This is a genomic window from Streptacidiphilus albus JL83 (assembly GCF_000744705.1).
Classification (GTDB): domain Bacteria; phylum Actinomycetota; class Actinomycetes; order Streptomycetales; family Streptomycetaceae; genus Streptacidiphilus; species Streptacidiphilus albus.
The window spans coordinates 624,804-1,547,549 of record NZ_JQML01000001.1; the positions used below are offsets into that span (position 1 = coordinate 624,804).

At 72.0% G+C, this 922,746-nt stretch carries 770 protein-coding genes, 4 tRNA genes, 6 rRNA genes, 35 pseudogenes and 3 riboswitches (1 of these 818 cut by a window edge); of the genes and pseudogenes, 391 read left to right on the plus strand and 424 right to left on the minus strand.

Going from position 1 to position 922,746, the window contains the following annotated elements; genetic code table 11:
- Positions 1-238, plus strand: the final stretch of a protein-coding gene (locus BS75_RS02910; protein WP_197091887.1) for a TetR/AcrR family transcriptional regulator. It extends 365 nt beyond the left edge of the window; 238 of the gene's 603 nt are visible here — the last part of the coding sequence; its start codon lies beyond the left edge, outside the window; it ends in the stop codon at positions 236-238.
- A gap of 61 nt (positions 239-299) precedes the next feature.
- Here BS75_RS02910 and BS75_RS02915 read toward each other — a convergent pair whose 3' ends face one another.
- The gene (locus BS75_RS02915) at positions 300-1,238 is read right to left on the minus strand and encodes a LysR family transcriptional regulator (protein WP_331281397.1); all 939 of its coding nucleotides are present in this window, start codon (positions 1,236-1,238) and stop codon (positions 300-302) included.
- Positions 1,239-1,364: 126 nt separating this feature from the next.
- Here BS75_RS02915 and BS75_RS02920 point away from each other — a divergent pair, with 126 nt between their 5' ends.
- Entirely contained in the window at positions 1,365-2,609 is a 1,245-nt protein-coding gene (locus tag BS75_RS02920) for an MFS transporter (RefSeq protein ID WP_034087079.1), read from the plus strand.
- 94 nt (positions 2,610-2,703) lie between these two features.
- Here the strand turns inward: BS75_RS02920 and BS75_RS51845 are convergent, their stop codons facing one another.
- The 3 genes from BS75_RS51845 to eno form a co-directional block, all read right to left on the minus strand.
- A complete protein-coding gene (locus BS75_RS51845) occupies positions 2,704-2,979 on the minus strand; it encodes a CGNR zinc finger domain-containing protein (protein WP_081983189.1) in 276 nt (91 codons plus the stop codon).
- A 39-nt stretch (positions 2,980-3,018) separates the two neighbouring features.
- Complete coding sequence (locus tag BS75_RS51295) at positions 3,019-5,259, minus strand: glycosyltransferase family 39 protein (protein WP_267970533.1); 2,241 nt, start codon at positions 5,257-5,259, stop codon at positions 3,019-3,021.
- Between the two features lie 337 nt (positions 5,260-5,596).
- Positions 5,597-6,904: a phosphopyruvate hydratase gene (eno, locus tag BS75_RS02930; RefSeq protein WP_034087080.1), complete on the minus strand. Its 1,308-nt coding sequence runs from the start codon at positions 6,902-6,904 to the stop codon at positions 5,597-5,599.
- A gap of 189 nt (positions 6,905-7,093) precedes the next feature.
- Here eno and BS75_RS02935 point away from each other — a divergent pair, with 189 nt between their 5' ends.
- Entirely contained in the window at positions 7,094-7,516 is a 423-nt protein-coding gene (locus BS75_RS02935; protein ID WP_034087081.1) for a MarR family winged helix-turn-helix transcriptional regulator, read from the plus strand.
- An 83-nt stretch (positions 7,517-7,599) separates the two neighbouring features.
- On the opposite strand, the gene BS75_RS02940 is transcribed toward BS75_RS02935, so the two are convergent.
- Genes BS75_RS02940 through BS75_RS45920 form a run of 3 tightly spaced genes read right to left on the minus strand, consistent with a single transcriptional unit; the run spans position 7,600 to position 10,219 of the window.
- Positions 7,600-8,730, minus strand: a complete 1,131-nt coding sequence (locus BS75_RS02940; RefSeq protein WP_034087082.1) for an RICIN domain-containing protein — start codon at positions 8,728-8,730, stop codon at positions 7,600-7,602.
- Positions 8,731-8,775: 45 nt separating this feature from the next.
- A complete protein-coding gene (locus BS75_RS02945; RefSeq protein ID WP_042439871.1) occupies positions 8,776-10,005 on the minus strand; it encodes an alpha/beta hydrolase in 1,230 nt (409 codons plus the stop codon).
- Between the two features lie 37 nt (positions 10,006-10,042).
- On the minus strand, positions 10,043-10,219 hold the full coding sequence (locus BS75_RS45920; RefSeq protein ID WP_231607660.1) for a hypothetical protein: 177 nt from the start codon (positions 10,217-10,219) through the stop codon (positions 10,043-10,045).
- Between the two features lie 217 nt (positions 10,220-10,436).
- On the opposite strand from BS75_RS45920, the gene BS75_RS02950 reads away from it, so the two are divergent.
- Together BS75_RS02950 and BS75_RS02955 are read left to right on the plus strand one after the other, a co-directional pair.
- The gene (locus BS75_RS02950; protein ID WP_042439870.1) at positions 10,437-12,905 is read left to right on the plus strand and encodes a helix-turn-helix domain-containing protein; all 2,469 of its coding nucleotides are present in this window, start codon (positions 10,437-10,439) and stop codon (positions 12,903-12,905) included.
- A gap of 89 nt (positions 12,906-12,994) precedes the next feature.
- A complete protein-coding gene (locus tag BS75_RS02955) occupies positions 12,995-13,966 on the plus strand; it encodes an aldo/keto reductase (RefSeq protein WP_034087083.1) in 972 nt (323 codons plus the stop codon).
- Positions 13,967-14,008: 42 nt separating this feature from the next.
- On the opposite strand, the gene BS75_RS02960 is transcribed toward BS75_RS02955, so the two are convergent.
- On the minus strand, positions 14,009-14,959 hold the full coding sequence (locus tag BS75_RS02960; protein ID WP_034087084.1) for an N-acetylglucosamine kinase: 951 nt from the start codon (positions 14,957-14,959) through the stop codon (positions 14,009-14,011).
- 169 nt (positions 14,960-15,128) lie between these two features.
- On the opposite strand from BS75_RS02960, the gene BS75_RS02965 reads away from it, so the two are divergent.
- On the plus strand, positions 15,129-16,070 hold the full coding sequence (locus BS75_RS02965) for an N-acetylmuramic acid 6-phosphate etherase (protein ID WP_231607661.1): 942 nt from the start codon (positions 15,129-15,131) through the stop codon (positions 16,068-16,070).
- Between the two features lie 49 nt (positions 16,071-16,119).
- Here the strand turns inward: BS75_RS02965 and BS75_RS02970 are convergent, their stop codons facing one another.
- Positions 16,120-17,175: a serine hydrolase domain-containing protein gene (locus BS75_RS02970; RefSeq protein WP_034087085.1), complete on the minus strand. Its 1,056-nt coding sequence runs from the start codon at positions 17,173-17,175 to the stop codon at positions 16,120-16,122.
- Positions 17,176-17,268: 93 nt separating this feature from the next.
- Between BS75_RS02970 and BS75_RS02975 the strand changes: the two genes are divergently transcribed.
- Entirely contained in the window at positions 17,269-18,789 is a 1,521-nt protein-coding gene (locus BS75_RS02975; protein ID WP_034087086.1) for a glycoside hydrolase family 3 N-terminal domain-containing protein, read from the plus strand.
- On the opposite strand, the gene BS75_RS02980 is transcribed toward BS75_RS02975, so the two are convergent.
- Both BS75_RS02980 and BS75_RS02985 read right to left on the minus strand, forming a co-directional pair.
- Positions 18,779-19,852, minus strand: a complete 1,074-nt coding sequence (locus BS75_RS02980) for a phosphotriesterase family protein (protein ID WP_042439865.1) — start codon at positions 19,850-19,852, stop codon at positions 18,779-18,781. The genes BS75_RS02975 and BS75_RS02980 overlap by 11 nt on opposite strands.
- A 51-nt stretch (positions 19,853-19,903) precedes the next feature.
- On the minus strand, positions 19,904-20,872 hold the full coding sequence (locus BS75_RS02985) for an Lrp/AsnC family transcriptional regulator (protein ID WP_052069129.1): 969 nt from the start codon (positions 20,870-20,872) through the stop codon (positions 19,904-19,906).
- A 118-nt stretch (positions 20,873-20,990) separates the two neighbouring features.
- Here BS75_RS02985 and BS75_RS02990 point away from each other — a divergent pair, with 118 nt between their 5' ends.
- From BS75_RS02990 to BS75_RS03000, 3 genes are all read left to right on the plus strand, one after another.
- A complete protein-coding gene (locus BS75_RS02990) occupies positions 20,991-22,430 on the plus strand; it encodes a UbiD family decarboxylase (RefSeq protein ID WP_034087087.1) in 1,440 nt (479 codons plus the stop codon).
- Between the two features lie 95 nt (positions 22,431-22,525).
- Positions 22,526-23,155 (plus strand): UbiX family flavin prenyltransferase, encoded by a 630-nt coding sequence (locus BS75_RS02995; protein WP_034092290.1) that lies wholly within the window; start codon positions 22,526-22,528, stop codon positions 23,153-23,155.
- Positions 23,156-23,158: 3 nt separating this feature from the next.
- Positions 23,159-24,106 (plus strand): amidohydrolase family protein, encoded by a 948-nt coding sequence (locus BS75_RS03000; RefSeq protein WP_034087088.1) that lies wholly within the window; start codon positions 23,159-23,161, stop codon positions 24,104-24,106.
- A gap of 77 nt (positions 24,107-24,183) precedes the next feature.
- On the opposite strand, the gene BS75_RS03005 is transcribed toward BS75_RS03000, so the two are convergent.
- Positions 24,184-25,200, minus strand: coding sequence for a zeta toxin family protein (locus BS75_RS03005; RefSeq protein WP_034087089.1), 1,017 nt, complete (start codon positions 25,198-25,200; stop codon positions 24,184-24,186).
- Positions 25,201-25,310: 110 nt separating this feature from the next.
- A complete protein-coding gene (locus BS75_RS49065; protein WP_034092291.1) occupies positions 25,311-25,553 on the minus strand; it encodes a hypothetical protein in 243 nt (80 codons plus the stop codon).
- A gap of 161 nt (positions 25,554-25,714) precedes the next feature.
- Between BS75_RS49065 and BS75_RS03015 the strand changes: the two genes are divergently transcribed.
- The 5 genes from BS75_RS03015 to BS75_RS03035 all read left to right on the plus strand — a co-directional run bounded on the left by BS75_RS03015 (position 25,715) and on the right by BS75_RS03035 (position 29,247).
- Positions 25,715-26,020 carry a hypothetical protein gene (locus tag BS75_RS03015; RefSeq protein ID WP_034087090.1) on the plus strand — a complete coding sequence of 102 codons (306 nt, stop codon included), beginning with the start codon at positions 25,715-25,717 and terminating at the stop codon, positions 26,018-26,020.
- Positions 26,017-26,376 (plus strand): hypothetical protein, encoded by a 360-nt coding sequence (locus BS75_RS47725; protein WP_042439863.1) that lies wholly within the window; start codon positions 26,017-26,019, stop codon positions 26,374-26,376. The genes BS75_RS03015 and BS75_RS47725 overlap by 4 nt, the downstream gene beginning before the upstream one ends.
- Positions 26,373-26,624 (plus strand): hypothetical protein, encoded by a 252-nt coding sequence (locus BS75_RS03025; protein ID WP_034087091.1) that lies wholly within the window; start codon positions 26,373-26,375, stop codon positions 26,622-26,624. The genes BS75_RS47725 and BS75_RS03025 overlap by 4 nt, the downstream gene beginning before the upstream one ends.
- A gap of 186 nt (positions 26,625-26,810) precedes the next feature.
- Entirely contained in the window at positions 26,811-27,305 is a 495-nt protein-coding gene (locus BS75_RS03030) for a hypothetical protein (RefSeq protein ID WP_152646119.1), read from the plus strand.
- Between the two features lie 205 nt (positions 27,306-27,510).
- On the plus strand, positions 27,511-29,247 hold the full coding sequence (locus BS75_RS03035) for a hypothetical protein (RefSeq protein WP_034087093.1): 1,737 nt from the start codon (positions 27,511-27,513) through the stop codon (positions 29,245-29,247).
- Between the two features lie 154 nt (positions 29,248-29,401).
- Here BS75_RS03035 and BS75_RS03040 read toward each other — a convergent pair whose 3' ends face one another.
- Positions 29,402-30,619, minus strand: a complete 1,218-nt coding sequence (locus BS75_RS03040; RefSeq protein WP_034087094.1) for a helix-turn-helix domain-containing protein — start codon at positions 30,617-30,619, stop codon at positions 29,402-29,404.
- Between the two features lie 136 nt (positions 30,620-30,755).
- Between BS75_RS03040 and BS75_RS03045 the strand changes: the two genes are divergently transcribed.
- From BS75_RS03045 to BS75_RS03090, 10 genes are all read left to right on the plus strand, one after another.
- Complete coding sequence (locus BS75_RS03045; RefSeq protein WP_152646118.1) at positions 30,756-32,255, plus strand: flavin-containing monooxygenase; 1,500 nt, start codon at positions 30,756-30,758, stop codon at positions 32,253-32,255.
- A complete protein-coding gene (locus BS75_RS03050; protein WP_034087095.1) occupies positions 32,248-33,252 on the plus strand; it encodes an alpha/beta hydrolase in 1,005 nt (334 codons plus the stop codon). The genes BS75_RS03045 and BS75_RS03050 overlap by 8 nt, the downstream gene beginning before the upstream one ends.
- A gap of 157 nt (positions 33,253-33,409) precedes the next feature.
- A complete protein-coding gene (locus BS75_RS03055; protein WP_034087096.1) occupies positions 33,410-33,628 on the plus strand; it encodes a hypothetical protein in 219 nt (72 codons plus the stop codon).
- A gap of 193 nt (positions 33,629-33,821) precedes the next feature.
- Positions 33,822-34,787 carry a metal ABC transporter solute-binding protein, Zn/Mn family gene (locus tag BS75_RS03060; RefSeq protein ID WP_042439862.1) on the plus strand — a complete coding sequence of 322 codons (966 nt, stop codon included), beginning with the start codon at positions 33,822-33,824 and terminating at the stop codon, positions 34,785-34,787.
- The gene (locus BS75_RS03065) at positions 34,787-35,650 is read left to right on the plus strand and encodes a metal ABC transporter ATP-binding protein (protein ID WP_063771567.1); all 864 of its coding nucleotides are present in this window, start codon (positions 34,787-34,789) and stop codon (positions 35,648-35,650) included. The genes BS75_RS03060 and BS75_RS03065 overlap by 1 nt, the downstream gene beginning before the upstream one ends.
- Positions 35,650-36,582 carry a metal ABC transporter permease gene (locus tag BS75_RS03070; protein ID WP_042439861.1) on the plus strand — a complete coding sequence of 311 codons (933 nt, stop codon included), beginning with the start codon at positions 35,650-35,652 and terminating at the stop codon, positions 36,580-36,582. The genes BS75_RS03065 and BS75_RS03070 overlap by 1 nt, the downstream gene beginning before the upstream one ends.
- A 2-nt stretch (positions 36,583-36,584) precedes the next feature.
- A complete protein-coding gene (locus BS75_RS03075; RefSeq protein WP_042439859.1) occupies positions 36,585-37,403 on the plus strand; it encodes a metal ABC transporter permease in 819 nt (272 codons plus the stop codon).
- The gene (locus BS75_RS49860) at positions 37,400-37,609 is read left to right on the plus strand and encodes a hypothetical protein (protein ID WP_034087097.1); all 210 of its coding nucleotides are present in this window, start codon (positions 37,400-37,402) and stop codon (positions 37,607-37,609) included. Before BS75_RS03075 ends, BS75_RS49860 begins: the two co-directional genes overlap by 4 nt.
- Positions 37,610-37,820: 211 nt before the next feature.
- Positions 37,821-38,357 (plus strand): SigE family RNA polymerase sigma factor, encoded by a 537-nt coding sequence (locus BS75_RS03085; protein ID WP_034087098.1) that lies wholly within the window; start codon positions 37,821-37,823, stop codon positions 38,355-38,357.
- Positions 38,358-38,418: 61 nt separating this feature from the next.
- Positions 38,419-39,264, plus strand: coding sequence for a hypothetical protein (locus tag BS75_RS03090; RefSeq protein WP_034087099.1), 846 nt, complete (start codon positions 38,419-38,421; stop codon positions 39,262-39,264).
- A 256-nt stretch (positions 39,265-39,520) separates the two neighbouring features.
- On the opposite strand, the gene rpsR is transcribed toward BS75_RS03090, so the two are convergent.
- A complete protein-coding gene (gene rpsR / locus BS75_RS52050) occupies positions 39,521-39,799 on the minus strand; it encodes a 30S ribosomal protein S18 (RefSeq protein ID WP_408022583.1) in 279 nt (92 codons plus the stop codon).
- Between the two features lie 193 nt (positions 39,800-39,992).
- Entirely contained in the window at positions 39,993-40,550 is a 558-nt protein-coding gene (locus tag BS75_RS49075) for a hypothetical protein (protein ID WP_197092099.1), read from the minus strand.
- 358 nt (positions 40,551-40,908) lie between these two features.
- Between BS75_RS49075 and rpmG the strand changes: the two genes are divergently transcribed.
- On the plus strand, positions 40,909-41,073 hold the full coding sequence (gene rpmG, locus BS75_RS03095) for a 50S ribosomal protein L33 (protein WP_034087100.1): 165 nt from the start codon (positions 40,909-40,911) through the stop codon (positions 41,071-41,073).
- Positions 41,074-41,149: 76 nt separating this feature from the next.
- Positions 41,150-41,410: a type B 50S ribosomal protein L31 gene (locus BS75_RS03100; protein WP_034087101.1), complete on the plus strand. Its 261-nt coding sequence runs from the start codon at positions 41,150-41,152 to the stop codon at positions 41,408-41,410.
- A 132-nt stretch (positions 41,411-41,542) separates the two neighbouring features.
- Here the strand turns inward: BS75_RS03100 and BS75_RS03105 are convergent, their stop codons facing one another.
- Positions 41,543-41,935 (minus strand): SCO5389 family protein, encoded by a 393-nt coding sequence (locus BS75_RS03105; protein ID WP_034087102.1) that lies wholly within the window; start codon positions 41,933-41,935, stop codon positions 41,543-41,545.
- Between the two features lie 315 nt (positions 41,936-42,250).
- Between BS75_RS03105 and BS75_RS03110 the strand changes: the two genes are divergently transcribed.
- On the plus strand, positions 42,251-42,742 hold the full coding sequence (locus tag BS75_RS03110; protein ID WP_052069131.1) for a universal stress protein: 492 nt from the start codon (positions 42,251-42,253) through the stop codon (positions 42,740-42,742).
- A 52-nt stretch (positions 42,743-42,794) separates the two neighbouring features.
- Here BS75_RS03110 and BS75_RS03115 read toward each other — a convergent pair whose 3' ends face one another.
- Positions 42,795-44,513, minus strand: a complete 1,719-nt coding sequence (locus BS75_RS03115) for a SulP family inorganic anion transporter (RefSeq protein WP_231607662.1) — start codon at positions 44,511-44,513, stop codon at positions 42,795-42,797.
- An 86-nt stretch (positions 44,514-44,599) separates the two neighbouring features.
- On the minus strand, positions 44,600-46,426 hold the full coding sequence (locus BS75_RS03120; protein ID WP_034087103.1) for an alkyl/aryl-sulfatase: 1,827 nt from the start codon (positions 46,424-46,426) through the stop codon (positions 44,600-44,602).
- Positions 46,427-46,704: 278 nt separating this feature from the next.
- On the opposite strand from BS75_RS03120, the gene BS75_RS51300 reads away from it, so the two are divergent.
- Positions 46,705-47,118 carry a YidH family protein gene (locus BS75_RS51300; protein WP_034087104.1) on the plus strand — a complete coding sequence of 138 codons (414 nt, stop codon included), beginning with the start codon at positions 46,705-46,707 and terminating at the stop codon, positions 47,116-47,118.
- Between the two features lie 82 nt (positions 47,119-47,200).
- Positions 47,201-49,759 carry a bifunctional serine/threonine protein kinase/MFS transporter gene (locus BS75_RS45935; RefSeq protein ID WP_081982070.1) on the plus strand — a complete coding sequence of 853 codons (2,559 nt, stop codon included), beginning with the start codon at positions 47,201-47,203 and terminating at the stop codon, positions 49,757-49,759.
- Positions 49,760-49,766: 7 nt separating this feature from the next.
- Here BS75_RS45935 and BS75_RS03135 read toward each other — a convergent pair whose 3' ends face one another.
- A complete protein-coding gene (locus BS75_RS03135; RefSeq protein WP_042439858.1) occupies positions 49,767-50,936 on the minus strand; it encodes a cobalt-precorrin-5B (C(1))-methyltransferase in 1,170 nt (389 codons plus the stop codon).
- A 36-nt stretch (positions 50,937-50,972) separates the two neighbouring features.
- Between BS75_RS03135 and BS75_RS03140 the strand changes: the two genes are divergently transcribed.
- A complete protein-coding gene (locus tag BS75_RS03140) occupies positions 50,973-51,737 on the plus strand; it encodes a cobalt-precorrin-6A reductase (RefSeq protein WP_034087105.1) in 765 nt (254 codons plus the stop codon).
- A 60-nt stretch (positions 51,738-51,797) separates the two neighbouring features.
- Here BS75_RS03140 and BS75_RS03145 read toward each other — a convergent pair whose 3' ends face one another.
- Positions 51,798-52,409, minus strand: a complete 612-nt coding sequence (locus BS75_RS03145) for a superoxide dismutase (RefSeq protein ID WP_034087106.1) — start codon at positions 52,407-52,409, stop codon at positions 51,798-51,800.
- A gap of 485 nt (positions 52,410-52,894) precedes the next feature.
- Between BS75_RS03145 and BS75_RS03150 the strand changes: the two genes are divergently transcribed.
- The 5 genes from BS75_RS03150 (at position 52,895) to BS75_RS03170 (ending at position 59,530) form a co-directional block, all read left to right on the plus strand.
- Positions 52,895-53,368 (plus strand): carboxymuconolactone decarboxylase family protein, encoded by a 474-nt coding sequence (locus tag BS75_RS03150; RefSeq protein ID WP_034087107.1) that lies wholly within the window; start codon positions 52,895-52,897, stop codon positions 53,366-53,368.
- A gap of 557 nt (positions 53,369-53,925) precedes the next feature.
- Positions 53,926-55,170 carry a sensor histidine kinase gene (locus BS75_RS03155; protein WP_034087108.1) on the plus strand — a complete coding sequence of 415 codons (1,245 nt, stop codon included), beginning with the start codon at positions 53,926-53,928 and terminating at the stop codon, positions 55,168-55,170.
- The gene (locus BS75_RS03160; RefSeq protein ID WP_034087109.1) at positions 55,158-55,808 is read left to right on the plus strand and encodes a response regulator; all 651 of its coding nucleotides are present in this window, start codon (positions 55,158-55,160) and stop codon (positions 55,806-55,808) included. Before BS75_RS03155 ends, BS75_RS03160 begins: the two co-directional genes overlap by 13 nt.
- A gap of 144 nt (positions 55,809-55,952) precedes the next feature.
- Positions 55,953-58,256, plus strand: a complete 2,304-nt coding sequence (locus BS75_RS03165; protein WP_152646116.1) for a hypothetical protein — start codon at positions 55,953-55,955, stop codon at positions 58,254-58,256.
- Positions 58,257-58,258: 2 nt separating this feature from the next.
- Positions 58,259-59,530: a S53 family peptidase gene (locus BS75_RS03170; RefSeq protein ID WP_034087111.1), complete on the plus strand. Its 1,272-nt coding sequence runs from the start codon at positions 58,259-58,261 to the stop codon at positions 59,528-59,530.
- A gap of 134 nt (positions 59,531-59,664) precedes the next feature.
- Here the strand turns inward: BS75_RS03170 and BS75_RS03175 are convergent, their stop codons facing one another.
- On the minus strand, positions 59,665-60,042 hold the full coding sequence (locus BS75_RS03175; protein WP_034087112.1) for a MerR family transcriptional regulator: 378 nt from the start codon (positions 60,040-60,042) through the stop codon (positions 59,665-59,667).
- A gap of 135 nt (positions 60,043-60,177) precedes the next feature.
- Here BS75_RS03175 and BS75_RS03180 point away from each other — a divergent pair, with 135 nt between their 5' ends.
- The gene (locus tag BS75_RS03180) at positions 60,178-61,248 is read left to right on the plus strand and encodes an alkene reductase (protein ID WP_034087113.1); all 1,071 of its coding nucleotides are present in this window, start codon (positions 60,178-60,180) and stop codon (positions 61,246-61,248) included.
- Positions 61,249-61,372: 124 nt separating this feature from the next.
- The gene (locus tag BS75_RS03185) at positions 61,373-62,821 is read left to right on the plus strand and encodes a carboxypeptidase regulatory-like domain-containing protein (protein ID WP_063771566.1); all 1,449 of its coding nucleotides are present in this window, start codon (positions 61,373-61,375) and stop codon (positions 62,819-62,821) included.
- Here BS75_RS03185 and BS75_RS47745 read toward each other — a convergent pair.
- From BS75_RS47745 to BS75_RS03200, 5 genes and pseudogenes are all read right to left on the minus strand, one after another.
- Positions 62,818-62,973, minus strand: a complete 156-nt coding sequence (locus BS75_RS47745; protein ID WP_156164201.1) for a hypothetical protein — start codon at positions 62,971-62,973, stop codon at positions 62,818-62,820. The genes BS75_RS03185 and BS75_RS47745 overlap by 4 nt on opposite strands.
- The gene (locus tag BS75_RS43120; protein WP_052069132.1) at positions 62,967-63,494 is read right to left on the minus strand and encodes an MgtC/SapB family protein; all 528 of its coding nucleotides are present in this window, start codon (positions 63,492-63,494) and stop codon (positions 62,967-62,969) included. The genes BS75_RS47745 and BS75_RS43120 overlap by 7 nt, the downstream gene beginning before the upstream one ends.
- Before the next feature lie 80 nt (positions 63,495-63,574).
- Positions 63,575-63,868: an NADPH-dependent FMN reductase gene (locus BS75_RS49880; protein WP_231607663.1), complete on the minus strand. Its 294-nt coding sequence runs from the start codon at positions 63,866-63,868 to the stop codon at positions 63,575-63,577.
- A 13-nt stretch (positions 63,869-63,881) separates the two neighbouring features.
- A pseudogene (locus BS75_RS52055) lies at positions 63,882-64,178 on the minus strand (NADPH-dependent FMN reductase); the annotation flags it as partial.
- Positions 64,179-64,237: 59 nt separating this feature from the next.
- Complete coding sequence (locus BS75_RS03200; RefSeq protein WP_034087114.1) at positions 64,238-64,726, minus strand: MarR family winged helix-turn-helix transcriptional regulator; 489 nt, start codon at positions 64,724-64,726, stop codon at positions 64,238-64,240.
- A 140-nt stretch (positions 64,727-64,866) separates the two neighbouring features.
- Between BS75_RS03200 and BS75_RS03205 the strand changes: the two genes are divergently transcribed.
- A complete protein-coding gene (locus tag BS75_RS03205) occupies positions 64,867-65,166 on the plus strand; it encodes a hypothetical protein (protein ID WP_034087115.1) in 300 nt (99 codons plus the stop codon).
- Positions 65,167-65,478: 312 nt separating this feature from the next.
- Complete coding sequence (locus BS75_RS49080) at positions 65,479-65,649, plus strand: hypothetical protein (protein ID WP_169790801.1); 171 nt, start codon at positions 65,479-65,481, stop codon at positions 65,647-65,649.
- Between the two features lie 162 nt (positions 65,650-65,811).
- Here the strand turns inward: BS75_RS49080 and BS75_RS03210 are convergent, their stop codons facing one another.
- Positions 65,812-66,390 carry a TetR/AcrR family transcriptional regulator gene (locus BS75_RS03210; RefSeq protein WP_034087116.1) on the minus strand — a complete coding sequence of 193 codons (579 nt, stop codon included), beginning with the start codon at positions 66,388-66,390 and terminating at the stop codon, positions 65,812-65,814.
- 185 nt (positions 66,391-66,575) lie between these two features.
- On the opposite strand from BS75_RS03210, the gene BS75_RS03215 reads away from it, so the two are divergent.
- The 4 genes from BS75_RS03215 to BS75_RS03230 all read left to right on the plus strand — a co-directional run bounded on the left by BS75_RS03215 (position 66,576) and on the right by BS75_RS03230 (position 72,520).
- Positions 66,576-67,457 carry an NAD(P)-dependent oxidoreductase gene (locus BS75_RS03215; protein WP_034087117.1) on the plus strand — a complete coding sequence of 294 codons (882 nt, stop codon included), beginning with the start codon at positions 66,576-66,578 and terminating at the stop codon, positions 67,455-67,457.
- 115 nt (positions 67,458-67,572) lie between these two features.
- Positions 67,573-69,231, plus strand: coding sequence for an IS1634 family transposase (locus BS75_RS03220; RefSeq protein ID WP_197091885.1), 1,659 nt, complete (start codon positions 67,573-67,575; stop codon positions 69,229-69,231).
- Between the two features lie 240 nt (positions 69,232-69,471).
- Complete coding sequence (locus tag BS75_RS03225) at positions 69,472-71,286, plus strand: APC family permease (protein WP_034087118.1); 1,815 nt, start codon at positions 69,472-69,474, stop codon at positions 71,284-71,286.
- Between the two features lie 76 nt (positions 71,287-71,362).
- Positions 71,363-72,520 carry a N(5)-(carboxyethyl)ornithine synthase gene (locus BS75_RS03230; RefSeq protein ID WP_034087119.1) on the plus strand — a complete coding sequence of 386 codons (1,158 nt, stop codon included), beginning with the start codon at positions 71,363-71,365 and terminating at the stop codon, positions 72,518-72,520.
- Positions 72,521-72,546: 26 nt separating this feature from the next.
- On the opposite strand, the gene BS75_RS03235 is transcribed toward BS75_RS03230, so the two are convergent.
- On the minus strand, positions 72,547-72,798 hold the full coding sequence (locus BS75_RS03235) for a Smr/MutS family protein (protein ID WP_034087120.1): 252 nt from the start codon (positions 72,796-72,798) through the stop codon (positions 72,547-72,549).
- Positions 72,799-73,217: 419 nt separating this feature from the next.
- Positions 73,218-74,138 carry a slipin family protein gene (locus BS75_RS03240; protein WP_042440738.1) on the minus strand — a complete coding sequence of 307 codons (921 nt, stop codon included), beginning with the start codon at positions 74,136-74,138 and terminating at the stop codon, positions 73,218-73,220.
- 255 nt (positions 74,139-74,393) lie between these two features.
- Between BS75_RS03240 and BS75_RS03245 the strand changes: the two genes are divergently transcribed.
- A complete protein-coding gene (locus BS75_RS03245) occupies positions 74,394-75,053 on the plus strand; it encodes a hypothetical protein (protein ID WP_052069133.1) in 660 nt (219 codons plus the stop codon).
- A gap of 26 nt (positions 75,054-75,079) precedes the next feature.
- Here BS75_RS03245 and BS75_RS03250 read toward each other — a convergent pair whose 3' ends face one another.
- Both BS75_RS03250 and BS75_RS03255 read right to left on the minus strand, forming a co-directional pair.
- Entirely contained in the window at positions 75,080-76,015 is a 936-nt protein-coding gene (locus BS75_RS03250) for a universal stress protein (RefSeq protein WP_034087121.1), read from the minus strand.
- Positions 76,016-76,066: 51 nt separating this feature from the next.
- Positions 76,067-77,008 carry a universal stress protein gene (locus tag BS75_RS03255; RefSeq protein ID WP_052069134.1) on the minus strand — a complete coding sequence of 314 codons (942 nt, stop codon included), beginning with the start codon at positions 77,006-77,008 and terminating at the stop codon, positions 76,067-76,069.
- 245 nt (positions 77,009-77,253) lie between these two features.
- Between BS75_RS03255 and BS75_RS03260 the strand changes: the two genes are divergently transcribed.
- Positions 77,254-79,032 (plus strand): sensor histidine kinase, encoded by a 1,779-nt coding sequence (locus tag BS75_RS03260; RefSeq protein WP_042440740.1) that lies wholly within the window; start codon positions 77,254-77,256, stop codon positions 79,030-79,032.
- On the opposite strand, the gene BS75_RS03265 is transcribed toward BS75_RS03260, so the two are convergent.
- On the minus strand, positions 78,962-79,720 hold the full coding sequence (locus tag BS75_RS03265) for a response regulator (RefSeq protein WP_081982071.1): 759 nt from the start codon (positions 79,718-79,720) through the stop codon (positions 78,962-78,964). The two genes, BS75_RS03260 and BS75_RS03265, sit on opposite strands and share 71 nt — an antisense overlap.
- Before the next feature lie 196 nt (positions 79,721-79,916).
- Here BS75_RS03265 and BS75_RS03270 point away from each other — a divergent pair, with 196 nt between their 5' ends.
- The 4 genes and pseudogenes from BS75_RS03270 (at position 79,917) to BS75_RS03280 (ending at position 81,966) form a co-directional block, all read left to right on the plus strand.
- On the plus strand, positions 79,917-80,627 hold the full coding sequence (locus BS75_RS03270) for a CBS domain-containing protein (RefSeq protein ID WP_034087122.1): 711 nt from the start codon (positions 79,917-79,919) through the stop codon (positions 80,625-80,627).
- 105 nt (positions 80,628-80,732) lie between these two features.
- Positions 80,733-81,326, plus strand: a complete 594-nt coding sequence (locus tag BS75_RS03275; protein WP_052069135.1) for a DUF5994 family protein — start codon at positions 80,733-80,735, stop codon at positions 81,324-81,326.
- A gap of 114 nt (positions 81,327-81,440) precedes the next feature.
- Positions 81,441-81,635, plus strand: a pseudogene (locus tag BS75_RS52060) (DUF5994 family protein); the annotation flags it as partial.
- Between the two features lie 136 nt (positions 81,636-81,771).
- Positions 81,772-81,966 (plus strand): hypothetical protein, encoded by a 195-nt coding sequence (locus tag BS75_RS03280; protein ID WP_034087123.1) that lies wholly within the window; start codon positions 81,772-81,774, stop codon positions 81,964-81,966.
- 41 nt (positions 81,967-82,007) lie between these two features.
- On the opposite strand, the gene BS75_RS03285 is transcribed toward BS75_RS03280, so the two are convergent.
- On the minus strand, positions 82,008-82,571 hold the full coding sequence (locus BS75_RS03285) for a PadR family transcriptional regulator (RefSeq protein WP_034087124.1): 564 nt from the start codon (positions 82,569-82,571) through the stop codon (positions 82,008-82,010).
- A gap of 54 nt (positions 82,572-82,625) precedes the next feature.
- On the opposite strand from BS75_RS03285, the gene BS75_RS03290 reads away from it, so the two are divergent.
- The 3 genes from BS75_RS03290 (at position 82,626) to BS75_RS49085 (ending at position 83,631) form a co-directional block, all read left to right on the plus strand.
- On the plus strand, positions 82,626-83,021 hold the full coding sequence (locus tag BS75_RS03290; RefSeq protein ID WP_034087125.1) for a nuclear transport factor 2 family protein: 396 nt from the start codon (positions 82,626-82,628) through the stop codon (positions 83,019-83,021).
- 243 nt (positions 83,022-83,264) lie between these two features.
- A complete protein-coding gene (locus BS75_RS47750) occupies positions 83,265-83,438 on the plus strand; it encodes a CsbD family protein (RefSeq protein WP_152646332.1) in 174 nt (57 codons plus the stop codon).
- A 37-nt stretch (positions 83,439-83,475) separates the two neighbouring features.
- Positions 83,476-83,631: a DUF6131 family protein gene (locus BS75_RS49085; RefSeq protein WP_169790813.1), complete on the plus strand. Its 156-nt coding sequence runs from the start codon at positions 83,476-83,478 to the stop codon at positions 83,629-83,631.
- Positions 83,632-83,727: 96 nt separating this feature from the next.
- Here BS75_RS49085 and BS75_RS03295 read toward each other — a convergent pair whose 3' ends face one another.
- A complete protein-coding gene (locus tag BS75_RS03295) occupies positions 83,728-84,756 on the minus strand; it encodes an acyl-CoA desaturase (RefSeq protein ID WP_231607664.1) in 1,029 nt (342 codons plus the stop codon).
- A gap of 352 nt (positions 84,757-85,108) precedes the next feature.
- Between BS75_RS03295 and BS75_RS03300 the strand changes: the two genes are divergently transcribed.
- The 8 genes from BS75_RS03300 (at position 85,109) to BS75_RS03335 (ending at position 92,377) form a co-directional block, all read left to right on the plus strand.
- Positions 85,109-85,459: a hypothetical protein gene (locus BS75_RS03300; RefSeq protein WP_034087126.1), complete on the plus strand. Its 351-nt coding sequence runs from the start codon at positions 85,109-85,111 to the stop codon at positions 85,457-85,459.
- 96 nt (positions 85,460-85,555) lie between these two features.
- A complete protein-coding gene (locus BS75_RS49090) occupies positions 85,556-85,921 on the plus strand; it encodes a hypothetical protein (protein ID WP_052069136.1) in 366 nt (121 codons plus the stop codon).
- 139 nt (positions 85,922-86,060) lie between these two features.
- Positions 86,061-86,927, plus strand: coding sequence for an STAS domain-containing protein (locus BS75_RS03310; protein WP_034087127.1), 867 nt, complete (start codon positions 86,061-86,063; stop codon positions 86,925-86,927).
- Complete coding sequence (locus BS75_RS03315; RefSeq protein WP_034087128.1) at positions 86,924-87,304, plus strand: STAS domain-containing protein; 381 nt, start codon at positions 86,924-86,926, stop codon at positions 87,302-87,304. Before BS75_RS03310 ends, BS75_RS03315 begins: the two co-directional genes overlap by 4 nt.
- Before the next feature lies 1 nt (position 87,305).
- A complete protein-coding gene (locus tag BS75_RS03320) occupies positions 87,306-87,716 on the plus strand; it encodes an ATP-binding protein (protein ID WP_034087129.1) in 411 nt (136 codons plus the stop codon).
- The gene (locus BS75_RS03325) at positions 87,713-88,903 is read left to right on the plus strand and encodes an ATP-binding SpoIIE family protein phosphatase (RefSeq protein WP_034092311.1); all 1,191 of its coding nucleotides are present in this window, start codon (positions 87,713-87,715) and stop codon (positions 88,901-88,903) included. The genes BS75_RS03320 and BS75_RS03325 overlap by 4 nt, the downstream gene beginning before the upstream one ends.
- On the plus strand, positions 88,900-90,693 hold the full coding sequence (locus BS75_RS03330) for an ATP-binding response regulator (protein ID WP_231607665.1): 1,794 nt from the start codon (positions 88,900-88,902) through the stop codon (positions 90,691-90,693). Before BS75_RS03325 ends, BS75_RS03330 begins: the two co-directional genes overlap by 4 nt.
- Positions 90,680-92,377, plus strand: coding sequence for a fused response regulator/phosphatase (locus BS75_RS03335; RefSeq protein ID WP_063771623.1), 1,698 nt, complete (start codon positions 90,680-90,682; stop codon positions 92,375-92,377). Before BS75_RS03330 ends, BS75_RS03335 begins: the two co-directional genes overlap by 14 nt.
- Here BS75_RS03335 and BS75_RS03340 read toward each other — a convergent pair.
- From BS75_RS03340 to BS75_RS03350, 3 genes are read right to left on the minus strand one after another with little or no spacing between them, the layout of a single operon-like run.
- Complete coding sequence (locus tag BS75_RS03340) at positions 92,370-92,888, minus strand: ATP-binding protein (protein ID WP_408022514.1); 519 nt, start codon at positions 92,886-92,888, stop codon at positions 92,370-92,372. The two genes, BS75_RS03335 and BS75_RS03340, sit on opposite strands and share 8 nt — an antisense overlap.
- Positions 92,885-93,253: an STAS domain-containing protein gene (locus tag BS75_RS03345; protein WP_034087130.1), complete on the minus strand. Its 369-nt coding sequence runs from the start codon at positions 93,251-93,253 to the stop codon at positions 92,885-92,887. Before BS75_RS03345 ends, BS75_RS03340 begins: the two co-directional genes overlap by 4 nt.
- A gap of 1 nt (position 93,254) precedes the next feature.
- Positions 93,255-94,154: an RNA polymerase sigma factor SigF gene (locus BS75_RS03350; protein WP_042440745.1), complete on the minus strand. Its 900-nt coding sequence runs from the start codon at positions 94,152-94,154 to the stop codon at positions 93,255-93,257.
- A 218-nt stretch (positions 94,155-94,372) separates the two neighbouring features.
- Between BS75_RS03350 and BS75_RS03355 the strand changes: the two genes are divergently transcribed.
- From BS75_RS03355 to BS75_RS49885, 4 genes are all read left to right on the plus strand, one after another.
- Positions 94,373-94,783: an STAS domain-containing protein gene (locus tag BS75_RS03355; protein ID WP_267970549.1), complete on the plus strand. Its 411-nt coding sequence runs from the start codon at positions 94,373-94,375 to the stop codon at positions 94,781-94,783.
- Entirely contained in the window at positions 94,780-95,205 is a 426-nt protein-coding gene (locus BS75_RS03360; RefSeq protein WP_042440747.1) for an ATP-binding protein, read from the plus strand. The genes BS75_RS03355 and BS75_RS03360 overlap by 4 nt, the downstream gene beginning before the upstream one ends.
- A gap of 183 nt (positions 95,206-95,388) precedes the next feature.
- Positions 95,389-95,877, plus strand: a complete 489-nt coding sequence (locus BS75_RS03365) for an ATP-binding protein (RefSeq protein WP_042440748.1) — start codon at positions 95,389-95,391, stop codon at positions 95,875-95,877.
- A gap of 52 nt (positions 95,878-95,929) precedes the next feature.
- Positions 95,930-96,088, plus strand: a complete 159-nt coding sequence (locus tag BS75_RS49885) for a hydrophobic protein (protein WP_152646334.1) — start codon at positions 95,930-95,932, stop codon at positions 96,086-96,088.
- Between the two features lie 30 nt (positions 96,089-96,118).
- Here BS75_RS49885 and BS75_RS52065 read toward each other — a convergent pair.
- The 3 genes and pseudogenes from BS75_RS52065 to BS75_RS03380 all read right to left on the minus strand — a co-directional run.
- Positions 96,119-96,421, minus strand: a pseudogene (locus BS75_RS52065) (ANTAR domain-containing protein); the annotation flags it as partial.
- A gap of 10 nt (positions 96,422-96,431) precedes the next feature.
- A pseudogene (locus BS75_RS43130) lies at positions 96,432-101,053 on the minus strand (HAMP domain-containing protein).
- A 226-nt stretch (positions 101,054-101,279) separates the two neighbouring features.
- Positions 101,280-101,846, minus strand: a complete 567-nt coding sequence (locus BS75_RS03380; RefSeq protein WP_034087132.1) for a hypothetical protein — start codon at positions 101,844-101,846, stop codon at positions 101,280-101,282.
- A 422-nt stretch (positions 101,847-102,268) separates the two neighbouring features.
- Between BS75_RS03380 and BS75_RS03385 the strand changes: the two genes are divergently transcribed.
- Positions 102,269-103,039, plus strand: a complete 771-nt coding sequence (locus tag BS75_RS03385) for an ANTAR domain-containing protein (protein WP_042440326.1) — start codon at positions 102,269-102,271, stop codon at positions 103,037-103,039.
- Between the two features lie 80 nt (positions 103,040-103,119).
- Positions 103,120-103,836, plus strand: coding sequence for a GAF and ANTAR domain-containing protein (locus BS75_RS03390; RefSeq protein WP_034087133.1), 717 nt, complete (start codon positions 103,120-103,122; stop codon positions 103,834-103,836).
- A 15-nt stretch (positions 103,837-103,851) separates the two neighbouring features.
- Here the strand turns inward: BS75_RS03390 and BS75_RS03395 are convergent, their stop codons facing one another.
- The 4 genes from BS75_RS03395 to BS75_RS03410 all read right to left on the minus strand — a co-directional run bounded on the left by BS75_RS03395 (position 103,852) and on the right by BS75_RS03410 (position 107,208).
- Positions 103,852-104,568: an SDR family oxidoreductase gene (locus BS75_RS03395; RefSeq protein WP_034087134.1), complete on the minus strand. Its 717-nt coding sequence runs from the start codon at positions 104,566-104,568 to the stop codon at positions 103,852-103,854.
- A gap of 49 nt (positions 104,569-104,617) precedes the next feature.
- Positions 104,618-105,847: a beta-ketoacyl-[acyl-carrier-protein] synthase family protein gene (locus BS75_RS03400; RefSeq protein ID WP_034087135.1), complete on the minus strand. Its 1,230-nt coding sequence runs from the start codon at positions 105,845-105,847 to the stop codon at positions 104,618-104,620.
- Positions 105,847-106,086 carry an acyl carrier protein gene (locus tag BS75_RS03405; RefSeq protein WP_034087136.1) on the minus strand — a complete coding sequence of 80 codons (240 nt, stop codon included), beginning with the start codon at positions 106,084-106,086 and terminating at the stop codon, positions 105,847-105,849. Before BS75_RS03405 ends, BS75_RS03400 begins: the two co-directional genes overlap by 1 nt.
- A 120-nt stretch (positions 106,087-106,206) precedes the next feature.
- Positions 106,207-107,208 carry a beta-ketoacyl-ACP synthase III gene (locus BS75_RS03410; RefSeq protein WP_034087137.1) on the minus strand — a complete coding sequence of 334 codons (1,002 nt, stop codon included), beginning with the start codon at positions 107,206-107,208 and terminating at the stop codon, positions 106,207-106,209.
- A gap of 273 nt (positions 107,209-107,481) precedes the next feature.
- Here BS75_RS03410 and BS75_RS03415 point away from each other — a divergent pair, with 273 nt between their 5' ends.
- The 9 genes from BS75_RS03415 to BS75_RS03455 all read left to right on the plus strand — a co-directional run bounded on the left by BS75_RS03415 (position 107,482) and on the right by BS75_RS03455 (position 117,297).
- Complete coding sequence (locus BS75_RS03415; protein WP_231607667.1) at positions 107,482-108,504, plus strand: ScbA/BarX family gamma-butyrolactone biosynthesis protein; 1,023 nt, start codon at positions 107,482-107,484, stop codon at positions 108,502-108,504.
- The gene (locus BS75_RS03420) at positions 108,501-109,658 is read left to right on the plus strand and encodes a 3-oxoacyl-[acyl-carrier-protein] synthase III C-terminal domain-containing protein (protein ID WP_063776564.1); all 1,158 of its coding nucleotides are present in this window, start codon (positions 108,501-108,503) and stop codon (positions 109,656-109,658) included. Before BS75_RS03415 ends, BS75_RS03420 begins: the two co-directional genes overlap by 4 nt.
- A complete protein-coding gene (locus BS75_RS03425; protein WP_052069138.1) occupies positions 109,648-111,249 on the plus strand; it encodes an FAD-dependent monooxygenase in 1,602 nt (533 codons plus the stop codon). The genes BS75_RS03420 and BS75_RS03425 overlap by 11 nt, the downstream gene beginning before the upstream one ends.
- Complete coding sequence (locus tag BS75_RS03430; protein ID WP_034087138.1) at positions 111,246-111,923, plus strand: HAD family hydrolase; 678 nt, start codon at positions 111,246-111,248, stop codon at positions 111,921-111,923. The genes BS75_RS03425 and BS75_RS03430 overlap by 4 nt, the downstream gene beginning before the upstream one ends.
- A gap of 48 nt (positions 111,924-111,971) precedes the next feature.
- On the plus strand, positions 111,972-112,865 hold the full coding sequence (locus BS75_RS03435; RefSeq protein ID WP_052069139.1) for an SDR family oxidoreductase: 894 nt from the start codon (positions 111,972-111,974) through the stop codon (positions 112,863-112,865).
- Positions 112,866-112,953: 88 nt separating this feature from the next.
- Positions 112,954-114,414, plus strand: coding sequence for an MFS transporter (locus tag BS75_RS03440; RefSeq protein ID WP_152646224.1), 1,461 nt, complete (start codon positions 112,954-112,956; stop codon positions 114,412-114,414).
- 130 nt (positions 114,415-114,544) lie between these two features.
- Complete coding sequence (locus BS75_RS03445; protein WP_034087139.1) at positions 114,545-115,375, plus strand: AfsR/SARP family transcriptional regulator; 831 nt, start codon at positions 114,545-114,547, stop codon at positions 115,373-115,375.
- A gap of 42 nt (positions 115,376-115,417) precedes the next feature.
- A complete protein-coding gene (locus tag BS75_RS03450; protein ID WP_034087140.1) occupies positions 115,418-117,022 on the plus strand; it encodes an acyl-CoA carboxylase subunit beta in 1,605 nt (534 codons plus the stop codon).
- Positions 117,019-117,297, plus strand: coding sequence for an acyl-CoA carboxylase epsilon subunit (locus tag BS75_RS03455; protein ID WP_034087141.1), 279 nt, complete (start codon positions 117,019-117,021; stop codon positions 117,295-117,297). The genes BS75_RS03450 and BS75_RS03455 overlap by 4 nt, the downstream gene beginning before the upstream one ends.
- 35 nt (positions 117,298-117,332) lie before the next feature.
- Here the strand turns inward: BS75_RS03455 and BS75_RS03460 are convergent, their stop codons facing one another.
- Positions 117,333-118,058 carry a response regulator transcription factor gene (locus BS75_RS03460; protein ID WP_063771593.1) on the minus strand — a complete coding sequence of 242 codons (726 nt, stop codon included), beginning with the start codon at positions 118,056-118,058 and terminating at the stop codon, positions 117,333-117,335.
- Between the two features lie 284 nt (positions 118,059-118,342).
- Here BS75_RS03460 and BS75_RS03465 point away from each other — a divergent pair, with 284 nt between their 5' ends.
- Positions 118,343-119,020: a response regulator transcription factor gene (locus BS75_RS03465; protein ID WP_052069141.1), complete on the plus strand. Its 678-nt coding sequence runs from the start codon at positions 118,343-118,345 to the stop codon at positions 119,018-119,020.
- 27 nt (positions 119,021-119,047) lie between these two features.
- Here the strand turns inward: BS75_RS03465 and BS75_RS03470 are convergent, their stop codons facing one another.
- Positions 119,048-119,347, minus strand: coding sequence for a hypothetical protein (locus tag BS75_RS03470; protein ID WP_052069142.1), 300 nt, complete (start codon positions 119,345-119,347; stop codon positions 119,048-119,050).
- 76 nt (positions 119,348-119,423) lie between these two features.
- The gene (locus tag BS75_RS03475; RefSeq protein WP_034087142.1) at positions 119,424-119,975 is read right to left on the minus strand and encodes a GNAT family N-acetyltransferase; all 552 of its coding nucleotides are present in this window, start codon (positions 119,973-119,975) and stop codon (positions 119,424-119,426) included.
- A gap of 69 nt (positions 119,976-120,044) precedes the next feature.
- Here BS75_RS03475 and BS75_RS03480 point away from each other — a divergent pair, with 69 nt between their 5' ends.
- The 9 genes and pseudogenes from BS75_RS03480 (at position 120,045) to BS75_RS43140 (ending at position 130,633) form a co-directional block, all read left to right on the plus strand.
- Positions 120,045-121,016 (plus strand): Dyp-type peroxidase, encoded by a 972-nt coding sequence (locus BS75_RS03480; RefSeq protein ID WP_034087143.1) that lies wholly within the window; start codon positions 120,045-120,047, stop codon positions 121,014-121,016.
- A gap of 45 nt (positions 121,017-121,061) precedes the next feature.
- Positions 121,062-121,871 (plus strand): family 1 encapsulin nanocompartment shell protein, encoded by an 810-nt coding sequence (locus BS75_RS03485; RefSeq protein WP_034087144.1) that lies wholly within the window; start codon positions 121,062-121,064, stop codon positions 121,869-121,871.
- Between the two features lie 176 nt (positions 121,872-122,047).
- Positions 122,048-123,943 carry a molecular chaperone DnaK gene (gene dnaK / locus BS75_RS03490; protein WP_034087145.1) on the plus strand — a complete coding sequence of 632 codons (1,896 nt, stop codon included), beginning with the start codon at positions 122,048-122,050 and terminating at the stop codon, positions 123,941-123,943.
- A gap of 9 nt (positions 123,944-123,952) precedes the next feature.
- Entirely contained in the window at positions 123,953-124,480 is a 528-nt protein-coding gene (locus BS75_RS03495) for a nucleotide exchange factor GrpE (protein ID WP_081982072.1), read from the plus strand.
- A gap of 8 nt (positions 124,481-124,488) precedes the next feature.
- Positions 124,489-125,454, plus strand: a complete 966-nt coding sequence (locus tag BS75_RS03500) for a DnaJ C-terminal domain-containing protein (protein WP_034087146.1) — start codon at positions 124,489-124,491, stop codon at positions 125,452-125,454.
- A pseudogene (locus BS75_RS43135) lies at positions 125,451-125,803 on the plus strand (chaperone modulator CbpM). Before BS75_RS03500 ends, BS75_RS43135 begins: the two are co-directional and overlap by 4 nt.
- A complete protein-coding gene (gene clpB / locus BS75_RS03510; RefSeq protein WP_034087147.1) occupies positions 125,794-128,421 on the plus strand; it encodes an ATP-dependent chaperone ClpB in 2,628 nt (875 codons plus the stop codon). The pseudogene BS75_RS43135 and the gene clpB overlap by 10 nt, the downstream one beginning before the upstream one ends.
- Positions 128,418-128,888: a thioredoxin gene (gene trxA, locus BS75_RS03515; protein WP_034087148.1), complete on the plus strand. Its 471-nt coding sequence runs from the start codon at positions 128,418-128,420 to the stop codon at positions 128,886-128,888. The genes clpB and trxA overlap by 4 nt, the downstream gene beginning before the upstream one ends.
- Positions 128,889-128,930: 42 nt before the next feature.
- A pseudogene (locus tag BS75_RS43140) lies at positions 128,931-130,633 on the plus strand (FUSC family protein).
- A 4-nt stretch (positions 130,634-130,637) separates the two neighbouring features.
- On the opposite strand, the gene BS75_RS03525 reads toward BS75_RS43140, so the two are convergent.
- Positions 130,638-132,953: an FdhF/YdeP family oxidoreductase gene (locus BS75_RS03525; protein WP_034092329.1), complete on the minus strand. Its 2,316-nt coding sequence runs from the start codon at positions 132,951-132,953 to the stop codon at positions 130,638-130,640.
- A 57-nt stretch (positions 132,954-133,010) separates the two neighbouring features.
- On the opposite strand from BS75_RS03525, the gene BS75_RS47765 reads away from it, so the two are divergent.
- On the plus strand, positions 133,011-133,163 hold the full coding sequence (locus BS75_RS47765) for a hypothetical protein (protein WP_156164202.1): 153 nt from the start codon (positions 133,011-133,013) through the stop codon (positions 133,161-133,163).
- Here BS75_RS47765 and BS75_RS03530 read toward each other — a convergent pair.
- Together BS75_RS03530 and BS75_RS03535 are read right to left on the minus strand one after the other, a co-directional pair.
- A complete protein-coding gene (locus BS75_RS03530; protein ID WP_052069143.1) occupies positions 133,157-134,443 on the minus strand; it encodes an HNH endonuclease signature motif containing protein in 1,287 nt (428 codons plus the stop codon). The genes BS75_RS47765 and BS75_RS03530 overlap by 7 nt on opposite strands.
- A 298-nt stretch (positions 134,444-134,741) precedes the next feature.
- Positions 134,742-135,449 carry a peptidyl-tRNA hydrolase gene (locus BS75_RS03535; RefSeq protein WP_034087149.1) on the minus strand — a complete coding sequence of 236 codons (708 nt, stop codon included), beginning with the start codon at positions 135,447-135,449 and terminating at the stop codon, positions 134,742-134,744.
- Between the two features lie 75 nt (positions 135,450-135,524).
- Here BS75_RS03535 and BS75_RS03540 point away from each other — a divergent pair, with 75 nt between their 5' ends.
- The gene (locus BS75_RS03540) at positions 135,525-136,115 is read left to right on the plus strand and encodes a GNAT family N-acetyltransferase (protein WP_042440304.1); all 591 of its coding nucleotides are present in this window, start codon (positions 135,525-135,527) and stop codon (positions 136,113-136,115) included.
- Positions 136,116-136,415: 300 nt separating this feature from the next.
- Here the strand turns inward: BS75_RS03540 and BS75_RS45945 are convergent, their stop codons facing one another.
- Positions 136,416-136,865, minus strand: a complete 450-nt coding sequence (locus tag BS75_RS45945) for a GntR family transcriptional regulator (RefSeq protein ID WP_331281398.1) — start codon at positions 136,863-136,865, stop codon at positions 136,416-136,418.
- A gap of 99 nt (positions 136,866-136,964) precedes the next feature.
- Here BS75_RS45945 and BS75_RS03550 point away from each other — a divergent pair, with 99 nt between their 5' ends.
- Positions 136,965-137,738 (plus strand): metallophosphoesterase, encoded by a 774-nt coding sequence (locus BS75_RS03550; RefSeq protein ID WP_034087150.1) that lies wholly within the window; start codon positions 136,965-136,967, stop codon positions 137,736-137,738.
- A gap of 30 nt (positions 137,739-137,768) precedes the next feature.
- Here the strand turns inward: BS75_RS03550 and BS75_RS45950 are convergent.
- Positions 137,769-138,506: pseudogene (locus BS75_RS45950) on the minus strand (helical backbone metal receptor); the annotation flags it as partial.
- 160 nt (positions 138,507-138,666) lie between these two features.
- Here BS75_RS45950 and BS75_RS03555 point away from each other — a divergent pair.
- On the plus strand, positions 138,667-138,957 hold the full coding sequence (locus BS75_RS03555; protein ID WP_034092332.1) for a DUF1905 domain-containing protein: 291 nt from the start codon (positions 138,667-138,669) through the stop codon (positions 138,955-138,957).
- A gap of 103 nt (positions 138,958-139,060) precedes the next feature.
- Here the strand turns inward: BS75_RS03555 and BS75_RS03560 are convergent, their stop codons facing one another.
- The 3 genes from BS75_RS03560 to BS75_RS03570 all read right to left on the minus strand — a co-directional run bounded on the left by BS75_RS03560 (position 139,061) and on the right by BS75_RS03570 (position 141,537).
- Positions 139,061-139,579 (minus strand): vitamin K epoxide reductase family protein, encoded by a 519-nt coding sequence (locus BS75_RS03560; RefSeq protein WP_197091890.1) that lies wholly within the window; start codon positions 139,577-139,579, stop codon positions 139,061-139,063.
- A complete protein-coding gene (locus tag BS75_RS43885; protein ID WP_052069145.1) occupies positions 139,576-140,514 on the minus strand; it encodes a DUF929 family protein in 939 nt (312 codons plus the stop codon). The genes BS75_RS03560 and BS75_RS43885 overlap by 4 nt, the downstream gene beginning before the upstream one ends.
- A 645-nt stretch (positions 140,515-141,159) precedes the next feature.
- A complete protein-coding gene (locus tag BS75_RS03570) occupies positions 141,160-141,537 on the minus strand; it encodes a hypothetical protein (RefSeq protein ID WP_034087151.1) in 378 nt (125 codons plus the stop codon).
- A 142-nt stretch (positions 141,538-141,679) separates the two neighbouring features.
- Here BS75_RS03570 and BS75_RS03575 point away from each other — a divergent pair.
- From BS75_RS03575 to BS75_RS03585, 3 genes and pseudogenes are all read left to right on the plus strand, one after another.
- Positions 141,680-142,162, plus strand: a pseudogene (locus tag BS75_RS03575) (macro domain-containing protein); the annotation flags it as partial.
- Positions 142,163-142,305: 143 nt separating this feature from the next.
- On the plus strand, positions 142,306-142,980 hold the full coding sequence (locus tag BS75_RS03580) for a pyridoxamine 5'-phosphate oxidase family protein (RefSeq protein WP_034087152.1): 675 nt from the start codon (positions 142,306-142,308) through the stop codon (positions 142,978-142,980).
- A gap of 133 nt (positions 142,981-143,113) precedes the next feature.
- A complete protein-coding gene (locus BS75_RS03585) occupies positions 143,114-144,187 on the plus strand; it encodes a TIGR03617 family F420-dependent LLM class oxidoreductase (RefSeq protein ID WP_042440301.1) in 1,074 nt (357 codons plus the stop codon).
- A 24-nt stretch (positions 144,188-144,211) separates the two neighbouring features.
- Here BS75_RS03585 and BS75_RS03590 read toward each other — a convergent pair whose 3' ends face one another.
- On the minus strand, positions 144,212-145,468 hold the full coding sequence (locus BS75_RS03590) for an alpha/beta hydrolase (protein ID WP_034087153.1): 1,257 nt from the start codon (positions 145,466-145,468) through the stop codon (positions 144,212-144,214).
- Between the two features lie 183 nt (positions 145,469-145,651).
- Here BS75_RS03590 and BS75_RS03595 point away from each other — a divergent pair, with 183 nt between their 5' ends.
- The 8 genes from BS75_RS03595 (at position 145,652) to BS75_RS03635 (ending at position 156,651) form a co-directional block, all read left to right on the plus strand.
- Positions 145,652-146,110 (plus strand): MarR family winged helix-turn-helix transcriptional regulator, encoded by a 459-nt coding sequence (locus BS75_RS03595; protein ID WP_034087154.1) that lies wholly within the window; start codon positions 145,652-145,654, stop codon positions 146,108-146,110.
- A 505-nt stretch (positions 146,111-146,615) separates the two neighbouring features.
- Positions 146,616-147,452, plus strand: a complete 837-nt coding sequence (locus BS75_RS03600) for an SDR family NAD(P)-dependent oxidoreductase (RefSeq protein ID WP_034087155.1) — start codon at positions 146,616-146,618, stop codon at positions 147,450-147,452.
- A 392-nt stretch (positions 147,453-147,844) separates the two neighbouring features.
- Positions 147,845-147,934 carry a K(+)-transporting ATPase subunit F gene (kdpF, locus tag BS75_RS45495; protein WP_034087156.1) on the plus strand — a complete coding sequence of 30 codons (90 nt, stop codon included), beginning with the start codon at positions 147,845-147,847 and terminating at the stop codon, positions 147,932-147,934.
- Entirely contained in the window at positions 147,934-149,598 is a 1,665-nt protein-coding gene (gene kdpA, locus BS75_RS03610; protein ID WP_034087157.1) for a potassium-transporting ATPase subunit KdpA, read from the plus strand. Before kdpF (BS75_RS45495) ends, kdpA (BS75_RS03610) begins: the two co-directional genes overlap by 1 nt.
- Positions 149,595-151,712: a potassium-transporting ATPase subunit KdpB gene (kdpB, locus tag BS75_RS03615; RefSeq protein WP_034087158.1), complete on the plus strand. Its 2,118-nt coding sequence runs from the start codon at positions 149,595-149,597 to the stop codon at positions 151,710-151,712. The genes kdpA (BS75_RS03610) and kdpB (BS75_RS03615) overlap by 4 nt, the downstream gene beginning before the upstream one ends.
- Before the next feature lie 55 nt (positions 151,713-151,767).
- A complete protein-coding gene (gene kdpC, locus BS75_RS03620) occupies positions 151,768-152,394 on the plus strand; it encodes a potassium-transporting ATPase subunit KdpC (protein WP_042440297.1) in 627 nt (208 codons plus the stop codon).
- Positions 152,395-152,420: 26 nt separating this feature from the next.
- Positions 152,421-154,976: a sensor histidine kinase gene (locus BS75_RS03625; protein ID WP_231607668.1), complete on the plus strand. Its 2,556-nt coding sequence runs from the start codon at positions 152,421-152,423 to the stop codon at positions 154,974-154,976.
- Between the two features lie 454 nt (positions 154,977-155,430).
- Complete coding sequence (locus BS75_RS03635) at positions 155,431-156,651, plus strand: IS256 family transposase (RefSeq protein ID WP_034087159.1); 1,221 nt, start codon at positions 155,431-155,433, stop codon at positions 156,649-156,651.
- A 17-nt stretch (positions 156,652-156,668) separates the two neighbouring features.
- Here the strand turns inward: BS75_RS03635 and BS75_RS03640 are convergent, their stop codons facing one another.
- The 3 genes from BS75_RS03640 to BS75_RS03650 form a co-directional block, all read right to left on the minus strand.
- Positions 156,669-157,307, minus strand: a complete 639-nt coding sequence (locus tag BS75_RS03640) for a hypothetical protein (RefSeq protein ID WP_034087160.1) — start codon at positions 157,305-157,307, stop codon at positions 156,669-156,671.
- A gap of 113 nt (positions 157,308-157,420) precedes the next feature.
- Complete coding sequence (locus BS75_RS03645) at positions 157,421-158,599, minus strand: alpha/beta hydrolase (RefSeq protein WP_231607669.1); 1,179 nt, start codon at positions 158,597-158,599, stop codon at positions 157,421-157,423.
- 155 nt (positions 158,600-158,754) lie between these two features.
- Positions 158,755-159,171: a subtilase-type protease inhibitor gene (locus BS75_RS03650; protein ID WP_034087161.1), complete on the minus strand. Its 417-nt coding sequence runs from the start codon at positions 159,169-159,171 to the stop codon at positions 158,755-158,757.
- Between the two features lie 399 nt (positions 159,172-159,570).
- Between BS75_RS03650 and BS75_RS52075 the strand changes: the two are divergent.
- Together BS75_RS52075 and BS75_RS49890 are read left to right on the plus strand one after the other, a co-directional pair.
- Positions 159,571-159,792 (plus strand): annotated as a pseudogene (locus BS75_RS52075) (helix-turn-helix domain-containing protein); the annotation flags it as partial.
- Between the two features lie 146 nt (positions 159,793-159,938).
- Positions 159,939-160,382, plus strand: a complete 444-nt coding sequence (locus tag BS75_RS49890; RefSeq protein ID WP_034087162.1) for a hypothetical protein — start codon at positions 159,939-159,941, stop codon at positions 160,380-160,382.
- 34 nt (positions 160,383-160,416) lie between these two features.
- Here BS75_RS49890 and BS75_RS03660 read toward each other — a convergent pair whose 3' ends face one another.
- Positions 160,417-161,031, minus strand: a complete 615-nt coding sequence (locus tag BS75_RS03660; RefSeq protein WP_034087163.1) for a TetR/AcrR family transcriptional regulator — start codon at positions 161,029-161,031, stop codon at positions 160,417-160,419.
- Between the two features lie 103 nt (positions 161,032-161,134).
- Here BS75_RS03660 and BS75_RS03665 point away from each other — a divergent pair, with 103 nt between their 5' ends.
- On the plus strand, positions 161,135-161,713 hold the full coding sequence (locus BS75_RS03665; RefSeq protein ID WP_034087164.1) for a nuclear transport factor 2 family protein: 579 nt from the start codon (positions 161,135-161,137) through the stop codon (positions 161,711-161,713).
- Between the two features lie 62 nt (positions 161,714-161,775).
- Here BS75_RS03665 and BS75_RS03670 read toward each other — a convergent pair whose 3' ends face one another.
- From BS75_RS03670 to BS75_RS03685, 4 genes are all read right to left on the minus strand, one after another.
- Positions 161,776-162,831 (minus strand): TauD/TfdA family dioxygenase, encoded by a 1,056-nt coding sequence (locus tag BS75_RS03670; protein WP_042438072.1) that lies wholly within the window; start codon positions 162,829-162,831, stop codon positions 161,776-161,778.
- Positions 162,828-168,413: a non-ribosomal peptide synthetase/MFS transporter gene (locus tag BS75_RS03675; RefSeq protein ID WP_034087165.1), complete on the minus strand. Its 5,586-nt coding sequence runs from the start codon at positions 168,411-168,413 to the stop codon at positions 162,828-162,830. The genes BS75_RS03670 and BS75_RS03675 overlap by 4 nt, the downstream gene beginning before the upstream one ends.
- Positions 168,410-179,920, minus strand: a complete 11,511-nt coding sequence (locus BS75_RS03680) for a non-ribosomal peptide synthetase (protein ID WP_052069146.1) — start codon at positions 179,918-179,920, stop codon at positions 168,410-168,412. The genes BS75_RS03675 and BS75_RS03680 overlap by 4 nt, the downstream gene beginning before the upstream one ends.
- An 82-nt stretch (positions 179,921-180,002) precedes the next feature.
- Positions 180,003-180,215 (minus strand): MbtH family protein, encoded by a 213-nt coding sequence (locus tag BS75_RS03685; protein WP_034092343.1) that lies wholly within the window; start codon positions 180,213-180,215, stop codon positions 180,003-180,005.
- A gap of 516 nt (positions 180,216-180,731) precedes the next feature.
- Between BS75_RS03685 and BS75_RS03690 the strand changes: the two are divergent.
- Positions 180,732-182,852 (plus strand): annotated as a pseudogene (locus BS75_RS03690) (tetratricopeptide repeat protein); the annotation flags it as partial.
- Here the strand turns inward: BS75_RS03690 and BS75_RS49900 are convergent.
- Complete coding sequence (locus BS75_RS49900) at positions 182,809-183,876, minus strand: MFS transporter (RefSeq protein WP_081982078.1); 1,068 nt, start codon at positions 183,874-183,876, stop codon at positions 182,809-182,811. The pseudogene BS75_RS03690 and the gene BS75_RS49900 sit on opposite strands and share 44 nt — an antisense overlap.
- A 236-nt stretch (positions 183,877-184,112) precedes the next feature.
- Here BS75_RS49900 and BS75_RS49100 point away from each other — a divergent pair, with 236 nt between their 5' ends.
- From BS75_RS49100 to BS75_RS03700, 4 genes are all read left to right on the plus strand, one after another.
- Positions 184,113-184,238, plus strand: coding sequence for an ALQxL family class IV lanthipeptide (locus BS75_RS49100; protein WP_197091893.1), 126 nt, complete (start codon positions 184,113-184,115; stop codon positions 184,236-184,238).
- Positions 184,239-184,309: 71 nt separating this feature from the next.
- Positions 184,310-184,441, plus strand: a complete 132-nt coding sequence (locus BS75_RS49105) for an ALQxL family class IV lanthipeptide (protein WP_197091894.1) — start codon at positions 184,310-184,312, stop codon at positions 184,439-184,441.
- 91 nt (positions 184,442-184,532) lie between these two features.
- Positions 184,533-186,314, plus strand: a complete 1,782-nt coding sequence (locus BS75_RS03695; protein ID WP_052069148.1) for an ATP-binding cassette domain-containing protein — start codon at positions 184,533-184,535, stop codon at positions 186,312-186,314.
- Positions 186,281-188,068: an ATP-binding cassette domain-containing protein gene (locus BS75_RS03700; RefSeq protein ID WP_052069149.1), complete on the plus strand. Its 1,788-nt coding sequence runs from the start codon at positions 186,281-186,283 to the stop codon at positions 188,066-188,068. Before BS75_RS03695 ends, BS75_RS03700 begins: the two co-directional genes overlap by 34 nt.
- Positions 188,069-189,256: 1,188 nt before the next feature.
- On the opposite strand, the gene BS75_RS03710 is transcribed toward BS75_RS03700, so the two are convergent.
- Complete coding sequence (locus BS75_RS03710) at positions 189,257-189,580, minus strand: hypothetical protein (protein ID WP_034087167.1); 324 nt, start codon at positions 189,578-189,580, stop codon at positions 189,257-189,259.
- Between the two features lie 109 nt (positions 189,581-189,689).
- On the opposite strand from BS75_RS03710, the gene BS75_RS03715 reads away from it, so the two are divergent.
- Positions 189,690-190,253, plus strand: a complete 564-nt coding sequence (locus BS75_RS03715) for an RICIN domain-containing protein (RefSeq protein ID WP_034087168.1) — start codon at positions 189,690-189,692, stop codon at positions 190,251-190,253.
- A 267-nt stretch (positions 190,254-190,520) separates the two neighbouring features.
- On the opposite strand, the gene BS75_RS47775 is transcribed toward BS75_RS03715, so the two are convergent.
- The 5 genes from BS75_RS47775 to BS75_RS03735 form a co-directional block, all read right to left on the minus strand.
- Positions 190,521-190,676, minus strand: a complete 156-nt coding sequence (locus BS75_RS47775) for a hypothetical protein (RefSeq protein ID WP_156164203.1) — start codon at positions 190,674-190,676, stop codon at positions 190,521-190,523.
- Between the two features lie 183 nt (positions 190,677-190,859).
- Positions 190,860-191,171: an RICIN domain-containing protein gene (locus tag BS75_RS03720; RefSeq protein WP_034087169.1), complete on the minus strand. Its 312-nt coding sequence runs from the start codon at positions 191,169-191,171 to the stop codon at positions 190,860-190,862.
- Between the two features lie 84 nt (positions 191,172-191,255).
- Positions 191,256-191,966 (minus strand): hemerythrin domain-containing protein, encoded by a 711-nt coding sequence (locus BS75_RS03725; RefSeq protein WP_034087170.1) that lies wholly within the window; start codon positions 191,964-191,966, stop codon positions 191,256-191,258.
- Positions 191,967-192,138: 172 nt separating this feature from the next.
- Positions 192,139-192,849, minus strand: a complete 711-nt coding sequence (locus tag BS75_RS03730) for a hypothetical protein (protein ID WP_034087171.1) — start codon at positions 192,847-192,849, stop codon at positions 192,139-192,141.
- Between the two features lie 211 nt (positions 192,850-193,060).
- Entirely contained in the window at positions 193,061-194,032 is a 972-nt protein-coding gene (locus BS75_RS03735; RefSeq protein WP_052069150.1) for a helix-turn-helix domain-containing protein, read from the minus strand.
- Positions 194,033-194,142: 110 nt separating this feature from the next.
- On the opposite strand from BS75_RS03735, the gene BS75_RS03740 reads away from it, so the two are divergent.
- A complete protein-coding gene (locus BS75_RS03740; RefSeq protein WP_034087172.1) occupies positions 194,143-194,523 on the plus strand; it encodes a YybH family protein in 381 nt (126 codons plus the stop codon).
- A 95-nt stretch (positions 194,524-194,618) separates the two neighbouring features.
- On the opposite strand, the gene katG is transcribed toward BS75_RS03740, so the two are convergent.
- On the minus strand, positions 194,619-196,850 hold the full coding sequence (gene katG / locus BS75_RS03745) for a catalase/peroxidase HPI (RefSeq protein ID WP_034087173.1): 2,232 nt from the start codon (positions 196,848-196,850) through the stop codon (positions 194,619-194,621).
- A 444-nt stretch (positions 196,851-197,294) separates the two neighbouring features.
- Here katG and BS75_RS03750 point away from each other — a divergent pair, with 444 nt between their 5' ends.
- From BS75_RS03750 to BS75_RS03770, 4 genes are all read left to right on the plus strand, one after another.
- The gene (locus BS75_RS03750; protein ID WP_034087174.1) at positions 197,295-197,732 is read left to right on the plus strand and encodes a Fur family transcriptional regulator; all 438 of its coding nucleotides are present in this window, start codon (positions 197,295-197,297) and stop codon (positions 197,730-197,732) included.
- 127 nt (positions 197,733-197,859) lie between these two features.
- A complete protein-coding gene (locus BS75_RS03755) occupies positions 197,860-198,624 on the plus strand; it encodes a crotonase/enoyl-CoA hydratase family protein (RefSeq protein WP_034087175.1) in 765 nt (254 codons plus the stop codon).
- Positions 198,621-200,678, plus strand: coding sequence for an SDR family NAD(P)-dependent oxidoreductase (locus BS75_RS51855; protein ID WP_197091895.1), 2,058 nt, complete (start codon positions 198,621-198,623; stop codon positions 200,676-200,678). Before BS75_RS03755 ends, BS75_RS51855 begins: the two co-directional genes overlap by 4 nt.
- 561 nt (positions 200,679-201,239) lie before the next feature.
- Positions 201,240-202,142: an AfsR/SARP family transcriptional regulator gene (locus tag BS75_RS03770; protein WP_052069151.1), complete on the plus strand. Its 903-nt coding sequence runs from the start codon at positions 201,240-201,242 to the stop codon at positions 202,140-202,142.
- 38 nt (positions 202,143-202,180) lie between these two features.
- On the opposite strand, the gene BS75_RS03775 is transcribed toward BS75_RS03770, so the two are convergent.
- The 3 genes from BS75_RS03775 to BS75_RS03785 form a co-directional block, all read right to left on the minus strand.
- Complete coding sequence (locus BS75_RS03775) at positions 202,181-202,723, minus strand: flavin reductase family protein (RefSeq protein ID WP_152645880.1); 543 nt, start codon at positions 202,721-202,723, stop codon at positions 202,181-202,183.
- Between the two features lie 10 nt (positions 202,724-202,733).
- Positions 202,734-204,866 carry a tetratricopeptide repeat protein gene (locus BS75_RS03780; protein WP_034087177.1) on the minus strand — a complete coding sequence of 711 codons (2,133 nt, stop codon included), beginning with the start codon at positions 204,864-204,866 and terminating at the stop codon, positions 202,734-202,736.
- Between the two features lie 143 nt (positions 204,867-205,009).
- A complete protein-coding gene (locus tag BS75_RS03785; RefSeq protein ID WP_034087178.1) occupies positions 205,010-206,230 on the minus strand; it encodes a hypothetical protein in 1,221 nt (406 codons plus the stop codon).
- 602 nt (positions 206,231-206,832) lie between these two features.
- Here BS75_RS03785 and BS75_RS03790 point away from each other — a divergent pair.
- Entirely contained in the window at positions 206,833-208,584 is a 1,752-nt protein-coding gene (locus BS75_RS03790) for a glycoside hydrolase family 35 protein (RefSeq protein WP_034087179.1), read from the plus strand.
- Here the strand turns inward: BS75_RS03790 and BS75_RS03795 are convergent.
- Positions 208,581-209,153 (minus strand): TetR/AcrR family transcriptional regulator, encoded by a 573-nt coding sequence (locus tag BS75_RS03795; RefSeq protein WP_034087180.1) that lies wholly within the window; start codon positions 209,151-209,153, stop codon positions 208,581-208,583. The two genes, BS75_RS03790 and BS75_RS03795, sit on opposite strands and share 4 nt — an antisense overlap.
- Before the next feature lie 85 nt (positions 209,154-209,238).
- Between BS75_RS03795 and BS75_RS03800 the strand changes: the two genes are divergently transcribed.
- On the plus strand, positions 209,239-209,730 hold the full coding sequence (locus BS75_RS03800; protein ID WP_034087181.1) for an FBP domain-containing protein: 492 nt from the start codon (positions 209,239-209,241) through the stop codon (positions 209,728-209,730).
- A gap of 6 nt (positions 209,731-209,736) precedes the next feature.
- Here BS75_RS03800 and kynU read toward each other — a convergent pair whose 3' ends face one another.
- The 9 genes from kynU to paaA (BS75_RS03845) form a co-directional block, all read right to left on the minus strand.
- Positions 209,737-210,978, minus strand: coding sequence for a kynureninase (kynU, locus tag BS75_RS03805; RefSeq protein WP_034092350.1), 1,242 nt, complete (start codon positions 210,976-210,978; stop codon positions 209,737-209,739).
- A gap of 66 nt (positions 210,979-211,044) precedes the next feature.
- The gene (locus BS75_RS03810; RefSeq protein ID WP_231607670.1) at positions 211,045-211,899 is read right to left on the minus strand and encodes an alpha/beta hydrolase family protein; all 855 of its coding nucleotides are present in this window, start codon (positions 211,897-211,899) and stop codon (positions 211,045-211,047) included.
- A complete protein-coding gene (locus BS75_RS03815; RefSeq protein ID WP_042438084.1) occupies positions 211,892-212,749 on the minus strand; it encodes a tryptophan 2,3-dioxygenase in 858 nt (285 codons plus the stop codon). The genes BS75_RS03810 and BS75_RS03815 overlap by 8 nt, the downstream gene beginning before the upstream one ends.
- Before the next feature lie 84 nt (positions 212,750-212,833).
- Entirely contained in the window at positions 212,834-213,616 is a 783-nt protein-coding gene (locus BS75_RS03820; protein ID WP_034087182.1) for an SDR family oxidoreductase, read from the minus strand.
- Between the two features lie 78 nt (positions 213,617-213,694).
- The gene (locus BS75_RS03825; protein WP_034087183.1) at positions 213,695-214,837 is read right to left on the minus strand and encodes a 2Fe-2S iron-sulfur cluster-binding protein; all 1,143 of its coding nucleotides are present in this window, start codon (positions 214,835-214,837) and stop codon (positions 213,695-213,697) included.
- A 9-nt stretch (positions 214,838-214,846) separates the two neighbouring features.
- Positions 214,847-215,362: a 1,2-phenylacetyl-CoA epoxidase subunit PaaD gene (paaD, locus tag BS75_RS03830; RefSeq protein WP_197091896.1), complete on the minus strand. Its 516-nt coding sequence runs from the start codon at positions 215,360-215,362 to the stop codon at positions 214,847-214,849.
- Complete coding sequence (gene paaC / locus BS75_RS03835; protein WP_174515054.1) at positions 215,359-216,165, minus strand: 1,2-phenylacetyl-CoA epoxidase subunit PaaC; 807 nt, start codon at positions 216,163-216,165, stop codon at positions 215,359-215,361. The genes paaD (BS75_RS03830) and paaC (BS75_RS03835) overlap by 4 nt, the downstream gene beginning before the upstream one ends.
- On the minus strand, positions 216,155-216,520 hold the full coding sequence (gene paaB / locus BS75_RS03840; protein ID WP_042438087.1) for a 1,2-phenylacetyl-CoA epoxidase subunit PaaB: 366 nt from the start codon (positions 216,518-216,520) through the stop codon (positions 216,155-216,157). The genes paaC (BS75_RS03835) and paaB (BS75_RS03840) overlap by 11 nt, the downstream gene beginning before the upstream one ends.
- Positions 216,517-217,632 (minus strand): 1,2-phenylacetyl-CoA epoxidase subunit PaaA, encoded by a 1,116-nt coding sequence (gene paaA, locus BS75_RS03845; protein WP_081982081.1) that lies wholly within the window; start codon positions 217,630-217,632, stop codon positions 216,517-216,519. Before paaA (BS75_RS03845) ends, paaB (BS75_RS03840) begins: the two co-directional genes overlap by 4 nt.
- Positions 217,633-217,986: 354 nt before the next feature.
- On the opposite strand from paaA (BS75_RS03845), the gene BS75_RS03850 reads away from it, so the two are divergent.
- From BS75_RS03850 to BS75_RS03865, 4 genes are all read left to right on the plus strand, one after another.
- Entirely contained in the window at positions 217,987-218,235 is a 249-nt protein-coding gene (locus tag BS75_RS03850) for an acyl carrier protein (protein WP_034087184.1), read from the plus strand.
- Positions 218,235-219,773: a class I adenylate-forming enzyme family protein gene (locus tag BS75_RS03855; protein WP_034087185.1), complete on the plus strand. Its 1,539-nt coding sequence runs from the start codon at positions 218,235-218,237 to the stop codon at positions 219,771-219,773. The genes BS75_RS03850 and BS75_RS03855 overlap by 1 nt, the downstream gene beginning before the upstream one ends.
- Positions 219,766-220,485, plus strand: a complete 720-nt coding sequence (locus BS75_RS03860; protein ID WP_052069152.1) for a 4'-phosphopantetheinyl transferase family protein — start codon at positions 219,766-219,768, stop codon at positions 220,483-220,485. Before BS75_RS03855 ends, BS75_RS03860 begins: the two co-directional genes overlap by 8 nt.
- 202 nt (positions 220,486-220,687) lie before the next feature.
- Positions 220,688-221,584: an oxidoreductase gene (locus tag BS75_RS03865; protein ID WP_034087186.1), complete on the plus strand. Its 897-nt coding sequence runs from the start codon at positions 220,688-220,690 to the stop codon at positions 221,582-221,584.
- A 24-nt stretch (positions 221,585-221,608) separates the two neighbouring features.
- Here the strand turns inward: BS75_RS03865 and BS75_RS03870 are convergent, their stop codons facing one another.
- The 7 genes and pseudogenes from BS75_RS03870 to BS75_RS52095 all read right to left on the minus strand — a co-directional run.
- Complete coding sequence (locus BS75_RS03870) at positions 221,609-222,217, minus strand: hypothetical protein (RefSeq protein ID WP_034087187.1); 609 nt, start codon at positions 222,215-222,217, stop codon at positions 221,609-221,611.
- A gap of 125 nt (positions 222,218-222,342) precedes the next feature.
- Positions 222,343-223,563: a crotonyl-CoA carboxylase/reductase gene (gene ccrA / locus BS75_RS03875; RefSeq protein ID WP_081983198.1), complete on the minus strand. Its 1,221-nt coding sequence runs from the start codon at positions 223,561-223,563 to the stop codon at positions 222,343-222,345.
- A gap of 119 nt (positions 223,564-223,682) precedes the next feature.
- Positions 223,683-227,621 (minus strand): type I polyketide synthase, encoded by a 3,939-nt coding sequence (locus BS75_RS03880; RefSeq protein WP_034092359.1) that lies wholly within the window; start codon positions 227,619-227,621, stop codon positions 223,683-223,685.
- Positions 227,614-229,452, minus strand: a complete 1,839-nt coding sequence (locus BS75_RS52080; RefSeq protein ID WP_369405867.1) for a KR domain-containing protein — start codon at positions 229,450-229,452, stop codon at positions 227,614-227,616. The genes BS75_RS03880 and BS75_RS52080 overlap by 8 nt, the downstream gene beginning before the upstream one ends.
- Before the next feature lie 798 nt (positions 229,453-230,250).
- A pseudogene (locus tag BS75_RS52085) lies at positions 230,251-235,215 on the minus strand (amino acid adenylation domain-containing protein); the annotation flags it as partial.
- Positions 235,121-235,438 (minus strand): annotated as a pseudogene (locus BS75_RS52090) (hypothetical protein); the annotation flags it as partial. The pseudogenes BS75_RS52085 and BS75_RS52090, both read right to left, overlap by 95 nt.
- Positions 235,348-236,640, minus strand: a pseudogene (locus BS75_RS52095) (condensation domain-containing protein); the annotation flags it as partial. The pseudogenes BS75_RS52090 and BS75_RS52095, both read right to left, overlap by 91 nt.
- Before the next feature lie 763 nt (positions 236,641-237,403).
- On the opposite strand from BS75_RS52095, the gene BS75_RS03890 reads away from it, so the two are divergent.
- Both BS75_RS03890 and BS75_RS03895 read left to right on the plus strand, forming a co-directional pair.
- Positions 237,404-238,708, plus strand: coding sequence for a phthiocerol/phthiodiolone dimycocerosyl transferase family protein (locus BS75_RS03890; RefSeq protein WP_034087189.1), 1,305 nt, complete (start codon positions 237,404-237,406; stop codon positions 238,706-238,708).
- Positions 238,709-238,758: 50 nt separating this feature from the next.
- Complete coding sequence (locus BS75_RS03895; RefSeq protein WP_152645887.1) at positions 238,759-239,286, plus strand: RNA polymerase sigma factor; 528 nt, start codon at positions 238,759-238,761, stop codon at positions 239,284-239,286.
- A 22-nt stretch (positions 239,287-239,308) separates the two neighbouring features.
- On the opposite strand, the gene BS75_RS03900 is transcribed toward BS75_RS03895, so the two are convergent.
- Entirely contained in the window at positions 239,309-239,866 is a 558-nt protein-coding gene (locus tag BS75_RS03900; protein WP_034087191.1) for an AAA family ATPase, read from the minus strand.
- Here BS75_RS03900 and BS75_RS52100 point away from each other — a divergent pair.
- The 3 genes from BS75_RS52100 to BS75_RS03910 all read left to right on the plus strand — a co-directional run bounded on the left by BS75_RS52100 (position 239,801) and on the right by BS75_RS03910 (position 241,678).
- Positions 239,801-240,052, plus strand: coding sequence for a putative leader peptide (locus BS75_RS52100; protein WP_369405866.1), 252 nt, complete (start codon positions 239,801-239,803; stop codon positions 240,050-240,052). The two genes, BS75_RS03900 and BS75_RS52100, sit on opposite strands and share 66 nt — an antisense overlap.
- 73 nt (positions 240,053-240,125) lie before the next feature.
- A complete protein-coding gene (locus tag BS75_RS03905) occupies positions 240,126-241,262 on the plus strand; it encodes an LLM class flavin-dependent oxidoreductase (RefSeq protein WP_034087192.1) in 1,137 nt (378 codons plus the stop codon).
- Between the two features lie 68 nt (positions 241,263-241,330).
- A complete protein-coding gene (locus BS75_RS03910; protein WP_034087193.1) occupies positions 241,331-241,678 on the plus strand; it encodes an iron chaperone in 348 nt (115 codons plus the stop codon).
- Between the two features lie 49 nt (positions 241,679-241,727).
- On the opposite strand, the gene BS75_RS03915 is transcribed toward BS75_RS03910, so the two are convergent.
- From BS75_RS03915 to BS75_RS03925, 3 genes are all read right to left on the minus strand, one after another.
- Positions 241,728-242,120, minus strand: a complete 393-nt coding sequence (locus BS75_RS03915) for a YciI family protein (RefSeq protein WP_169790786.1) — start codon at positions 242,118-242,120, stop codon at positions 241,728-241,730.
- Positions 242,121-242,257: 137 nt separating this feature from the next.
- The gene (gene msrA / locus BS75_RS03920; protein WP_034087195.1) at positions 242,258-242,761 is read right to left on the minus strand and encodes a peptide-methionine (S)-S-oxide reductase MsrA; all 504 of its coding nucleotides are present in this window, start codon (positions 242,759-242,761) and stop codon (positions 242,258-242,260) included.
- A gap of 80 nt (positions 242,762-242,841) precedes the next feature.
- Entirely contained in the window at positions 242,842-243,408 is a 567-nt protein-coding gene (locus tag BS75_RS03925) for a TetR/AcrR family transcriptional regulator (RefSeq protein WP_034087196.1), read from the minus strand.
- Between the two features lie 96 nt (positions 243,409-243,504).
- Between BS75_RS03925 and BS75_RS03930 the strand changes: the two genes are divergently transcribed.
- Positions 243,505-244,440, plus strand: coding sequence for an SDR family oxidoreductase (locus BS75_RS03930; RefSeq protein WP_034087197.1), 936 nt, complete (start codon positions 243,505-243,507; stop codon positions 244,438-244,440).
- Here the strand turns inward: BS75_RS03930 and BS75_RS03935 are convergent.
- The 8 genes from BS75_RS03935 to BS75_RS03970 form a co-directional block, all read right to left on the minus strand.
- The gene (locus tag BS75_RS03935) at positions 244,416-245,039 is read right to left on the minus strand and encodes a TetR/AcrR family transcriptional regulator (RefSeq protein WP_042438098.1); all 624 of its coding nucleotides are present in this window, start codon (positions 245,037-245,039) and stop codon (positions 244,416-244,418) included. The two genes, BS75_RS03930 and BS75_RS03935, sit on opposite strands and share 25 nt — an antisense overlap.
- A 110-nt stretch (positions 245,040-245,149) precedes the next feature.
- Entirely contained in the window at positions 245,150-245,731 is a 582-nt protein-coding gene (locus BS75_RS03940; protein ID WP_034092361.1) for a CGNR zinc finger domain-containing protein, read from the minus strand.
- A gap of 5 nt (positions 245,732-245,736) precedes the next feature.
- Entirely contained in the window at positions 245,737-247,029 is a 1,293-nt protein-coding gene (locus BS75_RS03945) for an MFS transporter (protein WP_197091897.1), read from the minus strand.
- A gap of 179 nt (positions 247,030-247,208) precedes the next feature.
- Complete coding sequence (locus BS75_RS03950) at positions 247,209-247,598, minus strand: cupin domain-containing protein (protein ID WP_052069154.1); 390 nt, start codon at positions 247,596-247,598, stop codon at positions 247,209-247,211.
- Positions 247,588-249,294: an acyl-CoA synthetase gene (locus BS75_RS03955; RefSeq protein WP_063771493.1), complete on the minus strand. Its 1,707-nt coding sequence runs from the start codon at positions 249,292-249,294 to the stop codon at positions 247,588-247,590. Before BS75_RS03955 ends, BS75_RS03950 begins: the two co-directional genes overlap by 11 nt.
- A complete protein-coding gene (locus BS75_RS45970) occupies positions 249,291-252,467 on the minus strand; it encodes an FAD/NAD(P)-binding protein (RefSeq protein WP_231607671.1) in 3,177 nt (1,058 codons plus the stop codon). Before BS75_RS45970 ends, BS75_RS03955 begins: the two co-directional genes overlap by 4 nt.
- Positions 252,464-252,931: a cobalamin B12-binding domain-containing protein gene (locus tag BS75_RS03965; RefSeq protein ID WP_042438100.1), complete on the minus strand. Its 468-nt coding sequence runs from the start codon at positions 252,929-252,931 to the stop codon at positions 252,464-252,466. The genes BS75_RS45970 and BS75_RS03965 overlap by 4 nt, the downstream gene beginning before the upstream one ends.
- 231 nt (positions 252,932-253,162) lie before the next feature.
- A complete protein-coding gene (locus BS75_RS03970; protein WP_034087198.1) occupies positions 253,163-254,101 on the minus strand; it encodes a LysR family transcriptional regulator in 939 nt (312 codons plus the stop codon).
- A 235-nt stretch (positions 254,102-254,336) separates the two neighbouring features.
- Here BS75_RS03970 and BS75_RS03975 point away from each other — a divergent pair, with 235 nt between their 5' ends.
- The 3 genes from BS75_RS03975 (at position 254,337) to BS75_RS03985 (ending at position 260,630) form a co-directional block, all read left to right on the plus strand.
- Positions 254,337-258,230 (plus strand): type I polyketide synthase, encoded by a 3,894-nt coding sequence (locus BS75_RS03975; RefSeq protein WP_052069155.1) that lies wholly within the window; start codon positions 254,337-254,339, stop codon positions 258,228-258,230.
- Positions 258,231-258,350: 120 nt separating this feature from the next.
- On the plus strand, positions 258,351-258,983 hold the full coding sequence (locus tag BS75_RS03980; RefSeq protein ID WP_052069156.1) for a TetR/AcrR family transcriptional regulator: 633 nt from the start codon (positions 258,351-258,353) through the stop codon (positions 258,981-258,983).
- A gap of 144 nt (positions 258,984-259,127) precedes the next feature.
- The gene (locus tag BS75_RS03985) at positions 259,128-260,630 is read left to right on the plus strand and encodes an MFS transporter (RefSeq protein ID WP_034087199.1); all 1,503 of its coding nucleotides are present in this window, start codon (positions 259,128-259,130) and stop codon (positions 260,628-260,630) included.
- Here the strand turns inward: BS75_RS03985 and BS75_RS03990 are convergent.
- From BS75_RS03990 to BS75_RS04000, 3 genes are all read right to left on the minus strand, one after another.
- On the minus strand, positions 260,557-261,213 hold the full coding sequence (locus BS75_RS03990; protein ID WP_034087200.1) for a DedA family protein: 657 nt from the start codon (positions 261,211-261,213) through the stop codon (positions 260,557-260,559). The genes BS75_RS03985 and BS75_RS03990 overlap by 74 nt on opposite strands.
- Positions 261,214-261,308: 95 nt before the next feature.
- Positions 261,309-262,046 carry a DUF2470 domain-containing protein gene (locus BS75_RS47785; protein WP_034087201.1) on the minus strand — a complete coding sequence of 246 codons (738 nt, stop codon included), beginning with the start codon at positions 262,044-262,046 and terminating at the stop codon, positions 261,309-261,311.
- Positions 262,047-262,163: 117 nt separating this feature from the next.
- Positions 262,164-262,880 (minus strand): class I SAM-dependent methyltransferase, encoded by a 717-nt coding sequence (locus BS75_RS04000; protein WP_052069157.1) that lies wholly within the window; start codon positions 262,878-262,880, stop codon positions 262,164-262,166.
- A 107-nt stretch (positions 262,881-262,987) separates the two neighbouring features.
- Between BS75_RS04000 and BS75_RS04005 the strand changes: the two genes are divergently transcribed.
- Positions 262,988-264,268 (plus strand): phenylacetate--CoA ligase family protein, encoded by a 1,281-nt coding sequence (locus tag BS75_RS04005; RefSeq protein ID WP_034087202.1) that lies wholly within the window; start codon positions 262,988-262,990, stop codon positions 264,266-264,268.
- On the opposite strand, the gene BS75_RS04010 is transcribed toward BS75_RS04005, so the two are convergent.
- The 7 genes from BS75_RS04010 to BS75_RS04040 all read right to left on the minus strand — a co-directional run bounded on the left by BS75_RS04010 (position 264,258) and on the right by BS75_RS04040 (position 271,942).
- Positions 264,258-265,889: an asparagine synthetase B family protein gene (locus BS75_RS04010; RefSeq protein WP_034087203.1), complete on the minus strand. Its 1,632-nt coding sequence runs from the start codon at positions 265,887-265,889 to the stop codon at positions 264,258-264,260. The two genes, BS75_RS04005 and BS75_RS04010, sit on opposite strands and share 11 nt — an antisense overlap.
- On the minus strand, positions 265,889-267,388 hold the full coding sequence (locus tag BS75_RS04015) for a hypothetical protein (RefSeq protein WP_034087204.1): 1,500 nt from the start codon (positions 267,386-267,388) through the stop codon (positions 265,889-265,891). The genes BS75_RS04010 and BS75_RS04015 overlap by 1 nt, the downstream gene beginning before the upstream one ends.
- Positions 267,385-268,200, minus strand: a complete 816-nt coding sequence (locus BS75_RS43890) for a methyltransferase (protein ID WP_052069158.1) — start codon at positions 268,198-268,200, stop codon at positions 267,385-267,387. Before BS75_RS43890 ends, BS75_RS04015 begins: the two co-directional genes overlap by 4 nt.
- Before the next feature lie 205 nt (positions 268,201-268,405).
- Positions 268,406-269,296: a phytanoyl-CoA dioxygenase family protein gene (locus BS75_RS04025; RefSeq protein ID WP_152645883.1), complete on the minus strand. Its 891-nt coding sequence runs from the start codon at positions 269,294-269,296 to the stop codon at positions 268,406-268,408.
- 17 nt (positions 269,297-269,313) lie between these two features.
- Positions 269,314-270,177 (minus strand): hypothetical protein, encoded by an 864-nt coding sequence (locus tag BS75_RS04030; RefSeq protein ID WP_034087205.1) that lies wholly within the window; start codon positions 270,175-270,177, stop codon positions 269,314-269,316.
- Between the two features lie 79 nt (positions 270,178-270,256).
- Entirely contained in the window at positions 270,257-270,517 is a 261-nt protein-coding gene (locus BS75_RS04035) for a hypothetical protein (RefSeq protein ID WP_034087206.1), read from the minus strand.
- A 282-nt stretch (positions 270,518-270,799) separates the two neighbouring features.
- Positions 270,800-271,942, minus strand: a complete 1,143-nt coding sequence (locus BS75_RS04040; RefSeq protein ID WP_034087207.1) for a C40 family peptidase — start codon at positions 271,940-271,942, stop codon at positions 270,800-270,802.
- 329 nt (positions 271,943-272,271) lie between these two features.
- Here BS75_RS04040 and BS75_RS04045 point away from each other — a divergent pair, with 329 nt between their 5' ends.
- Positions 272,272-273,636, plus strand: coding sequence for an FAD-dependent oxidoreductase (locus BS75_RS04045; protein WP_034087208.1), 1,365 nt, complete (start codon positions 272,272-272,274; stop codon positions 273,634-273,636).
- A gap of 40 nt (positions 273,637-273,676) precedes the next feature.
- Here the strand turns inward: BS75_RS04045 and BS75_RS04050 are convergent, their stop codons facing one another.
- Positions 273,677-274,261 (minus strand): TetR/AcrR family transcriptional regulator, encoded by a 585-nt coding sequence (locus BS75_RS04050; protein WP_034087209.1) that lies wholly within the window; start codon positions 274,259-274,261, stop codon positions 273,677-273,679.
- Between the two features lie 116 nt (positions 274,262-274,377).
- Positions 274,378-275,196: an alpha/beta fold hydrolase gene (locus tag BS75_RS04055; protein ID WP_081982087.1), complete on the minus strand. Its 819-nt coding sequence runs from the start codon at positions 275,194-275,196 to the stop codon at positions 274,378-274,380.
- Positions 275,197-275,357: 161 nt separating this feature from the next.
- Between BS75_RS04055 and BS75_RS04060 the strand changes: the two genes are divergently transcribed.
- Both BS75_RS04060 and BS75_RS04065 read left to right on the plus strand, forming a co-directional pair.
- A complete protein-coding gene (locus BS75_RS04060; protein ID WP_034087210.1) occupies positions 275,358-277,457 on the plus strand; it encodes an ATP-binding SpoIIE family protein phosphatase in 2,100 nt (699 codons plus the stop codon).
- Positions 277,458-277,557: 100 nt separating this feature from the next.
- Positions 277,558-278,601 carry a methyltransferase domain-containing protein gene (locus tag BS75_RS04065; RefSeq protein WP_034087211.1) on the plus strand — a complete coding sequence of 348 codons (1,044 nt, stop codon included), beginning with the start codon at positions 277,558-277,560 and terminating at the stop codon, positions 278,599-278,601.
- A 28-nt stretch (positions 278,602-278,629) separates the two neighbouring features.
- On the opposite strand, the gene BS75_RS04070 is transcribed toward BS75_RS04065, so the two are convergent.
- Entirely contained in the window at positions 278,630-279,208 is a 579-nt protein-coding gene (locus tag BS75_RS04070; RefSeq protein WP_034087212.1) for a helix-turn-helix domain-containing protein, read from the minus strand.
- Between the two features lie 47 nt (positions 279,209-279,255).
- On the opposite strand from BS75_RS04070, the gene BS75_RS04075 reads away from it, so the two are divergent.
- On the plus strand, positions 279,256-280,146 hold the full coding sequence (locus BS75_RS04075) for a class I SAM-dependent methyltransferase (protein WP_034087213.1): 891 nt from the start codon (positions 279,256-279,258) through the stop codon (positions 280,144-280,146).
- A gap of 52 nt (positions 280,147-280,198) precedes the next feature.
- Here the strand turns inward: BS75_RS04075 and BS75_RS04080 are convergent, their stop codons facing one another.
- The 3 genes from BS75_RS04080 to BS75_RS04090 form a co-directional block, all read right to left on the minus strand.
- Positions 280,199-280,543: a VOC family protein gene (locus BS75_RS04080; RefSeq protein WP_034087214.1), complete on the minus strand. Its 345-nt coding sequence runs from the start codon at positions 280,541-280,543 to the stop codon at positions 280,199-280,201.
- 70 nt (positions 280,544-280,613) lie between these two features.
- Positions 280,614-280,826 carry a hypothetical protein gene (locus BS75_RS04085; protein ID WP_231607672.1) on the minus strand — a complete coding sequence of 71 codons (213 nt, stop codon included), beginning with the start codon at positions 280,824-280,826 and terminating at the stop codon, positions 280,614-280,616.
- Between the two features lie 184 nt (positions 280,827-281,010).
- Positions 281,011-282,183 carry an AI-2E family transporter gene (locus BS75_RS04090; protein ID WP_231607673.1) on the minus strand — a complete coding sequence of 391 codons (1,173 nt, stop codon included), beginning with the start codon at positions 282,181-282,183 and terminating at the stop codon, positions 281,011-281,013.
- Between the two features lie 400 nt (positions 282,184-282,583).
- On the opposite strand from BS75_RS04090, the gene BS75_RS49115 reads away from it, so the two are divergent.
- The gene (locus BS75_RS49115) at positions 282,584-282,853 is read left to right on the plus strand and encodes a DUF5133 domain-containing protein (protein ID WP_034087215.1); all 270 of its coding nucleotides are present in this window, start codon (positions 282,584-282,586) and stop codon (positions 282,851-282,853) included.
- A 23-nt stretch (positions 282,854-282,876) separates the two neighbouring features.
- Here BS75_RS49115 and BS75_RS45990 read toward each other — a convergent pair whose 3' ends face one another.
- Positions 282,877-286,578 (minus strand): SpoIIE family protein phosphatase, encoded by a 3,702-nt coding sequence (locus tag BS75_RS45990; RefSeq protein WP_052069160.1) that lies wholly within the window; start codon positions 286,576-286,578, stop codon positions 282,877-282,879.
- A 165-nt stretch (positions 286,579-286,743) separates the two neighbouring features.
- Here BS75_RS45990 and BS75_RS04105 point away from each other — a divergent pair, with 165 nt between their 5' ends.
- The 3 genes from BS75_RS04105 to BS75_RS04115 all read left to right on the plus strand — a co-directional run bounded on the left by BS75_RS04105 (position 286,744) and on the right by BS75_RS04115 (position 287,764).
- On the plus strand, positions 286,744-287,019 hold the full coding sequence (locus BS75_RS04105; RefSeq protein WP_156164205.1) for a hypothetical protein: 276 nt from the start codon (positions 286,744-286,746) through the stop codon (positions 287,017-287,019).
- Entirely contained in the window at positions 287,016-287,366 is a 351-nt protein-coding gene (locus BS75_RS04110) for a UBP-type zinc finger domain-containing protein (RefSeq protein WP_034087217.1), read from the plus strand. Before BS75_RS04105 ends, BS75_RS04110 begins: the two co-directional genes overlap by 4 nt.
- Positions 287,367-287,524: 158 nt before the next feature.
- The gene (locus BS75_RS04115) at positions 287,525-287,764 is read left to right on the plus strand and encodes a DUF2630 family protein (RefSeq protein ID WP_034087218.1); all 240 of its coding nucleotides are present in this window, start codon (positions 287,525-287,527) and stop codon (positions 287,762-287,764) included.
- A 77-nt stretch (positions 287,765-287,841) separates the two neighbouring features.
- Here the strand turns inward: BS75_RS04115 and BS75_RS04120 are convergent, their stop codons facing one another.
- Positions 287,842-288,591, minus strand: a complete 750-nt coding sequence (locus BS75_RS04120) for a TetR family transcriptional regulator (RefSeq protein ID WP_034087219.1) — start codon at positions 288,589-288,591, stop codon at positions 287,842-287,844.
- Between the two features lie 81 nt (positions 288,592-288,672).
- Positions 288,673-289,635, minus strand: coding sequence for an amidohydrolase family protein (locus BS75_RS04125; protein WP_034087220.1), 963 nt, complete (start codon positions 289,633-289,635; stop codon positions 288,673-288,675).
- A 394-nt stretch (positions 289,636-290,029) separates the two neighbouring features.
- Between BS75_RS04125 and BS75_RS04130 the strand changes: the two genes are divergently transcribed.
- Positions 290,030-292,945 (plus strand): AfsR/SARP family transcriptional regulator, encoded by a 2,916-nt coding sequence (locus tag BS75_RS04130; RefSeq protein WP_052069161.1) that lies wholly within the window; start codon positions 290,030-290,032, stop codon positions 292,943-292,945.
- On the opposite strand, the gene BS75_RS04135 is transcribed toward BS75_RS04130, so the two are convergent.
- A complete protein-coding gene (locus BS75_RS04135; RefSeq protein WP_034087221.1) occupies positions 292,891-293,127 on the minus strand; it encodes a hypothetical protein in 237 nt (78 codons plus the stop codon). The two genes, BS75_RS04130 and BS75_RS04135, sit on opposite strands and share 55 nt — an antisense overlap.
- Before the next feature lie 145 nt (positions 293,128-293,272).
- Between BS75_RS04135 and BS75_RS04140 the strand changes: the two genes are divergently transcribed.
- The 4 genes from BS75_RS04140 (at position 293,273) to BS75_RS04155 (ending at position 296,808) form a co-directional block, all read left to right on the plus strand.
- Positions 293,273-293,554, plus strand: a complete 282-nt coding sequence (locus tag BS75_RS04140; RefSeq protein ID WP_052069162.1) for a hypothetical protein — start codon at positions 293,273-293,275, stop codon at positions 293,552-293,554.
- 169 nt (positions 293,555-293,723) lie between these two features.
- Positions 293,724-294,194, plus strand: coding sequence for a WXG100 family type VII secretion target (locus BS75_RS04145; protein WP_152645885.1), 471 nt, complete (start codon positions 293,724-293,726; stop codon positions 294,192-294,194).
- Positions 294,194-296,041, plus strand: coding sequence for a WXG100-like domain-containing protein (locus tag BS75_RS04150; RefSeq protein ID WP_034087223.1), 1,848 nt, complete (start codon positions 294,194-294,196; stop codon positions 296,039-296,041). Before BS75_RS04145 ends, BS75_RS04150 begins: the two co-directional genes overlap by 1 nt.
- 110 nt (positions 296,042-296,151) lie before the next feature.
- Positions 296,152-296,808 (plus strand): DUF1707 SHOCT-like domain-containing protein, encoded by a 657-nt coding sequence (locus tag BS75_RS04155; RefSeq protein ID WP_042438102.1) that lies wholly within the window; start codon positions 296,152-296,154, stop codon positions 296,806-296,808.
- A gap of 21 nt (positions 296,809-296,829) precedes the next feature.
- Here the strand turns inward: BS75_RS04155 and BS75_RS04160 are convergent, their stop codons facing one another.
- A complete protein-coding gene (locus BS75_RS04160) occupies positions 296,830-297,048 on the minus strand; it encodes a hypothetical protein (protein ID WP_034087224.1) in 219 nt (72 codons plus the stop codon).
- Positions 297,045-297,656, minus strand: coding sequence for a DUF3887 domain-containing protein (locus BS75_RS04165; RefSeq protein ID WP_034087225.1), 612 nt, complete (start codon positions 297,654-297,656; stop codon positions 297,045-297,047). Before BS75_RS04165 ends, BS75_RS04160 begins: the two co-directional genes overlap by 4 nt.
- Positions 297,657-297,888: 232 nt before the next feature.
- Between BS75_RS04165 and BS75_RS04170 the strand changes: the two genes are divergently transcribed.
- Positions 297,889-298,347: an HAD family hydrolase gene (locus BS75_RS04170; RefSeq protein ID WP_034087226.1), complete on the plus strand. Its 459-nt coding sequence runs from the start codon at positions 297,889-297,891 to the stop codon at positions 298,345-298,347.
- A 74-nt stretch (positions 298,348-298,421) separates the two neighbouring features.
- On the opposite strand, the gene BS75_RS04175 is transcribed toward BS75_RS04170, so the two are convergent.
- From BS75_RS04175 to eccD, 19 genes are all read right to left on the minus strand, one after another.
- Positions 298,422-301,334 (minus strand): type 2 lanthipeptide synthetase LanM family protein, encoded by a 2,913-nt coding sequence (locus BS75_RS04175; protein WP_042438103.1) that lies wholly within the window; start codon positions 301,332-301,334, stop codon positions 298,422-298,424.
- Positions 301,335-301,340: 6 nt separating this feature from the next.
- On the minus strand, positions 301,341-301,532 hold the full coding sequence (locus BS75_RS04180) for a DUF6229 family protein (protein WP_034087227.1): 192 nt from the start codon (positions 301,530-301,532) through the stop codon (positions 301,341-301,343).
- Positions 301,533-301,694: 162 nt separating this feature from the next.
- Positions 301,695-302,303, minus strand: coding sequence for a sigma-70 family RNA polymerase sigma factor (locus BS75_RS04185; RefSeq protein WP_152645886.1), 609 nt, complete (start codon positions 302,301-302,303; stop codon positions 301,695-301,697).
- Positions 302,304-302,510: 207 nt separating this feature from the next.
- Positions 302,511-303,038: a hypothetical protein gene (locus BS75_RS04190; protein ID WP_034087228.1), complete on the minus strand. Its 528-nt coding sequence runs from the start codon at positions 303,036-303,038 to the stop codon at positions 302,511-302,513.
- Positions 303,029-304,258: a S8 family serine peptidase gene (locus BS75_RS04195; protein WP_034087229.1), complete on the minus strand. Its 1,230-nt coding sequence runs from the start codon at positions 304,256-304,258 to the stop codon at positions 303,029-303,031. The genes BS75_RS04190 and BS75_RS04195 overlap by 10 nt, the downstream gene beginning before the upstream one ends.
- Positions 304,255-307,614: a right-handed parallel beta-helix repeat-containing protein gene (locus tag BS75_RS04200; protein ID WP_034087230.1), complete on the minus strand. Its 3,360-nt coding sequence runs from the start codon at positions 307,612-307,614 to the stop codon at positions 304,255-304,257. The genes BS75_RS04195 and BS75_RS04200 overlap by 4 nt, the downstream gene beginning before the upstream one ends.
- A gap of 74 nt (positions 307,615-307,688) precedes the next feature.
- Positions 307,689-309,272 (minus strand): hypothetical protein, encoded by a 1,584-nt coding sequence (locus BS75_RS04205; protein WP_052069163.1) that lies wholly within the window; start codon positions 309,270-309,272, stop codon positions 307,689-307,691.
- 144 nt (positions 309,273-309,416) lie between these two features.
- Positions 309,417-310,259, minus strand: coding sequence for an ammonia-dependent NAD(+) synthetase (gene nadE / locus BS75_RS04215; protein ID WP_034092381.1), 843 nt, complete (start codon positions 310,257-310,259; stop codon positions 309,417-309,419).
- A 71-nt stretch (positions 310,260-310,330) separates the two neighbouring features.
- A complete protein-coding gene (locus tag BS75_RS04220; protein ID WP_042439992.1) occupies positions 310,331-310,771 on the minus strand; it encodes a hypothetical protein in 441 nt (146 codons plus the stop codon).
- A gap of 64 nt (positions 310,772-310,835) precedes the next feature.
- Entirely contained in the window at positions 310,836-311,273 is a 438-nt protein-coding gene (locus BS75_RS04225) for a hypothetical protein (protein WP_152646175.1), read from the minus strand.
- Positions 311,270-352,060, minus strand: a complete 40,791-nt coding sequence (locus BS75_RS04230; RefSeq protein ID WP_034087234.1) for an EndoU domain-containing protein — start codon at positions 352,058-352,060, stop codon at positions 311,270-311,272. Before BS75_RS04230 ends, BS75_RS04225 begins: the two co-directional genes overlap by 4 nt.
- A 68-nt stretch (positions 352,061-352,128) precedes the next feature.
- Positions 352,129-352,437 carry a hypothetical protein gene (locus BS75_RS04235; protein WP_034087235.1) on the minus strand — a complete coding sequence of 103 codons (309 nt, stop codon included), beginning with the start codon at positions 352,435-352,437 and terminating at the stop codon, positions 352,129-352,131.
- The gene (locus tag BS75_RS43900) at positions 352,430-352,897 is read right to left on the minus strand and encodes a YbaB/EbfC family nucleoid-associated protein (protein ID WP_052069164.1); all 468 of its coding nucleotides are present in this window, start codon (positions 352,895-352,897) and stop codon (positions 352,430-352,432) included. The genes BS75_RS04235 and BS75_RS43900 overlap by 8 nt, the downstream gene beginning before the upstream one ends.
- Before the next feature lie 152 nt (positions 352,898-353,049).
- A complete protein-coding gene (locus BS75_RS04245) occupies positions 353,050-355,125 on the minus strand; it encodes a hypothetical protein (RefSeq protein WP_152646174.1) in 2,076 nt (691 codons plus the stop codon).
- Positions 355,126-355,229: 104 nt separating this feature from the next.
- A complete protein-coding gene (locus tag BS75_RS04250) occupies positions 355,230-355,673 on the minus strand; it encodes a hypothetical protein (RefSeq protein ID WP_034087237.1) in 444 nt (147 codons plus the stop codon).
- Between the two features lie 31 nt (positions 355,674-355,704).
- Positions 355,705-355,986 (minus strand): WXG100 family type VII secretion target, encoded by a 282-nt coding sequence (locus BS75_RS49120; protein ID WP_034087238.1) that lies wholly within the window; start codon positions 355,984-355,986, stop codon positions 355,705-355,707.
- Positions 355,987-356,057: 71 nt separating this feature from the next.
- Positions 356,058-356,396, minus strand: coding sequence for a hypothetical protein (locus BS75_RS49125; RefSeq protein ID WP_160312301.1), 339 nt, complete (start codon positions 356,394-356,396; stop codon positions 356,058-356,060).
- A gap of 159 nt (positions 356,397-356,555) precedes the next feature.
- Positions 356,556-357,989, minus strand: a complete 1,434-nt coding sequence (eccB, locus tag BS75_RS04265; RefSeq protein WP_042439991.1) for a type VII secretion protein EccB — start codon at positions 357,987-357,989, stop codon at positions 356,556-356,558.
- Positions 357,990-358,042: 53 nt separating this feature from the next.
- Positions 358,043-359,431 carry a type VII secretion integral membrane protein EccD gene (gene eccD, locus BS75_RS04270; RefSeq protein WP_231607674.1) on the minus strand — a complete coding sequence of 463 codons (1,389 nt, stop codon included), beginning with the start codon at positions 359,429-359,431 and terminating at the stop codon, positions 358,043-358,045.
- A gap of 210 nt (positions 359,432-359,641) precedes the next feature.
- Between eccD and eccCa the strand changes: the two genes are divergently transcribed.
- From eccCa to BS75_RS04285, 3 genes are all read left to right on the plus strand, one after another.
- On the plus strand, positions 359,642-363,619 hold the full coding sequence (eccCa, locus tag BS75_RS04275) for a type VII secretion protein EccCa (protein WP_408022515.1): 3,978 nt from the start codon (positions 359,642-359,644) through the stop codon (positions 363,617-363,619).
- A gap of 70 nt (positions 363,620-363,689) precedes the next feature.
- Positions 363,690-366,536, plus strand: a complete 2,847-nt coding sequence (locus BS75_RS47790; RefSeq protein ID WP_052069165.1) for a hypothetical protein — start codon at positions 363,690-363,692, stop codon at positions 366,534-366,536.
- 143 nt (positions 366,537-366,679) lie between these two features.
- On the plus strand, positions 366,680-367,693 hold the full coding sequence (locus BS75_RS04285; RefSeq protein WP_160312300.1) for a trypsin-like serine peptidase: 1,014 nt from the start codon (positions 366,680-366,682) through the stop codon (positions 367,691-367,693).
- An 83-nt stretch (positions 367,694-367,776) separates the two neighbouring features.
- Here the strand turns inward: BS75_RS04285 and glnII are convergent, their stop codons facing one another.
- The 4 genes from glnII to BS75_RS04305 all read right to left on the minus strand — a co-directional run bounded on the left by glnII (position 367,777) and on the right by BS75_RS04305 (position 371,752).
- Positions 367,777-368,799 (minus strand): glutamine synthetase, encoded by a 1,023-nt coding sequence (gene glnII / locus BS75_RS04290; protein ID WP_034087241.1) that lies wholly within the window; start codon positions 368,797-368,799, stop codon positions 367,777-367,779.
- Positions 368,800-369,127: 328 nt separating this feature from the next.
- Positions 369,128-370,348, minus strand: coding sequence for a beta-ketoacyl-[acyl-carrier-protein] synthase family protein (locus tag BS75_RS04295; protein WP_034087242.1), 1,221 nt, complete (start codon positions 370,346-370,348; stop codon positions 369,128-369,130).
- Between the two features lie 111 nt (positions 370,349-370,459).
- Positions 370,460-371,116, minus strand: a complete 657-nt coding sequence (locus BS75_RS04300) for a YigZ family protein (protein ID WP_042439988.1) — start codon at positions 371,114-371,116, stop codon at positions 370,460-370,462.
- Positions 371,117-371,122: 6 nt separating this feature from the next.
- Entirely contained in the window at positions 371,123-371,752 is a 630-nt protein-coding gene (locus BS75_RS04305; RefSeq protein WP_042439987.1) for a TetR/AcrR family transcriptional regulator, read from the minus strand.
- 135 nt (positions 371,753-371,887) lie between these two features.
- Between BS75_RS04305 and BS75_RS04310 the strand changes: the two genes are divergently transcribed.
- Together BS75_RS04310 and BS75_RS04315 are read left to right on the plus strand one after the other, a co-directional pair.
- Entirely contained in the window at positions 371,888-372,319 is a 432-nt protein-coding gene (locus BS75_RS04310; RefSeq protein ID WP_052069167.1) for a nuclear transport factor 2 family protein, read from the plus strand.
- A 49-nt stretch (positions 372,320-372,368) separates the two neighbouring features.
- Positions 372,369-372,734, plus strand: a complete 366-nt coding sequence (locus BS75_RS04315) for a nuclear transport factor 2 family protein (RefSeq protein WP_034087243.1) — start codon at positions 372,369-372,371, stop codon at positions 372,732-372,734.
- Positions 372,735-372,816: 82 nt separating this feature from the next.
- Here BS75_RS04315 and rrf (BS75_RS04320) read toward each other — a convergent pair.
- The 3 genes from rrf (BS75_RS04320) to BS75_RS04330 form a co-directional block, all read right to left on the minus strand.
- Positions 372,817-372,933: ribosomal RNA gene (gene rrf, locus BS75_RS04320) — 5S ribosomal RNA — on the minus strand.
- Positions 372,934-373,012: 79 nt separating this feature from the next.
- Positions 373,013-376,135 (minus strand): 23S ribosomal RNA (locus tag BS75_RS04325).
- Positions 376,136-376,442: 307 nt separating this feature from the next.
- Positions 376,443-377,961: ribosomal RNA gene (locus tag BS75_RS04330) — 16S ribosomal RNA — on the minus strand.
- Together the 16S, 23S and 5S rRNA genes form the textbook arrangement of a ribosomal RNA operon.
- A 613-nt stretch (positions 377,962-378,574) precedes the next feature.
- Here BS75_RS04330 and BS75_RS04335 point away from each other — a divergent pair.
- Both BS75_RS04335 and BS75_RS43155 read left to right on the plus strand, forming a co-directional pair.
- On the plus strand, positions 378,575-379,024 hold the full coding sequence (locus BS75_RS04335; RefSeq protein WP_034087244.1) for a PTS sugar transporter subunit IIA: 450 nt from the start codon (positions 378,575-378,577) through the stop codon (positions 379,022-379,024).
- 58 nt (positions 379,025-379,082) lie between these two features.
- Positions 379,083-380,830 (plus strand): annotated as a pseudogene (locus BS75_RS43155) (phosphoenolpyruvate--protein phosphotransferase).
- Positions 380,831-380,930: 100 nt separating this feature from the next.
- Here BS75_RS43155 and BS75_RS04345 read toward each other — a convergent pair.
- The gene (locus BS75_RS04345; protein ID WP_034087245.1) at positions 380,931-382,934 is read right to left on the minus strand and encodes an acetoacetate--CoA ligase; all 2,004 of its coding nucleotides are present in this window, start codon (positions 382,932-382,934) and stop codon (positions 380,931-380,933) included.
- Between the two features lie 121 nt (positions 382,935-383,055).
- Positions 383,056-383,888, minus strand: a pseudogene (locus BS75_RS43160) (NUDIX hydrolase).
- 279 nt (positions 383,889-384,167) lie between these two features.
- Here BS75_RS43160 and BS75_RS04355 point away from each other — a divergent pair.
- The 5 genes from BS75_RS04355 (at position 384,168) to BS75_RS04375 (ending at position 389,665) form a co-directional block, all read left to right on the plus strand.
- Positions 384,168-384,932, plus strand: a complete 765-nt coding sequence (locus BS75_RS04355) for an IclR family transcriptional regulator (protein ID WP_034087246.1) — start codon at positions 384,168-384,170, stop codon at positions 384,930-384,932.
- Positions 384,933-385,177: 245 nt separating this feature from the next.
- Entirely contained in the window at positions 385,178-385,888 is a 711-nt protein-coding gene (locus tag BS75_RS04360) for an MIP/aquaporin family protein (RefSeq protein ID WP_034087247.1), read from the plus strand.
- Positions 385,889-385,985: 97 nt separating this feature from the next.
- The gene (gene glpK, locus BS75_RS04365) at positions 385,986-387,527 is read left to right on the plus strand and encodes a glycerol kinase GlpK (protein WP_231607675.1); all 1,542 of its coding nucleotides are present in this window, start codon (positions 385,986-385,988) and stop codon (positions 387,525-387,527) included.
- Between the two features lie 99 nt (positions 387,528-387,626).
- Positions 387,627-389,225 carry a glycerol-3-phosphate dehydrogenase/oxidase gene (locus BS75_RS04370; RefSeq protein ID WP_034087249.1) on the plus strand — a complete coding sequence of 533 codons (1,599 nt, stop codon included), beginning with the start codon at positions 387,627-387,629 and terminating at the stop codon, positions 389,223-389,225.
- A 104-nt stretch (positions 389,226-389,329) separates the two neighbouring features.
- Positions 389,330-389,665 carry a hypothetical protein gene (locus BS75_RS04375; protein ID WP_156164206.1) on the plus strand — a complete coding sequence of 112 codons (336 nt, stop codon included), beginning with the start codon at positions 389,330-389,332 and terminating at the stop codon, positions 389,663-389,665.
- Here the strand turns inward: BS75_RS04375 and BS75_RS04380 are convergent.
- From BS75_RS04380 to BS75_RS04390, 3 genes are all read right to left on the minus strand, one after another.
- Positions 389,644-394,263 carry a hypothetical protein gene (locus BS75_RS04380; protein WP_034087251.1) on the minus strand — a complete coding sequence of 1,540 codons (4,620 nt, stop codon included), beginning with the start codon at positions 394,261-394,263 and terminating at the stop codon, positions 389,644-389,646. The two genes, BS75_RS04375 and BS75_RS04380, sit on opposite strands and share 22 nt — an antisense overlap.
- A 49-nt stretch (positions 394,264-394,312) precedes the next feature.
- A complete protein-coding gene (locus tag BS75_RS04385) occupies positions 394,313-395,263 on the minus strand; it encodes a hypothetical protein (RefSeq protein WP_042440989.1) in 951 nt (316 codons plus the stop codon).
- 127 nt (positions 395,264-395,390) lie between these two features.
- Positions 395,391-396,908 carry a hypothetical protein gene (locus BS75_RS04390; RefSeq protein ID WP_231607676.1) on the minus strand — a complete coding sequence of 506 codons (1,518 nt, stop codon included), beginning with the start codon at positions 396,906-396,908 and terminating at the stop codon, positions 395,391-395,393.
- Positions 396,909-397,169: 261 nt separating this feature from the next.
- Here BS75_RS04390 and BS75_RS04395 point away from each other — a divergent pair, with 261 nt between their 5' ends.
- The 3 genes and pseudogenes from BS75_RS04395 to BS75_RS04405 all read left to right on the plus strand — a co-directional run bounded on the left by BS75_RS04395 (position 397,170) and on the right by BS75_RS04405 (position 400,174).
- Positions 397,170-397,961: a PspA/IM30 family protein gene (locus BS75_RS04395; RefSeq protein ID WP_034087252.1), complete on the plus strand. Its 792-nt coding sequence runs from the start codon at positions 397,170-397,172 to the stop codon at positions 397,959-397,961.
- 82 nt (positions 397,962-398,043) lie between these two features.
- Positions 398,044-398,943: pseudogene (htpX, locus tag BS75_RS04400) on the plus strand (zinc metalloprotease HtpX); the annotation flags it as partial.
- Positions 398,944-399,196: 253 nt separating this feature from the next.
- Positions 399,197-400,174: an FUSC family protein gene (locus BS75_RS04405; protein WP_034087254.1), complete on the plus strand. Its 978-nt coding sequence runs from the start codon at positions 399,197-399,199 to the stop codon at positions 400,172-400,174.
- Positions 400,175-400,235: 61 nt separating this feature from the next.
- On the opposite strand, the gene BS75_RS04410 is transcribed toward BS75_RS04405, so the two are convergent.
- Positions 400,236-401,891 (minus strand): S53 family peptidase, encoded by a 1,656-nt coding sequence (locus BS75_RS04410; protein ID WP_052069169.1) that lies wholly within the window; start codon positions 401,889-401,891, stop codon positions 400,236-400,238.
- 605 nt (positions 401,892-402,496) lie between these two features.
- Here BS75_RS04410 and BS75_RS43165 point away from each other — a divergent pair.
- From BS75_RS43165 to BS75_RS46025, 13 genes and pseudogenes are all read left to right on the plus strand, one after another.
- Positions 402,497-402,991 (plus strand): transposase, encoded by a 495-nt coding sequence (locus tag BS75_RS43165; protein WP_152646389.1) that lies wholly within the window; start codon positions 402,497-402,499, stop codon positions 402,989-402,991.
- Positions 402,946-403,116: a hypothetical protein gene (locus tag BS75_RS51305; RefSeq protein ID WP_331281399.1), complete on the plus strand. Its 171-nt coding sequence runs from the start codon at positions 402,946-402,948 to the stop codon at positions 403,114-403,116. The genes BS75_RS43165 and BS75_RS51305 overlap by 46 nt, the downstream gene beginning before the upstream one ends.
- Positions 403,117-403,156: 40 nt before the next feature.
- The gene (locus BS75_RS52105; protein ID WP_369405925.1) at positions 403,157-403,228 is read left to right on the plus strand and encodes a hypothetical protein; all 72 of its coding nucleotides are present in this window, start codon (positions 403,157-403,159) and stop codon (positions 403,226-403,228) included.
- A gap of 284 nt (positions 403,229-403,512) precedes the next feature.
- Positions 403,513-403,740: pseudogene (locus tag BS75_RS47795) on the plus strand (transposase); the annotation flags it as partial.
- 328 nt (positions 403,741-404,068) lie between these two features.
- On the plus strand, positions 404,069-404,356 hold the full coding sequence (locus tag BS75_RS46010) for a transposase (RefSeq protein ID WP_081982091.1): 288 nt from the start codon (positions 404,069-404,071) through the stop codon (positions 404,354-404,356).
- A 582-nt stretch (positions 404,357-404,938) separates the two neighbouring features.
- Complete coding sequence (gene ltrA, locus BS75_RS04420; RefSeq protein WP_034087255.1) at positions 404,939-406,192, plus strand: group II intron reverse transcriptase/maturase; 1,254 nt, start codon at positions 404,939-404,941, stop codon at positions 406,190-406,192.
- A 192-nt stretch (positions 406,193-406,384) separates the two neighbouring features.
- Positions 406,385-407,242, plus strand: coding sequence for an IS3 family transposase (locus BS75_RS04425; RefSeq protein WP_034092394.1), 858 nt, complete (start codon positions 406,385-406,387; stop codon positions 407,240-407,242).
- Positions 407,243-407,247: 5 nt separating this feature from the next.
- Positions 407,248-408,067: pseudogene (locus BS75_RS47800) on the plus strand (IS5 family transposase).
- 65 nt (positions 408,068-408,132) lie between these two features.
- On the plus strand, positions 408,133-408,669 hold the full coding sequence (locus tag BS75_RS47805; RefSeq protein ID WP_152646408.1) for a hypothetical protein: 537 nt from the start codon (positions 408,133-408,135) through the stop codon (positions 408,667-408,669).
- Positions 408,670-409,230: 561 nt separating this feature from the next.
- A pseudogene (locus BS75_RS52110) lies at positions 409,231-409,353 on the plus strand (helix-turn-helix domain-containing protein); the annotation flags it as partial.
- A complete protein-coding gene (locus tag BS75_RS51310; protein ID WP_267970555.1) occupies positions 409,329-409,664 on the plus strand; it encodes a helix-turn-helix domain-containing protein in 336 nt (111 codons plus the stop codon). The pseudogene BS75_RS52110 and the gene BS75_RS51310, both read left to right, overlap by 25 nt.
- Positions 409,661-410,299 carry an IS630 family transposase gene (locus tag BS75_RS04440; RefSeq protein ID WP_052069171.1) on the plus strand — a complete coding sequence of 213 codons (639 nt, stop codon included), beginning with the start codon at positions 409,661-409,663 and terminating at the stop codon, positions 410,297-410,299. Before BS75_RS51310 ends, BS75_RS04440 begins: the two co-directional genes overlap by 4 nt.
- Positions 410,227-410,502, plus strand: a complete 276-nt coding sequence (locus BS75_RS46025) for a tyrosine-type recombinase/integrase (protein ID WP_231607677.1) — start codon at positions 410,227-410,229, stop codon at positions 410,500-410,502. Before BS75_RS04440 ends, BS75_RS46025 begins: the two co-directional genes overlap by 73 nt.
- Positions 410,503-411,166: 664 nt before the next feature.
- Here BS75_RS46025 and BS75_RS47810 read toward each other — a convergent pair.
- Both BS75_RS47810 and BS75_RS51315 read right to left on the minus strand, forming a co-directional pair.
- A complete protein-coding gene (locus BS75_RS47810) occupies positions 411,167-411,583 on the minus strand; it encodes a hypothetical protein (RefSeq protein ID WP_152646409.1) in 417 nt (138 codons plus the stop codon).
- Positions 411,584-411,689: 106 nt separating this feature from the next.
- A complete protein-coding gene (locus BS75_RS51315; RefSeq protein ID WP_034087258.1) occupies positions 411,690-415,631 on the minus strand; it encodes an RHS repeat domain-containing protein in 3,942 nt (1,313 codons plus the stop codon).
- A 158-nt stretch (positions 415,632-415,789) separates the two neighbouring features.
- Here BS75_RS51315 and BS75_RS46030 point away from each other — a divergent pair, with 158 nt between their 5' ends.
- The 9 genes and pseudogenes from BS75_RS46030 (at position 415,790) to BS75_RS04495 (ending at position 422,786) form a co-directional block, all read left to right on the plus strand.
- Positions 415,790-416,080: a transposase gene (locus tag BS75_RS46030; RefSeq protein WP_081982048.1), complete on the plus strand. Its 291-nt coding sequence runs from the start codon at positions 415,790-415,792 to the stop codon at positions 416,078-416,080.
- Complete coding sequence (locus BS75_RS04455; RefSeq protein ID WP_081982160.1) at positions 416,056-416,988, plus strand: IS3 family transposase; 933 nt, start codon at positions 416,056-416,058, stop codon at positions 416,986-416,988. Before BS75_RS46030 ends, BS75_RS04455 begins: the two co-directional genes overlap by 25 nt.
- Before the next feature lie 228 nt (positions 416,989-417,216).
- On the plus strand, positions 417,217-418,569 hold the full coding sequence (locus tag BS75_RS51320; protein WP_034087259.1) for a LamG-like jellyroll fold domain-containing protein: 1,353 nt from the start codon (positions 417,217-417,219) through the stop codon (positions 418,567-418,569).
- 101 nt (positions 418,570-418,670) lie between these two features.
- Positions 418,671-419,336, plus strand: a complete 666-nt coding sequence (locus BS75_RS04465; protein ID WP_152646089.1) for a hypothetical protein — start codon at positions 418,671-418,673, stop codon at positions 419,334-419,336.
- Positions 419,337-419,417: 81 nt separating this feature from the next.
- Complete coding sequence (locus tag BS75_RS04470) at positions 419,418-419,930, plus strand: winged helix-turn-helix domain-containing protein (protein WP_231607678.1); 513 nt, start codon at positions 419,418-419,420, stop codon at positions 419,928-419,930.
- An 8-nt stretch (positions 419,931-419,938) separates the two neighbouring features.
- Complete coding sequence (locus tag BS75_RS04475) at positions 419,939-420,451, plus strand: transposase (protein ID WP_231608096.1); 513 nt, start codon at positions 419,939-419,941, stop codon at positions 420,449-420,451.
- 476 nt (positions 420,452-420,927) lie between these two features.
- Positions 420,928-421,347 (plus strand): annotated as a pseudogene (locus BS75_RS43175) (ISAzo13-like element transposase-related protein); the annotation flags it as partial.
- A gap of 25 nt (positions 421,348-421,372) precedes the next feature.
- Positions 421,373-422,026: a hypothetical protein gene (locus tag BS75_RS04490; protein ID WP_052069174.1), complete on the plus strand. Its 654-nt coding sequence runs from the start codon at positions 421,373-421,375 to the stop codon at positions 422,024-422,026.
- 403 nt (positions 422,027-422,429) lie between these two features.
- Positions 422,430-422,786 (plus strand): DUF6204 family protein, encoded by a 357-nt coding sequence (locus BS75_RS04495; protein WP_034087263.1) that lies wholly within the window; start codon positions 422,430-422,432, stop codon positions 422,784-422,786.
- Positions 422,787-422,801: 15 nt separating this feature from the next.
- On the opposite strand, the gene BS75_RS04500 is transcribed toward BS75_RS04495, so the two are convergent.
- Positions 422,802-425,717 carry an AAA family ATPase gene (locus BS75_RS04500; protein ID WP_052069175.1) on the minus strand — a complete coding sequence of 972 codons (2,916 nt, stop codon included), beginning with the start codon at positions 425,715-425,717 and terminating at the stop codon, positions 422,802-422,804.
- A 236-nt stretch (positions 425,718-425,953) separates the two neighbouring features.
- On the opposite strand from BS75_RS04500, the gene BS75_RS04505 reads away from it, so the two are divergent.
- The 5 genes from BS75_RS04505 to BS75_RS04525 all read left to right on the plus strand — a co-directional run bounded on the left by BS75_RS04505 (position 425,954) and on the right by BS75_RS04525 (position 430,466).
- Positions 425,954-426,730 carry a LamB/YcsF family protein gene (locus tag BS75_RS04505; RefSeq protein WP_042439679.1) on the plus strand — a complete coding sequence of 259 codons (777 nt, stop codon included), beginning with the start codon at positions 425,954-425,956 and terminating at the stop codon, positions 426,728-426,730.
- A complete protein-coding gene (locus BS75_RS04510; RefSeq protein ID WP_152646090.1) occupies positions 426,727-427,377 on the plus strand; it encodes a 5-oxoprolinase subunit B family protein in 651 nt (216 codons plus the stop codon). Before BS75_RS04505 ends, BS75_RS04510 begins: the two co-directional genes overlap by 4 nt.
- Positions 427,374-428,267, plus strand: a complete 894-nt coding sequence (locus BS75_RS04515; RefSeq protein ID WP_034092400.1) for a 5-oxoprolinase subunit C family protein — start codon at positions 427,374-427,376, stop codon at positions 428,265-428,267. The genes BS75_RS04510 and BS75_RS04515 overlap by 4 nt, the downstream gene beginning before the upstream one ends.
- 179 nt (positions 428,268-428,446) lie before the next feature.
- Complete coding sequence (locus BS75_RS04520; RefSeq protein ID WP_034092401.1) at positions 428,447-429,544, plus strand: WD40/YVTN/BNR-like repeat-containing protein; 1,098 nt, start codon at positions 428,447-428,449, stop codon at positions 429,542-429,544.
- A 73-nt stretch (positions 429,545-429,617) separates the two neighbouring features.
- Positions 429,618-430,466, plus strand: coding sequence for a hypothetical protein (locus BS75_RS04525; RefSeq protein ID WP_034087265.1), 849 nt, complete (start codon positions 429,618-429,620; stop codon positions 430,464-430,466).
- 223 nt (positions 430,467-430,689) lie between these two features.
- Here BS75_RS04525 and BS75_RS04530 read toward each other — a convergent pair whose 3' ends face one another.
- The 5 genes from BS75_RS04530 to BS75_RS04550 all read right to left on the minus strand — a co-directional run bounded on the left by BS75_RS04530 (position 430,690) and on the right by BS75_RS04550 (position 437,438).
- Positions 430,690-431,613 (minus strand): SGNH/GDSL hydrolase family protein, encoded by a 924-nt coding sequence (locus BS75_RS04530; protein WP_034087266.1) that lies wholly within the window; start codon positions 431,611-431,613, stop codon positions 430,690-430,692.
- Complete coding sequence (locus tag BS75_RS04535; protein WP_042439682.1) at positions 431,610-432,809, minus strand: glycosyltransferase; 1,200 nt, start codon at positions 432,807-432,809, stop codon at positions 431,610-431,612. Before BS75_RS04535 ends, BS75_RS04530 begins: the two co-directional genes overlap by 4 nt.
- Positions 432,806-433,981: a glycosyltransferase family 4 protein gene (locus BS75_RS04540; protein ID WP_042439685.1), complete on the minus strand. Its 1,176-nt coding sequence runs from the start codon at positions 433,979-433,981 to the stop codon at positions 432,806-432,808. Before BS75_RS04540 ends, BS75_RS04535 begins: the two co-directional genes overlap by 4 nt.
- A gap of 315 nt (positions 433,982-434,296) precedes the next feature.
- Positions 434,297-435,709, minus strand: coding sequence for a hypothetical protein (locus BS75_RS04545; protein ID WP_034087267.1), 1,413 nt, complete (start codon positions 435,707-435,709; stop codon positions 434,297-434,299).
- Between the two features lie 250 nt (positions 435,710-435,959).
- Positions 435,960-437,438: a DNA-binding protein NsdB gene (locus tag BS75_RS04550; protein ID WP_034087268.1), complete on the minus strand. Its 1,479-nt coding sequence runs from the start codon at positions 437,436-437,438 to the stop codon at positions 435,960-435,962.
- Positions 437,439-438,048: 610 nt separating this feature from the next.
- On the opposite strand from BS75_RS04550, the gene BS75_RS04555 reads away from it, so the two are divergent.
- On the plus strand, positions 438,049-439,017 hold the full coding sequence (locus tag BS75_RS04555; RefSeq protein ID WP_081982098.1) for a phosphotransferase: 969 nt from the start codon (positions 438,049-438,051) through the stop codon (positions 439,015-439,017).
- A gap of 188 nt (positions 439,018-439,205) precedes the next feature.
- On the opposite strand, the gene BS75_RS04560 is transcribed toward BS75_RS04555, so the two are convergent.
- From BS75_RS04560 to BS75_RS04570, 4 genes are all read right to left on the minus strand, one after another.
- On the minus strand, positions 439,206-439,700 hold the full coding sequence (locus BS75_RS04560) for a hypothetical protein (RefSeq protein WP_034087269.1): 495 nt from the start codon (positions 439,698-439,700) through the stop codon (positions 439,206-439,208).
- Positions 439,701-440,193: 493 nt separating this feature from the next.
- Positions 440,194-440,448, minus strand: coding sequence for a hypothetical protein (locus BS75_RS47815; protein WP_152646091.1), 255 nt, complete (start codon positions 440,446-440,448; stop codon positions 440,194-440,196).
- 44 nt (positions 440,449-440,492) lie between these two features.
- Complete coding sequence (locus BS75_RS04565) at positions 440,493-441,632, minus strand: Fic family protein (RefSeq protein ID WP_034087270.1); 1,140 nt, start codon at positions 441,630-441,632, stop codon at positions 440,493-440,495.
- A gap of 92 nt (positions 441,633-441,724) precedes the next feature.
- Positions 441,725-442,507: an SDR family oxidoreductase gene (locus BS75_RS04570; protein WP_034087271.1), complete on the minus strand. Its 783-nt coding sequence runs from the start codon at positions 442,505-442,507 to the stop codon at positions 441,725-441,727.
- Positions 442,508-442,675: 168 nt separating this feature from the next.
- Between BS75_RS04570 and BS75_RS04575 the strand changes: the two genes are divergently transcribed.
- Positions 442,676-443,128, plus strand: coding sequence for a GNAT family N-acetyltransferase (locus BS75_RS04575; RefSeq protein ID WP_034087272.1), 453 nt, complete (start codon positions 442,676-442,678; stop codon positions 443,126-443,128).
- A gap of 12 nt (positions 443,129-443,140) precedes the next feature.
- On the opposite strand, the gene BS75_RS04580 is transcribed toward BS75_RS04575, so the two are convergent.
- Positions 443,141-443,857, minus strand: coding sequence for a VOC family protein (locus BS75_RS04580; protein ID WP_034087273.1), 717 nt, complete (start codon positions 443,855-443,857; stop codon positions 443,141-443,143).
- A gap of 406 nt (positions 443,858-444,263) precedes the next feature.
- On the opposite strand from BS75_RS04580, the gene BS75_RS04585 reads away from it, so the two are divergent.
- A complete protein-coding gene (locus tag BS75_RS04585) occupies positions 444,264-444,809 on the plus strand; it encodes an HAD domain-containing protein (RefSeq protein WP_034087274.1) in 546 nt (181 codons plus the stop codon).
- Between the two features lie 80 nt (positions 444,810-444,889).
- Here BS75_RS04585 and BS75_RS04590 read toward each other — a convergent pair whose 3' ends face one another.
- The 6 genes from BS75_RS04590 to BS75_RS04610 form a co-directional block, all read right to left on the minus strand.
- Positions 444,890-445,132: a DUF397 domain-containing protein gene (locus BS75_RS04590; protein WP_042439688.1), complete on the minus strand. Its 243-nt coding sequence runs from the start codon at positions 445,130-445,132 to the stop codon at positions 444,890-444,892.
- Between the two features lie 154 nt (positions 445,133-445,286).
- Positions 445,287-446,462 (minus strand): thiolase domain-containing protein, encoded by a 1,176-nt coding sequence (locus tag BS75_RS04595; RefSeq protein ID WP_034087275.1) that lies wholly within the window; start codon positions 446,460-446,462, stop codon positions 445,287-445,289.
- Positions 446,459-447,556, minus strand: coding sequence for a thiolase domain-containing protein (locus BS75_RS04600; protein WP_034087276.1), 1,098 nt, complete (start codon positions 447,554-447,556; stop codon positions 446,459-446,461). Before BS75_RS04600 ends, BS75_RS04595 begins: the two co-directional genes overlap by 4 nt.
- A complete protein-coding gene (locus tag BS75_RS52115; RefSeq protein ID WP_169790798.1) occupies positions 447,553-448,110 on the minus strand; it encodes a Zn-ribbon domain-containing OB-fold protein in 558 nt (185 codons plus the stop codon). The genes BS75_RS04600 and BS75_RS52115 overlap by 4 nt, the downstream gene beginning before the upstream one ends.
- On the minus strand, positions 448,107-448,670 hold the full coding sequence (locus BS75_RS52120; protein ID WP_408022516.1) for a Zn-ribbon domain-containing OB-fold protein: 564 nt from the start codon (positions 448,668-448,670) through the stop codon (positions 448,107-448,109). The genes BS75_RS52115 and BS75_RS52120 overlap by 4 nt, the downstream gene beginning before the upstream one ends.
- 55 nt (positions 448,671-448,725) lie before the next feature.
- Positions 448,726-449,535, minus strand: coding sequence for a crotonase/enoyl-CoA hydratase family protein (locus BS75_RS04610; RefSeq protein ID WP_034087277.1), 810 nt, complete (start codon positions 449,533-449,535; stop codon positions 448,726-448,728).
- Positions 449,536-449,688: 153 nt separating this feature from the next.
- On the opposite strand from BS75_RS04610, the gene BS75_RS04615 reads away from it, so the two are divergent.
- From BS75_RS04615 to BS75_RS04625, 3 genes are all read left to right on the plus strand, one after another.
- Complete coding sequence (locus BS75_RS04615; protein ID WP_034092406.1) at positions 449,689-451,335, plus strand: acyl-CoA synthetase; 1,647 nt, start codon at positions 449,689-449,691, stop codon at positions 451,333-451,335.
- 120 nt (positions 451,336-451,455) lie between these two features.
- Positions 451,456-453,171, plus strand: coding sequence for an ABC transporter transmembrane domain-containing protein (locus BS75_RS04620; protein ID WP_034087278.1), 1,716 nt, complete (start codon positions 451,456-451,458; stop codon positions 453,169-453,171).
- Positions 453,168-454,913 (plus strand): ABC transporter ATP-binding protein, encoded by a 1,746-nt coding sequence (locus tag BS75_RS04625; RefSeq protein WP_034087279.1) that lies wholly within the window; start codon positions 453,168-453,170, stop codon positions 454,911-454,913. Before BS75_RS04620 ends, BS75_RS04625 begins: the two co-directional genes overlap by 4 nt.
- A 68-nt stretch (positions 454,914-454,981) precedes the next feature.
- On the opposite strand, the gene BS75_RS04630 is transcribed toward BS75_RS04625, so the two are convergent.
- Both BS75_RS04630 and BS75_RS04635 read right to left on the minus strand, forming a co-directional pair.
- Positions 454,982-456,205 carry an SLC13 family permease gene (locus BS75_RS04630; RefSeq protein WP_267970530.1) on the minus strand — a complete coding sequence of 408 codons (1,224 nt, stop codon included), beginning with the start codon at positions 456,203-456,205 and terminating at the stop codon, positions 454,982-454,984.
- Between the two features lie 130 nt (positions 456,206-456,335).
- A complete protein-coding gene (locus BS75_RS04635) occupies positions 456,336-457,439 on the minus strand; it encodes a DUF2332 domain-containing protein (RefSeq protein WP_052069176.1) in 1,104 nt (367 codons plus the stop codon).
- Between the two features lie 201 nt (positions 457,440-457,640).
- Between BS75_RS04635 and BS75_RS43185 the strand changes: the two genes are divergently transcribed.
- The 3 genes from BS75_RS43185 (at position 457,641) to BS75_RS04650 (ending at position 459,836) form a co-directional block, all read left to right on the plus strand.
- A complete protein-coding gene (locus tag BS75_RS43185; RefSeq protein WP_269330730.1) occupies positions 457,641-458,522 on the plus strand; it encodes a transglutaminase-like domain-containing protein in 882 nt (293 codons plus the stop codon).
- Between the two features lie 125 nt (positions 458,523-458,647).
- Positions 458,648-458,980 (plus strand): hypothetical protein, encoded by a 333-nt coding sequence (locus BS75_RS04645; protein ID WP_034087281.1) that lies wholly within the window; start codon positions 458,648-458,650, stop codon positions 458,978-458,980.
- 115 nt (positions 458,981-459,095) lie between these two features.
- A complete protein-coding gene (locus tag BS75_RS04650) occupies positions 459,096-459,836 on the plus strand; it encodes a DUF899 domain-containing protein (RefSeq protein ID WP_034087282.1) in 741 nt (246 codons plus the stop codon).
- 9 nt (positions 459,837-459,845) lie between these two features.
- On the opposite strand, the gene BS75_RS04655 is transcribed toward BS75_RS04650, so the two are convergent.
- Positions 459,846-460,853 carry a ketopantoate reductase family protein gene (locus tag BS75_RS04655; protein ID WP_034087283.1) on the minus strand — a complete coding sequence of 336 codons (1,008 nt, stop codon included), beginning with the start codon at positions 460,851-460,853 and terminating at the stop codon, positions 459,846-459,848.
- 154 nt (positions 460,854-461,007) lie between these two features.
- Here BS75_RS04655 and BS75_RS04660 point away from each other — a divergent pair, with 154 nt between their 5' ends.
- Entirely contained in the window at positions 461,008-461,337 is a 330-nt protein-coding gene (locus BS75_RS04660; protein WP_034087284.1) for an STAS domain-containing protein, read from the plus strand.
- Positions 461,338-461,436: 99 nt separating this feature from the next.
- On the opposite strand, the gene BS75_RS04665 is transcribed toward BS75_RS04660, so the two are convergent.
- The 5 genes from BS75_RS04665 to BS75_RS04685 form a co-directional block, all read right to left on the minus strand.
- Positions 461,437-462,096, minus strand: coding sequence for a GTP-binding protein (locus BS75_RS04665; RefSeq protein ID WP_081982101.1), 660 nt, complete (start codon positions 462,094-462,096; stop codon positions 461,437-461,439).
- A complete protein-coding gene (locus BS75_RS04670) occupies positions 462,080-462,448 on the minus strand; it encodes a DUF742 domain-containing protein (protein WP_034087285.1) in 369 nt (122 codons plus the stop codon). Before BS75_RS04670 ends, BS75_RS04665 begins: the two co-directional genes overlap by 17 nt.
- Positions 462,445-462,879 carry a roadblock/LC7 domain-containing protein gene (locus tag BS75_RS04675; RefSeq protein WP_034087286.1) on the minus strand — a complete coding sequence of 145 codons (435 nt, stop codon included), beginning with the start codon at positions 462,877-462,879 and terminating at the stop codon, positions 462,445-462,447. The genes BS75_RS04670 and BS75_RS04675 overlap by 4 nt, the downstream gene beginning before the upstream one ends.
- The gene (locus tag BS75_RS04680; protein WP_052069177.1) at positions 462,876-465,320 is read right to left on the minus strand and encodes a sensor histidine kinase; all 2,445 of its coding nucleotides are present in this window, start codon (positions 465,318-465,320) and stop codon (positions 462,876-462,878) included. The genes BS75_RS04675 and BS75_RS04680 overlap by 4 nt, the downstream gene beginning before the upstream one ends.
- Positions 465,321-465,754: 434 nt before the next feature.
- Positions 465,755-466,168 (minus strand): organic hydroperoxide resistance protein, encoded by a 414-nt coding sequence (locus BS75_RS04685; RefSeq protein WP_034087287.1) that lies wholly within the window; start codon positions 466,166-466,168, stop codon positions 465,755-465,757.
- Between the two features lie 99 nt (positions 466,169-466,267).
- Between BS75_RS04685 and BS75_RS04690 the strand changes: the two genes are divergently transcribed.
- Positions 466,268-466,798, plus strand: coding sequence for a MarR family winged helix-turn-helix transcriptional regulator (locus tag BS75_RS04690; RefSeq protein WP_081982102.1), 531 nt, complete (start codon positions 466,268-466,270; stop codon positions 466,796-466,798).
- A 63-nt stretch (positions 466,799-466,861) separates the two neighbouring features.
- A complete protein-coding gene (locus BS75_RS04695; RefSeq protein ID WP_034087288.1) occupies positions 466,862-467,089 on the plus strand; it encodes a DUF5302 domain-containing protein in 228 nt (75 codons plus the stop codon).
- A gap of 52 nt (positions 467,090-467,141) precedes the next feature.
- On the opposite strand, the gene paaE is transcribed toward BS75_RS04695, so the two are convergent.
- From paaE to BS75_RS43190, 6 genes and pseudogenes are all read right to left on the minus strand, one after another.
- The gene (gene paaE / locus BS75_RS04700) at positions 467,142-468,269 is read right to left on the minus strand and encodes a 1,2-phenylacetyl-CoA epoxidase subunit PaaE (RefSeq protein WP_034087289.1); all 1,128 of its coding nucleotides are present in this window, start codon (positions 468,267-468,269) and stop codon (positions 467,142-467,144) included.
- Complete coding sequence (paaD, locus tag BS75_RS04705) at positions 468,269-468,715, minus strand: 1,2-phenylacetyl-CoA epoxidase subunit PaaD (protein WP_081983204.1); 447 nt, start codon at positions 468,713-468,715, stop codon at positions 468,269-468,271. Before paaD (BS75_RS04705) ends, paaE begins: the two co-directional genes overlap by 1 nt.
- 56 nt (positions 468,716-468,771) lie before the next feature.
- Positions 468,772-469,629, minus strand: coding sequence for a 1,2-phenylacetyl-CoA epoxidase subunit PaaC (gene paaC, locus BS75_RS04710; RefSeq protein ID WP_034087291.1), 858 nt, complete (start codon positions 469,627-469,629; stop codon positions 468,772-468,774).
- Positions 469,630-469,642: 13 nt separating this feature from the next.
- On the minus strand, positions 469,643-469,933 hold the full coding sequence (gene paaB, locus BS75_RS04715; protein ID WP_034087292.1) for a 1,2-phenylacetyl-CoA epoxidase subunit PaaB: 291 nt from the start codon (positions 469,931-469,933) through the stop codon (positions 469,643-469,645).
- The gene (gene paaA / locus BS75_RS04720) at positions 469,930-470,946 is read right to left on the minus strand and encodes a 1,2-phenylacetyl-CoA epoxidase subunit PaaA (RefSeq protein ID WP_034087293.1); all 1,017 of its coding nucleotides are present in this window, start codon (positions 470,944-470,946) and stop codon (positions 469,930-469,932) included. The genes paaB (BS75_RS04715) and paaA (BS75_RS04720) overlap by 4 nt, the downstream gene beginning before the upstream one ends.
- A gap of 84 nt (positions 470,947-471,030) precedes the next feature.
- Positions 471,031-472,385: pseudogene (locus BS75_RS43190) on the minus strand (aminotransferase class I/II-fold pyridoxal phosphate-dependent enzyme).
- A 68-nt stretch (positions 472,386-472,453) separates the two neighbouring features.
- On the opposite strand from BS75_RS43190, the gene BS75_RS04730 reads away from it, so the two are divergent.
- The 3 genes from BS75_RS04730 (at position 472,454) to BS75_RS04740 (ending at position 475,059) form a co-directional block, all read left to right on the plus strand.
- On the plus strand, positions 472,454-473,092 hold the full coding sequence (locus tag BS75_RS04730; protein WP_034087294.1) for an FMN-binding negative transcriptional regulator: 639 nt from the start codon (positions 472,454-472,456) through the stop codon (positions 473,090-473,092).
- A 170-nt stretch (positions 473,093-473,262) separates the two neighbouring features.
- Positions 473,263-474,720 (plus strand): sugar porter family MFS transporter, encoded by a 1,458-nt coding sequence (locus BS75_RS04735; RefSeq protein ID WP_408022517.1) that lies wholly within the window; start codon positions 473,263-473,265, stop codon positions 474,718-474,720.
- A gap of 120 nt (positions 474,721-474,840) precedes the next feature.
- Complete coding sequence (locus BS75_RS04740) at positions 474,841-475,059, plus strand: hypothetical protein (RefSeq protein ID WP_034087295.1); 219 nt, start codon at positions 474,841-474,843, stop codon at positions 475,057-475,059.
- 14 nt (positions 475,060-475,073) lie between these two features.
- On the opposite strand, the gene BS75_RS04745 is transcribed toward BS75_RS04740, so the two are convergent.
- The 3 genes from BS75_RS04745 to BS75_RS46045 all read right to left on the minus strand — a co-directional run bounded on the left by BS75_RS04745 (position 475,074) and on the right by BS75_RS46045 (position 477,031).
- Entirely contained in the window at positions 475,074-475,316 is a 243-nt protein-coding gene (locus BS75_RS04745; protein WP_152646092.1) for a hypothetical protein, read from the minus strand.
- Positions 475,317-475,447: 131 nt separating this feature from the next.
- Positions 475,448-476,008: a Clp protease N-terminal domain-containing protein gene (locus BS75_RS04750; RefSeq protein WP_052069178.1), complete on the minus strand. Its 561-nt coding sequence runs from the start codon at positions 476,006-476,008 to the stop codon at positions 475,448-475,450.
- Between the two features lie 348 nt (positions 476,009-476,356).
- A complete protein-coding gene (locus tag BS75_RS46045; RefSeq protein ID WP_081982103.1) occupies positions 476,357-477,031 on the minus strand; it encodes a PadR family transcriptional regulator in 675 nt (224 codons plus the stop codon).
- A gap of 300 nt (positions 477,032-477,331) precedes the next feature.
- On the opposite strand from BS75_RS46045, the gene BS75_RS04760 reads away from it, so the two are divergent.
- The 7 genes from BS75_RS04760 (at position 477,332) to BS75_RS04790 (ending at position 485,494) form a co-directional block, all read left to right on the plus strand.
- Positions 477,332-478,090 carry a TnsA-like heteromeric transposase endonuclease subunit gene (locus BS75_RS04760; protein ID WP_063771557.1) on the plus strand — a complete coding sequence of 253 codons (759 nt, stop codon included), beginning with the start codon at positions 477,332-477,334 and terminating at the stop codon, positions 478,088-478,090.
- An 83-nt stretch (positions 478,091-478,173) separates the two neighbouring features.
- Positions 478,174-479,148 (plus strand): helix-turn-helix domain-containing protein, encoded by a 975-nt coding sequence (locus tag BS75_RS04765; RefSeq protein WP_174515076.1) that lies wholly within the window; start codon positions 478,174-478,176, stop codon positions 479,146-479,148.
- On the plus strand, positions 479,037-479,480 hold the full coding sequence (locus BS75_RS04770; RefSeq protein ID WP_034092415.1) for a DUF4259 domain-containing protein: 444 nt from the start codon (positions 479,037-479,039) through the stop codon (positions 479,478-479,480). Before BS75_RS04765 ends, BS75_RS04770 begins: the two co-directional genes overlap by 112 nt.
- Positions 479,481-479,512: 32 nt before the next feature.
- Positions 479,513-481,030 (plus strand): site-specific integrase, encoded by a 1,518-nt coding sequence (locus BS75_RS04775; protein ID WP_231607679.1) that lies wholly within the window; start codon positions 479,513-479,515, stop codon positions 481,028-481,030.
- Positions 481,027-483,000: a hypothetical protein gene (locus BS75_RS04780; protein ID WP_034087298.1), complete on the plus strand. Its 1,974-nt coding sequence runs from the start codon at positions 481,027-481,029 to the stop codon at positions 482,998-483,000. Before BS75_RS04775 ends, BS75_RS04780 begins: the two co-directional genes overlap by 4 nt.
- Complete coding sequence (locus BS75_RS04785; RefSeq protein WP_034087299.1) at positions 482,997-485,081, plus strand: hypothetical protein; 2,085 nt, start codon at positions 482,997-482,999, stop codon at positions 485,079-485,081. The genes BS75_RS04780 and BS75_RS04785 overlap by 4 nt, the downstream gene beginning before the upstream one ends.
- On the plus strand, positions 485,078-485,494 hold the full coding sequence (locus BS75_RS04790; protein WP_034087300.1) for a hypothetical protein: 417 nt from the start codon (positions 485,078-485,080) through the stop codon (positions 485,492-485,494). Before BS75_RS04785 ends, BS75_RS04790 begins: the two co-directional genes overlap by 4 nt.
- A 40-nt stretch (positions 485,495-485,534) precedes the next feature.
- On the opposite strand, the gene BS75_RS04795 is transcribed toward BS75_RS04790, so the two are convergent.
- Positions 485,535-485,861 carry a hypothetical protein gene (locus BS75_RS04795; RefSeq protein ID WP_152646093.1) on the minus strand — a complete coding sequence of 109 codons (327 nt, stop codon included), beginning with the start codon at positions 485,859-485,861 and terminating at the stop codon, positions 485,535-485,537.
- A 242-nt stretch (positions 485,862-486,103) separates the two neighbouring features.
- Here BS75_RS04795 and BS75_RS04800 point away from each other — a divergent pair, with 242 nt between their 5' ends.
- Positions 486,104-487,282 carry an integrase gene (locus tag BS75_RS04800; RefSeq protein WP_331281400.1) on the plus strand — a complete coding sequence of 393 codons (1,179 nt, stop codon included), beginning with the start codon at positions 486,104-486,106 and terminating at the stop codon, positions 487,280-487,282.
- The gene (locus tag BS75_RS04805) at positions 487,276-488,289 is read left to right on the plus strand and encodes a TniB family NTP-binding protein (RefSeq protein ID WP_081982104.1); all 1,014 of its coding nucleotides are present in this window, start codon (positions 487,276-487,278) and stop codon (positions 488,287-488,289) included. Before BS75_RS04800 ends, BS75_RS04805 begins: the two co-directional genes overlap by 7 nt.
- Before the next feature lie 537 nt (positions 488,290-488,826).
- Here the strand turns inward: BS75_RS04805 and BS75_RS04810 are convergent.
- Positions 488,827-489,165 carry a hypothetical protein gene (locus tag BS75_RS04810; protein ID WP_034087301.1) on the minus strand — a complete coding sequence of 113 codons (339 nt, stop codon included), beginning with the start codon at positions 489,163-489,165 and terminating at the stop codon, positions 488,827-488,829.
- A 79-nt stretch (positions 489,166-489,244) separates the two neighbouring features.
- Between BS75_RS04810 and BS75_RS04815 the strand changes: the two genes are divergently transcribed.
- A complete protein-coding gene (locus BS75_RS04815; protein ID WP_081982105.1) occupies positions 489,245-490,255 on the plus strand; it encodes a TniQ family protein in 1,011 nt (336 codons plus the stop codon).
- A gap of 31 nt (positions 490,256-490,286) precedes the next feature.
- Here BS75_RS04815 and BS75_RS51325 read toward each other — a convergent pair whose 3' ends face one another.
- Positions 490,287-490,418 (minus strand): hypothetical protein, encoded by a 132-nt coding sequence (locus BS75_RS51325; RefSeq protein ID WP_267970531.1) that lies wholly within the window; start codon positions 490,416-490,418, stop codon positions 490,287-490,289.
- Positions 490,419-490,631: 213 nt separating this feature from the next.
- On the opposite strand from BS75_RS51325, the pseudogene BS75_RS52125 reads away from it, so the two are divergent.
- Positions 490,632-491,144, plus strand: a pseudogene (locus tag BS75_RS52125) (TnsA-like heteromeric transposase endonuclease subunit); the annotation flags it as partial.
- Positions 491,145-491,600: 456 nt separating this feature from the next.
- Here BS75_RS52125 and BS75_RS04820 read toward each other — a convergent pair.
- Together BS75_RS04820 and BS75_RS04825 are read right to left on the minus strand one after the other, a co-directional pair.
- Positions 491,601-492,395, minus strand: coding sequence for a hypothetical protein (locus BS75_RS04820; protein ID WP_152646094.1), 795 nt, complete (start codon positions 492,393-492,395; stop codon positions 491,601-491,603).
- Positions 492,396-493,391: 996 nt separating this feature from the next.
- On the minus strand, positions 493,392-493,973 hold the full coding sequence (locus BS75_RS04825) for a GrpB family protein (RefSeq protein WP_034087303.1): 582 nt from the start codon (positions 493,971-493,973) through the stop codon (positions 493,392-493,394).
- Positions 493,974-494,327: 354 nt separating this feature from the next.
- Between BS75_RS04825 and BS75_RS04830 the strand changes: the two genes are divergently transcribed.
- Positions 494,328-494,858 (plus strand): hypothetical protein, encoded by a 531-nt coding sequence (locus tag BS75_RS04830; RefSeq protein WP_034087304.1) that lies wholly within the window; start codon positions 494,328-494,330, stop codon positions 494,856-494,858.
- Here the strand turns inward: BS75_RS04830 and BS75_RS04835 are convergent, their stop codons facing one another.
- From BS75_RS04835 to BS75_RS04850, 4 genes are read right to left on the minus strand one after another with little or no spacing between them, the layout of a single operon-like run.
- Positions 494,859-495,728, minus strand: a complete 870-nt coding sequence (locus tag BS75_RS04835) for a TniQ family protein (RefSeq protein ID WP_034087305.1) — start codon at positions 495,726-495,728, stop codon at positions 494,859-494,861. It abuts the gene before it with no gap.
- Positions 495,712-496,782 carry an ATP-binding protein gene (locus BS75_RS04840; protein WP_034087306.1) on the minus strand — a complete coding sequence of 357 codons (1,071 nt, stop codon included), beginning with the start codon at positions 496,780-496,782 and terminating at the stop codon, positions 495,712-495,714. Before BS75_RS04840 ends, BS75_RS04835 begins: the two co-directional genes overlap by 17 nt.
- A complete protein-coding gene (locus tag BS75_RS04845) occupies positions 496,776-498,848 on the minus strand; it encodes a Mu transposase C-terminal domain-containing protein (RefSeq protein ID WP_152646095.1) in 2,073 nt (690 codons plus the stop codon). The genes BS75_RS04840 and BS75_RS04845 overlap by 7 nt, the downstream gene beginning before the upstream one ends.
- Positions 498,841-499,569, minus strand: a complete 729-nt coding sequence (locus BS75_RS04850; protein ID WP_034087307.1) for a TnsA-like heteromeric transposase endonuclease subunit — start codon at positions 499,567-499,569, stop codon at positions 498,841-498,843. The genes BS75_RS04845 and BS75_RS04850 overlap by 8 nt, the downstream gene beginning before the upstream one ends.
- A 751-nt stretch (positions 499,570-500,320) precedes the next feature.
- Here BS75_RS04850 and BS75_RS04855 point away from each other — a divergent pair.
- The gene (locus BS75_RS04855) at positions 500,321-500,605 is read left to right on the plus strand and encodes a glycoside hydrolase family 25 domain-containing protein (protein WP_034087308.1); all 285 of its coding nucleotides are present in this window, start codon (positions 500,321-500,323) and stop codon (positions 500,603-500,605) included.
- 114 nt (positions 500,606-500,719) lie between these two features.
- Here BS75_RS04855 and BS75_RS04860 read toward each other — a convergent pair whose 3' ends face one another.
- From BS75_RS04860 to BS75_RS04875, 4 genes are all read right to left on the minus strand, one after another.
- Positions 500,720-501,532 carry an ExeA family protein gene (locus tag BS75_RS04860; protein WP_034087041.1) on the minus strand — a complete coding sequence of 271 codons (813 nt, stop codon included), beginning with the start codon at positions 501,530-501,532 and terminating at the stop codon, positions 500,720-500,722.
- Positions 501,529-501,735: a hypothetical protein gene (locus tag BS75_RS04865; RefSeq protein ID WP_034087040.1), complete on the minus strand. Its 207-nt coding sequence runs from the start codon at positions 501,733-501,735 to the stop codon at positions 501,529-501,531. Before BS75_RS04865 ends, BS75_RS04860 begins: the two co-directional genes overlap by 4 nt.
- Positions 501,725-503,164: a DDE-type integrase/transposase/recombinase gene (locus BS75_RS04870; protein WP_231607680.1), complete on the minus strand. Its 1,440-nt coding sequence runs from the start codon at positions 503,162-503,164 to the stop codon at positions 501,725-501,727. Before BS75_RS04870 ends, BS75_RS04865 begins: the two co-directional genes overlap by 11 nt.
- Positions 503,165-503,260: 96 nt before the next feature.
- Positions 503,261-503,677 carry a hypothetical protein gene (locus tag BS75_RS04875; protein WP_197091886.1) on the minus strand — a complete coding sequence of 139 codons (417 nt, stop codon included), beginning with the start codon at positions 503,675-503,677 and terminating at the stop codon, positions 503,261-503,263.
- Between the two features lie 260 nt (positions 503,678-503,937).
- Here BS75_RS04875 and BS75_RS04880 point away from each other — a divergent pair, with 260 nt between their 5' ends.
- The 4 genes from BS75_RS04880 to BS75_RS04895 all read left to right on the plus strand — a co-directional run bounded on the left by BS75_RS04880 (position 503,938) and on the right by BS75_RS04895 (position 507,584).
- Positions 503,938-504,381 carry a glycoside hydrolase family 25 domain-containing protein gene (locus BS75_RS04880; RefSeq protein WP_034087309.1) on the plus strand — a complete coding sequence of 148 codons (444 nt, stop codon included), beginning with the start codon at positions 503,938-503,940 and terminating at the stop codon, positions 504,379-504,381.
- A 276-nt stretch (positions 504,382-504,657) separates the two neighbouring features.
- A complete protein-coding gene (locus BS75_RS04885; RefSeq protein WP_034087310.1) occupies positions 504,658-504,921 on the plus strand; it encodes an EF-hand domain-containing protein in 264 nt (87 codons plus the stop codon).
- A gap of 645 nt (positions 504,922-505,566) precedes the next feature.
- Entirely contained in the window at positions 505,567-505,956 is a 390-nt protein-coding gene (locus BS75_RS04890) for a TIGR03618 family F420-dependent PPOX class oxidoreductase (protein WP_034087311.1), read from the plus strand.
- Between the two features lie 236 nt (positions 505,957-506,192).
- Positions 506,193-507,584 (plus strand): type III PLP-dependent enzyme domain-containing protein, encoded by a 1,392-nt coding sequence (locus BS75_RS04895; protein ID WP_034087312.1) that lies wholly within the window; start codon positions 506,193-506,195, stop codon positions 507,582-507,584.
- A gap of 67 nt (positions 507,585-507,651) precedes the next feature.
- Here the strand turns inward: BS75_RS04895 and BS75_RS04900 are convergent, their stop codons facing one another.
- Together BS75_RS04900 and BS75_RS04905 are read right to left on the minus strand one after the other, a co-directional pair.
- A complete protein-coding gene (locus BS75_RS04900; protein WP_034087313.1) occupies positions 507,652-508,032 on the minus strand; it encodes a hypothetical protein in 381 nt (126 codons plus the stop codon).
- On the minus strand, positions 508,029-508,721 hold the full coding sequence (locus BS75_RS04905) for a DUF6232 family protein (protein ID WP_052069186.1): 693 nt from the start codon (positions 508,719-508,721) through the stop codon (positions 508,029-508,031). The genes BS75_RS04900 and BS75_RS04905 overlap by 4 nt, the downstream gene beginning before the upstream one ends.
- A gap of 202 nt (positions 508,722-508,923) precedes the next feature.
- Here BS75_RS04905 and BS75_RS04910 point away from each other — a divergent pair, with 202 nt between their 5' ends.
- Positions 508,924-509,793: a PhzF family phenazine biosynthesis protein gene (locus tag BS75_RS04910; RefSeq protein ID WP_034087314.1), complete on the plus strand. Its 870-nt coding sequence runs from the start codon at positions 508,924-508,926 to the stop codon at positions 509,791-509,793.
- On the opposite strand, the gene BS75_RS04915 is transcribed toward BS75_RS04910, so the two are convergent.
- Positions 509,774-510,559 (minus strand): CPBP family intramembrane glutamic endopeptidase, encoded by a 786-nt coding sequence (locus tag BS75_RS04915; RefSeq protein ID WP_042440804.1) that lies wholly within the window; start codon positions 510,557-510,559, stop codon positions 509,774-509,776. The genes BS75_RS04910 and BS75_RS04915 overlap by 20 nt on opposite strands.
- 168 nt (positions 510,560-510,727) lie before the next feature.
- Entirely contained in the window at positions 510,728-512,254 is a 1,527-nt protein-coding gene (locus BS75_RS04920; RefSeq protein WP_034087315.1) for a glutamate--cysteine ligase family protein, read from the minus strand.
- 390 nt (positions 512,255-512,644) lie between these two features.
- On the opposite strand from BS75_RS04920, the gene BS75_RS04925 reads away from it, so the two are divergent.
- Both BS75_RS04925 and BS75_RS04930 read left to right on the plus strand, forming a co-directional pair.
- Positions 512,645-513,223 carry a hypothetical protein gene (locus BS75_RS04925; RefSeq protein ID WP_034087316.1) on the plus strand — a complete coding sequence of 193 codons (579 nt, stop codon included), beginning with the start codon at positions 512,645-512,647 and terminating at the stop codon, positions 513,221-513,223.
- Between the two features lie 334 nt (positions 513,224-513,557).
- On the plus strand, positions 513,558-513,749 hold the full coding sequence (locus tag BS75_RS04930) for a DUF5999 family protein (protein WP_034087317.1): 192 nt from the start codon (positions 513,558-513,560) through the stop codon (positions 513,747-513,749).
- A 74-nt stretch (positions 513,750-513,823) separates the two neighbouring features.
- Here the strand turns inward: BS75_RS04930 and gcvP are convergent, their stop codons facing one another.
- Positions 513,824-516,730, minus strand: coding sequence for an aminomethyl-transferring glycine dehydrogenase (gcvP, locus tag BS75_RS04935; protein WP_408022518.1), 2,907 nt, complete (start codon positions 516,728-516,730; stop codon positions 513,824-513,826).
- A gap of 56 nt (positions 516,731-516,786) precedes the next feature.
- A riboswitch (glycine riboswitch) is annotated at positions 516,787-516,898 on the minus strand.
- 1 nt (position 516,899) lies between these two features.
- A riboswitch (glycine riboswitch) is annotated at positions 516,900-516,990 on the minus strand.
- 199 nt (positions 516,991-517,189) lie between these two features.
- Here gcvP and BS75_RS45515 point away from each other — a divergent pair.
- Positions 517,190-518,566: a PRC and DUF2382 domain-containing protein gene (locus BS75_RS45515; RefSeq protein WP_063771628.1), complete on the plus strand. Its 1,377-nt coding sequence runs from the start codon at positions 517,190-517,192 to the stop codon at positions 518,564-518,566.
- 31 nt (positions 518,567-518,597) lie between these two features.
- Here the strand turns inward: BS75_RS45515 and BS75_RS43195 are convergent.
- The 13 genes and pseudogenes from BS75_RS43195 to BS75_RS05005 form a co-directional block, all read right to left on the minus strand.
- Positions 518,598-520,081 (minus strand): annotated as a pseudogene (locus tag BS75_RS43195) (DNA polymerase IV).
- A gap of 42 nt (positions 520,082-520,123) precedes the next feature.
- Positions 520,124-520,864, minus strand: a complete 741-nt coding sequence (locus BS75_RS04950; protein WP_152646344.1) for a SanA/YdcF family protein — start codon at positions 520,862-520,864, stop codon at positions 520,124-520,126.
- Between the two features lie 46 nt (positions 520,865-520,910).
- Positions 520,911-521,621, minus strand: coding sequence for a MerR family transcriptional regulator (locus tag BS75_RS04955; RefSeq protein ID WP_034087318.1), 711 nt, complete (start codon positions 521,619-521,621; stop codon positions 520,911-520,913).
- A gap of 224 nt (positions 521,622-521,845) precedes the next feature.
- Entirely contained in the window at positions 521,846-522,319 is a 474-nt protein-coding gene (locus tag BS75_RS04960) for a bifunctional nuclease family protein (protein WP_034087319.1), read from the minus strand.
- Between the two features lie 70 nt (positions 522,320-522,389).
- A complete protein-coding gene (gene ftsR, locus BS75_RS04965) occupies positions 522,390-523,178 on the minus strand; it encodes a transcriptional regulator FtsR (RefSeq protein ID WP_034087320.1) in 789 nt (262 codons plus the stop codon).
- Between the two features lie 27 nt (positions 523,179-523,205).
- Positions 523,206-523,730, minus strand: coding sequence for an FHA domain-containing protein (locus tag BS75_RS51860; RefSeq protein WP_034087321.1), 525 nt, complete (start codon positions 523,728-523,730; stop codon positions 523,206-523,208).
- An 890-nt stretch (positions 523,731-524,620) separates the two neighbouring features.
- Positions 524,621-527,119, minus strand: coding sequence for a mannose-1-phosphate guanyltransferase (locus tag BS75_RS04975; protein ID WP_034087322.1), 2,499 nt, complete (start codon positions 527,117-527,119; stop codon positions 524,621-524,623).
- 43 nt (positions 527,120-527,162) lie between these two features.
- Positions 527,163-527,777 carry a CDP-diacylglycerol--glycerol-3-phosphate 3-phosphatidyltransferase gene (pgsA, locus tag BS75_RS04980; protein WP_034087323.1) on the minus strand — a complete coding sequence of 205 codons (615 nt, stop codon included), beginning with the start codon at positions 527,775-527,777 and terminating at the stop codon, positions 527,163-527,165.
- A 40-nt stretch (positions 527,778-527,817) separates the two neighbouring features.
- Positions 527,818-528,855: an adenosine deaminase gene (gene add / locus BS75_RS04985; protein ID WP_042440808.1), complete on the minus strand. Its 1,038-nt coding sequence runs from the start codon at positions 528,853-528,855 to the stop codon at positions 527,818-527,820.
- Between the two features lie 98 nt (positions 528,856-528,953).
- Positions 528,954-529,070 (minus strand): 5S ribosomal RNA (rrf, locus tag BS75_RS04990).
- An 80-nt stretch (positions 529,071-529,150) separates the two neighbouring features.
- Positions 529,151-532,274, minus strand: a 23S ribosomal RNA gene (locus tag BS75_RS04995).
- 307 nt (positions 532,275-532,581) lie between these two features.
- A 16S ribosomal RNA gene (locus BS75_RS05000) occupies positions 532,582-534,100 on the minus strand.
- Between the two features lie 511 nt (positions 534,101-534,611).
- Complete coding sequence (locus BS75_RS05005; protein WP_042437505.1) at positions 534,612-535,220, minus strand: TetR/AcrR family transcriptional regulator; 609 nt, start codon at positions 535,218-535,220, stop codon at positions 534,612-534,614.
- A gap of 119 nt (positions 535,221-535,339) precedes the next feature.
- Between BS75_RS05005 and BS75_RS05010 the strand changes: the two genes are divergently transcribed.
- A complete protein-coding gene (locus BS75_RS05010) occupies positions 535,340-536,662 on the plus strand; it encodes an MFS transporter (RefSeq protein ID WP_063771455.1) in 1,323 nt (440 codons plus the stop codon).
- Here the strand turns inward: BS75_RS05010 and BS75_RS05015 are convergent.
- Positions 536,560-537,885, minus strand: coding sequence for a DUF6986 family protein (locus tag BS75_RS05015; protein WP_152645763.1), 1,326 nt, complete (start codon positions 537,883-537,885; stop codon positions 536,560-536,562). The genes BS75_RS05010 and BS75_RS05015 overlap by 103 nt on opposite strands.
- A 157-nt stretch (positions 537,886-538,042) precedes the next feature.
- On the opposite strand from BS75_RS05015, the gene BS75_RS05020 reads away from it, so the two are divergent.
- Positions 538,043-539,347, plus strand: a complete 1,305-nt coding sequence (locus tag BS75_RS05020) for an MFS transporter (protein WP_042437506.1) — start codon at positions 538,043-538,045, stop codon at positions 539,345-539,347.
- Positions 539,348-539,437: 90 nt separating this feature from the next.
- On the opposite strand, the gene BS75_RS05025 is transcribed toward BS75_RS05020, so the two are convergent.
- Positions 539,438-540,190, minus strand: coding sequence for an SIR2 family NAD-dependent protein deacylase (locus BS75_RS05025; protein ID WP_034087324.1), 753 nt, complete (start codon positions 540,188-540,190; stop codon positions 539,438-539,440).
- A gap of 197 nt (positions 540,191-540,387) precedes the next feature.
- Between BS75_RS05025 and BS75_RS05030 the strand changes: the two genes are divergently transcribed.
- The 3 genes from BS75_RS05030 to BS75_RS43915 all read left to right on the plus strand — a co-directional run bounded on the left by BS75_RS05030 (position 540,388) and on the right by BS75_RS43915 (position 543,052).
- Complete coding sequence (locus BS75_RS05030) at positions 540,388-541,422, plus strand: cation diffusion facilitator family transporter (protein WP_034087325.1); 1,035 nt, start codon at positions 540,388-540,390, stop codon at positions 541,420-541,422.
- Between the two features lie 206 nt (positions 541,423-541,628).
- A complete protein-coding gene (locus tag BS75_RS05035) occupies positions 541,629-542,363 on the plus strand; it encodes a hypothetical protein (RefSeq protein ID WP_034087326.1) in 735 nt (244 codons plus the stop codon).
- 35 nt (positions 542,364-542,398) lie between these two features.
- Positions 542,399-543,052 carry a copper chaperone PCu(A)C gene (locus BS75_RS43915; RefSeq protein WP_052069190.1) on the plus strand — a complete coding sequence of 218 codons (654 nt, stop codon included), beginning with the start codon at positions 542,399-542,401 and terminating at the stop codon, positions 543,050-543,052.
- Between the two features lie 198 nt (positions 543,053-543,250).
- On the opposite strand, the gene BS75_RS05045 is transcribed toward BS75_RS43915, so the two are convergent.
- Positions 543,251-543,487 (minus strand): hypothetical protein, encoded by a 237-nt coding sequence (locus BS75_RS05045; protein WP_034087327.1) that lies wholly within the window; start codon positions 543,485-543,487, stop codon positions 543,251-543,253.
- 174 nt (positions 543,488-543,661) lie between these two features.
- Here BS75_RS05045 and BS75_RS05050 point away from each other — a divergent pair, with 174 nt between their 5' ends.
- Both BS75_RS05050 and BS75_RS05055 read left to right on the plus strand, forming a co-directional pair.
- Positions 543,662-545,470: an ABC transporter ATP-binding protein gene (locus tag BS75_RS05050; protein ID WP_034087328.1), complete on the plus strand. Its 1,809-nt coding sequence runs from the start codon at positions 543,662-543,664 to the stop codon at positions 545,468-545,470.
- A gap of 141 nt (positions 545,471-545,611) precedes the next feature.
- Positions 545,612-546,592 (plus strand): serine hydrolase, encoded by a 981-nt coding sequence (locus tag BS75_RS05055; RefSeq protein WP_081982109.1) that lies wholly within the window; start codon positions 545,612-545,614, stop codon positions 546,590-546,592.
- 60 nt (positions 546,593-546,652) lie between these two features.
- On the opposite strand, the gene kdpC (BS75_RS05060) is transcribed toward BS75_RS05055, so the two are convergent.
- From kdpC (BS75_RS05060) to kdpF (BS75_RS45520), 4 genes are read right to left on the minus strand one after another with little or no spacing between them, the layout of a single operon-like run.
- Positions 546,653-547,288 carry a potassium-transporting ATPase subunit KdpC gene (kdpC, locus tag BS75_RS05060; RefSeq protein ID WP_042437507.1) on the minus strand — a complete coding sequence of 212 codons (636 nt, stop codon included), beginning with the start codon at positions 547,286-547,288 and terminating at the stop codon, positions 546,653-546,655.
- 20 nt (positions 547,289-547,308) lie between these two features.
- A complete protein-coding gene (kdpB, locus tag BS75_RS05065) occupies positions 547,309-549,444 on the minus strand; it encodes a potassium-transporting ATPase subunit KdpB (protein WP_034087330.1) in 2,136 nt (711 codons plus the stop codon).
- The gene (gene kdpA / locus BS75_RS05070) at positions 549,444-551,108 is read right to left on the minus strand and encodes a potassium-transporting ATPase subunit KdpA (protein WP_034087331.1); all 1,665 of its coding nucleotides are present in this window, start codon (positions 551,106-551,108) and stop codon (positions 549,444-549,446) included. The genes kdpB (BS75_RS05065) and kdpA (BS75_RS05070) overlap by 1 nt, the downstream gene beginning before the upstream one ends.
- A complete protein-coding gene (gene kdpF / locus BS75_RS45520; RefSeq protein WP_034087332.1) occupies positions 551,108-551,197 on the minus strand; it encodes a K(+)-transporting ATPase subunit F in 90 nt (29 codons plus the stop codon). The genes kdpA (BS75_RS05070) and kdpF (BS75_RS45520) overlap by 1 nt, the downstream gene beginning before the upstream one ends.
- A gap of 436 nt (positions 551,198-551,633) precedes the next feature.
- Between kdpF (BS75_RS45520) and BS75_RS05080 the strand changes: the two genes are divergently transcribed.
- The 4 genes from BS75_RS05080 to BS75_RS05095 all read left to right on the plus strand — a co-directional run bounded on the left by BS75_RS05080 (position 551,634) and on the right by BS75_RS05095 (position 556,038).
- Positions 551,634-553,199, plus strand: coding sequence for a Na+/H+ antiporter (locus BS75_RS05080; RefSeq protein ID WP_034087333.1), 1,566 nt, complete (start codon positions 551,634-551,636; stop codon positions 553,197-553,199).
- 154 nt (positions 553,200-553,353) lie between these two features.
- Positions 553,354-554,235 carry an SIS domain-containing protein gene (locus tag BS75_RS05085; protein WP_034087334.1) on the plus strand — a complete coding sequence of 294 codons (882 nt, stop codon included), beginning with the start codon at positions 553,354-553,356 and terminating at the stop codon, positions 554,233-554,235.
- Positions 554,232-555,188 carry a 1-phosphofructokinase family hexose kinase gene (locus tag BS75_RS05090; protein ID WP_042437509.1) on the plus strand — a complete coding sequence of 319 codons (957 nt, stop codon included), beginning with the start codon at positions 554,232-554,234 and terminating at the stop codon, positions 555,186-555,188. Before BS75_RS05085 ends, BS75_RS05090 begins: the two co-directional genes overlap by 4 nt.
- Positions 555,189-555,192: 4 nt before the next feature.
- Positions 555,193-556,038, plus strand: coding sequence for a class II fructose-bisphosphate aldolase (locus BS75_RS05095; protein WP_034087335.1), 846 nt, complete (start codon positions 555,193-555,195; stop codon positions 556,036-556,038).
- Positions 556,039-556,143: 105 nt separating this feature from the next.
- On the opposite strand, the gene mltG is transcribed toward BS75_RS05095, so the two are convergent.
- The 3 genes from mltG to BS75_RS05110 all read right to left on the minus strand — a co-directional run bounded on the left by mltG (position 556,144) and on the right by BS75_RS05110 (position 560,595).
- Complete coding sequence (gene mltG, locus BS75_RS05100; protein ID WP_152645764.1) at positions 556,144-557,748, minus strand: endolytic transglycosylase MltG; 1,605 nt, start codon at positions 557,746-557,748, stop codon at positions 556,144-556,146.
- A 404-nt stretch (positions 557,749-558,152) separates the two neighbouring features.
- The gene (locus BS75_RS05105; protein ID WP_034087336.1) at positions 558,153-559,217 is read right to left on the minus strand and encodes a UDP-N-acetylmuramate dehydrogenase; all 1,065 of its coding nucleotides are present in this window, start codon (positions 559,215-559,217) and stop codon (positions 558,153-558,155) included.
- A gap of 31 nt (positions 559,218-559,248) precedes the next feature.
- Positions 559,249-560,595, minus strand: coding sequence for a hypothetical protein (locus BS75_RS05110; protein ID WP_034087337.1), 1,347 nt, complete (start codon positions 560,593-560,595; stop codon positions 559,249-559,251).
- Positions 560,596-560,939: 344 nt separating this feature from the next.
- On the opposite strand from BS75_RS05110, the gene BS75_RS05115 reads away from it, so the two are divergent.
- Positions 560,940-561,392 (plus strand): NUDIX hydrolase, encoded by a 453-nt coding sequence (locus tag BS75_RS05115; protein WP_034087338.1) that lies wholly within the window; start codon positions 560,940-560,942, stop codon positions 561,390-561,392.
- Positions 561,393-561,989: 597 nt separating this feature from the next.
- A complete protein-coding gene (locus tag BS75_RS05120) occupies positions 561,990-562,583 on the plus strand; it encodes a DinB family protein (RefSeq protein ID WP_034087339.1) in 594 nt (197 codons plus the stop codon).
- Positions 562,584-562,603: 20 nt separating this feature from the next.
- On the opposite strand, the gene BS75_RS05125 is transcribed toward BS75_RS05120, so the two are convergent.
- The 4 genes from BS75_RS05125 to BS75_RS05140 form a co-directional block, all read right to left on the minus strand.
- Positions 562,604-563,245: a hypothetical protein gene (locus BS75_RS05125; RefSeq protein WP_197091901.1), complete on the minus strand. Its 642-nt coding sequence runs from the start codon at positions 563,243-563,245 to the stop codon at positions 562,604-562,606.
- A gap of 86 nt (positions 563,246-563,331) precedes the next feature.
- Positions 563,332-564,195, minus strand: a complete 864-nt coding sequence (locus tag BS75_RS05130; protein ID WP_034087341.1) for a PhzF family phenazine biosynthesis isomerase — start codon at positions 564,193-564,195, stop codon at positions 563,332-563,334.
- A gap of 145 nt (positions 564,196-564,340) precedes the next feature.
- On the minus strand, positions 564,341-565,966 hold the full coding sequence (locus BS75_RS05135) for an MFS transporter (RefSeq protein ID WP_042437510.1): 1,626 nt from the start codon (positions 565,964-565,966) through the stop codon (positions 564,341-564,343).
- A 167-nt stretch (positions 565,967-566,133) separates the two neighbouring features.
- Positions 566,134-569,349, minus strand: a complete 3,216-nt coding sequence (locus BS75_RS05140) for a BTAD domain-containing putative transcriptional regulator (RefSeq protein ID WP_231607681.1) — start codon at positions 569,347-569,349, stop codon at positions 566,134-566,136.
- A gap of 156 nt (positions 569,350-569,505) precedes the next feature.
- Here BS75_RS05140 and BS75_RS05145 point away from each other — a divergent pair, with 156 nt between their 5' ends.
- Positions 569,506-570,678 (plus strand): nitric oxide synthase oxygenase, encoded by a 1,173-nt coding sequence (locus BS75_RS05145; RefSeq protein WP_231607682.1) that lies wholly within the window; start codon positions 569,506-569,508, stop codon positions 570,676-570,678.
- Between the two features lie 23 nt (positions 570,679-570,701).
- On the opposite strand, the gene BS75_RS05150 is transcribed toward BS75_RS05145, so the two are convergent.
- The 4 genes from BS75_RS05150 to BS75_RS05165 all read right to left on the minus strand — a co-directional run bounded on the left by BS75_RS05150 (position 570,702) and on the right by BS75_RS05165 (position 574,913).
- The gene (locus BS75_RS05150; RefSeq protein WP_034087342.1) at positions 570,702-571,619 is read right to left on the minus strand and encodes a carbohydrate ABC transporter permease; all 918 of its coding nucleotides are present in this window, start codon (positions 571,617-571,619) and stop codon (positions 570,702-570,704) included.
- Positions 571,616-572,557, minus strand: a complete 942-nt coding sequence (locus BS75_RS05155) for a carbohydrate ABC transporter permease (protein ID WP_042437511.1) — start codon at positions 572,555-572,557, stop codon at positions 571,616-571,618. The genes BS75_RS05150 and BS75_RS05155 overlap by 4 nt, the downstream gene beginning before the upstream one ends.
- 114 nt (positions 572,558-572,671) lie before the next feature.
- Positions 572,672-574,030: an ABC transporter substrate-binding protein gene (locus BS75_RS05160; RefSeq protein WP_042437513.1), complete on the minus strand. Its 1,359-nt coding sequence runs from the start codon at positions 574,028-574,030 to the stop codon at positions 572,672-572,674.
- Positions 574,031-574,262: 232 nt separating this feature from the next.
- Positions 574,263-574,913 carry a TetR/AcrR family transcriptional regulator gene (locus BS75_RS05165; RefSeq protein WP_034092442.1) on the minus strand — a complete coding sequence of 217 codons (651 nt, stop codon included), beginning with the start codon at positions 574,911-574,913 and terminating at the stop codon, positions 574,263-574,265.
- A gap of 194 nt (positions 574,914-575,107) precedes the next feature.
- Here BS75_RS05165 and BS75_RS05170 point away from each other — a divergent pair, with 194 nt between their 5' ends.
- Both BS75_RS05170 and BS75_RS05175 read left to right on the plus strand, forming a co-directional pair.
- Positions 575,108-576,283 carry an acyl-CoA dehydrogenase family protein gene (locus BS75_RS05170; protein ID WP_034087343.1) on the plus strand — a complete coding sequence of 392 codons (1,176 nt, stop codon included), beginning with the start codon at positions 575,108-575,110 and terminating at the stop codon, positions 576,281-576,283.
- Between the two features lie 88 nt (positions 576,284-576,371).
- Positions 576,372-577,559: an acetyl-CoA C-acyltransferase gene (locus BS75_RS05175; RefSeq protein WP_034087344.1), complete on the plus strand. Its 1,188-nt coding sequence runs from the start codon at positions 576,372-576,374 to the stop codon at positions 577,557-577,559.
- Between the two features lie 94 nt (positions 577,560-577,653).
- On the opposite strand, the gene BS75_RS05180 is transcribed toward BS75_RS05175, so the two are convergent.
- The gene (locus tag BS75_RS05180) at positions 577,654-578,676 is read right to left on the minus strand and encodes an NAD-dependent epimerase/dehydratase family protein (RefSeq protein WP_034087345.1); all 1,023 of its coding nucleotides are present in this window, start codon (positions 578,674-578,676) and stop codon (positions 577,654-577,656) included.
- Positions 578,677-578,686: 10 nt separating this feature from the next.
- On the minus strand, positions 578,687-578,947 hold the full coding sequence (locus tag BS75_RS05185) for a hypothetical protein (RefSeq protein WP_034087346.1): 261 nt from the start codon (positions 578,945-578,947) through the stop codon (positions 578,687-578,689).
- A gap of 86 nt (positions 578,948-579,033) precedes the next feature.
- Between BS75_RS05185 and BS75_RS05190 the strand changes: the two genes are divergently transcribed.
- A complete protein-coding gene (locus BS75_RS05190; protein ID WP_034087347.1) occupies positions 579,034-579,984 on the plus strand; it encodes a helix-turn-helix domain-containing protein in 951 nt (316 codons plus the stop codon).
- A gap of 57 nt (positions 579,985-580,041) precedes the next feature.
- Here the strand turns inward: BS75_RS05190 and BS75_RS05195 are convergent, their stop codons facing one another.
- A complete protein-coding gene (locus BS75_RS05195) occupies positions 580,042-580,308 on the minus strand; it encodes a hypothetical protein (RefSeq protein ID WP_052069194.1) in 267 nt (88 codons plus the stop codon).
- A gap of 170 nt (positions 580,309-580,478) precedes the next feature.
- Between BS75_RS05195 and BS75_RS05200 the strand changes: the two genes are divergently transcribed.
- From BS75_RS05200 to BS75_RS05220, 5 genes are all read left to right on the plus strand, one after another.
- A complete protein-coding gene (locus BS75_RS05200) occupies positions 580,479-581,972 on the plus strand; it encodes an SDR family NAD(P)-dependent oxidoreductase (RefSeq protein WP_034087348.1) in 1,494 nt (497 codons plus the stop codon).
- Complete coding sequence (locus BS75_RS05205; RefSeq protein ID WP_034087349.1) at positions 581,966-582,253, plus strand: hypothetical protein; 288 nt, start codon at positions 581,966-581,968, stop codon at positions 582,251-582,253. Before BS75_RS05200 ends, BS75_RS05205 begins: the two co-directional genes overlap by 7 nt.
- Before the next feature lie 79 nt (positions 582,254-582,332).
- Positions 582,333-582,785, plus strand: coding sequence for a MaoC family dehydratase (locus BS75_RS05210; RefSeq protein ID WP_034087350.1), 453 nt, complete (start codon positions 582,333-582,335; stop codon positions 582,783-582,785).
- A 152-nt stretch (positions 582,786-582,937) separates the two neighbouring features.
- Complete coding sequence (locus BS75_RS05215; RefSeq protein WP_174515046.1) at positions 582,938-584,083, plus strand: MBL fold metallo-hydrolase; 1,146 nt, start codon at positions 582,938-582,940, stop codon at positions 584,081-584,083.
- A 76-nt stretch (positions 584,084-584,159) separates the two neighbouring features.
- A complete protein-coding gene (locus BS75_RS05220; RefSeq protein WP_034087351.1) occupies positions 584,160-584,654 on the plus strand; it encodes a tetratricopeptide repeat protein in 495 nt (164 codons plus the stop codon).
- Between the two features lie 329 nt (positions 584,655-584,983).
- On the opposite strand, the gene BS75_RS52130 is transcribed toward BS75_RS05220, so the two are convergent.
- The 4 genes from BS75_RS52130 to BS75_RS05240 form a co-directional block, all read right to left on the minus strand.
- Positions 584,984-585,199: a hypothetical protein gene (locus tag BS75_RS52130; protein WP_052069198.1), complete on the minus strand. Its 216-nt coding sequence runs from the start codon at positions 585,197-585,199 to the stop codon at positions 584,984-584,986.
- Positions 585,200-585,420: 221 nt separating this feature from the next.
- Positions 585,421-585,493: transfer RNA gene (locus tag BS75_RS05230), tRNA-Leu, on the minus strand.
- Positions 585,494-585,496: 3 nt separating this feature from the next.
- Positions 585,497-585,569 (minus strand) — tRNA-His (locus BS75_RS05235).
- Positions 585,570-585,650: 81 nt separating this feature from the next.
- A tRNA-Met gene (locus BS75_RS05240) sits at positions 585,651-585,725 on the minus strand.
- 179 nt (positions 585,726-585,904) lie between these two features.
- Between BS75_RS05240 and BS75_RS05245 the strand changes: the two genes are divergently transcribed.
- Positions 585,905-586,381, plus strand: a complete 477-nt coding sequence (locus BS75_RS05245; RefSeq protein ID WP_034087352.1) for a hypothetical protein — start codon at positions 585,905-585,907, stop codon at positions 586,379-586,381.
- A 156-nt stretch (positions 586,382-586,537) separates the two neighbouring features.
- Here BS75_RS05245 and BS75_RS47820 read toward each other — a convergent pair whose 3' ends face one another.
- The 5 genes from BS75_RS47820 to BS75_RS05270 all read right to left on the minus strand — a co-directional run bounded on the left by BS75_RS47820 (position 586,538) and on the right by BS75_RS05270 (position 590,035).
- Positions 586,538-586,687: a hypothetical protein gene (locus BS75_RS47820; protein WP_156164209.1), complete on the minus strand. Its 150-nt coding sequence runs from the start codon at positions 586,685-586,687 to the stop codon at positions 586,538-586,540.
- 108 nt (positions 586,688-586,795) lie between these two features.
- Positions 586,796-587,323: a DUF6879 family protein gene (locus BS75_RS05255; RefSeq protein ID WP_034087354.1), complete on the minus strand. Its 528-nt coding sequence runs from the start codon at positions 587,321-587,323 to the stop codon at positions 586,796-586,798.
- Positions 587,301-587,555 (minus strand): hypothetical protein, encoded by a 255-nt coding sequence (locus tag BS75_RS05260; RefSeq protein ID WP_034087355.1) that lies wholly within the window; start codon positions 587,553-587,555, stop codon positions 587,301-587,303. The genes BS75_RS05255 and BS75_RS05260 overlap by 23 nt, the downstream gene beginning before the upstream one ends.
- Before the next feature lie 64 nt (positions 587,556-587,619).
- Positions 587,620-587,844: a hypothetical protein gene (locus BS75_RS05265; protein ID WP_152645766.1), complete on the minus strand. Its 225-nt coding sequence runs from the start codon at positions 587,842-587,844 to the stop codon at positions 587,620-587,622.
- A gap of 931 nt (positions 587,845-588,775) precedes the next feature.
- Positions 588,776-590,035, minus strand: a complete 1,260-nt coding sequence (locus tag BS75_RS05270; RefSeq protein WP_034087357.1) for an acyl-CoA dehydrogenase family protein — start codon at positions 590,033-590,035, stop codon at positions 588,776-588,778.
- 305 nt (positions 590,036-590,340) lie between these two features.
- On the opposite strand from BS75_RS05270, the gene BS75_RS43925 reads away from it, so the two are divergent.
- Complete coding sequence (locus tag BS75_RS43925) at positions 590,341-591,630, plus strand: helix-turn-helix domain-containing protein (RefSeq protein WP_152645767.1); 1,290 nt, start codon at positions 590,341-590,343, stop codon at positions 591,628-591,630.
- A 131-nt stretch (positions 591,631-591,761) separates the two neighbouring features.
- On the opposite strand, the gene BS75_RS05280 is transcribed toward BS75_RS43925, so the two are convergent.
- A complete protein-coding gene (locus BS75_RS05280; RefSeq protein ID WP_152645768.1) occupies positions 591,762-592,004 on the minus strand; it encodes a hypothetical protein in 243 nt (80 codons plus the stop codon).
- 151 nt (positions 592,005-592,155) lie between these two features.
- Here BS75_RS05280 and BS75_RS05285 point away from each other — a divergent pair, with 151 nt between their 5' ends.
- On the plus strand, positions 592,156-592,860 hold the full coding sequence (locus tag BS75_RS05285) for a TetR family transcriptional regulator (protein ID WP_063771456.1): 705 nt from the start codon (positions 592,156-592,158) through the stop codon (positions 592,858-592,860).
- Positions 592,861-592,940: 80 nt separating this feature from the next.
- Here the strand turns inward: BS75_RS05285 and def are convergent, their stop codons facing one another.
- Positions 592,941-593,489, minus strand: a complete 549-nt coding sequence (gene def, locus BS75_RS05290) for a peptide deformylase (RefSeq protein ID WP_034087359.1) — start codon at positions 593,487-593,489, stop codon at positions 592,941-592,943.
- A 139-nt stretch (positions 593,490-593,628) separates the two neighbouring features.
- On the opposite strand from def, the gene BS75_RS05295 reads away from it, so the two are divergent.
- The 5 genes from BS75_RS05295 to BS75_RS05315 all read left to right on the plus strand — a co-directional run bounded on the left by BS75_RS05295 (position 593,629) and on the right by BS75_RS05315 (position 599,210).
- Positions 593,629-594,885, plus strand: coding sequence for a MurT ligase domain-containing protein (locus BS75_RS05295; protein WP_034087360.1), 1,257 nt, complete (start codon positions 593,629-593,631; stop codon positions 594,883-594,885).
- Between the two features lie 30 nt (positions 594,886-594,915).
- Positions 594,916-595,644 (plus strand): type 1 glutamine amidotransferase, encoded by a 729-nt coding sequence (locus BS75_RS05300; protein WP_034087361.1) that lies wholly within the window; start codon positions 594,916-594,918, stop codon positions 595,642-595,644.
- A 317-nt stretch (positions 595,645-595,961) separates the two neighbouring features.
- Positions 595,962-596,987, plus strand: a complete 1,026-nt coding sequence (locus tag BS75_RS05305) for a 6-phosphofructokinase (RefSeq protein WP_034087362.1) — start codon at positions 595,962-595,964, stop codon at positions 596,985-596,987.
- A gap of 94 nt (positions 596,988-597,081) precedes the next feature.
- The gene (locus tag BS75_RS05310) at positions 597,082-598,077 is read left to right on the plus strand and encodes a 2-hydroxyacid dehydrogenase (RefSeq protein ID WP_034092447.1); all 996 of its coding nucleotides are present in this window, start codon (positions 597,082-597,084) and stop codon (positions 598,075-598,077) included.
- 173 nt (positions 598,078-598,250) lie between these two features.
- Positions 598,251-599,210 carry a cytochrome c oxidase assembly protein gene (locus BS75_RS05315; RefSeq protein ID WP_034092448.1) on the plus strand — a complete coding sequence of 320 codons (960 nt, stop codon included), beginning with the start codon at positions 598,251-598,253 and terminating at the stop codon, positions 599,208-599,210.
- Positions 599,211-599,264: 54 nt separating this feature from the next.
- Here BS75_RS05315 and BS75_RS05320 read toward each other — a convergent pair whose 3' ends face one another.
- Together BS75_RS05320 and BS75_RS05325 are read right to left on the minus strand one after the other, a co-directional pair.
- Positions 599,265-600,251, minus strand: a complete 987-nt coding sequence (locus BS75_RS05320; RefSeq protein WP_034087363.1) for a zinc-binding dehydrogenase — start codon at positions 600,249-600,251, stop codon at positions 599,265-599,267.
- A gap of 153 nt (positions 600,252-600,404) precedes the next feature.
- Positions 600,405-600,899: an NUDIX domain-containing protein gene (locus tag BS75_RS05325; RefSeq protein ID WP_034087364.1), complete on the minus strand. Its 495-nt coding sequence runs from the start codon at positions 600,897-600,899 to the stop codon at positions 600,405-600,407.
- A gap of 587 nt (positions 600,900-601,486) precedes the next feature.
- Positions 601,487-601,606, plus strand: a riboswitch (cyclic di-AMP (ydaO/yuaA leader).
- A 2-nt stretch (positions 601,607-601,608) separates the two neighbouring features.
- Between BS75_RS05325 and BS75_RS05330 the strand changes: the two genes are divergently transcribed.
- Positions 601,609-602,100, plus strand: a complete 492-nt coding sequence (locus BS75_RS05330; RefSeq protein ID WP_034087365.1) for a C40 family peptidase — start codon at positions 601,609-601,611, stop codon at positions 602,098-602,100.
- A 4-nt stretch (positions 602,101-602,104) separates the two neighbouring features.
- On the opposite strand, the gene BS75_RS05335 is transcribed toward BS75_RS05330, so the two are convergent.
- From BS75_RS05335 to BS75_RS05345, 4 genes are all read right to left on the minus strand, one after another.
- Positions 602,105-603,097 carry a Gfo/Idh/MocA family protein gene (locus BS75_RS05335; protein ID WP_034087366.1) on the minus strand — a complete coding sequence of 331 codons (993 nt, stop codon included), beginning with the start codon at positions 603,095-603,097 and terminating at the stop codon, positions 602,105-602,107.
- 108 nt (positions 603,098-603,205) lie between these two features.
- Positions 603,206-604,372, minus strand: coding sequence for an 8-amino-7-oxononanoate synthase (locus tag BS75_RS05340; RefSeq protein WP_034087367.1), 1,167 nt, complete (start codon positions 604,370-604,372; stop codon positions 603,206-603,208).
- Complete coding sequence (locus BS75_RS49145; protein WP_169790771.1) at positions 604,369-604,530, minus strand: hypothetical protein; 162 nt, start codon at positions 604,528-604,530, stop codon at positions 604,369-604,371. The genes BS75_RS05340 and BS75_RS49145 overlap by 4 nt, the downstream gene beginning before the upstream one ends.
- Before the next feature lie 47 nt (positions 604,531-604,577).
- Entirely contained in the window at positions 604,578-605,366 is a 789-nt protein-coding gene (locus tag BS75_RS05345; protein ID WP_034087368.1) for a hypothetical protein, read from the minus strand.
- 201 nt (positions 605,367-605,567) lie between these two features.
- Here BS75_RS05345 and bioB point away from each other — a divergent pair, with 201 nt between their 5' ends.
- From bioB to bioD, 3 genes are all read left to right on the plus strand, one after another.
- A complete protein-coding gene (gene bioB / locus BS75_RS05350; RefSeq protein ID WP_081982111.1) occupies positions 605,568-606,629 on the plus strand; it encodes a biotin synthase BioB in 1,062 nt (353 codons plus the stop codon).
- Between the two features lie 80 nt (positions 606,630-606,709).
- Entirely contained in the window at positions 606,710-607,933 is a 1,224-nt protein-coding gene (locus BS75_RS05355) for an adenosylmethionine--8-amino-7-oxononanoate transaminase (RefSeq protein ID WP_408022584.1), read from the plus strand.
- 14 nt (positions 607,934-607,947) lie between these two features.
- Positions 607,948-608,697 (plus strand): dethiobiotin synthase, encoded by a 750-nt coding sequence (gene bioD, locus BS75_RS05360; RefSeq protein WP_052069203.1) that lies wholly within the window; start codon positions 607,948-607,950, stop codon positions 608,695-608,697.
- On the opposite strand, the gene BS75_RS05365 is transcribed toward bioD, so the two are convergent.
- Entirely contained in the window at positions 608,670-609,650 is a 981-nt protein-coding gene (locus BS75_RS05365) for a glycoside hydrolase family 18 protein (protein ID WP_052069207.1), read from the minus strand. The genes bioD and BS75_RS05365 overlap by 28 nt on opposite strands.
- Before the next feature lie 349 nt (positions 609,651-609,999).
- Between BS75_RS05365 and BS75_RS05370 the strand changes: the two genes are divergently transcribed.
- Together BS75_RS05370 and BS75_RS05375 are read left to right on the plus strand one after the other, a co-directional pair.
- Positions 610,000-610,794, plus strand: a complete 795-nt coding sequence (locus BS75_RS05370; RefSeq protein WP_034087370.1) for an ABC transporter ATP-binding protein — start codon at positions 610,000-610,002, stop codon at positions 610,792-610,794.
- A gap of 21 nt (positions 610,795-610,815) precedes the next feature.
- Entirely contained in the window at positions 610,816-613,383 is a 2,568-nt protein-coding gene (locus tag BS75_RS05375; RefSeq protein WP_034087371.1) for an ABC transporter permease, read from the plus strand.
- A 62-nt stretch (positions 613,384-613,445) separates the two neighbouring features.
- Here BS75_RS05375 and BS75_RS05380 read toward each other — a convergent pair whose 3' ends face one another.
- On the minus strand, positions 613,446-613,877 hold the full coding sequence (locus tag BS75_RS05380; RefSeq protein WP_034087372.1) for a GNAT family N-acetyltransferase: 432 nt from the start codon (positions 613,875-613,877) through the stop codon (positions 613,446-613,448).
- Positions 613,878-613,989: 112 nt separating this feature from the next.
- On the opposite strand from BS75_RS05380, the gene BS75_RS05385 reads away from it, so the two are divergent.
- Both BS75_RS05385 and BS75_RS05390 read left to right on the plus strand, forming a co-directional pair.
- The gene (locus BS75_RS05385; protein WP_331281402.1) at positions 613,990-615,285 is read left to right on the plus strand and encodes a type ISP restriction/modification enzyme; all 1,296 of its coding nucleotides are present in this window, start codon (positions 613,990-613,992) and stop codon (positions 615,283-615,285) included.
- Between the two features lie 291 nt (positions 615,286-615,576).
- Complete coding sequence (locus tag BS75_RS05390) at positions 615,577-616,755, plus strand: ROK family protein (RefSeq protein ID WP_034087374.1); 1,179 nt, start codon at positions 615,577-615,579, stop codon at positions 616,753-616,755.
- A gap of 69 nt (positions 616,756-616,824) precedes the next feature.
- Here the strand turns inward: BS75_RS05390 and BS75_RS05395 are convergent, their stop codons facing one another.
- The 3 genes from BS75_RS05395 to BS75_RS05405 form a co-directional block, all read right to left on the minus strand.
- A complete protein-coding gene (locus tag BS75_RS05395; protein ID WP_042437520.1) occupies positions 616,825-617,616 on the minus strand; it encodes a GntR family transcriptional regulator in 792 nt (263 codons plus the stop codon).
- A gap of 66 nt (positions 617,617-617,682) precedes the next feature.
- Positions 617,683-618,210 carry an SRPBCC family protein gene (locus BS75_RS05400; protein ID WP_042437521.1) on the minus strand — a complete coding sequence of 176 codons (528 nt, stop codon included), beginning with the start codon at positions 618,208-618,210 and terminating at the stop codon, positions 617,683-617,685.
- Between the two features lie 97 nt (positions 618,211-618,307).
- Positions 618,308-619,120, minus strand: coding sequence for a phytanoyl-CoA dioxygenase family protein (locus tag BS75_RS05405; RefSeq protein ID WP_042437522.1), 813 nt, complete (start codon positions 619,118-619,120; stop codon positions 618,308-618,310).
- Positions 619,121-619,149: 29 nt separating this feature from the next.
- Between BS75_RS05405 and BS75_RS05410 the strand changes: the two genes are divergently transcribed.
- Positions 619,150-619,674 carry a gamma carbonic anhydrase family protein gene (locus BS75_RS05410; RefSeq protein WP_034087375.1) on the plus strand — a complete coding sequence of 175 codons (525 nt, stop codon included), beginning with the start codon at positions 619,150-619,152 and terminating at the stop codon, positions 619,672-619,674.
- Here the strand turns inward: BS75_RS05410 and BS75_RS05415 are convergent.
- On the minus strand, positions 619,643-620,845 hold the full coding sequence (locus BS75_RS05415; protein ID WP_042437523.1) for a cation:proton antiporter: 1,203 nt from the start codon (positions 620,843-620,845) through the stop codon (positions 619,643-619,645). The two genes, BS75_RS05410 and BS75_RS05415, sit on opposite strands and share 32 nt — an antisense overlap.
- 152 nt (positions 620,846-620,997) lie before the next feature.
- Here BS75_RS05415 and BS75_RS05420 point away from each other — a divergent pair, with 152 nt between their 5' ends.
- Positions 620,998-623,217, plus strand: a complete 2,220-nt coding sequence (locus tag BS75_RS05420; RefSeq protein WP_034087376.1) for an NADP-dependent isocitrate dehydrogenase — start codon at positions 620,998-621,000, stop codon at positions 623,215-623,217.
- Here the strand turns inward: BS75_RS05420 and BS75_RS05425 are convergent.
- Positions 623,168-624,202, minus strand: a complete 1,035-nt coding sequence (locus BS75_RS05425; RefSeq protein WP_063771457.1) for a sigma-70 family RNA polymerase sigma factor — start codon at positions 624,200-624,202, stop codon at positions 623,168-623,170. The genes BS75_RS05420 and BS75_RS05425 overlap by 50 nt on opposite strands.
- Before the next feature lie 129 nt (positions 624,203-624,331).
- On the opposite strand from BS75_RS05425, the gene BS75_RS05430 reads away from it, so the two are divergent.
- Together BS75_RS05430 and BS75_RS43205 are read left to right on the plus strand one after the other, a co-directional pair.
- Positions 624,332-625,468 carry an alkene reductase gene (locus tag BS75_RS05430; RefSeq protein WP_034087377.1) on the plus strand — a complete coding sequence of 379 codons (1,137 nt, stop codon included), beginning with the start codon at positions 624,332-624,334 and terminating at the stop codon, positions 625,466-625,468.
- Between the two features lie 116 nt (positions 625,469-625,584).
- A complete protein-coding gene (locus BS75_RS43205) occupies positions 625,585-627,771 on the plus strand; it encodes a transglycosylase domain-containing protein (RefSeq protein ID WP_052069208.1) in 2,187 nt (728 codons plus the stop codon).
- A 55-nt stretch (positions 627,772-627,826) separates the two neighbouring features.
- Here the strand turns inward: BS75_RS43205 and BS75_RS05440 are convergent, their stop codons facing one another.
- Positions 627,827-628,636 (minus strand): SAM-dependent methyltransferase, encoded by an 810-nt coding sequence (locus tag BS75_RS05440; protein ID WP_034092457.1) that lies wholly within the window; start codon positions 628,634-628,636, stop codon positions 627,827-627,829.
- Positions 628,637-628,967: 331 nt separating this feature from the next.
- On the opposite strand from BS75_RS05440, the gene BS75_RS05445 reads away from it, so the two are divergent.
- The gene (locus BS75_RS05445; RefSeq protein ID WP_042437524.1) at positions 628,968-629,558 is read left to right on the plus strand and encodes an RNA polymerase sigma factor; all 591 of its coding nucleotides are present in this window, start codon (positions 628,968-628,970) and stop codon (positions 629,556-629,558) included.
- Positions 629,559-630,264: 706 nt separating this feature from the next.
- Here the strand turns inward: BS75_RS05445 and BS75_RS05455 are convergent.
- The gene (locus BS75_RS05455; RefSeq protein ID WP_052069209.1) at positions 630,265-632,934 is read right to left on the minus strand and encodes a SpoIIE family protein phosphatase; all 2,670 of its coding nucleotides are present in this window, start codon (positions 632,932-632,934) and stop codon (positions 630,265-630,267) included.
- A gap of 128 nt (positions 632,935-633,062) precedes the next feature.
- The gene (locus BS75_RS05460; protein WP_034087379.1) at positions 633,063-633,533 is read right to left on the minus strand and encodes a MarR family winged helix-turn-helix transcriptional regulator; all 471 of its coding nucleotides are present in this window, start codon (positions 633,531-633,533) and stop codon (positions 633,063-633,065) included.
- A 102-nt stretch (positions 633,534-633,635) separates the two neighbouring features.
- On the opposite strand from BS75_RS05460, the gene BS75_RS05465 reads away from it, so the two are divergent.
- Positions 633,636-634,304 (plus strand): GTP cyclohydrolase II, encoded by a 669-nt coding sequence (locus tag BS75_RS05465; RefSeq protein ID WP_042437525.1) that lies wholly within the window; start codon positions 633,636-633,638, stop codon positions 634,302-634,304.
- A gap of 79 nt (positions 634,305-634,383) precedes the next feature.
- Here the strand turns inward: BS75_RS05465 and BS75_RS05470 are convergent, their stop codons facing one another.
- Positions 634,384-634,566 (minus strand): hypothetical protein, encoded by a 183-nt coding sequence (locus BS75_RS05470; protein WP_034087380.1) that lies wholly within the window; start codon positions 634,564-634,566, stop codon positions 634,384-634,386.
- Positions 634,567-634,656: 90 nt separating this feature from the next.
- On the opposite strand from BS75_RS05470, the gene BS75_RS05475 reads away from it, so the two are divergent.
- The gene (locus BS75_RS05475; RefSeq protein WP_034087381.1) at positions 634,657-635,448 is read left to right on the plus strand and encodes an SGNH/GDSL hydrolase family protein; all 792 of its coding nucleotides are present in this window, start codon (positions 634,657-634,659) and stop codon (positions 635,446-635,448) included.
- 176 nt (positions 635,449-635,624) lie between these two features.
- A complete protein-coding gene (locus BS75_RS05480; RefSeq protein WP_034087382.1) occupies positions 635,625-636,998 on the plus strand; it encodes a GNAT family N-acetyltransferase in 1,374 nt (457 codons plus the stop codon).
- Positions 636,999-637,098: 100 nt separating this feature from the next.
- On the opposite strand, the gene glmS is transcribed toward BS75_RS05480, so the two are convergent.
- The 3 genes from glmS to lnt form a co-directional block, all read right to left on the minus strand.
- Complete coding sequence (gene glmS, locus BS75_RS05485) at positions 637,099-638,955, minus strand: glutamine--fructose-6-phosphate transaminase (isomerizing) (protein WP_034087383.1); 1,857 nt, start codon at positions 638,953-638,955, stop codon at positions 637,099-637,101.
- 128 nt (positions 638,956-639,083) lie between these two features.
- The gene (locus BS75_RS05490) at positions 639,084-639,353 is read right to left on the minus strand and encodes a hypothetical protein (RefSeq protein ID WP_034092461.1); all 270 of its coding nucleotides are present in this window, start codon (positions 639,351-639,353) and stop codon (positions 639,084-639,086) included.
- A gap of 158 nt (positions 639,354-639,511) precedes the next feature.
- Complete coding sequence (lnt, locus tag BS75_RS05495) at positions 639,512-641,125, minus strand: apolipoprotein N-acyltransferase (RefSeq protein WP_052069210.1); 1,614 nt, start codon at positions 641,123-641,125, stop codon at positions 639,512-639,514.
- A 151-nt stretch (positions 641,126-641,276) separates the two neighbouring features.
- Here lnt and BS75_RS05500 point away from each other — a divergent pair, with 151 nt between their 5' ends.
- Together BS75_RS05500 and BS75_RS05505 are read left to right on the plus strand one after the other, a co-directional pair.
- A complete protein-coding gene (locus tag BS75_RS05500; protein ID WP_152645769.1) occupies positions 641,277-641,675 on the plus strand; it encodes a hypothetical protein in 399 nt (132 codons plus the stop codon).
- Between the two features lie 74 nt (positions 641,676-641,749).
- Positions 641,750-643,183: a pyridoxal phosphate-dependent decarboxylase family protein gene (locus BS75_RS05505; RefSeq protein WP_034087385.1), complete on the plus strand. Its 1,434-nt coding sequence runs from the start codon at positions 641,750-641,752 to the stop codon at positions 643,181-643,183.
- Between the two features lie 10 nt (positions 643,184-643,193).
- Here the strand turns inward: BS75_RS05505 and BS75_RS43930 are convergent, their stop codons facing one another.
- Complete coding sequence (locus BS75_RS43930; RefSeq protein WP_052069211.1) at positions 643,194-643,502, minus strand: cupredoxin domain-containing protein; 309 nt, start codon at positions 643,500-643,502, stop codon at positions 643,194-643,196.
- A 459-nt stretch (positions 643,503-643,961) separates the two neighbouring features.
- Here BS75_RS43930 and BS75_RS05515 point away from each other — a divergent pair, with 459 nt between their 5' ends.
- From BS75_RS05515 to BS75_RS05530, 4 genes are all read left to right on the plus strand, one after another.
- Entirely contained in the window at positions 643,962-644,435 is a 474-nt protein-coding gene (locus BS75_RS05515) for a pyridoxamine 5'-phosphate oxidase family protein (protein ID WP_034087386.1), read from the plus strand.
- Positions 644,436-644,527: 92 nt separating this feature from the next.
- On the plus strand, positions 644,528-645,424 hold the full coding sequence (locus tag BS75_RS05520; protein ID WP_042437527.1) for an acyl-CoA thioesterase: 897 nt from the start codon (positions 644,528-644,530) through the stop codon (positions 645,422-645,424).
- A 160-nt stretch (positions 645,425-645,584) separates the two neighbouring features.
- Complete coding sequence (locus BS75_RS05525; protein WP_034087387.1) at positions 645,585-646,202, plus strand: TetR/AcrR family transcriptional regulator; 618 nt, start codon at positions 645,585-645,587, stop codon at positions 646,200-646,202.
- A gap of 81 nt (positions 646,203-646,283) precedes the next feature.
- Complete coding sequence (locus BS75_RS05530; RefSeq protein ID WP_034087388.1) at positions 646,284-646,457, plus strand: hypothetical protein; 174 nt, start codon at positions 646,284-646,286, stop codon at positions 646,455-646,457.
- 15 nt (positions 646,458-646,472) lie between these two features.
- Here the strand turns inward: BS75_RS05530 and BS75_RS05535 are convergent, their stop codons facing one another.
- The 3 genes from BS75_RS05535 to BS75_RS05545 form a co-directional block, all read right to left on the minus strand.
- On the minus strand, positions 646,473-647,483 hold the full coding sequence (locus BS75_RS05535) for a TIGR03842 family LLM class F420-dependent oxidoreductase (RefSeq protein ID WP_034087389.1): 1,011 nt from the start codon (positions 647,481-647,483) through the stop codon (positions 646,473-646,475).
- A 40-nt stretch (positions 647,484-647,523) separates the two neighbouring features.
- Positions 647,524-648,924 (minus strand): dihydropyrimidinase, encoded by a 1,401-nt coding sequence (gene hydA, locus BS75_RS05540; protein WP_034087390.1) that lies wholly within the window; start codon positions 648,922-648,924, stop codon positions 647,524-647,526.
- A 157-nt stretch (positions 648,925-649,081) separates the two neighbouring features.
- Positions 649,082-650,218, minus strand: coding sequence for a methyltransferase domain-containing protein (locus BS75_RS05545; RefSeq protein ID WP_231607683.1), 1,137 nt, complete (start codon positions 650,216-650,218; stop codon positions 649,082-649,084).
- A 679-nt stretch (positions 650,219-650,897) separates the two neighbouring features.
- Here BS75_RS05545 and BS75_RS05550 point away from each other — a divergent pair.
- Positions 650,898-652,013, plus strand: coding sequence for a helix-turn-helix domain-containing protein (locus tag BS75_RS05550; RefSeq protein WP_034087392.1), 1,116 nt, complete (start codon positions 650,898-650,900; stop codon positions 652,011-652,013).
- 76 nt (positions 652,014-652,089) lie between these two features.
- On the opposite strand, the gene BS75_RS47825 is transcribed toward BS75_RS05550, so the two are convergent.
- Positions 652,090-652,374 carry a hypothetical protein gene (locus BS75_RS47825; RefSeq protein ID WP_152645770.1) on the minus strand — a complete coding sequence of 95 codons (285 nt, stop codon included), beginning with the start codon at positions 652,372-652,374 and terminating at the stop codon, positions 652,090-652,092.
- A gap of 340 nt (positions 652,375-652,714) precedes the next feature.
- Here BS75_RS47825 and BS75_RS46065 point away from each other — a divergent pair, with 340 nt between their 5' ends.
- The 5 genes from BS75_RS46065 to BS75_RS05575 all read left to right on the plus strand — a co-directional run bounded on the left by BS75_RS46065 (position 652,715) and on the right by BS75_RS05575 (position 658,109).
- The gene (locus BS75_RS46065) at positions 652,715-653,656 is read left to right on the plus strand and encodes a carbohydrate ABC transporter permease (RefSeq protein ID WP_052069213.1); all 942 of its coding nucleotides are present in this window, start codon (positions 652,715-652,717) and stop codon (positions 653,654-653,656) included.
- A gap of 99 nt (positions 653,657-653,755) precedes the next feature.
- Positions 653,756-655,066: an extracellular solute-binding protein gene (locus BS75_RS05560; protein WP_034087393.1), complete on the plus strand. Its 1,311-nt coding sequence runs from the start codon at positions 653,756-653,758 to the stop codon at positions 655,064-655,066.
- 113 nt (positions 655,067-655,179) lie between these two features.
- The gene (locus BS75_RS05565) at positions 655,180-656,007 is read left to right on the plus strand and encodes a carbohydrate ABC transporter permease (RefSeq protein ID WP_197091902.1); all 828 of its coding nucleotides are present in this window, start codon (positions 655,180-655,182) and stop codon (positions 656,005-656,007) included.
- On the plus strand, positions 656,000-656,767 hold the full coding sequence (locus tag BS75_RS05570; RefSeq protein WP_034087394.1) for an HAD family hydrolase: 768 nt from the start codon (positions 656,000-656,002) through the stop codon (positions 656,765-656,767). Before BS75_RS05565 ends, BS75_RS05570 begins: the two co-directional genes overlap by 8 nt.
- 313 nt (positions 656,768-657,080) lie before the next feature.
- Complete coding sequence (locus BS75_RS05575; RefSeq protein ID WP_231608098.1) at positions 657,081-658,109, plus strand: MBL fold metallo-hydrolase; 1,029 nt, start codon at positions 657,081-657,083, stop codon at positions 658,107-658,109.
- Positions 658,110-658,154: 45 nt separating this feature from the next.
- On the opposite strand, the gene BS75_RS05580 is transcribed toward BS75_RS05575, so the two are convergent.
- The 3 genes from BS75_RS05580 to BS75_RS05590 form a co-directional block, all read right to left on the minus strand.
- Positions 658,155-659,459, minus strand: a complete 1,305-nt coding sequence (locus BS75_RS05580; RefSeq protein ID WP_034087396.1) for an aspartate aminotransferase family protein — start codon at positions 659,457-659,459, stop codon at positions 658,155-658,157.
- 100 nt (positions 659,460-659,559) lie between these two features.
- A complete protein-coding gene (locus tag BS75_RS05585; RefSeq protein WP_034087397.1) occupies positions 659,560-660,432 on the minus strand; it encodes a nitrilase-related carbon-nitrogen hydrolase in 873 nt (290 codons plus the stop codon).
- 168 nt (positions 660,433-660,600) lie between these two features.
- A complete protein-coding gene (locus tag BS75_RS05590) occupies positions 660,601-661,290 on the minus strand; it encodes a TetR/AcrR family transcriptional regulator (protein ID WP_042437530.1) in 690 nt (229 codons plus the stop codon).
- A 112-nt stretch (positions 661,291-661,402) separates the two neighbouring features.
- Between BS75_RS05590 and BS75_RS05595 the strand changes: the two genes are divergently transcribed.
- From BS75_RS05595 to BS75_RS05625, 7 genes and pseudogenes are all read left to right on the plus strand, one after another.
- On the plus strand, positions 661,403-662,227 hold the full coding sequence (locus tag BS75_RS05595) for an acetoacetate decarboxylase family protein (RefSeq protein ID WP_034087398.1): 825 nt from the start codon (positions 661,403-661,405) through the stop codon (positions 662,225-662,227).
- Positions 662,227-663,117, plus strand: coding sequence for an SDR family NAD(P)-dependent oxidoreductase (locus BS75_RS05600; RefSeq protein WP_034087399.1), 891 nt, complete (start codon positions 662,227-662,229; stop codon positions 663,115-663,117). The genes BS75_RS05595 and BS75_RS05600 overlap by 1 nt, the downstream gene beginning before the upstream one ends.
- Positions 663,117-664,454, plus strand: coding sequence for an amidohydrolase family protein (locus BS75_RS05605; RefSeq protein WP_034087400.1), 1,338 nt, complete (start codon positions 663,117-663,119; stop codon positions 664,452-664,454). The genes BS75_RS05600 and BS75_RS05605 overlap by 1 nt, the downstream gene beginning before the upstream one ends.
- A 68-nt stretch (positions 664,455-664,522) precedes the next feature.
- Entirely contained in the window at positions 664,523-665,761 is a 1,239-nt protein-coding gene (locus BS75_RS05610) for an amidohydrolase family protein (RefSeq protein ID WP_034087401.1), read from the plus strand.
- 132 nt (positions 665,762-665,893) lie between these two features.
- Positions 665,894-666,771 (plus strand): annotated as a pseudogene (locus BS75_RS43215) (sterol desaturase family protein).
- Entirely contained in the window at positions 666,768-667,475 is a 708-nt protein-coding gene (locus BS75_RS05620; RefSeq protein WP_063771458.1) for a lysoplasmalogenase, read from the plus strand. Before BS75_RS43215 ends, BS75_RS05620 begins: the two are co-directional and overlap by 4 nt.
- Before the next feature lie 43 nt (positions 667,476-667,518).
- The gene (locus BS75_RS05625; RefSeq protein WP_034087402.1) at positions 667,519-668,094 is read left to right on the plus strand and encodes a Uma2 family endonuclease; all 576 of its coding nucleotides are present in this window, start codon (positions 667,519-667,521) and stop codon (positions 668,092-668,094) included.
- A 45-nt stretch (positions 668,095-668,139) separates the two neighbouring features.
- Here the strand turns inward: BS75_RS05625 and BS75_RS05630 are convergent, their stop codons facing one another.
- Entirely contained in the window at positions 668,140-668,967 is an 828-nt protein-coding gene (locus tag BS75_RS05630) for an exodeoxyribonuclease III (RefSeq protein WP_034087403.1), read from the minus strand.
- A 198-nt stretch (positions 668,968-669,165) separates the two neighbouring features.
- On the opposite strand from BS75_RS05630, the gene BS75_RS43935 reads away from it, so the two are divergent.
- Positions 669,166-670,275 carry a cytochrome c oxidase assembly protein gene (locus BS75_RS43935; protein ID WP_152645771.1) on the plus strand — a complete coding sequence of 370 codons (1,110 nt, stop codon included), beginning with the start codon at positions 669,166-669,168 and terminating at the stop codon, positions 670,273-670,275.
- Between the two features lie 22 nt (positions 670,276-670,297).
- Here BS75_RS43935 and BS75_RS05640 read toward each other — a convergent pair whose 3' ends face one another.
- The 5 genes from BS75_RS05640 to BS75_RS05660 form a co-directional block, all read right to left on the minus strand.
- Complete coding sequence (locus BS75_RS05640) at positions 670,298-671,239, minus strand: ABC transporter permease (RefSeq protein ID WP_081983210.1); 942 nt, start codon at positions 671,237-671,239, stop codon at positions 670,298-670,300.
- A gap of 113 nt (positions 671,240-671,352) precedes the next feature.
- Entirely contained in the window at positions 671,353-672,225 is an 873-nt protein-coding gene (locus BS75_RS05645; protein WP_034092470.1) for a glycosyltransferase family 2 protein, read from the minus strand.
- Between the two features lie 17 nt (positions 672,226-672,242).
- Positions 672,243-672,974 carry a CDP-alcohol phosphatidyltransferase family protein gene (locus tag BS75_RS05650; protein ID WP_231608099.1) on the minus strand — a complete coding sequence of 244 codons (732 nt, stop codon included), beginning with the start codon at positions 672,972-672,974 and terminating at the stop codon, positions 672,243-672,245.
- 103 nt (positions 672,975-673,077) lie between these two features.
- Complete coding sequence (locus BS75_RS05655) at positions 673,078-674,145, minus strand: iron-containing alcohol dehydrogenase family protein (RefSeq protein WP_034087405.1); 1,068 nt, start codon at positions 674,143-674,145, stop codon at positions 673,078-673,080.
- A complete protein-coding gene (locus tag BS75_RS05660) occupies positions 674,133-674,888 on the minus strand; it encodes a phosphocholine cytidylyltransferase family protein (RefSeq protein ID WP_034087406.1) in 756 nt (251 codons plus the stop codon). The genes BS75_RS05655 and BS75_RS05660 overlap by 13 nt, the downstream gene beginning before the upstream one ends.
- A 218-nt stretch (positions 674,889-675,106) precedes the next feature.
- Between BS75_RS05660 and idi the strand changes: the two genes are divergently transcribed.
- A complete protein-coding gene (gene idi, locus BS75_RS05665) occupies positions 675,107-675,679 on the plus strand; it encodes an isopentenyl-diphosphate Delta-isomerase (protein ID WP_034087407.1) in 573 nt (190 codons plus the stop codon).
- Positions 675,680-676,022: 343 nt separating this feature from the next.
- Positions 676,023-676,817, plus strand: a complete 795-nt coding sequence (locus BS75_RS05670) for a trypsin-like serine peptidase (protein ID WP_052069215.1) — start codon at positions 676,023-676,025, stop codon at positions 676,815-676,817.
- A gap of 140 nt (positions 676,818-676,957) precedes the next feature.
- Here BS75_RS05670 and BS75_RS05675 read toward each other — a convergent pair.
- Together BS75_RS05675 and BS75_RS05680 are read right to left on the minus strand one after the other, a co-directional pair.
- Positions 676,958-677,845: pseudogene (locus tag BS75_RS05675) on the minus strand (DMT family transporter); the annotation flags it as partial.
- A gap of 190 nt (positions 677,846-678,035) precedes the next feature.
- Positions 678,036-678,611: a helix-turn-helix domain-containing protein gene (locus BS75_RS05680; protein ID WP_034087409.1), complete on the minus strand. Its 576-nt coding sequence runs from the start codon at positions 678,609-678,611 to the stop codon at positions 678,036-678,038.
- Between the two features lie 115 nt (positions 678,612-678,726).
- Between BS75_RS05680 and BS75_RS05685 the strand changes: the two genes are divergently transcribed.
- A complete protein-coding gene (locus tag BS75_RS05685) occupies positions 678,727-679,599 on the plus strand; it encodes an EamA family transporter (protein WP_034087410.1) in 873 nt (290 codons plus the stop codon).
- A 64-nt stretch (positions 679,600-679,663) separates the two neighbouring features.
- Here the strand turns inward: BS75_RS05685 and lgt are convergent, their stop codons facing one another.
- On the minus strand, positions 679,664-680,533 hold the full coding sequence (gene lgt, locus BS75_RS43220) for a prolipoprotein diacylglyceryl transferase (RefSeq protein WP_042437537.1): 870 nt from the start codon (positions 680,531-680,533) through the stop codon (positions 679,664-679,666).
- A 155-nt stretch (positions 680,534-680,688) separates the two neighbouring features.
- Between lgt and BS75_RS05695 the strand changes: the two genes are divergently transcribed.
- From BS75_RS05695 to BS75_RS05710, 4 genes are all read left to right on the plus strand, one after another.
- Positions 680,689-681,033 carry an ArsR/SmtB family transcription factor gene (locus BS75_RS05695; RefSeq protein ID WP_034087411.1) on the plus strand — a complete coding sequence of 115 codons (345 nt, stop codon included), beginning with the start codon at positions 680,689-680,691 and terminating at the stop codon, positions 681,031-681,033.
- A complete protein-coding gene (locus tag BS75_RS05700) occupies positions 681,030-681,467 on the plus strand; it encodes an SRPBCC family protein (protein ID WP_034087412.1) in 438 nt (145 codons plus the stop codon). Before BS75_RS05695 ends, BS75_RS05700 begins: the two co-directional genes overlap by 4 nt.
- Positions 681,468-681,480: 13 nt before the next feature.
- Positions 681,481-682,002: a GNAT family N-acetyltransferase gene (locus tag BS75_RS05705; protein ID WP_034087413.1), complete on the plus strand. Its 522-nt coding sequence runs from the start codon at positions 681,481-681,483 to the stop codon at positions 682,000-682,002.
- A 66-nt stretch (positions 682,003-682,068) separates the two neighbouring features.
- A complete protein-coding gene (locus BS75_RS05710) occupies positions 682,069-682,587 on the plus strand; it encodes a DinB family protein (RefSeq protein ID WP_034087414.1) in 519 nt (172 codons plus the stop codon).
- An 81-nt stretch (positions 682,588-682,668) separates the two neighbouring features.
- On the opposite strand, the gene BS75_RS05715 is transcribed toward BS75_RS05710, so the two are convergent.
- A complete protein-coding gene (locus BS75_RS05715; protein WP_034087415.1) occupies positions 682,669-683,103 on the minus strand; it encodes a MarR family winged helix-turn-helix transcriptional regulator in 435 nt (144 codons plus the stop codon).
- Positions 683,104-683,260: 157 nt separating this feature from the next.
- On the opposite strand from BS75_RS05715, the gene BS75_RS05720 reads away from it, so the two are divergent.
- The gene (locus tag BS75_RS05720) at positions 683,261-684,805 is read left to right on the plus strand and encodes a DHA2 family efflux MFS transporter permease subunit (protein WP_231607684.1); all 1,545 of its coding nucleotides are present in this window, start codon (positions 683,261-683,263) and stop codon (positions 684,803-684,805) included.
- A gap of 20 nt (positions 684,806-684,825) precedes the next feature.
- Here the strand turns inward: BS75_RS05720 and BS75_RS05725 are convergent, their stop codons facing one another.
- Positions 684,826-685,380 carry a YceI family protein gene (locus BS75_RS05725; protein WP_034087416.1) on the minus strand — a complete coding sequence of 185 codons (555 nt, stop codon included), beginning with the start codon at positions 685,378-685,380 and terminating at the stop codon, positions 684,826-684,828.
- 92 nt (positions 685,381-685,472) lie between these two features.
- Between BS75_RS05725 and BS75_RS05730 the strand changes: the two genes are divergently transcribed.
- A complete protein-coding gene (locus BS75_RS05730; protein WP_034087417.1) occupies positions 685,473-685,946 on the plus strand; it encodes a MarR family winged helix-turn-helix transcriptional regulator in 474 nt (157 codons plus the stop codon).
- Between the two features lie 39 nt (positions 685,947-685,985).
- On the opposite strand, the gene BS75_RS05735 is transcribed toward BS75_RS05730, so the two are convergent.
- Together BS75_RS05735 and BS75_RS05740 are read right to left on the minus strand one after the other, a co-directional pair.
- Entirely contained in the window at positions 685,986-686,627 is a 642-nt protein-coding gene (locus BS75_RS05735) for an MBL fold metallo-hydrolase (RefSeq protein ID WP_034087418.1), read from the minus strand.
- Entirely contained in the window at positions 686,627-687,712 is a 1,086-nt protein-coding gene (locus tag BS75_RS05740) for an S-(hydroxymethyl)mycothiol dehydrogenase (protein WP_034087419.1), read from the minus strand. The genes BS75_RS05735 and BS75_RS05740 overlap by 1 nt, the downstream gene beginning before the upstream one ends.
- 238 nt (positions 687,713-687,950) lie before the next feature.
- On the opposite strand from BS75_RS05740, the gene BS75_RS05745 reads away from it, so the two are divergent.
- Together BS75_RS05745 and BS75_RS05750 are read left to right on the plus strand one after the other, a co-directional pair.
- A complete protein-coding gene (locus tag BS75_RS05745; protein WP_034087420.1) occupies positions 687,951-688,421 on the plus strand; it encodes an NUDIX hydrolase in 471 nt (156 codons plus the stop codon).
- A gap of 147 nt (positions 688,422-688,568) precedes the next feature.
- Positions 688,569-689,561: an LLM class flavin-dependent oxidoreductase gene (locus BS75_RS05750; protein ID WP_034087421.1), complete on the plus strand. Its 993-nt coding sequence runs from the start codon at positions 688,569-688,571 to the stop codon at positions 689,559-689,561.
- A gap of 40 nt (positions 689,562-689,601) precedes the next feature.
- Here the strand turns inward: BS75_RS05750 and BS75_RS05755 are convergent, their stop codons facing one another.
- The 4 genes from BS75_RS05755 to BS75_RS05770 all read right to left on the minus strand — a co-directional run bounded on the left by BS75_RS05755 (position 689,602) and on the right by BS75_RS05770 (position 693,390).
- A complete protein-coding gene (locus BS75_RS05755; RefSeq protein ID WP_034087422.1) occupies positions 689,602-690,468 on the minus strand; it encodes an ABC transporter permease in 867 nt (288 codons plus the stop codon).
- Entirely contained in the window at positions 690,428-691,339 is a 912-nt protein-coding gene (locus BS75_RS05760; RefSeq protein WP_081982116.1) for an ABC transporter ATP-binding protein, read from the minus strand. The genes BS75_RS05755 and BS75_RS05760 overlap by 41 nt, the downstream gene beginning before the upstream one ends.
- A complete protein-coding gene (locus BS75_RS05765; protein ID WP_034087423.1) occupies positions 691,336-691,791 on the minus strand; it encodes a MarR family winged helix-turn-helix transcriptional regulator in 456 nt (151 codons plus the stop codon). The genes BS75_RS05760 and BS75_RS05765 overlap by 4 nt, the downstream gene beginning before the upstream one ends.
- 249 nt (positions 691,792-692,040) lie before the next feature.
- Positions 692,041-693,390, minus strand: a complete 1,350-nt coding sequence (locus BS75_RS05770; protein ID WP_052069217.1) for a glycoside hydrolase family 18 protein — start codon at positions 693,388-693,390, stop codon at positions 692,041-692,043.
- A gap of 225 nt (positions 693,391-693,615) precedes the next feature.
- Between BS75_RS05770 and BS75_RS43940 the strand changes: the two genes are divergently transcribed.
- Positions 693,616-694,368, plus strand: a complete 753-nt coding sequence (locus tag BS75_RS43940; RefSeq protein ID WP_152645773.1) for a hypothetical protein — start codon at positions 693,616-693,618, stop codon at positions 694,366-694,368.
- On the opposite strand, the gene BS75_RS05780 is transcribed toward BS75_RS43940, so the two are convergent.
- Positions 694,341-696,143 (minus strand): adenylyl cyclase, encoded by a 1,803-nt coding sequence (locus BS75_RS05780; RefSeq protein ID WP_169790772.1) that lies wholly within the window; start codon positions 696,141-696,143, stop codon positions 694,341-694,343. The genes BS75_RS43940 and BS75_RS05780 overlap by 28 nt on opposite strands.
- 245 nt (positions 696,144-696,388) lie before the next feature.
- Between BS75_RS05780 and BS75_RS05785 the strand changes: the two genes are divergently transcribed.
- The 4 genes from BS75_RS05785 (at position 696,389) to BS75_RS05800 (ending at position 703,240) form a co-directional block, all read left to right on the plus strand.
- Positions 696,389-699,541: a glycoside hydrolase family 38 N-terminal domain-containing protein gene (locus tag BS75_RS05785; RefSeq protein ID WP_034087424.1), complete on the plus strand. Its 3,153-nt coding sequence runs from the start codon at positions 696,389-696,391 to the stop codon at positions 699,539-699,541.
- A gap of 69 nt (positions 699,542-699,610) precedes the next feature.
- On the plus strand, positions 699,611-700,783 hold the full coding sequence (locus BS75_RS05790) for a UDP-N-acetylglucosamine--N-acetylmuramyl-(pentapeptide) pyrophosphoryl-undecaprenol N-acetylglucosamine transferase (protein WP_034087425.1): 1,173 nt from the start codon (positions 699,611-699,613) through the stop codon (positions 700,781-700,783).
- Positions 700,784-700,912: 129 nt separating this feature from the next.
- Positions 700,913-701,932, plus strand: coding sequence for an ADP-ribosylglycohydrolase family protein (locus tag BS75_RS05795; RefSeq protein WP_034087426.1), 1,020 nt, complete (start codon positions 700,913-700,915; stop codon positions 701,930-701,932).
- A 426-nt stretch (positions 701,933-702,358) separates the two neighbouring features.
- Entirely contained in the window at positions 702,359-703,240 is an 882-nt protein-coding gene (locus BS75_RS05800) for a sugar phosphate isomerase/epimerase family protein (protein WP_052069219.1), read from the plus strand.
- 196 nt (positions 703,241-703,436) lie between these two features.
- Here BS75_RS05800 and BS75_RS05805 read toward each other — a convergent pair whose 3' ends face one another.
- The 7 genes from BS75_RS05805 to BS75_RS05835 form a co-directional block, all read right to left on the minus strand.
- On the minus strand, positions 703,437-705,035 hold the full coding sequence (locus BS75_RS05805; protein WP_081982117.1) for an APC family permease: 1,599 nt from the start codon (positions 705,033-705,035) through the stop codon (positions 703,437-703,439).
- Positions 705,036-705,272: 237 nt separating this feature from the next.
- The gene (locus BS75_RS05810; protein WP_042437541.1) at positions 705,273-705,695 is read right to left on the minus strand and encodes a DUF779 domain-containing protein; all 423 of its coding nucleotides are present in this window, start codon (positions 705,693-705,695) and stop codon (positions 705,273-705,275) included.
- A 114-nt stretch (positions 705,696-705,809) separates the two neighbouring features.
- Positions 705,810-707,333: an acetaldehyde dehydrogenase ExaC gene (gene exaC, locus BS75_RS05815; protein WP_034087427.1), complete on the minus strand. Its 1,524-nt coding sequence runs from the start codon at positions 707,331-707,333 to the stop codon at positions 705,810-705,812.
- A 149-nt stretch (positions 707,334-707,482) separates the two neighbouring features.
- The gene (locus BS75_RS05820; protein ID WP_034087428.1) at positions 707,483-708,757 is read right to left on the minus strand and encodes a helix-turn-helix domain-containing protein; all 1,275 of its coding nucleotides are present in this window, start codon (positions 708,755-708,757) and stop codon (positions 707,483-707,485) included.
- Between the two features lie 103 nt (positions 708,758-708,860).
- The gene (locus tag BS75_RS05825) at positions 708,861-709,070 is read right to left on the minus strand and encodes a hypothetical protein (protein WP_034087429.1); all 210 of its coding nucleotides are present in this window, start codon (positions 709,068-709,070) and stop codon (positions 708,861-708,863) included.
- A gap of 211 nt (positions 709,071-709,281) precedes the next feature.
- On the minus strand, positions 709,282-710,466 hold the full coding sequence (locus tag BS75_RS05830; RefSeq protein WP_034087430.1) for a helix-turn-helix domain-containing protein: 1,185 nt from the start codon (positions 710,464-710,466) through the stop codon (positions 709,282-709,284).
- Positions 710,467-710,583: 117 nt separating this feature from the next.
- Positions 710,584-711,225: an HAD family hydrolase gene (locus BS75_RS05835; RefSeq protein WP_034092480.1), complete on the minus strand. Its 642-nt coding sequence runs from the start codon at positions 711,223-711,225 to the stop codon at positions 710,584-710,586.
- 215 nt (positions 711,226-711,440) lie between these two features.
- Between BS75_RS05835 and BS75_RS05840 the strand changes: the two genes are divergently transcribed.
- The 5 genes from BS75_RS05840 (at position 711,441) to BS75_RS05860 (ending at position 718,075) form a co-directional block, all read left to right on the plus strand.
- Positions 711,441-712,835, plus strand: a complete 1,395-nt coding sequence (locus BS75_RS05840) for a serine hydrolase domain-containing protein (protein WP_034087431.1) — start codon at positions 711,441-711,443, stop codon at positions 712,833-712,835.
- A 177-nt stretch (positions 712,836-713,012) separates the two neighbouring features.
- Positions 713,013-713,561 (plus strand): hypothetical protein, encoded by a 549-nt coding sequence (locus BS75_RS05845; protein ID WP_034087432.1) that lies wholly within the window; start codon positions 713,013-713,015, stop codon positions 713,559-713,561.
- A gap of 643 nt (positions 713,562-714,204) precedes the next feature.
- Positions 714,205-714,885: an NADPH-dependent F420 reductase gene (locus BS75_RS05850; protein ID WP_034087433.1), complete on the plus strand. Its 681-nt coding sequence runs from the start codon at positions 714,205-714,207 to the stop codon at positions 714,883-714,885.
- A gap of 259 nt (positions 714,886-715,144) precedes the next feature.
- A complete protein-coding gene (locus BS75_RS05855) occupies positions 715,145-716,530 on the plus strand; it encodes a purine-cytosine permease family protein (protein ID WP_034087434.1) in 1,386 nt (461 codons plus the stop codon).
- A gap of 252 nt (positions 716,531-716,782) precedes the next feature.
- On the plus strand, positions 716,783-718,075 hold the full coding sequence (locus BS75_RS05860; RefSeq protein ID WP_034087435.1) for an SAM-dependent methyltransferase: 1,293 nt from the start codon (positions 716,783-716,785) through the stop codon (positions 718,073-718,075).
- A gap of 61 nt (positions 718,076-718,136) precedes the next feature.
- Here BS75_RS05860 and BS75_RS05865 read toward each other — a convergent pair whose 3' ends face one another.
- Both BS75_RS05865 and BS75_RS05870 read right to left on the minus strand, forming a co-directional pair.
- The gene (locus BS75_RS05865) at positions 718,137-718,781 is read right to left on the minus strand and encodes an FMN reductase (protein ID WP_034087436.1); all 645 of its coding nucleotides are present in this window, start codon (positions 718,779-718,781) and stop codon (positions 718,137-718,139) included.
- Positions 718,782-718,837: 56 nt separating this feature from the next.
- Positions 718,838-719,971: an LLM class flavin-dependent oxidoreductase gene (locus BS75_RS05870; protein WP_034092481.1), complete on the minus strand. Its 1,134-nt coding sequence runs from the start codon at positions 719,969-719,971 to the stop codon at positions 718,838-718,840.
- A 208-nt stretch (positions 719,972-720,179) separates the two neighbouring features.
- On the opposite strand from BS75_RS05870, the gene BS75_RS05875 reads away from it, so the two are divergent.
- Positions 720,180-722,060 carry a hypothetical protein gene (locus tag BS75_RS05875; RefSeq protein ID WP_042437542.1) on the plus strand — a complete coding sequence of 627 codons (1,881 nt, stop codon included), beginning with the start codon at positions 720,180-720,182 and terminating at the stop codon, positions 722,058-722,060.
- Positions 722,061-722,078: 18 nt separating this feature from the next.
- Here BS75_RS05875 and BS75_RS05880 read toward each other — a convergent pair whose 3' ends face one another.
- The 18 genes from BS75_RS05880 to BS75_RS05965 form a co-directional block, all read right to left on the minus strand.
- A complete protein-coding gene (locus BS75_RS05880; RefSeq protein ID WP_034087437.1) occupies positions 722,079-723,164 on the minus strand; it encodes a hypothetical protein in 1,086 nt (361 codons plus the stop codon).
- Positions 723,165-723,221: 57 nt separating this feature from the next.
- A complete protein-coding gene (locus BS75_RS43945) occupies positions 723,222-724,337 on the minus strand; it encodes a LysM peptidoglycan-binding domain-containing protein (RefSeq protein WP_052069220.1) in 1,116 nt (371 codons plus the stop codon).
- 130 nt (positions 724,338-724,467) lie between these two features.
- Positions 724,468-726,849, minus strand: a complete 2,382-nt coding sequence (locus BS75_RS05890) for an AfsR/SARP family transcriptional regulator (protein ID WP_156164211.1) — start codon at positions 726,847-726,849, stop codon at positions 724,468-724,470.
- Entirely contained in the window at positions 726,747-728,474 is a 1,728-nt protein-coding gene (locus BS75_RS49955; protein WP_034087439.1) for a LysM peptidoglycan-binding domain-containing protein, read from the minus strand. The genes BS75_RS05890 and BS75_RS49955 overlap by 103 nt, the downstream gene beginning before the upstream one ends.
- Positions 728,471-728,986, minus strand: a complete 516-nt coding sequence (locus tag BS75_RS05900) for a TadE/TadG family type IV pilus assembly protein (protein ID WP_042437544.1) — start codon at positions 728,984-728,986, stop codon at positions 728,471-728,473. Before BS75_RS05900 ends, BS75_RS49955 begins: the two co-directional genes overlap by 4 nt.
- Before the next feature lie 46 nt (positions 728,987-729,032).
- Entirely contained in the window at positions 729,033-729,467 is a 435-nt protein-coding gene (locus BS75_RS05905; RefSeq protein ID WP_052069221.1) for a TadE family protein, read from the minus strand.
- Positions 729,448-729,930: a TadE/TadG family type IV pilus assembly protein gene (locus tag BS75_RS05910; RefSeq protein WP_152645774.1), complete on the minus strand. Its 483-nt coding sequence runs from the start codon at positions 729,928-729,930 to the stop codon at positions 729,448-729,450. Before BS75_RS05910 ends, BS75_RS05905 begins: the two co-directional genes overlap by 20 nt.
- Positions 729,927-730,220, minus strand: coding sequence for a hypothetical protein (locus BS75_RS05915; protein ID WP_152645775.1), 294 nt, complete (start codon positions 730,218-730,220; stop codon positions 729,927-729,929). The genes BS75_RS05910 and BS75_RS05915 overlap by 4 nt, the downstream gene beginning before the upstream one ends.
- Before the next feature lie 90 nt (positions 730,221-730,310).
- Entirely contained in the window at positions 730,311-731,186 is an 876-nt protein-coding gene (locus tag BS75_RS05920; RefSeq protein ID WP_034087442.1) for a type II secretion system F family protein, read from the minus strand.
- Between the two features lie 5 nt (positions 731,187-731,191).
- On the minus strand, positions 731,192-732,157 hold the full coding sequence (locus BS75_RS05925; protein WP_052069222.1) for a type II secretion system F family protein: 966 nt from the start codon (positions 732,155-732,157) through the stop codon (positions 731,192-731,194).
- Positions 732,154-733,878, minus strand: coding sequence for a CpaF family protein (locus BS75_RS05930; protein ID WP_052069223.1), 1,725 nt, complete (start codon positions 733,876-733,878; stop codon positions 732,154-732,156). Before BS75_RS05930 ends, BS75_RS05925 begins: the two co-directional genes overlap by 4 nt.
- Entirely contained in the window at positions 733,868-735,025 is a 1,158-nt protein-coding gene (locus BS75_RS05935) for a hypothetical protein (RefSeq protein ID WP_063771459.1), read from the minus strand. Before BS75_RS05935 ends, BS75_RS05930 begins: the two co-directional genes overlap by 11 nt.
- Before the next feature lies 1 nt (position 735,026).
- Positions 735,027-735,755: a flagella basal body P-ring formation protein FlgA gene (locus BS75_RS05940; protein ID WP_042437547.1), complete on the minus strand. Its 729-nt coding sequence runs from the start codon at positions 735,753-735,755 to the stop codon at positions 735,027-735,029.
- 21 nt (positions 735,756-735,776) lie between these two features.
- Positions 735,777-736,724 (minus strand): hypothetical protein, encoded by a 948-nt coding sequence (locus tag BS75_RS43950; RefSeq protein WP_052069225.1) that lies wholly within the window; start codon positions 736,722-736,724, stop codon positions 735,777-735,779.
- On the minus strand, positions 736,718-737,296 hold the full coding sequence (locus tag BS75_RS05950; protein ID WP_034087443.1) for a hypothetical protein: 579 nt from the start codon (positions 737,294-737,296) through the stop codon (positions 736,718-736,720). The genes BS75_RS43950 and BS75_RS05950 overlap by 7 nt, the downstream gene beginning before the upstream one ends.
- Positions 737,293-738,222: a hypothetical protein gene (locus tag BS75_RS05955; protein ID WP_034087444.1), complete on the minus strand. Its 930-nt coding sequence runs from the start codon at positions 738,220-738,222 to the stop codon at positions 737,293-737,295. Before BS75_RS05955 ends, BS75_RS05950 begins: the two co-directional genes overlap by 4 nt.
- Positions 738,223-738,319: 97 nt before the next feature.
- On the minus strand, positions 738,320-738,730 hold the full coding sequence (locus BS75_RS05960) for a roadblock/LC7 domain-containing protein (RefSeq protein WP_034087445.1): 411 nt from the start codon (positions 738,728-738,730) through the stop codon (positions 738,320-738,322).
- Positions 738,727-739,281: a hypothetical protein gene (locus BS75_RS05965; RefSeq protein WP_042437548.1), complete on the minus strand. Its 555-nt coding sequence runs from the start codon at positions 739,279-739,281 to the stop codon at positions 738,727-738,729. The genes BS75_RS05960 and BS75_RS05965 overlap by 4 nt, the downstream gene beginning before the upstream one ends.
- Before the next feature lie 348 nt (positions 739,282-739,629).
- On the opposite strand from BS75_RS05965, the gene BS75_RS05970 reads away from it, so the two are divergent.
- The 5 genes from BS75_RS05970 to BS75_RS05990 all read left to right on the plus strand — a co-directional run bounded on the left by BS75_RS05970 (position 739,630) and on the right by BS75_RS05990 (position 743,871).
- Complete coding sequence (locus BS75_RS05970; RefSeq protein ID WP_152645776.1) at positions 739,630-741,045, plus strand: hypothetical protein; 1,416 nt, start codon at positions 739,630-739,632, stop codon at positions 741,043-741,045.
- Positions 741,046-741,224: 179 nt separating this feature from the next.
- Positions 741,225-741,650: a transcriptional regulator gene (locus BS75_RS05975; protein ID WP_042437577.1), complete on the plus strand. Its 426-nt coding sequence runs from the start codon at positions 741,225-741,227 to the stop codon at positions 741,648-741,650.
- 623 nt (positions 741,651-742,273) lie between these two features.
- Positions 742,274-742,417 (plus strand): hypothetical protein, encoded by a 144-nt coding sequence (locus BS75_RS47835; protein ID WP_197091903.1) that lies wholly within the window; start codon positions 742,274-742,276, stop codon positions 742,415-742,417.
- A gap of 209 nt (positions 742,418-742,626) precedes the next feature.
- Positions 742,627-743,010, plus strand: a complete 384-nt coding sequence (locus tag BS75_RS05985; RefSeq protein WP_034087449.1) for a nuclear transport factor 2 family protein — start codon at positions 742,627-742,629, stop codon at positions 743,008-743,010.
- 60 nt (positions 743,011-743,070) lie between these two features.
- Complete coding sequence (locus tag BS75_RS05990) at positions 743,071-743,871, plus strand: helix-turn-helix domain-containing protein (protein WP_034087450.1); 801 nt, start codon at positions 743,071-743,073, stop codon at positions 743,869-743,871.
- A gap of 17 nt (positions 743,872-743,888) precedes the next feature.
- Here the strand turns inward: BS75_RS05990 and ssuE are convergent, their stop codons facing one another.
- The 3 genes from ssuE to BS75_RS06000 all read right to left on the minus strand — a co-directional run bounded on the left by ssuE (position 743,889) and on the right by BS75_RS06000 (position 745,625).
- Entirely contained in the window at positions 743,889-744,449 is a 561-nt protein-coding gene (gene ssuE, locus BS75_RS05995) for an NADPH-dependent FMN reductase (protein WP_034087451.1), read from the minus strand.
- 215 nt (positions 744,450-744,664) lie between these two features.
- Positions 744,665-744,748 (minus strand): putative leader peptide, encoded by an 84-nt coding sequence (locus BS75_RS52135; RefSeq protein WP_369405854.1) that lies wholly within the window; start codon positions 744,746-744,748, stop codon positions 744,665-744,667.
- 148 nt (positions 744,749-744,896) lie between these two features.
- A complete protein-coding gene (locus tag BS75_RS06000) occupies positions 744,897-745,625 on the minus strand; it encodes a dienelactone hydrolase family protein (RefSeq protein ID WP_034087452.1) in 729 nt (242 codons plus the stop codon).
- A 465-nt stretch (positions 745,626-746,090) separates the two neighbouring features.
- Between BS75_RS06000 and BS75_RS06005 the strand changes: the two genes are divergently transcribed.
- Complete coding sequence (locus tag BS75_RS06005; protein WP_063776568.1) at positions 746,091-748,403, plus strand: putative Ig domain-containing protein; 2,313 nt, start codon at positions 746,091-746,093, stop codon at positions 748,401-748,403.
- A 54-nt stretch (positions 748,404-748,457) separates the two neighbouring features.
- Here the strand turns inward: BS75_RS06005 and BS75_RS06010 are convergent, their stop codons facing one another.
- The 3 genes from BS75_RS06010 to BS75_RS06020 all read right to left on the minus strand — a co-directional run bounded on the left by BS75_RS06010 (position 748,458) and on the right by BS75_RS06020 (position 751,336).
- Positions 748,458-749,501, minus strand: coding sequence for a S66 family peptidase (locus tag BS75_RS06010; RefSeq protein WP_034087453.1), 1,044 nt, complete (start codon positions 749,499-749,501; stop codon positions 748,458-748,460).
- Positions 749,502-749,581: 80 nt separating this feature from the next.
- Positions 749,582-750,193, minus strand: a complete 612-nt coding sequence (locus BS75_RS06015) for a type 1 glutamine amidotransferase family protein (RefSeq protein ID WP_034087454.1) — start codon at positions 750,191-750,193, stop codon at positions 749,582-749,584.
- A gap of 171 nt (positions 750,194-750,364) precedes the next feature.
- Positions 750,365-751,336, minus strand: a complete 972-nt coding sequence (locus BS75_RS06020; RefSeq protein WP_034087455.1) for a quinone oxidoreductase family protein — start codon at positions 751,334-751,336, stop codon at positions 750,365-750,367.
- 144 nt (positions 751,337-751,480) lie between these two features.
- Between BS75_RS06020 and BS75_RS06025 the strand changes: the two genes are divergently transcribed.
- The 3 genes from BS75_RS06025 (at position 751,481) to BS75_RS51335 (ending at position 753,373) form a co-directional block, all read left to right on the plus strand.
- A complete protein-coding gene (locus tag BS75_RS06025; protein WP_034087456.1) occupies positions 751,481-752,059 on the plus strand; it encodes a TetR/AcrR family transcriptional regulator in 579 nt (192 codons plus the stop codon).
- A gap of 185 nt (positions 752,060-752,244) precedes the next feature.
- Positions 752,245-753,081, plus strand: coding sequence for a siderophore-interacting protein (locus tag BS75_RS06030; protein WP_034087457.1), 837 nt, complete (start codon positions 752,245-752,247; stop codon positions 753,079-753,081).
- A gap of 70 nt (positions 753,082-753,151) precedes the next feature.
- Positions 753,152-753,373, plus strand: a complete 222-nt coding sequence (locus BS75_RS51335; protein WP_034087458.1) for a hypothetical protein — start codon at positions 753,152-753,154, stop codon at positions 753,371-753,373.
- Positions 753,374-753,572: 199 nt separating this feature from the next.
- Here the strand turns inward: BS75_RS51335 and BS75_RS46085 are convergent, their stop codons facing one another.
- The 3 genes from BS75_RS46085 to BS75_RS51340 all read right to left on the minus strand — a co-directional run bounded on the left by BS75_RS46085 (position 753,573) and on the right by BS75_RS51340 (position 755,501).
- Positions 753,573-754,103 carry a GNAT family N-acetyltransferase gene (locus BS75_RS46085; RefSeq protein WP_081983213.1) on the minus strand — a complete coding sequence of 177 codons (531 nt, stop codon included), beginning with the start codon at positions 754,101-754,103 and terminating at the stop codon, positions 753,573-753,575.
- Between the two features lie 14 nt (positions 754,104-754,117).
- Positions 754,118-754,891: a GntR family transcriptional regulator gene (locus BS75_RS06040; protein ID WP_034087459.1), complete on the minus strand. Its 774-nt coding sequence runs from the start codon at positions 754,889-754,891 to the stop codon at positions 754,118-754,120.
- A gap of 487 nt (positions 754,892-755,378) precedes the next feature.
- Positions 755,379-755,501 carry a hypothetical protein gene (locus tag BS75_RS51340; RefSeq protein WP_267970550.1) on the minus strand — a complete coding sequence of 41 codons (123 nt, stop codon included), beginning with the start codon at positions 755,499-755,501 and terminating at the stop codon, positions 755,379-755,381.
- Positions 755,502-757,290: 1,789 nt separating this feature from the next.
- Here BS75_RS51340 and BS75_RS06050 point away from each other — a divergent pair.
- From BS75_RS06050 to BS75_RS06070, 5 genes are all read left to right on the plus strand, one after another.
- Positions 757,291-758,112 (plus strand): SAM-dependent methyltransferase, encoded by an 822-nt coding sequence (locus BS75_RS06050; RefSeq protein WP_034087461.1) that lies wholly within the window; start codon positions 757,291-757,293, stop codon positions 758,110-758,112.
- Between the two features lie 102 nt (positions 758,113-758,214).
- Positions 758,215-758,673, plus strand: coding sequence for a hypothetical protein (locus tag BS75_RS06055; protein WP_034087462.1), 459 nt, complete (start codon positions 758,215-758,217; stop codon positions 758,671-758,673).
- Between the two features lie 55 nt (positions 758,674-758,728).
- Complete coding sequence (locus BS75_RS06060; protein WP_034087463.1) at positions 758,729-759,652, plus strand: LLM class F420-dependent oxidoreductase; 924 nt, start codon at positions 758,729-758,731, stop codon at positions 759,650-759,652.
- 115 nt (positions 759,653-759,767) lie between these two features.
- Positions 759,768-760,895, plus strand: a complete 1,128-nt coding sequence (locus BS75_RS06065) for a calcium:proton antiporter (protein ID WP_034087464.1) — start codon at positions 759,768-759,770, stop codon at positions 760,893-760,895.
- A 144-nt stretch (positions 760,896-761,039) separates the two neighbouring features.
- Positions 761,040-762,620 (plus strand): aspartate-alanine antiporter-like transporter, encoded by a 1,581-nt coding sequence (locus tag BS75_RS06070; protein WP_034087465.1) that lies wholly within the window; start codon positions 761,040-761,042, stop codon positions 762,618-762,620.
- 78 nt (positions 762,621-762,698) lie between these two features.
- On the opposite strand, the gene BS75_RS06075 is transcribed toward BS75_RS06070, so the two are convergent.
- Both BS75_RS06075 and BS75_RS06080 read right to left on the minus strand, forming a co-directional pair.
- Complete coding sequence (locus BS75_RS06075; RefSeq protein ID WP_152646362.1) at positions 762,699-763,472, minus strand: cache domain-containing protein; 774 nt, start codon at positions 763,470-763,472, stop codon at positions 762,699-762,701.
- Positions 763,454-764,206 carry a FadR/GntR family transcriptional regulator gene (locus tag BS75_RS06080; RefSeq protein ID WP_034087466.1) on the minus strand — a complete coding sequence of 251 codons (753 nt, stop codon included), beginning with the start codon at positions 764,204-764,206 and terminating at the stop codon, positions 763,454-763,456. Before BS75_RS06080 ends, BS75_RS06075 begins: the two co-directional genes overlap by 19 nt.
- A gap of 188 nt (positions 764,207-764,394) precedes the next feature.
- Here BS75_RS06080 and BS75_RS06085 point away from each other — a divergent pair, with 188 nt between their 5' ends.
- The 5 genes and pseudogenes from BS75_RS06085 to BS75_RS43955 all read left to right on the plus strand — a co-directional run bounded on the left by BS75_RS06085 (position 764,395) and on the right by BS75_RS43955 (position 770,317).
- Positions 764,395-765,882, plus strand: a complete 1,488-nt coding sequence (locus BS75_RS06085; RefSeq protein ID WP_034087467.1) for an amino acid permease — start codon at positions 764,395-764,397, stop codon at positions 765,880-765,882.
- A gap of 434 nt (positions 765,883-766,316) precedes the next feature.
- Positions 766,317-768,389: a phosphocholine-specific phospholipase C gene (locus BS75_RS06090; RefSeq protein ID WP_034087468.1), complete on the plus strand. Its 2,073-nt coding sequence runs from the start codon at positions 766,317-766,319 to the stop codon at positions 768,387-768,389.
- A gap of 88 nt (positions 768,390-768,477) precedes the next feature.
- Positions 768,478-769,291 (plus strand): annotated as a pseudogene (locus BS75_RS43230) (IS701 family transposase); the annotation flags it as partial.
- A gap of 27 nt (positions 769,292-769,318) precedes the next feature.
- Positions 769,319-769,570 (plus strand): transposase, encoded by a 252-nt coding sequence (locus tag BS75_RS46095; RefSeq protein ID WP_081982122.1) that lies wholly within the window; start codon positions 769,319-769,321, stop codon positions 769,568-769,570.
- A 72-nt stretch (positions 769,571-769,642) separates the two neighbouring features.
- On the plus strand, positions 769,643-770,317 hold the full coding sequence (locus tag BS75_RS43955; protein WP_081982123.1) for a hypothetical protein: 675 nt from the start codon (positions 769,643-769,645) through the stop codon (positions 770,315-770,317).
- Here BS75_RS43955 and BS75_RS46100 read toward each other — a convergent pair.
- A complete protein-coding gene (locus BS75_RS46100) occupies positions 770,226-770,846 on the minus strand; it encodes an IS5 family transposase (protein WP_231608100.1) in 621 nt (206 codons plus the stop codon). The genes BS75_RS43955 and BS75_RS46100 overlap by 92 nt on opposite strands.
- Before the next feature lie 146 nt (positions 770,847-770,992).
- Between BS75_RS46100 and BS75_RS47845 the strand changes: the two genes are divergently transcribed.
- From BS75_RS47845 to BS75_RS06115, 3 genes are all read left to right on the plus strand, one after another.
- Complete coding sequence (locus BS75_RS47845) at positions 770,993-771,151, plus strand: hypothetical protein (protein ID WP_156164212.1); 159 nt, start codon at positions 770,993-770,995, stop codon at positions 771,149-771,151.
- A gap of 85 nt (positions 771,152-771,236) precedes the next feature.
- Positions 771,237-771,524, plus strand: coding sequence for a transposase (locus BS75_RS06110; RefSeq protein ID WP_034087470.1), 288 nt, complete (start codon positions 771,237-771,239; stop codon positions 771,522-771,524).
- 5 nt (positions 771,525-771,529) lie between these two features.
- Positions 771,530-772,441, plus strand: coding sequence for an IS3 family transposase (locus BS75_RS06115; RefSeq protein WP_034087471.1), 912 nt, complete (start codon positions 771,530-771,532; stop codon positions 772,439-772,441).
- Here BS75_RS06115 and BS75_RS06120 read toward each other — a convergent pair.
- Entirely contained in the window at positions 772,350-773,984 is a 1,635-nt protein-coding gene (locus BS75_RS06120) for an IS1182 family transposase (RefSeq protein WP_408022519.1), read from the minus strand. The two genes, BS75_RS06115 and BS75_RS06120, sit on opposite strands and share 92 nt — an antisense overlap.
- On the opposite strand from BS75_RS06120, the gene BS75_RS06125 reads away from it, so the two are divergent.
- Positions 773,978-775,546 carry an IS1380 family transposase gene (locus BS75_RS06125; protein WP_156164214.1) on the plus strand — a complete coding sequence of 523 codons (1,569 nt, stop codon included), beginning with the start codon at positions 773,978-773,980 and terminating at the stop codon, positions 775,544-775,546. The two genes, BS75_RS06120 and BS75_RS06125, sit on opposite strands and share 7 nt — an antisense overlap.
- A 523-nt stretch (positions 775,547-776,069) precedes the next feature.
- On the opposite strand, the gene BS75_RS06130 is transcribed toward BS75_RS06125, so the two are convergent.
- From BS75_RS06130 to BS75_RS43960, 3 genes are all read right to left on the minus strand, one after another.
- On the minus strand, positions 776,070-777,293 hold the full coding sequence (locus BS75_RS06130; protein WP_081982125.1) for an IS701 family transposase: 1,224 nt from the start codon (positions 777,291-777,293) through the stop codon (positions 776,070-776,072).
- 171 nt (positions 777,294-777,464) lie between these two features.
- Entirely contained in the window at positions 777,465-778,181 is a 717-nt protein-coding gene (locus BS75_RS47850; RefSeq protein ID WP_152646407.1) for a hypothetical protein, read from the minus strand.
- An 86-nt stretch (positions 778,182-778,267) separates the two neighbouring features.
- Entirely contained in the window at positions 778,268-785,584 is a 7,317-nt protein-coding gene (locus BS75_RS43960; protein WP_052069229.1) for a polymorphic toxin-type HINT domain-containing protein, read from the minus strand.
- 25 nt (positions 785,585-785,609) lie between these two features.
- Here BS75_RS43960 and BS75_RS46105 point away from each other — a divergent pair, with 25 nt between their 5' ends.
- Both BS75_RS46105 and BS75_RS06140 read left to right on the plus strand, forming a co-directional pair.
- Entirely contained in the window at positions 785,610-785,900 is a 291-nt protein-coding gene (locus BS75_RS46105) for a transposase (protein ID WP_081982048.1), read from the plus strand.
- Positions 785,876-786,808, plus strand: coding sequence for an IS3 family transposase (locus BS75_RS06140; protein ID WP_081982160.1), 933 nt, complete (start codon positions 785,876-785,878; stop codon positions 786,806-786,808). Before BS75_RS46105 ends, BS75_RS06140 begins: the two co-directional genes overlap by 25 nt.
- Here the strand turns inward: BS75_RS06140 and BS75_RS06145 are convergent.
- Entirely contained in the window at positions 786,797-787,048 is a 252-nt protein-coding gene (locus tag BS75_RS06145) for a hypothetical protein (protein ID WP_034087473.1), read from the minus strand. The genes BS75_RS06140 and BS75_RS06145 overlap by 12 nt on opposite strands.
- A gap of 250 nt (positions 787,049-787,298) precedes the next feature.
- On the opposite strand from BS75_RS06145, the gene BS75_RS51345 reads away from it, so the two are divergent.
- A complete protein-coding gene (locus BS75_RS51345; protein ID WP_052069230.1) occupies positions 787,299-788,288 on the plus strand; it encodes a ricin-type beta-trefoil lectin domain protein in 990 nt (329 codons plus the stop codon).
- A 236-nt stretch (positions 788,289-788,524) separates the two neighbouring features.
- Positions 788,525-789,361: a LamG domain-containing protein gene (locus BS75_RS43970; protein WP_042440975.1), complete on the plus strand. Its 837-nt coding sequence runs from the start codon at positions 788,525-788,527 to the stop codon at positions 789,359-789,361.
- Positions 789,362-789,935: 574 nt separating this feature from the next.
- Here BS75_RS43970 and BS75_RS06155 read toward each other — a convergent pair.
- A complete protein-coding gene (locus tag BS75_RS06155; RefSeq protein ID WP_034087474.1) occupies positions 789,936-790,733 on the minus strand; it encodes a hypothetical protein in 798 nt (265 codons plus the stop codon).
- Between the two features lie 244 nt (positions 790,734-790,977).
- Complete coding sequence (locus BS75_RS06160; RefSeq protein WP_034087475.1) at positions 790,978-791,928, minus strand: LysR family transcriptional regulator; 951 nt, start codon at positions 791,926-791,928, stop codon at positions 790,978-790,980.
- 95 nt (positions 791,929-792,023) lie between these two features.
- Between BS75_RS06160 and BS75_RS06165 the strand changes: the two genes are divergently transcribed.
- Positions 792,024-793,280 carry a TDT family transporter gene (locus BS75_RS06165; protein ID WP_063771632.1) on the plus strand — a complete coding sequence of 419 codons (1,257 nt, stop codon included), beginning with the start codon at positions 792,024-792,026 and terminating at the stop codon, positions 793,278-793,280.
- A gap of 46 nt (positions 793,281-793,326) precedes the next feature.
- Here BS75_RS06165 and BS75_RS06170 read toward each other — a convergent pair whose 3' ends face one another.
- Positions 793,327-793,848 (minus strand): putative immunity protein, encoded by a 522-nt coding sequence (locus BS75_RS06170; protein WP_034087476.1) that lies wholly within the window; start codon positions 793,846-793,848, stop codon positions 793,327-793,329.
- Positions 793,849-793,977: 129 nt separating this feature from the next.
- Positions 793,978-796,206: an MMPL family transporter gene (locus BS75_RS06175; protein ID WP_042440974.1), complete on the minus strand. Its 2,229-nt coding sequence runs from the start codon at positions 796,204-796,206 to the stop codon at positions 793,978-793,980.
- A gap of 101 nt (positions 796,207-796,307) precedes the next feature.
- Here BS75_RS06175 and BS75_RS06180 point away from each other — a divergent pair, with 101 nt between their 5' ends.
- Both BS75_RS06180 and BS75_RS06185 read left to right on the plus strand, forming a co-directional pair.
- Positions 796,308-796,886 (plus strand): TetR/AcrR family transcriptional regulator, encoded by a 579-nt coding sequence (locus BS75_RS06180; protein WP_034087477.1) that lies wholly within the window; start codon positions 796,308-796,310, stop codon positions 796,884-796,886.
- A gap of 587 nt (positions 796,887-797,473) precedes the next feature.
- Entirely contained in the window at positions 797,474-798,715 is a 1,242-nt protein-coding gene (locus BS75_RS06185) for a glycoside hydrolase family 3 N-terminal domain-containing protein (RefSeq protein WP_034087478.1), read from the plus strand.
- 112 nt (positions 798,716-798,827) lie between these two features.
- Here BS75_RS06185 and BS75_RS43975 read toward each other — a convergent pair whose 3' ends face one another.
- Positions 798,828-800,606 (minus strand): carbohydrate-binding protein, encoded by a 1,779-nt coding sequence (locus tag BS75_RS43975; RefSeq protein ID WP_231607685.1) that lies wholly within the window; start codon positions 800,604-800,606, stop codon positions 798,828-798,830.
- Positions 800,607-801,904: 1,298 nt separating this feature from the next.
- Between BS75_RS43975 and BS75_RS06195 the strand changes: the two genes are divergently transcribed.
- Positions 801,905-804,646, plus strand: a complete 2,742-nt coding sequence (locus tag BS75_RS06195; protein WP_197091905.1) for a carbohydrate-binding protein — start codon at positions 801,905-801,907, stop codon at positions 804,644-804,646.
- 140 nt (positions 804,647-804,786) lie between these two features.
- Here BS75_RS06195 and BS75_RS06200 read toward each other — a convergent pair.
- A tRNA-Leu gene (locus tag BS75_RS06200) sits at positions 804,787-804,869 on the minus strand.
- A gap of 321 nt (positions 804,870-805,190) precedes the next feature.
- Here BS75_RS06200 and BS75_RS06205 point away from each other — a divergent pair.
- The gene (locus BS75_RS06205; protein WP_081982129.1) at positions 805,191-805,787 is read left to right on the plus strand and encodes an ATP-binding protein; all 597 of its coding nucleotides are present in this window, start codon (positions 805,191-805,193) and stop codon (positions 805,785-805,787) included.
- 61 nt (positions 805,788-805,848) lie between these two features.
- Here the strand turns inward: BS75_RS06205 and BS75_RS06210 are convergent, their stop codons facing one another.
- Complete coding sequence (locus BS75_RS06210) at positions 805,849-806,976, minus strand: MBL fold metallo-hydrolase (RefSeq protein WP_052069233.1); 1,128 nt, start codon at positions 806,974-806,976, stop codon at positions 805,849-805,851.
- Positions 806,977-807,038: 62 nt separating this feature from the next.
- On the minus strand, positions 807,039-808,409 hold the full coding sequence (locus BS75_RS06215) for a M20/M25/M40 family metallo-hydrolase (RefSeq protein WP_034087479.1): 1,371 nt from the start codon (positions 808,407-808,409) through the stop codon (positions 807,039-807,041).
- A 123-nt stretch (positions 808,410-808,532) separates the two neighbouring features.
- Between BS75_RS06215 and BS75_RS06220 the strand changes: the two genes are divergently transcribed.
- Positions 808,533-810,170, plus strand: coding sequence for an ABC-F family ATP-binding cassette domain-containing protein (locus tag BS75_RS06220; RefSeq protein ID WP_034087480.1), 1,638 nt, complete (start codon positions 808,533-808,535; stop codon positions 810,168-810,170).
- Positions 810,171-810,232: 62 nt separating this feature from the next.
- Here BS75_RS06220 and BS75_RS06225 read toward each other — a convergent pair whose 3' ends face one another.
- Both BS75_RS06225 and BS75_RS06230 read right to left on the minus strand, forming a co-directional pair.
- The gene (locus BS75_RS06225) at positions 810,233-810,814 is read right to left on the minus strand and encodes a winged helix-turn-helix domain-containing protein (protein ID WP_081982130.1); all 582 of its coding nucleotides are present in this window, start codon (positions 810,812-810,814) and stop codon (positions 810,233-810,235) included.
- A 272-nt stretch (positions 810,815-811,086) separates the two neighbouring features.
- Positions 811,087-812,160: an acyl-CoA desaturase gene (locus tag BS75_RS06230; protein ID WP_034087481.1), complete on the minus strand. Its 1,074-nt coding sequence runs from the start codon at positions 812,158-812,160 to the stop codon at positions 811,087-811,089.
- 262 nt (positions 812,161-812,422) lie between these two features.
- On the opposite strand from BS75_RS06230, the gene BS75_RS06235 reads away from it, so the two are divergent.
- Positions 812,423-814,063 (plus strand): MFS transporter, encoded by a 1,641-nt coding sequence (locus BS75_RS06235; RefSeq protein WP_034087482.1) that lies wholly within the window; start codon positions 812,423-812,425, stop codon positions 814,061-814,063.
- A gap of 127 nt (positions 814,064-814,190) precedes the next feature.
- On the opposite strand, the gene BS75_RS06240 is transcribed toward BS75_RS06235, so the two are convergent.
- Positions 814,191-814,496, minus strand: coding sequence for an isoamylase early set domain-containing protein (locus BS75_RS06240; RefSeq protein ID WP_231607686.1), 306 nt, complete (start codon positions 814,494-814,496; stop codon positions 814,191-814,193).
- Between the two features lie 102 nt (positions 814,497-814,598).
- On the opposite strand from BS75_RS06240, the gene BS75_RS06245 reads away from it, so the two are divergent.
- From BS75_RS06245 to BS75_RS06255, 3 genes are all read left to right on the plus strand, one after another.
- On the plus strand, positions 814,599-815,387 hold the full coding sequence (locus BS75_RS06245) for a thioesterase family protein (protein ID WP_034087483.1): 789 nt from the start codon (positions 814,599-814,601) through the stop codon (positions 815,385-815,387).
- Positions 815,384-816,004: a GNAT family N-acetyltransferase gene (locus tag BS75_RS06250; protein WP_231607687.1), complete on the plus strand. Its 621-nt coding sequence runs from the start codon at positions 815,384-815,386 to the stop codon at positions 816,002-816,004. Before BS75_RS06245 ends, BS75_RS06250 begins: the two co-directional genes overlap by 4 nt.
- 152 nt (positions 816,005-816,156) lie before the next feature.
- Complete coding sequence (locus tag BS75_RS06255; protein ID WP_034087484.1) at positions 816,157-816,573, plus strand: hypothetical protein; 417 nt, start codon at positions 816,157-816,159, stop codon at positions 816,571-816,573.
- Positions 816,574-816,592: 19 nt separating this feature from the next.
- On the opposite strand, the pseudogene BS75_RS49970 reads toward BS75_RS06255, so the two are convergent.
- Positions 816,593-816,842, minus strand: a pseudogene (locus BS75_RS49970) (hypothetical protein); the annotation flags it as partial.
- Positions 816,843-817,010: 168 nt separating this feature from the next.
- On the opposite strand from BS75_RS49970, the gene BS75_RS06260 reads away from it, so the two are divergent.
- The 3 genes from BS75_RS06260 to BS75_RS06270 all read left to right on the plus strand — a co-directional run bounded on the left by BS75_RS06260 (position 817,011) and on the right by BS75_RS06270 (position 819,685).
- The gene (locus tag BS75_RS06260) at positions 817,011-817,277 is read left to right on the plus strand and encodes a hypothetical protein (RefSeq protein WP_034087485.1); all 267 of its coding nucleotides are present in this window, start codon (positions 817,011-817,013) and stop codon (positions 817,275-817,277) included.
- A gap of 330 nt (positions 817,278-817,607) precedes the next feature.
- Positions 817,608-818,060 carry a hypothetical protein gene (locus BS75_RS47855; RefSeq protein ID WP_042439010.1) on the plus strand — a complete coding sequence of 151 codons (453 nt, stop codon included), beginning with the start codon at positions 817,608-817,610 and terminating at the stop codon, positions 818,058-818,060.
- A gap of 812 nt (positions 818,061-818,872) precedes the next feature.
- Entirely contained in the window at positions 818,873-819,685 is an 813-nt protein-coding gene (locus tag BS75_RS06270) for an exodeoxyribonuclease III (protein WP_034087487.1), read from the plus strand.
- Between the two features lie 286 nt (positions 819,686-819,971).
- Here the strand turns inward: BS75_RS06270 and BS75_RS46115 are convergent.
- From BS75_RS46115 to BS75_RS06280, 3 genes and pseudogenes are all read right to left on the minus strand, one after another.
- Positions 819,972-820,130: pseudogene (locus BS75_RS46115) on the minus strand (DUF255 domain-containing protein); the annotation flags it as partial.
- Positions 820,131-820,387: 257 nt separating this feature from the next.
- Positions 820,388-821,749, minus strand: coding sequence for a DUF1254 domain-containing protein (locus BS75_RS06275; RefSeq protein ID WP_052069234.1), 1,362 nt, complete (start codon positions 821,747-821,749; stop codon positions 820,388-820,390).
- Between the two features lie 40 nt (positions 821,750-821,789).
- Positions 821,790-822,074, minus strand: a pseudogene (locus BS75_RS06280) (DUF1214 domain-containing protein); the annotation flags it as partial.
- Between the two features lie 41 nt (positions 822,075-822,115).
- Here BS75_RS06280 and BS75_RS06285 point away from each other — a divergent pair.
- Complete coding sequence (locus BS75_RS06285) at positions 822,116-822,424, plus strand: hypothetical protein (RefSeq protein WP_034087489.1); 309 nt, start codon at positions 822,116-822,118, stop codon at positions 822,422-822,424.
- Between the two features lie 69 nt (positions 822,425-822,493).
- On the opposite strand, the gene BS75_RS06290 is transcribed toward BS75_RS06285, so the two are convergent.
- The 11 genes and pseudogenes from BS75_RS06290 to BS75_RS06335 form a co-directional block, all read right to left on the minus strand.
- Entirely contained in the window at positions 822,494-822,745 is a 252-nt protein-coding gene (locus BS75_RS06290) for a hypothetical protein (RefSeq protein ID WP_034087490.1), read from the minus strand.
- A complete protein-coding gene (locus BS75_RS06295; protein WP_034087491.1) occupies positions 822,742-823,095 on the minus strand; it encodes a hypothetical protein in 354 nt (117 codons plus the stop codon). Before BS75_RS06295 ends, BS75_RS06290 begins: the two co-directional genes overlap by 4 nt.
- 519 nt (positions 823,096-823,614) lie before the next feature.
- A complete protein-coding gene (locus tag BS75_RS06300) occupies positions 823,615-823,989 on the minus strand; it encodes a DNA-binding protein (RefSeq protein ID WP_231608101.1) in 375 nt (124 codons plus the stop codon).
- Between the two features lie 59 nt (positions 823,990-824,048).
- Positions 824,049-824,321, minus strand: coding sequence for a hypothetical protein (locus BS75_RS06305; RefSeq protein WP_034087492.1), 273 nt, complete (start codon positions 824,319-824,321; stop codon positions 824,049-824,051).
- Positions 824,322-825,159: 838 nt separating this feature from the next.
- On the minus strand, positions 825,160-826,302 hold the full coding sequence (gene nicT / locus BS75_RS06310) for a Nickel transporter NicT (protein WP_197092040.1): 1,143 nt from the start codon (positions 826,300-826,302) through the stop codon (positions 825,160-825,162).
- A gap of 212 nt (positions 826,303-826,514) precedes the next feature.
- A complete protein-coding gene (locus tag BS75_RS49975) occupies positions 826,515-826,937 on the minus strand; it encodes a copper chaperone PCu(A)C (RefSeq protein WP_231608102.1) in 423 nt (140 codons plus the stop codon).
- A gap of 321 nt (positions 826,938-827,258) precedes the next feature.
- Positions 827,259-829,547 (minus strand): annotated as a pseudogene (locus tag BS75_RS06315) (heavy metal translocating P-type ATPase); the annotation flags it as partial.
- Positions 829,544-829,819, minus strand: coding sequence for a hypothetical protein (locus tag BS75_RS06320; protein ID WP_152646030.1), 276 nt, complete (start codon positions 829,817-829,819; stop codon positions 829,544-829,546). The pseudogene BS75_RS06315 and the gene BS75_RS06320, both read right to left, overlap by 4 nt.
- A 161-nt stretch (positions 829,820-829,980) precedes the next feature.
- Positions 829,981-830,778 carry a DUF5134 domain-containing protein gene (locus BS75_RS47860; protein WP_034087494.1) on the minus strand — a complete coding sequence of 266 codons (798 nt, stop codon included), beginning with the start codon at positions 830,776-830,778 and terminating at the stop codon, positions 829,981-829,983.
- Positions 830,775-831,785 carry a hypothetical protein gene (locus BS75_RS06330; protein WP_152646029.1) on the minus strand — a complete coding sequence of 337 codons (1,011 nt, stop codon included), beginning with the start codon at positions 831,783-831,785 and terminating at the stop codon, positions 830,775-830,777. The genes BS75_RS47860 and BS75_RS06330 overlap by 4 nt, the downstream gene beginning before the upstream one ends.
- A 473-nt stretch (positions 831,786-832,258) precedes the next feature.
- The gene (locus tag BS75_RS06335) at positions 832,259-832,960 is read right to left on the minus strand and encodes a hypothetical protein (RefSeq protein ID WP_160312286.1); all 702 of its coding nucleotides are present in this window, start codon (positions 832,958-832,960) and stop codon (positions 832,259-832,261) included.
- A 170-nt stretch (positions 832,961-833,130) separates the two neighbouring features.
- Between BS75_RS06335 and BS75_RS52140 the strand changes: the two are divergent.
- A pseudogene (locus tag BS75_RS52140) lies at positions 833,131-833,184 on the plus strand (hypothetical protein); the annotation flags it as partial.
- Complete coding sequence (locus tag BS75_RS06340; protein ID WP_034087497.1) at positions 833,184-833,522, plus strand: transposase; 339 nt, start codon at positions 833,184-833,186, stop codon at positions 833,520-833,522. The pseudogene BS75_RS52140 and the gene BS75_RS06340, both read left to right, overlap by 1 nt.
- A 154-nt stretch (positions 833,523-833,676) precedes the next feature.
- On the opposite strand, the gene BS75_RS06345 is transcribed toward BS75_RS06340, so the two are convergent.
- Complete coding sequence (locus BS75_RS06345; protein ID WP_231607689.1) at positions 833,677-834,654, minus strand: Lrp/AsnC family transcriptional regulator; 978 nt, start codon at positions 834,652-834,654, stop codon at positions 833,677-833,679.
- 97 nt (positions 834,655-834,751) lie between these two features.
- On the opposite strand from BS75_RS06345, the gene BS75_RS06350 reads away from it, so the two are divergent.
- Positions 834,752-835,540 (plus strand): inositol monophosphatase family protein, encoded by a 789-nt coding sequence (locus BS75_RS06350; RefSeq protein ID WP_034087499.1) that lies wholly within the window; start codon positions 834,752-834,754, stop codon positions 835,538-835,540.
- A 364-nt stretch (positions 835,541-835,904) separates the two neighbouring features.
- Here BS75_RS06350 and BS75_RS06355 read toward each other — a convergent pair whose 3' ends face one another.
- A complete protein-coding gene (locus tag BS75_RS06355; protein WP_034087500.1) occupies positions 835,905-836,123 on the minus strand; it encodes an MmyB family transcriptional regulator in 219 nt (72 codons plus the stop codon).
- 280 nt (positions 836,124-836,403) lie between these two features.
- Here BS75_RS06355 and BS75_RS06360 point away from each other — a divergent pair.
- A pseudogene (locus BS75_RS06360) lies at positions 836,404-836,898 on the plus strand (NAD-dependent epimerase/dehydratase family protein); the annotation flags it as partial.
- 111 nt (positions 836,899-837,009) lie between these two features.
- On the opposite strand, the gene BS75_RS06365 reads toward BS75_RS06360, so the two are convergent.
- Positions 837,010-838,566, minus strand: coding sequence for a Na+/H+ antiporter (locus BS75_RS06365; protein WP_034087501.1), 1,557 nt, complete (start codon positions 838,564-838,566; stop codon positions 837,010-837,012).
- A gap of 145 nt (positions 838,567-838,711) precedes the next feature.
- Positions 838,712-839,218 (minus strand): MarR family winged helix-turn-helix transcriptional regulator, encoded by a 507-nt coding sequence (locus tag BS75_RS06370; RefSeq protein WP_042439005.1) that lies wholly within the window; start codon positions 839,216-839,218, stop codon positions 838,712-838,714.
- 215 nt (positions 839,219-839,433) lie between these two features.
- Between BS75_RS06370 and BS75_RS06375 the strand changes: the two genes are divergently transcribed.
- Positions 839,434-841,143 carry a chloride channel protein gene (locus BS75_RS06375; protein WP_034092512.1) on the plus strand — a complete coding sequence of 570 codons (1,710 nt, stop codon included), beginning with the start codon at positions 839,434-839,436 and terminating at the stop codon, positions 841,141-841,143.
- 280 nt (positions 841,144-841,423) lie between these two features.
- Here the strand turns inward: BS75_RS06375 and BS75_RS06380 are convergent, their stop codons facing one another.
- Complete coding sequence (locus BS75_RS06380) at positions 841,424-841,609, minus strand: hypothetical protein (RefSeq protein ID WP_034087502.1); 186 nt, start codon at positions 841,607-841,609, stop codon at positions 841,424-841,426.
- Positions 841,610-842,254: 645 nt separating this feature from the next.
- On the opposite strand from BS75_RS06380, the gene BS75_RS06385 reads away from it, so the two are divergent.
- From BS75_RS06385 to BS75_RS06400, 4 genes are all read left to right on the plus strand, one after another.
- The gene (locus BS75_RS06385) at positions 842,255-842,749 is read left to right on the plus strand and encodes an Asp23/Gls24 family envelope stress response protein (RefSeq protein WP_034087503.1); all 495 of its coding nucleotides are present in this window, start codon (positions 842,255-842,257) and stop codon (positions 842,747-842,749) included.
- The gene (locus tag BS75_RS43980; protein ID WP_052069236.1) at positions 842,746-843,009 is read left to right on the plus strand and encodes a DUF2273 domain-containing protein; all 264 of its coding nucleotides are present in this window, start codon (positions 842,746-842,748) and stop codon (positions 843,007-843,009) included. The genes BS75_RS06385 and BS75_RS43980 overlap by 4 nt, the downstream gene beginning before the upstream one ends.
- A 197-nt stretch (positions 843,010-843,206) precedes the next feature.
- Complete coding sequence (locus BS75_RS06395; RefSeq protein ID WP_052069237.1) at positions 843,207-844,010, plus strand: DUF6286 domain-containing protein; 804 nt, start codon at positions 843,207-843,209, stop codon at positions 844,008-844,010.
- 104 nt (positions 844,011-844,114) lie between these two features.
- Entirely contained in the window at positions 844,115-844,672 is a 558-nt protein-coding gene (locus BS75_RS06400; RefSeq protein WP_156164215.1) for an alkaline shock response membrane anchor protein AmaP, read from the plus strand.
- 176 nt (positions 844,673-844,848) lie between these two features.
- Here the strand turns inward: BS75_RS06400 and BS75_RS06405 are convergent, their stop codons facing one another.
- Positions 844,849-845,952 carry a DUF11 domain-containing protein gene (locus BS75_RS06405; protein ID WP_034087505.1) on the minus strand — a complete coding sequence of 368 codons (1,104 nt, stop codon included), beginning with the start codon at positions 845,950-845,952 and terminating at the stop codon, positions 844,849-844,851.
- Between the two features lie 3 nt (positions 845,953-845,955).
- On the opposite strand from BS75_RS06405, the pseudogene BS75_RS49980 reads away from it, so the two are divergent.
- Positions 845,956-846,060: pseudogene (locus tag BS75_RS49980) on the plus strand (Uma2 family endonuclease); the annotation flags it as partial.
- 110 nt (positions 846,061-846,170) lie between these two features.
- Positions 846,171-847,061, plus strand: a complete 891-nt coding sequence (locus BS75_RS06410) for an alpha/beta fold hydrolase (protein WP_052069239.1) — start codon at positions 846,171-846,173, stop codon at positions 847,059-847,061.
- 89 nt (positions 847,062-847,150) lie between these two features.
- On the opposite strand, the gene BS75_RS06415 is transcribed toward BS75_RS06410, so the two are convergent.
- From BS75_RS06415 to BS75_RS06425, 3 genes are all read right to left on the minus strand, one after another.
- Entirely contained in the window at positions 847,151-847,792 is a 642-nt protein-coding gene (locus BS75_RS06415; protein ID WP_034087506.1) for a histidine phosphatase family protein, read from the minus strand.
- Between the two features lie 491 nt (positions 847,793-848,283).
- Positions 848,284-848,640 carry a nuclear transport factor 2 family protein gene (locus BS75_RS06420; RefSeq protein ID WP_034087507.1) on the minus strand — a complete coding sequence of 119 codons (357 nt, stop codon included), beginning with the start codon at positions 848,638-848,640 and terminating at the stop codon, positions 848,284-848,286.
- A 43-nt stretch (positions 848,641-848,683) separates the two neighbouring features.
- Positions 848,684-849,427 carry an SDR family oxidoreductase gene (locus tag BS75_RS06425; protein ID WP_034092516.1) on the minus strand — a complete coding sequence of 248 codons (744 nt, stop codon included), beginning with the start codon at positions 849,425-849,427 and terminating at the stop codon, positions 848,684-848,686.
- Between the two features lie 145 nt (positions 849,428-849,572).
- Here BS75_RS06425 and BS75_RS06430 point away from each other — a divergent pair, with 145 nt between their 5' ends.
- Positions 849,573-850,382, plus strand: a complete 810-nt coding sequence (locus tag BS75_RS06430) for a helix-turn-helix domain-containing protein (RefSeq protein ID WP_034087508.1) — start codon at positions 849,573-849,575, stop codon at positions 850,380-850,382.
- Positions 850,383-850,647: 265 nt separating this feature from the next.
- Here BS75_RS06430 and BS75_RS06435 read toward each other — a convergent pair whose 3' ends face one another.
- Positions 850,648-851,178: a GNAT family N-acetyltransferase gene (locus BS75_RS06435; protein ID WP_034087509.1), complete on the minus strand. Its 531-nt coding sequence runs from the start codon at positions 851,176-851,178 to the stop codon at positions 850,648-850,650.
- 98 nt (positions 851,179-851,276) lie between these two features.
- Positions 851,277-851,477, minus strand: a pseudogene (locus BS75_RS51865) (NF041680 family putative transposase); the annotation flags it as partial.
- On the opposite strand from BS75_RS51865, the pseudogene BS75_RS46140 reads away from it, so the two are divergent.
- Positions 851,452-851,601, plus strand: a pseudogene (locus BS75_RS46140) (IS3 family transposase); the annotation flags it as partial. The pseudogenes BS75_RS51865 and BS75_RS46140 sit on opposite strands and share 26 nt — an antisense overlap.
- Before the next feature lie 250 nt (positions 851,602-851,851).
- On the opposite strand, the gene BS75_RS06440 reads toward BS75_RS46140, so the two are convergent.
- A complete protein-coding gene (locus BS75_RS06440) occupies positions 851,852-852,511 on the minus strand; it encodes a nuclear transport factor 2 family protein (RefSeq protein ID WP_034087510.1) in 660 nt (219 codons plus the stop codon).
- A gap of 294 nt (positions 852,512-852,805) precedes the next feature.
- On the opposite strand from BS75_RS06440, the gene BS75_RS06445 reads away from it, so the two are divergent.
- Positions 852,806-853,438, plus strand: coding sequence for a TetR/AcrR family transcriptional regulator (locus BS75_RS06445; protein WP_081982137.1), 633 nt, complete (start codon positions 852,806-852,808; stop codon positions 853,436-853,438).
- A 60-nt stretch (positions 853,439-853,498) separates the two neighbouring features.
- Here BS75_RS06445 and BS75_RS06450 read toward each other — a convergent pair whose 3' ends face one another.
- A complete protein-coding gene (locus tag BS75_RS06450) occupies positions 853,499-854,632 on the minus strand; it encodes an FAD-dependent oxidoreductase (RefSeq protein WP_034087511.1) in 1,134 nt (377 codons plus the stop codon).
- A gap of 110 nt (positions 854,633-854,742) precedes the next feature.
- On the opposite strand from BS75_RS06450, the gene BS75_RS06455 reads away from it, so the two are divergent.
- Positions 854,743-855,468 (plus strand): TetR/AcrR family transcriptional regulator, encoded by a 726-nt coding sequence (locus BS75_RS06455; protein WP_042439002.1) that lies wholly within the window; start codon positions 854,743-854,745, stop codon positions 855,466-855,468.
- A 31-nt stretch (positions 855,469-855,499) separates the two neighbouring features.
- Here the strand turns inward: BS75_RS06455 and BS75_RS06460 are convergent, their stop codons facing one another.
- Positions 855,500-856,138 (minus strand): TetR/AcrR family transcriptional regulator, encoded by a 639-nt coding sequence (locus BS75_RS06460; protein WP_034087512.1) that lies wholly within the window; start codon positions 856,136-856,138, stop codon positions 855,500-855,502.
- Between the two features lie 79 nt (positions 856,139-856,217).
- Here BS75_RS06460 and BS75_RS06465 point away from each other — a divergent pair, with 79 nt between their 5' ends.
- The 5 genes from BS75_RS06465 to BS75_RS43985 all read left to right on the plus strand — a co-directional run bounded on the left by BS75_RS06465 (position 856,218) and on the right by BS75_RS43985 (position 861,614).
- Entirely contained in the window at positions 856,218-857,609 is a 1,392-nt protein-coding gene (locus BS75_RS06465; protein ID WP_042438999.1) for a GH1 family beta-glucosidase, read from the plus strand.
- A gap of 57 nt (positions 857,610-857,666) precedes the next feature.
- Positions 857,667-858,959, plus strand: a complete 1,293-nt coding sequence (locus tag BS75_RS06470; protein WP_081982138.1) for an MFS transporter — start codon at positions 857,667-857,669, stop codon at positions 858,957-858,959.
- 174 nt (positions 858,960-859,133) lie between these two features.
- Entirely contained in the window at positions 859,134-860,123 is a 990-nt protein-coding gene (locus BS75_RS06475; protein WP_231607690.1) for a phosphotransferase family protein, read from the plus strand.
- Between the two features lie 135 nt (positions 860,124-860,258).
- Positions 860,259-860,846, plus strand: a complete 588-nt coding sequence (locus tag BS75_RS06480) for an AAA family ATPase (RefSeq protein ID WP_042438997.1) — start codon at positions 860,259-860,261, stop codon at positions 860,844-860,846.
- A 102-nt stretch (positions 860,847-860,948) separates the two neighbouring features.
- The gene (locus BS75_RS43985) at positions 860,949-861,614 is read left to right on the plus strand and encodes a PRC-barrel domain-containing protein (RefSeq protein ID WP_081983215.1); all 666 of its coding nucleotides are present in this window, start codon (positions 860,949-860,951) and stop codon (positions 861,612-861,614) included.
- A gap of 32 nt (positions 861,615-861,646) precedes the next feature.
- Here the strand turns inward: BS75_RS43985 and BS75_RS47865 are convergent, their stop codons facing one another.
- Positions 861,647-862,525, minus strand: a complete 879-nt coding sequence (locus tag BS75_RS47865; RefSeq protein ID WP_231607691.1) for an RNA polymerase sigma factor SigF — start codon at positions 862,523-862,525, stop codon at positions 861,647-861,649.
- A gap of 329 nt (positions 862,526-862,854) precedes the next feature.
- On the opposite strand from BS75_RS47865, the gene glgA reads away from it, so the two are divergent.
- The 6 genes from glgA (at position 862,855) to BS75_RS06530 (ending at position 870,319) form a co-directional block, all read left to right on the plus strand.
- Positions 862,855-864,045, plus strand: coding sequence for a glycogen synthase (gene glgA, locus BS75_RS06500; RefSeq protein ID WP_034087514.1), 1,191 nt, complete (start codon positions 862,855-862,857; stop codon positions 864,043-864,045).
- Positions 864,046-864,126: 81 nt separating this feature from the next.
- A complete protein-coding gene (locus BS75_RS06505) occupies positions 864,127-864,654 on the plus strand; it encodes a hypothetical protein (protein WP_034087515.1) in 528 nt (175 codons plus the stop codon).
- Positions 864,655-864,936: 282 nt separating this feature from the next.
- Positions 864,937-866,775, plus strand: a complete 1,839-nt coding sequence (locus BS75_RS45525) for a CDGSH iron-sulfur domain-containing protein (RefSeq protein ID WP_081983216.1) — start codon at positions 864,937-864,939, stop codon at positions 866,773-866,775.
- 28 nt (positions 866,776-866,803) lie between these two features.
- On the plus strand, positions 866,804-867,544 hold the full coding sequence (locus BS75_RS06520) for a TMEM175 family protein (RefSeq protein WP_052069242.1): 741 nt from the start codon (positions 866,804-866,806) through the stop codon (positions 867,542-867,544).
- Positions 867,545-867,786: 242 nt separating this feature from the next.
- Positions 867,787-869,031, plus strand: coding sequence for an IS701 family transposase (locus tag BS75_RS46145; protein ID WP_160312285.1), 1,245 nt, complete (start codon positions 867,787-867,789; stop codon positions 869,029-869,031).
- A 142-nt stretch (positions 869,032-869,173) separates the two neighbouring features.
- On the plus strand, positions 869,174-870,319 hold the full coding sequence (locus tag BS75_RS06530) for an XdhC family protein (protein ID WP_034087516.1): 1,146 nt from the start codon (positions 869,174-869,176) through the stop codon (positions 870,317-870,319).
- A 15-nt stretch (positions 870,320-870,334) separates the two neighbouring features.
- Here the strand turns inward: BS75_RS06530 and BS75_RS06535 are convergent, their stop codons facing one another.
- The 24 genes from BS75_RS06535 to BS75_RS06650 form a co-directional block, all read right to left on the minus strand.
- Entirely contained in the window at positions 870,335-870,964 is a 630-nt protein-coding gene (locus tag BS75_RS06535) for a TMEM175 family protein (RefSeq protein WP_231607692.1), read from the minus strand.
- Positions 870,965-871,071: 107 nt separating this feature from the next.
- Positions 871,072-872,850 carry an ATP-binding protein gene (locus tag BS75_RS06540; protein WP_034087518.1) on the minus strand — a complete coding sequence of 593 codons (1,779 nt, stop codon included), beginning with the start codon at positions 872,848-872,850 and terminating at the stop codon, positions 871,072-871,074.
- The gene (gene glgB, locus BS75_RS06545) at positions 872,847-874,766 is read right to left on the minus strand and encodes a 1,4-alpha-glucan branching protein GlgB (RefSeq protein ID WP_052069244.1); all 1,920 of its coding nucleotides are present in this window, start codon (positions 874,764-874,766) and stop codon (positions 872,847-872,849) included. The genes BS75_RS06540 and glgB overlap by 4 nt, the downstream gene beginning before the upstream one ends.
- The gene (locus tag BS75_RS51870; protein WP_042438995.1) at positions 874,763-876,835 is read right to left on the minus strand and encodes an alpha-1,4-glucan--maltose-1-phosphate maltosyltransferase; all 2,073 of its coding nucleotides are present in this window, start codon (positions 876,833-876,835) and stop codon (positions 874,763-874,765) included. Before BS75_RS51870 ends, glgB begins: the two co-directional genes overlap by 4 nt.
- Positions 876,836-876,928: 93 nt before the next feature.
- A complete protein-coding gene (locus BS75_RS06555) occupies positions 876,929-877,789 on the minus strand; it encodes an FAD binding domain-containing protein (RefSeq protein ID WP_052069245.1) in 861 nt (286 codons plus the stop codon).
- Positions 877,786-880,179 carry a xanthine dehydrogenase family protein molybdopterin-binding subunit gene (locus BS75_RS06560; RefSeq protein ID WP_034087519.1) on the minus strand — a complete coding sequence of 798 codons (2,394 nt, stop codon included), beginning with the start codon at positions 880,177-880,179 and terminating at the stop codon, positions 877,786-877,788. Before BS75_RS06560 ends, BS75_RS06555 begins: the two co-directional genes overlap by 4 nt.
- Positions 880,180-880,211: 32 nt before the next feature.
- Positions 880,212-880,679 carry a (2Fe-2S)-binding protein gene (locus BS75_RS06565; RefSeq protein WP_034087520.1) on the minus strand — a complete coding sequence of 156 codons (468 nt, stop codon included), beginning with the start codon at positions 880,677-880,679 and terminating at the stop codon, positions 880,212-880,214.
- 50 nt (positions 880,680-880,729) lie between these two features.
- Positions 880,730-881,470 carry a type 1 glutamine amidotransferase domain-containing protein gene (locus tag BS75_RS06570; RefSeq protein WP_034087521.1) on the minus strand — a complete coding sequence of 247 codons (741 nt, stop codon included), beginning with the start codon at positions 881,468-881,470 and terminating at the stop codon, positions 880,730-880,732.
- Between the two features lie 214 nt (positions 881,471-881,684).
- On the minus strand, positions 881,685-883,016 hold the full coding sequence (locus BS75_RS06575; protein ID WP_034087522.1) for a sugar phosphate nucleotidyltransferase: 1,332 nt from the start codon (positions 883,014-883,016) through the stop codon (positions 881,685-881,687).
- A gap of 24 nt (positions 883,017-883,040) precedes the next feature.
- Positions 883,041-883,763, minus strand: coding sequence for a MinD/ParA family ATP-binding protein (locus BS75_RS06580; RefSeq protein ID WP_034087523.1), 723 nt, complete (start codon positions 883,761-883,763; stop codon positions 883,041-883,043).
- A complete protein-coding gene (locus tag BS75_RS06585) occupies positions 883,764-884,984 on the minus strand; it encodes a PP2C family protein-serine/threonine phosphatase (protein WP_081982142.1) in 1,221 nt (406 codons plus the stop codon).
- A gap of 25 nt (positions 884,985-885,009) precedes the next feature.
- Complete coding sequence (locus tag BS75_RS06590) at positions 885,010-885,426, minus strand: ATP-binding protein (RefSeq protein WP_034087524.1); 417 nt, start codon at positions 885,424-885,426, stop codon at positions 885,010-885,012.
- Positions 885,427-885,436: 10 nt separating this feature from the next.
- Entirely contained in the window at positions 885,437-885,748 is a 312-nt protein-coding gene (locus BS75_RS06595; RefSeq protein WP_034087525.1) for an STAS domain-containing protein, read from the minus strand.
- Between the two features lie 45 nt (positions 885,749-885,793).
- On the minus strand, positions 885,794-887,920 hold the full coding sequence (gene glgX / locus BS75_RS06600; RefSeq protein ID WP_231607693.1) for a glycogen debranching protein GlgX: 2,127 nt from the start codon (positions 887,918-887,920) through the stop codon (positions 885,794-885,796).
- Positions 887,917-888,252 carry an STAS domain-containing protein gene (locus BS75_RS06605; RefSeq protein ID WP_034087526.1) on the minus strand — a complete coding sequence of 112 codons (336 nt, stop codon included), beginning with the start codon at positions 888,250-888,252 and terminating at the stop codon, positions 887,917-887,919. Before BS75_RS06605 ends, glgX begins: the two co-directional genes overlap by 4 nt.
- Complete coding sequence (locus tag BS75_RS06610) at positions 888,249-890,087, minus strand: AGE family epimerase/isomerase (protein ID WP_034087527.1); 1,839 nt, start codon at positions 890,085-890,087, stop codon at positions 888,249-888,251. The genes BS75_RS06605 and BS75_RS06610 overlap by 4 nt, the downstream gene beginning before the upstream one ends.
- Positions 890,084-890,551, minus strand: coding sequence for a VOC family protein (locus BS75_RS06615; protein ID WP_042438993.1), 468 nt, complete (start codon positions 890,549-890,551; stop codon positions 890,084-890,086). The genes BS75_RS06610 and BS75_RS06615 overlap by 4 nt, the downstream gene beginning before the upstream one ends.
- A complete protein-coding gene (locus BS75_RS06620) occupies positions 890,551-891,108 on the minus strand; it encodes a DJ-1/PfpI family protein (protein ID WP_034092535.1) in 558 nt (185 codons plus the stop codon). The genes BS75_RS06615 and BS75_RS06620 overlap by 1 nt, the downstream gene beginning before the upstream one ends.
- Before the next feature lie 49 nt (positions 891,109-891,157).
- A complete protein-coding gene (locus BS75_RS06625; protein ID WP_034087528.1) occupies positions 891,158-892,756 on the minus strand; it encodes a GMC family oxidoreductase in 1,599 nt (532 codons plus the stop codon).
- 29 nt (positions 892,757-892,785) lie between these two features.
- Positions 892,786-893,157 carry a nuclear transport factor 2 family protein gene (locus BS75_RS06630; protein WP_034087529.1) on the minus strand — a complete coding sequence of 124 codons (372 nt, stop codon included), beginning with the start codon at positions 893,155-893,157 and terminating at the stop codon, positions 892,786-892,788.
- A gap of 33 nt (positions 893,158-893,190) precedes the next feature.
- On the minus strand, positions 893,191-893,646 hold the full coding sequence (locus BS75_RS06635; protein ID WP_034087530.1) for a nuclear transport factor 2 family protein: 456 nt from the start codon (positions 893,644-893,646) through the stop codon (positions 893,191-893,193).
- 38 nt (positions 893,647-893,684) lie between these two features.
- Entirely contained in the window at positions 893,685-894,119 is a 435-nt protein-coding gene (locus BS75_RS06640; protein ID WP_034087531.1) for a nuclear transport factor 2 family protein, read from the minus strand.
- A gap of 75 nt (positions 894,120-894,194) precedes the next feature.
- Entirely contained in the window at positions 894,195-895,835 is a 1,641-nt protein-coding gene (locus BS75_RS06645; protein ID WP_034087532.1) for a thiamine pyrophosphate-binding protein, read from the minus strand.
- A 4-nt stretch (positions 895,836-895,839) separates the two neighbouring features.
- Positions 895,840-896,664, minus strand: coding sequence for a type 1 glutamine amidotransferase domain-containing protein (locus BS75_RS06650; RefSeq protein ID WP_034087533.1), 825 nt, complete (start codon positions 896,662-896,664; stop codon positions 895,840-895,842).
- Between the two features lie 315 nt (positions 896,665-896,979).
- Between BS75_RS06650 and BS75_RS06655 the strand changes: the two genes are divergently transcribed.
- From BS75_RS06655 to BS75_RS06680, 6 genes are all read left to right on the plus strand, one after another.
- Positions 896,980-898,563: an FAD-dependent oxidoreductase gene (locus BS75_RS06655; protein WP_042438990.1), complete on the plus strand. Its 1,584-nt coding sequence runs from the start codon at positions 896,980-896,982 to the stop codon at positions 898,561-898,563.
- Positions 898,564-898,720: 157 nt separating this feature from the next.
- Positions 898,721-899,050 (plus strand): putative quinol monooxygenase, encoded by a 330-nt coding sequence (locus BS75_RS51875; RefSeq protein ID WP_034087535.1) that lies wholly within the window; start codon positions 898,721-898,723, stop codon positions 899,048-899,050.
- 2 nt (positions 899,051-899,052) lie between these two features.
- Positions 899,053-899,517 carry a group II truncated hemoglobin gene (locus tag BS75_RS51880; RefSeq protein WP_034087536.1) on the plus strand — a complete coding sequence of 155 codons (465 nt, stop codon included), beginning with the start codon at positions 899,053-899,055 and terminating at the stop codon, positions 899,515-899,517.
- Between the two features lie 63 nt (positions 899,518-899,580).
- Positions 899,581-900,681, plus strand: a complete 1,101-nt coding sequence (gene ribA / locus BS75_RS51355; RefSeq protein WP_160312284.1) for a GTP cyclohydrolase II — start codon at positions 899,581-899,583, stop codon at positions 900,679-900,681.
- A 79-nt stretch (positions 900,682-900,760) separates the two neighbouring features.
- Positions 900,761-901,750: a GTP 3',8-cyclase MoaA gene (moaA, locus tag BS75_RS06675; RefSeq protein ID WP_034087537.1), complete on the plus strand. Its 990-nt coding sequence runs from the start codon at positions 900,761-900,763 to the stop codon at positions 901,748-901,750.
- Between the two features lie 58 nt (positions 901,751-901,808).
- A complete protein-coding gene (locus BS75_RS06680; protein ID WP_034087538.1) occupies positions 901,809-902,600 on the plus strand; it encodes an alpha/beta hydrolase family protein in 792 nt (263 codons plus the stop codon).
- Positions 902,601-902,606: 6 nt separating this feature from the next.
- On the opposite strand, the gene BS75_RS06685 is transcribed toward BS75_RS06680, so the two are convergent.
- Together BS75_RS06685 and BS75_RS06690 are read right to left on the minus strand one after the other, a co-directional pair.
- Entirely contained in the window at positions 902,607-903,056 is a 450-nt protein-coding gene (locus BS75_RS06685; protein WP_231608104.1) for a molybdenum cofactor biosynthesis protein MoaE, read from the minus strand.
- 113 nt (positions 903,057-903,169) lie between these two features.
- Positions 903,170-904,111, minus strand: a complete 942-nt coding sequence (locus tag BS75_RS06690) for a LysR family transcriptional regulator (protein ID WP_034087540.1) — start codon at positions 904,109-904,111, stop codon at positions 903,170-903,172.
- Between the two features lie 94 nt (positions 904,112-904,205).
- Between BS75_RS06690 and BS75_RS06695 the strand changes: the two genes are divergently transcribed.
- From BS75_RS06695 to BS75_RS06705, 3 genes are read left to right on the plus strand one after another with little or no spacing between them, the layout of a single operon-like run.
- Positions 904,206-904,910 carry a succinate dehydrogenase cytochrome b subunit gene (locus tag BS75_RS06695; RefSeq protein ID WP_081983219.1) on the plus strand — a complete coding sequence of 235 codons (705 nt, stop codon included), beginning with the start codon at positions 904,206-904,208 and terminating at the stop codon, positions 904,908-904,910.
- Positions 904,910-906,877: a fumarate reductase/succinate dehydrogenase flavoprotein subunit gene (locus BS75_RS06700; RefSeq protein ID WP_034087542.1), complete on the plus strand. Its 1,968-nt coding sequence runs from the start codon at positions 904,910-904,912 to the stop codon at positions 906,875-906,877. Before BS75_RS06695 ends, BS75_RS06700 begins: the two co-directional genes overlap by 1 nt.
- The gene (locus BS75_RS06705; RefSeq protein ID WP_034087543.1) at positions 906,874-907,638 is read left to right on the plus strand and encodes a succinate dehydrogenase/fumarate reductase iron-sulfur subunit; all 765 of its coding nucleotides are present in this window, start codon (positions 906,874-906,876) and stop codon (positions 907,636-907,638) included. The genes BS75_RS06700 and BS75_RS06705 overlap by 4 nt, the downstream gene beginning before the upstream one ends.
- Positions 907,639-907,674: 36 nt before the next feature.
- Here the strand turns inward: BS75_RS06705 and BS75_RS06710 are convergent, their stop codons facing one another.
- Positions 907,675-909,153: an MFS transporter gene (locus BS75_RS06710; RefSeq protein ID WP_231607695.1), complete on the minus strand. Its 1,479-nt coding sequence runs from the start codon at positions 909,151-909,153 to the stop codon at positions 907,675-907,677.
- 219 nt (positions 909,154-909,372) lie between these two features.
- On the opposite strand from BS75_RS06710, the gene BS75_RS06715 reads away from it, so the two are divergent.
- Positions 909,373-909,921 carry a GNAT family N-acetyltransferase gene (locus tag BS75_RS06715; protein ID WP_034087545.1) on the plus strand — a complete coding sequence of 183 codons (549 nt, stop codon included), beginning with the start codon at positions 909,373-909,375 and terminating at the stop codon, positions 909,919-909,921.
- Positions 909,922-909,955: 34 nt separating this feature from the next.
- On the opposite strand, the gene BS75_RS06720 is transcribed toward BS75_RS06715, so the two are convergent.
- The 8 genes from BS75_RS06720 to BS75_RS06755 form a co-directional block, all read right to left on the minus strand.
- Positions 909,956-911,407: a cytochrome P450 gene (locus BS75_RS06720; protein WP_408022520.1), complete on the minus strand. Its 1,452-nt coding sequence runs from the start codon at positions 911,405-911,407 to the stop codon at positions 909,956-909,958.
- Positions 911,404-912,096, minus strand: coding sequence for a GTP-binding protein (locus BS75_RS06725; RefSeq protein WP_081982146.1), 693 nt, complete (start codon positions 912,094-912,096; stop codon positions 911,404-911,406). The genes BS75_RS06720 and BS75_RS06725 overlap by 4 nt, the downstream gene beginning before the upstream one ends.
- Complete coding sequence (locus BS75_RS06730; RefSeq protein ID WP_034087547.1) at positions 912,077-912,436, minus strand: DUF742 domain-containing protein; 360 nt, start codon at positions 912,434-912,436, stop codon at positions 912,077-912,079. The genes BS75_RS06725 and BS75_RS06730 overlap by 20 nt, the downstream gene beginning before the upstream one ends.
- Positions 912,433-912,819, minus strand: coding sequence for a roadblock/LC7 domain-containing protein (locus BS75_RS06735; protein WP_174515068.1), 387 nt, complete (start codon positions 912,817-912,819; stop codon positions 912,433-912,435). The genes BS75_RS06730 and BS75_RS06735 overlap by 4 nt, the downstream gene beginning before the upstream one ends.
- Positions 912,820-912,842: 23 nt before the next feature.
- Positions 912,843-914,444, minus strand: coding sequence for an ATP-binding protein (locus BS75_RS06740; protein ID WP_231607696.1), 1,602 nt, complete (start codon positions 914,442-914,444; stop codon positions 912,843-912,845).
- Between the two features lie 232 nt (positions 914,445-914,676).
- The gene (locus BS75_RS06745; RefSeq protein ID WP_034087549.1) at positions 914,677-916,074 is read right to left on the minus strand and encodes an NADP-dependent succinic semialdehyde dehydrogenase; all 1,398 of its coding nucleotides are present in this window, start codon (positions 916,072-916,074) and stop codon (positions 914,677-914,679) included.
- Between the two features lie 152 nt (positions 916,075-916,226).
- On the minus strand, positions 916,227-916,547 hold the full coding sequence (locus BS75_RS06750) for a hypothetical protein (RefSeq protein ID WP_152646223.1): 321 nt from the start codon (positions 916,545-916,547) through the stop codon (positions 916,227-916,229).
- 75 nt (positions 916,548-916,622) lie between these two features.
- Complete coding sequence (locus BS75_RS06755; RefSeq protein WP_034087551.1) at positions 916,623-916,805, minus strand: hypothetical protein; 183 nt, start codon at positions 916,803-916,805, stop codon at positions 916,623-916,625.
- Positions 916,806-917,012: 207 nt separating this feature from the next.
- Between BS75_RS06755 and BS75_RS06760 the strand changes: the two genes are divergently transcribed.
- From BS75_RS06760 to BS75_RS06770, 3 genes are all read left to right on the plus strand, one after another.
- A complete protein-coding gene (locus tag BS75_RS06760; protein ID WP_052069248.1) occupies positions 917,013-917,696 on the plus strand; it encodes a potassium channel family protein in 684 nt (227 codons plus the stop codon).
- Between the two features lie 666 nt (positions 917,697-918,362).
- On the plus strand, positions 918,363-921,980 hold the full coding sequence (locus tag BS75_RS06765) for a discoidin domain-containing protein (RefSeq protein ID WP_034087552.1): 3,618 nt from the start codon (positions 918,363-918,365) through the stop codon (positions 921,978-921,980).
- A gap of 118 nt (positions 921,981-922,098) precedes the next feature.
- The gene (locus BS75_RS06770; protein WP_034087553.1) at positions 922,099-922,689 is read left to right on the plus strand and encodes a hypothetical protein; all 591 of its coding nucleotides are present in this window, start codon (positions 922,099-922,101) and stop codon (positions 922,687-922,689) included.
- Positions 922,690-922,746: the final 57 nt, after the last annotated feature.

Consider the following 922,746-nt stretch of genomic DNA (forward strand, 5'->3'; position numbering starts at 1 on the left):
GGCGGCCGAGGTCTACGAACGGAACACCCGTGCGGCGGCGGACCGGGTGCAGCAGCTGATCAACGAGGGCGTGGCGGCGGGCGGCTTCCGCAAGGTGCACGTCGCCTTCGCGGCGGACGTCATCACCTCGGTGATGGTGCGGATCCAGCAGCGCCAGGTGGCGGCGACCACCGGCCTGGCCGACGCCGAGGCCTACGAGCACCTCGCCGAGCTGCTGCTGCACGGCCTGGCCCACTGAGACCGGGGCCGCGCGCCTCCCTGGTCCCGCGTCGGGGACCGGGGCCGCGCGCCGGGTCGGCTCAGCGCGCCCAGTCGGGGACCCAGACGTCGTCGCCGGCCGTCGCCCGGTACCCGGCCCGGAGGAAGTCGAGGAAGTCGGCGAGGACGGGGTGCGGGTTGTCCGCCCGCCAGACCACGGAGAGCGGGTAGACCGGGGTCGGGTCGACGACGGGGATCCGGCGGAGGTCGTAGCGCTCCGGCCACAGGTAGCGCGAGCCCTCGCCGACGAAGGTGGCGAGCCGGGCCGAGCCGGCGATCTCCTCGAGCAGCGCCTCGGCGCCGAAGCTCGGCCCGATCGTGTCGATGGTGAGTCCGAACGCCTCGGCCAGGTCGCGGTAGTAGCCGAGCGGCTCCGCGGGCATGCCGGGCATCCAGATGGGGTGGTCGGCGAGCTCGGCCGGCGACACGGACTTGGCGTTGGCCAACGGGTGCTGCGATCCGACCAGCACCTCGTGCCGGTCGTCGATGACCCGCGCCGCCCGAAGCCCGCTCGGGACCTCCCGGGCCGTGTCCCGGAGCGACCGAAAGGTGGCGTCGATGGTGCCGGCGGCGACCTCGGCCAGCGCCGACTCCGCCTCGGCGTAGGTCAGGGTGACGACGTCGAGCTCGATCTCCGGGCGTTGCTGGTAGAAGGCGTGGAGCAGGTTGGAGGGCGCGATCCTGCGGCTGACGACGTCGATCCGCAGGGCTCTGCGTCCCGGAGTCACGGCAGCCCTGGCGCGTTCGGCGGCGCGGAGGAGTTCGCGGGCGTGCGGCAGCAGCGCCTGCCCGTCGATGGTGAGCCGGACGCCCCTGGCGGTCCGGGTGAACAGGCGCACGCCGAGCTCCCGCTCCAGGGTGGCCACCCGCTTCGAGACGGCCTGCTGGGTCACCCCCAGATCGTCGGCGGCGGCCTGGAACTGACCGCCCTCGGCAACGGCGACGAAGGTGCCCACGGCATCGAGATCCACGTCGCCCATCCTAGTCACACAACCAGTGGTTGTATTTTCTCGGCGCGGCGGTTGTTTGCTCCGCCGGTCAGGTCCTTGCTTTGCTGTCGTCGGTCGGCGTGCGGTGGTGCAGGGCGAGAGGGCGGGGCAGGCGACATGATGGGTCGACGGTCGTTGGGGCGGCAGTTCGGCTGGCTCTGGACGGCGTACGCGGTCAGCTCGTACGGCACCTGGCTCGCCTTCGACGCGTTCTCACTGGTCGCGATCCTGGTACTGCATGCCGGGGCGATCGAGGTGTCGGTGCTGTCGGCCGCCGGGCTGGCGGTGGGCGCGGTGGTGGCGGTGCCGCTCGGGCCCTGGGTGGAGTTCCGCCGGAAGCGGCCGGTGATGGTCGCCATGGACCTGGTCCGGTTCGTGGCACTGATGAGCGTCCCGGCGGCGTTCGTCCTCGGCCGGCTCAGCTTCGCCCAACTCCTGGTGGTATCGGTCCTCGTCGCCGCCGCCGACATCACCTTCACCGCAGCCAGTGGCGCGTGCCTCAAATCGCTGGTGCGCCCGGAGGACATGCTCGTCGCGAGCGGCCGGTTCGAGTCCACCACCTGGAGCGCCGCGATGGTCGGGCCGCCGCTCGGCGGCATCGCGGTCGGGGTCTTCGGCCCGGTGGTCACGGTGACGGCCGACGCGGTCAGCTACCTGTTCTCGGCGCTCGGCATCCGCGCGATCGGCGGCAGCGAGCCGCAGCCCGAGCGTTCCGACAGGCCACGGCTGCGGGCCGGCGACCTGTTCGAAGGGTGGCGGTACATCCTGTCCCACTCCTCGCTGCGCCCGCTGTTCTTCAACGTGATCCTGGTCAACGGCCTGATCATGGCGACCGCGCCCCTGCTCGCCGTCCTGATGCTCGGCCGCCTCGGCTTCGCCCCCTGGCAGTACGGCCTCGCCTTCGCGGTCCCCTGCGTCGGCGGTCTGATCGGCTCACGGCTGGCCCCTCGCCTCGTCACCCGGTACGGACGGCAGAAGGTGCTGTTCACCAGCGGAGGCCTGCGCGGCTGCTGGTCGCTCGGGCTGGCCTTCGTCGGCCCCGGCGCCGCCGGGCTGGTGCTGGTCATGGCCGTCGAGCTCGGGCTCATCGCCTGCTGCAGCGTGTTCAACCCGGTGCTCGCCGCCTACCGGCTCAACCAGCTCCCGGCCGACCGGATCACCCGCGCCCTGTCCGCGTGGTCGGTCACCACCAAGGCCGGCACGGCGGCGATGACCGCCCTGTGGGGCCTGCTGGCCGGCCTCACCGGCCCCCGGACCGCGATCGCGATCGCCGGCCTGCTCATCCTGGCCACCCCGGTGCTGCTCCCCCGCCGCGACCGGGCAGCCGCGCCCGAGCCGGAACCGGCCCTGAACCGGGCGTGAGCCGCCAGGGCGGTCGCGGTCACCGTCGGTCCTCCGCCGATGGATGAGTCCGCCCTCCACCGGTAGACAAGTAGACAAATATCCAGGCGGGCGGTCAGCCGGTGGCGTGGTGGGCCCGGTGGGCGGCGACGCGGACGCGGGTGGCGCAGCGTGGGGTGCAGAAGCGCTGCGGGCTGCGGCGGCCGGTGTCGACGAAGAAGTGGTCGCAGTCCGCAGCGGCGCAGCGGCCCCAGGCGCAGAGCGGGCCGCCATGGCGCTGCAGCAGCGCCTGGAGGACGGCAGCACCGGCCTCCGGGTCGTCCTGGACGGTGTTCGCCAGTTCGACGTCCTGCGGCGGGTCCGCTCCGCCCAGCGTGGGCGGCCCGCCGATGCGTGATCGATGGGCCGCCCTCGGGGACTGCGGCGGGGATCAGCCGGTGGCACCGCACTGGTAGAGCTGCTGCGCGCCTGCTGCCGCACCGGCCGTCGTGCCGGTGCCCGCGCTGTAGGCGGAGGCCGGAACGGCGGTGCAGGCGGAGCGGACCCAGTCGGTGACCTTGGCCGACGGGGCGGACGAGCCGCCCGCGCCGCCGAAGCCGGCGAAGCCGCCGAACCCGGAGGAGCCGGCGGTCCTGCCACCGGTGCTGCCGCTGAGCAGCACGTAGTGCAACTGGCCGGCGGCGACGTCCCGCTGGACCTGGGCCAGGGTGGGCGACGGCACCTCGCCGGTGAAGCCGCCCATCGGCAGCACGTCCGCGCCCTCCGCCATGATGTACGGCGAGGCCGTGCTCCAACTGGTGGTCGCGAAGACGTACTTCGCGCCGTCACGGTGTGTCTCGGTGTAGCTGAGCAGGGCCTTCTGCTGAGCCGTCAGCGTCGATCCGCCGCCACCGAACATGGCGCCCATCCCGGCGCCCATCCCGGCGCCGCCCGCGCCGCCGAACCCGGCTGCGCCGCCCGCGCTCCCGCCGACTCGATGCGCGGCCCCCGCGACCGCAGTGGCACCCCGGCCGCCGCCGAGGCTGGAGGCCGGACCCACCGTGCCCATGGCGTTGTGCCCGTACTGCGACTCGAAGGCGGACGAGGCCCATGCGGCAGGTGCGATCAGCATCGCCGCGAGCCCGGCGACCAGCCCCGCCAGCGCCACCCGACGTCCGGTGGCGCGTCCGCCCGGTCGGCTCAGCGCCAGCAGCACCAGGGCGACCACGCCGAGGCCCAGCACCACCGGGCCCAGCCAGGACAGGAAGGTCGGGTAGTCCCAGGCGATCACCGCGCCCCAGCCGGCCGTCGCGGCGACGGCTGCGGGCAGCGCCCAGGCACGGCGTCCGCCGGCGCGGAAGGCCCGCCAGAACTGGGTGACCCCGGCTCCCGTCAGCGCGGCGAGCGGGACCGCGACCACGCCCATGTAGTAGGTGTGACCGGCGACGCTGCCCGCGCTGAAGACCAGGAAGTACATGGCCAGCCAGACACTCCAGAGCAGGTAGCCGGCCCGCACCGGATCGGTGCGGGGTCGGCGCCGCCGCCAGATCAGGCCGAGGACGGCGGCGATGGCGGCGATCGGATAGAGCCAGCCGACCTGCGAGGCAAGGGTGGAGCCGAACATCTTGCCCCAGCCGTTCTGGCCGCTCATGCCGCCGCCGGCACCGCCCCTGGCGCCTGTGGCATGACCACCGGCCCAGCCACCGCCCCCACCGGAGCCGCGCCCGCCGAAGGCACCGCCCGCGCCCGCGCCCGCTCCGGTGCCGGTGCCGGTGCCGGTGCCGGTGCCGGTGCCGGTGCCGGTGCCGGTGCCGGTGCCGGAGGCTGCGCCGTAACCCCCGCTGTGGTCTCCGAAACCGCCGCTGTGGCCGCCGCTGTGGCCGCCGCCGTGCGCGGCGCCGCCCCCGGTGGTCGTCGTCACGCTGCCGGTGTCGGCCGCGCTGATCCCGAGCGAGGAGAAGCGGTTCAGGAAGTTGTAGCCCACGACCATGCTGAAGGCCGAGTTGTTGGTGGTGCCGTCGACGTACGGCCGGTCCTTGGCCGGGGTGAGGGTGACCACCAGCATCCAGGAGGCGGAGACCGCCACCGCGACCGCTCCGGCGACCGTGAGGTGGATCAGTCGGCGGCGCAGCGCGGTGGGCGCGGAGACCAGGTAGACCAGGCCCAGCGCGGGCAGCACCGCCCACGCCTCCAGCATCTTGGTCTGGAAGGCCAGCCCGACCCAGACACCGGCCATCACCAGCGGGCGCAGCCGCGCGTTCTGCGCGGCCCGCTGGGTCGCGTCCGCCGCCAGCAGGAGCAGCAGCGTGAACGCCGCGTCCTCGACCGCGCTGCGGAACAGCCCGGCCACGACCGGGGTGGCGGTGAAGGCCGCCGCCGCGATCAGTGCCGCATTGGCGCCGGCCCAGCGGCGCACCACCCGGTAGAGCACCAGGACGCTGAGCACGCCCTCGATCACCTGCGGCAGCGTCAGCGCCCAGGCGTGGAAGCCGAAGAGTCTCGCGGAGAGCGCCTGCGGCCACAGGAAGCCGGGGATCTTGTCCAGGGTGATGCTGTTGGCGGGGTCGAAGGAGCCGAAGAGGAACGCCTTCCAGCTCATCGACATGCTGCGGACGGCGTCGGAGTAGAAGGAGTGGTACTGGCTCTGGCCGATCCCCCAGGTGAAGAGCGCTGCGGCGGCCGCCGCGATCACCAGCAGGACAGGCCGGGCGTATCCAGGTTGGTCCGCCGGAGAACGCCACGGTGCCCGGCGGGTCCCGGCAGGGGTGGCGGTCGGGGGTGCCGATGCCGCAGGAGGTGCTGTCGTAGCCATGGGTACAAGCCTTAGCGACCCGGGCGGCGCGACAGGCCCCAGATCGGCCGAATCCGCCTAATTCTCAGGGAACAACAGATACTTTCTCAGACAACTCGGACCTCCTGTTCTTCCAGGTTTTACATTGGCCACGGGCTCTCCACGGGACTGCCACAAGCACACACAGAACGATAAGTCACCTTTGTCCTGACATAAGGGATGTATCGTGATCAGCCGCTCACCCCCGACGCAGTGCGGCACGACCGGCATAGCGTGCCGAGTCGCCCAGCTCCTCTTCGATCCGGATGAGCTGGTTGTACTTTGCAGTGCGGTCGGAACGGGAGAGCGAGCCGGTCTTGATCTGACCGCAGCCGGTCGCCACCGCCAGATCCGCGATGGTGGTGTCCTCCGTCTCGCCCGAGCGGTGCGACATGACGGCCGTCCATCCCGCCCGGTGGGCCGTGGCCACTGCGGCCAGCGCCTCGGTCAGGGTCCCGATCTGGTTAACCTTGACCAGGACCGAGTTGCCGACACCGGTGCGGATGCCCTCTCGCAGCAGCGTCTCGTTGGTGCAGAACACGTCGTCGCCGGTGAGCTGGCAGCGGTCGCCCACCCGGGCGGTCAGCTCGCGCCAGCCGTCCGGGTCGTTCTCCGCCATCGGGTCCTCGATGGAGACGATCGGGTAGGCGTCGATCAGCCCGGCGAGGTAGTCGACGTTCTCGGAGGGAGTACGGCGCACCCCCTCGCCCGCGTAGTCGTACACCCCGTCGCGGAAGAACTCCGACGACGCCGGGTCCATGATCAGGCCGATGTCCGTGCCGGGGCGGTAGCCGGTGCGCTCGACGGCGTTCATCACGAAGTCGAGCGCCTCCTCCGCAGTACGCAGCGCGGGCGCGAAGCCGCCCTCGTCGCCGACGCCGGTGGAGTGCCCGGCGGCCAGCAGATCGCGGCGCAGGGTGTGGAAGACCTCGCTGCCCATGCGGACGGCGTCGGCGAAGCTGTCCGCGCCCACCGGCGCGATCATGAACTCCTGGAAGTCCAGCGGGTTGTCGGCGTGGGCGCCGCCGTTGATGATGTTCATCATCGGCAGCGGCAGGAGGCGGGCGTCGGCGCCGCCGAGGTAGCGGTAGAGGGGCTGACGGTGGGCCGCCGCAGCGGCCTTGGCGGCGGCGAGGGAGACGCCGAGGATCGCGTTGGCACCGAGCCGGGACTTGGCGGCGGTGCCGTCGAGGGCGACCAGCACGGCGTCGAGGCCCGCCTGGTCCACCGCGTCCCGGCCGCGCACGGACGCCGCGATCTCCCCGTTGACGTGGGCCACCGCCCGGTCGACGCCCTTGCCGTGCCAGCGCGCGGGGTCCCCGTCGCGCAGTTCCACGGCCTCCCGGGCACCGGTGGAGGCGCCGGAGGGGACCGCCGCGCGCCCCAGGGACCCGTCTGCCAGGACCACGTCGACCTCGACTGTGGGGTTGCCCCGGCTGTCGATGATCCGGCGGGCGGTGACGGATTCGATGGCACTGATGACGGTTCCGGCTGCCTTGACGGGCATGGGAGTTCCTTCCTGCTGTCGTATGCCGCGGCCCCGGCTGCGACGACGCTGGCGCTGGGCCCGACAACGCCAGACAATACAGCAATGCTGCTCAGTTCTGCTGTGCAGTTCTGCTGTACAGTTCTGCTGCTCAGTTCTGCTGTGCAGGTCAAGTGCACAGCAATGCTGGCCAACGGGGTAAAGTGCCCTATGCCCACTCCGGAAGCCGCCGTCATCGCCGCCGAACTGCGCACCGCGATGGGCAGGCTCACCCGACGCGTCAAGGACGAGGACAGCATTCCGCTGGGCCAGGCCGCCGTACTCGGCGCGCTCGACCGCAGCGGCGCCATGACCACCAGCGACCTCGCGGCCGATCAGCGCGTGCGCCCCCAGTCGATGGCCCGGGCGGTGGGGCTGCTCATGGAGCAGAACCTGATCACCCGGCGGGCGCATCCCACCGACGGCCGCAAGTCGCTGGTCGAGTTGTCGGACGCGGGCCGGGACGCGCTCGAAGCGGAGCGCGGCCGCAGGGCCGGTTGGCTCGCGCAGGCCATCGAGGCCGAACTCACGGACGAGGAGCGGGCATTGCTGGCACGGACCGCAACCCTGCTGGAGCGGCTCGCCACCCGCTGAGACAGCGGCGCCGCAGCCGTGTCGATCGGCTGCGGCGCCGCTGTCGGTCGTCGGATCTCAGGTGCTCCGAACGCGTACCGGGATCAGCCGGTGCAGGACCCGAAGCTCAGGTTGGTCTCGGCGACGTAGATGCTGGTGCCGCCGGCGGTGTCGGTGGTGAGCGGCACGGTGACCGTGTCGGGAGCGGTCCACGGGAAGCCGCCGACGTCGAAGGTCCAGTTGCCGGTGACCTGGGTCGCCAGTTCCGACAGCGCGACCCATCCGTACTGGCCGACCGGGATCGGCATGGTCACCGTGTTGCCCAGCGTCTGGCTGACGCTGTTGGTGAAAGAGCCGGAGACAGAGGTGGTGATCTTGCCTTCGAGGGTGAGGGTGTTCTGGAAGCTGGGCGCGGGAGCGGCGCCGCCGCTGACCCCGACCTGTGAGGCGTTGGTGTCGTCGAACTCCGTGCCCAGGGTGCCGCCGATGGTGTCCGACCAGCCGGTGGTGTTGTTGAGCTGGAAGGCGTAGGTCACCGGCGCCGAGGTGTTGTTGTACCAGACCGGCGAGACGCACTGCAGCGGCAGTGGAGCGGCCGGGCTCTGGCTTCCGGTGGTCCACGAGCAGGTCGACGCGGTGCTCACGCAGACGGAGGCGGCATGGTCGAGGGCCAGGCTCGTCGCCGCCTGGTCGGCACTGGCGGGAAGCGTCCACTGCTGGGCCGCGCTGCCGTTGCAGCCGTAGCTGTCGGTCCAGGCGTCGGGGTACCAGGCGCCCAGCAGCAGGTCCAGGCAGTTGTCCGTGCCCTCCTGGCGGATCATGAAGGCCGTCGACGATCCGCTGACCGGCTGGAAGTACCAGCTCTCGGTCGAGCGCCCGTCACAGGACTGCTGACGCAGCGGCAGGCCGGCGTCGATGCACAGCCCGGTGCCGTCGTTGACGAGGGGGAAGGATCCGTCGGTGGCCAGGGTGCCGACGGTCCACGACTCGTCGTAGCCGGGCGTCGGATTGGTGACGATGATGGAGCCGGCCGACGTGGTGCCGTTCTGGTCGTCCAGGCTGTAGCCGTTGCTGACCGAGGTGATGCCCACTCCGCTGAGGGCGGTGATGCCGCCGGACGGCGTGGCCGCGACGGCGGGACCGGCGGTGAACCCGACCGCGATGCAGCACGCGGCCACGATCGCGACCAGGATCCTCCTGAAGAACACCGCGGGACTCGCAGTGGTGGTTGCCATGAGTGCGTTCCTTTCGGTACGGATGGTGCGAACTGCCGCTCTGCGTCAGGCCTTGGTGGCCTGTCCCGTGCCGTCGCTCTTGGCGAAGGCCTGCTGCAGCCGCGGCAGCAGGTTGGCCAGGTCCTGGTCCCAGCACCCGGCGTCATGACCGCCGTCGCAGCCCCAGGTGGAACCGTTGCCGTAGTCCTCGAAGTACGGCGTGTTGCCGGCCGCGACCAGGGCGGAGTCGAGGTGCTGGGCCGCGCTCTCCAGCCAGAACTCCGCACTGGTGGGATTGCCGCCGCCGTTGCCGGTGTAGATGGAGACGTTCGTTCCGGCGAGAGCGGCAGCGTTCTCGACCGGGTCGGCCGCGTTCCAGAGGGAGTCGTTGTACGGCGGGGTCCAGGAGATGGGGTACGGCGAGCCGAAGATCGCGTCGCTGGTGACCGCCGGTGTGTAGGCGTCGCCCGGCGCGCGACAGGCGCTCCAGTAGGTGCTGCCGGCGGGGTTCGAGCCGCTGGCGGCGCTCGCGTCGTCGATGACCCCGGTCGCGTCGGTGAGCGAGGCGACGACGGCCAGGCGCAGGTCCATGGCGTCCTCGCCCATGTCGACGTCGCCGGAGAGGCTCGCCACCTGGCTGAAGGTGCCCGGGTAGTCCTGGGCCAGGTGCAGGGCGCCGAAGCCGCCCATGGAGATGCCGGCGATGGCGCGGTCGGCCTTGTCCGGGAGGGTGCGCAGGTTGGCGTCGATGAAGGGGACCACCTGGTCGACCTCGAAGCTCGCCCAGTCCTGGGCGCCGGCCGCGGTGGTCTGGTTCGCCCAGTTGGAGTACCAGCCGCGCGCGCCGCCGTCCGGCATGACGATGATCATCCCCGAGTCGTGCGCCAGCGCGTTGAGCTTCGGGAAGTAGGCGGGCGCGAAGTAGTCGCAGGGGTCGCCCGGGGAGCCGTTCAGCAGGTACAGGACCGGATAGTGCGCGGTCGGGTCGCTGTAGTAGCCGGAGGGCAGGACGATCCGGATGTGGTGTCCGACCGTGCCGGTGTCGTTGGCGACGTCGGGCGTCGTCACGGTGACGGTGAAGTCGGTGGCGGTGGCGGCCGGTATGTACGGATTGTTCTGCAGCGACGGGTCGTTGACCTGAGTCAGCCCGAAGCCGTTGGTCAGCGTCGGCGGGCCGGACGGGTCCGACGCGTCCGCGTGGGCGGCCGGTGCGGCGATCGCCATCGCGGCGATCATTCCGACGGTGGCTACGACCGCTTTCGCTCGGGAGCGCCAGGCGGTCAGCGTTGGTTTCATCGTGAGTCCTCAGTCCTTGGTCGGTGGGAGGTGTCCGCTAGTGGGACGCGGCGGCGATGAAGAGGAGCAGGAGCAGGGTCGCCATGATCAGCAGGCAACCGATGACCTCGCGGCGACGTGCTCGGCGGAACCCCGCGCCGCCGAGACCGGGAACGCCGGGATGACACGCGGCGTAGTGCTCGGCGAGCCGTTCGGCACCCTCGGCTGCTGACACACCACGCGGCCGATATGCGCACTCGCCGCACCGGTACCTACGGCTCGCCGCCATGCATTCCTGCCTCTCGCGTTCGACATGTCCGTCATCGTGCCGTCCGCACCGGCCATCGGCCCAGGTCAGAAGGGTGCCGGGAACCGGCCATATATGGCCGACCGAGCTTGGATACAGTGGCCGAGCATTTGATAATGAGCATGACCGAAGCGGAGGCATCGACGTGGCGAGCCAGTTCGGCACGCTGCTGCGCGATCTGCGCGGCGAGGCCGGGATGACGCAGGAGCAGCTGGCCGAGGCGGCCGGGCTGGGCGTGCGCACCATCCACCGGCTGGAGACCGGGACACCGAACGACACCCGGACGGGCACGGTGAAGCTGGCCGCCCATGCGCTCGCCGACGCGTTGGGGCGCGACCGTGACGCCGTCTGGCAGGAGCTCCTCTCCGCACGCACCGGTGCCGCCGTCATCGCGGAGAGCGCCGGGGCCGTGGTCGAGCCGGGTGCCGCGCCCCTCGCGTCGGCTCCCGGGCCGGCGAAGCGCGTGGCGATGCCCTACCGGGGCGTGCTGACCGAGGTCGCGGAGACCCTGGCCCACAACGAGCACGGCCGGTGGACCCTGGAGGAGGAGCGGCGCCGGGTCCACGATCCCCGCCCGCTACCGGTGAAGTGGGGCTCGGCGCGGGCGAACTGGGTCGACCATCCGGACAATGTCCACGGCGCCGGGTCGGCCTCGGCTCCGCCCTCCCTGTCGGGTGGTCTGTCGGAGATCGCGGACGCGTACCGGCGCATCGGCTCCGGGCGGCTGGTGGTGCTCGGCCGCGCCGGATCCGGCAAGACGGTGCTGACGCTGCGATTCGTCCTGGACTATCTGCGCACCCGCGTCGACGGCGAGCCCGTGCCGGTGGTGTTCAGCCTGGGGTCGTGGGAACCGACCGCCGTCGGACTGCGCGAGTGGCTCGTCGGGCGCCTGCTGCGGGACAACCCGGACCTGGACGCCCGCGCGCCCGACGGCTCGACCCTGGCCGCGGCGCTGCTGGCGGCCGGCTGGATCCTGCCGGTCCTCGACGGCTTCGACGAGATAGCCGCCGGTCTGCACGGCGCCGCGCTGGACGCCCTCAACGCGAGCACGCTGCCGTTCCTGCTGACCAGCCGTACCGGGGAGTTCGCCGACGCGGTCACCGCGACCGACGTGCTCACCAGGGCCGCCGGCGTCGAGCTGACCGACCTGACCACCGCCGACCTGGCCGAATACCTGCCGCTCACCGCCCGGCCGACCGCGTCGGCCGAACCGGGCGAACCGGCCGAACCGGGCGAGAGATCGCCGACGGTGTGGGACCCGGTCGTGGACCGGCTGGTCCGGCAGCCGGACAGCCCGGCCTGCCGGCATCTCACCGCCGTCCTCAGTACCCCGTTGATGGTCGTCCTGGCCAGGACCGTCTACAGCAACGTTCCCGGCCGTGATCCGGCCGTCCTGCTGGACACCGACAGGTTTCCGACGCCCGAAGCTCTCGAAGAGCACTTGCTGGCCGGCTTCGTGCCGACCGTCTACCGGCCCCAGCCGCAGACCGCGCACGGGCCCGCCACCCGCTCCCGGCGGCAGCGCACCTGGGACCCGGACCGGGCACTGCGGTACGCGGGCCACCTCGCCGCCCACCTCGACCGCGACCAGGAGCACGGTCATCAGGACCTGGCCTGGTGGCAGTTGGCGGGGGCGGTCCGCCCGTCCGTCCGGATCCTGGCCGTCACCATGGCTTCCGCGATGCTCACCGCGTTGGCGGACTGGCTCGTCTTCTGGCCCCTGGACCTGTTCGGCGTGGGCAGGACGCCGGTCGAACCGGAGGCGAGCGTGCTCGACGCCCTCCTGTACGGACCCGCGGTCGGCCTGACCTTCGGGCTGATCTACGGGTTGGTGACCGTGTTCGACAGGGCCACCTTCGAGCCCTCGCGCACGCAGTTGCGGCTGGTCGGCCTGCGGCACGGAGCCGAGGGGCCGCCGAGGTGGAGACGCTTCCTCTCCTGGTTCGGCATCGGATGCGTCGGCGGTATGGCGGTCGGAGTCGCGTACGGCCCCGCGCTCATCCTGGAAGCGCGGATCCTGTTCGGGCACACCGCCTACGGCGGTGATGCGGTCAAGTCGACGCTGATCAACATGCTGGGGTTCGGCATCGTCTTCGGGCTGGCCGCCGGGTGCGTCCTCGGCAGCGTGGTGGCCTTGGAGACGCCGGTCGACGTCGGCTCGGCCGCCACCCCGACCAGCCTGCTGCTGAGCAACCGCACCACGGTGCTCCGCCAGGTCGCGGTCGTCGCGCCGGCCCTCGCCGTGGCCATCGCCGTCATCGGGTGGACGACGGTGGAACTCCTGCGCGGGCACCTCGGAAACGTGAACTGGCCGATCGCCAACGGATTCGTCATCGGGGCGATCGGCGGGATCGGCGGGGCCGCGTCCTACGCGCTGGCCTTCACCGCCTGGGGGCAATGGGTGCTGTTCACCCGCATCTGCCTGCCGCTGACCGGGCGGCTGCCGTGGCGGGTGGTCGCCTACCTGGACGACGCCCATCGGCGCGGGGTGCTGCGGCAGGCCGGTGCCGTCTACCAGTTCCGGCACGCACGGCTGCAGCAGCACCTGAGCCAGACCTATCTCGACGTGGGGGAAGCGGCTGCTGACGGAACCCCGGGTTCCGCCCCGCGCTGACGGCAGGCCCGACTTGACTTCGAGCGCACTCGAAGAGGGAAGCTGGGGCACACAGACCGAGACGACGTCCCGCAGAGGAGTGCAACCAGATGCGTACCACCAGCCTGGGCAACGAGGGTCCGCAGGTCGGCGTGATCGGACTGGGGTGCATGGGGATGACCCATGCCTACGACCCCAACGGGCGCGACGACGAGGCTTCGGTCGCGGTGCTCCGGCAGGCCGTCGACCTCGGGGTGACGCTGATCGACACGGCGAACGTCTACGGCCCCTACACCAATGAGTCGCTGGTCGGCCGGGCGCTCGGCGGCGGCCTGCGGGACCAGGTGGTGCTGGCGACCAAGGTGGGGCTGACCCAGGAGGGCGGTGACAGCCTGGCCCACGGCGCCCAACTGGTGCGCAACGGGCGGCCGGAGCACGTCCGGGCCTCGATCGACGACAGCCTCCGCCGCCTCGGGACCGACCACGTCGACCTCTACCAGCTGCACCGGGTCGACCCCGAGGTCCCGATCGAGGAGACCTGGGGCGCCCTGGCCGAGGTGGTCGCGGCCGGAAAGGCACTGCGGATCGGCCTGTCCGAGGTCTCGGTGGAGGAGATCCGCCGGGCCCGGGCGGTCCACCCGGTCGCCTCCGTCCAGTCGGAGCTGTCGCTGTGGACCCGGGACGTGCTGGCGGAGGTGCTGCCTTACTGCGAGCGCGAGGGCATCGCGTTCCTGCCCTTCTCCCCGCTCGGGCGCGGCTTCCTGGCCGGACGCTTCAGCAGCGTCGCGGACCTCCCGGCCGAGGACTGGCGCAGCACCCTGCCGCGCTTCCAGGCGGAGGCGCTGGCCGCCAACCAGGCGCTGGTGGAGACGGTGCGGGCGGTCGCCGAGCGGCACGGGGCCACCCCCGCGCAGGTCGCCCTGGCCTGGGTGGTCGCCCAGGGCAACCGGGTGGTGCCGATCCCGGGCACCAAGACCCCGAAGTACCTGCTGGACAACGTCGCGGCGGCCGACCTCGACCTGACCGCCGCCGACCTGGCGGAGCTGGACGCCCTCCCGGCGCCCACCGGCGACCGCTACTGACTGCTCGTCCGGCTCACTGCCGGCCGAGGTGGGGCTCGCGCCTCAGCGGCGCAGCCGGGTGATCAGCGGTTCGTGCGGTCCCTCGGCCGGCAGGGCGAGCAGCCGGGCCCCGCCGAGCGGGTCGCCGAGCGGCGGCTGCGGCCGCAGCGCCGGAGCGAGCTCGGCCAGCGCGGCGTACAGCGGCGTCAGCAGCGGTGCGCCCAGGTTCACCAGGCCCCCGGTGAGCACGACCGGGGCCGGATCCGGGCCGCAGCTGCGCCGGGCGGCAGCGGCCACCGCCCCGCTCAGCGCGGTGGCGGCCGAGTGGAGGATCCCGACCGCCGCGCGGTCCCCCTCGGCGGCGGCCCGCGCGACCGCGGGCGCGAACGAGGCGGCGCGGCGGGCCGGATTGCCGCCCTCGTCGAGCACCGTCGGCAGCCGGGACAGGGCGCCGAACTCCGCGACGGCGGCCTCCAGCAGAGCCGTGGGTTCGCCGCGCCCGTCGTGCGCGCGCAGGGCGGCCCGCAGCCCGGCCGTCCCGATCCAGGCGCCGCCGCCCTCGTCGCCGAGCCACGGGCCCCAGCCGTCGACCACCGCGAAGGTTCCGCCGGTGCCCACCCCGACGGCGACCGCCCCGGTCCCGGCGGCGAGCACCACTCCGGTGGCCCGGCCCAGCGCACCGGCGTGGGCGGTCACCGCGTCGCTGGTGACTGCGGTCTCCTCGGCCGGAAGCCCCGCCAGCACGGCCCCGGCCAGCGCCCGGGCGGCCTCGGGCGCGGCCAGGGCGCCGGCCGCACCGACACAGACCGCGTCCACCCGCCGGATCCCAACCGCTCGGAGCAGCTCCCGCGCGACCGCGAGCACCACCGTTCCGGCCTCGGCGGCCCCGCCGGGGGCGGCGAGGCCGGGCGTCCCCGGGACCTCCCGGGTCGCCCGGGGCTCTTCACCGCGACCCGTCCACACCCCGGCCCGGCAGCCGGTCCGGCCGAGATCCACCGCCAGCACCACCGCCACTGCATCCGCTCCGTCCGAGTCGGTGTTGGTCCGGGTCCGTGTTCGTCCGGGTCCGTGTTCGACCGCCTCGCCACGGTAGCTGACCTGCCGTTCGCCCCGTCGCCGACGTACCGGGCGGTGCTGCCGGGACGATTGGTGCCGAATCCACCGCTGCGGCTACGCCGTGATCGTGATCGTGACCGAGAGGACCTCCGCGATGACTCCGCACCACTCCGTCCGCGTCGAATCGCCCACCGAGCGACGCAATCCCCGCACGCTCGACATCGACCGGCTCCCCACCGTCGAGGTGCTCCGCCTGCTCAACGCGGAGGACCGGACCGCCGCCGACGCGGTCGCCGCCGTCCTGCCCGGGCTGGCCCTGGTGGTCGACCGGACGGTCCGTCAACTCGGCTCGGGGGGACGGCTTCACTACTTCGGGGCCGGCAGCTCGGGCCGGCTGGCGGTGATGGACGCGGCCGAGCTCATCCCCACCTTCGGCGTCCGCCCAGGGCTGGTCGTGGCGCACCACGCGGGCGGGTCGGCCGCGCTCACCCTGCCCACCGAGGGCGCCGAGGACCGGGCCGAGGACGGGGCCGCGGACGCCGCCGACGTGGGGCCGCTGGACGTGGCCGTGGGCATCACCGCCAGCGGGCGCACCCCCTACGTCGGCGGAGCGCTGCAGGCGGCCCGCGCCGCCGGGGCCTTCACGGTACTGGTCAGCGCCAACCCGCAGGCCGAGCTGGCCCCGCTGGCCGAGGTCCACCTGGGCGTCGACACCGGTCCCGAGGCGATCACCGGCTCGACCCGGCTGAAGGCCGCCACCGCGCACAAGCTGCTGCTGAACAGCCTGTCCACGGCGACGATGGTGGCGATGGGCCACACCTACTCGAACCTGATGGTCGACGTGGCGGCCGGCAACGACAAGCTGCGCGGTCGGCTGTCGGCCATCCTGGAGGAGGCCACCGGACGCTCCCCCGCCGCCTGCGCCGAGGCGCTGGCGGCGGCCGGCGGGGAGCTCAAGACCGCGCTGGTCGGCCTGCTGGCCGACTGCGGTCCCGAGCGCGCCCGCAGCGCCCTGGCCGCCAACGGCGGACGGGTGCGCCCGGCGCTGGCGACCGCAGCGGAAGGCTGAGCGCGAGGCGGGGCGGGGCTGAGCGCGGCGGGGCTGAGCGCGGTGGGGTTCAGCGCGCGGTGGCCAGTGCGGCGTGCACCGTCCGGCGCAGCGCCACGGCGCGGCGATCGCGCCCGAAGTGGACCGCATTGGTGAGCAGCACCGCCCAGAGACCGCCGACCGGGTCGAGGGCGAGGCTGGTTCCGGTGAATCCGGTGTGCCCCGCGCCGGTCTCCGGCCAGGCCTCCGACATGTGGTCCCAGCGGTCACCGCGCAGCGTCCAGCCCAGTCCGCGCACCCCTCCCAGTCCGGCGGTCTGGTTGCGCAGCGCCTCGGCGCGCAGGGCCGGGGCGAGCAGCGGGCCCTGCTCCGCCAGCCAGCCGGTCCGCAGACAGCGGGCCAGGTCGGGGGCGGTGCCGAAGAGCCCCGCGTGCCCGGCGACGCCGCCGAGCGCCTCGGCGTTCTCGTCGTGGACCACGCCGACCTTGGGCGGGCGGCCGGGGGGCGCCTCGGTGGCGGCGGTCCGCCCGCGCCAGTCGGCCGGCGGCAGGTAGCGCGTCGAGGTCAGGCCGAGCGGCTCCAGCACCAGGGCGTCGACCGCGCGGTCCAGCGGCTGGGCCGCCACCGCCGCCACCAGCTCGCCCAGCACGATGAACCCGAGGTCGGAGTAGCGCACCTCGGTGCCGGGCGCGGTCTCCAGCGGCTCCGCGAGTACGGCGGCCAGCCGGTCGGCGGAGCTCACCGGCAGCGTCCAGAAGTGCCGGTGGGCCGACAGGCCCGAGCTGTGGGTCAGCAGTTGGCGTACCGTCACCCGTTCGTGCCCACCGCCGGAGAAGCGCGGCAGCCAGTGCGCGACCGGTCGGTCGAGGCTCAGCCCGCCCTGCTCGACCAGGCGCAGCACCGCGGGCATGGTGGCCACCACCTTGGTCAGCGAGGCGAGGTCGAAGACGGTGTCCACGGTCACCGGGCGGGCGTCGGGGCCGGAGTCGGTGCGGCCGAAGGCGTGGGCGGCGACCGGGCCCTCCGCGCCGCGCCCGGCGAGCAGCACGGCCCCGGGGACGACGCCGTCCGCCACGGCCGTCCGGACCAGGGACGCGGCGGCGTCGGCCGCCTCGGGGAAACCCATCCGTTCCTCCGGTCGCAGGGCCGCTGACAGCTCGGCACCCTGGTAAATTTCCACCGTCGCACGGCTGAAATGTGTCATCAGTTTACCGATGGGGTGACCGAAATACCGCCCTCCCTTCCCGAACTGCTGTCCCTGGCGGACCGCGTGCTCCAGCCCGGCTTCGTCGGCGCCACCCCGCCCGACTGGATCCGCCGCCGGCTGTCGGAGGGCCTCGCCTCGGTCCTGCTGTTCGCCCCCAACGTCCGCGACCGGCAACAGACTGCCGCCCTGACCGCGGCCCTGCGGGCCGAGAACCCGGAGGTGATCGTCGCCGTCGACGAGGAGAGCGGCGACATCACCCGGCTGGAGGCGGCCACCGGCTCCTCCTACCCCGGCGCCCTGGCCCTCGGCGCCGTCGACGACGAGCGGCTGAGCGAGGCGGTGGCCCGCTCGGTCGGCGCGGAGCTGCGCGCGCTCTCCGTCGACCTCGACTTCGCGCCGGACGCCGACGTCAACAGCAATCCCGACAACCCGGTCATCGGCACCCGCTCCTTCGGTGCGGACCCGGAGCTGGTGGCCCGTCATGTCGCGGCCTGGGTGCGCGGCCTGCACTCGGCCGGGGTCGGCGCCTGCGTCAAGCACTTCCCCGGGCACGGCGAGACCGCCGTCGACTCGCACCTCGACCTGCCCGTGGTCCCCTTCGACCGCGAGCAGCTGGCTGCGGTGGCGCTGCCCCCGTTCCGGGCCGCGATCGGCGCCGGGGTCCGCGCGGTGATGACCGGTCACCTGCTGCTGCCCACGCTCGACCCGGACCGCCCGGCCACCGTCAGCCCGCGTCTGGTCACCGAACTCCTGCGGGAGGAGCTGGGATTCGAGGGCATGGTGGTGAGCGACGCGGTCGAGATGCAGGCGGTCCGGGCCCGCTACGGCCTCGCCGGGGCGACGGTCCGGGCGCTGGCCGCCGGCGTGGACCTGGTCTGCCTCGGCAACCGCTCGGGCGAGCGCGAGGTGCTGGCGCTGCGCGAGGCGGTCGCCGATGCGGTCACCCAGGGCGTGCTCGGCCAGGAACGGCTGGAGCAGGCCGCCGCGCGGGTCGCCGAGTTCGGCGCCTGGCGCCGCGCCCTCGCCGCCGCACACCCTGCCGTGCCCGCCTCCCCCGGCCTGGGGCTGGCGGCGGCGCGCCGGGCCGTCCGGGTCCGACTGACCGGCGAGGCGGTGCTGCCGCTGGCGGCGGCCCCGCACCTGGTCGAGTTCGGCGTCCCGGGCACCGTGGTCAGCGGCGAGGGCGTGCCCTGGGGGTTGCGCCCCGCGCTGGCCGCGCTGCTGCCCGGCACCACCCACACCACCCTCGCGGCCGGCGCGCCGCTCGACCGGGAGACCCTCGCCGCCGTCCTCGCCGCGGCCGCCTCCCGGCCGCTGGTACTCGCGGTCCGCGACGCCCACCGCCGTCCCACGGTGCGACAGTGGATCGCCGCGCTGCTGGCGCAGCGCCCGGACGCCGTCGTCGTCGAGCTCGGCGTCCCGCACGGCGACCCCGGCGGCTCCGTGTTCGTCGCCACCCACGGCGCCGCCCGCGTCTGCGGCCAGGCCGCCGCCGAGACCCTGGCCGGCCGCCGACTGGCGGTCACACCGTGAGCAGCCGGACCGGGTTGCTGTGCATCATCGTCTCGACCTGCTCCTCGTTGACACCGCGTTCGAGGAGCATCGGGAGGAAGACCGCGCTCAGGTAGGCGTAGCCCCACTGACCGTGGGTGGCCGGGTTCTGCTGCACCTGGGGGCCGGTGAGGTCCTGCGACAGCAGAATGCGCTCGGCGTGGCCCTCGGCGACCAGCAGCGCCAGCCGGTCCGCGCGGGTGACGTCGGACTGCCGCAGGGACTGCCGAGTGTGGGGCCCGTCGGGCTGCGGGTCGGTCGCCGGCGGCAGCCGCAGGTCCCAGTTCTGCTTCCCGACCGAGTCGAAGGCGATGTTCACCCCCCGGTCCAGCACCCGGCGGAGATAGTCGAGTTCGGGGTGGTTGTCCAGGTGACCGATGACCACCCGGCCGGGGTCGACCTGTTCCTCCTCCAGCAGGTCGATCTGCTCCAGCGCCATGGTCCCGTGGGTGGTGTGGGTACTGATGGCGAGTCCGGTGAGGTGGTGCGCACGGGCGGCCGCGCGCAGCCCCTTGCGCTCGTGCCCCGTGACCTCCCCCAGCCCCGTGGGCACCTCGCCCAGGATGCCCGCGCGCACCCCGCTCCCGCCGATCCCCACCTGCGCGTCCTCGACGAACCGCCGGGTGATCTCCTCGACGCCGGCCGCCCGCACCCAGGCCGGGCTGAACGCCTCGCGGTAGGTGGCCGTCCCGGCGACGATCCACACCCCGCTGCGCCGGGAGATCTCCCGTAGCAGCGCGGTGTTCCTGCCCCACGCGTCACGCCCCGCATCGCCGTACGGGCTGAGGTCGACGACGGTGTCCACCCCGTGGGCCGCCAGCCCGCCGAGGGCCGCGACGGCGAGCTCGACCTGCTCGCGGTCGAACGCCGCCGCCGACTCCTCCGCCCCGTCGGCTCCGCCCCGCCGGCCGCCGGAGAGCCAGGGGCCCGGCGTCAGCGCCAGCAGGTGCTCGTGCGAGAGCACCCGGCCCAGCTCGGCGGGATCGACGGGTCCGGTCACCGTCTGCACCCGGGGCACCGGGGCGTTCTCGTTCTGCTGTTCCATCACCCGAGCCTAGGTCGACGACACTTCGGCCCCGCCCGAACTGTCGGCGCCCTAGCGCCGGGCGCGGCCGACCGTGCCGACGCGTTTGAGGGTGCGGACGATCGGGGCGGTCTCGACCGCGTCCACCCCCGGGAGGGCGCCGAGGCGGTCGGTGAGGTAGCCGAAGAGGTACTCGTCGTCGGGGCAGAGGACGCTGGCGAGCAGGTTGGTCGTTCCGGTGGTGGCGCCGGCGTAGGCGACCTCGTGGTGTTCCGCCAGCGCCGCGCCGACGGCGGCGAGGTGCGCGGGCCGCACCGACATCCGGATGGCGGTGGCCCCCGGACTGCCCAACAGCCGCTCGTCGATGTCCAGGGCGAAGAACAGCGCTCCGGCGGTCCGCAGTTGGGCGATCCGGCGGCGCACCGTCGACTCGTGGCAGCGGGCCTCGGCGGCCAGCGCGGCATAGGTCGCCCGGCCGTCGCGGGTCAGCGCGGCCAGCAGGACGTGGTCGAGGTCGGTGAGTTCCAGCGGCGCCGACCAGGCGTCCGGGGGCGGGAAGTCAGGGGCCAGGGCCGCCTGCTGCTCCCGGTCCAGGGCGGAGGTGAGCGCGCCCCAGGTGGTCGGGCCGCCCTTGAACAGCCGCAGCACCCGCTGCGCGGTGACCGAGGTGGCCCCGGGCAGCCGGTCGAGCAGCCGCACCGGCGCGTCCTGGGCGCTGTCCCGCTGCGCCACCAGATGGCAGATGATCTCGGTGCCGCCGGAGGCGAGCTGGACCCAGCGGGTGTCCTCCCGCGCGGCCAGGCTCCGGGCCAGGCCGAGCGCGGCGCTGGGGACGGACTGCAGCCGCAGCGCCCACACCGTCTGCCCGACCGGCCGGGGGTTGAGTCGGCCGACCACGCGCAGTCCGGCCGTCTCGCACAGCATGGCGTAGCGGCGGGCGACCGCCTGCTCGGAGACGCCCAGCACCGAGGCGATCCGGCGCAGCGGGACGCGCCCGTCGATCTGCAGGGCGTGGACCAGCTGGAGATTGAGGGTTTCCACGCATCCCGACTCTATCCCGGGCGGTATCCGGCGCGCGCGTCCGGACTCGTTGCCGCCGTTCGCGGCCGATTCGCATGATCGCTGTCGAGAAGAGGACAACGGGGAAGAGGAGCAGCAGATGAGCAATTTCCGTGACCTTCGGGACTACATCGACCGGATGACCGCAGCGCTCGGCGCGGACGAGGTCCTCCGTATCGACGGCGCCGACCGGGACCGGGACATCGGCGGGATCACCGAGCTGCTGGCCGAGCAGGAGGGCCCGGCGCTGCTGTTCGACAACATTCCGGGGTTCCCGGCGGGGTACCGGGTGTTCACCAACTTCATGGGCACCGCCGCCCGCACCGCGGTGGCGCTCGGGCTGCCGCCCGACACCGACAAGCTCGACATCGTCCGGGCCTGGAAGGACCTGAGCAAGCGGATCGAGCCGATCCCCCCGGTCGAGGTCAGCACCGGCCCGATCCTGGAGAACGTCCTGACCGGCGCGGACGTCGACCTGGAGATCTTCCCCGCGCCTCGCTGGCACGACGGGGACGGCGGCCGCTACATCGGCACCGCCTGCATGGTGATCACCCGTGACCCCGACAGCGGCTGGGTCAACGTCGGCACCTACCGGGCCTGCGTCCAGGGCCGGGACCGGCTGTCGCTGTGGATGCTCGGCAACCGGCACGCCAAGGCGATCGCCGAGAAGTACTGGGCGCGCGGCGAGAACTGCCCGATCGCGGTGGTGGTGGGCCAGGACCCGATCCTGTCCACCGCCGCCGCCATCGCCGCCCCGTCCGGGATGTCGGAGTACGACCTGGCGGGCGGGCTCCGCGGGGAGGGCGTCGAGGTCCTCCACGCTCCCGGCAGCGAGCTGCCGATACCGGCGTACGCGGAGATCGTGATCGAGGGCGAGCTGCCGCCGGTCGAGGAGGAGTCCGTGCTGGAGGGGCCCTTCGGCGAGTGGACCGGCTACTACACCCACTCGGGCCAGGAGACCGTGGTCCGGGTCACCCGGATCCTGCACCGCGACGACCCGATCATCCTCGGCGCCCCGCCGATGCTGCCGACCATCCCGGCGGGCGACCAGGCCGTGCCGCTGTACTCGGCGTCGGTGACCTGGGACCACCTGGAGGCCTCCGGCGTGCAGAACGTCAGGGGCGTGTGGGCCTACGCCCGGCAGCTGCTGATGGTGGTCTCGATCGAGCAGAGCGGCGCCGGGGACGCCATGCACGCGCTGCTGGCAGCGGCCGGACGCAAGCGCACCGGCGGCATGGAGCGGTACTTCGTCGTGGTCGACGAGGACATCGACATCACCGACATCAACCATGTCCTGTGGGCGATGTTCACCCGGGTCGACCCGTCCCAGTCGATCCAGGTGGTGCGCGCGCCCACCACCGCCATCGACCCCCGGCTGGCACCCGACCGGCGCGCCGCCGGCGACCTGTCGATGGGCATCGTGCTGATCGACGCCTGCAAGCCGTTCGCGTGGAAGGACCGGTATCCGGCCGCCAACCGGGTCGACCGGGCGACCCGCGCGGAGCTGCGCGAGCGCTGGGCGGGCGTCCTGCCGCTGTAGCCGCTGTAGCCGCCGGGGCAGGGGGAGCACGGTACGCCCGCTCCCCCGCCCTCCCCCTTCCGCACCAGGAGCACACCGTGACCGACGCACCCCCCATCCGCCTCGTCGTCGGCGTCACCGGCGCCACCGGGGCCCCGATCGCCGTCCGCCTGCTGCAGGTCCTGCGCACGGTGCCGGAGGTGGAGACCCATCTGGTGCTGAGCACCTGGGCCCGCTCCACCATCGAGACGGAGACCCCGTACAGCGCCCGGGACTTCGCCGAACTCGCCGATGTGACTCACAAGTTCGGCGACCTGGGCGCCACCGTCTCCTCCGGTTCCTATCCGGTCGCGGGCATGGCCGTCGTACCGTGCAGCATGAAGACGCTCGCGGCGATACGACACGGCCTGGCCGACAACCTCATCGCCCGCGCCGCCGACGTCACCCTCAAGGAGCGGCGCCCGCTGGTCCTGGTGCCCCGGGAGACCCCGCTCAACGAGATCCACCTCGCCAACATGCTCGCCCTCTCCCGGATGGGCGTGCGCATCGTTCCGCCGATGCCGGCCTTCTACGACATCCCGAACGGCATCGGCGACCTGGTGGACCACATCGTCATGCGGATCCTCGACCAGTTCGACCTCCCCCTCGGCACCGCGGACATCGCGGAGCGCTGGCAGGGGCTGGCCGGGACCCGCCGCCGACGCACCCGCTCCTCCCGTCCCTTCGAGACCTCTGAAACGAGCTGAACCATGCGACTGATCGCTGTCGAAGAGCACTTCCTGCCGTCCGAGCACGCGCCGGAGGTGATGGGCGGCCACGGGTTGCCGCCCGGGGTGGCGGGCCCGTTGGCGGACCTCGGCGCCGGACGGATCGCGGTGATGGACGCGGCCGGCATCGACGTCCAGGTGCTGTCCGTGGTCGCCCCGGCCGCCCAGGAGGTGCCGCCCGCCCGCGCGGTCGACCTGGCGCGGGCTCTCAACGACCAGGCGGCCGAAGCGGTCCGGCAGCACCCGACCCGGTTCCGGGCGCTGGCGAGCCTGCCCATGCCCGACCCCGAGTCCGCCGCGGCCGAGGCCGTCCGGGCCGTGCGCGAGCTGGGCTTCAGCGGGCTGATCATCAACGGTCACACGGCCGGCCGGTTCCTCGACGACGCCGAGTTCGACCCGGTACTGGCGGCGGCGGAGGAGCTCGGCGTCCCGGTGTACCTGCACCCCACCTATCCGCCGGCCGCCGTCGCCGAGGCCTACGGCTCGGGTCTCGACCCGGCGGCCGGGGCGCTGCTGATGACGGCGGGGTGGGGCTGGCACGTGGAGACCGGCATGCACATCCTGCGGATGGTGCTGGGCGGGGTGTTCGACCGGCACCCGGGGCTGCAGGTCGTCGTCGGGCACATGGGTGAGAACCTGCCGTTCTCCCTGCTGCGCGCCGATGCGGTGCTCAGCCGGTTCCGGCCGGGGCAGGAGTCCGTCGCCGACACCGTGCGCTCCCACGTCCACCTGACCATCAGCGGCTACACCACCGTCGCTCCGCTGCAGTGCGCGCTGACGGTGTTCGGCGCCGACCGGCTGATGTTCGCCACGGACTACCCGTTCGGCAGCCCGGCCGAGCACGCCGCCTTCCTGGAGACCGCGCCGCTCGCCCCCGAGGACCGCGAGAAGATCGCACATGGCAACGCCGAACGGCTGTTCGCCGTCTGAGCCGGCGCGGCATTCGCGCGCGTGTGTGTCCGCTGTCTGTTCAGCAGCCGTGAGTCCGGGGTTCGGATGCGTACGGGTTACCGTGCGCCGGCCTGGATGGCGAGGACGCGGGTTCCGAGGGCCGCCAGCTGCGTGGTTCCGGCCAATATGTCGGCGATGCCCTTGCCGGCCTCAGTAGCGTTCATCTTCGCGACGCCGTCGTAGCACAGTGAGGTACCGGTGGTGTAGTCGGCGAGGGTCTTCGCCCAGTGCAACTGTGCCTGCGGGTCGGGAATAGGGCCGTAGTCCACAGCACTGGTCGTGGCGCTGGCGAGGATGGCGCAGTCGCCGCCCACGGCCGAGACGTTCTCGGCGCTGGCGTCCGAGCGGAGCCGAGTGAAGTCGGTTCCCAGAGTGCTGATGTCGGCCTTGCCGCCACCGTTGAACCAGGCGGCGACCTTCTGCGCCATGGAGTCGCCGGTGCTGCTGTCGGGCGTGGCCGACGCCGCGGTGACTGCAGGCCCGGTGGCGGTTGCCGTGGCGATCGGCTTGGCGGTACCACTGCTGCAGGCGCCCACTCCCAATGTCACGACGCTGAGCAGTACTGCCGCACCCAGTGCCCTGGACGTGGTATTCATGTTGCCGTTCCCCCAGTGATCTGCGAGGGCGGCGCAGGCGTCGTGGTTGCCCCAGGAGACGTAGCGGGCCCGGCCCTCCTGCGCCAGGCGCACGTAGCGCTCCAGGATGCCGAGCTGGCTGAGCGCCTCGTGCACGGCCAGGGCCACGATCTCGATGCCGTAGCCCGACCGCCGGTACGCGGCCACCTCCGCCAGGAACTCCCGCAGGTCGGCCAGCGCCGCCTCGGCCAACGCGTCGTACCGGCCCGCCCGCACCCGGGACTCCACCTCGGCCTGCCACCGGTAGGTGTCCGCCCGCACCCGCACGCCGGCCGTGCGCACATCCTCGCCCAGGTAGCCGGGGTAGCCGGGGTGGACGTCCTTGTAGGCGTCGCGGTCCACGCGCACTGCACCGCCCCTGGCGGCGAGCGCCACGTGCACCAGGTCCACAACCAGGGTCTTGCCGCTGCCCGCCTGCCCGAGAACGAACACCGTCACCGGCCGTTACTGCGCCACCGCACCGCCCAGCACCACAGGCAGGATCCGGCCCGCGACAATCCGCTCGCCCTGGTCGGGGCCCCGTCCGCCGGGCCCGGCTATGCCCGAGGTCACGGCAGCTCCCGGGGCTCGTGCACGGCCCCGGTCGCCTTGGGCGGCCGACCGATCCGGTTCGGCGGCGGCCAGTGCTCCTCCAGGCCGGCGAGGAACCCGGGCGGGTCGGCGACCAGCGCGGCACAGCAGGCGAGCACGAAGCCGCGCAGCTCCCGGTCGCCCAGGGCCTGCTGGGTCGCAGTCTTCAGCGCGCCCGGGACACGGACGCCCAACGATGGATCACGGTGCTGGCTACTCACGGAGGAGATCATGTCATAAGTGGCCAGCCACTTATGACATGGGAGGACAAGTCCTTTCGTCGCCCGCCGGACCGGCGGCGGGACCGCTTCGGCCCGGTGGCTGCCGGGGTGGGCGGGGCGACGGTAGGGTGGGTGTGCCCGAGCAGCAGACGAGGTGCCCGATGTCCGTGCAGCCGATCCACAGCGCCCACCACGCGCCGATCGCGCGCACCCGGAACGCGGTCGCCTCCGCCCTACCAGCCGGACAGAGGATGGACTTCTACCTCGAAATGGGCGAGGCCTCCCCCGAACAGATCGGCCAGGTACTGACCCGCTGGCGGCTCCTGCTCCAGGTCGCGGCCGACCCAGCCACCGCCGCCACCGCGGTCACTGTGAAGGCCGGCACCGCATCCGGCCGCGGTGCCACCGCCGTCCTGCGCGAGCTGCACCACAGCGGCACCAGCCAGGCCCCTGGGAGGACACTGTGAGCACCCACCCCGAGCGCCCCGAGGACGCGGAACTGATCCCGGCCCCCGCGCACTCCCCGGAGGCGCTGCGCGCCGCCTTGGCCAAGGTCGCGCCGCACCGCCTGCCCGAGATGGAGCAGCAGAAGAACGAGGTGTTCGCGCTCGCCGTCGAGTCCGGCTCGATCGCCCCGCTGCGCACCTTCATCCTGACGTGGGCCGCCCACATCGAGATCGCCCGGAACCTGGAGTCCGCCGCCCGGCTGAGGGCGGCGGAGCACCTCATGCAGGTCCTGGACCCCGGCACCGGGCAGTGGCGGGAAGCGGCCCGCGAGTGCACCGCCCTCTTCGACCACGCCTACGCGAAGGTCAGCGCGTGACCTGGTCCTGGGAGTACGACCCCAGCGAGGAGTACCTGACCGAGGGCGCGCCCGAAGCGTTCATCGCCGAAGTCGAGACCAAGGCCGACGAACTGGTCCGTGCTGCCCATGCCCTCTACCTCGACGGCGCCACGTACCAGGGCGCCGGTGAGCCCATGAAGACCGCGATCGTCCCGAGCGGCTTCTTCCTCTACACCGTGGTGCCGCGCAGCGAGTGCGTCTACATCCTGCGCCTGCACGCCCTCTGACCGCCGCAACCCGGCCCGCTCGGCCACTGCCGAGTCCGGCTGGCCCGGTGAGGGCGTGGCGGCCGTAGTTGGTGAGTGCCCCTCGAAGACCTGGCTGCGGTAGACCGCCAAAGGGCACGAACCGCCCATGACATGCGGGGACACGATCATCTCGCGGTCGAGTCGCCACTCGCCGCACTGCGGGGCGTGACCGCCCTGGAGCGCGCCGCGGCAGCCACCGGAATGACCGCCACCTACGCCGTCCACTCGGACGTCGATGCGGAGGAGCTGACCTGGGACGCGACGGCAGTGTCCCTGGGCATCCCCGAGAAGGATGCCACGAGCCTGATGTACCGCTTCCTGCGGCGAAGGGCCCGCCGGCTTCGTGATGACGGACGCCCGGGCTTCACGGCCACTGTCTCCTATCGCTCGGGCGAGGCGGCCGCAACGTGGGAACTGAGTGTGGATCAGGCCTCTGGCCTGGTTCGTCACTTGAAAGGCTTCCCGACCGCGAACGGCACGGCCGAGGAGGCGAGGCTCGACTCGGTCGACTACACCCCCGCGTTCACCGACCGCGACTTCGAAGCCGTGGTCCAGCCCACGGCCAAGGTCTTCGACCCTGATCTACCGCACCTCCAGACACAATCGGGCGCCGGACACCCGCAAACACCGACGGTGCTCCTGCCGCAGGCATCGCACTGACCGCCTCCGTCCCTGGCCCGCAGACAGAGTCGTCGACCTGTCGGCCGACACTGCAGCCCGGTACACCACCAAGACGTGACTCGACCTTCCCTGCCTGCGCCTTCGGCTCGACAACCAGTCCCACGGGGCCACCGAGATGGGCGCCAGCGGCCAACAAGTCGGACCCAGTACTCTCAACCCAACGCCCCTGCCACGGAGATCACCTATGCCGCCCCTTCGCTCGACGAAGGCACTCGCCCCCCTCCTCGGGGCCTCGCTGCTCAGCTGCGCCGTCACCGCGTCCCCGGCCCTCGCCGACGCGCCCGCCCAGGCCGGCGTCTCGTTCGGGAACATCACCGCCGGCCAGACCCTGACCGGCGACACCCAGGTCACCCTGAACGTCCAGAACTCGGCCACCGACCCGATGACCTTCGTCCAGCTCACCGCTGCCCAGTTCATCGGGACGACGCCTCCCGTCCGGCTGCGCCGGCAGATACCGCTGCCCGCCGACTGCACCACCAGTTGCACCGTGACCGCCGACCTGGACACCACAGCCCTGACCCAGGGCGGCAGCGGCTCACCGGCACTCCCGGTACTGGACGACGGAGCCATCCGCCTCATCGCGCAGGCGTACAACGCAAATACCGAGACCGCCGAGGACATGGTCGACGCGCTGGTCGACAACCACCGCCCGAACAATGTCGTGCCCGGCTCCACCACGCGATCGAGCCCGACGGCCCCGGTGGGCCTGGCCGGTGACAGCTCCTTCACCGTGCAGGCGACCGCGACGCCCGGGGCCAGCGCACCCGCCGGCACCACCGTCACCACCGTGCAGCTCCTGGTCCCGGGCCAAGCCGCCTGGCCCACGCTGCAGCTGACTCCCTCTGCGGACGGCACGAGCTGGAGCACCACGCTCGACACCCGGGCCATCCCCTCCGGCGCCTACCCCGCCGAGGTCGTCGCCATCGACAGCAACGGCACCGTCGGCGACCCCACCCCGCTCACCCTGGTCGTCGACCACGCACCCACCCTGAGCCTGAACTCCGGCACCGTGGAACCGAACGCCCTGGAAGACACCGTCGTGTACTACAAGTACGGTGCCAGCACACTGGGCTGCGGAAGCGGCGCGCAGTACGTCGCGCCCCAGCAGATCTCCGTCTCCGTGGACGGCACCCTGTGGAACACCGCCCCGGCCTCCGCCATCGGCCTCCCGCCGGACTGCTTCCTCCACCTCGGCGGCACCGGCGAGATCACCCGCCCACTCCCTTACGGACACCACCAACTCACCGTCGCCATCACCGACAACCGAGGCCGCACCACCACAGCGACCTCGGCGATAACCGTCGCCCTGCCGCTGAACGTGCAGTGGACGGGAGTCGCCAGCACGCTGATCGTCGGACTTGACACCGACATCAACCTGCGCACCACCATCACCGCCCCCGACGGCTACAGCAAACTCGCCAACTGGTCCATCATCGACCGCTCCGGCTCGGGCACCAGCTCCAGCAGCGGCACCTACCCCAGCACACCCTCCTGGCCCGACTGGTACTCGATCGCCACCGGCACCGACGAAGTCGAACTGGCGGTCGGATCCGACAACGGCCTGACCACCGACAGCGTCCTGAACATCGACGTCGTCCCCACCACGGCCACCGCCCTCCGCCTCTCCACCACCCGGGCCCGCCGCAACACCGTGGTCACCTTCTCCGGGCACCTCGACCAGTGCACCAGCCTGAGCACCCTGGCCCGTCCCGCACTCCGCAACGCCTGGGCCCTGCTCCAGTTCCGCCCCGCCGGCAGCACCACCTGGACCACCAAGGCCGAGGCCGTCACCAACGTCTACGGGAACGTCTTCTTCCAACAGAAGGCCACCGCCACCGGCGCCTGGCGGATCACCACCGCCACCACCACGGGCTGGACGGGATCCACCAGCACTACCAACACCCTGACGGTCACCGCGTAAGCGCAGCCTCAGGCACCGGTCAACCACGGCGCACCCTGCGGCCCTGCCCCGAACCCCGGGGCAGGGCCGCAGTCGACCCCGAGGACCGCCTGCGGATTCGGCTCTGACGCCGACTGGTCCGAGTCGGGGCACGCCCTGCCGCGCGCCAGCCGGCTCACGCGCTGCCGCGCCAGCGCAGCACCTCCAGCGCGGCGCCGACGTTGACGATGTTCTCCGCGAGCGGGCGGGGCAGCAGCTGGTCGGCGCGGGCCAGCCGGCGCAGCAGGGTGTTGCGGTGCGCCGGCAGCCGGGCCGCGGCGTGCGAGGCGTTGCATTCGGCGGCGATGAACACCCGCACCGCCTCGACCACCTCGGGACCGGCCGTCTCCAACTCCCCGAGGGTCCGCTTGACGAAGTGCTCGGCCCGTTCCGGGTCCGCGGTGAGCAGCGCGACCAGCTCCACCTCCTCGTGGGTGGCCAGCCGTTGCGGCGACGAGAGCCGCGCCAGCATCCGCTGCACGGTGAGCGCGTCGAGATGGCTGCGCCGGAAGCCGTCGACGCCCACGGCGGTGGAGCCGAGGGCGACCCGCACGTCGGGTCCGACGGTGTCGGCGTGCAGCCGGGCCGGGTCGGGGCGGCCGTGCATCCAGATCCACCGGGTGGTGGCGCCGGCGAGCACCGTGAGCGGGCGCTGCTCGGCGTCGGCGGCCGCGGCGACCCGGTCGGCGGTGCGGTCCAGCACGCCCAGATCGACGTCGGGGTCCTCGCTCCAGATGATCGCCGCGGTGTGCCGGCCGCTGAGCCGGTAGCCCAGCTGCTGTTCGGCGCGTGGCCGCGGGATCGGCGCGCCGTCCAGCAGCAGGCTGACCACCTCCCGGCGCTCGGCGTGGGTGCCCCGGGTCAGTGCCTCGCGCTCGAGCGACATCTGCTCGGAGATGGCGGCGACCGTGTCGTCGACGAACGCCGAGATCGAGCGGCAGGAGACGTCGAGCAGCTGGCGCAGTTGCTCGGGGTCGGCGGTGAGGGTGCAGGCGATCTGCGTCCAGAAGCGCAGCGCGATGCCCTGCCCGACCCGGTACGCGTCCAGCGCCGACTCGTTCAGCCCGCGCCGGACCAGGTCGCGGGCGACCGCCAGCGGCTCGTCGCCCACGTTGGCCGGCACCCGCCGACCGGGGGCGCGGACATTGGCGGCGGCCCAGAACAGCAGGTTGGACCGGTTGGTGCGGCGGGTCGCCGCCGCGAACACCGGGTCGTCCGCCAGCTTCTGCCGGTTCACCCCGGACAGCGTCGCCCGGTCCAGCTCCGCCAGCCAGTCGGCCGGCGGGTTCAGCGCCAGCTGCGCCCCGCTCCGGATCAGCTCACGTACCTGCGGCGACGGCAGCTCCCAGTCCATGGGCCCAGCCTACGGCCAGTGGTGTGTTCTGCCTCACTCCGGGGCCTGATCGGTGCACTTTGTGCTGGTTCTGCGGCGCGGCGGCGGCCAGGATGGAGGCTGTTCGGTACCGGTGTCCGCTTCGGAAGTAGGCCGTATGCCTCTGACTGCCCCTCAGCCGTCCTCGGTCGACGTCCTGATCGTGGGTGCCGGGATCTCCGGCATCGGTGCCGCGTACTACCTGCAGCGCGAGCACCCGCAGCGCAGCTACGCCGTCCTGGAGGCGCGCGCGGCCTCCGGCGGCACCTGGGACCTGTTCCGCTACCCGGGCATCCGCTCGGACTCGGACCTGCACACCTTCGGCTACGAGTTCAAGCCGTGGCGCGACGAGCACTCGATCGCCGACGGCGACCGGATCCTCGCCTATGTGCGCGAGGCGGCGGCCGAGCACGGCATCGACCGGAAGATCCGCTTCAACACGAAGGTGCTGAGCGCGTCCTGGTCCTCGTCCGACGCGCGCTGGAGCGTGGAGGTCGAGTCCGCCGAGACCGGCGAGCGCACGACGCTCAGCTGCAACTGGATCTTCTGCGCCGGCGGCTACTACCGCTACGACGAGGGCTTCACCCCGCGCTTCGAGGGCCGGGAGGAGTTCCGCGGGCAGGTGGTGCACCCGCAGCACTGGCCGCAGGACCTGGACAGCACCGGCAAGCGGGTGCTGGTGATCGGCAGCGGGGCCACCGCGGTCACCCTGGTCCCGGCCCTGGCCGGGACCGCCGCACACGTCACCATGCTGCAGCGCACCCCGAGTTACGTGATGCCGGTGCCCGCGAAGGACCGGCTCGCCAACCAGCTGCGCAGCCTGCTCGGCGAGGAGCGCGGGTACGCGGTCGCGCGCCGCAAGAACATCCTCCAGCAGCAGGCGGTCTGGCGGTTCTGCCAGAAGTACCCGAAGGCGGCCCGGCGGCTGATCCGGCGCTACAACCGGAAGCTGCTGCCCGCCGGCTACCCCGTCGACGAGCACTTCAACCCGCCCTACGACCCCTGGGACCAGCGGCTGTGCGCCGTGCCCAACGGCGACCTGTTCCGCGCCATCCGCGAGGGCCGGGCGTCGGTGGCCACCGACCGCATCGCGAGGTTCACCGCGACCGGCGTGCTGCTGGAGTCGGGCCGCACCCTGGAGGCGGACCTCATCGTCACCGCCACCGGCCTGAACGTACAGGCCATGGGCGGGATCGAGCTGACCGTCGACGGCGAGCCGGTCCGGCTGGCCGACACGGTCGCCTACAAGGGGATGATGCTCTCCGGGGTGCCGAACTTCGCCTACGCGATCGGCTACACCAACTCCTCCTGGACCCTGAAGGTCGGCCTGCTCTGCGAGCACTTCTGCCGACTGCTGACCCGGATGGACGCCCGGGGCGTCGACATCGCGCGCCCGGTGCTCGCCGATCCGGCCATGCCGACCCGGCCGTTCCTCGACTTCGGCGCCGGGTACATTCAACGCGTGATCGACCTGCTCCCGCGCCAGGGCGACCGCGCGCCGTGGCGGACCTCGCTGAACTACAGCGGCGACGTCAAGCTCCTGCGCCACCTGCCCGTTGACGACCCCGACCTGCACTTCGACCGCAGCACCCGCACCCCGGAGGCCGTCCATGGTTGACCCCGACTGGCAGCCGGACCTCCTCGGCGAGGGCTACCACCGGCACGAGCTCGAACTCGGCGCCGACCCGGACGGCGAGGGCTCGATCGCCGCCGTGCTGGTCCGGCGCGAGCCCCGGCCGGACGAGGCCGTGCACGGCGCGGTGCTGTACGTGCACGGCTTCACCGACTACTTCTTCCAGACCGGGCTGGCCGATGCCTTCGCCCGGCACGGCCTGGCCTTCTACGGCCTCGACCTGCGCAAGTGCGGTCGGGGCCTGCGACCGGGGCAGACCGCGCACTACGTCTCGGACCTCGCCCGGTACGACGAGGAGCTCGAACGCTCGCTCGCGATCGTCACCGCCGCCCATCCCGGGCTGCCGGTGGTCGTCGCCGCGCACTCCACCGGCGGGCTGGTCACCTCGCTCTGGCTGGACCGCCGACGCGCGGCCGGGCGGGTCGCCCCGGTCACCGGTCTGGTGCTCAACAGTCCCTGGTTCGACCTGCAGGGCAGTGCGGTGCAGCGCGGCCCGGTCACCCAGGCCCTGCGCGTCCTGGCGAAGGTCCGTCCCTACCAGGTGCTGAAGCTGCCCACGAGCGTGTACGGGGACACCCTGCACATCAGCCGCACCGGGGAGTGGGACTTCGACCTCGCCATCAAGCCGCTGGCCGGGTTCCCGGTCACCCTGGGCTGGCTGAACGCGGTGCGGCGCGGGCACGCCCGGCTCCACCGCGGCCTGGACGTCGGTGTCCCCTCGCTGGTCCTGCGCTCCGACCGCACCCACTTCTCGTCCCGGTACTCGCCGCTGAGCGACCGGGCCGACACCGTGCTCGACGTCGCGCAGATCGCCCGGTGGGCCGGCTGCCTCGGCGGCGAGACGACGGTCGTTCCGATCCCGGGCGCCCGCCACGACGTGTTCCTGTCGCTGGCCGAGCCGCGCGAGCAGGCCTACGCGGCGCTGGACGCCTGGCTCGACCGGCAGGGCGCCGGCCGACCGGCTGACGAGCCGACCGACTGACGGGCCGACCGACTGACCGGCCCCGGCGGGGCGCTTTCCGGCCAGACTGCGCCCCGCGGCGACGCCGCCCGTGCAGCAGGGCGACAGAGCGGGTAGAAGCCCGCAAACGGGGCGCGCGGATCCGCCGGCGCCCCGGCCGGATCTGGTGAGGTGGACCGTGTCCGAGCTCAACCCTGTTGCGGTAGCGACGTTCTGCGGCAACTGCAACTGCGGCTGCCCGCAGTTGTTCGTCGACCCCGACGCGCCCGAGGAGCGCCGGGTCCGGATCACCGACGACTTCGGCCAGCAGATCCAGATGAGCGCCGACCAGTTCCTCGACCTGGTCGAGCAGGCCAAGTCCGGCGCCCTGGACGGCAGCGCGCTCGCCCTGCACTGACCGCCCGCACCACCGCCTGCCCGTCGTACCGGATTCGCCGCTCGCGGCACCGGTGCGGCGGGCAGGCGGCTTTTCCGGTACCCCCGCGCACCGCCACGGCCTCCCCTCGACATCCTTATTGAAAACGATTATCTTTTCACTGCGGCGGCGCGGATGCGCCCGCACCACCATGTGATCGAGGGGAAGTCCCGTTATGGGCATACGCGTTCTGTCCTACCGCCTCCGGGGAGCAACGGCGGCAGGGGTCACCGCGCTGGCGCTGCTGATGACCGGCTGCTCCAGTGCGGCGAAGAGCGAGACCGCAGCCGCCGACGCGTCGCAGGGGTCGGTGAAGAAGATCGTCGCCGTGGGCGCGGAGAACGAGTACGCCGACGTGATCGGCCAGATCGGCGGCCGGTACGTCTCGGTGACCGGGATCATGAGCAATCCCAACACCGACCCCCACACCTTCGAGGCGGACCCCAAGGTCGCCCAGGTGGTGAGCGCGGCGCAGCTGGTCGTGCAGAACGGGGTCGGCTACGACGACTTCATGACCAAGATCGAGCAGGCGTCCGGCGGTTCCGGCCGCCAGGTGATCGATGTGCAGAAGCTGCTCGGGCTGCCGGACTCCACGGCCAACCCGCACCTCTGGTACCAGCCGTCGACCATGCCCGCGGTCGCCCGGGCCATCGCCGCCGACCTGTCCACGCTCGACCCCGCGCACAAGGCCTACTACACGGCCAACCTCGCCACCTTCGACACGTCGGTGCAGGCGTACACCTCGGCGGTGGCCGCGCTGAAGGCGCGGTACGCCGGGACGGCGGTGGCCACCACCGAGCCGGTGGCGGACTACCTGCTGGACGCCGCCGGGATCGACAACCTGACGCCCTGGTCCTTCCAGGCCGACGTGATGAACGGGGTCGACCCCTCGCCGCAGGACGTCTCGCTGGAGAAGAGCCTGTTCACCGAGCACAAGGTGAAGGCCTTCGTCTACAACCAGCAGGTCACCGACTCGCTGACGGACTCGCTGCTGCAACTGGCGCACCAGAACCACATCCCGGTGGTCGGGGTCTACGAGACCATGCCCACCCCCGGCTACAGCTACCAGACCTGGATGGTGGCCGAGGCCTCGGCGCTGACCGACGCGTTCGCGCACGGCGCCTCGGCCCCGGTGCTGTGATGCCCGCCCCCGTGCTGGAACTGGAGGGGATCGGGGTGCGGCTGGGCGGCCGGGCGGTCCTGGACGGGGTCGGATTCACCGTCGCCCCGGGCGAGTTCACCGGGCTGATCGGCTCCAACGGGGCCGGCAAGACCACCGTCCTGCGGATCGTGATGGGCCTGCAGGCGCCCGACACGGGCCGGGTGCTGGTCGACGGCCTGCCGCTGGGACGGCGGAAGCGGTCCCTCGGCTACGTCCCGCAGAAGGTCGTGGTCGACCCCGACGCCCCGCTGCGCGCCCGCGACCTGGTCGCGCTCGGCCTGGACGGCGAGCGCATCGGCCCGCGCCTGCCGTCCCGGCGCGACCGGCAGCGGGTCGAGGAGATGCTCGACGCCGTGGACGCCGGCCGCTTCGCCGACGCCCGGGTGGGCACCCTCTCCGGCGGCGAGCAGCAACGGGTGCTGATCGCCCATGCGCTGATCAGCCGTCCTCGGCTACTGCTGATGGACGAGCCGCTGGCCAACCTGGACATCCGCAGCGGGCAGGAGATCGTGGACCGGCTCGCCCGGATCGCCAGGGAGCAGGGCGTGGCGGTACTGATGTCGGCGCACGACATGAACCCGCTGCTGCCGGTGCTGGACCGGATCGTCTACGTGGCCGGGGGACGGGTGGCCGTGGGCACCACGGACGAGGTGGTCCGCACCGAGGTCCTCAGCCGGTTGTACGGGCACCGGGTGAGCGTGCTGCGGGTGGACGGACGGATCCTGGTCGTCTCCGGCCAGGCGTCCCTGCCCGCGCCGGACGCCCCGGCCGCTGTGACCAGCGTGACCGTCGAGGCCGCCGTGACCACTGTGACCGCCGGCGCGACCGCAGAGAGGCTGTGATGGGGACCGTCGTCGACACCGTCTTCGGGCCGGGCTTCTTCGCCAGCGATCCGGTCCGGTCGGCACTGGTCACCGGGCTGGTGGTGGCACTGGTCTCCGGCGCGCTGGGCGTGTTCACCGTGCTGCGCGGGCAGTCCTTCGCCGGACACGCGCTCAGCGACCTCGGCACCCTGGGCGGCTCCAGCGCCGCCCTGGCCGGCGTCGGCCCGCTGTGGGGCTTCGTCGGCGTCGGGGTGGTGGTCGCCGGGGTGATGGAGCTGTTCGGCACCGGGCAGCGGCGCGGCCGCGACGTCGCCACCGGACTGGTCCTCAGCGCGGCGCTGGGCCTGTCGGCGCTGTTCCTCTACCTCGACACCACCTATGACAGCACCACCGGAGTGACCATCACCATCCTCTTCGGTTCACTGTTCACGGTCGGCAGCGGCACCGTCCCGCTGCTGGTCCTGCTCGGGCTGGCCGTGCTCGCCGTGCTGACCCTGCTCCACCGGCCGCTGCTGCTCAGCTCGGTCCACGCGGACCTGGCCGCCGCCCGCGGCATCCCGGTCCGGCTGCTGGGCCTGGGCTTCCTGGTGCTGCTGGCGCTGGCCACCGCGCTGTCGTCGATGAGCGTGGGCACCATCCTCAGTCCCGCGCTGCTGGTCGGCCCGGCGGCCACGGCCCTGCGGCTGACCCGCCGTCCGGTCGCGGCGATGGCCCTGGCCGGACTCATCGGCACGGCCGCGACCTGGATCGGGATCGTCCTGGCCTACGACAGCTACCGGTGGCCCCCCGGCGGACACGGCTGGCCGGTCAGCTTCTTCGTGGTCACGCTGGTCTTCACGCTGTACCTGCTCGCCGACCTCATCGCCCGGGCCACCACGACCCGCGCCCACCGGCGCGGCACCGGCCGGCGTCCCGCCGCCACCGCACCGGCCCCGGCGGAGGTGAGCTGACCGTGTTCGCCTCCTTCATGCTCAACGCCTGGGTGGTGGCCAGTGTCGTCGCCGTGGTCGCCGCCGTCGTCGGCTTCTTCGTGGTGCTGCGCGGGTCGACCTTCGTCGCCCACGCGGTGCCGCAGTCGGCCTTCGCCGGGGCCGCCGGGGCCGCCCTGCTGGGCGTCAGCACCCTGCTGGGGCTCGGCGTGTTCTCGCTGGGCGCCGCGCTGGGCATCGGCCGGCTCGGGCGGCGGGGCCGTCACGACGTGGTCACCGCGCTGGCGGTGGCCATGCTGCTCGGCACCGGTTCGCTGTTCCTCAGCTGGAGCACCGAGTACTCCCCCGAGATCTACGCCCTGCTGTTCGGCGAGGTCCTCGGGGTGAGCAGCGGCGAGATCGGCGTCACCGCGCTGCTCGGCGCGCTGTGCCTGCTGGCGGTGGCGGCGCTCTACCGGCCGCTGCTGCTGGCCTCGGTGCTGCCGGAGGTCGCGGCGGCGCGCGGGGTGCGGGTGCACCGGATGGAGACGGCCTTCCTGGTGGTGGTCGCCCTGGCCACCACCACCGCCGTGCCGGTGGTGGGCGCGCTGCTGATGTTCAGCCTGATGGTCGGCCCCTCGGCGGCCGCCCGCTGCCTGACCTCGCACCCGCTGCGGGCCATGGCCCTGGCCGTCGTCATCGCCCTGGGCTGCGTCTGGGGCGCGATCGCCGCCGCCTACCGCACCGACTGGCCGATCGGCTTCTACGTCACCGCCTTCGCCGGCGGCAGTTACCTCCTGGCCCAACTGCTGCGCTGGGCGCGGACGTCGCTCGCCCGGACCGGGGCCCCCGCGCTGCCATGACCGAGCCGAACGGGTCGGCCGACGCCGGCACGGCCAGGAACCGGTCACGCCCCGGCGGCATCGAGCTGCTGGGGCGTCCGACCGTGCAGCGCGCGGAGGTGCTGCAGGCCCTGATCGACCACGAGGGCTTCGTCGGCGCCCAGACCCTCCACGCGGCCCTGGTCGCGGCCGGCTCCGCGGTCGGTCTGAGCACCGCCACTTCCTGATCTGCCGGGGGTGCGGTCTCAGCCATCCGCTGGACGCCGCCGCGGTCGAGCTCTGGACCGAGCAGGTCGCCCGCGTCCACGGCTTCGCCGCCGTCCGGCACACCATCGAGCTCAGCGGCGTCTGCGCCGCCTGCGCCGGATCTGAGTGCACGTCAGAAAGTTCATCGGGCGGGAGTGTGACATTCGGGCAGGTCCATGGCGTCCAGGGAGTATGACGGCAACGGAACATGATGAGGAGTCGCGCGGTGAACCCGTGGACTTCCTGGACTTCACTGCGGCGCGGGGGCCGCATCTGTACCGAACTGCCTTCCTGCTGACCGGTGGCGACACCCACCAGTCACAGGACCTGGTCCAGGAGACGCTGGCGCGGCTGTACGCGCGCTGGGGCAAGTACGCGCGGCTGGACCACCCCGGGGCCTATGCCCGGACGGTCCTCACCAGCGTGTTCCTGACCCAGCGGCGCAGGCGCATCAGCACCGAGCGCCCCGCCGGCATCATCCCCGAGTCCGCCGAGCGGGGGGAGACGGGCGATCCCGACCTTCGGGTGACCCTGCTCAACGCCCTGCGGACGCTGCCCGAACGTGACCGAGCAGTCCTGGTCCTGCGCTTCTGGGAGGACCGCAGCGTCGAGGAGACGAGCAGCATGCTCTCCATGTCATCGGGTGCGGTGCGTACGCGCACCGGACGCGCGCGGGAGCGTCTGCGCCATGTCCTGGGCGACAGCTTCGCCGAGAGCGCCGGGTTCTGACCGGCCACTGCCCCGTTCCACCCCTTCCTGTCTTTCCCATCTCTCTGAAGGATCTCGTTCCATGGACCCTGAGCTGAACGATGAGCAGTTCACCAACGAGCTCGGCGCAGCCGTCGAGCTGGCCGTGCCCCCGCCCGCGCTCGTCCTGCACGCCGCGGCCCTCCGCCGCGGCACCCAGTTGCGTCGCCGCCGGGTCGTCCGGAACGCCGTGGCCGGAACCGCGCTGACGGCCGTCGTGGCCGCAGCCGTCGTGTACGGCGCGTCCGCCGGCGGTCCGCGGACCGTGACCGTGAGCGCGGCCGCCGCCCCGGCAGCAGCCTCCGCCCACAGCTCCGCGCCGGCCTCCCCGAGCGCGGTGGCGACCCCCTCGCCCGCCGACGGCGGCACCCCGCAGCCGCTGGCCCAGAAGGCGGCCGACATCGCGGCCTCCCTGCTGCCGACCGGCGACGCCGCGCATCTCGCCGGTGCCGCGACCGGCCTCCCGGCCCTGAGCACCGGCACCACCGGCGTGTCGGCGGCCTTCAAGGTCACCACCCCCCAGGGGCAGCGCCGCCTCCTGGTCAACGTCTCCCGCCTGGACACGCCCGCCAGCTGCACTGCGGACAACGTCGGTGGCCAGACCTGCCAGACCCGTCCGCTCGACGGCGGCACCCTGGTGGTCGTCTCCGACTCCGGGAACGCCCAGGCGGGCAAGGTCCCGGTGGTGAGCTACACCTGGAACGCGCCCGGCAATGTGCTGGTCTCCGCCCAGGAGTGGAGTGACACCGGTTCCGCCGCCAACTGGCTGACCGGCGCGCAGGTCGACGCGCTGCTCACCTCCTCGCAGTGGCAGCAGGTGGTCAGCAAGCTGGCCGCCCCCGCTGCCGGTTCCTCGAACTCCGGCAACTACTGCACCACCTCCTGCTGAGGGGGTTCCGCCGAGACTGAGGTTCCGCCGAGACTGAGGTTCCGCCGAGACTGAGGTTCCGCCGAGACTGAGGTTTCACCGAGCTTGAGGGTCCCGCCGAGCCGCCCGGCCGGTCCTCACGGGGTGATCAGACCCGCTCGTAGGCGCGCACCAGCCGCTGGGACACAGTCGCCTTCCGCTGGGCCCGGCGGTGGCGGGTGTTGCTGGGACGTCCTGCGCTTGACGGACGGGGCGGGGCGACGGACGGGCGGGCGGTTCAGCGACCCGCCTTCCCGAAGCGATAGGGCAGCAGGGCCATCTCCCGAGCGTTCTTGATCGCACGGGCGACGGTGCACTGCTGCTGGACGGTGAGCCGGGTGACCCGGCGGCTGCGGATCTTTCCCCGGTCCGAGATGAACGGGCGCAGCAGAGTGGCGCGGCCTGCGGGCCGCGCGGGGCGGGGCGGTCCTCGCCATGGATGGTGTCGCTTCCTCTCGGATGCTGGGTTCGATCGGCGATCGGTCGATCGGGTCGGGAGTCGAGCAGGTCGACGAATCCGTCAACGTCCAACCCCACGGCGGTGAAGGTGAGTTGCTGCACCAGGTCGCCGTAGGGGCCGTCCCGCGTCCAGGGCGGCGGCACGGCGGACGGCGGGTGGAGCTCCCAGGCGGCGGCATCGGGGAGCGACGCCGGCCAGGGGCCGCACTCCTCGACGGCGCGGTTCGCGCCGGCCGCCTCCCGGCCGAGCATCAGCTCGGGGCGGTTGGCCGGCCAGAAGCGCTCCCGGCTGCGCCGGGCGGCCGGGACCAGCTGGTCCAGCGCCTCGTACAGCCTGGCCGGGTGCAGCGGGCGGCGGCGCTCCCGGAGCAGGGTGGCGACGCCGTCGTGGTCGCAGGTCTGCGGCAGCAGGGCCGGCGCCGGATCGACCCGGTCCCGGGCCGCTGTGACGTCGGAGCCCGCCAGGGCGGCGCGGCGCAGCGGCCCGGGACCCAGTCGTACGGTGCGGGCGGTGGGACGGAGCCCGCGCAGCATCGCCGGCCCGGCCCGCAGCCCCGGCGAGCCCGCCGCCTCGGGCAGTTGCGGGCCGCCGGCGTCCCGGCGTACTCGACCTGGCGGGCCAGGGCCTCGGCCACGGTGCGCTCGTCCTCGGCGCTGGCCTGCAGGCCGTGCTCGGTCAGCAGGTCGCTGTACGAGAGCTCGGGGACCAGCCGGAGCGGGGCGACGGCGGTGACCACGCCCACCAGGTCGACGAGCTCGTGGAGACAGCGCCCGTCGACCTCGCCGACGGCGAGCATCTCCACCCCCACGGCTCGACCACCGCCAGGCGGTGACGGCCGGCTTCGGCGATCCGCGCCAGTTCCGGCAGCAGGTCCTCGCGCAGTGCGCAGCAGGGGCAGTCGTTGGTCAGCGGCAGGAACGCCTCGCCCTGCGGACCGGTGCGGTCCCGGGCGCGGCGGTGGACCCTGCCCCGGGGCGGCGGACAGGTCGTGGTGCAGGGCGGCCGGTGAGCCGGCAGTGCGTGGACATGGGACTCCGATCCGGACCGGCCCGGCGGCAGCGCGGAATACCGCAGCCGTTGCGGGCGTTGGAGAGAGCAGCACGCTAATGGCAATGAAAACCATTACAGTATGGTGGGACGTCAGCCCCCCATGGAGGAGGAACCCAGTGGCCCGCAACGAGCTGCGCCCGATCATCAAGCTCCGGTCGACCGCCGGAACCGGCTACACCTACGTCACCCGCAAGAACCGCCGCAACGACCCCGACCGGCTGACCCTGCGCAAGTACGACCCGCGCGCCGGCCGCCACCTCGACTTCCGCGAAGAGCGCTGACCGCGCCGCAGCCCGCAGCAGCGCAGCCCGCCCCACCGCGACCGGCACCACCGCGACCCGCAGAAGGAGCCAGACCATGAAGCCCGGAATCCACCCCGAGTACCGCCCCGTCGTCTTCCGCGACAAGGTCGGCGAGCTCACCTTCCTGACCCGCTCGACCGCCACCAGCGCCCGGACGATCGAGTGGGAGGACGGCAACACCTATCCGCTGATCGACGTGGAGATCTCCTCGGCCAGCCACCCCTTCTACACCGGCAACGCGCGCGTCATGGACACCGCCGGCCGGGTGGAGCGCTTCCAACGCCGCTACGGCCTCACCGCCGCGCGAGCCGAGTAGACCGGGGCGGCCGAGCAGACCAGGGCAGCCGGGCAGACCGGCGCGGCCGGCAGCAAGGCCCCGATGCGGACACCGTTCGCCGAGGTGCTGGCGGGGGTGGCCATCGGGGCCTTGCCTGGAGGTCGATACTGCTCAGCAGTCGCGGAACTCGGGCGACTGGTTCAGCAGTTGGGAGCGGATCGAGGTGAACTTGCGGTAGGGCTCGTCCTGTTCGCTGCCCGGGCGGAAGACCGCGACCCGGTGGCAGTTCATGAACGCCAGCCGCACCCCGAAGTGCCGCTCCAGCGACCCCCGGATGGCATCGCTGGACAGCGCGCGCAGCAGCTGGCCGCGCTCGGTCTCGGACGGCGGCGGGGTGGTGTTGTCGGCGAACGGGCGCGGCGTGGTGGCCAGTTCGGCGGCCAGGTCGGAGATCATCCGGTAGGCGTAGGGCAGGGAGGTGCGGACGGTGTCGACGAACTCGGCCTCGTCGACCTCGTCGCGCTCGGCCTTGGCGAGGAGCTGGGGGGAGACGTCAAGGGACATGGTGCGTCCTTACGGGGCATGAGGAAGTCGGGGGCGCCTGGGGCGCCCCCTTGATGAACATGAATGTCATTTCCTTCGCTACTCTGTCGCCGCTCCCCCACGCTGTCAAGCTCCCCCGCCGACGGGACACTTCGGCGAACGGGCGCTCGGCCGGGGCCCGGGCCGCCCGTCGGGTCGCGCCGTCAAACCCGCGTCAATCCGTCCGGTTCCGGCGTAGGCAGTACGTCAACGAACACTCCCGGGGTCGATGTCCGGGGATCCAATCGGAACAGGAGCCGCGAAGCCGGTCCTGAACCCGTGAGGAAGCTGAGCACCATGAACGAGAACGCGCGCGTCATTGTCGGTGTCGACGGATCGCCCAGCAGCCCCGCTGTCGTGCTGCGGGCGGCGCAGGAAGCGCGGAAGCGCGACGCCCTGCTGATCCCGGTGATCGCCTGGACCGCCTGGGACGGCGTCGGCCCGCGTCCGCTCCCGGGGCCCGAGCAGGCCGCGCGCAACAGGCTGGACACCGTCCTCGAACTGGCCTTCGACGGCTTCCCCGAGGGCATCCGGATCCGTCCGCTGGTGCTGCGGGCCGAGCCCGGCGGGGCGCTGGTGGCCACCGCCGACCTGCGCGGCGACCTGCTCGTGGTGGGCAGCGGCCGGCACACCGGGCAGCCGCTGAGCGTGCCCGGCTCGGTGACCGGCTACTGCTGGGCCCACGCGGTCTGCGAGGTGCTGATCGTGGCGCCGTCCGCCGGGCCGGGCCGACCGGAGCCGGTCGGCACCGGCGGGCACTGTCACGCCGGTCTCGGCTACCTCGACTGACGGACGAGCCTCTCCGGGCGTCCGGCGGCCGGCCGCCGGACGTGGGCGGCGGTCATCTCTCCGCTCCCGTACGTGCGGTGATCCAGGCCCGGGCGTCGTCGGCGGCACGGTCGAGCGGGGCGAGCAGGGCGGGTTCCGCGGGGACGACGCCGCCGTCGCCGAGCTGCGCGGTGATGCCGGTGCGGTCGAGCAGGGCCTCCAGGGACGGGTGGACCCCGGCCAGGATCAGGCGTCCGCCCTGGGCGTGCAGGGTGGTGGCGTAGCGGCGGATGAGTTTGAGGATCGCGGAGGACGGTACGTCGGGGGCGGTGCGCATGACCAGGACCAGGACCGCGTTGCGGGCGCCCTCGGTCCGGGGCAGGTGGGCCTCCAGCCGCGGCAGTTCGGCGAAGAGGCTGGTGCCCTCGTAGGTCAGGACGGTGATGCGGCCGGGGGGCAGGACCGCCGGTGGCGGCCGGTCGGTGGTCGTCCAGGTGCCGTCCGGGTCGCGTTGCAGCGGGACCAACTCGGACTGCCGGGCGGCCTGGACGCAGTACAGCAGCAGCGAGAGCACGGCGCCGATGACGATCGCCTGCTGGAGCGGGAGCTGGGTGGTGGCGGCGAAGGTGGCGAGCATGGCGGCGGTGGAGAGCTTGGAGGTGCGCCCGACCAGGGCGATGTCCGCGCGCTTGCCCCAGATCAGTTCGCCGCCGATGACCAGGATCAGACCGCCGATCACCGGCATCGGGATCCGCTCGGCGAGCTTGCCGGCCACCAGCACGACCAGGGCGAGGAAGACGCCGGAGACCACTCCGGCCCAGCGGGTCCCCGCTCCGGCGCTGACCGCGACTCCGGTGCGGGAGAGCGAGCCGCCCGAGGGCAGCGCCTGGAAGAGGCCCCCGCCCAGATTGGCCAGCCCCTGGGAGGCGAAGTCGCCGTTGACGCTGGACCGGCTGCCGTCCGGGTTCGGCATGGACGGCGACACACCGGCCGCCTGGGCGAGCGCGACCAGCGCGACCGAGAACGCACCGCCGACCAGGTGCGGCATCGCACCGAACGACGGGGCGGAGAAGCCGGGCAGCGCCGCCGGGATGCGGGCGATGCCGCGCACCAGCTCCACATCGGTGCCCAGGACCGCCACCACGACACTGACCAGCACCATGGCGATCAGCAGCGCCACCGCCTCCAGCCTGCGGACGGCGTGGGCGAGCGCCCACACGGCGATGGTGGCGACCGCGACCAGGGTGGGGGCGAGTTGCCAGTGGCCGATCCCGACCAGCCAGTTCCACAGCTGCAGCAGCTTGTTGTGGCCGGAGGGCGGGTAGCCGGTGGCGTCCTTGAGGACTCCGGTGATGATCTGCAGCGCGATGCCGGTGGAGAAGCCGGTCATCACCGCGTTGGAGACGAAGCTCAGCACCACCCCGAGCCGCAGCAGTCCCATGAGCAGCATCACCGCACCGACCATGACGGTCAGTGCGGCGACGTTCCCGGCCGCGTGCGGATCCAGACCCGCATCGGCCAGCACGCTCTGTCCGGTCAGTGCGATCGCGCTGGTCAGGGTGGTGACCATGAGTACCGTGGGCGCAGTCAGCGAGCCCAGGACCGGCGGCAGCACCCCCGCGTACAGACCGGCCACCGGGTTGAAGCCGGCGATGGAGGCGTAGGCCATGCCCTCGGGGATGCTGAACAGCCCGGTCACCATCCCGGCCGTGACATCCGCGCCGGTGGGCCGGCCCAGCCGTGTCAGCAGCCGCGCCCGCAGCCCGGCCGGGTGGGTCGCCGCAGGCCTCACCCGGGCCCGCCCGACGCCCTGGCATCGTCCGCCCCGGTCACCCGGACCGCTTCCGCTCCCGTCACCACCGCCATCCGCCGGCCGGATCAGGGGGTGACGACGGAGAAGGACTTGTCGGGATCGGTGACGTAGGAGAACAGTCGGGCCAGCACGGCCGGATCCCCGTCGTGGTCGATCCCGTCCAGGCCCTTGCCGGCCAGGACACCGAGGAGTTGGGGCTTGGTGAGGGTGAGCGTGCACTGCGCCGGGGTCTTCGGTGCGGTGCCCAGCGGGACGGTGCGATGGGTCAGGGCGCCGTTCTGCAGGGTGAGCCGGTGGCGGTTGCCCTCGTCGGTGAGGGCCAGGTCGACGGTGAGGGAATCGTCCCAGGCCCGGGGGCCGTCGACGCGCACCGCGATGGAGTCGATCAGCATCTCGGTCGTCAGCGCCATCACCATCCCCTGGTTGGCGGCGTCCAGCAGGATGGTCCCCGGTCCCTCTCGCAGCTCCACCGCGGCCATCAGGTAGAAGTTGCGCCAGGTGCCGTTCTCCGCGCCGTGGCCGAGCGTCTCGTACACCCCGGCCAGGGCCTCCTTGGCCGCCGTGTCGTCCGGGTCGGCGAAGACCAGGTGGTTCAGCACGGTGGCGGCGAAGCGCAGATCGCCGTCGGCGACGAAGCCGCGCGCCTTGGCCAGCGCGGCTTCCGGACCGCCCGCCAGTTCGACGTAGCGCTTGGCCAGTTCCACCGGCGGGTGCTCCCAGAGGTGCGCCGGGTTGCCGTCGAACCAGCCCAGGTACCGCTGGTAGATCGCCTTGGTGTTGTGGTTCAGCGAGCCGTAGTAGCCGCGCGCGTGCCAGGCCCGCTCCAGCGCGGGCGGCAGCTGCATCTCCTCCGCCAGCTCCGGACCGGTCAGACCGGAGTTGAGCATCCGCAGCGTCTGGTCGTGCAGGTAGGCGTACAGGTCGCGCTGCTGCGACAGCAGCTCGACCACCTTGTCCTCGCCCCAGGTCGGCCAGTGGTGCGAGGCGAACGCCACGTCGTAGGCGCCGTCGAAGAACTCCATCGCCTCGTCCAGGTACCGCGACCAGATCCGCGCGTCGCGGACGACCGCTCCGCGCAGGGTCAGGATGTTGTGCATGTTGTGCGTGGCGTTCTCCGCCAGGCACAGCGCGCGGCGCTGCGGGAAGAGGAAGTTCATCTCGGACGGGGCCTCGGTGCCCGGGGTGAGCTGGAAGACGATCCGCACGCCGTCGACCGTCTCCTCCTGGCCCGTACGGGTGATGTCCACGGTCGGCGGGATCAGCGTGATGGTCCCGGTGGAGGTGGTCATCCCCAGCCCTGCGCCGACCTGCCCCTCGGGCGTCTTGGGCAGCCGGTCGCCGTACATGAACATGGCCCGCCGCGTCATCGCGTTGCCGGCGTAGACGTTCTCGCTGACCGCGTGCTCCAGGAAGCCGGACGGCGCGATCACCGGCACCCCCGCCTCGCTGCCCTCGGGCAGCACGCCGCGGGCGCCGCCGAAGTGGTCGCCGTGGGAGTGGGTGTAGATCAGCCCGGTCGCCGGGCGCTCGCCCCGGTGCTGCCGGTACAGCGCCAGCGCGGCCGCGGCGCACTCGGTCGAGATCAGCGGGTCGATCACGATCACCCCGCGGTCGCCCTCGACCAGCGTCATGTTCGACAGGTCCAGCCCCCGCACCTGGTAGATGCCCTCAGCGACCTCGAACAGGCCTTGCTTCGCGCACAGTTGCGCCTGTCGCCACAGGCTCGGGTTGACCGTGTCGGGGCACTCGCCCTTGAGGAAGTCGTAGGCGTCGTTGTCCCAGACCACCCGCCCGTCGGCGGCCCTGACGACCGCCGGCACCATGGCTCCGAGAAAACCCCGGTCGGCGTTGTCGAAGTCGGTGGTGTCCTCGAACGAGGGCAGGTGGTTCACGCGATGCTCCGATCAGCAGCGGTCAGGAATCCCAGCAGTGGCTCGAACCGTCTCCGGCCAGTCTGGTACAGCTGTCTGTATTGCGCATATTGTTAGCTTCTGCGGTGCTGCGTCCCGGACGGGCCGTCCGAGTGGCCCGCGCCGACACGGTCGGCGAAGTCGCCCGGGATCCTCCGGAACTGGGGGTCGACCAGCTACAAAGGTGTCAGGTCGGGCATCGGGCCGTCCTGTCGCCGTCGCTGATCGCACCGGTCGAGGGAAGAGGCAGGGGCTCCTGGATGCCGACGGACGACAGCCGCACCCCCTTCGGCGACCGCTCCCCCGTTGATGGGGACGACAGGCCCGGGCCGTGGTGGGAGCAGGGCGAGGAGCCCGACTACCGCGCCACCCTGGCCAACGAGCGGACCTTCCTGGCCTGGACCCGCACCGCGCTGGCCCTGCTGGTCTGCGCCCTCGGCGGCCTCCAGCTGATCAGGGTCGCCCCCTACCCGCTGCGCCTGGCCCTGGCGTGCTACCTGATCGCCCTGTCCGTCGCCGTCACCGCCACCGGGTACTTCCAGTGGCGCGCCCGGCAGGAGCGGATGCGCCTCCGCCGACCGCTGGGCCACTCCGTCGCCCCGCAGCTCATCGCCCTGGCCTTCCTGGTACTCGCCGGCCTGGTGAGCGCCACCGCCGCCGTCAGCGTCCACTGACCGGCTGCCGCCGCTCCTCGGCGGGCGACATGATTCGTCCGTAGGCCAGACCTCCGCTGGGCAGTTGGTCTATCTTTCTCCCGTGGAACAGCTGATCAACGAGGACCCGACGCATATAGGCCCCTACCGCCTGATCGCCCGACTGGGGGCCGGCGGCATGGGCCTGGTCTATCTGGGCCGTTCCGACCTCGGGCGCACCGTGGCCGTGAAGGTCGTCCAGCCCGAGTACGCCGAGCACCCCGAGTTCCGCAGGCGCTTCGCCCGCGAGGTGGCCGCGGCGCGGCTGGTGGGCGGGCACTGGACGGCGGCGGTGCTGGACGCCGACCCGGAGGCCGCCGTCCCCTGGGTGGCGACCCAGTACATCCCGGGGCCCGACCTGCAGACCGTGGTCGGCACGGACTTCGGGCCGCTGCCCGAGCACTCGGTCCACACCCTCGCCAACCGCCTGGCCGCCGCCCTGCAGGCCATCCACGGGGCGGGACTGATCCACCGTGACCTCAAGCCGTCCAATGTCCTGGTCACCGTCGACGGCCCGCGCGTCATCGACTTCGGCATCGCCCGGGCGATGGACAGCCTGGCCGGGGACAGCCTCCACACCCACACCGGCATGCTGATCGGCTCCCCCGGCTTCATGTCGCCGGAACAGGTCCGCGGCCTGGAGCTCACCCCCGCCAGCGACGTCTTCTGCCTGGGCGCCGTCCTCGTCCACGCCGCCACCGGACGGTTCCTCTTCGGCGCCAGGGACACCGGGCTGAACGCCCATCTCTTCCGGATCGCGGAGGAGGAAGCCGACCTGACCGGCGTCCCGGAGAGCCTGGTCGACCTCGTCGCCGCCTGCCTCCACAAGGACCCGGCCCGGCGGCCCACCCCCGAGCAGGTGGCCGCCCGCACGGCCACCGACCGGACCACGGAGTGGCTGCCCGGCCCGGTGCTGGCACAGCTCGGCCGCCATGCGGCGGAGCTGCTGGACTTCGCGCCGGCGGTGGAGTCCGTCGCCCCGGTGGTGCTCACCGCAGCACCGGTGGCCGACGCCGTCGCGCCCGCGCTGCCCCCGATGCCCGCGTACGCCCCGTCGGCCCCTGTGTCTCCGGGGCAGTTCGGCCCGCCGCCGCCGGGCTTCGGACCGCCCCCGGCGGCCTTCACCGGCTACCGGCCCGGTCCCCTGCCGCCGACCACCGCCGAGGACCCCGCCTCCTTCGCCGACTACCAGGACCCGGCGCCCGCGCACCCCCGGCGCTGGTGGGGCCTGGCCGTGGTCGCCCTGGCGCAGCTGCTGGTGCTGCTGCAGGCGGGGTCGTTCACCATCGCGTTCCCGGCCATGGAGCGTGACCTGCACCTGACCTCCGACAGCCTGAGCGCGATGACCAACGCCTATCCGCTGGCCTTCCTCGGACTGCTGCTGCTCGGCGGACACCTCGCCGACCTCCTGGGGCGCAAGCAGCTGCTGATCGTCGGCCTGGTCGGCTTCGCGGCGGCCTCGGTGCTCGCCGGCACCGCCGGCGATGCCACCACGCTGGACTGGGCCCGCGCCCTGCAGGGGGTCTCCGCCGCGCTGCTGGCTCCGGCCGCGCTGTCGCTGGTGGCCGGCAACTTCACCGACCCGAGGGAACGGCGCCGGGCCCTCGGGGTCTACACCGCGATCGTCGGCGGCGGCTCGCTGCTCGGGCTGTACACCGGCGGCTGGCTGGTCGAGAACCTGGACTGGCAGTGGGCGCTGATGGCGGACGTCCCCGTCGCCGCCGTGGTCCTGGTCGGCGCGCTCACCCTGCTGCACGACCGTCCGGCCCGGACCGGCACCCACGTCGACGTGCTCGGCGTGCTGCTCGGCTGCGGCGGCCTGGCCGTCCTCGGCTACGGCCTCACCTACGGCGTGCCGCACGGCTGGACCAGCCTCGCGGCGCTGCTCCCGCTCGCGGCGGGCGTCCTCCTGCTGGTCGCCTTCCTGTGGTGGCAGACCGTGACGTCGACGCCGCTCCTCGCGCGCTACGTCTTCATGGACCGGGGCCGGGCCGGCAGTCTGCTCGCCATGCTGCCGGCGGCCGTCGGCGTCATCGGCCCCTTCACCGCCCTGGTCTACGTCCTGCAGCTCGTCCTCGGCTACTCCCCGGCCGGGACCGGGCTGGCCCTCCTCCCCGTGGTCGCCGCGCTCTTCGTCGGCTCCACCCAGGTCTCGCCCCGGCTGCTGCACCGGGTCGGCGCCCGGGTGCTGGTCGCGGCCGGCCTGGGGACCGCTGCCGTCGGACTGCTGCTGCTCACCGGCCTGACCATCGACAGCGGGTACGAGAGCGGGCTGCTGCCCGGCCTGGTCCTCGTCGGCCTCGGGACCGGCGTGGCCTTCATGCCCCTCTTCGCCACCGCGACCGGCGCCGCCAACCCCCGGTGCTCCGGCGCCGCCTCGGCCGCGGTCGTCGCGGCCCAGCAGCTGGGCGTGGCGCTCGGCGCGGCGCTGCTCACCCGCGTCTTCAACGCCCACTCGCACCTGGCCGCCGACACAGCCGTGGCGGTCGAAACGACGGCGCTGCACGGCTGCAGCGCCACCCTCTGGTGGGCCTTCGGCGCCACCCTGCTCGCGGGGCTGGTCGGCGGGCTGGTGATCAGCGGCAGGGCGTCGAAGCAGGACCGCGTCCCGGCGGCCCGCTGACGCGGGCTCAGGCCGGAGCACCGCCGCCGGGCCGGCCGCCCGTGCGGGGCGGCGGACCCAGCGGCGGGGCCTGTCCGACGACGGCCCCGGCCCGGTCGATGCACAGCACGTCGACCGTGACCGGCGCCCCGAGCAGCACGCCGAGGGCCTGGTCGCGGGCCCTGGCCGCGACCAGGTCGCCCAGCAGCACCCCGGCGGCGCGGCACAGCTGGACGGCCTCCAGCCCGGTGTTGGCCCCGGCCACGGCGGCCGCCAGCTGCTCGTCGGCGCCGGCCTCCCGGGCCAGCCCGGCCAGGAAGCCCTTGTCCACGTGCGAGCGGGAGGAGTGCAGGTCGAGATGGCCCGCCGCGAGCTTGGAGAGTTTGGCGAAGCCGCCGGCGACGGTAAGCCGGGGAACGGGGTGCCGCCGCAGGTACTTGAGCACCGCTCCGGCGAAGTCGCCCATGTCCAGCAGGGCGTCCTCGGGCAGGCCGTGGACCGCGACCGCGACCTTCTCCGAGGTCGAGCCGGTGCAGCCGGCGACATGGGTGCGCCCGGCGGCGCGCGCGACGTCGACCCCGCGCCGGATACTGTCGATCCATGCCGAGCAGGAGTAGGGGACGACGATGCCGGTGGTGCCCAGGATCGACAGACCGCCCAAGATGCCCAGCCGCGGGTTCCAGGTGCTGCGGGCGATCTCCTCGCCGTTGTCCACCGACAGCTCCACCACCACGTCCCCGGTCCCGCCGTACCGCTTCGCCACGTCGGCGACCGCCTCGCGCATCAGCTGCCGGGGCACGGGGTTGACCGCGGGCTCGCCGACCGGCACCGGCAGCCCGGCCTTGGTGACGGTGCCGACGCCGGGGCCGGCCCGGAAGACCACGCCGCTGCCGGGCGGGCCCGGGGTGACCGTGGCCCTGACCAGCGCGCCGTGGGTGACGTCCGGGTCGTCCCCGGCGTCCTTGACCACGCCCGCCATGGCCCGCCCGGGAGCCAGCTCCTCGACGGCCAGCGCGAAGGCGGGCTGCTGGCCCTTGGGCAGCGTGATCGTGACCGGGTCGGGGAACCGCCCGGTGAGCAGCGCGGTGTAGGCGGCCCTGGTCGCCGCCGTCGCGCAGGCGCCGGTCGTCCAGCCCGACCGCAGCCCGCTGCTCCGCAACTGCGCGGCCCGGCCGCCCTCGGCCCCTGGCTCAACCATGTCGTCCCACTTCCACCCGCTTGCAAAGGATTCTCCATGGCCGTGCGGCACGTCCTGATCCTGGGGGGTACCACCGAGGCCCGGCAACTGGCGGCCGACCTGGCCGGCGACCCGGCCCTGCGGGTGACCAGTTCCCTCGCGGGGCGGGTCGCCGAGCCCCGGCTGCCCGCAGGACCGGTTCGCATCGGCGGCTTCGGCGGGGCGCCGGGACTCGCCGGGTGGCTGCGCGAGCACCGGGCGGACGTCCTCGTCGACGCGACCCATCCCTACGCGGACACCATCAGCCGGCATGCGGCGCGGGCGGCGGCCGACACGGCCGTCCCGCTGCTGGTGCTGCGCCGGCCCGGGTGGACCGCCGTCCCGGGTGACCGCTGGGTCCCGGCCGACTCGCCGGAGCAGGCGGCCGCGCTGCTGCCCGGCCTCGGCCGCCGGGTCTTCCTGACCACCGGCCGCCAGGAGCTCACCGCCTTCGCCGACCCGGCGGGCCCGGCGGACCTCTTCTTCCTGCTCCGCTCGGTCGACGCGCCCGAGCCGCCGCTGCCCCGGCACACCGAGGTGCTGCTGGCGCGGGGCCCGTTCACCCTGGAGGGCGAGCGCGCGCTGCTGCGCGAGCACCGGATCGAGGTCCTGGTCACCAAGGACAGCGGGGGTGCGGCCACCGCCGCCAAGCTGACGGCCGCGCGGGAGCTGGGGCTGCCGGTGGTGATGGTCCGCCGCCCGCCGACGCCGACCGACGTGCCGGTGGCGCCGACCGTGCCCGACGCGCTCGCCTGGATCCGTGCCGCCTGCGGGGACGGCTAGTGCGCAGCGGGCGGCGGCCCGCAGCCGGTGACGCCTGCGGGCCGTCGGATCCGCTCGGGTTCAGGCCTGGGCCACGGCCTTGCTGTAGCGTGCCGCGACATCCGTCCAGTTGACGACGTCCCAGAGCTTGGTGACGTAGTCGGGGCGGACGTTCCGGTACTGCAGGTAGTAGGCGTGCTCCCAGGCGTCGAAGGCCAGCAGCGGCGTCGTGCCCTGGCCGACGTTGCCGTGATGGTCGTAGACCTGCTCGACGAGCAGCCGGCGGCCCAGCGGCTCCCAGCAGAGGACCCCCCAACCGCTGCCCTGGACCGCCGTGGTGGCGGTGGTGAGCTGCTTCCTGAAGGCCTCGAAGGAGCCGAAGTTCTCGGTGATCGCGTCCGCGAGGACGCCGTCGGGGCGGTCACCGCCGTCCGGGGACAGGTTGTTCCAGAACAGCGAGTGGAGGACGTGGCCGGACAGGTTGAACGCCAGCGTCTTCTCCAGTCCGACCAGGCCGGCCGGGGTGAGCAGGTCCTTGTCCCGGGCCTCGGCAAGCTGCTCCAGGGTGTCGTTGGCCCCCTTCACGTAGGCGGCATGGTGCTTCGAGTGGTGCAGCTCCAGGATCTCGCCGGTCATGGCGCGCTCCAGGGCGGAGTAGTCGTAGGGCAGGTCGGGAAGCGTGTACTGGCCCATCGGGTGACACCCTTTCATCCAGTTCGATCGGGTTTCGTGCGGGCGGTCGGCACGGTCGCCCGCCCGGCAACACTATTGCGAATAGGTTGCAACAACTTCAACCTTGCAGAAAGATATACCCGGGGCGGGGTCGGCCGCTCAGCCTCCCCACCGGCCCCGGCCCGGTAACGGACCGGGCTCCGTTGGCGTGCCTGCTGACCGTCTTCCCAACCGGCACCAGCCGGGACAGACGGCAGGCCCCGTCCCTCCGTCGGCCGGGTCCGACACCGTTGCGGCAGGTGCGGCGCCACAGCCTCGGCCGGGCCTGTGCCCGGCGCGCCGGTGAGCTGACCGGCTTCGTCAATGTGGCCTGGGGCGGTACCTGCGGCGGCCGCCCACGTGGCCGCCCCCGGGGAGACCCAGGTCACACCCGCCCATGTCACAACCGATGGAGCTGTCCCGTCCAAGAGGGTGTACCCAGCGGAACGACGACACAGGAGTGCACCGTGGAAGCCCGTCTGAACATCATGGCCAGCCCGGTCGCCGCCAAGGCCATCAAGCACCTCATCGCCGCGAGCCAGGCGCTCGCGGAGTCGACGGTGCCGGCCGCGACGCGCGAGCTGGTCAACCTCCGCGCCAGCCAGATCAACGGCTGCGCCGGCTGCATCGACATGCACACCAAGGAGGCCACCGCGGCCGGGGAGACCGCGGTGCGGCTGCACCTGGTCGCGGCCTGGCGCGAGGCCAAGGTCTTCACCGAAGCCGAGCGCGCCGCGCTGGAGCTGGCCGAGGAGGGCACCCGGATCGCGGACGCGGCCGGCGGCGTCACCGACGAGGTCTGGGCCAACGCGGCCAAGTACTACGACGAGGACCAGCTCGCCGCCCTGGTGACCCAGATCGCCGTCATCAACGCCTTCAACCGCGGCAACGTCATCACCCAGCAGCCCGCCGGCGACTACCAGGTCGGCCGGCACCACTGACGGTGGGTCAGTCCCGGTCGAAGACGAAGTGCGCGGCGGCCTCGGCCGGCGTGGTCGCCCGGCCGCGGCCGGGGACCTCGTGGACGGCGGTCGCGCCCTCGGCCCGCAGCCGGTCGGCGCCGCCCTGCCCGAGGCCGGCGGACCGACCAGGACGACGAGCCCGGTCGGCACCCGAATCGGGCCGGCTCCCGCTGCGGGCAGGCCGTCCGCCATGCCGACGACTCGAACAGGTGCACGTCCGCGTGGCCGCCAGGGATGCCGAGGCTTCCGGGTTCGGTGGTCACCACGAGCAGGCCCGGTTGGCGCGGGAGCCGTACGCCTCGTCCGCACGGACCCTGTCCGGCTTGGTGCGCGGCCGACCCGGACCCGTGCGGGGCACCCGGATACCCTCCAGGGCCGGCTGGAACTGCGGCACGATCTTGATCGACCTTCACAACAGGCCCTACTGGCGCCTCTCCTGTCCGACTGCGGAAGCAGCAACGGTGGTACTGGTGCCACCGTGGATTTGGGTGCCAGGCTCATGGCCGACCCCCGTCGAGGTGTCCTAGTGTCGGATCATGATGATTCCACCCGCGCTGAGGCGCTCGGCGCTTCGGGTGCGGCGGGACACCGGCTTCCTGGCCACCGGTGTCATGCCGCACCTGGCCCTGGTGCCCGTGTGGTCCTGGGGCGCGACGACCGCCGCCGAGACGGGGAACCGGGCTTTGGCGCTCACCGCGCCGGTCGTCCTGATCCTGCTCGGTGTCCCGGTGCTGACGGCCGTTCAGCGGTACCGCCACCGGGCACTCCTCGGAGTGGACATCCCTCGGCCGACGCCGACGCCGGAGCGGTGGTCGTGGGCGGCCGTCGCCCGACGGCTTTCCTCGACGCGGATCTGGCGCCAGCTCGGATACCACCTGCTCCTGGGCCCGCTGCTGGCCGCGTTGGAGCTGTCGGTGCTCGCGATGGCGGCTGCGGGCCTGGCGGGCGCCCTCGCCTACGGCTGGGTGTGGGTGCTGCCGGTGGGGGTCCGCCAGGACTGGTTCGGCTACGCGACGTGGGCGCCGTGCTGCACGGCGGCCGGCATCGCCCTCCTGTGGGCCGTGCCCTGGACGGCGGGAGCGGTGGCCCGGACGGAGTCGCGCCTCGCGTTGGCGCTGCTCGGGCCCAGCCGGGCCCAGCGGCTCCAGGAGCGGGTCGAGTACCTGGCCGGGAGTCGCACCGACCTGATCGAGGCAGTCGACGCCGAGCGCCGCCGGATCGAGCGCGACCTGCACGACGGCACCCAGCAGCGGCTGGTCTCCCTCGCGGTCAACCTGGGCCTGGCCATGGCCACGCGCCCCGACCTGCTGGGTGAGGCCCGCGAGGTGATCGCGGAGGCGCACCTTGAGGCGAAGGAGGCGATCGCCGAACTCAACGATCTGGTACGCGGGTTGCACCCAGCCGTACTCGAAGACCGAGGGCTGGACGCGGCCCTGTCCGGGTTGGCCGCCCGGGCACCGTTGCCGGTGCGCCTGCGGGTCGATCTTGAGGAGCGGGTGGTGCCCGCCGTGGAGTCGGTCGCGTACTTCGTGATCTCCGAGGCGCTGGCCAACGTGACCAAGCACGCTCGCGCGACACGTGCCGAGGTGACCGTCAGGCGGGTCGGGAAGGTGTTGCGGGTGAATGTCACCGACGACGGACTGGGTGGTGCCGACGCCTCCGCCGGTACCGGGCTGAGCGGGCTGGCCAAGCGGATCGGCTCCGTCGACGGGACCTTCCGCGTCAGCAGCCCCGTCGGGGGACCGACGACCGTCGCGGCGGAGCTGCCGTGCGAGCGGTGATCGCCGAGGACTCGGTGCTGTTGCGGATCGGTCTGGTCAAGGTGCTGGAGATGGGTGGTTTCCAGGTCGCCGCGGCAGTCGGCGACGGGGAAGCGCTGCTGGCGGCAGTGGAGGAGCACCGGCCCGAACTCGCCCTGGTGGACGTCCGGATGCCGCCCGGCTTCACCGACGAGGGCTTGCGCGCCGCGATGGTGATCCGTCGGCGGTGGCCGCGGACGGCGGTGGTGCTGCTCTCGCAGTACGTGGAGGAGCGGTACGTGGCCGACCTGCTGGCGACCAGCACCAGCGGCGTGGGCTACCTGCTCAAGCAACGCGTCGCCGATGTGGGGGAGTTCGTGGAGGCGGTGCAGCGGGTCGCGGGCGGGGGCACGGCGCTGGATCCGCAGGTCGTCGCCCAGCTGCTGCTGCGACGGGACAGCGACCCGCTGGACCGGCTGACCCCTCGTGAACGGGACGTACTGGGCCTCATGGCCGAGGGGCGCTCCAACGCCGGCATCGCCGAGGCGCTGACGGTCGGCGAGAGTGCGGTGGCCAAGCACATCAACAACATCTTCGCCAAGCTCGACCTGCCGGTGATCGACACGGACCACCGCCGCGTGCTCGCCGTTCTGCGCTTCCTCGGAGCGTCCCGGTCCTGACCGGCCGCTGGCGTCGGCACGGGCGGACAGGCACCCGAATACCCACCAGCCCCAGCAGTCTGCTTTCACATCTGCTGCAACATAACGCTCCTCCCAACGCGTTCATTTATCTGATAGTCGTTCACAACGTGTGGGGAGAAAGCTTTGCAGCAGACCACAGCGGGTAGCAGTGCCCGTCAGGGGCGCCTACACCGACTCGGACGGGTACCCACCGTGCTGGTGGCGGCGCTGGGGCTGATCGGGGCCGCCGCGGCCCCGGCGACCGCGGCCCTGACCGCCGGCACGACGTCAGCGGCACCGGCAGCAGCGTCCAGCACGGGCAGCAGCGCCGGTGCGACCACCCGGACCGTCACCCTGGTGACCGGTGACCGAGTGATCGTCACCACCGTGGCGGGGCACACCCGGTACGCGATCGACGCGGCGGTCCCCGGCGACGGGGCCTTCCGGAGCTACACGGACGCGCAGGGCGACTACCACGTCGTCCCCGCCCTGGCCGAGCCCTTCCTCAGCACCGCGCTCGACCCCTCGCTCTTCGATGTCACGGCGCAACTGCGCGCCAACGCCACGACCGACGCCCGGACCGACGCCACGACCGACGCCAAGGCCACGTCCGGCGTCGTCACCGAGGTCAGCCCGGCGACGTCCGCCCAGCTGGTGGCGGCGCTGCGCCAGGCCGTCGGCGCCGACGTCCGGGCCGGCCGGCAGCCCGGCACCACCGTGCCGCACCTGGCCGGCGTCCCGGCCGCGCCCCGCGCCACCACGGACCTGGCGAAGGCCGCGGCGGGATATCCGCTGCGGATCCTGCAGGTGGACGTGACGGACCGCTCCGGCCACCCCGCCGCCGGCGAGGCGGATCTGATCGACACCGACGACAGCGGCAAGTTCCTCGGTGTGCTCCCGATCACCGGCGGAGTGGACCGGGTCGCCATCCCGGCCGGTCACTACAGCATCGACTTCGGCGACCAGACCTTCGACGACAACGGCAACCTCACCTCCGCCTACACGGTCACCAAGACCGACTTCACCGTCCCGGCCACCGGGACCGTGCCGGACGTGGTCCTCGACGGCCGCACCGCCGTGCCGGTCCGCGTCGCCACCCCGCTGCCCAGCACCACGCAGGCCGTCAATGTGGGCTGGTACCGCACCGACGCGGCCCCGCTGGTGAACGGGATCTCCCCGGACAACGCCACCGGCTTCGACTACACGGTGACCGGGAGCATCCCCTTCGCCATGAACGCCCAGCCTGCCGCCAAGGTCGGCCACCTCACCACCGAGGTGCAGTGGATCGGCGGTGACGCCAAGGGCACCTACCGCTACGACACCGCCTTCTCCGGCACGTCCGTGCCCAACCCCTCGGGCTACAAGGTGGCCGCGGCGCAGCTGGCGACGGTGCACGACCACTACTACGCGGACCCGGCCGCCCCCAAGGTGGGCGGGGTGTTCGAGATGCCGATCGACTTCGCGGAGCCGGGGCCGATGGGCCCGTCCCCGATCCTCCCGCAGTCCATGCCGGCGGACGTCACCGAGTACCTCAACAGCGTCCCCAACACCTACTGGAACCAGCAGGTGTTCGAGGGATCCGGCGTGGAGTTCACGGCCGATCCGGCCGCGCTCAAGCCCGGGACCACGACCTCGGTCGACTGGGGCCGGGGGCCGCTGGCCCCCGGGGTCGGCCAGCACACCATCCAGCCCAACGCCGTGGGCGCCAACACCTGCCAGGCATGTGTCGCCGGAACCGACGTCTCGCTGGCCCTCAACGACTTCGACGACAGCACGCCCGGCCAGCAGGGCACCCCCGGCTACCTGGACGACGGGAATCCGCTGCAGGTGAGCTCGTCGCTGAGCGCCTACCAGAACGGTCAGCCGCTCACCACGACGCCGGGCAGTTCGCTGCTCTCGATCAGCGACGCGCCCGCCGCCGGGGCCCAGTACAAGCTGGTGTACACCACCAGCGCCGCCGGGCCGCAGATCAGCCAGTCCACCTCCTCCGACACCACCTGGGCCTTCTCCACCACGCCCGCCGCGGAGTCCGGAGCGGCGCTCACCCCGCAGGCCAACTGCGTCGGACAGAGCGCGACCACCCCGTGCTCGGTGCTGCCGCTGCTGAACATCAGCACCCAGCTCGCGGTGAGCGAGAGCAACACGGCCGCCCCGGGCGCCGAGACCATGGGGCTGACCCTCGGTCACGTGTCCTACAACGGCACCGGCTCGCACGCGGCCATCACCGCCGCCACCGTCCAGGTCTCCTTCGACGGCGGCAAGACCTGGCAGGCCGCGCAGCTCACCCGCACCGGAGCGGCCTCGGCCGGGACCTACACCGCCAGTTGGACCAACCCCGCCGCGGACACCGGGACCTACCCGTCGATCCGGATCACCGCCACCGACGCCGCGGGCGGCTCGATCGACCAGACCGTGAACAACGCCTACGAGATCGTCAAGGGGGCCTGAGCATGCGGCTGTCACCCACTTCTTCCAAGGCTGTCCGGACCGCCGCCGGATTCGGCGCGCTGGTCGTCGCCCTGATGGTGCCCTTCAGCGGCACCGCGCAGGCCGGCCCGACGACCACTGCGGCCACCGCCGCGGCCACGACGCACGACGCCTGCGGTGCCGTGTCGCCGGGCGAGGCGCGCTGCCTCGCGGTGGTCCGCGACAGCGGACACAGCGGCTTCGGCGTCCGCGGCCCCGCGGCCGCCGCCCAGGCCGGCCGGAACGCGGCCGCCGCGACCCTGCCGACCGGCTACGGACCGGCGGACCTGCAATCGGCCTACCGGCTGCCGGCCACCGGCGGCAAGGGCCAGACCATCGCCCTGATCGAGGCGTTCGGCGACCCGACGGCCGCCTCCGACCTGGCCGTCTACCGCACCACCTACGGGCTGCCGGCCTGCACCGTCGCCGGCGGCTGCCTCCGCGTGGTCAACCAGAAGGGCAAGTCCTCGCCGCTGCCGGCGGCCGGGACGACGAAGGTCACCGCCGGCTGGCAGACCGAGACCTCGCTGGACCTGGACATGGCCTCGGCGATCTGTCCGGACTGCCACATCCTGCTGGTCCAGGCCGACGACCAGACCGACGCCGACCTGGGCGCCGCTGCGGCAGTCGCGCCCTCGCTCGGTGCGACCGAGGTGTCCAACAGCTACGGCATCCAGGAGTCCAACGGGGTCTCCGGCTATGCGAAGGACTACCAGCACGCCGGCGTGGCCTACGTGGCCTCCTCGGGTGACTACGGCTACACGGTGCCGTCGGAGCCCGCGGTCTTCCCCGGGGTGATCGCGGTCGGCGGCACCTCGCTGACCAAGTCGACCGACGCCCGCGGCTGGACCGAGACCGCCTGGGACCTGGCCGGCAGCGGCTGCTCGGCGTGGGAGGCCAAGCCGGCCTGGCAGCACGACACCGACTGCCCCGGACGCATGGTCTCCGACGTCTCCGCCGAGGCCGACCCGACCATCGGCGTGGCCGTCTACTCGACCGTCGACGGCGGTTGGCTGCCGGTCGGCGGCACCAGCGCGTCGGCGCCGATCATCGCGGGCGTCATCGCGCTGGCCGGCAACCCCGGCAAGCTGCCCAACGCCTCCTACCTCTACGCCCGCACCAAGGACCTCTACGACGTCACCAGCGGTACCAACGTCAACGGGATCACCTGCGGCGGCAGCTACCTCTGCACCGCCGGCAAGGGCTACGACGGCCCCACCGGCAACGGCACCCCGGACGGGGTCGGAGCCTTCTGACCCGGCTCTCCGAAATCCGGCTCCCCTGAGATCCGGCTTCCCTGAGATCCGGCTTCCCTGAGATCCGGTAGTTGACGGCCCGCCAGTCATGGACTGGCGGGCCGTCAGTCCATGACTGGCGGCCCGTCAGTCCGTCAGCACCGCGCCGTCGTCGGCAGGCCGTCCCGGTACTCCCGGGCCGTGCCCATGACCTGGTCGAGCGCGTCCCGGGTGCGGGCGAGATCGGCGATGTGCCGGGAGATCCGCTCGCGCTCGCGCGCCATCCGCTCCAGCGCGGCGTCGGCGTTCTCCTCGCTCGGGGCGTCGACGCACGGCAGCAGTTCGGCTATGGTGCGGCTGGACAGCCCCGCGGCGTACAGTCGCTGGACGAACATCACCCGCTCGACCGCCTGCTCGACGTACTGCCGCTGCCCACTGGCGCTGCGGATGCTGACCAGCAGCCCCTGCTCCTCGTAGTAGCGCACCGACCGGACGCTCACCCCGGCCCGTGACGCGAGTTCCCCGATACGCATTCCGGTCCCACCCTCTCCCGTGTGACTCGCGACACAGAGCCTGGCTCTGAGCTTGCCTCTGACGTCAATGTCAGGTTTTAGCGTAGCTGCTGAGCCCGAAACCCCGGGCACCGCGAGCCACGAAGGAGCCCCACGGTGACGAACCTCCTCCACCCCCATCGCCTCGGCGAACTGACCCTGCCGAACCGGGTGGTGCTGGCCCCGATGACCCGGGCCCGCGCCGCCGCCGGCGGCCTGGCCACGCCGTCGATGGCGACGTACTACGCCCAGCGGGCGACGGCCGGACTGATCGTCACCGAGGGGGTGCAGCCCAGCCTGCTCGGCCAGTCCAGCCCGGGGACACCGGGGCTGCACACCGCCGAGCAGACCGACTCCTGGCGCCAGGTGACCGCTGCCGTCCACGCCAACGGCGGCCGGATCTTCGCCCAGCTCATGCACAGCGGGCGGGTCTCGCACCAGGACACCACCGGCCTCCAGCCGGTCGCGCCCTCGGCCGTCCCGGCCAGCGAGGTGTTCACCCCGTCCGGCCCCAGGCCCGCACCGGTCCCGCGCGCCCTGGACACCGCCGAGGTGCCCGGACAGGCCCGGTCCTTCGCCGAGGCCGCCCGCCGCGCCGTCGAGGCCGGCTTCGACGGCGTCGAACTGCACGGCGCCAACGGCTACCTGATATCCCAGTTCCTCTCCTCCAACGCCAACCTGCGCACGGACGGCTACGGCGGCTCGGTCGCCAACCGGATCCGCTTCGCCGTCGAGGCGACCGCCGCCACCGTCGAGGCCGTCGGCAAGGACCGGACCGGCATCCGGCTCTCCCCCGGCGGGACGTTCTGGGGCGTCGAGGAGCGCGACGTCCCCGAGCTCTACGCCGCGCTGCTGACCGAGCTGGCGCGGCTGGAGGTCGCCTACGTCCATCTGGAGGCCACCTCCGAGGAGGCGGTGCTGACCGGGCTGCGCCGAGCCTGGCCGGGCACCCTGATCATGAACCCGACGCTCCCGATGGGCCCGAAGCAGACCGGCCGGGCCGAGGCCGACCACTGGCTCGGCCTGGGCGCCGACCTCATCAGCTTCGGCCGCGCCTTCGTCGCCAACCCCGACCTGGTCGAGCGGCTGCGGCAGGGGCTGCCGATCGCCCCCTACGACGAGGCCACGCTCTACCAGGGCGGCGACGCGGGCTACCTCACCTACTCGGCCTACCAGCACACCGACTGACGCCGCTCCCGCCGCTGCGCCGAACGCGGTAGTCGCCGTGTCGGCGGCCTCCCGGCCGGGGATACCTGCACCTCGGACGGTATCCGGGAGACCGCCGCAGCGGCGGCACGAGGGAGCGCGGGCGATGGCCGCAACGGAGCAGGGCGGGGCGAGCGCGGTCTCGGGCGAGCCCCGGCCCCGCTGGACGGAGACGGCGAAGGCCCTGGCGAGCAGCCTCTGGTTCCCGGCGCTGTTCTTCTTCGGCTTCCTCTTCTGCTACCTGCTGGCCTTCCACGACCCGACACCGCACGACATCAGGGTGGCCGCCCCGGCACCGGCCGCAGCCGGACTGCAGCAGGGGCTGGACCGGGCGCTGCCGGGCTGGTACCGGATCGTGCCGGTGCCGGGCGGCACCGCCGGACTGCGGCAGGCCGTGCTCGACCGGCACGCCAGCGGGGCCTACCTCCCCGACCCGGTCCGGCCGACCCTCTACACCGCCAAGGCCGGCGGCTTCGAGATCGTCGCCGAGCTGCAGGCGGCCTTCACCCCGATCGCCGAGGCCGCGCCGGGGGTCCGGCTCACCCAGGTCGAACTGGCGCCCACCGCCCCGCACGACGGGATGGGCACCAGCCTCTTCTACCTCTGCCTCGGGATGACCATCCCCTCCTACATCATGGTGATGATGATGCTGCGGGCCACCGGCCTGAGCCGGAAGAAGAAGGTGGCCGCCTTCGTCGCCTCCGGCGCGGTGATGGCCGTCGTCGGGTTCTACATCGCGCTCGCGATGGACTGCATCGTGGACCGGCCGCTGTGCATCCTCTTCGCCTTCCTACTGACCCAGGCCGTCGCGCTGACCTCCTACGGGCTGGTGCCGTTCGCCCGGCAGTTCTTCCCCGGCGTGGCGATCGTGGTCTTCGTGCTGCTGTCCATGCCGGCCAGCGGCGGGGCGATCCCGATCCAGATGGTCCCGCCCTTCTTCCGCGCGCTCCACCCGTACCTGCCGCTGGGCAACCTGGTCGACGCGATGCGCGGCGAGATGTACTTCCGGGGCACCGGGCTGTTCCGGCCGCTGCTGGCCCTGTCGGTGTGGGTGGCCTCCGGCATCGTGCTGATCTGCCTCGGCTACTTCTGGGAGCAGCACCGGATCGCGACCGCCCGCTCCGCCGGGGACCGGGAACTGACCCCGGGGCAGTTGGAGTCCATGGTCCAGGACCCGGCCCTGGAGATGCCGGAGCCGATGCCGGTGACCGCGCACCTGCACTACATCGGCGCCTCGCAGCCGATGCTCAGCGGCCGGATCCAGGACGCCCACTCCCAGCCGCTGCGCGGCGTGCTGGTCACCGTCACCAGCACGGACAACAAGCGGCGGCTGACCCGGGCCAGGACCGACGAGCACGGGGAGTACCGGGTCACCGGCCTGCCCGAGGGCTACGTCAACGTGATCGCGGGCGGCCGGCGCATGGTTCCGTCGATCGAGCAGGTCCTGGTCCGGTCGGGCCACCTCACCCACCAGGACTTCGTTCTGCGCCCGCATCACCCCGAGGACCCGCACCATCCCGAGGAGGAGAGCGGGCCACCGGCACCGGCCGGCTAGTCCGCCACCTCGTCCTGGCTGGTGCCGACATGGTGCACCCCGTCCAGCTCGGACAGGACCACCGCCCGGTGGGCGAGGTCGGGACCGTCCCCGAGCTGGTCGGTCGACAGTTCGGGGACCGAGACGCCCATGCCGGTGCAGCGGGTCAGCACCGCCCGCAGGTGCCCCGGCCGGTCACGTAGTCCACCCGCAGCCGTGACGGCGCCCGGGTGGAGCCGGGGATGCGGACCGCCGGCGGCGCGAAGCGCCGTACGGCCAGGAGGTGACCTGCCGTCACCACCGGAGCCAGCACCGGCAGGCCCGCGCCAGCGGCCATCCCCACCGCGGCGGTGAGCCAGACCACCGCGGCCGTGGTCAGCCCGCGCACGGCGTCCTGCCGGACGAAGATCAGACCGCCGCCGATGAAGCAGATCCCGGAGACGATCTGCGCGGCCATCCGCGAGGGGTCCAGCACGACGTGGCTCCCCCGCACGTCGCTGAAGCCGTACTTGGAGACCAGCACGATCAGCGCGGCGCCGAAGCCGACCAGCGTATGCGTGCGCAGGCCCGCGCTCTTCTGCCGGACCTCGCGCTCCGGAGCGATGGCCGCCGACAGCACGAAGGCCGGCCCGAGCTCGCCCAGCTGCACCCGTCCCTGCCCGGTCGGCTGACCCCACGCTGCCAGCTCCATCATCGGCCCAGGCTACCGGGCGGCCCCGGAGCGGAGGCGGAGGCTGTCGGCGCGTCAGGCGCAGCGGTTGCCGACCCTGCGCATCAGCCGTCAGCCCGGTCGGAACCCTTGAGCGCTTCGAGCAGCTGGGCGTCGATGGCCCGGGTCTGCTCGCGGTAGGGCCCCATCACCGCGTCGAGGTCCTTCAGCTGCCACTCCTCGTCCAGGTCGGCCTTGGTGATGACGAGTTCGAGGCGGTCCTGCAGGGTGTGCAGGTGGAGGCCGGTGAGGACCTCGCGGAACTGGTCGGCGGCCCGGGCGCCGCCCCTGGTGCCGTAGGTGACGGAGGTCGCGGGCTTGCCGCTCCACTCGCGGTAGAGGAAGTCCAGGGCGTTCATTCAGCGGGGCCGGGTAGCCCCAGTTGTACTGCGGGAAGACGAACACGAAGCCGCCGTAGGAGCTGACGGTGCGGCTCCAGGCGCGGGTGTGCTCGTGCTCGTACTGTCCGAGCGCGGCCATCCGCGGCTCGTCCAGGAAGGGCAGTCCGACGGCGGCGAGATCGAGCAGCTCGTACTGCAGCGGGCTGCCCTCCTGCGCCGCGTCCAGCACCCACTGGGCGATGCCGGTGCAGATCCGCTGGGGGCGGGTGCTGCCGATGACGACCGCGATCCGCTCGTTGGTCGCGGTCGGGTCGGGGACGGTTCCCATAGCGGGCTCCTTCGGGTCACGGGAGTGGGGGCGCGGACGGGGACGGGGACGGGGGTGGTTCAGGAGTTGCCCGGATCTAGGCCGAGCCCGGCGGCTTCGTGCCGCACGACCCGGCTGGCCAGCAGCGACAGCCGCTTGCGCCCGGTGTCGGTGAGTTCGCTCACCGCCTGATTGAGCTGCCGGTCGACCTCGGCGGCGATCTCCCCGGCGATCCGCCGGCCCGTGTCGGTCAGGGCGACGGTCGCCGCGCGGCGGTCCCCCGGCACCGCGTTGCGGGTCACCAGCCCGCGACGCGCGGCCCGGTCGATCAGGCCGGTCGCACTGGACTTGTCCAGGCCCAGCAGGCGCGCCAGCTGGGACATCCCCGGCTCACGGTCGCGCAGCACGCCGAGCAGCCGGATCTGGACGATGGTCAGGTCGTAGCCGTCCGCAGCCCGGCCGAGGATGCCCTGGACCAGGAACGACAGCTGGACCAGCCCGTCCACGATGCCGAGGTCCTCGGTGGGCCGGGGGCTGCGCGGTCCCCGGACGGGGTCGGTCGTCGTCATGCGGCCAGCATACCTGCGATTGTATGTTCTACAAACTAAAAAGTATGTGCCACCAACAAAACCCGGCGAGTTCCTCGCCCCGTCCGCACCCCCGGAGGGGCAGACTGAGGGAAAACCGGGGGGAACCGAGAGAGGTCAATATGTCCGCACCCGCCCACCCCCTGCACAGCGACCACGCCCACCGTCACGGCGCCGGCTGCGGCCATGTCGCCGTGCCGCACGACGGCCATGTCGACTACGTCCACGACGGACACCTGCACCGGGTGCACGAGGACCACGCCGACGAGTGCGAACCGGCGACCCACGCCGTCCACGAGAGCCACCCGCACCAGCACGGCCCGAACTGCGGGCACGTGGCCGTGCCGCACGGCGAGCACGTCGACTTCGTGCACGACGGCCACCGCCACGCCGCGCACGAGGGCCACTGGGACGACCACTGACCCGAGCGCCGACACGCCGGTGCCCGCCCTTCCGCTGCGGAAGGGCGGGCACCGGTGGTCAGGACTGGCTGACGGTACTCAGGTCGAGGGACGGTGGCCGTGGTTGGCCCCGTGCTTGCGACGCGCCTTCTTCTTCCGACGCCGTTTCGACGACATGGCCGCTCCTCTCACTCCGGGGTGCTCGGTCTGCGGGTGTATCGGCCCTGCTCACCACCGTGCCACAGCATCGGCGGCACCGCTCGTCCCGCCGCCCTCCCCTCCCCCGGGCGACCCGGAGTGGCGGGGACCGCAAGAAGGGCGTGGGCTGGAGTCATGAGCGACGACGACACCAGCACCATCTCGGCCTGGACCGAGCGACTTCTCGCCCAGGCCCCCGGACTGTCGGCCGACCAGGCCAGCCAGTTCGTCCACGACCTGTACTTCGCCGCGCAGCGGACCCTGGACCGCGAGCAGTCCGAGGCGGACTTCGCCCGCGACGAGTAGGCCCCCGGGCCGGCCCCTACCGGGCCTTCCGCCGATGACGCGTGACGACGCAGTGACGAAGCAGCGACGACCCAGCGACGACCCAGCAATGACGCAGCGAGGTGCCGGGGATGCCGGAACACGCCGACCACAGCGACCGCTCGGGCGGCCACTGAACCGGATTCACAACCGCGGCACCGGGGCCGGGTCGCCGGCCGCCGCGTCGAGCAGCGGGGCGAGCTCACCGGCGACGGCGGACAGGGCGCGGATGTCCTGCTCGGAGCGCGCGAGCAGGATCGCCCCCTCCAGCGCGCTGACCATCAGCGTGGCCAGCGACCCGGCCCGGGGCTCCGGCACGCCCATCCCGACCAGCGCCCCCGCCACCGGGCCGGTCCAGGCGGCGAAGGCCTCGGCGGCGGCGCCCCTGGTCGAGTCGGCGGAGCCGGCGCAGTCCACCACCGCCGCCGCGACCGGGCAGCCGCCCGCGAAACCGCGCTCCAGGTACTCGTCGGTCCACTGCCGGACCATCGCGGCGAACAGCCCGCTCGGCGAGGGCTCGGACATCGCGGCGACGAAGCCGGCCACCCGGCCGCCGGCCCACTCCCCGGCCCAGGCCACCGCCTCGTTGACCAACTGCTCCTTGCCGCCCGGGAAGTAGTGCTGCAGCGACCCGCGCGGCGCCTTCGCCCGCGCCGCGACCTCGCGCATCCCGGTCGCGCCGACGCCCTCGCGGCGGATGAGCTGGGCCGCCGTGTAGACCATCCGCTCGCGCGGCCCGGCCCCAGGACCAGCAGGGCTCGTAGGGCTCGTAGGGCTCGTAGGGCTCGTAGGGCTCGCCATCATCGACCTCCGACGTCGCTCAAGGGTCAACCATGTCATGGACCTCGACTGCCGCTATTATGACAGCTGTCATAGAAAGCCAGCTCAGCGGCGGTTATGGGGTTGCCATGGAGGCAGGATTCATCGGTCTCGGCGTGATGGGGCAGCCAATGGCCCTGAACCTGGCCCGTTCGGGCGCCGAACTCGTCGTCTGGAACCGCACCGCCGCCGCCTGCGAGCCGCTGCGGGCGGTGGGTGCGGCCGTGGCGGCCGAGCCGGCCGAGGTCTTCCGCCGGGCCCGCACGGTGATCCTGATGCTGGCCGACGGCGCGGCGGTCGACGCCGTCCTCGGCCGGGGCACGGCGGACTTCGCCGCCAACGTCGCCGGGCACACCGTCGTCCACATGGGCACCACCTCGCCCGAGTACTCGCGCGCTCTGGAGGCCGACGTCCGGTCGGCCGGAGGCCGCTACGTCGAGGCCCCCGTCTCCGGCTCCCGGGGACCGGCCCAGGCCGGACAGCTGGTGGCGATGCTGGCCGGGGATGACGCCGCGGTGCGCGAGGTGCGCCCCCTGCTCGCGCCGATGTGCGGCGACAGCTACCTCTGCGGCGCGGTCCCGGACGCCCTGCTGATGAAGCTCTCGGTCAACCTGTTCCTGATCACCATGGTCACCGGCCTCACCGAGGCGTTCCACTTCGCCGACCGGCACGGACTGGACCGGGAGCGCTTCCTGGCCGTGCTCGACGCCGGCCCGATGGCCAGCACCGTCTCCCGCGCCAAGGCCGCCAAGCTCGCCGAGCGCGACTTCGCGGTCCAGGCCGCGATCTCGGACGTGCTGAAGAACAACCGGCTGATCGCCGACGAGGCCCGGCAGTCCGGACTGGCCTCGCCGCTGCTCGACGCCTGCCACGCCCTCTACGCCGAGGCCGAGGCGCTGGGCCACGGACGCGAAGACATGGCAGCCGTGCTGCAGGCGATCGAGGCCCGCACCGACGGCCGGACCCGCTAGCCCTGTCCTTCGCACATGACTCTTTGTGGCGATTCCTAGTCCTCGGCGGTGTCGTCGCCGGGATGTGCGCGTTGATGGTGGCGTGCCTGTCTTCGTCGGTCGCGACCGTTCCCGTGTGCAGCGTCCCCGAGCCGAGCTTCTGATCACCGCAGTGGTGGAGAAGCGGCTGGGGGCGCTGCCGGCCTGTGCGCATTTCCTGCGCCGGCTGGACATCGCCGGCATCATCGACGGACTGTGCCCGGTGCGCGATGTCGCCCACCTCACCCACGGACAGGTCGTCGAGGCGTTGATCGCCAACCGGCTGTCCTCGCCGACGCCCCTGTTCAAGGTGGCCCGCTGGGCCGAGCAATGGGCCGTGGAGGACGTCTTCGGCATCCACGCCGACTTCCTCAACGACGACCGCATCGCCCGCGCGCTGGACGCCGTCGCCCCGCACCTGGACGAACTCGTCGGCTCCATCGGGGCCAAGGCGATCACCGAGTTCGGCATCGACGCCTCACGCTGCCACTGGGACATGACCAGCGTCTCCCTCTACGGCGCCTACGAGAACCCCGACAGTGACTACCCAGTGGTCAAGTTCGGGCACCCCAAGGACCGGCGCACCGACCTGAAGCAGATCCAGGCCGGACTGGCGGTCACCGGCGACGGCGGCATCCCCGTCACCCACCGCGCCTTCAGCGGCGGAGCCGCCGAGGTCTCCCAGGTCGTGGACGCGATGACCGCCCTGCGGCAGATCGCGAAGCGCCCGGACCTGCTGCTGGTAGGCGACAGCAAACTGCTGACCTACGACAACGTGTCCGCGATGACGGCCGAAGGCGTCCACTTCCTGGCTCCGGCTGCCGCCGCCAGCGTCGACAGCGCCGTCTACGCCGCTCTGGACCTGCAGTCGGCCGAACCCGTGGAGTACACCGCCGAACGCGACGCCGACAAGCCAGCTGACCAGCGCGCCCTCTACCGAGTCATGGAGGACCGGTTCACCTGGAAGGGCCGGCGCAGGAAGGACCCCGCGCTGACGATGCGCCGGATCCTGGTCCACTCCAGCTCCAACGCGACCGGACAGCTCAAGGCCCGCACCAAGAAGCTGGCCCGGGCCCGCGAGGACCTGGAGAAGATCCAGCGCAACCTGGGCACCCGCCACTACCCCGACGCCAGGAAGGTCGCCGACACGGTCGCGGTGATCGCCAAGAAGCGCCGCGTCACCGCCTACCTGCACACTGATGTCAGCACCAGCCCGGACGGGAAACCCACCCTGACCTGGTCATTCGACCAGGACGCCGTCGACGCCGAAGCGGCCGTCGACGGCTGGTACACGCTGCTGACCAACCTGCCCGCCGACCAGGCCACCGCAGCCCAGGTGCTCCTGCACTACAAGGGCCAGGGCACCGTCGAACGCCGCTACAGCCACGTCAAGGGCCCCTTCGCGATCGCGCCGATGTTCCTGCAGAACAACCGCCGCATCGCCGCCCTGATCACCGTGATCTGCCTGGCCCTGCTGGTCTTCTCCCTGATCGAGCGCCAGGTCCGCCAGGCCCTGGGCGACCAGCGCACCATGCACGGCCTCCAGCCCGGCAGCAACCAGGCCCTGCGGCCGACCGGCGAACTGATCCTGACCGCACTGTCCGACCTGCGTATGCGCAGCGGCACCGCCACCAGCCCACCAGTCGTCCTAGTCAGCGAAGGCATCCAGGCCCGACTCCTAGACATACTCGAAGTCGACCCAACCCACCCCCGCTGGCTCGACACACGTTTCCCTATGTGCGAAGGACACAGCTAGCGGGCAGCAGGTCCTCGGATCCACCGGGCGCGGCTCCGTACGGCAGGGTGGGGCACGATTCGCGGCGCCGATCGGACCGCTTCCGGTTTGGCGGCGCCGAATGCGGCAAGACGCTTGCCCCGACGGTCGGTCCCTGTCCCGGCGGCGCCACACGCCCACCGCAGCGGTGGTCCGGCGCGGGAACGGTCCACGAACGGACAATGCGAAGCCGGGCCGGAAGCGCGTACGGGAGGAAGAGCCATGGGTTGGGGAACGTCGAAGACGGGGCGACCACGGGTGCCGCTGCGGCACGGGGAGGGCGACCGGGACCATCTGACCAGCTTCGGCGGCCTGGCCGCGCTGTCCCTGGACGCCCTCAGCTCGGTGGCCTACGGGCCGGAGGCCATCGTGCTCGTCCTGGTCGCGGCCGGGTCCTCGGCGCTGCGGCTGACGCTGCCGATCACGATCGCGATCACCGGGCTGCTCACGGTCCTGGTGGTCTCCTACTGCCAGGTCATCGCCGTCCACCCGGACGGCGGCGGCGCCTACGCGGTGGGCAAGAAGGACCTGGGCGCCACGGTCAGCCTGCTGGCCGCCGCCAGCCTGGTGGTGGACTACGTGCTGACCGTCGCGGTCAGCCTGGCCGCCGGCGCCGCGAGCCTGGCCTCGGCCTTCCCCTCGCTGGCGCCGCACCTGCTGGCGATGTGCCTGACCGGCCTGGTGCTGATCACCGCCGTCAACCTGTGGGGCATCGCGGAGAGCGCCCGCGCGCTGATGCTGCCGATGGTCCTGTTCCTGATCGCGATCTTCGGTGTGATCGCGGTCGGCCTGGTCCGGTCCCACCCGGCCGCGCTGGTCGGCACCGCGCAGCCGATCCACATCAGCGAGGCGCTGGGGGTGGTGCTGATCCTGAAGGCCTTCGCGGCCGGCTGCTCGGCGCTGACCGGGATCGAGGCCATCGCCAACGGCGTCCCCACCTTCCGCGAACCGCGGGCCCGGCGGGCGCAACGGACCGAGCTGATGCTCGGCGCGCTGCTGGGTGCGATGCTGGTCGGCCTCTCGGTGCTGATCCGCCGCGAGCACGTGGAGCCGCGCGGCGGGGTGACCGTGCTGGCGCAGCTGACGGCCGGCTCCTTCGGGACCGGCTGGGCCTACTACGCCTCGAACATCGCGGTCACCCTGGTCCTCGCGCTGGCGGCCAACACCAGCTTCGGCGGGCTGCCGGTGCTGATGAGCCTGCTCTCGAAGGACAACCGGCTGCCGCACCTGTTCGGCCTGCGCAGCGAACGGCCGGTGCACCGCTACGGCGTGGTCGCGCTGGCGCTCCTCGCAGCGGGGCTGCTGGTGGCGGTCGACGCCGTCACCGACCGGTTGATCCCGCTGTACGCGATCGGGGTGTTCATCGGCTTCACCATCAGCCAGACCGGGCTGGTGCGGCACTGGTACACCCAGCGGCCCCCGCGCTGGCTGCCTCGGGCCGCCCTGAACGGGACGGGCGCGGTGCTGACCGCGATCGCCGCCCTGGTCTTCGTCGCCAGCAAGTTCGCCGAGGGCGCCTGGGTCGTGGTGCTGACCGTACCGGCGCTGATGCTGCTGTTCGCCAGGATCGAGAGCTACTACCGGGCCGTCGGCCTGGAACTGGAACTCGGCCGGCTCCCGGAGCGGCCCCTCGCCGCCCGGAGCCTGGTGATCGTCCCGGTCAACAGCATCAGCAGGCTCACCGAGCACGCCCTGCACGCGGCGCTGTCCCTGAGCGACGACGTCGTCGCGGTCAGCGTCCATCCCGATCCGGAGCAGGGGGCGGACTTCCGCGCCCAGTGGGAGCAGTGGAATCCCGGCGTCCGGCTGGAGAGTCTGGAGAGCCCGCACCGGTCACTGGTCCATCCGATCGTCGGCTACGTCGAGCGGGCGCAGCAGGGCGACCGGCAGATCGCCGTGCTCATCCCCGAGGTGCAGCCGCGCCACTGGCGCTACCGCATCCTGCAGAACCAGCGCGGGCTGCTGCTGGCCACCGTGCTGCGGGCCAGTACGGATGCCGTCATCTGCACCATCCCCTACCGCCTGACCAGCCGCTGAACCGGGTCCGCGAGCAGTCGCCGCAGGTCGGCGATTAGGCGGCGTGTGCTAGACAGGGAGTAATCAAAGGGGTATTTTGCACCAGCTCACGCTCGGCATCATCGCGAAGTCGCACAAGGAGAACGAGCAGAGGCTGCCGGTTCACCCGGCACACCTGGAGCGGATCGACGCGGACCTGCGCGACCGCATCCACCTCGAAGAGGGCTACGGAGCCGGCTTCGGCTACTCCGACGCGCAGCTCGCCCCCCTGGTGGCCGGCCTGCTGCCGAAGGCGGAGCTGATCGCGCGCTCCGACGTCGTCCTGCTCGCCAAGCCGATGCTGGAGGACGTGGCCGAGCTCCGCGAGGGCCAGGTGCTCTGGGGCTGGCCGCACTGCGTCCAGGACGACAAGATCACCCAGATTGCCATCGACCGGCGGCTGACCGTGATCGCCTTCGAGGCGATGAACCACTGGACCAGCGACGGCTCGTTCAACCTGCATGTCTTCCACAAGAACAACGAACTGGCCGGGTACTCCTCGGTGCTGCACGCCATGCAGCTGCGCGGCTCGACCGGCGACTACGGGCGCCGGCTGCGCGCCGTGGTGATCGGTTTCGGCGCGACCGCCCGGGGCGCCGTGACCGCGCTGAACTCCCTCGGCGTGCACGATGTCGACGTGCTCACCGCGCGCGGCGTCACCGCCGTGGGATCGCCGATCCACTCCGCCCGCATCGTCCAGTTCGACCACGACGAGGCGGACGACACCACCGACCCGCGCCGCAGCCACGCCCTGACCGAAACGGGACGGCAGCCGCTGGCCGAGTTCCTCGCCGGTCACGACATCATCGTCAACTGCGTCCTCCAGGACACCGCCGCACCGCTGACCTTCCTGATCGAGGAGGACCTGGCGACGCTGGCCCCGGGCACCCTGGTCATCGACGTCTCCTGCGACGAGGGCATGGGATTCAGCTGGGCCCGGCCGACCACCTTCACCGAGCCGATGTTCACCGTGGGCGACAACGTGCACTACTACGGCGTCGACCACAGCCCGTCCTACCTGTGGTCCTCCGCCACCTGGGAGAACAGCGAGGCGCTGATCCCCTACCTGCGCTCGGTGCTCGACGGTCCCGAGGGCTGGCTGGCCGACCAGACCATCCGCCGGGCGATGGAGATCCACGACGGCGTCGTCCGGAACCCGGCGGTCCTCGCCTTCCAGCACCGGGCGGCCGAGTTCCCGCACCGGCGGCAGCAGTAGCCGCTGCCCCCGGCCCCGGGCCCGGCTCACGCCTCGCGGAAGTGAACCAGGATGCGGCCCTCGTTGCCCGGGGCCGACTCGTGGCGGAGGTAGAGCTTCCTGATGTGCTTCTGGTCCAGGAAGGCGAGCACCCGCCGCTTCAGTTGGCCGGAGCCCTTGCCGGGGATGATCTCGACAACGGCCTCGCCGGAGCGCGTGGCCGTGAACAGGAACTGGCGCAGGGCCAGTTCGATGTCGCGGTTGTTCCGGTAGATCGGGTGCAGATCCAGGCTCAGCATCCGGGGCCGCCTCGCGACGCCGCCGCCGACCGGTGGTCAGTGATCACCGTCGTACCCTAGCCCCGGCCCGTCGGCCGGCACCAGCAGCCTGCTCCGGTACCGACCGTGTCCGGCCCCTGTCCCTGAGGCCGTTCGGCTCCTATGCTGAGACTGCTGCCCCGGACCCCGGCCGTGCGTGCACCGTCCGCCGACCGTGTGAACCCTGAGGGGAAGCCTGTGGCAGCCTTCGCACCTCCCACGACGCCCTCCCGCTCACCCCGCCCGGCGGCGGCCCCGCGCACACCCTGAGGACTGCGCTGCCCCGGTGCCGAATGGGTTCTCCACCGGAAGCAGCGCGCCGCCGACAGGTCTTGGGGGACACGTCGGCAGATGGTCCGCACCGCTGCGGCATCGGTGCGGACCATCCTCATGTCCCCGGCCTAGCCGACAGCGAGGATCGAGTCACCGTTGACGGGGGCGACGGGGACCCGGTCCGTCCTCGGCGCCGGGCTCGTGGGCTGCGGCGCAGCACCGGCGCCGGGGACGGCGCCGGGGACGGCAGCGGGGACGGCAGCGGGGACGGGGACGGCGGCGGCGGCCTCGCGGGCGAGGAAGGAGCCGAGTTCGCCGATGGTGCTCATCAGCGGCGCGGGGAAGACGACGGTGGTGTTCTTGTCGACGCCGATCTCCACCAGGCTCTGCAGGTTCCGCAGTTGGAGGGCGAGCGGGTGGGCCATCATGATGTCGGAGGCGTCACCGAGCGCGGCGGCGGCCATGGACTCGCCCTCGGCATTGATGATCTTCGCCCGCTTCTCCCGCTCGGCCTCGGCCTGACGGGCCATCGCCCGCTTCATGCTGTCGGGCAGTTGGATGTCCTTGAGCTCGACCAGGGTGACCTGCACGCCCCATTCGACGGTGGTGACGTCGAGGATCTCGCGGATGTCCCGGTTGATGGCGTCGGTCTCGGACAGGGTCTCGTCCAGGGTGTGCTGTCCGACCACCTTGCGCAGGGTGGTCTGCGCGATCTGGTCGATCGCGGTGCGGACGCTCTCGATGGCGACGACGGACTTCACCGGGTCCACGACCCGGAAGTAGGCGACGGCCGAGACGTCGACGCTGACATTGTCGCGGGTGATGATGCCCTGCGACTGGATCGGCATGGTGACGATCCGCAGCGACACCCGGTGCAGGACGTCGACGAAGGGGACGATCAGGCGGAGCCCCGGCCTGCGCTCCCCCAGGACCCGTCCCAGCCGGAACAGCACCCCCTGCTCGTACTGTTTGACGATCTTCAGTGCCATCGCCGTCACCACCAGGAGCAGCAGGGCGACGACAACGACGACGGTGACGACAACGGCCATGGATGGTCCTCGGTTCGGGATGCGGGGCGCCCCGGTGAACGGGATGTTCGCCCGTGGGGTCGCGGCAGTGAACTGCCGCCGCTGTCCCCCATCCTGGTTCCGGGCGTCGGCTCCGGGCAGGAGCCGCCCGGGGCGGGGAACGGGACCGGTCGGCCCTGTCCGGGGCACCGGTCGGAGCCGCAGGCTTGGACCGACCGGTAGCCTCCCGCGACCGCACCCCCAGGGCCCGACGCAGGGCCGGGAACGAGGCAGCACATGCCCGCACCGACCACAGACCCGCGCACGACCACCGCTGCCGACCCCAGGTCCGTGCGGCCGATCGTGCTGCGCCGGCTCAACCGGTGGCAGGCCGAGAAGCAGCGCGAGGACCTCGCGGACCTCTATCTGGAGTGCCGACCGGCCGTGCCGGGAACGGAGTTCGAGGACCGCGCCGGCTTCCTCCGGCACCTGGTGGCGGACGCCCGGCACGCCGGCTTCGACCTGGTGCTCGCGGAGGCGAAGACCCTGGTGGGCTTCGCCTTCGGGGTGCCGGTCGACCGCGACGGCCACTGGTGGCAGGGGTTCGTCGGGGAACTCCCCGCCCGGATCGAGCAACTCACCGCCTCCGGGCATGTGTTCGCGGTCACCGAGCTGGCGGTGCATCCCTATGTGACCGAGCCCGGCGTCGCCGGCCACCTGGTCGAGCGGCTCCTCTCCGACAACCGGTCCTCCCTGGGCGCCGTGCTGCTGCGGGAGGACGACCGCTGGGCCGGCGCCTGCTTCCGCTCCCTGGGCTGGGAGGAGATCGGCGTGGTCCAGCCGTCGCCGGGCGCGGCGCCGTACCGCGCCCTGGTCGTGGAGGTCGGCGAGCGGAGCCCGGTGACCCCCGGGGGCCTGACCCACGACCCCCGGACCCAGCGCCCGGCGGTGACCTGAGCCGGCGTCACCCGATCCGCCGGGGGTCAGTCCTCCGGCAGGACGGCGACCGGGCAGCGGGTCTGGTGGACGACGGTCTGGCTGACCGAGCCCAGGCGTCCGACCGGGCCGTCCGGCCGGCCCCGGCGGCCGACCACCAGCAGTTGCTGGTTCGCCGACACCTCGACCAGGTGCCTGGCCGCCCCCGAGCGGACGACGTCCTCGGTGACCCGCACCTCGGGGAACTTCTGCCGCCAGCCCGCCAGTACCTCGGCCAGCAGCCTGGTCGCCTCGGCGCCGACCTGCCCCGCCTCGTAGACCGGGGGGAAGGCGTGGCCCGGGCCGACGGCCAGCGGGTAGCTCCAGGTGTGCACCACCCGGAGCGGCAGCCCGCGCCGCTGGGCCGTCTCGAAGGCGAAGGCCAGCGGCCCGTCCGACGGCCCGGCGCCGTCGATGCCGACCGCCACGCCGTCGAGCGACCGGCCCTCGGCGTCGTAGCCGTCATAGCCGTCGTAGCCGTCGTAGCCGTCGGCGCGGGTGGCCGGGGCTGCGGCTGCGGGCCGCTCACCGGTTCCCGGCACCACCACGACCGGGCAGGCCGCGTGGGCGGCGACATGCAGACTGGTGGAGCCGATGAGCAGTTCGGGCAGGCCCCCGCTGCCCTGCGAGCCCAGGACCAGGAGTTCGGCCCCCTCGCTGGCCGCGACCAGCGCGATCCGGGCGGTCCCGCCGGCCAGGCAGGTGGAGACCTTCAACCCGCGATGGCGGCCGACGGCCCGGGCGGCGAGCCCGCGCAGCCCCCGCTCGTCCGCGCGCCGGATCGACTGCGCGGCGTCGTCGTCCGGCGGATGGCGGGGGTTCCACGCGGGTGCGTGGACCAACTGCAGCGGCAGGCTGCGCTGCTGGGCCTCGTCGGTGGCCCAGTCGAGGGCGGCGCTGGCAGCCAGCGGGTCGTCGACTCCGACGACAACGGGGTTCGGCATGGTGCGGCTCCTCTGTGTGGGCGGCGCTGTGTGGGCGGCGGCTTCGGGCCGTCAGTGGTGGGGGACGACCGCAACCGGGCAGTGGGCGTGGTGCAGCACCCGCTGGGTGACCCGGCCGAGCGGCAGGGTGAACCGGCGCTGGTGGCGCTCGGCGCCGACGACGACCAGCCGGGCGCCGGCGGAGGCGTCGACCAGGGCGGCCGCCGCCTCGTCCAGGCTCACCTCGGTCAGCACCCGCACCTCCGGGTGCGCCTTGCGGGCCGCCGCCAGGACCTCGGTCAGGTCCGCGGTCTCCTCGCCGGTGCGGTCGTTCTCCTCGATCGGCGGCAGCGCCACGATCCCGGGGTACACCGCCGGGTAGGCCCAGGTGCGGACCACCCGGAGCGGAGCGCCCAGCAGGGCCGCCTCGGCGAAGGCGAAGCCGACCACGGCCGCCGGCTCACCGGGCCCGGCCCCCAGCACCACAGCGGCCTCGGAGCCGCCGTCGGGCCGGCCCTCCGCCCCCCTGACGACGATCACCGGGCATCGGCCGTGGGCGGCCAGTCCCTGGCTGACCGAACCGAGCAGGGTCGAGGCCAGCCGGTTGCGTCCGCGGGCGCCGACCACCAGCATCACGGCCTGCCCGGCCGCGGCCACCAGCCCCGGCACCGCCCGGTCGGACAGCAGCTCGCTGTCGACCCGCAGACCGGGCCGGGCGGCGCGGGCGCGCTCCTCGGCCCGGCGGACCAGCTGCTGCGCCGCCCGCAGCTGCTCCTCGGCGAGGTCTCCGCGCTCACCCGGGGGCACCTGGTAGGGCGCCAGGCTCCAGGAGTGGGCGATGTGCAGCGCCACGCCCCGGCGGGCGGCCTCGTGGGCGGCCCAGTCCAGGGCGGGTTCGCTGTCCGGGGAGGTGTCGATGCCCACGACCACGCCGTGGACGGGCGCCGTCGTCGCGGGGTGTGCGGATTCGGAGGTGTCGGCCGCGCGGTCTTCCGCGCTCGTGAACGCGCTCATGGAGGGGGCTCCTCGGGGATCGGATCGGGGCGGCTGCGGGGACAGGTGTCCGTCCCTCCGAGCCTCGCCCCGGGCGCAGCCCTCCGGCAGGGGCCGACCGGGGGCGGGGGTGGGCCGGTCGGCCCCTGTCGAACGCAGGTGGCGCTTCCGCGTGCGGCCTCCGACTGCGGGTAGGAGCCCGAGCGGCCCCACCCCCGGCCCGTCGGCCTTCCGACGGTCGGCCAGGGGCCCACTAGGAGGCCCGGATGACCGGCGAGGCAGCGAACGGCCGAACGAACCGGGACCCGCGAGCGGTGGACCCGGTGCTGGACGAGCTCCGGGCGCGGCTGGACCTGGCGAAGGACGCCACGGACCGGGTGCACGGCCTGCTGGAGGCGGTGCTCGCGGTCGGCCGCGAGCTGGAGCTCGAACAGGTGCTGCGGCACATCGTGGAGTCCGCGGTGGTGCTGGTCGACGCCCGTTACGGGGCGTTGGGGGTGATCGGCCGGGGCGAGCGGCTGTCCCAGTTCATCACGGTCGGACTGGACGACCGGCAGGTGGCGGCGATCGGACCGCTGCCGGAGGGCCACGGCATCCTGGGCGAACTGATTCGCCGTCCGACGGCGCTGCGGCTGCCGGAGCTGGCCGCGCATCCGGCCTCGCTCGGCTTTCCGCCGGGCCACCCGCCGATGCACTCGTTCCTCGGGGTGCCGATCCGGGTGCGCGGCGCGGTCTTCGGCAACATCTACCTCACCGAGAAGCACGGCGGCGGCGACTTCGACGACCAGGACGAGTCGGTACTGTCGGCGCTCGCGGTGGCGGCCGGCGTGGCGATCGACAACGCCGGGCTCTACCTGGCCGTCCGGACCCGAGAGCGCTGGCTGACGGCGAGTGCCGAGGTCACCAACGGCCTGCTGTCCGGCAGTCCGCAGGCCGAGGTGCTGGACCTGCTGGTGGACCGGGCGATGCGGATCGCCGAGGCGGACCTGGCAGTGATCGCCCTGCCCCTGGGCGACGCGAGCGAGCTGGTGGTGGAGCTCGCAGTCGGCGAGGGCGCGGACGCGCACCGCGCACTGGTGCTCCCGGCCGAGGGCTCCTTCGTCGGCGCGGCCCTGAGCTCCGACACCCCGGTGATCAGCGCGGACGTGAACAAGGACGCCCGGATCACGGCCGGCTCCGCACGGTGGGAGGGCATCGGCCCCGCCGTCGCGGTACGGATGGGCACGGTCGCGGGCGGGGTGCGCGGGGTGCTGATGCTGGCCAGGGCCGAGGGCGGGGCCGAGTTCACCCGCGCGGACTCCGGCCCCCTGCTCGGCTTCGCCGGCCAGGCCGCGCTGGCGCTGGAACTGGCCGAGCGGCGCCGGGACACCGAGCAGATCACCCTGTTGGAGGACCGCGACCGGATCGCCCGGGACCTGCACGACCTGGCGATCCAGCGGCTCTTCGCCACCGGGATGACCCTGCAGAGCGCCGAGCGCTTCATCGACCACCCCGAGGCGGTGGAGCGGGTCCGCCGCGCGGTGGACGACCTGGACGCCACCGTCAAGATCATCCGTTCGACCATCTTCGGGCTGCGCGCCCGCGACCCGGGCCCGGTCGGCCACGGGCTGCGGGCCCGGGTGGTCGAGACGGTCGAGCGCGCCGTTCCCGGCCTGGGCTGCACCCCGGGGCTGCGGATGGAGGGGCTGCTGGACACCGAGGTGGACGCGGACTGCGTGGAGAACCTGCTCGCGGTGCTGGGCGAGGCGCTCAGCAACACCGCCCGCCATGCCCGGGCCCGGGCGGTCGAGGTGACCGTGTCGGCGTCCGGGCAGGAGTTGACGCTGCAGGTGGCCGACGACGGCGTCGGCCTGCCGACCGGAACCGCTGACGAGCCCGACGTGGCCGGGGAGGCCGGTGCGGGGTCGCCGGCCGGGGCGGCCCGCAGCGGCCTGGCCAATCTGGCGGCACGGGCGGAGCAGCTCGGCGGGGCCTTCAGCGTCGGGAGCGCGGGACCCCGGGGTGGGACCCGGCTGGTGTGGCGGGTGCCGCTGCGGCGGGGCTGAGCCCCGCCGGTGCGCCCCGGCCGACCAGCACCGCGGCCTGGATCCGCCGCTCGACCCCGAGCTTGGACAGGATCCGGGAGATGTGGTTCTTGACGGTCTTCTCCGACAGGAAGAGCGTCGCCCCGATCTGCCGGTTGGTCATCCCCTCGCCGATCAGCTCCAGGATGCCGGACTCCCGTTCGGTGAGCCCGGACAGGGCGGGGTCGCCGCTGGGCGGCGGGTCCTGCGGCCGGCGGAGCCGGTCGAGCAGGTGCGCGGTGGTCTCCGGGTCCAGGGTGGAGCCGCCCGCGGCGACCGTCCGGACGGCGGCGACCAGGTCCGAGCCCTTGATCTGCTTCAGCACGTAGCCGGCCGCCCCGGCCATGATCGAGTCCAGCAGGGCGTCGTCGTCGTCGAAGGAGGTCAGCATCAGGCAGGCCAGGTCCGGCATCCGGGAGCGCAGTTCGCGGCAGACGCCGACGCCGTCGCCGTCCGGGAGCCGCATGTCCAGCACCGCGACCCGGGGGCGCAGCGCGGGTATCCGGACCAGGGCCCGGGCACAGGTCGCGGCCTCGCCGACGACCGTGATGTCGTCCTCGGACTCCAGCAGGTCGCGCACCCCGCGCCGGACCACCTCGTGGTCGTCCAGCAGGAACACCTCGATCCTCGGGGCCGGTCGGTGCGTCCGCGGGGCAGTGGCCGGGTCCATGGGGTTCCTGTCGGTGGGTTCCGGGCTCGCCGCACGGGCCCGGTGCCCACCAGCTTGGCCCCGCCCGTACGGCGGTGAACAGGGCCGTTCGGCCCTGTTCCGGCGTCGGCCGCCGGAGCCACAGTGGAGCCCGGCGCGGAGCATCCGCGCATCCGTGCCGGGTCCGCGCAGGACTCGTACCGAGGAGTGAACGACCATGCAACACAGGACCGTTCAGGATCTGATGACCCAGCAGGTGGTGACCGTCCGCCGGGAGGCCCCGTTCAAGCGGGTCGCCGAGCTGCTCGCCGGCCACGACGTCACCGCCGTACCGGTGGTCGACGGCGGGTTCCGGCCGATCGGGATCGTCTCCGAGTCGGACCTGCTCCGCAAGGAGGTCGTCCGGCCCGAGCCCGACGGCCGCTCGCCCATCCCCTGGCTGCATCCGCGGGACCGGGACCGGGCCGAGGCGGAGACCGCCGCGGGACTGATGACCACCCTGCTGGTCACCGCCCGTCCGGACTGGAGTGTCGTCGAGGCCGCCCGCACCATGGAGCGCCACCACGTCAAGCGCCTGCCGGTGGTCGACGACACCGGCGTGCTGGTCGGCGTCGTGAGCCGGGGCGACCTGCTGCGGGTCTTCCTGCGCCACGACACCGCCGTCCGCGAGGAGATCGTCCACGACGTCCTGCGGCTGGCCCTGTTCATCGCCCCCGGCGCGGTCCAGGTCCATGTCCTCGACGGGGTGGTCACCCTGACCGGACAGCTCGAACGGCGCAGTCTGCTGCCGGTCGCGCTGCGGCTGTGCCGCACCGTGGACGGCGTCGTCGCCGTCCACGACCAGCTCACCTACGCCTTCGACGACCGCCGGGACGAGGACCGGTCGCGTCCGTCCGCCGAGGGTCCGGTCGCGTCGCGGGCGGAGTAGGGTGGAGGGACCGAGGGTTCTCTGCACACTGGCTGCTCTGCCGCTGTCGTTCTCGGCGAACGCCGACGCCGTGCCCGTCCTTGGGCCCGGGGACAGGTTCGCGCCATGGCGGTCACCTCGCTTCTTCCCCCCGTCTCGGATCCGGCCCCGCGGGCCGCCGCCGGGACGCCCCGACTGCGCCTGGCCGTCAAGCCGCTCGGCACCCCCACCGGTCTGCTGGACGGCGCCTGGTGGCCCCGCACCGACGACCTGCAGCAGGAACTCCCGGCCCTCCTCTCCGCGTTGGAGGGGTCCTGGGGCCGGATCAGCAGGATCACCGTCGACCCGATGCACTGGCACCCGCTGCTCGGCCGGGTGCGGATCGCCGGCCATCCGGTCACCGTGGGCTGGTTCAGACCCGGCCAGGACCCGCACAAACTGCTGCTGCTCGCCGCCAACGTCGGCCGCTGGGACCTGCTGGTCGTCCCGCCCGTGACCGACGAGGCCGCCGCCGCCCGGCTGATGGCCGCCGCCACCGATCCGAGGGGCACCTCCACCGCGGGCGCCCTGATCGCCGCCGAGGGCCGAGCGGCGCCGGTACCGGCGCTGCCGCCGACCGGCCCCCTGGCCGAGGCTCCGCTGCTGGCCAACGCCGCCCGGACGCGCGTCGCGCACTGGCCCGCGCCGACCGGCCCCGACTCCCCACTCATCCGGCTCTGATCCGGTCCCACCCGGTTCCGGTCCGAGCCGACCCCGCCCCGCGGCTGCTGCCGTGCTCCCGGGGAACTCCCCACCAGGTGGGCGACCACCCGGAGACAGGTCCGCAAGATGACCATGAACACCGTCCTCCCGCCCCCCGTGGGCCCGCGGGCCGACGCCCGGCTGCGGCTGGCGCTGACCCCCGCCGGGCCCTGGTCCCGGCTCAACGGCGCCTGGTGGCCCCGCTCGCACGACCTGTCCGCCGAACTGCCGTCCCTGATCGCCGAACTGGACCGCGCCTGGGGCCGGATCACCCGGGCCGCCGTGCACGGCCCCGCCTGGTCCGGGCTGCACCACGACTCGCCGGCCGGCTCCCACTGCGTCCACGTCAGCTGGTTACGACAACACCCAGGACCCCCACGCCATCAGCCTCTTCTCCTACCGCATCGGCAGCTGGGAGCTGCTCGTGGTGCCGCCCGCGACCGACCCCCGGCGCGCGGCCCTGCTGATGGCCGCCGCAGCTCGCCCCGGCAACCACCAGGCGGCCGAGACCCTGCTCGCCGACGGACCCGAGCGGGCGGACGTCCCGCACCGGGGCCGCATCCGGGTCCGCACCTGGCACGGCCGGGGCGCAGCGGACCCGACCCCGCCCATGGGGTAGGGCCGCCGGGGCAGGCCCGCCGACCCGCCCGGTCAGTCCGGTCAGTCCTGGGACACGGCGCGCCGTTCCAGGACCGCCAGGGCCTGTTCGGCCCAGCGCAGGTTCTCGCGCTCGAAGGCCAGCCCGCGCAGCAGCGTCAGGTAGGGGCCGACCCGCTCCGCCCGGGCCAGGTACTCCTCCTCGCTCCGGCCGGCCAGCAGCCGCTCGCGCAGCCGCTCGTAGCGCGCCAGCTTCGCCTCCGCCCACTGGCCGCGCTCCCGGATCGAGGCCAGCACCGCGCCGGTGTCGCCGACGTCGACCGCCTGCACCTTGACCAGCAGCTCGTCCCGGATCGCGGTGGGCCTGGGCGGTTCGGCGGTGAACGCGTGCAGCGCCCGCCGGCCGGCCTCGGTGAGCGAGAAGACGCGCTTGTTGGGCCTGCGCTCCTGCTCCACCAGGCGCGCCCGGATCAGCCCCTCGCCCTCCATCCGCTCCAGCTCCCGGTAGAGCTGCTGCGGGGTGGACATCCAGAAGTTGGCCATGGACGCGTCGAACTCCTTGGCCAGGTCGTACCCGGATGCTTCGCCTTCGAGGAGTGCGGCCATCACCGCATTGCGCAATGCCATGGAGCCACCCTATTGTCGAATGCGTCTAGTCAACTAGTTGAGTAAGGACCGGGGATGCATCCTTTCCGCAGTGCCGTGGAGGCCCGCGACGCCCAGGCCGTCGAGGCGTTGCTGGCCGAGGACGTGGTGTTCTTCAGCCCGGTCGTCCACAAGCCCTACCGGGGCCGGCCGATCACCGCAGCCATCCTGCGGGGCGTGCTGCGGGTCTTCGAGGACTTCCGCTACGTCCGCGAGATCGGCGACCCCGAGGGCCGCGACCACGCCCTGGTCTTCACCGCGACGGTGAACGGCCGCGAGGTCCACGGCTGCGACTTCCTGCACACCGACGAGGACGGCAGGATCGACGAGTTCACCGTCATGGTCCGGCCGCTGTCCGGGGCCCACGCCCTGTCCGAGGCGATGGGCGCGCAGTTCGAGCAGATCGCGCAGGAGGCGGCGGCGGGCTCCTGAGCCGCGACCGCCGGGCCCCCGTGGCACCACTGATGAGCTCCCAACTCGCCTGAGTTCCACGAACGTTGACTTCACCGTCGGTCGGGCGTTGACTGGGAGGCGTCGCGTGAGGCAGTGCCGCCCCGAAGGATCGGGGCCCGCGCCCCCACCGTTTCGCCCGGACCCCGCGGAAGACAGCGATTCCCTCCGTGCCCGAGCGGAGGCCCGCGGGAGTCGACCCAGGCGCCGACGAGAGGGACCGGAATGAGCCTCATCGAGAAGATCAACGACCGGCGGCAGGTGCTGCACGGGTGGATCAAGCAGGGCTTCGGCCGGACCAGCGGGAACGCCCGGCCGCGGACCGGGGGCAGGGCGGGGCGGGTCTCCGGGAACCTGAAGCTGGCCCGCGAGCGGGCCAGGGACGCCTTCAAGCACTGAGCCCGCGCCGAACCCCGCCACGAGATCGGACACCACCGTGATCACCCTCGGCATCATCCTGCTCGTCATCGGCTTCGTCGCCAAGATCGCCCTGCTGTGGGGCATCGGGGTCGTCCTGCTCGTCATCGGGCTGGCCCTGTTCCTGCTGGGTTCGCTCGGACACGCCGTCAGGGGGCGTCGCCACTACTGGTAGGACCGGAGCGCCCCGTCGCACCGGAGGCGCCCCCGCCGGCGCGGCCGTTCACCGGCCGTGCGCAGGGGGCGCCGTGGTGACGGGCCGTCCGATCGCTCAGCGGCGGCGGGCGGTGAGGCGGTCGGCGCTGGGCCAGCGCACGTCGGTGGCCCAGCCCGCGCGCTCCAGCAGTCGGATCACAGCCGCGCTCGGATCGAGCTGCCCACGGTCCACGCCGTGGCGGGCGCAGGTGGGTTCGGCGTGGTGCAGGTTGTGCCAGCTCTCGCCGAACGACAGCAGCGCCAGCGGCCACAGGTTGGTGGCACGGTCGTGGCCGCGGGTGCGGAAGGGACGCAGGCCGATCATGTGGCAGAGCGAGTTCACGCTCCAGGTCACGTGCTGCAGCAGGGCGACCCGGACCAGCCCGGCCCACAGCAGGGCCGCGAGGGCGTCCCGCAGCGTGCCGCCGATCGCCCAGCCGAGGGCGAACGGCACGGCGAGCGAGAACAGGCACAGCGCCGGGAAGGCGCGCGAGACCACCCGCAGGTTCCGGTCGGCCAGCAGGTCGGGGGCGTAGCGTTCGGCCGAGGTGGCCTCGGCGGTGAACAGCCAGCCGACATGGGCGTGGGCCAGTCCGCGCAGTTGGCCGCGGAGCGTGGTGCCGTAGCGGAAGGGCGAGTGCGGGTCGCCCGGACGGTCGGTGAAGGCGTGGTGCCGCCGGTGGGTGGCGACCCAGCCGATGACGTCGCCCTGGAAGCTCAACGACCCGGCCAGCGCCAGCGCCACCCGCAGCGCCGGGGCGGGCGTGAAGCTGTGGTGGGTCAGGCAGCGGTGGAAGCCCACGGTCACGCCGAGGCCGGTGAGGCAGTAGAGGGCCACCGCGAGCAGGATGTCGGTCGGGCCGATCAGCCGGCCCCACAGCATCCAGCCCGCCAGCGCCACCGCCAGGAAGGGGAAGGCCACGATCACGGCGGTCGCCCCGATCTGCAGGCCGCCGGGGGCCGGTCCGCCGAAGGACCCGCCGGCCGGGAAGGGTTCGTGCCCGTCGTAGGGGACCTGGTCGGCGCCGGGTGCCGGGGCGGGAGCCCCGGCGGCCGGCTGGTCCACGACCTGGGTCTGTGCCGAGGTGGTGCTGTCCGTGGTCACGCGGAGCTCCTGAGCCGTCTCGTCTTCGGCGCGGCCGGGGTCCGGGGCAGCTGGTACTCGGCGGAGCCCGCCGCGACGCGGCCAGGACGGCACCGGAGGGGACAGGGGTGCCTGCGCCCGGCGCGAAAGCGGATTCCGTACCTACAGCCTAGCCCGGACGGCCCGCGAAAGCGCCGCGCTCCCGGCCACCGCGACGGGGGTCAGAGCTGTCCGTCCCGGGAGGCGGACCGGGCCCGCGGCCCGGCTCCCCGGTGTGTGGACCACACGATCGCGGGCAGTCGACCGACGAGCGGACACACCCGCGAATTTCCGGCGGCCCCTCCCTGGGCCGCCCATGACGGAAGGTGCATTCATGACGGACAGCGTGTGGGGCTACACGACGACATCGGGCTACCAGGTCGGGTCGGACCTGACCGGCTTCACCGTCGAGGCGACCGACGGCAGCATCGGCAAGGTCGACCGGCACTCAGAGGAGGTCGGGTCCGCGTTCATCGTGGTCGACACCGGCATGTGGATCTTCGGGAAGCACGTCCTGCTGCCCGCCGGCACGATCACCTCGATCGACATTCCCGGGAGCACCATCCACGTCGGCCGCACCCGGGCGGAGATCAAGGACTCCCCGGAGTTCGACAAGGACAAGCACGTCGGCGACGAGAGCTACCACCAGGAAGTCGGCGGCTACTACGGGGACGCACGCAGCTGACCGCTCCGTACCGGCAGCACGACACCGCGGCCCGGGGCCGCACCGCCCGACAAGCAATGTTGTCGAATCCGAGGGCGGGGGCCTACGCTGACGGACATGCCTGGGACTCACTTCGCCCTGGCGCTCTCCGAAGCGGAGATCGCCGGCATCGCCGACGCCGCTGTCGCGGACCTCGCCCGACGGCTGGCCCACCGTGCCTTCCGTCCGCTCGGCGATACGGACGCCCCGCCGACCACTCCGGTCGAGAGCAACCCGCTGGCCTGCCTCCATGCCCTGATGCACCTGCAACGGGCGGTCGAGCGGCAGGTGAACCACCAGGCGGAGCTCGCGGCGCAGGCCGGGGCCGGCTACCCGCAGCTGGGCCACGCCTACAACATGAGCCGCCAGGGCGCCCGGCAGCGCTGGCCCGGACTGGTCGCGCACCGCCCCCCGCCGCACGACGACGGCCCCGACCCCGGTTGACCACACCCGACGCTGCCACCGTCCGGTCACGGGGCACGGGTCCGCGGTCGATCGGGGTCGCACCGATGGCCTACGCTGCCCTCGACCGTTAAGGAAACGTCAATTCCCGCTGCTGAGCGGGACGTCGGAGGAGCGCGTCATGACTGATGGCAACGAGTTCGGAAGGCTCGCGGAACTGCTCTCGGCAGAGGGCGAGGACCTGGCCGCAGGCTGGATCACTGCGGTCTCCGCCTCGCTGCGCGGCCGGGTGAGCCGCGCCGAGATCGAGCGGGAGCTGCGGGAGCTGTACGACGCACTGGTGCTCGCCCTGACCCAGGACCAGTACCGGGGCCGGATCGACGCGCACGGCGAGCAGTTCGCCGAGGTGCGCGCGCTGCTGTCGGAGCTCTCGCGTACCCGGGCCCGGCAGGGCTTCACCCCCACCGAGACCGCGATCAGCGTCTTCGCGCTCAAGGGCGCGCTGGAACCGCTGCTCGGCAAGGACCTGGACGCCGCCGAGGTCCGCGCCTACCTGCAGCTGTCCGGGCTGCTGGACGAGCTGGGGCTGTTCACCGTGGAGACCTACGCCCGCGCGCGGGAGGAGCTGATCAGCGCACAGGCCGAGCAGCTGCTCGAACTGTCCACGCCGGTGGTGAAGCTCTGGGACGGGGTGATCGCGGTGCCGCTGGTCGGCACCCTGGACTCGGCCCGCACCATGGTGGTGATGGAGAAGATGCTGCAGGCGCTCATCGACACCGGCTCCGAGCAGGCCATCATCGACATCACCGGGGTGCCGGCCGTCGACACCCAGGTCGCCCAGCACCTGCTGAAGACGGTGGTCGCGGCCCGGCTCATGGGCGCGGAGTGCTCGATCTCCGGAATCCGTCCGCAGATCGCGCAGACGATCGTGGCACTCGGCATCGACTTCGGGGACATCGTCACCAAGGCGACGCTCGCGGACGCGCTGCGCCATGCACTCAAGCGCTCCGGCGTGGAGCTCAACGGCCGTGACGGTCGACGCGGATGAGCGAGCGCATGCCGGTCCTGCAGATCGGCGACGTCCTCCTGGTCTCCATCCAGACCGACCTGGACGACCGGGCGGTGGTGCACCTGCAGGACGACCTGGCCGCACGCGTGGTCGCCACCGAGGCCCGCGGCGTGGTCATCGACATCACCGCGGTGGAGATCGTCGACTCCTTCGTGGGGCGGATGCTGGCGACCATCGCCTCCATCTCCCGCATGCTGGACGCCGAGACGGTGGTGGTGGGCATGCGCCCGGCCGTGGCGATCACCCTGGTGGAACTGGGCCTGTCCCTGGGCGGGGTGCGCACGGCGCTGACCCTGGAGAAGGGTCTGCGGGCGCTGGAGCGCTCCGGCCGTCCGAGCACGGATCCGACGGCCTGAGATGAGCGCCGAAGCGGAACCGGTGGTGCTGGCCATCACCGCCAACGAGGACGTGGTGCGCGCCCGGCAGCTGGTGCGCACCCTGGCCCAGCAGTGCCGGCTGTCGCTGGTGGAGCAGACCAAACTGGTCACCGCCGCCAGCGAACTGGCCCGCAACACCCTGGTCTACGGCGGCGGCGGGACCATGGCAGGGCAGCTGATCGACGGCCTGGGGCGGCGCGGTGTGCGGGTGGTCTTCGACGACTCGGGACCGGGCATCGCGGACCTGGAACTCGCCCTGACCGACGGCTGGACCTCGGGCAGCGGCCTGGGCCTGGGCCTGAGCGGATCACGCCGACTGGTCGACGAGTTCGCGATCGACAGCGCACCGGGACGCGGCACGACCGTGACCGTCACCAAGTGGGCGAGATGAGCCCCCTCCTGCTGCTGGACAGCGAGGACGTGGCCTGGTTCCGCGACGAACTCACCGCGGCCCGGGGCGCGGCCGCCGCCCTGGCGCGACGGGTGGGCCTGGACGAACAGCGCGCGGCCGAGGTGGCCCTGTGCGTCTCCGAGGCCACCGGCAACCTGACCAAGCACGCCGTGGACGGTTCGGTGCTGCTGCGGGTGGTGCGCACCGCCCAGGTCGCCGGGGTGGAGGTGCTGACGATCGACTCGGGGCCGGGCATGGCCGACGTCGCCCGGTCCCTGCGGGACGGTTCCTCCTCGACCGGCACCCTCGGCATCGGCCTGGGCGCCCTGGCCAGGCTCGCCGACACCCTGGACATCCACTCGCTGCCCGGGCGCGGTACCGTCATGGCCGCCCGCTTCTGGAACCGCGGCACCGCCCGCGGCTTCGCGACGGCCGAACCGGCGGTGGCGGGACTGACCCGCGCCATCAACGGCGAACAGGTGTGCGGCGACGCCTGGGCCGCGCGGCTGGACCCCGGGGGCGACGGCGATCCGTCCGGCACGCCCCCGCCGTTCCGAACGGTCCGGTCGTCGGCGGGCGCCGAGCCCGGACCGGCGCCCTCCGGTGTCAGCTGGTCCGCCCTCACCGCCGCGGCCGGGCGCAGGTCCACCGCCGCGGCGCCCGCGCCCGCGCCGCCCGGCGGCGGCGCCGCGGTCATGGTGATGCTCTGCGACGGCCTGGGCCACGGCCCCATGGCCGCCCTGGCCGGCGCGGCCGCCGTCCAGGCCTTCCGCGGCAGCGGTGCCCGGATGCCCGAGGAGGCCGTCCAGGAGATCCACCGTGCGCTGCGCGGGACCCGCGGCGCCGCCGTCGCCGTCGCCCGGGTCGAACCCTCGACGGGCCGCCTGCTGTACTGCGGCGTCGGCAATATCGCCGGGGTGCTGCTGGGGGCGGAATCGCGCACCGGCCTGGTTTCCCTCCCGGGCATCGTCGGGCATCAGCTGCGCGGCCTGCGCACCTTCGAACAAACCCTGCCGCCCGGGGGTGCCCTGGTCATGCACTCCGACGGTCTGACCGATCGGTGGAGCACCGATATCCTGCCCGGCCTGCTGCACCACTCGCCGCTGGTGGCGGCCGGCCAGTTGTTGCGCACCGCCGGGATCCGGCACGACGACGCCGGCGTCGTGGTCGCCAAGGGCCTGTGGTGAACGGCCGCGAGCGGCTGCTCCAACTCACGGTCGCCTCCGAGCTGGACGTCTTCGCGCTGCGCCGCTACGCCAAGACCGCCGCCGCGGCGGCCGGGCTGGAGAGTCAGGACCAGGTCCGGCTCGCGACCTCGCTGAGCGAGCTCGGCCGGGACCTGCTGCGCGCGGGCGACCCGATGTGGGCGATCTTCACCCTGGAGCTGGGCGAACCCGCGCAGCTGAGCGTGGAGTTGGCCTGGACCGACGGGCGGGTGCCGGGCCGTGAGTCGATACTGGCCGTGTCCCGGCTGCTGCCGCAGGTCGGCCTGCGGCCGGAGGCCGACCGGATCGTGCTCGAATGCGCCCTGCCCCGGACCGTGGACGGCGGGGGCGAACTGGCGGCCCGGGTCCGCGCCGCCCTGCGGCCGGGCATGGGGGTGAGCCTGACCGAGGACCTGCGAGCCCAGACCAGCGACCTGATGGCGGCCCTGGAGGAGTCCCGCAAGCAGCACGAGGAGCTGCAGCGGCTGAACACCGAACTGGAGGAGACCAACCAGGGTGTGCTGGCGCTCTACACCGAACTCTCCCAGGAACTGGAGGAGACCAACCGCGGGGTCGTCGCCCTCTACGCGGACCTGGACGAGAAGAGCCGGCTGCTGCAGGAGGCCAGCGAGTCCAAGACCCGCTTCTGGTTCAATGTCAGCCACGAGCTGCGCACCCCGGTCAACTCGGTGGTCGGACTGACCCGGCTGCTGCTCGACCCGGGCTCCGATCCGCTCACCGACGATCAGCAGCGCCAGGTGGGACTGGTCGGCGCGGCCGGACACCTGCTGCTGGCCCTGGTCGACGAACTGCTCGACGTCGCCAAGGCGGAAGCGGGGCGGTTGGAGCCGCACCCGGGTCCGGTGGACCTGCGGGGCATGCTCGCCCAGTTGCGCGGGATCCTGCTCGCCGCCCCGCAGCCCGGGGTGGCCCTGCGGTTCCCCGACACCGACCGCGCGTTGTTCGACACCACCCCCGTGCTGGTCACCGACGAGGTCATGCTGGCCCGGATCCTGCGCAACCTGCTGTCCAACAGTCTGAAGTTCACCGGTCGCGGCGAGGTGCGTCTCGACGTCGCACGCGAATCGCCGGACTCGGACTGGATGCTGTTCACCGTCACCGACACCGGGGTCGGCATCCCGCAGGACCAGCAGGGGAAGGTCTTCGAGGAGTTCTACCAAGTGGCCGGCCCGCACCAGCGCAACCACTCGGGCACCGGGCTCGGCCTGCCCTACGCACGGCGGCTGGCCGAGCTCCTGGGCGGCACCCTGGTCCTCGACAGCCGGCCCGGCGAGGGAACCGCGGTGGTGCTCCGGCTGCCGATGCGCGGACCGGCACCGCTGCCCCGCCCCCCGCAGCTCCACGCCCTTCAGCCGGCGGCCCGGCTGGGCACCGTGCTCTGCGCGGACGACGACGGCGGCTTCCGGGAGTCCTTCCGACCGGTGCTGGAGCGGCTCGCCGAGCGGGTGGTCGAGGTCGACGAGGGCCACCTGGTGGTGGACGCGATCCGACGTGAGCGCCCCGACGCCGTCCTGCTCGACCTCTCCATGCCGGGCGCCGACGGCTTCGCGGTACTGGACCGCCTGGCCGCCGAACCGCAGCTGCGCGACATCCCGGTGGTCGTGGTCACCTCCGCCGACCCCGCCACCGTGCCCCGCCACCGGCTGTCCCATGCCCGTGCCGTGCTGGGCAAACGCACCCTGACCCTCCATCAGCTCCAGGACCTGCTGGCCGTCGAGACCGGGAAGAGAAGCAGCCATGAGCACCCCTGAGACCGCCGACGACACCCCGGCCGTACTGCTGGTCGTCGAGGACAACGCCACCAACCGCTACATTCTCAGCAGCTGGCTGCAACGGGCCGGGCACACCGTGGTCGAGGCCGTCGACGGCACCCAGGGGCTGGCCCTCCTGGCCGCCGCACCGGCCGACGAACTGCCCGAGCTCGCCATCGTGGACGTCCGGCTCCCCGACATGAGCGGCTTCGAGGTGTGCGAGCAGATCAAGTCCGCCCCGCACACCGCCGGCGTCCCGGTCATCCATGTCTCCGCCGTGGCCATCGCCACCGACGACCGCACCCAGGGCCTGGACCGCGGCGCGGACGCCTACCTCACCGAGCCGATCGCCCCCACCGAGCTGCTCGCCACCGTGGCCGCCGCCCTCCGCTACGCCAGGGCCCGCGCCCGCGCCGAGCGCCTCGCCCAGCGGCTGACCGCGCTGAACGAGGCCACCCTGGCGGTCTACGCCGCCGAGGACACCGATGCCTTCACCGTCGCCGCCGCGCGCGGCGCCCACGCCCTGACCGGCTCCCCCGCGCTGGTGCTGGCGCAGCCGCCGCAGAGCGAGGAGATCCAGGTCACCCTCTGCGCGGGCGAGGAGGCTCCGGCCTCCCTCCCCGCGACCCGGCAGCTGCTCGACCAGCTGACCGGGGTCACCCTCGGCAACCGCCTCGGGGCCGAGGTCGCGCTGCTCCCGGCCCCGGACTGGAGCGAGTACCTCGGCGGCCCCCCGGGCGGGAGCGGTGCCGCCGCTCCGCCCGTCGGCGACGTGGCCGTGGTGACCGCCCGCACCAAGCGGGGACGCCCGGCGGTGTGCCTGGTCCTGGACGCGGCGGCGGCCCGCAACGAGGAGGACCGCAAGCTGCTCGCCCAGTTCGGCCAGGCCTGCGCCCTGGCGCTGGAGGCGCTGCGCAGCTACAGCGAGGAGCACTCGCTGACGCTGCTGCTGCAACGCGCCCTCCTCCCCGGACGGCTGCCCGTCACTCCCGGGGTGGACCTGGCCGTCCGCTACCTGCCCGCGATCACCCGGAGCGAGGTCGGCGGGGACTTCTACGAGGCCGTGGAGACCGAGCGCGGCCTGCTGCTGGCCGTGGGGGACGTCGTCGGGCACTCGCTGCAGGCGGCCATCGTCATGGGCGAGCTGAGGCACGCGCTCCGCGCCTACGCCATCGACGGATACGGCCCGCAGGCGCTCCTCGAACGGCTGGACACCCTGCTGCTGCGCGAGTGGCCCCGCTGGACGGCCACCGTCTGCCTGGTCCTGATCGCCCCCGGCGGAGGGCGGCTGGAGATCGCGAACGCCGGACACCTGCCTCCGCTGCTGATCGCCCCGGACGGCAGTGCCCGGTACGCGGTCGACCACGGCACGCTGCTCGGCGTGGGACGCCCCCAACCGGGCTCCACCACCCACGACATTGCCGCCGGAACCCGGATCGTGCTGGTCACCGACGGCCTCATCGAGACCCCCGGCACCGACCTCGCCCTCCGGCTGGAGAGGCTGCGGGCCGTCGCCATGGCTGCCCCCACCGCGCCCGAGGCGCTGTGCGACGCCCTGCTCGAAGCCTTCGGCCGGGCCCAGGACGACGACATCGTCCTGTTCGCCGCCCGCATCCGCGCCCCGCGCCCGGAGACGGACCGGGCGCAGGTCTCCGACGGGGGGAACTCACTCACCGTCAGCTGAGCGGAGCCCGTCCACCGGGCGGGCGCGGCGCGGCGACCTCCAGCCAGACGGTCTTGCCTCCGGGGCGGGGCTCGGTGCCCCACCGGCTGGTGAGCCGGTCGACGAGGTGCAGGCCGTGGCCACCGGGGCGGGCCGCCGAGTGCGGAGTGCGCGGCACCGGCGGCTGTTCGCTGCGGTCGCTGACGGCGACCCGCAGCCGCCCGGCCGTGCCGTGCAGCGCCAGCTCGGTGGGCCCGCCCGCGTGCAGGCAGGCGTTGGTCACCAGCTCCGACACCAGCAGCAGCACGTCCTCTGCGACCTCCCGCTGCTCCGCGTCCTCGCCCGGCAGCCACCCCCAGTCCTCCAGCGCCTCACGCGCGAAGCCCCGGCAACGACGCACCGCGCCCCGGGTGCCGGCCGGCGCCAGCCGGCGGACCTGACCACCCGCCGGCAGGCCCGACCCCCACGGCGGCGCCGGCGCCGGGGCCGGCGCCGGAACGGCGGAGGAGGGCCGGCTCATGAGGTCGCTCACCGGGCCCCCAGGGCTTCTTCGCGGCCCGGGTAGATCTCGAAGACGGTGTCCGCACCGGTGATCTCGAACAGCCTCGCCACCATCCGCGGCAGGCCGGCCAGCCGCAGCCCGACGTCCTGCGCCCGAGCGTCCGCACGGCCCATGAGCAGGGTGTTGAGACCGGTGGAGTCGCAGAAGGTGAGCTGCGCGCAGTCGACCGCCACCAGGTCCACGTCTGCGCCGCCGAGCGCCGCCCGGAGGGCTTCGCTCAGCAGCGGGGCCGAGGTGTGGTCGAGCTCCCCCGTCAGGACCAGCACGGCCGCCGCGCCCGCCCGGTGGCTCTCCACCGCGAAGGCGGCGTCGGTACCTCGTGGATCCGGTGTCATGTCAGTCCTCGACCAGCAGGTGGGTGCGCAGGCAGCCGAGGGCCCGGCTCAGCAGGCGGGACACGTGCATCTGCGAGATCCCCAGTTCCGCCCCTATCTGGGACTGGGTCATCTCGGCCCCGAAGCGCAACGAGATGATCGTGCGCTCGCGCTCGGACAGCCGGGCCATCAGCGGCTTGAGCGATTCGAGGTTCTCGACGCCCTCGATGCCCGGGTCGAGCTCACCGGTGCGCGCGGCGAGGGAGGCCCCGTTGTCGGTGTCCTCCTCGCCCGGATTCGCGTCCAGGGAGCTCACCGAGTAGCCGTTCGCCGCGATCAGGCCCTCGCCGACCTCCTCGACGGTCAGGTCCAGGTGCGCGGCGAGTTCGGCGGTGGTGGGGGCCCGGTCGAGGCGCTGGGAGAGCTCATCCGTCGCCCGGGCCAGTTGTATCCGCAACTCCTGCAGCCGGCGCGGGACGTGGACGGCCCAGCTGGTGTCCCGGAAGAAGCGCTTGATCTCGCCGAGGATGGTGGGCAGCGCGAAGGTGGGGAACTCGATCTCCCGGTCCGGGTCGAACCGGTCGATGGCCTTGATCAGACCGATGGTGCCGACCTGGACGATGTCCTCCATCGGCTCGCTGCGGGTGCGGAAGCGCCCGGCGGCGAACCGCACCAGGGCCAGATTCAGTTCGATCAGGGTGTTGCGCACGTACTGGTACTCGTGAGTGCCCTCTTCCAGCTCCGCCAGCCGGACGAAGAGCACCTTCGACATGGCCCGGGCGTCGCCGGCCGAAGCCCTGCCCGGGTCCGAGAGGTCGAGTTCGGGAAAGAACTGCTCGCCCCGCGCAGGGGCCTGCGACACGGCCGCCGGCGCATGCTGGATCTGACCGTCCCGGGTCAGGACTCGGACACTGCCGTCCATGAGGGGTTCCTCCCGCAGTGGGTTTCCCGGTACTGGGTCCATACCGGGGATCATGCTTGCATCCGCGGCCGCCTACCCCCGATCGGGAACCCCATGCACCGCGAACGCGCCGGGCTTTTCCGGCGCAGGACGGACTCCGTCGGCCCGGCACCGGTAAGATCGAGCCCGTGGCCGGACTTGTGCCGACGACTGCTCGGAGCGAAGGGGCGGGGTGCCGAGTGACGGATCCAGGCGACGCGGGGGGAGCGGGGTCCGCGACCGGGCCGTCCCGACAGCTGGGCCGGCTGACGGGCCGGCTGACGGTCGAGGGCCGAGTGCGTGTCGTGGCACTGTCCGGGGAGCTGGACTTCGACAGCGCGCCGTTGCTCCGTTCGCTCTTCCAGGAGGCCCTGGACATCGACGGGGCCCGGGTGGTCCTCGACGCCTCCCGGCTGACGTTCTGCGACTCCACCGGGTTGAACGCCCTGGTCGTCGCCAGGCGTGCGGCGACGGAGCGCGGGTCCGTGGTCAGCGTGGCGGCGCCCACCCCGGCGATGGCGCGGGTGCTGGCGATGTCCGGTGTGGACACCGTCATCGCGGTCCATCCCACCCGTGCCGAGGCTGTGGAACAGGCGCGGGAGGTCGGATGAGCGCAGCTGACGCGGACACCGCACCTGACGGGGGAACACTCCGTCTGGTGCTGACGTCCGGCGCGGGGGCGGTGGGCGCGGCCCGCGATTTCTCCCGACAGGCGCTGACCGGCTTCGGCTGGCTTCCGGCGCGGGACCAGGTCGCCCAGGACGCCGCCGACGACCTGCTGCTGCTGGTGTCCGAACTGGTGACCAACGCCTGCCGGCACGGCGCCGCCCCCTACCGGCTCACGCTGGAGCCCATCGGGGCCGACCTCCGCGTGGAGGTGACCGACAGCGGCCCGGAACTCCCCACCATGGGACCGGACCGGCCCGAGGTGCCGGGGGGCTTCGGGATGCGCCTGGTCGCGCAGCTCGCCTCCGCCTGGGGGGTGCGGGCCGATCAGGGCGGGAAGACCGTCTGGCTGGAAATGGCCCGTTGACCGCAGGGCGGGCGGAGCGCACGCGCGGTGTTCCACGGGCGTTCGTGGGCACACGCATCGGTGACGACACATCGAGCCACCGGTCGTTGCTTCCTCGTACTGGCGAGCCCCTCGCTCGGCGCTGTCCCCCGGCGCGCTGGTCCCGGTAGCAGCGGGAGCGGGCGGAAGCGAGGACGATCACCCATGCACGACCCCCATTCACCTGCCACGGGCACGCCCGGCGGGTCCGACCGGACCCGTACCCTGCCGCTGCCGGAGGGGTACGGCGCCGTCTCCGACAGCCGGCGCTTCACCTCGCAGGCCCTGACCGAGTTCAGCTGGCTGCCCCCGGCGGATCCCGTCGCACGGACGGCGGCCGAGGACGTGGTCCTGCTGGTGTCGGAACTGGTGACCAACGCCTGCCGGCACGGCGCCGCCCCCTACCGGCTGACGTTGCGCACCCACGACGGGCCTCCGACGCACTTGGCGTTGCGGATCGAGGTGAGTGACGCCGACCCCACTCCCCCGGTGCTCTGCGGTCAGCACCGGTTGGACCTGCCCGGCGGCCACGGCATGCGACTCGTCGGCCTGCTCGCCCGTGAATGGGGCGTGCAGCAGCACCGGGACGGATCGGGGAAGACCGTCTGGCTGGAGATCACCCGCGGCCGGAGCGGCTCCGCGGGAACGCCGTAGGCATGGGTCGGCGGGACGCGGGCACACGCTGCTTCGAAGAAGGAGGATGACGATGGGTGCTCTTCTGCTGGTGCTCCTGCTGGCCCTGATTCTGGGCGGTATCGGCTTCGCGGTACATGTGCTGTGGTGGGTGGCGATCTTCGTCCTGGTGGTCTGGGCGCTGGGTTTCGCGTTCCGCGGATCCTCCGGCGGCCGCTGGTACCGATGGTGACCGGTCACGGCCGGTAGTCCGACCGGACTCGGCGGCGTCGGCGCCGATCGACCGCACGGCGAGCGCGGTCGCGCCCAGCGGAGCGAGCGCGTAGCGGAGCAGCGAGTCGGCGACCGCCTGGGTGTCGGCGGCGGCCAGCAGCCGGGTGAGCAGGCTGAGGTCGTCCTGGGCGGCCTGGTCGACGATCTCGGCGGCGAGCTCCAGCGGGTTCGTCCCCGCCTCGGCGGCGAGGGCGTCCAACTGCCGGGCCGCGTCGCGCGGGCCGCAGTGGAGGCGTTCCACCAGGACGCCGGTCGCCATCTCGATCAGCGCCCGGCCGCCGGCGGCCGCCCTGTCGCCGCCACTACGCGACCCGGAGCCAGCGCTGGATGGCGGCGATCAGGGCGTTGGCGTCGACGGGCTTGGTCACGTAGTCGCTGGAGCCCGAGGCCAGGCTCTTCTCCCGGTCCCCGTGCATGGCCTTGGCGGTGACCGCGATGATGGGCAGGTCCGCGTACTGCGGCATGGCGCGGATCGCGGCCGTGGCCGTGTAGCCGTCCATCTCCGGCATCATCACGTCCATCAGGACCAGGTCGACGTCCGTGTGCTGCGTGAGCGCCTCGATCCCGGCCCGGCCGTTCTCGGCGTGCAGGACCCGCATCCCGTGGAGTTCCAGGATGCCGGTGAGGGCGAAGACGTTGCGCGGGTCGTCGTCGACGACCAGCACCCGGCGTCCGGCCAGGCTGCCGTCGACCTCCTTGAGCACCGGCCGGCGGCCGCCGTCGGGGCGGACCAGCGGGAGCACGTCGCCGGGCTGCTCGGCACTGAGGTGAAGCGCGATGCGCTCGCGCAGCTCGTCCAGGCTGGACAGCAGCTCCAGCGGGCGGTGGTCGGCCCTGGCGTGCAGCTGCTGCTCCTGGGCGACGCCCAGGCGACGGCTGTTGTGGGCCAGCACCGGGACGCTGCGCAGCGCCGGATCGCCGTCCAGCGCCTCCAGGAAGGCGAACGCCGCGCCCTCGGGCATGTCCAGCTCCAGCACCACGCAGTGGCAGGTCTCGTCCGCCAGGGCGGCGGCGGCCTCGGCGGCGCCGACCACGGACACCACCTCGACCCGGTTGGGCAGCCCGCCCGGTTCCCGGCTCTCGGCCAGGTCCGCGACGGCGCTCTCGGCGACCAGGGACAGCAGTCCGCGCGGGCGCTCCTCGATCACCAGCAGCCGGCGCTGCTGCGCGGCGACCGCCGGCGTCACCGCCGGACGCGGGGCCGGGACGCCCTCGGCGTCCGCCGCCGGCTCCGGGGCGGGTTCACCGGAACCGGCCTGTTCCTGGTACTCGGGCCTGGCCAGCGGCAGGAACAGGGTGAAGGTGCTGCCTTCGCCCAGGGTGCTCTCGGCGGCGATGGAGCCGCCGAGCAGTTGGGCGATCTCGCGGCTGATGGACAGGCCGAGCCCGGTGCCGCCGTACTTGCGGCTGGTGGTGCCGTCCGCCTGCTGGAACGCCCCGAAGATGGTCTCCAGCTGCTGCTCGGCGATGCCGATCCCGGTGTCGCGCACCCGCAGGGACAGCGCGGGGCCGTGGCGGCGCACCTGTTCCGGGAGCCGTTCCTGGTCGGCCGGCTCGATGTGCAGTTCGACGGTGCCGGTCTCGGTGAACTTCACCGCGTTGGACAGCAGGTTGCGCAGCACCTGGCGCAGCCGGGAGTCGTCGGTCAGCAGCTCGGTGGCGGTGCCGGGGGCGGTGGTGACCCGGAAGTCGAGGTTCTTCTCGGTGGTCAGCGGGCGGAAGGTGGCCTCGACGTAGTCCAGCAGTTGCCGCAGCGGGACCCGCTCGGGGGTGACCTCCATCTTGCCGGCCTCGACCTTGGACAGGTCCAGGATGTCGTTGATCAGCTGCAGCAGGTCGGATCCGGCCGAGTGGATCACTCCGGCGTACTCCACCTGCTTGGGCGTCAGGTTCCGGGTCGGGTTCTGCGCCAGCAGCTGGGCCAGGATCAGCAGGCTGTTGAGCGGCGTCCGCAGCTCGTGGCTCATATTGGCCAGGAACTCGGACTTGTACTTCGAGGCGAGGGAGAGCTGCTGGGCGCGCGTCTCCAGCTCCTGCCGGGCCTGCTCGATCTCCAGGTTCTTGGCCTCGATGTCGCGGTTCTGACTGGCCAGCAGGGTGGCCTTCTCCTCCAGTTCGTCGTTGGAGCGCTGCAACTCCTCCTGCTGGTTCTGCAGTTCCTCGGAGCGGGCCTGCAGTTCGGCGGCCAGGCGCTGGGACTCGCCCAGCAGTTCGTCGGTGCGCGAGTTGGCGATGATGGTGCTGACGTTGACCCCGATGGTCTCCATCAGCTGTTCCAGGAAGTCGCGGTGGACCGGGGTGAAGCGGTTCACCGACGCCAGCTCGATCACGCCCAGGACCTGCTCCTCGACCACGATCGGCAGCAGGACCAGACTGGTCGGCGCGGTGCGCCCGAGCCCGGAACCGATGGTGACGTAGTCGGGGGGCAGGTCGTCGACGGCGATCGTGCGGCGGCTGCGCGCGGCCTGGCCTACCAGCGACTGGCCCAGGCGGAAGTGCCGGGGCCGCCCGTCGCCGCCCACCCCGCCGGGGTGGCCGTAGGAGCCGAGGAGGTGCAGTTCGACGCGGTCGGCGGCTTCGTCGGCCTCGGCCAGGTAGAAGGCCCCGTACTGGGCCGTGACCAGTGGTGCGAGTTCGTCCATGATGAGCTCGGCGACCACGGCCAGGTCGCGGCGGCCCTGCATCAGGCCGGAGATCCGGGCCAGGTTGGACTTGAGCCAGTCCTGGTCGTGGTTGGCGCGGGTGGTCTCGCGCAGCGACTCCACCATGGAGTTGATGTTGTCCTTGAGGTCGGCGACCTCGCCGGAGGCGTCGACGGTGATCGAGCGGGTCAGGTCGCCCTCGGCCACCGCGCTGGTGACCTCGGCGATCGCCCGGACCTGCCGGGTGAGGTTCCCGGCCAGCTCGTTGACGTTCTCGGTCAGCCGCTTCCAGGTGCCCGACACGCCCTCGACCTCGGCCTGCCCCCGAGCCGGCCCTCGCTGCCCACCTCGCGCGCCACCCGGGTCACCTCGGCCGCGAACGAGGACAGCTGGTCCACCATGGTGTTGATGGTCGTCTTCAGCTCCAGGATCTCGCCCCGGGCGTCGACGTCGATCTTGCGGGTCAGGTCGCCCTGCGCGACGGCCGTGGTCACCTGGGCGATGTTGCGGACCTGGTTGGTCAGGTTGTTCGCCATCGAGTTGACGTTGTCGGTCAGGTCCTTCCAGGTCCCGGCGACGTTCGGCACCCGGGCCTGGCCGCCGAGCATGCCCTCGGTGCCCACCTCCCGCGCCACCCGGGTCACCTCGTCCGCGAAGGCCGACAGGGTGTCGACCATGGTGTTGATCACCCCCGCCAGCGCCGCGACCTCCCCCTTCGCCTCCACCGTGATCTTCTGCGACAGGTCCCCCCGGGCCACCGCCGTGGCGACCTGCGCGATCGACCGCACCTGCCCCGTCAGGTTGGACGCCATCACATTCACGTTGTCGGTCAGGTCCTTCCACGTCCCCGACACCCCGCGAACCGTCGCCTGACCACCGAGATTGCCCTCGGTACCGACCTCCCGCGCCACCCGGGTCACCTCGTCCGCGAACGCGGACAACTGGTCGACCATGGTGTTGATGGTCTCCTTCAGCTCCAGGATCTCCCCCCGCGCATCCACCCGGATCTTCTGCGACAGATCTCCCTTGGCCACCGCCGTGGTGACCTGGGCGATGGAGCGGACCTGCGCGGTGAGGTTGTCGCCCATGACATTGACCGACTCGGTCAGGTCCTTCCAGGTGCCCGACACCCCCTTGACGTCGGCCTGCCCGCCGAGCCGACCCTCGGTGCCGACCTCGCGGGCCACCCGGGTCACCTCGTCCGCGAACGCGGACAGCTGGTCGACCATGGTGTTGATGGTGTTCTTCAGCTCCAGGATCTCCCCGCGCGCATCCACCGTGATCTTCTGCGACAGATCGCCCTTGGCCACCGCCGTGGCGACCTGGGCGATGGAGCGGACCTGCGCGGTGAGGTTCCCGGCCATGAAGTTCACCGAGTCGGTGAGGTCCCGCCAGGTGCCGCCGACGCCGGGCACCTGCGCCTGGCCGCCGAGGCGGCCCTCGGTGCCGACCTCGCGCGCCATCCTGGTGACCTCGTCGGCGAACGAGGACAGCTGGTCGACCATGGTGTTGATGGTGTTCTTGAGCTCCAGGATCTCCCCGCGCGCGTCCACCGTGATCTTCTGCGACAGATCGCCCTTGGCCACCGCCGTGGTCACCTGGGCGATGTTGCGGACCTGGTCGGTGAGGTTCCCGGCCATGAAGTTCACCGAGTCGGTCAGGTCCCGCCACACCCCGCCCACACCGGGCACCTGCGCCTGACCGCCCAGTCGGCCCTCGCTGCCGACCTCGCGCGCGACCCGCGTCACCTCCGCCCCGAAGGAGGACAGCTGGTCGACCATCGTGTTGACGGTCTCCTTCAGCTCCAGGATCTCGCCGCGCGCGTCCACGTCGATCTTCTGCGACAGGTCGCCCTTGGCCACCGCCGTCGCCACCTGGGCGATGTCGCGGACCTGGGTGGTGAGGTTCCCCGCCATGGCGTTCACCGAGTCGGTCAGGTCGGCCCAGGTCCCGGACACCCCCGGCACCTCGGCCTGCCCGCCCAGCCGCCCCTCGGTGCCCACCTCGCGGGCCACCCGGGTCACCTCCGAGGTGAACAGCGACAACTGGTCCACCATGCCGTTGAAGACCGTCGCGATCTCCCCCAGCAGCCCCTCGCCGTCACCGGGCAGCCGGGTGCCGAAGTCGCCGTCGCGCACCGCGGTCAACCCCGCCAGCAGCTGCCGGAGTTCGGGCTCCCCGACCCCGGCCTCCCCCCGCGCCACCGCCGCACGCGCGCCCGGCACTCCGCGCTTGACAGCACGTCCGCTGTTGCCGGCCATGTCACCCATGCCTGCCCTCATCTCGTCCCGCGCCCGGATCCGGTCCGCAGCTCGACAACAACTGTTGTCGGATCTCCAGCAGACCTTACCCGCAGCGCAGGCCGCCGAGGCAACGGAATCCGAGACCGCCGCGCTGTTCGCGCCGTACGGACGACTCCCTTCCGCATCCGGAGCGCTCGACGCCCCGAAGAGCGGCACGGGGTTCGAGACGGCAGGGCCGTTGCAGAGCTCGGCGGCTGACGGTTGGTCACGGACCGGCGGGCCCACGGAGTTCCCGCCGTTTCCGGGCAAGCGGCCGGATCAGCTCGGCGATCTGACGTCCCAGTCCGATGGTGGGTCCCCCGACGAGTTCCCATGCGCGCGAGATCCCGACCAGGAAGCAGACGACGAGGAGCGCGGCGATGGTGCGTACCGCACCGGTTCCGCCCGGGTCGGCGAGCACCTGGATCCCGGAGACCAGTTGGGTGCCGAAGGTCGCGGCGAGGACGAACAGGAACGACAGGTCCGGCAGGGCCCGCCAGTCGAGGCCCTGCTCAAGGGCCAGCGAGAGCACGCAGACCACGACGACGCCGAGCCCGAGGATGCCGTCGACGAGTGCCGCCCAGCCGAGCTTCTCGCCGGGGATGAGTGCCATCAGCGACACGGTCAGGGCGTTGACGAACGCCGTGAGGGTCGCGGCTGTCTGCGCGCGGTGGAGCTGGGTCTCCTCCTGCTCCGCCAGTCGCTCTCGCAGCATCGAGACGGCGACGAACAGCAGTCCGATCAACGCGCCGGCCACACCCGCGGCCGTGGCGAAGAACCCTTCGAGACTCATTCGCTCTCTTCTCCCTCATCCGCTGCGCCGGTGCCGCGCTCGTGCGCACCCCCACAGTGCCCCAGCAAGCGCCGGGCGAACATCGGCCGAACTGCCGGGGCTCCCCCGTCAAATGACGTGGTCGCCCGCGCCCCGGTCACCGTCCGGACGGTTCCGGACCACGGGTTTCGCCGCCGGGCACCCGGGACGCGTCTATGCTGAGGGCACACCACCCCGGACCCAGGTGGTCGCAGGCGGCGTCCGCGCCGTCGCTCCGTGTCGGCACCCCCGCCGCCCCGCCGGCGCCCGGGGGCACGCGTCGGCCGAGGGTGGTGACCCAGTGGTGATCCAGCGGACGGACGACCGCAGTTCCGCGGTCGAACCCTGGATCGGGCGCGCCGGCGGCGCCGTCCGGACAGCCCTGCGACCCACGCGGATGCGCGATGTTCGGTAACCGGGCGGCACGGATCGCGGTGCTGGTGGCCGAGCGGGCGGCGCGGCACGGCGGGCCGGTCGGCGTGGCCGACGTGTGCGCCGCCGCCGTGGAGTCCCTGCCGGTCGGCGGCGCCGGGATCTCGGCCATGTCGCCCACGGTGGCCGGCTACCCGCTGTGCAGCACCGACAGCATCAGCGAACAGCTGGAGGAACTGCAGCTCACGCTCGGGGAGGGCCCCTGTGTGGACGCCTTCGCGCTGGGAGCCGCGGTGTGGACGCCGGACCTGCGCGCCGAGGACTCGCTGAGCCGCTGGCCGGTGTTCGCCCCGGCCGCGGTCGACGCCGGAGCCGCTGCCGTCTTCGCGTTCCCGCTGCGGATCGGGGCGATCAGCCCCGGTGTGCTGGACCTCTACTCCCGCCTCCCGCTCCTGCTGGGCCCGCAGGAACTGGCCGAGGCGACCGCCTTCGCCGACTTCGCCACGCTGGTCCTGCTCAACACCAGGGCCGCCGAACGCGGTGGCGTCGCCGCCGGATACGAGCCGGAGCCGGTCGGCTCCGGCTACCGCGCCGAGATCGACCAGGCCACCGGCATGCTGACCGGGCAGATCGGCGTCGGCATCGAGGAGGCGTTCATCCGGCTGCGGGCCCACGCCTACGCCCACAACCGTCGGATCTCCGAGGTCGCGGCCGACGTGGTCGGCCGCCGGCTGCGCTTCCCGCCCGATCCCGAGCCCGACCCGCCGCTGGGCGGAGTGGGCGAGGTGGACGATGGACCATGACCACGTGACAGGCCGCCAGGAACGACCGCACGCATTCCCGCTCGTGGCGAGCGGGACCAGTCTCGAACAAGGTGACCGCCATGGATGAACAACTGCTCGCCAAGACCTTCGTCGAACTGGCGGACAATCTCGTCGCCGACTTCGACCTCATCGACTTCCTGCGCCTGCTGGCCGACCGCTGTGTGGGCGTGCTCGGCGTGGGCGCGGCCGGGGTGCTGCTCGCCGATCTCAACGGCGAGCTCCGGGTGATGGCCGCCTCCAGCGAGCAGGCCCGGCTGGTGGAGCTCTTCCAGATCCAGAACGACGAGGGCCCGTGCCTGGAGTGCTTCCGCACCGGTGCCCCGGTGACCGTGCCCGACCTGGCCGCCGAGGCGCTGCGCTGGCCGCAGTTCGTCGCCCAGGCCCAGCTGCGGGGGTTCACCGGCGTCCAGGCCCTGCCGATGCGGCTGCGCGACGACGTCGTCGGGGCGCTCAACCTGTTCAGCTCCGGCCCGAACCGGTTCGACCCGGCCGCGGTCCCGCTGGGCCAGGCCCTGGCCGACGTCGCCACCATCAGCCTGCTGCAGCAGCGCTCCACCCGGGCCAACAGCCTGCTGAACGAACAGCTGCAGACCGCGCTGAACAGCCGCGTACTGATCGAACAGGCCAAGGGAAAGCTCGCCGAGCGCCTCGACATCGACATGGAGCAGGCGTTCACCGCCCTCCGCAGCTACGCCCGCGCCCACCAGCGGCGGCTGTCCGACCTCGCCCTGGCCTTCGTCAACGGCACCGAACCCCTCACCGACCTGGTCGTCTGAGCCTGCCGGCGCCGGCTACATGCCCATACCGATGCCACCGCTCACCGGCAGCACCGCTCCGGTGATGTAACCCGCGCTCTCCCCTGCCAGGAACCGGACGGCCGCCACCACCTCGTCGACCGAACCGGGGCGGCCCAGCGGGGTCATCCGCATCAGCTCCTCCATCCGCCTGGCCGACAGCGCCGCCGTCATCCCGGTGTCGATGATCCCGGGAGCCACGACGTTGACCGTGATGCCCCGGTCGCCGATCTCCCACACCAGCGATCGGGCGAGTCCGAGCAGCCCGGTCTTCGAGGCCGCGTAGTTGGTCTGCCCCGGCGAGCCCAGGAACCCCAGGGCCGAGGAGAGCAGCACGACCCGCCCGCGCCGCTCCGCGAGCATGCTCCGCACGGCGGCCCGCACGGTCACGAACGTGCCGGTGAGATTGGTCCTGATCACCTCGTCGAACGCCTCGTCGGACATCCGCAGCATCGGGCCGTCCCGGGTGATGCCGGCGTTGGCCACCACCACCTCCACCGGGCCGTGGGCGGTCTCCGCCTGCTTCAGCGCGTGTTCGACCTCGCCCGGCACGGCGACATCCGCCCGGATGCCCAGCAGCGCCTCGGGCAGCCCCTCGGGTCGTCCCTCCCCCCGGTGGGTGACCGCCACCCGGTCGCCGTCCGCGGCGAACGCCTTGGCCACGGCCAGGCCGATGCCGCGGTTGCCTCCGGTGATGAAGACCGATCGGCTCATGGTGCGTCCTTCCCTGTTCGACGGTTCACTCGGCGGCTCGCTCGGCGGCTCAGGCCGCGGTGAGCAGCAGGACGGCGTTGTGGCCGCCGAAGCCGAGCGAGGTGCTGACCGCCACCTCGATGCGGCCGCTGCGCGGCTCGCCGCTGACGATGTCCAGGTCGATCTCGGGGTCCTGGTTCTTGAGGTTGGCCGTCGGCGGCACCAGGCCGCGCTCGATGGCCAGGACGGTGTAGGCGGCCTCGATCGCCCCCGCCGCGGCGAGGGTGTGGCCGGTCACGCCCTTGGTCGAGGTCACCACCGGCCGGTCGCCGAGCACCCGGCGCAGCATCCGGCCCTCGATCACGTCGTTCATCGGGGTGGCGGTGCCGTGCGCGTTCACATGGTCGACGTCCGAGGCGGCGACGCCGGCGTCGGCCAGGGCGGTGCGCAGCGCCTGTTCGATGCCCTCCCCGTCGGGCCTGGGCGCGGTGGGGTGGTGGGCGTCGGAGGCGGCGCCGTAGCCGCGCACCACGGCGCGGACCGAGGCGCCCCTGGCCCGGGCGTCGGCGGCGCGTTCGAGGACCAGCACCCCGGCCGCCTCGCCCGCCACGAAGCCGTCCCGTTCGATGTCGAACGGACGGCCGGCGCTCTCCGGGCTCTCCCGCCGCCGGGACAGGGCGCCCATCTTGGCCAGACCCGCCATCGCGGTGGGGGTGAGCGCGGACTCGCTGCCCCCGGCCAGGACGATGTCGCACTCCCCGTTGCGGAGCATGCTCCGGGCCACGCCGAGGGCGGTGGTCCCGGACGCGCAGGCGGTGGCGGTCACCAGGCTGGGCCCGCGGGCGCCGCAGTCGATGGCGACGTAGCCGGCGACCATGTTGGGCAGGTACTTGGGCACCGTCAGCGGCGAGACCTTGGTGGGTCCGTCCTCGCGCAGGGTGCGGCACTGCTCCTCGAAGGTGGCGGTGCCGCCCAGGGAGTTGCCGAGCACCACGCCGACCCGGCCGCCGTCCCAGGCGCCCGGCTCCCAGCCGGCGTCCGCGATCGCCTGCCGGGCGGCCACGATGGCGAGTTGGACGAACCGTTCGAGCTGCCAGGAGGAGAAGCCGCCGAGGAGGGCCTCCGGGTCGAAACCCGGCACCCGGCAGTCGAAGTCGACCTGGAGCCCGCTGAGCGCCGCGTCCGTCGTGGCGCAGGAAACCCCCGAGGTGACGCGCTCCCAGTTGCTCTCGACGCCGATGCCGGCCGGCGTCACCAGCCCCAGTCCGGTGACCACGACCTCCGTGTCGTCGCGCGGCATCAGCCGGCCACTCCCTTGGTCCGGAGCAGCTCGGCGAGGGCGGCCACGGTCATCTCCTCGGTGAGCTCCCCGTCCTCCATCAGGACGTCGAACTCCTTGTCCAGCACCAGACCGAACTCGATCAGGACGAGGGAGTCGAAGGAGAGGTTCCCCAGGGTCACCTCGGGGCCGATGGCGGCGCTCTTGACCTTGAACCGCTCGGTGAGCAGCGCGGAGATGCGTTCTTCGGTCGCGTTCATGGCAGGACTCCTTGACGGTGTGTCCGTGCGGTCGCACGGTTCGGAGGGCGGCCGGGCGATGGGGCGGGCGATGGCCGGGCATCGGGGCGGGCGGTGGGCGGGTGGCCCGGAGGGGGCGGCTCAGGCCGCGACCACGTCCGGCCAGACCAGTCCGACCGAGCCCCAGGTCAGCCCGCCGCCGAAGCCGCCCAGGACGACGCGCTGCCCGGCGAGCAGTTCGCCGCGGCGCACTCCGTCGGCCAGGGCGAGCGGGATCGACGCGGCGACCGTGTTGCCGACGCGCTCGATATTGCGGACGAAGCGGTCCGCCGGCAGGCCGATGCGCTCGGCGACCGCCACCAGGATGCGGGAGTTGGCCTGGTGCAGCACCACCCGGTCGAGGTCGTCCAGCCGCCAGTCCAGCAGCCGCGCGGTGGTCTCGACCGACGCGGCCATGTGCCGGACCGCCTCGGCGAACACGGCCCGGCCCTCCATGGTGAAGAACTCGGCGTCCGGCTCGGCCGGCCGGCCGGTCGAGCGCTGCCGGGATCCGCCGGCCGCCACCTCCAGCAGGCGGCTGCGGGTGCCGTCGCTGCCCAGGTGGAGTCCCTTGAGCGCGCCGGGTTCCGCCGGGGCGCCGGCCCGCAGCAGCACCGCTCCGGCGCCGTCGCCGAAGATCGCCCGGGTGGTCCGGTCCGCGGGGTTGAGGATGGTCGAGAACGTGTCCGCCCCGATGACCAGCACCGTCCCGGCGGTTCCGGACTCGACCAGGGCGGCCGAGACGCCCAGCGCGTAGACGAAGCCGGTGCAGACCGCGGCGATGTCGAAGGCCGCGGCCCCGCCGAGGCCCAGTCGGGCGGCGACCTCGGGAGCGGTGGCGGGGCAGCTGCGGTCCGGGGTGCTCGTCGCCAGGACGACCATGTCGGCCCGCTCGGTCCCGGCCGACTTCAGCGCCCGTCCCCCGGCCTCGACCGCGAGGTCCCCGGTGGACTCGCCAGGGGCGACGATGTGTCGTTGCTCTATCCCGGTGCGGGTGCTGATCCACTCCGCCGAGGTGTCCAACCGGGCGGCCAGGTCGTCATTGGTCACCACCGTCTCCGGCACCCAGGCGCCCAGACCGGCCACCACCGCCGCCCGGTTCATCCGGGGCCGCAGCGGCCGCTGCGGCCACTGGGTCCGCAGGGGAATTCGGTCACCGTCTCGCTCCCTTCGTCGCTTTCGCCTGCTCCCATCCTGTCCGCCCCCGCTCCTCCGCCGCTCCGCCCCCGCTCAGCCCCCGCTCACCGGGCGCTCAGCCCCGGCCCACCGCCGCCGTGGGCGGGGGCTGAGGGAGGGAGTGGCGCGGGCGGCCAGGGTGGAGGGAGTCCCTGTCCCTGGCACCAACCGGTACGAGCCCCACGGGAAGCGAGGATCAGCGTGGCAGTCACCTCCGAGTGGGAGAAGACCCGCTCCAAGATGTCCGAGCTCGAATTCGTCCGCACCGTCGACCGCGACCTGGTGCACCGCAGCGCCCTGTCCGAACTCTTCCTGACCGACAGCAGGCGGGTCGACCAGGACGGCTTCGTCTCCGCCGCCCAGTTGCCCTCCTCCCACGCCTACTACAGCGACCACACGGGTCCCTCGCCGATCGATCCGCTGCTCCTGCTCGAATGCTGCCGCCAGGCCGAGACCCACGCGGTGCACGCGCACTTCGGGGCGCCGGAGAGCCAGAAGTTCGTGCTGGCCTCCTGGTCGATGGAGCTGCCGGGGCTCGCGTCGGTGCGGCTCGAACCGGGTCCGCTGGAGCTGGCGATGACCGTCGCCACCCACGACGGCCAGTGGCGGGACGGGGTGCTGCGCGCCCTCGGCTACACCATCCAGCTGTACGTCTCCGAGCAGCACGTCGGCGAGACCCGGATCCAGGCCGGCTACCTGCCGACCGAGGTCTACGAGGCGATGCGCGAGCGGTACCGCACCAGTCGGCTGCCCTCCTCCGAAGCGTTCCGCGCCGATCCTGCGGGCGAGCCGGTGGAGCCGGGCCGGGTCGGGCGCAACCAGCCGGACAACGTGGTCCTGCTGGACCCGGTCCACGAGCCGGACTCGGTCCGGGCGCGGCTGCGGGTCGCGGGTGCGCACCCCAGCCTCTTCGACCACGCCCAGGACCACCATCCGGGGATGGTGCTGATGGAGGCCGGCCGCCAACTGAGCGTGCTGGCAGCCGAGGAGTTCGGCATAGCGGCGGCGGACCGCTGCGTCGTGACCGGGCTGGACGCCTCGTTCACCAGCTACGCGGAGCTGGACAGCCCGCTCACGGTGAGCGCCCGCCGTCCGACCGCCGAGGAACGGCAGGACGAGGGCACCCGGCTGCACACCGTGTTCGCGCAGGACGGCAGGACCATCGCCGAGGCCTCGTTCACGGTCACCGACGGACTCGTGCCCCGCGCCGGGGCCGCGCAGTGAGACTGACCCGGCCGCTCCGGATCGTCGCCGCGCGCACCGTCGTCCCCGACACGGTGGAGACCGTGACCGAGGCCGTGGCCCGCGGGGCGCTGGCGGCCGAGGACGTGTCGGCCACCGGCTACCGGCAGCTCCCGGTCTCCGAGACCGAGGCGGCGCCCGAGCTGGCCGTGCGCGCGGCCGCGGCCTGTCTGGCCGCGGCGGGCCTCGACGCCGGGGCCGTCGATCTGCTGGTCCACGCCTGGACCTACCACCAGGGCCACGACTTCTGGTCCCCGGCCCACTACGTCGCCCACGGTCTGGGCGCGCTCCGGGCCACGGCGCTGGGGATCCAGCAGATGTGCAACGGCGGCGCCGCCGCCCTGGAGACCGCCGCCGCCTGGCTGCAGGCCGATCCGCGGCTGCACACCGCCGTGGTCACCACCGCGGACCGGTTCTGCGCCCCGGGATTCGACCGCTGGCGCGGTGACTACGGCCTCTGGTACGGCGACGGGGCCACGGCGGCGCTGCTCCGGTCCACCCTCCCGGGCGAGGCGGGACGGGCGGACTGGACCGACGAGGGCTCGCTGGACCTGCTGGCCCTCCGCTCGACCACGGCGGCCGAGCTGGAGACCATGCACCGGGGCCGGGACGGGTTCAGCCGGGCCCCGCACGCCCACGGCGGCACGGTCGACGTCCGCCGGACCAAGAAGGCGTTCCTGGAGGCCAACGGCAAGGAGTCGTTCGCGCGGACCGTGCGGCTGCGGGTCCCCGAACTGATCCGGTCGAGCACGGCCGAGGCCGGTATCGCCGCCGACGACCCGGGCCTGCGCTGCGTGGTGCTGCCGCGGATCGGACGGACGGCACTGGAGTCCGCGTACGTGCCGGCGGTGGCCCTGGCGACCGGCGCGCCCGCCCTGGACCTGGGTGGGCTCACCGGGCACCTGGGGGCGGGCGACATGCTGGCCGGCTTCGCCGCCCTGGTCGACCAGAAGCTGATCGCTCCCGGCGAGACGGCCCTGGTCCTCAGCGCCGGGGGCGGGTTCACCTGGTCCTGCGCCGTCGTCCGGCGCCCGGCCCCGGCGAGCCCGGCCCCGGCAGGCACGGCCCGGCAGGCACGGCCCCGGCAGGCACGGCCCCCGCAAGCACGGACAGAGAGGCAAGCCTGTGAACACTGAACCGAGCGACCGTACCCGGACCGCTCCGGTCCTGGTCGTCGGCGCCGGCCCGGTCGGCCTGGTCGTGGCCTGCGACCTGATGCGGCAGCACATCCCGGTCCGGATCATCGACGAGTCCCCGAGCGCCACCGTCCACTCGCGGGCGGTCATCATGTGGCCGCGCAGCCTGGAACTGCTGCGTCGCATCGGCGTCGCGCACCAACTGGCGCAGACCGGCAAGCACATCGACGCGGTCTCCTTCTACTCGGGCGAACGCCGGCTCGGCGCCATCGAGATGAGCCGGCTGGACGACACCCCGTACCCCTACGGCCTGTGCACCCCGCAGTGGCAGACCGAGGACGTCATCCGCAAGCGCCTGGTCGAGCTGGGCGGCCAGGTGGAGACCGAGGTCTCGCTGGTCGGCCTGGACAACTCGGGCGAACGCCCGGCGGCGACCCTCCGGCACGCCGACGGATCGACGGAGCAGGTCGAGGCCGAGTGGGTGGTCGGCGCGGACGGCGCGCACAGCGCGGTACGGGAGCTGCTGGGCATCGAGTTCCAGGGCCGGGGGGCCGACGTCCTGTTCGCCATCGGCGACGGCCCGCTCGACGGACCGCTGCCGCCCGACGAGATGGTCTACTGCTACACCGGGGGCGGGGCGATGGGCCTGGCGCCCTTCGGCGACGGCACCTACCGGGTGGCGTGCAGCGTCCCGGTGTGGAACGACGAGGACGCGCCCCCGCGCGAGCTGTTCCAGGAGAGCCTGGACCGCGTGGTGCCGTTCACCGCCCGGCTCGGCGAGCTGAAGTGGACCACGGTCTACCGCGCCCGCCGCAGGACCGCCGCCACCTTCCGGGCCGGCCGCTGCTTCCTGGTGGGCGACGCGGCGCACATCTTCAGCGCCGCCGGATCCCAGGGGATGAACACCGGCATCCAGGACGCGGTGAACCTCGCCTGGAAGCTGGGCGGCGTGATCCACGGCACCGTCGACGCCGGCGTGCTGGACTCCTACGACCCGGAGCGCCGGCACTCGGCCGAGCGGATCTCCCTGGTGACGGCGAAGCAGACGACCTGGGGACTGATCGACACGCCGGTGCGGGTCGCGTTCCGCGATGCCGTGGTGCGCGGCGCCCGGCGCACCGGCGTGCTGCAGCGCCTGGTGACACCGCTGATGAGCCAGCTCAGCGTCGACTACGCGGCGGACCGGGCGGACGCGAAGGTCGACGTCCGCTGGCGCGACCGCCCGTTGCGGGTGGGCGAGCGGCTGCCGGTGTTCGTCGCCGACCAGGGCGCGGGCCCGGACGGGAACGACCCGTGGCCGACCGTGGCCGCCGACGGGTTCAGCCTGCTGCTGTGGTCGGGCGGCCGCCGCGGCGCCCGGTGGCAGAGCGGTGTCGAGGCGGTGCGCTCGGCCCTCGGGTCCCGGTGCGCGGTGCTGGACGTGTCGGCGTGGTCGGTGCTGCGGGGCTCGCTGGGCGCCCGTCCCCGGGCCGTGGTCCTCCGGCCCGACGGGCACATCGCCGCGCTGGAGTCGTCGGTGGAACCCGAGCTCCTGGGGCGCACGCTCGACCGGGTCGGCGCGCTGACCCCCGCTCAGGAGGCCCGCGGGTGACCGGCGGGGCGGCGTTCTTCGACGTCGACGAGACCCTGGTCACCTGCAAGAGCATGCTGTCGTTCCTCGACCACTACTACCGGGAGTCCGGGCGTCCGGACGGGGCCGCGACGGAAGCCACCGGCTCGCTCCGGGAGATCACCGACCGGGGCGGCACCCGCGAGCAGTCCAACCGGGCCTACTACCGCCTGTTCACCGGGCAGCGGACCGCCGAGGTCGCCGAGGCCGGGCGGCGGTGGTTCGCCGACCGGATGCGCGCCGGCGGACTGTTCCACCCCCCGGTCCTGGACGCGCTGAGGGTCCATCAGCAGGCCGGGCTGCTGGTCGTGCTGGTGTCGGGCTCGTTCTCGGCCTGCCTGGATCCCATCGCCGCCCGGGTCGGTGCGGACCTGGCGCTCGGCACCCTCCCCGCGGTCGCCGACGGCCGCTACACCGGTGAGGTCCTGCGCACCCGGATCGGCGCCGGCAAGGCCGAGACCGCCGCCGAGGTGCTGCGGGAGCGCTCGCTCCACCCGGCGGAGTCCTACGCCTACGGCGACCACGCCTCGGACCTGGCCCTGCTGGGGCAGGTCGGACACCCCGTGGTCGTCGGCGACGACCCGGTCCTCCTCGACCGGGCCCACACCGGCCGCTGGGCCCGGCTGCCCGGAATCCACGCACCGGCCACCCACTGACACCCCGTCACGACACAGCCGCGACAACCCCTCAGGAGACGAGGCCCGATGACCACCGAAACCACGGCCACCGACACCCCGGCCACCTACACCCCGGCCACCTACACCATGCCCGCCGACACGCCCGGCGCCACCGCCCTCCCTCGACCGCTGCTCGGACGGGTGGCGCTGGTGACCGGCGCGGACCGGGGCGTCGGCCGGGCGCAGGCCGTCCGGCTCGCGGCCGACGGCGCCGACGTCGCCCTGCTCACCCTGGACGGCCGGGCCGAGGAGACCCTCCACGCGGTCGAGCGGCACGGCCGCCGGGCCAGCGTCCACCGCGCCGACCAGCGCGATCTCGACGCCGTGCAGACGGCCGTCGACGCCGCCGCCGAGCTGCACGGCCGACTGGACGTCGTCTGCGCCACCGCCGGACTCAACGGCGGCAACGCCCCGCTGTGGGAGCTGGAGCCCGAGACCTTCCGCGCGGTGATCGAGACCAATGTCCTCGGCACCTGGCACGTCCTGCGGGCCGCCGTCCCCCATCTGCTGCGCCGGGGAGCCGGCGGATCGGTGGTCGTGATGGGCTCGACCACGCAGGCGCGTGGTGTGGCGACCGCGGCGCACTACAGTGCAAGCAAGCACGCGGTCCTGGGACTGATGCGTTCCCTCGCCGCCGAACTGGGCCCACACGGCATCCGTGTCAACGGGATCGTCCCGACCAACATCGACACTGGCATGTTCCACAATCCGGAGACCTACGCCCTGCTGGCGCCGGGCGGGGACGGCGACCGGGAACAGGTCGGCAAGGCGGCCCAGGCATGGCACGAACTCCCGATCGGCTGGGTCGCCCCGGAGGACGTGGCGGCGGCCACCGCCTTCCTGGTCTCCGACGACGCCCGGTACATCACCGGGACCTCCCTGCGGGTCGACGGCGGCCTGCTCAGCAAGTGGCCCGGCTGACCCCGCCGCCGGTACGGCCGCCGCGCGGCCCCGGCACAGACGGCAGGACGACAGCAGGACCGGACGACAGCAGGACGAGGAGAAGCACGTGGCGACAGAAGCCCACCCAGGCCAGGCAGGACCGGAGCCGGCGGAGCGGGTGCGTCCCGGTCTGACGCTCGCCGTCATCTGCATCGGCTACGCGATGGTCGTGGTGGACACCACCATCGTCAACGTCGCCCTGCCGGCCATCGGCCGCGACCTGCACACCGGTCTGGACGCGCTGCAGTGGGTGGTGGACGGCTACGTGCTGGTGCTGGCCTGCCTGCTGCTCTCGGGCGGCACCCTGGTCGACCGCTGGGGCACCCTCCGGGTCTTCCGGATGGGCGTCGTGCTGTTCACCCTGGCCTCCGCGCTCTGCGGCGTCGCCCCGGACATCTCGGTCCTGGTCGGCGCCCGGCTGCTGCAGGGAGTGGCCGCGGCCATGCTGATGCCCGCCTCCATGGCGCTGCTCGCCCAGACCTTCCCGGACCGGGCGCGGCGCGCGCGGGCCGTGGCGCTGTTCACCACCGCGGCCGGCAGCCCGCAGGCCTTCGGCCCGGTCCTGGGCGGCCTGCTGGTGAGCACCGTCGGCTGGCGCTCCATCTTCTTCATCAATCTGCCCATCGGAGCGCTCACCCTGCTGCTGGCCTCCGCCGGGGGGCTGCCGCGCAACCGGCCGGACCGGGCCCGCGCCCTCGACCTTCCCGGCCAGTTCGCGGTCGTGGTGACCATGGCGGCCTTCACCGCCGCCCTGATCCAGGGCCACGCCCAGGGCTGGACGGCGCCGCTGCCGCTGGCGGCCGACCTGGTGGCGGTGGTCGGCGCGGTGCTGTTCGTGCTGCGCCAGCGCCGGGCCGCCGCACCCATGCTGCCCGCGTCGCTGCTGCGGGCCCCGCGGCTGTTCTCGCACGTCAACACCGGGCTGCTGCTGTTCGCCGCCTACTACGGCCTGGTGTTCGCGCTGAGCCTGTACCTGCAGCAGGTCCGGCATCTCAGCGCCCTCGACACCGGGCTCCAGTTCCTCCCCTCGGCGCTGCCGATCTTCCTGCTGCCGGTGCTCACCGGACGCCTGACCACCCGTTGGGGCGCACGCCCCGTGGTCGTCGCCGGACTCTGCCTGGCGGCGGCCGGGGCGCTGACGCTGCTGGCCGTCGGGCCCGGCACCGGTGTGCTGACGCTGTCCGTGGCGCTGGCGCTGCTGGGCTGCGGTGTCGGTCTGACGGTCGGCCCGCAGATCACCCTGGTCATCGGCGGTGTGCCCGGCGAGCAGGCCGGCATCGCCAGCGGTCTGCTCAATGCCGGCCGGCAGACGGGCTACGTGCTCGGCGTCGCCGTCCTCGGCAGCATCGCCAACTCCCCGATCGGACTCGGCGCCCTGCACACCACCGCGCTGGTGGCCGCGGCCCTGGTCCTGGTCGCGCTGGTGACCGTGCGCCCCACCCGCCCCGCTCCCCCGGAGCGGAGTCCGGAGCAGGGTCCGGAGGAAGCCCGGCCCGAGCAGCCGCTGAGAATCCCTGACACGACCTGACCTCCGCTTGACACGGAATCCGTTGACCGGCCAACCCGGTCCCGACAGGCTGAACACTGGCTCCCACGATTCACCGAAGCCGATGACATTCCCGCGCAATCCGGAAACATCCTCTTCGCAGGGAGAACCAGTGATCGCCAAGGTACTCGGCCCGTTGCGCGCCAGCCTGGACGACGTCTCGATCGTGCCGACCGCGCCCATGGCCCGCAGAGTGCTGGCCCTGCTCGTCCTGGACCAGGGCCGGGTCGTCCGCATCGGCACCATCGAACGCGAGCTCTGGGGCGCGAACCCGCCCAGGAGCGCGGCCACCAGCGTGCAGAACCAGGTGATGCGGATCCGCCGGGCGATGGACGGCTCCGCGCCCACCGGCACGACCCGACCCACGGTCGCCAGGGACCTGTTGGCCACCGAACCGACGGGGTACCGGCTGGACGCCCCGGACGGACAGTTCGACATCGAACACTACCGGCTCCTCGTCGGGCAGGCGGAGCAGGCCGAGGGCGTCGGACAGCTGACCCGGGCGTCGGCGGTGCTGAAGTCCGCGCTCGCGCTGTGGCGCGACACCCCGCTCTCCGACCTGGCCACCGGCTCCGTGCTGCAGGCCCACGTGCTGCGGCTGGAGGAGGAGAAGCGGTCGGGGCTGCTGCACAGAATCTCGCTCGACCTGCGGATGCGCCGCCACAGCGAGATCATCGGCGAGCTCCGCGAGCTGACCGGCCTCGACCCGTACGACGAACTGCTGCACGAGTACCTGATGTTCGCCCTGTACTTCTCGGGCCGCAGGAACGACGCGCTGTCGAGCTACCAGGGCTTCCGCACCGCCCTCGCCGAGGGTGTCGGCCTGGAGCCCTCGCCACGGCTGCGGGAGCTGCAGCAGGCGATCCTGATGGCGGACGACAGCCTGGGGGACGCCTTCCTGGACCCGGCGCCGCTCGACGCCGGCTCCGCAGCGGCCCGGTGACCTGCCCGCCCGCCCTACCGATCAGAGGAGAGCGAACCCCTGATGACCATCCCGGAGAAACCCCCGACCGCCCGCGACGACGGGCAGCGCACGGCCTGGACGTCGCGCGAGCGACTGACGGAGCTCAATGAGATCCAGCAGGAGGCGCGGGCCGGAACCGATCCGGACGCCACCGAACGCCAGCACTCCAAAGGCAAACTGACGGTCCATGAGCGGATCGACCTGCTGATGGACGAGGGGTCGTTCACCGAGATCGAACGGCTGCGGCGACACCGGGCCACCGGCTTCGGACTGGAGAACCGCCGCCCCTACAACGACGGCGTGGTGACCGGCTGGGGCAAGGTCCACGGCCGGACCGTGTTCCTCTACGCGCACGACTTCCGGGTCTTCGGCGGCGCGCTCGGCGAGGCCCACGCCCAGAAGATCCACAAGATCATGGACCTCGCGCTGGCGGCCGGAGCGCCGCTGGTGTCGTTGAACGACGGCGCCGGCGCCCGCATCCAGGAGGGCGTCTCGGCCCTGGCCGGATACGGCGGGATCTTCCAGCGCAACACCCGGGCCTCGGGGATCATCCCGCAGATCAGCGTGATGCTCGGCCCGTGCGCCGGAGGGGCCGCCTACTCCCCCGCGCTGACCGACTTCGTGTTCATGGTCAGGGAGACCTCGCAGATGTTCATCACCGGGCCCGACGTGGTGAAGGCGGTGACCGGGGAGGACATCAGCCAGAACGGCCTCGGCGGCGCCGACGTGCACGCGGAGGTGTCGGGGGTGTCCCACTTCGCCTACGACGACGAGGAGACCTGTCTGGAGGAGGTGCGCTTCCTGCTCTCCCTGCTGTCCCCCAACAACCGCGAGCTGCCCCCGTCCGTCGTCAACGACGACCCGGGCGACCGGCGCAACGACACGCTGCTCGACCTGGTCCCGGACGATCCCAACCGCTCCTACGACATCCGGGGCGTCATCGAGGAGGTCGTCGACCGCGGCGAGTACTTCGAGATCCACCCCGGCTGGGCGACCAACGTGGTCTGCGCCCTGGCCAGGCTCGACGGCGAGGTGGCGGCCTTCGTCGCCAACCAGCCGGCCTCCTACGCCGGTGTCCTGGACATCCACGCCAGCCAGAAGGCCGCGCGCTTCGTCCAGTTCTGCGACGCGTTCAACATCCCGCTGGTCACCCTGGTCGACGTGCCCGGCTTCCTGCCCGGCGTGGACCAGGAGCACGACGGCATCATCCGGCACGGAGCCAAGCTGCTGTACGCGTACTGCAACGCCACCGTGCCCCGTGTCTCGCTGGTGCTGCGCAAGGCCTACGGCGGCGCCTACATCGTGATGGACTCGCGCTCCATCGGAGCGGACCTGGCCTTCGCCTGGCCCGGCAACGAGATCGCGGTCATGGGCGCCGAAGGCGCCGCCAACGTCATCTTCCGCAAGCAGATCGCGGCGGCCGACGATCCGGAGGCCACCCGCCGGCAGCGGGTCAAGGAGTACCAGGCCGAGCTCATGCACCCCTACTACGCGGCGGAGCGCGGCCTGGTGGACGACGTCATCGATCCGCGCGACACCCGGAGGATCCTCGTCGAGTCCCTGGCCGTGCTCCGCTCCAAGCACTCCGGCCAGCCGTCGCGCAAGCACGGCAACCCGCCCCAGTGACCCGGTCGCCGGAGGACCCGGGCCAGGAGATCCTGGTCACCAGGGGCCAGGTCGACCCCGAGGAACTGGCCGCCGTCGTCGTGGTCCTGCTGGCCCAGACGGCGGACGAGGAGGACGCCGCGGCCACCGACGCCCGCGACCGGCAGGCCCGCTCCGACCGCTGGCGCCACCGGGACGACGGCGCCGGGTACCTCGACCCCCGGAGCTGGTACCGCGGCGACACCCCGGCCGAGCCGGCCGGGGACGGAGCCGAGGGCGACATCACCGGCGACTGACCGGCGACCGACGACAACTGACCGCCGGGGACGGCCTACCGCCCGAAGCCGATCACGTCCGTCCGGCCCGTCCGCCCCGTCCGTCCCGGAGCGGGCTCCGCCGGCGCCCGGTCGAACCGCAGTCCCACCCCGCGCACCGTGGTGATCCAGCTGTCCGGCCCCAACTTCCGCCGCAGACTGCTGACATGGGTGTCGACCGTACGACTCCGGCTGTTCCAGGTATCGCCCCAGACCCTGGCCATGATCTCCTGCCGGAAGACCACGCTCCCCGGCTGCGAGGCGAGCAGCTGCAGCAGGTCGAACTCCTTCACGGTCAGCTCGACCGCCCGGTCGGCCACGCTGACCTCGCGACGGGCCCGGTCGATCCGCAGCGGACCGCAGTCGATCCGCTCGCGGCGGCCCGCCCGCCGCCGCGCCCGGCGCATCACGGCCTCGATCCGGGCCAGCAGCTCGCGGAACCCCAGGGGCTTCTCCATGCAGTCGTCCGAGCCCGCCCGCAGCGCCAGCACCCGCCCCTGCTCCGTGCGGCGGCCGGTGATCGCGATCATGGGCGTGTCGCCCGCCGCCCGGATCTCCCGGCACAAGGCGAGGCCGTTCAGGTCCGGCGGGTCGAGGTCGAGAATGACCAGGTCGGCCGAGCGGTAAGCCCCCAGGGCTGCCTGCCCCGTGCTCACATGGTCGACGCCGTGGCCCTGGCGCCGCAGCCCGACGGCCAGCTCCCCGGCCGACTCGGCATCGCTCTCCTCCAACAGGATGTGCACCACACAACTCCAGAACGGTTCCTCGACGCCCTCCACCCGGGTGGGCGGCCGCAGTCACCACCCCCTTCCGGCTACCCCCTCGGATACCCCGCCCCCGACAGCCAAACAACCCGGCGTCGGGGCGGTCGCAGCGGCAGTGAAACCCCATTGGCGGAAGGAGACTTGACCCGTCCCGTGGTTTCGGCGGAAGGGTCCGGTGGTAGGGGCGCAGCGTACGGGCCGCGCCGAGGCCGACCCGTCGAGGGACCCCCTGAACTCGGGAAGAACGCTCCGGAGGAGTAGTCGTGCGGGTTCTGCTGGTGGCCGAGGGATCGGACACCGCCCACTCCACCGCACTGGTCGACCGACTCCGGGCGAGCGGCCACACCACCTCCCTGGTCCACACCCGGCAGGCGGCCCTGGCCGGCGCGGCGGGGGCCGATCTGGTGCTGCTCGACCTCGAACTGACGGACCGTGACGCGCTGGAGCTCTGCCGGGACCTGAGCCGCGCCGACGAGGTCGCCGTCATCTGCTACACCCGGCAGCCGGGCGAACTGGACCGGGTGCTGGCGCTGCAGGCGGGTTCGGACGACTGCCTGGTCCGGCCGTTCGGCCTGAACGAGCTGACGGCCCGGATCGAGGCGGTCACCCGCCGGGTGCACCCGCGGCACGCCCCCGGATCGGCGGCGGTGCTGCGCGGCGCGCTGCGACTGGACCGGCGCTCACGGCAGGTCCTGCTCTCCGGCCGTCCGATCGCGGTGACCCGCGCCGAGTTCGACCTGCTGCTCCTGCTGGCCGCGGAGCCGGACGGAACCGTGCCGCGCGGAACCGCCCTGGAGCGGATCCGGAGTGGCGGATCCGCCCGCCCGGGGCGGACCCTGGACACGCATGTCAGCAGCCTCCGGAGGAAGCTGGGGGCGAAGAGCTGGATCGTCACCGTCCACGGCGTCGGCCTCCGCCTGGGCCACGGGCCCGAGGACTGAGGCCGACGCGGCAGAGGACGCGCGTCCTCACCGCCGGCCCGTGACGACGTCCTGCCGGTGCCAGGTGCGGGCGTCGCCGCCGAGCCACTCGATGCTGCCGGGCAGGGCCAGATCGAGGTCGGGGAGCCCCGCCCGGCGGCAGATCTCACCCAGCTCGGCGAACGACCGCGCGCTGCCGACCGGGCGCCCCAGCACCTCCACCCGCCGCCCGGGCTCGGCCTCCGCCGGGTCGAGCGGGTGGACCACCACGTGCGCGCAGTGGTGGGCATGGCCGTCGTGCGGTGGGACTTCGTGGAAGCGCAGGCATCCGTCGCTGGTCTCGGTCATGCCCGACGCCTGCCCCCGAAAGCACTTCCCACACCCCCGTCCGGTCGGGAACCGGAGGCGCCGACGCGGAGGCGCGTCACCGGCCCGCCCCCGGGGGCCGGAGCCCGATCCAGTAGCGCCGCTCGGCACCGTGCCCGACGTCGCGGACGGCTTCGAGGACGCCGCCGCAGCGCTCGACCGTCCTGGCCGAGGCGGTGTTCCCGGCCTCGCAGACGATCAGCACCCGGTCCAGCCCGGCCGCCCCCGCCTCGTCGAGGATCCGGCCCAGCGCCCAGCCGGCCAGCCCGCGCCGGCGCGCGGACGGCCGGATGCCGTAGCCGATGTGGCCGTACTGCAGCACCTGGTCGCTGCGGCCGAGCCGCAGCGCGATCCCGCCGAGCAGCCGGTCGCCCTCGACGATCCACCGGTAGCGGACCGGCTCGGCCGACCCCGGCTCCGCCCCGGCCCCCGGCTGCGCCGCCGTTCCTCGCGTCAGCCGGGCCACCCAGGCCGCGAACCCGACCGGCGAGTCGACGTCGTCGGAGGGCAGCAGCCCGAAGCCGTCCTCGTGCAGCCCGGGACCCCACTCCCGGTGCGCCTCGGTCCAGGCGGCCTGCAGGCGGACGGTGGGTGCGATCAGTTCAGGCATGGCGAGACCCTAGCGACTCGCCCGGCGGCCGGCTCACCTGTTCCGGGCACCCGTGCGACGATGCTGACTATGCCGACGCCACAAGCTGTGCTCAGTCCGCTGACCACCTCCTCGCTGTTCCTGGTGCTGACCGTCGACCCCGGCGGCGAGCCCGTGGTGCGCGAACTGCTCGCGGACCTGTCCGGCATCGAGCGGTCCATCGGCTTCAACCATCCCGAGGGGGAGCTCAGCGTCGTGGTCGGGATCGGCTCCGAGGTCTGGGAGCGGCTGCTGGACGGTCCCCGCCCGGCCGAACTGCATCCCTTCCCGGAGCTGCGGGGCAGTCGGCACCGAGCCCCGTCCACCCCGGGCGACCTGCTGTTCCACATCCGCGCCACCCGGCAGGACCTCTGCTTCTCCCTCGGCTCCGAGGTCATGGCCCGGCTGCGCGGCTCGGTCACGGTGGTCGACGAGGTGTCCGGCTTCGGCTACCTGGACCGGCGCGACCTGCTCGGCTTCGTCGACGGCACCGAGAACCCGGGCGGGCAGACCGCGGTCGACGCGGTGGTGATCGGCGCCGAGGACCCGGACTTCGCCGGCGGCTCCTACGTGATCGTGCAGAAGTACCTGCACGACCTCGACGCCTGGGAGCGGCTCCCGGTCGAGCAGCAGGAGCAGATCATCGGCCGCCGCAAGCTCAGCAACGTCGAGATCGACACGCCGGGCTCCCACGTCGTCCTCAACACCATCACCGACCCGGACGGCACCGAGCGGAAGATCCTCCGCGACAACATGCCCTTCGGCAGCCCCGGCCGCGGCGAGTTCGGCACCTACTTCATCGGCTACGCGCGCACCCCCGCGGTCACCGAGGAGATGCTGCGCCACATGTTCCTCGGCGACGGGCCGGTCAGCCACGACCGGATCCTGGACTTCTCCACCGCGGTCACCGGAACCCTGTTCTTCGTTCCCACCGCCGACCTCCTGGACGACCTGGGCGACGAACCGCCGGCCACCGCCGACGAGCGGGGCTCGCTCGGGATCGGCGACCTGAAGACCCGCTAGCACCGAAGCACCGGACCGAAGCACCGGATGGATGGAGAGAGCACCATGGACAATCTGCACCGCGCACTCGCCCCGATCTCCGCAGCCGCCTGGGCCGAAATGGAGCAGGAGGCCCGGCGCACCTTCACCCGCCATGTGGCGGCCCGCCGCATCGTGGACGTGCCGGAGGCGGGCGGGCCCGAGCTGGCCGCCGTCAACACCGGCCACCTGGACGAGGTGGAGGCCCCGGCGCCGGGCGTCCGGGCCCGGCTGCGGCGGGCCCAGCCGCTGGTGGAGCTGCGGGTTCCGTTCACCGTGGCCCGGGAGCAGGTGGACAACGTGGTCCGGGGCGCGCAGGACGCGGACTGGGGCCCGGTGAAGGAGGCCGCCAAGCGGATCGCCTTCGCCGAGGACCGGGCCGTGTTCGAGGGCAGCCCGGGCGCGGGCATCACCGGTCTGCGGGCCGCCTCCAGCAACACCGCGCTGACCCTGCCGGCCGACCCCCGGGAGTACCCCAACGTGATCAGCCAGGCCGTGACCGAGCTGCGGCTGGCCGGGGTCGGCGGCCCCTACACGCTGGCGCTCAGCGCGGACGCGTACACCGCGGTCAGCGAGACCTCCGACCACGGCTACCCGATCCACGAGCACCTGCGCCGGCTGCTGGACGGCGAGATCGTCTGGGCCCCGGCGATCGACGGCGCCTTCCTGCTGTCGGTCCGCGGCGGCGACTTCACCCTGCAGCTGGGCCAGGACCTCTCGATCGGCTACCTCTCGCACGACGCGGAGAGCGTCCAGCTCTACTTCCAGGAGTCGCTGACCTTCCTGGCGTACACCAGCGAGGCCGTCGTCCCGATCGGCCCCGCGACCGCCGGGTAGCGGCGCCTGCTTCCGGTAGCAGGCCCTTCCAGCGGCGGAGCCACGGTCGGCCCAGCGACGCCGGGCGGGGCACCGGGTCCGGTGCCAAGCTGGTCGGGCGGGTGATTCGCCGGCTGGGTGCGCGTCGCGGTCGTCCGCGTGGACGGTAACCGCGTCACGACGAAGGAGTCTCCCCCATGGCGAAGGCAGTCGGTATCGACCTCGGCACGACCAATTCGGTGATCGCAGCCTGGGAGGGGGGCGAGCCCGTGGTCATACCCAACGCCGAGGGGGCCAGGACGACGCCGTCCGTGGTCGCCTTCACCGAGAGCGGGGAGCGGCTGGTGGGCCAGCTGGCCCGTCGGCAGGCGATCCTCAACCCGAAGGGGACCATCACCTCGGCGAAGCGCTTCATCGGCCGCCGCTTCGACGAGGTGAGCGAGGAGGCGAAGGCGGTCTCCTTCGACGTGGTGGACGGCCCGGGCGGAGTGGCCCGGTTCGAGGTCCACGGCAAGCAGTACGCACCGGAGGAGATCAGCGCCCAGGTGCTGCGGAAGCTGGTCGAGGACGCCGGCAAGGCGCTCGGCGAACGGGTCACCGAGGCCGTGATCACCGTGCCGGCCTACTTCAACGACGCCCAGCGGCAGGCGACCAAGGACGCCGGCAAGATCGCCGGCCTTGAGGTGCTCCGGATCATCAACGAGCCGACCGCGGCGGCCCTGGCCTACGGGCTGGACAAGAAGGGCCACGAGACCGTCCTGGTCTTCGACCTCGGTGGCGGCACCTTCGACGTGAGCATCCTGGACGTCGGCGACGGGGTGGTCGAGGTGCGGGCCACGGCCGGCGACTCCCACCTGGGCGGCGACGACTTCGACCGGCGGCTGGTGGACTACCTGGCGGACGGCTTCCAGCAGGCCGAGGGCATCGACCTGCGCAAGGACCCGCAGGCGCTGCAGCGGCTGTTCGAGGCGGCCGAGAAGGCCAAGACCGAGCTGAGCTCGGTCACCCAGACCCAGGTCAGCCTGCCGTTCGTGACCGCGGACGCCGCCGGGCCGAAGCACCTGACCGAGACGATCCGCCGCGCCACCTTCGACGAGATCACCGCCGACCTGGTCGAGCGCTGCCTGGGCCCGGTGAGGCAGGCGATGGCCGACGCCAAGGTCACCGAGAGCGACATCGACGAGGTGATCCTGGTCGGCGGCTCCACCCGGATCCCGGCCGTCCAGGCCCTGGTCCGGCGGCTGACCGGCGGCAAGGACCCGAACATGACGGTGAACCCGGACGAGGTGGTCGCGCTCGGCGCCGCCATCCAGGCCGGGGTGCTCAAGGGCGAGGTGAAGGACGTCCTGCTGCTTGACGTCACCCCGCTGTCGCTGGGCGTGGAGACCGCCGGCGGCGTGATGACCAAGATCATCGACCGGAACACCACCATTCCCGCCCGCCGCTCCGAGACCTTCTCCACGGCCGCCGACAACCAGCCCGCCGTGGACGTGGTGGTGCTCCAGGGCGAGCGCGAACTCGCCGCCGACAACCGGGTGCTGGGCCGGTTCCGGCTGGAGAACATCAGGCCGGCGCGGCGCGGCGAGGCGCAGATCGACGTCACCTTCGACATCGACGCCAACGGCATCCTCAAGGTCAGCGCCAAGGACAAGGACACCTCGGCCGAGCAGTCGATCACCATCAGCGAGGGCTCCAACCTGGACCCGGGCGAGGTGGAGCGGATGATCTCCGAGGCGGAGCGCAACCGCGACTCCGACCAGGCGCTGCGCGAGGTGGTCGACGCCCGCAACGAGCTGGACGCCGCCGCCTACCAGGTCGAGCGCCGGCTCGGCGAGCTGGGGGACGCCGCGCCGCAGCACGAGCGCGCCCGCGCCGAGCTGCTGGTCGAGGAGGCCCGGACGGCGGTCAAGGAGGAGGCGCCGCTGGACAGGTCCCGCAGCCTCACCTCCGAGCTGCAGCAGGTCTTCGCCGCGCTGGCCGCCCACTCCGCCGGCTCCGCCGGTCCGGCCGCGCCCACCGGGGAGGCCCCGTCCTCCGCCCCGTCGGGCGGTGGCGACGACGACGTCATCGACGCCGACTTCGACCGAAGCTGAGGCGGCGCCATGTCGGACCAGGACATGTCGAACCAGGACAGGCCGCAGCAGGACAGGCCGCAGCAGCAGACCGGCACGCCCGAGGAGTCCGCGCCCCCGCCGGAGGCGACCGGCATCATCGCCGAGCTGGAGGACAAGTGGCGGCGCGCCCTCGCCGACCTGGACAACCTGCGCAAGCGCCACGCCCGCGAGCGGCCCGGTGAACTGGCGGCCGAGCGGGTCCGGGTGGCCCGCGCCTGGCTGCCGGTGCTCGACAACCTGGAGCTGGCGCTCGCCCACGCGGACCCCGACGACCCGATCGCCCAGGGCGTGAAGGCGGTCCGCGACCAGGCGGTGGAGGTGCTGCGCGGCCTCGGCTATCCGCGCAACGACGAGACCGGGGTGCCCTTCGACCCGGCCCTGCACGAGGTGGTCACCATGGTCGACGCCCCGGACACCGCGCCCAACACCGTGGTCCAGGTGATCCGCCCCGGCTACGGCGAGCCCGACCGACAGCTGCGGCCGGCCGCCGTCGCGGTCAGCCGGAAGCAGGAGTGAGCCGCCCCATGGCCCGCGACTACTACGAGGTGCTCGGGGTCCCCCGGACGGCCGACGCGTCCGAGATCCAGCAGGCCTTCCGCACCCTGGCGCGGAAGTTCCACCCGGACGTGAACCGCGACCCGGGGGCTGAGGACAGCTTCAAGGAGCTGAACGAGGCCTACAGCGTGCTCTCCGACCCCGACACCCGGAAGCGCTACGACCGCTTCGGCCCGGACTTCCGGCAGATCCCGGAGGACTACGACGAGCGCGTCGGCGCGGGCCGGGGTCACGGCGGCCGGGGCTACGCCGGCCAGGGTCACGGCGGCCAGAGCTACGGCGGCGGTTTCGGCGGCGCGGACTTCGGCGGCGGCTTCGACGGCTCCGGCATCGACTTCGAGGACCTGTTCGGCGGCATGTTCGGCGGCCGGGTGGGCCGCAGCGGCGGCGCGCCGGTCCCGGGGGCGGACCAGGAGGCGGAGCTGACCCTCAGCCTGGAGGAGGCCTACCGGGGCGGCCGACGGAAGATCACCCTCGGCGGCCCCGGCGGCGAGCGCGGCTACGACGTCACCATCCCGGCCGGGGTGGTCGACGGGCAGCGGATCCGGCTGGCCGGGGAGGGCGGCCGGGGCCGGGCCAAGGGCTCGGCCGGCGACCTCTACCTGGTGGTCCGGATCGCCCCGCACCCGCAGTTCCGGCTCTCCGGCCGCGACGTCCACGTCGACCTGCCGGTCACCCCCTGGGAGGCCGCGCTCGGCGCCCCGGTGCCGGTCACCGGGCCCGGCGGCACCGCCAAGGTCCAGGTGCCGCCGGGCACCTCCACCGGCCGCCGGCTGCGGCTGCGCGGCGAGGGGATGCCCAACCCCAAGGGATCCCCGGGCGACCTCTACGCCGAGATCCGGGTGATGGTGCCGCCCTCGCCGAGCCCGCGCGAACGCGAGCTGTTCGAGCAGCTGGCCGCCGACTCGACCTTCGACCCGAGGCAGCAGACATGACCACACCCCCGCCCCCCGGTACCAGCTATCCGCTGGTGCTCGTCCGCCGCGCCGAGCCCTACCGGTTGAGCCTGGAGAGCACGGCCCGGCTCTCCGGCCTGCCGCCCGAGCTGGTCCGCCGCTTCGTCGCCCTCGGCCTGGTCGACGCCGGCCGGGACGACCGGGGACGGCTGTGGTTCCGCGCCGGGGCCCCGCGGCCCTCGCCCGGGCGCAGCGGCTGCGGGCCGGGCTGTCCCTCAACTACGCGGCGGTCGGGCTGGTACAGGACCTGCTCGACCGCATCGACCTGCTGGAGCGAGCACTGCGCCGCAGTGAGCGAGCTGCCAAGGAGCGAGCCCGATGGACATGAACCGCCTGACTGAGAAGTCCCAGGAAGCCCTGCAGGAGGCGCAGAGCATCGCCGTGAACCTCGGCCAGAGCGAGGTCGACGGCGAGCACCTGCTGCTGGCCCTGCTCGACCAGCAGGACGGCCTGACCGGTCGGCTGCTCGAACAGGCCGGCGCGGACCCGGCGGCGCTGCGCAGCGCGGTCGAGACCGATCTCGCCGGACGCTCGCGCAGCACCGGCCCCGGGGCCGCGCCCGGTCAGGTGCGGGTCACCCAGCGGCTGTCCCGGGTGCTCAACACGGCCGAGCAGGAGGCCAGGCGGCTCAAGGACGAGTACGTCTCCACCGAGCACCTGGTGCTGGCCCTGGTCGACGAGGGCTCCACCACGGCGGCCGGCCGCCGACTGGCCGCCGCGGGCGTCACCAAGGACTCCTTCCTCTCCGCGCTCGCCCGGGTGCGCGGCAACCAGCGGGTCACCTCGGCCAATCCGGAGGCCTCCTACGAGGCGTTGGAGAAGTACGGCCGCGACCTGGTGGTGGAGGCCCGCACCGGCAGGCTCGACCCGGTGATCGGCCGGGACGCCGAGATCCGCCGGGTGATCCAGATCCTCAGCCGGAAGACCAAGAACAACCCGGTGCTGATCGGCGAGCCGGGCGTCGGCAAGACCGCCATCGTCGAGGGCCTGGCGCAGCGGATCGTCCGCGGCGACGTCCCCGAGGGGCTGCGCGACAAGACCGTGTTCTCGCTGGACATGGGCTCGCTGGTGGCCGGCGCCAAGTACCGGGGCGAGTTCGAGGAGCGGCTGAAGGCGGTGCTCGGTGAGGTGAAGGGGGCCGAGGGCGCGATCCTGCTCTTCGTCGACGAGCTGCACACCGTCGTCGGCGCCGGCGCCGCCGAGGGCGCCATGGACGCGGGGCAGCTGCTGAAGCCGATGCTGGCGCGCGGCGAGCTGCACATGATCGGCGCCACCACGCTGGACGAGTACCGCAAGTACATCGAGTCCGACGCCGCACTGGAACGCCGGTTCCAGACGGTGCTGGTGGACGAGCCCACGGTGGAGGACACCATCTCCATCCTGCGCGGCATCCGCGAGCGGCTGGAGATCTTCCACGGCGTCAAGATCCAGGACGGCGCGCTGGTCGCCGCCGCCACCCTCAGCCACCGCTACATCACCGACCGGTTCCTCCCGGACAAGGCCATCGACCTGGTCGACGAGGCCTGCGCCCGGCTGCGCACCGAGATCGACTCCATGCCCGCCGAGCTCGACGAGCTCAGCCGCCGGGCCACCCGGCTGTCGATCGAGGAGGCCGCGCTGGCCCAGGAGACCGACCCGGCCAGCGCCGCCCGGCTGGAGGACCTGCGCCGCGAACTGGCGGACCTGCGCGGCGAGGTGGACGCCAAGCACGCCCAGTGGGAGGCCGAGCGCCAGGCCATCCGCAAGGTCCAGGAGCTGCGCAAGGACCTGGAGCAGGCCCGGCAGGACGCCGAGGAGGCGGAGCGCGCCTACGACCTCAACCGCGCCGCCCAGCTGCGCTACGGCACCGTCAGCGACCTGGAGCGCCGGCTCGCCGCCGAGGAGGAGCGGCTGGCCGTCAAGCAGGGCGAGACCCGGCTGCTGCGCGAGGTGGTCACCGCCGAGGAGATCGCCGACATCGTCTCCGCCTGGACCGGCATCCCGGTCACCCGGCTGCAGGAGGGCGAGCGGCAGAAGCTGCTGCACCTGGACGACATCCTGCGCGAGCGGGTGATCGGCCAGGACGAGGCGGTGCAGGTGGTCGCCGACGCGGTGATCCGGGCCCGCTCGGGCGTCCGCGACCCGAAGCGGCCGATCGGCTCGTTCATCTTCCTCGGCCCGACCGGCGTCGGGAAGACCGAGCTGGCCAAGACCCTGGCCGCGGCGCTCTTCGACAGCGAGCACAACATGATCCGGCTGGACATGAGCGAGTACCAGGAGAAGCACACCGTCAGCCGGCTGGTCGGCGCGCCCCCCGGGTACGTGGGCTACGAGGAGGGCGGCCAGCTCACCGAGGCGGTCCGGCGCAAGCCCTACTCGGTCATCCTCTTCGACGAGATCGAGAAGGCGCACCCGGACGTCTTCAACACCCTGCTGCAGGTGCTGGACGACGGCCGGATCACCGACTCCCAGGGCCGCACCGTCGACTTCCGCAACACCGTCATCATCATGACCTCCAACCTGGGCTCCGCCTACCTGCTCGACGACGCCACCGCCAACGGCGAGATCAAGCCCGAGGCGCGCGAGCTGGTCATGGGCGAGCTCAACAGCCACTTCCGCCCCGAGTTCCTCAACCGGGTCGACGACATCGTGCTGTTCCACCCGCTCGGGCTGGCCCAGATCGAGCGGATCGTCGACCTGCTGCTCGAAGAGCTGCGCCGCCGCCTCGCCGAGCAGCGGATCGACCTGCGGCTCACCGAGGAGGCCCGCCGGCTGATCGCCGCCGAGGGCTACGACCCGGTCTACGGGGCCCGGCCGCTGCGCCGCTTCATCTCGCACGAGGTGGAGACGAAGATCGGTCGGGCACTGCTCGGCGGCGAAGTGGGCGCCGGCGGTACCATCCTGGTCGAGGTCCGGGACGGCGAACTGGCCGTCACCTTCCAGGGCGCGCCGGAGGATTCCCCTTGAGCAGTCCCGAGAGCAGTCCCGAGAGCAGCAGCCGCGTCGTCCGCTGCACCGAGTGCGGCAAGTCCAACCGGGTCCCGGCAGCCGCGGCCGGGAAACCGCGGTGCGGCAGCTGCAAGGCCCCGCTGCCGTGGATCGCCGACGCCGGGGACGCAGACTTCGCCCTGGTCGCGGAGCAGGCGGGGCTGCCGGTGCTGGTCGACCTGTGGGCGACCTGGTGCGGCCCCTGCCGGATGGTCAGCCCGGCGCTGGAGCAGGTCGCCGCCGAGCTGGCCGGCCGGATCAAGCTGGTCAAGGTCGACATCGACCGGTCGCCGAGCCTGGCCCGGCGCTTCGAGGTGCAGGCCGTGCCCACGCTGCTGCTGCTCGACCGGGGCCGGATCATCGCCCGCCAGGCCGGGGCCGCCTCCGCCCCGGTGCTGCGCCGCTGGGTGGAGACGGCTCTGGCCGACCGCGCCGCCCAGCCGTAATCCGGTCCTGACCAGGTGATATCCAGGTGATATACACCTGGTATGCCCAGTTCCCCGCCCGCTGACCGCCTGGTGTCCGCCCTCGCCCGGGTGCTCTCGCCGCGCGGGGCGCTCACCCTGCACCGGGTGGACGGGAACCTGATCTTCGCGCTGCGCGCCGCGCTGGCAGTGGCGCTGCCCTCGCTGCCGCTGGTGCTGACCGGCCGCAGCGGCCTCGCGGTCTACGTCATCCTCGGCGCCTTCACCACCACCTTCGGCCGCAACCTGCCGTATCCGCGGCGCGCCCGGGCGCTGGCGCTGGTCGCCGTGGCGATGACCGGCTGCGTGGGCTGCGGCTCGCTGCTCGCGGTGGGGGCCGACCCGCAGGCGGGCGGGGCGGGGCGGTCGCGGTGGTGGCCGCGACCGCCGTGGTGGCCGGGCTGGCCAAGCTGGTCTGCGACGCGACGCGGTTGGGCGGCCTCGGCGCGGTGCTGCTGCTCTTCTCCTTCGCCGTGGCGGCCAACGGCTCCCCCACCCTCGCCGAGGTCCCCCAGCACACGGCCCTGGCCGCCGCCGGAGCGGCCGTGGCCTGGCTGCTGGCCATGGCGGGCCGGCTCTGGCACCCGGACCGTCCGCAGCGGCTGGCGGTGGCGGCGGCGCTGCGGGAGCTGGCGGAGCTGCTGGACGCCGCCGGACCCCCGGTCGGCGGACGCGCCCGCCACCGGGCCACCGGCGCCGTGCTGCAGGCCTACCGCAGCCTGGATCTCGCGCCCCCGACAGCGGCGGGCGGCTCCGCCCGCGGCGGGGTGTGCGTGCGGCTGACCGACCTCTCCTGGTCGCTGCTGATCAGCTCCGCCCGCCGTTGGCCGGACGAGCCGGCCGTCCTGGCGGGGCAGCTGCGCCGCCAGGTACGGCTGCTGGTGGACCGGCGCAGCCGACTCCCGCTGCTGCTGCCCGAGCTGTCGCTGCCCGGGTTGTCGCTGCCGTCCACGGCGACCGGGTTCGGCCCGCTCCCCGCCGACCGGGCCGCCGAGCTGGTCGCCGGTGGCCGCCGCCGGGCCGCGGCGCTGCTGGTCCCGGCGCTGCGGATGGCGCTCGGCACCGCCGTCGCGGGCGGACTGGCCCTCGCCCTGCACCTCGGCCACGGCTACTGGGCGGCCATCTCGGCCGCCGCCGTGCTCCACTCGGTCAACGTCCGGACGACGGCGCAGCGCGCCGTCCAGCGGACGCTGGGGACCTTCGTCGGGCTGCTGGTCGCGGTCGGCGTGATCGCACTGCACCCGGGCCCGGCGGCCCTGGTCGGCGTGATCATCCTGCTGGAGTTCCTGCTGGAGTACGTCGTCGCCCGCAACTACGGCCTGGGCATCGTCTTCCTCACGCCGATGGCGCTGCTGCTGAGCGAACTCGTCGTCCCCACCCCCGCCGGGCTGCTGGTCCGGGAGCGGGCGCTGGCCAGCGTCCTGGGGATCGCCGTCGGGCTGCTCTGCGCGCTGCTGGTGGTCCACGACCACGCCGCGGTCCGGGCCGAGCGCGCGCTGACCGGGTGCACCGACGCCGCCGGGGAGGCGGAGCGCGCGCTCGGCGGCGGGCCCGGCCCCTCGGTCGCCGTCGTCCAGCTGCGGCTGGCGGCGGCAGTGGTGGAGCTGCACGACGCCGACGACGCGGCGGCCGGCGAGCTGTGGCCGGCCGGGGTCGACCCGGCCGAGCTCGCCGCCGCCGAGCAGCGCGCCTACCTGCTGCTCGAACGCCTCGTCCCGGGGGACTGACGGCTCATCCGGCCCGTTCGACGGTGACCTTGAGGTGCTTCATGATCGGCTGGTCGCTCTGGGTGCTGTAGTCGCCGATGGCGCACAGGACGTTCATCTCCGGCATGTAGCCGGCCGCGCAGCCGCGCGGGATGTCGTAGGGGACGGCGAGGTAGCCGTGGAGCGAGCGGGTGCTCCCGTCCCTGGCGGTGCTGGTGACGTCGACCGGGTCGAACTCGCCGATCCCGCGCTCGCGCATGTCCTCCCGGTTCAGGAAGACCAGGGTGCGCAGGTTCTTGATGCCCCGGTAGCGGTCGTTGTCGGAGTAGATGGTGGTGTTCCACTGGTCGTGCGAGCGCATGGTCCCCAGCGCCAGTGTGCCGGGGGCGGGGACCACGTCGGGCAGCGGGGCGCAGGAGAACTCCGCCCGCCCGGACGGGGTCAGGAAGACCAGCTCCCGGGCGGGCTGCCTGATCCGGAAGCCCAGTGGCAGCCGCACCCGCCGGTTGAAGTCCTCGAAGCCGTCCAGCACCTCGGCCATGGTGTCGCGGATCCGGTCGTAGTCCTCCACGTACCACTCCCACGGGGTGGCGCTGTCCGGCAGCGCGGCCCGCGCCATCCCGGCGATGATCGCCGGCTCGGAGAGCAGCTGCGGCGAGCCGGGGCGCTTCATCCCGCGCGAGAGGTGGACCATGCTCATCGAGTCCTCGACGGAGGTGTTCTGCAGCCCGCCGCGCTGCTGGTCCTTCTCGGTGCGGCCCAGGCACGGCAGGATCAGCGCCTGTCGGCCGTGCACGATGTGGCTGCGGTTCAGCTTGGTGCTGACGTGGACGGTGAGCTCGCAGGAGCGCAGCCCCGCGTAGGTGTAGGGGGTGTCCGGCGCGGCCAGGGCGAAGTTGCCGCCCATGCCGATGAAGACCTTGATGCTGCCGTCGTGCATCGCCTTGATGGTGTTGACGGTGTCCTTGCCGTGCTCGCGCGGCGGATCGATCCTGCAGACCTCGGCGAGCCGGTCCAGGAAGGCCGCGCCCGGCCGGTGGTCGATGCCGCAGGAGCGGTTGCCCTGGACGTTGCTGTGCCCGCGCACCGGCGAGGGGCCCGCGCCCTCCCGGCCCAGGTTTCCGCGCAGCAGCAGCAGGTTGACGATCTCCCGGACGGTGTCGACCCCGTGCTCGTGCTGGGTGACGCCCAGGCACCAGCTGATGATGGAGCGGTCGGCCTCGCGGTAGACCCGGGCCGCCCGGAGGATGTCCCTGCGGCTCAGCCCGGACTGCCGCTCGATCTCCTCCCAGGAGTCCGCCTCGCAGACGGCGCGGTACTTCTCGAAGCCGGTGGTGTGGCGCTCGATGAACTGCAGGTCCAGCGCCTTGGGATCGGCCGGGGCCTGCTCCAGCAGCGCCTTCGCCATCCCGCGGAGCAGCGCCATGTCGCCGCCGATCCGCACCTGGAGGTTGAGGGTGCTGGTCCGCGTCGCCTTGAACAGGGCCATGTCGACCAACTCGTGCGGCACGATGGTGCGGGTGGCGGCCGCCTCCACCAGCGGGTTGACGTGCACGATCTGCGCGCCCCGGCGGTAGGCCTCGGCCAGCGCGGTGAGCATCCTGGGGGCGTTGGAGGCGGCGTTGACGCCCATGATGAACAGCGCGTCGGTGGCCTCCCAGTCCTTCAGGTCGGCCGTCCCCTTTCCGGTGCCGATCGAGGCCGTGAGCGCGCGTCCGCTGGCCTCGTGGCACATGTTGGAGCAGTCCGGCAGGTTGTTGGTGCCCAGCTCACGGGCCATCAGTTGGTAGAGGAAGGTGGCCTCGTTCCCGAGCCGGCCGGAGGTGTAGTAGGCGGCCTGGTTCGGGTCGTCCAGTTCCCGCAGCGTCCGGCCGACCAGGGCGAAGGCGTCCGGCCAGCTGATCGGGACGTAGTGGTCGGTCGCGGCGTCGTAGACCATCGGCTCGGTGAGCCGGCCCTGGTCCTCCAGCGCGAAGTCGCTCCACTCCATCAGCTCGGTCACCGTGTGCGCGGCGAAGAACGCGCGGTCGACCCGCTTGCGGGTCATCTCCCAGGTGACGTGCTTGATGCCGTTCTCGCAGATGTCCAGGTGCAGGCCCTTGAGGTCGTCCGGCCAGGCGCACCCGGGACAGTCGAAGCCGCCGTTCTCGTGGTTCATCCGGAGGATCGCCCGCGGACCGTCCAGCAGTTCGCGCTCGCCCACCAGGACCTTGGTCACGCTCGCGGCCGCGCCCCAGCCGGCGGCCGGGTGGTGGTACGGGCTGAACTGCGGAGGCTGCTCCGGGGCGGCCCCGATGCCGGGCTCGACCGGGTCCTGCTGGGCGTCATCGGAGGCGTTCACCACGGGCACCTTCCGCCGTTCGGGCATGGGCCGACACTCGGTCTCCGCACTCAGGCTATGCCGGTTGATCTACCACCGCCCAGCGTCGGCGGCCCGCCGAAGCTCGTCGCCGCGATCTGGTTCGACAAGCGGGTGCTGCTCGGCATCCCGGCCGGCACCGGTCTCACCCCGGAGGCGTTCCGCCCCGGCGACGCGGTTGCCGGTCAGTGACCTGCGGCGGAGAGGCTGCTGGTGTAGTGGTGTCGGGTGGGGCTGGTCCAGTGGACGTCGTGGGTGGCGGGGTCGTGGCGGACGCGCCAGCGGGCGCGGTGCTTGAGCAGATGGTGCCGCCGACAGAGAGCGATGAGATTGTCCGGGGTGGTGGGCCCTCCGGCCCGGGGGTCGTCGTGGTTGAAGGGGACGACGTGGTCCAGGTCGCATTGGTCGGCGGCGCGGGTGCAGCCGGGGAAGCGGCAGGTCGCGTCGCGGGCGGTGACGTGGCGGGCGACCTCGGCGGTGGGCCGGTAGGAGGTGGGGTCGGTCCTGACGAGACGTCCGGTGGCGGGTTCGACCAGGAGCCGTCGCCAGATGCTGCCGGGCGCAGTCGCCAGCGCGCGGGCCTGGGCTGCGGTGACCGGCCCGTAGCCCTTGAGGTCGGCCGGGTCCTGGCCGGTGCCGATCAGGGTGTCGTACGGGACGGTGACCGACACCGTCGTCACCGGGGAAGTTGTCCCGGATTCGTGGACAAGTTCGCCGGGCCGCGTGACGAGGTCGACCAGGGCATCGGCACGACGCTGGCGCAGTGTGCGGCCGTCGTCGCTGCGGCGGGCGTGGGTGTCGACGGCGGCGTCGACGCGCAGGGCGTCGACGGCCGTCAGCAGCGCGCCGTACCAGGCCATGCCGTCCGGACGGGGCTGCAGGGCGGTGTGCCGGTCCTCGCCGGCCCGCCGGTGGCGCTCCTCGGCGCCGACGGGGTCGGCCTTGATCACAGCGCGGGCGATGGCCTTGCGGGCCGCACCGACGGTCTGCTGCGGGAACCGGTCGACGGTCAGCTCCTCCACCCTCGTCGCGACCGGGTCGTCGAGGTTGGCGGTGAGCTCGGACAGGACCTTGGCGTGCATGAGCTGGATCCGCCCCTGCGCCAGCAGCGCGACCGTGCGCGGGAACCGGCTCACGATCGCCCGCGCCTCCACCAACCGGCCCCGCGCCGTGTCCGGCGACACCCTCAGGGCGCACGCGACCTGCTCCCCGGTCTCCAGGAAGTCCACCAACGCGTCCGGCTGCCCCGGAATGCACTCCAGCGGCTGTGCCTCCAGCCCGGCCAGCAGTTCCAACTCGATGGCCTGCAGCCAGCGAAGGTGTCGCTCCACCGCCACCAGGGCGTCGACCCGGCCCGCCGCCGACAGCACCGCGCCCGCCAGCCCTGCCAGCCCTGCCAGCCGCGCCGCGCTGTCCGCACCGGGCACGCACCGCGCCAACTCCGCCACCACCACGTCATCCACGACCAACACCCCCAGACTGTTCCGTACACCCCTCATCCTCACTGCCGCCACTGACAATTCCGGCCCCCGAAGAGGGGTCCGACCGGAATTCAGCGACGCGAACGGTAGTGCAGCCACCTCCCGTGCGCCCCCATGATCCGCCCCCTCCCCTATTTCGAACCTGTCCTGATTTCCGGGACAGATCCCGGCCCGTCGCGAGGCCGGTCGACACGTCGGTCGGCACGTCGGTCGGCGGGCCGAGGTCCATGATCGCGGCGAGGAGGAGGACGGTCGGGACCGGCCAGGACCGACCTCGGGCGCCGGGGGGTCAGTTGGAGCGCAGCGCGGGGTGGTCGGCGACGACCGTGCAGGAGCCGGGGGCGATCTCGGTGAAGCCGGCGTCGCGGACCGTGGGCAGGCCGGAGCCGGTCAGCACGGACCAGCGCTCGGGGCTGGCAGTGCGCACGGCGAGGGCGAAGCCGGAGTCGCGCCACGCCGCGCGGTCCGCGTCGGACAGGGCCCACCAGGCCAGTTGCGCGCCGTGACCGGCCTGGGCCATGGACTTGCCGGTCGACATCGGGACGTCCGGGTTGAACCAGAGCACCGGCAGCAGCGCGTCCGCGGCGGTCGGCGGCTCCGGGTCGTCCAGCTCGGTGCCCGAGACCTGGAGCTTGACCAGCTCCTTGGGCCAGCCGTCCAGTGGCACCGGTGGGAACACCCGGACCTCGGCCGACTTGCCGGTGAGCGTCAGCCCAGGCAGCTCGGAGGCCCGCCGCCACTCGGAGCCGCGGGCCCGCCGCACGACCTTCCGGATCCTGGCGTCCTGCCAGGCGTGCACGCGCTCGGCCCACTCGCCGTCCGGCTCGGTGGCGCGGGGGTCGGAGAGCAGCGTGAGCACGGCTCGGGCCGCGGTCTCCAACGCGTCGGTGTGCGCGGGCGGATCGTCACGCTCGATCCGGACGACGAGCGGGAGCACGTACTGGGGCGCGGCGTCGCGGTCGTCGGACTGGTCGGCGAAGGGGCTGCTGCTGGTCATCGGGCCAGTCTCGCAGCCCGCCCGGGGGTGTTCGCTACCCTGGTACCCATCGCCGCACGTCAGGAGCTCGTCACCATGGTCACCACCGCAATCGCCCAGCCCGTTTTCCGCACCGCCGGGGCCGAGGATGTGCCTGCGCTGGTGGCACTGATCGAGTCGGCGTACCGCGGTGACTCCAGCCGCGCGGGGTGGACCACCGAGGCGCACCTGCTGGACGGGCGGCGCACGGATCCCGAGGGCGTCAGCGCGGTGATCGGCGCCGAGCACAGCCGGATGCTCGTGGCCGAGGCGGACGGCGAGATCCTCGGCTGCTGCCAGCTGGAGAGCCGCGACGGCCACGCCTACTTCGGCATGTTCGCCGTGCGTCCCACTCTCCAGGGCGGCGGTCTGGGCCGACAGGTCCTGGCCGAGGCCGAGCGTCTGGCGCGCGAGGAGTGGGGCGCGGACGAGCTGCACCTGACCGTGATCACGGCCCGGGAGGACCTGATCGCCTGGTACCTGCGCCGCGGCTTCGCCCGCACCGGGCGCAGGAGCGCGTTCCCCTACGGCGAGGAGCGCTTCGGCCGGCCCAAGCGCGACGACCTGGAGTTCGAGCTGCTGGTGAAGGAACTGCCCCAGGGCGCCTCCGCCAGGACCGAGGACAGGGCGTCGAGGGCGGACGGGTAGTCGAGGTCGGACGGGGCGGCGAAGCCGATCAGCTTGGAGTTCGCCGAGACCGCGGACGGACGGGCCGTGACGGGTGCAGTCCGACATCGACTCCGCTTCGCCGGGGCCGTCCGCAGGCAGGGTGACCAGGGCGTGCAGACCGGCCGGGACGCCGTGGGCGGTGAGGGCCGGTGCCGTCGGCGCGCAGCACGTCGCTGAGCAGACCGACGGACTGGTAGTAGCCCGAGGTGATCACGATGCGGTGCGGGGTGGTGAGCACCCACGGGTGCGCCCGAGGTAGTCGGCGAGCGCCGTGCGCAGCTAGATCCGGCCCTGCGGGTCTCCGGCGCCGAAGTCCTCGGGGCGGGCGCGGGTGAGCACCCGCCGGGTGGCTGCGAGCCAGGCGCGGGTGGGAAAGGCGCTGACGTCGGGGAGTCCGGGCCGCAGGTCGTGGACCGGCCGTGCCGCTGCCGGTCCGGGGGGCGCGGGAGCCGGGGCGAGCGGCGGCGCCTCGGCGACGGAGGTGCCCGATCCGGGACGTGCGGTCAGGTGGCCCTCCTCGACGAGTTGGTCGTAGGCGGCGGTGACGGTGCCCCGCGAGAGCCCGAGCTCCTGGGCGAGGCCGCGGGTGGACGGCAGGAGCGTTCCGGCGGCCAGGCGTCCGTCCCTGATCGCCGCACGCAGCGCGGACTCCAGGCCGGCCCGCCGCCCGCTCGCCGCGGTCAGGTCGACATGGAGGTCCAACCGGGAACTGGACCAATGATTCGACATGGGACTGGATCTTATTCCGTGGTCCGGATGCCGCCTAGGTTGATGGCCAGGGCCTCGGCCCGACAACGAAGGAGACCCGGCGGAGAAGGAGACCCAGCGGTGATCGTGATCGCCCACCTCAGCGACATCCACATCGGCGACGGCCACGGCGACCACGCGCAGCGCAGCGTCGAGCGCACCCGGGCGGTCATGGACTACCTGGAGGACCTCCCGTTCGATCTGGACACGGTCCTGGTGACCGGGGACATCGCCGACCACGGCCGGCCGGCCGAGTACCAGCAGGCCCGCGAACTGCTGGCCTCCCGGCACCCGGTACTGGTCTGCCCGGGCAACCACGACGAACGCGCCGCGTTCCGGGAGGGCCTGCTCGGGCAACCGGGATCGGCGGCGCCGGTTAATCAGGTGCACCGAGCCCCCGGCGTCGTCGTCGCGCTCTGCGACTCCTCGGTACCGGGCAAGGACGAGGGCTACCTTCAGGACGAGACGTTGGCCTGGCTGGACGGCGTGCTCGACGGCACGCCGGACGGGGTGCCCGTCCTGGTCGGCTTCCACCACCCGCCGGCCCTGCTGCACAGCCCGTTCATCGACGGCATCCGGCAGTTCGGCGCACAGCGGCTCGCCGAACTGGCCGGCCGCCGTCCCGGCATCGTCGCCTTCCTGTGCGGGCACGCCCACACTCCGGCGGCGACCACCTTCGCCGGCCGGCCGCTACTGGTCGCCCCCGGGGTCGTCTCCACGCTCCGGCTCCCCTGGGAGCACCGTGCCCACCCGGAGGACCACGTCCACCTCGGTCCTCCGCCCGCGCTCGCCTTCCACGTCCTGGACGACGAGCGTCGGTTGACGACCCACTACCGGTGGGTCGACACCAGCTGAGCCACCCGCAGCGGGCTGCCGACCGGGTCGGCGCAGCTGGGCGGCCAGGACCGTGCGGGCCTCGGCCATGGAGGGGCCGTACCAGGTGAGATGGCGACCGCTGAGCAGGGCGGCGGGCAGCCCCGGGAAGGCTTCGGGGCCGTCGGTGGCGGTGAAGCGGTAGGGCTCGTCGGGCAGGACGACGAGGTCGGCTCCGGCGTCGCGCAACCGCTCCAGCGGGATGGCCGGGTAGCGGTCGGCGTGGTCGGCGTAGACGTTCCGGACGCCGAGCCGACGCAGCACGTCACCGGCGAAGGTGTCGCGTCCGAGGACCATCCAGGGCCGCCGCCAGATGGGGACGACGGCCGCCGCGGTCGCGGGACCGGGCCCCGCCCAGGGGGCGTCGCTGTCGCTCCAGGCGGCCTCCGCCCGGTCGAGCCAGTCGGGACGCGGGAGGCCGCAGGCCGTGACCAGCATCCGGTCCAGGGAGCGCAGCGCCTGGTCGACGGTGCGGACCTCGGTCACCCAGACCGCCGCTCCCGCAGCCCGCAGGGCCTCGATGTCGGGGGCCCGGTTCTCCTCCTCGTTGGCGAGGACCAGGTCGGGGGCGAGCCCGAGGATCCGGGCGACGTCGGGGTTCTTGGTGCCGCCGACGCGCGTGACGTCCAGGTCGGCGGGGTGGCTGCACCAGTCGGTGGCGCCCACCAGCAGCCCGGGCGCGGAGCAGGCCAGCGCCTCGGTCAACGACGGAACCAGCGAGACCACCCGCCGGACCGGCCCCAGGCGCACCGGCGTGCCCCGGTCGTCGGGCTCGGTGCGGGTCCGGCGGGCGGGCGCGGGCTGCGGCGGATTCATGCCGTCGACGCTACCGCCCGCCGGGGCGGCGGCGGCGCCGGTGAGTACCCTGGTCGGGTCACCGTCCCGAGCCGACACACCTTCCGGGGGCATCGTGGAGTTCGAGTTCACCAGCGAGATCCATCACTGGCGCGGCCCCGCGCCGCACCACTTCGTGACCGTCCCGCCGGAGCGGTCCGCGGACATCCAGGCGCTCGCCGCCGCCGTCACCTACGGCTGGGGCATGATCCCGGTGGGCGTGCGCATCGGCGGCACCGACTGGACCACCTCCTTGTTCGCCAAGGACGGCGGCTACGTGCTGCCGGTCAAGAGCGCCGTCCGCAAGGCCGAGTCGCTCGACCTCGGCGACACCGTCACCGTCCGGCTGACGGTCCACGGCCGCTGAGCCGCCGGGACGCGAGCCGGGCGAGCCTTGCCTTCAATGCTCCATATCCGAGTGTCCGTCGGGTGACGCGCAAGAACCCTTGGAACCCTTGTTCCTGCCCGGCTCAGCCGGGGCTGACGGAGGGACGGGAGGTGACGGCGGTGCCGAAGAGCGTCAGGATGAACAGCGCCACCGACAGCACGTGCACGGCGGTGCAGTACAGGCAGATGGCGTTGATGTCGAAGAGCTCCGCGTAGACGAGGTAGAGCGCGGTGCCGATCCCGGCGACCGACAGCAGCAGCCGCCCCGTCCGCAGCAGCCGGTTCGGGCTGCGCCACGCGACCGGCACATTGGCGGCGGTCATCGCGAGGAAGTAGGCGACGCCCAGCCAGACCACCGGGATGCCCAGCAGCACCGACTCCGGGCTGGTGGTGACCTTGCGGCAGTTGATGACGGCGTTCTCCGGGCAGGCGAGCAGCGTCGGGCTGGTGTAGTGCTCGACGGTCAGGTAGGCCGCGACGGCGAGACCCGCCAGCGCCAGCACCATGCCGAGCAGCGGCAGCGCCCTGGGCACGGCGGTCGGCCCGAGCTGCGCCGAGGCCCGCGACGGGGAGGTCTGCAGGGAGTCGGAACGGCCGCTCATCCCAGCTTCCCCTCGTAGGCCGCGACCGCGCTGGAGCTGCAGACGGTGGCGGGCTGGTTGCCGGTGAGCTTGCACAGGGCGGCGGTCAGCGCGTTGGCGGTGCCGTCCACGGCCTGGGCGATGGGGTTGCCGGGGGTGTCGAGGACGGCGGCCACCTGCTGCTGGGTCTTGCCGGCGAGCAGTCCGGGGTCGTAGGAGGCGCCGGAGACGACGAACCGGTTGCCCAGGTCGGCGAAGGGGATGGCGCCGGTACTCGCGGAGGCGACGTAGGGCGGGGCGTCGTAGGTGGAGAGGAGCTGCTGCTGGGCAGCGGTCGGGGTGTCCAGGGTGCCGTAGCCGTTGCCGGAGGCGGCGGGCTGGTTGGTGTTGGTCTCCACGCCGCTGAAGGCCAGGTAGGCGCTGGTGTAGGTGGCGCCGTGGAAGGAGAAGGTGGGCGTGTTGGGGTCCACGTCCGAGGAGGAGGAGTGGGTGAGCTGGAGGTTCTGGAAGGTCCCGAAGCGGGACAGCGCGATGATCATCGGCCAGCGTTCCGCCGCGCAGTACGGGCAGTACTCGGCCCCGACGTAGACGACCTCGGGCTTGCCGCCGCTGGTCAGCGCCGCAGCTCCGGAGACGGTGCCGGGCAGGGTGCTCACCTTCCCGGCCCCCACCTGGTCCAGGACCTGCGGGGACACCCCGGTCACCTGGGCGACCAGGGCGGCCGGGGCCGCTCCGGCCATGGCCTGGACGGCCGCGGGGGCCTTGGCCGCAGCGGCGGCGGGGGACGTGCCGTGGTCGGCGAGCTTGACGCCGACCAGGGTGGCGACGGCCAGGACGACCGCCGTGGTCGCGGCCACGGCGCCGGTGATCATCCGACGGCGGTGCAGCTCGGCGGCGCGGAGCGCGGCTATGCGCTCCCGGGCCAGTCGGCGGTCGTCCTTCGGCTGGACTGACATGAGCGGTACTCCTCGGTCTGGTGCGACTCGGTCTGGTACGACGGTGGGTGACGGTTCATCGGTTCCGGACGGGTACCTCCGCGGAGCGGAGGGGGTGACCGTGCTCCGACAATATGGATTCTCCTGGACGGTGCCGCCCGCGCGGTAGGCGGTCCCGGTCCTCCCCGGTGCGGCCGAAGGCCGGCAGGGCGCGGCTCGCTGTGGGCCGTCGCCGCACACGGCGGGCGAGTTGGAGCGTGGTCCGGACAACTCCGGTGCAGGGCAACGATCTCCGCCACAGCATCCGTGGCGGTCGGGCGCCGGGTCCGGGACCGGCGGAGGTACGGATCACACCATCATGACCAGCAGAAAGGCCATGGCGACGCTCATCGCCGGGTCGCAACGGTTCGCCCCGCGGGGCACGAAGAGCCCACCGGCCGCCCCCGCCGACAGCGACCGAGGACAAGGGGTGGCGTCGCGTGGCGTGGCGAGCGAGAGCGTGTTCCGGGCAGTCAACACGTTGACAGGGCGCCGGGCGGACACGTTCGCATCTGCCCAGGGGACGGTCTGCACCGCAGCCGGAGTCTGACCGTTGCCGACGCTACTGGCCGACGGCGCGGCGACGGCCGTCGCCGCGGCGCGCGCCGTCGCCGGAGGCCGGTGGGTTCACGGCGCGGGGCGGGATTCGGGGCGGAACTCGTGGGTGACCTCGATGGGTCCGACGATGTGCGCGTTGAACTCCGCCAGCTCCTCGGCCGGCACCCACAGCTCCAGAATGGTTCGCCCGCCGGCCTGTTGGACGGGGTAGCGCGCGACGAAGTCCGCGTCGACCTCGAAGCGGGTGACGTAGCCGACGCCCGAGGCGGGCACGTTCCAGTCCCGGGCGATGCGGATCGCGTAGTCCTCGTTGAGCACCGGATAGAAGATCGGCTGCTCGGGCAGACGCGGCGGCCACGCGCGCCAACCCGAGGCATCGACCAGCGCGAGCTCGTCCGGGCCGACGGGACGCCACAGCGTCATCGTGCTCACGGGCTCGCTCGTCATCGCGCACTCCTACTGCTTCTGCTGCTTCTACTACTTCCAGGTCTTCGGTCCGCTGTCGACCGTAGTGCTTCGGACGAGCCGAGTGCGAGCGGATATCCGCAGCTGGCGGGCGGTGTCAGCGCCGCCGGTTACCGTCGGGACCATGGCGACGACTACGGGGATCGAGTACGTAAGGGGCGACGCGACCACACCGTTGGGCAAGGGCCCGAAGGTGATCGCGCACGTCTGCAACGACCTGGGCGGCTGGGGGAAGGGCTTCGTCCTGGCCGTATCGCGGCGCTGGCCGGAGCCGGAGAAGGAGTTCCGGCGCTGGCACCGGGCGCGGGCCGGAAACGACTTCGGGCTCGGCGCGGTGCAGTTGGTGCAGGTCGGCCCCCGCCTGTGGGTGGCGAACATGGTCGGCCAGCACGGCATCCGCACCGGCAGCAAGGGGGTGCCCGTGCGCTACGAGGCCATCGACACGGCGCTGGCGACGGTCGCGGTCGAGGCCGCCGAGCGCGGTGCCTCGGTGCACATGCCCCGCATCGGCTGCGGCCTGGCCGGTGGCCACTGGGAGCGCGTCGAACCGCTCATCACCGAGCGGTTGGTGACGCCCGGGATCGCCGTCACCGTCTACGACCACGGGCACGACCACAACCACAACCACAACCACGACCACGACCACGACCACGACCACGGGCAGCCTCGCCCCTTGCCCCGATCTTCGCGTTCTTCCTATGATTGATTCTAATGCAATAACTCTTATGTACTAGTTCAAAGGACGATCCCATGGCGAGCACGGACTACCAGGCGACCGAGCGCACGATCCCGACCCGCTCGCGGGAGCGGGCCTCCTACGACCGCGAACTGGTGCACTCGATCCTCGACCAGGGCTACCTCTGCCATCTCGGCTTCGTCCGCGAGGGCGCTCCCGTGGTCCTGCCGACGCTCTACGCCCGCGTCGGGGAGCACCTCTACCTCCACGGCTCGACCGGCTCGCGTCCGCTGCGCGGGGCCGCGGACCCGGGGTTGCCGGTCTGTGCGACCGTGACCCATGTCGACGGGCTCGTGCTGGCGCGCTCCGCCTTCCACCACTCCATCAACTACCGCTCGGTGGTGGTGCACGGGACGGCCCACCAGGTCACCGATCCGGCCGAGCGGGCGCTCGCCCTGGACGCCATCGTCGAGCAGGTCGTCCCGGGTCGCAGCGCCGACTCACGGCGGGCCAACGCCCGCGAGCTGGCGGCGACCGCCGTGATCCGGCTGGACCTGGACGAGGTCTCGGCCAAGCTCCGCACCGGCGGGCCGGCCGACGACCCCGAGGACCTGGAACTCCCTTACTGGAGCGGCGTGCTGCCGGTCGGCAGGGCCTACGGCTCCCCCGAACCCGCGGGCGACCTCGACCCTGCGGTGGCGCTGCCCGCCTACCTGTCGACCGGGTCGGACCAGTTCCGGGTGAGGTAGTGCCGGCGCAGCACCCGGCCCGGACTGCAGGCGGAGCCGCCGAGCAGGTTCGCCGGCCCGCGCCGGAGGGTTGGCTAGCATGCACTGACCTCACCGCGACCCTGCACCGCCGCACGAGCAAGGAGAACGACCGATGACCGAGGCCGTCGACAGTACCGGCCCCAGTACCGGCCCCCGGCTCCGACTGGACGCCAGTGTCTCGGCCGACCCCGGTACGATCCTGGCTTCGGCCCGCGCGGCCGAGAGCCGCGGCGTCGAGCGCCTGGTCGTGGCCGAGACCGCGCACAATCCGTTCGTCCAACTGGCCCGCGCCGCCGACGCCACCCGTTCCATCGAGCTCGCGACCGGCGTGGCCATCGCCTTCGCCCGGACCCCGATGACCCTCGCCTACGAGGCCTGGGGGCTGCACGAGGCCTCCGGCGGGCGGGCGGTCGTCGGCCTCGGCTCCCAGGTCAAGCCGCACATCGTCCGGCGCTTCGGGATGCCCTGGGACCGGCCGGCCGCGCGGATGCGGGAGTACGTCCACGCGGTGCGGGCCATCTGGAACAGCTGGCAGACCGGCGACCGGCTCGCCTTCCGGGGCGATTTCTACACCCATACCCTGATGACGCCGACCTTCGCCCCGCCCCGGATCGAGGCCGGGATGCCGCGGATCCTGCTGGCCGGCGTCGGCCCGTTGATGACGGCCGCCGCCGGAGCCGTCGCCGACGGCTTCATCAGCCACCCGTTCACCTCGCTCGACTACCTCACCACCCAGGTGCTCCCGAGGGTGCGCGAGGCACGGGCCAAGGCCGAGGCCGAGGGCGCGGAGTGGACCGCCCGCCCCTTCGAGGTGGTCGGCAACGTGCTGACCGCTACCGGCCGCACCGAGGAGGAGCTGCGGGCCAACCTGGTCGACGTGCGGGAGCGGTTGGCCTTCTACGCCTCCACCCCCGCCTACCGCCCGGTGCTGGAGCAGCACGGCTGGGGGGCGCTGCACGAGGAGCTGCACACCCTCTCCGTCCGCGGACGCTGGCGCGAGATGGGCGAGCTGATCGACGATCAGGTGTACGACGCCTTCGCCGTGGCCGGCTCCCCGGACGAGGTCGCCCGGGAGATCCACCGCCGCTACGCCGGGGTGGTCACCCGGCTGGCGGTGAGCTCCGCGACCGGCGCCGACCCGGAGCTCACCGCGGACGTGCTCACCGCGATCCGCGCCCTCGGCTGAACCGGGCGCCGTGCCTGCTGGGCCTCATGCCTGCCGGGCGTCGCTGATCTCGCTGGGGACGGTGCCGAGCCACCAGCTGGGGTTGGCGGTGCCGTCGGTGGTGCGGCCGTCGTGGTGGACGTAGTGGCGCCGGTCGCGGCCGGGCTCGCGGAACTCGCCGTTCAGGGCGCGCTCGACCCATTCGGCACCGAAGCGGAAGACCTCGGCGGCGGTGCCGCCCAGCGGGTGGAACTCGTTCTCGTAGACGCGCATCTCCTTGGGCGCGCGGATCCGCTCGTAGTTGGCCAGGGCCTGCTCCAGCTGGGTGAGTTCGTCGAACTCACCGATGCCGTAGAGGACCGGGCAGGTGATCTGCCGGACCAGGTCGCCCAGCGGCATGGCGCCGGCCAGCTCCCGGTCGAAGGCTTCCTCGTCGTCGTAGCCGGCCATGAACATGTAGTTGTTCTTGAAGGTGGGCTGGGCCCGCTCGAAGATGGTCCGGAAGTCGCCGGTGACGGCCTCGAAGGCGGCCAGTGCGGCGAGGCGGGGGTCGGTGGCGGCGGCGCGGGTGCCCCAGTAGCCGCTCATGCTGATGCCGAACATGCCGATGCGGTCGGGGTCGACCTGCGGCAGCGAGGCGAGGTGGTCGATGTAGCGGCTGATGGCGCGCTCGTAGTTGGTCAGGTCGACGGTGACGCCGTTGGCCCGGGTCTCGCCCTGGCCGGGGCCCTCGATGGAGAGGGCGACGATGCCGCGTGAGGTGTAGTAGCGCTCGGCCGCGTAGATGTAGTCCTCCTTGATCATGTCCATCCCCGGGCCGAGGATGACCGCCGGAGCGCCGGTGACCTCTCCGGCGGGCAGGTGCAGCAGGGCGAAGATCTGACCGCCCTCGAAGTCCAGGACCACCCGGCGCACCCGGCCGTCGCGCAGTGCGCCGATGCGCTCGACGCAGTGGTTGGTGTGCTCACGGAAGGCGAGCTTGCGCGGGTCGGCGGTGTCGAAGATCGAGTACTGGGCGCGGCCCCACATGACGGCGGCGCGGACGTAGAGGTCGGCGGCGGTCTGCGCGAAGCCGCCGCGCTCGTGGTGGGCGGCGCGCTCCTCGGCCTGCCCGGCCACCGTGGCCCACGCCTTGGGCAGCATCGCCCCGCTCTGGACCAGGGCGAAGACCTTGTCGAAGTCGGTGTGGTCGTGGCCGAACTGCTCCAGGGTGCCCTTGGCCTGGGGGTGCAGGGCGTCGAAGCCGCCCTGGGCGAGGGCGATGTCCAGGGCCCAGTTCTGGCCGGTCGAACGAACAGTCATGACAGATGTCCTCTCTGGGTGGGCACTCGGCTCGCGCTGCGCTCCGAAGTGCCTAAGTACTTAGCTATTAAGTACTTAGACTAAGCTGGATGTCAACCGGCCCCCGGTCCACCACCAGCCAGCCGGTCCACCACCAGCCCGCCCACCAGCCCGCCCACCACCCCGCCCGGAAGGTCCGCCCCCATGCCCGAGCCCACCCGCGACCAGGCCCGCAACCAGGCCCTCGACCAGCTGGCCCGCGCCGCCTACAGCCTCAGCGCCGCCGACTCCCGCCTGCGCGGACGCGCCACCCGGACGCCCGGCGCCCTCTCCCTCACCCACGCGCGGGCGCTGCGCGCCCTGGCCGATGCCGGCCCGCTGCCGATCGGTCGGCTGGCCGCCGCCACCGAGACCACCGGCGCCGCCACCACCCAGCTGGTCAACGGCCTGGCCACGGCCGGCTACGTCACCCGCGAACGCCCCGCCGACGACAAGAGATCGGTCCTGGTCGCCCTCACCGACGCCGGCCGCCGCCGCCACCAGGAACGCCAGGCCGCGCTGGCCCAGGCACTCGACACCGCGCTCGCGCACCACGACACCACCGCCCTGGACGGCGCGACCGACGTCCTGCGGCAACTCGCCGCCATCTACGACCAGCTCTGAAGCCACCGGCACCCGGCCGCGCGGACATGCGCGCGGACATGCGCGCGGACATGCGCGCGGACAGCCTCGCGGACATGCGCGCGGACACAAGGGAGCGTCAGGATCTTCGCTCCGCCGTCAGCACGGCGTCAGGAAACCGCGCGTCGGCTTGTCCGGGGCGTCCGGGGACGCTTCGATCGTCCCCATGGGCCTTTTCCTCCGCAGCCTGAGCTGCGCCGTGACGGCGCCGTGCTGCGCGGCCCCGCTGGTGCCGCCGGACCGGAGCCACGACGACCGTCCGCCTCATCCGGCGACGAGTCGCGGCGTGTTCGTGCGCCTGCCCCGGCGCTGAAACGCGCCCACTTCCTCTCCACCGCACTCCCCTGCCCGGCCCCGCCCCATCGGCTCGGCCTGCCGTGGCCTGCCCCGGCACGCCCCGGGCTGCCCCGCGCGCCCCGGGCCCCATCGTTCCTCGCCGAACTTCACCCGTTCCTCACCGAACTTCACCGAACGGACGGTCTCCACCGTGTCCACCGACCTCTCCTTCTCCGACCGCACCGCACTGGTCACCGGCGCCACCGAGGGCATCGGCCTGCAGACCGCGCTCCGCCTGGCCACCGGCGGGGCCAGCGTGATCGTGCACGGCCCCACCGCCGACAGCGCCGCCGCCGCGGTACGGCAGCTGGTGTCGGCCGGCGCGCCCGCGGCGAGCCTGGAACCGGCCGAAGCCGACTTCACCGATCTGGGCCAGGTCGACCGGCTGGCCGAGGAGCTGGCCGACCGGCATCCGCGGCTGGATCTGCTGGTCCACAACGCGGGCATCGCCGCGCCGGAGCGGCGCACCCTGACCGGGGCGGGCAACGAGATCTGCTTCCAGGTCAACTACCTGGCCCCGTACCTGCTCACCCGGCTGCTGGAACGGTCGCTGACCCGCAGCGCCGACAGCCGGATCGTCGCCCTCGGCTCCAGCCTGCACCGCACCGCCAACATCGACTGGACCGACGTCACCCGCGCCAAGCGCTACTCCCGGATCGCCGCCTACGGCCAGTCGAAGCTCGCCCTGACCACCTTCGTCTCGGCGCTCGCCCAGTGGCTCCCGGCCGGCCACACCGCGCTCAGCGTGCACCCGGGCATCGCCGAGACCGCGATCCGGCCGCTGTACGGGACGTCCGGCCGTCCCGCCGCCGAGGTCGCCGAGACCGTGGTCGCCCTGTGCCGGCCCAGCACCGAGGTCGTCAACGGCGCGTACTACGAGGGGCTGACCCCGGCCGCAGCCGGCGCCCAGGTCACCGAGAAGCGCTCGGTCGACCGGCTGCTCAAGCTCAGCGAGCGGCTGACCGACCTCGTCGCGACGAGGGCCTGAGCCGCCGCCCCGGAGCTGAGCATGCGTCATCTCCCCTTCCACCGAACGCCTACCCCGACGATGAGGAACCCGTGTCCAAGCGCGCCCGCAAGAAGCACGACCGCCGCAAGAAGGGCGGCAACCACGGCCGGAGGCCCAATGCCTGACCGTCCGTGAGCAGCCCCCTCAGCAGTGCCCCGTTCGGCCTCCGGTCCGACCGGGGCACTCCCGCGTTCGGGCGAGTCGGCGACCGTTCAGGTTTCCTGCGGCGCGGCCCTGGTGATCCCTCCGGACGGATCTGACCCGCAGACCGCAACCGGAGTGGAGCTACGCATGCCCGACGTGGCCTTCGTCGCCGTCACGATCGTCGTGTTCGGCCTGCTCGCGCTGATCGCGCGGGGGGTGGAGCGGCTGTGAGTGCGGACAACATCATCGGACTGGTGGTGGCGGTCGCGCTGGTCGGCTACCTGATCGCGGCGCTGATCCTGCCGGAGCGGTTCTAGTGGGCCCGACGTCGGCGGGTCTGCTCCAGGCGCTCGCCCTGGCGGCCGCACTCGCCCTCTCCCACCGGCCGCTCGGCGACTACATGGCGCACCTGCTCAGCAGCGACCGGCACCTGCGGGTGGAACGCCTGCTGCACCGGGTGATCGGGGTGGACGGCGACGCCGACCAGACCTGGTCGTACTACCTGCGCAGCCTGCTGGCCTTCTCGGCGGTCTCGGTGCTCTTCCTCTACGCGTTCCAGCGGGTGCAGAACCACCTCTGGCTCGCCCTCGGCTTCCCGGCCGTGCCGGCGGCCACCGCCTGGAACACCGCCACCTCCTTCGTCACCAACACCAACTGGCAGGCGTACTCGGGCGAGTCGACCATGGGCCACCTGGTGCAGATGGCCGGACTGGCGGTGCAGAACTTCCTCTCGGCCGCCGTCGGGATCGCCGTCGCCGCCGCGCTGATCCGCGGCTTCACCCGCAACCGCACCGACCGGGTCGGCAACTTCTGGACGGACGTCACCCGGATCGTGGTCCGGTTGCTGCTGCCGGTCTCGATCGTCTTCGCCGTCGTCCTGATCGCCGCCGGCCTGGTGCAGAACCTGCACGCGGCCCACGTCTACACCACGATCGCCGGCGGCAGCCAGTCGATCCCGGGCGGACCGGTGGCCTCACAGGAGGTCATCAAGGAGCTGGGCACCAACGGCGGCGGCTTCTACAACGCCAACTCCGCGCACCCCTTCGAGAACCCCAACCCGTTCACCAACTGGCTGGAGATCTACCTGCTGCTGGTGATCTCCTTCTCGCTGCCGCGCACCTTCGGCCGGATGATCGGCGACCGGCGGCAGGGCTACGCGATCGTGGCCGTGATGACGGTCTTCTGGGTGGCCTCCGGCGCCCTGCTGACCTTCTTCGAGTACCAGCACCACGGCACCGCGCCCCAGGCCGCCCACGCCGCGATGGAGGGGAAGGAGGTCCGCTTCGGCATCGCCGCCACGGCGCTGTTCGCCTCGGGGACCACCCTCACCTCGACCGGTGCGGTCAACAGCGCGCACGACTCGCTGACGGCGCTCGGCGGCGGGGTCGCGCTCTTCGACATGATGCTCGGTGAGATCGCCCCCGGCGGCACCGGTTCCGGCCTGTACGGGCTGCTGGTGCTGGCGGTGATCACGGTCTTCGTGGCCGGTCTCATGGTCGGCCGCACCCCGGAGTACCTGGGCAAGAAGCTCAGCGCCCGGGAGATGAAGTTCGCCTCTCTCTACATCCTCACCACTCCGGCGATCGTCCTGGTCGGCACCGGCGTGGCGATGTCCTTCAAGGGTGAGCGCGCCGCGATGCTGAACCACGGCGCCCACGGCTTCACCGAGGTGCTCTACGCCTTCACCTCGGCCGCCAACAACAACGGCTCCGCCTTCGCCGGCCTCTCCGCCACCACCACCTGGTGGAACACCGCGCTGGGGCTGGTGATGCTGTTCGGGCGGTTCCTGCCGATGGTCTTCGTGATGGCGCTGGCCGGCTCGCTGGCGCGGCAGCACCCGGTCCCGGCCGGGACCGGAACGCTGCCCACCCACAACGCGCTCTTCGTCGGCATGCTCTCCGGGGTGGTCCTGATCGTCGTCGGTCTCACCTACTTCCCCGCCCTGGCACTGGGGCCGCTCGCGGAGGGCCTGCACCGATGACCACCGACACCCCCCAACTGCAGCCGGACGCCCACCCGGACACGCACCGGGTCTCCGGCGGGCTGCTGGACCCGCAGCAACTGCTCGCCTCGCTGCCCGACGCCGTGCGCAAGGTCGACCCCCGGGTGATGGTGAAGAACCCGGTGATGTTCGTGGTCGAGGTCGGCTCGCTGCTGACCACGCTCTCGGCGATCCAGAAGCCCAGCACCTTCGCCTGGGTGATCACCGTCTGGCTGTGGCTCACCGTCGTCTTCGCCAACCTGGCCGAGGCCGTCGCCGAGGGCCGCGGCAAGGCGCAGGCCGACACCCTGCGCCGGACCAAGACCGACACCGTGGCCCGCCGCGTCGTCGGCGGCTGGACGCCGGGGGCGACCGGGGTGGCCGAGGAGGAGGTCGCGGCGACCGAGCTGCGCCTCGGCGACCATGTACTGGTCGAGGCCGGACAGGTGATCCCCGGTGACGGCGACGTGGTCGAGGGCGTCGCGTCCGTGGACGAGTCGGCCATCACCGGCGAGTCGGCCCCGGTCATCCGCGAGTCCGGCGGCGACCGCTCGGCGGTCACCGGCGGCACCAAGGTCCTCTCCGACCGGATCGTCGTGAAGATCACCTCGGAGCCCGGCAAGACCTTCATCGACCGCATGATCGCCCTGGTCGAGGGCGCCTCCCGGCAGAAGACGCCGAACGAGATCGCGCTGAACATCCTGCTCGCCTCGCTCACCATCGTCTTCCTGCTGGCCGTGGTCACCCTCCAGCCGATGGCCACCTTCGCCGGGGCCGAGCAGACCATCGTGGTGCTGGTGGCACTGCTGGTGGCACTGATCCCGACCACCATCGGGGCGCTGCTCTCGGCGATCGGCATCGCCGGCATGGACCGGCTGGTCCAGCGCAACGTGCTGGCGATGTCGGGCCGCGCGGTCGAGGCCGCCGGCGACGTCTCCACCCTGCTGCTCGACAAGACCGGCACCATCACCTTCGGCAACCGCCAGGCCGCCGAGTTCCTCACCGTCGGCGACGTCGACATCGCCCGGCTGGCCGACGCCGCCCAGCTCTCCTCGCTGGCCGACGAGACCCCCGAGGGCCGCTCCATCGTCGTCCTGGCCAAGGAGAAGTACGGGCTCCGGGCCCGGACCCAGGGCGAGCTCGGCCACGCCAGCTGGATCGAGTTCACCGCCCAGACCCGGATGTCCGGCGTCGACCTCGACGAGCCGTCGGGCGTCCACGCCACCCGCAAGGGCGCGGCCGGATCGGTGGCCGCCTGGGTCCGCGACCACGGCGGCCAGGCCGGCCAGGAGCTGGACCTCGCCGTCGAGCGGATCTCGCACCTGGGCGGCACGCCGCTGGTCGTCGCCGAGCAGCAGGGCGCCGACCCGGCGCAGGTGCTGGGCGTGATCTACCTCAAGGACGTGGTCAAGCAGGGCATCAAGGAGCGCTTCGAGGACCTGCGGCGGATGGGCATCAAGACCGTCATGATCACGGGTGACAACCCGCTGACGGCCGCGGCCATCGCCGAGGAGGCGGGGGTCGACGACTTCCTCGCCGAAGCGACGCCCGAGGACAAGATGGCGCTGATCCGCCAGGAGCAGGCGGGCGGGAAGCTGGTCGCGATGACCGGCGACGGCACCAACGACGCCCCCGCGCTCGCCCAGGCCGACGTCGGCGTGGCCATGAACACCGGTACCTCGGCCGCCAAGGAGGCCGGGAACATGGTGGACCTGGACTCCAACCCGACCAAGCTGATCGAGATCGTCGAGATCGGCAAGCAGCTCCTGATCACCCGCGGCGCACTGACCACCTTCTCCATCGCCAACGACGTCGCCAAGTACTTCGCGATCATCCCGGCCATGTTCGCCAGCGTCTATCCGGGGCTCGGCCGGCTCAACATCATGCACCTGCACAGCCCCACCTCCGCGATCACCTCGGCGATCGTCTTCAACGCACTGATCATCATCGGGCTGATCCCGCTCGCCCTGCGCGGGGTGCGCTACCGGCCGTCCTCGGCGGGCGCCTTGCTGCGCCGCAACCTCGGGGTCTACGGGCTCGGCGGGCTGGTGCTGCCCTTCGTCGGCATCAAGATCATCGATCTGGTCGTCCAGTTCATCCCCGGCCTGCGGTAGAACTCCGACTTCCGAGAGCTTCTGAGAGCTTCTGAGAGAGAGCGTGGGAAGACCCGTGGCCAAGCCCTTGCCGGCGCTGATCCGGCTCCATCTGACGGGACTGCGGATCCTGCTGGTGTTCACCGTCCTCTGCGGCGTCGCCTACCCGCTGCTGATCACCGGCATCGCCGAACTCGCCCTCCCCGGGCAGGCCAACGGCTCGCTGGTGCGGCTCGACGGCCGGGTGGTCGGCTCCAGCCTGCTCGGCCAGAACTTCGACCTGCCGACCCGCGCCGTCCGGACCCCGGCCCTGCCCGACCCCCGCTGGTTCCAACCGCGCCCGTCGGCGGCCGGCGCCGGCTACGACCCGACCGCGTCCGGCGCCTCCAACCTCGGCCCCAACGACCCCGGCCTGACCCGAACCATCCAGCTGCGCCGACTGGCCGTCGCGCTCTTCGACGGCGTCCGGCCGTCCTCCGTCCCGCCGGACGCGGTCACTGCCAGCGCGTCGGGCCTCGACCCCGACATCTCCGCCGCCTACGCTTATGAGCAGGTCAACCGCGTTGCCCGGCACCGTCGGCTGGCCCCGGCGGTGGTCCGGCAGCTCGTCGCGGCGCACACCCAGGGCCGCAGCCTCGGCTTCCTCGGACAGTCGCGGGTCGACGTCGTCACGCTCAACCTGGCGCTGGCGCGGCTCGGCTGACCCCCGGCCAGGGGAAGGGATCACACGTGACCCAGCTGTCCGCCTCCGGCGCGAGCCGGCACGTCCCGACCACGCCGGGCCGGCTCAAGGTGTACCTGGGCGCCGCCCCCGGCGTCGGCAAGACCTACCGGATGCTCGACGAGGGCCGGCGCCGGCTGGACCGGGGCACCGACGTGGTGGTCGGCTACGTCGAGTGCCACAACCGGCACCGGACCGAGGACCGGCTGACCGGGCTCGAAGTCCTGCCCCGGCTGGAACGCGACTACCGGGGCTCCCGGTTCACCGAGATGGACGTGGACGCGCTGATCGCCCGGCGTCCCGAGGTCGCCCTGGTCGACGAGCTCGCCCACACCAACATCCCCGGTGGCCGCAACGAGAAGCGCTACCAGGACGTGCAGGAACTCCTCGACGCCGGCATCGACGTGCTGACCACCGTCAACATCCAGCACCTGGAGTCGCTCAACGACGTGGTGCAGAAGATCACCGGAGTGCCGCAGCGGGAGACCGTCGCCGACGACATCGTCCGCCGCGCCGACCAGATCGAGCTGGTGGACATGCCGCCCGAGGGCCTGCGCCGCCGGATGGTGCACGGCAATGTCTACGGTCCGGAGAAGGTCGACGCGGCCCTGTCGAACTACTTCCGGGTCGGCAACCTCATCGCCCTGCGCGAGCTGGCCCTGCTCTGGCTGGCCGGACGGGTCGACGAGGGGCTGCAGCGCTACCGCAGCGAGCACGGCATCGGCAAGGTCTGGGAGACCCGCGAACGGGTGGTGGTCGCGCTCACCGGCGGGCCCGAGGGCGAGACCCTGATCCGCCGGGCCGCCCGGATCGCCGACCGCGCCTCCGGCGGCGACCTGCTGGCCGTCCACGTCGCCCGCAGCGACGGGCTGGCCGAGGCCGACCCGGCCGCCCTCGCCACCCAGCGCCGACTGGTGGAGAAGATCGGCGGCAGCTACCACTCCGTGGTCGGCGACCACGTCCCCACCGCACTGCTCGACTTCGCCCGCGCCGAGAACGCCACCCAGCTCGTGCTCGGCACCAGCCGGCGCGGCCGGATCGCCCGCTCGCTGACCGGTCCGGGCATCGGCGAGACCACCACCGAGCTCTCCGGCGACATCGACGTCCACCGGGTCACCCACGAGGCCTCCGGACGCGGACGCCACCTGCCCGCGCCCACCGCTCCGCACCCGACCCTGCGCCGCGTCGTCGCCACCGGGGCCGCCCTGCTGGTCCCGGTCCTGCTCACGCTGGTCCTCACCGGGACCCGTTCCTCGCTCAACCTGACCAGCGACGCGCTGCTGTACCTGCTGGCCGTGGTCGGCGTCGCCTGCCTGGGCGGCGTCCTGCCCTCGCTGCTCGCCGCGGTGACCGCCTCGCTGCTGCTCAACTACTACTTCATCCCGCCGATCCACCGCTTCACCGTCGACCGGCCCAACAACGTGCTGGCCCTGGTCGTCTTCGCGCTGGTGGCGCTGACCGTGGCGACCGTCGTCGACCGGGCCACCACCGGCTCGCACCGCGCCGCCCGCGCCACCGCCGAGGCCGAGACGCTCTCGGCGCTGGCGCACACCATCCTCGGCGGCGAGCAGGCGGTCCCGGCGCTGCTGGCCCGGCTGCGGGAGACCTTCGGCATGGACCGCGTCGCCCTGGTCCGCCGCGACGGCGCCGGCGGCGACCAGCTGCTGGCCACGGTCGGGGAGGAGGTCGAGGACCACCGGCACGGCACCGCGACCGAGGAGGTCTCCGTCGGCGGCGACGCGCTGCTGCTCCTGAACGGCCGTCCACTGCCGGCCGCCGACCGGCGCGTGCTCACCGCCTTCGCGGCGCACGTCGGCGCGGCCCTGGAGCGGGAGCGGATGGCCCTGGCGGTGGCCGGGGCGGAACCGATCGGCGCCGCCAACCAGGCGCGCGCGGCGCTGCTCGAAGCCGTCAGCCACGACCTCCACGACCCGCTCTCGGTGGCCGTCGCCGCGGTCACCTCGCTGGACAGCCACGACATCGTCCTCCCGGAACAGGACCGGCAGGAGCTCTTCGGCGACGCCCGGGCGGCCCTCGACAGCCTCACCCGGCTCACCGACGACCTGTCCGACCTCGGGCGGCTGCACACCGGCAGCCTCACTCCCGAGCTGCGGGCGGTGTCGGTCGCGGAGTGCTTCACCGGGGCCCGGGAGTCCCTGGGCGAGGCCCGGGTCGCCGTCGGCAGCAGCGGACTGGACGAGGTCCCCGCCGTGCTGGCCGATCCGGGCCTGCTGCAGCGGATCCTCGCCAACCTGCTGGAGAACGCCCTGCTCCGCACCGCCGACGGGGCGGAGATCCAGGTCTCCGCCGGGCCGGTGCACGACCGGGTCGAGATCCGGGTCGCCGACCGGGGACCGTGGTCCCCGGCCACCGACCGCGACGGCGTCTTCGACCCCTTCCCGCCCCGGAGCGCCGACGGCGGCGGCGCCCGGCGCAGCATCCGGCTGCCACTGGCCCTGTCGCTGGGCTTCGCCGAGAGCATGGGCGGCACCCTGCTTCCGGAGGACACCCCCGGCGGCGGCCTGACCATGGCCCTCACCCTGCCCGCGGCGCCGGCCGGCTGACGCCTCACCGCTGCGCGTGGCCCCCCCTGTTGGCCCGCCCCTGTTGGCCCGCCCGGGCAGGACTCCCCCTCACGGGGTCGCCTTCCACGCCAGCGTGCACGTGCGCGTCAGTGTGGAGAAGCCGAGGGAGCCGTAGAGACGCCGGGGAACCGGGTACGCGTCGTCGCCGCGCGGACCGACGACGGCCTGCGTGGCTCCCGACTCCCGTGCCCTCGTCATCACCGAGACGCAGACGGCCCGGGCCAGCCCCCGCCGGGCATGCTCGGGGACGGTGCCGACCGGCTCGAAGAGGACGCTTCGGGAGCGCTCGTCGTACCAGCCCAGCGCGAGGGCCGCCGGGCCGCCGATGGCGTCCCGCCGAGTGGTGTAGCAGGGATCTTGGAATGACCCCTGGTCATGGGGCAGCCATCGCGCAACTCTCCGAGTAGCGAAGCTCGTTGATGAGAGGTGTGCGATGGCCTTGTCCCAGTCTGACCTGTTGCGGCTCTCGGAGTCACTGCGTACGGCCGACGGAGTTGAGTTGATCAGGGTCCTGGCCCAGCGGATCCTGCAGGAGCTGATCGAGGCGGAGGCCACCGCACGGATCGGTGCCGAGCCCGGCGAGCACACCGATGCCCGCACCACCTGGCGCAACGGCCACCGCGAGCGGGTGCTGACCACGCAGGCCGGCGACCTGGACCTGGCCATCCCCAAGGTCCGCACCGGCAGCTTCTTCCCCGTACTGCTGGAACGGCGCCGGCGGATCGACCAGGCGCTCTACGCGGTCATCATGGAGGCCTACGTCCTGGGTGTGTCCACCCGCTCGGTCGACGACCTGGCCAAAGCCCTCGGCGCGGACAGCGGCATCTCCAAGAGCGAGGTCTCCCGCATCTGCGCCGGCCTGGACGAACAGCTCGTCGCGTTCCGCACCCGGCCGCTGGACCACACCCGCTTCCCCTACGTCTACCTCGACGCCACGTACTGCAAGGCGCGGGTGAACCACCAGATCGTCTCCCGGGCCGTGGTCGTGGCCACCGGCATCACCGAGGACGGCGGCCGCGAGGTCCTGGGCGTGATGATCGGAGACAGCGAGACCGAGGCGTTCTGGGCCGAGTTCCTGCGCTCCCTGCGCGAACGCGGCCTGGCCGGGGTCCGCCTGGTCCTCTCCGACAGCCACTCCGGCCTGGTCAAGGCGATCCGCAAGGTCATGCTCGGCGCGGCCTGGCAGAGATGCCGCGTCCATTTCCTGAGAAATGTCTTCGCCGTGATCCCGAAGGAGGCGGCGGAGATGGTCGCCGCGACCATCCGCACGGTCTTCGCCCAGCCGAACCAGGACGCCGTCCGCGCTCAGCTCGACACCGTCGCCGACATGCTCGGCAAGCAGTTCCCCAAGGTCAGGCAGATGCTCATCGAGGCCAAGGACGACCTGACCGCCTTCGCGGCGTTCCCGGAGCGACATTGGAAGAAGATCCAGTCGACCAACCCCCTGGAGCGGATCAACCGCGAGATCAAGCGCCGGACCGACGTCGTCCAGGTCTTCCCCAACGACGACGCGCTCCTACGACTGGTCACCGCCGTGCTCTTCGAGATGCACGATGAATGGATTGCCTTCCCGCGCCGCTACCTGCCCGAAGGCAGCATGGACAAGATCTACCCCGACTCGCACACCCCCGACGAACTACCGCCCACCGCCTAACCGTTGGCATGCGACCGTTACACCACTCCAAGGGACACGACCGGGCCGCCGTCCGGAGCCAGCACCACGAGGTCGAGTTCGGGCCGATAGGCCACGACCCCCTTCAGCGCCCGGAACGCGTCGAGGGTGAAGTTGCTGCCCGGCTCGTTGCCGGTGATGGTCAGGCCCAGCAGCTCCTTGATCCGGGCCGGAGCCCAGGCTCGGCGGTGGGCCTCGACTCGTGCGGCCTCGCCGGCCTCCTCGGCCGTCACGATGCTGTACCCGGGGGCCAGGGGCACCCGCGGCAGTCGGCCGAGCCCTCGGTGCTGGAGCAGGAAGAAGGGGCCACCCCGCTCATGCGCGCCGGCCTCGCGAAAGGTGTCCGCCATCGGCGTTCCGGTCACCAGGCCGATGGAGCCCCGGGGCGCCTGCGCAAAGATCCTCCCGACTGCGAGACGCCGTTCGTCCCGCGACAGCCCGGGCGAGAAGTGACCCTCGACCTCCGTCTCCTCACCCGCGTGCCAGACCTCGGCGAACCAGCCGTTGCCGTCGAGGACGGCATCAGGTGCCGGGGCCCCGTCGCAGCCGGAGCCGTGCCAAGCCACGTTGCCGGGGTGCGACTGCTGCGAGGGGGTCCAGCTGCGGGCCACGAGATCGATCCGGTCGTTGAGATCCATGGGCGCAGCCAAGCAGCAGAGCCGTCATCGGCGCACCTGATTTCCCGGGGCGGAGCTGCCGGGCCCCGTCGGAGGGCCGAGCGACATCGCTTCTCGCGGCTGTCGACCGAGGATCACGCCGAGGGGGTCGGCCCTTCCAACTGGTCGCTGATCCACTGCAGCGGACCGGTGCCCATCGCCGGGACGTAGGTGTAGGCGTTGTGACGGCCACCGGGGATCAGGTTGAGGGTGGTGTGGACCGGCCCGCGGTTGCCGTAGGAGGCGATGAAGTTCTTGATCGCGCTGATCGTCGTCCGGCCCTCCGCGGTGCCGACCTGGAAGGCGAGGTAGACGTCCGGTCCCTTGCGGGCGATCAGCTGGCCGGCCAGCACCTGCGGGTTGTTCTGCTGCTGCTCCTTCTCGTGGCCCTTCCAGAAGGGCGAGTCGGGCACGATGTCCGGGCCGGAGGCGAGCACCGCCTTGAAGCGGTCCGGGTACTGCAGCACCGTCTTGAGTCCGGCGAAGCCGCCGCTGGAGGAGCCCATGAAGGCCCAGCCGTCGCGTGACTTGAGCGTCCGGAAGTTCTGCTTCATCAGATCGGGGATGTCATCGGCCAACCAGGTGCCCATTTTGGGCTGGCCGGGGATGTCGCTGCCGTCCCAGTAGTGGTCGTGGTCGTCGGGCCCGGGGTTGAGCACCGGCATGGCCAGCAGGAACGGCTTGCTCTTGCCCGACCGGTACCAGGAGCTGATGCTCTGCTCCAGCTTGAGGCCGGGGTCGGCCCAGTAGTTGTCGTTGAAGCCGGGCCCGCCCGGCAGGGCGATCAGCACCGGAAAGCCGCTGTGCGCGTACTTCGGGTCGCCGTACTCCTTGGGTGCCCACACCCACACCTTGCCGGTGTAGCCGGACTTCTTGCCGGTGATGGTGGCCACGGCAATGTGCGTGCCGTCGTCCAGGGTGTGCGCGATCCGCCACGGAGTCTCCGGGCCGGTCGGCAGGACGGTGTCGGCAGCGGCCTTCACCGCCGTACCGCCGCCCCCGCCCGGACCGGTGGCCACGGTCGTGCCGAAGTTGATCGGCTCGCCCTTCTGGCTGAACGGCGGGATCTCGTAGTGCTTCATCATCGGGATGCCCACACCGACGACACCGCCCAGGCAGACCGTGGCTGCGATCAGCAGCGCCGTTCGGCGCCGGCGCCGCCCACGGGAGCGCAGCTTGCGGGCCGCAGCCCGGTTCCCGCCGGAAACGGAGAGGCCGCCACCGGACTGCCCGGGTATCACGGGCTGGTCGGGCACGGTGCGCTGGTCGGGCAAGGTGGACTCCGTCGGTGCTTGTGGCCGTACTGGCCTGCTCTTACCTGCAGGACGGAAACTCACACCGCACGGTTCCTGTCTGCACGAACCTTTCTCCGATGAGCCGGTGCCGGGGCCCGGTCCGGCGGGACCGGGCCCCGCTTCGAGGAGGAGGCTCAGAGGTTGAAGACTTCACCGGTGGCCCGCAGCATGACGCACTGGTTGGCGAAGGTCTGCTGGTAGGACAGGTGCCTGCCGTTCCAGACGCCGACCGCGGTGGCCGTGACCGGGAGGTAGATCATCGGGCACAGCGTGCCGGCGGCCGGGAGCAGGGCGATGTCGCCCTGGACGCTGATGATGCTGTCGCAGGCGGCCGCCGCGTCGGGGTGGGTGCCCTCGGCGGTCGGGGTGCAGCTGAGCGTGACCGCCTGCTCGACACCGGCCTGGCGCTGCGGGCCGGCGCCGGCCACGCTGAGGACCAGGTCGTCGGGTCCCTGGTTGATGGGGATCGCGGAGGCCGGCGTCGGGCTCAGGGCGAGGAGGCCGGCCGCGGTGGCCGCGACCGCTGCTGCGAGAACATTCCGAGTGCGCATTTCAATCTCCTGTCGGACGAACGGACATCGCAGCGCAGTCTTGCCTGCAGCCTTGGCATGCGCACACCCGATCATGCCCGTGCGTCACAATGTGACCACATACTGCGACCGAACTATGGCCTGGAATCCCCCTGTCGCCGCGCGTCGTCGCAGCCTCGGACCGAGGGGCGCCCGGCGCGCCGCCGGCGGCAAGTATTGCCTGGTCAGCTGGGGCGCCGGCGGGCTCAGGGCACCCCGGACGGAGGTGTCACCGCTCCCGGCATATCCGGACTTGCGCCGCAACCCCCGGCCGTCGGCCGCGTGCACATGGCCGATTGGGTGCCCTTTTTGGACCCGCCAGGGGCGTGCAGACACCGGCGGCACTGCCTCCGGGCCATGACCGAGTGATATGTGTAGAACATGACAAGTACCTCCTTTTCGCTTGTGGACCCTCTGCTCGCCCTGGGGCTGACCTTGTACGAGGCGCGCGTGTACATCGCCCTGGCGAACCGCAGCGGAATGTCTGCGGCGCAGGTCGCGACCGCCGCACGGATCCCACGGCAGCGTGTCTACGACGTCCTGGAGAGCCTGGAGGACAAGAGCCTCGTGGTCCGGCACGACCTGCGCCCGGCCCGCTTCGACGCCATCGACCCCCAGCGCGGCATCACCCGCCTGATCGACACGGGCAGGCAGCTGGCCGTCGACGTCGTCGCGCAGCTGCGCCCCGCCTGGCTCGCGGCGCGGGCGGGACAGTCCGGCCCCGGTCGGCCTGCGGTCCCCGGGGCCGGGTGGTCCTGGCCGAGTCCGGCCAGTGGTGCCAAGCCGCCCAGCACTCGGTCCTGGCCACCGCCTGCCCGCCGTTCGAGGGCATCGGGGACGCGTCGTGGATCGAGCGCGTGGACCAGCTCACCGCCGCCGGCGGCACCGTCCGCTGCATCTACCACAGCGACATCCTCCAGGACCCGGCCCTCCTGGCCAGCGCACGCGACTTCGCACAGGCCGGCGAGGTCTCGCGGGTCACTCGTGATGTGCCCACCCGGATGATCCTCACCGACGGCAGCAGGGCCCTGCTGCCGGTGCTGCACTCCAGGCAGAGCCCGGCCGCCACTCCCATGCTGCTGATCGACGACCCGAAGGTGATCACCGGACTGGAGGAGTCGTTCGAATCACTCTGGGCCCATGCCGCACCCCTCTACGAGGAAGCCGGAGCCAGGCCCCGCCCCCGGAGATGAGCCGGAACCGGGGCCGGCAGCGTGACCTGCCCCGCTACGGCGCCAGCAGCGGGAGCAGCACCTCGTCGACCACGGCCCTGACCTCCTCGTCGGGGACGGGGCCGCGGTCGATGGACTCCGCCACGATCAGTCGCGGGCCGATGGCCGCGGTGCGGGCGGTGGCGCGCTCGGGGGCGGCCTGGCCACGCCCGACCGCAGTGAGCATGCAGTCGAGCAGGACGCTGCGGTGCGGCAGGATGACCTGGTCCATGACCTGGGCGAAGAGCTCGGGATGGCGGGGGCGCTGGGTCAGCAGGGGCCGCAGGGCGCGTCCGCGCGGTTCCTCCAGCAGCCGGGCGAACTTGGTGAGCAGGAACAGCAGGTCACCCCGCAGGGTCCCGGTGTCCGGCGCGGTGAGTCGGCCCAGCCCGGCGTCCTCGTCCTTGAGCGCGGCCAGGACGAGCTCGGCGGTGGTGCTCCAGCGCCGGTACAGCACCGACTTGCCGGTGCCGGCCCTGGGAGCGATCCTCTCGAAGCTCAGTTCCTCGAAGCTGGTCGCGGCCAGTTCCTCCAGCGTCGCCCGGTAGATCGCCTGGGTCAGCTCCACCCCCCGGCGGCGGGTAACGGGGGCGTGGAGCTGCGGGGATGGCGTCGCAGCAGAGGCAGTCACCCTTCCCGTTATAGCCGTCGGCAGCCGTTCGCGTCGAACGGTCCACCGAGGTACGGTGGATTTAAGAAACAACCTCGTCCTCTATCTACGGGAGCCCTGCACCATGGACGCACGCCTTGAGGACCGCGCCGCGATCGCCGATCTGATGACCGGTTGGATGCACCGCGACCTGGGCGAGTGGGACCGGCTGCGCGGCCTGTTCCACCCCGGCGCGACCATCGCCATCACCTGGTTCGACGGCCTGGCCAGCGACTTCGTCGACGGATCGGCCCGGATGGGCGCCTCCGGCCTACGGAGCAAGCACCTCATCACCCACCCGCAGATCACCTTCAACGGGGACCGCGCCCTGGTGCAGACCAACGCGATGATCATCGCCGAGAACCCGGTCCTGGAGCTCGGCGCAACCGCCCACAACCGCTTCCTGGACCAGGTCGAGAAGCGTGACGGCGGCTGGCGCATCAGCCGCCGCGACAGCAGCTACGACATGAGCTACTTCAACTTCCTGACCGAGGGCCGGCAAGCCGACGAGCAGGAGGTCCGCCGCTTCCCGCGCGAGTACGCCGCCCTGGCCTACCTGCTGGAGAAGTCCGGCTTCCCCGTCGTGCGCGAGTTCCCCACCCGCGACAGCGCCCTGGAAGCCGAGATCAAGGCCGCCGGCGCCGCCTGGCTCAGCAAGGCCTGACCCACTTCCCCGACCACCCCGCACCACTCCCCAGACGGGCCTTCGGCCCACGGGCGCCCCGTTCAGGAACCCCGGCGCCACCTCGACGTGCGTCGGCGCTTGACGCCTGCTGCGAAGCCGGCGAGCGCGGCGGCGCTCGGGGCACAGTCGTCGAGCGAAACCGGATCGCCCATGGCCACGACGATCTTCCGGGAGCCCCGGTACGGCTCGCGGCCGTGGGCCGTCAGGATGTTGTCGACGATCATCACGTCGCCCGGCCGCCAGCTCTCCCGGACCGTCGCGTCGCGGTACGCCGCGTCGATCGTCGCGATGTCCTCGCGCGTGACGGGAGTACCGTCGCCGCACGAGGTGCCGAACGGCAGGTTCTCCGCGCCGAAGTCCTCGGCCAGGACTTCGCGGACGTCGGGGTCGAGGGACCATTCGTTCCAGAAGACCATGTGGTTGAACCAGACCTCCGCTCCCGTGCGCGGGTGCCGGATCGTCGCGGTCCGGCGCTGGACGGTCCGGAGGTGTCCGTCGGCGCACCACTCGTGCGCGGTCAGGTTCCTGCGGCAGTACTCCGCGACGGCCGCCCGGTCCTCGGTGCCGAACGCCGTCTGCCACGACAGGCCGAGATGCTCGCCGTAGTTGCGCACCAGCCCCCAGCCGTGCTCGCGGAAGCGGTCGGCCAGCGGGGCGGGGATGTTCCTCAGGACCTTGCGGACATCGGTGACCGGCGTGGCCCCGCCCTCGTCCGGCGCAATCAGGCACCCGAACACCAGGAGACCCGGGAACTCCAGGGCGTAGCTGTTCTCGTTGTGCGGCCGGATGGACTGCTGTGGCGGGAGATCGGTCGAGGAGAAGACATCGGAGCCGAAGTGGCTGCGGGGCGTCGCCTTCTCCTTGTAGGACGCGGCCTCGGTCACGACCGTGTCGCGGACGGCGGCGAAGTCCTCGACGCTGCGGACCGGCAGTCCGCGCAGATACAGCGCTCCGTGCTCGTCCAGGCCCCGGCGGATCTCGTCACGATGGTCCACGAGCCATGCGCGGGCCTGCCCCAGGCACATCTCAGGGACATGCGCGGTGACGGGCTTTCCGGGGGTGGCGATCCACTGCGGTGCCGTCGATGTCGTGCTCATGAGTTCCTCTCCGATCCGAGTCGTGCTCCACGCCCGAGGGCTGCGAGGCCGACGACGTCGTCAGGCAACGCGTCCGGCAGGTCGTCGTCGAAGCGGGCGACCGCCCGGAACCGGCCGGCCAGGCCGACGATCACCAGCGAGATCAGTCCGCAGACCATGTACAGCAGGCCGAGCCCTCGGCCGGGGCCGGTCCCGATCACCGCGCCGACGCTTGCGGCGAGTACCCCGTGCGGGGCCACCAACGGATCCAGCAGCCTCGTCCCCAGGGGGACGAGCAGTCCGAGGCCGATCGGCAGGGTGGCGTTGGCGGCCATGGTGTTGACCGCGAAGACCCGGCCCTGGAAGCGCTGCGGGACCTTGGTCTGGACGATGGTGGTGATGATCCCGTTGACGAGTACCAGGCAGAACAGGAGCCCGAAAGCGCCGACAGCGACCTCGGCGGCGTTCGGCCGGAGCCCCGCGACCAGCGCCGACAGGCCCATCAGCACGGTCAGGACCCTGATCCCGACCATCCGGCGCCGGCGCGGGCCGCCCCACACGGCCATGGCCAGGCCGCCGCCGACCGCGCCCGCGCCGCCCGCGACGAGGACGGCGGCGGTCGCCGGCAGCGACGAGAAGGACAGGACGAGCGGGCCGACCATCACGGTCAGCGGGATGAGGAACATCCCGACCGCCGCGAGCAGGATCAGCAGGCCGCGGAAGGCACTCCGCCCCAGGACGAACCGGAAGCCCTCGGCGATCTCCGCGGCCATCGACTCCCGGCGGTGGCCACCCATCGTCGCCGGGAACCGCACCGCGGCGATCACCGCGACGGCCACGAGATAGCTCGCGACGTCGAACACCAGGATCCCGCGCAGACCGATCCCGACCAGCAGTCCGGCGGCCACCATCGGCACGAGGAACTGGGCCGTCCCGTTGGAGAGCTGGACCATGCCGTTCGCGTGCCCGAGATAGCGCTTGGGCGCCAGTTGCGGAATCGCCGCGTCATAGGCGATGCGCTGGAACGTCAACGCTGTCGACAACGCGCAGATCAGGACGTAGACGTGCCACATCCGCAGTGATCCGGACCAGACCAGCGCCAGCAGTACCGCTTGGATCCCACCGCAGGCGAGATCGCCCGCCATCATGACCCGGCGACGGTCCAGGCGGTCGACGACCGCCCCGGCCAGCGGCGCGACGAGGATGCCGGGGGCCAGCGCGAACAGGGCGATCAGGCTGAACTTCGTCACCGAACCGGTGGTGCGGAAGATCCAGATCGGGAGGGCGAACTCGGTCAGCGCGGAGCCGGTGATCGAGACCAGCTGTCCGAGGGCGACGGCCGCGAACCGTCCCAGGCTGGGCCGGGGACCATCGGACGACGCGGCGGACTTCGAGGGAGTCGCAGTGTCGGCGGCCGTCGGCTCGGGCTGCCGCGCAGCCCCGGCCCCGTCGTGCAGCGACCAGTCGGCACCGCGCCCGGCGCAGGTCAGCTCCGCGCGATCGCCGGAAGCGATGGCGGGATGGACCGTGGTGATGATCTGGGCGAGCTCCTCGGCACGGTACTTGGGGAAGAAGTGCCCCGCTTCCCTGATCGTCACCAGCTCGGTGGTGTCGCCGAGGAAGCCCCACTCCCGGAATCGCTCCTGATGGAACTCGGTCGCGGGATCGAGTTCGCCGACCACGGAGATGACGGGCGCCCCGATCCGCACGGGGCTCCCCCGGAACAGCTCCGTGAAGTAGTCGAAGCTCAGCTGGCCGTCCCGGCGCATCGCCTGGACGACCGCCAGGAGCTCTTCCTCTTCGAGCCCTGAGACATCCGCCCCGAGCCCCTGCAGCCCGACGGCTTCGGCGCGATCGCCGCCGATCCGCTCCAGGAAGTCAAAGATCCGGTTGAACCCGGACATCCGCCCCGGCAGCCGCGCCGCGGGGAAGACACCGCCGAGGTACAGAGCCGACAGGTCACGGCCGGCGGTGGTCAGCCGCTGGGCGATGGCCACGGCCAGCGCGCCGCCGGGTCCGCAGTGCCCGTACAGGACCAGCGGCCCCCGCACCGCAGCGAGGATCTCGGCCACGCACAGGTCGGCGAGTTCGCCGATGGGCAGCTGCTCCTCGATCACCCCGGCCTCGTGTCCGGGTACTGCCACCGAGTAGAGGCTGTAGCCGGGCGGAAGGGCATCGGCGAGCGGCTGGTACACGACCGCGTTCGCACCGCCGTGCGGCAGGCACACGAAGGTGGCCTGCCGCTGCTCGTCCGCAATCACCGCCGTGAGCTCCTGGAGCAGCCGACGACGCGCCGCACCACCGCTCCCGTCTCCCCCGCCGCCCCCGTCCGCGAGGAGTGCGGCGATCTTGGCCACCGTCGGGTGCTTGAAGACGTCGACCACCCGGATCCGGCCGCCGATCTCCGGGAACGCGCGGCGGATCCGGGCCACCACCTGCGTGGCCAGCAAGGAGTGCCCGCCCAGGGCGAAGAAGTCGTCCTCGGCGCCGACCCGGTCGAGCTCCAGCACCTCGCACCAGACGGTCGCGACGGCCCGCTCGGTGTCCGTCGCCGGCTCCCGGAACCCGGTCTCCTGCTCGGGCCGCTCCGCGTCCGGATCGGGCAGGGCCCGGCGGTCGACCTTTCCGTGCGCCTGGAGCGGGAACGCCTCCATCCAGACGAACCTCGCGGGCACCATGTATTCCGGCAGACTGCCGAGAAGGTGGCTGCGCAGATCGGCGGCGGCCACGTCGGCGCGGCCCTCCGTCCGTTCCAGGTAGGCGACCAGTCGCTCGTTCCCCGCGTGGCCGCGCAGCTCGACGACGGCCTGCCCGACCTCGGCGAGCTCGGCCAACGCGAGCTCGATCTCCGCCAGTTCGACGCGGTACCCGCGAATCTTCACCTGGTGGTCACGGCGGCCCCGGAACTCCAGTACCCCGTCGGGCAGCCAGCGCACCAGGTCTCCGGTGCGGTAGAGGCGGCCTCCCGTCGGGCCGAAGGGGTCGGCGACGAAGCGTTCCGAGGTCAGGCCCGGTCTGCCCAGGTAGCCACGGGCCAGCGTGTCCCCGCCTATGTAGAGCTCTCCCACGATCCCTGGAGGAACCGGCCGCAGCCGGTCGTCCAGGACCCGCACCCGGACGTCGGGCAGCGGCTTCCCGATCGGCACCGTCACACTGCTGTCGGCGCCGTCCGGAACGACCTCGTGCACCGTGACGGCCACGACCGTCTCGGTCGGGCCGTAACTGTTGAACACCGCGCACCGGCCCTCGGCCGCCAGTCCCCGCGCCCACTGCGCGGGTGATGCCTCGCCGGCGAGGATCAGCGCACGGCGCGGCAGCAGGCTCCGCGGGTCCACCTCGACGCCGAGCGAGGTCAGGTGGGACGGCGTCATCTTCAGGTAGTCCAGGCCGATGCGTTCCACGGCCTCGGCCAGTTCGGTTCCGGATGACCGGCGCGGGAGCAGGTGCAGGCAGCCGCCCGTGGTCAGCGGCAGGTAGAACATCAGCATGCTGAAGTCGAAGGACAGTGACTGCAGGAGGCCGTAACGCCCTCCCGGTTCGATCCGCAGCACCTCCTTGATCTCATCGAGGTAGGCCACGATCCGGCGGTGTTCGACGGCGACGCCCTTGGGCCGGCCCGTCGTTCCCGAGGTGTAGATGACGTACGCCAGGTCACCCGCGGACGCGACCGGCGCCAGCTCCGCGTCGCGCTCCTCGGCCACGGACTCGCGCTCGACGTCGATCGCGAGGACCGTCCCGGCGAAGCCGGGGACCTTCGAGCGGTTCGCGGAGTCGGTGACCAGCACCGCGGTGCCGGAGTCGGAGAGCACGTACTCAAGGCGGTCCCGCGGCTGCTCCAGGTCCAGCGGCAGGTACGCGCCTCCTGCCTTGAGTACGCCCAGGACCGCGACCGCCAGTTCCAAGGACTGCTCCAGGCCGATCGCCACCAGGGTGTCGGGGCCGACTCCGAGCGCGCGCAGCCGCCGGGCCATCCCGGTGGCCCGGCGGTCCAGCTCTCCATGGGTCAACGACTCGGTTCCGAGGACGAGCGCGGGGTCGTCCGGCGCGATCGCCGCACGGGCCCGGATGAGTCGGTCCAGCGTCGCGTGGGTCGGCTTCCCGACGGACTGCCCGGACCACGGGCCGAGGATCAGGTCGGCGTCCGCGGGCGCCAACATCGGCAGCTCGGACAGCCTCAGGTCGGGCTCGGCCACTGCGGCGCGCATCATGGCTTCCCAGGCCATCGCGAGACGCTCGACCGTCGAGGCGGCGAACAGGTCGGTGCGATAGGTGATGAAACCGGTCAGGCCGTCCGGCGTCCGACTCATGTAGGCCGCGAGATCGAACTGGGTACTCTCGCCGCCGACCTCGAAGGGCTCGATGGCGAGCTCCCGCACCGATCGCACGGTGCCCGCGCTGGCGGATCCGGAGAGGTTGTCCAGGGCGAACGTCGTCTGGAACACCGCGGAACGGCTCGCGTCGCGTGCGCCGCCGAGTTCGGCGACGACCCGGTCGAACGGGAGGTTCTGGTGCGCGAACGCGTCCAGCGCGGTCTCCTGCGTCCGGGACAGCAGGGCGCCGAAACTCGGGTCGTCAGCGACCCGGGCCCGCAGGGCCAGCATGTTGACGAAGGAACCGACGACTCCTTCGAGCTCGCGGTACGGCCGACCGGCGACGGGCGACCCGACGGCGAAGTCGTCCTGGCCGCAGACCCGGGCGAGCAGGGCCTGGAACCCGGCCATCAGGGTCGTGTAGAGCGTCGCGCCGTGAGTACGGCCGAGTTCGTCCAGCGCCTCGGCCAGCCCGCGGTCCCAGGAGAAGAGGTGGGCTGCGCCGTCGAAGCGCTGCTCGGCGGGACGCGGACGGTCGCACGGGAGATCGAGGTTGGGCACGCCGGCCAGTTGGGCGCGCCAGTACCCGATGTCGGGACCTGCGGCCGCACCGGCCAGCCGGTCCCGCTCCCAGATCGCGAAGTCCCCGAATTGGACCGGAAGCGCCGTCAGGTCCGCCGGGGTGCCGCTGCGCGCGGCGTCGAGCAGGGCGCGGAGTTCGTCCTGGATGATCAGCAGCGTCTGGCCGTCGCCGATGATGTGGTGCATGGCGAACACCAGCACGTGGTCGTCGTGGTCGAGGCGGGCCAGCGCGGATCGGAACAGCGGTCCGGTGTCGAGGTCGAAGCCACGATCCGTGACCTCGGCCAGCACGCGGCGCGCCTCCGCCATCCGCTCCTCGGTCGGTCCGGCGCCGTCGGCCAGGTCCACGAGCCGCAGCCGAGCCGGGGAGACGTCGTCGATCACGAGCTCCGGACGGCCGTCGGCCGTCGCCGGGAACCTCATCCGGAGGCTCTCGTGCCGCGTCGCGAGCCCGGTCAAGGCCGACTCCACGGACGATGCGTCGAGGTTGCCCTTGATCCGCCAGGCGAATGCAAGCACGTAGGCAGCGGTTCCCGGGGTGAGTTGCTCCGTGAACCACATGCGCTCCTGTCCGCTCGACAGGGGGACGACGCCATCCGCCGGGCGCGCGACGACGGACCTCGCGGGTACCGCGCGCCCCCGGAGCCGTTGCGCCAGGACGGCTCGCTTGTCGTCGGACAGGGTCGCTGTCCGACTCGACAGGTCAGTCATCGCTCTTCGTGCCTTCCATGAGTCGGGATTCCGGACGGGTCTGCCGCGGGAAGGTCCTCGACCAGTCCGCGGGCCTCCTCGTCGGTGAGGCCGTCGACCTCGGCGATCAGCAGCACCTCGACTGCGTCGGCGAGGGCGGCCACGGTGCGGTGGGCGAACACCGTGCGGACCGGAACGTCCAGGTCCAGGTATTCGCGCAGTCCTGCGACGAGCCTCGCGGCGAGGAGGGAGTTGCCCCCGCACGCGAAGAAGTCGTCGAAGACGCCGACCCGGTCGGTGCCGAGCACCTCGCCCCAGACCCGCGCGACCAGGTCCTCGGCCTCCGATCTGGGCGGGACGTGGACCCCGGCGTCCGCCGCACGGCCGGGCACCGGCAGCGCCCGCCTGTCGGTCTTCCCGTTCGGGGTCAGCGGAAGGGCGTCGAGGACCACGAACGCGGAGGGCACCATGTAGTCCGGCAGCAACGCCGTGAGATCGGCCCGGACCTGCCGCACGTCCACGCCGGCCACGCCGTCCTCGGCGGAGACCAGGTAGGCGACCAGTCGGCGGACTCCGGGGCTGTCCTCACGCACGACGACCGCGGACCGGGCGATATCGGATCGGGCGTCGAGCGCGGCCTCGATCTCGCCGGGCTCGACGCGGAACCCGCGGATCTTGATCTGCTCGTCGGCCCGTCCGGCGAAGTCCAGCTGCCCGTCCGGGCGCCATCGGGCCAGGTCTCCGGTGCGGTACATGCGCTCACCCGGCTCGCCGAACGGACACGCCACGAACCGTTCGGCGGTCATCCCTGGTTCGCCGAGGTATCCCCGGGCCAGTCCGGGGCCGGCCAGATACAGCTCCCCGGCCACCCCCGGCGGCACCGGCCGGAGTCGGGAGTCGAGGACGAACCCACGGGTGTCGGCGACGAACCTGCCGATCGGCGGGGCCTTGCCGTCAGCGATCAGGGCACCGCTCATGGTCGCGCAGACCGTCGACTCGGTCGGGCCGTAGGCGTTGACCATGATCCGTCCAACCGACCAGCGCTCCACGACGTCCGGTGGGCAGGCCTCACCCGCGACCAGCAGTGTGCTGACAGCGGGCAGGGATCCGTCGGGGAGGACCGCCAGCGCCGCCGACGGCAGGGTCACCTGGGTCACCCCGAACTCCGCCGCGGTCGCGACCAGTTCCGGTCCCACGGCCAGACGCTCGGCCGGGACCACGACCAGCGCCGCCCCCGCGCACAGGGAGATCCAGGTCTCGCAGACCGATGAGTCGAAACTCGGCGAGGCGAACAGCAGCACCCGCGAACCGGGACCGCACCCGAGCCGCTCGGCATGGGTGGCCGCCAGCGCGGCGACACCGGTGTGCGTCACCGCCACCCCCTTGGGACGCCCGGTCGACCCCGAGGTGTAGATGACGTACGCCCGGCCGTCGGCGGACGGCCCCGGCCCTTCGGGCACCTCCCGAGCGGAGGTCGGCGGTGGGGTGGGAGGCGCGTCGTCGAGCGCGTCCAGGAGCAGCACCGGAACGCCGGCGTCCGCCATGGCGCCCGGGACCGGGCTCCCGCTCACCAGCAGCACCGGGGCCGCGTCGGTGAGCATGAAGGCGATCCGTTCCGCCGGATAGGACGGGTCGACCGGCAGGTACGCCGCACCGGCCTTGAGCACGGCCAGCTCCGCGACCACCAGCTCGATCGAGCGCGGAAGCGCGAGCGCGACGATGTCCTCGTGCCCGACACCGTGCTCGCCCAGGACCCTCGCCAGCGCGTCGGCGCGGGCGTCGAGTTCGGCGAAACCGACCTCCACCCCGCCGGATACGAGCGCCGTCGCATCCGGACGGAGTGCCACCTGCACGGCGAACAGTTCGGGAATGGTGGCGCGTGCCACCGCCGGTGCTGAATCGCCCCGCGCCCCGAGCATCAGCGCTCGTTCCCCGTCCGTGAGCACGTCGATCAGCGAGACCGGGGTCCCCTGCTCCGAGGCGGCCGCCCGGAGGACGCGGGCCAGCCGGTCCGCGAGGCACCCGGCCGTTCCGGAGTCGAACACGTCCGTGGCGAACTCCAGGACGCCGTCCAGACCGGCCGGACGCCCCGACTCGTACCGCTCCGTCAGCGAGAAGGTGAGGTCGAACTTGGCCCGCTGGAGCGCGACCGGAACCGGTTCGACCTCCAGGCCCGTCAGGTCCGGGACCTGCCGCGTGGCGTCGTCCAGGGTGAGTGAGACCTGGAAGAGCGGGGACCTGGACAGCGACCGGTCCGTGGCGACTTCGTCGACGATCCGGTCGAAGGGGATGTCCTGGTGGGCATAGGCGTCCAAGGCGGTTTCCCGCGCCCTGGCGAGAAGCTGGGTGAAGGTGGGGTCGCCGGACACGTCGGTCCGCAGGACCAGAGTGTTGACGAAGAAGCCGACGCTGTCGTCGAGGGCCTCGTCCATGCGGCCCGCCACTGCGGTCCCCAGCGGAATGTCCTCTCCGCAGCCCGATTTGGACAGCACCACGGCGAGCGCCGCCTGGACCACCATGAAGAGGGTCGCGTCGTTGTTCCGCGCCGTGCGCCGGAGGTCCGCGTGGAGTTCCGCGTCCAGCCGGAACGGCTGCTGTCCGCCCCGGTGGCTCGCGATGTCCGGACGGCCCCGGTCGTAGGGCAGCGCCAGTTCCGGAGGCAGTGCTTCGAGTGTTTCGCGCCAGTGGGCGAGTTGGCGGTGGGCCAGGCTTTCCGGGTCGCCTGCGTCGCCGAGGAGTTCCTGCTGCCACAGCGTGTAGTCGGCGTACTGTCCCGGGAGCTCCTGCCAGTCCGGTGCGTCTCCGGACCGTCGTGCGCCGTAGGCCTGCGACAGGTCGCGGAGCAATGGTTCCATCGACCAGCCGTCGCCGGCGATGTGATGGATCAGCAGGAGCAGCACGTGCTCCTCGGCGCCGAGGCTGAACAGCCAGGCCCGGACCGGTGGCTCGGACGCGAGGTCGAACGGGTACCCGGCGGCGGCTTCCAGGACGGTGGGCAGGGTCCCCTCGTCCGTGCGGGCGAAGGTGATCGGCGCCCCGGCCCGGTCGGGGCGGAGGATCAGCTGGACGGGTTCGCCGTCGACCTCCGGGAACACCGTGCGCAGGCTCTCGTGCCGGGTGACCACGTCGGTGAGGGCAGCCTGTAGCGCGGTCGCGTCGACGGCGCCGGTCAAGCGGAACGCCGTGGGGATGTTGTAGGTGGGGCCGGGCCCCTCCAGCTTGTCCAGGAACCAGAGCCTCCGCTGTCCTGCGGAGAGCGGCACTCGTTCGGGACGCTCAACGGGGCGCATCGCCGACCGCGTCGCGCCGCACATGTCATCGACGGCCTCGACGAGCCCGGCCACGGTGGGCCTGCTGAACAGGTCGCGGATGCCGACCTCGACGCCCAGAACCGTGCGGATCCGGCTGACCAGCCTGGTGGCCAGCAGCGAGTGTCCACCCAGTGCGAAGAAATCGTCCTCGACGCCGACCTGCTCCAAGCCGAGTACCCGCGCGAACAGTCCGCACAGGATCTCCTCACGGGCCGAACGCCGTCCGCGCCCCGACCCGGCCTCCGCATTGAGATCCGGATCCGGCAGCGCCTTCCTGTCGATCTTCCCGTTCGCGGTGAGCGGCAGGGCGTCCAGGAGCACGAACGCCGACGGCACCATGTAGGCGGGCAGCCGGTCGGCCGCGAAGTCGCGGATCACCGGCTTCCGCAGCGGAGCGGCTCCTCCGCCGGCCACCGGAACGACATACGCCACCAGACGCTTTTCGCCGACGGCGTCCTCGCGGACGTCCACCGTGGCCCGGTCGACCCCGGGACAACCCGCGAGCACCGACTCGATCTCCGCCGGTTCGATCCGGAAACCCCGGATCTTCACCTGCGCGTCGACGCGTCCGAGGAATTCGAGTTCCCCCGGCGCAGTCCACCGCACCAGGTCTCCGGTGCGGTACATCCGCCCGCCGGCGTCGCCGAAGGGGCACGCGACGAACCGCTCCGCCGTCAGGGCGGGCTGCCCCGCATATCCTCGGGCCACGCCCGCACCGGCGACGTGGAGCTCGCCGGGCACCCCGATCGGTACCGGCCGCATCGCGTCGTCGAGGACGTACGCCCGCGCACCGGCGATCGGAGTGCCGATGGGCACCGATCGTGACGCGGCATCACCCCGCCACACCGTGGCGTCGATCGTGGTCTCGGTCGGCCCGTAGGTGTTGAACAGCACCCGGTCCGGCCCCGCCCATGCGCGGACCAGGTCCGGCGGGCACACCTCGCCGCCCACTTCGATCACCACGTCGGACGACACCGACGCGGGGTCCAGTCCCGCCAACACCACCGGCGGCAGCGAGGCGTGGGTCACCCGCTGCTCGGCCAGGAAACCCGAGAGCGCGGCTCCGAGCCGGCGCTCCGACGGCACCACGGTCAACGTCGCACCGTAGGCGAACGCCAGGGCCCACTCCAGACAGAAGTTGTCGAACCCCACCGACGCGAACTGCGCGACTCGTGAAGCGGGCCCGACGCCGAACCGGCTCAGCGCTCCCACGGTGTTCGCGAACGCCGCGTGGGTCACCACGACGCCTTTCGGTCGGCCCGTCGACCCCGAGGTGAACACCACGTACGCCGCATTGGCCGGCGACAGCGGACGCCGCCGCTCCGTGTCCGACACCGGCGAGCCGTCCGCGTCCGCCCACTGTGCTGCGGCGTCCGGTCCGTCGAGGACCACCGTCGGCACTCCGGCCGAGCGGGCCGACGGCTCGTGCGCCGCCGACGTGACGACGCACTGCGGCGGGGCGTCCGCCAGCATCGAAGCGATCCGCTCGGCGGGCAGGTCGACGTCGACGGCCAGAAACGCGCCGCCCGCCTTGTGGACGCCCAGGAGCCCGACGAGCACGTCGGCCCCGCGGGGCAGCATCAGCGCCACCACCGACTCGGGACCGACACCCGCTGCGATGAGCACCCGAGCGAGCTGGTTGGCCCGCGCGTCGAGGTCCCGGTAACTGAGCTCCACGTCGTCGGCGACCAGGGCCACCGCGTCGGGTGTCCGGGCGGCGTGGGCCGCGAACGACTCCGGCACCGTCGGAACGGAGTCCGGTGCGGGCGGCTCACCCCAGGCGTGCAGCAGGTCCCGTTCGGGCCCGAGCAGAACGTCGATCCCCCCGACAGCCGTGTGGGGATCGTCTGCAGCGGCTTCGAGCACCAGGATCAAGCGGGCCACGAGCGTCTCGGCCGTGGACCGGTCGAACAGCTCGGTGGCGTATTCGAGCTCCCCCGCCAGGCCCGCCGGGAGGCCGGCGCCGGTGCGCTGCTCCGCGAAGCTGAACGTCAGGTCCAGTTTCGCGGTCCCGGTCCGCAGGTCGAGGGAGTGGCTCTCGATGCCGTCCAGGTCGAGTCCGCCGTTCGCATCGCTTTCGAGGGCGAGCATCACCTGGAACAACGGGCTGCGTGACAGCGATCGGTTCGGGGACAGTTCCTCGACGACGAGGTCGAAGGGGATGTCCTGGTGCGCGTACCCGCTCAGCGCGGACTCACGGACCCGGTCCAGTAGCTGGGCGAACGTGGGGTCGCCGGACACGTCGGTCCGCAGGACCAGGGTATTGACGAAGAGACCGACGACGTCGTCGAGTGCTTCGTCCACGCGGCCCGCCACCGGAACCCCCAGCGGGATGTCCGTTCCGGCCCCGACCCGGCTCAGCAGGCCACCGAGCGCGGCCTGGAGCACCATGAAGAGCGTCATGTCCCGGTCACTGGCGAGCCGTGACAGCCTTCGGTGAAGGTCGGCGCTCACCTGCACGGGCACGGTGTCACCGCGGTGGCCGGCTTCGACGGGTCGGGCCCGGTCCGTGGGGAGCGCGAGCTCTTCGGGGAGCCCGGCAAGTGCTTCGTGCCAGTACGCGAGCTGGCGGCGGCCCGCACTGTCCGGGTCATCGGTGTCACCGAGGAGTTCACGCTGCCACAGCGCGTAGTCGGCGTACTGCAGGTGCTGCGGTCGGCCACCAGCGGATCCACCGGCCCGCCGCGCGTTGTAGGCCTGGGAGAGATCGCGCAGCAGCACGCCCCGCGACCAGCCGTCGCCGGCGATGTGGTGCAGCAACAGGACCACCGTGTGCTCTTTGGAACCCGTGCTCACCAGCCACCCGCGGATCGGCAACTCGGAAGCAAGGTCGAAGCAGTGGCCGACGGCATCCTCCAGGAGGGACGGGAGGGTTCGCGCATCCGTCGCCGACTCGGCGAGTGACAGGACGGACCGCGCTTCGTCGGCCGGCACGATCCGCTGCACGGGCTCACCGTCGACCTCCGTGAACACTGTGCGCAGGCTCTCGTGCCGGGCAACGACATCGCCGAGTGCGGCACGGAGCACACCGCCGTCCACCGCGCCGGACAGGCGGAAGGCAATCGGGATGTTGTAGGTCGGGCTCGGGCCCTGGAGCCGGTCCAGGAACCAGAGCCGCCGCTGCGCCGGCGACAGCGGCAGGCGATCGGGACGCGCTCGCGGGACGAGCGCGGGTCGCGCGCTTCCGTTCTGCTCCAGGGTTGCGGCCAGCCCGGCGACGGTGGGGTGCGCGAACAGGTCGCGGATGCCGACCTCGACGCCGAGCGCGCTGCGGATCCGGCTGGTGAGCCGGGTCGCGAGCAGGGAATGGCCGCCGCACTCGAAGAAGCCGTCGTCGATGCCGACGGACTCGATGCCGAGCACCCCCGCGAACACCCCGCACAGCACCTCTTCGCGAGGCGAGCGCGGACCGCGCCGCGCCGCGGCTTGCGGGTCGATGCCCGGGACCGGCAGCGCCGTCCTGTCAAGCTTTCCGTTCGCGGTCAGGGGCAGGGCGCTCAGGAGCACGAAGGCAGCGGGCACCATGTAGCCGGGCAGCGCGGCGGCGGCACGGGCGCGGAGGCCGCGAACGAAGGGCCGGCCGTCCGGAACGGGAACCACGTAGGCGACGAGGCGCGGGTCACCCGGATGGTCCTCACGGACGATGACGACGGCCCGGGCCACGTCGGGGTCGTCGGCAAGGACCGCCTCGATCTCGCCGGGTTCGATGCGGAAGCCGCGGATCTTGACCTGTTCGTCGGCGCGGCCGAGGTACTCGAGTTGCCCGTCGGGCCGCCAGCGCACCAGGTCGCCGGTGCGGTACATCCGTTCCCCGGGCTCACCGAACGGGCAGGCCACGAACCGGCTCGCGGTCAGGTCCGGGCGCCGGTGGTAACCGCGGGCCAGACCGGCGCCCGCGAGGTGGAGTTCGCCCACGACGCCCGGCGGCACCGGGTTCAGATCCGGGTCCAGCACATGGACCCGCGTGTTCGCGATCGGGCGGCCGATCGGCGGTGCGGCCGGTCCGGTGGTGCCGGAACCCGCTCCCGGCTGCAGGTCGGCGATGACGGCGCAGACGGTCGTCTCGGTGGGGCCGTAGGCGTTGACCAGGCGCCGACCCGGTGACCAGGCGGCGACGGTCTCGGCCGGACAGGCTTCCCCGCCGAGTATGAAGGTGGCCCCGGGTCCGGCGTCCGGCGTCATCGACGACAGTGCGGACGGCGGCAGGCAGATATGGGTGATCCCCTGTTCGGCGGCGAGCTCGACCAGCGGCGGTCCCGGGAGCAGGCGCTCGAACGGCGCGAGGACGAGCGTCGCGCCGGAGAGCAGGGACACGCAGAACTCCGAGATGACGACGTCGAAGCTCGGCGAGGCGAACTGGAGCACGCGGCTGCCCGGACCGGTGCCGAAGGCAGCGATCTGGGACACCGCGAGACTCGCGAGTCCGGTGTTCGGGACCAGCACGCCCTTGGGCCGTCCCGTCGAGCCCGAGGTGTAGACGATGTAGGCCGTGTTCCCCACGCCCGACGCACGGACCGGGGCAGCGTCCGGCTGCCCGTCGATCTCGGCGGCGGTGTCGCCGTCGTCGAGGACGACCAGTCGCTCGACCGTGACTGGCAGCGCCGCGACCAGGGTGGACGTGGTGACGACGAGGACCGGGTCGGTGTCGGACAGGAGGAAGGCGACGCGGTCGGCAGGGTAGCCGGTATCCACCGAGAGGAAGGCCGCACCGGTCTTGGCGACGGCCAACTGCGCCACGACCTGGTCGATCGACCGGGGGACGGCGATGGCGACGTTCCGCTCCGGCATCGCGCCACGGGCCGCCAGATGGCGGGCGAGCCGGTTGGCGGATCGGTCGAGTGCCGCGTACGTCAGGGTCCTGTCTCCGCAGGCGAGCGCTACCGCGTCGGGCGTCCTGCGTGCCTGGGCTTCGAACAGATCGGCGAGCGTCCCTCGGGGAACGTCGCGGCCGGTGTCGTTCCAGGTGTCCAGGACCAACGCCCGCTCCGCGGCGGACAGGACGTCCAAGCCGCCGACGGCCGCGTCGGGATTGTCGGCCAGGGCTGCGAGCACCCGGACCAGACGGTCCGCCAGCGCCTCGGCGGTCGGACGGTCGAACAGATCGGTGGCGTACTCAAGGACGCCCAGCACTCCCGCCGGAGCGCCGTCCGGGGTCGCCTCCTCCGCCAGGTCGAAGGTCAGGTCGCACTTCGCGGTGCCGGTCCGAAGCTCTCGGTGGGTGCCTCGCAGGCCGTCCACGACGAATTCGGTGTCCGAGGGGATCTGCAGCGCGAGCATGACCTGGAACAGCGGGTTGGTGGCGAGGGAACGGTCGGGCGCGAGTGCCTCGACGACTCCGTCGAAGGGGATGTCCTGGTGCGCGTACCCGTCGAGGGCGGTCTCCCGCACGCGGTCCAGGAGCTGGGCGAACGTGGGACGGCCGGACATGTCGGTTCGGAGGACCAGGGTGTTGACGAAGAAACCCACGAGATCGTCGAGGCCTTCGTGCGTGCGTCCGGCCACCGGGACACCCAGTGGGATGTCCTCCCCGGCGCCGACCTTGTTCAGCAGGACGCAGACGGCCACCTGGAACACCATGAAGAGCGTCACGCCCCGGTCGCGCGCGACTTCGGTGAGCCTTCGATGCAGATCGGCACCCACGCGCACCGGGACGTCGGCACCGCGGTGGCTGGCCACGGCCGGCCGCGCGCGATCGGTCGGCAGCGGGAGTTCGCCCGGCAGGCCGGCGAGGGCGCCGCGCCAGTACGCGAGCTGGCGGTGCGCGAGACTGTCCGGATCGCCGGGGTCGCCGAGCAGTTCGTGCTGCCAGAGCGTGTAGTCGGCGTACTGGACCGGCGGCGAGGGCCGACTCGGCGCCTCGCCCGCGACGCGTGCGGCACAGGCCCGGGACAGGTCGCGCAGCAGCGTGTCCATCGACCAGCCGTCGCCGGCGATGTGGTGCATCAGCAGGAGGAGGACGTGCTCACGGTCTGAAATGCTGAGCAGCAGAGCCCGGATCGGCGACTCGGCGGCCAGCACGAAGGTGTGCCCCGCGGCCTCCGCCAGCGCCGCCGGCACCTGCTCGGCGGACACCGTCCGTGTCGTGAACGGAACCGGCAACGCGTCAGCGGCCACGATGTGTTGGAACGGCTCGCCGTTGACCTCCGGATACACCGTGCGCAGGATCTCGTGTCGAGCCACGACATCGCCGAGGGCCGCCGCCAGGTGCCCGGCGTCCACGGTCCCGGTGAGCTGAACGACCAGCGGCAGGTTGTAGGCCGCGTTGGTTCCCGCCAGCCGATGCAGCAGCCACATCCGCCGCTGCGCCGGGGAGAGCGGCAGGCGTTCGGCACGCCCACCAGGGCGCAACACCGGTCTCGTCGTGCCGCCGGCGCCGTCGACCAGCATCGCCAGCTCGGCCGCCGTCCGTCGGGCGAACAGGTCGCGCAGGGTGATCTCGGTACCGAGGACGGTGCGCAGGCGGCTGAGCAGGCGGGTCGCGAGCAGCGAGTGGCCGCCGAGCTCGAAGAAGTCGTCATCGACGCCCACCCGTTCGAGCCCCAGGACCTCGGCGAACAGGCCGCAGAGGATCTCCTCACGCGCCGTGCGCGGACTGCGCCCCGGCTCGGCTCGTGCGGAGGGGTCCGGGATCGGCAGCGCGCGCTTGTCGGTCTTCCCGTTCAGGGTGAGCGGCAGGGAGTCCATCATCACGAAGGCCGAGGGCACCATGTAGTCCGGCAGGGCGGCGGCGGTCGCGGAACGCAGTCGGCGGACATCCGGCGCCACGCCGGCTGCGGGTACGACGTAGGCCACCAGCCGACGATCGCCGGGCCGGTCCTCCCGGGCGATCACCACGGCCCGGGCCACGTCGGGATCACGCGACAGCACTGCTTCGATCTCGCCCGGCTCGATCCGGAAGCCGCGGATCTTCACCTGGTCGTCGGACCGCCCGAGGTACTCCAACTGTCCGTCAGGTAGCCACCGGACCAGGTCCCCGGTGCGGTACATCCGCTCGCCCGGAGCTCCGAACGGACAGGCCACGAACCGCTCACTGGTGAGAGCGGGACCGTTCACGTACCCCCGGGCCAATCCGGCCCCGGCCAGATACAACTCGCCGACCGCTCCCGGCGCCACCGGGGTCAGGCTGGTGTCCGCCACGAAGACCCGGATGTCCGTGATGGGACGGCCGATCGGCGCGGAGCCCGGCCACCGGTCCACGTCCGCGGGGAGAGTGCACGCGGTGACCACGTGGGTCTCCGTCGGCCCGTAGTGGTTGTGGAGGCTGCGACCCGGGCGGTCCCGGATGAACGCGGCCAGCGCGGCCGACAGGGCCAGGGGCTCCCCGGCCTGCGCCAGTACCTTGAGGTGGGGGAGTTCGAGCCGTGCCTGTCGCGCTGCCTCGCATACCGCGTCCAGTACCAGGTTCGGCGCGAACAGCTCCGCCACGCGGTGCTTCTCCAGCCAGAGCGCGAACTGCTCGGGATCGCGTCTGGTCTGCTCGTCCGGGATCACCAGAGTGCCGCCCACGACGAGGGTGCAGAGGATCTCCTGCGCCGAGACGTCGAATCCAAGAGCCGTGAACTGCGCCGTGCGAACCCCGGCCCCGCCCGGAAGTGCGGAGACGTGCCAGGCGACCAGATTGGCCAGCGCTCCGCCGGTCATCATCACGCCCTTCGGGCGGCCGGTCGAACCCGACGTGTACATCACATAGGCCGGATGTTGCGGTAGCAGGAGTCCGTGACGGTCCGTCTCCGCCGGCGGTGCCGAGTCCTGCGCGGCCAGGTCCGCCGCCACCTCCGGCGAGTCCAGGACGAGCACGGGGACGTCCGAGAGGTCCGGGTCGACGTCCATCGAGCCCGCGTCCGTCAGGACGAGCGCGGGACGGGCGTCGCGCACCATGAACGAGATCCGATCAGCGGGAAGGGCGGGATCGAGAGGCAGGTACGCGGCCCCGGCCTTCAGGGTCCCCACCAGTGCCACCACCACGTCCGCCCCGCGTGGCAGAAGCACCGCGACCAGTGTTTCCGGGCCCACGCCGGCAGCACGCAGGTACCGCGCCAGGCGGTTCGAACGGACTTCCAGCTCCGCGTACGTGTACTCGGAACCCTCCGATATCAGGGCCACGGCATCCGGTGTCCTGGCCGCCTGCGCAGAGATGAGGCCCGGCAGGGTCATGGAGGCGTCGATTCCGTCGCGGGACTGGTCGAGCCGCGCGGCGGGATCAGGGGTGGATGCCATGGCGGATTGCTCCTCGGTACATCTGCTGTGGTGGAGGCGTTGTCGCGAAAGCCGTGCTGAAGCGGGGGTGGGGGCCTCCCGCCTACACGTCGCTCATCGCCCGAACGAGGCTCAGCGGCCGCATGTCGGTCCACGCCTCCTCGATGAACGCGAGGCACTCGGCGCGGGTCGACTCCTCGACCGCCACCGTCCACCCGGCGGGGACGGCGATGGCTGCCGGCCACAGCGAGTACTGGCCCTCGTCGTTGACGAGAGCGACATATCGGGCGTCGGGGTCCTCGAAGGGGTTGGCCATGATGAGCCCTTTCGTCGGGTGCGCTGTTGCGGACAGGTCGGCGGTGCCGGTGATGTGGTTGCAGATGGTGAAGCGGACGGTCAGTTCGAGGCCGTGTTCGCCGACGGCCGGCAGGTGTCGGCGTGGTCGGGCGTGGGGTGGGATGCCGCGGAACGCCGACGGGAACCGCCGGGCCGCGCCAACGGAGCCGAAGCCCTTCATCGCGCGTTCCCGCCGCCTCGTCGGTCGGCGGGAGTTCTCGGCGCGGTTGTTCCAGACCCTGGTGGCACGTTCTCCCCATCGCAACGGCGTCGGGCCACAACGGCCCGCAAGTGCGCGGTACATGGCCCGACGATCTTGTGGGTTGATCGAGTCCGCGCGGACCCAGCCTCCTATGCGGTCGCCCCTCGCTCCATGGCGTTGATATGGCGTTCGTATGGCGTTACGGATCAGCTGACCCTTAGGGTCGGCCCAGGTCGTGCCGGAACCACGCGGCGGAACGCTCCGCGACGCGGCACGACAGACGGGGGTCGGAGCATGAACTTCAGCGAACTGCTGCGCAGCCATCGGTTGCGGGCCGGCTGGACCCAGGAGGAGCTGGCTGACAAGTCAGGGGTTTCCACTCACGCGATCAATGCCTTGGAGCGGGGACGACGCCTGCCGCGCTTGTCGTCGGCGGCGCGTCTGGCAGCGGCGCTGGGGCTCACTCCTGCGCAACGGGCGAAGTTCATCGCTCGGGCGGGGCAGGTGGACGATCCCGATGCCGCCCGAGTCGCTGCCGTCCCCGGAAGAGCGGTCTTCCAGCTGCCGGCCGACCTCCCGGACTTCACCGGCCGGAGCGACCACGTGGCCGCGCTCAGCTCCGCTCTGCTCCCGCCGAGTGGTGAGCAGAGCGCGGTGGCGGTGGTGCTCTCAGCCGTGACCGGCGCCGGCGGGATCGGCAAGACGAGTCTGGCGGTGCACGCGGCACACTTGATGCGGGCTCACTACCCTGACGGCCAGCTCTACGCACACCTGCGCGGTGCCAGCCAGGTCCCGGCAGAACCTGCGGACATCCTGGGCCAATTCCTCGTCGCTCTGGGAGCCGACCCCGGGACCGTTCCGAACGATGGAGAAGCGCGGGCGGCGGCCTACCGCAGCCTGCTCGCCGATCGTCGGATCCTGGTCGTCCTGGACGATGCCAGCGGGGTCTCGCAAGTCAGGCCGCTGATACCCGGCACCGCGGGCTCCGCGGTCGTCGTGACAAGCCGGGACCGGCTCGCCGGGCTGGACGGCGCCCACCGCATCACCCTCGACACCCTGAGCTCCGCCGACGCCCGCTCCCTCTTCGAGCGCATCGCCGGAGCATCGGCTGCCGCCGCCGAACCTGAGGCGACGGCCGAGGTCCTGGCTGCCTGCTGCGGATTCCCGCTGGCGATCCGCATCGCCGCGGCGCGCCTGATCACCGAGCCGACCTGGACGATCCGCACCCTGGCGGATCGTCTGACGGACCGCAGCCGCCTGCTCGACGAGCTCCAGCTCGAAGACCGGGGAGTGCGCAATACCCTTGCGGTCAGCCTCGGTGCGCTCGGCTCCCGTGAGCGGGAGGCGTTCGTACTCCTGGGTCTGTGGACCGGCGCGGACATCAGCACCCCTGCGGCAGCCGCGCTCTTCGCGGTCCACCCGGGCGAGGCGCAGCAACTGCTCGACCGTCTCGCCGACGCCCATCTGCTCGAATGCACAGGCCCGCGCCGCTACGCCGCGCATGACCTGGTGCACCTGCTCGCGGCCGAACTCGCCACCGAGGACCTGCCGCCCCGTCGGCGGCGGGAAGCGGTGGGTCGGCTGGTGACGTGGTTCCTCCACTCCGCCGACCGGGCGGTGTCGGTCACCCAGCTCCAGGCCGTCCCCATCGACCTGGGCCCGAGGGCCAGTGATGCACCGCTACCCGTGTTCGAGGACTCGGACCGGGCCAAGACCTGGTGCGAGGCCGAGCTGGCGAACCTCACCGCGGCGACGCTGCTCGCCGCCGAACACGGTCTGGACGTCGTGGCGTGGCAGCTGCCCAAGGTCCTTCGCCCCTTCTACGGACTGGTCACCCAGTGGGGCGCCTGGGAGGCCACGCACAACGCCGGCCTGGTCAGCGCACGTCGTCTGGACGACCAGCTCGCGGAGGCTCACATGACCAACGGGCTCGGGAGTCTGGCGTGGCAGAAGCGGGACCTCAACCCGGCCCTGGACCTCCACAGGCACGCGCTGGCTCTCTTCCGCCAGGCCGAGGACCGGCAGGGAGAGCTGTCCGCGCTCAACAACCTGGGCATCGACTACGCCGTCCTCGGGGACTTCGAACACGCGAGACCCATTTTCCAGGAATGCGTCGATCTCGCCCGCGCGATCGGTGATCCCTTCCCCGCAATCGTCGCCGTTCAGAACCTGGCCGAATGCGACGTCAAGCTCGGCAATCACCACGAGGCCACACGCACCTACGCCCGGTCACTCGAACTGGCCCGACAGCACGGCATTCCGACGGGCGAGGCACGGGCGCTGGCAGCCCTCGGCGAGATCCACCACCAGCTGCAGGACCTCGACGCGGCCGAGCGCTCCCTCAACGCCTCCGCAGATCTTTGGCGGGAGATCAAACACCCCTACCGCGTCGCCGACACGCTGCTGAAACTCGGGCGTGTACACCGTGACGCCGACGACCACCAAGCGGCCCGCCGAGCCTGGGAGGAAGCCCACACCGGCTTCGCCGCACTACAACTCCCAGAAGCCACTCAGGTCCTGGACCTGCTCCGCGAACTGCCGTAGGCCCTGGTCCCGTCGAAGTCGCCCTCCTGATCACGGTCACCGATCCCGGGCCGGTGGCCGAACCGATCGAGGGGGCAGCAACCTCGACAGCGGGCCGACCGGACCTTCCCACCATCCGCACCGTGGTCGGGCTGGCCTGCGCACCGTCGTGAGCCCCGGGGCACCGACCCCGCGTCAGGGCGACGAACATCAGGGCGCTGAACGCGGCGTTCATGCCCAGGCCGAAGACGAGCAGGACTGTACGCAGGTAGGGGCGACCCCACAGGAAGGAGAGCCCGGCGGCGAACTCCGCCCGGGAGAACGCCGAACGGGCGCCCGGCTCCGGTGCGGAGCGGGTCCGGACGAAGGCCAGGCAGGTGGTGGACGACAGCAGGCACACGGTCTCGCCCACGAACGGCAGCGCCGGGTGCACGGCGTACAGCATCCCGCCCGCCATCGGGCCGACCAGCCGGGCCGCGGCGCCCCTGGCCTGCATGCGCGACGACGCGGCGCCGAGCAGTTCGCCGGGTACGACCGCGCGCAGCAGCCCGAGGGCGGCGGGCCCGTACACGCCGTTGATCGCCGCGCCGACCGCGGCGGCCAACAGGATCAGGGCCAGCGGCGGCCGACCGGCGAGGACGCAGACCGCCAACCCGCCCACGACCAGGGTGCTGCCGGCGTCGCAGACGCGCATGAGCCGCCTCCGCTCGACCGTGTCGGCCAGGGCGCCCCCGGGCAGCATGGTGAACAGGAGCGCGCCGACCGAGACGCTCCCCACCACGCCGGCCTGGACGGCGGAACCGGTCTGCCGCAGCACCAGCAGGGGCAGTGCGATCGCCGACATCTGCGCCCCCAGGCCCGCCAGCAGGCCGCTGATCCAGAGCACGCGGAAGTCTCTGATGTCACCGAGCCGCATGGGAGGGGTTCCTTCCAGGTTCCGAAACAGCTCGACCGGACGGGTGGGGCGGTTCCGGCGCTCAGGCACCGGAACCGCCCCACCACTGGGCCTCGGTCAGCCCTTGCCGCCGCCGCCACCGCTGGTCTCGATGGAGCTGACGAGGCTGATGCAGGCGCTCTCCGGTGACCGGATTCCTCACCGCCGCCCGCACTCCCGCGGGCCGGCCCCACCACCCCGAGAGGAGGTGATCACCCGTGGAACTCGACCTCGACGCACTCCAGGAACTCCCCGCCGAAGAGGAACTGGCCTGCTCCTTCACGTGCACCAGGACCTGCAGCGAGTCCTGCCAGTCCAGCTGCCTGGACACCGGCGCCGCGTAGCGGCCCGGAACGGCGCGGACCCGACGGTCCGTCATTCGACCGACCAGCGACCGAGAAGGAGGTGATCGATCATGGAACTCGACCTCGACGCACTCCAGGAACTCCCCGCCGAGCACGAGTCCGCCCAGGGCTGCGTGGCGACGTGCACGCGCAGTTGCGGCGGCTCCTGCCAGTCCACCTGCCTGGACACCGGCGACATGTAGCACGCCGGTGGAACGCCGGTGTCCCGGGGCCGCGGACGGTTTCCGACCGCGGCCCCGGTCATCCCCGCCCCTCCCTCCCACGGAGGCACTCATGCCCGCCACCACCGGCGGACGGCTGCTGGCAGCTACCGCGTTGCACGCTCGCCGACGCCTGGCCCTGCTCACAGCAGCACTCGCCGTACGAGCCGCCGCCGGACTGGCGGTCCCGGTGCTCACGGCCTCGGCCGTCGACGCGGTGGTCCGGCACGGCGACCTCCGCGGCCCGGTCGCGGCGCTGGCGGCCGCGCTGACGGTCGGCGCGGCAGGCGAGGTCGTCGGGTCGCTGCTGTCGGTCTCCGTCGCCGCCGAGGCCTCCGCCTGGCTGCGCATGCGCACAGTGCGCCACCTGTTGGCGCTCGGCCCGCGCACCTCGTTGCCCGTGGGCGAGGCCGTAACCCAGATGGTCCAGGCCGCCCCCCAGGCGGCCGCTTTCCCGGCGCAGGCCGCCGGGACCGCCGTGTCGGCGCTCGGCTCCGCCGGCGCGCTCGCCGCACTGTGGCTGACCGACTGGCGCGCGGGACTGGTCTTCGCCCTCCTGTCACCGCTCTCCGCGCTGGTAGCCCGCCGGTTCGTCACCGCTGCCGGTGACGCCGACGCACGCTATCTGGCTGCCCGGATCGGGGTGGTCACCGCGCTGGTGAGCGCACTGGCCGGGGCACGCACGATCCGCGCAGCCGGCACCCTCGACGTCGAGACGCGACGCGTCCTCACCCCGCTGCCCGAACTGTCCGCGGCCGGGCACGCGATCTGGCGGATCCAGCGGGGCGCGGTCTGGAAGATCGGGCTGCTGCTGGCCCTGACCGACATCGCCGTCCTCGCCGCCGCGGGAGCGGACGTGACGGCCGGACGGCTCGCCCCCGGCGGCCTGCTCGCCGTCTACGGCTACCTGGCCCTCGCCTCCGGCCTGCTCGACCAGATCGACACGGTACTGAACCTCGCCCAGGCCCGCGCGGGCGCGGCCCGGTTGGGCGCGGTCCTGGACCTTCCGCTCCCCGTGAGCGGCCCGCGCCTTGCCCGGCCCCCAAGCGGCGCGGTCTCACTGCACGGCGTCACCGTGCGCCGGGCCGGCCGACGCGTTCTGGACCGGCTCGACCTGGAGATCCCCGACGGGGCTTCCGTGGCCCTGGTCGGCGTGACCGGATCGGGCAAGACCCTGCTCGCCGCGCTGCTGGGCCGGCTGGCCGACCCGGACGAGGGAGAGGTCCGCATCGGCGGCGTCCCCGTGCGCGAACTCGACCTGACCACACTGCACCGCACCGTCGTCTACGCCTTCGAACGCCCGGCCCTGACCGGGCGCACCCTGCACGAGGCGATCCTGTTCGGCCGCACCGACCTCCCGGACCCGGCGGCCGAGGACGCTGCCCGCGCCGCCCGGGCAGACGGCTTCATCCGCTGCCTGCCCGGGGGGTACCGGACCCCGCCCGCGCTCGCCCCGATGTCGGGCGGACAGCTCCAACGCGTCGGACTCGCCCGAGCGCTGGCCCGCCCGGCCCTCGTGCACGTCCTCGACGATGCGACCTCAGGCCTCGACACCGTCACTGAGAACCTCGTCAGCCGGGCCGTCACCGAACGGCTCGGTGACCGCACCCGACTGGTCGTCACCCACCGCCCCACCACAGCCGCCTGCTGCGATCTGGTGGCCTGGTTGCACCGCGGACGCATCCGCGCCCTCGCTCCCCACGCCGCCCTGTGGGCCGACCCCGGCTACCGGGCCGTCTTCGCCGACGCCGCCGACGCCGCCGACGCCGACCCCGCCGACGCCCACCGTACCGACGCCACCGACCTGGACACGGAGCAGCCATGCGCAGCCGACGGCCTGCGACACACCAGCTGACGACGAAGGCGGCCGCACACGGCGCCCTGGCCACACACCTCGGGCTGAGCCCGACCGCGGTCGCTCTGCTGGCGGACTCGCTGCGCGACGGCCGTCGGCCGCTGCGGCGCATCGCCGCCCTGTCCGTCGCGGAGTCGGCACCCGCCCTCGCCTCCGGCTGGGTGACCGCCGTCGCTCTCAATGACGGCTTCCTCCGAGGCCGGCCCGGCATCGGCCTCGCCTGGCTGGGTGTGCTCGCCGTCTTGTACGTGGTCCGCGCCGTCGCCGAACGCGCCGTTCTCACCTCGCTCGCCGCCGTGATCGAGCCGATGCGCGACCGTCTCACCCACCACGTCGTCCACAACACCCTGCTGCAGGCGACGACCTCCGACCAGAGCCCGGACACCGCCGGCGTGTCCCGGCTCAGCAGCCAGATCGACTCGGTGCGGGACCTGACCGGGGCGTTGCTGCGCACCGCCCGGCCGCTGGCCGTGACCCTGATCGCGGCGTCGGCCGGGCTCGCCGCACTCGATCGTCTCCTCGCCCTCCTGGTGATCGTCCCCCTGGGGGCGGCAGTCGCGGTGTTCGGCTGGTCGATGCGCCGGCTGACCGGCCTGCGCCGCGCCACGGTGCTCGCGGCGGAGGAGGTCGCCGGGCAGAGCGGTGAGGCGTTGACCTGCGCACGTGACATCACCTCACTCGGCGCTGAGGAGCAGGCGGCAGCACTCGTGGCCGAGCGGGTCGACACGGCCCGCCGCTCACTGGTCCGGGTCGGGCAGGCCTCCGCGCTGCGCACACCCGTCGTGCTCGTCGGCGGGTACGTCCCGCTGCTCGGCCTGCTGCTCGTCGGCGGGCACCTGACGGACGTCCACGCCGTCACCACCGGCGCCCTGATCGGCGCGGTCACCTACGTCTCGGGATCCGTCATCCCGGCCCTGCAGCTCATGACCGGCACAGTCAGCGGCTACTGGAGCCAGTTCGGCGTCCTGCTCAACCGGTTGGCCGAGGCCGCACCCGTGCCCACGCCGGACACGCTTCCCGGCGCACCGACCCCGAGATCAACTCCGAGATCAATTCCGAGATCAACCCCGAGGCCGACGCAGACCTCCGGGCCCTGCATCACCCCGGACATCTCCGTCGAGTCACTGACCTTCGCCTACGGCCCCGGCGCGGAGCCGGTGCTGCGCGACCTGGACCTCACCATCCCCCACGGCGACCACCTTGCGATCGTCGGCGCCAGCGGCATCGGCAAGTCCACACTCGCCCAACTCCTCGCCGGGACACGGGCGCCGACCTCCGGCGCGGTCCGGGTCGCGGGCCGCCGGATCATCGACCTCCCCGAGGAGCTCCGGCCGGGGCTGGTCGCCCTGGTCCCGCAGGAGGCGTACGTCTTTCCCGGCACGGTCCGGGACAACCTCGGCTACCTGGCCCCCCAGCTCACGGATCCCGAGCTCCTCGGCGCCGCCGAGGCCCTCGGGATGTTGCCTCTCCTGGTCCGGCTCGGCGGCCTCGACGCCTGGCTGCCCGATCCGGTCGGGACGCTCTCCAGCGGGGAGCGGCAACTCATCGCCCTCGGCCGCACCTACCTCTCCCCCGCGTCCGTGGTCGTGCTCGACGAGGCGACCTCACACCTCGACCGCGCCGCCGAGGGACGCGCGGAAGCCGCGTTCCAGCAACGCCACGGCACCCTCGTCGTCATCGCCCACCGCTCCTCCTCGGCCGCCCGCGCCCGTCGCGTCCTCCATCTCGACGGCGACCGCGCCACCCTCACCTGACCGCCGGGAACGCGTATCAACGGGCACTTCGTACGCCCCCGTGCACAGCAGGTGGTCCCCACCTGGTCCCCGGGGTCCGGGTCGGGTCTGTCCAGCGAGCGGTGGGAAGTCGATTGATGGCGTCCAGCGGGTCCGCGGTGGCGATGAACAGCGCGTGGTCGACCGTCGACCCGGCGCCGGATTTCCCCACCGGATGGATCAGTGATCCGGCACCCACCGTTGCTGCGGCAGCGGGCGGCTTCGGAAGCCGCCCGGGGTTTCGCCCACTTCGAAGGCGAAGAACTTGCCGTTGTCACGAGTCTGACGGTCAGTATCGCGGGTGCATGGGTTCAGCTCCTGTGCGGCCAGTCGACGACCGGGCGGCATCCTCCACCGAGCAGCACCGTGCCCGGATCGGAGGCGGCGTGCCGCCCCTGCATCCGTTCTCGATTCGGCAACTGGGCCCTGGCAACCATCGCTCTCCTCCGCCGCCTTGTTCTTCGTGGCCTTGGACGCGGCCTTCTTCCGTGTCGCCCTGCCCTTCACGCCGGGCGGCGAGGCGGAAACTGCGGCGGCATGGAAGGCCGTACCCGACTGTGCCGACTTCTCCACCCGTCCGGCCCCCAAGAGCGTGGCGAGGGCGCTACGAATGGCTTGTACGGCGTCCGAGGTGGAACAAGGACGCTCCCGCCAGTGCGAATTGAGCCCGGTTCGACCGCTGGGAGCCACGTTGCGGTGGTTTGGCCACCGACTCCGCCGAAGCCGAGCAGCGGACCCGCCGGCGGCAGGCCCGCTGTTGGAGCATGGTCAGCTATCCTCCGGACGAACCCAGGTCCCCCTTGGTGGTCCAGGTCCCGCCTACGCACACTGGCGGGCCGTACGTGTAGGTCTTCCCGGACGGCGTCGTCGCGATGTACTCGATGTCATCGTGGCATCCACTGGAAATACCGAGGTTGATAGCCCACGGGTTCCTCGCCCCCGGGAGCACAACGCCGGGGTTCTCGCTGACGGCCGTTGCTCCGGGCCTTCCGACAGCTAGATGACTGATCTGGACCTGCTCCTCCAGTTCGTTGTGGATGGTGAGTTGGGAACTGGGCTCGCAGGCCGTGAGCCCGAGGACCGCCAGGGCACACGCGGCCAGGGCCACCCCGGTCGACCGTGTCCACCCCCGACCGCCGACGGCGGTGGTTGTGGTGTGTTGGGGAAGCATTACGGTCCACGCACCTCGGCTTCATTGGTCTTGGTCCAAGCGGTGCCCCCGTCCACCTCGATCTTCACGTAGCGACCGGTCGCTACGAGATTGATCGCCCGGTACGTCTTGGACTGGAGGTCGGCGCTGATGGCCGGCTTGTGTATGACGTACACCAGGTGGTAGTTCACCCCGTCAGTGGACACGGAGTACCTTACCTCCGGCGGCAGGAAGACATCGTCCGGAAGGACTTGGAACCAGTTGCTGTCGATCTCGGTGACGGTGCGCTGGGTACCGAGGTCGATCAGCCTCGTCCCGTGGGCCCTGGTCCACGACGTCCGCAAGGCCGAACTCGCTCGGTGCGGACCACCCGGAAAGCCGTCCGGCACACGCTGCTACAGTCCCGGTGCACATTGATCAAGGCAGACAAGTGAAGCTGAGGTAGTAAAGAAAATGAACGCGAAGCGTATAGCCCTGATCGTCGGCGCCTTCTTCTCCGTGGCCACCCTGTCCCTGGCGAACGCCTCCTTCGCCTCCGCCGACACTGCCTCGGGCCACCTCTGGAATGCCAGCCCGTCCAGCAACGAGTGCCTGGCAGCGGCCGGTAACAAGCACGACTCCGACGTCATCATGTGGACCTGCGACGGCGAGGCCGGCCAGCAGTGGTACGCCGCCCCGCACAACAACGGCAATGCGGCCAACGACATCACCATCAAGAACGGCAACGGAGACTGTCTGGGAGTGATGGACGACTCCGAGACCGAGGGTGCTCAGGTCGTGGCCTGGAGCTGCGACCAGAACAGCGACCAGGACTGGTCGGTCCAGAGCAACACTGGTAGCACCATGGTGCTGGTCAACGAGCGGAACCCCCTCAACTGCCTGAGCGTGTCCGGGGGCTCCACCGCGAACGGTGCCAATGCGATCACCTGGAACTGCTACGACTACACGGCAGACCAGCAGTGGTCCAGCGCGGTCGGCGACAACGCCTTCGCCGACGAGCAGAGTCTTCAGAACTGACGAACGCGGACTTCTGCGAAGCCGATCGGCGTGCGTGTCCGGCGGCATCCGGCCGGTCCCGACGTTGCCCCACCGGCCGATCGAACGGAAGGTGGGGCCGCCGTCCCCCGCCATGGCCCGGGGACAGAGCCCTCGACCAGGATGAGCACCCCCGGATGGGGGTGATCACCAACAGCATTCCGGCTACGGAACAGAGCCGCTCACTGGTACAGACCGCTGCGCGGAGAGCACCGCGCGGCCCACGTAGGCGACCTGGAACAGGCCGGTTCACCTCCGCTTGCGCGGGGGTAACAGCCGGTAGCCGACGGAGTGCTCGCGCGGTTTGACGGCTATCGGTGGCGCGGCCGCCGTGGTGTCGGCCGCCCCCAGGGCCGGGGTACTGCCGGCGGCGGCACCGGGCGGCAGGACTCGGACGGTGCGCACGACGCCGTCACCGGTGTGGCGGCTGATCCGGGTGATCAGCGAGGCGGAAGTCAGGCGCAGCTGCTTCGTCGACGCGGGGAGCAGGTCCAGTCGTCCCGATTCCGGGTCGTGGGCGACCGCTTCGGCGTGCGCGACCAGGTCCGGGGCGATGGTGAATGGCGTGGGCCGGTGGACTCTGGTCAGTTAGAGATCCCACTGCTGGGTTGCGGAGCCGTTGTTGGTCCACAGGTCGACACTGGCGCCGTTGGCGGTACTGCTGCCGCGAACCTCCAGGACCAGGCCGTTGGCGTTGGTGATCCAGCCTGGATTGCTGCTGCTAAAGGTCCAGTCCATGTTCGAGCCGGCACCGCAGGTCCACTGGTCGACGGTGGCGCCGTTCCCGGACTCGTAGCCGTGGTCCTCCAGGCATTCGCCGGTGTACATGTTGATGACGTTGTAAGAGTTGGCGGTGACCGGCACGAATTCCCACAGCTGGTTCTGCCCGCCGTCACACACCTGGCTGCGGCGGCACGCGCCGCCGCGGCCGCAACGGCGGCGCCCCTCGGTCGCGTGCGGGTGAGCTGAGCCCCGCCGCTGCGTTCACCAGCCGACGGGCCGCAGGCCCCGATCGTCCCTCCCGCGGATGTGGCGCACGTGGGAGCGGTACCGGTGCTGCCCCACCAGCCACCACACCAGCCGGGCCGGGCCGGGGAGCCTGCCGAGGAAGTCCTGCCGCTCCTCCTCGGAGGCGTCCTCCAGGATCGCTCCCAGCGCCAGCAGTCTCTTGCTGCGGGGCGTCGCGGCCAGACCACGCGCTCCGACCTCCCACCACTCCGCCGCACCGATATGACGCTCGACCAACGGCATGACCACGCTCTCCTCCTCGTCCAGATGGGCGCAGAGGGTCCGGTGGTGCTCGACGAGAGCCTGGACCACCTCCCCCCGTCCTGCCACGGAGGCCGTCGACAGCCAGTCGACCAGCAGGACCTCCACCCGCTCCAACCCGAGGCCGAGTGCCTGGTGCTGTTCCACCATCCGCTGTACCCGCGCCGCGTCCGGCTCCATCCGGGTCAGCAGCTTCGGCCAGAGCAGCTCGTCCTCGTGGGAGTGGTGCAGATGCAACCCCAGCTGGTAGCTGCGCCAGGCCTCGGCCAGCACGGCGGCGCGCCGGACATCCCCCTCCGCGACCGCCGCGACCAGCTTCGGCATCAGTGCGGACTCACGCCGGAAGATCCGGTGGATCATCTTCATCTCTCGCGTGAACGGATGGGTGTCGGTCGGGGCAGCGTTCGGCTGTGCGTGGAATGACATGCAGGCCAGTGTGCGAACGCCACTGGCAGACGACTTGGAACCGCTTGGCACCGGCTTGGAGCGGCCGCCCGCTGCCCGACAACTGGGGCGGGTCCCCTGGACCTCACCGACCCGTTGCTGGGCTCCGAAGACAGTAGATCAAGTCTGGTCGGAGACGTCGGCGAAACGGCGGTCAATCGGCCGGACGCCGCCTCCGGGATTCACGGATGCGTACTCGGCGTTGACCGGCGACGGTCCTCGACGGGACAACGCTCCGAGACACACGCCTCCGGGCGTCTCTCACGAGTGAGTGGCCAGTGGAGGGTGAAGGGGATTCCGACGACTTGGGATGCAGCTTCTCCAGTTCGGCGGCCAAGAGGGGGCCGGCTTTCTGGAGGAGGCCGTCGATGTCCTTCTTGGTCGGCACATTGACGCTGAGTCGAAGCACGGTGGCGAAGACCTGCATGACGATCGCGACAGCAATGCCGTACACCGTCATGGCCGCGAGCAGTCCACTCGGCTTGTGGCTTGTGGTCGCCAGCCACATCAAGATCCCGATCTGGGACACGGCCAGGACCAGGAGGGTGACCGCCCAGACGAGACCGACGACCAGGTAGGCCTTCGCCCGCAGGTTCCCGACAAGAGTCTTGAGGGCCAACTTCGGTGTCAGCACCGCAGCATGCGCAGCCTGAAGCCGCCGCTTCTTCTCCTCCTCGTCCATCTCCGGTTCGAGCCGGGCGCGCTCCAAGATGTCGGCGGCCACCTTCGCTGAGACCGTCAGGTCCCCCACCAACCTGAGGTCGCGCGTCTTCTGCTCGAACTCACGGGCTTCGGTAATTGCCGCCAGCAGGATGACCGGGATCACCACGCCTGCCGTCAACGCGAAGTTGTCGGTTATGACCATTGCCGCAGTCTGCCACCGCCCGGTCCGTCAGGGCGACTTGCTTGCACGCTCCGTCTCGGGGGCGAGTCAACAGCCGGCGGAGGGCTTGTGTCGAAGTCGGAGACACTGACCGAGGCGAAGGAACACGCCTGAAGGCGCGAATCCCACCTGCAGTCACAGTCGCCTCGAACACGGCGAAGCACACGGGCCACACCCTCAGCCGCCGCCGGACTCAAACCTGCCGCCACCCGCGAGGGACATCGACGCGACCACTCTCATCCGGCACCCACGGCTGGTGCGGCAGCTGGCGGCTTCGGAAGCCGCCCGGGGTATCGCCCACTTCGCGGGCGAAGAACTTGCCGAAGTTGGTGGCCTCGGTGAAGCCGAGCGAGCGGCCGATCGCGGCCACCGGCAGGTCGGTGTGGGCGAGCAGCCGCTGCGCCTGCAGGGCGACCCGGGCGTCGGCGAGCTGCTTGGCGCTGCGGCCGGTGGCCGCCAGGCACGCCCGGGTCAGGGTCCGGGCCGAGTAGCCGAGCCGCGCCGCGTAGTCCTCGACGGAGCGGGTGCTGGCGAAGGTGCGCTCCAGCTCGCGCCGGAAGGCGAGGTGGAGCTCCGCCCCGGGCGCGGCGGGGACCGGGCTGCCGGCCGGGTCGCCGAGGCGCGCCATCCGGACCAGCAGCGCACCGAGCAGCTGGCGCAGCAGCACACCGGTCAACTCGGCGTCGGCGTCCCGGGTCCGGCCGTCCCGCAACACCGCGTACTCCGCCGCCAGCTCCAGCGCCGCGCGTTCGAAGGCCTCGCACTCCCCCGGCGGCAGCGACCATGCCACCGGCCCGAACCCGTCGAGCACCTCGCGGGTCACCGGCAGCGGCGGCGGGAAGTCGGCGGTGAACAGCAGCAGGACGGCGTCGAGCTCGGCCGGCCGGCCGGCCGCGGCGGAGGGCAGCCGCTGCACCTGACCGGGCCGCAGGTGCAGCAGCGTGCCCCGGGTGCACGGATGGTCGACGAAATCGACCATCGCGGTTCCCTCGCCACCGCGCACCAGCATGATCTGGTGGAAGTCCAGTCGGCTCGGCCGTCGGGCCACCGAACTCTTCAGTCGCAGCTTCAACGCGTCGAAGGTCAGCACCTCGACGCCGGTGTGCCACCGGTCGGGGTTCTCATAGGCGATGTCGATGACGTCGCGCTGTCCACTTTCGACCATCTCAGGTCAGGACTCTACCTCGTCCGGAGGGCAGCCCCGGAGGCATCGTGGAGTCACGGCGGAACCGCCGTCACCACCGTCTCCCCGTTCCGAAGTGAGGACCCATCACCATGTCCCCTGCTGTCACCGACCCCGCCGCCCTGCCGGTCCTGTTCCAGAACGCCCTGAACGCCGGCGACGTCGACGGCGTGCTGGCCCTGTTCGCCCCAGGCGCGGGCATGCGCACGGTGTCCGGCGAGCAGATCGCCGGCGCCGAGGAGCTTCGTACGGAGATCGCCGGAACCGTCGCCGCCCACGGCCGGTTGACCAATGCCTCCCGGCACACCCTCGTCGGCGCGGAGACCGCGCTCCTGGTCACCGACTGGACCATGGAGATCGACGGCCCCGGCGGCGAACGCATCGCCCCGACCGGCACCACCGCCAACATCGCTCACCGCGACGCGGCGGGCTCCTGGCGCTTCACCCTGCTCAACCCCCTCGGCACCGCCTGATCCCGGGCCCTGAGGTTCCGTCAGCAGCGTCCAGGCCGGCCCGTTGCGGGCCGGCCTGGACGGGGTGACCCGGTGAATCAGGCCGTGGCGGTGGATCAGGCCAGGTCGTACCGGTCCAGCTCCATCACCTTGGACCAGGCCTCGGCGAAGCTGTTCACGAACTTCTCCTTGGCGTCGTCGCTCGCGTAGACCTCCGCGAGCGCGCGGAGCTCGGAGTTGGAGCCGAAGACCAGGTCGACCCGGCTGGCGGTCCACTTGACCTCGCCGGTGGCGGCGTCGCGGCCCTCGAAGGTGCCGGCGTCCTCGGACGTCGGCTCCCAGGTCGTGCCCATGTCGAGCAGGTTGACGAAGAAGTCGTTGGTCAGCGCACCGGGGGTGGCGGTGAGCACGCCCAGCGGCGACTGCTGGCTGTTGGCGCCCAGCACCCGCAGGCCGCCGACCAGCACCGTGGTCTCCGGGGCGCTCAGGTTCAGCAGGTTGGCCTTGTCGATCAGCAGGTACTCGGCCGAGAGCCGGTTGCCCTTGCCGAGGTAGTTGCGGAACCCGTCGGCGGTCGGCTCCAGCGCGGAGAAGGACTCCACGTCGGTCTGCTCCTGCGTCGCGTCGCCGCGGCCCGGCGTGAAGCGGACCTCGACCTCGACACCGGCGTCCTTCGCGGCCTTCTCGACCGCAGCGCCGCCGGCCAGCACGATCAGGTCGGCCAGCGAGACGGCCTTGCCACCGCTCTGGGCGGCGTTGAACGCCGTCTGGATGCCCTCCAGCGTGCGCAGCACCGTCGCCAGCTGGTCGGGGTCGTTGGCCTCCCAGCCGCGCTGCGGCTCCAGCCGGATGCGCGCGCCGTTGGCGCCGCCGCGCTTGTCGCTGCCGCGGAAGGAGGAGGCCGCCCCCCAGGCGGTGGAGACGAGCTGGGACACCGTCAGACCCGAGGCGAGGACCTGGGCCTTGAGCGCGGCGACGTCCGCGGCGTCGACGAGCTCGTGGGTGACCGCGGGGATCGGGTCCTGCCAGATCAGCGCCTCGGCCGGGACCTCCGGGCCGAGGTAGCGGGCGATCGGGCCCATGTCGCGGTGGGTCAGCTTGTACCAGGCGCGGGCGAAGGCGTCGGCGAACTCGGCGGGGTTCTCGTGGAAGCGCCGGGAGATCGGCTCGTAGGCCGGGTCGATGCGCAGCGAGAGGTCGGTGGTCAGCATGGTCGGGGCCACGCGCTTCGACGGGTCGTGGGCGTCCGGGACGGTGCCGGCCCCGGCGCCGTCCTTCGGCCGCCACTGGAAGGCGCCGGCCGGGCTCTTGAACAGCTCCCACTCGTAGCCGAAGAGGATGTTGAAGAAGCTGTTGTCCCAGGTGACCGGGGTGTCGGTCCAGATGCCCTCAAGGCCGCTGGTGATCGCGTCGCCGCCCTTGCCGGTGCCGAAGCTGTTCTTCCAGCCGAGGCCCATCTCCTCCAGCGGGGCACCCTCGGGAGCGTCCCCGACATTGTCGGCCGGGCCCGCGCCGTGGGTCTTGCCGAAGGTGTGGCCGCCGGCGATCAGGGCGACCGTCTCCTCGTCGTTCATCGCCATCCGGCGGAAGGTCTCACGGATGTCGCGGGCCGCGGCGAGCGGGTCCGGATTGCCGTTCGGGCCCTCCGGGTTGACGTAGATCAGGCCCATCTGGACCGCGCCGAGGGGCTCCTCCAGGTGGCGGTCGCCGGTGTAGCGCTCGTCGCCGAGCCAGGTGGTCTCCGGGCCCCAGTACACGTCCGCGTCGGGCTCCCAGGCGTCCACCCGGCCGCCGGCGAAGCCGAAGGTCTCGAAGCCCATCGACTCCAGCGCGACATTGCCGGTGAGGATCATCAGGTCGGCCCAGGACAGGCTGCGGCCGTACTTCTTCTTGACCGGCCACAGCAGCCGCCGGGCCTTGTCCAGGTTGCCGTTGTCCGGCCAGCTGTTGAGCGGGGCGAAGCGCTGCTGGCCGGTGCCGCCGCCACCGCGGCCGTCGCTGATCCGGTAGGTGCCGGCGCTGTGCCAGGCCATCCGGATCATCAGCGGGCCGTAGTTGCCGAAGTCGGCCGGCCACCAGTCCTGCGAGTCCGTCAGCACCTCGGCGATGTCCCGCTTCACGGCCGCCAGGTCGAGGCTGTTGAACGCCTCGGCATAGTCGAAGTCCTCGCCGAGCGGGTTGGCCACCGCGGGGTTCTTGGCCAGGATCTTCAGGTTGAGCCGCTCGGGCCACCACTGGGAGAGTCCGCCGCCCTGGACCGGGTACAGCGCACGACCGTGCGCCACCGGGCAGCCTCCCGCGCCCTCCGACTTCGCGTCTACGACGATTGCATCATTGTTCTCAGACATGGGAACCCTTCCGGACTGGGCGAATCACGGTGCTCAGGAACTGCGGACGGTGGAACGGTCGGGACTCGGGCGGCGGGCCGGGCCGATACGCGTTCAACGTAGGGGACGACGGCGCACGACGGTCAGACGACGCGGTGGTGCTCCTCGGCGTGTCCATCGAACCGGGCGGGCTGCCGAGCTGTTCGATGGTGCTCGGGAGGAGGGCCCAGGACGGACGGCGGGCAGGCCCGACCCGGCCGCGCAGGGCCTCGCGGTGGTCGCTCACGTCTCACTTCTCTCGTCTCCCGTCGTGCCGGCGTCTCCCTGACCATTGGCTATGACCGGAACCGATCCTATGATGGACAGAGTCCAAGTCAAGAAGCAACTCAAACCCATACCTGATCAGGACCCGGACATCTGTTGGCCACCTTCGGCCTTCCCACGAACTGAAGCTGGTGAACCGATATGAGTGACCTGCTGGATCGACTGCGGGCACGCGGCTGGCGGATGACGTCCCAGCGCCGCGTCGTCGCCGAGGTTCTCGAAGGCGACCATGTGCATCTGACCGCCGAGGAGGTGCACGCCCGCGCGGCGGAGCGGCTGCCGGAGATCTCCCGGGCGACCGCCTACAACACCCTGCGCGAGCTGGTCTCCCTGGGCGAGGTCATCGAGGTCACCACCAACGGCCGGGCCAAGCGCTACGACCCCAACGCCCACCGGCCGCACCAGCACCTGGCCTGCGACGACTGCGGCACCATCCGCGACGTCCACCCGACCGGCGACCCGCTGGCCGAGCTCGCCGAGACGGAGCGCTTCGGCTTCACCGTCGCCAAGGCCGAGGTCACCTACCGCGGGCTCTGCCCCTCCTGCGCGGATCGCGCGGAGCAGCCCGGCACCCCCTGACACCGCCCGGTGCCACCCCGCACCGCCCGGCGTCCCGCCGATTTCGACACCCCGGTTTCGATGGACATGGCAGCCGTCTCGTCCTAACTTAACGAATGTTCGAAATCCTGGGTCAGGGAGTGAGCTGATGAGCCCCGAGGTGTTGACGGAGTTCGGCGACGGCGTGGCCGTGATCACCATCAACCGGCCGCAGGCCCGGAACGCGGTCAACCGGGCCGTCGCCGAGGGGGTCGCCGCGGCGTTGGACGAGCTGGACTCCCGGGACGACCTGGTGGTGGGTCTGATCACCGGCGCGGGCGGGTCCTTCAGCGCGGGAATGGACCTCAAGGCCTTCCTGGCCGGTGAACTGCCGGTGGTCGAGGGCCGGGGCCTGTGCGGGTTCACCGAGGCGCCGCCGCTCAAGCCGTTGATCGCGGCCGTCGAGGGCCACGCGCTGGCCGGCGGCTGCGAGATCGCGCTCGCCTGCGATCTGATCGTCGCGGCCGAGGACGCCCGCTTCGGCCTGCCCGAGGCCCGGCGCGGACTGGTCGCCGCCGGGGGCGGGCTGCTCCGGCTGCCGCAGCGCGTCCCCTACCAGGTCGCCATGGAGCTCGCCCTCACCGGCGGCGTGCTGGAGGCCCCGCGCGCCCACGCCCTGGGCCTGGTCAACCGGCTGGCGCCGAAGGGCGGCGCGCTGGACGCCGCGCGCGGGCTGGCCGCCGAGATCGCCGCCAACGGTCCGCTCGCGGTCCGCGCCACCAAGCAGATCCTCAGCGAGGCGCCGGGCTGGCCCCAGGACGAGCGGTGGGACCGGCAGCGGAAGATCATCGAGCCGGTGTTCGCCTCCGCCGACGCCGCCGAGGGCTCGCGCGCCTTCGCCGAGAAGCGCGCCCCGCGCTGGACCGGACGATGAGCGCCGACCGGACGGCGCGCGCGGACGGGACGGCGCGCGCCGCCGGGTCAGGCCCGCTGGCCGGGCTGACCGTCGTCGAACTGGGTGGGATAGGCCCCGGGCCGTTCTGCGGGATGCTGCTGGCCGACCTCGGCGCGGAGGTGGTCCGCATCGACCGGCCCGCCCAGGCCGGCCGGGCCGCCGCCCCCGCCATGCTGCAGCGCGGACGGCGCTCCGCCGCCGTGGACCTCAAGCGCCCGCAGGGCGCGCAGGCCGTGCTCCGCCTGATCGGGCGCGCCGACGCGGTCCTGGAGGGCTTCCGCCCCGGCGTCGCCGAACGCCTCGGGCTGGGCCCCGAGGACTGTCTGGCCCGCAATCCGCGCCTGGTCTACGGCCGGATGACCGGCTGGGGCCAGCACGGCCCCGAGGCCCAGCAGCCCGGCCACGACATCAACTACATCGCCCTCACCGGCGCCCTCCACGCGATCGGACCGGCCGACGGCGACCCGGTCGTCCCGCTGAACCTGGTCGGCGACTTCGGCGGCGGCGGCATGCTGCTCGCCTTCGGCATGGTCGCCGCCCTGCTGCGGGTCGCCCGGGGCGGGGCCGGGCAGGTGGTGGACGCCGCGATGACCGACGGCTCGGCCCTGCTGATGTCCATGGCCTACGGCTTCCTCGGCATGGGCGCCTGGCAGGACGGACGCGGGGCCAACCTGCTCGACGGCGGCGCGCCCTTCTACGGGGTGTACCGCTGCGCCGACGGCGGCCATGTCGCCCTGGGCTCCCTCGAACCCCCCTTCTACGCCGCGCTGCTGGCCGGGCTCGGACTGGCCGACGACCCCGACTTCGCCGCCCAGCACGACCGGGGCCGATGGCCGGCCATGCGCGCCAAGCTCGGCGCCGCCTTCGCCGCCGCCGACCGCGACCACTGGGCCGAGCACTTCGCCGGGACCCCGGCCTGCGTCACCCCGGTGCTCTCGCTCACCGAGGCGCCGCAGCACCCGCACAACGTCGCCCGGTCCACCTTCGTCCCCGGTCCCGGCGGCGCGCCGATGCCCGCCCCCGCGCCCAGGTTCAGCGGCACCCCGCCGGCGAGCCGAGGGACGCGCCCGTCACCGGCGCGGACACCGACGAGCTGCTGGCCGAGGCCGGCCTGCCCGCCGAGGAGATCGCGGCGCTCCGCGCGCAGGGGGTCATCGGTTGACCCCGAGCACGCCGCCGGGGCCCCGGCCCCGACGTCGGTCCCGGCCCCACCCCGACCACCGCCCGGTCATGTCCAGCCACCCTGCCAACCACGGGAGTTGAGATCCATGCAGATCGACGGAGCAGCAGCAGTCGTCACCGGCGGAGCCTCCGGCCTGGGCCGCGCCACCGCCGCCCGGCTGATCGCCCTCGGCGCCCACGTCGTCCTGCTCGACCTGCCCACCTCGGCCGGCGAAGCCACTGCCAAGGAGCTCGGCGAGCGCGCCCACTTCGTCCCCGGCGACGTCCGCAGCGCGGAGGACGCCGGCCGTGCGGTCGCCACCGCCGCGGCGCACGGCCCGCTCCGGGCGACCGTCAACTGCGCGGGCCTGGGCAGCGCCGGACGCACCGTCGGCCGGGACGGGACGCCGTACCCGCTGGAGGAATTCAGCCGGGTGGTGGAGATCAACCTGATCGGCACCTTCAACGTGCTGCGGCTCGCCGCCGCCGAGATGGCCAGGACCGAGCCGGTGGACGGACAGCGCGGCGTCATCGTCAACACCGCCTCGGTCGCGGCCTTCGACGGCCAGATCGGGCAGTGCGCCTACTCGGCCTCCAAGGCCGGGATCGCCGGGATGACCCTGCCGATCGCCCGCGACCTGGCCGCCTCCGGCATCCGGGTGCTGACCATCGCCCCCGGGCTGTTCGACACCCCGCTGCTCGGCCGGCTCCCGCAGGAGGCCCGCGACTCGCTCGGCAAGCAGGTCCCGCACCCGGCGCGGCTCGGCCGCCCCGAGGAGTACGCCGACCTGGTCGCCGCGATCGTCGGCAACGACTACCTCAACGGCGAGGTGATCCGCCTCGACGGCGCGATCCGCATGGCCCCGCGCTAGTCCTGCCGTTCGGCAGTGCGCCCCGGTCGCCCACGGTGCGGCGGCCGGGGCGCGGTCGCGCCGCCGGAGTGCGGTCCGCGTCGGCCATCTGCCCGGATCGCTCAATTGCCGGAGCGGGTGGACCCGATCACCGTGCCGTGGCCCCGCTTTTCCGTCGGAAAAAAAGGTCTTGAAATCCTGCGTGAACGCCAGTGCCTCATCGATTTCCGGCGGCACGAACCGGCCAGTTGCAAAAAGGGCGCGTTCCGCGGCGGCACGTCCGCACAATGGCGGCGCCACCCTCCTTCGGCGCGATCTTCCCGCGATTGTCCGGAACGCGTGGGGTGGGCGGACTCCCTGGGATGGGTGAATGCTCAAGTGCCGGCACCCCGGAAGCGGCGACTCCGGCGACGAGCAGGACCGCCTGCTGTCATCCCTCTTCGTGGTGCTGGCCGAAACTAGGGAGTGACATGACCCCAACAATAGTCTAAAAATGACCCTGCGCGCTGTGTCGGTCGGCAGCGGCACGTTCTCGTCCGGACGGGAATGCCTGTTCCACGGAACAGAAATAGGAGATCTTGCATGCGGCCCGAGACCTGCCCGGCCGAAAAGGCCGAGAAGAGCCGTTCCGGCGAGGCAGCAGCCAGTCGCCTCCAGTATTTCCTGCTCGGTCCGCTGGAGGTGATCAGGAACGGGCAGCCGTGCACGCCGGCGGCCCTGAAACGCCGGGTGCTGCTGACCGTGCTGCTGATGTCCGCCAACGAACCGCTGCCGGCGGAGTGCCTCATCGACGCCCTCTGGGACCGCCGGCCCCCGCGTTCGGCGACGGCCACGCTGCAGATGTACGTGTCGGGGCTGCGTCGGATGCTCGACCCGGGCCACGGCGTGGCCGGGCTCGACGCCCGGCGGCATCCGCTGCTGCGCACGGAGCCGTCCGGCTACCGGCTGCTGGTGCGTCCCGGGGAGCTCGACGTCGACCGGTTCGGCGCACTCGCGGCCTTCGGGCGCGGCCACCTGGCCGAGGGCCGCTGCCCGGAGGCCGGGGAGGCGTTCCGCCGGGCGCTCGCCCTTTGGCGGGGGCACGCGGTGGCCGACCTCGACCGCTCCGTCCTGCCGGCCCAGTACACCGTCCGGCTGGAGGAGGAGCGGCTCTCGGTGCTCGGCCAGCGCATCGGCGTGGACATCTGCCAGGGCCGGGGCGCGGAGGTCATCGGCGACCTGGAGGAGCTGTGCGCCCGCTACCCGCTTCGGGAGGCCTTCCATGAGCAGTTGGTGCAGGCCCTGTGCCGGGCGGACCGCCGGGCCGAGGCGCTCGCGGCCTATGCCAGGGCCCGGCGGATCATGGTCGACAACGTCGGCATCGAGCCGGGACCGGCCCTGCGCGCCGCACAGCTGGCGGTGCTGGAGGGACGGACGCCGAGCAGCTCCGGACACCTCCGATGTCGTAGGTCACCGATCCCGTTGCGCCGGTCCTCCCACGGCTGACGCAGCAACAGAGTGAGCTCCGCGCAACCCGGTTCGCCTCAGCCGCCGTCCCGGGCCGTGGCGGCCGACAGCCGCCAGTCGAGCCGGCGGCGGAAGTAGAGCAGCGGCTCGCCGGACCCGAGCGAGCAGTGCTCGACCTCTCCCACCAGGATGGCGTGGTCGCCGTGCTGGAACGAGGCCCGGGTCGCGCAGCGCAGATAGCCGGGCACCCCGAGCAGCCGGGGCACCTCGCCGTCCCAGTCCCACCCGACCCCGGCGAACTTGTCGTCGCCGCGCCCGGCGAAGACCGCCGCCAGCGCCGCGTGCTCGCTCCCCAGCAGATGGACGCCGAAGCCGGCGCCGGCGGCCAGGGCCCGGTAGGTCCGGGCGGTCCTGGCCACGGCCAGCAGCACCGAGGGCGGCTGCACGCTGTAGGAGCAGACCGAGGAGACCAGCAGGCCGCAGGGCGCCCCGTCGGCCTGCCGCGCGCAGACCACGACCACGCCGGAGACGAGCTGCGCCATCGCCTCCCGGAAGGCCTCGGCCAGGCCCGGGCCGCTCCCGGTGCGGTCCTCCGGTCGGACGTCCACGTCCGCGTCCACGTCCGACGGCCTAGGCGTGGGCGCGCTGTGCGGCACGCCGGCAGGAGTCGAGCCGCTCGCGGGCGTCGTCGTCGTCCATCCGGGCGAGGACGGCCTCGAAGTCGGCGGCGGCCTCGTCGAAGCGGCCGGCGGCCTCCAGCACCACGCCCCGGTTGAAGCGGATCTCCGGGGAGTCGCCGAGGTCCACGGCCCGGTCGTAGTCGGCCGCCGCCGTGTCCCGGTCGCCCGCCTCGAAGGCCAGTTCGGCCTTGACCGCCCAGGCCTCGGCCAGCCCGGGGTCGCTGCGCAGCGCGGCGGCGAGGGCCTCGCCGGCCTGGTCGAGCGCGCCCTCCTCGGCCAGCAGCCGTCCCTTGAGGCAGAGCAGCCGGGCGTGGTCGGGCTCCACCGCGAGACCGGCGTCCACTCCGCGCAGCGCGGCCGGGAGGTCGCCCAGGTCGGCGAGGACGACGGCCCGGCTCAGCTGGGCGTCCACGTGCTCGGGCTCCAGTTCGAGGGTGCGGTCGAAGTCGGCGAGCGCTCCGGGGACGTCGCCGAGCTCCAGCCGCGCGTCGCCCCGGTTGTAGTGGGCTTCGGGGAACGGCGGCTCCAACCGCAGGGCCTGCTCGTAGTCGGCGACGGCCTCCTCCGTGCGGCCCAGTTTGCGCAGGATGTTGCCGCGGTTGAAGTAGTGGTCGGAGAAGTCGTCGTCCGCGTCGATGACCACCGCGTAGTCGGCCAGGGCGGCCTCCAGCCGGCCGCTCATGCCGTTGACCTGGGCCCGGTTGTACTGGAGGCCGATCCGGTGCCAGGTGCGTTCGCCCAGGCCGAGCTCCCGGTCCAGGCGTTCCATGCCCTCGTCCAGCAGCCGCAGGGCCTCGTCCGTGCGGCCGGTGCGGGTCTCCACCAGGGCCAGCCCGTTACGGTTGAAGACGGAGAAGAAGGTCCGCTCGCCCGGGTCCTCCAGCAGCGAGGCGATCGCGATGGCCTGGTTGACCCAGGCGCGGGCCTGACCGGGATCGCGCTTCGCCTCGGGGAAGTGCCGGGCGTAGAGCATGCCGGTCTCGTAGGCCAGCTTCATGTGGATGACCGGGTCGGCACTGGTGCGGCGGGCCTCGTCCTGGACCGCCGCGGACTCCTCCGGACGACCGGCGGCGGCCAGCGCGACGGCGGTGTCCCTGGTGAACTCCCACCATTCCGAGGGGTTCTGCCGCGCGTCCACGATGGCCAGGCCGCGTCGGCCGAACTCCACCGCGGCCTGGTAGAAGCCGAGGTACTTGCAGCGGTTCTGGGCCCAGCGCAGGGCCTCGACCCCGGCGCCGCCCGGGTCGCTGCCGCGTTCGAGGTGGTACGGCAGCGCGCCCAGCCGCAGCGAGGGCTCGGCCCCGGCGGCGAGCGACACCTCGGCCGCCCGCAGGTCGTGCAGGGCGGCCCGCTGCGCGGGCTCCAGCCGCGCGTAGGCGGCCAGCCGGTCGGCGTCCTCGTCGGACCCGTCGGCCGCCACCAGCAGTCGCGCGAGGCGCAGGGTCCCGGCGCCGTCGGCCGGGGCCTGCTCCGCGGCCGGGGCGGGCGTCGCGGAGCCGCCGACGAGGTGCACGGCGTGGGCTTCGAGGGACTGCGGCAGCGACGCGCTGAGCGGCCCCGCGGGGTCGGCCAGCGGCTCGGCGTCGGAGAGCAGCACGACGGTCAGCCGCTCGGCGGGCAGCCGGCGCAGCAGCACCGCGAGGAACTCCCGGTCGGTGGCGTCGGCGTGCTGGACGTTGTGCACGACCAGGCTCCGGGGGCCGTCGTCGAGGGCCTCCAGGTAGGCGCCGAGGAAGTCCACCAGGCCGTGGGAGATCCGCAGCGAGTGCAGCCGGGCGGGATAGCGGCTGACCGAGCCGGGACCCTTCGCGGACTGCTCCAGCGGACGCCGGACGACCGGCACCAGCGCCGTCAACTCGGGCGTGCTCTCCTGGATCTCGATACGGTGCCGGAACGCCAGCTCCGGACGGAGCAGCAGCGCGTCCGGGCCGATCAGCCGCAGCAGCGTGCCGACCGCCGTGTAGGGGCCGCGCAGGTTTCGGTGCGCGTCGACGGTGGCGAGCAGCGGCGGCAGGTCCAGGCCGGTCAGCAGTCGGTCACGCTCGGCGCGGTACGGGGCGGAGATCCAGTAGTGGCTGCGCATGACCAGCCTTTCGGTTCAGCGGCTCGCGGTCTCGGGGGTTTCACTGCTCGGGGGTATCGCCGTTCGGCTCTGCGGTGCTCGGCCCTGCGGTGTTCGGCCCTGCGGTGTTCGGCCCTGCGGTGTTCGGTTCGCGCTCCCCCGCCTCAGGCGACGACGTGCTCGGCGCGGACGCGCCGGTTCCGGGCGCGGTCGCGGACGGCGATCCGGATCGGCAGCAGGAACTGGGTCAGCGTCAGGAGCAGGAACACGCAGGCGTCGAGCATGCGGAGCACACCCGTGTGGCCGTCGCCGAAGCGGTCGAAGGACGCGACGATCATCGTCAGGAAGACCGGGGCCAGCGCGAACACGGTGGTGCACAGGCTGACGGAGTAGCCGACGAGGATCAGCCAGGAGTACCAGCGGGCGATCCGCCGGTCGACCGGGTGCCAGTCGGTCTCGTCGATCAGCCGGTCCGGCCTCCGCAGCAGCCGGTTGGCCCGGTTGCGCAGGGTGCGGGTCGCGGCGGTGTGCAGGTCGACGCAGCCCAGCATGGTGGTGATCAGGACGTAGACGTCGGTGCGGATGTAGAAGAAGAACTGCCACAACAGCCTGATGAAGGTGGCGAAGGCGACGCCCAGGCAGACGTGTTCGCCGAGCGACGGCCGGCCGCCGGGATCGCGCAGCGCGTCGGCGGCGATGACCAGCAGCGCGAGGACCAGGACGTCGGCGAGCATGCCCGCGAGGATCGGCAGGTAGCGCCTGCGCCGAGGGACGGCGACCAGACCGTCGAGGGCGGTCTCCACCACCAGGAAGTAGAAGCGGTAGGACATCGAGATCCGGGAGCGCACGCCCAGCCTTCGCGCGGCCAGCGCGTGGAACGCCTCGTGGACGGCGATCAGCGGCACCACGGCGACCAGCAGCACCACGTCGACCACGGAGTAGTAGGAGCTGAACACCATGTCGTGGGAGCGGGGCAGCAGGTCGGGCGAGCGGACCACGAGCACCAGCGCCCAGGCGACCAGGGCCGCGTAGCAGACCCAGGCGGGCACGGAGAAGAGGGCCCGGCCGAGGCGCTGCCAGCGCACCGGGGCGAGCTCGACGGCGGCCTCGCCCTCGGCCCGGAGGAACCCCAGCTCGTCCAGGGCGGCGACGACGTCCTCGACGTCCGCGCTCTCCCCGTACACCGTGCGGTAGCGCTCGGCGGCCTCGGCGACGGTCGCGCCGTCGGCCAGCCAGCGGACCAGTTGGGCGCCGTCCGGCGGGAAGATGGCATAGGAGTCGGTGTCGACCCGGCCGATCGTCACACCCTCGCCGTCCTCCAGGTACACCAGCGGGTGGAGCAGCGGCGGGTCCTGGATGTCGTGGCCGGTTCCGTGGTCCTGCACGGGTCCCTCGTCCTCCGTCGGCGGCGGTCCGCCCCGGACCGGGACGGCAGCGGGTGGGTAGCGGCGCGACCGTGCGGCGTCCGGACTGCTCCGGTCCGTTCACGGACGCGCCGCCACCCCGGTCCCTCAGCGTCGGCCGACGGCCGACCAGGGGACAGGATCAGGCGTTCGGGTACACGTGGCACGCGGCCGTGGTGAGACGGACGGGGCCGGCCTTGCGGATCACGATCTTCTTCATCGCTGGTTCTCCTAACGGTTGGTGCAGACGGATGATGGACATCCCCCAGCCTGCTGAAGTCCGCCAGAACCTGCCCAGACTGCCGCCAAAGCGGCGCGGCGGCGCGGCGGCCGGCGCCCGGCCCTGATCGGCCGGCGGGTCGCCGCCGGGTGGCGCACGAAGCAGATCCAATCGGCCTCTTGACGCTCCTCGGGCGGTGGTGCCAGCATCACGCTAGTCCGATGTTTACGTAAACTTCCCATGCCCGAGCATGCGAATGTTTACGCAACCATCGGACGATGCCCGGCGCCCGCCCGGGTTTCCGGCAAGGCTGGCGACCCCGGCGGCCGGCACGCAGCCCACCACCTACGGAGCACACCACACCATGCCCGTCCTGCAGATCGACGGCGACGCCTTCACCCTCGACGGCAGGCCCTTCCGGATCGTCTCCGGCGGCCTCCACTACTTCCGCGTCCACCCGGACCACTGGGCCGACCGACTGCACAAGGCCCGGCTGATGGGCCTCAACACGGTCGAGACGTACGTCCCGTGGAACCTCCACCAGCCCCGGCCCGACGTCTTCCGGCTCGACGCGGAGCTCGACCTGCCGGCCTTCCTCGACCTCGCCGCGGCCGAGGGCCTGCACGTCCTGCTGCGCCCCGGACCGTACATCTGCGCCGAGTGGGAGGGCGGCGGCCTGCCCTCCTGGCTGCTGGCCGAACCCGGCATCACGCTGCGCAGCCAGGACCCGGGGTACCTCGCCGCCGTGGACAGCTACTTCGCCCGGCTGCTCCCCCCGGTGATCGACCGGCTGGCCACCCGCGGCGGCCCGGTGATCGCCGTCCAGGTGGAGAACGAGTACGGCGCCTACGCCGACGACCCCGCGCACCTGGCCCACCTCGCCGAACTGCTGCGCCGCGAGGGCGTCGACGTGCCGCTCTTCACCTGCGACCAGCCCGCCGACCTCGGCCGCGGTTCGCTCCCCGGCGTGCTCGCCACCGCCAACTTCGGCAGCCACGCGTACGAGGGACTCGCCGCCCTGCGGGCCCACCAGCCCGCCGGCCCGCTGATGTGCACCGAGTTCTGGATCGGCTGGTTCGACCGCTGGGGCGGCCGCCACGTCGTCCGCGACCCCGCCCAGGCCGCCCAGGAGCTGGACGACCTGCTCTCCACCGGCGCTTCGGTGAACCTCTACATGTTCCACGGCGGCACCAGCTTCGGCTTCACCAACGGCGCCAACGACAAGCACACCTACCGGCCCACCGTCACCTCCTACGACTACGACTCGCCGCTCGACGAGGCCGGCGAGCCCACCGAGAAGTACCACGCCTTCCGCAGGGTCATCGCCAAGCACACCCCGGTGCCCGACGAGCCGGCGCCCGGGCCGACCGCGAGGCTCGCCGCCACCCGGGTCGGACTCCCACTGAGCGCCCCGCTGTTCGACAGCCTCCCGGCGCTGGGCGGCGTCGTGCCCTCCGAGCACCCGCTCACCATGGAGCAGCTCGGGCAGGACTTCGGCTACGTCCTCCACGAGACCGTCCTGCCGACGGAGGGACCGGCCCTGCTGGAGCTGGAGGGGGTGCACGACCGGGCCCAGGTCTTCGTCGACGGCCGACCGGCGGGCGTGCTCGAACGCGAGAACCACGAGCACGCGGTCACCCTCACGGCTCCCCGCGCGGGCAGCACCCTGAGCGTGCTGGTGGAGAACCAGGGACGGGTCAACTACGGGCCAGGCATCCACGACCGCAAGGGGCTCACCGGGCCCGCCCGGCTCAACGGCCGCGAGCTCAGCGGCTGGACCAACCGGTCGCTCCCGCTGAGCGACCTGGGCGGACTGGCGTTCACCGCCGTCGAGGGGTTCCCGACCGGGCCGGTCTTCCACCGTGGGACCTTCACCGTCGACCGGCCCGCCGACTCCTTCGTCCACCTGCCCGGCTGGACCAAGGGCAATGTCTGGGTCAACGGCTTCCACCTGGGCCGCTACTGGTCACGCGGCCCCCAGCGCTCCCTCTACCTGCCCGGTCCCGTCCTGCGCCCGGGACCGAACGAGATCACCGTGCTGGAGCTGCACGCCGCGCCCTTCTCCCGCGCCGTCGACCTGCGGCCCGAGCCCGACCTCGGGCCGACCGAGGACTAGTCGGCCGGGGGCCAGTTGCGGAGCAGGACGTCGAGGGCGTCCAGGGTCCGGGTCCAGGTCTCCTGGGTGTCGGGGGCGCTGTGGCTGAAGCCGCCGCCCAGTTCCAGGCTGACGTAGCCGTGGAAGACGCTGCCCAGCAGCCGGACCGCGTGGGTCTGGTCCGGCTCGGCCAGGTCGTAGCCGCGCAGGATCGCCCGGGTCATCCGGGCGTGCCGGACGCCCGCGCTGGCGGCGGCGGTCTCCGGGTCGAGCCGGAACTGGGCGGCCGCGTACCGGCCGGGGTGCTCACGGGCGTAGTCCCGGTAGACGTTGGCGAGGGCGGCGAGCGCGTCCTTGCCGGCCCGGCCGGCCACCGCCTCGGCGGCCCGGTCGGCCATCTCCTCCAGCGCGAGCAGGGCGATCCTGGTCCTCAGGTCCTGCGAGTTCTTCAGGTGCGAGTAGAGGCTGGCGACCTTGACGTCGAACCGCCTGGCCAGCTCGGAGAGGGTCACCCGGTCGAAGCCGATCTCGTCGGCCAGCTCCGCACCCGCCAGGGTGAGCCGCTCCGTGGTCAGTCCTGCGCGCGCGATGGCCCTCCGCCTTCCGTCCGTCCCCGGTTCACCATAAGCGATATTACATTTGCCTAATACCTATAGCCAATTTAGCCTGATCTCCATGAACCCGCTGACCGAACCAGAGATACGTGCCGCCTTCGTCAACTGCACCATGGGTGAGGCGAAGCGGCTCTCCGTCCCGCGCGACCTGGCCGACCGGCCCTGGCCCGACCTGGACTTCCTGGGCTGGCGGGACCCCCAGGCCCCCGACCGCGCCTACCTGGTCACCGAGCTGGACGGCCGGCCGACCGGCCTGGCGCTGCGCTGCCCGAGCGCCGCCTCCTGGCAGACCCGGCGCAGCCTCTGCTCGATGTGCCTGACCGCCCACACCGGCGGCGTCTCGCTGATGGTCGCGCCGAAGGCGGGCAAGGCCGGACGGCAGGGCAACTCGGTCGGCGCCTACATCTGCAGCGACCTCGCCTGCTCGCTGTACGTGCGGGGCGCGAAGGACGCGGGCGTCGGCGCGCGGCTCCCGGAGTCGCTCACCCTGGAGGAGAAGGTCCGGCGGACCGTGGCCAACGTCGCCGCCTTCATCGGCAAGGTGACCGCCTGATCAGCCTCAGGTGACGGTCGCCCGCTGCTGGTGGCGGGGGGCCCGGTGCTCCTGGGCGGTCGTCAGGTCGCGGAGCAGGGTCATCGCCAGCCACAGCTCCCGGTGGGTCAGGTACAGGGCGTTGACCCCGAAGCGCAGCAGGTCGGGTGCGCGCATGTCGCCGACGACGCCGTGCTCGGCCAGCGCCTGGACGACGGCGTAGGCCTCGGGATGGCGCAGCGCGACCTGGCTGCCGCGCCGGTCCGGCTCGCGCGGGGTGACCAGGCTGAAGCCGAGCCCGCCCGGCAAGGTGTCGGCGCAGTCGATCAGGAAGCCGGTCAGCGACAGGCTCTTGGCACGGACCCGGTCCAGGTCGACGCCGTCGAAGGCGGTCAGCGCGGCCTCCAGGGCCAGCAGCGACAGCATCGGCGGCGTGCCGATCCGGGCCCGGCCGATGCCCTCGGCCGGGGTGTAGCCGGCCGTCGGGCCGAAGGGGTCGGCGTGGCCGTTCCAACCGGTCAACGGGTGGTCGAAGGACTCCTGGTGACGGCCGGCGACATAGAGGAACGCCGGGGCGCCGGGGCCGCCGGAGAGGAACTTGTAGCCGCAGCCGACGGCGAGGTCGACGCCCCACTCGTCGAGCCGGAGCGGCACGGCGCCCGCCGCATGGCAGAGGTCCCACAGCATCAGCGCCCCGGCGGCCCGCACCGCCCGGGTGACGGCCGGGACGTCGAAGAGCTCGCCGGTCCGGTAGTCGACCGGGCTGTAGGCCGCCACCGCCACGCCTTCGCCGTGCGTCCGCAGGAAGTCCGGCAGCTCGGCGGGCGGGACGTACCCGACCCGGAGGCCGAACAGCCGGGCGACCGACTCGGCCAGGTACCGGTCGCTGGGGAACTGCCCGGGGTCGGTCAGCAGCAGCGGCCGTCCCGGCCGCATCCTGGCGGCGGCGCAGAGGGCGTTGAACAGCTGGACGCTGGTGGAGTCCCCGGCGACGGTCTGCCCCGGGGCGGCGCCGAGGAGTCGGCCGATCCGGTCGCCCACCCGCAGCGGCGCCGCCCACCACGCCTCCTCGTTCCAGGAGCGGACCAGCCCGCTGCCCCACTGCCGCTGCACCACGTCCGCCATCGCGGGCGGCACGGCGGCCGGCAGCGCGCCGAGCGAGTTGCCGTCCAGGTAGACCAGCCCGTCCGGCAGCAGGAACCGCCGCCGCAGGTCAGCCAGCGGGTCGGCGGCGTCGAGCTCCTCCGCCCGCCGTTCGAGGGCTTCCAGGGTTCCGGAGGCCTCGGGGGTGCGGGCGGCCGAGGGGCCGGGGACAGGAGTGCGCACGTCGGGCTCCTACCGGGAGGGTGGCGCGGCCAGCCGGGCCAGGGTGGCGACGATCTCCCGGGAGGCCGGGGAACCGGGCTCGATCAGGGTGTAGTGGCCGGTGCCGGGCAGGACCAGCAGCTCGGCGTCCCGGTGGGCCGCCGCGTAGTCGGAGAACTGGGCGAGCGGCACCTCCTCGTCCTCGGCGCCGTGCAGCAGCACCGTGCGGACCCCCGTGCTGCCGTGCTCGCGCAGCAGGGTGAGCGGGTCGACCAGCGGCAACCGGGACGCCACCTGGTCGGCCCCGCCCAGCAGTTGGAGGGCCGCGCCGTTGCTGAGGTCGGCCCGGACAGTGGCGGCGAGGTCGGTCACCGGCGCGAGCGCCAGCACGGCGGTCGGCAGGCTGCGGGTGTGCCAGGGCGAGTCCTCGGGCAGCAGCGCGCGGGCGGCGGCCCAGAGCGCGAGGTGGCCGCCGGAACAGTGGCCGGCCAGGGTGTAGGGCCGCCCGGCCGGGATGGTGTCGACGGCCAGGGCGATGTCGTCGAAGGTCTCGGGGTAGCCGCCGGCGCCGCCCGAGCGGCGGAAGCCGGGCAGCACCACGGTGAAGCCCTGCTGTGCCAGATGGGCGGCGTAGGGCGTCAGATGCATCCGGTCGTAGCGCCAGTACCCGCCGTGCAGCAGCACCACCATCGGGGCCTCGGCGCCGTCGCCGTCGACGGCCGGCCAGAGGTCGTAGACCTGCTGGGGGTGCGGGCCGTAGCGGTGGTGCCGGGGTGCCAGCACCGGCTTCAGGCTGAGGACGCGGCGCTCCTCCTCCAGTGCCCCGGGCGAGGGCGACCTGCGGGTCTCGGAACTGCGGGTCTCGGAACTGCGGGTGTCAGGCATGGCTGCGGGCCGTCCAGAGTTCGGGGAACACCGGGCGCACCGACCGCTTCTCCAGCCAGGCGAGGCCGGCCGTGCCGCCGCTGCCGGACCTGGCGCCCATGGCACGGCGGGTGGCCAGCACATGGTCGCCGCGCCAGCGCAGCACCAGCTCGGCCACCTCGGTGAGCAGCTCGGCCAGTCGCACCAGCGGATCGTGCTGCGGCCCGGCGTAGACCAGCCGCCAGGCCTCCTCGACCCCCGGGTCGGGCCGGTAGCCGAGGGTCAGGTCGCGCCGGAGCACCTGCTCCGGCACCGGCAGCCCTCGGCGCTGCAGGTAGCCGAGCACCTCGTCGTAGAGCGACGGGCTGCTCAGCGCCTGCTCCAGTTCGGCGTGGACGGCCGGGTCCCCCCGGTGCGCGTTGACCATGCTCCGGCTCTTGTCGCCGAGCAGGAACTCCAGGTGCCGGTAGGAGGTGGACTGGAAGCCGGACGCGTTGCCGAACGCGGCACGGAAGCCGTTGAACTGAGCCGGCGTCAGCGCGGCGATCGGGGCCCAGCAGCCGTTCAGCGCACGGTGGCTGCGGCAGCTCCGCGCCAGGGCGTCCAGCGCCGCGTCGAAGTCGTCCTTGGCGAAGGCGTCCCTGGCGGTCCGCCACTCATGGACGATCAGGTGGAACCAGAGCTCCATCACCTGGGTGGTGACCAGGAAGGCCGGCTCGTTCGGGTCGTTGGTCAGCGGCCGTTGGAGCGAGCCGAGGAGGGAGGCGTGGACGTAGTCCTCGTACGGCGTCGGCCCGTCGAACTGGAGGAAGGGGCACCCCTCGGAGCCGGCGTCGAGGTCGGGCTCGTCCTGGGGCTGAAGGTCGGGCATGGCACTCCGTAGGTTCGGACGGGTCCGGCCCGGTCGGGCCGGGGACGGCTGACGGTGCGGTGGCCGGAGCCGGGCGCGCGCCGGTCAGTCCGGCAGCCCGAGGTGGGCGCCGCCGGTGGCGTCCAGGCACTGGCCGGTGATCCAGCGGGCGCCGTCCCCGGCGACGAAGGCCACCACGTCGGCGATGTCGGCGGGACGGCCGACCCGGTTGAAGGCCGAGGCCGCCGCAGCGGCGGCCAGCACCCGGGGGTCGTTCAGGGTCGGGTTGATCTCGGTGAAGGTGAAACCGGGCGCGACCGCGTTCACGGTGATCCCGCGCGGGCCGAGCTGCTGCGCCAGGGTGAGGGTGAGGGTGTCGAGGGCGCCCTTGGTCATCGCGTAGGCGCCGATGTGCGGGACCGCGATCCGGGTGACCCCGGAGGAGATGTTGATGATCCGGCCCCCGTCCCGAAGCCGGTCCAGGCCGTACTTGATCAGGAAGAACGGCGCCTTGACGTTGACCGCGAAGAGGTGGTCGTACTCCTCCTCGGTCACGTCGGCGATCCGCTTCGGCAGGGTGATCCCGGCGTTGTTGACCAGGATGTCGACGCCGGGCCGACCGCCCGCGTCCACCAGGCCCTTGTCGAAGGCCGACCAGAGCGCCTCCGCGTCCCCGGGCACGCCGAGTCGGGCCTGGACCGCGAAGGCCCGTCCGCCGTCGGCGGTGATCCCGGCGACGGTCTCCTCGGCGGCGGCCCGGTCGTGGCCGTAGTGGACGGCGACCAGGGCGCCCAGGCCGGCCAGCCGTTGGGCGACGGCCCGGCCGATGCCCCGGCTGCCGCCGGTCACCAGGGCGGTGCGGTCCTGGAGTTCTGCGGTGCTGGTCATGGGTTGCTGGCTCCTGCGGTCGGGGGGAGGGACGGGGGCGGAGAGGGACGGGGAGAGGGAGGCGGTCGGGGCGGGCGGTCAGGCGTCGAAGTCCAGGTCGATCCGGTCGGACGCCGGTCCGGCGCGACAGGCCAGGGTGTAGCCGGCGGCCAACTCGGCCGCGTCCAGGGCGTACTGACGGTCCATGGTGACCGCGCCGAGGAGCACCCTGGCCCGGCAGCTGCCGCAGAGTCCGTCGCGACAGGAGTAGGGGGTCTCCGGCCGGACGCGCAGCAGCGCGTCCAGCACCACCCGGTCCTCCGGGCGCAGCTCCACGGTGCTGGTACGACCGTCGAGACGCGCGGAGACCAGGACCCCGCCGGTCCGCCCGGCGGGGGGCGGCTGCCGGGCCGGGCCCGGGGCGGCGGAGGCGGAGGCGGAGGCGCCGGTGGTGGAGAACAGCTCGAAGCGGACCCGGGCCGGGTCGGCGCCCCAGCGTTCCAGTGAGTCCCGGGCGAGTTCCACCAGTCCCAACGGCCCGCACAGGTAGTACTGGGCGCGGTCCCCGGGCTCGACGCCGAGCAGCGCCAGCAGGGCGGGCAGCCGGGCGCCGTCGATCCGGCCGCTCAGCAGGTCGCTCTCCCTGGCCTCCCGGGACAGCACGTGCAGCACCGAGAACCGGCCGACATGGGCGTCCTTGAGGTCTGAGAGCTCGTCGGCCAGCAGCACCGAGCGTGCGCTGCGGTTGGCGCAGACGAGCGAGACCCGGCAGCCCGGGTCCGCGCGCAGGGCGGCGGCGGCGATGCTGAGCAGCGGGGTGACACCGCTGCCCCCGCCGATCAGCACATGGTGCGCGCCCGCCTCCTCGACCAGGGTGAAGTGGCCGGTGGGCGGCGAGACTTCGAGCAGGTCGCCGACGGCCAGCGCGGTCGTGGCGTACTCGGCGAAGCCCCCGGGGCCCAGGTACTTGACCACCAGCCGCAGGCCCCGGCGCTCCCCCGGCGGCAGGCAGACGGAGTAGCTGCGCCGCAGTTCGCGCCCGGCCTGGTGCGAGCGGACGAGAACGTGCTGCCCGGGACGGTGGGCGAAGGTCTCGGCCAGCCGGTCCGGGAGGTCCAGGGTGATCGCCGTGGCCCGGTCGCCGACCGGCTCGGTGCGGCTGACCCGCAGCGGGTACCAGCCGGTCCGGCGCGGCCGTCCCTCGGCGGGGACGGCGGCAGGAGTGGCAGCGGTCGTGGTCATGAGTATCCGTCACACCGCCTTCAACTGGGCGAAGGTCTCCCGGCAGGCGGTGCAGACCAGGACGGACTGGCAGCGGGTCGCCCCGAACGGACTCTGCGGCCTGGTGGCCGAGGAGCCGCAGTGCGGGCAGGGCACACCGGTGCCCAGCCGCAGGGTCGGCGGCGCGTCGGCCGGACCGGGGGGCGCGATGCCGTGCTCGACGAGTCGGCTGCGGCCCTCCTCACTGATCCAGTCGCTGCTCCAGGCCGGCCGGAGCACCTGCCGCACCCGTCCGCCGGGGTGGCCGGACACCTCCAGCACCGCCAGGATCTCGGACTCGATCACCGTCAGCGCGGGGCAGCCGAGGCGGGTGGGCGTGATCAGCACCTCCAACCGGCCGTCGGCGGCGCGCTCCACGGCTCGCACGATGCCCAGGTCGTCCAGGGTGAGCACGGGCAGTTCGGGGTCGGGCAGAGCACCGACCCGCGCCCGGACCTGCGACAGCGGCAGTGCTAGCGACAGTGGCAGTGGCGTGGGCTCGGTCACCAGTTGCCCCCGGGATACTGCAGCCGTACCGATCGGAACTCGGCCAGCAGCGGCTCCAGCGCCTCGGTGTGCCGTCCCGAACGGCCGCCGGTGGCGGGCCGGTCGGGGCCGGGCGGGGTCAGCCGGGCCCGGTCCAGCACCTCGGCCACCCCCAGCGCCCAGTCCGAGCGCAGCCGTTCGGGCGCGACCGCCGAACCCGCCGCGTCCAGCCGCCGGACCCGGTCGTCGGTCTCGAACAGTTCCGCCGCGTAGGGCCAGACCAGGTCGAGCCCGGCCTGCATCCGGCGGCGGCTCTCGGCGGTGCCCCGGCCCAGCCGCACCGTCCACTGGTCGGCGTGCATCCGGTGGTACTCGGACTCCAGGGCCGCGTGCGCGCCGAGTCCGGCCAGCACCTCGTCGGAGGTCTCCGCCAGGGCACGGTGGAGCAGGGTGCTGTAGTGCGCCCAGAGCAGCTGCCGGGCGACGGTCTGCCCGAAGTCCCCGTTCGGCAGCTCCACCAGCAGGCAGTTGCGGAAGGCACGGACGCTCCGCCCGTAGGCGAGGTCGTCCTCGCTGCGCCCGGTGCCGTCCAACTGCCCGCTCCGGGTGAGCAGGGTGCGGGCGTGGCCGAGCAGGTCGAGGGCGATGTTGGCGAGCGCGAGGTCCTCCTCGATGGTGGGCGCCCGGGTCACCCAGCCGCAGAGCCGCTGGCTGAGGACGAGGGCGTCGTCGCCGAGCGCCAGCGCGTACCCGGCCAGGTCCGGGTCGCGGGTCGGTGCCACGGTCGCGGTCGGGTTCGCGGTCGGGTTGCGGTCAGCCGTCATGGCTGCCCTCCCCCGGGGCCGGGACATCGCCGCCGCCGTCCGCGTCCGCGTGCCCTTCCGCGCGCCCGTCGGCGTTGAGTGCCACATAGTGCTCCGGGTAGCGGTAGGGCTTGCCGGCCGCGTTGCTGAAGAAGGGGTCCTTCTCGCTCGGCGAGGTGGCGTGGACGGCGTCGCTGCGCACCACCCAGAGCGAGGCCGGGTCGCCGCGCCGGGTGTACAGGTCACGGGCGTTGGCCAGCGCCATCGCGGCGTCCGCGCCGTGCACGGAGCCCACGTGCTGATGGGCCAGGCCCCGGCGCGGCCGGACGAAGACCTCCCAGGGGGTCGGCCGCCGGACCGGCGGTGAGCTGCTCATCCGACCCGACTCCCCTCGTCCGCGCCGTCGGCCGGTGCTGCCCCGGCGGCCTGTTCCGCTTCGGCGGCCTCCGCCGCCGCGTAGGCGTCGACGGCCTCGCGGACCCAGGCGCCGTCTCGGTGCGCGGCCAGCCGGTGCGCCCGCCGTTGCCGTCCGGTCCGGGAGTCGTCGCCGAGCGCGGCGCGGTACAGCTCCCAGTCGACCGGGCCGAAGTCGTAGTGCCCGCGTTCCGGGTTCCAGGCGATCGCGGGATCGGGCAGGGTGAGGCCCAGCCGCTCGGCCTGCGGCACGCAGTTGTCGACGAAGCGCTGCCGCAGCTCGTCGTTGGTGTGCCGCTTGACGCCCCACAGCATGGCGCGCCGCGACATCGCGGCGCCCATGGCCGCGCCCCGCTCGTCGCTGCCCCCGGCGGCGGTGTCCGGTGGGCCGAACATCAGCGCCACCGCCGGGAGCCACCAGCGGTCGACGGCGTCCTGCGCCATCTCCCGCTGGGCGGGCGTCCCTTGGCAGAGCGCGTGCAGTACGTCGTAGCCCTGGCGGACGTGGAACGCCTCCTCCTGGCAGACCCGGCGCATGGCGCGGGCGTAGGGACCGTAGGAGGTCCGGCACAGCGGGACCTGGTTGACCACGGCGGCACCGTCCGTCAGCCAGGCGATGGCTCCGGTGTCGGCCCAGGTGAGCGCGGGGTGGTCGAAGGTCGCGGCATAGTTCTGCTGGCCCCGGTGCAGGGCGTCCAGCAGTTCGTCGCGCTCCACGCCGAGGGTCTCCGCCGCCGCGTAGAGGTAGAGCCCGTGCCCGGCCTCGTCCTGGACCTTGGCCAGCAGGCTCGCCTTGCGGTGCAGCGAGGGGGCACGGGTGATCCAGGCGCCCTCGGGCTGCATCCCGATGATCTCGGAGTGGGCGTGCTGGGCTATCTGACGGATCATCATCCTGCGGTAGCCGTCCGGCATCCAGTCGCGCGGCTCGATCTGCTCACCGGCGGCGAGCACGGCGTCGAAGTACTCCTGCAGCCCCGCATGCCCGTTGGGTCCGGTCGGCCCGACCCCGACGCCGGTCTCGGCACCGGCCCCGGCGCCGGTCCCGGCCTCGGGCGTGCTCGTCTCAAAGGGCACGGAACGGCCCCCGCTCCGTGCGCGGCGGCCTGCCTGCCGGCGGCCGACCGATCGACGGTCGGCCGGCAGGGCGCGACGCGGCGGCCCTGCGGATCATTGGCAGCACCTGGGTCCACCCCTCCGTCGGCGACTGCCGGGGTGGCAGCGCCTTCCACAGGAGAAGAGTCGCGGTCCACCCGCCGCGATCCCCGGTGCTACGTGATGAGCGTCACAGGGGGGAGGCGGAGTGTCCGGCGCCTTTGCCTCCTCTCTCCTCGGTAGTCCGTCAATTCGGCCGTCAGTGCCGGGGTTCGCGCCCGTTCCGGGGCGGGCTCGCGAGGGGCGCGGCCAGGACGCGCCGAGAAGGGTTGGGCCATGAGCGCGATCAGGACGATGCTCGTCGAGCTGACCGGGACACCGGAGTTCGCCGACGGTGTCGGTGACGACGAGGACCTCAGCGCCAGTGGCATGGACTCGGGGGACCTGGTCCGGCTGGTCCTGCTGATCGAGGAGCGCACCGGCCAGGAGGTCTCCGCCGAGGACCTGGAGGGCCTCACCACCATCGCCGACTACGAGCGCTTCCTGGCGGCTCGCGGCACCGGCACCGGCACCGAGGCCCGCTGATGTGGCTGACGCAACTGCTGCTGCGCAACCGCCAGTGCTTCCCTGACCGCACCGCCCTGGTGGACCACCGGCGCTCGCTGACCTGGTCCCAGCTCCACGACCGGACCCTGGAGCTGGCCCACGGCCTGGCCGCCGTCGGGATCCGCTCGGGCGACCGGGTCGCGGTGCTCTCGCTGGACCGGATCGAGGTGCTGGAGACCTACTTCGCGCTGGCCAGGATCGGCGCGCTGTTCGTCCCGCTGAACCACAGCCTCACCCCGGCCGAGGTGGCCGGGGCGGTGGAGCGCTCGGGCGCGGTCGCGGTGGTCGGCGAGGACGAACTGCTGGCCCGGCACCCGGAGCTGCCCGTGCGCTGGCGGATCTCGCTGGAGGACCCGGCCTTCGCGGCCCTGGGCCGCGACGCGGAACCCACGGCCCGGAGCGGCCCCGGCCACGTCCCCGGCGTCCCCGGCCTCCCCGACGTCGGCTTCGGCGAGGTCCCCGACACCGTCCCCGACGACGCCCCGGCCGCGATCCTGCACACCTCGGCAACCACCGGGCTGGCCAAGGGCGTCACCGTCGACCACGCCTCCTTCCGGGCGATCGCGCTCGGCTGGCTCGCCGTGGCCGCACCCACGGACGACATGGTCCTGGTCAACTGCTGCCCGCTCTACCACGGCAGCATGGTCGTCTCGCTGACGTACATGGCGGCGGGCGCGACCGTCGTGCTGCTGCCCGGCTTCACCCCGCAGGGCGCGCTGGAGGCGATCGAGGCCAACCGCGCCACCCACCTCTGGCTGGTCCCGCAGATGCTGCGCTTCCTGCTGCACGCCAAGGCCTCGGAACGGACCGACCTCTCCACCCTGCGCGAGATCCTCTACGGCGCGGCGCCGATGCCGATGGACATCTACGCCGACGCACTGCGGCGGCTCGACTGCGGGTTCCGCCAGGTGTACGGGATGACCGAGGTGGGCGGCCCGTTCGTGACCCTGGGCCCGGACGAGCACCCGCTGGCCGACCGGCTGCCGGAGTCGCTCCCGGCCGGGCGGGTGATCCCCGGCATGTCCGCCCGCGCCCTCGACCCGCAGGACCGCGAGTTGGGCCCCGACGCCATCGGCGAGATCTGCGTCCGGGGTCCCGGACAGATGCGCGGCTACTGGGGCAACGCCGAGGCCACCGCCGAGATCACCACCAAGGACGGCTGGATCCGCACCGGCGACCTCGGCTTCATCGACCGCGAGGGCTACATCCACCTGGTCGACCGCAGCAAGGACCTGATCATCCGGGCCGGCCAGAACGTCTACCCCTCGGAGGTCGAACGCGCGCTGCGCTCGCACCCGGCGGTGCGCGACGCGGCGGTGCTGGGCATCCCCGACGCCGACTACGGCGAGGTGCCGCTGGCCTACGTCGCGGCTCAGGAGGGCACCACCGCAGTCGAGTTGCAGCGCCACCTGGCGGAGCTGCTGGCCCCCTACAAGCGCCCCCGGCGGATCGAGTTCATCGACGAGGTGCCGCGCAACCCGGCCGGAAAGATCCTCAAGAAACTGCTGCGTGGCTGATGCCGGACCGGCCCAGGCCGAGCGGGTGCTGACGGAGCGGGTACTGGCCGAGCGGGTGCTGGCGGAGCTGACGGCGCTGGCACCCCGGCTGGCCGCGCTCGGCGCAGCCCTGGGCCTCGCCCGCGTCGACGAACCGGCCGCACCCCGCCCGGCTCCCGGCGAAGCGGCCCTGGCGGCGCCGATGCACCCGACCCGGCGCCGCGAGTTCCTGGCCGGACGCCGGGCGCTGCACCGCGCGATGGCGACGGCGGGCCTGCCGCCGGCCGAGGTCCTGCGGGACGGCAGACGGCCGCTGCTGCCGGAGGGCTGCGCCGCCTCGATCAGCCACTCCGGCGGGCTGGCCGTGGCCCTGGCCGGTCCCGGGCCCCGGCTGCGCGCCCTGGGCTGCGACCTCGAACTGCACGCCCTGCCGCTGGCCGCCGCCCACCTGGTCCTGGGCCCCGGCGAACGCGCCCGGCTGCGCACCGTGGCCGACCCCGCCACCGCCGAACGCGACCTGCTGGCCACGTTCTCCGCCAAGGAGGCGGCCTTCAAGGCATTCTCGGCGCTGCTCCCCGGCGACCGGGCCCCGAGCCTCCTGCTCGACCTGACCGCCGCGCCCGTCCCCGGCGGCCTCCGCGTCCGGTCGAGGCGGCACCCCAGCGCCGCCGTCCACGTCCATGTGCACCCCACCGCCCTGGGTGTCTTCACCTGGACCGCAGTGCCCGGTTGAGCGGCAGGCTCCCGCGGTCCGCGTGCGCCGGCGGGCTCGACCTGACACCAGTACCAACCTCCGCAGCGGCCTCGGAGTTCCCCCGTCCGCTATGACATTCCTCCCAGACCTCGCACCTTTCGTCGCAGGTCGTCAGCGGTGCATAGTCCATGACCGCACCACCGCACGGGCAGTGACGATCCTTCGAGAGGGACCTGGCGACATGACCGCAGCGACGACTTCCGCCTCACTGGCGGGCACCTGGCTCCTCGGCGACATGAGGGTCAACCGGATCGGCTTCGGCGCCATGCGCCTGACCGGTAGCGCCGTCTTCCACCGGGGCACCCCCAGCGACCGCGGCCAGGCCCTGGCGGTGCTGCGGCGCGCGGTGGACCTCGGCGTCAACCACATCGACACCGCCGCGTTCTACTTCTCGCAGCTCCGCTCCGCCAATGAGCTGATCAACTCGGCGCTGTCGCCGTACCCGGACGACCTCGTCATCGCCACCAAGGTCGGCCCGGCCCGGGACGCCTCGGGCGAGTGGGCCGCCCCGGCCCGGCCCGACCAACTGCGCGGCCAGGTCGAGGAGAACCTGCGCCAGCTCGGCCGCGACCACCTCGACCTGGTCAACCTGCGCGTGATGCGGGGCCAGGACTCCGTCGCGGAGCACTTCGGGGCCCTGGCCGAGCTGCGCGAGGCCGGGCTGGTCCGGCACCTCGGGGTCTCCGGCGTCCGGCTGCACCAACTCGTCGAGGCACAGTCCGTCGCACCGGTGGTGTGTGTGCAGAACCGCTACGGAATCGACGGCCGCGGCGACGAGGAGTTGGTGGAGCACTGCGGCGCGGCGGGCATCGCGTTCGTGCCGTTCTTCTCCATCGCCGGCGGCGAGCACGAGGCGGGCGCCGCCGGCGCCGAGAACCGCCGGGTCCTCGACGTCGCCCGCGCGCACGGCGCGTCCCCCGCCCAGGTCCGACTGGCCTGGACGCTGCAGCGCGGCGACCACGTGCTGCCCATCCCCGGGACCGGCAGCCAGGACCACCTGGTCGAGAATCTGGCCGCAGGCGCGCTGCGGCTCACCGAGGCGGAGCTGACGGCCCTGTCCGCAGCGCAACCGGCCTGAGCCGCTGCTCGCCTGCCCGTACCCCTACCGCGTCGGCCGACGGCCTCCGTAGGAGGCGACCAGCGCGTCCGCCACGATCGCCGCGTCCGCCTCGGCCAGCTCCGCCGGGTACTCCGGCAGCAGGTCGTCCCAGACGGGCAGCCACGACCCGTACAGCTGGGCCTGCCCCTCGGGGCGGGCGAAGAACCAGATGTGCAGATGGGCGGCGCCGTCTCCGATGCGGTGGACGTGGGCCCGCGCGATGTGCGGCAGCGCCTGCACGTGGCGGGCGATGTGCGTGGTCAGCACCCCCAGTTCGGCCGCCAGGTCGTCGGGCAGATCCGCCAGGTCGAAGTGGTCGCGCGGGTGCAGCATCAGCACCAGCGGCACGCCGACCCCGGTGATCCGGGTGAGCCGCCAGTGGTCGTCCAGCCAGATCCCCTCGTCCCGGCTGCGGCACGGGCCGCAGTCCGACGGATCCTCGCCGTGCCGCGCCGGTTCGGGCAGGACCGGGGGGCGCAGCGGCGCGACGCGCAGCCCGTCCGCCTCGAACGGACTGATGTCCCACCCCGTCATCCGGGCCAGCGGAAGGCGTTGCTCACCATCCGCGACGGTACAGGCGTGGGCGTAGAACTCATCAGGTGTCAGGGCCATGGCCGCACAATACTGGTGTTCGACGACATCCTGCATTTCGCACACAGGCCCGGTGCCCCTGGCCGTCGCTCGCGCCTGAGGGCGTCCGCGACGGCGCCGTGCGACCTCGTCGAGCACGGGTGGCGTCAGGACCCGGTCGGCCGGAGCACCTCCGTGGTCCGAGGCTGAGCGCCCGCACCGGGCTGGGCGGGGGCGTTGACCAGGACGGCCATGTTGCCGGCCGGGTGTTCGTTGTCGTGCATCAGCTGGTGCGCCGTACCGATGTCCTCGAAGCCGAGGGTCAGCGACAGGCAGGGGTCGACCAGGCCCTGGCCGATCAGGGTGGTCACCTCCCTGGCCTCGCGCGCGCTGGCGACGTGCGAGCCCTGGAGCCGCTTCTGCCGCATCCACAGGAACCGCAGGTCGACGTCGCCGTTGTAGCCGGTGGTGCCACCGCAGATGACCACCATCCCGGCGCTGTCGCAGAGGTACATCGAGGTGGGGACGGTGGCGGCGCCGGAGTGCTCCAGGACGACCTTCGGTGCCCGGCGTTCGCCGAGCACCTCCCAGAAGGCCCGTCCGAACGCGCGGGCCCCGGCGAGCCACCGGGCCATGGCCCGGTCGTCGGCGGTGTCGGGCAGCCGGCCCCAGTGGTCGAAGTCGTTGCGGTTCACATAGCCCTTGGCGCCCAGCCGGACGCAGTACTCGCCGCGTTCGTCGCTGGACACCACCGCGACCGGGATCCCCCCGGCCTGGCGCACCAGCTGGATCGCCATGCAGCCCAGGCCGCCCGCGCCGCCCCAGATCAGCACCGGGTCGCCGGGCCGCACCGTGTGCGGGTGCCAGCCGAACAGCTGCCGGTACGCGGTCGCCCCGGTGGCCATGTAGCAGGCCGCCTCGGCCCAGGACAGCCGGGCCGGCTTGGGGTGGCACTGGTAGGCGTCGACCACCGTGAACTGGGCGAAGGAGCCGTAGTTCTCCTCGTAGCCGTAGACCGTCTGCGAGGACGAGGTGCACGGGTCCGCGCCCAGCCGGATGTCCTCGGCGGACTCGTCCCACATCACGCCGAGCACCACCACCTCGTCGCCGACGGCCACCCCGCGCACGTCCTCGCCGACGGCCCAGACGATCCCCGAGGCGTCGGAGCCGCCGATGTGGAAGTCCTCCACCGCGCCGCGCTTCCGGCGGGCGGCGACCACGTCGAGCGGGTCGCCCAGCGCGGCCCAGACGTTGTTGTAGTTGACGCCTGCCGCCATCACGTTGATCAGCACCTGGCCGCGGCCGGGCGTCGGGACGTCCACCACCTCGGTCCGGAAGGCGTCGACGGGTCGGCCGTAGCGTTCGGGCCGGATGACGGAGGCGTACATCCGCTTGGGGACCTCACCCAACGGGGGTGCGTCGCCGAGTTCGTAGAGGTCTGCGCTCACGGGGGACTCCTGATGGTGCGTAGGTGTGTGGTGTGGGTGCCCGGAGGAGGCGGCTGCGCTCAGCCGAGGGCGGGGCGCAGCGCCGCCGCCAGGACGGCGCCGATCCGGGCCATCGGCTCCGGCTCGGTCATCTGGTAGTGGCCGCAGGGGACGGGGTGGTCGGTGAGGGTGCCCGCGATGTACGGGCGCCAGGCGTCGGCCTTTCCCGGCGCGAGCGAGGGGTCGCTCGCGGAGGCGTCGGAGCCGGGGTCCGGGTCCGGGTCCGGGCCGGACGGCTCGGCGGCGGCGCTGAAGAACAGTGCGTCGCCCCGGTAGAGCTCCGGAGCGAAGCCGGGAGCGATGGCCAGGTTGTTGCGCATCACCCGGGCGATGGCGGCCGCTTCCGCGCGGCTGACCGCCGAGGGTCCTGACCCCGGTCCGGCGTCCTCCGCGAGCTGCCGCAGCACGTCGTCGACGGTCGCGGCCCCGCCCTCGGGGTCGAGCCCGGCCAGCCGCACCAGCAGCGCGGCGACCTGACGCTCCGTCTCCTCGGCGGAGCCGGACCGGCCGGACATCAGCGGGGCGTCCAGCAGTGCCAGCAGCTCGACCTCCTCGCCCCGGCGCTGGAGCGCGGTGGCCATGGCCTGCGCCACGAAGCCGCCGTAGGACCAGCCCAACAGCCGGTACGGACCCTCGGGTTGGACCTCGCGGAGGAGCGCCAGGTAGGAGTCGGTCATCTCCTTGGCGTCGGCGGCCGGCGGGTGCCGTCCGTCGAGGCCGTGGGCCTGGATGCCGTAGACCGGCTGCCGGGGGCCGAGGTGCGGGAGCAGCCCGGTGTAGCGCCAGGCGATGCCGGCGCCGGGATGGACGCAGAACAGCGGGCGCTGGTCGCCCTCGGCGCGCAGCGGGAGCAGCGGGGCGAACGCCTCCTCGCCGTCCGCGCCGCCGCGCGCGGCCCGGGCCAGCAGCCCGGCGATGGTCGGCGTGCTGAGGAAGGCCGCGGCGGGCACGTCCAGGATCGCGGCCGAGCGCAGCCGTCCGGCCAGCAGCACGGCGCGCATCGAGTCGCCGCCGAGGTCGAAGTAGTTGTCCTCGACGCCGATGCCCTCGATGCCGAGGGCCTCCTCCCAGAGGTCGGCGACCCGGCGCTCGGCCGCGCTGCGCGGCGCGGTGAAGGCCACCGCCAGGTGCGGACGCGGGGCCCGGCCGGAGGCGGCCGCGGGAGCCGGACCGGCCGCCGCGGCCGGATCAGTCGGGAGCGGCTGCGTCGGCCTGGCGGTCGGCGCGTCGATCCAGTGGCGGCGGCGGTCGAAGGCGTAGCCCGGCAGCGGGACCCGGCGGCGCGCTCCCGGTTCGCCGCCGACGGTGCTGCCGGAGGCGGCGAGGTCGACGTCGGCCCCGGCCGCCCAGAGCCGGCCCAGGGCCTGGGCGAAGACCTGCCCGTCGGGGCTGTCGGCCCGGGCGTGCCGCATGGTGGGCACGGTCCGGACGGCGTCCTGGGCCGGGCGCGAGGCGGTCGGCCGGCCGGTGGTCAGCTGGACGGCGGCCAGCTTGGCGAGGCTGTCCCCGGGGCCGATCTCGACCAGCAGCGGGGTGCCGCGCTCCCCCAGGGCCGCCGCGCCGTCGGCGAAGCGGACGGTGTGCCGGGTGTGGTCCAGCCAGTGGTCGACGCTGGTGGCCTGGTCGTCGGTGACCCAGGTGCCGGTGACGTTGGTGACGTAGGGGATCTGCGGCGGGTGCAGTCTGACCCTGCGCAGGCAGGCCTCGAAGGCGGGCAGCACCGGCTCCAGGACGTGCGAGTGCGCGGCGGCCGGCATCCGCAGCCGACGGAAGGAGACGCCGTCGGCGAGCAGTCGGCGCTCCAGCTCGGTGACGGCGCCCTCGCGACCGGCGACGGTGCAGGCCGCCGGTCCGTTGACGGCGGACAGCGACAGCTCGGGCGTCAGGTAGCGGCCCAACTCGGCCTCGCCCAGGACGACTCCGGTGGTGGCGCCGCCGGCCGAGGCGATCAGCCGGACCCGCTCGGCGACCAGCGGCAGCATCTCCTCCAGGGTCAGCACCCCGGCCAGGCAGGCGGCGGTGTACTCGCCCAGCGAGTGGCCGATCAGGGCGGTCGGCCGGACGCCCTGCGCCATCAGCGCGGTGGCCAGCGCGTATTCGGTGGCGACCAGGGCCAGGAAGATGTCGGTACCGACCGGCTCGCTCCGGTCGTCGAGGGCGGTGTGCAGGTCGCGGCCGAGGACCGGGCGCAGGATGTCCGCGCACCGGTCGAAGGCGTCGCGGTAGACCGGGAGTTCGCGGTACAGCCCGGCCCCCATCCCGGGGTACTGGGTGCCGCCGCCGGAGAACAGGAAGGCGACCGGCAGGGCGTGCCCGTCCACCGCCTGCTCGGCCCAGGGCAGCGGCTGGGCCAGGGCCAGCGCGGCCTGGGCGGTGGTCCCGACCGCGACGGCGCTCCGGTGGGCCAGCGTGGGCCGGTCGTGCCGGAGCGCGGCGGCGACATCGGCGAGGTCGAGCTCCGGACGGTCGGTCAGCAGCCGGGCCAGGTTCCGGGCCTGGCCGGCCAGCGCACCGGGAGTGCGGGCCGACAGCGGCAGCACCTGCCAGGCGGGCTGCCGCGGTTGCCCCGGCTGCAGCGGTTCGGCGGGGCGTGGCTCGGCGGGGCGCGGTTCGGCGGCGGTGGCCGGGGCCTCCTCGACGATGACGTGGGCATTGGTGCCGCCGACCCCGAAGGCGCTGACGGCGGCGGTGCGCGGGTGCGGTCCGGGGGCCCACTCCTCCAGCGAGGTGGGGACCCGGAACGGCCCGGCGGCGAAGTCGATCAGCGGGTTGGGCCGGTCGAAGTGCAGGCTCGGCGGGATCTGCCGGTGCTCCAGCGCCAGCACCGCCTTGACGAAGCCGGCGATGCCCGCGGCGGCGCCCAGGTGGCCGATGTTGGTCTTGACCGAGCCCAGTGCGCAGAAGCCGGTGCGGTCGGTGGTCTCCCGGAAGGCCCGGGTCAGCGCCCCGACCTCGATCGGGTCGCCGATCCGGGTAGCGGTGCCGTGCGCCTCCACGAGGCCGATGGCCTCCGCGTCCAGGCCGGCCACCGCCTGGGCGGCCAGGATCACCTCGGTCTGGCCCTCGGTGCTGGGGGCGGTGAAGCCGACCTTGCGGCGGCCGTCGTTGTTGACGGCGGTGCCCCGGACCACGGCCCGGATCCGGTCACCGTCGGCGAGGGCGTCCTCCAGCCGCTTGAGCACCACCATCCCCAGCCCGTCGCCGGAGGAGGTCCCGGCCGCGTCGGCGGCGAAGGCCCGGCAGCGGCCGTCCGGGGAGAACGGCCCGTCGGGCACGTAGCGGTAGCCGAGGGCGGCGCTCGGGTTCAGCGAGACGGCGCCCGCCAGCGCCAGGTCGCACTGCTGGTTCAGCAGGTCCTGGCAGGCGGTGTGGATCGCGACCAGCGCGGTCGAGCAGGCCGTCTGCAGCGACAGGCTCGGGCCGGTCAGGCCGAGTTCGTAGGAGATCCGGGTGGCCAGCGTGCCCAGCGAGTTGGCGGTGGCGGCGTGCACCAGCCCGACCGTGCCGCCCTGCCCGGCGAACCGGGGGTGGACATGGGCCGGGTAGTAGCGGCTGTCCCCCGCCCCGGCGTACACCCCCACCTGCAACTCGCCCCGGTCGCCGGCGTATCCGGCGTCCTCCAGCGCGTGGTAGGCGCACTCCAGCAGCAGCCGCTGCTGCGGGTCGACCACGGCGGCCTCGGCCGGCGGGTAGCCGAAGAAGTCCGCGTCGAAGAGGTCGATGCCGTCGATCGCGGAGACCATCCGGACCAGGTCGGGGGCGTCCAGCTCGGCCGGGTCGCCCCCGGCCGCGAGGTACTCGGCCTCGCCGACCGGCCGGACGGACTCCCGTCCGGCGGCGAGGTTCTCCCAGAACTCGTCGACGCTGTCGGCGCCGGGAAAGCGGGCGGCCATGCCGATGACGGCGACGGCTCCTTCGGGCGTCGTCGGGTCCTCCGGGATGTGTGTCGGCTCAGCCATCGTGTCGCCGGTCCTCCTGCTCGGTGGGGCGGGTCGGCCGTGCGGGACGGCGCGAGCTGCGGGCGGCGCGCTGGCGTTCGGCCCGCTCCCGGGCCCGCTCCCGCCCGCCCGGCGTCGGTGCGGGGTCCGGGTCCCGGCTCGGGTCCCGGTCCGGGTCCCGGCTCGGATCCGGTTCCGGGCGCGGGTCCGGCAGCACCGTCGCCAGGTGCCGGGCGAGGGCGCGGACATTGGGGTGGCTGAACAGGTCCACCACGCTCAGCTCGCAGCCCAGTTCGGCGTTGACCGCACCCTGGGCGCGGACCAGCAGCAGCGAGTGGCCGCCGAGGTCGAAGAAGTTCTCCTCGACGCCGACCCGGTCGCGTTCCAGCACCCGGCACCAGATCTCGGACAGGGTCCGCTCCAGCGACCGGAGTCTGTCTTCGGCGCCGGTGGGGACCTCCGGAACACCCGCTGCGGCGAGGTCGACCGAACCGACGGCGCGCAGCACCCAGCCGTCCCCGGCCCCGACCGCGCGGGCCCGCTCGGCGGCGGCCGGGACGAGGGCGCCGAGATCGGCGCCGTCCGCCAGCAGCACCTGCCCGGCGAGCCGGTGCACCGGCCCGGCCGGGCCCGGCAGATGGCTGCGCACCCAGGGCGCGGTGCGGTCGACCCCGATCAGCAGCTGCGGCTCGTCCACCGTCCGGGCCAGGTCGAAGGAGCGCAGGCCCAGCGTGGGGTCCAGCACCCGGTAGCCCCTGGCCTCGGCCAGCGCGGCCAGGCCGAAGCCACTGCTGGTGCCCAGCGCCTCCCAGATGCTCCAGGCCAGCGCCTGGGCGTCCATCCCGCTGCCGCGCTGGTGCGCGGCGAGGCCGTCCAGGAAGGAGTTGCCGGCCGCGTAGGCCGCGCTCATCGAGCCGCCGAAGCAGCCGTTCACCGAGGAGAAGGAGACGAACGTCCGGACCGAGCGCTCCCGGGCGAGCCGGTGCAGGTTCCAGCCGCCCACCAGCTTGGCGGCCAGCGCGGCGCGCCAGTCCTCCAGCCCCAGCTCCGCCACGGCCCGCTGCTCGAAGTGGCCGGCCAGGTGCAGGATCCCGGTCAGCGGCGCCGACCAGCCGCGCGCCGCCCGGTCCACGGCCTCCCGCAGCCGCTCCGGGTCGGTGACGTCGACGGACTCGTAGCGGACCTCGCCCCGGGCCAGCAGCCGCTGGTAGGTCTCGATCCGCTGCCCCAGCGGGCCGCCCTCGGCGATGTGCTTGGCCCAGCTGTCCTCGCTCGGCAGGGGGGTGCGGCCGACCAGCAGCAGCCTGGTGCCGGGCGTGTCCAGCAGGTGCTCGGCCAGCCGGCCGGCCACCCCGCTGATCCCGCCGGTCACCAGCAGGAAGCCCTCGGCCTGCGAGGGCAGCGGCGCTGCGGAGCCCGGCGTGTCGGACGGCGGCTCGTCCGGCAGCGGGGCCAACTGCCGTACCCAGCGGCCGCCCTCGCGGAAGGCCACGTCCGGGTCGGTCACCGGGCCCGCGGCCTCGGCGGCCAGCAGCGCCGCACTCTCCTCGGTGCCCGTGCCGGGCGGGAGGTCCAGGTGCGCGGCGCGCAGCCAGGGCAGCTCCTCGGCGAGGCTGCGCAGCAGCCCGGGCGCCGCGCCGTGGGTGCAGTCGGGCCGGTCGTCGGGGAGCACCCGGCAGCCGCCGGCGGTGGCGAAGCGCAGCGCCAGCGGCCGGCCGGGGCGCACGGCCAGCGCCCGGCCCAGGCAGAGCAGGGCCTCGGCGCCGTCGGCCTGGGCGGCCAGCAGCGCCGCGACGCTCTGCGGTTCGCCGCCGAGCGGTTCGCCCGCCGCCGGAGCGAGCGCGCCCAGCATCAGCACGGTGTCCGGCGACCGGCCCTCGGCGTCGAGCCGGTCGAGCAGCAGGGTGTAGTCCTCGGTCCGGAGGCCGCGCAGCCGGTAGCGGGCCGCGTCCTGCCGGTCGAACTCCGGCCCCCCGGTGGTCACCACGGTGCACAGGCCGCCGGTCGCGCGGAACCTGCGGGCGACCGCCTCGGCGAGGTCGGCGGTGGCGGGGTCGCGGCCGGCCAGGACCAGCGCCCGGGTGCCTGGGCCGGCCGGGACGTGGCTGCGCTCGGCGCGCTGCCAGACCGGGCGCAGGAACCAGTCGGGCACGCCGGGCGCGGTGCCGAGCAGCGCCTCGGAGGCCCGGGCGAGGGCGTCGAACTCGCCCGCCTCGAACCGCTTCCGCAGCTGGGTCCGCTGGATCTTGCCGATCTCGGTCTTGGGGATGGTCCCCGCGTCCACCAGCAGCAGGTGGCTGGGGCTGACCCCGATCTCCCGGGTGACCTTGCCCCGGATCGCCCGCAGCGCCTCGGCCGGGTCCGGTCCCGGTTCGAGGTGGACGAACAGCGCCAGCTCGTCGGTGCCCGCCGCCGGGTCGCTGCGGACCGCGCAGGCGGCGGTGAAGCTCCGCACCACGAACGGCAGTTCCTCGACGCAGGACTCGATCTCGTGGCTGTAGTGGTTGACCCCGTTGACGATGATGACGTCCTTGGCGCGGCCGGTGATGTAGAGCTCGCCCGCGCGCAGGAAGGCCAGGTCGCCGGTCTCGAACCAGCCGTCGGCGGTGAAGGACTCGGCGTTGGCGACCGGGTTGTCGTGGTACCCGGCCGTCACGCTGGTGCCACGCACCTGCAGTCGGCCGGCGGCGCCCTCGGCCACCAATTGGTCGCCGTCGTCCACGATCCGCATGGCGAAGCCGGGGTAGGGCAGCCCGCAGCTGACGAAGTGCTGCTCGCCCGGCTGCTCGGCGGCGGCCAGCACGGTGTCGGTGACCACCGACGAGGTCTCCGACATGCCCCAGCCGGGGTGGATCACGTCCTGCGGCAGTCCGAACGGCCGCAGCAGCTCCAGGAACCGCCGGTTGGTCGCCGCCACCACCACCTCGCCGGCGTTCATCACCAGCCGTACCGGCGACAGGTCCCAGCTGCGGCCGGGCATCCGCTGCGCCTGCTCGGCGACCAGGCCGAAGGCGAAGTTCGGCGCCCAGGTCACGCTGGCCCGGTGCCGGTCGGCGAGGTCGAGCCAGCGCAGCGGGTCCTCCAGGACCCAGCCGGTCGGCGCGTGGACCTGTCGGCAGCCCAGGTAGACGTCGCGCAGGTGGAACATCACCACGCCGGTGACATGGTCGAGCGGGATCCAGTTGACCGAGACGTCGTGCTCGCTGAGGTCGTTGACGGCGGCGGTGGCGGCGGCCCGGGTGAGGATGTTCCGGTGGCTGAGCCGGACCGCCTTCGGCAGGCCGGTGCTGCCGGAGGTGAGCAGCATCAGCGCGGTGTCGTCCGGGTCCGCCGGGTGCCAGTCGTCGTCGGCGGGCCCGGCGCGCAGGGCGTCGGCCGTGGTCAGCCGCAGGTCGGGCCAGCCGCGCCGGGCGGCCAGCGCGCGCAGGTCCGGCTCGCCGGGGCCCGAGGTGACGATCCAGGGGCGGTCCAGCATCTGCCACACCCCCTCCAGCTTGGCCAGCGGCGCCGAGGGCGCGTCGTAGGAGACCGGAACGGTCAGCGGCACCGCGACGAAGCCGCCGAGCAGGCAGCCCCAGAGGGTGGCCAGGAAGTCCTCGGTGTCCGCGCACTGGAGGATCACCTGGTCGCCCGGGCGCAGCCCGAGGGCCCGGAGGCCGCCGAGGGTGTGCCCGGCCTCCTCCAGCAGCGAGGCGTAGCTGCGCGCGGTCTCGCTGCCGTCGGCCCGGACGTGGACGACCTCGGCGTGCGCCCCGCCCCGCGCGGCCCGGCGCAGCGCCTCGGCCCAGCCGGTGACGGAGGGCTCCGGCAGCGGCGGTCCCACGCTCAGCGCCGGGACACCGGCCGGGCCGTTGCCGGGCGCTGCGCCGTCGGCGGCGGCAGCGGCCTCGGCAGGGCCGTCTGCCTCGGCAGCACCGTCGACCGGCCGGGCGCGGCGCGCGGACGGCGGCGGCAGGGTGCGCCGGCCCAGCGGTTCGGCCGTCTCCTCCAGCGCCACCGTGGCCGCGCGGACGCCGGGCAGCCCGGCGAGGGCGCGCTGCCACTGCTCGGCGCTCTCGGCGTCGATCCGCGGGAGGGCGGCGAGCAGGACGCCGTCGGGGCTGCCGTCGGGATTTCTCGGCAGCGCGGTCACCGCGACCACCCTCGGCCCCGCTCCCCCGTCCGCCGGCCCGCCGTCGGCGACGCTGCGCCGCAGTTCTCGGGCGGCCTGCTCGACGGCGTTGGCCCGGGTGGGGACGGCGAGGACGAGGGGCCGTCCGTCCGGACCGGTCGGCGCCAGTACCTGGACGTCGCGGATCCCGGAGCGCCCCAGCAGCTCGCGCTCCAGCGGCCCGGGGTCGAAGGAGGCCGGCGAACCGGCGTTGCTCGCGCGCGTGTTCGGCGGCAGGGGCAGGGCGCTGAGCGGCTGCTCCGGGTCGGCGGCCACGGCCACCAGCAGCGCGTGGAGGGCCCCGGCCAGCCGCTCCACCGTGCTGCGGTCGAACAGGTCGGTGCTGTACTCCACATGGCAGGAGAGCCCGTCCGGCGCCCCGTCGGGGCGGTGGCGCTCGGTCACGTCGAGGAAGAGGTCGAACTTGGCGGTGCCGGTGGCGCTGGGCCGGAGCGGGACCTCGTCCGCCCCCAGCCGCAGCAGCGCCGCGCTGTTGTTCTGCAGCGCGAGCATGGTCTGGAAGAGCGGGTGCCGGGCCGGGGTCCGGGGCGGGTTGAGCTCCTCCACCAGCCGGTCGAAGGGCAGGTCCTGGTGGTCGTAGGCGGCCAGGTCGAAGGCCCGGACCCGGTCCAGCAGGGTGCGGAAGTCCGGGTCGCCGGAGGTGTCGGTGCGCAGCACCAGGGAGTTGGCCAGCAGTCCGATCAGCTCGTCGGCGGCCGGGTCGGTCCGGCCCGCCACCGGGGTGCCGACGGCCACGTCGGTCCCGGCCCCCCAGCGGGTGAGCAGCGCGGCGAGGGCACTGTGCAGGACCATGAACAGGCTGGCCGACGACTGCCCGGCCAGGTCCAGCAGCGCCCGGTGCAGCCCGGGGCCGACGTCGAGGACCAGGTGGGCCCCCTGTCCGCCCGGCGCCTGCGGCCTGGGGCGGTCCACCGGCAGTCCGGACTCGACCGGGAGGTCGCGCAACGCCCGCTTCCAGAAGTCGAGCTGACGCCCCATCGGGCCTTCCGTCAGCCTCTCCGGGGCGAGCAGGGCGCGCTGCCACAGGGTGTGGTCGGCGTACTGGACCGGCAGCGCGGGGAGCGCGGGAGCGTGGCCGGCCCGGCGCGCGGCGTAGGCGGCGGAGAGGTCCTCCGCCAGCGGGCGCAGCGACCAGCCGTCGGCGGCGCTGTGGTGCAGCACCAGTACCAGGGTCCGGGCGGGGGTGTCGGGGCCGAACAGGAAGGCCCGCAGCGGCAGGTCCCGGGTCAGGTCGAAGCGCTGCCGGCGGGCGGCGGCGACCTGGGCGGCGACCTCGTCGGCGGGGCAGTCCACGGTGCGCAGCAGCGGCGGCAGCCGGTCCGGCGCGGTGATCTCCTGCCGGGGCACGCCGTCGGTCTCCGGCAGCAGGGTGCGCAGGCTCTCGTGCCGGGCCACGACGTCGGCCAGGGCGGCGCCGAGCGCGTCGGCGTCGACCGGGTGGGGCAGCGGGACGACCAGCGGGATGCTGTAGGTCGCGTCGGCGCCGCCGAGCCGGTTGAGGAACCACATGCTCTGCTGGGCGGAGGAGAGCGGCAGCGGCTCGGGCCGCGCGGCCGGGGCCAGCGGCGGCAGGGCGGCGGCCGCGCCCGAAGGGTCGAGGTGCCGGTCCAGGTACTGGGCCAGGGCGCCCGGGGTGGGGCGGGTGAAGAGCTCGGCCATCGGCACGGCGACGCCGGTGACCGTGCGCAGCCGGGCCAGCAGCCGGGTGGCGACCAGTGAGTGGCCGCCGAGGTCGAAGAAGCCGGCGTCGGTGCCGACGGTGCCGACCGGGAGCAGCAGCAGTTCCTCGAACAGCGCGCAGACCCGGGCCTCGGTGGCGGTGGCCGCCCGGCGTCCGCCGGCCGCGGCGGCGAAGTCGGGGGCGGGCAGCGCCCGGGTGTCCAGCTTGCCGCTGGCGGTCAGCGGCAGCGCGTCGACCACCACGCAGGCGCCGGGCACCAGCTGCTCGGGCAGCAACGCACGGAGGTACTCGCGGAGTTGGGACGGCTCGGGCAGCTCGCCGGGGTGCGGCACGGCGTAGCCGACCAGGATCGGCTCCTCGGCGCCCTCGGGACGGCGGGCGACCACGGCGGCCCGGGCGACCTGGGGGTGGGTGGCGAGGGCGGCCTCGACCTCGCCGGGTTCGATCCGGAAGCCCCGGATCTTCAGCTGCTGGTCGGCCCGCCCGAGGTACTCCAGGGCGCCGTCGGCGGTCCGCCGGGCGAGGTCGCCGGTGCGGTACATCCGCTCGCCGGGCACGCCGAAGGGGTTGCCGACGAAGCGCTCGGCGGTGAGCTGCGGGTCGTTGAGGTAGCCCCGGGCCAGTCCGGGGCCGGCCACGTACATCTCGCCGGCCCAGCCGGGCGGGACCGGCTGCCGGGCGCGGTCGAGGACGTAGACCCGGAGGTCGGGCAGGGCGGCGCCGATCGGGCTGCGCGCCCCGGCGGCCTCGACCAGCTCCCGGTCCAGGAGCTGGTGGGTGACATGGACCGTGGTCTCGGTGATGCCGTACATGTTGACCAGCGCCGGGGAGCGGTCCCCGTGCCGTTCGACCCAGGGCCGGAGCCGGACCGGGTCCAGCGCCTCGCCGCCGAGGACCACGTACCGCAGCGCCAGGTCGCGCACCGGACCGGTCCCGTCCACCGCCTCCGCCGCTTCTGCCGCCAGCAGTTGCTGGAAGGCCGAGGGCGTCTGGTTGAGCACGGTGACCGCCTCGCGGCGCAGCAGCTCCAGGAACTCCTGCGGCGAGCGGCTGGTGGCGTACGGCACGACGACCAGGCGTCCGCCGTGCAGCAGCGCGCCCCAGATCTCCCAGACCGAGAAGTCGAAGGAGTAGGAGTGGAAGAGGGTCCACACGTCGTCGGCGCCGAAGTCGAAGTGCGCCGAGGCGGTCTCGAACAGCCGGACCACATTGGCGTGCGGAACCACCACGCCCTTCGGCCGCCCGGTGGAGCCGGAGGTGTGGATCACATAGGCGGTGTCCCCGGGGGTGAGCGGGGCGCGGCGGTCGGCGTCGGTCAGGTCCGCGGGCGCCTGCCCGGCCAGCTCCAGCTCGACCTCGGCGGTGCCGAGGACGACGGTGGCGGTGCCGGTCGGCGGTAACAGCGCGCTGGTCGCGGCGTCGGTGACCAGCAGCGCGGGGTCGGCGTCCCGGACGACCAGCCGGGTGCGCTCGGCGGGGTAGGCCGGGTCCAGCGGCACGTAGCCGGCCCCGGACTTGAGCACCGCGAGCAGCGCGACGACCAGTTCCGCGCCGCGCGGCAGCGACAGGCCGACCAGCCGGCCCGGTCCGGCGCCGCGCGCCGCCAGCAGCCGGGCCAGCCGGTTGGCGCGGGCGTTGAGCTCGCCGTAGGTCAGCTCGCCGTAGGTCAGCTCGCCGTAGGTCAGCTCGCCATAGGTCAGCTCGCCGGCGGCCGGGGCGCCGGGCCCGTGGGTGACCGCGACGGCCTCCGGGTGCTGCGCGGCCCTGGCCTCGAAGCGGGTGCTGAGCACGGCGTCCGGGGCGGTGGTGCTCGGTCCGGCGCCGGTGTAGTGCGGGTCCTCGCCGGGCAGCAGCACCGGGATGCCGCCGATCGGCAGCTCGACCGGGGCGTCGGCGAGTTGGTCCAGGAGCCGCAGCAACCGCTGCTGGTGGGCCGCGAGTTCGTCCTCGCTGTAGAGCGCCGGGTTGGCGTCGAAGGCGAGCCAGAGCCCCTCGCCGCCCGCGCCGGGGCGGACGTTGATCTGCAGGTCCTCGACCGCGCCGCCGGTGAGGTGGTGGAAGGTGCTGGGGTGTCCGCCGAAGACGGGCTCGAAGTCGAAGGGCACCAGGTTGACCACCGGACCGTAGAGCCGGCGGTCGCCGCCGAGCAGCCGCAGCTCCCGGCGCAGGTCCTCGACCCGGTACTGCTGGTGCCGGCTCAGTTCCCGCAGCCCGGCGGCGGTGGCGGCGAGCAGCGCGCCGACCGTGGTCTCCGGGGCGAGGGCGAGCCGCAGCGGGAGGACGTTGGAGGTGGTGCCCGGGGTGCGCAGCGCGGAGGAGCCGAGCCGGCTCATGGTGGGCACCCCGAGGACCACGTCGGGCGCGCCGGTGGCGCGGTGGAGGTAGGTCGCGACGGCGGCCAGCAGCAGTTCGTTGCGGGTGCCGCCGAGCCGGGCGGCGGCGGTCGCCAGCCGCTCGGCCTCGGCGGCGCCGAGCAGCACGGTGCGGCGGCGGAAGGCCGGTGCGGGCGGCGCGGTGGCCTCGCCGAGGCCGGTCACGGCGGTGAGGCCGACGACCTCGGGCACGTCGGCGAAGCGCCCGGCCCAGTAGGCCCGGTCGCGCCGGTGGCGGGCGGAGCGGCGGTAGTCGTCCTCCTCCTGCCGGAGCCGGTCCACCGGGTGGAAGCGCGAGGGCGGGACCGGCTGCCCGGCGGCGAGGGCGGTGTAGACCTCGGCGACCCGCCGGGCCACCAGCTTGTAGCTGTAGCCGTCGAGCAGGATGTGGTGGGCGCGGAGGTACCAGAACCAGCGCCCGGGCGCCGCCCGGAACAGCGCCTGGGTGTACAGCGGTCCGGCGTCGAGCTCCGCCGCGGTCGCCAGGTCCGCGGCGATCCAGGCCCGGACCTCGGCGTGCGGGTCCGCGGCGGCGCTGACGTCGACGGTCTGCAGCGGCCGCCCGGCATCGGGGTCCAGCCGCACGCGTGGTCCGGCCGGGGTGTCGGTGAACCGCTGGGCGAAGGTCTGCGCCTCGCCGACGGTCTGCCGGAGTGCGGACCCGAACAGTTCAGGATCGAGGGCCCCGTGGATCTCCACATACTCGGCCGTGTTGTAGGCGGGATTCTCCGGGTCGATCCGCTGGGCGAACCAGAGGCCCTCCTGGGCCCCCGACAGCGGGAACTGGGCGCCCTCGTGGACAGACAAATGAACCAACCCTCAGTAGGCGTCTGGAGATTCATTGCACGCGTGCGAAGAAGTCGCGCGTACGCGAATTCCGCACGGCGAGGAAGCGGCGCCGACCGCACGCAGCGGCAGCCGTGGGACCGGGACGTCCGACTGCGGGCCCGGCACGGTGGATGCCCATCGAGGGGCATCGCGGCAGCTTGCCGCCGTGCACGGCGCTCACGGACTCCCGGGCGCTCTGTAACCGGGCGGTCGCGCCCCGGAATCATCACCTTGCACGAAGAATCCGCTCAGCGTCAAGGGATTCCTGGTCCCGGTACCCGTACTCCCGCCAGGCAGGCTCCGCCGCCGGCCGGGCACCGCTCGGGCGGCGAGAGGTGCCTCCCGGCCATCGGCGACGGTTACCGGCCACAGTTCGACCCGTTCGACCACCCCACCCGCCCCATGTGCTGGCGGCATATTCACTCGGGATCGGCCGCCACCAGCCGATACCGGGGAAATCCCGGCGCCGCCACCGCGCCCGCGACCGCCCTGCGCCTCCCGTGCGCCCTTGCACAGGGCGCCTCCCTGACGGTTCAATGAGCGCGGCCGCGATTTTTCGAGGAGTTTCCGCGACCATTCATCCGGTATCGGAGCGCCGGTCACCAGGAGATTTCCTGACGTCGACCGCGCCCGGCATCCGTGTACGGAAGACCGTTTCAGGTCGGCGCATTTCTTCCGGGCCCGACGCACCATTCCCGGCCCACCGTTCCTCCAGGCCCGCCGCCCGGGTCATGAGTTGGAAGGCTCACGCATGCATCGCCCGCTCTGCCCCACGGAGACGATCTACGTCGCGCAGCGCAGCCGCGCCGTGCTCTCCTGTTCGGTCCGGGGCAACCTCGACGAGGAGCTGCTAGGCGCGGCCTTCGCCGCCCAGCTCGCCCGGCACCCCGCGCTGCGCTGCCGGATCGCCGGAGCGGTCGGGTCCGAGGCCGGCGCAGCGGCCGGAGCCTTCGTCCTGGAGCCGCTCACGGCAGCCGAGTTGCCGGAGCTGGTGGTGCGGCGGGAGGGTCCCGACCTGCTGGCCGCGGAGTTCAACACCCCCTTGCCGGTCGGCGGTCCGCTGGTCCGGGCAGTGCTCCAGGGCGTTGCGGGCGAGTACACCCTGGTCCTCAGCGTGGACCACACGGTCACCGACGGGCTCAGCGCGCTCGCGCTGCTCAACTCGCTGTGGCAGAGCTACGCGGAGCTGGCCGAGGGCCGTCCGCTGCCGGAGCGGGTGCCCGACGGGGACGGGCCCTCCCCGGTCACCGAACTGCTGCCGGCCGTCTCCGAGCAGGAGTTGGAGGCCTACCTGGCGCAGCGGATCGAACGGGCCGGCCGACACCGGGCGGCCTTCCTGCCGTACGCCGCCAAGGGCACCGAACCGGCCCCGGGGGCCGCCCGGTTGGCGTTCCGGCGACTGCTGCTGACCGCCGAGTCCACCACCCGGCTGCGCCGGGCCGCGAGGGCCGTCGGGGTGTCCGTCCACGGGCTGGTGGCCGCCGCCGCGCTGCTCGCCGTCCAGCGGGCGCTGGGGCCGGGGCCGCTGACCCTCGGCTGCCTCTCGCCGGTCGACCTGCGCCCGTTCCTGGTCCCGGCGCTGTCGCCGGAGGTGATGGTGGCCGCCGTCGCCTCCTACCTGGACACCCTGGAGGTCTCCGCGGAGACCGACCCGGGCGAGCTGGCCCGGCAGGTCAACGACCACCTGCACGCCTCGATCGACCGCGGCGACTTCCTGCGCGAGCTGCGGATCATGCCCCGGCTGGCGGAGCACCCGGCGCTGCTGGCCGCGAGCGTCATCGTGACCAACATGGGCGCGCTGTCCGGGCCGAGGAGCCCCTACGGGGTGGAGGTCACCGACGTGCGGCTGGTGCCGGCCCGGGAGAACTACCACCCCGAGGCGGGCCGGGGTCCGCTGATGGTCTGCGTGGTCACCGTCGACGGCTGTCTCGACATCGAACTCCCCTACAGCCGGGAGTGCTTCACGGACCAGCAGACAGCCGCGGTGGTCGCGGACATCCGACGGGTGCTGGACGGCTTCGCCCACCCGGTCGACCCCGCCGATTCCGCCGCGTGACGGCCGCCCTCACCAGCAGGCAGAGCCCAGGAGCCCTCCCCATGTCCACGATGTCCACGACGCACGACCCGCAGGCCCTCCTCGCCACCGCGCTGCTGCCCCGGGCACAGGCCGGGGACCGCCAGGCCATGAACGACATCCTGCTCCACATCGCCCCGTTCGTCGGCCGGCTGTGCGTGCCGATCGCCCAACGGCACAGCTCGGACGCCGCGCAGGAGGCGATGCTCGCCATCTTCCGCGGGATCCGGGGACTGCGGGAGCCGACGGCCTTCTACGGCTGGGTCCGCGCGGTGACCGTCCGCGAGGCCGTCCGCACCTCCAAGCGCCTCGGGCAGGAGCCCGCCGACGACCTGACCGACCGCGCGGCCGAGGGCAATCCGCTGGACAGCGTGCACATCGCGGACGCCCTGAGCCGGCTGACCGACGAGCACCGCCAGGTGCTGGTGCTGCGCGGGTTCTACGGGATGAACGAGGAGGAGATGGCCGGCATCCTGGGGCTGCCGATCGGCACCGTCCGCTCCCGGCTGTTCCGTGCCCGCCGCAGTTTCCAGGCGGCCTGGATACCCCCGGTCGCCTGACCCGCCCCGGGTCGGTCGGCCCTCAGCGCTCGATGAAGGCCAGGATGTCGGGGATGGCCGGGGCGTAGCCGTGGCTGGTGTCCACCCGCAGCTTCGGCGCCTCCAGCGAGACCGGCACGAAGTCGTCCAGGGGGCCGGCCCCGGCGGCTCCCTCGGCGAGGGAGCGCAGCAGTTCGCGGTCGTCGTGCGCCGACCGCAGCGGGTTCTCCTCCAGCCGACGCGCGATCCTGGCCCGGGCGACATCGGCGTCCACGGTGCAGTGGACGATCCGGATCGCGGCGGTCCCGGCCAGCCGTTCGAGGCCGGGCCGCCAGAGCCGGTCCTGGAACGCCGCCTCCGCGACCACCGTCACCCCTGCCCCGAGCAGGAGTCCGAGCACGTCGAAGAAGGCCGCCAGGGTCCGCAGCGCGAGCGCGTCGCCCGGGCTCGACCGGTAGCCGGGGGTCGCGTGGGCCATGCCCTCCTTGATCTCGTCCCGGCAGATCGCGGGGCAGCCGAGGGAACGGGCGAGTTCATGGGCGAGCGTGGTCTTGCCGGAACCCGACGGACCGCTGACCACGACGAGGGTCGGTTGATTCACCGTCACATCCTGTCACTCCGCCCCGCCCTCGACCGCAGCGGTTCCCGCCCCCTAGGCTGGGCGGAGCAACGCCCCTGCGGGGCCCTGCGGAGAACGCGAGAGGAGCCCGACGTGCACCGGCCGACCAAGCGCCGCCACATCGACCTCGCCCGCGTCGCCAGCGCCTTCTGTCGCCGCGACGTCTGAGCAGACCCTCCCCTCCGCGCGCCGACGCGTTCCTCCCTTCCCCAGCGGTCCCGGCCGCTCCTGGAGTTGCCCCGTGACGATCACCTTCCACTGGTTCCTGCCCACCAACGGCGACAGCCGCCACGTGGTCGGCGGCGGCCACGGCACGCCGGTCACCGCCGCCGGCGGCGACCGGCCGCCGACCGTCGGCTACCTGACCCAGATCGCCCGCGCTGCCGAGGACCTGGGCTTCGCCGGCGCGCTCACCCCCACCGGGGCCTGGTGCGAGGACGCCTGGCTGACCACCGCGATGGTCAGCCAGCACACCGAGCGGCTGAAGTTCCTGGTCGCCTTCCGTCCGGGGTTCGTCTCGCCCACCCTGGCCGCACAGATGAGCGCGACCTTCCAGCGGCAGACCGGTGGACGGCTGCTGCTGAACGTGGTCACCGGCGGCGAGAGCCGCGAGCAGCGGGCCTACGGCGACTTCCTGGACAAGGACGCGCGCTACGCGCGCACCGACGAGTTCCTGCAGATCGTCCGGGAACTGCTGGCGGGCGGGACGGCCGACCTGGCCGGCGCCCAGTTGCGGGTCGAGGAGGCCCGGCTGACCCGGCCGCCGGAGACCGCGCCGGAGATCTACTTCGGCGGCTCCTCCCCCGCCGCCGGATCGGTCGCGGCCCGCCGGGCGGACGTCTACCTGACCTGGGGCGAGCCGCCCGCCCAGGTGGCCGGGAAGATCGCCTGGATCCGCGGCCTCGCCGCCGCCGAGGGCCGCACCCTGCGCTTCGGCATCCGGCTGCACGTCATCACCCGGGACTCCGCCGACCAGGCGTGGGCCGAGGCCCGGCGGCTGCTCGACGGCTTCGACCCGGAGGTGGTCCGCTCGGTGCAGCAGGGGCTGGCGCTGAGCGAGTCCGAGGGCCAGCGCCGGATGCTGGCCCTGCACGGCGGCGGCCGGGACGGGCTGGAGATCCACCCCAACCTGTGGGCGGGCATCGGCCTGGTCCGGGGCGGCGCGGGCACCGCGCTGGTCGGCAGCCATACCGAGGTGGCGGAGCGCATCGCCGAGTACCACCGGCTGGGCATCGACGAGTTCATCCTCTCCGGCTACCCCCATCTGGAGGAGGCCTACTGGTTCGGCGAGGGCGTCCTCCCCCGCCTGGCCGCGGCCGGACTCTGGACCCACCCCGCCGCCCCCGCCGCCGTCCCGGCCCTCGGCGCCGCCCGCTGACCGGCGGCGGGTCCGCCGTTCGACCCGGTGGGCGGGCGGGCGACCGCCCGGGCGGCCACCATCGAGGCATGGACCGAGCCGTGCGGGAGTACATCGACGCCATCGCCCCGGAGTTCCGGCCGCTGTTCGACCGGCTGCACGGGCTGGTGCTCCGGGTGCGCCCGGACGCCGAACTGCTGCTGTCGTACGGGATGCCCTGCTACCGGGTCGGCCGGCGGCGGCTCCTCCTCGGCGTCTGGCAGCACGGGGTGTCGGTCTACGGCTGGAGCCGGAGCGGCGACGCCGGATTCACCGCCCGCCACCCCGGGCTGACGTCCGGTCGGGGCACCGTCCGGCTGCGGCCGGAGGACGCGGCGGAGATCCCGGACCAGGAGTTCCGGACGCTGTTCCAGGCCGTCTTCGACTTCGACGGCTGACGCGTCCGACAGGCAGCTCCGCCGGGGTGGTCCGGGGGCCGGGGCGCGCTCAGTTCTCCTGCGGCGGCCCGGACATGATCTGCCGCACCTCGATCGGCATGTTCAGCGGCGCCCCGCCGGGGCCGGGCGCGGCCGAGACCCGGGCCGCGAGCTCCACGGCCCGTTCCGGGCTCTCGCACTCCAGGATCCAGAAGCCGGCCAGGAACTCCTTGGTCTCCGGGAACGGGCCCTCGGTGACCACGGGGTCGCCGCCGGCCCGGGAGCGCACGATCCGCGCGGTCCCCGGCATGGCCAGCCCCTGGGCGTCGACCAGCTCGCCGCTCGCGGCGAGCTGCTGGTTGGTCTCCACCATGAAGGCGATGTGCGCCTTCACCTCGTCGGCCGTCCAGGTGTCGATCCCCGGGAAGTCGGCGGTCTTCTCACTGAACTGCATCAGCAGCATGTACTTCACGGCCGGGCTCCTCCTCGTTGCGGCGGCCTCACCGGCCGCTCTCACCCTGGACGAAGCATGAACCGCGATTTCGACATCGCCGTGCCGACGCGCCCGTGACCGCCGCCGACCGCTACCGCCGCCGACCGCTACCGGCGCGGCAGCTTCCAGCCCGGCCGCGGGAAGTGGCAGGTGTACCCCGCCGGGTAGCGCTCCAGGTAGTCCTGGTGCTCGGGCTCCGCCTGCCAGAAGTCGCCCAGCGGCTCGACCTCGGTGACCACCTTGCCCGGCCACAGTCCGCTGGCGTCCACGTCGGCGATGGTGTCCAGCGCCGTCTGCCGCTGCGCCTCGTCGGCGTAGTAGATCGCCGACCGGTAGCTCGCGCCGATGTCGTTGCCCTGCCGGTCCACCGTCGTCGGGTCGTGGATCTGGAAGAAGAACTCCAGCAGGTCGCGGTAGCCGGTGCGGGCGGGGTCGAACTCGATCTCGATCGCCTCGGCGTGCGAACCGTGGTTGCGGTAGGTGGCGTTCGGGGTGTCGCCGCCGCTGTACCCGACCCGGGTGCGGGTGACCCCGGGCAGCTTGCGGACCAGGTCCTGCATGCCCCAGAAGCAGCCGCCCGCGAGAACCGCCTTCTCGCTCTGTCCACTCATCGTCGCTTCTCCTTCATCGGTCTTCGTCCGTCCGGACAACCCGAACCATTGTCCGCCCTCCGGCGGCCTGCCGTCGCCGGTCAGCCGGCCGAGGTCACGGCCCGGAGCTGCTCGAAGGACTCGCGGATCAGCAGCCGCAACTCGCCCCCCTCGGGCCCGGCGATCCAGCGGGCGAAGGAGATCCGGAAGACGGCTGTCCCGGCCTCGGCCGCGAGGCCGGCCGCCGGCTCGGCGACGCCGCGCTCGCGCAGCGCCCCGGCCAGGGCGGCCGAGAGCGCGGCCAGCTTGATCAGCTCGCGCTCCTGCAGCTCCGCGTTGGCCGAGATCACGGTCTGCCGTCGGCGGACGCCCTCCTCGCGCTCCTGGAAGGAGGCTCCGGCGCTGTCGAGGGCCGCGGCCACCGCCTCGATCGGCGCGGTGCCGACGGGCGCGTCCAGGACGCTGCCGACGAGGAGTTCCTGGAGTTGGCGCGCGCCGTGGAAGAGGACCTCGCGCTTGTCGGCGAAGTGGCGGAAGAAGGTGCGCTCGGTGAGCCCGGCCCGCCTGGCGATCTCCGCGACCGTGGTCTGTTCGTACCCGCGCTCGATGTACAGCTCCAGTGCCGCCTGCTCCAGCCGGCCGCGCGCGTTGGGCTCCCATCGACTCATGGTCGGATTCTACGCGATGACAGTTACTGACATCGGGTGCTACGTTTGATGGCAGACACTGACATCACCAGTGGTCGATCATTCTGGAGGACTCCCATGCGTTTCTTCATCACCGGCGCGTCCGGCTGGATCGGCTCAGCCGTGGTTCCGGAGCTCGTCGAGGCGGGCCACCGGGTGGTCGGACTCGCCCGCTCCGACGCCTCCACCGCCGCGCTGCTCGCGGCCGGTGCCGAGGTCCGCCGCGGCACCATCGACGACCTGGACGTCCTGCGGAGCGCGGCCGCGGACTCGGACGGCGTGATCCACCTGGCGTTCAAGCACGACCTCGCCTTCAGCGGGGGCTTCGAGGCCGCCGCCGAGGCGGACCGGCTCGCCATCGAGACCTTCGGCGAGGCCCTGGCCGGGAGCGACCGGCCGTTCACCATCGCGTCCGGGGTGATCGGCCTGTCCCCGGGCCGGCTCGCGACCGAGGCGGACGGGCTGGCCGACGAACCGTCAGTGACGGCGCTGACCGGCGGACCCGAGCAGCGCCGCCGCAACGCCCTCGCCACCCTGGCCCTGGCCGACCGGGGCGTCCGCTCGTCGGTGCTGCGGTTCGCACCGACGGTCCACGGCGACGGCGACCACGGGTTCCTGGCGGCCCTGATCACCGTCGCCCGGGAGAAGGGCGTCTCCGGCTACGTCGGCGACGGCGCCAACCGCTGGCCGGCCGTCCACCGCTCGGACGCCGCGCAGCTGGTCCGGATGGCCGTGGAGCAGTCCCCGGCCGGCTCCACCCTGCACGCGGTGGCGGAGGAGGGCGTCCCGATCCGCGAGGTGGCCGAGGCGATCGGGCGGCGGCTCGGGCTGCCCGCGGTCTCCGTCCCCCCGGCGGAGGCGGCCGCGCACTTCGGCTGGCTCGGCGCCTTCATCGGGGCCGACAGTCCGGCGTCGAGCGCGCTGACCCGCGAGCTGACGGGGTGGAAGCCGACCGGCCCCGGCCTGGTCGAGGACCTGGAGCAGGGCCACTACTTCCGCGCCGGTTCGGCCTGACCCTCCGCCGGATCCCGGCTGCCGGGAACGGCACCGGGCTCCTCGGGCGGGCCCAGCAGCGCCAGGATGCCGTCGACGGCCCGGTCGAACCGGCCCGGGTCGTTGGCGGCCCGGGCCAGGACGTAGCCGCCCTGGGCGACGGCCGCGATCGCCGCGGCCGTGGCGAGCGGGTCGAGCGCGGCACTCAGCTCGCCCTGCCGCTGGCCAGCGGCTATCACCTCGGCCAGCCGCTGCTGGAGCCAGTCGAGGGTCTCCTCCAGCGGGTGCTGCAGCTCCGGCGCGGCCACGATCTCCGGGTCCTGGGCCAGCCCGCCGATGGGGCAGCCCCTGAGCACGTCCTGCCCGCGCCGCAGGTAGCCGGCTATCCGGCTGCGGGCGCTGCCGGGCGCACCGAGCTGCCGGTCGACCTCGGCGCGCAGCTCCTCCGCGGTGCGGCGGATGGCCGCCAGGGCCAGGTCGGACTTGCCCTGGAAGTGGTGGTACATGCTGCCCTGGCCGGCCCCGGCCCGCGCCTGGATCTCCCGGGGGCTGGTGCCGTCGTACCCGCGTTCCCAGAGGAGGGTGCGGGTGCTCTCGATGAGACGTTCCCGAGCGTCCATTCAACGACCGTATTCACTGGTGGGTGGAGGGGTCAACGCACTGCTCCGCGCGATCCGCGCCGAAGGCCCCGACCGGGTCGGTCGGGGCCTTCGGCGCGGATGGGAGGCGGTCATGCCTCGGCCTTGCGGGCCCGGTGGGCGGCCACGTAGTGGCGGTTGCCGCAGGCGGCCGCGGAGCACCAGCGGCGCCGGTGGCCGCGCGAGGTGTCGAGGTAGACCAGGTCGCAGGTCGGGCCTTCGCACTGGCGCATCGTGTCGCGCTCCGGGGAGCTGAGCAGTCGGATGGCGTCGTCGGCCACGGCGGCGAGCAGCTGGTCGAGCCGGATCGGCGTCCGCAGGTGGGCCCGGAGGCTGCCGTCGCTCTCCCGGGCCGCCTGCAGGACCGGGTTTCCGGCGGCGGCGATCCGGTTGAGCCGGGCGAGGTCCCGGCCCTCGGCCTGCTGCCCGCCCAGTTCGGTGTGGATGATGCGGTGCAGCAGCTCCCGGAGCGACCTGAAGTCCTCCAACCACCCCGGCACCCGGCCGAGTTCGTCCGCCCTGGGCACCAGGCCGGCGCCGTGCAGCCACTGGACCAGCCGGTCCGGGCTGTCGAGGCGTTCCACCGGGCTGTTCGAGAGCCGGGAACCCACGGTGGCGAGGAGGTCCAGGCAGGTACGTCCGGTGTCGAAGCGCTGCTCACTGCTGGCGGTCACGGCGGTCACTTCTTTCCTGAGGTCTTCCCCGGAGCGAGGGGCATGGCCAACAGTGTCGCAACGGCGCAGGTGGCCCAGACCAGCGACCAGGAGGCTCCGGCCAGCAGCGGCACCATCAGCGGGGCGAGGAAGCCGGCCGCGAAGACGGTGGTGTTCTCCAGGCCGAGGGCGGTTCCGGCGCGCTGGGCGCCGGCCATGTGCGCGATCTCGGTGTAGGCGACGCCGTGCCAGGCGTTGGCCAGGATGCCGGAGACGACCAGGGCCGCGACGATGGCGAAGGTGGGGGCGTGGGTCAGCACGGCGGAGGCGGCGAGGGCGATGGTGGCCCCGCCACCGACGACCCGGACGTAGGGGCGCCGGGTGCCCGGGTGCTTGTCGGTCCAGCGTCCGGACCAGACCCGGGCCGTGGCGCCGCCGATCTGGACCACGACGATCGCCATGGAGCTGACCACCAGGGCGGAGTGGTGGGTGTCGTGGAGGAAGACGCCGACGAAGGTGAGGATCGCGAACTGGGGGATGGTCAGCAGGCCGGAGGCCAGGGCGAGGCGCCAGATGCTCCGGTTCCGCAGCGGGGAGCCGACGGCCTCCTGGGCGGCGGCGGATCCTACGGCCGTGCCGAGCTCGTCCGGGGAGTGCATCCAGCGGTAGGCGGCAGCGGCGGCGACGAAGCAGAACAGCGCGAGGACCCCGTAGACGGCGCGGAACCCGTAGCTGACGGCGAGCCAGGGCAGCAGCGCCGACCCGATCGCGCCGCCGGCCGGGATGGCGGTCTGCCTCAGGCTCATGGCGAGGCCGCGCTGTCCGTCCTTGAACCAGGCCATCACCGCCCGTCCTGAGGAGCCGTTGACCGAGCCGCCGAGGACGCCGACCAGCAGCAGTCCGGCGCCGAGCATGCCCACGGCCGGGATGAAGCCGTTGTCGGGGACGTCGACCCCGGCCATCAGGCCGAGCACCAGGCCGGTGGCGATCAGGCCGGTCAGCAGGATCCGGCGCTCGCCGAACTTGTCGGTCCAGATGCCCCAGAGGACCTCCGACACCGCGATGCCCAGCGAGATCGCCGAGAGGACGATCCCGAGGGTGCCGTTGGACAGGTGGTAGGCGCCGAGCATGGCCGTCGAGGTGGTCGGGATCCCCTGGAAGGCGGCGGAGAAGGCCGCCTGCGAGGAGATGCCGATGCCGAGGATCACCCAGCGGTGCCGGGGGCCGAACCTGGAGGCCGGGGCCGGGGTCTGGGCCGGGGCGGACGCCGGGGTCCGCTGCGTGGTTGCGGGGTTGGCTTTGGTGACGGGGATCGCCACGTCGTGCTCCTTGGGAGGTCGAAGCGGGTGCGGTCCGAGCCGGGCGGCTCGTGTAAGGCTTTTGAGTACTTACCTAGAATGGCGGCCGCCCGCCGACTCCACAACCGGGCGTCGGCGGGCGGCAACAGCTGTTCGTCTTCCCCGAACCCGGTTTGCCGGGCAGCGGGCCTGACGGCGGATCAGAGGGTGGCGACCGGCTTCTCCCAGACCACCAGCAGCACGGCTCCGGAGGCGGAGCGCGGGGCGTGCACCGAGCCGGGCTCCATGACCAGCAGCGAGCCGGCCGGGTGGACCCCGCCGTCGGTCTCCAGCTGCCCCTCGAAGACGTAGATGATCTCGTAGCCCTCGTGCCGGTGCGGAACGGCCCCGGCTCCCGGCTCGTAGCGGACGATCCCGGCGGCCGGCCCGCCCTCGCCGGTCTCCTCGGTGGAGTACAGCCGGTGGATGCTCACCCCGGTCCGCCCGTCGGAGGTGATCGGCAGGAAGTCGAGGTCCTCGCTCCGCAGCCCGGTCGTGGCGAAGCTGCGGGCGACGAGCGGCAGGGACGAGGTCAGGGTCTCAACGGACATGGGCGGGGGCTCCTTCGGAGAACGGGACGGGGGCGAGGACGGCGACGGGTGCCGGTGCGGGGGCGGGGCGCGCCACTGCGGAGCGGCGGATCTTGCCGGACACCGTGCGCGGCAGGCGCTCGGTGAAGGAGATGCTGTGGATCCGCAGGTCCCTGGTGACCTGGGCGTCCACATGGGCGAGCAGTTCCTCGACCCGGGCCGGACGGCCGGGGACGAGCTCGACGACGGCGTGCGCGGCCAGGCCGAGGACCGGGTGCGGGCCGGGGACGACGGCGGCCGCCCGGACCGCCGGGTGCGTCTGCAGGACCGCTTCGAGCTCGTACGGCGAGACCCGGTGCCCGCCGGACTTGAACACGTCGTCCGACCTGCCGAGGATGCGGAGGTAGCCGTCGGGACCCTGCTCGGCGAGGTCGCCGGTGCGGTAGCTGCCGGTGCCGAGCGCCTGCCGGGTGCGGACCGGGTCGCCGTCGTACCCGGTCATCATGCCGACCGGACGGGCGGTCAGGTCCACGCAGACGGCGCCGTCGTCGAGGTGGATGTCCCAGCCCGGCAGCGGTCTGCCGAGCCAGCCGGGCCTGCGGGCCATGCCGGGCGTGGTGGCGATCAGGGCGGTGGTCTCGGTCTGCCCGTACCCGTCGCGCACCGCCACGTGCCAGGCGGACTCCACCGCGTCGCCGACTTCGGCCGGCAGCGGCTCCCCCGCACTGGTGGCCTCGCGGAGCCGGGGCGCGGCGGTCCCGAGGTCGCCGGCCATCCGGGCCCACACCGAGGGCGGGGCGCACACGCTGCTCACCCGGTGCCGTTCCAGCAGCCGGGGCAGGTCCCCGGGCTCCACCGCCTCCGGCGGCACGACCAGGGTCGCCTCGGCGCTGAACGGCACGAAGAAGCTGGACCAGGAGTGCTTCGCCCAGCCGGGGGCGGAGATGTTCAGGTGCCGGTCGCCGGGGACCAGGCCGTTGTAGTACAGCGAGGAGAGGTGCCCGATCGGGTAGGAGGCGTGGGTGTGGGTGACCAGCTTCGGCGCCGAGGTCGTGCCGGAGGTGAAGTAGGCGAAGGCGGTGTCGTCGGCCCGGGTCGGGCCGGCCGGGACGAAGCGGAGCGGCGCCCGGTGCGAGTCCCGGTAGTCGGCCCAGCCGGCCACCGGCTCCCCCACCGCGATCCGGGTGCCGAGCTCGACCCCGTCGAACAGGGCGGCCGAGCCGCTGCGCGCCAGCAGGTGGCGGACCCGGCCGCGGCCGATCCGGTCGGCGGCCTCGGCCCGGGTCAGCGAGGTGTAGGTGGGGATGACCACGGCCCCGAGCTTGAGGCAGGCGAGCAGCGTCTCCCAGAGCTCCGCCTGCTGGCCGAGCACCACCATGACCCGTTCGCCCCGGCCGACGCCGAGCCCGGCGAGCCAGTTGGCCACCTGGTCGGAGCGGGCCGACAGCTGCTGATAGGTGATCACCTCGGCCTGTCCGTCGGGTCCGACCAGCTCCAGCGCGGGCCGCCGGGAGCCGGCGGCGATCACGTCGAACCATTCGAGGGCCCAGTTGAAGGTCGCCGGGCGGGGCCAGCTGAAGGCCGCGCGGGCGGCGTCCAGGTCGCTGCGCAGTTCCAGCAGCAGGTCGCGCTGCCGGGCGAACAGGCTGTGCGCGGCGGTGCGGCGGTGCGCGTAGTAGTCGTCGTCGCGGAGGTCCTCGGCCTCGCCCCGGGTCATGACCGCGCTCCGGCACGGGCGAGTTCCGGGCGGGCCGCCGCCAGCGGGGCGAGCACGTCGGCGGCGATGGCGTCGGCGTCCCGGGTGAACTCGGTCCACGGTCCCGGGCGGGAGGAACCGACCTGCATGAACCAGCGCTGACCCTCCGTCGGGATGCCGAGGACGTGGAGTCCCTGGCCGATCCCGCCGTCCGCGCCGATAGGCCGGTAGGGCGCGGGGGTGACCGCGACGCCCGCGGTGTCGAAGGGGGTGTCGCCGGCGTGGTTGTTCCAGGAGGTCCAGTGGCCGTCCGCCACCAGTCGGCGGCTGAGCGGGGAGGTGTCGCGGGTGAGGTCGGGACCGGGGATGCGGGCGTCGATCAGCACCTCGGCGAGCCGGCGCGACCCCTGGACCTGCGGCGACTCGACCGCGAAGAGTCCGTGCTCCGGGTCCGCGGTGAACCGGGAGGAGGGGCCGACCACTTCGAGCAGTCCGGCGTCGATCAGCGCCAGGGTCTGCTGGAGCCGTTCCACCGGCGGCCCGGCGGCGAGGAAGGAGCTCAGCGGGGCGAACCAGCCGAGGAAGTCCTCGCGGTGCGAGTCGGCGGTCAGTCCGCCGTAGTCCACGGCGAGTCTGATGGTGCCGCGGACGTCGCGCAGCACGTCCGTCGCGGCCTTCAGCGGTCCGTGGAAGTTGCCCTCGCGGGCCAGGGCGATGTCGGTCTCCAGCAGCTCGGCCAGGGCCGTGGTGAACTCCTTGGGACCGGTGAAGTGCCTTCCGGCGAACGGCCGGGTCAGCCGGGGCGCGTCCAGCGGCGGCAGCGTGTCCAGGCCGAACCGGCAGGCCTGCCGCTGGGCGACGGCGCCGGCGCCGCGCGGGCCCTCGGCCTCGATCTCGGCGACCACCTGGGCGCGGAAGCTCTCCTCGCTGACGGCGCCGTAGCGGGCACGGAGCGCGGTGGCGTAGTAGACCAGCTGCAGCTCCGCGTCGAGCCAGGGCCAGACGTCGGCCCGGAAGTCCAGCGGCCCGGCGGCGCGCAGCCCGCGGATCCGCTCGGGGGTGAACAGCCGGGCGGTGTAGCGCCAGTCGGGTCCCTTCTGGTTCCGGCCCCGGGCCGGGAGCGGCACGCCCGAGCGGGAACCGGCGAGCAGCAGCGGCTCGCGTCCGGAGGGCAGGTAGCGCAGGCCGCCGTGCCCGTCGCCCGCGAACCGACCGCCACGGCCGATGGTTAGCGCGGACATGACATCATAGAAGGACAGTCCCATCCCCAGCACCGCGACCCTGGCGCCCGGCGCGACGGCGTCGAGCGGCATGTCGGCGGCGCTGTCGCCGCGGATGTAGCGCGCCTGCGGACGGTCGGCGGCGAAGGCGGCGAGCCGCGCCTGCTCGCCGGACAGGGTGGTCACCGGGTGACCGGTGGTCAGCACGACCCGGTCGGCGGCCAGTTCCTCCCCGGCGGCGAGCGTCACCCGCCAGCGCCCGCCGTCCCGGCGCACGGCCGTCACCTCGTCGGTGATCCTGCGCAGCTCCGAGCCGGGGGGCAGCGAGGCCTCGACCGCGTCGAGGTAGAAGCCGAGGTACTGGCCGTAGCGGGCGCGCGGGGCGTAGGCGTTCGGGCCCGGGTGGTCGGGGTCGACGCTGGACCACCACTGTCCCAGGGTGGGCCCGGCACCGGCCCGCGCCGGCCCTTCGTCCGCCGGGCCGGAGAACATGGTCACCTCGCCGCAGGCGGTGTTCATCAGGAAGGCGTCGGACTGGTCGGTGCGCCAGACCCGACCGGCCCCGACCTCCACCTGGTCGACCAGGCAGATCTCGACCGGCTGGTCCGGCCGGGTCCGGGCCAGCCGGGCGGCGGTGCGCTCGGCGACGGCGAGGCCGCGCGGCCCGGAGCCGACGATGACGATCCGGTAGGGACCGCTGCCGCGGCCGAGCGCGGCGGCGGCCCGGTCGTGGCTGTCGGCGGTGTAGCGCAGCATGCCCAGCAGCTGTCCCGAGGTGACCGCCGCCGTCGCCGAGCCGGGGACGGCCAGCGGCATGGCGCCGGTGCGGGCCCAGGCCAGGCGTCCGCTCTCGTCGATGGCGCCCCGGGCCGCGTTGGCGTTGTCGCGGTGCAGGCAGAACGGCACGTCCAGCAGCCCGGCGGCGAACGCCTTGCGCAGCGCCCGGCCGAGGTCCGGGTCGAGTCCGAGGACGGTCTCGACCAGCGACAGGGCCTCGGTGTAGACGCCCTCGTAGTCGACCTGCCGGGCCCAGGGCAGGTCGCAGTCCTCGACGGCCCGGCGGGCGGCCGCGGCCGCCCGCTCCAGCGCGGAGACGTTCTCGGCGACGGTGGGGATCCGGTGGGCCTCGGCCTCGGTCTTGACGATCATCCGCTGGGCGCCGCCGCGCACGGCGATCCGCGCCGAGGCTTCGAGCAGCAGCCCGGCGCCCTCCTCGGTACCCGGGTAGACGCCCATGTAGGTGTAGAGCACCACGTGCCGCTCGACCTGCGGCGGCAGGAACCGGTCGGCCAGGTGGTGCAGGGCGGCCAGGGCCTCGACGTCCTGCACCGCGTTGGTCTGCTGCGCGTAGGACAGCGAGAGCGAGGTCAGGCCGTGCTGGACGAAGAACATCGCCTCCAGCACGCTGATGGCGACCAGCAGCGAGGGCGGGCACATCTGCCCGAGCATGCAGCCGCCGAAGGTCTCCAGGTGGGCGCGCAGGCCGCGGGCGGCGGTGCCCTCCGCGAATCGGCTGGTGGCGTCCGCCCAGGCGGGGACGGACTCGGCCAGCGGCAGCCGGGAGTAGGGGAGGCAGTAGGAGACCGGACCGCCCTCGGAGGCGGAGAGCCCGGAGGCCACCATGGCGTCGAAGATGTGGGCCGGGCGGGCCGAGCCGTGCCGGACCTGGACCGGGATCCGGTTCCCGGTGGCCGCGACCACCAGCGAGGTGACCGCGGGGCCGTGGTTGACGATGGGGAAGCCGTTGAGCGCCTGGCCGGCCCGCAGCGCCGCCTCGGCGCCCGCGATGTCCTCGACCCGGGTGTAGGAGTCGATGGTGAGCGTCCCCAGCGTCCGCGCCCGGGCGGCGGAGACGGCCTGGAGGCCGGCCGCCATCCGGTCCGGGTCCGACATCCCCATCCGGGGCTGGACCACCAGTTGGCCGTCCCGGGCCGACCGCGCGACGTAGTCCTGCATGTCCGGCTGCGCGCTCACGCCGCCACCTCCTCGGCCAGGACCGGGCGGTGGGCGGAGGCCGCGGCGCTCAGCGCCTGGCTGAAGTCCTGCGGCGCGGCGCCCTCGGTGAACACCGCGGTGAAGCCGGCGGTGATCAGCGAGTCCGCCAGGTGGGCGTTGGCCGGACCGCCGATGCCGAGCTTCCCGCCGATCATCGCCGGCACCTCCGCCACCTCCGGGTCGCCCTCGGCCCGCAGGGCGCGGATCATCCGGGCCCCGTCGAGGTGTCCGTGGCCGTTGACGGAGGAGATCACCAGGGCGTCGGGCCGGTGCTGCCGCACCGCGTCGACGATGACCTGATCCGGCACGCAGGCGCCGAGGTTGTGCACCAGGTAGCCCTGCTCTTCGAGCAGGAGTTGGAGGTAGACCAGGTTCCAGGTGTGCGAGTCGGACGAGACACTCGACAGCACCACACTCAGTTGGCGACGACCGATGCTGGACACGAATCCCCTTAGGCAGAGTCACGTTGGGTTCGTTCCGATCATCCATCCGCGCGAACGCCGGGCCGAGGGGACTTCGTGAAGCTCGAACTGCCGTGCGCAAGCCGGAAATAGGCCAACATGGCAACGGGCCCCCCGGCCGGGACGGGTCGCGTCGACCACGTCTCTGCCAAGGGGCCCGCTGGTTCCGGCGCGCCCTGCCACCGGCGGCGCAACCGGCCGCCGGCGCCCTGCTCAGCCCACCGCCGCCAGGGCGGGCGCCAGGGCCGGGCGCGCCGCCGGGCGCCGGGCCGGGGCGGGCGGGTCGAGTTCGGAAACCGGCTGCAGCCGCAGCAGCTGCGCCTCCAGACCGCTGGGGCAGGTGCCCGGGTTCCACACCACGTCAGTGATCACCTTGTGCCGGCTGCGCAGCGGAGTCTGCACCAGATGGCCCTGGAGCAGCAGCGACTTGACCGCCACCACCGGCAGCAGCCCGACCCCGAGACCGGCCAGGACCGCCGACTTGACCCCCTCCAGCGTGCCGACCTGCAGCACGTCCGCCTCGGGCATCCGGCTCAGGAAGTCCTGCTCGGTCAGCTCCCGGTAGACGCAGCCGGGCCCGGTGAGCAGCACCTTCCGCGGATGCGTCGCCGCCTCGCGGGTGCCGACCATGACCACCTCCTCCTCCCAGAGGGTCCGGTGCAGCGCGCCGCGCTCCCTGGCCTGGGACGGCCGGCTCTGCTCCAGCAGCCCGGTGACGAGGGCGATGTCGACGCTTCCGGACTCCACCCGCTCCAGCAGCTCCCGGGTGGAGTCCGCCTCCACCTCGAAGCGCACGTTGGGGGCGAGCCGTCCCAGCAGCCGCAGGAAGCTGGGCAGCCGGTAGACGCAGACCGAGCTGTTGGCGCCGAGCACCAGCGAGTGGTTCCGGTCCTCCTCGGCCCGGGCGACCATCGTCCGCGCCCGGTCCACCTGCGCGAGGATGGCCTCCGCGTGCTCGATCAGAGCCGCCCCGGCGGCCGTCAGCGGCTGTCCGGGGGACCGCCGGTCGACCAGCTGGGCGCCCAGCGAACGCTCCAGGCTCTGGATGTGCCCGGTCACCGTGGAGCGCGCGTACCCCATGGCCTCCGCCGCCGCACTCAGTCCGCCCTGGCGCGACACCATGACGAAAGTCTCCAACCAGCGCAGTTCCATGTTCCGGTCCCCTCCTGGGCTGCTGCACAACGGCAGACGTGGGTCGAGCGACTCTCTCCACGGTGACAATCTTAGCCTCAGATCGATATTTATACTCAAGACCATGCTTGGAGTGATGTCCATCACATCTGAAGTACATGATTAATCCCCGGTGCATTTTTGGATCAGAATCTCAGCGTACGGCCAACCGAGGGCTGCACGGACGGGCTCTCCTGACGCAGAGGCGGATCGTCTGATGGACCAGCGGGATCGGCTCGAAGCGGTAGCGGTCGTCGGCATGGGGTGCAAGCTCCCGGGTGCCGCCGATGTCGAGGAGTTCTGGCGGCTGCTGATGGACAATCAGGACGCGGTCACCCCGGTCCCCGAGGACCGCTTCGACGTGGCGGCCTACTACGCGGCGGAACCGGGGACACCGGGCAAGACCTGCTCCAGGCACGGCGGCTTCCTGGACGACCCCTTCGGCTTCGACCCCTCCTTCTTCGGCATCGCGCCCGCCGAGGCCCGCAGCATGGACCCGCAGCAGCGGCTGGTGCTCACCGTCGCCTGGGAGGCGGTCGAGTCGGCGGGCATCCGCCCCTCGGCGCTCGCCGCGAGCCGCACCGGGGTCTTCATCGGCCAGGCCACCGGCGACTTCAGCGAGGAGATCGACTCGGTCGAGCTCGGCATCCGCGAGGCGACCGGCAGCCGGATCCGGGCGATGGCCTCCGGCCGGCTCTCCTACGCGCTCGACCTGCGCGGCCCCAGCATGCTGGTGGACACCGCCTGCTCCTCCTCCCTGGTCGCCGTGCACCTGGCCAGGCAGAGCCTGCTCACCCGGGAGAGCACCCTCGCCATCGCCGGGGGCGTCAACGTGATCCTCTCCCCGAAGGAGGCCATCGCCTACTCCCAGGCGGGCATGCTCGCCCCGGACGGGCACTGCAAGTTCGGCGACGCCAACGCCGACGGCTTCGTCCGCAGCGAGGGGGTCGGCGTCGTCGTCCTCAAGCGGCTGGAGGACGCACTCCGCGACGGCGACCCGGTGCTCGCGCTGCTGCTCGGGAGCTCGGTCACCAACGACGGGCGCGGCAGCGGCCTGCTGCTGCAGCCCGCCGTCTCCGGGCAGACGGCCATGCTCAGCGACGCCTGCGCCAGCGCCGGCATCAACGCCGGCCAGCTGGACTACGTCGAGGCGCACGGGACCGGGACCACCGTCGGCGACAGCGTCGAACTCCGGGCGCTGGCAGCCGCGCAGGCGTCACGGGCGGCGGACCGGCCGCCGCTCGCCATCGGCTCGGTCAAGGGCAACATCGGCCACACCGAGGCGGCGGCCGGCATCGCCGGACTCATCAAGACCGTCCTGATCGCCCAGCACGGCTTACTGCCCGCCACGCTCCACCTGGAGCAGCCGACCCAGCTGCTCGCCGACGGCGAACTGCCGCTGGAGATCGTCACCAGCAACCGGCCGCTGGTGAAGGCCGGTCCGCGGGCCCTGCTCGGAGTCAGCTCCTTCGGGCTCTCCGGGACCAACGCCCATGTGGTGATCGGCGAGTACGCACCCGCCCCGGCCCCCGAACGCGCCCCCGTCCCCGCGCCGATCGGCGGCCGGCCCGAACTGCTGGTGCTCAGCGCCCGTTCGGCCGCCTCGCTGCGCGAACTGGCCCGCTCCTACGCCCAGTTCCTCGGGCCGGACGGCGCCGGTGCGGACTACGCCCTGGCCGAGGTCTGCGCCGCCGCCGCGCTGCGGCAGGACGCGCACCCGTTCCGGCTCTGGACCGCGGCCGCCTCCGCGGGGGAGCTCGCCGCCAACCTGCTCGACCTGGCCGAGGGCCGGGAGATCCCGGACGGCGGGCTGGGCGCCCCCGTCTTCGGCGCGCCCCGGAACACCGTGTTCGTCTTCCCGGGGCAGGGCTCCCAGTGGGTCGGCATGGGACGGACGCTGCTCGACAGCTCCCCGGACTTCCGACGGGCGATGGCCGCCTGCGACCGGGCCGTCCGCGAGGAGGCCGGCTGGTCCCCGCTGGAGCTGCTCACCGGAGCGGAGGAGGAGTTCCCCGACCGGATCGACCGGGTGCAGCCGCTGCTCTGGGCGGTGGAGGTGGCGCTCGCCCGGACCTGGCGGGCCATGGGCGTCCGGCCGGACGTCTGCGTCGGCCACAGCATGGGCGAAGTGGCCGCCGCCTGCGTGAGCGGCGCCCTGGACCTCCGCAGCGGGGCCGCGGTGATCTGCCGGCGCAGCCGGCTGATGCGGCGCGTCTCCGGGCAGGGGGCGATGCTGGCCGCCGAGGTGTCCGCCGAGGAGGCCCGGCGGCTGGTGGGCCCCTACGGCGACAAGGTCTGCGTCGCCGTCGAGAACTCGCCCCGGGCGACCGTCCTGGCCGGCGACGCCGAGGCACTGCACCGCATCGGCGCGGAACTGACCCGGCGCGGCGCGTTCAACCGGCTGGTGAAGGTGAACGTGGCCTCCCACTCCGCGGTGATGGACACCCTGCGCGAGGACCTGCTGCGGGAGCTCGCCCCGGTCCGCCCGCACACCGCCACCACCCCGCTGGTGTCCACGGTCCACTGCGCGCCGGTCACCGGAAGGGAGATGGACGCGTCCTACTGGATGGACAACCTGCGCCGACCGGTCCGCTTCGCCGACAGCGTGCGCCTGCTCGGCAAGGACGCCGACAACGTCTTCCTGGAGATCAGCCCGCACCCCGTGCTGCTGAGCGCGATCGAGGAGACGCTCCAGGAGGGCGGCGGCGCGTCCGGCGTCGTCGCGTCCGGCCGACGGGGGCGGGACGAACGCGTGGAGCTCACCCACGGCCTCGGCCGGCTCTTCGCGCTGGGCGGCCGGGTCGCCTGGGACCGCTGGTTCACTCCCCCGAGCCGTCAGGTCCCGCTGCCGCGCTACGCCTGGGAGAAGGCCGATCTGCCCCGCCGCGGCGGACTGCCGCAACGCTCGGAGCAGGTACGGGACTTCCCGGTGGCCCGGCAGTCGGCCGGGGTCGAGCTGCACGGACTCGCCCCCGTGCCCCCCGCGCTCTACCTCGCGTCGGTGTTCGAGGCCGCGGCGGCGGAGGGCGAGCACGACGGCTTCAGCCTGGTCGACGCCCGGCTCGGACAGGAGTTCCTCGACATCGGCGAGTTGACCGGGCTCACGGTCCGGCTCTCCGGTCCGTCGACGGGCGAGCGGCTGGTCACGGTCGAGGCGCAGACCGCCGCACCGGCCGGGACGGCCCCGTCCGTCCGTCTCCGGGGCCGGCTGCTCCCGGCCGGGGCGGCCGAGCGGCGCACCACGGCGGCACTGAACGCCGCGCTCTCGCGCTGCACCAGGTACGTCTCCGGGGCGGACTTCCTCGCCGCCGCCGAGGCCAGGGGCTACCGGATCGGCGAGCAGTTCCAGGCGGTCGAGCAGGTGTGGCGGCGCGACGGAGAGGCCGTGGCCCGGATGCGCCTCACGGCGCCGGCGGGCGGGGCGGACTGGGAGACCTGCTTCCAGCCCCTGTTGGCGGCGCTGCCCCGGTCGCTGTCCACCCGCGCGACCTACGTCCCGGTGTCCTTCGGCCGGGTGCGGCTGTTCGGCGACCTCGGCGGCGAGTTCTGGAGCCGGGCGGCCTTCCGGGTCGACGGGCCCGGGACCGCGCGCGCGGACGTCCAGGTCCTCGACCCGGCCGGGCTGCTGCTGGCCGAGTTCCGCGACCTGCGGCTGAGCCGGCTGGTGGCGCCCGCACCGACCGGCCGCCGGCGGATGGCGGCCGGCCTGCTCTCGGCCGTGGCCCGACGGCTGTCGGGCGAGCAGTCACCGCGTCAGGACCCGCTCCCGGCCCGGCCCGCGCTGCCGGCTCCGGCAACGGCAACGGCATCGGCTCCGGCTCCGGCTCAGGAGCACCGGCAGCGGACGCCCGGTGACCACCCGCCGCAGGACGCCTCGGACCGCAGCACCCCGGACCGGGTGGCCGCAGCGGCCGCCGGCGTGCTGGGCATGCCGGTGGACCGGCTGGACGCCCGTCGGCCGCTGTGCGACTACGGCCTCGACTCCCTCCTCGCCTCCCAGCTCCGCGGGCGGCTGCGCACGGCCCTGGGCATCGACCTGCCGATCGGGCGGCTGCTCGGCCCCGAGAGCCTGGAGCGGCTGGTGGCGAGCGTCGGGGCGTCACCCGCGTGACAAATAGATGAACTGATGACTATTCTTGAATTCCGATACATGTAAGGGGACTGACCTATATCGTCGGCCGGACACCCGACACCGATGACGGTCAGCGACTGGCCGCGCAGGGGAGCTGCCGTGAACGAAGAGGACCGAGCCGCCGCCGGCGCCCAACCGGGGCGCCGCGAGCGCAACAAGCAGCGAGTGCGCAGTCGGCTGTACTCGTCGGCCATGCAGCTCTTCACCGAGAAGGGGTACGAGCAGACCTCCATCGAGGAGATCGCCGAGGCCGCCGACGTGGCGCGCGGCACCTTCTTCAACTACTTCCAGCACAAGGAGGACCTGATCACCGCCTGGGGCGACTCCCGGCGCTCCCAGCTGCGCCAGGGGCTGGCCGACACGGAGGCCGACGGCGCCGACGACCTCCGCTCGACGCTGGAACGCTGCATGGGGGTGCTGGCCCGGGTCAACGAGGCGGAGCGGGAGATGTCCCGGGCCATGCTGACCGCCTGGGTGAAGGCCGGGCGTCCGCTGATCGAGGAGCCGTACGCGGGCGAGATCTTCGCGGAGACGGTCGAAGCCGCGCGCACCCGGGGCGAGACCCGCCCGGCGGTCGAGCCGCGTCAGGTGGGCAACTTCCTCCGGGACGGCTACCTCGGCACCCTCTACCGCTGGTGCCAGCAGGAGAAGGTGGACGAGGGGGACCTCCATTCGGAGCTGCTGGCACTGACCGAGATCGTCCTCTCCGGCGTCACCCTCTCCCGGGCCTGACTCCGCTCCCGGGCCTGACTCCTCTCCCGAGCCCGAGCCCCGGCCCGCGCTGAGCCTCCGTCATGTCGGCCCCGATCAGCGTTAGCCTGCGAAGGAACCGGACAGGGGGCCCGCCGGCCGCCGCGGACGATTCGGAGGTGGCCGATGACGGACCCCGCGCTCAGCCTGGTTCCGGCCCGGCTGGACCGGCTGGGCTGGTCGGGCTTCCACACCCGGCTGGTGATCGCCCTCGGCGTCGCCTGGGTGCTGGACGGCCTGGAGATCACCATCGCCGGCAATGTCACCAGCATCCTCACCCAGCCCGACACGCTGAACCTCTCCTCGGCCTCGGTGAGCTTCTCCGTCGGCACGGTGTACCTGCTGGGCGAGGTCGCCGGGGCGCTGGTCTTCGGCTGGCTCTCGGACAAGTGGGGCCGGCGCAACCTCTTCATGATCACGCTCGGGGTGTACCTGGCCGGCGGGGCGCTCACCGCCTGCACCGCCGGCCACTCCCAGGGCTGGGTGCTGTGGCTGGACGCCACCCGTTTCATCGCCGGCATGGGCATCGGCGGCGAGTACGCCGCCATCAACTCGGCCATCGACGAACTGATCCCGGCCCGCTACCGGGGCCGGGTCGACATCGCCGTCAACGGGACGTACTGGGGCGGCGCGCTGCTGGCCACCGTCTTCGTCCTGGCCGTGGTCGACCACCTGCCGGCCGGCTACGCCTGGCGGTTGGCGTTCCTGCTCGGACCCGCCCTGGGCTTCGTCGTCATCTTCGTCCGCAAGAACCTGCCGGAGAGTCCGCGCTGGCTGCTGATGCACGGCCGGGTCGAGGAGGCGGAGGCGGCGGTCCGGGAGATCGAGCGCAGCGTCGAGGCCACCGGCGGCACCCTGGCGCCGGTGGACGAGGCCAACGCCGTCCAGGTCACCCGCAGCGGCGACATCGGCTTCCTCGCCCTGGCCCGGATGCTGTTCACCCGCTACCCGGGCCGCTCGGTGCTGGGCGCGTCGCTGATGATCACTCAGTCCTTCCTCTACAACGCCATCTTCTTCACCTACACCCTGGTGCTGACCAAGATCTACCACGTCCCCAGCGGCGACACCGCGTACTACTTCCTCTTCTTCGCCCTGGGGAACCTGGCCGGCCCGCTGACCATCGGCCGGCTGTTCGACACCGTCGGCCGCCGGAAGATGATCTCCGGCACCTACTTCGTCTCCGGGTCGCTGCTGGCCGTGAGCGCCTTCCTGTTCAAGGCCGGCCTGCTCGACGCGGTCACCCAGACGGCCTGCTGGTGCGTCATCTTCTTCTTCGCCTCGGCCGGGGCCAGCGCCGCCTACCTCACCGTCAGCGAGATCTTCCCGGTGGAGGTGCGGGCCAAGGCCATCGCCGTCTTCTTCGTGATCGCCCAGTCCTTCGGCGCACTCGGCCCCTGGCTCTACGGCCGGCTGATCGGCACCGGCCAGGACCACTTCAAGCTGTTCGTCGGCTACCTGATCGGGGCCGCGGTGATGATCGTCGGGGCGGTGGTGGAGGTCCTCCTGGGCGTCGACGCCGAGGGGCGCTCGCTGGAGTCCCTCTCCGGCCCGGCCGTCAGTCCTCCCCACCCCCGTCGCCCTCGGACCTGGCGGACGCCTCCCGGCGACGGCGCAGCACGGCCCGGGTGACCAGCACCGCGACGACCGCGACCAGCAGCAGCAGGGCGTAGAGCTGGTAGCGGACCACCTCGGTGTAGACCAGGCCGATATGGGTCCCGGTGGAGTAGCCGAGTCCGGCCCAGACGCCGACCCAGAGCAGCGACCCGAGCACGTTGTAGACGCCGAAGCGGCGCCAGTCCATCCCGGAGATCCCGGCCAGCACTCCGCTGGTCTGGCGCAGGCCGTCGAGGAACCGGGCGAACAGCAGGACCTTGCCGCCGTTGCGGACGAAGAAGGCCTCCACCGGGGCGAACCGCTTCGGCGGCAGCAGAACGTAGCGCCCGTAGCGGTGGACGAAGGCCCGCCCGCCGACCCGGCCGACCAGGTACGCCAGCGCGGCGCCGACCACCGCGCCGGCGAACGCGGTCCCGACCACGCCCGGCAGGCTGAGGGCGCCCGCGCCGGCGTAGACGGCGGCGGCCGTCAGCAGGGTCTGCCCGGGCACCGGCACCAGGCAGTTGTCCAGCAGCACCAGCAGGAACACCGCCGCGTAGCCGTAGTGCTCCAGCAGCGGGGCGAGCCGCGCCAGCGCGCCGGGCAGTTCGGGGGTCATCGGCGCCTCCTCGACCGGGGAAGGTCACCCTACCCGCGCCGAGGGCCCACAATCCGTAGCCCGGCGCGCGCCGTCCGCGCGCCGTCGGCACCCGCTCAGTGGCCGCCCGACGTGCGGGTCCGGCGCCTGCCGCCGCGCGGGGACGCCGCCAGCAGGGCGTGGATCCGGTGGCCCACCTGCTCGGCGTCGAGCAGCGGTTCCAGGAAGGGCAGCCGCACGTCGCGGTGGTCCCGGTGGTGCTCCAGGCGCAGCACGATCCCGTGCCGGTCCAGCGCGAGCGGGGTCACCGCGGCCACCCCGAGCATCAGGTAGGGGTCGAGCAGCCGGGTCAGGGCGGCGACGTGGTCCTGGTGGCCCTCGACCAGGTGGAGCAGCAGCCCCGACTCGTGGCGGGCGATCGGGTCGGGCTCGGCGGCGGCCAGTTCCCGGGGGTCGACCAGGGTGTCGGCGCCGCCGGTGTCCAGCGCCACCTGGCGCGGCTCCAGCAGCAGAGCGGCGGTGGCGTCACCGGTCGCCCCGTCGGCCGGGTGCAGCCAGCCGGTGATCCGGACCTGCGCGCGCACCCGCTGCCGCACGGCCAGCGGCGCGAGATCGGTCCACTGGAGCAGGGCCGGCATCCCCGGACCGGCCGCGTGCTCCGTCTCCCGGACGAGGCGGATGTCCGCGGGCGTCCGCAGCCGGATGCCGTCCTCGGCGAATCCGACCAGGTCGGGTCCGAAGAGGTCGTGCTGCTGGCTGTTGGCGAGCACGGTCAGCGAGTGCGCGGCTCCGAGCACGCTGCGGACCCGCTCGGCGGGGGACGGTTCGACGGCACGGTTCCCGGTGGAATCCACTCGGCCCTCCTAGATTTAGGTAAGGCTAACCTAATCTAAAACCCCATCGGTTGACCACTCCCCGCCCGCGCCGGGCGCGCCGCCGCGCCGCCGACGCGGCGTCAGCGGGGCCCCGGGTCAGCGGTCCTGGGCGACCAGCCGGGCGGCGTAGTGGTGCCGCCAGGACATGACCCCGGCCACCCGCAGGCCCGCCTCGGAGGCGGCCGCGTCGAGGCTGTCCCGATCCACCCACACCCAGTCGAACCAGCTGCTGACGGTCTCCCCCAGGCGCAGCCGCAGCCGGGCGTCGCCGGGGTAGCGGCCGGCCCGGCGCCGCTCGGCGACGAACTCCCCGTGCGGGCCGGTGGCCTGCCGCCAGTCGATGCTGGTCACGATCAACTGGCCGCCCGGGCGCAGCGCCGTGGCCAGCGCCCCCAGGAAGCCGGGCACCCGGGCCACCGCCCCGGCGATCCCGAGGTTGGCCCCGAGCGCGGTCACCGCCGCGTACCCGGCGCCGACCGGCGGCCGCCAGGCGTCGCCGACCCGGCAGTCGACCCCGGCCCTGGTCGCCAGCTCGACGGCGGCCGGGCAGGAGTCGATCCCGGTCGCCTCGATGCCGCGGTCGCGGAGCAGCTCGACATGGCGTCCGGTGGCGCAGCCGATGTCCAGCACCGGGCCGCCGGTGATCCAGTCCAGCGCGGCCACGTCGGTCGGCGGCGGCGCGGCCGGGTCGCGCAGCCACCAGTCGAGGTGGGCCCGGTTGCGGAACCCGTCGCAGCGCTCGATCTCCAGCACCTCGGGCCCCGGGGCGGTCAGCGCCCGCCGCATGACGTCGTCCGGGCCGAGTTCGCACACAACCTGACTCGGACGCCCAATTACCCCGGGCACTGAATTCTGCATGTTGACTCCACTTCCTCGGAGTTATACCGTTCTTCCAGCGGTCGATGGAAAAGGGTGGGCCCATGTTCAGCAGTCAACACCTCCACGGTAAATTCACAGGCGATTCCGCCGAATACCACCGGTTCATCGACGAGCTCTTCTCCCACCGGGTCAGGAACACATTCTCCACCATTCCGTTCTACCGCGAACACCTGGCCGCGCAGGGGCTCACCCCGGACGACTTCCGGGGGATTTCCGACCTGGCGAAGCTGCCGGTGGCGGACCGCTCCACGGTGCAGGGCCGGGACACCGGGACGTTCGTCAGCGCGGCCGCGCTCGCGGCCGGGCTGCCGAAGCCCGCGTACACCTCGGGGACCAGCGGGGAGCCGCTCAAGCTGTATGCCAGCCGGGACTTCTACATCGCCTCCTTCCACCTGATGCAGCTGGCCTACGGCGGCTCGGTGCCCTTCACCGCCTCCTGCCTCTCCGAGGTCGACCGGGCGCTTCCCGAGCAGGACGGCTGCCAGGTCCACTTCATCGCGCGGAGCAACAGCGTCAGCCAGCTGTACGACCGGCTCCGGGAGATCGGGCCGCAGGTCGCCCTGCTCGGCCCGCGCCGCTGGCGCAAGCTGGTCGAGCAGTACGGCCATGGGCTGGCCGGGCTGAACCTGGTGGTGGCCGGCTCTGCGGGGGCGGCGTCGACCCCGGAGGAGCGGGCCTATCTGAGCACCTTCGTCGGCTGCCCGGTGGTGGACATGTACGGCGCCACCGAGCTCGGCGGCGCCGTCTTCGAGTGCCCGCAGGGCCGGGAGCACGTCCTGGCGCACCACAACTACCTGGAGATCCTCGACGACGACGACCGGCCGACGGCGCCGGGGGAACCGGGGCACCTGGTCTGGACGGCGCTGGACAACTCGATCATGCCGTTCATCCGCTACCGGATCGGCGACACCGGGGAATTCGCCGTCGACCAGGAATGCGGCTGCGACTGGAACGGACCCGTCGTCCAGGGCATCGGCGGCAAGACCAGGGAAAAGATCGTGTTCGCCGGCGGAATGACGGTCAGCGCCTACCGGCTCAATGTCGCGGTGCACCGCACGCCGGGGCCGCCGCTGTTCGACGACTACCGTTTCCGGCAGGAGGAATTCGACCTCATCAGCCTGTCGGCGGTGCGGTCGCGTTTCTTCGGGGAGGAGGAGTTCCGAGGGCTCCTCGCCCGTATCGACCGACTGCTCGGCGGCCATATCAGGATCGAGACGACCTGGGTCGACGAGATCGACCAGCCGATCGACAAGCCGATTCATTTCGTCCCGCTGGGCCGGTCGCCCCGGGGTGCGGCGGTCGGCGCCCCGGCTAGCCCTTGACATCGAAGTGGCGGGCCCAGGCCGCGAAGCAGCTGACCCGCCACAGCCGGAGCACCTCGGTCTTGGTCGGCCGGTCGGATGCGCCGCCGTCGAGTGCCGTGGCGGCGAGCCCGGCCGCGTCCAACAGGCCGGGCCACTCGGCGGCGGCGTGGTCGGCCTCCTCCCGGAGCCGGTCCAGCGAGCCGAGCAGCCAGGTCAGCTCCACGCTGGAGTAGCTCCTCTTCTCGGCCGGCCGCAGCAGCGGCTCCGGCACCAGCCCCTGGGCCGCCAGCCGCAGCACGTACTTGGTGCGCCCGTCGACCAGCTTGTGGGCACTGCCGAGCCCCATCGCCAGCTCGACCAGCCGCTGGTCCAGGAAGGGCGACCGGGCCTCCTGGCCGAAGGCCGCGCCGATCTCCCGGTTGTAGCGCAGCAGGATCGGCAGGGCGCCGTAGCGCAGGTGGTGCCGGCAGAGTTCACCGAAGGACCGGATCTCCGGGAAGCGGTCGTCCCGCATGGCGTCGAGCCCGGCGGGCCGGGCCTCCTCCGCCAGCCAGCCCAGCTCGGACGACAGGTCCCGCCCCGGCGCGAAGAGCTCGGCCGGGTGGGAGGTGCTGAGGAACGGCAGCCCGGGCACCGCTCGGCCCGCCGCGAGCGGTTCGAACGAGGGGCGCCAGGGGACGTAGCCGCCGAGCAGTTCGTCGGAGCCCACGCCGTCCAGCGTCACCCGCACCCCGTGGGCGGCCATCGCCTCGCAGGCGGCCCAGTGCGCGGCCGCGATGGAGCGCTCGTAGGGGACCTCCAGGGCGCCGAGCAGTTCCTCCCGGCGGCCCAGCAGATCCTCACCGGTGACCTCGACCCGGTGGTGCGGCGCCTGCCGGCGGGCCGCCACCTCGGCGACGATCTCCAGCTGGTCGTGCTCGGGCAGGCCGAAGCACGCCTTGTAGGAGGGGACCGGGGTGAACGCCGCGATGGTGGAGCTGTCGATCCCCCCGGAGAGCAGCAGCGCGGTGTCCGGCGCCGCCGCGGCGGTCCGGACCGCCTCGCGCAGCCGCTCCCGGAACTCGTCGGCCGCCTCCGCCGCACCGATGTCCAGCGTGCCCGGCTCGGGGAGCCGGCACCACGGACGGACGGCGGCAGCGGCCGCACCGGGGCGCAGGCCGCCCGCGTCCAGCTCTAGCACGGAGCCCGGCGGCAGCTGGTGGACCCCCTCGATCAGGGTGTCCTGGTCCTGGTCGGTGAAGCCGTTGACCAGGAAGTCCATCGCCGCCGACCGGTTCAGCCGCCGACTGCCGCTGTCGGCCAGGTCCATCATCCGGGTGGCGAAGCCGATGCCCTGCCCCTCCTGCGACCAGTAGCCGGTCCTCAGGCCGAGCCGGTCCCGGCCCAGGGTCAGCCGCTTGCGCCGGTCGTCCCACAGGGCGAAGACGAACAGGCCGTCGGCGGACGCCAGCCCGGGCAGCCCGTGCTCGGCGAGGATGGCGAGCAGCGTCCCGCCGTCGGTCCGGCCGGGGCGGCCCACCGGGCGCAGCAGGCTGCCCGCGAAGGCGAGGGTGTAGGGGCCCAGGCTCACCGGGGCGGTCCGCCCGCCCCAGGTCGGGGCGCGGTCGTCGCCGGTCCACCGGCACAGATGGTCGTCCATCAGAACAGCTGCCTCTCACGGTCGGACGAAAGCACCGAGCCCTGCTCGGAGTGCGGCGCGGACGCGCTCACCGGAAGCACGAAGGGGAACAGGTTGAGCCGCCGCCAGCGGGGGAAGCCCTCGGGGCGCAGCGAGGCGGCGGAGCAGCGCCCGCTCGCCGTCACCGTGTAGCCGCGCCCGCCGAAGCGCAGCGCGACCGTCACCTCGGGCGGCTGCCGGGCCGCCCGGCCGACCCGCTCCAGTGCCTCGAAGAAGAAGTACGGGCGGTACTCGTAGTCCTGCGGGTGGGAGAGCACGGTGAGCGCGAGTTCGGCGGCGCCGTCCGCGGCGTCGATCCCGTCCGCGTCCGGCAGCCCCTCGATCCGCTCCACGGTCAGGTACCGGGCCTGGTTCGAGCGGTGCCAGGGCGCCGGGAACACCAGGTGGTTCCAGTCCTTGCAGTGCAGATTGCTGAACATGGTCATGCTGAACTCGGTCTTGAGGCCGAGGTAGGGGGCCAGCCCGTTGCCGGTGTAGAGCACCAGCAGGACGGCGGCGGCCGGCCAGTAGCGGCCCGGGTCCGGCGCTTCGGGACGCCAGGCGGAGGGGCCGGCCAGGGTCTGGGCCAGCTCCAGTACGAACCACGCGGTGAGCACCCCGAAGCAGCTCTGGATGACCCAGGCCGGTCCCCGGCGCCGGTACGGGAGCTGCCAGTTGGCCCGGCGCGGGGTGATCAGCCACACCATCGCGCAGGCGACCGCGCCGGCGGCCGCGAAGAGCGGGACGGAGTGCGGCCAGGGCCAGGTCGAGCTCTGCGCGTCGAGCAGGAACGCCGCCAGGCCCGCGTACATGACGGCGGAGAAGTTCACGATGCCGAGCAGGGCGAGCCCGAAGTGGAAGGCGATCCCGGCGAGCACGCCGACATTGCGGGTCTGCGGCACGATCAGCAGGACCGGGATGCCCAGCTCGTACACCAGCGTGCTGACCACCGCGTAGCGCCGCACCAGGTCGACCAGGTACGGCGCCTCCAGGCCCCGGTCCCAGCACATGAAGGCGGCGAAGTTGCCGGCGTAGCCGTCGAGGCTCAGGAAGCTCCGGTTGAGCTTGTGGGTGAACGCCAGCAGGTAGGTGGCGATCATCAGCCACTGGACGCCGACCAGCAGCAGCGCCCGGCTCTCCGCCGCGCTGCCCCCGGCCAGCCGCACCCCGTCCGCCGCCAGGGCGGCGGCCAGGAAGAAGGCGCTGAGCACCAGGTGGTTGGAGACCCGGAGCGAATAGCTCGCGATCACCAGGAGCAGCAGCACGAAGACCGCCAGGTGCGCCGCGACGGCGTCCGGCTGGACCGCCGTCCAGCCGCAGGCCGCCATGAACACCAGGTGCAGGGCGTAGTGCACGCGCGAGCCGAGCCGCAGTCCCAGGGTCGGGACGAAGCAGCGTTTCAGGTACTCCTCGCCGTCCCGGGTGAGGTAGAGCAGTTCATGGGCCAGCAGTGCCAGGGCGAGCAGTCTGATGACGGTCACCGCGGTCGGCGCCCCGAGACGACGGCGTAGAGGCCGAAGGCCTGGTCGGCGCCGACGTCCTCGAAGCCGGCCGCGGTCAGCAAGGCCGCCAGCTCGCTCCGGGTGTACTGCTTGCCCCGGTGGCTGAGCAGCATGGTGACCGACAGGCAGGCCGCCGCGAGCGGGCCGTCCTTCCGCTCGTCCAGCGGCAGTTCGTGGACGAGCACCGTGCCGCCCGGCCGCAGCGCGGCGTAGGCGCGGCGGGCCAGCTCCGCGCAGGTGGCCGGGTCCCAGTTGTGCCAGACGCTGGCGAACAGCACCGCGTCCTGCTCCCCGGGCCAGGGCCGGTCGCCCAGCATGTCCAGGTCGACCGTGCGGACCCGGTCGCCGAGCCCGGCGGCGGCGATCCGCTCCTCCCCCAGCCGGCACACCGGTCCGCGGTCCAGGACCGCGCACGCCAGGCCGGGGTGGGCGCGGGCGACGGCGATCGCCAGCGATCCCGAGCCGCCCGCGACGTCGAGGAACCGCCGGGCCCCGGCCAGCGCCGGATGCGCGGCCAGCGCCCCGGCGGCGGGCCGGGCGAAGGCCGCCATCCGCTCGGTGAAGTCGCGGACCTCCTCGTCGGGGAGCAGCGCCACGTCGCCGGCCAACGGCGTGATCGCCGCGTCCTCCTGGCTCGACGCCCGGCGCAGCGCGGTCAGCGCGGGATCGTCCGGGTGGAGGAAGCGTCCCCGGTAGAACTCGCCCGAGCGCAGCAGGTAGGTGGCCGCGACCTCGGTGAGCGCGAAGCCGCCGTCGGCGTCCGCCGCCAGCAGCCCCAGCGCCGCCGCCACGGCCAGTACCGCCTCGGCGGCGCGGGGGTGACGCCCAGCCGGGCGGCGATCTCGGCGGCGCCGGCCGGTCGCTCCACGAGCAGCTCGAACAGGCCCAGGTCCATGGCCAGTTGCGTCACCGGCAGGACATGGCGTCCGTGCCGCAGTTCGAGCAGCAGCGCGTCGTCGGCGACGACCGGGGCGCTCCGGAGTGTGTTCGACGGCGTCACGGCTGCTCCACCCAGTTCTCGTACATCGGCCGGAGCAGTTCGGGCAGCGCCTCGAACTGGGCCCGGGTCAGCAGCGGGGCGCTGTTGCCCCGCCCCTCCGTCAGCTCCTCCACCAGCCGGGCGTCGACCGAGCCCGGCCGCCGGACCTCCAGGTTCAGCCACCACGGCGCGTACCTGACGGCCAGCGCGACCCGGGTCTGCCCGGAGTCGTTGGGCGCCACCGCGTGCCAGAGCCGGGCGTCGAAGAGGATGGCGCTGCCGCGCCGACCGGTGATCTGCAGCTCGCCCGGCTGCGAGGCCGCGGCCAGCTCGTCGTTCTCGCCCGTCGGGTTGCCCGGACGGCGGTGGCTGCCCGGGACGACGAGCGTGCCGCCGTTCTCCTCGGTGAAGTCGGTCACCATGTACAGCGCCGAGAGGTGCATCATCATGTCCCCGTAGGGCTGCGGGACGTGCGCCGCGATCGTCTGGTTGTAGGGCCAGTCGCAGTGCCAGAAGCCGCGCTCGGCACCGGGGAAGGTCACGATGCCGAAGTCGCTGGACACCCGCACGTAGTTGCCGAGCAGCCCCTGGACGACCCCGAACACCCGCTCCTCGGCGATGAACGAGGCGTGCGCGCCCAGTCGCGCGACGATGGCGGCGGCCTTGGAGACCCGGTCGTAGCGGGTGGTGTCGGTGCTGCCGTTGCTGGTCCGGGTCCACGATGCGCCGCGCGCCCGGGCCTGGGCCTGCTCCTCGGCGAGGATCAGGTCGTGCACCACGGGGATCTCGGACTCGGGAATGACCCCGGGCACCACGCACCATCCGTGCTCGCGGATCCGGGCGACGTAGGAGGCGGTATCGGTCGGGGCGGGATCGGTGGGGGCGGTATCGCGAAGGTCGGCCGACATGGTCACTGGGCGCTCCCCTAGATTTCGAGAAGGTCGGGAAATTCTCCGCGGCCGTAGCTGCGCACGGCGCCTTCGGTCTGCTCGACCGTGAGCTCGTTGAAGATGTGGAGCCGGTTCTGGTAGAGCGCCCGGATCCGGTCGCCCGCGCCCTCGGTGGACCACTGCTCCATCAGCAGGGCGGTGTAGCCGATGTGCCGCACCTCGTCCCCGACCAGGCTCTCCAGAATGCGGCGCGAGGTCGGCTTGCCCTCCTCGGGCGCGAATCCGTGGATGATCGGGGCGAACAGGTGCATGTGCAGCCGGGTGCGGATCTCGCCGATGTTCATCTGCACCAGATGGTCGATCAGGTGCTCGTGCGGAACCGGGGCGGGCGTCTTGACCAGCGGCCGGTTGCGGATGTCCGGCATGGCGCCGGCCAGTTGCGCTCCCGCGCCGGGCGGCAGGAACTCGGGGAACGCCGCCTCGGTCAGCCGGACGAAGAGCCGCGAGTGGGCGGACTCGTCCCTGGCGTGCTGGAGGACCTGCTCGGCGGCCGAGTCGTCGTGCTGGACGCCCTGCCACAGCGTGAACAGCTTCTCCGAACCCTCGCTCTCCGCCGGGCCGTTGGCCAGGGTGACGCGGGCGGCGTAGCCGGGGACGGTGGTGGCGCAGTGCCAGAAGAACTCGGCGTACCGCGGCCGGGTGAACACCGGCTGCACGTCGTGGAAGGCGGCGGTCAGCGCGTCGGTGTAGTGCGGGAGTTCGTGGTCGGTGTATTCCCGGGCCACTTCCAGCAGCTGGTCGACGTAGTTTTCCGGGCAGACGTGCTTCACGTAGTCGCGCACGGCGCTCCGTGAGAGCACATCGCGATCGCTGGCGGAGGTCTCGATGCTGTTCGTCATTGTCCGCGTCCCTGCAGCGTAGTGGGGCGTGAGGGAGTGGTCCGGGGCGGCCGCGAACGGCCGCCCCGGACCTCAAGGCCTACAGCGACGCCTGACCGGGCTCCACGAAGTGCGCGTTCCACGCACGGTAGGACGCCTCGAACTCGCTCGGCTCGGTGAAGTGCGCGTTCCACGCACGGTAGGAGCCCTCGAACTCGCCGGGCTCGGTGAAGTGCGCGTTCCACGCGCGGTAGGACTTCTCGAACTGCTCCATGTCCTCGGGGACCACGGTGGCGATGGCTGCCAGCGTGTCCTCCTGCTCCTGCGACAGCTCGAAACTAAGGGTGCTGGACGACTTCATAGAGATTTCCTCCTGGTCGTTTACTGCCTTGTTCGACGGCGCCGACAGCGCTTCGGAGCAGGTCGGGCGCGGTACCGACGCCCGCCCCGGACTCCGTGCGGACTCGCCGTCCGCTTGCAGCCACCAGCCTGGCCACTGCTCGTCTATCGTCCGTAAACGGGAAATCAACGCGCTGGTCAGAGCCCCGGCGTCGGCGCCGGGCCGCGCGGCCCGGCGCTCACGATGCCCCGCCCGACCCCGAACGGCCCGCTTCCTCGGGACATCCCGCCGTCGCGCGGTCCCTCAGCAGGTGGGCACACCGGCGAGCCAGGCGGGGCCCCTGAGGTAGATGTTGGTCATCCAGCTGCCGTCGGACAGCTTCGACCAGGCGTCGTTGGTGTAGCCGCCGGCGGTCACCCGCTGGGCGTGCTCCTGGCAGACCACGGAGACCCGGGTGGGACGCGGAAAGAGGTCCCGCGCCGGGGCGTCGACGCTGGGTGCGGCATGCGTCCGCACATCGGTGCCCCAGGTGTCGAACCGGGTGCCGGCGCCGCCGGGCGGCGGCGTGCCCCCGCAGTCGGGGACCCCCACCAGCCAGGCGGGGCCCTTGAGGTAGATGTTGGTCATCCAGCTGCCGTCGGACAGCTTCGACCAGGCGTCGTTGGTGTAGCCGCCGGCGGTCACCCGCTGGGCGTGCTCCTGGCAGACCACGCCGACCTGCGTCGGTCCGGCGAAGCGGTCCACCGCCGGGGCGCCGGTGCTGGGCGCGGTATGGGTCCGCACATCGGTGCCCCAGGTCTGGAAGACCGCGCCCCCGTCGGCGGGCGGCGGGGTCGGGTTGCCCGGCGAGCCGGCCAGCCGGACGGCTCCGGCGTACCCGTCGTACAGCCGCACCGGGGTCGCCCGGACACGGGTGCCCGACTCGTAGGCCTCGACCATCCGGCCGGCCCCGAGGTACATCGCCACATGGTGCACGTAGCCGCCGCTCTGCCAGAACAGCAGGTCGCCCGGCAGCAGCGGCGCCGTGCCCTGCCCCGCCGAGAACCGGGCCACGCCGAGCGGGCTGCGGTGGTCGTCGGACGCGGTGCCGTCGAGGATGTCCCGGCCCGTCGCCCGGTAGTACGCGTACCGCACCAGCCCCGAGCAGTCGAAGCCCTCACGGCTGCCGTCGTTCCGGCTGGCCGGATCGTGCCCGTCGTAGTAGCCCAGGGTCTCCCCCGGCACCGCCCCGTGCCCGCCGCCCCAGGTGTACCAGACGCCGATCTGCGCGCAGGCGGCCTCGACCGCCGCCTGGGCAGTGGCCGAGGCGCCGTCGGCGAGCACCCCGCAACCGGCGGCCGGCACGGCCCGCGCCGGCTGCGCCGGAGCCGTCGCCACCGCGAAGGCGGCGGCGCACACCACCGCGATCGCACCGGCGACGGGTCCCCGGAGTCGAGTGCCTCCCATGGAAAACTCCCTGCCGGACCGGGCGGACCGCTCCGCCGAAGGACGAGCTGCTTTACCGGCCCATCCTGTCGTGTACGACCGACATCTCCGCGCAGGCCCGCCGGGGAATTCCGGGCGTGCCGCGATCGGCCTACCGGCGGCACCGCTCGGGAACGAATCGGAACCGGATCGGGCCCGCGTCGGCGGACGGACCGGTACCGAATCGTGGGCATCCGAAGGGTTACCTCACCTGGTGCCATATGCTCCGGATGCAGACGTTCCTGCTCGGCTGCCGGTGGGCGGGTCTGTCACGCACCGTCCTGTCCGCGTTGCCTGGAGGATCGTCTCGTATGCCTCGTCCCATCCGTGTTGCCATCGTCGGTGCCGGTCCCGCCGGCATCTACGCCGCCGACGCGCTGATGAAGTCCGACGCCGCCCAGGAACCGGGGGTGTCGATCGACCTGTTCGAGCGGATGCCCGCACCGTTCGGACTGATCCGCTACGGCGTGGCGCCCGACCACCCGCGGATCAAGGGCATCGTGACCGCGCTGCACCAGGTGCTCGACAAGCCCCAGCTGCGGCTCTTCGGCAATGTGGACTACCCGGCCGACATCACCCTGGACGAGCTGCACTCCTTCTACGACGCCGTGGTCTTCTCCACCGGCGCGATGGCCGACCGGGCCCTGGACATACCCGGCAGCGAACTCGACGGCTCCTACGGCGCCGCCGACTTCGTCTCCTGGTACGACGGCCACCCGGACGTGCCGCGCACCTGGCCGCTGGAGGCCGAGAAGGTCGCCGTGCTCGGGGTCGGCAACGTGGCCCTGGACGTGGCCCGGATCCTGGCCAAGACCGCCGACGAGCTGCTGCCCACCGACATCCCGGCCAACGTCCACGCCGGCCTGGCGCAGAACAAGGCCGTCGAGGTGCACGTCTTCGGTCGGCGCGGCCCGGCGCAGGCCAAGTTCAGCCCGATGGAGCTGCGCGAGCTGGACCACTCGCCCACCATCGAGGTGATCGTCAACCCCGAGGACATCGACTACGACGAGGGGTCGATCTCCACCCGGCGCGGCAACAAGCAGGCCGACATGGTCGCCTCCACCCTGGAGAACTGGGCCATCCGCGACGTCGGCGACCGCCCGCACAAGCTCTTCCTGCACTTCTTCGAGTCCCCGCAGGAGATCGTCGGCGCGGACGGCCGCGTGGTCGGGCTGCGCACCGAGCGCACCGAGCTGGACGGCACCGGCAACGTCCGCGGCACCGGCAACGTCACCGACTGGGACGTCCAGGCCGTCTACCGGGCGGTCGGCTACTACTCCGACGAGCTGCCCAAGCTGCCCTTCGACCCGGCCTCCGGCACCGTCCCCAACCGGGCGGGCCGGGTGCTGGCCGCCGACGACAGCCACCAGACCGCGGTCTACGTCACCGGCTGGATCAAGCGCGGCCCGGTCGGCCTGATCGGCCACACCAAGGGCGACGCCAACGAGACCGTCGCCTGCCTCCTCGACGACCACGCCAACGGCCGGCTCCCCGGCGCCGAGCTGCCGGAGCCGGAGGCGGTGACCGCCTTCCTGGAGCAGCGCGGCGTCCGCTACACCACCTGGGACGGCTGGCACCGGCTCGACGCCCACGAGCGGGCGCTGGGCGAGGCCGAGGGCCGCGAGCGGATCAAGGTCGTCGAGCGCGAGTCCATGCTCCGCGCCAGCGGCGCCTGACCAGCGACCGCACCGCGCTGCGCTGAGCCCCCGCCCGGGCTCAGCGCAGCGCGGCCCGGGTGAGGGTGGTCGCGGTGCCGACCAGGCTGGCGATGGCCTGCTCGGCTTCGAGCCCGTAGAGATCGGTCAGGTTGAACAGCGCCTCGGCGCTGACCACGACGGCCAGTCCGCGCTTCAACTGCTCCAGTTCCTCCCGTCGGCCCGTCCCGGCCAGCGGCGCCAGCGCATGCTCGATCAGGCCGAAGCGCAGCCCCGGGCGGCTGCCCTGCGCGGGCCGGGCGACGGTGCCCGCGATCATGGCGCGGACCACGCCCTGCCGGGCGAGCACATGGCGCAGCAGGAACTCGGTCGCGGCGGCCACCCGCTCCACCGGGTCCTCGGAGTGCTCGACCGGTGCCAGCGCCTGCTCCGGCGTGGGCAGCTGCCCGGCGATGGCCTCCCGCAACAGGCTGACCAGGTCCGGGAAGTAGCGGTAGGCGGTGGCCTCGGAGACCAGCGCGGCCCGGGCGATCTCGGGCATGCCGACCTCGCGGCCGGTGCCGGCCAGGTCGGCGGCGGCCTGCACGATCGCGCTGCGGGTGCGCAGCTTCTGATTGGCACGGCCGGCTGTGGTCGGCGAGGTCATGGGTCCACCCTTCTTTCGATCGACCGACGGGGCAGCAAGTCCACCTCCATGACGAGAGGTGGCTTGCATCATAAAACGAGAGCCTCCTGGAGTGCCCGGCGGGCACCCCGGCCCGGTCACGCCAGGGACGGCCGCACCACCGTGTCGACGAAGTCGCCGATGGCCCCGAGGGTGCGGCCCGGCTGCTCGATGTGCGGGAAGTGCCCGGCCTCGGCGACCGGCACGAAGTGCCCCTGCGGGAAGGAGTCCGCGTAGGCGCGGCCGTACTCCAGCGGGGCGACGCCGTCCTGCTCGCCCCAGACCACCAGCACCGGAACGGTGACCCGGCGCAGCCGGCGCCGCAGCTTGGGGTCGTGGCTCCAGGCCGGGCCCGCGTACATCGCCAGGGCCTGCTGGTTGGCGGCCATCCCGGCCCGCTGCTCGTCGCTGAACGAGGCGAAGTCGGGGCGGAAGGCGGCGTTGGCGAAGGACAGCTTGCTCAGCTCCGCCGGTGCGACGCCCCGGGTGTCGAGGATCTCGTCCGCGCGGCCGACCCGGATGCCGACCGCGTTGAGCAGGGTCAGGCAGCCGATCCGGCCCCGGGTGTCGCGCAGCGCCATCTCGGCGGCGATCCAGCCGCCTATCGAGCTGCCGACGACCATGACCCCGGTGAGGTCGAGCGCGTCGAGCAGGTCGAGGTAGGCCACCGCCAGGTCGGCGACGGAGTCGCACCACTCCGGCCGGGGCCGGCCGTCGAAGCCGGGGTGGGTCGGGGTGAGCACCCGGGCGTGCTCGGACAGCGCGCCGGCCAGTCCGGCCATGGAGCGCGGGCCGGCCCCGCCGTGCAGCAGCAGGACGGCGGTCCCGGCCGTGCCGTCCCCCTGCTCGTCGACGGTGATGCTCAGGCCTTCGCCGAGCTCGATGGTCCGGGCCGGGCGGGCGGTTGCGGTGGTCATGATGTGGTCCCTCTGCTCGGAGTATGGCTGGAGTCGACCCGCTCCATGCGAGGCGTCTCTCATGAGAGTAGTTCGCTCGCACGACTCATGCAAGTGCACTCTCACGACAGGGGTCCGCGCGCCGAGTTGTCGGCCTGCGGGCGCGGAGTCAGGCTGAACCCATGGAGCCGGAGACCGGGAGCGAGGAGGAGCGCGCGCTAATGGACTGGGCGTTCCGGCAGTCCTCGATCCCGCTGTCGGTCTTCGACACGGAGCAGCGCTACCTGCGGCTGAACGAGGCCGCAGGCGTGGCGATGGGCGCCGACGAGGCGGCCCTGCGGGGCCACGCCTTCCCGTTCGGCGCATCGGAGGAGGACGCCCGCGGGATGCTGGAGGCGCTGCGCAGCGTGGCCGAGCACGGCCGGCCGCTGCGCTACGAGGTCTTCGCCCGCGCACCCGCCGAGGAGCGCGAGCACGCCTGGAACCTGGAGATCTGGCCGATCCGGGACGAGGCCGGCCGGGTCTGCGCGATCGGGACGGCCTCGTTCGACAGCAGCGAGCAGCACTGGGCCCGGCAGCGGCTGGCCGTGCTGGACGAGGCGGCCGTCTCGATCGGGACCACGCTGGACCTCGGCCGCACCGCCGAGGAACTGGCCCGGCTGGTCGTCCCCAGGTTCGCCGACTTCGCCAGCATCGACCTGCTGGAGCCGGTGCTGCGCGGCGAGGAACCGGAGAACGGGCCGCCGCAGTCGCCGGTCGTGCTCTGCCGGATGGCACACCTGTCGACCGTCCCGGGCACCCCGGAGGCGGTCGTCGGCGTGGGCAGCGCCACCACCCATCCGCCGTTCTCCCCGCCCGCCAAGGCGCTCCGGTCCGGGCTGGCGGTGGTCAGCGCCAGCGGCGACCCGGACTTCGACCGGTGGATCGCGGACGAGCCCGCGCGGGCGCAGCGGATGCGCGGCTGGACGGTCACCTCGCTGATCGCGGTCCCGCTGATCGCGCGCGGCACCACCCTCGGTGTCGCGGTGATGCTGCGCACCCGGCCCGACCCGTTCACCGAGGACGACTTCACCCTGGCCAAGGAGCTCGCCAGCCGCGCGGCCGTCTGCGTGGACAACGCCCGCCGCTACACCCGCGAGCGCTCCGCCGCGCTGACCCTGCAGGAGAGCCTGCTGCCGCGCGGCCCCTCCCGGCAGTCGGCGGTGGAGGTCGCCAGCCGCTACCTGCCGACCGACTCGCTGGCCGGCATCGGCGGGGACTGGTTCGACGTCATCCCGCTCTCCGGCGCCCGGGTCGCGCTGGTGGTGGGCGACGTGGTCGGCCACGGCATCCACGCCGCCGCGACCATGGGCAAACTGCGGACGGCGGTGCAGACCCTGGCCGACGTCGACCTGCCGCCGGACGAGCTGCTGGCCCACCTGGACGACCTGGTGCTGCGGCTCGGCAGCGAGGACGAGCGCGGCGAGGAGGAGAGCGGCGCCGCTGCCCGCCCCCGGAGCGGCGAGACCGGCGCGACCTGCCTCTACGCCGTCTACGACCCGGTCTCGCGGAACCTGACCGCCGCCAGCGCCGGCCACCCGCCCCCGGTGCTGGTCATGCCTGACGGCAGCACCAGCGTCCTCGCGCTGACCGCCGGACCGGTGCTCGGCGTCGGCGGACTGCCGTTCGAGGCCACCGAGCTGCAGCTGCCCGAGGGCTCGCTGGTCGCCCTCTACTCGGACGGGCTGGTCGGGACCATCGACCACGACCCCGACCTCGGCATCGCCCGGCTCCGGGCGACCCTGGCCGCACCGGCCGCGGCCCGCGACCCCTCGCTGGAGACGGAGTGCGACCGGGTCCTCGCCGAGCTGCTGCCGGCCCACCCCACCGACGACGTCGCGCTGGTGCTGGCCCGCACCCGAGCCCTGGACGCCGACCACGTCCGGGCCTGGGACCTCGCCCCCGACTTCGCGGGCGTCGCCCAGGCCCGCCGGCTGACCCTGGCCCAGCTCGACGCCTGGGGGCTGTCGGAGGCCGGCTTCGTCACCGAACTCGTCGTCAGCGAGCTGGTCACCAACGCGATCCGCTACGGCGCCGAGCCGATCCAGCTGCGCCTGATCCACGACCGCTCGCTGATCTGCGAGGTCTCCGACGGCAACCCCACCTCGCCGCACCTGCGCCGCGCCCGGATCCTGGACGAGGGCGGCCGGGGCCTGCTCCTGGTCGCCCAGCTCACCACCAGCTGGGGCACCCGGCACACCCCCACCGGCAAGACCATCTGGACCGAACAGAAACTGGGCTGAGCCGAGCCCACTCCCTCCGCACCGGGTGCATACTGTGGACCAATAGCACGCGGCGCGTGTCATTGTGCCGTGGTCCGGAGCGACGTCAGGAACCAGTCCCATGCGCACCAATGACGCCCAGATGCTGGTGCTCTGCACCCTCGCCGAGGGGCCGTTGCACGGGTATGCCGTCAACACCGCGATCGAGCGGCTGACCGGCAGCCGGCTCGGCCGGGGCAGCCTCTCCGGAGCACTCGTCCGGCTGCGGGACAAGGAGTTGGTCGAGTACCTGGACGTCCAGGGGCGGCAGCGCCCGCTGCAACTCACCACCGCCGGGCGGGCGCTGCTGGAGCGGGAGGTACGGTCCGTTGCAGAGTTCGCCGGGCGGATGTTCGAGGCGACCGTGCCGGACCGGACCGCCTACCAGGACCGGCTCGCCGCCACCGACACCGTCCGCTCGTACAAGGCGTCGATGCTCGGGATGCTCGCCCTCGGGTCCGGTGGCACCGTGCTGGACCTGGGCTGCGGCCCCGGCATCGACCTGGGCCCGCTGGCCGGGGCCGTCGGCCCCTACGGCCGGGTCCTCGGCATCGACCACGACGGGACGGCGGTGGACCGGGCACGCGCCCGGACCGGGCACCTGCCCCAGGTGGAGGTGGTACTGGGCGATCTGCACAGCCTGCCGCTGGCCGACGGCAGCGTCGACGGCGCGCGCACCGACCGGGTGCTCCAGCACGTCGAGGACCCGGCGCGGGCGCTGGCCGAGGCCTACCGGGTGCTGCGTCCGGGCGCGCGACTGGTGATGGCCGAGCCCGACTGGGAGTCACTCTCCATCGACCACCCCGACCTCGCCGTGGTGCGCGGCTACACCCGGCACCTCACCGACCGGATCGTCCGCAACGGGGCCATCGGCCGGCAGCTGCCCCGACTGGCCGCGGCCGCCGGGTTCACCGTGCCGACGGTCACCCCGGTGCCCACCGTCTTCCGCGATCTCACCGCGGCCGACCAGGTCCTGGGGCTCCAGCGCAACACCGAGCGCGCCGTGACCGCCGGCTACCTCACCGCGGCGCAGGGGCGCAGCCTGCTCGACCACCTGGCGCACCAGCCGGTCTTCGCCTCGGTCACGCTCCACATCACCACCGCCGAGGTCCCGACAGCAGCCTGACGGCGGCACGCCTCAGGGCGTGGGCGGGTCAGGGGGTGGGGTGGAGGTGGCTGCGGTCGCCGTCGTGGTCGAAGATGCACAGGAACTCGGCCGGGCCGCCGTGGGCGACGAAGGCGTGCGGGATCATCGTCGAGAACTCGGCGGCCTCGCCGGCCTCCACCAGGACGGTCCGCTCGCCGAGCCGCAGGGCCACCACCCCGGACAGCACGGTGAACCAGTCGCGGCCCGGGTGGATGCGCAACTCGTCCGCGGTGCGCGGAAGTTCCTCGCTGGTGAGGCGGAACTTGGCGACCGAGACGCCCTGCGGCCCGGAGCCGTTGCTGAGGATCCAGGTGGTCCTCCCGCGCACCGTGTCATGGTGCGGCCGGATCACCACGTCCTCGTCGCCCACGGGCTCCACCAGCTGGTCGATCGTGCTTCCCAGCGCTCGGGCGATCGGGGCCAGCTGGTCCAGGGCGATCCGGCGGTGGCCGGTCTCGATCCGGCTCAGGGTGGAGGGGCTGAGGTAGCAGCGGGCGGCGAGCTCGTCCAGGGACCAGCCCCGGGCCGTGCGGAGTCCCCGGATCCGCTTGCGGACCAGGCTGTCGAGTTCACCGTCTTGCGTCATGCGCAAGAGTGTATGTCATTGGCGCAAGAGGCGGTTATGGTCGGGGCATGGACGAACACCGGAACGACCATGACCACGAGCACCAGCCCGGCCGGCACCAGCACGGCCACGGCGAGTCCGACGACGCCGCGCCACTGGCGGAGATGCTGGACCTCGACGCCGAGGTGCTGCACGCCTACCTGACCGAGGTCGTCGACTGGGTGCACGGGCTGGTGAAGGACCCGTCCCACCCCAGGATCCTCGACCTCGGCACCGGCACCGGCACCGGCGCGCTTGCGCTGGCCCGGCGCTTCCCCGGGGGCGAGGTCACCGCGCTGGACCTCTCCCCCGAACTGCTGGACCGCCTCGCGGACAAAGCCGCCGCCCTCGGCCTGGCCGAGCGGATCCGCCCGCTCCGGGCCGACCTGGACCACGCCTGGCCGGGGCTCGGCGCGCTGGACCTGGTCTGGGCGGCCAACTCGCTGCACCACATGGGGGACCCCGACCGGGTCCTGGACGAGGTCTTCGCGGCGGTGCGGCCCGGCGGGCTGCTGGCCCTGCTCGAACTGGACTCCTTCCCGCGCTTCCTGCCGCAGGACCTCGGCCTCGGCCGGCCGGGGCTGGAGGAGCGCTGCCACGCGGCGATGGCCGACCACCACCACGAGGAGGTGCCGCACCTGGGGGCCGACTGGACCGGCAACCTGGTCCGGGCCGGCTTCACCATCGAGGAGCGACGCGACTTCAGCATCGACCTGTCCGCCCCGCTGCCCGAGGCCGCCGGGCGCTACGCCCAGGCCACCATCCGCCGCTTCCGCACCGGCCTGGCCGACCGACTGGACGCCGAGGACCTCGCCGTGCTGGACGCGCTCCTCGCCGAGGACGGCCCCGACAGCATCCTGCGCCGCACCGACCTCGGCGTCCGCACCCGCCGGACCGTCTGGGCGGCCCGCCGACCGTAGCCCGGGGCACCGGCGGCGGTGCGGGGCGCGCGGGGGGGCGCAGGGCGCGCGGTCAGCCGTGGGCGATCGGGTGCATCGGCTGGTAGATCGGCTGCTCCGCGCCGCTGGGGAGGGTGATCACGGACACCCTCCCCCAACGCTCCTCGCTGATCGGGGCCACCGCGAGCCCCGCCGACGCGACCCGCACCAGCGTCGCCTCGATGTCGTCGCACATCAGGTACAGCTCGTGCCGGGGAATGCCCTGGGTGGGGTGGACCGCGACCTCGGCCGGCGGCAGCTGGAAGATCAGCCAGCCGTGGCCGGCGTCGACCGAGGGGAAGCCGAGCACGTTGCCGAGGAAGGCCCGGTCGGCCTCGGCGTCCTGGCTGTGGATGATGACATGGGCGCCGTTGATCATGACGATGTTCCTCCCGTGGCCGACACTTGGCCGACCGACACTGGGCCGACCGGCACTAGGGCGCCCGGCACTACGGCACCTGGCGCAGGTAGAGGGCTCCGCAGGTGTGGCAGAACTTCTCCCGGGTGTGACCCCAGGCCAGGTCGGACTGCTTCTCGGCGTCGGGGCTCAGCTCCGCCCCGCACAGGGCGTGGGTGCCGTTGTCGCGGATCATGTGCCACTGGACGATCCGGCCCCGGGAGCCCCCGTCCGCGTACTCGGCCCGCATCTCGTAGTAGACCACGGCGTCGCCCTCTCTCCGTCGTGTCGTGTCGTGCCCTCACGGACACGGTGACCCGGCTGTCGGGTACCCCCCTGGCCGGTCGGGCACGCCGGGGCGCGCGCCGATTACCCCGGGCGGCCTACGCCCGCGCCGGCGGACGGCGGAGGGAGGGCAACGGTCGGCGGCGGTCAGCGTTCGGCGGCGGTCAGCGTTCGGCGATGCGGGGGAAGACCGCGTCGTCCAGGACCAGCCCGACCGCGACCGCGATCGGGATCGCCAGCAGCGCGCCTATCAGGCCGAGCAGGTCCCCGCCGACGACCACTCCCAGGATGGTCACCAGCGGGTGGATCTCCACCGCGTACTTCATCGCCTTGGGCGTGATCAGGTAGTCCTCGGCCATCCGGAACGCCGTGTAGAAGGCGGCGGTGGCGACCGCCACCGGCCAGGAGACCACCAGGGCGACCAGGGAGACCACGATTCCGCCGATGGTGGACCCGACCAGCGGGACCAGGTCCAGCACCCCGACGAACACCCCCAGCGCCGCCGGGTAGGGGACGCCGAAGATCTCCAGCCAGACGAAGGTGGCGACCCCGGCTATCACCGAGGTGGCGAGGTTGGCGAGCATGTAGCGACCGGTGCGCAGCAGGATCTCGTCGGTCAGCTCCGCGACGTGCGCGCGCCGGCTCCCGGCCACGAAGCGCAGGCAGAAGTCCTTCAGCGTGGGCAGTCCGGCCAGGAAGTACACGGTCAGCGTGACGACCAGGAAGACCCCGGTGACCGTGGTCAGCAGGAACTGCCCGGCGCCCATGATCCCGTTCACCAGGCTGCCGGCCCCGGAGCCCAGCTCCTGCTTCGCCTTCTCGACGATGTGGTACTTGAGCTCCAGCTTGCCCAGGGTGGACTGATGGTTCTGCAGGTCCTGGAGCCAGACCGGGACGCTGCGGGTCAGCGCGCCGATCTCGTTGGTGACCGGGGTGACGAACAGCATCGACAGCGCGGCGACGCCGAGGGCCAGGCCGAGCAGGACGATGCCGACCGCCCAGCTGCGGCGCACCCCCACCCGGGTCAGCAGACCGACGAAGGGGTCGACGCTGATCGCGATCACCAGCGCCAGCAGGGTGAGCATCACGATGTCGGCGACCTGCTCGACGGACTGGACCACCAGGTAGGCCAGTACCGCCCCGAGGCTGAGCTGGAAGCCGATGGAGAACCACGACCGCCCGACCCGGCCGACCACCGGCAGCCCGGCCGGGGCGGCGGGGGCGGCAGGGGCAGTGGGGGCAGCCGGGACGGCCGGGGCCTTGGGGGAAGCGGGGGAAGCGGGGGAAGCGGGGGCCGGCAGGCGCACGACGTCCGGCTCGTGGTCGGGCTCGGTCACTTGCGGGCTCCTCGGGAACAGGGTGACGAGACGTCATGGCGCGGGTTGCCACCAGAGACGGTAGCGGGTCCCTTACGCCGAATGGGCGCCAGTTCCACTCGTGGTCCGCGCCGGACGTTCGCACCCGGCGCACGCCGGGGCGCATTCGCCGCTAGACGGGGCCGCTTTCGGGGTAGACATCCGTCAGGCAACCGACGGCCCGCGACGATGTGCGCCCCTCGCGCGGATGCCGGACGGCTGCCGCCAAGTACCGCACCGCACCGCGCTCAGCCGTAACACGCTCAGCCGCACCGCCCCGTACTGCACGTGCCCGGTACCGCACTGCCGCCGCCCCGCACGGCCGCCGCCCCGGCAGCCGCCGTGCGGGGCACACACCCTGCCCGCGTCGGGAGGCCCGATCATGCCGTTGATCAATTTTGTCGAGCTGCGCCGCCTGGTCACCGAGTTGGACGCCGTGGAGCATGGCATCGAGGACGGAGGCGCGGGTCCCGGGTCGCTGCGGCGACTCGACGACCTCCGCTACACCCTGTGCGTCTGGGTCGGCGTCCGCGACCCGCGGCTGGCGCTGGCCCGGGCCCGCGACCTGCTCGCCGCGCACCCGGATACCGGCGCGGCCGCGCCGGCCCAGGCCCCGGAACCGGCCGGTCCGGGCGCCGCCGACGCGGCCTGACGCTCCGTCGCCGAGCAGCGCCGTCACGCCTCGACGGCGCTGCCGAGGGGGAGTTCCAGCTCCAGCCAGACCACCTTGCCCTCGGGCGTGCTCCGGCTGCCCCAGCGGTGGGCCAGCTCGTTCACCAGGTACATCCCCCGGCCGCCCTCCTCGGCCACGGAGGCCCGGCGCAGCCGGGGCGCGTGGCCGTCGGTGTCGGTCACCTCCAGGGTGAGCACCCGGTCGCGGAAGATCCGCAGCTGGCCGGGGGTGCCCGCGTGCAGCAGAGCGTTGCTGACCAGCTCGCTGACCAGCAGTTCGGCGTAGTCGCGGAGCGCCGACAGGCCCCAGTCGGCCAGCACGTCGCGGGTGAAGCGGCGGGCCTTGCCGACCATGGCCAGCTCCTCGGAGAGCGGCAGGGTGGCGATCCAGTCCTGCCGACCCGGCAGCACCCGGGCCATGATCACCGCGATGTCGTCCTCGCTCTCGCCGGCCGAGAGCGCGTCGAGTGCCGCGTCGCAGCGCTCCTCCAGCGAGCGGCGGCGCACCGCCACCACCTGCGAGAGGAGGTCCAGGCCCTCGTCCAGGTCCCGGCCGCGCCGCTCGACCAGGCCGTCGGTGTAGAGGACGAGCACGCCGTCCTCCGGCAGGGTCAGCTCCACGCTCTCGAAGGGCACCCCGCCGACGCCCAGCGGCACCCCGGCCGGCAGCTCCAACCGCCTGGTCCGGCCGTTCGGATCCACCAGCAGCGGCGGCAGGTGACCGGCGCTGGCGAGGCTGCAGCTGCGGTCGACCGGGTCGAACACCGCGCAGACGCAGGTGACGAACTGCCCGTTGCCGATGGCCGAGGCGGTCTCGTCCAGGCGGCGGAGCAGCCGGTCCGGGGCGAGGTCCATGGTGATCAGCGTCCTTGCCGCGGTGCGGAGTTGGCCCATGGTGGCGGCGGCCCGGATGCCGTGGCCCATCACGTCGCCGACCACCAGGGCGACCCGGCCGCAGGACAGCGGCACCACGTCGAACCAGTCGCCGCCGACCTCGCTGACCACGCTGCTCGGCAGGTAGCGGTAGGCGATCTCCAGCCCCGGCGTGCGGTGCACCTCCTGCGGCAGCAGGCTGCGCTGGAGGGTCAGCGCGGTGTCGCGCTCGCGGCGGTACAGCCGGGCGTTGTCGAAGCAGACCGCCGCCCGGGCGGCCAGCTCCTCGGCGAGCGCGACATCGGCCTCGGTGAACGGCTCCGGGTTGCCGGTCCGGACGAACTCGGCCCCGCCCAGCACCGTGCCCCGGGCCAGCAGCGGCACCATCAGGTAGGAGTGGACGCCGGCCTCCAGGCTCGGCTGGACCCGGTCGGGGTGGGCGACGATCCGGTGCAGCGCCGCCTCGTCCACCTCCGCGACCAGGATCGAGCGGCCGGTGCGCAGGCTCTCGGCGTAGAGTTTGGCCGAGCTGGAGACTCCGCCGACCTGGTCGGCCGCGCCGACCATGCCGCCCTCGCTGGCCTCCCCGACCGCGATCGCGTGCAGCAGCACCACCCCGTCGTCCGGCATCGGCGCCTGGTCGCCCTCCTCCTCGCCGCCCTGGACGACCGTCTCCAGCAGGTCGACCGTGACGAAGTCGGCGAAGCGCGGGATCACCACCTCGACCAGCTCCTCGGCGGTCCGCTTGAGGTCCAGCGTGGTCCCGATCCGGGTGCTCGCGTCGTTCAGCAGCGCCAGCCGCGCCTGCGCCGTGCGGGCCTCCTCCAGCGCCTGCTGCCGGGCGCTGGCCGCGTCCCGCTCCCGGGTGTAGAGGAGGGCGTTGTCGATCGCCACGGCGGCGCGGGCGGCGAGTTCACCGGCCAGGAACAGGTCGTCCTGGTCGTAGAGCCGGTCGGTCACGGTCCGGTAGAAGGTGGCCACGCCGACCGCCGCGCCGCGGGCGATCAGCGGCACCACCATCAGGCTGCGGACGCCCTGGTCCCGCAGGGCCGCGCGGCGCGGCGGGTCGTCCTGGAACCAGTCCATCGCCGCTTCGTCCACCGGGGAGATCAGCAGCGTCCGGTTGTGCGCCAGGCACCAGGCGTAGGGCGTGCTGGGATGGAACCGGTGGACGTCGCCGACCGGGGCCACCGGCACCATCCCCGCGCCCTCGACCGTGTGGAAGGCCAGCCGGCGCAGCAGCGCCGACCGGTCGGCCGGTCCGGCCGCGTCCTGTCCGCCCAGCAGCGACTCCAGCACCTCGACCACGACCGTGTCGGCGAACTCGGGGGTGGCCACCTCGGCGAGCTCCAGCGCGGTCCGCGGCAGGTCGAGGGTGGTGCCGATCCGCGCGGACGCCTCGTTGACCAGCGCCAGCCGCTCCCGGGCGGCGTTGGCCGCGCCCAGGGCCTGCTGCCGGGCCGCGCCGGTCGCCTGCTCGCGGGTGTAGAGCAGGGCGTTGTCGATGGCAGCCGCCGCCCGGGAGGCCAGTTCGGCGCCGAGGGTGATGTCGCCCTGCTCGAAGTCCTCGCGCTCGCCGCTCCGGGAGTAGACCACCATGCCCAGTGCCGTCCCCCGGGCGAGCAGCGGGGTGATCCGCACCTCCCGGGCCCGGGCGCCCTGGTAGGTCCGGACCCGCTCGGCCGCCTCCCGCGAGGCCAGCGGCTCCACCTCGGCCGAGGGCAGCACGACGGTCCGCCCGGTGGCCAGCGCCTCGGCGTAGGGCGAGTCCGGCGGCACCGTGTTGACCTCGCCGAGCGGCAGGTCCTCGACCGGGAAGCCGGGGTCGGTGCAGACGAGCGCGAGCCGCCGGGCCCGGACCGGGCCCGGCTCCGGCTCGGCGTCCGGCCGCTCCAGCACGAACACCGAGCTCAGGTCCGCGACCCGGGGCACCATGGCCTGGGCCAGCTCCTGGGCGGTCTCGCCCAGGTCGAGCGTGGTGCCGATCCGCGAGGTCGCGTCCACCAGCACCTCCAGCCGCTCCCTGGCCTGCGCGGCACGGGACTCGGCCTGGAAGCGTGCGGTGACCTCGATGATCGTGGAGCTGACCCCGAGCACCCGTCCGGCCGGCTCCTCCAGCCGGAAGTACGAGGCCGACCAGGCCTGCTCCGGGCTGCCCGGGCCGCCCTGCCCGCCGACGTCCGTCCTGGCGTCGACCACCGGTTCGCCGGTCTCCAGCACCCGCCGCAGCCGCGCCTGGATCTCCGCGCCCCGCGCGCCGGGCAGCACCTCGTCGACCCGGCGACCCAGGTGCGCCGCGGCCGGAAGGCCGTTGATCCGGGCGAGCGCGTCGTTCAACCGGACGAAGCGCAACTCCCGGTCGTAGACCGCCATGCCGACCGGTGACTGGGTGAAGAAGCTGTCCAGGACGGCCAGGTCCGACTGGATCCCGCGGATGGCCCGCACGTCCGAGGCCACGGCCAGCACCAGCGGGCGGCCCGAGGCGCCCAGGACGGGGTGGGTGCGGAACTCCAGGTCGACCGCGTGCCCGTCCCGGTGTCGGACCGGGAACACCCCGGACCACCCCTCCCCGGACAGGATGCTCTGGAACAGCGCCAGCACCCCGGGCCGCTGCTCCGGCTCCACCAGCAGCTGCGCGGCGAACGCGCCCACGGCCTCGGCCGAGCTGTAGCCGAGCAGCGCCTCGGCGTCGGCGCTCCAGTGGACGATGCGGCCGTCGTCCTCGATCAGCGCCGTGGCGATCGGGATGACCGTCAGGCTGCGCGACAGTGCCGCGTCGCCGCCCGGATCACGGGCGACGACCGTGTCACTCCTGGGTCCGTCACTGTGCATCGTCAGGAATCCGCCCGGAGGTCGTCCCCCCTCCCTGCTATCTTCCCACCTCCCGCGCCGGGCGCGGCCCGAACTGCCGTTCCGCCCAGGGCGCACACGGGTGCAGGGCCGCCCCCGACGGGCTTACCGTGGCTTGTGGTCGGTCACCCGGGCGAGGGAGGGCGCGTGGCGAGGGAGAACGCACCGCGGACGGCGCACCCGCCCGTGGACGACGGCCGCGTGACGCTGCGCTCCACGGCCCCCTGCCCGGCCCCGGCCCCGCCCCTGCTGAGCAGCAATCAGGCGCCGGACCGCTTCCCCCCGTCCGGGGAACCGACCGTGACGGCCCCCGGCGGCACCCGGTTCCAGAACCGGCTGCCCCGACCGACCCCGCCGACCGACGCCTCCCTCTTCGCCGATCCCGAAAGCCCGACCGACCTGCCAGAGGAGAACCGACCATGACCCAGACCCCCGGCATCGACCCCGCCGCCGTCCCCAGCGGCACCGGCTGCGCCGAGTGCCTCGCGACCCCCGACGGCTGGTGGCTGCACCTGCGCCGGTGCGCCCAGTGCGGCCACATCGGCTGCTGCGAGTCCTCGCCGTCCCAGCACGCCTCCGCCCACTCCAAGAACACCGGCCACCCGCTGATCCGCAGCTTCGAGCCCGGCGAGGACTGGTTCTGGAGCTACCCCACCGAGGAGTACTACGACGGCCCCGCGCTCGCGGGCCCGCAGCACCACCCGCTCAGCCAGACCGTCCCGGGCCCGGCCGAGCGCGTGCCGGCCGACTGGCAGCGGCACGTCCACTGACGACACCCCACCCACCGACGGGGCTCCGCCCACCAACGGGGCTCCGCCCACCGACGGCGCTCTGCCGACCGCCGCGACGCGCGTGCCCGATCCCCGCGCGGCGCGGCGGCCGCGCGCGTAGGCTCGCTCGTGCCGAACCGCCTACTCGGGAGGCCGACATGAGCGACAACGAACTGCTGGACCGGATCCGGAACCTGGTGGACGAGGAGCACCGGCTCCGCGCGGACCCGGGCAGCCCCGACGACCCGACCACCCAGGCCCGGATCACCAGCCTGGAGCAGCAACTCGACCAGTGCTGGGACCTGCTGCGCCGACGCCGGGCCGCGACCGAGTTCGGTACCGACCCCGGCGCGGCGCAGGTGCGTCCGGTCAGCGAGGTCGAGGGCTACCTCAGCTGAGCAACGACCGAGGAGGAGCGGGGGCTTGGGCCGAACGGCACTGAGTACCCTCCGCCTCCGACGGGACGGGGCTCGACTCAGTCCGACTCGACGGCCGCCTGGACATCGCGGACCACCCGCCACATCGGCGTGCCGCGCTTGGCGATCATGACCACGACCTCGTCCGCTCCGGCGTCCGGCTCCGGCTCCGGCCCCGCCTCCTCGGCGGAGGGCTGCGGCGCCCGCTCGCCCCAGGTGCGGGCGACATAGCGGAGCGCCTCGTCGACGGCGGCCTCCGGCTCGGTCTCCGCGCCGGAGCGCAGCCAGGAGCGCAGGGCGTGGTTGTGCGCGGCGACCACCGCCGCAGCCACCACGTCGGCCCGCAGCCGGCCGTCCGACCGGGCCGCCCAGCGGGCGCGCAGATAGGCCGCGAGCGCGCGCTCGTAGCGCCGGACCACCGACAGCTCGTGCGAGCGCAGGGCGGGCACCTCCCGGGTGAGCCGGTAGCGGCGGACCGAGAAGACCGGGTCGGCCGCGTACATCCGGAGCACCAGTCGGGCGGCGTCGCAGACCCGGTCGACCGGGTCCTCGGCGTCGCCCGCACCGTCCGCGAGGAAGGCGTTCATCTCCGCCAGGCAGCCGTCGTGGTCGGGGAAGACCACCGACTCCTTCGACGGGAAGTAGCGGAAGAACGACCGCCGGCCCACGCCGGCCAGGGCCACGATGTCGTCGATCGTGGTCTGCTCGAAGCCGCGCTCGTCGAAGAGGCTGGACGCGGCGGCGGCGAGCGCGTCCCGCATCGGCGGCCTGGCCGCAGGTCGTCCGGCGGGCCCGAGGTCCTTGGTCATGCCGGGACGGTAGCACCCGGAGTACCCCGGAGGCGCGTTCGGCCGACACTGGGTGCCCGGGTCGCAGGGAACCGGGTGCCGTCAGGACGTCGGGAGCCGGAGCAGCCGGGCGGCGTTGCCGTGGCTGAGCGCCTCGCGCACGGCCGGTTCCAGCGGGGCGGCGGCGAGGAACGCGGTCGCGGAGGCGGCGGACTGGTAGGGGTAGTCGACCGAGAAGAGCACCCGCTCCGGACCCATGGCCGCGAGGGCGCACTGGAGGGCGTGCGGGGACTCGGCGCCGGCCGTGGTGACGTACATATTGCTGCGCACGTAGTGCGAGGGCGCGTGGCGCAGCGGGCGCTCGTGCTGGAGCACCGCCCAGCGGTCGTCGAGCCGGTCCAGGGTGAAGGGCAGCCCCTCGCCCATGTGCCCGAGGACCAGCACCGCGCCGGGATGGCGGTCGAACACGCCGGCCGAGACCAGCCGCAGGGCGTGCGAGGCCGTCTCCACGCCCCAGCCCCAGGCCGGACCGGCCAGACCGGGGTGCCCGGCCAGCACGGCCGGGGTCTCCGGCGGAAAGGTCGGGTGGAGGTAGAGCGGGACGGCCAGGGCCCCCAGCCGCTCCCAGAGCACCTCGTACCGGGGGTCGTCCAGATAGACGCCGTTGGTGTGGCCGTTGACCAGTGCCCCGACGAAGCCCAGACCGGTGACGCAGCGCTCCAGCTCCTCGGCCGCCCGCTCCGGGGCCTGGCAGGGCAGGGCGGCGAAGGCCGCGAAGCGGCCGGGGTGGTCGGCGCAGAGCTGCGCCAGCGCGTCATTGGCCTGCCGGGCGTGGCGGACCGCCGTGGCCGGGTCGGTCTCGGCCTGGACACCGGGGTTGGGCAGCGACAGGACCTGGAGGCCGATCCCGGCGGCGTCCATCTCCGGCAGCCGGAAGCGGGTGACGTCGGAGATCCGCTCGGCGACGCTCCGGGCGAAGTCGGAGCCGAAGGCTCCGCCCCGGCCCCGGGTGTACGGCGGCGCGGCGTAGTGCTCCTCCAGCGTGATGATCCTCAACTGCGCCATCCCGCAACCTCCTTGATCAACGATCTCGGACGCGGAGCAGGATAGCGCTCTCCGGGAACCGCACCGACACCGGCCGCCCCTCGGTCCGTCGGCACGGCGGGCAGACGGTCAGGCGGCGGTCCGAAAGGGGTACGGGAGGGGTCCTGGAGGCGGAATCCACCCGTCTGCCAGCTACGAAAGACAACCGATGTATGACAGTCGGTAGCGGAAATCACCAGCATCGGGCACCCCCGCCGTGTGGCGCAGCTCACAGCTTAACGGTGCAACAAAAACAACTTCCCAGATAGTCAGGCAGATGAGAGCTCAGCAGAGGGAGACGCGCAGATCTGGCGTACTCGACAGCTGGATACACTGCGTGGTCGGTGCATCGACCAAGCATATGGATGGGGAGCGCATGACCATTCGGCTGCTGGGGCCAGTCGAGCTCCGGACCCGCGACGGCGGCACCGCCGAGGTAGCCGGTGCCAAGCGGCGCGGCGTGCTGGCCCTGCTCGCCCTCGAACTGGGCCGCACCGTCCCCGTCGACCGGTTCTTCGAGCTGCTCTGGGGCAGCACGCCGCCCACCCATGCCCGGGCCGCGCTCCAGGGGCATGTCGCCGCGCTGCGCAAGGTCCTCGACGGCACCGGCCTCACCCTGCTCACCCGGCCACCCGGCTACCGGCTGGTCGGCCTGCCCGAGCAGATCGACGCCCAGCGGTTCGACGAGCTGGCCCGGCGCGCCGAGGCCGCCGCCGCCGATGCCGAGGCCGCTCCCCTGCTCCAACAGGCCCTGGAGCTGTGGCACGGCCGTGCCCTGGCCGACGTCCCCGACACCGAGCTGTGCCGCGCCCTCGCCGAGCAGTTGGAGGAGTCGCGTACCCGGGCCCTGACCGCCTGGGCGCAGTGCCTGCTGCGGCTGGAGCTCGGGGCCGCCGCCGTCCCCGAGCTGGAGCGCAGCGTCCGCGCCGACGGGCTGCGCGAGCCGACCGCCGCCCTGCTGATGCGCTGCCTGCACCAGGCCGGACGCCAGTCCGACGCCCTCACCGCGTACCACCACACCCGCGTCCGGCTGGACGACGAACTCGGTGTCACCCCGGGCCCGGCGCTGCGCGAGGCGCTGGCCGTCGTCCTCGGCGGCGCCCCCGGCAACGGTCCCCAGTACCCGGCCGAGCGCCGCTCACGCACGCCCGCCGCCACCACTTCCGCCCGACCGGCCGTCGTCCCGCCGACCGCCGTTCCATCCGTTTCCGCTCCGCCCGGTCCCCCGCTGTCCGCTGATGCCCCGCCGGCGCGCCGGTCGACGACGGCCGGGGCGGGGACCGGCACCAGCGGCGGTCCGGGCCCGGGGCTGCGGATGCCCAGGCCGCCCAGCGGCTTCGTCGGCCGCAGCAGCGTCCTCCAGTGGCTCGACCGGCGCGGCGCCCCCGGCGCGCTGGCGCTGGTGGTCGGGCCCGCCGGGGCCGGCAAGACCGCCGCCGTCCAGCACTGGGCCCAGCGGGCCGCCGTCCACTTCGCCGACGGGCTGCTCTTCACCGACCTGCGCGGCTACCACCCGGCCGGACCGGCCGACCGGAACGAGACCCTCGGCGAGCTGCTGCTCGCCCTGGGACTGCCCGCGCACGCGATACCGGCCGACCCCGCCGCCCGCATCGCCGCCTACCACGCGCAGACCCGGCGCAGGCAGCTGCTGCTGGTCCTGGACAACGTCCGCGACGCGGCCGACGTCTCGGCGCTGCTCCCCGCCGGGAGCGGCAGCACGACCGTGGTCACCAGCCGCAACACCCTGGAGGACCTGGTGGTCACCGAGGGCGCGGCGCTGCTGCGGGTCGGCCGGCTCCCGCTGACCGACGCGCTGGAGCTGCTGGAACTGCTCGCCCCGGAGCAGGTCGCCGCCGATCCGGTGGCCGCCCGCCGACTGGTCGCCCTGTGCGACGGACTCCCGCTCGCACTGCGGATCGCCGCCGCCCGGATCGCCGCCCGCCCGGACTGGCCGCTCGCCCGGCTGGTGGCCGAGCTCGCGGACGAGGACGGCCGGCTGTTCGCCCTGGACACCCAGGGCACCGCCAGCGTCCGCAGCGCGCTGGCCCTGACCTACTGGCAGCTGCCGGACGAGGCCGCGCACCTGCTGGCGCTGCTCGGCGCGCATCCCGGCGCCGAGGTCAACGCCGGCACGGCGGCGGCGCTCCTCGGCGGCGAGGCCAGCACCGCCCGGCACACCCTGGGCACCCTCGCCGCCCACCACCTGCTGCACGAGACCACCACCGGTCACTTCACCCGCCCCGACCTGGTCCGGCTGTTCAGCCGCGAGCTCCACGCCGACCAGGACGAGCCGGACCGGCGGCTGGCCCTGCTCCGGCTGCTCGACCACTACCTCGGCGTGCTGCGCGGCTGCACCGATCCGGCCGGACCCGGGCTGCCCGGCCAACGGCTGCCGCTCTGCCCGGAGACCGTCCGCACCGACCCCAGCGGCCTGCACGCCGCCCTGGTCCGCTTCCGCGCCGAACAGCCCGCCCTGCGCGACCTGGTCGGGACCGCCGCCGGCAGCGCCGACGCCCGCGCCCACGACCGGGCCGTCCGGATCGCCGAGCTCTGCCATCCGCTGTACGCCCTCGACGCCGCCGCCGGGCCCGGCGACGACTGGCTCAGCTGCCTGGACTCGGCCCTGCGGGCCGCCAGGCGCAGCGGCACCCCGCAGGCGCTCGCCGCGCTGGAGAGCGCCACCGCCGAGGCGCTGACGCTGCAGCAGCGCGGCGGCGAGGCCCGGGTGTTCGCCCGGCGGGCCGTCGACCGGACCGGCGCCACCCACGGCGGCGTCCGCGTCCGCGCGCTCGCGGCCTGCGCCGTCGCCACCGCCGGCACCGGCGACCCGGGCGCGGCACGGGAGGCGCGGGCACTGTCCCGGGCCGCGCTCAGCCTGGTCGGCGAGCACGCCCTGCACGACCACGCGGGCACGGCGCTGACCGCCGCCGCCATCGTCGAACTGCTGGTGGGAGACCCGGAGGCGGCGCTGCGCCATGCCCGCGCCGTCCGGGGCCGGGCCACCACCGGCGGCGTGCCCACGACCCGGCTCACCATGCTGACGGCACTGGCCGCCGAGGCCCGGGCGCTGCGGCTGCTGCGCCGCTTCGCGGACGCGGCGGCGGTCGACGAGGAGGGCGCGGCCCTGGGCCGGGCCTCGGGCACGCTGCTGACCTGCGAGGTGATCGGACGTCAGTTCGAGCCACCGGACGGGGCGGCCGACCGGGCGAGCAACCGGACGAGCGGTCGGGCGAGCGGTCAGGCGTCGTCCGCGTCGTCGTCCTCCAGGATCTCCTCGGCGTTGCCGTCGTAGCGAATGAACTCACGCTCGACACCCCAGAGGTCCGCCAGCTGCTCGGCGTCCTCGCGGGACTCCAGGGGCTCCTCCTCCCCCAGGGCGAGGCCGCCCTCGTACGGGCGGCCGACCACGTGGTCCGGAGCGATCTCGGGCCTCGGCCACACGACGATCCTGTCGGCCCTGCCTTTGCTGTCCATGCCTCAAGCATCGGTCCGGCACCGCGCCCCGGCATCCCGCGCTACTCCCGATGGCGCAGCCCGACGCGGCCGGGGCGCCGCCGGGGAGCGGGGGCCGGGCCGGTGCCGCAGGCTGGAGGTCCAGACCCCCACTGCGGAGAAGCCCATGGCCGACATCACCGAGCAGCAGGTCCGCGTGCGCGTCGCCGAGATCCTGGACGACGGCGTGCACGTCGCCGTCCAGCGGTTCCCGGGCGGTGCCATGTCCGTCACCCTCGACACCGGCACCCACACCGCCGTCCTGGACGGCCACCCCGACAGCGGTTGGGGCTGGTCCGTCGACGAGGGCGAGGACGAGGGCTTCAGCGGCCACGGCGACACCGCGCCGACGCTGGACGCGGCGCTGGAGGGCATTCGCGACCGGCTCGCGGGCCGCGCCGGCGGCTGAGCCGACGCCGCGCCGGCCCCTCGCCGGGTACCGCGCCAACACCGCGTCAGAACAACGGTGTTCAACGTCTGGACGACGTCAAGGGGGATCCCGGGGAAACGGTCGGCGTGATTGGCTGAGGGCCGCGACGGGGCGGCCCCGCTCGCGTACGACGTCCGGAACGGTGCCCGTGCCCCCAGCTATCGACCTGCCGCCGGAGATGCCCGCCCCGGACAATCCCGGCACCACCGGCGGCTACCGCAACGCCCCGATCAGCGAGCCCCCGGTCGGCTGGACGCCGCCGAGCATGCCGTCCGGGTTGAGCGGCGGGAACCTGCTGGTGGTCGACTTCGACTCGCTCGCAAAGGCGGTGGCCCTGCTGCGGGCGGCGGCCGGGGACGCCGAGGGCGCGTCGAGTGCCATCGCCTCGGCCGTGACCGCCGCCGGCACCGCCCCCTGGGGCGACGACCCGGAGCTCGGGACCGGCTTCGCCGCCAACTTCCAGCAGCCGCAGCAGGATCTGCTCACGGCCGTGAACGGCATGGGCACGGTCCTGGACAAGCTGGCGACCTCGCTGAGCGGCGCCCTGCAGCACTTCACCAGTGCGGACGAGGACAACCAGACCCTCGCCGACGTCTTCCCCTCACCCGGCGCCGCCTGATGGTGAACGCCCAGAACGTGCCCCCGGCGCTGCAGACACTGCTGACGATCGTCGTGGGCAACGACTGGCCGACCGGCAACGAGACCGCGCTGCGCACTCTCGGCGCAGCCTGGAGCGACGCGGGTACAGCGCTCGGCAACGTCCAGCAGGAGGTGGGCCAAGCCTGGCAGTTGATCGACCAGGCACTGGCCGGGGCCTCCCGGACCGCAGTGGACAGCTACTTCACCGCGCTGCTGGGGCCGACACCGGACGGCTCGCCCCCGGTCCTGCCCACCGTGGTCCAGTGCTGCGACTCGGCGGCCGACGCGCTGAACGGGCTCGCCAACGAGATCGAGACACTGCGGATCGAGGTCATCGGCGCGCTGGTGGTACTCGCGATCCAGCTCGCCGTCGACCTGTACTTCGCCTGGTGCGGCGGCGAGGTGGCGGCGGAGGCGGAGATCGTCACCACCCGGATCTTCTTCCTGATGCTGCTGCGCAAGGCGGTCGTCGCGATGGTCACCCGGGTCGTGGAGTCGGTGCTGGCGCAGGTCGGCTTCGACCTGCTGGCCCAGGTCATCGAGCTGGCCCAGCACCACCGGGGCTCCATCGACTGGACCGAGGTCGAGACCTCCGCCAAGAACGGCGCGATCGGCGGCATGATCGGTTTCGGCATGGGCGGCCTCGGCAAGCTGATGGGCAAGGGGCTCGGCAAACTGGGCGGCAACGCCCTGGGCAAGCTCGGCGACGACGGTCTCGGCGGCGCACTGGCCAAGGGCCTCGGCAGCAAGCTCGGCACGGACCTCGCCAAGGCAGGCTGGAACATCGGCTTCAGCTCGATCACGGGCATGGCCGAGGGCGCCGCGCAGGACGCCGCCGACGGCTCCACCGGCGACTACGTCTCCGGCGCGGCGAACGGCGCGTTCAGCGGCGCCATGGGCTCCTTCCACGAACACGTGAACCCCAACGGCAAGTTCTCGATCTCGCCGGGCGACTATCTGGAGGACAAGCTCAACAAACTGGTGAACTCCACGTTCCCGATCGCCCACGGTCCCGGCGGCAGCGGCAACGGCGGCGGAAGCGCTGCGGACGACATAAGCCTGCACACCATCGAAACCGAGCCGACCCCGAGCACCACCACCGATGACCACACCGGCGAGGACGGGAGCACCAACGACGGGAGCACGACCGGCGAGACCAACGACGGGGAGAACACGGCCAGCGAGAACACCACTGGCGAGAACAGCACCAACGGAGACCAACCGAGCATCGACAACACCGACGGGGACACCCCGAACGTCGACAACAACGACGGGAATCACCAGACCGTCAACACCATCGGCGGCGACGACCACGACGGCGGTCAGCAAACCGTCAACACCACTGGCGGCGGTATCCAGAACGTCGACGCCAACGACGGCGCCCAGAGCGTCGGCACTACCGGCGGGGAAGGCCAAAACTCCACCACCAGTGGTGGCAACAACCAGCCGACAACCACCACCAGCAACAACCAGAGCATCACCACCACCGGCGGCAATGGCCGAACTGTCACCGCCAGCACCAGCACCAGCACCGTCGGCGGGGACGCTCACAGCATCGACACCAGCAGTAGCAGCCAGATCGTCAATACCACCGGCGACAGCAGTCAGAGCAGCAACCACCAGAACCTCAGCCCCACCATCGAGGGCAGTCACGAGAACTTCGGCGCCGACAACAGCGACAATCACACCACCAGTTCCGACGACCACGACGACAGCGACAGCGACGACGACGCAAGCTTCGACGAGGGGCATCCGACGTTGCCGGAGATCGACCTGGGTCCGACGTTCGACGCAGCGGAGATCATCGCCATCCTCAACCAGCGTTGAGACCCCCCGAGCGGGCTTGGCCGGAACCCATGTCGCGATATAGCGTTAGTTCCCAAGCCGCGCCGACGGCCGCATCGCGCGAAGACGCTCAACAGGACCAGGACGGAATCATGTCGGGAGACATCTCGCCCGCCGGGGAGCACCCCACCCCACGCCCGGCACCCGAACTGCGAGCCTCGCACGCGGACCGTGACCGGACGGTCGACACGCTGCGCATCGCGGCCGGGGACGGCCGACTGACCTCGGACGAATTGGACGAACGCCTGGAGGCCGCCCTCTCCGCACGGACCGTCAGCGAGCTGACCGCGCTCACCCTCGACCTGCCGCCCGTGTCCTCGGCCGGTGCGACCGTGGCCCAGGTCAAGGACGTCCTCCGGATCGACCAGAGGTTCAGTGCGGTCAGACGCGTGGGGCCCTGGGTGGTGCCGCGAAGGATGGAACTGACAACGGAGTGGTGCGAGGTGACGCTCGACTTCACCCAGGCGGTGATCACGCAGGACACCCTGCGGATCGACCTGACCATGCGCGGCAAGAACCTGACGATCATCACCAGGCCGGGCATCGTGGTCGACACCGATGCGCTGACCCTGGAGTTCAGCAGGATCAGGGTCCGTCGGACCCCGGATCCCGGCGTACCGGTGCCGGTCACGCTGCGGGTGGAACTGGTCGGGATGAAGAGCTTCGGACGCGTCCTGGTGCGGCCCGCACGCCGGACGTTCCGGCGGTCGCCGCCCGGACCCGCGTCCCTGCCGCCGGTCGGCGGCTGACCCGACGGAGCCCGGGGACCGTCACGGCAGCCGGCTCGTCCGGTTCCGATGCGCCTCGTCGCGTTCGTCCTCGGACAGCTCCGCCGTGAACTGGAGGTCGCAGATCCCCCAGCGCCCGTCCACCGGGCAGCGCTGGTACCTCCCCCGAGGCAACTTCACCGCCTTGAGCGAGACCATCGGGAGGAAGGGCGTCTCGAAGAGGTGCCCGTCCTTGCATCGCATCACCCGCCAGTAGTTCATGACCGCCCCTCGCTCTCCGTCTGCAGGAAGAAAAGCCCTGCCACTTTCCGATCCGCGTCGAATGCCACCCGGCAGGTCATCTCCCCCGCCTCGAACTCCATCGGCACGTTCACCACCGTGTAGTCCCCCAACTGGGTGGCCACCGGCGCACCCATCCCCTCGTAGGCCCCCACCATCCCGGCGACCCGGGCCCACGCCTCCGCCAGCCTCGGGGCGTCCAGCGCGGCGGACAGCGTGCCGTTGAACCCGGCACACGCCTGCTCCCACTCCGCGTCGGCGACCAGGGCGACCAGTTCCGCAGCCCGCTCCGCAGCCCCCGGCACCATCCTGCTCGCCATCGGCTCCCCCGTCCGGGGGTCGACGGGCTTCCCGAACCGCTGAAACGCAGCCTGCCGCGTCGTGCCCAGCACTCCGCTGATCTCCTGCCACGTCCGCCCGGCCGCCCTGGCCTCGGACACAGCGGCCCGCAACGTGCCCTCGGCCAGCCCGACGATCTGGAGCGCGGCCCCGATCTCCGCGAGCGGCAAGCGCCCGCCACCGACCGCCACATCGGCCAACCCCCGCGCCCGCTCCGCGACCTCGGCAGCCCGCTCAGCGACGTCATCCATACGTCAAGGTTGCCTTTACAACCTCGCGCTGTCAAGGCAGCCTTTACAAGCGCACCCGCCCAGCCCCAGTCACGCCATATTCACCCTATGGAGTCGAATACTCACAATGAGCGACGAAGTGCTGTAAGCAAACGGGCGTCTCGGACTCCTTCTTCCAGAGAGCCGGCCACCGACCGGCTCCGCGGCCGCGCACCGCACCGGTGCGCCCATCACTGCAAGGAGACCGAACGTCATGACCGTCGTTCCGCTCGATCCCGCCTCGCCCGCCTCCCACGCGGTGGGCATCGACTTCGATCAGACCCTGGTGGCACACGACGAGGGCTGGCAGGACGGCCGTATCTACGGCCGACCGATCCCGGGAGCCATCGAGTCGCTGCACGAACTGAAGAAGGTCCGTTCGGTGTTCATCGTCACCGCCCGTCCGCGCCGCTTCCATCCGGAGGTCGCGGACTGGCTGCGCCGGCACACCGGGCTGGAGACCATCGTGGACGACGACCCGAACCGCGCCTACTGGCAGGGCGACTGTCTGCTGGTGACCAACAAGAAGCTCGGCGCCGCCGTCTACATCGACGACCGCGCCCTGCGCTTCACCGGCGACTGGAAGACCACCCTCGCCGAGGCCCACCGCGCGATCGGCCTGCGCCACGACGCCGCACCGGCGGCACCGGCGGCGCACTGCTCCAACTGCTGATTCTCCGGCCCGCCGCGATCCGGGTCAGCCCCGCTGGCCCGGACCCTCGCGGAGCCGCCTCGGGCGGATCCGCCTCAGAGGGGGTCGGGCGGGCCAGGGTCCGGCAGCAGCAGCGACGGCAGGGGGCTGTCCGGGTGCAGTCGCAGCAACTGGTAGACGATGCCGCCGACGCCGGGCAGCAGACCCGGCGCGAACGTGTCGCGGGCCATCCCGCTGATCGGGCCGAACTCCTCCAGGCTGCTCAGCAGATCCGCGTCGCAGATGGCGCGGTCCACCCCCGCCGGGGCCACGCCGTGGGCCAGGGCGAGGTCGAGGACCTCCCACACACCGGCGTCCCCGTGGCAGAGCGTGTGGTTCCACCCCCTCCCGTCCCTCCAACAGGAGGCGGCGGCCCGGCGGAGCACGTCGCGCCACCGGGCCTGGTCCTGTTGGAGCAGGTCGGCGGCGGCCACGCCGATGCCGACGGCTCCGTGGCACCAGGCGGCACCGGTGTGGCCGGGGGCACGGAGGTCGATCCAGCCGGCCAACTCCGGGTCGTAGGTCTGCTCCTCGAACGCGAAGGCCGCCCCGGCCGTCCGGCCGATCGCGGCGGCCCCGGTCCCGGCCACCGCCCGGACTGCGGGCGCCGAGGCCAGCCGGGCCAGTGCCCAGCCGATGCCGGTGGCTCCGTGCGCCATGCCACCGATCCCCTCGGGCAGCAGCGAGTTGCGCCAGCACGCCGTCCCGGCGCCGAGGTGGGCGGCGTCGGCCAGACGCGTTCCGATGTCGGCCGCCAGCGCCGACCAGCCGGCCTCGCCCGTGCGTTCGGCCAGGCGCAGCAGTGGGACCACGGCCCCGGCCATTCCGCGGAACAGGTCGTATACGTCGTCCGCCTCGACCGACTCGGGCAGGAGCAGGGCGAGTTGCCGGGCGCGGGCGGTGGCCTGGCCGGGGTGGAGCCCGGGGACGCCGAGACGGCCCAGGAGCAGCCAGGCCCAGATCCGCGAGCCGATGCCGACGTAGCCGCCGGGTGTGTCGGGGCGGATGGCCAGGCCCGAGGCGCGATCGCGTTCCGTCCGGTCCTCGGCCAGACGCAGGCTGTTGAGCGTGTCGGCGAGCAGTTCGTCGAGGCCGGGAACGGCGTCGGCCCGTCCGTGTGCGACCTCGAAGCCGTAGGCCGCAAGGAGCACGGCCGTGCCGGAGAGGCCGCTGTACAGGTCGCCCGCCATCGGTTGGATCGACCATCCGGTGAGGTCCAGCACCGGGGCGATCCAGGTGGCCGTGCGGTCCTGCGCGCGGATCGCGGCGTCGCGGAGTTCGCGCATCAGGGCGGCTGCCCGGTCGCGTCGGCGCCGGTCCAACCGGTCGGCGGTGACGCGGCCGGGTCGCATGGGGTCCCGGTCCGGAAGCCAGCCTTCGTTGAGGTAGGCGCTCACCAGGGTCCCCTGGATCACCCGCCGGTCCAGGGCGGAGTCGTCGGTGCGCCATCGTTCGAGCGAGTCCGTGATCAGGTCCCGGGACGGACCGAAGACGGTGCCGCGTGGACCGGTCATCGTGCCTGTGCCCGGCATGGTGGTGAAGACCGGAACGTCTCCGTCGAGCAGTTCGGCGATCTCGGCCTCGATCACGGCCGGGTCGCCGGGCGCCGACGCGACGTTCTCCGCATGCTTGGCGAGCAGTCCGCGGGCCCGCTCCACAGCGGTCGGCTCGTCGTGCAGTGACACCGGGTGCCACAGCATCCGGCCCAGCTCCTGGTAGGTCTCGGTCGCCCGCATCACCACCCGGATCGGGCTGTCGGCGAAGGCGGCCAGTGGTTCGGCGAGGTGTCCGGAGCGGTCGAGCCGGTGCAGCCGTGCGGCCAGGTCCGAGAAGCCCTCGACGACCCGGCCCCAGTACCGGCCCAGTTCCGGCTCCGGGCTCGGATGGTTGTCCGAGGTGGTGATCGGCATCAGCGCGTAGTCGATGTGCGCCAGGTCGGTGCCGGCGTCGGCGATCACCGGTGTGCGGACCAGCGGCTGCTGGCCGGGTAGTGCGCCGACGCCGGAGAGGTCGACGCCGCGCCAGCCCAGCGCCTTACCGCGCCCCGGCAGCAGCCCGATGCGCAGGACGCTGTCCGCGAGCAGTTCGGCAGCCCGGTCGGCGGCCTCTCCGCAGCCGGACGGTTTTCCGGGGGTACGGGGGGTGAACAGCGTCTCGCAGTCCACCACGATCGGCACCGGGCCGACCGCGATGACGTTCTCCGCGTGCAGGTCGCTGCCGCCGAGCAGGCTCATCACCGCGAGCCAGTGACCGATGGCCCGGTAGTAGGCGTCCAGTTCGGCTTCGTCCGCGCAGTAGCGGTGCCGGACGTGTTCGGTCCATCCGTACTCCGGCCTGACCAGCACCTGCGGCACCCGGATCCTGGTGCCGGGCGGGTCATCGGCGGTGACGACGTCCAGCAGCCCGGCGAGCCGGGCGTCCACCTCGACCGGCCGCGGCTTGTAGACGGTCCGCCCGGTCGTGGTGGTCACCAGGGCGACGCTCTGGCCACCGCGGTGGGTGTCGCCCGCTCCGAAGCTGATCCCGGTCAGCGCGCCCGTTCCGGCTCCGGGCAGTTCGGCCAGCGCGGTTCGATCCGCGGCGTAGCGGCGGGCCGCGGTGAGACCTGCGTCGCAGCCGTGACCGATGACGGTGCGCAGCCGGGCGAGGAGGGTGGGGTAGTGGTCCGTCAGCGACTCCCAGTAGCCCGGCCGGGAGGAGTCGGCGATCCACTCGTCCCAGCGGGCGGCGGAGTCGGCGGCGGTCAGCCGGCCGGAGAGCCGGGCGGCGTTCAGCTCCAGCAGCAGCACCCGACTGACCTTCCGTCGAATGCTCGCCGTCAGCGAGAGCCGCGTTCCGCGCAGGACGGCGGTCCGCTCGGTCGGGTCCAGGCCGGGGACGCCGCCGAGCCGGGCCGCCAGGCCGGTCATGGCCGGCTCCAGCAGGCAGCCCAGCACGGGTTCGAGATCGCCCGTCGTCGAGTCGGGCATCCTCGGTCAGCAGCAGTCGCGGCCGGCCGAGTACGAACACACGGTGCCGCACTGAACTGTCTTGACCTGGTCGGATGCGGCGATCTCCGACTCCGCGTAGGCGCCGCCGGTGAACAGCGGTCCGGCCGGGCTGTCCGTGCCGGTGCCGTCGCGCCACGCCGCGATGGTGAGCTGCGATTCCTCAAGGACGGTGTGCATCAGTGACCCCTTGTCGCTGTGGGAGCGGGTGTGCGAACCGAGTATCCCTGCCGACGTCAACCGAGAACAGTCGTATGACGACATAGTTTGACGGCCCTTCAGAACCGGTCGCCGACAGGTGCGTCGTGCCGCCGCCGGCGGCCCGGCGGTGGACCGGTCGGCTCAGGCCGCGGCGTGCTGGCTCTCCAGGACCGGGCGCAGGGCCCGAATCGCGTAGAAGTTGCGGGACTTGACGGTACCGGCCGGTATCCCGAGCACCTCGGCGGCCTGGGCCACGGAGCGGTCCCGCAGGTGGAGCTCGACCAGGACGTCGCGGTGGTGCGGCTGGAGCACGGACAGCGCCGCCGCCATGTCGCGGGCCGCGAGGACGCCCTCGTAGGCGTCGGTGGCGTCGCGGCGCTCCTCGGGGGCCTCGTCGGTGACCTCCTTGGCCCGGGCCGCCGCCATCCGGAGGTGGTCGATGGCGATCCGCCGGGCCACCGTGAACAGCCACGGACGGCTCTGCTCGGCCCCCCGGGAGATCGCCTCCGGGTGCTGCCAGGCCCGCAGCAGCGTCTCCTGCAGGATGTCCTCGGCCTTGCCCCGGTCCCCGCAGGTCACCCTGAGCAGGGAGCGGAGCAGGTAGGGGCCGTGGAGCCGGTAGAGCTCGGCCAGGGTGTCGTGGTCCAGGGTGGGGCGGGGAGTGCACGCTGCGGGCGTGGCGTCCGTATCGGTCGCTGCCTCAGGGGTGACGCGGATCGCGGACGTTTCGTCGGCGGGAAGGGTCTGCACGGCCCGTTCTGCTCTCTGTCTTCGGTGCTGGCGCTGGGGTCTGCGGTCGGGGACGGGTGCCGCATCCGAAGCGGACTGCTCCGTCCCGCATGACCATGCCGAGGCTTTCGCATCCGGCCAACAACTTCCCAAAAGTGCGCCAACGTTGGCCGGGAGCAGACATTGGTCTCCGTCACACTTTGCACACACGGACTTCACGTCCGGTTCTCATAGCCCCCCGGGACCGCACTCCGGGTCAACACAGGAGAGACGGACGGGGTTGGTGTGACAGGTGGCAACGGGAGCCGCACACAGGGCGTGGACCAGCCGCTGCACCCCGTCCTCGCCCTGGCGGTCCAGCAGCACGGCGATCCAGGAGGCGGCGAGCCGGCGCTCGGCGGCGGTCCAGCCGGACACGGAGGGGTGCTCGGACACCACCATCACCTCGGCGAGCCGCAGCAGTCCGGCCGGGGGTGCGGGCTGTTCGGCGGCGGGCGAGGCATCGCGGGCCAGTTCCCGGGCGGTCTCGATGACCGTGTCCGCCTCGGCGGGCGGAACCGCGAGACCGCCGCCGGTCCACTGCCCGGGGCCGATCGGCTGCGGGTGCGCCAGCCAGGAGGCGAGCAGGCGGCGGGTGGCCTCCGGCTGCTCCCCGGCAGCGTCGACCGCGGCGGTCGCCGACACCGGCGCCGGCACCGCCCGCAGCGAGCGGCCGAACGGGCGGCGACGCCCGCGCGCGGCGGCGGTCAGCGCCATTCGGGCCCCCGCCCCGGGCGCCAGCCCCGGCGTCGGCCGCGCGGCAGGACGGTCGCGGCCAGGGCCACCAGCAGCACCGCGAGCAGCGCGGCGCCCGCGACCTCGGCCGCCTGGTCGGCGGCCGGGTCGGCCGTCGGCGCGGGCAGCAGCACCGGCCCGGCGGCGCGCGCCGGGACGGGCTTCGGCACCGGTGCTCCGCCGAGCCCGGGGACGACCTCGGTGACGGCGGCGACCGGGTCGACCGTGCCGTAGCCGAGGTGCGGGTCGGGCAGCGCGGTGCCGGGGTGGTAGGCGGTGGCCTCCAGCCGCCGCACCAGCTGGGCGAGCGTCAGCGACGGGTACCGGCCGAGCACCAGCGCGGCGGTCCCGGCGACGAAGGCGGTGGCCAGGCCGGGGCCGGTGGCGGTGAAGTCGCCGCTGCCGCCGGGGCCGACGCTCATCACGGCGTCGCCGGGGGCGACCAGGTCGACCCGGCCGCCGAGCGCGCCGTTCTGCGGCGGACTGCCGCCGGAGGCGAGGTCGGCGACGGAGAGGACCTGCGGGTAGCCGGCCGGGTAGACGGTCCCGGCCTGGGTCTGGCCGTCCGCGCCGAAGGGCGCGACCACCAGCGCGCCCTTCTTGACCGCATAGCCCACCGCCGAGGCCAGCGCGCCGCTGGGACCGGGGACGGTCACGGTGACGTCCACCACCCTGGCCCCGCCGTCCACGGCCGCGCGGATGCCCTGGGCCAGGGCGCCGGCACTGGTGGCGCCGGTGTCGTCGGTGACGCCGATGGCCAGGATCCGTGCCTGCGGGGCGATTCCGGCCAGGCCGGGGCCGGCCGAGGGCTGGGCCGCGATCAGCCCGGCGACGAAGGTGCCGTAGCCGACGCAGTCGCGGCCCGAGTCGCCGCTGCCGTTCTCGCGCGGGCCGAGGCTGAGCCGTCCGGCCAGGACGCCGGAGCTGTCGTTCACCCCGGAGCCGAGCACGGCCACGGTGACGCCCCCGCCCTCGCTGAGGTTCCAGGCGCTCTGCGGCGCGAGGAGGGTCTGCGGCCAGGGCGTCCGGCCGACCTGCGCGCTGGAGGCCTTGACGCAGCCCTGCTGACTGTCGCTCACCGTCTGTGCGATCCCGGGCAGCGAGCCCGAGCCGCTCGCGGGCGCCGCTGCGGCCGGGACGGCGGGCAGCAGCAGCGCGCCGGACAGCAGCCCCAGGACGGCCGTGCGCCTCCGTCCGCTCATGCCGGGCTCCCGACCCTGCGGGGCGCGACGTCCTGCGGGAGCAGCAGGCTGAGCTCGGACACGTCGCCGATGTCGAGCCGGCTGAGCCGGCCCGCCTGGCGGGTGACCATCGACTCCAGGGTCTGCCGGGCGAGCCGGCCGTTGCCGAAGCTGCGGTCCCGGGGCGCGGCGTGGAACAGCTCGGTCAGCGCCTCGGCGGTCTCCGGGGCGAGGGTGTAGCCGTCGCGCTCGGCCTGGTAGCGGACGATGGTGACCAGTTCCTCGTCCGAGTAGTGCTCGAAGGCGACCTCGCGGCTGAAGCGGGAGGCCAGACCGGGGTTGGAGCCGAGGAAGTCCTTCATCTCCTCCTCGTAGCCGGCCACGATCACCACCACCTCGTCACGGTGGTCCTCCATCAACTTCATCAGGGTGTCCACGGCCTCCTGGCCGAAGTCGCCGCCGCCGCCGTGCCTCGGGGTGAGGGTGTAGGCCTCGTCGATGAACAGCACACCGCCCCGGGCGCGGTCGAAGGCCTCGCGGGTGAGCTGGGCGGTGTGGCCGACGTAGCGGCCGACGAGGTCGGCGCGGGCGGTCTCGATCAGCTGGCCGCCGCGCAGCACGCCGAGTTCGGCGAGCAGTCCGGCGTAGAGCCGGGCGACGGTGGTCTTGCCGGTGCCGGGCGGGCCCGAGAAGACCAGGTGGTTGCTGATCTTCGGGGCGGGCAGTCCGGCCTCCTCCCGGCGGCGGGTCTGCCGGATCAGGTTGACCAGGTCCTCGACCTGCTCCTTGGCCGCGGTCAGGCCGACCATGGCGCGCAGCTGGTCCAGCAGTCCGGCGCTGGGCTCGGCGTCGGTCTCACCGGCGGCGGCCCGCGCCACCGCGGCGGCGGCCTCGGCGCCGACGTCCTCGGGGACCAGGCAGGCCATGTCGGAGTTGCCGAACTCGGTGAGCTCGGCCAGCCGGGCGGCCTGGCGGTCGACCATCTCCTCGAAGACCTTGCGCGCGGCCCGGCCGTTGCCGAAGTCCGCACCCCTGGGCATCTGCTCGAAGAGCACCGCGAGCGCCTCCCGGGTGTCCGGCGCCAGTTCGTAGCCGTGCCCGACGGCGGCCCGCTCGACGATGGTGACCAGCTCGTCCACCGCGTAGTTCTCGAAGGCGACGGTGCGGCTGAAGCGGGAGGCCAGGCCGGGGTTGGAGGCGAGGAAGTCGAGCATCTGCTCCTCGTAGCCGGCCACGATCACCACCACCTCGTCGCGGTGGTCCTCCATCAGCTTGACCAGGGTGTCGATCGCCTCGCGGCCGAAGTCGGGTCCGCTGCCGCCGGTCGCTGCGGAGAGGGTGTAGGCCTCGTCGATGAACAGCACCCCGCCGAGGGCCTGCCTGAAGACCTCGGTGGTCTTCAGCGCGGTGCCGCCGATCACGGCGGCGACCAGGTCGGCACGGGCGACCTCGGTGAGGTGGCCGCTGCGCAGCACGCCCAGCTCGGCCAGGATGCTGCCGTACAGCCGGGCGACGGTGGTCTTGCCGGTGCCGGGGGGCCCGGCGAAGATCAGGTGACGGCCCATCGGCAACGCGGGCATCCCGGCCAGCTCCCGGCGCTTGGCCAGCTTGTTCAGGTTGACCAGGTTGGCGACCTGGTCCTTGACGTTGTCCAGACCGACCAGTTCCTGCAGCACCGCGAACGGGCCGGTGGCCTCGGCCGGGGCGTCCCCGGCCGCAGCCGGGTCGCCGACCTCCCCGCCGGCCGCTCCGACGGCGGTGGCCGCCTCGGACGTGCCCCGACTGTCGGCGACGCCGTTGTCCCGGCTGTCCAGCCCTTCGACCTCCACCCGGCTGCCGGGCTTGGTCTGCCGCAGCCCCGCGCCCCGGTTCTCGGCGACGGTGCAGTCGGTGACCCGGACGTTCTCCTCGGACTCGATCCGGATCCCGTCCACCGCGTTGTCGACCAGTTCGCAGCCGGTCGCGGTGGTCCGCGCCCCGGCCGCGATCATCAGGCCGTGCCGCCGGTTGCCGCGAGCCCGGCAGCGGGTCGCGGTCAGCTCGGCCCGGTTCTCCACGGACAGGCCGTCCATGGCCGCGCCGTTCAGGTCGCAGTCGCGCAGGGTGGCGGTGCCGCCGGCGGCGACCGTCACCCCGTTGGCGCCGGCCTCGCGGACGGTGACGCTGCCGGCGTGCAGGTTGGCCCCCTCGGCGATCCAGATCCCGGACTGGCCGGCCGAGTTGACCTCGGCGGACTCCAGCCGGCCGCGCCCGTCGCGGAGCACCTCGACGCCGTGGCCCCGGGCGTCGGTCACATGGACCCGGCGCAGCAGCGGGTTGGCGCCCTCACGGACGCTCACCCCGGCGCCGACCACGTCGCGGACCTCCAGCCGGTCGAACTCGGCGGCGCTGCCGCCGGTCAGCTCGACCCCGGCCGCGCCGCAGTCCCGGACCGAGGTCCGGGCCAGCGCCGGGCTGGCGGACTCGCCGACCCAGATGCCGATCCCGTCCGCCGCGACCACCTCGCAGTCCTCGAAGCTGCCCCGGGACTTGCCGGTGATGTGGATGCCGTGGCCCTTGCTGCGGTTGGTCCGGCAGCGGCGCAGCAGCGGGTCGGTGCCGTTGGCCAGGGCGAAGGCATGGCCCTCGCTGCCGGTGACGGTGCAGTCCTCCAGCGTCACCCGGGCGCCGGAGCTGATGTAGACGCCGACCGGGACGTCCCGGACGGTGGTGCGCAGCAGCCGGGTCGAGCTGTTCTCCTCCAGTGCGATGCCGGGCTTGTCGGTCCCGGAGATCTCGCAGTCCTCGACCGAACCCCGGGCCCGGCCGTTGGCGCAGACGCCGTTGCCGCGCGCGTCGCGCAGCACGCAGCGGCGCACCACCGGGTTGGCCTCCTCGCCGATCACCACGGCGGAGGTGCCGAGGTGCTCGATGACGCTGTCCTCGATGACGCTGCTGCCGGTGGAGGTCTCGACGATGCCCGCCCCGGCCGAGTTGACCACCCGGCAGCCGCGCATCGCCAGCGAGCCCTGCTGCCGGGTCAGCACCGCCGTCCAGGAGTTGCCGACGACCTCGCAGTCCTGCAGCGCGGCCTGGCCGCGCGGCACGTCGACGGCGGGCAGGTCGCTGTCCTGGCCGTGCAGGATCAGCCCGGTGAGCTGGACCGCCTCGGAGACGACCTGGACCACCGCGCCGCTGCGCGGGGAGATCCGGACGCTGCCCCGGGCCTCCTCGGCGGTGATGGTCACCATCTTGGTGATCACCAGGCTCTCCTCGTAGCGGCCGGGGCGGACCGAGATCACCGCGCCGCTGCGCGCCGCCTGGAGGGCTTCGCCGATCGTCCGGTAGGAGCCACCGCTCTGCTGCTCCGCACTCACCGTCAGCACCTGGCGCGTCATGCCTGGGTCGTCCCTTCGTCCTGCATCGGTCATGCGTCCTGCGTCTGTTCTGCGGTGGGTCTGTGCTGGGCGGGTCAGGCCGTGCAGCTGGCGCTGACGGCGGAGGCCGCGTGGTGGGCCCAGGTCTTGGTGTTGCCGCTCCAGTCCTCGCCCCGGGTGTGCAGCATGACGGCGATCTGGCCGTTGCTGACCGGGAAGTTGCCCTCGTCGACCCACTGGCCGAGGTTGTTCACCTGGCTGATGGAGAAGTTGCCCTCGGTGCCGCTGCCGGCGCTGAACGTGCTCTGCACGCTGTAGTAGGTCGGGTTGCCGCCGACCGCCATGACGTTGCCGTCGTCGGGGATGTACACCTGGATGTCGCAGTTGCCGCTGGAGACCGAGCCGGTGTTGAAGGTCCAGAGGAAGTAGTTGCCGTCGTCGCTGTTGCTGCCGGACATGGACACCGTCACATAGGCGCCGCTGCAGTTGTCGGCGGTCATCCCGCCGGTGCTGAAGTACTGCCAGCCCTGTCGGCCCGCGTTGAACCAGCCGCTGGAGTCGTTGATGCCGGTGCCGGCGTCCGAGCAGCCGTAGCCGGCCACGCCGGACCAGGTCGCGGCCCTGGGCTGGGCATTGGCGGTGCCGGGTGCGGCCGGTGTGCTGGGGCCCGTCCCGGGCTGCCCGGTGGACCCGTTGGTGCCCGGGTTCGGGTTGCCGGCCGAGCCGCCCTTGTGGCCGGCGGTGCCGGGACCCGTACCGGGGCCGCCGGAACCGCCGTTGCCCGTGCCCGAGCCGCCGTTGTGGCCGGCGGCGTTGCCTGCGGCGGCGTTGCCCGCGGCGGCGTGGCCGGTCGGGACGCCCGCGGCGTTCGCGCCGTTGCTCGACTGCGGCAGCGCGCCGGGGACGAAGCCGCTGCCGTTGCCGCCGTTCTGCTGGGTGAAGCCCAGCGGTGCGGTGTTGCCGCCGGCGCCGTGGTGCGATCCCCCACTGCCGAGGCCGGACAGCGCGACCGGCAGACCCACCAGGACCAGCCCGGTCAGGGCGGCGGCGGCGATCATCGGCTTGGAGATCCGCCGCGTCCGGCCCTCGGCCTCGGCCTCCGCCGCGCCCTGGCCCTCGGCCTCGCCATCAGCGTCGGCATCGGTCCCGGCAGCTGCGGTGGCGGCTGCGTCCGCGCCCGCCTCGGCCTCGGCTGCGCCCTCCGCCGCGCCCGCTGCGCCGCCCTCGGGCTCGGCCCCGACCGCCGGGAGCGCCCTGGTGGCTGCTTCCGCCTCGGCCGGCTCCCGGCCGATCACGGCCTCGCCGGCGGCGGCCTTGGCCTCCGCCTCGGCGGCAGCGGCCTCGGCGGCCGCCTCGGTCTCGGCGATGCGCGGTACGGCGCCCAGTCCGAGCGTCCCGAAGCCGGCCGCAGCGGCGGCCGACTCCGCCTCGGTCCCGGGCTCGGTCTTGGTCCCGGGCTCCGCCTTGGTCCCGGGCTCGGCCCTGGTCCCGGCCGCCGCTGCCGGCTCGGGGGCCGGGGCGACCGCCGCCGCGCCGACGGCGGCCGCGCCGCCCGCCGCGCCCGGCGCCGTCGCGGGCTCGTCGAGGTCGTCACCGTCCCAGGCCACGACGGGCAGTTGGTACTCCCCTGCCGCCTGTTCCTGCGACTGCTTCCCGCTGCTCTTCCGGTCCTTGCCCACCACGGCTCCCTGGCCCCTCACCGACACCCCGCCGCAACCCGCCGACGGCTATCCAGACGCATCCATCAGGAGTGACGGACCGGCGGGCCTGCAGGGTTCATTCGGTTTCGGGCCAGGATCGGTCGAGCTGCGGCTACGCCGCGATCAGCTCCGCCACCAGTCGTCCAGCGGGGTGACCGGGACCGTCCGCTTGTGCCGGGTCGCCAGGTAGATCGACTCCACCCGGTCCGCCACCTCCGGGGCGACGTCGCGGCCCTCCAGGTAGTCGTCGATCTGGGTGTACGCCAGGCCGAGCGCCACCTCGTCGGGCAGCGCGGGCCGGTCGTCCTCCAGGTCGGCGGTCGGGACCTTCTGCCAGGTGCTCGCCGGTGCGCCCAGCTCCGCGAGCAGCGCGGCCCCCTGCCGCTTGGTCAGCCCGGTCAGCGGGGTGATGTCGGCGCCGCCGTCGCCGAACTTGGTGAAGAAGCCGGTCACCGCCTCGGCGGCGTGGTCGGTGCCGACGACCAGCAGGTTCAGCTGGCCGGCGATCGCGTACCAGATCACCATCCGCTCGCGGGCCTTGAGGTTGCCGCGGACGAAGTCCCGCAGCTGGGAGTCGCCGCCCAGCAGCTCCCCCAGCCCGCGCGCGGTCTCGGCGGCGACCGCGTCCGCGCCCGGCTTGACGTTCACCGCGACCGTCCGGTCGGGCTCGATGAACTCCAGCGAGATCTGTGCGTCGTGCTCGTCCGCCTGGACGCCGTAGGGCAGCCGCACCGCGACGAAGGTGGCCTCGTGCCCCTCGGCCCGCAGTTCCTCGGCCGCCAGCTGGCACAGCCTGCCCGCCAGCGTGCTGTCCTGGCCGCCGCTGATCCCGAGCACGAAGCCCTTGGCCGGGGTCGACCGCAGATAGTCCTTGAGGAAGCCGACCCGCTTCCGGATCTCGGCCGCAGGCACGATGGTCGGCTCAACGCCGAGGTCAGCGATGATTTGCTTGCGTAGGTTCGCCATCCGCGTACTGTACTGGGCCGGAAACGGGGCGCGGGAATCCGGGCTCGGCCGCCCGGCCGAGCCCGCCCGGCTCACTCCCCGCCGACGTTCCAGACCGCCTCGTCGCCCGGCTCCGGCGGCGTCAGGATGAAGGCGGCCGCCCGCTCCAGCACCTCCGGGGCGGGCACCGGCGGCGGACCGTCCTGTGCCCGGACGTGGGCCAGCAGCTCGGCGTCGGCGATCAGGCCGTGCTGCTCCAGGTAGTACGTGACGGTGTCGGTCCAGATCCAGCTGCCGTCGGTCCGGTAGGACAGCGGGACCAGGCCGGTCCGCGAGGGGTCCAGCACGTCGTCGGCCAGCAGCGGCGTGATCAGTACCGCGACGCCCTCCCGCAGGTAGTCGGCCACCGCCTCGCGGTCACCGTCCGCCGCCAGCCGCTCGCTGTCCGACCCGAACGCGGGCCCGGTCACCGGGTCCACTCGGTCGAAGACTGCAGCGAGCCGGAACCCGCCCACCGCCACCTGGTCTGCCATAGCGTCCGCTCCTCAACCGATCCGACTTCTCTTGTCCATCAACGTACGAACCGCCGCGCGGCGTTCACTCCGCCGCCGGCGGCGCCTGCCCGGCCAGCGCCTTCAGCGCGGCCAGGTCGGCGGCAACCTCCTCCGGGCCCGCCACCGCCCAGCCGTAGTTCGCGTGGCCGACGCCGTCCGCGAGCTCGGCGAGCGCCTGCACCGGGAGCAGCTCGCGCGCCTTGCGGGCCCGCAGCTCCATTGTCCAGGCCACCGAGGCGTTGAGGCCGTCGTCGCCGGCGGCCGCCCTCGGCACGAAGCCGGCCGCGTCCTCCTGCTCGGACGCCCAGAGGTAGCCCAGCAGGACGTCGCCGGTCGCCACCGCGAGGTACCGGACCGGCCCGTCCGTGGCCCGGGCGTAGTCCCGGGGCCCGCCGGGCACCACCGTGAACAACAGCCCGTCGGTGAGCCGGGGGTTGGCCGCGCCGCTGTCGGCGCCGGTCGGCTCCACTGCATTCGTCACAGCTGAACTCTTCCGTAGATGTGCCATTTTCCGCCCTCGTGGACCACCCGGTCCACGGTGTACCGCACATTGCGGCCGAGCAGGAGATCGAGCTCGTCGGTGCCGCGAACGGCGACCTGCTCCAGCCAGATCGCCGGGGCTCCCGCCGGGACCCTCCAGTACAGGAGGACCGGCTTCGCGGAGAAGCCCGCCGGCGGGACCGGCGCCAGTGAGGTCGAGGTGAAGGACGGCTCGGTGAAGGTGTGCCCGATCAGCGTCGAGGGGTCGTCGAGGTCCCCACCGATGCGTTCCAGGTCGGTCCCGCGCACGACGAGCAGGTCATCGGTCACCCGGTTCTGCTCCATCGCCGAGTCGATCGCCCGGACTGCGTCGATCAACTCGACCGCCCTGCGTGGGGTGACCCCGGCCTGCTCGGCGATGGCCGTGACCTGTGCCAGCGCCTCCTCGCCGCCCGGCGGGGGCGCCGGGGTCCCGGCCTCGCTGCCGGCCTCCTCCCGGTCCAGCATCGTCCGCGCCGCCGCCGCGACCTCGCGGTCGGGGACCACGACGCCGCTGCGGAGGAAGTCGTGGAGGCACTTGTAGCTCGGCGGGTTCGCCGTGCGGCCCGCGTCACCCGAGTAACCGCGCAGGGCTCCCCGCTGATCCGGCGGCAGGGCGCCGACCCGCTGGTTCCAGTGCTCGGCGCCGTACTCACGGGCCTCGTCGTCGGTGGCGAAGGTCCTTGCGCCGTGCGCGAGTTCCAGCCAGGCGACGGCGCTCTGCATGCTGCTCGGCAGCCGGCTGAACTCCGGGCCGGTCATACCGGCAGGGCCGCCCGCCGGACCGAGGACCGTGTGGGTCGGGTCGTCGAGCAGCATCGGGCGCAGATTGCCCTCGTCGTCCCACTGGAGCTCGCCGGCGACGACCAGCTCCCCGGTTGCGGGGCGGTATCCCACGATGGATGTGCCGTCCGAGGTCTGCCCGAGCACCGGCCGACCGGTCCGCTCGTCGTACCCGTGGATCCGGACGTCCGCCCCGGAGGAGGCCAGGGACCAGACGGGAGCGTTCGCCACCACGGTGATCTGGTCGTCGGTCTCGGGGTCGACGCCGATGACCGGACGGTTGGTGTCGCGCTCGAACTCGTAGATCGGCAGACCGCTCAACCGGTGGTAGCCGTAGATCAGCCTGCCGTGCACGTCACTGCCGACGAGCCGGGCTCCGACGATCGGGTGCGCGAAGACCGGATCGCCCGAAGGGTGCCGGAAGTCGACGATCACCAGGCCCTGCGGTCCGTGTCCGTAGATCGGATCACCCGTCTGCTGGACGAACTCGACGATCGGCTCTCCCGTCTGCTCGTGGTAACCGTAGATCGGATCACCCGTGCCCTCGGCGAAGTCGATGATCGGCCGGTTGGTGACCGGGTGGTAGCCGTAGACCGGGGCGCCGTCGTGGTGTCCGACGACCGGCATGCCGGTGAGCGGGTGCTCCGCCGGGGCAACGGTGTCCGGCGGACCGGCCACGTCGAGTGGAGCCGAGTCCGGCAGGCTGGCCGGGTCGTCCAGGTGCAGGTCCTCCCCCTGGGACTGACCGCCGTCGACCGGGCCGGCAACGCCCTCGTCCTCCGAGCTCTCCTGCTCGGAGTCGTGGTGCCCGCCGGCCTGCTGCTGGTCGGCGTGGTACCGCCCCTGGTCGTCGGACGAACCGGAGTTGTCCTCCTCGTCACTCTCGTCGCTCTCGTCGCTGCCGTCGGAGTAGCCGTGCTCCTCCGGCTGGCGCGAGTGGGCCACGCCCTGCTCGGGCTCACTGTCCGTCGAGTCGCCGTCGGACCGCGGCTCGTGCCGGCTCTGCGCGGCCGTGTCCTCGTCGAGGGTGTCCGAGGCCTCGGCAACGGCTGCGTCCAGCCCCTCCCGGGTGAGCACGCCGTCGCGCTGATGCCTGGCAGCCGCGCGCAGCAGTCGGAACAGCCGACCGTGCGGGACGGGGACCTCCTCCGGAATGCCCAGGTGCACCCGGGCGATCCGGTCCAGCTCGCTCTCGTGGAGCGACGTGTGCGGATCGTGCTGTCCCCCGTCGAAGCCCAGCAGCGCATGGGCACCGCGCAGGTTCTCCAGGCTCAGATGGATGTCCACAGCCACCAGCGCCTCCGCGGCCCGGCGGAACGACGCGGTCTGCGCACCGGTCACCGCCGAGTCGGGGTCGGGGGTGTCGGAGTGCAGACTCCGCGTCAGCTGGTCCATGCGGAGGGTGATTGCGTGCGGCTCCTGCGCTGCCGCCAGTGCCAGGATCTCGCGGTCCGTCCGGAATTGGAGGCTGCCGGGCTCCGGAACGGACTGGCGTCCCAGCATCCGGCTGACGAGAGCCAGTTCCTCGCCGTGTTCCTCCAACGGCTCCTGGTAGTCGACCACATTGCCGGGCCCGTCGTGAACGATGTGCTCCGACGACGTCAGGAAGGGCCCGACATAGCGGCGTGTGCCCGGTGTCTCCGTGGTCGCGGAGCTCACGAGCACCGGCCGCGCCCGCCCCGGCACGAAGCGCAGCAACGGCTCGTGCCCCGGCCCGTGCCCGGCCACGATCCGATCGTAGATCCCCTGGTTGAACTGCCCCTCGGGCACCCAGAACATGTGGGCGCCGTGCTGCACGCCCATGCCCTCCGCCATCATCGCGGCAACGGCCGCCTGGTACTCGGAGTTCGCATCCGAGTCGTCCAGCTGGGTGCCGTCGGCCCGAAGCAGGTCGAAGATGTCGTGGTCACCGGTGATCGGCCGCCAGGCGCCTTCGGCGTTGAGGCCGTTGACCACACCGTCGATCACCGAGAACTGCGGGTAGTCGTCCAGCGAGTTCCTCAGGACCTGGTACTCCTCCTGCCGCTGCTGCAGACGCGAACGGACGCGCTCCGCCAGCCCGGGAGTCTGGTTGATCCGGGCCCACTCCTCCGGCGACGGCTCCCTCGGCTCGAAGAAGCCCACCAGCCCCTGGTTCTCCCGAAGGGCGCCCAGCCACAGATCCTCGGCGTTGATGGTCTTGGCCTTGATCTCCTTCGGCTTCGGAAGTGCGCCCTGGTAGAGATGGGCCACCGAATCCGGATTCGTCGGCCGGACTTCGACGACCACCTGGTTCAGATCCGCCATGTCCTGGAACTTCCGCTGGTTGTGCAGCGGAATGCCGAGGACGCTCTCCGCGTACGCCTCAGTGACCTCCAGGTCAGCGGTCGGCCCGGGAGATTCCGTGCTGGCCGCCGGCGCGTCGGCAACCAGGCTGTCGCCCCGGTCGGACTCGTCGCCGGTCTCGTCCTCGGACTCCTCCTCGACGTGGCGAGGCGAGCCGCCGCCGGACTCGTCATCCGAGTCGTCGTCATCCGAGTCGTCGTCATCCGAGTCGTCGTCATCCGCATCGTGTTCGTCGGAGCCGTGGTCGTCCGAATCGTCATCACTCGACGCGTCGTCACTCGATCCGTCGCCCGGCCCACGACCCGGGCCGTCCTCCCGGCCCTCGTTGCTCGAATCGTCGTCGCTCGAATCGTCGTCGCTCCACTCGTCGTCAGCTTCATAGCCCGACCCGGACTCCGGACCATCGTCCGCACGGTCGTGCGGGTCCCCTACGGACAGGGCGTCCACCTCGTGGTCGCCCTGACTGGGCTGATGCTCCGCCACGGACTCGGTCCGCACCCGTTCCGGGGCCGAAGTCGCCTCGGCCTGCTGCCGCTGCTGGTCCAACAGCCGGTGCCGCTCGGCCTCCGCCAGGTCCCGACGAGCCGACGCCTGACGCGCCTCCGCATCGGCCAACCTGCCGTACTCCTCGGCAGCCTCCCGGTACCTCGCCAGCCGAGCCGCCCGGTCCTCCTCGGCCCGCAAGCTCTCGGCCTCCTGCCGAACCTCCTCGTTCCTCAACTGCTCGGCCTGCTCCTCCGCCAGCCGTTCACGTTCGGCCCGTTCGGCCGCCGCCCGATCGCGCTCAACCTGCTCCGTCGCCGACCGCTCACGCTCTGCCTGTTGCGCCTGTTCGGCCCGCTCCGCCGCCAACCGGTCACGCTCAGACTGCCGCTGCTCTGCCTCGTCCAGCAGGACTCGGCTGCGTTGGACCTCCGTCTGTGCTTCGATCAGCTCCCTCGCCCGGCCCTCCGCCGCCGCACGGGCCTCGGCAGCCTCCGCCTCCACCCGCGCTCTGCGGGCCGTTGCCAGCTGTGCCATCTGCTCAGCCGCCTCGCGCAGCACCTTCCCCCGCGACCTGGTGACCGTCGCGCGCGCCTCCTGCTCATCGGCCCGCGCGGCGACGACGCGAGCCTCTGCCTCGGCCTCCGCCCCGCGCGCAACCCTCGCCCGCAGCTCAGCCACCTCGACCAGCGCAGTCGCGGTCTCCGCACGGGCCCGCGACTCCGCCACGGTACCGGGAGCCTCGCCGGACTCCGCCTCCCGCGCCTCGGCCACGCGCAGCTCCGCCCGGGCGAGCGCCGTCGCCCGGTTGGCCTCGATCACGGCCGGGTCCGCGGCCGGGTCCGTGGTCAGGTCCGTGGTCCTGGCCACGTCGCCCTGTCGAGCCTCGGCCAACGCCCTTGCCCGCGCCGCCGCCGACGCCCTCGCGACCTCCGCCGCCGCCCGCGCGTTCGCCAGCTCCACCGCCGCGCGGCTCTGTGCCACGCGGGCCTCGGCCAGCCGGCCGTCGGCCTCCCGCGCTGCCTCCCGCGCCGCCGCCATCTGCTCCGGGGTGGCCTCGCCCGCCTGCACGGCCTGCTCGGTCCGATCGACCTCCGCCTGGGCCGTGTCAGCCAGGTGCTGGGTCTGCTGCGCAGCTGCGGTCGCCCTCGCCGCGCGGCCCTCCGCCTCCCGTACCTCGGCCTTCGACGCGGCGGCCTGGTCGGCCAGCGCCTGCGACCGCGCCTGCCGCGCCTGCTTGGCCAGCTCATCGGCCTGGTCCTGCGCAGCCGCCCTGTCCGCCGGATCGACCGCCGGGTCGTCGACGGCACGCTCGGCCTGCTCCGCCCTCCGCTCCAGATCCGTGGCAAGCGTCTCCGACGCCTTCGCCGCCGACTTCGCCTCCTCCGCCGGCCGCAGCTCCAGCGGGACGTCCTGCTGGGTGGGGCTGAACTGCAGCGTCCGGTCGTCGCCGACCGTCCGGGACTCGGTCTCGGTCAGGGGGATGTCGATGTTCGCCCCGATGACGAAGTTCTCCGTCCTCGGCTCCCGCCCCTCCTCCTCGAAAGTCAGCCGCATCACCGCGTGGCCCTCGTAGTTGGCCATGGCGGTCGGGAACTTGGCGCTGCTCACGCTCTTGGTCGAGGTGTCCTGGAACGGCCCGTCGGTGACCCGCCGCGAGCCGCCCGCGTTCGCCTGGGCGGCGATGCCCACCGCGTGCGGCGTGCCCTCGGCGGCCGTGCCCTTGCCGCCACCGAAGAGCTGGCCGCCCCACAGCTTCCAGTCCATGAAGGTGCTGCGCTGCACGGTGGCGATCTCGTTGGTCGGGCTCAGCTCGGCGTCCGCGGTGGCCTCGACGAACTTCAGCTGGACCAGTTCGACCTTGGCGCTGACCCTGAGGTCGCCCAGCGTCACCACCCGGGTGGAGTCCGGGGTGGCCAGCCGCTCGCCCCTCGTCGCACCGGCGAAGTGCGCGGCGACCGACGGCTGCTCGAAGGCGCTCAACGCCGTGTCCGCCAGCCGGTCCCAGGCCTTCCTGCCGAAGTACTCGGTCCCGACCTGGCGCAGCAGCTCCCGCGCGCCCGGGATCTCCGCCCAGCGCACGACATGGGAGTCGCCCATGCCCTCGGTCCAGATGGACTTCGGTGGCACCTGGACCTTGACCGGCGTCTCCGGCGCCGGTTTCGGCGCCGGCCGGCGGTCGTCGGCGGTGAACTCCGAGGCGGCCCGGTCCGTGCCGACCTTCCCGGCCTCCATCACGGTCTCCACACCGAGATGGGTGTAGGCCATGCCGACCTTGTGGACGCCGAGCATCCGCAGCGCGCGGAACCGGGCGCCGGCGGGCAGAATCCTGTCGGGGCTGCCCGGGGTCATCCACGGCTTCGTCCACGGCCGCCGCTCCATCCTGAACTGCAGCAGCAGTTGCCCGGTGTTGGTCACGCCCGCGACCTTGCTCCGGGTGCCGAGGCCGGTCGTGGTGGACTCGCCCTGGGCGTCCGTCCGTTGCTCGCCCCAGGAGTAGGTGCCGCCGGCGCCGAAGTTCGCCTCGGCGCCGTCGTGGAACGGGTTGGTGGTCCCCGCCGCGGTGAAGGCGACGGTGTGGCCGGAGCCCGTGGCCTTGCCCAGGGCGGTCTCGACGCCGACGCCGCCCTGCCGGTGCTGCAGGCTGGTGTTGGCGTTGAACTCGACCAGCGTCGGATCGAGCTTCTGGCTCAGGCTGTGCACCGAGGCGGTGACGGTGACCTTGCTCCGGCCGCGCTTGAAGGTCAGCAGCGGGCGTCCGCCGGCCATCGACGACTTGAGCCCCGCCTGGATGCGGTCGAGGTCAAGGTCTTCCTTGATCTGTCGGCGGATGTCCTCCCAGTCGGAGCCGAGCAACTGCCGGCCCTGGGCGTCGAGCCGCGCGACCGTGGCTTCCAGCCGCTGTTCGGCGAGCACCGGTCCCGTCGGCTCGGGCTCGGTCAGCGGATCGACCCTCGGCTGCCGCTCCAGCAGGAAGACGTCGGTGACCATGTCGTTGTCGCCCAGGACATGGGTCTCCCTGAGCCGTCGGGGCAGCGTGGCGAACTTGGTCACCGCCGGCACCGCCCCGGGCCCGCCGTCGGGAAGCTTCGGCGCGGTGGTGCGCAGCGGCGTGATCACGGCGGCCCGGACCTCGACCGGATCGCCGGATGCCTTGTAGGAGCGCTCGGGCAGGAAGGTCGTCCCCGGGGCCAGGGGCTTCTTCAGGTCGTACTCGGCGGTGAAGGTCGCCCGCCCCCGGAAGAGCGCGCCGTCCTCCACGTTCTTGCCCCGCGAGACAACGCTGCCGACCATCTCGTCGGTCTGGCTGCTCAGTTTGTCGTGCTGGTAGGTGTAGGAGACGTTGGCCTCGACGTGCGGGGTCTTGGTCTTCCCGGTCCCGCCGACGGTCTTGCGGATGCGCTGGTCCTGGGTCACGCCGAAGCCCGCGCGGGACCGGGTCCCACGCTCGAACTCGACGCCCTCGATGGACGTCTCGTGGACGAACCTGTCGACCGAGGCGCGGACGGTGACACTGCCGTGCCAGCCGTTGACGTCCACGTCGACGCGCAGTGCGCCACCCCGGCTCAGCCGGGACAGGGCGGCCTTCATCGCCACCGGGTCGAAGCGCTCCCGCAGCAGCATGCCCACCTCGTGCGGCAGCCGGTCGACTCCGGTCGCCTCCCGGAGCCTGCGCTCGATGCCCTTCAGCAGCAGGGTCGCCTCGACGCCGAGGCCGTGCACCACGTCGGAGACGCCGAGCAGGCCACGACCGAGCAGTTCGGAGACCTCGCGCTCCGGCTTGGCATCCTCACGCTCGTGCAGACCCTCGCTGGTTTCGGTGAAGGTCGTCGTCGACACATCCGGGCCCACCGTGCGGGTGTCCGACCGGTCCATGGTGAACTGCGGATGCAGCACCGCCGTGCCCGGCCGCTCCGCCGAGAGCGCCACCGGCTTGTCGTCGATGGTGAGACCCAACTGGACGGTGACCTCGGAGTCGAACTTCTCCCGGTCCCGGAAGTACTTGCCGTTCGCATAGGACGTGTCGGAGGCGTTGTTGCGCAGGGTGCCACGGTCGCGCCGCTGGGTTCCGGCGGTCACCGCGACGCCCTGGGTGAGTGATTCGGCCTTCATCCGCTCGGACTCGAAGGTGTTTCCGCCCTGTGCGGACAGCAACCGGGTGCGCGAGAGCTGGTAGCGGTCGGCAGTGACGGTGCTGCTCTCATTGACGGTATTGAGCTGGGCTGTCTCCTCCGGGCCACGGTGCGTCATCTCGCGCACGCGGGCGGTGGCACTGAGCACCACCCGGCCGACGCCGGGCACGTCCAACTCGTGGGTGCTGGTCGGCAGGCCGGTGGTCATCGCGGGGAGGGTGGCCGACAGGGTGTCGTGGTTGAAGGTCGCCAGCACCTGCCCCCGGACCGCCTCCCAGCCGGCCTGCCCCAGCTTGTCCGCGCACAACGCATCGATCGCGCTGTGCAGCGGAGAGATCGTCGGCAGGTCACGGACGATCGTCGTGTCGGGCAGGCCGCCGGGCACTGTGGGGTTGTCGGCCCTGGTGAAGGCGCGCTCCGGCGGAGCGAACACGGTCACCGCGACAGGCTGCCGCTTCGCCCCCACCGGCTGGGCCTCGGCCTGCTCCACGATGGTGGTGAAGCCGACTAGCGCACTCACGACAACGGCCGACTCGGCCGGATTGGCCGGATTGGCCGGATTGGCCGGGTTCGCCCTGTCCTCCAACTCGATGGACTCGTCCCGATCAACTGCGGCAGCCGCCCTACCGGGCGTGAACGGCTTCAACAGCCCCTCGCCCACCACTGACTTGCCGAGGGTGATCGACAGCGTGGCCTCGCCGTCGAAGACCGCGCCCGCGACCTTCTTCTTGAGCGTGAGCACGCTCTCGTCGCTGCGACCAGTGATCCTCGCCCGGCCGCCTGCGTGCTGCACCCCGCCGCCGATGCTGAAGATGCCGGACTTGATGTTGTTCGGCAGGAAGACACCGGGCGTCGGCAGGGCCTTGGTTCCCAGCGTGGCCTTCTGGTTGTTGGATACCCGTTGGACGCCGCTGCCCGTGTTGAACTCGGTCTTCCCGGTGTTGTAGGCGTGAGCCAGGCCCTTTTCGGTCACGAGTGCCGTGATGTCGGCGGTGGCAGTGGTCAGCCCGGTGTCGGAGACAACCTCGACGTGGCAGTAGTCGCCCGCCATCAGGCCCTTGAGGCCCAGTTGCAGGTCGCTGCCGTCCAGTCGGGCGGCGATGGCGGACCGCAGCTTTTTCCAGAGCTCCGCACCGTAGAGGACGGTCCCGCGCCGCTGGTCGTCCTTGGAGAAGCTGGGACTCTTGGTCCGGTTCCCCTTCCCGTCCGTGTGCCAGGCGTCAGCGACGATGTCGGTGGCGCCGAGCGTGCGCCGCTCGGTGATCCGCCGCGGTGCGGTGAACTGTCCGCCCAGGATCGCCCCGGGCAGCCCTTCGAGCGGGACGTCCCGGGCGGGCACCGAGAAGTGGACAGTGACGTCGACCGGAGCGACGGTCTCCTGGTGGGTCGAACCGGGAAGCCTCGGGAACCTGGTGAGGTCGGTGAGGTCCACCTCCAGGGTCATCGGGGCGTCGATGAGCATGCTGGGCTCGACGGACTTGCCTCGCGTGATGCGGCGGCTGCCGCTGGAGAAGTCCTCGCCCGTCGTCCGGTCCCAGGTGTAGCCGAAGGTCTCGGTGGTGTCGACCCGCTCCGGCACGGAGAACTTCACCTGGGCGCTGGCCTGGACCCGCTTGCGGGTGTCCGTGTGGAAGCCGTCCCCCTGCTGGTGGTCGCCGCCGCTCTCGAACTCGGTAATCGGCCCGGGACGGCCGGCGTCCGGCCTGCCGACCCGGCCGGTGATCGTGATCTTCCCCGACCAGGTTCCGACCTCGGACGGCTGGAGCGGCATGATGTCCCGCCGGTCGCCCATGGACACCGAGATCGGCACCTCCAGGCTCATCCCGCGCGCCAGCTTGGCCATCGCCCCGCGCAGGGCGACCGGGTCGACGAACACCTGGTCGATCGCATCCGGAGCCTCCGAGTCGGCCCCGACGATCCTCGCCACGGCGTCGTTGATGTCCTTGGCGAAGACCCGGAGGCCGTCCTCGCCGTCCGCGCGCTCGGAGTCCACCGTGAGGTACAGATCACTCATCGAGAACCGGCCCTGACGCTCGATCCGGCTCCGCACCGGGAGGTCGGGCTTCTTCTCAGCCCCGGAGTCCCGGCTGCCACCCTCGGAGCTCCCGTTGCCCTTCGGCTCCTCGTTGTCCTTCGGCTCCTCCTCGGATTCCGATTTTCCACCGTTGCCCGGGTTCGCCTCGTCCGAATCCGCGTGGTCCCGGACTACAGCATCGTAATGGTCGGTCAGGTTGTAGCAGATCCGGATTTCCTGGCCGGTCTCCGGACCGTAGGAAATCCCCCGCTCACGCACGCTGCGCCCGCCGGTACCGCTCTCCTCGTAGCAGGTCACCAGCCTTATGCCCAAGGCATGGGCGGCGAGAGCGGGAAGCATCTCCCCCTCAGGGCTGAGGTAGTCGTTCTCCCAGTTCGCCACCACACTGCGCAGCCGGGCCACCTCGTCGTCGTGGACGATGCCCGTGGGGCGATCGGGATGTCCCATGACTTCTTCGATCGCGGTTTCCCGGTCGAGCGCACCATTCGAATAGCGCTCGATGATTTCTTCACGATCCAGTTGTCCCGGATTGCGGGAGCTGTCCTCGTGGGAGAGGATCCTTCGGACCTCAGCGACGAACTGATCGGACGTCGCCCGCTCAAGTCGGGCCTTCGTCGCCGCCTGTCCCTCAGGAGTCAGGCGGTAGGGGTGCACGATCTCGCGCAGCACGTCGGAGTCCCGGCCGGCCTGGAGAACGTCCTCCAGCCTCGCCCCGACGACTGCCTTCAACCGTGCACCTGGATCCAGTTCAGCAAGTGCCGGTTCATGCGCGCTGAGGAACTCCTCGACCCAGTCACGGGCGCTCCCGTGGATGGAGTTGAGGATGCACAGGCCGATGGATCCCCGTGACGGCTCCTTCTTCCAGCCCTCCATCGGCCGCGCCTCGGGCTCGGCGAAGCTCACGGCGCCGGGCAGTGGGCTGTGGATCTCTTCGGCAGCGGCGTGATCGAAGCCCTCGGGCCGGTCCTTGAAGCTGCCGTCGTTCGACAGCTGCGCGCCGTGCTGGACGACCACGGCGGCGTACGGATCGCCGGCATCGTGTTCCCCGGCCGGGCCGCCGGTCCGGGCCCCCGCCTCCCCCTTGCGCGTCTCGATCTCCTCCGGCGTGGGACGGCGGAGCTCCAGCCAATGACCGCCGCCCGTGAGCACCGGCCGGCCGTCGCCGCTGAAGCCGATCTTCGCGGCGACCACCAGCCGCCCCTCGGCGCCCGCGTCACGCCCGTCCGGAACGAACCACACCGGCTGGTCGGCGACCAACGCGGAGGAGGTGACCCCCTCGGACCAGAGCTTCCGCATCACCTCCGCGACAAAGCCGCGGTTCAGCTCCGAACCGAGACTGCAGGCGACGAACTGCAACGGGTCGGTCCCGTTCCACTCACCCGATTCACGCAGCTCGCGCAGCAGCCCGGTCATCTCCTCCGGACCGAGCTCGCGGCCCTCGAAGACCGGTCGGCCGGTCTTGGCAGAGGTGTGCATCGCCAGCGTGTGGACGCCGTCCTGCCGGGGGAACCGGGCCAGCGCCTCCTGGACCAGCCGACGGGCCGTCGGGTCCGGATTGCCGTCGTCCAGCCACCGACCACGCCGCACACCGCCGACACCGCCGAGCGGAGTCCCGAGCGGAGCCCCGGGCCGGCGGACCGGCGGCGCATGGTTCTCCTGGTGCGGCTGGACCGGCGGCGCGTCGTCCGCCGGGTGCGGGTGGACGTCGACGATCCGGTTCGCCTCGACCGTCACCCGGAGCCGCCTGCCCGCAAAGGTGCCCACCACCTGGACCGCGCCGGAAGGGTCCGTCCGGCTGCTCTCGTAGCGGGCCACCGCCTCGCGGGCGGCGATGCCCATTTCCTCCCGGGTCCAGTCGCCGAACGTGCCCTCCGGGTACTGCGTGCGCGGAAACCCGGACAGCGGCAGGTCGGGCGCGCGCCGAGGCCCGGTCGGCGCCAAGGGGCTCGGGCCCGACGGGCGCCCCTGCTCGGCGCCGGAACCGGAACCGCGCGGGTCCTGGCCCTCGATGCGCGGACGCTTGCCCATGGCCTGGCTGCTGGAGCCCACGTCGCCGTCCGAATTCGGACGCTTGGCCGACCGGACCTGTTCCGGGTAGTACTCGACATGCCGACCGTTGCGCACCAGGCCCACGATCCGCACGCCGCCGCTCATCCCACGCCACTGGTAGGTGTTCTCGCGCCCGGGAACGAGCCCGAGCTCGAAGCGGGAGCGGAACGCGTTCTCGACGTGGTGCAGCAGCAGCTCCGGTGTCCAGCGCGCGGGGAACATGGTGCGCTCGCCGTCGGCGGCCTCGTGCCACCGGGTCGCGAACTGCGCCAGCGGGTCGTCCGGACGCAACCTCGGATCCAGGAAGCGGACGACCGCCTGGTACGTGCCGTCCTGGTGCAGGCGGACGGGCTCCTGCCACACCCCCGCGTACCGCACCGACTGCCCCGGGTTCGGCAGATGGTAGGCACCACTGCGGGTCCGCCTGTTGCCGGAGCGGACGAAGTCCTCCGACCGCTGGCCGAAGGCCGGGAGCGAGGTCTCGACCGCCATCGGACGAGGGGTCGACAACCCCTCCTCGTCCAGGTCGCCCTGGTCCTCGGCGGGCCGGAAACCGGTGAACTCACCATGGCTCAGCTCGCCCTCGATCCACACCCCGCCGTACTCGCCCGACCAGGTGTACCGGCCCTCAAGCCCCGCCACCGGCAGGACGTTCCCCTCCCGCAGGGCATGGAGGTACGCCTGCTCCGCCGCGTACACGGCATCGTCCGCGTCCCAGTGCTCCGGGAACATCATCCGCACCGACGGCCCCGCGTCGCCCTCCGTCTCCCCGGCCTCCAGGGCCGCGAGGTACGCCCGCGCCTCCTCCACACTCCGGTGCTCCGGGACCACTGCTCCCGACGAGCCCGGGTCGCCCGCCAGCTCCCCGGCCGCCGAGTCGTAGCCCCGTGCGCGCACCTCGGAGTCCGCCACCAGGAACGTCCCGTTGGCATTGGCCCCCCCGATCCGGCCGGGCAGCGGCCGATCGGACCCCGGCCCGGGCCACAGATGGCCCGCGTGCCGCTCCGACACCGACTCCGACTCCCCGTGGAGCACCGCGCGACGGGTGTCCAGACCGAAGTGGGCACGCGTCGGCAGACCGTCCCCACGCGGCTCGACCTCGTCCCCGGAGGCGAACACCGTGCCCCCCGAGGACGTACGGCGAGCGTCCCCCAGCGCCGCGTCGACATCAGCCCCGATCCGGCGCAGCGACCGAGGAGCGATCCGGCCCACCGACTCGGCGCCGGGACGCGCCATCGGGTAGTCGCTGTCCAGGAACGCGCGCCCCCGGCCGTCGTGGGCGAGGCCCGCCATCAACGAACCGTCGGTGTACACCGAACGCCGACCGAAGGCGTGTCCCTCACGGTACTCGTCGTGAAGGCCCAACAGGTGTCCCACCTCGTGCGCCAGCGTCAGAGGCCCACTGTCCAGGCCCCAGTCCTCAGCGTCCGCCCGAGGCTGGGTCTCCCGCAGCGTGATCACATGGTGGGCAGGGCTCGACCCATCGACGAACTCCAGCTGCACCCTGAGCCGGTCCCCGTTGGGAAGACGCAGGTCACGTTCGTTGTAGTGCTCGTCCACCCCCAGCTGGGCCGTCTCCCGCAACTGGACCACCCGGAAGGGGTCGAGGCCCTCCTCCTCGTCCAGATTGATCCGCACCAGCAGTCGGGTCGTCGTCTCGCCGTCGGCATCCACCGACCTGAACCGCTGCGCCTCGTAGCGCCGCGCGTACATCGGGGCCGGGGCGTGCGTGAGCCCGAGCTCGAACTCCTCCGGCGGCAGCTGTACCAAGGCGGGCGGAGCCATCGGCTCCCATCCCGGGAACGGCACCTCGGCGAACGGCAGATCGATGTCCATCTCCGTCCCGGCGGCGAACTCCTCAGCGAGGTGGTGACCGTCGTCGATCGGGTTGATGCTCGGCGACCCGCCCTGCTGGGGGACGGCCACCCGCTCCGGACCCAGCACGGCGTCGGTGATCCTGCCGCGCTCGACCGTCACCCGCACCTGCCGTCCCTCGTACTCGCCCTCGTAGACGGAGACCCGGCCCGGATGGGGGGTACGCACGGACCGGGGGTCGGCGACCACCTGGACGGCGGCGTGCCTGACCTCCTCCGGCGTCCACCGGCCGATCTCGCCCACGGACTGCCGAGTGCGCGGGAATCCGGCGGCGACCAGCAGTGAGCGCTGGTCGTCGGCGGGAGCCGGGCGGACGCTGACCAGCGTGCCGTCGTCGCGCGACACGCCCTCGATGACGACGCCACCGCCCACGCCCCACCACCGGAAGGTGCCGTCCCCGAGGCTCTGCTCGTTGATGAGGTCCAGCGCCGACTGCTGCGCCCGCCCGATGTACTCCCGCAACTGCTCAGGGGTCCAGTCGGCGGGGAACATGGTGTGCTCGCCCTCGCCCTGCGACCACCGGGTCGGGAACTGCGCCAACGGGTCGTCCGGACGCAGCGCGGGATCCAGGACCCGAACGACGGCCTGGTACGCCCCGTTGGCGTGGGACGCGCCGCGCACTACCCGGACGCCGTCCCGGGTCTCCCCCTGCGGCAGCTGGAAGACACCCGTCTCGTTCATCGCGAGACGGATCGGATCCTGCCTTTCCGGGCCCTGCACCGGCCCCTCGCCGTGCACCGGCACCGCCGGCGCCACCGGCACCACCGGCACCACGTCGACGATCTCCCCGGCACGGACCGTCACGGTCAGCTCCCGGCCCGCGAACTCGCCGGTGAAGGCGCGCTCGTCGGGGTCGCCCGGGTCCGGCACATACCCCCGGGACGCCGCCACGCGGCTCGCGGCGTACCTGACCTCCTCCGGGGTCCACTCGCCGAACGCGCCCTCGGGCTGCACGGTGCGCGGGTAGTCGGCAGCGACCGGCGTACTGCCCAACTCCCGGTCCTGGACCGGGCGGAACCTGACATGCCGGCCGTCGCGCACCTCGCCCTCGATGTGCACACCCCCGCCCACGCCGCGCCAGGCGTAGCCGGCCCCGTCCTGCCGCGTCACCGTGCGGTTCGCGTGCGCCGCCTCGACGTGTCGCAGCAACCGGTCGGGTGACCAGCTGTCGGGGAACATGGTGGTCTCGCCCTCGCTGTGCGGCTGCCACCGGTTCGGGTGCGCCGCCAGCGCATGGTTCGGAGACACCAGGGGATCGAGGAAGCGGACGACGGCCTGGTAGGTGCCGTCGGCGTGCTGGACACCGCGCTCCAGCACGATGCCCTCGCGCAGCCTCGGCGTCGCCCCGTCCGGCCGGGCCGGCACGTGGTAGACGCCGGTCCGGTGCTGCCGGTCGCCGTAGCGGACCACGTCCTCCATCCGCTGCGGGAAGACCGGCCCGCTCTGCGGCACCGTCCCTGGCGCCGGGAACTCCGGCCCTGCGGGCAGCCCCCAGGGATCGAACCCCGGGATCGGCTCATCGGTCTGACGCCGTGAGGGCCGGAACCCGGTGAACTCCCCGTGGTCCAGTTCGCCCTCGATGCGGACGCCGCCGTAGACGCCGGCCCAGGTGAAACGGCCCTCCGTCCCCGGCACCGCCTGGACGTTCCCGGACCGCAGGGCGTCGAGGTACGCCTGCTCCGCCGCGTACACCGCATCGTCCGCGTCCCAGTGCTCCGGGAACATCATCCGTCCCGACGCCTGCGGGTCGCCCACCAGGTCCCCGGCGCTCCCGGCCGCGAGGGCCCTGAGGTACGCCCGTGCCTCGTCCGCGTCCTGGTGCTCCGGGAACGCCGCCCGTCCCGACCCCCCAGGGTCGCCCATCAGCTCCCCGGCTGCCGAGCCGTGGACCCGTGGGCGCACCTCGGAGTCCGCCACCAGGAACGTCCCGTTGGCATTGGCCCCCCCGATCCGGCCGGGCAACGGCCGATCGGAACCCGGCCCGGGCCACAGGTGGCCGGTGTGGCGCTCCGACCGCGTCTCCGACTCGCCGTGGAGCTCCGCCCGGCGAGTGTCCAGGTCGAAGTGGGCCCGGGTCGGCAGACCGTCGGCACGCGCCTCGAACACGTCGCCGGTGCTGAACACACTCTCCCGGGAGGAGCTGCGGATCGCGGTGCCCAGCGCCGCGTCGACGTCGGCCCCGAGCCGGCGCAGGTAACGAGGAGGGATGCGCCCCGTGGTGGCAGCAACTCCACTGTGCGCGTACTCCCCGTCCAGGGCCGTCCTTCCCCATCGGTCCGTCCAGTTGGACGTCATCAGCGCATGGTCGCCGTACACCGAACGCAGCCTCGGGTCCGCGCCTTCGCGGTACTCGTCCTGGAGGCCGAGCAGGTGCCCGACCTCATGCGCGAGCGTGACCGGCGTGCTGGTCAGACTCCACAGTCCGGAGTGCTCGCGAGGGGTGTGCTCGCGCAGCTCGACGACGTGATGGGCCTGTCCGGGATCGTTGACGAACTCCAGCGCCACCGAGAGCCGCTCCCCGCTGGGAAGGCGCAGGTCCCGGTTGTTGTAGTGAGCGTCCACGCCGTCCTGGGCGGCCCGCATCAGTTCGCCGATCCTGGCCTGGTCGAGCGGCTCGGTCATCCGCAGGCTGATGCGCAGCAGCAGTCGGGTGACTCTGCCGTCGAACGGCGTCTCGAACCGCTGTACCTCGTAGCTCCGCTCGAACGCCGGCCCGGGGGCGAACTGGTACTGGTCGACCGGCGGCCTCACCGTCGCCGACGGCCCGACCGGCGCCCACCGTCGAGTCGACGGCGGCACCTTGGCCGGTCCGTAGGTGTCGGCGACCGGCGGCGTGGCGGCAGCGAACTTCACCGCGCCGGGCAGCGGGCCGCGGATCTCATCGGCAGCGGCATGGTCGAAGCCGTCCGGCAGCTCCCTGAAGCTTCCGTCGTCCGACAGATAGGCACCGTGCGGCACCACCACGGCGGCGAACGGATCACCCGCGCCGGGCAGCGCGGCCGGGCCGTCGGCCCCGGCCGTCGCCGCGGCACGCGCCTCGACCTCCTCCGCCGTGGGGCGGCGGAGCTCCAGCCAGTGCCCGTCGGCCGTGAGCACGGGCCGACCGTCATCATCGAAGCCGACCCCCGCGGCGACCACCAACTGCCCTGCCGCGCTCGTGTCGTGTCCGTCCGGGACGAACCACACCGGCCGGTCGGCGACGAAGGCCGGTGCGGTGACCCCCTCGGACCACAGCTCGCGCATCACCTCGGCGACATAGCCGCCGCTCAGGTCCGAGCCCAGACCGCAGGCGACGAACTGCAACGGGTCGGACCCGTTCCACTCGCCCGAGTCACGCAGCTCGCGCAGCAACTGCGTCATCTCCGCCGGGCCCAGCTCACGCCCCTCGAACACCGGCCGACCGGTCTCCGTGGAAGTGTGCATCGCCAGGGTGTAGCGGCCGTCCTGCCCGGGGAACCGCGCCAGCGCCTCCCGCATCAGCCGCCGGGCGACCGGGTCCGGGCTCCCGTCGTCGAAATACCGGCCGCGCCCCGCACTGCCGAAGCCGCCGAGCGACTCTCCCCGCTGGTGGCCGCGGCCGCTCTCCGACGAGGGCCCAAGCTCCCCGCCGCCGGAGCCCACGCCAGGCAGGGGCTTCGGATGAGCGGTGGCCTGGGCCTCCTGGCTGTGCGGACGGTCAGTCATCAGCGCGGGAGTGTGGGCGACCTCGGGTGCGTGGCCGGCGGAGCCGTCTCCAGCACTGCCGCCGGACAAGATGTCCAGCAACTGCCGGGCGAGCGGATCGGCGCCGCTCCCGTCGTCCTCGGTGACCGAGTCGTCCGATCCGAAATGGACCGCCCCGGTCGGACGCCTGTCCGGCCCCGGCACGCCGTCTCGCCACCCGGGGGGAAGCTCGGACGGTACGCGGGTGGGGCTCGGCTCTTCACCCTCCGGCGGCTTGCGGTAGTGCAGCCAATCACCGATGCCGCTGAGCACCGGCTTACCGTCCTCGTTCCAGCCCACCTGCTTCGCCACAACCAGATGTCCAGGGACGGTCAGGTCCAGCTTTCCATCCTCGGTGTAGGCCGGTACGGCCATCACGGCACCGTCGGCGAACCGCGCCTCTGCTTCGCTGTTGTGATCCCAGAGGTGTGTCATGAGCGCACTCGTGTACGTCTCGTTCACCCCGAGATCGCAGCCGATGAGTTCCAGCGTCTGCCTCTCCGGCCACTCACCCGAGTTCGACAGCGCATTCAACGTGTTGGCGAGGCGATCAGCCGTCAGTGGGCCCTTTTCGTAGCGGGGAGTCTTCCTCGCACCCATGCTCAGCGCAACCCGGAACACCCCGTCGGGGTGCGGCAGCCGCAACAGCGCCTCCCCCTGGGCGAACAGCTTCAGGTTCGAGAAGGTGCGGTCGACGATCCAGCGCAGCGAGGAACCTCCGGGCAGCTCCAGCCGCTCACCGAGCACCTCGACCGGTCGCGGAGTGGCGTCCGGCTCGACGCCGAGCGCGGGACGGGACCGCTGGACCGTTCCGTAGAGATGCGTCTGTCCGCCGTAGCTGATCAATCGGTCGACCTTGACCTCCCGGTCCCGGCCGAGGAGAAGCTCCTGTTCCGTGTCGTCGTAGAAGGATGCCTTCTCCATCCAGATCGCCGGGGTGTCGGCCGGCACCCGCAGGTGCATGATCACCTCCCGGCTGTTGAAGCTCCGGTGAGGGATGACAGCCAGGGAGGTGGAAGTGAACTCGTGCAGCGTCAGGACATGACCGGTGAGCGACGCCAGCTCCTGGGGCAACCGAGCGGCCTGGACCCCCCGCACGACGACCAGGTCCTCCGGCGCCGGGAACCGCCGCATCGCACTGTCCAACGCATCGATCGTGCCGAGCACGCGCAACGCTCCGACCGGCGAGAATCCCGTCCGCTCGGCGATGGCCGCGAGCGCGTGGAACGCCTCGGCCTCCTCGGGCGTGGCTGCGCGCGGAACGCCACCGTCCATCACCGAGCCGTCGGCCTGCCGGTAGACCCGCAGCGCCGGCCGGAACAGGGCGATCTCCAGAGGCGAGTGGTCGCGGCCGTCCGCGAGAATCCGGTTGATCTCCGTGTACGACGAGAGCGGGCCCGGGCGGTTCGTGATCTTGCCCCGATCGCTGGTGTAGTCGTAGAGGGCCTTCCGCTCATCGAACGGAAGCGCGTCGACGCGGTCGTTCCACTCGCTGCCTCCGTACTGCTTGGCCGCCTCATCATCGGGGAAGGTCCTCGCACCTCGGGCGAGCTCGTGATCGGCGAGGGCGATCCGCAGGGGCAGCGACAGCGTCTCGAAGGGCTCGGACCCGATCCGGTCGACGAGATTCTCACCCTGCCGGTCGACGAACGGAGTGAACCTGCCGTCCTCCGGGGACTTGCCCCTGGGCACCTTGGCAACGACCGGGAAGCCCGTCCTCGGGTCGTACCCGAGGACCGCCTTGCCGGTCCCCCGGTCGTAGCCGAGGACCGGTTCTCCCGCCGGGCCGAGCCCGAACAGGGCGGCACCGGTCCTCCGGTCGTGGGACAGGATCGTCGGGTCCGCGAAGGTCAGCGCGTGGCCCGAGCCTCCGGCGGAAGGAAGGGGCGCAGGGAGGCCCTTGAACCTCACCCACCGGTTGACTTCCACGACTGCCGGGCCCTCGACCGCATCCACCGCAGTCGGGACGTTCGAGTCGTGCAACAGCGCCACGGCCTGGCTCGACAGCGGCGGCTGCTCGTCGTCCTCCGACTCCTCCGGCTCCTCGGGCTCCGCCGGCCGCGGCTGCGGGCCCCCAGCCGAACGGGAGGACGCGGCGGGCCGGACGATCGCGTCGTAGTGGCCGGTCCCGACGCGTTCGACCGGGACCCCGCGGCCGTCCTCCGGGCCGACGGAGGTCACATACCGCAGCCCCTGTGCATCCCCGGTGTCGCGGTACAGGTCCAGCCTGATGCCCAGGGCATGCGCGGCGAGGGTCGAGAACACGTCCCCCGAGTCACTGTTCCACTCGTCCTCCCAGCGCCCGACCTGGTCGCGCAGGACATCCATGTCCTCGTCGGTGATGGGCCCCATCCCCGTGGCCGTTTCGAGGAGGTCCTCGCGGCTGAGGGCATCCGTGCGCAGGTACTCGCGGTACTGCTCACGAAGATCGTCGTTCGTCCCGCCGAGGACCTCGGAGGAGGGTTCGTCCTGCACGATCCGATCGATCAGCTGATCGTTGGTGAGCCCCTCCAGCTCCTGCCGGCTGCTCTTGTTCAGCCGGATATAGCTTTTGACCACCGTCGGCAGCTCCGCACCCGGCGTGCGGTCGAGGTAGTCGCGGACCATGGCCTTCAGCCGCTGCGCCGGAGCCAGCGACTCGCGGCCCGGGGCGGTGAAACCCGCATGGTCGTCGAGCCACTCGCGATCACCGGCGTAGATCGAGTTGAGAGCGCAGAGACCGTCCAACGGCACCCTCTCCCGCCACGTCTTCGGGACGGGCTGCCGCTCCTCCTCGGCGAACTTCACCGCGCCCGGCAGCGACGGGCGGATCTCGCCCGCAGCGGCGTGCTGATAGCCCTCGGGCCGGTCCTTGAAGCTGCCGTCGGCAGCCCGGTAGGCGTCGTGCCGGACCACCACCGCAGCGAAGGGGTCGGCTGCGGCCTGCGCCCTGGCCGGGTCGTCGAACTCGGCCGCCGCCGCCTGGCGCGCCTCGATCTCCTCCGGCGTGGGACGGCGGAACTCCAGCCAGTGGCCGCCGGCCGTGAGCACCGGCCGGCCGTCGGCGGTCAGGCCGACCTTGGCCGCGACCACCAGGTGCCCCGAGCCGTCCCCGGCCGCGGTGTCGCCGGTCTTCGGCGCGAACCACACCGGCTCGTCCGCCGCCAGCGCCGTCGTGCCCAGCCCCCGCTCCCACAACTGCCGCATGACCTCCGGCACATAGTCGCCGTGCAGCGCGCCGCCCAGGCCGCAGGCGACGAACTGCAGCTGGTCGGTACCGTTCCACTCCCCCGACTCGCGCAGCCCCACCAGGGTCCGGACGAAGTCGGTCGGCGTCAGCTCGCGCCCGTCGTGGACCGGAAGGCCGCGACCGCCCGAGGTGTGCACGGCGATGGTGAAGACCTTGTCGTGCACCGGGAACTTCGCCAGCGCCTGCTCGATCTGCTGCCGCGCACCGTCGTCCGTCGACGGGCCTCCCAGCCACGCCCCGTGCTGCCTGCCGCTGCTGTCGCGCAGCGCCCGCGTCGTGGACGGCGATGCCTGGAAGTCGGGATGATCACTGTGGACAGTGTCGGACAGGCTGGGATGTTCCTCCACCTTCGGCAGCTCGGGCGTGTGCTCGGGCACGGGCGCGGGCTCGGGCGCGGGCTCGGGCATCGACACGGTCTCGCCCTGCGGGTTCTTCGCGTTGAAGAGCACCATCCGGGTCGTGTCGTCCTCGACCGTGAAGTTGCTGCACTCCCGGTCCGGCACGGTGACCGTGAAGCTGAGCGGAACGGTGAACGTCTCGGCGCCGTCCCCCTTGCCCAGGGTCAGCTTGAGCAACGCCGATGCCGAGTACCGCGACGAGGGCGTGGCGAACTTGGCGTGCGACATGCTCTGCCCGCCCTGACCGGTGGACCCGCCCTCACGGCTGCGGTACTGGCCGCCGATGACGGCCGAACCGGTCAGGCTGTCTCCGTTCTCCAGCTCTCCCTGGCCGCCGAGCGAGATCTGCAGACCGCCCAGGTGCGACTCCAGCCGCATCGCGCCGCCGGAGCTGGACACCGAGTTGATCGGCGACAGCTCGGACGACTTCTCCGTCCCCTGGTACTCCAGGTGCTCGATGCTGAGCATCCCGGTCACGCCGTCGGTGTCCACCAGCGGACGGCTGTTGGGATGCGGGGTGCCGAGCTCCTCGCCGCGCGATGCCGCCGGAATACGAGCCGTGAGCTGGTTGTAGCCGAAGGCGGTGAGGGTGCTGCTCTCCAGCCGCTCCCAGGTGGCCTTGCCGAAGTGCTTGGGCCCCGCCTCGCGCAGCAGCGCGAGCAGACCGCCGACATCGTGGACGCCGTTCATGACGTCGATGCCGCGCAGCTGCGCCACCTCGTTCCACACCCGCTCCGGGGGCACCCGCAGCTGGGTCCCCCTCGGGATCGCCACCGGAGTCAGGGCCTGCCGGTTGAGGACGCGGCCCTGCTCGTCCTCCGTCACCAGGGCAGTCCCGTCGGCGCGCACCGCGGAGGTACGGACCAGGACGTCCACCCCGACCTTGGCCTTCGCATAGCCGTGGGTCGGCTTGAAAGCCCACTTGAGCCCGGTCCGCTCGCCCTCGGGAGCCACCGTGTCCTGATCGCCGATGGCGATCCGGGGATTGCGCTGCATCCGGAACGACAGGGTCACCTCGCCGCTGAAGTCGGAGGCCTGGGCCTTGGTCTTGTAGGTCATACCGGAGGTGGTCCGGTGCGCCTGCGGGGCCGCCTCCTCCACCGCGTGGCCGTAGCTGCCGGTGACCTGGCCGACGAAGGCTGCCGGGAGGCTGCCCACCGGGTCGGTCGTCCCCTTCAGCGCCAGCTGGTAGTTGCTGTTCTCCCCGGTACCGAAGGTGGTCGCCCCGTCCTCACTGGCCGAGTTGTGCTGGAGGTCGGTCCCGCTGGTGAACTCGAAGGTCTCCTTCTCGCCCATGGTGGAGCTGTGCTCCAGGCTGCGCATGGACGCCGTGATCCAGACGGTGCTCCGCCCCGACTTCGACCTCAGCCTCACCGGGTCGTTCGCCATCATCGGCTTCAGCCCCGCCTGCAGCCGGTCCGGGGAGAGCTCGGCCAGGATGAGCTTCTTCATCTCCGGCCACTCCGAGCCGAAGACCTTCTCGCCCTCAGCTTCCACTCCGACCTGCTTCGCGACCCCGTCGATGGTCACTCGGTGCGGGGCGATGGTCTGCTCCGCCATCGACCGGGTCTTCGTCGCCGGGTTGAGGTGGTAGACGTTGTGGACGACGTGCTGGTCACCGAGGACCAGTCGGTTGGCGATGTCCTGGGGGACGCCGCGCCCCGGTCCGGAGGCCGCCGCCGAGGTCTCCCGCGTGGGCACGGCGAGCTTGGTGGTCACCGCCACGGACTTCGGCTGCTCGCCCGAGTCCGCGACCCACGCCCCCTTCGACTTTCGCTCGAACACCACCCGGAAGTTGGTGGTCCCGCTGAACTCCTCGGCGCGCTCGACGGCCTTGCCGTTGCTGAGCGTGCCGGTGTTGCTCTCCACCGTGCCGCTGGCGACGCGGTTCCATCCCTTGCTGGCGGTGAAGGTGCCCTGGAAGTGCGGGGCCTTGCCGGTGAGCACGTCCACGGCGGTGTGCACAACGCGCTTCTCGCGCATGGCGCCGACCGAGGAGCGGGAGGCGGAACCCTGCTGGAACTCGTAGCTGTCGAGCCCCCGGGTGTGACCGAAGTCCTTCGCCAGCTCCGGCACCAGCCGGACCCGTCGCCCGTTGCGACCGCCCTTGATCTTCAGCGTGATCTCCCGGCCCCGGGTGGCCGGCGAGAGCAGCGCCCGCATCGCGTCGGGATCGAAGGTCGACAGCACCCGCATCCGCACACTGTCGGACACCCGTCCAAAGCGCTGCCTCACCCCCTCAAGCACGTCCTCATGGACCTTGACTGCGTTCCGGTCGAGGCTGTGGACCACCCAGGAGGCGGATATCTGACCTTCGGTCAGCTTGGCCGGCGGCTTCGGCGGCTCGGCCTTGGGCGGCTCGACCTTCGGCACGGCGGTTGCCACGGGCGGCACCGTGGAGGAGGACGAATCCTGCTGCGGCGGCTCGGTCTCCTCCGGTTCGAGGAACTTCTGCTGCTCCCTGGTGAACACCACCCCGTCGTTCGCGTCCCCCTGGAGCTGGTAGCTGTGCCCCTCCAGCGCGTTGAGGCTGAGCTCCGCGTCGATGACGACCGGAATCTCATGCGTCACGCCGTTCACCGTGACGGCGACGGTGACCTTCACCTTGCTGTCGTACAGGTCCTGCTTCTCCTTGAACTTGCCGTTCGAGGAGACCGTCGCCGAACCGCCCGAGCGCAGACCGTCACGGTCCTGCTGCTGGAAGTTGTAGCCCGCCATGTCACCGATCGAATTGGTGCCGGCCTCGTTCAGCTCCTTGGTCCCGCCCACCGTCAACTGCCCGGTGCCCGTCTGCGACAGCAGCCGGCGCTCCGCGTCGGAGTTCACCGTCTCGTTGACCACGTTGCGTTCGGCGACGTCGAGCGTGCGGTGGTACTCCATGCTCTGCACCTCGGCCTTGAGGCTGAGCTTGAGCGTCCTCCCCCCGGTCGACAGCTCCCGGGTCTCCAACGGCACGCCGCGGGTCATCGCGCCGAGCCGGGACGAGATCTTGGCATAGCCCACGGCCTGGAGCACGTCGTCCGCGACGTCGTCCCAACCGCCCGCTCCCAGGCGCGACTTCACCTCTGCGATGACCGCGCTGCGCAGTGCACCGACGTCCGGCAGGTCCCTGACCGTGGCGGTGTCGTTCAGGCCGCCGCCCGTCTCCTTCCACACGTCCACCGGCGGCCGGGCGACCTTGGCGTCCTGCTTGAAGGCGCGCGGGACCACCGGGTCCACACGCTCCTTCTGCTTCTTCAATTCGCTCGCGTCGTCCGACACGTGCCCGGAGTCCACCTTCAGCACGTCGGCCTGCGGAATGCGGGCCGAGAAGCGCACCTCGGAGGTGGCGCTCCGGGTCTCCTCGGTGAAGTGCGACTGGATCGGCGGGCGGAGCGCGCGCGGAAGCAGCCGGCTGAACACGTTCCTGACCGAGGCGTCGGACTGGGCCGGCGTGAACACCCGCTTGGTCATCCGGAACTGCAACTCGCTCACACCGTCGAAGACGGCTCCGGGCTCCTTGCTCTTCACCGTCGAACTGGACTTGAACCCGTCGGTGCGGATGTCCACCACATCCCGGGCCAGCTGAACGGCGCCGTTCCCGGTCGCGTTGCCCTGGGACTCGTGCACGGTCTTGGTCAGCGCGCCGGTCGCGCCCATGTTCAGCATGTCCGTGCGGGTGCGCTGGTCGGTGTCGCCGCGCGCGGTACCGGTGCCGAAGTTGAACTCGGTCTCGGCCTTGGGGGTCAGGTCCACCTGCTCCGCCGACTTCAACGTGGCGCCGATCTCCACGTAGCCGATGACCCGCCCGGACTTGCTGGTGATCTTGACGCTGATCGGGTCACCGGCCGACATCCCGCGCAGCCCCTGCTGCAGCCGGTTGAGGTCGACCGCGGCGAGGATCAGCGTCTTCGCCCTCTCCCAGTCGGAACCGAAGAGCTCGTTCCCCGCATGGTCGACCGGCGAGAGCACCTCGCGCATGCCCCGGTCGCCGCCGTCATTGCTCAGCATCGACCGGACGCCCTGGACCACGGTCGCGCCGAGCCCGAAGCCCCGCCGCACCTTCTCCGGGAGGACGAACTTGCCCTTGTTCTTGTCAGCAGCACGGTCGCCGTTGAAGTCCACACACTCCTGCTGCGGGATCCCGACCGTGACCCCCAGATCGAGGTTGTGACCGGCAGCGCCGTCCTTGGAAGTGAACGGTTCGCCTCCGGGGTGGGACGCGCTGACCCGGTAGCGGAGCTGGCTCAGGTCCAGCTTCAAGGTGACCGTCCCGGCGAACAGCGCGGTCGGCAGGCTGGTCTTGGCCCGGGCCAGCACCTGGTCGGTGTCGCGCCCGAGCACCTCGTTCTGCCAGTCGTGGGCCAGGCCCAGACTCGCGGTGAGGGAACCCAGCTTGCTCTTGATGACGGCGCTGAGCCCGTAGTTGAGCCGCCAGCGGCTCCCGGCGCGGGAGCCGAACTCGCCGCTCTGCTCGGAGCCGTGCTCCTGCTCCACCTTGGCCTCGGTGCTGACATGGGTGAGCCCCTCGACCCGCGCGCTCAGCCCGATGGCTCCGGTCAGGGTCTTGTCGTCGATCGGCATCTCCCAGTACTCGCCCCGGGAGAGGCCGGCGATGAGCGGGCGCAGCACGTCGGCGCCCAGGAAGTCCTGGACGAGGGTGGTGGTGGACGCCATCTCCTCGCCGAGGGCCTCCTTGATGAAGTCGGTGATCCGCTTGGTGAGAGCGCCCTCGTCCTCGCGCAGGTCCAACACCAGGTCGGTCCCCCGGAGCAGCCCGTGGCTGACGACCTCCGTCGGCGGATACAGCCGGTCCTTGGGCTCCAGCGGCTTCACCGGCGCGAAGGCGGCATCGGTACGCGCCTTCGTCCCGGGAGGCAACTGGGCGTCGCGCCGTGCCTGCTGACGCCGCTCCAGCTTTTCGGCCTCCTGCCTCCGGGCACCGGCGGCGTCCACCGCAGCCTGGGCAGCCGTCACCCGGGAGTTGTGCTGCTCCAGCGCGAGGCTCAGCTCGGCGTGCCGGCTCGCTGCTTCGGCGGCCGCGGTCTCGGCCGCCGCGGCCTCGTCCGCGAACCCCTGCGCCGCCGCGTCGAGCCGGTCGGCCTCCTGCCTCAGCTCGTCGACCCGCGCCTTGAGCTCATCGGCCTCGGCCTGCTGCCGCTCCGCCTCCTCGGTACGGCGTTCCGCCTCACCGTTGCGCCGGTCGACCGACCCGACGCGTGCCTGCTGCGCCCGCAGCCTCCTGGCCTCTTCGTCCGGCAACTCCGCCGTGGCCTTCTCCACCGCGCGCCGGTCGTTCTCAACCGCCGTCGACCACGCCGCCGCCCTGGCCTGGAGCCGGTCGGCATCGCGCCTCGTCTCCTCGGCCCTCCTCCGCGTGGCGGCCGCGTGGTGGGCCCGGTCCTCCGCCTCCTCGCGCAGCTCGGTCGCCCGCTGACGTGACTTCAGCTCCTGGGCACGGGCCTCCCGCGCCTCGGCCTCAGCCCTGAGCCGCTCCGCCTCGGCCGCGTCGGCTTCGCGCGACACCGTGTCGCGGTCCAGCACGGCCTGGTCCCGCGCGGCCCCGGCCTGGATTTCCTGCTGCCGGTCCGTCTCACGCGACTGCTGCGCCGCGCGGACCGCCTCGTCCTCTGCCGCGATCCGCTGCCGCTCCTGCTGCTCGACCTGCTCGGCGGCCGTGCTCCGCTGCTGCTTCGCCTGCTCGGCGGCCGTGCTCCGCTGCTGCCTCGTCTGCTCTGCGGCCGCGATCCGCTGCTGCCGCTGCTGCTCCGCCTGTTCCTCGGCGGCGATCCGCTGCCGTTCTTCCAGCTCGTGGACCACGGTCCGCTGCTGCTCCAGCTGCTGATCGGCCGCGGTCCGCGGTCCCGCTGTCCCCTCCGACTGCCCGTGATCGGCTTCGGCGTCGGCCATGGCCTCGGTCCGCAGGCGATCGACCGTGGCCCGCATCCGGGCCAGCACCTCGGCCGGCGCGGAGGTGCTCTCCGCCAGCCGCAAGGTCTCCTCCGCCCGCTCGACGGGCGTCCGGTGCAGCTGTGCCGCGCCCTCCAGCCGCGCGAGCTCCGCCCGTGCCGCGCGGAGCTGCTCGGCGATCACGGCAGTGGCAGCCGGCGGCTCGGGAACGAGTTCCGAGTCGTCCTGTGCCTCCTGCCTCTCCCGCTCGACGCGTTCCTGCGTCTCACGCTCGACGCGCTGCTGTGCCTCGCGCTGGGCGCGTTCCTGCGCCTCACGCTGGGCGCGCTGCTGCTCGACGCGCCGCTGCTCCTCACCCTGGGCACGTTCCTGCTCGACGCGCTCCTGCTCCTCGCGCTCCCGCGCCTCACGCTCGGCCCGCTCCTGCTGGGCGCGCGCCTGCGCCTCGCGCTCGACGCGCGCCTGCGCCTCGCGCTGGGCTCGCGCCTGCGCCTCCTGCGCCTCGCGCTCCTGACGCTGGATCTCCTCCCGCCGAGTACGCTCCCGCGCCTCGTCCAGGTTCTCTGTGCGGGGTCGGACGATGCCGTCGTAGTGGTTGGCTCTGCCGTTGGTCCCGTTGTGGAAGACCAGGACCTCGTGGCCGCCCTCCGGACCGACCGGAGTCTGCCGTGCCAGCCCGCGACGGTCCCCGTAGTCCCGGTAGATTTCCAGGCGGATGCCCAGAGCATGGGCGGCAAGCAACGGAAGGCGATCGCCTCCGTCAAGCATCCACGTGTCCTCCCAGTGCTCCACCAGCGCACGGAAACGGGCGCCTTCCTCGGCGGTGATGGGCCTGACCTCGAACGCCCGATCGAGCAGCCGCTGCCTGCTGTACTGGCTCAAGGGGATACGGGGCTCGGTCTCGCTCCAGCCGGGAGGGGAGCCTGCTTCCTCGATCAGCCTGGTCAGCTGCTCATTGGTCAGCACTTCGAGCTCCGGAGCGGGGTCCCGGTCGATGCGGATGAACTGCTGGATCTCACCCGGCAGTTCCGCTGTCGACCGGTTGTCGAGATAGTCCAGGACCACCCTGACCAACTGCGGCCCGGGCCTTCGTTCGTTCAGCTCCGAGCCACGGGAACCGAGGCGGGCTCGGACCAGCTCCGGGGCGCTCCTGTGGATCGCGTTGAGGATGCAGTATCCGTCGCCATTCACCTCATCCACCCAGCTCTTGTCCACGAACTGCGGTGCCGCGAAGCTCACCGCGCCCGGCAGCGGGCTGCGGATCTCGTCCGCTCCGGCGTGGTCGAAGCCGTCGGGCCGGTCCTTGAAGCTACCGTCGTCCGACCGGTACGCGCCGTGCCGGACCACCACAGCGGCAAACGGATCACCGGCACCGTGCGCCCCCGCCGGGCTGTCGGTCCCGGCCGCCGCCTCCGCCAGGCGCGCCTCGACCTCCTCCGCCGTGGGACGGCGGAACTCCAGCCAGTGCCCGCCGGCCGTGAGCACCGGCCGACCGTCACCGCTGAACCCGACCTTCGCGGCGACCACCAACCGCCCCTCGGCCCCCGCGTCACGCCCGTCCGGAACGAACCACACCGGCTGGTCGGCGACGAACGCCGAGGACGTGACCCCCTCGGACCACAGCTCGTGCATCACCTCCGCCACATAGCCGCCGCTCAGCTCCGAACCGAGACCGCAGGCGACGAACTGCAACGGGTCGGACCCGTTCCACTCACCCGAGTCACGCAACTCGCGCAGCAGCCCGGCCATATCGTCCGGACCGAGCTCACGGCCCTCGAACACCGGCCGACCGGTCTCGGACGAGGTGTGCATCGCCAGGACGTAGCTGCCGTCCTGGCGGGGGAACCGCGCCAACGCCTCCCGCATCAGCTCACGGGCCGCAGGATCCGGGTTCCCGTCATCGAAGTACCGACCGCGCCCCGCACCGCCGAAACCGCCGAGCGGCTCCCCCGACCCGTGGCCGCGACCGCCCTCCGACGCAGACCGAAGGGCCGGACTGGTGTGCGGAGGCGCGTCTTCCTGGTGGACAGGGGCCGCGTGGTTCTCCACGTGCGGGTTGACATCGACGATCCGGTTCGCCTCGACCGTCACGCGCAGCCGCATGCCCGCGAAGGTGCCCAGCACCTGGGTCCTGCCGGAGGGTTCCACCCATCCGCCGTCGCGGCGGGCCACCGCCTCCCTCGCGGCGATGGCGATCTCCTGCGGGGTCCACCGGCCGAAGGTGTCGTCCGCATGCTGCGTGCGCGGGAAATCGGCCGCCAGTGGGCGGGTTTCGCGCCGAGGCCCGGTCGGGGCCAACGGGCTCTGGCCGGGAGTGCGCCTCGGAGCCGCACCGGCATCCGCACCGGCACCGGCACCGGCCCCGGACCCAGCACCGGACCCGGAACCGCGGGGGTCCTCGCCCTCGATGCGGGGGCGCTTGTCAGTGGGCTGGTCGCTGGAACCGGCGTCGTCATCCGGGCGTGGCCGCTTGGCGGACTGGATCTGTACCGGGCGGTACTCGACATGCCGACCGTTGTGCACCAGGCCGATGATCGGCACGCCCCCGCTCGTCCCATGCCACACATAGGCGTTCTCCTGCCCGAGGTACGGCTGGATCCGGTCGGCCGAGCGGTGCGCGTTCTCAACGTGGTCGAGCAACTGCTGCGGGGTCCAGTCGGCGGGGAACATGGTGCGCTCGGCCTCGGCGTGCTGATGCCACCTGGTCGGGAACTGCGCCAGCGGGTTGTCCGGATGCACCGTGTGATCCAGAAAGCGGACCACCGCCTGGTACGTGCCGTTGGGGTTGGTACCGAGGCGCTCCTCCCAGACGCCGGTGTGCCGAGCAGCACGAATCGGGTCCTGCAGATGGAAGGCACCGCTTCGGGTCCGCCTGTTGCCCGAGCGGACAAAGTCCTCCGCCCGCTGGCCGAAGACCGGGGACGACGTCTCGACCGCCGTCGGACCGGGCGTCTGCCGACCGTGGGCGGTCAGGCCGGCCTGGTCCTCGGCGGGCCGGAAACCGGTGAACTCACCATGGCTCAGCTCGCCCTCGATCCGCACGCCGCCGTACACGCCGGACCAGGTGTACCGGCCCTCAAGCCCCGGCACCGGCAGGACGTTCCCCGTCCGCAGGGCATGGAGGTACGCCTGCTCCGCCGCGTACACGGCATCGTCGGCATCCCAGTGGGCCGGGAACATCATCCGCATCGGCGACCGCAGCCGCTGATCGACGGACAGTTCCCCGGCATCGGAGTCGTGGGGCCGCACGGGCGCTTCCGGGTCCTCGGCCAGGAAGGTCCCGTTGGCGTTCTCCGCACCGACGGCGCGCCTCGGCACCGGCCGGAGGGAACCGAGCCCGGGCGTCAGCCGGCCGGAGTCCCGACGTGAACCCGACCCCCCGTACAGCGCCGTGCGACGGGTGTCCAGATCGAAGTGGGGGCGCGTCGGCAGACCGTCCGCGCGGGGCTCAAGGCTGTCCCCGGAGGCGAACACCGTGCCCGCGGAAGAGGTACGGGACGTGGTTCCCAACGCCGCGTCGACATCGGCCCCGATCCGGCGCATGGAACGAGGGGCGATCCGACGCGCCGTGAGAGAACCGAAGCCGTCCGGCAGGTTGTCGTCGTCCACGACCGGCCGCCCCCGGCCGTCGTTGAAGTAGCCGGCCATCAGCGAACCGTCGCGGTATATCGAACGCCGGCCGAAGCTCGGGCCCTGGCGGAACTCGTCCTGCAGCCCCAACAGGTGTCCGACCTCGTGCGCGACCGTCATGCCCCGGGTGTCCAGGCCCCAGTTCGCACTGTTCGGCGAGGGCTCCGTCTCCCGCAGGGCGATGGTGTGGTGTGCCGGGCCCGGACCGTCGACGAACTCCAACTGAACCCTGAGCAGGTCCCCGCTGGGAAGACGCAGGTCCCGGTCGTTGTAGTGCTCGTCCATCCCCTGCTGGGCCAGTTCCCTCAGCCGGCCGACCCGGACCGGGTCGAGCTCCGGAGGTCCGTCCAGCCTGATCCGTACCAGCAGCCGGGTCATCGTGTCGCCGTCCGCCGACCGGAACCGCTGCGCCTCGTACTGCCGCGTGTGCGCCGCGGCCGGGGCATGCCGGTTCTCGATCACATACTCCCGCGACGGCCTCGTGACCTCAGCGGGCGGAGCGATCGGCTCCCACCCGGGCAACGGCACCTCGACGACCGGCGGGTCGACCTCCATCGCCTCCTCGACGAGGACGGCGCCGTCGGTCTCGGAGGCTGCTCCCGAGCCGTGCCCGGGAACCGGACCGACTTCGGTTTCCGACTCGTCGTCAGACGCCGTTCCCGCAGGCAGCGCCGGTGACGAGAGCGGCGGCCAGAGCGGGTCCTCGTCAACGGCCGTCGAGCCGTGCGGCGCGCTCGGTGGCTCTTCGGACAGGGCGGCTGCGTACTCGAACTCCCGGCCGTCCTCGTTCGTCCCGCCATCGGCCAGGACCTGGTGGATCGAGGGCATCTGCCCGCCCGGAACCCATCCCCGGTCCATCGGCTCGTCCACGGTCACCGACTCTGCCGCCGGCGGCCGGGCTTCCGGCTCCGGCGTCGTCCCGTCGATCCGCCCCAGGTGGTCGTCGCCGGTCAGCGGTTCCGGGGTGGTGGGCCGGTCCTCCGTCACGGGATCCGGGTGCACCGGCTCCGGCCGGAAACCCGCCGGCTCGATGCCGGACTCGTCGTCGGTGACCTGCTGCGCGGACCTCTGGTCGTCTGGAGCCCCTACCTGATCAATCAGCTCGTCCCTGGTGCGCGACTGCTCCTCGCGGGCTTCAGCGTTGGTCCTGACTGCGGCGTCCAGGTGAGCCAGCACCGCCAGCGATGCCGCGTGCTGCTCGGCGACCCGCTGATGCGCCTCGTCGGCGGCCCGGATCTGCTCGGGTGTGTGCTGTTCCTGGACCGCGTCGTCGGCAAGCCCGCGCGTCCAGCCGGATTGGATCTGGAGGACGTCCGCCCGTTCCTGCTCGCGCTCGGCGGCCGCCCTGAGCAGCACTTCCTCGCCCGCCAGCCGCGTGAGCGCGGCTTCGGCCGCACCGATCCGCCCGGCGCGGGACCCCGCCCCGGCAACGGACGCCCCGGCGACGGAGCTCTCCCCGTCAACCCTCCTCGGCTGCTGTTCTCCCCCAGTAGTCGCCCTGCCCCCGGACGGGCCCCGGAGGAAGTCGTCGGCCGCCGGGTGCACGTCATCGACGGTGCCACCCGTGCCCATCACCAGCAGCCGTCGACCCGCGAAGGTGCCCAGCGCCACGAACCCGCCGCTACGCCGCGGGTCCTCCACCCTCCATTCCGGGTTCGCCACCGCCATCCTCGCGGCATACCCGATCTCCTCCGCCGTCCACCTGCCGAAGGTGCCCTCGGGGTACTGCGTCGTACCTGGGATACCGGCATCCGGCGAGATGGTGTCCGGCCCGGCGGGGGACGGAACGTGGGCGTTCGACGACCCGGCGCCGAGGCCACTCTCACCGTCCTCGTCCGGGTGCGTGCCACCGACCTGGACCGGACGGAAGCTGACTATTCGGCCGTCGTCGTTCCGCGCCACGCCCTCGATCGGTACGCCGTGGGACTCCCCCCACCACCGGTAGGTCTCCTCCCCGTGAACCCCCGTCTGTCGGAGGTCCACGGCCGACGTGTGCGCGTCCAGAACGCGCAGCAGCAGATTCTCCGGAGTCCAGTCGTCGGGGAACATGGTGTGCTCGCCCTCGGCGTGCGGTCGCCACCGGGTCGGGAACTGCGACAACGGGTCGCCCGGACGCACCGTGGGATCCAGGAACCGGATGACCGCCTCGTAGGTGCCGTTGGCGTGGGTGATGCCACGCACCTGCCAGAGGCCGGAGAACTGCCCCGAATACTCCGGGTCCGGCAGGTGGTAGACGCCGGTCCGGGTCCGCCTGTTGCCGTAGTGAACCATGTCCTCCACCGACTGGTGGACAACCGAAGCGGACATCTCCAGCGGCCTGGGGAACGGGGTCACCACGTCGCCGACCAGCCTCGGCTGCCTGTCGGCGGGCCGGAAACCGGTGAACTCGCCGTGGCTCAGCTCGCCCTCGATCCGCACGCCGCCGTACACGCCGGACCAGGTGTAACGGCCCTCCTGTCCCGGCACCGGCAGAACTCGCCCCTCCCGCAGGGCATGGAGGTACGCCTGCTCCGCCGCGTACACGGCGTCGTCCGCATCCCAGTGGTCCGGGAACATCATCGGCCCGGGCGAACGCAGACGCTGATCGGCCATCACGTCCCCGGCCAGGGGGTCATGGGGCTGCAGGGGCACATCGGCGGCTTCCACCCGGAAGGTGCCGTTGTTGTTCTCCGAACCGGCGACACGCCTCGGAACCGGCCGGTCGGAACCCGGCCCGGGCCACAGCCGGCCGGAGTCCCGATCCGCCCCCGTCACTCCGTACAGCGCGCTCTCACGGGTGTCCAGATCGAAACTGGCACGGATCGGCAGACCGTCGGCAGGGGGCTCGGCCCCCTCACCGGCGCTGAACACGATCTCCCCCGTGGAACTGCGGCGCGCGGTGCCGAGCGCCGCGTCGACATCGGCCCCCAGCCGACGCATGTACCGAGGAGCGACCCGACGCGTGGTTTCGCCGGCCTCCGGGCTGTTGAACCGGCTCTCGACGGTCGGCCGGCCCCACCTGTCGGTGTTCGGGGGCCCCATCAGCGAACCGTCGGTGTACACCGAACGCTGGCCCTGCCTCGGACCGCTGCGGTACTCGTCATGGAGCCCGAGCAGGTGCCCGACCTCGTGCGCGAGCGTCCGCTCCGTGGAGTCCAGGCACCACGCAAGGGCATGTGCCCGCCCGGTCGGGTTGTCCGCTCTGACGACGTGGTGAGCGAGGTCGGGGCTGCTGACGAACTCCAGCTCCACGTCCAGCGCATCCCCGTTGGGGAGGCGCAGGCCGCGACTGTTGTAGTAGGCGTCCACGCCGTCCTGGGCCCGCTCCGCCAGCTCGTCGACCTGTCGGTCCCGTGCCTCGGCCAGAACCGGGTCGGGCTCCGGGTCTGCCACCAGATGGACCTTCACCACCAACCGGGAGAGCATCTCGCCGTTGTCCGACCGACGGTACCGCTCGACGTCGTAGCGCCTGATGCCCAGTGAGGCGGGGGCAGCATTGTACCCACCCCCCGACGGCGCCGGCCTCAGGATCTCGGCGCGCGCGACCACGTCCCACGTGACCGGCTCCACCTGGGCGACCGGCGTCTGCGCCTCGTCCGGAGTGGTGACCTCGGCGACCGGCGTGGCGGCCTGCGCCTCCGCTTGGCCCGGAGTGGTGACCTCCGTGACCGGCGGGGCGACCTGCGCCTCCGCTTCGTCCGGGGCGGTGACCTCCGTGACCGGCTGCACCTCGGACACCGCCGCGAGCGGCTCGTCGTCCGTCACCCCCTGCGCGGTCTGCGCGCCTGCCTCCGCGTCTGTCTCCGCCCCGTCGTGAGTCAGCTCGGCTATCGTGTGCGACTGCGCCTGACGGGCGTCGGCATTGGCTCGAAGCGCATCGCGCGCACGATCCAGTTCCTGCTGCGCCGCTGACTGCCGCTCAACTGCAACCGCGTGCGCCGCGTCCGCCGCCAGCGACGCAGGAGTCGCCGTACCGTCGGCCTCCGGGCGGTTCATCTCGGAATCGAACTGACGCATGAGCGCTGCCCCATCCGCCTCGTCGACCGACTGCTCCGCTCTGTCCACAGAGGCCTGGAGCTCCGGCGCCGCCCCCTCCAACCGCGCCAACTCCACCCGAGCCGCCGCGAGCCGCTCGGCGGGCGTGACGGAGTCGCCCGCTCCGAAGTGGACCGGACCGATCACCGCACCCCGCGGTTGCTCGTCGAGGACCCAGCCCTTGGGAAGCACGACTGACTGACGGGTGACCTCCGGCTGCTCACCCTCCTTCGGCTTACTGAAGACCTTCCAGCTCCCACCGGTGCTGAGCATCGGACGACCGTCCTCGCTCCAGCCCACCTTCTTCCCCACCAGCGGGTACGCCGGGAAGTGCAGGTCGGGAACCATCTCGTGCACCTGGTCGGGCAGGTTGAAGTTCTTGTAGCGCATCGGGTCGGACAGGCTGTACTCCTTGAACACCGGAGCGACCCACACGGAACCGTCCGCCGCCCGCGCCTGCACATCGACGCCGTGGTCCCAGAGGACCGACATGACCTCAAGCACATAGGGCTCCTGCAGACCGAGGTCGCAGGCGATGAACTCCAGCACGTGACCTTTCGGCCACTCACCCGAGTCCCACAGCTCCAGCAACGTTTCGGAGAGATCGGCTGTCGTCAACTCCTGCCCGTCGTAACGGGGAAGACCCTTGTCGTCGATGCTCAGCGCAACCCGGAACGTCTCGTCCGAGTGCGGCAGCCGCATGAGTGCCTCGGCCTGCTTGAACTGCAGTTCCTTGTCAAGGGTCCGGTCCGCGATGTAGTGCATCGACGAACCTCCGGGGAGTTCCAGCCGCTCACCCCGCCCCCCAACCGGCTGTGGAGCGACGTCGACCGGCGCGGTGCTCGGCTCCAGCCTCGCATAAAGATGCGTCTGCCCGTCATGACTGATCAGCCGGTCGACCGTGAAATACCTGTCCCGACCGAGCAGCAGTTCCTTCTCGTCGGCGTTGTACGCGGAGACCCGCTCCACCCAGATCGCCGGAGTGCCCGCCGGCACCCGCAGATGCATCGCCACTTCCCTCAGGCCGTAGTCGGCAATGGGTTCGACGGCAGCGGACGTGGAAGTGAACTCGTGTGCCTTGAGCGTCTCCCCCAGAACCGACGCCAGGTTCCCGTCCGCGACAATCCGCTTGGCCTGTACTCCGCGTACGACGACCATGTCCTCCGGCGTCCGGAGGCCCTCCATCGCCCGGTCCATCGCATCGATCGTGCGCAGCGCCCGCAGCACCACGACCGACGAGAGCCCCGTCCGCCCGGCGAGTGCGTCCACAGCCGCGAAGGCGGCCCGCTCATCTTCCGTCTCGGCACGACGAACGCCGCGGTCGATCACAGTGCCGTCGTCGGACTGATGGAGCTTCAACACCCGCTCGAAATAATCGACACCGAGCTCCGGACCAGCCTTCGCGAGGTCCCGGAGAATCAGGTTGATCTTTTCGTGCGTCGTGGTCGTGGAGGACGAATTGAGGCCCAGCTCGCCCGTGTAGTCGTGCAGCGCCTTTCGCTGGTCGAAGGGGAGCTTGTCCACCCGGTCGTTCCACGCCCGGCCGGCGTACCTGTCGGCCTCCGCGCCCCGGGGGAATGTCACGGCTCCGGGGACGGCGGGAACGCCGTCCTGCGCCCGACGCGATGCGGCCAGCTCGTAGTCGGCGAGAGCGATCCGCACTGGCAGGGGCAACTCCTCGAACGACTCACCTTCCACCCGAGCGAGCACCGGCGTCCCCCTCCCGTCCGCAACCAGCCCCGTGGAGTCGGGGCCCGGGTTCGGGTTGCGGTCGGGAACCAGCGGGAAGCCCGTTTTCGGGGAATAGCCGAACACCGGCTCCGAGGTGTCCTCGTCATAACCCAGGACCGGGTGACCGGACACCGGGTCGTACCCGAAGAGTGCGGCGCCCGTCTCCGGATCGTAGGACAGCACCGTCCGGTCCTCGGACACCGGCTCGATGCTCACCCATCGCGTCCCTGCGGAGTTCAGCACGAACGGTTGGCGCGTGTTCGGATCGAATCCGTGGACCGGCGCACCCGACTGCCGATCGAACCCGTAGATCGGCGTACCCGTCCGCTCGTCCACTCCGTAGATCGGCGCACCTGTCTGCCGATCGAAGCCGAAGATCGGCGCGCCCGTCCGCTCATCGACCCCGTAGACGTGCAGGCCTGTCCGCTCGTCGAGCGAGCGGACCAGGTGGGCCGGCCGCCCGTCGTTCCCGAGGATCGGCGTGTTCGACCCGTCGTATCCATAGATCGGCCTGTTCGACCCGTCGTACCCGTAGACGGCGTAGCCGTCATGGAAATCGACGACCTGCGCGCTCCGGAGCGCGGGAAGCGGGCCCGGTTCGAGCCAGGCGTCCGTGCCATGCTCCGACTCCGCCTCCGGCGGCTGTTCCGTCTCCTCCTGGTGGCTCTCGGTGGCGGTCCGGACGATGGCGTCGTAGTGGCGGTCCCCGACTCGTTCGACCGGAATCCGGTGGCCGTTCTCCGGGCCGATGGAGACCAGGTAATTGAGTCCTGCGTCGTCCAGGAAGTCCTGGTACTTGTCCAGCCTGACACCCAGAGCGTGCGCAGCGAGTGTCGAGAACATGTCCCCCGTCTCAGGCTTCCACTCCTTCTCCCAGTCCTTCACCTGGGTGCGCAGCGCAGTCACGTCGTCAGCGGTGATGGGCGCCGTTCGCACGGCTATGTCGAGCAGGGCCGTTTTCTCGAAGAAGCCCGCGCTCACTGCTTCCGCGATCGTCCTACGATTGTCAACGGCCGACTGACCGGGGAATGTCGTACCTTCCGCGACCCGGTCGATCAGGTCCTCGTCGCTGAGCTTTTCCAGCTCCTCCCGCTTTTTCCCCTGGATGTGTTCCTTGACCGTCGAAGGCCAATCCGAACTCGGCGTGCGGTCCAGATAGTCGTCGACCATGGCCTTGATCCGTTGCGCCGGGTCCAGCGACTCGCGGTCCGGGCGACTGAAGCCCTCAAGGGTGTCGAACCACTCGCGGTCGCCGGCGTAGAGCGCATCGAGGACGCAGAGACCGCTCTTCGACACCTCCTCCCGCCATTCCCTCGGCATCAACCGCTGCGGCCCGTCGGCGAACTTCACCGCGTCCGGAAGCGGCTCACGGATCTCGTCGGCAGCGGCGTGGCCGAAGCCCTCGGGCCGGTCCGTGAAGCTGCCGTCGGCCGACCGATGCGCACCGTGCCGGACGACGACGGCGGCGAGCGGATCGACGGCGGCCCCGCCCCACGGCGACTCCTCGGCACGCGCCTCCATCTCCGCCACCGTGGGGCGGCGGTACTCCAGCCAGTGCCCGTCGGCCGTGAGCACCGGCCGGCCGTCGCTGGTGAAGCCGACCTTGGACGCGACCACCAGGTGCCCCGAGCCGTCACCGGCCGGGGCGTCGCCGGTCTTCGGCATGAACCACACCGGCTCGTCCGCCGCCAGCGCCGTCGTGCCGAGCCCCTTCTCCCACAACTGCCGCATGACCTCCGGCACATAGTCGCCGTGCAGCGCGGAGCCCAGGCCACAGGCGACGAACTGCAGCTGGTCCGAGCCGTTCCACTCCCCCGACGCGTGCAGCTCCACCATGGTCCGGACGAAGTCGTCCGGCGTCAGCTCCACCCCGTCGTGAACCGGCAGTCCGCTGTCGTCCGAGGTGTGCACCGCGAGGGTGAAGACCCCGTCGTGCACCGGGAGGTGCGCCAGCGCCTGCTCGACCTGCTGCCGCGCCTCGGGCTCCATCGACGGGCTGTCGAACCAGCGGCCGCGCTGCGCGCTGCCGTAGTCCGCGAGCGACTGCCCGACCTCGGTCGGCCCCTCCGGCCTCGGCGCGGAGTGCGGCGTTGTCAGCGGCGGCAGCAGCGTCGGCTGCGGCTCCTCGTGCGACGGCCGGTTCGGCGTATGGGCGGGCGGGACGACGTTCAGCGGGTCGCTGCTGGACACGGTGCCGGGGTGTTGCACCGGCGGCTCCACCGCGTGCTGCGGGTTGGGCGTGGCACCCGCCGCCACCGCCTGCTCGTAGCTGGGCGGCGGCTCGGTCGGAACCGGCTGCTCGGAGCTCTCCGGGGGATGGACGGCGCCCGGCCCCTGGGAGCTGGTCGTCGGACGCGGGGTCGGCGGAGCCACCGGCTCGACGTTCGGGTCCGACTGCTGCCCGTCCCCGTCCCCCTGCCCCGACTCGGAGTTGTGGTTCGGGGACGGCTGCCCGAAGGAGGACTGGGTCGGCACCTGCGGCGGCGGCGCCGTCGTCTGGTTCTGCCCGTTCGAGGACTGGTTGGCCGGCCCCTGCTGTTCCTCCTCCGTCGGGTCGTAGCTGCTCCCCCGGGACGCCGGGGGCTGGACCGCCGGCGGCGCCTGCTCCTCCGAGGTCGTCGTCACGCCGACCGTCTCGCGGTAGGCGGGCGGCGGGTCGGCGAGCGCCTCCTGGTAGCTCGGGGGCTCGTCCCCGGCGCGGGTTGTCGGCCTCGGCACCGGGAACGGCGCGCTGTGGCCGCTCAGGTTGAGGGCCAACGAGAGCAGGGTGAGCGGGTGGGTGGGGCCGAAGTACTTGTCGCTGGAGTCCGAGTTCTCGAAGTAGCTGTGCACCATCGCCCGGTACTTCTCGGTGATCGGCGAGACCGCATGGTGACCCAGCACGCCGAGCAGCCCCATGCCGATGCCGGAGCCGAAGGTCCCCCAGGTCATGGTGAAGTCGTGGCTCGGGTCGAAGATGAGGTTGTAGAAGCCCTGGGTCAGCGCATTGGTCACGCCGCCCTTGAGCTGCTCGCCGACCAGCTCGCCCAGCTTGAACGCCAGGTTGGACTCCATGGTGAGCGCACTGTCCGGCAGGGTCTCGGTGAGCATCTTCAGCGCGGACTCGTTGAGGCCGGAGTCCTGGAGCACGTCCCGCAGTGAGGACTTGAGCAGCGAGCGGTCCTCCTCCTTGGTCCAGTTCGCCGCCATGGTGCTGCCGAACTCCTGGCCGAGCTTCGACGCCGTCTCCTTGCCGAGCAGCTCGCCCAGGTGCGTCTCGAAGGTCTGGCCCATGCCCTTCTCGAACGCATCGGCGTAGAAGGCGTCGCCGAAGTCCTTGAGACCGGACTTGATGTGCTGCTCGAAGCGGCCGACCAGCTTGCCCATGTCCTTGGTGAAGGCGTCCGAGGCAGCCTTGTCGGTCAGCCAGGAGGGGCGTCCGGCCTCCGACGCCTTGGCCGGGGCCTCGGCGGGGGCCTCGGCGGGGGCCTCGGCGGGGGCCTCGCTCGGGGCCTCGGCGGGAGCCTTCTCCGGGGCGTCTTCCGTGGCCGGAGCCTCGGACGGCTCCTCGTACGCCGGCGGGGCTTCCTCGTCGGCCGGCGGCGCCTCGTCCTCGGTCGGACCGCTCTCGGTCTTCACCGGTTCCGGCGCCTCGTCCCCGCCCGGGTGGTCCAGGTCGTCGGCCGGGTTGTCCGGGTCGTGGTCGAGGTCCTTCAGTCCGCTCTCGGCGTCCTTGACCGCCGCGCCCGCGTCGTGCGAGAGGTCGTCGGCGAGCGCGTCCCCGGCGCCGTGGCCGATCGCCCCGCCCAGGACGTGGCCGAGCCCCTTGCCGAAGAGGTCCATCGGGCCGGACAGCACCCCGCTGATGGCGCCGAACTCGATCGCCGACAGGGTGCTGCTGAAGTCCCAGCCGTGGCGGTTGCCCTCGGCGATCTGGATCCCCTGGATGATCGCGTCCATCGCCACGCCGCCGGCGATGCCCATGAAGGTGTGCAGCGCGATGGTCTTCAGCAGCCAGACGAAGATCTTCTGGATGGCGGCCCGCACCGTCGCGTAGAGGGTGGGCAGCATCTCCAGCGAGAGCCCGCCGTCGAAGGGCGACCAGAAGATGGCCATGGCGATCTCGAAGGCCAGCTGGATCAGCTGGGCGATCGTCATCCACTTGGTGTACTCGACCTGGTTGGCCGTGTCGTAGGCGCAACTCGCCAGCGCCGTGGCCTCCTTGGCGGCGAGCCCCAGGTAGTCGGGTCCGCCGCTCTGACCGACGAACTGCTGCACGGTCTGGAGGAACGCGGTGGCGGCGTCGCCCTCGAACTGGTCGTTGATGACGCCGATCATCTGGTTGATGTACGTCTCCAGCTGCGGGATCTCCGAGGCGAGCTGGGTGTAGTCGTCGCCGACCACGCGCAGCTCGTCCTCGTCCGCCTCCGGCCACTGCATGCCGGTCAGCGCCGAGAAGAGCTTGGCCAGACCCTCGGGGATCATCATCGACATGCCAGGGACCTCTTGTGCTCGTGCGTCGTCATCCGGGGCGCCGGTCGGCGGCGGGTTGTGCCGAGCGGCTAGGAGCCGCTCACCTGGTCCAGGGCGTCCTGGTCGGCACTGGTGAAGGTGTTGGCGGCGTCCACGCCCGCCTTGCTGATCGAGTCGACGGCGTCACGGACCGCCTGCAGCAGGTCGGTCAGCGCCTTGGTGGGCGCGTCGACGGTGCTGTGGTACTGGGTGCCGACGTCGTCGCTGCCGGCCGCGTTGGTGTTGTCGATGTTGATCTCTGCTGCGGTGTGCCGCATGGTGTCGATCAGGGTCGACATATCGCCGAAGTTGGTGAAGGCCGACTTCAGGTCATCCAGCGCGGTGATCTTCTCAGCCATTGAACTCCTCCTGCTTCGCGCTGGTCCGGCCGGTCAGCTCCGCCTCGTAGTTGGGGCGCATGGCCCGCAGCGGCGCGAGCAGCTCGTCGAGGTCGAGGCCTTCGGCGCCCTCCCCGGGGGGCGGTCCCACGTGGAGGGACTGACGGAGCATCTCGCCCATGCCGTCGAAGCTGCGCATCGACTCGATGACCTTCGTCCCCATGTCCGCACGGGCCTCGTTGAGGACGTCGACCAGGGCCTTGCTCAACTCGGCGGGCGCCATCGAGCGGTAGCCGGTGGTGTGGAAGGTCAGGCTGATGACCTGGCCCTGCGGGCCGACCTTGGCGGTGATCATCCGGTCCTTGGAGGTCACCGAGGCACTGGATTCCGAGAGTTCCTTGCGGACCTCCGTCATCTTGCTCTGCTGCTCGCGCAGGATGTCCATCGCCTGCTCGATCCGGTCCGCGAACGGGGACGTCATGCTGTTCCACCTCTCAGTTGCCTCGACGACTGCCGCCACCTGTCTTAACGGGAACGGAACGCCCTGTGGTTCGACCGCAGCGAGAGCGCCCCCGGTCGGATCGGTCCGACCGGGGGCGCCTCGTGCTGTGAATGGCTGGAGAATGACTGAAGTCAGCGGCCGATGACGCCGGCCACCCCGCCGGTGTCGGTGCCCCAGACCTCTTCCTCCTCGGCGAGCCAGGTGGTGCGTTGCTTGTCCTGGCCGCTCTGCCCGGCGCCACCGGCACCGGCGCCGGCACCGCCCATCGGCGGCATCATCGAGCCGTCGCTGCCGCTGCTGGTCGCCACGTTGCGGCCCATCATCTGCGACTCCTCGGCCGCGCTCTCCAGCTCCTCCTCGCCGGCCGCACTCTCGGCGGGCGTCGCCTCGGTGGCCGGCTCGCCCGACATCATCGCGTTGCTCCGCTCCACCGCCGCCGGGCTCATCCCGCCGCCGGTGCCCAGCATCTTGAAACCACCGGAGGTCGGCAGGTTGAAGTCCCCGGCACCGCCGCCACCGATCCCGCCGAGCTGCGCGTTGTCGGCGGCGTTCATCGCCGCCTCCTCGTTGGTCAGCAGCTGGTCCTCCTCCGAGATCGGCTTCCCGTTGGAGCTGAGAACCGTGCCGTCCTTGGAGATGGTGTCGCCCTTGCCCAGCACGATCGGGTTGCCGTTGGAGTCCAGCACCGGCTTGCCGTTGGGGCCGATCACCTCGCCCTCGCTGTTGATGTGCGAGCCCGGCGGCACCTTCAACGACTCGTCACCGGGGTTGTCGATCCCGTCGCCCTCGCCGGTGCCGAGGGTGGTGCCCTTGGGCACGGTGATCGGCTTGCCGTTGGCGCCGAGCACCGGCTTGCCGTCCGGGCCGATCACCTCGCCGGCCGAGTTGATGGTGGAGCCGGGCGGCACCATCAGCGGCTGGCCGTTGGGGCCGGTGATGTCCATGCCGTTGGGACCGATCAACGGGACATCGCCGCCGCTGCCGCCGGTCCCGCCACCCGAGCCGGTGATGACGGGCGGCGGCGGCGAGGTGTAGTTCTTCGGACCGTCGCCACCACCCGGGCCGCCGGTGCCGCCACCGGTGCCACCGGTACCGCCACCGGTACCGGTGATCGTCGGGGGCGGCGGCGTGGTGGTCGGAGGCGGCGTTGTCGTGGGCGGCGGGGTAGTGGTGTCGTTCGGCGCGGTCGGCGCCGGGAGGGCGGCCGTGAAGGTGTCGATCGGCTGCCCGGTGAGGACCATTCCGGCGGTGCGGTAGGCCTTCTGCAGGTCGGTATCGGCCTTCTGGGCGGCCGTGTCCAGACCGCTCAGGCTGGCTAGCCACAGCGTCTGCGCCTTCGCCTGCAGGGCTTGGGCGAAGGCGCTGCCCCGGATGTCGCCGTACTGCGCCGATTTCACCTGCGGGTTGCCCAGGATGTTGACTTTGTAGCTGATGTCCGAGGTGTCGTTCATCATGGTCTGGAATGCCTCGTTGAGGCAGTAGGGCGGCGAGCCGTTGGGCAGCGCCTTCCACGCCAGGTACGCGGTGTTGAGGTCGCTGACGACCTGCGCCAGCGCCGCCTTCGCGTTGCCGAACACTTGCGAGAAGGGGACGGGCGGGGACTCGATGCTCTGATTGACCGCGACCATCCCGTCGTGGAAATTGGTCAGCAGAGCCTTGAACTCGGCGGCTGCGCTGCCCTGCCAGTTGCTGCCGGACACGTCGAGATCGTCCGCCCAGCCCTTCACCGCCGCGATCCATCCGTCGAACCAGTACCCGACCTGCTGGAGCGCGGTCACCGCCGCGTCGAAGCTCGGCAGGCTGACGCTGTCGTTCTCGTACGGGCTGTTCATCAGCGAACCCAGGATGTCCTGGATCTGCCCGAACCAGTTGTTCCAGGGGCTGCCCGCAGCGTCGAACAGCGCATAGTTGAAGTTCACGGCCACGACACAGTTGTAATTGCTGCCCCAGTACTCGTAGCTGAAGTACCAGTAACAGTCGTGTGCCTTCTCGAAGGCGTAGGTATTCGTCAGACCGTTGTCTGCAGCGTCGTCCGTGTTTTTCTCGGTGACCGAGCCGCCACCGAGCCAGGCCGTGCCCGGAGTCGTCGGGTCGGCGATAGCGGCCCGCTGCACAATGGTCGAGTTGGTGATGGTGCTACGCCCGTTGGGAATCGGATTCGCCGGCCCCAACGCCTTCAGAATGTCTTCCCACTTCGTTTGGGCCATCTGTGCGGTCTCCCTGCCGTCTGGGCTGGCCGATGTCGTCGTCCCGGGGGGCGCGGGTCCGTCGCGCAAGGCGCGCCGACGGACCCGCGCCCCGGACAGTGCTGCTAGGGCAGAGGGGGCTGGGTGGAGGTGGTCGAGGGGGAACCGAGCGCCGGGTTGAGCAGGTCCATCATCTGTGCGGTGGTGAGGCTGTCGCTCTCACCGTTGCTCAGTGTGGTCTTCGCCGCGAGCAGACTCGTGGACAGCTTCTGCATCTCGGTGTGCATCGAGCCGATCTGCGTATAGATGCTGGAGAAGAGCTTGGTGGCGTCGGTGGTGATGCCGGCGAAGTCGCTACCTCCCCCGCCCATGATCTGGTCGTAGGTGCCTGGGGTCGTGTTGGGCAGGTTGAGCGGGGCCGTCCAGTTGTACACATCGAGCACCGGGGCGGACGTCAGGACAGCCTGGTTGAAGCTGTTGAGTTGCTTGTTGGCGAAATCGGTCAGGAAGTCGTCGTCGACTGTGATCGACCCGTCGCCACCGCCGCCGCCATCTGAAGACTTGCTCATTGACGCTCAACTCCCTTCCGGGGAAGTCCGATCAGAAGTGGTTGCGGGCGCTGTTGTCGGCATCGATCATGGTCCGGTGCATCGTCTCGAGCGTGGTCGCCGCGCTGTTGAGGTCGTCCGACATCTGGCTCTCGTTCTGGCTGACGACGTTGAGGAAGTTGTTGAACGCCTCGGCCGCGGCGCCCTGGAAGCCGTCCTGGAGCCCCTTCAGGGTGCTGACCAGGTCGTCGAGGTTGCTCTTCATGGTGTTGCCGGCCGACCGCAGTTCATCGGTGGCCTGGTTCAGGGCCTCGTGCTGGAGCTGGACTGACATGGTGCTGTCCTCTCGAACTCTCGCTGGAATGGGGTGCGTTGCGTGACGGGAAGCGGCGGGGTGGGGCTCGGTCAGCCCTGCAGCGCGCTGTAGACGCCGTCGGACGCCCCCCAGTTGCCGCCCGCGACGCCGGCGTCCTCGTCGGCCTGGGTCAGGGTCTTGCTGGCGCCGGAGAGGCTCTCGGTGAGCTGGTCGAAGGCCTGCATCACCTTCTTGTAGCGGTCGACCCAGTCGCTGACCTTCCCCTGGAAGACGGTGCTGGCGCCGGAGATGTAGCCGGCCGCGATCTCCTCGTTGATCCGCTCGACGGTCTGGCCGGAGGAGATCATGCTCGAAATCTGCGTCTCCAGACCGGCCAGCGCCTGCTGGATCGATCCGTCGTCCTTCTTCAACATGCCGGGAGTGCTCACGGAATCCTCCATCGTCGTCCTGCTGCGGCCGGTGCGCCGCAGCCGGCCCGCGGTCGCGGGCCGGCGGGTGCGTGGAGCGACCACGCACCATCCGGTTGAACGGGTCTGCGGAACCCGCCGGTTCAACCCGGCGGGCCCGAACCGGGGCCTGAGCCGCCGTCAGCTCGCGCAGGCCCCCGCCGCCGGTGCCGGCTCCACCACCCCGCCCGCGGCCAGCTCGGCCGGGTCGAGGCTGGGACCGGTCGGCAGCAGCGCCAGCAGCGCGCCCGGTGCGGCCAGCGCGGCGACCCCGCTGTAGCCGAGCGCGGTGGTCGCGTCGGCGGAGGCCAGCGGGTACTTCACACCCGCGTCGGTGACCAGGTACTCGGTCGTGCCGACGCCCGCCCCGGACAGTGCCCGGACCAGCGTCCCGCCCTGCGCGGGCACCGCGACCAGGTCGGCCGCCGCGCAGCCGGGGACCACGCCGGGCTGGGCGGTCGGGGCCTGCCCGGCCACGGCGGCGGCGGAGACCACGGTCAGTGCGACCGCCGGGGCGCCGCTGCCGAGCCGCGACTCGGCGCAGACGCCCTGCCCCTGGCCGACCGTCACCAGTTGCGGAGCGTCGGCCGGCAGGGTGGAGGTCGGTGCGGCGCCCTGGGCGGAGTGCGCCGCCAGGTCCTCGGCGCCGATCAGGACGGTGGTCACGGCCGCGCCCCGGTAGGCCTGCGACTGGGTCCGCGGGTCGCCGCTGAGCAGCTTGTAGAGCATCGCGTCGATCGGCACCAGCCCGGCCTTGGTCAGCACGTAGCGCTGACCGCCGGGGAGGGCGAAGAGCTGGCCGATCCGGGTGGGGTTGTTGGCGAGCCTGGGCCCGGCCTTGCCCCGGTCGGGGATGTCGGGCGCGGCCAGCACCGGCCCGGCCGGCAGCGCGTCCAGGAAGGACTCGGTCACCGGGAACGGGACGGCCGTGCCGTAGCCGAGGGCCTGGAGCACCCCTTCCCCGGCTGCCACCTGCATCCGCTGCCCCTGCCAGAGCAGGTAGACCGAGCCGTCGGGGGCGGAGACCAGGGTGCCCTGGCCGGCCGTGAGCGAGGTGCCCCGGGATCGCGGGGCCAGCGCCAGGGTCAGCTCGGCGGCGCCGCCGCCGGTCGGCTGGGTGCCGCAGGCCAGCCAGGTGCCGTCGGCCAGCGCGGCGCCGTCCGGCAGGGTGTCGGGCGCGCCGACGATGCCGAGCGGCGCGCCGACCTGGGCCCCGCTCAGCGAGTTCTGGCTGACCTGGTCGACCGTCAGCTGGGCTCCGGCGACCAGCCGGGCGCTGGCGATGTTGAGCACCGGGTGGAGTTCGCCGCCGAGGTAGAGGTAGCGCGCACCGGTCTCGTTGACCACGACCAGTGTCCCGGCCTTGGCCCAGCCGGTGCTGCCGCCGGGGGAGATCAGTCCGTAGACCGTCATCCCGACCGCGGCCAGCCCGCCGAGGATCACCCCGGTGAGGGTGCCGCGGGTGGTTCGGCCGTGGGGGGTGTCCGGCGCGTCGGGCTCGGCCCGCAGCATGCCGGAGGAGAGCCTGCTCATCACGAACAGGTGCGCCTGCACCTGGTCGCGTCGGGACTGCATCCGGTTCCTCCTGGGCGGTTATGTGGTTCGGCAGCGCCTCGACCGACGGAACGTCAGCCGTTCATGGCGCGGAGCAGGTGGTAGACCCCGGAGACGGCGAGGCCCAGCGGCAGCAGGCTGACCGCGGTCAGGGTGTGTAGCATGTCCGCCGCGCGCCCCCAGTAGGGCAGCAGCCGACGTCCCGGGACGGTCCAGGCGACGACCAGCAGCACCACGGTGACCGCCAGCAGCGCCGCCAGCACCAGCAGCCGGCCCGCCGGGGACTCGTCCAGCGCCCAGCGTCCGGTGAGCAGCACCACCCCGTACGCGCCGGGCACCAGCATCGAGACCCGCTGCCAGATGCCGCCCAGGGACCGGCTGTGGAGCAGCAGCAGCAGGCTGAGCGCCCCGGTGAACGCGGGCGACTCCCAGCCGTGGCCGCCGTCGAGGGCGACCAGGGTCAGGCAGATCGCGCCGACGGCGCCGATGGCGAGGTGGAAGGCGGTGAGGTAGCCGTCGGCGATGTGGCCCCGGTCCATCACCTCGGCCGCCGGGAAGGGCTCGATGCCCTGCTGGAGCTCCTCGGCGTTGCGGGGCAGCGCGGGCAGCCGCAGTCCGGAGAGCCGGAACGAGAGCGAGGGGATGAACGCGCCGAAGATCACCGCGACCACGGCCACCAGCGCCGCCGTGTGCGCGGGCGCGAACCCGGCCAGGGCGAGGACACCGGCCACCACGCCGAGCACCGCGGGCAGCACGGCGGCCAGGAACAGCGGTGCCGAGCAGGCGACGGCGGCCAGCGCCAGCACCGCCGCACCGGCCGCGGCCGAGGCCCCGGCCAGCAGTTGGGCCCCGGTCAGCTCCGGTCCGGCCGGACCGCTCGGCAGCAGCAGGCCGGCCAGCGCCAGGTAGGGCACGGCCGCCGCGCCGAGCGCGGTGCCCGCGCCGGCATCGCCCATGGCCCGGGCCGCGCTGGCCGCGCCGAGCAGCAGCAGCACGCCGGTGACCGCCGCCGCGATGTCACGGAGCTGGTGCCCGCCGGGCAGCGCCAGCAGCACGAAGCCCCCCGCCAGGGCCAGCATCCCGAGGCCGACGGCCAGATGGTGCGTCAGCACCGGCCGCCAGGAGCCGCCGCGCTGCTGCAGCCCGACGGCGAGGCCGTCGATCAGGTCGTCGAAGTGGACCGGGGGCAGTTCCGCGCGGCGCGGGCGGAGGTAGAGCTCGCCCCCGTCGTGCAGGCCCAGCGCCTCCGGCGTCAGCTCCTCGTCGAGCGCGGCGCCGCCGAGGTGCTGCAGCACCCAGCCGCCGTGCTCGATGCCCTGCTCCTCCAGGTCGTCACCGGCATAGCCGACGACCGTGGGCAGCAGGTCGCCCAGCGGGATGTCGGCGGGCACCGCCAGTTCGAAGACCGACTGCGGCGCATGGAACCTCAGTCGGCACAGTGCGGCACCGGCAGTGCTGTTCACCAGGTCTCTCCCAGACAGGTCGGGCGGTTCGTCGGGCGGATCGTCGGACGGATCGACACCGGGCCGCCGATCCGCTGCGACCCCACTGGGCTGTACGTACGCGGAGGCGGAAGAAGTTCAACTGAACCGTGCACGGGCCCGCATCCGTGGTCCGAGTGGACGGCCGTCCTCCGAACCGACGGTCGCGGCAGGCGAGTGAGGAGCTCTTCGTTGAGCACGGTGCAGGTCAATCGCACGGCCCGGCGGCCCGGACCGGTCATGCCGGACGGGGAGATCCAGCTCCAGGAGCCGCCGAGTCTGCCCGAGTCGCAGGGCGGCATGTCGAGCATGATCAGCATGGCCCCGATGGCGCTGAGCTCGCTGTCGATGGTGGTCATGTTCCTCAAGCCCGGCGGCAGCAGTGGCGCGATGACCTATGTCGGCATCGGGATGATGGCGCTGTCGGCGGTCGGCATGCTGCTGACCCAGCTGATCCGCGGCTCCAGCGACCGCAAGAAGCAGGTGCGCAGCGAGCGCCGCGACTACCTGCGCTACCTCTCGCAGATCCGCCGCCAGGTCAGGGCCGCGACCGAGCAGCAGCAGCTCGCGCTGGCCTGGCGGAACCCGGCTTCGCCGGAGCTGTGGTCGCTGGTCCGCACCTCCCGGCTGTGGGAACGGCGGGCGACCCACCCCGACTTCGGCGACGTCCGGATCGGCACCGGTCCGCAGCGGCTGGCGAAGCGGCTGGCGCCGCTGGCGACCAAGCCGGTCGAGGACCTGGAGCCGCTCTGCGCCCACGCCCTGCGCCGCTTCATCCACGCGTACAACAATGTCGCCGACCAGCCGATCGCGATCTACCTGCGCGGCTTCTCCCACCTGCTGCTCCGCAGCGACGACCGGGCGGCGGCCCAAGCGATGGCCCGCTCGATGGTGGCCCAGCTCTCGGTCTTCCACGCCCCCGACGAACTGCGGATCGCCGTGGTCACCGGTCCCGAGCAGCGGGACTCCTGGGAGTGGGTCAAGTGGCTGCCGCACGCCCAGCATCCGGGCGACACCGACGGCGCCGGCGCGGTACGCCTGGTCGCGGGCACCGTCGCCGAGGTCGAGCAGCTGCTCGGCGACGAGTTCCTGGGACGTCCGCCCTACGAGCCCGACTCCGTGCCGACCAGGGAGGAGCCCTTCACCGTCCTGGTCCTGGACGGCGCGAAGGCCGCCCCCACCACCCGGGCCGCGCTGGCCGGCTACCGCAACGCGATCGTCATCGACCTCGGTGACGCGCTGGAGTGGAAGCACTCGCGGTTCACCCTGCGGCTGCGGGTCGAGAAGGGCCGGCTGGCGATGGTCGGCGCCGACCGCAACCGCAAGGACGAGATCACCGAGCTGGGCCGCCCGGACGCGCTGGCCGTCCCGACGGCGACCCGGCTGGCCGCGCTGATGGCCCCCTACCGGGTCGGCGACGCCACCGTCGCCGCCGAACCGCTCGCCGCCGACTTCGACCTGACGGCGCTGCTGGGCATCAACGACCTGCACCAGCACGACGTGGCGCAGCTCTGGGCCAAGCGCAACCTGAACAACAAGCTGCGGGTGCCGCTGGGGCTCGGCGGCGACGGCAAGCCGGTCGACCTGGACCTCAAGGAGTCCGCCCAGGGCGGCATGGGCCCGCACGGCATGCTGATCGGCGCGACCGGCTCCGGCAAGTCCGAGCTGCTCCGGACGCTGGTGCTGGCGCTGGCGATCACCCACTCCTCCGAGGTGCTGAACTTCGTCCTGGTCGACTTCAAGGGCGGCGCGACCTTCCTCGGTCTGGACGCCCTGCCGCACACCTCGGCAGTGATCACCAACCTGGCCGACGAGGCCTCCCTGGTCGACCGGATGCGCGACGCGCTGCACGGCGAGATGGTCCGCCGGCAGGAGCTGCTGCGCGCGGCCGGCAACTACGCCTCGCTGCTGGACTACGAGACCGCCCGCGCCGCCGGGACCCCGCTGGAGCCGCTGCCGACGCTGTTCGTGGTGGTCGACGAGTTCAGCGAACTGCTGGCCGCGCACCGCGACTTCATGGAGCTGTTCGTGATGATCGGCCGCCTCGGCCGCTCGCTCGGCGTGCACCTGCTGCTCGCCTCGCAGCGGCTGGACGAGGGCCGGATGAACGCCCTGGAGTCGCACCTGTCCTACCGGATCGGCCTGCGCACCTTCTCCGCGATGGAGAGCCGGGGCGTGCTCGGCGTCCCCGACGCCTACCAGCTGCCCTCGCAGCCCGGCAACGGCATCCTGCGCAGCGACATCTCCACGCTGACCCGGTTCAAGGCCGCCTACGTCTCCGGCCCCTACCAGCCCAAGCGCCGCCCCCGGCAGCAGGCCGTGGTCGCGGGCCAGGTCGTCCCCTACGGCACCGAGTACGTGGCGCCCCGTCACCTCCCGGCCGAGGTCGAGCCGGCGCACGAGGACGCCCTCGCGTCCGGCACGCTGCTGGACATCGCCGCCGCCAAGCTCTACGACGTCGGCCCCCCGGCCTACCAGGTCTGGCTGCCGCCGCTGGACGTCCCGCCGACCCTGGACGAGCTGCTGCCGCCGCTCACCCCGCACCCCCAGTACGGGCTGACCACCCACGGCTGGGCCGGGCGCGGCGCGCTGACGGTGCCGGTCGGCGTCGTCGACCGGCCGTTCCACCAGCTGCGCGACCTGATGATGGCGGACCTCTCCGGCGCCGGCGGCCATGTCGGCATCGCCGGCGCGCCGCAGAGCGGCAAGAGCAACCTGCTGCGCACCCTGATCACCGGCCTCGCGCTCACCCACACCCCGGCCGAGGTGCAGTTCTACTGCCTGGACTTCGGCGGCGGCACCCTCTCGGCGCTGCGCGACCTGCCGCACATGGGCGGCGTCACCGGACGCCACGACGGCGAGCGGGTGGTCCGCACCGTGGCCGAGGTCGCCGGGATCATCGCCCGACGGGAGAAGTCCTTCGCCGAGATGGGCGTCGACTCCATCGCCACCTTCCGCCGGATGCGCGCCGAGGGCCGGCTCCCCGAGGAGACCCACGGCGACGTCTTCCTGGTCATCGACGGGTGGAACACCCTCCGCCAGGAGTTCAACGACCTGGTGCAGCCGCTGACCCTGCTCTCCCAGCGCGGCATCAACTACGGCGTCCACCTGGTCATCGCCACCACCCGCTGGGGCGAGATCGCCAGCGGGCTGCGCGACCAGCTGCAGACCCGCTTCGAGCTGCGGCTCGGCGACGCGGTCGACTCGGTGATCAACATGCGCGCCGCCGCCAAGGTCCCGAAGTCCCCCGGGCGCGGCCTCACCGCCGAGCAGCTGCACTTCCTCACCGCCCTGCCCCGGCTGGACGGCTCCGGCACCACCAAGGACCTCGGCGAGGGCATCGCCGACCTGGTCGACGCGGTCGCCGCACACTGGACCGGACCGCGCGCGCCGCAGGTCCGGATGCTGCCGCTGACCGTCGACGCGGCCGACCTGCCCGCCCCTCAGGGCCGGCTCCGGGTGCCGATCGGTCTGGAGGACACCGAGGTCGCGCCGCTGTGGCACGACTTCGAGGAGTCGCCGCACCTGATGATCGTCGGCGACAGCGAGTCCGGGAAGACCAACCTGCTCAAGCTGATGATCGAGCAGATCACCAGCGCCTACAGCCCCAGCGAGGCGCGGGTCATGCTGGTCGACTTCCGCCGCGAGCTCTACGAGGCCGTGCCGAAGGAGTACCGCATCGGCTACGCGGTCGCCACGGACGTGCTGCGCCAGCTCACCGACGGCGCGGCCCGGGCGATGAAGGAGCGCGTGCCCTCGGCCGACATCTCCCCCGCCCAGCTCAAGCGGCGCGACTGGTGGCAGGGCCCGGAGCTGTTCTTCATCGTCGACGACTACGAGCTGATCGCCGCCGGGACGACCGGCCACCCGTTCGCCCCGGTCCTGGACCACCTGGCCCAGGGCACCGAGATCGGCCTCCACCTGATCGTCGCGCGCGGCGCCAACGGCATCGGCCGGGCCCTGTCCGACCCGCTGCTGCGCAAGCTCCAGGAGGTCAACACCCCGGCGGTGCTGCTCTCCTGCCCGCCCTCGGAGGGCGTCATCTTCGGCAACGTCAAGCCCCGGCAGCTCCCGGTCGGCCGCGGCGTGCACATCACCCGGCGCCGCACCGTCCAGGTCCAGACAGCCCTGCTGGCCGAGCCGGAGCGGGGACCGGAGGCCGACCGATGAGCATCGGCGGGGGCGTCGGCGGGGCGGCGCCGACAGCGGTGGGGGCGGCCCGAGGAGGCCGTCCGCCCCGGTGCCGGTCCGCGCCTGGCGGAAGGTCCGCCGCCGGCTGGAGGCCACGGCCGGGATGGTCGCCCCGCCGGTGCCGGTGGCGACCACCGGCGGCGGGCCCTCCACGCTCCGCCCGGTGGGCCCGCACTGCGTGATCGCCCCGCCCGGCGCGGAGCACGAGGCGGCGCTCGCCTCGGCGCTCGGCCGGCTGCTCCCGGTGTCCGATGCGCTGATCCTGCTCGCCGCCGCGCCGGACGCAGCCGCGGTCCTCCGCGCCGGGCTGCCGGAGCTGGCCCGGATCGCCGCCGAACGCTCGGCCGGGGTCCTGGTCCTCGCCGCCTCCGGCCTGGCCGCCGCCCTGCCCAGCGGCCGCCGCCCGGCCGAACAGATCGCGGAGCGCCTCGGGCTGCCGGTCGTCGCCCCGGACGGCCTGGTCGCGGTCGGCCTGGACGGCGCGCTCCAGGTCAGCCCCGCCGGTCCGGACCCGTACGCCCTCGCCGACTGGTGGTACTGCGCCCCGGCCACGGCCCCCGAGCCCCTCGGCCCGAGTTGGCCACCGATCAGCGAGGGCGACTGGGACGAGGAGGAGACGGCCGTCGCCCTGCTCCCCCCGGCGCCGCCCGGCTGGCTGGTCGACCCGGACAGCGCAGGCAGCCTCTGGGCCCGGCCGGAGACCACCCCAGAGGGCACCCCGGAACCCGTCCCGGACGAGCAGCGCCGCCGACTGCTGATCGTCGGCACCCCGAGCCAGCGGCTGACCGAGGACGTCTGGGACCTGCTCGACCCGATGGTGGCCGAGCTGCCCCCGGTCGAACCGGCGCTCTGGGGCCTGCGGGTCGACAGCGCGATGGACGCCGGAACCACCGCCGTCGGCCGCTTCGTCTCCCGGCGGCACGGCCTGGCCTGGCTGCCCAGGGCCACGAACACGAACCGGACGGCGGCCCAGAACTGGGCCCCGGCCACGGTGTCGGCGCTCCCCGAGGCGCAGCAGGAGGCGGAGGGCGCGGCATGGGTCCCGCCGGTGATCGAGCCGGCCACCGAGCTCGCGGTCCTGCGCGGCGGCCTCACCGCCGCGCGGGTCGATGCAGGCACCCCACTGCCCCCGGCGGTCCCCGCCCGGCCGGCGATGCCAACCGTGCCGACGACACCGACCGAACCCGTCGCACCCACCGTGCCGGCGGTGCCCACGGTGCCCACGGTGCCGGCGGTGCCCACCGCACCCACCGTGCCAGCGGTGCCCACCGAACCCACCGAACCCACCGCACCCACCGCACCCACCGTGCCGGCAGTGCCCACCGAACCCACCGAACCCACCGCACCCACCGCACCCACCGTGCCGGCAGTGCCCACCGAACCCACCGAACCCACCGCACCCACCGCACCCACCGTGCCGGCAGTGCCCACCGTGCCGACCGAACCCACCGCACGCACCGTGCCGGCGGTGCCCACTGCACCGACCGAACCCTCCGCACCCACCGCGCCGGCCGTACCCACCGCGCCCACCGTGCCGGCGGTGCCCACTGCACCCTCCGCACTGTCAACACCGTTGCCCGGCTACCCGGTCCTGGCTGCGGCACCGGCTCCGCCTGCCGTGCCGGTGCCACCGCCGCTCGCCGCCCAGCCCGAGCGCGAGCCCATGCCGATACCCGAGCCGGTGCCGGTGCCCGAAGCGGAACCGGAGCTGGAGCTGGAGCTGGAGCCGATCCTTGCCCCGCAGCGGGTGCCCGTACTCGGCGCCGAGCCTGCACCCGAGCCCGAACGCGCGCCCGAACCGGACCCCGAGCCCGAGCCCGAACCGATCCCCGCCCCGACACGGATCCCAGTGCTCGGCGCCGAGCCCGCACGCGCGCCCGAACAGGACCCCGAGCCCGAGCCAGAACCGATCCCCGCCCCGACACGGATCCCGGTGCTCGGCGCCGACCCCGCGCCGGAGCTCGCACCCCACCCGACGCCGGTGCCCGAACCGCAGCCCGAACCGCAGCCCGAACCGGACCCCGAGCCAGAACCCACCGCGCCCGCGCCCGTACCGGCGTCCGCGTCCGCGTCCGCGCCTGGCGGATCCGTGCGGGCCTTCCCGACCGACGTGGCCGGACCCACCGCCGCCCAGGTCAGCAGCGCAGCGGACCGCACCGCGCTGAAAGCGCTGCTCGGACCGCAGTTCCAGCGCTGGGCCAGCCGCGCGGACCAGGTCGCCACCCGGCTGCCCGCGCTCCGTTCCACCATCCAGGACGACATCAAGGCCGACCTGGTCGCCGTCCTGCTGCACCACACCGCCGCCGGTGTGCCCGCCCCCGTCGCCGAACTGACCGCCGCCGCGCGCAGCGGCAGCCCGGGGCCGCTCGCCGCCTACGTCAGCTGCCTGGCGTCCGGTCTGCGCCGACTGCCCAGCCACCACGGCGCGGTGCTGCTCGGCGCTCACGTCGGTCCGGCCGTGCTCGACCACTACCGGCCGGGGACGCTGCTGCACGAACCGGCCGCCGTCTCCGGGCTGACCGCGGTCGAGGCCCGGCTCGACACCCCGGCCGAGTTCGCGATCTGGTCCACCACCGGACGCCGGACCGCCCTCTTCGGGGAACCCGGCGAGGAGGCCGTGGTCGTCTTCCCGCCCGGCACCCGCTTCTCGGTGCTGGAGGTCATCGACGCGGCCGAGGACGCGGGGACCCCGGTCCGGGTGCTGCTCCGCGAGGTGAGCCCGACCGCCCCCGCCGCCGGTGCGGACAACCCCTCCGCCTCGGCCGACTGGGACCGGAACGCCCAGGTCCGGCTGCGGTCCTGGCTGGAGCGGCGGGACGCGCTCCCCGCCGAGGAGCGACGGTCGGTGCCCCGGCCCGAGCGGTTCCGGCTCACTCCCGGCGTGGACGACGGCTGAAGGCGGGATCGGCAGGTAATCATCGGGCTCTCAGACTTCTCCCACGGCCCTCTCAGCGCCTTGCAGCACCATGAGTCAGGTGGCCGTCGCTGCTCCGCCCACAGCGGATGCACCGATCGGCCCACCGAACTGAGGAGCAGTGCATGGGGAAGCCGGAGCCGGGGAGCCGTGTCGAGCGCCAGCAAGCAGCGCGCAGACGGCGTTTCCGGAGATCCACGGCCGTCACCGTGGGCGTCGTCCTCGGCGCGGCCGCGATCGTCGGCTCGGGTACGGGTACGGACACCCGGCTGCTGCGCATCCTGGACGTCTCCAAGCGCGAGCCGATCGCCTCCTCGTCCAGTCGGCCGAGGGCCTCGGCCTCGGCCGTCTCGTCCGGCTCGCAGTCGGCCCGCTCCGGCAGCGCCGCCGAGCCGAAGCCCTCGGTCAAGCCCTCGCCGACGGCCAGCCCCTCGCCGACGGCGAAGCCCGTCCCGGCCCCGCCGACCACCTCGCTCGGCGTCTCCCAGGTGCTGACCTCCGCCCAGCAGCCGGCCCAGGTCGGCGCCATCTTCTCGGGCAGCATCTCCGCCGGCCACTTCTGCACCGGGAGCGTGGTGGACAGCCCCTCCGGGAACATGATCGTGACCGCCGGGCACTGCCTCAGCCCTGGCACCACCACCAACGCCGTCTTCGTGCCCGACTACCGGGACGGTTCCGCGCCGCTCGGGGTCTGGCAGATCAGCAACGTGGTCGAGGCCTCGGCCTGGACCTCGAACCAGGACCCGGACGACGACGTCGCCTTCGCCCTGCTCAAGCCGCTGAACGGGCACACGATCGAGTCCGTCACCGGCTCCTACACTCTCGACACCGACGCCGTGAGCAGCGGCAACGTCCAGTTGACCGGCTACCCGGAGACCACCGACGAGCCGATCAGCTGCACCGGCAGCGCGAGCGGCTTCAGCGCCTCGCAGCTCCAGGTCTACTGCACCGGCTACCCGGCCGGCACCAGCGGCAGCGGCTGGATCGCCGACTACGACCCGACCACCGGCAGCGGCTCACTGGTGGGTGTGATCGGCGGCTACGAGACCGGCGGCAACACGCCGGACGTCTCCTACAGCCCGCTGTTCAACGACAACGTCCGGGTCCTCTACGACCAGGCCGTCACCCTGGCCGGCTGACCGCCGTCCGCCGACCACGACCGCCGACCACGACGAAGCGCCCGCCGGACCACCGGCGGGCGCTTCGGACGTTGTGCGTCGGATCAGACCTGCTCGGCCTTCTCCAGCGCCGAGCAGCAGGTGTTGACCAGCAGACGGGTCACCACGTACGGGTCGACGTTCGCGTTGGGGCGACGGTCCTCGATGTAGCCCTTCTTCTCGACCTCGACCTGCCACGGGATGCGCACCGAGGCGCCGCGGTCGGAGACGCCGTAGCTGTAGACGTCCCACGGGGCGGTCTCGTGAAGGCCGGTCAGCCGGTCCTGGATGCCGAAGCCGTACTGGCTCACGTGCTCCAGCACCTTCTCCTGGTCGGCGCCGAGCGACTCGCAGGCGGTGATGATGGCATCGTAGCCCTCACGCATGGCCTTGGTGGAGAAGTTGGTGTGCGCGCCCGCGCCGTTCCAGTCGCCCTTCACCGGCTTGGCGTCCAGCGTCGCCGAGACCTCGAAGTCCTCGGCGGTGCGGTAGAGCAGCCAACGGGCGATCCACAGGTGGTCGGAGGCGGTCAGCGCGTCCACCGGGCCGATCTGGAACTCCCACTGACCGGGCATGACCTCGGCGTTGATGCCGCAGATGGCCAGACCGGCCTCGATGCAGCGGTCGAGGTGCAGCTCGACGATGTCGCGGCCGAAGACCTCGTCGGCGCCGACGCCGCAGTAGTAACCACCCTGCGCGGCGGGGAAGCCGGCCACCGGGAAGCCGAGCGGACGCTCGCCCTTGAAGAAGGTGTACTCCTGCTCGATGCCGAAGATCGCCTCCTGCGCCTCGAAGCGCTCGGCGATCGGGCGCAGCAGCGCACGGGTGTTGGTCTCGTGGGCGGTGCCGTCGGTGTTGAAGACCTCGCACAGGACGAGGACGTTGTCGCCGCCGCGAATCGGGTCCGGGCACGAGAAGACCGGCTTCAGCACGCGGTCCGACGCGTGGCCCTCGGCCTGGTTGGTGCTGGAGCCGTCGAAGCCCCAGGTGGGAAGTTCGGCGCCGTCGGCCAGAACGCGGGTCTTCGAACGAAGCTTGGCGGTCGGCTCGGTGCCGTCGATCCAGATGTACTCAGCCTTGAAGCTCACGGGCGGCATTCCTCGCGGTGGGGTGGGAACTTAGCGGTGACGTGGCGCGGTGCTCCGCGTCACTGGGGAGGTCCGCTGTCCTGATGGCAAGGAGAATCACAGACCGCAATTTCCCGCCTGTTGCCCATGTGTGAACGGCAGGTTAACCGGCCTCATTCGTGCTACAGGTCACATGAACAGCCAGTACACCCCTGTTTAGCCGTCTCCCGACCCGCCCCGTTCACCGCCTCCGGCGGCCCCGCCACCGGCCGCAGGAGCAGTCGCACTGTCATGAGCACATCGTCAGCGTCCCTCATCCCGACGCCGTCCGCGCCTCACGCCTCGTCCGTCACGCCCTGGTGAACGCCAGCGAGACATTGTGCCCGCCGAAGCCGAAGGAGTTGGACACCGCCGCCTCCCAGGCCCCTCGGCGCGGCTCCGCCCTGACAAGATCGAGTCCGACCTTCGGATCCGGGCTGTCCAGATTGCGGATGGCCGGGACCACGCCGTCCCGCAGCGCCAGCACCGCCGCCGCCGCACCCAACGCACCTGCCGCGCCCAACAGGTGACCGGTCATCGACTTGGTCGCGGTCACCACCGGGTGCAGTCCCAGCGCGGCGGCGACGGCGTCGGCCTCCACCTGGTCCCCGGCCGGTGTCGAGGTCGCATGCGCATGGACGTGCCCGATGTCCCTGGGGGCCAGTCCGCCGTCGGCCAGCGCCTGCCGGATCGCCCGGACCTGCCCGTGCATGTCGGAGGCGGTGATGTGCATCGCGCTGGAGGTGACCCCGGCCCCGGCCAGCAGCGCGTGGACCCGGGCGGACCGGGCCCGCGCCAGGTCCGCCCGCTCCAGCACCAGCACCGCCGCACCCTCCCCCAGCACGAAGCCGTCCCGGTCCAGGTCGAACGGCCGCGAGGCGGCAGCCGGGTCGTCGTTGCGCGTGGACAGCGCCGTCATCTGCGCGAAGCCGGCCAGCGGCAGCGGATCGACACAGGCCTCCGTCCCGCCGACGACGACCACGTCGGCCCGGCCCCAGCGGATCAGGTCCAGCCCCAGCGCCACCGCCTCAGCGCCGGAGGAGCAGGCACTGGCGGGTGTCCGGGCGCCGCCGAGCGCACCCAGGTCGATGCTGACCCAGGCGGCCGGCCCGTTCGGCATCATCATCGGCACCGCATAGGGCGAGACCTTGCGGGGGCCGAAGGCCTCCAACAGATCGTCCTGCGCGAGCAGCGAGTGCGCCCCGCCGATCCCGGTGCCGATGACCACGGCCAGCCGCTCCGGGTCCACGTCGGGTCGCCCGGCGTCCGCCCAGGCCTCGCGGGCGCAGACCAGGGCGAGTTGCTCGCTGCGGTCCAGCCGCCGGGCCTCGACCCGGGGCAGCACCGTCTCCGGCCCGACCAGACAGCAGGCGGCGATCCGGGCGGGCAGCTGCTCCGCCCAGGCGTCGGGAAGCAGCCGGACCCCGGAACGCCCGGCCAGCATGGCCGCCCAGGTGCTCGGCAGGTCACCGCCCAGCGGGGTGCTCGCGCCCAGCCCGGTGACCGCGACCTCGATCGTCCCACTGCCCATCCGTGTGCTCCCGCTCCGGAGAAACCAGACATACCGGCCCTGGAAGCCTGACACGCGGAGGCCGCCCGCCCCGGCAACGCGGCACGGCAAGTCGCTCCGCCCTTCGGCACGTCAGCCGGGCGCCACCACCACGTCGCTCCAGTCCGTCCCCAGCGGCTCGGCCACCGCGCTGCCCGAGCTCGCCGCCGCCAGCCAGGCCGCGAACTCCGCCGCGCGCCCGTCCGGGACGCCCACCTCGATCACCACTCCGGTGGCGGTGTAGTCCAGGTCGCGCACCGGATAGCCGGCCGCCCGCAGCTCGTTCTCCAGCCGCCCGGCCCGCACATGGTCGGTCGCGACCGCGACCACCTCGACCCGTCGCCGCTCCACCACGACCGCCTCGTCGAGCGCCGCCGACACCGCCCCGCCGTAGGCGCGCACCAGTCCCCCGGCCCCCAGCAGCACCCCGCCGAAGTAGCGGGTGACGACCGCCACCGTGTCCGTCAGCCCCCGGCGCCGCAGCACCTCCAGCATCGGCGCGCCGGCGGTCCCGGCCGGCTCGCCGTCGTCGTTCGAACGTTCCCGGCGCGGTTGCTCGCCGACGATGAACGCCGTGCAGTTGTGCCGGGCATCCCAGTACTGCTTGCGCACCGCGGCGATGAACGCCTGCGCCTGCGCCTCGTCCTCGACCCGGGCGACGGAGCACAGGAACCGCGACTTCTTCACCTCGGTCTCGTGCAGCACCGGGTCCTTGACGGTGAGGTAGGGGACCGCCTGTCGTGCAGCCACTGCCGCTCAGCTCCCGGACCGGGCCTGCGTGGTCCGCAGCCCGTCGCAGAGCATCCGGGCGAGCCGCCCGGGCGCCGCGCCCGCCACCCGGGCCCGCTCCGCCGCGACCGCACCGCCGACGACGGCAGGCAGGTCGGCGGCGTCGACATCCGCCCGCACCACACCGGCCTCCTGCGCCCTGACCAGCAGCTCGGCCAGGACCGCGCGCAGCGCGCCGGCCGCACCGAGGGTCGTCTGCTGCAACTCGACCCCCGCGCCCACCAACGCCTCGGCCAGATCCATCTTCGACTCCGCATCGGCGACCATCACCGCCAGGTAGTCGAAGAAGGCCGCTCCCGGCTCCGCGCCGTCGGCGACCGCCGCCAGCGACGCCCGGCCGAGCTCGGTCAGCGCCTCGATCCGGTCGGTCACCACCGCCTCGAACAACGCCTCCTTGGTCGGGAAGTGACGGTAGACCGTCCCGGCCCCGACCCCGGCCTGGGCCGCGATCTCGTCGAGCGGCACCGCCAGGCCCTCCTCCGCGAAGACCGCGCGCGCCGCCTCCAGCACCCGGGCGCGGTTCCGCCGCGCGTCGGCACGCATCGGCCGCGCCGGGCGCCCGGCCGAGCCGGGCTGCTGCTCATGTGCGGCGGTCATGACACTCCTTGACGCAGGCTGCGGCGCACGCACCCCATAGACAAACGGGGCGAGCGTTCCGTATATTCGAATCGGGGCGAGCGTTCCGATTATAGAGCCCCCCTTCCTCCACCACGCCCACCAGCCGGAGCAACCATGTCCACGCACACCCGCACCCCGCGCGAGACCGTCGAACTCCTGATCCGCATCACCGCCGAGGGCGACCGCTCGCAGCTCGCCGACCTCTACGCCCCGGACGTCGTCATCGACATGCCGTTCACCCGACCCGGCTTCCCCGGCCGCACCGAGGGCAACGACTCGATGCGCACCCGGATGAAGGCCGTCAGCGGCCTGTGGAGCTACGAGTCCGTCGACGGCGTGGTGATCCACGAGACCGCCGACCCGGAGGTGGTCATCGCCGAATTCCGCGTCCACGGTCGAATCACCGCAGGCGGAGAGCAGTTCACCCTGACGTACATCATGGTGAGCCGCGTCGTCGACGGCCTCATCGTCTCCTCCAGCGACTACGGCAACCCACTGGAGAGCGAGGTGCTGCTCGCCGCCCTCCCCCGCCCGCTCGACGCCTGAGCCCCGCTGGGCCGACACCGGAAACCGCCCTGCACTACCCTCCTGACCCATGGATCTTGAAGCCGCCGAAGCGTACGCAGTCCAATGGGCCGAGGACTGGAACTCCCACGACCTCGAACGAATCCTCTCCCACTACACCGAGGACGTCGCCTGGGCCTCGCCCACCATCGTCCGCGTGATGAACGACCCCAGCGGTGAACTCCACGGCAAGGACGCGCTGCGCGCCTACTTCTCCTTCGCCATGGAGCAGATGACCGACCTGCACTTCGTGGTCGAGCACGTCCGCGCCGGCGTGAACTCCATCGTCATCGGCTACCGCAACGAACGCGGCATCCCCGTCAGCGAGGTGCTGACCTTCCGCGACGGCCTCGTCTGCCAGGGCTTCGGCGCCTACGGTCGCGCACACGAGGCATAGCCCCCGCCGGCTCCGTCGTCCGGTGTCCGGACATGCCGAAGAGCCCCCTGACCGATGGTCAGGGGGCTCTTCGGCAAAGGTTGTTCGGCGGCGTCCTACTCTCCCACAGGGTCCCCCCTGCAGTACCATCGGCGCTGTGAGGCTTAGCTTCCGGGTTCGGGATGTAACCGGGCGTTTCCCTCACGCTATGACCACCGAAACACTATGAAGATATCGACAACACGCTGCCGGAAGCAGGGGTCGTTTCTTCAGAACAACACAGTGGACGCGTAGCAACTATGGACAAGCCCTCGGCCTATTAGTACCGGTCAGCTCCACCCCTCACAGGGCTTCCACATCCGGCCTATCAACCCAGTCGTCTACTGGGAGCCTTACCCACTCAATGGTGGTGGGAGTCCTCATCTCGAAGCAGGCTTCCCGCTTAGATGCTTTCAGCGGTTATCCCTCCCGAACGTAGCCAACCAGCCATGCCCTTGGCAGGACAACTGGCACACCAGAGGTTCGTCCGTCCCGGTCCTCTCGTACTAGGGACAGCCCTTCTCAAGACTCCTGCGCGCGCAGCGGATAGGGACCGAACTGTCTCACGACGTTCTAAACCCAGCTCGCGTACCGCTTTAATGGGCGAACAGCCCAACCCTTGGGACCTACTCCAGCCCCAGGATGCGACGAGCCGACATCGAGGTGCCAAACCATCCCGTCGATATGGACTCTTGGGGAAGATCAGCCTGTTATCCCCGGGGTACCTTTTATCCGTTGAGCGACGGCGCTTCCACAAGCCACCGCCGGATCACTAGTCCCTGCTTTCGCACCTGCTCGACCCGTCGGTCTCACAGTCAAGCTCCCTTGTGCACTTACACTCAACACCTGATTGCCAACCAGGCTGAGGGAACCTTTGGGCGCCTCCGTTACATTTTAGGAGGCAACCGCCCCAGTTAAACTACCCACCAGACACTGTCCCTGATCCGGATCACGGACCCAGGTTAGACATCCAGCACGACCAGAGTGGTATTTCAACGACGACTCCACAACCACTGGCGTGGCCGCTTCAAAGTCTCCCACCTATCCTACACAAGCCGAACCGAACACCAATATCAAGCTATAGTAAAGGTCCCGGGGTCTTTCCGTCCTGCTGCGCGAAACGAGCATCTTTACTCGTAATGCAATTTCACCGGGCCTATGGTTGAGACAGTCGAGAAGTCGTTACGCCATTCGTGCAGGTCGGAACTTACCCGACAAGGAATTTCGCTACCTTAGGATGGTTATAGTTACCACCGCCGTTTACTGGCGCTTAAGTTCTCAGCTTCGCTCCGTCGAAACAGAACTAACCGGTCCCCTTAACGTTCCAGCACCGGGCAGGCGTCAGTCCGTATACATCGCCTTACGGCTTCGCACGGACCTGTGTTTTTAGTAAACAGTCGCTTCTCGCTGGTCTCTGCGGCCGGCCCCAGCTCGGAGTGCAAGACTCGTCACCAGTTCCGGCCCCCCTTCTCCCGAAGTTACGGGGGCATTTTGCCGAGTTCCTTAACCATAGTTCACCCGAACGCCTCGGTATTCTCTACCTGACCACCTGAGTCGGTTTGGGGTACGGGCCGCCATGAAACTCGCTAGAGGCTTTTCTCGACAGCATAGGATCATCCACTTCACCACAATCGGCTCGGCATCAGGTCTCAGGCTCATGTTGTGCGGATTTGCCTACACAACGCCCTACACCCTTACCCCGGGACTACCACCGCCCGGGCTGGACTACCTTCCTGCGTCACCCCATCGCTCACCTACTACCCTGTTGGGTCAGCGGCTCCACCACTCCTCATCACCCGAAGGATCCGAGACGGCTTCACGGCTTTAGCATTCAGAGGTTCGACGTTGGCGCTTCAAAGCGGGTACGGGAATATCAACCCGTTGTCCATCGACTACGCCTGTCGGCCTCGCCTTAGGTCCCGACTTACCCTGGGCAGATCAGCTTGACCCAGGAACCCTTGGTCAATCGGCGCAAGAGTTTCCCACTCTTGTATCGCTACTCATGCCTGCATTCTCACTCGTATACCGTCCACGACTGGCTTCCGCCGCCGCTTCACCCGGCACACGACGCTCCCCTACCCATCACAGCCCCCGTTAGGAGTTAAGCTGCAATGACACGGCTTCGGCGGTGTACTTGAGCCCCGCTACATTGTCGGCGCGGAATCACTTGACCAGTGAGCTATTACGCACTCTTTAAAGGGTGGCTGCTTCTAAGCCAACCTCCTGGTTGTCTCTGCGACTCCACATCCTTTCCCACTTAGCACACGCTTAGGGGCCTTAGCCGGTGTTCTGGGCTGTTTCCCTCTCGACCATGGAGCTTATCCCCCACAGTCTCACTGCCGCGCTCTCACTTACCGGCATTCGGAGTTTGGCTAAGGTCAGTAACCCGGTGGGGCCCATCGCCTATCCAGTGCTCTACCTCCGGCAAGAAACACGCGACGCTGCACCTAAATGCATTTCGGGGAGAACCAGCTATCACGGAGTTTGATTGGCCTTTCACCCCTAACCACAGGTCATCCCCCAGGTTTTCAACCCTGGTGGGTTCGGTCCTCCACACGGTCTTACCCGCGCTTCAACCTGCCCATGGCTAGATCACTCCGCTTCGGGTCTTGGGCGCGCTACTAAACCGCCCTATTCGGACTCGCTTTCGCTACGGCTACCCCACACGGGTTAACCTCGCAACACACCGCAAACTCGCAGGCTCATTCTTCAAAAGGCACGCAGTCACGACAGCTATGTGCAAGCACACGCTGCGACGCTCCCACGGCTTGTAGGCACACGGTTTCAGGTACTATTTCACTCCGCTCCCGCGGTACTTTTCACCATTCCCTCACGGTACTGTCCGCTATCGGTCACTAGGGAATATTTAGGCTTAGCGGGTGGTCCCGCCAGATTCACACGGAATTTCTCGGGCTCCGTGCTACTTGGGAGAAACTCAAGAGAGCCGTACAGGTTTCGTCTACGGGGGTCTTACCCTCTACGCCGGACCTTTCGCATGTCCTTCGACTACCCATACGGTTTCTGACTCTCCGACCGGCCGGCAGACCGATCAAGAATTTTCCCACGACCCCAGCCACGCAACCCCTGCCGGGTATCACACATGACTGGTTTAGCCTCATCCGATTTCGCTCGCCACTACTCTCGGAATCACGGTTGTTTTCTCTTCCTGCGGGTACTGAGATGTTTCACTTCCCCGCGTTCCCTCCACACTGCCTATGTGTTCAGCAGCGGGTGACAGCCCATGACGACTGCCGGGTTTCCCCATTCGGACACCCCCGGATCAAAGCTCGGTTGACAGCTCCCCGGGGCCTATCGCGGCCTCCCACGTCCTTCATCGGTTCCTAGTGCCAAGGCATCCACCGTGCGCCCTTAAAAACTTGGCCACAGATGCTCGCGTCCACTGTGCAGTTCTCAAGCAACGACCAGCCACCCATCACCCCCACCCGACAAGCAGGCAAGGTTCACTGGGGCCGGCGTACCGAAGACAGACCTTGCGGCCGTGCCCTCAGGACCCAACAACGTGCCCGGAACGGCCAACACCCACAGAACTTTCCACGCCGAAGCAGTACTCGTGTCCATGACGATGATCGCGCCGAATAGTCAACGTTCCACCCATGAGCGAACCAGCACCGGACAGTCGCCGGTGTACTGGCCCTCTGCCCGACCGAAGCCGGGAGAAGAGCTCCTTAGAAAGGAGGTGATCCAGCCGCACCTTCCGGTACGGCTACCTTGTTACGACTTCGTCCCAATCGCTGGTCCCACCTTCGACAGCTCCTTCCCTTGCGGGTTAGGCCACCGGCTTCGGGTGTTACCGACTTTCGTGACGTGACGGGCGGTGTGTACAAGGCCCGGGAACGTATTCACCGCAGCAATGCTGATCTGCGATTACTAGCAACTCCGACTTCATGGGGTCGAGTTGCAGACCCCAATCCGAACTGAGACCGGCTTTTTGAGATTCGCTCCACCTCGCGGTATCGCAGCTCATTGTACCGGCCATTGTAGCACGTGTGCAGCCCAAGACATAAGGGGCATGATGATTTGACGTCGTCCCCACCTTCCTCCGAGTTGACCCCGGCAGTCTCCTGTGAGTCCCCGACATTACTCGCTGGCAACACAGAACGAGGGTTGCGCTCGTTGCGGGACTTAACCCAACATCTCACGACACGAGCTGACGACAACCATGCACCACCTGTATACCGACCACAAGGGGGCGACCATCTCTGGCCGTTTCCGGTATATGTCAAGCCTTGGTAAGGTTCTTCGCGTTGCGTCGAATTAAGCCACATGCTCCGCTGCTTGTGCGGGCCCCCGTCAATTCCTTTGAGTTTTAGCCTTGCGGCCGTACTCCCCAGGCGGGGAACTTAATGCGTTAGCTGCGGCGCGGACCACGTGGAATGTGACCCACACCTAGTTCCCAACGTTTACGGCGTGGACTACCAGGGTATCTAATCCTGTTCGCTCCCCACGCTTTCGCTCCTCAGCGTCAGTAATGGCCCAGAGATCCGCCTTCGCCACCGGTGTTCCTCCTGATATCTGCGCATTTCACCGCTACACCAGGAATTCCGATCTCCCCTACCACACTCTAGCCTGCCCGTATCGAATGCAGACCCGGAGTTAAGCCCCGGGCTTTCACATCCGACGTGACAAGCCGCCTACGAGCTCTTTACGCCCAATAATTCCGGACAACGCTCGCACCCTACGTATTACCGCGGCTGCTGGCACGTAGTTAGCCGGTGCTTCTTCTGCAGGTACCGTCACTTGCGCTTCTTCCCTGCTGAAAGAGGTTTACAACCCGAAGGCCGTCATCCCTCACGCGGCGTCGCTGCATCAGGCTTTCGCCCATTGTGCAATATTCCCCACTGCTGCCTCCCGTAGGAGTCTGGGCCGTGTCTCAGTCCCAGTGTGGCCGGTCGCCCTCTCAGGCCGGCTACCCGTCGTCGCCTTGGTAGGCCATTACCCCACCAACAAGCTGATAGGCCGCGGGCTCATCCTGCATCGCCGGAGCTTTCCACGCACACCCCATGCGGGGATGCGTCGTATCCGGTATTAGACCTCGTTTCCAAGGCTTGTCCCAGAATGCAGGGCAGATTGCCCACGTGTTACTCACCCGTTCGCCACTGATCCACCCCGAAGGGCTTCACCGTTCGACTTGCATGTGTTAAGCACGCCGCCAGCGTTCGTCCTGAGCCAGGATCAAACTCTCCGTGAATGTCATTCCGTAATCGGAACAGCACTCGCGTTGAGCGGCACAGCGACCGGCGGAATAGCCGATCCCGTGCACTGCGTCCTCGCTAGTGTTTACTACAGTTTTTCCCAAAGGTACCTCGACCGTCCACATGATGTGGCCGGACGGGGTATCAACATTTGGCGTTGACTTTTGGCACGCTGTTGAGTTCTCAAGGAACGGACGCTTTCTTCAAGACCCTTTCACCGGTCTCTCCGAGCGCTTCGTTCGTTCTTCGTTGTCTACCTTAGCAGACCCTTTTCGGTGTCTGTTCCGGTGATTTCCGAACTGCCTTTCGTGGGCAGGCCCATAATGTAGCGCAATGTTCATTGCGCTGGAAATCAGGGGCTTGGCCGCCGGGACACGTCAACCTCAGGAGGTTTTCGTGGGCAGAGATGCCACGGTACAGCGGGCGACCGGCAGGGGCAAATCGGCTCCGGACGTGGCGTGGCGCGGCGGTCGACCGGACCGGTGGCCCTTGCCGCCGAACGCCGCTGACGGCGGCTCATACGCCCGGCGGGCTCATCACGTGCGCCGGGTATGTCTGATTTAGGCTGATGGACGCGAGACGTACTGGAGCCCCGTAGGAGGCCTGAGCATGACGAACGTGACCTCACCGCTGAGTGGACGTGCCATCGGACTCGCCGGAGTTCCGGACCCGGTCTTCTCCGGCGCCATGGTGGGGCCAGGCACGGCGATCGACCCGGTGCGCGAGCCGGGGGCGGCGGTGTCGCCGATCGACGGAACCATCGTCTCCATGCATCCGCACGCCTTCGTCGTGGTCGACGACGAAGGGCACGGGGTCCTCACCCACCTGGGGATCGACACCGTTCAGCTCAACGGCGCCGGCTTCGAACTGCTGGTGCAGAAGGGCGACACGGTCAAGCGCGGCCAGCCGGTCGTCCGCTGGGACCCGGCCGCGGTCGAGGCCGGGGGCAAGTCGCCCATCTGCCCGGTCGTGGCACTGGAGGCCACGGTCGACGCGCTGCAGGATGTGCTGGAGACCGGAGAGGTGAAGGCGGGCGAGACGCTCTTCTCCTGGAGCTGAGTGGTCCGACGAAAATCCTGCGGCCGCCTACGGCCGCACCCAACCGGAGACTGGTGATATGGCAGAGACGCTGCGCGGCGTTGGTGTGAGCCACGGGGTCGCGATCGGACAGGTGCGGCACATGGGGACCGCAGTGCTGGAGCCGCCGGCGCAGCAGACGCCGACCGCCGAGGCCCCGCGGGAGCAGGCGCGGGCCCGGCAGGCCGTGGAGGCGGTGGCGGCGGACCTGCAGGCCCGGGGGAACCTGGCCGGCGGCGAGGCCCAGGCGGTGCTGGAGGCCCAGTCGCTGATGGCGATGGACCCCGAGCTGATGGCCGACGTCGAGCGGCGGATCACCGTGGGCAGCACGGCCGAGCGCGCCGTCTACGACGCGTTCGCCTCCTACCGGGCGCTGCTGGCCAACGCCGGTGAGTACCTCGCCGGGCGGGTCGCGGACCTGGACGACGTACGGAACCGGATCGTGGCCCGGCTGATGGGCGTGCCGATGCCGGGTGTCCCGGACAGTGACGAGCCGTATGTGCTGTTCGCGCGGGACCTCGCGCCGGCCGACACCGCGCTGCTCGACCCCGCGCTGGTGCTGGGCTTCGTCACCGAGGAGGGCGGGCCGACCAGTCACAGCGCGATCCTCGCGCGGGCGCTCGGGGTTCCGGCGGTGGTGGCCTTCGCCGGGGCGACCGGCATGGCCGAGGGCGTGGTGGTCGCGGTCGACGGCAGCACCGGGGAGGTCCTGGTCGACCCCTCCGCCGAGGAGCAGGCGCGGCTGCGGGCGGTCGCGGCCGAGCGGAAGGCGGCGCTGGCGGCGTCCTCCGGGCCCGGACAGACATCGGACGGTCGGCTGGTGCCGCTGCTGGCCAACATCGGCGGCCCGGCGGACGTCCCGGCGGCGGTGGCGGCCGGCGCCGAGGGGATCGGGTTGTTCCGGACCGAGTTCCTATTTTTGAATCAGCACAGCTTGAATCAGCACAGCTTGAATCAGCACAGCTTGAATGAGCACCGCTTGGAGCAGCACGGCTCGGAGGGGCTGAGTTCGAAGCCGCCGTCGGAGGAGTCCCAGGTCGAGGCCTACCGGGCAGTACTGGAGGCCTTCCCCGAGGGACGGGTGGTGGTCCGGGTGCTGGATGCGGGCGCCGACAAGCCCTTGGAGTTCCTGTCCCCCGGGGACGAGCCCAATCCTGCCCTCGGGGTGCGCGGGCTGCGCAGTCTGCTGGAGCACCCGGAGGTGCTGCAGACCCAGTTGCGGGCGCTGGCGCGCGCCGCCGCCGGGCTGCCGGTGTACCTGGAGGTGATGGCGCCGATGGTGGCTGACCGGATCGACGCGCGGGCGTTCGCGGACGCCTGTCGGACGGCCGGTCTGGGGGCGAAGTTCGGGGCGATGGTGGAGATCCCCTCGGCGGCGCTGCGGGCGCGTTCGATCCTGGAGGAGGTCGAGTTCCTCTCGCTGGGCACCAATGACCTCGCCCAGTACACCTTCGCGGCCGACCGTCAGGTCGGGGCGCTGGCGCGGCTGCAGGACCCCTGGCAGCCGGCCCTGCTGGACCTGGTGGCGTCCGCTGCCGAGGCGGCCCGGGGGCGGGCAAGAGCTGCGGGGTGTGCGGGGAGGCCGCCGCCGACCCGGTGCTGGCCTGTGTGCTGACCGGGCTCGGGGTGACCAGCCTGTCGATGGGCGCGGCGTCGATCCCGTACGTCCGGGCGACGCTGGCGAAGTACACCTTCGCCCAGTGCGAGCGGGCCGCCGCCGCCGCGCGGGCGACGGACACCGCCGAGGAGGCACGGAAGGCGGCCAACCAGGTGCTCTCCGGCGAGTAGCGAGCAGTCGCGAGCAGTCGCGAGCAGTCGCGAGTAGTAGCGACTCGTAGCCGGCACGGGCGGACGGGCGGCTCCCCGGTGCGGGGGCCGCCCGTCGGCGTCAGTCGCTGCCGGGGGCGTGCCGGGCGGCGGCCAGCGCGACGAAGGGGTCGAGGGTGGCCGGGTCGTCCAGCGAGCCGGGGTTGACCGCCCGGGCGAGCGGGGTGCCTCCGAGGATGCGCTTGACCGGGACCTCCAGCCGCTTGCCGGTGAGGGTGTGCGGCAGCGCGGCGACGGCGATGATCTCGTCCGGGACGTGACGGGGCGACAGCTGCTCGCGCAGGGCGTTCCGGACCGCCGTGCGCAGTTCCTCGTCCAGGACCGCCCCTTCGGCGAGGACCACGAAGAGCGGCATCCAGTAGCCGCCGTCGGGCTGCTCCAGGCCGATGACCAGGGACTCCCGGATCTGCGGCAGCCGTTCGACGACCTCGTAGATGTCGGCGGAACCCATCCGGACGCCCTGGCGGTTGAGGGTGGAGTCGGAGCGGCCGTGGATGACGACGGTGCCGCGCGTACTGATGGTGATCCAGTCGCCGTGCCGCCAGACGCCGGGGAAGTCCTCGAAGTAGCTCTCGCGGTAGCGGGTGCCCTCCGGGTCGTTCCAGAAGTGGAGCGGCATGGACGGGACGGGCTTGGTGACGATCAGTTCGCCGACCTCGCCGATGACCGGCTTGCCGTCGGCGTCCCAGGCCTCCAGGGCCACGCCGAGGCAGGCTGCCTGGATCTCGCCGACGTACACCGGCAGCGTCGGGACGCCGCCGACGAAGCAGCTGCACAGGTCGGTGCCGCCGCTGACCGAGGCGAGCCAGAGGTCCGCGCGGACCCGGTCGTGGATCCAGTGGAAGCCGTCGGGCGGCAGCGGGGAGCCGGTGGTGCCGATCGCGCGCAGCCGGGAGAGGTCGAGGTCCCGGCCGGGGTGGAGGTCGGCCTTGGCGCAGGCGGTGATGTAGGCGGCGGAGGTGCCGAAGACGGTGACCCCGGCGCGTTCGGCGATCCGCCACTGGGCGTCGGTGGCCGGGTAGCCCGGACTGCCGTCGTAGGTGACGATGCTCGCGCCGACGAGCAGGCCGGCCAGCAGGAAGTTCCACATCATCCAGCCGGTGGAGGTGTACCAGAAGAACCGGTCCTCCGGGCCGAGGTCGAGGTGGAGCCCGGCCTGCTTGAGGTGTTCGACGACGATGCCGCCGTGGCCCTGGACGATGGCCTTGGGCAGGCCGGTCGTGCCCGAGGAGTAGAGCACCCAGAGCGGGTGGTCGAAGGCGACCTGTTCGAAGACCGGCTGCTCGTCGCCGGAGGTGAGCGCGGACCAGTCGCGGGCGCCGTCCGGGGACGGGGTGCCGAGCAGCGGGATGTGCACCACCTCGCGCACCGAGGGCAGTTCGCGGCGCAGTTCGGCGACGACGGCGCTGCGGTCGTGGGCCTTGCCGCCGTAGCGGTAGCCGTCGACGGCGAAGAGCAGCACCGGTTCGAGCTGCTGGAAGCGGTCGAGCACGCTGCGGGCGCCGAAGTCGGGGGCGCAGGAGGTCCAGACCGCGCCGACGGCGGCGGTGGCGAGCACGGCGACGGCGGCCTGCGGGACGTTGGGTACGTAGCCGGCGACGCGGTCGCCCGGGCGGACGCCCAGTTCGCGCAGGCGCGCGGCCAGCGACCCGACCTGGCGCCGCAGCTCGGCCCAGGTGAGGACCTGCGGGTCGGCACCGCTCTCGTCGAGGTGGAGCACGGCCGGCTGCTCGGCGTGCTCGGCGGCCTCGCCGTGGCGCAGGGCGTGTTCGGCGTAGTTGAGCCGGGCTCCGGGGAACCACTCGGCGCCGGGCATGGCGGCTCCGGCCAGCGCGCGGGTCGGCGGGGTGGAGAAGCGGACGTCGAACCACTGGGCGACGGCGGTCCAGAAGCGGTCGAGGTCGTCGGTGGACCAGGCATGCAGGGCGGCGTAGTCACCGGTGGGTGCGCCGTGGTGTTCGGTGGCCCAGTGCTGGAAGCGCACGAGCTGGGTGGCCTCGGCGCGTCCGGGATCGGGCTGCCAGAGGGGGGTGGGCGAGAGGGGACCAGGGGTGGGGGTGCTCATCGCGGCGCTCCGTTGCATCGGGTCGCGGCGCAGCGGGGTGGGCTGCGCTGCCGGACAGCAATCTCCCATGCGGAGGCTGGTCAGGCCAAGGTCGCCGGGGTGGCGCGCCGATCAGGGCGGTCTACTCGCGCTCGGGTCGGAGCAGGGCGGGCTGGAGCAGCCGGGCCCGCCGGCCCGGTAGAGCCGGGGGCGGGGTCCGCCCCGGGTGCCGCTGCGGCTGCTGGTCCGGCCGGTGGCGACGACGAAGCCGGGGACGGAGAGGACCTTGCGGTGGAAGTTGCCCGCGTGCAGCTGCTCCCCCCAGATCTCCTCGTAGACCGCGCGCAGCTCGGGAACGGTGAACTCGGGTTCCAGGAAGGCGGTGGCCAAGGGGGTGTACTCCAGCTTGGCGCTGGCCCGGTCGAGGGCGTCGGCGAGGACCTGGTCGTGGTCGAAGGCCAGGACCGGCGGCTCGCCGGGCTCCGGCGGTGCGCCGGGGAGTCGTACCCGGTCGCCGGACCCACCCCCGCGAGGTCCGGCGACCGGAGTCCAGGCTGCCGAGGCAGCGTCGCCGCCGGCCTGCGGATCGGGCAGGTCGGGAGCGAAGGCGAGATAGGCCACGGAGACGATGTGCATCCTCGGGTCGCGGTCGGGCGACCCGTAGGAGCCGAGCTGTTCGAGGTGGACCCGGCGCAGCGCGGCGGCGTCCAGGCCGGTCTCCTCGGCCAGTTCGCGGGCGGCGGCCTGGTCCAGGCCCTCCTGTCCGGCGCGGACGAAGCCGCCGGGAAGGGCCAGGTAGCCCTGGTAGGGCGGCTCGGCGCGCTCCACCAGCAGGACGTGCAACCGGTTGGACCGCAGTGTCAGGGCGACGATGTCGACGGTGACGGCGACCGGTGTGAAGGCGCGGGGGTCGTAGTCCGCGAGCCAGTCCTGCTCGCCCGGACGGGCGGGGCGCGGGGCGGGCTGCGGGGCCATCGGACACTGCTCCTTCACGTTGTTCTCAAAGTGAGTCTTTCTTGAACTGAGAAGAACATAGCGCGCCAACTCGGTCCGCGCCAGAGGTTTGCGGCACTAGTTCGACCGCATGCGCGATTCAGGTCGGTCGACGGCATGTGGTCTGATGTGTACCTGCTCCACTCCTCTCGGTGATGGAGCGCCGGATCGCTGCCTGGCACACTCAGGGCAGAATGAATCGCGGTCGACATACGCATCTGATGGTCTGCATTGTCGACCGCACCCCTGCGGAGGTGTGCGATGCCAGGCCCGATCCAGTCAGTTGAGCGCGCGGCGGCGATCCTGCGACTGCTCGCAGGCGGCGAACGCCGCCTGGGGCTGTCCGAGGTGTCCGCCTCCCTCGGACTGGCCAAGGGGACCACCCACGGAATACTGCGCACCCTCCAGCAGGAGGGCTTCGTCGAGCAGGACCCGGAGAGCGGCAAGTACCAACTCGGCGCCGAGCTGCTGCGACTGGGGCAGAGCTACCTCGACGTCCACGAGCTGCGGGCGCGCGCCCTGGTCTGGGCCGACGACCTGGCCCGGGCCAGTGGCGAGACCGTCTACCTCGGAGTGCTGCACCAGCACGGGGTGCTGATCGTCCATCACGTGTTCCGCCCGGACGACAGCAGGCAGGTGCTGGACGTCGGCAGCATGCAACCGCTGCACAGCACGGCGCTCGGCAAGGTGCTGCTGGCGCACGACCCGGTGGCCCGCGCCGAGCTCGACGAGAACCCCCCGGAGGCGTTCACCGCCCGCACCCTGACCGACCTCGGAGACATCGACGAGGAGTGCGCGCTGACCCGCGAACGCGGCTGGAGCGCGGCGGTCGAGGAGACCTGGGAGGGCGAGGCCTCCATCGGCGCGCTGATCCAGGACCGGCGGCGCAACCCGGTCGGGGCGGTCTGCGTCAGCGGCGCCGTGGAGCGGGTCTGCGAGGCCGGCGCGCCCCGTCCCGAACTGGTGGTGTCGGTCCGCGAGGCCGCCCGGGCGATCTCCCGGGACCTGGGCGCGACCCGCTTCTGACCGTCCGTCGGCCCGACCGGCGGATGGCCCATGAGCTGCTATCTGCCCCGATTTGGGCGATTTTTCATAGTTTCCACGATGATGTCGGCTTTGCTGAATTCCGCGTGCGGAGTATTGACGCCGAGGGGGCCTACCCGGAAAACTGCCGCATGGCGGTCGACAATGTCGAACATCGTTCACGAGTGTCACGCCACGGGCCCCACCCGCCCCACTCCCCCCACAGGGGCACGGACAAAGGAGTCGATGTGTCCAACCTCCATGTCTTCCTAGGCGAAGTCCTCGGAACCGGACTGCTCATCCTGCTGGGCGGCGGCGTCTGCGCCGCCGTGACGCTCAAGAAGTCGAAGGCGCAGGGCGCAGGCTGGACCGCCATCGCCTTCGGCTGGGGATTCGCCGTCCTCATCGCCGCCTACACGTCCAACTCGCTCTCGGGCGCCCAGCTCAACCCGGCGGTGACGGTCGCGGTCGCCATCAAGACCGGCCACTGGAACCAGGTCCCGCTCTACTTCGCCGGGCAGCTGATAGGCGCGATGATCGGCGCGTTCCTGGTCTGGCTGACCTACCTGGGCCAGTTCCAGGCCAACGAGGAGCCGACGCTCGGGATCTTCTCCACCATCCCGGAGATCGACAACCCGATCCAGAACCTGATGACCGAGATCATCGGCACCTTCGTGCTCTGCATCCTGATCCTCACCGTCGGCCTCAACGCCGGGGTCGGCCTCTCCGGCATCGGGATCCTGATCATCGCCCTCACCGTGGTCGGCATCGGCTACTCCCTCGGCGGTCCGACCGGGTACGCCATCAACCCCACCCGCGACCTGGGGCCGCGCATCGTCCACTCGCTGCTGCCGATCCCCAACAAGGGCGGGTCCAACTGGAGCTACGCGTGGATACCGGTGGCTGGACCGCTGATCGGCTCGGTCCTCGCCGGACTCCTCTACAAGGCCATGTTCTGAGTGTCCGAGGGCTTCTGACACACCGACTCGAACAGCACCATGTTGTGAACCCCGTACGCGTTCCCCCGACCGCTCCCACACCCTGAGGATCAGCATCGTGACCACCAGACTGTCCAACGGCGGCCAGTACATCGCCGCGATCGACCAGGGCACCACGTCCAGTCGCTGCATCATCTTCGGCGCGGACGGCCGCATCGTCTCCGTCGACCAGCAGGAGCACAACCAGATCTTCCCGCAGCCCGGCTGGGTCGAGCACGACGCCACCGAGATCTGGACCAAGGTCCAGGCGGTCATCGCGCTGGCGCTGAGCAAGGCCAACCTCACCAACGAGGACATCCGCGCCATCGGCATCACCAACCAGCGCGAGACCACCGTGCTCTGGGACCGGCACACCGGCCTGCCCGTGCACAACGCGCTGGTCTGGCAGGACACCCGGACCGAGGCGCTCTGCAAGGAGCTGGGCCGCGAGGCCGGCCAGGACCGGTTCCGCGCCGCCACCGGCCTGCCGCTGGCCAGCTACTTCGCCGGACCCAAGATCCGCTGGCTGCTCGACCACGTCGACGGGCTGCGCGAGCGGGCCGAGGCCGGGGACATCCTCTTCGGCACCATGGACAGCTGGGTGATCTGGAACCTCACCGGCGGCGTCGACGGCGGCGTCCACGTCACCGACGTCACCAACGCCTCGCGCACCATGCTGATGAACCTCGAAACGCTGCAGTGGGACGCCGACATCCTCGCGGCGATGGACGTCCCGGCGGCGGTGCTGCCGGAGATCCGCTCCTCGGCCGAGGTCTACGGCCACGCCGTGGGCGCGATGGCCGGGGTGCCGGTGGCGTCCGCGCTCGGCGACCAGCAGGCGGCGCTGTTCGGGCAGACCTGCTTCAACGTCGGCGAGGCCAAGAGCACCTACGGCACCGGCACCTTCCTGCTGCTCAACACCGGTGAGCAGGCCGTCGCCTCGCGCCACGGCCTGCTGACCACGGTCGGCTACCGGATCGGCAAGGAGAAGCCGGTCTACGCGCTGGAGGGCTCGATCGCGGTCACCGGCTCGCTGGTGCAGTGGCTGCGCGACCAGCTCGGCATCATCTCCACCGCGGCCGAGATCGAGACCCTGGCCTCGACCGTCGAGGACAACGGCGGCGCCTACATCGTCCCGGCGTTCTCCGGGCTGTTCGCGCCCTACTGGCGCTCCGACGCGCGGGGCGTGGTCACCGGCCTCACCCGCTACGTCACCAAGGGGCACCTGGCCCGCGCCGTGCTGGAGGCCACCGCCTGGCAGACCCGCGAGGTGGTCGACGCCATGGCCAAGGACTCCGGCGTCACCCTCACCGCGCTCAAGGTCGACGGCGGGATGACCAGCAACAACCTGCTGATGCAGTGCATCGCCGACGTGCTCGACGCCCCGGTCGAGCGGCCCTTCGTCGCCGAGACCACCGCCCTGGGCGCCGCCTACGCCGCCGGCCTGGCCGTCGGCTTCTGGCCCGACCTGGAGACCCTGCGGGCCAACTGGCACCGCGCCGCCGAGTGGACGCCGCGGATGGCCGCCGACGTCCGCGACCGCGAGTACAAGAACTGGCTCAAGGCCGTCGAACGGACCATGGGCTGGCTCGAAGAGGACGAAGCGCAGGCCGAGGACTGACCGCCGGGGGCCGGGGCGGGTCCAGCACCTGGACCCGCCCCGGCCCGGCCGACCCGGCAGACCGCCGGCACGGCACGCACACCTAAGGAACCCAAAGCGATGAACACCATCCCCACTCTCGGTGCCAACCGGACCGCCGACCGCGCCCAGGCGCGGCAGTTGCTGAGCAGCGCCACCTACGACCTGCTGGTGATCGGCGGCGGCATCCTCGGCACCGCCGTCGCCTGGACCGCCGCCCAGTCCGGGCTGCGGGTCGCCATGGTCGACTCCGGGGACTTCGCCGGCGCGACCTCCAGCGCCTCGTCCAAGCTGGTCCACGGCGGGCTGCGCTACCTGCAGACCGGCGCGGTGAAGCTGGTCGCCGAGAACCACAAGGAGCGCCGGGCGCTGGCGATCGACGTCGCCCCGCACCTGGTCAACCCGCTGACCTTCTTCGTCCCGGTCTACAAGGGCGGCCCGCACAGCGCGCCGAAGCTCGGCGCGGGCGTGTTCCTCTACTCGGCGCTGTCGGCGTTCCGGGACGGCATGGGCCGGGTGTCGACCGCCGCCCACGCGTCCGCGCAGGTGCCGGCGCTGAAGACGGAGGGGCTGCGCTCGGTCGCGGTCTACGGCGACCACCAGATGAACGACTCCCGGGTCGCGGTGATGACCGTGCGGGCGGCGGTGGACTCGGGCGCGGTAGTGCTCAACCACGCCGAGGTGACCGGGCTGCGCTTCTCCGGCGGCAAGCCGGGCAGCGGCCGGGTGACCGGGGCGGAGCTGCGGGACAAGCTGGACGGGACCGAGTTCGGGGTCAACGCGCGGCTGGTGCTGAACGCGACCGGTCCCTGGGTGGACCACCTGCGGGCGATGGAGGACCCGGCGGCGGCGCCGAGCATCCGGCTGTCCAAGGGCGCGCACGTGGTGCTGCGGCGCAAGGCGCCCTGGCGGGCCGCGCTGACCATCCCGATCGACAAGTACCGGGTCTCCTTCGCGATCCCGTGGGAGGACCACGTCCTGCTCGGGACCACCGACGAGGAGTACACCGGCGACCCGGCGGACGTCCGGGCGACCGAGGCGGACGTGGACCAGATCCTCGGCGAGGCCGGTCACGCGGTGAAGGACGAGCACCTGGACCGGGAGCTGGTCACCTACTCCTTCGCCGGGCTGCGGGTGCTGCCCGGCGGCCCCGGCGACGTCGCCGCGGCCAAGCGGGAGACCGTGGTGACCGAGGGGCGCGGCGGGATGCTGTCGGTGGCCGGCGGCAAGTGGACCACCTACCGGCACATCGGCCGGGTGGTGCTGGAGAAGCTGGCCAAGGTGCCCGGGACCGGGTTGGCCGAGGACATCTCGGTGATCCCGCGGACCGTGCCGCTGCCCGGCGTGGCCAGCCCCAACGCGGTCGCGCACCGGCTGCTGGTGGACCGGGACCCGGGGGCGCGGATGGACCCGCTGGTGGCGCGCAACCTGGCCACCCACTACGGCACGCTCTCCTTCGAGATCGCCCGGCTGATCGACGAGGACCCGGAGCTCGGCCGCCCGCTGCACAAGGACGGCCCGGACGTCTGGGCGCAGGTCGCCTACGCCGCCTCCCGGGAGTGGGCGCAGACCGCGGACGACGTGCTCCGCAGGCGCACTACGATGGTCGTGCGCGGTCTGGACACACCGGAGGTGAGGGCTGAGGTGGAGGCCTACCTGACCGGTCACCGGCAGGTGTGACCCGCGCACAGGGCGGGCAGGGTCCGACGTAGCGACGCCCGGGGGCGCTTCGGCGCCCACCCGGGCGTGCGGTGGTCGGGGCGCGGGTGGGACGGGGAACGGCGATGGCAAGACGGGTGTCGGACAGGTCGCGCAGTGCGCGCGCCCGACTGGTGGTGAGCCTCGCCCTGACCGTGACCGCACTGATGTTCACGGTGGTGCTCCAGCTCGCGGGCACCGACTACACCGCGCTGGCGCTCACCTGCACCGGCGTCGGGATCTTCCTCTCGACCTGGTTCCTGCTGGACGTCTGCATCTCCTGGAAGGACGACCTGGACCGGCGCCGGGCCGCCGCCCGGCGCGGCCCGCGCCCGCCGAGCGCTCCGCGCCCGCCCGCTCCGCGCGCCCCCGGCGCGCCCCGCGACGCCGGCGACGCCCGCTACCCCACCGGCCGCCGGTAGATCCGGGTGGACGTCAGCTCGCCCTGGACCTGGACGTCGTCCGGGTCGACGGCCGGCAGGCCCGGCCGCAGGTGCTCCTCGACCGAGATGAACTTCAGTCCGGCCCGCAGGTCGGCGTCGTTGCGCAGCCGGATGATCAGCGGGAACTCGGCCAGCGCATTGGCGTCCAGCAGACCGGTGGTGTAGATCAGCTGGACGCCGAGGGCGGCGGCCACCGCCCGCTGCAGCTCGATCAGGTAGGTCGCGTTGGCGCGGCCGATCGGGTTGTCCAGGAACAGCGTCCCGGCGTGGGCGAGCCGGGCCTGGCCCCGGTCGTTGGAGCGCAGCGCGGCCATGGTGCAGTAGAGCGCGATCGCGGCGGTGAGCAGCTGCCCGCCGGAGAAGACGTCCGACATCTGGCTGACCGAGACCCGCTCGGCGCGCAGCACCGCGTCCGGCTTGAGGATCTCCACGGCGACGCCCTTGGGCTCCAGCGCCGCGTGGACGCCGCGCAGCAGCAGCGACATCCCGTCCCGGCGGCCCCAGTCGCTGCTGGCCCCGGCGGCGGCGGTGCGGCGGACGGCGGCCCGGGTGGCCTCGTCGATGACCTCGCCCAGGCGCTCGGTGAGCACCGCGTGGTCCGGGTCGTCGAAGCGGACCCGGAGGAACTCCTGGCCCGACCACTCCCCCAGTCCCTCGGGCAGCCGGGACAGCCGCTGGGCGGCGCGCAGCGTCGCCAGCGAGGTCTCGACCAGGCCCCGCAGCCGGTCGACGATGCTGTCGCGATTGCGTTCCAGCTGCTCCAACTCGTCGGTGAGGACCCGCAGCCGGGGCGCGAAGGCGGTGGCCCAGGCGGCGGCGTGCTCGGGCAGCGCGGAGGCCGGCAGCTCGCGGATCTGCTGCCGGGCCGGGGTGCGGACGGCCTCGAAGCGGGTGGCGTTGGCATGCCGGACCAGGGCGTCGGAGGCGTCGCGGACGGCCAGGTCGGAGCCGGCCAGGTCGGCGGTGGCGGCCCGCAGGGTGCGCCGGGTGTCGGTGGCGGCCTGCCGGGCCTCGGCCAGGCTGCCTGGGTAGGGCTTGGGGGCCTCCTCCTCGGCCTCGCCGGCCCCGCTCGCGGCGGCGGGCTCGCGCAGGCCGTCGCGGAGCTGGGCCGCGGTCTCGTCGAAGTCGGCGGCGGACTGCTGGGCGGCCTCCAGCGTCCGCTGGTAGTCCGCGTGGGCGCTCCGCCCGGCCGCCAGCGCGTCGGTGCGCGCGGCGAGTTCGACGGTGGCGGTGCGCAGCAGCGCCTGGGCGTGCTCGGTGCTCTCCGGCACCAGCTCCTCGGGCAGCTCGGTGTGGGACTCGCCGCTGACCGGCGCGCTGCGCTCGGCGTCGCCGCGCAGCCGGCCGAGGTGCTCGCTGGCGGTCGCGGCGCGGGTCTCGATGGTCTGGACGAGCTCCTCGGCGCGGGCGGCGGCGGCCTGCCGACCGGGGCCGTCCGCGCCGTCGGTGCTGGTCAGCAGCTCCTCGGCGCGGCTGCGGACCTTGTTGGTGAGCCGGTCCAGCTCGATCCGGGCGGCGGTCTCGTCGCCCTCGGCGCGGGCCTGCTCGGCGCGCAGGTCGGCGCCGACGCCGACCTGCTCGTAGAGCTGGGAGGCGGCCCGGTGGGCCTCGCGCAGGGCGGGCAGCGAGGCCGAGGGGCCGGTCTCCTCCGCAGCGGCCCCGTCCGGGGCGTCGTCGGCGGTCGGCAGCTCGGCGCGCTCGGCGCGCAGGGCGCGGACGGTGCGGCGGGCGTCGTCGGCGGCGCGCTGGGCGGCGCGGCGGTCCTCGTCGGCGGCCTGGGCGCGCTCGGTGCACAGCTGCTGGCGCTGCTCGGCCTCGGCCGCCTCGTCGGCCAGGGTGCGCAGGTTGCCGGTCCAGGTGGCGCGCTCGCGGAGCCGGTAGGCGAGCCCGGCCAGGGCGTCGGCGCGGCGGCGGGACTGCTGGGCGGCGTCGGCGCGGTCCTCGCGCACCCGGACCGCCTCGGCCTGCTCGCTGTCGGCCTCGTCCTGCTCGGCGCGGGCGGCGGAGAGCTCGGCGGTGGCCAGGTCGAGGGCGGTGCGGGCGGCCTCGGTGTCGGCCGCGAGCGCGGCCAGCCGTCCGGCCGGGCAGCGGGCGCGCCAGGAGGCCAGCCGTCCGGCCAGCAGCCGGTCGGCGCCGAGCCGGGCGGCCAGGGTGCGGATCTGCTCCTCGCGGGCGGTGGCCCGGTCGCGGAGCAGTCGGCGCTCCTCGTCGGCGGCGTTCTCGTCGTGCATGGCCGGGTTCGGCGGGACCAGGAACAGGCCCTCGCCCGCCCCCGGCAGGTCGGTGACCGGGCCGAGCAGCGCGGCGGCGGTGCCGACGGCGACCGCGGAGCGCGGCAGCAGCGCGGCGGCGGTCAGCACCTCGCGGGCGCGCAGCAGCGCGTCCGGGTCGGTCACGATCACGCCGTCGACCAGCTGCGGGCGGGCGGCGAGGATCCGGTCGTGGTCGGCCGGATCGACCGACTGGGCGAGGTAGCGCCAGCCGGGGAGGGCCGGGACGCCATGCTCGCCGAGGTACTCGACGGTGGCGAGGACGTCCGGTCCGGGCGGCAGCAGGCCGCCGTCGCCGAGGGCGGCCAGCACCCGGGAGTCGTCGGCGGCGGCGGTGCGCAGGTCGAACAGGGTGCGCTCGGCGGAGGCGACGGCCGAGTCCAGCAGTTCCCGCAGCGGGTCGGCGGCGTGGTCGAACTGCTCCGGGGTCAGCCCCTCGGCGTCGGTGCCCAGCAGGTCGCAGGCGCGCGGGTCGCGGGCCAGGTGGGCGGCGCTGTCCTGCTCGGCCGCGAGCACGGTGCGGCCGGCCGCGAGGGCGTCGCTGGCGCGGGCGGCGGCCAGCTCGGCGCGGTTGGCCCGGGCGCCGGCCTCGCGGGCGCGGACGGCGGCGGCGTCGGCGACGCCCCGGGCCTCGTCCCAGGCGGCGGTGGCGGTCCTCTCGGCGTCGACGGCGTCGAGCGCGGCGCGGGCCGGGTCGACCGCGTCGGGACCGGAGCCGGCCGGGTCGATCCAGCCCGCGCGGACCGCGGCCTGGGTCTCCTGCTCGACCTCGGCGAGGCGCTGGCGCAGGTGCTCGGACTCGCTGCGGGCCTTCTGGGCGGCGACGGTCGCGGCGGTGGCGTCCCGGCGGGCGGCCTCGCTCTCGGCCTGGATCGCCCCGGCCCGCTGCTCCTCCTGGTCCGCGCGGGTCTCGGCGGTCTCGGCGGCGGCCTCCAGCGCGCGGACCAGCGCCAGCCCGGCGCGGGTACGGGCGGCGAGCGCCGGAGCCGCGTCCCGCTCGGCCTCGCGGATCGCGGCGGAGACCCGGGCCGAGCGGTCGGCGGCGGCGCGGTGCCGGAGCACGGTCTCGGTGGCCTGCCAGGCCGAGTGCAGCGTCCGGGCCTCCAGCAGCTCGCGGCGCAGCGCGGCGGAGGCGCCGGTCGCGGCGGCCAGCGCCAGCGTGGCGTGCCGGTGGGTCAGCTCGGCGACGGTCAGCGACTGCCGGGAGCGGGCCTCCTCGGCGTCGGCGACCACGGTCGCGGCGGCGGCGACCTGCTCGGCCAGCTCGCGGGAGCGGTCGCGCTCGGCGGCGGCGCGGACGGCGAGGGTGCGGGCCAGCCGCCGGGTCCGGCGCTCGGCGGAGCGGTGCGCCTCGCGGACCGACTCGCGGGCGGTCGCCGCCTCGGCGATCCGCTGCAGCAGCTCCAGCGAGCCGCCGGTGAAGTCGCGTTCGGCGGTGAGCTCGGACCGGCGGCCGAGCTTGGCGGCGAAGCCGTGGACCAGGTCGGCCAGGCCGTCGGTGTCCCGGGTGTCGGTGACGGCGCGCAGCAGCAGGTCGGTGAAGTCGGCGTCGTTCTTGACCGCGAACAGCCCGGCCGCCTCGCCCTCGTCGGCGTTCATCTCGCGCTGGTAGCGGAACAGCTCCGGGTCCAGGCCCAGCACGCCCAGGTGCTCGATCCAGCGGTCGTGGCCCTCCTCCCAGGTCAGGTCGAGGTCCGGGTAGGCCTTGCCGGCCTCGGTGAGCGAGTCGCGGAAGCCCTTCATGGTGCGCCGCCGGCCCCGGGCGGTGACCTTGGGGACGCTGTCCTCCTGGCCGGGCGCGGGCAGCAGCGCGGCGCGCTCGGCCACCGGCAGCGACTCCAGGCTGAGGCCGGGGCCCGGCCGGAAGGAGTACCAGGCCTCGGCGAACTTGCGCGGGTCGGCCGAGACCTGGCGTCCGCGCCACTCGCTGACCTTGCCGACGACGACGCTCTCGCCGGTGACGGTGTGCTGCCACTCCAGCGCCACATGGCCGCAGTCGTCGGCCAGCAGGAACTTGCGCAGCACGCCGGAGCTGGCGCCGCCGAGGGTGTTGCGGTGGCCGGGCAGCATCACCGAGAAGATCAGCTTCAGCAGCACCGACTTGCCGCCGCCGTTCTCCAGGAACAGCACGCCGGCCGGGGCGGGGCGGCGGACCGGGCCGGTCTGCTCCTCGTCGAAGAAGCCGGGCTGCCGGGGCGCTGGTTCCGGGACGGCGTCGCCGACGTCGCTCAGGTCGAGCACGGTGTCGGCGTACCGGGCACCGGCGGGGCCGATGGAGTACAGGCGGACACGGTTCAGCTCGTACATGGGGCGTCAGTTCTCCGGGGTAGGGGGTGGCGGGACGGGTGCTGCTGGGTCAGGAGGAGTGGAAGGGCAGGCCGGCGTCGGCGACCAGCTCCTCGGTCGGGTCCGGGGGCAGCAGGCTGGCGCTGCCGTCGCTGATCGGGACCACGCCGAGGGCCAGCAGTTCGGCCATCGCGGCGCTGCCGGCCAGGTCGCGGACCTGGAGCTGGTAGCGGGCGGTGGTGCGGTAGGTGCCGCCGGAGTCGTCAGAGGTCTTCTGCAGGAAGCCGGAGTCGACCAGGAAGGCGGTGGCCTTGCCGACGATGCCGATGGTCGACCCGACCAGCCGGCGCGAGTCCTTGGTCGCGCCGGTGGCGCTGCGCCGGGCGTAGACCCGCCAGGCGACCTCCAGGCCCGGCGCGTCGCTGGCCGGGTCGGTGTTGGCGCCCTCGGTGTCGGCCTGCTCCTCCAGCCGGCGGCAGACCTGGCGGACGAAGGTGTCGACGCCGTTGACGGTGATCCGGCCGAGGTAGCCGTCGTCGGCGAGGTCCTCGGGACGGGGGAAGGCCAGCGCGGCGACGGCGAGATGGGCCAGGCCGTGCAGGAACCGGTCGGTGGACTCGGAGGCGGCCCGGCGCGAGTACTCGCCGAGACGGACCGCGAAGACCGAGTCCTCGGCGGCGGCGACGGCCATCCCCGCGCGGGCGGAGACCTCCAGCACGATCAGGCCGAGGCCGGTGGCGACGGCGTCGGCGAGCCGGGCGAAGCCCGGGTCGTCGCGGTAGCGGCGGACCAGGTCGCTGTACTCGACGTCGCGGGCGGGCAGCAGCTTCGGCTGGAGGCCGAAGGAGACCAGCCGGGAGGCGTCGGCGACGTCGGCCGGGGTGACGGCGGGGGCGGCGGACCCGCTGTGCGGCTCGGCGGCGGGCGCGTCGTAGCGGTCGGCGGCGGAGCGGTCGGCGGCGGAGCGGTCGGCGGCGGAGCCGGGCTGCGCCGGGAGGGCGGGGTCGGCGTAGCTGGTCACGGGCGGCGCTCCAGGCGGTGGGACGGGGTGGGGCGGTCGGACGGGGACGGGCGGTCGGACGGGGACGGACGGTGCGGGGACGGGGTGGCGGTGGCCGGGGCAAGATCCACAACATGGCGGGCCGCGCTCATACCGCCTCCGCCCGCTCCGCGGCCATGCCGACGGCGTCCAGCAGCGCGCTGCCGACGATCAGGTCCGCTCCACCGAACTCCGGGTCGTCCAGCCGGGCTCCGTCGTCCACCGCGAACAGCAGCCGCTCCTCGCCCTGCCGGTAGGCCGTGCCGACCGAGGGGCTGGCCGCGTGCACGGCCAGCAGGGCGACCAGGTAGGGCAGTTCGGGGTCGCGCCGGCGGGCCTCGGCGAGCAGGCCGGAGAGCCTGCGGGGCGCGTCCGGGGCCAGGTCGAGCAGCTCGTGCGCGGCGTCCAACTGGGCCTCGGTGAACCGGCCGTCGTCGGGCGCGTCCATCAGGTCCGGCTCCTGGAGCTCGGCGCCCAGGTGCTCCCGCTCGACCGGCGGGGTGAGCAGGACGTCGATCAGGTCGGTGACCCGGACGGCGGTGCGGGCGCGCAGCCCGGTGGCCTGGCCGAAGAAGGCGTCGGTGACCTGTCCGGCCTGCTCTATCGGCAGGCTGAGCAGCGGCGCGAGCAACTGCCCGTACAGGTCGAGGCCGCTGCGGGCGGAGGGCGCCGAGAAGGCCTGCCGGTCCTGCTCGGCCCGGAACAGCGGTCCTGCCTCCAGCAGCCGGGTCTGCAGCTGGGTGTGGCGGCGGATGCAGTCCTTGACGATCTCGACCAGCTCGGCGGCGCGGCGCTTGTGCTCGGCGCCCTCGGGGGTGTTGGGCTCGGCCTCGTCGCGGGCGCGGCGGATGTTGGTGAGGATCGCGTTCTCGTGCCGGTAGCGGTCGGCGATGTGGTCCAGCGCCTCGGTGATGAGGTCGGGGACGGTCTCCATCCAGTCGACCGCGCGAACGTTGCGGCGGGTGGCCTCCAGCGCGCGGCGCAGCGTCTCGGCGAACTGGACCGTGCGGTAGCGGGCCTGCTCGGCGGCGAGTTGGGCGTCGGCGAGCCGGCCCCGGCGGATCAGCACCTCCAGCTTCACCTCGGCGGCGATCTGGGCGCTGGTGACGTCCGTGTCCAGCGCCCCGACCAGGACGTTCACCGCCTCGTCGGTGGTCCGCAGGTAGACCCCGCCGTCCGGGCCCGGGACCTCCTCGATCAGCTTGAAGTCGTAGTCCCGGCGGACGTAGTCGCCGCCGGCGTTGAAGGTGCCGTAGACGGCGCGGAAGCCCCGGTCCACACTGCCGACGTTGATCAGCGACTCCAGCACCCAGCGGGTGACCCGCTCGTGCTCGCGCCAGGGCCGGTCCGGGGCCTGGGCGGCGACGCGCGGGTGCAGCCGGGCGAGGACCTGGTCGCGGTCGGCGCCGGTGTCGAAGTCCATCTGCAGGGTGACGAGGTCGATCGCGGCGAGCGCGACCTCGGCCATGCCGTAGACCGCGTACTCCCCGGCGAGGTTGGCCTTGCGGTTGTCGAGGTCGTGCAGCGGTGCGGTGCAGGCGAGCGCGCGCAACCGCCGGGCCAGCCCCTCGTCGGCGGCTGGGCCCAGCGCTGGGCGGCTGCTGGCTTCGGCGGTGGTGGTGGTCACGATCAGCAAGGTTAGAGGCTGCGACTGACAAGGACCGAAACGCCACGGATTGTGCGCAGCTGTGCCCGGCTCGACAAGCCGCCGGAGGGCCGCGAATTCCGGGCCGTCCGGCCCCTGCCCGTTCCGCCCGCAGGAGGCGATACTGGGGACAAGGCCCCGGTACAGCCCGGCATCCCGCCCGCTCCCGCCGCCGACGACGGACCACGTCGGACAACGCACACGTCGGACAACGCACCACGTCGGAGAAGGACGTGAGCCAGGATGTCAGTCACCCGCCGGATCAGGACTCTTTTCTCGGTCAAGGCCAACAAGGCGCTGGACCGCGTGGAGGACCCTCGCGAGCTGCTGGACTACTCGTACACCAAGCAGTTGGCCCTCGCCCAACAGGTCCGGCGCGGCGTCGCCGACGTCGCGACCAGCCGCAAGCGCGTCCAGCGGCAGCGGGACGACCAGCAGCAGCTTGCCGGGACCCTGGAGCGCCAGGCCCAGCAGGCGCTGCGGGCCGGTCGGGAGGACCTGGCCCGGGAGGCGCTGGAGCGCCGCAACACCGCGGTCGCCGAGGTCGCACGGTTGGACGCGGAGGAGGCTTCGCTCCAGGCCGAGGAGGAGAAGCTGACGGCGGCCTCGCACCGGTTGCAGAAGCAGATCGACGACTTCCGGGTCCGTAAGGAGACCGTGAAGGCCGGCTACACGGCGGCCCAGGCGCAGAACGGCATCAACGAGGCCGTGGCCGGGATCTCCGAGGGCTCGGACGACCTCGGCGGCGCGATGCAGCGGGCGCTGGACAAGACCGAGGAGATGCAGGCCCGCGCGAGCGCGCTGGACGAGCTGACGGCCTCCGGCGCGCTGCCGAACGCCGGTCTGCCCGGCGGACCCGACGCGCTCGGGTCCGAGTTGGACGCGCTCGACTCCGGACCCGACGGCGGCGTCGAGGCCGAGTTGGCGCGGATGCGTACCGAACTGGCGCGGCAGTCCGCACCGGCCGAGATCGAGGAGGGGCGGGATCAGGGCACGGGTCCGGGGACCGCGCCGGAGCAGGAGGCGAAGCCATGACCATCCACCTCACCGGCGGAGCGGGGGCCGTCCGGCTCTCGGGCACCGGACCGACCGGCACACCGCGGAGCCGACCGCCCCACGCTCCCGCTTCGGCTCCGACCGGCAGTTGAACGTCCGGATGGTGGCCGTCGTGTTCCTGCTCGGGCTGCTGTACGTGGCGTTCGTCGCGGCACTGGTCGTGCTGCTGAAGTCCGTCGCCCTGGTGGTGGTAGTGATCGGCGGCCTGGTCTGCGCCCAGTACTGGTACTCCGACCGGATCGCCCTGTTCGCCATGCACGCCCACGAGGTGACCGCCGAGGAGCAGCCGGAGCTGCACGGGGCCGTCGACCGGCTGTGCGCCATGGCCGACATGCCCAAGCCCCGGATCGCGGTCTCCGACATCGAGCTGCCGAACGCCTTCGCCACCGGGCGCAACGCGGACCACGCCGTGCTCTGCGTCACCACCGGCCTGCTCCGCCGGCTCGAACCGGAGGAGCTGGACGGCGTGCTGGCGCACGAGCTGTCGCACATCGCCCACCGCGACGTGGCGGTGATCACCATCGCCTCCTTCCTCGGCATCGTCGCCGGGCTGGTCGTCCGCTTCGCCCTCTACTCGGGGCTGGCGCGCGGACGCCGGGCCAACCCGCAGATCGCGCTGGTGTTCGCGGCGGTGATGGGCGTCTCGATCGCCGTCTACGCGATCAGCTTCGTGCTGATCCGCACCCTGTCCCGGTACCGCGAGCTGGCGGCCGACCGCGCCGCCGCCCAACTCACCGGCCGGCCCTCGGCCCTGGCCTCGGCGCTGGTCAAGGTCAGCGACCAGATCGCCCGGATCCCGATGCGCGACCTGCGGACCGCCGAGACCTTCAACGCCTTCTTCTTCGCCCCGACCCTGGGCAAGGGGCGCAGCCTCTCGACCGTCTTCGCGACCCACCCGACGCTGGAGCGGAGGCTGGAGGCGCTGGCCCGGGTCTCCGCGCAGCTGGGCACGCCGGAGTAGGCGCCGGGAGCGCTCGCCCGGCGCCCGGCACGTCGGGCTGACCCGGCGGCGGCGCCCGGCGGCGCTCTGCTGCGGCGGCGCCCGGCGGCGGCACCCGGCTGCGGCACCCCGCGGCGGGGATGGCACCCGTTCGCCCGGTGACGCCTCCGGCCCCGGGGCCCCCGGGCGGGCCACCATGGCTGGAGCGTCACGGGACGGTGCTGCCCGGCCCGGGACGGGACGATGACCGGGCCGACAGCAAGGGCGTTCGAGGATGGCGGAGACGACCCCGGCGACACCCGGGGTGGTGTGGCACTGGTCGGCGGCGGTGCGGGGGGCGCTCTACGCGCTGCCGGCCGGGCTCGCGGCGCTGCACGACCCGGGCCGGGGCATGGCGCTGGCCATCGGCGTCCTGCCCGCGGCGGCGATCGGCCTGCTGCCCACCCGCCGGGCGCGGCCCGTGGTGCTGCTCGCCGGCCTGAGCGTGGCGCTGCCGATGGTGCTCGGCTCGCTGCTGGTCCAGGTCCGCTGGGTGGCCGTGGTCGGCGTGTTCGTGCTGGCCGTCGCGGCGGCCCAGCTCGCCGCGCGCCGCCGGTTCGGTGCGCTGGTGCTGACGCTCTGCCTGCCGATGGTCGGCGTCGGCTTCAGCTACACCGACATCGCCAGCGCCCTCGGCTTCACCGTGCTGATCCTGCTCGGCTCGGTCTACGCCTGTCTGCTGTCCCTGCTCTGGCCCGAGCATCCGGCACCGCCGAGGCCCGAGGCCGACCATCGACCGCTCACCCCGGCGCAGGCGCCGGACTACGGGCTCCGGCTCGGCGCGGCCGGGGCCACCGCTGCCGCCTGCGGGCTGGCCCTGGCTCCCACCCACCCCGGCTGGCCGGTCGCCGCCGCGCTGCTGGTGATGCGTCCCACGGTGGAGATGCAGCGGTTGCGCAGCGTCGGCCGACTGCTCTCGGTGCTGGTCGGCGGGGTCGCCGCGCTGCTGCTCCTGCGCTCGGTACCGCCGCACTGGGCCTACGGCTGCGCGGCCGTGGCCGCGATCACCGTCGGCGCGGCGACCCAGGGCAGCCGCTGGTACGTCCTGCCCGCCGTGCCCACCTTCCTGGTGCTGCTGCTCCTGCTGCACACCGACCCGGCCCAGGCCCACGGCCGCTTCGACGAACGCGTCGGCGCCACCCTGGTCGGCGTCGCCCTCGCCTACCTGTTCGGCCTGCTGCTCCCCCGCCTGCTGCACCGCGCACGCGCGTGATCGCGCGGACTGGCCCGGGCCGGTCCGCGCGATCACGGGGAGGTGCCTGGTCCGACCGGCGTCAGCCCAGTTCGTCGCTGAGGAAGTTCGCGCCGTTGTAGGAACCCCAGCCGGTCACCTTGTCGTAGCCGGTGCCCGCGCTGTAGGCGCCGTTGCTGCCGCTGGTGACGTCGTGGAAGGCGCTCTTGTAGTTCGCGGACTCGGCCAGCGTGTAGATGCTGGCGTTGGCGAAGCCGAGGGCCGGCTTGTTGAGCGCGGCGGCCTCGTCGTCGTAGATCGCGGTGAACGCCGCCCAGTTGGGCGCGGCGGCGCTGGTGCCGCCGTACTCCGCCCAGGCGCCCTCGGTGTAGATCGCCCAGCCGGTGCTGGGGTTGGCGTCGGCCGCGACGTCCGGGACGTCGCGGTAGCTGCCGCTGTTGACCGAGGTCTGGAAGCTCGGGGTGGCGAAGTAGGAGGAGATGCCGCCGCCGCTGTCGGACCACGCCTTCTCCGAGCTCCACGCGCCGGAGCTGGCGAGCTTGAGCGTGGTGCCGCCCGCGCCGGTGACGTAGGGGTCGGAGGCCGGGAAGTCCACGGAGGTGCCGCCGTTGCCGGCGTCGTCAGAGCCGCTGTCGCCGGAGGCCGCGTAGATGGACTGGCCCTGGGCGGCGGCCTCCTGGAAGTCGGTGTTCAGTGCGACCCGGTTGCTGGCGGTCTCCGCCGCCTCGTCCTGGCCCCAGCTGGTGGAGATGATCGGCACGTCGTCGCTGACCAGCTGGGCGTAGACGGCGGCCTCGCCGGCGTCGCTGTTGGGCGCCTCGTAGACCTTGATCGTCGCGCCGGGGGCGATCGCCTGGACCACCTCGATGTCCAGCTCGACCTCGTCCTCACCGGAGGTGTCGGTGGTGCCGCCGTCGGACTTGACCACCACCGGGGTCGACGGGGTCAGCGAGAACTTCTTGTCGTAGGTGGTGACGTCGGACTGGGTGAAGGCGGAGAACTCCTCCAGCGCCACGGTCTTGCCCGCACCGGTGTAGCCGGAGGCGATCGGGCCGGTGAGGTTGTAGCCCGAGCGGATCTGGGTCGGGGTGAAGCCCGCGACCGAGGCCTTCGGGGAGGCGGCGGGCCGGGTGGCCGGCGCCTTGACCGCGTCCTGGTGGGAGACCGCGTAGTCGGACAGCCCGGAGACGTCCGCGACGGCAGAGGCGATGGCCTCGGGCAGCACCGGGGCGTTGGTGTTGGCGTAGAAGCTGCGCTTGCCGGAGGCGTCGCGGTAGGTGGCGATGGTGGTGCCGAAGGCCTTCTGCACCTGGGCCGCGCTGCCGTGGGCGGTGAGCGTCAGCCCGTTGGCAGCGACCTTGCCGACCGCCAGGCCGTGCCCGGCGAGGTAGGCGGTGACCTGGGCGATGCTGTCCTGCGTCGCGCCGAAGCGCTGGGCGAACTGCTTGACCGTCAGGTAGTGCTTGTACTGGGCGGAGGCCGGGTCGGCCACCTGCTGGAGGAAGGTCTGCAGTCCGGCCTGGTCGCGCACCGCGAGGCTGACGGTGACTGCTATCGACTGGTTGGCCGCCACCGCACCGGTCCGGGTGGCCTGGGCGACAGCCGGGACCACGTCCCCGCGGAGGGAGACGCCGGCCTGGCCGAACGGGGTGGCCGCGTGGGCGGGGACTACGGCGAGCGCGAGGATCGGCAGCGGAGCGGCGAGCAGTCCGATGGCGTAGCGGAGAGGCAACTTCACAGGGGTCCTCCTGGGACAGGGAGCGCGCCCGACCCCTGACACCCGGTGAGGTGTCGGCGGTCGGTGCACCGGAAGCGGTCGGGTCCAACGCTAGGAACCCGGGAACCCTCCGATAAGCGGGATATCCCTTGCTTCTGATGTGAACCCGACATGTCTGTAGTGAGTCAGTCGTACGTCGGCCCGGAGCCCGGCTTCACCGCAGGCCCGGGGGACGCCGGACCGCCCCGGCCATGACTGTTGGACGGCGCTCGGCGGCAGCAGGAAATCCGATGGCAACGGTGCAGCAACTCTGTGAAGCCAGTACGGGCTTGGCAGGCTGGGCCCACTCAGAGCGTTGTGGTGAACCGCGCGTCGTTCGAGGCCCGCAGGTGGGAAGGGTGAGCGTTCGTACGCAGGTGCCTGTGACTGACCGGGCATGAAGCAACGGGCCCCTCGGTAGAGAGCTGGTTGTCGAGACCGCTGTCGCCCGAGGAGGCCCGTTGCCCGATCAGTCCAGCACTCTTGGTGCCGGCGAGTCCACTGCGCTCACTCGGGGGTGTGACTGCTACGTGCACCTGTACGGGGCGATCGGGGACGGGTGCCGCGCGCCGCGCTACGACAGCGACATGACGGACGCCGAGTGGGCGGTGATCCTCGTCGCGATGCCGATGCCGATGCCGGCGTGGCTGGAGGGCAGGGGCGGGCGCCCCGAGGCGCACTGCCACCGAGCAATGCTGGACGCGTTGCGGTACCTGGTCGACAACGGGGTGAAGTGGCGCAACCTGCCCGCGGACTACCCCTGGTGGCGGGCCGTGTACGACTTCTTCCGCCGCTGGCGCCGCCACGGCTGCATCCGCGAGCTCTACCAGCGCCTGCGCCGCACCTGGTGCGAGAAGCAGGGCCGCGGGCCGGAACCGGGCGCGGGCGTCATCGACTCGCCGTCCGTGGACGGCTCGGAGACCTGCCCGGCCGCCTCACGCGGATACGACGGCGGCAAGATGCGCGACGGCAGGAGGCGCCACGTCCTGTGCGACACCGGCGGGCGCTGCTGGAGGTCACCGTCACCGCCGCCGACGTGCACGACTCCAAGGCCGCCCCCGGCCTGCTCGGGGAGTTCATGACCGAACCCGGACGCCTGCTGGAGCTGGTCTGGGCGGACTCCGCCTACCAGGGCCCGGAGCTCGCCGACGCGTTCGCCGCCCACGGCGTGAAGGTGGAGGTCGTCAAGCGCACCGACTCCTCGTAGTGCCGAGGTCCTCAGGTTCGCACACACCGCGGACGCCGCGGTGTCCCTCGTCGTCGGCAACCTCCCCGCGGGGCTCGGCCCGGCCGTCGCCCACGAGCAGACCGGCCGCTGACGCGGACCGGACGAGCTCTATGACATCCGGCGCCATGACGTGAGCCGCGAGTGGCACCGGCGGCCCGCGTCGGCCCGGAGTCGCGGCCGCGCTGCTCCGTCATGAGTCACATCGCGTCAGGCGTGGAACTGACCGCTGCGGTACTCCTCGTGCGGCAGGGAGTCCCATTCGGTATTGGCGCCGTCGCGCGTCACCATGAACAAGGGCCGTGATCGAAGGACTTCCCCGACGCGTTGCCCGCGCATCACGACCCCGTGATCATCCGGTCCTGCGTAGCCCTCGGGTGTATAGAGAATGCGCCCATCCGCTCGGTCAACGCCCGCATCCGCAAAGCCGTCCGGGCCCGAGGGCATTTCCCGAACGAGCAGGCCGCCCTCAAGTGCGTCTACCTCGCGGTCATGAGCCTGGACCCGACCGGAACGAGCCGCAAACGCTGGGCCATCCGCTGGAGGGCCGCACTCAACGCCTTCGACATCGCCTTCGACGGACGGCTCTCCGCCGCCCGCTGCTGAACCCCATCAATCAACTTCCCACCGCTCGCTGGACAGACCCCTCCGGCTCGGGCGGCTTCCGGAGCTGTCGGTCAGACGCGTTTCACGAAGTGACGTAGGCGACATTGAAGGTGAGCTGCCCCTGCCCGATGCACCCGAGCTCCGTACCGACCGGACCCAATGAGGGTCTTCGAAGTTGAGCGGTGTGATGGCCCGAGTGACCTGATTGTCGGTCACCGTCGGTGAGGTCTGGGCTGGTTGCGGCCCTGGATGCAGAGCGCCCGTGGACCCCGACCACTTTCGTGGACACTGGAAGTAGTTCATCGCAGTGTCAAGTGGGAAGTGCACGATGGTTTCAAAGCGGAAGAAGTACGCTCCGGAATACAAGGCAGAGGCCGTAGAGCTTGTAGTGAGCTCCGGCCGGCCCGTGGCTGAGATCGCCCGGGACCTCGGCCTGAACGAGGGAACCCTCGGGAGCTGGGTAAATGCCGCAAAGAGGAACGGAAGCATCAAAGACAAGCTGCTTACTATCGATGAGCGCGTCCATATGAAGGAACTCGAAGAGGAAAACCGAAAGCTCCGAATGGAGCGGGATTTTCTAAAAAAAGGTGTGCCACGAACGCGGGAGGCGGCTTGAGGTAGTCAAGTAGCTGAGCGCGGTGCTGCACAGGAGATGAAGGACCGATGGCCCTTCGGAGCCGCCCTGCGGGGGGAGGCTTCAAACCGCCACATGCTGCGGAAGCGGTGACGCGACCGTGGTGAGCGACTGTGGAAAAGGCGTCCAAGAGGCGTCAGGTGGGGATCAGGAAGACGGAGCGCAACCCCTTTCGGGGGGCCACTGTTGACGCGTCGTTATTGATGAAACGGCATCAAAACCGGGTGTTACTTTTTGGCCCGGGATCAGCCTGGCGGGTGCCCGTCGATTGGCCAGGTGGTGCCCGGCGTGGAGGTGACGTGATCCTGATCTGCGGCTTCTGTGCGGAACGTGGGAAGGCACGGCCTGATGCCGTCCGACCGGCTGCTTCGGCGGACGGTCGGCGAAAGGGAGACTCCCGAGCGAAGACCTCGTGAGGGATTGAGTACCGAGGCAGGTCGTGTTGGCGGACCGGTTCGTAGTAGCGGTGAAGCTCCTGCTGGGCGCGGTGGGAGCGGAGCGAAGGGGCCGGATTGTCCGTGGTTCGTTTGTTTGGTCAACCAGGAGTTCCCTGGGAGGAGCTGCGTGAGCGAGCTGAAGTCTCCAGACAGGCCGTTCGATATCTCGAAGCGGGAAGTCTGGGAGGCGTATCTGAAAGTGAAGGCCAACAAGGGTGCACCGGGGGTTGACGGTTGCTCGATCGAGGAGTTCGAGAAGGATCTGAAGGGGAAGCTCTACAAGATCTGGAACCGGATGTCCTCGGGAAGCTACTTTCCGCCTGCGGTGCGAGCGGTGGAGATCCCCAAGCCGAACGGCGGAGGGGTTCGTTTGCTCGGAGTGCCCACGGTCGCGGACCGGATCGCCCAGACGGTGGTGGCAGCCCATCTGGAGAGACGGGTGGAACCGGTGTTCCATCCCGACTCCTACGGCTACCGCCCCGGACGGTCGGCCCTGGACGCGGTCGCGGCCTGCCGGGAGCGCTGCTGGAAGAAGAACTGGGTCATCGATCTCGATGTCGCCAAATTCTTCGACACCGTGCGCTGGGACCTCATCGTCAAGGCGGTGGAGGCGCACACCGATGCCCGCTGGGTGCTGCTGTATGTGCGGCGATGGCTCGCCGCCCCACTGCAACTGCCCGACGGGACCTTGCGCGAGCGGACGTTGGGAACCCCGCAGGGGTCTTCGGTTTCGCCCGTCCTCGCGAACCTGTTCATGCACTACGCGTTCGACATGTGGCTGGCCCGGGAGTATCCGGGCGTGCAGTTCGAGCGCTACGCGGACGACGCGGTGGTGCACTGCGTGAGTGAGTACCAGGCCCGCGAGGTGCTGGTGGCGCTGACGCACAGGATGGAGGAGGTCGGGCTGCAACTGCACCCGGCCAAGACCAGGATCGTGTACTGCGGGACCGGGAGGCGGGCCGGCGGAGTGACCGCCGGATCGTTCACCTTCCTCGGGTTCACTTTCCAGCCGCGAGCGGCCAAGGACCGGAACGGGGAGTTGTTCACCTCGTTCCTGCCCGCGGTCAGCAAGGATGCCCTGAAGAAGATGAGCGCGGAGGTCCGCTCCTGGCGGCTTCATCGGCTCATCGGCCTCACGCTGGCAGAACTGGCCCGCAGGATCAATCCGATCGTGCGCGGCTGGATGCAGTATTACGGGGCGTTCTACCGCACCGAGCTGTATCCCCTCCTGCGGCGCATCAATCACTACCTGATGCGCTGGGTCCGTAAGAAGTTCCGGCGGTTGAAGACCTTCAAGAAGTTCCACAAGGCGTGGAAGGGGACCACCAAGATGTGGCCGCTTCTGTTCGCGCAGTGGAAGTGGGTCCATTCGTTCTGGTGACCAGGACAATAGGAGCCCGGTGACGGGAGACTGTCACGCCGGGATCTGTGGGAGCCCGGAGGTGTGATTCCTCCGGGCCACCCGACCAGCGGCGTGGTTTGCGAGCCAGAATCAATAAAGTTCGCCTTTATCCTGCAAGTCAGAGACGAGCAGGCTGGCAAGCCGCGCCGCTTCAGGTATCCCATCAACTTCATGTGCCAGATGCTGCATGTATCTCGAGCCGGCTTCTATGCGTGGATCGGCAGGGAGGAGTCCCGGCACGCGCGGCGCGATGTCGAGCTCACGCGACTCATCATCGCCATCGACAAAACGAATAAGGGAAGGTACGGAATCGATCGGATACACGCCCAGCTGGCCCGCCAGGGCGAGCGCGTGTCGCCCAAGCGTGTCCGGCGCCTGGCCAGGGCTGCTGGACTGGCCTGCGTCCACCCCAGCCCCTACAGGGCCACCACCCTCCAGGACCCCGCGAACCGACGGGGCCTGGTGGATCTCGTCGAGCGCAACTTCGTCCCGGAAAAGAAAGACCAAATATGGTACGGGGACATCACATATATTCATACCGCAGAGGGCTGGGCCTATATGGCCACGGTGATCGACGGATACTCGCGCAAGCTCATCGGCTGGTCCATCGCTGACAATATGCGTGAAGACATGGTGGTCCAGGCGCTCGATATGGCCATCCGCAACCGCCGGCCAGGCCAGGGAGAAGCCGTGATGCACACGGATCGTGGCAGCCAGTACACCGGCAGTAGATTTCGCGACCACTGCCTTGACAACGGGGTCATCCCTTCGGTAGGAAAGACGGGGATCTGCTTCGACAACGCTGCGGCCGAGTCCTTCAACGCAACCCTCAAGAAGGAACTCATTCACCTGCATGTATGGGCAACAATCAAGCAGGTCAAAACCGCCATATTTGAATATGTCGAGTCCTACTACAATAGAAGCAGGATTCAGCGGGAACTTGGCTACCTATCGCCCTATGAATTCGAGAGCAGGTCTACATTTAGAGTGTGTCTCATGTGGTGGCTGACTGACATGCGTCATGATTGACCTTCATGGGGGTTGATCTGTCGCAGCGGCTGGTTCCTGACGGCCTGTGGGAGCTTGCCGAACCTTTGTTGCCCGTGTTCTCACCGCGTCGTCAGGTTGGTGGGAGTGCGCCGTTGGACGACCGGGCGGTGTTCACGGCGGTGGTGTACGTGCTGACCAGCGGGTGTGCCTGGCGGCCTCTGCCGCCGTCGTTCGGGGTCTCGCCCGCGACCGCGCACCGCCGGTTCGCGGCGTGGACCAGAGCCGGCGTGTGGCCGCGGCTGCACCGAGCGGTCCTGGATCGACTAGGCGCGCTGGGCGAGCTCGACTGGACCTCGGCCATCATCGACGGTGCGTCGGTGCGGGCGAAAAAAGGGGCTCGCTGACCGGGCCGAATCCGGTCGATCGCGGCAAACCCGGCAGCAAGCTGCACATCCTGTCCGAAGCGCAGGGCATACCCCTGATCGTTGGTGTCTCCGCCGCGAACACCCACGACAGCCAGGCGCTCTCAAGCCCCTGGTCCTGGGCCTGCCGGCGATCCGCTCCCGTCGAGGGCCACGCCGCCGACGCCCCTCCAAACTCCGCGGCGACAAGGCCTACCACTCCGCCGACCACCTCTCCTGGCTACGCGAACGCGGAATCGTCCCACGCATCGCCAGACCGGGCATCGAGACCTCCACCCGCCTCGGCCGCCATCGCTGGAAGATCGAACGCACCATCGCCTGGACCTTCGGCTACCGGCGCCTGACCATCCGATACGAACGCGAAAGCAGCCACTTCCTCGCCTTCCTCGGCCTCGCCGCCGCACTGACCTGCTACAAGAAGCTGGCCAAACTCACCACATGAGACACACTCTTAGCGCAGCACTAGCAGTATAGAAGACTGTCTTCGAAATCGGTCGGCCTCCAGTTGTGAACAACACCATCGTTACGAATACCACGGTCGCAGCCGCCACATCGGCCGCAGCTACAGCATTCGCGAATTCCACAGGGCTAACCGGATATAACCAATCACACCCGAAAAGCTGCGGAGTCTTCTGCTCGGTCGGCGACTTCGTGAAGTCGGCAGTCAAGTCGAAACTCCAGTCATTCGCCTCAGGATTTCACACTTCATCACTTTTTGAGAATCTTGGCACGGCGCTGAATTTTGCGGGAGGAATCGTTAGCCTTGGCGCAATGTTCGGGTGTGCTGCATGTGCGGCCGTAGGAATGGGGCTCTCGTTGGCTTCGGCGGGTGCGTATGCGTTGGCCGGCGACAAAGCCGGAGCGGTGAACGCCCTCGGGGCAGCGGCTGTATCGTTCTTTGGCGGCGCTCTTGCAGCGAAAATCGTTGAGGTTGGAGGCACTGCAAGTCGTGTGGCGGTGGTGAGTTCAATGGCAATTAAGGCCACGACATACCTCGAAACGAAGAATATTTGCGGCTTCGAAGCTGGCTGTGGGACCATGTGAGACTAAAGCTGCTGTCAAGATTCTTGATCTAACGTCAGGGGTGCAGTTAATGTTGAGTGCGTCGAATATTCCGCGTGGAGAGTCGGCCAGGCAAATGTGGGCGAGGCTTTCGCGAGGCGAGCGCATGAGTATTATAAATGAGGCTGGGCGGGGGCGTGCCGTCGCAGATGAACGACTGGCTGCTACAGCAGTTGGTTGGGCATGGGAAATTCTCGGGGATCCAGAGCACCGCAGGGAGGTCAGTCGGTGGACGGTAATATTCGATTTTATGACCGGCTTGGCTCTCGGCGTTGGCAATGCAGCCAGGCCCGACATCTACGACGGATCACAGTCCCATGACCTTAACCCGTTTGTGCGGAGTTCGGCACGGGAGGTAGAGAAAGCTAATCTGGTAAGCGATTGATATCTGGGGCCGATGTCCTCGATGGGAATCCTCTTGGGCGTGGAGTACTGATCTTTAGAACCACTCTTGACGATCTGTCAGGGTGGGTATAGAGGCGGTATGGCGACTTCGAATGGCGCCCGTTGGGGGCCGGGTGAGCGTGAGGCGCGGCGCAGCGCATGCGGGCCGCTGACCTGTTCGAACAGGGTGTGAGGCAAGCGGATGTCGGCCGGCTGCTGGGGGTGTCGCGGCAGGCTGTCGGCCAGTGGCACGCGGCGTGGCTGGAGGGCGGCAGCGGGGCGCTTGTGGCGCGGACGGGCAGTTCCCACGCGTACCTGACGCCACTGCAGGAGCAGGAGTTGCTGCACGAGTTGCGGCGGGGGCGTCTGCGCACGGCTGGGATGATCAGCGGTGGACGCTGGCGCGGATCGGACGGGTGGTCGAGGAGAGGTTCGGGGTCCGGTTCTCGATACCGGGCGTGTGGTATCTGATGGACCGTCTGGGCTGGTCGTGGCAGGTGCCGAAGACGCGGGCGACGCAGCGGGACGAGGAGGCGATTGCCGCTTGGCGCACGGAGACGTGGCCGGCGGTGTCCCATCCGCGCAAGCCGTGACCGAAAGGCGCTGGGTTGTCTTCGAGGACGAGTCCGGTGCGGCGCTGAACGGGCTGGTACGCCGTACGTGGGGCCAGCATGGCGTCACGCCGGTGGTGAGGCTGAACGGTTCGCGCGGGGCCCGGGAGAACATGGCGGCGTTCGTGGCCTACCGGCCCGGCTTCGCGCCGAGGCTGCTCGTGTGGCACAAGAGCCGCGAGGGGTACACCAAAGAGCACTTCCCGCTCCTGCTGACCATGCTGCACGCCCGCCTCGGCGGACCCGTCACCCTCATCTGGGACAACTACTCCAGCCACACCAGCGCGCAGGTACGCGAGTGGGCCAAGGGGCAGGAGCGCTGGCTGCGGATCGTCCCGCTGCCAGCGTACGCACCCGAGCTCAACCCCGTGGAACTCCTGTGGAAGATCGTCAAGGATCTCCTCGCGAACCGCGCATTTCGTTCGATTCACGAGCTCGCGGAAGCCGCCGACGCCGCGCTCAGCAAGATCAAGCACTCCCCGCACCTCCTGCACGGATTCTTCACCGGAACCGGCCTGGCATTGCTGGAAGGACCTGGTCCAAGGTGGTCCGGCGCGTCGCCCTCGCTGCTGACCTGCCGCGCTTCTCCACGCACACCACCCGGCACCTGTGTTTGACCGACCTGGCGAGGATGGGCTGGGAACTGCACGCGATCGCCACGTTCGCCGGACACCGCAGCACCGAGTCGACGCTGACCTACATCCACCTGTCCGGCCGGGACCTGGCGGAGAAGCTGAATCGAGGCATGCAGCAGATCCATTCCTGGCGCTTGGACATGCTCACCCGGGCCGCCCAGAGCGCAGGGACGGTCGCCCGGTGACCGCCCAGCCGATCCCAACGACCGCACCCCTCTGGGCACGGCCGGTCGACCTCACCCAGTATGACCGCCGTGGTCTGCTCACCGAGGCCGAGACGGAGGCCCTGCGGTTCGGTGCGCGGCCCTGGGCCCGGTGCTGCCCGCACAGCCAAGGCGGCGGTGAGAGCAGCAGTGGACAGGTGTCAGCGCCGACACCACCCCGCGCGCCGCCAGCGGCGACGCGCGGTTGAGCGGTGACAGGCAGCCGCTGTTGCCGAGCGGTCGCAGGCCGGCGCAGGTAGTTGAACACGAATCGATGAATCGCATTCAGCTGGATCCAATGGCCTGCTGATGCAGAGTTGACGTTTGATCATCAGCAGCGGAAGAATGGGCCCATGTCACACCTAGGCGCTACAGGCGCCATACCGAACATTCTCTTCAGCGCGGCTATTGTGGCTCTGGGATTTTTTTTGTTGACGGGGGGGCGGGCTGCTCGCCTGAGTCGCCTCCTTGACCATAGAGCCACAAAAAGTCGGCTCATTTCTCGCAATTACTATTCGGCCCGCATAATTATGTCGATCGCCGTACTTATACTACTCTCCGGCGCCTTCGATCTAATCAGATCGATTATTTCCCTGACTTAGAAAGGGCGGGATTCTTTGCCAGTGGAGATTGGCGATATATATTTTCAGCTCCAAATCGGCACATACTCCACACCCAAGAGGATTCCTGTCGAGATTACGGAAAATATGGCGACCCGCTTAGCATAGGGGAGCATCTCTTCCGGCCTTTCTGTTGGATCTATCCCCTGCCTACGATATTTCCGCGCTTTTAGGCCGAGAGCCAGGGTGATCACGCCAGCCGCTAGCATGGCATCCGAGTAGAGAATCAGCTCGTGAGCTACAGGCCGATCTCGCAGCGAGCCGATGAGTAGCGCCGCACCCATACCCATGAATGCGGCAAATGTAGCGGCGGCTATCGCCCGCCACCCGGTTCCCATTATCGAAATTGGTGCCGCGAAGAATACGGTTGATGCTGCGGCTATGAAGTAGATGGATCCGGTCGAGATGTGACTCTCGAGGGTTCCGCTCGCATATGTAAGCATCGAGGCCTCACGGGTTGGCAAATTGCGTGTAGTCCAACGGAATGTCGGCGGAATATTGAACTCTCCGCCAACATCCCGCGCATTCATTATTTGGCGCCTGACTCTACTACCAGCGCCCTGAGCCTTCCGGGTCCTGATCAGGGTCGGTATCGATGCCGGCATAGCTCAGTCCCACCACGGGCATATTGAATCCAAATATGGCTACATTGGTATCTCTGTCGGCTGCCTCTTGCGTATACCTGCCTCCGGATGCCTTGACAGCTCTCGTCCCCATGTCTCCCACGTAGCCTCCGAGGCCTCCCTCCAGGGCGCGTGAGCCAAATTTTGCCCCTACTAGCCCGGCGCCACCGAGGGCTACCCCAAGGGTGCCAGCGAATATATTTATCCCCGCATCGCGCCAGTCTCCGCCGAGAATATATGCCGATCCGGCGGCAAATGCGAGTCCAGCGGATGCCAACCCGAGAACAGTGGATGCTTCCCCGAGGACCGGTGCTGCCCACTCAAACCCTGGGACAAAGGCTGAAGCCGCCGCGGCCCCGGCAAGCGCCGTAGAAGCTATGCCAACAATGGAGCTCCAATCGGAAAGGAAGTTTCCGGCTACGCGGAAATGACACAGGACGCTGCAGGAGCTTGAACTATGCGACACCAGATTTGCCGCAGTCACAGCATCGGCGTTCGCATATGCGGCATCTAGGGTTGCTTTAGCGGCTTGTGCGGTCACATTGGTGAAGATCACGTTGTTCACAACCGCGTAGACGGTTGTCGATGCCATCGACTGGTTGAAACAGCTGCTGCTGGTGCACATGGCCATGGCTTCGGCTTCGGCGATGGCATTGTTCTGCTCAATCACACTGACGACATCGTAGAAGCCGATGAGGCAGGACTGGTTGCCGTCGCAACTGCTGGCGTCCTGGACGCTGTAGCGGTACTGCGGGCCGGCGCTGGCTGCGGTCCCTGTGCGGGCGCCGGAGCCTCCGGTTCCGCCGCCACCGGTTCCGCCGCCTCCGCCGGTTCCTCCACCGCCGCTACCGCCTCCTCCGTCGCCGCTGTCTCCTCCGCTGCCGAAGCCTCCCTCGGTGTCCGTGCCGCCACCGCCGCTGCTCTTCGGGACGCCTGAGCCGCACTTGTCGGAAGGGCAGGCGCCGCTGGCGTCGGCGGCGTTGACGGGGTCGTCGCCGGCGTAGGTGTAGCCGCCGATCTGGTTGGGGTCGGTGGCTTCGAGGACGGGGTCGCGGGAGAGGAAGTGGCCGGTGGCGGGGTCGTAGTCGCGGGCGCCGAGGAGGTCGAGTCCGGTGGCGGGGTCCTGTGGTTGTCCGAGGTAGGAGCGGCCGTCGACCCAAGTCGTGGGGATGGTGCCGCGGGTGTTGCCGTAGGGGGTGAAGGAGCGGCGGGTCTCGCCTGTGAGGGTGTTGCTGATGGTGAGGGTGCCGGTGCCCTGGGCGGTGCCGGTCTCGTAGGTGATGTCGCCGCTGTTGTCGCGGACGGCGGTGATGCCGGCGCCGGTGTCGTAGTACCGCAGGGCGGTCAGGCCGCCGCTGGAGTTCTGGGTGATCTGCTCGTCGGGCAGGTAGAGGACGGTGGTGGTCTTGCCGGCGACGGTGTCGGTCTGCAGGAGCAGGTTGCCGGAGGCGTCGTAGGTGTAGCCGGAGGCATTGCCGGTGGCGCTGTCGGAGATGCCTTGGGTGCTGCCGTCGGGGTAGTAGCTGTAGGCCTCGTTGCTGGTGATGGTGCCGGATCCGGTGGTGGTGGTGCTGGTCTTGGTGGACCCGTCAGGGTTGTAGCCGTAGGCGGTGGAGGACAGGGTTGTCCCGGCGCCGTTGGTGGTGTTCACGGACTGCAGGGTGTCGGGCTGGCCGGTGGCGCCGGTGGCGGTGGCGTTGTAGCCGTAGTTCTGGGTGGAGGTGACGGCGCCGGCAGTGTTGTAGTCGGTGACGGTGGAGCGGTTTCCTGAGGACTGGCCGTTGGGGTCGTAGGCGTAGGTCTCCCAGTAGGGGGCGGGTCCGCCGTTGGTGGCCGCGCTGGGGATGGTGCTCTTGCAGGCGCCGATGTCGGGGACCTCCGGGGAGGCCAGGCTGCTGACGCCGGCCGTGTCGGTCCAGGCCGTGGTGAGTCGGCCCTGGCCGTCGTAGGTGTAGCACTGGAGGTCGGTCGCGGTGCCGTTGTCCTGGACGTCGTTCTGGGCGGTGATCTGCCCGTCCGGGTTCCAGTAGGTGGTGTTGTCGTCGAGGTGGCCGGCGTTGTCGTTCTCGGCGTCCAGGACCTGTTCGGTGACGCGGTCGGTGGCGTTGTCGTAGTAGGTGGTCTGGACGAGCTGGTCGGGCATGTCGCCGATGGTGGCGCGGGTGACCTGGCCGAAGGAGTTGGCGACGACCTGGGTGAGGTAGTCGCTGTTGCCGGCGACGCTGGTGAGGTTCCCGCCCTCGGTGTAGCCGAACAGGACGTCCTCGGCGGGCAGTCCGCCGTCCTTGCCGTAGTCCCTCTCGTCCAGGGTGCCGGTGTAGTGCGTGTAGTAGTCGTTCTCGCTGTACGTTCCGGCCAGGGTGCCCTCGGAGCTGGGGATGACGACGTTGGTCTGAGTCGGCTCGCCCAGAACCGTGTAGCCGGTGACGGACTCGGTGTAGGCGCTGATCGTGCCGTTGGCGGCGGTGGTGTACGAGGACTGCGAGGCCAGGAGCCCGTCGCCGTCGGTGGCGGTGTCGTACGTCCAGGACTTCGTCATCGTCGCGGCGTCCTGGGTGGCGCTGCTGTACTGGGCGAGCTTCCGGCCGAGGATGTCGTAGGTGTACGACAGGACCTGGCCGTTGCCGTCGGTGGAGCTGAGCAGGTCGCCCTCGCCGTCGTAGGTGGCGGTGGAGCTGCCGGTGTCCGGGTCGGTGGAGGCGACCTCGTTGCCCTGGGTGTCGGTGGTCTGGGTCCAGGTGTGGCCGGAGGCGTCGGTGGTGGTGATGTTCGCGGCGGCGCCGGAGGCGGTGGTGCCGCGGGTGTAGGCGTAGGTGGTGACGGTCGCGTCGGCCGGGTTCCCGGTGGCCGCGTCGGCGTGGTACTTCCAGGACTGGAGGGTGCGGCCCATGGCGTCGACGATCGTGGTGGTGGCGGTGCCGCCCTGCGGGGGCACGGTGTCGGTGCGGTCGGCTCCGGGGTAGGCGGTGGTGCTGTCCCACTGGGCGATGCCGTGGGAGACGAACTGGCTCTCGGTGCTGCGGCCCATGCCGTCGTAGGTGGTGACGGTCTGGCCGGGGGTGTTGACCGGCTCGTTCTCGAACAGGACCGAGGAGGGCCCGTTGGTGATGTAGTACGGGTTGGACTGGGTCACCAGCCAGCCGTGGGAGTCGTAGGCGTAGTCGGTGACGTTGGAGCCGTTGGAGTCCGCGCTGTCGGTGGACAGCGCCTGGTCCTGGACGAGCTGCATGAACCCGTCGTAGATCTTGAAGTCGGTGGTGTAGGTGCTGTCGTCGCGCAGGGTCTGCGTCTCGGTCCAGCTGCGAGTGCTCTGCCCGCCCAGCGAGTAGGTGTAGACGATCGACGCGTTGGCGCTGCTGTTGCCGGGCGACCACACGTGGGTCAGCCGTCCGAGCGGGTCGTAGGTCTCGGTGGTGGTCGAGCTGTTGGGCGCGGCGAGCTTCGTCGGCAGCTGCCGCGGCTGGTCCAGGGTGGTCGTGGTCGTGGCCCACGTGCCGACGCTCGTGTTGCTCTGCACCTCGCTGGTGGGCAGTGTGCCGGTCGCGGGGGTGTAGGAGTCGGTGACGGTGTCGTTGCGGGCGTTGGTGGAGGACAGGAGCCGGCCGTAGGCGTCGTAGCCGGTCGGGGCGTCCGTGGTGCTCATGCTCGTGGTGAAGTTCTCCGTGGCACCCGTCCAGCCGCCCAGGGTCTCCGTCTTGGTCACATTGCCCGCGGCGTTGGGCAGTACCGCGGCTGTCTTGTCTCCGCCGTAGAAGTCCAGGGTGTCGGCGACGGTGTTCGCCGGTGTCTTGGCCGGGCAGCTGCCGGTGCCGATGCCTGTGGTGGAGTCGACGTCCACGGTGGTGGACTCGCCCGGTAGGCCGTCCATCGCGGACTCGGTGGAGGGTGCGGCGGCGTAGGTGACGGTGGAGCAGGTCTCGGTGGTGGAGGCGGTGCCCAGCAGGCTGGTGTCGCCCTGGGCTGGACCCCGACCACTTTCGTGGACACTGGAAGTAGTTCATCGCAGTGTCAAGTGGGAAGTGCACGATGGTTTCAAAGCGGAAGAAGTACGCTCCGGAATACAAGGCAGAGGCCGTAGAGCTTGTAGTGAGCTCCGGCCGGCCCGTGGCTGAGATCGCCCGGGACCTCGGCCTGAACGAGGGAACCCTCGGGAGCTGGGTAAATGCCGCAAAGAGGAGCGGAAGCATCAAAGACAAGCCGCTTACTATCGATGAGCGCGTCCATATGAAGGAACTCGAAGAGGAAAACCGAAAGCTCCGAATGGAGCGGGATTTTCTAAAAAAAGCAGCGGCGTGGTTTGCAAGCCAGAATCAATAAAGTTCGCCTTTATCCTGCAAGTCAGAGACGAGCAGGCTGGCAAGCCGCGCCGCTTCAGGTATCCCATCAACTTCATGTGCCAGATGCTGCATGTATCTCGAGCCGGCTTCTATGCGTGGATCGGCAGGGAGGAGTCCCGGCACGCGCGGCGCGATGTCGAGCTCACGCGACTCATCATCGCCATCGACAAAACGAATAAGGGAAGGTACGGAATCGATCGGATACACGCCCAGCTGGCCCGCCAGGGCGAGCGCGTGTCGCCCAAGCGTGTCCGGCGCCTGGCCAGGGCTGCTGGACTGGCCTGCGTCCACCCCAGCCCCTACAGGGCCACCACCCTCCAGGACCCCGCGAACCGACGGGGCCTGGTGGATCTCGTCGAGCGCAACTTCGTCCCGGAAAAGAAAGACCAAATATGGTACGGGGACATCACATATATTCATACCGCAGAGGGCTGGGCCTATATGGCCACGGTGATCGACGGATACTCGCGCAAGCTCATCGGCTGGTCCATCGCTGACAATATGCGTGAAGACATGGTGGTCCAGGCGCTCGATATGGCCATCCGCAACCGCCGGCCAGGCCAGGGAGAAGCCGTGATGCACACGGATCGTGGCAGCCAGTACACCGGCAGTAGATTTCGCGACCACTGCCTTGACAACGGGGTCATCCCTTCGGTAGGAAAGACGGGGATCTGCTTCGACAACGCTGCGGCCGAGTCCTTCAACGCAACCCTCAAGAAGGAACTCATTCACCTGCATGTATGGGCAACAATCAAGCAGGTCAAAACCGCCATATTTGAATATGTCGAGTCCTACTACAATAGAAGCAGGATTCAGCGGGAACTTGGCTACCTATCGCCCTATGAATTCGAGAGCAGGTCTACATTTAGCGCAGCACTAGCAGCATAGAAGACTGTCTTCGAAATCGGTCGGCCTCCAGTCCTGCCCCCCACCGCCGCCACCAACAACAAACCCGCGCTCCTGACCCTCGAGGACTACACCACCACCCCCACCCTGTGGGAGACCATCTTCACCAACACCAGCGCCCAGTCCTCGATCCTTCTGGCCGAGGGAAGCTACTGGAACGGCGTCACACTGCTGTCCCCCGGCAACGTCGGCGGCACCCCCGCCCTGTGGGTGCGGGACAACTCCTCCGGCTCACTGACCCAGTACCCCAACATCGAGTCCTGGGCCACCGCCACGACCGCCACCACCCAGACCACCGGCACCCCCACCGGCGGCACCACCTTCGCCACCGCCGGCTACAGCGCCCAGCAGTACCCGATGATCACCACCGACGGCCCCACCGACACCAGCAGCAACCCCGTCCTGTGGGCCGTCGACAGCACCGGACGCCTGACCTACCTGCCCACCACGCTGAACACCAGCACCCCGCCGGTACCCACCGTCGGAGCGCCCCAGGCACTGACCTCCACCGGCTGGTCGGACAACCTCCAGAACGCCGGAACCGCCCCCATCACCAACAACCCCGGCCCCGGCGACGTCTGGCCGCTTTCCGCCACCACCACCGGAACCGACATCGGCAGCAACCCCGCCGCCGCCACCGCGGTGACCTACGGCCCCGACTACGCCGGCCGCACCAACGGGGCCACCGTTTTCAACGGCACCAGCAGCACCATGACCACCACCACCCCCAGCCTGAACACCACCCAAAGCTTCACCGTCAGCGCCTGGGCCAAACTCAACAGCGACAGCACCTACGACACCGTCGCCTCACAGTCCGACACCCTCGGCTACGTCAACGGCTACTACCTCCAGTACTCACCCGTGTTCAGCGGCTGGGCGTTCGTCATGCCCGGCAACGACTCCACCACCCCCACCACCCTCCACGCAGGCACCGGCATCACCCCGGCCCTGGGCCAGTGGACCAACCTCGTCGGCACCTTCAACGCCGCCAGCGACACCATGAGCCTGTACGTCAACGGCCGCCTCGCAGGCACCGGAGCCGGCCCGACCACCCCATGGTCCGCGACCGGCCCCCTCGACATCGGCAGCGCCGGAAACACCAACTACTTCCCCGGCAGCATCTCCGACCTGCGCACCTACCAAACCGCACTGACCTCCGACCAGGTCGCCGCCATGTACAGCAGCGACACCGGCAACATCCTCTTCCCCTCCGACAGCACCCTCTACAACGCCGGCCTGAACAGCACCGGCACCGCCTGGAGCACCGCCAACGCCACCATGACGTTCAACAACGGCGTCCTGACCGTCACCAACACCACCGACGGCAGGACCTGGAGCGCCGGAACCACCGGCAACCCCGGCGCCCAGTTCGTCCTCCAGCAGAAGGACGGCAACTTCGTCATCTACCCCACCGTCGCCACCGCGACAGCACAAAGCGGCAGCGCCCTGTGGTCGGCCGCCACCTACAACAATCCCGACGACACCCTGATCCTCCAGAACGACGGCAACCTCGTCGTCTACAACACCGCCGGAACCGCCATCTGGTCCACCGGCACCTACTGACCCCAGCACCGAACAACGGGTGCCGCCGGATACGGATCCGGCGGCACCCAGCAGTGACCGACAGCAGGCCGCCCCACGACCAAGGTCGAGGAGCTGTCAGCATGGGGAACCCCGGTGCAGCGACCAGAGAACGCTGGGCCGATGAGGCCTTCGCGAGTGGATCGGCGAAGCGGCCCCAGGAATTTCACACCATCACCCATACCGTCGAGAAATGGATCAATAAAGTGCAGGAAAAAGTAATCTCAATCCCCGGCCGCAAGATGATGCTCTACTGGCTCTTTGCAGTGCTGGCCATCGTCGGAAACATCGGGCTGCTGATTCGCGGGCACCACGTCGGGGCATGGACGGGAAAATTTACCGAGGCCTGCATATTTACACTCATCTCCTGGGGCCTCTGGCACATCGCGAGCAGCTCCGAGATCCACTGCTCAGCCGACGGACTCATGTTCGAAGAGCCGTTCTCCAAGCGGGGCATCGGATGGAGCAAGATCGTGAGCATCAGCGGCGACGGTGTTGTCACAGTGAGAACCGGCGGGGAAGACGTCGACCTTCGGCCGTTCGGCTTGCGAGGGGGCATCTTCGGTGCGGGCGCATCGGTTCCGCAGCCCGTCCTCGATGAGATTGAGGAGTACCGCATCGGCGCCGGAAAGGGGAACCAGCACTGGATTGGAAATTCTGAATTCAATTTTCGCCCCAGAATGCTTGGGGTCATATTTCTATTCTATATGTGCGACTTCCTCATCCCGCACTTCGCATTGCACACCTAGTTTTACTGATCTTTAGTGAGATGCTTGACGATCTGTCAGGGCTGGCATAAGTCAGGTATGGGTACTTCGAGGTCGGCCCGGATGGGGCCGGTTGATCTTGAGCGGCGGCGGATGCTGGCTGCCGAGCTGTTCGAACAGGGTGTGAAGCAGGCGGAGATCGGTCGGTTGCTGGGGGTGTCCCGGCAGGCGGTCGGGCAGTGGCATGCCGCCTGGGTGACAGGTGGTGCGGACGCACTGGTGGGGCATGTCGGCCGGGCGGCCGCGTATCTGACGCTGGAGCAGGAGGAGGCCGTGCTGGCTGAGCTGAAGAGAGGGGCGCAGGCGTTCGGCTGGGAGGACCAGCGGTGGACGTTGGCGCGGATCGCCCGGGTGATCGAGGAGCAATTCGGGCCGCGGTACTCGTTGCCGGGGGTGTGGCTGTTGCTGCGGCGACTGGGGTGGTCGTGGCAGGTTCCGGTGACGCGGGCGACGCAGAGGGACGAGGAGGCGATTGCCGCTTGGCGCACGGAGACGTGGCCGGCGGTGTCCCATCCCGAGAGGCCGTTGAGCAGGGACGATGGATCGTCTTCGAGGATGAGGCGGGAGCCGCGCTGACAGGGGTGGTGCGCCGCACCTGGGGACCGCGGGGCGTGACGCCCGTGATCAGGCTCAGCGGGGCGCGCGGGATGCGGGAGAACATGGTGGTCTTCGTCGCCTATCGGCCCGGGAGTGAGCCGCGGATGTTCGCCTGGCACAAGAGCCGGGAGGGGTACACGAAGGAGGACTTCCCCCTGTTGCTGACGATGCTGCACGGGCGGTTGCGCGGCCCGGTGACGCTTATCTGGGACAACTACTCCAGTCACACCGCCGGTGTGGTGCGGGAGTGGGCGCGGGGGCAGGCGAGTTGGCTGCGGACGGTCCCACTGCCTGCGTACGCACCCGAGCTGAATCCCGTGGAGCTTCTGTGGAAGATCGTGAAGGACGCGCTCGCGAACCGCGCATTCCGTTCGATTCACGAGCTCACCGAGGCGGCCGACGCCGCCCTCGCCAAGATCAAGCACGCGCCGCACCTTCTCCACGGATTCCTTGCCGGAACCGGACTGAAAGTCGCCACAATTGCGTCAAGCAGCCAGTAAAAGATCAGTAGTACTGCAGCCGTAGATCCAGATTGTCTGGATCGGTATCGTCGCCGTATGGCTGAACTGCTCCGGTTGAACTCGCTGACTCCGCAACGGGGTGACGCTTCATGATCCTCGCGGTACGACAGATCCAACACCGTTGCGTTTACCGGCGGCGGCGTGATGCAAGTCCTTGTTCCATGATCTGGATCCGGATGTCGAGGGTGTAGTTCTGTGCCTTCTGCGGGTGCCGACCTGCGTTCGGTGCGTATTTGCTGGTGGTGTTCTTGCGGCTGCGGGCCTTGACCCGGTGGCGGGGGATGGCGGGGAGCAGGTTGTTCAGGACGGCTCGGCCGATTGCTCCCACCAGGGCTGCCGGTCCGGGCGGGAGTACGCCGGTGGTGGACCCCGACCACCTTCGTGGCAAGGCCGCGAAGTTAGGGCCTGCCGCGGATCAAAGCGTTGCTTCCCCTTCTGGGCCTCGTTGTTGTGGTATGGGCACATCTATGGAGACCGAGGCGTCGCTAACGGCGAAGTTCGATGCGCTGTTCCCGCACTTGGACGAACGGCAACGCCGTCTGCTGGCTGGGGCAGAGGCGAGATCGATAGGGCACGGCGGGATCCGGGTGGCGGCTCGGGCTGCGGGAATGCGCGAGGGCACCGTCTCGCGCGGAGTGGACGAGTTGGACTCCGCAGCGGAGCCGCTCGGCCGGGTCCGCCGTCCCGGTGGTGGTCGCAAGAAGCTGGCCGACCTGGACCCGGAACTGGTCCCCGCGCTGCTGGCGCTGGTCGAGCCGGACATGCGCGGGGATCCGATGTCGCCGCTGCGCTGAACGACGAAGTCGACCAGGAACCTGTCGCGGGAACTGACCGCGGCCGGTCACCGGTGTTCGGCCGACACCGTCGCCGGCCTCCGACCCGGTCGGCGTCGAGCAGGAGATGTGGGCACTGCTGACGCTCTATCAGGCCCTGCGCATCGCCATGGTCGCGGCCGTGGAATCCCGGCCCGGTACCGACCCCGACCGCGCCGCCTTCACCACCGCCCTGGAATCCGCCCGCGACCTGCTCATCGCCGCCCGCGGCGTCCTGCCCGACAATCTCATCGACCCGGTCGGCGACATCGGCCGCGCCGTCCTGGCCGACCTCCTGCCCGCCCGCCGACCCCGCACCAGTACCCGCCGCGTCAAATGCCCGCTCTCGCGCTACCAGTCCCGGCCCGTCGACCCCCGCCCCGAGACCAGCCAGAAGATCACCACTGTCACGATCACCGTGCACGAGCCGAACGACATACCGCCCCTGACCGCCACCCAGCCAGCCCACTCATGGAGCGCCCAAGCCCGTCGGCTCCAGGCGGACCCCGGGACGCCACCGGGGTCCGCCGCCCGCACCAGCACCCGGGAACGCGTGCTCACGCTCCTGCGCACAGATCCCCAGCGGGACTGGCGAACCCGCGACATCGCCCAGACAGTGGACATAGAGGCGACAGGGTTCGACGCCTTCCGGAAGCAGATGCTCCGCTGGAGCAAACAGGGCATGATACGCAAAACCGGCCCAGGGACCTACAGGCTCACCGAACCAACTACCAGCCCTTGACACCGCCACCAACCGCTTAACTTCGCGGCCTTGCCACGAAAGTGGTCGGGGTCCACTCGCCGAGGAGACCGGTATCCGCCCCGAGCTCGTCGTCCCCATCCAGGACACGCCGCGCCACATCGACGTCCACCCCATCCCCGCCAACCCGGCCAAGGGCGAAGGCGACCACCAGCACTTCGACTTCCGCTTCGCCTTCTCCACCAACGCCGACGTCGCCGAACTTCAGGCCGAGGAGGTCACCGACGCCGCCTGGCGCGGCATCGAGACCATCACCGACGAGCGCCTGCGCGGTCGCGTCGCCGCCGCTGTGCGCTGAGGCCCTGGGCCAGGTGCCCGGACGGGCCCCGGCGGCGCCGACGAAATCCGGTGGCAGTGGACCGGGGGGCCTGCTTAGGGTCGGGCCATGACCACCCGCATCTTCCGGATCACCGTCCGCGGCGCCTTCGACGGACTCGACGCCGACCAGCGCGCCGAACTGCTCGCCGAGGCCCCGGAGCACGACGTCCTCAAGGCGGCCTTCACCCCCGAGGGCCAGCTCACCTACGACCTCGCCGCCCGGCCGTTCTTCACCTTCCGCTTCTCCGACTCCGGCGAGGCCGAGGAGGACATCGTGGGTGCGACCGAGCGCGCCGAAGCAGCCGCCCTGCGCTGGCTGGCCGAGCGCGGTTACGGCTGGAAGAACCTCAAGTCCTCGGCCGAGGACCTTTCCCAGGCCCCGCTCGCCAAGCGCCAGCGCCAGGCCGCCGCCCGGGGGCTCTGACCTCGGCGGCGCACGTCAGCTCAGCAGCGGGAACCGGGCGTCGGCGGGGGTCCCGGCGCGGGCCAGGCCGGTGCGGGAGCGGACGCCGAGCTTGCGGTAGACGCGGGAGAGCGTGCCCTCGACCGTCTTCACGCTGACGAACAGCGCCGCGGCCACCTCGCGGTTGGTCGCGCCGCCGGCCACCAGGTCGGCGACGCGGCGTTCGCTCGGCGTCAGGTCCACGGCCAGGCCGTCCCGTTCGCCCGGGTCGAGCCGCTCCTGCTCCTGGCGGACCCGGGCCAGCAGGGGCTGGGCGGCGTGGTCCCGGCACAGCTGCTCGGCCTCGGCCAGCACCGCCCGGGCCACCGAGCGGTGCCGGGCCCGGCGTTCGACGCTGCCCCAGCCCGCGAGCGTACGGACCAGGTCCAGCGGCAGTTCCACGGTCCGCAGCCGCGCGGCCGAGCGGCGCAGCACCGCCACGCCCTCCTCCGTCCGGCCGACGGCCGCCAGTGCCAGCCCCTCGGAGCGCTCCACGGCCGCGAGCGCCCCCTCGGCCCAGCCGCGCGGCCACTCCGCGGCCAGGGTCCTCGCCTCCGTCAGCACCCGCTGTGCCTCGGCGGGTTCGCCGAGCAGGGCCAGCGCCTCGGCCAGGTCGGCGAGGCGCCGGACCGCGTCCGGGTCCGCCAGCTCCATCGCCGCCGAGAGCTCACGGGCGTGCTGCAGCACCTCGGCCGCCTCGGCGGCTCCGGGCGCGCTGCCGCCGAGCAGGTGGGCCGCGCCCAGCACGCCGAGTGCGCGGATCTGGAACAGCCGGTCGCCGTCGGCGCTGCAGCCGTCCACGGCGGCGCGGGCCAGCCGGACCGCGCGCGGCACGCTGCCGCCGACGCTCTCCGCCAGCGCGGCGATGTAGTGCCCGAGCGGTGAGTCGAGCTGCGCGTCGGCCAGCAGCCGGGTGCCGCGCTGGGCCGTGGCCAGCGCGTTGCGGCAGTCCCCGGCCCGGGACTGGATGCGGACCTGGGCGACGACGGTGGACAGCAGCTCCTCCACCGCGCCGGCCTCCCGGGTCCGCTCGGCGAGGGCCTCGATCCGCTTGCGGGCGGTCGCCACCCGGTCGGCGTCCAGGTCCACCAGCGCCCGGCGACGGACCAGGGACGCGCTCGCCGCCGCGCCGTCCGCGAGAGACGCCCCGTCCAGCCGGAACGCCGAGGCCAGGGCGGTCTCGGCGGCGGCCGGCCGGCCCCGCATCGACTGGACGGTGGCCAGCAGTCCGAGCGCGTCCACCTGGGTCGCCCGGTCGTCGGCCCGCGCCGCGAGGGCGACGGCGCGTCCGGCCTCGACCCCGGCTCCGGCCGTACGCCCGCCCAGCAGTTCCCTGACGGCGGACCAGAACCGCAGCCGGGCCTGCAGGCCCGGCTCTCCGGCCGCGTCGTTCAGTCCGCCCTCGATCAGCGAGCCGGTGTCGTCCAGGGCCTGGCCCGCCGTCTCCAGCAGCGCCAGCCGGGCGTGGACGCGGCGGACCGCGTCCGGCGTCTCGGCCAGCACTCGGTCGGCGGCGCGGCGGGCGTCCTGGTGCCGTCCGGCGTCGGCGGCGTGCGCGGCCACGGCCAGCAGCCGCTGGTGACGGTCCTCGGACCGGTCCGCGGGGGTCCGGTCGACGGCGAGGACGGCGAGCTCGTACGCGGCGTCGGCCGCCCCGCCGCGCCGGGCGGTGGCCGCCGCGGCGGCGAGGACTCCGGCGACGTGCTGGTCCTCGTAGGGGTGGGCGAGCGCCAGATGGCGGGCGCGCTCGACCGGCTCGGCCAGCGTCCGGGACAGCGCGGCGTGCACCGCGATCCGCTCCCGGGCCGGCGCCTCGGCCCGGATCACGGCGGCCACCAGCGGCGCCGACAGCCGTACCCGTCCGTCCGCGCCGACGGCGGCGAGCCCGCGCTGCTCGGCCTCGGCCAGCGCGGACGCGGGGTCGGGCAGCCCGGCGGCGCGGAGCAGTCCGAGGCCGGGCCGGTCGGCGACGGCCGCGACCAGCAGCGCGGCCCTGGTCCGCGCCGAGAGTCCGTCGAGCCGTCGGCGGACCGGGGCGCTGAGGCTCTCCGGGAGCAGCGGTTCGCCGGCAGGGGCGGCCAGGTGGGCGGCGTCGGCGGCGGCCTTGGCCAGCTCGCGGGCCTGGAACGGGTTTCCGGCGGCGAGATGGAGGATCCGGCGCAGGGTGTCGGGGTCCGGCTCGCCGATTTCGTCGGCGACCAGCGCGGCGATCGCGCTGTCGGTGAGCGGGGGCACCGTCAGTTCGGCGGCGCCCGGCGGATGGAGTCGCGGCGGGGCGGCCGCTCCGTCCGCTGCTCCGCCGCTGCGGGCCGCCAGCACGGTGACGCCCAGGTCGGCGGCGCGGTGCGCGACATGGGCGAGGACGTCGGCACTGCCGGGGTCGAGGTGCGGCAGGTCGTCGAGGACCAGCAGCACGCGGGTCTCGGCGGCCAGGAGCTCCAGCACATCGGCCACGGCCAACCGGAGCGCGAAGCGGTCCGTCCCGGTGCAAGGGCGGTCGGCGCAGGGCTGGTCGGGGCAGGGCTGCTCGGCACGCGGTTGGTCGGCACGGGGTTGGTCGGCGTGGGGCCGGTCGGCACGGGGCGGCTCCCCGCGCAGCAGCGCCGCGTCGAGCGCCTGCCGCCGGTAGGGGCGGAGCTGCGCGTACTCGCGCTCGGCCACGGTCCGCAGCAGGTCGCTCAGCGCCGCATGGGGAAGGCCGGCGTCCTCGGCGGTCGGTGCGCAGCGCAGGACCCGGGCGCCGGCGGCGGCGGCCTCCTCGGCGAGCACCCGCAGCACCGCGCTCTTGCCGATCCCGGTGGGGCCGGTGAGCAGCACGCCGCTACCGGGGACGCTCGCGGCCCGCGCCGTGGCCAGGAACGCGTCGCGGCCGAGGAGCCGGGTCGGCCGGGTGCCGACGCCTGCCGAGGGCACTGCTGGTTCCCGCTCGGCTGCCCGCATTACTGCTCCGCTCTCTCCTGGTCCCGCAGCACTCGATATGACGCTCCATCAGCTGATGTCATGACTCTGACATGAATGAGGCCGAAATGCTGCGCCGAGGACAGGAACCATTCCGCCATCCCACCTCGTGCCCGTTTCTCAGTCAAGACCATGGATCCGCAGCCGTGCACGTACGATCGGCGACGGCAGGCCCCACGACGGGAGAAAACGTGACGCAGCCAACAGTGGATCTCAACGCAGACCTGGGCGAAGGCTTCGGTCGATGGACCCTGACCGACGACGAGGCCCTGCTCTCCGTGGTCACCAGCGCGAACGTGGCCTGCGGCTTCCACGCCGGCGACCCGTCGACCATCCGGCGGGTCTGCGAGCTCGCCGTCGAGCGCGGGGTGCGGATCGGCGCCCAGGTCTCCTACCGCGATCTGGCCGGCTTCGGGCGGCGGGCGATGGACGTCCCGCGCGCCGAGCTGGCCGACGAGATCGGCTACCAGCTCGGCGCCCTGGACCTGTTCGCCCGCGCCGCCGGCGGCCGCGTCGCCTACCTGAAGCCGCACGGCGCGCTGTACAACCGCGTCGTCGCCGACGAGGAGCAGGCGGGCGCCGTGGTCGACGCGCTGCTGGCCTTCCGCCGGGCCGACGGCCGGGGGCTCCCGGTGCTGGGCCTCCCCGGCTCCGCGCTGCTGCGGGCCGCGACCGACGCCGGCCTGCCCGCCGTCGGCGAGGCCTTCGCCGACCGCGCCTACACCCCCGCCGGAACGCTGGTACCGCGCACCGCCGCCGGCGCCGTGGTGCACGACCCGGACGCGGTGGTCGCCCGCGCGGTCCGGATGGCCCGCGACGGCGAGGTGGTGGCGGCCGACGGCAGCGTGGTCGCCGCCCGAGCCCGCTCCCTCTGCCTCCACGGCGACACCCCGGGCGCGGCCGAACTGGCCGGGCAGCTAAGGAAGGCGCTGACCTCGGCGGGCGTCCGGATCGAGGCCTTCGCATGAGCGGGACCTCGGCGCTCCCCCGGGCCGGAGCGGTGACGGTGCACCGGGTCGGCCGCGCCGCGCTGCTGCTGGAGGTCGGCAGCGACGCGGAAGTCGCCGCCCTGCTGCGGGAGGTGACGGAACAGTGGAAGGCCGGCGAGCTGGGCGAGGTGGCCGAGGTCGTCCCGGCCGCGCGCACGGTACTGCTGGACGGGGTCGCCGCCCCCGAGGCGGTCGCCCACCGGTTCGCCGGGCACCGGCCGACCGCGCTGCCGCCCGGCGCCGGCCCGCTGGTGGAGGTGGAGACCGTCTACGACGGTGCGGACCTGGCCGAGGTGGCCGGGTACTGGGGGGTGAGCCCGGCCGAGGCCGTCCGGATCCACACCGGCTGCGAGTACCGGGTCGCCTTCTGCGGATTCGCCCCGGGCTTCGCCTATCTGACCGGGCTGCCGGAGCGCTACGCCGTCCCGCGCCGGGCGACGCCGCGCACCCGGGTACCGGCCGGGTCGGTCGCGCTGGCCGGTCCCTACACCGGCGTCTACCCCGGGGCCTCCCCCGGCGGCTGGCAGCTGCTGGGCCGGACCGGACTGCCGCTGTGGGACCCGGCGGCGGAGCCGGCCGCACTGCTGGCCCCGGGCGTCCGGGTCCGCTTCCGGGCGGCGGCATGAGCCCCGCCGCCCGTACGGTGCCGCCGCAGCGGACCGTCGCCGTGGTCCGCCCCGGACCGCTGACCACCGTCCAGGACACCGGCCGGAGCGGGGTCGCGGCGCTGGGCGTGCCGCGCGCGGGCGCCCTCGACCCGCCGGCCCACCGGCTCGCCAACCGGCTCGTCGGCAATCCGCCCGGCACGGCGGCGCTGGAGTGCACCCTCGGCGGCGTCGCCCTCCGCGCCCTCGCGCCGCTGGTCGCGGCCGTCACCGGCGCGCCCTGCCCGGTGCGGTTGGACGGACGCCCGGCGGCCTGGGGCGCACCGGTGCTGGTCCCGGCCGGTGCGCTGCTGGAGGTCGGCGCGACGACGTACGGGGTGCGCAGCTATGTCGCGCTGAGCGGCGGCCTCGCCGTCCCGCCGGTGCTCGGCAGCCGCTCCGCCGACCTGCTGTCGGGGCTCGGACCGCCGCCGCTGGCGGCCGGACAGCTGCTGCCGTTGGGGCCAGTGACCGGCTCACCGGTGCGGATCGACCCGCTCCCGCTTCCCGCGCCGCCGACCGAGCTGCTGCTCCGACTGGACCTCGGCCCGCGCGACGACTGGTTCACCGGGGCCGCGCACCGACTGCTCGCGTCCTCGACCTTCACCGTCTCCCCCGCGAGCAACCGGATCGGGCTGCGGCTGCTCGGCCCGGCACTGGAACGGCGGCCGGGGCTGGGCGAGTTGCCCAGCGAGGGCATGGTCCTGGGCGCCGTGCAGATCCCGCCGGACGGTTTGCCGGTGGTCTTCCTCGCCGACCACCCGACCACCGGCGGCTACCCGGTGGTCGGCGTGGTCCCGGCGGCGGACCTGGCCACAGCGGCCCAGGCGACACCGGGCACCCCGGTCCGCTTCGCCGTCGCCCGCCGCTGAGCCGCTGTGAGCCGCTGAGCCGCTGCGGGCGCCCCGCAGTCCCCACCCGTCCCCGGTGCCGCCCGCCGGGGGACACCGGGCCGCGCCCCCCGACGCGTCGCCGGGACGGCAGCGCCCCCTCGGGTGAAGACTGGGAGGAAGAACTCCGGATCCGCACCGAACAGGACCAGGTGGACGCGATGGGCGCGCACGAGACGCTGCTGGCCGTGGGCACGGCCAAGGGACTGTTCCTGGCGCGCAGCCGTGACCGGGTCGGCTGGGAGTGGACGGGTCCGCACTTCCTGATGCAGGGCGTCTACTCGATCGCGATCGACCGCCGGCGAGCGACCCCGCGCATCCTGGTCGGCGCCGACAGCAGCCACTGGGGGCCGTCCGTCTTCCACTCGGACGACCTCGGTGCGACCTGGCAGGAGCCGACCCGGGCGGCCGTGCGCTTCCCCGAGTCGACCGGGGCCTCGCTGGAGCGGGTGTGGCAGCTCCAGCCGGCCGGGCCGGAGGAGCCGGACGTCGTCTACGCGGGCACCGAGCCGGCGGCGCTGTTCCGCTCGACCGACGGCGGCGAGACCTTCTCGCTGCTGGAGAGCCTGTGGCGGCACCCCCAGCGGGAGCGCTGGGCGGCCGGCTTCGGCGGTCAGGGGATGCACACGGTCCTGGTCGACCCGCGCGACGCGCGACGGCTGACCGTCGCCGTCTCCACCGGCGGGGTGTACCGCTCCAGCGACGGCGGGGACAGCTGGGCGCCCTCGAACACCGGGGTGGAGGCCCGCTTCCAGCCGAACACCCCTCCCGAGTTCGGCCAGTGCGTCCACAAGGTCGCCGTCGACGCGGTCGACCCCTCGCGGATGTACCTGCAGAACCACGGCGGCGTGTACCGCAGCGACGACGACGGCGGCTCCTGGCAGCCGATCGACGCCGGGCTGCCCGCCGACTTCGGCTTCGCGGTCGCGACCCATCCGCGCCGTGCCAACACCGCCTACGTCTTCCCGCTCGTCGCCGACGTCGAGCGGCTGCCGCCCAACCACCGCTGCCGGGTCTACCGCACCGAGGACGCCGGCGAGACCTGGCAGCCACTGGACAAGGGCCTGCCCGAGAGCCCGCACTACGGCGTGGTCCTGCGCGACGCCCTCTGCACCGACGACGCCGACCCGGTCGGCGTCTACTTCGGCAACCGCAACGGCGAGGTCTACGGCAGCAGCGACGAGGGCGACAGCTGGCGCCTGCTGACGGAGCACCTGCCCAGCGTGCTCTGCGTCCGCGCAGCCCAACTGCCGATCTGAGTACGCGTACTCAGGCGGAGGCTCCGCCCCCTTGGACAAACTACTCACTCCAAGGTCAACAAGGAGCGTACGCGTGGATCAGCGGTCACCGGTACTGGCACACCCCCGCCCACCCGCTCCGCCGAATCGTGCGCCCCGGTACAGGGGTGGCTGCGCCGCCGTCGCCCTCGTCGCCTGCCTCGCTCTCGTCCTGGGCGCGCTGTACCTCTGGCACACCGTGCACGACTACCTCGATCCTCCGGCGCCGGATGTCACCGCCGCCAGGTCATCCGTCGTCAACGACGCGGACCTCGGCGCGACGAACAGCCTCAATGACGAGGCCGCGCGCCTCCAGCAGATCCTCCCGTGGATCCACCCGGTGGCCCGGGGGGTGGACGACGGGTGCAGCGCCCAGGTGGAGGGGGAAGCGGTCACCATCGGCGGCCGCCCCACCTGGGGGCCGGTCAGCTGCGACCGCGAGCTGGACTGGTTCGGCAGCCTCGACGGCCCACTGCCGCCCCAGCTGACCCGGATGAACTCGGCGCTGGTCAAAGCGGGGCTGACGCCCCAGGGATCACCGCTGAACGCGCCCTATGCCTTCGGCTCGGTCTCCAGCACCTACGGCGACGGAAACATCACCGTCAATGTCGTGGTGGCCCCCTCCGACGACCTCGGGCAGATCAGTCTCACCGACGGTGGCGTGCTGGTCCCCACCGGCGGCTCCGGTCCCTCGTCCCCCGAGCAGACCGATACGGCAGTCCGCACCCTCACCCGGGTGAAATCCGCCCAACTGGCCTCCGCTGCCGGCCCGCAGGGCTACGTCGTCAGCCTGAACTTCACCACGACGTACTACACGGCGCCGGCCGACAGCGCCGGTGCCTCCCCCACACCCCCGGAGAGCGGCGGCGGCTGCGTCACCGGCGCGTACTGCGTCGGCGGCTGAGCCCCGCCCACCCTGTTCCCGGACGAAGGGCTCACCGACGGGCCGGCGGAGTCCGGCACGCTGCTGCACGGCCGGGTGCGCTTCCGCCTCGGCAAGTCGGACCGGGGCATCGGCTCGGCCCGGGTCGCCCCCGCCCCCGCCGTCCACTGACCCCCCGGGCCCGGGCCGGACCACGTCCCTGCAGACCGCCGCTCCGACCAACGGCCAGCCAGCCCCGCCCCGCTCAGCCCACCGCGCGGAGCCGCTGGTGGTCCGGCTGCTGGGCGTGCGGCAGGGCGCGGAGCGCGGCGGCGGTCTCGGCGGCGGCCCGGCGGTCCAGCAGGTCGGTCTCGCCGCGACGGCGCTGCCGGGTCTCGGCGACGGCCAGCCGCAGCAGGTCGGGCAGCAGGTCGGTGCAGCGGTCGAGGACCCAGCGGGTGCCCCGGGTGGCCATCCACCAGGTCTGGCCGCCTCGGGTGGGCGGCGCACCGAGGGGTTCGGCGCCGGGCGGCGGGGCGAGCGCGTTGCCGTCGGCGCGGAGCAGCGCATGGAACTCTCGGGCCAGCACCCGGTGTCCGCGCTCGGAGGGGTGCAGCCGGTCGACGCTCCACATCCTCGGGTCGTGGACCCAGTCGCTGCCGGCGATGTGGACGTGGTGGGCGCCGTGGCGGGCGGAGAGCACGTGCACCACCTCGTTGACGCTCCGCATCCGGCGGCCCAGCGGCCGGGCGAGCGGGGCGGGCAGGCCGAGCATCCGGCCGGGGTCCGGCAGGCAGGCAGTGAGCAGCAACGCTCCCCCGCCGGCGAGGCTGCCGAGGGTGGCGTCGAGGTTGCGGGCGACGGCGTGGATGTCGTAGCCGGCCCGCAGGGTGTCGTTGCCGCCGACGACCACGGCGGCGACCTGCGGCCGGTGGGCCAGCGCGGGCGGGAGCTGACGGTGCAGCACATCGGCGGTCTGCGCGCCGCTGACCGCGAGGTTGCGCAGGTCGACGGCGTTGGCGGCGCGGCCGCCGGGGCGCAGCCCGTCGGCGAGCAGCGCGGCCCAGCCGCGCCAGTCGGAGTCCTGGCCGGAGTCCTGACCGGGGTCCTCGTCGGGGCACGGGTCGCCGAGGCCCTCGGTGAGCGAGTCGCCGAGGGCGACCATCCGCAGTGGCGGGGTACTGGTCATGGCTGCTGGGCTCCCCGGGGTGCGGTGGCACGGTGGGCGGCGAGGAAGGCGGTGACGGCGCGGTCCCAGCCGTACTGCTCGGCGCGGGCGCGGGCGGCGGCACGGCGCTCGGCCTCGGGGCGGGCGAGCAACTGCTCGACCGCGTCGGCGAAACCGGGGCCGGTGTCGGCGGCGGCCTGGCCGGCCGGACCGACGATCTGCGGCAGGGCGGAGGAGGTGCTGACGGCGACCGGGGTGCCGCAGGCGAGGGCTTCGAGGGCGGCCAGCCCGAAGGTCTCGATCGGCCCGGGGGCGAGCGCGATGTCGGCGCCGGCCAGCAGCGCCGACAGGTCGTCGGCGGAGGCGAGGTGCCCCAGCAGGTGCGCGGGCAGCCGTTCCTGGGCGATCCGGGCGGCGAGGCGACCGCGCAGCGGGCCGTCGCCGGCCACGGCCAGGACGGCGGGCACCCCCCGGCGGCGGAGTTCGGCGAGGGCGTCCAGCGCCCGGTCGGGGCACTTCTCCGAGGAGAGCCGGGAGCAGAGGACGAGCAGGACCTCGTCGGGACCGGCGTAGTGGGCCCGGGCGGCCGAGTTGCGGTGCCGGGGATGGCGCTGGTCCAGGTCGACGCCGAGGGGCGCGCGGACGACGTTGCGCGCCCCGATCCGGTGGAACTCGGCGGCGGCCCAGGCGGTGGTGCAGATGACCGCCTGGTGGTCGCGGGCGGTGGCGGCGTTCAGCCGGTCGGCGGCGCGCCGGGCCAGGCCCTCGGACAGGCCCCAGGTGCGCAGCAGGCCGTCCAGGCTCTCGTGGGAGACCATCGCGGCGGGCACGCCGTGGCGCCGGCCCCAGTCCCCGGTCCAGCGCAGGGTGGAGCGGTCGGAGATCTCCAGCCGGTCCGGGCGCAGCGCGGCCAGCAGCGCGGCCAGCGCGGGCCGGTCGAGCAGCACCCGGTAGCCGCCGGTGCCGGGGACGGTCCGGCCGGGCAGGCTGATCACCAGGCCCTGGTCGGTCTCCTGTTCGGTACGGAGTGAGTTGGGCGGTCCGGGGACGATCAGGACCGGGTCGTGCCCGGCGGCGAGGTAGCCCGCGCCGAGGTGCCGCAGCGCGGTGCGCAGGCCGCCGGAGACCGGGGTGACGAAGTTGGCGAGCCGGACGATCCGCAGCCCCCCGCCGGTGGCGCGGGCGGCCGGGGCGCGGCTGAGCGCGGTGGCGTTCATGCGGCGGTCCCGGTCTTGGCGAGGTATCCGGCGGCCGGACGGACGGTCCGGCCGTAGGCCCGGTCGTCGAGGATCTCCCGGTAGTGCCCCAGCAGTTGGTCGCCGACCGACTCCCAGGTGCGGCCGGCCACCTCGGTCCGGGCCTCCGCGCCGTACCGGGCGCGGGTGGCCGGGTCGGCCGCGAGCACCGCGACCGCGCGTGCCACCGCGCCCGCGTCACAGGCCGGGACCAGCAGGCCGGTGCGGTGGTGGTCGATCAGGTCGAGCGGTCCGCCGACGGCGGGGCCGACCACCGCGACGCCGCTGGCCATGGCCTCCTGGATGGTCTGGCAGAAGGTCTCCATCGGCCCGGTGTGCACGAAGACGTCCAGCGAGGCGTAGAGGGCGGCGAGCTCGTCGCCCTCGCGGCGGCCGAGGAAGACCGCGTGCGGGAGCGCCTGCCGCAGCGCGGGCTCGCTGGGGCCGTCGCCGATCACCACCAGGGTCACCCCGGGCAGCTCGGCGACCTGCTCCAGCAGGTCGACCCGCTTCTCCGGGGCGAGCCGGCCGACATAGCCGACCAGCACGTCCCCGGGCCGGACGGCGAGGCTGCGGCGCAGCTCCTCGTCGCGGTGGCGCGGGTCGAAGCGGACCGAGTCGACGCCGCGCCGCCACAGCCTGACCCTCGGCACGCCGTGGGCGGTGAGGTCCTGGGCGGCGGGGGTGGACGGGGCGAGGGTCCGGTCGGCGGCGCAGTGGACGGTGCGGATCCGCCGCCAGGCCGCCGCCTCGCCGATGCTGCTGCCGGCCCGGTAGGCGCGGGCGTAGCCGGCCAGGTCGGTCTGGTAGACGGCGACGGCGGGCAGCCCGAGGCGTTCGGCGGCGGCCATGGCGCGGGCGCCGAGGACGAAGGGGCTGGCGAGGTGGACCAGGTCGGGGCGGTGGTCGGCGATCAGCTGTTCCAGGCGGCGGCTGGGGAGGGCGAGCCGCACCTGCGGGTAGCCGGGCAGCGAGAGCGCGGGGACCCGGATGACGGGGCAGGGGTCGGCGGCGGTGGGCGGTGTGGCCGGGGCAGGGGCGATCACGAGCGGTTCGTGGCCTCGCCGCACCAGGTGCTCGGCCGTGCGGAGGACGGAGTGGGCGACGCCGTTGATGTCCGGCGGAAAGGATTCTGTGACGATGGCGACACGCATGATGGGGTTATTCCGAGAGCAGGGGTGTACCCGGCCACCGGAATCTGTCGAACGGACGAACGCCTACCGAACCCTCACCAGCCGTCCCCGGCAGAGCCCCGGAGCTGCGCTCCGGGCCTGCAACGGGTGGGGCGGGCGGGGTGGCCAAGAGCAGCGGTGCGGGCGGGGCGGCCAGGACGGAAGCGCCCCCGAGGGGCGCCTGTGCCCGCCGCGCCCAGTGGGCGCTCGACCCCGCGCCCGACCCGCGCCCGATCCGGGCCCGATCCGCGCGCAGCAGGCGCTCGACCCCGCGCTCGGCCAGAGCGCAGCCCGCGCTCAGCCCGCGCTCAACCGGCCGCGGACCGCGGCGTGGACCTCGGCCTCCTCGCCCGGATCGGCCGCCAGCCGGCGGAGCCGGTCCAGCACCCGTACATCGCCCTTGGTGAGCACATGCCGTGCGGCGAGCTCGCGGGTGGACTCCTCGCAGTCCCACAGGCACTCGACGGCCGCGCCGGTCGGGAAGTGGGCGTCGGTGGCGGCCAGGCTGCGGGCCGCGCCGCCCCGCAGCTGGGAGCTGCTGGTCTCGGCGTAGATATGGCGCAGTACCGGCACCGCCGCCGTCGCCGCGAACCTTCCGGCGGCCTCGACCAGGACCGGCAGGCCCTCGTGGTCGGCGCCGCCGTCGGAGACGCCCCGGCGCAGTGCCGCGACGATCAACGGGGCGTCCTCGGGGCCGCCGGCGGCGGCCAGCAGCCGGGCGGCGGCGTCGGCCAGTGGGCCGCCGTCCGGGTCGGCGGCCCAGACCCGGGCGCGGGCGGTGATCCTCGGACCGCGCATCCGGGGCAGGCTGCCCAGGGCGAAGTCGGCCGTGCGCCGGGAGGCGTCGGCGGCAGCCAGCTCGAACAGGGCCGGGGCCTGCTCGTCGTCGTGGTCGCTGAGGTGGCGCAGGGCGGCGCAGCGGGCGCCGTCCTGGGCGGTGGTCGCGGCCTCCAGCAGCAGCGTCCGGTCGGCGGGGCCGGCCACTGCGGCGAGGCAGCGGGCGGCGGCGGCCACCCGCCGCTCGAAGTCCTCCTGGCCCACGCCGACCTGGGCGTCGGCCCAGGCCAGGACGGCCGCCGTGCTCCAGGCGGGCGCGCCGGCGGCGCGGTCCAGCTGGCGCTGCCAGAGGTCGAACGGGGCCTGCTCGGTGGCGGCGGCGACCCGCGGGTGGGTCTGCGCCCACAGGTGCCAGGGCCGGGGCTCGTACGCGCCGCGGATGGTGGCGCGCAGCTCGGCGTCGCCCTCGGGGCCGTCCGGGAAGCGCTCCAGGACCGGTCCGGCGAGGGCCAGCAGGGCGTCGTCCTCGTCCCAGAGGGCGAGTTCGTCCAGGGCCCAGGCCCAGTTGCTGCCGACCGCGGCGTAGCGGCGGAGCAGCAGCAGGGCGTCCCGACGGCCGTAGCCGGCGAGTCTGCCGAGGACGGAGAGCGCGAGCCCGGTGCGGGACTCGTGCTCGTCCAACAGGTCCTCGACGTGGAACAGGTGGTCCGCCAACCCCTGGAGCGGAGCTTCCAGCTCCATGTAGAGGCGGGCGTAGTAGAGGGAACGGTTCTCGACCTGCCAGTCGAGGCGGGGGTCTCGGGTGACGCACTCCTCCAGCGCGGCGAGAGCATCAGCGCGCTCTGCCGCCAGAGCGTGCAGGGTGCCGTCCCCCCGGCCCCGCTGAAGCAGGCCGAGGAGGGAGGCGCTGGGCGCTATCGCGGGCTCGAACATGAGGTCAGCATCCGTTGCGGCGGTCCTGGTGGCAAAGGGATTTCCGTGCAGCCGGTGCAGCGGGGCCTCCCGATGGGGGTGCCGTCGCCGACTGGCGGAGTCCGCGACGGTGGCCGCGAACGGATTGTGGCACCGGCCGGCGGTCGCCCGCCAGCCGGAAGCACGGAATCCTACCGTCCACACGTATGCCGGTGCACCTTGTTCCTGGTGGGACGCCTGGTACCAGGGGTGCGTACGGCCTGCCCGCGGCTCAGACCACCGACGGCGGCGGGCTCTGCGGGAGCGCCTTCCGGATCTCCGCGCGGAGATCCCGCACCTCCCCGATCTGCTCGTAGCGGCCGGCCAGCCGGTACATCTCGCGGAGCCGCACCCAGGTGCGGTGCGAGGACATCTGCTGGGTCGACCGCAGGGCCATCCGGGCGAAGACCTGCGCCTCGTCCGGCTGGTTGGCCAGGTAGCAGGCAGAGGCCATGGACAGGTGGTCGAAGAGCGCGGAGCGGTCGTGGCCGCCGCCGCGCAGCGCTATCGCCTGCTGGGCGTGGAACTGGGCCAGCGGCGCCGCGGCCGAGTCGTGGTCGGCGAGGGTGCGGTAGGCCAGCGCCTCCATCCCGTGGAGGTCGGCCCGGTCGAAGAACTGGAGCCAGCTGGGCCCGGGCTCGCCCCGGTCCTGGGCGAAGAGGTCCTCGGCCTCGCCCAGGGTCCGCCGGGTGGCCTGGCTGTGCCCCATCGAGGCGTGCGCCCAGGCCTCGACCGTGCGCAGCATGGCCCGGGTCCGGGGCAGGGTGGGCTCTCCGGTGCTGCTGTCGGCGACCCGGACCAGGTCCAGCGCCTCGCCGGGACGGCCCAGGTGGACCATCTGCCGGGCGGCCCGGGACAGCGCCTCCCCGGCCCTGGGCCGGTCGCCGGCCTGCCGGGCGGCGTTGACCGCCTCGACGAAGTAGCGCTGGGCGGTGGGCTCCAGGCCGACGTCGTGGGACATCCAGCCGGCCAGGACGGCGAGGTTGGCGGCGACGCTCCACAGCCGCCGGGAGAGCGCCGGGGGGTGCGGGTAGGTCAGCATCCCGCCGACCTCGTTGAGCTGGCCGACAACCGCCTTGCGCTGGAGGCCGCCGCCGCGCCGGGCGTCCCAGGCCCGGAAGACGTCCACCGACGTCTCCAGCGCCTCGACCTCGTCCAGGCCGACGGGGCCGGCCTCGTAGAAGTCGCTGGCCGGCAGGGCCGCCGCGCCGGGGCTGCGCACGAGGGCGACGGAGTCCTGGCCCGTCGCCGCGTTCTTCTCGGTCATCCATTGGTAGAGGGGTTCGGCGATGGCGGAGCCCGCCACGAGCAGGGTGCTCGCGCCCATCAGTCCGCGTCTATTGAGCATGAGGTCCATTCCCGTGAACTCGGTGAGGGCCTCGGCGGCGCGCGACGGTTCCAGGGAGCCAGTACTGGGCGCAGGGTCTGACGTCCCGCCCGAACCTGTCTGCCGGTGTCGCTGGAACCCGAGGTCCTCAGTGGTGACAACACGGCCGAGCCGCTCGGTGAACAGGGCGGCCAGCACCCTCGGCACCGGATCGCGCGGGATCTCGCCCCGCTCTATCCAGCGCCTCACCCGCGTGGTGTCGGTGGAGAGCTGCTGCTCCCCGGCTGCGGCACCACGTCGGTTGACCATCCTCGCCAGTTCGCCCTTCGACCAGCCCGTGAGGGCGAAGAGATCGGCGAATCGGGTGTTGGGTCCTCTGCTCACGTCAAGCCCCCAGGTTCCTCGGCATTTCCGAGGCTATCCACGCGTCATGTGCCAGGCGAGCATTCGCCAGGGTTCGCCAGGGTCCGCCAACTGATGCGCCACGAGATTCCGGGTGTCAGGTAGGAATGCGCCACCTCGACCCCTGGTTCGCCCAGCGATCACCGTCGGGTCGCAGAGGTGGCGCAAGGGGTGGCGCGGGACCTGCGAGGCACCGGTGAACTCCGGTGGACGCACTCCCCAGGGCGCGCCGACCGGAGGCCGCGAGGCGCCGTCGGTGCCGGACGGGGTCGCGCCACCCCCACCAAGGCGGCGGGTCACCAGGCCCCGCCGGCGGCAGAACGTCAGGAAGGGATCAGGAACACCCCATGTACTCTCCCTCAATCAGCCCCGTCACCGCGCCTGCCGGACGGACCGGCACCCCCTACCGCCGCCCGGCGCCCGGGACCGAGCCGCGCAGCGACCCCCGGGGCGCCGCCGCCCACGCCACCCCCACGCCACCCCCCGGACCGAGGGGCGGCCCGAGGCCCGGCCGCGCGAGTCCTACGGCCAGCCGCTGCGCCAGTTGCCGGCCCGGCCGGTCGCTCAGCCGGGGCAGCCCGCAGCCCGCCGGATGGTGCTGCCGCAGGGCGCCGGCGTCCACGGCGGACCGGTCATCGACGGACCGGCGGAGCGCTCCCCCGCGCTGCGGGCCGCGCTGGCCAACATCACGCGGATATGCCCCGCGTTCACCCCGCGCCAGCTGATCCAGGAGGACGAGCGCCACATCCTGGTGGCCGGCACCGCCGGGCGGACCCCGGTGGTCGCCAAGTGCCTGGCCCAGCCCGGCGGCCAGGCCCGCCAGGCGACCCGCACCGCGCTGCAGAACGCCGATCTCTTCCGCCGCGAGGTCGCGGCCTACCGGGCCTTCGTCCGGACCCGCCCGCCGGCCCGGCTGCCGAAACTGGTCGCGGCCGACACCGAGCGCTGCGTGCTGTTGATGGAGCGGGTGCCGGGGCGTCCGGCGGCGCGCGAGCGACACCCCGTCAACACCCCGGCCCCGGGCGAGGTCCGGGCGATCCTGGGTGCGGTGCGCTCGCTCAACCTGTGGCGTCCCCCGGTGGGGACCTTCGACGCCCCGGTCAACAGCGTCCGTGAGGTGGCCCGCTACCACGCGCTCGGGCTGCTGACCGACCGGGACGCCAGCGACCTGCAGCAGTTGCTGCACGGACTGGCGACCACCCCGCTGCAGTTCTGTCACGGGGACGCGCTGCTGACCAATGTGATGCTGGCGCCCTCGGGCCCGGTCCTGGTCGACTGGGAGCACGCCGGCTGGTACCTGCCCGGCTACGACCTGGCGCTGCTGTGGACCGTGCTGTCCGGCGACACCGCCGCGCGGCGGCAGATCAGCCAGGTCGCCCAGGCGTCCGGGACGCTGCCCCGGGACGCCTTCCTGGTCAACCTGCTGCTGGTGCTGATGCGCGAGATCCGCACCCACGACCACCCCGGCGCCGGGGAGGAGCAGCGGATACTGGTCCGCCGACTCCACGAGGACGCGGCCATGGCCCGACGCGCGGTCCGCGCGGCCGTGGGGACGCGCTGACGCGCGCCTCCCGGAGGGAGAGGGCCTGAACGTACGGCCCTGGGCCCGACCGGGGACCGAGCAGACCGGGGGGTCGCTCGGAAAGCCGGGCTCAGGTACGGCTCGATGCCGTCGCCGGTACGAAAATCGCTGGTACGAAAGTCCCAGGTACGGAAGCCTCAGGCAGAGAAGCCTCAGGTACACAAGCCTCAGGTACGGAACATGTCCGCGGGAAGCGGCTTGAGCAGCTGGTAGAGGTCCTCGGTGATGGGCCGGTCCCAGGTGGCCACGGTGACCTGGATGTCGTCGCTGCTCCCGAACTGCACGCAGGCCACGCGGCTCTCCGAGAGCTTGACCTTCTTCACGATCAGCAGGTCGTCGCGCAGCATCACCGGAAAGTCCTCGGTGTCGACGACCCCCACCGGTTCGTCGTTGCCGATGGCCGCCAGCAGCTGGCGGACCTCGAAGGGCACGCCGTCGTCGGGGGTGCGGGCCGGTGAGCCCGCCCGCAGGTTTCCGATCAGCATCGACGGGCCGCGCCCGCCGAGCAGGTCGTAGCGCAGGAAGATCCCCTGGCAGCTGCCGTCCTCCGGATCGGCCAGCAGGGCCGCCCCGAAGTCGCCGGGCCAGTCGCCCGGGTCCATCGCGAGTACGTCGAAGTCCGGACCTGTGGGTGTGCCGGAGCGGCGGCGAAGAAAGGCCATGCGCACATCGTACGTGGCCCCTCGCGCGCGTCTGCGCGCCGCCGTCGGCGGCGGACGGTGTGTCCACCCTGCGAGACGGCGAGTTGACGGGCTCATCACGTTCCGAATACGGTCGGCGACATGGAGAGATCAACGCGGCTCACGAGCAGAGGTCACATCGACCTGCAGCACGTGGCTTCCGCCGTCTGTCGCTGACACCATTCTCACTGCGCGGCTGTGCACTGTTCCGGCGCGCTCATTCCCCTTTTGTACGTAACCTAATGGCACGCTCACGGGACCACCGCTGGACGGTCCTGCGGGCGGGTCCGCTTATCTTCGCCGCGTGGGGGCGTGTGAAGGTGCGGACCGAACGGCGGCGCCGTGTCGACCCCGTGGGGGTGGTCGACGCGGCGCTCGCTGCTTTTCGGGGCCACTGGGCCCACCACCGGGGCTCCGGGCGAGGTGATCTCGCCCACATTCGCCGGACCCGACGTCCCTCGCCAACTCCCTTTGTTCATCTGCCATCTGCCCGGCCGTCAGCCACCGGCGGCGCCGCGCCGCTCGGCGAACCGGCGGATGAGCGTGGTCGGGTGGGTGATCGCGCGACCGACGTCAACGAGAGCAAGGCGATCCAGCGCGGCACCGGCACGGTCACCCAGGTCATGCGCGGCACCAACGACGGCACGACCTCCCGGGTGAACCCGACCGTCCGGCTGAGCACCGACGACGGCGCCAGCTGGCCCGACTCGGCGCTGCTGGTGCCGGGCACGGCCGGCTACTCGACCACTGCGGCCGGGGCATCGCCGTCACGGCTCACCCTGCGTAGGGCTCACGGTAGAGGGCGGCGTGGACGGCGGTGTCGACCTCGGCGCGGACCCGGCGGAGGGCAGGACCGCCGACATAACGCTGGGTGCGGGCGTGGCCCACCGGTTCGATGAGCTCCAGCCGCCGCAGGCTCCGCAAGTCGGCCAGGGCCTGGTCGCGGGTGAGCACTTCCTCGGCCTGGTAGCCGGTACGGCGCAGGTGCCCGTGGGCCGCAGCGTAGAGGGCGGAGACGGTCCGCTCGTCGAGGCGGTGCTGTCCTGCGATGCCCTCAAGTGCGAACCAGAGCCGGGATGCGGCCTCGAAACGGCGCTGCACCTCCTGGGCCTGGAGATGGTGTGCGGTCAGACAGAACCTGATCCAGGCATGCGCCTCCCGCTGCGGCTGCCAGGAGCCCGCCTGAACCCCACGCAGCGCGGCGTAGTACTCGCGGGTGTTGAAGTCGTCCGCACCCAGCCACTCCTCAATGCTGGAGAACTCGGGCGCGAGGACGCCCTCCCGGGCGAGGACAAGGGTGTGGATCGCCCTGGACATCCGGCCGTTGCCGTCCCGCCAGGGGTGGATGGAGACGAGGTTCAGATGAGCCATGGAGGCACGGATCAGCGCTGGCGACTCACGGTCCCCCTCGGCCAGCCACTGGACCAACTCCCCCATCAGCGCCGGCACCTGCTCGGGGTCCGGGGCGCTGTAGACCGGGGGCCGGTTCGGACCGCCCGACACCCACACTCCTTGGGTGCGGTACTCACCTGGATGGACCGTGTCGTCCGCCCGCACCATCATGAAGTGCAGCGCGGACAACAGGGTGTGGTCCCAGGAGAAGATCCGGAAACCCGCCGCCCGCTCGATGTAGCTGAGTGCGTCCCGGTAGCCGGTGACCGCGTCGCGGGTCGCATCGTCGGTGTCGGCGGAGACATCACCGCCGGTCATCAGGGCTTCGGCATCCTCCGCGCTGATGCTGTACCCCTCGATACGCGTCGAACCGCGTACCGCCGCAGCCGTCAGGGACCGGCGCAGCTGTCCTTCCCATCGACGCGGTTCGGAGAGGAGGTGGCGGAGCTCGGTACGCAGCGCCTCGATCTCCTCGATGACGCGGAGGTCGGCGGACGCCAGATCCGGGGTCGTGAACAGCATCCCTCGACCCTACGACACATGTAGGGCCGAGGGGCAGCCCGTGCCGCCGAATGCCGGTGCTGTGTCGGCCGACGCGGGCGCACGAGACCCCGTCACGGCATCCGGGGGCCGAGGAACATGCCGCCGCTGGCGTCCAGCAGGTGGCCGGTGACCCAGCGGGCGTCGTCGGAGGCCAGGAACGCGACCACGTCGGCGATGTCCTCGGGCCGACCGACCCGATCCAGCGCGGTGGCCGCGTTGGTCGCGGCCAGCAGCTCCGGACCGCCCTGCAGCCAGCCCAGCTTGCCGGTGTCGGTGACGCCCGGCGCGACCGTGTTCACCGTGATCCCGCGCACCCCGACGGCATTGGCCAGCGTCCGGCCCATGGCGTTGAGCGCGCCCTTGGTCATGGTGTAGGCCAGCTCGGAGCTGATGGCGATCCGGGTGTCGGCGGAGGAGATGTTGACGATCCGACCGCCCTCGGGCAGCAGCGGCAGCGCGCGCTGGACGATGAAGAACGGCGCGCGGACGTTGACCGCGAAGACCCGGTCGAACTCGGCCGGCGTGGCCGTGTCGATCGCCCCCGCCCGACCCCCGATCGCCGCGTTGTTGACGACGATGTCGAGCCGCAGCTCACCGACCCGCTCGCGCAGGTCCACCGCCAGCGCGGCGAAGAGGGTGTCCACACCGTCGTCCGCGCCCAGGTCCGCTCCGACCGCGAAGGCCCGGCCGCCGGCCTGTCCGATCTCCGCGACCACGGCGAGCGCGGCGTCCCGGTCGCTCCCGTAGTGCACGGCGACCAGCGCCCCGTCCGCCGCCAGCCGCCGGGCGATCGCCCGGCCGATCCCCCGCGACGCCCCCGTCACCAGCGCGGTCCTGCCCGTCAGTCCAGCCATCTCGGTCTCCCAAGGTCGAAGCAGGCCCCGCTCTCGGCGCCGGACCCGTCACTCATGACCCTGGCCGCACCCGCTGACCACCCACGCACCGCCCGCGCACCGCCCGAGCACCGACGGCGCACCATGATCCGACCGAGCCTTCAGCCACCGCGTCGATAGACTCACCTTGTGAGGATCAGCCAGGCGCAGGCCGACGACGTTGCAGTTCTGGCCCGGCTGCTGTGGCTGGACACCCACAAAGAGGAGCCGACCCAGCAGTCCGTTGACGCCTTCGCAGCGGAGCTCGCCGAGTGGTGGGCTCCCCACCAGCACTCGCACCTGGCCTTCGTGGCCCGACTCCTCCCACCCGAGATCGTCGGCATGGCCTGGGTCGCGCTCGTCCCACGCGTGGCGAGGCCGGGAGCGACAGGTCGGCTGTCTGCCGACATCCAGAGCGTCTTCGTCATGCCGGAACAGCGGGGCCGGGGAATCGGCTCAGCCCTGGTGGAGGCAGCTTCACAGCATGCGGAACACCTCGGATCCCTTCGCGTGACGGTCCACTCCGGCCGTAGGGCGGTGCCGGTGTACCAGCGGCTGGGATTCGAGTCGTCCCGGCAGCTCCTCCAGCGACCGCCCGGTTAGTCGGAGGGGCCGTCAGGTCCGGGCGAGCTGGAAGGCGTTGCCCTCGGGGTCGGTGAGCAGCAGCTGCTCCTGGGACCCGTCCGGCTCGTGAGCCGGCCCGGTTGCGCCGGCCGCCAGCAGCCGGGCCCTTTCGATCGCGGGATCGTCGCCCGCACCAGCCGCGGAGACGGCGAAGCGCAGCCGGTTGCGGCCCGGACCGGACGCCACCGGCGGGCCCATGACCAGCTGCGGACCGCTGCCGGACGGGTGCCGCAACGCGATCCCCCAGGCCCCGCGGTCGGTGACCTGCCATCCCGTCGCCGCCTGCCAGAACGCACCCTGGACGGCCACGTCGGCGGCGTCCTGGCAGATCGCGGCAAGGTGCTCCTCGGCGTCCGGACGTGGCAGGACGCAGAGCTCGTTCCCCTCGGGGTCGGCCAGCACCTCCCACGGCACCGCGCCCTGGCCGATGTCCGCACGGACCGCGCCGAGGGCGAGCAGCCGGGCCACCTCGGCCGCCTGGTCCGGGCCGGAGGCCAGGTCCAGGTGCAGCCGGTTCTTGTCGGCCTTCGGCACGGTCGTCTGCACGAACAGCAGCCGGACACCGTCCGGATCCCCGGGGCCGATGGCCAACGCACCCCCCGGCAGCCCAGGTTCAGCCAGGCTCCAGTCCAGCGCCGCCGCCCAGAACTCCGCCTGAGCGGCCGGATCCAGCGCCTCGACCACCACCGCGCTCAGCCTCGTCGACACGTCCGACTCCCTTTGTACAACCCGGCGTCCACCGCACCATCGCGCGCGGCGCGCGGCGCGCCCACAGCGTAGACCGCCCACCCGAGGCAGGTACGGTCCACGGCGGGAGCCGCCGAGCAGTGGATCAGGGAGCGCGTCGTCGCCGTCCGGCAGTGCGAGGGCGGCCCGGCAAGCTTCCTGCCTTTCGGCTGGTACGGGGCGCGCGAGGTCTCCGCGCGCGTCCGGGCCGAGTTCGGCCCGTGGGACGTGTTCCCGGCCGACTCGCCGCTGCACCAGCGGGACCGGCGCAGCCGATGAGCCGGCCAGTGCCCCGACGAGCCTCACCGGTCGAGGTCGAGGGACGGGTAGTCGGGGTTGGCCGAAGCGGGTCACCGGTCGGCCGAGCAAGCGCCGCTATGGTGCGGTGATGACCGGTACTGCGCAGCTTCCGATCCTGTTCCTCGATGTCGACGGACCGCTCATCCCCTTCGGGGCCACGTCGGAAGAGCTTCCGGACGGGTACCCGACCCATCCCCAAGGGGCCGAGAGGACCCAGGGGGCCGAGGCGAATCCGCTGCTGGCGCGGATCAACCCCGACCACGGGCGCCGGTTGGCGGCGCTGCCGTGCGAACTGGTGTGGGCCACGACCTGGATGGCCGACGCCAACGAGTGCATCGCACCGCTGCTCGGCCTGGAGCAGTTGGCCGTGGTGGACTGGCCGGAGCCGTCGGACCGGGATGAACGGGACGAGCCGGACGCGCGGGACGGCCTGCACTGGAAGACCCGCGCGCTGGTGGAGTGGGCCGCCGGCCGCGCCTTCGCCTGGGTCGACGACGAGATCTCGGACACCGATCGCGCCTGGGTGGCTGCGCACCACGGCGGTCGGGCGCTGCTGCACCGGGTCGATCCGCGCCGGGGCCTCACCGACACTGACTTCGCCGCCCTCGGCGCATGGCTGCGCGCAGGCGGGTAGCGGGTAGCGCATGCCCCGATCCGGCCCCGGCGCCGCTGCTGTGAGCGGTGCCGGGTCCGGATCGGGGCATGCGGGTGGGGTCAGGTCAGGTCGAACTCGCCGTCACGGGCGCCGAGGACGAAGGCGCGCCACTCCGCCGGGGTGAAGATCAGCGCCGGTCCGTCCGGGCTGCGCCCGTCCCGCATCGCGATGTAGCCCTCCACGAAGGCGATCTGCACGTCGCCGACCCCCTGGCTGCTGGACAGCCATTCGGCCTCGGTCAGGTCGAGTTGCGGTTTCTTGCCGTCGAATCCCTGCTCCAGCGGGCCGCGCTGGGTGAGCACACCGCCCCCGGGGCCGTTACCGAAGTCACCAAAGAATGCGTCGCTAGCCACGTCGAACTCCTCCCGTCCTGTGATCCGACTGTAACGTCCCGGGCCGGGCCCGGAGGAGTGGTTTGACAGGATGCACTGCGACGAGTAAATCGTGCGCCCCCCGTCACCGGTCCGGACGGTCCGCGCCGACCAGCCACATCGAGAAGAACTGCGCCCCACCGCCGTAGGCGTGACCCAGCGCCAGCCGCGCCCCGTCCACCTGGTGCTCACCGGCGCGCCCCCGCACCTGGAGCGCCGCCTCGGCGAAGCGGAGCATGCCGGAAGCCCCGATCGGGTTGCTGGACAGCACGCCGCCCGAGGGGTTGACCGGCAGGTCGCCGTCCATCTCGGTGACCCCGGACTCCACCAGCTTCCAGCCCTCGCCCTCGGCCGCGAAGCCCAGGTTCTCCAGCCACATCGGCTCGTACCAGGAGAAGGGCACGTACATCTCGACCACGTCGATCCGCCGGCGCGGATCGGTGACGCCGGCCTGGTGGTAGACGTCGGCGGCACAGTCCTTCCCGGCCTGCGGACTGACGTAGTCCTTCCCGGCGAAGATGGTCGGCTCGCTGCGCATCGCGCCGCCGTGCATCCAGGCCGGCCGGTGCGGGGCCCGCGCCGCGCCGGCCGTGCCGGTGAGCACCATGGCGCAGGCACCGTCCGAGGAGGGGCAGGTCTCCGAGTAGCGGATCGGGTCCCAGAGCATCGGCGCGGAGCGCACCTGCTCCAGCGTCAGCCCGTGCTCGTGGAGGTGGGCGTACGGGTTGCGCAGCGCATTGCGCCGGTCCTTGAACGCGACCAGCGAACCGATGTGGTCCGGCGCGCCGGTCCGGCGCATGTAGGCGCGGACATGGGGTGCGAAGAATCCTCCCGCCCCCGCCGTCAGCGGGGCCTGGAACGGCACCGGCAGTGACAGTCCCCACATCGCGTTGGACTCCGACTGCTTCTCGAAGGCGACGGTGAGCACCGTCCCGTGCACCCGGGCGGCGACCAGGTTGGCGGCGACCAGCGCGGTCGAGCCGCCGACCGACCCGGCGGTGTGCACCCGCAGCATCGGCTTGCCGACCGCGCCCAGGGCCTCGGCGAGGTACAGCTCGGGCATCATCACGCCCTCGAAGAAGTCCGGGGCCTTGCCCAGGACCACGGCGTCGATGTCGGCCCAGTCCAGTTCGGCGTCGGCCAGGGCACGGGCGGCTGCCTCGCGCACCAGCCCGGCGATGGAGACGTCCTTGCGCGCCGAGACGTGCTTGGTCTGACCGATGCCGACGACCGCGACCGGCTCCTGCCCGGTTCTGCTCACTGGTCTCCCTCCAGTACCGCCACCAGGTTCTGCTGGAGGCACGGGCCCGAGGTGGCGTGGGCCAGTGCCCGCCGGGACTCGCCCCGGTGGATCCGGGCGGCGGCCTCGCCGATCCGGAGCAGCCCGGCCGCCATCACCGGGTTGGCGGCGAGCGCGCCGCCGGACGGGTTGACCGCGACCCCGCTGTTCAGGTCCAGCGCCCGGCGCAGGATCAGCTCCTGCGGGCCGAAGGGCGCGTGCAGTTCGGCGGTGTCGATCGGCGCGCCGGACGCCCCGGCCTCGAAGGCCCCGGCGTGGATCGCCGCCAGCCGGGTGGACGGCGACTCGGTCAGATCCCGCGAGCCGGGCTGGTGCGCCTCGATCCGGTGGTCGATGCCCCGGATCCAGGCCGGACGCGGGTGCAGCGCGCGGGCCGCGTCGCCGACCGCGAGGATCACCGCGGCGGCCCCGTCGCTGATCGGCGGACAGTCGTGCCGGCGCAGCGGCTGCAGCTCGTAGGGCTGCCGCAGCAGTTCCTCCGCCCCGGCGCTGCCTCGCAGTTGGGCATGCGGGTTGTCGGCGGCGGCGCGGCGGCTGCGGACCGCCGTGTCGGCGAAGTCGCGCTCGTCGGCGAGGCCGGCCTCCACCAGTGCCTGGGCCTGCAGCGCGGCCAGAGCGATCGCGTCCGGCCAGAGCGGGGCGAGGGTGTAGGGGTCCAGCTGCCGGGTCAGCACGTCGCGGACGCTGCCGGGCGAGGACTTGCCGTAGGAGTAGACGAGGGCGGTGTCGGCCTGCCCGGTGCGCAGTTTGACCCACGCCTCGTACAGCGCCCAGGCACCGTCCATCTCGACGTGGGACTCGGAGATCGGCGGCCAGGCGCCGACGCCGTCCAGCGCCATGGTGAAGGAGAAGGCGCGTCCGGCCAGGTAGTCGCTGCTGCCGGAGCAGGTGAAGCCGATCCGGTCGGCGGTCAGCCCGGTCTGCTTGAGCACGTCCTGGACGACCGGCATGACCAGCTCGACCTCGGAGAGCCGGTCGGTGCTGCGGCGGTGGACGGTCTGGGCGAAGGCGACGACGGCGATGTCGCGGCCTGCGGGCCCCGGTCGGGTGGTCACATCCACCTCCGGTAGGTCTCGGGGTCGGCGTCGGGTTCGCCGGTGGGCGTGAAGTGGCTGATGGCGGCCAGGCTGGGGGCGGGCGGCTCGCCCTCCGGGTGCTCCGGCGCGGCCTGCTCGTTCCACACCACCCGGACCCGCTGGCCGACGTGGACCCGGTCGTGCGGCAGGCCGCCGATGCGGGCGTGCAGGCCGACATGCGCACCGTCGAGCAGGACGTAGGCGTAGCAGTAGGGGACCTCGACATCGAGGCCGCGCGCGGCGATGTTGACGATGCAGAAGGTGGTGATGGTGCCGGTGGGCGGGAGTTCCAGGCGGTCGGTGGTGGCCTGCCCGCAGGTCGGGCAGACGCCCCTGGGCGGGATGTACACCCGGGTGCAGACGGGGCAGCGCTCGGCCACCAGCCGGCGCCGGGTGAGCGCGCGCAGGAATCGGGTCTGGGCCGCGCCGGGGCTGTAGCTGTACTCCAGCCGGGCCGGGACGACGACCCGGGTGACGGGTTCCGCATCGGCCAGTTCGGGTACGGCGGCGAGGAGTTCGGTGATGGTCTTCACGCGTTCGGCCCTCCGTCCTGCTCGGGCCGAGGCCCGGTCTGGGCCCCGACCTGCGCCCCGGCCTGGGCCTCGGGCTGGGGCAGCGCCTCGAAGCAGGCGATGTCGGTGATCGCGCCGCTGCGCTGCTCCGCCCAGCGGACGCGGACCCGCAGCCCGGTGCGGGTGGCCCGGGGGTCGGCGGATCCCGGCGGCGGCGCGTCGAGCGCGTGCAGCAGCGCGGTGTCGGCGCCGTCGAAGCGGACCAGGGCCCAGGCGAAGGGGGTGTCCAGCGGCTGCTGCGGACGCGGATGCGCGTTCCACGCCCAGGCGGTGACGGTGCCGGTGTCGGGCAGCCGGACGAGCTCGCTCAACTCGGCGGCGGTGACCGGGTCGTACTCGGCCGGCGGGCAGAGCACGCGTCCCCCGCTGCCCCGGATGCCGAGGACGACGCGCTCGCGCAGCCCGGTCAGGAAGGCGCCGATGACGGGACCGGTGGAACGGGTGAACGGGAACTCGACGATCAGCGGCCCGCTCAGCACCTCGTCGGTCGCGGGTGGTTCGGGGTCCGGAACAGTGGTCACTCTGGGTCCTCGTCTCGGTGACGGCGGCTCGGTCGGAACGATCGCTCACAACCGGTCAGCGACGGTGGAAGACCGGCGCTCGGCGCTCGGCGAAGGCGCGCGGGCCCTCCTTGGCGTCCTCGGTGGCGAAGACCGGCCAGCCGATCTCCAGCTCCCGGGCCAGGCCCTCCGTCTCGCCGAGTTCCGCGCACTCGTAGACCGAGCGCTTGACCGCCTCGACGGCCAGCGGCGCGGCCTCGTTGACCGCCTCGGCCAGCTCCAGTGCCCGCTTGAGCGCGGTCCCGTCCGGGACCACGCTGCCGACCAGGCCGATGTCGCGGGCCTCGGCCGCACTGTAGCGGCGGCCGGTGAGCAGCATCTCCAGTGCGTGGGTGCGCGGGATCTGCCGGGGCAGCCGGACGGTGGAGCCGCCGACCGGGAACAGCCCGCGCCGCACCTCGAACAGGCCGAAGCTGGCGGACTCGGCGGCCACCCGGATGTCCGTGGCCTGGAGGATCTCGGTCCCTCCGGCGACGCAGACGCCCTCGACGGCGGCGATCACCGGCTTGCGCGGCCGGTGGTGCCGCAGCATCGCCTTCCAGTGCAGGTCCGGATCGGCCGCGAGGCGCTCCCGGTAGGGATCGGTCTCGGCGAATCCGCCGGAGGCGCCCGCCAGCGCCTTGAGGTCCATTCCGGCACAGAACGCCCCACCCGCACCGGTGAGCACGATGGACCGGACGGCATCGTCGGCGTCGGCCTCGATCCAGGCGTCGTGGAGGCCGACGAGCATGGGAATCGAGAACGCGTTCTTGGCCTCGGGGCGGTTGAGGGTGAGGACCAGCGTGGCCCCCTGCCGCTCGACACCCAGGTGCTCCGTACCGCCCATGCTGCTGTCCTCCCGCGACCGGCGCCACTTGACGAACCGTCAGATCTAGAACAGGTTGCAGTCTTGGGGGTGGGTTGACAAGGGAGGTTTCAAGAACAATTTCCCCGGGTGAGATGTATGGAGTTCTCCGCCGCCCGCTCCTACTCTCCGCCCATGGAATTCAACCTGGCCGATCTGTTCGAGCACGCGGTTGACACCTTTCCGGAGCGCGAGGCGATCACCTGCGCGCGCGCCGACGCCCCCGCCGTGCAGCGACGCACCTTCGCCGAGCTCGACGAACGGGCCAACCGGCTGGCCCACCACCTCCAGGAGGCCGGGATCGGCCCCGGCGACCCGGTCGGCGTCTACGCCCTGAACTGCGCCGAGTGGGTCGAGTCGCTGCTCGCGATCTGCAAGCTCCGCGCGGTCTGCGTCAATGTCAACTACCGCTATGTGACGCATGAGTTGACCTACCTCCTGGGCATGGCCGCACCGGTGGCGCTGGTCTACCAGGAGCGCTGGGCGCAGCAGGTGGCCGAGGTCGTCCCGGGCCTGCCGGGCCTGCGCCACCTGATCGTGATCGAGGACGGCGGCGCGGCGGACGGCGGCGCGGAGGAGACGCCTGCGGCCCCCGCCCTGGCCGCCGTCCCCTACGAGAAGGCGGTCGCCTCCGGCGGACCCCGGCGGGACTTCGCGCCGCGCTCCCCCGACGACCACTACCTGCTGTTCACCGGCGGCACGACCGGCCTGCCCAAGGGCGTGGTCTGGCGCCAGGAGGACGTCTTCTTCGCACTCGGCGGCGGCATCGACGTCACCAACGGGCACCGGATGGCGACGCCCGAGGAGATCGCGACCACCGGCTACGACCACGCGGTCACCTTCTTCCCGATCGCCCCGCTGATGCACGGCGCGACCCAGTGGGGGCTGATGCAGCAGCTGTTCAAGGGCAACCGGGCGATCCTGCTGGACCGCTTCGACCCGGCCCGGGTCTGGCAGCTGGTGGCCCAGGAGCAGGCGAACGTGGTGATGATCACCGGGGACGCGATGGGCCGCCCGCTGGTCGAGGCGCTGGACGCGCCCGGCGCCGACTACGACCTGCACGGCTTCTTCGGCCTGGTGAGCAGCGCCGCGCTGTTCTCCGCCCCGGTCAAGCAGCGCTTCCTGGAGCGTTTCCCGACCCTCTATCTCAGCGACGCGATCGGCTCCTCCGAGGGCGGCGCGGGCGGGATCAGCCAGGGCGACGGCAGCGCGGGCACCGCCGGCGGCAGCGTCACCACCCGGGCGATCGAGGACTCCGAGGTGGTCGACGAGGACCTCAACCCGCTGCCGCCGGGCGTCGTCGGACGGCTGGCCCGGCGCGGCAACGTCCCGCTCCGCTACCTGGGCGACCCGGTGAAGAGCGCCGAGGTCTTCCGCACCGGCCCGGACGGCCGCCGCTACGCGGTGCCCGGCGACTGGGCGCGGCGCGAGGAGGACGGGCGGATCACCCTGCTGGGACGGGGCTCGTCCTGCATCAACTCCGGCGGGGAGAAGATCTTCCCGGAGGAGGTCGAGTCCGCCATCAAGGCGCACCCGGACGTCTACGACACGGTCGTGGTCGGCGCACCCGACGAGACCTGGGGTCAGACGGTCGCCGCCATCGTCCAACTCAGGCCCGGAACCGACCGGCTGACATTGCCGCAGATCCAGGACCACTGCCGGACCCGGATCGCCGGCTACAAGCTGCCGCGCCGACTGCACCTGGTCCCCGAGGTCCACCGCACCCCGACCGGCAAGCCCGACATGCGCTGGGCGGAGACCGTGGCCGGCCAGGCCGGGTAGCACGGCCGCGAGAACCGGCCGGACGTCGTCGCGCTCGGCCTCCCGACCCTGAGCCGCGGGCCCACCGGCCCCCCGGTAATTGCCCGGCGCCCCATGATCACCGCTCACTAGACTGCCGGGATGGCCGACACCTTCGAGCCGCCGCAGGCGGTGCACATCCGCAGCCCGCTCCGGTTCCTGTGGTGGCTGGTGGTGAGCCAGCCCCGGCGGATCGCGGCCGGGGCGACGCTGGGCAGCCTGTGGATGGTGAGCCTGGCGGCACCGCCCTACCTGCTCTCCCGAGCCATTGACGACGGGCTGCGGCCCAGGCACGCCGGTGTGCTGCTCGGCTGGGTGGCCGTGCTGTTCGCCGTGGGCGTGCTCACCGCCTGGCTCGGCATCATGCGGCACCGGACGATGACCCGGATCCGGATGGACGCCTCCTTCCGTACCGTCCGGGTGACGATGCGTCAGGCGACCCGGCTCGGAGCCGCGCTGACCCGGCTGGTGACCGCCGGTGAGGTGGTCGCGATCGGGATGAGCGACGTGCAGACCATCGCGCTCTCGCTGACGGTGGTCGGCCCCGGCTTCGGCGCCGTCGTCGCCTATCTGGTGGTGGCCGCGCTGCTGCTGGCCATCTCGCCGCTGCTGGCCGCCGTGGTGTTGGCCGGGGTGCCGTTGATCGGGCTCACCGTCGGTCCGCTGCTGCGGCAGGTCCAGCGGATCGACACCGGCTACCGCGAGCGGCAGGGCGCGCTGACCGCGCGGCTGGTGGACGTGGTGTCGGGGCTGCGGGTGCTCGGCGGACTCGGTGGCAAGGAGGTGCACGCGGCCCGCTACCACCGCGACTCCCGGGCGCTGCGCGACCAGGGCTACCGGGTCGGCGCGATGACCAGCTGGGTCGACGCGATCGGTCCCGGGATGCCGGCGCTGTTCCTGGCCGTGGTGACCTGGCTGGCCGCGCGGATGGCGGCCGAGGGCGCCATCAGCATCGGCGACCTGGTCGCCGTCTACGGTTACGTGGCCATCCTGGTGGTGCCGGTCTTCTTCCTCATCCAGGGCGGCTCCGACCTGGCCAAGGCGCTGGTCTCGGCCCGCCGGGTGGTCGACTTCCTGGTCCTGGAGCCCGAACACCGGGACGGCCCCGAACCGGTGGACGCCCCGCCGCCCGGGGCCGCGCTGCACGACCCGCTCTCCGGCGTCGGGATACCCGCCGGCCTGCTGACCGCGCTGGTCTCCGCCCGGCCCGCCGACTGCGCGGCGGTGGTCGACCGGCTCGGCCGCTTCACCCGCTCCGAGGCGACCTGGGGCGGGCTGAGGTTGGACTCGGTCGCGCTGGACCAGGTCCGCGCCCGGATCCTGGTCGCCGACAACGACGCGGACCTCTTCGCCGGCAGCGTCCGCGAACTGGTCGCCGGGGGCGGCGCCGCGGACGACGAGGCCGTCGACGCGGCGATCCGCGCCGCCGCCGCGACCGACATCGTGGACGCACTGCCGGACGGGCTGGACTCCGCGATCGCCCCGGACGCGCGCAACCTCTCCGGCGGCCAGCGCCAGCGGCTCCGACTGGCCCGGGCCCTGTGCGCGGCACCGGAGTTCCTCCTCGCCGTGGAGCCGACCTCCGCCGTCGACGCCCACACCGAGGCCGCGATGGCGGCCGGGCTGCGCGCCGCGCGGACCGGGCGGACCACCGTCGTCAGCACCGGCTCGCCGCTGCTGCTGGACCGGGCGGACCTGGTGCTGCACCTGGTCGACGGCCGGGTCTCGGCCACCGGCACCCACCGTGACCTGCTCCGCACCGACCCCGGCTACCGGGCGCTGGTGGCGCGCGACGCCGACCAGGAGGCCGAACGATGACCGCCGCCCTGCCCGTCGCCGGGCCCGCCCTGGTCCGCCGGGCCGTACTCGGCGAGATCCGCGCGGACCGGCCCGTCTTCGCGGTGATCCTGCTGCTCAACGCACTCGCGGCGGGCGCGGGACTGGTCGGCCCGTGGCTGCTCGGCTCGATCGTCGACACCGTCAAGAACGCACCGGGCCACGCCGCCGTGGCGACCGTGGACCGGCTGGCCCTGGTCATCGTCGGCTGCACGCTGGCCCAGGTGGTGCTGAGCCGCTACGCCCTGTACGTCGGCTCCCGCTTCGGCGAGCGCACCGCCGCGCGGATCCGCGAGCGGTTCCTCGACCGCACCCTGGCGCTGCCGGCCGCCACCGTGGAGCAGGCCGTCGGCGGCGACCTGGTCACCCGGGGCACCACCGACGTCACCACGGTCGCGTCGACGCTGCGCGACGCCGTGCCGGAGGTGGTCATCGCCCTGGTGCAGATCCTGTTCATCATCGCCGCGGTGCTGGTGATCGACCCGCTGCTCGGCCTCTGCGTGCTGTCCTCACTGGTCGTCATCTCGGTCGTGCTGCGCTGGTACCTGCGCCGGGCCCGGGCCGGCTACCTCGCCGTGAGCGCGGCCAACTCGGTACTCGCCGAGGTCCTGACCACCACCGCGAGCGGCGCGCGGACGGTCGAGGCGCTCGGGCTGCAGCAGCGCCGGACCGAGGCGTCCGAGGCGGCGATCGCCACGGCCGTCCGGACCCGGCTGCACACCCTGTGGCTGCGCACGGTGCTGTTCCCGACCGTCGAGATCTCGTACATCCTGCCGGTCGTCTGCGTCCTGCTGGTCGGCGGGTACCTCTACGACGACGGACTGGTCTCGCTCGGCGCGGTCATCGCCTGCGCGCTCTACCTGCGGCAGGTGGTCAGTCCCCTGGACACGATCCTGACCTGGGTCGAGGACCTGCAGAGCAGCAGCGCCTCCTACGCCCGGATCGAGGGCCTGGCCGCCGCGCCGCAGGCCGGGGAGCCGAGCCGGGTCGAACCCGCCGACGACCGGATCGAGGTGGCCGGCGTCCGCTACGCCTACGGCACGGGCCGCGAGGTACTGCACGGCGTCGACCTGGACATCCGGCCGGGCGAGCGGCTCGCCGTGGTCGGTCCCTCGGGCGCGGGCAAGTCCACCCTGGGCCGGCTGCTGGCCGGGGTCGACCGGCCGGGGGCGGGCGCGGTCACCGTGGGCCGGGTCCCGGTCGCGGACCTGGCGCCGGAGCGGCTGCGCCGCCAGGTGGTGCTGGTCACCCAGGAGCACCACGTCTTCCACGACACCGTGCGGGACAACCTGCTGATCGCCCGCCCGGACGCCGCCGACGCGGAGCTGCACGCCGCCCTGGCCGCCGTCGGCGCCGACTGGGTCGACGAACTGTCGGCGGGCCTCTCCACCCTGGTCGGCGGTGACGCCCACCCGCTGGACGGCGCGCAGGCCCAGCAGCTGGCGCTGGCCCGGGTGGTGCTGGCCGACCCGCACACGCTGATCCTGGACGAGGCCACCGCCCTGCTCGACCCGGCGACGGCCCGCAGCGCGGAACGCGCGCTGGCCGCCGTGCTCAAGGGCCGTACGGTGATCGCGATCGCGCACCGGCTGCAGACCGCCCATGACGCGGACCGGGTCGCGGTGATGGAGGCGGGGCTGGTGGCCGAGCTCGGCAGCCATGACGAGCTGGTCGCCGCCGACGGCGCCTATGCGGCGCTCTGGCGCTCCTGGCACGGCGGCTGACGGCCCCCCGGGCCTGGCCTGTCCGTGCCTCCTCCGCCCCTCAGGCCTCAGGCCTCAGGCCTCAGGCCTCAAGCCCCGACCAGGTGCAGCATCGCCCAGAGCGCGGCGGTGGCGGCGACCAGCGCGGCCGGCACCGACAGCGCGCCGAGCCGGGTGAACTCGCCGAGGTCGGGCTCGGCGTCGTGCTCGCGCAGCACCCGCCGCCACAACAGGGTGGCCAACGAGCCGACATAGGTGAGGTTCGGGCCGATGTTCACGCCGATGAGCGCGGCCAGCACCGGTCCGGGGCCGCCGGAGGCGAGCACCGGCAGCAGCGCCAGGATCGCGGGCAGGTTGTTGATCACATTGGCCAGCAGCGCGGCGACCGCCGCGACCGCCAGCAGCGCGGGCAGGCCGTCGCCGTGCGGCAGCAGCCGGCCGACGGCGCCGCCCATGCCGTTGTCGACCACGGCCTTGACCACGATGCCGAGTGCCAGCACGAAGAGGCAGAACAGCGGCCCGGACGCGGCCACCAGCCGGGCCGGGGTGGTCCGCCGCAGCCGCAGCGCCCGCGCCCCGAGCACCAGGGCACCGGCCAGCGCGGCCCAGGCCGGGTTGAGCCCGGCCAGTGAGCTGACCCCGAAGCCGGCCAGGGTACCGCCCAGCACCAGCAGGGTGAACAGCGGCAGCGGAGGCCGTTCGGTCGCCGGGCGGGGGACGGCCGGGGCCGAGAGGTCGGCCCGGAAGAAGCGGCGCAGCACGACGTACTCCACCCCGATCGCCAGCAGCCAGGCCGGGGCCATCAGCAGCGCGAACCGGGTGAAGCTCAGCCCGGCGGCGGTGAAGGCCAGCAGGTTGGTCAGGTTGGAGACCGGCAGCAGCAGCGAGGCGGAGTTGGCGAGGTGCGCGGTGGCGTAGACGTGCGGCCGGGGGCGCGCGCCGGTCCGGGCGGCGGTGACGAAGACCACCGGTGTCAGCAGCACCACCGTGGCGTCCAGGCTGAGGACGGCGGTGGTGAGCGCGGCGACCGCGAACACGCCGCCCAGCAGCCGGACCGGGGTGCCGCCGCAGGTCCGCGCGACCAGATCGCCGGCGGCGGTGAAGAGCCCGTCGTCCGCACACAGCTCGGCCAGTACCAGCACCGCCGCCAGGAACCCGACGACCGGCAGCAGGGTCCGGGTCTGCGCCCAGGCCGCGCCCGGCGACACCGCGCCGAACGCCACCAGCAGACCGGCCGCCGGAACCGCCGCCACGGCCTCCGGCCAGCCGCGCGGCCTGGCGACGGCGAACACCAGCACCATCAGCAGCAGCACGACGGAGACGATCTCGGCGACGACGGCGTCCAGGACGGAACCTTCCCATGGGTGGGTGCGGCCCTGCGGCGACCACTCCCCCCCAGCATCCCATCCCGCCCCGCGGCCCGGACCGGCGGGCCTGCGGACCTCAGCTGGGCGTCGCCGGTATCCCGTGCCCGGAGGCCTCCGCGAGCCGGACCCGGACGCCGGAACCGACCCGGACGCTCAGCCGGAACGGGAACCGTCCGCCGACCCGCTCGGGCTCGAAGGCGATGTGGGCGAAGGCCGCCCCGGGGGTGCTCGCGGCCGCCAGCCGGTCGAGCTCCGCCTCCACCCGGGCCCACTCCTCCGCCGGGACGTACTGCTGCATCACCGAGTGCCAGAGCACCGTCAGCGTCCCCGGACGCAGGTCGATCCCGGCGAGGAAGTCGCCGGCGCCGGTCGGCTCCACCCTCGCCGGGTGGTCGGCCGCGAGCCGCAGCGCGCCCGCCAGCCGGTCGAGCCGGTCCGACTGGTCCGGCCAGACGTAGGCGCGCAGGGCGAGCGCACCCGCCTCGGACAGCGGGTCGATCGGGGTCAGGTCGCAGCCCCGGCGCTCGACCACGTCCAGCTTCGGGTGCGCGGCGGCGGCCTCGACCAGCCAGCCCGGCGCCCCGCCGGTCCAGCCGTCGGCGAGCCGGACCGGTGAGTCGACCGGCCCCCAGGCAAAGCCGCCGGCCGTGTAGCGGTGCTGCTCGGGACGCAGGTTGAGGCCCGCGCTGGACCCCAGTTCGAAGAGCCGGACCGGCAGCGGCGCGGCAGTGACCGCGTACAGCAGTCCGGCGATCAGCAGATTGGACCGGCCGACCTCGTTGGTCTGCGGCGGTCGGGTCATCCAGGACCGCACCCACGGCAGTTCGGCGGCGACGGTCGCCCGGAACGCCGACCAGCACTCCTCGGCCACCTCCGGCGACCAGGCCCCGCCGGCGCTGGGGTAGTACCCGGCCAGCTCCGGCGCGCGACCGCTGAGCACCAGCGCGTGCACCGCTCCGGCGAGGCGCAGCGCGACCGCGTCCGGCCCCGGGGCGTCCTCGTGGCCGGCGACGGCCTCGGCGCACGGGCCGCCGGCCCGGATGTCGTCGGCGGCCCGGCGCAGCAGCAGGCCGTAGAGGCCCGCCCCGTAGGCCGCGCAGCCCGCAGCCTGGATCTCGAACATCCGCGCGATCCGCTCACGTGACTGCGGTACGGTCCGCCGGCCTGTCGCCCCGTCCATCTGCTGCTCCTTACTGATCGACTCTTGCTGATCATGTACCCGTCCCAGGACCGCTGTCGGCAGGTCGGCGCCGTGACCTCGATCACTGACCCCCGTCCCGGCCCCGGGCTCTCCCTGCTCGGGGGGCAGGGTGAAGACTGGCCCGCATGACCGAGAACGACACGAAGGGAAGTCTCGGATGACCGACCTCCGCGCCTGGACCTGCCAGTCCGCCTCGACCGACCCCGGTCCGCACGCCGCGCTGCTGGACGCGCTCCCCACCGACCTCCGGGAACTCACGGCCGTCGTGCGCAACCTGGTGGTGCACTACCGCGCCGGCGGCGTCGAACTCGACGCCGAGCGGCTGGCCGAGGTGGACCTCCGCCGGCTCGACCGGCGGCTCGACGCCGACCAGCGGCGCTTCGGCGCGCCCCTCGCGGCCCGCGGCCGCGGGCCGGGCGGGTCGCCGGCTGTTGCCGCGACTTCACCCTGCTCACGGTGGCGGCGCTGCGGCACCGCGGCGTACCGGCCCGCAGCCGGGTCGGCTTCGTGGGCTACTTCGACCCGGGCTTCCACAGCGACCATGTGGTGGCCGAGTACTGGGACGGCGGGCGCTGGGTCCTGGTCGACGCCGAACTGGACCCGGCCACGGACCGGCCGTTCGATCCCGTCGACGTGCCGCAGTCCGTCGGCGGCTTCCGCTCGGCGGCCCGGGTCTGGACGGACCACCGCCGGGGCCTGATCGACGGGGCACGGATCGAGCGCTACGGCCTGGCCCCGGAGACCCCCTTCCGCGGTGCCTGGTACGTCCACAACTACGTGCTGCTGGAGCTCGCCCACCGCCGCCGTGACGAGCTGCTGCTCTGGGACAGCTGGGGCGCGATGGCCCAGGGGCCGGACGGCGTACCGGCTCCCGAGCTGGTGGACGAGGTGGCCGGGCTGCTGCTCGCCGCCGACTCGGGCGACGCCGCCGCCGAGCGGGAGCTGGCCGACCGCTACGCGGCCGACCCCCGGTTGCACCCCGGACCGCGTGTCCGCAGCTTTTCCCCCACCGGTATCTTTGGCTGGACGGACCTGGACCCCGCGCCCGACCGGACGCGCTGACCGGACCGGGCGGACACGCCGGGCCGGGCACCGGGCAACCGCAACGCAGCGGGCGGCGTCCTCCCTCCCGATGGCCCGGGAGTCCCCCGCCCGGCGCCGCACCGCACAGAGAGCCGAAGGACCGAGTGAAGACCGCGTTCCGGATCGCCGGAATCCTGATCGTCGTTTCCGCTCTCGGCTTCTGCGTCCAGCAGTGCCGCATCGGTGTGCGCAGCCCCAGCGAGATCGGCAACGGCTTCTCCTGCGGCCCCGCGATCGTCGCCATGTTCCTGGGCGCGTACCGCGCCCCGCACGAGGTCGACCGGGACCTGGAGTACTCCAGGTGCCAGTCGGCCGGTCAGCGCCAGTCCCTGCCCGGCATCGAGGTCGGCTTCGCCGGTGTGGTCGCCGGGGGTGTGCTGTACCGGATCGGCCGACGCGAACGGTCCTCGGTCGGTCGGGCGAGCACCTCCCGGTGACCGGGGCCCGGTGACCTTCCCGGCCGGTTGTCAGTGGTGCCCGCTAGCGTCGTTCGGTGTCGGAAACATCGGACGACGGCGTTGAGGTGACGGAGCCTCACCGGACGGAGGAACCATGACGCTCCCCGAGATCGTGTCCCGCGAACAGTGGCTCGCCGCACGCAAGGAGCTGCTGCTCAGGGAGAAGGAACTGACCCGGCAGCGGGACGCCCTCAACGCCGACCGGCGCCGGCTGCCGATGGTGCGGGTCGAGCAGGAGTACGCCTTCGCGGGCGAAGAGGGCACGGCCACCCTGCGGGAGCTGTTCGGCGACAGCAGCCAGCTGATCGTCCAGCATGTGATGTTCGCTCCGGACTGGGCGGACCCCTGCCCCGGGTGCAGCGCGGACCTCGACGAGTCCACCCCGGCCCTGCTGGCCCACATCCGGGCCCGCGACACCGCGTTCGTCCGGGTCTCCCGCGCGCCGTGGGCGAAGCTCGCCGCGACCCGGGCGGCCCGTTCCTGGACCTTCCCCTGGTACTCCTCCTACGGCAGCGACTTCAACTACGACTTCCACGTGACCATCGACAACGCCGTGGCCCCGCCGTTCTTCAACTACCGCGATCCACTCGAACTGGCCGACGCCGGCCAGGGCTGGCTGGGGCAGGGCTCGCACGAGCAGCCCGGCTACAGCTGCTTCCTCCGCGACGGCGACGCCGTCTTCCACACCTACTCGACCTATGCCCGGGGCACCGAGAACGCGGCCCCGGGCGCCTACGCCCTGCTCGACCTGACCGCGCTGGGCCGCCAGGAGGAGTGGGAGGAGCCCAAGGGCCGCGTCGCCAGCCCCGGCGCCGCCGATCCCAGCTTCAGCTGAGGCCCCGGCTCACTCCGGCAGGGCGGCGGCCAGGGCCTCCAGCTCGGCCGTGGTCATGCTGCCCGGCGCGCGGCGCTCGCGGGCGAAGCGGACGGCGATCCGCTGCAGCAGGTCGTTCACCGGCGTGGGGACGCCGAACCGGCGTCCCAGCAGCGCGATCTCGCCGTTGAGGTAGTCCGCCTCGGTCGCGCCGGTGCCCCGGGCCAGGCTCTGCCAGGTGGAGCCGCCGGCCCGGAGCACGCCCTCCACCGGGACCACGTCCATCCGGTCGCGCTGCACCGCGCGGCGCTCGTCCTCGTCGGTGAAGGCGATCCCGGCCGCCGCCAGTGCCGCCTCGCCCTCGGCCCGGGCGCGCCGGTAGAGCAGGTCGAGCAGTTGGTCCTTGTCCGGATCCCGGCCGAGGACCGCGTCCAGGGCGTTGCCGAGGTTGTTCAGCAGCTTGCCGTACTTCCAGCGCATCACGTCCGGGACGACCGGGGCCGCGAAGACGCTCGCGGCCAGGTCCGCCGCGATCTGCTCGATCAGCGGGTCGGTGCCGTGCGGATAGCGGCCGACGGTGAGGATGCCGCTGAGCGGGGCGGTGTGGGCGGCCACCACGCCCGGCTCCAGGTGGCTGGCCGGCAGCCAGACGCAGAGTCCGTAGACCCGGCGGAAGGTGCGCAGCGCCACGCGCTCGTTCTCCACCCCGTTCTGGGCGCAGACCAGCGGCAGCAGGTCCGCGGCGATGCCGTCGCCGACCGGGGCCTGGCCCCACTGCTCCAGCACGGCCGCCGTGTCCTGGGACTTCACCGCGAGGACGAGCACGTCGTCGGCGCGGAGCCGCAGCGCGTCCGGGCCGTCCGCGGCCGGGATGTCGAGGGTCCGCGCGCCCTCGGGGGTGACCAGCCGCAGTCCGCGGTCGCGCAGCGCGGCGTAGTGCGCGCCCCGGGCCACCAGCACCACCTGCTGCCCGCTCTCGTACAGCCGTCCGCCGATGGTGCCGCCCACGGCACCCGCCCCGATGATGATGTAGCGCATGCCGGGATCATCCCAGTCCCGGCGGTTCCACCACCACTCCGGGTAACGACTGGAACACGGTTTCCTGGGAAACGTGAAGATGATGTATTCGGACCGTCAAAACGGCAACTACCTTGATGCCCCACATAGTTGGAAGGGGGCAAGGTTGACCGGCATGTCCCGTCTGACCGTACTCGTCCTGGACGGACCGGGTACGGCGCACCTCATGCTCGCCGGTGAGCTCGACCGGACCACGGCTGCGGAGTTGGATTCCGCTGTCACCACCGCCCTGGCCCACCCCGCCGTCGAGCGCATCGTCGTCGATGTCGCGCTGCTCGGGTTCTGCGACTCCGGCGGCCTCAGCGCACTGATCGCAGCCGCCCTGCACGCCGCCGACCAGCACGTCCTGCTGCACCTCGACCAGATCCGGCCGCCGTTGGAGCGGATCCTGCGGGTCGCCAAGCTCGACCGGCTGCTCTGCCCGCCGGGCCGCTCCGCCCAGTGACGGCGGCGGTCCCCGGAGGGAACCACGGACGCACCGCGACGGCGGGGTCCGGATCCGTTACCGGTCCGGAGCCCGCCGTCGGCGGTGCCGGACGATCGGCTAGGCCATCGCCCCCACCCGCTGCTGCTTCTGCAGGTGCCGGTTGATCACCTGGTCCATCAGCGCGACCAGCACCCCCTTCACCGACGAGCGCTCCCGCGCGTCGCAGTAGACGACCGGGACGTCGTCGCTCAGCCCCAGCGCCTCGCGGACCTCCTCCAGCTCGAAGGTGTCGGCCCCCTCGAAGTGGTTGACCGCCAGCACGAACGGGGCGGCGCGCTCCTCGAAGTAGTCGACGGCCGGGAAGGAGTCCTCGATCCGCCGGGTGTCCGCCAGCACCACGGTGCCCAGCGCCCCCTCCACCAGGTCGTCCCAGAGGAAGGAGAATCGGTCCTGCCCGGGCGTTCCGAACAGGTACAGCACCAGCGAGGCGTCGAGGGTGATCCGGCCGAAGTCGAGCGCGACCGTGGTCGTGGTCTTGCCCTCGACCCCGGCCAGCGAGTCCACGCCCACCGAGACCTCGGTGATGGCGGCCTCGGTGTCCAGCGGCTCGATCTCGGAGATCGTGCCGACGAACGTGGTCTTGCCGACGCCCAGCCCGCCGCTGACGACGATCTTGGCTGCCGTCGGCACCACCTCGGGGGACGGCTCCCGGGTCTGGCTCCCGTGGTGTCCCCGGTTGCGGTCCCGGTTGTTGCGGTTCTCAAAGCGCCCGGACATGGTCCCTGATCCTTTCCATCACAGCGAGCGGGACTTCCCTGGGCTGGTGGCAGGCCAGCAGGTCGGCCGCGACCAGGTCGCCGATCAGCACCCTGGCCACGCCGAGCGGTACGCCGATGCCGGCGGCCACCTCGGCGACGGACTGCGCTGTCTGGCACAGGGTGACGATCCGCCGCCGCTCGAACTCCAGTGGCGCGAAGAGCGCCCCGGGGACCGCCGTGACCAGGGTCTCCAGCCGAAGGTCGTCCTGCATCGGGCGGACCCGCCCGCCGGTCATGATGAAGGGGCGGACGAACATCTCGTCCAGCTCCCGCTCGGCACCGCCGCCGCCGTACCGCTCCTCCTCGTTCATCGCGGCAGGGCCTGCCTCAGGTCGGCGATCAGGGAGGGCGTCAGCAGGTCGCCGGCGCGCTCGGCGAGCACGGCGATCTCGTAGCCGATGAGCCCGAGTTCGGCCTTGCTGTCCGCCAGCACGCCCACGCAACTGCCGTCCCGGACGGCCGAGACCAGCAGGAAGCCCCGCCGCATCTCGATCATCAGCAGCTTCATCCCGTCGAAGTCGTAGCGCCGGGAGGCACTGCGGGCCAGGCTGGCCAGGCCGGAGACGACGGCCGACAGGTGGTCGGCGTCGGTGCGGCCCAGCCCCTCGGAGACCGCGATCAGCAGCCCGTCGGAGGAGACCGCGATGGCGTCCCTGACCCCGTCCGTGTTCCGGACGAAGTTGGCGAGCAGCCAGTTGAAGGTCTGGGTCCCGGAGGAGTGGGTGCTGGTGGGCACACTCATGGTGTTGCCTTTCCGTCGGTGGCGGGCGGGGTCTCGCTCTCGATCGGGGACACGGCCTCGGTCTCGCTCCGGGCCTCGGTCTCACCGCGCGGCTCGGCGGGGACCGACAGCATCGGCGCGGCCGATCCGACGATCTGCTCGCCGCGCTGGTGCGCGGAGTGGAAGGAGGAGAGCATCGACCGGACGTCCTCCGGGCTGCGCTCCGGGGTCCGCTCCTCGCCGGCCTGCCAGCGGCCGGAGGCCTCGGTGACCGCGGACGGGATCGAGGTCCGCTTGGGCCGCTTGACCAGTCCGTTGCGGGTCCGGGCGGCCGAGGCGCCGCGCGCGCCGGCGCCGACCATGTCCTCGTAGGCGCCGCGCGGCGGGACGACCGACGCGGCCTTCCCGGCTGCGGCGGCGGGCGCCAGGTCCGGGTCGGGCCGGCCGATGCTGTACTCGCTGCCGAGCCTGGCGGAGGTGCGGATCGGCGGCAGCGTGCCGGTGTCGATCTCCCGCTGGAGCTCGGGGGCGTCGTCCGCCGGCAGTGGCCGACCGGCCCAGTCGGGCACCGAGTCACGCGCACTGTCCACGGTGGACCCCTCTGCGAGCAGGGCGTTGGGGAGCAGTACCCGGGCCACCACACCGGCGGCCGGGGCGTCTCCCAGGCGGACCTCGATGCCGTGCCGGCGCGCCAGCGCACCGCACACGTAGTGACCCAGGAAGCGGGTCGGTTCGGCCATGAAGCTGGCCGTGCCGGAGAGCCGGACATTGGCCTCGGCGATCGCCTCGGTGCCCATGCCCAGACCGTGGTCGACGATGGCGATCAGGTACCCGGCACTGGTGCGCCGGCCCTCGATCTCGACGTCGACGTCGGGCGGGGAGAAGCTGAGCGCGTTCTCGACCAGCTCGGCCAGCAGGTGCGCGACCTCGGCCACGACCGCACCGGTGACCTTCACCGGGTCGACCCGGCGGAGCGTCACCCGGCGGTACTCCTCCACCTCGGACAGCGCGGCCCGGATCACGTCGGTGACGGTCAGCGCGGTCGCCCACGGACGCGGGCTCGTCTCTCCTGCCAGCACCAGGAGGGACTCGGCGTTGCGTCGCATGCGGGTGGCCAGGTGGTCCAGCTCGAAGAGGTTGGCGAGCTGCGCCGGATCGGCGTCCTCGTGCTCCAGCTTGTTGATGAAGCCGATCTGGCGGCGGACCAGGTTCTGGTTCCGGCGGCCGAGGTTGACCAGCGAGTCGGTGGTGTTGCGGCGCAGCACGGTCTGCTCGGTGGCCAGGTCGAAGGCGACCCGCTGCACCTGGTCGAAGGCCTCGGCGACCAGCCGGACCTCGACCCCGGCGCGCCTGGGCACCGCGACCGGCTGCGGCGGTTGCTGCTCGCCGCCGCCCTCCTGCACCCGGGCGACCGCCCCGGGCAGCCGTCCGGTGGCGATCTCCCCGGCCTCCTGGGCGAGTTGGGCCAGCGGACCGGAGATGGACCGGATGCAGGCCACGGCCAGGGTGCCGAGCAGCGCGAAGACGAACAGCGCGAGCAGGCCGTAGAGCACCAGCGTCCGCCGGGCGTCCGCCTGCAGCACCTGGGCCCGCGCGGTGATCTCGTTGCCGAAGGCGACCTGGACGGTACGCATGTCGTTGACGGTCAGCGTGAGGGCGTTGTACCAGGCCTGGCTGGGGATGGCCTTCTCGCTCAGCCTGCCGCCGCCCTGGGTGGCCATCAGGTCCCAGAGCGCCATCTGCTGGGCGTAGGGCCGGCCCCAGATGGCGTCGACCTGGGCCTCCTGCGCGGGCGTGGCCCACAGCCGGACCTGGTCCAGGCCGGACAGCCGGTTGGCCCGGGCCTCGGTGAACTCGGTGTACCAGTCGCTGGGGAAGTGCCCGAGCGGCAGCGAACCGGTCATCAGCGCGCGTTCCTCACCGGTGGCCTCCTTGGCGTTGCCGAGGGCCAGCAGCGCCTGGATGCCGTTGCGCAGCGCCGGGTCCTGGGCCTGCTCCAGCCCCAGGGTGAGTCCGGTCAGCGACTTGTTGGTGGTGGTGAAGTAGTTGTACGTGGTGATCACGTCGGCATTGCCGTCGTCGAGGGCCTGCCGGATCGGGTACAGCCCCTGCACCTGGAGCAGCCCCTGGCGCGCCTGGTCGGAGGCGGCGTCGTGCCGACCGGCGATCAGTGCCTGCACCGCCGCCAGCTTGGCGTCGGTGGCCTTGCGCTGGACCCGCAGCTGGGGCCAGAAGGAGGTGGTCCCGCTGGCGACGCCGTTGCTGAGTCCGCGCTCCTTCTGCATCTCGTGGACGAAGCTCTGGAGCGAGATGAGGACCTTGACCTCCTGCACCGTCGAGGACGCCTGCCGGTCGGTCGAGAGCTGCTGTGCCGCGACCACTCCCGTCAACGACATCACCAGGGCGAGCGCGATCAGCAGAATGCGAATGAGTTTCGCCCTGATGGTGACCGGCGCGACCACCGAATTCCAAATACGGCCCCGTCTGCGCGGCGGCCCATGCTTGATTTCACCTGCCGGCTCACGTACTTTTAACGCCTGCCTGGTCACATTCACTTTTCCTCCGGCGGGTCTGTTGCCGTCGCCGGACCCTGCTTGCGGGAACGCCCGCCCCTTCGGTCCCGCAGGGCCCGAAAAATCAACAGACCACACCCTACCCACGCATTCGCGCTGTCCGAGCGGTGTTCGACCGATATCAATTCTTTCCAGTGAACGTCAATCGGGGGCGAACGTTTCGCCGCCGTTCGCGCAGGCCTTCGACCGTGGCATTTGACCGGCATATTCGGCCGCCCGGGAACGGAAAAGGCCGGAGCGGCTCGGACATCCGTCCGTTCCGCCCCGGCCCGGCCCCGGGGGGCGGCCGCCGCGCGCTTCGTTGACGCGCCGCCCGACGACGACTACTCGACGACGAGCTCGACCTCGATGTTGCCGCGGGTGGCGTTGGAGTACGGGCACACCTGGTGCGCCTGCTCGACCAGGGCGCGGCCGGACTCGCCCTGGAGCTCGACCGGGAGCTCGACCCGCAGCACGACGGCCAGGCCGTAGCCGCCCCGGCCGTTGCCGCCGATGCTCACCTCGGCCGTGACCGAGGCCTCGCTGGTGTCGACCTTCGCCGCCCGGCCGACCACGCTCAGGGCGCTGGCGAAGCAGGCCGCGTAGCCGGCGGCGAACAGCTGCTCGGGGTTGGTGCCCTGACCGTTGCCGCCCAGCGACTTCGGCGGGGCGAGGGTGACGTCGAGCAGGCCGTCGGAGCTGACGGCACGGCCCTCACGTCCATTGGCGGTGGCGACAGCGGTGTAGAGCACGTCCATGGTGATCCCCTTCTCGTGGGCCGGTCGTGGGCGCCGGGTTCTCCTTCACACTAGCAGCACACAACTCAATTGCACACAACTCAGTAGTAGACTGAAAGCATGACGATCGCCACAGACCCGACCACAGACGGACCCGGTGACGGAGTCGGAGCGGGAGCCGGGGACGCGACCGGGGACGCGGAGGACCTGCTCCGGCTGGAGCACCAGGTCTGCTTCGCCCTGCACAGCGCCTCCCGTGCCTTCGGCGCGGTCTACCGCGAAGCGCTGCGCGATCTGGACCTGACGTACCCGCAGTACCTGGCCATGCTCACGCTCTGGGAGCACGGCGAACTGCCGGTCAAACGGATGGGTGAACTGCTGCGACTGGACTCCGGCACGCTCTCGCCGCTGCTGAAGCGGCTGGAGGCGGCGGGGCTGGTCCGGCGCGAGCGCAGCTCCGCCGACGAGCGTTCGGTCATCGTCCGGCCGACCGCCGCGGGCGCGGCGCTGCGGCTGCGCGCCCGCGACGTGCCCCGGCAGATCGCCGCCGGCACCGGTCTCGACCCCCAGGATCTGCGCAGCCTGCACACGATGCTGCTGAACCTCACCGAACGGCTGGACGGCGCGGTCCGGCCGACCGGCGGGGAATGATCGATCGGGGTACCCGAACCCGTGTCAGACTGTGCCTGCAATCGCCAGACACAGGAGGTCCCCATGGCCGATGACGCAGCCGACGCCGCCGAGAACACCGAGGCAACCGACGCCCCCGAGCACCAGAGCCCTCAGGACGACCTGAAGCGCAAGTTCCGTGAGGCCCTGGACCGCAAGCGCGGTCCGCAGGGCGACGCCGCGGCCGGCGCGGGCGGCACGGACCAGTCCAAGGTCCATGGCACCCACGCCAAGTCCGGCGGGCAGCGCGACTTCCGGCGCAAGAGCGGCTGATCCCGAGGCGGGCCGTCCTCGACGCCGACGGCCGACCGTCACCGGTCCGCTGTCACCGGTCGAAGTCGACGACGGCCTGCTCCGACAGCAGTTCGGTCTGGCAGGTGAGCAGGTAGCCCGCTGCCAGCTCCTCCTTCTCCAGGGCGAAGTTGCGCCGCATCCGGGCCTCGCCGTCGACCAGCAGCGCCCGGCAGGTGCCGCAGACCCCGCCCTTGCAGGCGAACGGCAGGTCCGGGCGGACCCGCTGCGCCCCCTCCAGCACGGTGGTGCCGCTCGGCAGGTCGAGCGTGGTCTCCCGGCCGTCCAGCCGCACCGTCAACCGGGCCGAGGGCCCGGTCGGCTCCGGCTCCAGGTGACGCAGCGTCGGCAGCGCGCCCCCGGCGGCGTCCTCGTCGGCGTAGAAGAGCTCGCGGTGGACCCGGTCGGCCGGCACCCCCGCGCCGTCCAGCGCCGCGCAGGCGTCCTCGACCAGGCCGAGCGGCCCGCAGAGCCACCAGCCGTCCACGTCGCCGACCTCCACCAGCGCGCCGATCAGCGCGGTCAGCCGGTCGCGGTCCAGCCGTCCGCTGAACAGCTCCGCCTCGCGCGGCTCCCTCGAGAGCACGTGGACCAGCTGGAAGCGGTCGAGGTGACGGTCCTTCAGATCGGCCAGCTCGTCCGCGAACATGACCGTGTCGCTGCGCCGGTTGCCGTAGAACAGGGTGACCCGCGAGCCGGGCACGTCGAGTGCGGACGCGGCGATCGACAGCACCGGGGTGATCCCGGAGCCGGCCGCGACCAGCGCGTGGTGCGCCGGGCGGCTCAGGTCCGGGGTGAACCGGCCGAGCGGCGGCAGCACCTCCACCGTGTCGCCGACCTGCAGCCCGTGCAGCAGCCAGTTGGAGAACAGCCCGCCGGGCACCTCCCTGACCCCGATCCGCAGCGCCCCGCCCAGCGGCGCGCAGATCGAGTACGAGCGCCGCTCGTCCCGCCCGTCGACCTCGCGGCGCAGGGTCAGCGACTGTCCGGGACGGAACGCGAACTCCGCGGCCAGCTCCTCGGGGACGTCGAAGGCCACCGCCGCGGCGTCCGCGCACAGCGGCTCGATCGCGGCGACCCGCAGCGTGTGCCAGCGGTGCTTGGCCGCCCGGGCGCCGGGCTCCACCGACGTGGTGGTGCGGGACTCGGTCGTGCCTGCCATCACAGCTCCTTGACCTGTTCGAACGGCTCCAGGCAGCTGCGGCAGCGGCGCAGCGCCTTGCAGGCCGTGCCGGAGAAACGGCTGGTCTCCTCGGTGTCCGCGGAACCGCAGCGGGGACAGCTGACCAGGGTCCGGGTGGGCGTCAGCGCCAGCGGGACCGGGGCGCCGGGCGCGCGCCGGGGCGCGGCACCGGGCGGGGCGATGCCGTGGGCGGCCAGCTTGGCCCGGCCCTCGGGGGTGATCCAGTCCGTGGTCCACGGCGGGTCGAGCACGGTGCGGACCGCGACCCGGGTGAACCCGGCCGCCCGCAGCGCGGCGTCGACGTCGGCGCGCATCTCGGCCAGCGCCGGGCAGCCGCTGTAGGTGGGCGCCAGGCCGACGGTGACTCCGCCGTCGGCGGCCACGTCCACCTCGCGCAGCACGCCGAGTTCGGCGAGGCTGACCATGGGCAGCTCCGGGTCCACCACCTGGGCGGCGGTGTCGCGGGCGAGTTCCTGCAGGGTCACCACGTCGCCTCCGGGTCGGCCCGGGCCACGGACTGGAGTTCGGCGAGCAGTCCGGCCAGGTGCGGGGTGTGCTGCCCGTCCCGTCCCGAGCCGGCCTCCACGGCCGCATCGGCCTCGGCGGGCAGGTCGAGCCCGGCCGCCTCCAGCACCCGCAGCAGCGTCTGTTCGACCTCGGCCCGCGCCCCGGCCCCGGCCGACTGCTCCAGTTCGGTCAGCAGTTCCTGCCGGTGGGGCCAGACCTGCGCCAGCGCCTGCCGCATCCGCCGGCGCGACTCCTCGGTGCCGTCGCCCAGCCGCACCGTCCACTGCGCGGCGTGGTCGCGGTGGTAGGCGAGTTCACTGACGCCCTTGGCCGCGACGGCGGCCAGCACCGGGTCGGGGTGTGCCGTCAGCGCCTGGAACCGCGCGAGCCGCCAGCTGGAGAAGAGCAGCAGCCGGGCGACGCACTCGGCGAAGTCGCCGTTGGGCAGCTCGACCAGGTGGACGTTGCGGAACTCCGCGGGCTCGCGGAAGTAGGCCAGGGCGTCCTCGTCCCGGCCCCGGCCCTCGGCCTGGCCGGCCCGGGCCAGCAGCAGCCGGGCCTGGCCGAGGAGGTCCAGGCCGATGTTGGCGAGGGCCACCTCCTCCTCCAGCTCCGGGGCGCGGGTGCACCATTCGGCGAGCCGCTGGGCGGCGACGAGGGCGTCGTCGCCGAGGGCCAGGCAGAGCGCCGCGACCGCCGCCGGGTCGATGCCGGGCGGCAGCGCGGTGTCGACGCCGTGCAGCGGGTCCTCGAAGCCGGTCCCGAAGGCCCAGCGGGTGTCGCCCTCGGCCGGAGCCTCGGCGAGGGAGAGGTAGACGTGGTCGTCGGTCATGGCCGCCTGCTCGTCAGATGTGCGGGATGTCGTCGGGGATGGCGTAGAAGGTGGGGTGGCGGTAGACCTTGTCGCCGCTGGGGTCGAAGAAGGAGTCGCGCTCGTCCGGGGTGGAGGCGGTGATGGCCTCGGAGCGGACGACCCAGATGCTGACGCCCTCGTTGCGACGGGTGTAGAGGTCGCGGGCGTTGGTGAGCGCCATCCGCTCGTCGGGGGCGTGCAGCGAGCCGACGTGGACGTGGTTGAGTCCGCGCTTGCCGCGCACGAACACCTCGTAGAGCGGCCACTCGGAGCGGGCGGTCATGGCGTTGCCTCTCGTGTCGCAGTGCTGCCTTCGGCGGGCGTTTCCGGTGACGCCGCCCGCGCGCGGCGCGCGGCGTGCGCCGCTGCGGCCTCGCGCACCCACGCGCCCTCCTCGTGGGCCTGCCGCCGGCGTTCGACCCGGGCGGTGTTGCAGGGCCCGTCGCCGGTGATCACCCGCTGCAGCTCGCTCCAGTCGGGGGTGCCGAAGTCCCAGCTCTCGCGCTGCTCGTTCCACTGGAGTTCCGGGTCCGGCAGCTGCACGCCCAGGCGCTGGGCCTGCGGGACGGTCATGTCGACGAAGCGCTGCCGCAGTTCGTCGTTGCTGTGGCGCTTGATCCGCCAGGCCATGGACCGGGCGCTGTTGGGCGAGTCGCCGTCCGGCGGCCCGAACATCATCAGCGAGGGCCACCACCAGCGGTCCACCGCGTCCTGGACGGCCGCCCGCTGGCCGGCGCTGCCGCTCATCATGGTCAGCAGCAGCTCGTAGCCCTGCCGCTGGTGGAAGGACTCCTCCTTGCAGATCCGGACCATGGCCCTGGCATAGGGACCGTAGGAGCTGCGGCAGAGCGGCACCTGGTTGCAGATGGCGGCGCCGTCGACGAACCAGCCGATGACGCCGACGTCGGCGAAGCTCAGGGTCGGGTAGTTGAAGATCGAGGAGTACTTCTGCCGGCCGCTGATCAGCCGCTCGGTCAGGTCCCCCCGGTCCGCGCCCAGGGTCTCGGCGGCGGAGTAGAGGTAGAGGCCGTGTCCGGCCTCGTCCTGGACCTTGGCGAAGAGGATGGCCTTGCGGCGCAGTGAGGGGGCCCGGGTGATCCACTCCCCCTCCGGCTGCATCCCGATGATCTCGGAGTGGGCGTGCTGGGCGATCTGCCGGACCAGCGTGGCCCGGTAGCCCTCGGGCATCCAGTCCCGGGGCTCGATGCGCTGGTCACGGGCGAGGAGGTCGTCGAAGCGCGCTTCGCCGTCCGGCTCTGCGGCGCGGGTCGCCGCCGGTGTCTCCGCTGCGGGCATGGGTGTCACTCCCTGGGCAGGCTGTCTGACTCAAGACTACCGAACGGTCGGTCGGTACTCAAGAGCCGGCCGGCCCGGCGCAGCTCAGACCCCCCGGACATCACCCCCGCGGACCCGCAGCACGGTGGCGACGGCCTCCGCCAGACCGGGCAGGTCGGCCTCGGCCAGGGTGGAGACGGTCACCCGCACCCCCGGCGGCGAGCCCAGCCGGAACCGGGCCCCGGCGCCACCGCCCAGCCGCGCTGGAGCAGCCCCGCCACGACGGCGGTCTCGTCCGGGACCGGGATCCAGACGTTCAGCCCGCTGCGCCCGTACGCCCGCACCCCGCGCGCGGCCAGCTCCGCGAGCAGCCCGTCGCGCCGGGCCCGGTACGCGGCGGCGGCCGGGGCGGTGTCCTCGGCGGCCCAGAGCGCCGCGACCGTGCGCTGCAGCAGGTGGCTCACCCAGCCGGCGCCGAGCCGCTGGCGCCCGCGCACCCGGTCCAGCGTCTCCGGGTCACCGGTCAGCACGGCGACCCGCAGGTCCGGGCCCAGGGACTTGGCGGCCGACCGGAGCAGCGCCCAGTGGGCGGTGGTCGGCCGGCCGTCCGGCCCCGCGCAGAGCAGGTGGCAGGGCAGGTCGACGATGCCGTGGCCGTGGTCGTCCTCGATCAGCAGGACGCCGGGGTGCGCGGCGAGCAACTCCCGCAGTTCGGCCGCGCGGCGGGCGGTGACCGCCGCGCCGGTGGGGTTCTGCGCCCGGCTGGTGACCACCACGGCCCGCACACCGGCCTCCAGTGCGGCGGCCAGGTCGGCCGGGAGCGGGCCCTCGTCGTCGACGGCCATCGGCAGCGGTTTCAGTCCGAGCGCCGGCAGCAGGTCGAGCAGGCTGCCCCAGCCCGGGTCCTCGACGGCGACCAGGTCGCCGGGGCGCAGCCGGGCGAGGAAGAGCCGTTCGATGGCGTCGAGCGAGCCCGAGGCCACCGCGATCGGCCGGCCGCCCGGCACCGGCGGCAGGTCGGCCGCGAAGGAGCGCGCGGCCAGGTCGCCGAGCCCGGGGTCGAGGGCCGGCCCCCCGTAGAGCACCGGGTGGGCCGCGTGGGCCAGGGCGGCCTGGTGGACCGCGCTCTCCAGGTCGGGCAGCAGGGCGGTGTCGGGGTTGCCGCCGGCGAGGTCGCGGGCCCCCTCGGGCACCGCCAGCCGGACCGCGTCGCGGGGGGTGAGCGCGAGCCGGGGACGGATCCGGCTGCCGCGCCGTCCGGCGGTCTCGATCACTCCCCGGTCCCGCAGCGTCCGGTAGGCGGCGGCGACGGTGTTGGGGTTGACGCCGAGTTCGGCCGCCAGGTCGCGGAGCGCGGGCAGCGCCTCCCCCGGCTGCAACGCGCCGCTCTCGACGGCCTGTTCGATGTCGGCGGTGATCTCTGTGGCACGCCGCCCGCTGATCCGATATTCTCCTAGCACAAACGAGACTATGAACTAGTACATAGTGGCTGTCAAATACCGGACGCCGAACACCGAGAGGAGTCCCCGTGCTGATCAACCCCTGGGACCGGGGAGCCGACCAGGAGTGGCGCGACTGGCTGTCGACCCGCGACTTCGGCCTGCTCGCCGCCAACGGTACCGACGGCGGCGCGCCCGTCCTCGTCCCCACGCCCTTCCTCTACACCGGCGGCGACGAGGTGCTGCTCCACCTCGCCCGCCCCAACCCGGTCTGGGCCGCGATCGAGGCGAACCCGCGGCTCACCCTGGCGGTGACCGACGACGACGCGTTCGTCCCCGGCCCCTGGCGGCCCCCGGCCGACACCCCGCCCGAGCACGGCGTGCCCACCGCCTACTACGCCTCGGTCCACCTGGTCGGCACCGCCACCGTCATCGACGACCCGGCGGAGAAGGCGGCCCTGCTGGACCTGCAGCTCGCCCGCTTCCAGCCGGAGACCCCGCTGGCCCCGATCGTGCCGGGACAGGCGCCCTTCGGACGGATGCTCTCCGGAATCCGCGGCCTGCGCCTCGCCCTGACCGAGGTACGGCCGAAGTTCAAGTACGACGACAAGAAGGACACCGGGACGCAGACCTCCGTCGCCGAGCGGCTGGCCGAGCGCGGACGCCCGCGCGACGGCGGCGCCCGCGAGCAGCTGCTGCGCCGCCGGGACGCCCGCTCCGGCTCCTGACGGTGCGTCGGCAGTGGCGCGGCGGGCCGACGGTGCGTCAGTCCACCGGCGGGAGGTGTGCGCTGGACCGTCCGGGGCAGGCGGTCCCTCGGACGGCCCAGCCCACGGTCGCGCCGCAGGCCCTTCGGACCCGGCGTTCCTAGGCTGGCCGGACGGACCACACCAGTCCGGTGCCGCTGCCACCGGCGGCCCGCAGCACACCCCGGGAGCCTCCACTGTCCAGTACGACGAAGACCCCACCGGCCGGAGAGGCCAATCTCGGGCACATCATCTTCATCGCAGCCGCCGCCGCCATGGGCGGCTTCCTCTTCGGCTACGACAGCTCGGTGATCAGCGGTGCCGTGACCGGCATCCAGCACCACTTCAAGGTCGGCAACGGCGAGACCGCACTGGTCGTCTCCTCCGCCCTGCTCGGCTCGGCGGTCGGCGCGGCCTGCGCCGGGACCATGGCCGACCGGATCGGCCGGATCAAGGTCATGCAGATCGCCGGCATCCTCTTCGCCATCAGCGGCGCCGGGTCGATGTTCCCGCCGAACATGTGGGTCCTCGGCACCTGGCGCGTGATCGGCGGCCTCGCCATCGGCATGGCCTCGGTGATCGCCCCCGCCTACATCGCCGAGGTCGCCCCGGCCGCGGTGCGCGGACGGCTCGCCTCCTTCCAGCAGGCCGCGATCGTGCTCGGGATCTTCATCTCCCAGCTGGTCAACTACGCGCTCAACGAGGGCGCCGGCGGCAGCCCCAACGACCACATCGCCGGCATCCAGGCCTGGCAGTGGATGCTCGGGGTGGAGACCATCCCGGCGCTCATCTACTTCCTGATGTCCTTCGCCATCCCGGAGTCCCCCCGCTTCCTGATCTCCGCGGGCAAGCCGGACCGCGCCCGCGCGATCCTGGCCGACCTGGAGGACCCGGGCACCGACCTCGACGCCCGGATCGACGAGATCCGCACCGTCATCCACTCGGAGCACAAGAGCACCCTGCGGGACCTCCTCGGCGGCCGGTTCGGCCTGATGCCCATCGTCTGGATCGGCATCGGCGCCTCGGTGTTCCAGCAGTTCGTCGGCATCAACGTGATCTTCTACTACTCCTCGCTGCTCTGGCAGTCGGTCGGCATCAACGCCAGCAACTCGCTGCTGATCAGCGTCTCCACCTCGCTGGTCAACATCGTCGGCACGGTCATCGCGGTGGTCCTGGTCGACCGGGTCGGCCGCCGCCCGCTGGCACTGGCCGGCTCGGCCGGGATGGCCGTCGCCCTCGGCGTCGCCGCCTGGGCCTTCTCCTACCGCCACGGCACCGGGACGACGGCGACCCTGCCGAACCTCCAGGCGACGGTGGCGCTGGTCGCCGCCCACGTCTTCGTCCTCTGCTTCGCCTTCTCCTGGGGCGTGGTGGTCTGGGTCCTGCTCGGCGAGATGTTCCCCAACAGGATCCGGGCGCTGGCGCTCTCGGTCGCGGCCTCCGCCCAGTGGATCGCCAACTGGGCCATCACCGTCAGCTTCCCGACCATGTCGGACTGGAACCTCTCGGCCACCTACGTCATCTACGCCTGCTTCGCCCTGCTGTCGATCCCGTTCGTCTACTTCTTCGTCCGCGAGACCAAGGGCCGGACCCTGGAGTCGATGGGCTGAGCTCGGCGGAACCGGGCCGCCGGGGCACGGCGTCCCCCGGCGGCAACCCGTTCCGGGGACGCCGCAGCAGCCGGTCCCGTCCCGGTCGCGCAGCCGTGCGGGCACGTGCAGGCTGGAGGCATGGACGATGACAAGTGGTTCAGCGCCACCGTGTACTTCCGCAGCGCGGTCGAGCTCGGGCTGGGCAGCCCCCGGCTGAACGTCGCGAGCGAGCGGGTCCGGGTGGTCCCGGGCTGGGTCGCGATCGAGCTGCCCAGCGGGCAGCTGCCGCAGGACAGCGCCGTGCGCCACGTCCCGGCCGACCTGGTGTCCTCGGTCGTCGAGGCCACCGCCCCGTAGCCGGGCGGCTGCGGCTAGCTCCGCTGGGAGGCCGCGGAGTTCCGGTCCAGGATCTGCCCCAGCTCCTCCGAGACTCCGCAGCTGTCCTCCGGGACGTCGTGCTCCCGCATCACGGTCTGCAGCTCCGCCCACGTCACCACCGGCACCGACGCCAGCTCGCCGAGCCCGGGGCCCTCGTAGACGTCGGCGATCAGATCCTCGCCGCCCCCGTCCGACGCCAGCCGTACCTGCACCGACCTGCCCTCGTGAACACTCATGCCTCCAGGATCCTGCCCCGGCTCCGCCCCGGCATCCCGGAGCGGCACCCGGCAGCCGGGGACGACGAGGCCCTGCGGGTCCGGTCCACCCGGACCCGCAGGGCCTCGTCCTTCTCGTGCAGGTACGCCGCTCAGCCCGCCTCGGAACGGACCTCGGCGTCCAGCTCGCCCTCCGGCTCGCCCGCGACCGCGGTGCGGACGCGGGCAGCCACGGCCTCCGGGTCCACCCCGGCGCCGCGCATGATCTCGGTGGCCCGGCTCCGCGGGTCCTCCGCCAGCGCGGCGAGCAGGTCCAGCGCATCCGCCTCCGCCGTGCCCGGGCGCACCAGCGCGGCTCTGGCCGCCTGCTGCAGCGCGTCCTCGGCCGGGGTGCTCCAGCGCAGGGTGGCGTGGTCGCCGAGCCGACGGAGCTCGACCCCTTCGTCCGACTTCCAGGCACGGCCGAAGCCGATGCTCCGCTGGACGAGGTAGCCCATCAGCCGGGTGGCCTGCGCGGGCAGTGGCGCGGCGAGGCCGAGCACCCGGTCGTCCGATTCGAGCAGTGCGTGCAGCAGATGGCCGGTGTCCACCTCGCCGTCCCCCGCGCGCACCGCGCGGCGTCGGGCCCTGGCGGCGACTCGGCTGAGCGTACCGGCGTCGACGTGGGCCGTGACCGGCTCACGCAGTTCGATCAGGTGCAGGTCTGGTGACACGTGATCCACCACATCGTCAAGGGACAAGGAGGGGGAAGCTGAAAAGTGGAGAAGGTGGGAGGAAGCGACACCCTTGGGGCCCGCTGCCACCGGTAGTCTGCTGCGCAGGGTGAGCGACAGTCAACCCACAGATACGATCTTCCCACCGTCCGCGTGAGCGGTCGTCAGTTCGCGTGTTCTGGTATCGGCTTGCCACCCGGAGCCGACCAGCCGGAACAGAGTCCCGGCCGGCCCCTCCGCCATGATTCGCCACCCCCGCGCACGAACGCACGCCCAGGCGCACGCCCCCACCTGCACGCCCTCCCCCCGGCCTCCGACGACATCGCAGACATCGGACCGATCCGTTCCTCAGACCTCTTCGGCGAGGATCAGGTAGAGCTTCTTGCGGGCGTCGGCCAGCACCGCGAGCGCCTTGGCCCGCTGCTCCGGCGTCCCGGTCGTGACGACCTGGCGCAGGGCGTCGCGGACGGCGCCCTCGGCCTGGGCGAACTCGCGGACGACGCCCCAGTGCTCGCCCTGTCCGGCCTCCTCCCAGGGGGCGTCCGGGCCGGCCTCGGCCTCGGTACGGCCCGTCTCGGTGAGGCTGAACAGCCGCTTGCCACCGGTCTCCTCGCCACTCACGAGGCCCTCCTCCTCCAGCATCTGGAGGGTGGGGTAGACCGAGCCCGGACTGGGCCGCCAGCTGCCGCCGGAGCGCTCCGCGATCTCGCGGATCATCTCGTAGCCGTGCATGGGGCGGTCCTTCAGCAGGGCCAGGATGGAGGCGCGCACGTCGCCGCGGCGCGCCCGGCCACCGTGACGGCCACCGCGCCCGCGCGGTCCGCCGCCGTGGCCGAAGGGTCCGAAGCCGGGCCCGAAGGGGCCGGGGCCAGGACCGAAGCCGCCCCCGGGGGGCGGTCCGAAGCCACCGAAGGCCTCGCGGTACTCCGGGCGGGGGCCACGGCCCCGGTGCCCGCGTTCTCCACGCCCGCCACGGCCGGTCCGGCCGGGCTGAGCTGCATCAAAGGGGATTCCCGATCGCATGATTTCGTTCCTTTCATGAACGACACCCGGGACACGTACTGTCCCGATGCCTCAACGATATATCGGTAGTACTCGTTCGGCAAGCCCTCTCTCCGGTTCGCCGATGTCCCGTCCCGGTTGATGTGGTCCACGTCCCAGTCGATCTGGTTCGATCCGCTCGCAGTACCACTCGATCTGGTCCATCCGTACGTTCGATAGCCCCCTTCCGCTCGATCTGGTGAAGGTCCCTTCGTTTGACCGGCGGCAGGCGGTCGCGAAGCTTCAAGCTCGCAGCAGCAGGCTGAGGGTGCGGAGGTGTTCGTGGGCGAGCCCCTGAGAGTCCCCCAGGTCGGGGGTGACGTGTCGGATGTCGGCATCTCGTTCGTCGACGCCGAAGGCGCCGTCCGGTCGGGTTCGCTCGCGGGCTTGTGGAACGAGCCCTTCGAGATGGCTCGCCCAGCGAGAAGGTTCGTTGCGTTCAAGGGGCAGCGGAACTTCACGGGCGAGTACTGGGCTGCGACGTCGAGGGCTCTGGTGGGCTACGAGTCCTGGGTGGAGCGGGATGCGGTGATGGCGTTGGACTTCGAGCCGTCGGTCGAAGGGATGGCGTCGCAGCCCTTCCGGCTCGCGTGGAATCAGGACGGGCGGGAGCACGGGCATACCCCGGACTACTTCGCGCGCCTGGCCGATGGCAGCGGGGTGGTCGTCGATGTCCGCCCGGGGGCATTGGTGGACGAGGAGTCGGCGACGGTCTTCGCGTTCACAGGGCGGGTCTGTGAGGCGGTGGGCTGGCAGTTTCGACTGGTCGGGGAGCTGGGTGAGCCCTTTCGGTCGAACCTGCGCTGGCTGGCGCGGTACCGGCACTCCCGTTGTCATCGGGTGGAGCCGGCTGAGGCCCTGCGGGAGGTGTTCGCGGTCCCGCGGGCGCTGTTTGCCGGTGCAGAGCTGGTCGGGGACCGGATCGCGGTCCTGCCCGTGCTCTACCACCTTTTGTGGCGGCAGGAACTGATGGTGGATCTGGCATCGGCCCCGCTGGGGGCCGGCAGCTTGGTCTGCGTCACTGGAAGGCGGCGGACGTGAGGTCGGCAAGGCCGGGGAGGCTCCGGCTGGGGGACCGGATCCGGTTCGAGGGCAGCGTTCACACGGTGGTCGGACTGACCGGAATGAGGGTCCGCCTGGCCGACGAGCACGGCGGCGGCATGCTGGTCGACCAGGTGCATCTGCAGTCGGCAGTGGACTTCGCGGTGCTGGAGAGCCGGGGGCCGGTCCGGCTGGGCTCATCCGCACTCGTTGGGCACCTGCCGAAGGAGGTGGCGGAGCGGGCGCTCTGGTGGCAGCGGCACATGGTCGAGGTGCTGACCGGGCTGGTTCCGGACGCACCCGCAGGTGTCCGGCCCCGGCCCGAGTACGACCCGTCCTGCCGGTCGCTGGCGGAACGCGAGCGGGCGAAGGCGGTCGAACTGGTCGCGCTGGGCGAAGAGGTCAGCCCGCGGACGGTCAAGCGGATGCGGCAACGCTACGAGAGCGGCGGCGTCGAGGCCCTGGCGGATCATCGCCTGGTCCCGCACACGACCGTGGCAGGGAAGGTGGATCAACGGGTCGTGGAGGCGGTGCGGCAGGCCATCGCCGAGAGCGTGAACGCCTCCACCCGCACGATCGAGCACGCCCGGTGGCGGACGGAGCGGATCCTGGCCGCCGAGCACGGCGAGGGCGTGGTGGCGATGCCGGCGCGGACCACGTTCTACCGGCTGTTCGGCAAGTTGTCGGGCGGGGTCCACGTGACCGGGTCTGCCCGCACCCGCCGGTCGCTGGCCGACCAGCCGGAGGGTCCGTTCCGCTACGAGCAGGTCACGGCGCCGGGCGAGCTGATGCAGATCGACTCGACCCCGCTGGACGTGCTGGTGCGGCTGGACGAGGGGGTGCCGGGCCGGGTCGAGCTATGCGGTCTTTGTGTGCGCTTGGTCAGTGACCGGGCTGTCGGTGGGTCCTGGCACGATGCCTGGACATCGACATCAGGAGAACCATCATGGGCACCTGGGACATCGGCCCCTTCGACAACGACACCGCCGCGGACTTCTCCTACACCTTGGGCAAGACCGCAGGCGACGAATGTGAGGGCTTCGTCCGCAGCGCACTGATGCGCGCAACTGACACCAAGGCCTACCTCGATGGCAGCGAAGGAGCCGAAGCCGTAGCCGCGGCTGCTCTGATCGCCGCGCAGTGCTCCGGAGGCGAGCCTGTCAGCCCAGGTTACGGTGCCAAGGATCCCGTCTCGGCTTTCCCTGCCGATCTGCGGATGCTCGCAGTCGAGGCCCTGAATCGAGTCCTCGCGGAGCACTCCGAACTTGCGGAGCTCTGGGCCGAGGCCAGCGATGGTCTGCGATGGCGGCAGAGCATCGACCGCCTCCGAGAGATCCTTGATCCTCAGATTCAGCCGCCCGAAGACGTGCTGTTCGAGTCTAAATTGTGAGCGGTCGGTCACTGACCGCGTATGTTGCGCCAGTGAAGCAGAGATCTGCGTGGACGGTGCACTACACCAGCCGCGATGTCGCCCGGCCCGCTGCAATGCTGCCCTGGCTTCGTGACCTGCCCGAAGAGCTGACACCGTGGCTCGACGAGGCCGGGCTGCCCGATGGGCTGCCGTTCCTGCTGTCGCCTCGATACGAGTACGACGTGGTGCTCAACTCGTACTTCCATCGGGTGAACCTGATCGACGCGCCGTGGAACAGCAACGCCAACCGGGCCCGGGCACTGGCGGGGTTCTTGAACTTCCTGCACGGCGCGCGGGGCGGGAAGTCGTGGCGGCACGCCACTGAGGGCGACCATCTGGCGTTCCATCAGTGGCGGCGCCGGGACCCGGCCGGGCCCAGGGTGGCGGGCGGGACGTGGAGCCAGGAGGTCTCGCACGTCAACCAGTTCTTCGAGTGGGCCGTGCGGCAGGGCCAGATCGGAGCGGTCCCGATCCCGCACCGCTCCCGCAGGCCGGCGCCGCTGGGCACACTGCAGGCAGCCCGCGCCGAGGGCACGGTTCCGGCGACCTACGCGCACGACGAGGGCGGCGAGCGCATCGAGTGGCTCCCGCCGGCGTCCTACCGGCTCTGGCGGGACGTGGGCCTGCGCGGCTACGGGCCCGACGGCCTGCCCTCGGGCCGGTTCAAGGGCCGCTGGTCGGCGCGCAATGCGACGTTCACCGACCTGATGGCCCGCACCGGGATGCGGTTGTCCGAGCAGGCGAGTCTGACCGCGACGGAGATGCAGTTGCAGGTGGGGGCGGGTGGCTACCAGCGGTTCTGGTTGCCGGGGGCGATCGCGAAGTACTTCTCCGCGCGCTGGGTCTACGTCCCGCACAGCGTGGTGCGCGACCTGGCGGCCTACGCGGACCTGGACCGGGCCGAGGTCGTCCAGGACGCCCGTGCCGCCGGGCGCTACGACCGCTGGCGCAGACCACTGGTGGTCGACGACCCGTCACGACCCCACCTGGTGCGGACCGTGGGAAGTGTCGAGCGGCGGAGGGTGAACCTGCGCGAGCTCAAGCCGATGGAACGGCGACGGCTGCTGGTGGAGAGCGCGGACGGCCTGGAGCCGGCGATGTTCTGGCTCGGCGAGGACGGGCAGCCGCTGGCGGTGTCGACCTGGAAGAGCGTCTTCGCGGACGCCAACCAGCGCTGCCGCGACCACGGGGTGGCGCTGACCTGCCACGCCCACCTGCTGCGTCACGGGTTCGCCGTGGTGACCCTCGAACAGCTGCAGCGCGGCCACATCGCGGCGCTGGCCAGCCTTGACCCGGCCCAGCGCGGCCACTACACCCGGATCTTCGGGGACCCGTTGGACTGGGTCCGCCGCAGATTGGGCCACCGGTCAGTCCTGACCACGGCCATTTACCTACACGCCCTGCAAGAACTGGAGATGGAGACCCGGATGGCGCTGGTCCCCGACACCTGGGAGGACCCCAGGGACACCCCGATCCAGCGGATCGGCGACGACACACCGCCGGTCAGCGTGGTCGGGGCGGCCGGATGAACCGGCAGGGACGCGGCAGCACCGGCCCCGGCCGGCCCTCCGCTCTGCCGGAGCACGGCTACGAGCCGCCAGCGCCGGTGCGCGAACTGCCGGACGGGCGACTGCTGGTGGCCTTCCACGGCGACGACGACCGCCGCCGGGTCTTCGACGTCTCCAAGCTGCCGCTGCCCGGCTGGCATCAGACCCTGGCCGCAGCGGTTGCCCAGCGCACCGGGCCCGACGGCGGCCTTCGCACCTTCTCCGCCGCGACCACCGGCTGGGGATCACTGGGCCGCCTGGTGCGGTTTCTGGGATCACTGCCGCAGCCCCCGCTCGACCCGGCCCAGCTCACTCCCGCGCATCTGCAAGCCTTCTACGACCACCGGGCCAAGACCACGCCGACCACGGCCCTGCACGACATGAACGAGGTCAGGCTGCTGTTCGCCCTGCCCGCGTTGCGCGACCGGGTCTCCACCGAGGTCCTGGACCACATCCAGCGGCGCCTGCCCGCGCCCCGTGACGCGAAGGCCCCGGCCACCGGCACCGGCCCCTCGCCGTCCGGGATCGGCACCAAGCGGCTGACCACGGGTTTCTCCGATGGAGAACTTGCCCGACTCCTGGCCGCGCTGCGGGCGGACGCCGCCAAGATCCGCGACCGCGTCCGGGCGGGCGAGGGCCTGCTCCGGCGCTATCGGGCCGACCCCGGGGCGCTGAACGAGCAGGACCAGGGGTTGGGGCAGGCACTGGAATGGATGGCCGCCCCCGGACAGCTGCCGCCACCGCCGGGAGCCGAGCCCCATCCGTTCTCCTCGGACCGCCGGGAGTTGGCGGGGAACCTGTTCCTGACGCTGCGGGACCTGGCGCCGCTGATGATGCTCGCCGCCGCACTCTCGGAGCGCAACGGAGAGACGATCAAAGAGCTGCCGGTCCGGCACCGGGTGCTGGAGGACCGTGCGGTCGAGCTGGTCATCGTCAAACGACGCCGCGGTGCGCGGCGCTGGTTCGAGACCGTGACCTGGGAGATCGGGGCACCGGGTCGTGAACTGCACACCCCGGGCGGGTTCTACCTGCTGATGCTGGAGCTGACCGCCCGCAGCCGCGAGCGATGCGGCTCGCCGCACCTGTGGTGCGTCTGGCGCGACGGCCAAGCGGCCAGGCTCGGAGCCGCCGACGACTACATCGCCCCGTTCCAGGACTCGTTGAGCTGCACCGCGATCCTGCCCACCGCCTGGGCGGCGAACCGGCTCCGACCACTGCTGGCCGACCCCCAGCCCGCTGCTGTCGGGCCTGACAGTCCGTCACCGACGGAGCCCACCGGGGGGCTGCCGCTTCAGGTCAGCTTCAACCGGATCAAGACGAGCATGGAGGTGCGGCGCACGAAGCGAATGGGCGGTCACCTGCCCTCGGCCGCCAAGTCCAACAGCATGCCGGTCCTGTTCCGGAACTACCTCAGCGGCGACCCGGTGATCACCGCTTGGGCGGAGGAAGTCCTCGGCGAGGCCCTCCTGGATGCCGAACAGGCCGCACGTCAGGCGCACGAGCGAGCAGTCCAGGCCGCCGGCGGAGGCCCACGCGTCCTGCCCGGACCCGTCGACACCACAGTCATGGAGACAAGCGGCCTCGATCCCGAAACCGCCCGCCAGGTCGCCGACGGGGAACTGGACACCGGCTGGACGGCCTGCGTCGACCTCGACCAGCACCCCCTCACCGGGGAAACGTGCCAGGTCACCTTCCTCGCCTGCTTCCACTGCGGCAACTGCCTGGTCACCCGCGACCACCTGCCGCGCCTTCTGGCTCTGCTCGACGCGCTGACGCAGCGCCGCCGCGAACTGCCCGAAGACGTCTGGTGGCCACGCTACGGGCCGGCCTGGGTCGCCGTCCGCCAGGACATCCTCGCGAAATTCACCCCCGCCGAACTCCAACACGCCCAGGCCGACAAACCGCACGACGCGCTCCTGGACCTGGTCGAGAACCCCTGGGAACTGCCATGACCACAGCCCTGCGGGTCCTGCCCGCCCCCGCCTCCCCACAGCCCCGGGCCGACGGAAGCGATCCGTTCGTCTTCCATGGCCGACGTCTGCGCGCGGGTTGGGCGTTGGAGGAAACCTCGCGCTTCAGCGACGACGTCTGGAACCTGGGCCAGGCGATGCTCAAGAAGCACGAGCGCCGGTTCATCCTCGACTTCACCCTGATCCCCGCCGCTCACCGGCAGGTCGCCAAGGAACTGTGCTACGCGATGCTCTCGGGAACCGTCCCGGCGGCCGAGACCCGGCCGGCGGTCGGCACCGTCCGCACCGCCTTCACCCAGTACGTCCGGTTCCTGCGCTGGGCGGCCGACCGCGCTCCGCGCCTGGACGCCCTGACCGGCAACGACCTTGAGGACTTCCAGCGCTTCCTGGTCAAGACCCTGCCGACTTCCGGCGCCCGGCAGGGCGCCCGCGCCGGAGTGCGCAAATTCTGGCTCTGGCGAGACGTCCTTCCCTCGGGAGCTCTGCGGTTCGATCCGAAGCACATCGACGGCTGGACCGAGCCGACCCACGGCGCCTACGAGAACGCCACCGCCCGCATCCCGGAAGAAGTCCTCGGTCCGCTGTTCGTCTGGGCGATGCGATTCATCGACGAGTTCTCCACCGACATCGTCGCCGCGGACCGTCAATGGCGAACCCCGCCCCCGTCATCGACGGAACTCCACACATACGGCCACCTGCAGATTCTGCTGCGAGCCTGGCTGGACGAGCGCATCGCGGCAGGAGAACCGCTTCCCGCCTGGCGAGGCAAGACCAGCACGACCGCGATCGCGGACGCGCTGGGCCGCAACCGGATCTCCCTCGCCCGCTACGGGCACATGATCGACCAGGCCGCCGCCATCGTGGGGACCACTCCCCAGACGATCAGCGACGAACCGATCCTCGCCCGGCTCGACGGCGAGCCGTGGATCGCGGTGATCCTGGCCGACCACACCGAACGCGACAGCCTCGCCGCACTCGCCCGCCTGCTGCAGGACGCCTGCTACCTGGTCCTTGCCTTCCTCTCAGGCGCTCGCGACAGCGAGATCAAGCACCTGAAGCGCGGCAACCTTACAACCGAACGCGACGCGGACGGCACCACCTACCGCTGGAAGATGCACAGCCTGGCCTTCAAGGCCGAGGACGACCCCGCCGGCGTCCCGGCCACCTGGAACATCGGCGAACCCGCAGCCCGGGCCATCGCCATCCTCGAACGGCTGCAACCACCCGGCACCGACTACCTCTTCGCCCGCCTGGAGCACAGCCCCGGCGTCAAGCCCGACGCCATCAGCCAGGTCCTGACCAGTGGGACCACCAACGCCCGCCTGAACGCCTTCGCCACCTGGGTCAACGACTACTGCCGCCGCCACAGCCGCACCGACGGCATCCCCCTGGTCAACCAGCAGCCCTTCCACCTGAAAAACAGCCAGTTCAGGCGCACATTGGCCTGGTTCATCGCACGCCGTCCCGGCGGCGTCATCGCCGGCGCCCTGGCCTATCGGCACCACTGCATCCAGGTTTTCGAAGGATACGCAGGCACCAGCGAGTCGGGATTCCGCGCCGAAGTCGAGAGCGAGCAGGCCCTGGCCCGCGGCGAGCACCTCATGGCCGCGATCGACGCCCACGAGCACACCCAGCTCACCGGCCCCGCAGCCGAGGAGGCCGCCCGCCGCCTGGAGAGCCTCGGCGAACGCGCCCGCTTCCAGGGCACCGTCGTCCTGGACGACAACCGGCTGCGGCGACTCATGGCCAAGCACGACCCGGCCGTCTATCCCGGCCAGTACATCACCTGCGTCCACGACCACGCCAAGGCCCTGTGTGAACGCGCCCGCCACCGCCGCAGCGAAGGACTCCCCGACCACGGCGGCTGCAAGCCCCTGGCCTGCCGAAACGTCGCCCTCACTCCCGAGAACACCGCCGCCTGGCAACGCGAGATCGACCGCATCACCCGCCGCCTGGCCACCCGCCCGACCCTGCCACCACTCCTACGGCACCGACTGGAAGCCCGCCGCACCGAGATCACCGCATTCCTGACGGAGAACACCACCACCCAGGAGTCCGCGTGAGCCGCCCCGCCGACGTCCCCGCCGAGCCACACGTCCGCCGCGTCCTGGACCAGTACGTCAACGAGTGCCACGACAACGGCACCCGCCCCAGCGTCCTGGCCCTGGCAGCGAAGTTCGACCTGAGCAACACCACCTTCCGCCGACACTTCCCCGACCTGGCCAAGGAAGTCTCCGCCGCCCGCTCCAGGCCGTCACCCTGCCCCACGGCCGAGATGCGGCCCAGCCCCTACGAAGTCCTCGCCGCCCGAAACGCCAAACTCCGCCGCGCCAACCGGATGCTGAACGAAAACCTCCAGTTCGCAGCCGCCCAGATCCAGCGACTGGCCGTCGACAACGCCCGTCTGCGCGAAGCCCTGGAAGCCATCAGCGACGTCACCCACATCAACCGAGCCAGCCACCCTGGCCACCGATGACGATCCCCTGTGACGACGACAGGTCCTGCTGAAACTGCCGCTACTTGTTGAACCCGCGGGACGGACTGAGGAGTTTACGCGCTTCCACTCGAACGGCATCGTCCGCGTCCAGTGTCAGCTCCTCCAACTGCGAGACCAGCTGGCTCTCGCCGGTCTCGGTCATCCAGCGGAGATCGCCCATGATCGCCGAGTAGAGATGATCCACGGTTGAGGGCTCCGGAAACGACGGCTCCCGGGAACGGGCAAATGCGGCCAGGACCAAGCGCAACCCATAACTGTCCTGACGCTGCAGAAGAGCATTGGCTGTCCCCTGGGTGACGCCGGTGTCGTGAAGGTCCAGCAGGAGTTGCTGCAGGATCTCAGCCATCCCAGGAGCCTCCGCGTCGACAGCCAGTCGCCGCCCAGCAGCCACCCTGACGGACCACGACGCGGAGTCGGCATCCTGAACCGCAGTACTCAACTCGTCACTGATCTCGCTGGGGGCCATGGCCCCACTGTCGCACAGGGCCCTGCGGTCAACGGTCAGCTCAGAACTACGTCCACAACGGCCTGGTCGACATCGCCACCCGGACCATCGTCGCCGCAGTGCTGCGGCCGACGACGAAGTCGGTGGACGCTTCCCTGCTGCTGGCCCGCGCGCTGACGCCGGAACCGATGCGGCCCGGCTGGGCCGACGCACTGCGGATGTCCCGCTCGGTGCTGCCGCACCGCAGGCTGCTGACGCTGGACGAGCGGCTGGAGCACGCCGCGGCCCGACCGGTGATCATCCCGGAGATGATCGTCTGCGACCGGGGCAAGGCGTTCATCTCGGACAACTTCCGGGCCGCCTGCCGAAGTCTGGAGATCACCTTCCAGCCCTGCCACCCCCGCTCACCTGCGGAGAAGCCCCACATCGAGCGGACCCTGGAATCGGTGGCCACAATGTTCTGCCAGTTCCTGCCCGGCTACCTGGGCCGCACCGCCGAGCACCGGGGCCGCCGGGCCGAGGACGAACCACTGTGGTCAATGCAAGAGATCCAGGAGTTCCTGGACGAATGGATCATCGCGAAGTGGCAAACACGCCGCCACGACGGTCTGCGGGACCCTGGCACCCCCGGCCGGACCTTCTCGCCGAACGAGAAGTACGCGAGGCTCATCGAGAGCGCCGGCTACGTCCCCCTTGCCCTGTCAGGCGACGACTACGTCGAGCTCCTGCCCGCGACCTGGCGGGCCGTCAACTCCTACGGCATCAAAATCAACCACCGGATCTACGACTGCACCGACCTCGGGCCCCTGCGCCGCCAGCCCTCCGGGATCACCCTCAAGAGGAACCTGTGGGAAGTCCACCGGGACCCCTATGACGCCAGCTGGATCTGGGTCCGCAGCCACTGGGACGGCAACGGCTGGCTTCCCGTCCCCTGGAAGCACCTGGGCAGCGTCCCACAGCCGTTCGGCGACCTGGCCTGGGACCACGCCGCTGCCGACCTACGCCGCAGCGGCCTACCCGACCCCACCGAGGCGGAGATCGCCCAGGCAGTCTCCTCACTGCTGGTCCGGGCCGCCCAGGGCCCGGACCACGGGAGCAAGGCACGGACGCCCCGGCCGTCGCAGCGGGACCTCCGCGTTGCCGGCCGGACCCGGGCCGCCGCACAGAACCCGAACCTTGGTCCGCCTCGACCCGAGCCAGCCGCAGCTATCGAGCCGGACCCGGACGGCCAGGGCGAGCCCGGCCCGCAGGACGAGCCGGTCGCGAAGGTGATCCCGCTCGGCGTCTTCGACCCCTTCAAGGAGGCTGACACCCGATGGTGACCGCCCACGACCCCGCACTCGTGACCGACGACCGCCAGCAGCCCGACTGGCGCCAGTCGCTGGACCAGGCGGACCTGCAGCGCTACCTCACCACTCTGGAGGGCTGGCGCGACTTCACCCGACAAGACCCGGTCCCACCCGAACTGCTGACCGCCGCCATCCTGACCAGCCTTACTCCGGACGAGCAAGCGGACTACGACGACGTGCGGCTGGACCACCACACCCGGCTGACCGTCGCCGCGACCTCGACGCTGCGGCAGGTCGTCCTCACCGGCCGGCGGCTGATCCTGCTGAACCGGCATGCGATCAGCGCCCGCCGGGGCCTGATCCTGTCCGGACCGGCCGGCACCGGCAAGACGACCGCGCTCACCCAGTTCGGCAAGACCATCGAAGCCATCGACCAGCGCCGACACCCCGGAGTCGCAGGGCGGATCCCGGTCGTCTACGTCACCGTCCCACCTGCCGCTACCTCGCGCGTGGTCGCCGTGGAGTTCGCCCGCTTCCTCGGCCTGCCCGTCACCGCCCGCGCGAACATCACCGACGTCATCGAGGCCGTCTGCGGGGTGCTGATCGATGCGAGCGTCACCGCGGTCTGCGTCGACGAGCTCCACAACTTCTCTCTGGCGACCCGCAACGGCGCGGAGGTCTCCGACACGCTCAAGTACTTCTCCGAGCGCATCCCCGCCACCTTCGTCTATGCCGGAATCGATCTGGAGGCGAACGGCCTGTTCAACGGCACTCGGGGCCGCCAGATCGCCGGGCGCTTCGGGATGATCGAGACCGTCCCCTTCCCCCACACCGACGAATGGACCGGCCTGGTCGCCACCCTGGAACAGGCCCTGCGATTGCACAAGCACCGGCCCGGCACCCTGGAGGGACTGGCCCACTACCTGCACCAGCGCACCGGCGGCATGATCGGCTCGCTCTCCCACCTCATCCGAGGGGCCGCCATCGACGCGATCCTGGACGGCACCGAGAAGATCACCCGCGCCTCGTTGCAAGAGTGAAGCTCGATCGCGCGGCCCAAGAGCGGAAGCGGAACCCAGACTCATGACCCTCCACGGCGGGACTGTCCGCCAACTGCCTTTCCAGGTCCGGCCGCGAGCCGGTGAGGGATTCCGCTCCTTCGCGAGCCGCCTGGCCCAGGCCAATCACCTCCCTTTCCCGCTCCTCATGTCGTTCCTGCGCCAGTGCCCCGGGCGAGAAGTCCTCCCGTGGACGCCTCTGGCAGCGGTGACCGGCCGCGATCCGGATCTACTCAGGCAGCTGCTGGAGACCGTGAACTGCCGCAAGTGCGGCACCCCGATGCCACCCACAGGCGCCCTCGGCCGCAGAGCCGTCTACTGCTCGGCGCGTTGCCTGAGGCTTGTCCGCATGGCCCGCGTTCCCCTCGCCGCTCAGCGCCAGCAGCCCTGCTGGACCTGCGGGACACCAACCAATGTCCGCCCCGGCCAGCGGCGCATCCTCTGTTCCTCCGACTGCCGACGGACTGCCGGCCTGGAACGACGACGCGACGACGGCCAGCCCAGGCAACGGCGGAAACGCTAGTTGTCGCTGAACTCCTCGGCGAGGATCTCCACCTCGCTCGGACCAATGATGGTCAGCCACTGGAGCACACAGCGGTTGTTGTGGTGCTGCAGGAGATGGCGAGCCTCGGCTGGCCACGGGCCATGTTGGGGCAGCTCCCGCACGACGACTTCGTCCACGAAATCGCAATCCGGGCCGGAGAAGTCGGCTCTCGCATGCAAGACACCCACGAGGCGCAGAGTCGCACCAGCACTCTTCGACCTCAGCTGGATGACCGCCTCGCTGGGCTGCAGATCGGTCCGGATGACGACCGATTCCAACCAGTGGAAGTGGTCGCGCAGTGCTTCAAGGGTCACGGCGGAACAGTATCCCGAGCGTCCACAACCGCCCCGCTCAGAGCAGCGTCCATCCTGAACCGCTATCGGAGCCCTCACCATGCCTCGGTCACACCGACAGTTGCCTTGCTCGGTCCCCCTCTTCCACGACGAAACCCTGAACTCCCTGATTCGGCGGCTGGCTGCCGCCAACTACCTCAGCGGAGAAGACCTCCGCGCCTACCTCGGAATCGGTAGGAAGACCCCCGTCATCGAGATCCTCGAACCGCTCGCCCTCGCCATGGGCAAACCGGCCCCCAGCCTGCACCTCGCCCTCCCCGAGTTCATGCAGGTCCCGCTCAGCAGCACGCCACCAGACGACCCTCCAGGGCACTTCGGCCGCCCACTTCCAGGAGATTTGCCCCGCTGCTTGAAACGCCCCGCCTGCCGCCGCTGCGTCCAGGCCGCCGGCATCAGATCCGAGGTCATCTGCTGGAGCACGCACGAACGCAACGTCTGCCTGCGCCACTACCTCTGGACTGGCGGCGAGTGCCTGCGAGCGGAGGACCAGGTCGATGTCAGCATCCTGCCGGGCACTGCCCGCGCTCAGCGCCACCACCGCAACCTGATCACTCGTCATGGCCGACGCTGGGTGCGGAATGCCTTTCCCGACGCCCGCTCCATCTTTCTCCACTGGATCCAGGAGCTGACCGCCGATCCGTTCAACATCATCGCTCGCAGCTCGCAGCACCTGCTCGGGCAGAACGGTGAACCCGCACCGGCTGAAACGGCGCTGGCGATCCTCTTCCACCCTCAGATCATCACCCTCACCGGCCTCATGGCCAGCTCCTGCTGGGAGCGCAACACCGCACAGACCAGCACGATCCTCTACCTGGTCGAGGAGGTCACCTACCGGGATATCCTTCTCGGCTATTTCCCGAAGGACAGGACGGATCCCCTGGTCAAATGGACAGATCGGTACGTCTCGGCGCACAAGTTCGCAGCCTCAAGTGGGAGGTGGAGTGTCTTCAGCACCCTCTTCCCCGAAGAGACCGTGCTGCCATCACCTCGCGCCGGTGCCAAGCGCAAGAGGCAGACCATCCGCTCCGGCCCTCTGCGCTACGGTCCATAGCCCAGCCGCCCAACACCGCGGAGCATCCAGCTCAGACCAGATCGACCGGGACGAGCACCACCAAACGGACCCGCCGAACCAGATCCAGTGGGATTTCAACCCCGCTGCTGTCCCAGTCGATTTGGTCGCCGCAGGTCAGCACACCCAGCGCGGACCAGATCAACTGGGACAGGACAGCCGATGACTGTCCTGTGACAGCGAACCTTCACCGATTGCCATCGAAGTTTGATCACCAGTAGGTTCCTGCCATCGAAGTTTGACCGGGTGGGGTTGCTGGCGGTCCGGGGGAACGGTGGGGGCACCGGCGCATGCGTTCGGCGATGCCGCGTTGTCGGTGTTCGAGTTGGGGTTCTTCGAGTCGGGTGAGCTTCGGCGGATGCCTCTGGGGCGGGGTTGGAACGTGAGGTTCGAGGCTGCCGAGCCGGTTCGGGAGTTCCATTGGGCCAAGGGGAATGAGAGCTTCCCCGGCTGGTACTACTCCGTGACGACGGAGGGTCACGTGGGCTACGAGTCGTGGCTGGAGCGGGACCGGTTGACGCTGATGGATCGTGATCCGCGCGTGGTGGGGATCTCCTCGCAGCCGTTCTGGCTGCACTGGCATGACGGTGAGAGGGAGCGTCGGCATGCTCCGGACTACTTCGTGCGGCTGGCCGACGGCCGGGGCCGGGTCGTGGACGTCCGTGCAGATGAGCGTATGGACAAGCGGACGCGGGAGGCTTTCGCGGCAACCGGGCGGGCCTGCGCGGCTGCGGGTTGGGAGTTCGAGTGGGTGGGCACGCCTGACCCGGTGCTCATGGCGAACGTGCGCTGGTTGAAGCGGTACCGGCGAGCGCGTTCGGGGCAGCCCACTGAGGTGGCGGCGCGGTTGGTCGAGGTCTTCCAGGACCATTGTCCGTGCGCGAGCAACAACGCCGGGACCTGGACCGGTGGGAGGGCGGGACACCGTGCCTGTTCCTCCGCCGACGCGCCCGGGATGCGGCGCGCGGACGGCTCCAGACGGCGCCTGGCCGCTGCCTTGCCCGTCCGGTGGTACTGCGCCGGACGGGCAAGGCAGCGGTGGCATCGAAGCGACCGGCCCGCGTCTCCGTGCTCACGTCAGAGGTGGGGGAGGCGGGCGCTCAGCGGCGCGACCGGCCCAGGACTTTGCGGATGGTCCAACAGACCAGGCCGATGGCCAGACCGATCCCGGCTCCGGCCGCGAGCCCCTCAGCGGGGTCTGCGATGTGGGTCATCGCGGCTCCCCCCAGGATTCCGCTGACCACGGCAGCGCCCACGCCCCACCCGGTACCTGTCTGTGATGTGCGTAGCCGTGCCATAGTCCCGGGTTCCTTCCCATCAGATGAACTCAACATGTCACAGCCCCGTTGGCGGCTCCCCCAAGAGCCCCGATGAAACCACCCGGACCTGCGCCGACCCCACCTGCGAAGGCACCGCCGACGATCCCCGCTGCGGCCCCGCCCATGCTGTTCTTGGCCACGCACTTGGCGAACTTCGGGACGTGCCAACTGGTCGGCTTCCACCAGGGGTCGGCAACGACGGGGAACGCCGTGGCCGCGTTCGCCTCCACGGTCTGAACCAGCGTGGCGCCCTCAAGCCGGTAGGAGGTCGGGACCGGTCTGCCCGCCGCGTCCGTGGCCCACGGGGCGTCGAAGGACCCCAGTACCTCGTCGCCCCGCGAGACCAGGATGCTGCCGTCGACCTGCAGCTGGGCGGCGGCACCCTCGGGGAGGGCCAGGGGGAAACGCCAGGTGGTCGGCGCGCTGGAGTCCTTGAGGGTGACCAAGGTACGGGCGCCGCCCTCCTTCGTGGGCTGGACAGCGAGGTCGGCGTCCTTGGCCGCGTCCGGGTAGACGACCGTACCGTCTGCCTGCCTGCTACCTGTCACCGCTGCCGTGCCGGGCAGGCCCAGGGACAGGGTCCCACCGGTGGGCAGGCCGGCCGATACCGCACCGACGGAGGTGGCGGGAGCCGTCACGGTCGCCGTGCCCGCCGCGGTGGCGGTGAGCGCACGGGCGGGACTGCCGGCGACGGGAGCATCGGGGGCCAGGTCGGCAGTACCGGTGGCCTTCTCCACCAACTGCGCGGCCCGCTGCGCGCTCGGGCTCCCGGCATCCGCAAATGCACTGGGGGCTGCGGACATCATAAGAGCGGAACCGGCAAGCGCAGCTATCGCTGCAGACGTCATGTACTGGCGGCGGAACATCAAGAACCTCTCGGTGGATATTGCGGATATTTTTGTGCGGAACGACTGCGACGTGCCGTCTGATCCAGGGGTTGCTGCAAAGCCCCGTTGATCACGTGATGCCGCTGGTCAGGGCCAGGGCAGGTCGGGAAGTGTCCTCGCCGAAAATCCAGTGTGCTCGCATCCGGGAATTATCTCCACGTCGGATATCCCACCTTTCACGCCACAAGAAGATGGGGCCTCGGCGCGCCCATATCAGCCGGCAGTTCATTCGGAGCCGGACAGCCCGTGGAATATCAATATGAGAAAACCCCAGAGTTCACTGAGATATCTCCAAGGCCTGTGCCCCAGGGCCTTCAGGTTGCTGCTGGATCCCGGTGGGCCTGGCCGTGACGGTCTATCAGAAAGGCAAGAAACCGGGGTTAAGCCTGGCGGTCGTGCGAGATCTGCGTACAGACGGAACTCCTCTGATCGGGATCAACCACCAGTCATGGAACCGAGTTGCGTCGATGCGGTACATGGCGTTTCGTCGGTGCGCCATCACGGGCCAGGAGCGCGGCCTACGTTGGTAGCCCATGTGCTCGAGTTGAGCGAGCAGGCCCCCTGCGACATTCCTCTCCGGCTCCGCGACCTCGGCACCGGAGGCACCCCGGGTCAGCCATAGCGTGCCGCGGACGGCGGGGCGGCCGACCCCTCCGTCGCATCATCGCGCCCGTCGGCACTCACCCCCGCTCAGGCAAACCAACACGAATGGGCGGTTGTTCGAGGCCTTTCCTGGCGGGGTCCGGAACGGTTGGGTACGCACGTTGCGCTGCGGCCACTGCCGTTCCTCGACGAGTGAGCCGTGACACGGTAGTTGGAACCGGAGAGACGTGGTGACCAGGCTGTCCTGGGCATACGCGACAGGCTTGTTGGAACTGGTTTGCCAGGCTTCCTGCAACCAACGGTCAGTTGTCATTCTTGTTGGAACCGGACCTGCCAACCCGTCTCGGCGGCCCACCGTTCGGCCCCAGCCATCAGAACCTGGGTAGCGGGGGCCTTGATCTGCCCATTTTCCAAGAGGTCCGGAACGCTCAGCGCCAGCCTTTGCTTGAACGCGCCCCAGCCCTTACGAGCGGTCTCGTCCGCGCGTAGATAGTCCCGGAACAGCAGGGCAAAGCGGGCGTTGGGGCCAACGCTTTCCCGGAGGTGGACATTGCTGCGGCGCGCGCCGATGGGGGGCGCGAAAACGAGCTTGCGGCACCGTTGTCCTGCCGAGACCTCGTGGTGATTCCACGGTTCAGGTCGACAGCGGAAGCCAATCGCGGCGAGCAGTTTGACGTCCCGGGTCTCGGCGATCGACGTCATCCGGACCTGCACGTCGATGCAGTCTTTGGCCGGTAGGCCCGGCACCGAGGTGGAGCCCACATGGTCGACAGCGACTGCGACGTCACCGAGGGCAGCTCTCAACTGCCCGGCCAACCGCTCGAACTCCGCCGGCCACTCCAGTCGATACTCGACCACTGCTACCTGATTGGGCTCATCGGGAAACGGCACGGCTCCGTACTCTACCGCCCGAGGTGGGACAGCACGGCGACGGCGAGGCTTGTCGATCGCCCGCCTCCTCCTCGCTCGGCTGCCGGACGAGACACCTCAGCGATCGATGCCGGGAGAGTTCCGGTTCCAGCCCCTATGGCCAGGTTCCAATATCGTGTCCCGGTGTCCTGTCGCGTTGAGCTTGTCTGTGGATCTTGCGCCGAGCTGCGGTGTTGCCAGGTCGAGTGAGAACACTCGGCTCGGGATTCTCAGTGCATCTGGCTTCTGCGGAATCCGGGGGCTGCGAGCCGCAGTCTTGGCAAGGCAGTCGGGGGGAATCTGGACTGGGCCTGGGGCGACGTAGGCTCACGGGCTGTGAGCCAACAGGGTGAGGTCGGGAAGACGCGCTATCTGGTCCTTCATGACTATGGGATGGGGGGGCTGTGGTGGTGGGTGTGGGCGGGCTCGGCGGAGGAGATCGTCAGTGCCTGCGCCGAGGTTGAGGTGATCGCGGACCCGGACGTGGTGAGACGTGCCGAGACGTGGGGTTTGGAGGAGGTCCGTCTTGACGATCCGGACCCGAATCCGCTGTCCAGCCTCCGCGCTCAGCGGGATGCCCAGCGTGGCCAGCCGGGATTCGGTGTCCTGGCGGGACGGAACCGTGTGTGCCTGCGCTGGCCGGAGGGCGAGGAAGGAGAGGTCTTCTTGATGGAACTCGGGCCGGACGGACGGCGGTTGCGGCAGGTTGAGATCGGCCCGGACGGTGGTTCGGTCAAGACAGGCATTGAGGATTGGCCGTTCAACCCGCCGTTCGACCTTTGTGATCCGCAGTATGCGTCCATGGAGATCGGACCCGGTGACTTCGAGGAAGCGTGGCAGCGGGCCCGTCATGAGTCCGAAGGCTGATCAGGCGGCTTCCCGGGCTGTGTGAGGTCGGCAGAAGCGCTGGTAGAGCGGGTCCTGGCGGCCGCGGGTGGTGTAGATCCGCGCGAATCTTCGGCTCAGCTCGGCCGTTGTGGCCAGGTAGAGCTCCTTGGGATCGACGACCTCCGTCGGTGGGTTGAGGATCAGGTCCGTCAGCACCGCGGTCTCGGGGAAGGACGCCAGGCGATGGCGGTCCTCGAAGGGGATCTTCGTGCCGGCGGGGTGGAGCTCGATGCGGTCGAGGCGGCGGGTCCATTCCCGCCCGAGGTCGAGTGGCATGCCGCCGGCGGACCACTCGTCGATGATCTTCCAGGCCAGGTCGAGGGCATGCTGGATGCGGTGGTCGTGACGGCGGGCGAGCCGGTCGAGGTGGTGCTGGGCTTGGAGGACCTCGGGCAGGTGGGTGAGCGGGATGTCGTGGGTGGACCTGGTCCAGCGCCGGTGACGAGGGCAGAGGTGCTGGTGGGCAGGCGCGAGGATGATCACCATGGAGGCTGAGGGGCTGCGGCGGGCCGTGCAGCAGTGACAGGGACGGCCGATCACTTGCTCCGGCCGGGTCTTCGAGTGTTGAGGGTCGAGGAAGTCCGCGAGTGCGGGCAGGGCTCTGGCGAGTCGGGCTGTTGGGCGTCCGGCAAGGACGGCCAGTCGGGTTGGGGACTGGGTGGTCCAGCCGGCGGTGGTGTTGCTGAGCGGGGAGAACTCCGAAGGAAGCGGCCCCAGGAGCTGGGCGAGGCCGCTGACCGGGCGGTTGTTGGCGACGGCCAGGCGGTGCAGGTAGGAGCCGATGGTCTCGCCGTGGACGGGGCCGGGCGAGAGGGGCAGCGGGCGGAGCGGGTCACGCCGCGTCGGCATCGGGCCTCCGGCGGCGGGGTCTGCGGGCCCGGCGCCGTTCGACGCGTGCGCTCTCGGCGGTCTGGTCGACTTCGATGGTGTCGAGGGTCTTGCGGGTGATGGATTCGCTGCCGCTGATGATGGCCTCGATGGAGGCGCCGCGGACCAGTTGGGAGAGGCTGCCGATCGCGCCGTCGGTGCGTTCGTGGAGGTAGCCGTCGAGTTTCACCAGGCTGCCGGGCTTGTGGTGGTGGAGCCTCAGGGCTTCTTCGAGGGAAGCGACCAGGTTGCGCCAGTTCTGGCGCTGTGCGCTGGTGCCGTAGGCGAACGGCTCGGTGTCGGTGACGGTGTAGCGACCGGCGATCTGCTGCCCGCGGACCCCGTTGAACAGGCCGCTGGCGGCGACGTCGATCCCGGCCAGTACGAAGGTGGCGGGGATCCGCTCGGACAGGTATTTGAGCTGGTCGGAGGCTTCGGCTCCCGCCTGGGTCGCGAGGTTGAGGTTGTGGATCTCGTCGACCAGCGCGAGTTCGACGCGCATCTTGATCAGCAGGTCGCAGACCGCGTTGGTGATGGAGGTCTGGGTCTCCTGCCGGAAGACTGGGATGCCCAGGAACCGGGCGAACTCGATGGCGAGCATCTTGGGGGTGGCCCGGGGTGGGACGGTGACGTAGACGACCGGCAGGCGCCCGGCAGCGGCTGGACCGAGGCGTTTGCGGACCAGGAGTTCGTGGTTGCGGCCCAGTTGGGCGATGGCGGTGGTCTTCCCGGTTCCGGCCTGGCCGGTGACGATCAGTCCGCGGCGGCCGGAGATCTGGTGCCGGTTGAGCAGGACTAGCCTTCGCCCGGTGGTGAACACGTCGCGGACTGTGGGGGTGGCCACGACCACGAGTCTGGAGTGGTAGTCCAGTCTGGGCTCGTTGTAAGCGATCAGGTCCTCTTCGCTCAGGGCCTTGAAGGCTGCGAGCGAGAGCATCTGCGGGCAGGCGGGGGTGTCGTCGACGAACCGCTTCCAGCCGTCCTTGGTGGTCAGCGGGTTGTGTTCGTCGTCGGGGGCGGCAGGCGGGGTCACCATAGTGGCCTTCCTTCCTCTTCCAGGGGGTTGAAGACGCCGAACGGGGTGACCGGCATCTCCTCATCAGCGGCTTCGGGGCCGTCGATATCGGTCTGCGGTGCGGGTGGAAGCTCGGGGCGCGAGGTGGCCGCGAAGGCGGCCCGGGTCCGGGCCATGACCTGCTCGGAGCCGGCCGGCGCTTTCCCCGACCGGTGGAGAAGCTTCGCAAGGACGCGGGCGATCGCGGTCTCGCTGGTGTCGTCCTGGCCCTGGTCGGCCAGGAGCTGGCGCGCGTGGCGCCAGGTGAAGTCGGCGAACGGGGCCCGGACCATAGGCAGATGCGTCCAGGCGGCCTCGATCCACCGCCGGGTGTCGCTTCGCCGTACCCAGACGCGGGAGACGTCGTAGGGGTCGTAGTGCACTTCCCACAGGTCCTGCTTGGCCGTCACGCCGGAAGGCTGTCGCCGCAGCCGGTTGAGCTCCGGGCTGTCGTAGGTGCGGTAGTCGACCTTGACGCCGTAGTCGTTGACCGCCCGCCAGACCACGGGCAGCAGCTCGATGTAGTCCTCGGCCGACAGCGCGACGGGCAGGTAGCCGGCGCGGGCGACGGCGATCGCGTACGACTCGTTCGGTGACAGCGTCCGCCCTGGCATGTAGGGGTTGCGAAGGCCCTCGTGCGGGCGGTGCTGCCAGCAGATGATCCACTCGTCCAGCAGATCCTGGAGCTGGGCGAGAGTCCAGAGCGCCTCGGTCGCCGGGTCGCTGCCGCGACGGGTGACGTCGGAACCGGTGTAGCCCGCGACGTACTGGCAGAACAGCGAGTTGATCGACGCGAACGTCCGCTCCACGATCGCCTTGTCCGTCGGTGTCCGGGGGCGCGCGAACTGGAGCGAGATCCCCAGCAGCGAACAGGCCGAGGAGAAGGTCTCGGAGACGAAGACCTTGCCGTGGTCGATGACGATGGTGTCCGGCACGATGACCGGCTTGGCGGCGGCGTGCTCCAATCGCCTGTCCACGGCCACCAGCCGCTCGTGCGGCAGGATCGAGTCCGCCATCGCCAGCGTCCGGCTCCAGCCCGGCCGCATCGGCTCCGGCACCAGCATCTTCGCCAGCAGCACCGCGGCGTCGACGCCTTTCGTGCCCGCGGGCCTCAGCAGGGCCGCGCAGATCGTGCGCGTCGTGACATCGACCGCGATCGTCAGCTCCGGCCGGGCCACGACCCCGTCGTCCAGTACCGCCATCACATCCAGCCGGGTGGAGTCGACCTGCACGATCTCCCCCGGCCGGGTGGCCATGGACGGGGTGAACGGCCCGGCCGGGCGAAGAGCCCGCTGGCGGCGGACTGTTGCCGATCCGAACGGGTCGTTGCCCCGGGCGAGGTTGTTCACGAGCCGGTAGAAGGTCGCCCGCTTCGGCAGGTCCACCTCGTCCTCGCCGTGCCGGCCGACCAGGATCTGCTGGGTCCGCATGATCACCCGCTTGCGGTCGCCGGTGGACAGGTCCGTCTGCCCGGCCAGGGCCTCGGTGACGGCTGCCACCACGCGCTCGTCCACCCGGCCGGTGCCGGGGACCGGCGCGGGAGGCTTGCGGGAGCGGCCGTCCACCAGACCCCACAGGCCCTCGGCCTCGTAGCGCTGGCGCATCCGCAGGAAGGTCCGCCGACTGATCTGCTGCCCGGCGGCTGCCAGCTCGGCGACCTTGGCGGCTTCCCGCTCCACCAGCGTTCGCCAGGCCGGGTCGTACTCCGGACGCGCAGGCGTGCCCTCTTCCGCGTCCGGGGGCAGACCGGTGACGACTTCCACGACATGTCGTTCCCAGAACCGGGCCTGCTCGACCACGGCCTCGGGCAGGGCGTCCATCAGCGCGAACGGAGGCAGCGTCACCGCGGGCACCGCGTCCGGCCCCCGGTCGAGGAGTTCGAAGTCGTCGGCGGCCATCACATGCCCGGCCGCGAGCACGCTGACGTCCCCCTCCTCTCCGACCAGCCTCAGAGCCGTTCCCTCCAGCCCGACGATCTGCTTGGTCCGACCGTCGAAGCGAATCCGGTCCCCGACCCGCAGCACCCCTCTGGGGGCCAGCTCACCCACGGCCCACCTCCGCGCGGCCGATCACGGAAACGTCGCTCAGCGGAACCATCAGCTCCGTGGTCAGGTCACCGCACCACAGCAGATGGAACAGCGTGGGCAGCACTGCCAGCGGATCGCCCGCCGCTTTGGCTCCGTCCACCAGCGTCCGGGGCTCCCGGAAGACCTCGCCGAGCCGCCCTGCCACGTCGTCGACCCGGTTGCGCAGGTGCCGATAGCCCGACAGCCAGCGGACGTTGACCATCCGTACCGGATCCGGCTCGTGAACCAGGGCATACGACCAGCAGCCCATCGCCTGGCACATCGCCTCGGTCGCCGAGAACTTCACCGCGTCCTCCGGCCCCACCCGGTCCGCCGGCCGGACATCGACCACCAGCCCCGACCCGTCCTCCAGCCGGACGAAGTAGTCCGGCGTGTGCGAGATCCGGCGCGTCGCCCCCTGCCAGGTCACCCGGAACGGCTGCGAAGCCAGCCCCACCACGCGCTGGTCATGGTCGAGCAGCATCAGCCGGTCCCGCTCCAGCCAGGACTCGAACCCCACCAGCGACGCCGTGGTCGCCGCCCAGTACCAGCCCGGGAAGTGCCGCTGTCCGCGGTACGACGCAAAGCGCCGCACCGGACTCGCGGACTCGAAGGCAACCCGGGCAACCTCCTCCAGAACGGACCGTCGCAGGCCGCCGCCGTCAGCATCGGCCCACTCGACATCGACCAGCCCCAGGTCCATCAACACCCCCGGCCCTCACGTACACGCGTCGAAGCGACCGTGACAGGTGCAGTGAGAACCAGACCGGCGAAGCGAGATCAAACCCCCCGAACGGGGCAAAACCCACCGCTCAGCGCGCGGTGCCGTGAGAATCCGACAACACCGATGAGACCGAGTGAGAATCCGCCAGCTGCGATGCGACAGGACAGCCGTTCCTCGACGAGGTGGCGGCGGATCAGACCGATAAGTGACAGAAACCCTGGCCAGGTGACACCTATCGCGTCCCGGCACATGCAAGCAGGCAAGTGGTCAAACTTCGATGGCAAACGGTGAAACTTCGTTGTCACAGGACAATGACCGGTGACAGCGAACCTTGATCGCGTGCCACCGACGATCGACGGACGGCGGTTCGTGTCGCCGAAGTTTGATCACCCCAGGTCAGGGCGGGGCCGCCCGCCCCAATAGGATCGCGACCGGGACCGAGGGCGCGGCACTGAAGGGTGCCCGTCCGCTGGAACGAACTGCGTTCGGTGAATCCTCGCTGGCACACGGTCAGCGTTCGCCGGCACAGGTCATGCGCCAGCAGACCTTGAGCGTGTGCCATTGAAAGCCGCCGCCCGTGCCGGCTGGGCCCGGCGAGCGGGCACTGCTCGAAGCCCCGATGGGTTGATCACTCCTTGTTCCAAAGCCGCCACGCTGAGGCGTCGGCGTGGCTAGGCTGCTGCCTTGATCGTCCGCGAACGGCGGCACGGCATCCGGAGCAAGGAGTCCCATGACCATCGGCGTCGAGACCGACAGTCTTGTCAGCTTGTCCAACTACGGGTGCCTGAAGTCGAACGGCTACACCGAGGCCATCATCCGCGCCTACCAGTCGGTCAACCGGGTCGACCCGAACTTCTCGGCGAGCGCGCAGAACGCGCAGAACGCGGGCCTGCCCGTCGACGCCCTGATCACGGCGACCTGGCAGACTCCCGCCACCGCGGCCGCCGACGTGGCCCAGTGCATCAAGGACTACCAGCTCACGGTGCAGACCACCTGGCTCTTCACCGAGTGTTGAGCGACGTTCGTTGTGGTGATGACGGCGTCATTGGTTTTGGTGCTGGGCAGCGACGGGAAGGGCCGGTCCGACGGAGTCGGACCGGCCCTTGTGTTCATGTCGCCGCGGTGATGCTCACTCTGTCGTGACTTCGGCGACAGCGGCGCGTGCTGACGCCTCGTCGACGATGGTCTTGTTCTGGACGAAGACGTCGAGCAGGGCCTGGACGGCAAGATTGTTGACCGCGCGGGGCAGTCCGCGCCCGGTGGTGTGGATCAGTTGGACGGCGTCATCGGAGAACAGCGGGTCGGACCGGCCGGCCAGGGCGAGGTGGTGTTTGAGGTAGCTGCCGGTCTCCTCGCCGGTCATCGGGGGCATCGCGAACCGCAGCGCGATCCGCTGGTCCAGCGCGGCCATGGTGCCCATCTTGATTCTCCTGCGCAGGGTGGGCTGGCCGATCAGCAGGCAGGCGAACGGCGACGCGGAGTCCATGTCCTGGTTGGTGAGCATCCGCACCGACTCCAACTGGTCGTGGCTCAGCAGGTGGGCCTCGTCGAGCACCAGGACGGGGACGCGGCCGCGCTCGGCGCGTTCGGTGGCCAGCGCGTCGGCGGCCTGCGGGATCAGCGCGGCAGTATGCGGGTGCGGGCTGCCGCCCAGCGCGGAGACGATCGCGCGGTGGATCCCGCGCGAGCCCACGGCGGGGTTGCCCAGGTAGATGACCTGATGGCGGACCGGGTCCAGAGCTGCCAGGGCGGCGCGGACAGCGACGGTCTTGCCCGCGCCGACCTCCCCGGTGACCACCCCGATCGCGCGCTCCGCGACCGCCCAGCTGATCCGGGCCACCGCCTCAGCATGCGCGCCGTGACGGTGCAGAGCCCCAGGGGCCAGGCTCTTGCCGAACGGCATCTTGGTGAAGCCGAAGTACTGCTGCAGGCGCTCGATCACCGCGTCACCTGCGCGTTCGCGGCCCGCTGCAGGGCGTCGGCCCGGTCGAACAGGGCGAAGGCCAGACGCGCGGCGGTGAACACGGCCTGGTCGGCCAACTCGGTGTCACGGAGCTTCGCGCGCTGGCAGACACGGTCGGCCAGGTCCAGCGCCCGAGTCGACAGCTCCCAGGCCCGGTCCAGTGCTTGCAGGTCAACCGGCACGGTGATCCCCTTCGCTGTCGCTGTCGCTGTCGCTGTCGCTGTCGCTGTCGCTGTCGCTGTCTTCGTGGAGGAGGGCCTTGTAGTTGATGCGTCCGGCGAGTTGTTCCTGGTGGGCGGCGTCCAGCAGGGCGAGGTAGTTGACCCCGGTCGCGGCGGCGGGCTGTTCGGGTGGGAGTTCGGGGCGGGCCTTGGGGTGGGAGTGGCGGCGGATCTCGAAGGGCGTCGCGGCGCCGAAGCTGCGGCTCCCGTGGCGGACCTCGATGTTCTCCAGGTCGAAGGGGTCGAAGACCAGCTCGACCTTGCGTCCCGCCAGAGCGGGTTCGACCTGGTAGGAGTTGGACTGCAGGCGCACGGTCGCAGTCTTGGACACGTTGCGCCACTCGGACCACAAGAACGCCTCCCGCAGCAGGTCCGGATGCGGCAGCCGCGGGCCCTGGCCCTTCTCCCAGCCCTCCTGCCAGCGGGCGAGTGGTCCTTGACCGGTCTCGGAGTGCTTGCGCGGGTGGTACTCGGTCTCCACCCAGGCCGTGAACTTCCGGTTCATCTCCGCCAATGCCGCTGCGGCCTGGTCGGCGGGCCGGTCGGCCAGGTCTGCGGTCTCGATCAGGAACTGGCCCCGAACCGTGCGGAAATAGCGTTCGATCTTGCCCCGGCCCTCCGGTCGACCGGGTCGCGAGTGGACCAGCTTGACCCCCAGGACAGCGCAGGCCCGCATCAGCCAGGAGTCCACGAACGGCGACCCGTTGTCCAGATAGACCCCTTCGGGGACACCCCGGGACGCCAACGCGGGACGAAGCGCGACCGCCAGGCGCACGGTGTCCTCAACGAAGCCGAACCGGGCCGCCATCACCGCCCGGGAGTGGTCGTCCAGGAACGCGAACAGGATCGTCTTGCGCCCGGCGACCAGCGGTCCGTGCAATGCGTCACCGACCCACAGCTCGTTCGGGCGCGAGGCCTCGAACCGGCCGAAGACCTCCTTCGGCCGGTCCTGGCCGAGCTGGTCCAGGCCCAGGCGCACGAAGTGCCGCTGCAAGGTGCGCTCCGAGGGCGCCCACCCCGAGTGCGCCCGCAGCACCCGCGCGACCTGCACCGCCGTGCGCCCGGGGTTCTCCCGCTTCAAGCCCGCCGCCAACTCCAGCACCTCGGCCGGCGTCCTGGCCGCGACCCGCATCGCGTTCGGGACCAGCGCCTCGAAGCCGCCCACCCGCCAGGAGCGGATCCACCGGTCCAAGGTGCCCCGCGCCACCTGCACCGGCTCCCCGTCCAGGCCGACATGGGTCAACGCGGCGATCTCGCGCACCAGCACTCCGCGCTGCTTGGCCGACAGCGCCGGGTCCAGCGCGTCCTGGACCACCCCGTAACGGAACAGACCCACCAGGCGGGCCCGCTCCGCGCGCTTGCGCATCTCTTCCTCGTACTGCGATGCCACCGGCACCGACCTCCCCTTGAGCACCAAGCCGGGCCGGCGACCGAAGGCGGCCGCCAGTCCCGGCCCACCACCCTCGCCCGCCCCACCGGCCCCGCATCAGGGGCGACTCGCGTTGATCGACGATCTTGGCCAGCCCGGTGCCAGCAGCCGCCCGCCCGACAACGCCGACGCCACCTGCCACGGCGACAAGGCGACCATCTCCGGCCACCTGGCGGTGACCGCGCCCGCCGCAGCAAGCACCGCCGCGACCCCGTCCGCGAACAGCGCGCCCCTCGGATCGGGCAGCACCGGATCCGAAGGCGCGACCTGCACCAACAGCACTGTGAACACCTCACGCACCACCCCGGCCCGGCCGGCGAACCGGCGCAACCAGCCCCGCACCGTCTGATCGGGAAGCCCCAGCCCGGCCGCGATCACCCGATGCCCGCTCCCAGCCGCCCGCGCCACCAGCGCCGCCCCGATCACCACCGCCGCGTCAGCACGCCGAAGCAGCACCGTGACCGGCAGCAACACATGCGTAGCCCCGCACTGCGGGCAGCGCGACCGACGCGGCCTCAACTCCAGCCGCAGCCCCCGCAGATCCCGCACCGACCGCCGCCCGGACCAACCCCACGGACGCAGCCCCGCACCGCACCCCGGACACGCGATCCGGCCCGCCGACAACCGCATCTCGACCCGAACCGGCGATACCTCTACCGTGACCACAGCGCCTCCGAGCGCGATGCGGCCCTCCCGGACTACTCGGCCAAGAGATCACCGGGAGGGCCGCGCCCATGTTCAACCATGAGCACGCTGTCGCCGCACACGACGAAGGGCAACCCCCCCGGGCTGCCCTCTCCCACATCACCACGACCCTGACGCGAACCCGCTCACCCATCACCACAACGAACGTCGCTCAACACACCGAGGCCCCGGGCAACTACTGGGGCCCCAACACGAACGACAACAGGACCGTGCTCACCAACCTGGTGAAGGCGTGCAAGGCCGCCGGCCTGACGGTCGGCATCTACACCTCGGTCAGCTACTGGGAGCAGAACTTCGGCGCCGACTTCACCGACCACAGCACGTTGCCCCTGCTGTACGGGCACTACGACGCGCTCCGGAACTTCAACGACTTCACACCGTTCGGCGGCTGGACCAGCGCGACCCGCAAGGCCTACAACGGCGACACGAGCCAGTGCAACACCGACGTGGTGTCGTTCACCTGGCGCCCCTGACACTCCCCCATCCGCGTGTCCTGCGACAGCGAAGTCGGGACGGTTGCCACCGAAGTTGGGACAACGCTGATCTGTGTCATCGAAGTCGGGAAGCGACCAGGTCGGGGCGGGCGGTGATTCCGGCCTGGCCGCGGGGACGGGACCGCGCCGTCGTGCGCGAGCCGGTCCTGCCGACGCGGTCGCAGCGAAGGGCCACTGGGCGCTCGAATGACAGGTGTTTCAGGTCGGCGGGGGCATCGCGCACTGCCCCACCCCTCTTGATCAAAGGACTGTGTGATGGCTTCCGACGCGGACCTGCGCCAGCTGTTCGACTCGCTCGACCTCAACAGGAACGGCGTCCTCACCAGGGGAGAGCTGATCACGGCGCTGAGGGTCAAGGGTCGGCAGGCGAGTGATTCGAACAGCATCACCTTCTGGGGTTTCAAGGACCTCGATGACGTAGCGGACTTCTTCGACCAGAGCGACGTGGACCACAACAGGGAAGTCACCTACGAGGAGTTCGCGAAGGCCATGAACGCCCGAAAGGCCGCTGACGCCTGACGCCTCCAACCTGCCCGAGATGGAGGGGGCCCGTCGCCCCTGGGGCGACGGGCCCCCTCCATGGCTGCTGGACGATGTACACGCTGAAGGACGTGTCCCCGCGGCCAGGCCGGAGTCACCGCCCGCCCCGACCTGGTCGCTTCCCGACTTCGATGACACAGATCAGCGTTGTCCCAACTTCGGTGGCAACCGTCCCGACTTCGCTGTCACAGGACACCGCGCTTCGAGTCATCGGGAGCGGGCGGGCACCATCTGGCGAAGCGCAGTCGGTCTCGGCCGCGATCCTCGGGACGGCCTATACCGCTCCGACCTGGGGTTATCAAACTTCAGCGTCACAAACCGCCGTCCGTCAATCTTCCGTGGCACGCAGTCAAGGTTCGCCGTCACAGGTCAGCCGACAGCGACCCGTGGACCGTCGCCATCCGCCCCCAGGGCCGTCGAGCCGTCGACCGGGCAGGCTCCGGAGCCGATTGCCCGAGTTGTGGTGGTGCGCGGCGGAATGCATTGCGGCTGAATTTGCCCTTCCACTACCGGACTTGACTATCTGTCAGAGCAGTGGGGAATGCGCCGGACCCCGCCGTCGGAGTGGCCGTACGCTGCCTCGCGACCGTACTGGTGTTGTACTTGACTCTCTGTGAGGCTGCTGTGGAACTGCCTGAAGAACTGCGTGTCCTGCTTCGCGAGCGGAGCATCGGCTACCTCGCCACCACGATGCCCGACGGCTCGCCGCAGGTGACCCAGACCTGGGTCGACACCGACGACAAGCACGTGATCATCAACGCCGCGAAGGGGCACGTGAAGACCCGCAACATCGAGCGTGACGGACGGGTGGCCGTCGCGGTCTCCCACCCGGACAACCTCCCGCACTACTTCCAGGTGCGCGGTCGGGTGCTCGACATCACGACCGAGGGAGCGGCCGACCACATCGAGGCCCTCGCCCAGAGATACCTGGGCACTCCATACCCCTGGTACTGGGGACCGGAGGAGGTGCGGGTCATCGTGGTCATCGAACCGGAGAGCATCAGCAGCATGTAGCCGGTCCCGGCGCGGACGGCGGTGGGGCGATCGTCGCGGGAGGCTGCCCCACCGTCCTCCGCACCGGCAGTGCCACTCCTGCCTCACGGCGTGCCTCGTGCGCCCGTGGTGACGGCTTCCTGCGTCCCGGGTGCGCGCGGCTCCCGGGCGACCGGGCTGCTGGGCGGGAAGCTACGGGAGCGAAGCACATCACCGGTGTGCCGAGACCCGTGCCGGGAGCGAGACCGAGGAGCGCGATGGATCAGCGGGAACAGGCCGGAGCAGCGGCCCTTCGCCGGGAGGCGGCCGTCCGTGAGGCGGCGCGGCGCGGCCTGATCCGTGACGAGGCGCCTCTGGCCGGCTTCATCGACGTGGCCGGCCTCGCCGAGGCCCGGCGCGGGCTGCGCGCCGCCTTCGCCGGGTCGCGGTCGACGGTGCTGCACACCTTCGCGGCGAAGGCGTGCAGCCTGGTACCGGTGCTGCGGCTGTTCGCCGAGGCGGGGATGGGCTGCGAGGCGGCCAGTCCGGGCGAGTTGGCGCAGGCGCTGGCCGCCGGCTTCGCGCCGGAGCGGATCGTGCTCGACTCCCCTGCCAAGACCCGCACCGAACTGCGGACGGCGTTGCGCCTGGGCGTGGCGGTGAACGCGGACAACTTCGAGGAACTCGCCCGGATCGACGAGATCCTGCGCGAGCCCGGCCCCGGGGCCGTGCCGGGCGCCCGCCCGCCGCTCGGTCTGCGGGTCAACCCGCAGGTCGGCAGCGGCTCGATCGGTGCGATGAGCACCGCGACCGAGCACTCGAAGTTCGGCGTACCGCTGCGGGACGAGGGTGGCCGGGAGCGGATCGTCGCCGCGTTCGAGCGCTATCCGTGGCTCAACCGGCTGCACCTGCACGTGGGCTCGCAGGGCTGCCCGCTGGAGTTGATCGCGCGCGGCGTGCGGGAGGTGTACGAGCTCGCCGAGGAGATCAACGCCTCGGCCCCCGGGCGCCGGGTGACCAGCCTGGATCTCGGCGGCGGGCTGCCGGTGAACTTCGCCGACGACCGGGTCGCGCCGAGCTTCGCCGAGTACGCCCAAGTGCTGCGGGCGCACGTGCCCGGGCTGTTCGACGGCCGGTACGGGCTGGTGACCGAGTTCGGCCGGTCACTGGTGGCGAAGCAGGGCTTCACCCTGGCCCGGGTGGAGTACGCCAAGGAGGTCGGCGCCCGGCGGGTCGCGCTCACCCACGCCGGGGCCCAGGTGGCGACCCGGACGGTGTTCATGCCCGACGCCTGGCCGCTGCGCCTGGGCGCCTACGACCCGGACGGGGTGGCGAAGCGGACCCCCACCCGGGTCCAGGACGTGGCCGGTCCGCTCTGCTTCGCCGGGGACCTGCTGGCCTCGGGACGGGAGCTGCCGCTGCTGGAGTCCGGCGACCTCCTGCTGCTGCACGACACCGGCGGCTACTACTTCACCGCGCCCTGGGCGTACAACAGCCTGCCGCGGCCCGCGGTCTACGGGTTCGAGCCCGCCGCGGACGGCCGCGTCCGCCTCACGCTACTGCGGCCGCAGCAGACACTCGACCAACTGGTCGCGGAGGCAGGTGGCCGGCCGGCGGAGCCGCACCTGACGGAAGGCGAGGTCCTGCCTGCCCGACACCCACCTGCCTGACACCTACCTGCCTGACGCACCCGTCTCCGCCGCAGGCGGGCCGGACCGGCCCTCCGGCGGCGGCCGGTCAGCTGCCGCGGATGAGCGACATGAGCTGGGTCGCCACGGTCAGCACCGGGAGCGCGGCATCGCCGATCTCCCGGGACAGGCCGGTCAGCACCCGCAGGGTGTCGCGCCAGCGGTGCCGCTCCACCGTCGCGGGCTGGTTCAGCACCGGAAGGGTGCCGGCCAGGCTCTGCCGGTCCTCCGCGTCGACCCCGGCCTCGGCGGACAACTGGGTGACCAGAGCGGCGAGCTGGGCGAACAGCGCGGAGACCGCGGGCGGCAGGCCCTCGTCGCCGGCCCGGCCGCTGTTGTGCTGGATGCCGATGTTGTTGCTGCCGCCGTGAATGGTGACCTGGTCGCCGTAGTGGACGCCCGGACCGGGGCCCTCACCGTTCCCGCTCACTTCGAGACCCCCGTGTTCCCTTGCCCGCCGTAGATGTTGACGTTGTCGCCGAACCGGTACTGCCGCAGGTCCACCACCATGTTGTGGACGACCTTGCTGAACTCGATCTGCGGGTTCTCGATCGCGTCCGTGACCGCGCTCGCAAGCTCGTTCGCCGCCTCCGGCCGCTTCCAGGCCACCAGCGCGGTCGGCGGTCCCGCCGTGTCGATCGCCACGGCGAAGAGCGGCTTCTGGGTCAGCACCGGCAGCGTGTCGACCAGGAAGTAGACGATCAGGACGATCGGCGCCACGACGAAGACCCACCCCGCGCCGGACGACTGCTGCTCCCCGTCGCCACCGCCACTGCTGGTGATGGAACCGAGCACGTAGATGACCACGGCCGCGAGGACGACGATGGCCGCGAGCTTGAGGAATCGCCGGACCGCCGCACCGTGCCTCGGCACGATCACGGTGGTACCGACCCGGACGATCGTGGCCAGCGGGTACGCCGCGGTCCCGACCCAGAGAATGCGCTTGCTCACCGCGATCCGCATCCCGCTGTCGGGGGCGTTGCCCGGGGCGTAGCCGGGCATCGGCGGAACGGACGTGGACGCCGACGCCGCCACGGGTGCGGCTGCGGCGGTCCGGCGCGGCGGGGCGTGTTCGGGCGGATCGCTCTGGGGCGAACGGGACTGATGGGTCGGCTGCATAACTGTCTTCCCCCGAGTTGTTGTCGCTCGCTGACCGGTACGGCGCGCGCGACGCACGGTTTGCGCAACCAAAGTGACGCCTTCCGTGCGCGGACCGCGCGCGCGACGACTATTAACCAGCAGGATGCAGAACCGCGCAAGTTCATAACCGCCGACCGGACTTGAGCAGCCGGCGGCTGACGCCGCGTCGTAGGCTGCGCGGATGCGGATCCGAATCATCGACGCCTTCACCGACACCGCCTTCGCCGGCAACCCGGCAGCCGTGCTGCTGCTACCGGCCGGCCCCTGGCCGAGCGACCGCTGGCTGCAGCAGGTCGCCACCGAGATGAACCTGTCCGAGACCGCCTTCGCCAAGCCGCTGAACGAAGAGCTGCTGAACGAAGAGCCGCTGGGCGAAGAGCCGCCGAACGAGGACCCGGACGCCTGGGCGCTGCGCTGGCTCACGCCCGCCCTGGAGGTGGACCTCTGCGGTCACGCCACCCTGGCGACCGTCCACCTCCTGCACACCACCGGTGCGCTGCACGGCAGTTCGGTCCGCTTCGAGAGCCGGAGCGGAACGCTCCGGGCCGAGGTGGCGGCGGACGGGTCGATCACCCTGGACTTCCCGGCCAACCCGCCGCAGGAGGTCCCGGTGCCCGAGGGGCTGGCGGAGATCCTCGGCGCGCCGATCGGCGCGGCCCACGACACCGGCGCGCTGGGCGACCTGCTGGTGGAGCTCGCGGACGAGCGGACCGTCCGGACGCTGCGGCCCGACCAGACCCGGCTGCGCGCGCTGACGGGGCTGCGCGGGGTGATCGTGACCGCCGCGCCGGACGGTGCCGCCGCCGACTACGACTTCGTCTCGCGCTGGTTCGGCGCGGGCGTGGACGTCGGCGAGGACCCGGTGACCGGCAGCGCGCACACCGCGCTGGCCCCGCTCTGGGCGGCGCGGCTGGGCCGGACCGAGCTGACCGGACGCCAGCTCTCCGCGCGCGGCGGCAGCGTGCTCGCCCGGCTCGACGGCGACCGGGTGCTGCTCACCGGACGCGCCGTCACCGTCCTGGACGGGGAGCTCACGTCGGCAGCCAGCTGACGTGTCCGGCGAGCAGCACGTAGCCGACGAAGGCGACCGTGTCGATCAGTGCGTGCGCGGTGGCGAGCGGGGCGACCCGGCGCCACCGCCGGTACAGCAGGCAGAAGACCAGGCCCATCACCACGTTGCCGAAGAACCCGCCGACGCCCTGGTAGAGGTGGTACGAACCGCGCAGCAGCGCGCTGGCGGCCACCGAGGCCGGCCAGGACCAGCCCAGCTGCTCCAACCGGCGCAGCAGGTAGCCGACCACGATCACCTCCTCCACCACCGCGTTCTGGGTGGCGGAGAGGATCAGCACCGGGATCCGCCACCAGACGTCCGGCAGCGAGCTGGGCACGACCGTGAGGTTGACGCCGGAGGCCTGCGCGCCCAGGTAGAGCGCGAGGCCGGAGCCGCCGATCGCGGCGGCGACCAGCAGCGCCCGGGAGAGGTCCCAGCCGGGCCGGGTCAGGTCGAAGCCCAGCGCCCTTATCGAGGAGCCCTCGCGCACCAGCAGGTAGCCGACCAGGAGCACCGGGACCAGTGCGGTGCCGATGTTGAACAGCTGCAGACTGAGGTCGAGCCAGGGGCGGCCGGGCGCGAGCGAGCCGTTGAGGTTGGCGGTCTGCGTGTTCAGCGCCTTCGGCGCGGTCAGCGAGCCGATGAAGCTGATGTAGGCGTACAGCGCGCTGGCCCCGAGGGACAGTCCGAGCACGATCAGCGTCTCGCGGCCGAGCAGCCGTCGGGTGAGGACCGGCGGGGCCGGGGCGGTTTCGATGGTGGTCACTGCGGCGTCTCCCACACGGGCGCTAGGGTCGCCCGATCATCGCACAGCGCCCTGTGTCCGACGCCCGCCCGACCTGCCCGCCTGCCCGCCCGCCCGACCGACCGGCCCGCCCGCCCGACCGACCTGCCCGCCTGCCCGCCCGGCCGGCCGACCGCCCGACCTGCCCGCTCAGCCGACCGGCCAGCTGTGCACCGGCTCCCCGGTGCGGACCAGCTCCATGTAGCGCCGGGTCATCGCGGCCAGCGCCGGTGTCCGGTCGAGACCGAGCCGGTCGCGGCCGTGGTGGAACTCGGCGCTCTGCCACGCCGCTCCGTTCATGTTGCGGACGCAGCGCTGCTCGATGATCCCCAGGTAGCGGTCCCGGTCGAAGGGGTCCACCCCCCAGGCGTCCAGCCCGTGCCGGGCGAGCGGCAGCAGTTCCTCCAGCACCAGCTCGCGGACCGGGACCCGGGTCACCCCGCCGCCGCCGCGGACGCCGGGCCCGCGCGAGCCGAAGCGTCCGGCGCGCGGCCACCACTGCTCCGCGTCCAGCCCGTACCGGGCGGCGAGGCGGAAGTTCTCGGCCGCGAGCTCGAACGGCAGCCGGGACCACACCGGACGGGCCTGGTCGGCGAGGGCCCGGACCAGGCCGTAGTAGAAGGCGGCGTTGGCCAGGGTGTCGACCACGGTCGGCCCGGCCGGCAGCGCCCGGTTCTCGACCCGCAGGTGCGGCACCCCTTCGGCGACGTCGTAGACCGGGCGGTTCCAGCGGTAGATGGTCCCGTTGTGCAGCCGCATCTCCCGCAGCAGCGGGATCCCGCCGCTCGCCAGCACCTTCAGCGGGTCCTCGTCGTCGCAGATCGGCAGCAGCGAGGGGAAGTAGCGGCCGTTCTCGGCGAACAGCTCCAGGACCGAGTCGATCCAGCGCTCGCCGAACCAGGTGATGGGCCGGACGCCCTGCGCCTTCAGCTCCGCCGAGCGCGTATCGCAAGCCTGTTCGAATAAAACCGGCCGTGTCTCGCGCCACAGCTCCCGACCGAACAGGAACGGGGAGTTGGCACCCACCGCCACCTGCGGGCCGGCCAGCGCCTGCGCGGCGTTCCACACGCTCGCGAAGCGGTCGGGCGTGACCTGGAGGTGCAGTTGCAGCGAGGTGCAGGCTGCCTCGGCGACGATCGAGACGGTGTCCACCTGGAGGCGCTCGACGCCCTCGATGTCGAGCATGATGTCCTCGCCGCGCGCAGCCAGGATGCGCTCGTTGAGCAGTTGGTAGCGGTCGCCGCTGGAGATGTTGTCCAGCACCGCGTGGTCGCCGGCCAGGGTCGGCAGGATGCCCACCGGGACGATCCGGGCGCCGACCTCGGCGGCCTTGCGGTCGGCGTAGCGGAGGCCGGTGTCGATCTCCTCGCGCAGTTCCTCGAAGACCCGGCCGCCCAGCCGGTGCGGGGCGATGTTGACCTCGATGTTGAATCGTCCCAGCTCGCTCTGGAAGTCATCGCTCGCGATGGAGTCCAGCACCTGCTCGTTGATCATGACCGGCCGACCGGACTCGTCCGCCAGGTTGAGCTCGATCTCCAACCCCAGTCGGGCCCTGGGCCGGTCGAACCTCCGCTCCGTCAACATCTGCTCCAGCGCCTCCAGGCACTGTCGCAGCTTCCGCCGGTACAGCTGCCGGTCCGCCAGATCGGCCTGGCTCGCGACGACCTTCTCCCCCATCGACGCCCTACCTCCTCGATCGGCCCTGCCCGTCTCGATCGGTCCCGCCTGTGCATCATGCCCAGGGCCGGAGATCCATACCCGGGGTTCCGGCATGTGCCAACTCGTCGCTGCGCCTACGAACTGCCCGGAACATCCCTTGCGGAGGGATACCGACAGTAGTAGAAGAGTCACGCATCGCATTTGTTCGGATAGACTCGGTCAGCAGGTACGAGAAGCGCCGTCCACCTCCGGCCCCCACGCCGCAGGGCACGGCTCGGCCGTCCGCAACGGCCCCGTCCCTCCGCACGTGAACTTCCGGAACACCCGGGCCGATGGCGTCCGCCCCCGACGTCCGCGGCGCCTGCGTACGTCCCTGCACCGCCTGTCTCTGCCACGAGAGGCGAACACATGTCTTTGTCGCTCCCCCAGCCCCCTGCCGCCGCCCTGCGCGCGGTCCTCGACGCGCTCGACTCCCCGGCCGCCCTGCGCGCCCTGCGCAGCTCGGCCACCCGCCGCGGGCCGCTGGCCCCGGCGCACCCGCTGCCGGTCCACCTGCTCGACCCGGCCGCGCACGCCGACGGCGCCGCGCCGCTCTCCGAGGCCAGGTGCACCGGCTGGCGCTTCCTGATCCGGGACGGCGAGGAGGTCGTCGCCGCCGCCGAGACCCGGGAGACCCCGGACGGGCACGCCTTCGCGTACTTCGCCGAGGGGCCCTACCCGCTGGCGACCCTGCGGGCGCTGCAGCAGGCGCGGCAGCACACCGCCGCGACCTCGACGCCCTACCTGCCCCGGCTGCTGTCGGTGCCCGGCCGCTACATGACCGCGCTCTGGCTGCACCCGGTGCTCGACCAGGCCCGCAGCCGCGACCTGCTGATCCCGCTGGCGCCGGCGCCGCTGGGGGTGACCGCGCACGTCCCGCACGACGCCGAGGAGCTGCTGACGCTGCTGGCGCTCGGCCGATCGGCACTGCTGCCGCTCGCGATCTGACCCGGCCCGGGGAACCAGGCGGCAGCACAGGCGGCAGAGCGCGGACGGCAAGGAAGGCAGCAAGGCGGCACCGGCAAGGACGAGCCCTGGGAAGCCACCCGAAGTGACCATGCCCCGCATGGTCACTTCGGTGCGTTACCAGGGGTTTCCGGGTACCAAACGGGTGATCCCTCAGCCAGGTGCGTGACGCATGTCACCAAATGGCTGCGGGAAGGTCCCAGGACGTCGACACTGGGAACCAGCGCGGGGGGCAAGAGCCTCTACCCGATCGACCGGCGGTTCACACCTCCTCGAACGGAACGCGTCGAGGATCAGAGAAACGAGGGTACGAGCTATGTGCCAGCACCGTCCCGTCTGCCCGTCGGCCGACTCCCCGGACCGTGAGGCCGCCGTCGTCGTCGCCAGCCACCCCGAGCAGGGCTGGAGCCTGCTCTGCAACGGGGTCCTGCAGTTCGAGGACACCGGCGAGATCCTTCCCGACGGCCGCGTGATCGCCCCGCACCGGGCCCTCGCCGAAGTCGCCTGACCCCGACGCCCGCAAGCGACGACGCGGGGCCGCCACCGGTGCACCGGTGGCGGCCCCGCGTCGCGCTGCCGCGATCACTCCCCGTAGGACTCCAGCGGCGGGCAGGAGCAGACCAGGTTGCGGTCGCCGAAGGCGCCGTCGATCCGGCGCACCGGCGGCCAGTACTTCGCCGCCGGGTTGACCCCGGCCGGGAAGACCGCCTCCTGGCGGGAGTACGGGTGCTCCCACTCGCCCGCGAGCAGCGCGGCCGTGTGCGGGGCGTGGTGCAGCGGGTTGTCGTCGGCCGGCCACTCGCCCGCGCCGACCCGGTCGATCTCGCCGCGGATCGCGATCATCGCCTCGCAGAAGCGGTCGATCTCGCCGAGGTCCTCGCTCTCGGTCGGCTCGATCATCAGCGTCCCGGCGACCGGGAACGACATCGTCGGCGCGTGGAAGCCGTAGTCGATCAGGCGCTTGGCGACGTCGTCGACGCTCACGCCGGCCGTCTTGGCCAGCGGCCGGACGTCGATGATGCACTCGTGCGCGACCAGCCCGGCCGGCCCGGTGTAGAGCACCGGGAAGTACGGCGCGAGCCGCTTGGCGATGTAGTTGGCGCTGAGCACCGCGACCTGGGTGGCGTGCTTCAGGCCCTCGCCGCCCATCAGCCGGACGTAGGACCAGGAGATCGGCAGGATCGCCGCCGAGCCCCAGGGCGCGGCAGAGATCGGACCGACCCCGGTCTCCGGGCCGGCCGTCGGCTGCAGCGGGTGGTTCGGCAGGTAGGGCGCGAGGTGCGCGCGCACCGCGACCGGGCCGACGCCGGGGCCGCCGCCGCCGTGCGGGATGCAGAAGGTCTTGTGCAGGTTGAGGTGCGAGACGTCGCCGCCGAAGTGGCCCGGCTTGGCCAGCCCGACCATGGCGTTCAGGTTGGCGCCGTCGACGTAGACCTGGCCGCCGGCCTCGTGCACGGCGGCGCAGATGTCGCCGATGTTCTCCTCGAACACGCCGTGGGTGGAGGGGTAGGTGACCATCAGCACCGACAGCTGGTCGCGGTACTGCTCGATCTTGGCGTGCAGGTCCTCGACGTCCACGTCGCCGTCGGCGAGGGTCTTCACGACCACCACCCGCATCCCGGCCATGACCGCGCTGGCGGCGTTGGTGCCGTGCGCGGAGGAGGGGATCAGGCAGACGGTCCGCTCGGTGTCGCCGTTGGCCTGGTGGTAGGCGCGGACCGCGAGCAGGCCGGCCAGCTCGCCCTGGGAGCCGGCGTTGGGCTGGAGGCTGACCTTGTCGTAGCCGGTGACCTCGGCCAGCCGCTGCTCCAGCTCGTGGATCAGCGTGAGGTAGCCCTCGGCCTGCTCCACCGGGGCGAAGGGGTGGACCTGGGCGAACTCGGGCCAGGTGATGGACTCCATCTCCGTGGTCGCGTTCAGCTTCATGGTGCAGGAGCCCAGCGGGATCATGCCCCGGTCCAGCGCGTAGTCCTTGTCGGAGAGGCTGCGCAGGTAGCGCAGCATCCCGGTCTCGGAGCGGTGGGTGTGGAACACCGGGTGGGTGAGGAACTCGTCGCTGCGGAGCAGCGCCTCCGGCAGCCGGAGCCCGGCCGCCTCGGCCAGGCGGTCGACGTCGGCGACGGCCGGGACGCCGAAGGCGGCCCAGACGGCGGCCAGGTCGGCGCGGGTGGTGGTCTCGTCGCAGGCGGCGGAGACCAGGTCGGCGTCGACCAGCCGCAGGTTGACCCCGCCCTGGCGGGCGGCCTCGACGACCTCGGCGGCCCGGCCCGGGACCCGGGCGGTCACGGTGTCGAAGAAGGAGTCGTGGACGATCTCGGTGCCGCCCGCCCGCAGGCCCTCGGCCAGCGTCGCGGCGTAGCGGTGGGTGCGGGCGGCGATCGCGGTCAGGCCGTCCGGGCCGTGGTAGACGGCGTACATCGACGCCATCACCGCGAGCAGCACCTGCGCGGTGCAGATGTTGCTGGTGGCCTTCTCGCGGCGGATGTGCTGCTCGCGGGTCTGCAGGGCGAGCCGGTAGGCGCGGTTGCCGTCGGCGTCGACGGAGACGCCGACCAGTCGGCCGGGCAGGCTGCGGGCGTACTCGGTGCGGACCGCCATGTAGCCGGCGTGCGGTCCGCCGAAGCCCATCGGGACGCCGAAGCGCTGGGTGGTGCCGACCGCGATGTCCGCGCCCAGCTCGCCGGGCGAGGTGAGCAGGGTGAGCGCGAGCAGGTCGGCGGCGACGGCGACGACCGCGCCCAGGCCGTGCGCCTGGTCGATCAGCGGCTTGAGGTCGCGGACGACGCCGGAGGCGCCGGGGTACTGCAGCAGCACGCCGAAGACGCCGCGCTCGACCAGCTCGGCCGGGATGCCCTCGGAGAGGTCGGCGACCACGGTCTCGATGCCCTGCGGCACGGCGCGGGTGTGGATCACGGCCGCGGTCTGCGGCAGGGTGTCGGCGTCGATGACGAAGACGCCGCCCTTGACCTTGCCCATCCGGCGGGCCAGCGAGACCGCCTCGGCGGCGGCGGTGCCCTCGTCCAGCAGCGAGGCGCCGGAGGTGGGCAGCCCGGTGAGGTCGGAGACCACCGTCTGGAAGTTGATCAGCGCCTCCAGCCGGCCCTGGGAGATCTCCGGCTGGTAGGGGGTGTACGCGGTGTACCAGGAGGGGTTCTCCAGCACGTTGCGGAGGATCACCGGCGGGGTGAAGGTGCCGTAGTAGCCCAGGCCGATCATCGGGCGCAGCACCTGGTTGCGGTCGGCGAGGGTGCGCAGCTCGGCCAGCACCTCGGCCTCGGAGCGGGCGGAGGGCAGGTCCAGCGCCTCCAGGCTGCGGATCGCGGCCGGCACGGCGGCGGCGGTGAGCTCGTCGAGCGTGGAGTAGCCCACGCTCGCCAGCATCTTGGCCTGGGCGTCGGCGTCGGGGCCGATGTGCCGGTTCTCGAAGGGACTGGACTGCTCGAGTCCGGCGAGGGGTGAAGTCAGGGGTGAGGTCAGGGGTGACGTCATGGCGGGCTTGCCTCCTGGTCGGACCCGGGTGGCACGTGTGGTGTGCCGGGACGACCTCCCCCTCTGTCATCTGAACCTGAGAGCTTCACCGGCGCCCGCGGGCACCGGCTTTCACCGTCGGTGAGGACGCGTCCCGATGGTCCGGGACGGCCCTGCTTTCCAGAGCGACCTTGCGCACGCGGTACGGGGGCCTGAGAGATTCCGGGGAGGATTTGCTCCTTCGGCGCCGCGCCTGGCGCGGACTCTCCCGCGCGCGCTCTACGGTCACTGGCCAGGCTACCAGCGCGGAAGGCTGAAGCACGCGCCTCCCCGGTGCCCCGTTCGGCCCAGCGACACACCCGGTCGGCCGGTCAGCACTCGACAAAGTGATCTTTGTGGACTTTTGTATGACTTGACCGTATTTTCCCTGCGTGCCTGTGCGAGCGGGGATGTCTTCCCGCCGTGAGGAGTGGACGACCCGTGCAGACCGAGATCGACCCCAGGGACCTGATCGGCCACAAGGCAGTGGACCGCAACGGCGACAAGATCGGAACCATCGACGAGGTGTACCTCGACGACGCCACCGGCGAGCCGGAGTGGGCCGCCGTCCGGACCGGCCTCTTCGGCCGCGACGCCTTCGTGCCGCTGACCACCAGTGAGTTCGTCAGCGACGAGCTGCGGGTGCCCTACGAGAAGTCACAGGTCAAGGACTCCCCCGACTTCGGCGCGGGCCAGCACCTGTCGCCCGCCCAGGAACTCCAGCTCTACCGCTACTACGGTCTGGAGCTGCCGGCCGGGGACGCCCGCGGCAACGGCTCCGGCTCCGGCTCCGGCTCCGGCTCCGGCAACGGCTCCGGCACGGGAACCGGCACGGGAACCGGCGCCAACACGGGCACCGGCACCGCCGCCGCAGCGCCCGCGGCCGGCGCCGGGGCCGCCGTACCGGCCGCCGCCGTGACCGCTGCCGCCGCTGCCACCGCGGCCGCCTCCGCCGGGTCGAAGCCCGCGCCCGCGCCGACCGCGGAGTCCACCCAGCCGATGCCGGTGGTCGACGCTCCCCCCGCCACTCCGAGCAGCAGGACGGCCGCCTTCATGACCAGCCCCCAGCCCGCGCAGCAGCTGCAGCCGCCGCAGGCCCAGCCGCTCCAGGCCCAGCCGCTGCCGACCGCGCAGGCGCAGCCCCGGGTGCAGACCCCGCCGACGCCGCCGGTGACGATCACCCGGCCGGTCCCGGACCCGCTGACCGACCCGCTGCCCGGCCAGGCCACCGGCACCACCGCGGCCGGGACCTCGGTCCCGGAGCCGATCGAGTTCGTCTGCCGCGAGGAGCGGCTGGACATCACGACCGAGTGGAGCGTGCTGGGCCACGCCCGGCTGCGGAAGTACGTCACCACCGAGCAGGTCGAACGCCGGGTCCCGGTGATCCGTGAGCGGATCCGGGTCGAGCGGGTGCCGGTCGGCGCCGACGAGCGGGAGCAGCTGACGGACCAGGAGATCTCCGAGAGCACCGAGGAGGTCACCCTGCACGAGGAGCGCGTCGTCGTCCGCAAGGCGGTGGTGCCGGTCGAGCGGATCCGCCTGGTGACCGAGCGCTTCACCGAGGAGCAGATCGTCCGGGACGAGCTGCACCGCGAGCACATCCAGGTGCAGGACAGCACCCGGCTGGCCGGGCCGACCGCGGTGCCCGGCAATGGCGGGCCCGGCATGGGCGGCCCCGGCGTGGGAGGCCCCGGTGTCGGCGGCGCCCCGCAGCAGGCCCCGGGCAGTGCTCCGGGCGCCGCTCCCGGCAGCGCCCCGGCCGGCCGGCCCGAGCCGTTCCCGCGCTCCGGAGACACCGGCCACGCGATCGGCGCCTGAGGCGCCCGGACCGCACGCCGCCGCTCCCCGGTCAGGGCAGCGGCGGCGGCGTCGCGTCCGGAGCCCTTCCGGTCAGCGGCAGCGGATCGGCGCCGCTGAGCGCCGGGTCCTCCACCGCGAAGGTGTGGACCCGGCCGCGCACCGGTCCGGGCACCTCGAAGCGCACCGTCACCCGGCCCACCCGCTGCCCTGCACCCAGCCGTGGCCGTACTCCTCGTGCTCCACGTCCTGTCCGGGATGCCAGCGCCGGGCCGGTGCGGCCCCGGGGGGAAGGCCCTCGGCTCCCCCGGCCCGCCGTAGGCGGCCTCGGTCCCCCGGTGCCGTCCTGGGCCGGGTCCTCGCCCGCGGCCCGGCCCTTCCTCCCCACCGCCGTCCCGCCTCGGCGGCCTCGGCGGCCTCAGCGGCCTCGGCCTCGGCCTGGGCCTGGGCGAAGAGGTCCTCCTGGGTGAAGTCGGCGAGCCCGGTCACGCCGACACCGAGCAGCCGTACCCCGCCCAGCAGTTCGACCTGCGCCAGCAGCCGGCGGACCAGCCCGGCGATCACCAGCGGGTCGTCCGTGGGCGAGGGCAGGGTGGCCGAGCGGGTGAGGGTGGTGAAGTCGAAACGACGGACCTTGATCACCACGGTCCGCCCCGAGCGGCCGGCCGCCCGCAGTCGGCGGACGCAGCGCTCGGTGAGCAGGTCGAGTTCGAAGCGGATCCGGTCGACGTCCATCAGGTCGACCTCGAAGGTGTCCTCGACCGAGACCGACTTGGCGTCGCGCTCCGCCACCACCGGGCGCTCGTCATGGCCGAGCGCCAGCGCGTGGACGCCCGCGCCGTGCGCCCGGCCGAGCAGTCGTACCAGTTCGTCCTCGGGCGTCTCGGCCACCTGCGAGATCCGGGTCAGCCCGACCCGGCGCAGGGTGTCCGCCGTCGCCGGGCCGACCCCGGGCAGGGCCCGCACCGGCAGCCCGTCCAGCACCGCGCGCTCGCTGCCGGGCTCGATCAGCACCAGGCCGTCGGGCTTGGCCTGCTCGGAGGCGATCTTCGCGAGGAACTTGGTCCCGGAGAGCCCGACCGAGGCGGTCAGCCCGACCCCGGCCAGGATGTCGGCCCGCAGGTCCTCGGCCAGCGCACGGACCAGGGCGGCGCCCTCGGCCGGGCAGCTCTCGCGGATCATCGCGCCGTAGGGGCCGGCCTCCAGATCGACGAAGGCCTCGTCCAGGCTGAGCGGCTCGACCAGCGGCGAGAGCTCCCGCAGCAGCCCCATCACGAAGTCGCTGACCTGCCGGTAGAGCTCGAACCTGGGGATCAGGAAGGCCGCGTTCGGGCAGAGCCGCCGCGCCTGCGACATCGGCATCGCCGAGTGCACCCCGAAGCGCCGCGCCTCGTAGGAGGCGGTGGCGACCACCCCCCGGCCGCCGAGACCGCCCACCACCACCGGTTTTCCGCGCAGGCTCGGCTTGGACGCCTGCTCCACCGCGGCGAAGAAGGCGTCCATGTCGAGGTGCAGGATCGACGGCACGGACCGCATGCCCCGATCATCGCGCACGGGTACGACAATCCAGCTGAAGCGCTACTGCCAGCGCGCCAGGGCGGTCACCTGCGGGCCGAGGAAGGTCGGGTCCGGGTGGAACAGCACGTCGATCAACGCCTCCCCGGCCGCCGGCAGTTCGCGGACACCGCCGTAGTACCAGGTGGCGTCGTGCGGCTCGTCCACGCCGACGCCGTAGGCCTGGATGCCGACCGAGCGGCAGAGCGCGACCGCCCGGCGGACATGGAAGCCCTGGCTGACCAGCAGCGCGCTGCGCACCCCGAAGATCTTGGCGGCCCGGTCGCAGGAGTCCCAGGTGTGGAAGCCGGCGTAGTCGCGGACGATCCGGTCCGCCGGTACGCCGTGCTGCAGCAGGTAGGTCCGCATGGCGTCGGGCTCGTCGTAGCTGATCCGGTCGTTGTCGCCGGTGACCAGGAACGCCTTGGCCTTCCCCAGGTGGTAGAGCTGCAGCGCGGTGTCGAGCCGCGCGGCCAGGTACGCGCTGGGCACGCCGTCGTCGAGGCCGGCCCCGAAGACCACCACCACCGGCTCGGACGGCGCGTCGGCCACGGTGCGCAGCTGTCCGGCCGTCGACAGGTACAGCCAGGTGGGCGGCAGCATCGTCAGCACCGCCAGGGCCGCCACGAGTTGGAACGCCCGCCGCTGCCCGCGCCGGGTCCGCAGCCCGCTCCGCACCCGCCCCGGCAGCGCCCTCGCCCGCAGCCGCAGCCGCTCCGCCGGTATTCGCAGCCGCTCCGCCAGCGCCCGCAGCCGTACTCGCATCCAAGCCCTCCCGCGCATCGTTCCCGACGATGGGCGGACGCGTGGATCACCCGGCGCGGTTGCGGCGTCTCGCGAGCTCGTCGCCCGGGTCGTACCCGGCCAGGGTCTCCCCGGTGTCGGTGCGTTCGGCGTGGAGGGCGCCCAGCGCGGTCTCCAGCTCGCGGCAGGCCGCGCCGAGGGCGATGCCGAAGACCCCCCGGCCGCCCTCCAGCAGCTCCACCACCTGGTGCGGCGAGGTGCACTGGTAGACCGTGGCGCCGTCGCTCATCAGCGTGGTTCCGGGCAGGTCGACCGACTCGCAGGAGGCGAGCTCGCCGACCGCGGTCCGGATGCTCTGCAGCGACACCCCGGCGTCGAGCAGCCGCTTGACCACCTTCAGCACCAGGACGTCACGGAAGGAGTAGAGCCGGAGGCTGCCCGAGCCCTGGGGCGCCCGGACGCTGGGCTCGACCAGCCCGGTCCGGGCCCAGTAGTCGAGCTGCCGGTAGGTGATCCCGGCGGCCGCACAGGCGGCCGGACCCCGGTAGCCCAGCAGGGGGGACATGGGTTCGGGCGTGTTCGGGGCCGAGGGCTGCGCCGGGACGTGGCCGGTCCTCGGCTGGGGGAAGGGCGGGGCCGACTGCTGGGGCACTGTCCTGGCGATCGCCACCGGCTGCGACATGACCGCCACCGACTCCCAGCCGCCGCGTGGCAGCCGCGCCGGGGAATGGATCGGACAGGAGCCACCCGCGGCTGTTCTGTCGCCGGTGCTGCTCACGCGACCCTCCGTCCACTCGTACACCTGGGTCGCCACGGCGGGGTGCGGCAGGCCGCACCCAGGACGTCCACGTCCGACGGTAGGCAGTTGCCACACGCGCGTCAACGATCGCCACGCTGGGCACGCCGAGTGATATCAGCCCCAGGAGTGGTTTAGCGTGACCGGGACGGGGGTACCTGGGACCGGATGGCGGTGTTCGAACAGCCGGGTCCGGCAGGCCGCCGCTACTGGCTGCTGCTGCCGAAGTCCTCCGGCGAGATCTGGTCCAGGAACTCCCGGAACCGTTCGACCTCGTCCTCCTGCTCGTCGGGGATGGCGATCCCCGCCTCGTCCAGGACCCCGTCGCTGCCGTAGATCGGCGTGCCGGTCCGGAGCGCCAGCGCTATGGCGTCCGAGGGGCGGGCGCTGACCTCGACCCCGCTGGCGAACACCAGTTCGGCATAGAAGATGCCCTCACGGAGGTCGGTGATCCGCACCTCCGTGAGCTGCTGCCCGACCGCCTCCAGGACGTTCCGGAAGAGGTCGTGCGTGAGCGGCCGGACAGGGGTCATCCCCTGCTGGGCGAAGGCGATCGCCGTAGCCTCCCCCGGACCGATCCAGATCGGGAGGTAGCGGTCACCGCCCACCTCACGCAGGAGGACGATTGGCTGGTTGGAGGGCATCTCCACCCGGACACCCACAACGTCTAGCTCGTTCACACCTGCAACCCTAGGGTGCGGCGGCCCGATACTCCAGTTCTCAGGTCCGCCAACACGGTTCGGACGCCCCTCAGCCGCCGACCCGGGCCCGCAGTCCGGCCTGCACCAGCGCCGCGTGCAGCCGCACCGAGAGCGTCGCCAGCTCCCGCGCCATCGCCGCCGCATGGGCTCTGGTCTGGGGGTTGCGGTGCCGCCGCAGCGGCGCCACCACCTGCTCCACCAGCCCCACCTCGCGGTCGGCCGCGGCCTTCACCGCCCGCAGGTGCCGGGGCTCCAGACCGAACCGGCCCAGCTCCGACACCAGCCGGGCCACCTGGAGCATCTCCGGGTCGAAACCGCCGTCCGGGGCTGCGGCCAGCAGCCCGTAGGACTCCCAGTCGGCCAGCTGCTGCTCGCCGATCCCGGCCGCCGCCAGCAGTTCCGCCCGGCCCAGCCGCGGCCCGGGCACCGCGCCGGAGGCCGCGGCCAGCTCGTCGGTGACCGCCTCGGCCTCGGCGGAGTAACCGTTCGAGGGACCGGCCGGGTCCCCGGCCGGCGACGCAGCCGCCTCCAGGGCGTACGGCTCGCTCGCGGGCCCGGGCAGCGCCGGGGGCGCCTCGCCGGCCGCCAGGGCGTCCAGGTGCTCCCGGATCACCCGCAGCGGCAGGTAGTGGTCGCGCTGGAGGCGGAGCACCTGGGCGAGCCGCTCCACGTCCTCACCGGTGAACTTGCGGTACCCCGAGGGCGTGCGCTGCGGCTCGACCAGCCGCTCCGCCTCCAGGAAGCGGATCTTGGAGATGGTGACCTCGGGGAACTCCGCACGCAGTACGTCGAGCACCGCCCCGATGCTCAGCAACTGCCTGCCTGACTGCGTTCGCACCTGGGTTCACACGCTCCTCACTGCTGTTCAGTAGCCGCGGCGGCTCTCGAAGAACACCACGCGGTACTTTCCGATCTGGACCTCGTCGCCGGTGCTCAGGGGCACCTCGTCGATGCGCTCCCGGTTGACGTACGTCCCGTTGAGACTGCCGACATCCGCCACAGTGAACCCCGCAGGGTTGCGACGGAACTCGACATGCCGACGCGACACGGTGATGTCGTCCAGAAAGATGTCGCTCTCGGGGTGGCGTCCGGCCGTGGTCACTTCGGTGTCCAGCAGGAACCGGCTGCCCGAGTTCGGGCCGCGCCGGACCACCAGCAGCGCCGAGCCGGGGGGCAGGGCGTCCACCGCGGCCTGGGCCTCGGGCGAGATGGTCGGCGAGACGTTGGGCGACACCTCGGGCTCGTAGGCCTCCAGGCCGGAGATCGAGATGGTCGACGTCTGCTCCGAGGGCCGCTCCGCGCCGCCGCGGGCCCGCAGCGGGGCTCCGCAGTACGAGCAGAAGCGGGCCGCCTCCGGATTGCTGCTGCCGCACCGGCTGCACACTGCCATGTCTGTGGCCTCCTCTCGCGCCTCACCCGACCGGTCCTGCGCCGAGGGACCACCGGGGAACCCTCCACCGGAGGTTGAGGCTACCGCCTCGGGTGCTATGCGCGCCCCACCGACGCCGCCTGCGTGTCGGTCCGTCTCCCGGAACAGCGGACGCTCGCCGGCCGGCGCCAGGGAGTCGCCCTCGGCAGGAGCTCGCATCTCGGGAACGGACGAGCCGTAGCCCTCCTCGTCCGCTCTGCGGTGCCGGGCCGTGGGCGCTTCGACGGCGCCCTTACGGGACTTCCGGCCGAACAGCTTCGAGAAGAGACTCACGGACGATACCCCTTGCGTGACACGAACCCGCCCGAGGGGCAGGGTGAAGCCATCATGGACGTTGGACGAGAAGACTTGTCGACGGGGCCGAGTCCGACCCTGGTGGCCGTCATGGCTGCGCCGAGTGAGCGTAGTGAGCACGTCGGCGCGCTATCAAGGCCGACGCCTGTGGACCACCGATCCGAACCGCCTCCGCCCCCGTCACCCGCAGCACTGTCAACGTGCTGCGCAGCATATCCGGCGGAACGGTGCCGCCGGGGACGTTGATGGTCAACACGGCCCCGGGACAGCCGGTGGGGGGTGCCGTGAACCACCGGTCGGGGGCCCGGATTCCGGCGACATGCCGCGGACGTGGCTGAGCCTCCACCGCACCCACCTCCGTCCCCCGGTCCTCGCCCGGCGTGCACCGCCGACCGCGCGCGACGATCATCCTGCCACCCGTCGTACCCATCCTGACCACCGGGTGCACCACCGGCGGCGGTGCACTTCTCAGGCGGGCAGGGCGAGCCGTACGGGAGGCAGGACGTCTGTGATCATCGCGACGGTTCCGGGTCGGCACTGCCGGGCAGTGCCGCGGGTCAGTGGTCCGTCGTGCTCTCCACCACCTGGGCCCACTCGTCCAGCAGCGCCTGGGTCGAGGCGTCGTCGGGGCCCTCGGCCCACAGATGGGTGACGGCCTCGGCCGGGTCGGGCACCACCATCGTCCAGCGTCCGTCGGACTCGACCACCCGCACACCGTCCGTGGTGTCGACGTGGCGGTCCCCGGCGGCCTCCACCACCGAGCGCATGACCAGGCCCTTCGCCGACCAGGGGGTGGCGATGTCGCGCCGCTGGACATGGGCGCGCGGGATCCGGGCATCGATCTGGCTCAGCGTGAGCTGGGTCCGGGCGACCAGCCCGACCAGCCGGACGAAGGCCGCGGAGCCGTCGAACACCCCGTTGAACTCCGGGATCACGAAGCGGCCCTGACCGTCGCCGCCGAAGATGGTGCCCTCGGCCGAGGCCGCCCGGGTCAGGTCGTCCGGGGAGGTGGTCGTCCAGGTCACCTGGGTGCCGTGGTAGGCCGCGACCTGCTCGGCGATCCTGGTCGTGGTCACCGGCAGGGCGACCCGGCCGCTCCGGCCCTCGGCCGCCACCAGGTCCAGGAAGACCAGCAGCGCGCGGTCGTCCTCGATGATGTGGCCGCGTTCGTCGACGAAGGAGACCCGCTCGCCCACCGGGTCGAAGCGCACCCCGAACGCCGCCCGCGAGGACGCGACCAGCGCGCCCAGCTGGATCAGCCCGGCCCGGCGCTCCTCGGCGGTCTCGGTCGGAACGGCCTCGTCCATGCCCTGGTTGACGGTGAGCGAGTCCACCCCCAGCCGGCCCAGGATGCTCGGCAGCAGCAGTCCGGCGCTGCCGTGCGCGGCGTCGATCACCACCTTCAGCTGCGCCTCGGCGACGCCGCTGGTGTCCACCGCACGGTGCAGCGAACCCGCGTAGGAGTCGAAGACGGTGGAGGGGAAGGTCAGGTCGCCGATCTCGCCGGGGAAGGCCCGGCGGTACTCCTGGCGGGCGTAGACCCGGTCCAGCTTGCGCTGGCCGGCCTGGGAGAGGTCCGCGCCGCGCTCGTCGAAGAAGAGGATGTCCAGCGAGTCCGGCACCCCGGGCGTGGTCCGCAGCATGATCCCGCCGGCGCTGCCGCGCGCGGTGTGCTGCCGGGCCACCGGCATCGGCACGTTCTCCAGGTCACGGACGTCGATCGCGGAGGCCTGCAGCCCGGAGATCATGGCCCGCTTCAGCGCGCGGGCGCCGCGCGAGTGGTCACGGGCGATGGTGACCGTGGCGCCCTTCTTCAGCGTCGTGGCATAGGCGCCGGCCAGCCGGACCGCCAGCTCCGGGGTGATCTCGACATTGATGATCCCGGCGACGCCCCTGGCACCGAACAGGTGCTCCTGGCCCCGGGACTCCCAGATGACCGAGGTGTTGATGTAGGCGCCGGCCTCGATCGTCTTGAAGGGGTAGACGCGGACATTGCCCGCGATGATCGACTCCTCCTCGACCAGGCACTCGTCGCCGATCACCGCGCCGTCCTCGATCCGCGCGGCCCGCATCACATCGGTGTTCTTGCCGATCACGCAGCCGCGCAGATTGCTCTGCGGCCCGATGTAGACATTGCTGTGCACGATCGCCCGGTGCAGGAACGCCCCGCGCTTGACGACGACGTTGCTGCCCAGCACCGTGTGCTCGCGCAGCTCCACCCCGGCCTCGACCTTGGCGTAGTCGCCGATGTAGAGCGGCCCGCGCAGCACGGCCTCCGGATCGACCTCGGCGCCTTCCGCCACCCAGACACCCGGGGAGATCTCGAAGCCGTCGATGTCGACGTCGACCTTGCCCTCCAGGACGTCCGCCTGGGCCTTCACATAGCTGTCATGGGTGCCGACGTCCTCCCAGTAGCCCTCGGCGACGAAGCCGTAGATCGGCTTGCCCTCCTTGAGCAGCTGCGGGAACACGTCGCCGGACCAGTCCACGCTGGTGTCGGCCGCGACGTAGTCGAAGACCTCCGGCTCCATGACATAGATGCCGGTGTTCACGGTGTCCGAGAAGACCTGGCCCCAGGTCGGCTTCTCCAGGAACCGCTCCACCCTGCCCTCGTCGTCGAGGATGGTGATCCCGAACTCCAGCGGGTTGGGCACCCGGGTCAGGCAGACCGTGACCAGCGCGCCCTTCGAGCGGTGGAACTCCATCAGCTCGGTGAGGTCGAAGTCGGTCAGCGCGTCCCCCGAGATCACCAGGAAGGAGTCGTCCTTGAGCGCGTCCTCCGCGTTCTTGACACTGCCGGCCGTCCCGAGCGGGGTCTCCTCATTGGCGTAGGTGAGGTTCATCCCCAGTTCCTCGCCGTCCCCGAAGTAGTTCCGGACGAGCGAGGCGAGGAACTGGACGGTCACCACGGTGTCGGTCAACCCGTGCCGCTTGAGCAGCCGCAGTACATGCTCCATGATCGGCCGGTTCACCACCGGCAGCAGGGGCTTGGGCATGCTCGACGTCATGGGGCGCAGGCGCGTGCCCTCACCGCCGGCCATCACAACAGCCTTCATGTCGGGTGGACCCTCCTTGAGGCATAAGACGGGATCGGACTCTTCAGTCCAACGCGGCGCCTGTCCGAACCCGAACAAGTTGGCGTGTTTGCACCGCGTACAGGATGCCTGCCCACCAGTAGAGCGCTGTACCCCACCAAACGAACGCCCATCCAATGATGAATGCCACACTCCCGAGCCATCCATGCACGGTGGTGAGCAGCAGCAGCGGAAATGCGTACATCAGGTTGAACGTAGCCGCCTTGCCGATGAAGTTCACCTGGGGCGGGCCGTAGCCGTGACGCCGCAGAATCGGCAGCAGCGCGGCGATGAAGACCTCGCGGCCCAGCAGCAGCGCGGTCAGCCACCAGGGCATGATGCCGCGCCAGGTCAGTCCGACGATCGTGGACAGCACGAAGAGCCGGTCCGCGAGCGGATCCAGAAGTTGACCCAACCGGCTGATCTGGCCCCACTTGCGGGCGAGTTTCCCGTCGAGGTAGTCACTGACTCCGCTCGCCATCAGGATCGCGATGGCCCAGCCGTCGTTCTTCGGGCCGTGGAAGACGGGCCACAGAACCAGCCAGAGGAACACCGGGACGCCGACGAGACGTGCCATGCTGAGCACGTTGGGGATGGTGAGTACACGGTCTGTCTGGACGCGTGTCTCCTGAACCTCCACCCGGGAGCCTCCTGAGAGCGACGAACGATATAGGCCGACCCTACCGTTCCCCACCTGCGCCCACGGCCGAGGGGCGCGGCACCCGCGGTCCCGGCGTCGAGCCGAGCCAGGCGTCGATCCCCGCGACGGCAGCGGCCACCACCTCGGCCGGAGCGTCGCCGGTCTCCACCGAGGTCCGCGCGACGGCCGCGAGCTGCCGGTCGGTGAGCCCGAACGTGTCCCGGGCAAGCAGGTACTCCTCGGCCAGCGAGGAGCCGAACATCAGCGGGTCGTCCGTCCCGAGCGAGCAGCGCACACCGGCCGCCAGCAGCCGTGGCAGCGGGTGCTCGGTCAGCTCCTCCACCACGCCCAGGACCCGGTTCGAGCTCAGACAGACGTCCAGCGAGACCCCTCGCTCCACCAGCAGCTCCAGCAGCGCCGGATCCTCGGCCGCCCGGATGCCGTGCGCCACCCGGGTGGCGCCGAGCTGCTCCACCGCCGCCCGGACGCTGTCGGGTCCGCAGAGCTCGCCGGCATGCGGGGCGGAGGTCAGCCCCGCCTCCCTGGCGACGGCGAACGCCTCGGCGAAGGGCTCCGCCGGCGCGAACCGCTCGTCACCGGTCAGCCCCAGCGCATGGATCCCACGCCCGGCGTGCCGGGCCGCGAACCGCGCCAGCCGGACGGCCTCCGCCGGGCTCCGGTGCCGGGAAACCGCGATCGTCAGGCCGAAGCCGACTCCGCAGCGCTCCCCGGCCTGCCGACCGGCGTCGAGCACCAGCTCCAGGACCTGCTCCCCCGAGCCGAAGTGGTCATAGCTGTGCGGATCGAAGTGCGGTTGGACCCAGACCCCGCCGTCTGCGGCGACGTCCTCCACCAGTTCCGCCACGACCCGCCACAGGTTCTCCGGCCGGGCCGAGGTGGCCTCGAAGGCCGCGTTGAAGACGCGTTGGAAACCCGGGAAGTCGGTGAACCCGCGCGGATCCGGCGCAGAGCGTCCGTCCTCCGCCGCGAGCTCGGCCAACGTGGCCGGCCGCATCGCCGCCAGCAGATGCAGATGCAGCTCCGCCTTCGGCAAGGTCCTCGGATCACGCCGCTTCATATCCGTATCCATCCCCACCCCCATGACAACCCGAACATGCCGTCGGGAACGCCGAAGAGCCCCCTGACCAGTGGTCAGGGGGCTCTTCATCAAAGGTTGTTCGGCGGCGTCCTACTCTCCCACAGGGTCCCCCCTGCAGTACCATCGGCGCTGTGAGGCTTAGCTTCCGGGTTCGGGATGTAACCGGGCGTTTCCCTCACGCTATGACCACCGAAACACTATGAAGATATCGACTAACACGCTGCCGGAAGCAGGGGTCGTTTCTTCAGAACAACACAGTGGACGCGTAGCAACTATGGACAAGCCCTCGGCCTATTAGTACCGGTCAGCTCCACCCCTCACAGGGCTTCCACATCCGGCCTATCAACCCAGTCGTCTACTGGGAGCCTTACCCACTCAATGGTGGTGGGAGTCCTCATCTCGAAGCAGGCTTCCCGCTTAGATGCTTTCAGCGGTTATCCCTCCCGAACGTAGCCAACCAGCCATGCCCTTGGCAGGACAACTGGCACACCAGAGGTTCGTCCGTCCCGGTCCTCTCGTACTAGGGACAGCCCTTCTCAAGACTCCTGCGCGCGCAGCGGATAGGGACCGAACTGTCTCACGACGTTCTAAACCCAGCTCGCGTACCGCTTTAATGGGCGAACAGCCCAACCCTTGGGACCTACTCCAGCCCCAGGATGCGACGAGCCGACATCGAGGTGCCAAACCATCCCGTCGATATGGACTCTTGGGGAAGATCAGCCTGTTATCCCCGGGGTACCTTTTATCCGTTGAGCGACGGCGCTTCCACAAGCCACCGCCGGATCACTAGTCCCTGCTTTCGCACCTGCTCGACCCGTCGGTCTCACAGTCAAGCTCCCTTGTGCACTTACACTCAACACCTGATTGCCAACCAGGCTGAGGGAACCTTTGGGCGCCTCCGTTACATTTTAGGAGGCAACCGCCCCAGTTAAACTACCCACCAGACACTGTCCCTGATCCGGATCACGGACCCAGGTTAGACATCCAGCACGACCAGAGTGGTATTTCAACGACGACTCCACAACCACTGGCGTGGCCGCTTCAAAGTCTCCCACCTATCCTACACAAGCCGAACCGAACACCAATATCAAGCTATAGTAAAGGTCCCGGGGTCTTTCCGTCCTGCTGCGCGAAACGAGCATCTTTACTCGTAATGCAATTTCACCGGGCCTATGGTTGAGACAGTCGAGAAGTCGTTACGCCATTCGTGCAGGTCGGAACTTACCCGACAAGGAATTTCGCTACCTTAGGATGGTTATAGTTACCACCGCCGTTTACTGGCGCTTAAGTTCTCAGCTTCGCTCCGTCGAAACAGAACTAACCGGTCCCCTTAACGTTCCAGCACCGGGCAGGCGTCAGTCCGTATACATCGCCTTACGGCTTCGCACGGACCTGTGTTTTTAGTAAACAGTCGCTTCTCGCTGGTCTCTGCGGCCGGCCCCAGCTCGGAGTGCAAGACTCGTCACCAGTTCCGGCCCCCCTTCTCCCGAAGTTACGGGGGCATTTTGCCGAGTTCCTTAACCATAGTTCACCCGAACGCCTCGGTATTCTCTACCTGACCACCTGAGTCGGTTTGGGGTACGGGCCGCCATGAAACTCGCTAGAGGCTTTTCTCGACAGCATAGGATCATCCACTTCACCACAATCGGCTCGGCATCAGGTCTCAGCCTTAATGTGTGGCGGATTTGCCTACCACACGGCCTACACCCTTACCCCGGGACTACCACCGCCCGGGCTGGACTACCTTCCTGCGTCACCCCATCGCTCACCTACTACCCTGTTGGGTCAGCGGCTCCACCACTCCTCATCACCCGAAGGATCCGAGACGGCTTCACGGCTTTAGCATTCAGAGGTTCGACGTTGGCGCTTCAAAGCGGGTACGGGAATATCAACCCGTTGTCCATCGACTACGCCTGTCGGCCTCGCCTTAGGTCCCGACTTACCCTGGGCAGATCAGCTTGACCCAGGAACCCTTGGTCAATCGGCGCAAGAGTTTCCCACTCTTGTATCGCTACTCATGCCTGCATTCTCACTCGTATACCGTCCACGACTGGCTTCCGCCGCCGCTTCACCCGGCACACGACGCTCCCCTACCCATCACAGCCCCCGTTAGGAGTTAAGCTGCAATGACACGGCTTCGGCGGTGTACTTGAGCCCCGCTACATTGTCGGCGCGGAATCACTTGACCAGTGAGCTATTACGCACTCTTTAAAGGGTGGCTGCTTCTAAGCCAACCTCCTGGTTGTCTCTGCGACTCCACATCCTTTCCCACTTAGCACACGCTTAGGGGCCTTAGCCGGTGTTCTGGGCTGTTTCCCTCTCGACCATGGAGCTTATCCCCCACAGTCTCACTGCCGCGCTCTCACTTACCGGCATTCGGAGTTTGGCTAAGGTCAGTAACCCGGTGGGGCCCATCGCCTATCCAGTGCTCTACCTCCGGCAAGAAACACGCGACGCTGCACCTAAATGCATTTCGGGGAGAACCAGCTATCACGGAGTTTGATTGGCCTTTCACCCCTAACCACAGGTCATCCCCCAGGTTTTCAACCCTGGTGGGTTCGGTCCTCCACACGGTCTTACCCGCGCTTCAACCTGCCCATGGCTAGATCACTCCGCTTCGGGTCTTGGGCGCGCTACTAAACCGCCCTATTCGGACTCGCTTTCGCTACGGCTACCCCACACGGGTTAACCTCGCAACACACCGCAAACTCGCAGGCTCATTCTTCAAAAGGCACGCAGTCACGACAGCTATGTGCAAGCACATGCTGCGACGCTCCCACGGCTTGTAGGCACACGGTTTCAGGTACTATTTCACTCCGCTCCCGCGGTACTTTTCACCATTCCCTCACGGTACTGTCCGCTATCGGTCACTAGGGAATATTTAGGCTTAGCGGGTGGTCCCGCCAGATTCACACGGAATTTCTCGGGCTCCGTGCTACTTGGGAGAAACTCAAGAGAGCCGTACAGGTTTCGTCTACGGGGGTCTTACCCTCTACGCCGGACCTTTCGCATGTCCTTCGACTACCCATACGGTTTCTGACTCTCGGACCGGCCGGCAGACCGATCAAGAATTTTCCCACGACCCCAACCACGCAACCCCTGCCGGGTATCACACATGACTGGTTTAGCCTCATCCGATTTCGCTCGCCACTACTCTCGGAATCACGGTTGTTTTCTCTTCCTGCGGGTACTGAGATGTTTCACTTCCCCGCGTTCCCTCCACACTGCCTATGTGTTCAGCAGCGGGTGACAGCCCATGACGACTGCCGGGTTTCCCCATTCGGACACCCCCGGATCAAAGCTCGGTTGACAGCTCCCCGGGGCCTATCGCGGCCTCCCACGTCCTTCATCGGTTCCTAGTGCCAAGGCATCCACCGTGCGCCCTTAAAAACTTGGCCACAGATGCTCGCGTCCACTGTGCAGTTCTCAAGCAACGACCAGCCACCCATCACCCCCACACCACAACGGCATGAAGTTCACTGGGGCCGGCGTACCGAAGACAGACCTTGCGGCCGTGCCCTCAGGACCCAACAACGTGCCCGACCCGACCAACACCCACAGAACTTTCCACGCCGAAGCAGTACTCGTGTCCATGACGATGATCGCGCCGAATAGTCAACGTTCCACCCATGAGCGAACCAGCACCGGACAGTCGCCGGTGTACTGGCCCTCTGCCCGACCGAAGCCGGGAGAAGAGCTCCTTAGAAAGGAGGTGATCCAGCCGCACCTTCCGGTACGGCTACCTTGTTACGACTTCGTCCCAATCGCTGGTCCCACCTTCGACAGCTCCTTCCCTTACGGGTTAGGCCACCGGCTTCGGGTGTTACCGACTTTCGTGACGTGACGGGCGGTGTGTACAAGGCCCGGGAACGTATTCACCGCAGCAATGCTGATCTGCGATTACTAGCAACTCCGACTTCATGGGGTCGAGTTGCAGACCCCAATCCGAACTGAGACCGGCTTTTTGAGATTCGCTCCACCTCGCGGTATCGCAGCTCATTGTACCGGCCATTGTAGCACGTGTGCAGCCCAAGACATAAGGGGCATGATGATTTGACGTCGTCCCCACCTTCCTCCGAGTTGACCCCGGCAGTCTCCTGTGAGTCCCCGACATTACTCGCTGGCAACACAGAACGAGGGTTGCGCTCGTTGCGGGACTTAACCCAACATCTCACGACACGAGCTGACGACAACCATGCACCACCTGTATACCGACCACAAGGGGGCGACCATCTCTGGCCGTTTCCGGTATATGTCAAGCCTTGGTAAGGTTCTTCGCGTTGCGTCGAATTAAGCCACATGCTCCGCTGCTTGTGCGGGCCCCCGTCAATTCCTTTGAGTTTTAGCCTTGCGGCCGTACTCCCCAGGCGGGGAACTTAATGCGTTAGCTGCGGCGCGGACCACGTGGAATGTGACCCACACCTAGTTCCCAACGTTTACGGCGTGGACTACCAGGGTATCTAATCCTGTTCGCTCCCCACGCTTTCGCTCCTCAGCGTCAGTAATGGCCCAGAGATCCGCCTTCGCCACCGGTGTTCCTCCTGATATCTGCGCATTTCACCGCTACACCAGGAATTCCGATCTCCCCTACCACACTCTAGCCTGCCCGTATCGAATGCAGACCCGGAGTTAAGCCCCGGGCTTTCACATCCGACGTGACAAGCCGCCTACGAGCTCTTTACGCCCAATAATTCCGGACAACGCTCGCACCCTACGTATTACCGCGGCTGCTGGCACGTAGTTAGCCGGTGCTTCTTCTGCAGGTACCGTCACTTGCGCTTCTTCCCTGCTGAAAGAGGTTTACAACCCGAAGGCCGTCATCCCTCACGCGGCGTCGCTGCATCAGGCTTTCGCCCATTGTGCAATATTCCCCACTGCTGCCTCCCGTAGGAGTCTGGGCCGTGTCTCAGTCCCAGTGTGGCCGGTCGCCCTCTCAGGCCGGCTACCCGTCGTCGCCTTGGTAGGCCATTACCCCACCAACAAGCTGATAGGCCGCGGGCTCATCCTGCATCGCCGGAGCTTTCCACGCACACCCCATGCGGGGATGCGTCGTATCCGGTATTAGACCTCGTTTCCAAGGCTTGTCCCAGAATGCAGGGCAGATTGCCCACGTGTTACTCACCCGTTCGCCACTGATCCACCCCGAAGGGCTTCACCGTTCGACTTGCATGTGTTAAGCACGCCGCCAGCGTTCGTCCTGAGCCAGGATCAAACTCTCCGTGAATGTTGTCCCGTAATCGGGTCAGCACTCGCGTTGAGCGGCACAGCGACCGGCGGAATAGCCGATCCCGTGCACTGCGTCCTCGCTAGTGTTTACTACAGTTTTTCCCAAAGGAACCTCGTCCGTCCACATGATGTGGCCGGACGGGGTATCAACATTTGGCGTTGACTTTTGGCACGCTGTTGAGTTCTCAAGGAACGGACGCTTTCTTCAAGACCCTTTCACCGGTCTCTCCGAGCGCTTCGTTTCAATGTTACTGCGTTCGTTCTTCGTTGTTTAGCTTAGCAGACCGTTTCACCAGTCCGTTTCGCCAGTTCCTGCTCCGTCTTCCCGCGCCGTTTCCGGCCCGTTCCGACGAGTGAAACTCTAGCGGTTTCTCGTCAGTGACGCGAATTCCGCGCAATTCCCGGAAAAGCGCACGACAAAGAAGACCGTGCAGGATGTTCAGGGGATTGGTCACCACCACGGCTCCGCAGGGCAACCCACAGAACGTTACGCAGGCCATCGCCGCATGTCAAACCTGGTGAGCCTCGCCGGTCATCGCGTCGAGCAGGGCGACCGCCGCCGCCCGCGCCAGCGCCGCTGCGGTGGGGTTGTGGTCGATACGGGCCGAGATTGCGGCGCCGTCGTACAGGAGCACGAACTGACGGGCCAGCAGTTCCGGCTCGGGGACGCCGGCGTCCCGCGCCAGGCCGATCGTCAGATTCCTGAACCAGGAGCGGTGCTTGTTCGCCGCCTCGCTGATCGGTTCACTGGGGCGGGCCTCAGCGCTGGCGTTGACGAAGGCGCAGCCGTTGTAGCCCGGGCGGGTCAGCGACGCGTCGAGTGCGTCGAAGATGGCGAGCAGCCGTTCCCGGGGGGTGTCGTAGCGCTCGATCGCTTCGATGATCCGAAACCGCCTGGCCTCGTGGCGCCCTTCGAGATAGGCGCGGATCAGGCCGTCCTTGTTGCCGAAGGCGTTGTAGAGGGTCGCCTTGGCGACGCCGGCGCGCTCGATCACCCGGTCGATGCCGACGGTGTGCACGCCTTCCTCGTAGAAGAGCTCGTCGGCAGCTGCCAGTAGCCGTTCCCGGGCGGTGGTGCGCTCGGTCGGCCCGTCCGTGGAGTGCGTCGCAGTAGCCATGCCTTGACAGTAACAGACAGGTCTGTCTACCGTCGGGGGACTAGACAGACCTGTCTGACTAGCCCCCTCTTCGGCGAAAGAAGCATCCGGTGTCCCTGCTAGTGCCAGATTCCCGGGCGATGGATCGCCCCGCCCGCCGCCGAACCCTTCCGAAGGGCGTCGCCTTCTTCCTCCAGGCCTCGCTCGTCGTCTCCTTCCTGGCCGCATCCAGCTCGCCGACCCCGCTCTATGCCGTCTACCAGGCCGAATGGGGCTTCTCTCCGATCACCACCACCGTGGTCTTCGGCATCTACGCCCTGGCCGTGCTGGCCTCCCTGGTGACGCTCGGGAAGCTCTCCGACCACATCGGGCGCCGCCCGATCCTGCTCGTGGCGATCGCGCTGCAGATGGTGACGATGGTGGTCCTCACCACCGCCTCCGGTGTCCCCGACCTGCTCGCCGCGCGCATCGTCCAGGGGATATCCACCGGGGCCGCACTCGGCGCGGTCGGGGCCGGGATGCTGGACCTCGACAAGGCCAAGGGGACGATTGCCAACGCCGTCACGCCGATGACCGGCACCGCGACCGGGAGCTTCGCCTCCGGGCTGCTGGTGCAGTTCCTGCCGTTCCGCACCCACCTGGTGTATCTGGTGCTGCTGGGGATCTTCCTGCTCCAGGGCGTGGGCGTGGCACTGATGGCCGAGACCTCCTCGCCCAAGCCCGGGGCGCTGGCCTCGCTGCGACCTCAGCTCGGCGTCCCCCGGGCCGCACGGCGGCTGATGCTGGTAGCAGTCCCGGTGCTGATCGCGGTCTGGGCACTGGCGGGCTTCTACGGCTCGGTCGCGGCGTCGGTGGTGCGCGTGATCGTCGGCTCCGACTCGGCGCTGCTGGGCGGCCTCGCGCTCTTCGTCCTCGCCGGCTGCGGTGCTCTGAGCGTGCTGCTGCTGCGGACCCGGCCGGCCCGGCAGGTCATGCTGCTCGGCGGCCTGGCCCTGATCGTCGGCACCGGCGGCGTCCTGCTCTCCGTCGACGCACGCTCCACCGTCGGATTCTTCCTCGGCACCGCCGTGGCCGGGGTGGGCTTCGGCGCCGGGTTCCAGGGCGCGATCCGCACGGTCGTCCCGCTGGCGGCGGCGCACGAGCGCTCGGGGCTGCTGTCCACCGTCTATGCGGTGTCGTACCTGGCCATGGGACTGCCTGCGGTGATCGGCGGCGTACTGGTGGTGCACGGCGGCGGGCTGCTGCCGACCACCCGCGAGTACGGCCTGACCGTCATGGCGCTCGCCGCGCTGGCCCTGCTGGGGCTGCTGCTGGTGCGCAGCAGCCCCAGCCCGGTCGACGCCCCGGTCGGGACGTCGGCTCAGCGACCCGCGAGTGCGTCCAGCGACGAGCGGTCCAGGCCGCTGGCCGCCTGCACCTCCGCCGCGTCCACCGCACCGCAGTCGAGCCCGCGCAGCAGGTAGCCACTGAGGGCCTTGGCCGTGGCCGGTTCGTCCATCACATCGCCGCCGGTCCTGGCGACATAGGCGCTGAGGCGGGCGGCGGCCTGGTCGAGCCCCTCGCGGTAGAAGGTGTAGACGGCGGCGTAGCGGGTCGGCAAGTGACCGGGGTGCATGTCCCAGCCCTGGTAGTAGGCGCGTTCGAGTGAGCGGCGGACCAGTCGGTGGTGCAGCCGCCAGGCATCGTGCACCTGGGCGGTGGGGCCGGTCGGAATGACGTTGGTGGAGCCGTCCGACAGCCGCACCCCGGTCCCGGCCGCGGCGACCTGCATCACTGCCTTCGCATGGTCGGCTACCGGGTGCTCCATGCTCTGGTACGCCGCGCCGACGCCGCAGGAGGCGCTGTAGTCGAAGGTCCCGTAGTGCAGTCCGGTCGCGCGCCCCTCGGACGCCTCGATCAGCCGGGCGACGGTGGCGCGGCCGTCCGCGCCGAGGATGGCCTGGGTGGTCTCGATCTGGATCTCGAAGCCGATGCGTCCGGCCGGCACGCCCGCCTCGCGCTCGAAGTCCTCGGCCAGCCGGACCAGGGCGGTGACCTGCTGCGGATAGGTGACCTTGGGCAGGGTGAGCACCAGTCCGTCCGGCAGCCGGCCGGCACCCTCGTCCAGCAGGGTGGTCAGGAAGAGGTCGAGCGTGCGGATGCCCCGGGCACGGACGGCGGACTCCATGCACTTCATCCGGATGCCCAGGTACGGCGGTGCGTCACCGTCCGCGACGGCGCGGGCGACCAGGCGGGCGGCGTGGACGGCGGCGGCGTCCTCCTCCGTGTCCGGGCGCACCCCGTAGCCGTCCTCGAAGTCGATCCGCAGGTCCTCGACCGGTTCGCGTTCGAGCTTGCTCCGGACCCGGTCGTAGACGTCCTTGGCCGGCGCACCCTGCGGGTGGCCGAGGACTCCGGCCAGGGTGTCGGCGTCGGGGGCGTGCCTGTCGAGCAGGGCGAGCGCCTGCCGGCCCCAGTCGCCGACCAGGGCGGACACCGTCGTGTCCGTGAGTGCGTCGGCCGGGACGTAGACGGTGTGCACGGGCTGTCGGGTGGCCGGCTCGCCCGGGTAGCGGCGCAGCAGCTCGCGGTCGACCTCGGCCAGCGCGGCGTCCACCGCCGCGCGCGCGGTCCGGGTGAAGGTGGTGGCCACGGCGCGGCCCCGGCCGTCCCGGTCCTCCCGGTCGGTCTCGCCCTGGTGCGGCATTCCGCGCCCCTCTCATCCTTCAACAGATTGTTGATCGCTGACGAGAAGGTATCCGCCCCCCATTCGCGCGTCAACAGTCTGTTGTACGGATTCGGCGGGAGCTGCAAGATCGAAAATGCGTTGACAGGCCGGGACCGCGCCCGGGAGGGTCACGCTCATGCCGTCCCGCCCCAGTGCCCCGCAGTCCCCCCTCGCCCCACTCCGCCACCGGGCCTTCCGGGCACTCGCATTCGGCCGGGCCATCAGCCTGCTGGGCAACGGCGTGGCACCGATGGCACTGTCGTTCGCGGTGCTCGACCTCACCCACTCGGTCAGGGACCTGGGGCTCGTGGTCGGCGCCCGCTCCCTGTTCAACGTGGTGTTCCTGCTGTTCGGCGGGGTGCTGGCGGACCGGCTGCCACGGCATCTGGTGCTGGTCGGCTCCGGCGTGCTCAGCGCCTGCTCGCAGGCGGCCGTGGCCACGCTGGTGCTGACGCACAGTGCGACCGTGCCGCTGCTGATCGTCCTGTCCGCCGCCAACGGCACCTTTGCCGCGGTGTCGATGCCGGCCTCCTCCGCGCTGGTGCCGCAGACCGTCCCGCCGGAGCTGCGGCAGTCGGCCAACGCGCTGAACCGGATGGCCGCCAACACGGCCTCCATCACCGGGACGGCGCTCGGCGGGATGCTGGTGGCCGGCGTCGGCCCCGGCTGGGGACTGGTGGTCGACTCGGCGAGCTTCGCCCTCTCGACGCTCTTCTTCGCCCAGGTGCGCATCCCCGCGAAGGCCTCGGACGAGGTGGATCCGGTGCGACCCGGCCTGCTGAGCGAACTGCGGGAGGGCTGGTCGGAGTTCGTCTCCCGCACCTGGATCTGGGTGATCGTGCTGGCCTTCGGCTTCATCAACGCGGCCTTCGCCGGCGGCGTCACCCTGCTCGGGCCGGTGATCGCCGACAGCAGCTTCGGACGCAGCAACTGGGGCTTCGTGCTCGCCTCGGAGACCGTCGGGATGCTCCTCGGCGGAGCGGTCGCCCTGCGCTACCGCCCCCGGCACCTGCTGCTGGTCGGCTGCGTCTGTGCGGGCACGCTGGTGCTGCTGCCGCTCGGGCTCGCCCTCGGCCTGCCGGTGTCCGTGATGCTGTTGCTCGGGCTGGTCAGCGGCGTGTGCATCGAGCAGTTCAGCGTCGCCTGGGAGACCTCGCTCCAGCAGGAGGTGCCCGCCGACCGGCTCGCCCGGGTCTACTCCTACGACATGGTCGGCTCCTACGTCGCCATTCCGCTGGCACAGATCACCACCGGGCCGCTCGCGGCGGCGGTGGGCGTGCGGCCCGCGCTGTACTGCGCGGCGGGGGTGATCGCGCTGAGCACGCTGGCCATGCTCTCCGTCCGCGAGGTGCGCACCTTCCGGGTCGGCGGCGCACGGCCGGAGGCCGAACCCGCCACCGAGCCCGCCACCGAGCCCGCGCCGCTGGAAGCGGCGGGCTGACGGCGGCTCGGGACGGCGGCCCACACCGCCCGCCGGCACTGCCGGAGCCGGGCGCCGTCCTGGGGAGGTGGGGGCAGGGGCGGCACGGGACTATTCGATCCTGAGTCCGTGCTCCTCGGCGATCCGGCGCACCAGCGCGAGGACGGCGGTGCCGATGGGCTCGCGGACGACCTCGGTCGCCGAGTCGTCGTAGGGCGTCGGCTCCGCGTTGACGATCACCACCTCGGCTCCCCCGGCGAGGGCGAGGTCCACCAGCCCGGCGGCGGGATGGACCCGGAGCGAGGTGCCGACGGCGACGAGCAGGCTGCAGGCCACGGCGATTCCGCGGGCCTGGTCGAGCACCACGGGGTCGAGGTTCTCGCCGAACATGACGGTGGCGGGCTTGAGGATGCCGCCGCAGGCCCGGCATACCGGATCCGCTTCGCCGGCCCGCACCCGGTCCAGGGCCTCGGCCATGTCGCCGCGCACCTTGCAGCCGACGCACTGGGTCAGGCGGGCGGTGCCGTGGAGCTCCAGCACCTTGCGGGCGCTGACGCCGCCGAGCTGGTGCAGTCCGTCGACGTTCTGGGTGAGCACGCGCAGCGGCACGCCGGCCCGTTCGAGCAGCGCCAGCGCGCGGTGGGCGTCGTTGGGACGGGCGTCGAGGACCCCGGTCTCCAGCCGCATCCGCCAGGCGCGGCGGCGGACCTCGGGATCGTCGAGGTAGGGGCCGATGGTGACCAGCCTCTCGGCCCCCGGATCGCGTCGCCAGAGCCCGTTCGGGCCCCGGTAGTCCGGGATGCCGGAGTCGGTGGAGAAGCCGGCTCCGCTGAGCACGGCGACGAGCGGGAGGTTCTGCGGCATGGCTGAACGGTATGGCTGCCGCCGGTACCCGGGCGACCGGTTTTCGGCGGCGCGCGGGCGGGCGGTGGTTACGACCGTCAGCAGCGGGAATCACCCTCCCGGGACATATGAAAGATTCTTCATGTATTCGGGTACAGTGTGGGACGTCCCGACAGCTGCGCGGTCCGTCCGCGCGTCCCCGACCGAGGAGGTCCCTGATGAGTCAGGTCCACGACCACGACCACGACGCGCACGACCACGGCGGCAGCGGTCACGGCGGTCACGACCACGGCTCCGGCGGCGGTCACGCGGGCCACAGCCACAGCGTGTCCGCCGACGCCGACCGGCGCTTCCTCATCGGGGCACTCATGCTGATCGCCGGCTTCATGGTCGGCGAGGTGATCCTCGGCTTGCTCGCCCACTCGCTGGCGCTGATCTCCGACGCCGGCCACATGCTCACCGACGCCGCCTCGCTGGTGCTGGCCCTGGTGGCGATGCGGCTGGCCGCGCGCCCGGCGCGCGGGTCGCTGACCTTCGGCCTGAAGCGGGCCGAGATCCTGTCCGCGCAGGCGAACGGCATCACCCTGCTGGCGCTGGGGGCGATCTTCACCTACGAGGCGATCCGTCGACTGGTCTCCCCGCCCGGCGTCGAGGGCGGGATCGTGCTGGCGACGGCGCTGGTCGGGATCGTCGTGAACGTCATCGCCGCCTGGCTGATCTCCCGTGCCAACCGCAGCAGCCTCAATGTCGAGGGCGCCTACCAGCACATCCTCAACGACGCCTGGGCCTTCATCGCCACCGCCGTCGCCGGCCTGGTGGTGCTGCTCACCGGCTTCGCCCGGGCCGACGCCATCGCCACGCTGGTGGTCGCGGCGCTGATGTTCCACGCCGGCTACGGACTGGTGCGCGAGTCCGGCCGGATCTTCCTGGAGGCGGCCCCGGCGGGCCTGGACCCGGACGCCATCGGCGCCCAGCTCGCCGCCGAGCCGGGCGTGGTGGAGGTGCACGACCTGCATGTCTGGACGATCACGTCCGGCTATCCGGCGCTCTCCGCCCATGTGCTGGTGCGCGACGACCAGGACTGCCACGCGGTGCGCGGGCGGCTGGAGTGCTCACTGCGGGACGACCACCGGATCGAGCACACGACCCTGCAGGTGGACCACGCCACGCCGGAGCTGCTGCAGCTCGGCGCCTCCGCCGACGCCCACTGCGTGGACCCGCACGGCAGCTCGCACCGGCCCAGCGCCGCATAGCGCAGCACTCACAGGATTCACAGGAAACCTTCCCAGCAAGGCTGTTACCAATCTGTGATCATTTCATTCCGGACATCTCCATACAATCCGACAAGCTGCCCCTCCCCCTCCCCGGCACACTTGCAGGACGCTTAGTCGCCGCCCACCAACGTGACCGGCGCGAGGATGCGCAGCCTGTCCAGGCTGACCGAAGCTACTGAGGACCGATGACACAGAAGAAGCCCTCCAACGCCGACCGGCGCCGAATAGCGCAGGAGAAGATCGCCGCCCAGCGGCAGGCCGAGGCCGCGCGCCAGAAGCGGACCCGGCTCATCTCCATAGTCGGCGGCGTGGTCGCGGTCGCCGTCATCGCCGGCGGCGGCACCTGGGTCATCGTGCGCGCGAACTCTCACGCGAGCACCGTCGCCGCCAAGGCGGCCGCCAGCGACCCCTCCATCGACCACAGCACCGCGCTGCTCGCCACCACGTCGGCGCAGTCCACCGGCGGCACGGTCGACGGCGTGGTCGGCAGCAACGAGATGGAGAATCTCAACTACCACATCCACGCCCACCTGACGATCTTCGTCAACGGCGTCCAGAAGACCATCCCCTACGGCGTCGGCATCGTCCCGCCGTACCAGCTGGACACCTCCTCCGGCAGCGCCTTCGTCAGCGGTGGCAGCAAGTACTTCTACCTGCACACCCACGACGAGACCGGCATCATCCACATCGAGTCGCCGAACAACCACGTCTACACCCTCGGCAACTTCTTCGACGTGTGGAAGCAGCCGCTGAGCACCTCGCAGGTCGGCCCCGACAAGGGCAGCGTCACCACCTACGTCAACGGCAAGATCTACACCGGCGACCCGGCGGACATCAAGCTCAGCAAGTACGAGAACATCCAGCTCGACGTCGGCAAGAACACCCCCTTCCAGAACTTCAGCTGGCCCTCGGGCTACTAGGCCCGGGCTACTAGGTACAAGAGGCGGTCACCAGCGTGGAGGACGACCGGGCCGAAGGCCCCGAGGCGCAGCCGGACGATGCCGAGCTGGCCGAGTTGGAGCGGGAGGCGGCGGCCCTGGAGGCGGCCGCCGAGCGTCGCGGCGGGCTGACCGGGGCGCGGCGGATGCTGCTGCTCCAGGCCCCGGTCCTGGTCGTCCTCGCGGTGGTGCTGATGGTCTGGGGCCGCAACGCCCCGGACTCGGCGGCGGCGGCCCCGGCCGCCGCGCCGCCGAAGCTGGGCATGGTCGGCGCGTACCTGGCGCTGCCGAGCGGCAGCGCCGACCACGCCTATCTGACCATCAAGAACAACGGCGGCTCCGCCGACCGGCTGGTCAGCGTGGACAGCCCGTGGGCCTCGTCGGTCACGCTGACCGAGGGCTCCTCCCCCACCGCGCTGCCGTGGATCACCATCCCGGCCCACGGCACGGTGTTACTGAAGCCCGGCGGCTACGCCATCGCCCTGAACGGCCTGACCCGCACCCCGGTGCCGGGCGACCCCATCGAGCTGGACCTCAACTTCGCCACCTCCGGCACCGTCTACTCCTACGCCCCGGTCGGCCCGAAGACCCCGTTGACGGTGCAGCAGGTCATGGACGCGATGAAGTACATGGGCCGGCTCCCTCCGCTGAGCACCCCGGGGCAGGGGTAGCCGACCGTCCATCCCGGCTGCTCCAGCCCCGGACCGCGTCCCGCAGTGGGTTCCAGGTGCAGGACGGCAGGGCCGGCATGGGCCCGGAGGGCTGGGCTGTGCCCTCGATGGCGCCGTCCCAGGGGGACACCTGCAGGACGGCCCCTGGCCCGGGGCCGCGCGCCGGCCGCCGGCCGGGGACAGGCCGCCGGGCGGGCCCTACTCCGCGTCCGCCGCCCGCCGCAGCGCCTCCGCCCGGCCCTCGGCCTGGACCGCGGGCATGGCCGGATGGTTGTCGAGCCGGAGGGTCGCGCGCATTTCGGCGGCCATGAGACGGTGTAGCTCGGCGGGGTCCCGGTCGGGGTGCTGCGCGTAGTCGTGCCGGGCCCGTTGCGCGGCGAGGACCTCGCGCTGGAGCCGGACGAGGTCGTCGGGGAACTGCTGATCGTCGGACACGGCAGGATCGTACGGGGCGGGCGCGGCAGGATCGGCGCGGCGCGCGCCCGCAATAATAGAGAGCCTTGCTCATTATTAGATGGAATAATTGTGAGCTAGAGTCGGTTGTGCAGACCGGGCAGCCACGCCTGCCCTGCAGACCCGATCCGCTCCCCCACTCCCCCGGAGCCGCCCGTGAGACCCCAAGGACCCGACTGGACTCCACCCGCCCGTAATGAGGGCGAGCCCGTACCCCCCGCCCAGCTGCGCCGGATCATGCGGCTGTTCCGCCCCTACCGGGGCAAGCTCCTCACCGTCGGCCTGTTCGTCGGGCTGTCGTCGCTGGTCTCCGTCGCCTCGCCGTTCCTGCTGCGGGCGATCCTCGACGACGCCATCCCGCACGGCCGCACCGGCCTGCTGACCCTGCTGGCGCTCGGCATGGTCGCCGTGGCCGTCGCCAACTCCGTCTTCAACGTGCTGCAGACCTACATCAGCACCAGCGTCGGCCAGCGGGTCATGCACGACCTGCGCACCGGCGTCTACGCCCACCTCCAGCGGATGCCGCTGGCCTTCTTCACCCGCACCCGCACCGGTGAGGTCCAGTCCCGGATAGCCAACGACATCGGCGGGATGCAGTCCACCGTCACCTCCACCGCGACCTCGCTGGTCTCCAACCTGACCACGGTCGTCGCGACCATCGTCGCCATGGTCGCGCTGGACTGGAAGCTGACCGTCGTCTCGCTGGCGCTGCTCCCGTTCTTCGTCTGGATCAGCCGCCGGGTCGGCAACGAGCGCCGCAAGATCGCGACCCAGCGGCAGAAGCAGCTGGCCGCGATCTCCACGATCATGCAGGAGTCGCTCTCCGTCAGCGGCATCCTGCTGGGCCGCACCATGGGCCGCTCCCGCGCACTGACCACCGACTTCGCCCGCGAGTCCGACGGGCTGGCCGACCTGGAGGTCCGCGCCGACATGGCCGGGCGCTGGCGGCAGTCCACCATCCAGATCGTCATGTCCGCCATGCCCGCCGTCATCTACTGGACCGCCGGCTTCAGCGGGCACCGGGGCGCCGAGGTCTCCATCGGCACCCTGGTCGCCTTCACCACCCTGCAGCAGAGCCTGTTCCGCCCGGCGGTGCAGCTGCTCCAGACCGGGGTCGCGGTACAGGTCTCACTGGCGCTGTTCCAGCGGATCTTCGAGTACCTGGACCTGGTCCCGGACATCACCGAGCGGACCGACCCGATCGTCCCCGCCGAGCGGGTGCGCGGCGAGCTGCGCTTCGAGGGCGTCGGCTTCCGATACGACCCGGCGCAGCCCGAGCCGACGCTGACCGACATCGACCTGACCGTGCCGGCCGGCACCAGCCTGGCGATCGTCGGCGAGACCGGCTCCGGCAAGACCACCCTCAGCTACCTGGTGCCGCGGCTGTACGACGTCACCTCGGGCCGGGTCACCATCGACGGCATGGACGTCCGCGACCTGGGCTTCGAGGCGCTGGCGGACGCGGTCGGGGTGGTCTCCCAGGAGACCTACCTGTTCCACGCCTCGGTCGCGGAGAACCTGCGCTTCGCCCGTCCTGACGCCACCGACGCGGAACTGCACGACGCCGCCCGGGCCGCGCAGATCCACGACCACATCGCCGGGCTGCCCGAGGGCTACGACACCGTGGTCGGCGAGCGCGGCTACCGCTTCTCCGGCGGCGAGAAGCAGCGGCTGGCCATCGCCAGGACCATCCTCCGCGACCCGCCGGTGCTGGTCCTGGACGAGGCGACCAGTGCCCTGGACACCCAGACCGAGCTGGCCGTGCAGACCGCGATCGACCACCTGTCCAAGGGCCGGACCACGGTGACCATCGCCCACCGGCTGTCCACCGTGCGCGGCGCCGACCAGATCGCCGTGCTGGACGCGGGCCGGGTCGTGGAGCTCGGCACCCACGAGCAGCTGCTCGCCCTGGACGGGCACTACGCGGCGCTGGTGTCGCGCGACGGAGTGATGGCGGAGACCTGACCGGAGCAGTGGGAGGCGCGCATCAGTGTGGTTGTCCGGCGGGCGCGGTACGCCCCGCGCGCGCGGGGGGACGTAGTCGACCGCTGAGGGAGCGTCAGCTCCCCGGCGCAGGCTGTCCCGCCGATCCGAAGGACCTGAACGATGTCACCCCGCTCCACCGCCCCAGCAGCCCCAGCGGTCCCCGGTGCCGCAATTCCCCGTCCTGCCTCGGCCTACGGCGCGGTCACGCCGACCGGGCCGGGCCGCTCCGACCGCGGCCGCCGGGCACGCCGGGCGCTGGGCGGCTTCCTCAGCTGTGCGGCCCTGGCCGTACTGGTCCCGCTGACGTCCGGTCAGGCGACCGCCGCCGGCCCCGCGCTCACCCCCGATCAGCAGCTCTGCTCCGCCCCGGCAGCCCACGCCGCGCTCGCTGCCCACCTCTCCCAGGACATCGCCGACGCGATCCGGGACCGCGACGACGCGGTCAGCCTGACCGTCCGGGACGCGAACACCGGCCTCACCTGCGCCGTCCACGCCGGCCGGCACTTCGACTCGGCGAGCGCGATCAAGGCGACCATCATGGGCGCGGTGCTGCGCCGGGCCCAGGAGCAGCACCGGAGCCTGACCCGGCACGAGGCCGGCGCGCTGCACTCGATGATCACGTACTCCGACAACGACGCCGCCACCAGCCTCTGGCTGGGGCTGGGCCGGGCCCGGATCGACCGCTTCCTGGCCATGAGCGGGATGGACAGCACCGAGCCAGGACCGAGCGACCTGTGGGGGCTGACCCAGATCACCGCGACCGACGAGATGCGGATGCTGGACGTGCTGACGGACCGCCAGGACGTGCTGGACGCGCACTGGCGGGCGTACGGGCTGCGGCTGATGGCCGGGGTGACCCCGTCCCAGCGCTGGGGCACGCCGCACGGGGCGCCGGACGGGGTGTCGGTGCACAACAAGAACGGCTGGCTGCCGCGGGCGACCCGGGGCTGGCGGGTGCACAGCCTGGGCATCTTCACCGGCGGCGGCCGGGACTACCGGATGGTGGTGCTGACCGACGAGAACGGGACGATGGACTACGGCGTGGAGACCATCGAGCGGGTCGCCGAGGTCGTCCACCAGGACGTGGGCGGCGCACGCTGACGGGGCCCGGGACCACCCGAAGGTGGTCCCGGGCCCCGTGGTTCCGGCCTCAGGCCGGCGTCACTTCAGCTCGTCGAGCGCCAGGTTGAGGTTGAGGACGTCGACACGCGGCATCCCGAGGATTCCGGCGTCGCGGCCCTGGGTGTACTTCTTCACCAGCGCCTGGACGGCGGAGTCGCTCAGACCGCGGGCCTTGGCCACCCGGTCGACCTGGATGTCGGCGTACTGGGGGCTGATGTCCGGGTCCAGGCCGGAGCCCGAGGACGTGATCGCGTCCGGCGGGACCTGGCTCTCGGAGACGCCGTTGAAGGCCGCGACGGACTTCTTCAGCGCCGTGTAGTCGCTCACCAGCACCTCGGAGTTGGTGCCGAGGTTGGTGCCGGCCGAGGCGGTCGGGTCGTAGCCGAGGATTCCGGTGCCGGCCGCCGAGGGACGGGACTGGAAGTACTTCGGGTCCGGGCTGGCGGACTTGCCGTCCTTGCTGACGATCTCGAAGCTCTGGCCGATCAGCGAGGAGCCGACGACCTGGCCCTGGGCGTTCTTCACCAGCGAGCCGTTGGCCTGACTGGAGAAGGCGACCTGGGAGATCCCGGTGATCAGCAGCGGGTAGGCGAGTCCGCAGACCACGGTGAAGAGCACCAGGATCCGAAGGCCGGTCAGATGGTTCCGCACCGAGGTGGGAAGGGGCTTAGCCATGATGTGTCACACCACTTCTCTCAGTGCAGACCGGGGACGAACTGGACGATCAGGTCGATGGCCTTGATCCCGACGAAGGGCAGGATCAGGCCGCCGACCCCGTAGATCCCCAGGTTGCGGCGGAGCAGCGACTGGGCCGAGGAGGGCTTGTAGCGCACGCCGCGCAGGGCGAGCGGGATCAGCCCGATGATGATCAGCGCGTTGAAGATGATCGCCGAGGCGATCGCCGACCGGGCGCTGTGCAGGTCCATGATGTTGAGGTGGCTCAGGCCCGGGTAGACGCTGGCGAACATGGCCGGGATGATCGCGAAGTACTTGGCCACGTCGTTGGCGATGGAGAAGGTGGTCAGCGCACCGCGGGTGATCAGGAGCTGCTTGCCGATCTCGACGATCTCGATCAGCTTGGTCGGGTTGGAGTCCAGGTCCACCATGTTCCCGGCCTCCTTGGCGGCCGAGGTACCGGTGTTCATGGCCACGCCGACGTCGGCCTGGGCGAGCGCGGGGGCGTCGTTGGTGCCGTCGCCGGTCATCGCGACCAGCTTGCCGCCCTCCTGCTCCTTCTTGATCAGGGCCATCTTGTCCTCGGGCGTCGCCTCGGCGAGGAAGTCGTCGACTCCCGCCTCCTCGGCGATGGCCGCGGCCGTCAGCGGGTTGTCACCCGTGATCATGACGGTCTTGATGCCCATGGCGCGGAGGTCCTCGAAGCGCTGCTTGATGCCGGGCTTGACGACGTCCTTCAGGTAGATCACGCCGAGCACCCGGGCGGGCGCGCTGCCGCGCTTCTCGGCGACGACGAGCGGGGTGCCGCCGCGGTTGGAGATCCGCTCGACCTGGATGTCCAGGTCGTTGTCGCTGACCCCGCCGTTGTCGCGGACCCAGTTGGCGACCGATCCGGCAGCGCCCTTGCGGATGCTGTGGACTCCGGTGGTCTCGTCCAGGTCCACACCCGACATCCGGGTCTGGGCGGTGAACTCGATCCAGGTGGCGTGGCCGAGCTCGCCCTGGGCGCGCTCGCGCAGTCCGTACTTCTCCTTCGCCAGGACGACGATGGAGCGGCCCTCGGGGGTCTCGTCGGCGAGGCTGGACAGCTGCGCCGCGTCGGCCAGGGCGTCCTGCTCGACGTCGCCGACGGTGAGGAACTCGGCGGCCTGGCGGTTGCCGAAGGTGATGGTGCCGGTCTTGTCGAGCAGCAGGGTGGAGACGTCGCCGGCGGCCTCGACCGCGCGGCCCGACATCGCCAGCACGTTGCGCTGGACCAGCCGGTCCATGCCGGCGATGCCGATCGCCGAGAGCAGCGCCCCGATGGTGGTCGGGATCAGCGCCACCAGCAGCGACACCATGACCACGATCGACTGCTCGTCGTGGGCGTAGCGGGCCATCGGCTGGAGGGTGACCACGGCCAGCAGGAAGACGATGGTGAGCGAGGCGAGCAGGATGTTCAGCGCGATCTCGTTCGGCGTCTTCTGCCGGGAGGCGCCCTCGACCAGGGCGATCATGCGGTCGATGAAGGTCTTGCCGGGCTCCGAGGTGATCTTCACGACCACCCGGTCGGAGAGGACCTTGGTGCCGCCGGTGACCGCCGAGCGGTCGCCGCCGGACTCGCGGATGACCGGGGCCGACTCGCCGGTGATGGCCGACTCGTCCACGGACGCGACGCCCTCGACCACGTCGCCGTCACCGGGGATCACCTGTCCGGCCTCGACGATGACGTAGTCACCGAGCTGGAGGTCGGCCGCGCCGACCTCCTCCTCCGGGACGTCGACCATGCCGGGGGCCCACTTGCCGACGACGCGGCGGGCCACGGTGTCGGTCTTGGTCCGGCGCAGGGTGTCGGCCTGGGCCTTGCCGCGGCCCTCGGCGACGGCCTCGGCCAGGTTGGCGAAGACGACCGTCAGCCACAGCCAGACGGTGATCACCCAGGCGAAGACGCTGGGCTTCTCGCAGGCGGAGATGGTGGTGAGGACGGAGCCGATCTCGACCACGAACATGACCGGGCTCTTGATCATCACCCGGGGGTCGAGCTTCTTGACCGCGTCGGGGAAGGAGGTGAGCAGCTGCTTGGGGTCGAGCAGGCCGGCCGACAGCCGGTGTTCGCCTTCGCCCGCGGGCAGCTGGGTGTCCGGCCCGGCTTCCGGGCTCTGGAGGGTGGTGGACATCAGTGGAGGCCTTCCGCGAGCGGGCCCAGTGCCAGGGCCGGGAAGTAGGTGAGCCCGACGACGATCAGGATCACGCCGGAGAGCATCCCGACGAAGAGCGGGGTGTGGGTCTTGAGGGTGCCGACGGTCTCGGGCACCGGCTTCTGCTTGGCCAGCGAGCCGGCCAGGGCCAGCACGAAGATCATCGGCAGGAAGCGGCCGAAGAGCATGGCCAGGCCGAGGGCGGTCTGCCAGTGCTCACTGGTGACGGTGATACCGCCGAAGGCCGAGCCGTTGTTGTTCGCGGCCGAGGTGAAGGCGTAGAGCACCTCGGAGAAGCCGTGCGGACCGGTGTTCAGCATCCCCCCACCGGTGCCGGCCTTGAGCGACATCGCCAGACCGGTGAAGACCAGCACGATCGCCGGGGTGGTCAGGATGTAGAGGGAGGCGAACTTCATCTCCCGGGCGCCGAGCTTCTTGCCCAGGTACTCCGGGGTGCGGCCGACCATGAGACCGGCCACGAAGACCGTGACCACGGCGAGGATCAGGATGCCGTAGAGGCCCGATCCGGTGCCGCCGGGGGCGATTTCGCCGAACATCATGTTGAGGATGTCCATGCCGCCGCCGAGCGGCGTGAAGGAGTCGTGCATCGAGTTGACGGCACCGGTGGACGTCAGCGTCGTGGACGCGGCGAACAGCGAGGAGCCGGGGATGCCGAAGCGGACTTCCTTGCCCTCCATGGCGGCGCCGGCGATGTGGGCGGCGATTCCGGAGTGCTGGTTCTCGAAGAAGGTGATCAGCGCGGCGGAGGCGGCCCAGTACAGACCCATCACCGAGAGGATGGTGTAGCCCTGCTTGTGGCTGCCGACCATCTTGCCGAAGGTGCGGCAGAGCGAGAACGAGATCACCAGCAGGAGGTAGATCTCCAGCAGGTTGGTGAAGGGGTTGGGGTTCTCGAAGGGGTGCGCGGAGTTGGCGTTGTAGAAGCCGCCGCCGTTGGTGCCCAGTTCCTTGATGACCTCCTGCGAGGCCACCGGTCCGCCCGGGATCGACTGGGTGCTGCCGGCCAGGGTGTTGTAGACGTGGGCGACGTGGAGGTTCTCCACGACGCCGCCGGCCACCAGGACCAGCGCGAAGACGATCGAGATCGGCAGCAGCACCCGCAGGACGATCCGGGTCAGGTCGACCCAGAAGTTGCCGAGCCGGTCGGTCTGGTTCCGGGTGAAGCCCCGGATCAGCGCGGCGACCACGGCGATGCCGACCGCGGCGGACAGGAAGTTCTGTACCGCCAGGCCGCCCATCTGCACCAGGTGGCCCATGGTCGACTCACCCGAGTACGACTGCCAGTTGGTGTTGGTGACGAACGACGCTGCGGTGTTCCACGCCATCGCCGGGGTCACGTTGGGGAAGCCCAGCGAGAGCCAGAGGTGCGCCTGGAGGCGCTGGAAGGCGTAGAGGAAGAGCACCGATATCGCCGAGAAGGCGAGGACGCTGCGTAGATAGGAGGACCAGGTCTGCTCGGAGTCGCCGTCGACGCCGATCAGCTTGTAGATGCCGCGCTCGACGCGCAGGTGCTTCGTCGTGGTGAGGGTGTGCGCGATGAAGTCGCCCAGTGGACGGTAGGACAGGGCGAGCGCCCCGACCAGGGCGAGGGCCTGCAGCAGGCCCGCAAGGAAACCGTTCACTAGAACTTCTCCGGGAGGATCAGGGCGACGATCAGGTAGCCGACCAGAACGACGGACACGACCAGGCCCACGATGTTGTCGGCGCTCATCGCACTACCTCCGTGGCAGCGGTGGGGACGTGGGCGGAGCGGGAAAGCTTCTTCACAGCTTCTCCACTCCCTTGACGATCAGGGCGAGGACGGCGAACACAAGGATCGTCACCCCGACGAAGAGCACGTCGAGCATGAGGGTTACACCCCGGCTATCGAGTGGTTCCTGCCGGTCGGGAGGACTCCCGGTCGGCGCCGGTCCAACCGGCATGGTTAGGAAACCGCACGTCATCCGGGGGTACTGCGCTCGTTAACGCGCCTCTTGCGCCTGCGGCCTCAGCGTTGACACAGCCTTGACGCCCGGACCCCGGTCCGGTTGGATTCAGGTAGTCGAGAGTGTTCGACGGTGCGCCGGGAAGTCTGGTCGGCAGAGTGGCACAAGCCTCTTTTGCGACTTTGCCCGTGACTTTGCGACCGGAACCGGAGCCCGTCCCCCATGAGCAGCCTGACCGTGGTCCTCCTGCTGGTGGCGCTGGCGACGCTGGTCGCCACCGGCGCCCGGCACTGGAGCCTCCCCGCGCCCTCGGTGCTGGTGGTCGCCGGGGTGCTCATAGGCGCGCTGCCGTTCGTGCCGGCCATCCACGTTCCGCCGCAGGTGATCAGCGTCGGGGTGCTGCCGCCGCTGCTCTACGCCTCCGCCGAGGAGATCTCCTTCCAGGAGCTGCGCCGGGTCTGGCGTCCGGTGACGGTGCTGGCGTTCGGCCTGGTGCTGGCCTCCGCGGCGGCGGTGGGCATGGTCGCCGGGGCGCTCACCCCGCTGTCCGGACCGATGGCCTTCGTCCTGGGCGCGGTGCTGGCCAGCACCGACCCGGTGGCGGTGACCGCGCTGGGCCGACGGCTGGCGCTGCCGCCGCGGATCCAGGTGATGGTGCAGGCGGAGAGCCTGTTCAACGACGCGACCAGCCTGGTGCTGTTCAAGGTCGCGGTGGGCACGGCGGTCTCACTGGGAGCGGTGTCGGTGCCCAGGGCGGCCGGCCAGTTCGTGCTGCTGGCCGGCGGCGGCGCGGCCGTGGGGGCGCTGGTGGCCTGGGTGGTCTCGCAGATCCGCCGGCGCACCGAGGATCCGGTGCTGGAGACGGTGATCGCGCTGGTCACCCCGTACGCCGCCTATGTGGTCGCGGAGGACCTGCACACCTCCGGAGTGACCTCGGTGGTGGTCGCCGGGGTGATCATGGGCAGCACCGGGCACCGGCTCACCAACGCCGCGATCCGGCTCCAGGTGCACGCGGTCTACCAGACCGTGGTGTTCCTGCTGGAGAGCGTGGTCTTCGCGGTCGTCGGCCTGGAACTGCCCTCGCTGATCCGCGACCTGAGCGGTGACGAAACGTTCTGGCCGCTGGGCGTACTGGCGGTGGCGGCCACCGTGATCACCCTGCGGATGCTCTGGATCTTCCCGATGTCGGCGGCGATGCAGCGCCGGCGGCAGGACGGCCCGGTGTCCTGGCGGGTGCCGGCGGTGCTGTCCTGGGCCGGCACCCGGGGCGTGATGCCGCTGGCGGCGGCGCTGTCGATCCCGCTGGTCGGCGACAACGGGCTGCCGCTGCCGCACCGGGCGCTGGTGCTGGTGCTGACCACCGGGGTGGTGGTGCTGACCCTGGTGCTCCAGGGCTTCACCCTGGCCCCGGTGGTGCGGCGCTCCGGCATCGCCCTGGAACCGGAGTACACGGCCCGTCAGGAGGCCCGGGCCCAGGACCGGCTGGCCCGGGCCGGCCTGGACCGGCTGGAGGAGCTGGCCGCACTGGACGCCGCGCCGGAGGTGGTGGTGGAGCAGCTGCGCCGCGGCCTGCGGGCCCGGATGGACCACGCCGACGCGCAGTTGGCCGAGGGCGGCGGCCCCGGCGACTCGCTGGTGGTGGCCTACCGGGAGCTGCGGCAGTCGCTGATCGCGGCGGAGTCGGCGGAGCTGCTCCGGCTCTACGAGGACCGGCAGATCAACGACGGCACCCGGCGGCGGCTGCAGCGCGCGCTCGACCTGGAGGAGTCCGGCCTCCGCGAGGACTGACCCGCGCTCCGCCGTCCCCCGCGTACCCCGTCCGGCTTCCTGCCGGGCGGGGTATTCCTGTATGTCCAGCGCCACGGTATGCTCAGTTTTGCTCGAAGCATGATGCTAATGAGCAGTTTCAATCAGACGGTCTTCAACCACGAGGAGCATGCCGGTGTCCCGGACCGCAGAAGAGATCGCTTCCCAGCCCGACTGCTGGCAGCAGGCCCTGGACCGGCTGCCGGAGTTCGCCCCGCTGCTCCCCCGGCCCGGCGAGCGGGTCGCCGTCGTCGGCTGCGGGACCTCCTGGTTCATGGCGCAGGCCTACGCCTCGCTGCGGGAGTCCGCCGGACACGGCGCGACCGACGCCTTCGCCGCCTCCGAGGCCCCGCTGCCCGGCCGCGACTACGACCGGGTGCTCGCGCTCACCCGCTCCGGCACCACCACCGAGGTGCTGGAACTGCTCGCCGCCGTGCGCGGTCGGACCGCCACCACCGCGATCACCGCCGACCCGGCCACCCCGGTCGCCGGCCTCGCCGACGAGCTGGTGGTGCTTGACTTCGCCGACGAGCAGTCGGTCGTCCAGACCCGCTTCCCCACCACCCAGCTGCTGCTGCTCCGGGCCCACCTGGGCGAGGACGTCAGCGGCGTCTTCGCCGACGGCGCCAAGGCGATCGCCGAGCCGCTGCCGGACGTGCTGCTGGACGCCGAGCAGATCAGCTTCCTCGGCCGGGGCTGGTCCTACGGCGTGGCCCGCGAGGCCGCGCTCAAGGTCCGGGAGACCGCCGCCTGGTGGACCGAGTCCTACCCTGCGATGGAGTACCGGCACGGGCCGATCAGCATCGCCCGCCCCGGCCGCGTGGTCTGGAGCCTCGGCGAGCTGCCGGAAGGGCTGGCCGAGCAGGTCGCGGCCACCGGCGCGCACCTGGAGCAGGGCGTGCTGGACCCGGTCGCCGAGCTGGTCCGGATCCAGCGGCTGGGCGTCGCCCTGGCCGCCCGCCTCGGCCGGGACGTCGACAACCCGCAGCACCTGACCCGCTCGGTCGTCCTCTCGTGATCGTCACCGTCACCCTCAACGCCGCGCTGGACGTGACCTACCGGCTCGGCCGGCTGCGGCCCGGGGCGACCAACCGGATCGCGTCCATCAGCGAGCGGGCCGGCGGCAAGGGCGTCAACGTGGCCCGGGTGCTGGCCGCGCTCGGGCAGCAGGTACTGGTGTCCGGGCTGGTCGGCGGGGTCACCGGCACCCAGCTGCGGGCCGACCTGGACCGCAGCGGGCTGCCGCACCGGCTGACCTGGCTCCAGGGCACCACCCGGCGCACCGTCGCCGTGGTCGCCGAGGAGGCCGACGAGGTCACCGGCCTGTGGGAGCCGGGGCCGCAGGTCACCGCCGACGAGTGGACCCGCTTCGTCGACCGGGACTTCCCGGCCGCGATCAGCGGCGCCGACGCGGTCGTGCTGGCCGGCAGCCTGCCGCCGGGCGTCCCGACGGACGCGTACGCGGTGCTGCTCCGCCGCGCGGCCGAGTGCGGTGTCCCGGCCCTGCTGGACGCCGACGGCGAGGCCCTCCGGGCCGGGCTCGCCGTCGGCCCCGGCTGCGGCCCTGCCCTGGTCAAGCCCAATGTCGACGAGGCCGAGCGGGCGACCGGCGCGGCCGACCCGGCGGACGCCGCGAAGCTGCTCTGCGAGCTCGGCGCCGGGGTGGCCGTGGTCACCGCCGGGGCCGACGGCCTGTTCGGCAGCACCGCCGAGGGCTTCGCCTGGCACACCCCCGCGCCCCGGCGGGTGCGCGGCAACGCCACCGGCGCGGGCGATGCCGCGAGCGCCGCCCTGGTCGGCGCGCTGGTCGCCGGCCGCCCCTGGCCCGAGGCGACGGCCGACGCCGCCGCGCTGGCGGCGGCGGCCGTCGCCGCCCCGCTGGCCGGCGAGTACGACCCGGACCTGTACGCCGAACTGACCCGCCCCGATCCGACACCCGGCCGCTCCGTGCCCCGCCCCGAGGAGACCTGACGCAGTGCCGCTCATCCCCACCGCCCACATACTCCGCTCCGCCGAGGACGGCGGCTTCGCCGCGGGCTCGTTCAACGTCATCCTGCTGGAGCACGCCCAGGCCATCCTGGCCGGCGCGGAGCAGGCCAAGGCCCCGGTGATCCTGCAGATCAGCGAGAACGCCGTGCGCTACCAGGGCGGGCTGGCCCCGATCGCCGCCGCCGTGCGCGAGCAGGCCGTCCGCTCGCAGGCCCCGGCCGCGCTGCACCTGGACCACGCCACCCGCTTCGACCTGATCCGCGAGGCCGCCGACTGCGGCTTCGCCTCGGTGATGTACGACGGCTCGACGCTGCCCTGGGCGGAGAACGTGCGCAGCACCGCCGAGGTCACCGCCTGGTGCCACGAGCGCGGCATCCTGGTGGAGGCCGAGCTCGGCGAGATCGGCGGCAAGGACGGGGCGCACACACCCGGGGTGCGCACCGATCCGGCCGAGGCCGCCGCGTTCGTCGCCGAGACCGGCGTGGACGCCCTGGCCGTCGCGGTCGGCTCCTCCCACGCCATGACGGTCCGTGAGGCCGCACTCGACCTGCCGCTGATCGCCGAGCTGCACGCCGCCGTCCCGGTCCCGTTGGTGCTGCACGGCTCCTCCGGTGTCCCGGACGGGACCCTGGCGGCGGCGGTCGCCGCCGGGATGCGGAAGGTGAACATCGCCACCCACCTCAACCGGCTGTTCACCGACGCCGTCCGCGCGTCCCTGGCCGCCGACCCGGCCCTGGTCGACCCCCGCCGCTGGCTCGCACCGGCCCGCGACGCGGTCGCCGCCGAGGTGGCCCGCCTGCTCGCCGTCCTCGGCGCGGAGGGCCGGCAGTAGCCAGTAGCCAGCAGTCCGCGGTCCCCGGGGAGGGCGCGGGCCGGCGCGGACCTCGGGGCCCGGGCCGACCCTCGCCCTCGCTCGCTGTACCTCGCTGTCGCTCCGTCAGGTGCAGACCACGTGGACGGGGTCGAAGCCCTCGCCGTGCTTGGTGCAGTACTGCTGGTCCAACTTCGCGAAGTCGGCCCCGGTGATCGCGAACTGGGTGTCGATCGGACTCATCGCGATGAAGTAGTTCCAGGCGCCGGGCGTCGGGTTGAGCACCGCCTGGATGGCCTCCTCGCCCGGGTTGCCGATCGGCCCCGGCGGCAGGCCCTTGTTGATGTAGGTGTTGTAGCCGTCGTCGCTCTGCAGCCGCTGGGCGTACCCGAAGTGATCGGTCTTCAGGTAGTACTCGATGGTCGAGTCCAGGCCCAGCTCGCCGTTGGTCGCCGTGCCGTTGAGGCGGTTGTAGAGCACCCGGGCGATCTTGCCGAAGTCCTTCGGGTTGTTGCCCTCGGCCTGCAGGATGCTCGCCTCGATCAGGACCTGGTAGCCGGACCGGAGGTTGACGCCCTTCGCCCCGGCGTCCATGTCCAGCGACGAGAACTCCTGCACCGCGGTGGAGACCATCTGCTGGAGCAGCGCCTCGGGCTTCATCCCCGGGGCGACGGAGTACCGGGTGGGCCACAGGAAGCCTTCGATGTCGCCGTTCGCATAGGAGGGCAGGCCCAGTTGCCCGACGTCCGCCTTGGCGACGGCAGCGGTCGTCCCGGCCTTCAGGCCCAGGCCGGAGTCGATCCGCAGATAGATCGCCGAGGCCTGCAGGCCCTCCGGAATGATCAGCGAGTGCCCACCGTTCTGCTTGATCAGATCGGCGATCGCATCGGCGGCGGACATGTGCATCGGCAGGGTGTAGATGCCGGGCTGGATGCTGTCGGCGTCGGAGTTCTTGCCGTAGGCGGCATCGAACGCGCCCTTGCTCCTGACCACCCCGGCGTCGGCGAGCACCTGCCCCATGGCGTCGCCGGTGGCGCCGGCCGGAATGGTCACGGTGACCAGCCCGGCGCCCTCGCCCGGGTAGTCCGGCGGCGGACCCCAGTGCTTCTGGTAGAAGCCGTAGCCGAAGTATCCGCCCCCGGCCACGCACCCGACCAGTAGCAGCGACATGCCCAGACAGGCCACCCCGCTGCGCTTGCGCTGGGACTTCCCCTTCTGCTTGCGGCGCCGCTGGCCGCTGCGGCTGTCGTCCGGCTCGGCCAGGAAGGGCGCGTAGCCGTCCTCGTCCTCTTCGTAGGCCTGCTCGTCGTACGACTCCTCGTAGGTGGCTTCGTACGACTCCTCGTAGGACTCGGCCGGGTCCTCCTCGTACGGGACCTCGACCGGTACCTCTTCGACCTGCACGGCCTCTGCGTCAAGTGCGGCAGCCGCGGCGACCCAGTCGATGCCGTCGGGTCCCAGCACCGGCCCGGACGGCTCGGCCGGCTGCTGCGGCACCGGCTGCTGGACGGGGTGGACCGGGTACTGGCCGGTGGCGTAGGGGTCCCTCGGTGCCGGGATGCCCTGATACGGGTCCACCACCTGCTGGGGCGCACCCCAGCCCGGCTGCGGCTGCTGCGGGTAGCCACCACCGGGCATCCCGTAGGGATCACTGCCAGGCTGCTGGCCGCCCTGATACGGGTGGCCCTGCCCCCATGCTTCGGTGCCGTAGCCCAAGCCCTGGTCAGTCATGATTCCCCTTGGACGACTCGGGCGACCAGAGGCCGGGCGCCCCCTCCCGCCGTACGGGACTTTCCCACTGCCGTTCGAACCGACGTGCCAACCGCGCGTCGCGACCGGAACGTTACCCTAGGAGAGTGGGAGAGCTCCCTTGGCTGGGCACTATCAGCCCCTCCCCGGCCCACAGTCCGCGGCGCTGAGCGCCACCTGGAGCCGCGCCGATCGGACGCCCCGCGAAACCGCCGCCGGCCCCGCAGCGACCCGGCTGCACCCACCGCCACCAGGCCGCCGAACAGGACATAGGGAGAACTCGCACTGGAGTACTCAGGTGTCTTTCGTTGCGATCATGGTCTGACACTCCCCAGCCGTGCCCCCCCCCGCTGCCGGCACCAGTTGGACCGGTGCGGCCTGGCCCGTTACTGGATCTGGAGCCGTTCATAGGTCGACTCGCTGCCGAGGAGGTCGAGTTCCGGGCGCAGGAGCACTCCCGTCTCACGATGGACCTGGGTGGCGATCACCTCGGTGGCCTGGGCGAATGCGGCTGAGGTGGCTGGTCCTTCGGCGATGAGGGTGTACTGCTTGCTGGAGATTCGGATGCCCGGGGCGAGCTGCTGGCCGAGGGTGAACCCGGCATCCTTGATGAGCCAGCTGGAGCTGACGCGGGTGGTGCCGTCGGAGAAGTCATGGAGCGGGATGCCCCTGGCCCGCAGGGCGGCGGCCTGGGGCGGGTCGAGCTGCGGGCTGAGGAAGACGCTGCCCGCCGAGCGGTTGTCCGGGTCGGTGGGGTCCAGAACCATGCCTTTCGACCGCCTGACGGCCAGTACGGCCCGGGCGGCGTCGTCCAGCAGGACTCGGGTGCCCGGGGCGACGCCGAGGTGGTCGGCGACCGCGCGGTAGTCGATCGGCCGGCTGAGCTTGGAGCGCGTGAGCCGGAGGGTGACCCGCAGCAGGGTCCAGCGTGCGGTGTGCTTGAAGACGCTGGTGCGGTGGCCGAGTCGGCAGGCCGCCGCGTCCAAGGTGACGGCGCGGTTCTGCTGCCAGTCCCAGGCGTCGACCTCGACCAGGGTGTCGCCGACTTCCTGACCGTAGGCGCCGACGTTCTGCACCGGGGTGGCGCCGACAGTGCCGGGGATGCCCACCAGGGTCTCGATGCCGGTGAGGCATTCGGCCACGGTGGTCTCGACGAGGTCCTGGAGTGGGTGGCCGGCCTCGGCGGTAACCAGAACGCCGTCGCCGTCCGGGGCCTCGCGCAAAGTGATGCCGCAGGTGGTCATGTGGATGACCGGTCCCCGGCAGCCGGCGTCGGAGGCCAGCACATTGCTGCCGCCGCCCAGGGCCACCGGCTGACCGCCGTGCTCGTGAACGAGTTGGACCACGTCGAAGAAGGACCCGGGGTCCCTGTACTCCACCAGGGTTTCAGCGCTACCGCCGATGCCCAGGGTGGTCAGTGGGGCCAGTGGGACCTGGTGACGGACGTTCACGAACCTCTCCTTCTCGACGACCGGTACGAACCTATGACGCCAAGGCTGCCTTCGCTCGCTCGACTACCCCGCGCGCGAGGAGTGAATCGATGCGGACAAAGCCGGCCAGCAGGGTGCGGAGCCGGGCGTGGGCGCGACCGGACACGAGCTGTTCGCCGAGGTTCAGCGCGCCGTGGGCGGCGTCGGCGGCACCGTCGAGGTCACCGAGTGCGAGGCGGGCTTCGGCGAGGGAGGCGTGGTGGAGCATGCGGTTTCGGGGCTGAGCGTCGCCAAAGAGCTGCAGCCCGCGCACCAGCTCGGGCTCTGCCCGGTCCGGACGTTCGAGCTCCAGCCAGGCCCGGCCGGCGTCGGCGGCGAGGACAGCCTCACTGACCCAGTAGGCCCAGCTCGGGTCCGGTGCTCCCCCGCCTTCGGCGTAGGCGGAGGCGGCTTCGTCCAGGGCCTTCGCACAGGCTGCGGCGTCCCGGAGCTGGGCATGGGCGCGCGCCTGGCGGGTGGCGAGCAGGGCGTGGACGCGACCGGTGTGCGGGCCGCCCGCTCCCTTGCGGGCTGCGCGGATCAGACGTAAGGCGTCCTGGTGCTCACCGGACCATGTGGCCTGGTAGCTGAGGCAGGAGACAATGTTCGCGCCCAGGGCGGAGTCACGGGCGGCGTGGGCGAAGTGCAGACCGGCGAGGAAGTACCGCTGTCCGAGCCCGGCATGCCCCTGGTCGCAGGCGAGCCAACCGGCCAGCTGGGCGAGTTCGGCGACGACGCCATGCAGCTCGATGCCGGTCTCCGGGTCGTAGGAACCGTTGCGCACCAGAGCCGCAGCCCAGCGCAGGTCCTGGGTGACCCACTCCAGGACCAACGGGCCGCCCTGGGTGTCATCCAGGCGACGGAGCTGGCCGGTCCGGTCGCGCAGCACGTGTATGGCCTCCGGGCCGACTATCTGCCTGCCGGCCTGCTGGCTGCGGGGTTCATCGTCGTCAGCCGTCAGCCAGTCCAGGGCCGAGCCGACGAGTGAGGAGCCGGGAAGGACCGGCGGCCGGAAAGGCGGCGGTGCGGTGAGGTGTTCACTCAGAAGCCCGGCGGCCTGCCAGGCACCGCGCTGGGTCCAGGCGAGATCGAGTTCCAGGTGCGGGAGTTGGACCAGCGTTCCCCGAACGCGCTTCGGCCAGAGCATCTCGGCGGTGATGTGCTCGCCGAGCTGGCCCGAAAGGATCGAGGCGACGGTTTCCGGTAACCGGCCGCGCGGACAGGCACCCTTGATCCACGCGTAAGGAGCCTTGGCGGTCGTCGTACCGGGCCCGGAGATCCGGTTGATCTCGCGCGCCAGACGTTCGGCCGACCACTCCAGCCGTTCGAGGTACTCGCCGAGCGGCGACGGCTCGTTCATCGCACCTCCCGCACGCGCCTGCCGAACTGTCCTGCCCTCCAGGGTGGCACGTCGTACCGCAGTCAGCATCCAAGTCCCGCCGACGCTGACCATTCTGACCACGAGCTGACCAAGCTGACCCGCCTGCCTGCTTCAGCACGCTCGGCCGACCGTGTGAAGTTGTTCCCAGGACAACCACGTTGGACCACGAACGCTCCCCGGAAGGACCGGGGCACTCGTTGAGGCTACGAAGGATCGCCACCGTCCATGCTGATGCATCGACGGGAATCCCCCCGACAACAAGGCGCGACAGCCGCAGACCAGTTACGCGGCGGAACGCAGAAGAGCACAAGGAGACCACCGCTATGTCGGAGATCGTCAAGCGAAGTGCCCGCGTGATTCTGCTGGACGGCGACGAGCTGGTGCTGATGAGGCGCACCAAGCCGGGTCGCGGGCCGTACTGGGTGACGGTCGGTGGCGGGGTCGAGTCCACGGACGCCAGCGTCGAGGCTGCCCTGCACCGGGAGGTGGCCGAGGAACTCGGCGGCACCCTGCACACCCCGCAGCTCGTCCACCTGATCACCGACGAACTGGACGGCGGCATCGGCGTCCAGCACATCTTCGTGGCTCGGTTGAAGGACATGGACCTGGACCGCCGCACCGGAACCGAGTTCAGCAAGCCCGAGCGCGGCGGCTACGACGTCGTCCGAATCCCCTTCACCCGGGACGCGCTGGGCGGGATCGACCTGATGCCGCCACAGCTGGCCGAGTTCGTCGTCGCCAACGCCGCCGCGATCCGATCGGTCAGCGAGTGGTGACCGTGGCGGGAGCACCATGGTTCCTGAGCCTGAACGGGCCCGACAACGTGGGCAAGACGTCTCAGCTCGAACGGCTCGCCCACCACCGCCCGAGACTTCAACTCCTCGGCTCGATCCACCAGCACGACCCCGAGGCCTGGCGGAGCGCCGCCGAGGGGGACTACGCCGCATGGTGGTTCGAGAAGTCCCGCACGCGTGAGCTGACCGGCATGATGCTGACCAGCCACGCGATCCGCGCCACCGTACGGCGCCGAGGGTTCGTCGGGCTGCTCGACCGCGGTCTGCCGATGCTGATCGCGGCGGCAGCAGCCACCAGTACGGGAGGTTCCCCGCTGCTGATGTCACCCGCGCCCACCAGCACACCTCGCGCAGCTTGGCGTCCCTGCTGGACGCCGCTGCAGCACCGAAGGTGCCGACGCCGAGGTCCTGGAGGCTGTCAACGTCATCGTCCTGGGCAGCCTACTGATCACCGACCTGGTCGTCGTCGAGACCAAGGTCTCGGCCACCGCTGACGCCACTCGTCTCCCCTCCCCCGTCCTCCGGGCGCCCGGAAATCCCGCGCGACGGCTGTCGCCGGCCGGTGCGAGACTCGGGCACATGAAGCTCAATGATCCCAAGGACGACCTGCACCGCTATCTGAGGGCGGCCCGCGAGGCCGTGGTCTGGAAGCTGGACGGACTGTCCGAGTACGACATCCGTCGGCCCCTGACGCCCACCGGCACCAACCTCCTCGGCCTGGTCAAGCACCTCGCCGGCGTCGAACTCGGTTACTTCGGCCCGACCTTCGGCCGCCCGCACGGCGAAGACCTCCCCTGGGAGGAGGAGGGCGCCGAGCCCAACGCGGACATGTGGGCTGGCGCCGACGAGTCGCGCGAGTCCGTCGTCGGCCTCTACCGGCGCGCCTGGGCGCACTCGGACGCGACGATCGAGACACTGCCGCTCGACGCGGGCGGCCACGTCGAATGGTGGGGCGACCAGGGCGACGTGACGCTCCAGCGGATCATGCTGCATGTGACGGCCGAGACCAACCGTCACGCCGGTCACGCCGACATCGTCCGCGAGCTGATCGACGGCGAGGTCGGCATGCGGGCGTCCCACAGCAATGTGTTCGGCGGCGACGAGGCCTGGTTCCAGGGGTACTGGGACAGGCTGGAGGCGGCCGCCAAGGAGGCCCAGGCCGAGGTGGGTTGACCCGGAGCGCCCCGCCCGGGTCAGTCCTTGGCCCAGATGGTGGTCGTGGTCTCGGCCGAGGTCGAGTTCGGGTCGGTGCCGGTCACGGTGATGATCGCCAGCTGGCCGGAGGAGGACTGGACGCAGACGGTGGTGCCCACCGGGGCGACGACCTCCGTACCGGCCGACTGGGTCTGCACCTGGTTGAGGCACTGCGCCGGGGTCGGGGCGGTCGCCCCGTGCCAGACGGCGAGCAGCGCGCCGTCCATTTGGCCGAAGCCGGAGCCGTCGTCGTAGAGGTCGAGGTTGCCGCCCTGGCTGGTCGGCGGCACGCTGCTGATGCCGCTGCCGTCGTTGCTGACGACGAACGGGGCGGGGCCCCAGAGCAGCCGGAAGCCGCCGTTCGCGGCGGCGGTCGCGCTCGTGGTCGCGCTCGCGCCGGGCGGCGTGTTCGGCGCCGCCGTGGTCGCCACCGGCGCCGCCGGGACGGTGACCGCGGGGGTCGGACCGGCGGCGGCCGACGTGGCGGAGCTGCCGTGGTTGCTGAGCCCGAGGATCGTCGCCACGGCGGTGATGACGGCCGCGATTCCGGTGAGCACCCCGCCCACTCCGGTCAGGAACTCCATCACCGCCGACTTCTCCGACGACGTTCCGTCGTTGGATGCTGACTGACCGTCCGACATGCCCCGCCCCCGCTGAGTCCCAGTGCCGGAGAGACCCTATCCGCACACCTGACCTGCGCGCACCGCGTTTCGGATCTTCGTCCGGCTCAGTCGGCGATCGGGACCGCCCGCCCGGCCACCCGCACCCGGGCGTCGGCCGGGTCCACCGTGACCGTCAGTTCGCTGGGCCGTCCCATGTCCTCGCCCTGGCGGACCCGGATCGTCGCCGGCTCCCGCACCTCGCCGATGGCCCGCAGGTAGCCGCCGAACGCGGCTGCCGCCGCGCCGGTCGCCGGGTCCTCCACGACGCCGCCGATCGGGAAGGGGTCGCGGGCGTGGTACCGGTCCGCCGACTCGCGCCAGAGCAGCTGCACCGTGGTCCAGCCGTGGGTCCGCATCACGGCGGCGAGGCCGTCGAAGTCGTAGTCCAGGTCGGCCAGTCGGGCCCGGGTCGCGGCGGCCAGGACCAGGTGCTCGACGCCGCCGAAGGCGACGTGCGGCGGCAGGGCCGGGTCGAGGTCGGCGCGCGCCCAGCCCAGGGCGCCGAGCGCGGCGTCCAGTTCCTCGTCCCCGGCCGGACGGGAGCGGGTGGGCACGCTGGTCAGCTCGGCCTGCGCCACCCCCTCGGCGTCGATCACGGTCGCCACCCGGATCTCCCCCGCCGCGGTGTCGAAGAGCAGGTCTCCGGCGCCGATCCGCTCGGCCAGCGCGACGGCGGTCGCCACGGTGGCGTGGCCGCAGAAGGGGACCTCGGTCAGCGGGCTGAAGTACCGCACCTGGAAACGTCGTTGCCGGTCGTCCCGGGCCGTGACGAAGGCGGTTTCGGAGTAGCCGACCTCGGCGGCGATGGCGAGCATCCGCTCCGCGTCGATGGCGGTCGCGTCGAGCACCACGCCGGCCGGGTTCCCGGCGGCGGGATCGGTGGTGAAGGCGGAGTAGCGCAGGATCTCGGTACGGGTCTCGGTAGTCATGGTCCCAACTATCCCGTTCGCCGGTCCTCCTGGACAGCCGAATATCTCCGGGTCCCGCCCGCCACCTGCGCGCATACGCGGCCGGGGCCCGCGGTCGGGGCGGCCGCCGTCGCCCCGACCGGCAGCCGTCGGCCCCGCCGGGTCCTCACCCGCGCGCTGCGGCGGGGGCGGACACCGGGCCGTCCACCCCCGCGTCCGCCTCCGCGTCCGCCCCCGTGTCCGCGTCCTCCTCGGCGATCACCGCGGGCACGCCGCGCAGGGCGAAGAGGGTGGCGACCGCCCCGCAGGCGAGCAGGGCGGCGCCGATCAGGATGGCGAGGTGCATCCCGTGGACGAAGGCCTGCTGCGCGGACGCGACCAGCGCCGGGCCCTGCGGGGCGGGCAGCGCCGCGCCGGTGGCCATCCCGCCGCCGACGGTCTCCCGGGCGGCGGCGGCCGAGGCCGGGAGCAGCCCGGCCGGCAGGTGCAGACCGGAGCGGTAGGCGCTGGTGAGGATGGAGCCGAGGACCGCGATGCCGAGGCCGCTGCCGAGCTCCATCGCGGTCTCCCCGATCGCGGCGGCGCCTCCGGCACGCTCCTTGGGCGCGGTGGCGAGCATGGTGTCGTTGGTGGTGCCGAAGATCAGGCCCATACCGATGCCGTTGACGACGACCGCCGGGGCCAGCTCCAGGTACGGGGTGTGGATGCCCACCAGGGCGAAGACGGCCATGCTGACGGCCATCAGGCCGAGGCCCAGGGAGACGGTGGCCGCCCGGCCCAACCACTTGATCACCGCCGCGCAGCCCGGTCCGCCGATCATCGCCCCGACCGGTCCGGCGAGCAGGGCGAGGCCGGTGTGCAGCGGCGTCCAGCCGCGCACGTCCTGGAAGTACTGGGAGAAGGCGAGCGAGAGCGCGGAGACGGACAGGATGGTGATCAGGTTGGCGCCGACCGATCCGGCGAAGGCGCGGTTCCGCAGCAGCGGCAGGTCGATCATCGGGTTGCCGATCCGCGACTGGCGCAGGCCGAACGCGGCCAGGGCCAGCACGCCGACGACGGCGGCGGTCAGCACCTGCGGCTCGGTGAAGCCGTCGTGGGCGCCGGTCTGGATCGCGTAGATCACGCTGAACAGGCCGACCACGGAGAGCAGCAGGCTGAGGAGGTCGAAGCGGCCGGGCGCCGGGTTCCGGGACTCGACCAGCAGTACGGGACCGAGGACCAGGATCAGCAGCATCACCGGGATGTTGATCAGGAAGACCGAGCCCCACCAGAAGTGGTCCAGCAGCAACCCGCCGATGACCGGGCCGAGGGCGAAGCCGGCTCCGCCGACACCCGCGAAGATGCCCATGGCCAGGGTGCGCTGCTTGGGCTCGGCGAAGGTCGAGCGGATCAGCGAGGCGGTGGACGGCATCACCGTGGCCCCGGCGGCGCCCTGCAGCATCCGGGCGGCGATCAGCAGGTCGGGGTTGCCGGAGTAGGCGGTGAGCAGCGAGGCCAGTCCGAAGCAGCCCGCGCCGATCAGGAGCAGCCGCTTGCGGCCGATCCGGTCGCCGAGGCTGCCCATGACGACGAGCAGGCTGCCGAGGGCGAAGCTGTAGGCGTCGGCAATCCACAGCACCTGGGTGGTGGACGGCCGCATCGCCTGGACCAGGTCCGGGATGGCGAGGTTGAGGACGGTGTTGTCGATGCCGAGCAGCAGCGCTGCCGTGGCGCAGATGGCGAGGGTCCCCCAGCGGCGGAGCGGCGAGGGGCCGGCGTCCCGGGACGCGGTGGTGACGGATGCGGTGGTCATGGGCGTCAGCGTCGCGCGCGGCGCTGACCGGGCCCGCACCGCGCGCTGACCGGCCCCGCACCGCCCGGGCAGCGCCCGGTCAGGGCGGCAGCCGCAGCGGTTCAGGACGGTAGCCGCAGCCGGTCAAGGCGGTAGCCGCAGCCGGTCGGGGCGGCACCCGCGCCCGGTCAGGGCCGTTGGGCGACCTCGATCAGCGCGGCGACGGCGGCCTCCGGACGCAGCGCCGCGCCCCTGGCGCGGGCCTGCTCGTAGCCGGCGGCGCCGAGTGCCGCGCCGACCGCGTCGGCCGTCCGGCGACGGTCCACACTCGGCGCGCCCTCGCTGCGGCGCAGCGCCCGGGCGAGGCCGAGCAGGAACGCGGCCTGCTCCGGGTCGCCCTCCGCGCGGACCAGGTCGGCGACGGCGTCGGCGGCCTGGGCCAGTGCGGGCAGGTTGCGGTCGTCGATGTCCGGGGTCAGCGCCTGGCGGTAGCGGGCGCGGGCGGCGGCGAGGTCGCCGGCCGCCTGGTCGGTGCGGGCGAGTTCGAGCCGGGCCCCGAACAGCAGCCAGTCGCCGCCGAACCAGCCGGCGTTGGTCTCCGCGAGGACGGCCTCCCCCTGGGCGCGCGCGGCCGGCAGGTCGCCGCGCAGCCGGGCGACCGTGGCCAGGCAGAGCAGCGCCCGGGGGACGGTCTCGCTCAGGCCGGTGCGCCGGAACAGTGCGGCGGCCTCCTCGGCATCGGCCTGGGCGGCGTCCAACTCACCGGCCTGGGCCGCCCGTTCGGCCCGGCCGCAGAGGACGTCGGCGGTGTCCTCGGTCGCGCCCAGCTCGGTGGCGGAGCGCAGGGCCTCGGCGGTGAGCTCCCGGGCGCGGTCCCGGTCGCCGAGGGTGTGCACGACCGAGGCGAGCTCGGTGAGCGCGATGATCGTGCCCCAGCGGTCGCCGAGACTCCGGTACTGGGTGACGGAGGCGCTGAACTCGCGGTCGGCGGCCTCGGCGTCGGCGTTCATGTACCAGTGCCAGAATCCCCGCCCGGCGTGGAACAGGCCCTTGTACCAGGGGTCGTCGAGCCACTGGGCCGTCTCTTCCGGGGTGAGCTCGTCGAGCTTGCGCGGGACGCCGGAGACCGGCGCCCAGAGCAGGGTGAGCGCCGGGTTGTGCGGGGGCGTGCGCTGGAACGCCTCCATCAGCTCGGCGACGGCGGCGAGGTGCCCGGTCGGCTCGGCCAGGCCGTGCTCGCCCTGGCGGCCCAGCAGCACGCAGATCGCGTACTGCTCCTCGGTCGCCCCGGCGGGCAGGGCGACCGGGGCGGGACCGAGGGCGTCCAGGATCCGGCGGGCGTGCGGGCCGCCCTCGTGCCGCAGGCCGCGCAGCAGCCAGTAGCCGGCCAGCTCGTCCATCAGCCGCAGCGCGGTGCCGGTGTCGGCGCCGCGCAGCGCGGCGTGGAGGTTGTCGTGATCGGCCGCCAGCAGCTGCAGCCAGTGCAGCTGCTCGGCGGTGCGCAGGTACGGCCCGGCGGTGGTGGCCAGGGCCAGGAAGTGGTCCAGGTGGGCCCGGCGGGTCCGCTGCTGCTCCCCGGAGTCGGCGAGGCGTTCGGCGGCGTAGGCGCGGACCGTCTGCAGCATCCGGTAGCGGACCCCGTCCGGTTCCCCGGGAGCCGGCTGCCTGGCGATCACCAGCGACTTGTCGACCAGCGCGGCGACCAGTTCCAGGACCTCCTCCGGCCGGTCCCCGGGGCCCTGCGCGCAGACGGCCTCGGCCGCCTCCAGGGTCCAGCCGCCGGCGAAGACGGAGGCGCGGCGCAGCACCGCGCGTTCGGCCTCGGGCAGCAGGTCCCAGCTCCAGTCGACGACGGCGCGCAGGGTCTGCTGGCGCGGCTGGGCGACCCGGCTGCCCCCGGTGAGCAGCCGGAACCGGTCGTCGAGCCGGTCCGCTACCTGGCGCGGGGTCAGCGAGCGCAGCCGGGCGGCGGCCAGCTCGATGGCGAGCGGCAGCCCGTCGAGGCGGCGGCAGATCTCGGCCACGGTCCCGGCCTCGCGCTCGGCGTCGAAGGCGGGCTGGACGGCGGCGGCGCGCTCGGCGAACAGCTGGAGCGCCGCAGCCTCGGGCAGCGGCGGCAGCGGCAGCAGCTGCTCGCCGGTGATGGCCAGCGCCTCCCGGCTGGTGGCCAGGATCCGCAGCTCGGGGCAGGCGGCCAGGAGGTCGGCGGCGAGCCGGGCGGCGTCCGCGATCAGGTGCTCGCAGTTGTCGAGGACCAGCAGCAGCGGTCGCTCCGTCAGCGCGGCGGTGAGCCGGGCCAGCGGCAGCGGTCCTTCGGCCGGGCCGAGCAGGGTGGAACCGCGCAGGCCGAGGGCGCTGAGCACGGTCTGGGCGAGGTCGGTGCCGTCGGTGAGCCCGGACAGGTCCGCGAAGCAGCTGTCGCCGCCGTACCGGGCGGCGCTCTCGACGGCGGTCCGGGTCTTGCCCGCGCCCCCGGGGCCGGTCAGGGTGAGCAGTCGCCCCCAGCCCAGCGCCTCGTCGATCCGGACGAGTTCCTGCTCACGGCCGATCAGCGCGCTGAGCCGGACCGGGAGGCTCGACCGTCCTGAGGCCACGGCCGCCACCGGGCGGGGCGCCGGCTCGGCGGGGCCGCGCAACACGGTCAGCTGGGCGGCGGCCAACTCCGGGCCGGGGTCGGCGCCCAGCTCCTCGGCCAGCGCCTCCCGGGCCCGGCTCCACGCGGCCAGGGCCTCGGCCTGCCGCCCGTCGGCGTGCAGCGCCAGCACCAGCAGGGCGGCCGGACGCTCCCGCAGCGGATGGGCGGCGACCAGTTCGCGCAGATCGGCGGCGGCCTCGCGCGGTTCGCCGAGGGCGGTCCTGGCCTCGGCCCGGTCCTCGGTCGCGGCGAGCCGCAGCTCCTCCAACCGACTGCGCTGGGCGGCGGCGAAGGGCGCGTCGGCGACATCGGCCAGCGCGGGGCCGCGCCACAGGGCGAGGGCGGCGCCGAGCTGCTCGACCGCGTCGGCGTGGTCGCCGGCGTCGAGCGCCCGGCGTCCGGCGGCGGCGAGCCGGGTGAAGCGGTGGGCGTCGACCTGTTCGGCGCCCAGGGCCAGCCGGTAGCCGGCCGGGTGGTTCTCGATCGGGTCGGGCTCGCCGGGGACGCGCAGGGCGGCGCGGAGACGGGAGATCTGCGACTGGAGCGCGTTGCCGACCCCGGCCGGGGCCTCCTCGCCGTAGAGGCCGTCGACCAGCCGCTGCACCGGGACGATCCGTCCGGCCTCCAGGGCCAGCAGCGCCAGCGCGGCCCTCCGGCCCGGCCCGCCGAGGGCGACCGCTGCGCCGCCTCCGGTCCATGCCTGGGTGCTGCCCAGGATCCCGACTCTCAGCGCGCCCGGATCCCCCACAGTGCGCCCGGCTCCGATCATGGCCGGAGTCTATCGGCGCCCCGGGCCGACGCCCCTCTGGTCGCACGGCAACGGCTCACACTAGCCCCTGAGTTCCCCTCCCGCACGGACATTCAGCCACTTTCCGCGCCCGTCCGGTGACCTCGGGTAGTCATGACCCCGGGAGGGAATCACATCGTGCTGTTTCCGCGCAACGCTTTCCGCCGCCGCCGTTCCACCGCGCCCACCGCGCACGCCACGCCCGCCGCGCACGCCGTGGCCGTGGCCGGGCCCGGGCCCGTTCCGGCGGCCGGGGCGGTGCTCGCCGCCGCCGAGGAGTTCCTCCTCCGGTTCGCCGACGAGCACCCCGGCGCGGCCGGGGTCGGACCCAGGCTGCGCGAGGTCCGCGCCGAGGTCGAGGCGCACGGGACCTACGAGCACACGCCCGAGGAGCTGGCCTTCGGCGCCCGGCTGGCCTGGCGCAACTCGGCCCGCTGCATCGGCCGGCTGTACTGGCGCAGCCTGGTGGTGCGCGACCTGCGGCAGCTGCGGCACCCGGACGACATCGCCGACGCCTGCGTCGACCACCTGCGGCTGGCCGGCAACGGCGGCCGGATCAGGCCGATGGTCTCGGTCTTCGCCCCGGACCGCCCCGGCCGCCCGGCCGCGCGGCTGCTCAGCGGCCAGCTGGTGCAGTACGCCGACGACCCGGCCAACCGGGAACGGCTGGAGCTGGCCCGGGAGCTGGGCTGGCGGGGCGGCAAGGAGGAGTTCGACGTGATGCCGCTGCTGCTCCAGGGCGCCGTGCAGCGCCCGCCGGAGTACTACGAGCTGCCCGGGGACGCGGTGTTGGAGGTCCCGCTCAGCCATCCGCAGCACCCGGGCTTCGCCGGCCTCGGCCTGCGCTGGTACGCCGTCCCGGCGGTGTCCGACATGACGCTGGAGATCGGCGGGGTCAGCTATCCGGCCGCCCCGTTCAACGGCTGGTACATGGGCACCGAGATCGGCTCCCGCGACCTCGGCGACACCGCCCGCTACAACCGGCTGCCGGCCGTGGCCGACCTGTTCGGACTGGACACCAGCGGCCCGCGCACCCTCTGGCAGGACCGCGCCCTGGTGGAGCTGAACCTCGCGGTGCTGCACTCCTTCCAGCAGGCGGGGGTCACCGTCTCGGACCACCACACCGAGTCGGTGCGGTTCCTGGCCCATATCGAGGCCGAGCGCCGGCACGGCCGCCCGGTGCCCGCCGACTGGAGCTGGATCGTCCCACCGCTGTCGGGCTCCGCGACCCCGGTCTTCCACCGCTCCTACGACGCCCCGGACGCCGCGCAGCGCCCGGCCTTCCTCCGCCGCGCGGCGCCGTGGCCGTGACCGGCCCGGGGCCGCCCCTCCGGTCAGCCCTTGTTGGCCCCCAGGGTGAGCCCGGAGACGAACTGTTTCTGCAGCAGGAAGAAGACCACCAGCGTGGGCACCGCGACGATCAGGGCGGCGGCCGAGATCAGGTTGTTGTTCACGAAGAACTGGCCCTGGAGGTTGTTCAGCGCGGCGGTGATCGGACGTTTGTCGCCGGTCTGCATCAGCACGGTGGCCCAGAAGAAGTCGTTGTAGATCCAGGTGAACTCCAGCGTCGCCAGCGCCGCCAGCACCGGTCGGCAGAGCGGCATGATGATCTGCCAGTACTGCCGCCAGGCGGAGGCGCCGTCCACCATCGCCGCCTCGCTGAGCTCGTTCGGGATGGTGCGCATGTAGTTGGCGAGGACGAAGGCGCAGAAACCGGTCTGGAAGGCGACGTGGATCAGGATGAGCCCGAGGTAGGAGTCGTCCATCTTGCCGGAGTCGGACAGCCAGAGCGGCAGCGGGATCAGCTGGTAGATCTTGTAGAGCGGGGTGATGATGGCCTGCTGCGGCAGCAGGTTGCCGGCGGTGAAGAACATCAGCAGGAAGACGTTGATCCGGAACCGGTAGCGGGAGGCGACGAACGCCACCATGCTGGCCAGCAGCAGGGTCAGGATCAGCGCCGGAACGGTGATGATCGCCGAGTTCCAGAAGTAGAGCGGCAGGTCGGCCTGGCTCCAGGCGGCGCTGAAGTTGCTGAAGTTGAAGTGCCCGCCGAGCGAGACGTAGCCGTACTTCTCGGTGTCGGTGTAGGGGCGCAGCGCGGTGAAGAAGGCGTAGAGCAGCGGTGCCAGCCAGATCACCGAGGTGCCGACCAGGAAGAGGTGCAGGCCGATCCGGCCGATCCGGCGCGGGCGACGGGGCGTTGCGGCCGGCGCGGCGGGGGCGGTCGCCCTGACGGCGGTGGTCGCGCTCATTCTTGGCCGTCCTTCCGGAAGATGGTGAACAGGTAGGGCACGATGAAGGCCATCGAGATCAGCAGCAGGATGGTGGCCAGTGCGGAGCCGAAGCCGATCCGGCTGGCCTCGCCGATGATGTTGTCGGTGACCAGGACCGAGAGCAGTTCCAGGCCGTCGGTGCCCTGGTTGATGACGTAGACGATGTCGAAGGCGCGCAGCGACTCGATCACGGTGATCACCAGGACCACCACGTTGATCGGCCGCAGGGCGGGCCAGACCACGTGGCGGAAGGTCTGCCACTGGCCGGCGCCGTCCAGTGCGGCGGCCTCCTTCATGGAGGGGTCGACGCTCTTCAGCCCGGCCAAGTACATGATCATGATGTAGCCGGTCTGCCGCCAGCAGGCCATCAGCAGCACGGCCCAGATGTTGAGGTGCGGGTTGCCCAGCCAGTCGATCAGGTCGTTCTGCCCGGCGTGCCCGGTCAGGTTGTTGAGCAGGCCCTGGGTGGGCGAGAAGATCAGCTCGGTCATGAAGCCGACCAGCGCGAGCGAGAGCACCACCGGCAGGAAGAGCACGCTCTGGTAGATCCGGGAGAAGCGGATCTGCTTGTCCAACTGCACGGCCAGGAACAGTCCGAAGGGCGCCGGCAGGAAGAAGAAGACGGCGAGCCAGATCAGGTTGTGTTCCAGCGCCGGATAGAAGGACGGGTAGATGGTGAAGATGTTGTGGTAGTTGGTCCAGCCGATCCAGTGGATCGAGGAGACCCCGCCGATGCCGGGCCAGCTGGAGAACGACAGGACGATCGACAGCAGCGCCGGGATCCATACGAAGGACAGGGTGAGCAGCAGCGGCACCCCGGCCATCAGGGTGAGCGCCACCCGGTCGCCGGTCGACAGCCGCCGTCCCCGCGCCCGCCGTTGCCGTCGCCGTCGCGGACTGATATCCAATGCGGTCATACGTTCCTCATCACAGTGCGGCCTGCGCGCCAGGCGAGACCGGGAACACGCGGAAGGGGCCGGTGACGGCCGGCGGTGGCACCGCCGTTCCGCCACCGGCCGTCTGAACCGGCCTCAGCCGTTGCTGGACCAGATCGACTTGGCCTGCTTGTCGACATTGGAGAGGATGCTGTTGATGTCGCCGGGGTTGTTCAGGAACTGCTGGATCGCCGGGAGCATCACCGGGTCGGCGAAGTCCGGGCGGGTGTCGCGGTCCATGAACTGCGAGATGTTCTTCGCCTTCTGGATCAGCGCGATCGACTGGGTCTGCGGAGTGGTGTACTTCGAGGTGTCCACCCCGTTGGCGGTGGCGATGTCGGCCGGGTCGGCGGCCAGCCACAACTGCTGGGCCGGGGCGGTGCCCAGGTACTCCAGCAGCGCGACCGCGCCGGTGCGGTTCTTCGGCGAGTGCGAGAGCATCATGCCGTCGATGGGCGCCTCGACCGAGTCCTGCCCGTAGGTCGGGTTGATCTCGGGGAAGGCGAAGAAGCCCAGGTCGTCCGCCTTGGCCCCGGTGAAGATGGTGCCGATCTGGTCCAGCCCCAGGACCATCATCCCGGCCTGCTTGTTGAGCAGTTGGGTCGCGCCCTCCTGCCAGGTCAGCCCGAGGAAGCCGGAGGAGTAGTACGGGATCAGCTGCTTCCACTGGTCGAAGACCGCCTTGACCTGCGGCGTGTTCCAGTTGGTGCCGTTGCGCATCAGGTCGATGTGGAAGTCGAAACCGTTCATCCGCATGTCGAGGTAGTCGAAGGTGCCCATCGCGGGCCAGCCGTCCTTGTCGGTGAAGGCGATCGGGATCAGCCCGTCGCTCTTCATCTTCTTGGCCAGCGCGATGTACTCGTCCCAGGTGGTGGGCTCGGTGTAGCCCTTCGACGCCCACAGGCTCTTGCTGTAGTAGACGGCCCAGGGGTAGTAGTCGAACGGCACGAAGTAGTAGTGCCCGTCGCTCCCCTTGCTCTGCGCCTTCATCGCGTCGGTGTAGTTGCCGCCGATCTTGGCCCAGACGTCGTCGATCTGGTCGACCAGGCCCTGCGCGGCGAAGAACTGCATCCGCTCGCCGGCGAACCAGTTGAACGCGTCCTGCGGGTTGCCCTGCAGGTAGGTGGTGATGTTCTGCTGGAAGGTGTTGTGGTCGACCCAGTTGACGTCGACCGTGTAGCCGGTCTCCACCTTCGCCTGGGCGAACAGTGTCTCGTAGGCGCCCTTCGGCTGCGGCACCGCCGCATTGGAGCCGAAGGTGACCGTCTTGCTCGAAGTGCCGCTGGAGCCACTGGAACCGGACCCGCTGCTGCAGGCGGCCAGCAGTGACGGCAGGGCGACTGCGCCCGCGCCGATCGCTGCGCCGCGAAGGAGCGACCGGCGCGATATCGACTGTCCGAGCGTGTGCGAAAGCGCTCCGGTCGGCCTGTTGGTGTTGGTTTCGTGCTGCGCCATGACCCCTCCCCAGGGGTTCGAATGAAAACACAAACGAACGTGAGCGTTCAGATATCACCAACCATGAGAAGGCATGTCAAGGTCTCGCGCAGGATGAAAATCACCGCACATGGCAGGCCAACTGACGGTACGTCGCGGCTGGGGGCGTGACAGGGCCCCGGGGTGGGGGTTTACCCCGATGTTGGAGAGTGTTGATTCTCGATCGTCTCTGTAACAATTGGGAAACGGGAGGTCAACTCGCGGAGCGTGAGCGCCCCTGCCGCGCGAACCGCAGCACCAGGCCGTCGACCAGTGCGGTGAGGCCGGTCTCGAAGGCGCCCTCGTCGACCTGCCGCTGACGCTCTGCCAGCAGGTGCGCCTCGCCGAGGTGGGGATAGTCCCCGGCGTACACCTGCTCGTCGTCGACGAAGCCGGCGGCGAACGAGCCCAGTGCGGAACCGAACACGAAGTAACGCATCAGCGCACCGATCCGGGTGGCCTCGCCCTTGGACCAGCCGGCGTCGACCAGCCCGCCGAAGACCGCGTCCGCGATCCGCAGCGCATTGGCCCGGCGGCCGGGGCCCTGCGCCAGCACCGGTACCAGTTGCGGGTGGGCGACCAGCGCGCCCCGGTAGGAGCGCGCCCAGGCCAGCAGCGGCAGCTGCCACTCGCCCGGGGGCTCGGCCCACATCGAGAGGTCCACCTCGCCGAGGACATGGTCGATCACCGCGTCCAGCAGCGCGTCCTTGGTCGCGAAGTGGTTGTACAGGGAGGGTCCGCTGACCCCGAGCTCGGCGGCGAGCCGACGGGTCGAGAGCGCGGCCAGCCCCTCCGCGTCGACCAGGGCGACGGCGGCGGCCACGATCCGCTCGCGGCTGAGCAGCGGATTGCGCGGACGGGCCACGGGTACCTCCTGGGTCGGCCGGACCGGACGGCTCGGTCGGTCGGTCGGGATCGGCGCGGATCGGTCGGTCGGGATCGGTCGGGCGTTCGTTCGCCGCCGCTTCCGCTGCTGCACCGGAAGGGGTTACAGTCGAAAAACTTGCACTGCTAGTTTATCTGCTCCGCCACCCCGCCGCAGAGGACTGTCGAGGACCCGTGAACCTGGAGCTCACCGAGGAACAGGCCGCCGTGCGCGCACTGGCCGCCGAGTTCGTCGACCGCGAGATCGTACCCAACGCCGCCGCCTGGGACCGGGCCGAACAGGTCGACCGGGGCATCGTCAAGAAGCTCGGCGACCTCGGCTTCCTCGGGCTCACCATCCCCGAGGAGTACGGCGGCTCCGGCGGCGACCACCTCGCCTACGTCCTGGTCACCGAGGAGCTGGGACGCGGCGACTCCTCGGTGCGCGGCCTGGTCTCGGTCTCGCTCGGACTGGTCGCCAAGTCGATCGCCCACTACGGCACCGAGGAGCAGAAGCAGCGCTGGCTCCCCCGGCTCACCTCCGGCGACGCCCTCGGCTGCTTCGCCCTGACCGAGCCCGGCACCGGCTCCGACGCCGGCAACCTCAGCACCCGGGCCGTCCGGGAGGGCGACGACGAGGGCGACGGCTGGGTGCTCGACGGCAGCAAGATGTTCATCACCAACGGCACCTGGGCCGAGGTCGCCCTGGTCTTCGCCCGCACCGGCGGCAGCGACCCCGAGCAGGCCGGGCACAAGGGTGTCAGCGCCTTCCTGGTGCCCACCGACTCCCCCGGGCTCACCCGGCGGACCGTCCACGGCAAGCTCGGCCTGCGGGGCCAGCCGACCGCCGAGCTGGTCTTCGAGGGGGTCCGGGTGCCGCACAGCGCCATGCTCGGCGCCGAGGGCAAGGGCTTCGGCGTGGCCATGGCCGCGCTGGCCAAGGGCAGGATGTCGGTCGCGGCCGGCTGCGTCGGCATCGTCCAGGCCTCCCTGGACGCGGCCCTCGGCTACGCCGGGCAGCGCGAGCAGTTCGGCGCCCCGATCGCCGGACACCAACTGGTGCAGGAGATGCTCGCCGACATCAAGGTCGAGCTGGACGCCGCCCGGCTGCTGGTCTGGCGGGTCGCCGACCTGATCGACCGGGGACTGCCCTTCGCCACCGAGTCCTCGGTCGCCAAGCTCTACGCCTCCGAGGCGGCGGTCAAGGCCGCCAACACCGCGCTCCAGGTCTTCGGCGGCTACGGCTTCATCGACGAGTACCCGGTCGGCAAGTACGTCCGCGACGCCCGGGTGATGACCCTCTACGAGGGCACCAGTCAGATCCAGAAGCTGCTCATCGGCCGCGCGCTGACCGGCGTCAACGCTTTCTGACTTGCTGACCGGCGTCGACCCGTCCTGACCGGCCGCCCGCCACCGCCCGCCCCCGACTTCCCACCCGCCGCACCGAGGAGCCCGCCCCATGCGTCCCGTCTACTTCGCCGCCGCCAAGCGCACCCCCGTGGGCCGGCTGCGCGGCGCCCTCTCCACCGTCCGCCCGGACGACCTGGCCGCCGCCGCGATCCGGGCCGTGCTGGCGAGCGTCCCCGCGCTCGACCCGGCCCGGATCGACGACGTCTACTGGGGCGCGGCCAACCAGTCCGGGGAGGACAACCGCAACATCGCCCGGATGGCGCTGCTGCTCGCGGGCGTGCCCGACTCCGTCCCCGGCGCCACGCTGAACCGGCTCTGCGCCTCCGGCCTGGAGGCGGTCACCGCCGCCGCCCGCGCCATCGGCTGCGGCGAGGCGGACATCGTCCTGGCCGGCGGCTCGGAGTCGATGAGCCGGGCGCCCTTCGTGCTGCCGCGTGCCGAGCAGGCGCTGCCGCTGGGCGCCGAGATCTTCGACACCAAGCTGGGCTGGCGGATGACCAATCCGAAGATGCGTGAGCTGCACGGGGTGCTGTCGATGGGCGAGACCGCCGAGGAGGTCGCCGACCGCTTCAAGGTCACCCGTGAGCAGCAGGACGCCTTCGCGCTCCGCAGCCACCGGCTGGCCGCCGCCGCCCGCGCGGACGGGCTGTTCGACGCCGAGATGGTCCCGGTGACCCTGGCCGACGGCACGGTCGTCGACTCCGACGAGTCGATCCGGGCCGACACCACGGCGGAGAAGCTGGCCACGCTCAAGCCGGTGTTCCGCCAGGGCGGCTCGGTGACCGCCGGCAACTCCTCGCCGATGAACGACGGCGCCGCCGGCCTGCTGCTGGTCAGCGAGGAGGCCCTGCACGAGCTCGGGCTGGAGCCGCTGGGTCGCTACGCGGCCGGTGCGAGCGCCGGCGTCCACCCTGACGTCATGGGCATCGGCCCGGTCCCGGCCGTGCGCCGGGTGCTGGCCCGCTCCGGGCGCGAGCTGGTAGGGCTGGAGACGGCCGAGTTCAACGAGGCCTTCGCCGCCCAGGCCCTGGCCTGCGTCCAGGAGTTGGGGATCGACCCGGAGCTGGTCAACCCGCAGGGCGGGGCGATCGCCCTGGGCCACCCGCTGGGCGGGTCCGGCGCCCGGCTGCTCACCACCCTGCTGCACCGGATGAGCCGTACCGGCACCCGGCGCGGGCTGGCCACGATGTGCGTCGGCGTCGGCCAGGGCACGGCCGTGCTGGTCGACCGCGACTGACCGCGAACGGCCGGGAACGGCCGCGACCGACCGGGACCGGCAACGGCTCGCGGTGCGGCGGACGGTCCGACCGCTGCACCGCTCGTCCTGGGCGTCAGGACCTGGCGTCCCAGTCGGTGAGCAGCAGGCGTTCCTTCTCCGGGCTCAGCTGCGGCAGCGCCGCCATGCTGCGGTACTCGCTGAACGCCTCCTCCAGGCCGCCGGGGGCGAAGAGCCGGTCGGCGGTGTCGCGGACGGAGTCGACGACCGGACGGCAGCGCAGCCCGGCCGCGAGCGCCTTGGCCGAGGAGACGTTCCACACCTCCGCCATCTCCTCGTTGCGCGGTGCCCAGAGCGGCAGCTCCGACCAGGGTTCGACGGCGTGGTCGAGCAGGAACCGGTCGTCCATCCAGACCGGTTCGGCCTTGTCGCCGGTGGCCTCCAGGCAGGCGCCCAGGTACTCGCCCCAGGTGGCGTTCCCGCTCGGCCCGGTGACGATGTAGCTGCCGCTGTCCTCGGCCGCGATCCGGTCGAGACCGAAGGCGGCGATGTCCCGGGCGTCGATGAGCTGCATCTGCTGCTCGGGCGCGGCCGGCGCGACCATCCGGCCGCCCTCGGAGGCCCGGCGCAGCCACCAGATGGTGCGTCGGGCCCGGTCGCCCGGGCCCATGATCAGGCCGGGCTGGATGATCAGGGCGCGGCCCGGGAAGCCATCGGTGACCGCGTTCTCGCAGCCGGCCTTGAGCTTCCCGTAGTCGCCGTCCCCGCGGCCGGCGTCGGCGGGGCACTCGTGGCGCGGGGAGTCCTCGTCGACGGTGACGGCGGGGAAGCCCGGGTAGGCGTTGACGGAGGAGATGAAGAGGTAGCTCGACGCGGCGCCGGCGAGGGCGGCCACGGACGCGCCGACGATGCTCGGCACGTAGCCGCAGACGTCGACGACGGCGTCCCAGGGTCCGGATTCGGCGAGTCGGGCGAGGTCCTCGTCCGACTCGCGGTCCCCGCGGATCGTTTCCACGCCGGGGAGGTCGGCGGCGCTCCGGCCTCGGTTGAAGGTGGTGACCTCCCAACCCCGGGAGAGGGCCTCGGCAGCGAATGCCTGCCCGAGGAAGACGGTTCCACCGATTACCAGGAGTCTCATGTCCGGAGTCTTACCCGGCCGGTTGACGCTCCGGAAGATCGGTACGCCGAGAGCAGAGGTCGTCCGCCACGGGCGAACGGTCGTCGCCGGAGCCGAGACCGGAGCCGAAACCGGAGCCGGAGTCGGGGCGGTCGGCGGGGGTGGTGAGTGAGACGGTGCGGGTGTCCGGCCCGGACCCGCGGGTCCTGCGCTCCAGGACGACCGCGAGAGCCAGGGCGAGGACGACAGCGACGAGGATGATCAGGGTGCCTGAGATCTGCGAACCAGTCATGGCAGTAATTCTTTGCTGCACCAATTACCGCCAACAGTGGCGCTTCTGCCCTTGTCCTGCAAAATCCTGCCAGCTACGCTGAGGCCATGCTGAAGACAGTCGCGTCCATGCTGATCGAGGGCACAGCGCCGTTCGAATTCGGCGTCCTGTGCGAGGTCTTCGGGATCGACCGCACCGATGACGGCGTCCCGCCGATCGAGTTCCGGGTCTGCGGCGAGCGCCCGGGGGAACCGCTGCAGATGAGCGTCCCCGCCCAGATCGTGCCCGCCTTCGGGCTGGACGCCCTGGACGACGTCGACCTGGTCGCCGTCCCGGCCGCGTTGATCCGCGGGGAGTACCCGCCCGCGGTGCTCGACGCCGTCCGGGCCGCGCACGCCCGGGGCGCGACGCTGCTGACCGTGTGCAGCGGCGCCTTCGTGCTCGGCGCGACCGGACTGCTGGACGGCCGCCGCTGCACCACGCACTGGCGACATGTCGACGAGTTCGCCAAGCGCTTCCCCGCCGCCACCCTCGATCCGGACGTGCTCTTCGTCGACGAGGGCGACATCATCACCAGCGCCGGGACCGCCGCCGGCATCGACGCCTGCCTGCACCTGGTCCGCCGCGAGCTGGGCTCGGCGGCGGCCACCACGATCGCCCGACGGATGGTCGTCCCGCCGCAGCGGGACGGCGGCCAGCGGCAGTTCGTGGCGCAGCCGGTGCAGGACTGCGCCGTCGACAGCCTGGAGCCGCTGCTCAGCTGGATGCTGGGGCAACTGGACACCGAGCACAGCGTCGCCTCACTGGCCCGCCGTGCCCATCTGTCCGAGCGCACCTTCGCCCGCCGCTTCGTCGCCGAGACCGGGACCACCCCGCAGCGCTGGCTCGCCACCCAGCGGGTGCTGCACGCCCGGCACCTGCTGGAGGAGACCCTGCTCGGCATCGAGGACATCGCCCGCACCTGCGGCTTCGGCACGGCCGCGCTGCTGCGCCACCACTTCCGCCGGGTGGTCGGGGTCACTCCCGCCGACTACCGGCGCACCTTCGCCGCCCGCTGAGCGGCGGCGCCGACCGGTCGCCGCCGGTCCGGTCATCGCTGGTCCGGTCGCCGCCGGTCAGTTGTTCTGGGCCTGGGACCGCCAGGCGTCCATGCCCGCGCGGGAGGCCTCCCTGGCCTGCCGCACGGTCCGGTTCGCCAGCTCGCCGGGGGCGGTCTCCCACTGCTGCACCCAGCCGCGTCCGGCGGTCACCAGCGCGGCGCCGGCGATCGCCGTGCCGACCAGCGCGAGCAGCGCCCCGGTCCCGGTGAGCACCGCGCCGACCGCGAGGAGCCGCCGGTGGACGGTGAAGTTCGGCCTGTTCATCATCTTGTCAGTCGCCATGACGTCCACTGTGGCGGCAGCCGTGCGGCGGCGCGCGGCGAGCGGTCCGACCGGGTACGGGGCGCCGATCGGGACGAGAGCGTCCGTCGGCGGTTTGGGCGGACGGGGCCGCCCCGCGTAAGGTGTCGCAGTTGGAACCCCCTCCCTCGCAACCCACGAACGGCAGCGGCATGAGCGCAGGACCTGACGGCAGCACGACCCTCCTCGACGGGACCGTCCCCACGGACGACGTTCCCGGCATCGAGCCGGAGCGCCTGGCCCTGGCCCTGGACGTGCTGGCCGAGCTCGACCGGCTGCCGATCGACCACCCGGACGCCATCGCGGTCCGGCTGGCGACCGCGGGCCTCTACCGGACGGTCAAGCACCGCCGCCGGCAGGAGCGCCGGGCGGCGAAGACCGCCAACGACCGGGCGGTGACCGAGGCCACGGCGACCGGCGCGGCCGACCGGATCGACGACGAGACCCAGGGGCTGCAGCTGACCGCAGGCACCGCCGGTCCGATCGCGGGCGTGCTGGAGCGGCCCCGCTCCTGCTACATCTGCAAGACCCGCTATGTCGAGGTCGACGCGTTCTACCACCAGCTCTGCCAGCCCTGCGCGCACGAGAACCGGGCCCGCCGCGACGCCCGGACCGACCTGACCGGCAAGCGGGCGCTGCTGACCGGCGGCCGGGCGAAGATCGGGATGTACATCGCGCTGCGGCTGCTGCGCGACGGCGCGCACACCACCATCACCACGCGCTTCCCCAACGACGCGATCCGCCGCTTCACCGCGATGCCGGACAGCGCCGAGTGGCTGCACCGGCTGCGCATCGTCGGGATCGACCTGCGCGACCCCTCGCAGGTGATCGCGCTGGCCGACTCGGTCGCCGCGCAGGGCCCGCTGGACATCCTGATCAACAACGCCGCGCAGACCGTGCGCCGCTCCGCACAGGCGTACGCCGAACTGATCACCGCCGAGGACGCCCCGCTGCCGGCCGGCGAACTGCCCGAGGCCGTGGTCCTCGGCGGCTTCGACCTGAGCCGCCAGCCGGCACTGCCCAGCCAGAGCCGGGGCGAGCGGGGCGCGCTCAGCGCCCAGGCGCTCACCGCGCTCTCGCTGACCAGCGGCTCGGCCGCGCCCGCGCTGATCGAGGCCGGGACCGCGATCGACGCGGGCGGGCTGGTCCCGGACCTGGACCCGGTCAACAGCTGGAGCCAGAAGGTCGACGAGGTCGACCCGATCGAGCTGCTGGAGGTCCAGCTCTGCAATGTGACCGCGCCGTTCATCCTGGTCAGCCGGCTGCGCCCGGCGATGGCCGCCTCGTCGGCCCGGCGCAAGTACGTGGTCAACGTCTCCGCGATGGAGGGCCAGTTCAGCCGGGGCTACAAGGGACCGGGTCACCCGCACACCAACATGGCCAAGGCCGCGCTGAACATGCTGACCCGGACCAGCGCGCAGGAGATGCTGGACAACGACGGCATCCTGATGACCGCGGTGGACACCGGCTGGATCACCGACGAGCGTCCGCACCCGGACAAGATGCGCCTCGCCGACGAGGGCTTCCACGCCCCGCTGGACCTGGTGGACGGCGCGGCCCGGGTCTACGACCCGGTCGTCCGCGGCGAGCAGGGGGAGGACCTCTACGGGTGCTTCCTCAAGGACTACAAGCCGTCCGCATGGTGAGCCGACCGGCCCCGGACACCCTGATGTGGGAGGTCAGGGCCGTCCCCGGGGCGCTGGACGAGCTGCTGGCCTGGGTCGAGCGGCAGCTCGCCGAGCGCGGCGCGGGCGCGGACGTCTACCTGGCGGCCGACGACCGGATCGTGGTGATCCTGCGGACCACGGACGGCGGCGGCGCCCCGGTCCGACTGCCGGAGCCACCGGCCGGGCTGCTGGCCCGCCCGGTGCACCAGTGGCCCTTCGCCTTCCACTGCCGGGTCGAGCCCGGACCCCCTGCCAAGTGACCCGCCAGTAGCGATAGCCTCCCCGGAAGCGCTCCTGCGGGCGCGTTCCATGTGGTTCCAGCAGGGAAGAGGCAGCACCATGACTTCGTTCGCGTCCCTCGCCGAGTTCACCGCCGCGGTCGGCACCGAGCTCGGCAGCAGCCAGTGGCACACCGTCGACCAGCACCGGGTCGACCTGTTCGCCGAGGCCACCGGCGACCACCAGTGGATCCATGTGGACCCGGAGCGGGCGAAGGCCGGCCCGTTCGGCACCACCATCGCCCACGGCTTCCTGACGCTCTCGCTGCTCCCGGTGCTCGCCTCGGAGTGCTACTCGGTCGCCGGTGTCCGGATGGCCGTCAACTACGGCTCGAACAAGGTGCGCTTCCCCGCCCCGCTGCCGGTCGGTTCGGCCGTTCGTGGGACGGCCGAACTGGTGTCTACCGAGGACGTGCCCGGCGGCGTCCAGGTGGTCGTCCGCTTCACCATCGCGGGGCAGGACGGCGGCAAGCCCTACTGCGTCGCCGAGTCGATCACCCGCTTCTACGCCTGACGCCGTCCCCGGTCGGTGGCCGGGCCCCCGGGGAAACCGGGACGCCCGGCCGGTGGCTGGATAGGCTGCGGAGGGTCCCGAGGTTTTCCGTAGGAGGAGGCTCCGTGTCCGGCTCCCGCCCCTGGTACTCCCGCTTCACCGAGTACTCCCGCATCACCGAGCTGCGACCGACGGCGCTCCGCCCGGCCTCCTTCGGCGCCGAGCCCACCGGCGAGCGGCTCGCCCGGATCGAGCGCTCGCCGCACTTCGTCGACGGGTCCTTCCGCAACCCGGTGCCGACCCGGCGGATGATCCCGGGCACCTTCCTGGAGGGCCTGCGGGCCAATCTGACCAAGAAGGACACCAAGCCCACCGCCCCGATCCCGGTCCACCCGCTGAGCCCGGAGGAACTGGCCGTCCCGCCGGCCGACGGACTGCGGCTGACCTGGCTGGGCCACGCCACGGTGCTGGCCGAGATCCAGGGCCGCCGGGTGCTGTTCGACCCGGTCTGGGGCGAGCGCTGCACCCCGGTCCCCGGCATCGGCCCGCGCCGGCTGCACCCGAACCCGATCCCGCTGGAGTCCCTGGGCCCGGTCGACGTGGTGGTGGTCTCCCACGACCACTACGACCACCTCGACATGGACGCGATCCGCGCCCTGGTCCGCTCCGGCGCGGACTTCGCCGTCCCGCTGGGCGTCGGGGCGCACCTGGAGCACTGGGGCGTCCCGGCCGACCGGCTGGTCGAACTGGACTGGCAGGAGTCGGCCCGGGTCGCCGGACTGACGCTGACGGCGACCCCGGCGCGCCACTACTGCGCCCGGGGGCCACGCACCGGGACGCACCAGCTCTGGGCCTCCTGGGTGGTGGCCGGGGCCGAGCACCGGCTGTTCCACAGCGGCGACAGCGGCTACTTCCCCGGCTTCGCGGAGATCGGCGCCCAGCACGGGCCCTTCGACGCCACCATGATCCAGGTCGGCGCCTACAGCGAGTTCTGGCCGGAGGTCCACATGACGCCGGAGGAGGGCGTCCGGGCCCACGGCGACCTGGGCGCGGGCGCGGTCCTGCTGCCGATCCACTGGGCGACCTTCGACCTGGCGCCGCACCCCTGGGCGGAGCCGATCGAGCGGACGCTCGCGGCGGCCGGGGCGGTCGGCGTCCAGGTGGCGACCCCGCGCCCGGGCCAGCCCTTCGAGCCCTCCGCCGCGCTGCCGGCCGAGCCCTGGTGGCGGGCGGTCGCACCGGTGCCGGCCGACGCGCCGCTGCCGGCGCCGCCGCTGCCGCCCAAGGCCGGCCCGCAGCCGGAAGAGGTCACCGTCTGAGGTCACCGTCTGACGTTCTGACGCACCGGCGGCCTGACTTGCCCGCCCGGGACTGATCATGACAGCGTGCTGCGGCATGAACGATGATCAGGACCCGGGCCTGACCCAGGCCGTCCGGCTGCGCGAGCTGGGCACTCCCGAGGGCTGCGAACGGCTCCGGCGGCTGTCGGACAGCCGCCCCCGGCACGCCGGTGTCGCCTACCAGACCGCCTGGGCGCACGACACCCTGGGCCTGGAGGCCGAGGCAGCCCCGTACTACGAGCGCGCCCTGGCCGGCCAGGGGCTGTCCGCCGCCGACCGGCACGGCGCGTTCCTGGGCCTGGGCAGCACCTACCGCGTCCTGGGCCGGTACGGCGAGGCGGTGGCGGTGCTGCGCCGGTCGCTGGTGGAGTTCCCGGAGGACGCGGCGCTGCGGACCTTCCTGGCGATGGCGCTGCACAACACCGGCGAGTCCGCCGCGGCTGTGCAGCTGCTGCTCCAGGTGACGGCGGCGACCAGCGCGGACCCGACGGTGCGTCAGTACCGCCGGGCGATCGAGTACTACGCCGACCACCTGGACGAGACCTCCTGAGGAGATCCCTCCGACGAGCGGGCGGCCCCGATGTCGGCACATCGGGGCCGAGGGCTCGCAACCCCGGACCAACGTAGCGCGAACACATGGCGCTAAGTCGTAATGGACACAACAAATTGGCAAGAGAGCGTCATTGGCATATGCCAAGGACATCCATCCATTTCAAAGCCACCGTCACCCCCTTGCCGTGCCCTTGCCGCGCCCTTCCCAACACCCTTTCAGCGCTCATCCGTTGAGCCGTCGAGCCGACCGTGGGCACGCAGCGTGAGCAGCGCCCTGAGCGTCGCCCCGGGACGGGCCTCCGCCTCGGCCGTCGGTGACCAGAGCGCTCAGTTGATCGGCCAGCCGCCTTCCGGCTGCTGGGCGTTGGCGAGACGGTCCAGGCTGCGGGCCATTTCGGCCTCGCTGAACCAGGCGCGGGCCAGGCTGTCCGGGCGCGGGGCGTAGTCGTACGCGAGGTGGTACTCGCCCGGGGCGTAGCCGGGAGCGAGCGTGGCCTGCTCCGGATGGTCCGGGTCCAGCAGCACCAGGTGCTGCTCGCGCACCAGCGCACCCAGCCGCCGGGCCCGCCGTGCCCGCCCACGCCCGGTCGGGCACGCCGTCGAGGAAGGCGACGGCCGCCTCGGCCTCGTAGGGGTGCGCCTCCCCCAGCGCCTCCACCGCGTGCCGATCCCACCGGCGTGCACGCCGAGTCGGCAGGATCCGAACCTGCAACCGACGGCCCCTCAGGCCGTCCCCGCTGCCGATGGGCGTACTGCGCCTCATGTGGCGTCGGTGCGATTCGAACGCACACTGTCTCGGTCCTGAACCGAGTCCCTCTGCCGTTGGGGTACGACGCCTCAGGTGATCGACGGGGATCGAACCCGCAGCCACCGCGACCACAACGCGGTGCTCTACCGATTGAGCTACGACCACAGTGCGTCGCCCAGGTGCCGACCCTGGCATGTCCGAAGACCCAGGCTTTACAGGCCCGGTTGCGCGCTGGCGCTCGACGCGTTGCGGGAACGGGATTCGAACCCGTGACCTGAGGCTTATGAGGCCCCCGCGCTGACCGAACTGCGCCATCCCGCTGCACTGAATCGTACGAACGGGCCACCACTGGAGCGACTGAATTTTGCACGGCCGGCCTCGGCGGGGGCCGCGCCGAGCCGTCGCCCCTTCGGCAGCCGATGCCGGCCGCGCGCTTGGTGTGGCTACACCACTCCCCCGCTGCGTTGCCCGGTGTAGCCACAGAGCGGTAGCGTTCGCCCATGCCGAACGCACCGAAGACCCCGGTCAGCCGATTCCGTATCGACGCCGACGAATGGGCTGCCTTCGGCGAGGCCGTCCCGGAGGGCACCGACCGCTCCGCCGTGCTCCGCCACTTCGTCGCCTGGTACCTCCACCGCCCCGGCGTGAGGGCGGTGAAGCGCCCGGAGAAGCCGACCACCCCGGCGGAGAACCTCCGGCGGGTCGCCGGCCGGGCCGAGCACGAGCTGGAGCGCCAGGCCGCCCACGCCGAGCCGGGCCCGGCGTTCCCCTGGCACGTCGCGCATCTCCAGCCGGAGCAGGTCGTCCAGCTGGCGGCCATCGCCCAGGGGCACGAGGGCTGGGCGGAGCGCCTGCAGGCCGCAGCCGACGCCACACCCGACGAGCCGGACCGGGCGGTGGTCGAGTACGCCACGGCGCACGGGCTGCTCGGCCGGGCCGAGTACCAGCGGGTGGGTGCGGAACCGCCCGACGCCTGACCGTCCCGGCACCAGCCCGACCGGAGCGATCGTCAGACCTCGGGCGACCAAGGGCTCGGCCACCGGATGCTCGATCATCAGAACTTCGGTCTGAAGTCGAGGGCACGGCCAGCCTCGACGATCTCGGGCGCCTCGTCGTAGATCTCGACCAGCCGCTTACAGGAGAACCTCGCGCGAGGGCACCCGCGCGAGCAGCGCCTCAGCCCGGGCCATGTCGTTGCGGTCGACCGTCAGCCGGAACTGCTGCGACGGCAGCAGGCGCGATTCCGGGTCAGTCGTGGACGTGTCGGCGGTGGCGTGAACCATGTCGACCCCTCTCTGGTCGGTCGTGCCCCGGGTCGTGACAGCGACCGCGGGGCGTTCGCGGGCCGCCTGGGCGCTGGGTGAAGGTGATTCGGCCATGGTTCCCGGTACTCAGCGGATCTTGTATTCCTCGTGCGGGGTCGCACGGGCCCAGACGGACTCGAAGGCGTCCCGGCACAGCTTCGCCACAACCGGATCGGTGATCGTCTCCGTGCCGGGATCGGCCCAGTCACCGTTCCCGGTGAAGTGGTTGAACACGACGGTGGTGCCGTCGAACAGCCAGAAGTCGTTCCCCGGCAGTGCGATGTCCGAGGCGAGGCTGCGGGGCAACCAGCGGACCAGTTCACCGACGGCGAGGTTCACACCGGTGCCGGCGTGCTCGTACTTGATGTAGTCAGTGACGGGTTCGGAGACGATCCGGGCCCGGCGCATGACCACGCCGACGGCGGTCAGGTCCCGCACGACGCTCGTCCACGGGCGCCACATGGCCGACTCCGGATCGGTGCCGGCCTCGCCGGTCTCCCGCCACCGGTCGTACGGTCCGGACTCGTCACCGACCGAGTACAGGTCTCGCATCTCCAGGTGTACGGCGGAGACGCGGGCTGCTCGGAACGGTTCAGCCCAGTCGTTCTGCGGCATCGCATGCCTTCCTCAGCGCCGGCACCATCCTGAACGGGAGACGGACGATGTCCTCACCCTCGGGGATGCCGGCTTCGTGGTTCGGGGCCGGGGTCTGGGTGACCTTCAGCCTCAGCGCATCGTCGCTGGTGTACCCCTGGGTGACGATCTCCCGGGCTTCCTCGTCGATCCAGACCGTCGGTGAGCCGTTGCCGTTGGTCTCCGGGTCGATCGCAATGAACCGTAGCGTCATGATCCCCTCCGAGTGCAAGGAACTTTCGCGGCCTTCCACACTCTTGCGCCATCATGACTGTCCGTCAAAACCCAGTCACCGGAAGAAATGCCGCCACAGCAGACCGCCGAGATGGAGCGGTTGCGGAGCGCGACAATGGCGGCTCCGAAAGCGCCGAACACGCATCGGGCATCGTCAGCTCCTCGGTGGTCATCGTCCGAGCATTGCGGATGACGACATGGACCTTGTCGCCCTCCTCGGACAGTTCGGGGAAATCGATCATGATCATGCGGTTGGCGTAGCCGGCCACGGGAGGGCGCTGCCCCGCGCCCTCAGACGTCAGCGCCACAGCCGGCACGCCGGGAGTCCGAAGAGGCGATCCGAGGCCATCGGACAGACGGCCGGACTCCCGGGATGGGTGCGCCTGGCGTGCGTCCTTGCAGGCCAGCGGTGAGACTGAGCGGACGGGCGCGAGTACTCGCGAGGCCAGCAGACGCGGCTCCGCCGCCAATGAGCCGACCCGTGGGAGCCGCCATGTCTACCTCAACGCACACGTACCGGCGGGCGCTGATCGCGGTCATCGCTGCCGCAGCGCTGGCGACAGCGGGCTGCAAATCGAGCAGTTCCACTGCCCACCACACGTCGCCCAGCCCTTCGGCCACGACGGCAACAACATCGGGTTCGCCAACATCGGTGCCGTCCAGTACGACAACTTCAGCGAAACCCGTGTCCGTACCGACGAGGACAACCGCCGTCGTTCCGCCTGTGCCGCCGCCCGCACCTGCCCCGACGACCTACGCGCCCCAGACACCCACTCCGGCCAACGCCGGAACCGGGGCCTGCCCGATCCGCACAAACGAGGGCAACTGTCCGGAGGCCGGCCAATACTGCCGGAGCTCGGATACTGGCCTGACCTCAACGGACAACGAGGGCGTGACCATCCGCTGCGTCAGCGAAGGCTCTGGACAGCCGCACTGGGAGCACTGACGCACACCGCTCGTTACGCGGTCGGCTGCACCGCTCGGCCGTGGACCAATGGACAGTGGCCATATGAGCCTCTCCTGCGGGGGGCCTGAGCTGCTCAGGTCTGCCTGTGCTGGCAGTGCCAGCGGATGCAGCACCGCCCCGATCTCCCAAGCGATCTTCCAGCTGATCAACTGCGTCGAGCTCGCCCTCCGGTGGTGGTGGAAGGCGAGCTCGACCGGACAGCCTCAATCCTGCCCCTGGCCCGGCGACACGTCTCAGCGGATCGGCAGCCCGGACAGGGTGCGGGCGATCACCAGGCGCTGGATCTCGCTGGTGCCCTCGAAGATGGTGTAGATCGCGGCGTCGCGGTGCATCCGCTCCACCGGGTACTCCCGGGTGAAGCCGTTGCCACCGAGGATCTGGATCGCCTGGGCGGTGACCCACTTGGCGGTCTCTCCGGCGTAGAGCTTGGACATGGAGCCCTCGGCCGCCGTGAACGGCTTGCCGTTGTTGGCCATCCAGGAGGCGCGCCAGACCAGCAGTCGGGCGGCGTCGATCCGGGTGCGCATGTCGGCGATGGTGAAGGCGATGCCCTGGTTGTCGATGATCGGGCGGCCGAACTGCTCGCGGGTCTTGGCGTAGTCGAGGGCGACCTCGTAGGCGGCCCGGGCGACGCCGACCGCCTGGGCGCCGACGGCGGGGCGGGAGGCCTCGAAGGTGGCCATCGCGGCGTTCTTGACCTTCTCGGTCCGCTCGCCGCGCGCCTCGGCGGCAGCCCGCTCGCGGGCGCGCGCCAGCCGCTCGTCCAGCTTCTCCTTGCCGCCGAGCAGGCAGTGGCCGGGGACCCGCACCCCGTCGAGGACCACCTCGGCGGTGTGCGAGGCGCGGATGCCGTGCTTCTTGAACTTCTGCCCCTGGCTGAGCCCCGGCGTCCCCGGCGGCACGATGAACGACGCCTGGCCGCGCGCGCCGAGGGCGGGGTCGACCGAGGCGACGACGACGTGGACGTGAGCGATGCCGCCGTTGGTCGCCCAGGTCTTGGTGCCGTTCAGCACCCACTCGTCGGTGGCCTGGTCGTAGACGGCGCGGGTGCGCATCGCGGCGACGTCGGAGCCGGCGTCCGGCTCCGACGAGCAGAACGCGGCGAGCTTGACGTCGTCCGGCGTGCCGAACATCTGCGGGGCCCAGAGGCCGACCTGCTCGGGCGTGCCGTTGGCGACCACGCCGACGGCGGCGAGGGCGCTGCCGACTATGGCGAGGCCGATGCCGGCGTCGCCCCAGAACAGCTCCTCCATGGTGATCGGGATGCCCAGGCCGGTCGGGTCGAACTGCTGGGTGGCGAAGAAGTCCAGCGAGTAGATGCCGACCTTGGCCGCCTCCTGGATGATCGGCCAGGGCGTCTCCTCGCGCTCGTCCCACTCGGCGGCGGCCGGGCGGATGACATCTGCCGCGAAGCCGTGCAGCCAGTCGCGGACGGCGATCTGGTCCTCGTTGAGGTCGAGACTGAAGCCGGACTTGGCGCTGTCGTCGGACATGAGCGTTTCCCCAGGAGTAGCGGTGCGGGCGGACGGACGATCTAGGTGTTACCTCCGGTAACAACGCGCCAAGTCTGTTACCGGGCGGTAAGAACTGTCAATGCCCGTCCACCGCGCAGCGTGGCCTTCGCGTCGGCGGCGGATCGCGCCTTCCGGCCGCAGGGCTCGAACCGCCACACCGGTGCGGTGGGCGTGGGCGACGACGTCAGCGGTCCCCCTGCAGCCCGGTGCGGGCCGTGACTTGTCGCGGACGGGGTTCCTTGGAAGAGTGGCCGGAGGCCCAACGTCCGGGGGGAGGTGCCGCCGTGGCGTCACGGGTGGAGCTGGCCGACGAGGTCAGGGCCTGGCTGGAGGGGCTCGTGGCCGGCGGGCTTCCGGAGGCCCGGCTGGTCGGCGAGGCGGTGACCGCGCTGCTCGACGAGGGGAGCGGGCTGGAGCCGCCGCTGGTCGTCGCGGTGGAGTCCATGCTCCGGGCGCAGGACCCCCGACGGGCTCTGGACCACTCCTATCATCGCCAGTTGGCTTTGCTGCAGCAGGTCCGCCGAGGGGTGGCCGACGTGGCGACCTCGCGCAAGCGAATGGAGCTCACGCTCGAACAGCTCGGGCGGCAGTGCCGGACCCTCGCCGAACAGGGCCGCAAGGCCGCCGACCTCGGTCGGGACGACCTGGCCCAGGAGGCACTGGCACGGGGATCGGCGACGTCGGCGGAGCTGGCCAGGGCGACTGCGGACTACGGGGCGCTGCAGGGCGAGGAGGAGAAGCTCACCGCGGCCAGCCGTCGGCTGCAGCAGCACGTGGACTCCTTCCGGTCACGCAAGGAGACCGCGAAGGCCGCCTACACCGTTGTCCTGGCCCAGGCCGCGATCGACAGGGCGTGCGTCGATCTCGACGATCCTGCAGTGCTCGGTCCGGATCCCGAGGATGCGATCACCGGCGCACGAGCGCGGGTCGAGGAAGCACTGGGCAGCGCGCACGGCCTTGAGCAGGAACTGCAGCAGGAGCTGGGCGGCACGGTCGAACGCGATCCCGGCCTGCTGGGGAACGACCCGTTGGAGACCGGCCTGCTGGAGCTGCGGCCGGGATCGCCCGCCGACTCGGGGATCCGGATCCTGTTCGCGGTCGGGCCCGCACCCGCCGACACGGTGGTGCTGCTCGCCGCCGCGGTGCGTCAGGGCAACTGGTGGACCTGGTACGACGAAGCGCTCCCGCAGGCCAGGAACCTGCTGGCCGAGAGATCGATCCCGCTCGCAGCCGGCGGCACCGCCTTCCCCACGTACAGCAAGGAGTCGTTCCTCGACTCCTTCTTCCCGGGCCGGGCCGAGGAGGTGGAGGCCGGAGCCGCCCTGTTGGTCGCCGGCAACCGGACGCATCCGCTCGCCCGAGTGCGCCGCCGGTCGGGCCTCACCGCAACGCAGTTGGCCGAGAGGATGCAGGTCGCGCCGGAAACAGTGGCGGCGATCGAGCGCGCCGAGCCCGGCTTCACCGAGGTCCGTACTCTCGCCGCCTATGTCGAGGCCCTCGGCGGTCGGCTCGACGTGGTCGCAGACCTCGGCGGCGAACGGATCGTCCTGAGCGGACCGCGCACCGGGGAGTGAGTTCGGAGACGGGAGGGCGAGCCGCGACCGGAAGCCGCCGCCCCGCGCGTTCGCCGTCCCGCCGGCGATACACGGGGCCGATATCCGGGGCCAGTACCCGGGGCCAGTACCCGAGGCCGATGCCCGGGTCCTCAACCGGCGCGCGCGTCCAGGTCCGCGCGGGCGTCGGCGTCGATCTTGCGCCTGACCTCCGGGACGTCCCACTGCCGGCCGAGATCCTCGATGTCGGACCAGGTCACCACCGGGACGATCACCAGGCGGTGGTCGTCCTCGCCGAAGATGTCCACGACCACTGCGGTCACATGCGCGAGCTCCGGATCCGGATCAGTCACCACACGGGCATGGAACCGGTAGTCCACATCGGGATGCCTCATGGGCCCAGCATCACCCCGGGTCGGCCGTCCGGCATCCCGGTCGACACCGGCGAGTCGGAGCCGGGGATCGGGAGCAGGTGCATGTTACCGTCGGTAACAGGGTGGTGAGCCTGTTGCCGACACCTGTTTACCGACGAGAGAGGGACTGTCCATGCCCGACCGCCGCAGCGAAGGGGCCGACCGGCGCAGCGAGCTGCTGGACGCCGCCGACCGGGTTGTTCGCCGGGACGGGCCCCGGGCCAGTATGAACGCGATCGCCGCCGAGGCCGGGATCACCAAGCCGATCCTCTACCGGCACTTCGGCGACAAGACCGGGCTCTACCGGGCGCTGGCCGAGCGGCACACCGCCGGGCTGCTGGCCTCGGTGCGGGCCACGCTGGCGCTGCAGTTGGACCGGCGGGACCAGGTCGAGGCCGTGATCGACACCTATCTGGCCGCGATCGAGGCGCAGCCGCAGGTGTACCGGTTCCTGACGCACCCGGACCCGGCCGACGACGGTCTCTCCCCCGGCGGGCCGCTGGCGCCGGCCCTCCAGGAGATCGCGTCGGAGCTGACCGGCTCGATGCGCGAGCGGGTGGACCTCGGTCCTGACAGCGCGGTCATCGCGGCGGCCTGGGGGCAGGCGATGACGGGGATGGTGCTGGCGGCCGGCGACTGGTGGCTGGAGACCCGCCCCTTCCCGCGCGAGCGGATGGTGCAGACGCTGGCCGACCTGCTCTGGGGACGGCTCGCGGCGGCCGGCGCCCGGCCGGTCGCCGCGCCGGTCACCACCGAGCCGGTCACCACGGAGCCGTCGGAGACCTCGGAGACCTCGTCCGACGGTGAGCAGGTCGGCACGGGGCCGGAGCAGGTCTGACGCTCAGCCCGAAGCCCGAAGCCCGAAGTCCGAAGCGTTCAACCCGCAGCGTTCAGCCCGCAGCGTTCAGCGCTCAGCCATCAGCCCCCGGCCGGGGCGCGGTACCAGGGCGCGCGGCGGACGGCGCGGAGCGCCCGGGCCCGGCGGAGGCCGGTGAGGCGGTCCAGGAAGACGCCGCCGTCCAGGTGGCCGGTCTCGTGCTGGAGGCAGCGGGCGAAGAAGCCGGTGCCCTCGACCTCGACCGGCGCGCCGGTGAGGTCCTGGCCCCGGACCAGCGCCCTGTCGTACCGGGGCGTCTGCGCGCGCAGCCCGGGCAACGAGAGGCAGCCCTCCTCGCCGGCCACCTCGACCCCGTCGGCCTCGACCAGCACCGGGTTGACCAGGTGCCCGAGGTGGCGGACGTCCTCGTCGTCGGGGCAGTCGTAGACGAACACCCGCAGTCCGACGCCGATCTGATTGGCTGCCAGTCCTACCCCGTCCTCGGCGTACATGGTGGCGAAGAGGTCCTCGACCAGGCGGGCGAGGGCGTCGTCGAACTCCGTGACGGTGGCGCAGGGGGTGCTGAGCACGGGTTCCGCCCAGGGCGTGACGGGGTGGACGGTGCCGGTACTTCCGGGAATGCGGGACATGTTGCAAGATCGTACGACGGCACCGACCACCAGCTCCCCGAGCAGGTGTCCCCGAAGCCCTGGCCAAGGGGGGGCTCCTGGGAAAACGGCCGGTGCCGGTAGGCTGAGCGCGTCTGTACCGAGGAGGAGAGCGACCCTGATGCCAGCGAACCCCGAGTCGGCCGGGCCTTCGGCCACGCTGCCCCCGCGCGCCAAGCTCGCCGTGACGGCCGGCAAGGTGGCGGCCGCGGTCTCGCGCACGGCCGGACGCGGCAGCGGCTCCGTGATCGGCGGCAAGGTCGCACTGAGGCTCGAACCTGACCTGCTGCGGGCCCTCGCCGAGCACCTCGACGTGGTGCTGGTCTCCGCGACCAACGGCAAGACGACCACCACCCGGCTCATCGCCGAGGCGCTGAAGGCCGCAGGACCGGTGGTCTCCAACGCGCTGGGCGCGAACATGCCGGCCGGCATCACCTCGGCCCTGGCCGGCGCCTCCGAGGCGCGCTTCGGCGTGATCGAGGTCGACGAGAAGTACCTGGCCGGGGTGGCCCGCGACACCGCGCCCAAGGCCATCGCGCTGCTCAACCTGTCCCGCGACCAGCTGGACCGCTCCTCGGAGACCCGGATGCTCGCGGAGAAGTGGCGCGAGGGCCTGGAGGGCACCGAGGCGGTCATCATCGCCAACGCCGACGACCCGCTGGTCACCTGGGCGGCCTCCTCCTGCCGCCGGGTGGTCTGGGTGGCCGCCGGGCAGGCGTACCGCGAGGACGCCTGGTCCTGCCCGAGCTGCGGCGGCGTCATGCAGCGCCCCGGCGACGACTGGTTCTGCGCCTCCTGCGGCTTCCGCCGCCCGCAGCCGCACTGGGCGCTCAACGGCGACCACGTGATCGACCCGCAGGGCTCGGCCTGGCCGATCCAGCTGCAGCTGCCGGGCCGGGCCAACCTGTCGAACGCCACCAGCTCGGCGGCGGTCGCGGCGGTCTTCGGGGTGCACCCGCAGATCGCGCTGCAGCGGATGGCCGGGGTGCAGGCCGTGGCCGGCCGCTACGAGTCGGTGCAGGTGGCCGGCCGCGAGGTCCGGCTGCTGCTGGCGAAGAACCCGGCCGGCTGGCTGGAGACCTTCTCGCTGATCGACCCCGCGCCCGCGCCGGTGGTGCTCTCGGTGAACGCCCTGGGCGCCGACGGCACCGACACCTCCTGGCTCTGGGACGTCGACTACGAGCGCCTGGCGGGCCACCCGGTCTTCGTCATGGGCCAGCGGAAGCTGGACCTGGCGGTCCGGCTGGAGGTCGCCGGGGTGTACTTCCAGGTGGTCGAGACCCTGGCCGAGGCCGTGGCCGCGGCCCCGCCCGGCCGGATCGAGGCCATCGCCAACTACACCGCGTTCCAGCAGCTGCGCCGCGACGTGCGCGGCTGACCGGCTGCTGACGAAGAGGATTCCGAACTCATGAGCGAGAGCGCCCTGCGCCTGGTCTGGGTCTACCCCGACCTGCTGAGCACCTACGGCGACCGTGGCAATGTGCTGGTCGTGGAGCGGCGGGCGCGCCAGCGCCGGCTGGAGGTCGCCCGGATCGACGTCCGCTCCGACCAGCCCGTGCCGACCAGCGGCGACATCTACCTGATCGGCGGCGGTGAGGACCGGCCGCAGCGGCTGGCCGGCGAGCGGCTGCGGCAGGACCCGGGACTGCACCGGGCCGTGGAGAACGGCGCGATCGTCTTCGGCGTCTGCGCCGGCTACCAGATCATGGGCCACGAGTTCATCGACGACCGCGGGCAGCGCGCCCCCGGCCTGGGACTGCTCGACGTCTGGAGCACCCGCGGCGAGGGCGAGCGCCATGTCGGCGACATGATCGCCGAACCCGACCCGCGGCTCGGCCTGCCGACCCTGACCGGGTTCGAGAACCACCAGGGAGTCACCCACCTGGGCCAGGGGGTCTCCCCGCTGGCCCGCGTCACCGTGGGCGGTGGCAACGGGACCGGCGACGGAACCGAGGGGGCCTGGCGGGACACCGTCTTCGGCACCTACCTGCACGGACCGATCATGGCGCGCAACCCCGTCGTGGCGGACCTGCTGATCAAACTGGCCCTGGACGTCAGCGCGCTGCCGCCGGTGGACAACCACTGGTACGACGCGCTGCGCACCGAGCGCATCAACGCCGTCCAACAGCCGGCCTAGCCCGGAGATCCCGGACAGCACCCGGACAACAACCCGGACCGCCAGCCCGGGGGCAGGGACGCCCCCGCGAGGGCCCGGCACGGGCTCGCAGCACCCAGCCCCACGCGGGGCGGCGAAGGCGCCGCTCCCGCGTCCGTCCCGACCAGACCGGAGGTCGGTGAGCGGTATCATCGCGATGGGGTAAAAAGTCCGAATTGCCGCACCTTCACACGGGCTCCACATCCACGTCTACCACCAGTGGAACGGGGCCGGTACGGTGGCGTGGTCATCGGGTACGAAAGTCCGGTCGTCCGGTTCTGCTCGGGAGTTGCAAAGCGATGCGTATTGGTGTGCTGACCAGCGGCGGGGACTGCCCCGGTCTCAACGCCGTGATCCGCTCCGTGGTCCATCGCGGCGTGGTGGACCACGGCGACGAGATCATCGGCTTCATGGACGGCTGGCGCGGTCTCCTGGAGGGCGACTTCCGCGAGCTGACCCTCGACTCCGTCAGCGGCATCCTGGCCCAGGGCGGGACGATCCTCGGCTCGACCCGGGTGCAGCCCAGCCATCTCCGGGAGGGCGTGGCCCGCGCCAAGGCCTACTGCGAGGAACTGGGCCTGGACGGGATCATCCCGATCGGCGGCGAGGGCACCCTGAAGGCCGCCCGGCTGCTCTCCGACGGCGGGGTGCCCATCGTCGGCGTGCCCAAGACCATCGACAACGACATCGCCTGCACCGATGTCACCTTCGGCTTCGACACCGCCGTCTCGGTGGCCACCGAGGCGCTGGACCGGCTGAAGACCACCGCCGAGTCGCACCAGCGGGTCATGGTGGTCGAGCTGATGGGCCGCCACACCGGCTGGATCGCGCTGCACGCGGGCATGGCGGCCGGCGCGCACGCCATCGTCGTGCCGGAGCGGCCGTTCAACATCGAGCGGGTCACCGAGGTCGTCCGCGAGCGCTTCGAGCGCGGCAAGAAGTTCGCCATCGTGGTCTGCGCCGAGGGCGCCAAGCCCGAGCCCGGCACCATGCACTGGGAGGAGGGCACCGTGGACATCTACGGCCACGAGCGCTTCACCGGCGTCGCCACCCAGCTGTCGGTCGAACTGGAGCACCGGCTCGGCAAGGAGGCCCGCCCGGTCATCCTCGGCCACGTCCAGCGCGGCGGCACCCCGACGGCCTACGACCGGGTGCTGGCGACCCGCTTCGGCTGGCACGCGGTCGAGGCCGTGCACAAGGGCGCCTTCGGGCATCTGACGGCCCTCCAGGGCACCCAGATCAACCTGGTGCCGCTGGCCGAGGCCGTGGCCGACCTGAAGACGGTTCCGGCCGAGCGCTACGCCGAGGCCGAGACGGTCATCTGACGGTCCGGCTTTCGACCGTCCGGGGCGCGCCGCGCCGACATCATCCGCTTTGTCCGGATTGTCGGGTCGGCGCGCCTCGCTTAGCGTGGCCTTCATGGAGATCCTCGCCTACGGCGTGCTGGCCGATGAGCAACCCCTGATCGAGCGGGCCTTCGAGGGCCGCCACGCAGTCCACTGCCTGGACGTCTTCCTGAACGCGGACACCGCGCCGCTGGCCGCCGACCACGAGATCGTCAGCACCAGCGTCAACGCCCAGCTGGACGCCACCACCCTGCGGATCCTGGCCAAGGGCGGGACCAGGATGATCGCCCAGCGGTCCACCGGGTTCAACAACATCGACCTCGCGGTCGCCGAGGAGCTGGGCATCACCGTCGCCCGGGTCTCCTACTACTCCCCCTACGCGGTGGCCGAGTTCGCCTGGACGCTGGCCCTGTCGGTCAACCGGCGGACCACCCGGGCGGTGAACCGCACCCGGGAGTTCGACTTCCGGCTGGACGGGCTGATGGGGCAGGACATCCACGGCATGACCGTGGGCGTCGTCGGCACCGGCAAGATCGGCGAGTGCTTCGCCCGGATCGCCCACGGCTTCGGCACCACCCTGCTCGGCTGGGACGTGGCGGAGAACCCCGCCTGCCTGGAACTGGGCATGGAGTACACCTCGCTGGACCGGCTGCTGGCCGGCTCCGACCTGATCAGCCTGCACGTCCCGCTGCTGCCGGACACCCACCACCTGATCGACGCCGAGGCGCTGGCCGCGATGAAGGACGAGGCGATCCTGGTCAACTCCAGCCGGGGCGGCCTGGTCGACTCGGCCGCGCTGGTCGAGACGCTGCGCGAGGGCCGGCTGGGCGGGGTCGGGCTCGACGTCTACGAGGAGGAGACCGGGCTCTTCTTCTTCGACAAGTCGCTGGAGGTCGTCACCGACGACACCCTGGCCCGGCTGATGACCTTCCCCCAGGTGATGGTGACCTCGCACCAGGCCTACTTCACCCGGACGGCGGTGGGCCAGATCGTCGAGGCCACGGTGCGCAATGTGGACGACTTCCTGAACGGCCGGACCAGCGAGAACACCCTGATCCCGCGCGGCTGACCCGGCCCGGCCGGCCCCGGTCGGCACCGGGCGCGGCACCGGGGACGGCGCCGTGCCGACGCGCGGGCAGGGGGGCGCGTCCGGGAGACAAACCGGACAGTTCTACGCTGTTCCGGTAGGACGCACCGCTGTCAGCTGGAAAGCAGGAACCGCCGATGGGCTCCATGCCGGGTATGCCGGGCATGACGCAGGACCTCCCGCCCTGGACCCTGGCCCGGGTCCTCGCCTTCCACCCCTCGGCGAACTGGCCCTTCCTGATCGGCTGTGTGCTGCTGCTCGGGCTCTACCTGACCGGCGTGGTCCGGCTGCGGCGACGCGGCGACAGCTGGCCGGTCGGCCGCACCGTCGCCTGGGTGCTCGGCGTACTCACCGTCGCCCTGGTCACCACGACCGGGTTGGAGGAGTACGGCATGCAGATGCTCAGCGCGCACATGCTCCAGCACATGGTGCTGTCCATGTTCTCGCCGATCATCCTGCTGATGGGCGCGCCGATCACGCTGGCGCTGCGGACCCTGCCCAGCGGCGGCCGGGGCGGGCACGGCCCGCGCGAGCTGCTGGTCTCGCTGCTGCACTCGCGGTACATGAAGGTGATCTCGCACCCCGCCTTCACCCTGCCGCTGTTCATCGCCAGCCTCTACGGGCTCTACTTCACCTCGCTCTTCGACTTCCTGATGCGCTCCACCCTCGGCCACGAGCTGATGATGGTGCACTTCCTCGGCGTCGGCATGCTGTTCTTCTGGCCGATCATGGGCGTCGACCCGGGCCCGCACCGCCCCGGCCACCTGATGCGGATGCTGGAGCTGTTCATCGGGATGCCGTTCCACGCCTTCTTCGGCATCGCGGTGATGATGTCCTCCGGGCTGATGGTGCAGACCTTCGCCCACCCGGCGGCCTCGCTCGGGGTGAACCCGCTCTCGGACCAGAAGATGGCCGGCGGGCTCGCCTGGGCGTTCAGCGAGATCCCGACCTTCATCGTGCTGATCGCGCTGACCTTCCAGTGGGCCAAGTCGGAGGAGCGGCTGTCCCGCCGCAAGGACCGCACCGCGGACCGGGACGGCGACAAGGAGCTCAACGCCTACAACGACTACCTGGCCAACCTGCAGCGCCGTTCGGGAGCGCAGCAGCAGGGCTGAGCCCGGGTCACGCCCCGGGTAACGCCCCGGCCCGCACCCCCGGCCGAGGCGGCGTCAGGGCACCAGCAGGGTCTTGCCGACGGTCTCCCTGGCCTCGATGGCGCGGTGCGCCTCGGCCGCCGCGGCCAGCGGGAAGCGTCGGCCGACGAAGGGGCGCAGCCGTCCCTCGGCGGCGGCGGTCAGCGCCACCACGGTCTGCCGGCGCAGTTCCGCCGGCCCCCTGGAGCCGACCGCCGGGCCGAAGTAGGAGACCAGCGTGACCTGCCTGGCCGCCGCCTCCGCCGGGTCGATCGGCGCGAAGCCCCCGCTGGAGAAGCCGAAGGCGACGAAGCGTCCACCGGGGGCCAGCAGTTCGAAGGAGGTCCGGCTGATCTCCCCGCCGACCCCGGCCAGGGCCACGGTGACCCCCTCGGGCGCGGCGGCGCGGACCTCCTCGGCCCAGCCGGGCCGGGTGTAGTCGACGGCGGCGTCCGCGCCGAAGCCGCGCACCAGCTCCAGCTTGGCCTCGCCGCCGGCCAGCCCGATGATCCGCGCGGCCCCGGCGGCCCGGGCGAGCTGGACCGCCAGCGGCCCGACGGCCCCGGCGGCGGACTCGACCAGCACGGTGTCGCCGGGGCCGACGGCGGCCGTCTCGACCAGCGCCACGGCGGTGCGGCCGGTGCCGAGCAGCGACACCGCCTCGCCGGTGTCCAGGCCGTCCGGCAGCAGGTGGGCGTCGGCGGCGGCGAGCAGCGCGCGGTCGGCGTAGCCGCCGCCGGCCGGAACCTGTCCGGCGACCCGGCGGCCGAGCAGCGCCGGGTCGGCTCCCGGGCCGACCCCGAGCACGGTGCCGCCGACCTCGCGGCCGGGCGCCCAGGGCAGGGCGGCGGGGGCGAGCGGCGTCCCGGCCATCCGCCCGGCGCGGATCCGGGTCTCGATGAACTGGATGCCTGCGGCCTCCACCGCGAGCAGCAGCTGCCCCGGCCCGGGCACCGGATCGGGGTGCTGCTCCAGCACCAACTCCTCCGGGCTGCCGTACTGGTGGAGTCGGATGGCGCGCATGGGCGGGTCCCTTCGGCGGTGGCGGGTCGTGCTCCACCGACGCTAGGCCCGGCGGGCCCGGCCCGGCCTCGGGCGGCGGGCCGAGGCCGGGTCGGCCGTTGGCCGTGGGCCGTTGGCCCCGCGGCCGTGGGCCGTTGGTCCCGCGGCCGTCCGTCAGGGCGGGTTGGGCACGTAGCCGAGGTCGCGCGGGCGGGCCGGCGGGCCCTCGCGGCGCAGCTCGGCGAGGAGTTCGACCAGCCGCGGCGGCCAGAGCAGGTCCGGGCAGTCGGCCAGTTCCGCCGGGGTCCACCAGCGGCAGGTCATGATGCCGTCGTGGGCGAAGGACTCGGTGAGGTCGCCGACCGGGTCGCGGCGCGGCCCGGAGCCGAGGAAGATCACCTCGCGCTGCCGGGTGGGCACGCCGCGACGGGTGTAGTCGTGCTCCCAGATCCAGAGCGCCGGCCCCGGCACCACATCGGTCCAGCCGGTCTCCTCGACCGTCTCCCGCAGCGCCCCGGCGAGTTCGTCCTCGCCCTCGTTCAGGCCGCCGCCCGGCAGCACCCAGTGCAGGCCGACCTCGGGGTCGTCGTGGAGTTGCAGGAACACGGCGCCCTCGGGGTCCAGGACCAGGATCCTCGCGGCGCGGCGCGGTACTCGCTCGATGGTCATGGCGCGAGCCTACGGGCGGGGCGCGGCGGGTCGGCGGCTTTGCGGCGACCCGCCGGGTCGGTGCGCGCCCGACGGCGCGCGGGGGCGCTCGACGGAGCGGCGGGTATGTGGCGCGAATTCATGCACGCCGGGTCGGGCGCCTGCGGCGCGGGCTTATGCGCGGTCGCCCGACGGCGGAGCGCAGCCGGAATTACACCGTCCGGGGGGCGCCGCCGGGCCAATTCCGAACCTCACACATTCGAGTGACCCGGCACCGGGGAGGATTTCCCTCCGCTTTTTCGTTTTTCCAGACAACTATGCAGGTCAGAGTCGTGAAGCTGGCCAGAATTCGCCTTCTTCAGACTTGTTGGAAAATCCATACACCCGATCATTCAGCAGAGCCGGTTTCACTCTTTCGGCGGCCCGGAAACCAGGGGTGACAAGAATCACAGAATCCCGGTGAAGCGTGAAGATTGCCTAAAAGCATGTCAATACTGTCGGCCGAGCCACAAAGTCCTCGCCACCCCGGCGGGGCGGCCCGACCGGACGCCGAGTCTCGCCACCGGTCGGGCGCCAGGTGCGCACACACCTGACAGGCGAGAGCGGGAGACCCAGGTACGCCGGGACGGTGTGAACCGTCCCTAGGGGTGAAGCCACTGCGGTGGCCGGGCAGCTTTCGGATCCCGAACCCGACAGGGAACCTTTCGTAGGCGGTTCCGGAAGGATCCGCATGACTGCCTCCGAGCACGCCCATGCCCCGAACCGGTCCACCCGCGGCCCAGGCCGCTGGCGGGCGGCGGCCACGGCCGCACTGACCCTGGCCGCCGTGGCCGGGAGCACCCTGCTCGCGGCCGCCCCGGCCGACGCCGCCACCATCGAGCTCAGAGCCCTCACCATCGCCGCGTCGAAGCACGGCGACCCCTACATCTACGGCGCCCAGGGCCCGAACGCCTTCGACTGCTCCGGCCTGACGTACTACTCCTTCAAGCACGCCGGCCGGCGGCTGCCGCGCACCGCCCAGGCCCAGTACGACAGCGTCGAACACATCTCCCGGCGCAGTCTGCGCCCCGGCGACCTGGTCTTCTTCCACGACGGCGACTACGTCTACCACGTCGGGATCTACGCCGGGAACAACCGGATCTGGCACTCGCCGCACCCCGGCGCCTACGTCAGGCTGGAGCGGATCTGGACCAGCGAGGTCTGGTACGGCCGGATCAGATGACCCGTCACTCCCCCGGGTAGCGCACCCCGGTCCGGGCCCTGGCCGCGTCCAGGGTCGCCATCACCTCCAGGGTGCTTCGCCACGGCACCAGCGGACTCTCCGTCAGCCCCGCGCGCAGGCAGCGCATGGCCTCCTGCGCCTCGTGGGCGTAGCCGAGGCCGGTGCGGGGCACGGAGAGCACCTCCGGCGCCGCCCCGTCCTCGGAGCCCCGGTACAGGTGCAGCTCCTCGGCACAGAAGAACGGCGCGGGCAGCTCGATCCGGCCCAGGTCGCCGGAGACCACCGCTCGGACCGGCGTGCCGGAGACGATGCCGCAGCTCAGCGTGGCCACCGCGCCGGAGGCGTAGCCGAGCAGCAGGCCGGTGTTGGCGTCCACGCCCTCGGGGGTGAGCGCCGACCAGGCCTCGACCCGGTCCGGGGCGCCGAGCAGCAGCTGGGCGAAGGAGACCGGATAGACGCCCAGGTCGAGCAGGGCGCCGCCGCCGAGCGCGGGGTCGCGCAGCCGGTGGCTCGGCTCGAACGGACCGGGCAGGCCGAAGTCGGCCTGGACGGTGCGCACCTCGCCGATCGCGCCCCCGGCGACCAGCTCCAGCATCCGGCGGACGGCCGGGATGCAGTACATCCACATGGCCTCCATCAGGAAGGTCCCGCGCTCGGCGGCGAGGTCGATCAGGGCGCGGGCGTCCGCGCCGTTCAGGGTGAACGGCTTCTCGCAGAGCACGGCCCGGCCGGCCTCCAGGCAGAGCCGGGCGGCCTCGTAGTGGGCGTGGTGCGGGGTGGCGACGTAGACGATGTCGACCCCCCGGTCCGCCGCCAGTCCGGCCCAGCTGCCGTGGGCGCGGGGGATGCCGAAGCGGTCGGCGAAGGCGCGGGCGGAGGACTCGCTCCGGGAGCCGACGGCGACCAGTTCGGCGTCGGGCAGCAGCTGGAGGTCGTGGGCGAAGGAGTCGGCGATGGAGCCGGTGGCGAGGATGCCCCAGCGGATCGGTTCGGTCATACGATCATCAAACCCTCGGCGGCCGGAAAGGTCGAGGGCCTGCCCACGCCTCGGGAGCGGCCGTCACCCTCCGGGGCCGCCGGTCACCCCGGCGGCCCGTACCGGCCGTCACACCAGCGGCGCGGTCCGGACGATCACGTCGACGGCGAAGCCGATCTCCTCCTCCGTCAGATCGGCGCGGGCGGTGAGCCGCAGCCGGGACCAGCGGTCGGGGACGGACGGCGGCCGGAAGCAGCCCACCGCGAGGCCCTTCTCCCGGCAGGCCCCGGCCCAGGCCAGCGCCGCGACCGGGGAGTCCACCCGCACCGACACCACGGCCGCCTGCGGCCGGGAGACCGGCAGCCCGGCCTCGGCCAGGCCGTCCGCCAGGGCCAGGGCGACCTGCCCGGCGCGGGCGGCGCGCTCCGGTTCGGCGCGCAGCAGCCGCAGCGCGCCGAGCGCCGCGCCCACGGCGGCCGGGGCGAGGCCGGTGTCGAAGATGAAGGTCCGGGCGGACTGCGCCAGGTGCTCGATCACCCGGCGCGGGCCGACCACGGCCCCGCCCTGGGAGCCGAGCGCCTTGGACAGCGTCACGGTGGCCAGCGTGTCCGGCGCGCCGGCCAGGCCGGCGGCGGCCAGCGCGCCCCGGCCGCCGGGGCCGAGCACCCCGAAGCCGTGGGCGTCGTCGGTGAGCAGCGCCGCACCGTGGGCGCGGGCGGCGGCGGCGAGCCCGGTCAGCGGTGCGGCGTCGCCGTCCACCGAGAAGACCGAGTCACTGACCACCAGGGCCCGCTGCTCGGTCCGCGCCGCCAGCGCGGTCCGGACCGCCTCCGGGTCGGCGTGGGCGGCGCGGACCACCCGGGCCCGGGACAGCCGGCAGCCGTCGATCAGCGAGGCGTGGTTGAGCGCGTCGGAGACGATCAGGGTGTCGGCGTCGCTGAGCGCGGTCAGCGCGGCGAGGTTGGCGGTGTAGCCGGAGGAGAACACCAGCGCGGCCTCGGCACCGCAGAACTCGGCCAGTTCGGCCTCCAGTTCGGCGTGGAGCGCGGTGCTGCCGGTGACCAGCCGCGAGCCGGTCGCGCCGCCGCCCCAGCGCAGCGCCGCGTCGGCGGCGGCGCGGGTGACCGCGGGGTGGCGGACCAGGCCGAGGTAGTCGTTGCCGGCCAGGTCGAGCAGGTCCTCCTGGGGCGGCCGGGGCCGCAGCACCCGGACCAGCCCGGCGTCGCGCCGGGCCGCGGCGGCGGCGTCGAGCCAGCCGAAGGGGTCGGGGTGGGGCGTGCTGCCGGTGGCGTTCATCCGCTGCAGCAGTCGCGTTGCTGCTGCTGCCAGGCGCAGCGCGGGCAGAGCTGGGCGCCGGGCTGCTCGGCGGGGACCTCGGTGGCCTCCCCGCAGAGGGTGCAGTCGGCCGGTGCTGCCGCGGCCTCAGCCGCCGCCGGGGGTGGTGCTTGCTCCATGCGGCCGATCCTAACGTCCCCGCCGGTGGCGCCCGACGGGACGTCGGTCACTCCCAGACGAGCCGGGAGCCCACCAGGTAGGCGAGGTACCAGGTCGGGGTGGACAGCGCGTTCGGGGCCGGGGTGACGCCGGTCGCGTAGCCGCTCTGGATCACGTCGACCGCGCTGCCGACGGCCTCCACCTGCGTCTGGAACGACTGCTGGCCCTGGAGCGGGGCCGTGACCGGGGCGGCACCCGAGGGCGTGGCCGAGGGCGAGCCCTGCGCGGCCAGCTGCGGCAGTCCGCCCCCGGGCTGCTGGAAGACCACGGCCTGGGCGACCGAGGCGGAGTTCAGCGCGGCGGCCGCGTGGGCGGCGGAGGCGCGGTCCGGGTAGAAGAAGACCGTGACCGAGCTGTAGAGGCTGTGGTCCTCAGTGACGTAGTCGGCGGTCAGGAAGCCGTTGCAGTCGCCGCTCGCGGTGACCGGCGCCGAGAGGGTGAAGGCCGCGGTGCAGTCGTTGCCGGCGTGGCCCTGGTAGCGCTCGGCCCTGTAGCCCCCGGGGCTGGTGGCGGTGGCCGCCTCGGACACCTCGGCCGGCAGCACGTCGTCGACCCGCAGCGAGGAGATGCTGCCGGCCGGGACCGCGCTGCCGTCGGCCGCCTGCGGGACGTCGTCCTGCGAGGTGCTGCTGGTGGTCACCGACTGGACGACCTGCCCGGCCCCGGCGTAGTGCACCTCGGCCCAGGTCGCGGCCGTCGCACCGACGGCCAGGACCAGCAGCAGCGAGGCGGTCCGGGGCAACCGGGCCCGGGACGGCTGGTCGGCCGCGGCGCGGTGCTCCCCCCTGAGGTTCATTCCGCAGAGTCTAGGGCGCGATCATGGGCCGAACCCACAGGGGTGGATGAAGAGTGGATGAGAGGCGTCCGCGTCCGTCGCCCCGGACCTCCGGCAACCGGGTGTTGTCGGACTTCTGCGGCAACTCTGCAACCATCCGGGCGATCTTCTGGCAGGTTTCGCCATGGCGGCCGAGCAGGCCCGGAGGAGAGGATCACTGCCATGGATCTGCTTGACTCCCTGCTGGCCAAGGGCCTGAACCGTGAGCTCCCGACGCGTGCGGAGGCCCTCGCCCTGCTGGCGACCTCCGACGACGACCTGCTGGAGGTGGTCGCCGCCGCCGGGCAGGTGCGCCGCCAGTGGTTCGGCCGCCGGGTGAAGCTCAACTACCTGGTGAACCTGAAGAGCGGGCTCTGCCCGGAGGACTGCTCCTACTGCTCGCAGCGGCTGGGCTCGACCGCCGGCATCCTCAAGTACACCTGGCTGAAGCCGGACGAGGCCGCCGCCGCCGCGAAGGCGGGTGTGGCCGGAGGCGCGAAGCGGGTGTGCCTGGTGGCCAGCGGGCGCGGCCCGACCGACCGGGACGTGGAGCGGGTCGCCGAGACGGTGGACGCGATCCGGGCCGGGAACGAGGGCGTGGAGGTCTGCGCCTGCCTGGGCCTGCTCTCCGACGGCCAGGCCGAGCGGCTGCGCGAGGCGGGGGTGCACGCCTACAACCACAACCTGAACACCTCCGAGGGCACCTACGGCGACATCTGCACCACCCACGACTTCGCCGACCGGGTCGAGACGGTGAAGCAGGCCCAGGGCGCCGGGCTGTCGGCCTGCTCGGGGCTGATCGCCGGCATGGGCGAGAGCGACGAGGACCTGGTCGACGTGGTCTTCGCGCTGCGCGAGCTCGACCCGGACTCGGTGCCGGTGAACTTCCTGATCCCGTTCGAGGGCACGCCGCTGGCGAAGGAGTGGAACCTCACCCCGCAGCGCTGCCTGCGGATCCTGGCGATGGTCCGCTTCGTCTGCCCGGACGTCGAGGTCCGGCTGGCGGGCGGGCGCGAGGTGCATCTGCGCAGCCTCCAGCCGCTGGCCCTGCACCTGGTCAACTCGATCTTCCTGGGCGACTACCTGACCAGCGAGGGCCAGGCCGGACAGGCCGACCTGGACATGATCGCGGACGCGGGCTTCGTGGTGGAGGGCGCGGACGAGGCGACCCTGCCGGCCCAGCGCGAGGCCGCCGTCTCGGTCCGCCGCCGGGGCGCGGGTACCGACCTGCCGCCGAACGCGTGACCGTCACCACGGCCCGCGCACTGTCCCCGGAGCGGCTGCTCGAGCTCGACCGGGCGCACGTCTGGCACCCGTACGGCGCGATGCCGGCCGCGGTGGAGCCCTTCCCGGTCGAGTCGGCCTCCGGCGTCCGGCTGCGGCTGGCCCGTCCGGTGGAGGGCCGCGAGGAGCTGGTCGACGGGATGTCGTCCTGGTGGTCGGCGATCCACGGCTACCGGCACCCGGTGCTGGACGAGGCGGTGCGGGAGCAGCTCGGCCGGATGAGCCATGTGATGTTCGGCGGGCTGACCCACGAGCCGGCCGTGCGGCTGGCGGCCCGGCTGGTCGAGATCACGCCGGAACCGCTGCAGCACGTCTTCCTGGCCGACTCGGGCTCGGTCTCGGTCGAGGTCGCCGCCAAGATGTGCCTCCAGTACTGGCTCTCGCTCGGCCGTCCGGAGAAGCGGCGGCTGCTGACCTGGCGCGGCGGCTACCACGGCGACACCTTCCACCCGATGTCGGTGTGCGATCCCGAGGGCGGGATGCACCAGCTGTGGACCGGGGTGCTGCCCCGGCAGGTCTTCGCCGACGCCCCGCCGGACGGTCCGCCGTCGCCGGAGTACCTGGCCCATCTGGACGAGGTGATCGGCCGTCACGCCCACGAGACGGCGGCCGTGGTGGTCGAGCCGGTGGTCCAGGGCGCGGGCGGGATGCGCTTCCACTCCCCCGAGCTGCTGCGGGTGCTGCGGGAGCTGTGCGACAACCACGGGGTGCTGCTGGTCTTCGACGAGATCGCCACCGGCTTCGGCCGCACCGGCGAGCTCTTCGCGGCGGACCACGCCGGGGTCTCCCCCGATGTGATGTGCGTCGGCAAGGCGCTGACCGGCGGGTACCTGACGCTGGCGGCGGCCCTGTGCACCGAGGAGGTGGCCCGGGGCATCGGCCGGGGCGAGGTGCCGCTGCTGGCGCACGGTCCGACGTTCATGGGCAACCCGCTGGCCTGTGCGGTCGCCAACGCCTCGATCGAGCTGCTGCTGGGTCAGGACTGGCGGGCGGAGGTCCGGCGGATCGAGTCCGGGCTGCGGGCCGGGCTGGCCCCGGCCGCCGCGCTGCCCGGGGTGCGGGACGTCCGGGTCCTGGGCGCGATCGGCGTGGTCCAGCTGGACCACGAGGTGGACCTGCCGGCCGCGACCCGGGCGGCGGCGCGGGCCGGGGTGTGGCTGCGGCCGTTCCGGGACCTCGTCTACACCATGCCGCCGTACGTCACCGACGACGCGGACCTCGCGTCGGTCTGCGCGGCGGTCGTCGCCGCTGCAGCAGCAGGATAGGAAAGAGGAGCACGATGCGGATCCTGCTGGTCACCGGGACCGGGACGGAGATCGGCAAGACCGTGGTCACCGCGGCCGTGGCCGCCCTGGCGCTGGCCGAGGGGCTGCGGGTCGCGGTGCTCAAGCCGGCCCAGACCGGGGTCGGTCCCGACGAGCCCGGCGATGTCGACGAGGTCCGCCGACTGGTCGGTGCGGCGGTCGGCGCCGCCGGCGCCGCCGAGCGGCTGACCACGGCCGAACTGGCGCGCTACCCCGAGCCGTTGGCCCCGGCCACCGCCGCCGCGCGGAGCGGGCTGCCGCCGCTGGCCATGGACCGGGTCGCGGCGGAGGCCGCACGGCTGGCCGGTACGCACGACCTGGTGCTGGTCGAGGGGGCCGGCGGGCTGCTGGTCCGCTACGACCAGCAGGGCACCACCCTGGCCGAACTCCCGGCCGCGCTGCGGGCGCTGGGGCTGGACTCGGCGGTGCTGCTGGTCACCACGGCCGGGCTGGGGACGCTGAACACCACCGAGCTCACCGCCGAGGCGCTGCGGGCCCGTGCGGTGCCACTGCTGGGCCTGGTGATCGGCAGCTGGCCGGACCGGCCGGACCTGGCTGCCGAGTGCAACCTGGCGGACCTGCCGCTGGTCGCCGGCGCCCCGCTGCTGGGCGCGCTCCCGGCAGGCTGCGCGCCGGGCGGCGGGAGTGAGGCGTTCGACCCGGCCGGCTTCCTCCGGACGGCCGGGTCGTCGCTCGGTCAGATCTTGTTGAAGATCTTCGAGTAGGCGTAGCCGTCACCCTTGTCGTAGCCGTCGACCTCCCAGAAGGACAGCTCCTGGACGCCGTTGCTGGCCGCGAAGGACTCCAGCGAGGACGCGTTGCCCGTGGTGAAGACCTCGTTGTCCGGCGAGTCGTTCTGGCCGGCGATGGGCGTCAGGCCCAGCCGCGCCCAGTTCTGGGCCGCGCTGCCGCCGTAGATCGAGGCGAGCTGCTTCTCGGAGGCCTTGGCCGCCGACTCGGAGTCGGTCAGCGGGTTGTCGCCCGCGCCGAAGTCCATGACCATGATGTTGACCAGGTTGACGCTGACGCCCTTGCTCTTGGCGTCCTTGAGCATCGCGGTGGCGTCGGACTCCATGCCGGTCGGGTCGACCGGGACGGTGAAGTCGATCTGCACCGACGGGTCGGCCTTCTGCAGCGCGGCCAGCGCCTGGTCGCGGCGGGAGTTGGCGGAGGTGTCGTCGAGGACGTCGCCCTCGATGTCGAAGTCCAGCCGGTTCACGCCGTAGGCCTTGACCACGGCGGCGTAGGCGGCGGTCAGGCTGGTGACGGAGGTGCAGGTCTGGGCCAGCTCGCCACCGGACTCCCCGCCGAACGACGGGATGACCACGCCGCCGGCGGACTTGAAGGAGTTCACCTGCGAGGTGAAGGCCGTCATCGAGGCGTTGCCGTCCTCCCACATCGGCGTACAGCCGGACTTCGGGACCAGGAACGCCAGGGTGTAGTACTTGTCGCCGCTGGCCTTCAGGTCGGCCGCGAGGTCGCCGGTGTCGCCGGAGGAGATCTGCAGGTACGGCGCGGAGTACTGGGCCGGGAACGAGCCCGAGGCCTGGGCCGGGGCGGCGGCGGCCACCGTCACCAGGGCGGGGACCACGGCGGTGGTGAGTGCGGTGGCAACGAGCGCTGCGGTCCGGCGGGTGGAGATCCGGCGAGCGGATGTGAGCGCGGTGGATATGGTCAAGATGACCCCTCAGAATCCAGTGCGTTGACAGGTTAGGAAGGTTTCCTAACTCGTTGGCGAGGATCGTCGCGCTTTGCTGTGGCTCTGTCAATAGATCGAAGCGGATTCGGAGGCTCGGCTTCTCTCCCCGTTGGGCGGCAGTTGGGCCGGTGTTCCGCGGCGGCACCCCCGGCGACCTGCGCCGCCGCACGCGCCGGGAGGCCGGGGACGCCCGCCGGGGAGGTCCCCGCTCCGTTCGAAACCCGGCCGTGCGAAGGATGCCGACTGTCGGTGGCTGCGCATAGGCTCGGACCCGTCCTACCCTCGCGCACCGCAGTCGAGACACCGCAGTCGAGATGGGGGAGATCCGATGACCGGTCCCGCCGCGCGAGCGGCCCAACTGACGAAGTCCTACGGCACCGGCGACACCCGGGTGGTGGCGCTGGACGCCGTGGACGTCGAGATCGAGAGCGGCCGGTTCACGGCCGTCATGGGCCCCTCGGGCTCCGGCAAGTCCACCCTGATGCACTGCCTCGCCGGTCTGGACACCGCCACCTCCGGTCGGACCTGGATCGGCGAGACCGAGGTCACCGGCCTCAACGACCGGCAGCTCACCCGGCTGCGCCGGGACCGGGTCGGGTTCGTGTTCCAGTCGTTCAACCTGCTGCCGACGCTCTCGGCACTGGAGAACATCACCCTGCCGGGCGACATCGCCGGCCGCCGCACCGACCGGGCCTGGCTGGACCAGGTCATCGACACCCTCGGCCTCGGCGACCGGCTCGGCCACCGACCGGCGCAGCTCTCCGGCGGCCAGCAGCAGCGGGTCGCGGTGGCCCGCGCCCTGGCCGCCCGGCCGCAGCTGGTCTTCGCCGACGAGCCCACCGGCAACCTGGACTCCCGGTCCGGCAGCGAGGTCCTCGGCTTCCTCCGGCGCAGCGTCGACGAGCTGGGCCAGACGGTGGTCATGGTCACCCACGACCCGGCCGCCGCCGCCCATGCCGACCTGGTGCTGTTCCTGGCCGACGGCCGGATCGTCGACCGGCTGCCGGACCCGGACGCGGACGGCGTCCTCGCCCGGATGCGCCGCCTGGACGCCCGGCGCGACGCCCCGGGGGCCAGCACCGGCACCACCGGCACCACCGGCACCACCGCCGAGCCGAGCTGACCGAGGGGCGGTGCGAGGAGCATGCTCAAGGCGACACTGCGCGGATTCCTGGCCCACCGGGGGCGGTTGTTCCTGTCCCTGCTCGCGGTCGTGCTCTCGGTCGCCTTCGTGACCGGCACCCTGATCTTCACCGACACCATCGGCAGCACCTTCGACCGGCTGTTCGCCAACACCTCGGCCGATGTCAGCGTCACCCCGCAGAGCACCCAGTCGACCGGCGGGACCAACCTGTCCGGCGCGGTGGCGACGGAGTCCGACGCCCTGGTCGCCAAGGTCGCGGCGGTGCCCGGGGTGGCCCGCGCGGTGCCCCGGGTGAATGTCTCCGGGGTGGTCCTGGTCGACGCGGCCGACCACGACATCGGCTCGGTCAGCGGCGCGCCGAACATCGCCGTCAACTGGCTGCCGACCTCCAAGTCGGTGGTCGTGCTGACCTCCGGCAGCCCGCCGAACGCCGCCGGCGGGGCCGTGATCGACGCCGACACGGTGAAGAAGCACCATCTGGTCATCGGTCAGCAGCTGCGGGTCATCGGCCCGCAGGGCAGCTTCCCGATCACCATGACCGGCATCGCCACCTTCACCACCACCAACCCGGGCGCGACCCTGGTCTTCCTGGAGACCGGCTTCGCCGAACAGCACCTGCTCGGCCGTCCCGGGCTGATCACCTCGGTCGACGTCACCGCCGCCAAGGGCGTCCCCGATGAGGTGCTGAAACAGCGGATCGAACCGGTGGTCGGCGGCGACTACCAGGTCAGCACCGCCGCCGAGACCGCGAAGACCACCGGCGAGCAGCTGGGCGCCTTCCTGAGCGTGGTCAAGGACGCCCTGCTCGGCTTCGCCGGGATCGCCGCCCTGGTCGGCATCTCGCTGATCCTCAACACCTTCTCCATGCTGATCGCCCAGCGCACCCGCGAGCTGGGGCTGCTGCGCGCGCTCGGCGCCAGTCGGGAACAGGTGACCCGCTCGGTCATGGCCGAGGCCCTGCTGCTCGGCCTGGTCGGCTCGACGCTGGGGCTCGGGCTGGGCTTCGGGCTCGCCCTGGGCCTGATCAAACTGGTCGCCGGGGCCGGCCTGGTACTCAAGGGCAGCGACCTCGTCTTCCGCTGGCCGACCCCGGTGACCGGCTACGCGGTCGGGATCGTGGTCACCGCCGTCTCCGCCTACCTGCCGGCCCGGCGCGCCTCCCGGGTCTCGCCGATGGCCGCGCTGCGCGAGGCGGACGCCCCGGAGCAGGGCGCCTCGCTGCGGCCGCGGGCGCTGCTGGGCGGCTCGGTGCTGCTGCTGGGGGCGCTGGCGCTGCTCGGCGCGGCGGGCCTGCACCGGGCGGGCACGGCGGCACTGCTGCTCGGGGTCGGCGTGCTGCTCACCCTGGTCGGCGTGATCATGACCGGGCCGCTGCTGGCCCGGCCGGTGATCCGCGGTCTCGGCGGCTGGTTCCCCCGGGCCTTCGGCGCGGTCGGCGCGCTCAGCCAGCGCAATGCGCTGCGCAATCCGCGCCGCACCAGTGCCACCGCCTCCGCCCTGGTCATCGGCCTGGCCCTGGTCGCGGCGCTGTCGGTGGTCGGCTCGTCCATGGGCGCCTCCTTCGACGAGCAGATCGACAGGACCGTGGGCGCGGACCTGATCGTCCAGAACGCGGACGGGCTGCCGTTCCCGACCGAGGTCGCCCGGACGGTCCGGGCGGTGCCCGGGGTCGGCCTGCTGGTCCGCACCCAGGCCGCGCAGGTCGCGCTGGTCGCGGCGGACGGCAGCGAGCAGCAGGCCACCGCGGTCGGCGCGACGCCCGGCCTGGACCAGGTGCTGCACTACACCCTCAGCGCCGGGACGGTCGCGGCCGGGATCGCCCCGGGCGCGGTGATGATCGGCTCCGGCTACGCGACCGCGCACCACCTCGGCCTCGGTTCCTCGGTCACCGTGCTGTTCCCGGACGAGCAGCGGGGCACCTTCACGGTCGCGGCGGTCGAGTCGCCGCAGACCACCCGGACCGGGATCGGCACCGGCCTGGTGATGGGGACCGCCTCGCTGGAGCGGTACCTCCCGGGCGTCCTCGACGACGGGCTGTACCTCAACCTGGCCCCCGGCGCCGAGGTCGCCACCGTCAAGGCGGCGGTCACCGCCGCGCTGGCCGCCGAGCCGCAGGTCCAGGTGCGCGACCTGGCCGACTACAAGGCCCTGATCCGGCAGGAGATCGACGTCCTGCTGAACCTGGTCTACGGGCTGCTGGCACTGGCCATCATCATCGCGGTGCTGGGCGTGGTGAACACCCTCGCGCTGTCGGTGGTGGAGCGCACCCGGGAGATCGGCCTGCTCCGGGCGATCGGCCTGTCCCGGCGTCAGCTGCGGCGGATGGTCCGGCTGGAGTCGGTGACCATCGCCCTGTTCGGCGCGGTGCTGGGGCTCGGCCTCGGCCTGGCGTGGGGGCTGACGGCTCAGCGGCTGCTCGCCCTGAAGGGCATGCAGGCGCTGTCGATCCCGTGGAGCACGGTGCTGTCCGTGGTCGTCGGCGCGGGCCTGGTCGGACTGCTGGCCGCGCTCGGCCCGGCGCTGCGGGCCTCGCGGATGAACGTGCTGGACGCGATCGCCCACGAGTAGCGGCGGCCCGGGGACAGCCGCCGGAACCACTGCCGGATCCGGGGGCGGGACCGGGGGCGGGCTCAGCCCAGCGGCTTGGTCCAGCGGCTCCACTGCGGTTCCGGGGCGTAGCCGGCCGCCCGCCAGGTGTGTCGGCCCAGCTCGTTGTGGTCCAGCACCATGGCGTCGCCCCGGCGGCCGCCGAGGGCGGTGAACCGCCGCTCGGCGGCGGCCAGCAGCGCGCCGCCGATGCCCTGGCGGCGGGCGTCCGGGGCGACGGCCAGCCGGTAGAGGTGGCAGCGCCAGCCGTCCCAGCCGGCGATCACGGTGCCGACGATGCGGCCGTCCCGCTCCGCGATGATCACCGATTCGGCGTCCCGGGCGATCAGCCGGTCCACGCCCTCCGGGTCGTCGCTGATGCTGGTGCCCTCGGCGGCGGACTTCCAGAAGTCCAGCAGCGCGGCGGTGTCAGCGGGTCCGGCGGTGCGCAGGTGATGATCGTTCAGCTCGCTCATGGGGACATGGATAGCACGGGAGCCGATCGGCCCTCGAACGCGTTTCGCATCGCGGGCGGTTCCCCCGGTTCGCCGCCGTCCGCTCGCTACCATGGGCGCCGGGAGGTGCCAGGTGACCGAAGCACCGCTGCTCGGTGAGCTGATGCCGTGGTCCGTGCCCGGACTGCGCCTGGGCCGGGGCTGGGTGCGCTCCGCCCACCCGGACGTGCTCACCGCGCGCTGGCAACGGCTGGCGGACGCCCCGGCCGACCAGCGGTCCGTGCTGTTCGGCGCGAGCCGCGCGCGGACCGTCGACAGCGCCGTCGCCCAGCTGCCCGGCCAGCGGACGCCCAGCTTCCGGCTGGCCCGCGACCCGGGCCCCTGCCCGGAGCCGGTGCGGATCCGGCACGGCGCCCTCGACCGGCTGTGGCTGCTGCCGGACCAGCGGGTGCTGGACGCCGCCCGGCCGGAGCTCTGGCGGGTCGCGGACGCCGCCCAGCTCTTCGCCTGCGTCCAGCCGCCCGGCGTCGGCGGACCGGCCGTGGCCTTCTCCGCGGAGCTGCCGGACGGCCACCGTCCGGGCCGGGCCCCCGGCCGGATCCATCCGCTCTACCGCCGCCCCGGCGGCCGGGAGCCCAACCTCGCCCCGGGCCTGACCCGCTATCTGTCCGCGCTGCTGGGCCGGGCAGTGGGCCCGGAGGACCTGCTCGCCTGGACCGCCGCCGTCACCGGCGTCCCGGACTCCCCGGGCGCCCCGGACTCCCCCGGTACCGCGCGCCCGGGCGAGGAGGTGCCGGTCCCGCTGACCGGCGACCCGGAGCTGTGGGCGGAGGGCCTGGCCCTCGGCCACCGGCTGCTCCGGCTGCACACCTTCGGCCGGCACGTCGGTGATCAGCACAGCGGCGGTCAGCACGTCGGTGATCAGCAGAGCGGCGGTCAGCACGCCCCGGAGCGCTTCCGGCTGCCGGACGGCCGACGGCCCTTCGTCCGCGAGCGGGTGACCGGCTTCCCGGAGCAGCTCGACCACGACGCCGAGAGCGAGTCGCTGCTGCTCGGCACCGGCCGGATCGCCCCGGTCCCGCGCGCCGCCTGGGCGGTCGGGACCGCCGGGGTGCCGGTGCTGAGCAGCTGGTTCGCCGCCCGGAGCATCGACCCGGAGGCCCGTCCCGGCAGCCTGGAGGCGCTCGGCCTCTCGGGCTGGCCACAGCAGTTCACCGCCGAGCTGATCGAGCTGGCCACCGTGCTGACGCTGCTGGCCGAGCTCCGCCCGCAGCAGGCGGCGCTGCTGCGCCGGCTCCGGGGGGCCGGGATCGGCGCCGCCGAGCTGCGGGAGGCGGGGGTGCTGCCCGTCCCGGAGCGGGCCCGCCGCCCGGCCTCGGTGCTGAGCCACCGGGAGGAGGGCCCGGAGGGCCAGTTCGCGCTGCTCTGAGCGCTCTCCCGCTCGCCCGCCCGGTCAGACGGCCCGTACCTCGACGGTCCGGCCGTCGGGGTCGGTGAGCAGGTGGTGGCCGGGGGCCCGCTGCGGCCGCTGTCCGTACCGCGGAGTGGCACCCGAGGTCCCGCAGTGTCTCCGTTTGATACCGAAGCGGGTGATGAGCTGCACAGACGCTCGCCGCAGCGGACCGTGCACAGATACGATCCGCTAACCTCCCGGCACTGTCGCCGGGAGCCCGAACGACAGCCATGGACACCTAGGAACGGCGACGGGGAAGGCGGAGAGTTGGCACAGCTCACCGGTGGGGACTCCTCACTGCTGCGGCGGATCAACTCCGCGGTCACGCTGCACGCGCTGCGCGGCGGGGACGCTCTGACGCTCACCCAGCTGGTCGGCGACACCGGCCTCTCCCGTCCCACCGTCGAAGGCGTGGTCGAGGGGCTGATCGAGTCGGGCCTCGTCGTCGAGGTCGTCCCGGACAACGATCCGAAGCGCGCGGACAGCGCCCGTCAGCGGGGCCGTCCGGCCCGGCACTTCCGGTTCCGGGCCGAGGCCGGGCACCTGCTCGGCATCGAGATCGGCACCCACGGCGCCCGCGCGGTGATGTCGGACCTGACCGGACGGGTGCTCAGCTCCTATGCCCGGCCCATCGACGAGTCCACCGGCGCGACCGAACGGCTGGCGCTGGTCCGGGCGACCGTGGCCGAACTGCTGCGACGGACCGGGGTCTCCCGCGACACGCTCTGGGCGGTCGGCGTCGGCACCCCCGGCGTGGTCGACGCCGAGGGCGTGGTGCGGCTCGGCACGGCGCTGCCCGGCTGGACCGGCCTGGAGCTGGGGGCACGGCTGCGCCGCTCGTTCCGCTGCCCGGTGCTGGTCGAGAACGACGCCAACCTGGCCGCGATCGGCGAGCACTGGCGCGGCGCGGCGGTCGGCATGGGCGATGTGGTCTTCGTCCTGGCCGGGCTGAGCCCGGGCGCCGGCTCGCTGATCAACGGACGGCTGCACCGGGGCTTCGGCGGCGCGGCCGGCGAGATCGGCTCGCTGCACCTGCTGGGTCGCGAGTCCAACCCGGCGCAGCTGCTGTCCGCGCCGAGCAAGCCGATCGACCCGTTGGACGAGGCGGCGGTGGCCCGGGTGCTGCGGTTGGCCGAGCAGGGCGACCAGGTCGCGCTGGACGTCCGCGACCGGTTCCTGACCCGGCTGGTCCGGGACGTGGCGGCGCTGGTGCTGGCCATCGACCCGGAGATCGTGGTGGTCGGCGGCTGGGCGGCGGGGCTCGACGGGATGCTGGAGCCGCTGCGGGCACAGCTGGTCCGGTTCTGCCTGCGTCCGCCGGAGGTGCGGCTGTCGGCGCTGGGCGACGACGTGATCGCGGTCGGCGCGCTGCGGCTGGCGCTGGAACACGCCGAGGAGCAGCTGTTCTCGGTGGACCAGGGGGAGCGGACGCCGGGCGTCGGCTGACCCGGCCGCCGCAGCGCAGACGACGGGGCCGCCGACACCTGGTGTCGGCGGCCTCGGGCAGTCGGTGGGTCAGGACGCGGCGCGGACCTCGGCCGGGGCGGCGGCGACGACCGGGGCGACCTCGACCAGACCGGACTCGCCGAAGGTCAGCCGGCAGGTGTCGGCCCGGTAGGTGGAGACGCCGACGGCGGCGACCCGGCCCTCGGCCCGGTAGCGGGCGGTGACCACCAGCACCGGAATGCCCGGCGGGCGCTCCAGCAGCCGCGCCTGCTCCTCCTCGGCGACGCCGAGCTCCACCGCGCGGGACTCGCCGTCCAGCTCCAGCCGCTGGAGCGTCCGGAGCACCGAGCGGGCCCGGCTGGAGTCCGCGAGGAAGCCGGGGACGTGCGGCGCAGTGGCCTCGGGGACGTAGAGGATCTCGGTGCCGATGGCCTGACCCTGCATCATCCGCAGCCGGCGGACGGTGTGGACCGGGGCGTCGGCCTCGACGCCGAGGGCGGCGGCGACGGCGGCGGGCGCGGGGGCGAAGCCGGCCTCGACGATGCGCCAGCTGTCCCGGCCGGTGCCGAAGCGGTGGTCGGTGGACTCGACCACCGGCACGCCCATCCGCGGGGCGGCGACCAGGGTACCGATGCCCCGGCGGCGGACCAGGCGGCCCTCCAGCTCCAGCTGGTCGAGCGCCTGCCGCAGCGTGGCCCGGGCGACGCCGAAACGCGCGGACAGGTCACGCTCGTTGGGAAGCACCTCGCCCGCGTGGAACTCGGTGTCGAGAGCGCGCACCAGCACGGTGCGCAACTGCCAGTACTTGGGCTCCGGGGCCGTGTCGGCTGCCGGGCCGTTCGCGACCAGTGTGGTCCCCACCCTGTCCTCCGCCTGTGAAGCTCGGGTGCAGTATTTATGCGCCCTTATTTCTTAAAGGACCCTGCACTATGGGCGACCATAGGGGGACGCCGCCCATTGGTCAAGACCAATGCTCCGCACGCTCAGGTAGTGGGCCAGTCCGGCCCGTCCGTGGAGCATCATCAGTGCGTGGTTTGCCCGGAATGCGGGGCGCCCGGGGACCGCCAGCCGGCGCAGCAGCGGCTTGCGCACCCGGACGTCCTCGAAGAAGACGGCCACGGCCGTGCCGTCGCCGCGACCGGTCACGGTCCAGCGGGTGAGGCCGTCGAGGTCGCCGGTCAGCCGGGCCTCCAGGACGCCGGCGGCGGGGTCCTGCCGGGCCTCCCGGGCGACCACGGCGAGTTCGAACGGCAGCAGTGAGCGGAACCGCATCACCCCGCTGTGCTCGTCGAGTTGCCTGACCTCGCGGATCTCCGGCCACCAGGCTGGATAGGTGCGCGGGTCGGCCAGGACGCCGTAGACCCGGGCGGGCGGGGCGGGCAGGTCCCAGACGCTGAGGAAGCGGTAGCGGTGCGGCTCGGAGCGGCACTCGGCGCGGTGCGCGGAAGTCGGCATGGGCCGAGTCTGCCCCGCCCGGGGTCCGTCGCGCCCGGGGTCCGTCGCGCCGGGGGTCCGTCGCGCCGGGGCGTCCGGGTGAATCAGTGACGCACTGTCAGCGGGTCTGTGCCAGCGCCGTCCTGATGACCTGCTCGACCGGCGAGTAGTCCCCGTCCGGGCGTTCGAGGCGGAGCTGCTCGGCGGGCTCCAGCGGCGGCTGGGCCAGGAACCGGGGTGCGCCGCCCCGCTGCGCCTGGGCCGCGTGGACCAGGAACGGGTGGCAGAGGTAGACGTCGCCGGCGCGGCCGGTGGCGTGGGCGACCGGCAGTTCGGCGGTGGCCTCCAGGATGCCGGTCTCGCCGAGCCGCAGGAAGCTCAGGCCCTCCTCGCCGTAGGGAGCGAGCGCCCGGGGCACCGCCCGGTGCGAGCCGACCCGGATCCGGGTCGGCGCGTCGTCGGCGGTGACGTCGGTGAACAGGAAGAGCATCAGCAGCGCCCGGTCCCGGGAGCGGTAGTTGGTGAAGTACGGCCAGGGCTCGTCCCCCGGCAGGTAGCTGCCCTCGATGTGCCAGCCGTCGTCGCCCGGCGGGTCCGGGTGCGGGAACCTGACCGGGACGGTGCCGAGCCCGGTGCGCGGCAACCAGCGTCCAGGGCCCACCAGTTGATCGAAGGCCTGGTGCAGCGCGGGCGCGGTCGCGGCCTCGCGGAAGGGGGCGTCGCCGAAGCCGGCCAGCCGGACCACCGGCCGGGTCCAGGTCGTCGGGTCGTCGCGGTCGCAGCCGGTCGCGGGCCACATCACGTCCAGGCAGGCCTCGGCGGTCCGCCGGGAGAAGGCGCCCTCGATCCGGACGAAGCCGTCGTCGACAAATCGCTTGATCTGCTCATCGCTCAACGCCACTCGCGGAGGGTAGCGTGCGGCGGACAGCATGCCGAAATGATTTTCCCGGGAGCAGCACCATGGCCGAACCCCTGATCGCCCCCGTCTGCGGGCGCACCCCCGAGCTGGACGCCACCGCCTTCGTGGCGCCCACCGCCGTCGTCCTCGGCGGCGTGGTCCTGGCCGCCGGGGCGAGCGTCTGGTACCAGGCGGTGCTGCGCGGCGACTGCGAGTCGATCACCGTCGGCGAGAACAGCAATATCCAGGACAACTGCTCGGTCCACGCCGACCCGGGGTTCCCGGTGGTGGTCGGACGCGGGGTGTCGGTCGGCCACAACGCCGTGCTCCACGGCTGCACGGTCGGCGACGACGTGCTGGTCGGGATGGGCGCGACGGTGCTGAACGGCGCGGACATCGGATCCGGTTCGCTGGTCGCGGCCGGGGCGGTGGTCCCGCAGGGGATGAAGGTGCCGCCGAACTCGCTGGTGGCGGGCGTGCCGGCCAAGGTCAAGCGGGAGCTGGACGCGGACGGCCTGGCCGGCATCCGGCTGAACGCCGAGGGCTACGTGCTGCTCAGCGCGGAGCACCGGGCGGCGCTGGGCTGACCGGCGGCGCGGCGTCCGGCGGCGCCGGGAGGGTGGGCGTGCCGCGCGCGGCCAGCGCGCCGCTGGCGGTCGCCGCGCCGATGCTCACCAGCGCGCCGAGCATCAGCGCGGCGGCCTCGCCGGGGCGCAGCAGGTGCAGCTGGGTGCCGAGGGTGGCAGCGGCGACCGGGACGCCCAGCTGCGCCGAGGCGAGCACTCCGAGCGGCAGCGGTTGCCCGGTCAGCCGCGCCGCGGCGTGCACGGCGACGGCGCCCGCGCCCAGCAGCAGTCCCAGCACGATCGCGGAGGGGTGGTCGGCGAGCTGCCGGAGGTCGAGCGAGGCCCCCAGCCAGAGGAAGAACAGCGGCCCGAGGAAGCCCTCGGTCAGGGCGAACAGCTGCTTGGCCAGTCGGCGCGGCTCGCCGATCGCCGCGACCACCAGGCCGAAGGAGAACCCGGCCAGCATGATCGACACATGGGTCTGCACCGCGATCGCGGCCAGGGTGAACAGGCAGGCCAGGCTGATCCGCAGCTCCAGAGCGAACTTCCGCCGCTGGGACAGCCGGTGGACGCGCCGGTGGTAGCCGTCGTGCTCCAGCCTGCGCAGCACCAGGAACAGCAGCGCGGCGCAGGCGACGACGGCGAGCGCGCCGAGCGCGGCCCTGGCGGCGTGCTGCGGGTCGACGGCCAGCGGCAGCGCCACGATGCAGGCGGTGTCGGCGACCGCGACCTGCGGCAGCAGCTGCAGCACCGGCCGGTCGCCCAGGTGCCGGGAGAGCTGGAGCGAGTCGACGATCGGCAGGATCAGCGCCGCCGAGGAGGAGGCCATCAGCACCGCGTAGAGCGCGGTGTGGCCGGTGTGGAAGGCGTGCGCCAGCCCCACCGCCGGGACCACGGCCAGGGCGCCCACCCCGAGCGCGCGCAGCGTCCCGGTGCGCAGACCGGCCCGCAGCCCGGCGTCCCGGACCGGGACATGGGCCCCGGCGACGAACATGATCAGCGCGAAGCCGATGTCGGCGAGGAAGGTGAAGGTGGGGTCGGACGCGTGGAGGTAGTCGATCGCGGTGGGGCCGAGCAGGATCCCGGCCAGCAGTTCGCCGAGGACCACCGGCAGGTGCCAGCGCTGCGGCAGCGCCAGCAGCGGGCCCAGCAGGGCTGCCACCGAGATCACTGCCAGCGCGGTGAAGCTCAACGGGGCCGCCCTTCGCACGCCGGAACCTGGGACTCACGTTCTACCGCATCCGTGTGACTGCGGCAGGGTTCGAACGGGGGTTGGTGTCGCGCAGGGTCGATCAGGAGATATCTTGATGTCGAGAAACGTTGTAGACGTGAAGCGGAGTAGCGGTGACTGACTCGACCATCATCTATACGCACACCGACGAGGCCCCGGCCCTGGCAACGTATTCGTTCCTGCCGGTGGTCCAGGCGTACGCCTCGACAGCGGGTGTCACCGTGGAGACGCGCGACATCTCCCTGGCCGGGCGGATCATCGCTAGCTTCCCGGAGCGGCTGGAGGAGGGCCAGCGGATCGCGGACGCCCTCGCGGAGCTCGGCGCACTCGCCAAGACCCCGGGCGCCAACATCATCAAGCTGCCGAACATCTCGGCCTCCATCCCGCAGCTGAAGGCCGCGATCGCGGAGCTCCAGCAGCAGGGCTACGCGCTGCCGGACTACCCGGACGACCCGAAGTCCGACGAGGACCGCGACGTCCGCGCCCGCTACGACAAGGTCAAGGGCAGCGCCGTCAACCCGGTCCTGCGCGAGGGCAACTCCGACCGCCGCGCGCCGCTGTCGGTCAAGAACTACGCCAAGGCGCACCCGCACCGCATGGGTGCCTGGACCGCCGACTCCAAGACCAATGTCGCCACCATGGCGGCCGGTGACTTCCGCCACTCGGAGAAGTCCGCGGTCCTCGCCGCCGACGACACCCTGCGGATCGAGCTGGTCGCCGCCGACGGCGCCACCACCGTGCTCCGCCCCTCGGTGCCGGTCCTCGCCGGTGAGGTCGTCGACGCCTCGGTGATGCACGTCGCCGCCCTGCGCGAGTTCCTGACCGCGCAGATCGCCCGCGCCAAGGCCGAGGGCGTGCTGTTCTCGGTGCACCTCAAGGCCACCATGATGAAGGTCTCCGACCCGATCATCTTCGGCCACGTGGTCCGCGCCTTCTTCCCGAAGACCTTCGCCCAGTACGGCGCGGTGCTCGCGGCGGCCGGCCTCAGCCCCAACGACGGCCTCGGCGCCGTCCTCAAGGGCCTGGACGCCCTGCCCGAGGGCGCGGCGATCGCCGCCTCCTTCAAGGCCGAGCTGGCCGAGGGCCCGGCGCTGGCGATGGTCGACTCCGACAAGGGGATCACCAACCTCCACGTCCCCAGCGACGTCATCGTGGACGCCTCGATGCCGGCCATGATCCGCACCTCCGGCCACATGTGGGGCCCGGACGGCGACGAGGGCGACACCCTCGCGGTCATCCCGGACAGCAGCTACGCCGGTGTCTACCAGGTCGTCCTCGACGACTGCCGCGCCCACGGCGCCTTCGACCCGGCGACCATGGGCTCGGTCCCCAACGTCGGCCTGATGGCCCAGGCGGCCGAGGAGTACGGCAGCCACGACAAGACCTTCGAGGTCCCGGCCGCGGGCACGGTCCGGGTCGTCAACACGGCCGGCGAGACCGTGCTGGAGCAGCCGGTCGGCGCCGGCGACCTGTTCCGGATGTGCCAGACCAAGGACGTGCCGATCCGCGACTGGGTCAAGCTGGCCGTCCACCGCGCCCGCGCCACCGGCAGCCCGACCGTGTTCTGGCTGGACCCGGAGCGCGCCCACGACGCCAACCTGATCGCCAAGGTCCGGGCGTACCTGCCGGAGCACGACACCGACGGGCTGCAGATCGAGATCATGACGCCGGAGCAGGCGACCGCGTTCTCGCTGGAGCGGATCCGCCGGGGCGAGGACACCATCTCGGTGACCGGCAACGTGCTGCGCGACTACCTGACCGACCTGTTCCCGATCCTGGAGCTGGGCACCAGCGCCAAGATGCTCTCGGTGGTCCCGCTGATCAACGGCGGCGGCCTGTTCGAGACCGGCGCCGGCGGCTCCGCGCCCAAGCACGTCCAGCAGCTGGTCAAGGAGGACTACCTGCGCTGGGACAGCCTGGGTGAGTTCTTCGCGCTGGCGGCGAGCTTCGAACACCTGGCGCAGACCACGGGCAACGCCCACGCCCAGGTCCTCGCCGACACGCTGGACCGGGCGACCGGCACCTTCCTGGAGGAGGACAAGTCGCCGAGCCGTCGCCTGGGCGGCATCGACAACCGCGGCAGCCACTTCTACCTGGCCCTGTACTGGGCCCAGGAGCTGGCCGCGCAGACCGCCGACGCCCAGCTGGCCGAGGCCTTCGCCGGCCTGGCCAAGACCCTGGCCGAGCAGGAGCAGGCCATCGTCGCCGAGCTGATCGCGGTCCAGGGCTCGCCGGTCGACATCGGCGGCTACTACCAGCCCGACCCGGCCAAGGCCGCGTCGGTCATGCGCCCGTCGGCCACGCTGAACGAGGCGCTGGCCACCCTGGCCTGAGGCCGGGACCCGCTCCACGGAGGTCCCGCCGGACGTCAGCGATGACGTCCGGCGGGACCTCCGTCGTTCCGGTCAGCGGACGGGGGGGCGCCGGCTCCAGCAGCGCCAGGTCGAGTCGGCGCAGCCGGGCCGGGTCGGCGATCACCTCGTAGGACGCGATCCGCCCGCCCTCGGCGGCCGGCTCGACGGTGAAGGTCAGCGCCAGCAGCAGCCGCCCGTGGGGGGCGACCACCATCCCCACCCCGCCGTCGATCAGCGCCGTCTCGGCGTAGCGCGAGCGGCGGCCGATGACGACGGTCTCCCGGGCGACCGCCAGCGCGCCCCGGGCCTCGGTCGGCACGCCCGGCGGCAGCGCGGCCGGGTCGGCACGGCGGACCACGTCCGGGGCGAGCACCGCCAGCAGCGCGTCCAGGTCGCCGCCGCGCGAGGCGGTGAGGAAGGCCTCCACCACGTGCCGGTGCCGGTCCAGCTCCGCGCCGGGCAGCACCGGCGTGCCCCGGACCTTGAGCCTGGCCCGGCTGGCCAGCTTCTTGGCGGTGGCCGGGGTGCGGCCGACCACCGGACCGACCTCCTCGAACGGCACCGCGAACAGGTCGTGCAGGACGAAGGCGACCCGCTCGGCCGGGGCGAGGGTGTCCAGCACCACCAGCAGGGCCCGGCCGACCGCGTCCGCCAGCAGCGCCTCCCGCTCCGGGGCGCCCGGCCCTTCGGCGTCCGGCAGCTGCTCCGGGGGCTGCTGCCCGGAGGGGTCCTCCCGGCGGGCGCGGCGGGCCCGCAGCATGTCCAGGCAGACCCGGGACACCACCGTGGTCAGCCAGCCGGCCAGATTGTCCACCGCCTCGGCGTCGGTCCGGCTGAGCCGCAGCCAGGCCTCCTGGACGGCGTCCTCCGCCTCCGCGACCGGGCCCAGCATCCGGTGGGCGACGGCCCGCAGCCGGTCCCGCTCCGCCTCGAACCGCTCGGTCAGCCCGTCCTGCTCGTGCATCGGTCACCTTTCCTCGTGCTGTCCGTCACCACTCTGACGAACCCGAACCGGCCGAGGTGACCGCGCCCCGGCCGCGAGGCCGCACCACCCGACGACTCCGCACCACCCGACGACCTGGAGAGACAGACCATGACGCGCACCACGTCCAAGGCCGACCTGGACCAGCCGCTGCTGCGGAGCACCGAGATCGGCGGCCTCCGACTGCCCAACCGGGTGGTGGTCGCGCCGACCACCCGCGCCCGCGCGGCGAACGACGGGCACACCCCGACGGAGCTGCACGCCGCCTACTACGGTCAGCGGGCCTCGGCCGGACTGATCATCACCGAGGGCGCCTGGGTGGGCGAACGGGCGATCGGCTTCGTCAACGTCCCCGGCGCCTACAGCGAGCAGCAGCTGGAGGGCTGGCGGCGGGTCACCGACGTGGTGCACGCCCTCGGCGGCCGGATCGTGCTCCAGCTCTGGCACACCGGCTCGGCCTCGCACCCGGACCACCTCGGCGGCGAACTGCCCGGCGGCCCCTCGGCGGTGGACCTGAAGGAGCTCTCCTTCACCGCCTCCGGCTTCCGGCCGACGGTGACCCCGAGGGAGCTGACGCCGGCGGAGCTGGCCGCCACCGTCGCCGAGTACCGGGCGGCCTCCGGCAACGCGCGCCGGGTCGGCTTCGACGGCGTCGAGATCCACGCCCTCGGCTCCTCCTCCCTGGTCCCGCAGTTCCTCAATCCCCGACTGAATCTGCGCACCGACGGGTACGGCGGCGACCGGGCCCGGCGGCGGCGCCTGCTGCTGGAGATCGTGGACGCGGTCGCCGAACCGTGGGAGGGGCGTTGCACCGGCGTCCGGCTGTCGCCGTACTGGACCTCCGGCGAGTTCTTCGCGCCCGACGAGGAGCTGCTCGCCGACTACGACGAACTGGTGGCGGAGCTCAACGACCGTCCGGTGGCCTACCTGCACCTGCGCGGGAAGGACCCGGTCGCACCGGGCGACGCGCCCGACCTGGCGGCGATCGCGCGCTACCGGCGGCTGTTCCGGGGCCCGATGGTCGTCAACAACGGCTTCGACCGCGAGTCCGGCAACGCCGTCATCGAGGCGGGGCTGGCCGACGCCGTTTCCTTCGCCACCCACTACATCGCCAACCCCGACCTGGTCACCCGCTTCGCGCTCGGGCGCGACCTGGCCACGGGCGACCCGGCGACCTACTACGCCGGCTCGGCCGGCGGCTTCGTCGACTACCCGGTCAGCGCCTGGGAGCAGGACGGCCGGGAGTAGGACGGCCGCGAGCGGCACGGTCCGGCGCCGCCGACGGCGCCGGACCATCCTTACCTTCTCTTTACCGCTTCTTCCGATAGTCATAAGGCACTGCTCTGGACACGTTAGGCTGTGCCATGCATCGGAATCACAATGATCCGCCCCGTCACCATGCCGTCCCCGCCCTGCGCCTGGTCGGCGCGAGCGCGCTCGCCGGGGTGCTCGTCGCCGGGCTGGCGCTCCCCTTCGTCGGCGGGCTCGGCCTCGGCGCCGCGGCGGCGGCGGACCGCTTCAACAGCACCCCGGACGACCTGGTGCTGCCGACCCTGTCCCAGGCGTCGACCATCTACGACGCCGACGGCGGCGTGATCGCCACCTCCTACTCGCGCAACCGGGTGGTCGTGCCGCTGGCGCAGATAGCCCCGGTGATGCAGCAGGCGATCGTGGACATCGAGGACCACCGCTTCTTCGACCACGGCGCCATCGACCTCCAGGGCACCCTGCGGGCCCTGGTGAAGAACGCCGGCTCGGGCGGCGTCAGCCAGGGCGGGTCCACGCTGACCCAGCAGTACGTGAAGAACGTCTTCGTCGAGAAGGCCGGCGACGACGCCTCGGCCGTCCGCGAGGCCCAGCGGCAGACCACCGGCCGGAAGATCCAGGAGCTGCGCTACGCCATCAAGCTGGAGCAGACCCTCAGCAAGCAGGAAATTCTGGGCAGTTACCTGAACATCACCTACTTCGGCAACTCCGCCTACGGCATCGAGGCCGCCTCCCAGCGCTACTTCAGCATTCACGCCAGTCAGTTGACGGTGCCTCAGGCCGCGCTGCTGGCAGGCCTGGTGCAGTCGCCCTCGGCCTACGAGCCGATCGGCAACCCGAAGGCCGCGCTGGCCCGGCGGGACCAGGTGCTCACCGCGATGGCCGGCTACGGCACCATCACCGAGGCGGACGCCGCCCGCTACCGCGCCACCGGACTGAACCTGAAGCCCAGCCAGCCGAAGGAGGGCTGCATCACCGCCCACGAGGGCGCGGCCTTCTTCTGCGACTACGTCGAGCACATCGTGCTGAAGGACCCGGCCTTCGGGAAGACCGCCGAGGCCCGGCAGGCGCTCTGGGACCAGGGCGGACTGCAGATCCGGACCACCCTCTCCCCCAAGGACCAGCGGGCCCTCCAGGCCGCGGTGACCGCCCACGTCTACCCGGACGACAAGGCGGCCGCAGCGATGACCATGGTCGAGCCCGGCACCGGCCGGATCCTGGCGATGGGCCAGAGCAGGCCCTACGGCTACGGCTCGACCCCCGGCGTGACCAGCCTGAACTACAACGTCGACCAGTCGATGGGCGGTGCCGGCGGCTTCCAGACCGGCTCGACCTTCAAGCCGATCACCGCGGCGGCGGCGCTGGAGCAGGGCATCGGGATGGACCAGGTGTACGCCTCCCCCTACGCCGAGGACTACCCGGCGATGACCGACTGCAAGGGCAACCGGCTGCGGGCCCAGCCGGGCAACCGGAACGACGCCCACAGCCTGGTCGGACCGTTCAACATGAACCAGGCCATGGCGCAGTCGGTGAACACCTACTTCGTGCCGCTCGAAGGCGACACCGGGCTGTGCAACGTGGTGCGGATGATGAACAAGCTGGGCATCACCAGCCAGGCGCTGGAGGTCCACGACAAGAAGACCAAGAAGACCTCGCTGGCCCCGATCGACGAGGTCCAGTCACTGACCCTGGGCACCAACAACCTCACCCCGCTGGAGATGGCCAACGTCTACGCCACCTTCGCCGCGCGCGGCAGCTACTGCTCCCCGACCGCGATCACCTCGGTCACCACCTCGGCGGGCAAGAAGCTCGCCGTCCCGGCGGCCGACTGCCACCAGGTGATGCAGCAGAGCACCGCCGACAAGATCACCACCATGCTCAACGGCGTGGTCCAGGACGGCACCGGGACCCCGGTCCGCTTCGACGACGGCCGCCCCAGCGCGGGCAAGACCGGTACCACCAACGGCAGCGCCCAGGTCTGGTTCGTCGGCTACACCCCGCAGCTCGCGGGCGCAGCGCTGATCAGCGACACCGCCTCCACCACCGAGCACCTGGACGACGGCCAGACCATCCACGGCCGCGTCCCCGGTATCGTCACCGGCGGCGGGCTGGCCGGCCCGGTCTGGCACGACGCCGTGGGCGGCGCCCTGAAGGGCGTCGACTTCGCCCAGTTCCACCTGGTGGACCTGCCTGCCGACGCCCGGAAGGCCGCCCCGCCGGACAAGTCGGGCGAACCCAAGAAGGCCGACGGCACCGACGGCACCGACCCCGTCGGGGGTCAGTAGCCGCCGGGGCCGGGGCCGGCACCGGGGCCGCACCGGTCCTACCGGCCCCGCCCCGTCAGGGCTTGCGCGCTATGGCGACATAGCAGGAGGCCTCGCCGTCGGTGACCCCGCCGAGCTCGTCCTCCCGGTCCGGCCGCCAGCGCTGGGCGGAGGCGACCCCCGGGTCGAGCAGGGTCCAACCGTCGAAGAAGGCGCTGAACTCCGCCCGGCTGCGGCCCTGGCAGTGGGTTCCGGCGGCGCGGTAGACGGCGGTCGCCCGCTCGATCCGCTCGGGGTCGAAGTCCGCGGTCAGGTGGGTCATGGTGAGCGTGCTGCCCGGGGCCAGCTGTTCCTTCAGCAGCTCGACGATCTCGTGCGCGCCGAGCGCCGCCGTACCGTCCGCCCTGGTGCCGCCCTCGTCCGGGATGAAGTGGAGCAGCGCGTTGAGGCTGAGCGCCACCGGCCGGTCGAGGTCCAGGACGTCGCGGACCTCGGGGGTCTCCAGCAGCGTCTTCGGGTCGGTCACGTCGCCCTGGGCGTAGGCGGTCCGGCCCTCGGGGGTGCTGTGCAGCAGCGCGGCGGCGTGGGCCAGCACGATCGGGTCGTTGTCGGTGTAGACGACGTGTGCGGCCGGGTCGAGGGACTGCGCGATCTCGTGCAGGTTCGGCGAGGTCGGTATGCCGGTGCCGATGTCCAGGAACTGGGTCAGGCCGAGGCCGGCCAGGAACCGGGTGGAGCGGTGCATGAAGCGGCGGTTGGTGCGGGCGGCGATCAGCGCCGAGGGGAAGGCCGCGATGGCGCGCCCGGCGGCCTCCCGGTCGGCCGGGAAGTTTGTGTACCCACCGAGATAGTAGTCGTACATCCGGGCGGAGTGCGCCCGGTCCATCTTCAGATCGATACCGGTCTGGCGGTCGGTGCTCAACGTGTTCCCCCTGGGCGTCGGTCCACTGGTGGCGGAGCCGGCTGCTCCCCTCGGCGCGCAGCCTACAAGCTGTTCCGGGCCGACGGGGGAGGCCGATTCCCACTCCCGGAACGGTATCTGGGATGGTTAGACGTGGTCCGTACCAGCGGACCGGAACGAAGTCCGGGATTTCCCGGACCAGTCGGAGCAGTGCGGTGCCTGAGGACGGGATGACCTTCGTGATACGGATGCGCGACGCGATGGCGCCGGCGACTGCCGGGCGGGGTACGGGCGTCGGCCGCGAGGCGGCTGACAAGTGACCGATCCCGACAGCCCGCTGGCCACCGCGCCGAGGCTGGGCACACCCGAACGCGTGGCTCGGCAGCGCGAGTTGCTCACCCTGGACGCTTTCTACGACTCCCACCGCACCCTGTGGCTGCGCTACGCGACGCTCCAGGTGGGCGACCGCGACCAGGCGGCGCGGCTGGTCCGCGCGGTCCGCGACCAACTGGCGCAGGACTGGGAGCAGGTACTGCGGCGGCAGTCGGTGCCGGAGTACGCCTGGGCGGCACTGAAGGACCACATCCACGGCTGGCTGGCCGAGCGCGGACGGCTGCCGGTGATGGCGGACACCGCCGCGTTCCACGCCGCGGTGCGCAAGCTGCTGCTGCCCGAGCACCAGGACGGGTTCGAGGTCCTCGAACGCGAGTTGGGGCTCTACTCCGCCATCGGCGAACTGACGGAGCGTCAGAGCGACGTGGTGGTACTGCGCTACGTGCTCCACGCCGGGGACCACGACATCGCCGCCTACCTGGGCACGACCGCCGACGCGGTGCGCGCCCACGTGGCGCACGCCAAGGCCCGGCTGGCGCTGCGGCTGCGGACCGCGCCCGGGGAGCAGCCGTGACCGACCCCGTCCCCAGGGGCGTGCATCCCGACATCGACGCGGTGCTGGAGGACGCCGAGGTCCTGCAGGACCTGGACGACGCCGACCTCGACCCCTCCCACCCCTCCTGGGAGCCGGAGGGTACCGGCGGCTGCCGGCACCACCGGCCGCCGCCGCAGGACGCCCCGACCGACGAGGTCCGTGAGCCGGTGTGCGTGCCGGCCTGCGCGCGGGCGATCCGCCAGACCGCCGCCCGCGACCTGCACCTGGCGGTGTCCCTGGTCGTCGGCGACCCGAAGGCGGCCGTCGCGCTGGCCCGGTTCGCGGACCGCCGTGAGGCCGAGTCCGAGGGCGCGCTGGTCTTCGGCTGCCTGCTGCACCTGGCCGGACACACCGACGCGGCCGAGTTCTGGTGGCAGTTCGCGGCCGGCGGCGGCGACCCCACGGCCGCCTTCTGCCTCTACCTCTTCCACCGCAACCAGGGGCAGCACCGGACCGCCCAGCACTGGCGGACCCAGTCCCGCGACCTCCAGGGCGGCGCGCCGCCGACCGCCCCGGCGAACCTGCCGCCGGGCGTGCCCGTGGGCATGCCGCCGGCCGGTCCCGGGGCGGCGACCGGCGAGCTGCCGCTACTGCCGGGGGCGGTGCGCCGGGCCCTGCTCAGCCAGTGCCACCAGGGCACCTCGCCGCAGCTGCCGCCGGCCCTGGAGGCCGCCGTCAACAGCCTCTACGGGCAGCTCGGGGAGCAGGACGACGACTCCGGGACCTGCCCGCTGCCGGTGGGCGCGTTCCCGGCCGGACTGGTGCGGGTTCCGCCCCCGGCCGGCCCCGTTTCACCCGGCCCCGCTTCGCCCGGCTCCCCTGCGCCCGCTTCTCCGGCCACCGGCTCCCCCGCCGCCGGCCCGCCGCCGACCGGCTCCGGCTCGGCGGCCCCGGCCGGCTCCTCGGGCAGCTCCAGCTCGGCCCAGATGGTCTTGCCCCGGGGGTGATACCGGGTGCCCCAGAGCGAGACGCACTGGGAGACCAGGTACAGCCCGCGCCCGCCCTCGTCGGTCTCCAGCGCCCGCCGCACATGCGGCGCGGTGCTGCTGCCGTCCTCGACCTCGCAGATCAGGGTGCGGTCGCGGATCAGCCGCAGCCGGATCGGCGGCGTGCCGTAGCGGATGGCGTTGGTGACCAGTTCGCTGACGGTCAGTTCGGCCAGGAACTCCAGTTCGGCCAGGCCCCAGTCGGCGAGCTGCGCGGAGACCAGCGACCGGGCCCGGGCCACCACCTCCGGCTCGGCCGGCAGCTCCCAGCTGACATGGCTGTCCGGGGCGAGCCCGCGCAGCCGGGCGACCAGCACCGCCACGTCGTCCTGCGGCCCCTCCGGCAGCAGTCGGCGGATCACCGTGTCGCAGACCTCGCCGGGGCCGGGGAGGGCCGTGCCGGTCCCGGCCGGTGCGAGGTCGGCCAGCACGACCCGCAGCTGCTCGGCCCCCGCGCCCGGACCCTGGCCCCGGGCGCCGACCAGGCCGTCGGAGTAGAGCACCAGCAGGTCCCCGTCGGCCAGTTCGACCTCCCGGCTCTCGAACGGGATCCGGCCCCGGCCCAGCCCGAGGGCGGCCCCCTCCGGCAGGTCCAGCACCTCGGCCCGGCCGTCGGCCGTGACCCGGACCGGCGCCGGATGCCCGGCCCGGGCGACGGTGCAGCGCCGGGTGATCGGGTCGAAGACGGCGTAGACGAAGGTCGTCCCGGCCGCGTGACCGACGGCGCCGCCCGCGCGCCCGTCCTGCAGCCGGGCCACCAGGTCGTCCATCTCGGTCAGCAGCTCGTCCGGCGGCAGGTCCAGGTCGGCCAGGGTGCGGACGGCGGTGCGCAGCCGTCCCATGGCGACGGCCGAGTGCAGCCCGTGGCCGACGGCGTCGCCGACCACCAGCGCCACCCGGGCGCCGGAGAGCGGGATGACGTCGAACCAGTCGCCACCGAGCGCGGCATGGCCGCTGGCGGGCAGGTAGCGGGAGGCGGCCTCGACCGCGCCGAGCACCGGCAGCCGCTGCGGCAGCAGGCTGCGCTGGAGCGCCAGCGCGGTGGTCCGCTCCCGGGTGTAGCGGCTGGCGTTGTCGATGCAGACGGCGGCGCGGGCGACGAACTCCTGCGCCAGCAGCATGTCGTCGGGCTCGAAGGGGTGCTCGCGGTCGAAGCGGAGGAAGACCACCGTGCCCAGCACGGCGCCGCGCGCGGACATCGGCACCAGCAGCCAGGAGTGCACCCCGCGCGCCCGCATCAGCGCCGCCCGGCGCTGGTCGACGTGGACGAAGGTGCCCAGCACCTCGTCGCCGTTGAGCAGCAGCGGCCGGCCGGAGGCCATGGCCTGGGCGAACATGCTGCCGGGCCCGGAGGCGAAGGCGTCCACCTCGCCGATCCGGAGGATCTGGCCCATGGTCGCGCCGGGACGGGTCGACTGCCCCGCGCGCCGCAGCTCCACCCCGGCGCCGAGCGGCCCGGCCACCGGTTCCGCGCCGCCGAAGACCGGGTCGAGCAGGTTGACGTAGGCGTGGTCGGCGAACTGCGGAACCGCGACGTCGGTCAGCTCCTGCGCGGTGCGCAGCACGTCCAGGCTGCTGCCGATCTTCGTGTTGGCGTCGTTGACCAGCTTGAGCCGGGTCCGGGCACGGAGCTGCTCGGTCACCTCGAACACCGAGTGCGCCAGCGCGACCACCGCCCCGTCGTGGTCGCGCACCGGCAGGATGGTCTCCGACCAGACCCGGTCGAGGTCGGGGTCGGTCGGGTGGTGGGTGCGGACCTCAGTGCCGAGCAGCGGCTCCCCGGTCGCCAGCACCTTGCGCTGCCGCTCGGTGAAGGCGGCCACGTCCATCCGGTCGACCGAGGGCACCTCGCCCATGGCGCGGCCGACGTACTCGGCGTCGGGGAATCCGGTGGATTCGGCGGACGCCTCGTTCCTGGCGAGGTAGCGGAGCCGGGTGTCGAACATGTCGATGATGAACGGTGACTCGGTGAACAGGGCGCGGGAGAAGGCCGCGAGGAGTTCGCCCCGGTGCGCGGTGGCGGCCCGGACCGCCACCGCGAGCCAGTGCTGCACCCCGTCGGCGAGGGTGAGCAGTTGGCCCCGGAGGGCGACGTCGATCGGGGTGCCGCTGCGGCTCCGGAGCACCGCGGGCTCCCGCGCATAGGGCTGCCGGTCGGAGTGGAACCGGGCGAACCGGGTGATCTCCTCGGGATCGTGGAGGAGTTCGGCGGCAGCCCGCCCGACCACCTCCTCGGCCGGAAAGCCGGTCAGCCGCTCCGCGCCCGGGCTCCAGCCCGCGACCAGCCCGCGCGCGTCGATGACCGCGAGCGCCTCCCCGGACGGATCGGGGGAACCGCCCAGCCCTTCGAGGAATACCGGGTCGTCCATGCGTGCATTCTCCGCGGCTCGCAGCACCGGCCCGCGCCCGCCGTACGGGGGATTCGACGGCCGGTTCGGCGGGCAGCGCCTCGCATTTTCCCCGAGTGTACGCTCGGCCGGGAAGGGCCGCCGATGGCTCAGGCGGGGGGCGGCTCCTGCCGCAGCCGGCGGGCGACCTCGCCCAGACCGGCCGCGACGTGGTCGAGCTGCTCCGGGGTGAGCACGTCGATGAGGGCCGCGCGGACCGCCGCGACATGGCCCGGGGCGGCGGCGCGCAGCGCCTCCATGCCGCGGTCGGTGATCTCGGCGCTCACCCCGCGGACATCGCTGGGACAGGAGCGCCGGGCGACCAGTCCGGCCCGCTCCAGCTGGGTGACCTGGTACGTCAGCCCGCTCTTGGAGGTGACCAGCCGCTCCGCCAGCTCGGTCATCCGCAGCGAGCGGTCCGGCGCCGCGGAGAGCTGGACCAGGACCTCGTACTGGGTGTGCGAGAGCCCCGCCTCGACCTTGAGCTGCTGCTCCAGGCGGCGGTTGACCAGGTTTGCGGCGGCCAGGAAGCCGACCCAGGCGGCCTTCTCCCGATCGTCCAGCCAGCGCGGTTCGTCCATGGCGCCACTTTACTCTGTTGTTCAAATTTGAAACGCGGTGTAGCGTCGGCCGGGTCCACGTGGTTCAAATTAGAACCAACCGCGCCCTGAGCGGAGCCTTCCATGCCGAAGCAGACCCTGCCGGAGCAGAGCCAGACCGACTCCCGCGCCCTGCCCGCCGCCACCGTACGGACCCGGGTCCGGGTGCCGCTGCGCTTCGGCGACGGCTACGCGGTCGACGCCGACGTCGTCACCTTCCACGGCCTCGTCGACGGCCTGGAGCACCTCGCCGTCGCCCTGGGCGACCCCGACCCGCAGGGCACGCCGCTGGTGCGGCTGCACTCGGAGTGCCTGACCGGCGACGTCTTCGGCTCGGCCCGCTGCGACTGCGGCCCGCAGCTGCGCGAGGCGGTCGAGCGGATCGCCGAGGCCGGCGGCTACCTGCTGTACCTGCGGCAGGAGGGCCGGGGCATCGGCCTCTACAACAAGCTGGACGCCTATGCGCTCCAGGACGGCGGCCTGGACACCTACGCCGCCAACGCGGCGCTGGGCCTGCCCGAGGACGCCCGCGACTACAGCGCCGCCGCCCAGATGCTGACCGCGCTCGGAGTGGGCGCGCTGGACCTGCTGTCCAACAACCCGGACAAGGCCGCGCAGCTGCGCGGCCTCGGCGTCCCGGTCCGCGACCGGGTCCCCACCGGCGTCTTCGCCACCGGCCACAACCTGCACTACCTGCGGGCCAAGGTCGAGCACACCAACCACACCATCGCGCTCGACCGGCTGGCCGGCTGAACCCGGAGGTCTGCGGCTGACCACCGCCGTCCCTCCCCGGCCCGCCGCCGCGGCGGCGGGCCGGACGCGGACAGCGGGGTCAGACCAGGGACGGCTCGGGTTCGCGCGCCGCTGTCCCGTCCAGGTCGCTCAGGGCCAGGCCCTTGGGCTCGCGCAGGACGAGGGTGGCGGCGATGCCGAGGAGGAAGCAGATCCCGGCGATCAGGGTCACCACGCGAAGCCCGTAGTGGGCGAGCGCGAGCGGGGTGATCAGCGCACCCACGAAGGCGCCGATCAGTGCGGAGCGGTCCTGAGGCCGCTCGCCGAGGGAGCCTCCCGAACCGCCTGGTGACCACGTGGGTAGGGTCGCCCCATGAACTACCCAGTAGACGGCTCGGGGCCGTTCCGCAGCATGGTCGCCGTGGGTGACTCATTCACCGAGGGCATGTGCGACGACCTGCTCCCCGACGGGGAGTACCGGGGCTGGGCGGACCGGGTCGCGGAGCGGCTGGCGGCGGAGGCCGGCGGGGAGTTCCGCTACGCCAACCTGGCCGTGCGCGGCAAGCTGATCGGCCAGATCACCGACGAGCAGGTGGAGGTCGCGGCGGAGCTGGGCGGCGAACTGGTGACGCTGGCCGGCGGGCTGAACGACGTGCTGCGGCCCGGCTGCGACGCCGAGGCGGTCTGCGCCGCGCTCGGCGCGGCGGCCGAGCGGCTGGCCTCCGGCTCACGGCGGCTGGTGCTGTTCCACAGCACCGACCCGAGCCGGCGGATGGCGGGCAGCGCCCGGCTGCTGCCGGCCATCCTGCACCTCAAGGACTTCGTCTCGGCCCTGGGCGAGCGGCCGGGGATCGTGGTGGTCGAGCTGTTCGAGGCGCGCTGCTTCGACGACCCCCGGCTCTGGGCCGACGACCGGCTGCACCTCTCGCCCGAGGGGCACCGCCGGGTGGCCGAGGCGGTGCTGCAGGCGCTGGGCCTGCCCGCCTCCTTCGACTGGCGCGCCCCGCTGCCGGCCGTCCCGCCGCCGGGGCGGCTCCGGAAGCTCGGCTCGGACCTGCGCTGGCTGGGCAAGCACGTGGGCCCGTGGATCATGCGCCGGATCCGGGGCACCTCCTCCGGCGACGGCCGGGAACCCAAACGCCCGGAATTGACGCCATATCAATAACCGGTCCGGAACGGTCACTTCCGCCTTCTCCTCTGCAGACGTACGGAACGTGCGAACAGTTCCCGAATGCCCGCTTGAATAGCATGAGAATCGGACAAAGCGCTATCAACCACTCTTTACGTCCTGGTCATGATCCGTTCGTGGTCGCGAAACACCGCTTCGGCAGGATTCTCACCATGGACAAGTTGACTGGCGCCAGATCTCAGCAGACCCGCTCCGCCCGCCGCCACGGCTGGCACCGCGACACCGTCGAGGTGTCCGCCGCGTTCCTCGCGGTCGCCCTCACCGACCTGGTCTCGGACCTGGTGGTGCACGGCCACGACGGTCCGGTGCTGCTGGTCGCCTCCGCCCTGGCCCTGCTGGCCACGGCGGCCTGGCACAGCTGGTGGTCGCACCGCCACCCGCACGCCCCACCGGGGCCGGCCCCGGGTGACATCGGCTCCTCGGCCGGCGCGCCCAGGGACAGCGCGCCGCCGCTGCCCTCCCCGCTGCCGCCGGACGGACACGCGCTCTGGCGGGTGCGGACGACCGTCCCGGACGCCCCGGGCAGTCTGGCCTCGCTGTGCCGGGCGCTGGCCGACCTGCCGGTGAACATCATCTCCATGCAGGCGCACCCGCTCGCCGACGAGACCGTGGACGAGTTCGTGGTCCAGGCCCGGACCGGGACCCGCGCCCAGGAGATCACCGGGGCGATCGTCGCGGCCGGCGGCACCGAGGTCTGGCTGGAGCGGGCCGACGCCCACGACCTGGTGGACGTCCCCACCCGGATCCTCAACCTGGCCACCCGCACCGCCCTGGACGCCGCCGAACTCCCGCTGGCCCTGCGCCAGTTGTTCGGCCGATGCAGCATCCGCTCGATCCCCGGCGAGATCGCCGAGGACGAGCTGGACGGCAGCACCCTGCGGCTGCGCGACCCCTCCGGCGGCACCCTGGTCCTGACCCGGGACGAACCGCCGTTCACCCCGACCGAGTTCGCCCGCGCCCGGGCGCTGATCGAGCTGGACGCCCAGCTCGGCCCGCGCGTCCCGGACACCCGGCAGCTGCTGACGCTCTCCCCCGGCAGCGAGTCGCCGGTCTCCACGGTGACCGTCCGCCGGGCCGACCCGGCCGACAAGGAGGCCGCCCGGGCCCTGCACGAGCGGTGCAGCACCCGGACCCTGCGGCAGCGCTACCACGGCCCGGTCGGCGACGCCGACCGCTACCTCGGCCACCTGCTGGAGCCCCGCTACGGTCAGACGCTCACCGCCGAGAGCACCGACGGCGACCTCGTCGCGCTCGCCCACCTGATGTGGGACGACGACAGCGCCGAGGTCGCCGTACTGGTCGAGGACGCCTGGCAGCGCCGGGGCCTGGGCGTGGAGCTGGTCCGCAAGCTGGCCGGGCTGGCCCGGGACGCCGGGATCGACCGGGTCTACGCGGTCACCACGGCGTCCAACACCGGGATGATCGCCACCCTGCGCCGACTCGGCGTCCCGCTCGACTACCAGGTCGAGGACGGCACCCTGGTGATCACCGCCCACCTGGCGCCGGAGCCCGCCCCGGTGCGGTAGCGGCGGTCGACCGGGTGACGGTCGACCGGGTGACGGCCGACCGGGTGACGGCCGACCGGGTGACGGCCGACGCGGCCCCGGTCGACGCGGTGCCGACCGACTACTCGACCGTCACGCTCTTGGCCAGGTTGCGGGGCTTGTCCACGTCCCGCTCCAGCGCGACCGCCGCGTGGTAGGCGAACAGCTGGAGCGGGATGCCCAGCAGGATCGGGTCCAGCTCGGGCTCGTTCTTCGGGACCAGGATCGCGTCCTCCGCCAGCTTGGTGTCGGGCGCGGTGTGGCCGACCATCAGCACCGGGCCGCTGCGGGCCCGGATCTCGCCGAGCGCGGTGAGGTTCTTGTCCAGCAGCTCGTCGTCCGGGACGATCGCCACGGTCGGCAGCTCCGGGCCGATCAGCGCCAGCGGGCCGTGCTTGAGCTCGCTCGCCGGGTAGGCCTCCGCGTGGACGTAGGAGACCTCCTTCAGCTTCTGCGCGCCCTCGCGGGCCACCGGGTAGCCGCGCACCCGGCCGATGAACATCATCCCGTCGTGGTTGGCGTACTTCGCCGCCAGCTCCGCGATCTGCTTCTCCTGGCCGAGGATCTCCCGGATCTGGTCCGGCAGCGCCTTCAGCCCGGCGCAGATGCGCCGGCCGTCGGCGGGCGACAGGTCGTGTACCCGGCCAAGGTGCAGCGCGATCAGCGCGAAGGCGACGGCGGTGGAGGTGAACGCCTTGGTCGAGGCGACCGAGATCTCCGGCCCCGCGTGGAGGTACATCCCGCCGTCGCACTCACGGGCGATGGCGCTGCCCACGGTGTTGACGACGCCGAGGACCCGGCCGCCCTTGCGCTTGATCTCCTGGACCGCGGCCAGGGTGTCGTAGGTCTCGCCGGACTGGCTGACCGCGATGTAGAGGGTGTCCGCCTCGATCACCGGGTTGCGGTAGCGGAACTCCGAGGCCGGCTCGGCGTGGGCGGGGATCCGGGCCAGCTCCTCGATCAGCTGCGCGCCCAGCTCGCCCGAGTAGTAGGCGGAGCCGCAGCCGAGGATCTTGACCCGGCGGAAGGCGCGCGCCTCGCGGGCGTCCATGTTCAGGCCGCCCAGGTGCGCGGTGGAGAAGCGCTGGTCGATCCGGCCGCTGAGGGTGCGCTCGACCGAGGCCGGCTGCTCGTGGATCTCCTTCACCAGGAAGTGGGCGTGGCCCGCGGTGTCGTAGGACGCCTCCTCGAAGTCCACGATCGAGGGCTGCTTGGCGGTGGCCCGCGCGTCCTCCTGGGTGAAGGTGTTGAAGCCGTCGGCGCGCACCGTCGCCAGCTCGCCGTCGTCCAGGTGCACCACCTGGCGGGTGTAGCGGACCAGGGCCGCGACGTCGGAGGCGGCGAACATCTCCTTCTCGCCGATGCCCAGCACGATCGGGCTTCCGTTGCGGGCGACCACGATCCGGTCGGGCTGCTCGGCGTCCAGGACGGCGATGCCGTAGGTGCCGACGATCAGCTTGAGCGCGGCCCGCACCGCGTCCTCCAGCTCCACGCCCTCGGTGGCGAAGCCGGCGATCAGGTGGCCCAGCACCTCGGTGTCGGTCTCCGAGGTGAAGACCCGGCCCTCGGCCTGGAGCTTGGCCCGCAGCTCGTCGGCGTTCTCGATGATGCCGTTGTGCACCACCGCGATCCGGCCCGACCCGTCGGTGTGCGGGTGCGAGTTGGCGTCGCTGGGCACGCCGTGGGTGGCCCAGCGGGTGTGGCCGATGCCGGTCTTGCCGGTGAAGCGGGCCGGGATCTGCGCGGCCAGCTCGGCGACCCGGCCCTTGCTCTTGCGGACCCGCAGCGGGGCCGTGCCGCCCGCCGCGCCGGCGCCCGTGGGCTTGGCGGCGACGGCGATGCCGGCCGAGTCGTACCCCCGGTACTCCAGTCGCTGCAGCCCTTCCAGCAGGATGGGCGCGGCGTCCCGGGAACCGATGTAGGCGACGATGCCACACATGGGCGGTGCTCCTTTGCTCAGGTGAGGGTGGTGGTCGAGCAGCGGTACGGACGCCGGGCGCACGACCGGCGAAGGTCCGTACCGCGTTGTCTGCCGGCCCAGCGTCTGCCGGCTCGGCCTCTGCAGGCTCAGCCGTAGACGATGCGGCGCAGCTGCCGCGCGGAGAGGTCGGGTGCCCTGACCCGGCGCAGCGGCAGCTCGGCGGCGATCCGCTCGAAGATCCGTTCATTGGTCAGCCCGCGCGCCTGCAGTTCCCCGTGGCGGCGGCGGACGTACTCCTCCGCGCTCTCGGCGAAGTAGGCGAGCACGTCGGCGACGACCCGCGCCGCCTCGCTGGGTGCGAGGGCGGTGGTCCGGGCCAGGTGGTCCAGCAGGTCCTCGTGCGGGTGCGCCGCCACCGCCGGTGCGGTGCGGGGGCGCGCCGTCGGCGTGCTGCGCGCGGAGGGCGCGCCGGGCGCCGTGGGCGCGGTTCGTGCGGCGTTGGGACTGGACACGGAGAGAGACCTTACGCAGGCAATCCGACGAATCCAATATTCCTGCCCGGAATCGGGCAGGACTAAGCGGTTGCCGCCGTGTCCCTCCGCCGCTTCCAGGCCAGCAGCGACCAGCAGAGCGCCGTCAGGGCCACCAGCAGGCAGCACAGCGTCGGCACCCAGTTGCCCCAGCGGACGTAGAGAGTGGTCCCGGTGGCCAGCGGCACGGTGTAGACGGTCGTCCCCCGGTCGTCCGTGCCCAGCATCCGCCCGATCCGGTGGCCGGTCGGGCCGTAGGCCACGCTGACGCCGGTCAGCGTGGCCTGCACCACCGACCGGCCGCTCTCGGCCGCCCGCAGCGCGGCCAGCGAGGCGTGCTGCTCGGGTGCGGCGGTGTCCTGGAAGGTCGAGGTCGACGACTGGACCACCACCACCTGGGCGCCGAGCCGGACCAGCTCCCGGCTCATGTCCGGGAACGCCGACTCGAAGCAGATCAGCGGACCGATCCGGAGGGTCCGGCCGCCGGGCTCCGGCACCGTCATCACCACCGGCGCCTTGCCGCGCCGCCGGTCGACCCCGGCGGCCTTGGAGAAGTCCGCGATCCAGCCCAGGACCGGGCGCAGCGGGATGTACTCGCCGAAGGGCACCAGCCGGATCTTGTCGTAGCGCTGGCCGGTGAGACCGTTCGGGCCGACCAGCACCGAGCTCTTGTAGATCCCGCCGCCGTCCGGACCGGTCCCCGGCCGGGCGGCGTCCACATTGACCAGCAGGTCGGCGCCGACCTGCCGGGAGACCACGGCGAGCTGTCCGGTCAGGCCGGGGTTGGTGGTGAGGTCGTAGTCGAGGCTGCTCTCGCCCCAGACCACCAGGTCGGGACGGAGCGGGGCCAGGCCCAGGGTGAGCTTCTCGCCCCGGGCGGTGCGGTCGGCCTCGTTGGCGCTGCCGCCCGGCTGGACCACGCCGATGGAGGTCGTCGCCCCGGTCAGCCGGGGCTGCGGAGCCCAGGCGCAGACCGCCGCGGTGACCGCGACCAGCGCCGCGAGGGTGCCGTAGGCGACGAACGAGCGGCCCCAGGTACCGATCAGCACCACCACGGCGGTGTTGACGGCGACGATGAACAGGCTGTCCAGCCACACCCCGCCGACCGAGGCCAGCACCAGCGCCGGGTGCTGCTGGTACTGGCTGGCGCCGAGCAGGCCCCAGGGGCCGCCGAGGTACTGCCAGGAGCGGATGGTCTCGATGACCATCCAGCCGCTCGGCACCAGCACCACCGCCGCGAGCGCCCGCCAGGCGTCGGGCCGCCCGTGCAGGGTCCGCCACACCAGCCAGCCCCAGGGCCCCCAGAACAGTCCGAGCAGGGCCGCGAGAATGACGATGAAGACGCTGAGGGTGGGGATCAGCCAGCTCATCACCCCGATCAGGAAGCCGATCCCGCCGTACCAGCCGAGCTTCGCCGCCCGGCGGCCCGTCGGCGCGGCGCGGAGCACCAGCAGCAGCGGGACCAGGCAGACATAGGCGAACCACCACCAGCCGACGGTGGGGAAGACGAGCACCGGCAGCGCACCGGTCGCGGCGGCGAGCAGCGGCATCGCCGAACGCCGGGCGGCGCGGCGCAGCCGGCCCCCCTGCCGCCCCTCGTCGGCCGCTGCGCGGCGGGGCTGCGGGCGGCCCGCCGCCGGCAGCTCCGGCTCACCCATGGACCCCCGCCCGGCGACAAAGCTCACGTTCCGCCCTCTCCGTGGACAACCCTTCCAGTCTCCGGGCATTCCCCGCGTTCAGCACCTCGAACATCGGAAAAGCTTCCCGAACGGGCCACCCGCGATGCACCCTGGAGACAGGGAGGCTGACATGGCATCACTTCGACGGCGCAGCGGCGGGGCAGCCCGCGCTCCGCGACCCGGCCGGGTCACCCGGCTCGGGGTCCGGTTGACCGTACTGGCGCTGCTGCCGCTGTGGCCGCTGATCGCCTATCCACTGGAGCGCAGCCCCTGGGTCCGCGCCGACCGGAGCCGGGTCCCCTCTCCGATGTCGCGCTATCTGCGCGGGGTGAGCTCCCATGTGGTGGTGCTCGCGCTGGGCTCGCCGATGCGGTTCGTGGTGCCGCTGCTGGCCGGTTCGCGGCTGGGCCGCGCGCTGCACCGGCCCGGGCCGGAGGGCGGGACGCCCACGGCCGGCGTCCGCGAACCCCGGCGGCCCCGGCCCGGACCGCCGACGGACCTGATCGCCCTGACCGAGCCGCGCGGCTGACCGGACCGCTCGACCGCACGAACTGCCTGGCCCGGCCGGGTGTCGGTGCCGGACCCCACCGTACGATCAAGCACATGGACGACTTCCGTACGGCCGGGCGGGCCGCCGTGGACCTGTTGGCGGACTACCTGGACGGCCTCGGCGACCGGCCGGTCTGGCAGCCGATGGACCCGGCGGCCCGGGAGCGGCTGCTGGCGCTGCCGCTGCCCGGGGCGGGACGGGGACTGGCGGAGCTGGTCGCGGACATGGGCGCCGACGTCCTGCCGCATCCGATGGGCAACGGGCACCCGCGCTTCTTCGGCTGGGTCAACGCCGCACCCGCCCCGGCCGGGGTGCTGGGCGCGCTGGCCGCCGCCGCGATGAACCCCAGCTCGGCCGGCGGCGACCACGCCGACGTCCACCTGGAGCGGACGGTGGTGCGCTGGATCGCCGAGCTGGCGGGCTTCCCGCACCCGCCCGGCGCGGGCCTGCTGACCTCGGGCGCCTCGATGGCGACCATCGTGGCCCTGGGCGCGGCCCGGCACCGGGCGGCGCTGCGGCTCGGCGTGGACGTCCGCGAGGAGGGGCTGTCCGCGCTGCCGCCGCTGGTCGGCTACGCCGGCGCCGAGTCGCACTCCTGTGTCCGCAAGGCCGCCGAGCTGCTGGGCCTGGGCAGCCGCCGGCTGCGCACCGTCCCCTCCGACCCGGCCGGCCACCTCGACCCGGCCGCGCTGCGGGAGATGATCGCCGCCGACCGGGCCGCCGGGCTGGTCCCGTTCCTGGTGGTGGCCTCGGCCGGGACCGTCAACACCGGCGCGGTGGACGACCTGGACGCCGTCGCCGACGTCTGCGCCGAGGAGCAGCTGTGGCTGCACATCGACGGCGCCTACGGGGCCTTCGGGGTGCTCGACCCGGTGGCCGCGCCCCGCTACGCGGGCCTGGACCGGGCCGACTCGCTGGCGCTGGACCCGCACAAGTGGCTGGGCGTGCCGGTGGACTGCGGCTGCGTCCTGGTCCGCGACCCGGACGGGCTGCGCGCGGCCTTCAGCCTGGTCCCCTCCTATCTGCGGGACGAGAACGCGGGCGGCCTCGGCTGGTTCTCCGAGTACGGCATCGAGCAGACCCGTCCCTTCCGCTCGCTGAAGGTCTGGGCGACGATCGCGGCCTCCGGACGCGAGGGCATCGCCCGGGACGTGGCGCACTGCACCGCGATGGCCCGTCGGCTGGGCGAACTGGTCGACGCGGAGCCCGACCTGGAGTTGCTGGCCCCGGTCGAGACCTCGATCGCCGCCTTCCGCTACGCCCCGGCCGGCGCCCCGGCCGAACTGCTGGACCGGGTCAACCAGGGACTGCCGGTGGCCGTCCAGGAGCGCGGCCGGACCTTCGTCACCGGCACCGTGCTGGCCGGCGGCCGGGAGGCCGTCCGCGCCTGCCTGATCAACCCGGCGGTGACCGAGCCGGATCTGCGGGTGCTGGTCGCGGAGGTCCGGGCGGCCGGCGCGGAGCTGCTGGCCGCGCTCGGCGGCTAGCGCTTCGGCTTCACTCGGTGTGGTTGACCAGCCGCACCTGGGTGCCGGCCGGGTAGCGGGAGAAGTCCACCACCGCGTCGAAGCGCTCAGCCGGGGCCAGATCGATGCTGTCGTGCGCGAGCGGACGGGCCAGCAGCCCGCCGTCGCTGCCGATCTGCACCAGGCCGCCGCCCCCGGGCGGCTGCGGGTCCAGCGCCAGCGAGCAGCGGCGGGCGTTGGAGCCGTTGAGAATGCGCAGCCGGTAGCGGGCCCAGTCGGCGTGGAGCACCGGCCAGGGTGCGCCGTTGACCAGGACGACGTCGCCGAGCACCCCGTCCATGTAGGGGTGTTCCTGTTCCTGTTCCGGAAGCGGAAGCGGAAGTCATTCCGGCCATGCCGGGCATGCCTGCCGTGCCCCCGCCGCCTGAGGGCTGGATCAGGTCGGTGGGGTAGCCGTCGCTCTCGGCCGGGGTGCGGCCGCCGTGCGGGTGCACCACGGTGGGGTGCGGCAGTTGGTTGCTGTGGCTCACTACGGTGCGGCGGCCGGACTGCGAGTGCCCATGTGATCGAGGTCACCGCCGCCGGGAGGGAGCAGGAGCAGTTGACCGCCCTGCTGACCCGCTTAGCCGCCGGTGACACTCCGTCGACCCAGGAACACGAGGACCACGAGGACCACTGAGCCGCTGCGCCCCGGCCCGACCGACTGTCGTCCGCGCTCTGGCTTTTCCAGCGAGAACACGTTCTACTTCTGCCGGGGAAGCACCCTCCTCCGAGGAGGGCCTCGCAGAGGAGGCGGCAGATGCCCGAGCAGCGCCACGGCAGACGGATCATGATGACCCCGGCGGAGCGCGACGCCTTCCTCGCGGAGCAGCGCACCTGCCGCGTCGCCACGGTCGCCGCCGACGGCCGCCCGCACGCCACCGCCCTCTGGTTCGTCTGGGACGGCTCGGCGCTGTGGCTCTACTCCGTCGCCCGCAGCCGACGCGGCGCCGAGCTGGCGGCCGACCCGCGCATCGCGGTGGTGGTCGACGCCGGCGAGTCCTACGGCGAGCTGCGCGGGGTGGAACTGACCGGCGAGGTGGAGCACGTCGGCGAGAGCCCCAGGACCGGACTGCCGCACGCCGAACTGGAGGCGCCGGAGAAGCTCTTCGCCGCCAAGTACGGCTTCGGTGCGAGCATGGTCCACGACGGCCGCCACGCCTGGCTCCGCCTCGCCCCGCGCACCTCCGCCAGCTGGGACTTCCGCAAGCTGGGCGGCGACTTCCAGCGTTGACCTGGGAGAAGGAGCGCCGGCGTAACACAGGTCACAGCCGAAGCACGGGTTCCACCCGGGGTTACGCGCGGCCGGTCTGGGACGATGGCCGGATGGCGGACCAGACCCGAGTGACCGAGCAGCCCACCAGCATCTCCGGCTTCGTGGATCTGCTGAGCCTCGAACAGATCGAGCTCAACCTCTTCCGGGGCTGGTGCCACGCCGGCGCGCCGCTGCGCGCCTTCGGCGGTCAGGTCGCCGCGCAGGCCCTGGTCGCGGCGGGCCGGACGGTCGACCCCGGACGCGCCGTGCACTCGCTGCACGGCTACTTCATGCGCCCCGGCGACCCGCGCCACCCGCTGGTGTACGAGGTCGAGCGACTGCGCGACGGCCGCTCCTACGCCACCCGCCGGGTCACCGCGATCCAGGGCGGCGAAGCCATGTTCACCCTCTCCGCCTCCTTCAAGGTGCCCGAGGACGGCCCCGACCGGCAGCGGGCGGTGCCGCCGCTGCCCGACCCGGACCAGCTGGACGACCCCTACGTGGCCTGGGCCGGCGGCGGAGCCGAGTCCTACTGGTCGACCACCGGTCGGTACACCCTGGAGATGCGGATCGTCCCGCGCGGGGCGAGCGGGCTGCCGAAGCCGCAGGACGGGGTGGAGGAGCAGTTCGTCTGGCTGAAGTCGGCCTCGGCGCTGCCCGGCGACGACCCGCTGCTGCACGTCTGCGCGCTGGCCTACCTGTCCGACCTGACCCTGGCCTCGACCGCTGCGATGCACCTGCAGCCGCCGCGCGCCGAACGCAGGGGACCGGCCAGGATCAACCTGGCCTCGCTGGACCACGCGATGTGGTTCCACCGCCCGTTCCGCGCCGACGAGTGGCTGCTGTTCGCCCAGCGCAGCCCCACCTCGGCGGACGGGCGCGGGCTGGCCCAGGGCGAGTTCTACACCCGGGACGGGCTGCTGGTCGCCTCGGTGGTGCAGGAGGCGCTGGTCCGCGAGCGGCGGTAGCCGCAGCAGGGCCGGTACCGGACCGGCCGCGGGCCGGTGGGAACACGGGCCAATGAGAACATCGTTCCAACGCGGCGGCGGTGCACATCACATCCACGGTGGTCAGTTGATCTGACCGCGCGTCATACACCTGCAACAGGGTTCCCGCTACAGTGGAGAGGTGTCCAAGGTAGACCTGTCCCCACGGCCGGTCGAGGCTATGTCTCCCCGCCAGTTGGAACGCCGGAAGCACCTGATCAGGGCAGCGATCGAACTCGTCTCCGAGATCGGCGTCGAGCGCGTCCAGATGAAACAGGTGAGCGAGCGCTCCGGGGTCGCGCTCGGGACGACCTATCGCTACTTCTCCTCCAAGGACCACCTGCTGGCCTCCGCCGTCTCGGACTGGCGCGGTCAGCTGATGGCCGACATCGCCGCCGAGCTGCGCGGCTCCCCCACCCCGCCGGGCGCCTCCGACCGGGTCGTCCGCTTCGTCCACCGGGGGATGCGGGCCTTCCAGCGCCAGCCGAACCTGGCCCACCTGCTGGTCTCGGTGACCGTGTCCACCGACCCCTTCGCCAGCGAGGCGGTCGAGGCGATGGCGAGCGCCGGTCGGGCCTCCCTGCTGGCCGTGATGCCCGACGTCCCGCCCGCCGCCGGCGCGGTCCTGCCGCTGCTCATCGACTCCGCCTGGACCAGCGAGCTCGTCGCCTGGGTCACCGGCCGCACCACCCTTGCGGACGCCTTCGTCCACCTCGACGAGATGATCCGCCTCCTGCTCGCCCCCTACGCGCCGGTGTGATGCCGAGCCGACGCGGCGGGACGCGCGGCGCAGGACTGAGCGGGCGGAGACCGGGCACAGGACTGTCAGGAGGTTGATGACATGGGTCCTGTACTTCTCGTCCTGCTGGTCGCCCTGCTCCTCGGCGGCCTGGGCTTCGCGATCCACATCCTGTGGTGGGTCGCGATCGTGGTGTTCGTGCTGTGGATTCTGGGCTTCTTCCGCAGTGGTGGTGGCCGTCCCGGTGGCCGGGGCGGCGGCTGGTACCGGTGGTGAGCGCGCGGGCCGCCTTCAGCCGAGGCGGGGGACGATCTCGGCGCCGTAGGCGTCGATGACCCGTTCGACCGCGTCGTGCATCGCGTAGACGGCGAACTGGTCCACGCCCAACTCCCGTAGCTGCGCCAGCTTCTCCAGGTGCGCGGAGACCGGTCCGAGCAGGCAGAAGCGGTCCACGACGGCGTCGGGGACGAAGTCCGTGTCCGGGTTCCCGACCCGACCGTGGTGGCTGTAGTCGTAGCCGTGACGGGCCCCGATGTACGCGGTCAGCGCCTCGGGCACCTGGTCGGAGTGCTCGCCGTAGCGGGCGACCAGGTCGGCGACATGGTTGCCGACCATCCCGCCGAACCAGCGGCACTGCTCCCGGGCGTGGGCCAGTTCCTCCTCACTGCCGTCGGTGACGTACGCCGGTGCGGCGACGCAGACGGTGATCGCGTCGGGGTCGCGGCCGGCCCGTTCCGCCGCCGCGCGGACCGACTTCACCATCCACTCGGTGAGGTAGGGGTCGGCCAACTGGAGGATGAAGCCGTCCGCCTGACGGCCGACCAGCTCCAGCGCCTTCGGCCCGTAGGCTCCCATCCACACCGGCAGCGCGCCGTCGCGGACCCAGGGCATCCGCATCACCGTGCCGTCGATCTCGGCCTCCCGGCCCTCGGCCAGCTCCTTGATCGCGTGGATGGCCTCGCCGAGCCGGGCCAGCGTGGCCGGTCGGCGCCCGGCGACCCGCATCGCCGAGTCGCCCCGGCCGATGCCGCAGACGGTGCGGTTGCCGTACATGTCGTTGAGGGTGGCGAAGACCGACGCGGTCACCTCCCAGCTGCGGGTGCAGGGGTTGGTCACCATCGGACCGACCGTCAGCCGCTCGGTCTCGGCCAGGATCCGGCTGTGGATGACGAACGGCTCCTGCCACAGCACGACCGAGTCGAAGGTCCAGCCGTGGCTGAAGCCGGCCGCCTCGGCGCGCTTCATCCGGTCGACGAGCAGCCGGGCGGGCGGGTCCGTCTGCAGCACGAGGCCGAAGTCCATGGTGCCTCCATTCCGGGGCTGAGCTGGGGTGACCGGACCGTCAGACGAGGTACTGGCTGGTGCCGCGCGGCAGGTACGCGCCATGGCCGGCCCGGCCCCGGTACTCGCCGTCCTCGATGACCACACTGCCGCGCGAGAGCACGGTCCTGGCCCGGCCGGCGACATGGCGGCCCTCGTAGGCCGAGTAGTCGACGTTCATGTGGTGGGTACTGGCTGACAAGGGATAACCGGCGTGCGGGTCGAAGACGACCACGTCGGCGTCGGCGCCCGGGGTGATGGTGCCCTTGCGCGGGTAGAGGCCGAACATCCGGGCCGGGGTGGCGCAGGCCAGCTCGATCCAGCGGCGCCGGGAGATCCGGCCGTCCACGACCGCCTGGTGCAGCAGGTCCATCCGGTTCTCCACGCCCGGGAGCCCGTTCGGGATCTTCGAGAAGTCGCCCCGGCCCAGCTCCTTCTGCCCGGTGAAGCAGAACGGGCAGTGGTCGGTGGAGACCACCGAGAGGTCGTTGGTGCGCAGCGCCCGCCAGAGCGCGTCCTGGTGCTCGCGCGGTCGCAGCGGAGTGCTGCAGACGTACTTGGCGCCCTCGAAGCCGGGCTCGGCGAGGTTGTCGGTGGAGAGGTAGAGGTACTGCGGACAAGTCTCGCCGAAGACGTTGAGCCCGAGGTCGCGCGCGGCGGCGATCTCGGCGACGGCTTGCTCGGCCGAGACGTGGACGACGTAGAGCGGGGCGCCGGCCACCCGGGCCAGCTGGATGGCGCGGTGGGTGGCCTCGGCCTCCAGCAGTTCGCGCCGGACCTCGCCGTGGTAGCGCGGGTCGGTCCGGTCGGCCGCCAGCGCCTGTTCGACCAGGACGTCGATGGCGATGCCGTTCTCGGCGTGCACCATGATCAGTCCGCCGTTGTCGGCGGAGCGCTGCATGGCGCGCAGGATGCGCCCGTCGTCGCTGTAGAAGACGCCGGGGTAGGCCATGAACAGCTTGAAGGAGGTGACCCCCTCCTCCACCAGCAGGTCCATCTCGTTCAGCACGTCGGGGGTGACGTCGGAGACGATCATGTGGAAGCCGTAGTCGATGGCGCAGTTGCCCTCGGCCTTGGTGTGCCAGGCGTCCAGGCCGTCGCGCAGCGAGCCGCCGACCGACTGGACCGCGAAGTCCACGATGGTGGTCGTCCCGCCCCAGGCGGCGGCGCGGGTACCGGTCTCGAAGGTGTCGGACGCGCTGGTGCCGCCGAAGGGCAGCTCCATGTGGGTGTGCACGTCGACCCCGCCGGGGACGACGTAGCAGTCGGTGGCGTCGATGGTCCGGTCGGCGGTCCACCCGGACGCCACGTCACTTCCGGTGCCGGCGAGCGCGACCACGCGCTCCCCCTCGATCAGGACGTCGGCGTGGACCTCCTCGGCGGCCGTGACGACCAGCCCACCGGTAATCAGGGTGCGTGTCATGCGCTGTCTCCCGTCGCACTGACTCATGAGGCCATGAGCGACAGCGTAGGCCCGACCAATGCGTCACGACAGGGACGACGCGGACGAAAATGCCCCCTTCGGGTGATCACCCCAAAGAGGCCCTTTTCGGCGCGCAGCCCGCCACGCGGTCCCCGCCTCAGCCCTCGCCCTCGACCGACGTGTTGAACGACGGGACCGCGTTGGTCGGGTCCGCAAACCATGGTCGTTGCGCGCCCGAGGGGGTGACCGTGAGTCCGAACCGGTCCACCGGGGGACGGCCCTGGTCGGCCCACCACCGCAGCGAGCGCTCCACCTCGTCCCACAGCCTGCGCGGTCCGTGCTGGTACACCGTGGCCGCCGGTTCGCCCCGGCGGAACTCGACCGCCGCCCAGGACGGCGGACCGTCCAGCGAGAAGAACCATGCGTTCACCCCGGCCTCGGTGGCGTTGAGCACGTGTGCGACCCCCGGCACGCACATGCCGACGACCAGGCGGGCCGGGTGGAACTGCTGCTGCCCGCCGAGGTCGTCCGGACCGAGGCCCGTCCAGCTCTGCTCGGCATCGCCGGGGTAGTGCGTGACGTGGTTGCCGAAGCGGCCCCAGTCCAACCGCTGGTCCCGGAGCTTCATGAACGCGACCGGCCTCAGGAACGGCCCGGATGCGCTCCCGTCCGCACGCACGGTGAGCTTCACCAGGGCATCGTCATTGGCGTAGTGCGTCCCCCACGGCGCGAGGACGACGCCGCCCGACCGAGTCTGCCGAAGCCACTCTGCGGGAATCTGCCGCACCCCCGCAGTGACGATCACCCGGTCGTAGGGAGCAGCCGCGACGTACCCGTCCGCGCCGTCTCCCCGGACCACCTGCGGGCGGAGCCCGTGAGCCGACAGCGCTGTCCGGGCCGCCACGCACACCACCGGGTCCACCTCGACCGTGACGACGTTTCCGCCGCCGAGGCGGCGTGTCAGCAGCCCGGCGTTCCACCCGGTCCCGGTACCGACTTCGAGCACGTTCATGCCCTCGGTCACGTCCAGGTCGCGCAGCATCTCAACCACCACGCTGGGCATGGACGCTGAGCTTGTCGGCACCGCCCCGGGCTGGGTACCCAGGTGCTTCCCGTCATCCCATTGGGTGACGATGGGCACGTTGGCGTGCGCCTGTGCCTCCCACTCGTCCGGGTCCTCGTACCGGTTGACGGCGGTGTTCGTGCCGGTGGTCATGGAGTGCGACCAGAACAGGCTCGGCAGGAACCAGGCACGCGGTACCGCCCGGAAGCTCTCGGCCCAATCGGGCGTCATGGAGCCAACGTTGAGAAGGAACCGCGCCAGCTCGTCGCTGGCGCGGGCCCCCTGCTCCGGTTCGGTGCTCATTCCTTTCGGTGGCCCCCGTCCCCGGGCGGCGAGCCGCCGTCCGGCGGCGGCGGGGGCGGCGGTTCCCACGGCTGACCGGGGAGCCCGTCACCCCCCTCGTCGACGGGCCGGAGGATCGGAGTCACTGCCATGTGCTGGCCTCCCTGTGTTGGGTCATGCGCGGCCCACCGGGCGGATGTCCGACGGGGGTGATGCCCTGCCCCGGAAGGGACGGGAGCCTTTGGGACGGCGGGACGCAGTGGATCGCGCCCCTCATGACGCCTCAAGCGCGCGGCGGGCAGCACTTGCCTCGTTCTCGGGCGCGGGAACACAGTTGGGGCATGAACAGGGGGGCATGGCCTGCGACTCGGATGTGTTCACGAAGGCGGTGGGCTCATAGTCCACGACCCGAAGCTCCCGCTCGACACCCGTATCCCGGTTCACCACGTACACGCGAAGCATCAACACATCTGCCACCGCCCTGTGGCCCGTCCGCCCAGCAATGGTCCGATCGCCAACCCACCGAACACGTCCGTCACGCTCCCTTGCCCACGGCTGACCGTCACCCTTCTGGTTTACCGGCAGAGACCTGACCACGTAGGGGCACGCATAGGGGCATCCTGGTCCTATGGACGTCGGGCTCTTGATCCGTGATCTCCGAAAGCAACACAGTTGGTCCCAGGGCCGATTGGCTGATGAGCTGAACGCGGCCAATGGTTACAGGACCAACGTCACCCGCGAAGAGGTGAGCCGGTGGGAGCGGGGCAAGGTCACGCCCGGCCCATGGTGGCTCACCCGGTTGGCCACGGTCCTACAGGTGCCACTAGCCATACTGGAGAACCCCGCCATGTACCGACGTCAGTTCCTGACCACCGTCGCCGCAACGACGATTGCCCCGGTCGTCGGCAATGACCTGTTGTCGCACGGGTTCGCTTCCGCGCTCAAGGGCAAGCCCAGCGGGGACGCCTGGCAGAACACCCTTGAAACGTATGGCCGTGACTACATGTCGGCCGGTGCGGCCGAGCTCCAGCAGCGGCTCGCCGGCGATCTCGTCGTGTTGCAGCAGCAGTTGGACACCCCGGAGATGTGGCAGGTGGCCGCGCGCATGGCCACGCTGTACGCCAAGACCTACCCCGGTTCCGACGGCACCAAGGCCGTGGACTGGTACCGGCTCGCGGCCGAAGCGGCGGACCGTTCCGGGGACACGCAGACCCGCGTCTGGGTCCGGGGCCGCGCTGCCATCGCCCTCGGGTACGAGGGGGCCGCGCTCCCCGTGGCAGGACGCTTCGCGGACGCTGCCCTTGCCCTGTCCGACAAGCCGTCACTTGGCAGGCTCAACGCCGTCATGGGCAAGGCCCACGCTGCGGTGAACCAGGGCGACCGGGCCACCGCCCGCGCACTGCTGGACGAGGGGCAGCGGGTGTTCGACGTGGCCGCGTCCGGCGACCGGGAGGAGTCGGACTACGCCGTGCCGGAGTGGCGTATGAACGTCTTCGTCTCCCTCCTTGCGGCACGACTCGGCGACGAGCAGCGGGCGGTGAAGGCCCAGGACCGGGCCGCGGCGCTGCTCCCCGCCAGCCTGCCCCGCTTTCGCACGCACCTCGAAATGCACCGAGGGCTGATGCTGGCGCGAGCCGGGGACAGGGCCGGCGGGGCCGCCTACGCGCAGAGCGCACTGGACCGGTTGCCGCCGGAGAAGCACTCACTGACGCTCCGCATGCTGATGGACGAGATCCGAGCCTGACGAGACTGACGCCTGCGGCTTGCCGACGGCAGGGCATTGCGCCCCGGGCCGGGCGTACGGGTGATGTGTTCGCAGGTCAGCTATCCGCGATGGCCGCGTGCAGGGCCAAGGCTGTGGCGAGCGTGGCGCCGCCCAGCTCGATACCGGCCAGGAGCTCGATACCGGCCTGGAGCTCGGTCCCGGACGGCAGTTGACCAGCCACCGGCGCGGCGATGTCACGGAGCAGCGCGAGATCGCTCGCTCTGCAACCGGTACTTGTCCATGCGCGGGCGATCGCCGGCGATCGCGCCCGGCAGAGCGAGGGCGTCGACGCCCCCCGCGCTGAGGGCTTGCCGCATCCGGCCAGGGAATCGGGGCTCATCGCGGCGACAGTACCCCCGTTGCGGGCACGGGCCCCGGGCCACCGGCCGATCGCCGGGCCGCGCCCGGTGGTCGACGCACCAGGCCCACGCCTGCCGGGGGCAGACTGGCGGAGGGGGGACGGAGTGTCGCCAGGGGGCCGGAGTCGCGTCGGCGGCCTGGTATTCCGGGATTGGCGCGGTGGAGGTCGAGAGTGGCCAGCCTTCCAGGCTCTCATATCCCCAAGCAAGTTCTGCGGTCGTCACCAAGTATTTCCCCTTTTGACATATACGCGCCATCTACGCGCGTTTCACTCGACACCGGCAGGACGAGTCAGGGCGAGATCGGGTGGGGTTGGGACGATGGCGCAACACAGCGAGGTGCTCGTCCGGTCGGACCGGGCGGTGCGGAGGAAGCGCGTCAAGCGTGCCCGGGAGAGCCCGATGGGCTGGCTCTACAGCGCTCCGGCGCTGCTGATCTTCCTGGTCTTCGTCATCGCGCCGACCGGCTACACGATCTACGTCAGCACCTTCAACTGGAACGTGCTGAACACCTCGATGTCCAAGTACATCGGCTTCGCCAACTACCAGGCGCTGTTCCACTCCAACTCCCCGACCTTCCTGTCCAGCCTCGGGCACTCGCTCTACTTCACCGGGGCGATGGTGATCGGCGGTACCGCGCTCGGGCTGGGGATCGCGCTGCTGCTGCAGCGCGGCGGCCGGCTGCTGAGCGCCACCCGGGTCGCCATCTTCACCCCGTACGTCACCCCGGTGGTGGCCACCTCGGTGGCCTGGGTGTGGATCTTCAACCCGCAGTTCGGCCTGGCCGACAGCATCCTCAGGGCCGTGGGCCTGCCGGCGGTGCAGTGGCTCCAGTCGCCGACCTGGGCGATGCCCTCGGTGATCGTCTTCAGCCTCTGGCACGAACTGGGCTTCACCGTGGTGCTCTTCCTCGGCGGGCTCTCGGTCGTCTCCAGCGAGATGAGCGAGGCCGCCCGGCTGGACGGGGCCAACGCCTGGCAGGAGTTCTGGCACATCACCTGGCCGCAGCTGCGGCCGGTCACCAGCTTCGTGGTGATCATCACCAGCATCACCTCGCTCCAGGCCTTCACCCAGTTCTACGAGATGAGCCAGGGCGGCCCGGACTACGCCACCACCACCCTCAGCTACCTCCTCTACCAGGAGGCGTTCGTCATCTTCCACACCGGCTACGGCGCCGCGCTGGCCATGGTGCTCTTCCTGATCACCGCCGCGTTCACGCTGCTCCGCCGCCGGACCGGCAGTCAGATCGCCGAGTCGCTCTGAGCCCGCCGTCCCGCAGGACCGCCACACCGGACCACCGCGTCACCCTCACCGCAGTGCTCTCCGCCTTCACCAAAGGCCGACCGAAGGGGTCAACCCGTCATGTCCCGTAACCGCAGGGGCCTCGCCCTGCTCGCCTCCGCCACCGCGATCGTCGCCCTGGCCGGCTGTTCGTCCAGCAGTTCCGCCTCGGGTTCCGGCTCCTCGGCCCAGGCCGGTGGCAAGGCGACCATCAGCTTCATGTCCATCATGGACAGCGGCACGCAGAAGTCCACGCTGGTCGCGCTGACCAGCGCCTTCGAGAAGGCCAATCCGGGCATCACCGTCAACCTGGAGTACCAGACCAGCTACGGCAACCTGCTGGCCAAGGAGACCGCCGGGGTGGCCGCCCACAACGCCCCCACCCTCGGGCAGGTCCAGGAGAGCTGGGCGGCGACCTTCGCCAACAGCGACGCCATCCTGCCGCTCAGCCAGTACGCCGGCAGCAACAGCCCGGCCGGGCTCAGCGCCTTCTACAGCGGCGTCCAGAACGACCTGAAGCTGCCCGACGGCAAGCTGTGGATGTGGCCGTTCAACAAGAGCGTCCAGGTCATGTACTACAACGAGACCATGCTGAAGGCCAAGAACCTGCCGGCGCCCACCACCTGGGCCCAGTTCGCGACCGACGCCAAGGCCGTCTCCACCGGCGGGGTCACCGCGATCACCGTCGACCCGGGCACCACCTCCTCCCCGGCCGGCGGCGCGACCATGTTCGAGGCACTCACCGCCGCCTACGGCACCCCGGACTTCGCCGCCAACGGCACCCCGCAGCTGAACAGCCCGGCGGCGATCCAGGCGCTCACCTACATGGAGACGCTGAAGAACGAGGGCGCCCTCGCGGTCGGCACCGACTACCCGGGCGAGACCGCCCTCGGCGCGCAGAAGGGCGCCTTCGACCTGAGCAGCGCGGCCGGCTACTACTACGAGAACCAGGCCGTGGGCAGCAAGTTCCCGCTGGGGACCGAGGTCCTGCCCACCGGCCCCTCCGGCACCCCGACCAACATCCTCTCGGGCACCAACATCGCCATGTTCTCCGGCGCCTCCCCGGCCCAGCAGTCGGCCGGCTGGAAGTACATGCAGTTCCTCGCCTCGGCCTCCAGCCAGGCCCAGTGGGCCGAGCAGACCGGCTACCTGCCGGTCACCTCGCAGGCGCTGCCGCTGATGAGCAGCTTCATCGCCAAGAACCCCTACCTGACCACGGCCGTGGCCGCGCTCGAGTACGCGGTGGCGCAGCCGCCGTACACCTGGGTCCAGCAGGCCCAGGGCGAGGAGGTCGTCGCCATCCAGGCCGTCCTGGACAAGGGCGAGGACCCGACCACCGCGCTGAACGCGGCCCAGAAGGCAGCCCTCGCCGACCAGCAGAGCGCCCAGTGAGTTCTGCCGCATCCGACGCCTTGACGGGCGACCGGTCCGAGGTTCGCCGCCGGGGGCTCCTCCGGCGGCGCGCCTCGGCGCGCCGCCTGCCGAGCGCCGTGCCGAGCCGCCCGGTGGGCAGTTCGCGCGTCGCCACCGTGCTGAGCCGGACCCTGGCCGTCCTCGTCGGCCTGCTGTTCCTGCTGCCCTTCTACCTCGTGGTCGCCACCTCGCTGAACTCCGCCAGCGCGACCGCGTCCCTCTCCGGGATCCTGCTGCCGCACTGGCACTGGGGCAACTACGCCCGGGCCTGGGACGCGGAGCCGTGGACCCGGTACTTCCTGAACACCGTGCTGGTCGCCTCGCTGACCACGGTGCTGGTGCTGGCCACCTCGCTGCTGGCCGGGTTCGCCTTCGGGGTCATGCGGTTCAAGGGCCGCAACCAGCTGTTCCTGCTGGTGCTGTCGGTGCTGATGGTGCCCACCACGGTGCTGCTGATCCCCGACTACATCATCGCCACCGACATCAACTGGCTGGACACCTACTGGATCCAGATCATCCCCTTCGGCGCCAGCGTCTTCGGGGTCTTCCTGGTCCGGCAGTTCTTCCTGAGCCTGCCCACCGAACTCTTCGACGCCGCCGAACTGGACGGCGCCGGGCGGTTGCGGATGCTCTGGTACGTCGGGATGCCGATGGTCCGCCCGGCCCTGCTGATCATCGTCCTGAACACCTTCATGGCCAGCTGGAACTCCTTCCTGTGGCCGCTGATCATGACCACCAGCCCCAGCGTCCAGCCGATCGAGATCGGCGTCTCCAGCTTCGCCGGGGCCGACGGCACCGACTTCACCGGCATGTGCGCGGCGGTCACCTTCACCACCATGCCGGTGCTGGTGCTCTTCCTGGTGCTGCAGCGCCACTTCATCACCGGTGCCATGGCCGCCACCGGAGGCGTCCGTGGCTGAACCCGGCACCGCCTCCACCCACCTGACCGACCGTCGGAAGCCGGTGCTGGTCACCGACTTCGACGGAACGCTCTACCGGGGCGACGCCCCCCTGCACTACTACGCCGAGCGGGCCGCGCACCGGCTCCCGGCCGCCGACCGCGCGGCGCTGCTGGACGGGCTGGCCGGCTACCTGGACCAGGGCGCCCCGGTCCTGCCGGAGGCGGTGGACGGCTGGGAGGCCGTCGCCGTCCTCGGCCGCCGCCAGGGCCTCGGCCGGGACGTGCTCAACGCCGCCTTCGCCGAGACCCGGGCCCGGATGGCCGGGCCCGCCCTGGAACTGGAGGTCCCCACCGGCTACGCGGAGCTGCTGCTGGAGCTGCGGGGGCGGGGCGTGCGGGTGGTGCTCGCCACCAACAGCCCGGCCGAGGGCCTCGATCCGCTGCTGCGCCGGCTCGACGTGCTGCCGCTGGTGGACGAGGTGGTCTCCGGCACCGGCAAGCCGGCCGGACTGCACCGGCTGCTGCGGCGCGAACTCGGCCTCGCCGAGGACGCCGAGGCGTCCGAGGTCCGCGCCGGGGACGCCGCCCGACTGCTGGTGATCGGGGACCACTGGCACAACGACATCGCACCGGGGTTGGAGATCGGCGCGGTCGGCGCCTACATCGACCGCTTCGGCCGCGCCGACGGCCCCGCCCACCGCACCGCCCCCGTGATCGAGGATCTGCTCGACACCGTACGGACCTGGGCCGACGCCCGGTCGCTCGCCGAGAGGAACTGAGCACTCATGGTCGCTGTCGAATTCTGGGGTGGCCTCGGCGTCATCGGCGGAAGCAAGATCATGATCGAGGACGGCGGCCACCGGGTGCTGCTGGACATCGGTCTGGACATCCCCAGTGGCCGGGACCCCTTCCGCCGGCCGGTCCTGCTCCGGCCGGGACGCGAGCTGTCCGACCGGCTGCGGATGGGCGTCGCCCCGCGGATCCCCGGCCTGTTCGACCCGGACGCCCTGACCGCCGCCGCGCTCGGCCCGGTCCGCGGCCCCGCCCGGCCGGGGCACCGCCGGTTCGGGCTGGCCCGCGCTGGCCGCCGCCCTGGCCGAACCGGCGGGCGAGACCGCCGTCTTCGTCAGCCACCCGCACATCGACCACGTCGGCCTCGCCGGCTTCCTCCGCGAGGAGGTCGCCGTGCACGCCCACACCGACGCGGTCGACCTGCTCGACGCGCTCAGCGCCACCGGGCAGGGGCTCACCCACGGCGACCCGGCCTGGCGCCGGCTCACCGACGGCCAGCGCACCCGGGTCGGGCCGATCGAGGTGGAATGCGTCGCCGTGGACCACGACGTCCCCGGCGCCTCCGGCTACCTGGTCCGCACCTCCGCCGGGGTCCTCGCCTTCACCGGCGACATCCGGTTCCACGGCCACCACCCGGAGCGCTCCTGGGGCTTCGTCGAGCGCGCCGCCGAGTGCCAGGTCCTGGTCACCGAGGGCACCACCCTCGGCTGGGACCCCGGCGCCCGGCCCCGCGACGAGACCGACGTGCGGCGGGACTTCACCGAGCTGGTCGAGCGCACCCCCGGGCTGGTGCTGCTCTCCTGCTACCCGAGGGACCTGGAGCGGGTCAGCACCTTCCTCGGCATCGCCGCCGCGGCCGGGCGCACCGTCCTGTGGACCGAGCAGACCGCGGCCCTCCTGCGGCTGCTGGGCGTGGCGGAGGTGCTCTCCAGCGCCGACGTGCCCGCGAGCGAGCTGCACGCGGCGCCAGGCTCGTACGTGGTCGCGCCGGACCCGGACGACCTCGCCTCGCTGCTCGACCTGCCGGTCGGCGACGGCTACCCTGCCCCCGTCTTCGTCCACGCCAACGGCGAACCGCTGGGCCCCTTCGAGCCGCGCTGGGAGCCCTTCACCGACTGGCTGTCGGCGCTGGGCATCCCGCTGCGGCAGATCGGCTGCTCGGGCCACGCGAGCCAGGACCACCTGCACCTGATGCTGGAGCGGATGCGGCCGAGCACGGTCTTCCCCATCCACACGACCGCTCCGCTGCGGCTGCACCCGCCGACCGGCACCGCCCGCGTGGTCGCCGAGTACGCCGCCCGCTACGACTTCGCGGGCCGCGCCCGGTAGCCGACCGGCCGGAGCGGGCGGGCCGCCGCTGCCGGAGCGGGGCGCTCAGCGCCCCGCTCCGGCAGCGGTGAGCTGTTGCCAGGCCCGGTCCAGGGCCTCGATCAGCAGGTCGGCGCCCTCGACGGCCTCCGGCTCGGTCAGCGTCATCGGGGGCGCGATCCGCAGGACGTTGCCCCGGGCACCGCCCTTGCCGATCAGCAGGCCGAGTTGCTTGGCCTGCTCCAGCACGGCCGCCGCCGCGGCGGCGGAGGGCTCGCCCGCCGGGTCGACCAGCTCGACGCCGATCATCAGCCCGCGGCCGCGCACCTCCTGGACGATCGGCAGCCCGGCCGCGCGCAGCCGCTCGGTGAGCAGCGCGCCCATCGCCCGGGCATTGCCCTGCAGGTCGTGGTCGAGCAGGTGGCGCAGGTTGGCCAGGGCCCCGGCGGTGGTGATCGGGCTGCCGCCGAAGGTGGAGATGGAGTTGGCGTCCAGACAGTCCATCACCTCGGCGCGGGCGACCACTCCGCCCATGGACAGGCCGTTGCCGATGCCCTTGGCGAAGGTCAGCACATCGGGCGGGCCTGCCTCGGCGTGGGCCTGCCAGCCCCAGAAGTGGTCGCCGGTCCGGCCCCAGCCGGTCTGCACCTCGTCGGAGATCCAGAGGATGCCGTGCCGGTCGAGCACCCGCTTGAAGGCGGCGAACAGCCCGTCGGGGCCGCTGGTGAAGCCGCCGACGCCCTGGATCGGCTCGGCGATCAGCGCCGCGACCGGCCCGCCGACCTGGGTCAGCAGGTCCTCCAGGTCGGCGGTGCAGGCGGCGGTGAACTCGGCGTCGGACAGGTGCGCGAAGGGGCCCCGGGTGCGGACGCCGCCGTGGACGTAGAGGGTCTGCAGCGGCGAGAGGCTGCTCGGCGACCAACTGCTGTTGCCGGTGATCCCGATCGTGCTGAACGAGCGCCCGTGGTAGCTGTTGCGCATCGCCAGCACCTGGTTGGAGCGGCGGTAGGAGGTGGCGAGCAGCAGCGCCGCGTCGTTGGCCTCGGTGCCGGAGGTGGTGAAGAAGACCTTGGCGTCGGGGATGCCGGAGAGCTCGGCGATCTGCTCCGCCAGCTCCACCATCGGCGTGGAGAGGTAGAGGGTGGAGGTGTGGATGATCCGCCCGGCCTGCTCGGCGACCGCCTTGGTGACCTCGGGCAGGGCGTGGGCGGTCATGGTGGTGAGGATCCCGCCGAAGAAGTCCAGGTAACGGCGCCCCTCGGCGTCCCAGACATGGCGGCCCTCGCCGTGGGTCAGCTCGATGGGCTCGTCGTAGTAGACGGCCAGCCAGGCCGGGGTGACGGCGCGGTGGCGGCGGATCAGATCGGTCACGGCGGACTCGCTTCCCCCCTGCGGCGGCCGCAGGACGACGACGGTGCGGTGGCGGTTGGAGCGCGGATCGATGCCGGGCCCGGCGGTCAGGGCTCGGCGGTCAGGGCCCGGTGAGCGGTCCGTAGGCGTCGGGGCGGCGGTCGCGGTAGAACGCCCACTGGTTCCGGACCTCCTCGATCAGCCCGAAGTCCAGCTCCCGGACCACCAGTTCCTCCTCCTTGTCGGAGGCGGCCGCGCCGACCAGTCGGCCGCGCGGGTCGACGAAGTAGCTGGTGCCGTAGAAGTCGTTGTCGCCGTACTCCTCCGTGCCGACCCGGTTGATCGCCGCGATGAAGTACTCGTTGGCGACGGCGGCGGCCGGCTGCTCCAGCTGCCACAGGTAGGCGGACAGGCCGCGGCTGGTCGCGGAGGGGTTGTAGACCAGCTGCGCGCCGGCGAGTCCGAGGGCGCGCCAGCCCTCCGGGAAGTGCCGGTCGTAGCAGATGTAGACGCCGATCCGGCCGACGGCGGTGTCGAAGACCGGCCAGCCGAGGTTGCCCGGCCGGAAGTAGAACTTCTCCCAGAAGCCCTTCACCTGCGGGATGTGGTGCTTGCGGTACTTGCCCAGGTAGCTGCCGTCGGCGTCGATGACGGCGGCGGTGTTGTAGTACACGCCGGGCTGCTCCACCTCGTACACCGGGACGACCATCACCATCCCGAGCTCGCGGGCGAGCGAACGCATCCGGCTGACGGTGGGGCCCTCGGGGACGGCCTCGGCCCAGCGGTAGTGCTGTTCCTCCTGCACCTGGCAGAAGTAGGGGGCGTTGAAGACCTCCTGGAAGCCGATCACCTGTGCTCCCTGCGCGGCGGCCTCGCGGGCGTGGCGCTCGTGCAGGTCGACCATGGAGGCGCCGTCGCCGGTCCAGCGGGTCTGGACCAGGGCGGCGCGCACGATCTGCGAGCCGCGGTCGGCGGCGGATGCGGAATCCGACATGACTCACCCTCACCTTCGGCCGGGCCCGGGCCCGGCAGGTCTGGACGGCGTCCCGGACGACGGGGCGTCCCCGCTGCGCGGCAGGCAGTCGCGCCGGGACACACCGCGTGGCGGATACGTCCGTCGTAACGCAGCGAAGACGTTGATGTTTCCCGACCAGCGGCTAGATCACTCGTACGAGCGACAGATCTCCTCTCCGGTCGACTGCCCGGGCGTTTGCCCGGCCGACTGCCCGGGTGATGTCGGCAGCCACAGCGACGTGATCAGCGCGCGGACGCTCGCGGCGAAGAGCAGGTCCAGCTCGGGCGGCGCGGCCAGCGAGTGGGCCAGCTCCGGGTCCTGCTCGGCCGTCTCGTCGTCCCAGAGCTCCGGCTCACCGGGGTGCTGCCGGGGCGCGCGCTCCCGGTTGCGCTCCACCAGGACGAAGCCGACCACCTGGAACTGGACGGCGCGCACCGCCCGCGCCGCCTCCTCGCCGCGCAGTCCCGCCGCATGTGCCTCGTGCACCAGCGCCCGCTGGGCCGGCAGCATCATCACCTCGGTCAGGCCGCGCTCATGGACCAGCGCGATCAGGTGCGGACGCTGCCGCAGCAGCCGGCGCAGGGCCAGCGCCACCGACTCGGCGCGCCGGGCCGGGGTCGCCCCGACCGCTCTGATCTCCCCCATCTCCCGCACGGTCCGGGCCACCAGCTCGTCCAGCAGCGCCTCCCGGTTGCCGACGTGCCAGTAGATCGCGGTGACGGCGGTGCCCAGCTCGGCGGCCAGCCGGCGCATGGTCAGCGCCTTGGGCCCGTCCCGGCGGACGAGCTCGGCCGCGGTCGCGACGACCAGTTCCCGATTTATCTGATGATCCGTCACAGAAAGCTGCTCCCAAGGATGTTGGGCCCTGCAAGCCCCTTTACCCGGCACGCCCGGCGGAGTAACAGTGTTACAGAGAACTCGGGAGGAACGAGACGAAGGCGGTACAGCCATGGCACGCGTACGGTACGGCCCGCGCAGCGAGGCGGAGATCCGGGCAGCCAAGGGGGCCCGGGGCAGCCTGCCCGACATCTGGTCCACCGGGGTGGTCGCGGTCTGGGAGAGCGACCCCGACGCGGTCGCCCAGGTGCTCCCGCCGCCGCTCAAGCCCGCCGAGCGGGCGCTGGTGCGGGTGAACATCAGTCAGGTCGACCTCTTCGGCAGCCCCCTGGGGGCGGGCTCGTTCTCGGTGAGCGCCCAGCACGGGGCGCACACCGGCTGGTACCCGCTGGTGATGCCGATGACCACCGAACGGGCGCTGATCGGCGGCCGGGAGGTCTTCGGCGAGCCCAAGAAGCTCGGCGAGGTCGGCGTGGAGCGCCGGGCCGACCCGGGCGGCGACCTGGTCACCGCCCGGCTGACCCGGCACGGCATCTCCTTCGTCGAGGTGCGCGGCCGGGTGACCGGCGAGCTGCCGCTGCCCGAGCCGGTCGAGAAGCTCGACTTCTACCTCAAGTTCCTGCCCGCCGTGGACGGCGAGGGCTTCGACGCCGACCCGGTGCTGGTGCACTGCCTGCGCAACGAGCGGGTGCGGCGGCTGGAGGGCGTCGACGGCGAGGTGGTGCTGCGGGAGTCGGCGTTCGACCCGGTCGCGGACCTGCCGGTGCGCCGGCTGCTGGAGATCACCATCGGCGAGAAGACCTCCGACCAGCGCGGACGGGTGGTGGAGCGGCTCAGCGCCCAGGCCGTGCTGCCCTACGTCCACCAGCGCTACGACGACGCCCAGCAGGTCCTGGACTCCCCGGCCCCGCCCGCCGCGCCCGCCGGGGAGGCGTGATGGAACTCGTCACCGGACAGGTCGCCGTGGTCACCGGCGCGGCCGGCGGCATCGGTCTGGCCATGGCCGAGCGCTTCGCCGCCGAGGGACTGCGGGTGGTGCTCGCCGACGTGGAGGAGCCCGCGCTGGACAAGGCCGTCGCCGGGCTGCGGGAGCGCGGCGCGAGCGCGGTCGGCCAGGTCACCGACGTCTCCGAGCGCGACAGCGTGGAGGCCCTGGCGGAGGCCGCCTACCGCGCCTTCGGCGCGGTGCACGTGCTGTGCAACAACGCCGGCGTCGGCTCCGGGGCCGAGGGGCGGATGTGGGAGCACGAGCCCAACGACTGGAAGTGGGCCTTCGCCGTCAACGTCTGGGGCGTCTTCCACGGCATCCAGGCGTTCGTGCCCCGGATGCTGGCCGGCGGCGAACCCGGACACCTGGTCAACACCTCCTCCTCGGACGGCGGGATCGCACCGCTGCCGACCGCCTCGGTCTACGCGGTCACCAAGTCGGCCGTGGTCACCATGACCGAGTCGCTCTACGCCCACCTGCGGGCCGAGCGGGCGCCGATCGGCGCGTCGGTGCTCTTCCCCGGGCCGCACATGCTGCGCACCGGGCTGTGGGAGTCGCACCGCAACCGCCCCGAGCGCTACGCCAAGGAGCGTCCGCGCCGCACCCCCTACCGCAGCCTGGAGCAGTGGGAGGCGGCGATGGCCGCCGCCGGGCAGGAGATCGAGTTCACCCCGGTCGAGGAGGTCGCCGGGGTCGTGGTGGACGGCATCCGCGCCGACCGCTTCTGGATGCTGCCGCCGAGCGAGCACAGCGACCGCCAGATCCGCGCCCGCTCGCAGTCGATGCTGGACCGCAGCAACCCCGCCTACCTGGAGCACTTCATCCTGGAGGAGGAGTGATGACGGACGGTCGGCCGACGGACAGTCAGCCGTACGACGAGCCCTACCTGGTGGTCTCCTCCGACTGCCACGCCGGGCTGCCCACCGAGCAGTACCGGCCCTACCTGGAGTCCGCGCACCACCGCGCCTTCGACCGGTTCCTGTCCGAGGCCGCGTCCCGGCGCGAGGACGCGACCCGGCTCGGGGTGCGCAACGAGGCCTTCGCGCAGAAGTGGTTCGAGGATCACGAGGAGGGCCTGCGCGGCGGCTGGGACCCGGCGCAGCGCGACAAGGAGCTGGACGGCGACGGCGTGGCCGGCGAGGTGGTGTTCCCGGACGCGGACGCGGTGGACAGCACCACCGCCGCGCCCTTCGGCGTCGGCCTGGGGCTGAGCGGCGACCAGGACCCGGTGCTGGGGATGGCCGGGGCACGGGCGCACAACCGCTGGCTGGCCGAGTTCATCGCCGGCGGCGCGCAGCCGGAACGGCGCTGCGGGGTGGCACTGCTGCCGATCACCGGGGACGTGGACGTGGCGGTGGCCGAGGTCCGCCGGGCGCACGCCTCCGGCCTGGGCGCGGTGATGATCCCGGCCATGTGGGTGGACAAGGCCCCCTACCACGACCGCCGCTACGACCCGGTCTGGGCGGTCTGCCAGGAGCTGCGGATGCCGGTGGTGACCCACTCCGGCTCGGCGCCGCGCCACGAGTACGGCGACCACCTGGGCATCTACGTCACCGAGGTGACGTTCTGGCCCTCCCGCCCGCTGTGGTTCCTGCTCTGGTCCGGCGTGTTCGAGCGGTTCCCGGGGCTGCGCTTCGGGGTGGCGGAGTCGGGCTGCTGGTGGCTGCCCAACCTGCTGTGGTTCATGGACCGGCTCTACCTGGGCGCGCACGGGGGCAAGAAGCTCTCGCCGTTCGCCGAGCTGACCATGGCGCCCAGCGCCTACGTGGACCGCAACTGCTTCATCGCCGCGACCAACACCAAGCGGCGGGAGCTGGCGCAGCGCTACGAGATCGGGGTCGGCTCGATCTGCTGGGGCAGCGACTTCCCGCACCCGGAGGGCACCTGGCCGAACACCCGGCAGTGGATGCGGACCACCTTCCACGACATCCCGATCGGCGAGACCCGGCAGATGCTGGGGCTGTCCTGCGCCGAGGTCTTCGGCTTCGACCTGGCGAAGCTGGCCCCGATCGCCAGGCGGATAGGCCCCACGCCGGCCGAACTGGGCCAGCCGGAGGACCAGTCGGCGGTGGAGGCGGCCTGGGCCCCGGCCCGCGAGGTCGGCCGGCACTGGCTGACCGGCCGCGACTTCCCGTTCATCGGCACCGCCGCCCCGACCGAAGGGAGCACCCTGTGAACCCGGCGAGCCCTGTGAACCCGGCGAGCCCTGCGCCCCCTCCGGCGACGGAGCCCGAGCGTTACACCGTGATCTCGGCGGACTGCCATGCCGGCGCCGACCTGCTGGACTACCGGCCCTACCTGGAGTCCCGGCACCACGCGGCCTTCGACGCCTGGGCGGCGGCGTACGTCAACCCCTATGCCGACCTGCAGGCGCCCGAGGCGGAGCGCAACTGGGACTCGCCCCGCCGGCTGGCCGAGCTGGAGCAGGACGGCATCGTCGCCGAGGTGGTGTTCCCGAACACCGTCCCGCCGTTCTTCCCCAGCGCCTCGCTGATGGCGGGTCAGCCGGGGCCGGAGGAGTTCGCCCAGCGCTGGGCCGGGCTCCAGGCACACAACCGCTGGATGGCCGACTTCTGCGCCCAGGCGCCGGGGCGCCGCGCGGGGACCTTCCAGATCCTGCTCGGCGACGTGGACGCGGCCGTGGCCGAGGTCCGGCGCTGTCACACGGCCGGGCTGACCGGCGGAGTGGTGCTGCCGGGCGTCCCGCCGGGGGCGCCGGTGCCGGAGCTCTACTCCAGGGTCTACGACCCGCTGTGGGCGGTCTGCGCCGAGCTCGGCGTCCCGGTCAACCACCACGGCGGCTCGGCCAGTCCGGAGCTGGGGCCCGAACCGGCCGCGCGGGCCGTGTTCATGGTGGAGACCACCTGGTTCTCGCACCGGGCGCTGTGGCACCTGCTCTTCGGCGGGGCGTTCAAGCGCCACCCGGGGCTGCGGCTGGTGCTGACCGAGCAGGGCTCGGGCTGGATCCCGGGCGTGCTGGACATGCTGGACTACTACCACCGGCGGCTGGTCGGCGCGGCGACCCGGGCGGCCACGGCCCCGCCGGACACCGACCGGCCGCAGACGGCGGAGTCCAAGTTCGGCGCGGGGCTGGCCGAGTCCATGGGCGACAGCCCGCACGAGGTCTGGGACCGCAACTGCTTCGTCGGCGCGAGCTTCATGCGCGCCCACGAGGTGCCGCTGCGGCACCGGATCGGCCTCGACAAGATCATGTGGGGCAGCGACTTCCCGCATGACGAGGGCACCTGGCCGCACAGCACCGAGGCGCTGCGCACCGCCTACGCCGGACTGCCCCGCGCCGAGGTCGCGGCCATGGTCGGCAGCAACGCGGCCCGGGTCTACGGCTTCGACCTGCCCGCGCTGGACGCGTTGGCGGCCAAGGTCGGCCCGCTGGTGAGCGAGGTGGCGCAGCCGCTGGACGCCCCGCCGCCGGGCGCGACCAGCCCGGCCTTCGCCGTCGGCTCCAGCGTCCGCGTCTGGTGAACGCGCTGCGGTGGTGCGCTCCAGATCGTTCGGGGGCGCACCGCCGCACCGGGGGCTGTGCCCGGAAACTGTTCCATACCGGTCGGTAACAACCTCTAGTCAGCGCGTATCCGACCGGCCTACGCTTCCGCCATGCCGAACCTGCCCAATGCCGTGCTGTGGTCGATACCCGCGTTCGTCCTGCTGACCGTCATCGAGATCGTGTCCTTCCTGGTCCACCCGGACGAGGACGAGCTCGGGTACACCGGGAAGGACACCGCGACCAGCCTCACCATGGGCCTCGGCAGCCTGGTCACCAACCTGGGCTGGAAGATACCGGCGTTCGCCCTCTACAACGTGCTCTACGCGGTGGCGCCGGTGCACGTCCCGGTCCACTGGTGGACCACCGTGCCGCTGATGCTGCTCGGCCAGGACCTCTGCTACTACTGGTCGCACCGGAGCACCCACCGGGTGCGGCTGCTCTGGGCCCAGCACGTGGTGCACCACTCCAGCCGCAACTACAACCTCTCGACCGCGCTCCGACAGCCCTGGACCGATCTGACCTTCGGCCTCTTCTACGCACCGCTGGTGCTGCTCGGGGTCTCCCCCGCCGCCGTGGCCTTCTGCTCCCCGTCAACCTGGTGTACCAGTTCTGGATCCACACCGAGCGCATCGACAAGCTGCCGCGCCCGATCGAGTTCCTCTTCAACACCTCGCACCACCGGGTGCACCACGCCTCGCAGGGCGGCTACCTGGACCGCAACTTCGGCGGCATCCTGATCGTCTGGGACCGGCTGTTCCGCTCCTTCACCCCGGAGACGGACCGCCCGGTCTACGGCCTCACCAAGAACATCAGGACCTTCAACCCGCTGGTCGTCGCGACCCACGAGTACGCCGCCCTCTACCAGGACCTGGCCTCCGCCCACGGCTGGCGCCAGCGGGCCGGCTTCCTCTTCCGCGGCCCCGGCTGGCGTCCGGCCGAGGCCGAGGGCGCCGCCGCCGAGGCGAGCGGCGTGCGGGTAGCCGCGTGAGGAACAGCGTCCGCGCCGGCCGGGTGCTGGTGAACTACACCGTCACCTGCGTCGGCTACCTCTTCCTGCTGCTGATCGGGGCCACCCCCGCCACCGACGTGCTGAAGCCGCTGCTGATGCCCCGGCTGGCGGTCGCGCTCTCCGCGTCGGCGCACCCGGTGCGGCTGCCCCGGCTGCTGCTCGGCGCGCTGCTGGCGTCCTGCGCCGGCGACACCTTCCTGCTGTTCGGCGGGGCCTGGTTCCTGGTCGGCATGGGCGGCTTCGCCGCCGCCCACGTCTGCTACGTCGCCTTCTTCGTCCGGCGCGGCGCGCTGCGCGACCGGCGCCGACTGCTGCGGACCGCCGCCCCCTACGCCGTGCTCTGGGTGCTGCTGATCACCCTGCTCTGGCCCGACCTGGCGTCCGGCCTGCGGATCCCGCTGGCCGGCTACAGCCTGCTGCTCACCGGCACCGCCGTCAGCTCCGCCTGCGCCGGCCGCCGCACCGGCCTCGGCGGCGCGCTCTTCCTGCTCTCCGACAGCCTGATCGCCTCCGGCCTGGCCCACTGGCCGCAACTGCCGGTCGCCGACGTCTGGGTGATGGCCACCTACCTCCTCGGCCAGTACCTCCTCGCCTCCGGCGCGACGGCCGACCCGCCCATCGGCGGAGTCGGGCCGACGGTCGAGGGCGAGGTCGGCGGTAGCGTTGTCCTGAGCAGCGGCTGACCGTCCCGGCACCGGCCGGCGCCATCCACGGAGAAGAAGTCCGGTGAACGAGCTCTACGAGAAGCTCCGCAAGATCAAGGAAGAGCTGCCCGAGCTGCCCTCGATCTGGGGTGTCGAGATCTCCGGTGGCGAGATCATCATGATGGCCCGCCCGGACAACCGGCATGAGTTCATCGCGCGCCGGGTGCAGCGGCAACTGGCCACCCAGATCGACGAGGAGTCAGGCCTGGACGCCTACACGGGTCCCGAGATCGAGAACCCCGGGCTGGGCAAGAACCGGAAGCCCGATGTCCTGGTCATCCCCGAGCGCGCGCTGCTCCGCGAGGGCAACAGCGTGCGCCCCGAGGATGTGGAGATCGTCTTCGAGGTGGTGTCGGTGTCGAATCCGGAGAACGACTACGCCGGGAAGATCCGCGACTACGCCGCCATGAACATCCCCTGGTATGTGATCATCGATCCCCGCACCGGCACCGGCCTGGTCCAGTCGGGCCCCGATGTGCGCGGCGACGCGAGCAGCTACCGCACCCGCACCACCTTCGCCTTCGGCGAGGTGGTCGAGGCGGCCGGATACCGGATCTCGACGGCGGTCTTCCCGACCTACGACTCGTCCGCCGCCTGACGGCGGCCGGGCGGCGCGCCGCCCCGCGCCCGCGTCAGGTCCAGGTCAGAGCGAGAGGTCGACCACGACCGGGGCGTGGTCGGAGGTGCCCTTGCCCTTGCGGGCCTCGCGGTCGACGTAGGCGTCGGCGACGGCCGCGACGAAGGGCTTGTTGCCGTAGGCGAAGTCGATCCGCATGCCCCTGTTCTTGGGGAAGGCCAGCGCCCGGTAGTCCCAGAAGGTGTAGGGGCGGTCGTACTTGAGCGCGCGCGGGTATACGTCGGCGAGCCCGGCCTCGCGGAGGTCGGCCAGGGCCTGGCGCTCGGGCGCGGTGACGTGGGTGCTGCCCTCCAGCGCGGCCGGGTCCCAGACGTCCTCGTCGGTCGGGATCACGTTGAAGTCGCCGAGGACCGCGAACGGCCGCTCCCCCGCCGTGTCGGCCAGCACGGCCGCCCGCAGGGCCGCGAACCACTCCAGCTTGTAGGCGTAGTGGGGGTGGCCGACCTCACGGCCGTTGGGGACGTACACCGACCAGACCCGGACCGGGCCGCAGGTCGCCGCGATGGCCCGGGGCTCCTGCTCGGGCTCGGCCGCGATCAGGGTGGACTCCGCCGCCGCCTCCTCCGCGAGGTAGCCCGGCTGGTTCGGCAGGCCGCGCACCACGTCGTCCAGCCCCAGCTTGGAGAGGATCGCCACGCCGTTCCAGCGGCCGGTGCCGTGCGTCGCCGCCTCGTAGCCGAGCTCGCGAACCGCCTCGTAGGGGAAGGCGTCCGACGTGCACTTCAGCTCCTGGAGGCAGAGCACGTCGGGGGCGGCCGTGCCCAGCCACTCCAGCAGCTTCGGAAGCCTGGCGTTGACCGAGTTGATGTTCCAGGTGGCGACGCGAACAGTCATGGGAGCGCTCTTCCGTGCGGAGTCGGGAGGTCGCTCCTAAGCTACCGTCCGGCACCGACAGCGGCCGGTCCCGCGCGCTCCGCCACCCTTCCGGGGGGTCGGGTCGAGCTCCTCCGGGGGGCGGGGGCACAATCGGATGGCGGACGCGGGAGCGTCCTCGGTTCGATCGTCCAACGGTAGGTCAAGCGGAACGGCGTGGTGCACGTGCAACTGGCAGCGGCGGCAGCGGCGGCGCCCCTCTACACCGGCCCCCCGGCCTGGACCTTCGACCGGGTCTTCACCATGTGGCAGGCCGAGCCGGTGGTGCTGGCCATCGCGGTGCTCGGGACGGCCGGCTATCTGCTCGGCATGCTGCGGATGCACCGTGAGGGGGCGGCCTGGCGCCAGGGCCGTACCGTCGCCTTCGTCCTCGGCATGGCGCTGTGGGTGTTCACCTGCTGCTCCGGTCTGGGCGTGTACGAGAAGGTGGTGTTCACCGACCGGGCCCTGCAGTCCGTACTGCTGCTGATGGTGGTGCCGCTGCTGCTGGCCATGGGCGCGCCGGTCACCGTCCTGGTCGAGGCCGCGCCCCGGAAGTTCCGGGCGTGGATGCGGGCGGCGCTGCGCGGCCGGGTCTCGCAGGTGCTGATGTTCCCGCTGGTGTCGACGGTGATGCTGATGGTCCCGCCGTGGCTGCTGTTCTTCAGTCCCTGGCTCAGGCTCTCGCTGACCACCGACAGCTGGAACTACCTGTTCCACGTCTCCTTCGTGCTCTTCGGGCTGGCCTACTTCTGGCCCCGGTTGCAGATCGACCCGGTGGGCCGGAAGTACCCGCCGTTGCTGGGCATCGTGATCACCATCGCCGAGGTGCTCTGCGACGCGGCCCTGGGCTTCGTGCTGGTCTTCGGCGGGCATCTGCTGGTCCCGGACTACTGGGCGCAGCTGCACCGGCCCTGGGGTCTCTCGCCGCTGGCGGACCAGTCCTGGGGCGGGGCGGTGCTCTGGGGGCTCGGCGACATCGCCGGCGTGCCCTTCCTGGTCGCGCTGATCGTCTCAGTGATCCGGGAGGACCGGCTGAAGACCGCCGAGGTCGACCAGCAGCTCGACGCCGAGGCGGCGGCCCGGATCGCCGAGCAGGCCGGAAAGCAGGCCGGGGAACGGGCCGGGGAACGGGCCGGGAGCCGGACCACGGGCAGGGCCGAGCCGGAGGCGGCAGCCGCGCCCAGCGCCGCCGAGCTGCTGGAGCAGGAGACCATGCGCCCCTGGTGGCTGGACGACCCCAACCTGGCCCACCGCTACGGCGGTGCGAACGCCGCCGGCGAGAGCTGACGCCCGGCCCCTCCCCCGGCGCTCAGCCCCGGCCGTACTCCTCCTCGGCCTGCCAGAAGAAGACGTATCCCGCCAGGCCCACCAGCAGCGACCAGCCGAGGGTGATCTCCCAGACATGGCGGGGCAGCAGGTCGGCGGTGACCGACTGCATCAGCGCGTAGCGCATCAGGTCGTTGAAGATCAGCGCCGGGTTGAGGTTGAGCATCGTCGCCACCCACTTCGGGGCGTGTGCGGTGAAGGTGCTGACGCTCCAGAAGACGCCGGACAGGTACATCCAGGTCCGGATGACGAACGGCATCAGCTGCGCCATGTCCGTGGTCTTCGAGCCGATCCGGGCCATGAACAGGGCCAGCCCGGCGTTGAAGGCCGACTGGAGCAGCAGCACCGGGACCACCAGCAGCCAGCGCACGGTCAGCGGCTCCCCGGTGGCCAGCACGATCACCCCCAGCACCGCCATCGAGAACAGCAGCTGCTGGAGCTGGATCACGGTGAAGGCGATCGGCAGGCAGGCGCGGGGGAAGTGCAGCGCCCGGATCAGTCCGAGGTTGTCGGTGATCGACCTGGTTCCGGCCAGCACCGCCGACTGGGTGAACTGGAAGACGAACACCCCGGTGCACAGGTAGGCGATGAAGTTGGGGATGCCCCGGTTGGTGCCCAGCAGCAGGCCGAAGATCAGGTAGTAGACGGCCGCGTTCAGCAGCGGCGTCATCACCTGCCAGATCTGGCCCAGCCGGGCCGCCGTGTACATCGCGGTGAGCCGGGCGGTGGCGAAGGCGACGATGAAGTGCCGACGCGACCAGAGCCGGCGGGTGTAGACCGGCAGTGAGGGCCGCTCTCCGCTGACGGCCAGTCCGTGGGCCGCCGCCAGGGCGGCCAGGTCCGCGCTGCGCCCGGCCGCCGCCGGGTCCGCACCCGGGCCCTCGGCGCCCTGGTTCGCCGCCGCGCCCGGCTCGGCGGTGTCCACGCCGCCGTTGTCCTCGATCACGCTCCGACATTCTCATGTCGGCGCCGGGACGGCAGCGCGGACACCACCGGGGAGCGAAACGGGGAGCGAAACGCTGCCCGGTCGGCGGACGGTCAGATCACCGGCGGGCGGCCCAGCCTGGTCATCCGCCAGACGGTGCGCCAGCGCATCGGCCGGCGCGGGCCGCAGGGCGTGCGCCAGCCCTCGGCGAAGCCGCCGAACCAGGCCCTGAGCGCCTCGCCGGAGGGCCGCCGGGCGAGGGTGAGCAGCACCCAGGTCCCCAGGTAGACCGGGACCAGCAGGGCCGGGAGGTTGCGCCGGGCGAGCCAGACCCGGTTGCGGGCGATGTTGCGGTTGTAGACGGCGTGCCGACTGGGCGCGGTCTTGGGGTGGTGCAGCAGGATGTCGGCCCGGTACTGGATCCGCCAGCCCGCGTCGAGCGCGCGCCAGGCCAGGTCGGTCTCCTCGTGCCCGTAGAAGAACTCCGCGGGCAGCTGCCCGGCCTGGGCGAAGACCGTGCTGCGGACCGCGCTGGCGCCGCCGAGGAAGGTGGTGACCTCGGAGGAGTGCATCGGGTCGGCGGCCCGCAGCCGGGGGACGTGCCGGCGCTGGGTCTCGCCGCTGTCCGGGTCGGCGATCCGGAAGCTGACGATGCCGAGGCGCGGGTCGGCGGCGAAGGCGGCCCGGAGCTTCTCCGCGTCGTCCGGCTGCGGCAGCAGCCCGTCGTCGTCCAGGAAGAGCACCACGTCGACGTCGGAGCCGTTGGGCCCGAAGGCCTCGATGCCGACGTTGCGTCCGCCCGGGATGCCGAGGTTCTCGTCGGTCCTGATGCCGCAGACGCCGGCCGGCAGCGGCGGCACCTCGACGCCGTTGGCGACGACCACCACCTCGACCACCGGGCCGTGCTGCGCGGCGACCGAGTCGAGCAGCGCGGCCAGCTCGACCGGGCGGGTGCCCTGGGTGAGGACGACCGCGCCCAGCTTCAGTTCGTCGGACACGGCGGTCACCTGAGCCGGCTGGAGAGGGTGATGCTGAGCAGGTGCAGGAAGGTCTGCAGCACCGCGATGGCGGCGAGCACGGCGACCGCGATCCGGGTGAACAGCAGGTCCCCGTGGACGCTGTCGGCGATCCCGGCGGCGAGCAGCACCAGCGAGGCCTCGACGCCGCCGATCAGCCGGTGGAACTTGAGCGCGGCGGCGGCCTTGCGGGCCTTGGCCACCCCGGCCGCGCGCGGCACCGAGGCGGCGTCGTCGACGGCGGTCAGCCCGCGCCGGATCCGGGCGACGTCGACCAGGTCGGTCTCGGCCTTGATCAGGATCGCGCCGAGCGCGGCGACGGTGCCGAGGAAGGCCCACATCCAGGCGCGGGCGCCGTGCTGCTGGAACAGGTCGGCGGCGCGCAGGCCGGCCCCGGTGAGCAGCGCGGCCTCGGACAGGTAGTGGCCGACCCGGTCGAGGTAGACACCGGTGGTGGAGGTCTGCTTGCGCCAGCGGGCGAGCTCGCCGTCGACGCAGTCCAGGCCGAGGTAGACCTGGATCAGCAGGGCCGCCAGCACCGCCCCGGCGAGCCCGGGGATCAGCAGGGCCGCGCCGCCGAGGATGCCGGTGACCATCATCAGCCAGGTCAGCTGGTTGGGGCTGACCGGGGCGTCGATGAGGTGCCGGGTGATCCGGGAGGAGATCCGGCGCATGTAGATGCGGCCGGCCCAGTGCTCGCCGGAGCGCCGGTCGAGCAGGCCCTCGGGGTGCGCGACCGCCCGGAACTCGGCGAGGGTGGGCTTGCCGCCCTTGGGACGGGCAGGCTGCCCGGGTCGTTCGGGGGCGGAACCAGGTGCGGAATCAGGTGCAGGAGCTGACGTGTTTGACATAGTCGGTGTACGCGTCCCGGATTGCTGAGGGGTCGAGGTCGAGGTGCTCCAGGATGGTGAACCGTCCTGGGCGGGTCTGTGGAGCGTAGTGCACGGCCGCGACGAACTCCTCGTCGCTGAAACCGATCTGGGCCGCCGTCACCGGCAGCCGGTGCCGGGCCAGCACCTCGGCCATCTGCCCGGACAGTTCCAGGTCGCCGCGCAGGTGGGTGGCGAAGGCCGCGCCCAGGCCGCACTGCTCGCCGTGCTGGGCGTTGCGGGTGGGGTAGAGGATGTCCAGGGCGTGGTTGATCTCGTGGCAGGCGCCGCTGGAGGGGCGGGTGCTGCCGGCGATGTTCATCGAGATCCCGGACAGCACCAGCGACTCGGCGAGCGCGACCAGCATGTTGTCGTCGGCGATGGTGCCGGGGTGGCGCAGCATCAGCTCACCGGCGCTGCGGGCCATGGCCACGGCCAGTCCGTCGACCTGCTCGCCGGTGACCCGCTTGGAGAGCTCCCAGTCGGCGCAGGCCGAGATGTTGGAGATGATGTCGCCGATGCCGGCGTTGACGAAGCGCGCCGGGGCCTGCCGGATCACGTCGAGGTCGACGATCAGGCCGATCGGGCTGGGCACCCCGTAGGAGCCGCGCCCGGCGTCGTTGTCGAGGGTGGAGACCGGCGAGCAGAGGCCGTCGTGGGCGAGGTTGGTCGCGACCGCGACCACCGGCAGGCCGACCCGCGCGCCGGCGTACTTGGCCGCGTCGATGATCTTCCCGCCGCCGAGTCCGACCAGCGCGTCGTAGTGGCCGGAGCGCATCTCCTCCGCCAGCCGCACGGCGGAGTCCAGCGTCCCGTCGGGGACGGCGTACCAGTCGGCCCCGGGCATCTGCGGGGCGAGCCGCTCGCGCAGCGCCGCCCCGGAGCCGGCGCTGACGGCGACGGCGATCCGCCCGGAGGCGGAGATCCGCTGGTCGGCGAGGACCGACTGCAGATCGTCCAGCGCTCCGGCGCGGATGTCGACGACCAGCGGCGAGGGGACCAGCCGGGTCAGTACTGGCACGCGATCTCCCGGCCCCGGGCGAGGTCCTCGTGGTTGTCGATCTCGACCCAGCTGACCTCGCCGATCGGCTGGACGTCGATCCGCAGGCCGCGGTCGACCATCTCCTGGTAGCCGTCCTCGTAGTAGAGCTGCGGGTCGCGCTCGAAGGTGGCCTGCAGCGCGGAGGCCAGGTCGTCGGCGGCGGAGGGGTTGATCACGGTGAGGCCGATGTACTCGCCGGTGGCCTCCGCCGGGTCCATCAGCTTGGTGATCCGGCGCATGCCGAGCTCAGGGTCGACCACGACCTTCATCTCCTCGTCGGCGAGCTTCTTCACCGTGTCGAGGGCGAGCAGGATGCCGGGGGCGCTGCCCTCGGCGGCGCGGCGGGCGTTGCCGTCGAGCATGGTCCGCTGCACCGAGGCCGGGTGGACAGTGTCGCCGTTGGCGAGCAGCAGCCCCTCCGCGAAGAGCTCGCGGGCGCACCACAGGGAGTAGGCGTTGTTCCACTCCTCGGCCTTGTCGTTGTGGACCAGGTGGAGCTTGAGCCCGTACTGCGACTCCAGCGCGGCCTTGCGCTGCTCGACCGCCTCCGCCCGGTAGCCGACCACGATGGCCACGTCGCTCATCCCGACCTCGGCGAAGTTGCCGAGGGTGAGGTCGAGGATGGTCCGGTCGCCGTCCACCGGAACCAGGGCCTTGGGAAGGGTGTCGGTGTACGGGCGCAGTCGGCGTCCGGCGCCGGCGGCCAGAACAAGGCCGATCATGGGATGTCTCACTCTCTTTATGTCCGATGTTTACGTCGGACAGGGGTGCGGGCTACCGCGATCGTAGGCGAATACGGAGGTCACTCGGGAAGCGGGACCCTCTTCGTGCCGCCGCAGGGGGGCTCGGGGTCCGGTACGGCACACTGTTGGGTGGCCAATACCGGCACATACGAGCCCGGCAGCCACGAGCCCGGCAACGACAAGCCGAAAGGTGCTTCATGCCGACCAGTGAACCGACGTCCCCGACCGCGCCCGAGATCATGCTGGAGCTCGTCGACGCCGAGGGCAGAACCATCGGCACGGCGGAGAAGCTGGAGGCGCACCGCAGCCCCGGGCGCCTGCACCGCGCGTTCTCGGTGTTCCTGCTGGACGGCCGGGGCCGGCTGCTGCTGCAGCAACGGGCGCTGGGCAAGTACCACTCCCCCGGCGTCTGGTCGAACACCTGCTGCGGCCACCCCTACGTGGGCGAGCCGCCGTTCGTCGCGGCGGCCAGGCGGACCGCCGAGGAGCTGGGCGCGGCGCCGGAGCTGCTGCGGCAGGCCGGGACGGTGACGTACTACCACCCGGACGAGGCCACCGGCCTGGTGGAGCACGAGTACAACCACCTGTTCGTCGGACTGGCCGCCGCGCGCCAGCAGCCGGACCCGGCCGAGGTGGCCGACACCGCCTTCGTCACCCCGGACGAGCTGGAGCTGCTGCGCAAGGAGAAGCCCTTCTCCGCGTGGTTCGGCTCGGTCCTGGACGCGGCGCTGCCGGCCGTCCGCGAGCTCGCCCCGCGGGCCGGCTGGTAGCCGGTCCCGCCCCTGCCCGGAGCGGATGGGAGGGCGGCACGGCAGGGGTGCCCGCCGCCCTCCCCGGCCGGTCCGCCGGCGCCGGATCCGAGATTTACGCCCAGGCCACTTGTGACGTGGGAGAACGACAGGGCACCATGGCCGGGACCCGGTTCTGTCCTGTCCCTTACCGGTTCGTTTCCCCCGTCTTGCCGTAGCCCCGCCCCGCCGTGCTCCCCCGCACCCCGCCTGCCTGCTCGACGCCCCGCTGGAGGACCCGTTGGCCCCTACCTGCCCCGGGACGTTCACCGGTTTCTCACGCGCTTCCAACTCCGTTCCCATGACGGAGGGGCATGGTCGTGCTGTGAGGCACCTTCAACTGCCCGACCCGCTCGCCGAGGCGCTCCGCTGGTCCCTGGCAGTCCTGGCGTGGCTGATCGTGATGGCGGTCGGCAGTTCCACCGCCGTGGCGCTCGGTCCGTACGGCCTGGGCAGTTCACGCACGGCGTCGGCCTCGGCCGCCGCCGCCCGGGAGGGGGCGCTCTTCTCCGGCAGCATCACCAGCACCTCGCACTACTGCAGCGCGAGCGTGGTCGACAGCCCCGGCGGTGACGTGATCATCACTGCCGCGCACTGCCTGCCGAGCAGCCCCGGCAGCACGGTCTTCGTCCCCGGCTACCGCGACGGCCAGGCCCCCTACGGGATCTGGCCGGTACTGCAGACGGTGGAGAGCACCAACTGGACGGCCAACACCGACCCCGACTACGACGTGGCCTTCGGCGTGCTCGGGGCGCTCCACGGCAAGGAGATCGAGCAGGTCGTCGGGGCCAACCGGTTGGGCGTCAATCTGGGCACCAACCAGGTTGTCACTCTTACGGGTTATCCGGACGGAGCCGGCGCTCCGATCACCTGCAGCAACAACATCGCCATGTTCGGCTCGACGCAGATGCGGATCGCCTGCGCCGACTACACCGACGGGACCAGCGGCAGCCCCTGGGTCATCTCCGGGAAACTGGGCCCGGAGCACGACGAGGGCACCGTGCTGGGCGTGATCGGCGGATTCGAGCAGGGCGGGTACACACCCGACGTTTCCTACAGCGTCTACTTCGACAACAACGTCTCGCTGCTCTACCAGCAGGCGATCAGCATGGTCCGCTGACCCGGCCCCAGCGACGGCCGGGCCCGGCCCGCACCGAGTGAACCGGGTCCCGCCGGATCAGGTCTCGCTGAACTCCGCGGTACCGGTGGGGCTTCCGGGGGCGCCCGGGGCCTCGGCCGGGCCGGTGGCCCCGGCGGAGCCGGAGGACGGGCCGTCCGGGGCGCGGCGCCGCCGCTCTGCCGGATGGTCTCCAACCGGGACAGTCCGACCGCACCCAGCAGCACCAGGCCCACGCCCACCGTCTCCGGGGCCAGCCACCAGCCGGTGCGCACCGACTCGTTGTAGAGGGTGACCCCGAGCGAGAGGCTGATCAGCGCGTCGCCCAGGGTCAGCGCCGGCTGCGAGGCCACCAGCGGACCCGCCTGCATGGCGTTCTCCAGCAGGAACAGGGCGCAGACGCCGATCGCGGCGAAGCCGTAGGTCTGCCAGGACTCGAAGAAGGCCGCCACGCCCTGACGGTCGAGGGTGTCGGTGGCCGACTTCATCAGCGCCGCCGTCAGCGCGTAGCCGATCGCCGCCGCAGTGCCGAGGCAGACCGCCCGAGCCGGGCCGACCGGACGCCGCAGCGCGGCCAGGGCCAGCATGAACATCGCCCCGAGGCAGCTGGCCAGCGCGAGCACCCAGAGGGCGGGCGGCGGCTGGAGGTCGCCGCCGCTCGGAGCCGCCGCCGCCAGGGCGGCGCCCAGCCCGACGACGATCGCGGCGACCGAGAACCACCCCTGGCGCGACATCCGTTTCCGGAACACCACCCCGGAGATCAGCAGCGCGAACGGGAGCTCCAGGACGAAGATCGGCTGCACCACCGCCAGCGGCCCGGTCACCAGCGCCAGGGCCTGGAACACCGCCGCGAAGATCACCCCGAGGATGCCGCCGAACCAGACCGGGGTGCGCAGCAGGTCCAGCATCAGCCGGAGCCGGAAGGTGTCGGACTGCGGCACGATCAGCGCGGCCCGGCGCTGCAGCACCGTCCCCAGGGCGTTGCTGACGGCGGCGAGGACGGCGAAGACGACGGACAGCACGGCCGTCATGGACATGGTTCCCCGCCCCCTCGCATGAGCATCTCTTACCCGGTTCCGGACCCTGCGATGCTATCCGGCGCTCCCGACAACCCGCCGCAGGCCGCGCGCTGGCGCGCCTCGCGGCCCCGGCCCGGGCCCCGGCCCGGGCACCGGCCCCGGCCCAGGCCCTTCGATCCCGGCCCTGGCCCAGGGGCGCCGATCAGGCGACCGGCGCCGGGACCGAGACCACCATGGTGAGCCGGACGACCTCGGCGCCCGGGTTGTGGTAGCCGTGCGGCCGACCGGCCTCGTAGGAGGCCGTGGTCCCCTGCGGCACGGGGTGCTCGACGCCGTCGAGGGTGACCACCAAGGTGCCCGCCTCCACCCGGACGATCTCCATGGTGCCGGCCGGATGGGCGTCCGAGTCGTGGCCCTGACCGGGCTGGAGCACCCAGTCCCAGATCTCCAGCGGACCCGGGGACTCGACCCCGGCCAGCAGCACCGCGCTGCTGCCCTGCGGCGTGGACCAGAGGGTCACCGCCTCCTCCTGCGGGACCAACCGGACCGCCGGGCCCTCGTCGTAGTCGAGCAGGCGGGCGATGCTCACGCCGAGCGCGTCCGCGACCCGGACCACGGTCCCGACGCTGGGGTTGGTCCGCGCCTGCTCGATCTGGATGAGCATCCCCCGGCTGACGCCGGCCCGGGCGGCGAGGGCGTCCAGGGTCAGCGCCCGGTCAGCGCGGAACCGTCGGACGTTGCGGGCAAGGGCCTGGGCGACCAGATCGAGGTCGGGCATCAGCAGTCCAGTCCAGGAGGGGTCGAGTAAAATATAATGAACTTGATAGTTCATCTGAATACACTACTGTGGCGTGTACTCCACGATTCACTGCACTGTACTGCGAGGTCCCGCCATGACTGCTGTCTTCGCGCTGCTCAGCAGCGTGCTCTGGGGTCTGGCCGACTTCGGCGGCGGACTGCTCACCCGCCGCCTCCCGGCGCTGGTGGTCGTGGTCGCCTCGCAGGCCGCCGCCGCACTGGCACTGCTGGTGGCGGTCTGCGCCACCGGCGGCTTCGCGCACGCGTCGGTGCACCTGCTCTACGCCGTCGGCGCGGGCCTGATCGGGCCGATCGCCATGATCGCCTTCTATCGCGCGCTCGCCCTCGGCCCCATGGGCGTGGTCTCCCCGCTCGCCACCGTCGGGGTGCTGGTACCGGTCGGCGCCGGCCTCGCCCTGGGCGAACGCCCCGGCACGCTGCAGGTCCTGGGCATCGCCGTGGCGGCGGTGGGGGTGGTCCTGGCGGGCGGCCCGCAGCTGCGCGGGGAGCCGGTCCAGCGCACGGCGGTGCTGCTCACCCTGGTCGCCGCCTTCGGCTTCGGCGCGGTGATGACGCTGATGGCGGAGGCCACGACCGGCGCGTCGGGCGTGCTGCTGGCGCTGCTGGTGCAGCGCTGCTGCAACCTGCTGGTCGGCGGGGGCGCGCTGGTGCGGGCGGCGCGCCGCGAGCCCGAGCGCTACCGGCGCGCGGAACTGCGCCTGTCGCTGGCCTCGCGCCGGATGGTCCTCGCCCTGGCCGGGGTCGGCATCGCCGACGTGGCCGCCAACGGCGCGTTCGTGCTGGCGAGCCAGGCCGGGTCGATGGCCGTGGCCGCCGTCCTGGCCTCGCTCTACCCGGTGGTGACCGCGCTGGCCGCGCGCTACCTGCTCGGCGAACGGCTGCTGGCGGTGCAGGCCGCCGGCTCCGGGCTCGCCCTGGCCGGCGCGATCCTGCTGGCGGCCCACTGACCTGCTGACCTACTGACCTGCTGACCTGCTGACCTGCCGACCGGGCAGGCCCGGGGCGCAGCACTCAGGCCGGCAGTTCGGCGTCCTCCGGCTGGGGTTCGGGCTGCGTGATCCGGGAGCGTCCGATCGGATTCTCCGGCGCCGGCCGGTTCCTGGTGGCGACCAGGTAGCCGACCGCGACCAGGAAGACGACCAGCGAGGTCCAGTCGTTCAGCCGCAGCCCGAGGAAGCGGTTGGCGTGGTCGTCGCGCAGCGCCTCGATCCAGCCGCGTCCGGCCGTGTACACGGCGGCGTAGAGGGCGAACAGCCGCGCCGAGTGCATGTTCCAGCGCCGGTCGGCGTAGAGCAGCAGCAGCACGCAGCCGAGGTCCCAGAGCGACTCGTAGAGGAAGGTCGGCTGGTAGAACGCCACGTCGGGGGTGGCCGGCGGACGGTGCGCCGGGTCGATCCGCAGCCCCCAGGGCAGGCTGGTGGGGTCGCCGTAGAGCTCCTGGTTGAAGTAGTTGCCCCAGCGGCCGATGGCCTGGGCCAGGATCAGACCGGGCGCCAGCGCGTCCGCGAAACCAGCGAGCGGGACGCCCTTCTTCCGGCAGCCGATCCAGGCGCCGACCGCGCCGAGCGCCACCGCGCCCCAGATGCCGAGGCCGCCGTCCCAGATGTAGAGCGCCCTGATCGGCTGCTCGCCGGGCTTGAAGTAGAGCTCGGGGTCGGTGATCACGTGGTAGAGCCGGCCGCCGACGATCCCGAAGGGCACCGCCCAGAGGGTGATGTCGAGGACGTCGTCCGGATTGCCGCCGAGCCTGACCCAGCGGCGCCGGGTCAGCCAGAGCGCCGCCGCGATGCCCGCGAGGATGCACAGCGCGTAGGCGCGGATCGGAACGGGACCGATGTGCCAGACGCCCTGCGCGGGGCTGGGGATGTACGCGAGTTCCATCAAGCCGGGCCGTTTCCCTTGCGGACGGGCGGGCTGCTCGACCCGCTTATGCGCCGCCAACACTACCGGGACACAGCTCCCGCATTCCGACTTGACAGCGTTCCCGCGCGCACTAGAGTAAACCCAGCGGTTAATTAACTAGGTGGTTATGCGGCATGGTCAGCGACCAGGACCGGCTCAGCAGCGTCTTCGCGGCCCTCGCGGACCCGACCCGCCGGGCGATCCTCGCCCGACTGTCGGCGGGCGAGGCGACCGTCACCGAGCTCGCCGAGCCCTTCTCGATGAGCCTGCCCGCGATCTCCAAGCACCTGAAGGTGCTGGAGCGCGCCGGGCTGATCAGTCGCGGCCGGAACGCCCAGTGGCGTCCCTGCCGAATAGAGGCGGAGCCGCTGGGTGAGGCCTCCGTCTGGTTGGAGCGCTACCGGCAGCTCTGGGAGCACAGCTTCGACCGCCTTGCCGACCACCTCCGAGAGATCCAGGCAGAGGGAGAACCCCGATGACCGAGAGCTTCAGCATCACCCGCGTCTTCGACGCCCCCCGCGAGCTGGTGTTCGCCGCTTGGACGGAGCCCGCCCAGTTCGCCCGCTGGTTCGGCGCGAGCAGCGACGTCCCGCTGGAGACGGTGGCCATGGACGTCCGCCCCGGCGGCGCCTGGAGCGTCGTCATGCACGTCGACCCGGCGACGGTCATCCCCTTCCGGGGCAGCTACCTGGAGGTGCTCCCGCCGGAGCGGCTGGTGCTCACCCTGACCGACCCGGCCGACCCCGCCAACCCGAACGTCGAGGTGGTGACCGTGGTCCTCAAGGACCTCGGCGGCAGGACCGAGATGGTCTTCGTCCAGGAGGGCCACCTGGGCGCGGAGGAGTACGCCAGAACCAAGGCGGGCTGGTCCGCCTTCTTCGACACCCTCGCCGAGGGCCTGCCCACGGCGTGAAACAGTGGACCGCATGACCGACGTACTCAGGCCCGCCCGGACCGACGAGGCGGCCGCGCTGCATGCCCTGGCGCTGCGCTCCAAGGCCCACTGGGGATATGACGAGGCGTTCATGACGGCCTGCCACGACGAGCTCGCCGTCCCCGGGGAGTTGCTCGCGGCCGGACGCGTGGTCGTGGCCGAGGACGGCCCCGGCCGACTGCTGGGCTTCGCCACGCTCGACGGCGAGCCCGGGACCGAGCGGGGGAACGAGCGGGGGACCGAGCCGGGCACCGAGCCCGGGAGCGGCGGGCGGGGCGAGTTGGGCATGCTCTTCGTCGACCCCGGCGCGATCGGCCGGGGCCTCGGCCGCCGACTGCTGCAGCATGTCCTGGCCCAGGCGCGGACGCTGGGCTTCCACACCCTCACCATCGACGCGGACCCCAACGCCGAGTCCTTCTACCTCGCCATGGGCGCCAGGACGATCGGCCGCACCCCGTCCGGCAGCATCCCCGGCCGGGAGCTGCCGCTGATGGAGATCGACGTCAGCGTGTGAGCCGCGACTCGGCGGCGTGAACGGGATCCGGCGCAGCTGTCGGACCCGGCTGCTAGCTTGCCGGGCATGACTCAAGATCCCGCCCTGTCCCGTACCCCCGACGAGAAGACCGGGCTGCGCAGCAGCCTGGACCGGCAGCGCGACGTCGTGCTCTGGAAGGTCGAAGGCCTGGACGACGAGCAGCTGCGCCGCCGGATGACGGCCAGCGGCACCAGCCTGCTGGGCCTGGTCAAGCACCTGGCCGCGGTGGAGTACGGATGGTTCTGCCGGACCTTCGGCCGGGAGACCGAGCCCCTCCCGGGCGACCCCTCCGTTCCGGGCGCCACCCCCGACGACGACATGCGGGCGGCGCCGGGTGAGACCGCCGCCGACATCCTGGCCTTCCACCGCCGGGCGCGGGAGTCCGCCGACGCGGTCATCGCCGAGCTCGACCTGGACGCACTGGGCACCTCCTGGAACGGCCGTACGGTCTCGCTCCGCTGGGTCCTGATCCACATGATCGAGGAGACGGCCCGTCACGCCGGGCACATGGACATCCTGCGCGAGCTGATCGACGGCAGCACCGGCGACTACCCGCGCAACTGACCCCGGGCGCCCGCTACCGACCCGTTTCCGCAGCCGGCCTGCTGAATTCCCGTCATCCACCCGTCCCCTCAGGTGTCGCGGTCAGCCTTCCACCGAATCGCGGAGCAGCGCCAGCAGTTCCCGCAGCCGCTCCCGTTCCGCCGGGCCGAGCCGGGCGGTGGCATCGGCCAGTGCCTTGCTGTCGATCGCCTCCGCCTCCCGGTGCCGGGTGCGGCCCAGCGCGGTCAGCGTGACCAGGAAGGACCGCCGGTCCTCGGGGTGCCGCACCCGCTCGACCAGCCCGTCGCGCTCCAGCGCGTCGACGACGGCGGTCGCGGTGCGGGCGGCGACGCCGAGCATCTCGCTGAGGTCGCGCATCCGCAGCGGGTCGGGCGAGGTGGCCATCATCCGCATGGCCCGCAGCCGGGCCACCGACGCGCCGCGGACCTTCAGCCGCGCTTCCACGAAGGTGCGGATCTGGGTGGTGGTGGCGAAGAGTTCGTCCACCAGGATGTCGCTGCTCCCCGGTACTGGCATGTGTGCCGTGCCCCGATTCCCTGATGCTGATGACACTCATAGTGAGTATGCTCAATATATGTGGCGTCGCCCTGTCGGCCGCTCAACGCCACCGTCATCCTCCCGCGCCTCTCACAGGACCGAGTCAGTGCCCCACCGCCTCAGCCAACGTGTCGTCGTGCCCGTCATCGTCGCCTCCTCCATCTTCCTGGCCATCGTGGACGGGGCCATCACCACCGTGGCCCTCCCCTCCATCGGCCGTCAGTTCCACCTCCCCGCCTCCGGCCTGGACAGCGTGGTGGTGGTCTACCCCGTCTGCGTCGGCATGGTGATGCCCGCCTCGGCCTGGCTCGGGGACCGCTTCGGCGGCAAGCGGGTCGTGCTGCTGTCGCTGGCCCTGTTCGTCGGCGCCTCGGCGCTCTGCGGCTCCGCCCAGAACCTCGGTCAGCTCGTCGGCTACCGCGCCCTCCAGGGCCTCGGCGGCGGACTGCTGCTGCCGGCCGGCGCCACCCTGCTCTTCCGGACCTTCTCGGCGAGCGAGCGGGTCCGCGCCTCCCGACTGATGATCTTCCCGCAGCAGGTGGCCCCGGCGCTGGCCCCGATCCTCGGCGGACTCCTGGTCGACGGCGCCTCCTGGCGCTGGGTGTTCTACGTCAACCTGCCGGTCGGCGCAGCCGCGCTGACCTTCGGTCTGCTCTTCCTGGACGAGCACCGCGACCACGCGCCGGGCCGACTGGACGTCCCCGGCCTGCTGCTCTCCGCTTCCGGCCTGGCCACCCTGATGTACGGGGTGTGCGAGGGCTCCCAGCAGGGCTGGGGCTCGGCCCCGGTGGACACCGCGCTGGCGGTCGGCGCGCTGCTGCTCGGCGCCGCCGTGGTGGTGCAACTGCGCACCGCGGAGCCGGTGCTGAAACTGCGGCTGTTCACCGACCGGCTGTTCCGCGACACCAATCTGATCTGCCTGGTCGGCTACATACCGATCATGGGGGCGATGTTCCTGGGCCCGCTGTTCCTCCAGGAGGCCCAGGGCCGGTCCGCCCTGGACTCGGGCACCAGCACCTTCACCGAGGCCTTCGGCGTGCTGCTGACCGTCCAGGTGGCCGGCGCGCTCTACGCCAGGGTCGGGCCGCGCCTGATCATCGCCGCCGGGATGGCCGGCGTGACCGGGGTGCTGCTCCTGCTGTCCACCTGCGACCTGCACACCGGGCTGTGGACGTTCCGGCTCTACATGTTCCTGCTGGGCGTCAGCATGGGCGGAGTGTTCATGCCGACCACCGTGGCCTCGCTCAGCACCGTGGCCAAGGGCGACGTGGGCCACGCGACCACGCTCAACACCGTGGTCCGGCAGACGGCCGGCGCCCTGGCCCCGGCCGTGGTCACCACGGCCCTGGTCCTCGGCAGCTCGCGGCACGGCGCCGCGTCGCCGCCGCTCGGCGCCTACCAGGACGGCTACCGGCTGCTGGCGTTGTTGGCCGCGCTGGCCGCGCTCTTCAGCCTGACCATGCCGGACGCGGTCGCCCGCCGGGCCGCCGCCGCACCTCCGCAGACCGCCGACGCGGCAACGGAGCCCCACGACCCTGCCCCTGCCCATCCCCCGACCCCGGCATCGCTCCCGGCCCCGGCTCCAACCCCGGACGGCGGCACCGGGACGCGCGCCCGTCCGCCGACCGGCCGAAGCGGCGCCGGTGGGCGGACGGCGGGAACGACGCTCAGGCGCCGCTGATGCTCAGGCGCCGCTGATGCTCAGGCGCCCTTGATCAGCGAGAGCTCGAACTCCAGCACGATCTTGTCGCTGACCAGCACGCCGCCGGTCTCCAGCGCCGCGTTCCAGCTGATGCCGAAGTCCGCACGGCTGATGGTGTGGGTGCCCTCGAAGCCCAGCCGGTGGTTGCCGAAGGGGTCGGTGGCCGCACCGTCGTAGGCGAAGTCCAGGGTGACCCGCTGGGTGACGCCGCGGATGGCCAGGTCGCCGGTCAGGAGCACCTTCTCCTCGCCCTTCAGCTCCACCGAGGTCGAGTGGAAGGTGATCTGCGGGTGGTTGGCGACGTCGAGGAAGTCGTTGGTGCGCAGGTGGCCGTCCCGGTCCGCGTTGCGGGTGTCGACGCTGGCCACCTCGATCACGACGTTCGCGGAGGACTTGGACGGGTCCTCGGCGTCGACGAACACCGTGCCGACGAACTCGGTGAACGAGCCGCGGACCTTGGTGATCATGGCGTGACGGGCGACGAAGCCGATCCGGCTGTGGGCCGGGTCGATGGTGTAGTTGCCGGACAGGTCGGGGGTGATGGCGGTCGTCATTCGGGCTCCTCGGCGAGAGGTAGTTGAATCTTCACCAACTATGCTAGCCGACTTCGATGACACGTCAACCAACATCGCTAGGATCGGTCGTTATGAAAACCAACGACACACCGTGGCTGGAAGACTCGCAACAGCAGGCGTGGCGGTCGTTCCTGCAGATGACAGCCCGGCTCACGGCCCGGCTCGGACAGGAGCTGCAGGCCGACTCGGAGCTCTCGCTCGCGGACTTCGACGTCCTGGTGCAGCTGTCGGAGACCGCCGGCGGCCGCGTCCGGGTGCTGGAGCTGGCGTCCGCGCTGCAGTGGGAGAAGAGTCGGATGTCGCACCACCTCGCCCGGATGACCGGGCGCGGGCTGATAACCCGCGAGCAGTGCGCGCAGGACCGGCGCGGGGCCTACGCCGTGATCACCGAGGCGGGCCGGAGCGCGATCGGGGCCGCCGCCCCGCAGCACGTCGCCGCCGTGCGCCGCTACGTCTTCGACGCGCTCACCGCCGAACAGGTCGACGCCCTGGCAGCGGTCGCCGACCGCGTCCTCGACCGGCTCTCGGCCCCGCCCGAGGGCTGAGGCCGGGAGCCGGACCCGCGCGGTGGCGGGATTGGGCCGTCAGTGTCCCCGGGCGATCCATTCCGCGAGGTGCGGCGCCTCGGCACCGACCGTGGTGGACTCGCCGTGGCCGGTGTGGACCACGGTCTCCGGCGGCAGGGACAGCAACGAGTCCCGGATGGAGTCGATGATCGTCGGGAAGTGCGAGAAGGAGCGACCGGTCGTTCCCGGGCCGCCCTGGAAGAGGGTGTCGCCGGAGAACAGCGCCCCCAGTTCCGGCGCATGGAGGCAGACCGCGCCGGGGCTGTGCCCCGGGGTGTGCAGCACGGTCAGCTCCACGCCGGCGACCGCGATCCGCCCGCCGGCCCGCAGCTCGCCGTCGGGGGCCCGGTCGGGATGGGTCCGCTGCCACAGCGGCAGGTCGTCCGGGTGCAGCAGCACCGGCGCCCCGGTGGCCTCGGCCAACGCCGGGGCCGCGTCGATGTGGTCGTTGTGGGCGTGGGTGGAGACGATGGCCACCAGCCGCCGCTCCCCCACCGCCGCGGCGATGGCCGCCGCGTCGTGGGCCGCGTCGATCACCACCACCTCGGCCTCGTCGCCGACCAGCCAGACGTTGTTGTCCACGGCCCAGCTGCCGCCGTCCAGCTCGAAGCTGCCGGAGGTGACCAGGTGCTCGATCCGCGCGGAACCGGTGCCGGCCATCAGAGGACCACCACCGAACGCAGCACCTCGCCCTTGTTCATCCGGACGAAGGCCTGCTCCACCCCGTCCAGCGGGATCGTCTCGGAGACGAACGCGTCCAGGTCGAGCCGGCCCTGGAGGTAGAGGTCGATCAGCATCGGGAAGTCCCGGGAGGGCAGGCAGTCGCCGTACCAGGAGGACTTGAGCGCGCCGCCGCGCCCGAAGACGTCCAGCAGCGGCAGCTCCAGCGTCATCTCCGGGGTCGGCACGCCGACCAGTACCACCGTCCCGGCCAGGTCGCGGGCGTAGAAGGCCTGCTTGTAGGTCTCCGGGCGGCCGACCGCCTCGATCACCACGTCGGCGCCATGGCCGCCGGTCAGCGCGCGGACCGCCTCGACCGGATCCTCGGTGCGGGAGTTGACGCTGTGGGTGGCACCCAGCCGGAGCGCGGTGGCGAGCTTGTCGTCGTCGATGTCCACCGCGATGATCCGGGCGGCCCCGGCCAGCCGGGAGCCCATGACCGCCGCGTTGCCGACGCCGCCGCAGCCGATGACGGCCACCGTGTCGCCGCGCGAGACATTGCCGGTGTTGACGGCCGCGCCCAGGCCCGCCATCACGCCGCAGCCGAGCAGTCCGGCGGCGGCCGGGGAGGCGGCCGGGTCGACCTTGGTGCACTGCCCGGCCGCGACCAGGGTCTTCTCGGCGAACGCGCCGATGCCCAGGGCCGGCGAGAGCTCGGTGCCGTCCTCCAGCGTCATCCGCTGCTCGGCGTTGTGGGTGTTGAAGCAGTACTGGGGCCGCCCGCGCCGACAGGCGCGACACTGGCCGCAGACCGCGCGCCAGTTGAGGATGACGAAGTCGCCCGGCGCGACCTCGGTGACGCCCTCGCCGACCGCCTCGACGATCCCGGCGGCCTCGTGGCCGAGCAGGAACGGGAAATCGTCGTTGATCCCGCCCTCGCGGTAGTGCAGGTCGGTGTGGCAGACCCCGCACGCCTGGACCTTGACCACGGCCTCGCCGGGCCCGGGGTCGGGGACGATGACGGTCTCGATCCGGACCGGCTCGCCCCTGCCGGGCGCGATCACACCGCGTACACGCTGGGCCATGGTTGCCTTCTCCCTCTTGGTTGCTGGGTGGGTGCTTGCTGGGTGGGTGCTTGCTGGGTGGGTGCTCGCTGGGTGGCTGCTTGCTGGGGTGGCTGTGCTGCTGGCTCCGCACCGTGCCCCCGCTCCGGCGCGGCCCGTCGGACGGGAGATCAACACCGTACTCCGGCCGGGTGCCCGGCCGACGGCGGACGGCGCAGCGCGCTTGACAGTCGATCAACGAGTTGGACAGGGTCGAGCCATGGCAACCCCCGAATTCATCACCACCCTCCGCGCCTCGGCCGGGCAGCAGCTGCTCTGGCTTCCGGGCGTGAGCGCCGTCGTCTTCAACGAGCAGGGCGAGGTACTGCTGGGCCGACGCGCCGACACCGGCAACTGGGCCGTGCTGGCCGGCATGCCCGAGCCGGGCGAGCAGCCGGCCGAGGCGGCGGTCCGCGAGGTGCTGGAGGAGACCGGCGTCCACTGCGTGGTGGAGCGGGTGGTGTCGGTGGATGCCCAGCCGGCGATCGTCTACCCGAACGGCGACCGGTGCCAGTTCATGGACATCACGCTGCGCTGCCGCGCGGTCGGCGGCGAGGCCCGGGTGAACGACGACGAGTCGCTGGAGGTGGGCTGGTTCCCGCCGACCGCGCTGCCCGAGCTGTCGACCCGCTCGCTCGACCGGATCGCGCGGGCCCAGGGCGAGGAGCCCACCTGGTTCGCCGCGCCGTAGCGGAAGCCGTGCCGTAGCGGACGCCGCGGCGCAGCGGACGCCGTGCCGCAGGGGCGACGGGATTCGCCGCGCCACTTCCGCTCTCCGGTCGCCCGTGCTACTGCTGACATCATCTGACACACCGTCAGCAATGGAGGTGGTGCTCCCATGACCGTGACGACGCTGCGGTTCAACCAGGTGACCCCGGGGCTGGACCGGCACGAGGTCGCCGCCCGCTACCGGGCCACCGTGGAGATGGCCGGCTACGCCGACCGCGAGGGCTTCGACCTGATCAGCCTGGAGGAGCACCACGGTGCCGACGACGGCTGGAGCCCCTCGCCGCTGTCCACCGCCGGAGCGATCTTCGGGGCCACCCAGCGGATCGGCGTGATGCTCTGCGCGATCCTCACCCCGCTCTACGAGCCGCTGCGGCTGGCCGAGGACGTCGCCGTGCTCGACCACCTCAGCGGTGGCCGGCTCAGCCTGGTCGCCGGCCTCGGCTACCGCCCGGAGGAGTACGCGGCGCTGGGGCGGGACTGGGCACAGCGCGGCCGGCTCCAGGACGAGGTGCTGAGCACCCTGCTGGCCGCGTGGACCGGCGAGCCGTTCGAGTACCGGGGCCGGACGGTGCGGGTGACGCCGCGACCGCTGACCGACCCGCATCCCACGCTGATGATCGGCGGCTCCTCCCGGGTCGCGGTGCGGCGCGCGGTCCGGCTCGGGCTGCCCTTCATGACCGCCGCCCACCTGCCGGAGCTGGCCGAGTACTACGACCGGCTGGCCGCCGAGGCCGGGCTGGCCGGCGGGTACGCGCTGCTCCCGCAGAAACTGACCCGGATGGTCCACTGCACCGAGGACCCGGACCGGGCCTGGGCCCGCTACGGCAGCCACTTCCTGCACGAGGCCGCGACCTACCGGGGCTGGCAGACCGAGGACATCACCTCGGCCCTCCGCTCGACGGCGCTGACGCCGGAGCAGCTGCGGGCGGAGGGGATCTACTGCTGCCTGACCCCGGCGGAGTGCGTGGAGATCGCCCGCGCCGGGGGCCCGTTCGACAGCATCACCCTGCATCCGCTCTGCGGCGGGATACCGGTCGACGCCGGCTGGGAGAGCCTGCGGCTCTTCGGCGAGCAGGTCCTCCCTCAGCTCGCCACGCTCTGACCGACCGGGTCGGCGCCGGCGCCGGCGCCGACCCGGCAGCTCACTTGGCCAGCCGGCCCAGCAGCGAGGAGGCCGCCAGGATGCCCGCCAGCGCGGCGACCACCAGCACGGTGAAGTCCGTGCCGAGGTGCGAGGGCGTGCCCAGCAGCAGCCCGCGCAGCGCGTCGACCTGGTAGCTGAGCGGGTTGCACTTGCTGATCGCCTGCAGCCATCCCGGCATCACGCTGACCGGGTAGAGCGCGCTGGAGCTGAAGAACAGCGGCATGGTGATGGCCTGGCCGATGCCCATCAGCCGGTCGCGGGTGAGCACGATCCCGGCGATGGTCATCGACAGGCAGGAGAAGAACGCCCCGCCGAGGATGACGACCACCGCCACGCCGATCAGCTTGAGCGGGTTCCAGGTCAGGCCGACGCCGAGGAGCGCGGCGATGACGACCACCACCAGCGCCTGGATCACCGCCTTCACCCCGGCCGCGAAGGCCTTGCCGGTGACCAGCGCGGCCCGGGGGGTGGGGGTGACCAGCAGCTTGGTGAGAACGCCGGCGTCCCGCTCCCAGATGATCATGATGCCGTAGAAGATGGCGATGAACATCGCCGACTGGGCGATGATGCCCGGCGCCAGGAAGTCCAGGTAGGGAATGCCGCCGGTGGGGATGGCGTGCAGCCGGGTGAAGGTCTCGCCGTAGATCAGCAGCCACAGGGCGGGCTGGATCGCCCGGGTGTAGAGCTCGGTGCGGTCGTGGCGCAGCTTCTGCAGCTCCACGATGCACATCGCGCCGACCCGGGCCGGGACGACGGTCCAGCCGGTCCGCGCGCGGGGCGGGGAGAGCAGCAGGTCGAGCGGTCGCCCGTGCTCGGCCCCCGCGTCAGCGGACGCGGTTAGCGGTGTTGCGGGTGCGGCGGACATCGCGGAAATCCTCTCCATCGGACTCGCCCTCGGAACCGCCGTCGCCGCCCTGGAGCCCGGCGCCCGCGTAGTGGCGGAAGACGTCCTCCAGGGTGGGGGCGGTGAACTTCTCCTGCAGATCGGCCTTGAGCTGCTCGGGGGTGCCGAGCGCCCGGATCCGGCCCTTGTGCATCAGGGCGACTCGGTCGCAGTACTGCTCGGCCTCGTCCATGTAGTGGGTGGTCACCAGCACGGTCATCCCGGTGGCGTCCTTGATCTCGCTGATCCGGTCCCAGACGCTGGTGCGGGCGATCGGGTCGAGGCCGATGGTGGGCTCGTCCAGGATCAGCAGCCGGGGGGCGCTGACCAGCGCCTGCGCCAGTTCCAGCCGGCGCACCATGCCGCCGGAGTAGGTGCTCGCCAGCCGCTCGGCGGCGTCGGTGAGGGCGACCGCCTCCAGCGCCTCGTCGACCCGGGCGCGCAGCTCGCGCCGGGTGACGTCGTAGACCCGGGCGAACAGCGCGACGTTCTCGCGCCCGGTCAGCCCGCCGTCGGCGGAGAGCTGCTGCGGCACGTAGCCCAGCAGTCGGCGGACGGACATCTTCTCGCGGGCGACGTCCGTGCCGAAGACCTGGATCATGCCGGCCGGGACCGGCAGCAGGGTGGTGATGGCGCGGATCGCGGTGGTCTTGCCGGCGCCGTTGGGGCCGAGGAGGCCGAAGATCTCGCCGGTGCGGACGGTGAGGTCGAGGTCGTCGACGGCCTTGGTGCTGCCGAAGGCGTAGGACAGCCCGGTACAGCGGACTGCGGCCTCCGTCCCCGGCCCCTCGGCCGGCTCCCCGGCCGCTCCGGCCTCCGCCGCCGGTTCCACGGCGGACTGCTGAGTGGTCATGGCCCCTCCAGGTCCTCGTGCAGGCCTTGGGCGAGCCTGCGCAGCGCGGGCACCGAGGCGGCGAGCGCCGCCCGGTCCTCGTGGTCGAGCGCCGCGACCTGGTTGCGCACCAGGTCGGTCCGGCGCGCGTCCCAGTCGAGCAGCCGTTCCACCGCTGCGGGCGTCACCGTGAGGTGCACGGCCCGCCGGTCCTCGGCGGCGGTCCGCCGCTCCAGCAGCCCGACCGCGACCAGCTGGTTGACCAGGGTGGACACCGAGTTGCCGGCCAGGTGCAGCTCCTTGGCGGCGGCGGACACCCCGATGCCGGGGTTGGCGCGGACGAGTCGGATCAGCCCGATCTGCGCCCCGCGCAGCCTCAGGTCGCCCTCCCCCTGCTGCGAGCGGCGGACGATCAGTCGCTGGATACCGACCAGCAACTCGGCAAAGTCCTCTGGCACTTCAGCCTCGGTCATACAGTCATTTTAGCTCCTGAGTAGAGCTAACTTCCAGGGGGCCGGAAAAGAACCGCGCCGGACCCCTGAGTCATCAGGGATCCGGCGCGGTGCCACAGTTGGAGAGCCGCGGTTCGGAAAGACGCAGTTGGGCGAACCGCCGTTGGTCCGGTCCGATCCCGGAACCGCTCGCACCGGGATCAGACCGGGTTCAGGTCCGCGCGGTGCGCGGAGTCGTTCGACCCGCCGGCCTCGTTCGACCCGCCGGCCTCAGTGGCCGAGGCTCTTGCCCAGCGCGGCGGTCAGCGCGCCGTTCGAGGTGTCGCCGTCGAGCGACCACACCATCGTTCCGCGCAGGCCCAGCGCGTTGATGTAGGCCCCCTTGACCGCCACCGAGAGCGGGCTGTCATAGGTGTAGAAGGTTCCGGTCGCCGCGTCGTACTTGTACGGCGCGTCCGACAGCGGGTCGAAGTAGGTCTTGCCGGGGGCGGCCACCACCGTGTTGTAGTTCGGCGTCCCGCCGCCGGCGGTCGCGGTCTGGAACAGCCCGTCGCCGTTCGGCCCGGGAGCGACCCCGGTCCACTCGTGCGCGTAGTAGGGGATGGAGAGCGAGATCTGCGACGGGCGCACCCCCTGGGACTCGTAGTACTGCACCGCCTGGTTGACACTGAACCTGTTGTTCGCCGGGTTCGGGTCGCGCGGGTCGGTGAACAGCGCGGACGCGAAGTCGGTCGGACCGGCCGGCTCCCAACTGCCGTGGTAGTCGAAGGTCATGACGTTGAACCAGTCCACCACCTTGGCCACCTGCTTGAGCTGCAGCTGCGCCGCGAAGACCGGGTTGGCCGAGGTGTTGGCGGTCAGCAGGTAGTGCGAGTCCCCCGTGCCGCTCGCACTGGCCGCGTCCAGCTGGGTGCGGAACTCCTGCATCAGCGCGGTGTAGTCGGGGGTGTCCTGCGCGCCGTAGGGGTTGCCGTTGCCGGGCTCGCCCGGGTACTCCCAGTCGACCGCGAAGCCGTCGAAGATCCCCGCCGCCGCGCCGGCCGGAAGGCCGGGCAGGTCGCCCTTGATGTACTGGTCGATGCAGGAGGCGACGAACTTCTGCCGTCCGGCGGCGGTGGAGGCCAGCTGGGAGAACTGGCTCGACCAGGCCCAGCCGCCGATCGACATCACGATCTTCAGCTTGGGGTAGGCCGCCTTGAGCTCGCGCAGCTGGTTGAAGTTGCCCAGCAGCGTCTGCCCGGCCGCGTCGGCCTGCCCGTTCACCGACTCGCTCGCCGCGAACGGCCGCTGGTAGTCGGCCCAGCTGTCACCGCTGGAGCAGGTGCCGTCGGGCGCGATGTCGCTGAAGGCGTAGTCGAGTTCGGTGAGGTGGTTGATCTCGCCGGTGGTGATCAGGTTCTTCTCCAGGAAGCCGGAGTAGATGCCCCACTGGGTGAAGTAGCCGACGAGCTGCTTCTCCTGCTGGCTGCCACTGGCCGCCGGGGCAGGCCTGGCCTGGGCCTGCGCGCTTCCGGGCAGCGCCGCCAGCAGCGCGACGGCGCAGCCGGCCGAGGTGGCGGCGGCGAGCAGCCGCCGGGGACGGCGGCGACCGGACGAACCGGTGGAGGACGGTGCGGACATGGGCTCTCCTCAACAAGTGCCGTGGGGGGCATGGGGGAAGGGCGGATACATCGCACACAGGGGCACGTCGGAGACTGTGCCGCCCCCCGACGTCGCACCAACATGGTATAGACCACGTGAGGGCTAGGTATAGTCCATGTGATCGTGCGGGGTCAATGCTCCGTCAGTTGCACGGCGCCGGAATGGAGTCGGCCGAAAGCGTCCATCGCGGTGATAATCGCCAGCATGGACGAAATCATGGACTGGACGGCGCTGGAGGCGATCGACCAGCTCTGCGCCCGGGTGTACATCGGCCTGCGCGACGACCGGCTCCGCAGCGACGACGTGGTGGAGCTGGCCTGCCTGCTGCTCGACTGGGGGCGCTACGAGCCGGCCGTCGAGGAGGTGGTGGCCCGCCGCCCGGAGGAGATCGGTCCGCAGCGGCTGCGCGAGCTGGCCGAGCAGCTCCTGGAGGGCACCGCCTTCCTGCCGGACTTCCGGCTCGCCCCGGAACGCCTCGTCCTGCTGGAACAGGCCCTGGGCACGGTGGCGGCCGACCTGCCGCCCTCCTGGTCCGGCAGCACCGCGCGGCTGGTTCCGATGTCGGACTCCTCCCCGCTCGACTACAAGGTCGAGCTCACCGGTGGCCGGATGCACGGCAACGGCCTGCGCACCGTCGACGCCGAGGACCTCACCTCCGCGCTCATCGCCGTCGCGGACCACGTCCAGGAGGGAGTGATGGAGTTCGACTGGCGGGTCTGGCCCGTCTGCCCGGTCCACCACCTCGGCCTGCACCCCGTCGCGGACGGCGGGACCGCCGTCTGGCAGTGCCGCCTGGGCCCGCACGCCGTCGCCGCCGTCGGCAGCCTGCCGCCCGCCGCCAGGCACGACGACGGCCCCCGTGCACGAGGCGGTCGGGAGGACCGCCACGCGCGGCGGGGGCCGTCGTCGGGAACCGGCGGACAGCGGGGTCAGTCGCTGCCGACGCCGTTGGAGTAGCCGGTCATGTTGTAGGTGCCGAAGCCGTTCTCCACCGGGCCGCCGGTGTTGTTGATGCAGTGCAGGATGCCTCCGCCGCCGACGCCGTTGAGGCAGACGATCATCAGGTCGGTGAAGACCACACCGGGCGTGTCCGGGACCTCGTAGGCCCGGTCGGTGTAGATGTCGGCCTGCAGGTCGAAGTAGCAGTAGCTGCCCAGTCCCCAGGCCAGGTGGTCGCTGACGGAGTCGGCGACCTTGTAGGCGGCGTAGCCGTTGGTGCCGTCGTGGACCCAGGCGGACTGGGTCGGGACGTCGTAGGGGTGCTCGTTCTGGAAGAAGTAGGTGCGGCCGTGCTCGCCGTTCCAGAGCACCTCGTACTTCTGGTAGTGCTCGACGGCCAGGCCGTAGGCGGTGACCCGGTCGCCGTTGACGAGGAAGCCGGTGTCGGCCGGGTTGACCGACCAGCCCACGGTGCCGTCGTTGCCGTGGTCGGCCCGCCAGAGCCAGAGGTTGTCGCAGATCACGTCGTTGCTGTCGAGCTGGATGCTGACCGCGGCGCCACCGGCGACGGCGCCGCCGATGCGGGCGTAGACGTCGAAGAGCACGGTGGGGTTGTCGGCGTGCCGGGCCCGGCTGCGGCCGTGGCCGACCCGGAGCAGCACCGGCGAGTCGGCGGAGGCGGCCTCCAGGATCACCCCGGCGACGGAGACCCCGCCGACGTCGGCCACCTCGATCAGCGAGTTGCCGTGCGTGGCCTGGAGGGTGGCCAGGCCGAGTCCGAGGACGACGGTGCTGGTCCGGGTCACCCGGAGCGGCGCGGAGAGGGCGTAGACGCCCGGGGTGAGCAGCAGGTGCAGCCCCCGGTCGAGGGCCTGGTTGAGGGTGGCGGCGGAGTCGCCGGGCCGGGCCACGTGGAAGCGGTCCAGCGGGATGCTGTACCCCTTCGCCCGGCCGCCCGCCCAACTGGTCCCGGCCGAGTTGCTGCGGAGCGCGGGCACGAAGACCTGGTAGCGGCCGTGCGCGTCGACCGTGAGGAAGGGCTTCTCCCGAACGGTCGGGGTCTCGTCGACCGTGGTGAAGGGGGGATCGGGGAAGCTCTGGGCCGGGGCGCCCTCGGTGCCGACGAAGACCATGTTCCAGTTGGAGCCGGTCCAGCTGCCGAAGCTGTCGTTGCGGGACAGCCACTGCTGCTGCGAACCCGACTGGACCTGGCCGTCGACCACGCTGTCGGCCAGGAATCCGCCGCTGGACCACTGGTTGCCGGGCGGGCTGGGCCAGAGCGACAGGTCGCCCTTGATGTGCGCCCGGCGCATCGGCCCGGCCTGGGCCACCGCCCAGCGGTCCAGCCCGTCCGGCGGGACGATGCAGAGGTTCTCGGCGCAGCGCCAGAAGTCCTGCGTCCCGTTGCCCTGCAACCACTGCGCGTCGACCGTGACATGACCGTTGATCACCACGTCGTCCGGGCTGTCGCCGAGGCCCAGCACATGGGTGTAGAAGCCGACGTTGACATCGACGTTGTAGCTGCCCGGCCGGAAGGCCAGCGCATACCGCTCGGTGCCGAACTGGTTGGACTGCTGAGTGTTGAACACGGCGTCGACCTGGGCCTGAATCGCCGCGTCGCCCATGGAGGGGTCGAAGACCAGGACGTTGGCGCCCAGGTCCGCGGCTCCACGGCCGTGGCCGGCCGGTGACGAGGCGAGGGCGGATCCGGCCGAGAGCTCGCCGACCAGCGGCAGCGCGGCGACGACGGCCGCACCGCGGAGCACGGCACGACGGGTGGGGAAGTTGGACATGGCTCTCCCTGGCGAGGTGGTTGGGGAGGGTGCTGCGGCTCGTCCTGGAGCGCAAGAGAGCGCTCTCAGGGGGAAGTGAAGCAGGTGGGCCATACAGCGTCAATAGCCTGTAGGCGGCGGCAGTTCACCCGTGCCGCTGCGTTCACTGGTCGAACGGAGCGACGCCCGCGCGGAATGGCCGGTCCGGTTGCGTCCGCGGGGCGCGTTCCGTGCCTATTCTGGACATCCCGAGTAAGGACTCGCGCATGCACGACGATCGCCTGCTCGCCGAGGCACGGCTCGAACGGATGCTGTCCCAGCGCATCCGGCCCGCCGTCCACACCGCCTCCGTGCCGCTGGAACTGACGGCCTGGCAGGTCCCCGACGAGCCGGTGCCGGTCGCCGAGGCCATGGCCGGACTGGAGGCCGAGGGACGCCCCTTCGCGGTGGGCGAGCGCTGGGGTCGGCCGTGGTCCACGCTGTGGATCCGGGCCACCGGCGAGGTGCCGGCCGAGTGGGCCGGGCGGCGGGTGGAGGCGGTGTTCGACCTCGGGTTCGTCGGCGCCTGGCCGGGCCATCAGGCCGAGGCCCTGGTCCACGACGCGGACGGACGGCCGCTCAAGGGCATCGAGCCGCAGAACCAGTACGTGCCGGTGGCGCAGCGGGCCGAGGGCGGCGAGCGGGTCCACCTGCTGCTGGAGGCCGCCGCCAACCCCGACGTCCTGGGGAACGGCTTCGTCCGCCCCACCCCCTTCGGCGACAAGCTCACCGCGCCGGCCGACCCGCTCTACACCATGGCCCGCGCCGACCTCGCCGTCCTGGACGAGGACGTCTGGCACCTGGCGCTCGACCTGGAGGTGGCCGGCGGAGTGATGCACGAGCTGTCGACCGGCGACCCGCGCCGGCACGAGCTGCTGCGCGCCGTCGACCACGCCCTGGACGCCGTCGATCCGCTGGACGTGCCGGGCACCGCCGCCGAGGCCCGCGCCCGGCTGGTCGAGGTGCTGGCCCGACCGGCCCACGCCAGCGCCCACACCGTCGCCGCCGTCGGCCACGCCCATATCGACAGCGCCTGGCTCTGGCCGCTCCGCGAGACCGAGCGCAAGGCGGCCCGGACCTTCGCCAATGTGACCGCCCTGGCGCAGCAGTACCCCGACTTCGTCTTCGCCTGCTCGCAGGCCCAGCAGTACGCCTGGGTGCGGGACCGCTGGCCGGAGATCTACCGGCGGATGCAGGAGGCGGCACGGGCCGGGCAGTGGGCGCCGGTCGGCGGAATGTGGGTCGAGGCGGACGGCAACCTGCCCGGCGGCGAGGCGCTGGCCCGTCAACTGGTGCACGGCAAGCGCTTCTTCGCCGAGGAGTTCGGCGTGGAGTGCGAGGGGGTGTGGCTGCCGGACTCCTTCGGCTACACCGCCGCCTTCCCGCAGCTGGCGCTGCTCGCCGGGATGAACTGGTTCCTCACCCAGAAGATCTCCTGGAACCAGAGCAACTCCTTTCCGCACCACACCTTCTGGTGGGAGGGGATCGACGGCAGCCGGGTGTTCACCCACTTCCCCTCCGTCGACACCTACAACGCGGTGCTGTCCGGACGGGAGTTGGCGCACGCCGAGCGCAACTACCGGGAGAAGGGCCGCGGCACCCGCTCGCTCGCGCCCTTCGGCCACGGCGACGGCGGGGGCGGCCCCACCCGCGAGATGATGGAGCGGGCCCGCCGGCTGCGCGACCTGGAGGGCTCGCCCCGGGTGGAGGTGCAGCACCCCAACCGCTTCTTCGCCGACGCCCGGGCCGAGTACCCGGACGCCCCGGTCTGGGTCGGCGAGCTGTACCTGGAGCTGCACCGCGCGACCTACACCAGCCAGGCCCGCACCAAGTCCGGCAACCGCCGCAGCGAGCACCTGCTGCGCGAGGCCGAGCTGTGGTCGGCGACGGCCGCCGTCCACGCCGTCCACGCCGGGTTCGGCTATCCGTACCAGCGGTTGGACCGGCTGTGGAAGACCGTGCTGCTGCACCAGTTCCACGACATCCTGCCCGGCAGCTCCATCGCCTGGGTGCACCGCGAGGCCGAGGCGACCCATGCGGCCGTGGCCGCCGAGCTGAACGCGATCATCGCCGAGGCCCGTGCCGCGCTCGCCGACGGCGGCAGCGGCAGCGGCAGCGCCGGGACGTCGGTGCTGAACGCCTCACCACGCGAACGGACGGAGGTGGTCGCCGTCACCGCCCCGGCCGCCGCCCCGCCCGGTGCCCGCAGCCAGCCCCTGGCCGACGGCCGCACCGCCGTGCTGACCCGTGTCCCCGGCTCCGGTGCGGCCCCGCTCGGCGCGCCGCCGGACCGACAGCCCGCCGAGGTGACGGTCGGTCGGGCGGACGGGCGGATCGTGCTGGACAACGGCCTGGTCCGGCTGGTCGTCGACGCCGACGGGCTGCTCAGCTCCGTCCGCGACCTGGTCGCCGACCGCGAGGCGCTGGCCCCGGGCGCTCCCGGCAACCTGCTCCAGCTCCACACCGACCTGCCCAACCACTGGGACGCCTGGGACATCGACGCCCACTACCGGCGCCGGCGCACCGACCTGACCGACGCCGAGGCGGTGGAGGTCGTCGCCGAGGGCCCGCTGCGCGCCGCCGTCCGGATCGAGCGCGGTTTCGGCGACTCCCGGATCGTGCAGACCGTCACCCTGGACTGCGGCAGCCCGCGCGTCGACATCGACACCGAGGTCGACTGGCACGAGCGCGAGAAGATCCTCAAGGCCGCGTTCCCGCTGGACATCCGGGCCGACCACGCCGCCTCCGAGATCCAGTTCGGCCATGTCCGGCGTCCCACCCACACCAACACCAGTTGGGACGCGGCCCGCTTCGAGGTCTGCCAGCACCGCTGGACCCACCTCGGCGAGCCCGGCTACGGCATCGCCGTGGTCAACGACTCCACCTACGGCCTCGACGTCACCCGCGACGTCCGCGCGGACGGCGGCACCACCACCACGCTGCGGCTCAGCCTGCTCCGCGCGCCCCGCGTCCCCGACCCGGGCACCGACCAGGGCCGGCACCGCCTCCGCTACGCCCTGCTGCCGGGCGCCGGCGTCGCGGACGCCGTCGCGGCCGGCTACGCGCTCAACCTCCCGCTGCGGACCGGCCCGGCGACCGTCCCGTTCGCCCCGCTCGTGACCACCGACGGCGCGGCCGTCGTGATCGAGGCGGTGAAGCTGGCCGACGACGGCAGCGGCGACGTGGTCGTCCGGCTCTACGAATCCCTCGGCGGCCGAGCCGCCACCCGCCTCCGACCGGCCTTCGCCGTGGCCCAGGCCCGAACCACCGACCTGCTGGAACGCCCGCTCCCCGAACCGCCGCTCCCCCTGACGGACGACGGCGCCGTCCCGCTCACCCTCCGCCCCTTCCAGGTGCTGACGCTGCGGCTGCGCCGATAGCCGCCGCCTGCGGGTGTGGCGAGGTCGTGGCGGTTAATGTGGTGCCCTACGAGCGAGTTGGGAGTTTTGATGGGTTTCGGTACAGGTGCTGCTCAGCCGTTTCGTCTGATCGTCACGGGCGGGGGAACGGGCGGCCACACCTATCCGGCACTCACTGCGGTCCGGGCGCTGCAGGCGCGGCTGTCCGCCTCCGGGCGGGCGCTTGACGTGCTGTGGGTGGGTACAGCGGAGGGCTTGGAAGCGCGGGTCGCAGCAGCGGAGGGCATTGCGTTCCGGACGGTGGCAACGGGGAAGATCCGTAGGTCGGGCAACCCGCTGAAGCTGGTGTCACCGCAGAACGTCCGGGACATGGGTCGGGTGCCGCTCGGGGCGGCACAGGCCCGCACGATCGTGGCGGATTTCACGCCGTCGGTGGTGTTCTCCACCGGCGGCTACGTGGCGGTACCGGTGGGGCTGGCTGCGCGGATGTGCCGTCGGCCGCTGGTGGTGCACGAGCAGACGGTTCGGCTGGGGCTGGCGAACCGGGCGCTGGTGCGGACCGCGGCGCGGGTCGCGCTGTCGTCCGAGGCCTCGCTGGAACTGCTGCCGGATGCGGTGCGCTCCTCGGCGGTGGTGACGGGTAACCCGGTGCGGCCTGCGGTGCTGAACGGGCACGCGCAGAAGGCGGTGGAGGCGTTGGGCCTCTACGGCTTCGACCAGCGGTTGCCGACCGTGTACGTGACGGGCGGGGCGCAGGGCTCGGTGCAGATCAACACGCTGGTCGCCGAGGTGCTGCCGTGGCTGCTGGAGCGGGCGAACGTGGTCCACCAGTGCGGGCCGGCGAATGTGGCGGCGCTGGAGTCGGTGGCGGCCGCGCTGCCAACGGAGTTGGCGGGGCGCTACCAGCTGACGGGGTTCGTGGCCGGGGAGGTCGGCGATGTGCTGGCGCTGGCGGACGTGGTGGTCTCGCGGAGCGGGGCGGGCACGATCAGCGAGCTGACCGCACTGGGCAAGGCGTCGGTGCTGATCCCGCTGGCGAGTGCGGCAGGCAACGAGCAGGCGCACAACGCCGCGCACCTGCAGGCGCAGGGCGCGGCGGTGGCGCTGCTGGGCGAGACCGACGGGGAGCGGCTGCGCGAGGCGCTGGGTCCGCTGCTCGACGATCCCGCCAGGCGCGCTCAGGTCGCCGACCGGGCGCGGGCGCTGGGACGACCGGACGCCGCCGAGCGGCTGGTCGACGTGCTCCTGGACGCGGCCGGGTAGGCCTTCCAGGTACTGACGCTGCGGCTGCGCCGATCGGCGCCCGCCGGATAGCTCCGCACCGGGGCTGTCGGTGGTGCGGGGTACCGTGATCGGGTCAGGGAGCAGCTCGACCGGTACGGGGGACGCGTCATGAAGCAGTCGGCCACAGGGGCTCTGCTGGGACTGGCCATCGGGGACGCCATGGGGTTCCCGACCGAGTTCAACAGCATCGCGCAGATCGAGGCGAAGTCGGGGCCCTGGCGGGGGCTGCCGCTCCCGGTACAGGGCGGGGTCTCCTACGTGACCGACGACACCCAGATGACGCTGGCGCTCGGCGAGGGGCTGGTCGAGGCGATGGCTCGGGGGCCGCTCAGCGCGGAGCTGCTGGAGCCGCCGGTGCGGGCGGCGTTCGTGGAGTGGTCCTACTCCCCCGAGAACAACCGGGCGCCGGGCATGACCTGCATGCGCGCCTGCGACGCGCTGGCGGGGCGCGGACCCTGGCAGGCGGCGAGCGAGAAGAACTCCAAGGGCTGCGGCGCCAATATGCGGGTGGCCCCGCTGGGCCTGGTCCCGGGGCTGACCCAGGACCAGCGCTCCGGCGCCGCGCAGCTCCAGTCCGGGCTGACGCACGGTCATCCGACCGCCCTGGCCGCGAGCGAGCTGACGGCGCAGACGGTGTGGCTGCTGGCGCAGGGCGCGGCGCCCGGCGAGCTGCTGCCGCTGCTGCGCGCCCACGCCCGGGAGAACCGGACGGTCTACCGGGCGGACTGGCTGGGCGATCTGGCCCTGCGCACCCAGGACCCGACACCGGAGGAGTTCATCGCCCGGGGCTGGGACGAGTGCCTGGCGGTCCTGGACCGGCTGGACCGCGCCCTGGACGCGCCGGACCGGGAGGCCGACCCCTGCCTGGCCACCGGCGCGGGCTGGATAGCCGAGGAGGCCCTCGCCACCGGCCTGTTCTGCTTCCTGCTCTTCCCTGACGACCCGCAGTCGGTGGTCCGCCGGGGCGCGTACTCCTCGGGCGACTCCGACTCCATCGCCGCCCTCGCCGGGGCCTTCGCCGGGGCCCACCTGGGCGCCGACGCCTGGCCCGACGAGTGGACCGGGACCATCGAGTACCGCGACCGGCTGCTGGCGCTCGGCCGTGCCTGGGACGCGCCGGTCGGCTGAGCGGGCGCGGGGCGCGGCCCATGGCCGTGCCCGCATCGGAGAGTTGCACGTGAGGAGGGCCCAGGGCGCCGCCCGGGCCCTCCTCGGCATGCGCGGGGTCCGGTCAAAGCCGCGCAGCATCATTGACACTCTGCATGCCACTGCTCGAAGATGCTCAGTTAGTAGCACTTTCACGCACGTATGATCACACGGGCTGATTCGCAGTGTCGACAGGAGACTCGCCGTGGCTGTTCAGCATCGCGCAGCGAGCTCATCAGGGACTGTCGGCCGTGCGCGTCCAGCCGGTGACCGCCCACGTGCCGACCCTTCACCGCCCAGCACACCGCCCGGACGGCACACCGCAGTTCCGGGCCCGGAACCGCTCCGACCCTCCGTTTCCAGAACACGGTGCCGCCTCGGCGGCACCCATCCGCTGAGGCCATACCCATGAACATGTTCGGATTCTCCGTCGTAGACCTACCCGCCCCACCGCTCGAAAGACTGCTCGAACTCGCCCAGGAGACCGGCTATCGCGGCCTGGAGCTGCGCTCCGGTCCCGGCGAGACGGTCCACCTCGGCCTCGACCGGGCCGAGCGCCAGCAGATCGCCGTCGCCTTCGACCGGGCCGGGGTCTCCCTGCTCGGGCTGGTCACCTCGCTCGACGTCACCGCCCCCGGCGAGGACGGACAGCTGCTCGCCGAACTGCGCCGCCACATCTGGCTGGCCGCCGATGTCGGCGCCCGCTACCTCCGGGTTCTGCCGTGCGGCGCAGACACCGGTGGCAGCGGGTCCGGCGTCCGGGCCGAGCGCAGGCTCCGGGCCGTCGCCAGCCTGGCCGCGACCTGCGGGGTGCGGATCCTGCTGCAGACCCAGGACGCGCAGGACTCGGTGGGCCGGGTGGCCGGCCTGCTCGACCGGATCGGCGCGGCCGGGGTCGGTGCCTACTGGGACGTCCAGGGCACCCCGGAGCCGGGCGGGGACCTCCCCCGCGCCTATGCCCGGCTCGCCTCCCACCTGGGCTTCATCCAGGTCCACGACGTCCGGGAGCTCGCACCCGCCGGGGAGGGCACCGTCCCTGACGGCGCGCCGGGCCGGACGCCGGACGACGCGGCCGGACCGCCGGAGCTGCGGACGGCGCTGCGGACCGCCGTCGACAACGGCTACGACGGCTGGTTCGTCTGGAAGTACGACGCCCGCCGCCCGCCGCAGCCGGACGGCTTCGCCCCGGCCCTCGCCGCCGGACGCGACTGGCTGGAGCGCACCACCTGCGCCTCGCGCTCGGGCCGAGCCCGACGACGGGCCGAGGTCGGCGCGGACACCCGCCACTGACCGGATTCCCAGGTGGCACCATCAGTCACAGGTGACCCAGCGGGCGAGGACGATGCGCAGCAACGATCCAGGCCAGGCGATGGCGGCGGCTTCTCGGCCGACCCCCGGCCGGCCTGTCCGGTGTGGCCGGCCTGTCCGGCGTGACCGGACCGGCCGGCCGGGCGTACGACGAGTTCAACGCAGTGATCGTCTGCTGCTACGGGACGGACGGCCCCGCCGCGACGGCCGGGGCGTCCGGGCTCGCCGCGCTGACCGGGACGTCCGGGTTGCGGAACCAGGATCCCTGGACCGCCCACTGGATCAGCATCAGCACCACGCCCAGCAGCAGCGAGCCGATGCCGATGACGGTGACGCCGCCGGTGTTGCCGAAGATCGGCAGGTCGATCGAGGTCACGCCGTACGAGGGCTTGGCATAGACGTAGAAGGCCGCGTAGCAGAAGAAGAACAGCAGCAGCAGGCCGCCGAGGCCGGGCAGGATCCCCTTGAAGATCATGTCCCGGGCGCTGCGGGTGAGCACCTTGCGGAAGTACCAGATGCAGGAGAAGCCGGTCAGCCCGTAGTAGAAGGCGATGCCGAGGCCGACCGAGGCGATGGAGTCGGTGAGCACATTGGCGCTGATCTCCACCAGCAGGACGTAGAAGGCGATCGAGACCAGGCCCATGGCCACGGTCGAGTAGGTCGGGGTGAGGAAGCGGCGGTGCACGGTTCCGAACTTCGCCGGGATGGCCTTGTGCACCGCCATCGAGAAGCTGGTCCGCGCCGTCGGCAGGATCGTGGTCTGGGTGGAGGCCGCCGAGGAGGTCAGCACCATGAAGATCAGCAGCTTGGCGAGGAACCAGCCGAGCCCGTGGCTGCCGAAGACCGCGTTGCCGAGGCCCGACAGCACGTCACCGACGTTGGCGGGGTTGGCCAGGCCGATGCCCTTGGTGCCGGCCCCCGCGAAGGCCAGCGCCGAGGTCGAGACCAAGGCGTAGATGAGCAGCAGCAGCACGGTGGAGATGACGGCGGCCCGACCCGGGGTGCGCTCGCGGTCGGCGGTCTCCTCGTTGACCGAGACGGCCGTGTCCCAGCCCCAGTAGATGAAGACGGCGGCCAGGATGCCCGAGGTCAGCGCGCTGACGCTGGGGACGTCGAAGGGGTTGAACCAGGAGGCGGCGATGTGGATCGATCCGGCCGGCGCATTGCTGGAGTAGGTCTTCACCAGCGCCGAGACGGAGAACAGCACCAGCATCAGCACCTCGATGCAGAGCAGCCAGCGCTGGAGCGCGGCGGAGACCTCGATGCCGACGTAGCAGATCGCGGTCATCACGATGATCCAGACGACCCCGGCGACCGTGGTCCAGAGCGTGCTGCTGGACAGGCTGGAGAAGCCGAACAGCTGGAAGCCGTAGGCGCCGGCGATCTGCGCCAGGTTGGCCATCACGATGACGTCGGCGACGATGATGCCCCAGCCGCCCATCCAGCCGGTGCGCGGCCCGAAGGCCCTGGCCGCCCAGGTGAAGGTGGTGCCGCAGTCCGGGTCGACCTGGTTGAGCTCCTTGTAGGCGTAGGCGATCAGCAGCATCGGGACGAAGGCCAGGATGGTGACGATCGGCGCCTGGAGCCCGACGCCCGCGACGATCACGCCGAGGGTCGCCGCCAGGCTGTAGGCGGGCGCGGTGGAGGCGATTCCAATGGCGATGGACGAGAAGAGGCCGAGCGCGTTGCTCTTCAGACCCTTCTCGCCGACACCTGAGCCGGTGGCGGTCGGATAGGCGTCCTCGGGGACGCGGGGTGCGCCGGACGGAGTGCTCATGAGGGATTCGTTGCCTTTCGCGTTCGGACCGGGGCGCGGACGGCAGTGCTGTGCTCCGGCTCGGCGGAGCCGGCCTGGCGGGAACGGGTCTACACCTCGCTGACGGCACGTCAGTGAACGGATGGTAGGCCCCCCGGACCGCCGGGCGGCAGAGGCGCGTCACAGTGGAGTCCACTCGGCCCGACGCGACCCCCCGTTCAGGCTCGGCGCATCACCTCATCAGGCGAAATATCCGGTTCAGCCGGAGGTGGTGCTGCCGTCCAGGAGCGGGATCTGCTCCAGCACGGCCGTCTCGGCCCCGGTCAGCAGCCGGGAGCGGATCAGGAACCGCATCCCCTCCGGCGCCTCCAGCGAGAAGCCGCCGCCGCGCCCCGGGACCACGTCCACCGTCAGATGGGTGTGCCGCCAGCGGGCGAACTGGTCCTTGGACATCCAGAAGCCCACCGGCTCCGGCACCCCGTCGATCCGCAGCGCGGCCAGCCGCACGTCCGAGGCGCCGGTGCGGAACTCGCCGTCGACATAGCACATCGGCGAGCTGCCGTCGCAGCAGCCGCCGGACTGGTGGAACATCAGCGGCCCGTTGGCCGCGTAGAGGGTGCGCAGCAGGTCCGCCGCGGCCTCGGTCACGGCGACTCGCGCCACCTCGTCGACGGTGCTCATGGCATCCACCCCTCCGCCCCGGCCCGGGGCCGTCCGCTCACGTCTGCCACCAGGGTCCGCCGGTGCCGCCGCGCCGTCCAGTGGTCGGCGCGGCGGCACCGGCCGCGGTTCGGCTCAGTAGAAGCCGAGCTTCTTGGCCGAGTAGCTGACCAGCAGGTTCTTGGTCTGCTGGTAGTGGTCGAGCATCATCTTGTGGTTCTCCCGGCCGATGCCGGAACCCTTGTAGCCGCCGAAGGCGGCGTGCGCCGGATAGGCGTGGTAGCAGTTGGTCCACACCCGGCCGGCCTGGATCGCGCGCCCGGCGCGGTAGGCGGTGGTGGCGTCACGGGTCCACACCCCCGCGCCGAGGCCGTAGAGGGTGTCGTTGGCGATCCGGATCGCGTCGTCGTAGGTGGCGAAGGGCGCCACCGAGACCACCGGGCCGAAGATCTCCTCCTGGAAGATCCGCATCGAGTTGTTGCCCTCGAAGATCGTCGGCTGGACGTAGTAGCCGCCCGCGAGCTCGCCGGAGAGCTGCGCCCGCTCGCCGCCGATGAGGATCTTCGCGCCCTCCTGCTGGCCGATGTCCAGGTAGGAGAGGATCTTCTCCAACTGGTCGTTGGAGCACTGGGCGCCGATCATCGTGGTGGTGTCCAGCGGGTGGCCCTGGACGATCTGCCGGGTCCGCTCGATCCCCGCCTCCAGGAACTCGCCGTAGTGGCCCTCCTGGATCAGCGCCCGGGAGGGGCAGGTGCAGACCTCGCCCTGGTTGAGGGCGAACATGGTGAAGCCCTCCAGCGCCTTGTCGAGGAAGTCGTCGTCGGCGGAGCTGACGTCGTCGAAGAACAGGTTCGGGCTCTTGCCGCCGAGCTCCAGGGTCACCGGCTTGATGTTCTCCGAGGCGTACTGCATGATCAGCCGCCCGGTGGTGGTCTCGCCGGTGAAGGCGACCTTGGCGACCCGGGGGCTGGAGGCCAGCGGCTTGCCGGCCTCGACGCCGAAGCCGTTGACGATGTTGACGACGCCCGGCGGCAGCAGGTCCGCGATCAGGCTCATCAGGAAGTGGATCGAGGCCGGGGTCTGCTCGGCCGGCTTGATCACCACGGCGTTGCCGGCGGCCAGCGCCGGCGCCAGCTTCCAGGTCGCCATCAGGATCGGGAAGTTCCACGGGATGATCTGCGCGACCACGCCCAGCGGCTCGTGGAAGTGGTACGCCACGGTGTCGTCGTCGAGCTCGGAGAGCGAACCCTCCTGGGCCCGGATCGCCCCGGCGAAGTAGCGGAAGTGGTCGATCGCCAGCGGGATGTCGGCGGCCAGGGACTCCCGGATCGGCTTGCCGTTCTCCCAGGTCTCGGCGACCGCGAGGGCCTCCAGGTTGGCCTCCATCCGGTCCGCGATCCGGTTCAGGATGGTCCCGCGCTCGGCCGCCGAGGTCCGGCCCCAGGCCGGTGCCGCGGCGTGGGCCGCGTCGAGCGCCTTCTCGATGTCCTCGGCCGTGCCCCGGGCGACCTGGCAGAACGTCTGCCCGGTGACCGGCGTCGGGTTGTCGAAGTAGCGTCCCTGGGCGGGTGCGACGAACTCGCCGCCGATCCAGTGGTCGTAGCGCGGCAGGAAGCTCATCTTCGCGCCGGGCTCGCCCGGGCTTGCGTAGCGGGCCATGTGTGACCTCCGTCGGGACTCCGCCGCCGTCCTCCGTCGGACGGTCGGGAGATGCCCGGCACGCTAGTTCCGCCGACGTTGCAGCGACGTTGCAGCCACGTTGTAGCGACGTTGTAGCCGTGCGACCGCGCGGCCCGAGCAGTTGCCCGCTACCGGCCGGGGTCCGGCAGGCCGTAGTCCTCGCGGAGCTGGCGGGCGCGGGCCGAGGCGACCGCCCGGTCCGGCGAGTGCCGGGGCGCGATGCCGGCCAGCCACTCCCACACCTGGAGGTCGTGGAAGCCGCCGTGCTCCGCCCAGGCCCGCACCGGGGCCGGGTCGGGGCAGCTGAGCACGGCCGCGCGCAACTGGGTGTCCAGCCACTCCCGCTGGACGCACACCCCCGGCGCCTCCGAGCCGGGCAGCAGCGGCCCCCGATAACCGGAGACGGCGGCGGCCAGCCCGCCGCCGCGCAGCGCCGCCGCGACCTCCAGGAAGTCGCCGCCGACCGGGGCGGTCAGCCGGTAGGGGCGGGAGGCCAGCAGGTCGCCCACGATCCGCCGGAGCCGGGTGAGTTCGGCCCGCAGCGTGGTCGGACAGGTCCCGTCCGCATACAGCAGCTCCGCCAGCTCCTCGCCGGCCAGCCCCTGCTGATGGACCATCAGCATCACCAGCAGCTCGGTGTGGCGTCGGCTCAGCTGGATCCGCTGCCCGTCCAGCCGCAGCAGTCCCTCGCTCCGGCCGAGTGCCTGGACCCGCACCGCACTGTCGCCGGGGGTGCGCGGCCGGGGCAGCCACAGCTCCGCCTCGGCGGCCCTGGCCGCCGCCCTGACCAGTGCCAGGCTGTGCGGATTGGCGACGATGTTCCCGCCGGTGACGTCGATGACGCCGAGGATCCGCCCGCTGACCGGGTCGTGGATCGGCGCGGCGGCACAGGTCCACGCCTGCACCGGGTGCCGGAAGTGCTCGGACGCGAAGATCTGCACCTCGTGGTCGAGCGCCAGGGCCGTGCCGGGGGCGTTGGTCCCGGCGTGGGCCTCGTCCCAGAGCGCCCCCTCGACGAAGTTGATCCGCGCCGCCCGGGAGCGGGCCTCCCGGTTGCCCTCCACCCACAGCAGCCGGCCGTCGGCGTCGGCCACCGCCATCAGGTGCTCGCCGTCCTCGGCCGCCGACCCCACCAACTGCCGCAGCACGTCGATGACCCTGGTCAGCGGGTGGCCGGCCCGGTAGGCGCCGAGCTCCACCCCGCTGAGGGTGACCGGCGGATGACGGTCCACGTCCACCCGGGCGTCCGAGGAGCGCTGCCAGGACCTGGCCACCACCTCGCGCAGGCCCGCTTCCGCGGCGGGCAGTTCCCGGGTGGCCACGAAGGCCGCGTGGGCGTGGGCGATCTCGCGCGCCCGCTGCCGCGGGTCCGCGCCGACCTCCGCCAGCCAGCCGTTGCCCATCCGCTCCCACCATCGGTTCCGGTGGTTCGATACTGTCGCCGCCCCGGAGCGGGCGCAATGCGCGACACGCCCTCGGTCGCGGCGAACCGCGGGCGGGCCCGGCTCACCAGCCGCTCTCCGCCAGGTCCTCGACGATCTGCAGGGCGTTGTAGAGACTGCTCACCAACGCACCCATCATCAGTTCGAGTTCGGCCGGGGCGGCGCCGGACTCGCCCAGCTCCCGCGCCCGCTTGAGGTCGTTGCGGGCGACCCGGATGCGGAACTCCTGGCTGGGGGTCAGCCGGGTGGGGACGGACCAGGTCAGCTCGGACACCGGAGCACCCCCCAGGACCGGCGGCAGCCGCCGGGCCGTCGGCAACCGCAGGGCCGGTGGCGGCGAAGTCGCCGTCGGAACCCGGGAGTTCCGCAGTGGATCACGGGCCTGCCGCGCACGTCGCATCACCTCGTCCCTGAAGGGCCTGTCGCTGCTGCACCCATGCTGCCGGGCGGGGAGGGTCGCGAGGGACACTCGTTGTGTCCCTCCGTCAGATCGCTTTCGCCCACTCGGCGTAGCTGAGCAGCTCCTGTCGGCCGCGCCGGTCCGCCCTGACCAGCGACCGCAGCGTCTCCCGGACCTGCGGGTGCTCGCGGACGTGCTGCGGGGCGATCCGCCGGGCCGTCTGCAGCGAGTCGAAGGCCTCGCCGGTCATCCCCTGCCACAACTGGGCCCGCGCCAGGTCGATGTGGAAGTGCGACCGGCGTTCGGCCGGCAGGTCGGCCGGCGGGCGCCACTCCCCCGCCGTCCGCACCGCCCGGGCGCCCTCCCGCAGTTCGACCGCGACCGCGATCTCGTGCACCCGGTACGAGTCCGGGCCGAAGGCGGTGCCCAGGTACACGCCCTCGCGCACGGCCTCGGCCATTCGCCGGGCCTCGGTCATGTGCTGCCGGGCGCCGTCGGAGTCGGCCAGCCGGCCGGCCACCACCGCCGCCCGCATGTGCAGCGCCCCGAGGGCCGCCCGGGAGACCGGGTCGACCGGGGCCGGGGCCGCGTCCACGGCCTGCTCCAGCGCCCGCAGCCCGACCTGCAGTCCGGCCTCGCTGCGGTGCAGGAAGAAGACCTCGGTCCGGACGTAGGCGGCCATGGCGTCCAGCAGCGGGTCCTCCGCCAGCCGCGCCGTGCTGCGGACCAGGTCCACCAGCCGGGCGGACAGGTCGGTGTAGCCGGACTTGTACGCCACCGCGTCGGCGGACCGGTAGGCCGCCGCGAGCAGCGCCGCCGTCTCCAGCCGCTCCGGGCCGCTGCGCGCGTGCAGCGCCCGCGCCAGCTCCGCCAGCAGTTCGGGGGCCTTCTCGGTGATGCTGGTGTACTGCGAGCCGAGCCGCCAGCCCTCCAGCTCGGCGACCGCCCGGCGCTGCGACCGCAGGCTCCGGACCGGGCCGTCGCTGGGCACGTCGTAGGCGTCGATGGCGAGCCGGATCGCCGGGATGGCCGCGTGGATCCGGCTGCCGGTGTGGACGACCGTGCCCAGCAGCCGGGCGGAATCGACGTCCAGCGCCCGGGAGATGGCGTCCAGGACGTCGTCGCTTGGGGTCCGCTGCCCGCTCTCGACCTTCTTCAGCATGCTGACCGAGACGGCGGCGTGCGCCGAGAGCTCCTGCTGGGTGAGCCGACGGCTGCGGCGCGCGGCGGCGATGCGCGCCCCTACGCCCTCGGCGGGCGGTAATGCCATGACCGGGCTCCGTTCCTGACTGTCCATCGGAAACCGTAGCCGCTGCGCGGGGCGGGGGCGCGCGGAATCGACTCCCTCGGTGCTGTGCGCCCGGAGCGGACCTGAGCGACCCCCGGGTCAGGCCGGGGCGAGGAGGATGGGCAGTTCGTCGAGCGAGTCGATCCGCCAGTCGGCCTGGGCGGCCTGCCCGGTGTCGGCGTAGAGGTAGCCCCAGGGGCCGCGCCGCAGATGGGCCGTCCGCAGCCCGGCGGCGCGGGCGGGGATGATGTCGTTCTGCGGATGGTCGCCCACGTAGAGGATCTCGGACGGCGGCCGGCCCGCCCAGGCCGCGACCTGCTCGTAGAACTCCCGCTGCGGCTTGGCCACGCCCCACTCGCCCGAGGTGGCCACGGCGTCCGCCGGGAGCTCCAGCTTCCGCAGCAGTTCGGCGACCCGGACGGTCTGGTTGCCGGCCACCCCGACCCACAGGCCCAGCTCGCGCAGGCCGGCCAGGGCGCGCCGGACGTCCGGGTAGAGGTCCTCGTCGGCGATCTGCTCCCCGCGCCCGGCCCGCTCCCGGGCCTCGTACTCGGCCCGGACGTCGATGCCGGGGCGGATCAGCCGCAGCGCCTCCGCATTGTCGCGGCCCTGCGCGACGACCGCCCCGACCAGCGCGGACAGGGTGTGGTGCGGGACGTCGAGCCAGTCGGCCCAACCGCCCCAGAAACGCCGGTCGTAGGTGAGGGTCTCCCCCACATCGAACACCACAGCGGAGATCATGTCCCGCAGCCTACCCAGCTCGCGCCGGGCCACGCCCCGGCCGTACCAGGTGTCCGCGCCCAGGTCAGGGCGGTGCCGACGGCCGTCCGGGGCATCTCCGCGAGGGCGGCCCGACGCGCCGGAAAATCCCGGCCCGGCCCGGTGGCTCCGGGATAGGGTCGGGGCCGATCCGGCTCGTCCACGAAGAAGCCGCGCTGACACCCCGAGGACCGCCGATGGCACCCCCCTCCGCAGCCGAGGACCTGTTCCCCTCCACCAGCCGGGCCCTGCTGCACCGGCTGGCCGTCGGCCAGGCGGAGGGCCGCACCCCGTCGATGGTCGGCGCCGTGGTCCGGGACGGACGGACGGTCTGGACCGGGGCCCGCAGCATGATCGACGGTCATGCGCCGGACGAGGACGTCCAGTACCGGATCGGGTCGATCACCAAGACCTTCGTCGCGGTGCTGGTGCTGCGGCTGCGCGACGAGGGCGCGCTGGAGCTGACCGACCCGCTGGAGCGCCATCTGCCCGGCACCGGGAAGACCGTCGGCCGGCTGACGGTCGGCCAGCTGCTCTCGCACACCTCGGGCCTGGCGGCCGAGACGCCGCCGCCCTGGTGGGAGCGCACCCCCGGCTCGCTGCGCCCGGGGCTGGCGGACATCCTCGGCGAGCCGCCGGTCCGGCATCCGGCGGGCACCAGGTTCCACTACTCCAACTCGGGCTTCGCCCTGCTCGGCGCGCTGGTCGAGCAGGTGCGCGGCGAGCCCTGGAGCACGGTGCTGAAGCGCGAGGTACTGGCGCCGCTGGGCCTGACCCGGACCACCACCGCGCCCGAGGCTCCGCACGCGGGCGGCTTCGCGGTGCACCCCTGGGCGGACGTCATGACCGCCGAGCCGCTGGAGGAGACCGGGCTGATGGCCCCGGCCGGGCAGCTCTGGTCCACCGCCGCCGACCTGGCCCGCTGGGCCGCGTTCCTGACGGCCGGCGACGAGAAGGTGCTCCGTCCGGCGACGGTGGCCGAGATGCGCCGACCACTGGCTCCGCCGGAGCACGGCGACTCCACCGAGGGCTACGGCCTGGGGCTGCAACTGCGGAGCCAGGACGGGCGGTTGCTGTTCGGGCACGGCGGCTCGATGCCGGGCTTCCTGGCCGGCCTGTGGATCAGTGCGGCGGACGGCCTCGCCGCCGTGGTCCTGACCAACACCACCTCCGGCGCGGCGCCCGCCTCGGTCGCGGCCGACCTGATCCGGATCGTCGCGGAGCGCGAGCCCGGCTTCCCGCAGCCCTGGCGCCCGCTGCCGGAGACCGAGGCCGACCCGGAGCTGCTGGCACTGACCGGCCCCTGGTACTGGGGGCCCTCGGCGATGGTGCTGCGGATCCTGCCGGGCCGCGAACTGGCCCTGGAGGCAGTGGGCGCGACCGACGGCGGCATGCGCTTCCACCCCGAGTCGGACGGCACCTGGACCGGGCTGAACGGCTACTACGCGGGCGAGACGCTGCGCGTGCTCCGCGACCCGGACGGCGGGGTGAGCCATCTCGACATCGGCAGCTTCGTCCTCACCCGCGTGCCCTACGCCCCGGCCGCACCGGTCCCCGGCGCCCTCGACCCGCGCGGCTGGCACGCGGGCTGAGGGCCTAACGCCCGCCTCGGGGGCGTGCGTGCCTCCCCCGCCCGCCGGGCGCGGGAGGCACGGGGGTGGTGCAGACCGCACCTGGTGCGCTCGTACCGGCACGACTGACGGAGCGTCGGCGGACGGCGAGGATTGATCCGCCGGGACCGCCCCGGCGACACACCGCCGGGGGATTCCATGACCGTCACCACCACCGCCGCCGTCAGCACCGCTTCCGCTGGTACCGGAGCCGTCACCGCCGCTGCCATCACTGCCGACGCCGCGCCCGGCAGGCTGCGCCGCACGTTCTCGCGCGCTTCGCTGCGCCGTGTCGGCTATGCGCTGCTGGCCCTGCCGATCGGCCTGGCCGGACTGCCCGCGGCGGTCGGACGCGGCTCGGCCGACCGCCAACGGCGGTTGGTGCAGCGGATGCTGGGCCTCCCGTCGGTGCCGGTGTCGCGCCCCCGAGTGCTGCTGCACGCGCTGCTCAGCACCCCGCTGAACCTCGCCTCCGCCGTGCTGACCGGCTACAGCTGGTGGTTCGCGGTGGTCAACCTGGCCTATCCGATCCGCCCCCTGCTGGGCATTCCGGGCTACACCGCCAACTCCTGGGGCGGGCCCAGCTACGCCGGCGTCTGGGCCTTCCACGCACTGGTCGGCGGCGTCCCGCTGGCCCTGGCGACCTGCGCGCTCGCGCTCGGCCTCACCTCCCTGCAGCGCCGCGCGGCACGGCGCCTGCTCGGCTGACGCGCCCCCACGCCGTTCCCGGTCAACCCGCACCACCCCGCCCCGGGTGCGGTAACGTCGAATACGCAGGAACCGCCCCCGCTCGCGGGGACGGCAGCAACAGAGCGGCCCCCGCCGCGGACGGGCTATCCGCGACAGGGGCCAGTGGCCTCACGGGGGCTCCTAAACGGGTTAGGAGCCGCCGGTCACAGGCCCCGGAAAATCCACCTCCGCATCCTCAGAACCAGCCGCTCAAGGCGCTGGAGCAGGGATGGGCGGGGCTTCAGGTGAGGTGCCATGGGCACGCCCCCTTTCTCTCTCTGCCGCGCCCAGTAGCCGCTGGGCGCTCCGGAGGAGGCCCATATTCGGGCTCCCCCTGAGCCCGACCGTGGTCGGTCCTCCTGGAGAAGGGGGCGCACCCCGTGGGGCACGTCCGTAATCAGAGTATCACCGTCGGTTACCACCAATGGCCCATCACCACTCGCGCCACACGACTACGGCATCCACACCGATCGTGGCCGATCCACTACAGTGAGCGACGGCGGCTCCGGGCCGCACACTCCATCAACTCTTCTCTGCAGCAAGCCGGTTCCTCGCGCGTCGGTCGCCGCGCCCGGAGCCCGCGACCGTACGCCGGGGTCCGGACATGGACGGTGTGGGTCGTATGAAGATCGCAGTTATCGGCACCGGCGGCGTGGGGCGGACGCTGGCCGGGAAACTCGAAGCGCTCGGGCACAAGGTCACCATCGGCACCCGTGACATCGCCGCCACCCTGGCCAGGGACACTCCGGACCAGTTGGGCACTCCGCCGTTCGCCGGCTGGCACGCGGACCGGCCCGAGATCGGACTGGCGACCTTCGCCGACGCCGCCGCCGCCAGCGAACTGGTCGTCAACGCCACCTCGGGGCTCGCCTCGCTGGAGGCCCTGTCCGCAGCGGGCGCGGCCAACCTGGCCGGCCAGGTGCTGGTGGACGTGGCCAACCCGCTCGACTACTCGCAGGGCTTCCCGCCGGGACTGGACCCCGTCGACAGCGACAGCCTGGGTGAGCGGATCCAGCGGGCCTTCCCGGAGACCCGGGTGGTCAAGACGCTGTGCACGGTGAACACCAAGGTGATGGTGGACCCGGGCCGGGTCGGCGGCGGGGATCACACGATCTTCCTCAGCGGGGACGACGCCCCGGCGAAGGCACTGGTCGGCGCGCTGCTGGCAGCCATGGGCTGGAACGACATCATCGATCTCGGCGGCATCAGGACCGCCCGGGGGCAGGAGATGCTGATGCGGAACTGGCTCAACCTCCTCACCACGCTGGGCACCGCCGACTTCAACATCAAGGTCGTCCGCTGACCGGGCGCACACCCCGGCACGGCTCCGCTGCCGCCCTCCCCGACACCGCTCGGGGCCGGCGGCAGCCGCATTTCCGCACCTCACCCGTGCCCCGGCTGCCCCGCCCATACCTGAATGAAGCCATGCAACCCCTTGCGCAACGACTATGCGTATGCGAGATTCCCTCCATCGGTGGCTCGTACCCCCGCCCGACCAGCCCCCGGGGCCGCCCCCGCGCCCCGGCCGCCGGTCCCGATCTTCGGTCCGAACGAGGTGGCCCATGCAGAACCCGGCATCCCTGTCCGTGGAGCAGCGATCGATCGACCAGATACCCGAGGACGAGCGCCACGGCCGTCCGTCGAGTCTGTTCTCGGTCTGGTTCGCGGCGAACATGCAGGTCACCACGGTGGTAACCGGCGCGCTCGGGGTGATCCTGGGCCTGCCGCTGCCCTGGGCGATCGCGGCCATCGCGCTCGGCAACCTGGTCGGCGCGGTGTTCATGGCGCTGCACTCGGCCCAGGGGCCGAAGCTGGGCATCCCGCAGATGATCCAGAGCCGGGCGCAGTTCGGCTTCTACGGTGCGATCATCCCGCTGATCCTGATCGTGATCATGTATGTGGGCTTCTTCGCGACCAGCGCCGTGCTCGGCGGCTCCGCACTGGCGGCCTGGTGGGGCATCAGCACCCCGGTGGCCACCGCACTGGTCTCGGCGGTCTGCGCGGTGCTGGCGATCTTCGGCTACCAGCTGATCCACCAGGTCGAGCGGGCGATCAGCTGGCTGAGCGGCATCGGCTTCCTCTTCCTCACGGTCCGGCTCTTCACCCAGCACAGCGTCGGCTCGGTCTGGCACGCCGGCCATGTCAGCGGCGGAACCTTCCTGCTGGTCGCGGCCATCGGCGCGACCTGGCAGATCACCTACGCGCCCTATGTCGCCGACTACTCGCGCTACCTGCCGAAGGACACCAGCATCCGCTCGGCCTTCTGGTGGACCTACGCCGGTTCCGCGCTCTCCAGTATCTGGATGATGGCCTTCGGCTGCGTCGCGGTGGCCATCGCCGAGCAGTCCTTCGACGGCGGCTCGGTCTCCTTCGTCGTCGGCCTCGGCCCCTCCGGCACCCACTGGCTGTTCTCGCTGGTCATCGTGCTGGGCATCATCGCGGTGAACGTGCTGAACCTCTACGGCATGTTCATGTGCGTGACCACCACGCTGACCGCGCTGCTGCCCGTCAAGGTGCACGGCTGGACCCGGATCGGCTTCATCGTCGGCTCCGCCGTCGTCGGCACGGTGATCGCCCTGGCCGGCAGCGCGAACTTCCTCAACAACTTCGAGAACTTCATCCTCTTCCTGGCGTACTTCCTGATCCCGTGGACCGCGATCAACCTGGCCGATTTCTACCTGGTCCGCAAGGAGCAGTACGACATCGAGGCGATCTTCGACCCGAAGGGCATCTACGGCGGCATCAACTGGCGTACCGCCGGGGCCTACCTGGTGGCCGTGCTGGCGGAGATCCCGTTCATGAACACCACGTTCTACACCGGCGTGTTCGTCAAGGACCTGGGCGGCGCGGACGTCTCCTGGCTGATCGGACTGGTCCTGGCCGCCGCCCTCTACACCCTCGCGATGCGACCGGTGGTGCGCCGCGAGGCTGCTGCGGCCCTGGGGTAGTCGGCGGCAGGCCGGCCACACCGATCGGCGCAAAGAAGGCGATCATCCCGCGTTCCGGCGGGTACAACTGAGGAGAGAAGGCGCTCGGCAAACTAGATGTATATGGCAACTTCTATGTATGGTCTTACCTGGCTCCGGTAGTCGCTTGACCGTGTCGCCAGGGAGGCCGAACCCTTGATCCGGGAGCAGCCCTCCCGGATCGGCTGGGCCGCTGCCGCTCTGAGACGTTTGTAGATTCGGAGGCTGGTTTTCATGGCTCATGCCGCTGGACGGCTTGTCGCCCTCGCAAGCGAGATGCTCGGAACACCGCCGCCGCTGCGCCTTCGCGCGTGGGACGGCAGCGAAGCCGGTCCGACCGATGCTCCCACCCTGGTCATCCGCAGCCGCCGGGCGCTGCACCGGATCCTGTGGAAGCCGGGCGAGTTGGGCCTCGCCCGGGCCTGGGTGGCCGGCGAGATAACGGTGGAGGGCGACCTCTACGACGCACTGAACCGGCTGGCGCCGGTGGTCTGGCAGCGCGGCGAGGCCCCGACCGAGCGCCGGCTGCTGCCCGACCGCAACGCCCTGCGGATGGCGGGCGAGGTGCTGGCGCTGGCCGGCCCCTCGCTCCCGCCCGCTCCCCCGCGCGAGGAGGCCCCCGCGCGCCGGGGGGTGCGGCACTCGCTCCGGCGCGACCGGGACGCCATCAGCCACCACTACGACGTGGGCAACGACTTCTACTCGCTGGTCCTCGGCCCCTCCTTCGTCTACTCCTGCGCCTACTGGGAGGGCGCCGGCGGCACGCTGGAGGAGGCCCAGTTCGCCAAGCTCGACCTGATCTGCCGCAAGCTCGCGCTCAAGCCCGGCATGCGGCTGCTGGACGTCGGCTGCGGCTGGGGCTCGATGGTGCTGCACGCCGCCGAGCACTACGGCGTGCACGCCGTGGGCGTGACCATCTCGGCCGAGCAGGCCGACCTGGCCCGCAAGCGGGTGGTGGAGGCCGGGCTCGCCGACCGGGTCGAGATCCGGGTGCAGGACTACCGGCTGGTCGACGACGGCCCCTTCGACGCGATCTCGTCCATCGGCATGGCCGAGCACGTCGGCAGCAGCGCCTACCTCACCTACGCCAAGCAGCTGTTCGAGCTGCTGCGCCCGGGCGGACGGCTGCTCAACCACCAGATCGCCCGGCGCCCGATGGCCGACGAGGACAGCTACGAGCTGGACGCCTTCATCGACCGCTACGTCTTCCCGGACGGAGAGCTGTCGCCGGTCGGCAACACGGTCTCGCTGCTGGAGGAGGCCGGCTTCGAGGTCCGCGATCTGGAGTCGATCCGCGAGCACTACGCGCTGACCCTGCGGGCCTGGGTGGCCAACCTGGAGCGGAACTGGAGCGAGGCGGTGCGGCTGGTCTCGCCGGGCCGGGCCCGGGTGTGGCGGCTCTACATGGCGGCGTCGGCGCTGGCCTTCGAACAGAACAAGATCGGGGTGAACCAGGTGCTCGCGGTGCGCTCCGGCCCGACCGGTGCGTCCGGGATGCCCCCGGTGCGGGGCACCTGGTCCGGCTGACAGCGGTGCGGGGCGGCACGGAGCGCGTCCGCGCCCGTACCGCCCCGCACCTGCCGTCGCGTCAGTGCCCCAGCGCCGCCAGCTGCTGCGCGAAGGGGACGACGGCATCGTCCGGCTGCGTCGGCCCGACGCCGGCCGGGGCCTGCCGCAGCAGCATTCCGGCCAGCTCCCCGGCCGCGCGCTCGATCCGGTCCGCGAGCGGGCTGCCGCCCCGCGCGGTCCCGTCCTCGTCGCTGCGGCCCCAGTCCTCGGTGGCGGCGAACACCGCCGTCGGCGCGACCTGTGCCCGGAGGTAGGCGAACAGCGGGCGCAGCGCGAACTCCAGCGCCAGCGAGTGCCGCGCCGTGCCGCCGGTGGCGGCGACCAGCAGCGGCCTGCCGATGAGCGAGTCGTCCTCGACCACGTCGAAGAAGGACTTGAACAGGCCGCTGTAGGAGGCGGTGAACACCGGCGAGACGGCGATGACCGCGTCCGCGCCGGTCACCGTGGCGATGGCGGTGCGCAGCGCCGGGCCGGGGAACCCGGCCACCATCGCGTTGGCGATGTCGACGGCGAGCTCGCGCAGCTCGACGACCTCGACCAGGACGGTCCGGCCGGACTCCGCCAGCTGCCGCTGGACGGCCTCGGCCAGCCGGTCGGCCAGCAGCCGGGTGGACGAGGGCCGACCGAGGCCGGCCGCGACGACGGCGAGGGTGAAGGGTTCCATCGGTTCTGCTCCTCGGCTCGGGTCAGTGGGGGTCAGTGGGCGTGGTGGCGGGCCGGTCAGCCGGCCAGGACGCCGTCCGCGACGGCCCCGGCGGTCCCGGCGTTCTCGGCGTTCTCGGCGTCCCGGCGGGCGACCAGCGCGGCGTGGGTGGGTCCGGCCGGGACCTCGGCGGGGCGGCCGGACGCGAACTCCTTGCGCAGCACCGGCACGACCTCCTCGCCGAGCAGGTCCAGCTGCTCCAGGACCGTCTTCAGCGGCAGGCCCGCGTGGTCCATCAGGAACAGCTGGCGCTGGTAGTCGCCGAAGGAGTCGCGGAAGGCCAGCGTCTTCTCGATGACCTGCTGCGGGCTGCCGACGGTGAGCGGGGTCTGCTCGGTGAAGTCCTCCAGCGAGGGGCCGTGGCCGTAGACCGGGGCGTTGTCGAAGTAGGGGCGGAACTCGCGCACCGCGTCCTGGGAGTTCTTCCGCATGAACGCCTGGCCGCCGAGCCCGACCACGGCCTGCTCGGGGGTGCCGTGGCCGTAGTGGGCGAAGCGCTCGCGGTAGAGCGAGATCAGCCGCTGGAAGTGGTCCTTGGGCCAGAAGATGTTGTTGGCGAAGAAGCCGTCGCCGTAGTAGGCGGCCTGCTCGGCGATTTCCGGGCTGCGGATGGAACCGTGCCAGACGAACGGCGGGACGCCGTCGAGCGGGCGGGGCGTGGAGGTGAAGGACTGCAGCGGGGTGCGGAACCGGCCCTGCCAGTCGACCACGTCGTTGCGCCAGAGCTCGTGCAGCAGCGCGTAGTTCTCCACGGCGAGCGGGATGCCCTGGCGGATGTCCTTGCCGAACCAGGGGTACACCGGGCCGGTGTTGCCGCGTCCGAGCATCAGGTCCACCCGGCCGTCGGCGAGGTGCTGCAGCATCGCGAAGTCTTCGGCGATCTTCACCGGGTCGTTGGTGGTGATCAGCGTGGTGGAGGTGGACAGGATGATCCGCTCGGTCCGGGCCGCGATCCAGCCGAGCATGGTGGTCGGCGAGGAGGGCACGAAGGGCGGGTTGTGGTGCTCACCGGTCGCGAAGACGTCCAGGCCCACCTCCTCGGCCTTGACCGCGATGGCGGTCATTGCCTTGATCCGCTCGTGCTCGCTGGGCGTCCGGCCGGTGGTCGGGTCCGTCGTGACGTCGCCGACCGTGAAGATCCCGAACTGCATGGTGTCCACCGTCCTCAATATTTGTTGACGTTTCAACTATACCGAACGGGAGAACCCCCCGGAACATTCCCCCGGCGCACCGCGTCGCCGATCATCCCAACGGACAGGGTGACCATCCCACCTACCACTCGTTGAGCCCAACGGACCGCCCGTCCTGCCGCCCCCAGCCACGGCACCGCACCGCACCGCACCGACGAGGAGAAGCCGCATGGGACGCGAGAACCCCGCCGCCGGGCACCGGCGCGCGCCCGTCCCCGGCGCGGTGGAGGCCGAGGCCGCACTCGTCCGGCACTACTCCCGGCTCACCCGCCTCGCCTACACCGTGCTGCCCGCCGACCGGGACCGGCACCGGCGGGTGCTCGCCGCCCACGCCCTGGTCCAGCGCTCGATGCCGCGCACCGCTCCGCCGCTCCCTTCCCGCACGCCCCCGGGCCAGGCGGACGGCAGCGCCTACGCCCATCTCCGGCTCACGGTGCTCGGCGCCGCGCTGCGCGCCCCGGGCCACCGACCCCGGCCGCTGCTGCCGCAGGTCTGGGGGCTGCGGCTGCGCCCCTCCGCCGAGGGCCAGGCCGCCATCGCACTGGCCCGTGACCTGGCCGAGGCGGCCCCGGCCGAGCGGGCCGGATACGCCCTGCTGGCCCTGGAGCAGCTGCCGCCGGACGAGGCCGAGGACCTGCTGCGGGAGGCCGGCGCCGCCGATCCCGCCGCCGCGCTGCAGCGCGCGCAGGAGCTCCGCGCGCTGCACCCCGCCACCGCGCCGCTCGGCGCCGACTTCGACCCCTGCGCGCTCCAGGCCGGCCCGACCGACCTGCTGCGCCGCCGGTTACGACTGCGGTCCGCCGCCGGTGCCGCCGTGACGGCGGCCGTCGTCGCCCTCGCCCTCCTGCTCAACGCCTCCGGCTCCGGGCCGGGCGGGTCGACCCCCTCCGACGACACCGTGGTCACCGGATCCGTGTCGGCGCCCTCCGCCGCCGTCGCGGACCTCGGCCGGACCTCGGCCGACGCCTGGCAGGACACCGAACGGATCGACTTCTCCGCCTGGCCCGCACGCGGCGGACTCACCCACGACGACGCGCTGCTCGGAGCCGCCCTGTCGGCCTGGCGCGCGCCCGCCGCCGAGCCCCGGCTGCTGTGGGCCGGACGGGTCGACGACGCCCTGGTCGTCCTCCTCGACGACGGCGCGCACCTCGCCCGCTACACCCGCCCCGACCACCCGGACGCCGCCGACCCGGTGCGGCTGGAACTGGTCCGCGACGACGACTCCGACGTGACCACCGCCGGAGCGGTGCTGCTGCGCCACAGCGCGGCGGGCGACCGGTTCCTGATCGCCCCCTGGGTCGACAGCGTCCAACTGCGCGACCTCAGCGAGCCGAACACCCCGGCCCAGTCGCTGACCACCGCCGACGGCCTCACCCCCGACGTCGCCGCCCCGCCCGCGCAGGGCTGCGCCCACTGGCCGGTGCTGCAACTGCGCTCCTCCAGCGTGATCGCCGAGCACCACGCCTTCCTGCTGACCGACCTCGGCGACGTCACCCCGGTCCATCTCACCTTCACTCCCCCGCCGCAGCGCGGACCGGCCAACTATCCGCGCGAGGCCACCGGCAGCGAGGCCCTGGTCACCTGGTCCCGGCTGGTCTGCTCGCTCCCGCCGCTGCGCGGCCGGGACGTGAAGGCGGTCAACGCCTGGAAGTTCGCGATCCAGGCCCTGCCCGAGACCGGCGCCGGCGCCGCCTGGGTGTGCACCCGCGCCGACCTCTGGGACGGCACCGGCTCGGCCGCGACCTACTTCCTCGACCCGGCCGGGACCGGCGCCCTGCCCACCGGCGCCCAGCCCTCCGGACGCGCCTGCGGTCGCTTCCAGCAGTACGTGGTCGCCGACGCCTGGTGGCGGTCCCCGCAGAGCGGCCACGGCTACCTGCTCGCGGCCGGCAGCCGCACCGTGGTGCGGATGTCCGCCGAAGGATCGGTCGCCTTCCGGAACACCGCCGTGCCGACGCAGACCCTCGCCGTCCCGGGCCCCGGCAGCGGCCCGCTGCCCAGCCTGAGCGCGGCGCTCAGCACCGGCCAGACGACGACACCGTTGCCCTGACGCGGTCGGCGGTGCCGCTCAGCTCATGCCGGCCGCGGCGGGTTCCGCCGGGTGGACCGGGGCCAGGCCGGTGGCCAGCGGAAGGGTGTGGACGAAGGCGAGGTGGTGCTCGCGGTCGGTCCACTCCAGGTGGAGCCCGGGTTCGGCGTCGCGCGGACGGCGCAGCTGCACCCGGGCGAGCTGCAGCTCCGCCGGAGTACGGGCGCTGACGGTCAGGTAGGCGGCAGCGGCCGGCTCCTCGCCGGGGCCGACGGCCAGGACCAGCGCAGCGGTGCGGGGCAGCAGCAGGCCGGGCAGCGGTCCCAGCGGGGCGGCCAGGTCGATGGCGCCCGCGCCCACCCTCGGCCACGCCTTGAGCCAGGCCGTGGCGTGGTACCAGCCGACGGAGCGGGCGGCCCCGCTGGCCGCCGGGGTGACGGTGCGCAGATGGCGGTGGTCGGTGGCGTCGATGTCGGTGGGCCAGGGGCCGCCGACCGGCCCTCCGACCCCGCCTGCGGCCGGTCCTGGACCGGGGTCGTAGCGGGAGCGGATGACGGCCGCCAACGCCTCGGCGTCCAGGAAGGCCCGGATCGGGATCCCGGCCTCGGCGAGGTGCCGGGCCAGATCCAGCGTCGCCCGGCCGGCCAGCAGCGCGAGCCCATGGCCGGTCCGCTCGCCCGGCGGTCCCTCGGAGCCCACGCCGACGGTCAGCGCCTCCGCCCGGATCCGCCGGTCCAGCGGCATGGCCGCCACCAGCCGTAGCCGCCGGACCCGGCCCGGTGGCCGGTCGGTGACCAGGAGTTGGAGCCGGACGAAGGGCGTGGCCGCCCCACCGACCCGGGCCAGCAGGTCGCGCAGCCGGGCGTCGTCCACGGGGCGGACATCCCCTGCCCGGGTATCGGCCGCTCGGGCATCGGCCGGGGGGCCGTCCTCGCCGGTGTCCAGTTCCAGCGCCGTGGTGAGGATCCCGCGCTCGGGGTGGGCCAGGACCGCGAGCGGCTGTCCCAGCACCTCGGTCCGCAGCCACCGCAGCCGACCCACTCCGGGCGGCGGCCCCTCGCGTACGGAGTCGGAGCGGTCGGCCACGCCCGCGCGCCGGGTGCTGCGGGCCCGCCGGGTGATCATCGGTCCGTTCCCTCCGAGCCGTGCAGTGGTGCCTGGTGCCTGGTGCCTGGTCGGCCCTCAGGGCCCGTCGAGGTCGGTGGCCGCCGTCCAGTCGAGGGAGAGCTGCTGGTTGTGGGCCAGGCCGAGGATGTAGGAGGAACTCCCGAACAGCCCGAACGGGCCCCGTTCGTAGCTGCCGACCACCGGCTGGTACCCGCTCCCGGAGGCGGAGAGCTGCCAGCTCACCCCGTACTGGTCGGTGCCGCCTCCGGTCGGGATGTCGGCCACGCGCAGCGGCCCGGTCGTGGCGGGCGGGGTGAACACGTAGTAGAAGACCCGCTGCGGGTCGGAGGCCGAGGGCAGCACCGTGGTGGACTGCCGGCTGCCGTCGGCCGAGGTGTACCAGACGGTGGTGGTCGGCGACCCGGTGGGCGCGGGCGTGGTGGGCGCGGACGCCGTGGGAGCGGGCGTGGGGGCGGCCGGGCTCGACGGCGCAGCGGGGGCGGTCGTCGGGGCGGAGGGCGACGCGGCCGGCGGCGCGGACGGGGTCTGGCTGGGCGCGGCCTGGGGCCGGCTCTGCACCGGGGCCGGGGTCTGAGTCGGGGTCGGGGTCTGGGCCGGGGGCGCCGTGGGCTGTTGGGACACCGGCGGTGCGGGCGCCGTCGTGGGCTGCGAGGGCGCCGGCTGCGAGGGCGCGCTCGGGGCGGGGTTGGCGGAGACCGGCGCGGTCGGCGGCGCGGTGGTCGTCGTGCCCGAGCCCGACGTCCCCGAACCCCCTCCCGTTCCGGCCGACGGAGCGCAGCGGGCCATGCTGATCCGCAGCCGCTGGCCGGGCAGGATCAGGTTCGGGTCGGGACCGACCACGGCCCGGTTCTCGGCATAGACCGTCTGCCAACTCCCGGGCACACAGAAGGCCCTGGCGATCTCGGTCAGGTACTCGCCCGAGCGGACGATGTGGACGGTCGCCGTCCCCTCCCCGTCCCCGGACCGGTCGGCGGTGCTGCCGGTGGTCGCGGCGACCGCCCGGCCGCTGGACGCGGAGGCCGGTGCGGCAGCGGGCGCCGCCGCCGGGGCGGCGACCGCAGCGGTCAGCGGCAGCGCGGCGGTCGCGCCGGTGGCGGCCAGTGCCCCCAGCGCGGCCCGCTGCGGGCCGAGCAGAGGCGCCGGGGGACGTCGGTGTCGGGCACTGGACATCAGATGCTCCTCTGCGGGCGCGAAACCGGCTTGCGCGGGCCGGTCACGACGGTGGTCGGTTCCAAGGTTGGGGTCGGCCGAGGTCCGCGTCAACGGTGCAGGTCGGCGCACCGTTGACGCGGTTCGCCGGTCACCGGGTCGGATGGGACGTCAGGTCGCCGATCAGGGCCACCGTCTCGGGTGAGAAGTCGCAGCCCAGCGAGGCGTTGACCTGCGCGAGCAGGTTGATGGTCGCGGCCAGGTGGTCGCGCTGACCGGTGGTGGCGTAGAGCACCATCAGCCCCCGGTGCAGGATCTCGGCCTCCGGGACGGCGGCGAGCCCGCTGTGCAGTGCGGCCTCGCAGCCGGAGTAGTCGCCACCGGCCAGTCGGCGCTTGGCCAGCTCGTGCGAGGCGTCGATGATCGCCGAGATCATGTCCTGGCGGTAGGGCTCGGCCCAGGGGTAGAGACCGTAGGCGGAGTCGAACGGCCTTCCCCGGACCAGGTCGAGCGCCCGGCGCAGCGCGGCATCGGCCGCCGGGGTGCGGTGGTTCATGCCCTGCCGGTAGAGCTCCTGGAAGTCCGCCCAGTCACTGGTGACGGCGGGGTGCAGTCGCCAGCCGGCCGGGGGCAGGCAGAGGCTGCCGTCGGGCGCCTGCCCGAGCCAGTCGCGGAGCTTGCTCAGGGCCGAGGCCCGGCCGCGCAACGAGCCCTGGGCGCTGGCGTGGCCGGGGGCCGGGACGTAGAACGGGCTCGGCGCCAGCACCGCGTCCACGTCGCGCGGGTCGGGATCCGGACGGAGCGTCAGCAGGGCGGCGAGTGCCGTGAGTTGGCTGATCCTGGAGGGGTCGGCCGTGCCGTTGGTGGCGATCACCCGGACCTGGCCGAGGAGCAGCACGCGGGGTCCGGCCGAGGTCGGCCCGCTCGTCGGCGAGGGCGGCGGAGCGGTGAGGTCGTAGCCCTGGGTCAGCGCGGTCAGCGGCATGACGCGCGGATCCACGCGCCGTACCGGCGGCGGCGGGGACTGCTGACCCAGCGGGTCCGACCCCCCGGACGACTGGGCTGCGGCGTGCTGCGGCGCGGACGGCAGCGGAGCCATCGGCAGCGGCGTCACCTGCGGCATCGGGGGCAGTTGCGGCTGCTGCCGAGCCGGTTCGGTCGGCGCGGGCTGGAGCTGGGCCGGCTGCGGCGCGGAGTGCCGTGGCCCGGCATGCTGCGGTGCGGAGCGCTGCGGTGCGGAGTGCTGCGGTGGTGCGAACGGCTGCGGTGCGGCCGGCTGCGGGGGCGTCGGCATCGGCGGGGGCGAGTAGAGCGGGACCGGCGCGCCCGGGGCGTCCTCGCCGAGCAGCGGGACAGCGGTGGCCGAGGCCGGGTTCGCACCCGCCGTCGCCTGGGCGTGGGCGGCGAGGACCGGGATGTAGAACGGGTCGGCCTCCTCCTGGACCGCTCCGGCACGCATCGCCAGCACGGCGGTCTCCTCGTCCAACTCCGCCAGCCCGTCCGGGTCTTCGACGTCGTAGGCGGAGTCGGCGTAGGCATCGCCCCCGGCCTCGGCCCCGGCGCGGGCGGCGCCGATGGTGCCGACGTCACTGGTCCAGTCCGGCGAGCCGTCGCCGGGTGGGAGTTGACTGATCGACAGCACGCTCAGCACGGAGGCGAACTCCTGCTCGCTCATCCGCTGCAGCTCCACCGCGAACGGCAGGTTGCCGGCGATCCGGTAGTGGCCGGGGCGGGCGTCGAGGTGCCAACCCGCCCCCTGGGTGGCCGGGGTGACGGCCGCGACGCAGCGGTGCTCGCGTCCGGCGAGGACCCAGCCGAGCTCGTCGAGCTGGTCCTGGGTCATCACCTGGTCGGTGCAGAGCAGCACCGACACCCAGGTGTCGGTGGCGATGCCCTGGGCGCGGGCCATCCGGGGGTGGGCGATGTGGCAGTCGCCGAGCGCCTGTTCCATCGACGTCCGGTGGGCCACCAGGTCGTTGAGCGCCTCCTCGGGCTGCTCCCGGGTGCGCAGCCGGTCGACGCCGAGGTGGCCGACCAGCGGGGCGGCGCTGCCGAGGACGATCAGCCGGAGGTGGTCGGCGAGGGTGCTGGCGGCGAGCTCGGCGACCATGGCCCGGGTGACGGCGGCGATCTCCTCCGGTGAGCCGTCGAGGTGCAGGTGCCGGACGGTCTCCAGGTCGGCGAGGACCTGGACGTCGTCCGGGGTGCGGCCGAGGGTGACCAGCGCCGGGTAGGGCGCGGGTACGTCGGCGGCCTGGGCGGCGGTGAGCAGTTCGGCCTGGCCGGTGACGCAGCGCCACATCCGCCCGTTGGGCGAGGCCAGGAACGGGGCGGGGGCGGGTCCCTCGGCGGGCTCGATCAGGTAGAGGTCGATGGTGCCGCCGGGGCGCAGCGCCACGGCGGCCAGCGCGGGCAGCTCGTGACCCTGCGTCAGGCAGGTCTGGGCCAGGGTGCGCAGCGCCCGGTCGAGCAGGTCCAGGCCGCTCGGGTCGGCCATGGCGCGCAGGTAGGTCTCGTACTGCTGGTCCTCCATGGTCGGCATCGGGATCCGACGGCGCGGGGGACGGCGGCGCTGCTGGAGGATCCGGTTGCGGCGCAGCACGCCGAGCAGTCCGGCGGCGAGCAGGCCGCCGAAGCCGAGCGCGGGCAGCAGGATCGCATCGTCGTCGCTGTCGTGGGCGCCGGCCGTGGCGTGGACGTCGCTGCCGCCGCTGCCGTGCGAGGTGGGGACCCCGGCGGCCTCGGAGGCGGGCGCGGAGGCGTTGGCGGAAGCGGACGTGGACGTGGACGTGGAGGTGGAGGCGCCGCCGCTGAAGGGGTCGACCGAGCCGCCGGCGCTGGGCCGGGGGGAGGCGGGGGCGTGCTGTGGGCCGGCGGGGCGGTGTGGGCCGGCGGGGTGACCGGAGTGGTCACCGGCGGCGTGGTCACCGGCGGCGTGGTCACCGGCGGCGTGGTGGTCGATCCGCCGGGGCTGCTGCTCGACCCGGCGGGCAGCGCGAGCTGCTCACCGGGTTGGATCAGGTCGGGGTTGCTGCCGATCTCGGCCCGGTTGGCCTCGTAGAGCGCGGGCCAGCCGCCCGGCACCCGGTGGTCCGTGGCGATCTCGCTGAGGCTGTCCCCGGCGCGGACGGTGACCTCGTCGCCGGTGCCGGCGCCGGTGCCGGTGCCGGTGCCGACGGCCGTGGTGGCCGGGGCAGCCGTCGGGGTGGCGGTGACGGCGTCGACCGAGGCCGGCGCCGCGACGCTGTCGGCGGCCCGGAAGGCCTGGTCCATGGCGGGGTGCACCATGGTGCCGGAACCCGTCCCGAAGTCGGATCCGGTGCCGGTGCCGGTGCCGGACCCGGCATCGGTCCCGCCGGTCGTCGGCACGGGTCCGGTCAGCCCGTTGGCGTCGGCGGGCATCAGCAGCTTCCAACCGGGCTGGATCACCCCCTCCGCGTGGAAGACCCGCCCTTCGGCGTCCATCGTCCGGCCCTCGTTGAGCCGGGCGATCTCCTTCCAGCGGGTGCCGCTGCCGAGATGGGCCTCGGCGATCGACCAGAGCGACTCGGCCGGGCGACTGTCCTTCACCTTGTAGAGCACCTGGTCGGAGCTCTGGACGCGGCTGCCGAGCGAGGCTCCGTCGACCGCCGCGTGGGCGGGACGGGCGTCGGGCCGGGGCGCGGCGGTGGCGACCGTCGGCGCGTGGGTCACGACGGTCGGGGTGGCGGCGAAGGCGCCGGTGGTGGGCAGCAGCGCGAAGATCGCGCCGACCAGCCCGGCGGCGGTCCGCTGCGACCAGCCCATGGCCGGCAGTCGGCGCGGCATCCGTCCGCGCAGCTGGGCCGGGATCTCGACCAGCACGCTGAGGGCGAAGCAGCCCCAGGCGATCCAGCCGACGGCCACCAGCGCCCAGGCGAACAGGCCCCCCTGGTCGGGGCTGGTGAGCAGGGTCGGGATGCTCTCGTGCACCGGCAGCGGGTTGCTGCCGGCCATGGTCAGCGTGCCGTAGAGCAGCCCGGCGGGCAGCGCGACCAGCAGGGCCAGCAGCAGGACCAGGCTGGTGGTGGCGCGCACCAGGGACAGCAGGATGCCGCGTCTGCGATGCGGAAGCGGACGTGGGCTCGGGCCCGCGTTGCCGCTGGGGCTCGGGCGCGTGGCGGCCCGGGACTTGGTCATTGCTGGCCCCCGTTGGGAGTCTGTCGGCCGGTGACGAGAGTGGCCGTCCCACTGCCGTTGATGGTGAACGAGTCGATGCCGAAGATGGAGAGCAGCATCGTGTGGTACTGGGTGCTGAAGCTGACGTCGACCGTGTTGGGCTGGTCGGCGGGGCAGGTGACATGGGCGGTGGCCGCCACCCCGGCGCTCTTCAGGAAGGACGCCGCCTCCGACTGGGCGGTCAGCGTTCCGCGCGGCTGGGTGCTCGGGCAGTAGACGGTGATGGACTTGCCGGTCATGGCGTCGTCGACATTGATGACCTGGGTTCCGGCGCGGGCAGCCTCGTTGGCGTACTCGTCGGCGGCGACGGTCGCATCGAGGAGGCCGCCGGCATCGATGACGATCCCGATCAGGGCGATCATGCCGACCATGGCGAGTGCGACGAACACCGACAGTGTGCCTCGATCGCTGCTGCCGCCCCGCTCGATCCGGCGGCGGAGCGCGCTGCGGGCGCGCGTGATCCGGCTGCTCATCCTGGTGATCCCCCCTCCTCTGTGCGGCAATGGTATTGACGATCCCTCAGCGATAGCTGTCGACGACGGCGACGAACTTCTCGGTGACAGTGACGGACGGCCCGCCGATCCCGGCGACGAGCAGCCCGGCCATGGAGATGTGGCAGGTGACCGTGACGCTGACGGTCCCGATCGCGCCGAGTGCCGGGAACATCTTGCTGGTGTCCGGCTGCGGCACGGTGCAGCTCATCCCCTGGCTCCGCAGGGTGTCGTCGGCGGCCGCCACCCCGGCGGCCCTGGCCCCGGCGGTGCTGTCCGCCAATGAGGCCGCCCGAGCGCCGTCCCGCGCCGCCTCGACCACGGTGCCGTCCGCCGACCTGATCCGGCCGGCCATGATGACCAGGCTGAGCAGCACCAGGAAGAGCGGGACGAGCATGGCGGCCTCGATCGCCGCCGATCCCCGTTCCCGCTCGATGCCCAGGCTAGGGAGCCAGTGGTTCACAGATCCCCTGGGCGTCATATCCGGTGCACCATGCCTCCCTCGGAGCAGTGACCTCGGTCGTGAGCTTCATCCGGGGCAGCCCCGGCACCACGTTCTGCACCAGCACGACCACCGTGACGGTGATCTCGTTCGCCCCCGGACCGTTGGTCTGACTGACGCACTTGGAGGCCGGCGTGGCGCAGACGATGGCTCCGTCCAACTGGCCGACCAGCAGCTGTGCCTCGGCCGGACCGGCCTTGTCGTTGTTCCGGTTGTCATAGGAACGCCCTACGCTGACGCCCTCCCGGGCGGCCGTCTGGGCCACCTCCCGTGCCCACCACCAGAGCATGCACTGCACCAGCAGCAGGATCAGGACCAGGATCACCGGGAAGACCATGGCGAAGGTGATGCTCTGCGACCCGCGCTCGTCGCCCCGCAGCCTGGTAAGGGCTGCAGGGCGACGGTACGAAGGACGAGAACTCACCCCTTGGCTCCGGCTCCGGCCGCCGTAGGCACGGAGAGCGGAGCCTGCTGGACCTTGGTGGTCACATTGCCGACCACCACGGCGATGGCCGCGAGGACCACCAGGGCGAAGGCGATGACGGCCACGGTGATCAGCGCCTGCTCGATCGAGACGGCGCCCTTCTCGCCGTCCCGCCGGGCCTCGCGCGCCCGCGCGGTGACGGAGTAGTACAGATTGGCGGCCATGGCGACGGGCAGGTAGGTCATCGGCAGGTCTGCCATCGCGCCGAGCCTGGATTTCATTGCGTTCATCGCGATACTTCTTCCTTCTCGTTGAATTCGATCAGGCGGTCGAGCGGTTGTGCGGTGAAGCGGCGGTGCAGTGGTGGTGCAGTGGTGCGGTCAGAGCCCGCCGCTGAACATCTGCGCGACGGCGGGGTAGGCGATGAGCACGGTCATCAGCGTCACCAGGACGGTGCCGGGGATGACCATGCGCTCGGACTCGACGGCGGCCCTCGCCTGGTCGTCGGCCAGGAGCTCCGACCGCAGGTTGTGGGCGCGGGCGCGGAGTGCGGTGTAGATGGAGGCGCCGTCGGCGCCGGAGACCTGCATGATGTCGGCGAGGTCGGTCAGCGCGGTCAGCCCCAGCCGCTGGCCGAGCCGGGCCAGGCCGACCCAGGGCGGCTGCCGGTCCAGGGCCGCGCTCTCCATCGCCACCGCGAACTGCAGGAACGCGGGCGAGCGGCCGACCGTGGCCGCACGGCGCAGCGACTCGGCCGGTCCGTGGTCGGCGGCGCGCTCCATCGCCACCAGCTCCAGATAGGCGGAGATGGCGTGGAGGTACTCGGTGCGCGCCTCCGCCGCCTGGCCCTTGAGCGACCAGTCCGGCAGGAACCACATCACCGCGCCGAGCACCAGCCCCGCGCCGAGCGACAGCAGCACCGTGATGTGGACGCCGAACAGGACCGCGAGCAGTTCCAGGTACGGCGGCACGGCCAGGCCGATCAGCGCGCAGAGCGCCTTGGTCGCCATGAACCGGCTCGGCGTACGGCCCGTCAGCGCCAGCTGCTGGTGCGGGATCCGCAGCCCCGGCAGGGTCAGCAGCGGCACGCCCAGCCGGTCGAGCAGCGGGTCGGCCCCGGAGAGCTGCTCCACACCGGGCTTGGACTGCATCCGCTCCAGCACATTGCCCAGGTCCGGGGGCGCGGCCCGGAGCTGCGAGAAGAGCAGGGCGAGGCCGAGGCCGAGCACGCCCCCCGCCAGGATCAGCCAGCTCATCGCGGTCATCGGACACCGCCCCCGACGGTCGCGGCGGCCTGCTCGGCGGCACGTTCGGCGGTTGCCTCGCCGGCCGGGAGCTTCACCGTGCTGCGCCGGTCCGGCTCCAGGAACCGGGGCACCGGGCGCTGCTTGGACATCGTCTGCATCCAGGCGACGACGGCGACCATCCCGGCCAGTACGACGCCCAGCACCAGCTCTCCCACCGGGCTCTTGTAGGGGCGGATGTAGGTGGTGTCGAACGCCCCGGCGACCACCACCACGATGATGATGATCGTCATCCAGCGCACCGTGGCCCGGTGCTTGGCGCGGTCGGCCTCGATGGCGCGGCGCTGCCGGACCTCCTCCCGGACCGACTCGGCCAGGTCAGCCAACGCCCGGGCCAGGCCGGGGCCGTGGTCGCCGGCGCGCAGCACCAGGGCCGCGAGCACCTTGTCGGCGGTGGCGTCGCCCATGTCGTTGCCGAGGGCGCGCAGCGCGTCCTCCAGCCGCCAGCGGGACTGGAGCCGTCCGGAGAGCGCCTTGATCTCGGCCTCCAGCGCCTCCGGCGCGGTGTTGACGCTGGTGCTGATGACCTGTTCGAGGCCGCCGCCCGCGACCAGCCGGTCGGAGAGCCGCTGGGTCCACTCGGCCAGCGCCTCCAGCCGGACGATCGGGGCGTCGTGCGAGCTGGTCGAGCGGAGGAACCAGGGCAGCACGAAGACCAGCGCCGGAATCACCAGCGCGGTCAACGGAATGCCGGTGAACAGCCAGGCCGCCGGGGCGCCGACCCCGGCCAGCAGCAGCTGGATCCGCCGCTGCCGGACCATGTCCGGATCGGGCGCGCCCACGCTGCCGTACCAGGCCGTCCGGAACCGCAGCGCGGTGGCGCTGGGGCTGTCCGGCGCGGACTCGGGTCGGCCGGTGATGAACAGGACGAGGCAGGCCAGGCCGGTGGCCAGGGCCGTGCCGCAGAGCAGGTACTCGATCATCGCCTGACTCCAGTCGCGGGGATCCGCAGGTCCAGCGGGCGTCCCCAGCTGCCGTACGGGTTGTCGAGCAGCGCCGCGTCGAAGCCGACCCGGCGCAGGTCGTCCAGGCAGGCGGGCTGGGTGGTGGGCACGGCGCGCACTTCGGCGCCGCTGCTGTGCGGCCCGAAGACGGTGTTCATCGCGGGTCTGCCGTTCTCGCCCATCCCGGTGAGCTCCAGCACGTGCGAGACGTAGCGGTGCACCCGTCCGCCGATCGGCGTCTCGTCGATCAGCGAGACGTGGACGATCAGGTGCACGCCGTTGGCGAGCAGCCGGTAGGCCAGGCCGTCGTTGATGTTGCTGCCGTACTCGGCGCAGAGCTGGGCGATCCGGTCCGGGACCATGTACGGGGTCTGTGCGTGCATCGTCGCCATGCCGCCGACGCCGTTGGTCATCGCCTGGAGCATCGGCATGACCTCGCGCGAGCGGACCTCGCCGACGATGATCCGGGACAGCGACATCCGCAGCGCGGCCGGCATCAGCTCGGTGAGCGTCAGCTCGCCGGAGGGGCGGCCGTCGATCCGCTCGCCGTTGCCCTGGCGCTCCTCGATCGGCACCACCTGCCGCAGATGGCCCAGGGTGTGCAGCCACAGCTCGTACTCGGACTCCATGGTCGCGACCCGCTCGTCGGCCGGGATCTCGGCCGCCAGCGCCCGCAGCAGCGAGGTCTTCCCGGCCCGCTGCACACCGGTGACCAGGATGTGCTTCCGGGCCCGGACGGCGGAGGCGAGGAAGGAGGCGATGGTGGAGTCGATGCTGCCGAGCCGCACCATGTCGCCGAGGGTCGCCGAGGCGACCCGGTGCCGGCGGATGGTGACGAACGGCCGCGGGGTGACCCCGGTCATCACCTGGACGCGCATCCCGCCGTCCAGCCGCATCGCCAGGTTGGGGTTGGAGGTCGACAGCGAGCGCTCGCCGCCGCCGTGACGGCGGGCCAGGTCCTGCAGCAGCTCGATCAGTTCCTCGTCGCTGTCGGCGATCGGCGGCACCGACCGCAGCGGCTCGTTGACCCGCAGGATCGAGACGTTGTCGCAGCCGTTGATGTAGATGTCCTCGACCCGCTCGTCGTCGAGGTAGGGCTGGAGCCGCCCGGCCCGGAACATCAGGTCGAAGACGGCGTCGGCCAGCACCCGGTCCATCTCCCGGGTGGGCGAGACGCCGTGGGTCTGCGCGTAGGCGTCCGACCAGCGGGCGACCACGCTCTCGATCACCGCCCGGCCCCGCTGGCGGCGGCTCTCCTGGTCGGTGGCGGTGTCGCCGGCGGTCTGCTCGTGCAGCTCGTCCACGACGATCTTCCGCACCTGGCGGACGGCGAGGTGGTCCACCTGGGGCGTGGCCGCCCCGGACTGGCCGTTGTGCCCGCTCTGGCCGTTGTGCCCGTTGTGGGTGCGCGGCGGCGGCTGCGGCACGGACATGGCCGTGGTCGGCGCTGGGACCGCGCGCAGCGGTGCGGGCGGCGCCGGCACGGCGGCCGGCCCGTACCCGGCGACGGGGGCGGCGGCGTAGCCGGGCACCTGGCCGGGGGCGGTGACGGGACCGGGGCCGGTGTGGCGCCCCGGGTACGGGTAGGGCGGCTGGACCGGCGGCCGGCCCTGGGCGTGCTCCGGCTCCGCCGTGGGCTCGGGCTCCACCGGCAGCTCCGGCAGGACGATCGGCGACAGCGGCAGGTGGTTAGCGCGCATGACTCACCACCTGGTTGTGCAGGTCACCGGCAGCGCCCTCGGCCGGACCCCGGCCGTTCGTCGCTCCGTTCGTCGCCCCGCCCGTCGCTCCGGGCACCGGCATCGGCATGGGCGCGGGGGGCGAGGGCGGCACCGGGTTGGGGACCGGCCCGTAGACCGGCCGTCCGGCCGTACCGGCCCGTCCCGGCTGCTCCGGCGGCTCGGCCGGACGCCGGTACAACTGCTCCTGCTGCCAGTCGGGTTGGGGCTGATGCTGGTACTGCGGCTGCGGCTGCGGCTGCTGTTGCGGGGCCGGCCGGGGCGGTGGCACCGGCTGCTGGTACTCCGTCTGCTCTGCTTCCGGATAGGGAACCTGTTGCGGCGTCAGCCGAAGCCGGCGGCGGGACACCCGGGACCGTGCCTCGTCGATGACGGTGCGGGAGGCGCGCAGCAGCGGCGAGCGGACGAAGCGCCGGTCATGGGTGTTGCCGCCGTCGGAGAGGACGGCCGCCACCGCCGGTGAGTGCGGCAGCAACCCCACGACCGGGGAGCCGAGTTGCGCGCTCACATCGGCCGCCTTGTAGGGACCCTCCTCGATCATGACCAGCCCGAGCCCGTCCGATCCGGTCCCGTTGGCCTCCAGGTCGGCCCGCAGCGCGGCGACCCGGGGGTGGGCGGTGGTCAGCGAGCGCAGCGTCGAGCGGACGACGACCAGCACCGCGTCGGCGCGCTGCGCCAGGACCGCGCTCGGTCCGGTCGCCCCCGAGCGGCCGAGGTCGAGCAGGACGTCCACGCCCTGTCCTTCGAGCGCGACCAGGAGTTCGGCGAGCGAGTGCCAGACATAGGCCAGGCCCGGGTACTGGGCCGGGTCGCTGACGCCGGGCAGCAGCAGCCGGTCGGCGGTGCCGCCCGGGGAGACGTCGGTGAGCTGGGTCATCAGGGTCTGCGCCAGCTGGCCGCGCCGGTCGGCGACGCCGAGCTGGCCCAGGCCCCGGCTGCCGTCCAGCCGGCCTTCGAGCGCCCCGGGGAGGATCACCCCGCCGTCCGGGTCGCACTCGGCCAGCAGCACCCGCTGGCCGCTCTGCAGCGGCCAGGCGTGCAGCATCGCCAGGGCGGTGACCGTGGCGCCGGGTGCGCCGTGGCCGCCGACGATCGCGTACATGGCCATCTCACCCACCGCCCTCTGGCGCGAACACCACGGCGAAGCTGCCGCCTGCGGCGAGCACCGCCAGCACCGCAGCCTGGGACTGCGGCACGGCGACGTCGATGACCTGCGACCCGCTGCTGTCCGCCGCACCGACGGTGACCACGGTGGCGGCGAACTCCGCGCCCGCCACCGGAGCCGTCATCGAACTGCCGCTGCCGGAGCTCCCGTTGGAGCTGCTCGGGGAGCCGGCGACCTCGCCGCCACTGCCGCTGCCGCCGGTCGCGATGATCACGATCTGTGTTCCTGGCTCCAGCGGAACGGCCGGGAGCTGGGTGTCCTTGGTCGGCAGCCCGACGACCTGCTGCCCCGACTGGACCAGGGAGGTGCGGGTGACGTCACTGACCGTCAGGAACTGGCCCGCCTTCAGATCGGCGGTGGCGCGCATCCCGACCACGGTGGTGAGGCTCGCCGCGCCGACCGGCTGCAACGCCGGGTCCAGCGAGATGTGGGCCACGACCAGGTCGGCCGAGGTGATCGACGCCCCGGCCGGGACGTTCTGGGCGAGCGCCAGGACGGCGGACCGCTGCCCGGTCTCGTTGTAGAGCACCGCGCCGCCCAGGCCGCCCGCAGCGACCAGAGCTATCGCCAGTGCCAGCACCGCCGGACTGCGCCGCCGCGCCCGTGGCGCACGCGGCGGGGCGGGCACTGCCCCGGTGGTCGCGCCGGGAAGGGGTGGAAGTGTCGTCGTCATGACGGTGCTCTCCTCGGGCGGTCAGTTCAGGGTCTGTGCCTGGTCGATGGTCACCGTGGCCACGCTGGTACGGGGCACGGCTTCGGGCCCAGGACCGTCGATCCCGATGGTGCTGTTCCAGCTGACGAGCCAGTTGGCCGTCGCGGAGATCGTGTAGCTGGGGTCGCTGGGCTGGAGGTAGCCGCTGAAGCCGCAGTTCGGCGACTGGCTGATGCCGTACGAACTGCTGTACTTGGTGCCCCGGTTGTAGCAGGTGAAGACATGGCCGTCGCCGGTGCTCCAGGTGATGCTGCCGATGGTGGCCGTGGCGGTGACGGTGACGCCGCCACCGGCGTCGGCGGAAGCAGTGAGCTTCGTCCACGGGGTACTGGTCCACAGCCATACCGGCATCCTGACCAGACCGGTGCTGCCGGCGGCCGGCGCCGAGCCGATCTTCATCTTGTAGGCCTGAAGCTCGGCCTGGGCCACCGCCCGGGTCGCCGCATCGGCCACGTCCACGACCGGCTGGTTGGGCGGCGCAGCGGCCAGGTACGCCTGGTAGATGACGCCCGAATCGACACCGGTCTGATAGGGGCAGTACTGCCAGTAGATCATCCCGCCGCCGGAGGGGCTGTTCCCGCCCCAGGCCGGGTCGCCGGCCGGCGGCTGCGGATTCTCCAGCAGGTCGTAGCAGGCGGAGCCGTCCCAGAAGCCGTGCGAGTTCACGCAGGCCACGGTGGTTCCCTGGTAGCTGCAGGTGGCGCTGCCGCCGCCGGTGCCCCCGGCGCCGCCACCGGAACTGCCCCCGCTGCCGCCCGGGTCGGAGGCGACGGCGCTCGCGCTGCACACTCCGGTGGTCGGGTCGCAGGCACCGCCGCCGCCGGAACCGCCGTCGGCCGAGGCGCTGGGAACCAGCAGCGCCCCGAACACGAGCGCGGAGGCGGCGACCGCCGCGCCGGCGTGACCCAGGGTGAAACGTCGTTTCAGCACGGTCTGCTCCTGTTCACGTCGGTCTCGGTGATCCGCCAGCCGTCCGGGCCGAGCTGCGCCTGCGAGACGGAGATGAAGCTGCTGTGGGCGGACGCGGCGGTGACGTCCTGGTGGGTTGCCTGGACCACCGCGTGCCATCCGCCGACGTCCATGCAGTCGGTGACGGTGGCCGTGGCCGGGGACGCGCTCAGGTCCAGCGCGGTGACCTTCGGATTGAGGATCGGGGCGCCGACCATCACCCAGCCCTTGGCGGAGTTCTCGATGACCGCGGCGGTGATCGCGACGAAGGCCTTGCCGCTCGTGTACGCGGAGAGGTCCACCCCGATCGTGCTGCTGCTGTCCTCCGCCTGCTCCTGCGCCTGCCGCATCCCGGTGTAGGCCGCGAGGACGGCAGCGGTCGCGGTCAGGGTGGGATCGCTGCTCGGCGAGGCGGCCACCGGGGCCGGCGCCGAGGCCGTGCCTGCCGGTGCGATCTGCGAGACCTGGCCGCCACCCGGGGAGCAGGCGGTGAGGGTGCACAGGGCCAGGCCGACGGCGGCCAGGCCGAGACGCTGCTGCTGACGCTTGGTCATGCCGACTCCTCCGCCGGCCGGTCGTCGACCGGTTCGGCCCCCGGGCCGGCCGTCGGCTCCGCGCGGCGGCGCAGCGCGTCGCGCAGCGCGGGCGGAAGGACGTCCACCGACAGCACACCGCGCCCCAGCGCGCGGTTGCGCAACTGCACCGCGCCCGAGCCGGGCAGGAAGCGGGCGAGGCTGAGCGCCGCCGGTCCGGCCGTGGCCGCCCGGGGCTCCGGCAGGGTCGACTGGTACAGGGTCTCCGGGGTGAGCACCGCAGGCGCGCCCGGGACGCCGTCGCGCAACCGGGCGGCCACCCAGTGCGCCCACGAAGCCTCGGCCGTCTGCCCCCGGCCGCGCCGGGTGGGGATGGGGCGGAGCTGACCCCAGAGTGACGCCCCCTCCGCCGCCAGCCGGTCGTTCCCGGCCTGCGGGGTTCCCGTCAGCAGCGGCCAGGCCCGCTGGTCCGCCTCCAGGTCGACCATCAGCAGCCGGGTCGGCGCGGCGGAACGGGTGATCGCATGAGTGATCCATTCCCAGCGGACGCCCAACAGATGCGCCAGCCGGACCGGCAGCCCGGGCGTGGTGAGATAGAGCCGCTGGTCACCCGCCAGCGCCAACTGGCCGGTGACATAGACGATCAGGCTGCGCGCCGGGGTGTCGGCGGCGTCCTTCAGACCGGTCAGCAGGCTGTCCGCGCCGTGGCCGTCGGGCGTGGCCACCCGGCACTGGGCCGGCCCGTCGAAGAGCCCGGCGGGCAGCGCCATCCCCATCGCGGCCACCCGGGCCAGGTGGCGGTCCATGCTGGCCCGGCTGCGGCCGGTGTCCGTGGGCAGCAGCAGCACGATCCGGTGCGGCGGAGCGGCGTGCCGCACCAGCGTGCCGACCGAGGTGTCGGCGGACGGAGCACGCCGACCGAAACTCGCGGTGCCGGTACTGTCCACGGGCTGCTCCTTCCTTCCGTCGTGGCTGCGGGCGTCTGGCCCGGTTCGCGCTGGTGGGTGGTGGGTGGTGGCGAGGGCCTGCGCCGCGCCGCCCGGGTCAGGCCCCGGTCCGCAGCAGCGCCCCTGCCAGGGAGGCGACTTGGCACTGCATCTCGTAGGTGACCTTGCCCATGTCCACGTTGCGGCTGGTGTAGAGGGCGAGTACGGAGTGGCGCCCGGCCGGGACGGCGAAGACGAAGCCGTCGGTGGTCTCCACCACGATCTGCCGCACCAGGGTGTCCCGGTCCCCGCTCAGCGCGCCGGAGAGCGCCCGTGCCGCGCCCTGGAGCGCGGACATCATCGCGGAGGCCCCCTCGGCCTGGCCGCGCTCCAGACCGGGCGAGGCCGCCCAGACCATGCCGTCGGCGGTGACGACCAGTCCGTGGGTCACGCCCGCCAGTTCCAGCAGCGGCTCCAGCACCCACCCGGCGTCGTCGTGGCTGTCCGCGAGACTGTGCTCCTCCGTCATCGCCAACTCCCCTCATGGCGGCCCTGGTGGCGCTCCTCGGTGGCGGCACGGGCGGACTCGGTCCCGCTCTGGAAGGCGCTCCAGACGGCACTGCTCCCGCTCAACCCGCTCGCACTCTCGGCCGGTGCCGCCGGTGCGGCCGGCGCGGTCCAGGGCTCCGACGGCGGGGGCGTCCGCTGCGCCGAGGCGTAGCGCTGCCGGGTCCTCGGCTCGAACCAACTGGGCTCGGGTTCGGGCACCGGTTCGGGCCTCGGCTCGAACGCCGGCCCGACCGCACCTCCGGTCACCACCGTGCCGCTGACGTACGGCGCCGAGAGGTAGGGCGAGCCGGTGTAGGGCTGCGTCCAGGGCTCGGAGGTGCCGAGGCCGAGCGGGTCCGAGGCCGCCGCCCTGGCGTCGTTGGCCGCGGCGACCTCGCCGAGCAGCACATGGCGCTCGGCCTCCAGCAGCGTGACCCGGTGCCGGGCGCGGATCCACAGCGACGTGGTGACCAGCGTGGACAGTGTGCCCGCAGCCAGTACTGCGGAGGCGGCTTCGGTCAGGGAGCTCAACTGCTTCACATCCCCCGACGCGACCGGAAGCCGATGAGCCGCCGCCGAAGCTGCGGCTCCTTCTGCATCGAGCATGACAACGTCGACGCACTCACGATGTCCAGATCCATAGGTCCCCACCCCTCGCCCCGACCGCCCTCCGGTGCTGTCGGGCGCATACGCCCCTACAGCACCCCCAGGCTTCTTGCGACTGTAGAGAATCAGACATCGCACATCGGCCAACAGCGCGCACAAGGACGCGTACTTGTCACAAGGGCGCGCACTCCACGCGCACTGCCCGCGCACTTCTTCCGCACCAGAATGCCCAATCGCCCGACGCATACGATCGAGCGGCATTACATTCCGTACATGCGCCGCCACGCGGAACCACGGCCGGACCATGTACCGCAGCCGGAGCAGCACTCGAACGTGCAGCTCAGCGGCCTCCTCGACGAAGCCGGTCTGTCCAATATGGCCTTCGCCCGCGAGGTGCGGGCGACCGCCGCCCAGCACGGACACACCGTCGCCTGCGACCACAACCACGTCCGGCGCTGGCGCGACGGCCACGCCAGCCGGGCGGTGCCGCCGCAGTTCATCGCCGAGGCGCTGTCGCGTCGCCTCGGACGCAGTCTCTCACTCTCCGACGTCGGCATGGACGCCCAGGGTCGGATCCCCTCCGCCCAGGGGCTGCTGGAGTTCGCCGGCTCCCCCGCCGAGATCCTCGCCGCCACCCACGAGCTGTGCAGCCAGCCCGAGTCCCTGGACCGCACCCAGCCCACGGGCCCGCTCACCGTACTGGCGCCGGCGGTGCTGCGCTGGCTGGTCGTGCCGCCGCCCAACGCGCCCGCCCGGCACACCCCCGGACGCCCCGTCACCTCCGGTGACATCGACCGGGTACGGGCCACCACCGACGCCTTCGACCAGATCGACCGGCGCAGCGGCGGGGCGGTGGCCCGGCTGCCCGCCGTGCAGTTCCTCCGCTCCGGCGTGGCCCCGCTGCTCGGCGCCCACTACACCGGCCCGACCGGACGGGAGTTGTACAACGCGGCGGCGCTGTGCACCTACGGCATCGCCCGCTACACCTTCGACGCCGACCTGCCCGGGCTGGCCAACCGCTGGACGGTGCTGGCGCTGAGCATGGCGCACCAGGCCGACGACCCGCTGCTCGGCGCGTACATCGTGCTGCTGCTGGCGGAGCAGGCGCTGCTCAACGAGGCGCCGCAGACCGCGCTCACCTACGTCAGCGCCGCGCTCACCGCCACCGGCGAGCACAGCCTGCGCGTCCGCGCCGGACTGCACGCCGTCGAGGCCCGGGTCCACGCCCAGTTGGCCCAGCCACTGCCGGCCAGGGCCGCCGCCGCCAAGGCCGAGCGCGGGCTGGCCAGACCGGCCGAACCGCAGGACCCGACCTGGCTGGAACCCTTCGACCACGGCTTCGTCGCCCACAGTGCGGCGCAGAGCGCGCTCGCCCTCGGCAACGCGTCGATCGCCCGCCGCCGGGCCGAGCAGGCCCTGGCCGCGATCCCCGCCGAACGGGTCCGCGACTCGGTGGTCATCCGACTCCAACTCGCCTCCGCACTGGCCCGGCAGGGGCACACCGCGGACTCCTGCACCCAGGCGGAGGCGGCGCTGCGGCAGGCCGACGGCCTCCAGTCGAGCACCGTCACCACCCATCTCCGGCTGGCGCTCCGCGAGTTGCAGCAGCATGCGGACGTCCCGCAGATCGCGGCGGTGATCGACCGGCTGGCCCGGGCGACCCATCGGCAGCAGGACGTCCTGGGCTGAGGCCGAGCGGTCGCCACCCCTTGTGAAGATACTGTCGATCTTTCGCCGGGCGCACGGCGGTGAACTGGGCCTTCCCACATGTTGCATATGCCATGGCACAGCCAAAGTCCCCACATCGACATTTGGCGGTCCATACTTGCCGCCACCACCCAGTGCACCGCACCGCCCAGGGGGCGCACATGCAACTTCGGTCCCATCACCAACCCGACGAGCCGGACGAGTTGGCGGATCGGCTGAACCACCTGTTCTCGGTCGTGCATCCGCCGCACCGGCCGCCGTACAGCACCCAGGAGGTCGCCGCCGCCATCGGCGCGACCGGCCGGGCAGCGGTCTCGGCCAAGTACCTCGGCGAGCTCCGCAGCGGCCAGCGCCGGCAGCTCAGCGACTCGCGCGCCGCCGCCATCTGCGACTTCTTCGGCGTCCCGCCGCGCTACCTGACCGACCGGGAGACGGCCGAACAGACCGACCAGGAACTGGCCCTGCTCGCGGCGCTGCGCAGCGAGGACGTCCGCCATCTCGCCCTGCGCGCCGCCCGGCTGCTGCCGGAGGAACTGGCCGACGTCATCGCCGGCGTCGAGCGCTGCCTCACCGCCGCCGGCGACTGAGTCCGGCAGCCGGGCCGGGAACGGGGGCCGACCTGGCCGACCGGGCCGACCGGGCCGAGGGGCTGCTCACCGAATGGATGCGCGCGGTTGCGGCAGGTAGTCGTCCGAGTGACGGTGGACCCGCACGACCTCTCCACCGTTTGGAACAAAGGACAACCCATGCGTTCGCACCACGCCCGCACCTTGGCCACGACCTCGGTCCTGGCCGCAGCGATATCCGCGGGCCTGCTCGTCGGCACCAACGCCCAGGCCGCCACGTCGGCCCCCGCCGGCGGGCATCGCACCACCGCCCAGACCTCCACCGCCACGACCTCCACCGCCGGGCCGTCGACCGCGCAGCCCGCCGCCACCGTACCGGTGCCACCACTCCCGGTACCGGCCCCCGTTCCGCCGGTCGCAGTCCCGCCGGCCCCCGTCCCGGTCCCGCCCGTACCGCCGGTGGCCGTCCCGCCGGCGCCGGTCCCGGTCCCACCGGTGCCCCCGGTAGCCGCACCTCCGGTAGCCGTCCCGCCGGTGGCAGCGCCTCCGGTGGCCGTCCCGCCGGTCGCCCCGCCGGTCGCCCTGCCACCGGCCCCCGTGCCCCTGCCGCCGGTCCCCCGGTCGCCGCGCCGCCGGTCCCGCCGGTGGCCCTGCCGCCCGCCCCGGTCCCGCTGCCGCCGGTCCCGCCGGTGGCCCTGCCGCCCGCCCCGGTACCGGTTCCGCCGCTGCCCGCGCCGGTGCCGCCGCTCCCGGTGCACACCCCCGGTAGCACCGGCGCCGACCGGTAGCACCGCGCACACCCCCGCGGCCCCGTCCCGGCTCCCACCGGGACGGGGCCGTCGGCCGGTCCCAACCCGATTCGCTCCGCGCAGAGTTATGACCGCTGAGGTAATCGCTTCGCAGCAGCACCGGATGGAAAGCTCAGGGAGTCGGAAGCGGCGGGCGTTCCCGCCGAACCGAGAACCAACCACCCTCCCTTTCTGTCCGAGGAGACGCTGTGACCACCATCGAAGAGACCGTCCAGAAGTACGTCGCGTCCTGGTCGGAGCCGGACCCGGAGATCCGCCGGGCCACCGTCGCCGAACTCTGGTCGCCGGACGCCCTCTACAAGAACGCCACCACCGAGTACCCCGGCCTCAAGGGCATCGAGGAGGCGGTCCAGGAGGTCTGGGACCTGTTCACCTCGAAGGGCTTCACCGTCAGCGTGGGCCGGGTCGACGCCAACCACGAGGCGGTGCGCTACACCTGGGAGCTGTACGCTCCCGGCGCGGACACCGAGCCGGTCGCCCTGGGCACCCAGGTGGTCACCCTCGACGCCGCGGGCCGGATGGTCCGCGACTACCAGTTCGTCGACAAGGCCCCCGAGGGACTCATCGACTGATCCGCGGATCATACTGCTGGTCAAGGAAGTTGATCGGGTGTCGGGGAATCGGAGGCACGGGTGACGACGACGGTGCGGTTCGCGGAACCGCTGGGCGATCTGCTGCGGCAGTGGCGCAGGCACCGCGGGATCAGCCAACTCGACCTGGCCTCACGGGCCGAGGTCTCCGCCCGGCACCTCAGCTTCGTCGAGAACGGCCGCGCGGAACCGAGCCGGGAGATCGTCCTGCGGCTCGCGGAAGCGCTGGAACTCGCCCTGCGGGAGCGTAACCAGCTGCTGCTGGCAGCCGGTTACGCCCCGGTGTTCCGACAGGCCGGCCTGGATGCCCCGCACCTGGCGGCGGTGCGGGGCATGCTGCGCCAGGTCATGACCGCCCACGCCCCCTACCCGGCGGTGGTGCTGGACCGCTACTGGAACCGGGTGGAGGCCAACCGGCCGGCCATGCTGTTCCGCGTCGGCGCGGCTCCGCACCTGCTTGAGGAGCCGGTCAACCTGATGCGGCTGGCGCTGCACCCCGACGGGCTGGCCCCGCTGATCGTCAACCTCGGCGAGTGGCGCGCCCATCTGCTGCACCGGCTCGCCCGCCAGGTCACCCTGACGGCGGATCCGCAGCTGGCGGAGCTGCAGGCGGAACTGACCGGCTACCCCTGCGACCAACCTGAGCCCGAGCTCGAACTGCCCGGCCCCGGGGACATCGCGGTACAGCTGCGGCTCCGCCACCGGGGCGGGGTGCTCTCCTTCTTCAGCACGGTGAGCACCTTCGGGACGCCGCTCGACGTCACCGTCGCCGAGTTGGTGATCGAGTCCTTCTTCCCCGCCGATCCGGAGACCACGGCGGTGCTGGCCGCCGCCGAGTGGTAGCCGCTCCCACCCCGTGGTCAGCCGGCCGCGGCCAGCAGCGGGCGGTGGCGGCCGGCCAGGGCCTCGGAGAAGGTGTCGACGATCCGGCCGAGCGAGTCGGCCGTCCCCGGCTCCAGGACGACCGAGTCGTCCGCGCCGACGGTGATGTGGCGGTCCAGCACGAACCAGCCCTGGACGATGTGGTCGGCCCCCATCGAGGAGAGCACCGGCCGCAGCGCGTAGTCGATAGCCAGCACATGCGCGGTGGAGCCGCCGGTCGCCAGCGGCAGCACGGTCTTTCCGGCGAGGGCGTACTGCGGCAGCACGTCCAGCAGTGACTTGAGCAGCCCGGAGTAGGCGGCCTTGTAGACGGGCGTGCCGATGACCACGCCGTCGGCCCGGGCGAAGAGCTCGGCGGCCCGGACTATGTCGGGATGGCCGAAATCCGCTCCCAGCAGGGCCTGTGCGGACAGCGTCCGGACATCGAGCGGGACCACCTGGTGCCCCTGGTCGACCAGCCTGGTGTCCAGGTGGCGCAGCAGCCGCGCGGTGCGCGAGGTCGGTGACGGGCTTCCGGAGACGGACAGGACGGTGGCCATGGGAACTCATTTCAGGTATTGCGCGAACGGGCAGCCGGCGCGGACGGGCAGCCGGGGCTGCCGTCGCGCTCGGTCGCACGCGGGGGCGGGAACGGCGGAGCAGGCCGGCCGGGCCCGGGCGCGGCGTCGCGAGGGCCGCGGAGGGCGGCAGGGTCCGGCGGAGGAGGCTCGGCGGAGCGAGGAGGCCGAGCCCGGGCCGGGCGGGGAGGCTGCCCTCAGGCTGCGCGGCGACAGAACGCGCTGGAGACACGGGCGAGGTCGACGTGGAGCCGCCGCGTGAGGTTCAGTCGCCCGTTCATAGGTCCCGATTCAAGCAGCAGCGAATTCGGCGAGTCAAGGAATCGCAGGTCGGTCTCACGCACTGGATGGCTGGTCGGGGGGACAATGGGCGGGTGCCGGGCAGGCGGCGCGGGCCGCGCCGGAGCCCGACGGTCCCGGTGGAGCCGTTCAGCCCTGCTGGAGGTGCTCGGCGAAGAAGGCGTCGATGCGCTTCCAGGCGTCGGCCGAGGACTCCGGGTGCGGGCCGATGCCGGTGACCCGCATCAGCGGGTGCAGTACCCGGGGGCCGACCATGGCGTCGTTGAGGAAGGCGTGCCCGGCCCCCGGGTACTCACGGGAGTCGTGGGCGACGCCGGCGCGGCCGAGGGCGGCGTCCAGCTTCGCGCTCGCGCCCCGCAGGCTGCGGTCCTTCGCGCCGTAGGAGGTGACCAGGGGGCAGGCCCCTTCGAGGGCCGCGTCCAGGTCCTTGGGCAGATAGCCGTAGTTGACCGCACCGGCGTCGAAGCCCCGGTTGGCGGAGAGCAGGGCGAAGCCGCCGCCCATGCAGAAGCCGATGACCCCGACCCGGCCGGTGCAGTCGGCCCGTCCGGCGAGCCAGCGGCGGGATGCCTCGATGTCGTCGAAGGCCCGGCCCCGGCCTGAGCTGAAGGCGCGCAGGGTCGAGACCAGGCAGCGGCGCAGGCCGCCCTCGCTGTAGAGGTCGGGCATCAGCGCGAGATATCCGGCCCGGGCCAGCCGTTCGACATGACGGAGCATCACTTCGTCGACACCGAAAGCCTCGTGGACCACGACCACGGCGGGCCAGGGGCCGTCGCCGGCCGGGCGGGCGAGGTGGCCGGACAGGTGCGGCGAGCCGCCGTCGACACGCGTGAGCACCGACAGGTCGACCTCTTCCATCGTCGGCCTTCCTCGGTGCGGGGTCTGGACGGTGGCGCCTGGCACCCGCCGACTTTGGGCGGACTTGAATGGTTTACCAGACAGTAAGGTCCGACCGCCAGAGCCACACCGCACCGGCTTCGGTCGCACGGCCGACTCCCAGTGGACCCTCAGGTCCCATTCAGACTCTCCGACCGCCAGGGCTCTTGCCCCACTCGACATCGCTTCGCTATGTTCACTCCCGGACACCACCACCGGTGGTGACAGTTCGTCAAATAACTGTCATGTGCACGTAACTTGTTCTCGGCCCCGACCCCGACCCTGTTCCTCGGGTCCGGCGGAGCCCTGACTCGCGTCCAGCGCGACCTGCTCCTCCAGCACGAGCACCCGCTGCATTCCCCACTCCGGCACGGCGCCCGTGCCAGGCCGTTCCGACGCGCCCGGCGACTCCGGCTCCGTCTCCAACCCCCATGAGAGGGTCGTACGTTGACCATATCCACGCAATCTCCCGGTGCCTGGCACGGCCTGCGCAGAACCGCAGCCGCGATCGCCTCGGCCGCCGCGCTCGCCGCGTTCGGCCTCTCGGCCGCTGCCCCCGCCAGTGCCGCCGCCGGCTCCGCCGGTCACGACTACCGCCAGGCCTGCCCCGCCGCCCCGGTCGGCTACTCGTCCTGCAACGCGCTGATCCGCACCGACGTCAAGCCGCAGCTGGCCAAGGCCGGTTCGCTGACGCCGGACGCCACGGTCTCCGGTTACGGACCGACGCAGCTCCAGTCGGCCTACAACCTCGCCTCGGCCGCCGCGGCCAACGGCACCGGCCAGACCGTCGCCGTGGTGGACGCCTTCGACGACCCCAACGCCGCCAGCGACCTCGCGGTCTACCGCAGCCAGTACGGACTGCCGGCCTGCACCGTCGCCAACGGCTGCTTCAGCAAGGTGAACGAGAACGGCGCCACCAGCCCGCTGCCCTCGCCCGCCCCGGCCTCCGACGACTGGACCGGCGAGGAGTCGCTGGACGTCGACATGGTCTCGGCGATCTGCCCGAACTGCCACATCATCCTGGTCGAGGCCAGCTCGGAGAGCAACGACGACCTGGGCGCCGGCGTCAACGCCGCGGTGTCCCTGGGCGCCAAGTTCGTCTCCAACAGCTACGGCGGCTCCGAGGCGTCGAACGACAGCACCTACGACTCCGAGTACTACGACCACCCGGGCGTCGCGGTCACCGCCTCCTCCGGTGACAGCGGCTACGGCGTCGAGTACCCGGCGGCCTCGCAGTACGTCACCGCCGTCGGCGGGACCTCACTGTCCACCGCCTCCAACTCGCGCGGCTGGACCGAGTCGGTCTGGTCCACCTCCTCCAGCGAGGGCGCCGGTTCCGGCTGCTCCGCCGACGACCCGAAGCCGACCTGGCAGAAGGACACCGGCTGCTCCAAGCGCACCGTCGCGGACGTCTCGGCGGTCGCCGACCCGGCCACCGGCGTGGCCGTGTACGACACCTACAACAGCAACGGCGGCTGGAACGTCTACGGCGGCACCTCCGTCGCCTCGCCGCTGATCGCCTCGGTGTACGCGCTGGCCGGTGCCCCGGCGGCGGGCACCACCCCGGCGTCCTACCTCTACGCCCACACCTCGAACCTGTACGACGTCACCTCCGGGTCCACCTCCACCTGCACCCCCGCCTACCTCTGCACCGCGGAGGTCGGCTACGACGGTCCGACCGGCCTCGGCACCCCCGACGGCATCGGCGCCTTCTCCAACGGCAGCACCACCACCAACACCGTCACGGTCACCGCTCCGGGCAACCAGACCGGCACCGTGGGCACCGCCGCCTCGCTGCAGATCAGCGCCAGCGACTCGGCCTCCGGCCAGACCCTGACCTACTCGGCCACCGGCCTCCCGGCCGGCCTGTCGATCAACGCCAGCACCGGCCTGATCTCCGGCACGCCCACCGCGTCCGGCACGTCCTCGGTCACCGTGACCGCCAAGGACACCACCGGTGCCACCGGCAGCGCCTCCTTCACCTGGACCGTCAGCGCCAAGTCCGGCGGCAACACCGTGACCGTCACCGGCCCGGGCAACCAGACCGGCACCGTCGGCACCGCCGCCTCGCTGCAGATCAGCGCCAGCGACTCGGCCTCCGGCCAGACCCTGACCTACTCGGCCACCGGCCTCCCGGCCGGCCTGTCGATCAACGCCAGCACCGGCCTGATCTCCGGCACCCCGACCACCGCCGGAACCTCCTCGGTCACGGTCACCGCCAAGGACACCACCGGAGCCACCGGCAGCGCCTCCTTCACCTGGACCGTCAGCGCCGCCAGCGGCGGCTGCACCGCGGCCCAGCTGATCGGCAACCCCGGCTTCGAGACCGGCACCGCCTCCCCGTGGACCGCGAGCTCCGGTGTCATCAACAGCGACACCACTGACGAGCCCGCCCACTCCGGCAGCTGGGACGCCTGGCTCGACGGCTACGGCACCACCCACACGGACACCCTGTCCCAGTCCGTGACCATCCCCTCCACCTGCGTCAACGCGGCCTACTCGTTCTGGCTGCACATCGACACGGCGGAGACCACGAAGACCACGGCCTACGACACCCTCAAGGTCGAGGTGATCAGCGGCTCCACCACCACGGTGCTGACCACCTACTCCAACCTGAACGCGGCGAGCGGCTACGCCCAGCACTCCTTCAGCCTCGCCCCCTACATCGGCAAGACCGTGACGCTGAAGTTCATCGGCGCCGAGGACTCCAGCGCGCAGACCAGCTTCGTCCTGGACGACACGGCTCTGAACATCTCCTGATCCATCCCCACCCCAGTGCCCCGGCCGCCTCCAGCGGCCGGGGCACTGGCTTTCTCAGTACTCGACGGTGATCCGGCGGGCGGGGCCGTCCACACGGATCCGGCCGCCGCAGGGAACCACCAGCTGCGGGTCGGTGTGCCCGAGGTCGACGTCGAACACCGCCAGGGCCTGCGGCGCGTACTCGCCCAACGCCCGGAGCACGGACTCGCGTTGGGCCTTGCGGTAGTCGCCCGCGGCCGAGGGCTGCAGCGGCTGCTCGAAGCTCCAGCTCTTGGCCCGACCCACCAGCACGGCCGGGAACTGCCGCAGCAGCCCGCGCTCGCCCATATTGCGCAGGATCCGGTAGACCTCCTCGGCGCCCGGCATCTCCTCGGAGGTCTCCAGATAGAGCACCTGTCCCGCGTACTCCTCGACCGGCCGGATCTCCCGGTCGGCCATCAGCATCCAGGCCAGGATCTCCAGGCAGCCGCCCCAGCCGCGCCCCTCGACCACTCGGTCGGCGTTGTGCCAGATCCAGCCCTCGCCGGCCGCCATCGGCGGCTCGGCCGCGAAGGTCTCCGGCGCCTCCCAGCGACCGGTGACGTCGCCGACCTCCGCCGACGGCCGCAGCTCGTACTCGCCCGAGCCGAGCAGCGCGGCCCGCAGCGACTGCGCGGTCAGCGGGTGGAGCGCCCCCGGCCGGCCCAGCTGCACCATCACCGAGCCGCCGTGGTAGCTGACGATCCCGAGGTTGCGCAGGAAGAGCAGCAGGTTGGTGTTGTCGCTGTACCCGAACAGCGGCTTGGGGTTGGCGCGGATCAACTCCCGGTCCAGATGGGGCAGTACGGTGATCTGGTCGTCGCCGCCGATAGTTGCGATCACGGCCTTGATCTCCGGATCGGCGAATGCGGCGTGGAGGTCGGCGGCACGCTGCCGCGGCGTCGAACCCATCGCCCGGGTGGTCGGGTACTCGACCGGAACCAGTCCGAACTCCTCCCGCAGCCGCTCCAGCCCCAGCTCGTACGGCAGCGGGAAGATCCCGGGCAGCCCGGCCGACGGGGAGAGGATCGCGACCTTGTCGCCGGGCCGGGGCTTCGGCGGATACACCGGTGTCGTCATCCGCCGATCCTACGAACCCGCTCCCTCACCGGACCAGCGCATTTCTCCCGTCAGCAGAGCCCCCCTCGACAGAGCCCCCGTCAGCGCAGCACGGCCTGGCCGGTGCGGACCGCGCCCAGCACCCGGTCGACGGTCTGCTGCTCCTCACCGACCGGGGCGACGTAGTCGACGGCGGCGCGCGCGGCCTCCTCGCCGAGGGTGCGGGTGATCACCCACGCGCCCAGGTACTGCGAGCCCAGGCAGCCGCCCGCCGTGGCGATATTGCCCTCGGCGTGGAACGGCGCGTCCAGCACGGTGACACCGCAGGCCTCGACAAAGGGGCGGGTGGTCACGTCCACGCAGGCGGGCATGGTGCCGAGCAGCCCGAGCCGGGCGAGGACCAGCGCGCCGGAGCACTGCGAACCGATCAGCTGGCGCGAGGGGTCGAGCGGCAGCATGGCGAGCATCCGGTCGTCGGCGACCACGTCACGGGTCTTCACCCCGCTGCCGATCAGCACCACGTCGGCCTCGGTGACGAACCCGATCGGACGCTGCCCGGTCACCTCGACCCCGTTCATCGAGGTGACCACCGGCGTCGGTGTCGTGATGAGGGCCTCCAGGCCCTGGCTGCGGCAGCGGTTGATCAGCGCCGACGCGATGAAGCTGTCGAGTTCGTTGAACCCGTCGAAGGTGACCACGGCTACCTGGATCATCACAACTCCCTGGGATTGGCGTCAGGACCTCAGCCTCCCAGGCGTCCCCGGCCCGGGTCCCGGTCCAATCGGCGGTCGGTGGCCTTCTCGCCGACACCGCCCGCAGGTCTCCGGGGCCCGGACCTCACCGACGCCCCGAATATCAGGGGCGCCGGTCCCAAGGACGGGGTCTCAGGGGCGCAGGACGATCTTCGCACCCGGGGAGGCGCCCTGGGCCGCCCAGGCCGCGCCGACCTCCGCCAGCGGGTACTCCGCCAGCGGCAGGTCCAGCGCGCCGCGCGCCGCGATCCCGGCAACCTCCCGGTAGGCGTCGACGACCCGTTCCGGCGGCAGCGCGGCCGCGCTGAAGCCGCTCAGCCGGAGCCCGCCGTGGCGCAGCAGCGCGGCGTCGACCGGGGCGGGCGAACCCGCGGTCTGACCGAGGTTCAGATACCGGCCCCCGCTCCGCAGCGCGGCGAGCGCGAGCGGCGCGTACGCCCCCCAGAGCGTGTCGACGACCACGTCGACCGGTCCGCCGAGCCTCTCCAGCCGGCTCGCGAACCAGGACGGTTCCTCCGCCGCGGCGTCCGGCTCCAGCAGCAGGGTGCCGTCGGTCCGGTCGGCCAGCGCCGCGAGCCGGGCCGGGGTCCGGCCGGCCGCGACCACCCGCCCGGCGCCGAGCTCCCGGGCGAGGTGGACCAGGGCCTGGCCGAATCCCCCGGTGGCGCCCAGCACCAGCACCGACTCGCCGGGCCGCAGCCCGGCCTCGTCCCGGAGCGCGATCAGCGCGCTGACGCCGACGATGCCGACAGCGGCGGCCAGCCCGTCGTCCAGGCCGTCCGGGAGCGGGACGCAGGCGGCGTCCGGCGCCGAGACCAGCTCCGCGAAGGTGCCGTCCTGGTAGCCGCCGAGGACCGCGACCCGCACCCGCGTCCCGGCCGGCAGGCTGCCGCCGGCGACGACCGTGCCGACGCCCTCGACGCCGGGGACGTGCCCCAGCGGGGGCGGCCCGGCCGGGTGGGTGCCGGAAGAGATGTGGAGGTCGACCGGGTTGATCGACGCCGCGGTGACCCTGACCAGGGTCCGGCCCGGCGTGGGCTGCGGCTCCGGCCGCTCCCCTGGACTCGGCGCCTGTCCCAACTGCTTGACGATCGCTGCCTGCATGGTGGTCCTGTCCCCTCGGTCGCTGCGTCGGCCCGGACATCCGACGTCCGGGCGCGCCGTCGGCCATTTCACTGACCGACTGGTCGGTCACTCTAGTAGGACGAAGCGCGCCGCCGCCAGCCCTGCTGGCCGTAGACTCCGTCCATGACCTCGCGCGCCGCCTCTGCCCTGGAAACCCGCGAGGCGCTGCTGAGCGCCGGCCTCGACATCGCCGAGCAGCACGGCCTGGCCGCGATGAGCGTGAACCGCGTGGTCACCGCCGCCGGCGTGGCCAAGGGCACCTTCTACGTCCACTTCCCCGACCGGGGCGCGTTTCTGAACGCCCTGCACCAGCGCTTCCACGAACTGGTCCTCACCGCCGTGGCCGAGGCGATGGCCGACCTCCCGCCCGGCAGCGAGCGGCTGACCCGCGGCATCGAGGCCTACCTCGACGGCTGCCTCCGCCATCGCGGCGTCAAGGCGATGCTGCTGGAGGCCCGGAACGACCCGACCGTCTCCGGCGAGGTCGCCGCCCGGACCGCGCCCTTCGCCGTCCACGCCGAGCCCGATCTGCTGGCCATGGGCTGGACCGATGCCGCCTCGGCCGCGCGGCTGGTGGTCGCCATGTCCGCCGAGCTGACCCTGGTCGAGCAGGCGCGCGGCACCCTCGACCCGGAGGGCCGTGCCGTGCTGCGCGCCCTGCTCGCCCGCCTGGACCTGAGCGCGGCGGAGACCCGGCGCTGAACCCGGCTCCGTCGTGGCCATCCTCGTTGTCGCCTTCCGGATGCGGACCCGTACCGTAGCCACGGGGACCGCACGGCTCGAACCGATCGGCCCCCTCGACCCCGTTCAACCTCGCTGACCGGCGAAGACGGTCAGCGGGAGACGACCCACCGACCCACCGATCCGCAGCCTTCAGGGAGCCATCCATGGAAAGCCGTCCGCAGCGCCGACCGCAGCAGACCCACCACGGCAGGGTCGTGCGGGTCGAGTGGCTCACCCCGCACATGATCCGGATCGTCCTCGGCGGCGAGGGCCTCGCGGCCTTCAGCGCCGGGGTCTTCTCCGACCACTACATCAAGCTCCAGTTCCCGCACGAGGGAGTGGCCTATCCGGAACCCTTCGACCCGGCCCGGATCCGCGCCGAACTGCCCCGTGAGCAGTGGCCGATATCCCGCACCTACACCGTGCGGCAGTGGGACGCGGACACCGGCGAGCTGACGGTGGACTTCGTCCACCACGGCGACGAAGGCGTGGCGGGCCCCTGGGCCGCCGCCGCCAAGCCCGGCGACGTCCTCTACTTCGGCGGCCCCGGCGGCGGCTACACCCCGACGCCCGACGCGGACTGGTACCTGCTGGCAGGCGACGAGAGCGCACTGCCGGCCATCGCCTCCTGCCTGGAGTCGCTGCCCAAGGGGTCCGCCGCCCACGTGTTCATCGAAGTGAGCGGCCCCGAGGAGGAGCAGAAGCTGCTCACCCCGGCCGACGCCGAAATCACCTGGCTGCACCGCGGCGAGGAGAGGGTCGGACAGGCACTGGTGCGCGCCGTCTCCGAGTTCGACTTCCCCGCCGGCTCCCCGGAGGCGTTCGTGCACGGCGAGGCCGGCTTCGTCAAGGAACTGCGCCGCCTGCTGCGGGTGGAGCACCGCATTCCACTGGACCAGCTGTCCATCTCCGGCTACTGGCGGACCGGACACGACGAGGACGGCTGGCAGTCCTCGAAGCGGGACTGGAACCGCAGCGTCGAGCAGGAGCAGGAGCAGTGACGCCCCGCTGACCACGGCCGCGGCCCGGTGCGGTGCGGTGCCGGCTGATGCCCGCAGCGCCTCAGCGAGCGTGTTCGACCGCTACCCCGGTCGCGGACTGTCCAACCTGCTGCGGCAGTTCGCGCCGGGTGCGGACCGGGGAGAGGAAGACCGGCAGGAAGGCCGTGGCCATGAAGGCGCCGCCGACCCACAGGGCGGTGTGGACGGCGGCGAGCTGGCCGATCAGGCCCGCGAGGGCGGAGCCGATCGCCAGCGCTCCTACGTGAACGCGGTGCCGGGTGGGTGGCAGTGAGCGGGGAGCCGTCCGCGCGTGAGGTGGAGTTGTGGTTGCGGGCGGCGACGATCGCTACGGCGTTCGGTCCCGCTCGGCTCTGCCTGGGCCGATGGCAGACGGGACGACAGCCCCTCCTCAGCCACCACCAGAGGGGCGTGCGCGGGCACGGTCGCCCGCTCCCGGCGCTGAAGCGCCCCCGCCGGAGGCATTCATGCGACTAGGAATCCACGGGCGACACGAAGCACAGAGCTGCAGCCTCTTGAGCCGCTCCGAAGGAATGACTTGCACTGCCAATCCTCTTCCAGCCGACACGTTCATAGAGGCGCACGGCAGCGGCATCTTTGAGTAGAACATCCAGCACAAGGCGGATTCCATGGCGATTTGCATAGGAAACGGCCTCGCCCATGAGTTTCTCACCGACGGACCTCTGACGCGCCTCAGGCAGCACGAATAGCCGAGCCAGGACTGCCACCCTTTCCTCGGCATCATGCGACTGATCAAGCCATAGTGATACGGCTTCTTCTCCCATCGGACGACTGATCAGCACATGTCCGACAAAGACGCCCGATATTTCGGCGACCCAGGATTCAATCATTCCCGCAGGCGTGAGCCATGATTCCGGATGACTCACACCTTCTACCGGATAGCCATCCGATGCATAAACCCGAACGAGACCCGCTGCGGCTGCGGAAATGTCGCTTTCGCGGCGAGGCCGAATGAGTACGGAAGGTTGGTTTTCCTGGCTCATGAGACTGTCCATCTCTACTCAACAGGAGAGTTGTAGCGAAGGGCGTTCATATCGGCACGCATCACGAATCGCGTGACCTCGTAGACCTTTCCATCCTGGTCAATACTGCTGTGCAGCACCTCGATGACGGGAACTCCGCGCTGAAGTTGCAGGTAGTCAACTTCTTCAGGCGTCGGCATTCTGGCCGATACATCATCGTTGCTGCGGGCCATCACGTGGCCCTTGCCCTCGAAGATTCCATGGATCCCGAACGGATGTGGAACCTCCTCTTCGAGCAGTCCTGTTCCCTCGGCGAGACGCCATGGGATCCAAGTTGTCACGCGGTAGACCGGATCATCATCCGCATAGAATACGTTCTCACGACGCAGTACCGACTTCGTCTTGGCCGAAACTCCGAGAAGTCCGGAAATCTCCAGGTCGGGTTTCATGCGCTCGATACTGAGCACTTCGAACCTCCCCGCCTTTCCCTGCTTCGCACATTCCAGCAGAAAGGGTGAGAGGCCAAGTTCGCGGAACTTCGGCGAGTATCTGTCGCTACCGAGACGAAACAGCGACTTCTTCTCTCGGACGAAAACGCCTCGTCCCCACTCGGACGTGATGAGTCCCTGTTGACCCAGGGTCTTCAGGGCTTCATCCACGGTATTACGCGCAACGCTGTACTGCTGAGCAAGATCGCGCTGCGATGGCAGCCGCATTCCAGGTGGGTAGATTCCACTCTCGATGGCCTCGCGCAGCGCTGCAGCGATTTGCTGACTCCGGGGCCTCTTGTCCTCGGATCCTTCCGACATGGCTTCCTCCTGGGCGGCTCTGATCAGTCTATTGCCTGGCTTGAGCCAGTAGCTCGGACGGGGGTTGACACCAACTGGCCCGAGCCACTCTACTGGCTTGAGCCAGTAGGGATACTGGCTCAAGCCAGTACGGCCGTGCATCCCCCTCGGAGAGGAGGTCGGCCGTGGGACACCTGCTTCAACGGAAGGAGCAGCATGGCTACGGATGACACCCGCTTAGCGCTGGGAACGCTCGTGCGGGACACCCGACATGGTCGGGTGGGTGAAGTGGTGGACTTCCTTGGCGACCTTGTCCAGGTACGCCCCCAGGGTGGCGGCTGCGAGTGGGACGCCATGCCCGAGAACTTGGAGGCGGTTGATCGGGCAGTCGAGTTGAGTGCTCGCGTGGCCGAGGTCAACAGGCGTTCGCGGACTGGGCTGTGAGTGAGGCGCGGGTGCCGACCCGCAGCAACTTGCATCAGCCGCCGTGGTTCTCGGACTCGTTTGACTACGGGTTCCCGCCGCCGGCTCCGGTGGCGGTGCCCGGGTGTGGGGTGTGCGCCGGCATGGCGGCGACCTTGGCGGCGATCACCGGAAATGCGTCAAGGGCTGCCGATGTACGGGTACTCATGCGGCGTCACCTGCGCGCCGCACACAAGTAGGCAGCCACTCGCCCTTGTGGGCTCCGAGTAGCGAGAGGGCTTGGATCTTGAGCTGGTTAGGGCGTGTATCGAAAGTGCCTGGTGAGGATGACCAAGAGCCCCCTTCTGAGACTCAAGCCATTCCTTGATGTTCTCCTCACGGGACTTGCTGTGGTCCACCTTGATAGCCCCGGTCTCCACAGCCTCGTCATAGGCGCTCTTGCCCGTGGCGCCGGCGGGGCCCTTGGGTCCGGCCGGTCCGGTTTCGCCCTTGGACCTGTGGCTCCGCTCTCCCCCTTGGGTCCGGCAGTGCCCCGCGCACCCTCAGCGCCAGGCTCACCCTTGGCGCCGGCGGGGCCCTTCGGGCCTTCGGCCCCGGTTTCGCCCTTCGGCCCCACAGATCCTTCCGGTCCGGCGGGACCCTTCGGACCCTCAGCTCCCGTGTCTCCCCTCGCACCCTTCGGGCCAGCAGGTCCTTCAGCTCCCGTCTCGCCCTTGGGCCCGGCGATGCCCTTCGGGCCTTCAGCTCCGGGGTCACCCTTCGCACCGGCCGAGCCAGTCGCGCCCTTCGGGCCTTCGGCTCCGGGTTCGCCCTTCGCTCCGGCTGGGCCCTTCGGGCCCTCAGCACCGGTAGCCCCGGTTTCGCCCTTGGCTCCGGCCGGACCACGGGCTCCGGTGTCGCCCTTCGGGCCGGTCACTGGGGTGGCCACGGCGAAGTATGCGGGGGAGTTCGTGTAGCCGCTGGTGATCGCCCATTGGCCACCGTCGAGGGTCGTGCCCTGGGGGGCGTCGCTGTCTACCTTGACGTTGATGCTGACGCGTGACCGGGTGTTGGCCGAGTAACCGGTGCTGCCGCTGCCGGTGCAGTTGAGCGTCTTCTTGTCGCTGGACAGCGTGCAGGGAAAGGCCCCCGGGCTGCCGTTGGAGTAGTAGCGGGCCTCGGTGAAAGTGGTCTGCTCGGGCGCCGTGAACTGGTACGAGGAAACGGCCGCGAAGCCGCTGCCATTGGTGAGCACGATGGTGACCTGTCCGATCTCCCCAGGGGTGATGACCGGCACATAGGGCTGAGAGAAGGTCATGTTGCTGGGATCAGCGTGGGCGGGCACCAGTGGCAGCAGTAGCGAACCGGTGACGAGAGCCGCCGTCAGGACAGCCTGACTGCGCAGAACGATGGGCGACACGTTCAGGGGCTCCCGTCATGGCGGTGGACAGGCACGCCCTGCTGGGTGTTGTCGCGTCCCGGATTCAGAGCTCCGCACCATTGAGCCAGCCAGGCAGGCAGTGACCAACCAGACCCACCCAGATTTACTGAAGCGCACCTAATCGGATCAACGGCCTGACTGACCTGGCGGACGCATGCACACGGACGGGCATTGACGATGTGCCGAGCTCTGGCCGGCGATCATGTCGAGACCCATACGGCCGGGCCCTGCCGCTCCCAACTGCCGCTGGCATGGGGCTCGGTGGGCGTGGTCGTGCCCTGGTGGGCTGATGTGCGCAGCGGGGCCGCCCCCACGGCGCTGGTGGATGAGCAGTTGCTCGACCAGCAATGCGGCTTCGCCGGCGGGGAGGTCCAGGAGTACGTCGGCCGGAACCCGTCCGGGCGATCCAGGCAGCGACCCGTGAGACAGCGCTCGATCAGCCCCCACTTGCCGCACGGCTCACCGCGCTGCGGGGCGCGGCAACCCGGTGATCCCATCGGTCGGGCCGCGCCCGGGCCGACCCGGATGTTCGTACACATTTGCGTTTCGGGGACGGCAGTTGGCCTACGCTGCCCCCATGACACTGGACAACAGGTGGGCGGGGGGACCGGACGGCAGCGGTCCGGAGCCGACTGACCTGCGGATCGACATCCCGCACCCGGCGCGGATCTACGACTACTGGCTCGGGGGCAAGGACAACTATCCGGCGGACCGGGCCGCGGCTGAGAGCGCCATCGCCGCAGCCGCAGACATTCCGCAGGCCGCCCGGGAGAACCGGGCCTTCCTGCGCCGGGCCGTCCGGCTGTGCTCCGAGGCCGGGATCCGCCAGTTCATCGACATCGGCTCGGGGCTGCCGACCCGGGGGAACGTCCACGAGATCGCCCAGGCGACCGATCCCGGGGCCCGGGTCGTCTACATCGACAACGATCCGATCGTGCTGGCCCACGGTCGGGCGCTGTTGGCCGACAACCGGAGCACCACCGTCCTCACCGGCGACCTGCGCGACATCGAGGGCATCCTGGCCGGGGAGGCGCTGCGCGGGCTCATCGATCCGTCGGAGCCGGTCGCGGTGCTGATGCTCGCGGTGCTGCACTTCGTGAGCGACGAAGCCGCCCGCAGCGCGGTGGAGCGGGTCACCGAGTGGGCGGCTCCGGGGAGCCACCTGCTGCTGTCGCACAGCACGGCGGAGGGCAATCCGAAGCGCGCCGCCGAGGTGGTCCGCACCTGGGACAACACCGATTCCGGCATCCGCATCCGGGGCCGGGCCGAGGTCGAGTCCTTCTTCACCGGCTGGGACCTGCTGGAGCCCGGGGTCACCTTCGTCCCGCTGTGGCGGCCGGAGCGGCCCGACCAGGGCTCGACCCGCTGGATGTACGCGGGCGTCGGCCGGAAGCCGTGAGCCCGCGGCCGTGAGCCCGCTCCCGGGGGCAGCACGACCGTACTCCGGAGCAACCGGGACCCGGTCGTGGGCATCCGGAACGGGCTGCCTAGACTCGGCCGCGTGACGAAGCTCTTCTTGGCCCTGCACATCATCGCGGCGATCATCGCCATCGGCCCGGTGGCCGTGGCGGCGAGCATGTTCCCCCCGGTCGCGCGGCGCGCGCTGGCCGCGCCCGGCGAGGGGGACTCGGTGGCGACGCTCGGGGTACTCAACCGAATCTGCAAGATCTACGCGCTGGTGGCCGTGGCGGTGCCGATGTTCGGCTTCGCGGCGGCCGGGGTGATGAAGGTGACCGGCCAGACCTGGGTGATCGTCTCGATCGTGCTGACGATGATCGCGGCAGGTGTCCTCGGCGCGCTGGTGCTGCCCCGTCAGACCGCGCTGATGAGCGGGGACGGGGGCGAGGCGACGGTCAAGGCCAGCAAGCAGCTGGCGATGTTCACCGGCATCTTCAACCTGCTCTGGGTCGCCGTGACGATCATCATGATCGTGCGCCCGGGGTCGACGCTCGGCCACTGAGCCGATCAGGCGCTGAACCGCTGACGCGGCCGTCGCCGGTGGCAGGATGGCGGGTATGGATCTCCGCATCTTCACCGAGCCCCAGCAAGGGGCCAGCTACGACACGCTGCTGCGAGTGGCCAAGGCCGCCGAAGACCTGGAGTACAGCGCGTTCTTCCGGTCCGACCACTACCTGAAGATGGGCGACGCGGACGGGCTGCCCGGCCCGACCGACGCCTGGATCACCCTGGCCGGGATCGCCCGGGAGACCTCCCGGATCCGGCTCGGCACGCTGATGACCGCGGCCACCTTCCGGCTGCCCGGTGTGCTGGCGCTGCAGGTCGCACAGGTCGACCAGATGTCCGGCGGCCGGGTCGAGCTGGGGATCGGCGCGGGCTGGTACGAGGCGGAGCACCGGGCCTTCGGCATCCCCTTCCCGCAGGCGAAGTTCGGCCGGCTGGAGGAGCAGCTCGCGATCGTCACCGGACTGTGGGCCACGCCGCCCGGTGGGACCTTCGACTTCGAGGGCAGCTACTACACCCTGAAGGACACCCCCGCGCTGCCGGCCTCGCCGCAGGGGCACATCCCGGTGCTGGTCGGCGGCAGCGGCCCGAGCCGCACGCCGGCCCTGGCGGCGCGTTTCGCGAACGAGTTCAACGTGCCCTTCCAGTCGCCCGAGGACACCCGGACCCACATCGAGCGGGTGCGGGCGGCGGTCGCGGCGGCCGGGCGCAAGCCCGAGGAGCTGGTCTACTCGAACGCCCTGGTGGTCTGCGTCGGCAAGGACGACGCCGAGGTGGCGCGCCGGGCGGCGGCGATCGGCCGGGAGGTCGAGGAGCTGAAGCAGAACGGGATCGCCGGGACGCCGGACGAGGCCGCCGAGAAGATCGCCGCCTATGCGGCGGCCGGCTCGGAGCGGATCTACCTCCAGCTGCTGGACCTGGCCGACCTGGACCACCTGGAGCTGATCGCCGAGCGCGTCCGCCCGCAGCTGGGCTGAGCCCGGACCCTCTCTCCGGCCTCCGGCGTTCCCGTCGGCGGCCGGAGCGAAGGCCTCCGCCGGGCGCGGGCGTGGAATCAGCGGAAACCGATGTCCGATATGTCACTGTTAGCGCATGTCCGACACCCTCCGCTCCCGGCTGCTGTCATGGACGCTGCTCACACCGCTGGTCGCGCTGGTGGTCCTGCTGCTGAGCTGGGGTCACCACATCGGCACGGCCGTGGCGGTGGTGCTGGCCGTGGTCCTGGCCGGGGCGACCCTGGCCGCCGTGCACCATGCGGAGGTGGTCGCCCACCGGGTGGGCGAGCCGTTCGGATCGCTGGTGCTGGCGATCGCGGTCACCGTGATCGAGGTGGCGCTGATCGTCACGCTGATGATCAGTGGCGCCTCCGACACCTCCACGCTCGCCCGGGACACGGTCTTCGCCGCGGTGATGATCACCACCAATGGGATCGTCGGAATCTCCCTGCTGGTCGGCGCACTGCGCTTCGGCGTCACCCTGTTCAACCCCGAGGGCACCGGCGCGGCCCTGGCCACCGTGGCCACCCTGAGCGCGCTCAGCCTGGTACTGCCCACCTTCACCACCGGCGCCCCGGGGCCCGAGTTCTCCCCCACCCAGCTGACCTTCGCCGCGATCGCCTCGATCGCCCTCTACCTGCTGTTCGTACTGACCCAGACCGGACGCCACCGCGACTTCTTCCTCCCGGTCGTCCCGCCGAGCGCGCCCACCACCGAGGACGTCGGGAGCCGGGCCGCCGACGCCGGCGACCACTCCCTGCCGCCGACGGCCAAGGCGGCGCTGCTCAGTCTGGGTCTGCTGCTGGTCGCCCTGGTGGACGTGGTCGGGCTGGCCAAGGTCGAATCCCACTCCATCGAGTCCGCGGTGCACGCCGTCGGCTTCCCGCCCTCCTTCGTCGGCGTGGTGATCGCGCTGCTGGTGCTCGCGCCGGAGACACTGGCCGCCGTCCGGGCCGCCCAGCGGCAGCGGGTCCAGATCAGCCTCAACCTCGGCTACGGCTCGGCGATGGCCAGCATCGGACTGACCATCCCCGCCATCGCGGTCGCCTCGATCTGGCTGAAGGGGCGGTTGGTGCTCGGCCTCGGCCCGACCCAGCTGGTCCTGCTCACACTGACCGTGCTGGTCAGCACGCTGACGGTGGTGCCGGGCCGGGCGACCCGGCTGCAGGGCGGCATCCACATCGTGCTGCTCGCCGCCTTCCTCTTCCTCGCCATCAAGCCCTGAGGCCCTGAAGCCCTGAAGCCCTGAAGCACCAAGTCTTTGAAGCACCGAAGCCTTGAAGCACCGAAGCCCTGAAGCTCCGAGGCTCTGAAGCACCGAGGCCCTGAACCACCTCCGAACAGATCCGCCGTCAGAAAGAGTGAGGCCGTGCGGCAGTTCCTCGCCGACTATCCCTATGTCACGCTCTTCGCCGTGATCGCGCTGGGCTCGCTGCTGGGCATGGTGCGATTCGGACCGGTCCGACTGGGACCGGCCGGAGTGCTGTTCGCCGGACTGGCGGTCGGGGCCGTCGACGCCAGGATCGGGCCGGCCGAGCCGGCCGCGCTGTCCGTGGTCGGCCTCGCCTTCTACGTCTACACGGTCGGCCTGGAGTCCGGCCCCGCCTTCTTCCGTGAGATCCGCACCCAGCTGCCGGTGATGCTCGGCTCGATCGTCGCACTGGCGGTCACCGCCCTCGCCGTCGGCTGGGGCGGCCACGCCCTGTTCCACATCGGCGGCCCCTACCTGGCCGGCGGCTACGCCGGGATCGGCACCACCACGCCGGGCCTGGCGGCAGCCCAGGCGTCCTCGAAGGACCCGACCCAGCCCGCGGTCGGCTACGCCATCGGCTACCCGCTCGCCATCATCGTCACCATCCTCTTCCTGGCAGCCCTCGCCAGGCGCGGGCCATGGCCCGGCCGCAGGGACCTCGGCGACGGCCTGCCCAGCCGGCTCACCACCAGCACCGTCGTCGTCCGGCACGACGCCGACGCGGCCACCGTCCCCGGCGTCGCCGAGGGACGGCTGCTGCTGAGCGAGTACCGGCCGGTCGGCGGCCCGCCCCGGGTGGCGCTGGGCCTCCGGCAGTTGGCCCCGGGGGACGAGGTGGTGCTGGTCGGCGGCGCGGAAGCGGTCCGGGCGGGGGTCGGAGCGCTGGGCGAACCGGCTGCGGAGAACCTGCTCAACGACCGCAACCACGTGGACTACCGGCGGGTCCTGGTCACCAACCCCGCCCTGGCCGGGCGGACCGTCGCCGCCCTGAACCTCGGCGGTCGCTTCGGAGCGCTGGCCTCCCGGCTGCGGCGCGGGGACGACGACCTGTTGGCGCACGACGACCTGGTGGTGCAGTTGGACGACCGGATCCGGGTGGTCGCCCCGCCCGACCGGGCCGAGGAGGTGGCCCGCTACCTGGGCGACACCGAGGCCAAGGTCAGCGAGGTGAGCGCGGTCAGCCTCGGTCTCGGGCTCTGCCTCGGCTTCCTGCTGGGCATCCCCTCGGTGACCATCGGGTCGACCAAGCTGGCCCTGGGCACGGCGGCCGGTCCGCTGCTGATGGGCATGGTCCTCGGCCGGCTGCAGCGCACCGGGCCGCTGGTCTGGACGCTGCCGACCCGGGCAAACCTGACCCTCCGTCAGATCGGCCTGCTGCTCTTCCTCGCCATCGTCGGACTGACCTCCGGCTACGCGTTCCGGGTCAACGCCTTCTCCCTCTTCGGGCTGAAGCTGCTACTGGTCCTGCTGGTCGGCGCGCTGCTCAGCTACAGCCTGCTGCTACTGGCCGCCCGGCTGCTGGGACAGAGCCGGGAGCGCGGCATGGGCCTGCTGGCCGGCTACGTCGGCAACCCGGCGCTCACCTCCTACGCCAACGCCCAGGTGCGGGACAGCCGGATCAACACCGGCTACTCGACCCTCTTCGCACTGGCCATCATCGTCAAGATCGTCTGTATCCAACTCGTCGTCGGACTCTGAGCCGACCCGCCACGGCGCCGCTCCGCGCGGCGCCGACCCGCCACGGCGCCGGCTGCCGCAGTGAGGGGCGACCGTCCGTCAGGAGCGGTGCGTCACCAGCGTCAGCGGGATCTCCCCGCAGGGGTGCAGCAGCAGTTCGCCGCGCGCCGCGGCCGCGTCGAGGTCGCGGGCCAGTGAACCGGCCAACCGCAGCGCGCTGTTGGAGGCGGCGACCCGGCCACGCGGGTTCACCAGGTAGGCCGGGGCCGGGATCCGGCGCAGCGCGGGACCGACCGCGTCCTCGAAGTGGCGGAGGTAGACGTCGGCGGCGGCCACCCCGGCGAACGCGCCGGCCACCAGGACCGGCGCGGCCAGCGTGAGGGTGTACTCGTCGGTGCATAGGTAGTCGACGTACGGGCCGGACACCGCCCGACGGCCGGTGCCGCGCGGCAGGGTGTACCAGTCCCAGTGGGTGTAGTCGGAGTAGGCCGAGGTCGTCGGGTCCAGGTCGAGCAGCATCGGCACGGCCCGGCCGTCCGGTCCTGGCTGCCACCACTCCAGCCAGGCCGGGACGTCGGCGAGCAGTCCGGGCGCGGCGACGAAGCCGCTGCCGGAGACCAGGCCGGTGTGGCGGGCGAGTTGGCCGCGCAGCAGCGGCTGGAGCCGGGCCAGGTCCGTCCGGCTCGGCCGACGGCCGGCGGCGGCCACGGCATCGAGCAGCGCGCCGGTATAGCCGACGGTCTCCCGGACGGTGGCGAAGATGCCCTCCAGCATCCCGCCGACCCGGTCCACGGCCTCGGCGACGGCGTCGCCGGTGGTTGTGTCCTCGCCTGGGGCGACCCGGTCGTCGGCGGTCACCGCGCTGCCTGCCATGTCCCGTCCAGTCGCGTTTCGATCAAAGGGCGGAGCATGTCTCGGACGTGCTCCTCGGCCAGGTCGCGGGCGGTCGCCCCGTCCCCGGCGGCGATGGCGTCGAGCAGGGCCCGGTGCTGCCGGTCGGCGGTCCGGTGGGCCTGCTCCCCCGCGAACGGTAGACACAGTAGCGGCCCGATCTCCGTCTGGAAACGGATCTCTTCGCGGGTCAGCCGGGCGGACTGGGAGGCGGCGGCGATCTCGACGTGCAGCCGGCCGTCGACCCGGGCGCGGGCCGGAGCGTCAGCGGCGTCGGCGAACTCCTGCAGCGAACGGCGGGGCGCGTCCAGGTCGGTGCTGTCGGCGCGGTCGGCGGCGAGCCGGGCGGTGCCGCCGGCCACGGCGGCGTAGTGGTCGGCCAGGTCGCGCAACTCCTCGATGGTGTGGGCGAAGAGGGTCTGCCGGAGACGGTCGTGCAGGGTGTCGGCGGGGGCCTGGACGAAGGTCCCGCCGCCCCGGCCGCGCCGGGTGGCCACCAGGCCCTGCTGCCGCAGCGCCATCAGCGCCTCCCGCAGGGTGACCGTGGAGACGTTGAGCCGTCCTGCGAGGTCGCTCTCTCCCGGCAGTTGCTCGCCGTCCGCGAGCAGGCCGAGGGCGATGGCGTCGCCCAGGCGGCGGACGACCACCTCGACCCTGGCCTCGCTGTCGAGGGGGGCGAAGATCGCACGGCGCGCGGCGCTGGAGAGTCGGTTCACGCCTGCACTGCCCTCCGTGGTCGGTCGGCGGCCTGCGCACCTGCGGTGCCGGTCCCTTCCCTGCGGGACCATCCCATCACAGATCGGTTTCACTGGGCAGCACCCATTGCCATATGACCTATGGGTTCATATGTTTTGCTGACGCTCCCCCAGCCCCACCCCGCCCCACCCCCGCGAAAGGCCCGCCGATGTCACTCGCGCCATCCGACCCGCTGTCGGAACTCCATGTGACGGATGCCCAGGATGCCGCCGATGCCGCCCAGCTGGCCTCACTCGGCTACAGCCAGCAGCTGACCAGGGCGCTCGGCCTGTGGTCCAACTTCGCCGTCGGCTTCACCTACCTCTCCCCCCTCGTCGGCGTGTACTCGGTCTTCGACTACGGGCTGGCCACCGGCGGTCCCTCCTTCTTCTGGACCATCCCGCTGGTCCTGGTCGGCCAGGGCCTGGTGCTGCTCGCCTTCGCCGAGGTCTCCTCGCAGTACCCGCTGGCCGGCGGGATCTACCAGTGGGCCAAGCGACTTGTCGGCCCCCGCTACGCCTGGATGGCCGGCTGGATGTACACCTGGGCACTACTGATCACCATCGCCTCGGTGGCCTACCCGATCGCCACCTACGCGGGGCCGCTGTTCGGCTACGCCCCCGACCACGTCAACACCGTGATCACCACGGTGGTGGTGATCCTGCTCTGCGCGGTGGTCAACCTGATGGGCGTCCGGCGGCTGGCGTTCGCCGCCAACATCGGCGTCGCGGCCGAGGTGCTCGGCACCCTCGGCCTCGGTCTCTACCTGCTCTTCTTCCACCGCCACCACGGGATCTCGGTGGTCCTGCACACCTCCGGCGCGGGCGCGTCCGGCGGCTACCTCGGCGCCTTCCTGGCCTCCTGCCTGTTCGCCGTGTGGATCTTCTACGGCTTCGAGGCCTGCGGCGACATCGCCGAGGAGGTCAAGGACCCCTCGCGCAAGGTGCCCCGGGCGATGGGCATGACCCTCGCCGTCGGCGCCGTCGCCACGGTGGTGCTGACGCTGGGTCTGATCCTGGCGGTGCCGAACTTCGGCGCGGTCATCAGCGGCAAGGTCGCCGACCCGCTGGGCGCGGCGCTGGCTGCCTCGCTCGGCACCGTCGGCAGCAAGTTCGCACTGACCCTGATCGTGATCGGCTTCGTCTCCTGCACCCTGGCCATCCAGGCCGCCGCCACCCGGCTGGTGTACTCCTACGCCCGGGACGGCGTCATCATCGGCCACCGGGCGCTGTCCAAGCTGCACCCGACCTTCCACATGCCCCCGGCGGCCACCGCCGTCACCGCGATCGTCCCGGCCGCCCTGGCCTTCCTGCCCTCGGCGACGGTCACCCGCATCATCACCTTCTCGGTGGTCGGCATCTACGTCGGCTTCCAGTCGGTGGTGCTGGCCTCGATCATCGGCCGGGCGCGGGGCTGGAAGCCCGCCGGGAGCTTCACGCTCGGCCGCTGGGGCTGGCCGGTGAACATCGCCGGCCTGGTCTACGGGGTGACCGCGATCGTGGTCCTCTCCATCAAGACCCCGCCCAACGGCAACGACTTCTTCGACCGCTGGCTGGTCCCGCTCTCGGTCGGCATAGTCGCCGTCATCGGACTGCTCTACCTTGCGGTGTTCCGCCCGAAGGAGCAGATCGCCGAGGAGGACCGGGCCGCGGCCTGAGCTGCCGTCACCACCCCGCCCGACCTCCCCACTCGCCGAACCCGCCCGCCAGACCCGCCCGCCAGACCCCCACCCGCCCGTCCCCCCGCTCGACCGACCGCCCCACTCGACCACCTGACCCGCGACCGATCGCCGACCGACCCCCCGCGGGCCGCGTTCGGTCCCCGTTCCGGCCCCGGACGCCCGCCCACCCCGGCGCGTCCGGGGCCGGTCCGCGTCCGGAGCCGGGGCCGGTCCGCATCCGGGGCTGGTCCGCGTCCGGGCCGCACTTCGGTCCCCAAAAGGCCCCAAAACCCAAACCGCAAGCCGTAAGCTCCCGTTGGTTCACGGTTCCGCTCTGCGTTCCCTGTCCGCCATGGCCCGTTCCCCGGGCGCTGGTGGCCTGTGCACACTCCACCCACGCTCCGCCTCGGACCAACCAGGAGGCACCCGCCTTGACCGCCCTCAACCGCCGCCGCTTCATCCAGCTGGCCGGCGGCACTGCCGCGTTCTCGATGCCCATGATGTCGAGCAGTATCGCCCGCGCCGCGTCGATACCCGCCGCTCGGCGCACCGGAACTCTCCAGGACATCGAGCACATCGTCGTCCTGATGCAGGAGAACCGCTCCTTCGACCACTACTTCGGCAGCCTGCGCGGCGTGCGCGGCTTCGGCGACCCGCGTCCGGTGATCCTGCCCAGCGGCAAGTCGGTCTGGTACCAGAGCGACGGCACCAAGGACGTCCTCCCGTTCCACCCGGACCAGCCGAACCTGGGCCTGGTCTTCCTGGAGGACCTGGCGCACGACTGGAACAGCACCCACCAGGCGTGGAACAACGGCGCCTACGACCAGTGGATCCCCGCCAAGTCGCCGACCACCATGGCGTACCTGACCCGCGAGGACATCCCCTTCCACTACGCCCTGGCCGACGCCTTCACCATCTGCGACGCCTACCACTGCTCGCTGCTGAGCTGCACCGACCCCAACCGGTACTACATGTGGACCGGCTACACCGGCAACGACGGCGCGGGCGACGGACCGGTGCTGGACAACGCCGAGGCCGGCTACAACTGGTCCACCTACCCGGAGCGGCTGGAGGCGGCCGGGGTCTCCTGGAAGATCTACCAGGACATCGGCACCGGCCTGAACGCGGACGGCTACTGGGGCTGGACGGACGACGCCTACATCGGCAACTACGGCGACAACTCGCTGCTGTACTTCGACAACTACCGCAACGCCCAGCCCGGCGACGCGCTCTACGAGAAGGCCCGCACCGGTACCAACGTCTCGGCCGGCGGAGGCTTCTTCGACCAGCTGAAGGCCGACGTGGTCGGCGGCAAGCTGCCCTCCGTCTCCTGGGTGGTCGCCCCCGAGGCCTTCACCGAGCACCCCAACTGGCCCGCCAACTACGGTGCCTGGTACGTCTCGCAGATGCTGGACGCGCTCACCGCCGACCCCGACGTCTGGGCGAAGACCGCGCTGATCATCACCTTCGACGAGAACGACGGCTTCTTCGACCACGACGTCCCGGCCTTCCCGCCGGCCTCGGCCGCGCAGGGCCGGTCGACCGTCGACGTCTCCGCCGACCTCTACACCTCCGGCGCCAACGGATTCGACGTCGGCCCCTACGGCCTGGGCCCGCGCGTGCCGATGCTGGTCGTCTCCCCCTGGAGCAAGGGCGGCTACGTCAACTCCGAGGTCTTCGACCACACCTCGATCATCCAGCTGATCGAGCAGCGCTTCGGCGTCCGCGAGCCCAACATCTCGCCCTGGCGCCGCACCATCTGCGGCGACCTGACCTCCGTCTTCGACTTCGGCCACGCCGACGCCAAGGTACCCGCGCTGCCCGACACCAGCGGTTACCGGCCGCCGAACGCCAACCGCTACCCCGACTACGTGCCGACCCTCCCGGCCAACCCGCAGCTGCCGAAGCAGGAGCCGGGCACCCGCCCGGCCCGGGCGCTGCCGTACAACCTCGCGGTCGACGGCGCGGTCAGCACCGCCACCGGCGCGCTGGCGCTCACCTTCGCCAACCACAGCTCGGTCGGCGTCAACTGGCTGGTCACCTCGGCGACCCACGCCGCCGGCCCGTGGAGCTACACCGTCGGCGCCGGGGAGAGCCTGACCGGCAGCTGGGACGTCGCGGGCGACGCCAAGGGCGCCTACGACTTCACCGCGCACGGCCCCAACGGCTTCCTCCGCCGGCTCACCGGCAGTGCCGCCCTGGCCGGGGTCGAGGTGACCGCCCAGCAGGTCGGCCGCAACGCCGAGATCCGCCTGGTCCTCAGCAACCACGGCGCGACCACGGTCCGCCTCACCGTCACCGACGCCTACGGCAACACCCGCCCGCAGAGCTTCCGGCTGCGTCCGGGCACCAGCACCACCCACTCGATCGACCTGCGCCACGCCCACGGCTGGTACGACCTGTCCGTGGTCTCCGACCACGACAGCGACTACCTCCGCCGCATCGCCGGCCACACCGAGACCGGCAAGCCCAGCATCAGCGACCCCGCCATCGGCGCCAGCTGAGCGAACTGCTCCCTGCGCAAGGGGCCGCCGGTCCGCTGGCCACGGTGAGCGTGCTGCAGTTCCTGCTCGGGCTCTCCGACCGCGACGCCAGTTGATGTTCGCAACCAAGACCGCCCAGGCCCAGGCCATGCTGGAGAAGGCGCACGCCGCCGGGGTCCGCGCGAGCTTCTTCGCCGGGGACGAGGTCTACGGCGCCAAGGCCCTGCGGACCACCTGCCGCCGGCTCGGCCTCGGCTACGCAGTCGCGGTCCGCAGCAGCCACCACCTCACCCTGCCCTCGGGCGCCAGGCTGTCCGCCGCCAAGGCGAAAGCCCTGGTCCCCAAGGGGGCCTGGCAGCGGATGCGCACCGGAACCGGCAGCAAGGGCGCACGCGACTACGACTGGGCCATGCTCGACGTCCACCCCGACGACACCCCCGCCGACCACGCGGAAGGCGGGGTCTCGGTGCTGCTGGCCCGCCGCCACCGCTACACCGGAACCGTCTCCTACTACCGCTGCTGGAGCCCGATACCGGCGAGCCTGGCGCGGCTGGTGGGCATCGTGTGCCTACGCTGGAAGATCGAGGAAGACTTCCAAGCCGCGAAGAACACCGTCGGCCTGGACAAAGGCCAGGTCACCACCTGGACCAGCTGGCACCGCTGGTCCAGGTGGTGACCTGGTCGCCTACGCATTCCTCGCCGTCGCCACCGCCCTCGAAGCAGGCGAACCCACACCCGCCGGGCTCGAGCTGGTCCCACTCAGCAGCTTCGAACTCCTGCGCCTGCTCCGGCTACTGATCCTCCCCACGCCCCGCCGGGACGCCGGCCACGTCCTGCGCTGGTCCGCCTGGCGACGCCGCCACCAACACCGCGCCCGCGCCTGCCACCAACGCTGGCACGCCTACACCGACAGCACCCCATGAACCCAAAGATCACGATCTACAGCTGCCGTGGCTGTTCCTACAACCAACTCCCTTTCATGTTCAGGACACAAGATCTGGGACAATTACTCCAGCCACACCAGCCACGACGTCCGCGACTGGACCAGTAAACAGCCCTGGCTCAAGGTCGTCCCCCTGCCCCCGTACGCACCGGAGCTGAACCCCGTCGAGCTCTTGTGGAAGATCGTCAAGGACGCGATCGCCAACCGGGCCTTCCGTTCGATTCAGAGCGTTGTGGTGAACCGCTCTGCTGATCGATGACCTGCGGTTTTCTCTTCTCGGTGGTGTGTGAGCGGTGCCTGTCGGGCAGTCAGCTGACGTCTGGTCGGTTCGGTGGTGGAGGTGTCGTTCGTGCCGTCGGTGATCGCGTTGCTGGAGCGTCGTGAGGCGCGGGCTCGGGAAGAGCTTGATGCCTGGCAGGAGTTGCTGCGCGAGGCCCAGGAGCAGGTGAACCTCCACCGGGAGCGGGTGGAGTGCGCGCGGATCGGCCGGGAGGAGGTCCTGCGGGCGCTGGCGGAGGAGGTCGAGGTGGCGATGTTGCCGCTGCCGAGCGCGGTGACCGCGCCCGTTCCTGTGCCGGAGCCGGAGGCACCGGTGTCCTCGCCGTCATCGGAGTCGGTGACGGCGGCGGTTGACGTGCGGGAGCCGGCGGTGCCTGCGGCGTCGTCGGTTCTGCGGGGGGACTACGATCCGCGTCCGCCGGTGTGGCGGCCGGGGCTGGGGGTGGAGGTGCTGGCCGGGGTCTACCGGCAGGTCTTCGATGTGGTCGCGGCTGCGGGTGCTCCGGTGGCGGTCAAGGCGTTGACCCTCGCGCTGGGGCGGGACGCGGAGCGGTTGAACGAGATCGAGAAGGTCCGTCACCGTGCGTATGCGCTGCAGGCGCGGGGCTGGCTGGCTCGGGTGCCGGGCGGGTTGTTCATCCCGGCGCAGGGCCTGGTGCCGCCAGCCGGTGCGGGCGGAACTCGGGCCAGTGCGGGCGCTGGCCGGCCATCCGCCGCACGAGGGTGATCGTGGCGGCCCACCACACCATCTGCACGTGGTGGTCGGGGCGGCGCTCGTGGTCGCGGTTCAGGCGCCGTGAGCGCGACAGCCAGCCCAAGGTCCGCTCCACCACCCAGCGGCGCGCCAGCACCTTGAACCCCTTGGTCCCGTCGGTGCGCTTGACCACCTCCACCTCCACCCCGTGCGCGGCGAAGGCGTCGGCCAGTTCCTGGCCCTGGTAGGCGGAGTCCACCCAGACGAGTTCGAGGAGCCGTCCGGGCTCGGCCATGAACGCTTCGAGCAGTTCGGGGGCGGCCTTGGAGTCGTGAACGTTGGCGGGGGTGACGGTGACCTCCAGCAGCAGTCCGCCGGTGTCGGTGAGGATGTGGCGCTTGCGGCCGTCCCGGGATTTTCCGCCGTCGTAGCCTCGTGAGGAGGCCGGGCAGGTCTCCGAGCCGTCTACGGACTGGGAGTCGATGATGCCCGCGCTCGGCTCCGGGAGGCGTCCCTGCCGCTCGCGCTCGGTGCGGCGTAGGCGCTGGTGGAGCTCGCGAATGTAGCCGTGGCGGCGCCAGCGGCGGAAGAAGTCGTAGACCGCCCGCCACCCAGTTCTGTGGAATCCAACCTGTCAAGTGGCGTCGTAGGTCCCCCTGGTCGATTTGCGCTGGCCCGCTGGGTCGAATGCCGGGAGACTCCTGTGCTGTGAACATGGGGATCTCTGGTTTCGAGCCGTCCTTCCTGATCGGGGTCGACGCAATTCGTCAGGCGCACGGATCGCGCCTGGCGGCGCTGGCCGGTAGGCGGCTGACGGGGTTCGCGCTGGTGCGGTTTGCCGAAGACGGGGACTGGTTTGCCGACTGAAGTTCCCCCTCTGAGCTGGACAGGTTGATACTGGGACGCATGGTCCCGGAGGAAGCAGTCCAAAGCAGTGAGTAGTAAGAGCAACATGAGCAAGCGGTACTCGGCCGAGTTCAAGCGGGATGCGGTCTCGCTGGCGTGTTCGCCAGGTCGGAATGTGACCGAGGTCGCGCGGGAGCTGGGGATCAGTTCCGAGGGCCTGCGGGGCTGGGTCAGGCAGGCCCGGATCGACAGCGGCCAGGGGCCGGCCGGGGCGGCGACCACTGACGAGAAGGCTGAGCTGGCCCGGGTGAAGCGGGAGCTGGCCGAGGTGAAGAAGGCGAACGCGATCTTGCTAAAAGCGGCGGCCTTCTTCGCGAAGGAGCTGGTGGAGTAGGCACTGTGTGCCGCTTCATCGACGCGGAGAAGGCCACCGAGGACAACCCCGACGGCTACAGCGTCTCCCTGCTGTGTCGGACTTTGGGACTGCCGCGCTCGACCTACTACGCCCACTGTGCCGCTGCCCCCGTCCGTCAGGTCCGTGACCGGGACCAGGAGCGGCTGCTGGGTGAGATCCGGGTGCTGCACGCGGGATCGCGCGGTGCCTACGGGGTGCCGCGCGTCCATGCCGCGCTGAGCCGGGCGGGGAGGGCGGTCAATCGCAAGCGGGTCGAGCGGCTGATGCGGGAGAACGGCATCGAGGGCGTGACCCGACGCCGTCGGCGCGGGCTGACCCGGCAGGCGAAGCGGGCGGTGTTCGCCGCCGACCTGATCGGACGGGACTTCACCGCTCCGCGTCCGGGGATGCGGCTGGTCGGCGATATGACTGAACTGGTCACCGAGGAAGGGAAGTTGTACCTGGCGACGTGCATCGACCTGGGTACCCGCGAGATGCTCGGATGGGCGATGGCCGACCACCACCGCGCCGAGCTTCCGGTGGCAGCGCTGCAGATGGCCGCGGGCCGCGGAAGTCTGGAGTCGGGCTGCATCATGCACACCGACCGGGGCAGCGAGTACACCAGTGCCGAATTCCGGTCGGCGATACAGGAGTTGGATCTCCGGCAGAGTATGGGACGAGTCGGCTCGTGTTACGATAACGCCGCGGCGGAGAGTTGGTTTGCCCTGCTAAAGGCCGAAATCGGCACCACAGTATGGGCCACCCGGGCACAGGCCCGAGCCGACGTCTTCCGCTTCATCGAAGGACCCTGTTGCCCAATTGATCTCACGCGGCGAGGTCGAGGGCTGCGAGGTGGGAAGTGCGCGTCGGTGCGAGTGGAGTTCCGTTCCACCAAGCGTCGAGTCGAATCAGGTTGATGGCGGCGGCCATGAAGATGTGGGCCAGGCGTGTCTTCGGCAGGCTGGCGTAGCGGGTGCGGCGGGCTCCGGTGGTAGCAACGGCCTGATGGATGGTGCCCTCGACTCCGGCGCGGGCGGCGTAGCGGGCTCTCCACTCGTCGGTGTCCTGCTCGGCCCGGACGCGTTCGAGGAGGATGTCTTGGTCCTGGGGGCGGACAGTGAGTTGCCGACCGTATCGGGTTGAGCGGGTGCACTGATCGCGCACCGGGCAGGGCGCGCACGTCTGGGTGGCGAAGCGGATCCGGACTGCGAGGCGGCCGCTGTGGTCGTAACCCTCAGTCCAGTACCTGCTGTTGGCCCCGCTCGGACATGTCGCCTGCCGGGCATCCCAGTCGATACTGAAGGACGTCTTGCCGTAGCCGGCGGCCTGGACGGCCTGGCGGGTGCTGTTGGGCCTGACCGGACCGACAACTTCGACACCGCGTTCCACCGGCGACGTCAACAGCAGTTCGGCGGAGATGTAACCGGAGTCCAGGAGGTGCTCGGACGGTAGCAAGCCCTTGTCGCCAAGGCGATCGTGGATCTGCCCGACGACCGCCGCGTCGTGGACTGTGGCATCGGTGGTGACGACGTGGGTGATCACGTGCGGACGCCCGACCTCAGCAGGGTCGTCGCAGGTCTCGCTGAAGTGGACCTTGTAACCGTCCCAGCCGGATCCGCGCTTGACGGCATAGCGGGAATCCACATCGTAGGGCGAGGTGACCCTGACTCTGCTGGGCGGGCAGTCCTCCTTGCCCCGCCATGCCACCTCCTCGATCCCGTCAGTCACGGTGCGGCTGAACTGCTGCATCCACACCGTCCGCAGGACGGCGACAGCGGGGACCTCCCGCAGCCAGCCCGGCGCTGCAGGTGTGAAGACTGCCTTGAGCAGCCGGTATCCGTCAATGGCGATCTGCCGCGCCAACTCGTCCCTCTCGTCCTGCGCGCCGGGCAACCGATAGGCGTCCACCCGCGCGCGATAGCGCTGCTGCCAGGACGGGTCCATCCACGTCCGCAGCCATGCCGGGGCGGCGACCGCGATCGCCTCCAGGGTCGCTCGGAGCGTCTCTCCGACAAACTCAAGACGGTTCAAGTCCCGTACTGCGGACAGGACATGTGTGGAGTCGGTGCGCTGCCGCCCCCCGGGGGCGACCAATCCCAGCTCCACCAATCGCCGCAACAGAAGGTCCAGGACCGTCTCCTCCATCCCGCGCGCCAAGAGGCGGTCGCGGAACCCAGTCAGCACGGTGAAGTCGAACCCTGGGTCCGACAGCTCGCTGCCCAACAGGTACTTCCAGTCGATCCTTGCCCGCGCCGCATGCGCGGCTTGGCGGTCGGTCAGGTTCTCGGCGAACTGCAGGACGCAGACCAGGGCCAGCTGCCCCGGCGAGATACCGGGACGGCCCCGGACTCCAAAGGCGGACCTGAACACCTCGTCGGCGAACAGTGGGCCAAGCTCGTCCCGGACCCGCATGGCCAGGCAGCCCTTGGGGAAAGCGGCGATAGCCACCTGCCGTGTCACCTGCGGAACCTCTGCCCCTGACCCCAGCCCCATCGACACCACGCCACCCCGTCCTGCGGCCGAACGATGCGCCACAACTGGATCAGACCGCCAACCGCAGTCTCACGGCCCAGGTCGCCCCCAGCGGGCAGATCGCCTCAGGTTCACCCAATTGGGCAACAGGGTCATCGAAGTCGAGTACAACCGCACCAGGCTCCGCAAGCACCCCGAGTTCGGGTACCTCACCCCACTCGAAACCCGAGCCAGACTGCAGCACCACTTCACCCCCGCAGCGTAAACACCCGCTGTCCAAGATCAGGGGGGAACTTCAGACTGCCACGGCCGACGGTGTGGGCGCGTTCCCGGCCGCGAAGGTCATGGCGCTGGTCGCGGGGATGGCGGCGGGCGCGGACAGCATCGCGGACATGGACCGGTTGCGGCATGGCGCGATGGACAGCCTCTTCGGCGCGGTGCGCGCACCCTCGCCCCTGGGGACGTTCCTGCGTGCGTTCACGCACGGACACGTGAAGCAACTGCACGCCGTCGCCCGTCGGCTACTGCCCCAACTCGCAGCCCACACCCCGCTGCTGCCCGGGGCCGCGACGGTGGCCTACCTGGACATCGACGACACGGTCCGCCGCACCCACGGCTACGCCAAGCAGGGCGCGGGCTACGGATACTCCAAGGTCAAGGGCCTGAACGTACTCCTGGCCGTGCTCTCCACCCCGCTCGCGGCTCCGGTCATCCCCGCGACCCGCCTGCGCAAAGGAGCCAGTGGTTCGGTGCGCGGGGCGGCCTCGTTCGTCGCCGAGGCGTTGCGCACCGCACACGCCTGCGGGGCGAGCGGGCTGCTGCTGCTTCGGGAGGACTCTGCTTTCTACGCCGGCGAAGTGATCGCGGCCTGCCGGGCGCTGGGTGCCCGGTTCTCGGTCAGCGCCCGGATGAACGCCTCGATCAGGAAGGCGATCGCCGGCATCGCCGAGGACGCCTGGACGGCGATCCGCTACCCGAAGGCGCTCTGGGACGAGGAGGGCCGGTGCTGGGTCTCGGACGCGGAGATCGCCGAGGTCCGCGAGTACACGGCGTTCACGTCCAAGCCGAAGAAGCAGCAGGTCACCGTCCGTCTGCTCGTGCGCCGGGTCAAGCGTGTCAACCCCGAGGGCCAGGTGCAGGGCCAGGGCGAGCTGTTCAGCGGCTACCGCTACCACTGCGCATTCACCGACTCACCGCTCTCGCTGGTCGACGCCGAGAAGGACCACCGCCGACACGCTGTGGTGGAACAGGTGATCGCGGACCTCAAATCCGGGCCGCTGGCCCACCTGCCCTCGGGCGACTTCCAGGCCAACGCCGCCTGGCTCGCCCTGGCCGCGATCACCCACAACCTCATGCGCGCCCTGGGCACCCTGGCCTCGACGTTCCACGCCAAGGCGACCACCGGGACCCTGCGCGACCAACTCATACGCGTGCCGACCCGAATAACGCGCGGAGCCCGGCGGCTGACGCTGCGTCTGCCCGTGAACTGGCCCTGGCGCGAGGCATGGTCGCAGGTGTTCGCCGTGCTCCACGCACCACCACACCCCTGACAGCCCCATCCGACCTGCCCGCGAGGCCCCGAACCTGTGGACATGTGGAAGAGCTGGACAGACCAGCGGCTACCCCACGCCCACCGACCACCTCCGCGCCGGCAACCGACCGCAAGACCCCCGAAACGATCACTCGGAAATCAGACCGGTGCATCCGGGCTGAGGCTATCGCAGAATGTTCTCCGGGCGGACCGGGTGACACACCGCGTGTACACGCTGACTGTCGAGTGCCATCATCGCGCAGTCCGCGTAGCCCGAGTGCACACCGAGGAAGGCCGATGCCGCGCCACGGTCGTGATATCCCAGTTACCCAGGGATGGGACCCGAGTCCAAGGCACAGGTGGCTAGTACTACAGCCGGTGGTTTTACGGTGAGTGAGCGCGGGCGGTTCGGGTGCGGTAGTGGCTGTGGCGGGCCCGGGTTTGGTGGCGGGTGCGCCAGCGGTGCCAGTGCATGGTCAGCCAGGTGCGGGCGGTGCGCACTGGTGCCTGGACGATGCGGTCGTACAGGCGGCGGATCTCGTTCACGGTCGGGGGTCGACTGTCGGTGGACGGTGCGGTATTAGCCGGCTCCGGACGTCGGCCAGGAAGGCCATGGCGAGCATGCATACGGTGGTGTGCCGGTACCACGAGCACCATTTGCGTACCTCGTGCTCATCGAGTCCGACCTGGCCCTTGGCCACCTGGAAGGACTCCTCGACCATCCAGCGCTGCCCGGCGGCGGTCACCAGGGCGGCCAGGGTGGTGCCGGGGTCGGCGTGGCACAGGAAGTAGGCGACCTCGCGGACCAGTTCGCCGGTCTTCTTGTTCACCTTGTTCGGAACGGTGGAACGCCGGATCAACAGGTGGCGCTCCAACTCCAGATCAGTGTGGGCGAGTTGGACGATGGCCCAGTCGTAGTCGCGCGGGCCCTTGGCGCCGTCGGCGCACGAACGGCGCTCGAAGACGTCCTCGGGCACGGCCGCGTACAGTTCGCGGGCCTGGCGGGTGCGCCCGTCGGGCAGTGGCAGCGCCTCGTCCTTGGGGATGGCCAGCACGTAGCGGATGCGTTGTTCCTCCAGCCAGGCACGCAGGGCGCGGGCCTGGCCGTAGACCTCGTCAGCCAGGAAGTAGGAGAACGGGACCCCTGCCCGCACGGCGCGTTCCACCATCCGCCGGGCCAGTTCCGGCTTGGTGGCCACTTGCGTGGCGCGCTCGGGCGGGATGCCCTGCTCGGCACTGCGCCGTTCATGTTCGGCGGTGGTTCCAGCCCATGTCCTCCCGAGGTAGAGCTCGCGGTCGATCAGTGTCCGACCCCGGCTGGATCCGTAGGACAGGTGGACGCTGACCTGGGCGTTCTCGATCCGGCCTGCGGTTCCGGTGTACTGCCGCTGCACCCCGGCGCTCTTGGTGCCCTTCTTGATGTCACCAGTCTCGTCCGCGATGAGTACCGCATCCGGGGCGGTCAGGGCGGCGACGGCATAGTCCCGGACCCGGTCGCGCAGTTCGTCCGCGTCCCACGCCGCCTTGGCCAGGAAGCCCTGCAGCCGGTCGGGGTTGGGGTGACCGGCGAACTCGGCCAGCTGCCACAGGTTCTTGCGCGGCACCTCAGCCAGCAGCCCGCGCATCATCGCCCGCAGGTTCTCCCGCGAGGCCGGGCGGGCGAACACATCGTCCACCGAGGCACACAGCGCCTCCAACTCACCCTCCATGGAACGGACATCAGCCTCGCTCAACTCGCCCGTCGGCACCGCACCTGGCGGCAGCATCACTCCCACGAATGGAGTAACGAGCCAGCCGCCATCACGTCACGTGAACAACCGGCTGTAGTACTAGTAACCCGGCAGGCACTGCTGGGCAGCCTGACGTGAACGAGTGCCCTGCAGACGCTGAATGAGGACTCGCGCCGATCGCCGAATAGATCCAGACGAGAGGCCCAGTCAGAGCCCACGAAGCATAGCGTTGGCTACATCTATAAGATCATCAAGGCGATGAATCTCAATTTTCTGCATTGGAGCAGACGAAGCCCAGACAATATATCCCTCACTACCACTCGGTCGAATTATAATCTCCCCCGCTTGAGCATCGTAGCAATCCTTTGCCATTCTCAATTTCCAATGCGAGAAGAAAGGGAACATTTTCCTAAGGTTCGAATTATCATGCAGTCTCAGCAGTAGATTCCGATAGGTGATAAACTCGTCGTCGCCAATAAGGATATCCCATTGCGTTTCAACTGGATTTCCATCCTCGTACGCCTGACTCAGTCGATCGAATTTCATGAACGGAAACCTGTTGCCGAGTTCCTTCAGCCTGGCCCCACGCCTCCACAGGGCAAGAACTTCGACCACTTCGACAATATTGGACGTACTGCCGCTTGCCCATACATGCCCCCAGCCGCTATCCAAATTGACAGCAAACCTGCGACCGCGACCCAGATTGATCCGCATATTCCCACGCGACGAAGAGAACTTCGCCACATTCCATTCCCGACTTACCGATCCAGTGCGATCATCAGCATCGCCGAGGTCGACCTGAACTTCATTTGCGATCGAGACGAGGGCATCATGGAGTCCGCCTCGCGAAATGACATCAGAATAGTCACGAATACCAGATTCATCAGACGAGCCAATCGGCTCATTGCTTCCAAAATTATCCACGGAAGAAATCCTCGAAACTAGTGGTCTCGTGAGGGCAGACCACAAAGGTGATCGCCTCATGAGAAGGAGGAAAAAAGAGATAGGGACTAGTAAGCCCACTCCAGTGCCCAGGCACTGGACCACTTGCCTTCTTGCCACTTCGGTTCAGGATATTCGGGTATCTGGCCATCCTCATCATAGAAATTAATGGTACCCCAAGACCTCCTCCCACCAATCACAGCCCTCGCGAGCCAGCCCATCTCCTGTTGGGTGGCGTGTACGCCGTCGCCGCCTGCAAGCCCCCGAGTTGCCATGTCTTCAAAGTCCCCATCGAAACCAACCATATAAACATGGATAGTCGTGGCAGGATCATCAATAGCTTTCGAGACATGATAATTCCAGCTATCAATATACTCCGCAGACGTGAAATGTTTGAATTTCATATCATTGGCCCATTTGGCCACATTTGCCTTCTGATAGCCAAGTCCAACATTGCACGTGCTGCTGTTGTGGACCAAGATCGGGACGCCGCCCGCCACAACATAGTACGTGTGAAGTTGCTGGACAGTAAGGTTCCAGCGATCGGCTGCGCCTGGGGTGATCTTGATGTTGGCAACGGTGGGGTGCTGGCCGTCGGTGCTGGCGAGTTTATGGCCGGGCTTGAGGTGATCGGCGCGGACCCATGTGTGGGTGGTGTCGTCCCAGAAGGGGTGGTTGGCGGTGGTGTGGATGACGGCAGTGTGACCATGCCCGATGGAGACAGTGACGTCGAGGAGGTCAGTGTCGTGGTTGATCCAGACGTGCTGGACCGTTCGTCCTCCCTCCTCCTTCCCTGTGTTGGGATCGGCTGATTCGACCTTGTCGCCGACCTTCAGCGAACCTATTGGCTCCGTTTTGCCGCTAGCCAGCAGGACTGGAGTAGTGGGAGCAAAGCTGCATGCGGCCCCAGAAGCCCCATCTCCCGACCCTGACCCGTCAGTGCTGCTGGTGCCAGTGCTCGGCTTTGCAGGTGCGGCATTCAGTGCATCGTTCTTCTGCGCCTGGGCTTGTGCGTCGAGACGCTTGACTACTGCGAGGTCTCCTGTGTCGCTGCCTGGCGGGTCTACCGCAACGGTGATTGCGCCTGTGCTACCAGCGCCCGTACCGTCATGGCCGCCATGGCCGTCATCGCTGTTACCGTTGTCGCCGCTGTGATCGTGACCATCGCTACCATCGGTACTGTGTCCACCACCATCGGCCGGACCACAGTCGCTGAAGAGATCACATACAGCGATGACGGAAGTGCCTGCCGTATTTGCGCAGACATAGGCTGCTGCTCCCCAGCTCTCTACTATACAAGCTGCAACGCCGGCTATGGCCGCAGTTGCAATGGAGGAGGTCACCAATGCCCCGATACATGCCATGAGGCCGCAGGCGGGCGTGGGGTCGTGGTTTGCGTTGTAGTCGTCGCATCTAAACTTGCCGCCTCCCTCGCAGCCACTCGTGGCTGATCCGGAGCCTCCACTGCTGGTGTCGGTGCTGCTGGAGCTGGGGGTGGAGATGTCGCAACTGTCTCCTGCGCATCCTCCGCCGGCGGTGGTGGCGGGGTTGAGCATGAGGCCGGAGGGGTCGCTGCCGCTGCTGGGGTTGTCTCCGGCGTAGGTGTAGCCGCCCATCTGGTTGGGGTCGCCGGCTTCGAAGACGGGGTCGGGGCTGGTGAAGCGGCCTTGGATGGGGTCGTAGTTGCGGGCGCCGAGGAGGTCCAGGCCGGTGCTGGCGTCGGTGGGCTGGCCGAGGAAGCCGTGGTTCTCGGAGGGGTCGACCCAGGTGGCGGGGGTGGTGCCGCGGGGGTTGCCGTAGGGGTCGTAGGCGCGCCGGGTGACGGCGAGGGTAGCGGCGTTGATTGTGGTGGTGGCGGTGCCCTGCTGGTTGGCGACCTGATAGCTCAGGGTGCCGGCGCTGCTGCGGGTGATGGTGGTGCCGTCGGGTCCGGAGTAGTTGCGCAGGGCCGTGGAGGAGTTGTTGGGGACGTTCAGCGTGATCTGCTCGGCGCCGCCGAACAGGTAGAGGATCTTGGTGTTGTCGAAGGTGTTCGCCTGCTCCAGGAGGTTCCCGGAGGCGTCATAGATGTAGCTGCTGGTCTGGCTGCCAGTCCCGCTAGGCGTGGTGACACTGCTGGTGCGGCCGTCGGCGTTGTAGGTGATGGTCTGCTTCTGGCCGGCGGGGACGGCGGTGTTGTCGGTGGGAGTGGTGTAGGTCTGGCCGCTGCCGCCGCAGGTCCAGACGAGCTGCTTGGCGGCGCCGGGCGTCTGGTTGGCGCTGGGGTCCGCCAGGCAGAAGCCGGAGTGGGCGTTGACCAGGCTGGTAGCGGTGGCCTTCCACTGCTGGCTGGCGGCGCCACTGCAGGTGTCCAGGACGACCGTGGTGCCGTTGGCGACGGCGCCGCCACTGGTGTCCAGGCAAAGGCCCTGGACCCTGACGGTGCCGTCGGAGCCGATGCTGACGCTCTCTCCGCTCGAACCACAGCCCTCAAGTACCACGGCGGTGCCGGAAGTGGTGGATGCTCCCGGGTCGGCCAGGCACAGACTGCCGCCGGCGGTGGTCCTCACGCCGGACAGCAGGAAGCCAGCGCTGGTGGCGGTACGGCTGGTGGTGTTGCCGTCGTCGGCGCTGTTGCTGTCGGTGTAGCCGGGCGTCACGGTGGTGGTGCTGCCGAGGATGGGGTCGGTGGTGGTGACGGCCGTGGCCTGGTTGGGGTCGGTGGCAGGGGCGGTGCCGTTGGCGCCGTTGTAGGCGATCGTCTGGGTGGTGTTGTTCGCGAAGTTGCCGGTGGTGTCGTGGTTGACCTCGCCGGTGCGGTCGCCCAGCAGGTCGTAGCTGTAGGTCTGCCAGTAGGCGTCGCCGGCGGTGTCACCCACGGTGGTGGTGGTGATCGGTGCGGTCGCGGTGGTCTGCGGCGTCGCGGTGTTGCAGCCGCCTACATCGCCGACGGTGGGGTCGTCGGTGATGGGCGGGCTGAGGGTGGTGCCGGTGTTGATGCCGGCGGTGTCGGTCCATGCCTGGGTCAGGCGCTGGAGCGAGTTGTAGGTGAAGCACTGGGTGTCGGTGCCGGTGGTGCTGGTGCCGTTGGACTGGAGGTCGGAGACGGCGGTGATCTCTCCGGCCTGGTTGTAGCGGTAGGCGATGTTGTCGATCGCGTTGTTCTTGCTGGTCTGGGTGTTGGTGGTGCTGTAGGTGAGGCGGCCGGTGGCCGGGTCGTAGGCGTCGGTCGTGACGAGTTGGGTGCCGTAGACGCCGTAGGTGGAGCTGAGCTGCTGTCCCATCGGGGTGTAGATGGCATTGTCGAGGTAGTACGCGGAGGAGGTGGCACCCGTGGAGGAGGTCAGGGTGCTGCCTGAGGAGTTCTGCAGTCCCTGCAGGTCATAGCCGTTGTTGACCGTCTCGGCGGGCAGACCGCCGTCATGGCCGTAGGTGGTGGAGGCCAGTTCACCGGTGATGGGCGTGTAGGTGGCGCTGTCGGCGAAGGTCACCGCTCCAGCCGTGGGCTGGCTGGTGCCGGCCGGTGCGGTGAAGCCGTCGGCGGACGGGATCGTGGTGCTGGTGCCCGTCGGCTGGTAGTCGGTGTTGTAGCCGGTCACGGCCTGGGTGTAGGCGGACACGGTGGTGACGTTGTTGGCGGTGCTGCTGACGTACTCGGTCGCCGACGTCGGGTAGCCGTTCTCCAGGGTGTCGTACACGTACCCGCTGAGCTGCTTGGTCGGGTCCGGGGTGGCAGTAAACGGGCCGCTGTACTCGCCGGTGACCCGGTTGTCCCAGTCGTACTGGTAGGACAGGGTCTGCCCGCGGGGGTCAGTGGTCTGTTCCAGGTTACCCATGTCGTCGTAGGGGCCGTAGGTGGTGGTGCCCATGTTCGGGTCGGTGGCCGTGAGCTTCTGCCCGAGCAGGTTGTACGTGTAGGACCAGGTGTTGCCGGCGGCGTCGGAGACGGTGTGGACCTGCCCGGCCGGGGTGTAGGTGTAGCTGGTGGTGGCGTCGGCCTCGGAGGCCTTGCCGGAGGTTCCGGTCGACCAAAGGGCCGTTCCGGCGGCGTTGTAGACCACGACGTTGCCGTCGTTCTGGATCTGCATCGTCTTGCCGGTGGTGGAGGTGCCCGAGGACCACAGCGCAGTACCGGTGCTGCTGTAGACCACGAAGTTGCCGCCGGTCTGGAACGTGGCCCAGGCGCCGAGACTGGAGGTGCCACTGGACCACAGGGTCGCGCCACTGGCCAGCGAGGTCAGGACCAGGTTGCCGCCGGCCTGCATGGTCAGCTGCACGGAACCGGAGTTAAGCGAGGTGCCCGAGGGGATGACCTGTCCGGGCGTCAGTTTCACCGGCCCGTCGGTGTCCTTGACCGTGGAGCTCGTGGTCTGGCCCAGGGCGTTGGTCACCGCAACCGTCGTGGCACTACCCGCCGGACCGGTGCTGTCGGTCTCGTCGGCCCCGGGGTAGCTGCTGGTGGACTGCCACTGGTAGGCGCCCATCGTGTACAGCTGCTGGTCCAGCGGCCGGCCCTGGCCGTCGTAGTCGGTCACCGTCTCCGAGGGGATCTGGCTCTCGGCGTCGGGGACAGCGAGGGTGCTGCTGGGGTAGGTGGTGGTGTCGGTGTAGGGGGCGTAGGAGCGGACCGGCCAGCCGTGCGAGTCGTAGAAGGTATCGCTGATCAGGCGTCCCGCCGAGTTGTCGGCGGTGTCGGTCTGCGTCTGCCGTGGCTGCAGCATCCCGTCGTACAGGGTGACGCTCGTCGCGTAGCTGCCGTCGGTGCGCAGGGTGTTGGTCATCACCGCCGAGGGCGCGGTGCTGGAGATCAGGTAGGAGAACGTCTCGCTGGCGCTCTGGGTGGCCTGGCTCTGCCCCGGCAGCCACACCGCGGTCCGCCGCCCCAGTGCGTCGTACGTGGTGTCGGTGATCCGCCCGTTGGTGTCCTGGTCCTCGATGTCCAGGCCGCGAAGCGGCTCCATCTTGGATTTCGTTGTCCAGCCCTGCGAGTTCGTGGACTGCTCAGTGACGGGGTTGGTGTTCCCGCCGGCGGCGTTCCACGCGGGGCTGTACATCGTGGTCGTCGGTTTCTTGTTGGCGTCCAGGGTCTGGACGATGCGGCCGGCGCCGTCATAGGTCATGGCCGCAGTGGTCTGCCAGGTCTCCACGTTGCTGGGGCTGATGGACGTGACCATGCTCGTCGCGGTGACCTCACCCGCGGCAGGCTCGGGATTGGCGGACTGGTCGAGCTGCCCGAAGGTCCCCAGGTTGGTCAGGGTCCCGTCGCCGTCGTAGTACACCTCCCTGTCCGACCGCAGAGTGCTGCTGGTCGGGGCCGCGCAGCCGCCGGAGACCTCGGTGGTGCGGTCCGGGTAGGACAGCATCATCGGGTTCAGCCCGGAGGGTGCGGCGTAGGTGGTGGCGGTGCAGGTCTCCTGAGCGGGGGCGCTCACACCGGTGACGTCGGCAGTGCTGTCGACAGTCGAGAGCCGGCCCTGGGCGTCATAGTCGGTGACGCTCTTGTTCTCGCGCCACGCCGTGCCGTTCTTCACCAGCGTGAAAGAACTGCTGGTCGTGGAAGCGGGCCGGTAGGCGTCCAGGTCGGGCAGGGTCGACAGGGTCGGCTGGACGGCCGGCGGCGGGTCGTCGGTGGCGTTCCAGTCGGTCCACGGCGTCTGCGGCGCATCGACGGTCTTCGTGTACGTGAACGGGCCGTTGACGGTCTCGGCGTCGATGGTGCCGCCGGTCACGGCCGGATTGATGATGCCGCTGGCCTTGGTGTAAGTATCGGTCTCCAGGGGCGTCCCGGCCAGCCAGTCGCTGTCCTTCACCGTCTCGGCGACGGTGCCGCCGGTCTGCGTTGGGCTGCCATACACCGCTGGGCTCGCACTGGCGTTGCCTTCGGTGGTGGTGCCGCCGTAGACGGCGTTGACGCTCACCGACCGCTGGGTGCCGTTGGCCAGGTAGTCCCCGTCCATGCCCTGCAGGTAGGTGGTGACGGTCTGCGTCACCGGCTCAGGCGCGGTGCCGGTGGTCACCGTCACCGTGCGAAAGCCGCGGAACTGGTCCCAGGTCCGGTACTGGTCGTCGGTCTGCGCGGAGTCGTCCCGGTGCCACGCCGCACCGCTGTAGGAGTAGTCCGACTCCTGTGCCTCGGAACCGCTGTACACCGTCGAGCCCGACTGGTCCTTCGAGGCCCCGGTCTGGTCGGAGTTGACGACGGACTTCACGGTGATCTTGTTGAACCAGTCGGCGATCGGCTTCACCTCCCCCGTCGGCGTCCAGTACACGGGGTAGCAGGAGTTGGTGTTGGTGTCGGCGTTCGCGATCGACAGCGTCAGGCCCAGGCAGGGGGTCTGGTTGTAGTTGACCGCGATGGCCTCGCCGGTCTCGGTGTAGATGTCCGCGATCCGCGGACGGTACAGGGCAGGCGCGCTGGGGTCGTTGTCGTTGACCCGGTTGTCGATCTCGACGCCGGCGAATGTGGCCTGCCCGAGTGTGATGGGGGTGCCGCCGCCGTCGTAGGTGTCCGCGTCGCCGGTGTGCTGGATCGACGCCAGCCACATCACCGCCTGCAGCGAGCCCTCGTCCTTCGCGTCCACACCGTCCGCGCCGGTGACCGGGTCCACCGACCCGCCGGCGTCGGAGTAGGTCTGACCGAGTTGGTAGGTGTCGACGGGGGTCAGGCCGACGTTCCCGGCCGCGACGTTGACCTTCGTCGTGATCGAGTCCAGCCGAGTGGTGGACCAGAACGACGGCGAGTACTGAACGCATACACCTGCCGGGATGCTGGTCGTGCCGGGCGGGATGGTGGTGCTGTCGTTGGAGGGGCAGTCCAGGTCGTATGGCACGTCGGGCCAGTTGGAGGCGTTCGACAGGCTGATCGGCTGGGTGCAGTTGAAGCCGGAGGAGACCTGGCAGCGCTGCTGGGAGGAGAACACGACCTGCGCCGCAGGAGTGTGCCCGGCCAGTTCGTCATCGAGCTGGTAGCCGTAGGAGATCTGGGTGAGCGCCCCGCCGCGGATGTAGGGGGTCAGGGTGCCCGAGCCGTTGCTCGCCGCGACCTGCCCGCCGCCCAGGTCGTAGTAGTTCGTCTCGGTGCTGTAGTCGTAGCGCTGCACGAATCCGGTCGGCGAGACCACGAAGTCCAGGTTCCACCGCCAACCCTCGTTCGCCGCGCACTGCGACGCGGTGCCCTTCGCCGAGGTGTAGCAGGGGTCGCCCGAGATCGGGTCCAGAACGGGCACGCCCCAGGCCGAGTTCGTCGCGGCGTCCGAGGGTGTGCCGCTCTGCATGTCCGCCTGGTTGCCGACACCGGTCGGTGCGTGCTCGGCCCCGAAGTAGGCCGCCGAGCCGTCCGGTGTCAGGACCCGGTAGTAGTCGCCGTTGGACCCCGACCACTTTCGTGGACACTGGAAGTAGTTCATCGCAGTGTCAAGTGGGAAGTGCACGATGGTTTCAAAGCGGAAGAAGTACGCTCCGGAATACAAGGCAGAGGCCGTAGAGCTTGTAGTGAGCTCCGGCCGGCCCGTGGCTGAGATCGCCCGGGACCTCGGCCTGAACGAGGGAACCCTCGGGAGCTGGGTAAATGCCGCAAAGAGGAGCGGAAGCATCAAAGACAAGCCGCTTACTATCGATGAGCGCGTCCATATGAAGGAACTCGAAGAGGAAAACCGAAAGCTCCGAATGGAGCGGGATTTTCTAAAAAAAGCAGCGGCGTGGTTTGCAAGCCAGAATCAATAAAGTTCGCCTTTATCCTGCAAGTCAGAGACGAGCAGGCTGGCAAGCCGCGCCGCTTCAGGTATCCCATCAACTTCATGTGCCAGATGCTGCATGTATCTCGAGCCGGCTTCTATGCGTGGATCGGCAGGGAGGAGTCCCGGCACGCGCGGCGCGATGTCGAGCTCACGCGACTCATCATCGCCATCGACAAAACGAATAAGGGAAGGTACGGAATCGATCGGATACACGCCCAGCTGGCCCGCCAGGGCGAGCGCGTGTCGCCCAAGCGTGTCCGGCGCCTGGCCAGGGCTGCTGGACTGGCCTGCGTCCACCCCAGCCCCTACAGGGCCACCACCCTCCAGGACCCCGCGAACCGACGGGGCCTGGTGGATCTCGTCGAGCGCAACTTCGTCCCGGAAAAGAAAGACCAAATATGGTACGGGGACATCACATATATTCATACCGCAGAGGGCTGGGCCTATATGGCCACGGTGATCGACGGATACTCGCGCAAGCTCATCGGCTGGTCCATCGCTGACAATATGCGTGAAGACATGGTGGTCCAGGCGCTCGATATGGCCATCCGCAACCGCCGGCCAGGCCAGGGAGAAGCCGTGATGCACACGGATCGTGGCAGCCAGTACACCGGCAGTAGATTTCGCGACCACTGCCTTGACAACGGGGTCATCCCTTCGGTAGGAAAGACGGGGATCTGCTTCGACAACGCTGCGGCCGAGTCCTTCAACGCAACCCTCAAGAAGGAACTCATTCACCTGCATGTATGGGCAACAATCAAGCAGGTCAAAACCGCCATATTTGAATATGTCGAGTCCTACTACAATAGAAGCAGGATTCAGCGGGAACTTGGCTACCTATCGCCCTATGAATTCGAGAGCAGGTCTACATTTAGCGCAGCACTAGCAGCATAGAAGACTGTCTTCGAAATCGGTCGGCCTCCAGTCGACCGCCACAACCAATTGCACCTTCAATGTCGACCTGACCCCTCCCGCTTCGGCCACCATCACCGACACCGACTTCCCGGCTGCGGGCAGCGGCGGAACCCCGGACAAGTACGCCGGCCAGAGCAGCACCTTCACCGCGACCAGCACCGACCCCGCCCCCAACCCTTCCACCTGCACCCTTAAGGGCTGCATCGCCGCCAGCGGCATCGCCGGCTTCCGCTACTCCCTCGACCAGCCCATCCCCACCGTCGGCTTCAGCTACGTCCCGGCCGACAGCACCGGCACCGGCTCCATCCCGATAACCCCCCAGACCTGGGGAACCCACATCCTCTACGTCCAGGCCATCGACAACGCCGGCAACACCGCCGCCGTCCCCTCCAGCTACACCTTCTACGCCCCCTGGAACCCCGACACCAACGTCCACGCCGGCGACCTGACCGGCGACGGCGTCCCGGACATGCTCGCCACCAGCGGAGGCAACCTGATCCTCCTGCCCGGCAACACCGACCCCGGCTCCCCCGCCGCCTCACAGATCGCCAGCACCCCGAGTACCGTCCCCGGCTACACCCCCGGTGACACCGACACCTGGAACACCTTCCTGATCGCCCACCGCGGCACCCTCGAAGAGAACGGTGTCGACGACCTCTTCGCCTACAACACCCGCACCCACCAGATGTACAAATACGGCAACGACAAGGAACTCCAAGGCACCCCCGGGTACTTCACCAAGACACAGGATGTCACCAGTCTCAGCCGCCCCACCTGCACCGAGACCTGCAACGGCTACTACACCAACGCCAGCAACTCCAATGACTGGGGCACCATCACCCAAATGATCGCCCCCGGCAGTATCGGCACCACCGCCGGCGACGACCGGCCCACCCTCATCACCATGGAGAACGGCCAGCTCTGGCTCTACACATTCACCGGGAACGTACTCAACAGCCCGGTCCTGCTCGGCACCGGCAACTGGTCCAACTTCGACCTCATCGCCCCCGGCACCCTCGGCGGCAACCTCAACACCACCCCCCAGACAGCCGGAACCCCGACCCTGTGGGTCCGTGACCGCACCACCGGCACGCTCTACACCATGCCCATCACCAACAGCCAGGGCACCGTCCAGACCCTCACCCCGCCCACCCTGCCCCTGACGCTGCCGCTGACCGCCGCCGACGGGAACCACCTGTGCGCCGACGACGACTTCGGCCTCACCACCACCGGCAACCCCGTCCAGACCTGGGACTGCGACCAGACCAACGCCCAGTCCTGGACCATGCACACCAACGGCACCATCACCGCCGTCGGCAACTGCCTCGACCTCGCCACCACCACGCCGGTCAACGGCACCACCGCCGTGCTCAACCCCTGCGCCACCACCCCCACCGCCACCAGCGGTGGACCGCGACCACCACCGGCCAGCTCAAGACCGCCGGCGGCCTGTGCCTGACCGACCCCGGCAGCGCCACCACCGTCGGCACCCAACTCACCGTCGCCACCTGCGACAACGGCCCAGAACAGGACTGGACCGCAGCCACCACCGCCAACCAGCCCTTCGGTCCCCTGACCGACCCCACCAGCTTCGGACCCAACCTCCCCACCGCCGCCTACCCCAAACTCGCCTCCCCCGGGGACAAGACCGGCCTGGGTGAACCCGACCTCTACGCCTCCACCCCCGACGGCGAAATGATGGACTACTCCGGCGCCACCCCCACCAGCACCGGCACCGCGACCTTCCAAACGCCGGTCCTGCAAGGCACCTACAGCACCGCAACCGCCTGGTGGGAGCTGAACGACGGGGGTAGCAGCACCACCGCCACCGACAGCATCGGCGGCCCCGCCGGCCCCAACACAGCCACACTCAACGGCAGTGCCGCCTGGACCACCGACACCAACCTCACCCAAGGGACCAAGACGGTCGCGGGCCATCCCGCCCTGCTGCCCGCCAACCCCACCAGCACCGTTCTGAGCCTGGACGGCACCACCGGCTACGCCGCAACCACCAACCCCGTCGTCAACACCAGCGGCAGCTACACCGTCTCCCTGTGGGTCAACCTCAACCAGAACTACAACACCAACGACTACTACACCGCCCTGTGCCAGCGCGACACCAGCGGAGCACGCTGCGGCTTCTACCTCCAGTACTCACCCGCCTACAAGGGCTGGGCCCTGGTCATGCCGGGCACCGACGCCGCCAACACACTCACCTACTTCCACGCCGGCACCGGCGTCACCCCCACAGGCCAATGGACCCACCTCGTCGGCGTCTACAACGCCACCACCGGTGCCATGAACCTGTACGTCAACGGAAACCTCGCCGGCACCGACACCGACACCACCCCCTGGACCACACCCGCAGGAGGCCCCCTGCTCATCGGCGCCGCCGACGGCGGCAACACACCCGGCAGCGTCGCCGATTTCCCCGGCGAAATCAGCGACGTCCACGTCTACAACACCGCCCTGTCACCCGCCGCCGCCACCTCCATCGGCGACAACCCCCCGCCACTCACCGGACTGAACTGAACCAGCAGCCCAACCCAACCCACCCACACTGACCACCCAACCCAGGCTCCCAACCCGCCAGCAGTGGCAGACCTTCACCCATTCAGATCCCAATCCAAGATGTGGTGAAGGACTGCCGCTGTAAGCCCGTACTGCGCTCGCCGATCGCGGCATCCGCTCAGGAAGCGCATGCCCTTGTCCTCCCCCGGCCCGGGACATCCGCCCACTGCGGCTTCCCGGGCCGGGCCGATCCCGACAATCGGCCCGGCTCACCGTGGCCTGCTCCCAGGCGCCACCATCCGTTTCGACTCTCTCCGAACACCAGCAGCGACAATTCCGCAGCGATCGCGATGGGCGCCCCGGGTCGCCCCTGCGTCCGCACGAATCGTCAACGATCTTGCCGCACCGATACCCCGGCGTTCGTGAACGCCACAGCACCGCGCTTCCACCCGCTCCCGGGACGAACGGTCAGCCCCGAAGGGGCGCGTGGTGAGAGGCAGTTGTCATATCTGACGCCAAGTCACTTCTGGCCTGAGTCTCTCCCTCTCCTCGCACCGGCGGCGCCGTGCCAACAGGCCTGCGCTTCGCTGCCGCTTCAGCCGTTGGGGTAGGCGGCGGCGAGGAGCTGCGGTTCGAGCATCTGCCACTGGGCGCTCATGTCGTGGACCAGGTAGAGGTCGCGGCGGCGGGTCCAGGTCTGGCCGGACTGGGGGTCGTAGGTGTCGGGCATGTCGAAACCGGCGGGGGCGTAGGCGGCAGGCATGCCCGCGAGGCGGGTGGTCTCCACACAACGCTTCACATGGTCCCGGAAGCCGATCACACCTGCCGTGCCGATGCCGCCGGGCAGTTGCTTGCGGTCGGCGGCGACCTGCTGGGCGACGCCGAAGGTGCTCAGGTAGGTGATGGTGCCGTCGGCCGCGATCACCGGGTTGATCGCGGTGACGTCCGACATGTTGTAAGTGGACGTCAGGAAGCTGGCGATCTCCCACTGGGCGTAGACCGGGACGTTCCGCCGGGCGCGCACCTGGGCGACGGTGGCGGCCAGTGCCTCGTTCACCGGGCCCGGCTCGTAGAGCACCTTGGTCGGGTCTCCGCCGCCGGCCGGGGCCCGGTCGCCGAAGCTGTAGGCCACGATGAAGTCGATGTCGGCGAGCGGCGTGGTCGGCGGGTCCCAGTTGAATCCGATGTCGAAGATCCGCGGCACCGACAGGCGCGCCGTGGCCGCGTCGTCGAGCTCGGCGGTGAGGTTGTCGAGCATCTCGCGCTGCAGCCGGGCGTCGGCACGCTCTCCGGGGAGGTTGTGGCGCCGGCTGTCGGCGACGGCCGGCGTCGCCGACAGCAGCGCGGGGACCACGGCGGCCGCAGCGGTGGCGGCGAAGGTACGTCGGTTCATGGGGCAGTGCCTCTCTGGGAATCTCCTGCAGATCCCCGGTGAAGGGGAACAGCTGATTCCAGCTCATCGGAGGACCGGTTGGGTACACGTGTCACCAGCAGCGGGTGAACAGCAGTCGACGCGAACGGGCCGTGGGATCAGACGCGGCCCGGCAGGCGGATTCATGCAGGCGACTGCGTGGCGGCGGTTTCATGCAGGCGCCTGCGTGGAGGCGGCTTCGCGCAGGCGATGTCCGCGCGGCGGTTCAGGCTCGCGTCGCGCCGGAGGTGGCGGCGATGTGGGTGATCAGGTCGCGGACCGCGCCGGCGGGCGGGGTGCGCGGGCCCTGCCAGATGGCGCGCAGGGTACGGGTGAGGTCGATGCCGACGACCGGGACGCGGTGCAGCCGCTGGGCGGCGAGGTCGTCGGCGGCGGCGAGTTCGCTCAGCACGGCGGGCCCGGCTCCCGCCAGCACCGCCGCGCGGACGGCGGCGGTGGTGGACAGCGACAGCACCGGCGCGGCCTGGACGACGTCGGCGCCCAGCGCGGTGCGCAGCGCGGCGGCGAGGGCGTCGCGGGTGCCCGAGCCGGGCTCGCGGCTGACCAGCGCGGTCGCGTTCAGCTCGGCGGCGGTGACCGGGGTGCGCCGACGGGCCCAGGGGTGGTCCTGACGGACCAGCACGGCCAGGGTGTCGTGGCCGACCACCCGGCTGCGCAGGTCGCGCGGGGTGTCCGGGCCCTCGATGAAGCCCAGGTCGGCCTGGTCGTGGCGGACCTGTTCGATGACCGTGTCGCTGTTGGCGGCCGTCAGCACCACCTCGGCCGGACGCGGCGCGCCGGTCCGCACGGCGGCCTGCTGGGAGACCAGCCAGCCGGGCAGCAGCAGTTCGGCGATGGTGAGGCTGGCGCTGACCCGCAGCCGGGCGCGCCGGTCCTGGCGCAGCGCGGTGAGTCCGAGGTCGACCTCCTCGGCCACCTGCAGCAGCCGGGACGCCCAGGCGGCGGCGACCACACCGGCCGGTGTGAGCGCCGAGCCGTGCGGGGTGCGGACCACCAGCTGGACTCCGGTCTGCGCCTCCATGGAGCTGACCCGGGCCGAGACGGCCTGCTGGCTGACGTCGAGCTCCCGGGCGGCGGCATTGAGGCTGCCGGTGCGGGCGACCGCGAGCAGCACTTCCATCGCCCGGAGGTCGGGCATCCTGGAGCTGAGGGCCATGGCTCCAGCGTAGCCCAGGGCTACAAGGTCTGCTTGTACCCCTGCAAGGCAGCGACGGCTACCGGTGGCCGCTCGCTCCGGGCAGCGTGGATGGCATGACAAAGCTGCTCTCGCCGTCCCGCCCGGCTGCCCCCGCCGACCCCCGTCCCGACTGCGGTCCGGTGACCGGCGGGCCCGCGCGACGCGGGCTGCTGCGCGACCTGGAGCACCCGCGCCAGGTGTTCTCCCACCTCGGGCCGAACTGGTACGCCTCGGTGATGGGCACCGGGATCATCGCCGTGGCTGCGGCCTCGCTGCCGCTGCAACTGCCCGGGCTGCGGGCGGGCGCGACGGCGGTCTGGGCGCTGGCCGCGTTCCTGCTGGTGGCCGTGACCGTGGCCACCGCCGTGCACTGGCTGCGACACCCGGCGACCGCGCGCGGCCACGCGCTCGATCCGGTGATGGCTCACTTCTACGGCGCCCCGCCGATGGCGCTGCTCACCGTCGGCTCCGGCGCGCTGCTGCTGGGCCGGGATCTGATCGGACTGCGCGCGGCCGTCGACCTGGACTGGACGCTGTGGTTCGCCGGGACCGCGCTCGGCCTGGTGTCGGCAGTCGCGGTGCCGTACCTGGTGATCACCCGGCACACGGTGCGCTCGGACAGCCCCTTCGGCGGGTGGCTGATGTCCGTGGTCCCGCCGATGGTCTCCGCCTCGACCGGGGCGCTGCTGCTGCCGTACGCCCCGGCCGGTCAGCCCCGGCTCACCCTGCTGCTGGCCTGCTACGCCATGTTCGGTCTCAGCCTGGTGGCCTCGATGGCGGTGATCACGGTGCTGCTGGTCCGGCTCGGCCTGCACGGCGCGGGTCCGGCGCGGATGGTGCCGACCCTGTGGATCGTGCTGGGTCCGCTCGGCCAGTCGGTCACCGCCGCCAACCTGCTCGGCGGGGCCGCGCACGAGGCGATACCCGCCCCCTACGCGTCGGCGCTGCAGACCTTCGGTGTCGTCTACGGCGTCCCGGTCTGGGGCTTCGCCGCACTGTGGGCCGTCCTGGCGGGCGCGATCACCCTGCGCACCGCACGCAAGGACGGCATCCCCTTCTCGCTGACCTGGTGGTCCTTCACCTTCCCGATCGGCACCTGCGTCACGGGTACCACCGGGCTCGCGCTGCACACCGGCTCGGACGGGTTCCGGATCGCTGCCATCGTCCTCTTCGCGGTCCTGGTCGGGGCCTGGGGCACGGTGGCGACCCGAACCCTGCTGGGCAGTCTGCGCGGACGGCTGTTCCTCGCCCCGGCGCAGCCCGCCGACGCCGTCCGGCCCGCCGACGCCGTGCGAGCCGCCGACGCCGTCCGGTCCGCCAACGCCGTGTGAACCGCCGACGCGGCGCAGCCCGCCGACGTGGCCACTGTCCGCCGAATCAGCGGCGCAGGGCTTCGTCGAGCCGGTGGTAGAGCACGTCCAGCCGAGTACGACCGGGATTGCGGGCCGGCATCCGCCGCAGCAACTCGCTCACTGCCGGCGGGGCGTGCTCAATCGCCCAGCGGATCTCCACATCACCGGCCCCGGTGTCCTCGCCCGCAGCCAACTCCCGGGCGCGCGCCTGGTGCACCGCCGGGGCCAGGACGTGCTTCGACTGGTGCGGGGTGGCCAGTGGGTGGATGTACGGGGTCGCCGCCGCGTAGCAGGCGGCGCGGGCAGCGGCGGTGGCGGCAGGGTCGGCGACATCACGCGCGGCGGCCTGCGCGGCCCAGGCCAGAGAGCGCAGTCGTGCGGTCCGCCTCCCCTCGCGCGCGAAGTTCCGGATGCCCTCGATCGCCTCGCGGGGACGGGTGTCGCCGGGGGCCTCCGCCTCGAAGAGCGGGAGCACCCGCTCGACGCAGTCGGCGGCCCAGAGCCCGAGCAGTCGGCGGTCTTCCTCGCTGATGGTCACCTCGTCCATCCGCCCATCATGCCCGCCCGGGCGAAGGCGGCTGTCCGGACCGCATAACCCGAGGAAGGGGAATCGGGACGCCGTCCGCCCACCCACCCCCGACCGACAGTGGGAGGCGGACGGTACCCACGGCAGGGGTCAGGCGTCAGTCTCGGCACGGGCCTCGGACGCGGCGGCGGCGGACCCGGCGGCGGCGGACCCGGCCTGCGGCAGCGAGGCGCCCTCGATGTCGACGTTGGGCAGGAGGCGGTCCAGCCAGGACGGGAGCCACCAGGCCCGGCGTCCCAACAGCACCATGATGGCCGGGACGATCGTCATCCGGACCACGAAGGCGTCGATCAGCACGCCGACGGCGAGGGCGAAGCCGATCGACTTGATGATCGGGTCGCTGTCGAAGATGAAGCTGCCGAAGACGGTGGCCATGATCAGCGCGGCGGCCGAGACCACCCGGCCGCTGCGGGCCAGGCCGTGGGTGACGGCGCCGGCGGCGTCACCGGTCTCCTCGTAGTACTCCCGCATCCGGCTGACCAGGAAGACCTCGTAGTCCATGGCGAGGCCGAAGAGCACACCGATCAGTAGCACCGGCAGGAAGCAGATCACCGGCGCGGCGGCGGCGACCTGGAAGGCGCCGTTGAGGTGGCCCTCCTGGAAGACCCAGACCACCAGCCCCAGGCTGGCAGCCGTCGAGAGCAGGAAACCGAGCACCGCCTTCAGCGGCACCAGCAGCGAGCGGAAGGCGAGGGTCAGCAGCACCAGCGCCAGCAGCACGATGATCGCCAGGAACAGCGGCAGCGCGGCGGACAGCTTGGCCGAGATGTCGATCGCGGCGGCGGTGTTGCCCGCGACGTAGAGGGTTCCGCCGGCCCGGCTCACGGCCGACTTGTCCTGCTCGCGCAGTCGGTGCACCAGGGTGCTGGTGGCCGGGGCGTCCGGGCCGCTCCGGGGGATGATGGTGACCACGTCGAGGGTGCCGTCGCTGTTGGCCACGGCCAGCGCCACGGTGGCGATGTCCGGGTCCTTGGCCAGGCTGCCGCGCAACTGCTGGAGCAGCGGGGCGCGTTCGGCGGCGGGGATGTCGGTGGCGTCGACCACCACCGTCAGCGCGGCGTTGAAGCCGGAGCCGAAGCCCTTGCTGAGCAGGTCGTAGCTGCGGTGCTGGGTGCCGGCGACCGGCTGGGTCTCGTTGCTGGGCAGGCCGAGCCGCAGGCTGTGCGCGGGCACGGCGATGGCGGCCAGGCCGAGGACGCCGACCAGCAGCACCGCGACCGGCGCCCGGCCGACGAGCTTGGCCCAGGCCAGCCCCCACGCGCCAGGGGCGCGCCTAGCCGAACGCCCGGCAGTACCGGACGGCTTGGGCGCGCGCGGGCGGATCCGCTCGCCGGCGAAGGCGAGCAGCGCGGGCAGCAGGGTGAGCGCCAGCAGCACGGCGATCAGCACGGCGGCGGCAGCGGCCAGCCCCATCGCGGCGAGGAAGGGGATACCGGTGGCGGCGAGTGCGGCGAGCGCGACCACGACGGTGGTCCCGGCGAAGACCACCGCGCTGCCGGCGGTGGCGGTGGCCCGGCCGATCGAGTCGTGCAGGTCGCTGCCGGGCTCGGCGAGTTGTTCGCGGTGGCGGGAGACGATGAACAGGGCGTAGTCGATGCCGACAGCCAACCCGATCATCAGCGCCAGCACGGTCGCGGTGTTGGTGAGTTGGACGAAGCGGGCGACGAACTGGACGCCCAGGACCGCAATCCCGACCCCCACCATCGCCATCAGCAGCGGCAGCCCGGCCGCCAGCAGCGAGCCGATGGCGACGGCGAGGATGACGAAGGCGATGACCACGCCGACCACCTCACCGGGGCCGCCGACCTGGGTGACCGGGTGCTCGGCTGTGCCGCCGAACTCGACGTCCATGCCCGCGTCGCGAGCCGGGGCCATCGCGGCGGAGAGCGCGTCCTTGGCAGAATGCGGTACGTCGTCCGGGATCTGACGGAACAGCACATCGCCGTAGGCGATGGTCCGGTCGGCCGAGACGGCACCGGTGGCAGCCGGGTCGGTGACCCGGATCACGCCCGGGACCCGGGCGGCGGCCCGGAGGCTCGCCGCGATCGCATCCTGCTCCCGGGCGCCGGCGAGGGTGGAGCCGGGCGCGGCGGCGAAGACCACGCGGGCGTCGCCACCGGCCGCCGCCGGGAACTTGGCCTGGAGCAGGTCCTGGGCCCGCTGCGACTCGATGCCGGGCACCGAGAACGTGGTGGTGAAGCTGCCGCCGAGACCGGCGCCCAGGCCGCCGACCACGGCCAGCAACAGCAACCAGACCGCCAGGACCCGTCCCCGGCGGCGCGCCGCCCACCGGCCCAACGCATACAACCGTCCAGCCATCCCCGGCCTTCTCTCTCGCGAGTACCCCCTCGGGCGATTCTTGCAACCTAATGCATTTTTACAGTCGGCTGCAAAATGACCATCGGCGGTAACCTGTGCGCATGGCGGAGGACGGGCTCAGGGAGCGGAACAAGGCGCAGCGACGTGCTGCGATCATCCGTGCCGCCTTCAGGCTCTTCGCCGAGCGCGGCTACGACGCGACCACCGTCGCCGACATCGCCGAGGCGGCCGAGGTCTCGCCGCGCACGGTGACGCTCTACTTCGCGACCAAGCAGGACATCGCGCTGTCCAGGTTCAGCGAGAGCACCCAGTGCCTCGCCGACGCCCTGGCCGATCGCGGCCCGAACGAGACGGCGACCCAGATCATGGGCCGCTGGCTGACCGAGAAGCACGCCCGCCCCTACGAGGAGGGCCTGCAGGAGCTGTCGCACCGGATGTTCGCCGCCAACCCCGAGCTGCGCGCGCTGCGCACGGCCCGGATGGCCGACGCCATCCGCGAGGGCACCCGTGCCGTCGCCGAGGACCTGGGCACCACGCCGGACGACATCGGCCCCCGGATCGCGGCGGCAGCGGCGGCAGCCGTCCTCACCGAGATCGCCGACAGCCCCACCGGCCCCGAACACGACCGCGCCATCACCGTCGCGCTCCGCTTCCTCCAGGCCGGCCTCGCCTCGCTCTGAACCCGCGCGCGGGACGCCTTGCCGTGAGGGCAGCCGTGAGGGCAGCCGTGAGGGCAGCCGTGTGACAGCCCCGACAGTCGCGAGAGCCGATCGAGAGCCGCGAGGGCCGATCGGGCATGCGCACGGCCGGCGCCGGGAAATCCCGGCAGGCTCGGAACTGGCGGACGGGGAATCGCCGTCCTACGCACGACGCCAACGACAGCACGGCCCCTGCTCGCCGTGGACCGCACCGGGCTCGGCCGAGCCGCACCGAGGACGACCGGTCGGTCCGGCGGAAGCGCGGGGTCGGCGGAGAGATGCGGAGAGATACAGGGTCGGCAGTCGGCGGAACGGCGGGCGAACGGCCCGCTGCTCCGGAAGACTGCAGAGAGGCCTCCGCGACGCCGGCCGCCCTGGCGACGACCGCGTCCGCCGCTGTACCGCGCCCCGACACCGAGCCGACCTGCCGACGGAGGACCCCGCCCGTGGACACCAGTCCCTCCCCCGACCCGTCCCCCGGCCCGCGACCGCGCCGGAGCCCCGCCGCGCGGCGCAGCCGGAGGCGCACCGGCGTCCGGACCGGGGCGCGAACGGGCATGAGAGCCGATATGCGAGCCGGCCTGCGCGGCAGCCTGCGCAATGGCGTGGTGGCAGTGTGCGCGGTGGCGCTGATCGCGGCCTGCACGTCGGGTCACAGCAGTTCCTCGCACCAGGCGGGCGCGTCCGCCACCCCCGCCCGGAGCACTCCGGCCTCGGCGTCAACGTCAACGTCGGCATCAGCATCGACATCGGCGAGCCGAACCCCAACCGCCGCGGCGGGCGACTGCACCACCGCCGCCCGGCTCGCCGCCTGGCCGACCCGTCGGCTGGCGCTGCTGACCGTCGCGGTGCCGGTCGCCGAGACCTCTCCGCAGGACGTCACCTCCGAGGTCGAGGCGGGCGTGGGCGGGGTGGTGCTCTTCGGCACCTCCGCCCCGTCCTCCCTGGGCAGTCGGCTGGCCGCGCTCCGGGAGCGGGTGCCGGGCCGGATCGGGTTGCTGGTGATGACCGACGAGGAGGGCGGCGACATCCAGCGGATGGCCAACCTGGTGGGCTCGCTGCCCTGGCCGGCCTGGATGGGCACGCACTGGAGCCCGGCCGAGATCCAGCAGGCGGTGACCGAGGTGGCCAAGCGGATGTCGGCCGAAGGCGTGAACATGGACCTCGCGCCGGTGGTGGACGTGGACGGCCGGGACGAACCGCCGAGCGACAGCAATCCTGACGGCTGGCGGTCCTTCAGCGGCTCTACCGCCGTGGTCACCCGGGATGCCCTCGCCTATATGGCGGGGCTGCGGGCGGGCGGGGTGATCCCGGTACTGAAGCACTTCCCGGGGCTCGGCGGATCCAGCTACAACTCCGACATCGCCCCGGCCCACACCGTGCCCTGGCCGGTCGTCCAGCGGGTCGGCCTCCCGCCCTTCGCCGCCGCCATCGCAGCCGGGGCACCTGCCGTGATGGCCTCCAACGACACCGTCCCCGGCTTCGCGGCGTACCCGACCGGCCTCTCCCCCACCCAGTTGGGCGTACTCAGGAACACCCTGCACTTCGGCGGACTGGTGATCACCGACTCGCTCAGTGCCGGTGCGATCTCCGGCGCGGGTTTCACCATCCCGCAGGCGGCCGTCCAGGCCATCAGCGCGGGTTCGGACATGGTGATGTTCGGCCTGATGTCGAACGAGTCCGGCGAGACCAACGCCATTGCCGACGCCATCGTCTCCGCCGTCGCCGACGGCCACCTCCCGCGCACCCGCCTGGTCGACGCCGCTGCCGCCGTTCTGGCGGTCCGCCACGAGGACCTCTGCCCCGCCTGAGGGGTCGACGTCCGGCTCAACGCCTGCACACCGGCGGTACCCCGGTCGTGCCGCCGTGCGGCGTAGCGGTCCAAGGGCCGCTACGCCGCACGGGGAACAAGGTGGGGCCGGGTCACCAGCCGATGGCCACCTGGACGTACTGTGCGTCGGTGGTGTTGAAGTCGGAGGACTGACCGTTGTCGTCGTCGTAGGCGAAGCCGTACTGCAGGCCGTTGACGGCGACCGAGTGCCAGAACGCGGCGTAGTAGTTGCAGGGCGCGTTCTGGTAGTAGTCCGACGGTGTGTTCTGCACCGCCGTGGAGAACTGCGCCACACAGCGGTTGAGGCCGGCGCACAGGCTCGGGTCACCGCTGAGGCTCGGGCTTCCGCCGCCCTGGCATCCGAAGACCTGCTGGCTGGTCTCGGTGGCGCCCTCCGAGGCCGCGTAGGAGACCATGTAGTTGGCGTTCGCCCCACCGGGCTGGAAGGCCGCGACGTCACCGGGTGCGGGGATGTTGTAGGGCGCGTCGACAGTGGCGAGCTGCTGGAACGGCGCGGGCACGGAGTTCTCGAACTGCTGGAAGAGAGCCGTCCTGCTCTCGGAGAACACCTGGTCGTCCTCGCCCACGACGGTGTCGGAGCCGTCGGAGTTGTGCAGGTGGATGGCCAGCGGCAGACCGAAGGCGTCGACCCGGGAGGTGTCGGCGTTGATCGTGGTGCCACTGGAGTTGAGCTCGATGAAGTCGTTGTACTGGCTGGTGGGCGAGCCGAGGTAGAAGTAGATCCGGCAGGAGTTGCACGAGGTCATGGTGTAGTACGGCGACTGCGCGATCGACTCCTCGACGCCGTTGACGTCCCAGTAGACCTCGCTGTCGGGGTACTGCCCGTTGGTCGCGTTGAGGAAGTCGAACTCGATGGCGCCCGAAGCGCCCGGGATGCTGCTGGTGTTGCCCCAGAAGGACGCCGGGAAGCCGCCGTAGCCGGTACCTCCGCCGCTGCCGGAGGTGGCGAAGGTGAGGTAGTTGATGTTCCAGCCGGGGTTGTCCTGGTCGAGTCTGAGGGTTTGTTGGCCGGCGGGCAGGGTGACGGTGGTGGTGACGGTGGTCCAGGTCTGGTAGCCGCCGGTGGCGGGGGTGTTGATGTTTCCGCTGAGGTTGGTTCCGGCGGCGTTGGCGATGTGGAGGGCGTCGGTGACGGCGGTGGGTGCGGCCAGGCGCAGGCTGACGGTGTAGGTGCCTGCGGTGGCGGCGTTGACGGTGTAGTTGAACCACTGTCCGGCTCCGGTCCAGCCCAGGTCGTAGCCGCCGCCGGTGTCGGTGGTGGCCTCCAGGTCGACGCCGTCGGAGCGGTAGCTGTTGCCGGAGCCGTTGACGGCGGTGACGCTGTAGGCGGTGCCCTGGCCGCCGGTGTCGTAGTTCTCTGCCTGCACGGTGCCCGGCAGCGCTGCCGCCGTACCGCCGTACGGGGCATCGGAGTTGGCGAAGGTGAGGTAGTTGATGTTCCAGCCGGGGTTGTCCTGGTCCAGCGTCAGCGTCTGGACGCCGGCGGTCAGGGTCACGCTGGCCGTCACCGTGGTCCAGTCCTGGTAGCCCCCGGTCGCCGGTACCGTCACCGGACCGGAGAGGTTGGTGCCGGCGGCGTTGGCGATGTGCAGTCCGTCGGTCACCGCCGTCGGGGCCGCCAGCCGCAGGCTGACCGCGTAGGTGCCCGCCGCCGCAGCGTTGACGGTGTACTTGAACCACTGTCCGGCTCCGGTCCAGCCCAGGTCGTAGCCGCCGCCGGTGTCGGTGGTGGCCTCCAGGTCCACGCCGTCGGAGCGGTAGCTGTTGCCGGAGCCGTTGACAGCGGTGACGCTGTAGGCCGTGCCCTGACCGCCGGTGTCGTAGTTCTCCGCCTGCACCGTCCCCGGCACCGCCGCCGCCGTACCCCCGTACGGGGCATCGGCGGCGGCATACGCCGCAGTGTGGGTGCCTACGAGCGTGAGGGCGGACAGGGCTGTGACGGCAAGGGCCGCCCGGAGCTTCGGGCGGGATCGGCGTCGGCTCGGTCTGCGCGCGGATGCGGGCAGTAACCGCGAACTGAGGAAGTGCCTCATTGCTGTCCTCTCTGATTCTCGGTCTTCGCTACTGCTCACCCGGTCCGGATCGGTCGCGTCATCTGTCCCTGGAGCGGAGCGCCGAAGGGGATTGAGCCGCCGGGCACAGGTGCGGTTGGCAGGGTGGCGCCGAAGGTGCACGCCGTTGGCGGTGGTGGCGTGGTGCCTGCCGATGCACAGGCCGGAGCCGTCGGCGAGGAGCGGTTCGGCGCCGGCGGTTCCGGGGGTCAGCGGTGAGGGACAGGCCGGACCAGGCCTGTCCCGGATCGACCACTCTCGCTGAACGCCGTTGGCAGGGTGGGGACAGCGTTTAGAGAGCGCTCTCTCTCCTGGACGGGTTTACTCCGGCCGGGAGGACATGTCAATCCTCCCGGCCGCCGTGCCCGCAACCCGCGTTTCGCGGTTCTCCCGCCCCACCAGGCGTACGGCCGAGGGGTCGTGGTCCCCTCGTCGCCCTCGCGCGCGTGCCCCATGGCCGACGGGCGTTGCTCCGCGAGCCGGTTTTCGGGCCGCTGTGTATGCACTATTGACGCAGCAGGGACGTGAGAGTTCACTTCCGCCGTGGAGAGAACGCTTTCCCGGCCGTCAGCCACCCACGGGGCGGCCGGCGTCCACACACGCGCAACATGCAGCTGAGGCCGCAACGGGTGCCGAACCCGCTGTCGACTCCCGTCCGTACCCGGTCCACGGGCGGTACACCCCACGTGATCCCCGGAGCTCGACAACACCCGCTCCGAGGCTGAGAGCTGGGACTTCACCGGCGGCGCAGGCGCCGTCGGCACATCGGGCGCCACCCACCCCCAGTCCGACGGCGCCCGCACCTTCGCCGCGCACAACTCCGACCTGCCCACGGACGCGCCCGACGCCTCCACCGTCGGCGTGCCGCCGACAGCGCACCTGCAACGGGATCGGCGCCCAAGGATTCTACCTGGCCCGGGAGATGGGACAGCAAGCCGTCCGGACCCGGTGATCAGGGATAAGACCAGGAAGCAGAAGGAACAGCAATGAGGCACTTCTTCAACCCACGGCTGCCCGTGCCGTCACGCGGCAAGCCGAGTCGGCCCAGATCCCGCCCCAGGCTCCGGGCGGCTCTCGCCCTCGCTGCCCTGTCGGCCGTGAGCATCGTCGGTGCGAACACTGCGGCGTATGCTGCTGCCGATGCCCCGTACGGGGGTACGGCGGCGGCGGTGCCGGGGACGGTGCAGGCGGAGAACTACGACACCGGCGGTCAGGGCACGGCCTACAGCGTCACCGCCGTCAACGGCTCCGGCAACAGCTACCGCTCCGACGGCGTCGACCTGGAGGCCACCACCGACACCGGCGGCGGCTACGACCTGGGCTGGACCGGGGCCGGACAGTGGTTCAAGTACACCGTCAACGCCGCGGCGGCGGGCACCTACGCGGTCAGCCTGCGGCTCGCCGCACCCACCGCCGTCACCGACGCCCTCCACATCGCCAACGCCGCCGGAACCAACCTCAGCGGGAGCATCGCCGCCCCGGCCACCGGCGGCTACCAGACATGGACCACCGTCACCACCACCGTGACCCTGACCGCCGGTGCCCAGACGCTGACGCTGGACCAGGACAACCCCGGCTGGAACATCAACTACCTCACCTTCGCCAACTCCGATGCCCCGTACGGCGGTACGGCGGCAGCGCTGCCGGGCACCGTGCAGGCAGAGAACTACGACACCGGCGGCCAGGGCACCGCCTACAGCGTCACCGCCGTCAACGGCTCCGGCAACAGCTACCGCTCCGACGGCGTCGACCTGGAGGCCACCACCGACACCGGCGGCGGCTACGACCTGGGCTGGACCGGAGCCGGACAGTGGTTCAACTACACCGTCAACGCCGCCACCGCAGGCACCTACACCGTCAGCCTGCGCCTGGCCGCACCCACCGCCGTCACCGACGCCCTCCACATCGCCAACGCCGCCGGAACCAACCTCAGCGGAAACATCAACACCCCCGCCACCGGCGGCTACCAGACCTGGACCACCGTCACCACCACCGTCACCCTGCCCGCCGGCCAACAAACCCTCAGACTCGACCAGGACAACCCCGGCTGGAACATCAACTACCTCACCTTCGCCACCTCCGGCAGCGGCACGCCCCCGCCGGCCACCGGCGGCAGCCTCGGCTCGAACGTGATCGTGTTCACCCCGAGCGAGCCGGAGGCCACGATCCAGAGCGAGTTGACCAGCCTGGGCAGCCAGCAGAACCCGAACCAGTTCGGCACCCAGCGCTACGAGCTACTCTTCGAGCCCGGCACCTACGGCACCGCGGCCAGTCCGCTGGACTTCCAGGTCGGCTACTACGAGGCGGTCGCGGGCCTGGGCCAGAACCCCGGCCAGACCGTGATCAACGGCACCATCGACTCCTACAACCAGTGCCCCGGCGGCGTGCAGACCAACTGCAACGCCACCGACAACTTCTGGCGCTCCATCACCAACCTGACCATCAACGTCGCCGGTCTGACCGGCTGCTTCGCCGGCGACGAGGTATGGGCGTCCTCGCAGGACTCCCCGCTGCGTCGGGTGGACATCAACGGCAACACGACCCTGATGGACTTCTGCGACGGCTCGCCGGACTACGCCTCGGGCGGCTACATCGGTGACTCGGACCTGAACGGCACGGTCACCAACGGCTCGCAGCAGCAGTACTTCACCCAGGACACCACGGTCGGCAGCTGGAGCAACGCCGTGTGGAACCAGGTGTTCTGCGGCGCCCCGGGCGCCCCGGCGCAGAGCTTCGCCGGCAACTCCGGTGACAGTGGCGGCCCGGCCTCCTACACCACGCTGGCCAACTGCCCGGTCTCCGAGCAGGAGCCCTACCTGTACCAGGACTCCTCGGGCAACTACGACGTGTTCGTCCCCTCGGTCCAGTCCAACACCAGCGGCCCGTCCTGGTCCGGCGGCAGCACCCCGGGCACCTCGCTCTCGGTGAACAACACCTTCTACGTCGTCAACGCGTCCAGCACCATCACGCAGATCAACGCGGCGCTGGCTGCGGGCGACAACCTGCTGTTCACCCCGGGTGTGTACAGCTACGCCTCGGCGATCAACGTGACCAAGGCGGACACGAAGATCATCGGCCTCGGCTTCGCCACCCTGATCCCGACCGCCGGCAACGTGACGATGAACGTGGCGGACGTGCCGGGCGTCAATGTCTCCGGCCTGATCTTCGACGCCGGACCGGTCAACTCCCCGGTCCTGCTGCAGGTCGGCGCAGCGGGCTCGACGGCGAACAACGCCGCCGACCCGGTGACCGTCGACGACGTCTCCTTCCGGATCGGCGGCGCGGAGGCCGGCTCGGCGACCACCAGTTTCGTCGACGACAGCAACAACTCGATCATCGACGACGTGTGGGCCTGGCGGGCCGACCACGGCACCGGCGTGGGCTGGACGGCCAATACCGGCGCCAACGGCCTGATCGTCAATGGCAACAGCGTCTCCGCGTACGGCCTGGCCGTCGAGCACTACCAGGGCTACGAGGTCGAGTGGAACGGCCAGAACGGCGAGCTGCTCTTCTTCCAGAACGAGAACCCGTACGACGTGCCGTCCCAGTCCGCCTGGATGTCCAGTTCGACGCAGGACGGCTACCCGGCCATCTACGTCCCCAACAGCGTCACCAGCTTCACCGGTTACGGCCTGGGCAGCTACTCCTACTTCGACCAGGGCGTCGCGATCGAGAACGCCATGGCGTTCCAGGTCCCGACCACCTCGGGCATTCATATGAACGACCTGCTGACCGTGTTCCTCAACGGCTCCGGCGGGATCGCCTCCGTGGTCGACGGCACCGGCGCGGCGGTGAGCTCCACCAATATCGGCCCCAGCGATGTGGTCTCGTTCAACTGACCCGATTCGCACCCGACCGAACCGGGGCTGCGGCCGATGACGCCGCGAAGATCCGGGCCTGACCCCGACAACCAAGAAACCGGTTGTTCCGTACCGACTTCCGTCGGTGCGGAACAACCGGTTTCGTCGGTGTTCCTCTGTGCGCGAGGGGGGACTTGAACCCCCACGCCCCGAAGGGCACTAGCACCTCAAGCTAGCGCGTCTGCCATTCCGCCACCCGCGCATCGGGCTCGTCAGTCCGGCGTCTCCGTCGTGCTGACAGGGAAAACAATACCAAGGAAACGGAGTGCTTCTGACCGTGGTCCACCTCGGGCGACGGCTCCGTGCCTGCTCGGCGAGCAATCGACATCGCTGGTGACCGTCGAGAGCAGCCGGAAGAGGGTCCGCCCCGGACCGAGGCAGTCATCGGCAGCCAAGAAGTGGACACTTTACGCATCCGCAGCAGTACCCAGCGTGATCGAGAGGTGTGATGGCGGACGAGCCGACAGCGATGGCGCCAGAGACCGTCCGGGCTCGCACGCATCATGAGGATGGCGGCAGCGACATGCACGACCCCGAATCCGTTCCCGTTCCGGCCACCGCGTCCGCGCCACCGCCGCCACCACCGGCTCCCGCGCCGCCCGCACCCGGGGTCGAGGGGGTGTGGCGCTTCGCCGCCCCGGCGGTGGAGGTGTCCGTCCCGCAGGCCCGGCACGCGGTGCGCGACCTGCTGATCGCCCAGGGGCTGAGCGGCCCGGCCCATGCCGAGCTGTTCGACGGCCTGCTGCTGATCGTCTCCGAGCTGGTCACCAACGCGGTCCGGCACGCGGCGCTGCTCTCGCCGCAGATCGTGGTCGAGGTGGTGATCGGCGGGGGCTGGGTGCGGCTCTCCGTGGAGGACAGCCACCCCTACCGGCCGAAGGCGCTGCAGAACGACTTCGGCCGGACCGGGGGACGCGGACTGCTGCTGGTGAAGGCGGTCAGCACGGGGGCCGGCGGCCTCTGCGACGTGGAGCGGACGGCCGGCGGCGGCAAGATCGTCTGGGCCTCGATGCCGCTGGCGTCCAGCGCCACGGGCCCGGCCACGGCCCGCCCGGGCACGAGCCGCCCGGGGACGACCGGCCCGGGCGCGACCGTGCCGTCACCCGGCCGGTATCCCTGACCGCCGACCTGCGCCCCGCTTCTGCAAAAACGTCACAGCACCCCCGCAGGACGGACCGGCCTCAGACCACGGCGCGCCACCAGTGGTCCAGCTTCGGCGGGTCCGCCACCTCGACCCGCTCGCCCGGCCGGGGGACGGCGATCCGCGCGCCCCGCTCGTCCGCGTCCACGCACAGCCGCTCGACCGGCTCGGACCAGTCGTGCAGACCGAGCACGAAGGTCCCCCAGTGCACCGGGACCATCAGGCCGGCCCGGACGTCCAGGTGGGTGCTGACGCCCTCCTCGGGCGTCATGTGGATGTCCTGCCAGTGCTCGCTGTAGGCGCCGATCTGCACCAGCGACAGGTCGAAGGGCCCGTAGGCGGCGCCGGTCTCGCGGAAGCCGTCGAAGTAGCCGGAGTCGCCGCTGTAGAAGACCCGGTGCTCCGCGCCGATGATCGCCCAGGAGCTCCAGAGCGTCCCGTTGTTGGCGAAGCCGCGCCCGGAGAAGTGGTGCGCGGAGGTGCAGACCACCCGGAGCTCGCCGATCCGGGCCTCCTGCTCCCAGTCCAGCTCGGCGAACCGGTACCGCTCGATGCCCCAGCGCTCCAGATGGGCGCCGACGCCCAGCGGCACCAGGAAGCGGACGTCCGGCTGCTCGGCCGCGATCTCCTGGACGCTGTGCATGTCGAGGTGGTCGTAGTGGTCGTGCGAGATCACCACCACGTCGATCGGCGGCAGCTCGGCGATCTCCAGCGGCGGCCGGTGCATCCGGCGCGGCCCGACCGACTGGGTCGGCGAGCAGCGCTCGCTCCACACCGGGTCGAACAGCACCCGGGCACCCTCGATCTCGACCAGGGTGGTCGAGTGCCCGAGCCAGGTGACCGCGAGCGTCTGCGAGGCCGGGCCTTCGGCGGTGACGTCCCTGACCAGCGGAATCGGCTGCGAGGGGTGGCGCAGCTCCTTGCCGAACAGCAGTTCGCGCACGATCGTCCGACCGGCCGGGGTCTCGTGCGCCCGCACCGCGCTCGGGGGGTTGTGGAAGACCCCGTCCCGGTAGCGCGGCGAGTTCCGCATCCGCTCCCCGCGCTCGCCCCGGGTCGGGTCGCCGCCCATCGCCGCGGGGATCTCCCGGGCGACCCATGCCGCCGTCCCTGCCGCCACCGCGCCCAGCGCCACCGCGATGGCGCCCACTCGTGCCCGCCGCATCATCAACTGCCTCTCCGTCAGAGCCTTGCCTCCGGAAGAACGCGCCTGCGGAGGCGGCCGTTCCCTCAGCCGACCGTGGTCAGGAAGTCGTCCAGTACCGCCGCGCCGAACTGCAGCGCCTCCGCCGGGACCCGTTCGTCCACGCCGTGGAACAGGCCCTGGAAGTCGTAGCCCGGCGGCAGCCGCAGCGGCGAGAAGCCGTAGCCGACGATACCGAGCCGGGAGAACTGCTTGGCGTCGGTGCCGCCCGACATGCAGAAGGGGACGACCGCCGCGCCCGGGTCGTGCGCCAGCAGGCTCTCCGCCATCGCCGCGAAGGTCGGCGAGTCGACCGGCGCGGTCAGCGCGGTCTCCTGGTGCAGGTAGGACCAGTCGACGTCGGGGCCGGTGAGCGCGTCCAGCGCGGCCTCGAACTCCGCCGCGAAGCCGGGCAGGGTCCGCCCGTCGACCTGGCCGGTGGCCAGTCCGGGGATCACATTGGTCTTGTAGCCGGCCTGCAGCACGGTCGGGTTGGAGCTGTTGCGGACGGTCGCGACGACCAGCTTGGCCGCCGCCGGGTCCAGCCGGGCCAGGTAGCCGTCGGCGTCGAAGGCCGGGTCGTCGACCTCGGCGGCGCTCAGCGGCACCCCGGTCGCGGCGCCCAGGGCCAGCAGTGCGGCCCGGACGGTCGGGGTGATCCGCACCGGCCAGCGGTGCTCGCCGATCCGGGTCATCGCGGCCGAGAGCCTGGTCACCGCGTTGGCCGGATTCGGCTTGGAGCCGTGTCCGGCGGTGCCCCTGGCCTCCAGCCGCAGCCAGCCGGTGCCGCGCTCCCCCGCGCCGACCGGGTAGAGCCGCTGCCCGGCCGCGGTGTGGACGGTGTAGGCGCCGGACTCGCTGATCCCCTCGGTGCAGCCCTCGAAGAGCTCGGGGTGGTGCCGGACCAGCCAGTCGGAACCGGCCGCCGCACTGTCCTCCTCGTCGGCGGTGAAGCAGAGCACGATGTCGCGGCGCGGCATCCGGCCCTCGCGGGCCCAGGCGCGGACGACGGCGAGCATCATCGCGTCCATGCCCTTCATGTCGACGGCGCCGCGTCCCCACACCACGCCGTCGCGGATCTCACCGCTGAACGGATGCACGCTCCAGTCCTCGGCCTGCGCCGGGACCACGTCCAGATGGCCGTGGACCAGCAGCGCCGGCAGTTCCGGCTCGCTGCCGCCGATCCGGGCGACCACATTGGCGCGGCCGGGCGCGGACTCCAGCACCAGCGGCGAGAGCCCGGCCTCGGCCAGCCGCTCGGCCGCGTACTCGGCCGCCGGCCGCTCCTTGCAGTCGCCGCCGCCGCGGTTGGTGGTGTCGATCCGGATCAGCTCCGAGGTGAAGCGCACCGCCTCCTCGCCGCGCCGCGTCCCGTCCACCGTCGCGCCCTCGCTGCCCACTGCGCCTACCGCTGCCATGCCCGCACCTCTCCTGCCTGCGGCGCCGCGGCTACGACTGCCGCCGCGTCGCGGACTCCTCCGACTCCGCACGATCATGCCGCACGCGGACGCGCCCGCGCCCGCCGATAGAATCAGCGGTCTATGACTGCCACCCTCGTCGCCAAAGACCTCACCACCGGACACGGTGACCGTGTCCTCTTCTCCGATCTCGACCTGGTCGTCGCCCCCGGCGACGTGGTCGGGCTGGTCGGCGTCAACGGTGCGGGCAAGTCCACGCTGCTGCGCCTGCTGGCCTCGCTGGAGCCGCCCGAGTCCGGGACGGTGCGGCTGAGCCCGCCGACCGCGACCGTCGGCCACCTCCCGCAGGAGCCGGAGCGCCGTCCGGGCGAGTCGGTGCGGGCCTTCCTGAGCCGCCGGACCGGCGTCACCGCCGCCCAGGCGGAGCTGGACGAGGCCACCCAGGGCCTGGTCGACGGCGTCGCGGGCGCGGACGACGCCTACTCCACCGCACTGGACCGCTGGCTCGACCTCGGCGGCGCGGACCTGGACGAGCGGGCCGAGGCGGTCGCCGCCGACCTGGGCCTCGGCATCAGCCTGGACCTGCCGATGACCGCGCTCTCCGGCGGCCAGGCCGCGCGCGCCGGGCTGGCCTCGCTGCTGCTCAGCCGCTACGACGTGTTCCTCCTCGACGAGCCCACCAACGACCTGGACCTGGACGGCCTGGAGCGGCTGGAGTCCTTCGTCTCCGGCCTCCGCGCCGGCACCGTGCTGATCAGCCACGACCGCGAGTTCCTGACCCGGACGGTCACCCGGGTGGTCGAACTCGACCTGGCCCAGCAGCAGGTGAACCACTACGGCGGCGGCTATGCCGCCTACCTGGAGGAGCGCGAGACCGCCCGTCGGCACGCCCGGGCCGAGTACGACGAGTACGCCGACACGGTCTCCTCGCTGGAGGCCCGCGCCCGCACCCAGCGCGCCTGGATGGAGAAGGGCGTCAAGAACGCCCGCCGCAAGGCCCCCGACAACGACAAGATCGGCAAGGCGATGCGGACCGAGTCGACGGAGAAGCAGGCCGCGAAGGCCCGGCAGACCCAGCGGCTGATCGAACGCCTGGACGTGGTCGACGAGCCCCGCAAGGAGTGGGAGCTGCGGATGGAGATCGCCGCCGCGCCGCGCTCCGGCGCGGTGGTGGCGACCCTGCGCGGGGCCCGGGTCAGGCGCGGCGACTTCGCCTTCGGCCCGGTCGACCTGCAGATCGACTGGGCGGACCGGGTCGCGATCACCGGCGTCAACGGCTCCGGCAAGTCCACACTGCTGGCCGCCCTGCTGGGCCGGCTGCCGCTGGACGAGGGCCAGGCCTCGCTCGGCCCGGGCGTGGTGGTCGGCGAGGTCGACCAGGCGCGCGGACTGTTCCTCGGCGAGGAGCCGCTGCTGGAGGCCTTCGGTGCGGCCGTCCCCGACCTGCCGCCGGCCGAGGTCCGCACCCTGCTCGCCAAGTTCGGGCTGCGCGCCGCGCACGTGCTGCGCACCGCCGCCACCCTGTCCCCCGGCGAGCGCACCCGGGCGGCGCTGGCGCTGCTCCAGGGACGCGGGGTCAACCTGCTGGTCCTGGACGAGCCGACGAACCACCTGGACCTGGCCGCCATCGAGCAGCTGGAGTCCGCGCTGGCCTCCTACACCGGCACCCTGCTGCTGGTCACCCATGACCGGAGGATGCTGGAGGCGGTGGCCACGACCCGCCGGATCACCGTCGTGGACGGCCGGATCAGCGAGAGCTGAGCCGGCCGCCAGGCCGCCCGACCGACGCCCGCCCGCCCCGGTCGGCGTGAACTGGTGTCCCGTCAGTTCGTGCTGACCGGAACGTACTTGTAGCCGACGCGGCGCACGGTCACCACGGAGTCCCGGTAGGGCGCGCCCAACTTGCGCCTCAGCCGGGCGACGTGGACGTCCACCGTGCGCCCGTCGCCGACATGGCCGTAGCCCCAGACGGCGGAGACCAGGTGGTCCCGGGTGTGCACCCGGTGCGGATACGCGGTCAGGTGGGCGAGCAACTCGAACTCCAAGTAAGTGAGTTCCAGCAGCTCGCCGTCCACCCGGGCGCTGCGCAGCTCCCGGTCCAGCACGATGCCGGCGTGGTCCGGACCGGCCGCAGCCGGCTCCGGCGCCACCGTCGGCGGGACCTCGCGGGCCGGGACGGCGGTCACGTCGAGCTCGGTGCCGACCGGTACCAGCACCAGGTAGCCGACCAGGCCGGGGTTGGGCAGGGAGTCCGGGAGCCGGTAGACCCCGGCCGGGACCTGCTCCTCCGGGACGGCGCGGAGCCGGGGGCCCGAGGGACCGACCAACCGGGTCAGCCCGGCCAGGTCGGTGAAGTCGGTCAGGTCGGCAGGGCTGACCAGGGCGAGCGGAGAGACGTTGGACATGGCAGGACTCGCTTTCGCACGGGAAGAGGACGCGGACGGTCTTCTGCGCGCGGGCGGTCGGAGGTGTGGTCAGCCGAGCCGCTGCGCGCCGGTCGCGCGACAACAGGTCTCGTCGAAGTGGAACGGCTGCCGGGACGGCCAGAACGGTTCGAGGTCGAGACGCCTCGTCCCCCCGTTCGGGGCTGCGTCGGTGGCATGCGGGTCCATGGGTCCATTCAAGCAGATCCCTCCCGCCGGGCAACAGTCACCCTGCGATCGGCAGTCCGTCACGCTCAGGAACGGAGCTCCGCGCCGACCTCGTGCATGTGGGCCAGGCCCTGCCGGTAGGACTCGACCAGGCCGGTCTCGGTGTAGGGGAGGCCGAGTCGGGCGCAGTGGGCGCGGATCAACGGCTGGGCGGCGCGCAGGTTGGGGCGCGGCATGCTCGGGAAGAGGTGGTGGTCGATCTGGTAGTTGAGGCCGCCCAGGAAGAAGTCGGTGAACGGGCCGCCGCGGACGTTGCGCGAGGTCAGCACCTGGCGGCGGAGATGGCCCCAGCGGTCGCCGTCCGGGTCGGGCATCTCCATGCCCTTGTGGTTGGGCGCGAAGGCGGAGCCGAGGTGCAGGCCGAACAGGGCGTGGTGCAGCGCCGCGAAGGCGAGGGCGTGCAGCGGGTTCATCGCGCACAGCAGCAGCGCCGTGTAGCCGACCAGGTGGATCGCCAGCAGCGACCCCTCGACCAGCCGCTCGCGCGGGGACTGGTGCCGCAGGTGCTGGATGCCGGAGACCTTCAGCGCGACGCCTTCGAGCAGCAGCAGCGGGAAGAACAGCTTGGCCTGATGACGTGTCATCCAGCGGGCGAAGCCGACCCGTTCGGCGGCCTGGTGCTGGGTCCAGACCAGGGCGCCGACGCCCACGTCCGGATCCTTGTCGATGTGGTTGGGATTGGCGTGGTGGCGGTTGTGCTTGTCGGTCCACCAGCCGACGCCCATCCCCAGCAGCAGGTTGCCGTGCACCAGCCCGATGACCCGGTTCACCCGGCGGCCGGCGGCGATCTGCTGGTGCCCGGCATCGTGCCCGAGGAAGGCGGTCCGACCGCCGAGCACGGCGGCCGGCAGGGCCAGCGCGAGCACCCACCAGGAGCCGCCGACCAGCAGCACTCCGGCCCAGGTCGCGGCGAGCAGCAGCAGGTTGAGGGCAATGCTGCGGGCGTACCAGCCGGTGCGCCGCTCCAGCAGACCGGCCGCCCGCACGCTGCGCAGCAGCGGACTGAACTCGTCGGCGCCCACGGCGCGCGCTGCGCCCCGGACGGCCGCACCTGGGTCGACCGTGCCTCGGACGGTGCTGTCGGCGGCCGTTGGCGGCATGGGATCTCCTCGGATCGACGGTGCGGATGACCGTCGACCGGCCCCCACAGCCAACCTAGGGACCGCGCTCCACGGCGACCATGGAGTGCCCACCCGGCCCGGCCGGGGGGTTACCCCCCGGTGCTGGCCCCCGTACTCCGCTGCGGGAAAGCGTCGCCTGCCTGCGTCACACTGCTTCCCTTCTAATCTGACGACCTGTTAGATAATCACCTGCGGATGACCGCCCTGGGCCCTCCGCGTCCCGAGTACCGAGGAGCCGCACGTGTCCTCTGCCCAGGTCCCCACGTCCCCCGCATCCGACGCGCCACCACCGCCGCCACCGCCACCGGCCGTGCTGGAGAACGCGTCCCGACTCCGGATCTTCGGCGTGATCTTCGTCGTCGTCCTCTTCGCCGAGATAGCCGCGCTCCAGTACACGATGGTCGCCGCGGCGGCCCGGGACATCGCCCCCTCCTTCCCCGGGGTCGGCGCCAACATCAGTTGGATGGTCATCATCTTCGGCCTGGTGGGCGGCGCGACCACGCCGCTCTTCGGAAAGATGTCCGACCTGTGGGGCAAGCGGCTGATGATGCTGGTGTCCGGCGCCGCGTTCGCCGTCGGCACCCTGATCTGCGCCCTGACCGGCTCCTGGGCGCTGTTCCTGGTCGGCCGGGCGCTGGAGGCGGTCGCGATCAGTGCGCCCACCGTGGCCTACGGCCTGTTCCGCGACATCCTGCCGCGCCGCTACATCCCCGCCTCCATCGGCGTGATCGCCACCGGCCTGGGCATGTCCGCGCTGTTCGCGCCGCTGCTCGGCGGCTGGCTGCTGGACCACTACTCCTGGCGCTCGCTGTTCTGGTTCATGCTGATCTTCGTGCTGGTGATGGTCCCGCTGCTGTACTTCCTGGTCCCGGAGACCCCGCTGCGCAACGAGCAGAAGCTGGACGTCATCGGCGCGCTGCTGCTGGCGGTCGGCGTCGGCCTGATCCTGCTCTACCTGTCCAACGGCGCGACCTGGGGCTGGGGGCGGCCCACCGCCTGGGGCTGGCTGGTCGGCGGACTGGTGCTGCTGGTCGCGTTCGTCATAGTGGAGCGCCGCAGCGCGCAACCCATCATGGACCTGGAACTGCTGTTCTCACCCAAGGTGGTGATGGTGCTGCTGGCCGCGCTGATGGGCAGCATGGTGATCGGCATCCAGGGCTACTCCATCCCCTACATGCTGCAGACCCCGCACCGGGCCCAGCTCACCCACATGATGCTCGGCCAGGTGGTCGCGGGCTCCGGTGGCCGGGTCACCGCCGCGATGGAGCCGATCCTCCACATCGTCTTCAACGCCCCCCTCGCCTACGGCCTCGGCGCGACCCTGCTCGGCTACGGCCTGCACTCGGCGATCTTCTCCGGCGGCACCGGGATGCTGGCCGGCGGCGGCGCGGGCGAGTGGTCCCGCAAGGTCGGACCCCGGCTGCCACTGATCGGCGCGATGGCGACGTTCACCCTCTCCACCGTGCTGTACGCCTTCTTCTCCCACTCCGCCTGGCAGTACGCGTTGTTCGCGATCATCTTCGGGCTCGGCTTCGGCGCCTTCTACGCCTCCGCCCCGAACCTGATCATCGAGGCGGTACCGGCCCGGCAGCAGGGCATCAGCGCCGGCATGCTCGGCGTCGTCAACAGCCTCGCGACCTCCGTCGGCACGGCGGTGCTCACCGCCTGCCTGGCCGCCAACCCGCTGAAGTTCAAGGTGGTCATCCCCGGCATCTCGGCGAAGCTGACCGGCGGCTACTACACCGTACCCAGCCTCTACAGCGACGCCGGCTACCGTGACGGCCTGCTGGTCGGCGCGGGCGCCGGGCTGATCGGACTGGTGATCGCGCTGGCCATGCGCCACGGCCGCGCCCCCGCGACCGGCGGCGAGATCAGCGGCTGAGCCCCCGGTCCCCGGGGGATCCGTCCCCGGGGAATCTGCCCCGGGATCCCTCCCTGGGGATCCCCTCCCCTGAGAATCGCTCCCCTGAGAATCGCTCCCCTGAAGGTCGCTCCCCCGAGGGAGCCGCTCACCCCAGCCGCAGCAGGCTCCCCTGCGGATCCACCCGGTCCGCCGTGTCGTCGTCGAACCAGATCCCGCCGGTCGCGAGATACCGGAACCGGTGCTCGCCCGGCGGGAACGACAGCGTCACCGTCCGCGTCCCGTTGCGTCGGCGGACCAACTCCGCCGCGCCGGGCTGCCAGCCGTTGAAGTCCCCGACCACGCTCACCGTACCTTCGGGCTCGTCCGCCGCCAGCCGGAACGTCACCCTCGTCCGGCCGCCGAACAACCGCGTCCGCGTCAGCAACGCGACCACCCCTCTTCCCGCGTCCACCCCGTCACTCCACCGGTCTCAACCGACAGCATGGCCGATCCCCGCCCGGCGGACCAGAGCGGCCCCTGTCGGTCCGTCCGAGCGCCGGGCTACCCTTCGGTAATGAGCTCAGTCGACGCGTTCTACCTGCCCCTCGGCGACGACCGTTTCGCCTCCACCGTCCTCACCCGGGGACCGTGGAACATCGACTCCCAGCACGCCGGACCGCCCGCGGCGCTGCTCGGCCGGGCCGTCGAGCACCGCGCCGACGCCCGGCCCGGCTTCCGGGTCGCCCGGATGACCTTCGAGATCCTGCGCCCGGTGCCGATCGCCGAACTCACCGTCAGCACCAGGCTCGCCGAGGCCGGCCGCAGCGTCGAGCGGATCGAGGCCTCACTCGCCGGACCGGACGGACGGGTGGCGATGCGGGCCACCGCGCTGCGCATCCGGGTGGAGGACGGCGCGGCCCCGGCGGTCGACCTGCCGCTGACCGTTCCCGGCCCCGGCGGGCTCACCCCCGACCCCTTCCAGGTCCGCTGGGACGAGGGCTACCACACCGCCATGGAGGTCCGCTTCGCCTCCGGTTCCTTCACCGAGCCCGGACCCGCCGTCTGCTGGTTCCGGATGCGCCACCCGCTGGTCGCGGACGAGGAGGTCTCCGGGCTGAGCCGGGTCCTGATCGCGGCGGACTCCGGCAACGGCATCTCCGGCGAGCTGGACATGGCCAGGAACCTCTACGTGAACCCGGACCTGACGGTGCATCTGAGCCGCTACCCGGTCGGCGCCTGGGTCTGTCTGGATGCCCGCACCGGCATCGACCAGGCCGGTATCGGCCTGGCCTCCAGTCGGCTGTCGGACGAGAAGTCGGTGATCGGCCAGTCGGCGCAGAGCCTCTTCGTGACCAAGCGATGACAGCGCCCGCCGACACCGTGGAACTGCTGAGCTACCCCGAACAGCAGGTCCCGGCGGCGCTGCGGGTCCAGGTCCTGGCGCTCCAGCAGCTGGCCTGGCCCGACGCCCCGGACGACCCCGGCCACGAGCCCGGCCACGACCCGGGGCGCGACCCCGGCCACGACCCGCTGCTCGACCCGCAGTCGCTGCTGCTGGTCGGCGTCGCCGACCGCACCGTCGTCGCCGCGCTGGACGTCCTCTCCAAGGAGATCGTCCACGAGGGCCGCCGCTACGCCGCCTCCGGGCTGAGCCGGGTGGTCACCGCACCGGACCGGCGCGGCCGGGGCCACGGCCGCCGGCTGGTCGCCGCCGCGCACGCGGCCGTCCGCGACGGCGGCGCCGACCTGGCCCTGTTCACCTGCGACACGCCGCTGCGCGGCTTCTACGAGAGCGCCGGCTGGCGGCACCTCCCGGGTACCTACTTGATCGGCGGCACGCCCGAGGAGCCCTTCCCCAGTTTCATGTTCGACAAGGTGACCATGGGCGACTTCTTCTCGCCCCTGGCCCGGGAGCACGCCGCCGACTTCCTCGGCCGGAACATCCGCCTGCACAGCGGTGCCATCGACAAGCTCTGGTGACGGTCTCGGCCGAGCCGGACGTCGACTCCCGCGCACGTCCGCCGGATCAGGGCGCTCGTGACGCGGGAGCGGCACGGCTGGTACCGGTCCCCGGGCAGCGGGCAGCGGCGGCAGGAGCAGCACCGCACCAACGCCCCTGGCATGATGCCTTCATGCAGTTCAGTCAGAACTTCGCCACGACCTGCGCCGTGACGATCCCGGTGCTGTCACTCGCGGCCGCGGTCAACATCCGGGAGGCACGCGAGCGACCGGTCAGACGCACGGGAAGGCGTGAGTACGCCGGGCGGTGGACTCGGGCTCGGGCAGCCGGGGTGCACCTGGCCGAGGAGGTTCGCTGGGCCCGGACCACGGCGGCAGGCTGGTTCTGCCTCCAGCTGTCCAGCGTGACGGCCGAGATGCTCTGCCTCTGGGCGCTGGCCAGTCCTGGCGACTTCGAACCTTCGGGCGCCCTCGGACTGGCGGCGCTCTGGTTCGTCCTCGTGGTCATCGCCGTGCAGATGCTGCTGCTCGTCGTGCGCCCGGCCGGAGTGACCGACGCTTCGGACAGACCCGGCCCGCGCAACTCCTGAGGGGCTGCGCCCGAAGGAGGATCTCCTCCGGTGCGTACCCTTCACTCTCACGCCAGTGCGGCTCGTGGCAGTACGGCCAGGGTTCACCGTCCGGCCACAGCATCGGCCCGCCGACGTGACTGTCGTCGGGCCGCCCCGGCAGGCACGACAGTCACGTCGTCGGGCCGCCCCGGCCTGGGGTGCAACCGGGTCGTCCGGGCTCGGTAGAGGGCCAGCTCCGGGAACAGGGCCTCCACCGACACCGGCCTGGCCGGCGTGGTCCTCGTCATGCGCAGACCGTACGCGGTCGGGCGAACGACGCGCGAGCGGATTGCCACGAGCCCGCTGCGGACGCTCGCAATTCGTGGCCATCGCACCGCATTCAGCCTGTTGAGCGGCATATCCGGTGGCCTCGGACCTTGCTGGCCGACATCACAGCCAGCCCCTGGAGTGCCCGCATGTCCATACGCACCAGGAATTCCCTCATCACCCTCGGCCAGGGCGTCCTGCTCATCACCGCCCTCACCGTCTATGACCTGTCCAAGCCCCACACGCACTTCGCGATCACGTGGCCGTTCGTCGTCCTGATCGTGCTGTGGCTCGGCATCACGGCCCGGCGATGGTGGCTGTACGGGCCATCCGCGAAGGCGGCCGAAAAGCGCGCCAAGGTGGAGGAGATCGCCGAGAAGAGGCGCGCGCGGCGGGCTCGCGGCATCACGCCGTAGTGGTGTGGCGGCCGAGAACAGGACGTTCCTGCCCGTCGGCCGATCCGGTCACGACGGCAGCCGCGAGCTCGATCCAGCTCCAGCCCCTGTGCCACGGCTGATCCGTCTCGGAGCCGGTCCACCGATCCCGAGCCGTCCAACTTCGCCTCCCGCAGCGGTGCGCGAACGGAACAATCAGCAGGCTGGTGGCAACGCCGCGCACGAACGCGAACCGGCACCCCGCCTGCCCTCGCCCTTGCCGCAGCCGGACCGGGGAGTCAGACCGTCAAGGAGCGGACACCCGGCTGCTCGGCGGGCGCAGCCGGAACGGCGACATGCCAGAATCCGACGGTGACCCGCTACTACTCGGCCCCGTTGTGGCCGTACCGTATAGGGATGCTCCTCGGAGCAGCCATCGTGCTGCCGGCCGCCGGGGCACTGATCGCCACCACCCCGTTCGGCCGAGGCACCGCAATCGGCTGCGTCCTCGTGGGCGGCGGACTGGTCCTGCTACGGCTCTGGTGGCGTCTGCACGACAAGCAGACGGGCCTCGGTCGCCGGTTCCAGATTGCGGCGGCGTGGCTGACTCTCGCCACGATCGCCGCGTTCGAGACCTCTCTGGTTCTGTTCCTCGGACAGTCTCCCGGCGATCCGATCGGGGCCTACGTTCCCTCCATCGCACTTGCTGGGGTGGCGGTTTGCTGCCTCACGGGTCGGATCGTCGTCGGCTTGAAGGGGCGCCGATTCATTCGTCCTTCGTTCGGCCCCCACAGCCGGTCTGCCCGGCGGGCACTCCCGCGCTGAGAACGATCGCCGTGGTCACGGGCTGCTCGGGAGGCAAGCCGCCCTGGGGGTGGCCGAGACACCAGCCGTCAGCGGCTTCGTTGTCCGTGAACAGGGCGAACTCGACTGCGAACATCCGCTTCCCATCCCCCGACCCCGGTGTGACGCAGCCGAGGGTGACGGGCAACCGACCGGTCGCCCTGATCGCCTCCCAGGACGCCGGCAGCAGCGATATCCTTCCGTCGGCCTGGCCGGGAGAAATGGGGCCGCAGTCCGGTTGATCGTCCTGTACGGTGGGCGACATCCAGGTGCGAGGGTGACGAGTTCTTCTCCTGCCAAGAGAGTGACCCGGCTTCAAATCCCGCCCGGCGCTGCTGCGTCGGTAGCACAGCGGCCCAGAGCGCTGATGGCCGCGTCGCCGACCTCGAACTCTGGATACACAACTTCACGTGCGCCCTCCCGGTGCGAAGGCCCGAGGCTACTTCTGCAAAAGGTTCCGCCTCAGGCCGTCATTGACCTCGGGAGTACGTGCATCGGGGTGCCCGGTGCGACAGCTACGGGTTCATCAATGGGTCACGGGTTCGATTCCCGTCCGGTCGGCGCGAGCCGGCCGGTAGCTCAGTTGGTAGAGCAGTTGACTACAAACTCCCGTCGCCGACCTTGATCTCGGGCACCCCGCTGCATGCCTTCCCCTCCCGTACGACCTCGCCATGACGGCCCATGACGTCGTACCCGAGCGGCAACCGCTCGCAACTGCCTGCCGCTGTGCGGCTTCCGCGAGAGCACCGGTGAGGTGAGCGCCGGCCGCCGCGATTGTCCGCCAGAATGGAGCCATGACCAGCGCCACCACCCTCACTGTCAGCACTGCCAACGTGAACGGACTCCGGGCCGCCACCGGCAAGGGCTATGTCGAATGGCTCGCCGCCACCAAGGCTGACGTCGTCTGCCTCCAGGAGGTCCGCGCCGAAGCGCCGCAGCTCGCCGCGCATGTCCGCGAGCCCGAGGGCTGGCACACCCTGTGGGCCCCGTCCGTGGCCAAGGGCCGCGCGGGCGTCGGGCTGCTCTCCCGGACCGAGCCGCAAGCCCAGCGGGTCGGCTTCGGCTCGGCCGAGTTCGACACCACCGGCCGCTACGCCGAGTTCGACCTGCCCGGCCTGACCGTCGCCAGCCTCTACCTGCCCTCGGGCGAGGTCGGCACCCCCCGCCAGGACGAGAAGGAGCGCTTCCTGGAGGAGTTCCTGGAGTACCTGAAGATCCTGCGTGCCCGCGCCGCCGCCGAGGGACGCGAGGTGCTGGTCTGCGGCGACTGGAACATCGCGCACCGCGAGGCCGACCTCAAGAACTGGAAGACCAACCAGAAGAACGCCGGTTTCCTCCCCGAGGAGCGCGCCTGGCTGAGCCGGGTCCTGGACGAGGCGGGCTACGTCGACGTCGTCCGCTCCCTGCACCCGGAGGCGACCGGCCCGTACTCCTGGTGGACCTATCGCGGCCAGGCCTTCGACAACGACGCGGGCTGGCGGATCGACTACCACATGGCCTCCCCCGGCCTCGCCACCAAGGCCGTGTCGGCGGTGGTGGAGCGCGCCGCCACGCATGCCGAACGCTGGTCGGACCACGCGCCGGTCACGGTGACCTTCGAGCTGTGACGATTCGACGCGAGCCGACTGTTCGAGCTCTACTTCGACCTGTAAAGGGGCTCTGAACTGGGGTCTTTCAAATTTACCACAACGGCGTCGCTACAGGCCAAGGGTTTTCTGGCCTGCAGCGACGCCGCGTTTGGACCAACTGCACAGTAGTCAGGCGTCTCTCATGTGCACCGGATGTGACCCGAGATCGAACTCGGCGAGGACCAACTTCCGGGTCGGAGTCGAGCGGGCACACGCATCCCAGGTTTCGGCATCAGCTCACCTTGTGCGCCATGACGTGGCACTAAGTACAGCTCGCGTATCCCGCAGACAGAAAAAGCGGGACATCTCGCCTCTTCGCCTCGGCGAATGCCTCAGGACACCAGGGCCACCAGTCGATCGGGTTGCTGGCGTGCTGCTGCAGATACGGCGAGCTCATGGCCCCAAGGCGGTTTACACGGAACAGGGTTGCACACCCAGCTCCCCCCGATCGGCGCACCGCGACCGAAGCGCTCCACGCGACGCGGCCGACACCTCGCTGTACTACGCCATCTCGTGGTCGGAAAGCTCTTTCCCTATCCGCCCGAATTCTCCAGACCCACGATGGATCGGAGGCTTCCTCGGAACCGCGAGTCGTCGCGGCAGCTCCGCTGGGGTGGGAGCTGCCGCCCCGTGCATGTGTCGACGGGCTTCGCGCCTTCTAACGCGTTCGGGAGTGCTCGTTCAGCGGTTGGTGCGGGTGATGGGCGGGGGTGCGTAGCGGCCGGTGGTGATGTCCGCGTGCGGGAGGTACTGGCGCAGGATGAGCCGGAAGAGGACGTCGGGTTCGGTGGTGGGGAGCCAGTTGGCTTCCTTGTCGTGGCCGGGGTTCTCGCGCTGGAGGTAGAGGGTGAGCCAGCCGTCCGCCTCGTAGTGCAGGTCCTTGTTGAGGCTGCCGAGGTGGTAGCGGTTGATCGGGTTCTCGACCAGGAAGCCCTGGGGGTTGAGGTACATGGTGACCGACCAGAAGGCGCCGACCGGGGGGAAGTGGTCGGGGCCGAAGTGCAGTTCGTGGGTGTGCTCGCCGGACAGCGGGTAGCCGTCGCCGTCGAGGATGGCGCCGACGTAGTACGCCTCGTCCGCGCTGTTGGCGAGCAGGCCGAGCTGGGCGATCTCCAGGCGGGAGAAGTAGTCGGTGCCCCAGTCGCCGATGGTGTCGGGGTCGACCAGGACCCAGCCGTTGCGCGAGGGTCCGGCGAAGGGCATCTCGGCGTACAGGTCGTGCAGGCCGTCTGCCACGGCACGCCGGAGCCCGTCCACCGCGGCCGGGTCCAGCGCGGCCGGGTCGAAGGCGCGGTGCGGGGCGATGCCCAGCGGGGCGAGCAGGCCCAGGACCCCGGCGTCGGCGGCCGGGGGCGGGGACGCGGCCAGGCAGTCGGCGAGCATCCGGTAGAAATCCAGGGGATCGCCGGCCGGGCTGCGGAAGTCGCGGGCGGGCGGGTTGGCGGCCGGGTCCGGCTTGGACGCGGTCGGGTCCGCCGGGCGCAGTGCGATCCGCCCCTGCAGGGCGACGGCGGCGGGGACGTCGTCGTCCAGGATGGTGACCCGGGCCAGCAGGCAGATCAGCGCGGTGGGTGCGGTGATCACCCGGGTGATCCCGTCGGGGACGGTGCCGCGCCAGCCGGGGCCGGTGAGCAGGAAGTCGCCGCCGTGGGTGTCGCCGGTGCGGGTGCCGACGTAGCCGAAGCTGTTGGTGTACATGTCCAGCAGTTGCACGGTGAAGTATCGGTCGTCGATGGCCGGGACGGTGAGCACCATCGCGCCGCCGCTGAGGTCGACGAAGGTGCGGGAGTAGGGGGCGTCGACGATGGGGGTGACGAAGTAGGTGTCGCGTGGTTCGGCGCGGCGCGGGGTGTGGTGGATCTCGTTGATGGCCCCCAGATGGGTGGGTGCGGTGGTGTCTACGTGCCACTCCCACAGGCTGCGGTGCATCTCCAGCAGCGGGAAGCCGTAGCGGAACGCGACTGTCCCGGCCCAGTGGCCCAGGTTCGCCTGCGCTTTCTCGTGCCCCTGCGTGATCTGCTGCACCAGTGACTGCGCGTCCATCTGCACTCCGATCGGGTGACGGCGGTGGTGAAGGCTCCCGCTAGGACCGGGCGGTGAGGTCACCGGGGCGCCAGCTGCCGTCGAAGGCCGGTTGGGCGGGGCCGTAGATCCGGAAGTGGCAGAACCAGCCCCGGCCGGGGACGGCCTGGATCCAGCGGCCCTCGGTGCCTTCCGGCCGGGTCGGACCGAAGTGCAGGTCGACGTGGTCGGCGCCGTCGGCCGGGGTGAGGTCCTCGAACAGGGAGCGCAGGGCGGCCTGGTCCTGCTCGGCGGTGACCTCGGAGCGGGTCTGGGCGTCGTAGCAGGTCACCGACCAGAACAGGCCCGCGGGGACTCCCGCCCGGGTCGCGCCTGACTGCGCTCGCGGTGACCTCGGCCGGTGAACTACTCACCGCCACCGAGAGTGGACAGCTGCTCCTGCTCTCCGTTCTCACCAGCCCTGCGCAGCCGACGGCTGGCACCCCGAGCAGCTACGAGCTTGCCAAAGCCGCAGCCACTACGTTCCTGGCCGCCACTTCCGAACTCCCCGCCGACGGCGACCTGGAGACCGACCTCATCCTCACTGACGGCACCCGCACTTGGGCAGCCGATGATCTCTCGACACTGACCGAGTCCGACCCGACGGATCCCACCTGGCTACAGCTTCGCGCCGCCGTCAACAAGATCTTGACTTAGGGTGCGTGATCGACGCTGATCTGCCCTGGATGTACGCGAGCGTCTTCCAGCGTCCTGCGGCACAGGACACTAGAAGTAAGTGACCTGAACGACATGGATCTGCTCATGCCGGACGATGGTCAGATACTCGAACATGCCGCCTGGGACGTCGGCGGTTCTGCTCTTCGGGTTCTCACCCCGGTACAGGGTCCCGTCGAGGTAGAGGGCTGCCGCGGCTCGGACCAGCTCGTCAGCTCTGGCCTCGACTTCGGCGACGAAGGCCGGCGGTGCACCGCCGATCACGTATTTCTCTTCTGGGAGGTACTCCCACGCCCACGTCATGCGCCCAACGCCCGGTAGGCGGCTCGGATGATCTCGGCAGCGGTGAGGGCGTGGCGCCGGGAGTCCTCGGGTTCCTCCTCCACCTGCATGAGGTACTCAGCTCGACGCAGCTTGAGGGCAATCTCGGGGTGCCGCTCGATCTCAACGATCACGGCCCACCGCAGGAGGAACCCTCGGAGGGGATCGAGTGTGTCGGAGTCGATGGCCATGGTGATCGCTTCAGCCTGCTCAGCCTGCATCTCCAGCAGACGATCCGAGGCCACGACCGCCAAGGCGGCCTTGAGGGCGGTGATGGTCCGCTCAGGGCGCGGGATCAGCTCTTCAGCGTGGTGCTCCGGCTGTGCGGTCACGTGTCCTCCGTGCGTTTAGGCCGAGACCACGTTACAGCGCGACAAGCCCTCCGCTCAGCCGCTTGGGCTGGCGCGCCACCCTGTTCGCCTCACCCGCCCTTAGCACGCCGACCAGTGCCAGCGCCAACCACGGATAACCCTGCGTGGCGCTCGTCAGTACGCGGTCGACGCTGCGGTTCTCGTCACCGCTCAATACCTCTCAACACGTCTCATTAGTTGGGGGTCCGGCGTGTGCACCGGTTGTGCACCGGTCCTCAGGCAGGCCACAAACATGCAGGTCAGGGGCATATTCATACTGTACTTCGACCTGTAGAGGTCTCCTGGACTGCGGAAATGTAGCCAGAGCGATGTGAATCGGTGCAGGTGAGGAGAGTCTCTGCCTGCACCGATTCGTTTCAATCGGAGGCGACGAGGCACTTCCGCAAGCTCTCATGTGCAATGTGTGCACCAAAATCGAACTCACTCCGGCGAGGCCCGCAGCCGTGAAGTCCTGCGGCCCGGGCGGTACATCGACCGGTCTCAGACCGCCAGAACCTTGACCTTCACAGGGCTACCCGTTCGCCCAGCATCGGCTCGGTCCAGTCGATCGCCGAGGAGAGTGGAGATGTCGTCCACGTCCGAGGTCAGCACGGTCACCGGCTTGTCGACTGCGGCCAGCGCAGTGGCGACAACCATGGCGTCAATGGCGTATTTGTGCCCATGCAGACCCGCGCTCTTCAGAAGGTTCGACGCAGCCCTGGCCAGATCCTGTGTGAGAGGGACGGCCACCAGACGGGACAGCGCCCAGTCGAGCCTCGCGGAATGCACTCCAACGCAGTCGGCCTCAACGACGGTGGCAGCCGCGATCACGACCCGGACGTCGTCCTGGGCGGCCACCACCAGACGCGCCGTCATCTTCCGATCGGCACGCAGGTAGAGCGAGAGGGCCTCGCTGTCGAGCACCCAGGTCCCACTCACGCGACCTCGCCACGCGGCACCGCGCCGTAGATCTCCTCGCGAGCCGCTCGGACCTCCTCAGGCGTGAGCGAACCGTGGATCTCCTCATTTGCCTGGATCATCGCCTGAAGATTGTCACGCTCTATCTGGCGCCGCACAGCCGCCTCGACATACGGCGAAACGCCACGCTTCCCCACGCGGTCGCGTACCGAATCGATGACACTGGCGTGAAAGGACACCGACACGGAAACGGTCGGATCCTGCTCAGGGGCGGGAGTGCTGTCAGCCATACCAGAACTCTAGCAAAACTTTTGCCAGAGCAAGAGCGGACAGATGTCGACGACCCGAATTGCCATCGATCGGGATGCGCAACGCGCCGTTCGCCGATCGGGCGGACGCCCTCCGCACCAAGGGGAGACGATCAGTCGATTACCGCAAACCCACTGGTCAGAGCCCTCATCGAGCTGCACTTCGACATCTGAGCAGGTGGGCGACTCGACCCTTGTCGGACAAGGGTCGCGGCCCCGAGAAGGGGCTCTGACCTGCATTAATGCCACTCTGCATTGATCGTTGATCATCACTGGTTTTCAGTCTCACGTGGAACGCGCGTGGAAGGTGATCTTGATTTCCTGACTGGCCGTCAGTAGCCACGGAGACCCTGCCGCTCACTACCGAGAGCGACAGGGTCTCCGTGTTGCACCGGGCATGTTCGACTCACCTTGATGTCGTGGCCTACCGGGCGAGTCACGTCAGATATGCGCGCGGATCTGACGAACGGGATGCCCGAGAACGTCCCCGAGGGCCGTGAGGTCCTCCGCGCTGAACCAGCGGCGCTCCGGGTTCCATACGGCTATCTCGAAGCGTGCGAAGCCGCAGGGCCAGTCGTAGTCGAGCGCATCCAGTGAGGTCGCGGTGCCGCAGCACGGGACTTCGGTGACGAGGGTCGTAAACCCGCTCTCGGCGTGTTATTCGAGGAGGTCCGACCACCTGTTCCGCCACGGGTCGGCGGGCTGGTGGCCGGTGGTGAAGTGTTCGGCGGCTTGGAGGCGGGCCAGGATCTTGGGCAGGGACAGGTCGGAGGCCAGGCCGCTGCCGGAGTACCAGACCGGCTCCTGGCCGTGGTCGGGGTCAGACCTCGTCCGCCGCGGTCAGCTCGCCGCCGCCGGCGAGTCCGGCGGTCCACTTCTCCTCGACGTTCCCGAAGCGCCAGATGAGCAGGGCGGCGGCCCAGGTGACGACGAACATGCCGACGATGACGAAGCCGGCCTTGTTGATGTCGAACCCGGCCATGTCGTCCCAGAACTGGCCCTTCAGGTTCAGCTCCTGGGGCAGCAGGCCCAGGACCTCGACGGTGCCGATGAAGAAGCAGATGGCCACGGACAGGCCGGTGATGGCAAGGTTGTAGTAGACCTTGCGGACCGGGTTGAGGAAGGCCCAGCCGTAGGCGACGTTCATGAAGCAGCCGTCGATGGTGTCCATCAGGCTCATCCCGGCGGTGAACAGGATCGGCAGCGCCATGATCGCGTACCAGGGGACGTGCTGGGTGGCCAGCAGCGCCGTGGTGGCCAGCAGCGCGACCTCGGTGGCGGTGTCGAAACCCATCCCGAAGACCACACCGACCGGGTACATCTGCCACGGCTTGCGAATTGCCCGCATCCACTTGCCGAAGAAGCGGTACATCAGCCCGCGCGCCTCCAACTGGGCCTCCAGCGCGGCTTCGTCGTACTCGCCCCGGCGCATGGAGCGGAACACCCGGACGATCCCGGCCAGGATCACGATGTTCAGCACCGCGATCAGGTACAGGAAGCTCGCCGAGACGACCGTCCCGAAGACCCCGCCGAACTGTTCCAGGCTGGAGTTGTCGTTGGAGACCGCCGAGTACACCGTCTTCTCCGCGAAGACGATGCCGACCCCGATCGCCACCACGATCGTGGAGTGGCCGAGGGAGAACCAGTAGCCGACGCTCAGGGGGCGCTGACCCTCACTCATGAGCTTGCGGGTGGTGTTGTCGATCGCCGAGATGTGGTCGGCGTCGAAGGCGTGCCGCAGCCCCAACGTGTAGGCCAGCACCGCTACGCCGACCCCCATCCCCTTGTAGTGCTGGGGCACCACCAGAAAGATGAAGATCCCGAAGCCGATGACGTGCAGCGCCACGATCGAGCCGAACATCAGCGCCGCCCGCCGCCACTCCGCCGGACTGAGCGCCTGCTGCAACTGTCTGTACCGGCCGACCAGACCAGATCCGCCTGCCGGGGTCACGGTGCCGGACATCGCCATCGACTGCTCCTTCGCTGCCGCAGCCGGAGCAGGCCGGCTGACCGGGAGGTCCTTATTGCACATTAAATGCAATAGCTAAAGATAGCCAGGAAGGGTCCCGCGTCAACCCTGCCCCCATCCAGCCCCGGACTGAGGCTCCTTGTGGGCTCTCGGTGACCACGGGGCGATTTCGTCGGACTGTCCGAGGGGGAGGTGGCGTCCGATGGTCACTGGCCCGTCCCCTCCATCTGCTGCGAGGTCATTCCGTGCCTCATCGCACCGGGCTCCGCCATCGTGGCCTGCATGATGCCCTGCATGGTGAGCGAGCCGGGCGGCCCCACCGGCGCGAACGCGTACACGGTCCCGGACCTGGCGAACATCAGGTCGATCGGGATGGTGGCACCGGGCTCGGCCGGCTGCGTCAGTCCGGACAGGACGATGCTGTCGCCGCCCGGGTCGAGCGTGACCGTGCCGTGGGCCGGGATGGTGATCCCGGGCAGGGCCTGGCCTGAGGCGGTGACCAGTCCGGCCCGGGCTGCGGACGGGGTGGAGATGCCGAGCAGCCGGTCCGGCGCGTCGCCGGCGTTCCGGATGACCAGGTAGCCGTGCACCACGCCGTCGGCGGGCGGCTTCAGGTAGGCGTTGACCATGCCGAGTACCGGCACGCCCGGTGTGCGGTGGTCGGCGAACGTGAGCTCGCCGCCGACGACCAGCAGCAGGGCCGCCAGCAGAGCCGCCCCGGGGAGCAGCAGTTGGCGTCTGCGGCGGCCGGCGGAGGCGGCACCGTAGGCTTCCAGCTCGGCAGCCTCCCGCTCCAGTTCCAGCAGTTCCGGCTCGTCCAACTCCTCTGTCCGTTGCCTGCCCGACGCGGGTTCGGCCGCACTGCCTCTCGCCCGGTCGCCCGGGTGGGCGGTCTCTTGGACTCGCACCGTCGGCGCAGCCGCCTCGCCCCACAGTGCCGGTCCCCGGCCCCGGGATCCGCCGCGGCGGGGGCCGCCGGCGGGGTCGGGGCGCCAGGTGCGCAGGCGCAGGCTGTTGGCGACGACCAGGACCGAACTGGCGGACATGGCCGCTGCGGCGAGCATCGGGTTGAGCAGGCCGACTGCGGCCAGCGGGATCAGCAGCAGGTTGTAGCCGAACGCCCAGACGAGGTTGGTCCTGATGGTGCCCAGGGTGCGCCGGGCCAGACGCACCGCGTCCGGCAGCGCCTCGATGTCGCCGCGGACCAGGGTGATCCCGGCCGCGCCGATCGCGGCGTCGGTGCCGCTGCCCATGGCGATGCCCAGGTCGGCGGCGGCCAGTGCAACGGTGTCGTTGACCCCGTCGCCGACCACGGCCACCACCCGTCCGACCTTCTGGAGGTCGGCGACGATCTGCTGCTTGCCCTCCGGCGTGGTCGCCGCGTGGACCTCGGTGATCCCCAGTTCGGCGGCCACCGCCCGGGCTGCGCCGTCCTGGTCACCGGTCACCAGGACGGGGCGCAGGCCCATCCGCTTCAGCCGGTGCACTGCACGCCAGCTACCGGGACGCACCCGGTCACCCACCGCCAGCACCGCGAGCGGATCCCCGTCCACGTCGACCACAACCACGGTGCGACCCGCCTGTTGAGCCGCCTCCAGGGCCGTGCCCAGTTCGGTCGGAAGTGCGGGGTGCTGGTCGGGGCGTACAACCTGGACCTGCCGGCCCTCGACCTGGGCGCTGACGCCTCGCCCGGCGGTGGCGCGGAAGCCGACCGCTTCGGGCAGGGCGGTGTCGCTCTCGCGTCGGGCCGCGGCGGCGATGGCCTGGCCGATCGGGTGCTCCGAATGGTGCTCGACGGCTCCGGCCAGGCGCAGCAGCAGCTGAGCGTCCTGACCGGCGACGACCGTGGTGGCGAGGAGTTCCATCCGACCACTGGTGAGGGTGCCGGTCTTGTCCAGGATGACGGTGTCCACCCGCCGCAGTGACTCCATTGCCTCGGGTCCCCGGACCAGGATGCCGAGTTGGGCTCCGCGTCCGGTGGCGGCCAGCAGTGCGGTGGGGGTGGCCAGCCCGAGTGCGCAGGGGCAGGCCACCACGAGGACGGCGACGGCCGCCGAGACCGCGTCGGGAGCGTTCGCCCCGGCGCCCAGCCAGAAGCCCAGCACGCAGACCGCGATGGCCAGCACCACCGGCACGAACACCCCGGCCACCGTGTCCGCCAGCCGCTGCGCCTTGGCCTTGCCCGCCTGGGCGTCGGTGACCAGGGCGGTGATGCGGGCGAGTCGGGTGTCGGCGCCGACCGCCGCGGCCCGCACCACCAGCGTCCCGCCGACGTTGAGGGTCGCCCCCGCGACCGGGTCCCCCGGTCCTGCTTCCACCGGGACGCTCTCCCCGGTCAGCAGGCTCAGGTCCAGCGCGGAGCTGCCCTCGACCACCACGCCGTCGGTGGCGACCTGCTCGCCCGGACGCACCACGAACTCGTCGCCCGGCAGCAGTCGGTCGATCGGTACGGTCCGCTCCTGGCCGTTCTGGCGCAGGCAGACGTCCTTGACGCCCAGCTCCGCCAACGAGCGCAGCGCCGATCCGGTGCGGTTCCGGGCCCGGCCCTCCAGCAGCCGGCCGGTCAGCACGAACAGCGGCACGGCGACCGCCGCCTCCAGGTAGATGTGCGCGCCGCCGCCGGTTCCCGCGGTCAGCGAGAAGCCCATCCGCATCCCCGGCTGCCCGGCTCCGCCGGCGAACAGCGCGTACACCGACCAGCCGAAGGACGCGACCACGCCCAGGCTGACCAGGGTGTCCATGGTCGCCGTGGCGTGCCGCAGCGCCGCCCACGCCTGCCGGTGGAACGACAGCGCGCCCCAGGAGACCACCGGGGCGGCCAGCGCGAAGCACAGCCACTGCCAGTTGCGGAACTGCAGGCCGGGCAGCATCGACAGCACGATCACCGGCACGGCCAGCGCGGCCACCCCGAGCAGGCGCCTGACCCGCGCCGCTTCCTGCTCCGCTGCCGTGTCCGCGTCAGGCACAGTGTGCGCCGAATCGGCGGCGGGCTGCGCGCTGTATCCGGCCCGCTCGACCGCGGCGACCAGCTCTTCCAACGCGACGCCGGGCGGGTGCAGCACCCTGGCCCGGCCGGTGGCCAGGTTCACCCCGGCGCTGACGCCGTCCAAACGGGCCAGCCGCTTCTCCACCCGGGCCACACAGGCGGCGCAGGTCATCCCGCCCACGATCAGATCCGTGGTCAGCAGCGCGCCGTCGCTCTCCTCCGGGGCCGGGCGTCCGACCGCGTCAGTGCTCATCGTCCCTCCCCTGCGGCCGAGTTGACCGGCTGCGGAGCTGCAGCGCCCATGCCCGACATGGACATCCCGGGCATACCCGGCATGGTTCCGCCGCCGTGGCCACTGGAACCCGGGAAGTCCCCCGGCGAGAGCGGACCGACCAGTCGGCCGACCATGAACGACGCGGCGAACAGGAGCAGCAGGCCGACGAGGGCCGCCAGCAGCACACGGCGGGGAGCCGATCGGCCGCCGGCCGCGGACGGCTGCGGCGAGGGGCGAGGAGCGAGGAGCATGGTGTGGCCAGCTTCCGGGTCGGGAAGGGGTGATCGCGCGGCGCGCGAAGCAAGGACAGCGCGCCGGCGCGGGCAGGCGACAGCCAGCCTGTCGCCGCGGATATCAAAGGTCCAGAGGTGGTCCTGGTGGTGCACGTGCACCACCAGGACCACCTGGCTGCTTACTGCAGCAGGATGACCAGCATGAACGCCATCGTGACGCTCATGGCTATGTCGCAGCAGTTCGCGCCGCGGGGCGCGAGCAGGCTGCGAACCGGGCTCTGCGCCCGGCCTCGGCCTTCAGCGTCCGGACCGGAACCCGGCTCGGGTGCGGAGGCGTCGGCGTCGGTGTCGTCAGCCTCAGTCACCGCGCAGCACGCGCCGCCCAGCGCAGCAGACTGCCCCGTGCCGCCCGCCTGCGGCGTGCCGCCGGAGGCCGCCAGCAGCGGAGTGCGGTCGATGACCATGACCGCATAGCCGCACAGGAACAGCGCCAGCACCAACGCGAGGGTCGGGTAGTGGACGACCATGGACGCGGCCCCGCCCATGCCCCCGCCCATGCCCCCGCCCATGCCGCCGCCCATGCCGCCGCCCATGCCGCCGCCCGAGGACGAACCGGCGCCCGCCCCGGACGGGGCGAAGAACATGTAGAGCATCGCGCCGGACAGGACCAGGTGCGGGACGTGGTGCCGCAGCGTCAGCCGCGCCTGGTCGGCCCCGCGCCAGGCCAGGACCACCCGCCCGGCGAACCACAGGGTCGTCAGTGTGAACACGACCTTCCAGACCGTCGCGTTCAGCGGGTTCAGGTCGGATACCAGCATGCCCGCCATGGCCACCCCCATCAGCAGGTGGACGACGTCGCTGTCGTGCTCGACCCGCCGTCCGAGCCGACGGGCCAGAGCCAGGCGACCGGCGCAGTAGACGGCGGTGGCCAGCATGATCGCGGCGAAGATGTCCGCGAGCCAGTCGGGGATGTTCACGAGGTCGTCCTCTCCAGGTCGCCGGTCGCCGACTGCGCGACGGCCTTCGGCTCGGTCGTCGGGTGGGTCGCGGGCCAGTAGGCGAGCGCGATCAGCGCCAGCAGCGGACCCGAGTTCGGGTCGGTGCCCTGGCCGCCGAACACGCCGCCCACCGCCTCACCGACCACCCAGATCACCGCGGACAGCACCAGGGCCAGCGCGATCAGCGCGCGCCACAGCCGGGGCGGCAGGAACACCGCCACGGCGACCAGGGCCAGCACGGCCGCCAGCCCTATGGAGGCGGCCAGACCGCGGTGGGCCACCAGCGACGCGGAGTGCTTGATGATCGCCCCGAGCCAGTCCGGCTGGCCGTCGGCCATACCGGCGATCATCGCGTTCATGTCCTGCGAGCCGGTGTTCCCCGACTCGAGCGTGAAGAACACCAGGCTGCCCCAGAGCAGCAGCCACAGCCCCCGCGCGGCGGCGACACCGACCGGGCGAGCGGCGGGGAACGGGCCCTCACGGTCAGTGGGCCACAGCAGCACCGCGAGCAGAGCGTAGAGGATCACGCCGCCGGGCGCACCGGACAGCGGGCTGGCCCCGCCGGTCAGCACCCCGCCCAGGCCCTCGCCGAACCACCACACGGCCAGCGACCAGCCCACGGAGGCAGCCAGGGCCGCGCGGACGGTGGGACGGCAGGCGATGCCCAACCCCAGCAGCAGCTGGATGGCGGCGAACGCCGCATTGGTGCCCACCGGGTGGTGCCCGATGATGCCCGCCGCCCAGGTGATCGAATGCGCCACCGCCGACGGGTTTCCCGGCGCGGTCGGGTCGATGATCTGGGTCGCGAACGCCTTGGTGAACATGAACGGCTGCAACTGCAGCAGACCGTCCAGCAACCACACCGCGGCCAGCGCCAGTTGCAGCAGCCGGCGCGTCTCGGCAGGGGTCCGTCGGACCCTCGGCGCGGAATCCGCCCGGCCGAAGGTGAAAGCGGCTCCGGGGCCGCCCGCAGTCAACTCACTCATCGCCGCACCCCAACTCGTGGGCGGCGGCCGCGTACGCGGCAGGGTCGCGGTGGAAGGGTGCGCGCCCCGGAGGCGCGTCAAGGTACGTCATGGCAGGTCCTCAAGCAGTGCTGTGGCAGGCCGGACCGCAGCTGCGGCACCCGGCCCGGGAAGTCACGGACACGCCTCGCCCGGCCATGGCCGCTCGCGGCAGCGCCGATGGTCCTGCCACCGGCGCCGCTCGGGCGAGCGTCTGCCTGGCCAAGGGTGGGACATGTTCGGACTGTGGGGCCCGCCCCCGTGGACACCCGTGCGAACGCGGGCATACGGCATGGCGGGCACACACCATCGCCACCTGTCACGCACCTGAACGGTCTCGGACCACCCGCAACAGCACGGGCACGGGCACGGGCACGGGCACGGGCACGGGCACGGCAAGCAGACCGTCCCGCCGGGCGCTCAGTTCAACGCACAGCGGTGACGCGACAAGGTGTTCACCCCACGAGAGCGGCCGCCGGAGGACCACGGCGGACGACCACGTCCAACAGGGCGCACCGGCCGGGCTGCGGCAGCAGCCAGGCGTCGCGGGCGCGCGGGGGCACGGGAACGGTCGGCGTCCAGGTGCCGAACGCGAGTGCCAGCAGGAACAGCGCGAACCGCAGCACGGACGTCAGGGCTGCCGTCGCCACCACGCGTAGCACCGCGAACACCGATGCCTCGCCCCGGCGCAGCCACCAGGCACTGATCAGACCGGCCGCCACGTGCACGGCCAGCATCCCCCACGGTCCGTGTCCCATGGGTGCCATGGTGTGGGTCGAACCCATCGGCATGGCACCGCCCATACCGGCCATCGCCATCCCGGCCATGGCATGGGACGAGCCCATGTCCATCGGCATCGAGGCCCGCGCGCTCGCGGCAGCCGTCGTCGTGGAGGTTCCCGTCCAGGCCTGGGCCGACGAGAAGTAGAGGTGCAGCCCCAACTCACTCAGCAGCACAACGGTGGCGATGCCGGAGAAGGAGCGCTCCCGCCCGGTCAGGACCAGCGCCACTGCCAGCACCGCCGCATAGGCGACAACCAGAGCCCGGACCGGGATGCCCTGGCCGGACATCCACCAGTGCCCCGCCACCGACAGCGCCAGGCACACCGCGGCGAACAGCGCGGCGCGCATCAGGCGCAGAGACGATCCCAGGGGCACAGTTCACCATGCTCCCACTCGTGGCAAGAGCGCCCCCTGCCGGGGTGGACACCACGCAGGACAGGACTGCCGGAGCAGCTGTCGGCGGCCTTGCCGGTGGCAACCAAGCCAGCGACGATGTGGCCCAGGGTCCGGTCACCGGGCGGTGAGTTGGCGGACCAGGACGAGCGATCGTCGTCGACTTCGCCCGCAGCGACTGCCGGCCCTGTCCCGCACGCGAGCAGTGCACCGCCTCACGACGCGGCACCCGCATGCTCACGCTCAGCCCCGCGAACCCCACCAGGCCCTGACCGCCGCCCGCACCGAGCAGAAGACCGAGACCTGGCAGGCCGAGTACGCCCTGCGCGCCGGGATCGAAGGCACCGTCAACCAGGCCCTGGACGTCACCGGAATCCGCTGGGCCCGCTACCGCGGCCTGCCCAAGGCCCGTCTCCAGCATGCCTTCTCCGCCACCGCACTCAACGTCATCCGCCTCGACGCCCACTGGAGCGCCGAAGGGACCCCACCCGCCCTGTCACGCACCAGCAGACTCACCCGCCTCAGCTACCGCCTCACGGCATGACCGAATAGAGCAGCAGAGTCTGCGGGAGGGGCAAAGCACCGTACCGGTGTTGACCCTCCCGCAGATGGAGCGCCCAGTGTGGAGTCCAGGCCGCCGAAGCGGGGGCCGTACATCCGCAAGACGGAGGTTTCACTCATGTCCGACACCACGCTGCCTACTGACCGGACCGACCCGCAGGTGCGTGGCCTGGCCGTTTCACGGCCCGGCCCACCAGCACCGTGTCGATACCGCTGATCGACAGCGGCGCAAGGTCCCGCGTGATGAAACGGTGCAGTTCCTCCAGGTCGCGCAGCCAGACGGCTGCGCTCAGGTTGGCAGTGCCGGTCAGGGCGATCACCCCGTGCACGGCCGGATGGGCAGCCAGTGCGCGCCCGGCGGCGTCCAGGTGCGCGGGTGGGACCTGGAGGTAGAGGTTGGCGTCAACCTCTAGCCCCAGACGGCGGGGGTCCACAATCACCTGGGTGAGCAGCGCCCGGTCGCGCAGGAGCGCGCCCAGGCGCCGCCGGACCGTGGACTCGGGATAGCCGGTGCGGGTGGCGAGGGCGGTGGCGGTGAGCCGTGCGTCGCCTTGGAGGGCGCGCGCCAGGGCCTGGTCGAGCGGGCTCAGCTCTGCTTCGGTTCTGCTCGGCGCCCCGGCAAGGGTGAGTTCGGCCCGTTCGGCGGCGGTGAGGGCATCCAGCCGCCAGTCGGTGGCGTCCGCGTAGACGTGCAGTACCGTCTGCGCACTGACCGAGGTGATGGCGCTGGTGGCGGGCAGTTGCCGGAAGACCAGCCTGTCGCGCTGCCCGGCGGCGGCCGTCAGGACCGCGGCGACCTCTTCGCCGCCGGCGGACATGTCGACGAACGCGATGTCGGGGCGGGCGGCCAGGGCGGCGGTGATGGTGTCGAGCTTGCCCCGCAGCACCTTGATGCGCAGCAGCATCGTCGAGCCTGGCCCTTCACGCGGCGGCACGGCGACGACCTGGACGGCACCGCTTTCCAGCAGCGCCGCCAGTCGCCGGCCGGCCACACGCGCGCTGAGGCCGAGGACGCGGGCCGCGCGCTCCGCGGTCAATCGGGCGTCGCACTGCAGGGCCGCGATCAGCCGCCGATCGAGCTGATCCAGCAGCTCAGACTCCATGGAAGTGGTCACAGGTGCAAGTTTCGCTCATCCTGCTTCCCACAGCGGTAGCTCTCGCCCATGGTACGGCCATGCTGGAGGCGTCAGCACCCGTGATTCGGAGGATCCCATGACCGACGCCGCGCTCCTGCCCGCCATGCAACAGGCCGCTCGCACCCTGGGCTCGTGGCTCGCACAGCTGGAACGCCCCCGGCCGGCCCGCACCATGTCCGACTTCAAAGACGTCTTCGATGCCGTGGACACCCCCGCAGCAGCGCTGCTGCACCAGCACCTGGACCCGCTGCTCCCCGGCGTTCCGTGGGCCGAGGACCTGTCCGCGCGTCCGCTGCCCGCCGGTGAGCTGTGGGTCGTGGACGTGATGGACGGCGCCGTGCAGTACCTTCAGGGCCTGCCCCAGTGGTGCATCAGCATCACCCTGGTCCAGGACCGCGAGGCCGTGGCAACCGTCCTGCACAGCCCCGTGCTGGACGAGAGCTACACCGCGGCGCGCGGCCACGGCGCCCACCGCAACGGCGCCCCGATCGCCCCCTCGGACAAGCAGCACCTCGCGGTCACCCTGCTGGCCACCAGCCAGCCCCCGTTCATCGCCGCACAGCCCGAGGCGGCAACAGCCGCAGGACGCTCCCTGAGCACCCTGCTGCCGCTGGTCGGAGCCGTCCGCAACCTCGGCCCCACCTCGTGGCAGATCGCCGACACCGCCGCAGGCCGCATCGACGCGTTCTGGCAGTACGGCCGCGACGACGAGAATCTCCTCGGCGCCACCCTGATCGCCCGCGAAGCCGGCGCCCTGGTCTCCGACGCTGCAGGTTCGACCTGGAAGGCCGGATCCCCAAGCTTCCTCGCCGCCCCGCCCGCCCTCCACCAGCAACTGCTCACCCTCATCGCCACCCCCAACTGACCACCGGAACGATCACACCAGCAGCGCCCCGCCCTGCGAGGACGTCAGAGAAACACGGCCCGCGCCCACCGCGCCCACTGCGCCCTCAGCCCCGAAAACGGGCGGAGAACCGGCGAATCGGTGGAGTTCCAGGTCTCGGGGGACTCTGCAATCAGCGTCCACCCGTTCCCGTAGTGATGGCCCAAGGCCCTTTGCACGGATGACCGCTTGAGTGGCCCGCAACCGGAACGCCGGTCGCGGGCCAATTTCGGCGACTCCTGTGGCTATGTGCCTGTCACGGGGCCGGCACCTGGACAGGCATCCTGCCGCTCTCGACCGGGCCTGCTCCCTCAGCAGCGGACAGGTGTGGAGAGTTGACGTGTGGTCAGCGACCAGTGGGAGTCCGACGGCCGGTCGTGGTGTCGGTGGCGGCCAGTGAGCCCAGCAGGGCCAGTGAGCGGGCCGACTCCGATCCGGGTTCGGCGTGGTAGACGACCACGAGCTGGTCGCTGGTGCCGGCCACGGCGAGCTTGTCGCGGTAGGGGTCCAGGTCCCCGACTTCCGGGTGGTGCAGGCGGCTGACGGCGCTCTCGCGGCGTCGCACGTCGTGCCGGGCCCACAGCCGGCACCTCCTCCGTCGCCCACCTGCACGAGAACATCGCCGCCGCCGACCCGACCCTGCCCGCCGACGCGGTCGCCGAAGTCAACACCATCGGCCGGTAGCCTGCTCTGCGCGTCGGTCCAGAGCGCTACGGCGTGCAGGCCAGTGCGCCCCGGCAGTCACCTGCAACAGGAATAAGCGTTTTCGTTTAGGCTGGCGGCATGCCCCGCTTGAGCGAGGAGCGCCGTGAAGAGCGCCGCCGCAGGATCCTCACCAGGCCAGCACCGGTCTGGTCTACGACCACGACCTTCCGCACCCCGCCCGCGAGGACGACCCGGCAACGGCGACCCTCCCCTATCCCGCCAGCAAGATCGCGGCGGAGAACGAGCTCCGGGACAGCGGACTGCCCTGGAGCGTGCTGCGTCTCGGGTTCGTCTACGGCGACCAGGACGGGCACCTGCAGTCGGCGCCGCACCTGCTCGCCAACTGGAAGTGGCATCCTGCGCAAGCGCTGAGCCTGGTTCACCAGCGTGACATCGGCACGGCGGTGGAACTCGCCCTGACCGGGGCGTTCGACAGACACATCGTCAACATCGCCGACGAGGCACCGATCACGGTATACGAGATCGCCGGTATCGTCGGGGCAGTCTACGAGCCGTCCAGCGAGCCCCTGCCGAGCCCGTGGATGGGCCGCATGGACGGTTCCCTCGCCCGCAGTCTCGGCTTCCAGCCCAGCGTCCCGACCGTTCACCAGGCCAGCCGGGAAGGGGCCCTGTAGCGACCTTTTCGTCCGGGACGCTTCGTTGCGGGCCCGGTAGACCGGCCCGGCCCCGCGAGACTCCCGTGGTACTCGTCAACCGGTGGACGCGACTACTGGACACCCCCGGTCTCAGGTGGCGCCCATGGCGGCGTCCTCCAGGTCCAGGTCGTGCTGGAGGTTGCGGCGGGTGGTGTCGCTGACCTGGTGTTCGTCGTACAGTCGGCGCAGTTCGGCGACCTGCAGGGCGATGACCTCGCGGCGCAGGCCGCGGTAGGAGGCCAGCAGTTCGGCGCTGTCGGGGACGGAGTCGGCGGGGGTGTCGTGGTCGTGGTCGAGCCGGGCGGTCAGGACGGCGCGGACGCGGGTGACGGCGGCCTCGGTGACGGATTCGAGGTCGGCGAGCTGGTCGAGGTGGTCCAGGCCGGCCCGGGCCAGGCGGCCGCGGGTGCGGGCCTGCTCGCGTTCGGTGTGCTCGGGTTCGACGGCCAGGCCGGAGCGTTTGACCACGCCGGCCAGGCTCAGTCCCTGGACGACCAGGGTGAGGACCACCACCGCCGTGGTCAGCACCAGGACCAGGGCGCGGCCCGGCAGCGGGCGGCCGTCGTCGGCGACCAGCGGGATCGACAGGGCGGCGGCCAGCGGCATCACACCCCGGGTCCCGGCCCAGGTCAGGACTCCGGCCACGCGCAGGGAGGGGCCCTGGCCGGGTTTGACGGCGGCCGACAGCGGCAGCATCCACGCGCTGCGCAGGGCGATCAGGACGGCGGCTATGGCGGCGGCCTGCAGCGGCCACAGGTGGCTGGCGCCGGGCAGCTCCCGCACCAGGGTGGGCAGTTCCAGGCCGACGATGCTGAAGACCACGCTCTCCAGGCCGAAGACGACCACGGAGTACACGGCGCCCAGTTGCAGCCGGATGCGGGCATCGGTGATCCGGTGCCCGGAGCGCCCCAGCAGCACTCCGGCGACCACCACGGCGGTGACGCCCGAGGCATGGACGCTCTCGGCCGCGACGTAGGCCGTGTAGGGAGTGACCAGGGCGATCACGGTCTCCAGGACCGGATCGGCGGTGCGGCGGCGCACCAGCACCACGACCCCGGCCACCGCCGCGCCGATCACGCTGCCGCCGCCGGCCAGGAGCAGGAACTCGCCGCCCGCGCCCTGCCATCCCACGGTGCCGGAGGCCACGGCGAAGCCGAGGGCGAGCTTGAACAGCACCAGCGAGGTGGCGTCGTTGAACAGGCTCTCGGCCTGGACCAGCACCTGGACCCGTCCGGGCAGGGAGAGCCGGCGCCCCAGGGCGGTCACCGCGACCGGGTCGGTGCTGGCCAGGACCGCGCCCAGGACGAACGCCATGGAGGCGCCGAGCGGGGTCAGCACCGAGGCCAGGACGCCGACTGCGGCGGCCGAGGCCAGCACCAGGCCGACCGCCAGCACGGTGACCGGCCGCCACACGGTGCGCAGGTCGCGCAGCGACAGTTCCTCGGCCGAGGCGTACAGCAGCGGAGGGAGCACGACCAGGCCGATGGTCTGCGGGGCGATGTGCAGGGCCGGGGCGCCGGGTATCAGGGCCACCGCCACACCCGCGATGACCAGCAGCGAGGGGGCGGGGATGCGCCAGCGCTGGGCCCCGGTGGCCACGGTGGTGCCCAGCACCACCAGGAACAGGACGAGAGCTACCGCGTGCATGTACCGACACCTGTGTCCGCTACCGGAGGCGCCCGCGCACACCGCGTCAGGCCGTCCCCCGCGCCGACCAGACTTCCCGGCACACCAGAAGCCACTTTATCAACTTTTTAACACTGTTCGAAGCGGCTGTCAGGGCACGGAGTGATCACGTCCAGCCGGGCAGGGCGAGTCCGGCGTAGGCGGTGGGGTCGATCTGAGCCTCGCCGGCGGCGTCGGCGAAGGCCTGCAATGCCTGGACCATGGCACCCCGGTGCTCGTGCGGCATGGCGGTCACGACCTTGGTGATCTCGGCCTGGCGGCGTTCGGTGACCGCGTGGACCACCCGGCGCCCGGCCTCGGTGGCCACCAGCCGCACCACCCGTCGGTCCGCGGGGTCCGCGGTGCGCTCGACCATGCCAGCCGTGCTCAGCCGGTCGACCATGCGCATCGCGGTCGAGGGGTTGACCGCGAGCAGCTCGGCCAGCCCGGAGAGGCTGGTTGCGCCGCCGGTGTCCAGGACGACCAGCATCCGGAACTGCGGGACGGTCAGCGTGTCCTCGACCGCGGCCAGCGAGCGCGCCGAGATCGCAACCAGCACCCGGGAGGCGGTCACGACGGCTGCGACCATCTCGTTGACCGGGGCGGGTTCCTGGGACGGCAGGAGTTCAGACATGACAGCAGTTCTACCCCGCCGCGCGCCGGTACGGTGCCGCGGGCACCCCGCCCTTTCTTCTGCAAGTGCAAACATTGCATAATGCAAGAATGAATGAGACTGCGAGCAGCGAACCCCGACCGGCCGACGGGCGAATAGCCCCGGCCGCGCCGATCACGCTCCAGCGAGGACTGGCGCGCCTGTCCGTGGGCCTGCGCGAGTCCAAGGGCGGCCTGGTGGTCCTCGCCCTGGCGGTGGGCGCCGGCGCGGGCCTGGGCGCCGTCGCGTTCCGCTGGATGATCAAAACGTTCACGCTGCTGCTCTCCGGCCACACCGACTACTCCGCCGCCGGCCACGCCGCCAACCCCTACCTCCCCTGGCTGGGACGCTTCTTCGTACTCCTCGCCCCGGTTCTCGCCGGACTGATCTACGGACCGCTGGTCCAGCGCTACGCCCGCGAGGCCCGCGGCCACGGCGTGCCCGAGGTCATGTACGCCGTCGCCCGCCGAGGCGGCAAGATCGCCCCGCAGGTCGCCCTCGTCAAATCCCTGGCCTCCGCGCTGTGCATCGGCGGCGGCGGCTCGGTCGGCCGCGAGGGCCCGATCGTCCAGATCGGCTCCGCGCTCGGTTCCAGCCTGGGCGGCTGGGTGAAGGTCGCCGAGGACCGGCTCAAGGTCCTGGTCGCCTGCGGCGCCGCCGGAGGCATAGCCGCCACCTTCAACGCCCCCCTCGCGGGGGTGTTCTTCGCCATGGAGCTGATCCTCAACGACTTCACCGCCGAATCGTTCGGCATGGTCGTCCTGGCCTCCGTCACCGCCTCCGTCATCGGCCGCGCCGCCCTGGGCAACCACCCGTTCCTGCAACTGCCCGCCTTCCAGGTCCAGCACCTGACCCAGTACCTGCTGTTCGCCCTGCTCGGCCTGCTCGCCGGAGCCCTCGGCGTGGGCTTCAGCAAGGTCCTCTACCGGATCGAGGACGCCTGCGACGCGGTGTGGCGCGGCCCCGAATGGGCCCGCCCCGCCGTCGGCGGGCTACTGCTGGGCGTGCTGCTACTGGTCCTGCCCGAGATGTACGGCGTCGGCTACCCGGTCCTGGAGAACGCGGTCGGCGGCAAGTACGTCATCGGCTTCCTGCTCGTACTGCTCGTCGGGAAGATCGTCGCAACCAGCCTGACCATCGGCATCGGCGGCTCCGGCGGCGTCTTCGCCCCCTCCCTGTTCATGGGCGCCATGCTCGGCTCCGCCTTCGGCGCCGCCGCCCACGACCTGATGCCCGGCATCGCCGGACCCGTCGGCGCCTACGGCCTGATCGGCATGGGAGCCGTCTTCGCCGGAGCCGCCCGCGCCCCCATCACCGCCGTGATCATCCTGTTCGAACTCACCGGCGAGTACACCATCATCCTGCCCCTGATGACCGCCATCGTCCTCGCCACCATCGTCTCCCGAACGCTGTCCCGCGACACCATCTACACCGCCAAACTGCGCCGCCGCGGCATCGACCTCGACGCCCGCCCCGACACCTCCCCCTTCCACGGCATCACCGTCAGCGCCGTCATGGAACCCGTCCCCCCGGCCCTGCCCGAGGCCACGACGCTGACCGATGCCGCAGACCAGCTGGCCGCCTCCCCCCACGGCGTCCTGCCCGTCCTGGCCACCGACGGCACCTACCTGGGCACAGCCACCGCCCGCCACACCGCCCAAGCCCTCGCCGAAGGCACCCACAACACCAGCACCGTCGCCACCATCACCCACCGCCCCGCCACCATCACCGCCGACAACGACCTCACCGACGCCCTCGACGCCCTGGTCAACGCAGCCGGAGCCGGACTCCCCGTACTGGACCCCACTCGCACCCGACTCACCGGCTGGATCACCTACGAATCCGTCCTGGCCTCCCTGCACCACCCCGCCACCCGCACCGCCGAACCCGTCACTACGGCGAACTGACCCCGCCCCCAGCTCTCCACGCAGCCATCACCTGGTACGGACATCCCACGGCTCCCACGTACCGAAGGGGCCCCGTGCGTACCAGCCCCAACTAGGGCGCGATTCGAGCCTTCCGCCGGGCTACGCGGGGTCCTGGCGGGCCGTGCATGGCGAGCGGTTCCAGACCCTCGACTGCGGACGTGTGGGACCTCCTTGGAAGACACGGCCCACACGGGCCTGGGGGGAGACATCGAGCGACATGGGGTGTCCTTGGCAGAGTGGATGGATGGTGCGGCGGCGGTCAGCAGGCGGCACGGGCGGCGTCGAGAGCAGCAGGACCCGGCCGGAAATCGGGGTCGACCGGCACGGCCAGGTCCTCACTTGCCGCCTGGTTCCCCCAGGCGGCGGCGTTCTTCAAGTAGAAGGCGACGGCCTGGGCCTGGAAGGCCGCCCAGTCCTTGGCGCTGGCCTCCAGCCCGGTCTGCATGCACCACCGAGGGTCGGGATGCCATCGCCGGCGGCGACTACCGCTGCGCGGTGCAGGTCCTGCCCTCGGCACGGCCCTGGCTGTCCCCGCAGCGCCGCTCATCCCCGTCGGCACTGCACACGCCGACGCCGGTCTGGTCAACTGCACCGGCGCCACCACCGTCTCCTACGGCGTGCACCCGTCACCTCTTCCACGGCCTTCAACACGCGGACGGTATAGGGAAATGTGCTGCAGACAGGTATCGGCCCGGAGCCAGCAGGACCTCGCCACCACCTACCAGGCGACGTTGGCGCCGGACCTTCGATGACGCTTGATGAATCTGGTTCTGGCCGGAAGTCCGTGAAAGGCCAGGTCAGTGGCCGGCATGACGAATCGTTTTCTTGCGGAATCCCCCTGGTACGGGCCTGCGCGCGATGCCTTGAGGGAAGCGACCGAGAGGCTTTTGGCGCCACGGTACTGCGGACTGCCCCCGCACAGGGCACTTGGCGGTGCGGGGTGCGGTGGCATGCGTCGACGTGGCCGGGCGGCCCTGCACTGGGGGCCGTTCGGCCCTCGGGCATTCGACGCCCGGGGAGCACGATGACGGTAGAGCGTGCGGATGCGGTGCCCTCCGGGCACCCGGGGCGCATGTTCTGAGGAGAGATCATGACCGACACCATCACCAGGGCCGTTCCCGTCGAGGGCGCCGCCATCGGTACGGGCACCGACCTGCGCAACCGCACCACCCCCGCTTCCGCGCTGGCCGCGCCGCAGGCCCGGGGGCGCACGGCGATTGCGGACAGCGTGGTGGCGCAGATCGCCGGGATGGCCGCCCGTGAGGTCCCGGGCATCCACAGCCTGGGTGCGGGGATGAGCCGGGCCCTCGGTGTCATGCGCGACCATGTCCCCGGTGGCGGAACGAACTTCACCCGCGGGGTCAAGGTCGAGGTCGGTGAGCGCCAGGCGGCAGTGGACCTGGATGTGGTGGTCGAGTACGGCGTCGCGATCCTCGACATCGCCGCCGCCGCCCGCGCCCATGTGATCGCCGAACTGGAGCGCACGACCGGTCTGGAGGTCGTGGAGGTCAACATCGCGGTCGTCGACGTCCACCTGCTTGAGGAGGAGGACGAGTCCGCACCCAGCGAGAGCCGCGTGAAATGACCCGACCCCCGACCAACCGCACCGCCTGGCGCGAGCGCGCGTCGGACACGGAGCCGCAACCAACACCTGGCGGCGCGGGGCACAGCGCCGGCATCGGCCTGCTGGCCGGGATGGCCTTGGGATTCGCCGGCTACTTCAGCGGCTTCTGGGCCTTCCTGCTGGTAGCCGTCCTGGGAGCGGTGGGGCTGGCAGTCGGCCTGATCCTGGATGGGCGCCTGGACCTGGGCACCCTGCTCGGGTCCCACAGCGGCCGGCGATGAGCGCCGCTCTCGCGCCCCCGGACGAGCACCGGCCGCCAGTGGCGGCAGCAGATCGCGGGGTCACAAGCATCCACGATCATGCGGTCGCGCGTATCGCCGCCCGCGCTGCCCGAGAGGCACTGGCCCCGTACGCCGGGCCGGGGCGAAGCCCGCACGCGCCCCGCGCCCGGATCGCCACCAGCAGCGGAGCAGCGCGGGTGGCACTGCAGATCCACCTGCCCTACCCGCAGGACCTCTCAGCGATCTGCACCCGCCTGCAGGACGATGTCGCACACCGGTTGACGGAGTTGACGGGCTTTCAGGTCTCTGGGGTCTCCATCGACATCGAGCGCTTGACGGCAGAGCGCACCACCACGGCGGACAGCCCCGCCGTGGATCTCGACAAACCGCCGGCCCATCCCCGGGGCAGCGGTCCCACCCAGGTTGGCAGTGACGCCGGGGCGACGGCCGACAGCGCCCGGGTGCCGTACCGGTGGTGGTCAGCTCGCAGGACCCCCGCCGCGCTGACGGCCGTCCTGGTGATTGCCGCCTCCGCACTACTCGTCCACGACGTCGTGTCCACGGTCCAGGACCACCCGGCTCGTTGGGGCCGCGCAGCACTGATCCGGCACCTGGTCGAGCATCCGCTGGACAGCGCCTGGGTGATCGGCGCCGCCGCGCTGTGCACCGTACTCGGCCTGTCGCTGATCACGCTGGCGCTCACGCCCGGTCGGCGTCGACTGCTGCCGCTGCGCCCGCAGGGACAGGGTCCGGCACCACGCGCTGCCCTGGACCGCGGCAGCGCCGCCGCAGCGTTGCGGGACTCCGCGATGGGTGTGCAGGGCGTCACCAGGGTGCGGGTGCGGGTACGTCGCCGGATCACCGTGCGGGCGGACACCGGCTTCGGCGACGCGCAGCAGATCCGAACGGACCTGACCGAAGCCCTCAACCGTGCCCGCGACGGCCTGTGCCTGGCGCACCCGCCCCCGGTGACCGTCCGCACCCGACGACGCCCGGTGTAACCTCCTATGTCCTCATTTCCTCTTCAATCCGGTCAACGTCGTCCCTGGGACCTGCCATGCGAGCGCAGCCTGTTGTCAACCGCGTCGTTCTGGCGTTGATCGGAGTGGTTTTGCTCGGTGGCGGGTCGCTGGCCTTGGCCGGCGGCCTGGACCTGTACCGGCGCTGGAACCTGCCAAGGCCCACCCGGTGGCTTCCGACCGGCCCCCGCGACGCCTTGGGCTTCCGGGCCCGCCACAGCGGCTTCACCACCTGGCCGTGGGCCTGGCCGGTAACGCTGACAGCACTGACCCTGGTGGTCCTGCTGGGGCTGGTCTGGTTGCTGCGACAACTGCCCAGCAGCGGACCGCGCCGGGCCCTCGTGGGTGGGCCCGCCGCCACCGGCCCCGTCTGGGTGCGTGGTACCGCCGTGACCCAGGTGATCCGTGACCAGACCCTGGCCGTGCCCGGAGTCCAGCACGCCCGGGTACACCTGACCGGTCCCAGCGCCCATCCCCGGCTCCACCTCACTGTGGCCCTGATCCCGACCGCCTGCCCGCGCGAGGTCCTGGCCGCTCTGCAGTCCGGGCCGATCCACCACGCTCAACTGTCCACCGGCTGGACGCACCTGCCGGTCGAGATCCGATTGAGCATCGCCTCCCACCGGGCCCGGCGCACCCGCTGACCAGACCACGACCGTAAGCCCCCGGCCATGGTTGCTGCCACGGCCTTGGCCGGCGTAGCGGGGTACAGGGGGCGTGCTCCGATACATCAGATCCGGACGGCTGGAGCCGATGTGGCCGTGCCCGCCCCGTGCCCCCCGGAGCACGGGGCGGGCACGGCCACATCGGCGGGGTCGGGTCAGCCGAGGCGTGGCCGACGTCGGCGGCGGACGGCGCCGAACATCACGGCTCCGGCCCCGGTCAGTGCCGCTGCCCAGCCGAGTGCGGACGCCAGGTCGCCGGTGCCGGTGGGCGGCATGGTTCCCCCCTTCGATCTCGACCTTGATCCCGTCCAGGCCGCCGGCGCCATCAGGGTTCGTGCCCGGCAGCGGGTTGGGGTGTCCGAGTGCGCCGTGGCGGTGTTGAAGATGTCTGTCCCGTTGCCCCGGTAGGACTGCGAGAGCTTCACCGCGATCCGTTCGGTGACGCTCGCGCCGGGCAGGAGCGGATCGTGCACCGGGCAGGTGACCATCTGCCCCGAGGCACGACACCCGGTCGGGGACCGGGCGAACACCAGTGCCTTGGGCAGCGGGTCGGTGACGAAGACGTTGCGTGCCGCGCTGGGGCCCCGGTTGGCGACCGTGATGACGTAGTCGAACGGGTTCGACACCGTCACCGGCCTGCCGTTGGTCGGCGGCACCGCGTTCTTGGTGACCGTCAGGCCGGCCTGTGGCGGCAGGATGTCGGTCGTCCAGGTCCCGGTTGTCTGCGCCGGTCCGTTCGGCCCGGTGTAGGCGACCGTCACGGTGCCGGTCGTCCTGGCACCGCCCGGCGCGAGCGGATCCACCGGGAACCGCAGTGGGCCAGTGGTATAGACCAGGCCGCCGTTCACCAGCCCGCGGGGACGGGTACCGCCGGGCTTGAGGCCTGCCGGGATCTCGCAGGTGATCCGGGTGCCCTTCGGGTCCTGCGCGCACTCGGTCGGCAGTTCGTCCTGCGTTCCGTGGAGGTACGTGGGGACCTCGATGGTGAGTACCGCCGGAGCCCGGGTAGTGGACGGGCCGAGGTTGACCACGTCGAACGCCTGGGTCCGGAACTCGCCGGGCCTGTGCGCCGCATGGCCGTCGCCGACCGCCAGCATGTCACCGACCGGACAGACCTCGCTCTTGCCTTCCAAGGAGCAGTCCAGAGGCTGGCCGGTGTCGGCGTTGGAGAAGTTGATCAATGTCAATGCCGCGGGCAGGGTGTCGACGACCGAATAGAACCGTGCCGACTCCGACGGGCCCAGGTTCGTGATCGTCACCAGGTCCTCGACCCCGCGAGCCGGTCCTACCGCGACGGAGAGGTGTTCGTGGGCACGGTCAAGACCGCCGCTCCGTTCACCATGGAGATCGACCTCGGCAACGTTTGACCTGTAGACAGGATCCTTCGACTTGGGACGAGTGACCGACCTCGACTTCGAGACGGTCTGCCAGGATCTGCTCAGCGATCTCCTCGGGTGCCGGTCGGAAATCTTCCCCCGTGGCCGACTACCACCGGATCATCGGCAACCACTCCGCGACGTTCCCGGCCCTCACCGAGGCGGACGTCGCCGAGATCCGAACGATGTCAGTGGTCCACGGAACAATCGTCACTATGGAAAACCGAATCTTTGAGGTCGCAGGTGCGGCCCTGTCCGTCGAGATCTCCGCCCACGAGGCGCTGCCGCCGCTGCTGCTCCTGCACGGCGGCATGGGCAGTACCGCTGACTTCGCTGAACTCGTGCCGCTCCTCGCCGACGACTACCGGGTCATCTGCCCGGACAGTCGCGGGCACGGACGCTCCACGCTGGGCGACGTGCCGTTGAGCTATCAGCGTCTCGAACAGGACGCCCTCGCCGTCCTGGACGGGCTCGGCATCACGCGCGCAGATGTGATGGGGTTCAGCGACGGCGGCATCACCGGCCTCCGACTCGCCGCGCATCACCCCGACCGGGTCGGGACGCTGTTCACCATCGGCTCGGACTGGCAGTTGCCGGAGGCGAGCCGTGCGTTCAATTCGCGGGTCACCCCGCAGTGGTGGCGTGACCGCAACCCGGACGGCCCGTACTCCGAGGCCGCCTATGCCGAGAAGAACCCGGAGCCCGACTTCGAGCGGCTGGTCACGGAGACCGTGGCCATGTGGAGCGACAACACCGGCACACCCGGGTACCCCGGCGAGGACGTTCGGACCATCACCGCCCCGATCGTCATGATCCGCGGCACCGACGACCATCTCTCCAGCCACGACCTTGCCATCGCCCTCCAAGCTGTTCATCCCGGGGCTGCACTGCACGAGTTCCCCGATGCCGGCCATGGGGTCGCCGCCAGCCGACCCGCAGAGGTTGCCACGATCATCCGCAGGGCACCCCGAATCCAAACCCCTGTCAGCTAGTGCTCTGACCGCCGAGGTTCGCCGGGTCCACTGACGGGGCGGCCCGTCGACCATGGGACGGCGGGCCGTCGAACCGGGCCGTACCGAGGTCAGCCGGCCTTGGCGGAGTCGAGATGACCGGTGTCACCGAGGCTGACGACTTGGCGGTTGTGGAAGAAGTCGTCCTCGCGGAGCGTGGTGATGCTGCCCGGGCGCGCCCGGAAACTGGCATAGCCGACCGACTCGATCGGCATCTTGATCCAGGACGCCACGACGAGCGTCAGGGAGCCACCGTGCGTCACGATGATCTGGTGCTCGCACGGGCGCTGCAGGATCTCGTCCATGGCCGCGTAAATGCGCTGCGCCCACGCCGCCTTGGTCTCGCTACCCGCCACGCCCTCGTCGTGTTCCAGGCGCTCCCCGACAGCAGGTGGTGGGACGAAGCGCCGGTCCAGCCACTCCTGCGGCTTTCCCTCCGCCTGGCCGTAGGACTTCTCCCGCAGCCTGCGATCAAGCTTCGGTTTCACGTCGAACAACTCGGCGGCCTCCTCGGCCGTCCGCCGGGTGCGCTGCAGATCCGAGGAGAACAACTCCACCTCGGCACCGTCCGGGACGTGGGCCCGCAGCGCCTGGGCAATGGAGACCGCGTCACGGACGCCGGCGGGCGTCAATTGCGAATCATGCCATCCGCCGACAACGCCCTCGATGTGGTGCTTCGCCTCCGGATGGGTGACGACGTAAAGAGTGCGCATGGGTGATGTCCTTCCGGTAGGTAGTGTCCTGCCTGATGGCCGTCCGCAACTATGGAAGAGACGGCCGAGAACCATCAAACGGGTTCTCGGTGCGCGCAATTGTCAATATCTGTGGACTGGGTCCCCGGTCCGCAGGGAGTCGTCGCTATGCTCGTCGCCCAGCGCGAGGCCATCGCGATCATGCAGGCCAACCCCGCGATCAGGGTCCGGCCGGGAACCGACGCCGGCTCCTACGAGGACATGCGGGAACGGGCCGTCACCGTGCTCTACGGAGAGCACCCCACACCCGACCGACGCGCCGCCCTCTACATCAGCCTCGCCGTCGCCGTCACGGTACCCGCCCTGGCCGATCTGCCCACCGACGCGCAGCGGGAGACCCTCACCCGCACCTGCACCCGCCTTTCAAAACCCGATGGCCCACCCGCGCCCGGACCCCTCACCGAGGAGGCCGGGTCGGTGGCCGGCTGCCGGTCGGGCGGCGGGGTGGTGGGTCAGACCTCGTTGTTCCACATGCGGAACTCGGTGCACCTGCCGTTCTTGTCGAACGTGACGGTCCAGAGGTTGGCGAAGGTACCGAGTTCCTTGTAGCGCCCGGTGCCCTCGATCGCCGCGGTGTCACCGTTGATCACGAGGAGGGACCATTCGAAGTCCCAGCCGCCCTCCTGCCACGGCGTGCGGCTGAGCCAGCCCTCGATGATCGCCTCGCGGCCGACCCAGTCGGTCTCGTAGGGCCGTTCGTGGTACTCGGCCTGCGGGGTGAACAGCGCGGTGATGTCCTTCCTGCTGCTGGTGGTCCAGGCCCGGACATAGCCCTCGACCCAGGCCTGTACCTGCTGTTCGGTCACCATCGCTACCGCCTTTCCCTGACGTGACGACGTCGCGCTGTTCTGTTCACCCTTGGGCCGTGGGACGGACGACGAGTTCGTTGACGTCCACCTCGGCAGGCCGGCTGATGGCGAAGTGGACGGCTTCGCCGATCGCGGCGGCGGGGATCGCGATGCCCATCTGTCCCTGCACTGCGTCCCTGACGCCGCTGTCGCTGATGCCTCCGGTCAGCTCGCTCCGGGTCAGGCCGGGGCTGATCACGGTGACCCGCAGCTCCCGGCTCTCCTGACGCAACCCCTCGGACAGGGCCCGCACCGCGTGCTTGGTGGCGCTGTAGACGGCGGCGGTCGGATCCACGCGCAGCCCGGAGACGGAGGCGATGTTCACGACGTGCCCGGCGCGCTGGGCCTGCATGATCGGCAGGACGGCGGCGATGCCGTGCAGCACCCCGCGCAGGTTGACGTCGATCATGCGGTTCCACTCGTCGATCCGCAGCGCGTCCAGGCGTGACAGCGGCATCACTCCGGCGTTGTTGACCAGCACGTCGACGCACCCGTGGCGGCTGTGGGCGGCAGCGACGAAGGACTGCATGTCGGCCATGTCGGTGACATCCAGTTCGTGCGCCACGGCGCTGCCGCCGTGTGCCTCGATCTCCTTGGCGAGTACCGCCAGGCGGTCGGTGCGCCGTGCGCCGAGGACCACGTGGTGGCCCGCCGTGGCCAGCCTTCTGGCGGTGGCCTCACCGATTCCGCTGCTGGCCCCGGTGATCAGGACGACCTTGGGGGCGGCCGTCGCGGACGGGTACGTCATGGGGGTGCCTCTCGGACTGTCGACGGCCGCGGTGACGGATGTGTCGGCCGTCGGTCCTGCCAGCATGTGCCCGATCGTGCGCAGGCGGCAGGACGGGTCTTCCTGGGTGCCCGACTCCTAGGAACGCGCGGCGTACGATCACCGCATGAGCGGTAACGAACTGGGGCAGTTCCTGCTGGCGCGTCGCTCCCGTCTCAGCCCTGCCGACGTGGGCTTTCCCCGCTCGCAGGGGCGCCGGGTCAGCGGGCTGCGACGCGAGGAGGTCGCGGTCCTGGCCGGGGTCAGCGCCGACTACTACGCCCGTCTGGAGCAGGGCCGCGAGCGGCACCCCTCCGGCCAGGTGGTCGACGCCCTCGCCCGGGCCCTGCACCTCGACACCGACGCCTGCTGGCACGCCTACCGCCTGGCCGGCCTCGTGCCGAAGCCCGACGTTTCCTCCCCCGCCGTGGAGCACGTCGCACCGGAACTGCTCGGGCTGATGGACGCCTTCCCGACCGCTGCGGCCTACGTGGTCAACCGCCGCCTGGAGGTCCTGGCCTCGAACCCCCTGGCCGACGCCCTGCTCTCCCCGCTCGCGGACCGGCGCGCCATGGCGCGTTCCCTCTTCTGCGACCCCGCGGCCCGGGACCTGTTCGCCGACTGGCACTCCGTGGCCAAGGACACCGTCGCCGCCCTGCGGCTGGCCCACGGCCACGATCCGCACGACCCCCGAACCGTCACCCTGATCGCCGACCTGCTCGCCGAGAGCGAGGATTTCGCGGCGCTGTGGAGCCAGCAGGACGTGGGCCGCCTGGGCAGCAGGACCAAGACGTTCAACCACCCCACGGCGGGTCGACTGACCCTCAGCTACCAGACCTTCGAGGTACAGGACGCTCCCGGCCAGTACCTCCTGGTCGGCACCGCCGCGCCCGCGACCCCGGACGCCGCCCGCCTGACCCTGCTCGACCCCCGGTGAACGGAGGAGCAGTGGCCCCCGGTCCAGGTCACAGCCCGCATCGGGCGCCACCGAACGGCCTCCGAGCGGTACTCATCGCCGCTCAACGCTCGTCAACACTGGTCATCAGTCCATGCCTCGCAGTGTGCACCGGATGTGCACCGACCTCCGACTTCTGAGCAGGTAGGGCAAACCGACCCTTGCCCGACAAAAGCCGGAGCCTCAGAACATGCTCTGAGCTTGTCGTTTATGGTCGATGTGATCATCCGGGCCATGAGCGGCAAGGTCAGATGGTGATCCAGTATCGGCGCTTGGTGGACGTTCCGGCGGTGCGCACGTCTTCCAGCACGCCGCCGTTGCGCTCGATGGTCCGCGCTGAGGCGAGATTGCCGTCGTCGCAGGTCACAAGGACCCGGTCCAGTCCGAGTCCACGCGCCTCGGGCAACACCGCCCCCAGGGCCCAGGTGGCCAGGCCTCGCCTTCTGGCGGAAGGCCGGATGCTGTAGCCGATGTGTCCGCCGACGTCGAGCAGGAAGTCGTTCAGGTAGTGCCGCAGGTCGATGGCTCCCAGGTAGGTGCCGTGCTCGACGATCCACCAGTGCGTGGCGTGGACGCGTTCCTCCCCGACGGGGACCGACCGGTCCGACTGCTGACGCAGCCGCTCGACCCACGTCGAGAAGCCCTCGGGACTGTCGAGGTCGACATCAGGAGCCAGGCGTAGGCCGGTTCCGTCCTGGTGGGCGTCTGGAGGCCACTCCTCGCGCGCCGCGAGCCACGAGGAGTGCAGTCGATCAGTGGGTGCGATCAATTCCGGCATGAATCGACGATAACTGCAGGCAGTGGAGTGGTCTCCTTCTCAGCTTGCCGATTGTGCTCTTGTCCGCCGGCCACAGCGGTGGATGCTGTGGGCTGGCCGGTGCGTCGGGGTTTGGTGCCGGTCCTGTGGTGGGTTGGTCGGGTGTGGGCCGCGCCGGTGGCGAGGACGCGTCCGACGTCGTGGCGCGGGGCCTGGTGGCGGTTCTTCGAGCCGGCTGGGCGTCCGGGGCCGGGTTTGGTGGGTTTTTGAACTTGGGCCGGCGCGGGGGTCCTCGTGCACAGGTTCCTGAACCCCCGTCGGGACTCCGGCCGGACTTGCGGTGCCCGCCGCATCACTCGCGCCCTGGTCCGCACCGGCCATCGGGTGGCCAGGTGCACGGCGGAGCGCCTGATGCGCGAGCTGGGCCTCAAGGGCGTCATCCGCAGGCGCAGGCGCACAGGGCGTTGTCGTCGGCCGACTCGGCGCACAGCCAGGCGGTGCGGGCTCTGCTCCCCCGCGGTGGGAGCTGCCGCGCCCTCTACGAGTCTGGGCGACCGGCCCGGACTCGCCGTTCTTCGCAGGAGGTGCGCCATGCCCGGGCAACCGGTGGCCGACCTGGTGCTGACCGCAGGGGCCGGCTCCACATCGTCCGCACGCCCACCCGCCGGCCGGGCGTCACCCGTCGAGGCTTGGCTCAGCCCTTGGCGACCGCCGAGGCCCAGTCCAGGTTCACGCCCATCTGGGCGTACATGTCCGTGTAGCCGACGTAGCAGTCGAACTTCTCGATCTTGCCGTTGTGCAGGTACCAGAAGTCGGCGGTCGGCGCGTCGATCCTCGCGCCGGTCGGCTTGAGGGTGCCGGCCGGAGTCTGCAGCGGTCCCTCGAAGGTGCCCTGGATCGACAGTTCGAGGCTGATCTCGTCGCCGTTCACGGTGATGCTCTTCAGGTCGCGGTGGACGTCGGGGAAGATGGCGGCCATGGTGGTCAGGACGTCGCCGAGCGCCTTGCCCTGGTAGGTCTGGCCGGCGACCTCGTCGTTGAAGACGCCGTCACTGGTGAAGCTGTTGATGAACGCGTCGACGTTCAGGCTGTGGCCCTCCGCGTCGTGGTACGCGTTCAGGACGACTGCGAGATTGGCGATCTCGTGCGCGGTCAGGTGGCGGTTGGTGAGCGGCAGCGCCGCCAGTTCGCCGGGGCTCAGGGCCGCGTGGGCCGCCGAGCCGCCGCCGGCGTGGCTCTGCGCGCTGCCGGCGGCCGGGCTTGCGGCCTGCGACGGTGCGGCGGCAATGGCGAGACCGCTCAGGCTCGCGACCGCGGCCGTGGTGACGATCGACTTCCATCCGAGCGACTTCATGTCGTGTTCCTCCGGGTTGGTTCTCGGGATCTGACGATCCGTCGAAGCAGTTGCGCGCCGAGTGCGGCACGTTAAAATCAATCGCTTGATTGACTGTATGAACGGCAGCGCAGACCTGTCAAGCGAATGATTGATTTATGTGTTGCGGGGCGCCGTGCCCCGGACCCGGCGGCCCGGCGGCCCGGCGGCCCGGCGGCCCGGCGACGACGACCCGACTCACGGGTGGACGACGGGCGGACCCGCCGCCGGACGGCCGCTTGACAGTAAATTAAATCAAGTGTTTGAATACTTCCCATGGCGACAGAACGTGCAGATCAACGCCGCGAAGCCGGCCAGCGAACACGGGACGGGCTGCTGGCCGCCGCAGTGGAGCTGCTCGCGCGACACGGCCAGGAGGGTGTGACCCTCCGCGAGGTCACGGATCACGCCGGAGCCAACGTCTCCGCGGTGAGCTACCACTTCGGGTCGCTGAGGACACTGTGCGATGCGGCGATCGAGCACGCGCTGGAGCAGTACCTGGACGCGCAGATCGATGCGGTCGCCTCGCTCGACGACACGTCGGAGATCGAGGACCTGGCCGCGGCCTTCACCAGGCCGATGATGCGCGCGCTGGCGGCCGGCGGACCGGACCTGGCGGTCATCCGGACGGTGGCGCGGGTCGGGATCGACCCCCCCGAGGGCTGGGACCGGCTGACGGCGAAGTTCCAGCAGTCCCGGCAGGACATCGTCCGCAAGCTCTCGGCGAGCCTTCCCGGGGTCGAGGAGCAGGAGTTGGACTTCCGCACCCGATGCGCGGCCGGTCTGCTGAACTGGCTCGCGCTGGCGCCCATCGGCGCCGAGTTGGCCGCCAAGCCCCCCGAGCAGATCGAACGGTGGCTGGTCCCCGTACTGGCCGGAGCATTCCGCGGCTCCCCGAACATCGGTTGATCCGACCCGGCGCCCGCCGGAACACGGCCGGCCACCACGACAGCCGGCCGCACGGTCACGTCACGAGTCGCGCCCGGCTCCGGTCATCAGGGCGAGCGTACTGTGGGGTGCATTGTCGTCGATCATGATCGAGTACATGTCGTCGTCGGCTGCTTCCACGGCGGCGGCTCGGGCGAACATTCCCCGTTCGTGCTGCGCGAGCGCGGCCTCCATGTCGTCGGGGTGCGCAGCAAGGGCGTGGGCGAGCTCGGCCCCGTCCAGCATGGCCAGATTGGCGCCTTCACCGTTCGGCGCCCTGAGGTGGGCGGCGTCACCGATCAAGGTGACCCCCGTCGCGCGGTCCCAGCGGTGCCCGGCCGGCAGGGTGAAGATGGGGCGCAGGACCGGTGGGGTATCGCTGTGGGTGACCAGGGCGGTGAGTTCCGGGGCCCAGCCCTCGAACTCTGCTGCGACCCGGGCGGCCAAGGTGGCGGCGTCGGCGGTGTCGAGGGCGGCGAGCCAGCCCTGGGACTTCTTCAGCTGTGCGTATGTGTGCAGGGTTCCGCCGCCCTCGCGGTGGGCCAGCAGTCCCCTGCCCGGCGAGAGCGCGAACAGCGATCCGCCGCCGACCGCCTCCGCGCTGGCGGGGTGGCGGGTGTCGCCGTCGAACAGGAATGTCTCCACGCTGCAGACGCCGAAGTACTCGGGGGTGGCCTCGGAGAGCACCGGGCGCACGCGTGACCATGCGCCGTCGGCGCCGACGAGCAGGTTCGCGACCACGGTGGCGCCGTTGGCGAAGCTCAATCCGTGGCGGTCGTCGCCGAGAGCCGTCACTCCGGTGACCTTGTGCCCCCATCGGACCGTGCCGGAGGCGAGGGAGTCCAGCAGCAGCTGCCGCAGTCCGCCGCGCGGTACCTCGGGGCGCTCGCCGGTGCCCTCGTCGGGCAGGTCGAGCAGCACGGTCCCCGCCCGGTCCATGACCCGGTAGGACTCACGGCCGGCCAGGACGAGCCTGCGGAACCCCTCCGTCAGCCCGGCCGCCCCCAGCGCCCGTTGGCCGTTCCAGGGGTGGATGTCGAGCAGGCCGCCCTGGCGGCGCGCGTCCGGCGAGGCGTCCGCCTCGTAGACGGCGGCCCCGATGCCGTGCACCTGCAGCACCCGGGCCAGCACCAGACCGCCCAGACCGGCTCCGACGATCGTGACCGAGGTCGTCATGGTCCACCTCCACAAGCGCGTTCGATCCGCACCGGACGTGCATTGGATCGTCACTCCAAAAAGCTAGCACGGCTTTGGATCGGCGATCCACCCATGCGACACTGAGGACCATGGTGAAGCGAACTCCGCAGGGATCTCCGCGGTCCCCGCGCCGCACGGACGGACTCTCCAGGGAGGTGATCGTCCAGGCTGCCACCGAGCTCCTGGACGGCGGCGGCGAGGCGGCGCTGACGCTGCGCGCCCTCACGGTGCGCCTGAGCACCGGTTACGGGGCGATCTACCACCATGTCGCGGACAAGGGCGACGTGCTCGCGGCGGCCACCGACGATGTCATCACCCGCGTGCTGGCCCGGGTCGTCAGCGACGTGGACCCCCGGGAGGCCCTGCGTCGCCTCGCTCTGGGCCTGTTCGACGCGATTGACGCACATCCCTGGGTCGGCGCCGAACTGTCCCGGGAGCCGTGGCGGCCCGCGCTTCTGGACTTCTACGAGAGCGTCGGCAGGCTGCTGGACGCGCTCGCCGTACCCGAGCGGGTGCGAGTCGACGCGGCCGGCGCGCTGGTGAACTACGTGCTCGGCGTCGCCGGGCAGAACGCCGCGAACGCCCGCCGCCGCGCCGGCGGCGACACGGACCGAGCAGCCTTCCTCGACGACACCGCCGCGCGATGGGCGCGGCTGGACCCCGGCAAGTACCCGTTCGTGCACGCCGCCGCGACGCAGTTGCGCGAGCACGACGATCGGGAGCAGTTCCTCGTCGGAGTGGACATCTTCCTGGCCGGAATCGCCGCCCTGGCACAGCGGGCCACCACCAGCGACGGGACGCGCCTGCCCGAATGAGCCGAGACAACCGGTCAGCCGAGGCAGCCGGTCAGCCGAGATAGCGCCGCAACAGGCGCTTGCACTCGGCGATCAGCGCGGGGTCGCCCTCGGGGTCGACGCGGAAGGCGAGCCGGAGCACCGCGTCGGCGCACTCCAGGGCGACCCGCAGGGCCAGTCGGGGGTTGGGCGTCGACTCGTCGGCGGGGCCGAGCAGCGGGCCCGTCAGGGCCCAGAGCCGGTCGGCCACGGCGTGGTTGTTCTCCCGTTCGGGGTCCAGCAGGTGGATGCTCCCCTGGTCCTCCATCCCGATGGCGCCGAAGTCCACCACTCCGAAGCCGGGCACGGCGCGGTGCATGGCGACGTACTCCTCGACCGCCAGGTCGACCAGCGCGCCGATGTGTGAGGGGTGCTCTGCTTCGACGCGGCGGCTGAGCCGGTCGATGTAGTGCTCCAGGTTGCGTTCGGCGAGCGCGCCGACCAGTCCCTCGACGCCGGGGAAGAACTGGTAGAGCGTGCCGATCGGCACCTCGGCCCGGTGCGCCACCTCCTTGGTGGTGAGCGCGGTGTAGCCGACTTCGTCGAGGAGCTCCGCGCAGGCGTCGAGGATCCGCTCGAAGCGCTCCAGGCTGCGGCGCTGGACCGGGCGGCGGCGTACGGCGGAACCCGGCGCGGAGGCTGCTGTGTGCATGGTTCCACTCTGCCGGATCGGGTGTAGCGTTGGCGACCGAATAACACGAGTACTACTCATGTTAGGAGCACCTACGCCCATGCCGCAGTCCGCTCAGCCCGCTCAGCCCGTGCAGCCCCCGCCGCTTCCCGCCTCCTTCCGCTGGGGAGCCTCCACCGCCGCCTACCAGATCGAGGGCGCCGCCGCCGAGGACGGCAAGGGCCCCTCCGTCTGGGACACCTTCACCGCGCGCCCCGACACGGTCAGGGACGGCCACACCGGTGACACCGCCTGCGACCACTACCACCGCTACCAGGAGGACGTGGCCCTGCTGAAGGGCCTCGGACTGGACGCCTACCGCTTCTCGGTCTCCTGGCCGAGGGTCCAGCCGACCGGCCGCGGACAGGTGAACGGCAAGGGCCTCGACTTCTACGACCGCCTGGTGGACGAGCTGCTCGCCAACGGCGTCGTCCCCACGCCCACGCTCTTCCACTGGGACCTCCCGCAGGCCCTGGAGGACGGCGGCGGCTGGCTCGACCGGGACACGGCGCACCGCTTCGGCGAGTACGCGGCCGTGGTCGCCGACCGCCTGGGCGACCGGGTGCAGCGCTGGATCACCCTCAACGAGCCCTTCATCCACATGGCCTTCGGCTACGCCTTCGGCGTCCACGCCCCCGGCCGCGCGCTGATGCTGGACGCGCTCCCGGTCGCCCACCACCAACTCCTGGGCCACGGACTGGCCGTGTCGGCGCTGCGGGCGCGCGGCGCCGAGGAGGTGATGATCGCCAACAACTGCAGCCCGGTCCGGGTGGCCGACGGGGCCGGCCCGGCGGACCGGGCCGCCGCCGAGGCCTACGACACGCTGCACAACCGGCTGTTCAACGATCCGCTGCTGCTCGGCCGCTACCCCGACCTGTCCGCCTACGGCGTCGCCGAGCCCACCTGGGGCGGCGTGGTCAGGGACGGGGACCTGGAGACGATCGCGGCGCCGCTGGACGGCCTCGGGCTCAACTACTACAACCCCAGCTGGATCACGGCCCCGGCCGAGGGCGGCGCCCTGCCCTTCGACCTGGTCGAGCCGGAGGAGGACTACCCCCGCACCGCCTTCGGCTGGCCGGTCGTCCCCGAGGCGCTGACCGAGCTGCTGGTCGGGTTCGCGGAGCGCTACGGCGACGCCCTGCCGCCGGTCCACATCACCGAGAGCGGCTGCTCCCAGCCGGACGAGCCGGTCGACGGCGAGGTGCTGGACCAGGCGCGGATCGATTACCTGCGCAGCCACATCGACGCCGTCGCGGAGGCGGTCGCCCGGGGGGTGGACGTCCGGGCGTACTTCACCTGGTCGCTGCTGGACAACTTCGAGTGGGCCGAGGGGTTCCACCAGCGTTTCGGCCTGGTGCACGTGGACTTCGCGACCCAGCTCCGCACGCCCAAGGCGTCCTACGCCTGGTATCGGGACCGGATCGCGCGGCACCGTGTCGCCCGCGAGTCCTAGGGGCTACACTCGCGCAAACATGAGATGAGCTCACCTTGTCCCGAGTGAGGGAACCCGATGCGCCGAGCCAGTGCCGACACGCCGCTCCGCCGCCGGACCGGGCTCGCCGAGGACAGCGGAGCGGCTGTCTTCGACGAGCCCCTGCAGCGGGTCCGTCCGGCCTGGACCGCCTCGCTCAGCCTGTCCACCCTCGCCGTGTTCATGGCCTTCATGACGCCCATTCAGATCCTGCTGCCGCTCCAGCTCCAGCACATCGACGACGCCCAGAAGACCACCGCCCTCGCCTGGGTCACCGGCTTCGGCGCGCTGGTCGCGGTCGTGGCCAACCCGCTGGCGGGCGCGCTCTCGGACCGGACCAGCAGCCGCTTCGGCCGCCGCCGGCCGTGGATCGTCGGCGGCGCGGTCTGGGGAGCGGCCGGGCTGATGCTCACCGCGGCCCAGCACACCGTGGTCGGCGTCGCCTTCGGCTGGTGCGTCGCCCAGGCCGGGCTGAACGCGATGCTCGCCGGCGTCAGCACGCCCATCGCCGACCGGGTACCGGTGGGCCAGCGCGCCGAGGTCTCCGGCTGGACCGGGATCATGCAGTCCTTCGGGCTGATCCTCGGGGCGCTGCTCACCACCCTGCTCTTCACCGGCGTCGAGTCCGGCTACGGCTCGCTGGCGCTGGTCACCCTGGTGCTGGCGCTGCCCTTCGCGCTGTTCTTCCACGAGCCGCCGCTGCCGCGCGAGTTGCGCCCCGCGCTGGACCCGCGGCAGATCCTGGCCGGCCTGTGGCTCAGCCCGCGCCTCCACCCGGACTTCGCCTGGGCCTGGCTGACCCGCTTCCTGATCAACCTCGGCAACGCCCTGGGCACGCTCTACCTGCTGTTCTACCTGACCGACTCGGTGCACTACGGCGACCCGGCCACGGGGGTGCTGATCCTGACGGTGATCTACACCCTCTGCGCGGCGGCCACCGCGATCCCGGTCGGGCGGATCTCCGACCGCAGCGGGCGCCGCAAGCGCTTCGTCCTGCTGTGCTGCGTGGTCATGGCCGCCGCCGCGGTGCTGCTGGCATTCGTCCACACCTGGACGGCGGCGATGGCCGCCGCCGCGATCCTCGGCGCCGGCTTCGGGATCTACCTCGCGGTGGACCAGGCCCTCGTCACCCAGGTGCTCCCGACGGCGCAGGACCGGGCCAAGGACCTGGGCGTGATCAACATCGCCAACTCCGGTCCCCAGGTGCTCGCCCCGGCCATCGCCGCCCCGATCGTCGCCCACGCCGGCGGCTACACCGGCCTCTACCTGGCCACGGCCATGGTCACCCTGGTCGGTGGGGCGCTGGTGCACCGGGTCCGCTCGGTCGACTAGCCGTGCCGACCCGTGCCTTCCGGCCGAGGGGAGGCGGCCGGCCGCGCGGCCGCCCGGCGGCGGCCGGCCTCGACGACGGGTGCGCGGCCCGGAACAATCCGGTCTCCCCCACCTCGATGCTGCCGTAGGGTGCGCGGGTTGTCGTGGTGGAGAGGTGGAGAGGTGGTGCGGAACGTGGCGCCCAGGGCAGTGACGCGGGAGCAGCTGGCGGGTGCGGCGCGGGCCGCGTTGGGCGGCGGGCGAAGGCTGGAGGCGGTCGAGCGGGTCTCGGGCGGCACCAAGAAGGGCGTGTACCGCCTGGTGCTGGACGACGCGACGACGGCGATCGCCTACCTGTGGGACGACGCCGAGAACTACTGGCCGGCGGCCGAGGGCGACGACGACCTGACCGACCCGTTCTCGCCCGGGCTGGGGCTCGATCTGTTCCAGGCCGCGCACGCGCGGCTGGACGCGCTCGGCGTCCGGGTCCCGGCGCTCCGGCTCGTCGACCGCGACGGTGCCCACTCCCCGGCCGACCTGGCGATCGTCGAGGACCTCCGGGGCGAGAGCCTGGAGCAGTTGCTCGCCCGCGACCGGCGCGCCGCCGGTCCGGTGATGGCCCGGCTCGCGGAGTCGCTGACGGCGATGCGGGGCCACCGGGCTCCGGCGTACGGCAAGGTGGCCGTGGTCGACGCCGGAGGAACGTCGCGCGGTACGTCCTGCGCGGGGGTGGTCCTGGACCGGGCGCTGCGGGACCTCGCCGAGGCGGCCGCACGCGATCCGCGGATCGCGGGCGCCGCCGACCGGCTGGAGGAGCGGCTGCTGGGGCTGGCGGCGGCGGTGCGGCCGCGCGCGGAGTACGCGGTGGTGCACGGCGAACTGGGGCCCGACCACGTGTTGGTGGACCCGGACGGCAACCCCGTGGTGATCGACGTCGAGGGCTTGATGTACTTCGACGTCGAGTGGGAGCACGTGTTCCTGCGGATCCGGCTGCACGACGCCTACCGGCCGCTGGAGGCGGACGGGCTGGACGAGGACCGGCTCGCGCTCTACACGCTCGCCCAGCGGCTCTCGCTGACGGCGGGGCCGCTGCGGCTGCTCGACGGGGACTTCCCCGACCGGGAGTTCATGGCCGGCATCGCCGAGTACAACCTGCAGCAGGCGCTGGAACTGGTCCGCGACTGAGGAGGTGAGGACTCCGGGGGCCGGGAGTTCCGGTGCCCGGACTACTGGGGCCCGGACTACTGGGGCCCGGACCGCTGTCCGCGCCGGAGCCGAATTCGGGAGCGGCGGGCCGACCGGACGTGGCACGGTGACGGCATGAATCCGCCGACCGACGATCAGACCTCCTCCCGCCGAGGCCGAGTGACCATCCTGACGGGACCGCCCGGAGCCGGTAAGAGCACCGTGGCGGCGCTGCTGGCCGATCGCCTGACGCCCAGCGTCCACCTGCACGGCGACGACTTCTGGCGCTGCATCAAGCAGGGCTGGATCCCGCCCTACCTGCCCGAGGCCCACCAGCAGAACCAGGTGGTCCTGCGGGTCCTGGTCGCGGCGGCGTTCGGCTACGCCGACGGCGGCTACCAGGTGATCCACGACGGCATCGTGGGCCCCTGGTTCATCGACCTCTTCCGCGCCGCGGCGGAGGAGCACGCGGTGCCGCTGGACTACGTCGTCCTGAGGCCGGATCAGCAGACCACGCTGGCCAGGGCGACCGGCCGCACCGGCGACGCGCTGACCGACCCCGAACCGGTCCGCTCGATGTACGGCCAGTTCAGCGACCTCGGCCGCTACGAGGCCCAGGTCCTGGACTCCACCGGGCTGACGGCCGGGGCGACCGCCGACAGCGTCCTGCGGGGCCTGGCGAAGGGTGTCTACCGCCTCGGCCCCGACGACGGCACCGGTTGACCGGGCCGCGGTTCGCGGACGGGTCAGGTCGGAGATCCTGGGCAGGCGTTCGGTGTCCGCCCCAGCCGGGCGCGGACGGACGGATCCGACGCGGGAGTGACCATGAGTGACATGACGCGGTACACCATCGACACCGAAGTCCGCTGCCAGGGCCAGGTCTCCGGACGGCTGGTACGCGTGGTGATCGATCCGGTGGCCGGGCGGCTGACCCATCTCGTGGTGGAGCCCGAGCACGGCCGGGACGTGGCACGACTCGTGCCGATCGAACTGGCCGACGCCGCGAGCGCCGCGCCGGACATCCTGCTGACCTGCAGCGCAGCCGAGTTCGCGGCGCTGGACCCGGCCGAGGAGACCGAGTTCCTGCCCGGCGGCGGCACCGAGTTCGGCTACCAGTCCGAGCAGGCCATGATGTGGCCCCACTACCTCCTGGGCGCGGCCGGTCTCGGCGGCGCCGTCCTGGCCGGCGACCTCGGCGGCGAGACCCGCCCGACCACCTACGACTGCGTTCCCAGGGGCGAGGTGCAGGTTCGCCGCGGGGAGCGGGTCGAGGCGACGGACGGCGAGATCGGCAAGGTCCAGGGGCTGATCATCGACCCGCGGGATCACGCGGTGACCCATGTCCTGCTCGAAGAGGGACACCTGTGGGGCAGGAAGACCGTCGCCATCCCGATCCGCACCGTGACCTACACGGACGGGAGCGTGCGGGTCGAACTGTCCAAGACGGAACTCGGCGACCTGCCGCCGGTGGACTTCGACCGGCGGAGCTGAGCCGACGGGCAGCCGGGCGACGCGCCGCCCGGTCACTCCTCGTCGAGCAGCCGGGTGCGCAGCTGGCCCAGGGCCCGGGTCAGGATCCGGGAGACGTGCATCTGGGAGATCCCCAGCTCGGAGCCGATCTGGGACTGGGTCAGGTCCCCCGTGAAGCGCAGCGACAGGACGCTGCGCTCGCGGTCGGTCAGCTGGGCGATCAGGGGCTTGAGGGAGGTGACGTTGTCGATGCAGTCCAGGCCCGGGTCGGTGTGGCCGAGGCGCTCGACGAGGGTGCTGCCGTCGCCGGTGTCGTCGGCCAACTGGTCCAGGGAGTTGGTGGTGTAGCCGTTGGCGGCGATCAGGCCCTCGGTCACCTCCTCCCGGGTGAGCCGGAGTCGGCCGGCGAGTTCGGCCACGGTCGGGGGACGGTCCAGGGTCTGGGCGAGGTCGGCGGTGGCGCGGGCCAGGTGCAGCCGCAGCTCCTGCAGTCGGCGCGGGACGTGGACGCCCCAACTGGTGTCGCGGAAGAAGCGTTTGATCTCACCGACGATGGTCGGCAGGGCGAAGGTGGGGAACTCGATCGCCCGGTCCGGGTCGAAGCGGTTGATCGCCTTGATCAGTCCGATGGTGCCGACCTGGAGGATGTCCTCCAGCGGCTCGTCGCGGGTGCGGTACCGGGCCGCGGCGAACTTCACCAGCGTCATGTTGAGCTCGACCAGCGTGTTGCGGACGTCGGTGTGCTCGTGGGTGCCCTCCTCCAGGGTCGCCATCCGGGCGAACAGCGTCTTGGAGATGCGGCGGGCGTCGGCCGTGCTGACGAGGTGCGGGCGGGAAGGGACGGCGCCCCGGACCGGGGCCGCCCCGGCATCGGCGGGCACTGCGGTCCGCGCGGTCTCCACTGGCGGTGCGAGCTGGACGGTCTGGGGCACCCGGAACTCCTCGGCTGGGTCGTCCACGACGCGGCCGGGGTCCGGGGCAGCTGAAAAGCCGGTGGGGCTTGTCCATCCACACAGTAGCGCGGTACGCCGCGCAAAAGGGGGTACGGCCGCCTCGACCTGAGGTGCGGGCGCCGTGCGCCACCTGATGATCTCGGCCCCGGTTCCCGGTCCGGCCGGGGCGGAAGTCACCAAGTAGGTGCGGCTTCTTTGTTCCGCGCCCCGCGGATGCCCCAGCCTCTCAGTCATGACAATGACAACGGCGGGGGCCGGCCGCACCGCGTCGGCGCCCGCCGTCGGATCCTGACCGGGAGGGCGCGCGGATGCGGGTCGATCTGCTCACCAAGGAGTACCCACCGGAGGTCTACGGCGGGGCGGGGGTTCATGCCGGGGAGCTGGCAAGGGAGTTGCTGACCCGCGTCGATCTGCGGGTCCGCTGTTTCGGCGGGCCGCGGCCCGGGGTCGAGGCGACCTCGTACCCGGAGCCGGAGCTGACGGCGCAGGCCAACCCGGCGCTGCGGGCGCTCGCGGTGAACGTCGAGATGGCCGCCGCCTGCGCCGGCGCCGACGTGGTGCACAGCCACACCTGGTACGCGAACGCCGCCGGCCGTCTGGCGCAGGTGCTCCACGGCACCCCGCACGTGGTGACCCTGCACAGCCTGGAGCCGCTCCGGCCCTGGAAGGCCGAGCAGTTGGGCGGCGGATACGCCCTCTCGTCGCTGCTGGAGCGCACCGCGGTCGAGTCCGCGGACGCGGTGGTCGCCGTGTCCGCGGGGATGCGCCGGGACATCCTGGCGGTCTACCCGGAGGTGGCACCGGACCGGGTGCACGTGGTGCACAACGGGATCGACGCCACGGCGTACCGGCCCGACCGGGGCACCGAGGCGCTCGAACGGTTCGGGATCGACCCGGCGCGGCCGATCGTCCTCTTCGTCGGACGGGTGACCCGGCAGAAGGGCCTGCCGCAACTGCTGCGCGCCGCCTTCGAACTGGATCCCTCCGCGCAGCTCGTGCTCTGCTGCGGGCAGCCGGACACCCCGGAGGTGGCCGAGGAGACCGCCGAACTGGTGGCCGCCCTGAGCCGGACCCGCAGCGGAGTCTTCCGGATCGACGGCATGCTCGAACCGGCCCACGTGCGCCAGCTGATGACCTGGTCCACGGTGTTCGTCTGCCCCTCGCTCTACGAGCCGATGGGCATCGTCAACCTGGAGGCGATGGCCTGCGGGACGGCGGTGGTGGCCACCGCCACCGGCGGGATCCCGGAGGTGGTGGCGGACGGGGCGACCGGGCTGCTGGTGCCGATCAAGCAGGAGCAGGACGGCAGCGGCACCCCGCTGGACCCCGAGCGCTTCGCCGCGGACCTCGCGGCGGCGGTGAACGGACTGGTCCGTGACCCCGGGCTGGCCCGCACCATGGGCGCGGCGGGCCGGGTCCGGGCGACGGAGCAGTTCAGCTGGCAGCGGTGCGCGGAGCGCACCCACGACATCTACCGTTCGGTGCTGGGCCGGGGCTGACCGGCGCCCCCGACCAGGACACGTCAACTCCCACTCCTCCGCACCCTTGGCCTGCGTCGGTAATGATGTAATCATGTAGACATGAGTACGAGACGTGCGCCGGCCGAGACCCTGCGGGACTGGTTCGCCGAGCGCCTACCCGATGGACTGTTCGACGAACCCGTCAAGATCGTCTTTGATCGTGAAGAGATCACGGTGATCGGAAGCATCGCCGCCCCGACACCCGACCCCGGCGCCTCCGAGATCGAGCAGGCGGTCGCGACCGCCAACTGGATCAAGACCTTTCGTGAGCGCACACGTCAGACCCGCATCGAGATCGCCTCCGATGCGGAACACATATTCGGACGCAAGGTGTCCTGGGGTGTGACCTGTGGCGACATCACCCAGATGTTCTCCACCCTGTCCATTCCGGTGATGACCCGGCTCCGGCAGAGCGAACGCCGCCTGCTCGACACCCTCGTGGACGCCGGAGTGGCCCGCAGTCGCAGCGACGCCCTCGGCTGGTGCGTCCGGCAGGTCGGCGAACACACGGAAACCTGGCTCTCCGATCTGCGGGAGGCGATGCGCCGGGTCGAGGAGGTGCGCGACGCGGGTCCGCACACACAGTAAAGTCGGCGGAAATTGGCAGCTCCGGCCGCTGCGGCCGATTTCTGACGATTGTTCGGACCCCCGCGGTCCGGAGGAATGGGCCAATCCGCTCCGCGCCCTCCGGGAGCACGTCTGTCACGAGGATCACGTTTACCGCCGCCGGTGGCCGCTGATCTGACGAATAGGTAGCTTGGGCTATATTGGAGCGCTCCGGCCTCCGGTCTCCTGTCCCGCCAGGGCCGGCCTCCAACGGTTGGCCGGACTCGAAGATTGGCAGCATTCTCCGACGAACTGGAGCTCACGATGTCAGCGAGTCAGTTACCGACCCCGACCGCAGTACGAGAGCGAACGGCGGAGCTGCTGCACGGGTGCAGCGAGCTGGCTGAGTCCCTGGGACGGTCGGGCCCCGAGGCCGAGGTCGCCCGGCGGCTGCGCGACCGAGCGATCCGTCCGCTGACCGGCGTCCTCGCCGCCGGGCCCGCTCAGGACGGGGCCGCGCCCCACGGAACGGCGGCGTCCGCGACCTCGGCACTGCCCCTGAGCGATCGCCTCTGGGCGCTGGCGGAGAACGCGACCGAGCTCTCCGCCCTCCCCGGCACCCCCGGAGCGGTACTGGAGGCAGCGGCGGCGCTGCAGCACCTGGCGCTCCAGCCCCCGGAGGGCGTGGCGGCCCCGGATCCGGAGACCGGGGCGAGCCGCCGGGCCCGGCTCACGGCCCTGCTGGCCGACCTGCCCCCCGACATCAGGGTCACCACCGACGGCCCCTACCTGGCCGTCAACCCCGAGCGGATGTGCACCCACCTCGGCGAGGAGGTGTCCACCCGGCCGCTGACGGCGCTCTGCCGCTGCGGCGAGTCCGCGGACCGGCCCTGGTGCGACGGCTCGCACGCGACCAGCGGCTTCAGCGGCGCCAAGGACCCCAGCCGGGTTCCCGACCACCGCGACAGCTACGAGGGCCAGACGGTCACCGTGCTCGACAACCGCGGCATCTGCGCCCACTCGGGCTTCTGCACCGATCGCCTCAACACCGTGTTCCACGCCGGCAGCGAGCCCTTCGTCACGCCCAGCGGCGGCCGCTCCGACGAGATCATCAGTGCCGTCCGCGACTGCCCCTCGGGCGCCCTGAGCTTCGCGGTCGACGGCCGCGAGGCCCGCGAGCAGGTCGACCAGTCCCTCCGCGCACCGGACATCACGGTCTCCAAGGACGGCCCCTACCGGATCACCGGCGGCATCCCGCTCCACGGCGACCTCGACGGCGACCGGGTGGAGCGGGTCGAGGGTTACTCGGCGGAGCACTACAGCCTGTGCCGCTGCGGGCACTCCAAGAACAAGCCGTTCTGCTCCGGCATGCACTACTACGTCAACTTCGTGGATCCGCAGCCGGATCCCGACACCACGCCCACGCTGTTCGCCTGGGCCGGCGGCTACCCGGCGCTGCTGCGGATGACCCGGCTCTTCTACCAGAAGTACGTTCCCCAGGACGCGCTGCTGGCACCGCTGTTCTCGCGGATGGCGCCCGACCACCCCGAGCGGGTGGCCGCCTGGCTCAGCCAGGTCTTCGAGGGGCCCGAGTTCTACAGCCAGCGCTACGGCGACTACAACCGGATGATCTCGCAGCACCTGGCGAAGAACCTCACCGAGGAGCAGCGCTCGCACTGGGTCTCGCTGATGAGCCAGTCCGCCCAGGAGGCGGGCCTGCCCAACGACGCCGAGTTCCGGGCCGCGTTCGTCGCGTACCTGGAGTGGGGTTCGCACATCGCCGCGGAGAACTCCCAGTCCGTCGCCCACCCGGTGCCGAACATGCCGATCCCGCACTGGTGGTGGGTGTGCCAGGCCACTCCCTCGGCCCGGGTCTCCGCCCTGGCCGCCCCGGCCGAGGGCGAGGAGCAGCCGGCCGAGGTGGTGCTGCCCGGCGCCGACGAGGCGGTCGGCTACGCCGCCCACATCAAGGACCTGTTCCGGGCGAAGGACCGCAACTCGATGCGGTTCGCCTTCGACCTGTGGTCCTACGAGGACGCCTCCACCCACGCCCGGGCCATCCTGGAGCGGCTGAGCAACGGGTCGATGCCGTGCGACGGCGCCTGGCCCGAGGAACAGGTCGCCGTGTTCCGCCGCTGGGTCGACGCCGGCACGCCCGAATAACCCTCACCGACGAAGGAAGCCCAGGCCCATGGCCCCGCCGGATCCACAGCTCCCGCGCCAGCACCGGCCGATCAGCCGGTGGTGGGGCGGGACCGCCGACCGCGGCGACCCGGGGCGGCTGGAGGCCTTCAGCGACGGGGTGATGGCGATCGCCATCACCCTGTTGGTGCTGGACATCAACGTCACCACGCCCCAGGGCGGGAGCCTGGCCCACGCCCTGGGCAAGGCGCTGCCGGCGCTGCTGGCCTTCGGGGTCAGCTTCCTGCAGATCGGCATCATCTGGGCGAACCACCACGCGCTCTTCCGGCTCATCGAACGGGTCGACCAGGTGCTGCTGCTGACCAACCTGCTGCTGCTGGCCACCGTGTGCTTCCTGCCCTTTCCCACCCAGCTGATCGCGGAGTACACCACGGGCGCGAACGCCCGCACCGCGATGCTGCTGTACGGCGGGACCCTGGTCGGCTGCGCCCTGATGTTCAACGTGGTCTGGCACTACGCCGACCGCAGGAAGCTGCTGCACCCGGAGGTCAGCCCGCTGTTCCACCGCGATGTGACCATAAGGTTCCGCGCCGGACTGGCGAGTTACGTGCTCGCGGCGCTGGTGGCCCTGCTGCTGCCCAGGCTCACCCTGGTGCTCTCGGTCGTCCTGGCGCTGGTGTTCCTGCTCGGCCCCTCACCACGCGGGGCATTCACCGAACTTCCCACCGCCGAGGAGTCGACCGCTGAAGAGTCGACCGCCGTGGGCGCCGAGGTGAAAGGCGTGGTCTGAGCGGCGGCCCCAAGATCCCGGAATGCCGCCATTCCATTTCCGGTATCCCATACCCCATCATCATGGACATGTCCATACTGACCAACCCCCAAAAAATGTGCGAAATTGGACAAATACTCCAATGCCGTGCACACCTCATTAAGTAGGGGGGGCTTCCTTTGATGTCCCACGGACGGCGGGTAGGGTCAGAGATCAGTCAACGGGGGAGGGTGATAGTGCCGGAGAATCGATCTGCTTCGAGAATGACACCGAATGCCTCCGACTTCGTGGAAGTCTTATCCAACTCCATCTTCAAGTCCCTTCCCAGGAGCGAACAGAGAAGATGGGCACAAGTCTACCTGAAGGGACTGCTGGCCAGCCCCGGTAAGAAAACAATCAGAAACATAGCCGGCGAGTGGCAGGGGCCGGTCGAGCAGAGCCTGCAACAGTTCATCAGCAAGTCACCCTGGGAGTGGTCCCCCGTTCGCCAGGAGTTGGCCAGATTCCTGGAGAACAACGTGCAGCGCTCCCTGGCCTGGGTAATCCAGCCACTGGTGATCGAAAAGGCTGGAAGCCACTCGGTCGGCGTCGCCCGGCAATTCGTGGCGCAACTGGGGCGGGTCGCCAACTGTCAGCAGGCGGTAGGTATATGGCTGGCCGGCGACACTGCCAGTTTTCCGGTGGAGTGGAACCTCATTCTACCCCCTCCCTGGACGACCGAGAGCAGTCTTCGGCGAAGAGCACGGATACCCGAGGCGACCGAATCACCCACCCCGGTCAGGGCCGCCCTGCACGCCGTAAAGCAGATGGCCGAAAAATGGCCCCTGGAAATCCGTCCGGTGGTCATGGATCTCCAGGATATGGAGCCGGTGGAAGCCGTATCCGCCTTCGTCGGTATGCACATCCCGTTTATCCTCCGGGTCGACGGGTCGCTGCCGGTGGCGCTGCGGAGCGACGCCCGGCGCCGGGCCGACCTGCGGAGCGTCACGGCGGTGGACCTGATCCGGCTGCTGCGGGCCCAGCGCCGCCCGGTCGAGTGGATCTGTCACCTCACCAGCGAGCGGAAGACGGCCCCGCTGGTGGCCCAGGACGTACTGATCCGGTCGGCGGGCCCGGCCGGCAGCGAACCGGTCGCGCTGCAGTTACTCGGGGCCTGGCACCCGGGCAGCGGCGACCTCCCCACGGAGTTCTGGCTGACCAACATGGTCCGCACTCCCCCGGTCCAGACCTTCCGGCTGGCCAAGCTGGCGGACCGGGTCAGCCGCGACTTCGACGACTTCTGCGACCCGATCGGCATCCGTGACTTCAGCGGCCGGTCGTTCCGCGGCTGGCACCACCACGCGACCCTCGTCGCCGCGGCCCACACGGTGGCCGTGCTGGTCGAGTGGTCCGGCCACAACCGGGAGAAGCAGACGGCCCGGCAGGCCGAGCTGCCCTTCGTCCCGGCCACCAACTTCCTGCACGCGCCCCCGCCCCGATCGCAGTGGATCACTTCCGGCCAGTTCTGAAACGAGCTCCAGGAAAGCGCTCCAGAAACGTGCTCCAGACGCGGCAGCCATGGCGACACTTCGGATCCGGCCATGCCGCCTGCGACGGCCGCCCGGCCCTGGACTCCGCACGTCCCATGTCTACTGATCCGGAGGCCATGCCATGCTCGACATCTCTTCCGAACTCGACCAGTGGTGTGCGCAGGGACGCGACTTCGCGCTCGCGACCGTGGTCCGGGTCAGCGGAAGCGCCCCGCGTGAAGTGGGGGCCGCCCTCGCGGTCGACGCCTCCGGCACGGCGATCGGCAGCGTCTCGGGCGGCTGCGTGGAGGGCGCCGTGTACGAGCAGTGCCTGGAGAGCCTCAGGACCGGCAGGTCCAGCGTCGAGCACTTCGGCTACGACGAGAACGACGCCTTCGCGGTGGGACTGACCTGCGGAGGGGAGCTCGACGTCCTGGTGTCCCCGGTGACCGCCGACTCGTCGCTGCGCGGCCTGCTGAGCGAGGCCCTGCCGCTGCTCCGCGCCGGCCGGGCGACCGGGCTGGCCCGGGTGGTGGCCGGCCCGGCGCAGCTGCTGGGCCGGGGGCTGCTGGTCCGTCCCGACGGCTCCGTCCGCGGGACGCTGGGCGACCCGGAGCTCGACCGGTCGGCCGCCGCCCAGGCGCTGGCCCTGCTCCAGTTGGGGCGCACCGGCACGGTGGAGGTGGGGGCTCCGGGCAGCCGGTGCGGCGAGCCGGTCACCCTGCTGGTGGAGATCAACGCCCAGCCGCCGCGGATGATCATCTTCGGTGCGGTGGACTTCGCCGTGGCGCTCTCCCGGATGGGCTCCTACCTGGGCTTCGACGTGACCGTCTGCGACGCCCGCCCGGTCTTCGCCACCGAGGCGAGGTTCCCCGACGCGGACCGGGTGGTGGTGGACTGGCCGCACCGCTATCTGGCGGCGGAGGCCGACGCCGACCGGCTGGACGGGCGGACCGCGCTGTGCGTGCTGACCCACGACGTGAAGTTCGACATCCCGCTGCTGGAGCGGGCGCTGCGGCTGCCGGTGGCCTACATCGGCGCCATGGGCTCCTGGCGCACCCACGGCGACCGACTGCACCTGTTGCGCCGGGCCGGTCTCGACGAGTCGGAACTCGCCAGGCTGCGCTCGCCGATCGGGCTCGACCTCGGCTCCCGGACCCCGCAGGAGACCGCGCTGTCCATCGCCGCGGAGATCATCGCCGACCGGTACCGGGCGACCGGCAGCCGGATCGGCGTCTCCGGCCGGCCGATCCACCAGGAGCAGACCATGGCCCTGCTCGGGCCGTGACCGGAGCGGTGCCGGTCACCCGAAGGGATCCTCCGACTCCTCGCACTGGTCGCGGAGCGGGATGGGCAGTTGGTTGGCCGCGTAGTAGGCGGCGATGACCCCGTGCGCGATGAGCGTCACCAGCGGTGAGACGAACGCGAGCCCGACCGTGGCGGGGTAGGCGATGCTGCCGAGGCCGAACCGCAGCCGGGTGGCCCGCGCCCCCTGCTGGTCGACCTGCGCGTGGAACAGGTGGCCGACGTGGGTGACGTACCACCAGAACGCGGTGAAGGACAGGGCGTAGGCCACCATCCAGCCGCTGTAGAGGATCGCCGCGGCCCGTGAGCCCTGCGGGTTGGTGAGGTTGGCGGCCATCACCGAGGTGGTCCACGGGATGGCCGAGACCATCATCAGGACCAGCAGGTTCAGGTACAGCAGCGGGCGGTTGACCCGGACCAGGTGGCAGAAGATGTAGTGGTGGTTGACCCACATCACCCCGATCACCAGGAAGCTGACCACATAGGCGGCGTAGTGCGGCCACTCCTGTGCCAGCGACCACCAGTAGCTGTGGCCCGCCTTCACCTCCGGGGCGCCGATGCCCAGCGCCAGCAGGGTGATGACGATGGAGAAGACCCCGTCGCTGAAGGCCTCCGCTCTTCCGGTCACGAATTGCATGCTCACCCCTGAGGTCGTGCGGAGGGGCGGTCTCCCGCCCCTCCGCACTCGGGTTCGAAGCAGGGCAACTGCCGAAGCAGCGCAGTTGCCCGGGCAGCTCAGCTGCCGAAGCCGGCGGTCTGCCGCCAGATCTTGTTGTCGCGCACGACCAGGGTGCCGAAGGCGTGCTCGGGCTCGCCGTTGAGGTTCATGATGGCGCGGTAGAAGATCGTGTCCTCGGTCTCGACGTACTCCTGGAGCTCCACCAGCTTCGGCTTCACCGTGAGGTAGCCGGTGAAGGTCTCCCGGACCGCCTCGATGCCGGTGGACACGCCCTCGTACCGCAGCAGCACCGCGTCGTCGGTGTAGTTCTTCATCAGGGCCTCCAGGTCGAGCGCGTCGAGCGCCTCCATCTGGCGGCGGAAGACCGGGTGCAGTTTCGAGATGTCGTAGGTGGCCATGGCCGGTTCCCTCGCTTCTGTCTGGCCCGGGTCCACCGGAAGGTGGATCTCTATCCGGGTCTCTCCTGGGACGGATCGAGCAGAGATCGTGCCGCGGTGGCGCCGGGTCACGATCTGATGGGCCAGGTGCAGTCCTAGACCGCTGCCCTTGCCCATGTCCTTGGTGGTGTAGAAGGGTTCGAAGATGTGCGGCAGCACGTCGGAGGGGATCCCGGAGCCCGTGTCGGCGACCTCGACCAGCAGGCCGCCCCCCTCGTCGCGGACGCGGAGGGTCAGCGTGCCCCGGCCGCCCATGGCGTCCAGCGCGTTCTCCAGCAGGTTGACCCAGACCCGGTTCAGCTCCGAGGGGTGGCCGTGCACCAGCGGCAGGCCCCGCCCGTAGTCCCGGACGATCCGCACCGACCGCAGCCGGGCGCGCAGCAGGACCAGGGCGCTCTCCAGGCAGTCGACGACGGAGAAGGTCTGCCGGGTGCCGAGCTCCCACTGGGAGTAGTCGCGGGTCGCGGTGACCAGCGCGGCCACCCGGGCTCCGGCGGCTGCCAGCTCCGCGGCCATGGACCGGGTCTCCAGCACGGCGGCCAGGTGGTCCAGGGCGGCCGGCAGCACCCGGGGGCTCAGTCCCTCGGTGTGCTGCCGCAGGTCGGCCAGCCGCAGCCCGCGTTCGGCCATCACCGTGGCCAGCAGGTCGGGACGGCCGGCGCCGGCGCCGGCGGCCCACTGGGCCAGCGCGTCCTCGGACTCGGCCATCATGATGGCGTCGACCGTCGGCGCCGCGTCCGATCCGGAGCCCGGCATGGCCCGGGCGGTGCCGCCGGCGCCGACGAAGGCCCTGATCATCGCGGTGATCGAGGCGTACTCCGCCGGTGAGGCCGCGGCGCCCCAACCCATGCCCGACTCGACCAGCAGTTGGACGATGTCGGTCAGCCCCCGGGCCACGTGGTCCACCACCGCCACCGGGTTGTTCAGCTCGTGGGCCAGCGAGGCCGCGAGGGTGTCGTACGCGGCGGTGGCGGCCAGCCCCTCGGCCTTGGTGCGGATGGACTCCGCCCGCCAGGCGAGGATCGGCACCAGCGCGCGGGTGACGCCGGGGCAGCGGGTGAGGATCTCGAACAGGACGTCCTTCGGGTAGGCCAGCACGCTGACCGGGCTGTCCGCGACGGCGGCGGCGGTGTAGTCGGATCCGGTCAGCAGCGGCGTCTCGCCGACGACGCCGCGCGCCGCCGAGGGCATGCCGCGCTCGGTGTCGGCCTGCAGCAGGTCGCCCTCCAGCAGCACGTAGAAGTGCGTGGCCGGTTCACCGCTGCGGAACAGGGCCTCGCCCGGGGCGAGCGTCCGCTCCTCGGCGGCCTCGGCCAGCCAGCGCAGGTCCTCCTCGGTCTCGCCGGCGAAGAGCGGCACCTGCCGCAGTGCGTCGACCAGACCGGAACCGCCGCTCACTGGACCTGCTCCGGCTCGGTCGGCCGGAGCCACAGTCCGGCCAGCGGGGGGAGGGTGAGCCGGGCCGTGGCCGGCAGGCCGCGCTGCGGCACCGGGGCCGCGCGGACCGTGCCGAGGTTGCCGACGCCGCTCCCGCCGTAGCAGTCCGCGTCGGTGTTGACCAGCTCCGACCAGGCCCCGGAGCGCGGCATGGCCAGGGTGAAGCCGTGGTGCACCACCGGACTGAAGTTGAACACGCCGACCAGCGGTGTGCCGTCGTGGTCGTAGCGGACGGCCGAGTAGACCTGGTGGTCGGCGTCGTCCGCGTCGATCCAGCGGAAGCCGCCGGGGTCCGAGTCGCGCCGCCAGAGCTCGGCGTGGGCCCGGTAGTGCCCGTTCAGGTCGCGGACCAGCTGCTGGACGCCGCGGTGCCGGTGCCCCTCGACCCCGGGCAGGTCCAGCAGCTGCCAGTCCAGGCCGCGGTCGTGGTCCCACTCGGTGGTCTGCGCGAACTCCTGTCCCATGAACAGCAGTTGCTTGCCCGGGTGGAACCACATGAAGGAGAGGTAGGCGCGCAGGTTGGCGAACCGCTGCCAGGGGTCCCCGAACATCTTGGCCAGCAGGCTGCCCTTGAGGTGGACCACCTCGTCGTGCCCGAGGGGCAGCAGGAAGTGCTCGGAGTGGGCGTACATCATGCCGAAGGTCATCCGGTGGTGGTGGTACCGCCGGTTGACCGGGTCCTCGGCCAGGAAGGCCAGGGTGTCGTGCATCCAGCCCATGTTCCACTTCAGCCCGAAGCCGAGGCCGCCGTGGTCGGCGGAGCGGGTGACGCCCTCCCAGGCGGTGGACTCCTCGGCGATCACCACCACGTCCGGGCAGCGGCGGGCCAGGGTGCCGTTCAGCTCGCGCAGGAACCGGACCGCGTCCAGGTTCTCCCGACCGCCCTCGGCATTGGGCAGCCACTCCCCCTCCTCGCGCGAGTAGTCCAGGTAGAGGATGGCCGCCACCGCGTCCACCCGCAGTCCGTCGACGTGGAACTCCTCGCACCAGTACACGGCGTTGGCCAGCAGGAAGGCCCGCACCTCGGCCCGGCCGTAGTCGAACTGCAGGGTGTTCCAGTCCCGTTGCTCGGCCCGGCGGGGGTCGGGGTGCTCGTAGAGCGCGGTGCCGTCGAAGCGGGCGAGGGCCCAGTCGTTCTTCGGGAAGTGGGCCGGCACCCAGTCCAGGATCACTCCGATGCCGGACCGGTGCAGCGTGTCCACCAGGTGGCGGAAGTCGTCCGGAGCGCCCCAGCGCGCGGAGGGCGCGAAGTAGGAGGTGACCTGGTAGCCCCAGGAGCCGCCGAACGGGTGCTCCATCACCGGCAGGAACTCGACATGGGTGAACCCCAGGTCGGCGACGTAGGCCGGAAGCTGCTCGGCCAGTTGACGGTAGCTCAGACCGCCTCTCCAGGAGCCGAGGTGGACCTCGTAGACGCTCATCGGCGACTCCTGGACGGCCGCCCCGGCACTCCGTGCGGCCAGCCACTCCCCGTCACCCCAGTCGTATCCCGAGCGGTGGATCACCGAGGCCGTGGCCGGTGGGCACTCGGCGGCCCGGGCGAAGGGGTCCGCCTTCAGCCGGACCGTCCCGTCCGCGCCCAGCACCTCGAACTTGTAGCGGGCCCCCTCCTGGGCCTCCGGCACGAATCCCGCCCAGACGCCGCTGGTGCCCACCCGGCGCAGCGGATGGCCGCCGCCGTTCCAGCCGTTGAAGTCCCCGACCACCCGGACGGCCTGGGCGGCCGGGGCGAGCACGGAGAAGGCCACGCCCGGCCGCACCCCGTCGACCAGGTGCGCGCCCAGGACCCGCCAGAGTTCCTCGTGCCGGCCCTCCGCGAGCAGGTACAGGTCCAGTTCGCCGAGAAGTCCCCAGTCGCGGCGCGTTCCGGTGCTCACAGCCGGCTCCGTCGGGCCGTCAGCACCTGGGCCACCCCGCCGCTGCGCGGGTCGAGCCGCACCATGTTGACCCGGCCCCAGCGGTAGCTGCCGCCGCCGAGTGCGTCGTCCACCATGAAGCTGTCCCCCGGGCGCATTCCCAGTTCCGCCATGTCGAGTTCGACCCGGCCCTGCTGCGGGCGGTACGGGTTGAGGTTGAGCACCACCAGGACCAGGTCCCCGGGGCCGGCGTCCGGCCTGGCCGGGGCGAGCCGCTTGGAGAAGCACAGCAGCTGGTCGTTGTCGGTCCGGTGGAAGCGCAGGTTGCGCAGCTGGTGCAGGGCCGGGTGACGGCGGCGGATCCGGTTCAGCCGGGTGATCAGCGGGGCCAGGCTCTGGCCCCGGTCCTCCGCCCCGGCGTAGTCCCGGGGCCGGTACTCGTACTTCTCCGAGTGGCGGTAGTCCTCGCTGCCGGGCCAGGCGGCCACCGACTCGCACAGCTCGAAGCCGGAGTACATGCCCCAGGTGGGCCCGGCCATGGCCGCCAGCACCGCTCTGATCTCGAAGGCGGCCCGGCCGCCGGTCTGCAGGTGTCCCGGCAGGATGTCCGGGGTGTTGACGAACAGGTTGGGCCGCAGGTAGTCGGCCGAGGGGCTGCCGTCCAGACCGGCCAACTCGGAGAGATAGGACGTCAGTTCGACCTTGGTGGTGCGCCAGGTGAAGTAGCTGTAGGACTGGTGGAAGCCGACCCTGGCCAGGCTCTGCAGCATCGCCGGCCGGGTGAACGCCTCGGCCAGGAACAGCACCCCCGGGTCCTCGACCCGCACCTGCTCCAGCAGCCGCTCCCAGAAGCCCAGCGGCTTGGTGTGCGGGTTGTCCACCCGGAAGATCCGCACTCCCAGCGACCGCCAGTGCCGCAGCACCCGCAGGCACTCCTGGAGGATCCCCTCCGGGTCGGTGTCGAAGTCGATGGGGTAGATGTCCTGGTACTTCTTGGGCGGGTTCTCGGCGCAGGCGATGGTGCCGTCGAGCCGGTGCCGGAACCACTCCGGGTGCTCGGTGACCCAGGGGTGGTCCGGGGAGCACTGGAGCGCGAAGTCCATCGCGACCTCCAGGCCGACCGCCTCGGCCCTGGCCACGAACGCGCGGAAGTCCGCCGTCGTGCCCAGCTCCGGGTGGATCGCGTCATGGCCGCCGTCCGCCGAGCCGATGGCCCAGGGCGAGCCGGGGTCACCGGGCTCGGCGTGCAGCGCGTTGTCGGGGCCCTTGCGGTGGCTGGTGCCGATCGGATGGATCGGCGGCAGGTAGACCACGTCGAAGCCCATGGCCGCGATGGCGTCCAACCGGGCCGCCGCCTGCCGCAGGGTTCCCGACCTGACCGCCCCGGGCGAGACCACCGCGCCCTCCGAGCGGGGGAAGAACTCGTACCAGGAGCCGTAGAGGGCCCGGGTGCGGTCGACCCGCAGGGGCAGCCAGCGGCCGGTGGTCACGTGCTCCCGCAGCGGGTGCCGGGACAGGGCCGCGGCCACCGGCGCCGTGCGCAGCTCGGCGAGCCGCTCGCCGGCGCTGCGGGCGGCGTCCCGCAGCACGTCGGCCGCCTTGGTCAGGACCGCGCAGTCCTGGGTCTCCTCCCCCGCCGCCTTGGCGGAGCGCTCCAGCAGGTCCGCGCCCTCCCACAGGCTGAGTTCGGCGTCCACGCCGGCGCTGATCCTGGCGAACGCGGCGCGCATCCAGGTGGCGACCGAGTCGACCCAGGCCTCCACCCGGTACCGGCAGTCGCCCTCCCGCTCGACCCGGACCGGGCCGCGGAAGCGGTCGGTGCCGCGGACGCCCTCGGCCAGCGGGAAGCGCCGCTCGCGCTCGGCCTGCTGTCCCGGCTCCCTGGTGGCCAGCACCACCTCGGCGCCCAGGACGTCGTGGCCCTCCTTGAAGACGGTGGCGGAGACCTCGACCTGCTCGCCCGGGACGGCTCTGGCGGGCCGCGCGCCTCCGTCGACCTCGGGTCTGCAGTCGGCGATCACGATCCGACCGAGTGGGGACCGGCTCTGCGAGCCGCTCCTGGCCGGCGCTGAGGTGCTGTTCGTCGTCACGATCCGTCCCCGTCTCCCGTGGTGTCGAGTCGTTCCGCCGCGTCCGGGCCGGCGACCGCAGCGGATGCGGTCGCCGGCCTCCGGACGGTCCGGCTAGGCGCCCGCGCGGGCCAGCGCGCGCGACGTCAGTACCCCGGCCAGGTGCCGCAGGTACTCGGCCGAGCCGCCGCGCCCGGGGACGAAGACCCCGGGCGGCACGGCGGCGAAGGCTTCCAGCACCGCGGCGGTCCCCGGCCGGGTGCCCGCCAGCCGGGCCTCCACCCCGGTCAGCCGGAGCGGCTTCCCGGTGGCCCCGGTGACCGCGATCCGGTAGCGCTCCTCGCTGCCGTCCTCGGCCGTGTTGAGCCGCACCGCCACCGCGCAGAGCGGGTAGAGGCTGGCCCGGTCCGCCGACTTCTCGAAGGCGCTGCGGGAGCTGCCGCCGCTGCCGGGGCCCGGCAGGTCCAGCGAGGTGATCACGGCCCCGGCCGGCAGCCCCTCGGCCAGCTCCGCGGCCGGCAGCGTCCAGCTGCGCTTGGCGTCCGCCAGGGTCAGCACCGCGTCGAGGGCGATCGCCGCCACCGGCAGGTCGGTGGCGCGCAGCCCCGGGCCGGAGCGGTCGGCGGCCAGATTGCCGCCGACGGTGCCCCGGTTGCGGACCTGCGGGTCGCCGTTGGCCCCGGCCGCCTCGGCCAGCGCCGGGGCGGCCGTGCGCACCTCGGGATGGGTCGCCAGCTCGGCCAGCGTGGTCATCGCGCCGATGCTCAGACCCCCGTCCCGGCGGCGCTGGATGCCGCGCAGCTCGTCCAGCAGGGCCAGGTCCACCAGCAGCGGCGCCTCCGCCTCGCCGGTGGTGAGGTCCACCAGCAGACTCTGCCCGCCGGCCAGCGGCCGGCTGCCGCCGGTGCCCGCGAGCAGCGTGGTGGCCTGCTTGAGCGTGCTGGGTCTGGCGAACTCGAAGGGGGTGAGGATCACTGGGAGTCTCCCTGGGGGTAGAGCCGCTGCCAGACCTTCTCCGGGGTGATCGGCATGTCGATGTGCTCGACCCCGAGGTCGGAGAGGGCGTCGCAGACCGCGTTGACCACGGCGGCCGCCGGCGGGACGGTGGCGATCTCACCGGCCCCCTTCGAGCCCAGGGCGTTGTGCGGAGTGGGCGTCATGGTCCGGCCGAGGACGAAGAAGGGCACGTCGGCGGCGCGCGGCAGGGCGTAGTTGCGGAGGTCGGCGGTGATCAGGCTGCCGTCCTCGCCGTACTCGGCGTGCTCCATCAGCGCCTGGCCGAGGCCGTGGACGATGCTGCCCTCGATCTGCCCGGTGACGATCTTGGGGTTGCCGATCACCCCGGCGTCGTCGACCGCCGTGTAGGAGACCACCTCGGTCACCCCGGTCAGCTCGTCGATCTCGACCACCGCGACATGGCTGCCGAAGGGGTAGTTGAAGTCCGGCGGGTCGAAGAAGGTGGTCTCGTCCAGCGTGGGCTCGACCTCGGGCGGCAGGCCCCAGCCGTACCAGAGCGCCATCGCCAGCTCGGCGAAGGTCTTGGACTTCTCCTCCTCCTCGCCCACGACGAAGATCTTGCCGTCCTGGTAGACCACCTTGTCGATGTCCACGTTGAAGAGGGCGGCGGCGCCGCGGCGCATCTTCTCCTTGATCTTCCGCGCGGTCAGCGCCAACGCCGGGCCGGCCATGCTGAACGAGCGGCTGCCGTAGGTCCCCTGGCCGTAGGGGGCGCGCAGGGTGTCGCCCTCCATCACCTGGACCAGGTCCTGGTCGATCTGCAGCTCGTCGGCCACCACCTGGGAGTAGACGGTGTAGTGGCTCTGACCGGTGGAGGCCGAGCCGACGGTGGCGCTGACCTCGCCGGTCGGGTGGACCCGGATGTTGGCGCTCTCCCAGGTGCCGCCCAGCATGCCCTCCTGGGACATCCTGGTCGACGGACCCACCCCGCAGATGGCGACGTAGCAGGCCAGGCCCACGCCGAGGCGCTTGCCCCGGGTGCGGGCCTCGGCCTTGCGCGCGGCCATGTCGTCGTAGCCGGACAGCTCCAGGGCCAGGTCGAGGTTCTCCCGGTAGCTGCCGGAGTCGTAGGTCCAGCCGAGCCCGTTCTCGTACGGGAAGGCGTCGTCGGGCACCAGGTTCTTCCGGCGGACGTCCGCCGGGTCCATGCCGATCACGGCGGCGTAGCGGTCCACCAGGCGCTCCATCAGGAAGGCGGCCTCGGCCCGCCCGCTGCCGCGCTGGGCGCCCAGCGAGACGGTGTTGGTGAAGGCCGCGTAGACCTCGCAGAAGGCGGCGTCGATGGCGTACATCCCGCTGATGCTGCGTCCCATCAGCGCGGTGGCGACACCCGGGCCGATGGTGGAGGGGTAGGCCCCCAGGTTGGCGTAGCTGGTGCAGTGCAGCCCGGTGATCCGCCCGTCGCGGGTGCCGGCCAGCTTGACGTGCTGCCGGTGGTCGCGCCCCTGGACGGTGGAGCGCATCAGCCCGGTGCGGGTGTCCACCCACTTGACCGGGCGGCGGATCATCTTGGACAGCAGCAGCACCAGCGCCATGTCGGAGTAGAGGTAGCCCTTGGTGCCGAAGCTGCCGCCCACGGTCGGGGCGATGACCCGCAGCTTGTTGAAGGGGATGCCCAGCACCAGGGCGGCCAGCAGGAACCGGTGGTTGTGCGGGCCCTGGGTGGACGCCCAGAGGGTGTACTCCCCGGTGGCGGGCACGTAGTGGCCGACCGCGCCCCGGGGCTCGATCGGGCTGTTGATGGTGCGCTGGTTCACCAGGTCCATCTCGACCACCACCTCGGCCGCCTCGAAGGCCGACTCGGTCTTCTCCTTCTCGCCGCAGGTCCAGTAGGCGTTCAGGTTGTTCGGCACCGCGTCGTGCAGCTGCGGGGCGCCCTCCTTGACGGCCTCGTCGGCCCGGGTCACCACCGGCAGCAGCTCGTAGTCCACCCGGATCGCCCGCAGCGCGGCGTGCGCCTGCCGCGGGGTCTGGGCGACCACGGCGGCGATCGGGTCGCCCACGTGCCGGACCCGGTCGCCGGAGAGCACCGGACGCGCGCCGGGCAGGCCGTAGGGGTGCGGCGGGAAGTGGCTCTCGACCCCGCCGGGGATCCAGATGCAGGGCATCGGCATGACGTCGGCGAAGTCCGCCGCGGTCACCACCTTGATCACTCCGGGGAGTGCCTCGGCCGCGCTGGTGTCGATCCCCTTGATCAGCGCGTGCGCGTGCTCACTGCCGAGGATGGCCATGTGCGCCATCTTCGGCAGGGTGACGTCCCCGATGAACGTCGCCTCCCCCCGCAGCAGCTGGGGGTCCTCCCGGCAGTCGACCGGCTCACCGACGAGCCGTCTTCCCTCCGTTGTCATCTTCTTCTCCCTCTCCTCGCTCGGTTGCCGGCTCAGTTGCCGGGAGCGGCGGCGAGGCTTTGGACTCCCCGCACGATGCTCTGGTATCCGGTGCAGCGGCACAGGTTCCCGGTCAGCCACTCCCGGATCCGCTCCTCCGACGGGTCCGTCTCCCGCGCCAGCAGGTCGCGCAGCGACATCACCACCCCGGGGCTGCAGAAGCCGCACTGGGTGCCGTGCGCCTTGCGCAGCCCCTCCTGCAGCTCGGTGAGGCTGCCGTCCAGGGGGTTGACGCCCTCGATGGTGGTCACCTCGGCGCCGTCCGCCTGCACCGTCAGCACCAGGCAGCTCTTGACGGACAGGCCGTCGAGATCGACGACGCAGGTGCCGCACTGGCCGGTGTCGCAGCCGATCTTGGTCCCGGTGAGCTCCAGGTCGTCGCGAAGTCGCTCGACCAGGAGTTCCTGGGGTAGTGCGTCGGCCTCGACCGGCATTCCGTTGACGCTCATGGAGATCTTCATGGTTCAAGCCCCTACTTCCCCCGGCTGGTCAGCCCGGCGTTCGGATCCGGTCAGGACGCGGCGAGCTGCTTCACGAAGGTCTCGGCGAGGGCCTTCGACGAGTAGGGGTTCTGACCCGTGGTGAGGTTGCGGTCGATGACCACGTGCGAGCCCCAGATGAGCTCGGCCTTCTCGTACTGGGCGCCGAGGCGGACCAGTTCGACCTCCAGGATCAGCGGGAGCCGGCCGGCCATGTTGGTGACCAGTTCCTCGGCGTGCGAGAAGGCGGTCATCCGGTAGCCCTCGAACGGCCAGTGGCCCTCCCCGTCGCGCAGCGCCAGCAGCGAGGTGTGCCCGTGGCAGACGGTCGCCAGCGGCTTGTCCTGCTCCAGCACCCACCGGAGCAGCTGCGCCAGCTCGTCGGACTTGGGCAGGTCGCCGATGGCGCCGTGGCCGCCGCTCACGTAGACGCCGTCGTAGTCCGCCAGCGACTCCGCGGTCAGGTCCTCGATCCGCAGCGGCTGCTTGAGCTGCGGCGCGGCGTCGATGACGCGGACGTACTCGGCGGCGTTGGCCTCGTCGTTGTTCTCGCTGCCCTGCGGCCGGACCCACTGCAGGAACGCCGGGTCGATGCTGGTCAGGTCCACGGTCGGCACGGCGCCGTCGATGGTGGCCACGTCGACGTCGTAGCCGGCGTCGCGGAAGATCTGGTAGGGCACCGCGAACTCCTCCGCCCAGAAGCCGGACGGGTGCTGCTCTCCGTCCAGCAGGTGGAGTGTCGCCTTCGCGGTCATGATCACAAGAATCTTCATGTCTGCTCTCCCCACGTGGAGTTGTCTGCGCGGCATTCGATCCGGTAGCCGCGAGTTCGATTTGAGCATGGCGCGGAGCGTCGATCGAGAGCGACGGGGAATTCCCCGTCGAGTTAGTCACTTGCATTGACCGGAAGACCTCCGACCGGCCCTTGACCAGCGTCCGAATAACACCGGCGAGAATGTCAAGAGCACCTACGGGGCCGTCCGGCGGTCACAGCCAGCGCATCAGGTCGCCGACGCCCGCCAGGCTCGCGCCCACCGGGATCCGGGCGTTCTCGGCCAGTCGGAGCCCCGGGAACGCGTGGACCCCGCGCAGCCGGGTGCCGGCCGGCACCCGCACCTCGTCGCCCAGCGCGCAGTACTCGCTGAGCACCACCGGCCGTTCGAGCGTCGAGCGGACGTCCACCATGCAGCCCAGGAAGACGTCGGTGAGCCGGGCCCCGGGGCCGATCACCCCGTGGTCGCCGCAGGAGACCCCGCGCAGGGTGCAGCCCTCGCCCAGGTCGACGCCGTCGCCGATGTCCGACTCGACCAGGGTCACCGCCGGACCGATCTCCACGTCCCGGCCGATCCGGACGCCGGGGCCGATCCGGACGCTGCCGTCGCTGATCTTGTCCGCCAGGGTCCGGCCGCTGATCGGGTCCTTCATCTCCAGGCTGCTCTCGTGGATCCGCAGCCCGGCCACCGACCCGACCGGCGGGTCGATCCCGGCGCTGAGCAGCGGGTAACGGTCCAGCAGCACGTCCTTGAGGGTGTCCAGATAACCGGCCGGATGGCCGAGGTCGCCGAATCTGGCGATGGGCTGGGCCAGCACCTGGTAGCCGTTGGCCACCAGGTACGGCAGCAGGTCGTTGCCCCAGTCGAGCCTGGTCCGCGCCAGCGCCGCCAGGGCCGGGTCGCCGGCGGCCATCCGCAGCCGCTGACAGTCGATCAGATACATGCCGGTGCTGGTGTGCAGCAGGTCGGCCGAGCCGGGACCGGCCGCCGCCGCCAGCGCGAGCGCCGCCGCCGGGGCGGGCTTCTCCACGAAGCGGCGGACCATCCCGTCGCCCTCCACGTCCAGCACCCCGTAGGTGTCGGCCGCCTCCAGCGCCGGTCGCATCACCGTCGCCACGCTCACGTCGGCGCCGGCCGCCCGGTGCGCCCGGACCAGCTCCGACAGGTCGAAGTCGAAGACCGAGTCGGTGGGCACGACCAGCGCCAGCCCCTCCAGGTCCCAGTAGTCGAGGGCGCACAGGGTGGCCTGGCCGCTGCCGGTGTTGTCCTGGTCGAACCGCGAGCGGGAGTAACGGACCGTCACGCCCCAGCGTTCGCCGTGGCCCAGCACCTCCTTGATCTGGACCCGGTTCTCGCGCCCGTTGGCCACCACGTAGTAGTCCTGGACCCCCAGCCCGCGCAGCGCGGTCACCGCCCACTCGATCAGCGGTCGGCCGGCCAGCGACACCGTCGCCTTGCTCCTGAGATAGTCGCCGGAATTGAGCGTCAGCGGCCTGGCGCGAATTCCCCGGCCACCTGCCAGGGCAATTGTCGAGACTTCTTCCATTTCATCCCCCGTCCAAGATCGGGACTAGTCGAGGAGCACGTCGATCAACTGTCGGAAGTCCGCGACCATCGAATGCCGGGGGCGGGCTTCGAAAAGAATTTTCTCGCCGTCGAGCTGCGCTATTTCCGGGGCGTAGGGCAGCAGGACGGCCGGCGCTCCGTACAGCCGCTCGGCCCGGCGTCGGGCGAGCTCCGCGTCGACGTTCCCCGATGACATGTTGATCACCACGGAGCGGCGGCACTCCAGTCTCCGGGCCAGGGCGACGGTCTCCTCGGCCCCGGCCAGCTCGGCCAGCTCCGCCCGGACGACCGTGACCAGCACGTCGGCACAGGCGATGGCGGTCATCGTCTCGTTGTTGGGCCCGGTGTGGGTGTCGAGCAGCAGCGTGTCCAGACCGTAGGCGGAGACGAGCCGGTTGAAGCCCTCCGGGAGCAGGCCCACGTCGTACCCGGTGAACATGATCTCCCCCAGCGGACAGGACTGGTTCAGGGCCGGGACCAGCCTCAGCCCGGTACTGCTCACCACGTGCGCGGCCGACTCGATGTCGCATCGCCCCAGCAGGTAGTCGCCCAGGCAGTCGGCACGCGGGCCGAGGCCGAACATGCCGTCCAGCGCCGGGGACTGGAGGTCGGTGTCGACCATGGCCACCCGGCCGCCGGCCTGGGACAGCAGCACGGCCAGATTGGCCAGCACGGTCGACTTTCCGGTACCGCCGCGATGCGAGTGGAAGACGACGGTCTGCGCCATTCAGGCCACCGCCGCGTGCTTGCGGTGCAGGGCCATCATGGTGACGTCGTCGTGCTGGTCGGCCGGACCGGTGTGCGCGAGCACCGCCCGGTCCACCCGGTCGATCAGTGCCCGGCCGTCCGCCGCGGGCTCGGACAGCAGCGCCAGCATCCGCTCCTCGCCCAGGAACTCGCCGTCCGTGTTCCGGGCCTCGGACACGCCGTCGGTGTACATGAACAGGGTGTCACCCGGTTCCATCTGGGCGTACCCGAGCGTGAAGACCCCGTCGGCCAGCACCCCGACGGCGGGTCCGGTGACCTCCAGGGCGGACAGTTCCCCGGTCCGGCGGGTGATCAGTTGGGGCGGGTTGTGGCCGCCGTTGATGTAGACCAGGCTGCCGGTGGCAGGGTCGAGCACGCAGAAGAACAGGGTGGCGAAGTAGCCCTGGCGCAGGTGGTTCCGGGTCAGGTAGCCGTTGGTGCTCAGGACCGCGTTCATCATCGGCGTGGCCCCGACCACGGGCAGGGTGCCGATCGGATCCGGTCCCCCGGCGACCAGGTGCTGCAAGCCGCTGTGCTCGGCCGCGTGCCGCAGCAGGCTCCGGATCAGCGCCATGAACAGCGCCGCGCCCACGCCCTTGTCGCAGACGTCGGCCACCACCAGGGCGAGCCGGCGCCGGTGCGCCACCTCGAACACGTCGTAGAAGTCCCCGGCGACCTGCCGGGCCGGCCGGAAGCTGACGCCGATGTCCCAGCCCGCGGGCGTGGGCAGCTCCTCCGGCAGGAACCCCGCCTGGATCTGCCGGCCGATGGCCAGTTCCCGCTCGTTGCTGAGCCGGTCGGCCCGGGCATGGGCCTCGCTCAGGCTCTGGCTGAAGTCGGCCCGCTCCGAGCAGCTGTGCAGCCGCGAGTGCACCAGGGCCGGCAGGAACGGCGGCACCAGGAAGTCGTGGCCGACCCGGACGTGCGCCTCCAGCTCTGCGAAGTCCTCCTCCGTGTAGACCACGACGATCGGGTTGCTGCCCGGACCTGCCAGACGCCGTGCGGCTGCCGCGACCGAGGCCGGCTCGACCCTGGCGGAGGCGAGCAGCACGTCGGTCTGCGGCAGTGCCGAAGGCGGTCGCGAGAGCAGTTCGAGCAGGCCCAGTTCGGAGATGGTCACCTCGTCCGACTCCAGCGCTCGTAACAGGTTGGCCGGTGGAGAAGAGGGCTCAATGAGAATCAGGATCGCGATTCCTGACATGTGGGATCCTCCTCCATATTGCCTATCAGCGACGGACTGTCAGGATGCTGACGTTCCGTCCGGTGTCACAGGCGTAACTGAACTCGTCGAGACTGCTGAGGGCGAGGTAGATGCCGAGGCCGCCGATCGGGCGGGCCTCCGGCGGCACGGTCGGGTCGGGTGGCCGCATCCGGGTCCGCGGGTCGAAGAGCGGGGCCTGGTCCTCCAGTCGGATCCAGACCCGGTCGTGCTCCACCCCGCCGGACACGGTGATCGTCCCGGCTTCCTCCCGGTATCCGTAGGTCACGGTGTTGGTGGCCAGTTCGTCCACCGCCAGGCGGAGACGGTAGCCGACCTGGTCCGGCAGTACTGCGAGCCGGGCCAGGTCGACCACGAAGCACTTGATCTCCTCCAGGCCCGTGAACGAAGCGGGCACCCGCAGCACGGATGCCCCCTCGGTCATCGCGGCCGACTCAGCAGTCGATGAGCGTGCAGCTGCGGTCCAGGCCGGCCGCGCGGATGATCCGGGCCACCGGAGCCGCCGCGCCGACCACCCGGATCTCCACCTCCTCGCCCATCTTCTGCCGGGCGAAGACCAGCGAGCGCAGCCCGGCGCTGGCCATGTAGGTGAGCCCGGTCATCCGGATCTCCACCGTGGCCAGGCCGCGCGAGGCGGCCTTCTCGATGGTCTCGTGGAAGTCACCGGCCGTGGTGGCGTCGAGCTCGCCCACCAGCTCGATGATGGAGGTGTCCGCGGTGTTGCTGAACGAGAGAGTGAGGGGCATGGTCTTGTCCTTCCGAGTTGTCGCTTGCCTTGCGGGGCGTGCGGTTCAGGGCCGCACCGGGCGCCGGCCGACCAGGACCACCACCGAGCGCGGTCCGATCCGGTAGCTGGAGGGATCCTCCAACTCGGGTTCCCTGCCCACCTGGTGGAGGTCGTGCGGGGCCGGCGCGAAGGTGTCCACGGCGATGTGCCAGACCATGCCGCCCGGCAGCTGCGGCAGGTTCAGCGTCTGCGCCTCCCAGTGCGCGTTCATCGCCGTGTAGACGCAGTCGCTGTCGCCCAGGCCGCTGCGCAGCACGGCCAGCAGCCTGCTGTCCGCGGACCAGTCCGGGTTGCCGACCTCGGTGCCGTGCCAGCTGACGTCGGGCAGCTGGTCCCCCTCGGGGGTGCTGCCGTCGGGGTGGCCGGAGGACCGGAGGACCATGTGCGCGGACCTGAAGGCGATCAGCCCGCGGGTGAAGTCCAGCAGTTCGGCGTTGCTCTCGGCCAGGCCCCAGTCCACCCAGGACAGTTCGTTGTCCTGGCAGTAGGTGTTGTTGTTGCCCTGCTGGGTGCGGCCGAACTCGTCGCCCGACAGCATCATCGGCACGCCCTGGCTGGTGAACAGGATGGCCAGGGCGTTCTTCATCTGCCGCCGGCGCAGCGCGTTCACCTCGGGGTCGTCGGTCGGCCCCTCGACGCCGCAGTTCCAGCTGTTGTTGTCGTTGGCGCCGTCGTTGTTGCCCTCGCCGTTGGCCTCGTTGTGCTTGTCGTTGTAGCTGACCATGTCGGCGAGGGTGAAGCCGTCGTGCGCGGTCAGGAAGTTGATCGAGGCGGTGGCGCCCCGGCCGGCGTAGAGGTCGGGCGAGCCGACCACCCGGGCGGCCAGCTCGGTCACCGTGCCGGAGTCCCCCTTGAGGAAGCGCCGCACCGTGTCCCGGTACTTGCCGTTCCACTCGGACCAGCGGCCGTAGGCCGGGAACCGGCCAACCTCGTACAGGCCCGCCGCGTCCCAGGCCTCCGCGATCAGCTTGCACTCGCGCAGCACCGGGTCGAAGGCCAGCAGCTCCAGCAGCGGCGGGTTGGGGATCGGGGTGCCGTCCTCGTCCCGGCTGAGGATGGCCGCCAGGTCGAAGCGGAAGCCGTCCACGTGGAAGTCGGCGACCCAGTGCCGCAGACAGGAGAGCACGAACTCGCGCACCACCGGGTGGTTGCAGTTGACCGTGTTCCCGGTCCCGCTGAAGTTGTAGTAGTAGCCCTCGGGCGTGAGCATGTAGTAGGTGGCGTTGTCCAGCCCCCGGAAGGAGATGGTCGGGCCCAGCTCGTTGCCCTCGGCCGTGTGGTTGAAGACCACGTCCAGCACCACCTCGATGCCGGCCGCGTGCAGGTCCTTCACCAGGGTGCGGAACTCGTCGGACTGCATCCCCCAGCGCCCGGTGGCCGCGTAGCCCGCCTTCGGCGCCATGAACGACAGGGTGTTGTAGCCCCAGAAGTTGTACAGCTGCTCACCGGTGTCCGGGTTGGTGCGGGAGTTGTCGCACTCGTCGAACTCGAAGATCGGCATCAGCTCCACGCAGTTGACGCCGAGCTGCCTGAGGTAGGGGATCTTCTCGCGCAGGCCGGCGAAGGTGCCGGGGGCGAGGGTGCCGGAGGACGGGCTCTGGGTGAAGCCGCGGACGTGGGCCTCGTACACCACCAGGTCCTCGGTGGGGATCCGGGGCGGGGTGTCGGTGCCCCAGTCGAAGTCGTCGAGGCCCACCCGGGACCGGTACTGGTAGCCGTCGTTCCAGTCGGGGACCTTGCCCCAGACGTCCCGCCCGGAGACGATCCGGGCGTACGGGTCGCTCAGCACCCGGCGCGGGTCGAAGCGGTGCCCCCGGGTCGGCTCGAACGGGCCGTCGGCGCGGAAGCCGTACTCGATGTTGTCGTGGTCCAGGCCGAACACGGTCATCGAGAAGATCGCGCCGGTGCGGAACTCGTCCGGGTACTCCAACTCGGCGTAGGGCTCGGAGTCGCCGCGCTTGAAGAGCACCACGCTCATCGCGGTGGCCTGGTTCGAGTACACCGCGAAGTTCACCCCGCCGGGGACCAGGGTGGCCCCCAGCGGGAACGGACGGCCGACCCTGACGCCGAACCCGGAGATCTGGTGGGTCGGGTAGGAGTCGATCCGGTGGATGCTCCGGGCGCCGGTCACCGCAGCACCCGGGCGGGGTCGCTCGGCCCGTCGGACTCGAAGAAGTCCAGGAACCCGGTGACCGACATGACGAACCGGAGCTCGTCGCTCAGCCCGCTCAGCCGCACCGAGGTCCCGCCGTGCTGGGCCTCCCGGTAGAGCACCAGCAGGGTGCGCAGGCCGGCGCTGGAGACGTAGCCGACCGCGTACAGGTCCACGACCAGCGGGTTGCCCTCGGCGACCAGCGGCAGCAGCTGGTCCAGCAGCCCCTCCGAGGTCGAGCTGTTGATCTCGCCGCCCAGCTCCACGATGGTGCCGCTGGTGCCGCGGCGGACGGTGACTTCGAGGCTCATCGCTCCGCACCCGCCTTCGGCACCGGCCGCAGCCGCACCTTGACCGAGACCCGCTCGTCGCCCTCGGGCAGCCGGACCGTCAGCGCGGTGGCGTCGAAGTCCGTGTGGTCCTTGCCGTCGATCTCGACCGAGGCCAGCTCGACCGCGCCGGCCGGCAGCAGGTCGGGCGAGACCCGCAGGGTCCGCTCCGGCAGGGCGTTGGGCGTGGGCTTGAAGTAGAAGTCCATCTCCCGGCCGTTGAGCAGCAGGTTGTTGTAGACCGCGGCCAGGTAGCAGAGCTCGGCCGAGTGGTACATGCTCATCGAGTGGCTGCCCTTGAGCCGCTCCGTGCCCAGCAGGTACGGCATGCCGTCCGCCAGCACGTTGAAGTAGACGGCGCCCTCGTCGTGGTCCAGGAAGAAGGTGTTGTAGAAGGACTCCGCCTGCCGGGCCTCGCGCTGGTACTCGGTACCGCCCACCACGCCGCCCAGGATCAGGTAGGCCAGGATCGCCTGCTCCTGCTGCCACCAGGCCTTGCGGTCGTGCCAGGCGAAGCGGTGGTAGTCCTCGCCGTCGCGCTTGATCCGCTCCACCACGTCGTACCAGCCGCCGCGCTGCCGGTCGCTGCCGGCCGCGGGCATCAGCGCGGCGATCTTGGTGGCCAGCTCCTGGTACTCGGCCTTGGGACGCAGCGAGTTCATCCGCATCAGGTTCCAGGCGATCTTCAGGTTGTGGCCGACCACCGCGCGGTTCTGCTGCCAGCCGTGGGTGGTGTCGTGGGACCAGTCGCGGTGGAAGCGCTCCTGGACGAAGGGGCTGGTCTTGTAGTCCGGGAACCGCTCGACGATGGTGTCGAAGGTGGTCTCCAGGAAGTCCGCGTACTTCTCGTCGCCGGTGGCCAGGTACAGGTTGACCAGGTAGGCGGGCGCGTGGTCGCCGACCGAGTTCCAGTTCTTCCGCTCGCGGTTCTCGCCCAGGGTGTCGTGGTCCGCCCGGAACAGGATCGGGTCGACGTGGGAGTAGTAGCCGCCCTGCTCGGCGTCGTGGAAGAACTTCTCGAACAGCCGGATGGTCGCGTCCGCGTCGCCCTTGATCGCCGGGTCGCCGGTGATCCGGTAGGTCTGGATCGGGCCGGCCAGGGCGTAGATCTGCTCGTACATCGGGATGGCGTCGTAGTCGTCGGAGAACTCCGAGGTGAACAGCTTGCGCTCGCTGTCACCGTCGATCTTGATGCCGTGGTACCAGTAGACGACGTCGTCCTCGTTGTCGACCACCCGCATGTGCTTGCGCAGGTACTCGGTGCCGCGCTCGGCGACCTCCAGGTACTCGTCCTTCCCGGTCAGCAGGTAGGCCGAGGCCATCCCGTAGACCAGCCGGGAGATGGTGTCGGTCTCCTGGACGTGGCTGTCGGTCTTCTCGCCGCCCAGCCGGATCTCGGTCCGGTACTCGTCGAAGTCCACCACGCCCTCCGGGAACTGGGCCCGGCGGTAGAAGTCGGCCAGCGACTCGATCTGGTTGACCCACCAGCCCCCCTCCTCGAAGCGGTAGTCCTCGGCCTGCCGGCCGGTGAACACCAGCCGCTTGGCCTCGCAGTGCACCTGGTCGCCCTTGGGGTAGAAGACCCCGCCGACGAAGAGGAAGCGCCCCGGCGAGAGCATCTCGTCGATGTGCGCGGAGGCGTCGGTGTACGGCTCGTCGAGGTTGCGCAGCAGTTCGGCGCTGGGGTCGCCGGCCAGCGACACCGTGAAGCGGCGGTCGTCGGCGGTGCGCACCCGCAGGATCCGGGCGTCCGAGTCGAAGTGCTCGACGTAGCCGGCGAGGGTGTCGGAGAACGTGAAGTTCGCTGAATCAGTCATGACCCACTCCTTCGGTCGCTGTCTCTGTGCTGCCCGCGGTTCTGCGTTGCTGTGGTTCCCTGCGGTTCGTCGTCCACGAAGCCCTGGCTCACCTCGACGATCACGCCGTCCGGGTCGCGCAACCAGACGGTGCGCCAGCCGCAGATGAAGTCGTCGAAGCCCAGCGGCCCCAGGGTCACCTCGGCCGCCCCGCCCATGGCGGCCAGGAACCCGTCCACGTCGTCGGTCTGGAACGCCAGGTGGCGCATCCGGCCCGGCTCGGCCGGGCCGTCGTGGTCGGCGGTCTGCGACGCGGCCTGCTCGGCCGCGAAGAGCTCCAGGTAGGCCTCGCCCCGGCGCAGGAAGATGATCGAGGAGTCCCCGAGGTCGACCACCCGGGCCCGGCTGAAGCCGAACCAGCGGGTGTAGAAGTCCTCGGTCGCCTTCTGGTCGAGGCAGTTGAGGCCCACGTGCGACCAGCGCATCAGGACTCCCCCCGGGCCGCGCGCTCGGTCAGGACGGTGATCAGCCGGCGGGCGAACAGGTGGTGGTGCGCGCCGGTGCGCCCGGTGACCAGGTCGCCGCCGTCCACCACCACGTCCTCGTCGACGTACTCGGCGCCCATGTTCCTGATGTCGCCGATGAGGTTGTTGTGGCAGACCACCTTGCGGCCGCGCACCTCCTCCGGGATCGAGGCCGCCAGCCACATGCCGTGGCAGATGATGCCCTTGACCACCGAGGGCTCGGCGAAGGCGCGCTGCAGCAGCGCGGTGGCCGGGGCCAGCCGGTCCACGTCCTCGGTGTAGCGCAGCCGGTCGGCCACCATGCCGGAGGGCACGATCAGCGCCGCGTAGCCGCGCAACTCGTCGTCGGACAGCCCCTCCAGGCCGCGGTCGACCTCGAACGGGGCCCGGTACTCGTGCCCGCTGAAGGTGATCCGCTCCTGGCCCCAGAGCCGGGTGAGGAACTCCACCCGGGCGCCCTCCTCGGCGAAGCGGTGCTGGTAGTAGAAGATCTCCGGCTCGTAGTAGTCGCTCTCCATCAGGACGGCGATCCGCTTGCCGGACAGCGGGCCCGGCTTCAGCACGGCCTCAGACACGGGACTCCCCCTTGATCAGATCGGCTGCCCGCTCCGCGATCATCACGATGGCGGCGTGGCAGTTGCCGGAGGGCACGGCCGGCATCACGCTGGCGTCGACCACCCGCAGCCCGTTCACCTGGTGCACCCTCAGTTCCGGGTCCACCACGGACAGGTCGTCCACGCCCATCCGGCAGGAGCCGGCCTGGTGGTGGTAGCTCTCCGCGTGGTCGCGGACGAAGTCGCGCAGGGCGGCGTCGCCGACCACGTCGGGCCCCGGCTGCAGCTCCTGCTTGTACCAGGGCGAGAACGCCGAGGTGGCGAAGATCTCCCGGGCCAGCTTCACGCCCTGGACCATCCGCTCCAGGTCCCAGCTGTCGCCGAGGTAGTTCGGGTTGATCAGCGGCGCCGACCTCGGGTTGCCGTCCGCCAGCCGGATCCAGCCCCGGGAGACCGGGCGGACCACCCCGGGCAGAATGCTCACCGTGTTGGGGTGGTTCTGGCCCACGATCACGTCGAACGGCACGTGGACGAAGGCGATCTGCAGGTCGGGAGCGGGCAGTCCGGGCCGGGAGGCGAGGAACAGCGCGCTCTCCGAGAGGTTCTGGTGCGGCGGCGGGAGCTCCTGGCGGACCTCGGCCATCAGCCCGGTCAGCACGTGGTTGTGGAAGTTCTCGCCGACGCCGGGCACCGCCGCCCGCACCGGGATGTCGAACTTCCGCAGCTGGTCCGGGGCCCCGATGCCGGAGAGCAGCAGCAGCTTGGGCGACTCGATGGCGCCGGCCGCCAGGATCACCTCGCGCCTGGCCCGCACCTGGTAGGTGCCGGCCGGGTCGCTGCTGCCGAAGCTGTCGGCGACCACCCGACCGGGCACGCCGGTCGGCTGCGCCGACTGCTGGTACTCGACCCCGACACAGGTGTCGCCGTCGAACAGCAGCCTGGAGGCCTGGGCGGCGGTGCGCAGGGTGAGGTTGGCCCGGTCCAGGGCCGGCTCCAGGTAGGAGACCAGCGAGCCCCGGCGCTGTCCGTCGGCCACGTCGATGTGGTGCCAGCCGGCGCCGAACAGTCCGCGCCGGGGCCCGTAGGTGTTGAAGTCCGTGATCTCCTGGTGGCCGAGCTCGACCGCGGCGTCGATGAACGCCCGCGAGGTCGGGTTGGGCTGGTGCAGACCGGCGTTGGTGATCCGCTGGGGACCCGCGGTGCCGGTGGTGGCGGCGGTCGCGTCCTCCTGCGACTCCATCAGCGCGAAGTAGGGCAGCACGTCCGCGTAGGACCAGCCGGCCGCGCCCTGGTAGGCCCAGTTGTCGAAGTCGGAGGCGTGGCCGCGGATGTGCATCATGATGTAGAGGTTGCTGCTGCCGCCCGGGGCCTTGCCGCGCGGCTCGTAGGTGCTCCGGCCCCCCAGGCCGGGCTGCGGGACGCTGGTGTAGCCCCAGTCGATCGGGCCGCCCAGCAGCTTGTACCAGGACGACGGGTCGTCCACCTCCGGCGGGATCCGGTCGCCGCCGGCCTCCAGCACCAGCACGGTGGTCCGCGGGTCCTCGCTCAGCCGGTTGGCCAGCACGCTTCCGGCGGCTCCCGAACCGACGACGATGTAGTCGTACTCCTTCACCGATACCTCCTCGCTCGGACAGCGGCGGATCAGACCTGGGAGAGCACCTGGAAGGGCATGGTGTCGTGGTAGTTGGCCATGTAGGCGATGCGCCCGTCGACGATCCGGAAGTAGTTCATGACCTCGGCCGTGACCGGCTTCCCGGTGACGCTCTCGGCGACCAGGTGGGAGACGGCCGCGGCGTGCTCGCCGTCCACCAGGAAGCGCACCGGCTGGTTCTGGAAGACCCGGTACATCTTGTCCATCCCGGCCATCATGGTGCGCAGCGTGGCCAGGCCCTCGATGTGGCCGGCCAGCTGCTCGTCCATCACCATGTCCTCGGTGAAGAGGTCGCACCAGCGGTCCCAGTCGCCCTCGTTCGCGTACTCGTAGTACTTGGTGAGCACCTCGTGTGCGTTCATCGCTGTCTCCCTGCTCGTGACTGGATATCGGTGCTAGAGGCTGTCGCGGATGCCGCCGGGCCGGAACGGGGCCCAGAACTGGCTGAAGGCGGTCGCGTCGTCGCCGAAGAGGCCGTCGTGGCCTTCGACGATCCGGCCGTCGCGCCAGCGCATGAAGTGGAAGACGGTGGAGTCCAGGCGCTCGTACGGCGAGGTGCTGTCCTCCGGCGCACCGGCCCGCAGCCCGTAGTTGTGGCAGACGTCGGCGGAGCAGTCGTCGCCGACCATGATCAGCTCGCGGTCCATCCGGAACGACCCGCCGCTCAGCTTGCCGGCCGTGGCCATCATCTCCAGGAAGGCGTCGAGGCTCTCGTACCAGCCCGCCAGCGGGTGGTTGCCGGGCACCAGCCAGCGCAGGTCCTCGGCGTAGTGCTCGATGATCTTGCTGCGGTCGCCGCTGCCCAGGGCCCGGTAGGCGGCCTCGACCTGGGATCGCGTCACTTCGGTCATGGTGTGGATTCCCTTCGGTGGCTACAGCACCTCGATGACTACAGCGCGGCCGAACCGGGCATCGGGTCGAGGGCGTTGACGGCGTAGCGGCGGATCAGCGGGCCGTTCGGGCCGGCCACCACGGTCCAGGTCTGGTCGGCGTCGAAGCCCAGCCACTGGCTCTTCTCGGCCGGCGGGTTCCAGATCCGCGCCTGCCAGTTCACCACCACCCGGACGGTGGCCTCGCCGTCCGCCCAGACCGGCTCGACCTTGGTGACCGTGTGCACCTCGTCGAAGAAGCGGTTGGTCACCGCCTCGTACCAGCGGGCGAAGCCGGTGTGGCCGACGAAGGTGTCCTCGGGCACCTTGAACTCGATCTCCTCATGCAGGAGTTCGAGCACCTGGGGCAGCGGGACGTGGCGGTCCAGAGCCACGTACCAGTTGACGGCGAACTCGTGGATCGACGCATCGGTCAGCGGCGGCGTTTCGGTCATGGGGACCTCCCTCGGACGGGGTCGGCCGCACGGGTGAGCGGCGGCCGACCGATTCGGCGAAAGCGACTGGTCTGTTCAGATCTGGACGTCGACCAGGAACGGGCCCCGGTGGTCGAGCAGCTGGTCCGCGGCGGCGGCGGCCTCGCCCGGCTTCTCCACCCGTACTCCCTGCGCCCCCAGCGCCCGGGCCAGGCCCGCGAAGTCGATCTCCGGGGTGGACAGGTCGAAGGAGTTGGGGAAGTTGTGGGCGGGAATGCCGCGCTCGCGCCAGTACTGGTCGATGTTGTCGTCCAGCAGGCGGTACTTCCGGTTGTTGCAGACCACGAACTTGGCGTCCACGCCGTGGCGCACCGCGGTCCACAGCGCCTGGTACGTGTACATCGAGCCGCCGTCCCCGGCGAAGCCGACGACCTCCCGGTCCGGCCGGGCCAGCTTGGCGCCGACGGCGCCGGGCAGGCCCACACCCAGCGAACCGCCCCGAGTGAGGTGGTAGTCGCCCGGCCGCTCCGGCGGGAGGTACCGGGTCACCAGCGGGGAGCTGGTCAGCGCCTCGTCGAAGACCACCAGGTCGCCACCGGTGCGGGTGGCCAGCCGGTGCAGGAACAGCTCCAGGTTCCCGGCGTCGGGCCCGGGGACGGCCGCCGCCTCGGCGTTCCGCTGCTCGGTCCGCTCGGCCAGCCGGTACTCCGCCGCCCGGCGCTGCTTCGGGTCCATCCGCTGGAGCAGCCCGCCGGCCAGGGCGGCCAGGGTCGCCCTGGGGTCGGCCGCGATGCCCAGGTCCACCGGGTGGTTCTTGGCGATCTCATAGGTGTTGAGGTCGATGTGGACGATCTTGGCGCCGACCCGGAACGGCGAGGCCAGATTGGGGAAGACCTCGGGAAAGACGTAGGTGCCGACGATCAGCACCGCGTCGGCGCCGGCGACCAGCTCCGTGCTGTGCTCGCCGAACATGTGCCCGGTCATGCCGCGCCGCAGCGGGTGCGAGGCGGGCAGGTTGACCTCGGAGGCGTCCACCTCCCACACGTCGGCGCCCAGCAGCTCGGCCACCCGCGCCAGTTCGCGCTGGGCACCGGCCAGGCTGACCCCGTCGCCCACCAGGATGACCGGGTTGGCCGCCCCGGCCAGCAGCTCGACGGCCGCCCCCACCGCCGAGGGCGCGGGCAGGCTGTCGGTCCTGGGCACGACCGTGGGCAGCACCGACTCGTGGTTGACCGCGTCCAGGACGTCCATCGGCAGCGCCACGAACACCGGGCCGCGCGGGGGCGTCAGGGCGATCTTGACCGCCCGGCGCACGGTGCGGAGCAGCGACTGCGGGTCGGTGACCCGGGTCGCGTACTTGGTCACCGGGCGGGCCATGGCCACCAGGTCGGCGGCCATCTGGGCGTCCATCGCGTCGTAGCGCACCCCGGCGTCGCCGGCGACCACGACCAGCGGGGTGTGGCCGCGCATCGACTGGTAGAGCATGCCGATGCCATTGCCGAGACCGACCCCGGAGTGCAATTGCAGCAGCGCCGCTCCGCCGGAGGCGCGGGCGTAGCCGTCCGCGATCCCGGCGGCCACCGTCTCCTGCAGCGAGAGGATGTAGTGGAACTCCGGGTCCTGGTCCGCCGCATCCAGGAACCCCTGTTCGACCGTGCCCGGATTTCCGAACATCCGATCGAGCCCATCGGCCCTGAATTGTTCGATCAGCTTGAATTTTCCGGCAGCTGAGGTCACGGATTCACCAGCCGTACCGGATAAGACCGTCTTCCAGGACCGCGACTACCTTCTCGCCCGTACGATAGGAGTCGGGCGTCGAACGGCCCGTGACGAACGGATAGTCCACGATCACCGAGACCGGCTTGCCGAAATTCCCGTGGTACGCGCCGTCGGGGCCGGTGGCATCGCGCAGGATGTACTCCAGCGGGTACGGCGGCGGGCCCATGACGAAGTCCGTGCCGAGGAATCCGGTGCCGTCCTTGTAGTCGTACTCCTTGCAGTGCCCGGTCACGTGCTTGCCCCAGATGATGCTCCTGCGGTCGCTCCAGTCCCGCGCGAAGGCCAGGCAGGCGACCCCGTAGCACTCGGCCGCCACCACCTTGTCGGCCCGCAGGAAGGAGAGGATCAGCCCGTGCACCCGCTCGTTGTTGGCGAGGTCGACGATCGGACCGCTGCCGCCCACGATCAGCAGCGCGTCGTAGTCCGCGATCTCGGCGTCGATCTGCTCCAGGTCCCGGTGGTACTGCTCCAGGGCCGGCAGGTAGCCGGCGTCGCTGGTGTACGGGCGCTCCGGCAGCCAGGAGCTCAGGTCCAGCGGTGCGTCGAGCCGGCCGGAGGCGTCGAACTCGCGTCCCAGGCGGGCGTTCTCCGCGCTGGTGACCGAGCGGCCCAGCGGCGGGTCGATGTAGTCGGGGTCCAAGCTGGGCGGCAGCGCGTGCGCCCGCTTTCCGGTGGGCGTGGCGAAGGTGACCTCGTAGCCACGTGCGTCGAACTGGGAGACCGGGCCGATCATTTCCTCGGCCCAGTAGCCGTGCTCCGAAACCAAGACCAGAATCTTCTTGCTCATCGATACCCTCCCACGGTTCCTGGCGACAGGACGGTCGGGCCCCTTGCTCCCGACCGAGACCCACGGTGCGCCGTCGCCCGGCGGCAGGGAAAGCAACTGGACCGGAGTTGGTGACGTAGCCCCATGTCGGCCTGTTTTCCTGGAACTTCATGAAGTATCGGTGAATCCGCGCGAAACCCTTGATTGTCTGGCCCCACCGCCATGTACACGTCTACCCTGTACGGGATCCAACTGTCCGATCACAGAGGACCTCTCGATGAATACGCTGAACTCAGCGTTGCCGCGCCGGGACTCGGGGCCCAACGAGGAGGCTGCATGCGCCGGGGAGCGGTAGGACCGGACGAATGGAACGGCGGGCGCAAGCCCGTGATCCTTGCCCTGGACGACGATCCCCAGGTCCTCCGAGCCCTACGCCGCGACCTGCGCAGCGCCTATGCCGACAGGTACTTGATCATCACGGTCCACTCCGGCAAGGAGGCGATGCGGATCCTCGACACGCTGACCGAGCGGCGCCAGGATCTCGCCCTGCTGCTGGTGGACCAGCGCATGCCGGACGTCCCGGGCGTACAGTTCCTCACGGAGGCGGTCGGACGCTTCCCGGAGGCGCGCCGTGTCCTCCTGAGCGCCTACCCCGAGCGGGAACTCGTCGGCCCCGGCGCCGACCTGGCCTTTCTGGACCAGTACCTGCCCAAGCCCTGGGGGCCCCCGGAGGAGCGGCTCTATCCCGTGATCGACAATCTGCTGGAACAGTGGTGGACCGCCACGGTCGGCCGATTACTGGCCGAACCGACGGCCGGCGCCGCCGCACTGCCGACGATGGTGCTGGTGCCGGACGCCGACGTGCTGCTCGCCCCCGGCGAGCCCGACCTGATCGAGCACCTGGGCCGGGCGCCCAGGGCCGCGATGCCGCACTACGAGTGCGTCATCGTCGGCGGCGGGCCGGCCGGCCTCTCGGCGGCGGTCCAGGCAGCCGCCCAGGGGCTGCGGACCCTGCTGGTCGACGCCCAGCAGTACCTCGGCGGCCAGGCGGTGAGCGCCCCCCTGATCGAGAACTACCTGGGCCTCCCCTCCGGTCTGTCCGGCGCCGAACTGACCCGGCGCGCCACCCTGCAGGCCGTCCGGCTGGGCGCCGAACTCATCTGCCCGGCAAGGGTCATCGGCCTGCGCCGGGAGGACCCGGTGAAGATCCTGGTCCTGGCCGACGGCTCCGAGACCACCGCCGAGAGCGTGCTGCTCTCCCCCGGCGTCGTCTACAACCGGCTGGAGGCGCGCCGGTCGGCCCGGTTCGAGGGAGCCGGCCTCTACTACGGGCTGGCCGGCACGGAGACCCAGTCCTGCATCGCCCAGCGGGTGGTGGTCATCGGCGCGGCCGACACCGCCGGCCAGGCGGCGGTCCACCTGGCCAAGTTCGCGTCCGAGGTCACCCTGCTGGTACGGGCCGCCTCGCTCTCCGCCAGGATGTCCCGCTACCTGGCGGACGAGCTCACCCGCACCCCCAACATCTCGGTGCGCACCCGCACCACCGTGCGGGAGTTCCAGGGCGGCGAGCGGCTGGAACAGGTCGTGCTGCACAGCGCCGTGGACGACACCCTGAGCGTGCTGCAGACGCACTTCGTCTTCACCTTCATCGGGGCGCGCCCGCGCACCGACTGGCTCGGCGACGTGGTGGAACTGGACGACCACGGATTCGTGCTCACCGGTTCGGATCTGGTTGCCAATGGCGGTGAAGTACCGATGGAGTGGAGTCTGGAACGTGCTCCCTATCCGCTGGAGACCAGCGTCCCCGGAGTGTTCGCCGCGGGTGATGCACGGGCCCGCTCGGTCAAGCGGGTGGCCGCCGGAGTGGCGGAGGGAGCCATGGCCGTGGACGTGATCCAACGCTATCGAATGTCGGGTTAGCACATTCGGTATGAATCACCCGAGCGCATGATCGCGTACAACCGGTCGGGCCTTGCGTGGCGCATTCCCGAGATGTAATCATGATTACGTCTCATTCTCGTATCCGGTCCTCGTCCGCTCCACCTGACCGAGCAACTGACGAAGGGAGGTCGTCTCCATGACGACCACTGTCGAGTACATCCGCTACCGCATCGCCCCGGAGCAGCACCAGGCCTTCGAGCAGGCCTACACCACGGCCGCCGAGTCGCTGGCCGCCGCACCGCAGTGCATCGACTACGAGCTCAGCCAGTGCCACGAGGAGCCGGACCGCTTCATCCTGCGGATCCGCTGGACCTCGCTGGAGGACCACCTGGAGGGCTTCCGCAAGGGCGAGCACTTCCCCGCCTTCTTCGCCGCGGTGCGGCCCTTCTTCAACTCCATCGAGGAAATGCAGCACTACACCGTCGGCAGCGTGGTCGGCTCCGGCAAGGGCGCAGGACGGGAGTAGCCGTGACACCGAGCATCTACGACTGGGCCGGCGGGTCCGAGGCGCTGGGGCGCCTGACCGAGGTGTTCTACGGGCACGTCCTGGAAGACCCGGTCCTGGCACCGGTGTTCGCGGACATGGACAAGAACCATCCGCAGCACGTCGCGCTCTGGCTGAGCGAGGTCTTCGGCGGGCCGCGCAACTACACGGCCGAGCGCGGCGGGCACCCGCACATGGCCGGCCGGCACCTGGGCCGGGGCATCACCGAGGTCCAGCGCCGCCGCTGGGTCAGCCTGCTGATGGACGCGGCCGACGAGGTGGGCCTGCCCACCGACCCGGAGTTCCGGGCGGTCTTCACGTACTACATCGAGTGGGGCACCAGGATGGCCATGATCTACTCCGGCGAGCACCCGCCGCCGGTGGACGCGGCGGAGGTCCCGGTCTGGGAATGGGGACAGACGCCGCCCTGGCAGCCCGCGTCGCCGTGAAGCCACGCACACCTCATCTTCCCCATCACGCCCTGCCAACTCTGGGAGTCAGTCATGTCAGCAGTGAGCAGCCCCTTAACGGCCGTGATCGACACCTTCTCCGGCGCCTGGGACTTCCTGGCGAACTCCTTCCCCGTCACCATCCGCCTCGACGGACGCGCGTATCCGTCCGTTGAGCATGCCTACCAGGCATCCCGGGTGCGAGGTCCGGCACTGCGGGCGCTGATCGCCGCGACCCCGGATCCGAGGCGGGCCTGCCAGCTGGCCGCCAGCCATCCCGAGCGCGCGGACTGGCAGGAGGCCAGAGTCGTCGTGATGCGGCAACTGGTGGAGCAGAAGTTCCGCGAACCGACCCTGCGCGAGCGGCTGTTGGCCACCGGTTCGTGCGAGCTGGTCGCCGGTCACGACGACGACGACTTCTGGGGCGGCGCCGCCCAGGGGCAGAACAGCCTGGGCCTGATCCTGATGGCGGTCCGCGCCGAGGCCTGCCGGCAGGCCGGCGCCGGCGGCTACGAGCGCCGCTCGGCCGAGGCGCTGGGCGGCTCCGCGGGCGCGCTCGGCCTCGCCGCGCAGGCGCTGATACCCACCAGCCACGGGGTGTTCACCGCGCGCGGCTACCGGGGCGTGCTCCAGGGCCAGGAGCAGGTGGCGCTCACCCTCGGCTCCTTCCGCGGCGCCGCCCGGGTGCTGGTGCGGGTCCACTCCGAGTGCCTGACCGGCGAGTCCTGGGGTTCGCTCCGCTGCGACTGCGGCCCCCAGCTGGACGCCGCGATGGCCGCCATCGCGGCGGAGGGCTGCGGGATCATCCTGTACCTGCGCGGCCACGAGGGCCGCGGCATCGGCCTGCTGGCCAAGCTCCGGGCCTACGCCCTCCAGGACGCCGGCTTCGACACCGTGGACGCCAACTCCGCCCTGGGGCTGCCGGAGGACGCGCGCGACTACCGGCTGGCCGCACAGATCCTCGACGACCTGGACGTCCGGTCGATCCGGCTGCTCTCCAACAACCCGGACAAGTCCGACTCGCTGGCCCGGCTCGGGATCGACGTGGTGGAGCGGGTGCCGCTCTTCGTGGCCCCGAACCCGCACAGCCTGGCCTACCTGGTCGCCAAGCGCGACCGGATGGGCCATGACCTGCCGGACCGGATGGACACCAGATTCGCCTGACCGGAGCAGTTGACACCGCTCACGTCCATGGCTGTTCATCGATGGGTACGACCATAGGCACGACCTGGGGGGTACCACGGTGCTGTTGGACACGTTCGGCCGTCGGGCCGTCGATCTGCGGGTGTCGCTGACCGACCGCTGCAATCTGCGTTGCGGCTACTGCATGCCGGAGGAGGGCCTGCCGTGGCTGCCCAAGGCGGAGCTGCTCACCGACGCGGAGGTGGTCCGTCTGGTCACCCTCGCCGTCGGTGAGCTGGGCGTCCGCGAGGTGCGCTTCACCGGTGGGGAACCGCTGTTGCGGCCCGGGCTCCCGGGGATCCTCGCCGCCTGCGCGGCGCTCGAACCCCGGCCCGACCTGTCGCTCACCACCAACGGCATCGGCCTGGCCCGGACCGCCCCGGCGCTGAAGGCGGCGGGCCTCGACCGGATCAACGTCTCCCTGGACACCCTCGATCCGGTCACCTTCCGCGACCTCACCCGCCGCGACCGGCACGCCGACGTCCTGGCCGGACTCGCGGCGGCGGACGCGGCGGGCCTCCGTCCGGTGAAGCTCAACACGGTGCTGCTGCGCGGCCGCAACGACCATGAGGCGGCGGACCTGCTGTCCTGGTCGATCGACCGCGGCTACCAGCTCCGCTTCATCGAGCAGATGCCGCTCGATGCCCAACACGGTTGGGACCGGGCCCAGATGGTCGGCGCCGAGGAGATTCTGGCCCGCCTCGGCGAGCGCTTCGGGCTGACTCCGGAGCCGGACGGGCAGCGGGGCGCGGCGCCCGCCGAACGCTGGCTGGTCGACGGCGGTCCCGCCACTGTCGGGGTCATCGCCAGCGTCACCCGGCCGTTCTGCCGGGCCTGCGACCGGACCCGGCTGACCGCGGACGGCCAGGTCCGCAACTGCCTGTTCGCCACGGGCGAGACCGACCTCCGGGCCGCGCTGCGCGGCGGCGCCGACGACCGGGAACTGGCTGAGCTGTGGCGCAAGGCCATGTGGGGCAAGTCGGCAGGCGCGGGCATCGACGACCCGTCGTTTCTTCAGCCAGACCGTCCGATGTCCGCCATCGGCGGATGACCGCACAGCCGCCACCGGCGGACGACCGCCGGGCACGAGCAGTACGAGGAGGAGTCCGATGACCCCGCGCTTCCAGAGCCGTCCGGTACCGCCCCCCGACCACACCGCCCGCTACGGCCCGCACCCCGAACAGACGGTGGACCTGCGGGTGTCCGAGAACGCGGGCAACACGCTGGTCGTGCTGATCCACGGCGGCTTCTGGAAGCACGAGGAGGACCGCGCGGCCGTGGGCCCGCTCGCGGACGCGCTCTCCCAGGCCGGCTTCATCGTCGCGGTGCCGGAGTACCGTCGCGTCGGCCACCCGGACGGGGGCTGGCCGGGGACCTTCGACGACATCGCACTGTTCTTCGAGGCCCTGCAGCTGATCTGCCGGGCCCACGGGCTCCGGCCCGAGCGCATCGTCCTGGTCGGGCATGCCGCCGGCGCGCACCTCGCGCTCTGGGTGGCCGGTCGGCGCAGGCTGCCGATCGACGAGGACAACGGCTGGCGCTCGGACTGGCACCCCGACGCCGTGGTGGCCCTGGCCGGCTGCTCCTCGCTCGACCTGGTCGACGCCTTCGGGCTGGGCGACGACGCGGCGGCCGGCCTGCTCGGCGGCAGCGTGGCCAACGTCCCGGCCCGCTACGCCATCGCCGACCCGGTGGCGCTGCTGCCGCTGGGCGTCCCGGTCACCCTGCTGCACGGAGCCCGCGACGAGCACGTCCCGGTGGTGGTCAGCCGGCTGTTCGCGACCTGGGCCGGACGGGCCGGGGACCGGGTGCGGCTGGTGGAGTTCCCCGACCTCGAACACACCGCCCTGCTCGACCCGCGGGCGGCGTCCTGGCCGGAGCTGCTGTCCGCGCTCAAGTAGGTTGCCTCATCCGGCCGTTCCGGCGGCCACCCAGTCCTGGGTGCCGTCGGCGAAGTGTTCGTGCTTCCAGATGGGGACCTCGTGCTTGAGGGTGTCGATCAGCCGTCGGCACGCCTCGAACGCGTCCCCGCGATGGGCGGCGGAGACGGCGACGATGACGGCCGTGTCACCGATGGCCAGCAGACCGGTCCGGTGCACGGCCGCCAGGGCGAGCACCGGGTGGTCGACGCAGATCTTCTCGGCCACCCGGCGCAGCTCGGCCTCCGCCGTGGGGTGGGCGCTGTACTCGAGCGCGCTGACGGCCCTGCCCCCGTTGTGGTCCCGGACAGTGCCGACGAACAGGTCGGTGGCCCCGGCCGCATCGTGCCGAACGGCGCGGTGGACCTCGTCCAGGGAGAGAGCGGTGTCGCGCAGACCGAGCAGACGGATCGGGTCACTGGTGGTCATGGTGTCCATCATGGCCATGGCTCGCCCGTTCGAAACTGGCGTGTGCGTTTCGTCCCGGATCGCTCCCGGGTCGCGCGCGGACCGCTCCCGGGCCATGAACCGGTGCGGCCGCACCGTCCGGCTCAGACCGGCGAGGTGCCGCGCGGCAGCTGTCCGGTCCGGGCCGCCTCCGCGAGGTACGCCAGCAGCACGCGCCGCAGCTCGCGTGCGGCCCGGGGCGGCTCGACGTCCCGGCGGTGCGCCAGGCCGATCGTGCGGTGCAGGCCCGGTGGGACGAACGGGGTGACCCGCAGCGGGCGCTGGTCGGCGACCATGCTGGGCAGCACGGCGAGGCCGAGCCCCGCCTCGACCATGGCCAGCACCGCGTCCATCTCACCGCCCTCCACCGCGAAGTCCGGCTCGAAGCCCTCGGCCCGGCAGGCCGCCATGGTGGCCTCGCGCAGGTCGTAGCCGTGGCGGAACATCACCAGCGGGTGGCCCCGCAGCTCTCCCACCGCTATCCGCCCCTCGGTGGCCGGTGGGGCGGCGGTCGGCGGGACGACGTCCGGCGCGGAGACCACCACCAGTTCCTCGCGCAGCAGCTCGGTGGTGGCCAGGGCCGGGTCGTGGCTCTGCAGCGGCAGGATCAGCAGGGCCAGGTCGAGGCTGCCGGTGGCCAGCCCGCCCACCAGGTCCCGGGAGCCGCCCTCCTCGACCAGCAGCCTGATGGCCGGATGCTCGCGGTGGAAGACCCGCAGCACCTGCGGCAGCAGGCTGGTGCACAGGCTCGGGGTCGCCCCGAGCCGTACCCGGCCGCTGCGCAGGCCCGCCACCTCCTGCACCTCGATCCGCGCGGACTCCGCGTCGGCAAGGATCCGCCTGGCCAGCGGCAGCAGGGCCTGGCCGGCGTCGGTGAGGGTGATGTTGCCCCGGGCACGGTGGAAGAGGTCGGCGCCCAACTCGGACTCCAACGCGCGGATCTGCTGGGAGAGGGAGGGCTGGGCGACGTGCACCCGCTGGGCGGCGCGGGTGAAGTGCCGGGTCTCGGCGACCGCCAGGAAGTAGCCGAGCTGCTGGAGCTGCATACCGTCGACCGTAGCAGTCAATAGGCATCAGCTATCGAAACGAGCAGAATCATGTCTTTGACCTGTCATGGCCCGGGTACCTACCGTCGTGGACGTGGCAGTAGCGACTCGGACGGCTCGACCGTCCACAACCCGGACGCTCTGGTCCTCCACCATCGGCAAGAAGGCCGTGATGGCGGTGACCGGCGTGATCATGCTCCTCTTCCTCATCGTCCACATGCTGGGCAATCTGAAGATCTTCTTCGGCGCCCCGGACTTCAACGCCTACGCGGCCTGGCTGCGCACCATCGGCGAGCCGGTGCTGCACCGGAGCTGGTACCTCTGGGTCCAGCGGGTGGGTCTCGTCATCTGCGTCGTGCTGCACGCGGTCTGCGCCTACCAGCTGGCCCGCCGCGACCTCAGGGCCCGCGGTCGGCGCTACGCGCACGGCGGGCCGGCCGGCAGCTCCTTCGCCACCCGGACCATGCGCTGGGGCGGCGTGATCATCCTGCTGTTCCTGGTCTGGCACATCCTGGACCTGACCACCGGGACGCTGAACCCGCTGGGCGAGGCCGGCCACCCCTACCAGAACATCGTCGCCGACTTCCAGAACTGGTGGGCGAACGTCATCTACATCGTGGCCATGGCGGCGCTCGGACTGCACATCCGCCACGGGGTGTGGAGCGCCGCCCAGACGCTCGGCGCCAACGGCCCCCGCAGCGGTCCGATCCTCCGGACCGCCAGCTGGGTGCTGGGCCTCGTCCTCTTCGCGGGCTTCGTCACCGTGCCCGTCGCCGTCATGACCGGAGCCGTGCACTGATGACCGATCACTCCGCACCGACCGACTACACCGACTACGCCCTCGGCGACCCCGTCCGCGACACCAGGGCGCCCGGCGGCCCGATCGCGGACCGCTGGAACACCCGCCGCTTCGAGGCCAAGCTGGTCAACCCGGCCAACCGGCGCAAGCACACCGTCATCGTGGTCGGCACCGGCCTGGCCGGCGGCTCGGCCGGCGCCACCCTGGCCGAACAGGGCTACCACGTGGTCCAGTTCTGCTACCAGGACTCCCCTCGTCGCGCTCACTCCATCGCCGCCCAGGGCGGCATCAACGCGGCGAAGAACTACCGCAACGACGGTGACAGCGTCCACCGGCTGTTCTACGACACGGTCAAGGGCGGCGACTTCCGCGCCCGCGAGTCCAACGTCCACCGGCTCGCCGAGATCTCCGTGCAGATCATCGACCAGTGCGTGGCCCAGGGCGTGCCCTTCGCCCGCGAGTACGGCGGGCTGCTCGACACCCGCTCCTTCGGCGGCGTCCAGGTCCAGCGCACCTTCTACGCGCGCGGCCAGACCGGGCAGCAGCTGCTGCTCGGCGCCTACCAGGCGCTCTCCCGGCAGATCGCGGCCGGCAACGTCGAGATGCACGCCCGCACCGAGATGCTCGACCTGCTGGTGGTCGACGGCCGCGCCCGCGGCATCGTCGCCCGCGACCTGATCACCGGCCGGGTCTCGACCCACTTCGCCGACGCCGTGGTCCTGGCCTCCGGCGGCTACGGCAACGTCTTCCACCTCTCCACCAACGCGAAGAACTCCAATGCGACGGCCGCCTGGCGGGCGCACCGCCGCGGCGCCTACTTCGCCAACCCGGGCTTCACCCAGATCCATCCGACCTGCATCCCGCGCTCCGGCGACCACCAGTCCAAGCTCACCCTGATGAGCGAGTCGCTGCGCAACGACGGCCGGATCTGGGTGCCGAGGACCAAGGGCGACACCCGCAGTCCCGACCGGATCCCCGAGGACGAGCGCGACTACTACCTGGAGCGGATCTACCCCTCCTTCGGCAACCTGGTGCCGCGCGACGTCGCCTCCCGGGCCGCCAAGAACGTCTGCGACCAGGGGCGCGGCGTCGGCCCCGGCGGGCTCGGCGTCTACCTCGACTTCGCCGACGCCATCCGGCGGTCGGGCCGGCCGGCGGTCGCGGAGAAGTACGGCAACCTCTTCGAGATGTACCGGCGGATCAGCGGCGAGGACCCGTACCGGGTGCCGATGCGGATCTACCCGGCGATCCACTACACCATGGGCGGCCTCTGGGTCGACTACGACCTGCAGACCACCGTCCCCGGCCTGTTCGCCATCGGCGAGGCCAACTTCACCGACCACGGCGCCAACCGGCTGGGCGCCTCGGCCCTGATGCAGGGCCTCGCGGACGGCTACTTCGTGCTGCCGATGACCCTCAACGACTACCTCGCCCGCAACCCGGACCAGGCCCCCGTCGCCGAGGATCACCCCGAGGTGGTCTCCGTGGTCGCGGAGACCACCGAGCGGCTGCGGCGGCTGCTGGAGAACGACGGCGACCGCAGCCCCGACTCCTTCCACCAGGAGGTCGGCGAGCTGCTCTGGGAGTACTGCGGGATGGTCCGCAGCGAGGAGGGCCTGCGCAAGGCGCTGGCCCGGATCCCGGAGATCCGCGCGGAGTTCTGGCGGCGGATCAGGGTGCCTGGCAGCGGCGACGAGCTCAACCAGACCCTGGAGAAGGCGAACCGGGTGGTCGACTACCTGGAACTCGCCGAACTGCTCTGCCTGGACGCGCTGCACCGCACCGAGTCCTGCGGCGGCCACTTCCGGGTGGAGTCGCAGACGCCCGACGGCGAGGCCGCCCGCAAGGACGAGGAGTTCTCCTACGCCGCCGCCTGGGAGTTCACCGGCAGCGGCGCCGCCCCCGTGCTGCACAAAGAAGAGCTCGTCTTCGAGTACGTCCACCCCACCCAGCGGAGCTACGCGTGAACCTCACCCTGCGGATCTGGCGCCAGCGCAACGCCGACACCCCGGGCGCCATGGTCGCCTACCGGGTCGAGGACGTCTCGCCCGACATGTCCTTCCTGGAGATGCTGGACGTCCTCAACGAGGACCTGATCCACCGCGGCGAGGAGCCGGTGGCCTTCGACCACGACTGCCGCGAGGGCATCTGCGGCATGTGCTCCCTGTTCATCAACGGCGAGGCGCACGGTCCCGAGCGCGCCACCACCACCTGTCAGCTCCACATGCGGCACTTCGCCGACGGGCAGACCGTGGACATCGAGCCCTGGCGGGCCACGGCGTTCCCGGTGGTGAAGGACCTGGTGGTGGACCGCTCCGCGTTCGACCGGATCATCCAGGCCGGCGGCTGGATCACCGCGCCGACCGGCTCCGCCCCCGAGGCCCACTCGACGCCGGTCCCGAAGCCGGACGCCGACCTGGCCTTCGAGAACGCCGAGTGCATCGGCTGCGGCGCGTGCGTGGCCGCCTGCCCCAACGGCTCGGCGATGCTCTTCACCAGCGCCAAGGTCACCCACCTGAACACCCTCCCCCAGGGCGCGCCGGAGCGCGAGAGCCGGGTCCTGGACATGGTCGCCGCCATGGACGACGAGGGCTTCGGCGGCTGCACCAACACCGGCGCCTGCACCGCGGCCTGCCCCAAGGGCATCCCGCTGACCAGCATCGCCACCATGAACCGCGAGTTCCTCCGCGCCGCCCGCCGACAGCCGTCGGCTTCCCGCCGCGGCTGACGCCGGTCGGTCCGGCCGCCCCGCCGGGCGGCCGGGTCAGGGCTGCGGTGAACTCCCCCGGCGGGAGCGGGCGATGCCCCAGCCGACCAGCGCCGCGGCCAGGACGGTCAGCACCAGGGCGGCCGCCGTGGCCGCCTCGTGGAACTGGGCCCGCTGGTGCGGGCTCCAGCTCGACCTGGCGAGGCCCCCGGTGAACAGCGCCGCGAGGATGGTGCCGCTGACCGCGATCCCGATTCCGGTGGTGACCTCGCTGGCGGTGTCGACCAGCGCCGCGCCGATGGTGGTGCGGTTCTTCGGGAGGCCGCGCATCACGTTGGTCCCGGCGACGACGCCGACCACCCGCAGTCCGGCCGCGACCAGCACCAGCGCCAGCGCCACCCACACGTACCCGAACCGGCCCAGCACTCCGTAGACGGCGAGTCCGGACACCACCGCTCCGGCGCCGAGCCAGCCGGCCTGGTCCAGGCCGACGCGCCTGACCAGCGGGCCGATGACCGCACCGCCGGCGATGAGCACCACCACCTGCGGCAGCATGCCGATGGCAGCCCGGGCCGGCGTCCAGCCCCAGTCGAGCTGGAACTGCAGCGTCACCAGGTAGCCGAGGCCGGCCGTCGCCAGCCCGGACGCGGCCTTGAACGCCAGACCGCTCGACACGAGCGGACGGGCCACGAGCCCCAGGTCGAGCAGCGGATGGCGGGCAGTCCGCTCGCGGAGGACGAAGAGGACCCCCATGGCGACGGCTGCCGCCGCGGTCGTCCAGGGGAGCCACGACGGGCCGCTGCCGTCGACGAACAGCGTCGGCGCCACCAGTGTGAGCAGGATGGTCGCCGTGCCCAGCAGCGCGCCGACGACGTCGATCGGGTCGCGGTGCAGGTCCTCCGCCCGGTCGGCGGGGATGCCGCCGCGGATGCCGATGAACGCCAGTGCGGCGACGGGCACGTTCGGCAGCAGCAGGACCTGCCACGGGGCGAAGGCGAGCACGAAGCCGCCCGCCGTGGGCCCGATCCCGAGTCCGACCAGGCCCACCGTCGAGATCAGCGCCGTCGCGCGGACGCGCAGCCCGTCCGCGTCGAACAGGCGGAAGGCCAGGGCCAGCGAGCCCGGTGTGGTCATCGCGGCCGCGACGCCCATCGCCGCACGGACCAGGATGAGCTGTTCCACGGTGGTGACGAACACCGTCAGCAGACTGGTCACGCCCAGCAGCACCAGCCCGACCAGCATGATCCGGCGGCGGCCGACCCGGTCGGCCAGCGCCCCGAGCGCCAGCATCAGGCCGCCGAACACGACCGCGTAGGCGCCGGTCACCCACTGCAGCCCGGCCGCCGACGCGGACAGGTCGCGCCCGATGGTCGGCAGCGCGACATTGAGGATCGAGTTGTCCAGCATCTCGAAGAGGAACACGGCTGAGAGCCCGGCCAGGGCCACCCATGCCTCTCGGAGGGATCGGGGCGAGCGAGGAGCCTCGGTGACGGCTCCGACCGGTTCGACGGCCCGGCGTTGGCGACGGGTAAGCACTGCGCACTCCTTCGATGTGAAGAAGTGGCGGCTCGTTCGATACCGCGTGCGCGCGTGTGCCCCGGCCCGCCCTGCCGACAGATGTCGGCCACCCGGCGGTGAGCTCACGTTTTTACTTCCGGTCCGCCCAGCCTACATGCGTCCGGGCCGACCGCGCCGGCAACGAGGGGAGGTTGCCGGGCGGAGCCCGGTCGGTGGGTGTGCGGTAGGTTGCCCGCCATGACTGAAACAGGGTCCGTCACCTGGCCGCCCGCCCCGATCAGGACCGAGCGGCTGGTGCTCCGCGAGCCCGAGGCGCGGGACCGTGCGGCGATCATCGAACTGCTCGCCTCGCCGGAGGTGGGCGCCTACCTGGGCGGCCCGCGAGCGCGCGACGAGCTGGAGCGCGCCCTGCCCCAGACGCCCGAGCGGCGCCTCGGCCGCTTCGCGGTCGAGCTCGACGGAGCGATGATCGGCACCGTCGAGCTCAACCGGCGCAATGCGGAGCACCTGAGCCAGGTCCGCCCGGACGCCGGGGAGGCCGAGCTCGGCTACCTGTTCCTGCCGCAGGCCTGGGGACACGGGTACGCCGCCGAGGCGTGCGCGGCGGTACTCGGCTGGTTCGCCGACGCACGTCCCGACCGGTCGGTGGTGCTCTGCACCCAGACCGCCAACGACCGCTCGATGCGCCTGGCGGCGAGGCTGGGGTTCACCGAGGTGCAACTGTACGAGGCCTGGGGCGCCGAACAGTGGATGGGCATCCGGTCCCCGGCCGCGCCGCCCGTCTGAGCGCGCGCCTGCCGCAGCGCCCCGGCCCGGCGGCCTACCGGCGGCTGCCGCGCAGCAGTCGGGTCAGCCGGTGCCAGCGTTCGGTCCAGCTGGACGCCCGGTGGCGACCGGCGGGCAGCGGAGCGGGGGCGGCGAGCGCCGGTCCCGGGTGGTCCTGGGCCGTGGACGGCTCGGGCTCGGCCGGCTCGACCGGGGTGAACACGACCGGCAGGGCCACCAGGTGACGGGTGATCAGCGAGGCGACCCAGCGCAGCTCGGTCTCCGGCACGGCCAGCCGGATCTCCGGCAGCCGGGTCAGCAGGACGTCGATCCCGGTGTCGGCGACGGCCCGGCCGATGTCCTGCCCGGGGCACTCGTGCGGACCGCCGCCGAAGGAGAAGTGGGAGCGGTTGCCGTGCACCGGGGCGCTCAGGTCGGGCCGGATCGACGGATCGACGTTGGCGGGCGCCGGACCGAGCAGCAGCATGTCCCCGGTCCTGATCTGCTGACCGCCGAGCTCGGTGTCGCCGGTGGCCCAGCGGCCGAGGATGGTCGACATCGGCGGGTCGTCCCAGAGCACCTGCTCCAGCGCGTCCGGCAGGGTCATCCGGCCGCCGGCCAGCGAGGCTCGGAAGCGCTGGTCGGTGAGGACCACCCGGAGGGTGTTGGCGATCAGGTTGGCGGTGGACTCGTAGGCGGTCATCAGCACCAGCCGCAGGTGCTCCACCATCTCGTCGTCGGAGAGCCCGGCCGGGTGCGCGATCAGCGAGGAGGTGAAGTCCGCGCCGGGCGCCGCCCGCTTCCGCGCCACGACCTGACGCAGCGTCATCACGATGTAGTCGTTGCTGGCCAGGGCGGTGCTGGTGCCCTTGACCAGGTCCCGGGCGGCGTCGACCAGGCGCGGGCCGTACTCCTCCGGCATGCCCAGCAGCTGGGTGAGCACCAGCATCGGCAGGTGCTCGGCGAACTGGCTCACCAGCTCGGCCCGGCCGTAGCCGGCGAAGCCGTCGATCAACTGGTCGGCAGCGCGGGTGACATGGCGGCGCACACCGCGGCGGTCGAACCGGGCCAGGCCGTCGGTGACGGCCGCGCGCAGCCGCTGGTGCTCCTCGCCGTCCATGAAGGTGCACATCGGCTGCCAGGTGGCGATGGGCGCGAGCGGGTTGGTCGGGGCGACCCGGCCCTCCAGCAGGTCGCGCCACTTGCGGGAGTCCCGGGAGAAGCGGGTGGGGGTGCGGGCGACATCCAGGTTCTCCTGGTAGCCCAGCACCAGCCAGGCCGGCAGGTCGCCCTCGACCAGGACCGGGGCCACCGCGCCGTGCTCGGCGCGCAGCTTCTCGTACAGGCCCCGGGGGTCGGCCTCGGCCTCGGGCCCGTACAGCCGGCGGACGGCGTCGGCGCCCCCGGCGTGCGCCGGGCAGCCGGGGGGCGGCACGGCTCCAGGGACCGGTCCGGAGGCGGGGGCTGCTCCGGGGGCCTGGGGCTGCTCCGGTGGGGAGAGGGTCACGGTCGCTCCGGTCTGTTCGCATCGGGTATGGCGGAGGCGGTTCGCCCGCGCGCGGGCGGCTCGGGGGCCGCCGCCAGCGCGTGCAGGTGGCGCATCAGGGTCATCAGCACGTCGCGGCTGGACTCGCGCAGGCGCGCGTCGCAGGCGACGATCGGCACGTGGGCGGGCAGGTCCAGCGCGGCCCGTATCTCCTCCAGCGGGTAACGGGGCGCGTTGGGGAAGGTGTTGACGGCGACCACGAAGGCCACGCCCCGGTCCTCCAGCCGCTCGATCACGTCGAAGCTCACTTCGAGCCGACGCGTGTCGACCAGCACCACCGCACCGAGGGCCCCGTCGAACAGACCGTTCCAGAGGAACCAGAAGCGCTGCTGGCCCGGCGTCCCGAAGAGGTAGAGCACCAGTTCGTCGTTGATGCTGATCCGGCCGAAGTCCATGGCCACGGTGGTCGAGGTCTTGCGCTCCACCCCCGCCGTGTCGTCCACGCCGACCCCGGCCTGGGTCATCGTCTCCTCGGTGGTCAGCGGGCGGATCTCGCTCACCGCGCCGACCAGGGTGGTCTTGCCGACGCCGAAGCCGCCGACGATCACGATCTTCACGGCCGCGGTGGCCGTGTCCGGCAGGACGTCCTCGCTGCGCGGCCCGGCGACAGTGTCCGGCCGGGTGGCCGTGTCAGAGCCGTTGGAGTCCATTGATCACCGCCTCGATCAGCTCGACGTCCGGGAAACGGGCCATGGTGACGGGCGCCCGGGCCTGTACCCGCTCCTCCGCCAGCAGATCGCCCACCAGCACCGTGACCACGCTGAACGGCAGCGCCAGGTAGGCGGAGAGCTCCGCCACCGAGAGCGGGTACCGGCACAGCCGGAGGATCGCCGCCTGCTCCGGCGGCATCTCCGGGCTCGGCTCGGCCCGGGAGACGATCAGCGTCACCAGGTCCAGCGACGTCCCGCCGGAGGCCCCGCTCCGCCCCTTGGTGATCACGTAGAGGCGTTCCGGGCTGCCCTCCGCCCAGTCCGCCGCCGGGCCGGTCACGCGGGCTGCTCGTCGACGCGCGGACCGGTGCTCAGGTGCTCGCCGATCCGGGCCACCAGGTCCCGCATCCGCGCGCCCATCAGTCCGGCGTCCACCCCCTCGTCGGCCAGGACCGCGAGGTAGGCCCGGGCCCCGGCCGCCATCAGGTAGAAGAAGCCGCCGGTCATCTCGATCACGACCAGCCGCATCTGCCCGTCGCTGTGCGGCAGTTCGGTGGCCACGGCCGCCGCCAGGCTCTGCAGTCCGGCACAGGCGGCGGCCAGCCGGTCGGCGGTGTCCAGGTCCGTGCCGTACTGGGCCATCCGCAGGCCGTCGGCGGACAGCACCACGATGTTGCGGGTCTGCGGGACGCTGACCGCCAGGTCCTTGAGCATCCAGCCCATGTCGGCCTGTTGCTGAAGCACGACTACTCCACTTCGTCCGACGAGTCGTCACTGATGTACGTGGCCCTGCCCCCGGTCGGCGTCGGCTCCGGGTCGTTCACCGCGCCGTGGAAGGCCGACAGCCACATGCCCGGCGGCTCCGGGGCGGCGGACGGCGCCCCGCCCGGGCCCGGGCCGCCGCGCGGGCCCGGCCCGGGGCCCATCGCGCCGGCCGGCGCCGCCGAACCGCGGCGGCGGCGCTGCGGCAGCCCGCCCGGGGTCCTTCCGGCGATCACCGGGGCCTCGTCGTCCTCCTCCGTCCAGAGCCGGCGCACCGGCGGCTCCGGGACCGGCCGCGAGCGGCCGGGGTCGGCGGCGCCGTCCCGTTCGGCGAGGGGGCGGGGCTCCGGGACCGGCACCCTGGCGCCGTAGGAGGCGCCGAGGCCCGGGAACCGGCCGGCGGTGGCCGTGGTGATCAGATTCGGCGGCACGATCAGCACCGCGCGCACCCCCCGGTACGCCGAAGGCCGCAGCGAGACCTGGAAGTTGTGGGCCCGTGCGAGTCGGCCGACCACGGCCAGGCCCAGCCTCGGCGTCTCGCCGAGGTCGTTCAGGTCGATCCCGGCCTGGGCCTCCTCCAGCATCCGCTCGGCCCGGATCCGCCCCTCCTCGCTCAGGCCCAGGCCACCGTCCTCGATCTCGACGGCGATGCCGGCCTGGACGTCGACGGCGGTCAGGTGCACCCGGGTCTGCGGCGGGGAGTACAGGGTGGCGTTGTCGAGCAGCTCGGCGAGCGCGTGGATCAGCGGCTCCACGGCGGGGCCGACGATGGCCACCTCGGACACCGAGTGCAGTTCCACCCGCTGGTAGTCGAGGATCCGCGACATGGCCCCGCGCAGCACGTTGTACAGCGGCACCGCATTGCCCCACTGACGTCCCGGGCGGGTGCCGCCGAGGACCGCCATGCTGTCGGCGAGCCGACCGACCCGGGCGAAGCCGTGGTCGAGCTGCAGCAGGTCGTTGAAGACCTCCGGGTTCCGGCCGTGCCGGTGCTCCATCTCCTGCAGGTCCTGGGCCTGCTGGTGGACGATGGCCTGCACCCGGCGGGCGATGTTCACGAAGGCGCGCTGTGCGGACTCGCGCAGGTTCTCCTCGGCCGCCACGGCGCCGAGCACCGAGCGCAGCACCGCCGCCTGCGAGTCCTGGAACCGGGGCAACCCCTCGACGTCGACGTCGTCCGGCTCTCCGTCCGGCGCTCCTCCCAGCGCGCCCTCGGGTCCGTCGGCGACGGCGTCCCGGAGCACGTCCTCGACGAAGTCGCCCCGCTGGATCCGGGCGACGGCCTGCGGCAGCAGGACCTCGCCGAGCCGCGCGGTCTGCACCTCCTGCCGGGCCAGCCGACGTTCCAGCGCGGCGCTCCGGTCGCGCAGCCGGGTGAGCTCCTGCCCCCTGCGTAACGCCTCGGTGGCCAGCAGGGCCACCGCGACCAGCGCCGCCGCGCCGCAGAGGTACGCCGCCGTCCGCGATCCGGCCGGCACCACCGCCGCGGCCACCGCGACGGCGGCCACCACCACGGCCGCCGGCAGCAGCCAGGGGAGCACAGGGGCGGCTCGCCGCCCTGCGGGTGACGCTCCAGCACCAACCATTCGGTTTCCTCCGTCGAATTCCGTGCGGCAGCGGCAAGGTCCCGGGCAGCCCGGACAAAGGGGGCGCACCGTACCCAAGCGCCACCAGCTCCCCACCGGAGGCAGCCTATGCAGATCCATGGGGCGTACGGGCGAGCAACGGCGAGATCCCGCAAGCTGGTTGATCCAAGTTGACACGCGCCTGCCGATAGCGCTATACGCACGGACGGACACCGTCGGTCACCGGAACGGGCTAACTCTCGGCCCCGTACCAGAGGGTGGTGATGTTGCAGAACTCCCGGATCCCCTCGGCGGAGAGCTCCCGGCCGTAGCCGGAGCGCTTGACGCCGCCGAACGGCAGCGCGGGGTGCGAGGCCGTCATCCCGTTGAAGAAGACGCCGCCCGCCTGCAGGTCACGGGCGATCAGGCGCTGCTCCTCGGGGTCCCGGGTCCAGGCGTTCGAACTGAGGCCGAAGGGCGTGTCATTGGCCAGCGCCAGGGCCCCGGCCAGGTCCTCGACCCGGTAGAGGGTGGCCACCGGGCCGAAGCACTCCTCCCGGTGGATCCGCATCTCCGGGGTGATCCCGGTCAACACGGTCGGCTCGTAGAACCACCCGTCCGGGCGATCCACCGGTCGGCGGCCCCCGCACTCCACCGTGGCGCCCCGGCGCACGGCGTCGTCCACCAGCTCCTCCAGGTCGGCCCGGCCGCCCTCGGTGGCCAGCGGCCCGACCTCCACGCCCTCCTCGGCCGGGTCGCCGACCCGCAGCGCGGCCATCCGGGCGACGAAGGCCGCGGCGAAGGCGTCGTGGACGTCCCGGTGCACGATGAAGCGCTTGGCCGCGATGCAGGACTGGCCGTTGTTCTGCACCCTGGCGGTGACCGCGACCTGGGCCGCGCGGGCGACGTCCGCCGAGGGCAGCACCAGGAACGGGTCGCTGCCGCCGAGTTCCAGCACCGTCTTCTTCACCTCGTCCCCGGCGATCGCGGCGACCGAGCGGCCGGCCGCCTCGCTGCCGGTGAGCGTCACCGCCGCGACACGGGGGTCCCGGATCACGCCCTCGACGGCGCCGGAGCCGATCAGCAGGGTCTGGAAGCAGCCCCTCGGGTAGCCCGCCCGGGTGAAGACGTCCTCCAGCAGCAGGGCGGTCTGCGGCACGTTCGAGGCGTGCTTGAGCAGGGCGACGTTCCCGGCCATCAGGGCGGGCGCGGCGAAGCGGATCACCTGCCAGAGCGGGAAGTTCCAGGGCATGACCGCCAGCACCGGCCCGAGCGGCCGGTACCGGACCACGGCCCGGACCGCGCCCGCGTCGGCGACGTCGGCCGGCTCCGGGGTCTCGTCGGCGAGCAGCCCGGCCGCCCGGCCGGCGTACCAGTTCATCGCCTTGACGCACTTGTCGACCTCGGCCAGGGCCTGCCGCAGCGGCTTGCCCATCTCGGTGGTGACGGTCCTGGCCACGGCCTCGCGCTGGAGCGACAGGTGTCCGGCCGCGGCCCGGAGCAGCGCCGCCCGCTCCTCGAAGGTCGAGGTCCGGTGGGCTTCGAAGGCGGTCGCGGCACGGGTGAGGCAGCCCTCGACCCCGGCGGCGTCCAGCGGCTCGAAGGTCTCCAGGGTCTTCCCGGTGGTCGGGTCGATCGTCGCGATGGGCACGGGACATCCACTCCTACAGGTGACGGTGTTCAGGAAGGACCGGCGGGCGGGCTCGGCACGGGCCGCGCGGCGCACCCGGCACCGGTTTCACCCTCCCCCATCAACGCCGGAACGTCGCCCCGACGGCGGGGACGGCCCGGGCCGGGCAGCCCTCAGGACGGCTCGGGGCCGATGCCGAGCAGCGGCTCCCCCTCGGGGCCGCGGAGCTCCAGCCGCGCGGGCGGGGTCCGCCCCCGATCGGTGTAGTGCCGACGGATCTCGGTGAGCACGGTCGGCAGTACCGCCTCGGTGTCGGCGGAGACCGGCCCCTGCTGGAGCCAGCGGAGGGACAGGGTCCACTCCGCGCCGCCCTCGGCCCGCTCCGGCGCCGTCGGCTCGGCGGCGACGGCGACCTTCTCCAGTGCGGCCACGATCGCCGCCATGTCCTCGGGGTCGATGCGCCGGGGGTCGCCCTCCACCAATGCCTCAGTCATGGCTGTCGGATACCCGGTCCCACGGTTCACACACGTTCCGGTCGCCCCAGTACTTCCCCGTCGCGACCGAACGGCTCAGCGCCGTCCGCGACGGCGCGGCAGCGAGGCCTCGGTGCCGACGCCGGACAGGTGCAGCGCGAGCAGCGCCAGTCCGAGCAGCAGCAGACTGATGGGTGAGAAGATCGCGTCGACGCTGATGTCGGCGGCGTTGATCACGAAGGCCGCGGCGAACGCGACGACGGCTGCGAATCCCAACACGGGAACCTCTTCCTCTGGTTCGGACCTACGGGGGCGTTCAGCGCCCGCCGTGCGCCGCAGCGCTCGGGGTGCCGACGAGCGCCTACCCCGTCCCCCCGGATGCACCACCGGCCGGGCCGGATCCGGGCCCAGGTTCTAGCCTGTTGCTCCTGGTGTGCTGGCCGGTCCCGGTGGGGTCGGTCGTCGGACGAAGGACGCGAGGGAGCCATGACGGGGGCCACGGGCGCAGCGCCGGGAGAGCCGGGGGGCGACCGCCGCAGGCGGACAGGGCGGCGGTTCCGGGGCCGGTCCGGTTCGGGGGCGGCGCGGCGGCTGCGCGAACTGACGCCCGGTGAGCGGCGGCGGGCGACGGCCGTCAGCGCCGGGCGCAGCGTCCTCGCCACCGCGACCGTCGTCGCCCTCTACTACGTGCTGCCGCTGAACGGCGGCCCCGCCGACCTCTGGGCGGTGCTGCGGCTCGTCCTCGGCGCGCTGCTCTTCATCGTGGTGATGGTCTTCGAGCTGCGCCGCATCCTCCGGGCCGGCCTGCCGCAGCTGCGCGCGGTCGAGGGCCTGGCGCTGGCGCTGCCGCTGTTCGTGACCCTGTTCGCCGGCGCCTACGTGTCCCTCGCGCACCTGGCCCCCGGCAGTTTCACCCAGCCCCTGAACCGGACGGCCGGCCTGTACTTCGCCGTCGTGACCCTGGGTACCGTCGGCTACGGCGACATCGCCCCGAAGACCGATGCCGCCCGCATCCTGGTGAGTGTCCAGATCCTGGTGGACCTGGCCTTCCTCGCGCTGCTGCTGCGGCTCTTCGTCGGCGCCGCCCGCCTGGGCCTGAGCCGCGAGGAGCCCACCGATCCTGGCGGGGCCGCCGATCCCGGGGGGAGCGCCGCACCGCGTCGGCGGTGACGTTCGGCGTGGGCCGCTGCGGCTGCTTCGATCCTCATCCAGCTCTCCCTCGGTGTGCCTGGATGCGTACCTCCGGCCCCGCTGCGCCAGAGCGTAGCTTCGCGCCTATTCCCTCGCAATACTTCGATGTATTTGCGCAAAATAGAGCAAGTGCATTGCAAGAAATGTAGATTCGGCGACGGAACGGCCGCCGCACCCCTCCTCGCCCCCGGCACGGCAACGGCCGCGAGCCGTGGATCGCCGAGGCCGGGCCGGCTCCGCGCGGCCCGCTCGGCCGGATGCGGCACCCCGCCGGAGCCGTCGATCCGCCCCCGACCAGCGATTCCACGGCCGCCCGGGCCCGCACCCTCCTGCGGACTGACCCCGCCCCCGGAGCCCCGAGCCCTACTTTCGATCTTGCAGATAAAAGTCGTGATTCCACAAAGATGTGTCGAGATATTGCGTGCAGATGGCCAGCACGTTACGGTCCCCCTTGCATAGGCCCCTTCCCCCACTATCCGCACCGGTCAGCCGACCTCCTCGCCGCCCAGCGTGCCCGACCGCGGCGAGGCGTCCCGCTGTGCTCCGACGCAGCACCGGCCCCGGTGTGCCGTCCTGCTCCCCCACCCCCTTGACCACGGCGCGTCCGGCCACGGATCCGGCGTTCCGTGTCGAAAGGAGCACCAGGTGTACCAGTCCCTCCTAGGCCTGAGACGAGCTCTCGTCCTGGCCGTCGTCACCGCCCTGGTGGCCGCCTTCGGCGTGCTCACCCTGGCGATCCAACCCGCAGCGGCGGCCACCCCCGCAGACGCTTCCGGCACTGCCGCCGCCACCGGCGGCAACGGCGCGAACCAGCCGTACGCCGAGGTACTGGCACAGAACTCGGCCACCAACGGGACGGTCATCGGCCCGAGTTACACCCAGGGCCAACTGGCCGACGAGGCCGTGGGCCGCAAGGCGGTGACCCTCCAGGGCACCGGCAAGTACGTCACCTTCACCACACCGGTGGCGACCGACTCGATCGACTTCCGCTACAGCATCCCGGACAGCTCGGACGGGTCGGTCTACACCGCACCGCTGTCGATGTACATCAACGGGGTGGCCCAGCCCGACTTCACCCTGACCAACGCCTACAGCTGGTACTACGGCAGCTACCCGTTCGTGAACACGCCCAGCTCCGGCACCCCGATGCACTTCTACGACGAGGTGCACCGGCTCTTCAACACCACCTACCCGGCCGGTACGACCTTCACCCTGCAGGTCAACTCCGAGGACACCGCCTCCTCCTACACCATCAACCTGGCCGACTTCGAGAACGTCGCCGCGCCACTGGCCCAGCCCTCGGGCTCGGTCTCGGTGGTGAGCGAGGGCGCCGACCCGACCGGTGCGGCCGACTCGACCGCCGCCTTCAACGCCGCGATCGCCGCGGCCGGCGCCGGCGGCACCGTCTGGATCCCCAGCGGCACCTACGACATCCCCGGCCACATCATCGTCAACGACGTGACCGTCGAGGGCGCCGGCATGTGGTACTCGACCATCACCGGTGCTGCGCCCGGCTTCTACGGCAACGGGGCGCCGAGCAACTCGCTCCCGGCGAGCACCAACGTCCACCTGGCCAACTTCGCGATCTCCGGCAACGTCCAGGTGCGTGACGACGCCGACCAGGTCAACGGCATCGGCGGCGCGATGAGCAACTCCACCGTGTCGGACATCTGGATCGAGCACATGAAGGTCGGGGCCTGGATGGACGGCCCGATGACCAACCTGACCTTCACCGGGATGCGCATCCGGGACACCACCGCGGACGGCATCAACCTGCACGGCGGCGTCACCGACTCGACCGTCACCGACAGCAGCATCCGCAACACCGGTGACGACGGCATCGCACTGTGGGCCGACTCCAGCCTCGGCGCCGACGCCTACGACACCATCTCCGACAACACGGTGATGCAGAACCAGCTCGCCAACGGCATCGCGGTCTACGGCGGCAACAACAACACCGTGACCGGCAACCTGGTCGAGGACACCGGCATCAACCAGGGCGGCGGCATCACCGCCGCGCAGCGGTTCACCTCCACCCCGCTCGGCCTGACCACGATCTCCAACAACACCATGATCCGCGACGGCCAGCTCGACCCGAACTGGCAGTTCGGCGTCGGCGCGCTCTGGTTCGACGGTGAGCAGGGCGCCGTCGCCGGACCGATCAACGTCACCAACGCGCTGATCGAGCAGAGTCCGTTCGAGGCGGTGCAGTGGGTCGAGGGCACCGTCAACAACGTCAACCTCAACAACGTGACCATCGCCGGCACCGGTACCTTCGCGATGCAGGAGCAGGATCCCGGCACGGCGACGTTCACCAATGTCACCGCGACCGGCGTGAACGGACCGACCCCGGGCATCTACAACTGCGAGGGCGGCGGCTTCACGGTCACCGACGGCGGCGGCAACTCCGGCGTCATCTCCAGCTCGCCGTACTGCGGCCCCTGGCCCACCGCGGTCTACCCGCCGTACCCGGCCTCCGGGGTCACCACCGCCCCCAGCGCGCTCAACTTCGGCTCGCTGGCCACCGGTTCGACCAGCACCGCGCAGACGGTGACGGTCTCCAACCCGACCGGCTCGGCCGCGGCCGTCTCGTCCATCGCCGCCACCGGTGACTTCGCGCAGACCAACAACTGCGGCTCTTCCATCGCGGCCGGCGGCTCCTGCACGGTCAGCGTGACCTTCACGCCGACCGCCTCCGGCAGCCGCACCGGCACCCTGACGGTCAACGCCGGCGGGGTCACCAACACCACCACCCTCTCCGGCACCGGCATCGCGCCGGGACCGGTGCTCAACGCCGCCCCGGCGAGCCTGTCCTTCGCCGGGACTGTGGTCGGCAAGTCGGCCACCGCCCAGACGGTGACCGTGACCAACTCGGGCACCAGCTCGGCCAGCGTCTCCGGCGTCTCGGTCACCGGCGACTTCAGCCAGACAAACAACTGCTCCTCGATCGCGGTCGGCGCGAGCTGCGCCGTGACCGTCACCTTCACCCCGACCACCAACGGCACCCGCACCGGCACGCTGACCGTGGCCGGCAACGCCAACAACAGCCCGACCACGGTCGCGCTGACCGGGACCGGCATCAACAGCTCCACCAACATCGCGCTCAACCAGCCGGCCTCGGCCAGCTCGGCCAACGGCTCCTACGTCGCCGCCGACCTGACCGACGGCAACACCTCCAGCTACTGGGAGAGCACCAACGGCGTGTTCCCGCAGTGGGCCCAGGTCGACCTCGGCCAGAACTACAGCATCGGCCAGATCGTCCTCACCCTGCCGCCGTCGACGGCCTGGGCCGCCCGCACCGAGACGCTGTCGGTGCTGGGGTCCACGGACGGGACCAACTTCTCCACCATCGTCGGCTCGGCCAACTACACCTTCGACCCGAACGCCAACAACAACACGGTCACCATCCCCTTCGCCGCCACCACGGCGCGGTACGTGCGGGTGAACATCACCGCCAACACGGGCTGGGCGGCCGGCCAGCTCTCCGAGTTCGAGGTCTTCCCCAGCGGCAGCGGCGGCAGCTCGTCGTCCACGCTGTCGGTCGCCCCGACCTCGCTGAGCTTCGCCGGTCAGGCGCTGAACACCACCAGCGCCGCCCAGTCGGTCACCGTGACCAACACCGGCACCGCGGCGGCGAGCGTCTCCTCCATCGCCACCAGCGGCGCCTTCGCGCAGACCGACACCTGTGGCTCGGCCATCGCGGCCGGCGCCTCCTGCGCGGTCGCGGTCACCTTCACCCCGACCGCGGCCGGTACTGCCACCGGCACCCTCACCATCGCCGGCAACGCGTCGAACAGCCCGGTCACGGTCGCGCTGACCGGCACCGGGACCGGCACGGCTAGCACCAACCTGGCGGCCGGAGCGGCCACCAGCGCCTCCGGCTACACCCAGAACTACGTCCCGGCGAACATGACGGACGGCAACCAGAGCACCTACTGGGAGAGCACGGACAACGCCCTGCCGCAGTGGGCGCAGGTCGACCTCGGCTCGGCGCACAGCGTCAGCCGGATCGTCCTGGAGCTCCCGGCCGGCACCGCCTGGGCGGCCCGCAACCAGACCCTGTCCGTCCTGGGCAGCACCGACGGCAGCACCTTCACCACCGTGGTGCCGTCCGCCACCTACACCTTCGACCCCAACGTCAACAACAACACGGTCACCATCACCTTCCCGGCGACCACCCAGCGCTACCTCCGGCTGAACATCACCGCCAACACCGGCTGGCCGGCCGGCCAGATCTCCGAGTTCCAGGTCTGGAACGTCTGACCGGCAACCGGTTCTGACGGTTTCGGAGGGTCCGCCCCGGAGTACTCCGGGGCGGACCCTCCGCCGTCGCCCACCCCGCTGCACCGGCACTGCCGGCCGGGCGGGATGATGATCCGTCATGACGCCGATCATCAACTTGGATCTCACCGGCTGCACCGAGCGCGAGCCCGGGGTGTGGACCGACGAGCGCGGGCTCGTGCTGTCGGTCCACTTCTTCTCGCTCGTGCCCGACCTGCCGGCCCCGCTGGACGAACCGGACCGGCTCCGCCACGCCATGACCCACTCCGTCGCCGCGGCCGGGGCCGGGCTGATCGAGGCCGAGGTCGGCGCCGTGGACGCGGTGCCCGCCTTCCGGCAGTTGCTCAAGGTGCCGCGCCCGCAGGGGCACGGCCAGATCTTCATCGGCTCCTGGACCATCCCGAGGGCCACCTGCAGCACCGTCTTCAAGGTGCAGGCGGCGGAGGGGCAGCCGACCGGGCTCCGCGAGAGCGTGGTCTTCAGCCGCACCGGCCTGGACGGCTACTACAAGCCGCACCCGTACGCCACCGACGTCCAGGGCGGAATCCCGTACCACATAGCCGACTTCGAGGAGTGGGACGGCCTGTTCCCGGACCACGCGCTCAGCCTGGTCCGGTCGGCGCTCCGCCGCATCACCCCGACCCTGCAACTGGACCAGCGCTTCAAGGACCTCCCACCCTTCGCCGGCTGACAGGGCGCGGCAGTACGGGTGCGGGTCAAGCCGGTGCGGTAGGCGGCGGGCAGCTCC

Excerpts from the sequence above, each read along its gene's own strand:
- BS75_RS05315 (WP_034092448.1), top strand. The coding sequence starts at position 598,251 with ATGCCGGGCATGACGCAGGACCTCCCGCCCTGGACCCTGGCCCGGGTC.
- BS75_RS04650 (WP_034087282.1), top strand. The coding sequence starts at position 459,096 with ATGACGCTCCCCGAGATCGTGTCCCGCGAACAGTGGCTCGCCGCACGC.
- BS75_RS05605 (WP_034087400.1), top strand. The coding sequence starts at position 663,117 with ATGACGGACGGTCGGCCGACGGACAGTCAGCCGTACGACGAGCCCTAC.
- BS75_RS05220 (WP_034087351.1), top strand. The coding sequence starts at position 584,160 with ATGAACGATGATCAGGACCCGGGCCTGACCCAGGCCGTCCGGCTGCGC.
- bioB (WP_081982111.1), top strand. The coding sequence starts at position 605,568 with ATGGATCTGCTTGACTCCCTGCTGGCCAAGGGCCTGAACCGTGAGCTC.
- BS75_RS06430 (WP_034087508.1), top strand. The coding sequence starts at position 849,573 with ATGAGCGGTAACGAACTGGGGCAGTTCCTGCTGGCGCGTCGCTCCCGT.
- BS75_RS03970 (WP_034087198.1), bottom strand. The coding sequence starts at position 254,101 with ATGGAACTGCGCTGGTTGGAGACTTTCGTCATGGTGTCGCGCCAGGGC.
- BS75_RS04555 (WP_081982098.1), top strand. The coding sequence starts at position 438,049 with ATGGTGCTGCCGCAGGGCGCCGGCGTCCACGGCGGACCGGTCATCGAC.
- BS75_RS03135 (WP_042439858.1), bottom strand. The coding sequence starts at position 50,936 with ATGGTTGAGCCAGGGGCCGAGGGCGGCCGGGCCGCGCAGTTGCGGAGC.
- BS75_RS06740 (WP_231607696.1), bottom strand. The coding sequence starts at position 914,444 with ATGGTTGGTGCTGGAGCGTCACCCGCAGGGCGGCGAGCCGCCCCTGTG.
- BS75_RS04140 (WP_052069162.1), top strand. The coding sequence starts at position 293,273 with ATGGCCGACATCACCGAGCAGCAGGTCCGCGTGCGCGTCGCCGAGATC.
- BS75_RS05380 (WP_034087372.1), bottom strand. The coding sequence starts at position 613,877 with ATGAGCGAGCTGAACGATCATCACCTGCGCACCGCCGGACCCGCTGAC.
- BS75_RS05110 (WP_034087337.1), bottom strand. The coding sequence starts at position 560,595 with ATGAACGAGCCGTCGCCGCTCGGCGAGTACCTCGAACGGCTGGAGTGG.
- BS75_RS03750 (WP_034087174.1), top strand. The coding sequence starts at position 197,295 with ATGAGTGACCTGCTGGATCGACTGCGGGCACGCGGCTGGCGGATGACG.
- BS75_RS52080 (WP_369405867.1), bottom strand. The coding sequence starts at position 229,452 with ATGCTGGGCGCGCTCGCTCCGGCGGCGGGCGAACCGCTCGGCGGCGAA.
- BS75_RS06760 (WP_052069248.1), top strand. The coding sequence starts at position 917,013 with ATGACGGGGGCCACGGGCGCAGCGCCGGGAGAGCCGGGGGGCGACCGC.
- BS75_RS05405 (WP_042437522.1), bottom strand. The coding sequence starts at position 619,120 with ATGCTGTCCGCCGCACGCTACCCTCCGCGAGTGGCGTTGAGCGATGAG.
- BS75_RS03570 (WP_034087151.1), bottom strand. The coding sequence starts at position 141,537 with ATGACGAGCGAGCCCGTGAGCACGATGACGCTGTGGCGTCCCGTCGGC.
- BS75_RS04180 (WP_034087227.1), bottom strand. The coding sequence starts at position 301,532 with ATGCACACCGTCCTTGAGGAATCGCAGCTCACCATCGCGGCGTGGCGC.
- BS75_RS06585 (WP_081982142.1), bottom strand. The coding sequence starts at position 884,984 with ATGTCAGGAATCGCGATCCTGATTCTCATTGAGCCCTCTTCTCCACCG.
- BS75_RS51860 (WP_034087321.1), bottom strand. The coding sequence starts at position 523,730 with ATGGCAGTGTGCAGCCGGTGCGGCAGCAGCAATCCGGAGGCGGCCCGC.
- BS75_RS03175 (WP_034087112.1), bottom strand. The coding sequence starts at position 60,042 with ATGCGTATCGGGGAACTCGCGTCACGGGCCGGGGTGAGCGTCCGGTCG.
- BS75_RS02945 (WP_042439871.1), bottom strand. The coding sequence starts at position 10,005 with ATGAAACCAACGCTGACCGCCTGGCGCTCCCGAGCGAAAGCGGTCGTA.
- BS75_RS03210 (WP_034087116.1), bottom strand. The coding sequence starts at position 66,390 with ATGGTCTACACGGCGGCCCAGCTCATCCGCCGCGAGGGCGTCGGCGCG.
- BS75_RS05355 (WP_408022584.1), top strand. The coding sequence starts at position 606,710 with ATGCCGGCCGCGGTGGAGCCCTTCCCGGTCGAGTCGGCCTCCGGCGTC.
- BS75_RS06165 (WP_063771632.1), top strand. The coding sequence starts at position 792,024 with ATGACAAAGCTGCTCTCGCCGTCCCGCCCGGCTGCCCCCGCCGACCCC.
- BS75_RS03540 (WP_042440304.1), top strand. The coding sequence starts at position 135,525 with ATGGTCACCACCGCAATCGCCCAGCCCGTTTTCCGCACCGCCGGGGCC.
- BS75_RS05020 (WP_042437506.1), top strand. The coding sequence starts at position 538,043 with ATGCCGTCCCGCCCCAGTGCCCCGCAGTCCCCCCTCGCCCCACTCCGC.
- BS75_RS05765 (WP_034087423.1), bottom strand. The coding sequence starts at position 691,791 with ATGACCGAGGCTGAAGTGCCAGAGGACTTTGCCGAGTTGCTGGTCGGT.
- BS75_RS05055 (WP_081982109.1), top strand. The coding sequence starts at position 545,612 with ATGTCACCCCGCTCCACCGCCCCAGCAGCCCCAGCGGTCCCCGGTGCC.
- BS75_RS05700 (WP_034087412.1), top strand. The coding sequence starts at position 681,030 with ATGACCGAGAGCTTCAGCATCACCCGCGTCTTCGACGCCCCCCGCGAG.
- BS75_RS03535 (WP_034087149.1), bottom strand. The coding sequence starts at position 135,449 with ATGACCAGCAGCAGCCCCTTCGCCGACCAGTCCGACGACCGCGACGCC.
- BS75_RS04310 (WP_052069167.1), top strand. The coding sequence starts at position 371,888 with ATGTCCACGCACACCCGCACCCCGCGCGAGACCGTCGAACTCCTGATC.
- BS75_RS05730 (WP_034087417.1), top strand. The coding sequence starts at position 685,473 with ATGAAAACCAACGACACACCGTGGCTGGAAGACTCGCAACAGCAGGCG.
- BS75_RS04535 (WP_042439682.1), bottom strand. The coding sequence starts at position 432,809 with ATGAACGCCACCGCGCTCAGCCGCGCCCCGGCCGCCCGCGCCACCGGC.
- BS75_RS03090 (WP_034087099.1), top strand. The coding sequence starts at position 38,419 with ATGGACCCTGAGCTGAACGATGAGCAGTTCACCAACGAGCTCGGCGCA.
- BS75_RS03580 (WP_034087152.1), top strand. The coding sequence starts at position 142,306 with ATGGCGAGCACGGACTACCAGGCGACCGAGCGCACGATCCCGACCCGC.
- BS75_RS03100 (WP_034087101.1), top strand. The coding sequence starts at position 41,150 with ATGAAGCCCGGAATCCACCCCGAGTACCGCCCCGTCGTCTTCCGCGAC.
- BS75_RS46145 (WP_160312285.1), top strand. The coding sequence starts at position 867,787 with ATGACACCGAATGCCTCCGACTTCGTGGAAGTCTTATCCAACTCCATC.
- BS75_RS03680 (WP_052069146.1), bottom strand. The coding sequence starts at position 179,920 with ATGGCATCCACCCCTGATCCCGCCGCGCGGCTCGACCAGTCCCGCGAC.
- BS75_RS04130 (WP_052069161.1), top strand. The coding sequence starts at position 290,030 with ATGACCATTCGGCTGCTGGGGCCAGTCGAGCTCCGGACCCGCGACGGC.
- BS75_RS04040 (WP_034087207.1), bottom strand. The coding sequence starts at position 271,942 with ATGGGAGGCACTCGACTCCGGGGACCCGTCGCCGGTGCGATCGCGGTG.
- BS75_RS06210 (WP_052069233.1), bottom strand. The coding sequence starts at position 806,976 with ATGATGCGGCGGGCACGAGTGGGCGCCATCGCGGTGGCGCTGGGCGCG.
- BS75_RS06530 (WP_034087516.1), top strand. The coding sequence starts at position 869,174 with ATGCTCGACATCTCTTCCGAACTCGACCAGTGGTGTGCGCAGGGACGC.
- BS75_RS06175 (WP_042440974.1), bottom strand. The coding sequence starts at position 796,206 with ATGGCTGGACGGTTGTATGCGTTGGGCCGGTGGGCGGCGCGCCGCCGG.
- BS75_RS05375 (WP_034087371.1), top strand. The coding sequence starts at position 610,816 with ATGCTCAAGGCGACACTGCGCGGATTCCTGGCCCACCGGGGGCGGTTG.
- BS75_RS05725 (WP_034087416.1), bottom strand. The coding sequence starts at position 685,380 with ATGACGACCGCCATCACCCCCGACCTGTCCGGCAACTACACCATCGAC.
- paaC (WP_174515054.1), bottom strand. The coding sequence starts at position 216,165 with ATGACGGCTGACCGCAACCCGACCGCGAACCCGACCGCGACCGTGGCA.
- BS75_RS06690 (WP_034087540.1), bottom strand. The coding sequence starts at position 904,111 with ATGCAGCTCCAGCAGCTCGGCTACTTCCTGGCGGTCGCCGAGACCCGG.
- BS75_RS05755 (WP_034087422.1), bottom strand. The coding sequence starts at position 690,468 with ATGTCCGCCGCACCCGCAACACCGCTAACCGCGTCCGCTGACGCGGGG.
- BS75_RS04045 (WP_034087208.1), top strand. The coding sequence starts at position 272,272 with ATGCCTCGTCCCATCCGTGTTGCCATCGTCGGTGCCGGTCCCGCCGGC.
- BS75_RS46030 (WP_081982048.1), top strand. The coding sequence starts at position 415,790 with ATGGTTTCAAAGCGGAAGAAGTACGCTCCGGAATACAAGGCAGAGGCC.
- BS75_RS05125 (WP_197091901.1), bottom strand. The coding sequence starts at position 563,245 with ATGTCGGACGGTCAGTCAGCATCCAACGACGGAACGTCGTCGGAGAAG.
- BS75_RS06060 (WP_034087463.1), top strand. The coding sequence starts at position 758,729 with ATGGATCTCCGCATCTTCACCGAGCCCCAGCAAGGGGCCAGCTACGAC.
- BS75_RS05950 (WP_034087443.1), bottom strand. The coding sequence starts at position 737,296 with ATGACCAAGCGTCAGCAGCAGCGTCTCGGCCTGGCCGCCGTCGGCCTG.
- BS75_RS04905 (WP_052069186.1), bottom strand. The coding sequence starts at position 508,721 with ATGCAGCCGACCCATCAGTCCCGTTCGCCCCAGAGCGATCCGCCCGAA.
- BS75_RS03015 (WP_034087090.1), top strand. The coding sequence starts at position 25,715 with ATGTCCGTGCAGCCGATCCACAGCGCCCACCACGCGCCGATCGCGCGC.
- BS75_RS52100 (WP_369405866.1), top strand. The coding sequence starts at position 239,801 with ATGGGCGAGCGTGGTCTTGCCGGAACCCGACGGACCGCTGACCACGAC.
- BS75_RS03665 (WP_034087164.1), top strand. The coding sequence starts at position 161,135 with ATGGACGCACGCCTTGAGGACCGCGCCGCGATCGCCGATCTGATGACC.
- paaB (WP_034087292.1), bottom strand. The coding sequence starts at position 469,933 with ATGACCGCCCGCTCCGAGTGGCCGCTCTACGAGGTGTTCGTGCGCGGC.
- BS75_RS06630 (WP_034087529.1), bottom strand. The coding sequence starts at position 893,157 with ATGAACGCACACGAGGTGCTCACCAAGTACTACGAGTACGCGAACGAG.
- dnaK (WP_034087145.1), top strand. The coding sequence starts at position 122,048 with ATGGCGAAGGCAGTCGGTATCGACCTCGGCACGACCAATTCGGTGATC.
- BS75_RS04765 (WP_174515076.1), top strand. The coding sequence starts at position 478,174 with ATGAGGGTCCGCCTGGCCGACGAGCACGGCGGCGGCATGCTGGTCGAC.
- BS75_RS04065 (WP_034087211.1), top strand. The coding sequence starts at position 277,558 with ATGCGCACCAATGACGCCCAGATGCTGGTGCTCTGCACCCTCGCCGAG.
- BS75_RS05860 (WP_034087435.1), top strand. The coding sequence starts at position 716,783 with ATGGCTCATGCCGCTGGACGGCTTGTCGCCCTCGCAAGCGAGATGCTC.
- BS75_RS06470 (WP_081982138.1), top strand. The coding sequence starts at position 857,667 with ATGCGCCGAGCCAGTGCCGACACGCCGCTCCGCCGCCGGACCGGGCTC.
- BS75_RS05805 (WP_081982117.1), bottom strand. The coding sequence starts at position 705,035 with ATGAGCACTCCGTCCGGCGCACCCCGCGTCCCCGAGGACGCCTATCCG.
- BS75_RS03810 (WP_231607670.1), bottom strand. The coding sequence starts at position 211,899 with ATGCCTGACACCCGCAGTTCCGAGACCCGCAGTTCCGAGACCCGCAGG.
- BS75_RS04885 (WP_034087310.1), top strand. The coding sequence starts at position 504,658 with ATGGCTTCCGACGCGGACCTGCGCCAGCTGTTCGACTCGCTCGACCTC.
- BS75_RS03735 (WP_052069150.1), bottom strand. The coding sequence starts at position 194,032 with ATGGTCGAAAGTGGACAGCGCGACGTCATCGACATCGCCTATGAGAAC.
- BS75_RS03345 (WP_034087130.1), bottom strand. The coding sequence starts at position 93,253 with ATGACACCGGATCCACGAGGTACCGACGCCGCCTTCGCGGTGGAGAGC.
- BS75_RS49090 (WP_052069136.1), top strand. The coding sequence starts at position 85,556 with ATGCCTGGGACTCACTTCGCCCTGGCGCTCTCCGAAGCGGAGATCGCC.
- BS75_RS06270 (WP_034087487.1), top strand. The coding sequence starts at position 818,873 with ATGACCAGCGCCACCACCCTCACTGTCAGCACTGCCAACGTGAACGGA.
- BS75_RS06180 (WP_034087477.1), top strand. The coding sequence starts at position 796,308 with ATGGCGGAGGACGGGCTCAGGGAGCGGAACAAGGCGCAGCGACGTGCT.
- BS75_RS49120 (WP_034087238.1), bottom strand. The coding sequence starts at position 355,986 with ATGTCAGTCCAGCTCCAGCACGAGGCCCTGAACCAGGCCACCGATGAA.
- BS75_RS04160 (WP_034087224.1), bottom strand. The coding sequence starts at position 297,048 with ATGAACTACTGGCGGGTGATGCGATGCAAGGACGGGCACCTCTTCGAG.
- BS75_RS03470 (WP_052069142.1), bottom strand. The coding sequence starts at position 119,347 with ATGACCGAGACCAGCGACGGATGCCTGCGCTTCCACGAAGTCCCACCG.
- BS75_RS03925 (WP_034087196.1), bottom strand. The coding sequence starts at position 243,408 with ATGAGTCGATGGGAGCCCAACGCGCGCGGCCGGCTGGAGCAGGCGGCA.
- BS75_RS03060 (WP_042439862.1), top strand. The coding sequence starts at position 33,822 with ATGGGCATACGCGTTCTGTCCTACCGCCTCCGGGGAGCAACGGCGGCA.
- BS75_RS03585 (WP_042440301.1), top strand. The coding sequence starts at position 143,114 with ATGACCGAGGCCGTCGACAGTACCGGCCCCAGTACCGGCCCCCGGCTC.
- BS75_RS03070 (WP_042439861.1), top strand. The coding sequence starts at position 35,650 with ATGGGGACCGTCGTCGACACCGTCTTCGGGCCGGGCTTCTTCGCCAGC.
- BS75_RS02980 (WP_042439865.1), bottom strand. The coding sequence starts at position 19,852 with ATGGAACAGCAGAACGAGAACGCCCCGGTGCCCCGGGTGCAGACGGTG.
- BS75_RS03435 (WP_052069139.1), top strand. The coding sequence starts at position 111,972 with ATGACCACCGAAACCACGGCCACCGACACCCCGGCCACCTACACCCCG.
- BS75_RS04285 (WP_160312300.1), top strand. The coding sequence starts at position 366,680 with ATGGGGAAGCCGGAGCCGGGGAGCCGTGTCGAGCGCCAGCAAGCAGCG.
- BS75_RS05295 (WP_034087360.1), top strand. The coding sequence starts at position 593,629 with ATGCCAGCGAACCCCGAGTCGGCCGGGCCTTCGGCCACGCTGCCCCCG.
- BS75_RS06385 (WP_034087503.1), top strand. The coding sequence starts at position 842,255 with ATGACCGACACCATCACCAGGGCCGTTCCCGTCGAGGGCGCCGCCATC.
- BS75_RS04615 (WP_034092406.1), top strand. The coding sequence starts at position 449,689 with ATGGAATTCAACCTGGCCGATCTGTTCGAGCACGCGGTTGACACCTTT.
- BS75_RS06565 (WP_034087520.1), bottom strand. The coding sequence starts at position 880,679 with ATGAAGATCTCCATGAGCGTCAACGGAATGCCGGTCGAGGCCGACGCA.
- BS75_RS06145 (WP_034087473.1), bottom strand. The coding sequence starts at position 787,048 with ATGCCGCTGGCGGCGATGCAGCCCTTAAGGGTGCAGGTGGAAGGGTTG.
- BS75_RS49885 (WP_152646334.1), top strand. The coding sequence starts at position 95,930 with ATGGGTGCTCTTCTGCTGGTGCTCCTGCTGGCCCTGATTCTGGGCGGT.
- BS75_RS03405 (WP_034087136.1), bottom strand. The coding sequence starts at position 106,086 with ATGAACGCGACCGAAGAACGCATCTCCGCGCTGCTCACCGAGCGGTTC.
- BS75_RS03910 (WP_034087193.1), top strand. The coding sequence starts at position 241,331 with ATGGACCGAGCCGTGCGGGAGTACATCGACGCCATCGCCCCGGAGTTC.
- BS75_RS03915 (WP_169790786.1), bottom strand. The coding sequence starts at position 242,120 with ATGCTGCTGATGCAGTTCAGTGAGAAGACCGCCGACTTCCCGGGGATC.
- BS75_RS04345 (WP_034087245.1), bottom strand. The coding sequence starts at position 382,934 with ATGAGCACCCCCACCCCTGGTCCCCTCTCGCCCACCCCCCTCTGGCAG.
- BS75_RS06425 (WP_034092516.1), bottom strand. The coding sequence starts at position 849,427 with ATGACGTACCCGTCCGCGACGGCCGCCCCCAAGGTCGTCCTGATCACC.
- BS75_RS05695 (WP_034087411.1), top strand. The coding sequence starts at position 680,689 with ATGGTCAGCGACCAGGACCGGCTCAGCAGCGTCTTCGCGGCCCTCGCG.
- BS75_RS03045 (WP_152646118.1), top strand. The coding sequence starts at position 30,756 with ATGCCTCTGACTGCCCCTCAGCCGTCCTCGGTCGACGTCCTGATCGTG.
- BS75_RS05280 (WP_152645768.1), bottom strand. The coding sequence starts at position 592,004 with ATGAGGCATCCCGATGTGGACTACCGGTTCCATGCCCGTGTGGTGACT.
- BS75_RS04355 (WP_034087246.1), top strand. The coding sequence starts at position 384,168 with ATGCCAGGCCCGATCCAGTCAGTTGAGCGCGCGGCGGCGATCCTGCGA.
- BS75_RS06715 (WP_034087545.1), top strand. The coding sequence starts at position 909,373 with ATGACTGAAACAGGGTCCGTCACCTGGCCGCCCGCCCCGATCAGGACC.
- paaA (WP_034087293.1), bottom strand. The coding sequence starts at position 470,946 with ATGCCCGCAGCGGAGACACCGGCGGCGACCCGCGCCGCAGAGCCGGAC.
- BS75_RS04975 (WP_034087322.1), bottom strand. The coding sequence starts at position 527,119 with ATGAAGGCTGTTGTGATGGCCGGCGGTGAGGGCACGCGCCTGCGCCCC.
- BS75_RS05520 (WP_042437527.1), top strand. The coding sequence starts at position 644,528 with ATGGCGGACCAGACCCGAGTGACCGAGCAGCCCACCAGCATCTCCGGC.
- BS75_RS51340 (WP_267970550.1), bottom strand. The coding sequence starts at position 755,501 with ATGAGTACCCGTACATCGGCAGCCCTTGACGCATTTCCGGTGATCGCC.
- BS75_RS06025 (WP_034087456.1), top strand. The coding sequence starts at position 751,481 with ATGACCTCGCGCGCCGCCTCTGCCCTGGAAACCCGCGAGGCGCTGCTG.
- BS75_RS04050 (WP_034087209.1), bottom strand. The coding sequence starts at position 274,261 with ATGACCTCGCCGACCACAGCCGGCCGTGCCAATCAGAAGCTGCGCACC.
- BS75_RS03140 (WP_034087105.1), top strand. The coding sequence starts at position 50,973 with ATGGCCGTGCGGCACGTCCTGATCCTGGGGGGTACCACCGAGGCCCGG.
- BS75_RS06445 (WP_081982137.1), top strand. The coding sequence starts at position 852,806 with ATGGCGACAGAACGTGCAGATCAACGCCGCGAAGCCGGCCAGCGAACA.
- BS75_RS03335 (WP_063771623.1), top strand. The coding sequence starts at position 90,680 with ATGAGCACCCCTGAGACCGCCGACGACACCCCGGCCGTACTGCTGGTC.
- nadE (WP_034092381.1), bottom strand. The coding sequence starts at position 310,259 with ATGGCGAACCTACGCAAGCAAATCATCGCTGACCTCGGCGTTGAGCCG.
- BS75_RS03145 (WP_034087106.1), bottom strand. The coding sequence starts at position 52,409 with ATGGGCCAGTACACGCTTCCCGACCTGCCCTACGACTACTCCGCCCTG.
- BS75_RS03265 (WP_081982071.1), bottom strand. The coding sequence starts at position 79,720 with ATGGACCCGGCCACTGCCCCGCGGACGCACCGACCGGCCCCGAGGATC.
- BS75_RS04155 (WP_042438102.1), top strand. The coding sequence starts at position 296,152 with ATGTCGGGAGACATCTCGCCCGCCGGGGAGCACCCCACCCCACGCCCG.
- BS75_RS03930 (WP_034087197.1), top strand. The coding sequence starts at position 243,505 with ATGCGTTTCTTCATCACCGGCGCGTCCGGCTGGATCGGCTCAGCCGTG.
- BS75_RS04335 (WP_034087244.1), top strand. The coding sequence starts at position 378,575 with ATGACGAACGTGACCTCACCGCTGAGTGGACGTGCCATCGGACTCGCC.
- BS75_RS03205 (WP_034087115.1), top strand. The coding sequence starts at position 64,867 with ATGTCCGCACCCGCCCACCCCCTGCACAGCGACCACGCCCACCGTCAC.
- BS75_RS03225 (WP_034087118.1), top strand. The coding sequence starts at position 69,472 with ATGGGTTGGGGAACGTCGAAGACGGGGCGACCACGGGTGCCGCTGCGG.
- BS75_RS05890 (WP_156164211.1), bottom strand. The coding sequence starts at position 726,849 with ATGGAGGACCAGCAGTACGAGACCTACCTGCGCGCCATGGCCGACCCG.
- BS75_RS04540 (WP_042439685.1), bottom strand. The coding sequence starts at position 433,981 with ATGCGTGTCGCCATCGTCACAGAATCCTTTCCGCCGGACATCAACGGC.
- BS75_RS04950 (WP_152646344.1), bottom strand. The coding sequence starts at position 520,864 with ATGCGAGTACGGCTGCGGGCGCTGGCGGAGCGGCTGCGAATACCGGCG.
- BS75_RS03685 (WP_034092343.1), bottom strand. The coding sequence starts at position 180,215 with ATGGCCAACCCCTTCGAGGACCCCGACGCCCGATATGTCGCTCTCGTC.
- BS75_RS06015 (WP_034087454.1), bottom strand. The coding sequence starts at position 750,193 with ATGATCCAGGTAGCCGTGGTCACCTTCGACGGGTTCAACGAACTCGAC.
- BS75_RS05940 (WP_042437547.1), bottom strand. The coding sequence starts at position 735,755 with ATGACGACGACACTTCCACCCCTTCCCGGCGCGACCACCGGGGCAGTG.
- BS75_RS03285 (WP_034087124.1), bottom strand. The coding sequence starts at position 82,571 with ATGGCATTGCGCAATGCGGTGATGGCCGCACTCCTCGAAGGCGAAGCA.
- BS75_RS06250 (WP_231607687.1), top strand. The coding sequence starts at position 815,384 with ATGACAGCGCCCGCCGACACCGTGGAACTGCTGAGCTACCCCGAACAG.
- BS75_RS43900 (WP_052069164.1), bottom strand. The coding sequence starts at position 352,897 with ATGACGTCCCCGTTCGCGGACCGGATCGAGCAGGCGATGGACATCCTG.
- BS75_RS03240 (WP_042440738.1), bottom strand. The coding sequence starts at position 74,138 with ATGGCCGTTGTCGTCACCGTCGTCGTTGTCGTCGCCCTGCTGCTCCTG.
- BS75_RS04780 (WP_034087298.1), top strand. The coding sequence starts at position 481,027 with ATGAACCGGCAGGGACGCGGCAGCACCGGCCCCGGCCGGCCCTCCGCT.
- BS75_RS04110 (WP_034087217.1), top strand. The coding sequence starts at position 287,016 with ATGACCCAGACCCCCGGCATCGACCCCGCCGCCGTCCCCAGCGGCACC.
- BS75_RS06275 (WP_052069234.1), bottom strand. The coding sequence starts at position 821,749 with ATGGACGCGCAGTCACTGGTGCAGCAGATCACGCAGGGGCACGAGAAA.
- kdpB (WP_034087330.1), bottom strand. The coding sequence starts at position 549,444 with ATGTCCACCACCCTCCAGAGCCCGGAAGCCGGGCCGGACACCCAGCTG.
- BS75_RS04135 (WP_034087221.1), bottom strand. The coding sequence starts at position 293,127 with ATGGACAGCAAAGGCAGGGCCGACAGGATCGTCGTGTGGCCGAGGCCC.
- BS75_RS47820 (WP_156164209.1), bottom strand. The coding sequence starts at position 586,687 with ATGGTTCACGCCACCGCCGACACGTCCACGACTGACCCGGAATCGCGC.
- lnt (WP_052069210.1), bottom strand. The coding sequence starts at position 641,125 with ATGGGTGAGCCGGAGCTGCCGGCGGCGGGCCGCCCGCAGCCCCGCCGC.
- BS75_RS05015 (WP_152645763.1), bottom strand. The coding sequence starts at position 537,885 with ATGCCGCACCAGGGCGAGACCGACCGGGAGGACCGGGACGGCCGGGGC.
- BS75_RS02920 (WP_034087079.1), top strand. The coding sequence starts at position 1,365 with ATGATGGGTCGACGGTCGTTGGGGCGGCAGTTCGGCTGGCTCTGGACG.
- BS75_RS05135 (WP_042437510.1), bottom strand. The coding sequence starts at position 565,966 with ATGACCACCGCATCCGTCACCACCGCGTCCCGGGACGCCGGCCCCTCG.
- BS75_RS05975 (WP_042437577.1), top strand. The coding sequence starts at position 741,225 with ATGCAACTTCGGTCCCATCACCAACCCGACGAGCCGGACGAGTTGGCG.
- BS75_RS03650 (WP_034087161.1), bottom strand. The coding sequence starts at position 159,171 with ATGCGCACTCGGAATGTTCTCGCAGCAGCGGTCGCGGCCACCGCGGCC.
- eno (WP_034087080.1), bottom strand. The coding sequence starts at position 6,904 with ATGCCCGTCAAGGCAGCCGGAACCGTCATCAGTGCCATCGAATCCGTC.
- BS75_RS05210 (WP_034087350.1), top strand. The coding sequence starts at position 582,333 with ATGACTTCGTTCGCGTCCCTCGCCGAGTTCACCGCCGCGGTCGGCACC.
- BS75_RS04610 (WP_034087277.1), bottom strand. The coding sequence starts at position 449,535 with ATGGGCGGTACGGAGCACCTGGGTGTCGAGCGGCAGGGGGCCACGCTG.
- BS75_RS03245 (WP_052069133.1), top strand. The coding sequence starts at position 74,394 with ATGCCCGCACCGACCACAGACCCGCGCACGACCACCGCTGCCGACCCC.
- BS75_RS03895 (WP_152645887.1), top strand. The coding sequence starts at position 238,759 with ATGTCCACGACGCACGACCCGCAGGCCCTCCTCGCCACCGCGCTGCTG.
- BS75_RS03990 (WP_034087200.1), bottom strand. The coding sequence starts at position 261,213 with ATGACCCCCGAACTGCCCGGCGCGCTGGCGCGGCTCGCCCCGCTGCTG.
- BS75_RS04005 (WP_034087202.1), top strand. The coding sequence starts at position 262,988 with ATGTTCAGCAGTCAACACCTCCACGGTAAATTCACAGGCGATTCCGCC.
- BS75_RS05865 (WP_034087436.1), bottom strand. The coding sequence starts at position 718,781 with ATGGAACCCTTCACCCTCGCCGTCGTCGCGGCCGGCCTCGGTCGGCCC.
- BS75_RS04030 (WP_034087205.1), bottom strand. The coding sequence starts at position 270,177 with ATGACGAACAGCATCGAGACCTCCGCCAGCGATCGCGATGTGCTCTCA.
- BS75_RS04405 (WP_034087254.1), top strand. The coding sequence starts at position 399,197 with ATGGCGGAGACGACCCCGGCGACACCCGGGGTGGTGTGGCACTGGTCG.
- BS75_RS46085 (WP_081983213.1), bottom strand. The coding sequence starts at position 754,103 with ATGAGCCAGGAAAACCAACCTTCCGTACTCATTCGGCCTCGCCGCGAA.
- BS75_RS46045 (WP_081982103.1), bottom strand. The coding sequence starts at position 477,031 with ATGCGATCGGGAATCCCCTTTGATGCAGCTCAGCCCGGCCGGACCGGC.
- paaD (WP_081983204.1), bottom strand. The coding sequence starts at position 468,715 with ATGGTCAGCCTCGCCGAACTCGGCGTGCTGCGCGAGGTGGACGTGGCC.
- BS75_RS04925 (WP_034087316.1), top strand. The coding sequence starts at position 512,645 with ATGTCTTTGTCGCTCCCCCAGCCCCCTGCCGCCGCCCTGCGCGCGGTC.
- glgA (WP_034087514.1), top strand. The coding sequence starts at position 862,855 with ATGCGGGTCGATCTGCTCACCAAGGAGTACCCACCGGAGGTCTACGGC.
- BS75_RS49900 (WP_081982078.1), bottom strand. The coding sequence starts at position 183,876 with ATGCGGCTCGGTGACATCAGAGACTTCCGCGTGCTCTGGATCAGCGGC.
- BS75_RS03410 (WP_034087137.1), bottom strand. The coding sequence starts at position 107,208 with ATGAACCGGGCGGCGGTGGTGGCCGGTCTGGGCGCCTGGGTGCCGGAG.
- BS75_RS04740 (WP_034087295.1), top strand. The coding sequence starts at position 474,841 with ATGGACGATGACAAGTGGTTCAGCGCCACCGTGTACTTCCGCAGCGCG.
- BS75_RS06465 (WP_042438999.1), top strand. The coding sequence starts at position 856,218 with ATGCCGCAGTCCGCTCAGCCCGCTCAGCCCGTGCAGCCCCCGCCGCTT.
- BS75_RS04850 (WP_034087307.1), bottom strand. The coding sequence starts at position 499,569 with ATGGACCTGGGGCTGGTCGATGTCGAGTGGGCCGATGCTGACGGCGGC.
- BS75_RS05285 (WP_063771456.1), top strand. The coding sequence starts at position 592,156 with ATGCCCGACCGCCGCAGCGAAGGGGCCGACCGGCGCAGCGAGCTGCTG.
- glmS (WP_034087383.1), bottom strand. The coding sequence starts at position 638,955 with ATGTGTGGCATCGTCGCCTACATCGGTTCCCGGGACGCCGCGCCCATC.
- BS75_RS04375 (WP_156164206.1), top strand. The coding sequence starts at position 389,330 with ATGGCAAGACGGGTGTCGGACAGGTCGCGCAGTGCGCGCGCCCGACTG.
- BS75_RS05545 (WP_231607683.1), bottom strand. The coding sequence starts at position 650,218 with ATGACGCCCGATTGGGCCGAGAGCTTCCGGGCGGTACCGCGTGCCTGG.
- BS75_RS06455 (WP_042439002.1), top strand. The coding sequence starts at position 854,743 with ATGGTGAAGCGAACTCCGCAGGGATCTCCGCGGTCCCCGCGCCGCACG.
- BS75_RS51345 (WP_052069230.1), top strand. The coding sequence starts at position 787,299 with ATGCTCGCCACCAGCGGAGGCAACCTGATCCTCCTGCCCGGCAACACC.
- BS75_RS03730 (WP_034087171.1), bottom strand. The coding sequence starts at position 192,849 with ATGGTCATAACCGACAACTTCGCGTTGACGGCAGGCGTGGTGATCCCG.
- BS75_RS05750 (WP_034087421.1), top strand. The coding sequence starts at position 688,569 with ATGACCGTGACGACGCTGCGGTTCAACCAGGTGACCCCGGGGCTGGAC.
- BS75_RS03170 (WP_034087111.1), top strand. The coding sequence starts at position 58,259 with ATGCGGCTGTCACCCACTTCTTCCAAGGCTGTCCGGACCGCCGCCGGA.
- BS75_RS06370 (WP_042439005.1), bottom strand. The coding sequence starts at position 839,218 with ATGTCTGAACTCCTGCCGTCCCAGGAACCCGCCCCGGTCAACGAGATG.
- BS75_RS05550 (WP_034087392.1), top strand. The coding sequence starts at position 650,898 with ATGGACGTCGGGCTCTTGATCCGTGATCTCCGAAAGCAACACAGTTGG.
- paaE (WP_034087289.1), bottom strand. The coding sequence starts at position 468,269 with ATGGCAGGCACGACCGAGTCCCGCACCACCACGTCGGTGGAGCCCGGC.
- BS75_RS04560 (WP_034087269.1), bottom strand. The coding sequence starts at position 439,700 with ATGGCCTTTCTTCGCCGCCGCTCCGGCACACCCACAGGTCCGGACTTC.
- BS75_RS06215 (WP_034087479.1), bottom strand. The coding sequence starts at position 808,409 with ATGGCAGCGGTAGGCGCAGTGGGCAGCGAGGGCGCGACGGTGGACGGG.
- BS75_RS03275 (WP_052069135.1), top strand. The coding sequence starts at position 80,733 with ATGGCGGTCACCTCGCTTCTTCCCCCCGTCTCGGATCCGGCCCCGCGG.
- BS75_RS04815 (WP_081982105.1), top strand. The coding sequence starts at position 489,245 with ATGCCTCGGTCACACCGACAGTTGCCTTGCTCGGTCCCCCTCTTCCAC.
- BS75_RS03200 (WP_034087114.1), bottom strand. The coding sequence starts at position 64,726 with ATGACGACGACCGACCCCGTCCGGGGACCGCGCAGCCCCCGGCCCACC.
- BS75_RS06290 (WP_034087490.1), bottom strand. The coding sequence starts at position 822,745 with ATGACGTGGGCGTGGGAGTACCTCCCAGAAGAGAAATACGTGATCGGC.
- BS75_RS06580 (WP_034087523.1), bottom strand. The coding sequence starts at position 883,763 with ATGGCGCAGACCGTCGTCTTCCACTCGCATCGCGGCGGTACCGGAAAG.
- BS75_RS03780 (WP_034087177.1), bottom strand. The coding sequence starts at position 204,866 with ATGCGCAGCCACTACTGGATCTCCGCCCCGTACCGCGCCGAGCGTGAC.
- BS75_RS03475 (WP_034087142.1), bottom strand. The coding sequence starts at position 119,975 with ATGCCTGAACTGATCGCACCCACCGTCCGCCTGCAGGCCGCCTGGACC.
- BS75_RS49880 (WP_231607663.1), bottom strand. The coding sequence starts at position 63,868 with ATGAACGCCCTGGACTTCCTCTACCGCGAGTGGAGCGGCAAGCCCGCG.
- BS75_RS04835 (WP_034087305.1), bottom strand. The coding sequence starts at position 495,728 with ATGCCGACGCGGCGTGACCCGCTCCGCCCGCTGCCCCTCTCGCCCGGC.
- BS75_RS49080 (WP_169790801.1), top strand. The coding sequence starts at position 65,479 with ATGAGCGACGACGACACCAGCACCATCTCGGCCTGGACCGAGCGACTT.
- BS75_RS06260 (WP_034087485.1), top strand. The coding sequence starts at position 817,011 with ATGTCCATACGCACCAGGAATTCCCTCATCACCCTCGGCCAGGGCGTC.
- BS75_RS05115 (WP_034087338.1), top strand. The coding sequence starts at position 560,940 with ATGTCGGAGATCGTCAAGCGAAGTGCCCGCGTGATTCTGCTGGACGGC.
- BS75_RS05705 (WP_034087413.1), top strand. The coding sequence starts at position 681,481 with ATGACCGACGTACTCAGGCCCGCCCGGACCGACGAGGCGGCCGCGCTG.
- BS75_RS05430 (WP_034087377.1), top strand. The coding sequence starts at position 624,332 with ATGACGCGCACCACGTCCAAGGCCGACCTGGACCAGCCGCTGCTGCGG.
- BS75_RS05930 (WP_052069223.1), bottom strand. The coding sequence starts at position 733,878 with ATGCGCGCTAACCACCTGCCGCTGTCGCCGATCGTCCTGCCGGAGCTG.
- BS75_RS06160 (WP_034087475.1), bottom strand. The coding sequence starts at position 791,928 with ATGGCCCTCAGCTCCAGGATGCCCGACCTCCGGGCGATGGAAGTGCTG.
- lgt (WP_042437537.1), bottom strand. The coding sequence starts at position 680,533 with ATGGAACTCGCGTACATCCCCAGCCCCGCGCAGGGCGTCTGGCACATC.
- eccB (WP_042439991.1), bottom strand. The coding sequence starts at position 357,989 with ATGCAGTCCCGACGCGACCAGGTGCAGGCGCACCTGTTCGTGATGAGC.
- BS75_RS51300 (WP_034087104.1), top strand. The coding sequence starts at position 46,705 with ATGCCGACGGACGACAGCCGCACCCCCTTCGGCGACCGCTCCCCCGTT.
- idi (WP_034087407.1), top strand. The coding sequence starts at position 675,107 with ATGCCGACCAGTGAACCGACGTCCCCGACCGCGCCCGAGATCATGCTG.
- BS75_RS03770 (WP_052069151.1), top strand. The coding sequence starts at position 201,240 with ATGCGGCCCGAGACCTGCCCGGCCGAAAAGGCCGAGAAGAGCCGTTCC.
- BS75_RS51315 (WP_034087258.1), bottom strand. The coding sequence starts at position 415,631 with ATGGACGGCCTACCGGGCGAGTCCACCACCGTGGACGTCGACTCCACC.
- BS75_RS04745 (WP_152646092.1), bottom strand. The coding sequence starts at position 475,316 with ATGAGTGTTCACGAGGGCAGGTCGGTGCAGGTACGGCTGGCGTCGGAC.
- BS75_RS05530 (WP_034087388.1), top strand. The coding sequence starts at position 646,284 with ATGGGTCCTGTACTTCTCGTCCTGCTGGTCGCCCTGCTCCTCGGCGGC.
- BS75_RS03350 (WP_042440745.1), bottom strand. The coding sequence starts at position 94,154 with ATGGACGGCAGTGTCCGAGTCCTGACCCGGGACGGTCAGATCCAGCAT.
- BS75_RS03110 (WP_052069131.1), top strand. The coding sequence starts at position 42,251 with ATGAACGAGAACGCGCGCGTCATTGTCGGTGTCGACGGATCGCCCAGC.
- BS75_RS04080 (WP_034087214.1), bottom strand. The coding sequence starts at position 280,543 with ATGATCAACGGCGCCCATGTCATCATCCACAGCCAGGACGCCGAGGCC.
- BS75_RS04785 (WP_034087299.1), top strand. The coding sequence starts at position 482,997 with ATGACCACAGCCCTGCGGGTCCTGCCCGCCCCCGCCTCCCCACAGCCC.
- BS75_RS05320 (WP_034087363.1), bottom strand. The coding sequence starts at position 600,251 with ATGCGCGCCATCCGACTCCACCAGTACGGCAGCCCGGAGGAGTTGGTG.
- BS75_RS05745 (WP_034087420.1), top strand. The coding sequence starts at position 687,951 with ATGGCAACCCCCGAATTCATCACCACCCTCCGCGCCTCGGCCGGGCAG.
- ssuE (WP_034087451.1), bottom strand. The coding sequence starts at position 744,449 with ATGGCCACCGTCCTGTCCGTCTCCGGAAGCCCGTCACCGACCTCGCGC.
- BS75_RS04930 (WP_034087317.1), top strand. The coding sequence starts at position 513,558 with ATGTGCCAGCACCGTCCCGTCTGCCCGTCGGCCGACTCCCCGGACCGT.
- BS75_RS05130 (WP_034087341.1), bottom strand. The coding sequence starts at position 564,195 with ATGACTACCGAGACCCGTACCGAGATCCTGCGCTACTCCGCCTTCACC.
- BS75_RS05630 (WP_034087403.1), bottom strand. The coding sequence starts at position 668,967 with ATGACTGTTCGCGTCGCCACCTGGAACATCAACTCGGTCAACGCCAGG.
- BS75_RS06255 (WP_034087484.1), top strand. The coding sequence starts at position 816,157 with ATGCAGTTCAGTCAGAACTTCGCCACGACCTGCGCCGTGACGATCCCG.
- kdpF (WP_034087332.1), bottom strand. The coding sequence starts at position 551,197 with ATGAGCGCCGACAACATCGTGGGCCTGGTCGTGTCCGTCGTTCTGGTC.
- BS75_RS05140 (WP_231607681.1), bottom strand. The coding sequence starts at position 569,349 with ATGATCGGAGCCGGGCGCACTGTGGGGGATCCGGGCGCGCTGAGAGTC.
- BS75_RS05925 (WP_052069222.1), bottom strand. The coding sequence starts at position 732,157 with ATGATCGAGTACCTGCTCTGCGGCACGGCCCTGGCCACCGGCCTGGCC.
- BS75_RS04675 (WP_034087286.1), bottom strand. The coding sequence starts at position 462,879 with ATGAGTGTGCCCACCAGCACCCACTCCTCCGGGACCCAGACCTTCAAC.
- BS75_RS04670 (WP_034087285.1), bottom strand. The coding sequence starts at position 462,448 with ATGAACGAGGAGGAGCGGTACGGCGGCGGCGGTGCCGAGCGGGAGCTG.
- BS75_RS03640 (WP_034087160.1), bottom strand. The coding sequence starts at position 157,307 with ATGGATCTCAACGACCGGATCGATCTCGTGGCCCGCAGCTGGACCCCC.
- BS75_RS04200 (WP_034087230.1), bottom strand. The coding sequence starts at position 307,614 with ATGACGCGCCAGGTGCTGACGGTGAGTGCGGAGCAGCAGAGCGGTGGC.
- BS75_RS04150 (WP_034087223.1), top strand. The coding sequence starts at position 294,194 with ATGGTGAACGCCCAGAACGTGCCCCCGGCGCTGCAGACACTGCTGACG.
- msrA (WP_034087195.1), bottom strand. The coding sequence starts at position 242,761 with ATGAGTGGACAGAGCGAGAAGGCGGTTCTCGCGGGCGGCTGCTTCTGG.
- BS75_RS03185 (WP_063771566.1), top strand. The coding sequence starts at position 61,373 with ATGGCCGCAACGGAGCAGGGCGGGGCGAGCGCGGTCTCGGGCGAGCCC.
- BS75_RS43980 (WP_052069236.1), top strand. The coding sequence starts at position 842,746 with ATGACCCGACCCCCGACCAACCGCACCGCCTGGCGCGAGCGCGCGTCG.
- BS75_RS06330 (WP_152646029.1), bottom strand. The coding sequence starts at position 831,785 with ATGAGTGAGTTGACTGCGGGCGGCCCCGGAGCCGCTTTCACCTTCGGC.
- BS75_RS05855 (WP_034087434.1), top strand. The coding sequence starts at position 715,145 with ATGCAGAACCCGGCATCCCTGTCCGTGGAGCAGCGATCGATCGACCAG.
- BS75_RS05180 (WP_034087345.1), bottom strand. The coding sequence starts at position 578,676 with ATGAGACTCCTGGTAATCGGTGGAACCGTCTTCCTCGGGCAGGCATTC.
- BS75_RS04690 (WP_081982102.1), top strand. The coding sequence starts at position 466,268 with ATGACGATCGCCACAGACCCGACCACAGACGGACCCGGTGACGGAGTC.
- BS75_RS06020 (WP_034087455.1), bottom strand. The coding sequence starts at position 751,336 with ATGCAGGCAGCGATCGTCAAGCAGTTGGGACAGGCGCCGAGTCCAGGG.
- BS75_RS06680 (WP_034087538.1), top strand. The coding sequence starts at position 901,809 with ATGACCCCGCGCTTCCAGAGCCGTCCGGTACCGCCCCCCGACCACACC.
- BS75_RS05680 (WP_034087409.1), bottom strand. The coding sequence starts at position 678,611 with ATGCCCGACCTCGATCTGGTCGCCCAGGCCCTTGCCCGCAACGTCCGA.
- BS75_RS06480 (WP_042438997.1), top strand. The coding sequence starts at position 860,259 with ATGAATCCGCCGACCGACGATCAGACCTCCTCCCGCCGAGGCCGAGTG.
- BS75_RS05460 (WP_034087379.1), bottom strand. The coding sequence starts at position 633,533 with ATGGACGAACCGCGCTGGCTGGACGATCGGGAGAAGGCCGCCTGGGTC.
- BS75_RS04070 (WP_034087212.1), bottom strand. The coding sequence starts at position 279,208 with ATGACGCAAGACGGTGAACTCGACAGCCTGGTCCGCAAGCGGATCCGG.
- BS75_RS05795 (WP_034087426.1), top strand. The coding sequence starts at position 700,913 with ATGAAGCAGTCGGCCACAGGGGCTCTGCTGGGACTGGCCATCGGGGAC.
- BS75_RS06415 (WP_034087506.1), bottom strand. The coding sequence starts at position 847,792 with ATGCGCACTCTTTACGTCGTCACCCATCCGGAGGCGAAGCACCACATC.
- nicT (WP_197092040.1), bottom strand. The coding sequence starts at position 826,302 with ATGTCCGGCACCGTGACCCCGGCAGGCGGATCTGGTCTGGTCGGCCGG.
- BS75_RS04295 (WP_034087242.1), bottom strand. The coding sequence starts at position 370,348 with ATGGGCAGTGGGACGATCGAGGTCGCGGTCACCGGGCTGGGCGCGAGC.
- BS75_RS06075 (WP_152646362.1), bottom strand. The coding sequence starts at position 763,472 with ATGGCAGGCAGCGCGGTGACCGCCGACGACCGGGTCGCCCCAGGCGAG.
- BS75_RS46010 (WP_081982091.1), top strand. The coding sequence starts at position 404,069 with ATGGTTTCAAAGCGGAAGAAGTACGCTCCGGAATACAAGGCAGAGGCC.
- BS75_RS06655 (WP_042438990.1), top strand. The coding sequence starts at position 896,980 with ATGCGCCGGGGAGCGGTAGGACCGGACGAATGGAACGGCGGGCGCAAG.
- BS75_RS03715 (WP_034087168.1), top strand. The coding sequence starts at position 189,690 with ATGAACGCGAAGCGTATAGCCCTGATCGTCGGCGCCTTCTTCTCCGTG.
- BS75_RS03260 (WP_042440740.1), top strand. The coding sequence starts at position 77,254 with ATGACCGGCGAGGCAGCGAACGGCCGAACGAACCGGGACCCGCGAGCG.
- BS75_RS04635 (WP_052069176.1), bottom strand. The coding sequence starts at position 457,439 with ATGGACGGGGCGACAGGCCGGCGGACCGTACCGCAGTCACGTGAGCGG.
- BS75_RS05880 (WP_034087437.1), bottom strand. The coding sequence starts at position 723,164 with ATGATCACCCGGCGGGCCCGCAGCACCCGGCGCGCGGGCGTGGCCGAC.
- BS75_RS03395 (WP_034087134.1), bottom strand. The coding sequence starts at position 104,568 with ATGAGCCGATCGGTCTTCATCACCGGAGGCAACCGCGGCATCGGCCTG.
- BS75_RS04220 (WP_042439992.1), bottom strand. The coding sequence starts at position 310,771 with ATGGCAGACCAGGTGGCGGTGGGCGGGTTCCGGCTCGCTGCAGTCTTC.
- BS75_RS04515 (WP_034092400.1), top strand. The coding sequence starts at position 427,374 with ATGAGCCCCGCCGCCCGTACGGTGCCGCCGCAGCGGACCGTCGCCGTG.
- BS75_RS04620 (WP_034087278.1), top strand. The coding sequence starts at position 451,456 with ATGGCCGACACCTTCGAGCCGCCGCAGGCGGTGCACATCCGCAGCCCG.
- kdpC (WP_042437507.1), bottom strand. The coding sequence starts at position 547,288 with ATGGCTAAGCCCCTTCCCACCTCGGTGCGGAACCATCTGACCGGCCTT.
- BS75_RS04425 (WP_034092394.1), top strand. The coding sequence starts at position 406,385 with ATGTGCCAGATGCTGCATGTATCTCGAGCCGGCTTCTATGCGTGGATC.
- BS75_RS05120 (WP_034087339.1), top strand. The coding sequence starts at position 561,990 with ATGAAGCTCAATGATCCCAAGGACGACCTGCACCGCTATCTGAGGGCG.
- BS75_RS03740 (WP_034087172.1), top strand. The coding sequence starts at position 194,143 with ATGTCCCCTGCTGTCACCGACCCCGCCGCCCTGCCGGTCCTGTTCCAG.
- BS75_RS05260 (WP_034087355.1), bottom strand. The coding sequence starts at position 587,555 with ATGACGCTACGGTTCATTGCGATCGACCCGGAGACCAACGGCAACGGC.
- BS75_RS05800 (WP_052069219.1), top strand. The coding sequence starts at position 702,359 with ATGAACATGTTCGGATTCTCCGTCGTAGACCTACCCGCCCCACCGCTC.
- ccrA (WP_081983198.1), bottom strand. The coding sequence starts at position 223,563 with ATGTACGCCTCCGTCATCCGGCCCGAACGCTACGGCCGACCCGTCGAC.
- BS75_RS05810 (WP_042437541.1), bottom strand. The coding sequence starts at position 705,695 with ATGAGCACCGTCGACGAGGTGGCGCGAGTCGCCGTGACCGAGGCCGCG.
- BS75_RS45525 (WP_081983216.1), top strand. The coding sequence starts at position 864,937 with ATGTCAGCGAGTCAGTTACCGACCCCGACCGCAGTACGAGAGCGAACG.
- BS75_RS03480 (WP_034087143.1), top strand. The coding sequence starts at position 120,045 with ATGCCGACGCCACAAGCTGTGCTCAGTCCGCTGACCACCTCCTCGCTG.
- BS75_RS04055 (WP_081982087.1), bottom strand. The coding sequence starts at position 275,196 with ATGACCACCGCAACCGCCCGCCCGGCCCGGACCATCGAGCTCGGCGAA.
- BS75_RS47810 (WP_152646409.1), bottom strand. The coding sequence starts at position 411,583 with ATGCTTACATATGCGAGCGGAACCCTCGAGAGTCACATCTCGACCGGA.
- BS75_RS51875 (WP_034087535.1), top strand. The coding sequence starts at position 898,721 with ATGACGACCACTGTCGAGTACATCCGCTACCGCATCGCCCCGGAGCAG.
- kdpB (WP_034087158.1), top strand. The coding sequence starts at position 149,595 with ATGACCACCGACACCCCCCAACTGCAGCCGGACGCCCACCCGGACACG.
- BS75_RS05150 (WP_034087342.1), bottom strand. The coding sequence starts at position 571,619 with ATGAGCGCGACCACCGCCGTCAGGGCGACCGCCCCCGCCGCGCCGGCC.
- BS75_RS05310 (WP_034092447.1), top strand. The coding sequence starts at position 597,082 with ATGGAGATCCTCGCCTACGGCGTGCTGGCCGATGAGCAACCCCTGATC.
- BS75_RS06605 (WP_034087526.1), bottom strand. The coding sequence starts at position 888,252 with ATGAGCCTCGAAGTCACCGTCCGCCGCGGCACCAGCGGCACCATCGTG.
- BS75_RS06085 (WP_034087467.1), top strand. The coding sequence starts at position 764,395 with ATGTCACTCGCGCCATCCGACCCGCTGTCGGAACTCCATGTGACGGAT.
- BS75_RS06505 (WP_034087515.1), top strand. The coding sequence starts at position 864,127 with ATGAGTACGAGACGTGCGCCGGCCGAGACCCTGCGGGACTGGTTCGCC.
- BS75_RS03485 (WP_034087144.1), top strand. The coding sequence starts at position 121,062 with ATGGACAATCTGCACCGCGCACTCGCCCCGATCTCCGCAGCCGCCTGG.
- BS75_RS05835 (WP_034092480.1), bottom strand. The coding sequence starts at position 711,225 with ATGATCTCCGCTGTGGTGTTCGATGTGGGGGAGACCCTCACCTACGAC.
- BS75_RS03035 (WP_034087093.1), top strand. The coding sequence starts at position 27,511 with ATGCCGCCCCTTCGCTCGACGAAGGCACTCGCCCCCCTCCTCGGGGCC.
- BS75_RS06575 (WP_034087522.1), bottom strand. The coding sequence starts at position 883,016 with ATGGAAGAAGTCTCGACAATTGCCCTGGCAGGTGGCCGGGGAATTCGC.
- BS75_RS43930 (WP_052069211.1), bottom strand. The coding sequence starts at position 643,502 with ATGGACGGGGTGCTCGGCGACGTCGTCCTGGTCAACGGCGCACCCTGG.
- paaC (WP_034087291.1), bottom strand. The coding sequence starts at position 469,629 with ATGACCGACGACCACGTCTACCTCTCCCTCGCCGAGGCTCCGGCCGAG.
- bioD (WP_052069203.1), top strand. The coding sequence starts at position 607,948 with ATGCGGATCCTGCTGGTCACCGGGACCGGGACGGAGATCGGCAAGACC.
- BS75_RS06365 (WP_034087501.1), bottom strand. The coding sequence starts at position 838,566 with ATGCACGCGGTAGCTCTCGTCCTGTTCCTGGTGGTGCTGGGCACCACC.
- BS75_RS05935 (WP_063771459.1), bottom strand. The coding sequence starts at position 735,025 with ATGGCCATGTACGCGATCGTCGGCGGCCACGGCGCACCCGGCGCCACG.
- BS75_RS43985 (WP_081983215.1), top strand. The coding sequence starts at position 860,949 with ATGAGTGACATGACGCGGTACACCATCGACACCGAAGTCCGCTGCCAG.
- BS75_RS06225 (WP_081982130.1), bottom strand. The coding sequence starts at position 810,814 with ATGTCCAACGTCTCTCCGCTCGCCCTGGTCAGCCCTGCCGACCTGACC.
- BS75_RS06305 (WP_034087492.1), bottom strand. The coding sequence starts at position 824,321 with ATGGCTGACAGCACTCCCGCCCCTGAGCAGGATCCGACCGTTTCCGTG.
- BS75_RS03290 (WP_034087125.1), top strand. The coding sequence starts at position 82,626 with ATGCATCCTTTCCGCAGTGCCGTGGAGGCCCGCGACGCCCAGGCCGTC.
- BS75_RS06110 (WP_034087470.1), top strand. The coding sequence starts at position 771,237 with ATGAGCAAGCGGTACTCGGCCGAGTTCAAGCGGGATGCGGTCTCGCTG.
- BS75_RS03815 (WP_042438084.1), bottom strand. The coding sequence starts at position 212,749 with ATGCCCGACCTTCAGCCCCAGGACGAGCCCGACCTCGACGCCGGCTCC.
- BS75_RS06610 (WP_034087527.1), bottom strand. The coding sequence starts at position 890,087 with ATGACTGATTCAGCGAACTTCACGTTCTCCGACACCCTCGCCGGCTAC.
- BS75_RS05820 (WP_034087428.1), bottom strand. The coding sequence starts at position 708,757 with ATGGGCAACGGCTGGCTGGCGGAGGTCGGCGCGGACCCGCGGCAGCGG.
- paaB (WP_042438087.1), bottom strand. The coding sequence starts at position 216,520 with ATGAGCAGCTCACCGCCGGTCCGGCGGCCGACCCCCTGGGAGGTCTTC.
- BS75_RS06320 (WP_152646030.1), bottom strand. The coding sequence starts at position 829,819 with ATGCTCCTCGCTCCTCGCCCCTCGCCGCAGCCGTCCGCGGCCGGCGGC.
- BS75_RS04315 (WP_034087243.1), top strand. The coding sequence starts at position 372,369 with ATGGATCTTGAAGCCGCCGAAGCGTACGCAGTCCAATGGGCCGAGGAC.
- BS75_RS49955 (WP_034087439.1), bottom strand. The coding sequence starts at position 728,474 with ATGACCAAGTCCCGGGCCGCCACGCGCCCGAGCCCCAGCGGCAACGCG.
- BS75_RS04920 (WP_034087315.1), bottom strand. The coding sequence starts at position 512,254 with ATGGGGGAGAAGGTCGTCGCGAGCCAGGCCGATCTGGCGGACCGGCAG.
- BS75_RS04770 (WP_034092415.1), top strand. The coding sequence starts at position 479,037 with ATGGGCACCTGGGACATCGGCCCCTTCGACAACGACACCGCCGCGGAC.
- BS75_RS47750 (WP_152646332.1), top strand. The coding sequence starts at position 83,265 with ATGAGCCTCATCGAGAAGATCAACGACCGGCGGCAGGTGCTGCACGGG.
- BS75_RS05370 (WP_034087370.1), top strand. The coding sequence starts at position 610,000 with ATGACCGGTCCCGCCGCGCGAGCGGCCCAACTGACGAAGTCCTACGGC.
- BS75_RS03670 (WP_042438072.1), bottom strand. The coding sequence starts at position 162,831 with ATGAGCACGACATCGACGGCACCGCAGTGGATCGCCACCCCCGGAAAG.
- BS75_RS05595 (WP_034087398.1), top strand. The coding sequence starts at position 661,403 with ATGGCACGCGTACGGTACGGCCCGCGCAGCGAGGCGGAGATCCGGGCA.
- BS75_RS05970 (WP_152645776.1), top strand. The coding sequence starts at position 739,630 with ATGCGCCGCCACGCGGAACCACGGCCGGACCATGTACCGCAGCCGGAG.
- BS75_RS02940 (WP_034087082.1), bottom strand. The coding sequence starts at position 8,730 with ATGGCAACCACCACTGCGAGTCCCGCGGTGTTCTTCAGGAGGATCCTG.
- BS75_RS04530 (WP_034087266.1), bottom strand. The coding sequence starts at position 431,613 with ATGACCAGTACCCCGCCACTGCGGATGGTCGCCCTCGGCGACTCGCTC.
- BS75_RS47765 (WP_156164202.1), top strand. The coding sequence starts at position 133,011 with ATGCCGGTTGATCTACCACCGCCCAGCGTCGGCGGCCCGCCGAAGCTC.
- BS75_RS05740 (WP_034087419.1), bottom strand. The coding sequence starts at position 687,712 with ATGGCCCAGCGTGTACGCGGTGTGATCGCGCCCGGCAGGGGCGAGCCG.
- BS75_RS04235 (WP_034087235.1), bottom strand. The coding sequence starts at position 352,437 with ATGGCTGAGAAGATCACCGCGCTGGATGACCTGAAGTCGGCCTTCACC.
- BS75_RS06170 (WP_034087476.1), bottom strand. The coding sequence starts at position 793,848 with ATGGACGAGGTGACCATCAGCGAGGAAGACCGCCGACTGCTCGGGCTC.
- clpB (WP_034087147.1), top strand. The coding sequence starts at position 125,794 with ATGGACATGAACCGCCTGACTGAGAAGTCCCAGGAAGCCCTGCAGGAG.
- BS75_RS43165 (WP_152646389.1), top strand. The coding sequence starts at position 402,497 with ATGACGGACGCCGAGTGGGCGGTGATCCTCGTCGCGATGCCGATGCCG.
- BS75_RS04195 (WP_034087229.1), bottom strand. The coding sequence starts at position 304,258 with ATGAGCGGACGGAGGCGCACGGCCGTCCTGGGGCTGCTGTCCGGCGCG.
- BS75_RS05010 (WP_063771455.1), top strand. The coding sequence starts at position 535,340 with ATGGATCGCCCCGCCCGCCGCCGAACCCTTCCGAAGGGCGTCGCCTTC.
- BS75_RS05205 (WP_034087349.1), top strand. The coding sequence starts at position 581,966 with ATGGTGAGCCGACCGGCCCCGGACACCCTGATGTGGGAGGTCAGGGCC.
- BS75_RS49105 (WP_197091894.1), top strand. The coding sequence starts at position 184,310 with ATGGAACTCGACCTCGACGCACTCCAGGAACTCCCCGCCGAGCACGAG.
- BS75_RS03865 (WP_034087186.1), top strand. The coding sequence starts at position 220,688 with ATGACCGCAGCGACGACTTCCGCCTCACTGGCGGGCACCTGGCTCCTC.
- BS75_RS05480 (WP_034087382.1), top strand. The coding sequence starts at position 635,625 with ATGGACAAGTTGACTGGCGCCAGATCTCAGCAGACCCGCTCCGCCCGC.
- BS75_RS43945 (WP_052069220.1), bottom strand. The coding sequence starts at position 724,337 with ATGTCCAGTGCCCGACACCGACGTCCCCCGGCGCCTCTGCTCGGCCCG.
- BS75_RS05500 (WP_152645769.1), top strand. The coding sequence starts at position 641,277 with ATGGCATCACTTCGACGGCGCAGCGGCGGGGCAGCCCGCGCTCCGCGA.
- BS75_RS46065 (WP_052069213.1), top strand. The coding sequence starts at position 652,715 with ATGGCGCAACACAGCGAGGTGCTCGTCCGGTCGGACCGGGCGGTGCGG.
- BS75_RS02935 (WP_034087081.1), top strand. The coding sequence starts at position 7,094 with ATGCCCACTCCGGAAGCCGCCGTCATCGCCGCCGAACTGCGCACCGCG.
- BS75_RS05920 (WP_034087442.1), bottom strand. The coding sequence starts at position 731,186 with ATGAGCTGGCTGATCCTGGCGGGGGGCGTGCTCGGCCTCGGCCTCGCC.
- BS75_RS05325 (WP_034087364.1), bottom strand. The coding sequence starts at position 600,899 with ATGACCATCGAGCGAGTACCGCGCCGCGCCGCGAGGATCCTGGTCCTG.
- BS75_RS03235 (WP_034087120.1), bottom strand. The coding sequence starts at position 72,798 with ATGCTGAGCCTGGATCTGCACCCGATCTACCGGAACAACCGCGACATC.
- BS75_RS43970 (WP_042440975.1), top strand. The coding sequence starts at position 788,525 with ATGATGGACTACTCCGGCGCCACCCCCACCAGCACCGGCACCGCGACC.
- BS75_RS06050 (WP_034087461.1), top strand. The coding sequence starts at position 757,291 with ATGACACTGGACAACAGGTGGGCGGGGGGACCGGACGGCAGCGGTCCG.
- BS75_RS04665 (WP_081982101.1), bottom strand. The coding sequence starts at position 462,096 with ATGTCCGGGCGCTTTGAGAACCGCAACAACCGGGACCGCAACCGGGGA.
- BS75_RS04855 (WP_034087308.1), top strand. The coding sequence starts at position 500,321 with ATGACCATCGGCGTCGAGACCGACAGTCTTGTCAGCTTGTCCAACTAC.
- BS75_RS43205 (WP_052069208.1), top strand. The coding sequence starts at position 625,585 with ATGCATCGGAATCACAATGATCCGCCCCGTCACCATGCCGTCCCCGCC.
- BS75_RS49860 (WP_034087097.1), top strand. The coding sequence starts at position 37,400 with ATGACCGAGCCGAACGGGTCGGCCGACGCCGGCACGGCCAGGAACCGG.
- BS75_RS03595 (WP_034087154.1), top strand. The coding sequence starts at position 145,652 with ATGCCCGAGCCCACCCGCGACCAGGCCCGCAACCAGGCCCTCGACCAG.
- BS75_RS04250 (WP_034087237.1), bottom strand. The coding sequence starts at position 355,673 with ATGAGCAAGTCTTCAGATGGCGGCGGCGGTGGCGACGGGTCGATCACA.
- BS75_RS06380 (WP_034087502.1), bottom strand. The coding sequence starts at position 841,609 with ATGCAGACCGGGCTGGAGGCCAGCGCCAAGGACTGGGCGGCCTTCCAG.
- BS75_RS05255 (WP_034087354.1), bottom strand. The coding sequence starts at position 587,323 with ATGCCGCAGAACGACTGGGCTGAACCGTTCCGAGCAGCCCGCGTCTCC.
- BS75_RS04895 (WP_034087312.1), top strand. The coding sequence starts at position 506,193 with ATGGATCAGCGGGAACAGGCCGGAGCAGCGGCCCTTCGCCGGGAGGCG.
- BS75_RS03635 (WP_034087159.1), top strand. The coding sequence starts at position 155,431 with ATGGCCTTGTCCCAGTCTGACCTGTTGCGGCTCTCGGAGTCACTGCGT.
- BS75_RS04465 (WP_152646089.1), top strand. The coding sequence starts at position 418,671 with ATGGGGAACCCCGGTGCAGCGACCAGAGAACGCTGGGCCGATGAGGCC.
- BS75_RS03755 (WP_034087175.1), top strand. The coding sequence starts at position 197,860 with ATGAGCCCCGAGGTGTTGACGGAGTTCGGCGACGGCGTGGCCGTGATC.
- BS75_RS03325 (WP_034092311.1), top strand. The coding sequence starts at position 87,713 with ATGAGCCCCCTCCTGCTGCTGGACAGCGAGGACGTGGCCTGGTTCCGC.
- BS75_RS03675 (WP_034087165.1), bottom strand. The coding sequence starts at position 168,413 with ATGACTGACCTGTCGAGTCGGACAGCGACCCTGTCCGACGACAAGCGA.
- BS75_RS04840 (WP_034087306.1), bottom strand. The coding sequence starts at position 496,782 with ATGGTGACCCCGCCTGCCGCCCCCGACGACGAACACAACCCGCTGACC.
- BS75_RS06520 (WP_052069242.1), top strand. The coding sequence starts at position 866,804 with ATGGCCCCGCCGGATCCACAGCTCCCGCGCCAGCACCGGCCGATCAGC.
- BS75_RS04685 (WP_034087287.1), bottom strand. The coding sequence starts at position 466,168 with ATGGACGTGCTCTACACCGCTGTCGCCACCGCCAATGGACGTGAGGGC.
- BS75_RS05785 (WP_034087424.1), top strand. The coding sequence starts at position 696,389 with ATGCACGACGATCGCCTGCTCGCCGAGGCACGGCTCGAACGGATGCTG.
- BS75_RS05195 (WP_052069194.1), bottom strand. The coding sequence starts at position 580,308 with ATGGCGACTGACAAGATGATGAACAGGCCGAACTTCACCGTCCACCGG.
- BS75_RS03385 (WP_042440326.1), top strand. The coding sequence starts at position 102,269 with ATGTTCGGTAACCGGGCGGCACGGATCGCGGTGCTGGTGGCCGAGCGG.
- BS75_RS06725 (WP_081982146.1), bottom strand. The coding sequence starts at position 912,096 with ATGGACTCCAACGGCTCTGACACGGCCACCCGGCCGGACACTGTCGCC.
- BS75_RS05410 (WP_034087375.1), top strand. The coding sequence starts at position 619,150 with ATGGCCGAACCCCTGATCGCCCCCGTCTGCGGGCGCACCCCCGAGCTG.
- BS75_RS04545 (WP_034087267.1), bottom strand. The coding sequence starts at position 435,709 with ATGTTCGAGCCCGCGATAGCGCCCAGCGCCTCCCTCCTCGGCCTGCTT.
- BS75_RS03700 (WP_052069149.1), top strand. The coding sequence starts at position 186,281 with ATGCGCAGCCGACGGCCTGCGACACACCAGCTGACGACGAAGGCGGCC.
- BS75_RS05005 (WP_042437505.1), bottom strand. The coding sequence starts at position 535,220 with ATGGCTACTGCGACGCACTCCACGGACGGGCCGACCGAGCGCACCACC.
- BS75_RS04520 (WP_034092401.1), top strand. The coding sequence starts at position 428,447 with ATGGGCGCGCACGAGACGCTGCTGGCCGTGGGCACGGCCAAGGGACTG.
- BS75_RS03790 (WP_034087179.1), top strand. The coding sequence starts at position 206,833 with ATGCCCGTCCTGCAGATCGACGGCGACGCCTTCACCCTCGACGGCAGG.
- BS75_RS05515 (WP_034087386.1), top strand. The coding sequence starts at position 643,962 with ATGCCCGAGCAGCGCCACGGCAGACGGATCATGATGACCCCGGCGGAG.
- BS75_RS04660 (WP_034087284.1), top strand. The coding sequence starts at position 461,008 with ATGTCCCGTCTGACCGTACTCGTCCTGGACGGACCGGGTACGGCGCAC.
- BS75_RS05840 (WP_034087431.1), top strand. The coding sequence starts at position 711,441 with ATGGCACCCCCCTCCGCAGCCGAGGACCTGTTCCCCTCCACCAGCCGG.
- BS75_RS03040 (WP_034087094.1), bottom strand. The coding sequence starts at position 30,619 with ATGGACTGGGAGCTGCCGTCGCCGCAGGTACGTGAGCTGATCCGGAGC.
- exaC (WP_034087427.1), bottom strand. The coding sequence starts at position 707,333 with ATGGCCCGCTACGCAAGCCCGGGCGAGCCCGGCGCGAAGATGAGCTTC.
- BS75_RS04125 (WP_034087220.1), bottom strand. The coding sequence starts at position 289,635 with ATGGCGCAGTTGAGGATCATCACGCTGGAGGAGCACTACGCCGCGCCG.
- BS75_RS05300 (WP_034087361.1), top strand. The coding sequence starts at position 594,916 with ATGAGCGAGAGCGCCCTGCGCCTGGTCTGGGTCTACCCCGACCTGCTG.
- BS75_RS06130 (WP_081982125.1), bottom strand. The coding sequence starts at position 777,293 with ATGCTGCCGCCAGGTGCGGTGCCGACGGGCGAGTTGAGCGAGGCTGAT.
- BS75_RS06435 (WP_034087509.1), bottom strand. The coding sequence starts at position 851,178 with ATGCCGGAATTGATCGCACCCACTGATCGACTGCACTCCTCGTGGCTC.
- BS75_RS06440 (WP_034087510.1), bottom strand. The coding sequence starts at position 852,511 with ATGAAGTCGCTCGGATGGAAGTCGATCGTCACCACGGCCGCGGTCGCG.
- BS75_RS05270 (WP_034087357.1), bottom strand. The coding sequence starts at position 590,035 with ATGTCCGACGACAGCGCCAAGTCCGGCTTCAGTCTCGACCTCAACGAG.
- BS75_RS03695 (WP_052069148.1), top strand. The coding sequence starts at position 184,533 with ATGCCCGCCACCACCGGCGGACGGCTGCTGGCAGCTACCGCGTTGCAC.
- BS75_RS43940 (WP_152645773.1), top strand. The coding sequence starts at position 693,616 with ATGGACGAAATCATGGACTGGACGGCGCTGGAGGCGATCGACCAGCTC.
- BS75_RS05915 (WP_152645775.1), bottom strand. The coding sequence starts at position 730,220 with ATGAACGCAATGAAATCCAGGCTCGGCGCGATGGCAGACCTGCCGATG.
- BS75_RS05400 (WP_042437521.1), bottom strand. The coding sequence starts at position 618,210 with ATGCCGACTTCCGCGCACCGCGCCGAGTGCCGCTCCGAGCCGCACCGC.
- mltG (WP_152645764.1), bottom strand. The coding sequence starts at position 557,748 with ATGACTGACCAGGGCTTGGGCTACGGCACCGAAGCATGGGGGCAGGGC.
- BS75_RS05030 (WP_034087325.1), top strand. The coding sequence starts at position 540,388 with ATGAGTCAGGTCCACGACCACGACCACGACGCGCACGACCACGGCGGC.
- BS75_RS05035 (WP_034087326.1), top strand. The coding sequence starts at position 541,629 with ATGACACAGAAGAAGCCCTCCAACGCCGACCGGCGCCGAATAGCGCAG.
- BS75_RS03315 (WP_034087128.1), top strand. The coding sequence starts at position 86,924 with ATGAGCGAGCGCATGCCGGTCCTGCAGATCGGCGACGTCCTCCTGGTC.
- BS75_RS05505 (WP_034087385.1), top strand. The coding sequence starts at position 641,750 with ATGGACGACTTCCGTACGGCCGGGCGGGCCGCCGTGGACCTGTTGGCG.
- BS75_RS06460 (WP_034087512.1), bottom strand. The coding sequence starts at position 856,138 with ATGCACACAGCAGCCTCCGCGCCGGGTTCCGCCGTACGCCGCCGCCCG.
- BS75_RS05425 (WP_063771457.1), bottom strand. The coding sequence starts at position 624,202 with ATGCACGAGCAGGACGGGCTGACCGAGCGGTTCGAGGCGGAGCGGGAC.
- BS75_RS06750 (WP_152646223.1), bottom strand. The coding sequence starts at position 916,547 with ATGACTGAGGCATTGGTGGAGGGCGACCCCCGGCGCATCGACCCCGAG.
- BS75_RS03560 (WP_197091890.1), bottom strand. The coding sequence starts at position 139,579 with ATGAGCGGCCGTTCCGACTCCCTGCAGACCTCCCCGTCGCGGGCCTCG.
- BS75_RS06245 (WP_034087483.1), top strand. The coding sequence starts at position 814,599 with ATGAGCTCAGTCGACGCGTTCTACCTGCCCCTCGGCGACGACCGTTTC.
- BS75_RS05465 (WP_042437525.1), top strand. The coding sequence starts at position 633,636 with ATGCCGAAGCAGACCCTGCCGGAGCAGAGCCAGACCGACTCCCGCGCC.
- BS75_RS06590 (WP_034087524.1), bottom strand. The coding sequence starts at position 885,426 with ATGACCGAGGGGGCATCCGTGCTGCGGGTGCCCGCTTCGTTCACGGGC.
- BS75_RS06700 (WP_034087542.1), top strand. The coding sequence starts at position 904,910 with ATGACCGATCACTCCGCACCGACCGACTACACCGACTACGCCCTCGGC.
- BS75_RS03400 (WP_034087135.1), bottom strand. The coding sequence starts at position 105,847 with ATGCCGCGCGACGACACGGAGGTCGTGGTCACCGGACTGGGGCTGGTG.
- BS75_RS04115 (WP_034087218.1), top strand. The coding sequence starts at position 287,525 with ATGAGCGACAACGAACTGCTGGACCGGATCCGGAACCTGGTGGACGAG.
- BS75_RS03065 (WP_063771567.1), top strand. The coding sequence starts at position 34,787 with ATGCCCGCCCCCGTGCTGGAACTGGAGGGGATCGGGGTGCGGCTGGGC.
- BS75_RS04470 (WP_231607678.1), top strand. The coding sequence starts at position 419,418 with ATGGGGCCGGTTGATCTTGAGCGGCGGCGGATGCTGGCTGCCGAGCTG.
- BS75_RS06640 (WP_034087531.1), bottom strand. The coding sequence starts at position 894,119 with ATGACCGAAACGCCGCCGCTGACCGATGCGTCGATCCACGAGTTCGCC.
- BS75_RS06735 (WP_174515068.1), bottom strand. The coding sequence starts at position 912,819 with ATGGGCTGGATGCTCAAGGACCTGGCGGTCAGCGTCCCGCAGACCCGC.
- BS75_RS05455 (WP_052069209.1), bottom strand. The coding sequence starts at position 632,934 with ATGGACGACCCGGTATTCCTCGAAGGGCTGGGCGGTTCCCCCGATCCG.
- def (WP_034087359.1), bottom strand. The coding sequence starts at position 593,489 with ATGTCCCGCATTCCCGGAAGTACCGGCACCGTCCACCCCGTCACGCCC.
- BS75_RS43885 (WP_052069145.1), bottom strand. The coding sequence starts at position 140,514 with ATGTCAGTCCAGCCGAAGGACGACCGCCGACTGGCCCGGGAGCGCATA.
- BS75_RS04490 (WP_052069174.1), top strand. The coding sequence starts at position 421,373 with ATGTGGGCACTGCTGACGCTCTATCAGGCCCTGCGCATCGCCATGGTC.
- BS75_RS03880 (WP_034092359.1), bottom strand. The coding sequence starts at position 227,621 with ATGGCTGAGCCGACACACATCCCGGAGGACCCGACGACGCCCGAAGGA.
- BS75_RS03105 (WP_034087102.1), bottom strand. The coding sequence starts at position 41,935 with ATGTCCCTTGACGTCTCCCCCCAGCTCCTCGCCAAGGCCGAGCGCGAC.
- BS75_RS03250 (WP_034087121.1), bottom strand. The coding sequence starts at position 76,015 with ATGCCGAACCCCGTTGTCGTCGGAGTCGACGACCCGCTGGCTGCCAGC.
- hydA (WP_034087390.1), bottom strand. The coding sequence starts at position 648,924 with ATGACACGCACCCTGATTACCGGTGGGCTGGTCGTCACGGCCGCCGAG.
- BS75_RS03360 (WP_042440747.1), top strand. The coding sequence starts at position 94,780 with ATGAGCGCAGCTGACGCGGACACCGCACCTGACGGGGGAACACTCCGT.
- BS75_RS03495 (WP_081982072.1), top strand. The coding sequence starts at position 123,953 with ATGTCGGACCAGGACATGTCGAACCAGGACAGGCCGCAGCAGGACAGG.
- BS75_RS06560 (WP_034087519.1), bottom strand. The coding sequence starts at position 880,179 with ATGACAACGGAGGGAAGACGGCTCGTCGGTGAGCCGGTCGACTGCCGG.
- BS75_RS05190 (WP_034087347.1), top strand. The coding sequence starts at position 579,034 with ATGCTGAAGACAGTCGCGTCCATGCTGATCGAGGGCACAGCGCCGTTC.
- BS75_RS02970 (WP_034087085.1), bottom strand. The coding sequence starts at position 17,175 with ATGGGTTTCCCCGAGGCGGCCGACGCCGCCGCGTCCCTGGTCCGGACG.
- BS75_RS06010 (WP_034087453.1), bottom strand. The coding sequence starts at position 749,501 with ATGACGACACCGGTGTATCCGCCGAAGCCCCGGCCCGGCGACAAGGTC.
- BS75_RS05245 (WP_034087352.1), top strand. The coding sequence starts at position 585,905 with ATGCCGAACGCACCGAAGACCCCGGTCAGCCGATTCCGTATCGACGCC.
- BS75_RS05200 (WP_034087348.1), top strand. The coding sequence starts at position 580,479 with ATGAGCGCAGGACCTGACGGCAGCACGACCCTCCTCGACGGGACCGTC.
- BS75_RS05850 (WP_034087433.1), top strand. The coding sequence starts at position 714,205 with ATGAAGATCGCAGTTATCGGCACCGGCGGCGTGGGGCGGACGCTGGCC.
- BS75_RS06040 (WP_034087459.1), bottom strand. The coding sequence starts at position 754,891 with ATGTCGGAAGGATCCGAGGACAAGAGGCCCCGGAGTCAGCAAATCGCT.
- BS75_RS45990 (WP_052069160.1), bottom strand. The coding sequence starts at position 286,578 with ATGCACAGTGACGGACCCAGGAGTGACACGGTCGTCGCCCGTGATCCG.
- BS75_RS04820 (WP_152646094.1), bottom strand. The coding sequence starts at position 492,395 with ATGTCCGCAGCCCCCAGTGCATTTGCGGATGCCGGGAGCCCGAGCGCG.
- BS75_RS05330 (WP_034087365.1), top strand. The coding sequence starts at position 601,609 with ATGACTGCCTCCGAGCACGCCCATGCCCCGAACCGGTCCACCCGCGGC.
- BS75_RS05960 (WP_034087445.1), bottom strand. The coding sequence starts at position 738,730 with ATGACGGAGGAGCACAGTCTCGCGGACAGCCACGACGACGCCGGGTGG.
- BS75_RS05770 (WP_052069217.1), bottom strand. The coding sequence starts at position 693,390 with ATGTCCGCACCGTCCTCCACCGGTTCGTCCGGTCGCCGCCGTCCCCGG.
- BS75_RS03800 (WP_034087181.1), top strand. The coding sequence starts at position 209,239 with ATGAACCCGCTGACCGAACCAGAGATACGTGCCGCCTTCGTCAACTGC.
- BS75_RS06650 (WP_034087533.1), bottom strand. The coding sequence starts at position 896,664 with ATGAGCAAGAAGATTCTGGTCTTGGTTTCGGAGCACGGCTACTGGGCC.
- BS75_RS06420 (WP_034087507.1), bottom strand. The coding sequence starts at position 848,640 with ATGGTGACCGAACAGCAGGTACAGGCCTGGGTCGAGGGCTATGTCCGG.
- BS75_RS06685 (WP_231608104.1), bottom strand. The coding sequence starts at position 903,056 with ATGGACACCATGACCACCAGTGACCCGATCCGTCTGCTCGGTCTGCGC.
- BS75_RS05585 (WP_034087397.1), bottom strand. The coding sequence starts at position 660,432 with ATGTCGGATTCCGCATCCGCCGCCGACCGCGGCTCGCAGATCGTGCGC.
- BS75_RS05875 (WP_042437542.1), top strand. The coding sequence starts at position 720,180 with ATGGGACGCGAGAACCCCGCCGCCGGGCACCGGCGCGCGCCCGTCCCC.
- BS75_RS03975 (WP_052069155.1), top strand. The coding sequence starts at position 254,337 with ATGGACCAGCGGGATCGGCTCGAAGCGGTAGCGGTCGTCGGCATGGGG.
- BS75_RS04175 (WP_042438103.1), bottom strand. The coding sequence starts at position 301,334 with ATGCCCGACTCGACGACGGGCGATCTCGAACCCGTGCTGGGCTGCCTG.
- BS75_RS04165 (WP_034087225.1), bottom strand. The coding sequence starts at position 297,656 with ATGGATGACGTCGCTGAGCGGGCTGCCGAGGTCGCGGAGCGGGCGCGG.
- BS75_RS49115 (WP_034087215.1), top strand. The coding sequence starts at position 282,584 with ATGCCGTTGATCAATTTTGTCGAGCTGCGCCGCCTGGTCACCGAGTTG.
- BS75_RS04695 (WP_034087288.1), top strand. The coding sequence starts at position 466,862 with ATGGCCGATGACGCAGCCGACGCCGCCGAGAACACCGAGGCAACCGAC.
- BS75_RS06205 (WP_081982129.1), top strand. The coding sequence starts at position 805,191 with ATGCACGACCCCGAATCCGTTCCCGTTCCGGCCACCGCGTCCGCGCCA.
- BS75_RS06635 (WP_034087530.1), bottom strand. The coding sequence starts at position 893,646 with ATGACCGAAGTGACGCGATCCCAGGTCGAGGCCGCCTACCGGGCCCTG.
- BS75_RS04510 (WP_152646090.1), top strand. The coding sequence starts at position 426,727 with ATGAGCGGGACCTCGGCGCTCCCCCGGGCCGGAGCGGTGACGGTGCAC.
- BS75_RS06570 (WP_034087521.1), bottom strand. The coding sequence starts at position 881,470 with ATGAAGATTCTTGTGATCATGACCGCGAAGGCGACACTCCACCTGCTG.
- BS75_RS04795 (WP_152646093.1), bottom strand. The coding sequence starts at position 485,861 with ATGGCTGAGATCCTGCAGCAACTCCTGCTGGACCTTCACGACACCGGC.
- BS75_RS04245 (WP_152646174.1), bottom strand. The coding sequence starts at position 355,125 with ATGGCCCAAACGAAGTGGGAAGACATTCTGAAGGCGTTGGGGCCGGCG.
- BS75_RS43120 (WP_052069132.1), bottom strand. The coding sequence starts at position 63,494 with ATGATGGAGCTGGCAGCGTGGGGTCAGCCGACCGGGCAGGGACGGGTG.
- BS75_RS03950 (WP_052069154.1), bottom strand. The coding sequence starts at position 247,598 with ATGTCCGTTGAGACCCTGACCTCGTCCCTGCCGCTCGTCGCCCGCAGC.
- BS75_RS05175 (WP_034087344.1), top strand. The coding sequence starts at position 576,372 with ATGCGTCCCGTCTACTTCGCCGCCGCCAAGCGCACCCCCGTGGGCCGG.
- BS75_RS03310 (WP_034087127.1), top strand. The coding sequence starts at position 86,061 with ATGACTGATGGCAACGAGTTCGGAAGGCTCGCGGAACTGCTCTCGGCA.
- BS75_RS04075 (WP_034087213.1), top strand. The coding sequence starts at position 279,256 with ATGGACGAACACCGGAACGACCATGACCACGAGCACCAGCCCGGCCGG.
- BS75_RS03500 (WP_034087146.1), top strand. The coding sequence starts at position 124,489 with ATGGCCCGCGACTACTACGAGGTGCTCGGGGTCCCCCGGACGGCCGAC.
- BS75_RS06595 (WP_034087525.1), bottom strand. The coding sequence starts at position 885,748 with ATGCCCCTCACTCTCTCGTTCAGCAACACCGCGGACACCTCCATCATC.
- BS75_RS05535 (WP_034087389.1), bottom strand. The coding sequence starts at position 647,483 with ATGGACTTCGGCCTCGTGCTGCAGACGGACCCGCCCGCCCGGCTGCTC.
- BS75_RS04655 (WP_034087283.1), bottom strand. The coding sequence starts at position 460,853 with ATGCGCTACATCATCATCGGGGCGGGTGCCGTGGGCGGCACCATCGGC.
- BS75_RS03935 (WP_042438098.1), bottom strand. The coding sequence starts at position 245,039 with ATGGACGCTCGGGAACGTCTCATCGAGAGCACCCGCACCCTCCTCTGG.
- BS75_RS04230 (WP_034087234.1), bottom strand. The coding sequence starts at position 352,060 with ATGTCGATGATGATCCCCGAGGGTCTGGCCAAGCTCTTCTCGGCGCTG.
- BS75_RS04380 (WP_034087251.1), bottom strand. The coding sequence starts at position 394,263 with ATGTACGAGCTGAACCGTGTCCGCCTGTACTCCATCGGCCCCGCCGGT.
- BS75_RS47825 (WP_152645770.1), bottom strand. The coding sequence starts at position 652,374 with ATGAGCCCCGATTCCCTGGCCGGATGCGGCAAGCCCTCAGCGCGGGGG.
- BS75_RS05870 (WP_034092481.1), bottom strand. The coding sequence starts at position 719,971 with ATGCAGTTCGGGATCTTCACGGTCGGCGACGTCACGACGGACCCGACC.
- BS75_RS06620 (WP_034092535.1), bottom strand. The coding sequence starts at position 891,108 with ATGGAGAGCGACTACTACGAGCCGGAGATCTTCTACTACCAGCACCGC.
- BS75_RS06230 (WP_034087481.1), bottom strand. The coding sequence starts at position 812,160 with ATGCCGCCAACGGCCGCCGACAGCACCGTCCGAGGCACGGTCGACCCA.
- BS75_RS04035 (WP_034087206.1), bottom strand. The coding sequence starts at position 270,517 with ATGAAGTCGTCCAGCACCCTTAGTTTCGAGCTGTCGCAGGAGCAGGAG.
- BS75_RS03825 (WP_034087183.1), bottom strand. The coding sequence starts at position 214,837 with ATGACCACGACCGCTGCCACTCCTGCCGCCGTCCCCGCCGAGGGACGG.
- BS75_RS05185 (WP_034087346.1), bottom strand. The coding sequence starts at position 578,947 with ATGACTGGTTCGCAGATCTCAGGCACCCTGATCATCCTCGTCGCTGTC.
- BS75_RS05845 (WP_034087432.1), top strand. The coding sequence starts at position 713,013 with ATGACCGTCACCACCACCGCCGCCGTCAGCACCGCTTCCGCTGGTACC.
- BS75_RS05080 (WP_034087333.1), top strand. The coding sequence starts at position 551,634 with ATGAGCAGCCTGACCGTGGTCCTCCTGCTGGTGGCGCTGGCGACGCTG.
- BS75_RS05025 (WP_034087324.1), bottom strand. The coding sequence starts at position 540,190 with ATGCCGCAGAACCTCCCGCTCGTCGCCGTGCTCAGCGGAGCCGGCTTC.
- BS75_RS02955 (WP_034087083.1), top strand. The coding sequence starts at position 12,995 with ATGCGTACCACCAGCCTGGGCAACGAGGGTCCGCAGGTCGGCGTGATC.
- BS75_RS05685 (WP_034087410.1), top strand. The coding sequence starts at position 678,727 with ATGACTGCTGTCTTCGCGCTGCTCAGCAGCGTGCTCTGGGGTCTGGCC.
- BS75_RS43960 (WP_052069229.1), bottom strand. The coding sequence starts at position 785,584 with ATGAACTACTTCCAGTGTCCACGAAAGTGGTCGGGGTCCAACGGCGAC.
- BS75_RS06300 (WP_231608101.1), bottom strand. The coding sequence starts at position 823,989 with ATGACGGCGCGTCTGGTGGTGGCCGCCCAGGACGACGTCCGGGTCGTG.
- BS75_RS06350 (WP_034087499.1), top strand. The coding sequence starts at position 834,752 with ATGACCGACGCCGCGCTCCTGCCCGCCATGCAACAGGCCGCTCGCACC.
- BS75_RS04565 (WP_034087270.1), bottom strand. The coding sequence starts at position 441,632 with ATGCTGTTCACGACCCCGGATCTGGCGTCCGCCGACCTCCGCGTCATC.
- BS75_RS05340 (WP_034087367.1), bottom strand. The coding sequence starts at position 604,372 with ATGAACGCCACCGGCAGCACGCCCCACCCCGACCCCTTCGGCTGGCTC.
- BS75_RS49975 (WP_231608102.1), bottom strand. The coding sequence starts at position 826,937 with ATGGTCAACGCCTACCTGAAGCCGCCCGCCGACGGCGTGGTGCACGGC.
- BS75_RS46105 (WP_081982048.1), top strand. The coding sequence starts at position 785,610 with ATGGTTTCAAAGCGGAAGAAGTACGCTCCGGAATACAAGGCAGAGGCC.
- BS75_RS04910 (WP_034087314.1), top strand. The coding sequence starts at position 508,924 with ATGCGGATCCGAATCATCGACGCCTTCACCGACACCGCCTTCGCCGGC.
- BS75_RS03300 (WP_034087126.1), top strand. The coding sequence starts at position 85,109 with ATGACGGACAGCGTGTGGGGCTACACGACGACATCGGGCTACCAGGTC.
- katG (WP_034087173.1), bottom strand. The coding sequence starts at position 196,850 with ATGTCTGAGAACAATGATGCAATCGTCGTAGACGCGAAGTCGGAGGGC.
- BS75_RS06770 (WP_034087553.1), top strand. The coding sequence starts at position 922,099 with ATGACGCCGATCATCAACTTGGATCTCACCGGCTGCACCGAGCGCGAG.
- BS75_RS04010 (WP_034087203.1), bottom strand. The coding sequence starts at position 265,889 with ATGGACGACCATCTGTGCCGGTGGACCGGCGACGACCGCGCCCCGACC.
- BS75_RS06450 (WP_034087511.1), bottom strand. The coding sequence starts at position 854,632 with ATGACGACCTCGGTCACGATCGTCGGAGCCGGTCTGGGCGGTCTGGTG.
- BS75_RS05335 (WP_034087366.1), bottom strand. The coding sequence starts at position 603,097 with ATGACCGAACCGATCCGCTGGGGCATCCTCGCCACCGGCTCCATCGCC.
- BS75_RS03380 (WP_034087132.1), bottom strand. The coding sequence starts at position 101,846 with ATGAGTCTCGAAGGGTTCTTCGCCACGGCCGCGGGTGTGGCCGGCGCG.
- BS75_RS06615 (WP_042438993.1), bottom strand. The coding sequence starts at position 890,551 with ATGCGCTGGTCGCACGTGGGCCTCAACTGCCTCGACCAGAAGGCGACC.
- BS75_RS06000 (WP_034087452.1), bottom strand. The coding sequence starts at position 745,625 with ATGGAAGAGGTCGACCTGTCGGTGCTCACGCGTGTCGACGGCGGCTCG.
- BS75_RS05710 (WP_034087414.1), top strand. The coding sequence starts at position 682,069 with ATGACTCAAGATCCCGCCCTGTCCCGTACCCCCGACGAGAAGACCGGG.
- BS75_RS05475 (WP_034087381.1), top strand. The coding sequence starts at position 634,657 with ATGAACTACCCAGTAGACGGCTCGGGGCCGTTCCGCAGCATGGTCGCC.
- BS75_RS03215 (WP_034087117.1), top strand. The coding sequence starts at position 66,576 with ATGGAGGCAGGATTCATCGGTCTCGGCGTGATGGGGCAGCCAATGGCC.
- BS75_RS05440 (WP_034092457.1), bottom strand. The coding sequence starts at position 628,636 with ATGGACCGGGCGCACTCCGCCCGGATGTACGACTACTATCTCGGTGGG.
- BS75_RS05345 (WP_034087368.1), bottom strand. The coding sequence starts at position 605,366 with ATGAACCTCAGGGGGGAGCACCGCGCCGCGGCCGACCAGCCGTCCCGG.
- BS75_RS05600 (WP_034087399.1), top strand. The coding sequence starts at position 662,227 with ATGGAACTCGTCACCGGACAGGTCGCCGTGGTCACCGGCGCGGCCGGC.
- BS75_RS05900 (WP_042437544.1), bottom strand. The coding sequence starts at position 728,986 with ATGAGCAGCCGGATCACGCGCGCCCGCAGCGCGCTCCGCCGCCGGATC.
- BS75_RS04025 (WP_152645883.1), bottom strand. The coding sequence starts at position 269,296 with ATGTCGGCCGACCTTCGCGATACCGCCCCCACCGATCCCGCCCCGACC.
- BS75_RS06220 (WP_034087480.1), top strand. The coding sequence starts at position 808,533 with ATGACTGCCACCCTCGTCGCCAAAGACCTCACCACCGGACACGGTGAC.
- BS75_RS03820 (WP_034087182.1), bottom strand. The coding sequence starts at position 213,616 with ATGACCAGCACCGCAGAACTCCAGGACCGCACCGCCCTGGTGACCGGC.
- BS75_RS03890 (WP_034087189.1), top strand. The coding sequence starts at position 237,404 with ATGCATCGCCCGCTCTGCCCCACGGAGACGATCTACGTCGCGCAGCGC.
- BS75_RS04585 (WP_034087274.1), top strand. The coding sequence starts at position 444,264 with ATGACCGGTACTGCGCAGCTTCCGATCCTGTTCCTCGATGTCGACGGA.
- BS75_RS03590 (WP_034087153.1), bottom strand. The coding sequence starts at position 145,468 with ATGACTGTTCGTTCGACCGGCCAGAACTGGGCCCTGGACATCGCCCTC.
- BS75_RS03155 (WP_034087108.1), top strand. The coding sequence starts at position 53,926 with ATGATGATTCCACCCGCGCTGAGGCGCTCGGCGCTTCGGGTGCGGCGG.
- BS75_RS03085 (WP_034087098.1), top strand. The coding sequence starts at position 37,821 with ATGACGGCAACGGAACATGATGAGGAGTCGCGCGGTGAACCCGTGGAC.
- BS75_RS04060 (WP_034087210.1), top strand. The coding sequence starts at position 275,358 with ATGGAGCCGGAGACCGGGAGCGAGGAGGAGCGCGCGCTAATGGACTGG.
- BS75_RS04370 (WP_034087249.1), top strand. The coding sequence starts at position 387,627 with ATGAACACCATCCCCACTCTCGGTGCCAACCGGACCGCCGACCGCGCC.
- BS75_RS05830 (WP_034087430.1), bottom strand. The coding sequence starts at position 710,466 with ATGGCATTACCGCCCGCCGAGGGCGTAGGGGCGCGCATCGCCGCCGCG.
- BS75_RS05305 (WP_034087362.1), top strand. The coding sequence starts at position 595,962 with ATGCGTATTGGTGTGCTGACCAGCGGCGGGGACTGCCCCGGTCTCAAC.
- gcvP (WP_408022518.1), bottom strand. The coding sequence starts at position 516,730 with ATGACGTCACCCCTGACCTCACCCCTGACTTCACCCCTCGCCGGACTC.
- BS75_RS03870 (WP_034087187.1), bottom strand. The coding sequence starts at position 222,217 with ATGGCCCTGACACCTGATGAGTTCTACGCCCACGCCTGTACCGTCGCG.
- BS75_RS04190 (WP_034087228.1), bottom strand. The coding sequence starts at position 303,038 with ATGGCGCTGACCGCCGCCGCGCGCGGGCGTCGCCGCCCGTTCGGCCGC.
- BS75_RS49145 (WP_169790771.1), bottom strand. The coding sequence starts at position 604,530 with ATGGAGCAAGCACCACCCCCGGCGGCGGCTGAGGCCGCGGCAGCACCG.
- BS75_RS03270 (WP_034087122.1), top strand. The coding sequence starts at position 79,917 with ATGCAACACAGGACCGTTCAGGATCTGATGACCCAGCAGGTGGTGACC.
- BS75_RS05155 (WP_042437511.1), bottom strand. The coding sequence starts at position 572,557 with ATGACCGCATTGGATATCAGTCCGCGACGGCGACGGCAACGGCGGGCG.
- BS75_RS02990 (WP_034087087.1), top strand. The coding sequence starts at position 20,991 with ATGAGCAATTTCCGTGACCTTCGGGACTACATCGACCGGATGACCGCA.
- BS75_RS03985 (WP_034087199.1), top strand. The coding sequence starts at position 259,128 with ATGACGGACCCCGCGCTCAGCCTGGTTCCGGCCCGGCTGGACCGGCTG.
- BS75_RS03855 (WP_034087185.1), top strand. The coding sequence starts at position 218,235 with ATGTGGCTGACGCAACTGCTGCTGCGCAACCGCCAGTGCTTCCCTGAC.
- BS75_RS03365 (WP_042440748.1), top strand. The coding sequence starts at position 95,389 with ATGCACGACCCCCATTCACCTGCCACGGGCACGCCCGGCGGGTCCGAC.
- BS75_RS05715 (WP_034087415.1), bottom strand. The coding sequence starts at position 683,103 with ATGCCAGTACCGGGGAGCAGCGACATCCTGGTGGACGAACTCTTCGCC.
- BS75_RS05560 (WP_034087393.1), top strand. The coding sequence starts at position 653,756 with ATGTCCCGTAACCGCAGGGGCCTCGCCCTGCTCGCCTCCGCCACCGCG.
- BS75_RS03450 (WP_034087140.1), top strand. The coding sequence starts at position 115,418 with ATGACCATCCCGGAGAAACCCCCGACCGCCCGCGACGACGGGCAGCGC.
- BS75_RS05780 (WP_169790772.1), bottom strand. The coding sequence starts at position 696,143 with ATGTCCAACTTCCCCACCCGTCGTGCCGTGCTCCGCGGTGCGGCCGTC.
- BS75_RS04120 (WP_034087219.1), bottom strand. The coding sequence starts at position 288,591 with ATGACCAAGGACCTCGGGCCCGCCGGACGACCTGCGGCCAGGCCGCCG.
- BS75_RS03255 (WP_052069134.1), bottom strand. The coding sequence starts at position 77,008 with ATGAGCGCGTTCACGAGCGCGGAAGACCGCGCGGCCGACACCTCCGAA.
- BS75_RS04170 (WP_034087226.1), top strand. The coding sequence starts at position 297,889 with ATGACCGTCGTTCCGCTCGATCCCGCCTCGCCCGCCTCCCACGCGGTG.
- BS75_RS52135 (WP_369405854.1), bottom strand. The coding sequence starts at position 744,748 with ATGAACGGGCGACTGAACCTCACGCGGCGGCTCCACGTCGACCTCGCC.
- BS75_RS05760 (WP_081982116.1), bottom strand. The coding sequence starts at position 691,339 with ATGACCACTCAGCAGTCCGCCGTGGAACCGGCGGCGGAGGCCGGAGCG.
- BS75_RS06030 (WP_034087457.1), top strand. The coding sequence starts at position 752,245 with ATGGAAAGCCGTCCGCAGCGCCGACCGCAGCAGACCCACCACGGCAGG.
- BS75_RS06155 (WP_034087474.1), bottom strand. The coding sequence starts at position 790,733 with ATGAACCGACGTACCTTCGCCGCCACCGCTGCGGCCGCCGTGGTCCCC.
- BS75_RS03390 (WP_034087133.1), top strand. The coding sequence starts at position 103,120 with ATGGATGAACAACTGCTCGCCAAGACCTTCGTCGAACTGGCGGACAAT.
- BS75_RS04305 (WP_042439987.1), bottom strand. The coding sequence starts at position 371,752 with ATGACCGCCGCACATGAGCAGCAGCCCGGCTCGGCCGGGCGCCCGGCG.
- BS75_RS03725 (WP_034087170.1), bottom strand. The coding sequence starts at position 191,966 with ATGTCATTCCACGCACAGCCGAACGCTGCCCCGACCGACACCCATCCG.
- BS75_RS04570 (WP_034087271.1), bottom strand. The coding sequence starts at position 442,507 with ATGGCTGGACTGACGGGCAGGACCGCGCTGGTGACGGGGGCGTCGCGG.
- BS75_RS51855 (WP_197091895.1), top strand. The coding sequence starts at position 198,621 with ATGAGCGCCGACCGGACGGCGCGCGCGGACGGGACGGCGCGCGCCGCC.
- BS75_RS04625 (WP_034087279.1), top strand. The coding sequence starts at position 453,168 with ATGACCGCCGCCCTGCCCGTCGCCGGGCCCGCCCTGGTCCGCCGGGCC.
- BS75_RS03320 (WP_034087129.1), top strand. The coding sequence starts at position 87,306 with ATGAGCGCCGAAGCGGAACCGGTGGTGCTGGCCATCACCGCCAACGAG.
- BS75_RS05160 (WP_042437513.1), bottom strand. The coding sequence starts at position 574,030 with ATGGCGCAGCACGAAACCAACACCAACAGGCCGACCGGAGCGCTTTCG.
- BS75_RS03000 (WP_034087088.1), top strand. The coding sequence starts at position 23,159 with ATGCGACTGATCGCTGTCGAAGAGCACTTCCTGCCGTCCGAGCACGCG.
- BS75_RS02915 (WP_331281397.1), bottom strand. The coding sequence starts at position 1,238 with ATGGGCGACGTGGATCTCGATGCCGTGGGCACCTTCGTCGCCGTTGCC.
- BS75_RS04495 (WP_034087263.1), top strand. The coding sequence starts at position 422,430 with ATGACCACCCGCATCTTCCGGATCACCGTCCGCGGCGCCTTCGACGGA.
- BS75_RS04880 (WP_034087309.1), top strand. The coding sequence starts at position 503,938 with ATGTTCAACCATGAGCACGCTGTCGCCGCACACGACGAAGGGCAACCC.
- BS75_RS04805 (WP_081982104.1), top strand. The coding sequence starts at position 487,276 with ATGGTGACCGCCCACGACCCCGCACTCGTGACCGACGACCGCCAGCAG.
- BS75_RS06185 (WP_034087478.1), top strand. The coding sequence starts at position 797,474 with ATGCGAGCCGGCCTGCGCGGCAGCCTGCGCAATGGCGTGGTGGCAGTG.
- BS75_RS03850 (WP_034087184.1), top strand. The coding sequence starts at position 217,987 with ATGAGCGCGATCAGGACGATGCTCGTCGAGCTGACCGGGACACCGGAG.
- BS75_RS03955 (WP_063771493.1), bottom strand. The coding sequence starts at position 249,294 with ATGACCCGGGGCGAGGCCGAGGACCTCCGCGACGACGACTACTACGCG.
- BS75_RS05735 (WP_034087418.1), bottom strand. The coding sequence starts at position 686,627 with ATGGCCGGCACCGGTTCCGCGCGGATCGAGCACCTGGTCACCTCCGGC.
- BS75_RS04395 (WP_034087252.1), top strand. The coding sequence starts at position 397,170 with ATGTCAGTCACCCGCCGGATCAGGACTCTTTTCTCGGTCAAGGCCAAC.
- BS75_RS45945 (WP_331281398.1), bottom strand. The coding sequence starts at position 136,865 with ATGTCGAATCATTGGTCCAGTTCCCGGTTGGACCTCCATGTCGACCTG.
- BS75_RS06065 (WP_034087464.1), top strand. The coding sequence starts at position 759,768 with ATGTCCGACACCCTCCGCTCCCGGCTGCTGTCATGGACGCTGCTCACA.
- BS75_RS05790 (WP_034087425.1), top strand. The coding sequence starts at position 699,611 with ATGGGTTTCGGTACAGGTGCTGCTCAGCCGTTTCGTCTGATCGTCACG.
- BS75_RS03050 (WP_034087095.1), top strand. The coding sequence starts at position 32,248 with ATGGTTGACCCCGACTGGCAGCCGGACCTCCTCGGCGAGGGCTACCAC.
- add (WP_042440808.1), bottom strand. The coding sequence starts at position 528,855 with ATGAAGCGGCGTGATCCGAGGACCTTGCCGAAGGCGGAGCTGCATCTG.
- BS75_RS05660 (WP_034087406.1), bottom strand. The coding sequence starts at position 674,888 with ATGATCGGCCTTGTTCTGGCCGCCGGCGCCGGACGCCGACTGCGCCCG.